The 922,746-nt window shown below is 36.9% G+C and carries 930 protein-coding genes, 27 tRNA genes, 3 rRNA genes and 3 other RNA genes (2 of these 963 only partly in view); 505 read left to right on the forward strand and 458 right to left on the reverse strand.

Features of this window, described 5'->3' with window-relative positions; genetic code table 11:
- Together FIT63_RS01295 and FIT63_RS01300 are read left to right on the forward strand one after the other, a co-directional pair.
- Positions 1–239: the 3' portion of an FKBP-type peptidyl-prolyl cis-trans isomerase gene (locus FIT63_RS01295; RefSeq protein ID WP_140007140.1), read on the forward strand. Its footprint begins 217 nt before the window's first position; 239 of the gene's 456 nt are visible here — the last part of the coding sequence; the start codon falls outside the window, past its left edge; the stop codon is at positions 237–239.
- Complete coding sequence (locus FIT63_RS01300; protein ID WP_140006226.1) at positions 239–658, forward strand: OsmC family protein; 420 nt, start codon at positions 239–241, stop codon at positions 656–658. Before FIT63_RS01295 ends, FIT63_RS01300 begins: the two co-directional genes overlap by 1 nt.
- An 8-nt stretch (positions 659–666) precedes the next feature.
- Here FIT63_RS01300 and FIT63_RS01305 read toward each other — a convergent pair whose 3' ends face one another.
- From FIT63_RS01305 to FIT63_RS01315, 3 genes are read right to left on the reverse strand one after another with little or no spacing between them, the layout of a single operon-like run.
- Entirely contained in the window at positions 667–981 is a 315-nt protein-coding gene (locus FIT63_RS01305) for a DUF2322 family protein (protein ID WP_046487089.1), read from the reverse strand.
- Between the two features lie 3 nt (positions 982–984).
- The gene (gene coq7 / locus FIT63_RS01310) at positions 985–1,605 is read right to left on the reverse strand and encodes a 2-polyprenyl-3-methyl-6-methoxy-1,4-benzoquinone monooxygenase (protein ID WP_140006227.1); all 621 of its coding nucleotides are present in this window, start codon (positions 1,603–1,605) and stop codon (positions 985–987) included.
- Positions 1,602–3,011, reverse strand: coding sequence for a S41 family peptidase (locus FIT63_RS01315; protein ID WP_140006228.1), 1,410 nt, complete (start codon positions 3,009–3,011; stop codon positions 1,602–1,604). The genes coq7 and FIT63_RS01315 overlap by 4 nt, the downstream gene beginning before the upstream one ends.
- Positions 3,012–3,207: 196 nt before the next feature.
- Between FIT63_RS01315 and FIT63_RS01320 the strand changes: the two genes are divergently transcribed.
- On the forward strand, positions 3,208–3,417 hold the full coding sequence (locus FIT63_RS01320) for an Rdx family protein (protein WP_262982093.1): 210 nt from the start codon (positions 3,208–3,210) through the stop codon (positions 3,415–3,417).
- Here the strand turns inward: FIT63_RS01320 and FIT63_RS01325 are convergent.
- Positions 3,414–3,845, reverse strand: coding sequence for a C40 family peptidase (locus tag FIT63_RS01325; RefSeq protein ID WP_223259247.1), 432 nt, complete (start codon positions 3,843–3,845; stop codon positions 3,414–3,416). The two genes, FIT63_RS01320 and FIT63_RS01325, sit on opposite strands and share 4 nt — an antisense overlap.
- Positions 3,846–4,034: 189 nt before the next feature.
- Between FIT63_RS01325 and FIT63_RS01330 the strand changes: the two genes are divergently transcribed.
- From FIT63_RS01330 to FIT63_RS01355, 6 genes are all read left to right on the forward strand, one after another.
- Positions 4,035–5,966: a DNA repair helicase YoaA gene (locus tag FIT63_RS01330; RefSeq protein WP_140006229.1), complete on the forward strand. Its 1,932-nt coding sequence runs from the start codon at positions 4,035–4,037 to the stop codon at positions 5,964–5,966.
- A 3-nt stretch (positions 5,967–5,969) separates the two neighbouring features.
- Positions 5,970–6,659, forward strand: coding sequence for a tRNA (adenosine(37)-N6)-threonylcarbamoyltransferase complex dimerization subunit type 1 TsaB (tsaB, locus tag FIT63_RS01335; RefSeq protein WP_140006230.1), 690 nt, complete (start codon positions 5,970–5,972; stop codon positions 6,657–6,659).
- Positions 6,646–7,083 (forward strand): ribosomal protein S18-alanine N-acetyltransferase, encoded by a 438-nt coding sequence (gene rimI, locus FIT63_RS01340; RefSeq protein WP_140004951.1) that lies wholly within the window; start codon positions 6,646–6,648, stop codon positions 7,081–7,083. Before tsaB ends, rimI begins: the two co-directional genes overlap by 14 nt.
- Positions 7,083–7,598, forward strand: a complete 516-nt coding sequence (locus FIT63_RS01345; protein WP_140006231.1) for a hypothetical protein — start codon at positions 7,083–7,085, stop codon at positions 7,596–7,598. The genes rimI and FIT63_RS01345 overlap by 1 nt, the downstream gene beginning before the upstream one ends.
- A 16-nt stretch (positions 7,599–7,614) precedes the next feature.
- A complete protein-coding gene (locus FIT63_RS01350; RefSeq protein WP_140006232.1) occupies positions 7,615–9,339 on the forward strand; it encodes a proline--tRNA ligase in 1,725 nt (574 codons plus the stop codon).
- Positions 9,340–9,567: 228 nt separating this feature from the next.
- On the forward strand, positions 9,568–10,050 hold the full coding sequence (locus tag FIT63_RS01355) for a DUF1097 family protein (protein WP_140006233.1): 483 nt from the start codon (positions 9,568–9,570) through the stop codon (positions 10,048–10,050).
- A 43-nt stretch (positions 10,051–10,093) separates the two neighbouring features.
- Here the strand turns inward: FIT63_RS01355 and FIT63_RS01360 are convergent, their stop codons facing one another.
- The 3 genes from FIT63_RS01360 to FIT63_RS01370 are packed head-to-tail and all read right to left on the reverse strand — an operon-like array spanning position 10,094 to position 12,270.
- On the reverse strand, positions 10,094–10,963 hold the full coding sequence (locus FIT63_RS01360) for a hypothetical protein (RefSeq protein WP_140006234.1): 870 nt from the start codon (positions 10,961–10,963) through the stop codon (positions 10,094–10,096).
- 30 nt (positions 10,964–10,993) lie between these two features.
- Positions 10,994–12,019: a tRNA preQ1(34) S-adenosylmethionine ribosyltransferase-isomerase QueA gene (queA, locus tag FIT63_RS01365; protein WP_140006235.1), complete on the reverse strand. Its 1,026-nt coding sequence runs from the start codon at positions 12,017–12,019 to the stop codon at positions 10,994–10,996.
- Positions 12,020–12,078: 59 nt separating this feature from the next.
- Complete coding sequence (locus FIT63_RS01370) at positions 12,079–12,270, reverse strand: DUF2970 domain-containing protein (protein WP_189342309.1); 192 nt, start codon at positions 12,268–12,270, stop codon at positions 12,079–12,081.
- A gap of 102 nt (positions 12,271–12,372) precedes the next feature.
- Here FIT63_RS01370 and FIT63_RS01375 point away from each other — a divergent pair.
- The 6 genes from FIT63_RS01375 to FIT63_RS01400 all read left to right on the forward strand — a co-directional run bounded on the left by FIT63_RS01375 (position 12,373) and on the right by FIT63_RS01400 (position 17,441).
- Positions 12,373–12,459: transfer RNA gene (locus tag FIT63_RS01375), tRNA-Leu, on the forward strand.
- 51 nt (positions 12,460–12,510) lie between these two features.
- Positions 12,511–12,969, forward strand: a complete 459-nt coding sequence (locus tag FIT63_RS01380; protein ID WP_140006237.1) for a DUF2244 domain-containing protein — start codon at positions 12,511–12,513, stop codon at positions 12,967–12,969.
- A 104-nt stretch (positions 12,970–13,073) separates the two neighbouring features.
- On the forward strand, positions 13,074–14,234 hold the full coding sequence (coxB, locus tag FIT63_RS01385; RefSeq protein WP_223259927.1) for a cytochrome c oxidase subunit II: 1,161 nt from the start codon (positions 13,074–13,076) through the stop codon (positions 14,232–14,234).
- Between the two features lie 37 nt (positions 14,235–14,271).
- The gene (ctaD, locus tag FIT63_RS01390) at positions 14,272–15,867 is read left to right on the forward strand and encodes a cytochrome c oxidase subunit I (RefSeq protein ID WP_140004956.1); all 1,596 of its coding nucleotides are present in this window, start codon (positions 14,272–14,274) and stop codon (positions 15,865–15,867) included.
- Between the two features lie 121 nt (positions 15,868–15,988).
- Positions 15,989–16,534 (forward strand): cytochrome c oxidase assembly protein, encoded by a 546-nt coding sequence (locus FIT63_RS01395; protein WP_140004957.1) that lies wholly within the window; start codon positions 15,989–15,991, stop codon positions 16,532–16,534.
- Between the two features lie 34 nt (positions 16,535–16,568).
- Positions 16,569–17,441 (forward strand): cytochrome c oxidase subunit 3, encoded by an 873-nt coding sequence (locus FIT63_RS01400; protein ID WP_140006239.1) that lies wholly within the window; start codon positions 16,569–16,571, stop codon positions 17,439–17,441.
- A gap of 44 nt (positions 17,442–17,485) precedes the next feature.
- Here the strand turns inward: FIT63_RS01400 and FIT63_RS01405 are convergent, their stop codons facing one another.
- Positions 17,486–17,704 (reverse strand): twin transmembrane helix small protein, encoded by a 219-nt coding sequence (locus FIT63_RS01405; protein WP_139866998.1) that lies wholly within the window; start codon positions 17,702–17,704, stop codon positions 17,486–17,488.
- A 26-nt stretch (positions 17,705–17,730) separates the two neighbouring features.
- On the opposite strand from FIT63_RS01405, the gene FIT63_RS01410 reads away from it, so the two are divergent.
- Positions 17,731–18,468, forward strand: coding sequence for an SURF1 family protein (locus tag FIT63_RS01410; protein WP_189342311.1), 738 nt, complete (start codon positions 17,731–17,733; stop codon positions 18,466–18,468).
- A gap of 107 nt (positions 18,469–18,575) precedes the next feature.
- On the forward strand, positions 18,576–19,052 hold the full coding sequence (locus FIT63_RS01415) for an SCO family protein (RefSeq protein ID WP_140006241.1): 477 nt from the start codon (positions 18,576–18,578) through the stop codon (positions 19,050–19,052).
- On the opposite strand, the gene FIT63_RS01420 is transcribed toward FIT63_RS01415, so the two are convergent.
- Positions 19,053–19,547 carry a peroxiredoxin family protein gene (locus FIT63_RS01420; RefSeq protein ID WP_140004962.1) on the reverse strand — a complete coding sequence of 165 codons (495 nt, stop codon included), beginning with the start codon at positions 19,545–19,547 and terminating at the stop codon, positions 19,053–19,055.
- A 90-nt stretch (positions 19,548–19,637) separates the two neighbouring features.
- Between FIT63_RS01420 and FIT63_RS01425 the strand changes: the two genes are divergently transcribed.
- The 4 genes from FIT63_RS01425 to FIT63_RS01440 are packed head-to-tail and all read left to right on the forward strand — an operon-like array spanning position 19,638 to position 22,838.
- Positions 19,638–20,615: a COX15/CtaA family protein gene (locus tag FIT63_RS01425; protein ID WP_140006242.1), complete on the forward strand. Its 978-nt coding sequence runs from the start codon at positions 19,638–19,640 to the stop codon at positions 20,613–20,615.
- 1 nt (position 20,616) lies between these two features.
- Positions 20,617–21,525: a heme o synthase gene (gene cyoE / locus FIT63_RS01430; RefSeq protein ID WP_420886442.1), complete on the forward strand. Its 909-nt coding sequence runs from the start codon at positions 20,617–20,619 to the stop codon at positions 21,523–21,525.
- 20 nt (positions 21,526–21,545) lie between these two features.
- Entirely contained in the window at positions 21,546–22,019 is a 474-nt protein-coding gene (locus tag FIT63_RS01435) for a c-type cytochrome (protein WP_140006244.1), read from the forward strand.
- Positions 22,020–22,025: 6 nt separating this feature from the next.
- Entirely contained in the window at positions 22,026–22,838 is an 813-nt protein-coding gene (locus tag FIT63_RS01440; RefSeq protein ID WP_140006245.1) for a symmetrical bis(5'-nucleosyl)-tetraphosphatase, read from the forward strand.
- Here FIT63_RS01440 and FIT63_RS01445 read toward each other — a convergent pair whose 3' ends face one another.
- Together FIT63_RS01445 and FIT63_RS01450 are read right to left on the reverse strand one after the other, a co-directional pair.
- Positions 22,839–23,774, reverse strand: a complete 936-nt coding sequence (locus FIT63_RS01445; RefSeq protein WP_140006246.1) for a carbohydrate kinase family protein — start codon at positions 23,772–23,774, stop codon at positions 22,839–22,841. It abuts the gene before it with no gap.
- Entirely contained in the window at positions 23,771–24,184 is a 414-nt protein-coding gene (locus tag FIT63_RS01450) for a CopD family protein (RefSeq protein WP_140006247.1), read from the reverse strand. The genes FIT63_RS01445 and FIT63_RS01450 overlap by 4 nt, the downstream gene beginning before the upstream one ends.
- A 203-nt stretch (positions 24,185–24,387) precedes the next feature.
- Between FIT63_RS01450 and FIT63_RS01455 the strand changes: the two genes are divergently transcribed.
- On the forward strand, positions 24,388–28,251 hold the full coding sequence (locus FIT63_RS01455; RefSeq protein ID WP_140006248.1) for a DUF3683 domain-containing protein: 3,864 nt from the start codon (positions 24,388–24,390) through the stop codon (positions 28,249–28,251).
- Between the two features lies 1 nt (position 28,252).
- Here the strand turns inward: FIT63_RS01455 and FIT63_RS01460 are convergent, their stop codons facing one another.
- The 3 genes from FIT63_RS01460 to phoB form a co-directional block, all read right to left on the reverse strand.
- Positions 28,253–28,954 (reverse strand): hypothetical protein, encoded by a 702-nt coding sequence (locus tag FIT63_RS01460; RefSeq protein WP_223259929.1) that lies wholly within the window; start codon positions 28,952–28,954, stop codon positions 28,253–28,255.
- 11 nt (positions 28,955–28,965) lie between these two features.
- Positions 28,966–30,267: a phosphate regulon sensor histidine kinase PhoR gene (gene phoR / locus FIT63_RS01465; protein WP_140006250.1), complete on the reverse strand. Its 1,302-nt coding sequence runs from the start codon at positions 30,265–30,267 to the stop codon at positions 28,966–28,968.
- A 66-nt stretch (positions 30,268–30,333) separates the two neighbouring features.
- Entirely contained in the window at positions 30,334–31,020 is a 687-nt protein-coding gene (phoB, locus tag FIT63_RS01470) for a phosphate regulon transcriptional regulator PhoB (protein ID WP_140006251.1), read from the reverse strand.
- 137 nt (positions 31,021–31,157) lie between these two features.
- On the opposite strand from phoB, the gene FIT63_RS01475 reads away from it, so the two are divergent.
- From FIT63_RS01475 to nusB, 3 genes are all read left to right on the forward strand, one after another.
- Entirely contained in the window at positions 31,158–32,828 is a 1,671-nt protein-coding gene (locus tag FIT63_RS01475) for an OFA family MFS transporter (RefSeq protein WP_140006252.1), read from the forward strand.
- Between the two features lie 81 nt (positions 32,829–32,909).
- Entirely contained in the window at positions 32,910–33,359 is a 450-nt protein-coding gene (gene ribH / locus FIT63_RS01480; protein WP_140006253.1) for a 6,7-dimethyl-8-ribityllumazine synthase, read from the forward strand.
- Positions 33,359–33,820 (forward strand): transcription antitermination factor NusB, encoded by a 462-nt coding sequence (nusB, locus tag FIT63_RS01485; protein WP_140006254.1) that lies wholly within the window; start codon positions 33,359–33,361, stop codon positions 33,818–33,820. The genes ribH and nusB overlap by 1 nt, the downstream gene beginning before the upstream one ends.
- Here nusB and FIT63_RS01490 read toward each other — a convergent pair.
- Genes FIT63_RS01490 through FIT63_RS01510 form a run of 5 tightly spaced genes read right to left on the reverse strand, consistent with a single transcriptional unit; the run spans position 33,817 to position 37,928 of the window.
- Positions 33,817–34,500 (reverse strand): UDP-2,3-diacylglucosamine diphosphatase, encoded by a 684-nt coding sequence (locus FIT63_RS01490; protein ID WP_420886440.1) that lies wholly within the window; start codon positions 34,498–34,500, stop codon positions 33,817–33,819. The two genes, nusB and FIT63_RS01490, sit on opposite strands and share 4 nt — an antisense overlap.
- A gap of 38 nt (positions 34,501–34,538) precedes the next feature.
- Positions 34,539–35,024, reverse strand: a complete 486-nt coding sequence (locus FIT63_RS01495) for a peptidylprolyl isomerase (RefSeq protein WP_046487183.1) — start codon at positions 35,022–35,024, stop codon at positions 34,539–34,541.
- 20 nt (positions 35,025–35,044) lie between these two features.
- Positions 35,045–35,644, reverse strand: a complete 600-nt coding sequence (locus tag FIT63_RS01500) for a peptidylprolyl isomerase (protein WP_140006256.1) — start codon at positions 35,642–35,644, stop codon at positions 35,045–35,047.
- Positions 35,601–36,851, reverse strand: coding sequence for a L,D-transpeptidase family protein (locus FIT63_RS01505; protein WP_140006257.1), 1,251 nt, complete (start codon positions 36,849–36,851; stop codon positions 35,601–35,603). The genes FIT63_RS01500 and FIT63_RS01505 overlap by 44 nt, the downstream gene beginning before the upstream one ends.
- A gap of 3 nt (positions 36,852–36,854) precedes the next feature.
- The gene (locus FIT63_RS01510) at positions 36,855–37,928 is read right to left on the reverse strand and encodes a L,D-transpeptidase Cds6 family protein (protein WP_140006258.1); all 1,074 of its coding nucleotides are present in this window, start codon (positions 37,926–37,928) and stop codon (positions 36,855–36,857) included.
- Between the two features lie 124 nt (positions 37,929–38,052).
- Between FIT63_RS01510 and cysS the strand changes: the two genes are divergently transcribed.
- Genes cysS through FIT63_RS01525 form a run of 3 tightly spaced genes read left to right on the forward strand, consistent with a single transcriptional unit; the run spans position 38,053 to position 41,577 of the window.
- Positions 38,053–39,411, forward strand: a complete 1,359-nt coding sequence (gene cysS / locus FIT63_RS01515; RefSeq protein WP_140006259.1) for a cysteine--tRNA ligase — start codon at positions 38,053–38,055, stop codon at positions 39,409–39,411.
- A 3-nt stretch (positions 39,412–39,414) separates the two neighbouring features.
- Complete coding sequence (gene argJ, locus FIT63_RS01520) at positions 39,415–40,641, forward strand: bifunctional glutamate N-acetyltransferase/amino-acid acetyltransferase ArgJ (RefSeq protein ID WP_140006260.1); 1,227 nt, start codon at positions 39,415–39,417, stop codon at positions 40,639–40,641.
- A 3-nt stretch (positions 40,642–40,644) separates the two neighbouring features.
- The gene (locus FIT63_RS01525) at positions 40,645–41,577 is read left to right on the forward strand and encodes a Nudix family hydrolase (RefSeq protein ID WP_189342313.1); all 933 of its coding nucleotides are present in this window, start codon (positions 40,645–40,647) and stop codon (positions 41,575–41,577) included.
- A 2-nt stretch (positions 41,578–41,579) separates the two neighbouring features.
- Here the strand turns inward: FIT63_RS01525 and FIT63_RS01530 are convergent, their stop codons facing one another.
- Genes FIT63_RS01530 through coaE form a run of 4 tightly spaced genes read right to left on the reverse strand, consistent with a single transcriptional unit; the run spans position 41,580 to position 43,589 of the window.
- Entirely contained in the window at positions 41,580–42,023 is a 444-nt protein-coding gene (locus FIT63_RS01530) for a copper chaperone PCu(A)C (RefSeq protein ID WP_140006262.1), read from the reverse strand.
- A complete protein-coding gene (yacG, locus tag FIT63_RS01535; RefSeq protein ID WP_140004976.1) occupies positions 42,007–42,195 on the reverse strand; it encodes a DNA gyrase inhibitor YacG in 189 nt (62 codons plus the stop codon). The genes FIT63_RS01530 and yacG overlap by 17 nt, the downstream gene beginning before the upstream one ends.
- Complete coding sequence (zapD, locus tag FIT63_RS01540; RefSeq protein WP_140006263.1) at positions 42,192–42,959, reverse strand: cell division protein ZapD; 768 nt, start codon at positions 42,957–42,959, stop codon at positions 42,192–42,194. Before zapD ends, yacG begins: the two co-directional genes overlap by 4 nt.
- A 21-nt stretch (positions 42,960–42,980) precedes the next feature.
- A complete protein-coding gene (coaE, locus tag FIT63_RS01545) occupies positions 42,981–43,589 on the reverse strand; it encodes a dephospho-CoA kinase (RefSeq protein ID WP_140006264.1) in 609 nt (202 codons plus the stop codon).
- Between the two features lie 95 nt (positions 43,590–43,684).
- On the opposite strand from coaE, the gene FIT63_RS01550 reads away from it, so the two are divergent.
- Positions 43,685–44,035, forward strand: a complete 351-nt coding sequence (locus tag FIT63_RS01550) for a hypothetical protein (protein WP_046487210.1) — start codon at positions 43,685–43,687, stop codon at positions 44,033–44,035.
- Here the strand turns inward: FIT63_RS01550 and FIT63_RS01555 are convergent.
- Positions 44,032–45,000 carry a polyprenyl synthetase family protein gene (locus FIT63_RS01555; protein WP_140006265.1) on the reverse strand — a complete coding sequence of 323 codons (969 nt, stop codon included), beginning with the start codon at positions 44,998–45,000 and terminating at the stop codon, positions 44,032–44,034. The two genes, FIT63_RS01550 and FIT63_RS01555, sit on opposite strands and share 4 nt — an antisense overlap.
- Before the next feature lie 165 nt (positions 45,001–45,165).
- On the opposite strand from FIT63_RS01555, the gene rplU reads away from it, so the two are divergent.
- The 6 genes from rplU (at position 45,166) to FIT63_RS01585 (ending at position 49,621) form a co-directional block, all read left to right on the forward strand.
- Positions 45,166–45,480, forward strand: a complete 315-nt coding sequence (rplU, locus tag FIT63_RS01560) for a 50S ribosomal protein L21 (RefSeq protein ID WP_046487215.1) — start codon at positions 45,166–45,168, stop codon at positions 45,478–45,480.
- Between the two features lie 14 nt (positions 45,481–45,494).
- The gene (rpmA, locus tag FIT63_RS01565) at positions 45,495–45,752 is read left to right on the forward strand and encodes a 50S ribosomal protein L27 (protein ID WP_046487216.1); all 258 of its coding nucleotides are present in this window, start codon (positions 45,495–45,497) and stop codon (positions 45,750–45,752) included.
- Between the two features lie 65 nt (positions 45,753–45,817).
- Entirely contained in the window at positions 45,818–46,855 is a 1,038-nt protein-coding gene (gene cgtA / locus FIT63_RS01570) for an Obg family GTPase CgtA (protein WP_140004981.1), read from the forward strand.
- Positions 46,833–47,951 (forward strand): glutamate 5-kinase, encoded by a 1,119-nt coding sequence (proB, locus tag FIT63_RS01575; protein WP_140006266.1) that lies wholly within the window; start codon positions 46,833–46,835, stop codon positions 47,949–47,951. The genes cgtA and proB overlap by 23 nt, the downstream gene beginning before the upstream one ends.
- Positions 47,952–47,972: 21 nt before the next feature.
- Positions 47,973–48,473, forward strand: coding sequence for a 5-(carboxyamino)imidazole ribonucleotide mutase (gene purE / locus FIT63_RS01580; RefSeq protein ID WP_140006267.1), 501 nt, complete (start codon positions 47,973–47,975; stop codon positions 48,471–48,473).
- Positions 48,474–48,505: 32 nt separating this feature from the next.
- Positions 48,506–49,621 carry a 5-(carboxyamino)imidazole ribonucleotide synthase gene (locus FIT63_RS01585; RefSeq protein ID WP_420886443.1) on the forward strand — a complete coding sequence of 372 codons (1,116 nt, stop codon included), beginning with the start codon at positions 48,506–48,508 and terminating at the stop codon, positions 49,619–49,621.
- Positions 49,622–49,647: 26 nt separating this feature from the next.
- Here FIT63_RS01585 and rpsT read toward each other — a convergent pair whose 3' ends face one another.
- Positions 49,648–49,911: a 30S ribosomal protein S20 gene (gene rpsT / locus FIT63_RS01590; RefSeq protein WP_046487228.1), complete on the reverse strand. Its 264-nt coding sequence runs from the start codon at positions 49,909–49,911 to the stop codon at positions 49,648–49,650.
- A gap of 212 nt (positions 49,912–50,123) precedes the next feature.
- Here rpsT and murJ point away from each other — a divergent pair, with 212 nt between their 5' ends.
- The 9 genes from murJ to FIT63_RS01635 all read left to right on the forward strand — a co-directional run bounded on the left by murJ (position 50,124) and on the right by FIT63_RS01635 (position 60,783).
- Positions 50,124–51,659, forward strand: coding sequence for a murein biosynthesis integral membrane protein MurJ (gene murJ, locus FIT63_RS01595; RefSeq protein WP_140006269.1), 1,536 nt, complete (start codon positions 50,124–50,126; stop codon positions 51,657–51,659).
- A 9-nt stretch (positions 51,660–51,668) separates the two neighbouring features.
- On the forward strand, positions 51,669–52,565 hold the full coding sequence (locus FIT63_RS01600; protein ID WP_140006270.1) for a bifunctional riboflavin kinase/FAD synthetase: 897 nt from the start codon (positions 51,669–51,671) through the stop codon (positions 52,563–52,565).
- Between the two features lie 5 nt (positions 52,566–52,570).
- Entirely contained in the window at positions 52,571–55,342 is a 2,772-nt protein-coding gene (gene ileS, locus FIT63_RS01605; protein ID WP_140006271.1) for an isoleucine--tRNA ligase, read from the forward strand.
- Positions 55,335–55,802, forward strand: coding sequence for a signal peptidase II (lspA, locus tag FIT63_RS01610; protein ID WP_140006272.1), 468 nt, complete (start codon positions 55,335–55,337; stop codon positions 55,800–55,802). The genes ileS and lspA overlap by 8 nt, the downstream gene beginning before the upstream one ends.
- 58 nt (positions 55,803–55,860) lie before the next feature.
- The gene (locus FIT63_RS01615; protein ID WP_140006273.1) at positions 55,861–56,238 is read left to right on the forward strand and encodes a DUF2946 domain-containing protein; all 378 of its coding nucleotides are present in this window, start codon (positions 55,861–55,863) and stop codon (positions 56,236–56,238) included.
- A 73-nt stretch (positions 56,239–56,311) separates the two neighbouring features.
- A complete protein-coding gene (locus tag FIT63_RS01620; RefSeq protein WP_140006274.1) occupies positions 56,312–58,573 on the forward strand; it encodes a TonB-dependent receptor in 2,262 nt (753 codons plus the stop codon).
- Entirely contained in the window at positions 58,548–59,744 is a 1,197-nt protein-coding gene (locus tag FIT63_RS01625) for an NHL repeat-containing protein (RefSeq protein ID WP_140006275.1), read from the forward strand. The genes FIT63_RS01620 and FIT63_RS01625 overlap by 26 nt, the downstream gene beginning before the upstream one ends.
- 5 nt (positions 59,745–59,749) lie before the next feature.
- A complete protein-coding gene (locus FIT63_RS01630; RefSeq protein ID WP_140006276.1) occupies positions 59,750–60,211 on the forward strand; it encodes a TlpA family protein disulfide reductase in 462 nt (153 codons plus the stop codon).
- 152 nt (positions 60,212–60,363) lie between these two features.
- Positions 60,364–60,783, forward strand: coding sequence for a secondary thiamine-phosphate synthase enzyme YjbQ (locus FIT63_RS01635; RefSeq protein WP_140006277.1), 420 nt, complete (start codon positions 60,364–60,366; stop codon positions 60,781–60,783).
- 1 nt (position 60,784) lies between these two features.
- On the opposite strand, the gene FIT63_RS01640 is transcribed toward FIT63_RS01635, so the two are convergent.
- Positions 60,785–62,020: a murein hydrolase activator EnvC family protein gene (locus FIT63_RS01640; protein WP_140006278.1), complete on the reverse strand. Its 1,236-nt coding sequence runs from the start codon at positions 62,018–62,020 to the stop codon at positions 60,785–60,787.
- Positions 62,013–63,554: a 2,3-bisphosphoglycerate-independent phosphoglycerate mutase gene (gene gpmI / locus FIT63_RS01645; RefSeq protein WP_140007141.1), complete on the reverse strand. Its 1,542-nt coding sequence runs from the start codon at positions 63,552–63,554 to the stop codon at positions 62,013–62,015. The genes FIT63_RS01640 and gpmI overlap by 8 nt, the downstream gene beginning before the upstream one ends.
- A gap of 86 nt (positions 63,555–63,640) precedes the next feature.
- On the opposite strand from gpmI, the gene grxC reads away from it, so the two are divergent.
- From grxC to FIT63_RS01665, 4 genes are all read left to right on the forward strand, one after another.
- Positions 63,641–63,901, forward strand: coding sequence for a glutaredoxin 3 (grxC, locus tag FIT63_RS01650; RefSeq protein WP_140006279.1), 261 nt, complete (start codon positions 63,641–63,643; stop codon positions 63,899–63,901).
- A gap of 106 nt (positions 63,902–64,007) precedes the next feature.
- Positions 64,008–64,532 carry a protein-export chaperone SecB gene (secB, locus tag FIT63_RS01655; protein ID WP_140006280.1) on the forward strand — a complete coding sequence of 175 codons (525 nt, stop codon included), beginning with the start codon at positions 64,008–64,010 and terminating at the stop codon, positions 64,530–64,532.
- Between the two features lie 31 nt (positions 64,533–64,563).
- On the forward strand, positions 64,564–64,974 hold the full coding sequence (locus FIT63_RS01660) for an SH3 domain-containing protein (protein WP_189342315.1): 411 nt from the start codon (positions 64,564–64,566) through the stop codon (positions 64,972–64,974).
- A 4-nt stretch (positions 64,975–64,978) separates the two neighbouring features.
- Positions 64,979–65,980, forward strand: coding sequence for an NAD(P)H-dependent glycerol-3-phosphate dehydrogenase (locus tag FIT63_RS01665; protein ID WP_140006282.1), 1,002 nt, complete (start codon positions 64,979–64,981; stop codon positions 65,978–65,980).
- A 2-nt stretch (positions 65,981–65,982) separates the two neighbouring features.
- Here the strand turns inward: FIT63_RS01665 and trmL are convergent, their stop codons facing one another.
- Complete coding sequence (trmL, locus tag FIT63_RS01670) at positions 65,983–66,447, reverse strand: tRNA (uridine(34)/cytosine(34)/5-carboxymethylaminomethyluridine(34)-2'-O)-methyltransferase TrmL (protein WP_140006283.1); 465 nt, start codon at positions 66,445–66,447, stop codon at positions 65,983–65,985.
- Positions 66,448–66,561: 114 nt separating this feature from the next.
- Between trmL and bioB the strand changes: the two genes are divergently transcribed.
- The 5 genes from bioB to bioD are packed head-to-tail and all read left to right on the forward strand — an operon-like array spanning position 66,562 to position 71,085.
- The gene (gene bioB, locus FIT63_RS01675) at positions 66,562–67,575 is read left to right on the forward strand and encodes a biotin synthase BioB (protein WP_140006284.1); all 1,014 of its coding nucleotides are present in this window, start codon (positions 66,562–66,564) and stop codon (positions 67,573–67,575) included.
- 7 nt (positions 67,576–67,582) lie between these two features.
- Positions 67,583–68,770 carry an aminotransferase class I/II-fold pyridoxal phosphate-dependent enzyme gene (locus tag FIT63_RS01680; protein WP_140006285.1) on the forward strand — a complete coding sequence of 396 codons (1,188 nt, stop codon included), beginning with the start codon at positions 67,583–67,585 and terminating at the stop codon, positions 68,768–68,770.
- Positions 68,760–69,521 (forward strand): pimeloyl-ACP methyl ester esterase BioH, encoded by a 762-nt coding sequence (bioH, locus tag FIT63_RS01685; protein ID WP_140006286.1) that lies wholly within the window; start codon positions 68,760–68,762, stop codon positions 69,519–69,521. The genes FIT63_RS01680 and bioH overlap by 11 nt, the downstream gene beginning before the upstream one ends.
- Positions 69,522–69,523: 2 nt before the next feature.
- A complete protein-coding gene (gene bioC / locus FIT63_RS01690; RefSeq protein WP_140006287.1) occupies positions 69,524–70,393 on the forward strand; it encodes a malonyl-ACP O-methyltransferase BioC in 870 nt (289 codons plus the stop codon).
- A complete protein-coding gene (bioD, locus tag FIT63_RS01695) occupies positions 70,393–71,085 on the forward strand; it encodes a dethiobiotin synthase (protein WP_140006288.1) in 693 nt (230 codons plus the stop codon). Before bioC ends, bioD begins: the two co-directional genes overlap by 1 nt.
- Here bioD and nadD read toward each other — a convergent pair.
- The 10 genes from nadD to FIT63_RS01745 all read right to left on the reverse strand — a co-directional run bounded on the left by nadD (position 71,060) and on the right by FIT63_RS01745 (position 83,093).
- Complete coding sequence (gene nadD / locus FIT63_RS01700; protein ID WP_189342317.1) at positions 71,060–71,713, reverse strand: nicotinate-nucleotide adenylyltransferase; 654 nt, start codon at positions 71,711–71,713, stop codon at positions 71,060–71,062. The two genes, bioD and nadD, sit on opposite strands and share 26 nt — an antisense overlap.
- 9 nt (positions 71,714–71,722) lie before the next feature.
- Positions 71,723–72,982 (reverse strand): glutamate-5-semialdehyde dehydrogenase, encoded by a 1,260-nt coding sequence (locus FIT63_RS01705; RefSeq protein ID WP_140006290.1) that lies wholly within the window; start codon positions 72,980–72,982, stop codon positions 71,723–71,725.
- A 39-nt stretch (positions 72,983–73,021) separates the two neighbouring features.
- On the reverse strand, positions 73,022–74,050 hold the full coding sequence (gene holA, locus FIT63_RS01710) for a DNA polymerase III subunit delta (RefSeq protein WP_140006291.1): 1,029 nt from the start codon (positions 74,048–74,050) through the stop codon (positions 73,022–73,024).
- 3 nt (positions 74,051–74,053) lie between these two features.
- Positions 74,054–74,539: an LPS-assembly lipoprotein LptE gene (locus FIT63_RS01715; protein ID WP_140006292.1), complete on the reverse strand. Its 486-nt coding sequence runs from the start codon at positions 74,537–74,539 to the stop codon at positions 74,054–74,056.
- A 3-nt stretch (positions 74,540–74,542) separates the two neighbouring features.
- Positions 74,543–76,996 (reverse strand): leucine--tRNA ligase, encoded by a 2,454-nt coding sequence (gene leuS / locus FIT63_RS01720; RefSeq protein WP_140006293.1) that lies wholly within the window; start codon positions 76,994–76,996, stop codon positions 74,543–74,545.
- Between the two features lie 3 nt (positions 76,997–76,999).
- Positions 77,000–77,650 (reverse strand): adenylate kinase, encoded by a 651-nt coding sequence (gene adk, locus FIT63_RS01725; RefSeq protein WP_140006294.1) that lies wholly within the window; start codon positions 77,648–77,650, stop codon positions 77,000–77,002.
- A gap of 67 nt (positions 77,651–77,717) precedes the next feature.
- Positions 77,718–78,482, reverse strand: a complete 765-nt coding sequence (gene rsmA, locus FIT63_RS01730; protein WP_140006295.1) for a 16S rRNA (adenine(1518)-N(6)/adenine(1519)-N(6))-dimethyltransferase RsmA — start codon at positions 78,480–78,482, stop codon at positions 77,718–77,720.
- The gene (pdxA, locus tag FIT63_RS01735; protein ID WP_140006296.1) at positions 78,479–79,462 is read right to left on the reverse strand and encodes a 4-hydroxythreonine-4-phosphate dehydrogenase PdxA; all 984 of its coding nucleotides are present in this window, start codon (positions 79,460–79,462) and stop codon (positions 78,479–78,481) included. The genes rsmA and pdxA overlap by 4 nt, the downstream gene beginning before the upstream one ends.
- Positions 79,463–79,471: 9 nt before the next feature.
- Complete coding sequence (locus FIT63_RS01740; protein ID WP_140006297.1) at positions 79,472–80,788, reverse strand: peptidylprolyl isomerase; 1,317 nt, start codon at positions 80,786–80,788, stop codon at positions 79,472–79,474.
- Positions 80,789–80,795: 7 nt separating this feature from the next.
- Positions 80,796–83,093: an LPS-assembly protein LptD gene (locus FIT63_RS01745; RefSeq protein ID WP_140006298.1), complete on the reverse strand. Its 2,298-nt coding sequence runs from the start codon at positions 83,091–83,093 to the stop codon at positions 80,796–80,798.
- Positions 83,094–83,286: 193 nt separating this feature from the next.
- Between FIT63_RS01745 and FIT63_RS01750 the strand changes: the two genes are divergently transcribed.
- From FIT63_RS01750 to FIT63_RS01780, 7 genes are all read left to right on the forward strand, one after another.
- Positions 83,287–84,267 (forward strand): aminoglycoside phosphotransferase family protein, encoded by a 981-nt coding sequence (locus tag FIT63_RS01750; RefSeq protein WP_140006299.1) that lies wholly within the window; start codon positions 83,287–83,289, stop codon positions 84,265–84,267.
- Positions 84,268–84,271: 4 nt separating this feature from the next.
- On the forward strand, positions 84,272–84,955 hold the full coding sequence (gene murU / locus FIT63_RS01755; RefSeq protein WP_140006300.1) for an N-acetylmuramate alpha-1-phosphate uridylyltransferase MurU: 684 nt from the start codon (positions 84,272–84,274) through the stop codon (positions 84,953–84,955).
- A 7-nt stretch (positions 84,956–84,962) separates the two neighbouring features.
- Complete coding sequence (locus FIT63_RS01760) at positions 84,963–86,273, forward strand: aminopeptidase P N-terminal domain-containing protein (RefSeq protein ID WP_140006301.1); 1,311 nt, start codon at positions 84,963–84,965, stop codon at positions 86,271–86,273.
- Positions 86,270–87,430 carry an FAD-dependent monooxygenase gene (locus FIT63_RS01765; RefSeq protein ID WP_140006302.1) on the forward strand — a complete coding sequence of 387 codons (1,161 nt, stop codon included), beginning with the start codon at positions 86,270–86,272 and terminating at the stop codon, positions 87,428–87,430. Before FIT63_RS01760 ends, FIT63_RS01765 begins: the two co-directional genes overlap by 4 nt.
- Positions 87,427–88,593 (forward strand): FAD-dependent monooxygenase, encoded by a 1,167-nt coding sequence (locus FIT63_RS01770; RefSeq protein ID WP_140006303.1) that lies wholly within the window; start codon positions 87,427–87,429, stop codon positions 88,591–88,593. Before FIT63_RS01765 ends, FIT63_RS01770 begins: the two co-directional genes overlap by 4 nt.
- Positions 88,594–89,334 carry a DsbC family protein gene (locus FIT63_RS01775; RefSeq protein ID WP_140006304.1) on the forward strand — a complete coding sequence of 247 codons (741 nt, stop codon included), beginning with the start codon at positions 88,594–88,596 and terminating at the stop codon, positions 89,332–89,334. It begins immediately after the preceding gene.
- A gap of 151 nt (positions 89,335–89,485) precedes the next feature.
- Positions 89,486–89,689 carry a cold-shock protein gene (locus FIT63_RS01780; protein ID WP_046487297.1) on the forward strand — a complete coding sequence of 68 codons (204 nt, stop codon included), beginning with the start codon at positions 89,486–89,488 and terminating at the stop codon, positions 89,687–89,689.
- Between the two features lie 41 nt (positions 89,690–89,730).
- Here the strand turns inward: FIT63_RS01780 and icd are convergent, their stop codons facing one another.
- Positions 89,731–90,969 carry an NADP-dependent isocitrate dehydrogenase gene (gene icd, locus FIT63_RS01785; protein ID WP_140006305.1) on the reverse strand — a complete coding sequence of 413 codons (1,239 nt, stop codon included), beginning with the start codon at positions 90,967–90,969 and terminating at the stop codon, positions 89,731–89,733.
- A gap of 20 nt (positions 90,970–90,989) precedes the next feature.
- On the opposite strand from icd, the gene FIT63_RS01790 reads away from it, so the two are divergent.
- The 3 genes from FIT63_RS01790 (at position 90,990) to FIT63_RS01800 (ending at position 93,889) form a co-directional block, all read left to right on the forward strand.
- Positions 90,990–91,526 carry a pseudouridine synthase gene (locus FIT63_RS01790; RefSeq protein WP_140006306.1) on the forward strand — a complete coding sequence of 179 codons (537 nt, stop codon included), beginning with the start codon at positions 90,990–90,992 and terminating at the stop codon, positions 91,524–91,526.
- Positions 91,527–91,634: 108 nt separating this feature from the next.
- Complete coding sequence (aroC, locus tag FIT63_RS01795; RefSeq protein ID WP_046487309.1) at positions 91,635–92,720, forward strand: chorismate synthase; 1,086 nt, start codon at positions 91,635–91,637, stop codon at positions 92,718–92,720.
- Positions 92,720–93,889, forward strand: a complete 1,170-nt coding sequence (locus tag FIT63_RS01800; protein ID WP_140006307.1) for an MFS transporter — start codon at positions 92,720–92,722, stop codon at positions 93,887–93,889. The genes aroC and FIT63_RS01800 overlap by 1 nt, the downstream gene beginning before the upstream one ends.
- A gap of 2 nt (positions 93,890–93,891) precedes the next feature.
- Here FIT63_RS01800 and folE2 read toward each other — a convergent pair whose 3' ends face one another.
- From folE2 to FIT63_RS01835, 7 genes are all read right to left on the reverse strand, one after another.
- Positions 93,892–94,683 carry a GTP cyclohydrolase FolE2 gene (gene folE2 / locus FIT63_RS01805; RefSeq protein ID WP_140006308.1) on the reverse strand — a complete coding sequence of 264 codons (792 nt, stop codon included), beginning with the start codon at positions 94,681–94,683 and terminating at the stop codon, positions 93,892–93,894.
- A 35-nt stretch (positions 94,684–94,718) separates the two neighbouring features.
- Positions 94,719–96,557, reverse strand: coding sequence for a 1-deoxy-D-xylulose-5-phosphate synthase (dxs, locus tag FIT63_RS01810; RefSeq protein ID WP_140006309.1), 1,839 nt, complete (start codon positions 96,555–96,557; stop codon positions 94,719–94,721).
- A 1-nt stretch (position 96,558) separates the two neighbouring features.
- Positions 96,559–97,446, reverse strand: coding sequence for a polyprenyl synthetase family protein (locus FIT63_RS01815; RefSeq protein WP_140006310.1), 888 nt, complete (start codon positions 97,444–97,446; stop codon positions 96,559–96,561).
- Positions 97,439–97,657 (reverse strand): exodeoxyribonuclease VII small subunit, encoded by a 219-nt coding sequence (gene xseB / locus FIT63_RS01820; protein WP_046487323.1) that lies wholly within the window; start codon positions 97,655–97,657, stop codon positions 97,439–97,441. Before xseB ends, FIT63_RS01815 begins: the two co-directional genes overlap by 8 nt.
- An 11-nt stretch (positions 97,658–97,668) precedes the next feature.
- Positions 97,669–98,316, reverse strand: a complete 648-nt coding sequence (locus FIT63_RS01825) for an alpha/beta hydrolase family protein (RefSeq protein ID WP_140006311.1) — start codon at positions 98,314–98,316, stop codon at positions 97,669–97,671.
- Positions 98,317–98,364: 48 nt separating this feature from the next.
- Positions 98,365–98,886: an SRPBCC family protein gene (locus FIT63_RS01830; RefSeq protein WP_140005026.1), complete on the reverse strand. Its 522-nt coding sequence runs from the start codon at positions 98,884–98,886 to the stop codon at positions 98,365–98,367.
- A 61-nt stretch (positions 98,887–98,947) separates the two neighbouring features.
- Positions 98,948–99,889, reverse strand: a complete 942-nt coding sequence (locus tag FIT63_RS01835) for a YncE family protein (RefSeq protein ID WP_140006312.1) — start codon at positions 99,887–99,889, stop codon at positions 98,948–98,950.
- A gap of 95 nt (positions 99,890–99,984) precedes the next feature.
- On the opposite strand from FIT63_RS01835, the gene FIT63_RS01840 reads away from it, so the two are divergent.
- Positions 99,985–100,458 carry an RNA pyrophosphohydrolase gene (locus FIT63_RS01840; protein ID WP_140005028.1) on the forward strand — a complete coding sequence of 158 codons (474 nt, stop codon included), beginning with the start codon at positions 99,985–99,987 and terminating at the stop codon, positions 100,456–100,458.
- Between the two features lies 1 nt (position 100,459).
- Here the strand turns inward: FIT63_RS01840 and FIT63_RS01845 are convergent, their stop codons facing one another.
- The 5 genes from FIT63_RS01845 to nadC all read right to left on the reverse strand — a co-directional run bounded on the left by FIT63_RS01845 (position 100,460) and on the right by nadC (position 105,296).
- Positions 100,460–101,104 (reverse strand): phosphatidylserine decarboxylase, encoded by a 645-nt coding sequence (locus FIT63_RS01845; RefSeq protein WP_140006313.1) that lies wholly within the window; start codon positions 101,102–101,104, stop codon positions 100,460–100,462.
- 4 nt (positions 101,105–101,108) lie between these two features.
- On the reverse strand, positions 101,109–102,125 hold the full coding sequence (ilvC, locus tag FIT63_RS01850) for a ketol-acid reductoisomerase (RefSeq protein WP_139867163.1): 1,017 nt from the start codon (positions 102,123–102,125) through the stop codon (positions 101,109–101,111).
- A gap of 20 nt (positions 102,126–102,145) precedes the next feature.
- Positions 102,146–102,637, reverse strand: coding sequence for an acetolactate synthase small subunit (gene ilvN, locus FIT63_RS01855; protein WP_140005029.1), 492 nt, complete (start codon positions 102,635–102,637; stop codon positions 102,146–102,148).
- On the reverse strand, positions 102,638–104,356 hold the full coding sequence (ilvB, locus tag FIT63_RS01860) for a biosynthetic-type acetolactate synthase large subunit (RefSeq protein WP_140006314.1): 1,719 nt from the start codon (positions 104,354–104,356) through the stop codon (positions 102,638–102,640).
- Between the two features lie 73 nt (positions 104,357–104,429).
- Positions 104,430–105,296 (reverse strand): carboxylating nicotinate-nucleotide diphosphorylase, encoded by an 867-nt coding sequence (nadC, locus tag FIT63_RS01865; RefSeq protein ID WP_140006315.1) that lies wholly within the window; start codon positions 105,294–105,296, stop codon positions 104,430–104,432.
- Between the two features lie 54 nt (positions 105,297–105,350).
- Between nadC and FIT63_RS01870 the strand changes: the two genes are divergently transcribed.
- On the forward strand, positions 105,351–105,962 hold the full coding sequence (locus FIT63_RS01870; RefSeq protein WP_140006316.1) for a glutathione S-transferase family protein: 612 nt from the start codon (positions 105,351–105,353) through the stop codon (positions 105,960–105,962).
- On the opposite strand, the gene mnmA is transcribed toward FIT63_RS01870, so the two are convergent.
- From mnmA to FIT63_RS01920, 10 genes are all read right to left on the reverse strand, one after another.
- Positions 105,913–107,040 carry a tRNA 2-thiouridine(34) synthase MnmA gene (gene mnmA, locus FIT63_RS01875; RefSeq protein WP_140006317.1) on the reverse strand — a complete coding sequence of 376 codons (1,128 nt, stop codon included), beginning with the start codon at positions 107,038–107,040 and terminating at the stop codon, positions 105,913–105,915. The genes FIT63_RS01870 and mnmA overlap by 50 nt on opposite strands.
- Before the next feature lie 4 nt (positions 107,041–107,044).
- Positions 107,045–107,818: a pyrroline-5-carboxylate reductase gene (proC, locus tag FIT63_RS01880; protein WP_140006318.1), complete on the reverse strand. Its 774-nt coding sequence runs from the start codon at positions 107,816–107,818 to the stop codon at positions 107,045–107,047.
- Positions 107,819–107,844: 26 nt separating this feature from the next.
- On the reverse strand, positions 107,845–108,561 hold the full coding sequence (locus tag FIT63_RS01885; protein ID WP_140006319.1) for a YggS family pyridoxal phosphate-dependent enzyme: 717 nt from the start codon (positions 108,559–108,561) through the stop codon (positions 107,845–107,847).
- Positions 108,562–108,663: 102 nt separating this feature from the next.
- Positions 108,664–108,975: a hypothetical protein gene (locus FIT63_RS01890; RefSeq protein WP_140006320.1), complete on the reverse strand. Its 312-nt coding sequence runs from the start codon at positions 108,973–108,975 to the stop codon at positions 108,664–108,666.
- A 135-nt stretch (positions 108,976–109,110) separates the two neighbouring features.
- Positions 109,111–110,406, reverse strand: coding sequence for a dihydroorotase (locus tag FIT63_RS01895; RefSeq protein ID WP_140006321.1), 1,296 nt, complete (start codon positions 110,404–110,406; stop codon positions 109,111–109,113).
- On the reverse strand, positions 110,403–111,356 hold the full coding sequence (locus FIT63_RS01900; protein ID WP_140006322.1) for an aspartate carbamoyltransferase catalytic subunit: 954 nt from the start codon (positions 111,354–111,356) through the stop codon (positions 110,403–110,405). The genes FIT63_RS01895 and FIT63_RS01900 overlap by 4 nt, the downstream gene beginning before the upstream one ends.
- Positions 111,349–111,849: a bifunctional pyr operon transcriptional regulator/uracil phosphoribosyltransferase PyrR gene (gene pyrR / locus FIT63_RS01905; RefSeq protein WP_140006323.1), complete on the reverse strand. Its 501-nt coding sequence runs from the start codon at positions 111,847–111,849 to the stop codon at positions 111,349–111,351. The genes FIT63_RS01900 and pyrR overlap by 8 nt, the downstream gene beginning before the upstream one ends.
- Positions 111,850–111,857: 8 nt before the next feature.
- Positions 111,858–112,310, reverse strand: a complete 453-nt coding sequence (gene ruvX, locus FIT63_RS01910) for a Holliday junction resolvase RuvX (protein ID WP_140006324.1) — start codon at positions 112,308–112,310, stop codon at positions 111,858–111,860.
- Positions 112,311–112,468: 158 nt separating this feature from the next.
- Positions 112,469–113,551, reverse strand: a complete 1,083-nt coding sequence (gene ribBA / locus FIT63_RS01915; RefSeq protein ID WP_140006325.1) for a bifunctional 3,4-dihydroxy-2-butanone-4-phosphate synthase/GTP cyclohydrolase II — start codon at positions 113,549–113,551, stop codon at positions 112,469–112,471.
- Between the two features lie 7 nt (positions 113,552–113,558).
- A complete protein-coding gene (locus FIT63_RS01920; protein ID WP_140006326.1) occupies positions 113,559–114,146 on the reverse strand; it encodes a riboflavin synthase in 588 nt (195 codons plus the stop codon).
- Positions 114,147–114,195: 49 nt separating this feature from the next.
- Here FIT63_RS01920 and FIT63_RS01925 point away from each other — a divergent pair, with 49 nt between their 5' ends.
- The 8 genes from FIT63_RS01925 to kdsB all read left to right on the forward strand — a co-directional run bounded on the left by FIT63_RS01925 (position 114,196) and on the right by kdsB (position 120,936).
- Entirely contained in the window at positions 114,196–115,464 is a 1,269-nt protein-coding gene (locus FIT63_RS01925) for a lipoprotein-releasing ABC transporter permease subunit (RefSeq protein WP_223259937.1), read from the forward strand.
- Complete coding sequence (locus tag FIT63_RS01930) at positions 115,457–116,134, forward strand: ABC transporter ATP-binding protein (RefSeq protein ID WP_140006328.1); 678 nt, start codon at positions 115,457–115,459, stop codon at positions 116,132–116,134. The genes FIT63_RS01925 and FIT63_RS01930 overlap by 8 nt, the downstream gene beginning before the upstream one ends.
- Positions 116,135–116,201: 67 nt before the next feature.
- Positions 116,202–116,804 (forward strand): MotA/TolQ/ExbB proton channel family protein, encoded by a 603-nt coding sequence (locus tag FIT63_RS01935; RefSeq protein WP_140005043.1) that lies wholly within the window; start codon positions 116,202–116,204, stop codon positions 116,802–116,804.
- A 16-nt stretch (positions 116,805–116,820) separates the two neighbouring features.
- Entirely contained in the window at positions 116,821–117,234 is a 414-nt protein-coding gene (locus FIT63_RS01940; RefSeq protein ID WP_140006329.1) for an ExbD/TolR family protein, read from the forward strand.
- Positions 117,235–117,263: 29 nt separating this feature from the next.
- Positions 117,264–119,018 carry a lipid A export permease/ATP-binding protein MsbA gene (msbA, locus tag FIT63_RS01945; RefSeq protein WP_140006330.1) on the forward strand — a complete coding sequence of 585 codons (1,755 nt, stop codon included), beginning with the start codon at positions 117,264–117,266 and terminating at the stop codon, positions 119,016–119,018.
- A gap of 4 nt (positions 119,019–119,022) precedes the next feature.
- Entirely contained in the window at positions 119,023–120,015 is a 993-nt protein-coding gene (lpxK, locus tag FIT63_RS01950) for a tetraacyldisaccharide 4'-kinase (protein WP_189342319.1), read from the forward strand.
- A complete protein-coding gene (locus FIT63_RS01955) occupies positions 120,008–120,190 on the forward strand; it encodes a Trm112 family protein (protein WP_046487375.1) in 183 nt (60 codons plus the stop codon). Before lpxK ends, FIT63_RS01955 begins: the two co-directional genes overlap by 8 nt.
- Complete coding sequence (kdsB, locus tag FIT63_RS01960) at positions 120,187–120,936, forward strand: 3-deoxy-manno-octulosonate cytidylyltransferase (protein ID WP_140006332.1); 750 nt, start codon at positions 120,187–120,189, stop codon at positions 120,934–120,936. Before FIT63_RS01955 ends, kdsB begins: the two co-directional genes overlap by 4 nt.
- Here the strand turns inward: kdsB and FIT63_RS01965 are convergent.
- From FIT63_RS01965 to sucC, 5 genes are read right to left on the reverse strand one after another with little or no spacing between them, the layout of a single operon-like run.
- A complete protein-coding gene (locus FIT63_RS01965) occupies positions 120,933–121,271 on the reverse strand; it encodes a P-II family nitrogen regulator (protein WP_046487380.1) in 339 nt (112 codons plus the stop codon). The genes kdsB and FIT63_RS01965 overlap by 4 nt on opposite strands.
- Before the next feature lie 22 nt (positions 121,272–121,293).
- Positions 121,294–122,877 carry an NAD+ synthase gene (locus tag FIT63_RS01970; protein ID WP_140006333.1) on the reverse strand — a complete coding sequence of 528 codons (1,584 nt, stop codon included), beginning with the start codon at positions 122,875–122,877 and terminating at the stop codon, positions 121,294–121,296.
- Positions 122,878–122,881: 4 nt separating this feature from the next.
- Entirely contained in the window at positions 122,882–123,829 is a 948-nt protein-coding gene (locus tag FIT63_RS01975; protein ID WP_140006334.1) for an ankyrin repeat domain-containing protein, read from the reverse strand.
- A gap of 3 nt (positions 123,830–123,832) precedes the next feature.
- The gene (gene sucD / locus FIT63_RS01980) at positions 123,833–124,705 is read right to left on the reverse strand and encodes a succinate--CoA ligase subunit alpha (protein ID WP_140006335.1); all 873 of its coding nucleotides are present in this window, start codon (positions 124,703–124,705) and stop codon (positions 123,833–123,835) included.
- 1 nt (position 124,706) lies between these two features.
- Positions 124,707–125,870, reverse strand: coding sequence for an ADP-forming succinate--CoA ligase subunit beta (gene sucC / locus FIT63_RS01985; RefSeq protein ID WP_140006336.1), 1,164 nt, complete (start codon positions 125,868–125,870; stop codon positions 124,707–124,709).
- Between the two features lie 124 nt (positions 125,871–125,994).
- Here sucC and serB point away from each other — a divergent pair, with 124 nt between their 5' ends.
- The gene (gene serB / locus FIT63_RS01990; protein WP_189342321.1) at positions 125,995–126,840 is read left to right on the forward strand and encodes a phosphoserine phosphatase SerB; all 846 of its coding nucleotides are present in this window, start codon (positions 125,995–125,997) and stop codon (positions 126,838–126,840) included.
- Here the strand turns inward: serB and FIT63_RS01995 are convergent.
- The 10 genes from FIT63_RS01995 to FIT63_RS02040 all read right to left on the reverse strand — a co-directional run bounded on the left by FIT63_RS01995 (position 126,837) and on the right by FIT63_RS02040 (position 136,988).
- Complete coding sequence (locus FIT63_RS01995) at positions 126,837–127,616, reverse strand: ferritin-like domain-containing protein (RefSeq protein ID WP_140006338.1); 780 nt, start codon at positions 127,614–127,616, stop codon at positions 126,837–126,839. The two genes, serB and FIT63_RS01995, sit on opposite strands and share 4 nt — an antisense overlap.
- An 11-nt stretch (positions 127,617–127,627) precedes the next feature.
- On the reverse strand, positions 127,628–128,461 hold the full coding sequence (locus tag FIT63_RS02000) for an SMP-30/gluconolactonase/LRE family protein (RefSeq protein WP_140006339.1): 834 nt from the start codon (positions 128,459–128,461) through the stop codon (positions 127,628–127,630).
- Between the two features lie 24 nt (positions 128,462–128,485).
- Positions 128,486–128,974 (reverse strand): ankyrin repeat domain-containing protein, encoded by a 489-nt coding sequence (locus tag FIT63_RS02005; RefSeq protein WP_046487399.1) that lies wholly within the window; start codon positions 128,972–128,974, stop codon positions 128,486–128,488.
- A gap of 18 nt (positions 128,975–128,992) precedes the next feature.
- Positions 128,993–132,880: a phosphoribosylformylglycinamidine synthase gene (purL, locus tag FIT63_RS02010; protein ID WP_140006340.1), complete on the reverse strand. Its 3,888-nt coding sequence runs from the start codon at positions 132,878–132,880 to the stop codon at positions 128,993–128,995.
- An 85-nt stretch (positions 132,881–132,965) separates the two neighbouring features.
- Positions 132,966–134,756, reverse strand: coding sequence for a ferrous iron transport protein B (gene feoB / locus FIT63_RS02015; protein ID WP_140006341.1), 1,791 nt, complete (start codon positions 134,754–134,756; stop codon positions 132,966–132,968).
- Positions 134,753–134,986 (reverse strand): FeoA family protein, encoded by a 234-nt coding sequence (locus FIT63_RS02020; RefSeq protein WP_046487409.1) that lies wholly within the window; start codon positions 134,984–134,986, stop codon positions 134,753–134,755. The genes feoB and FIT63_RS02020 overlap by 4 nt, the downstream gene beginning before the upstream one ends.
- Positions 134,987–135,073: 87 nt before the next feature.
- The gene (locus FIT63_RS02025; RefSeq protein ID WP_140006342.1) at positions 135,074–135,868 is read right to left on the reverse strand and encodes a peptidylprolyl isomerase; all 795 of its coding nucleotides are present in this window, start codon (positions 135,866–135,868) and stop codon (positions 135,074–135,076) included.
- A gap of 36 nt (positions 135,869–135,904) precedes the next feature.
- Complete coding sequence (locus FIT63_RS02030) at positions 135,905–136,153, reverse strand: BolA family protein (protein WP_046487412.1); 249 nt, start codon at positions 136,151–136,153, stop codon at positions 135,905–135,907.
- Between the two features lie 6 nt (positions 136,154–136,159).
- Positions 136,160–136,459, reverse strand: a complete 300-nt coding sequence (locus FIT63_RS02035) for a YciI family protein (protein ID WP_140006343.1) — start codon at positions 136,457–136,459, stop codon at positions 136,160–136,162.
- 1 nt (position 136,460) lies between these two features.
- Positions 136,461–136,988 carry a septation protein A gene (locus FIT63_RS02040; RefSeq protein ID WP_140006344.1) on the reverse strand — a complete coding sequence of 176 codons (528 nt, stop codon included), beginning with the start codon at positions 136,986–136,988 and terminating at the stop codon, positions 136,461–136,463.
- A gap of 87 nt (positions 136,989–137,075) precedes the next feature.
- On the opposite strand from FIT63_RS02040, the gene FIT63_RS02045 reads away from it, so the two are divergent.
- The 6 genes from FIT63_RS02045 (at position 137,076) to FIT63_RS02070 (ending at position 142,199) form a co-directional block, all read left to right on the forward strand.
- Entirely contained in the window at positions 137,076–137,921 is an 846-nt protein-coding gene (locus FIT63_RS02045; protein WP_046487420.1) for a 3',5'-nucleoside bisphosphate phosphatase, read from the forward strand.
- A 68-nt stretch (positions 137,922–137,989) separates the two neighbouring features.
- Entirely contained in the window at positions 137,990–138,631 is a 642-nt protein-coding gene (locus FIT63_RS02050) for a site-2 protease family protein (protein ID WP_140006345.1), read from the forward strand.
- A 17-nt stretch (positions 138,632–138,648) separates the two neighbouring features.
- On the forward strand, positions 138,649–139,848 hold the full coding sequence (locus tag FIT63_RS02055) for a tryptophan--tRNA ligase (RefSeq protein WP_140006346.1): 1,200 nt from the start codon (positions 138,649–138,651) through the stop codon (positions 139,846–139,848).
- Positions 139,848–140,639 (forward strand): segregation and condensation protein A, encoded by a 792-nt coding sequence (locus tag FIT63_RS02060; protein WP_140006347.1) that lies wholly within the window; start codon positions 139,848–139,850, stop codon positions 140,637–140,639. Before FIT63_RS02055 ends, FIT63_RS02060 begins: the two co-directional genes overlap by 1 nt.
- 3 nt (positions 140,640–140,642) lie before the next feature.
- Positions 140,643–141,194, forward strand: coding sequence for an SMC-Scp complex subunit ScpB (scpB, locus tag FIT63_RS02065; RefSeq protein WP_140006348.1), 552 nt, complete (start codon positions 140,643–140,645; stop codon positions 141,192–141,194).
- 30 nt (positions 141,195–141,224) lie between these two features.
- Positions 141,225–142,199: a pseudouridine synthase gene (locus FIT63_RS02070; protein ID WP_140006349.1), complete on the forward strand. Its 975-nt coding sequence runs from the start codon at positions 141,225–141,227 to the stop codon at positions 142,197–142,199.
- On the opposite strand, the gene prmB is transcribed toward FIT63_RS02070, so the two are convergent.
- Genes prmB through xseA form a run of 7 tightly spaced genes read right to left on the reverse strand, consistent with a single transcriptional unit; the run spans position 142,196 to position 149,427 of the window.
- On the reverse strand, positions 142,196–143,095 hold the full coding sequence (gene prmB, locus FIT63_RS02075) for a 50S ribosomal protein L3 N(5)-glutamine methyltransferase (protein ID WP_140006350.1): 900 nt from the start codon (positions 143,093–143,095) through the stop codon (positions 142,196–142,198). The genes FIT63_RS02070 and prmB overlap by 4 nt on opposite strands.
- Positions 143,092–144,219, reverse strand: coding sequence for a succinyl-diaminopimelate desuccinylase (dapE, locus tag FIT63_RS02080; RefSeq protein WP_140006351.1), 1,128 nt, complete (start codon positions 144,217–144,219; stop codon positions 143,092–143,094). The genes prmB and dapE overlap by 4 nt, the downstream gene beginning before the upstream one ends.
- Positions 144,220–144,224: 5 nt before the next feature.
- Entirely contained in the window at positions 144,225–144,587 is a 363-nt protein-coding gene (locus FIT63_RS02085; RefSeq protein WP_140006352.1) for a Spx/MgsR family RNA polymerase-binding regulatory protein, read from the reverse strand.
- A 3-nt stretch (positions 144,588–144,590) separates the two neighbouring features.
- Entirely contained in the window at positions 144,591–145,418 is an 828-nt protein-coding gene (gene dapD, locus FIT63_RS02090; RefSeq protein WP_140006353.1) for a 2,3,4,5-tetrahydropyridine-2,6-dicarboxylate N-succinyltransferase, read from the reverse strand.
- 50 nt (positions 145,419–145,468) lie between these two features.
- Entirely contained in the window at positions 145,469–146,284 is an 816-nt protein-coding gene (locus FIT63_RS02095; protein ID WP_140006354.1) for a M48 family metallopeptidase, read from the reverse strand.
- Between the two features lie 2 nt (positions 146,285–146,286).
- Positions 146,287–148,167, reverse strand: coding sequence for a potassium transporter Kup (locus tag FIT63_RS02100; protein ID WP_140006355.1), 1,881 nt, complete (start codon positions 148,165–148,167; stop codon positions 146,287–146,289).
- Positions 148,168–148,200: 33 nt separating this feature from the next.
- Positions 148,201–149,427 carry an exodeoxyribonuclease VII large subunit gene (gene xseA, locus FIT63_RS02105; protein ID WP_478210079.1) on the reverse strand — a complete coding sequence of 409 codons (1,227 nt, stop codon included), beginning with the start codon at positions 149,425–149,427 and terminating at the stop codon, positions 148,201–148,203.
- Between the two features lie 67 nt (positions 149,428–149,494).
- Between xseA and FIT63_RS02110 the strand changes: the two genes are divergently transcribed.
- The 8 genes from FIT63_RS02110 to FIT63_RS02145 all read left to right on the forward strand — a co-directional run bounded on the left by FIT63_RS02110 (position 149,495) and on the right by FIT63_RS02145 (position 156,011).
- On the forward strand, positions 149,495–149,995 hold the full coding sequence (locus tag FIT63_RS02110) for a disulfide bond formation protein B (protein WP_140006356.1): 501 nt from the start codon (positions 149,495–149,497) through the stop codon (positions 149,993–149,995).
- Positions 149,995–150,876, forward strand: a complete 882-nt coding sequence (gene cysM, locus FIT63_RS02115; protein ID WP_140006357.1) for a cysteine synthase CysM — start codon at positions 149,995–149,997, stop codon at positions 150,874–150,876. Before FIT63_RS02110 ends, cysM begins: the two co-directional genes overlap by 1 nt.
- A 4-nt stretch (positions 150,877–150,880) precedes the next feature.
- Positions 150,881–151,657 (forward strand): 3'-5' exonuclease, encoded by a 777-nt coding sequence (locus tag FIT63_RS02120; protein ID WP_140006358.1) that lies wholly within the window; start codon positions 150,881–150,883, stop codon positions 151,655–151,657.
- A gap of 10 nt (positions 151,658–151,667) precedes the next feature.
- Complete coding sequence (rlmD, locus tag FIT63_RS02125) at positions 151,668–153,005, forward strand: 23S rRNA (uracil(1939)-C(5))-methyltransferase RlmD (RefSeq protein ID WP_140006359.1); 1,338 nt, start codon at positions 151,668–151,670, stop codon at positions 153,003–153,005.
- Positions 153,006–153,018: 13 nt separating this feature from the next.
- Complete coding sequence (locus FIT63_RS02130) at positions 153,019–153,501, forward strand: L,D-transpeptidase (protein ID WP_140006360.1); 483 nt, start codon at positions 153,019–153,021, stop codon at positions 153,499–153,501.
- Between the two features lies 1 nt (position 153,502).
- Positions 153,503–154,201, forward strand: coding sequence for a queuosine precursor transporter (locus FIT63_RS02135; RefSeq protein ID WP_140005076.1), 699 nt, complete (start codon positions 153,503–153,505; stop codon positions 154,199–154,201).
- Between the two features lie 21 nt (positions 154,202–154,222).
- The gene (gene nagZ / locus FIT63_RS02140) at positions 154,223–155,242 is read left to right on the forward strand and encodes a beta-N-acetylhexosaminidase (RefSeq protein WP_140006361.1); all 1,020 of its coding nucleotides are present in this window, start codon (positions 154,223–154,225) and stop codon (positions 155,240–155,242) included.
- Between the two features lie 82 nt (positions 155,243–155,324).
- Positions 155,325–156,011, forward strand: coding sequence for a Bax inhibitor-1/YccA family protein (locus tag FIT63_RS02145; RefSeq protein ID WP_140006362.1), 687 nt, complete (start codon positions 155,325–155,327; stop codon positions 156,009–156,011).
- Between the two features lie 31 nt (positions 156,012–156,042).
- Here FIT63_RS02145 and tadA read toward each other — a convergent pair whose 3' ends face one another.
- Both tadA and FIT63_RS02155 read right to left on the reverse strand, forming a co-directional pair.
- On the reverse strand, positions 156,043–156,504 hold the full coding sequence (gene tadA, locus FIT63_RS02150) for a tRNA adenosine(34) deaminase TadA (RefSeq protein ID WP_189342323.1): 462 nt from the start codon (positions 156,502–156,504) through the stop codon (positions 156,043–156,045).
- An 8-nt stretch (positions 156,505–156,512) separates the two neighbouring features.
- The gene (locus FIT63_RS02155; protein ID WP_140005079.1) at positions 156,513–156,980 is read right to left on the reverse strand and encodes a phosphate-starvation-inducible PsiE family protein; all 468 of its coding nucleotides are present in this window, start codon (positions 156,978–156,980) and stop codon (positions 156,513–156,515) included.
- Between the two features lies 1 nt (position 156,981).
- Between FIT63_RS02155 and FIT63_RS02160 the strand changes: the two genes are divergently transcribed.
- A complete protein-coding gene (locus FIT63_RS02160) occupies positions 156,982–157,662 on the forward strand; it encodes a nitroreductase family protein (protein ID WP_317615550.1) in 681 nt (226 codons plus the stop codon).
- Positions 157,663–157,692: 30 nt separating this feature from the next.
- A complete protein-coding gene (locus tag FIT63_RS02165; RefSeq protein WP_140006364.1) occupies positions 157,693–158,082 on the forward strand; it encodes a thioredoxin family protein in 390 nt (129 codons plus the stop codon).
- Here FIT63_RS02165 and FIT63_RS02170 read toward each other — a convergent pair.
- Genes FIT63_RS02170 through FIT63_RS02195 form a run of 6 tightly spaced genes read right to left on the reverse strand, consistent with a single transcriptional unit; the run spans position 158,060 to position 162,942 of the window.
- Positions 158,060–159,001 (reverse strand): peptidoglycan DD-metalloendopeptidase family protein, encoded by a 942-nt coding sequence (locus FIT63_RS02170; protein WP_223259939.1) that lies wholly within the window; start codon positions 158,999–159,001, stop codon positions 158,060–158,062. The two genes, FIT63_RS02165 and FIT63_RS02170, sit on opposite strands and share 23 nt — an antisense overlap.
- Before the next feature lie 23 nt (positions 159,002–159,024).
- Entirely contained in the window at positions 159,025–159,774 is a 750-nt protein-coding gene (gene surE / locus FIT63_RS02175) for a 5'/3'-nucleotidase SurE (protein ID WP_140006366.1), read from the reverse strand.
- Position 159,775: 1 nt separating this feature from the next.
- On the reverse strand, positions 159,776–160,111 hold the full coding sequence (locus FIT63_RS02180; protein ID WP_140006367.1) for a DUF2069 domain-containing protein: 336 nt from the start codon (positions 160,109–160,111) through the stop codon (positions 159,776–159,778).
- Positions 160,108–160,701 (reverse strand): NAD(P)H:quinone oxidoreductase, encoded by a 594-nt coding sequence (gene wrbA, locus FIT63_RS02185; RefSeq protein ID WP_046487484.1) that lies wholly within the window; start codon positions 160,699–160,701, stop codon positions 160,108–160,110. The genes FIT63_RS02180 and wrbA overlap by 4 nt, the downstream gene beginning before the upstream one ends.
- Positions 160,701–162,071 (reverse strand): adenylosuccinate lyase, encoded by a 1,371-nt coding sequence (gene purB, locus FIT63_RS02190; protein WP_140006368.1) that lies wholly within the window; start codon positions 162,069–162,071, stop codon positions 160,701–160,703. The genes wrbA and purB overlap by 1 nt, the downstream gene beginning before the upstream one ends.
- A gap of 31 nt (positions 162,072–162,102) precedes the next feature.
- The gene (locus tag FIT63_RS02195) at positions 162,103–162,942 is read right to left on the reverse strand and encodes a 23S rRNA (adenine(2030)-N(6))-methyltransferase RlmJ (RefSeq protein WP_140006369.1); all 840 of its coding nucleotides are present in this window, start codon (positions 162,940–162,942) and stop codon (positions 162,103–162,105) included.
- 75 nt (positions 162,943–163,017) lie between these two features.
- Here FIT63_RS02195 and FIT63_RS02200 point away from each other — a divergent pair, with 75 nt between their 5' ends.
- From FIT63_RS02200 to pqqA, 41 genes are all read left to right on the forward strand, one after another.
- A complete protein-coding gene (locus tag FIT63_RS02200; RefSeq protein ID WP_046487492.1) occupies positions 163,018–163,650 on the forward strand; it encodes a uracil-DNA glycosylase in 633 nt (210 codons plus the stop codon).
- 2 nt (positions 163,651–163,652) lie between these two features.
- Positions 163,653–163,832, forward strand: coding sequence for a tautomerase family protein (locus tag FIT63_RS02205; RefSeq protein WP_140005088.1), 180 nt, complete (start codon positions 163,653–163,655; stop codon positions 163,830–163,832).
- Positions 163,833–163,836: 4 nt separating this feature from the next.
- A complete protein-coding gene (uvrC, locus tag FIT63_RS02210; protein WP_140006370.1) occupies positions 163,837–165,633 on the forward strand; it encodes an excinuclease ABC subunit UvrC in 1,797 nt (598 codons plus the stop codon).
- 13 nt (positions 165,634–165,646) lie between these two features.
- The gene (pgsA, locus tag FIT63_RS02215; protein ID WP_046487497.1) at positions 165,647–166,225 is read left to right on the forward strand and encodes a CDP-diacylglycerol--glycerol-3-phosphate 3-phosphatidyltransferase; all 579 of its coding nucleotides are present in this window, start codon (positions 165,647–165,649) and stop codon (positions 166,223–166,225) included.
- A gap of 69 nt (positions 166,226–166,294) precedes the next feature.
- Positions 166,295–166,370 (forward strand) — tRNA-Gly (locus FIT63_RS02220).
- A 55-nt stretch (positions 166,371–166,425) separates the two neighbouring features.
- A tRNA-Cys gene (locus FIT63_RS02225) sits at positions 166,426–166,499 on the forward strand.
- A gap of 69 nt (positions 166,500–166,568) precedes the next feature.
- Positions 166,569–166,655 (forward strand) — tRNA-Leu (locus tag FIT63_RS02230).
- A gap of 22 nt (positions 166,656–166,677) precedes the next feature.
- The gene (locus FIT63_RS02235; protein ID WP_189342325.1) at positions 166,678–167,601 is read left to right on the forward strand and encodes a hypothetical protein; all 924 of its coding nucleotides are present in this window, start codon (positions 166,678–166,680) and stop codon (positions 167,599–167,601) included.
- Positions 167,591–169,273, forward strand: a complete 1,683-nt coding sequence (recJ, locus tag FIT63_RS02240) for a single-stranded-DNA-specific exonuclease RecJ (RefSeq protein WP_140006372.1) — start codon at positions 167,591–167,593, stop codon at positions 169,271–169,273. The genes FIT63_RS02235 and recJ overlap by 11 nt, the downstream gene beginning before the upstream one ends.
- Positions 169,274–169,342: 69 nt before the next feature.
- Complete coding sequence (tpiA, locus tag FIT63_RS02245) at positions 169,343–170,095, forward strand: triose-phosphate isomerase (RefSeq protein WP_140006373.1); 753 nt, start codon at positions 169,343–169,345, stop codon at positions 170,093–170,095.
- An 18-nt stretch (positions 170,096–170,113) separates the two neighbouring features.
- Positions 170,114–170,464 carry a preprotein translocase subunit SecG gene (gene secG, locus FIT63_RS02250; protein WP_140006374.1) on the forward strand — a complete coding sequence of 117 codons (351 nt, stop codon included), beginning with the start codon at positions 170,114–170,116 and terminating at the stop codon, positions 170,462–170,464.
- A 19-nt stretch (positions 170,465–170,483) separates the two neighbouring features.
- Positions 170,484–170,568 (forward strand) — tRNA-Leu (locus FIT63_RS02255).
- Positions 170,569–170,607: 39 nt separating this feature from the next.
- Positions 170,608–170,964: an NADH-quinone oxidoreductase subunit A gene (locus tag FIT63_RS02260; RefSeq protein ID WP_140006375.1), complete on the forward strand. Its 357-nt coding sequence runs from the start codon at positions 170,608–170,610 to the stop codon at positions 170,962–170,964.
- 3 nt (positions 170,965–170,967) lie between these two features.
- The gene (locus FIT63_RS02265; protein ID WP_046487509.1) at positions 170,968–171,444 is read left to right on the forward strand and encodes a NuoB/complex I 20 kDa subunit family protein; all 477 of its coding nucleotides are present in this window, start codon (positions 170,968–170,970) and stop codon (positions 171,442–171,444) included.
- Positions 171,445–171,447: 3 nt separating this feature from the next.
- Positions 171,448–172,041, forward strand: coding sequence for an NADH-quinone oxidoreductase subunit C (locus FIT63_RS02270; protein ID WP_140006376.1), 594 nt, complete (start codon positions 171,448–171,450; stop codon positions 172,039–172,041).
- A complete protein-coding gene (locus FIT63_RS02275) occupies positions 172,034–173,284 on the forward strand; it encodes an NADH-quinone oxidoreductase subunit D (protein ID WP_140006377.1) in 1,251 nt (416 codons plus the stop codon). The genes FIT63_RS02270 and FIT63_RS02275 overlap by 8 nt, the downstream gene beginning before the upstream one ends.
- Before the next feature lie 3 nt (positions 173,285–173,287).
- Positions 173,288–173,761 carry an NADH-quinone oxidoreductase subunit NuoE gene (nuoE, locus tag FIT63_RS02280; RefSeq protein ID WP_140006378.1) on the forward strand — a complete coding sequence of 158 codons (474 nt, stop codon included), beginning with the start codon at positions 173,288–173,290 and terminating at the stop codon, positions 173,759–173,761.
- Between the two features lie 6 nt (positions 173,762–173,767).
- Entirely contained in the window at positions 173,768–175,081 is a 1,314-nt protein-coding gene (nuoF, locus tag FIT63_RS02285) for an NADH-quinone oxidoreductase subunit NuoF (RefSeq protein WP_140006379.1), read from the forward strand.
- Positions 175,078–177,468, forward strand: coding sequence for an NADH-quinone oxidoreductase subunit NuoG (nuoG, locus tag FIT63_RS02290; RefSeq protein ID WP_140006380.1), 2,391 nt, complete (start codon positions 175,078–175,080; stop codon positions 177,466–177,468). The genes nuoF and nuoG overlap by 4 nt, the downstream gene beginning before the upstream one ends.
- A 1-nt stretch (position 177,469) precedes the next feature.
- The gene (gene nuoH, locus FIT63_RS02295) at positions 177,470–178,501 is read left to right on the forward strand and encodes an NADH-quinone oxidoreductase subunit NuoH (protein ID WP_140006381.1); all 1,032 of its coding nucleotides are present in this window, start codon (positions 177,470–177,472) and stop codon (positions 178,499–178,501) included.
- A complete protein-coding gene (gene nuoI / locus FIT63_RS02300) occupies positions 178,502–178,993 on the forward strand; it encodes an NADH-quinone oxidoreductase subunit NuoI (RefSeq protein WP_140006382.1) in 492 nt (163 codons plus the stop codon). It begins immediately after the preceding gene.
- Positions 178,994–178,996: 3 nt separating this feature from the next.
- On the forward strand, positions 178,997–179,623 hold the full coding sequence (locus tag FIT63_RS02305) for an NADH-quinone oxidoreductase subunit J (protein ID WP_140006383.1): 627 nt from the start codon (positions 178,997–178,999) through the stop codon (positions 179,621–179,623).
- Positions 179,620–179,925 carry an NADH-quinone oxidoreductase subunit NuoK gene (nuoK, locus tag FIT63_RS02310; protein ID WP_140006384.1) on the forward strand — a complete coding sequence of 102 codons (306 nt, stop codon included), beginning with the start codon at positions 179,620–179,622 and terminating at the stop codon, positions 179,923–179,925. The genes FIT63_RS02305 and nuoK overlap by 4 nt, the downstream gene beginning before the upstream one ends.
- Before the next feature lie 4 nt (positions 179,926–179,929).
- Positions 179,930–181,933 (forward strand): NADH-quinone oxidoreductase subunit L, encoded by a 2,004-nt coding sequence (gene nuoL / locus FIT63_RS02315; RefSeq protein WP_140006385.1) that lies wholly within the window; start codon positions 179,930–179,932, stop codon positions 181,931–181,933.
- A gap of 1 nt (position 181,934) precedes the next feature.
- Positions 181,935–183,437, forward strand: a complete 1,503-nt coding sequence (locus FIT63_RS02320; RefSeq protein ID WP_140006386.1) for an NADH-quinone oxidoreductase subunit M — start codon at positions 181,935–181,937, stop codon at positions 183,435–183,437.
- Positions 183,438–184,889 carry an NADH-quinone oxidoreductase subunit NuoN gene (gene nuoN, locus FIT63_RS02325; protein ID WP_140006387.1) on the forward strand — a complete coding sequence of 484 codons (1,452 nt, stop codon included), beginning with the start codon at positions 183,438–183,440 and terminating at the stop codon, positions 184,887–184,889.
- On the forward strand, positions 184,890–185,177 hold the full coding sequence (locus FIT63_RS02330) for a DUF2818 family protein (RefSeq protein WP_140006388.1): 288 nt from the start codon (positions 184,890–184,892) through the stop codon (positions 185,175–185,177).
- Entirely contained in the window at positions 185,168–186,016 is an 849-nt protein-coding gene (locus tag FIT63_RS02335; RefSeq protein WP_140006389.1) for an NAD-dependent epimerase/dehydratase family protein, read from the forward strand. Before FIT63_RS02330 ends, FIT63_RS02335 begins: the two co-directional genes overlap by 10 nt.
- A 40-nt stretch (positions 186,017–186,056) precedes the next feature.
- Positions 186,057–186,133 (forward strand) — tRNA-Val (locus FIT63_RS02340).
- Between the two features lie 81 nt (positions 186,134–186,214).
- Positions 186,215–188,122, forward strand: a complete 1,908-nt coding sequence (gene thrS / locus FIT63_RS02345; protein ID WP_140006390.1) for a threonine--tRNA ligase — start codon at positions 186,215–186,217, stop codon at positions 188,120–188,122.
- Between the two features lie 106 nt (positions 188,123–188,228).
- Positions 188,229–188,723 (forward strand): translation initiation factor IF-3, encoded by a 495-nt coding sequence (gene infC / locus FIT63_RS02350; RefSeq protein WP_478210059.1) that lies wholly within the window; start codon positions 188,229–188,231, stop codon positions 188,721–188,723.
- Positions 188,724–188,778: 55 nt separating this feature from the next.
- A complete protein-coding gene (rpmI, locus tag FIT63_RS02355; RefSeq protein WP_028817792.1) occupies positions 188,779–188,976 on the forward strand; it encodes a 50S ribosomal protein L35 in 198 nt (65 codons plus the stop codon).
- A 10-nt stretch (positions 188,977–188,986) separates the two neighbouring features.
- Positions 188,987–189,349: a 50S ribosomal protein L20 gene (gene rplT, locus FIT63_RS02360; RefSeq protein WP_028817793.1), complete on the forward strand. Its 363-nt coding sequence runs from the start codon at positions 188,987–188,989 to the stop codon at positions 189,347–189,349.
- 60 nt (positions 189,350–189,409) lie between these two features.
- Entirely contained in the window at positions 189,410–190,393 is a 984-nt protein-coding gene (pheS, locus tag FIT63_RS02365) for a phenylalanine--tRNA ligase subunit alpha (protein ID WP_140006391.1), read from the forward strand.
- A gap of 12 nt (positions 190,394–190,405) precedes the next feature.
- Positions 190,406–192,757 carry a phenylalanine--tRNA ligase subunit beta gene (pheT, locus tag FIT63_RS02370; protein ID WP_140006392.1) on the forward strand — a complete coding sequence of 784 codons (2,352 nt, stop codon included), beginning with the start codon at positions 190,406–190,408 and terminating at the stop codon, positions 192,755–192,757.
- Positions 192,758–192,792: 35 nt separating this feature from the next.
- Complete coding sequence (locus tag FIT63_RS02375) at positions 192,793–193,095, forward strand: integration host factor subunit alpha (protein WP_028817796.1); 303 nt, start codon at positions 192,793–192,795, stop codon at positions 193,093–193,095.
- A complete protein-coding gene (locus tag FIT63_RS02380) occupies positions 193,079–193,519 on the forward strand; it encodes a MerR family transcriptional regulator (RefSeq protein WP_140005109.1) in 441 nt (146 codons plus the stop codon). Before FIT63_RS02375 ends, FIT63_RS02380 begins: the two co-directional genes overlap by 17 nt.
- Positions 193,520–193,539: 20 nt before the next feature.
- Positions 193,540–193,616: transfer RNA gene (locus tag FIT63_RS02385), tRNA-Pro, on the forward strand.
- Between the two features lie 268 nt (positions 193,617–193,884).
- Positions 193,885–194,997, forward strand: coding sequence for a nucleoside recognition domain-containing protein (locus FIT63_RS02390; RefSeq protein ID WP_223260411.1), 1,113 nt, complete (start codon positions 193,885–193,887; stop codon positions 194,995–194,997).
- A 19-nt stretch (positions 194,998–195,016) separates the two neighbouring features.
- Positions 195,017–195,316: a hypothetical protein gene (locus tag FIT63_RS02395; protein ID WP_140006394.1), complete on the forward strand. Its 300-nt coding sequence runs from the start codon at positions 195,017–195,019 to the stop codon at positions 195,314–195,316.
- 554 nt (positions 195,317–195,870) lie between these two features.
- Positions 195,871–195,942 (forward strand): pyrroloquinoline quinone precursor peptide PqqA, encoded by a 72-nt coding sequence (pqqA, locus tag FIT63_RS02405; RefSeq protein WP_012777389.1) that lies wholly within the window; start codon positions 195,871–195,873, stop codon positions 195,940–195,942.
- A gap of 57 nt (positions 195,943–195,999) precedes the next feature.
- Here pqqA and FIT63_RS02410 read toward each other — a convergent pair whose 3' ends face one another.
- Positions 196,000–197,004, reverse strand: a complete 1,005-nt coding sequence (locus tag FIT63_RS02410) for a Gfo/Idh/MocA family protein (protein WP_140006396.1) — start codon at positions 197,002–197,004, stop codon at positions 196,000–196,002.
- A gap of 119 nt (positions 197,005–197,123) precedes the next feature.
- Here FIT63_RS02410 and FIT63_RS02415 point away from each other — a divergent pair, with 119 nt between their 5' ends.
- A complete protein-coding gene (locus tag FIT63_RS02415; RefSeq protein WP_140006397.1) occupies positions 197,124–197,504 on the forward strand; it encodes a surface-adhesin E family protein in 381 nt (126 codons plus the stop codon).
- Positions 197,505–197,508: 4 nt separating this feature from the next.
- Here FIT63_RS02415 and FIT63_RS02420 read toward each other — a convergent pair whose 3' ends face one another.
- Complete coding sequence (locus tag FIT63_RS02420) at positions 197,509–197,823, reverse strand: hypothetical protein (protein WP_028817803.1); 315 nt, start codon at positions 197,821–197,823, stop codon at positions 197,509–197,511.
- Between the two features lie 63 nt (positions 197,824–197,886).
- Positions 197,887–197,962 (reverse strand) — tRNA-Lys (locus FIT63_RS02425).
- A gap of 206 nt (positions 197,963–198,168) precedes the next feature.
- Here FIT63_RS02425 and FIT63_RS02430 point away from each other — a divergent pair.
- On the forward strand, positions 198,169–198,435 hold the full coding sequence (locus FIT63_RS02430) for a helix-turn-helix domain-containing protein (protein WP_139871248.1): 267 nt from the start codon (positions 198,169–198,171) through the stop codon (positions 198,433–198,435).
- Between the two features lie 382 nt (positions 198,436–198,817).
- The gene (locus FIT63_RS02435) at positions 198,818–199,147 is read left to right on the forward strand and encodes a helix-turn-helix transcriptional regulator (RefSeq protein WP_139871251.1); all 330 of its coding nucleotides are present in this window, start codon (positions 198,818–198,820) and stop codon (positions 199,145–199,147) included.
- A gap of 277 nt (positions 199,148–199,424) precedes the next feature.
- Here FIT63_RS02435 and FIT63_RS02440 read toward each other — a convergent pair whose 3' ends face one another.
- Positions 199,425–200,030 (reverse strand): cation efflux transmembrane domain-containing protein, encoded by a 606-nt coding sequence (locus FIT63_RS02440; RefSeq protein ID WP_140006398.1) that lies wholly within the window; start codon positions 200,028–200,030, stop codon positions 199,425–199,427.
- Positions 200,031–200,243: 213 nt separating this feature from the next.
- On the opposite strand from FIT63_RS02440, the gene FIT63_RS02445 reads away from it, so the two are divergent.
- A complete protein-coding gene (locus FIT63_RS02445) occupies positions 200,244–200,771 on the forward strand; it encodes a hypothetical protein (RefSeq protein ID WP_140006399.1) in 528 nt (175 codons plus the stop codon).
- A gap of 15 nt (positions 200,772–200,786) precedes the next feature.
- Positions 200,787–201,185: a hypothetical protein gene (locus FIT63_RS02450; RefSeq protein ID WP_140006400.1), complete on the forward strand. Its 399-nt coding sequence runs from the start codon at positions 200,787–200,789 to the stop codon at positions 201,183–201,185.
- A gap of 148 nt (positions 201,186–201,333) precedes the next feature.
- Here FIT63_RS02450 and FIT63_RS02455 read toward each other — a convergent pair whose 3' ends face one another.
- Both FIT63_RS02455 and FIT63_RS02460 read right to left on the reverse strand, forming a co-directional pair.
- The gene (locus FIT63_RS02455) at positions 201,334–201,513 is read right to left on the reverse strand and encodes a hypothetical protein (RefSeq protein ID WP_140006401.1); all 180 of its coding nucleotides are present in this window, start codon (positions 201,511–201,513) and stop codon (positions 201,334–201,336) included.
- A gap of 8 nt (positions 201,514–201,521) precedes the next feature.
- Positions 201,522–201,965, reverse strand: a complete 444-nt coding sequence (locus tag FIT63_RS02460; RefSeq protein ID WP_140006402.1) for a DUF6641 family protein — start codon at positions 201,963–201,965, stop codon at positions 201,522–201,524.
- A 133-nt stretch (positions 201,966–202,098) separates the two neighbouring features.
- On the opposite strand from FIT63_RS02460, the gene FIT63_RS02465 reads away from it, so the two are divergent.
- Together FIT63_RS02465 and FIT63_RS02470 are read left to right on the forward strand one after the other, a co-directional pair.
- Positions 202,099–202,407, forward strand: a complete 309-nt coding sequence (locus FIT63_RS02465; RefSeq protein ID WP_140006403.1) for a hypothetical protein — start codon at positions 202,099–202,101, stop codon at positions 202,405–202,407.
- A gap of 620 nt (positions 202,408–203,027) precedes the next feature.
- Entirely contained in the window at positions 203,028–203,594 is a 567-nt protein-coding gene (locus tag FIT63_RS02470) for a tyrosine-type recombinase/integrase (protein ID WP_140006404.1), read from the forward strand.
- Positions 203,595–203,689: 95 nt separating this feature from the next.
- On the opposite strand, the gene FIT63_RS02475 is transcribed toward FIT63_RS02470, so the two are convergent.
- From FIT63_RS02475 to FIT63_RS02490, 4 genes are all read right to left on the reverse strand, one after another.
- Complete coding sequence (locus FIT63_RS02475) at positions 203,690–204,847, reverse strand: hypothetical protein (protein WP_140006405.1); 1,158 nt, start codon at positions 204,845–204,847, stop codon at positions 203,690–203,692.
- A 46-nt stretch (positions 204,848–204,893) separates the two neighbouring features.
- Positions 204,894–206,132, reverse strand: coding sequence for a tyrosine-type recombinase/integrase (locus tag FIT63_RS02480; RefSeq protein ID WP_140006406.1), 1,239 nt, complete (start codon positions 206,130–206,132; stop codon positions 204,894–204,896).
- A 270-nt stretch (positions 206,133–206,402) separates the two neighbouring features.
- Positions 206,403–207,152, reverse strand: a complete 750-nt coding sequence (locus FIT63_RS02485; RefSeq protein ID WP_140006407.1) for a CDP-diacylglycerol diphosphatase — start codon at positions 207,150–207,152, stop codon at positions 206,403–206,405.
- A gap of 98 nt (positions 207,153–207,250) precedes the next feature.
- Positions 207,251–207,718: a fasciclin domain-containing protein gene (locus tag FIT63_RS02490; RefSeq protein ID WP_140006408.1), complete on the reverse strand. Its 468-nt coding sequence runs from the start codon at positions 207,716–207,718 to the stop codon at positions 207,251–207,253.
- A 538-nt stretch (positions 207,719–208,256) separates the two neighbouring features.
- Between FIT63_RS02490 and FIT63_RS02495 the strand changes: the two genes are divergently transcribed.
- From FIT63_RS02495 to FIT63_RS02505, 3 genes are read left to right on the forward strand one after another with little or no spacing between them, the layout of a single operon-like run.
- Positions 208,257–208,523, forward strand: coding sequence for a helix-turn-helix domain-containing protein (locus tag FIT63_RS02495; protein ID WP_140006409.1), 267 nt, complete (start codon positions 208,257–208,259; stop codon positions 208,521–208,523).
- A gap of 4 nt (positions 208,524–208,527) precedes the next feature.
- On the forward strand, positions 208,528–208,938 hold the full coding sequence (locus tag FIT63_RS02500; RefSeq protein ID WP_140006410.1) for a tetratricopeptide repeat protein: 411 nt from the start codon (positions 208,528–208,530) through the stop codon (positions 208,936–208,938).
- Positions 208,939–208,945: 7 nt separating this feature from the next.
- Entirely contained in the window at positions 208,946–209,275 is a 330-nt protein-coding gene (locus FIT63_RS02505; protein WP_140006411.1) for a helix-turn-helix transcriptional regulator, read from the forward strand.
- A gap of 56 nt (positions 209,276–209,331) precedes the next feature.
- Here FIT63_RS02505 and FIT63_RS06805 read toward each other — a convergent pair whose 3' ends face one another.
- From FIT63_RS06805 to FIT63_RS02510, 3 genes are read right to left on the reverse strand one after another with little or no spacing between them, the layout of a single operon-like run.
- Positions 209,332–209,490, reverse strand: coding sequence for a hypothetical protein (locus FIT63_RS06805; RefSeq protein ID WP_189342327.1), 159 nt, complete (start codon positions 209,488–209,490; stop codon positions 209,332–209,334).
- A gap of 12 nt (positions 209,491–209,502) precedes the next feature.
- Complete coding sequence (locus FIT63_RS06810; protein ID WP_189342328.1) at positions 209,503–209,667, reverse strand: hypothetical protein; 165 nt, start codon at positions 209,665–209,667, stop codon at positions 209,503–209,505.
- 16 nt (positions 209,668–209,683) lie between these two features.
- On the reverse strand, positions 209,684–210,058 hold the full coding sequence (locus FIT63_RS02510) for a hypothetical protein (RefSeq protein ID WP_140006412.1): 375 nt from the start codon (positions 210,056–210,058) through the stop codon (positions 209,684–209,686).
- Positions 210,059–210,370: 312 nt separating this feature from the next.
- Between FIT63_RS02510 and FIT63_RS02515 the strand changes: the two genes are divergently transcribed.
- From FIT63_RS02515 to FIT63_RS02540, 6 genes are all read left to right on the forward strand, one after another.
- A complete protein-coding gene (locus tag FIT63_RS02515) occupies positions 210,371–210,559 on the forward strand; it encodes a hypothetical protein (RefSeq protein WP_140006413.1) in 189 nt (62 codons plus the stop codon).
- 152 nt (positions 210,560–210,711) lie between these two features.
- The gene (locus FIT63_RS02520) at positions 210,712–210,894 is read left to right on the forward strand and encodes a hypothetical protein (RefSeq protein WP_140006414.1); all 183 of its coding nucleotides are present in this window, start codon (positions 210,712–210,714) and stop codon (positions 210,892–210,894) included.
- A gap of 317 nt (positions 210,895–211,211) precedes the next feature.
- Positions 211,212–211,595 carry a helix-turn-helix domain-containing protein gene (locus tag FIT63_RS02525; RefSeq protein ID WP_140006415.1) on the forward strand — a complete coding sequence of 128 codons (384 nt, stop codon included), beginning with the start codon at positions 211,212–211,214 and terminating at the stop codon, positions 211,593–211,595.
- 235 nt (positions 211,596–211,830) lie between these two features.
- Entirely contained in the window at positions 211,831–212,223 is a 393-nt protein-coding gene (locus FIT63_RS02530; protein WP_140006416.1) for a hypothetical protein, read from the forward strand.
- Positions 212,224–212,322: 99 nt separating this feature from the next.
- Positions 212,323–212,565 (forward strand): hypothetical protein, encoded by a 243-nt coding sequence (locus FIT63_RS02535; protein WP_140006417.1) that lies wholly within the window; start codon positions 212,323–212,325, stop codon positions 212,563–212,565.
- A gap of 38 nt (positions 212,566–212,603) precedes the next feature.
- Complete coding sequence (locus FIT63_RS02540) at positions 212,604–213,458, forward strand: mechanosensitive ion channel family protein (RefSeq protein WP_140006418.1); 855 nt, start codon at positions 212,604–212,606, stop codon at positions 213,456–213,458.
- Positions 213,459–213,653: 195 nt separating this feature from the next.
- On the opposite strand, the gene FIT63_RS02545 is transcribed toward FIT63_RS02540, so the two are convergent.
- On the reverse strand, positions 213,654–213,911 hold the full coding sequence (locus FIT63_RS02545; RefSeq protein WP_140006419.1) for a hypothetical protein: 258 nt from the start codon (positions 213,909–213,911) through the stop codon (positions 213,654–213,656).
- A 308-nt stretch (positions 213,912–214,219) separates the two neighbouring features.
- On the opposite strand from FIT63_RS02545, the gene FIT63_RS02550 reads away from it, so the two are divergent.
- Positions 214,220–214,957, forward strand: coding sequence for an SDR family NAD(P)-dependent oxidoreductase (locus FIT63_RS02550; protein WP_140006420.1), 738 nt, complete (start codon positions 214,220–214,222; stop codon positions 214,955–214,957).
- Between the two features lie 55 nt (positions 214,958–215,012).
- On the opposite strand, the gene FIT63_RS02555 is transcribed toward FIT63_RS02550, so the two are convergent.
- Complete coding sequence (locus tag FIT63_RS02555) at positions 215,013–216,293, reverse strand: DASH family cryptochrome (RefSeq protein ID WP_223259941.1); 1,281 nt, start codon at positions 216,291–216,293, stop codon at positions 215,013–215,015.
- Positions 216,294–216,457: 164 nt separating this feature from the next.
- Between FIT63_RS02555 and FIT63_RS02560 the strand changes: the two genes are divergently transcribed.
- The 4 genes from FIT63_RS02560 (at position 216,458) to FIT63_RS06885 (ending at position 218,422) form a co-directional block, all read left to right on the forward strand.
- Positions 216,458–217,765, forward strand: a complete 1,308-nt coding sequence (locus FIT63_RS02560; protein ID WP_140006421.1) for a PQQ-dependent sugar dehydrogenase — start codon at positions 216,458–216,460, stop codon at positions 217,763–217,765.
- A gap of 131 nt (positions 217,766–217,896) precedes the next feature.
- Positions 217,897–218,091, forward strand: coding sequence for a hypothetical protein (locus FIT63_RS02565; protein WP_140006422.1), 195 nt, complete (start codon positions 217,897–217,899; stop codon positions 218,089–218,091).
- 29 nt (positions 218,092–218,120) lie between these two features.
- Entirely contained in the window at positions 218,121–218,291 is a 171-nt protein-coding gene (locus FIT63_RS06815) for a hypothetical protein (protein WP_189340934.1), read from the forward strand.
- A 2-nt stretch (positions 218,292–218,293) separates the two neighbouring features.
- Positions 218,294–218,422 (forward strand): hypothetical protein, encoded by a 129-nt coding sequence (locus FIT63_RS06885; protein ID WP_262981995.1) that lies wholly within the window; start codon positions 218,294–218,296, stop codon positions 218,420–218,422.
- A 37-nt stretch (positions 218,423–218,459) separates the two neighbouring features.
- Here the strand turns inward: FIT63_RS06885 and FIT63_RS02570 are convergent, their stop codons facing one another.
- Positions 218,460–219,512 carry a histone deacetylase family protein gene (locus tag FIT63_RS02570; RefSeq protein ID WP_140006423.1) on the reverse strand — a complete coding sequence of 351 codons (1,053 nt, stop codon included), beginning with the start codon at positions 219,510–219,512 and terminating at the stop codon, positions 218,460–218,462.
- Between the two features lie 35 nt (positions 219,513–219,547).
- Positions 219,548–221,692: a TonB-dependent receptor gene (locus tag FIT63_RS02575; protein ID WP_140006424.1), complete on the reverse strand. Its 2,145-nt coding sequence runs from the start codon at positions 221,690–221,692 to the stop codon at positions 219,548–219,550.
- 179 nt (positions 221,693–221,871) lie between these two features.
- On the opposite strand from FIT63_RS02575, the gene msrA reads away from it, so the two are divergent.
- On the forward strand, positions 221,872–222,375 hold the full coding sequence (gene msrA, locus FIT63_RS02580; RefSeq protein ID WP_140006425.1) for a peptide-methionine (S)-S-oxide reductase MsrA: 504 nt from the start codon (positions 221,872–221,874) through the stop codon (positions 222,373–222,375).
- 49 nt (positions 222,376–222,424) lie between these two features.
- Positions 222,425–222,589: a hypothetical protein gene (locus FIT63_RS06820; RefSeq protein WP_189342330.1), complete on the forward strand. Its 165-nt coding sequence runs from the start codon at positions 222,425–222,427 to the stop codon at positions 222,587–222,589.
- Positions 222,590–222,618: 29 nt separating this feature from the next.
- On the opposite strand, the gene FIT63_RS06825 is transcribed toward FIT63_RS06820, so the two are convergent.
- Entirely contained in the window at positions 222,619–222,768 is a 150-nt protein-coding gene (locus FIT63_RS06825) for a hypothetical protein (protein WP_189340936.1), read from the reverse strand.
- A 17-nt stretch (positions 222,769–222,785) separates the two neighbouring features.
- Positions 222,786–224,315 carry a cryptochrome/photolyase family protein gene (locus FIT63_RS02585; RefSeq protein ID WP_140006426.1) on the reverse strand — a complete coding sequence of 510 codons (1,530 nt, stop codon included), beginning with the start codon at positions 224,313–224,315 and terminating at the stop codon, positions 222,786–222,788.
- A 735-nt stretch (positions 224,316–225,050) separates the two neighbouring features.
- Between FIT63_RS02585 and tdh the strand changes: the two genes are divergently transcribed.
- The gene (gene tdh, locus FIT63_RS02590; RefSeq protein WP_140006427.1) at positions 225,051–226,085 is read left to right on the forward strand and encodes an L-threonine 3-dehydrogenase; all 1,035 of its coding nucleotides are present in this window, start codon (positions 225,051–225,053) and stop codon (positions 226,083–226,085) included.
- Between the two features lie 16 nt (positions 226,086–226,101).
- Complete coding sequence (kbl, locus tag FIT63_RS02595; RefSeq protein ID WP_140006428.1) at positions 226,102–227,292, forward strand: glycine C-acetyltransferase; 1,191 nt, start codon at positions 226,102–226,104, stop codon at positions 227,290–227,292.
- Positions 227,293–227,331: 39 nt separating this feature from the next.
- On the opposite strand, the gene FIT63_RS02600 is transcribed toward kbl, so the two are convergent.
- Positions 227,332–228,423, reverse strand: coding sequence for an ADP-ribosylglycohydrolase family protein (locus FIT63_RS02600; RefSeq protein ID WP_140006429.1), 1,092 nt, complete (start codon positions 228,421–228,423; stop codon positions 227,332–227,334).
- A 189-nt stretch (positions 228,424–228,612) separates the two neighbouring features.
- Here FIT63_RS02600 and msrB point away from each other — a divergent pair, with 189 nt between their 5' ends.
- On the forward strand, positions 228,613–229,056 hold the full coding sequence (gene msrB / locus FIT63_RS02605; protein WP_140006430.1) for a peptide-methionine (R)-S-oxide reductase MsrB: 444 nt from the start codon (positions 228,613–228,615) through the stop codon (positions 229,054–229,056).
- Between the two features lie 35 nt (positions 229,057–229,091).
- Here msrB and FIT63_RS02610 read toward each other — a convergent pair whose 3' ends face one another.
- From FIT63_RS02610 to FIT63_RS02625, 5 genes are all read right to left on the reverse strand, one after another.
- Positions 229,092–230,906: an ABCB family ABC transporter ATP-binding protein/permease gene (locus FIT63_RS02610; protein ID WP_140006431.1), complete on the reverse strand. Its 1,815-nt coding sequence runs from the start codon at positions 230,904–230,906 to the stop codon at positions 229,092–229,094.
- Positions 230,907–231,037: 131 nt separating this feature from the next.
- Positions 231,038–232,240: a MalY/PatB family protein gene (locus FIT63_RS02615; RefSeq protein WP_140006432.1), complete on the reverse strand. Its 1,203-nt coding sequence runs from the start codon at positions 232,238–232,240 to the stop codon at positions 231,038–231,040.
- The gene (gene ovoA, locus FIT63_RS02620) at positions 232,240–234,345 is read right to left on the reverse strand and encodes a 5-histidylcysteine sulfoxide synthase (RefSeq protein ID WP_140006433.1); all 2,106 of its coding nucleotides are present in this window, start codon (positions 234,343–234,345) and stop codon (positions 232,240–232,242) included. Before ovoA ends, FIT63_RS02615 begins: the two co-directional genes overlap by 1 nt.
- 310 nt (positions 234,346–234,655) lie before the next feature.
- Complete coding sequence (locus FIT63_RS06830; protein WP_189342332.1) at positions 234,656–234,832, reverse strand: hypothetical protein; 177 nt, start codon at positions 234,830–234,832, stop codon at positions 234,656–234,658.
- Positions 234,833–235,031: 199 nt separating this feature from the next.
- A complete protein-coding gene (locus tag FIT63_RS02625; RefSeq protein WP_140006434.1) occupies positions 235,032–235,421 on the reverse strand; it encodes a c-type cytochrome in 390 nt (129 codons plus the stop codon).
- A 146-nt stretch (positions 235,422–235,567) separates the two neighbouring features.
- Between FIT63_RS02625 and glnE the strand changes: the two genes are divergently transcribed.
- Positions 235,568–238,282 (forward strand): bifunctional [glutamate--ammonia ligase]-adenylyl-L-tyrosine phosphorylase/[glutamate--ammonia-ligase] adenylyltransferase, encoded by a 2,715-nt coding sequence (gene glnE, locus FIT63_RS02630; RefSeq protein WP_140006435.1) that lies wholly within the window; start codon positions 235,568–235,570, stop codon positions 238,280–238,282.
- Here the strand turns inward: glnE and FIT63_RS02635 are convergent.
- Entirely contained in the window at positions 238,272–238,859 is a 588-nt protein-coding gene (locus FIT63_RS02635) for a protein-methionine-sulfoxide reductase heme-binding subunit MsrQ (RefSeq protein ID WP_140006436.1), read from the reverse strand. The two genes, glnE and FIT63_RS02635, sit on opposite strands and share 11 nt — an antisense overlap.
- 12 nt (positions 238,860–238,871) lie before the next feature.
- Positions 238,872–239,810: a protein-methionine-sulfoxide reductase catalytic subunit MsrP gene (msrP, locus tag FIT63_RS02640; RefSeq protein WP_140007145.1), complete on the reverse strand. Its 939-nt coding sequence runs from the start codon at positions 239,808–239,810 to the stop codon at positions 238,872–238,874.
- Positions 239,811–240,141: 331 nt separating this feature from the next.
- Between msrP and FIT63_RS02645 the strand changes: the two genes are divergently transcribed.
- Genes FIT63_RS02645 through FIT63_RS02655 form a run of 3 tightly spaced genes read left to right on the forward strand, consistent with a single transcriptional unit; the run spans position 240,142 to position 240,904 of the window.
- Entirely contained in the window at positions 240,142–240,411 is a 270-nt protein-coding gene (locus FIT63_RS02645; RefSeq protein ID WP_140006437.1) for a TIGR03643 family protein, read from the forward strand.
- Positions 240,412–240,422: 11 nt separating this feature from the next.
- The gene (locus FIT63_RS02650) at positions 240,423–240,557 is read left to right on the forward strand and encodes a DUF2256 domain-containing protein (protein WP_082092869.1); all 135 of its coding nucleotides are present in this window, start codon (positions 240,423–240,425) and stop codon (positions 240,555–240,557) included.
- Between the two features lie 2 nt (positions 240,558–240,559).
- Positions 240,560–240,904 (forward strand): HNH endonuclease, encoded by a 345-nt coding sequence (locus FIT63_RS02655; protein ID WP_189342334.1) that lies wholly within the window; start codon positions 240,560–240,562, stop codon positions 240,902–240,904.
- A gap of 44 nt (positions 240,905–240,948) precedes the next feature.
- Here the strand turns inward: FIT63_RS02655 and FIT63_RS02660 are convergent, their stop codons facing one another.
- The 3 genes from FIT63_RS02660 to FIT63_RS06915 are packed head-to-tail and all read right to left on the reverse strand — an operon-like array spanning position 240,949 to position 242,357.
- Entirely contained in the window at positions 240,949–241,275 is a 327-nt protein-coding gene (locus FIT63_RS02660) for a DUF3147 family protein (protein WP_140006438.1), read from the reverse strand.
- Positions 241,275–241,961 carry a DUF429 domain-containing protein gene (locus FIT63_RS02665; RefSeq protein WP_140006439.1) on the reverse strand — a complete coding sequence of 229 codons (687 nt, stop codon included), beginning with the start codon at positions 241,959–241,961 and terminating at the stop codon, positions 241,275–241,277. Before FIT63_RS02665 ends, FIT63_RS02660 begins: the two co-directional genes overlap by 1 nt.
- The gene (locus tag FIT63_RS06915; protein ID WP_420886444.1) at positions 241,962–242,357 is read right to left on the reverse strand and encodes a thiol-disulfide oxidoreductase DCC family protein; all 396 of its coding nucleotides are present in this window, start codon (positions 242,355–242,357) and stop codon (positions 241,962–241,964) included. It abuts the gene before it with no gap.
- 366 nt (positions 242,358–242,723) lie between these two features.
- Here FIT63_RS06915 and FIT63_RS02675 point away from each other — a divergent pair, with 366 nt between their 5' ends.
- The 8 genes from FIT63_RS02675 to nhaD all read left to right on the forward strand — a co-directional run bounded on the left by FIT63_RS02675 (position 242,724) and on the right by nhaD (position 251,059).
- The gene (locus tag FIT63_RS02675) at positions 242,724–243,515 is read left to right on the forward strand and encodes a bacteriorhodopsin-like (RefSeq protein ID WP_140005153.1); all 792 of its coding nucleotides are present in this window, start codon (positions 242,724–242,726) and stop codon (positions 243,513–243,515) included.
- A gap of 113 nt (positions 243,516–243,628) precedes the next feature.
- Positions 243,629–244,354: a bacteriorhodopsin gene (locus FIT63_RS02680; RefSeq protein ID WP_140006441.1), complete on the forward strand. Its 726-nt coding sequence runs from the start codon at positions 243,629–243,631 to the stop codon at positions 244,352–244,354.
- A gap of 58 nt (positions 244,355–244,412) precedes the next feature.
- Positions 244,413–245,357: a polyprenyl synthetase family protein gene (locus tag FIT63_RS02685; protein WP_140006442.1), complete on the forward strand. Its 945-nt coding sequence runs from the start codon at positions 244,413–244,415 to the stop codon at positions 245,355–245,357.
- Positions 245,347–246,816: a phytoene desaturase family protein gene (gene crtI / locus FIT63_RS02690; RefSeq protein ID WP_140006443.1), complete on the forward strand. Its 1,470-nt coding sequence runs from the start codon at positions 245,347–245,349 to the stop codon at positions 246,814–246,816. Before FIT63_RS02685 ends, crtI begins: the two co-directional genes overlap by 11 nt.
- A gap of 1 nt (position 246,817) precedes the next feature.
- The gene (locus tag FIT63_RS02695; protein ID WP_140006444.1) at positions 246,818–247,708 is read left to right on the forward strand and encodes a phytoene/squalene synthase family protein; all 891 of its coding nucleotides are present in this window, start codon (positions 246,818–246,820) and stop codon (positions 247,706–247,708) included.
- A 3-nt stretch (positions 247,709–247,711) separates the two neighbouring features.
- Positions 247,712–248,839: a lycopene cyclase family protein gene (locus FIT63_RS02700; protein WP_140006445.1), complete on the forward strand. Its 1,128-nt coding sequence runs from the start codon at positions 247,712–247,714 to the stop codon at positions 248,837–248,839.
- 124 nt (positions 248,840–248,963) lie between these two features.
- On the forward strand, positions 248,964–249,710 hold the full coding sequence (locus tag FIT63_RS06920; protein ID WP_189342338.1) for a Brp/Blh family beta-carotene 15,15'-dioxygenase: 747 nt from the start codon (positions 248,964–248,966) through the stop codon (positions 249,708–249,710).
- A 65-nt stretch (positions 249,711–249,775) separates the two neighbouring features.
- Positions 249,776–251,059, forward strand: coding sequence for a sodium:proton antiporter NhaD (gene nhaD, locus FIT63_RS02710; RefSeq protein WP_140006447.1), 1,284 nt, complete (start codon positions 249,776–249,778; stop codon positions 251,057–251,059).
- A gap of 55 nt (positions 251,060–251,114) precedes the next feature.
- On the opposite strand, the gene FIT63_RS02715 is transcribed toward nhaD, so the two are convergent.
- The 4 genes from FIT63_RS02715 to FIT63_RS02730 all read right to left on the reverse strand — a co-directional run bounded on the left by FIT63_RS02715 (position 251,115) and on the right by FIT63_RS02730 (position 253,893).
- The gene (locus FIT63_RS02715; protein ID WP_223259942.1) at positions 251,115–251,348 is read right to left on the reverse strand and encodes a helix-turn-helix domain-containing protein; all 234 of its coding nucleotides are present in this window, start codon (positions 251,346–251,348) and stop codon (positions 251,115–251,117) included.
- Positions 251,332–251,592: a helix-turn-helix domain-containing protein gene (locus FIT63_RS02720; RefSeq protein ID WP_140006448.1), complete on the reverse strand. Its 261-nt coding sequence runs from the start codon at positions 251,590–251,592 to the stop codon at positions 251,332–251,334. Before FIT63_RS02720 ends, FIT63_RS02715 begins: the two co-directional genes overlap by 17 nt.
- Positions 251,593–251,756: 164 nt before the next feature.
- Positions 251,757–252,464 (reverse strand): hypothetical protein, encoded by a 708-nt coding sequence (locus FIT63_RS02725; protein WP_140006449.1) that lies wholly within the window; start codon positions 252,462–252,464, stop codon positions 251,757–251,759.
- A gap of 172 nt (positions 252,465–252,636) precedes the next feature.
- Positions 252,637–253,893, reverse strand: coding sequence for a Y-family DNA polymerase (locus FIT63_RS02730; RefSeq protein ID WP_140006450.1), 1,257 nt, complete (start codon positions 253,891–253,893; stop codon positions 252,637–252,639).
- Positions 253,894–253,978: 85 nt separating this feature from the next.
- Between FIT63_RS02730 and FIT63_RS02735 the strand changes: the two genes are divergently transcribed.
- Both FIT63_RS02735 and FIT63_RS02740 read left to right on the forward strand, forming a co-directional pair.
- Complete coding sequence (locus FIT63_RS02735) at positions 253,979–254,293, forward strand: hypothetical protein (protein WP_140006451.1); 315 nt, start codon at positions 253,979–253,981, stop codon at positions 254,291–254,293.
- Positions 254,294–254,362: 69 nt separating this feature from the next.
- Complete coding sequence (locus FIT63_RS02740) at positions 254,363–256,408, forward strand: TonB-dependent receptor (RefSeq protein WP_140006452.1); 2,046 nt, start codon at positions 254,363–254,365, stop codon at positions 256,406–256,408.
- Between the two features lie 97 nt (positions 256,409–256,505).
- On the opposite strand, the gene FIT63_RS02745 is transcribed toward FIT63_RS02740, so the two are convergent.
- Positions 256,506–256,988 (reverse strand): toxin-antitoxin system YwqK family antitoxin, encoded by a 483-nt coding sequence (locus tag FIT63_RS02745; RefSeq protein WP_140006453.1) that lies wholly within the window; start codon positions 256,986–256,988, stop codon positions 256,506–256,508.
- A 240-nt stretch (positions 256,989–257,228) separates the two neighbouring features.
- Between FIT63_RS02745 and FIT63_RS02750 the strand changes: the two genes are divergently transcribed.
- From FIT63_RS02750 to FIT63_RS02785, 8 genes are all read left to right on the forward strand, one after another.
- Positions 257,229–257,840, forward strand: a complete 612-nt coding sequence (locus FIT63_RS02750) for an alternative oxidase (RefSeq protein WP_140006454.1) — start codon at positions 257,229–257,231, stop codon at positions 257,838–257,840.
- A 22-nt stretch (positions 257,841–257,862) separates the two neighbouring features.
- Entirely contained in the window at positions 257,863–258,291 is a 429-nt protein-coding gene (locus FIT63_RS02755; protein WP_140006455.1) for a DUF4399 domain-containing protein, read from the forward strand.
- A 13-nt stretch (positions 258,292–258,304) separates the two neighbouring features.
- Entirely contained in the window at positions 258,305–258,904 is a 600-nt protein-coding gene (locus FIT63_RS02760; protein WP_140006456.1) for a cation efflux transmembrane domain-containing protein, read from the forward strand.
- Positions 258,905–258,970: 66 nt separating this feature from the next.
- Positions 258,971–259,627, forward strand: coding sequence for a DUF4136 domain-containing protein (locus FIT63_RS02765; RefSeq protein WP_140006457.1), 657 nt, complete (start codon positions 258,971–258,973; stop codon positions 259,625–259,627).
- Between the two features lie 6 nt (positions 259,628–259,633).
- Positions 259,634–260,263 (forward strand): DUF6134 family protein, encoded by a 630-nt coding sequence (locus FIT63_RS02770; RefSeq protein ID WP_140006458.1) that lies wholly within the window; start codon positions 259,634–259,636, stop codon positions 260,261–260,263.
- A 153-nt stretch (positions 260,264–260,416) separates the two neighbouring features.
- Positions 260,417–261,754: a hypothetical protein gene (locus FIT63_RS02775; RefSeq protein ID WP_140006459.1), complete on the forward strand. Its 1,338-nt coding sequence runs from the start codon at positions 260,417–260,419 to the stop codon at positions 261,752–261,754.
- A 13-nt stretch (positions 261,755–261,767) separates the two neighbouring features.
- Complete coding sequence (locus tag FIT63_RS02780) at positions 261,768–262,232, forward strand: hypothetical protein (RefSeq protein ID WP_140006460.1); 465 nt, start codon at positions 261,768–261,770, stop codon at positions 262,230–262,232.
- Positions 262,233–262,370: 138 nt separating this feature from the next.
- Positions 262,371–263,708, forward strand: coding sequence for a CorA family divalent cation transporter (locus FIT63_RS02785; RefSeq protein WP_140006461.1), 1,338 nt, complete (start codon positions 262,371–262,373; stop codon positions 263,706–263,708).
- A gap of 81 nt (positions 263,709–263,789) precedes the next feature.
- Here the strand turns inward: FIT63_RS02785 and FIT63_RS02790 are convergent, their stop codons facing one another.
- Entirely contained in the window at positions 263,790–265,931 is a 2,142-nt protein-coding gene (locus FIT63_RS02790) for a YgiQ family radical SAM protein (RefSeq protein WP_140006462.1), read from the reverse strand.
- Between the two features lie 85 nt (positions 265,932–266,016).
- Here FIT63_RS02790 and FIT63_RS02795 point away from each other — a divergent pair, with 85 nt between their 5' ends.
- The gene (locus tag FIT63_RS02795) at positions 266,017–266,760 is read left to right on the forward strand and encodes a sulfite exporter TauE/SafE family protein (RefSeq protein WP_140006463.1); all 744 of its coding nucleotides are present in this window, start codon (positions 266,017–266,019) and stop codon (positions 266,758–266,760) included.
- 11 nt (positions 266,761–266,771) lie between these two features.
- Here FIT63_RS02795 and FIT63_RS02800 read toward each other — a convergent pair whose 3' ends face one another.
- Together FIT63_RS02800 and iscX are read right to left on the reverse strand one after the other, a co-directional pair.
- On the reverse strand, positions 266,772–268,148 hold the full coding sequence (locus FIT63_RS02800; RefSeq protein ID WP_140006464.1) for a phosphomannomutase/phosphoglucomutase: 1,377 nt from the start codon (positions 268,146–268,148) through the stop codon (positions 266,772–266,774).
- Between the two features lie 3 nt (positions 268,149–268,151).
- Positions 268,152–268,346, reverse strand: coding sequence for a Fe-S cluster assembly protein IscX (gene iscX / locus FIT63_RS02805; protein WP_028817852.1), 195 nt, complete (start codon positions 268,344–268,346; stop codon positions 268,152–268,154).
- A 158-nt stretch (positions 268,347–268,504) separates the two neighbouring features.
- On the opposite strand from iscX, the gene glyA reads away from it, so the two are divergent.
- The 8 genes from glyA (at position 268,505) to ftsB (ending at position 276,587) form a co-directional block, all read left to right on the forward strand.
- A complete protein-coding gene (glyA, locus tag FIT63_RS02810) occupies positions 268,505–269,752 on the forward strand; it encodes a serine hydroxymethyltransferase (RefSeq protein ID WP_140006465.1) in 1,248 nt (415 codons plus the stop codon).
- A 21-nt stretch (positions 269,753–269,773) separates the two neighbouring features.
- Positions 269,774–270,220, forward strand: a complete 447-nt coding sequence (gene nrdR, locus FIT63_RS02815) for a transcriptional regulator NrdR (protein ID WP_046487802.1) — start codon at positions 269,774–269,776, stop codon at positions 270,218–270,220.
- On the forward strand, positions 270,221–271,303 hold the full coding sequence (ribD, locus tag FIT63_RS02820) for a bifunctional diaminohydroxyphosphoribosylaminopyrimidine deaminase/5-amino-6-(5-phosphoribosylamino)uracil reductase RibD (RefSeq protein WP_140006466.1): 1,083 nt from the start codon (positions 270,221–270,223) through the stop codon (positions 271,301–271,303).
- Between the two features lie 9 nt (positions 271,304–271,312).
- The gene (locus FIT63_RS02825) at positions 271,313–272,110 is read left to right on the forward strand and encodes a TatD family hydrolase (RefSeq protein WP_140006467.1); all 798 of its coding nucleotides are present in this window, start codon (positions 271,313–271,315) and stop codon (positions 272,108–272,110) included.
- Between the two features lie 355 nt (positions 272,111–272,465).
- On the forward strand, positions 272,466–274,109 hold the full coding sequence (locus FIT63_RS02830; RefSeq protein WP_140006468.1) for a CTP synthase: 1,644 nt from the start codon (positions 272,466–272,468) through the stop codon (positions 274,107–274,109).
- The gene (kdsA, locus tag FIT63_RS02835) at positions 274,106–274,942 is read left to right on the forward strand and encodes a 3-deoxy-8-phosphooctulonate synthase (RefSeq protein WP_140006469.1); all 837 of its coding nucleotides are present in this window, start codon (positions 274,106–274,108) and stop codon (positions 274,940–274,942) included. The genes FIT63_RS02830 and kdsA overlap by 4 nt, the downstream gene beginning before the upstream one ends.
- Positions 274,943–274,970: 28 nt before the next feature.
- Positions 274,971–276,257: a phosphopyruvate hydratase gene (gene eno, locus FIT63_RS02840; protein WP_140006470.1), complete on the forward strand. Its 1,287-nt coding sequence runs from the start codon at positions 274,971–274,973 to the stop codon at positions 276,255–276,257.
- Positions 276,258–276,263: 6 nt separating this feature from the next.
- Positions 276,264–276,587 (forward strand): cell division protein FtsB, encoded by a 324-nt coding sequence (ftsB, locus tag FIT63_RS02845; RefSeq protein ID WP_140006471.1) that lies wholly within the window; start codon positions 276,264–276,266, stop codon positions 276,585–276,587.
- Here ftsB and ygfZ read toward each other — a convergent pair.
- Genes ygfZ through FIT63_RS02880 form a run of 7 tightly spaced genes read right to left on the reverse strand, consistent with a single transcriptional unit; the run spans position 276,584 to position 282,859 of the window.
- On the reverse strand, positions 276,584–277,504 hold the full coding sequence (gene ygfZ, locus FIT63_RS02850; RefSeq protein ID WP_140006472.1) for a CAF17-like 4Fe-4S cluster assembly/insertion protein YgfZ: 921 nt from the start codon (positions 277,502–277,504) through the stop codon (positions 276,584–276,586). The two genes, ftsB and ygfZ, sit on opposite strands and share 4 nt — an antisense overlap.
- The gene (locus tag FIT63_RS02855; RefSeq protein WP_140006473.1) at positions 277,482–278,456 is read right to left on the reverse strand and encodes a VWA domain-containing protein; all 975 of its coding nucleotides are present in this window, start codon (positions 278,454–278,456) and stop codon (positions 277,482–277,484) included. Before FIT63_RS02855 ends, ygfZ begins: the two co-directional genes overlap by 23 nt.
- Positions 278,457–278,460: 4 nt before the next feature.
- Entirely contained in the window at positions 278,461–279,015 is a 555-nt protein-coding gene (locus FIT63_RS02860; protein WP_140006474.1) for a hypothetical protein, read from the reverse strand.
- Positions 279,006–279,983 carry a vWA domain-containing protein gene (locus FIT63_RS02865; protein WP_140006475.1) on the reverse strand — a complete coding sequence of 326 codons (978 nt, stop codon included), beginning with the start codon at positions 279,981–279,983 and terminating at the stop codon, positions 279,006–279,008. Before FIT63_RS02865 ends, FIT63_RS02860 begins: the two co-directional genes overlap by 10 nt.
- Positions 279,980–280,972, reverse strand: a complete 993-nt coding sequence (locus FIT63_RS02870; RefSeq protein WP_140006476.1) for a hypothetical protein — start codon at positions 280,970–280,972, stop codon at positions 279,980–279,982. Before FIT63_RS02870 ends, FIT63_RS02865 begins: the two co-directional genes overlap by 4 nt.
- A gap of 4 nt (positions 280,973–280,976) precedes the next feature.
- On the reverse strand, positions 280,977–281,837 hold the full coding sequence (locus FIT63_RS02875) for a DUF58 domain-containing protein (RefSeq protein ID WP_140006477.1): 861 nt from the start codon (positions 281,835–281,837) through the stop codon (positions 280,977–280,979).
- A 5-nt stretch (positions 281,838–281,842) separates the two neighbouring features.
- Positions 281,843–282,859, reverse strand: a complete 1,017-nt coding sequence (locus FIT63_RS02880) for an AAA family ATPase (protein ID WP_140006478.1) — start codon at positions 282,857–282,859, stop codon at positions 281,843–281,845.
- Between the two features lie 160 nt (positions 282,860–283,019).
- On the opposite strand from FIT63_RS02880, the gene fabA reads away from it, so the two are divergent.
- On the forward strand, positions 283,020–283,535 hold the full coding sequence (gene fabA, locus FIT63_RS02885) for a 3-hydroxyacyl-[acyl-carrier-protein] dehydratase FabA (RefSeq protein ID WP_140006479.1): 516 nt from the start codon (positions 283,020–283,022) through the stop codon (positions 283,533–283,535).
- A 24-nt stretch (positions 283,536–283,559) separates the two neighbouring features.
- The gene (gene fabB / locus FIT63_RS02890) at positions 283,560–284,792 is read left to right on the forward strand and encodes a beta-ketoacyl-ACP synthase I (RefSeq protein WP_140006480.1); all 1,233 of its coding nucleotides are present in this window, start codon (positions 283,560–283,562) and stop codon (positions 284,790–284,792) included.
- On the opposite strand, the gene FIT63_RS02895 is transcribed toward fabB, so the two are convergent.
- On the reverse strand, positions 284,789–285,157 hold the full coding sequence (locus FIT63_RS02895; RefSeq protein WP_140006481.1) for an Mth938-like domain-containing protein: 369 nt from the start codon (positions 285,155–285,157) through the stop codon (positions 284,789–284,791). The genes fabB and FIT63_RS02895 overlap by 4 nt on opposite strands.
- Positions 285,158–285,263: 106 nt before the next feature.
- Here FIT63_RS02895 and FIT63_RS02900 point away from each other — a divergent pair, with 106 nt between their 5' ends.
- The 5 genes from FIT63_RS02900 to FIT63_RS02920 are packed head-to-tail and all read left to right on the forward strand — an operon-like array spanning position 285,264 to position 290,518.
- Entirely contained in the window at positions 285,264–286,490 is a 1,227-nt protein-coding gene (locus FIT63_RS02900) for a pyridoxal phosphate-dependent aminotransferase (RefSeq protein ID WP_140006482.1), read from the forward strand.
- 13 nt (positions 286,491–286,503) lie between these two features.
- The gene (locus FIT63_RS02905; RefSeq protein WP_140006483.1) at positions 286,504–287,799 is read left to right on the forward strand and encodes a homoserine dehydrogenase; all 1,296 of its coding nucleotides are present in this window, start codon (positions 286,504–286,506) and stop codon (positions 287,797–287,799) included.
- Positions 287,800–287,806: 7 nt separating this feature from the next.
- Positions 287,807–289,231, forward strand: coding sequence for a threonine synthase (gene thrC, locus FIT63_RS02910; protein WP_140006484.1), 1,425 nt, complete (start codon positions 287,807–287,809; stop codon positions 289,229–289,231).
- Between the two features lie 4 nt (positions 289,232–289,235).
- Complete coding sequence (locus FIT63_RS02915) at positions 289,236–290,030, forward strand: thymidylate synthase (RefSeq protein ID WP_140006485.1); 795 nt, start codon at positions 289,236–289,238, stop codon at positions 290,028–290,030.
- Between the two features lie 26 nt (positions 290,031–290,056).
- Entirely contained in the window at positions 290,057–290,518 is a 462-nt protein-coding gene (locus tag FIT63_RS02920) for a dihydrofolate reductase (RefSeq protein WP_420886441.1), read from the forward strand.
- Here FIT63_RS02920 and FIT63_RS02925 read toward each other — a convergent pair.
- The 4 genes from FIT63_RS02925 to gnd all read right to left on the reverse strand — a co-directional run bounded on the left by FIT63_RS02925 (position 290,511) and on the right by gnd (position 295,818).
- Positions 290,511–292,751, reverse strand: coding sequence for an arginine/lysine/ornithine decarboxylase (locus tag FIT63_RS02925; protein WP_046487832.1), 2,241 nt, complete (start codon positions 292,749–292,751; stop codon positions 290,511–290,513). The two genes, FIT63_RS02920 and FIT63_RS02925, sit on opposite strands and share 8 nt — an antisense overlap.
- 9 nt (positions 292,752–292,760) lie before the next feature.
- Positions 292,761–293,327, reverse strand: coding sequence for a dCTP deaminase (gene dcd / locus FIT63_RS02930; protein WP_028817874.1), 567 nt, complete (start codon positions 293,325–293,327; stop codon positions 292,761–292,763).
- 82 nt (positions 293,328–293,409) lie between these two features.
- On the reverse strand, positions 293,410–294,885 hold the full coding sequence (gene zwf, locus FIT63_RS02935; RefSeq protein ID WP_140006487.1) for a glucose-6-phosphate dehydrogenase: 1,476 nt from the start codon (positions 294,883–294,885) through the stop codon (positions 293,410–293,412).
- Between the two features lie 24 nt (positions 294,886–294,909).
- Complete coding sequence (gnd, locus tag FIT63_RS02940; RefSeq protein WP_140006488.1) at positions 294,910–295,818, reverse strand: phosphogluconate dehydrogenase (NAD(+)-dependent, decarboxylating); 909 nt, start codon at positions 295,816–295,818, stop codon at positions 294,910–294,912.
- A gap of 153 nt (positions 295,819–295,971) precedes the next feature.
- Here gnd and pgl point away from each other — a divergent pair, with 153 nt between their 5' ends.
- Complete coding sequence (pgl, locus tag FIT63_RS02945) at positions 295,972–296,649, forward strand: 6-phosphogluconolactonase (RefSeq protein WP_140006489.1); 678 nt, start codon at positions 295,972–295,974, stop codon at positions 296,647–296,649.
- Here the strand turns inward: pgl and apbC are convergent.
- Entirely contained in the window at positions 296,646–297,734 is a 1,089-nt protein-coding gene (apbC, locus tag FIT63_RS02950; RefSeq protein WP_140006490.1) for an iron-sulfur cluster carrier protein ApbC, read from the reverse strand. The genes pgl and apbC overlap by 4 nt on opposite strands.
- 83 nt (positions 297,735–297,817) lie before the next feature.
- On the opposite strand from apbC, the gene metG reads away from it, so the two are divergent.
- The gene (gene metG / locus FIT63_RS02955; protein ID WP_140006491.1) at positions 297,818–299,851 is read left to right on the forward strand and encodes a methionine--tRNA ligase; all 2,034 of its coding nucleotides are present in this window, start codon (positions 297,818–297,820) and stop codon (positions 299,849–299,851) included.
- Here metG and pyrF read toward each other — a convergent pair whose 3' ends face one another.
- The 9 genes from pyrF to aat all read right to left on the reverse strand — a co-directional run bounded on the left by pyrF (position 299,852) and on the right by aat (position 308,184).
- On the reverse strand, positions 299,852–300,553 hold the full coding sequence (pyrF, locus tag FIT63_RS02960; RefSeq protein WP_140006492.1) for an orotidine-5'-phosphate decarboxylase: 702 nt from the start codon (positions 300,551–300,553) through the stop codon (positions 299,852–299,854).
- The gene (gene lapB, locus FIT63_RS02965; RefSeq protein ID WP_189342342.1) at positions 300,553–301,725 is read right to left on the reverse strand and encodes a lipopolysaccharide assembly protein LapB; all 1,173 of its coding nucleotides are present in this window, start codon (positions 301,723–301,725) and stop codon (positions 300,553–300,555) included. Before lapB ends, pyrF begins: the two co-directional genes overlap by 1 nt.
- An 87-nt stretch (positions 301,726–301,812) precedes the next feature.
- A complete protein-coding gene (locus tag FIT63_RS02970; RefSeq protein WP_028817882.1) occupies positions 301,813–302,091 on the reverse strand; it encodes an integration host factor subunit beta in 279 nt (92 codons plus the stop codon).
- 8 nt (positions 302,092–302,099) lie between these two features.
- A complete protein-coding gene (gene rpsA / locus FIT63_RS02975; RefSeq protein ID WP_140006493.1) occupies positions 302,100–303,815 on the reverse strand; it encodes a 30S ribosomal protein S1 in 1,716 nt (571 codons plus the stop codon).
- An 87-nt stretch (positions 303,816–303,902) separates the two neighbouring features.
- Positions 303,903–304,574, reverse strand: coding sequence for a (d)CMP kinase (gene cmk / locus FIT63_RS02980; protein WP_140006494.1), 672 nt, complete (start codon positions 304,572–304,574; stop codon positions 303,903–303,905).
- Positions 304,575–305,861, reverse strand: coding sequence for a 3-phosphoshikimate 1-carboxyvinyltransferase (gene aroA, locus FIT63_RS02985; RefSeq protein ID WP_140006495.1), 1,287 nt, complete (start codon positions 305,859–305,861; stop codon positions 304,575–304,577).
- Between the two features lie 9 nt (positions 305,862–305,870).
- Entirely contained in the window at positions 305,871–306,725 is an 855-nt protein-coding gene (locus tag FIT63_RS02990; RefSeq protein WP_140006496.1) for a prephenate dehydrogenase, read from the reverse strand.
- 14 nt (positions 306,726–306,739) lie between these two features.
- Positions 306,740–307,501 (reverse strand): arginyltransferase, encoded by a 762-nt coding sequence (locus FIT63_RS02995; RefSeq protein ID WP_140006497.1) that lies wholly within the window; start codon positions 307,499–307,501, stop codon positions 306,740–306,742.
- Positions 307,498–308,184 carry a leucyl/phenylalanyl-tRNA--protein transferase gene (gene aat, locus FIT63_RS03000; protein WP_140006498.1) on the reverse strand — a complete coding sequence of 229 codons (687 nt, stop codon included), beginning with the start codon at positions 308,182–308,184 and terminating at the stop codon, positions 307,498–307,500. Before aat ends, FIT63_RS02995 begins: the two co-directional genes overlap by 4 nt.
- 37 nt (positions 308,185–308,221) lie before the next feature.
- Here aat and FIT63_RS03005 point away from each other — a divergent pair, with 37 nt between their 5' ends.
- Entirely contained in the window at positions 308,222–309,076 is an 855-nt protein-coding gene (locus FIT63_RS03005; RefSeq protein ID WP_140006499.1) for a TraB/GumN family protein, read from the forward strand.
- A 1-nt stretch (position 309,077) separates the two neighbouring features.
- Positions 309,078–309,854 carry a TrmH family RNA methyltransferase gene (locus FIT63_RS03010; protein WP_140006500.1) on the forward strand — a complete coding sequence of 259 codons (777 nt, stop codon included), beginning with the start codon at positions 309,078–309,080 and terminating at the stop codon, positions 309,852–309,854.
- Here the strand turns inward: FIT63_RS03010 and hslO are convergent.
- Both hslO and FIT63_RS03020 read right to left on the reverse strand, forming a co-directional pair.
- A complete protein-coding gene (hslO, locus tag FIT63_RS03015; RefSeq protein WP_140006501.1) occupies positions 309,844–310,731 on the reverse strand; it encodes an Hsp33 family molecular chaperone HslO in 888 nt (295 codons plus the stop codon). The genes FIT63_RS03010 and hslO overlap by 11 nt on opposite strands.
- 4 nt (positions 310,732–310,735) lie before the next feature.
- The gene (locus FIT63_RS03020) at positions 310,736–311,050 is read right to left on the reverse strand and encodes a DUF3301 domain-containing protein (RefSeq protein WP_140006502.1); all 315 of its coding nucleotides are present in this window, start codon (positions 311,048–311,050) and stop codon (positions 310,736–310,738) included.
- Between the two features lie 237 nt (positions 311,051–311,287).
- Here FIT63_RS03020 and FIT63_RS03025 point away from each other — a divergent pair, with 237 nt between their 5' ends.
- The 4 genes from FIT63_RS03025 to FIT63_RS03040 are packed head-to-tail and all read left to right on the forward strand — an operon-like array spanning position 311,288 to position 315,526.
- Positions 311,288–312,478 carry an ammonium transporter gene (locus tag FIT63_RS03025; protein ID WP_140006503.1) on the forward strand — a complete coding sequence of 397 codons (1,191 nt, stop codon included), beginning with the start codon at positions 311,288–311,290 and terminating at the stop codon, positions 312,476–312,478.
- Positions 312,479–312,523: 45 nt separating this feature from the next.
- The gene (gene ispD, locus FIT63_RS03030; RefSeq protein WP_140006504.1) at positions 312,524–313,204 is read left to right on the forward strand and encodes a 2-C-methyl-D-erythritol 4-phosphate cytidylyltransferase; all 681 of its coding nucleotides are present in this window, start codon (positions 312,524–312,526) and stop codon (positions 313,202–313,204) included.
- 9 nt (positions 313,205–313,213) lie between these two features.
- A complete protein-coding gene (ispF, locus tag FIT63_RS03035; protein ID WP_140007148.1) occupies positions 313,214–313,690 on the forward strand; it encodes a 2-C-methyl-D-erythritol 2,4-cyclodiphosphate synthase in 477 nt (158 codons plus the stop codon).
- 6 nt (positions 313,691–313,696) lie between these two features.
- The gene (locus FIT63_RS03040) at positions 313,697–315,526 is read left to right on the forward strand and encodes an ABC transporter ATP-binding protein (RefSeq protein ID WP_140006505.1); all 1,830 of its coding nucleotides are present in this window, start codon (positions 313,697–313,699) and stop codon (positions 315,524–315,526) included.
- Here FIT63_RS03040 and FIT63_RS03045 read toward each other — a convergent pair.
- Together FIT63_RS03045 and trxB are read right to left on the reverse strand one after the other, a co-directional pair.
- Positions 315,523–316,077 (reverse strand): Smr/MutS family protein, encoded by a 555-nt coding sequence (locus FIT63_RS03045; RefSeq protein ID WP_140006506.1) that lies wholly within the window; start codon positions 316,075–316,077, stop codon positions 315,523–315,525. The genes FIT63_RS03040 and FIT63_RS03045 overlap by 4 nt on opposite strands.
- Before the next feature lie 4 nt (positions 316,078–316,081).
- A complete protein-coding gene (trxB, locus tag FIT63_RS03050; protein WP_140006507.1) occupies positions 316,082–317,023 on the reverse strand; it encodes a thioredoxin-disulfide reductase in 942 nt (313 codons plus the stop codon).
- A 168-nt stretch (positions 317,024–317,191) separates the two neighbouring features.
- Here trxB and FIT63_RS03055 point away from each other — a divergent pair, with 168 nt between their 5' ends.
- Genes FIT63_RS03055 through serS form a run of 4 tightly spaced genes read left to right on the forward strand, consistent with a single transcriptional unit; the run spans position 317,192 to position 323,078 of the window.
- Entirely contained in the window at positions 317,192–319,492 is a 2,301-nt protein-coding gene (locus FIT63_RS03055; protein ID WP_140007149.1) for a DNA translocase FtsK, read from the forward strand.
- Entirely contained in the window at positions 319,485–320,492 is a 1,008-nt protein-coding gene (lolA, locus tag FIT63_RS03060; RefSeq protein WP_140006508.1) for an outer membrane lipoprotein periplasmic chaperone LolA, read from the forward strand. Before FIT63_RS03055 ends, lolA begins: the two co-directional genes overlap by 8 nt.
- Before the next feature lie 5 nt (positions 320,493–320,497).
- On the forward strand, positions 320,498–321,802 hold the full coding sequence (locus tag FIT63_RS03065) for a replication-associated recombination protein A (protein WP_140006509.1): 1,305 nt from the start codon (positions 320,498–320,500) through the stop codon (positions 321,800–321,802).
- A 7-nt stretch (positions 321,803–321,809) separates the two neighbouring features.
- Positions 321,810–323,078, forward strand: coding sequence for a serine--tRNA ligase (gene serS, locus FIT63_RS03070; protein WP_140006510.1), 1,269 nt, complete (start codon positions 321,810–321,812; stop codon positions 323,076–323,078).
- Here the strand turns inward: serS and rpiA are convergent.
- Complete coding sequence (gene rpiA / locus FIT63_RS03075; RefSeq protein ID WP_140006511.1) at positions 323,075–323,749, reverse strand: ribose 5-phosphate isomerase A; 675 nt, start codon at positions 323,747–323,749, stop codon at positions 323,075–323,077. The two genes, serS and rpiA, sit on opposite strands and share 4 nt — an antisense overlap.
- Positions 323,750–323,817: 68 nt before the next feature.
- Between rpiA and mfd the strand changes: the two genes are divergently transcribed.
- Entirely contained in the window at positions 323,818–327,222 is a 3,405-nt protein-coding gene (mfd, locus tag FIT63_RS03080; protein WP_420886445.1) for a transcription-repair coupling factor, read from the forward strand.
- Positions 327,223–327,277: 55 nt separating this feature from the next.
- On the opposite strand, the gene FIT63_RS03085 is transcribed toward mfd, so the two are convergent.
- Both FIT63_RS03085 and FIT63_RS03090 read right to left on the reverse strand, forming a co-directional pair.
- Entirely contained in the window at positions 327,278–329,923 is a 2,646-nt protein-coding gene (locus FIT63_RS03085; protein WP_140006512.1) for a UvrD-helicase domain-containing protein, read from the reverse strand.
- The gene (locus tag FIT63_RS03090; RefSeq protein ID WP_140006513.1) at positions 329,916–332,522 is read right to left on the reverse strand and encodes a PD-(D/E)XK nuclease family protein; all 2,607 of its coding nucleotides are present in this window, start codon (positions 332,520–332,522) and stop codon (positions 329,916–329,918) included. Before FIT63_RS03090 ends, FIT63_RS03085 begins: the two co-directional genes overlap by 8 nt.
- A gap of 43 nt (positions 332,523–332,565) precedes the next feature.
- Here FIT63_RS03090 and greB point away from each other — a divergent pair, with 43 nt between their 5' ends.
- Genes greB through efp form a run of 3 tightly spaced genes read left to right on the forward strand, consistent with a single transcriptional unit; the run spans position 332,566 to position 334,757 of the window.
- A complete protein-coding gene (gene greB / locus FIT63_RS03095) occupies positions 332,566–333,051 on the forward strand; it encodes a transcription elongation factor GreB (RefSeq protein ID WP_140006514.1) in 486 nt (161 codons plus the stop codon).
- Positions 333,044–334,144, forward strand: a complete 1,101-nt coding sequence (gene earP / locus FIT63_RS03100) for an elongation factor P maturation arginine rhamnosyltransferase EarP (protein ID WP_140006515.1) — start codon at positions 333,044–333,046, stop codon at positions 334,142–334,144. The genes greB and earP overlap by 8 nt, the downstream gene beginning before the upstream one ends.
- Positions 334,145–334,199: 55 nt before the next feature.
- A complete protein-coding gene (efp, locus tag FIT63_RS03105) occupies positions 334,200–334,757 on the forward strand; it encodes an elongation factor P (protein ID WP_046487883.1) in 558 nt (185 codons plus the stop codon).
- A gap of 2 nt (positions 334,758–334,759) precedes the next feature.
- Here efp and tldD read toward each other — a convergent pair whose 3' ends face one another.
- Genes tldD through acs form a run of 4 tightly spaced genes read right to left on the reverse strand, consistent with a single transcriptional unit; the run spans position 334,760 to position 342,910 of the window.
- Positions 334,760–336,196 (reverse strand): metalloprotease TldD, encoded by a 1,437-nt coding sequence (tldD, locus tag FIT63_RS03110; RefSeq protein ID WP_140006516.1) that lies wholly within the window; start codon positions 336,194–336,196, stop codon positions 334,760–334,762.
- Positions 336,197–336,204: 8 nt separating this feature from the next.
- Positions 336,205–337,059 carry a carbon-nitrogen hydrolase family protein gene (locus tag FIT63_RS03115; RefSeq protein ID WP_046487886.1) on the reverse strand — a complete coding sequence of 285 codons (855 nt, stop codon included), beginning with the start codon at positions 337,057–337,059 and terminating at the stop codon, positions 336,205–336,207.
- Between the two features lie 2 nt (positions 337,060–337,061).
- Positions 337,062–340,889, reverse strand: coding sequence for a YhdP family protein (locus tag FIT63_RS03120; protein WP_140006517.1), 3,828 nt, complete (start codon positions 340,887–340,889; stop codon positions 337,062–337,064).
- Positions 340,890–340,933: 44 nt separating this feature from the next.
- The gene (gene acs / locus FIT63_RS03125; protein WP_140006518.1) at positions 340,934–342,910 is read right to left on the reverse strand and encodes an acetate--CoA ligase; all 1,977 of its coding nucleotides are present in this window, start codon (positions 342,908–342,910) and stop codon (positions 340,934–340,936) included.
- Positions 342,911–343,079: 169 nt separating this feature from the next.
- Here acs and FIT63_RS03130 point away from each other — a divergent pair, with 169 nt between their 5' ends.
- Together FIT63_RS03130 and FIT63_RS03135 are read left to right on the forward strand one after the other, a co-directional pair.
- A complete protein-coding gene (locus FIT63_RS03130; RefSeq protein WP_140006519.1) occupies positions 343,080–344,789 on the forward strand; it encodes a PAS domain S-box protein in 1,710 nt (569 codons plus the stop codon).
- 12 nt (positions 344,790–344,801) lie between these two features.
- On the forward strand, positions 344,802–345,440 hold the full coding sequence (locus FIT63_RS03135) for a response regulator (protein WP_140006520.1): 639 nt from the start codon (positions 344,802–344,804) through the stop codon (positions 345,438–345,440).
- Here FIT63_RS03135 and FIT63_RS03140 read toward each other — a convergent pair.
- Both FIT63_RS03140 and FIT63_RS03145 read right to left on the reverse strand, forming a co-directional pair.
- Complete coding sequence (locus FIT63_RS03140; protein ID WP_140006521.1) at positions 345,426–346,289, reverse strand: DMT family transporter; 864 nt, start codon at positions 346,287–346,289, stop codon at positions 345,426–345,428. The genes FIT63_RS03135 and FIT63_RS03140 overlap by 15 nt on opposite strands.
- On the reverse strand, positions 346,286–347,404 hold the full coding sequence (locus FIT63_RS03145; RefSeq protein WP_140006522.1) for an aromatic ring-hydroxylating oxygenase subunit alpha: 1,119 nt from the start codon (positions 347,402–347,404) through the stop codon (positions 346,286–346,288). The genes FIT63_RS03140 and FIT63_RS03145 overlap by 4 nt, the downstream gene beginning before the upstream one ends.
- 278 nt (positions 347,405–347,682) lie before the next feature.
- Here FIT63_RS03145 and FIT63_RS03150 point away from each other — a divergent pair, with 278 nt between their 5' ends.
- The 32 genes from FIT63_RS03150 to FIT63_RS03305 all read left to right on the forward strand — a co-directional run bounded on the left by FIT63_RS03150 (position 347,683) and on the right by FIT63_RS03305 (position 379,948).
- On the forward strand, positions 347,683–348,174 hold the full coding sequence (locus FIT63_RS03150; RefSeq protein WP_140006523.1) for a urate hydroxylase PuuD: 492 nt from the start codon (positions 347,683–347,685) through the stop codon (positions 348,172–348,174).
- A gap of 66 nt (positions 348,175–348,240) precedes the next feature.
- Positions 348,241–349,419 carry an aspartate aminotransferase family protein gene (locus tag FIT63_RS03155; protein ID WP_140006524.1) on the forward strand — a complete coding sequence of 393 codons (1,179 nt, stop codon included), beginning with the start codon at positions 348,241–348,243 and terminating at the stop codon, positions 349,417–349,419.
- Positions 349,420–349,441: 22 nt separating this feature from the next.
- Complete coding sequence (gene argF, locus FIT63_RS03160; RefSeq protein ID WP_140006525.1) at positions 349,442–350,365, forward strand: ornithine carbamoyltransferase; 924 nt, start codon at positions 349,442–349,444, stop codon at positions 350,363–350,365.
- Entirely contained in the window at positions 350,358–351,572 is a 1,215-nt protein-coding gene (locus tag FIT63_RS03165) for an argininosuccinate synthase (protein ID WP_140006526.1), read from the forward strand. The genes argF and FIT63_RS03165 overlap by 8 nt, the downstream gene beginning before the upstream one ends.
- Positions 351,573–351,583: 11 nt before the next feature.
- A complete protein-coding gene (gene ppnP, locus FIT63_RS03170) occupies positions 351,584–351,895 on the forward strand; it encodes a pyrimidine/purine nucleoside phosphorylase (RefSeq protein ID WP_046487904.1) in 312 nt (103 codons plus the stop codon).
- Positions 351,896–351,919: 24 nt separating this feature from the next.
- Complete coding sequence (locus tag FIT63_RS03175; RefSeq protein ID WP_140006527.1) at positions 351,920–352,414, forward strand: YajQ family cyclic di-GMP-binding protein; 495 nt, start codon at positions 351,920–351,922, stop codon at positions 352,412–352,414.
- A gap of 8 nt (positions 352,415–352,422) precedes the next feature.
- Positions 352,423–353,826, forward strand: a complete 1,404-nt coding sequence (leuC, locus tag FIT63_RS03180) for a 3-isopropylmalate dehydratase large subunit (RefSeq protein ID WP_140006528.1) — start codon at positions 352,423–352,425, stop codon at positions 353,824–353,826.
- Between the two features lie 3 nt (positions 353,827–353,829).
- The gene (gene leuD / locus FIT63_RS03185) at positions 353,830–354,465 is read left to right on the forward strand and encodes a 3-isopropylmalate dehydratase small subunit (protein ID WP_140006529.1); all 636 of its coding nucleotides are present in this window, start codon (positions 353,830–353,832) and stop codon (positions 354,463–354,465) included.
- 23 nt (positions 354,466–354,488) lie between these two features.
- Complete coding sequence (gene leuB / locus FIT63_RS03190; protein WP_140006530.1) at positions 354,489–355,547, forward strand: 3-isopropylmalate dehydrogenase; 1,059 nt, start codon at positions 354,489–354,491, stop codon at positions 355,545–355,547.
- Positions 355,548–355,566: 19 nt separating this feature from the next.
- Positions 355,567–356,682, forward strand: a complete 1,116-nt coding sequence (asd, locus tag FIT63_RS03195; RefSeq protein ID WP_140006531.1) for an aspartate-semialdehyde dehydrogenase — start codon at positions 355,567–355,569, stop codon at positions 356,680–356,682.
- Between the two features lie 9 nt (positions 356,683–356,691).
- Complete coding sequence (locus FIT63_RS03200; protein WP_140006532.1) at positions 356,692–358,320, forward strand: FimV/HubP family polar landmark protein; 1,629 nt, start codon at positions 356,692–356,694, stop codon at positions 358,318–358,320.
- 292 nt (positions 358,321–358,612) lie between these two features.
- Entirely contained in the window at positions 358,613–358,966 is a 354-nt protein-coding gene (locus tag FIT63_RS03205) for a hypothetical protein (protein WP_140006533.1), read from the forward strand.
- 6 nt (positions 358,967–358,972) lie between these two features.
- Positions 358,973–359,779, forward strand: coding sequence for a tRNA pseudouridine(38-40) synthase TruA (gene truA, locus FIT63_RS03210; RefSeq protein ID WP_140006534.1), 807 nt, complete (start codon positions 358,973–358,975; stop codon positions 359,777–359,779).
- Between the two features lie 40 nt (positions 359,780–359,819).
- Positions 359,820–360,443 carry a phosphoribosylanthranilate isomerase gene (locus FIT63_RS03215; RefSeq protein WP_140006535.1) on the forward strand — a complete coding sequence of 208 codons (624 nt, stop codon included), beginning with the start codon at positions 359,820–359,822 and terminating at the stop codon, positions 360,441–360,443.
- Complete coding sequence (gene trpB / locus FIT63_RS03220; RefSeq protein ID WP_140006536.1) at positions 360,430–361,632, forward strand: tryptophan synthase subunit beta; 1,203 nt, start codon at positions 360,430–360,432, stop codon at positions 361,630–361,632. Before FIT63_RS03215 ends, trpB begins: the two co-directional genes overlap by 14 nt.
- A gap of 7 nt (positions 361,633–361,639) precedes the next feature.
- A complete protein-coding gene (gene trpA / locus FIT63_RS03225) occupies positions 361,640–362,434 on the forward strand; it encodes a tryptophan synthase subunit alpha (protein ID WP_140006537.1) in 795 nt (264 codons plus the stop codon).
- A 16-nt stretch (positions 362,435–362,450) separates the two neighbouring features.
- On the forward strand, positions 362,451–363,308 hold the full coding sequence (gene accD / locus FIT63_RS03230) for an acetyl-CoA carboxylase, carboxyltransferase subunit beta (protein WP_140006538.1): 858 nt from the start codon (positions 362,451–362,453) through the stop codon (positions 363,306–363,308).
- Between the two features lie 34 nt (positions 363,309–363,342).
- Positions 363,343–364,593: a bifunctional tetrahydrofolate synthase/dihydrofolate synthase gene (gene folC / locus FIT63_RS03235; RefSeq protein WP_140006539.1), complete on the forward strand. Its 1,251-nt coding sequence runs from the start codon at positions 363,343–363,345 to the stop codon at positions 364,591–364,593.
- 3 nt (positions 364,594–364,596) lie between these two features.
- Entirely contained in the window at positions 364,597–365,115 is a 519-nt protein-coding gene (locus FIT63_RS03240; protein ID WP_140006540.1) for an SPOR domain-containing protein, read from the forward strand.
- Complete coding sequence (locus FIT63_RS03245; protein WP_140006541.1) at positions 365,115–365,612, forward strand: CvpA family protein; 498 nt, start codon at positions 365,115–365,117, stop codon at positions 365,610–365,612. Before FIT63_RS03240 ends, FIT63_RS03245 begins: the two co-directional genes overlap by 1 nt.
- A 15-nt stretch (positions 365,613–365,627) precedes the next feature.
- Entirely contained in the window at positions 365,628–367,157 is a 1,530-nt protein-coding gene (gene purF, locus FIT63_RS03250; protein ID WP_140006542.1) for an amidophosphoribosyltransferase, read from the forward strand.
- A gap of 175 nt (positions 367,158–367,332) precedes the next feature.
- Entirely contained in the window at positions 367,333–368,505 is a 1,173-nt protein-coding gene (locus tag FIT63_RS03255; protein ID WP_140006543.1) for an O-succinylhomoserine sulfhydrylase, read from the forward strand.
- 86 nt (positions 368,506–368,591) lie between these two features.
- The gene (gyrA, locus tag FIT63_RS03260; RefSeq protein WP_140006544.1) at positions 368,592–371,141 is read left to right on the forward strand and encodes a DNA gyrase subunit A; all 2,550 of its coding nucleotides are present in this window, start codon (positions 368,592–368,594) and stop codon (positions 371,139–371,141) included.
- Between the two features lie 13 nt (positions 371,142–371,154).
- Complete coding sequence (gene serC, locus FIT63_RS03265; protein ID WP_140006545.1) at positions 371,155–372,231, forward strand: 3-phosphoserine/phosphohydroxythreonine transaminase; 1,077 nt, start codon at positions 371,155–371,157, stop codon at positions 372,229–372,231.
- Between the two features lie 3 nt (positions 372,232–372,234).
- Complete coding sequence (gene pheA, locus FIT63_RS03270; RefSeq protein ID WP_140006546.1) at positions 372,235–373,305, forward strand: prephenate dehydratase; 1,071 nt, start codon at positions 372,235–372,237, stop codon at positions 373,303–373,305.
- A gap of 47 nt (positions 373,306–373,352) precedes the next feature.
- On the forward strand, positions 373,353–374,447 hold the full coding sequence (gene hisC / locus FIT63_RS03275; protein WP_140006547.1) for a histidinol-phosphate transaminase: 1,095 nt from the start codon (positions 373,353–373,355) through the stop codon (positions 374,445–374,447).
- Between the two features lie 12 nt (positions 374,448–374,459).
- Entirely contained in the window at positions 374,460–375,479 is a 1,020-nt protein-coding gene (gene aroF / locus FIT63_RS03280) for a 3-deoxy-7-phosphoheptulonate synthase (protein WP_140006548.1), read from the forward strand.
- A 110-nt stretch (positions 375,480–375,589) separates the two neighbouring features.
- Positions 375,590–376,507 carry a pyrroloquinoline quinone biosynthesis protein PqqB gene (gene pqqB / locus FIT63_RS03285; RefSeq protein ID WP_140006549.1) on the forward strand — a complete coding sequence of 306 codons (918 nt, stop codon included), beginning with the start codon at positions 375,590–375,592 and terminating at the stop codon, positions 376,505–376,507.
- A gap of 15 nt (positions 376,508–376,522) precedes the next feature.
- The gene (gene pqqC, locus FIT63_RS03290) at positions 376,523–377,257 is read left to right on the forward strand and encodes a pyrroloquinoline-quinone synthase PqqC (protein WP_140006550.1); all 735 of its coding nucleotides are present in this window, start codon (positions 376,523–376,525) and stop codon (positions 377,255–377,257) included.
- A gap of 2 nt (positions 377,258–377,259) precedes the next feature.
- A complete protein-coding gene (gene pqqD, locus FIT63_RS03295) occupies positions 377,260–377,538 on the forward strand; it encodes a pyrroloquinoline quinone biosynthesis peptide chaperone PqqD (RefSeq protein WP_140006551.1) in 279 nt (92 codons plus the stop codon).
- A gap of 11 nt (positions 377,539–377,549) precedes the next feature.
- Complete coding sequence (pqqE, locus tag FIT63_RS03300; RefSeq protein WP_140006552.1) at positions 377,550–378,734, forward strand: pyrroloquinoline quinone biosynthesis protein PqqE; 1,185 nt, start codon at positions 377,550–377,552, stop codon at positions 378,732–378,734.
- 38 nt (positions 378,735–378,772) lie between these two features.
- Positions 378,773–379,948, forward strand: a complete 1,176-nt coding sequence (locus tag FIT63_RS03305; protein ID WP_223259944.1) for a multidrug effflux MFS transporter — start codon at positions 378,773–378,775, stop codon at positions 379,946–379,948.
- Here FIT63_RS03305 and fdxA read toward each other — a convergent pair.
- The 7 genes from fdxA to FIT63_RS03340 all read right to left on the reverse strand — a co-directional run bounded on the left by fdxA (position 379,945) and on the right by FIT63_RS03340 (position 386,300).
- Positions 379,945–380,268, reverse strand: a complete 324-nt coding sequence (gene fdxA / locus FIT63_RS03310; protein ID WP_046487949.1) for a ferredoxin FdxA — start codon at positions 380,266–380,268, stop codon at positions 379,945–379,947. The two genes, FIT63_RS03305 and fdxA, sit on opposite strands and share 4 nt — an antisense overlap.
- A 63-nt stretch (positions 380,269–380,331) precedes the next feature.
- The gene (locus FIT63_RS03315) at positions 380,332–381,609 is read right to left on the reverse strand and encodes a sulfate adenylyltransferase subunit 1 (RefSeq protein ID WP_223259945.1); all 1,278 of its coding nucleotides are present in this window, start codon (positions 381,607–381,609) and stop codon (positions 380,332–380,334) included.
- Position 381,610: 1 nt separating this feature from the next.
- A complete protein-coding gene (gene cysD, locus FIT63_RS03320; protein WP_140006553.1) occupies positions 381,611–382,519 on the reverse strand; it encodes a sulfate adenylyltransferase subunit CysD in 909 nt (302 codons plus the stop codon).
- A 1-nt stretch (position 382,520) separates the two neighbouring features.
- Positions 382,521–383,267: a phosphoadenylyl-sulfate reductase gene (locus tag FIT63_RS03325; protein ID WP_140006554.1), complete on the reverse strand. Its 747-nt coding sequence runs from the start codon at positions 383,265–383,267 to the stop codon at positions 382,521–382,523.
- Positions 383,264–383,872: a DUF934 domain-containing protein gene (locus tag FIT63_RS03330; RefSeq protein ID WP_223259946.1), complete on the reverse strand. Its 609-nt coding sequence runs from the start codon at positions 383,870–383,872 to the stop codon at positions 383,264–383,266. Before FIT63_RS03330 ends, FIT63_RS03325 begins: the two co-directional genes overlap by 4 nt.
- Positions 383,865–385,514, reverse strand: a complete 1,650-nt coding sequence (locus FIT63_RS03335; protein ID WP_140006556.1) for a nitrite/sulfite reductase — start codon at positions 385,512–385,514, stop codon at positions 383,865–383,867. The genes FIT63_RS03330 and FIT63_RS03335 overlap by 8 nt, the downstream gene beginning before the upstream one ends.
- A 15-nt stretch (positions 385,515–385,529) precedes the next feature.
- A complete protein-coding gene (locus FIT63_RS03340; protein ID WP_140006557.1) occupies positions 385,530–386,300 on the reverse strand; it encodes a sulfite exporter TauE/SafE family protein in 771 nt (256 codons plus the stop codon).
- Positions 386,301–386,425: 125 nt separating this feature from the next.
- Between FIT63_RS03340 and FIT63_RS03345 the strand changes: the two genes are divergently transcribed.
- The 10 genes from FIT63_RS03345 to rlmB all read left to right on the forward strand — a co-directional run bounded on the left by FIT63_RS03345 (position 386,426) and on the right by rlmB (position 396,155).
- Positions 386,426–387,358 (forward strand): CysB family HTH-type transcriptional regulator, encoded by a 933-nt coding sequence (locus tag FIT63_RS03345; RefSeq protein ID WP_140006558.1) that lies wholly within the window; start codon positions 386,426–386,428, stop codon positions 387,356–387,358.
- An 11-nt stretch (positions 387,359–387,369) separates the two neighbouring features.
- Positions 387,370–389,025 (forward strand): formate--tetrahydrofolate ligase, encoded by a 1,656-nt coding sequence (locus tag FIT63_RS03350; RefSeq protein ID WP_140006559.1) that lies wholly within the window; start codon positions 387,370–387,372, stop codon positions 389,023–389,025.
- A gap of 4 nt (positions 389,026–389,029) precedes the next feature.
- Complete coding sequence (locus FIT63_RS03355; protein WP_140006560.1) at positions 389,030–389,611, forward strand: IMPACT family protein; 582 nt, start codon at positions 389,030–389,032, stop codon at positions 389,609–389,611.
- A 50-nt stretch (positions 389,612–389,661) separates the two neighbouring features.
- Positions 389,662–390,843 (forward strand): DNA recombination protein RmuC, encoded by a 1,182-nt coding sequence (locus tag FIT63_RS03360; RefSeq protein WP_140006561.1) that lies wholly within the window; start codon positions 389,662–389,664, stop codon positions 390,841–390,843.
- Positions 390,833–391,090 carry a molybdopterin converting factor subunit 1 gene (moaD, locus tag FIT63_RS03365; protein ID WP_140006562.1) on the forward strand — a complete coding sequence of 86 codons (258 nt, stop codon included), beginning with the start codon at positions 390,833–390,835 and terminating at the stop codon, positions 391,088–391,090. The genes FIT63_RS03360 and moaD overlap by 11 nt, the downstream gene beginning before the upstream one ends.
- Positions 391,091–391,092: 2 nt before the next feature.
- The gene (locus FIT63_RS03370) at positions 391,093–391,542 is read left to right on the forward strand and encodes a molybdenum cofactor biosynthesis protein MoaE (RefSeq protein WP_140006563.1); all 450 of its coding nucleotides are present in this window, start codon (positions 391,093–391,095) and stop codon (positions 391,540–391,542) included.
- A gap of 85 nt (positions 391,543–391,627) precedes the next feature.
- Positions 391,628–392,494, forward strand: coding sequence for a UTP--glucose-1-phosphate uridylyltransferase GalU (galU, locus tag FIT63_RS03375; RefSeq protein WP_140006564.1), 867 nt, complete (start codon positions 391,628–391,630; stop codon positions 392,492–392,494).
- 16 nt (positions 392,495–392,510) lie between these two features.
- Entirely contained in the window at positions 392,511–393,044 is a 534-nt protein-coding gene (locus FIT63_RS03380) for a hypoxanthine-guanine phosphoribosyltransferase (protein WP_140006565.1), read from the forward strand.
- 44 nt (positions 393,045–393,088) lie between these two features.
- A complete protein-coding gene (gene rnr, locus FIT63_RS03385; protein WP_140006566.1) occupies positions 393,089–395,407 on the forward strand; it encodes a ribonuclease R in 2,319 nt (772 codons plus the stop codon).
- A gap of 1 nt (position 395,408) precedes the next feature.
- Positions 395,409–396,155 (forward strand): 23S rRNA (guanosine(2251)-2'-O)-methyltransferase RlmB, encoded by a 747-nt coding sequence (rlmB, locus tag FIT63_RS03390; RefSeq protein ID WP_140006567.1) that lies wholly within the window; start codon positions 395,409–395,411, stop codon positions 396,153–396,155.
- Here rlmB and FIT63_RS03395 read toward each other — a convergent pair.
- Positions 396,145–397,617 carry a malate:quinone oxidoreductase gene (locus FIT63_RS03395; RefSeq protein ID WP_140006568.1) on the reverse strand — a complete coding sequence of 491 codons (1,473 nt, stop codon included), beginning with the start codon at positions 397,615–397,617 and terminating at the stop codon, positions 396,145–396,147. The two genes, rlmB and FIT63_RS03395, sit on opposite strands and share 11 nt — an antisense overlap.
- A 605-nt stretch (positions 397,618–398,222) precedes the next feature.
- Here FIT63_RS03395 and FIT63_RS03400 point away from each other — a divergent pair.
- On the forward strand, positions 398,223–399,017 hold the full coding sequence (locus FIT63_RS03400) for a glycosyltransferase family 2 protein (protein WP_140006569.1): 795 nt from the start codon (positions 398,223–398,225) through the stop codon (positions 399,015–399,017).
- A gap of 401 nt (positions 399,018–399,418) precedes the next feature.
- Complete coding sequence (locus FIT63_RS03405; protein WP_140006570.1) at positions 399,419–399,940, forward strand: glycosyl transferase family 90; 522 nt, start codon at positions 399,419–399,421, stop codon at positions 399,938–399,940.
- 167 nt (positions 399,941–400,107) lie between these two features.
- Here FIT63_RS03405 and FIT63_RS03410 read toward each other — a convergent pair whose 3' ends face one another.
- The 4 genes from FIT63_RS03410 to FIT63_RS03425 form a co-directional block, all read right to left on the reverse strand.
- Positions 400,108–401,019, reverse strand: a complete 912-nt coding sequence (locus tag FIT63_RS03410) for a polysaccharide pyruvyl transferase family protein (RefSeq protein ID WP_140006571.1) — start codon at positions 401,017–401,019, stop codon at positions 400,108–400,110.
- A 101-nt stretch (positions 401,020–401,120) separates the two neighbouring features.
- Positions 401,121–401,196 (reverse strand) — tRNA-Asn (locus tag FIT63_RS03415).
- Between the two features lie 31 nt (positions 401,197–401,227).
- On the reverse strand, positions 401,228–402,433 hold the full coding sequence (locus FIT63_RS03420) for a pyridoxal phosphate-dependent aminotransferase (protein ID WP_140006572.1): 1,206 nt from the start codon (positions 402,431–402,433) through the stop codon (positions 401,228–401,230).
- Between the two features lie 73 nt (positions 402,434–402,506).
- Positions 402,507–403,445, reverse strand: a complete 939-nt coding sequence (locus tag FIT63_RS03425; protein WP_223259947.1) for a trypsin-like peptidase domain-containing protein — start codon at positions 403,443–403,445, stop codon at positions 402,507–402,509.
- A gap of 202 nt (positions 403,446–403,647) precedes the next feature.
- Between FIT63_RS03425 and uvrB the strand changes: the two genes are divergently transcribed.
- The 8 genes from uvrB (at position 403,648) to radA (ending at position 411,053) form a co-directional block, all read left to right on the forward strand.
- Complete coding sequence (gene uvrB, locus FIT63_RS03430; RefSeq protein WP_140006574.1) at positions 403,648–405,687, forward strand: excinuclease ABC subunit UvrB; 2,040 nt, start codon at positions 403,648–403,650, stop codon at positions 405,685–405,687.
- Positions 405,688–405,790: 103 nt separating this feature from the next.
- Entirely contained in the window at positions 405,791–406,168 is a 378-nt protein-coding gene (rpsF, locus tag FIT63_RS03435) for a 30S ribosomal protein S6 (protein ID WP_046487989.1), read from the forward strand.
- A 42-nt stretch (positions 406,169–406,210) separates the two neighbouring features.
- On the forward strand, positions 406,211–406,459 hold the full coding sequence (locus FIT63_RS03440) for a primosomal replication protein N (RefSeq protein WP_420886447.1): 249 nt from the start codon (positions 406,211–406,213) through the stop codon (positions 406,457–406,459).
- 9 nt (positions 406,460–406,468) lie between these two features.
- Positions 406,469–406,696, forward strand: coding sequence for a 30S ribosomal protein S18 (gene rpsR / locus FIT63_RS03445; protein WP_046487999.1), 228 nt, complete (start codon positions 406,469–406,471; stop codon positions 406,694–406,696).
- A gap of 12 nt (positions 406,697–406,708) precedes the next feature.
- On the forward strand, positions 406,709–407,161 hold the full coding sequence (rplI, locus tag FIT63_RS03450) for a 50S ribosomal protein L9 (protein ID WP_139867652.1): 453 nt from the start codon (positions 406,709–406,711) through the stop codon (positions 407,159–407,161).
- A gap of 67 nt (positions 407,162–407,228) precedes the next feature.
- Entirely contained in the window at positions 407,229–408,608 is a 1,380-nt protein-coding gene (gene dnaB / locus FIT63_RS03455; RefSeq protein ID WP_140006576.1) for a replicative DNA helicase, read from the forward strand.
- A 5-nt stretch (positions 408,609–408,613) separates the two neighbouring features.
- A complete protein-coding gene (gene alr / locus FIT63_RS03460) occupies positions 408,614–409,690 on the forward strand; it encodes an alanine racemase (protein WP_140006577.1) in 1,077 nt (358 codons plus the stop codon).
- Positions 409,683–411,053 carry a DNA repair protein RadA gene (gene radA / locus FIT63_RS03465; protein WP_140006578.1) on the forward strand — a complete coding sequence of 457 codons (1,371 nt, stop codon included), beginning with the start codon at positions 409,683–409,685 and terminating at the stop codon, positions 411,051–411,053. The genes alr and radA overlap by 8 nt, the downstream gene beginning before the upstream one ends.
- Here radA and hpnD read toward each other — a convergent pair.
- Together hpnD and FIT63_RS03475 are read right to left on the reverse strand one after the other, a co-directional pair.
- A complete protein-coding gene (gene hpnD, locus FIT63_RS03470) occupies positions 411,035–411,892 on the reverse strand; it encodes a presqualene diphosphate synthase HpnD (protein WP_140006579.1) in 858 nt (285 codons plus the stop codon). The two genes, radA and hpnD, sit on opposite strands and share 19 nt — an antisense overlap.
- Positions 411,889–412,746, reverse strand: a complete 858-nt coding sequence (locus FIT63_RS03475; protein WP_140006580.1) for a squalene/phytoene synthase family protein — start codon at positions 412,744–412,746, stop codon at positions 411,889–411,891. The genes hpnD and FIT63_RS03475 overlap by 4 nt, the downstream gene beginning before the upstream one ends.
- 51 nt (positions 412,747–412,797) lie before the next feature.
- On the opposite strand from FIT63_RS03475, the gene FIT63_RS03480 reads away from it, so the two are divergent.
- From FIT63_RS03480 to FIT63_RS03490, 3 genes are all read left to right on the forward strand, one after another.
- Entirely contained in the window at positions 412,798–413,553 is a 756-nt protein-coding gene (locus FIT63_RS03480; RefSeq protein WP_140006581.1) for an S-methyl-5'-thioinosine phosphorylase, read from the forward strand.
- Positions 413,554–414,087, forward strand: a complete 534-nt coding sequence (gene def / locus FIT63_RS03485) for a peptide deformylase (protein ID WP_140006582.1) — start codon at positions 413,554–413,556, stop codon at positions 414,085–414,087.
- A gap of 24 nt (positions 414,088–414,111) precedes the next feature.
- Positions 414,112–414,201, forward strand: a tRNA-Ser gene (locus FIT63_RS03490).
- 485 nt (positions 414,202–414,686) lie between these two features.
- Here the strand turns inward: FIT63_RS03490 and FIT63_RS03495 are convergent.
- Positions 414,687–415,292, reverse strand: a complete 606-nt coding sequence (locus tag FIT63_RS03495) for a cation efflux transmembrane domain-containing protein (RefSeq protein ID WP_139870182.1) — start codon at positions 415,290–415,292, stop codon at positions 414,687–414,689.
- A gap of 209 nt (positions 415,293–415,501) precedes the next feature.
- Between FIT63_RS03495 and FIT63_RS03500 the strand changes: the two genes are divergently transcribed.
- Genes FIT63_RS03500 through FIT63_RS03515 form a run of 4 tightly spaced genes read left to right on the forward strand, consistent with a single transcriptional unit; the run spans position 415,502 to position 417,304 of the window.
- Complete coding sequence (locus tag FIT63_RS03500; RefSeq protein ID WP_139871486.1) at positions 415,502–415,858, forward strand: hypothetical protein; 357 nt, start codon at positions 415,502–415,504, stop codon at positions 415,856–415,858.
- A gap of 52 nt (positions 415,859–415,910) precedes the next feature.
- Positions 415,911–416,570: a hypothetical protein gene (locus FIT63_RS03505; protein ID WP_139874518.1), complete on the forward strand. Its 660-nt coding sequence runs from the start codon at positions 415,911–415,913 to the stop codon at positions 416,568–416,570.
- A 9-nt stretch (positions 416,571–416,579) separates the two neighbouring features.
- Positions 416,580–416,906, forward strand: coding sequence for a heavy-metal-associated domain-containing protein (locus tag FIT63_RS03510; RefSeq protein ID WP_139874519.1), 327 nt, complete (start codon positions 416,580–416,582; stop codon positions 416,904–416,906).
- Positions 416,906–417,304, forward strand: coding sequence for a hypothetical protein (locus tag FIT63_RS03515; RefSeq protein ID WP_139874520.1), 399 nt, complete (start codon positions 416,906–416,908; stop codon positions 417,302–417,304). The genes FIT63_RS03510 and FIT63_RS03515 overlap by 1 nt, the downstream gene beginning before the upstream one ends.
- Before the next feature lie 522 nt (positions 417,305–417,826).
- Here the strand turns inward: FIT63_RS03515 and FIT63_RS03520 are convergent.
- Together FIT63_RS03520 and FIT63_RS03525 are read right to left on the reverse strand one after the other, a co-directional pair.
- The gene (locus FIT63_RS03520) at positions 417,827–418,882 is read right to left on the reverse strand and encodes an AAA family ATPase (RefSeq protein ID WP_139870321.1); all 1,056 of its coding nucleotides are present in this window, start codon (positions 418,880–418,882) and stop codon (positions 417,827–417,829) included.
- The gene (locus FIT63_RS03525) at positions 418,873–419,073 is read right to left on the reverse strand and encodes a helix-turn-helix transcriptional regulator (RefSeq protein ID WP_139870322.1); all 201 of its coding nucleotides are present in this window, start codon (positions 419,071–419,073) and stop codon (positions 418,873–418,875) included. The genes FIT63_RS03520 and FIT63_RS03525 overlap by 10 nt, the downstream gene beginning before the upstream one ends.
- Before the next feature lie 175 nt (positions 419,074–419,248).
- Between FIT63_RS03525 and FIT63_RS03530 the strand changes: the two genes are divergently transcribed.
- Positions 419,249–420,094, forward strand: a complete 846-nt coding sequence (locus FIT63_RS03530; RefSeq protein ID WP_139871494.1) for a hypothetical protein — start codon at positions 419,249–419,251, stop codon at positions 420,092–420,094.
- Here the strand turns inward: FIT63_RS03530 and FIT63_RS03535 are convergent.
- Positions 420,091–421,377, reverse strand: a complete 1,287-nt coding sequence (locus FIT63_RS03535) for a tyrosine-type recombinase/integrase (protein ID WP_139870324.1) — start codon at positions 421,375–421,377, stop codon at positions 420,091–420,093. The genes FIT63_RS03530 and FIT63_RS03535 overlap by 4 nt on opposite strands.
- Positions 421,378–421,755: 378 nt before the next feature.
- Between FIT63_RS03535 and FIT63_RS03540 the strand changes: the two genes are divergently transcribed.
- Positions 421,756–423,081, forward strand: a complete 1,326-nt coding sequence (locus FIT63_RS03540; RefSeq protein ID WP_140006583.1) for a flavin-containing monooxygenase — start codon at positions 421,756–421,758, stop codon at positions 423,079–423,081.
- Positions 423,082–423,100: 19 nt separating this feature from the next.
- Positions 423,101–424,378: an O-acetylhomoserine aminocarboxypropyltransferase/cysteine synthase family protein gene (locus FIT63_RS03545; protein WP_140006584.1), complete on the forward strand. Its 1,278-nt coding sequence runs from the start codon at positions 423,101–423,103 to the stop codon at positions 424,376–424,378.
- Between the two features lie 57 nt (positions 424,379–424,435).
- Here FIT63_RS03545 and FIT63_RS03550 read toward each other — a convergent pair whose 3' ends face one another.
- From FIT63_RS03550 to map, 3 genes are read right to left on the reverse strand one after another with little or no spacing between them, the layout of a single operon-like run.
- Positions 424,436–425,566 carry a glycosyltransferase family 4 protein gene (locus tag FIT63_RS03550; RefSeq protein ID WP_140006585.1) on the reverse strand — a complete coding sequence of 377 codons (1,131 nt, stop codon included), beginning with the start codon at positions 425,564–425,566 and terminating at the stop codon, positions 424,436–424,438.
- Between the two features lie 45 nt (positions 425,567–425,611).
- Positions 425,612–428,170: a [protein-PII] uridylyltransferase gene (gene glnD, locus FIT63_RS03555; RefSeq protein WP_189342247.1), complete on the reverse strand. Its 2,559-nt coding sequence runs from the start codon at positions 428,168–428,170 to the stop codon at positions 425,612–425,614.
- Between the two features lie 3 nt (positions 428,171–428,173).
- Entirely contained in the window at positions 428,174–428,974 is an 801-nt protein-coding gene (map, locus tag FIT63_RS03560; RefSeq protein ID WP_140006587.1) for a type I methionyl aminopeptidase, read from the reverse strand.
- Between the two features lie 163 nt (positions 428,975–429,137).
- Between map and rpsB the strand changes: the two genes are divergently transcribed.
- The 15 genes from rpsB (at position 429,138) to rnhB (ending at position 443,139) form a co-directional block, all read left to right on the forward strand.
- A complete protein-coding gene (gene rpsB / locus FIT63_RS03565) occupies positions 429,138–429,890 on the forward strand; it encodes a 30S ribosomal protein S2 (RefSeq protein ID WP_140005292.1) in 753 nt (250 codons plus the stop codon).
- A gap of 83 nt (positions 429,891–429,973) precedes the next feature.
- A complete protein-coding gene (gene tsf, locus FIT63_RS03570; RefSeq protein WP_140006588.1) occupies positions 429,974–430,849 on the forward strand; it encodes a translation elongation factor Ts in 876 nt (291 codons plus the stop codon).
- 89 nt (positions 430,850–430,938) lie between these two features.
- Positions 430,939–431,664: a UMP kinase gene (gene pyrH, locus FIT63_RS03575; protein ID WP_046488041.1), complete on the forward strand. Its 726-nt coding sequence runs from the start codon at positions 430,939–430,941 to the stop codon at positions 431,662–431,664.
- A gap of 15 nt (positions 431,665–431,679) precedes the next feature.
- Positions 431,680–432,237, forward strand: coding sequence for a ribosome recycling factor (gene frr / locus FIT63_RS03580; RefSeq protein ID WP_140006589.1), 558 nt, complete (start codon positions 431,680–431,682; stop codon positions 432,235–432,237).
- Positions 432,237–432,977 carry an isoprenyl transferase gene (locus tag FIT63_RS03585; RefSeq protein ID WP_140006590.1) on the forward strand — a complete coding sequence of 247 codons (741 nt, stop codon included), beginning with the start codon at positions 432,237–432,239 and terminating at the stop codon, positions 432,975–432,977. The genes frr and FIT63_RS03585 overlap by 1 nt, the downstream gene beginning before the upstream one ends.
- Before the next feature lie 33 nt (positions 432,978–433,010).
- Positions 433,011–433,778 carry a phosphatidate cytidylyltransferase gene (locus FIT63_RS03590; protein WP_189342249.1) on the forward strand — a complete coding sequence of 256 codons (768 nt, stop codon included), beginning with the start codon at positions 433,011–433,013 and terminating at the stop codon, positions 433,776–433,778.
- Positions 433,779–434,966 carry a 1-deoxy-D-xylulose-5-phosphate reductoisomerase gene (ispC, locus tag FIT63_RS03595; RefSeq protein WP_140006592.1) on the forward strand — a complete coding sequence of 396 codons (1,188 nt, stop codon included), beginning with the start codon at positions 433,779–433,781 and terminating at the stop codon, positions 434,964–434,966.
- On the forward strand, positions 434,963–436,282 hold the full coding sequence (gene rseP, locus FIT63_RS03600) for an RIP metalloprotease RseP (protein ID WP_140006593.1): 1,320 nt from the start codon (positions 434,963–434,965) through the stop codon (positions 436,280–436,282). Before ispC ends, rseP begins: the two co-directional genes overlap by 4 nt.
- Positions 436,282–438,624 carry an outer membrane protein assembly factor BamA gene (bamA, locus tag FIT63_RS03605; protein WP_140006594.1) on the forward strand — a complete coding sequence of 781 codons (2,343 nt, stop codon included), beginning with the start codon at positions 436,282–436,284 and terminating at the stop codon, positions 438,622–438,624. The genes rseP and bamA overlap by 1 nt, the downstream gene beginning before the upstream one ends.
- Positions 438,625–438,657: 33 nt before the next feature.
- A complete protein-coding gene (locus FIT63_RS03610) occupies positions 438,658–439,152 on the forward strand; it encodes an OmpH/Skp family outer membrane protein (RefSeq protein WP_140006595.1) in 495 nt (164 codons plus the stop codon).
- 21 nt (positions 439,153–439,173) lie between these two features.
- Positions 439,174–440,151 carry a UDP-3-O-(3-hydroxymyristoyl)glucosamine N-acyltransferase gene (gene lpxD / locus FIT63_RS03615; RefSeq protein WP_140006596.1) on the forward strand — a complete coding sequence of 326 codons (978 nt, stop codon included), beginning with the start codon at positions 439,174–439,176 and terminating at the stop codon, positions 440,149–440,151.
- A 14-nt stretch (positions 440,152–440,165) separates the two neighbouring features.
- Positions 440,166–440,627 carry a 3-hydroxyacyl-ACP dehydratase FabZ gene (fabZ, locus tag FIT63_RS03620; RefSeq protein ID WP_140006597.1) on the forward strand — a complete coding sequence of 154 codons (462 nt, stop codon included), beginning with the start codon at positions 440,166–440,168 and terminating at the stop codon, positions 440,625–440,627.
- Between the two features lie 20 nt (positions 440,628–440,647).
- Complete coding sequence (lpxA, locus tag FIT63_RS03625; protein ID WP_140006598.1) at positions 440,648–441,421, forward strand: acyl-ACP--UDP-N-acetylglucosamine O-acyltransferase; 774 nt, start codon at positions 440,648–440,650, stop codon at positions 441,419–441,421.
- Between the two features lie 2 nt (positions 441,422–441,423).
- A complete protein-coding gene (gene lpxB / locus FIT63_RS03630; protein ID WP_140006599.1) occupies positions 441,424–442,560 on the forward strand; it encodes a lipid-A-disaccharide synthase in 1,137 nt (378 codons plus the stop codon).
- Complete coding sequence (gene rnhB, locus FIT63_RS03635; protein ID WP_140006600.1) at positions 442,561–443,139, forward strand: ribonuclease HII; 579 nt, start codon at positions 442,561–442,563, stop codon at positions 443,137–443,139.
- On the opposite strand, the gene FIT63_RS03640 is transcribed toward rnhB, so the two are convergent.
- The 4 genes from FIT63_RS03640 to FIT63_RS03655 are packed head-to-tail and all read right to left on the reverse strand — an operon-like array spanning position 443,125 to position 447,698.
- A complete protein-coding gene (locus FIT63_RS03640) occupies positions 443,125–443,844 on the reverse strand; it encodes an SAM-dependent methyltransferase (RefSeq protein WP_140006601.1) in 720 nt (239 codons plus the stop codon). The two genes, rnhB and FIT63_RS03640, sit on opposite strands and share 15 nt — an antisense overlap.
- Positions 443,844–444,419 carry a Maf family protein gene (locus FIT63_RS03645; protein ID WP_140006602.1) on the reverse strand — a complete coding sequence of 192 codons (576 nt, stop codon included), beginning with the start codon at positions 444,417–444,419 and terminating at the stop codon, positions 443,844–443,846. The genes FIT63_RS03640 and FIT63_RS03645 overlap by 1 nt, the downstream gene beginning before the upstream one ends.
- A gap of 12 nt (positions 444,420–444,431) precedes the next feature.
- A complete protein-coding gene (gene oadA / locus FIT63_RS03650; RefSeq protein ID WP_140006603.1) occupies positions 444,432–446,273 on the reverse strand; it encodes a sodium-extruding oxaloacetate decarboxylase subunit alpha in 1,842 nt (613 codons plus the stop codon).
- 6 nt (positions 446,274–446,279) lie between these two features.
- Positions 446,280–447,698 (reverse strand): acetyl-CoA carboxylase biotin carboxylase subunit, encoded by a 1,419-nt coding sequence (locus tag FIT63_RS03655; RefSeq protein ID WP_140006604.1) that lies wholly within the window; start codon positions 447,696–447,698, stop codon positions 446,280–446,282.
- A gap of 111 nt (positions 447,699–447,809) precedes the next feature.
- Here FIT63_RS03655 and FIT63_RS03660 point away from each other — a divergent pair, with 111 nt between their 5' ends.
- From FIT63_RS03660 to FIT63_RS03740, 17 genes are all read left to right on the forward strand, one after another.
- Entirely contained in the window at positions 447,810–448,301 is a 492-nt protein-coding gene (locus FIT63_RS03660) for a YceD family protein (protein ID WP_140006605.1), read from the forward strand.
- Positions 448,302–448,315: 14 nt separating this feature from the next.
- Complete coding sequence (gene rpmF, locus FIT63_RS03665) at positions 448,316–448,495, forward strand: 50S ribosomal protein L32 (RefSeq protein ID WP_028817942.1); 180 nt, start codon at positions 448,316–448,318, stop codon at positions 448,493–448,495.
- A 57-nt stretch (positions 448,496–448,552) separates the two neighbouring features.
- The gene (gene plsX / locus FIT63_RS03670; protein WP_140006606.1) at positions 448,553–449,584 is read left to right on the forward strand and encodes a phosphate acyltransferase PlsX; all 1,032 of its coding nucleotides are present in this window, start codon (positions 448,553–448,555) and stop codon (positions 449,582–449,584) included.
- Positions 449,581–450,534: a beta-ketoacyl-ACP synthase III gene (locus FIT63_RS03675; RefSeq protein ID WP_140006607.1), complete on the forward strand. Its 954-nt coding sequence runs from the start codon at positions 449,581–449,583 to the stop codon at positions 450,532–450,534. Before plsX ends, FIT63_RS03675 begins: the two co-directional genes overlap by 4 nt.
- Before the next feature lie 35 nt (positions 450,535–450,569).
- The gene (fabD, locus tag FIT63_RS03680) at positions 450,570–451,499 is read left to right on the forward strand and encodes an ACP S-malonyltransferase (RefSeq protein ID WP_140006608.1); all 930 of its coding nucleotides are present in this window, start codon (positions 450,570–450,572) and stop codon (positions 451,497–451,499) included.
- An 18-nt stretch (positions 451,500–451,517) separates the two neighbouring features.
- A complete protein-coding gene (gene fabG, locus FIT63_RS03685; protein ID WP_140006609.1) occupies positions 451,518–452,267 on the forward strand; it encodes a 3-oxoacyl-ACP reductase FabG in 750 nt (249 codons plus the stop codon).
- A gap of 93 nt (positions 452,268–452,360) precedes the next feature.
- Positions 452,361–452,597: an acyl carrier protein gene (acpP, locus tag FIT63_RS03690; RefSeq protein WP_028817778.1), complete on the forward strand. Its 237-nt coding sequence runs from the start codon at positions 452,361–452,363 to the stop codon at positions 452,595–452,597.
- Positions 452,598–452,647: 50 nt separating this feature from the next.
- Complete coding sequence (gene fabF / locus FIT63_RS03695) at positions 452,648–453,880, forward strand: beta-ketoacyl-ACP synthase II (RefSeq protein WP_140006610.1); 1,233 nt, start codon at positions 452,648–452,650, stop codon at positions 453,878–453,880.
- A gap of 63 nt (positions 453,881–453,943) precedes the next feature.
- The gene (gene pabC / locus FIT63_RS03700; protein WP_189342251.1) at positions 453,944–454,759 is read left to right on the forward strand and encodes an aminodeoxychorismate lyase; all 816 of its coding nucleotides are present in this window, start codon (positions 453,944–453,946) and stop codon (positions 454,757–454,759) included.
- Complete coding sequence (gene mltG, locus FIT63_RS03705) at positions 454,756–455,736, forward strand: endolytic transglycosylase MltG (RefSeq protein WP_140006612.1); 981 nt, start codon at positions 454,756–454,758, stop codon at positions 455,734–455,736. Before pabC ends, mltG begins: the two co-directional genes overlap by 4 nt.
- 2 nt (positions 455,737–455,738) lie before the next feature.
- On the forward strand, positions 455,739–456,347 hold the full coding sequence (gene tmk / locus FIT63_RS03710; protein ID WP_420886448.1) for a dTMP kinase: 609 nt from the start codon (positions 455,739–455,741) through the stop codon (positions 456,345–456,347).
- Positions 456,344–457,336 (forward strand): DNA polymerase III subunit delta', encoded by a 993-nt coding sequence (gene holB, locus FIT63_RS03715; protein WP_140006614.1) that lies wholly within the window; start codon positions 456,344–456,346, stop codon positions 457,334–457,336. Before tmk ends, holB begins: the two co-directional genes overlap by 4 nt.
- A complete protein-coding gene (locus tag FIT63_RS03720; protein WP_140006615.1) occupies positions 457,333–458,115 on the forward strand; it encodes a TatD family hydrolase in 783 nt (260 codons plus the stop codon). Before holB ends, FIT63_RS03720 begins: the two co-directional genes overlap by 4 nt.
- Positions 458,106–458,870 carry an MBL fold metallo-hydrolase gene (locus tag FIT63_RS03725; RefSeq protein ID WP_140007153.1) on the forward strand — a complete coding sequence of 255 codons (765 nt, stop codon included), beginning with the start codon at positions 458,106–458,108 and terminating at the stop codon, positions 458,868–458,870. Before FIT63_RS03720 ends, FIT63_RS03725 begins: the two co-directional genes overlap by 10 nt.
- Positions 458,871–458,878: 8 nt before the next feature.
- Positions 458,879–459,250: a DUF2845 domain-containing protein gene (locus FIT63_RS03730; protein WP_140006616.1), complete on the forward strand. Its 372-nt coding sequence runs from the start codon at positions 458,879–458,881 to the stop codon at positions 459,248–459,250.
- Between the two features lie 5 nt (positions 459,251–459,255).
- Positions 459,256–459,504, forward strand: a complete 249-nt coding sequence (locus FIT63_RS03735) for a hypothetical protein (RefSeq protein WP_140006617.1) — start codon at positions 459,256–459,258, stop codon at positions 459,502–459,504.
- Between the two features lie 9 nt (positions 459,505–459,513).
- Entirely contained in the window at positions 459,514–459,738 is a 225-nt protein-coding gene (locus FIT63_RS03740) for a hypothetical protein (protein ID WP_140006618.1), read from the forward strand.
- Between the two features lie 60 nt (positions 459,739–459,798).
- Here FIT63_RS03740 and FIT63_RS03745 read toward each other — a convergent pair whose 3' ends face one another.
- The 4 genes from FIT63_RS03745 to smc all read right to left on the reverse strand — a co-directional run bounded on the left by FIT63_RS03745 (position 459,799) and on the right by smc (position 467,226).
- Positions 459,799–460,659: a tetratricopeptide repeat protein gene (locus FIT63_RS03745; protein ID WP_140006619.1), complete on the reverse strand. Its 861-nt coding sequence runs from the start codon at positions 460,657–460,659 to the stop codon at positions 459,799–459,801.
- A 5-nt stretch (positions 460,660–460,664) separates the two neighbouring features.
- Positions 460,665–462,680, reverse strand: a complete 2,016-nt coding sequence (gene ligA, locus FIT63_RS03750) for an NAD-dependent DNA ligase LigA (RefSeq protein WP_140006620.1) — start codon at positions 462,678–462,680, stop codon at positions 460,665–460,667.
- The gene (locus FIT63_RS03755; RefSeq protein ID WP_189342253.1) at positions 462,681–463,649 is read right to left on the reverse strand and encodes a cell division protein ZipA C-terminal FtsZ-binding domain-containing protein; all 969 of its coding nucleotides are present in this window, start codon (positions 463,647–463,649) and stop codon (positions 462,681–462,683) included. It lies immediately after the preceding gene.
- 76 nt (positions 463,650–463,725) lie between these two features.
- Positions 463,726–467,226, reverse strand: coding sequence for a chromosome segregation protein SMC (smc, locus tag FIT63_RS03760; protein ID WP_189342255.1), 3,501 nt, complete (start codon positions 467,224–467,226; stop codon positions 463,726–463,728).
- Positions 467,227–467,304: 78 nt separating this feature from the next.
- On the opposite strand from smc, the gene queF reads away from it, so the two are divergent.
- The 4 genes from queF to ppa all read left to right on the forward strand — a co-directional run bounded on the left by queF (position 467,305) and on the right by ppa (position 468,623).
- Positions 467,305–467,751 (forward strand): preQ(1) synthase, encoded by a 447-nt coding sequence (gene queF / locus FIT63_RS03765; protein ID WP_140006623.1) that lies wholly within the window; start codon positions 467,305–467,307, stop codon positions 467,749–467,751.
- A gap of 56 nt (positions 467,752–467,807) precedes the next feature.
- Positions 467,808–467,883: transfer RNA gene (locus FIT63_RS03770), tRNA-Ala, on the forward strand.
- A gap of 53 nt (positions 467,884–467,936) precedes the next feature.
- A tRNA-Glu gene (locus FIT63_RS03775) sits at positions 467,937–468,012 on the forward strand.
- Positions 468,013–468,092: 80 nt separating this feature from the next.
- Positions 468,093–468,623, forward strand: a complete 531-nt coding sequence (ppa, locus tag FIT63_RS03780) for an inorganic diphosphatase (protein WP_140006624.1) — start codon at positions 468,093–468,095, stop codon at positions 468,621–468,623.
- Between the two features lie 3 nt (positions 468,624–468,626).
- Here ppa and FIT63_RS03785 read toward each other — a convergent pair whose 3' ends face one another.
- From FIT63_RS03785 to FIT63_RS03795, 3 genes are read right to left on the reverse strand one after another with little or no spacing between them, the layout of a single operon-like run.
- The gene (locus FIT63_RS03785; protein WP_140006625.1) at positions 468,627–469,004 is read right to left on the reverse strand and encodes a hypothetical protein; all 378 of its coding nucleotides are present in this window, start codon (positions 469,002–469,004) and stop codon (positions 468,627–468,629) included.
- The gene (locus FIT63_RS03790) at positions 469,005–469,742 is read right to left on the reverse strand and encodes a pseudouridine synthase (protein ID WP_140006626.1); all 738 of its coding nucleotides are present in this window, start codon (positions 469,740–469,742) and stop codon (positions 469,005–469,007) included.
- A 17-nt stretch (positions 469,743–469,759) separates the two neighbouring features.
- Positions 469,760–471,523 (reverse strand): pyrroloquinoline quinone-dependent dehydrogenase, encoded by a 1,764-nt coding sequence (locus FIT63_RS03795; protein WP_140006627.1) that lies wholly within the window; start codon positions 471,521–471,523, stop codon positions 469,760–469,762.
- A gap of 191 nt (positions 471,524–471,714) precedes the next feature.
- On the opposite strand from FIT63_RS03795, the gene mnmC1 reads away from it, so the two are divergent.
- Positions 471,715–472,917: an FAD-dependent 5-carboxymethylaminomethyl-2-thiouridine(34) oxidoreductase MnmC1 gene (gene mnmC1 / locus FIT63_RS03800; RefSeq protein WP_140006628.1), complete on the forward strand. Its 1,203-nt coding sequence runs from the start codon at positions 471,715–471,717 to the stop codon at positions 472,915–472,917.
- Between the two features lie 8 nt (positions 472,918–472,925).
- Positions 472,926–474,782 carry an O-linked N-acetylglucosamine transferase, SPINDLY family protein gene (locus FIT63_RS03805; RefSeq protein ID WP_140006629.1) on the forward strand — a complete coding sequence of 619 codons (1,857 nt, stop codon included), beginning with the start codon at positions 472,926–472,928 and terminating at the stop codon, positions 474,780–474,782.
- Here FIT63_RS03805 and FIT63_RS03810 read toward each other — a convergent pair.
- Genes FIT63_RS03810 through tsaE form a run of 4 tightly spaced genes read right to left on the reverse strand, consistent with a single transcriptional unit; the run spans position 474,779 to position 478,280 of the window.
- Positions 474,779–475,639 (reverse strand): DMT family transporter, encoded by an 861-nt coding sequence (locus tag FIT63_RS03810; protein WP_140006630.1) that lies wholly within the window; start codon positions 475,637–475,639, stop codon positions 474,779–474,781. The genes FIT63_RS03805 and FIT63_RS03810 overlap by 4 nt on opposite strands.
- Positions 475,639–476,577, reverse strand: a complete 939-nt coding sequence (gene miaA / locus FIT63_RS03815; RefSeq protein WP_140006631.1) for a tRNA (adenosine(37)-N6)-dimethylallyltransferase MiaA — start codon at positions 476,575–476,577, stop codon at positions 475,639–475,641. Before miaA ends, FIT63_RS03810 begins: the two co-directional genes overlap by 1 nt.
- A 3-nt stretch (positions 476,578–476,580) precedes the next feature.
- Positions 476,581–477,843, reverse strand: a complete 1,263-nt coding sequence (locus tag FIT63_RS03820) for an N-acetylmuramoyl-L-alanine amidase (RefSeq protein WP_140006632.1) — start codon at positions 477,841–477,843, stop codon at positions 476,581–476,583.
- Positions 477,822–478,280, reverse strand: a complete 459-nt coding sequence (tsaE, locus tag FIT63_RS03825; RefSeq protein WP_317615546.1) for a tRNA (adenosine(37)-N6)-threonylcarbamoyltransferase complex ATPase subunit type 1 TsaE — start codon at positions 478,278–478,280, stop codon at positions 477,822–477,824. The genes FIT63_RS03820 and tsaE overlap by 22 nt, the downstream gene beginning before the upstream one ends.
- A gap of 30 nt (positions 478,281–478,310) precedes the next feature.
- Between tsaE and queG the strand changes: the two genes are divergently transcribed.
- Together queG and pgi are read left to right on the forward strand one after the other, a co-directional pair.
- On the forward strand, positions 478,311–479,384 hold the full coding sequence (gene queG, locus FIT63_RS03830; protein ID WP_140006634.1) for a tRNA epoxyqueuosine(34) reductase QueG: 1,074 nt from the start codon (positions 478,311–478,313) through the stop codon (positions 479,382–479,384).
- Positions 479,385–479,454: 70 nt separating this feature from the next.
- A complete protein-coding gene (gene pgi / locus FIT63_RS03835; protein WP_140006635.1) occupies positions 479,455–481,107 on the forward strand; it encodes a glucose-6-phosphate isomerase in 1,653 nt (550 codons plus the stop codon).
- Positions 481,108–481,117: 10 nt separating this feature from the next.
- Here the strand turns inward: pgi and FIT63_RS03840 are convergent, their stop codons facing one another.
- From FIT63_RS03840 to FIT63_RS03855, 4 genes are read right to left on the reverse strand one after another with little or no spacing between them, the layout of a single operon-like run.
- On the reverse strand, positions 481,118–482,092 hold the full coding sequence (locus tag FIT63_RS03840; RefSeq protein WP_140006636.1) for a S49 family peptidase: 975 nt from the start codon (positions 482,090–482,092) through the stop codon (positions 481,118–481,120).
- Between the two features lie 21 nt (positions 482,093–482,113).
- Positions 482,114–482,461, reverse strand: a complete 348-nt coding sequence (locus FIT63_RS03845) for a Rieske (2Fe-2S) protein (RefSeq protein ID WP_140006637.1) — start codon at positions 482,459–482,461, stop codon at positions 482,114–482,116.
- Complete coding sequence (locus tag FIT63_RS03850) at positions 482,458–483,111, reverse strand: HAD family hydrolase (RefSeq protein WP_140006638.1); 654 nt, start codon at positions 483,109–483,111, stop codon at positions 482,458–482,460. The genes FIT63_RS03845 and FIT63_RS03850 overlap by 4 nt, the downstream gene beginning before the upstream one ends.
- Positions 483,108–484,097, reverse strand: a complete 990-nt coding sequence (locus FIT63_RS03855; protein WP_140006639.1) for an RluA family pseudouridine synthase — start codon at positions 484,095–484,097, stop codon at positions 483,108–483,110. Before FIT63_RS03855 ends, FIT63_RS03850 begins: the two co-directional genes overlap by 4 nt.
- A 391-nt stretch (positions 484,098–484,488) precedes the next feature.
- Here FIT63_RS03855 and FIT63_RS03860 point away from each other — a divergent pair, with 391 nt between their 5' ends.
- The gene (locus FIT63_RS03860) at positions 484,489–486,825 is read left to right on the forward strand and encodes an Rne/Rng family ribonuclease (RefSeq protein ID WP_140006640.1); all 2,337 of its coding nucleotides are present in this window, start codon (positions 484,489–484,491) and stop codon (positions 486,823–486,825) included.
- Here the strand turns inward: FIT63_RS03860 and crcB are convergent.
- Together crcB and orn are read right to left on the reverse strand one after the other, a co-directional pair.
- Positions 486,818–487,201, reverse strand: coding sequence for a fluoride efflux transporter CrcB (gene crcB, locus FIT63_RS03865; RefSeq protein ID WP_223259872.1), 384 nt, complete (start codon positions 487,199–487,201; stop codon positions 486,818–486,820). The two genes, FIT63_RS03860 and crcB, sit on opposite strands and share 8 nt — an antisense overlap.
- Entirely contained in the window at positions 487,198–487,758 is a 561-nt protein-coding gene (gene orn, locus FIT63_RS03870) for an oligoribonuclease (RefSeq protein WP_223259874.1), read from the reverse strand. The genes crcB and orn overlap by 4 nt, the downstream gene beginning before the upstream one ends.
- A gap of 88 nt (positions 487,759–487,846) precedes the next feature.
- Here orn and FIT63_RS03875 point away from each other — a divergent pair, with 88 nt between their 5' ends.
- Together FIT63_RS03875 and queD are read left to right on the forward strand one after the other, a co-directional pair.
- Positions 487,847–489,076 carry a M48 family metallopeptidase gene (locus FIT63_RS03875; RefSeq protein ID WP_140006642.1) on the forward strand — a complete coding sequence of 410 codons (1,230 nt, stop codon included), beginning with the start codon at positions 487,847–487,849 and terminating at the stop codon, positions 489,074–489,076.
- A 74-nt stretch (positions 489,077–489,150) separates the two neighbouring features.
- The gene (gene queD, locus FIT63_RS03880; protein ID WP_140006643.1) at positions 489,151–489,588 is read left to right on the forward strand and encodes a 6-carboxytetrahydropterin synthase QueD; all 438 of its coding nucleotides are present in this window, start codon (positions 489,151–489,153) and stop codon (positions 489,586–489,588) included.
- A gap of 6 nt (positions 489,589–489,594) precedes the next feature.
- Here queD and dnaQ read toward each other — a convergent pair whose 3' ends face one another.
- From dnaQ to FIT63_RS03895, 3 genes are read right to left on the reverse strand one after another with little or no spacing between them, the layout of a single operon-like run.
- Entirely contained in the window at positions 489,595–490,275 is a 681-nt protein-coding gene (dnaQ, locus tag FIT63_RS03885; protein WP_140006644.1) for a DNA polymerase III subunit epsilon, read from the reverse strand.
- Positions 490,275–490,721 (reverse strand): ribonuclease HI, encoded by a 447-nt coding sequence (rnhA, locus tag FIT63_RS03890; RefSeq protein WP_140006645.1) that lies wholly within the window; start codon positions 490,719–490,721, stop codon positions 490,275–490,277. The genes dnaQ and rnhA overlap by 1 nt, the downstream gene beginning before the upstream one ends.
- Complete coding sequence (locus FIT63_RS03895) at positions 490,718–491,434, reverse strand: class I SAM-dependent methyltransferase (protein ID WP_140006646.1); 717 nt, start codon at positions 491,432–491,434, stop codon at positions 490,718–490,720. Before FIT63_RS03895 ends, rnhA begins: the two co-directional genes overlap by 4 nt.
- Before the next feature lie 43 nt (positions 491,435–491,477).
- On the opposite strand from FIT63_RS03895, the gene gloB reads away from it, so the two are divergent.
- The 6 genes from gloB to FIT63_RS03925 are packed head-to-tail and all read left to right on the forward strand — an operon-like array spanning position 491,478 to position 497,901.
- Positions 491,478–492,203: a hydroxyacylglutathione hydrolase gene (gloB, locus tag FIT63_RS03900; RefSeq protein WP_140006647.1), complete on the forward strand. Its 726-nt coding sequence runs from the start codon at positions 491,478–491,480 to the stop codon at positions 492,201–492,203.
- Between the two features lies 1 nt (position 492,204).
- A complete protein-coding gene (locus FIT63_RS03905) occupies positions 492,205–493,611 on the forward strand; it encodes a transglycosylase SLT domain-containing protein (RefSeq protein ID WP_140006648.1) in 1,407 nt (468 codons plus the stop codon).
- A 16-nt stretch (positions 493,612–493,627) separates the two neighbouring features.
- Positions 493,628–495,262, forward strand: coding sequence for a peptide-binding protein (locus FIT63_RS03910; RefSeq protein ID WP_140006649.1), 1,635 nt, complete (start codon positions 493,628–493,630; stop codon positions 495,260–495,262).
- Position 495,263: 1 nt separating this feature from the next.
- The gene (locus FIT63_RS03915; protein WP_140006650.1) at positions 495,264–496,283 is read left to right on the forward strand and encodes an ABC transporter permease; all 1,020 of its coding nucleotides are present in this window, start codon (positions 495,264–495,266) and stop codon (positions 496,281–496,283) included.
- On the forward strand, positions 496,280–497,107 hold the full coding sequence (locus FIT63_RS03920; RefSeq protein ID WP_140006651.1) for an ABC transporter permease: 828 nt from the start codon (positions 496,280–496,282) through the stop codon (positions 497,105–497,107). The genes FIT63_RS03915 and FIT63_RS03920 overlap by 4 nt, the downstream gene beginning before the upstream one ends.
- Before the next feature lie 11 nt (positions 497,108–497,118).
- Positions 497,119–497,901, forward strand: coding sequence for an enoyl-ACP reductase FabI (locus FIT63_RS03925; RefSeq protein ID WP_140007155.1), 783 nt, complete (start codon positions 497,119–497,121; stop codon positions 497,899–497,901).
- Here the strand turns inward: FIT63_RS03925 and FIT63_RS03930 are convergent.
- The 8 genes from FIT63_RS03930 to FIT63_RS03965 all read right to left on the reverse strand — a co-directional run bounded on the left by FIT63_RS03930 (position 497,898) and on the right by FIT63_RS03965 (position 505,972).
- Positions 497,898–499,793 (reverse strand): SurA N-terminal domain-containing protein, encoded by a 1,896-nt coding sequence (locus FIT63_RS03930; protein ID WP_140006652.1) that lies wholly within the window; start codon positions 499,791–499,793, stop codon positions 497,898–497,900. The two genes, FIT63_RS03925 and FIT63_RS03930, sit on opposite strands and share 4 nt — an antisense overlap.
- A 104-nt stretch (positions 499,794–499,897) precedes the next feature.
- Positions 499,898–499,974: transfer RNA gene (locus tag FIT63_RS03935), tRNA-Asp, on the reverse strand.
- A gap of 18 nt (positions 499,975–499,992) precedes the next feature.
- A tRNA-Val gene (locus FIT63_RS03940) sits at positions 499,993–500,068 on the reverse strand.
- A 62-nt stretch (positions 500,069–500,130) separates the two neighbouring features.
- On the reverse strand, positions 500,131–502,548 hold the full coding sequence (gene lon / locus FIT63_RS03945; RefSeq protein ID WP_140006653.1) for an endopeptidase La: 2,418 nt from the start codon (positions 502,546–502,548) through the stop codon (positions 500,131–500,133).
- 84 nt (positions 502,549–502,632) lie between these two features.
- The gene (gene clpX, locus FIT63_RS03950; RefSeq protein WP_046488178.1) at positions 502,633–503,913 is read right to left on the reverse strand and encodes an ATP-dependent Clp protease ATP-binding subunit ClpX; all 1,281 of its coding nucleotides are present in this window, start codon (positions 503,911–503,913) and stop codon (positions 502,633–502,635) included.
- A gap of 12 nt (positions 503,914–503,925) precedes the next feature.
- Complete coding sequence (clpP, locus tag FIT63_RS03955; RefSeq protein WP_140006654.1) at positions 503,926–504,543, reverse strand: ATP-dependent Clp endopeptidase proteolytic subunit ClpP; 618 nt, start codon at positions 504,541–504,543, stop codon at positions 503,926–503,928.
- 2 nt (positions 504,544–504,545) lie between these two features.
- A complete protein-coding gene (gene tig, locus FIT63_RS03960) occupies positions 504,546–505,859 on the reverse strand; it encodes a trigger factor (protein WP_140006655.1) in 1,314 nt (437 codons plus the stop codon).
- 28 nt (positions 505,860–505,887) lie between these two features.
- Positions 505,888–505,972: transfer RNA gene (locus tag FIT63_RS03965), tRNA-Leu, on the reverse strand.
- 250 nt (positions 505,973–506,222) lie between these two features.
- Here FIT63_RS03965 and FIT63_RS03970 point away from each other — a divergent pair.
- Genes FIT63_RS03970 through FIT63_RS03980 form a run of 3 tightly spaced genes read left to right on the forward strand, consistent with a single transcriptional unit; the run spans position 506,223 to position 511,722 of the window.
- A complete protein-coding gene (locus tag FIT63_RS03970) occupies positions 506,223–507,566 on the forward strand; it encodes a TolC family protein (protein WP_189342257.1) in 1,344 nt (447 codons plus the stop codon).
- Entirely contained in the window at positions 507,556–508,629 is a 1,074-nt protein-coding gene (locus FIT63_RS03975) for an efflux RND transporter periplasmic adaptor subunit (RefSeq protein ID WP_140006657.1), read from the forward strand. The genes FIT63_RS03970 and FIT63_RS03975 overlap by 11 nt, the downstream gene beginning before the upstream one ends.
- 6 nt (positions 508,630–508,635) lie before the next feature.
- Positions 508,636–511,722: an efflux RND transporter permease subunit gene (locus tag FIT63_RS03980; RefSeq protein ID WP_140006658.1), complete on the forward strand. Its 3,087-nt coding sequence runs from the start codon at positions 508,636–508,638 to the stop codon at positions 511,720–511,722.
- A gap of 1 nt (position 511,723) precedes the next feature.
- On the opposite strand, the gene FIT63_RS03985 is transcribed toward FIT63_RS03980, so the two are convergent.
- The 4 genes from FIT63_RS03985 to tal form a co-directional block, all read right to left on the reverse strand.
- The gene (locus FIT63_RS03985) at positions 511,724–513,106 is read right to left on the reverse strand and encodes an anthranilate synthase component I family protein (protein WP_140006659.1); all 1,383 of its coding nucleotides are present in this window, start codon (positions 513,104–513,106) and stop codon (positions 511,724–511,726) included.
- A 99-nt stretch (positions 513,107–513,205) separates the two neighbouring features.
- Complete coding sequence (hxlB, locus tag FIT63_RS03990; RefSeq protein WP_140006660.1) at positions 513,206–513,739, reverse strand: 6-phospho-3-hexuloisomerase; 534 nt, start codon at positions 513,737–513,739, stop codon at positions 513,206–513,208.
- A gap of 102 nt (positions 513,740–513,841) precedes the next feature.
- Entirely contained in the window at positions 513,842–514,474 is a 633-nt protein-coding gene (hxlA, locus tag FIT63_RS03995) for a 3-hexulose-6-phosphate synthase (protein ID WP_028818081.1), read from the reverse strand.
- Positions 514,475–514,642: 168 nt separating this feature from the next.
- Entirely contained in the window at positions 514,643–515,593 is a 951-nt protein-coding gene (tal, locus tag FIT63_RS04000; protein WP_140006661.1) for a transaldolase, read from the reverse strand.
- 473 nt (positions 515,594–516,066) lie between these two features.
- Here tal and ppsA point away from each other — a divergent pair, with 473 nt between their 5' ends.
- Together ppsA and FIT63_RS04010 are read left to right on the forward strand one after the other, a co-directional pair.
- Positions 516,067–518,430 (forward strand): phosphoenolpyruvate synthase, encoded by a 2,364-nt coding sequence (ppsA, locus tag FIT63_RS04005; protein ID WP_140006662.1) that lies wholly within the window; start codon positions 516,067–516,069, stop codon positions 518,428–518,430.
- Positions 518,430–519,245 carry a pyruvate, water dikinase regulatory protein gene (locus tag FIT63_RS04010; protein WP_140006663.1) on the forward strand — a complete coding sequence of 272 codons (816 nt, stop codon included), beginning with the start codon at positions 518,430–518,432 and terminating at the stop codon, positions 519,243–519,245. The genes ppsA and FIT63_RS04010 overlap by 1 nt, the downstream gene beginning before the upstream one ends.
- 7 nt (positions 519,246–519,252) lie before the next feature.
- On the opposite strand, the gene FIT63_RS04015 is transcribed toward FIT63_RS04010, so the two are convergent.
- Complete coding sequence (locus FIT63_RS04015; protein WP_140006664.1) at positions 519,253–519,780, reverse strand: glutathione peroxidase; 528 nt, start codon at positions 519,778–519,780, stop codon at positions 519,253–519,255.
- A 60-nt stretch (positions 519,781–519,840) separates the two neighbouring features.
- Here FIT63_RS04015 and FIT63_RS04020 point away from each other — a divergent pair, with 60 nt between their 5' ends.
- Entirely contained in the window at positions 519,841–520,383 is a 543-nt protein-coding gene (locus tag FIT63_RS04020; RefSeq protein WP_140006665.1) for a hypothetical protein, read from the forward strand.
- A gap of 3 nt (positions 520,384–520,386) precedes the next feature.
- On the opposite strand, the gene FIT63_RS04025 is transcribed toward FIT63_RS04020, so the two are convergent.
- The gene (locus tag FIT63_RS04025; protein ID WP_140006666.1) at positions 520,387–521,910 is read right to left on the reverse strand and encodes a fumarate hydratase; all 1,524 of its coding nucleotides are present in this window, start codon (positions 521,908–521,910) and stop codon (positions 520,387–520,389) included.
- A 3-nt stretch (positions 521,911–521,913) separates the two neighbouring features.
- Complete coding sequence (gene acnB / locus FIT63_RS04030; protein WP_140006667.1) at positions 521,914–524,478, reverse strand: bifunctional aconitate hydratase 2/2-methylisocitrate dehydratase; 2,565 nt, start codon at positions 524,476–524,478, stop codon at positions 521,914–521,916.
- Between the two features lie 249 nt (positions 524,479–524,727).
- Between acnB and FIT63_RS04035 the strand changes: the two genes are divergently transcribed.
- Complete coding sequence (locus FIT63_RS04035) at positions 524,728–525,267, forward strand: LON peptidase substrate-binding domain-containing protein (protein WP_420886434.1); 540 nt, start codon at positions 524,728–524,730, stop codon at positions 525,265–525,267.
- Positions 525,268–525,469: 202 nt separating this feature from the next.
- On the opposite strand, the gene FIT63_RS04040 is transcribed toward FIT63_RS04035, so the two are convergent.
- From FIT63_RS04040 to FIT63_RS04050, 3 genes are read right to left on the reverse strand one after another with little or no spacing between them, the layout of a single operon-like run.
- Positions 525,470–526,231 carry a hypothetical protein gene (locus FIT63_RS04040; RefSeq protein WP_140006669.1) on the reverse strand — a complete coding sequence of 254 codons (762 nt, stop codon included), beginning with the start codon at positions 526,229–526,231 and terminating at the stop codon, positions 525,470–525,472.
- Positions 526,228–526,578 carry a hypothetical protein gene (locus FIT63_RS04045; protein WP_140006670.1) on the reverse strand — a complete coding sequence of 117 codons (351 nt, stop codon included), beginning with the start codon at positions 526,576–526,578 and terminating at the stop codon, positions 526,228–526,230. Before FIT63_RS04045 ends, FIT63_RS04040 begins: the two co-directional genes overlap by 4 nt.
- Positions 526,572–526,754 (reverse strand): hypothetical protein, encoded by a 183-nt coding sequence (locus tag FIT63_RS04050; RefSeq protein ID WP_140006671.1) that lies wholly within the window; start codon positions 526,752–526,754, stop codon positions 526,572–526,574. The genes FIT63_RS04045 and FIT63_RS04050 overlap by 7 nt, the downstream gene beginning before the upstream one ends.
- Before the next feature lie 229 nt (positions 526,755–526,983).
- On the opposite strand from FIT63_RS04050, the gene FIT63_RS04055 reads away from it, so the two are divergent.
- Complete coding sequence (locus tag FIT63_RS04055; RefSeq protein ID WP_140006672.1) at positions 526,984–527,532, forward strand: hypothetical protein; 549 nt, start codon at positions 526,984–526,986, stop codon at positions 527,530–527,532.
- A 5-nt stretch (positions 527,533–527,537) separates the two neighbouring features.
- Here FIT63_RS04055 and FIT63_RS04060 read toward each other — a convergent pair whose 3' ends face one another.
- The 4 genes from FIT63_RS04060 to FIT63_RS04075 form a co-directional block, all read right to left on the reverse strand.
- Positions 527,538–528,659, reverse strand: a complete 1,122-nt coding sequence (locus tag FIT63_RS04060) for a DNA cytosine methyltransferase (protein WP_140006673.1) — start codon at positions 528,657–528,659, stop codon at positions 527,538–527,540.
- On the reverse strand, positions 528,656–529,498 hold the full coding sequence (locus FIT63_RS04065; RefSeq protein WP_140006674.1) for a Bpu10I family restriction endonuclease: 843 nt from the start codon (positions 529,496–529,498) through the stop codon (positions 528,656–528,658). Before FIT63_RS04065 ends, FIT63_RS04060 begins: the two co-directional genes overlap by 4 nt.
- Positions 529,499–529,544: 46 nt before the next feature.
- Complete coding sequence (locus FIT63_RS04070) at positions 529,545–529,913, reverse strand: P27 family phage terminase small subunit (RefSeq protein WP_140006675.1); 369 nt, start codon at positions 529,911–529,913, stop codon at positions 529,545–529,547.
- Positions 529,914–530,331: 418 nt separating this feature from the next.
- Positions 530,332–530,422, reverse strand: a tRNA-Ser gene (locus FIT63_RS04075).
- A 205-nt stretch (positions 530,423–530,627) separates the two neighbouring features.
- Here FIT63_RS04075 and adh point away from each other — a divergent pair.
- From adh to recR, 6 genes are all read left to right on the forward strand, one after another.
- Positions 530,628–532,148 carry an aldehyde dehydrogenase gene (gene adh / locus FIT63_RS04080; RefSeq protein WP_140006676.1) on the forward strand — a complete coding sequence of 507 codons (1,521 nt, stop codon included), beginning with the start codon at positions 530,628–530,630 and terminating at the stop codon, positions 532,146–532,148.
- 54 nt (positions 532,149–532,202) lie between these two features.
- Positions 532,203–532,589: a DUF779 domain-containing protein gene (locus FIT63_RS04085; protein WP_140006677.1), complete on the forward strand. Its 387-nt coding sequence runs from the start codon at positions 532,203–532,205 to the stop codon at positions 532,587–532,589.
- A 30-nt stretch (positions 532,590–532,619) separates the two neighbouring features.
- Positions 532,620–532,717, forward strand: an RNA gene (gene ffs / locus FIT63_RS04090) — signal recognition particle sRNA small type.
- A gap of 29 nt (positions 532,718–532,746) precedes the next feature.
- Positions 532,747–534,384, forward strand: a complete 1,638-nt coding sequence (gene dnaX / locus FIT63_RS04095) for a DNA polymerase III subunit gamma/tau (RefSeq protein WP_140006678.1) — start codon at positions 532,747–532,749, stop codon at positions 534,382–534,384.
- A gap of 11 nt (positions 534,385–534,395) precedes the next feature.
- Positions 534,396–534,704 carry a YbaB/EbfC family nucleoid-associated protein gene (locus FIT63_RS04100; RefSeq protein WP_028818091.1) on the forward strand — a complete coding sequence of 103 codons (309 nt, stop codon included), beginning with the start codon at positions 534,396–534,398 and terminating at the stop codon, positions 534,702–534,704.
- 9 nt (positions 534,705–534,713) lie between these two features.
- Complete coding sequence (gene recR / locus FIT63_RS04105; protein ID WP_140006679.1) at positions 534,714–535,316, forward strand: recombination mediator RecR; 603 nt, start codon at positions 534,714–534,716, stop codon at positions 535,314–535,316.
- Here recR and FIT63_RS04110 read toward each other — a convergent pair.
- The 15 genes from FIT63_RS04110 to rluD form a co-directional block, all read right to left on the reverse strand.
- A complete protein-coding gene (locus FIT63_RS04110) occupies positions 535,306–535,959 on the reverse strand; it encodes an HAD family hydrolase (protein ID WP_140006680.1) in 654 nt (217 codons plus the stop codon). The two genes, recR and FIT63_RS04110, sit on opposite strands and share 11 nt — an antisense overlap.
- Positions 535,959–536,678, reverse strand: coding sequence for a bifunctional 2-polyprenyl-6-hydroxyphenol methylase/3-demethylubiquinol 3-O-methyltransferase UbiG (ubiG, locus tag FIT63_RS04115; protein ID WP_140006681.1), 720 nt, complete (start codon positions 536,676–536,678; stop codon positions 535,959–535,961). The genes FIT63_RS04110 and ubiG overlap by 1 nt, the downstream gene beginning before the upstream one ends.
- Positions 536,648–537,982, reverse strand: a complete 1,335-nt coding sequence (locus tag FIT63_RS04120; RefSeq protein WP_140006682.1) for a TRZ/ATZ family hydrolase — start codon at positions 537,980–537,982, stop codon at positions 536,648–536,650. The genes ubiG and FIT63_RS04120 overlap by 31 nt, the downstream gene beginning before the upstream one ends.
- Positions 537,983–537,988: 6 nt before the next feature.
- Positions 537,989–539,302, reverse strand: coding sequence for an adenylosuccinate synthase (locus FIT63_RS06835; protein WP_189342259.1), 1,314 nt, complete (start codon positions 539,300–539,302; stop codon positions 537,989–537,991).
- Between the two features lie 6 nt (positions 539,303–539,308).
- Entirely contained in the window at positions 539,309–540,460 is a 1,152-nt protein-coding gene (locus FIT63_RS06840) for an ATP phosphoribosyltransferase regulatory subunit (RefSeq protein WP_189342260.1), read from the reverse strand.
- A 3-nt stretch (positions 540,461–540,463) separates the two neighbouring features.
- Entirely contained in the window at positions 540,464–540,649 is a 186-nt protein-coding gene (locus FIT63_RS04130; RefSeq protein WP_140006683.1) for a DUF2065 domain-containing protein, read from the reverse strand.
- Positions 540,650–540,651: 2 nt separating this feature from the next.
- On the reverse strand, positions 540,652–541,527 hold the full coding sequence (hflC, locus tag FIT63_RS04135) for a protease modulator HflC (RefSeq protein ID WP_140006684.1): 876 nt from the start codon (positions 541,525–541,527) through the stop codon (positions 540,652–540,654).
- A 5-nt stretch (positions 541,528–541,532) separates the two neighbouring features.
- Positions 541,533–542,735 carry an FtsH protease activity modulator HflK gene (gene hflK, locus FIT63_RS04140; RefSeq protein ID WP_140006685.1) on the reverse strand — a complete coding sequence of 401 codons (1,203 nt, stop codon included), beginning with the start codon at positions 542,733–542,735 and terminating at the stop codon, positions 541,533–541,535.
- Positions 542,736–542,766: 31 nt separating this feature from the next.
- Complete coding sequence (gene hflX / locus FIT63_RS04145) at positions 542,767–543,888, reverse strand: GTPase HflX (RefSeq protein ID WP_140006686.1); 1,122 nt, start codon at positions 543,886–543,888, stop codon at positions 542,767–542,769.
- Complete coding sequence (gene hfq / locus FIT63_RS04150; protein ID WP_046488257.1) at positions 543,888–544,124, reverse strand: RNA chaperone Hfq; 237 nt, start codon at positions 544,122–544,124, stop codon at positions 543,888–543,890. The genes hflX and hfq overlap by 1 nt, the downstream gene beginning before the upstream one ends.
- A gap of 18 nt (positions 544,125–544,142) precedes the next feature.
- A complete protein-coding gene (gene gltX, locus FIT63_RS04155; RefSeq protein ID WP_140006687.1) occupies positions 544,143–545,534 on the reverse strand; it encodes a glutamate--tRNA ligase in 1,392 nt (463 codons plus the stop codon).
- A gap of 12 nt (positions 545,535–545,546) precedes the next feature.
- The gene (rimO, locus tag FIT63_RS04160) at positions 545,547–546,866 is read right to left on the reverse strand and encodes a 30S ribosomal protein S12 methylthiotransferase RimO (protein ID WP_140006688.1); all 1,320 of its coding nucleotides are present in this window, start codon (positions 546,864–546,866) and stop codon (positions 545,547–545,549) included.
- Positions 546,866–547,663, reverse strand: coding sequence for a ZIP family metal transporter (locus FIT63_RS04165; RefSeq protein WP_140006689.1), 798 nt, complete (start codon positions 547,661–547,663; stop codon positions 546,866–546,868). Before FIT63_RS04165 ends, rimO begins: the two co-directional genes overlap by 1 nt.
- Positions 547,664–547,724: 61 nt before the next feature.
- Positions 547,725–548,480 carry a peptidoglycan editing factor PgeF gene (gene pgeF, locus FIT63_RS04170; protein WP_223259876.1) on the reverse strand — a complete coding sequence of 252 codons (756 nt, stop codon included), beginning with the start codon at positions 548,478–548,480 and terminating at the stop codon, positions 547,725–547,727.
- Positions 548,452–549,498 (reverse strand): 23S rRNA pseudouridine(1911/1915/1917) synthase RluD, encoded by a 1,047-nt coding sequence (rluD, locus tag FIT63_RS04175; RefSeq protein WP_140006690.1) that lies wholly within the window; start codon positions 549,496–549,498, stop codon positions 548,452–548,454. Before rluD ends, pgeF begins: the two co-directional genes overlap by 29 nt.
- A 42-nt stretch (positions 549,499–549,540) precedes the next feature.
- On the opposite strand from rluD, the gene FIT63_RS04180 reads away from it, so the two are divergent.
- Positions 549,541–550,341: an outer membrane protein assembly factor BamD gene (locus FIT63_RS04180; protein WP_140006691.1), complete on the forward strand. Its 801-nt coding sequence runs from the start codon at positions 549,541–549,543 to the stop codon at positions 550,339–550,341.
- Here the strand turns inward: FIT63_RS04180 and der are convergent.
- The 9 genes from der to ndk all read right to left on the reverse strand — a co-directional run bounded on the left by der (position 550,338) and on the right by ndk (position 559,289).
- Positions 550,338–551,768, reverse strand: a complete 1,431-nt coding sequence (gene der, locus FIT63_RS04185) for a ribosome biogenesis GTPase Der (RefSeq protein ID WP_140006692.1) — start codon at positions 551,766–551,768, stop codon at positions 550,338–550,340. The two genes, FIT63_RS04180 and der, sit on opposite strands and share 4 nt — an antisense overlap.
- Positions 551,769–551,770: 2 nt before the next feature.
- A complete protein-coding gene (gene bamB, locus FIT63_RS04190; RefSeq protein ID WP_223259877.1) occupies positions 551,771–552,949 on the reverse strand; it encodes an outer membrane protein assembly factor BamB in 1,179 nt (392 codons plus the stop codon).
- A 3-nt stretch (positions 552,950–552,952) separates the two neighbouring features.
- Positions 552,953–553,579 (reverse strand): YfgM family protein, encoded by a 627-nt coding sequence (locus FIT63_RS04195; protein WP_140006693.1) that lies wholly within the window; start codon positions 553,577–553,579, stop codon positions 552,953–552,955.
- Positions 553,580–553,603: 24 nt separating this feature from the next.
- Positions 553,604–554,428, reverse strand: a complete 825-nt coding sequence (locus FIT63_RS04200) for an ATP-binding cassette domain-containing protein (RefSeq protein ID WP_140006694.1) — start codon at positions 554,426–554,428, stop codon at positions 553,604–553,606.
- A gap of 15 nt (positions 554,429–554,443) precedes the next feature.
- Positions 554,444–555,262, reverse strand: coding sequence for an ABC transporter ATP-binding protein (locus FIT63_RS04205; RefSeq protein WP_140006695.1), 819 nt, complete (start codon positions 555,260–555,262; stop codon positions 554,444–554,446).
- On the reverse strand, positions 555,259–556,524 hold the full coding sequence (hisS, locus tag FIT63_RS04210; RefSeq protein ID WP_140006696.1) for a histidine--tRNA ligase: 1,266 nt from the start codon (positions 556,522–556,524) through the stop codon (positions 555,259–555,261). Before hisS ends, FIT63_RS04205 begins: the two co-directional genes overlap by 4 nt.
- 5 nt (positions 556,525–556,529) lie before the next feature.
- Positions 556,530–557,717 (reverse strand): flavodoxin-dependent (E)-4-hydroxy-3-methylbut-2-enyl-diphosphate synthase, encoded by a 1,188-nt coding sequence (gene ispG, locus FIT63_RS04215; protein WP_420886449.1) that lies wholly within the window; start codon positions 557,715–557,717, stop codon positions 556,530–556,532.
- Between the two features lie 61 nt (positions 557,718–557,778).
- Complete coding sequence (gene rlmN, locus FIT63_RS04220) at positions 557,779–558,876, reverse strand: dual-specificity RNA methyltransferase RlmN (protein WP_140006698.1); 1,098 nt, start codon at positions 558,874–558,876, stop codon at positions 557,779–557,781.
- An 8-nt stretch (positions 558,877–558,884) separates the two neighbouring features.
- Positions 558,885–559,289 (reverse strand): nucleoside-diphosphate kinase, encoded by a 405-nt coding sequence (gene ndk / locus FIT63_RS04225; RefSeq protein ID WP_140007158.1) that lies wholly within the window; start codon positions 559,287–559,289, stop codon positions 558,885–558,887.
- 84 nt (positions 559,290–559,373) lie between these two features.
- On the opposite strand from ndk, the gene trhO reads away from it, so the two are divergent.
- Positions 559,374–560,324 (forward strand): oxygen-dependent tRNA uridine(34) hydroxylase TrhO, encoded by a 951-nt coding sequence (gene trhO, locus FIT63_RS04230; protein ID WP_140006699.1) that lies wholly within the window; start codon positions 559,374–559,376, stop codon positions 560,322–560,324.
- Here the strand turns inward: trhO and rfbC are convergent.
- The 3 genes from rfbC to rfbB are packed head-to-tail and all read right to left on the reverse strand — an operon-like array spanning position 560,291 to position 562,858.
- Positions 560,291–560,854: a dTDP-4-dehydrorhamnose 3,5-epimerase gene (rfbC, locus tag FIT63_RS04235; protein ID WP_140006700.1), complete on the reverse strand. Its 564-nt coding sequence runs from the start codon at positions 560,852–560,854 to the stop codon at positions 560,291–560,293. The genes trhO and rfbC overlap by 34 nt on opposite strands.
- 43 nt (positions 560,855–560,897) lie before the next feature.
- Positions 560,898–561,803, reverse strand: a complete 906-nt coding sequence (gene rfbD / locus FIT63_RS04240; protein ID WP_140006701.1) for a dTDP-4-dehydrorhamnose reductase — start codon at positions 561,801–561,803, stop codon at positions 560,898–560,900.
- Positions 561,800–562,858, reverse strand: coding sequence for a dTDP-glucose 4,6-dehydratase (rfbB, locus tag FIT63_RS04245; protein ID WP_140006702.1), 1,059 nt, complete (start codon positions 562,856–562,858; stop codon positions 561,800–561,802). Before rfbB ends, rfbD begins: the two co-directional genes overlap by 4 nt.
- Positions 562,859–563,268: 410 nt before the next feature.
- Here rfbB and FIT63_RS06845 point away from each other — a divergent pair, with 410 nt between their 5' ends.
- Complete coding sequence (locus FIT63_RS06845; RefSeq protein WP_189342262.1) at positions 563,269–563,418, forward strand: hypothetical protein; 150 nt, start codon at positions 563,269–563,271, stop codon at positions 563,416–563,418.
- A complete protein-coding gene (locus FIT63_RS04250; RefSeq protein WP_140006703.1) occupies positions 563,408–565,336 on the forward strand; it encodes an acyltransferase family protein in 1,929 nt (642 codons plus the stop codon). The genes FIT63_RS06845 and FIT63_RS04250 overlap by 11 nt, the downstream gene beginning before the upstream one ends.
- Positions 565,337–565,372: 36 nt before the next feature.
- Here the strand turns inward: FIT63_RS04250 and FIT63_RS04255 are convergent, their stop codons facing one another.
- Complete coding sequence (locus tag FIT63_RS04255) at positions 565,373–566,764, reverse strand: TolC family outer membrane protein (protein ID WP_140006704.1); 1,392 nt, start codon at positions 566,762–566,764, stop codon at positions 565,373–565,375.
- Between the two features lie 165 nt (positions 566,765–566,929).
- On the opposite strand from FIT63_RS04255, the gene FIT63_RS04260 reads away from it, so the two are divergent.
- The 3 genes from FIT63_RS04260 to FIT63_RS04270 are packed head-to-tail and all read left to right on the forward strand — an operon-like array spanning position 566,930 to position 577,363.
- A complete protein-coding gene (locus FIT63_RS04260) occupies positions 566,930–567,166 on the forward strand; it encodes a hypothetical protein (protein WP_140006705.1) in 237 nt (78 codons plus the stop codon).
- 48 nt (positions 567,167–567,214) lie between these two features.
- A complete protein-coding gene (locus FIT63_RS04265; RefSeq protein ID WP_140006706.1) occupies positions 567,215–569,569 on the forward strand; it encodes a calcium-binding protein in 2,355 nt (784 codons plus the stop codon).
- Positions 569,570–569,575: 6 nt separating this feature from the next.
- Positions 569,576–577,363 (forward strand): calcium-binding protein, encoded by a 7,788-nt coding sequence (locus FIT63_RS04270; RefSeq protein WP_140006707.1) that lies wholly within the window; start codon positions 569,576–569,578, stop codon positions 577,361–577,363.
- Here the strand turns inward: FIT63_RS04270 and FIT63_RS04275 are convergent, their stop codons facing one another.
- The 5 genes from FIT63_RS04275 to FIT63_RS04295 form a co-directional block, all read right to left on the reverse strand.
- On the reverse strand, positions 577,364–578,611 hold the full coding sequence (locus FIT63_RS04275; RefSeq protein WP_140006708.1) for an HlyD family type I secretion periplasmic adaptor subunit: 1,248 nt from the start codon (positions 578,609–578,611) through the stop codon (positions 577,364–577,366).
- A 10-nt stretch (positions 578,612–578,621) separates the two neighbouring features.
- Positions 578,622–580,307, reverse strand: a complete 1,686-nt coding sequence (locus FIT63_RS04280) for a type I secretion system permease/ATPase (RefSeq protein WP_140006709.1) — start codon at positions 580,305–580,307, stop codon at positions 578,622–578,624.
- Between the two features lie 112 nt (positions 580,308–580,419).
- Complete coding sequence (locus tag FIT63_RS04285; RefSeq protein ID WP_140006710.1) at positions 580,420–581,475, reverse strand: hypothetical protein; 1,056 nt, start codon at positions 581,473–581,475, stop codon at positions 580,420–580,422.
- Positions 581,476–581,478: 3 nt separating this feature from the next.
- Positions 581,479–581,733 (reverse strand): acyl carrier protein, encoded by a 255-nt coding sequence (locus FIT63_RS04290; protein ID WP_140006711.1) that lies wholly within the window; start codon positions 581,731–581,733, stop codon positions 581,479–581,481.
- Positions 581,734–581,739: 6 nt separating this feature from the next.
- Positions 581,740–582,768 carry a hypothetical protein gene (locus FIT63_RS04295; protein ID WP_140006712.1) on the reverse strand — a complete coding sequence of 343 codons (1,029 nt, stop codon included), beginning with the start codon at positions 582,766–582,768 and terminating at the stop codon, positions 581,740–581,742.
- Positions 582,769–582,856: 88 nt separating this feature from the next.
- Here FIT63_RS04295 and FIT63_RS04300 point away from each other — a divergent pair, with 88 nt between their 5' ends.
- Positions 582,857–583,891, forward strand: coding sequence for a calcium-binding protein (locus tag FIT63_RS04300; protein WP_140006713.1), 1,035 nt, complete (start codon positions 582,857–582,859; stop codon positions 583,889–583,891).
- Positions 583,892–584,187: 296 nt separating this feature from the next.
- Entirely contained in the window at positions 584,188–585,384 is a 1,197-nt protein-coding gene (locus FIT63_RS04305; protein ID WP_140006714.1) for a glycosyltransferase, read from the forward strand.
- A 312-nt stretch (positions 585,385–585,696) separates the two neighbouring features.
- Here FIT63_RS04305 and ssrA read toward each other — a convergent pair.
- Positions 585,697–586,059: a transfer-messenger RNA gene (gene ssrA, locus FIT63_RS04310) on the reverse strand.
- A 19-nt stretch (positions 586,060–586,078) separates the two neighbouring features.
- Positions 586,079–586,531: an SsrA-binding protein SmpB gene (smpB, locus tag FIT63_RS04315; protein WP_140006715.1), complete on the reverse strand. Its 453-nt coding sequence runs from the start codon at positions 586,529–586,531 to the stop codon at positions 586,079–586,081.
- Positions 586,532–586,584: 53 nt separating this feature from the next.
- Between smpB and FIT63_RS04320 the strand changes: the two genes are divergently transcribed.
- The 7 genes from FIT63_RS04320 (at position 586,585) to FIT63_RS04350 (ending at position 593,240) form a co-directional block, all read left to right on the forward strand.
- Positions 586,585–587,019 carry a type II toxin-antitoxin system RatA family toxin gene (locus FIT63_RS04320; RefSeq protein WP_140006716.1) on the forward strand — a complete coding sequence of 145 codons (435 nt, stop codon included), beginning with the start codon at positions 586,585–586,587 and terminating at the stop codon, positions 587,017–587,019.
- 21 nt (positions 587,020–587,040) lie between these two features.
- Positions 587,041–587,352 (forward strand): RnfH family protein, encoded by a 312-nt coding sequence (locus FIT63_RS04325; RefSeq protein ID WP_140006717.1) that lies wholly within the window; start codon positions 587,041–587,043, stop codon positions 587,350–587,352.
- A gap of 68 nt (positions 587,353–587,420) precedes the next feature.
- Entirely contained in the window at positions 587,421–588,881 is a 1,461-nt protein-coding gene (gene guaB, locus FIT63_RS04330; RefSeq protein WP_140006718.1) for an IMP dehydrogenase, read from the forward strand.
- A 51-nt stretch (positions 588,882–588,932) separates the two neighbouring features.
- Positions 588,933–590,492, forward strand: a complete 1,560-nt coding sequence (guaA, locus tag FIT63_RS04335; protein WP_140006719.1) for a glutamine-hydrolyzing GMP synthase — start codon at positions 588,933–588,935, stop codon at positions 590,490–590,492.
- Between the two features lie 3 nt (positions 590,493–590,495).
- Positions 590,496–590,993: a GreA/GreB family elongation factor gene (locus tag FIT63_RS04340; protein ID WP_140006720.1), complete on the forward strand. Its 498-nt coding sequence runs from the start codon at positions 590,496–590,498 to the stop codon at positions 590,991–590,993.
- Positions 590,994–591,012: 19 nt separating this feature from the next.
- Positions 591,013–591,618, forward strand: coding sequence for a nitroreductase family protein (locus FIT63_RS04345; protein ID WP_140006721.1), 606 nt, complete (start codon positions 591,013–591,015; stop codon positions 591,616–591,618).
- A gap of 23 nt (positions 591,619–591,641) precedes the next feature.
- Entirely contained in the window at positions 591,642–593,240 is a 1,599-nt protein-coding gene (locus tag FIT63_RS04350; RefSeq protein ID WP_140006722.1) for an ABC-F family ATPase, read from the forward strand.
- 1 nt (position 593,241) lies between these two features.
- On the opposite strand, the gene typA is transcribed toward FIT63_RS04350, so the two are convergent.
- On the reverse strand, positions 593,242–595,050 hold the full coding sequence (typA, locus tag FIT63_RS04355; RefSeq protein WP_140007159.1) for a translational GTPase TypA: 1,809 nt from the start codon (positions 595,048–595,050) through the stop codon (positions 593,242–593,244).
- Positions 595,051–595,245: 195 nt separating this feature from the next.
- Here typA and FIT63_RS04360 point away from each other — a divergent pair, with 195 nt between their 5' ends.
- Positions 595,246–596,904: a DEAD/DEAH box helicase gene (locus FIT63_RS04360; protein WP_140006723.1), complete on the forward strand. Its 1,659-nt coding sequence runs from the start codon at positions 595,246–595,248 to the stop codon at positions 596,902–596,904.
- Between the two features lie 5 nt (positions 596,905–596,909).
- Here FIT63_RS04360 and FIT63_RS04365 read toward each other — a convergent pair whose 3' ends face one another.
- The 8 genes from FIT63_RS04365 to dnaE all read right to left on the reverse strand — a co-directional run bounded on the left by FIT63_RS04365 (position 596,910) and on the right by dnaE (position 609,475).
- Positions 596,910–597,320, reverse strand: a complete 411-nt coding sequence (locus FIT63_RS04365; protein ID WP_140006724.1) for a group II truncated hemoglobin — start codon at positions 597,318–597,320, stop codon at positions 596,910–596,912.
- Positions 597,320–598,516, reverse strand: coding sequence for a formate-dependent phosphoribosylglycinamide formyltransferase (gene purT / locus FIT63_RS04370; RefSeq protein ID WP_140006725.1), 1,197 nt, complete (start codon positions 598,514–598,516; stop codon positions 597,320–597,322). Before purT ends, FIT63_RS04365 begins: the two co-directional genes overlap by 1 nt.
- A gap of 225 nt (positions 598,517–598,741) precedes the next feature.
- A complete protein-coding gene (locus FIT63_RS04375; RefSeq protein WP_140006726.1) occupies positions 598,742–599,383 on the reverse strand; it encodes a response regulator in 642 nt (213 codons plus the stop codon).
- Positions 599,384–600,742, reverse strand: coding sequence for a histidine kinase (locus FIT63_RS04380; protein WP_140006727.1), 1,359 nt, complete (start codon positions 600,740–600,742; stop codon positions 599,384–599,386). It abuts the gene before it with no gap.
- 277 nt (positions 600,743–601,019) lie between these two features.
- Entirely contained in the window at positions 601,020–603,443 is a 2,424-nt protein-coding gene (locus tag FIT63_RS04385) for a TonB-dependent receptor (protein ID WP_140006728.1), read from the reverse strand.
- A 209-nt stretch (positions 603,444–603,652) separates the two neighbouring features.
- Complete coding sequence (tilS, locus tag FIT63_RS04390) at positions 603,653–605,047, reverse strand: tRNA lysidine(34) synthetase TilS (RefSeq protein WP_140006729.1); 1,395 nt, start codon at positions 605,045–605,047, stop codon at positions 603,653–603,655.
- A complete protein-coding gene (locus FIT63_RS04395) occupies positions 605,019–605,987 on the reverse strand; it encodes an acetyl-CoA carboxylase carboxyltransferase subunit alpha (RefSeq protein WP_140006730.1) in 969 nt (322 codons plus the stop codon). The genes tilS and FIT63_RS04395 overlap by 29 nt, the downstream gene beginning before the upstream one ends.
- A 26-nt stretch (positions 605,988–606,013) precedes the next feature.
- On the reverse strand, positions 606,014–609,475 hold the full coding sequence (gene dnaE, locus FIT63_RS04400) for a DNA polymerase III subunit alpha (RefSeq protein ID WP_140006731.1): 3,462 nt from the start codon (positions 609,473–609,475) through the stop codon (positions 606,014–606,016).
- 125 nt (positions 609,476–609,600) lie between these two features.
- Here dnaE and tpx point away from each other — a divergent pair, with 125 nt between their 5' ends.
- On the forward strand, positions 609,601–610,101 hold the full coding sequence (gene tpx, locus FIT63_RS04405) for a thiol peroxidase (protein ID WP_140006732.1): 501 nt from the start codon (positions 609,601–609,603) through the stop codon (positions 610,099–610,101).
- Here tpx and FIT63_RS04410 read toward each other — a convergent pair.
- From FIT63_RS04410 to FIT63_RS04430, 5 genes are read right to left on the reverse strand one after another with little or no spacing between them, the layout of a single operon-like run.
- Positions 610,098–611,249, reverse strand: coding sequence for a THUMP domain-containing class I SAM-dependent RNA methyltransferase (locus tag FIT63_RS04410; protein WP_140006733.1), 1,152 nt, complete (start codon positions 611,247–611,249; stop codon positions 610,098–610,100). The two genes, tpx and FIT63_RS04410, sit on opposite strands and share 4 nt — an antisense overlap.
- Before the next feature lie 19 nt (positions 611,250–611,268).
- The gene (locus FIT63_RS04415) at positions 611,269–612,066 is read right to left on the reverse strand and encodes a fused MFS/spermidine synthase (protein WP_140006734.1); all 798 of its coding nucleotides are present in this window, start codon (positions 612,064–612,066) and stop codon (positions 611,269–611,271) included.
- Positions 612,063–615,824 (reverse strand): ATP-dependent RNA helicase HrpA, encoded by a 3,762-nt coding sequence (gene hrpA / locus FIT63_RS04420; protein ID WP_223259879.1) that lies wholly within the window; start codon positions 615,822–615,824, stop codon positions 612,063–612,065. The genes FIT63_RS04415 and hrpA overlap by 4 nt, the downstream gene beginning before the upstream one ends.
- A gap of 10 nt (positions 615,825–615,834) precedes the next feature.
- Positions 615,835–616,263, reverse strand: coding sequence for a hypothetical protein (locus FIT63_RS04425; RefSeq protein ID WP_317615548.1), 429 nt, complete (start codon positions 616,261–616,263; stop codon positions 615,835–615,837).
- 16 nt (positions 616,264–616,279) lie between these two features.
- The gene (locus tag FIT63_RS04430) at positions 616,280–617,101 is read right to left on the reverse strand and encodes a class I SAM-dependent methyltransferase (RefSeq protein WP_140006735.1); all 822 of its coding nucleotides are present in this window, start codon (positions 617,099–617,101) and stop codon (positions 616,280–616,282) included.
- Positions 617,102–617,175: 74 nt separating this feature from the next.
- Here FIT63_RS04430 and ylqF point away from each other — a divergent pair, with 74 nt between their 5' ends.
- Positions 617,176–618,033 carry a ribosome biogenesis GTPase YlqF gene (gene ylqF / locus FIT63_RS04435; RefSeq protein WP_140006736.1) on the forward strand — a complete coding sequence of 286 codons (858 nt, stop codon included), beginning with the start codon at positions 617,176–617,178 and terminating at the stop codon, positions 618,031–618,033.
- A gap of 444 nt (positions 618,034–618,477) precedes the next feature.
- On the opposite strand, the gene FIT63_RS04440 is transcribed toward ylqF, so the two are convergent.
- The 6 genes from FIT63_RS04440 to FIT63_RS04465 all read right to left on the reverse strand — a co-directional run bounded on the left by FIT63_RS04440 (position 618,478) and on the right by FIT63_RS04465 (position 622,210).
- Entirely contained in the window at positions 618,478–619,572 is a 1,095-nt protein-coding gene (locus FIT63_RS04440) for a glycosyltransferase (RefSeq protein WP_140006737.1), read from the reverse strand.
- A 2-nt stretch (positions 619,573–619,574) separates the two neighbouring features.
- Positions 619,575–620,297 carry an FkbM family methyltransferase gene (locus tag FIT63_RS04445; RefSeq protein WP_140006738.1) on the reverse strand — a complete coding sequence of 241 codons (723 nt, stop codon included), beginning with the start codon at positions 620,295–620,297 and terminating at the stop codon, positions 619,575–619,577.
- 213 nt (positions 620,298–620,510) lie between these two features.
- Entirely contained in the window at positions 620,511–620,990 is a 480-nt protein-coding gene (locus FIT63_RS04450; protein ID WP_140006739.1) for a ribonuclease H-like YkuK family protein, read from the reverse strand.
- Between the two features lie 40 nt (positions 620,991–621,030).
- Entirely contained in the window at positions 621,031–621,390 is a 360-nt protein-coding gene (locus FIT63_RS04455; protein ID WP_140006740.1) for a nuclear transport factor 2 family protein, read from the reverse strand.
- Positions 621,391–621,483: 93 nt separating this feature from the next.
- A tRNA-Arg gene (locus tag FIT63_RS04460) sits at positions 621,484–621,559 on the reverse strand.
- A 291-nt stretch (positions 621,560–621,850) separates the two neighbouring features.
- Entirely contained in the window at positions 621,851–622,210 is a 360-nt protein-coding gene (locus FIT63_RS04465) for a hypothetical protein (RefSeq protein ID WP_140006741.1), read from the reverse strand.
- A gap of 424 nt (positions 622,211–622,634) precedes the next feature.
- Here FIT63_RS04465 and FIT63_RS04470 point away from each other — a divergent pair, with 424 nt between their 5' ends.
- From FIT63_RS04470 to FIT63_RS04480, 3 genes are all read left to right on the forward strand, one after another.
- Positions 622,635–623,210 carry a recombinase family protein gene (locus FIT63_RS04470; RefSeq protein WP_140006742.1) on the forward strand — a complete coding sequence of 192 codons (576 nt, stop codon included), beginning with the start codon at positions 622,635–622,637 and terminating at the stop codon, positions 623,208–623,210.
- Between the two features lie 86 nt (positions 623,211–623,296).
- The gene (locus FIT63_RS04475) at positions 623,297–625,762 is read left to right on the forward strand and encodes a DEAD/DEAH box helicase family protein (RefSeq protein WP_140006743.1); all 2,466 of its coding nucleotides are present in this window, start codon (positions 623,297–623,299) and stop codon (positions 625,760–625,762) included.
- Positions 625,752–628,199: an N-6 DNA methylase gene (locus FIT63_RS04480; protein ID WP_140006744.1), complete on the forward strand. Its 2,448-nt coding sequence runs from the start codon at positions 625,752–625,754 to the stop codon at positions 628,197–628,199. The genes FIT63_RS04475 and FIT63_RS04480 overlap by 11 nt, the downstream gene beginning before the upstream one ends.
- A gap of 22 nt (positions 628,200–628,221) precedes the next feature.
- Here the strand turns inward: FIT63_RS04480 and FIT63_RS04485 are convergent, their stop codons facing one another.
- Together FIT63_RS04485 and FIT63_RS04490 are read right to left on the reverse strand one after the other, a co-directional pair.
- Positions 628,222–628,473, reverse strand: coding sequence for a hypothetical protein (locus FIT63_RS04485; protein WP_140006745.1), 252 nt, complete (start codon positions 628,471–628,473; stop codon positions 628,222–628,224).
- Between the two features lie 425 nt (positions 628,474–628,898).
- Positions 628,899–629,900 (reverse strand): hypothetical protein, encoded by a 1,002-nt coding sequence (locus FIT63_RS04490; RefSeq protein WP_140006746.1) that lies wholly within the window; start codon positions 629,898–629,900, stop codon positions 628,899–628,901.
- Between the two features lie 161 nt (positions 629,901–630,061).
- Between FIT63_RS04490 and FIT63_RS04495 the strand changes: the two genes are divergently transcribed.
- From FIT63_RS04495 to FIT63_RS06850, 4 genes are all read left to right on the forward strand, one after another.
- Entirely contained in the window at positions 630,062–630,403 is a 342-nt protein-coding gene (locus tag FIT63_RS04495; RefSeq protein WP_140006747.1) for a helix-turn-helix domain-containing protein, read from the forward strand.
- A gap of 4 nt (positions 630,404–630,407) precedes the next feature.
- Positions 630,408–631,052: a hypothetical protein gene (locus tag FIT63_RS04500; protein WP_140006748.1), complete on the forward strand. Its 645-nt coding sequence runs from the start codon at positions 630,408–630,410 to the stop codon at positions 631,050–631,052.
- 209 nt (positions 631,053–631,261) lie between these two features.
- Positions 631,262–631,387: a hypothetical protein gene (locus tag FIT63_RS06890; RefSeq protein ID WP_262982090.1), complete on the forward strand. Its 126-nt coding sequence runs from the start codon at positions 631,262–631,264 to the stop codon at positions 631,385–631,387.
- A 244-nt stretch (positions 631,388–631,631) separates the two neighbouring features.
- Positions 631,632–631,802 carry a hypothetical protein gene (locus tag FIT63_RS06850; protein WP_189342264.1) on the forward strand — a complete coding sequence of 57 codons (171 nt, stop codon included), beginning with the start codon at positions 631,632–631,634 and terminating at the stop codon, positions 631,800–631,802.
- A 197-nt stretch (positions 631,803–631,999) separates the two neighbouring features.
- Here FIT63_RS06850 and FIT63_RS04505 read toward each other — a convergent pair whose 3' ends face one another.
- From FIT63_RS04505 to FIT63_RS04565, 12 genes are all read right to left on the reverse strand, one after another.
- On the reverse strand, positions 632,000–632,485 hold the full coding sequence (locus tag FIT63_RS04505; protein WP_140006749.1) for a hypothetical protein: 486 nt from the start codon (positions 632,483–632,485) through the stop codon (positions 632,000–632,002).
- 13 nt (positions 632,486–632,498) lie between these two features.
- A complete protein-coding gene (locus FIT63_RS04510; RefSeq protein WP_140006750.1) occupies positions 632,499–633,101 on the reverse strand; it encodes a hypothetical protein in 603 nt (200 codons plus the stop codon).
- 3 nt (positions 633,102–633,104) lie between these two features.
- A complete protein-coding gene (locus tag FIT63_RS04515; protein ID WP_140006751.1) occupies positions 633,105–633,527 on the reverse strand; it encodes a DUF805 domain-containing protein in 423 nt (140 codons plus the stop codon).
- Positions 633,528–633,532: 5 nt separating this feature from the next.
- The gene (locus tag FIT63_RS04520; protein WP_140006752.1) at positions 633,533–633,907 is read right to left on the reverse strand and encodes a hypothetical protein; all 375 of its coding nucleotides are present in this window, start codon (positions 633,905–633,907) and stop codon (positions 633,533–633,535) included.
- Entirely contained in the window at positions 633,904–634,293 is a 390-nt protein-coding gene (locus FIT63_RS04525) for a surface-adhesin E family protein (RefSeq protein ID WP_140006753.1), read from the reverse strand. The genes FIT63_RS04520 and FIT63_RS04525 overlap by 4 nt, the downstream gene beginning before the upstream one ends.
- Positions 634,290–634,694 carry a hypothetical protein gene (locus FIT63_RS04530; protein WP_140006754.1) on the reverse strand — a complete coding sequence of 135 codons (405 nt, stop codon included), beginning with the start codon at positions 634,692–634,694 and terminating at the stop codon, positions 634,290–634,292. The genes FIT63_RS04525 and FIT63_RS04530 overlap by 4 nt, the downstream gene beginning before the upstream one ends.
- Before the next feature lie 11 nt (positions 634,695–634,705).
- Positions 634,706–634,996, reverse strand: a complete 291-nt coding sequence (locus FIT63_RS04535) for a hypothetical protein (protein WP_140006755.1) — start codon at positions 634,994–634,996, stop codon at positions 634,706–634,708.
- Positions 634,997–635,003: 7 nt separating this feature from the next.
- Positions 635,004–635,351: a hypothetical protein gene (locus tag FIT63_RS04540; protein ID WP_140006756.1), complete on the reverse strand. Its 348-nt coding sequence runs from the start codon at positions 635,349–635,351 to the stop codon at positions 635,004–635,006.
- Positions 635,345–635,524: a hypothetical protein gene (locus FIT63_RS04545; RefSeq protein ID WP_140006757.1), complete on the reverse strand. Its 180-nt coding sequence runs from the start codon at positions 635,522–635,524 to the stop codon at positions 635,345–635,347. Before FIT63_RS04545 ends, FIT63_RS04540 begins: the two co-directional genes overlap by 7 nt.
- Entirely contained in the window at positions 635,517–635,702 is a 186-nt protein-coding gene (locus FIT63_RS04550; RefSeq protein WP_140006758.1) for a helix-turn-helix transcriptional regulator, read from the reverse strand. Before FIT63_RS04550 ends, FIT63_RS04545 begins: the two co-directional genes overlap by 8 nt.
- A 118-nt stretch (positions 635,703–635,820) precedes the next feature.
- Complete coding sequence (locus FIT63_RS04555) at positions 635,821–637,032, reverse strand: tyrosine-type recombinase/integrase (RefSeq protein ID WP_140006759.1); 1,212 nt, start codon at positions 637,030–637,032, stop codon at positions 635,821–635,823.
- Between the two features lie 158 nt (positions 637,033–637,190).
- A complete protein-coding gene (locus tag FIT63_RS04565; RefSeq protein ID WP_140006760.1) occupies positions 637,191–638,645 on the reverse strand; it encodes a M17 family metallopeptidase in 1,455 nt (484 codons plus the stop codon).
- Between the two features lie 249 nt (positions 638,646–638,894).
- Here FIT63_RS04565 and aceE point away from each other — a divergent pair, with 249 nt between their 5' ends.
- Genes aceE through lpdA form a run of 3 tightly spaced genes read left to right on the forward strand, consistent with a single transcriptional unit; the run spans position 638,895 to position 644,659 of the window.
- On the forward strand, positions 638,895–641,549 hold the full coding sequence (aceE, locus tag FIT63_RS04570) for a pyruvate dehydrogenase (acetyl-transferring), homodimeric type (RefSeq protein WP_140006761.1): 2,655 nt from the start codon (positions 638,895–638,897) through the stop codon (positions 641,547–641,549).
- 2 nt (positions 641,550–641,551) lie between these two features.
- Complete coding sequence (aceF, locus tag FIT63_RS04575) at positions 641,552–642,871, forward strand: dihydrolipoyllysine-residue acetyltransferase (RefSeq protein WP_140006762.1); 1,320 nt, start codon at positions 641,552–641,554, stop codon at positions 642,869–642,871.
- 6 nt (positions 642,872–642,877) lie between these two features.
- Positions 642,878–644,659 carry a dihydrolipoyl dehydrogenase gene (gene lpdA, locus FIT63_RS04580; protein WP_140006763.1) on the forward strand — a complete coding sequence of 594 codons (1,782 nt, stop codon included), beginning with the start codon at positions 642,878–642,880 and terminating at the stop codon, positions 644,657–644,659.
- A gap of 8 nt (positions 644,660–644,667) precedes the next feature.
- Here lpdA and FIT63_RS04585 read toward each other — a convergent pair whose 3' ends face one another.
- Both FIT63_RS04585 and FIT63_RS04590 read right to left on the reverse strand, forming a co-directional pair.
- The gene (locus tag FIT63_RS04585; RefSeq protein ID WP_140006764.1) at positions 644,668–645,408 is read right to left on the reverse strand and encodes a type III pantothenate kinase; all 741 of its coding nucleotides are present in this window, start codon (positions 645,406–645,408) and stop codon (positions 644,668–644,670) included.
- A 2-nt stretch (positions 645,409–645,410) separates the two neighbouring features.
- Positions 645,411–646,403: a biotin--[acetyl-CoA-carboxylase] ligase gene (locus FIT63_RS04590; RefSeq protein ID WP_140006765.1), complete on the reverse strand. Its 993-nt coding sequence runs from the start codon at positions 646,401–646,403 to the stop codon at positions 645,411–645,413.
- A gap of 117 nt (positions 646,404–646,520) precedes the next feature.
- Here FIT63_RS04590 and FIT63_RS04595 point away from each other — a divergent pair, with 117 nt between their 5' ends.
- On the forward strand, positions 646,521–648,290 hold the full coding sequence (locus FIT63_RS04595) for a glutamine--tRNA ligase/YqeY domain fusion protein (protein WP_140006766.1): 1,770 nt from the start codon (positions 646,521–646,523) through the stop codon (positions 648,288–648,290).
- A 74-nt stretch (positions 648,291–648,364) separates the two neighbouring features.
- On the opposite strand, the gene rrf is transcribed toward FIT63_RS04595, so the two are convergent.
- The 20 genes from rrf to rpoE form a co-directional block, all read right to left on the reverse strand.
- Positions 648,365–648,478, reverse strand: a 5S ribosomal RNA gene (rrf, locus tag FIT63_RS04600).
- A gap of 140 nt (positions 648,479–648,618) precedes the next feature.
- Positions 648,619–651,499: ribosomal RNA gene (locus FIT63_RS04605) — 23S ribosomal RNA — on the reverse strand.
- A gap of 317 nt (positions 651,500–651,816) precedes the next feature.
- A tRNA-Ala gene (locus FIT63_RS04610) sits at positions 651,817–651,892 on the reverse strand.
- 25 nt (positions 651,893–651,917) lie between these two features.
- Positions 651,918–651,994: transfer RNA gene (locus tag FIT63_RS04615), tRNA-Ile, on the reverse strand.
- A gap of 81 nt (positions 651,995–652,075) precedes the next feature.
- Positions 652,076–653,617 (reverse strand): 16S ribosomal RNA (locus FIT63_RS04620).
- The 16S, 23S and 5S rRNA genes sit together here with 3 tRNA genes alongside, the layout of an rRNA operon.
- A gap of 264 nt (positions 653,618–653,881) precedes the next feature.
- Positions 653,882–653,958: transfer RNA gene (locus tag FIT63_RS04625), tRNA-Met, on the reverse strand.
- Between the two features lie 86 nt (positions 653,959–654,044).
- Complete coding sequence (htpG, locus tag FIT63_RS04630; protein ID WP_140006767.1) at positions 654,045–655,934, reverse strand: molecular chaperone HtpG; 1,890 nt, start codon at positions 655,932–655,934, stop codon at positions 654,045–654,047.
- A 74-nt stretch (positions 655,935–656,008) separates the two neighbouring features.
- A complete protein-coding gene (locus FIT63_RS04635) occupies positions 656,009–656,758 on the reverse strand; it encodes a tRNA threonylcarbamoyladenosine dehydratase (RefSeq protein WP_140006768.1) in 750 nt (249 codons plus the stop codon).
- 6 nt (positions 656,759–656,764) lie between these two features.
- A complete protein-coding gene (gene acpS, locus FIT63_RS04640) occupies positions 656,765–657,142 on the reverse strand; it encodes a holo-ACP synthase (protein WP_140005505.1) in 378 nt (125 codons plus the stop codon).
- A gap of 23 nt (positions 657,143–657,165) precedes the next feature.
- On the reverse strand, positions 657,166–657,891 hold the full coding sequence (pdxJ, locus tag FIT63_RS04645) for a pyridoxine 5'-phosphate synthase (RefSeq protein WP_140006769.1): 726 nt from the start codon (positions 657,889–657,891) through the stop codon (positions 657,166–657,168).
- An 8-nt stretch (positions 657,892–657,899) separates the two neighbouring features.
- Entirely contained in the window at positions 657,900–658,616 is a 717-nt protein-coding gene (recO, locus tag FIT63_RS04650; protein ID WP_140006770.1) for a DNA repair protein RecO, read from the reverse strand.
- Positions 658,617–658,624: 8 nt separating this feature from the next.
- Positions 658,625–659,515 (reverse strand): GTPase Era, encoded by an 891-nt coding sequence (gene era / locus FIT63_RS04655; protein WP_140006771.1) that lies wholly within the window; start codon positions 659,513–659,515, stop codon positions 658,625–658,627.
- Complete coding sequence (gene rnc, locus FIT63_RS04660; protein ID WP_140006772.1) at positions 659,515–660,198, reverse strand: ribonuclease III; 684 nt, start codon at positions 660,196–660,198, stop codon at positions 659,515–659,517. Before rnc ends, era begins: the two co-directional genes overlap by 1 nt.
- A complete protein-coding gene (gene lepB, locus FIT63_RS04665) occupies positions 660,198–660,941 on the reverse strand; it encodes a signal peptidase I (RefSeq protein ID WP_140006773.1) in 744 nt (247 codons plus the stop codon). The genes rnc and lepB overlap by 1 nt, the downstream gene beginning before the upstream one ends.
- Complete coding sequence (gene lepA, locus FIT63_RS04670; RefSeq protein WP_140006774.1) at positions 660,938–662,731, reverse strand: translation elongation factor 4; 1,794 nt, start codon at positions 662,729–662,731, stop codon at positions 660,938–660,940. The genes lepB and lepA overlap by 4 nt, the downstream gene beginning before the upstream one ends.
- 109 nt (positions 662,732–662,840) lie before the next feature.
- On the reverse strand, positions 662,841–664,265 hold the full coding sequence (locus FIT63_RS04675) for a DegQ family serine endoprotease (RefSeq protein ID WP_140006775.1): 1,425 nt from the start codon (positions 664,263–664,265) through the stop codon (positions 662,841–662,843).
- A gap of 23 nt (positions 664,266–664,288) precedes the next feature.
- On the reverse strand, positions 664,289–664,723 hold the full coding sequence (locus FIT63_RS04680; protein WP_140006776.1) for a SoxR reducing system RseC family protein: 435 nt from the start codon (positions 664,721–664,723) through the stop codon (positions 664,289–664,291).
- Positions 664,724–665,710, reverse strand: coding sequence for a MucB/RseB C-terminal domain-containing protein (locus FIT63_RS04685; protein ID WP_189342268.1), 987 nt, complete (start codon positions 665,708–665,710; stop codon positions 664,724–664,726). It abuts the gene before it with no gap.
- Positions 665,688–666,146 carry a sigma-E factor negative regulatory protein gene (locus FIT63_RS04690; protein WP_140006778.1) on the reverse strand — a complete coding sequence of 153 codons (459 nt, stop codon included), beginning with the start codon at positions 666,144–666,146 and terminating at the stop codon, positions 665,688–665,690. The genes FIT63_RS04685 and FIT63_RS04690 overlap by 23 nt, the downstream gene beginning before the upstream one ends.
- Before the next feature lie 23 nt (positions 666,147–666,169).
- Positions 666,170–666,889, reverse strand: coding sequence for an RNA polymerase sigma factor RpoE (rpoE, locus tag FIT63_RS04695; protein WP_140006779.1), 720 nt, complete (start codon positions 666,887–666,889; stop codon positions 666,170–666,172).
- Between the two features lie 83 nt (positions 666,890–666,972).
- On the opposite strand from rpoE, the gene nadB reads away from it, so the two are divergent.
- Together nadB and FIT63_RS04705 are read left to right on the forward strand one after the other, a co-directional pair.
- The gene (gene nadB, locus FIT63_RS04700) at positions 666,973–668,610 is read left to right on the forward strand and encodes an L-aspartate oxidase (protein WP_420886435.1); all 1,638 of its coding nucleotides are present in this window, start codon (positions 666,973–666,975) and stop codon (positions 668,608–668,610) included.
- Positions 668,611–668,686: 76 nt separating this feature from the next.
- A complete protein-coding gene (locus FIT63_RS04705; protein ID WP_028818313.1) occupies positions 668,687–669,166 on the forward strand; it encodes an FKBP-type peptidyl-prolyl cis-trans isomerase in 480 nt (159 codons plus the stop codon).
- Here FIT63_RS04705 and FIT63_RS04710 read toward each other — a convergent pair.
- Entirely contained in the window at positions 669,163–669,963 is an 801-nt protein-coding gene (locus FIT63_RS04710; protein WP_140006780.1) for an inositol monophosphatase family protein, read from the reverse strand. The two genes, FIT63_RS04705 and FIT63_RS04710, sit on opposite strands and share 4 nt — an antisense overlap.
- A 97-nt stretch (positions 669,964–670,060) precedes the next feature.
- On the opposite strand from FIT63_RS04710, the gene FIT63_RS04715 reads away from it, so the two are divergent.
- The 10 genes from FIT63_RS04715 (at position 670,061) to fdx (ending at position 678,014) form a co-directional block, all read left to right on the forward strand.
- On the forward strand, positions 670,061–670,804 hold the full coding sequence (locus FIT63_RS04715; RefSeq protein WP_140006781.1) for an RNA methyltransferase: 744 nt from the start codon (positions 670,061–670,063) through the stop codon (positions 670,802–670,804).
- 62 nt (positions 670,805–670,866) lie between these two features.
- Positions 670,867–671,613 (forward strand): serine O-acetyltransferase, encoded by a 747-nt coding sequence (gene cysE, locus FIT63_RS04720; RefSeq protein WP_140006782.1) that lies wholly within the window; start codon positions 670,867–670,869, stop codon positions 671,611–671,613.
- An 87-nt stretch (positions 671,614–671,700) separates the two neighbouring features.
- Positions 671,701–672,183: an Rrf2 family transcriptional regulator gene (locus FIT63_RS04725; protein ID WP_140006783.1), complete on the forward strand. Its 483-nt coding sequence runs from the start codon at positions 671,701–671,703 to the stop codon at positions 672,181–672,183.
- Positions 672,184–672,191: 8 nt separating this feature from the next.
- A complete protein-coding gene (locus FIT63_RS04730; RefSeq protein WP_140006784.1) occupies positions 672,192–673,337 on the forward strand; it encodes a cysteine desulfurase family protein in 1,146 nt (381 codons plus the stop codon).
- A gap of 3 nt (positions 673,338–673,340) precedes the next feature.
- Positions 673,341–674,564, forward strand: a complete 1,224-nt coding sequence (locus tag FIT63_RS04735; protein WP_140006785.1) for an IscS subfamily cysteine desulfurase — start codon at positions 673,341–673,343, stop codon at positions 674,562–674,564.
- A gap of 20 nt (positions 674,565–674,584) precedes the next feature.
- Positions 674,585–674,974: a Fe-S cluster assembly scaffold IscU gene (gene iscU / locus FIT63_RS04740; RefSeq protein ID WP_028818306.1), complete on the forward strand. Its 390-nt coding sequence runs from the start codon at positions 674,585–674,587 to the stop codon at positions 674,972–674,974.
- A gap of 1 nt (position 674,975) precedes the next feature.
- The gene (iscA, locus tag FIT63_RS04745) at positions 674,976–675,299 is read left to right on the forward strand and encodes an iron-sulfur cluster assembly protein IscA (RefSeq protein WP_140006786.1); all 324 of its coding nucleotides are present in this window, start codon (positions 674,976–674,978) and stop codon (positions 675,297–675,299) included.
- Complete coding sequence (gene hscB / locus FIT63_RS04750) at positions 675,296–675,808, forward strand: Fe-S protein assembly co-chaperone HscB (RefSeq protein WP_140006787.1); 513 nt, start codon at positions 675,296–675,298, stop codon at positions 675,806–675,808. Before iscA ends, hscB begins: the two co-directional genes overlap by 4 nt.
- Before the next feature lie 3 nt (positions 675,809–675,811).
- On the forward strand, positions 675,812–677,677 hold the full coding sequence (gene hscA / locus FIT63_RS04755; RefSeq protein WP_140006788.1) for a Fe-S protein assembly chaperone HscA: 1,866 nt from the start codon (positions 675,812–675,814) through the stop codon (positions 677,675–677,677).
- A 1-nt stretch (position 677,678) separates the two neighbouring features.
- On the forward strand, positions 677,679–678,014 hold the full coding sequence (fdx, locus tag FIT63_RS04760) for an ISC system 2Fe-2S type ferredoxin (protein WP_140006789.1): 336 nt from the start codon (positions 677,679–677,681) through the stop codon (positions 678,012–678,014).
- On the opposite strand, the gene ppk1 is transcribed toward fdx, so the two are convergent.
- Positions 678,011–680,131, reverse strand: coding sequence for a polyphosphate kinase 1 (ppk1, locus tag FIT63_RS04765; RefSeq protein WP_140006790.1), 2,121 nt, complete (start codon positions 680,129–680,131; stop codon positions 678,011–678,013). The genes fdx and ppk1 overlap by 4 nt on opposite strands.
- A 93-nt stretch (positions 680,132–680,224) precedes the next feature.
- On the opposite strand from ppk1, the gene FIT63_RS04770 reads away from it, so the two are divergent.
- Entirely contained in the window at positions 680,225–681,853 is a 1,629-nt protein-coding gene (locus FIT63_RS04770; protein ID WP_140006791.1) for a Ppx/GppA phosphatase family protein, read from the forward strand.
- On the opposite strand, the gene FIT63_RS04775 is transcribed toward FIT63_RS04770, so the two are convergent.
- The 3 genes from FIT63_RS04775 to FIT63_RS04785 all read right to left on the reverse strand — a co-directional run bounded on the left by FIT63_RS04775 (position 681,850) and on the right by FIT63_RS04785 (position 684,376).
- Positions 681,850–683,061: a glycosyltransferase gene (locus FIT63_RS04775; protein ID WP_140006792.1), complete on the reverse strand. Its 1,212-nt coding sequence runs from the start codon at positions 683,059–683,061 to the stop codon at positions 681,850–681,852. The genes FIT63_RS04770 and FIT63_RS04775 overlap by 4 nt on opposite strands.
- Positions 683,062–683,574, reverse strand: coding sequence for a phosphatase PAP2 family protein (locus FIT63_RS04780; RefSeq protein ID WP_223259882.1), 513 nt, complete (start codon positions 683,572–683,574; stop codon positions 683,062–683,064).
- Between the two features lie 82 nt (positions 683,575–683,656).
- On the reverse strand, positions 683,657–684,376 hold the full coding sequence (locus FIT63_RS04785) for a lysophospholipid acyltransferase family protein (protein WP_189655058.1): 720 nt from the start codon (positions 684,374–684,376) through the stop codon (positions 683,657–683,659).
- Positions 684,377–684,462: 86 nt separating this feature from the next.
- Here FIT63_RS04785 and FIT63_RS04790 point away from each other — a divergent pair, with 86 nt between their 5' ends.
- From FIT63_RS04790 to FIT63_RS04800, 3 genes are all read left to right on the forward strand, one after another.
- Positions 684,463–685,206 (forward strand): UDP-2,3-diacylglucosamine diphosphatase, encoded by a 744-nt coding sequence (locus FIT63_RS04790; RefSeq protein ID WP_140006795.1) that lies wholly within the window; start codon positions 684,463–684,465, stop codon positions 685,204–685,206.
- A gap of 74 nt (positions 685,207–685,280) precedes the next feature.
- Positions 685,281–686,078: a GNAT family N-acetyltransferase gene (locus FIT63_RS04795; protein ID WP_140006796.1), complete on the forward strand. Its 798-nt coding sequence runs from the start codon at positions 685,281–685,283 to the stop codon at positions 686,076–686,078.
- Between the two features lie 164 nt (positions 686,079–686,242).
- Positions 686,243–686,944 carry a hypothetical protein gene (locus tag FIT63_RS04800; RefSeq protein WP_140006797.1) on the forward strand — a complete coding sequence of 234 codons (702 nt, stop codon included), beginning with the start codon at positions 686,243–686,245 and terminating at the stop codon, positions 686,942–686,944.
- Positions 686,945–686,960: 16 nt separating this feature from the next.
- Here the strand turns inward: FIT63_RS04800 and FIT63_RS04805 are convergent, their stop codons facing one another.
- Positions 686,961–687,950, reverse strand: coding sequence for a glycosyltransferase (locus FIT63_RS04805; protein WP_140017561.1), 990 nt, complete (start codon positions 687,948–687,950; stop codon positions 686,961–686,963).
- 121 nt (positions 687,951–688,071) lie between these two features.
- Here FIT63_RS04805 and FIT63_RS04810 point away from each other — a divergent pair, with 121 nt between their 5' ends.
- Complete coding sequence (locus tag FIT63_RS04810) at positions 688,072–688,440, forward strand: diacylglycerol kinase (protein WP_140006799.1); 369 nt, start codon at positions 688,072–688,074, stop codon at positions 688,438–688,440.
- Positions 688,441–688,451: 11 nt separating this feature from the next.
- Here the strand turns inward: FIT63_RS04810 and FIT63_RS04815 are convergent, their stop codons facing one another.
- From FIT63_RS04815 to prfB, 6 genes are all read right to left on the reverse strand, one after another.
- Entirely contained in the window at positions 688,452–689,132 is a 681-nt protein-coding gene (locus tag FIT63_RS04815; RefSeq protein WP_140006800.1) for a glycosyltransferase, read from the reverse strand.
- Complete coding sequence (locus FIT63_RS04820) at positions 689,129–690,718, reverse strand: tetratricopeptide repeat protein (protein WP_140006801.1); 1,590 nt, start codon at positions 690,716–690,718, stop codon at positions 689,129–689,131. The genes FIT63_RS04815 and FIT63_RS04820 overlap by 4 nt, the downstream gene beginning before the upstream one ends.
- Positions 690,719–690,799: 81 nt before the next feature.
- Positions 690,800–692,392, reverse strand: a complete 1,593-nt coding sequence (locus FIT63_RS04825) for an OprO/OprP family phosphate-selective porin (protein WP_140006802.1) — start codon at positions 692,390–692,392, stop codon at positions 690,800–690,802.
- 231 nt (positions 692,393–692,623) lie between these two features.
- On the reverse strand, positions 692,624–693,262 hold the full coding sequence (locus FIT63_RS04830) for a carbonic anhydrase (protein WP_140006803.1): 639 nt from the start codon (positions 693,260–693,262) through the stop codon (positions 692,624–692,626).
- A gap of 4 nt (positions 693,263–693,266) precedes the next feature.
- The gene (lysS, locus tag FIT63_RS04835; RefSeq protein ID WP_140006804.1) at positions 693,267–694,787 is read right to left on the reverse strand and encodes a lysine--tRNA ligase; all 1,521 of its coding nucleotides are present in this window, start codon (positions 694,785–694,787) and stop codon (positions 693,267–693,269) included.
- 3 nt (positions 694,788–694,790) lie between these two features.
- Positions 694,791–695,895 (reverse strand): peptide chain release factor 2 gene (gene prfB / locus FIT63_RS04840; protein ID WP_140006805.1). Its coding sequence is split into 2 segments (ribosomal slippage): positions 694,791–695,813 and positions 695,815–695,895, totalling 1,104 coding nucleotides; the frame shifts between segments, so codons are not numbered across the junction.
- 131 nt (positions 695,896–696,026) lie between these two features.
- On the opposite strand from prfB, the gene FIT63_RS04845 reads away from it, so the two are divergent.
- From FIT63_RS04845 to FIT63_RS06925, 5 genes are all read left to right on the forward strand, one after another.
- A complete protein-coding gene (locus tag FIT63_RS04845; protein ID WP_140006806.1) occupies positions 696,027–697,025 on the forward strand; it encodes a PstS family phosphate ABC transporter substrate-binding protein in 999 nt (332 codons plus the stop codon).
- A gap of 215 nt (positions 697,026–697,240) precedes the next feature.
- Positions 697,241–698,077, forward strand: a complete 837-nt coding sequence (gene pstC, locus FIT63_RS04850; RefSeq protein WP_420886450.1) for a phosphate ABC transporter permease subunit PstC — start codon at positions 697,241–697,243, stop codon at positions 698,075–698,077.
- Positions 698,077–699,036 carry a phosphate ABC transporter permease PstA gene (gene pstA / locus FIT63_RS04855; protein WP_223259884.1) on the forward strand — a complete coding sequence of 320 codons (960 nt, stop codon included), beginning with the start codon at positions 698,077–698,079 and terminating at the stop codon, positions 699,034–699,036. The genes pstC and pstA overlap by 1 nt, the downstream gene beginning before the upstream one ends.
- 21 nt (positions 699,037–699,057) lie before the next feature.
- Positions 699,058–699,837, forward strand: a complete 780-nt coding sequence (pstB, locus tag FIT63_RS04860; RefSeq protein ID WP_046488514.1) for a phosphate ABC transporter ATP-binding protein PstB — start codon at positions 699,058–699,060, stop codon at positions 699,835–699,837.
- Positions 699,838–699,851: 14 nt separating this feature from the next.
- Positions 699,852–700,097, forward strand: a complete 246-nt coding sequence (locus FIT63_RS06925; RefSeq protein WP_139884572.1) for a DUF6552 family protein — start codon at positions 699,852–699,854, stop codon at positions 700,095–700,097.
- Here FIT63_RS06925 and glmM read toward each other — a convergent pair.
- The 4 genes from glmM to FIT63_RS04885 all read right to left on the reverse strand — a co-directional run bounded on the left by glmM (position 700,094) and on the right by FIT63_RS04885 (position 704,905).
- Complete coding sequence (glmM, locus tag FIT63_RS04870; RefSeq protein ID WP_140006808.1) at positions 700,094–701,446, reverse strand: phosphoglucosamine mutase; 1,353 nt, start codon at positions 701,444–701,446, stop codon at positions 700,094–700,096. The two genes, FIT63_RS06925 and glmM, sit on opposite strands and share 4 nt — an antisense overlap.
- Positions 701,447–701,448: 2 nt before the next feature.
- Positions 701,449–702,279 (reverse strand): dihydropteroate synthase, encoded by an 831-nt coding sequence (gene folP, locus FIT63_RS04875; RefSeq protein ID WP_140006809.1) that lies wholly within the window; start codon positions 702,277–702,279, stop codon positions 701,449–701,451.
- A gap of 38 nt (positions 702,280–702,317) precedes the next feature.
- Positions 702,318–704,156 carry an ATP-dependent zinc metalloprotease FtsH gene (ftsH, locus tag FIT63_RS04880; protein WP_046488527.1) on the reverse strand — a complete coding sequence of 613 codons (1,839 nt, stop codon included), beginning with the start codon at positions 704,154–704,156 and terminating at the stop codon, positions 702,318–702,320.
- A 131-nt stretch (positions 704,157–704,287) separates the two neighbouring features.
- Positions 704,288–704,905, reverse strand: a complete 618-nt coding sequence (locus FIT63_RS04885; protein WP_140006810.1) for an RlmE family RNA methyltransferase — start codon at positions 704,903–704,905, stop codon at positions 704,288–704,290.
- Positions 704,906–704,948: 43 nt separating this feature from the next.
- Between FIT63_RS04885 and FIT63_RS04890 the strand changes: the two genes are divergently transcribed.
- The gene (locus tag FIT63_RS04890; protein ID WP_140006811.1) at positions 704,949–705,236 is read left to right on the forward strand and encodes a YhbY family RNA-binding protein; all 288 of its coding nucleotides are present in this window, start codon (positions 704,949–704,951) and stop codon (positions 705,234–705,236) included.
- Here FIT63_RS04890 and FIT63_RS04895 read toward each other — a convergent pair whose 3' ends face one another.
- From FIT63_RS04895 to FIT63_RS04920, 6 genes are all read right to left on the reverse strand, one after another.
- Complete coding sequence (locus FIT63_RS04895) at positions 705,237–705,683, reverse strand: DUF4149 domain-containing protein (protein ID WP_140006812.1); 447 nt, start codon at positions 705,681–705,683, stop codon at positions 705,237–705,239.
- A gap of 34 nt (positions 705,684–705,717) precedes the next feature.
- Entirely contained in the window at positions 705,718–706,197 is a 480-nt protein-coding gene (gene greA / locus FIT63_RS04900) for a transcription elongation factor GreA (RefSeq protein ID WP_140006813.1), read from the reverse strand.
- Between the two features lie 68 nt (positions 706,198–706,265).
- Entirely contained in the window at positions 706,266–709,469 is a 3,204-nt protein-coding gene (gene carB / locus FIT63_RS04905) for a carbamoyl-phosphate synthase large subunit (RefSeq protein WP_140006814.1), read from the reverse strand.
- Positions 709,456–710,604 carry a glutamine-hydrolyzing carbamoyl-phosphate synthase small subunit gene (gene carA / locus FIT63_RS04910; RefSeq protein WP_140006815.1) on the reverse strand — a complete coding sequence of 383 codons (1,149 nt, stop codon included), beginning with the start codon at positions 710,602–710,604 and terminating at the stop codon, positions 709,456–709,458. The genes carB and carA overlap by 14 nt, the downstream gene beginning before the upstream one ends.
- A 146-nt stretch (positions 710,605–710,750) precedes the next feature.
- On the reverse strand, positions 710,751–711,563 hold the full coding sequence (dapB, locus tag FIT63_RS04915; protein ID WP_140006816.1) for a 4-hydroxy-tetrahydrodipicolinate reductase: 813 nt from the start codon (positions 711,561–711,563) through the stop codon (positions 710,751–710,753).
- A 4-nt stretch (positions 711,564–711,567) separates the two neighbouring features.
- The gene (locus FIT63_RS04920; protein WP_223259885.1) at positions 711,568–712,200 is read right to left on the reverse strand and encodes an outer membrane protein assembly factor BamE; all 633 of its coding nucleotides are present in this window, start codon (positions 712,198–712,200) and stop codon (positions 711,568–711,570) included.
- A gap of 165 nt (positions 712,201–712,365) precedes the next feature.
- Between FIT63_RS04920 and fur the strand changes: the two genes are divergently transcribed.
- Entirely contained in the window at positions 712,366–712,794 is a 429-nt protein-coding gene (gene fur / locus FIT63_RS04925) for a ferric iron uptake transcriptional regulator (protein WP_140006817.1), read from the forward strand.
- Here the strand turns inward: fur and recN are convergent.
- Positions 712,791–714,449 (reverse strand): DNA repair protein RecN, encoded by a 1,659-nt coding sequence (gene recN / locus FIT63_RS04930; protein ID WP_140006818.1) that lies wholly within the window; start codon positions 714,447–714,449, stop codon positions 712,791–712,793. The genes fur and recN overlap by 4 nt on opposite strands.
- Before the next feature lie 9 nt (positions 714,450–714,458).
- Positions 714,459–715,328: an NAD(+) kinase gene (locus tag FIT63_RS04935; RefSeq protein ID WP_140006819.1), complete on the reverse strand. Its 870-nt coding sequence runs from the start codon at positions 715,326–715,328 to the stop codon at positions 714,459–714,461.
- Positions 715,329–715,509: 181 nt separating this feature from the next.
- On the opposite strand from FIT63_RS04935, the gene hrcA reads away from it, so the two are divergent.
- From hrcA to waaF, 6 genes are read left to right on the forward strand one after another with little or no spacing between them, the layout of a single operon-like run.
- The gene (gene hrcA, locus FIT63_RS04940; RefSeq protein WP_140007165.1) at positions 715,510–716,529 is read left to right on the forward strand and encodes a heat-inducible transcriptional repressor HrcA; all 1,020 of its coding nucleotides are present in this window, start codon (positions 715,510–715,512) and stop codon (positions 716,527–716,529) included.
- A gap of 2 nt (positions 716,530–716,531) precedes the next feature.
- Positions 716,532–717,641: a ferrochelatase gene (gene hemH, locus FIT63_RS04945; protein WP_140006820.1), complete on the forward strand. Its 1,110-nt coding sequence runs from the start codon at positions 716,532–716,534 to the stop codon at positions 717,639–717,641.
- Positions 717,642–717,662: 21 nt separating this feature from the next.
- On the forward strand, positions 717,663–718,646 hold the full coding sequence (gene rfaD, locus FIT63_RS04950; protein ID WP_140006821.1) for an ADP-glyceromanno-heptose 6-epimerase: 984 nt from the start codon (positions 717,663–717,665) through the stop codon (positions 718,644–718,646).
- Positions 718,643–719,215 carry a D-sedoheptulose 7-phosphate isomerase gene (locus FIT63_RS04955; RefSeq protein WP_140006822.1) on the forward strand — a complete coding sequence of 191 codons (573 nt, stop codon included), beginning with the start codon at positions 718,643–718,645 and terminating at the stop codon, positions 719,213–719,215. The genes rfaD and FIT63_RS04955 overlap by 4 nt, the downstream gene beginning before the upstream one ends.
- A gap of 3 nt (positions 719,216–719,218) precedes the next feature.
- Positions 719,219–720,667 (forward strand): D-glycero-beta-D-manno-heptose 1-phosphate adenylyltransferase, encoded by a 1,449-nt coding sequence (gene rfaE2 / locus FIT63_RS04960; protein ID WP_140006823.1) that lies wholly within the window; start codon positions 719,219–719,221, stop codon positions 720,665–720,667.
- Positions 720,668–720,671: 4 nt separating this feature from the next.
- Positions 720,672–721,664 carry a lipopolysaccharide heptosyltransferase II gene (gene waaF / locus FIT63_RS04965; protein WP_140006824.1) on the forward strand — a complete coding sequence of 331 codons (993 nt, stop codon included), beginning with the start codon at positions 720,672–720,674 and terminating at the stop codon, positions 721,662–721,664.
- On the opposite strand, the gene FIT63_RS04970 is transcribed toward waaF, so the two are convergent.
- From FIT63_RS04970 to edd, 3 genes are read right to left on the reverse strand one after another with little or no spacing between them, the layout of a single operon-like run.
- Entirely contained in the window at positions 721,661–722,320 is a 660-nt protein-coding gene (locus FIT63_RS04970) for an HAD family hydrolase (protein ID WP_140006825.1), read from the reverse strand. The two genes, waaF and FIT63_RS04970, sit on opposite strands and share 4 nt — an antisense overlap.
- A gap of 14 nt (positions 722,321–722,334) precedes the next feature.
- Complete coding sequence (locus FIT63_RS04975) at positions 722,335–722,961, reverse strand: bifunctional 4-hydroxy-2-oxoglutarate aldolase/2-dehydro-3-deoxy-phosphogluconate aldolase (protein WP_140006826.1); 627 nt, start codon at positions 722,959–722,961, stop codon at positions 722,335–722,337.
- A 15-nt stretch (positions 722,962–722,976) separates the two neighbouring features.
- Positions 722,977–724,791, reverse strand: coding sequence for a phosphogluconate dehydratase (gene edd / locus FIT63_RS04980; RefSeq protein ID WP_140006827.1), 1,815 nt, complete (start codon positions 724,789–724,791; stop codon positions 722,977–722,979).
- Positions 724,792–724,936: 145 nt separating this feature from the next.
- Here edd and waaC point away from each other — a divergent pair, with 145 nt between their 5' ends.
- From waaC to dnaJ, 4 genes are all read left to right on the forward strand, one after another.
- On the forward strand, positions 724,937–725,896 hold the full coding sequence (gene waaC / locus FIT63_RS04985; protein ID WP_140006828.1) for a lipopolysaccharide heptosyltransferase I: 960 nt from the start codon (positions 724,937–724,939) through the stop codon (positions 725,894–725,896).
- Positions 725,897–725,978: 82 nt separating this feature from the next.
- Positions 725,979–726,509 carry a nucleotide exchange factor GrpE gene (gene grpE / locus FIT63_RS04990; RefSeq protein ID WP_140006829.1) on the forward strand — a complete coding sequence of 177 codons (531 nt, stop codon included), beginning with the start codon at positions 725,979–725,981 and terminating at the stop codon, positions 726,507–726,509.
- Between the two features lie 70 nt (positions 726,510–726,579).
- Entirely contained in the window at positions 726,580–728,499 is a 1,920-nt protein-coding gene (dnaK, locus tag FIT63_RS04995) for a molecular chaperone DnaK (RefSeq protein ID WP_140006830.1), read from the forward strand.
- 62 nt (positions 728,500–728,561) lie between these two features.
- A complete protein-coding gene (dnaJ, locus tag FIT63_RS05000) occupies positions 728,562–729,683 on the forward strand; it encodes a molecular chaperone DnaJ (protein WP_140006831.1) in 1,122 nt (373 codons plus the stop codon).
- Here the strand turns inward: dnaJ and gloA are convergent, their stop codons facing one another.
- Genes gloA through FIT63_RS05030 form a run of 6 tightly spaced genes read right to left on the reverse strand, consistent with a single transcriptional unit; the run spans position 729,684 to position 734,036 of the window.
- Entirely contained in the window at positions 729,684–730,073 is a 390-nt protein-coding gene (gene gloA / locus FIT63_RS05005; RefSeq protein ID WP_140006832.1) for a lactoylglutathione lyase, read from the reverse strand.
- A gap of 2 nt (positions 730,074–730,075) precedes the next feature.
- The gene (locus tag FIT63_RS05010) at positions 730,076–730,333 is read right to left on the reverse strand and encodes a YfhL family 4Fe-4S dicluster ferredoxin (RefSeq protein WP_140006833.1); all 258 of its coding nucleotides are present in this window, start codon (positions 730,331–730,333) and stop codon (positions 730,076–730,078) included.
- A 2-nt stretch (positions 730,334–730,335) separates the two neighbouring features.
- Entirely contained in the window at positions 730,336–730,827 is a 492-nt protein-coding gene (coaD, locus tag FIT63_RS05015) for a pantetheine-phosphate adenylyltransferase (protein WP_140006834.1), read from the reverse strand.
- On the reverse strand, positions 730,814–731,374 hold the full coding sequence (gene rsmD, locus FIT63_RS05020; RefSeq protein WP_140006835.1) for a 16S rRNA (guanine(966)-N(2))-methyltransferase RsmD: 561 nt from the start codon (positions 731,372–731,374) through the stop codon (positions 730,814–730,816). The genes coaD and rsmD overlap by 14 nt, the downstream gene beginning before the upstream one ends.
- A 3-nt stretch (positions 731,375–731,377) precedes the next feature.
- Positions 731,378–732,682, reverse strand: a complete 1,305-nt coding sequence (locus tag FIT63_RS05025) for a M16 family metallopeptidase (protein ID WP_140006836.1) — start codon at positions 732,680–732,682, stop codon at positions 731,378–731,380.
- On the reverse strand, positions 732,672–734,036 hold the full coding sequence (locus FIT63_RS05030; RefSeq protein WP_140006837.1) for a M16 family metallopeptidase: 1,365 nt from the start codon (positions 734,034–734,036) through the stop codon (positions 732,672–732,674). The genes FIT63_RS05025 and FIT63_RS05030 overlap by 11 nt, the downstream gene beginning before the upstream one ends.
- Positions 734,037–734,129: 93 nt before the next feature.
- On the opposite strand from FIT63_RS05030, the gene ftsY reads away from it, so the two are divergent.
- From ftsY to FIT63_RS05075, 9 genes are all read left to right on the forward strand, one after another.
- Positions 734,130–735,296 (forward strand): signal recognition particle-docking protein FtsY, encoded by a 1,167-nt coding sequence (ftsY, locus tag FIT63_RS05035; protein WP_140006838.1) that lies wholly within the window; start codon positions 734,130–734,132, stop codon positions 735,294–735,296.
- Positions 735,297–735,311: 15 nt separating this feature from the next.
- Positions 735,312–735,974, forward strand: coding sequence for a cell division ATP-binding protein FtsE (ftsE, locus tag FIT63_RS05040; protein ID WP_140006839.1), 663 nt, complete (start codon positions 735,312–735,314; stop codon positions 735,972–735,974).
- A complete protein-coding gene (gene ftsX, locus FIT63_RS05045; protein ID WP_140006840.1) occupies positions 735,975–736,871 on the forward strand; it encodes a permease-like cell division protein FtsX in 897 nt (298 codons plus the stop codon).
- Positions 736,872–736,996: 125 nt separating this feature from the next.
- A complete protein-coding gene (gene rpoH / locus FIT63_RS05050; protein ID WP_140006841.1) occupies positions 736,997–737,857 on the forward strand; it encodes an RNA polymerase sigma factor RpoH in 861 nt (286 codons plus the stop codon).
- Positions 737,858–737,924: 67 nt separating this feature from the next.
- Positions 737,925–738,308: a gamma-butyrobetaine hydroxylase family protein gene (locus FIT63_RS05055; protein WP_140006842.1), complete on the forward strand. Its 384-nt coding sequence runs from the start codon at positions 737,925–737,927 to the stop codon at positions 738,306–738,308.
- Positions 738,298–739,050, forward strand: coding sequence for a class I SAM-dependent methyltransferase (locus FIT63_RS05060; RefSeq protein ID WP_140006843.1), 753 nt, complete (start codon positions 738,298–738,300; stop codon positions 739,048–739,050). Before FIT63_RS05055 ends, FIT63_RS05060 begins: the two co-directional genes overlap by 11 nt.
- Positions 739,047–739,607, forward strand: coding sequence for a ubiquinone biosynthesis accessory factor UbiJ (locus FIT63_RS05065; RefSeq protein WP_140006844.1), 561 nt, complete (start codon positions 739,047–739,049; stop codon positions 739,605–739,607). Before FIT63_RS05060 ends, FIT63_RS05065 begins: the two co-directional genes overlap by 4 nt.
- A complete protein-coding gene (gene ubiB, locus FIT63_RS05070; protein ID WP_140006845.1) occupies positions 739,604–741,154 on the forward strand; it encodes a ubiquinone biosynthesis regulatory protein kinase UbiB in 1,551 nt (516 codons plus the stop codon). Before FIT63_RS05065 ends, ubiB begins: the two co-directional genes overlap by 4 nt.
- A gap of 11 nt (positions 741,155–741,165) precedes the next feature.
- Positions 741,166–742,596 carry a high affinity choline transporter 1 gene (locus tag FIT63_RS05075; protein ID WP_140006846.1) on the forward strand — a complete coding sequence of 477 codons (1,431 nt, stop codon included), beginning with the start codon at positions 741,166–741,168 and terminating at the stop codon, positions 742,594–742,596.
- On the opposite strand, the gene mutM is transcribed toward FIT63_RS05075, so the two are convergent.
- Genes mutM through FIT63_RS05100 form a run of 5 tightly spaced genes read right to left on the reverse strand, consistent with a single transcriptional unit; the run spans position 742,593 to position 747,403 of the window.
- Positions 742,593–743,408 (reverse strand): bifunctional DNA-formamidopyrimidine glycosylase/DNA-(apurinic or apyrimidinic site) lyase, encoded by an 816-nt coding sequence (gene mutM, locus FIT63_RS05080; protein WP_140006847.1) that lies wholly within the window; start codon positions 743,406–743,408, stop codon positions 742,593–742,595. The genes FIT63_RS05075 and mutM overlap by 4 nt on opposite strands.
- 8 nt (positions 743,409–743,416) lie before the next feature.
- On the reverse strand, positions 743,417–744,304 hold the full coding sequence (locus FIT63_RS05085) for a DUF4340 domain-containing protein (RefSeq protein WP_140006848.1): 888 nt from the start codon (positions 744,302–744,304) through the stop codon (positions 743,417–743,419).
- Between the two features lie 9 nt (positions 744,305–744,313).
- Complete coding sequence (locus FIT63_RS05090) at positions 744,314–745,699, reverse strand: GldG family protein (RefSeq protein ID WP_140006849.1); 1,386 nt, start codon at positions 745,697–745,699, stop codon at positions 744,314–744,316.
- Between the two features lie 2 nt (positions 745,700–745,701).
- The gene (locus FIT63_RS05095) at positions 745,702–746,448 is read right to left on the reverse strand and encodes an ABC transporter permease (protein ID WP_046488614.1); all 747 of its coding nucleotides are present in this window, start codon (positions 746,446–746,448) and stop codon (positions 745,702–745,704) included.
- Between the two features lie 22 nt (positions 746,449–746,470).
- Positions 746,471–747,403 carry an ABC transporter ATP-binding protein gene (locus tag FIT63_RS05100; RefSeq protein ID WP_140006850.1) on the reverse strand — a complete coding sequence of 311 codons (933 nt, stop codon included), beginning with the start codon at positions 747,401–747,403 and terminating at the stop codon, positions 746,471–746,473.
- A 156-nt stretch (positions 747,404–747,559) separates the two neighbouring features.
- Here FIT63_RS05100 and FIT63_RS05105 point away from each other — a divergent pair, with 156 nt between their 5' ends.
- From FIT63_RS05105 to FIT63_RS05145, 9 genes are all read left to right on the forward strand, one after another.
- Positions 747,560–749,230, forward strand: a complete 1,671-nt coding sequence (locus FIT63_RS05105) for a tetratricopeptide repeat protein (protein ID WP_140006851.1) — start codon at positions 747,560–747,562, stop codon at positions 749,228–749,230.
- Between the two features lie 23 nt (positions 749,231–749,253).
- Positions 749,254–749,871, forward strand: a complete 618-nt coding sequence (locus FIT63_RS05110) for an outer membrane lipoprotein LolB (RefSeq protein WP_140006852.1) — start codon at positions 749,254–749,256, stop codon at positions 749,869–749,871.
- Entirely contained in the window at positions 749,858–750,736 is an 879-nt protein-coding gene (gene ispE, locus FIT63_RS05115; protein WP_189342274.1) for a 4-(cytidine 5'-diphospho)-2-C-methyl-D-erythritol kinase, read from the forward strand. The genes FIT63_RS05110 and ispE overlap by 14 nt, the downstream gene beginning before the upstream one ends.
- Positions 750,737–750,743: 7 nt before the next feature.
- Positions 750,744–750,820: transfer RNA gene (locus tag FIT63_RS05120), tRNA-Gln, on the forward strand.
- Between the two features lie 55 nt (positions 750,821–750,875).
- Entirely contained in the window at positions 750,876–751,808 is a 933-nt protein-coding gene (locus FIT63_RS05125; protein ID WP_189340900.1) for a ribose-phosphate pyrophosphokinase, read from the forward strand.
- Positions 751,809–751,882: 74 nt separating this feature from the next.
- On the forward strand, positions 751,883–752,584 hold the full coding sequence (locus FIT63_RS05130; protein ID WP_140006854.1) for a 50S ribosomal protein L25/general stress protein Ctc: 702 nt from the start codon (positions 751,883–751,885) through the stop codon (positions 752,582–752,584).
- Positions 752,585–752,644: 60 nt separating this feature from the next.
- On the forward strand, positions 752,645–753,220 hold the full coding sequence (gene pth, locus FIT63_RS05135; protein ID WP_140006855.1) for an aminoacyl-tRNA hydrolase: 576 nt from the start codon (positions 752,645–752,647) through the stop codon (positions 753,218–753,220).
- 12 nt (positions 753,221–753,232) lie between these two features.
- Positions 753,233–754,318, forward strand: a complete 1,086-nt coding sequence (gene ychF, locus FIT63_RS05140) for a redox-regulated ATPase YchF (protein ID WP_140006856.1) — start codon at positions 753,233–753,235, stop codon at positions 754,316–754,318.
- A 65-nt stretch (positions 754,319–754,383) separates the two neighbouring features.
- Positions 754,384–754,460 (forward strand) — tRNA-Met (locus FIT63_RS05145).
- A 4-nt stretch (positions 754,461–754,464) separates the two neighbouring features.
- On the opposite strand, the gene FIT63_RS05150 is transcribed toward FIT63_RS05145, so the two are convergent.
- Together FIT63_RS05150 and FIT63_RS05155 are read right to left on the reverse strand one after the other, a co-directional pair.
- Complete coding sequence (locus FIT63_RS05150) at positions 754,465–755,595, reverse strand: GNAT family N-acetyltransferase (RefSeq protein WP_140006857.1); 1,131 nt, start codon at positions 755,593–755,595, stop codon at positions 754,465–754,467.
- Between the two features lie 32 nt (positions 755,596–755,627).
- Entirely contained in the window at positions 755,628–756,113 is a 486-nt protein-coding gene (locus FIT63_RS05155) for an EF-hand domain-containing protein (RefSeq protein ID WP_140006858.1), read from the reverse strand.
- A 190-nt stretch (positions 756,114–756,303) separates the two neighbouring features.
- Here FIT63_RS05155 and FIT63_RS05160 point away from each other — a divergent pair, with 190 nt between their 5' ends.
- Together FIT63_RS05160 and FIT63_RS05165 are read left to right on the forward strand one after the other, a co-directional pair.
- Positions 756,304–757,023 carry a response regulator gene (locus FIT63_RS05160; protein WP_140005590.1) on the forward strand — a complete coding sequence of 240 codons (720 nt, stop codon included), beginning with the start codon at positions 756,304–756,306 and terminating at the stop codon, positions 757,021–757,023.
- The gene (locus FIT63_RS05165) at positions 757,020–758,357 is read left to right on the forward strand and encodes an ATP-binding protein (RefSeq protein ID WP_140006859.1); all 1,338 of its coding nucleotides are present in this window, start codon (positions 757,020–757,022) and stop codon (positions 758,355–758,357) included. The genes FIT63_RS05160 and FIT63_RS05165 overlap by 4 nt, the downstream gene beginning before the upstream one ends.
- On the opposite strand, the gene cysG is transcribed toward FIT63_RS05165, so the two are convergent.
- Positions 758,354–759,733, reverse strand: coding sequence for a siroheme synthase CysG (cysG, locus tag FIT63_RS05170; protein ID WP_140006860.1), 1,380 nt, complete (start codon positions 759,731–759,733; stop codon positions 758,354–758,356). The two genes, FIT63_RS05165 and cysG, sit on opposite strands and share 4 nt — an antisense overlap.
- 132 nt (positions 759,734–759,865) lie before the next feature.
- Between cysG and miaB the strand changes: the two genes are divergently transcribed.
- From miaB to FIT63_RS05225, 11 genes are read left to right on the forward strand one after another with little or no spacing between them, the layout of a single operon-like run.
- Positions 759,866–761,188 (forward strand): tRNA (N6-isopentenyl adenosine(37)-C2)-methylthiotransferase MiaB, encoded by a 1,323-nt coding sequence (gene miaB / locus FIT63_RS05175; RefSeq protein ID WP_140006861.1) that lies wholly within the window; start codon positions 759,866–759,868, stop codon positions 761,186–761,188.
- Positions 761,189–761,195: 7 nt separating this feature from the next.
- Entirely contained in the window at positions 761,196–762,143 is a 948-nt protein-coding gene (locus FIT63_RS05180; RefSeq protein ID WP_140006862.1) for a PhoH family protein, read from the forward strand.
- 10 nt (positions 762,144–762,153) lie between these two features.
- Positions 762,154–762,609, forward strand: a complete 456-nt coding sequence (ybeY, locus tag FIT63_RS05185) for an rRNA maturation RNase YbeY (protein WP_223259887.1) — start codon at positions 762,154–762,156, stop codon at positions 762,607–762,609.
- Positions 762,606–763,439, forward strand: coding sequence for an HlyC/CorC family transporter (locus tag FIT63_RS05190; protein ID WP_140006863.1), 834 nt, complete (start codon positions 762,606–762,608; stop codon positions 763,437–763,439). The genes ybeY and FIT63_RS05190 overlap by 4 nt, the downstream gene beginning before the upstream one ends.
- 51 nt (positions 763,440–763,490) lie before the next feature.
- Entirely contained in the window at positions 763,491–763,865 is a 375-nt protein-coding gene (locus FIT63_RS05195) for a hypothetical protein (RefSeq protein ID WP_140006864.1), read from the forward strand.
- Positions 763,866–763,925: 60 nt separating this feature from the next.
- Positions 763,926–765,425: an apolipoprotein N-acyltransferase gene (gene lnt / locus FIT63_RS05200; protein ID WP_140006865.1), complete on the forward strand. Its 1,500-nt coding sequence runs from the start codon at positions 763,926–763,928 to the stop codon at positions 765,423–765,425.
- Between the two features lie 27 nt (positions 765,426–765,452).
- Positions 765,453–766,382, forward strand: a complete 930-nt coding sequence (glyQ, locus tag FIT63_RS05205; RefSeq protein ID WP_140006866.1) for a glycine--tRNA ligase subunit alpha — start codon at positions 765,453–765,455, stop codon at positions 766,380–766,382.
- On the forward strand, positions 766,379–768,478 hold the full coding sequence (gene glyS, locus FIT63_RS05210; protein WP_140006867.1) for a glycine--tRNA ligase subunit beta: 2,100 nt from the start codon (positions 766,379–766,381) through the stop codon (positions 768,476–768,478). Before glyQ ends, glyS begins: the two co-directional genes overlap by 4 nt.
- A 3-nt stretch (positions 768,479–768,481) precedes the next feature.
- On the forward strand, positions 768,482–769,024 hold the full coding sequence (gene gmhB / locus FIT63_RS05215) for a D-glycero-beta-D-manno-heptose 1,7-bisphosphate 7-phosphatase (RefSeq protein ID WP_046488643.1): 543 nt from the start codon (positions 768,482–768,484) through the stop codon (positions 769,022–769,024).
- A gap of 9 nt (positions 769,025–769,033) precedes the next feature.
- Positions 769,034–769,741 (forward strand): lysophospholipid acyltransferase family protein, encoded by a 708-nt coding sequence (locus tag FIT63_RS05220; protein ID WP_140006868.1) that lies wholly within the window; start codon positions 769,034–769,036, stop codon positions 769,739–769,741.
- Positions 769,734–770,456: a M48 family metallopeptidase gene (locus FIT63_RS05225; RefSeq protein ID WP_140006869.1), complete on the forward strand. Its 723-nt coding sequence runs from the start codon at positions 769,734–769,736 to the stop codon at positions 770,454–770,456. Before FIT63_RS05220 ends, FIT63_RS05225 begins: the two co-directional genes overlap by 8 nt.
- Here the strand turns inward: FIT63_RS05225 and FIT63_RS05230 are convergent.
- The gene (locus tag FIT63_RS05230; protein ID WP_140006870.1) at positions 770,453–771,028 is read right to left on the reverse strand and encodes an SCO family protein; all 576 of its coding nucleotides are present in this window, start codon (positions 771,026–771,028) and stop codon (positions 770,453–770,455) included. The two genes, FIT63_RS05225 and FIT63_RS05230, sit on opposite strands and share 4 nt — an antisense overlap.
- Before the next feature lie 99 nt (positions 771,029–771,127).
- Here FIT63_RS05230 and FIT63_RS05235 point away from each other — a divergent pair, with 99 nt between their 5' ends.
- Positions 771,128–772,060, forward strand: a complete 933-nt coding sequence (locus FIT63_RS05235; RefSeq protein WP_189342276.1) for a branched-chain amino acid transaminase — start codon at positions 771,128–771,130, stop codon at positions 772,058–772,060.
- 3 nt (positions 772,061–772,063) lie between these two features.
- A complete protein-coding gene (locus FIT63_RS05240) occupies positions 772,064–772,225 on the forward strand; it encodes a zinc-finger domain-containing protein (RefSeq protein WP_140006871.1) in 162 nt (53 codons plus the stop codon).
- A gap of 1 nt (position 772,226) precedes the next feature.
- Here the strand turns inward: FIT63_RS05240 and murI are convergent, their stop codons facing one another.
- Positions 772,227–773,036: a glutamate racemase gene (gene murI, locus FIT63_RS05245; protein WP_140006872.1), complete on the reverse strand. Its 810-nt coding sequence runs from the start codon at positions 773,034–773,036 to the stop codon at positions 772,227–772,229.
- A 78-nt stretch (positions 773,037–773,114) separates the two neighbouring features.
- Between murI and FIT63_RS05250 the strand changes: the two genes are divergently transcribed.
- The 11 genes from FIT63_RS05250 to FIT63_RS05300 all read left to right on the forward strand — a co-directional run bounded on the left by FIT63_RS05250 (position 773,115) and on the right by FIT63_RS05300 (position 781,158).
- The gene (locus FIT63_RS05250) at positions 773,115–773,663 is read left to right on the forward strand and encodes a cob(I)yrinic acid a,c-diamide adenosyltransferase (RefSeq protein WP_140006873.1); all 549 of its coding nucleotides are present in this window, start codon (positions 773,115–773,117) and stop codon (positions 773,661–773,663) included.
- A gap of 15 nt (positions 773,664–773,678) precedes the next feature.
- A complete protein-coding gene (pcnB, locus tag FIT63_RS05255) occupies positions 773,679–774,941 on the forward strand; it encodes a polynucleotide adenylyltransferase PcnB (RefSeq protein ID WP_140006874.1) in 1,263 nt (420 codons plus the stop codon).
- 6 nt (positions 774,942–774,947) lie between these two features.
- Positions 774,948–775,433 carry a 2-amino-4-hydroxy-6-hydroxymethyldihydropteridine diphosphokinase gene (gene folK, locus FIT63_RS05260; RefSeq protein ID WP_140006875.1) on the forward strand — a complete coding sequence of 162 codons (486 nt, stop codon included), beginning with the start codon at positions 774,948–774,950 and terminating at the stop codon, positions 775,431–775,433.
- Positions 775,430–776,077 (forward strand): deoxynucleoside kinase, encoded by a 648-nt coding sequence (locus FIT63_RS05265; protein ID WP_140006876.1) that lies wholly within the window; start codon positions 775,430–775,432, stop codon positions 776,075–776,077. Before folK ends, FIT63_RS05265 begins: the two co-directional genes overlap by 4 nt.
- A gap of 20 nt (positions 776,078–776,097) precedes the next feature.
- Positions 776,098–776,829, forward strand: a complete 732-nt coding sequence (panB, locus tag FIT63_RS05270; RefSeq protein ID WP_262982103.1) for a 3-methyl-2-oxobutanoate hydroxymethyltransferase — start codon at positions 776,098–776,100, stop codon at positions 776,827–776,829.
- Positions 776,830–776,831: 2 nt separating this feature from the next.
- Positions 776,832–777,668, forward strand: a complete 837-nt coding sequence (gene panC / locus FIT63_RS05275; protein ID WP_140006878.1) for a pantoate--beta-alanine ligase — start codon at positions 776,832–776,834, stop codon at positions 777,666–777,668.
- A gap of 49 nt (positions 777,669–777,717) precedes the next feature.
- A complete protein-coding gene (gene panD / locus FIT63_RS05280; protein WP_140005610.1) occupies positions 777,718–778,098 on the forward strand; it encodes an aspartate 1-decarboxylase in 381 nt (126 codons plus the stop codon).
- 6 nt (positions 778,099–778,104) lie between these two features.
- On the forward strand, positions 778,105–778,467 hold the full coding sequence (gene rsfS / locus FIT63_RS05285; RefSeq protein WP_140006879.1) for a ribosome silencing factor: 363 nt from the start codon (positions 778,105–778,107) through the stop codon (positions 778,465–778,467).
- Positions 778,464–778,925: a 23S rRNA (pseudouridine(1915)-N(3))-methyltransferase RlmH gene (gene rlmH, locus FIT63_RS05290; protein WP_189342278.1), complete on the forward strand. Its 462-nt coding sequence runs from the start codon at positions 778,464–778,466 to the stop codon at positions 778,923–778,925. The genes rsfS and rlmH overlap by 4 nt, the downstream gene beginning before the upstream one ends.
- A complete protein-coding gene (locus tag FIT63_RS05295; protein WP_189342280.1) occupies positions 778,918–780,324 on the forward strand; it encodes a cryptochrome/photolyase family protein in 1,407 nt (468 codons plus the stop codon). The genes rlmH and FIT63_RS05295 overlap by 8 nt, the downstream gene beginning before the upstream one ends.
- A gap of 111 nt (positions 780,325–780,435) precedes the next feature.
- Positions 780,436–781,158 carry an MlaA family lipoprotein gene (locus tag FIT63_RS05300; protein ID WP_140006882.1) on the forward strand — a complete coding sequence of 241 codons (723 nt, stop codon included), beginning with the start codon at positions 780,436–780,438 and terminating at the stop codon, positions 781,156–781,158.
- An 11-nt stretch (positions 781,159–781,169) separates the two neighbouring features.
- Here the strand turns inward: FIT63_RS05300 and pmbA are convergent, their stop codons facing one another.
- Complete coding sequence (pmbA, locus tag FIT63_RS05305; RefSeq protein WP_140006883.1) at positions 781,170–782,504, reverse strand: metalloprotease PmbA; 1,335 nt, start codon at positions 782,502–782,504, stop codon at positions 781,170–781,172.
- A gap of 75 nt (positions 782,505–782,579) precedes the next feature.
- On the opposite strand from pmbA, the gene yjgA reads away from it, so the two are divergent.
- Entirely contained in the window at positions 782,580–783,080 is a 501-nt protein-coding gene (yjgA, locus tag FIT63_RS05310) for a ribosome biogenesis factor YjgA (RefSeq protein ID WP_140006884.1), read from the forward strand.
- Between the two features lie 2 nt (positions 783,081–783,082).
- Here the strand turns inward: yjgA and FIT63_RS05315 are convergent, their stop codons facing one another.
- Positions 783,083–783,838, reverse strand: a complete 756-nt coding sequence (locus FIT63_RS05315) for a PDZ domain-containing protein (RefSeq protein ID WP_140006885.1) — start codon at positions 783,836–783,838, stop codon at positions 783,083–783,085.
- 56 nt (positions 783,839–783,894) lie between these two features.
- Between FIT63_RS05315 and mog the strand changes: the two genes are divergently transcribed.
- From mog to FIT63_RS05370, 11 genes are all read left to right on the forward strand, one after another.
- Positions 783,895–784,470: a molybdopterin adenylyltransferase gene (mog, locus tag FIT63_RS05320; RefSeq protein WP_140006886.1), complete on the forward strand. Its 576-nt coding sequence runs from the start codon at positions 783,895–783,897 to the stop codon at positions 784,468–784,470.
- A gap of 2 nt (positions 784,471–784,472) precedes the next feature.
- The gene (thiL, locus tag FIT63_RS05325; protein ID WP_140006887.1) at positions 784,473–785,417 is read left to right on the forward strand and encodes a thiamine-phosphate kinase; all 945 of its coding nucleotides are present in this window, start codon (positions 784,473–784,475) and stop codon (positions 785,415–785,417) included.
- Positions 785,410–785,877: a phosphatidylglycerophosphatase A family protein gene (locus FIT63_RS05330; RefSeq protein WP_223259889.1), complete on the forward strand. Its 468-nt coding sequence runs from the start codon at positions 785,410–785,412 to the stop codon at positions 785,875–785,877. Before thiL ends, FIT63_RS05330 begins: the two co-directional genes overlap by 8 nt.
- Positions 785,874–786,374 (forward strand): CinA family protein, encoded by a 501-nt coding sequence (locus FIT63_RS05335; protein WP_140006889.1) that lies wholly within the window; start codon positions 785,874–785,876, stop codon positions 786,372–786,374. The genes FIT63_RS05330 and FIT63_RS05335 overlap by 4 nt, the downstream gene beginning before the upstream one ends.
- 45 nt (positions 786,375–786,419) lie before the next feature.
- Positions 786,420–787,454, forward strand: a complete 1,035-nt coding sequence (gene recA, locus FIT63_RS05340; RefSeq protein WP_140005620.1) for a recombinase RecA — start codon at positions 786,420–786,422, stop codon at positions 787,452–787,454.
- A gap of 79 nt (positions 787,455–787,533) precedes the next feature.
- Positions 787,534–787,917 carry a regulatory protein RecX gene (locus FIT63_RS05345; RefSeq protein ID WP_223259890.1) on the forward strand — a complete coding sequence of 128 codons (384 nt, stop codon included), beginning with the start codon at positions 787,534–787,536 and terminating at the stop codon, positions 787,915–787,917.
- A gap of 7 nt (positions 787,918–787,924) precedes the next feature.
- A complete protein-coding gene (gene alaS, locus FIT63_RS05350; RefSeq protein ID WP_140006891.1) occupies positions 787,925–790,579 on the forward strand; it encodes an alanine--tRNA ligase in 2,655 nt (884 codons plus the stop codon).
- Between the two features lie 6 nt (positions 790,580–790,585).
- Entirely contained in the window at positions 790,586–791,809 is a 1,224-nt protein-coding gene (locus tag FIT63_RS05355; protein WP_140006892.1) for an aspartate kinase, read from the forward strand.
- A gap of 49 nt (positions 791,810–791,858) precedes the next feature.
- Positions 791,859–791,952, forward strand: a tRNA-Ser gene (locus FIT63_RS05360).
- 33 nt (positions 791,953–791,985) lie between these two features.
- Positions 791,986–792,062 (forward strand) — tRNA-Arg (locus FIT63_RS05365).
- A 23-nt stretch (positions 792,063–792,085) separates the two neighbouring features.
- Positions 792,086–792,162: transfer RNA gene (locus tag FIT63_RS05370), tRNA-Arg, on the forward strand.
- A 237-nt stretch (positions 792,163–792,399) separates the two neighbouring features.
- Here FIT63_RS05370 and FIT63_RS05375 read toward each other — a convergent pair.
- Both FIT63_RS05375 and ffh read right to left on the reverse strand, forming a co-directional pair.
- Positions 792,400–792,475 (reverse strand) — tRNA-Lys (locus FIT63_RS05375).
- Between the two features lie 64 nt (positions 792,476–792,539).
- A complete protein-coding gene (gene ffh / locus FIT63_RS05380) occupies positions 792,540–793,895 on the reverse strand; it encodes a signal recognition particle protein (RefSeq protein ID WP_140006893.1) in 1,356 nt (451 codons plus the stop codon).
- A gap of 74 nt (positions 793,896–793,969) precedes the next feature.
- Between ffh and FIT63_RS05385 the strand changes: the two genes are divergently transcribed.
- Positions 793,970–794,773, forward strand: a complete 804-nt coding sequence (locus FIT63_RS05385; protein WP_140006894.1) for a cytochrome C assembly family protein — start codon at positions 793,970–793,972, stop codon at positions 794,771–794,773.
- A gap of 4 nt (positions 794,774–794,777) precedes the next feature.
- Here FIT63_RS05385 and FIT63_RS05390 read toward each other — a convergent pair whose 3' ends face one another.
- Genes FIT63_RS05390 through pssA form a run of 3 tightly spaced genes read right to left on the reverse strand, consistent with a single transcriptional unit; the run spans position 794,778 to position 797,789 of the window.
- Positions 794,778–795,440 (reverse strand): histidinol-phosphatase, encoded by a 663-nt coding sequence (locus tag FIT63_RS05390; protein ID WP_140006895.1) that lies wholly within the window; start codon positions 795,438–795,440, stop codon positions 794,778–794,780.
- An 8-nt stretch (positions 795,441–795,448) separates the two neighbouring features.
- Positions 795,449–796,999 carry a 2-isopropylmalate synthase gene (locus FIT63_RS05395; RefSeq protein WP_140006896.1) on the reverse strand — a complete coding sequence of 517 codons (1,551 nt, stop codon included), beginning with the start codon at positions 796,997–796,999 and terminating at the stop codon, positions 795,449–795,451.
- Positions 796,977–797,789, reverse strand: coding sequence for a CDP-diacylglycerol--serine O-phosphatidyltransferase (pssA, locus tag FIT63_RS05400; protein ID WP_140006897.1), 813 nt, complete (start codon positions 797,787–797,789; stop codon positions 796,977–796,979). The genes FIT63_RS05395 and pssA overlap by 23 nt, the downstream gene beginning before the upstream one ends.
- Positions 797,790–797,900: 111 nt before the next feature.
- On the opposite strand from pssA, the gene tgt reads away from it, so the two are divergent.
- From tgt to clpA, 7 genes are all read left to right on the forward strand, one after another.
- The gene (tgt, locus tag FIT63_RS05405; protein WP_140006898.1) at positions 797,901–799,007 is read left to right on the forward strand and encodes a tRNA guanosine(34) transglycosylase Tgt; all 1,107 of its coding nucleotides are present in this window, start codon (positions 797,901–797,903) and stop codon (positions 799,005–799,007) included.
- Positions 799,008–799,060: 53 nt separating this feature from the next.
- Positions 799,061–799,375, forward strand: a complete 315-nt coding sequence (gene yajC, locus FIT63_RS05410; protein ID WP_140006899.1) for a preprotein translocase subunit YajC — start codon at positions 799,061–799,063, stop codon at positions 799,373–799,375.
- Between the two features lie 27 nt (positions 799,376–799,402).
- Complete coding sequence (gene secD, locus FIT63_RS05415; RefSeq protein WP_140006900.1) at positions 799,403–801,256, forward strand: protein translocase subunit SecD; 1,854 nt, start codon at positions 799,403–799,405, stop codon at positions 801,254–801,256.
- Positions 801,257–801,258: 2 nt separating this feature from the next.
- Entirely contained in the window at positions 801,259–802,197 is a 939-nt protein-coding gene (secF, locus tag FIT63_RS05420) for a protein translocase subunit SecF (RefSeq protein WP_140005631.1), read from the forward strand.
- A 13-nt stretch (positions 802,198–802,210) separates the two neighbouring features.
- Positions 802,211–803,488 (forward strand): HlyC/CorC family transporter, encoded by a 1,278-nt coding sequence (locus FIT63_RS05425; RefSeq protein ID WP_140006901.1) that lies wholly within the window; start codon positions 802,211–802,213, stop codon positions 803,486–803,488.
- A gap of 75 nt (positions 803,489–803,563) precedes the next feature.
- Positions 803,564–803,878: an ATP-dependent Clp protease adapter ClpS gene (gene clpS / locus FIT63_RS05430; protein ID WP_046488703.1), complete on the forward strand. Its 315-nt coding sequence runs from the start codon at positions 803,564–803,566 to the stop codon at positions 803,876–803,878.
- Between the two features lie 9 nt (positions 803,879–803,887).
- Positions 803,888–806,155 carry an ATP-dependent Clp protease ATP-binding subunit ClpA gene (gene clpA, locus FIT63_RS05435; RefSeq protein ID WP_140006902.1) on the forward strand — a complete coding sequence of 756 codons (2,268 nt, stop codon included), beginning with the start codon at positions 803,888–803,890 and terminating at the stop codon, positions 806,153–806,155.
- On the opposite strand, the gene FIT63_RS05440 is transcribed toward clpA, so the two are convergent.
- Positions 806,152–806,754: a glutathione S-transferase gene (locus FIT63_RS05440; RefSeq protein ID WP_140006903.1), complete on the reverse strand. Its 603-nt coding sequence runs from the start codon at positions 806,752–806,754 to the stop codon at positions 806,152–806,154. The genes clpA and FIT63_RS05440 overlap by 4 nt on opposite strands.
- Positions 806,754–807,767, reverse strand: coding sequence for a quinone-dependent dihydroorotate dehydrogenase (locus FIT63_RS05445; RefSeq protein ID WP_140006904.1), 1,014 nt, complete (start codon positions 807,765–807,767; stop codon positions 806,754–806,756). Before FIT63_RS05445 ends, FIT63_RS05440 begins: the two co-directional genes overlap by 1 nt.
- Positions 807,768–807,813: 46 nt before the next feature.
- Between FIT63_RS05445 and FIT63_RS05450 the strand changes: the two genes are divergently transcribed.
- On the forward strand, positions 807,814–808,965 hold the full coding sequence (locus FIT63_RS05450; RefSeq protein ID WP_140006905.1) for a JmjC domain-containing protein: 1,152 nt from the start codon (positions 807,814–807,816) through the stop codon (positions 808,963–808,965).
- Between the two features lie 89 nt (positions 808,966–809,054).
- The gene (locus FIT63_RS06895; RefSeq protein WP_262981973.1) at positions 809,055–809,186 is read left to right on the forward strand and encodes a hypothetical protein; all 132 of its coding nucleotides are present in this window, start codon (positions 809,055–809,057) and stop codon (positions 809,184–809,186) included.
- A 53-nt stretch (positions 809,187–809,239) separates the two neighbouring features.
- Here the strand turns inward: FIT63_RS06895 and FIT63_RS05455 are convergent, their stop codons facing one another.
- Genes FIT63_RS05455 through dapA form a run of 3 tightly spaced genes read right to left on the reverse strand, consistent with a single transcriptional unit; the run spans position 809,240 to position 812,165 of the window.
- Positions 809,240–810,010, reverse strand: a complete 771-nt coding sequence (locus tag FIT63_RS05455; protein ID WP_140006906.1) for an MBL fold metallo-hydrolase — start codon at positions 810,008–810,010, stop codon at positions 809,240–809,242.
- Between the two features lie 2 nt (positions 810,011–810,012).
- Positions 810,013–811,290 carry an outer membrane protein assembly factor BamC gene (bamC, locus tag FIT63_RS05460; protein WP_140006907.1) on the reverse strand — a complete coding sequence of 426 codons (1,278 nt, stop codon included), beginning with the start codon at positions 811,288–811,290 and terminating at the stop codon, positions 810,013–810,015.
- Complete coding sequence (gene dapA, locus FIT63_RS05465) at positions 811,287–812,165, reverse strand: 4-hydroxy-tetrahydrodipicolinate synthase (RefSeq protein ID WP_140006908.1); 879 nt, start codon at positions 812,163–812,165, stop codon at positions 811,287–811,289. The genes bamC and dapA overlap by 4 nt, the downstream gene beginning before the upstream one ends.
- A gap of 238 nt (positions 812,166–812,403) precedes the next feature.
- Here dapA and rsxA point away from each other — a divergent pair, with 238 nt between their 5' ends.
- From rsxA to nth, 7 genes are read left to right on the forward strand one after another with little or no spacing between them, the layout of a single operon-like run.
- The gene (rsxA, locus tag FIT63_RS05470; RefSeq protein WP_046488715.1) at positions 812,404–812,985 is read left to right on the forward strand and encodes an electron transport complex subunit RsxA; all 582 of its coding nucleotides are present in this window, start codon (positions 812,404–812,406) and stop codon (positions 812,983–812,985) included.
- Positions 812,985–813,542 (forward strand): electron transport complex subunit RsxB, encoded by a 558-nt coding sequence (gene rsxB, locus FIT63_RS05475; protein ID WP_046488717.1) that lies wholly within the window; start codon positions 812,985–812,987, stop codon positions 813,540–813,542. The genes rsxA and rsxB overlap by 1 nt, the downstream gene beginning before the upstream one ends.
- Before the next feature lie 5 nt (positions 813,543–813,547).
- On the forward strand, positions 813,548–815,071 hold the full coding sequence (gene rsxC, locus FIT63_RS05480) for an electron transport complex subunit RsxC (protein WP_140006909.1): 1,524 nt from the start codon (positions 813,548–813,550) through the stop codon (positions 815,069–815,071).
- A 1-nt stretch (position 815,072) separates the two neighbouring features.
- Positions 815,073–816,092 carry an RnfABCDGE type electron transport complex subunit D gene (locus FIT63_RS05485; RefSeq protein ID WP_140006910.1) on the forward strand — a complete coding sequence of 340 codons (1,020 nt, stop codon included), beginning with the start codon at positions 815,073–815,075 and terminating at the stop codon, positions 816,090–816,092.
- Positions 816,093–816,096: 4 nt separating this feature from the next.
- Entirely contained in the window at positions 816,097–816,720 is a 624-nt protein-coding gene (rsxG, locus tag FIT63_RS05490; protein WP_140006911.1) for an electron transport complex subunit RsxG, read from the forward strand.
- Positions 816,717–817,346, forward strand: coding sequence for an electron transport complex subunit E (locus tag FIT63_RS05495; protein WP_140006912.1), 630 nt, complete (start codon positions 816,717–816,719; stop codon positions 817,344–817,346). The genes rsxG and FIT63_RS05495 overlap by 4 nt, the downstream gene beginning before the upstream one ends.
- Before the next feature lie 11 nt (positions 817,347–817,357).
- On the forward strand, positions 817,358–817,993 hold the full coding sequence (nth, locus tag FIT63_RS05500; protein ID WP_140006913.1) for an endonuclease III: 636 nt from the start codon (positions 817,358–817,360) through the stop codon (positions 817,991–817,993).
- Here nth and FIT63_RS05505 read toward each other — a convergent pair.
- The 3 genes from FIT63_RS05505 to FIT63_RS05515 are packed head-to-tail and all read right to left on the reverse strand — an operon-like array spanning position 817,990 to position 821,779.
- Complete coding sequence (locus tag FIT63_RS05505) at positions 817,990–818,163, reverse strand: DUF1289 domain-containing protein (RefSeq protein ID WP_082092855.1); 174 nt, start codon at positions 818,161–818,163, stop codon at positions 817,990–817,992. The genes nth and FIT63_RS05505 overlap by 4 nt on opposite strands.
- Before the next feature lie 19 nt (positions 818,164–818,182).
- Positions 818,183–820,852 (reverse strand): preprotein translocase subunit SecA, encoded by a 2,670-nt coding sequence (gene secA, locus FIT63_RS05510; protein WP_140006914.1) that lies wholly within the window; start codon positions 820,850–820,852, stop codon positions 818,183–818,185.
- A gap of 36 nt (positions 820,853–820,888) precedes the next feature.
- Complete coding sequence (locus tag FIT63_RS05515; protein ID WP_140006915.1) at positions 820,889–821,779, reverse strand: M23 family metallopeptidase; 891 nt, start codon at positions 821,777–821,779, stop codon at positions 820,889–820,891.
- Between the two features lie 42 nt (positions 821,780–821,821).
- Here FIT63_RS05515 and FIT63_RS05520 point away from each other — a divergent pair, with 42 nt between their 5' ends.
- The 3 genes from FIT63_RS05520 to FIT63_RS05530 all read left to right on the forward strand — a co-directional run bounded on the left by FIT63_RS05520 (position 821,822) and on the right by FIT63_RS05530 (position 825,178).
- On the forward strand, positions 821,822–822,265 hold the full coding sequence (locus FIT63_RS05520; RefSeq protein ID WP_140006916.1) for a DciA family protein: 444 nt from the start codon (positions 821,822–821,824) through the stop codon (positions 822,263–822,265).
- Positions 822,255–823,052 (forward strand): sulfite exporter TauE/SafE family protein, encoded by a 798-nt coding sequence (locus tag FIT63_RS05525; protein WP_140006917.1) that lies wholly within the window; start codon positions 822,255–822,257, stop codon positions 823,050–823,052. The genes FIT63_RS05520 and FIT63_RS05525 overlap by 11 nt, the downstream gene beginning before the upstream one ends.
- 101 nt (positions 823,053–823,153) lie before the next feature.
- Complete coding sequence (locus tag FIT63_RS05530; protein WP_140005651.1) at positions 823,154–825,178, forward strand: sodium-translocating pyrophosphatase; 2,025 nt, start codon at positions 823,154–823,156, stop codon at positions 825,176–825,178.
- Between the two features lie 49 nt (positions 825,179–825,227).
- On the opposite strand, the gene FIT63_RS05535 is transcribed toward FIT63_RS05530, so the two are convergent.
- The 5 genes from FIT63_RS05535 to FIT63_RS05555 form a co-directional block, all read right to left on the reverse strand.
- Complete coding sequence (locus FIT63_RS05535) at positions 825,228–826,127, reverse strand: phosphoribosylaminoimidazolesuccinocarboxamide synthase (protein WP_140006918.1); 900 nt, start codon at positions 826,125–826,127, stop codon at positions 825,228–825,230.
- Positions 826,128–827,303, reverse strand: a complete 1,176-nt coding sequence (locus tag FIT63_RS05540) for a phosphoglycerate kinase (RefSeq protein ID WP_140006919.1) — start codon at positions 827,301–827,303, stop codon at positions 826,128–826,130.
- 10 nt (positions 827,304–827,313) lie between these two features.
- Positions 827,314–828,333 carry a type I glyceraldehyde-3-phosphate dehydrogenase gene (gene gap / locus FIT63_RS05545; protein WP_140006920.1) on the reverse strand — a complete coding sequence of 340 codons (1,020 nt, stop codon included), beginning with the start codon at positions 828,331–828,333 and terminating at the stop codon, positions 827,314–827,316.
- A 70-nt stretch (positions 828,334–828,403) separates the two neighbouring features.
- On the reverse strand, positions 828,404–830,395 hold the full coding sequence (tkt, locus tag FIT63_RS05550; protein WP_140006921.1) for a transketolase: 1,992 nt from the start codon (positions 830,393–830,395) through the stop codon (positions 828,404–828,406).
- Positions 830,396–830,562: 167 nt separating this feature from the next.
- Positions 830,563–831,117, reverse strand: coding sequence for a thioredoxin family protein (locus tag FIT63_RS05555; RefSeq protein ID WP_140006922.1), 555 nt, complete (start codon positions 831,115–831,117; stop codon positions 830,563–830,565).
- Between the two features lie 43 nt (positions 831,118–831,160).
- On the opposite strand from FIT63_RS05555, the gene FIT63_RS05560 reads away from it, so the two are divergent.
- The 4 genes from FIT63_RS05560 to FIT63_RS05575 all read left to right on the forward strand — a co-directional run bounded on the left by FIT63_RS05560 (position 831,161) and on the right by FIT63_RS05575 (position 835,066).
- Positions 831,161–831,901, forward strand: a complete 741-nt coding sequence (locus FIT63_RS05560; RefSeq protein ID WP_140006923.1) for a 16S rRNA (uracil(1498)-N(3))-methyltransferase — start codon at positions 831,161–831,163, stop codon at positions 831,899–831,901.
- Between the two features lie 69 nt (positions 831,902–831,970).
- On the forward strand, positions 831,971–833,524 hold the full coding sequence (gene argA / locus FIT63_RS05565) for an amino-acid N-acetyltransferase (protein WP_140006924.1): 1,554 nt from the start codon (positions 831,971–831,973) through the stop codon (positions 833,522–833,524).
- A 27-nt stretch (positions 833,525–833,551) separates the two neighbouring features.
- Entirely contained in the window at positions 833,552–834,436 is an 885-nt protein-coding gene (gene argB, locus FIT63_RS05570; protein ID WP_140006925.1) for an acetylglutamate kinase, read from the forward strand.
- Positions 834,437–835,066 (forward strand): pyrimidine 5'-nucleotidase, encoded by a 630-nt coding sequence (locus FIT63_RS05575; RefSeq protein WP_140006926.1) that lies wholly within the window; start codon positions 834,437–834,439, stop codon positions 835,064–835,066. It abuts the gene before it with no gap.
- Here the strand turns inward: FIT63_RS05575 and FIT63_RS05580 are convergent.
- The 22 genes from FIT63_RS05580 to rsmI form a co-directional block, all read right to left on the reverse strand.
- Positions 835,059–836,183, reverse strand: coding sequence for a tRNA nucleotidyltransferase/poly(A) polymerase-related protein (locus FIT63_RS05580; RefSeq protein ID WP_140006927.1), 1,125 nt, complete (start codon positions 836,181–836,183; stop codon positions 835,059–835,061). The two genes, FIT63_RS05575 and FIT63_RS05580, sit on opposite strands and share 8 nt — an antisense overlap.
- Positions 836,184–837,134, reverse strand: a complete 951-nt coding sequence (locus tag FIT63_RS05585) for a complex I NDUFA9 subunit family protein (RefSeq protein WP_140006928.1) — start codon at positions 837,132–837,134, stop codon at positions 836,184–836,186.
- Positions 837,135–837,299: 165 nt separating this feature from the next.
- The gene (gene lpxC / locus FIT63_RS05590; protein ID WP_140006929.1) at positions 837,300–838,253 is read right to left on the reverse strand and encodes a UDP-3-O-acyl-N-acetylglucosamine deacetylase; all 954 of its coding nucleotides are present in this window, start codon (positions 838,251–838,253) and stop codon (positions 837,300–837,302) included.
- Between the two features lie 7 nt (positions 838,254–838,260).
- Complete coding sequence (gene ftsZ / locus FIT63_RS05595) at positions 838,261–839,412, reverse strand: cell division protein FtsZ (protein ID WP_140006930.1); 1,152 nt, start codon at positions 839,410–839,412, stop codon at positions 838,261–838,263.
- A gap of 16 nt (positions 839,413–839,428) precedes the next feature.
- Positions 839,429–840,667: a cell division protein FtsA gene (ftsA, locus tag FIT63_RS05600; protein ID WP_140006931.1), complete on the reverse strand. Its 1,239-nt coding sequence runs from the start codon at positions 840,665–840,667 to the stop codon at positions 839,429–839,431.
- Positions 840,664–841,398 carry a cell division protein FtsQ/DivIB gene (locus FIT63_RS05605; RefSeq protein ID WP_140006932.1) on the reverse strand — a complete coding sequence of 245 codons (735 nt, stop codon included), beginning with the start codon at positions 841,396–841,398 and terminating at the stop codon, positions 840,664–840,666. Before FIT63_RS05605 ends, ftsA begins: the two co-directional genes overlap by 4 nt.
- Positions 841,388–842,293, reverse strand: a complete 906-nt coding sequence (locus tag FIT63_RS05610) for a D-alanine--D-alanine ligase (RefSeq protein WP_140006933.1) — start codon at positions 842,291–842,293, stop codon at positions 841,388–841,390. Before FIT63_RS05610 ends, FIT63_RS05605 begins: the two co-directional genes overlap by 11 nt.
- The gene (gene murB / locus FIT63_RS05615; protein WP_140006934.1) at positions 842,293–843,171 is read right to left on the reverse strand and encodes a UDP-N-acetylmuramate dehydrogenase; all 879 of its coding nucleotides are present in this window, start codon (positions 843,169–843,171) and stop codon (positions 842,293–842,295) included. Before murB ends, FIT63_RS05610 begins: the two co-directional genes overlap by 1 nt.
- On the reverse strand, positions 843,168–844,559 hold the full coding sequence (gene murC, locus FIT63_RS05620; protein WP_140006935.1) for a UDP-N-acetylmuramate--L-alanine ligase: 1,392 nt from the start codon (positions 844,557–844,559) through the stop codon (positions 843,168–843,170). The genes murB and murC overlap by 4 nt, the downstream gene beginning before the upstream one ends.
- Positions 844,556–845,629, reverse strand: coding sequence for an undecaprenyldiphospho-muramoylpentapeptide beta-N-acetylglucosaminyltransferase (gene murG / locus FIT63_RS05625; protein WP_140006936.1), 1,074 nt, complete (start codon positions 845,627–845,629; stop codon positions 844,556–844,558). The genes murC and murG overlap by 4 nt, the downstream gene beginning before the upstream one ends.
- Positions 845,630–845,633: 4 nt before the next feature.
- Entirely contained in the window at positions 845,634–846,791 is a 1,158-nt protein-coding gene (ftsW, locus tag FIT63_RS05630) for a putative lipid II flippase FtsW (RefSeq protein ID WP_140006937.1), read from the reverse strand.
- Entirely contained in the window at positions 846,788–848,137 is a 1,350-nt protein-coding gene (gene murD, locus FIT63_RS05635; protein WP_140006938.1) for a UDP-N-acetylmuramoyl-L-alanine--D-glutamate ligase, read from the reverse strand. The genes ftsW and murD overlap by 4 nt, the downstream gene beginning before the upstream one ends.
- The gene (mraY, locus tag FIT63_RS05640) at positions 848,134–849,237 is read right to left on the reverse strand and encodes a phospho-N-acetylmuramoyl-pentapeptide-transferase (RefSeq protein ID WP_140006939.1); all 1,104 of its coding nucleotides are present in this window, start codon (positions 849,235–849,237) and stop codon (positions 848,134–848,136) included. Before mraY ends, murD begins: the two co-directional genes overlap by 4 nt.
- A gap of 23 nt (positions 849,238–849,260) precedes the next feature.
- Positions 849,261–850,607: a UDP-N-acetylmuramoyl-tripeptide--D-alanyl-D-alanine ligase gene (locus tag FIT63_RS05645; RefSeq protein WP_140006940.1), complete on the reverse strand. Its 1,347-nt coding sequence runs from the start codon at positions 850,605–850,607 to the stop codon at positions 849,261–849,263.
- On the reverse strand, positions 850,608–852,038 hold the full coding sequence (locus FIT63_RS05650) for a UDP-N-acetylmuramoyl-L-alanyl-D-glutamate--2,6-diaminopimelate ligase (RefSeq protein ID WP_140006941.1): 1,431 nt from the start codon (positions 852,036–852,038) through the stop codon (positions 850,608–850,610).
- Positions 852,035–853,780 carry a peptidoglycan D,D-transpeptidase FtsI family protein gene (locus FIT63_RS05655; RefSeq protein ID WP_223259892.1) on the reverse strand — a complete coding sequence of 582 codons (1,746 nt, stop codon included), beginning with the start codon at positions 853,778–853,780 and terminating at the stop codon, positions 852,035–852,037. Before FIT63_RS05655 ends, FIT63_RS05650 begins: the two co-directional genes overlap by 4 nt.
- On the reverse strand, positions 853,777–854,040 hold the full coding sequence (gene ftsL / locus FIT63_RS05660) for a cell division protein FtsL (protein WP_046488777.1): 264 nt from the start codon (positions 854,038–854,040) through the stop codon (positions 853,777–853,779). Before ftsL ends, FIT63_RS05655 begins: the two co-directional genes overlap by 4 nt.
- Entirely contained in the window at positions 854,041–854,991 is a 951-nt protein-coding gene (gene rsmH / locus FIT63_RS05665) for a 16S rRNA (cytosine(1402)-N(4))-methyltransferase RsmH (protein ID WP_140006942.1), read from the reverse strand. It abuts the gene before it with no gap.
- Positions 854,992–855,015: 24 nt separating this feature from the next.
- The gene (gene mraZ, locus FIT63_RS05670; RefSeq protein WP_140006943.1) at positions 855,016–855,462 is read right to left on the reverse strand and encodes a division/cell wall cluster transcriptional repressor MraZ; all 447 of its coding nucleotides are present in this window, start codon (positions 855,460–855,462) and stop codon (positions 855,016–855,018) included.
- Positions 855,463–855,666: 204 nt separating this feature from the next.
- Positions 855,667–855,957, reverse strand: an RNA gene (gene rnpB, locus FIT63_RS05675) — RNase P RNA component class A.
- 81 nt (positions 855,958–856,038) lie between these two features.
- Positions 856,039–857,076: a dihydroorotase gene (gene pyrC / locus FIT63_RS05680; protein WP_140006944.1), complete on the reverse strand. Its 1,038-nt coding sequence runs from the start codon at positions 857,074–857,076 to the stop codon at positions 856,039–856,041.
- Positions 857,069–857,890, reverse strand: a complete 822-nt coding sequence (gene rsmI / locus FIT63_RS05685; RefSeq protein WP_262982091.1) for a 16S rRNA (cytidine(1402)-2'-O)-methyltransferase — start codon at positions 857,888–857,890, stop codon at positions 857,069–857,071. Before rsmI ends, pyrC begins: the two co-directional genes overlap by 8 nt.
- Positions 857,891–858,041: 151 nt before the next feature.
- On the opposite strand from rsmI, the gene FIT63_RS05690 reads away from it, so the two are divergent.
- The 5 genes from FIT63_RS05690 (at position 858,042) to FIT63_RS05710 (ending at position 862,430) form a co-directional block, all read left to right on the forward strand.
- Positions 858,042–858,611 (forward strand): BON domain-containing protein, encoded by a 570-nt coding sequence (locus tag FIT63_RS05690; protein ID WP_140006946.1) that lies wholly within the window; start codon positions 858,042–858,044, stop codon positions 858,609–858,611.
- A gap of 219 nt (positions 858,612–858,830) precedes the next feature.
- On the forward strand, positions 858,831–859,157 hold the full coding sequence (gene trxA / locus FIT63_RS05695; RefSeq protein ID WP_139868364.1) for a thioredoxin TrxA: 327 nt from the start codon (positions 858,831–858,833) through the stop codon (positions 859,155–859,157).
- Positions 859,158–859,213: 56 nt separating this feature from the next.
- Positions 859,214–860,473 (forward strand): transcription termination factor Rho, encoded by a 1,260-nt coding sequence (gene rho, locus FIT63_RS05700; RefSeq protein WP_140005677.1) that lies wholly within the window; start codon positions 859,214–859,216, stop codon positions 860,471–860,473.
- A 73-nt stretch (positions 860,474–860,546) separates the two neighbouring features.
- Positions 860,547–860,747: a 50S ribosomal protein L31 gene (rpmE, locus tag FIT63_RS05705; protein ID WP_046488793.1), complete on the forward strand. Its 201-nt coding sequence runs from the start codon at positions 860,547–860,549 to the stop codon at positions 860,745–860,747.
- Positions 860,748–860,798: 51 nt separating this feature from the next.
- Positions 860,799–862,430, forward strand: coding sequence for an ArnT family glycosyltransferase (locus tag FIT63_RS05710; protein ID WP_140006947.1), 1,632 nt, complete (start codon positions 860,799–860,801; stop codon positions 862,428–862,430).
- A 4-nt stretch (positions 862,431–862,434) separates the two neighbouring features.
- Here FIT63_RS05710 and FIT63_RS05715 read toward each other — a convergent pair whose 3' ends face one another.
- From FIT63_RS05715 to FIT63_RS05735, 5 genes are read right to left on the reverse strand one after another with little or no spacing between them, the layout of a single operon-like run.
- Positions 862,435–862,647 (reverse strand): formate dehydrogenase subunit delta, encoded by a 213-nt coding sequence (locus FIT63_RS05715; protein WP_140005679.1) that lies wholly within the window; start codon positions 862,645–862,647, stop codon positions 862,435–862,437.
- A gap of 2 nt (positions 862,648–862,649) precedes the next feature.
- Positions 862,650–863,468, reverse strand: coding sequence for a formate dehydrogenase accessory sulfurtransferase FdhD (gene fdhD / locus FIT63_RS05720; protein ID WP_223259894.1), 819 nt, complete (start codon positions 863,466–863,468; stop codon positions 862,650–862,652).
- A gap of 9 nt (positions 863,469–863,477) precedes the next feature.
- Complete coding sequence (gene fdhF / locus FIT63_RS05725) at positions 863,478–866,324, reverse strand: formate dehydrogenase subunit alpha (RefSeq protein WP_140006948.1); 2,847 nt, start codon at positions 866,322–866,324, stop codon at positions 863,478–863,480.
- Between the two features lie 39 nt (positions 866,325–866,363).
- Positions 866,364–867,917 (reverse strand): formate dehydrogenase beta subunit, encoded by a 1,554-nt coding sequence (locus tag FIT63_RS05730; protein WP_140006949.1) that lies wholly within the window; start codon positions 867,915–867,917, stop codon positions 866,364–866,366.
- Positions 867,914–868,330: a formate dehydrogenase subunit gamma gene (locus tag FIT63_RS05735; RefSeq protein ID WP_140007170.1), complete on the reverse strand. Its 417-nt coding sequence runs from the start codon at positions 868,328–868,330 to the stop codon at positions 867,914–867,916. Before FIT63_RS05735 ends, FIT63_RS05730 begins: the two co-directional genes overlap by 4 nt.
- 178 nt (positions 868,331–868,508) lie before the next feature.
- Here FIT63_RS05735 and FIT63_RS05740 point away from each other — a divergent pair, with 178 nt between their 5' ends.
- The 7 genes from FIT63_RS05740 (at position 868,509) to lplT (ending at position 876,641) form a co-directional block, all read left to right on the forward strand.
- Positions 868,509–870,632 (forward strand): molybdopterin-containing oxidoreductase family protein, encoded by a 2,124-nt coding sequence (locus FIT63_RS05740; protein ID WP_140006950.1) that lies wholly within the window; start codon positions 868,509–868,511, stop codon positions 870,630–870,632.
- 5 nt (positions 870,633–870,637) lie between these two features.
- A complete protein-coding gene (gene moaA / locus FIT63_RS05745; protein WP_140006951.1) occupies positions 870,638–871,648 on the forward strand; it encodes a GTP 3',8-cyclase MoaA in 1,011 nt (336 codons plus the stop codon).
- A 6-nt stretch (positions 871,649–871,654) separates the two neighbouring features.
- Positions 871,655–872,230, forward strand: coding sequence for a molybdenum cofactor guanylyltransferase MobA (gene mobA / locus FIT63_RS05750; RefSeq protein WP_140006952.1), 576 nt, complete (start codon positions 871,655–871,657; stop codon positions 872,228–872,230).
- Positions 872,227–873,504 (forward strand): molybdopterin molybdotransferase MoeA, encoded by a 1,278-nt coding sequence (gene moeA / locus FIT63_RS05755; protein ID WP_140006953.1) that lies wholly within the window; start codon positions 872,227–872,229, stop codon positions 873,502–873,504. Before mobA ends, moeA begins: the two co-directional genes overlap by 4 nt.
- A 103-nt stretch (positions 873,505–873,607) precedes the next feature.
- Positions 873,608–874,072 carry a peroxiredoxin gene (locus tag FIT63_RS05760; RefSeq protein ID WP_189342285.1) on the forward strand — a complete coding sequence of 155 codons (465 nt, stop codon included), beginning with the start codon at positions 873,608–873,610 and terminating at the stop codon, positions 874,070–874,072.
- A gap of 6 nt (positions 874,073–874,078) precedes the next feature.
- A complete protein-coding gene (locus FIT63_RS05765) occupies positions 874,079–875,473 on the forward strand; it encodes a PhoH family protein (protein ID WP_140006954.1) in 1,395 nt (464 codons plus the stop codon).
- On the forward strand, positions 875,454–876,641 hold the full coding sequence (gene lplT, locus FIT63_RS05770) for a lysophospholipid transporter LplT (RefSeq protein ID WP_140006955.1): 1,188 nt from the start codon (positions 875,454–875,456) through the stop codon (positions 876,639–876,641). Before FIT63_RS05765 ends, lplT begins: the two co-directional genes overlap by 20 nt.
- A gap of 11 nt (positions 876,642–876,652) precedes the next feature.
- Here the strand turns inward: lplT and FIT63_RS05775 are convergent, their stop codons facing one another.
- The 7 genes from FIT63_RS05775 to FIT63_RS05805 all read right to left on the reverse strand — a co-directional run bounded on the left by FIT63_RS05775 (position 876,653) and on the right by FIT63_RS05805 (position 884,404).
- Positions 876,653–878,008 (reverse strand): NAD(P)(+) transhydrogenase (Re/Si-specific) subunit beta, encoded by a 1,356-nt coding sequence (locus FIT63_RS05775; protein ID WP_140006956.1) that lies wholly within the window; start codon positions 878,006–878,008, stop codon positions 876,653–876,655.
- Positions 878,009–878,011: 3 nt separating this feature from the next.
- The gene (locus FIT63_RS05780) at positions 878,012–878,320 is read right to left on the reverse strand and encodes a proton-translocating transhydrogenase family protein (protein WP_028818049.1); all 309 of its coding nucleotides are present in this window, start codon (positions 878,318–878,320) and stop codon (positions 878,012–878,014) included.
- A complete protein-coding gene (locus FIT63_RS05785; protein ID WP_140006957.1) occupies positions 878,320–879,462 on the reverse strand; it encodes a Re/Si-specific NAD(P)(+) transhydrogenase subunit alpha in 1,143 nt (380 codons plus the stop codon). The genes FIT63_RS05780 and FIT63_RS05785 overlap by 1 nt, the downstream gene beginning before the upstream one ends.
- A gap of 23 nt (positions 879,463–879,485) precedes the next feature.
- The gene (locus FIT63_RS05790) at positions 879,486–880,793 is read right to left on the reverse strand and encodes an NAD(P)/FAD-dependent oxidoreductase (RefSeq protein WP_140005690.1); all 1,308 of its coding nucleotides are present in this window, start codon (positions 880,791–880,793) and stop codon (positions 879,486–879,488) included.
- Between the two features lie 94 nt (positions 880,794–880,887).
- Complete coding sequence (locus FIT63_RS05795; RefSeq protein WP_420886451.1) at positions 880,888–881,358, reverse strand: c-type cytochrome; 471 nt, start codon at positions 881,356–881,358, stop codon at positions 880,888–880,890.
- Positions 881,359–881,537: 179 nt separating this feature from the next.
- A complete protein-coding gene (locus tag FIT63_RS05800; RefSeq protein WP_140006959.1) occupies positions 881,538–882,410 on the reverse strand; it encodes a quinoprotein dehydrogenase-associated putative ABC transporter substrate-binding protein in 873 nt (290 codons plus the stop codon).
- A 116-nt stretch (positions 882,411–882,526) separates the two neighbouring features.
- Positions 882,527–884,404, reverse strand: coding sequence for a methanol/ethanol family PQQ-dependent dehydrogenase (locus FIT63_RS05805; protein WP_140006960.1), 1,878 nt, complete (start codon positions 884,402–884,404; stop codon positions 882,527–882,529).
- A gap of 285 nt (positions 884,405–884,689) precedes the next feature.
- On the opposite strand from FIT63_RS05805, the gene pip reads away from it, so the two are divergent.
- On the forward strand, positions 884,690–885,655 hold the full coding sequence (pip, locus tag FIT63_RS05810; protein ID WP_140006961.1) for a prolyl aminopeptidase: 966 nt from the start codon (positions 884,690–884,692) through the stop codon (positions 885,653–885,655).
- Positions 885,655–886,893, forward strand: a complete 1,239-nt coding sequence (locus FIT63_RS05815) for a YhjD/YihY/BrkB family envelope integrity protein (RefSeq protein ID WP_140006962.1) — start codon at positions 885,655–885,657, stop codon at positions 886,891–886,893. The genes pip and FIT63_RS05815 overlap by 1 nt, the downstream gene beginning before the upstream one ends.
- Here FIT63_RS05815 and FIT63_RS05820 read toward each other — a convergent pair.
- Positions 886,890–888,473 (reverse strand): tetratricopeptide repeat protein, encoded by a 1,584-nt coding sequence (locus FIT63_RS05820; protein WP_140006963.1) that lies wholly within the window; start codon positions 888,471–888,473, stop codon positions 886,890–886,892. The genes FIT63_RS05815 and FIT63_RS05820 overlap by 4 nt on opposite strands.
- Positions 888,474–888,484: 11 nt before the next feature.
- A complete protein-coding gene (locus FIT63_RS05825) occupies positions 888,485–889,003 on the reverse strand; it encodes a TIGR00645 family protein (RefSeq protein ID WP_046488828.1) in 519 nt (172 codons plus the stop codon).
- A 127-nt stretch (positions 889,004–889,130) separates the two neighbouring features.
- Between FIT63_RS05825 and FIT63_RS05830 the strand changes: the two genes are divergently transcribed.
- Positions 889,131–890,066, forward strand: coding sequence for a helix-turn-helix domain-containing protein (locus FIT63_RS05830; RefSeq protein WP_140006964.1), 936 nt, complete (start codon positions 889,131–889,133; stop codon positions 890,064–890,066).
- Between the two features lie 7 nt (positions 890,067–890,073).
- Here FIT63_RS05830 and FIT63_RS05835 read toward each other — a convergent pair whose 3' ends face one another.
- Positions 890,074–890,676, reverse strand: coding sequence for a LexA family protein (locus tag FIT63_RS05835; RefSeq protein ID WP_140006965.1), 603 nt, complete (start codon positions 890,674–890,676; stop codon positions 890,074–890,076).
- A gap of 200 nt (positions 890,677–890,876) precedes the next feature.
- Between FIT63_RS05835 and FIT63_RS05840 the strand changes: the two genes are divergently transcribed.
- A complete protein-coding gene (locus FIT63_RS05840; RefSeq protein WP_028818039.1) occupies positions 890,877–891,149 on the forward strand; it encodes an HU family DNA-binding protein in 273 nt (90 codons plus the stop codon).
- Positions 891,150–891,226: 77 nt separating this feature from the next.
- Complete coding sequence (gene clsB / locus FIT63_RS05845) at positions 891,227–892,369, forward strand: cardiolipin synthase ClsB (protein ID WP_140006966.1); 1,143 nt, start codon at positions 891,227–891,229, stop codon at positions 892,367–892,369.
- Here clsB and FIT63_RS05850 read toward each other — a convergent pair.
- Positions 892,366–893,313, reverse strand: coding sequence for a pentapeptide repeat-containing protein (locus tag FIT63_RS05850; RefSeq protein ID WP_223259897.1), 948 nt, complete (start codon positions 893,311–893,313; stop codon positions 892,366–892,368). The two genes, clsB and FIT63_RS05850, sit on opposite strands and share 4 nt — an antisense overlap.
- A 60-nt stretch (positions 893,314–893,373) precedes the next feature.
- Between FIT63_RS05850 and FIT63_RS05855 the strand changes: the two genes are divergently transcribed.
- Positions 893,374–894,069: an SDR family oxidoreductase gene (locus tag FIT63_RS05855; protein ID WP_140006968.1), complete on the forward strand. Its 696-nt coding sequence runs from the start codon at positions 893,374–893,376 to the stop codon at positions 894,067–894,069.
- A gap of 105 nt (positions 894,070–894,174) precedes the next feature.
- Here FIT63_RS05855 and FIT63_RS05860 read toward each other — a convergent pair whose 3' ends face one another.
- From FIT63_RS05860 to FIT63_RS05910, 11 genes are all read right to left on the reverse strand, one after another.
- Complete coding sequence (locus FIT63_RS05860; protein ID WP_140006969.1) at positions 894,175–894,492, reverse strand: PepSY domain-containing protein; 318 nt, start codon at positions 894,490–894,492, stop codon at positions 894,175–894,177.
- A 100-nt stretch (positions 894,493–894,592) separates the two neighbouring features.
- Positions 894,593–895,375, reverse strand: a complete 783-nt coding sequence (locus tag FIT63_RS05865; RefSeq protein WP_140006970.1) for a thiosulfate oxidation carrier protein SoxY — start codon at positions 895,373–895,375, stop codon at positions 894,593–894,595.
- Positions 895,376–895,461: 86 nt separating this feature from the next.
- The gene (locus tag FIT63_RS05870) at positions 895,462–896,661 is read right to left on the reverse strand and encodes an SAM-dependent methyltransferase (RefSeq protein ID WP_140006971.1); all 1,200 of its coding nucleotides are present in this window, start codon (positions 896,659–896,661) and stop codon (positions 895,462–895,464) included.
- A 16-nt stretch (positions 896,662–896,677) separates the two neighbouring features.
- Positions 896,678–897,409, reverse strand: coding sequence for a DUF1365 domain-containing protein (locus FIT63_RS05875; RefSeq protein ID WP_189342286.1), 732 nt, complete (start codon positions 897,407–897,409; stop codon positions 896,678–896,680).
- Between the two features lies 1 nt (position 897,410).
- Complete coding sequence (locus FIT63_RS05880; RefSeq protein WP_140006973.1) at positions 897,411–898,655, reverse strand: NAD(P)/FAD-dependent oxidoreductase; 1,245 nt, start codon at positions 898,653–898,655, stop codon at positions 897,411–897,413.
- 2 nt (positions 898,656–898,657) lie between these two features.
- The gene (locus FIT63_RS05885; RefSeq protein WP_140006974.1) at positions 898,658–899,602 is read right to left on the reverse strand and encodes an acyl-CoA desaturase; all 945 of its coding nucleotides are present in this window, start codon (positions 899,600–899,602) and stop codon (positions 898,658–898,660) included.
- Entirely contained in the window at positions 899,602–900,123 is a 522-nt protein-coding gene (locus FIT63_RS05890; protein WP_140006975.1) for a lipocalin family protein, read from the reverse strand. The genes FIT63_RS05885 and FIT63_RS05890 overlap by 1 nt, the downstream gene beginning before the upstream one ends.
- 1 nt (position 900,124) lies before the next feature.
- On the reverse strand, positions 900,125–900,901 hold the full coding sequence (locus tag FIT63_RS05895; RefSeq protein WP_140006976.1) for a DUF1295 domain-containing protein: 777 nt from the start codon (positions 900,899–900,901) through the stop codon (positions 900,125–900,127).
- Positions 900,880–901,386, reverse strand: coding sequence for a DUF2878 domain-containing protein (locus FIT63_RS05900; RefSeq protein ID WP_140006977.1), 507 nt, complete (start codon positions 901,384–901,386; stop codon positions 900,880–900,882). The genes FIT63_RS05895 and FIT63_RS05900 overlap by 22 nt, the downstream gene beginning before the upstream one ends.
- The gene (locus tag FIT63_RS05905) at positions 901,387–902,442 is read right to left on the reverse strand and encodes an SAM-dependent methyltransferase (RefSeq protein WP_140006978.1); all 1,056 of its coding nucleotides are present in this window, start codon (positions 902,440–902,442) and stop codon (positions 901,387–901,389) included.
- A gap of 36 nt (positions 902,443–902,478) precedes the next feature.
- On the reverse strand, positions 902,479–903,483 hold the full coding sequence (locus FIT63_RS05910) for a S1 family peptidase (protein WP_140006979.1): 1,005 nt from the start codon (positions 903,481–903,483) through the stop codon (positions 902,479–902,481).
- 52 nt (positions 903,484–903,535) lie between these two features.
- Here FIT63_RS05910 and FIT63_RS05915 point away from each other — a divergent pair, with 52 nt between their 5' ends.
- Together FIT63_RS05915 and FIT63_RS05920 are read left to right on the forward strand one after the other, a co-directional pair.
- The gene (locus FIT63_RS05915) at positions 903,536–903,898 is read left to right on the forward strand and encodes a DUF2237 family protein (RefSeq protein ID WP_140006980.1); all 363 of its coding nucleotides are present in this window, start codon (positions 903,536–903,538) and stop codon (positions 903,896–903,898) included.
- Positions 903,899–903,901: 3 nt separating this feature from the next.
- Positions 903,902–904,186 (forward strand): 4a-hydroxytetrahydrobiopterin dehydratase, encoded by a 285-nt coding sequence (locus FIT63_RS05920; RefSeq protein ID WP_140006981.1) that lies wholly within the window; start codon positions 903,902–903,904, stop codon positions 904,184–904,186.
- Between the two features lie 5 nt (positions 904,187–904,191).
- On the opposite strand, the gene FIT63_RS05925 is transcribed toward FIT63_RS05920, so the two are convergent.
- A complete protein-coding gene (locus tag FIT63_RS05925) occupies positions 904,192–904,716 on the reverse strand; it encodes a peroxiredoxin (protein WP_140006982.1) in 525 nt (174 codons plus the stop codon).
- Between the two features lie 132 nt (positions 904,717–904,848).
- Between FIT63_RS05925 and FIT63_RS05930 the strand changes: the two genes are divergently transcribed.
- Positions 904,849–905,082 carry a helix-turn-helix domain-containing protein gene (locus tag FIT63_RS05930; protein WP_140005713.1) on the forward strand — a complete coding sequence of 78 codons (234 nt, stop codon included), beginning with the start codon at positions 904,849–904,851 and terminating at the stop codon, positions 905,080–905,082.
- A 6-nt stretch (positions 905,083–905,088) separates the two neighbouring features.
- Here FIT63_RS05930 and FIT63_RS05935 read toward each other — a convergent pair whose 3' ends face one another.
- From FIT63_RS05935 to rpsU, 6 genes are all read right to left on the reverse strand, one after another.
- Positions 905,089–905,349 carry a transcription initiation factor IIE subunit alpha family protein gene (locus FIT63_RS05935; RefSeq protein ID WP_028818020.1) on the reverse strand — a complete coding sequence of 87 codons (261 nt, stop codon included), beginning with the start codon at positions 905,347–905,349 and terminating at the stop codon, positions 905,089–905,091.
- A 39-nt stretch (positions 905,350–905,388) separates the two neighbouring features.
- Positions 905,389–905,465, reverse strand: a tRNA-Ile gene (locus FIT63_RS05940).
- A 14-nt stretch (positions 905,466–905,479) separates the two neighbouring features.
- Positions 905,480–907,375 (reverse strand): RNA polymerase sigma factor RpoD, encoded by a 1,896-nt coding sequence (rpoD, locus tag FIT63_RS05945; protein ID WP_420886415.1) that lies wholly within the window; start codon positions 907,373–907,375, stop codon positions 905,480–905,482.
- Positions 907,376–907,529: 154 nt separating this feature from the next.
- Positions 907,530–909,281 (reverse strand): DNA primase, encoded by a 1,752-nt coding sequence (dnaG, locus tag FIT63_RS05950; RefSeq protein ID WP_140006984.1) that lies wholly within the window; start codon positions 909,279–909,281, stop codon positions 907,530–907,532.
- 90 nt (positions 909,282–909,371) lie between these two features.
- Positions 909,372–909,815, reverse strand: a complete 444-nt coding sequence (locus FIT63_RS05955) for a GatB/YqeY domain-containing protein (RefSeq protein ID WP_140006985.1) — start codon at positions 909,813–909,815, stop codon at positions 909,372–909,374.
- Positions 909,816–909,825: 10 nt separating this feature from the next.
- The gene (gene rpsU / locus FIT63_RS05960; protein WP_028818016.1) at positions 909,826–910,038 is read right to left on the reverse strand and encodes a 30S ribosomal protein S21; all 213 of its coding nucleotides are present in this window, start codon (positions 910,036–910,038) and stop codon (positions 909,826–909,828) included.
- A 120-nt stretch (positions 910,039–910,158) separates the two neighbouring features.
- Here rpsU and tsaD point away from each other — a divergent pair, with 120 nt between their 5' ends.
- Complete coding sequence (gene tsaD / locus FIT63_RS05965) at positions 910,159–911,157, forward strand: tRNA (adenosine(37)-N6)-threonylcarbamoyltransferase complex transferase subunit TsaD (protein ID WP_140007172.1); 999 nt, start codon at positions 910,159–910,161, stop codon at positions 911,155–911,157.
- Between the two features lie 5 nt (positions 911,158–911,162).
- Here the strand turns inward: tsaD and plsY are convergent, their stop codons facing one another.
- On the reverse strand, positions 911,163–911,753 hold the full coding sequence (gene plsY / locus FIT63_RS05970; protein ID WP_140006986.1) for a glycerol-3-phosphate 1-O-acyltransferase PlsY: 591 nt from the start codon (positions 911,751–911,753) through the stop codon (positions 911,163–911,165).
- A 52-nt stretch (positions 911,754–911,805) separates the two neighbouring features.
- Between plsY and FIT63_RS05975 the strand changes: the two genes are divergently transcribed.
- A complete protein-coding gene (locus tag FIT63_RS05975) occupies positions 911,806–912,168 on the forward strand; it encodes a dihydroneopterin aldolase (RefSeq protein WP_140006987.1) in 363 nt (120 codons plus the stop codon).
- Here the strand turns inward: FIT63_RS05975 and xerD are convergent.
- The 16 genes from xerD to ruvB all read right to left on the reverse strand — a co-directional run.
- Positions 912,165–913,088, reverse strand: a complete 924-nt coding sequence (xerD, locus tag FIT63_RS05980) for a site-specific tyrosine recombinase XerD (RefSeq protein ID WP_140006988.1) — start codon at positions 913,086–913,088, stop codon at positions 912,165–912,167. The two genes, FIT63_RS05975 and xerD, sit on opposite strands and share 4 nt — an antisense overlap.
- A 56-nt stretch (positions 913,089–913,144) precedes the next feature.
- The gene (gene rplS, locus FIT63_RS05985; protein ID WP_140006989.1) at positions 913,145–913,591 is read right to left on the reverse strand and encodes a 50S ribosomal protein L19; all 447 of its coding nucleotides are present in this window, start codon (positions 913,589–913,591) and stop codon (positions 913,145–913,147) included.
- A 16-nt stretch (positions 913,592–913,607) separates the two neighbouring features.
- Positions 913,608–914,375: a tRNA (guanosine(37)-N1)-methyltransferase TrmD gene (trmD, locus tag FIT63_RS05990; RefSeq protein WP_140006990.1), complete on the reverse strand. Its 768-nt coding sequence runs from the start codon at positions 914,373–914,375 to the stop codon at positions 913,608–913,610.
- Entirely contained in the window at positions 914,376–914,855 is a 480-nt protein-coding gene (gene rimM / locus FIT63_RS05995) for a ribosome maturation factor RimM (protein WP_189655059.1), read from the reverse strand.
- A gap of 54 nt (positions 914,856–914,909) precedes the next feature.
- Positions 914,910–915,476, reverse strand: coding sequence for a 30S ribosomal protein S16 (gene rpsP, locus FIT63_RS06000; RefSeq protein WP_140006992.1), 567 nt, complete (start codon positions 915,474–915,476; stop codon positions 914,910–914,912).
- 293 nt (positions 915,477–915,769) lie between these two features.
- Positions 915,770–916,339 carry an acyloxyacyl hydrolase gene (locus FIT63_RS06005; protein ID WP_140006993.1) on the reverse strand — a complete coding sequence of 190 codons (570 nt, stop codon included), beginning with the start codon at positions 916,337–916,339 and terminating at the stop codon, positions 915,770–915,772.
- A 65-nt stretch (positions 916,340–916,404) separates the two neighbouring features.
- The gene (gene queC, locus FIT63_RS06010) at positions 916,405–917,076 is read right to left on the reverse strand and encodes a 7-cyano-7-deazaguanine synthase QueC (RefSeq protein ID WP_223259954.1); all 672 of its coding nucleotides are present in this window, start codon (positions 917,074–917,076) and stop codon (positions 916,405–916,407) included.
- Positions 917,066–917,650 (reverse strand): 7-carboxy-7-deazaguanine synthase QueE, encoded by a 585-nt coding sequence (gene queE, locus FIT63_RS06015; protein ID WP_338140517.1) that lies wholly within the window; start codon positions 917,648–917,650, stop codon positions 917,066–917,068. Before queE ends, queC begins: the two co-directional genes overlap by 11 nt.
- Positions 917,651–917,747: 97 nt before the next feature.
- Entirely contained in the window at positions 917,748–918,524 is a 777-nt protein-coding gene (ybgF, locus tag FIT63_RS06020) for a tol-pal system protein YbgF (protein WP_140006996.1), read from the reverse strand.
- Positions 918,525–918,538: 14 nt separating this feature from the next.
- Positions 918,539–919,039: an OmpA family protein gene (locus FIT63_RS06025; protein WP_140006997.1), complete on the reverse strand. Its 501-nt coding sequence runs from the start codon at positions 919,037–919,039 to the stop codon at positions 918,539–918,541.
- 25 nt (positions 919,040–919,064) lie between these two features.
- Positions 919,065–920,360 (reverse strand): Tol-Pal system beta propeller repeat protein TolB, encoded by a 1,296-nt coding sequence (gene tolB, locus FIT63_RS06030; protein WP_140006998.1) that lies wholly within the window; start codon positions 920,358–920,360, stop codon positions 919,065–919,067.
- Positions 920,347–921,138: a TonB C-terminal domain-containing protein gene (locus FIT63_RS06035; RefSeq protein WP_223259901.1), complete on the reverse strand. Its 792-nt coding sequence runs from the start codon at positions 921,136–921,138 to the stop codon at positions 920,347–920,349. The genes tolB and FIT63_RS06035 overlap by 14 nt, the downstream gene beginning before the upstream one ends.
- Positions 921,139–921,146: 8 nt before the next feature.
- The gene (locus FIT63_RS06040) at positions 921,147–921,533 is read right to left on the reverse strand and encodes a biopolymer transporter ExbD (protein ID WP_223259902.1); all 387 of its coding nucleotides are present in this window, start codon (positions 921,531–921,533) and stop codon (positions 921,147–921,149) included.
- 3 nt (positions 921,534–921,536) lie between these two features.
- A complete protein-coding gene (gene tolQ, locus FIT63_RS06045) occupies positions 921,537–922,208 on the reverse strand; it encodes a protein TolQ (RefSeq protein WP_046488892.1) in 672 nt (223 codons plus the stop codon).
- Positions 922,205–922,615 (reverse strand): tol-pal system-associated acyl-CoA thioesterase, encoded by a 411-nt coding sequence (gene ybgC, locus FIT63_RS06050; protein ID WP_140006999.1) that lies wholly within the window; start codon positions 922,613–922,615, stop codon positions 922,205–922,207. The genes tolQ and ybgC overlap by 4 nt, the downstream gene beginning before the upstream one ends.
- Positions 922,603–922,746 carry the 3' portion of a Holliday junction branch migration DNA helicase RuvB gene (gene ruvB, locus FIT63_RS06055; RefSeq protein WP_140007000.1) on the reverse strand. Its footprint extends 894 nt past the window's final position, so the window shows 144 of its 1,038 coding nt (coding positions 895–1,038); its start codon lies off the right edge, out of view — the gene reads right to left on this strand; its stop codon occupies positions 922,603–922,605. Before ruvB ends, ybgC begins: the two co-directional genes overlap by 13 nt.

Raw genomic sequence — 922,746 nt, forward strand, 5'->3', positions numbered from 1 at the left:
AGGATGGTAAGGGTAAAAAGTTTGATAGTTCATTAGATCGCAATGACCCTTTCGTATTCAATTTAGGTGGTGGTCAGGTAATACGAGGCTGGGATGACGGCGTGGATGGTATGAAAATTCATGGTAAGAGAACACTCATTATTCCTCCAGACATGGGCTATGGTGCTCGAGGCGCAGGTGGAGTGATTCCACCAAATGCCACTTTAATTTTTGATGTTGAGTTGCTCGGAGTTAAATAATGAAAGCCCGGGTTAAGTGGGTTGAGAATGTATGTTTTATAGGAGAGTCCGAGTCAAATCACTCAATGATCTTAGACGGGCCCGAGGAGTTGGGCGGCAGAAAATTAGGTATGCGACCTATGGAAATGCTACTTATTGGTATGGGAGGTTGTACATCATTTGACGTAGTCACTATTCTTAAGAAATCAAGACAAGCTATTAGCGACTGTTATGCTGAAATTGAAGCTACGAGAGCTGAGACAGTGCCAAAAGTATTCACTAGGATCCATATTCATTTTGTGCTAAAAGGTAAGGACTTAGATAAAGATCAGGTAGAGCGTGCGATTAAGTTATCTGCTGAAAAATATTGCTCAGCTTCGATTATGCTATCAAAATCAGTTGAAATTACGCACGATTTTGAAATTAAAGAAGACGCCTAAACGCTAAATTAATTTTTAATAATTTTCAAATCAAGTGGCTCTTCATTTTCCATAATAGAAAGAAGACGATCAACATTTGGATGTTTACCAGGATTCTTTTGTGCATCTTCTGTATGCTCTGAATACAAATCAAGACCTTCAATTGCTGCGTCTAAAGTTATTGCACCAAAAAGTTTCCAAAGATGTTGATAGACTTTAATTGATCCTTGGCTGCCAGGCTTATTTTCGATAGCACCAACTAAAGTATTATTTTTATAAATCTCTATACGATCAATGTGATCTGAGTTGTCTAGCGTTAATAGGATATCGTTAAATTTTTGCATTGATTAAATTTTTGCAGAAAGTGTGGTCATCAATTTTGAGGTTAATGACATTACTTTTTTTATCTTGCGAGGCAAATCAATCCCACCTAACTCTTTTGCCTTGATTGCATGTTGCTCTTCATCATCTGCCATTACTTCTAAAATCTTATTAGTCTTAAGATCATTTTTAGATATCTTATCTAAGTGACCTTTTAAATGCTGAGTGACTTGTCGTTCTGTTTCAGCTAAAAACCCTAAGTTATATTTTTCACCTAACATACTTGCAAAAGAGCCCATTAAAAACGATCCTGTATACCAAATAGGATTAAGAAGGCTTGTTTTGCCACCCAGTTCATGAATTCTAGTATTACACCAATTCAGATGATCAATTTCTTCCTTAGAAGCTTTTTTTAAGGATTCTGCTCCTTCACCACGCGGATTAAAAAGAAGTTGTCCGCTATACAAAGCTTGAGCGCAAACTTCACCTGTATGGTTTACACGCATCAATTCGACCGTGCGTTTTTTTTCGTCAGGGGTTAATTCGGCATCTTCAATGTGAAGATCGGGTCTTGGTCTTGAGCCCTTAGGTTTAGCAAATAGAACCTTCAGGCCCTTATCAAACTCAATGATGAGGTCATCAATCATTTGTTTTGAATAATTTGAAGGCCTTTGAGGATATTCATAGCTTCTTGGAATTGCTTATCCGCTTTACTTGTAGGCTCAATCGGACCTGGTGGTGTTTCGGAAGTTTTCTTTTTCTCTTCTTCAGATTTTTTGACTGGTGGCGCTGAAGGCTTACTGTCTTTATCTTTAGGCGCAGTATTAGCATCAGCATCTTTTGGATTTGAAAGATGGTTTGTGAGATCTGCTTCTTTAGTCATGAATGTAGGATCACTTCCATCATCGACAATGATATCAGGCACAATCCCTTTGGCCTGAATTGATCTGCCCTTGGGTGTAAAGTATCTTGCTGTCGTCATCTTGATCGCCGTACCATTATTCATAGGTAGAATACTCTGCACAGAACCTTTACCAAAACTTTGCATGCCTACGATCAAAGCCCTCTTGTGATCTTGGAGCGCACCCGCCACAATTTCAGATGCAGATGCTGATCCGTTATTCACTAAAACAGCCATGGGAGTTGTTCTAATATCCTCTGGAAAATCTTTGAGGTAATCGTCTTTACCGCCGCCTTTAAGGTAATCTCCTGGAACAGCTGTTAAGTTCATTTTTGAATCTGGTGCACGACCTTCGGTATAAACAACTAAGTCACCTTTAGGTAAAAATGCTGCAGATACACCGACAGCAGCATTTAATAAGCCACCAGGATTATTTCTAAGGTCAAGCAATATACCTTTAAGAGGCGCTTTATTTTGCTGACGAAGGTTTTTTAAGAATTTCGCTAAATCTTCACCAGTATGTTCTTGAAATTGAGCGACGCGAACGTAAGCGTAATTTGGCTCAACAAGCTTTCCTTTAACACTTTGTGACTTGATGATGGCACGAACTAAAGTAAAAGTTAAAGGTTTAGTTTCTCCTTTTCGTAATACAGTGAGAACAATATTGGTACCTGGTTTGCCACGCATTTTTTTAACAGAGTCATTAAGCGTTAAGCCTTTAGTAGAAGTGTCATCTAGTTTCATGATGAGGTCGCCGCTCTTCAAACCAGCTTTATAAGCTGGACTATCTTCGATCGGAGAAATCACTTTTACAAAACCATCTTCCATGCCGACCTCAATACCAAGACCACCAAACTCACCTTGGGTGGCTTGATTTAAGTCCTTAAAATCTTCAGTATTTAGGAAAGAAGAATGAGGATCAAGGCCTGTTAGCATGCCGTTGAGTGCTTCGTTAATAAGCTTCTTATCTTCTACAGGCTCAACGTAGTCAGATTTAATTTTGCCAAAGACTTCGGCAAAAGTTCTAAGCTCATCAATAGGTAAATTATTTTTTTCAGCTTTATCCGCAAAGACGGTTAAATTTAAACTGATCAGAACACCGATAATAGCGCCACAGGCTATAAGGGTAAATTTTTCGAATTTTGAGCGCATGAATGACTTTCGTAATAAGCTATTAAGCAGTAATTATTTAATAATAGAGCATTCTGTCTTTTTGTTTACCTTATATCAATAGGCTTTAATAAATATATTTTAAGAATAACTTTAAACCATGGGAACTAAATCTAAAACATATAAAATCGAGATTCAATTTTGTACGCAATGTGCCTGGCTTCCGTGACCCTCATGGATGATGCAGGAGATATTGACGACTTTTCAAGGTGAAGTTATATCAGTCACATTAACCCCAAAGTCAGGCGGTATTTTTGAAATTTTCTTGGATAAAGAAAAAATCTATTCTAGATCAGACTTCGGAGGATTCCTGGATATTAAGGACGTGAAAAAATTGATTAGGGATAAGATTAGTCCAGGAAAAAACCTAGGTCATACCGATCTTTAGAGTGTTTCTGCTGGATCAACTCTTGTTGCGCCATTAAATCTTTTAAGCCAATAGTTTTTTGTAAGATTTTCGACGCGAATAGTTTTACCTGTGCGTGGCGCATGAATAAATTCATTATTTCCCACATAAATACCTACATGAGAGAACTTAGATTTTCTTGTGTTAAAAAACACAAGGTCCCCTGGTTGTAAGTCTTCAAATTTAATAGTTTCGCCCATCTTACTAAGCGATCTAGCGCTTGGCGGAAGGCTTAAATTTAAAGCTTGTTCAAAGACGTATTTTACAAACTGACTGCAATCAAAACCCGTTTCTGGTTTTGAGCCACCTAACTTATATTTAATACCCGTGAGTTCATAAGCTTTGTCAATGATGAGAGGGATTTTGTTAGCCCATTGCTTATCAGTTGTTGGTGTTAATTCTGAAGGCACCACTATTTCTTGACTGCTTAAATTTATTGAATCAACTTCCGCCCAAGAGGGGCTGGAAAATGAAAGTATTAAAAGGATGAGCAGCGCTTTGAAATTCATAGTTTGAAAATGAGTTAATTTAAGACATTTTACCATTTATAGAGCGTTTGTGAAATCACAGTTTCATCTGCATGAGATAATCATAAAATCATGAATGGACTATTTATCAAACAATTTTTTAGTGAAAAAGGCGAGCTATCTCAAAGCATTAAAGATTATCGTGTGAGACAGGAGCAGGTCGACATCTCAGTATTGATTGATGTAGCGATCACAAATAAAAAAAAATTAATTGTCGAGGCGGGAACAGGTATCGGTAAAACTTTTGCATACCTTGTGCCAGCGTTTTTGTCCGGTGGAAAAATTATTATTTCTACGGCTACCAAAAATCTTCAGGATCAGTTATTCACTAAAGATATTCCTATGATTAGGGATGCATTAAAAGTACCTGTGACCTTAGCCATGCTCAAAGGCCGATCAAATTATCTATGCCATTTGCGATTAGAAAACGCCATGATTGAGGGCGCTTTTATGACCAAAGAAGACGTCACCTATTTACATCTCGTTAACCAGCATGCAAAACACAGTGAAGATGGCGATCGAGCCGAATTAGATACCATTCCGGAAAGCTCTTCTATATGGCCCCAAGTGACCTCTACTAAGGAAAATTGTTTAGGTCAGGATTGCAGTTTTTATAAAGAGTGCTTTGTCATGAATGCGAGAAAAAAAGCATTAACCGCAGACGTTACGATTGTGAACCACCATTTATTTTTTGCCGACCTTAATATGAAAGAAGAAGGTATATCCGAACTTCTTCCAAAAGCTACGACAGTCATTTTTGATGAAGCGCACCAGATACCTGACATTGCTTCTATTTTTTTTGGAAAAAATATTTCAACAGGCCAAATCAGTGAGATTGTTCAAGATGGTTATCAGCTTTATTTAAAATATATGAAAGATATTTCAGATTTTGAACCGATTTTAAATGATCTCGAAAAAGCAAATAAAGATTTTAGACTAGTCTTTCCAAGAGAGTCTAATCGATACCCCTATCAAAAGATTTCTTCTTTTAATCGATTCGAATCTAGCTATCAAGAGCTGAGTGAAAAACTCAAAAAAACGATTGAATTATTAGCGCTCCATAAAGATAGGGATACGGAGATCGAAAAGTATTTTGATAGGACTAATGAAATAGCCTCAAGCTTTGATGGTTGGCTCGAGGATAAAGATAACAACTCAATTAAATGGGTTGAGGTTTATTCGCAGTCCGTTCAACTTAATAATACGCCGTTATCTATTGCTGATATGTTTGCAAAACATATTAATAATGAATCTACTTCATGGATCTTTACATCAGCAACACTTGCTGTAAAAACTAATTTTGATCATTTCAAAAACCAACTAGGTTTAATGAATGCAGATTCAGTCTCTAAAGAGAGCCCATTTAATTACACAGAAAAAGCTTTACTCTTCGTTCCCAAAGCAATGCCGGAGGCCAATCACGAGAACTTTAATTTCGCAGTTGTGAATCAAATTTACCCTTTCATTAAAGCAAGTAAGGGCAGAGCGTTTATCTTATGTACGACATTAAAATCGATGCGGGAAATATTTACACTACTTCAAGACAAAATTGAAACAGATCAATTAGATTATCCAATCTACCTTCAAGGGGATGGCTCAAGAAATCATCTTTTAAATAAGTTTAGAGAACACGGTCACGCTATCCTTATAGGTTCCTTAAGTTTTTGGGAGGGCGTAGATGTAAAGGGCGACGCTTTATCATTGGTGGTAATAGATAAATTACCATTTTTTTCGCCAGAGGATCCCGTTCTTGCTGCGAGAATTGATAAAATCAACCAAAGTGGCAAGAATGCTTTTATGGAATATCAACTGCCTAACGCAGTTATTACTTTAAAACAGGGCGCAGGTCGATTAATAAGGGATGAGTTTGATAAGGGCGTTCTTGTGATATGCGATACAAGGGTTATTGATAAAGCTTATGGAAAAAGAATGTGGCAGAGTTTACCCCCTTTCGCTCGAACGCGAGACGATTTAGAAGTCATCCAGTTTCTAGAAAAAATTTAATTTATGAAAATTTTATCCTTAGATACCTCTACTGAATATATGTCTTTAGGTTTGAAGATTGATGAAGATTTTTATTCTATCAATATCAAGGCTGGGCAGAGTCATTCAGAAATTGTCTTACCAGAAATAAAAAAATTATTAAGCGAACATCAATTAACGACAAAAGATCTTGATGCTATAGCATTTGGTAGAGGGCCAGGCTCATTTACAGGTATAAGAATTGCCTGCGGTATCTCATATGGAATAGGTTATGGTGCGTCGATCCCAGTCATTGGTGTTAATAATCTTTTGGCGCTTGCTGATAGCTCGGGCAAAAATAAAGTGATTAGTAGTATTGATGCCAGAATGGGTGAAATATATTTAGGTGCTTATATAAAAGATAGTGAAACATTTTCAAAACCCATCGTCGAAGGGGTTTATAAGCCCCATGAATTACCTCAGCTTATAGAATCAGGCTGGACCTTGATTGGCAATGCAATCGAAACATATGAAAAAGAAATGAAAGATCATTTTGGCCAACAGATAGATGATCTTATAAACGGCCCATACGAAGTGGTCGAATCTATTTCAAAACTTGCAAAAACTTCCATTAAAAATAAAGCATTCGAGATGATTAATGCCGAGCCTGTTTACTTAAGAAATAAAGTTGCCTTCACCACAGAAGAGCGAAAAGCATTTAATGCAATTCAGTAACTTTAAGGAGCATGATTTAAGTGCAATTGAATTGATTGAAAATGAAGTTCATGCCTACCCTTGGACGCGAGGTAATTTTTTAGATTCAATAAAATCAAGCCACACATGTTTGATGATGAAGCTCAATGAAGAAATTATAGGCTTCTCAGTCATGATGTTTGTATTAGACGAATGTCATCTGCTTAATATGAGTATAAAAAAAAGTATGCAAAAAAAAGGCTATGGGTCACATTTTCTTAAAGAAATGATTCAACGGGCAAGGTTAGCTCATTCGAAAACAATTTATCTTGAAGTGAGGATATCCAATCATGCTGCCATTCATTTATATGACAAATATGGATTTAATGAAATGAGCATCAGAAAAGACTATTATCGTGCTAAAGAGGGGCGGGAAGATGCAGTGTTAATGGGGCTCGTAATTTGATGGATGCTGATTATAAAAAAAGAATCTTAAAAGAGCTTGAATTATTTCCTTTGTGGAAGGAAAAAAACAAGCCCAATAACGAACTTCTTTTAAATACAGATTTAAAGCCTATTGAGGCTGATGTATTTTTTGCATTCAAAATTAATTACACAGAAGGGTCCTTATTACTTTTGAGTCAAAATTTCGCATCGGGAACGAAAGAGATTGCTCAAGACTTGTTTTTAAATATTGCAAAATTTATTTCAACGACGATAGGCATAGACACATTCCAAAAGAGTCATTTATTAACGCTCACTAAAGATCAATTAAGTGAGCTTTGTTTGAAGACCCCCCTAAAGCATGTATTAGCTTTTGGATTAAATAATGATTTGTTTGAAGAATACAAAACAAATGTTTTGATGAATAATGTCACTATGAACATTAAGCATACAGTTGATATTAATCATTTACTGCAAAACCCAAAAGATAAGAAATTGGTTTGGGAAAATATTTTAGATTTAATAAAAGCTTTTTAAATAAGAAAGAACATAAATGCTCGCATCAAAATTTTATATTTCAACCCTAAAAGAGGCGCCTTCAGAAGCTGAGCTTATCAGTCATAAGCTTATGATTCGCGCAGGCTTTATTAAGCGCCTAGGCTCAGGCTTGTATTCTTGGATGCCACTTGGTCTAAAAGTATTAAGAAAAATTGAAGCTATTGTGAGAACTGAAATGAACCAGGCTGGAGCGGTGGAGCTATTAATGCCAGCTATCCAACCATCCGAATTATGGGAAGAGACAGGTCGATGGGAGCTTTTCGGTCCACAGATGTTAAAGATTAAAGATCGCCATGATCGAAATTTTTGTTTTGGACCGACACATGAGGAAGTCATCACAGATATCGCCAGAAAAGAAATTAATAGTTACAAGCAGTTACCTATTAATTTCTACCAGATTCAAATGAAATTTAGAGATGAGATTAGACCTCGTTTCGGTGTGATGCGTGCCCGCGAGTTTCTTATGAAAGACGCCTATTCTTTCCATGCATCAAAAACTTCATTGCAAGAAACCTATGACGCGATGTATCAGGCCTATACCAATATTTTTAATAAGATAGGCCTTCAGTTTAGAGCAGTGAAAGCCGATACCGGAGCTATTGGAGGAGACGGGTCTCATGAGTTTCATGTCTTAGCTGATTCTGGAGAAGATGCGATCGCATATAGCTCGGTATCTAACTACGCCGCTAATATTGAATTAGCAGAGGCTATTCTGCAAGATGATAAAAGACCAGATGCAAAAGAGTCGATGGTTAAATTTGATACGCCGAAACAAACAACATGTGATGACGTAGCAAAGTTAATCGGAGCCTCTATTCAAAAGACAGTCAAAACAATAGCACTCATCAACCAAACCAATGAGGTGAATGAGTTTTTCTTGGTCCTTATCCGTGGCGACCATGAGCTTAATGAGGTTAAATTAACTAAAGTTAAGGGTTTTGAGAATTTCCGTTTTGCAACAGAAGAGGAAGTAAAAGACCACCTTAAATGCCCACCTGGATTCATAGGACCTGTAGGAGTTAAATCTTCTATAAAAATTATGGCAGACAAGTCCGTTAGTATTTTGTCTGATTTTATCTGCGGCGCAAACGAACCTAAGCTTCACTTAAGGGGTGTTAATTTTGTGCGAGATGTCTCAGAGCCAATACTTTATGCGGATTTGAGAAAAGTAGTTGAAGGCGACGTGAGTCCAGACAATCAAGGAACACTTCAAATATGTAGGGGGATTGAAGTGGGGCACATTTTTCAGTTGGGCAATAAGTACTCTAAAGCGATGAAGGCAGAATATTTAGATGAAAATGGCCAGACCCAAACTTTAGAGATGGGTTGCTATGGTATCGGGGTGTCACGCATTGTAGCTGCTGCAATTGAGCAATCTCACGATGACAAGGGTATTGTTTTCCCCATTAATATTGCTCCTTTCGAGGTAGTTATTGCGCCTATAGGTTACGACAAAAGCATTGAAGTTAAAGCTTCGGCACATAAAATTTATGACGCCCTTCGGGCAATAGGAGTGGACGTCTTGCTGGATGATCGAGGAGAACGCCCAGGCATTATGTTTGCCGAGATGGAATTGATAGGCATTCCTTATAGAGTCGTTATTGGTGACCGTAATTTAAAAGAAGGTAAAGTCGAGTTTCAAGGTCGATTGGATCAAGAATCTAAGTTAGTTGATGAATATCAAATAGTTAAAGAAATTAAATCTTTGATAGCCCCCTAAAAATGTAATCAATTTATCTATAAGTATATGATTTAATTGAGATATTTGTGTCAAGCATTTATTACAAAATAATTACAATTAAGGGGTGTATTTATTAAAAAAAAGGTTTAATATTCGGCAAGTAGTTAGTAATCGATGACCTGGAAGACAAGGCCCAATTGAGAACTAAGTGCTCAAGTACTATAGCTCTTTGATGTAAATATACAGTCAACTAACTTAGGAGATGTTATGTCGAAATCATTAGCGTTAGCAATCAGTGTTGGTGTAGTAGCAGGTCTTTGGACTTTCCTCGGAAGTGGGTATCTCAGCTTTGCAAGTATCGCGATTGGTTTTATAGCTTGGGCTGCTTCTGGCCTAGTTGGCAAATCAGACGCAATGCAAAAAACAGTTATCGGAATGACGTTCGGCGCAATTATTGCATCAGTTGCAGTTTATTTAGCGGGTGTTGAGTTGCCGCTTTTAGGCGCAAACATTGCAGTAGGCGTTGGTGTAGCAGCACTCATTCTTGTATTGGTTGCTGATAAGGTGTCTCAAGTTGCTAATGTTGGCGTAAATGTTTTAGGTTTTGCGTCAGCTTTCACACTATCACCAAGCGCAGCTAGTATCGGTGCAATGGATTTATCTAATCCAGTAGCTATTGTTTTAGTCTCTAGTATCTTGGGCGTAGTTGCAGGTAATTTAGCAGGAAGACTTGCGGCTGCAATTAAATAATTGTTTAAATGAAGTAAAAACGCACCCCTTGGGGTGCGTTTTTTTATTTGGAGTTGCTAGAAACTTTAAATCCATAATAGGTTCCGAATTCACCTTCAGATTCGTTATATATAAAGAATAGATTGTTTGTGTAACCAAGACCATTGTAATGATTGTGAGCTCTCAACTTTATATCTTTTGGCAAAGTAGATTTACCAACATATTTGCCCTTAGCATTAAAAATTAATACCGCCTTATGGTCCACGTCTAGAATAGCTAGCTCTTCTCCATCAATGCTCGTTGCCGCAATAAAGTTATCGCTTAAGTCGTCAAATGTGACACCTGCTGATTTAAGATCTAGATTAATTTCCCCTACCTTATTCCCATCATTTGCATCAATAACGATTACTCTGTCACTCCTTTTTTGTTTAGCAAAGTAATGATTCTTTTTGGAGTCAAAAGAAGGCATCGTAGCCGAATCGCCAAACGCTGGATTAAAGCTAGACACTTCTTTAGATGTACCTTTTAAATTACCCTGTGGATCAAGGTCTAGAGAAAATATACCTGTGTTAGGTGCGAAGCCAGCTTCGCTCGAAATATTATAAGTGATGGTTGTAAGCTGGAAGGTTGCTTCATTATAAAAAATGGAGCGATTATCAAACCCTGCTTGTGTCGAAGCCAAGTACTTTCCAGACTGATCATAAGTATGAATAAGCGATTTAGAGATAGGCGCTTCGGTTTCAGAGCCTAAGGGAGCTAGGCCACCATCGGCGATGTAATATTTTTTTTGCCCTGGAATAAAAGCCACCGTCATAGGTCGTGTGGTGGGTTTCTTGGCGAGTGTAATCTTAACTTCTGATTTTGCTTCGGGAAGGACGTCCGCATAAATTACATAATTAAATGTTAAAAAACATAGCGAAATAATAATTTTCATAGATCTATCTTTATAAAGTTGGTTATTAATTTAAGACCGCTCAATAAATGTAGCGTCGCCATAGCTAAAGAAGCGATATTCATTTTTAATAGCGTGCTGATATAGTTTCTTCATGGTATCACTTCCACTAAAAGCCGAGACTAAAATAAATAGGGTGCTTTTAGGTAAATGGAAGTTGGTGAGTAATGCATCCACAATTTTAAATGTATAGCCCGGTTTAATAAAGATAGAAGTTTCTTTAAATCCAGACTGAATCGTTTCCTCAGAAAATTTACTTTCAAGCGCTCTTAAAACAGTGGTACCGATTGCAATTATCCTGCCATTCTTCGACTTGGCGTCATCAATCATTTGAATAGTTTTATCAGGCACATTAAAAGATTCGCTATGCATTTGATGGTGATCCAGATCATTTTCTCTGACAGGTTGAAAAGTGCCAGCGCCAACATGCAGCGTTAGAAAAGTATATTTAATTTTTTTATCATTTAAGGCCTTAAAGATTTCATCTGTAAAATGGAGTCCAGCTGTTGGCGCTGCAACGGCACCGGACTCTTTCGCATAGATCGTTTGGTATCTGTTTTCATCGGATTTATCTGCACTTCTTTCAATGTAAGGGGGTAAGGGGATATGACCATATTTTTCGAGTATGTCGTAACTGGATAAATTTGAATCAAATTCAATATAAAAAAGATCGTTTTCTTTTCTTACAACCTTAACTGATACGTCTTCATTGACCTCAAAGATAGTGCCATCAAATATTTTTTTTGATGTTTTTAAGTGCGCGAGCGCATGATGGTTATTCAAGATACGCTCAATCATGATTTCAACTTTTCCACCTGTGATTTTTTTTCCAAATAACCTCGCTTTAATCACACGTGTATCGTTGAAAATTAAAAGATCATTCGTATTTAATAAATCAACAAAGTCTACAAACTTTTTATCGCTGAATAACTTTGTATTTTTATTTAAAACAAGAAGTCGACTTGAATCCCTTTTTTGAAGAGGGGCTTGGGCAATAAGATGGTGGGGTAGATCAAAATCAAATTCTTCAATTAGCATAGAATATTTATGCGTTTAACATTTTAAGAGGAGTTTTTTAAATGATCTAAATATTGAAATTATTTAATAAGATTTAAAATAAAATTTACTAAAATTGCAAGCGTTAATAGCAAAAGAATAGCCACTAAAAAACCTATAATGAGAAAGTACTTTATTCCATGTTTTTCAACAAAAGCATCATCCTGAGAAAGTTTTCTATTATTTGAGATACCGAAAAAAGCAGATAGGATAGATTTAATGATATTGAGCAAAGTCTTTGTCCTTATATTAAGGTTTAAATTCATTCAATTTTAATATAGTTATCAGATATAAGCCGATATTATCTATAATGATAAGCGTATAAGCCTCTAGAGGCCGGGATGGCGGAATTGGTAGACGCACGGGACTCAAAATCCCGCGCTAGTAATAGCGTGCGAGTTCGATTCTCGCTCCCGGCACCATAAATTATAAATTTTTGGAATTTTTTTCTTTTAAGTACGTCAAGAGAAAATATGATTCAAATCAAAAAATTAAAAAAAGGTAACTTAGACGAATTTATTCTTCGTCCGAACCCATCTATGCCTTGGAAATTGATTAAAAAAATATACCTTTTTTTCTTTATTTTTATCCTCATAATTTCCTCAATACTCTGCTACTTTAGGTTATATCTAGCGATTCCTTTTTACGGCATTGAAGTGCTTTTGCTTGGATATGCCTTATATTTCACTTGTCTTAAAAGTACTTTTTACCAAATTATTAGAATCAGTTCCCGCTTAATTGAAATTAAAACTATCCAAGGAAAAAAAATAATTAAAGAGGAATTTAATCGAGATTGGAGTAAATTTAGACTTGTGACAACATATTTCAATAGGCCTAGCTATATTGTAATAAGTTCTCAGGGGAAAAATACTCGTATCGGAGATTTTCTATGCGAAAGTGAGCGTTTAGAGTTATTTAAAAAAATCTCATGATTACAATTTTTCGTATTGATTTTAAAAAAACCTACTGATAACATGACCTACAGAAAATTTTCAGTAAATATAGAACATTCGACTTTCACGGTAAGGGATATTAAATGCATTTGAATAAAAGTATGGTTAGATTTTTATCGAATTTCACAGTTATCTTGTCGGCATTATTCTTATTAAGCCCCGATGTATTGCATGCTGATTGGGGTATGAATATGACACAAGGAGCAACTCCTATAAGCCACGATGTTTATAATATGCATATGACTTCTCTATATGTTGTTACAGTCATTGGTATTTTAGTTTTTGGTGTGATGTTTTGGTCTATATTCCATCATCGGAAGTCTAAAGGAGTAAAACCAGCAAAATTTTCTCACAGCACAACTGTTGAAATAATTTGGACTCTTATACCTTTTGCTATCATTGTTGCATTAGCAATACCTGCAACTAAACTTCTTGCAAGGATGGACGACACTTCAAAATCTGAAATCACTATTAAAGCAACAGGTTATCAATGGAAATGGAAATACGACTACATAGATGAGGACTTAACTATTTATAGTAATTTGGCTTCTGATAGTGTTGATGCTAGCCAAAAGAATTCAGGTATTGATCCAAAGACTGCTGATAACTACTTACGAAATACTGATACAGCTCTTGTACTGCCTGTTGGTAAAAAAATTAGAATTATGACAACAGCAAGCGATGTTATTCATGCATGGTGGGTGCCTGATTTAGGCTGGAAGAGAGATGCTATTCCAGGATTCATTAATGACAACTGGACGGTAATTAATAAAGAAGGTGTTTATCGTGGCCAGTGCGCTGAAATTTGCGGCAAAGGACATGGATATATGCCTATTGTAGTAAAGGCTGTTCCAGAAAAACAATACTTAGCTTGGGTTCAAGAAACAAAACTTGCATTAAAATCTAAAAAAGATAGTGGCGATAAAGAGCTGTCAATGGATGAGTTAAAATCTAAAGGTGAAGCGGTTTATAAAGCCAATTGTCTAGCTTGTCATCAAGCAAATGGACAAGGTATTAAAGGGGTTTTTCCATCAATTGATGGCAGTCCTCTTGCAAACCTAAAGGAAAATATACCAGCTCATATTCATCAAGTTATCTATGGCAAGGGAAATATGCCAGCTTTTGGCGAGCAACTATCGGACACTGATATTGCCTCAGCAGTTACTTTCACAAGAAATAATTGGGGTAATAAAACAGGCGATATTATTCAGCCTAAAGATGTTGCAGCTGGCAGAAAGAAATAATTTTAAATTTAATTTTTTAATTTAGGAAGATTTAAGAATGAGTACAATAGCACACGCCGATCACGATCATCACGATCATAAGCCCACAGGCATTAAACGTTGGTTATTTTCAACAAACCATAAAGACATAGGTACGATGTACTTAGTTTTTTCATTGATCATGTTCTTTATTGGCGGATCGATGGCAATGGTTATTCGTGCAGAGTTATTTCAACCAGGACTTCAGTTTGTAGACCCACAATTCTACAACTCAATGGTAACTGTGCATGCCCTAGTAATGATTTTCGGAGCTGTGATGCCCGCTGGTGTTGGCCTTGCTAATTGGATGATACCTATTATGATTGGAGCTCCGGACATGGCTCTTCCTCGTATGAATAATATGAGTTTTTGGATTATGCCTTTTGCTTTTGCACTTCTTTTAGGTACTTTATTTATGGAAGGTGGAGCCCCTGCAGGCGGATGGACAATGTATCCACCTCTTGTGCTTCAAACAGGAAAAGCATTTCCGTACTTAATATTTGCAGTTCATTTCCTAGGTATCTCTTCTATCATGGGTGCAATTAATATCATTGCAACAGTCTTTAATATGAGAGCGCCAGGTATGACATTGATGAGATTACCTTTGTTTGTCTGGACTTGGGTGATCACAGCCTTTTTATTAATTGCGTCTATGCCAGTTTTAGCGGGCGCTGTGACAATGCTACTAACAGATAAATATTTTGGTACAAGCTTTTTTAATGCTGCCGGTGGCGGTGACCCAGTATTGTTCCAGCACATTTTCTGGTTCTTCGGACATCCCGAAGTTTATATTTTAGCCCTGCCAGCTTTCGGAATCGTATCTCAAATTATCCCGACTTTTGCTCGTAAGCCACTTTTCGGATATGCATCTATGGTTTACGCAACAGCATCAATTGCAATTCTTTCTTTCTTTGTATGGGCGCATCACATGTTTACAGTTGGGCTTCCTATCAACGGCGAATTATTTTTCATGTACGCAACAATGTTAATTGCTGTTCCTACGGGCGTTAAAGTATTTAACTGGGTAGCAACAATGTGGAAGGGGGCTATGACATTTGAGACCCCTATGCTATTTGCGCTAGCCTTTGTGATTTTATTTACAATCGGAGGCTTCTCAGGTCTTATGCTAGGTATTACGCCAGTTGACTTCCAGTATCATGACACTTACTTTGTTGTAGCTCATTTCCATTACGTCTTACTAACAGGCGCAGTATTTGCCCTTATGGCCTCTGTTTATTATTGGCTTCCTAAATGGACTGGCAATATGTATGACGAGAAATTAGCTAAGGTACATTTCTGGTTATCAACCATTTTTGCAAATGTACTTTTCTTTCCACAGCACTTTTTAGGTTTAGCCGGTATGCCAAGAAGAATTCCAGATTACAGTGTTCAGTTTGCAGATTTTAATATGGTTTCAAGCCTTGGCGGTTTTGCTTACGGCATTTCACAGTTGTTATTTGTATACATAGTTATCAAATGTGTCCTAGGCGGCAAAAAAGCTACAGGCCAAGTTTGGGAAGGCGCACGCGGTTTGGAGTGGACATTGAGCTCACCTCCGCCATACCATTCATTCACTAAGCCACCAAAAGTCACAAAAGCTTTAATGGACTATTGATGGTAAAAAAAGCATTTCAAAATAATAATGAATTAGTTAAAAAAAGAAATAAACGATTAGCATTGATTTTAGGCTTAGTTGCTTTTTCTTTTTACGTAGGGTTTCTTCTAAGCAATATGAAATGATTAAATTTGGCGGCATTAAGCGAACAACTGTTTATTTAACGCTGCTCACAGTTGTAATGTTTGGTTTTGGTTATGCGCTTGTGCCGCTATATGATGTTTTTTGCGAAGTCACCGGATTGAATGGAAAGACAGGACGTATTTATAATGCAGAAGCTTCAAAATTAGTTGTAGATGATCAACGGCTCGTCACCATTCAGTTTGATTCAAATATAAATGGTAATTTAGCTTGGAAATTAAAAGCGGATCAAAAGTTTTTAAAGGTTAATCCCGGTAAATTTTATGTTGTAACCTATACCGTTGAAAATATGATTAATGAAGAAATTATTGGGCAAGCTATACCAAGTGTTACGCCTCAAATTGCCTCACTTTATTTAAAAAAGTCAGAGTGTTTTTGTTTTAGGAATCAAGTATTGAAGCCTGGTGAGAAAAAACAACTTACTGTAAGATTTGAAGTAGATAAAGACATTCCTAAAAATGTGGAATCACTGACTCTTTCATATACTTTTTTTAGAGCTTTGAAAGATGACAAAAAAGCAAGTTAAGTAGCATTAATAAATTAATAATTAAGGAAATATTATGGCAAGTAAAGATATCTATTTTGTTCCTGAATCAAGCAAATGGCCTATAGTAGGTAGCCTTGCTCTGTTTACTCTGTTTGTAGGTTCAGCAATGTTATTAAATCAATCGCCCAATGCAAAATATGTATTTATTGTAGGCATAGCAGCAGTAATTTATATGTTTGCAGGATGGTTTTCAAATGTGATAGCTGAAAGCCTTGCAGGAAAATATAATAAACAAGTAGATATTAGTTTCAGAATGGGTATGGGGTGGTTTATTCTCTCAGAAGTTATGTTTTTTGCAGCTTTTTTTGGCGCTCTATTTTACGCTCGCGTTTTATCTGTGCCTTGGCTTGGTGGAGAAGGTCATGGAGTAGTAACGCACCAGTTTTTATGGCCAGCATTTAAAGCTTCATGGCCTATGTCAGTGATGCCAAATCCAGCCAATTTCACTGTTCATAAAGATACTATCCCGGCATTTGGCTTGCCCGCAGTTAATACCTTGATACTTTTAATAAGTGGGGTGACAGTTACATTTGCTCATTGGGCTTTAAAAAAAGCACAAAGAAATTATCTTAATATCTGGCTTGCTACTACGGTCGCATTAGGTGCATTATTTGTGTACTTGCAAGCAACCGAGTATCACCATGCCTATACCGAATTAAGTTTAAAGCTTAGTTCCGGTATATATGGATCTACATTTTTCTTGCTTACAGGATTCCATGGTTTTCATGTAACGATGGGAGCTGTTATGTTAGCAGTGATTCTATTGAGATCAATTAAAGGACATTTTACAAATCATGATCATTTTGCTTTTGAGGCTGTCGCTTGGTATTGGCACTTTGTGGATGTGGTTTGGCTAGGATTATTTATATTTGTATATTGGCTTTAAGCTAGCAGATTTTAAAAGCGCTATATTGATAGCGCTTTTTTATTTTACATGCCATGAGGGTGAATCAGGCCAGAATAAAATCCATAAAAAAGCAAGAAGAATAAAAGAAGAGAAAGTCCAACTCTAAAGGAAAGTGAAGTTACCATTCTGTTAGAATTCTTTTTTTTATCTTTGATTAGAAAGAAAAGCCCACCCGAAAGGGATAGAAGTATAAATAATAGAATTGCTATTACAAGAATCTTAAATAATAATTCACCGCTCATAAAATAACCTTGCCTTCAATATAATTTTGAAATTTTCAGTCTATAACATCAGTTTTAATTATAAGTTATTACCTAGCCTGGCATTTATTATATTTTTTATTTTTTTTATTAAATTAGGGTTTTGGCAGCTGGATCGTGCCGATCAAAAAAAGATAATTAATATGGCATTTGTCGAAAGACAAAATCAATCGCCAATACAATTAAATAAAGAAACTATCCAAATGCCAATAAAAGATATTATTTGGCATCGCGTTTCTATGAGGGGGGAGTTTTTAAATGATAAGAATATTATTCTAGACAATCAAATTGTTCAAGAAAAAGCAGGTTTTTTAATTTACACCCCTTTTAAGATTTTAGATTCTAATAAAGTTATCTTAATTAATAGGGGTTGGTATCCTCTCAGTAATTCTAGAAAAGATATTCCTAATATACCCCCTATCAAAGAGATACAAACAATTGAAGGTGAAATTAGTCAAATGCCCTCTTCTGGTATTTCACTGGGTAAAGTTATAACTGAAAAATTAGATGAATCGTCTTTTAGGCTTCAGAAGATGGACTATGAGGTTTTAAGTTCTTTAATAAGCAAAGATTTAATGAGATATGTTGTTAAACTCAAAAATCCTATTTTTGATAAGACTTATGTTTTAGACTCAGGTATGCCAGTTCCTGACAGCGATAAAAATTATGGTTATGCATTTCAGTGGTTTGCGATGGCATTTACTCTTTTCATTATTTTTATAAGACTAGGTGTAAAAAAGAAATGAAATTAAGCAATATTTTTAAGTCACGGCTAAAACTAATCGGCATTGTATTGCTATTTTTTATGCCTGTAATTTATGCGTGGTATTTAGTTTTTTTTACAAATTTCAAAATGAATTCAAAGGGAGTCGAGCATGGACTCTTAATTAGTCCAATCATTCAGATTGGTGATTTCAAATTATATGAGCCGATTAGCAGTCAAATGCACGAATTACTCGGCAAATGGACATTAGTTTCATTCGTAGAAAATAAATGTGAAAAGGTGTGTGAATTCCAACTATATGAATTAAGACAAATTTGGCTTGCATTAGGTAAAGATGGCAATAAAATTCAAAGGCTAGCTATAGCCAAAGATAAAAATTTAATTTCGTCCGAACAGATTAAATTGAGCCAAGGCCAGCTTTTGCTTAAAGATGATACTGACTTAAAAGATAGAATAAAGAGTCGCTTTAAATCTTATCCAAACTTTGATAACGAGTCTATTTACCTTATCGATCCTTACGGTAATTTGATGATGCAGTATAAAAAAGGAACAAATCCATCTGGAATAATCAAAGATCTAGAACGATTAATAAGAATTTCAAAATAATTAGGAATTAAGATGCTTTTTCAAAAGAGCATTTAATTTATTAAAATCTAACTCACCTATGACTTTATCAATGATTTTCCCATTTTTATCAATAAGTATTGAAGTTGGCGTAAGGCGAATGTTTTCAAATGATCGTGCAATTTGACCATTAACGTCTAACACAACAGGGAAGGGTATTTTATTTTTTTGCGTAAAGTTTAAGACCTGATTTGGCGGGTCATAACTCATAGATATAGCAATAATTTCTAAACCTTGCCCTTTGAATTGATTGTAAGTAGCAACTAGACCCGGCATTTCTTTGATGCAGCCTGGACAATCGGTTGCCCAAAAGTTAATAATTGTGAAATTATTTTTAACTTGATAAAGCTTGATAGCTTCACCAGTGATTGAAGTAACTGCAATTTCTGGAACTTTTTTATTTGTAGTTAATAACAAAAAAAATAAGACCAGAAGAGTTAATAAAACGAGCAACAGCCAGATAGATTTTTTTGCCATAATTGGGTGAATGTTATAATTCTTGCAAATTAGAGGAATTATTTCCCTTTAGTCTAATCGATATTAATATAAATTTATAGAAATTTAATTATGAATCTTTTTAAAAAAATTACCTTATTTACAACAGTTATGACATTTTGTTTAATTGTTTTAGGGGCCTATGTAAGGCTAGCGGATGCTGGTTTAGGTTGCCCAGACTGGCCAGGCTGTTTTGGAACACTAACTGTTCCAGAAAGCCAACTGGCTATTGAAAAAGCCCAGCATACTTTTCCAGGTCAAGTTATAGAAAATGACAAGGCTTGGAAAGAGATGGTTCATAGATATGTGGCAGGCCTATTGGGGCTTTTAATTTTAACAATTGGGTATTTAGCTTATAAAAATAAAAAATCTCTAAAAGTGAGTATCCTTGCTCCCTTTAGCCTTCTGGGCATTGTATTTTTTCAAGCTATGTTAGGAATGCTTACAGTTACACTCTTACTCAAGCCTATTATTGTAAGTGCCCATTTAATAGGCGGTATGACAACCTTAGCTTTACTTACATATATAAGTTACGAACATTACAACGAAAATTCAAAATTAATTCTAAAGCAAAGCATAATTTTTTATATGGCAAGGTTTGGCTTTATTTTGATTTTTATGCAAATTTTTTTAGGTGGCTGGACTAGCACTAATTATGCTGGTCTCGCTTGCACAGACTTTCCAACCTGCCATGGACAATGGATCCCTGATATGGACTTTAAGAATGCGTTTAATATTTTTAGAGATTTAGGTCAAACTTCTGAAGGGACTCCAATCAGTCTTAACGCTTTACAAGCAATTCAGTGGGTTCACAGAATAGGCGCTATAACTTTAGTTATTTATTTTGGCTATTTATCATATGCATTAATGAAATATAAACAATTGAGATCTGAGGCGATGTTGTTATTAGCTATATTAGCAGCCCAATTTATTATAGGAGTTGCTAACTTGATTCTTCATCTCCCAATGGTTTTAGCTGTTAGTCACAATCTAACAGCAGCTTTACTGGTCGTCATAATAACAATAATAAATGCAAAAATTAAAAAATAATATGCTTTGGCTCCTTAAAAAAAATACTTTGAATCTTCAGATTGATTTAAAGAATTTTTTAGTTCTTTGTAAGTTACGAGTTAATTCTCTTATTGTTTTTACTGCTGTAATTGGAATGTTTTTATCTACCCCCGGTATGGTGCCATTTAATGTATTACTAAGTTCTATTCTTGGCATTGGTTTTGTATCGTGTGCAGCAGCAGCTTTTAATTGCTTAATTGAACAAAAAATAGATGCAGTGATGGCAAGAACAAAAGGAAGGCCTATTGGAACAGGACAATTGTCATCCGAACGTACTGCAGTTTATGCAAGTATTCTGGGGGGTGTTGGATTAGCCATTCTTTATTATTACGTGAACTCCCTAACAATGTGGCTTACTCTTGCAACTTTTTTCTCTTACTCCGTTATTTATACAATTTTTCTCAAGCCTGCTACGCCAATGAATATAGTTATTGGCGGTGCTTCTGGCGCTATGCCACCGATTCTGGGGTGGGCAGCGGTTAATAATACTGTTGGACCGGAAGCACTAATACTATTTTTAATTATTTTCTGTTGGACGCCACCTCATTTTTGGGCATTAGCACTTTATCGGAGAAATGATTACGCAAAAGTAGGCATACCAATGCTGCCTGTCACACACGGCGAATCTTTTACATTGTTACAAATTGTCCTATATACAATCATTTTGATTATTGTGACTATGGCGCCATTTAGTCTTGGCATGAGTGGGCTTATTTATTTAATTTGTGCCACTATTCTTAATGCTGTTTTCTTGTATTATGTAATTATGCTATTTAAAAATTACTCAGATAAGTTATCCATGAAAACATTTAGATATTCTATTATTTATTTAAGCCTAATTTTTTCTGCGATGTTAATTGACCATTATTTTAAATTTACTCTTTATTAAGATTACAAAAGGATAGTTAAATGAGTTTAGAAAAAGAAACAAATGTTTTATTTGAGTTAATGGCAATTATTGTCGGAGCAGTCGTAGGGGGAATTTTATTCATTTCATTGATAACCTATGATTTTCAGAGTGCCACTAGCTCTAATGTTATGGTGGAAAGTAAAATTAAAGAAAATATTCAGCCAGTTGCAAAGGTAGAATTAGCTCAGGTAGTTGCTCAAGGAGAAGCTTCAGGGGGGAAATCAGGAGAGGAAGTCTACAAAGCTGTTTGTTTAACGTGCCATCAAGCTGGTATATTAAATTCTCCAAAACTTGGTGATGTGCAAACATGGGCTCCAAGAATAGCTCAAGGTTATGAAACACTCGTTCAGCATGCCATTAAAGGAATTCGCTCTATGCCAGCAAAAGGTGGCAATGCATCTTTGTCTGACAATGAAGTGGCTAGTGCAGTCTTATATATGACGAACTCATCAGGTGCTAACTTTAAAAAATAAACATTCATGGCAATTTACGCAATTGGCGATATCCAAGGTTGCTACTATTCTTTTCTAGACCTTCTAAAAATAATTAAATTTAAACGCGGCAGAGATCAACTTTGGCTCGCGGGCGATTTGATTAATCGCGGCAATGGATCGCTGGAAATGTTGAGATGGTGCTATAAAAATAAATCTTCAGTGACCGCTGTTTTAGGCAATCATGATCTTCACGCACTAGCTATAAAATATAAGGTTATTGAGCCAGATGACGAAGATACTTTATCTCGTCTTCTTAAAGCAAAAGACTCAGATTTACTTTTTAAATGGTTGCGATCTCTCCCCTTAGTTCATTACGAAAAAAAACACTTAATGGTTCATGCGGGTGTAATGCCTCAGTGGACCGTTAAGGACACTCTAAAATTCTCAAAAGAAGTAAGCGTGCAACTCCGCAGTAAAAAATATGTAGAATTTTTATCTTCCATATATGGCAATAAGCCGGATAAATGGTCTAGTACCTTAAGTAAGAATGATAAAGCCAGAATTATCATTAATGCGACTACGAGGTTGAGGGCTTTGTCTTCAGATGGAGCTATTGATTTTACCTATAAAGGTGAACTTAAAAATATGCCTAAAAAATTAAAAGCTTGGTTTGATTTTCCTAAAAGAAAAACCAAAGATAATATTATTATTTTTGGTCATTGGTCAGCTTTAGGCCTTGTTACAAGAGGAGATATTTATTCCATTGATACTGGCTGTGTTTGGGGAAGAGCTTTAACAGCTATCAGGCTTGATGATAAGACAGTATTTTCTGTAAAAGCAAACTCAAAAGATATCTAATTAATTATTTTCTTCGATTAATTTTTTTGTATAAAGTTTTTCAATATCGTCACGGGATGGGCGATGATTTTGGCCACCTTGATTTTGAATTTTAATTGCGCCCATCACAGAAGCTAATCGACCAGCAGATTGCCAATCCCATTTCTTAGAAATGCCATAGAGAAGGCCTGCACGATAAGCGTCGCCACATCCTGTAGGATCAATAGTTGATTCAACCTTAATGGGTTCAATCTTATATATTTTATGGCCAGCATAAATGACTGAGCCTTCTGCACCCATAGTCACAATTAATGCTTCTACTTTTCTAGAAATTTCTTCTATAGAAAGGGAGGTTTTTTCAGACAAGAGAGTTGCTTCGTAGTCATTCACTGCAATATATGAAGCGTCATCAATAAACTCTAAAAGCTCTTTGCGATCAAACATTGGCAGCCCCTGTCCAGGGTCAAACATAAAGGGAATATTAAGCGCCTTACATTCTTTGGCGTGATTCATCATGCCATCTTTCCCATCTGGCGCAATGATCGCCAAACATACATCTTTTACTTGTTTAATTTTATTCTGGTGAGATTCCACCATGGCGCCTGGATGAAAAGCTGTAATTTGATTGTCACTTAGATCAGTCGTAATATATGCTTGCGCTGTATAAAGACTCTTAATTTCCTTGATATATGAAGCATCAATTCCATTTTGATTAAGCCAGTCAAAATAAACCGAAAAGTCGCTACCTACTGTTGCCATAATGACTGGATTTTCATCGAGAAGCTTAAGATTGTATGCAATATTTCCTGCAGTACCGCCAAATTCTTTTCTAAGTTCTGGCACATAAAAAGCCACACTTAATTTATGAATGCTTTCAGGTAGGATATGGTTTTTAAATTGGTCCTTGAATACCATAATGGTATCAAAAGCCATGGAGCCGCAGATGAGTATACTCATGCTGGTTTAAATTCGACTAAGTAAATGATGGCAACAAGAGCTATTACAGGCACTTCATTAAACCATCGAAAATAGATATGGCTATGCTTATTTTTATTGTTCTTAAAATCAATAAGATGTTTAAAGCATAGATAGTGATAAGCCAACAATAAGATTACGAGACCTATTTTAATTTGAAGCCATTGTTCAGTTACGCCATAAAGACCCCAAAGCCACCCTCCGAAAAGTATCGTTAAAAAAGCGCCAGGTGTCATGATCCCGAAAAAAAGCTTTCTTTCCATGACTTTGAATCTTTCATGGCTAATTTTATCTTTACTCATGGCGTGGTAAACAAAGAGTCTCGGCAAATAAAAAAGGCCAGCAAACCAAGTCACCATAAATATAATATGAAGAGTTTTTATCCAGAGCATTTTGGGTATATTTGAGAAATTAATCTGAACTTTATTAAAGGTATTGGGTTCATAAATTGGAAAGAAACAGGCCCTTTAAACCGAGTAAATTTAGCTCATATTTTAACTGAATTTTCTGCCTAAAGTTCAATAACCCTTTGGGTTATAACGTTGTTAGCAATTCTGCTCCATGATATGCTCATGCTTAAATTAAATTTATTTAAATGAACGCCCCAATACTCAAATCTATTTTTAAAACGCAACCATTTCCAATCAGTCGATTGCGTGAAATACCCTATAACTATACTTCGTTCTCAGACAGAGAAATCGTCATTCGATTCTTAGGAGAAAATATTTGGAATATCCTGAATGAATTGAGAGACGAAAGAAAGACAGGCCGATCTGCTCGGATGCTTTTCGAGGTGCTCGGTGATTTATGGGTAGTTAATAGAAATCCTTATCTTCAAGATGATCTTTTAGAAAATCCAAAGCGACTTAAAGCATTAGTGGATGCTATGTATCATCGTATCCATTCGATTGGTGAGCGAAGTTCTGGCAATGAGAAAGTCATGGATCTTTCTGAAGCAGCGCATAAGGCAGTTAAGACTTTCGAAAACGATTTCAAGTTGGTCAAAAAATTTAGAAGAAAAATTTTTTCTAAATTAAAAAAAATTACCAAAAAAGATAATATTCAATTTGATGGATTAGCAAGAGTATCTCATGTGACTGATGCAACGGACTGGCGAGTTGAATACCCATTCGTTGTAATTAACCCAGATCGCGAAGAAGAGATGGCGCAAATTGTTAAAGCTTGTATCGACCTTGAGTTAACCATTATTCCTCGAGGGGGAGGTACAGGTTACACCGGCGGTGCTATTCCGCTCACCCCATTCTCAGCAGTCATTAATACCGAAAAACTTGATGATATAAGCAATGTCGAATATCAAAATTTGCCTGGCGTCAGTGAGCGTGTGCCTGTTGTGAGATGCGGTGCAGGGGTTGTTACAAGACGCGCTATGGAAATGGCAACGAGTAGTGGGCTTGAATTTGCTTGCGATCCGACATCAGCAGATGCATCTTGCATTGGTGGAAATATTGCAGTGAATGCTGGTGGAAAGAAAGCAGTACTTTGGGGGACGGCTTTAGATAACCTAGCTTCTTGGAAAATGGTTGACCCTGATGGCAACTGGGTTGAGGTCGAAAGATTAGATCACAATCTTGGCAAAATTCACTATGTAGATTTGGTGCGTTTTAAAATTAGTCGATATAAGCCTGACGGCAAAGAATTAATTGCAGAGCCAGAAGTTTTAGAAATACCTGGGAGTAGTTTTAGAAAAATCGGATTAGGGAAAGATGTAACCGATAAATTTTTGAGTGGACTTCCTGGTGTTCAAAAAGAAGGATGTGATGGACTCATCACATCTGGCACTTTCATTCTTCATAAGATGCCTAAGTACGTTAGAACAGTTTGCTTAGAATTTTTTGGCAACGTCTCCCATGCTGTTCCCGCAATTGTAGAAATCAAGGATTATTTAGATCAATCAGATAGTACGCTCTTGGCTGGATTAGAGCATATGGATGAGCGCTATATTAAAGCTGTTGGGTATAGTACCAAAGCCGCAAGACAAGAACGTCCTCGCATGGTTTTAATCGCAGATATTGCAAGTGATGATGAAGATGCTGTAGGGTTGTCAGCCTCTCAAATTGTACAAATAGCTAATTCAAGAAATGGTGAGGGTTTTATAGCAGTTTCAGCAGATGCTAGAAAACGTTTTTGGCTTGATCGCGCAAGAACAGCTGCGATTGCAAAACATACAAATGCATTTAAGATCAATGAAGATGTTGTGATTCCTCTTCCTAAGCTTGGAGAATACTCCGATGGTATTGAAAGAATTAATATCGAGCTTTCAATTAAAAATAAATTAAAACTTTTAGATGAATTAGAAACTTTCATTGAGCATGATAAATTTATTTATGAAGAAGAAGGATTAAATTCTGATCCAGAATTAACCCAAGTAAAGCAAAAAATGAGTATTGATTTGATCCATGGGTTAAGAGAAAAATGGGGCCAGATGCTGGACAATCTTGATAGCCCTCCTTCAACACTGCTTGAAAGAAATAATGATATTGAAGAGAAATATGAAAGTATATTTAGAGCGCTTCAGTCTTATGAGCTAAGAATTTCTTGGAAAAGAGAACTCAAAGACCCTCTCCATGAAATTTTTTGCGGAAGAGAGTATGAAAGCTTTTTACTAAAACTAGATCAAATTCATAAAAATACCTTAAAGAGTAGGGTGTTTATAGCACTTCATATGCACGCCGGTGATGGTAATGTGCATACCAACATTCCTGTTAATTCTGATGATTATCAAATGATGCAAGAAGCGCGCGAGTCTGTTGTGAGAGTGATGGATCTTGCTAAAAGCCTCAATGGCGTTATTTCTGGCGAACATGGCATTGGTATTACAAAAATGGAATTTTTAGATGAAGGTACAATTCAAGCCTTTGAGAAATATAAAAATAAAGTAGATCCCTTTGGACACTTTAATAAAGGTAAATTGCTTCCAGGATCTGGCTTAGAGAATGCTTATACTCCAAGCTTTGGATTGTTAGAGCAAGAATCTATCATCATGGAACAATCTGCTATTGGGGAAATAGCAGATTCAATCAGTGACTGTTTACGTTGTGGTAAATGTAAGCCTGTATGCACAACACATGTACCTAGATCTAATTTACTTTATAGCCCAAGAAATAAAATTTTAGCGACTTCATTGCTTATAGAAGCATTTTTATATGAAGAACAAACAAGACGTGGTATTTCGATTAAGCATTTCGATGAATTTAATGATGTTGCAGATCATTGTACTGTTTGCCATAAATGCCTTAACCCTTGTCCAGTTGATATTGATTTTGGTGAAGTCTCTATCGCTATGCGAAATTTCTTAAGAGAGCAGGGTAAGCGACACTTTAGCCCAGGCACAGCATTAGCGATGAGCTATCTCAATATGAAAGATCCAGTCACTATTAAAATTATGAGAACTTTAATGGTCGATGTTGGATACAAAGTTCAACAAGCTGGGCATCACTTATTAAAAAAACTCGGCACTATTAATTTTTTCAAAAATAATCCACCTTCAACTAGTGGTAAAGCGCCGATCAAGTCTCAAATTATTCATTTCTTAAATCGACCAATGCCTAAAAATATGCCAACTAAAACCTCTAGAGCGCTTCTTGGCATCGAAGATGATAAAGTCGTTCCGGTCATAAGAAATCTAGAAAAGATTAATGAAGATTCTGACGCAGTTTTTTATTTCCCTGGATGTGGCTCTGAAAGACTTTTCTCACAAGTAGGATTAGCAACTCAAGCGATGTTATATGAGGTTGGCGCAATTACCGTTCTGCCGCCAGGCTACTTATGTTGTGGCTATCCTCAAACCTCTTCTGGTAACCATGATAAAGGTCAAAAAATAACTTCTGATAATCGTGTTCAGTTCCATAGAGTAGCGAATACACTTAATTATCTAGATATTAAAACAGTGATTGTTTCTTGCGGAACTTGTATGGATCAGTTACAAAAATATGAATTTGAAAAAATATTTCCTGGCTGCAGATTATTAGATATTCATGAATATCTCATGGAAAAAGGAGTAAAAATGGAAGGTGTTTCAGGCACTAGATATATGTACCACGATCCTTGCCATAGTCCAATGAAAACATATGCACCTTCTCAAGTTACAAACACATTAATGAATACAAGTGTACCTTTGAATGATCGCTGTTGCGGTGAGTCTGGAACGTTTGCCGTAGGAAGACCAGATATTGCAACGCAAGTTAAAAAGAGAAAACTAGAAGAAATAGAAAAAGGGATTCAAAAAATAGGTATTGACCAGCCAGAATCATTTGGTGAAGTAAAAATTCTTACTTCCTGCCCTTCTTGTTTACAAGGATTGGCGCGTTATGGAGAAGAAACAAATACAACAGCAGACTATATTGTGGTTGAATTAGCCAAGAATTTACTGGGTGCAAATTGGATGCAAAACTTTGTAGAAAGCTCCACCAAAGGCGGCATTGAGAAAATACTTTTGTAGTTTAAATAGGTATGAATAAGCCAGTCGTAACATTTTGAATAATGCGCGTAATACTCCGCTCCGTTTTTTCAGATAATGTAAAAGCTAGAAAATCTGTTCTACCAATAATTTTTCCAAACTCTCTTTCAAAAGATAAATTACTTTCCTTTTCATTTATTTCATTCGCTAGCAAAAAGGATTTACCGGAACTATCTTTAGCGTTGGAGAGTTTCCAAACAGCTGTTTCAATATTACGAGAGGCGTTATACAAAAGCTGGGGGTCAACTGAGTCAAATAAATAAAATTCTTTTTTACCTCCATGGGCTTTGATAAGCATAGTGTAAATACCGACAATAAATGGGAGCACTTTGTCGCCTTTATAGTCTTCGCTAAACGTTAAGTACATAGCATCAGTGCCTTGAGCATTATTAATAGCTTCAAAATTCCAATTGTGATTTCCATTAAATACCCAATTCACCATTTTTTCAGGATCTTCAGACGTGCTTTTTTTTAATTCAGAAGGATTCCTTTTATAAAGCTTAAGCATAAGAGTTTTTAAACTTTGAATATTTTCTCTGATCTCATGGTCAGCCATGCGGTCAAAATCCGATTTACCAAGCTGCCTTATAGACTGCCTATCTGGTTCAACAATTTCTTTTGCATGTGAAATGGGCAGGGATATTGAAAATATTAAACAAAAAAAGAAATAATATAATTTATTCATTTTCTTCTTCATCATTTCTTAAGAGATAGTCTTTCTTGTGGGAAAATAATTTTAAATTGACTGCCTTTCCCTACTTGACTTGTAATTTCTATTTGTGCCTGATGTCGAATACAAACATGTTTTACAATAGATAGCCCTAATCCAGTGCCTCCAGTATTTCTGCCTCGATCACTATTAATTCTATAAAAGCGCTCTGTAAGTCTCGGAATTAGCTTTTGATCAATACCAATACCAGAATCTTGCACTTCAAAATAAGGATTTTGATTCTTCATATCCCATATAACATTAATCGACCCACCTTTTTCGGTATAGCGTATAGCATTGCTTACAAGATTAACAAATGCACTATATATTTCTTTTTCATATCCTAATAAAGAAATATTTTTCTTAATAGACATATTAATTGTATGTAATTTGCCGGATATCAAATCTGAATCCTTCTTCAGGTTCTTGAAGAGATGGAGCATATCTATTTCTTTTTTTTCGGCAGGTGCTGCGTTTGATTCTATCGATGAGAGCTGAAGTAAGTCCTCAACTAGCTTATTCATTCGATCTGATTGTTCAAGCATCATTTGAAGATAAGAGTAGGTTTTTTCATTGAATTCATTTTTCATATCTGAAAGTGTTTCTAAAAATCCAACGATGACCGTTAGTGGCGTTTTTAACTCATGTGAAACGTTCGCAATAAAATCACGCTTAATAGAATCATTTTTTTCAATCTGAGTAATATCCCTACAGATAAGAAGTTTTTGACTCGCACCAAAAGGTACCAGAAGTATTTCGAATGATCTGCTTGTGTTGCGCCAAGAAATTAATTTAAGCGAGTCATTATATGTATTGGAATTGAGATATTCAGTAAAACTAGTTTCGCGCAATAAGTAGTTAATAGGCTGATTAATATCTTTAGATAAACTAATACCAAGCATTTTTTCTGAAGGTTTGTTACACCATTCAATTTCATTATTTTGATTTAGAGCAACAATGCCGTCAGGAATCGCTTCTGCTGCCGTCATAAATCTGCCAAGTGTTGTAGTTAGTTCAGATTTGCTTCTCTTTTGTGTTCTATATTCTCGATAGAGTATGGCAAATATTTCTTCCCAGATACCCGATCCATCAGGGATAGTTGATAGATTTGGATTTTTAAGCCATTTGTTTAGACGGTAAATCCAATAAACATGAGAAAGTAAATAAATGGAGAGGCATAGAATAAAAAACAATGAAGCAACTTCTAAGCTTTGAAATCCCCACACAATAAGAGATAAAAAAGATATAAATAATAAAACCCAAAAAGTATTCCAACGGATATCTTGCAATGTTTTTTCTCGCTAAAAACGTACGAGTATTATAGCGAGTAATGCTTGCAGTGATCTAGGTAAATTCTATTTTGTAGAGAGTCTGTAACCTGAGCCGCGAACAGTTTGGATTAAATTTTCATGCTGAGATTGAGTAAGAATATTTCTCAATCTTCGAATATGAACATCTACCGTTCTATCCTCAATAAAAATTTGACTTCCCCAAACCTTATCCAATAGTTGACTCCTTGAATAAACTCTTTCAGGGTTGCTCATAAAAAAATGAAGCAATCTAAATTCTGTTGGACCCATTTCCAGTGGCTTATTATTTCCGGTAACGCGATGAGAAACAGGATTTAATTCTAGACCATTAATTTTTAATATATCTTCAGTAAGTTCGGGGGCTTTTCTTCTAAGCACAGCCTTGATTCGAGCATTAAGTTCTCTAGGACTAAAAGGCTTTGTAATATAGTCGTCAGCACCAATCTCTAAACCTTTAACTTTATCTAATTCATCACTTCGCGCTGTTAACATAATAATAGGGATTGTTTTGGTTAAAGCATTGCTACGTAATTTTTTTGCAAAATCGATTCCTGACATACCAGGCAACATCCAGTCGAGCAAGATAATATCGGGAAGAGCTTCGTTAATCAGTTTTTCTGCATGTTCAGCACTTATAGCTCTTAGAGGATTATAGCCAGCCTGAGAAATATTAAGTGCCAAAAGCTCAAGAATTGGACTTTCATCTTCAACGATCAGTATATTGGCTTTCATAGTTGCTTATATTAATGGATTGGTTATGATCGTATGACATTTATATGACACTTTAATGACAATATATAGTTTACAAAGAATAAGATGTTTTTTTAAAAATAATTTAATATTGAAATGTTGATTTTCGGGGAGTGTGTATGCCAAGTTTTTTTTCAAAAGAATATATTACTGCTAAGGCTTCTTATAATCGTTGGCTGGTTCCGCCCGCAGCATTAGCTATTCATCTTTCAATTGGTATGGCTTATGGATTCAGTGTTTTTTGGAAGCCTTTAGGGAATGCCTTAATAGGTCAGGATGGCAAGGCTTTAGCTGCATGCTCTGCTGGGGCAGCAACCTTTGCAGATAAACTTCATGGCACACTTCGAGCTTTAACTGCGACTGACTGTAACTGGACTCAATTTGATTTAGGGTGGATGTACACCTTGTTCTTTGTTCTTTTAGGCTGTTCCGCAGCTTTTTGGGGAAGCTGGCTAGAACGAGCGGGCCCCAGAAAAGCCGGGCTTGTTTCTACCTTTTGCTGGTGTGGCGGATTATTGCTTTCCGCTTTTGGCATATATACGCATCAGCTTTGGATGATGTGGCTTGGAAGTGGCGTCATTGGTGGGATAGGTTTAGGCTTAGGATATATTTCTCCCGTCTCTACTCTAATTAAATGGTTTCCGGATAAAAGAGGTATGGCCACTGGCATGGCGATTATGGGCTTTGGAGGAGGCGCCATGATTGGTTCCCCGCTCGCCACAATGCTAATGACAAAATTTTCTACAAATATTAACGGCATGACTCAGCCTGGGATTTGGCAAACATTCGTAGTATTGGCCATTATTTATACTATTTTTATGATTTCAGGCTCTCTAGGCTATAGAGTACCTCCATCAGGATGGAAGCCGGCAGGATGGAATCCACCTAGGAATAAAAATAATAATATGATTTCGGTTAATCATGTGCATTTAAACAAGGCGCATCAAACGCCACAATTTTGGTTTTTGTGGATAGTTCTTTGTATGAATGTGTCAGCAGGTATAGGTATTATTGGAGCAGCAGCGCCAATGCTTCAAGAAACCTTTGGCGGTGCCTTAATTGGCCACTCAGATCTCGGTTTTGCAGATCTTAAAAAAGATGAGTCTTTATTGGCGCTTGCAGCCGCCGTAGGCGCAGGATTTGTAGGGTTAATTTCTTTATTTAATATTTTTGGCCGGTTTTTCTGGGCCAGCATTTCAGATAAATTAGGAAGAAAACTGACTTATATTGTATTTTTTACACTTGGTATCTTGATGTACGTCACCGCATCCTATATGACTGGATCAAAATCATTAGCGCTCTTTGCAGCATGTTTTTGTATTATTGCCTCTATGTACGGTGGGGGGTTTGCAACGATACCAGCTTACTTAGCAGACATGTTTGGAACTCAATTTGTGGGGGCAATTCATGGAAGAATCCTAACGGCTTGGTCAACTGCAGGTATATTGGGCCCAGTGATTGTAAATTATATGCATGATATGAGGGTTGAAGCACAGGTTCCTTTTTCAGAAATTTATGCACCTATTTTTTATATATTAGCGAGCATGCTTGCCATCGGATTTATTGCAAATCTTATGGTGAGACCTATGGACAATAAATTCTTTATGACCGATAAAGAGTTATTGACCGAAAAAAAATTAGCACATGAAAAATTTATTACAACAAAAGAAACTATTGGAAAGGCTGAAAAAACTCCACTAATCACTTTTCTTGCTTGGTCAGCTGTTGGTGTGCCTATATCTTATGGGATATGGAGCACTATACAAAAGGCTTGGATATTGTTTCATTAACTTATATAAAAGCTAAAGATAGCTCTCATATAAGTTAAAATTACTTTTTTATTTAAAAGTAATACTAAAGGACTTAGTGAATTGAGAGAGATTTTGAAAAATTCAAATGGAGAATTATTCTCTATTGGTATTGTGATGTCAGAATTTAACCCGCATGTTGGTGAAGCGCTAGTTAAGGCATGTCATCAAGAGCTTCTTAACCTTGGTGTAAAAGATGAGCTTATCGTATTAGCAAAAGTTCCTGGCGCCCTAGAAAGTCCTTTAGCTCTTAAAAAGATGGCGCAAACAAAAAAATTTGATGCACTTATTGCAATGGGCGCTGTAATAAGGGGCGAGACTTTTCATTTTGAAGTTGTAGCAAACCACTCAGCAAAATCAATTATGGATGTTCAGTTAGAATTTAGTATGCCAATTGTTAATGCAATATTAACCACTGAAAATGATGAGCAGGCTATGGAGAGAGCCTCAGTCAAAGGCAAAGAAGCTGCTCAAGTTGCTATACAAATGATTCATTTATTAAAGTCAGTCTAATGCTAGAAATGCAACCTATTAAAAAGAAAAAGAAGCTTGTCAATAATAGGCGTAAGTCTAGAGAGCTTGTGATGAAAAGTATTTATCGCGGCATCTTAAATCAGTTTGATATTAATCAGATTAAAAAAGACATCAAAGATGACCCTGATTATTTAAAGGCGGATGAAGTTTTTTATCACCATCTTTTTGATGGCATCATGAATAATATGGATCAATTAAATAATGAAATTTCAAGTTTTATTGATCGACCTATTGAAAAGCTAAGCCCTATCGAGCATTCAATTCTGTGTATTTCAGTTTATGAGCTTATGCACGATGTACCAACTCCATATAAAGTGGCTATTAATGAAGGTGTTGAGTTAGCTAAGACCTTTGGTGGAATTGACGGGTATAAATATATCAATGGTGTGCTAGATAAAGTAGCTGATAAAAGAAGACCATTAGAGTTTCTAAAACATTAAAGCTGATACGTTTTGATACCATGCAAATCTAGAGTTAAATAACTCCCCTGTTCATACCAATCACCTAAAACAACGCGTTGCATTTGATGGCCATCAAGATTAATTGAGTGATAGTTTGGTCTATGTGTATGGCCATGAATAAAAAAGTCTGGGTAATTGAATTGAGTTAGGATTCGATTTACTTCTTCAGGATTTGCATCCATGATTTCTTCAGATTTATTTTTTTTATTTAATTCACTTTGCTTTCTAAATTCATTTGCAATGTGGATTCGCTCAGTAAGAGGCTTTTTTAGAAATTCATTTTTCCATGATTCATTTCTAACCTTGTTTTTGAAAGATTGATATTCGATGTCATCAGTACAAAGTGAATCCCCATGACTTAGAAGTATTTTTCTGCCATAAATTTTGATAAGTGTTAGATCTTTTAATAAAAGAGCGCCTGTTTTTTTTTCAAAGACAGGACCAATAAGAAAGTCCCTATTGCCGTGCATTAAAAAAACCTTAATGTGTCGACCTGTTAATGCTTTGATAGCCCTGATTATATTTTCATGCTGCTTTGAATCATCACCTATCCAATATTCAAAAAGATCACCAAGTATGTATAGCGCATCGACTTGATTGGTTATTTTATTTAAAAAATTCAGGAAAGCATCAGAGATGCTTGGACGACTTTCGCACAAGTGTATATCTGATACAAAGATAGTTTGATTAGGCAATATTAATCAATAGTAACATTGAGAATTGTGACTGCCTCTAAAGGAACATCTTGATGGCCGCCCGAATTACCTGTTGCGACTTTTTGAATTTTATCCACAATGTCAGTACCTTCAGTGACTTTTCCAAAAACGCAATAACCCCAGCCATCCTGGCCTGGGTGATTTAAAAAATCATTATTATTTGCATTAATAAAGAATTGGCTCGTGGCCGAATCGGGTATTGAAGTTCTAGCCATGGCAATGGTGTATTTATTATTTTTAAGACCATTATTAGCCTCATTTTTAATTGGTTTTTCAGTGGCTTTCTGTTTCATCGAATCATCAAATCCGCCACCTTGAATCATAAAGCCATCAATAACTCGATGGAAAATAGTGCCATTATAGTAACCATTCTTAGCGTAACTTAAAAAGTTTGCGACAGTAATGGGCGCCTTATCAGCATCAAGTTCTAAAATGATATTGCCGAAATTGGTTGAGAGTGTAATCACTTAAATTCCTTTATAAAATATTAGTTAATATGTTTTGCATTAATAATAATGACAGGCCTAATAGGCACATCAGAGAAGCCTTTAGAATTACCTGTTGGTAGCTGACCAATTTTACGAACGACATTCATACCCTCAGTCACCTTGCCAAAAACACAATAGCCGATAGAGTTTGCCTCAGGACCTGTGTAGTTTAAAAAATTGTTGTCTATCAGATTTACAAAAAATTGAGCAGTTGCAGAGTTAGGATCGTTTGTCCTTGCCATAGCAAGAGTTCCTACGCTATTCAGTAATCCATTATTTGATTCATTAATAATTGGAGGCTGCGTCGCTTTTTCAGACATCTCTCGAGTAAACCCGCCACCTTGGATCATAAAATTACTAATGACCCTATGGAAGATAGTTTCCTTATAAAATCCGTTATTTACATAATATAAAAAATTAGTAACTGTTTTTGGAGCCTTTTCAGGGAAGAGCTCAATCTTGAAGTTGCCTTGATTAGTTTCGAACTCAACAACTGGATTAGCTGCATGGGCTAAGGGTAAAAATAAGAAAAAAACAAAAACTAATTTGATTAAATTAAGTGCCGCCTTCATACATAATTCTCCATTCATTATTTTCATTAATCCAATACTGCCTTTTATTCATTTTGTTGTTAATTACAGGGCTTTTATAATCCTGGACGAAATCCACTAAAACAATTTCATTTTCTGTATTCGGATAATCAAAGAATGAAATTTCAGATAGCTCAACGAGGACCTTTTGCTTTTGAGCCTGAATGATTCTTTTTCTCTCGGCCCATGAGTCATAATCATCTTTTTCGCTAAAAAAGTTTTTTGAATAAAATTTTAGGTAGCTTTCAGTGTCTTGATTTTCCCATTTTTCTCTCCAACTTTCTATAGCACCAACTAGTGAAAGTTTTTTCTCAGTCAAATTGTTATTGCTAGACTCTAAATCTTTTAATGATTGAAAAGAAATAATAATAGGAATTCTGTTGTTATCTAAAACGGAAGATAGCTTCATTAAATCTGGGTTACTCAATACAATACATCCATCACTTGCCAATGGCGTTCTATTATAAGTAGTCTTAGGCGTACCATGGAGCCATATGCCAGAGCCATTTCTTTTATTTTTTCTGTCGATTTCATTTGGGTAACTTAAAGGGTAGGCTGCTTCCCCGTAAAAGTCTGATAATGATTCCCTGATTTTTTTCCCTGTAAAGTAAACGCCTACAGGTGTTTTTTTGTCACCTTCATATTGCTTACCAAATCCATTTTTACCGATGGACACATAATAATCATCTTTATAAGATAGCTTTCCATTAATATTTTCGTATAGGTAAAGTCGAGAACTCCCTGCGTCTACGTAAAAAAGATATTTAACTTTATTATTAAGTTGAGCAAAAATTTTCGGCTCATTCTGTAGATTTAGATTATTAAGGTATCTTTCAATTCTGACTTTTGCTTCATTTTTTAAATTTTCGACCTCTTCTTTTTTTTCACCTTTAGTCTCATCTCCGATACCATTAATTTGCTTTGCATGAGCTAAAAGTAAGTCCCCTTGAATTAGATAGGCTAACTTAAAATTTGGAGTTTGTTTGATAAGGGCGTCAATAGTTTCAAGCGCCATATCTACTTTACCTTCGGAAATTTCTACTAAAGATTTTATAAGCATCTTTTCAGGTGTTTCATATCTTAATTCAGTTACATTCAAATTTTTATTCGAGACAAATATTTCTTCACTTAAGGCTTGGGAGATATTAAAAAGAAGCGCCAGGATTAATAAAAAGTGAAATTCTTTTGTCAGGAATTTTTTGATGAAATTTTTCATCAATTATTGCTTGCCAGAATACTCTTGCTCAATAAACCAGGCTGAACCCTCTTTTCTTAAAATCAGAGTTTTGCTTGATATTTGACTTAATTTATTTGAAGTATATTTTTGTTTAAAAGTCACTTGTGCAAAACTATTGCCTTTACTTGAGATGTTTGTCCCAGAAACTTCAATAGTAATTATGTCCTTACCTATAATTCTATTTCTTCTTGATTCTTGCCAGTCTGAAAAACTCTCTCCTTTAGGTGTTTTGAAGTTAGGAGAATATTTAGCTAGGTAGGAAGTAATGTTTTTTGATGACCAAGCTTCAGCCCATTCTGTAACAAAAGATTCGATTTCAGAGTCACTATTGTTAGCCGTATTATTCTTAGTAGAAGGTATTTCCTGAGGTAAATTTTTTGGTGGCTGTGCATTAGAAGTTGGAGCGGACGGAATTGCCGCCTGAGTTGGCGCTGGTGCAGGCTTCTTGATGACTTCATTAGTAGCTATTTGGACTGGCTGTGAGATAGGTGCAACCGGCACTTTAATATCATTTGCATTAAAGAGTTTTTTTATGAGAGAAAGCTTTGTTTTAGCTTGTACATTTGTCTTATCAATTTCTAAAGCTTTGTTGTAGGCAACTGTTGCGCGTTTAGTATAAAGATCGCCCAAGTTGACATGAGCCGTTGAATAGCTAGGGTGAGTTTTGATGGCTGATTCAAGAGCTTTTTGTGCCTTATCATAGTCGCCTAGTTCAGCATAGAGAACTGCTAGATTATTAAATGGCTCAGGAAGACTAGGATGTTTTTCAGTAAGGTAAGTGAATGCTTGTATAGCTTCGTTGTATTTTCCAAGCTCAGCCTTCACAACGCCTTTAATAAAGATAACCTGAGGGTCATTAGGGTTCGCTTTAAGATATTGGTCAATTTGTTGAGCGGCTTTTTCTTTTTCACCCTTTTCAATTAGCTGCATAATCGATTTGAAATCATCGGCCGCGTAAATTTCATTTGCTATGAAAAATGTAGATAAGGATAAAAGGATAAACAGTAAAAAACCTTTTAAATTCTTAATATTAGAACATTCGTTTTTTTGAGGCATGGTATGATTTACTTAATAAATTTAGCATAATTCTACCAAATAGCACCCTTATCATCTATATGTTATTTATGAATAAGCCCTTCACTATTCCTTTGTTATTATTAAGCTCACAAGCTTATTTGCAATGATTAAAATCTATAACACCCTTTCAAAAAATAAAGAGATTTTTAAACCTATCCAGGAAGGGCAAGTGAATATCTATGTATGTGGAATGACTGTCTATGACTTATGTCATATTGGGCATGCGCGCGTGATGGTTATTTTTGATGTAGTAAGGCGCTGGTTTGATATTTTAGGATATAGCGTGAATTACGTTAGAAATATTACTGATATAGACGACAAGATCATCAATCGCTCCATTCAAAACAATGAGTCTATAGAAAGTCTCACGCAAAGATATATAAGTGAAATGAATGCTGATGCGAAAGCGCTCGGTGTTATGAGCCCTTCAAAAGAGCCAAAAGCAACAGAGCATATTCAAGACATGATTTCTATGATTCAGACATTAATTGAAAAGCATCACGCTTATGTTGCTAAAAACGGAGATGTTTTTTATTCAGTAAGATCTTTTAAGGGGTATGGAAAATTATCGGGCAAATCAATAGAAGATTTGCGCGCGGGCGAGAGGGTAGATATTGACCAAAATAAGCATGATGAACTAGATTTTGTTTTATGGAAGTCCGCAAAACCTAATGAGCCTAGTTGGGATTCGCCTTGGGGTAAGGGAAGACCAGGCTGGCATATTGAATGTTCAGCTATGAGCTCTCATTATCTTGGCCATCATTTTGATATTCATGGAGGCGGGCAAGATCTTCAATTTCCTCATCATGAAAATGAAATAGCTCAATCTGAAGCTGCTCATGATTGCAAGATGGCTAATTATTGGATGCATAACGGTTTTGTGCGAGTTGATGATGAAAAAATGTCAAAGTCTTTAGGAAACTTTTTCACCATTCGGACAGTGCTTGAAAAGTTTGATCCAGAGGTGGTTAGATTTTTTATTTTAAGAGCACATTACCGAAGCCCTCTCAATTATTCAGATATGCATCTTGATGATGCAAAATTAGCATTACAAAGATTATATGTAAGTTTAAGGGGATTTAAGATTGAGCATTCTGATGTGGATTGGAGCCATCCACTCGCGCATAAATTCAAGGAAGCTATGGATGATGACTTTAACACGCCAGAGGCTATCTCTATTTTATTTGATTTAGCAAATGAAATTAATAAAAGTAAATCTGCACCACTTGCTGATTTGCTCAGATCCCTTGCGAAGACAATTGGCCTTCTCGAAAGAGATCCAGAAACCTTTCTGAAAGGTGATGAAAAAATTTCTCTTAATATTGATATGTTAATTTTACAAAGATATGAAGCGAAAACTAACAAAAATTTTAAGGAAGCAGATCGGATTAGATCTTTATTGCTTGAAAGTGGCATTGTATTAGAAGATACCCCTCAAGGGACTATTTGGAGAAAAGAATAAGCTATGCCAGTTAACCTTAAACCACTCACAATTGATTCTATTTCCCCCGTTAAAGGTATATCGCTTGGGACTGCTAAAGCACATATTAAAAAACCTAACCGAAAAGATTTGCTATTAGTCACCATTGCAGAAGGCTCAAAAGTTTCGGGTGTATTTACGCAAAATGCATTTTGTGCGGCGCCTGTAATTCTTTGTAAGGAGCATTTAAAAAATGCATCTGGAATTCGTGCACTCATTATTAATACAGGCTGCGCTAACGCAGGTACTGGAGAAGAGGGTATTTTAAGGGCGAAAGAAACCTGCCAGGCTGTCAGCGAACTTCTGTCGATTAATTCAGAGCAAGTTTTACCATTTTCAACAGGCGTTATTTTAGAAAGCCTACCTATTGATAAAATTAAAAGTGGATTGCCAGATACAGTAAAAAGCTTAGATCCAGCGCATTGGATAGATGCAGCAGAAGCTATCATGACTACAGATATTGCACCAAAAGCGGCATCGAGAAAAATAAAGATTCAAGATAGAGAAATCTTTATTTCCGGTATAAGTAAAGGTTCCGGCATGATTCATCCAAACATGGCAACCATGCTGTCATTTATTACAACAGATGCTTCTATTAATCAAATCTTACTTGATAAACTTCTTAAAGAAGTGACGCAACAATCATTTAATTGCATTACTGTTGATGGCGATACATCTACTAATGATTCATTCATTCTAATTGCTACAGGGCAAGCAGGACATCATGAAATCAGCCAAGAAGACAAAGACTATACGGCTCTTAAGAATGCCATTGGTGAAGTTGCAATTGAATTAGCGCAGGCCATTGTGAGAGATGGTGAAGGTGCTACGAAATTTATTACTATTCAAGTCGAATCAGGTCTTGATGATGCTGAATGTAGAAAAGTAGGCTTTGCAATAGCGCATTCTCCTTTAATTAAGACAGCATTCTTTGCGTCCGATCCCAACTTGGGAAGAATATTAGCTGCCATTGGCTATGCCGGCATAGAATCTCTTGATATCTCAAAAATACAATTGTATTTAGGAAGTATTTTAGTGGCAGAGAAAGGTGGTCGAGCAGCTACCTATTCTGAGGATCAGGGCCAGGAAGTTATGAGGCATCCTGAGATCAGTATGCGAATACTTCTTAATCGAGGTCATGCAAAGGCAACAATATGGACATGTGATTTTTCATATGACTATGTAAAAATAAATGCCGACTATCGCAGTTAAATTGTGAATACTGTTCGCGCAGCTGCAGCTGTTATTCAAAGACATGATGGATTGCTTCTGATGGCCCAAAGACCTCCTGGACGCGGGTGGAGTGGATGGTGGGAATTTCCAGGTGGTAAGATTGAAAAAAATGAATCACCCTTTGAAGCTCTTCAGAGAGAGCTTCAGGAAGAAATTAATATTTCTGCAAATGATGCGACGTTATGGTTTGAACGAAGTTACATCTATCCAGATAAAAAGGTCTATATCTATTTTTTCAAAGTGACTGATTGGACTGGCCAAATCACATCATGTGAGAATCAATTATTGGATTGGCAAGACCCATCTCGTATATCAGTTTCCCCAATATTGCCTACCAATTTATTTGTGCTGAAATCTATTTTACTTCCCCCAATTTATGCGATTACAAACATCGAAGAGATGGGTGAGACATTATTTTTTGAAAGATTAAAAATTAAATTAGAAGAAGGCTTGAAGATGATACAAGTAAGAGAAAATAATTTACCTTATCAAGATCTAAAAAAAATAGCTAAAAAGATCTTAGATCTGGCGAAGCCTTATCAAGCAAAAGTGTTAATTAATGAAAACGAAAATCTCGCATTAGATATTGGGGCCGACGGTGTTCATTATCCATCTCATAGATTAATTAAATTAAAAGACCGGCCAGCCTTTTCATTATGCGGAGCTTCCTGCCACAACATAGAAGAGCTTATGATTGCGCAAGATTTAAATATATCATTTGTTGTATTTTCTCCAGTTCAAAAAACTGAATCACACCCTCTCGCTGAACCGATAGGCTGGGAATTATTTAGTGAATGTACAAGTAAACTAGATATACCAATTTATGCGTTAGGTGGACTTAATCAAGCAAGCTTAAAAAAATCCTGGCAATCTGGGGGACATGGCATTGCAATGAAAACGGCTATTTGGGAATAAAATTATTTAACGGTCGCGTCAATTGATTTATCAAAAGATTGATTTTTTTTATCTTTAAAATGAAATGTAAGTTTAATTTTTTCCCCGGCCTTCAGAGGACCTTTAAAATCCATGAGCATTAAATGACTGCCACCAGATTTAAATTCAAAGAGTTTGTTATGATAGATTTTAATTTCATGAGCCATACGCATTTTCATAATGCCTTTGTCTTGAATGGTATTATGCATCTCAATTGTTTTGATTTTTGGAGAAGTCACCAAAGTCAGTATTAAATCTTCATTACTTAAGAGTGACATATAGGCGACGCTCATGTCATCATTTGCTTCTGCAGAAGCAACCCAAGCATTTTCTACTTTTATATCTGGTGCAGCTAATATTTCTGTCGACATTAGAAATGTAATTACAAATAGAATAAGTTTTAATAATTTCTTAGATTGAGTCTTCATTTAAATCCTCGAGGTTGGTTTCAACAGGAATTTTATAGCCTTCATTGGCCCATTGACCTAAATCTATCAAGCGGCATCGTTCAGAGCAAAAAGGCCTAAAAGCATTAGATAAACTATATTCAACACTATGATTGCATTGGGGGCAGTTTACAAATGTAATCTTTGCACTCATAACCAGCAAATACTGTATTTAAATTCAAGATTTAATTTAACAGGCTCTTTTTTTAATTCTTCATTAAGCTGGTTGAAGAAAACATTGACAGTATATTTATTAGCACTAATTTCAGGATAAATATTTAAAGTCTTTTCAAGCTCAAGTCGGATAAGGTCGAATGTCTTAAGCGGATCAATGGTTTGTTGATGTTTGCCTTCTTTTGCTTTAACTGAATCTACGTGGCATTGATTTCTCAAAATTAATAGAATGATGGAGGCTGCATCTTTAAACACCATGAGAGGTTGCGCCCAGGATTTAAAATCCTCTAATTTAGATTTTCTTGTTTTGTGGGTTGCCCAGTTACGAAAATTTGGAAAATCAACATCTAGAAGCCCACCTGGAGAACTGATCCTTTTTTTTACCTCTTCTAAAAATAAATTGTTATTGAAATTAAAGCCAGGCTTTACATCTATATTTTCTAACTTTTTACGAGCTACTTGTATCTTTAGAATGATTTCTTTAGGATTGAGCTGCCCTTCTTTTAATGCTTGATTCTCTGAGAGGGTTGATTGTTTTTTTTCCTGCCTTTCAAGTTCCTGAAGAAAATCAATTTTTAAATCGGACCTTGATACAAGCTGTACTATTTCAAAAAGTGTATTGAAACAACTAAATTCAAAATAGTCATGTGTATTTTTTAATTGATGTTCAAATTTTTGATAGATCTCTTCAATACGAAGTAATCTTCGAATGCGCTCATTAAGGGGAAACTCAAATGTGATCATATGGGCATTATCGGGTTGATTTTATTTAACGGCAACTAAATTTAAATATTTTTTATGTAATGCTTTAATCGACTCTTCGAGCTTTTCAATTGAACCATCATTAACGACTACATCATCCGCTCTTTCGATGCGGTAATTACGACCAACTTGTTGCTCGATGATTGATTGAATAACAGAGGTGTCAATCCCATCTCTTTTTTTAACACGTTCGATTTGATCGTCTACCTTACAGTCGATAACAAGTGATCTTGAAATAAGGCTTGTGTATTGGTTTGTTTCAAATAGCAGTGGGATATCAATCACAACGTAAGATTCGTTGGATAACACATTTAGTCTTTTCATAACTTCTTCAAGAATTTTTGGATGAAGAATTTTTTCAAGATTTATTTTTTGATCTTTTTCTGAGAAGATAATTTCTCTTAATTTTTTTCGATCCAACCGATTGTCCTTATCGAATATAGCATCTCCAAATACTAATTTAATTTCTTGCATAGCTTGGTGGCTTGAGTCTGTAATTTCTTTTGCAATATTATCGAGATCAATCACTTTAATATTTAAAGATTCAAATATTTTCAGCGCTTCACTTTTACCTGATCCAATGCCGCCAGTCATCCCAATAATAAACATCATGTGCCTTAAACTTTTTTAAATATTATGAATAAATTTACTTGAAATTATAGAATTAATCACCATTAATAGATCATGAATGATTTAAACTATGACTTATGAATGAATTGCAAAATATACCAAACAACTTAACTCCACCAGAAGAGCAATCTGCTTGGGCCGATTTAGTGATTTGTCGAGTAGAGGTTGATTTACCTAATTGGCTTTCACAGCTCGCAGGCGGCAACAATTGGCAAGTTTACTCTGAATCCGAATATGATCACTCCATTAGCTTCCTGTTGCGACAAGGCAAGAAGGAGGCCGAAGTGACTTTGTTTAACAATGGCTATGCGCAAGTTGATCTTAACGGCAAATCGATTTTTGATGGATCCATCACCTCAGGCGCCAATAAATGTGCGCATCTAAGTTATTACCGTGCCGATAATGGCGACCCTATTGTTCTAAATTAGTAATCTCTCGAGGTTACAAATTGTGTGAGCTCTAATAAAGCGTCTTTATACACAGAAGGTGCAATGTGTTGAATAAGCTTTTCAGCTTGTTCTATTTCTTCTTTTGCGAGTTGCCTTACGTAATCGAGCGCCTTAGTTTCTTCAACAGCATTCAAAACACCTTCTAACTCTGTTAACCCGCCATTTTCAATGACAGCTCTAATAATATTTTTTTGTTGGGCATTCCCTTTTTTCATAGCAAATAAAAGAGGTAGGGTAGGCTTACCTTCTGCAAGATCGTCCCCTAGATTTTTACCTATATCGTCAGGGTTGCCTGATAAATCGAGGACATCATCTATAAGCTGAAAAGCAATTCCCATATGTTTACCAAATTGGGCTAGCGCTTTAATATCAGAATCGTGAGCGCCACCGATAATAGCTCCCAGCTCGGCTGCAGATTCAAACAATTTAGCAGTTTTGTAATATACAACTTTTAAGTAATCCTCATCTTTAATAGAGGCGTTATGAATATTTAAAAGTTGCAATACTTCACCTTCTGCAATGGTATTTGTAGTGTTAGCTAATACTTCCATGACTTTCATATGATTGATTTTGACCATCATTTGAAATGCTCTAGAGTAAATAAAATCCCCCACCAAAACACTCGCAGAATTTCCAAAAATGGTATTTGCAGTTTTGTGATTTCTTCTTTTCGTGGATTGGTCTACAACATCATCATGAAGGAGTGTGGCGGTATGAATAAACTCGATCACCGCGGCCAATTCATGATGCTCTTTTTGAATGGGACCAAATAAGCCACCCACTAAAAGTAGAGTGCTGGGCCTCAGTCGTTTCCCGCCTCCTTGAATAATATGTCCTGCAACTTGGTTAACCAGTGGCACTTCAGAATGAAGAGAAGAGCGAATAACCTCATTCACAGCTAATAAATCACTTTTAATTGGGGATAAAATGGCGCTAAGAGTCACAAAAACAAGGCTTAAATGTTGTTAAAGACATATTTTAACATAGCCCTCTTTCCGGGGTTTGTGAGCAAAAAACCCTTATCTTTATCCCTGAAGAGTTTGCTTAACAGGCCTAATTTAAGTATAATTCGCGATTCTTTTAAAGTTGTTAAAGTTTGAGGTTTTATCATGTACGCAGTTATTAAAACAGGTGGTAAGCAATATCGCGTTAATCAAGGCGATAAGCTGAAGATTGAAAAAATAGCAGGTGATGTAGGGGCGAATGTCGTTCTAGATCAAATTTTAACAGTCGTTGATGGTGATAATGTGACTATAGGATCGCCTATTGTAAGAGGCGCTAGCGTTACAGCCACCGTAGTGAGCCACGGACGTCATGATAAAGTGACAATTTTTAAAATGCGCCGTAGAAAACACTACCGCAAATCTCAAGGACATAGACAAAGCTTTACTGAGATTCAAATCGATAAAATATCAGCTAAATAATTTAAGGATTAATCATGGCACATAAAAAAGCAGGCGGAAGTTCAAGAAACGGTCGTGACTCCCAGGCTAAACGTTTAGGCGTAAAGGCTTTCGGTGAGACAGTTGTTTCAGCTGGTAGCATTATTGTTCGCCAACGTGGCACCAAAATGCACCCTGGCGTGAATGTAGGCATGGGCAAAGATCACACTCTTTTTGCAAAGGCTGACGGTAAGGTAACCTTTACCATCAAAGGCGCATTAAAACGTAAAACCGTTAATATTGTTCCAGTCTAAGCAATCCTAAGATTCTTTAAAGCCCTGTCAGTTGATAGGGCTTTTTTATTTGGTAAATTGATAATATGAAATTTATAGACGAAGCAACCATTAAAATTTACGCAGGTGACGGCGGCAATGGCATTGCAACATTTCGTCGTGAAAAATACGAACCTATGGGAGGCCCAAGTGGAGGAGATGGCGGTCGAGGTGGCTCTGTATTTTTTGAAGCAGATCAAAATTTAAATACTCTTGTTGACTATCGCTATACCCGAACCTTAAAAGCACAAAGAGGTGAGAATGGACGCAGTGCGGAATGTTATGGCGCGAAGGGTGAGGATTTAGTATTAAGAGTGCCTGTAGGTACGGTAATTTCAGACAAAGCAACTGGTGAGTCTTATGCGGATTTAAGCCATCATGGGAACAGGGCTCTTTTAGCTAAAGGTGGCAAAGGTGGCCTTGGTAATATTCATTTTAAATCGAGTATTAATCGAGCACCGAGACAATGCACCAAGGGTGAGCCTGGAGAAGAGTTCGAGCTTTATCTTGAACTTAAAGTATTAGCTGATGTGGGTCTCCTGGGCATGCCAAATGCGGGTAAGTCCACCTTTATAAGATCCGTATCCGCCGCAAAACCTAAGGTCGCAGATTATCCTTTTACAACATTGCATCCTAATTTGGGTGTAGTGAGAGTAGGTGAGAATCAAAGTTTTGTGATTGCCGACATTCCCGGGCTTATTGAAGGAGCATCAGAAGGCGCTGGTTTAGGACACCAATTCTTAAGACATCTTGCGAGAACTACACTACTCTTACATTTAGTTGATATTGCACCTTTTGATCCTGCGATCAATCCAGTTGATGAAGCGCGCGCTATTGTGAATGAATTAAAAAAATATGATGAGCTTTTATATCAAAAACCACGCTGGTTGATATTAAATAAAATTGATATGGTGGAAGATGTTGCAGACAAGGTAAAAGCATTTGTGAAATCTTTTGGTTGGACTGGGCCTGTATATTCAATCTCCGCGATTAAGGGAGTTGGCTGTAAAGAGCTTACATATGACATCATGACCTTTATTGAAGAAAATAAAACAATTCAAAATGAAATCGTTATTAGCGAATAGTCATCGCATTATTATTAAAGTGGGCTCTAGCTTAGTCACCAATCATGGTGAAGGGTTAGATCAAAAAGCTATTGCTTCATGGGTAGAGCAGATTTCTCATCTTGTTAAATCAGGTAAAGAAATTGTTTTAGTTTCAAGCGGTGCCGTCGCTGAGGGTATGCAAAGACTTGGTTGGAAAGTAAGACCAACTTTAATTAATGAATTACAAGCGGCAGCAGCTATTGGCCAAATGGGATTGGTTCAAATTTATGAAAAGAATTTTTCACATCACGAATTAAAAGCCGCGCAGATTTTATTAACGCATGACGATCTTGCTGATCGAAAAAGATATCTCAATGCGCGCTCTACATTAAATACACTTTTAGAACTTAAAGTGATCCCAATCATTAATGAAAACGATACTGTTGTGACAGATGAAATTCGTTTTGGTGACAACGATACATTGGCTTCATTAGTCGCTAATCTTATTGAAGCTGACCTCTTAATCATTTTGACAGATCAACCAGGACTATTTTCCGACGATCCAAGAAAAAATAAAGAAGCTAAGCTTATCCATCATGGTATTGCAGGTGACCTATCTCTAGAAGCAATGGCTGGTGGTGTGGGCTCTTCAATTGGTACAGGCGGTATGCTCACTAAAGTTTTAGCAGCTAAACGCGCATCTAGAAGTGGCGCGCATACGATCATTGCATCTGGTAAAGAAGTAAATATTTTAATTCGACTAAATCAAGGTGAAACCATAGGGACTCATCTAGAAAGTAAACAATTAAAAGTTGCAGCAAGAAAACAATGGCTCGCCGATCATTTACAATTAAGAGGTAAGTTGATATTAGATGATGGCGCTGTCGAAGCACTTAAAAAAGAGGGTAAAAGTTTATTACCTATTGGTGTTATTTCGGTTGAAGGAGATTTTGATCGAGGAGAAGTTGTGCTTTGTTTGGATACAAAGGGTGGAGAGATTGCGCGTGGACTTATTAATTATAATGCAGGGGAAACAAAAAAAATTATGGGCAAGTCTACAAATTCGATAGAAAATTTATTAGGTTATATTGATCAACCTTCTTTGATTCATCGAGATAATTTAATTTTACTTTAAGATTTTTAAAGGGAGTTTTGTATGTCAGAAAATAAAAAACTTGTCGCCATTATTATGGGATCTGACAGTGATTGGCCGGTGATGAAATTTGCAGCACAGATGCTTGCAGATTTTGATGTGCCTTACGAAGCTCAAGTCATTTCAGCACATCGAACGCCAGATTTGATGTTTAAATTTGCTGAACATGCCTCACAAGAAGGTTATCAAATTATCATTGCAGGCGCAGGAGGTGCAGCTCATCTGCCTGGTATGGTAGCTTCTAAAACCACATTACCCGTATTGGGCGTACCGATTCCTTCAAAACATCTTCAAGGCCAAGATTCCTTATTATCTATTGTACAAATGCCAAGAGGTATTCCTGTAGCAACTTTTGCTATCGGTGAAGCAGGGGCTGCAAATGCAGGCCTTTTTGCAGTATCTATTTTGGCGCATGAAAATAAAACATTATCTAAAAAGCTTGAAGTGTTTAGAGAGAAGCAAGCTAAAAAAGTTATCGATATGAATTTGTCGGAGAAGCCTTGAGTCAACTAGATCAACCGCTTTTACCTTCAGCTATGCTTGGCATTCTTGGAGGCGGCCAGTTAGGTCGTTTTTTTGTGATTGCAGCCCATGAGATGGGCTTTAAGGTTACTGTATTAGATCCGGATCCAAAAAGTCCTGCAGGAGCTATTGCAGATATTCATTTATGTAAATCTTATGATGATGTTTCGGCATTGGAAGTCATGAGAAACACATGTCAAGGTGTAACCACTGAATTTGAAAATGTTCCTGCAGACAGCATGGAATTCTTATCAAAAAAGATACATGTAAGCCCTTCACCAGAGTCTGTAAGAGTGGCCCAGTATCGCGTTCTTGAAAAAACTTTTTTAAAAGAATCAGGGCTTCCTGTAGGTCCTTTTGAAATCATTCGAGAAGACAAAGATATACCTTCAGATACTTCTTCTATTTATCCTGCTATTTTAAAAGTCGCTCGCTTTGGTTATGACGGCAAAGGTCAAGCAAGAGTTGCTTCACAAAAAGAAGCGATAGTGGCTTTTCATCAATTCTCAAGTCAGGAATGTGTTTTAGAAAAAATGCTTCCTTTAGATATGGAAGTTTCTTTAGTTTTGGCGAGAGATCAATTAGGCCATATGGAGACATTTAGTGTAGCTGAGAATATTCATACTAACGGTATTTTAGATATTTCCATTGTGCCGGCGCGCTCAACACAATTAATTAATGATTTAGTGGATCAACTTGCAAAGCAAGTAGCTCAAGCACTTAATTATGTAGGCGTGTTGGGTGTTGAATTCTTTATTAGCGAGGGTAAGGTTTTTGTAAATGAGATTGCTCCTAGACCGCATAATTCTGGTCATTACACCATTGACGCCTCTGTGACGAATCAATTTGAACAGCAAGTGAGAGTGCTAGCAGGTCTTCCTCTTGGAAACCCTAGACTTCATTCATCCGCTGTCATGGTTAATCTCTTAGGTGATGTCTGGACAAAAAATGGACAAAAAGAACCTGACTGGGGCATGGCCCTTAATGAATCCGGCTTAAAAATGCATCTTTATGGAAAACATGAAGCAAGACCAGGCCGAAAGATGGGCCACTTTACCGTATTAGATAAAAACTTAGATATAGCTTTCCATAAGGCTATAAAGGTAAGAAAGCTTTTGGGGATTGCTTAGATCAAAGAGAGAATCTCTCTTTGAAATTAAGCCATTGATTTGATTGCTGCGTTTAAGCGTTGCTTATGACGTGACGCTTTGTTTTTATGAATAATCTTTTTATCAGCGATACGGTCAATCACTGAAACATTTTCTTGGAAAGATGTTTTTGCAGCTGTTTTATCACCAGTTTGAATTGCTTTTAAAATCTTTTTAATTGCAGTACGCAAAGTTGAACGCAAACTTGCATTGTGAGCTCGTTGCTTCGTTGCTTGGCGGGCACGTTTTCTAGCTTGTGCGGTATTTGCCATGTTTATCCTTTAGTTAATATCTTTTATTACGAAGGCGAGAATTTTAGCGATATTTGAGGTTTTATACAAGATAAAACGCTCATTTTAGCCCTAAATTTCAGTCATATCCCCTTGATGTTCTAAGCTTATCAATATTTTTGTCGGAAACCTTGATAAAACGACCTCCATGTTAAAATCTTTGTAATTTAGTGACACTTAAATAGATAAATTCAATGAATCTTCTTAAAGCACTCGCAACCGTCGGAAGCATGACTTTCGTATCAAGAATTTTAGGTTTTGTGAGGGATAGCTTGATCGCCAAAACCTTTGGCGCGGGTATGGAAACAGATGCTTTTTTTGTGGCTTTCAAAATTCCCAATCTATTAAGGCGCATTTCAGCAGAGGGCGCTTTCTCCCAAGCCTTTGTCCCTATCCTTGCTGAGTATAAAAACAAACGTAGTTATGAGGCGACACACCTCTTGATTAATCACGTATGTTCATTATTAAGTCTTTTTCTAATAGCGATTACATGCATTGGTATTTTTGCGGCACCTTGGCTTGTCTATATTAGTGCGCCAGGTTTTATTGAGCATTCTGAAAAGTTTCAGCTCACTGTTGATTTATTAAGGATCACCTTTCCTTATATCTTTTTTATTTCCTTAGTGTCTATGGCTGGCGGCATTCTGAACACTTTCAATAAATTCTCAGTGCCTGCTTTAACGCCTGTATGGCTTAATTTGTCTTTTATTTTTGCAGCATTATTTTTTGCCGATTATTTTGATCGGCCTATTCTGGTATTAGCTTGGGCTGTATTTGTTGGAGGTGTCCTCCAGTTAATTTTTCAAATTCCCTTTTTAAGAGAAATTGGGTTTATTCCTAAATATCAGTTAGATCTTAAAGATGAAGGTGTGTGGAGGATTATTAAAATCATGGGACCTGCAATCTTTGGGGTATCTATAGCGCAACTATCATTGCTTGTTAATACTATCTTTGCATCCTTTCTTGAGACTGGAAGTGTTTCATGGCTTTATTATGCTGATCGACTCATGGAGTTTCCAGCAGGCGTTTTAGGAGTAGCACTGGGCACGATTTTACTTCCAAGTCTTTCGAAATCTTTTTCAGGCAAAGATCAAAAAGAATACTCAGGCTTACTTGATTGGGGGCTACGACTCACTTTTATTCTTGCAGCGCCTGCGGCTGTTGCATTGGCTGTGTTATCACTCCCTTTAATTGCAACCTTATTTCACTATGGCGCTTTTAATACGCATGACGTTTTGATGACCCAACAAGCTACCATTGCATACAGCTTTGGACTGATGGGCCTCATCATGATTAAAGTATTAGCACCTGGATTTTATGCAAGACAGAATATTAAAACGCCAGTCAAAATTGCACTATTTACTTTATTCTCGACACAGTTCATGAATATGATATTTATTGGGCAGTTTAAACATGCAGGTTTGGCTCTCGCGATTGGTTTAGGAGCGTGCCTAAATGCAAGTCTCCTTTATTATCATTTAAGAAAAGGTAATTATTACAAACCACATGCAGGATGGGGGCAATTTTTAATAAAACTTTTTGTGGCTTTAGTTTTAATGGGCCTCACTTTGTTTTATTTAAAAGGAGATTCAACGCTTTGGCTTGAGTTTTCTATTTCAAAAAGATTGATTTACTTAGTGATGCTCATTCTTGCCGGGTCTGTTGTTTACTTTGGTTCACTATGGATGATGGGATTAAGACTTCAATCATTCATTCGAAGAGCTATTTAAGTTTTTGTGATGCAAGTCTTTCGCCATTTTCCACTAAGTTTAGAAACGCCTATTGGCCTGACTATTGGCAATTTTGATGGTGTTCATATAGGTCATCAAGCGCTTATTCAAAAACTTATACAGGAATCTAAAAGAAGAAAAATTACACCATCGGTGATGACTTTTGAACCGCATCCCAAAGAATTCTTTGTGCCCGAAAACGCACCTACTCGACTTACGAGCTTAAGAGAAAAGCTAGAGTTTTTTTTAAGCTGCGGCGTTCAAAATGTTTTTGTTTGTGCCTTTAATAAAAAATTTGCAAGTATTTCTAGTGAAGTGTTTATGCATCAAATATTAAAAGAGCAATTAAAAACAAAAATCATCATCGTAGGAGATGATTTCCGTTTTGGAGCTCAAAGATTAGCGGGCATAGAAGATTTAAGAAAAAGTGGATTTGAATTATTCGAAATTCCAGAAATTAATGTGAAAGGCAAGCGCGTATCAAGTACATCAATTAGAGAAGCGCTTAATGAGGGCCGTATTAAGTCAGTCACTGCATTCTTAGGAAGGCCTTACACGATTAGTGGAAAAGTGGTTGAAGGTGACAAGCGCGGAAGGCAAATGGGCTTCCCAACTGCTAATATTCATATGAAGCATACGAGACCTGCGCTAACAGGGGTATATGCGGTAAAATTAGGGAATAGAAAAGGCGTTGCTAATCTTGGAATCAGACCTACAGTTGCAGGCATCCCAAAACTTTTACTAGAAGTTCATTTGCTTAATTTCAATGAAGACATTTATGGACAGCATGTTCAGGTTACTTTCATGGAAAAGATTAGAGATGAAATGAAATTTGAAAATATTAATGCACTCATTGAACAAATTAAAAAAGATGTAGTTTATGCAACACGTTATTTTGAAAAATAAAATATATGCCCGAAGAAAATAAATATCAATTAAATTTGCCAGACACGCCATTTCCCATGCGAGGAGATCTTGCTAAAAGAGAGCCTCTTTGGGTAAAGCGCTGGCAGGAACTTAAGCTTTATCAGAAAATTAGACAAAAAAGAAAAGGTGCTAAAAAATTCATTTTGCATGATGGCCCGCCTTATGCAAACGGAGATATTCATATTGGGCATGCTGTTAATAAAATCTTAAAAGATATTATTGTTAAATCTAAAACCTTATCTGGGTTTGATGCGCCTTATGTCCCAGGGTGGGATTGTCATGGACTTCCAATTGAGCTTGTTGTGGAAAAATTGCATGGCAAAAATATTGATCCTAAAAAATTTAGAGAACTCTGTCGCGAATATGCAGCAACGCAAGTTGAAAAACAAAAAAATGATTTTATACGTTTAGGCGTATTAGGGGATTGGAATCAACCCTACCTCACAATGAATTTTCAAACCGAAGCGGATATCATAAGATCGCTCGGACATATTCATCAAAATGGATACCTCTACCAAGGAAGTAAGCCTGTGCATTGGTGTGTTGATTGTGGTTCAGCATTAGCTGAGGCTGAAGTAGAGTATGAAGATAAAACTTCACCTACGATTGATGTGGGGTTTAAAGTTACAGACGGCGATATTTTAAAAAATATATTCAATGCTAAAGAAGTAAAAGATACATTCGCAGTTATTTGGACAACGACACCTTGGACGCTTCCAGCAAACCAGGCCGTATGCGTTCATCCTGAATTAAATTACGGTTTATATAGCACTGAAAAAGGTAATCTTATCCTTGCTGAAGATTTGGCTGAAAAAAATCTTACGCATTATGGCTTTGCATCTTTCAAGAAATTAGCCTCATGTAAAGGTCAAGCTTTAGAGCATCTCCAACTCAGCCACCCGTTTTATAAAAAAAATGTACCTATCATATGTGGCGACCACGTCACTCTAGAAGCTGGAACTGGGCTAGTTCATACAGCCCCTGCACATGGGCTAGAGGACTATGCGGTTGGTATGCAATATCAATTGCCTGTAGATAACCCAGTCAATGAAGAAGGAAAGTTTTATTCCTTTGTGGAGCAGTTTGCAGGTGAAAGTATTTGGGAGGCCAATAAAAAAATTATTGAAACATTAGACGTGAATCAATGCTTATTTGCTTCTAAGAAATTATCACATAGCTACCCACATTGTTGGCGTCATAAAACACCAGTAATTTTCAGAGCTACACGTCAATGGTTTGTTGGCATGAATCAAGAAAATAATAAAAAGACATTACGTGAGAAAGCAAACGAAGCAGTCAGTCATACCACTTTCTATCCTGAATGGGGAAAAGCGCGCTTAGAGGCTATGATTAAAAATCGTCCTGACTGGTGCGTTTCGCGCCAAAGAAATTGGGGCGTTCCTATGCCACTTTTTGTTCATAAAGAAACTTACGAATTACATCCGCGTACCCATGAACTAACTGAATTAGTTGCTAAGGAAGTTGAGAAATCAGGTATCGAAGCTTGGTTTAATTTAGATGCTAAAGCATTACTTGGCGAAGATGCTAATCAATATAAAAAAATAAGCGACACATTAGATGTGTGGTTTGATTCAGGAACGACACATGCTTCTGTTCTAAAAAAACGTGAAGACCTATCTTATCCAGCTGATCTTTATCTAGAGGGTTCAGATCAACATCGGGGTTGGTTCCAATCAAGCTTACTCACAGGCTGTGCAATCGATGGAAGAGCACCTTATGAATCACTTCTAACGCATGGTTTCGTTGTTGATGGCAGTGGTCATAAGATGAGCAAATCTAAGGGCAACGTCGTAGCCCCGCAAAAAGTCATGGATCAATATGGAGCTGATATTTTAAGATTCTGGGTAGCTTCCACCGACTATTCTGGCGAACTTACTATTTCAGATGAAATTTTAAAGCGAGTTGCTGAAGGGTATAGGCGTATACGAAATACCTTACGCTTTTTGCTAGCCAACCTTGGCGACTTTGATGCTAAAAAAGATTTACTTCCTGTAAAGGAATGGCTATCGATAGATCGCTATGCACTGCATTTAACTCATCAGCTTCAAGAACGAATTAAAAAAGACTATGCATCTTATGAGTTTCATTTAGGCATGCAAAAATTTGTAAGTTTTTGCTCTGAGGATTTGGGTGGATTCTATCTTGATATTTTGAAAGATCGTCTTTATACATCAGCCGAAAATTCAAAAGCAAGACGAGCTGCGCAAAGCGCAATCTTCCATATTACACATTCCTTAATGCGATTGATGGCACCTGTTCTAAGCTTTACAGCAGATGAAATTTGGCAGATTCTCATGCCAGAAAGTGATGAATTAGTTTTTATGGATACATGGTATGACCTACCACCTCACGATTTGGACGCAAGGGAATTGCTAGCATGGGAGCATATTATTCATGTACGTGCAATTGCTAATAAAAAAATTGAAGAGTTACGTGAAAAAGGATTAGTAGGCTCTTCACTTCAGGCTGAGATTGATATCTACGCTTCAGGTGAAATTTATGAATCTTTAGAGACGCTTCATGAAGATCTTAAGTTTTCGATGATTACTTCGCATGCAAAACTTCATGAAAGACAAGGTGATCTTCATATTGATGTCTTTGCAAGTGACCATAAAAAATGTGATCGATGCTGGCATTATCGCAAAGAAGTTGGATCGCATCATGAACATCCAACGATTTGCAATCGATGCATCAGTAATCTTTTTGAAAAAGGCGAACTAAGATCGCATGCGTAAATATATTTCGATTGCTTTATCGATTGTTATTCTGGATCTCATATCCAAACAATGGATATTTAATCACTTAGATTTAGGAAACGCTTTAGTGGTGAACTCGTTTCTTAATATTGTACATTTTCAAAATACGGGAGCCGCCTTTAGCTTTTTAAGTGAAGCATCCGGCTGGCAGAGATATTTCTTTATAGGTATTTCATCTGCCGCAATTTTTATCATTACCCGATTAATTCATCAGCGTTTAAAACAGCCACTACTGTGTTTAGCACTTTCTTTTATTCTTGGTGGAGCCGCAGGTAACTTGTGTGACAGAAGCTATTATGGTTTTGTCATAGATTTCATTTATCTTCACTATGAAGGACTTTATTGGCCAGCATTTAATGTGGCAGATAGTTTTATTTCGACCGGTGTCGCTTTAATTCTTTATGATGCATTTAAAAACAAAAAACCTTTATTAAGTTAATCATGCCTGTGAAAAAGAAATTGATTTAAACTGGCAATTCTTGTTAAACTTAAAAAATATGAAAAATGCATACAAAAAAATAGGTAGTTGGATTGCGATTTTTGCAATGCTTTTAACATCCTTTATGCCATTAATTTCACACGCAATTGAGTCACAAAATAATCTTGATAATTTAGAGAAAATTTGTACTTCTCAAGGCGTTAAGTTTGTTTCGACGCAAAATCAGAATCCAGATAAAAATCATGCAAATATTAATTTAACTCATTGTGCTTATTGTTCGACAACCTCAGACAAGAATTATTTACCAGAACGCGATATCCAATTAGGATTGACTTTAATTCCTAGCGCTGCGAAATTTTTCCTAGAATACGAATCCCCAATACTTCAGTCCTACTTTAGATCCTCTCACCCTCCTCAAGCCCCGCCCTCTATTTAATCTATCTAGTAATGCATCATTTGTGCATAAATTTGCACAATTTTTTCTATTTTACGAGATTGATTAAATGCTTATGAGGAAGATTATTCCTGCTATTTTATATTTACTTGTTATGCCGTTAGCTTTTTCTGGAGAGACATCTGATTTAGTGACCGGTACTATTACAGTCAAAGATTCTTTTGTCGATAGCCGTATCATGAAATTTCCAGCTACCGTTGAAACTTATGACAAAAAGCAAATTGAAGAGAGTGTTAACGCTGCAACACCAGCACAGACTTTAAAATACCTACCCAGTATTCAAGTGAGGGAGAGATCTATTGGAGATAGAAACGGTATTATTTCGTCAAGAACTATAGGAAGCATATCTAGCGCACAAAGCATGCTTTATGCAGATGGCGTCCTTTTATCTAATTTACTTGGGAATTCTTTTTCATATCCTCCAAGATGGGGCATGGTAAATCCGGAAGAAATTCAAAGGATAAGTATGATGTATGGTCCTTTTTCTTCACTTTATGCTGGAAATTCAATGGGTGGAGTGATCAATATCGAAACAAGCATGCCTGAAAGATTAGAAGCTCATGCCGGAGTACAAAGTTTTATCCAAAATTTTAAGCTTTATGGCACAGATCAAACCAAGATTGGTAACCGTGAATTTTTTTCTATAGGTAATAAAGTCAATGATTTCAGTTTTTGGGCGAGTATGAATAGACTTGAAAATACGGCACAGCCCCTTGATTTTTCGGTTGCCAATCTCAGTTCAACTGCAGCAGGAGGCGCAACTCTTGTGACAGGCGCTTATCAGGATAAAGGCATTTCAAATCAGGATAGAGTAATTTTTGGTGCAACAGCAATCGATACTTCTATTCAGACAAATGGAAAATTTAAAGGTCAGTATGAATTCTTAAATCAATCTAAGCTCACTTATACGATTGGTTTATGGGATCTTGATAGCAGACAGAATGTACAAAGTTATATTAAGGATAGCGACGGCAATTCAATTTACGGTGGAGATGTGAACTTTAATAATAAAAAATATAGTTTAGCAAGAATGAATCCAGCTCAGGCAGAAGCGTTTCACGTGATGCAATCGATTGATTTTAAATCTAATGATAAAGGTTTTTTTAATTGGCAAATGACACTATCTGATTATAATTACTCTAAGGACTTGAGTAATCGATCAAATTTAACTGGAACCTCTAATACCAATCCTTATATTACAAAAACCGGACAGATCACAGACCTTGCAGGTACGGGTTGGACAGTATTCGATAGTCGCATCACATTGCGTCCAAAAGATCACACCATTGATCTCGGCTACCACTTAGATTACTATCAGCTAAGGCAAATAGTAAATGCATCTATTGATTGGATGGGCTCACAAAAAGGAACTTTTAGTTCCTTATCTTCCGGTAATACAAAAACTCATGCTGTTTATGTTCAAGATAAATGGCAAATAACGCCGTTATGGTCGCTTACATTGGGAGCTCGTCAAGAGCATTATGAAGCTTATGATGGAGTAAACCAAAATACTACTCTTGCTAGGTATGAGGATAGATCAAGAAATACGTTTTCTCCAAAGGTGTCCTTGAGTTTTGAACCTATACCAGCATGGGGGTTTCGAGCCGCCTTTGGTAAGGCATACAGATTTCCAACCGTTACCGAGCTATTCCAACAGCTGACAGTAAGTAATACCATTGTTACGAATAATCCAAATTTAAAACCTGAAGAGATTTATTCTAGTGAAATCACAGCAGAGCGACGCTTTGCAAATGGCCTTGCAAGGGCAAGTCTTTTTAGGGAAGATAGGTATGACGCGTTAATTTCACAAACAAATGTTTCACCCGTTCCACCATTAACAAATTCAACTTCCTATGTTCAGAATGTAGACCATGTCAGAATATATGGCATAGAACTAGCAACCGAATGGAAAAATGCAATGATCCCTAAACTTGATTTGCTAGCTAACGCAACTTTAACTGACTCAGAGATTTTGAAAAATGATGCAGCATCTTCGTATATTAATAAAAAGGTACCCCGCATCCCAAGGCAGCTTTATAAAGCTGTAGCAACTTATAGAGTCAGTGAAGATTTTACAATGAGTTTAGCTGCCAGATATAGCGGACGTCAATTTATAGAATTAAATAATTCAGATATCAATCCAGAGACATATCAAGGCGCTAGCCGATTACTATTTGTAGATGCTAAAGCAAATTATAAATTTAAAGACAGATGGACAGCTTCACTGGGAGCAGATAATATTTTTAATGATCAGGCTTATGTTCATCACCCACTTTCTCAAAGAACAGGCTATGCGCAAATTAAATTTGATTATTAAGTTTTTTAAAAAAATAATATTCTTACTGTTGATTTTATTCTGTGAGACGAGTTTTTCTCATGAGGGTCATAGTCATGGCCCTTCGGTTGTCGCTTCGGTCTCATTTGATAAGTCAGGAACTTTATGGCGAGTGAGAGAGCAGCAGGGATTTGTTATTGTTGACTCATCAAATGATCAAGGACTTAATTTCTCGAAATCTATAAATGTAAATACCGAACTTCAGAAAATAGGAACATCAGGAGACGCAAAACCTAAGATTGCTATTGGCCCTGAGGGGAATATTTATGTCACTTGGACTCAAACGCTCTCAAAGCCTTATACAGGCTATATATGGTTTGCAAGATCAAAAGATCATGGCAAAACTTTTGAATTACCTCAGATTGCTCACCAAGATAAGTCAGAAATTACACATCGTTTTGATGCTATCAATGTAAATAAAGACGGGCGAATTTTTGTAGCATGGGTAGATAAGCGCGATTTAGAAAAAGCCAAACTGCAAAAAAAAGAAAAAGAGTATAAAGGGGCAGCCTTGTATTATGCAGTTTCAGAAAATTTTGGCGAATCATTTAAAATTGAAAGAAAAATTGTTGATAGTAGTTGTGAATGTTGCAGGATTGCTTTAACTAATGATAGTAAAGGAAACGCCATTGCAATGTGGCGACAGCTTTATGATAAAGGCATTAGAGATCATGCAGTAGCTAAGATTGATATGAACGATAATATCGTTCTCAATAGAGCCACTTTCGGTGGTTGGAAAATTGATGCATGCCCTCATCACGGCCCTGCAATATCTAGAGGGGGTGACTGGGGTTATCATATGGCTTGGTTTGATGGGGGAGATAAAGCAGGTTTATTTTATGGACGAATAGATGGAGATGCTTGGGTAAGCTCTCCTGCTAAGAGATTTGGAAATGCTAACTTTCAGGCAGGTCATCCATCACTATTAAGTATCAATGAAAAGGTTTATCTCGCATGGAAAGAGATAAATGAGTCAGGTAATTATATTGTTTTAGCTATTTCAGAGGATGGCGGGAAAAATTGGCTAGAAGCTAAAACAATCAAAAAGACTGAAGGGGCTTCAGACTATCCTGAACTTATTCAATTTAATAACAAAGCCTTTCTGTCTTGGAATACGATTAAAGATGGTTATCAATTAATGGCTCTTGAATAGGCTGTATGAAATTAAAGATTCTTTTGTTCCTTTTGCTTTTTTCTAACTTTTCTTTTGCATATGAATTTATGCCATTCGAGATCAATACACGAAATGTTATTGAGAAAAAATATCTCAACCAGCCCTTAATCATTTCTTTTTGGTCAATTGATTGCCCGTATTGTATAGACGATCTTAAAAAACTCGGCAAAGCTCTTAGTAAAAATAAAAATGTCAAATTAATAACAGTATGTGTAGACGGAAAAGAGTCAGCTAAAAAAGCTGAGAGAATTTTAAATCAGGCCAATCTTCCTAAGCATGAACAATACCAATATGTAGAAGTAGACGAAGATAAGCTTAGGTATAGTATTGATCCAACTTGGTACGGTGAGCTTCCTAGGACATACTTTTATGATAAAGCTCATCAAGTCACTCCTTTAAGTGGAAAAATCTCTAATTCATTTCTTGATGCATGGCTTAATAAATAAATTAATAACATGATCGAAATTCGTCAATTGATCGCCGTATTAAAAGAAACCAATTCAATCTGAAACTGATAATCCTCTTGCTAAGATAAAATTAAAATTGACAGCATTTCAGGTAAACTTAAATCTAATAAAGTTTAAATAAAGTCTTGCTCATGAAACAGGCTAGTCAAACATTGGCGATCCAAACTTCGGGTCGCCATTTTTATGATGTCACTCAAAAAGTTTTGGATTGGGTAGATCAATCAGATTTTAAAGAAGGCTTACTAACTCTCTATGTCCAACATACTTCAGCGAGCCTTCTTATTAACGAAAATTATGATCCCGATGTTTTAGTTGATCTGGAAAGCTTCTTTGAGCGTTTGGTGCCTGATGGGGATCCATTATTTATCCATACAGCAGAAGGCCCAGATGATATGCCAGCGCACATTAGAACTGCTCTAACACAAACAAGTCTTTCGATACCAATTAAGCAAGGTAAAGTTGCCTTAGGACAATGGCAGGGTATTTTTTTGTACGAACATCGTTACCAATCACACGAGCGTCGCATCTTAATGCATGTGATTGGTGAATAAGTTATTTAATTGAAGTCCAGGCAAGGGGGTCAAAAGGTTTACTGAGTTTTCTTAATTCAAAGTAAAGACCATTTGATTCATTGCCACCTGTATTGCCTACTAAAGCAATCACATCGCCACCACGTACAATTTCACCTGTTTTTTTAATCGTCGATTGATTGTTGCCATATAGGCTCATATAGCCTTCGCCATGATCCACAATAATAAGATTACCAAAGCCGCGAAGCCAATCTGCAAAGACAATACGGCCCGTGGCAATAGATTTAACTTCATTACCTTCATTCGATTTGATAAATAAACCTTTCCAGGATAAGCCAGTATCTTCACGCGGTGAACCGAATCGATTAATTACATCTCCCTTAACAGGCAAGCTTAATTTACCACGTAATGTTTCAAATTTTTGACCTGAAAATGTTTCTGTAGGGATGCTCTCATTACGCACAATAGGTGTTTTTGAAGATGGCTTTTCTTCTCGTTTTGAAGGAACAGGCGCTGAAGGTAATCTTGCTAAGCGATCAACAAGGTCTGTTAATCTTTTTTCATCTCGTACTAATTTTTGAATTTCATTGCGTTGCTGATTAATTTTTGAAGACAAGGTTGCAATAAGTTTAGCGCGATCTTTCTTGTGAGATTCGAGTTCAGTTTTCTTTACTTCTTCTTTTTGTTTTAAGCCTGCAATCTCCTTAAGCTTTTGTGCAGTTTCAGCACTATAAGCTTCAATTTTTTTTAAGTTACCTTGCATTTGATAAATACTTTTAGCCCGAGCCTTCGCCACATATGAGTAGTATTGAATATTTCTTGCGACCACACTCGGATTTTCAGATTGGATAATCATTTGTAGATAGCCAGGGTCGCCATGAAGATATTGCTGATAGATTTGTTCACCCAACATTTTTCGCTGGAGATCAACTTGAGATTCTACTGTGTCAGATTGTGATTTAAGCTCTTGAAGCTTAGTGTAATTTTTCTTCTGTTGAACTGATATTTCATAAAGCGAGCGATTCGTATCACTAATTTGTTTTTCACTTTTTTTTAATTGATCGGTCGCATCTTCTTGTGCTTTTTGTGTTCCACTCAATTCTTTTTTAAGTTGGTCAATTTTTTCATGAACGGCATTCAAGTTTTCTTTGGCTGAATCAGCTTTAGTTGCAGATAAAGCTCCATTAGATAAAAATAAAAGCGATATGAAAATGCATTGAACTAAAAAATTTAATGAAATATTTTTTACTTTAATCATTCAATTGGATTAAGTTTTGTCCTGTCATCTCGGATGGTTGTTTTTCACCCATGAGATGGAGCAGGGTGGGGGCAATATCAGACAGTCTTCCGTTGGGTTTAATCGTAGCTTTTCTACCAATATATAGAAAAGGCACCACATTTGTAGTATGTTGGGTATGGACTTGTTTATTTTCATAATCTTCCATGAGTTCTGCATTTCCGTGGTCTGCTGTAATAATGACTTCACCACCTATAGATTCCATAGCAATTACCACTTTACCAATGCATGTGTCGAGCACTTCCATCGCTTTAATTGCAGCATTAAGATTACCTGTGTGGCCTACCATATCAGCATTCGCAAAATTACATATGATGGCGTGATATTTTTTACTTTGAATGGCATACCCTAATTTTTGTGCAACCTCAAACGCACTCATTTCAGGTTGCAAATCATAAGTTGCTACCTGTGGTGATGGCACAAGAATACGATCCTCCCCTTCATAAACAGTTTCATTGCCACCATTAAAGAAAAAAGTAACGTGTGGATATTTTTCTGTTTCCGCAATTCGCAATTGTTTTAAGCCTAATTTTGAAATGTATTCACCAAATGAATTATTCACAGATATTTGTTTAAAGATAACCGATGATTTTTTGTCATTTGGGTCGTATTGAGTCAAAGTGAAATAGTCGCTGATTTTAATTTTCTTTTGACGCTCAAAAGCGTTGAAGTTATCTTGTAAAAGTGCGTCAGTAATTTGTCGTGCACGATCGGATCGATAATTCATGAAGACGACCGCATCGTTATCTTGAATAGTAATAGCTTTTTCATTCTCATCATGAATGGATGTAGGTTTAATAAACTCATCCGTTTCATTTCTTTCGTATCCTTCATGAATCGCATCTGCTGCATTCTTTGAGTGGATAGGAGACCCAAGCGTTAATGCGTTATACGCTAATTCAACACGTGGCCAACGTTTATCGCGGTCCATTGCATAGTATCGACCTGATATAGAGGCAATTTTTCCAACACCTATATCTTTTAAATGAGATTCGAGTTGTTCGATGAAATGCAAAGCACTTTTAGGGGGTGTGTCTCGACCATCTAAAAAAGGGTGAATATAAACATTTTTCAACTCACATTGCTTTGCTATTTTGAGCATGGCATAGAAATGATCTAAATGGCTATGGACGCCACCATCAGAAAAAAGACCTAAAAGATGTAAAGCCTTGCCATTTGCTTTAAGTGATTTAAATGCGCTAATAAGAGATGGGGTTTTAAAAAAATCACCTGACGTAATGCTTGTGTTAATTCTCTCAAGATCTTGCTGAACAATTCGGCCAGCACCTATATTTAGATGGCCGACTTCTGAATTGCCCATTTGTCCTTTAGGTAAGCCCACAAATTCTTCAGAAGCATTAATAAAGCTATGTGCATATTTATCCCACAAACGATTCCAGTGAGGCATCTTTGCATTTTTAATTGCATTATGATCTTCGTCATCTCGATGACCAAAGCCATCCAAGATAATTAGTAACACAGGTTTTTTTAACATAATAGAAGACATGTATATGTGGCTTTAAAGATTAATGAATTATAATGCTTGTCATAGAATTTCACACTCCTTAACATTAGCGCCCTATGAAATCAATCAAGATGTATACCAGTGCTTATTGCCCTTATTGCTCAAATGCTGAAAAGCTTTTGTCCAAGAAGGGTATTACGCAGATTGAAAAAATACGCGTTGACGAAGATTCGACTGTTTTAAAAGAGATGATTGAAAAAACTGGACGTCGCACAGTACCTCAAATTTATATTGGCGACTATCATGTGGGTGGATTTGATGATTTAAGATCTCTAGATTTAGAAGGTAAGCTTGATCCACTTCTTGGGATTTCTTAGAAAGATTAACCCTTATTTTATTTAAATATTCTCGATAAAAAGATAGAATGCAGTATTCGTTTAATTAAATAACAGCGGCTTTAAGGTCGCGTGACTGGAAAATAACATGGCAGAAAAAAAGAAAGCAGCTCCTAAATCAACTAAGGCAGAAAAAAGTGTCAAAATTGACCCTCAGGCAAACGGAAGTGCGCAACCTGGTTTTGCTATCGAAAAACTTTTTCTTAAAGATGTTTCAGTTGAAGTACCTAATTCCCCAGACATATTTACGCAGCGTGAAGCGCCTCAAATTGCAATTGAATTAGGTAATTCAGGCACGCCTCTAGCTGATGGTTATTTTGAAGTTGCTTTAAAAATTACCGTGACATCTAAAATTGCTGATAAAACAGCCTTCCTTATTGAAGTGACACAAGCAGGTATTTTTGCATTGCGAAATATACCAGAAGAAAATCTTGAGATGATTATCGCGATTACTTGCCCTAATATTTTATTCCCATACGCACGCGAAGCTATTTCAGACTTAGTGATTAAGGCTGGTTTTGCGCCTGTTCTTTTAAATCCAATTAATTTTGAAATGCTCTATATGCAACAAAAGCAGCAAGCAGCGGGTAATGCGGTTGATACAAAAAACTAAGTTTTTTTTCCGTTATTTTTTTGTATGGGTTGTGTGTGTTATATCGCAGCCCGCTTATGCCGAATTTCGATCTGTCATATCACCTAAAACCATTCTCTTTGAAGCGCCTTCAGCAACCACTAAAAGAATTTATTTGGTGGGCGAAGGCTATCCCTTAGAAGTCATTGTGAATTTAGGCGACTGGCTAAAGGTAAGAGATCCTTATGGAACCTTAAGCTGGGCTGAATCAAAAAATTTACAATCCAAAAGAACAGTAATTGTGAAGGTAGATAAAGCAAACATATACAAAGAGCCTGAATCTAAATCAGCGCTTATAGCGACAATCGAAAAAGATGTTGTCATTGAACTTTCAGATCCTCTTATCACCAATGGTTGGATTAAAGTGCGATACCAACAAGATCTTGATGGATACATTCAAACCTCTCAAGTGTGGGGAATTTAATTAATTGAAAATTGCAGTCTTGGGTGCAGGCGCATGGGGGACAGCTTTGGCGATGCAAATCAGTCAAAAGCATCGAGTCACATTGTGGGCTAGAAATGCAGGTCATATCTCTGGGATGCGTAAAGCAAGATCAAACCCGCTTTATTTAGGGGACTTCCCTTTTAACGATCAATTAATGCTTGAAGATAATTTGCGTGAAGCAATTCATGATGCCGAGCTTATTTTGTCGGTCGTGCCCACCTCAGGTTTTAGAGCTATTCTAAAAGAGATAAGATCCTTAAATCATAAAGCCCCTGTCATATGGGCCAATAAAGGCTTGGAAGCAGGGACCGCAAAATTACCTCATGAAGTCGCTATGGAGGAATTAGGTGACCCTAAAAAAACAGGACAGCATTGGGGTGCTTTATCAGGCCCTAGTTTCGCAGCTGAACTCGTGAGATCTCTGCCTACCGCATTGACCTTAGCTGCAACAGACGAAGCATTTACGCAGAGTTTAGCTTCTATTATTCATGGTAATAACTTACGCGTTTATACAAGTCAGGATGTGATTGGTGTATCTATTGGTGGTGCTCTTAAAAATGTGATTGCTATCGCCGCAGGGATTTCAGATGGTATGGGATTTGGCAATAATGCGAGAGCCGCATTAATTACGCGAGGCTTGGCTGAGATCACTCGTTTTGGGATGAGCTTAGGTGGTCAAAAAGATACTTTTATGGGGCTTACAGGTGCGGGTGATTTAATTTTGACTTGCACTGGAGACTACTCACGAAATCGTGAAGTAGGTTTAAGACTTGCAAAAGGCCAAACAATTGATGAAGTTTTGAAAGGGTTGGGTCATGTCGCTGAAGGTGTATACACTGCCAAAGAGGTTGTTAATCGAGCAAAAGCGCTTCATGTCTCTATGCCTATTATGCATGAAGTGAATCAAGTGTTAAGTTTTAGTAAGTCGCCTAAGGAAGCTGTGATCGATTTATTAGGTCGCGAGCAAAAGTCAGAAATACACTAAGTTTAAGCGCCACCTTTAAATCCATTTTGTCGCCAGGCTTCGTAGAGAAGAATTGCGGCTGCATTGGATAAATTTAAGCTCCTGCTACTCTCCGTCATGGGGATCCTGATTTTTTTATTTTCATCAAATTGACTACGAATCGACTCAGGCAAGCCTCGGGTTTCAGGCCCAAATAAAAAGATATCACCCTCTTGATAAGAAACCTCATGGAAGGGCGTTCCACCTTTAGTGGTGACGGCAAATATGCGACTTTCGCTATGAAGCAATTCGAACGCTGAAAAATTTGGATATGTTTTGACTGAGGTGTATTCGTGATAATCAAGACCTGCACGAACAAGCTGCTTGTCATCTAAGCTAAAGCCCAAGGGTTCAATTAAATGAAGTTGAGTGCCTGTATTGGCGCAAAGCCTAATTATATTTCCAGTATTAGGTGGGATTTCAGGTTCAAAAAGGGCGATAGAAAACATAAGATATAACAACTGATTAATTTTTATACAATTGTAACAAATTATAGTAAAATATCTTAACAATTGGTTTTTAATGATATTTTTACAATTAAATCATATAGATAGGGAATTGTCATGATTGAATCGCAGCCCAATATAAGTCAGCAACCTATTCAATTTGAACGAAAAACACCTAAAAAACCAAAACTGCCGCTAAAAGATCGCTGGTCAATTGCTGAAATCGAAGCTTTATACGCTTTATCTTTCAGCGACCTTATGTTTAAAGCCCAAAGCATTCATCGCGAAAATTTTGATCCCAATAAAGTTCAAGTAAGCACGCTGCTGTCCATCAAGACTGGAGGATGTTCAGAGGATTGTGGTTATTGCCCTCAATCTGCCCGCTATGACACCAATGTGGAGAATGAAGCCATGATGCCTATTGATGAGGTGATTAAAGCCGCAAGAGCCGCAAAGGAAGCTGGCGCTAGTCGTTTTTGTATGGGCGCTGCTTGGAGAAGTCCCAAGGATAAAGATTTAAAATCCGTGTTAGAGATGATTCAAGAAGTTAAAAAAATGGGACTTGAAACTTGCGCCACTCTTGGCATGTTAAAAGATGGACAAGCTAACATGCTTAAAGAAGCAGGGCTTGATTATTACAATCACAATTTAGATACTGCGCCTGAATTTTATGGCGATGTGATTTCAACTCGCGTATATCAGGACAGGCTTGATACATTGGATCGCGTTAGAGAAGCTGATCTAAATGTATGTTGCGGTGGAATTGTTGGCATGGGTGAAAGTAGAACTGAGCGAGCAGGATTAATTGCACAGCTCGCCAACATGGAAAAGCAACCTGAGAGTGTGCCAATTAATTTATTAACGCAAGTAGAAGGTACGCCTTTGCATGGAACTGAACCGCTCGACCTCTTTGAATTTGTGAGGACGATTGCTGTTGCAAGAATTACGATGCCAAAAAGCTATGTTCGACTATCTGCAGGAAGACAATCGATGCATGAGGGTATTCAGTCATTAGCTTTTTTAGCGGGTGCTAATTCAATTTTTTATGGTGAAAAGTTATTAACAACTGACAATCCAGATGTAAAAGTTGATCAAGCTTTATTTAGTAAGTTAGGTATTCATCCTATATAAACTTCTGATGCTAGATCAAATTCATCGTGAACTTCAATCCTTAAAAGATAATCATCTTTTTAGAACAAGAAAATTATTAAGCGGAAGATTGGGGTCTAATCTTTTTTTCAATCATCAAAATTATTTAAGTTTCTGTTCGAATGATTATTTAGGCCTTTCACAAAATCAATTTATTCAGGATGCATTGATTGAAGGCATTCATTTATCTGGCAATGGTATGGGAGCCTCTCATCTCATTTCAGGTCATCATGAATTCCATGAAGCATTTGAAAATGCATTTAGTGAAGCGCTTTATTTTGAAAGAGCACTTTTATTTTCATCAGGCTATATGGCAAATATGGGGGTCATCTCAGCATTGGCCGGGAAAGATGACGCTATTTTTTCAGATAAGTTAAATCATGCGTCATTAAATGATGCCGCAATTCTTTCTCGCGCTAGCCATAAAAGATACCGACATAATAATATGAGCCATCTGGAAGAGTTAATTCGAGAATCAAAATCAAAAGTTAAAATCATTGTGACAGATGCTGTTTTTAGTATGGATGGCGATATTGCAGATATTCCTCACTTAATTCAATTATCTGAAGCTTACGATGCTTATCTTTATATTGATGATGCGCATGGTTTTGGCGTATTAGGCAAAGAAGGAAAGGGTGTGCTGCAACATTTTACTGATCTAGAAAAAATTAACACACCATATTCATCAAGACTAATTTATATGGCAACGTTAGGAAAGTCTGCCGGTATTCATGGCGCTGTGGTTGCTTCGTCAAATAGCCTTATTGAATACCTAGTTCAAAAATCAAAACAATATATATACACAACTGCCATACCAGCATTTCTTGCTTTTGGACTTAAAGAGTCATTAAATCAAATTTTAAATGCACATGAAGCTAGGGCGCATGTAAAAGAACTTGCAGCATCTTTTAGAAGTCATATCGAATTAAAGAAGCTGTCTTTAGGTAACTCATTAACACCTATTCAACCTGTAATTGTCGGAAATGAAATTAATGCATTAAGATTAAATAAATGGCTAATAGATAAAGGAATTTATGTGCCGGCGATTAGGCCTCCTTCAGTGCCAAAAGGCACTTCAAGAATGAGAATATCATTTTCAGCATTGCATTCACACGAAGATGTAAAAAAACTAACAAAAAATATCATAGATTTTGAAAGCAATTTGGATGCACATTAAAAAAATAGGCCAAGGAAAAGATCTTGTGCTTATTCATGGCTGGGGCATGCATAGCGGCATATGGGAACCTATTATTGATAGATTTTCAAACCAATACACACTTCATCTTGTAGATATCCCAGGCATGGGAAAAAGTCACGTCATTAATCCTTATGATCTAGATCACGTAACTGAGGAAATAAGTAAAGCCTTACCACCCTCATTTGATATTTTAGGCTGGTCTCTAGGCAGTCTTATTGCAATTAAGATGAGTCTTATGTACCCCAAAAAAATTCACCGTATGGTTTTAGTAGGAGGCACGCCTTGTTTTATTAACCAGACAGATTGGAGTTATGGGGTAGATGTCAGAGACTTTAATAATTTTGCTAATAATCTTTTTAAAAACTACAAGTCGACCATGATAAATTTTTACATACTACAACTCATGCATTCGAAAAATAGCAAGTTGATTATTAAAAAACTTAAAGAAATGGAGGCGGTAGAAAATCCACCTGAAATTAAATCATTACAACTTGGGCTTGATATCTTATTAAATAATGATTTGCGAAATGATATTAATAAAATTAAACATCAAACACTTTTAATCACAGGCGATATGGATCGCTTAACCCCAAAGTCTGCCTCTATGTGGCTTGAAAGTCACTTGAAAGAAAGTCAACTAAAACTTATCAAAGGTGCATCACACATTCCTTTCCTTTCTCATTCGGATGAGTTCTTTAATTACCTGGATCAATTTTTATTAGCAGCCTAATCATGACTAAAGATCATATTAATAAAAAAAGGGCTCAAGCAGCATTTAATAAAGCTTCGGTTTCTTATGAAGAGGCAGCAGTGCTTCAGAAGCATGTCCTAGGAGAAATGTTTCTTAGATTAAAATTACTCAAAATAAATCCAGAAATAATTCTTGATTTAGGCTGCGGGCCGGGCAATGCAGGCCCTGATTTAAAAGCCACCTATAAGCCCCGTGATCTTATTTATTTGGATTTTGCATATGACATGTTAAAAAAGGCAGAACAGAAAAATAAAGATCATTTCTTGAAGTCTTTTTCAAATAAAACCTCACAGCAGTTTATCTGTGCTGATATGGAAGCTATCCCCTTATCAGAAGGCAGTGTCGATATGATTTGGTCGAATTTATCACTTCAATGGTGTAATCATCTAGATCAGGTATTTACTCAGATAGGAAAAATATTAAAGCACAACGGCCTTTTTATATTTAGCACTTTCGGACCAAGCACACTTCATGAATTAAGAGCTTCTCTCGCATCATTTTCCCAGCACTCCCATGTGAATCAATTTATCGATATGCATGATATTGGAGATGCGCTTGTGGGTTGCGGATTTTCTGACCCAGTATTAGATGTGGATCTTTATACACTTACTTACAGTACATTTAAAGACATTATGTATGATCTCAAGCATATTGGTGCTCGCAATGCTCTAGAAGGAAGGGCTAAAGGCATGACAGGAAAAGGCTTTTTGTATCAACTAGAAAAATCATATGAAACTTATAGGGTCGATAAAAAATTACCCGCGAGTTATGAGGTTGTTTACGGACATGCGTGGAAAGTAAACAAGTCGCTTGACGAATCCTCAGTCGTTAAATTTTATCCGAAGCAATAATGTATACATATTTCATCACTGGAACCGACACTAATATTGGAAAAACAGCAATCACTTGTAGTTTGATTGCTAAATTGACTGAAGAGGGATTTTGTGTGGGCGGAATGAAGCCTGTCGCCGCTGGGTGCCATATAGAAAACGGTTATATGATATCTGATGATGTTAAAAAGATTGCTGAGGTGAGCAATGCTGACATAAATATCAACGAAGTTAATCCTTATCAATTTGAAGCCCCAATCGCACCTCATATTAGCTTTCAGAAAAATAAAAAAGAAATTGATATCCATCTAATTAAAAAGTATTTGCGATCATTTGAAAATAAGATGGATTATCTATTTATGGAAGGGGTGGGGGGTTACGCTGTGCCGTTAACAGAGAATTTTTCTACAGCAAATTTGATTGAAGCTCTGAATATACCCATTATTTTAGTTGTAGGTGTAAAGCTGGGCTGTATCAATCATGCTTTATTGACAGTTGAATCAATTCTAAATAAAAAACAAAAACTCTCTGGCTGGGTAGCTAATCGTATTGATGAGCATATGCTTGCTTATGATGATAATGTATCTTTTTTAAAAGAAAATATTAAGGCACCTTGTTTAGGCGAAGTGCCATATCTTAAAAATTTTGATCCTTACACGGCATCAAAATTTATTGATATTGCTAAGCTTAACGATAAAGTTGATTTATATTAATGTAGTCGGCAATTACTTCAGGCACGAGTTGTGAAAGATTCTTATGCAAATGAATTGCGTTTCGAATTTGAGATGATGAAACGTCAATATACTCAAATTGTTTCACCATAATTAAACCATAAGCTGATGTTTCGATATCTTCTATCTTTTGAGTAAGTCTTTTATTCCATTCTTTTTTTAGATCTGGCGTTAATTGATCTGAGTTAATTGGTGATTCTCGTCTCTCAACAATTAATATATGGCAATAATTAAAAAGCTCATTCCATAAATGCCAGGATTCAAGTTTCAGAAAAGCATCACTTCCCATTAAAAAACATAAAGCCTGGTCTTCGTCTTTTTCTTGTGTAAGTCTTTTTAATGTTTCAATTGTATAAGAGGCCTGAAGATCGTTCTGATGTTTTTTAATTTCTCGATCATCGGTCAAAAATCCTGCATAAGGCTTTAAAGCGAGATTAAGCATTTCTAAGCGATGCTTGTTATCTAATACGATATTTTTATGAGGCGCTAGACCGGACGGGATAAAAAGAACTTTTGACAAAGAAGCGAAGCTCTTCCAAGCTTGAGCTAATTTAATATGACCATAATGGATTGGGTCAAATGTACCGCCAAACACACCAATAAGCTTCAAAGACATTCCTTATTTGCGAGTATGACCGTTGCCTAATACAATATATTTTAGCGAAGTGAGCCCTTCAAGACCGACAGGACCTCTTACATGTAATTTATTTGTTGAAATACCTATTTCAGCACCTAGGCCATATTCAAAGCCATCTGCAAATCGAGTTGAAGCGTTTACCATAACACTGCTTGAATCAACTTCTTTCAAGAATTGCATCGCACGCTCATAATTTTCTGTAACTATAGCGTCGGTGTGATGAGAGGAATATTGATTGATATGATGAATAGCTTCATCGATATCAATTACAATCTTGCATGAAATGATTGCATCGAGATATTCAGTATAAAAATCATCCTCACTTGCTTTTTTAATACCCTTTACAAGTTTCAAAGTTTCCTTGCATCCGCGAACCTCAACTTTATGTTGATGCAGCATTTTCACAATTTTAGGCAAGAAATCGCGTGCAATATGCTTCGAAATTAAAAGTGATTCAGTGGTATTGCATGTACCCAATCTCTGAGTTTTAGAATTCTCAATAATTTTGAGCGTCTTATTTAAGTCCGCATCTTTATCCACATAGACGTGACAATTTCCATCTAAATGTTTAATAACAGGAACAGTTGCTTCATCACTAATCATTTTAGTTAAGCTTTTACCGCCTCTTGGGATGATGACATCAATGTAATCATTAAGCTTAATCATGCCTTTGACTATAGATCTATCCGTAGAGTCGATTACCTGAACAGCTTGAATAGAAAGACCAGATTTTTTAAGCGCCTCATGAATAAGGCCGCTTAAAGCAATATTAGAATGAATAGATTCACTACCCCCTCTTAATATAATGGCATTTCCTGACTTAATAGATAAACTCGCCGCATCAATAGTGACATTAGGACGAGATTCATAAATCATACCTATCACGCCAAGAGCAACACGCATTTGACCGACTTGAATACCTGATGGACGTGCATTCAAATGCATAATTTCACCAATAGGATCTCTCAGATCGACAATGTCTTGTATGCCTTTAATCATTGAATCAATGGTTTTACTCGAAATGATTAGGCGATCGATAGAAGCACGATCTAATTTATTTTTTTTCGCCGCCTGTACGTCCTTTTCATTGGCTTTTAAAATGGTTGCGGCTTTTGAATTTAAAAGCTCAATGAGAAAAGTCAAAGCATCATTTTTTTGTTGAGTTGATACTTTAGCCATCAGGAGCGAAGCTTTTTTTGCCTCTAGACCGATATTTTTAAGATATTGATTAGTGTTTGTCATGGATGAATTATACGCGCTAAGAAATTACCTTGTATAGGATCAAATTTTTCGACTTCGAGATGCTATTTTTGCAAGCCCCATACAAAGTCTCACTGTTTCTAACCAGGCGTCGCCTGGGGAAACACCTTTCGATATTTTATCAATTTCAGATAACTTTTGAGTAGCTGCCCTTAAATGCTTAACTGAAAAAAAAGATAGCGATTTTTTAACGTAAGTAAGCTTATCTCCAAATATTCTTGATTTTGTAAGATAGTTTTCTAAAGATTGACCTCTAAAATCAAGCTCTTTTATTTCAAGCATAGGTTTTAATACCCAAGAAAGAGAGCTTGTTATGTTAATTGGATTTTGCCCCTCTTCTTTTAAAAAGTTGAGTGTCGACAAGGTTTTTATCTGGTCACCATTTAATACATATTCAGTGAGTTCAAAAGTATCATAACGAGATACATTGGAAATAGACTGAGACACTTTTTCGTATGAAATAGATTGGTTTGGAAAAAGCAATGCTAATTTATTCAATTCCTGGTCTGCAGCAAGCATATTGCCATGAACAAATTGACTGACAAGCTGAATACTTTCTTCATCTAGGTTTATTGATAATAATAAAGCTCTTTTTTTTAACCAAGAAGGAAGTTCACCCGGCTTAATCTCATCAAGCCTAATCGTGTAAGATTTTTTTTCGAGCTCTTTAAACCATTTCTGCTGCTTAGTTTCCCTGTCTGTTTGGGGTAATTGAACAATTAGTAGGTCGTCTTGAGAAAGATTTTGTAGAATCCCATAAAAGGATTCGCCGCTTTCTGCATTTATTTTTCCTGAGGGAATGACGATTTCAATAATACGCTTTTGGGAAAACAAACCCTGAGCGGAAAGGGACGAAGCACATTGATCCCATTTAAAATAGCGATCAACAGTAAAAGTCAATTTTTCTAGGTAAGAATGTTCTTTGGCAAATTGACGGAGGATGTCGAAAGCTTCTTTTCTTGAGAGAGCTTCATCCCCCAAAAGAAAAAATTTTGATAGCTGATTTTTTTGAAGCTCCTTATGAAGCGCTTCCGAATCAAATGCCGCCATTAATTATTTTTTAATAACTTGAATTTGATTAAATAGATTTGTAATGGCTTCATTACGCATAGCTTCGTTAAGCTGTCTTTCTTCCTCTTCTTTACCAATAAGATTTGAATCACTGTAGGTAAAGTCCTTGCGTGTTTCTATTATGTTTTCTTGGCCCCAAATTTCACTGTCACTAGTTTTAATACGATAACGAACTCTATAAAAAATTTCAAATTCTCGAACAAGACCCTGGCCACTCAAGGAAAGAATTCTTTTTTCACTTTCTTCGCTAAGAAGCTCAACTCTTAATTCTGGATTCTCTGTCGGGGAAACAATAGCTACTTTATTGGTATTTAAGATTTTTTTGAGGTTTTTTGTGAAACTTAATTCTTTACCTTCCAGGCTAATTGTTTTAAATGATATTTCTGTCATGCCTCTCATATGAAACCCGCAACTTGTAATCACAAGAAGGAATAATATAGCTATAAGTTTTTTTTGTATGAAATTCATAATCTATCCTGTGACGATATTAATGAGTTTTTTAGGCACAAATATCAATTTTTTAACTTTACTTTCAGGGTCTATAAATCGCTTAACGTCCTCATTTTCGAGGGCCATGAGCTCAATATCTTTTTGTGTAAGATCAGCCGATACTAGCATATTTCCTCTAAGTTTTCCGTTGACTTGAATCACCATTTCATATTCGTTCTTAATTAATGCGCTTGAGTCAGCTTTAGGCCAAACCTCTTGGTCGATCGCAGTATTAAAAAGATGATCCCATAAGGCATGACAAATATGAGGCACAAAAGGATTGAGTAACAAAATAACATTTTGTATCACTTCTTGTTTGACTGAAACTGTTATAGCATCTTCACCTTCCACTTTTGCAAAGGTATTCATGAGTTCCATCACAGAAGATATGGCTGTATTAAAACTATGTCTTCTTTGAATATCATCTGTAATTTTTTGTATGGTCTGATGTAACTCAAATCTTAAATTTTTTGTTTGAGCAGTGAGCTCTCCTTCTGTATAAGGCGCAATTTTACCTTTGGCATGATGATCATAAACAGCTTTCCAAAGCCGCTTTAAAAAGCGATTCGCTCCCTCAACGCCACTGTCAGACCACTCTAAACTTTGCTCAGGAGGGGCTGCAAACATAATAAAAAGTCTTGCGGTATCAGCACCGAACTGATCAATAAGTGATTGAGGATCTACAGTATTGCCTTTTGATTTTGACATTTTGGTGCCATTTTTTAATACCATACCTTGTGTTAAAAGATTTTTAAATGGCTCTGAATGTTTAATGAGGCCAAGGTCCCTTAAGATCTTATTAAAAAAGCGTGCATATAATAAATGTAATATGGCATGCTCAATACCGCCGATATATTGATCAACAGGCATCCAGTAATTACTTCTTTCATCCACCATAACATTTTGATTGTTATAACTTGGATAGCGAGCAAAGTACCAAGATGACTCTACAAAAGTATCCATCGTATCTGTTTCTCTTTCAGCTGGCTTGCCGCACGAAGGGCAGGTTGTTTTGTAAAAAGATTCATCTTTTTTAATAGGAGATCCAACACCATGCATAACAATGGACTCAGGCAGCACTACGGGTAAATCTTTTTCTGGCACAGGTACTTCGCCACATGAATGACATTTAATAATAGGTATTGGGCATCCCCAATAACGCTGCCTTGAAATTCCCCAGTCACGTAATCTAAACTGCGTTGTTTTTTTACCTTTATTGAGAGAAGTTAGTTTATTAACAATGGCATCAAATGCCTCCTGAAATTCTAAACCATTAAATTCACCCGAATTAATTAACCGCCCATAATCAGTGTAAGCAGCCTCTTCAAGGTTCATTGTTTTTGCATCAATCGGCTCAATAACTTGTTCAATGTTGAGGTTATATTTTTTTGCAAAATGAAAATCTCTTTCATCATGCGCAGGAACTGCCATGACTGCTCCTGAGCCATAACTTATAAGAACATAATTAGCTATCCAAATCGGTACTTCTTTTTGTGTGATAGGGTGAATAGCTCGAAGCCCAGAGTCGATACCTATTTTTTCTGCAGTCGCAAGATCTGCCTCAGCAACGCCGCCTCTTGAACATTCGTTAATGAATGCTTCAATTGTAGGATTATTTTTTTTAATTAATGAAGCAAGGGGATGTTCTGCTGCAATAGCTAAGTAAGTCACACCTAAAAGTGTGTCTGGTCGGGTAGTATAGATTTTAATGTGATCAGCATGATCTTTAATAGAAAATTCAATTTCACAGCCATAACTTTTACCAATCCAATTTCTTTGCATGGTTTTGACTTGCTCTGGCCAGCCTTCAAGACCATCTAAATCCCTTAAAAGCTCATCTGCGTATTCAGTAATTTTCATAAAATATTGAGGAATTTCTTTTTTCTCAACAACAGCGCCAGATCGCCATCCTTTTCCATCAATTACTTGTTCATTAGCAAGGACAGTTTGATCAACTGGATCCCAATTAACTGTAGAAATTTTTTTGTAAATTAATTTCTTTTTAAAGAGTTCAGTAAATAACCATTGCTCCCATTTGTAATATTCTGGTCGACATGTTGCAATTTCTCTTTTCCAGTCAATAGCAAGGCCCAGTTGTTTTAATTGGTGCTTCATGTAATCAATATTGCTATAGGTCCAAGCAGCAGGAGCAGATTTATTTTGTAATGCCGCATTCTCAGCAGGCAAACCAAAAGCATCCCAGCCCATCGGCTGTAATACATTAAAACCAAGCATGCGATGAAAGCGACTTAATACATCGCCGATCGTGTAATTTCTAACGTGCCCCATATGAAGTTTTCCGCTTGGATAAGGGAACATAGAAAGACAATAATATTTTGGTTTTTTAGAGTCTTCTGAAACAGAAAATGTAAGCTCCTTATCCCAATAAGATCGAACTTTTTCTTCAATACTTTTAAAAGGGTAGTTGGATTGCATGTACTAATTAATTTGATCAAAAATTGTTTTTTGGATATCTATAACATCACCGAAGCCGTTAATCTTAATATAGCGAAGCTCTTGATTTTCAGTTGCTGCCCATTTTGAATAATAATCAACAAGTGGCTTCGTTTGGCTGTGATAAACATCAAGACGTTTTAGAATGGTTTCTTTTTTATCATCATCTCTCTGAATAAGAGGCTCACCTGTGATGTCATCCTGATCTTGAATTTTAGGGGGATTATTAAGAATATGATAAATGCGACCTGAAGCAATATGCGTCCTTCGGCCGCTTAACCTATCTACAATAATATTATCTGGCACATCAATTTCAATGACTATATCAATCCTAATGGAAGCCTGTTTCATTGCTTCGGCTTGAGGAATAGTTCTAGGAAAGCCATCTAACAAGAAGCCTTGTTTACAATCGCTATCTTGTATCCGCTCTTTAACTAATTCAATAATAAGTTGATCTGGAACAAGTGCGCCACTATCCATAAATTGTTTGGCTTCAAGACCTAATTTTGTGTTTGCTTTAATAGCAGAACGAAGCATGTCGCCAGTAGATATTTGGGGGATATTAAATTTGTCTTTAAGTATCTGGGCTTGTGTGCCCTTGCCGGCACCCGGCGCTCCTAGTAGAATAATTCTCATGTATCTCTCCTTAAGTCTTAATTATATCAGCCGATGTAGATTTCACATGCCTATTAGCCTGTATAAATTAATCCAGATAATTTGAAATTTTTACGAAATCTGATACTGATAAATTTTCGGCTCTTAACTGCGGATTGATACCTATTTTCTCAAAGTCATTTTCGTTAATAAAGGATTTAAGTGTATTGCGAATAGTCTTTCTTCTTTGGGAAAAAGCTTCCTTAACAATCTTCCCAAACTGATTGATATTGTTAGCTATAAAAGGGTATTGCTCGTAAGGAATGAGCCTTACGAAAGATGATTCAACTTTAGGCTCCGGATCGAATGCCTCTTTCGGCACATGAACCAAATGCTCCATTGAAAAATAATATTGAAGCATCACTGATAGTCTCCCGTAATCGGAAGACGAAGGTGTGGCAATCATACGATCTACTACTTCTTTTTGTAACATAAAATGCAGATCTTTAATAATTACAATATTTTCAATACATTTAAATAGGACAGGCGTTGAAATGTTGTAAGGTAAATTACCTACAACTCTTACTTTTTGGTCGAACTGATGAAAGTTAAAATTTAGAACATCCTCATTGAATATGGTAATTTTTTTTTTTGGGTATTCTTTTTCCATCCAACTTACAATATCTCGATCAAGTTCAATGGCTAACAGATGATTAGATTTCTCGAGAAGTGGTTTTGTAAGCGCCCCAAGGCCAGGGCCTATTTCAATAAGAGCGTCATCTAGAAGAGGGTTGATTGATTGAATGATTGAATGAATAATCGACGCATCTTTGAGAAAATTTTGCCCAAATTTTTTCTTAGCAATATATTTCATACGTGAGATTTTTGAGCCAAATCGATTGCTAAATCAATCGCACTACAAAAGCTATTTGAATCTATGTTGCCTAGTCCAGCTAAATCGATAGCGGTTCCGTGGTCTACTGAGGTTCTAATAATGGGAAGGCCAAGGGTAACATTAACACCTAAGCCAAAATTAGCATGTTTAAAAACTGCGAGACCTTGGTCATGGTACATTGCCAAAAAGCAGTCAGCCTTTTGGATATACTTTTCTGTGAAAAGCGTATCTGCTGGGAGGGGACCCTCAATCAACATCCCTTCCAATTTTAATTTGTTGATGACTGGCGTGAGAATATTAATTTCTTCTAAACCTAAAATGCCATTTTCCCCTGCATGCGGATTAAGACCTGCAACAAAAATTTTAGGGCTATTTATTTTAAATCGATGAATCAAATCGCGATAAATTGTTCTTAGTGTTTGCTCGAGTTTTTCTGATGTGATCAAGCGACTCACTTGTGATAGCGGCACATGTGTTGTCACAAGTGCAACTTTCATAGTTTTAGAAGTTAGCATCATAACTTCATTTTTGGTATCAGTATAATGTGCAATATATTCAGTATGGCCTGTAAAAGGCTGGCTTTCATTGATGATGCTTTTATGAATAGGAGCTGTGACAAGCGCATCAAAAGATTTATTTAAGCAGCCATCTAATGCAAAGTTTAGGACATCAATAACATATTGATTATTTTTAGGATTAAGAAGCCCTGTCTGAATGTTTTCGCAAGCAGGAATATGATGTATGGAAAGTGAATGATCGCCCTTATGCTCTATAGAAGTATTCTCATAAAATGTAATCGATTTATTGAGTTGGGCAGCTCTATCAGCTAACGCATTCTTATCGCCAACCACTGTAATAAATGCAGGAAATTTTTTTGTGCTAAGAAGAACGCAAAGATCAAGCCCAATGCCTGCAGGCTCGCCTGAGCTTATGACGATATGTGGCTTAAAAGCAGTCAAGATATTAAATTAAAAGTTGTCTTCTAAGCGAAGCTCTACAAAAGAGCGGTCTCTTAATTCTTGCAACCAATCCTGGTAAGCCTCTTCAGATTTTCGCATTTTGATTTGTTGTCTCGCTTGAATGCGAACTGTTTCTCTCGACATATCTTGAGATCTTTTTTCAAGGACCTGAATGAGATGCCATCCAAATGGTGTTTTAATAGGGTCGCTGATTTGATTAATATTAAGTTGTTTCATTGTTTTTTCGAATTCAGGCACAGTATCCCCCGGATTGATCCAGCCTAAATCACCACCATTGTTTGACGAAGGGTCTTCCGAATATTGCTTTGCCATATCCTCAAACTTTATACCATTTTCTAATCGCTCTTTAATACCTATCAATTTTTGACGGCCCTCATTTTCAGAGGTAACTTCAGAAAGCTTAATTAAAATATGCCTTACATGTGTTTGCTCTACAAAAAGAGAAGCGCTCGATCCTTTTTTATTAATTAATTTAAGGATATGAAAGCCATTAGGACTTCTTAAAATTGCAGTAAGCGAACCCACTTCTATTTTTTTAAGAGCATCCACAAATAATGTGGGTAAATCTGAAGCTTTTTTCCAACCCAGATTGCCCCCCTCAAGTGCATTAGGTGTTTCTGAAAATGCTGCAGAGACTTGCGTAAAATTCTTACCTGATTGAATTTGTCTAGAAGCTTCTTCCGCCTTATTCTTTAGTTTTTCAAGCTTTTCGGGGGAAACATCCTCAGGCACGCGAATAAGAATATGGGCGACCTCATATTCATCCTGAATTTCTTTTGATTGAGCATTTAAGAAATTATCAATTTCACCATCTGTAATAATAATTTTGCTATCAACTTCACGTTCTTTTAATTGCGCAATAGTGATTTCATTTCTAATTTCTTCTCTAAATTTATAAAAAATAGTACCATCTTTTTCTAGCGTTTTTTTAAAATCAACCACATTAAGCTTATTTTTTTCTGCAATACGCTCAATAGTTTTATCAATCTGGGCGTCGTTTATTTTTAGCCCAGTTTGAAGAGCAAGTTGGATCTGAATGCTGTTAGCAATTAATCTTTCCATTACTTGTTTTCTTAAAACACTTTCAGAAGGAATTTCAATTTTCTGATTTTTTAAGTTGCTAATCACTGAATTGATTTTTTCTTGTAATTCTTTTTCGGTAATAACATCTTGATCAACTACAGCGATAATTCGGTCTAGTTTTTGAATGCTACTTTCTGTTTTTGAATAACCATAAGAGCTAATTGTCATGGCTAAAAGGATGAAAGCTATTTGGAAAAAAGATATTAATTTTTTAAGTTGCATCTTAAGATTAGTTAAAGTTTGCCTGACGATTAACATCGGGAATTTCATTCACAGTCCTAACACCCGGAACATTCCTATTTAATAAGTAATTAAGTTTATTTGGATCTGAACCGATAGCGCCAAGACCATTCAGTTCGATCTGCATGAAAAGCGTGTAATTCGGAACAGGGCTTGTTGGCAAAGATAATCTGTCGAAAACTGTTCTAGCAACCCAACAGCCACCATCATATTCGAGACCTCCGAGTACTTCAATAGGTTGTGATGTTTTTAAGTCGTAATTAAATCTTCCTATTGAATAAAAGCGGTTGCCTAATGGCCACTGGCCTGCTAAATTAATAGTTTCTAGATCATCTCTTCCTGAAATGATGTTATCAATCATTCGATAACTTAAGTTAAGCATCTTACCTGGTTCAGGATTGTATCTAGAGGCAAAAGTGCTTCTTAGAATCTTTGTATCTGAAGGATCATATTGAATCATCCCATCGATATTTAATGAATTTGTAAATTTTGCAGCGGCCCCTAAAAATAAATCTGAATTTGTTTTTTTTGCATTAATATTACTGCCAAAAATTTTTCGCTCTTCAAAATAAAATCTTTGTGCAATCACCCCAGATAGCCTTTCTGTGCCATTGCTATCGATAAGCTTTGAAGTCAAGGCTGCCGTAAGTTGATTTGCATCATTAATTCTATCTTGACCGTTAAATTGGTTTTCACTAAAGAGTGTTAGCATATTTAAATCGGAAAGGCCCGTGTCAAACAAAGGCAAGGTAGACTGATTTTTGTAGGGGATATTCACATAAAATAACCTGGGTTCCAAAGTATTTGTATGTTTTTGATTGAAGAGATTAATAGATCGGTCAAAATACATACCGCTATCAACTGAAAAAATCGGGGTTACAATATCTTTACTTTCGGAAAGGGTTGAGCCATTTAAATTATTCAGATTATAAGATCGAATGTTAGTTGAAATTTTTGGTTTTATGAAGCCATAAGTTTCAGTAAGGGGAATAGTAACGCTTGGTGTTATACTAAAACGACTTCCTGTGACGCCTAAATCATCTTGAAATGTAAATTTGTTGTCTCTATCAAAATAAGTCCATTGAGACTTTAGGTCAAGAGTAAAGCTTTCATATTCTTTTTTAGCGGAAATTTTCAGTTGGGGCAATCTTTGATATGGAGATCTAGAACTGTCAGTTAATAATGTTTGGAATTTCTCAGTTAGAAAGTTAAGTTTCCATATATCACCCGAATAATCAATACCTGCTCTTTGAGGCAAGTTGACAACACTCGTCGTTGTAATCATGGTTGCTAAATCAGAAAAGTAATTATCATCAGATACTTTTTGAAAGTCATAATATCCTGACCAGCCATTACCAAATTTGTGCCTATGTTTTAAACTTAGAGAATACCGATTATCTTGACCACTAGATTCGTCATGACTCATAAACTGAACATGGTTTCTTCCAGAATAATTCTCTTCTAAATACCGGAATTCTCCATCAGCTAAAGGACCTCTTTTGCCTAAATATCTTGCGGTTAAAGTCGCGTCCATATTAGGGGAAATATTAAAGTAATAAGGAATTTGGAAATCAAAACCACTTTTTGTTGTCGTTCCAAAGGTCGAGGATAGAAACCCAGATTTTCTATTTTTATTTAAAGAAAAATTAATATAGGGCGTATATAAAACAGGGAGACCTTTAAATTCAACAACGGCATGAGATGCATTTATACTATCTGTTTTGGAATCCACTTGCATATCGCTAGATTTTAAATACCAGTCATTTGAATCGGCTTCGCAGGTTGTAATCCTAGCTGATTGCAGGCGTTTTTTGTTTTCACCTTCAAAAAAGATAGCTTTGGCGTCACCCCGAAAGTCATAGGATCTCTCAGTAACAACAACACCTTTTCTAATTGAGGATTTTTCTTGTTTTTTATCTGGCGTAAAATTAAATGAAGCATCATCCATTTGCCCAGTTTCATCGCTTAATTTAAGGCTGAGTTTTGAGCCTCTTAGAGACATATTTTCTAAAGCAATATTTGTAATGCCTGATGTAATGATTTTTTCTGAAATTTCATCATATTCAATCACCTCGGCTTTAATCGTTTTATTCCCTTTTTTGAGAATGGCATTACCTTTAGCCTTCATCTTTCTATCAAGCAGAGTTTCAAGGCTATCACCTTCAATCTCAATTGAGCCTTCAGAGATTTCCGAGGATTGCTTTTGCGTCGTCAAATCTTCAGCTGACGATAGCTGAGGAAGAAGAAAAAACACTAGCCATAGCGGTGAGATTGTTTTTCTAAACATGGAATTTTGCTGAAGGAGCAAGTAGGGGGTGCTATAGTTTTAATTTTGAATATTTCATAAACGTTAAAATCTCATATTTTAGATATTTTATCAACTTAAATTTATTAATAATCAGGTAGTTATATAACTTACTTCATTAAGCTAATTGCTTAAAACGTACAATTTTTTTAAAAATTTATAGGTATTTTTTATTGTGACTCGCGAAATTCAGATTGCTACGTGGTTAAATAATGTACTTAAAAATCAAGAGTATACGATAAATCCTGCTTCTTCAGACGCTAGTTTTCGTCGTTATTTCCGTATTGTTTCAAATAATCAGTCTTATATCTTAATGGACGCCCCTCCTGATAAAGAAAATTCAAAGCCCTTTGTTGATATAGCAAATATTCTTTTTAAGGCAGGATTAAATGTGCCTAAGATTCATGAGGCAGACATGAAAGAAGGCTTTTTGTTATTGTCAGATTTAGGCAGTGACACTTACCTTGAAGAGCTCAATCATGAAAATGCATCATCGCTTTATAAAGATGCTTACTTAGCGCTTATTAAAATACAAAAAAATGCTGATACTTCATCACTTAAACTCTATGAGGATTCGTTGTTGATGCAAGAGCTTCGATTATTTCCTGATTGGTATGTAAAACTGCATAAATCTTATGAAATGAATGATTCGGAAAAAAACATTCTTAACTTAACTTTTGATTTACTTATCAAGAATATTCGGTCTCATACAGAAGTTTTTGTGCATAGAGATTTTCATTCGAGAAACTTGATGTTTTGTAATGGAGAACAGGGTGAAAATCCAGGCATTTTAGATTTTCAAGATGCAGTGAAGGGATCTATTGTTTATGATCTCGTTTCTCTATTTAAAGACGCTTACATTGTTTGGGAAGAAGAACAGATTATAGATTGGCTAATTCGATACTGGGAATCGGCAAAGAAAAATGGGCTTAAAGTTCAGGAGGATTTCGCAGAGTTTTATAGAGATTTTGAGTGGATGGGTGTTCAAAGGCATTTAAAAGTATTAGGTATTTTTGCTCGCTTAAATTACAGAGATCATAAAGCAAATTATTTAAACGATTTGCCTACCGTTGAAAATTATTTACGAAAAGCCTGCGAACGCTACAGGGAATTGCGCCCTCTATTAAACATGATTAACAAATTAAGTTTGACATAACCTTATGAAAGCTATGATTCTAGCAGCGGGCAAGGGCGAAAGAATGCGCCCTTTGACTGATGAAATACCAAAGCCATTATTAGAAGTAGCTGGTAAGCCATTAATAGTTTGGCATATAGAAAAATTAGCCAAGGCTCATTTTAAAGAAGTGGTCATTAATCATGCATATTTAGGTGAAATGATTGAAGCATATCTTGGCAATGGTTCAAAATGGGGCCTTAAGATTCAATATTCTAGAGAAGGTAGTCCATTAGAAACAGCAGGAGGGATAAAAAAAGCACTATCGTTTTTGGGCGATGAGCCTTTTTTAGTGGTTAATGCAGACATATTTACTGACCTAGATTACATTACATTAAAAAATATGAACTTAGATAATTTTAAAGGTCACTTAGTTATGGTTAAAAATCCACCACACCACATAAAAGGGGATTTTGTTTTAAAACATAACAAGATTGAACTGGAGGGAAGTAATAAATTAACTTTCTCCGGCTTAGCTATTTATCGACCAGAAATCTTTGAAGAAATCAATATGGAGTCTGTTGCGAAGTTAGCGCCTATACTCAAGAAATTAATTGATGCGGGATGTATTTGTGGTGAGCAGTATCATGGGCTTTGGTTTGATATAGGCACACCAAAGAGACTGGAAGAAATTAATTTCTTTTTAAAAAATAATAATTTCACAAGCTAGATTAAATATGAGCAATAAAGATTATAAAGAATTTAAAAAAAGGAGAGATGCTCTAGCCAATAAAATTGGTGATGGCATAGCTATCATTTTTAATGCTAGTGAAACCATTAGAAATCGAGACAGTCATTACCCTTATCGATCTGATAGCTATTTCCATTATTTCTCAGGATTTAATGAGCCGCAATCTGCGCTAGTTATTTTGGGCGGAAAATCCCCAAAAACGATTCTATTTTGTCGTAACAAAAACATTGATATGGAAATCTGGAACGGTTTCATATATGGACCTAAAGAAGCGAAAGAACTTTTTCTATTTGATGAAGCTTACGATATCAACTTACTTGATGAGATTGTTTTAAAAGAAATTCCAGGACACCAAAAAATATATCATCGAATAGGTCAAGATGTTTTGATTGATCAAAAAATTAATGATTGGATAAAACAATTAAAAGAAAAAGGTAGGGCTGGAGTTCGAGCGCCCCATGAAATTCAGGATATTAGTTATATAGCAGATGAAATGCGACTTATAAAAAGTGATTTTGAAATTGACATGATGCGACGTTCAGCAAAGATTGCATCTTTAGCCCACAATCGCGCAATGAAATTTGTAAAGCCTCATATGTATGAATATGAACTTGAGGCTGAAATTATGCATGAATTCATGTCTCAAGGAATTCGTTCGCCAGCATATCAATCCATTATTGCCGCTGGGGGAAATGCATGCACATTGCATTATATTAGTAATAACTCTGAGATTAAAGATGGTGATCTTATCTTAATAGATGCAGGATGTGAGTTAGAAGGGTATGCATCCGACATAACAAGAACGTTTCCTGCAAATGGAAAATATACAAAAATACAAACAGATTTTTATCAAATGGTATTAGATGCTCAAAGTGCGGCCTTAAAAATGATATCTCCGAAACATCACTGGAATGAGCCTCATGATGCAGCTTTATCAGTTCTAATTGATGGGTTTAGAGACTTTGGTTTATGCCAGGGAAGCCGCGAAGAAATTTATGAAACAGGGGCTTATAAAGAATTCTATATGCATAGAACAGGTCACTGGCTAGGCCTTGATGTCCATGATGCGGGTGAATATAAAAATGTTTCAAAAGAATGGAAACAGCTAACACCGGGTATGACATTAACTGTGGAGCCGGGATGCTATATTCGGCCTTCTTCAAAAGTACCCAAGGAATTTTGGAATATTGGTATCAGAATTGAAGACGACGTTTTGGTGACGCAAGATGGGCATGAAGTACTTACTAAAGACAGTCCAAAAACAATAGAATCTATTGAAGCATTGATGGCAAAATGAAAAAGCCAGAATACCTCATTGTGGGGGCTGGTCCGGTTGGCCTAATTTTCTCTTTATTACTAGCAAAGCAAAATAAAAAATCGCATCTTTTAGAGTTAAGAAAAAAAAATGATGCAGGTTCAGATAATCGAGCATTAGCTCTCTCATATGGAACAAAACTCGCTCTTGAAAATCTTGGGATATGGACAATATTAGAAAAAAAGATTACTCCAATTCAAAGCATTCACACAAGTCAAAAAAATAGCTTTGGACGTACCTTACTATCTGCAGAGGAATATAATTTGCCGGCATTGGGTTATGTTGTCTCTTATGGAGATTTATCAAAAGCTCTTAAAGAAGAAATTAATCAATCCTCATTAGTAAAAATTAGTTATGAATTTGAAGTCTCAGCTATCGAAAATAAAGAAGATAAATCTATTTTGTATGGCCGCACTAAAAATTCACCTCTCGAAACGCCACTTTTAATACTGGCTGATGGCGGAAAAAATAATACTGATTTAATTCAAAATCTTAAAAGAAAAGAAACTAGTTATAACCATACTGCGCTTGTTACAAAAGTGACTTCAGAAATTCCACCTGAAAGTGTTGCCTATGAGAGATTTACGTCTATGGGCCCTATTGCGCTTTTGCCAAATGGGCCTAAAGAATTTTCATTGGTATGGACAGGAAAAGATTCAGACATTCAAGAGCTAGCCAAGACTAAAAAAAATGTATTTTTAGAAAAATTGCATGAGCACTTTGGAGATAGAGTTGGAAAATTTATCGATTGTGAGAAGTTTATTACCTTCCCATTAAGAAAAATTGTTCTTGCAGACTTCCCGAAATCCCACATAGCAGTCATCGGTAATTCTGCACAAACAATGCATCCAGTTGCTGGACAAGGTTTTAATACTGGAGTCAGAGATGCTCATGCATTATCGAAATTAATGAATGAATCAGAGTCGGCTTATATAGGGTCTGAATCATTTGTAAATCAATATTATAATTCTAGAAAGTCAGAGACAAAAAAGACGCTTTTTTTTACGGATTCTTTAGTAAATATTTTTTCAAATGACTTGGTTGGTCTATCCATAACAAGGGGATTTGGCTTATCCCTTTTGGATAACTTTAGGCCTATCAAAAAATTTTTAGTCAATAAAATGAGCTTTGGAAAATGATTCAACCATCGAGTGATGTATTGATTTTAGGCTCAGGCATTGTGGGTATGGCCTCTTTAATCGCTTTAGATAAATATGATATCAAGACAACGCTTTTATCAGAGGTAACAGCCCTTCACAAAAAAGAAGTTGACCCTAGATTTTATGCAATTACGCCAGGTGTTAAAACATGGCTAGAAAAAAATGGCGTATGGGCTTTTTTGCCGGAAAAAGAAGTGTTTTCAGTGCGATCTATTATTGTTTACTCAGATAAGGAACATTCATCTTTAAAATTTAATAATGATGATGTAGAGATGAATGAACTTGCATTTATTGTGAATCATGATGAGCTTGAAAAAGCATTTATTTATCGAGTAAGCGACATAAACCATGAGAAAATTAAAACAGACAAGGTTGAGTCTTTAAGTGCAGGAGCGAAAGATATAAATATCACTTATGCGAATGACAATATACGCCAATTTAAATTGATCATTGGCGCTGACGGATCGAATTCTTGGCTTCGTAGCCAGTCATCTATAAATTTCAGGAATAAAGATTTTGGTCAGACAGCAATAGTGTTTAATATTAAAACTTTAAAAGCACATCAAGGATGCGCTTATCAAAAATTTATGTATCACGGTATATTGGCATTACTTCCTATATATTTAGATGAATTTTCGGTTGTATATTCTTTAAATAATGAGATGCTTAAAGAATATAAAAGCTTTACCGATACTAAATTCATTCAAATGTTAAAAAATGAAATAGGTGAAGTATTCGGAGATATTTCCTTAACAACAAATCGCCAATACTTCCCTTTAAACATGAAGATTAATGAATCATTAATTTCAGATCGTATTTTACTTGTAGGAGATGCAGCACACCAGGTCCATCCGCTTGCAGGTCAGGGTTTAAATTTAGGTTTAAGAGATGTAATAGAAATTGATAAATTATTAAGCTCAAATAAAAAATATCATCATGATCTTGGATTAAAGACTTTTCTTAAAAAATATAATCGCAATAGAAAGACTGATATATTAACCTTGAGCTATTTAACAGATAAGTTAAGCTCTCTTTTTACATCTAAAAATCATATTGTGGATTTTGTAATTAATTTTGGACTTAATAAAATTGATCAAAATCAGCTAATTAAAAAAATTCTTATAAAAAAAGCAATTCATTAAATGACGACTTTTAAAAAAATTACAGCACTTCTTTTATCTTTACCTTCTTTTTATTTGATGGCAGATGAAGCCAATTTAAAAAAGATGATTGAAGCTTCTTACCCAAAATACAAGGTTGAGAGTATCAAGAAAACTTCTTACAGTGGACTCTACGAAGTTTTTATGGGCGGTCAAATTGTTTATACAGATGAAAAATTTTCATTTCTTATTGCAGAGGGCCGTATTGTTGACCCAAAAACAAAGAAGGATTTAACGGGAGAGCGCCTCGAAGATTTAACTAAAATCGATTTTTCATCACTACCTCTTGCCTCAGCGATTAAAACTATCAAAGGTGATGGGTCTAGAAAATTAGTTGTTTTTTCAGATGTTGATTGCCCTTTTTGTAAAAGGCTTGAGCAGAATGAATTTAAACATTTAAATAATATTACAATTTATACATTTCTCTTTCCAATTGAAAAGTTGCATCCAGATGCTAAGAATAAATCAAGACTTATTTGGTGCGCTAAAGACCGCTCAAAAGCCTGGCTTGATTGGTCGTTAAATGAAGCGCTGCCTTCCGGCAAAGCAAATTGTGAAGCACCTACAGAGCAAGTGCTGGAATTAGGCTCAAAGTTAGGGATCACATCTACGCCGACCCTTATTTTTTCTGATGGCAAGCGAATGTTAGGTGCTCAGCCTTATAAAGAGATAGAAAAAGTGTTAAACAGCATTAAATTAGAAGGTCTTTTAGGCAACAAATAGCTTGACATTTATTCCTAAACAACGTAAAAAAGCTCCCAGGTGTTTGGTTTCGAGTTTTATTTAGCTAGCTTTAATTATATTTAAGTAGTGCTTTAGTTCTTGATTCAAACTTTTGGGGGGCCTCCCTTGTTTAAAGTTAAGGATTTATGAAATGGCAACAGGTACAGTAAAGTGGTTTAATGATTCAAAAGGTTTTGGTTTTATTACTCCTGATGATGGTGGTGATGATTTATTCGCTCACTTCTCAGCAATCGTAGATACAGGATATAAGAGTCTTAAAGAAGGTCAAAGAGTAACTTTTGACGTTACAGACGGACCAAAAGGCAAGCAAGCTTCAAATATAAATAAAGCCTAGTTTCAAATTAAATAAATAAGCCCGCGAAAGCGGGCTTTTTTTTACATATAACTTATGATGGCGTCAGCAAAGCTATCTGTGGATAGCGCATCTACATTATTTAATTGCGATGAAAAATCTTGAGTGACTTTTTGAGCTAGTAATGTTTTTCTAAATGCTGATAAGAGGATGCCAGCAGCTTCCGACCATCCCATATGTCTTAACATCATTTCAGCCGACAGAATAAGAGAGCTAGGGTTGGCGATTTTTTTACCCGCAATGCTTGGAGCGGAGCCATGAGTCGCTTCAAAAATAACAGTCGAATCTGATAAATTAGCACCTGGTGCAATACCAATACCTCCAACTTGAGCAGCTAATGCATCTGAAATATAGTCTCCGTTAAGATTAAGCGTGGCTACAACATCATATTCGCTGGGGTGCAGTAAAATTTCCTGTAAAAAGGCATCTGCAATACAATCTTTGATAATGAGGCCGTTATCACATTTAAAACTAGTTTTTCCTTCAATAGCTTTAGCACCAAACTCATCTCGGGCTAGCTCATATCCCCATTCTTTAAACCCACCTTCAGTAAATTTCATAATATTGCCTTTGTGGACCAGTGTCACCGATCTTTTTTTATGCTCAATAGCATATTCAATCGCTTTTCTTATCAGCCTTTGGCTGCCTTCTTTGGAAACAGGTTTAATACCTATAGCAGTTGATTCGGGGAAGCGAATTTTATTTTTAATACCCAACTCTGAAATCATTTGAATAATTTTCTTGGATTCCTCGGAGTATGCTTGCCATTCAATCCCTGCATAAATATCCTCTGTATTTTCTCTAAAAATAACCATATTAGTTTTTTCAGGGTTTTTTAGAGGGCTTGGCACACCATCAAAGTACTCAATAGGTCTTAAACAGACGTATAGATCTAATTCTTGTCTCATTGCTACATTAAGAGATCTAATACCTCCGCTCACGGGCGTCGTGAGTGGACCTTTAATGGATATAACATACTCTTTCATAACATCAAGAGTTTCTTGAGGTAGCCACGTATCTTTGTCGTATGTTTTTGTAGCTTTTTCTCCCGCATAAATTTCCATCCAAGCAATTTCCTTTGCTCCACCATAAGCTTTTAAGACGGCATGATTGACGACTTTAAGCATTGCCGGTGTAATGTCTTCACCAATGCCATCGCCTTGAATAAATGGGATAATGGGACGGTCTGGAACATTCAAAGTTAAGTTTGAATTGACTGTAATTTTAGATGCATTTTTTGGGAAATTAATTTTACTAAGCATTCATACTCACTTTTATTTTAATGAAAATATTATTTAATAAGCCTTATGGTGTGGTTTGTCAGTTTAGTAAGCATGACAACCATAAAACCTTAAAAGATTTTATTCCAATACCTAATGTTTATCCTGCAGGTAGGCTTGACACTGATAGTGAAGGTTTAATTATTCTAACTGATGATGGGATATTTCAACATCAAATTAGTGATCCAAAATACAAAATGCAAAAAACTTATTGGGCTCAGGTTGAGGGCACTCCAAAAGAGAGTGATTTAGGGGAATTAAGACAAGGCGTTGATTTAGGAGAATTTAAAACATTACCCGCAGAGGTAAAAATGATAGATGAACCTAAAATATTATGGGAAAGAATACCGCCAATTAGAGAGAGAAAAATGATTGCCACAACCTGGCTTGAAATTAAAATATCAGAAGGTAAAAATCGCCAAGTAAGAAGAATGACTGGAAAAATTGGATACCCCACCCTAAGATTAATTCGTTTTGCGATTGGAGCTTATAATTTAGATGAATTAGATCTTGGTGCCTATAAAATTCTCCATGATTAAAAAATTATTTTTGATTCATAGCTTAAGGATTGGGATTAAAGGAGTGCTACCCCGTTAATAAGCAACCGATTATGATAAAATTTAGCTACATTTATTCGAAGCATATCTATGTCAGGTAATACTCTAGGTACTTTATTTACACTTACTTCTTTTGGTGAATCACATGGTGCAGCTATAGGCGGTATTGTGGACGGCTGTCCGCCAGGGTTGGATTTGTCGGAAGAAGATTTGCAAATAGACTTGGATAGAAGAAAACCTGGCACCTCAAAGCATGTGACTCAACGCAAGGAAGAAGATAAGGTTGAGATTTTATCTGGTGTATTTGAAGGTAAAACAACAGGCGCACCTATCGGGTTTATTATTCGCAATACAGATCAACGAAGTCAAGACTATTCAAAAATTAAAGATGTATTCCGCCCCGGACATGCAGACTATACATACGCCCACAAATATGGAATAAGAGACTATAGGGGTGGCGGAAGATCAAGCGCTAGGGAGACCGCTGTTAGAGTTGCTGCAGGCGCTATTGCAAAAAAATGGTTACTTAAGAAATATGGAACTACAATCCGAGCATACTTGAGTCAAATGGGCGCCATTCAAATAGCATTTAAAAACTGGGAAGATGTAAATAAAAATCCATTTTTTTGCCCTAATCAAGATCAGGTAATTGAGCTAGAAGAATATTTAGATGGCATTCGTGCCGACAGAGATTCGGTAGGTGCAAAAATTACTGTGGTTGCTGAGAATGTGCCTGTGGGATTTGGTGAGCCTATTTTTGGAAGATTAGACGCTGAAATTGCTCATGCAATGATGGGTATTAATGCTGTAAAAGGCGTTGATATTGGCAAAGGCTTCGGTTCTATCATTCAAAAAGGCAGTGAGCATGGCGACGAACTGACCCCACAAGGTTTTTTGACAAATAATGCAGGCGGTATTTTAGGGGGCATTTCGACAGGTCAGCCTATTATTGCTCATGTGGCATTTAAGCCAACCTCAAGCATTCCTCAAGATCGAAAATCAATCAACACAAAAGGCGAAGCCGTTCTGATGCAAACAACAGGCCGTCATGACCCTTGTGTTGCTATAAGAGCGACGCCTATTGTTGAAGCTATGTTAGCTTTGGTTATTATGGATCAAGCATTAAGACATCGAGCACAAAACGCGGATGTAATTGTGCATACACCTAAAATTTAGTGAGTTCTAGCCATAATCTACATTGGCGTTTATCGCGTTTTTATTTCTTTTATTATTTCTTCGTAGGTTCTTTTGTCCCTTATTGGGGAATTTATCTACAATCAGAAAATTTTTCACCTTCTAGCATTGGCATTCTTCTCTCTTTATTCCAAATCAGTCGCATCGTTGCCCCTAATTTTTGGGGGTGGATAGCGGACCATACAGGTCATCGAGTTAAATGGATAAAGCTGACATCATTTCTAGGCCTCATAGGGTTTATAGGTATTTTTTGGGCAAAGGGTTTTTTTTGGATCTTTTTAGTAATGTTAGCATTAAGTTTATTTACGAGTTCAACATTACCTCTTGCGGAATCTTTAACTCTCGCACATTTAGCAACTACAGATGGGCATTACAGCAGAATAAGATTATGGGGATCAATCGGATTTATTGTGGCGTCATTATTCTTAGGCTATTTAATAGATCTTCAAGGAATTAATATTTTATTGTGGGTTTTACTCATAACTCAAGCCATTATATTTTTCTTATCAAATACAATCCCTGAAGCTAAGGAAATTCACCACAAAAAAAACGATTTATCTATTTGGAAGATTATCAAAACACCATCTGTAGTAGCGCTTTTAATCGGATGCACTTTAATGGTTTCAGCTCACGGAGTGCTTTATAATTTTTATTCAATCTACCTAAAAGAGCATGGATATAGCAGTGCTACGATAGGATGGCTGTGGACAGTTGGTGTTATCTGTGAAATTTTTATTTTTATGTTGATGCCAAAAATTTTACGTCAGTACTCACTTAAAACAATTTTATTAATAAGTTTATTTTTAGGTGTGATTCGATTTATTCTCATAGGAGCTTCTCCTGATCAGTTCTATTTATTACTCATAGCACAAATGTTTCATGCTGCAACCTTTGGAAGTTTTCACGCAGCCTCAATTGAGGTTATTGCTTACTTTTTTAAAGGGCGAAATCAGTCAAGGGGACAAGCAATTTATAATAGTGTAGCTTATGGAATTGGAGGAACTATTGGGGGTTTAGGTGGTGGTTATTTAATACAATATCTTGGCGGTCAGCTTGGGTTTATGATCGCTGCTATATCACCACTCATTGGATTTATAGTGATTTGGTATGGGTTAAAATTAGAAATTAAAGGCAATAAAATATTTGGCTAAGACTAGCCCTCAATCAATGCGTAAGCTGAATGATTATGAATAGATTCGAAGTTTTCAGACTCCACTACAAAGTGATTGATTCTTTTTTCTAGTTTTAATTGAGCCGCAACGTCTCTTACCATATCCTCTACAAATTTAGGATTGTCGTAAGCTTTCTCAGTCACATATTTTTCATCAGGTCTTTTTAGTAGACCGTAAAGCTCAGATGATGCCTGTTTTTCAATAAGCTCAATTAATTCTTCTACCCAAATAAATTTATTAATTTCAGCCGTAACTGTCACGTGAGATCTTTGATTGTGCGCCCCATAATCTGAAATTTTCTTTGAGCATGGACAAAGGCTCGTAACCGGAACTACAACTTTGATTGTATTTTTGAATTTTCCATCAACAATTTTTCCAATAAAACTTACTTCATAATCTAAAAGACTTTTAACACCGGAAACAGGTGCAGTTTTATTAATGAAATATGGAAATGTCATTTCAACATCACAAGATTTTGATTCAAGTCGCTTAATCATTTCTCTTAAGATATTTTCAAAAGACTCAACAGAGATTTCTCGCTCATTCATGTTTAAGATTTCGACAAATCTAGACATATGAGTACCTTTAAAATTATGCGGCAAATATACATACATATTGAATGTTGCAATTGTATGTTGAGCGCCGCCCGTTTTATCTTTTACGAGTACGGGGTGCTTTATAGATTTAATGCCAACTTTATCAATATCCAAACTCCTTAAATCAGTGGAGCTTTGAACATCTTCAATCGGGCAGATGTGATCGCTTGTTGTCATAATAAAGAATTAAATTTTAATACTTGAGTGTAGCACTAGGTTAATTTTTTCTCAATTGATTTAATGATAGATGCTGCATCTAACCCATATTTTTTTCGTAACTGTTCCTGGCTGCCTTGCTCGACAAACTCATCAGGTATGCCAATGCGAAGCGATTGACATTTTAAACCATACTCACTGATGATTTCTAAAACAGCTGATCCAGCGCCACCTGATATTGCGTTTTCTTCCAAGGTTACAAGAAGTTTATGTGAGGAGCCCAAATCTCTAATCAATTTGATATCAAGAGGTTTGATGAATCTCATATTAATCACAGTGGCATTGATCTTTTCTCCAGCCTTTAGAGCTTCATCTAAAGTATTTCCAAAAGCGAGTAGGGCAATCTTATTACCTTTTCTAATAAGCTCGGCTTTGCCGATTGGAATAGCAACCATCATAGATTTAATTGATGATCCTGGTCCTGAACCTCTTGGGTAGCGAACTGCTGAAATTCCTTTAAACTTAAATCCGGTATAGAGCATTTGGCGACATTCATTTTCGTTGCTTGGTGCCATAATGACAATATTTGGAATGCATCTTAAAAATGACAAATCAAAACTTCCTGAATGTGTAGGCCCATCCTGCCCAACAATTCCAGCTCTATCGATAGCAAGTAGCATTGGAATGTTTTGCAATGCGACATCATGTATTAATTGATCATAAGCCCTTTGAAGGAAAGTCGAGTAAATAGCAATTACAGGTTTGTAATTTTCACGAGCAAGTCCAGCAGCAAAAGTGATCGCATGCTGTTCGGCGATACCTACATCAAAAAAACGGTCCGGAAATTTTTCAGAAAATTTATTTAGACCGGAACCGTCTGACATAGCAGGAGTGATTGCACATAGCTTTTTATCAGTCCCAGCCATGTCAACAATCCAGTCCCCAAACACATCAGTATAAGTAGCTTTTTTTGTTTTTAATGGCTGAGCGCCGTCATTCATGTTGAATTGACCTACACCATGAAATTTATTGGGATCAATCTCTGCAGGCTCATAACCAAAGCCTTTTTGTGTTGCCACATGAAGAAACTGTGGTCCTCGAAGTTCCTTAAGATTGCTTAGTGTATCAATCAGCGCATTGAGATCGTGCCCATCAATAGGGCCAATATAATTAAAACCAAACTCCTCAAATAAAGTTCCTGGAATTACCATGCCTTTCATATGTTCTTCAGCTCGCTTTGCAAATTCAAGCATGGGAGGTATGACTGATAAAACAGCTTTACTTGAACGCTTGATGCTTCCATATAGATTGCCTGACATAAGCTTTGCAAGGTAATTATTAAGCGCACCTACGTTTTTAGAAATTGACATATCATTGTCATTTAAAATAACCAAGATATTATTGCTTGAGTCACCAGCATTATTAAGGCCTTCAAAAGCCATCCCCGCAGTCATGGCGCCATCGCCAATAATTGCAATTGCCTTATGTTCTAAATTTTTCTTTTTGAGAGCTTCGGCCATACCTAGAGCAGCTGAAATTGAGGTGCTTGAGTGACCAGTTCCAAAAATATCATAATCACTTTCTAATATTTTTGGGAAACCTGAAATTCCACCTAAAGCTCTTAAAGTGCCCATTTTCTTTTTTCTACCAGTCAGAATTTTATGTGGGTAAGTTTGATGTCCAACATCCCATATAAATTTATCTTGAGGGCAATCGAAAACATAATGGAGTGCTACAGTAAGTTCTATAACACCCAGATTTGATGAAAGATGGCCACCTGTTTTTGAAACGCTTTCGATAATAAAATTTCTTATCTCGTCACATAGTATAACAAGCTCGCTACGACTGAGTTTTTTTAAATCTTTTGGTGAGTTGATTTTATCAAGGAGATTCATGTCAGTGTGATCGTGTCATTATTAATTCAGCCATGCTAGCCAAATAATATGCTTTATCCCCGAAAGGTTTAATTACAGTTAAAGCTTCTTCATAATATGTAGCGGCTAATTCTTTTGATTTAGTAATACCTAGTAAAGATAGAAAAGTAGCTTTATTATATTTTTCATCCTTGCCAGGTGTTTTACCTAGAACTTCTTGGCTTGCCTCTTTATCAAGAATATCATCTTTAATTTGGAACATAAGACCAATTGATTTTGAATAAGTATCTATTATATCTAGCGTTTTTTTATCATAATTATTAGAAGCCAGCACTGCCATCAAACATGCACCATTAATAAGAGCCCCAGTTTTAAATTGATGCATCACTTTAAGCTTATCTAGTGAGATTTTTTTGTTGGTATTATCAATATCTAACGCCTGGCCTTTTGCCATACCTTCAATACCAATAGCATTAGCAAGTATGTGAATGATCTGTAGTTGATTTTTAGGGTTAATCTGAAGAGATGGCGAAGATAGAAGAGAAAAAGCGATTGACTGTAATGAGTCTCCAACAAGAAGCGCAGTGCTTTCGCTAAATTTTTTATGACAAGACAATTTTCCCCTTCTCAAATCATCGTTATCCATGCAAGGCATATCATCATGTACTAAAGAGTATGCATGTATAAACTCTACGGCACATATAATATTTTCAATTGCAATTGGCGGCGCCTCAACAATTTCTGCGATCGCAAGAACAAGCAATGAGCGCATTCTTTTCCCGCCATTTAGAACGCTATATTTTATAGCCTCATTTAAATGAGTTTCATCGCTAGCTTTAGGTAAGTTTTTTTCAAGCACAGATTCAACAAATGCTTGTTTTTGAAAAAGCCAGTCATGAAAGTCATTCATTGGTAGGTTTGAATTTTTCGAGGGTGTTCTCTGTAGAAAGCACCAAAACTTTTTGCTCGATTTCTTTTAGTGAGTCTTGGCATAATTTAAGAAGAAGCATTCCTTTTTCGTAAGATTTGATCGAATCTTCTAATGCCATATCACCTTGTTCCATTTTTGAAACAATAGACTCAAGCTCTTTAAGATTTGCTTCGAGTGAATTTTTATCCATAAAATTTATCTTTATTTGAATGATTGGTTGAAGAAAATTGATAAATCATCTATCTCTTTTTCACATACTTCATGCCCCATAGGGTACTTTTCAAAGTTCGCAAAATTAAACTTTGCCATTAGTTTTTTAAAGGAAGAATCAGCAATTTCTATATCTATAACATTATCATATAGGCCGTGAGCCATAAAGATTGGTATCTTAATTAAATCATTTTTTATGGACCTTATAAGCTTGTCTTTCAAAGGAAGATAACCAGACAAAGCTGCAATGCCTCCTAATTTTTTATGGTATTTTAATCCTAAGTAAAAACTCATTACAGCCCCTTGAGAAAAGCCTCCAATAATAATTTTTTCGGAAGGGATACCAAGGGAAATTTGCTCTTCAATCAACTTTTGAATGATTAAACTTGATCTTTGCATACCCAATTCATCTTCATCTTTGTCTAAAGACAGATCATACAAATCATACCAAGCTCTCATTTCCATGCCTTGGTTGATTGTGACTGGCTGGTAGGGAGCATGGGGCAAGATAAATCGAATTTTATTGAATTGCGATCTTCCGAAGATGCTTTTGAAATCAAATCCATCAGCTCCAAGACCATGAAGAAATATGACTGAGCCTATGGGCGGTTCAATGGTGTCAATAATAATGGGTGTCATAAATAAAAAAAGCAGAATTAAATTCTGCTTTTTAATACCTAAATTACTTTATTTCGTTTCAGCTAATTTTTTAAGTGCTGGAAGTGCTACATCATACATTTCATTCACAGCTTTCAATGCTGTCTCGTCATCTTGGCCAGCTGGAATCGGTGGATTGAGTTTGTAAACTCTATAAAAACGTCCTACCCATGTTACAGAAGATTCATTAGGGCTAGGACCCTTTGCTACAACAATAAATGAATTATAGTCTGCCACAGGGACTGCCCCTTCTAAAATTTCATATTTTAACTTCATAGCTTCTTCATCGATACCTTTAAGCCTTTCAACTACCTTACCCCCAGATTTTAGTGTAAGCGTTCTTAGGGTATCCTCGCCCTTTTTTTCTAATTTGCTATCAGTTACAAGAGGCTGCCATTTTTGAAAACTACCAAAATCTTTAATGATTGCCCAAACTTTATCAGGCGATGCATTGATTTTGATTGTTTTTTCAACTTTTTGAGGTGATGGGCCGTGAGCAAATACATTCATTGATACAAACAAAAGGAAGATACTAATAATAATTTTTTTCATGTGAATAGAGCCTTTGGTGTTTAATAAGCTTGATAATTATAAATTGTTTTTATATATAACATTAGTCAATTTTGATAAATTGACCAAAAGATCGGCTTTGCTTGCCTGTTTTGATTTCATAGAGATATTCTTGTTTTGCCAAGTCAATGATCGAAATAGAGTCGCTTCTCCAATTAGAAGTGATTAAAATATTATCTCTTTCATCAATATCAATACCCTCTGGATTACCACCCACTTTGATTTTTTTAATTTCTTTTTTCATCTTAAGATCAACAACACTTATATTGTCATCTTGAGTATTTGTAACAAAGGCAAATTGGTTTTTTACGTCGGATACCACTCCATAAGGATGATCTCCAACCTTAATAGTTTCCGAAGCAAATGATTGGATATTCACTACAGATAATGAGTCATCTAAAACATTAACAACAAAAAGTAAGTTTTTGCTGACAAATAAGCCATAAGGATGATTGCCTACCTTAATTTTCTTAACGAGAGCCAAATCAGATTGACCATATATCTCGACAGTATTCTCATCACGATTAGAAATAAAAAGATACTTTCCCTCAGTATCACAAATCATGCCAGATGGAGATTTACCAACTACTATTTTTTTAATGACTGTTAAAGATTTTGTTTCTATTATAAAAACTTCACTATTAAACCAATCGCTCACATAGATGAAGTCTTCATTTGTGGACTTGGTAATTCCAACTGGCGTTCCACCAGTCTGTATTGTTTTAATAATTCGATTATGTTGAAGATCTAAAACATTTACGGAGGCATCATGAGTATTTGTAATAAAGGCATAGGATTGCTTTAGAGAAATAGCAACTCCTACAGGGCCTTTGCCTACAGGAATTTCTTGAATAATTTTTTTCTCTTTTATATTAACAATACTTACTGTATCAGAGCCTTGGTTGGTAATATAAGCAATAGGCGAAGTTGAGCAAGCACAAAGTAATAAACATAGAGCAAGTGAAATAAGATTTTTAAAATTCATAATTAAAGTTTTTTCTTAATAGATTCTAGCTTTAATTCTGGCTTTTATTTAAACTAAATCTATGGAAAAATTAAAGAAAAGCTTAAGGTGGTTTCATGATTGATAAAGATGGTTATCGGCCAAATGTTGGTATTGTCATTTGTAATGTCGAGAATCAAGTTTTCTGGGCGAAGCGCACACAAGAGAATGCATGGCAATTTCCTCAGGGCGGTATTCAAAAAGGCGAGGCGCCAGAAGAGGCTATGTATAGAGAGCTTATGGAAGAGGTTGGTTTAAAACCGCACCATGTAGAAATACTTGGCCGAACAAAAGACTGGTTAAAGTATGAAGTGCCCTCACAATGGCTTCGAAGAGATTTTAGAGGGGTCTATAAAGGCCAAAAACAAATATGGTATCTCTTGAGAATGAAGGGGGAAGATACTGATATCTTTTTGAGGAACACTAAAAAGCCGGAGTTTGATGCATGGCGCTGGCATGATTACTGGATGCCTCTTAATGAGGTGATTGAATTTAAAAGAGATGTTTATCGGCTTGCATTAAACGAACTTCGTTTGTTTATAGATAATTAGTCTATTTTTTTAATTCAGCAATAATTGTTTCGCCATTAAAAACTGTGTCGCCCAAAGTAACTTTTATCTTTGAATTGATAGGTAAATATAAGTCAACACGCGAGCCAAATCTTATGAAGCCATACCTTTCACCGACCTCTAACGCATCACCTTTATTTACATAGCATAAAATTCTTCTCGCAATTAAGCCAGCAATTTGAACGCAAGTAATATCAAAACCTTCTTTAGTTTTTAAGTGAAGTGCACATCTTTCGTTCTCCAAAGAAGCTTTTGACATAGCTGCATTTAGAAATTTTCCAGGAAAATACCATTTATTCATAATAATTGATTTAATCGGACTTTTGTTTGAGTGGACATTAAAGACATTCATAAAGACACTCACTTTAATTGCTCGCCTATTAAGATAATCGTCTTTACATTTTTCAATCACAATCACCTTGCCATCAGCTGCTGATACCACCAAATTTTTCTTGGAGGGCGTGCTTCTTTTTGGATCTCTAAAAAATTGTAGAATAAATAAAGAGATTATCCAAAGAGGAATTGACCACAAAGCACATATTTTAAATACGATAGCTGATACGGCAATAGATGCTATTAGAAATGGCCAACCTTCTTTTGCAATGATAGGGTAAGCTTTTTTTACCATAGAGCTAGTTTTTGCTTTGATCAACAAGCTTATTCTTGGCGATCCAAGGCATCATTGATCTAAGTTGTGAGCCAACTTTTTCAATAGGGTGTTCAGCATTGAGTCTTCGTCTTGCGGTCATTTCTGGATAGTTTGTTTTTCCTTCAAGGATAAAACGTTTCGCATACTCTCCATTTTGAATATTTTTTAAAGCTTCTTTCATGGCTAACTTGGCCTCATTACCAATAACTTTAGGGCCGGTTACGTACTCTCCGAATTCAGCATTATTTGAGATAGAGTAGTTCATATTAGCAATACCGCCTTCATACATTAAATCTACAATAAGTTTAAGCTCATGTAAGCACTCAAAATAAGCCATTTCTGGGGCGTAACCTGCTTCAGTTAATGTTTCAAAACCTGCTTTGACAAGTTCAACTGCGCCACCGCATAAAACAGCCTGTTCACCAAATAAGTCAGTTTCAGTTTCTTCACGGAAATCTGTTTCAATGACCCCACCTTTTGTGCCACCATTTGCCGCTGCATATGAAAGAGCAATTTCTTTTGCTTTGCCAGATTTGTTTTGGTAAATCGCAATTAATGAAGGTACGCCACCACCTTTTAGATATTCTGAGCGCACTGTGTGGCCAGGACCTTTTGGTGCAATCATAATGACATCAAGATCATCCCTCGGAATAATTTGGTTATAGTGAATATTAAATCCATGGGCAAAAGCAAGCACAGCATTTTTTTTCAAGAATGGTGCAACTTCTTGATGAAAAATCTGAGGCATTGTTTCATCAGGGATTAATAGCATGACGACATCAGCATTTTTGACGGCTTCATTAATTTCTAAAACGTTATGTCCTGCACTTTTGGCTTTATCCCATGATGCGCCACCTTTTCTAAGAGCAACAGTGACGTTGACGCCTGATTCTTTAAGATTGGCTGCATGAGCGTGGCCCTGTGAGCCATAACCAACAATAACAACATTTAATTTTTTAATTAAATTTAAATCAGCATCTTTATCGTAGTAAACCTTCATAATAACCTTTCAGTTTTAATTTATACTTTTAAAATTCTATCACCGCGTCCAATTCCTGACGCACCAGTTCTAACTGTTTCTAAAATAGCCGCCTTATCAATGCTTTCAATATAAGCGTCTAATTTGCTAGACGATCCTGTTAACTCAATAGTAAATGAGCTATCAGAAACATCGATAATTCGTCCTCTGAAAATATCACACATTCTTTTCATCTCATCTCGGTACTGAGCATTTGCTTTAACTTTAACTATCATTAGTTCTCGCTCAATAAATTTGCCATCATTTAAATCTAGGACCTTTACAACATCAATTAATTTATTAAGTTGCTTAATGATTTGTTCAATAATTTCATCCGTGCCAGAAGTGACAATGGTCATTCTTGAGAGCGTTGCATCTTCAGTAGGCGCAACAGTCAAAGATTCAATGTTGTAACCCCTTGCAGAGAATAACCCGGAAACTCTCGATAAAGCACCAGATTCATTTTCCATCAAGAGAGAAATAATATGTCTCATTTATAGATCCTCAGCTGTAATCATTTCTGACAAGCCTTTTCCATTAGGAATCATTGGAAATACATTTTCTTTTTGATCCGTAATGAAGTCCATAAAGACCAAGCGCTCTTTTAGTTTTTTACTAAAAGCTTCTTTGAGAGCTGGCTCAATATCGCTTGGGTTCTCGATTTTCATTCCAACGTGACCATAAGCTTCAGCTAATTTCACAAAATCAGGCAATGCTTCCATATAGGATTCCGCATAACGATTTCCATAAAAAAATTCTTGCCATTGTCTTACCATCCCCATGTATCTATTATTGAGATTAATAATCTTGATAGGTAAATGGAATTGCTTGCAGGTAGATAGTTCTTGAATACACATTTGTATGGAAGCTTCACCAGTCACACAAGCAACCATCGCATCAGGATGAGCTAATTGAGTGCCCATCGCATAGGGTAATCCCACGCCCATGGTTCCCAGGCCACCAGAATTAATCCATCTTCTAGGCTTATCAAATGGATAGTATTGTGCTGCCCACATTTGGTGCTGACCTACATCAGAAGTAATAAAGGCATCTCCTTTTGTTACCTGATGTAAGGTTTGAACAACAAATTGAGGTTTAATGAGTTTTTTATCGTTTTTAAAACTTAAGCAATTTGTCGATCTCCATTGGTCAATTTCTTTCAACCAATGCTTAAGCGATATATTTTGCTTTGTTTTTTCTTTAGATAAAAGATCATTAAGTTCAGTAAGCACTGAAACGACATGACCTACGATAGGTATATCAATCTTTACTCTTTTAGAAATAGATGATGGATCAATATCAATGTGAATGATTGTTTTCGGTTTGGATAAGAAATGCTCTGGATTACCAATCACTCTGTCGTCAAAGCGAGCACCAACAGCCAACAATACATCACATTCTTGCATAGCCATATTAGCCTCATAGGTACCATGCATGCCTAACATGCCTAGAAACTGCTTATCACTTGCAGGAAAACCACCCAAGCCCATAAGCGTGCTTGTAATAGGAGCCCCAATAGTACGAACAAATTTAGTTAATTGTGAAGAGGCATCGCCCAATACAACGCCACCACCTGAGTAGATCATTGGTTTTTTTGCGCTCAAAAGAAGTGACAATGCTTTTTTAATTTGGCCGCTATGACCCTTAATAATAGGGTTATATGATCTTAAATGAACCGATTTAGGATAGCTAAACTCATATTTTTCGGCTGTGATGTCTTTTGGAATATCAACCAAAACAGGCCCAGGTCTTCCGCTTGACGCAACATAGAAAGCTTTCTTAATTGTAGATGCAATATCTTTAACGTCCTTAACTAAGAAATTATGTTTTACACATGGACGCGTAATACCTATCGTATCACATTCCTGAAAGGCATCTTGCCCAATGGCGTAAGTTGGAACCTGACCACTAATGATCACCATGGGAATGGAATCCATGTAGGCGGTAGCAATACCTGTTACAGCATTGGTCGCTCCCGGGCCTGAGGTTACAAGAGCAACGCCAACTTTTCCAGTAGATCTTGAATAGGCGTCAGCTGCATGAACAGCTGCTTGTTCGTGACGAACTAGAACATGCTTAAATTTATTTTGCTTAAAAACAGCATCATAAATATTAAGGACGGCGCCACCAGGATAACCAAAAACGAATTTGACTTTTTCCTCGTGAAGGCAGCGAATAACAATTTCTGCTCCAGAAATGTGATTTGAGTTCATAGGATTCTTGATTGTAATTAATGAGATAGCTATAAACCCTCAACATTAACGCTTTAAGCGTATTTGGTCAAGTTTAGAGACTTTTAAAAGTCTCAATTTTCATAGATAAATCAATTGCCTTGATATTTTTTGTGAGCGCTCCTAGAGAGATTCTATTTACGCCCGTCAGTGCAATTTTTTTAACATTTTTTAGCGTAATATTTCCAGACGCCTCAAGAGTCGCTATATTTTTATTAAGAAGTACAGCTTTTTTAAGATCTTTAATATTAAAGTTATCTAATAATATATTTCTAAAGCCTAGCTCAATAAATTTTTTAAACTGATCAAGATTTTCAACTTCAATTTGAATATCTTTACTTTTGGAGTATTTCAAAGCGAGCGAAAGTAAATCATCAACTTTTTTAGCGGATGTAATATGGTTTTCTTTGATAAGTATTTGATCAAAAAGTCCGATGCGTTGATTATTACCGCCCCCAATAGCGACAGCATATTTTTGCGCAATTCTTAACCCTGGGATTGTTTTCCTTGTATCAAAGATACCTGTGTGAGTATTTGCGATAGCTTTGACATATTGATGTGTAATCGTGGATGTGGAAGATAAGGTTTGTAAGAAATTAAGTGCTACTCTTTCTCCGCTGAGGATTGATTTTGCACTGCCGTAAACTTCACAAAGCCTCTGATTTTTTTTTACAATCTCACCTTCTTTAACAAGCCACTTTATTTTTATTTTTGGATCTAGTATTAAAAAAGTAGCGTTAAACCAAGGAATACCAGCAATTAAAGCCGATTCTTTGGCTTTAACATAAGCTACTGCAGTTGATTTTGCTTCGATAAGTTGAGCAGATAAATCAATATTGCCTATATCTTCTTGGATCGCCATTTTGACATTTGTTTGAATGGCTTCAATCAAAGTTTTCTTATTTATTTTTGATCTTTGCATAATCTAGAAGCTTAACAAATTATAATAAATTTGGTTTTTTTAATTGAGAGAAAAATGAAGCTTTTTTATTCAAATAATAGCCCTTACGCTAGAAAAATAAGAATTTTAATTGATGAGAAAAAAGTTCCAGTGACTTTGGAGAAGGTTGTGCTTGCTGATAAAAATTGTACGATTCATGAATACAATCCTTTAGCTAAAGTACCTATATTGGTTATAAACGATATATCAATTTTTGATTCACCGGTAATAGCTGAGTATGTTGACTATAAGAGTGGTCCGCTTTATTTAATTCCCAGTGATTTTGATAAAAAAATATTAGTCAAAAGATGGGAAGCTCTAGCAGATGGATTATGCGACGCATCAGTAGCAATCATGCTGGAAAAGCGTAGACCGATTTCACAACAAAATACTGATGTATTTGAAAAGCAAATGAGAAAAATAAAGTTAAGTCTTCAAAGGCTTAATGAAGAAATAGAAGATAAAGAATACTATTTAGAGGGTACATTTTCGTATGCTGATATAGCCGTCGGATGTGCTTTGGGGTACGTTAAATTAAGATATCCTGAAATTGACTTTAAGAATGAATATCTAAATCTATATCATTTGCATGAAGAGCTTATGAAGCGACAATCTTTTCAGGCAACGGCACCTGAGCCTTATCTATAGCGCATTCAATAATAGCCCCACCTAAACATACATTGCTTTCGTAAACAACCACAGATTGCCCGGGAGTAATGGCCCATTGTTTTTGCCCAAAAAATATTTCCACCGAATCATCTTTTATCATATCGATTTCACAAGGGGCATCAGATTCCCGGTATCTTGTTTTGGCTCCATATACCCAATGTTTTTCTGGTAGAGCCCCATGTATCCAATGGGGTTTCTTTGCAATTAATCCATCTTTAAATAAAAGGGGATGGGCGTGTCCTTGAGCAACAATGAGTATATTTTCTTTAATACTTTTTTCAGCTACAAACCAAGGCTCACCATTGCTCGTTTTTGAGCCACCGATACCAAGCCCCTGTCTTTGGCCGAGCGTGTAAAACATAAGACCTATATGCTCTCCTAATATCTTTCCGTGCTCATCTTTAATAGGACCTGGAGAATTTTCTATATATTTATTTAAAAATTCTGTAAAGGGTCTTTCGCCAATAAAACATATACCTGTAGAGTCTTTTTTATCACTGTTATGTAAACCTTCTTTTTTAGCAATCTCTCTTACATCTTTTTTAAGGAGATTACCTAGGGGAAATAAAGACTTTGAGAGCTGATGTTGATTGAGACGATATAAGAAATAACTTTGATCTTTTGTTGAGTCGTCTGCTTTAAGAAGACTATATAAGCCGTCTGCTTCTTTAATTTGTGCGTAATGACCGGTTGCAATCTTATCGGCACCCATTGAAATTGCATGATTTAAAAAGGCATTAAATTTAATTTCAGAATTACATAAAATATCTGGATTCGGAGTTTTACCACTTTTAATTTCATTAATAAATTCAGAAAATACCTTTTCCTTATATTCTTTACTAAAATTTACTACTTCAATATCAATACCAATTTTATCGGCAACAGATACTGCATCCAGAAGATCTTGTTTGCTTGAGCAATACTCATCATCATCATCATCTTCCCAATTTTTCATGAAGAGACCAACGACTTTATAACCTTGGTTTTTTAAGAGCAAGGCAGCCACTGAAGAGTCAACACCGCCTGATAAACCTACAATGACTGTACTATTATTCATTTAATTAATTAAATTCTGAGCCAATTTTTTTTGATTTTTCATAGGCAGCTCGTGAAGCCTTTAAAAGTGTTTCATTTAATTTATTTGATTCGAGTTGTTTCAAGCCCTCTTCTGTAGTGCCGCCTTTTGAAGCGACAGATGCTATAAGATTTTGAAGGTCATTTAATTGATCTGAAGCTAAATGAGCTGCGCCGAGTAAAGTTTTACCACATAATTTTTCGGCCTCACTTCTCGACAAACCTAATTCAATAGCTGATTCGATAAATGCATTGAGGAAATAGAATATATAAGCTGGCCCACTTCCTGAGATAGCTGTAACGGCATCCATCTTAGACTCATCTTCTAGCCAAATAAACTCTCCAATAGCGCCCGCAATTTCTTCAACAGCTACCTTGTTATTTGTATCCAAGGCTTCTTGAGTAAAAAGAGCCGTTACTCCAAGCTGGATTTGAGCGCACATATTAGGCATAGATCTCACAATATTTTTATGCCCACTTGTCCACTTCTCAATAGATTCTATTTGAATACCTGCCGCGATAGATAGAATAAGTTGATTCGAAATTTCACTGGAAATTGATTTAAGAAGTGATTCAGCTTGCTGAGGCTTAACGGCAAGTACAATAATTTCATTGCCATTTATCTTTTTAAACTCCGCCTCCGTAGAAACTTTAAATTTATTTTCAAGAGCTAATCTTTTTTCTCTACTAGATTCAATCACCCGAATAAGTTCAGGGTTATGGCCTTTATTTAATAAGCCGCTAATTATAGCCCCGGCCATATTTCCCCCGCCTAAAAAACAAATATTCAATTATCGTCCCCTTGAGTTTTTATTGCTCTCGCCCCAAAAATAGCGGTACCAATCCTAACAAGATTTGAACCATGCTCAATAGCTGGTTTGAAGTCATTCGACATACCCATAGACAATGTATCAACAGTATCAATTTGATTTTTTAATTTAGCATAAAGTACATGCATGGATTTAAATTCATCAATGACTTTTTCGCGGTCTTCCGTATTGGAGGGTATAGACATAATACCTCTTAGTTTAAGTTTAGGAAGTTCTTTGAGCGCGCTAATAAGGTCTATTAAATGTGATTGTGCATCATCGATCGCGATGCCGCTCTTAGTATCCTCACCGCTTGAATTAATTTGAATACAGATATTTAAAGGGGTGGCGCTTGAAGGTCTTAAGTCATTAAGTAGTTTCATAACTTTTAATCTATCTACGCTATGAACCCAATCGAAGTTTTCTGCAATAAGCTTGCATTTATTGCTTTGAATGGGCCCTAAAAAATGCCACTGAATTGCAAAATTTTCTAAATGTAATTTTTTGTTGAGGGCTTCTTGAAGATAGTTTTCCCCGAAATTTATGATACCAGCATCAAACGCTTCAATAATTTTATCAAAAGAGTGACCTTTGCTTACAGCTACCAAAGTAACTTTCTCGGGAAAGTTATTAAAAGCAGAAGCCTCTAAAATGTTTTGATTGATTTGAGAAACGTTTTGAGAAATTGTAGTCATTATTTAAATAAAAAAACCAAGCAAATTGAAGTTTGCTTGGTTTTAGTTTGTTTAGCAACAAAGAACTTGCTAATAAAAACGGGACATAGAGTCCCGTTATATTTATTTTTTAGCTGCTGGTTTTCTTTTAGCTGCTGGTTTTTTCTTAGCTGCTGGTTTTCTTTTAGCTGCTGGTTTTTTCTTAGCTGCTGGTTTTCTTTTAGCTGCTGGTTTTTTCTTAGCTGCTGGTTTTCTTTTAGCTGCTGGTTTTTTCTTAGCTGCTGGTTTTTTCTTAGCTGCTGGTTTTCTTTTAGCTGCTGGTTTTTTCTTAGCGCTAACTGATGTTGAAGGTTTAGAAATTGTTGCTGGAAGAGTGCTATTAGTTTCTACTGGTTTTGAAGAACCAAAAATTGCTGAAATTAATTTTTTGATCATTTAATACTCCAAAGAATAAAAAAAATTTTTTTTACTGCAAATGCAAATGTAAATATGGACTTGTTTTTCAACCTAGTCAAGTTTTTATTGCAATTATTTTCATATTACTTTTCACGACGAATTTATTCTTTATATTTAATTTTTTACAATTACTGAGGAGCCAGTAAATACAATATTGCCATTAAAAATAGTGCTCGATACTTTTCCAGTAAGATTTTGATTAAAAAATGGTGTATTTTTACCTTCACTGATTAAAGATTTTGAATTTATTTCCCATGAATGCTCAGGGTCAAATATACAAATATCTGCATCCGAATTTACCGAGAGACTACCCTTATTAATTTCCAAAATACCTGAAGGCTGATTAGTTATTTTATTGATTAGCAAGCCCAAGTCTATTTTATAGTCCTCAGATAGCTTGTATACGAGCGGCATCAGGAGCTCTACGCTTGATGCGCCATGTTCAGACTCTGCAAAAGGTTTCAATTTATTATCTTCATTTACCGGTGAATGATCTGAACATATTGCATCAATTGTGCCATCAACAATTGAATCAATAATCTTTATTCGATCAGATTCTCTTCTCAAAGGAGGCTTTAAAAAACAGTTAGTGTTAAAGAAGCCAATATCATTATCTGTAAGAAAAATTTGATGAATAGAAACATCACAAGTCACTTTGACACCATTTTTTTTAGCTATTTTTACTAAATTTAATCCATCAGCAGTTGATATTTTATTTAAATGAACCTTTGTCTTGGTTAAATGAGCAATTTCCAGAATTTTATTGATGGCAGTAGTTTCACTTATGCTTTGAATACCTTTTAATCCTAGTCGAGTTGAGATTTCACCCGCATTTATAATGCCTTTTTCTGATAAATAAGCATCCTCTGCTCTTAAAAATGCTTTTAAATTGAATGTTGAGAGGTATTGAAAAGACCTGTACAAAACTTCTGTGTCTTGAATTGGTTTTTCTGCCTGAGAAAATCCAATACACCCAGATTCGTATAAATCATTTATTTCAGTTAATAATTTCCCACTTAATTTTTGAGTGAGCGCTCCAAGGGGATATACATTGCCTAACTTAAGCGCCTCTGATTTGTTCTTTAACATTTTCACAAGGCCTGGCTCATCCAGAATTGGTGTTGTGTCTGGAGGGCACACCATGCCAGTGACTCCGCCAGCATTTGCTGCTTTCATTTCACTTTCTAAGGTGGACTTATATTGGTTACCTGGCTCTCTTAAATTCAATTGAAGGTCAATAATGCCTGGCATAACTATTTTGTTTGAGGCATCAATTATCTGTTTTGCTTTCTTTGAGTCTAAATTCTTATTTAGTTCTGCAATTTTTCCATCTACAACGAATATATCTAATATTGCATCTATATTATTTTTTGGGTCAACCACTCGACCATTTTTAATTAAAATGCTCATGAATGTTGCCCCGCTAAAATTGCCATCACGGCCATTCTTACGGCTATTCCAAAAGTCACCTGAGGGAGAATGACAGATTGTTCGCTGTCAGCTACGGCTGAATCGATTTCTACTCCTCTATTCATTGGTCCGGGGTGCATAACTATTGCATCTTTTTTTGCTAAATCTAATCGCACTTGATTTAATCCATAAGTTTTAAAGTACTCTTCTTGAGAAGGGAGCATGATTCCATCCATTCTTTCATTTTGAATCCTTAGCATCATAATGACATCTACATCCTTAAGTCCCTTATCGATATCATAGAAAACATGCACTCCTAGCTTTTCAATTTCATCAGGAAGTAATGTTTTGGGAGCAATCACTCTAATTTCAGGAACGCCAAGTATATTTAATGCATGAATATTAGATCGTGCAACCCTAGAATTTAGAATATCTCCCACGATAGCCACTTTTAAATTATTAAAGTTTGTTTTGTATTTTCTTATAGTAAAAGCGTCTAGAAGGCCTTGAGTGGGGTGAGAGTGATTTCCGTCACCTGCATTGATAATATGAATATTTGGCTTTACATGAGAGGCAATAAAATGAGCAGCACCTGATGACGAATGCCTTACAACAAAAATATCTGCATTCATGGCAATCAAATTATTGATTGTATCCAAAACAGTTTCACCTTTAGATTGAGACGAGGTAGCGACATTTAGATTAATAACATCGGCAGAAAGTCTCTTGGCGGCAATCTCGAAAGTAGTTCTAGTTCTTGTGCTATTTTCAAAGAAAACATTACATACTGTTTTACCTCTTAAAATAGGAACTTTTTTAACATCTCTCTCGCCTATTTTTAAGAATGATTCTGCTGTATCTAATATTTGAATAATTTTTTCTTTGGACAGGCCTTCAATGGATAAAAGATGATTTAAATTACCTTTATTGTTTAGCTGAGGATTAAACATGAGATTCTTTCAAATGAAAGGTAAATTTTTTATTCTCATCTAATACAAGCTCTAAATGTTGATTTTTAGAAAGGCTAATTTTTTCGATACAAATCTGCGGCGAAATAGGAAGCTCTTGCTCGTTTCTGTCAATTAAAACAGCCAATGTAATTTTATCAGGTCTTCCATAATCAAAAATTTCATTCATGGCAGCCCTAACAGTTCTTCCTGAAGAAAATACATCATCAATAAGAATAATATGCTTGCCATTAATTTCCGTATCGATTTTTGAAGGCTTGTTTTTTATTTTTAAGCCGCGACTTGAAAAATCATCCCTATAGAAAGACGTATCAATTGAGCCTGTTGCAACAGCACTTCCCAAGCTAGGCAAAATCTTTTGAAGAATAAGTTCTCCACCTCGCTGGACGCCAATGAGAACAGTGTTCTCATCAATCATCTCATTGATTTTATTTTTTAGGCTTTCTATAAGGTTTTCTGCGTTAGGTAGGTTCATTTTTTAACTTAAATTTGATCAAGATAAGATTGTAAAATAATTTTGGCAGCTATTTGGTCAATTAATAGTTTCTTTTTCTTTAAATCAATTTTTTTATCTTTAAGTTCATGATTAGCTTCAATTGAAGTATAGCGTTCATCAATAAGATGAGTGGGGAGCGAATATTTTTGCTCTAGTTGCTTGGCGAATTTTTTAGATAAATTAGTGACTTTATGTTCAGAACCATCCACATTAAATGGAACTCCAACAACTATAGATACCGGCCTCCATTCATCCATAATTTTTTGAATAGCTTCAAATGTTTGGTTATTAGTTGAAGATTCGATTGTTATTAAAGCCTGAGCTGTCTTGGAAATATTGTTTCCAATTGCAACCCCTATGCGTCTTTGTCCAAAATCAAATCCTATGATATTTCCTTCTCTTTGCTTACCAGGTGCTTGATGATTTTCGATATTTAACATGGCAATTTTATCGAGCTTAATTCTAGATTCAAGCTAATAAGGGAAGTTTTTTTCGAAAAAAAAACTGACATGAAGTCAGTTTGACAGTGCGCTTTAAAATTATTTTTTCTATAATTTTTCAATGTCATTATTCTAACATAATTTAATAATGGCACATATTAATTTTCTAAATAACCTGTAATTTCAAGCCCAAAACCAATCATGCTCGGCATTTTTCTTGGGGCAGATAGCAGCTTCATTTTTCTAACTCCTAAATCTACTAATATTTGAGAGCCAATCCCGTAATTTCTCAGATCATTACTGCTCTTAAGCGGCAGAGTGTTTTCTGTTTTTAAAATATTTAGGAGATCGTTGGTGTTTGTATTGTGGTTTATAAAGATCAATACACCGCCATCCTCACTTATTTTTTTGATTGCCTTCAATGCATTCCATGAATGCTTTTTATCTTCTATATCTAAAAGGTCTATCACCGATAAAGGCTCATGAACTCTCACAATAGTTTCTTTATCTTTTTGAATTTCACCTTTTACAAGGGCAATATGAGTTTCTTCTAAGATTTTGTCTTTATACAAAATTAATTTCATTTCGCCATAAGGCGTTAAGATATTTTTTTCGATTAATTTTTCAATTAATTTTTCATTTTTTCTTCGGTATTCGATAAGATCTGCAATTGTTCCAATCTTAATATTATGCTGCTCTGAAAATTTAATTAAATCTGGAAGTCGCGCCATATTTCCATCTTCATTAAGAATTTCACATATCACTGATGCTGATTCAAGACCTGCAAGATGCGCAAGATCACATCCAGCTTCAGTATGTCCAGCCCTGACAAGCACACCACCTTTTTTGGATATTAATGGGAATATATGACCGGGCCTTACAATACTTTTTGAAGTGGCATTTTTATGAATTGCAGCTTTAATTGTTGTGGCTCTGTCATTTGCTGAAATTCCAGTAGTGACGCCTTCAGCAGCTTCAATAGACACCGTAAAGTTAGTCCCTAAGCGAGTTTCATTTTCTTGAACCATGAGAGGCAATTCGAGTATTTTGCATTTCTCTTCTGTCAGCGTTAGACAAATAAGGCCGCGCCCGAATTTAGACATAAAATTAATATGATCTGAATTAGCAAATTCTGCCGCAAGAACGAGATCACCTTCATTTTCTCTATTTTCCTCATCCACAAGGATAACCATTTTGCCTTGTTTTATATCTTCAATAATTTCAACTATCGGACGGATCATCTATTCTTTATTTTCTTTTGAGAATGTTTTCAAGGTATCTAGCAATCAAGTCTACTTCAATATTAATTTGGCTGCCCTTGGTTAGGCTTCCTAAATTAGTTTCCTTCAGGGTAAAAGGAATGATATTTACTTTAAAATTATCACTTTTGACTGAATTTACAGTAAGACTTACGCCATTTATCGCAATAGATCCCTTTTCAGCAATAAATTTCATTAGTTTTTTAGGAGGTTTGATTTCTAGAATCCAACATTGACTAGTAGTTTTGATACTGGCAATTTTTGCTATGCCATCAATATGACCTGTTACAAAATGACCGCCTACTTTTCCATTGTATAAAACTGCACTCTCTAAATTTACTAGAGATTTTTCAGAAAAAGATATAGTTCTGCTTAACGTTTCTGCGGACACATGAAATATAAATTGATTTTTTTGTTTTTTCTGAATGGTAAGGCATACCCCATTGATAGATATGCTATCTCCCAAGTTGCTTGCCTTAATTTTATTGGCCTCATAGGCGACAGTAATGCGGGCATCTTTTTTTAAAGATTCAATTTTTTTTATTAAGCCGATGGATTGAATTATGCCTGTAAACATAGGGTGATTTTATCAGATTAGAATGTATATCCCTGATAAAATAAACCAAATGTCTTTACTTAACAAATACCTGCCTTTTGAAGTTTGGATTGCTTATAGATATATAAAGTTTAAGCAAAAAAATAGCTTCATATCTTTTATTTCAATGACAAGTATGGTTGGAATAGCTCTTGGAGTTTCAGCACTCATTATTATTCTATCTGTTATGAATGGTTTTCAGGATGAACTTCGAACGCGAATTCTAGGAGTGGCTTCTCATATTGAAATTACAAGCTCAAATAATACATTGACACATTGGGAAGATTTAGCAAAAAAACTTCATGAATCTCCTGATGTAGTAGGGTCAGCACCTTATTTAGATGGCCAGGGCATGTTAGTTAGTGAATTCGGAAGTCAGGGAATCATGCTTCGAGGGATTTCATCAGAACTTGAAGGTAATGTTGATAACCTGGAAAAGAAAGTTAAGGTTGGTAAGCTATCTGATTTAAAACCTAATGCATTTAATTTGATTTTAGGGATAGATGCTGCAAAGCAACTAGGTATTGTCATTGGAGATAAAGTTAATATTTTAATTCCGCAAGGCTCTTATACGCCCGCAGGCACATTTCCTAGAATGCGACAATTTAATGTTGCAGGTATTTTTGAAATTGGAATGTATGAATATGATTCCGGTATGGCGTTAATGAATATAGAAGACGCTCAGAAATTCTTTCAAATGAACGATGCTGTTTCAGGGGTTAGGGTAAAGACTGATGATCTTTTTTTGGCGCCTTTAGTGGCAAAAAGACTATCAGAAAGCCTGTCGGAATCAGGTGTTTTTTATGTCAGCGATTGGACAAAAAAGCATGCGAATTTTTTCGCAGCTGTTCAAATGGAAAAAAGAGTGATGTTTATAATTCTGATGCTAATCATTGCGGTTGCGGCATTTAATATTGTTTCTACCTTGGTGATGGCGGTAACTGATAAAAGATCAGACATTGCAATTCTTAAAACATACGGAGCAAAACCTAAAAGTATCCTATATATATTTATCATTCAGGGTTCTTTGATAGGCTTAATCGGAACTATCAGCGGGGTATTTTTGGGAACTGTTGTTGCATTAAATATTCATTCGATCGTGCCTTTTATTGAGCATTTATTCAACGTTCAATTCTTATCCAAGGACATTTATTATATTTCTGAAGTGCCTTCCAAGCTCTTATATAGCGATGTAAGTGCTATAGCCTTTATCTCGATTTTGTTATCTATTGTTGCCACAATTTATCCAAGCATAAAAGCTTCTAACACTTCACCTGCTGAGGCGTTAAAGCATGACTAAAAAATTACTTATAGCTTGTAAAGACTTATCTAAGACATTTCCTAGTCTAGATGAAGAAATTATTAAAAAGTTAAATCTTAATATCAAAGAAGGTGATCATACAGCTATTGTTGGCGTCTCTGGGTCTGGCAAAAGCACACTTCTTCATCTCATGGCTGGTCTTGAAAAGGCCTCATCTGGACAGATAGAAATTTTAGATCAAGATATCTCATTTTTAAATCAAGATGAATTGGGAGTTTTGAGAAATACACATTTAGGCTTTGTGTATCAATTTCATCATTTGCTCAGTGATTTTAATGCCATAGAAAATGTTGCAATGCCGTTATTAATTAGAAGGTATGGATACAAACAGGCTTTTAGGGAGGCTGGGGCACTATTAAAAAAAATAGGTTTAAGTAAAAGGCTGACTCATAAACCATCCGAATTATCTGGGGGCGAAAGGCAGAGAGTGGCAATCGCGAGATCACTAATTACCAAGCCAAAGTGCATTCTTGCAGATGAGCCCACAGGAAATTTAGATGGAAAAACAGCACATTTTGTATTTGATTTATTGCTTGATTTAGCAAAAGAGAATCGTTCAACTCTTGTCCTAGTAACTCATGATATTCAGCTAGCATCAAAATTAAAGTTTCAATATAAATTAAATCAAGGAAAGCTTAAAAAGACATAAGTTGATTTAAGCAATTATCCAAATATTAAGATAGAATAATGCTCATCAAACATTTGGAGAATTAGATATGTGGGAAATTATCTTAGCCGCTGGATGGCCGATTTGGCCCCTCATTTTTGCATCAATCATTGCTCTAGCTATTATTGGCGAGCGATTTTGGTCATTAAGAGTTGAAATTATTGCCCCAAGCGATCTTCTCCCTGAGGTTCAGAACTTATTGAATCAAGGCACCATAAAAAAAGATGTCATTGCAAAAATTAAAGAGCATTCTCTTTTAGGTGAAATTTTTGCAAGCGCTCTTGTCAATTCAAATACATCCGCAGCTCATATTAAAGAAGCTATAGAAGAGTCAGGCAGATCAGTGAGCTACAAGCTTGAAAAATACCTATCAACACTTGGTACAATTGCGGCAGTTGCTCCTCTTTTGGGGCTCTTGGGCACGGTAATAGGTATGGTTGATCTTTTTAGTTCATTCACAAATAGTGGCCATGATGTGGCTATATTTGCAAGAGGCATTTCAGTGGCCCTGTATAATACGGCAGCAGGTATTGTTGTGGCAGTTCCAGCTATGATTTTTTATCGCTTTTTTAGATCTAAAGTAGATGATTTAATCTTTGATATGGAGCAACAAGCTCTTAAGCTGATTGAATCTATGGGCGTTCGTAAATAAATAATTAGGATTGCATATGAATTTTCAACGGGGAAAAAAACACGAAGAGATGGAATTAAACTTAGTTCCTTTAATCGATGTTTTATTAGTTATTATTATTTTCCTTGTTGTAAGCACAACCTTCTCTAGGTTTAGTGAATTAAAAATTAATCTTCCTACTGCTGAAGCTAATAGCCCCGATAAGAAACCTAACGTTATTAACGTGTCTATTTCAGCTGAAGGCGTCTACGCCATAAATGACAATCCCCTTCCTAATAAAAGCCTCGAGTCTATCATTGCGGCCTTAAAAAATTCGTCAAAAGGTGAAAAAGAAATTCCGGTAATTATTAGTGCAGATGCAAAATGTGAGCATCAGTCCGTCATTAACGTCATGGAAGCCTCAAGACAGGCAGGGTTAACCCATATTACATTCTCAACAAAAGTTAACTAAACTTTAAAAAGTTAATTTTTCTTGGCCTAATGGCAAAAAATATTAAAAAAATAAGTGAATTTCAGCCAATTAATTTTAGATATGTTTATAAAAGACTATTTAAATATACTTGGCAACATAAGTTTATTCTATCTTTAAGTTTAGCTTCGTTGATTGTGCTGTCATTAACTAATACAGCATTTCTTGCTATGATTAAAAAAATTACTGACCAGGGATTTGGGTCGGAAATTACAGACAAACAATCTTCCCTAGCCTTGCTTCTTCTTTTGATTATATCGATAAGAGCCTTGTCAGGATTATTTTCAACTTATTTTATTAAGTCAACTTCATTAAAGGTTGTTGAAAGTCTTAGATCTGATCTTTTCAAGAGGATTATGATGTTGCCCATGAATTTTTTTGACAAAAACTCATCAAGTCATATTGTTTCTAAAATAAATAGTGATGTTCAACAGCTCTCAAATGTTATTACAGAGATAGGGTTTAATCTCATAAAGGACGGGATAAGTTTTATTGGGATAGTTTGTTATATGATTTATTTGGACTGGAAACTTACACTAGTATTTTTATTGTTAGCTCCAATCTTGGCTTATTACCTTCAAATAATGTCTCCAAGGCTTAGAGCTGCAGGAACGATTTCGCAGAATGCAAATGGGGAGTTAATCATGGCATCTGATGAGGCTATAGCTGCACAAAGAATCGTTAAAATATTTGGAACAGGCCAATACGAAGTTAGTCGATTAAATAGAATTTCAGAAAAAATAAGGAAAATCCAAGCAAAACTTATAAGAATTGCAGCTTTAAATTCTTTTACAGTAGAAATTTTAGCGGGCATTGCATTATCGGGAATTGCCTTTTATTCCTTTGGTAAATTTTCTGCAGGACAATTTGCAGCGTTCTTTGCAGCTTTATTGATGGTCATTGCCCCAATTAAAAGCTTAACTTCAATAAATGACAAAATTCAAATTGCTATAGCAGCTGCTAAAAGTGTATTTGGACTGATGGATGAACCCTCAGAGATTGATCGTGGTTCAAAATTAATTAATCGGGCAAAAGGGCATATAAAAATATCTGACTTAACATTTAAATACCAAAATAGTAAGCACAATATTCTCGAAGGCATCAATCTGATTATTAAGCCTGGCGATAAAGTAGCGCTTGTTGGTAAGTCAGGCGGAGGAAAAACAACACTCATTAATTTATTGCCAAGATTTTATCAAATTGATCAAGGCAAAATTTTTCTAGATGGTATTAATATTAATGATTTAAAGTTAAAAAATCTGCGCAATCAGTTTTCATTGGTAAGCCAAGATACAATTTTATTTAATGACACAATAATGAACAATATAGCTTATGGCAATTTAGAAAGACCAGTAAGTGAAGAGGAAGTTAAAAAAGCTGCTATCGCAGCAAATGCTTGGGAATTTATTGATCCCCTTCCGAATAAACTAGACCATGAAATCGGCGATAGGGGGGTTAGACTATCTGGAGGGCAAAGACAAAGAATTTCAATTGCCCGTGCAATTTTAAAAAATGCACCAATACTTCTTCTTGACGAAGCAACTTCAGCACTTGATTCTCACTCAGAAAAATATATTCAGTCTGCCTTGGATAATCTAATGAAAAATAGAACAACTATAGTCATAGCACATAGATTGTCTACAATTTTAAATGCTGATCGAATTGTTGTAATTGAGAAATCCAAAGTTATTGATGTTGGAACACATGCAGAATTAATTAGGCGATGCAAACATTATTCAACCTTGTACAAAAAAGGTCTGAAATAGCATTTTGATAGCATACAAGGCTCTCTCTAAGCTTCATTACTCAAAAAGCTTAGCTTCTTTATTTCTTCTGCCGTTATCAGCAATTTATCTCCTAATATCTTTTGCTAGAAAATATCTTTATCGATTTAATCTTTTAAAGTCTTTTAAGATACAGGTCCCTGTGATTGTTATTGGAAACATAACTTCAGGCGGTACCGGTAAAACTCCTTTAGTGATTCATCTCGCAAATGAATTGAAGAAAAATGGATACCATCCTGGAATCATAAGCAGGGGATATGGCTCTAAAAGAAATGGTGTATGTGAGGTAAATCAAAAAAGTGATGTGGAAAATATTGGTGATGAACCAATTTTGATTCATAAACATACCCATCTACCAGTTTTTATTGCAAAAGACAGGGTATTGGCTGCAAAAGCACTTATTAAAAAATATAAAAAAATAGATGTTATTTTATCTGATGATGGAATGCAGCATTATCGTCTAAAGCGTGATATAGAAATTTTAGTCATAGATGGGACTAGAAGATTTGGGAATGGGTATCTTCTTCCAGCAGGGCCATTAAGGGAGTCTAAGCGAAAAGTAAAAGCTGTAGATGCTATCGTCTGTAATGAAAAAAAAGTGATAGATGGTAGCTATCTCATGAAATATAAGAGTTATTACCTAATTAATCTAAAAACCAAGAAAAAAATTCCATTAAATAAGGTGCGCTTAAACAACCTTCATGCACTAGCTGGCATTGGGAACCCAGATCGTTTTTTTAATTACCTAAAGGCATTAGGTTTGGTATTTGATAGCTCTCCTTATAAAGATCATTATCGTTTTACAAAAAAAGATTTTAAAACGATGAGTGATAAGAATATTATAATGACTGAGAAAGACGCTATTAAATGCGAAAAGTTTGCTAGGGATAATTTTTGGTATTTGCCAGTTGTTACTGAAATTGACTCAAAATTTACTGATCTTATTTTGAATAAAATGAAAAATATAGCCCATGGATAAAAATCTATTAAAAATTTTAGTTTGCCCAGTTACTAAGGGGCCATTAATCTATAAAAAAGAACAAAATGAGCTTATATCAAAGTCCGCTAAACTTGCTTATCCGATTAAAGATGGTATTCCAATTTTACTGGAGAGTGAGGCGAGAGCAATCAAGAGTGACGAAGATTATTCATGACATTTAAAATTATTATTCCAGCGAGATACCAGAGTAGCCGACTAGAGGGGAAGCCTCTTTTGAATATCGCTGGCATTCCCATGGTGATTCATGTTGTAAAGCAATCATTAAAAAGCAAGGCTAATGAGGCTGTGGTTGCAACTGACGATCAAAGGATTTTTGATGCTGTTGAAAAGTTTGGGTATAAAGCAATCATGACTAATATTAATCATAAATCTGGCACTGATCGATTAGCAGAGGTTGTTAATTTGATGCATTGGTCAGATAACGAGATTGTTGTTAATGTTCAGGGAGATGAGCCGCTTATTGATCCATTATTAATTAATCAAGTTGCAGAATATTTAGATTATCAAAAAGAAGTATTTGTTTCTACAGCGTGCCATTCTATCTTAGATTACAATGATTTTATAAATCCAAGTAATGTCAAAGTCGTACTTGATAGAAATTCACAAGCCTTATATTTTAGTCGAGCGCCTATTCCCTTTCCGAGAGATGAGTTTACTCAAAAGATAATTGGAAGAAAAGGATTCTATAAACATATTGGAATCTATGCTTATCGTGCTAAGTTTCTAAAAGACTTTAATAGAATAGGGGAAGCTGAATTGGAGGACATTGAAAAGTTGGAGCAGCTTAGAATTCTATATGCAGGTTACAAGATTGGTGTTGTTCAATCAAATGACACGCCCTCGGCTGGAGTTGATACCCCCGAAGATCTTGAAAGGGTAAGAAAGCTTTTTTCTAATTAAATAGCAGATTCACCCGTTTCACTAGTTCTAATCCTCACTACCTCTTCAATATTACTTACAAAAATTTTCCCATCACCAATTTTCCCGGTATGTGCTGCTGTAGATATTGCTTCAATGACTTTTTTAACCATTTTGTCTGAAACAATAATGTCTAATTTAATTTTGGGTAGAAAGTCAATTACATACTCTGCACCCCTATAGAGTTCAGTGTGGCCTTTTTGTCTTCCAAACCCTTTAACTTCCGTTGCTGTAATCCCATTTATACCAATTTCAGAAAGAGCCTCTCTTACTTCGTCTAATTTAAATGGTTTAATTACTGCCTCAATTTTTTTCATCTAATTTCCTTCTTCATATACATTAATGTTTAAAGGTTATGGGGTATCTTCTGTCTTTACCAAACGCCCTATGCGTAATTTTCGGCCCTATGGGACTTTGAGCTCTTTTAAATTCGTTATTATTGATTAACTTTACAACGCGATTCACATTTTTACTAGAAAAACCTTCTTTTACAATCGACGCTATATCTAGATCTTTTTCAATATAAAGCTCAATTATCTTATCAAGAATTTCATATTTAGGGAGGCTATTCTGATCAAGCTGGTCATACCTTAATTCAGCTGTAGGCGGTCTTTTAATGATTTCATTTGGAATGATGTTTGATATTGAATTTCTATAATGTGCTAATTTATAAACCCATGTTTTTGGGACGTCTTTAAGAAGTGCAAAACCTCCTACCATATCTCCATAAAGGGTTGTATAGCCTACAGCAGTTTCACTTTTATTACTTGTTGATATTACAAGCCCACTAAATTTATTAGACAAAGCCATTAATAAAACACCCCTGATGCGAGCCTGTAAATTTTCTTCAGTTGTATCAAAAGGCTTATTTTTAAATTCGCTTGATAATGTTTTTCTAAAAAGTTTAAAAATAGATTGAATATCTATTTCTTTGTAATTGACACCTGTATTTTTAATCATTTTGCGAGATTCAATAATGCTTATTTTTGCGGTAAATTCCGAAGGCATCATGACAGCAGTAATATCTCTTTTGTCAAATACGTCATTTGCTAGCGCTAGAACCAAAGCAGAATCTATACCACCAGATAGACCTATAAATATGCTTTTAAAGTTATTCTTAACTACATAATCTCTAAGTCCTAATTTAAGCGCCTCATATAAATGTGCTTCCTTGTTATAAAAAGTATTATTAATGTTTGCTTTTAAAAAAACATCAATAATCGCTGTTTCTTCTTTAAAAAATGATAACTGATGAGTAAGCTTCGCTTGTTTGTTAACAACAAAAGAGCCGCCATCAAATATGAGCTCATCTTGACCTCCAATTGCATTGAGGTAGATCACAGTAGATTTTGTTTCCTTAGCTAGCTTAGTAATGACTTTTACTCGAGCATCATATTTTTCTATTTCATAAGGGGACGCATTAACTACAATAATGACATCAACTAATTTTTTCTTAAGTAATTTGCTTGGGGAAAGACTCCAAGCATCTTCGCAAATAAGAAGACCAATCTTTAAACTCTTATGTTTAAAAATAAATTCTTTTTCACCCGGCTCAAAATATCTATTTTCATCAAATACACCATAATTTGGCAGAATTTTTTTAAAATAGGTACCTTGAATTTTTCCATTAAAAAGTAATGATGCTGCATTGTATATTTTGCCGCCTTTTTTTAATGGGTGCCCAACAATTACTTTTATAGAAGGTAAGGCTTGCGCAATCCTCGTCAGTGATTTTGAACATGCTTTAAGAAAATCTTCTCTTAAGACAAGATCTTCAGGTGGGTAGCCGCACAAAGAGAGTTCAGGAGTAATAAGTAATTCAGCCCCGTTTTCAGCAGCTTCTGTGGCTCGCTTAATAATAAGAATACTGTTGTTTTCAATATCACCAACAAACGAATTTATTTGTGCTAGAGCTATTTTCATAGTTTTAGTAACTGCCACCCGCATTTTTAATAAGGTCAACAATTTCTGTATTTTTAGCTTTGAGCGCATATACAAGAGCTGTTAAACCGTAGCGATCTTTTGCTTTTAAATTAACTTTTGATTCAATAAAAAGTTGAATCATTTCCTTAGATTTATTTGCTACAGCATAGTGAATTATAGGCGTGCCATCGGAGTCTTTTCGGTCAATATTAGCGCCATTTACTATAAGAAGTTTTGAAACTGCCAAATGATTTTTTTTCGTGGCCCAAGTGAGTGCTGTCCAATTAAAGTGATCTTCATAATCAATTTTTACACCACGCTTTATAAAAAGACTTACTGCATCTGCGTTACCCTCTCTTGAAGCATACATAAGAGGGCTGCATTTGTATTTGTCTACGATATTTGGATCAGCACCATGGTCAAGTAGTGTTTGAATTGTTTTTATATCACCGTTTTTAGAGGCATACATTAAAACAGTTTGACCAGCATCGTTAGTGTTATTAGGATCAATGCCGCGTTTGATTAATAGATCTACGATATTATGAAATCCTGATATCGCAGCTAGCCCATAAGCACTCCATCCGTCATTGTCTCTTATTTTTGGATCTGCTCCATTATCTAAAAGTAACTGAGCTGATCGTATATAATTTTTCTTTGCAGCAAACATTAATGCAGTCCAGCCGTTACTTTCAGTTGCATTCACTGATGCGCCTTTTTTAATTAAGAGTGCCACAATCTTATCCATATCTTTTCTTGCTGCATACATAAGAGCTGTGACGCCATCTCCATCTTTAGTGTTTGGATTTCCACCACTTTCCAAAATAGCGCTTACTGTCTCAAGGTCGCCTTTTGATGCTGCTGTTAAAAGGTAATTTACTGACTCTTCCGCATTCGCTATTAAGGCAAAAAAAGAAGTGATTAGAAAAAAGGTGAGAAGAGTTTTTTTATACAATTTTTATTTTTTTAATAATGCTTGCATAGTAAGCCCCATGTCCGCAGGAGACTTAGACATGCTCACACCGGCTTTTTCTAGCGCTTTAATTTTATCTATTGCAAGACCAGAACCTTGAGAAATGATAGCACCCGCATGACCCATTCTTTTTCCTTCAGGGGCTGTAATGCCAGCAATATAAGCTGCAATAGGTTTTTTTATGTGTTGTTTGATATATTCAGCAGCATGTTCTTCATCTGAACCACCAATTTCACCAACTAATATAATGCCCTGAGTATTTTTATCTTCTTCAAACATTTGTAAGCATTCAATAAAATTGAGTCCTTTGATGGGATCGCCACCAATGCCAACACATGTGCTTTGACCTAATCCAAGCATTGTTGTTTGTTGAACAGCTTCGTAAGTTAATGTGCCTGATTTTGAAATAATGCCAATGGATCCAGGCAAGTGAATGCTTCCAGGCATAATCCCAATCTTACATTCGCCTGGTGTTATAACGCCAGGACAATTAGGGCCAATTAGTTTAGATTGGTTTGCGCGAATAGCCGCCTTCACATTTATCATATCTTGTATTGGAATACCTTCTGTAATACATACAATAATTTCAATACCTTCTTCAGAGGCTTCGATAATTGAATCTGCAGCGAAAGCGGGAGGAACGTAGATGACTGATGCATTGGCTCCAGTTGTTTTAATAGCATCTCTCACTGTATTAAATACAGGTAAATTAAGATGTAATGTCCCACCTTTGCCAGGTGTAACCCCGCCGACTAATTTTGTACCATAGGTAATTGCTTGCTCTGAGTGAAAAGTACCTTGTTTGCCAGTAAAGCCTTGGCAAATAAGCCTGGTAGATTTATTAATGAGAATAGACATTTTATTTTTTGATGAGACTAGTTGCGATCGTTGCCGCTTCGGTAAGCGTGTTTGCGGCCTTAATATTTAAACCGCTTGTTTGTAAAAGTTTTTTACCTAAATCTACATTAGTGCCCTCTAATCTTACGACAATAGGAATTTTGATACCAACCTCTTTGATTGCAGCGATAATTCCTTCAGCAATAATATCGCATCGCATAATGCCACCAAAAATATTTACCAAGACAACCTGTACATTTTTATCATCAAGAATAATTTTAAAAGCTTTGGCAACTGTTTCAGAAGTAGCTCCACCACCCACATCTAAAAAGTTTGCAGGTTCGCCACCGTAGAGTTTGATAAGATCCATCGTAGCCATAGCAAGACCTGCGCCATTGACCATGCAACCAATATTGCCATTAAGTGCAATGTAATTAAGTCCAGCATCAAAAGCTTCGGCTTCTTTAGAGTCGTTTTGAGACCAATCACGGAGATCAGCTAATGTTCTTTGTTTGTAAAGAGCATTGTCATCGACATTTATTTTACAGTCGAGAGCAATAATTTTTTTATGAGAATTGATAACGAGCGGATTAATTTCTAATAAGGCTAAATTATTTTCAATAAAAGCTTTAAAAGTACTTCTAGCAAATCTAACGAAATCATTCGTCATTTCATTAGGCAAACCTAATGCAAAGGCAATGTTTCTAGATTGATAATCCATGAGGCCATTAATTGGACTACATGTTTCTCTGATAATTTTGTCAGGGTTATTTTTAGATATTTCCTCAATTTCCATACCGCCTGCAGAAGATGCAATAACGACGATCATTTCTGACTGTCTATCAACTAATATAGAAAAATATAATTCTTTTTCGATGTCACATGACTCTTCTATAAGAAGAGCATTAACAGGTTGGCCATCTGGTTTATTCTGATAAGTAACAAGTTTTTTATGGAGAAGGGAATTTACAGCCTCAACTGCTTCTTTTTTAGAAGTTACAATCTTAATGCCACCTGCTTTACCTCTGCCGCCCGCATGAATTTGGGCTTTAATAACATAAGAAGAAGATTCAAGTTGGGCTATCGATTGATCCACCTCCTCTAAAGACTTAATTGCAATGCCTTTTGGCACAGAAATGCCGTATTTTGCAATTAATTGTTTGGCCTGATATTCGTGGAGATTCATGTTAAAAAAGGAGCTAAATAAGCATTATTTTCTACGAATTTAGATAAACATGCCAGTTAAGAATTATATTTTAATAGCAATGTTAGAATTATTAATTTGTAGGCTTATATCACTTATAAACACCATGAAATTATTACTCCAGTCTTCATATAGTCTCCAAAGTCATTTAACAGAAATCTCTGAAATTTTAGGCCAAGTGACAGCTTCTCCTTATTCGCTTATCAATGATAATACTGCCATATATGAGATTGAATCTGACTTGCCAGTTGATTTAAAAAAACAGCTTCATCTTAAGCAAGTAGATTTTGCAGTTTTAGATAATTACAGAGCTTTAAGTGAATTTAGCCTATGCGTGATGGATATGGATTCAACACTCATCTCAATTGAATGTATTGATGAAATTGCAGATATGTGCGGCAAAAAACAAGATGTAGCTTTAATTACTAAAAGTGCCATGATGGGCGAAATTGATTTTTCACAAAGCCTAATCAAGCGCGTTTCTTTATTGGAAGGACTTGGAGAGGAGATGCTCTTCAAAGTGATAGAAGAAAGATTAAAGTTTAATGATGGCACTCAGGCATGGATTGAGGCTTGTCGCAAAAATAATGTGACAACAGTCCTTGTATCAGGCGGCTTTGATTATTTTGCAGATTATGTGAAGAATAAATTAGGGATTGATATTGCTATATCTAATCAACTTGAAATTAAAGACAAGAGACTGACTGGTAGATTATTAGGTCGAATTGTCAATGATGAAGTAAAAGCTCAAGCTGTAAGAGATTTTCAAGCAAAACTCAGCATCGACAAATCAAATACAATCGTGATTGGTGATGGGGCGAATGATTTAAAGATGTTAGCAGAAGCCCAATACAGTATTGCGTATCACGCCAAGCCTATTGTGCAAGAAAAAGCGCGATTTAAATTAAATCACTCAGACTTTAAAGGTGTATTAAATCTTTTTAAGGTTTAAATAAGCTCTTCTTTTAAGAAGCCTGCTCTGTAACGCGCTTCTTTATTTAATTTTTGGTAATTCAATTTAATATCATAAGACACCAGCAATTTTTTATACGTTTCATGTGGGTTTAGATTTTGAGATTCACATGCCCAACGATACCAAATATTTCCGATAGATACATGATGAATTTCTTCTTCATAAATAGTTTGTAGAATAGATGCAATGTCATCATCTTTTTGCTGCTTAAATTTTTCGATAATTGGGGGAGTCACATCTAGACCTCTTGCTTCCATTGTTTTTGGAATGAGTGCTAATCGATGAATTAAGTCGTGACTTGTTCGATCAGCCATTTCCCAAAGACTGTTGTGTGCGTTGAAGCTGCCATAGCTTAAACCAAATTTTTTAAGATAGTCATTAAGTAAGTTGAAGTGCGTATGTTCTTCGTAAGCAATTTGAAGCCAGTCACTATAGAATTGATCTGGAAGATCTTTAAAGCGCCAAATAATATCAAGCGCTAAATTAATCGCATTAAATTCAATATGAGCTAATGCATGAATGAATATTAATTTTCCATGCTCAGTAGAGGCAGATCTTTTTTCAACAAGTCTTGGAGGAACAATTTGAGGTTTTAAGGGTGCGCCTGGTAAATGGAAGCTATTTTGAATGTCAGCTTTTGAATCAATTGCCACTTGATAAGACTTAAAAGATTCGTATATATCTTTAACTCGATTTAATTTTTCATTTAAATCATTTATAGCAAGAGCCTTTAGGCAATTAGCTCTTAACTCCATAGCCAAATCAATTATTGAATTGGAACGAGGGTTACGGAACCAGCTGTCATGTCCGGAGTGATAATTGATTTTTTATCATAAGAAAGTGCTATGTCAGCAGCAGCTGTAAAACCTTCCTTATGTAATGTGACCTTGTTATGCTGTAATTTAAAAATCTTTCCGTTTTTCCAGTCACTAATAAAGAAACTATCCCCAGATTTAATTAAACCATCTCCGCCACCAAAGCCTTCAGCAACTTTCAAGATGGATTTTGTTTTCAAATTGATTTTATATAGAATGCCGCTTGCAAAATCTACTTCGTATAGATCATTTTTAACAACTAAAAGGCCATTCGGCGCTAAAATTTCAGGCGAATCTTCATTGAGGATTACAGTAACTTTTTTATCTTTGGCAATTTTAAAAATGGCGCCACCTGTTTTAAGGTTGCCGCTATCACTTACATATAAATTACCAGATTCATCTGAAGTAATATCATTAAAAAAGACAGGCGTTTGTGGAAATGCCATCGTACTTCCAAATACTGCCCATTTTCCATCGGGTTCAACCTTCAAAACTCTATTCTTATCTGTGACATATAGAGACTTACCAATAAAAGTTAAGCCTTTAGGATCGTCCATACCACTTGCAAATGTTGAAAGTTTGCCATCAATTGAAATACGCGTAATTTTTCCATCACTATCCTTATTAAATTCACCAATCTCAGAGACATAAATATTTCCCTTAGCATCTTGAACTGCTGACTCAGGACTTGTAAACCCTGAGATTACATTCAGTGAATCATGTGCTTTTGAAGGGACAGTAAAAAGGGTAAATAATAATATTAAAAATACACGCAAATTTTTCATAGTTTAATTAAGAGGCCTTAATGACTAAAGACACTTATCTTCGCAACCTTCTTCACTCACACCTAAAGAAAGAAGTAGGTCGACCATTTTTTGATCACCCTTTTCTTGTTTCACCACACGGATAATAGATACACCACCATTCATTTTTTTATTAAGATCAGCGCCCTTGGATGCAAGGTATTTAACGATCTCAGTTCTACCGTCAAAAGCAGCATGATGAAATGCATTCATTTTAGTAATTGGATGAGTGTAATTAAGATCAGCGCCATGCTCTGCTAAATATTTGAGCACTTGAAATTGACCTTTAGCAGCTGCCATAAGAAGGGGGCTCCATGCAAAGTAAGTTGCATTGATATCTACTTTTTTTACTTCAACATATTTTTTAACGATAGATAGTTTGCCTTCATTCACTGCGCCTGAAAATTCGATTCCTTCTGCATCTGTTAATGCAAAAAGTTGCATTGAAAAAGTGAGTAAAATTAGTGTAAGTGTTGTTTTTAGAAATTTATTCATATTAAGTGACTCTTTCATTTAGTTAAAAAATTGGTAAGCATTTGCAAACATTTTATACCATGGCGCTAATTCGTTCCACGTTTCAGGATGCCAAGAATTTTGTGTTACCTTAAAAACTCTCTCAGGATGAGGCATCATAATTGAAAACCGTCCATTGTCAGAAGTAAATCCAGTAATTCCTTCAGGAGACCCGTTTGGATTCATAGGGTAGGTAGAAGTTCCCTTTTGGTAGTTATCAACATAGCGAAGTGTTGCAAGTTGATGATTTAAAACATCATTCATTTGAGTCTGGTTTTGATATTCTGTATAGCCCTCACCGTGAGCCACCGCAATTGGAAGTATGGAGCCGTCCATCCCGGTAAAAAATACAGAATTAGACTTAAGAATTTCAACTGATACAAACCTTGCTTCAAATTGTTCAGATCTGTTTTTTACAAAGTGTGGCCATAATGTTGAGCCAGGAATAATTTCTTTAAGGTTACTCATCATTTGGCAGCCATTACAAATACCTAGTGCAATCGTGTCTGACCTTGAGAAAAAAGCAGCAAAAGCGTCACGTGTTTTTGAATTGAATAGAATTGATTTAGCCCAGCCTTCACCTGCACCTAATACATCGCCATATGAAAAACCGCCGCAAGCAACTAGCGCTGAAAAATCAGTTAAACTTTTTTGACCTTGAATAATGTCTGACATATGCACGTCATGCGCTTCAAATCCTGCAGTAGAGAAAGCTGCTGCCATTTCAACATGGCCATTTACACCTTGCTCTCTTAGGATGGCAATTTTAGGTTTCGTCTTTTTAATTGCAAAAGACTGGGGAATTTCAAAATCAAATTGTGGGTTAATACCTGGATCAAGATCATCTGAAATTTGTGAAAACTCTTCTAAGGCGCACTCTGGATTATCTCTCATAGATTGCATCTTGAAAGATGTTTCGCTCCAGGCGCTTTGTAAGTTTGATCTTGTCTCTTTGAGGACAGTTTCATTTTTATGTTTAATATGAATTGTTTGATTGGGACTGATAGACCCAATGAGGAAAGTGTGGTGGTTTAGCGCCTCGTGAATTTTTATGAGCGTGCTAGAAATATGCTCTTTTTGAACTTGAATGACAGCACCCAGCTCTTCGTTAAATAAAATTGCTTTAATATCATCACCGCAATGAGTCAAATCAATATCCAAACCGCAGCGACCTGCAAAGGCCATTTCAGTTAACGTTGCAAAAAGTCCGCCATCAGATCGATCATGATAAGCCTCAATCACATTTTCATTTTTAAGTGTTTGAATCACATCAAAGAATGCTTTAAGTGTTTTTGCATCATCAAGGTTTGGCGGGATATCGCCAACTTCATTGAAGACTAAGTTGAATGCTGAAGCACCCAATCTATTTTTGCCGGAACCTAAATCGATATAGATAAGACCGCTATCCTTAAGATTTCTATTGAGTGTTGGCGTTAATGTTTTTCTAGCATCAAAGACGGGTGCAAAAGCACTTAAGATAAGCGACAAAGGCGAGACCACCGTTTTTTCTTTTGCACCATCTAACCAAGCTGTTTTCATAGACATGGAATCTTTGCCTACAGGAATACTAATACCTAGGTCAGGACATAGACGCATACCGATTTCTTCAACTGCATCAAATAAGGCAGCGTCTTCACCTTCATGACCTGCAGACGCCATCCAATTAGCTGATAATTTAATATCTTCTAAATGATGAATAGAGGCTGCCGATAAATTGGTAATAGCTTCGCCTAATGCCATACGAACAGAAGCTTTAGCATTAATCATCGCAATAGGGGTTTTTTCGCCAATAGCAAAAGCCTCACCTAGTAAACTATCAAATGATGATAGGGTGACAGCAACATCAGCAACAGGTACTTGCCATGGACCTACAAGTTGATCTCTAGCAATTAATCCCGTTACTGAACGATCACCAATATGAATCAGGAACATTTTATTTGCTACAGCTGGGTATCTCAAAACGCGATAAGCTGCGTCTTTGATGTCAATATTTTCTGTGATAAATCTTTTAAGAGCTTTCTCTTTTCGCTGCACATTGCGCGTCATCTTAGGCGGCTTTCCTAAGAGGGTAGATAAGTCCATATGGACAACATCTTTTTTAAGAAGACTATCTTCAACGATGAGTTGTTTATCGTTTTTTGCAACACCTACAATCGCGAAAGGACATCTTTCTCTCTCGCAAAGTGATTTAAATAAATCAAGGTCTTTATCTATAATAGCTAATACATAGCGCTCTTGGGCTTCATTACACCAAAGCTCCCGGGGTGACATGCTTGGCTCTTCATTATTAATTGAACGTAATTGAAACGTTGCACCTACCCCACCATCATTGACCAATTCAGGGAATGCATTTGATAAACCGCCAGCACCTACATCATGAATGCTTAAGATGGGATTATCTTTGCCTAATTGCCAACATCGATCAATGACTTCTTGCGCTCTTCTTTGTAATTCAGGATTGCCACGTTGCACAGAATCAAAGTCTAAATTTTCTGCATTGAATCCAGTGCCCATACTTGAGGCGGCGCCACCACCCAACCCAATAAGCATTGCTGGGCCACCTAACTGAATGAGAAGTGCACCTGGCGGAATTGCATGTTTTTTTGTATGGATATCGTTAATACTTCCAATGCCACCTGCTAGCATAATGGGCTTATGAAAACCCTTTACTTCATCATTATGCTTAATTTCTAATGTTCTAAAGTAGCCTGTAATATTAGGCCTGCCGAATTCATTATTGTAAGAAGCGCCACCAATCGGACCATCAATCATAATTTGGAGCGCTGATGATATGCGAGAAGGCGCGCCATAAATCTCTTTTTCCCAGGGCTGAATAAAATCAGGGATGCGTAAATTAGAAACTGAAAATCCTGTAAGGCCGGCTTTAGGTTTTGAACCTCTTCCTGTAGCACCTTCATCTCGAATCTCACCACCTGCACCAGTTGCTGCGCCTGAGAATGGAGAGATTGCTGTCGGATGATTATGTGTTTCCACTTTCATAATAAAGTGAGTTAATTCTTTGTGATCTTCATAAACACCATTTTGATTTGGATAAAAACGATTAACCTTAGCGCCTTCTACAATAGAAGAGTTATCTGAGTAAGCTACAATCGTATTGCCTGGATGAAGCTGATGTGTATTTTTAATCATGCCAAAAAGTGATTTAGATTGTGTCTTGCCATCTATCACCCAATCGGCATTAAATATTTTATGACGACAGTGCTCAGAATTCGCTTGCGCGAACATCATGAGTTCAGCGTCTGTAGGGTTTCTTTTGATGGAAGTAAAATAATTAAATAAATAATCGATTTCGTCTTCAGATAACGCAAGCCCGAGATTTTTATTAAAATCATTTAAGATTTTTTTGCCGCCTTCAAGTATCTCTGCATACTGAATGGGTTTAGGAGGCAAATGAGAAAAGAGAGATTGAGCTTCATTAAGATCAAAAATAGAAATTTCTGTCATACGATCATGAAGTAATACAGAAAGCTGTTTCTTTTCATTATTCGACAATAAAGATTCATCTTTTAACTCAATATAATTAGCAATGGCTCTTTCGATTCGCTTAACGTCATGAAGTCCACAATGGTTTGCAATATCAGTTGCTCTGGAGGCCCATGGCGATATGGTGCCCGGACGTGGAATCGTGATTATGGAATTATGTTTAAAATTTAATGTATGAGCCTTCGGACCATAATGCAGAATTTTTTCTAGAATGGCTTTCTCTGTGCCTATAATTTTTTTCTCACACCATACAATATGAATGTATTCAGAATGAATATCTTTGATTTGACTATTAACTGTTTGAAGCTTTCCAAGAAGTTTTTCTTTTCTAAACTTTGAATAAGCTGGACCGCCAGCGATATGAATAATTTCTTGGCTTTGCATGTTTTGGGTAGTGTTTTAAGACGTTACTTTAAGCTTATAATTTTAACAGAAGCTATTTTTTTAAACCTTGTTAATTTTGACTAAATTAACTAGAAAAATAGAGCGAGGTTTGATAGAAAATAAAACTAAAAACCCAGGCCAGAAGAAGCGCCCAGAAAACTGAATAAATCACAAACGAAAGATTTTTAGATTCATTTTTAAGTGTAGCAATTGTTGAAAGGCAGGGCGTATAAATGAGGGTGAAAATCATAAAACTAATCGCCTGTATTTGGCTAACATTACTGTAAAGGTGATGGGCTAATGCGGAACCTTCTACACCATAAATCACAGCCAATGCGCCAATCACAATCTCTTTGGCAATAAAGCCAAAAATTAAAGCAATCACTAATTGTTCGTTGATGCCAATAGGGTCAAAAATAGGGGATAGCCACTTACCCAGTTGGCCAGAATAGGTAAGCTCACTGGCGATAGGCACATCCATTGGAAAGTGAGTTAACGCCCAAACAAGAAGTACGCCAATGATAATAAATTTGGTAGCGCGCGTTAAAAAATGTTTAATTTCAATCATGCTTCTTTTGACAATCTGATTCAAGGTAGGAAAGCGGTATGGGGGCAATTCAATAATAATAGGCTCTTTATTTTTAAACTGATGTTTGAAGATAAGGGCTGAAATAAAGATTGTAAAAAAGCTTAATAAATAAAGACAGAAAAGAACGAGTGGCCCATATGTAGCGCTAAAGAGAGCCGTGATAATAAATAAAAATACTTGAAGCCTAGCTGAGCAGAGTGAGAATGGAATGACAAACATCGTTAAAAGACGAAGTTCTTTTGTGCGCATAATTTTAGTGCCCATGAGAGCCGGGACATTGCAGCCAAAGCCCATGAGCATCATGACAAAACCTCTTCCATCTAAACCTATTTTTTCCATCAAGGTATCCATCAAAAATGCAGCCCTAGAAAAATAACCACTATCTTCCACGACACTCATAATAAGAAAGAAGAGAATAATGATCGGCACAAAAGCGGCCACTGTGGTCACGCCAAGATAGAGTCCGTCTAAGAGCAGGCTTTCGAAAATGCCATGATGATTTATGAATAGCGGTTCAAGATAATCCAACCTAAAGAAATTAAAGAATTGCGTCATTAAATCTTGAATGGGTTTACCAAGAGTAAAGATAAACTGAAAAATTGAAAATACAATAAAAAAGAAAATAGGTAAGCCCCAATAAGGATCTAGAAAGAGCCCATCTAATTTTTTTGTATTTTTGTCGTTAAGTTTGGTAGGGTATTTAACGGTTAATTTAATTAAAGTCTGAATCGTTTTTTCATTCGATATTAGATCGGATGCGTTCAGTGGTTTAATTTTTTTAATCGGGGTAGAGACTTTTTGATTGATGACCTGGGTACATGCTTTTAAAAGCTCAACCATACCTTCGCCATATTTGGCACTTGTTTTAATAACGGGCGTTTTAAGTTTCTTTTCCAATAACACAGCATCAATAGCAATACCCATTTTCTTTGCTTCGTCATACATATTAAGTGCGAGCACGCAGGGTATATGAAGTTTTTGAAGTTGTAGCAGTAAAGAAAGCTGTCGTTCAATTTGAGTGCTACATAAAACTACAATGGCTAAATCAATCTTATTATTGTTGATAAAGCTTTGCACAATTTTTTCATCTTCAGATAGACCTTGAAGATCATAAATGCCAGGAAGATCAACCAATTCGGCCATATGGCCGCCTAAGAATGTTTTAACTGCATGAAGGTCAACAGTGATCCCAGGCCAATTACCGACACGAGCAGATGAGCCGCTTAAACGATTAAAAAGCGTCGACTTCCCAGTATTGGGCATGCCTAAGAAAGCGATACGTTTCATAGAGCAGCAGAAGTAATATTAATTAGTGATGCTTCATGCTCTCTAATCATGAGTTCGGTTGTATCAATCATGATATGAAAAGGGCCTTTAAATTGAGCTTTCCTTAGAACGGTTATTTTTTTTCCGCGCCGAAGCCCCATGGCATTAAGCCTTTGAATAAGTAAGCGATCCATATTGAGTTTATGGATGATGCCACTTTGGCCTTCTGCTAGCTCTAATAAGGTTGTCATAGATATCTAAATGATAATGATTCTTATTATTATATACAAAAAAGCCTGCATAGCGCAGGCTTTGTGAGGTTTCTGAGGATAACTTCTTTATTTACGGTTATCCACAATCTTCGCTTTTGCTTTGAGATCTAATACAAGCTTATCAAGTTGCTTTTGTTGAAGTGTTTTAGCTAAACCTTCTTTTACTTTATCGAATTCAGGAGCTTGAAGGGCTCTTGTATCTTCCAATTTGATCACATGCCAGCCAAATTGCGTTTGCACAGGCGCTGTTGTGAAGCTACCTTTTTTAAGTGAAGTGAGTGTATCAGCAAACGGTTTAACCATTGAATTAGCTGGGAACCAGCCTAAGTCACCACCTTTATCTTTTGAACCCGAGTCTTTTGATTTGTCCTTAGCGATTTTGCTAAAGTTGCCACCTTTATTCAGTTCAGCAATCACGTCTTTAGCTTCTTGTTCACTTGCCACAAGAATATGTTTTGCATTGAACTCTTGAGTGCCTAAGTCTTTCTTATATTGCTCATACGCATTTTTAATATCAGATTCTGAAATAGGATTTTTTTGAACATAACTTTGTAAGAATGTGTTGTATAACATTTCTTTACGCGCTAGCTCTTCTTTTAAAAGATAGTTTGCATCTTTACTTAAACCTGTTCTTTCAGCTTCTTGGTTAATGAGCTCCATGGCAATCATACGATTCACAATCATACTGTTAAGATTGTCATCCATTTTTTGACCGCGACTTGCAAGGTCTTTTACTACAAAATCGTATAGATTTTTTTTGATAGGCTTTCCATTCACTGAAATATTTAAATCAGCTGCTTGAGCTAAATTTCCAAGCTGGATAAGTAAAACAAAAACGAAGGTTTTGATAAAAGAAAACATAAAGCTCCTTGGTTATTAATATTGAAGAGTGATTCCTTAAGGCAAATCAGCTTTGATACTTAATGCATGAATTTTATGAGGAATTAAATCTTTAAGCGCTTCGTATACGAGGCGATGCCTCATTATCGTTGATTTTCCTAAAAAATGCGAACTAGTAATTTCCAAATCGAAATGACCGCCACCCGTATTACCTTTATGACCTTTATGAAGATCGCTTAAATCTTTAAGGTTTAGATGTGTCGGCTCTAAAAATGCTAGCCTTTCTTTAATGAGATCTTGAAGCATAAATATTTAAGGAAGTGTTTTTCTAAAAGGTTTTACTTCAATAGAAGCGTAAACACCTGAGGTATAAAAAGGATCTTCATGCGCCCAGAGGATCGCTTCATTAAGTGATATAAATTCAGCTACAATCAAACTGCCCGTGAAACCATCTAAGCCTGGGTCGATTGAATCAATGGCAGGGAAGGGTCCTGCGAGTAGAAGTTTACCTTGATCTTGCAGTACTTTAATGCGCGCTAAATGTGCCGGCCTATATGCCGTTCTTTTATCGAGGCTATGTTGATGGTCTTTGGCGATGATGGCGTAAAACATATTATTTACGATTTGCTCTTGATGCTAAAACACCGATAAAGACGGCATAGCACATGATAAGTCCTGTAATGCCAAATAATTTAAAATTAACCCACGTACTTTCTGAAAAATTAAAAGCGACATAAAGATTGAGCGCGCCTAGGACTCCAAAAAATAAAGCAGAAGTGATATTGATTTGGTGCCACGTTTTTTCAGTCAGTTGAATTTGTTTTCCCATAAGATTTTTAACAAGATTATTTTTTTTGAAAAATTGAAAAAATAAAAGTGCGCCTGATAATAGCCAATACAAAATACTAGGTTTCCATTTAATAAAATTTGCATCATGAAGCCATAAAGTAGTGCCACCTAATACACTGATCAATACCGCATTAAATATAAGTAACTTATCCACTCTCTTATGAACGAGCTTGCTATAAATCACTTGGAAGAATGTGGCGCCAATGACGACCAGTGTCGCGGTATAAATGTCTGAAAATTTATATGCAATAAAAAAAAGGATGACAGGAAATAGATCGAATAGAAATTTCATTTGTAAAATTATCCCAAGGCTTCGTTAATTATCTTTGCTAAAGACTATCTGATACTATGGTAGTTCATATTGAAATACTGAATATTCATGATTGATCTTCACTCACATTCTACTATATCTGATGGTTTATTAACCCCAAGCGGTCTTGTTAAGCATGCCCACTCTAAAGGCATTAAAGTACTTTCTTTAACTGACCATGACGATGTTGAAGGTTTGACGGAGGCCGCATCAGAAGCAAAATTATTAGGCATGCATTTAGTTCACGGTGTTGAAATTTCAGTGACATGGAAAAGAGATACGATTCATATCGTAGGATTGAATGTGGACTCTCAAAATAAAACACTACTACAAGGACTTGCTTCTATTAGACAAGGGCGTTTTGAGAGAGCGAAACAAATGGCACATTCACTCGATCAGGTGGGAATTAAAGGGAGCTTAGAGGGGGCATTAAAATATGCAAAATCAGGCATTTTAGGTCGTACCCATTTTGCAAGATTTTTAGTAGAAACAGGGCATGCCAAAGATGTCAAAACCGTATTCAAAAATTATCTCGTGAAAGGTAAGCCAGGTTTTATTGAGCACACTTGGACGAGCTTAGAAAATGCGCTTTCATGGATTCATACAAGTGGGGGTATTGCAGCTATCGCCCACCCTGCAAGATATGATTTAGGTAAAAATAATCTTTTAGCATTTTTAAATGAATTCAAAGAGTTGGGTGGTCAAGGCATTGAAGTTATTTCTGGAAGCCATACGACAGAGCAGTCTTTAAAAATTGCAAAAATTGCAGAAGAATTTGAATTCCTAGCATCCACAGGTTCTGACTATCATGGGCCAGGCATTTCTTACAGGGAGATGGGATCTTTACCAAAAATCCCTGAAACATGCATTCCGATATGGAAAAGTTGGAATGAAGTCAATGCCTTGCTGAACTAAATTTTTTCTTAAAAACACATATTTCTTGAATGAATATAAGAATATTCAAATAGAATGACATTCTATATATGGAAATAAATGAAATACAAAATTACGCCGCATCTGCCCTACCAATAATTTTTGCTATTACCGTTCATGAAGCAGCTCACGGCTATGTTGCAAAGTATTTTGGCGATTTAACTGCATACCATCAAAACAGAATCAGCCTTAATCCAGCAAGACATATTGACCCTGTAGGAACAATACTTTTACCAGCTGTGTTAGCTATTTTACATGCGCCTATTCTATTTGGTTGGGCTAAGCCTGTTCCGGTGAACCCTATGAATTTGCGCCGTCCCAAACAAGATATGCTTTGGGTTGCTGCTGCCGGTCCCTTTTCGAATTTAATTATGGCGATCTTTTGGACAATTTTATATGGACGCAGTGCTTATTTCCCAGAGCCTATGCCCTTATTTGTTCAACAAATGGGTGTTGCCGGGATTAGTATAAATTTATCTCTTATGGCATTAAATTTAATCCCACTTTTACCGCTTGATGGGGGAAGAATCACACACAGTCTTTTGCCTGATAAGCTTGCATATAAATATGCTCAAGTTGAAAAGTATGGATTTTTAATTTTAATTTTATTATTAGTTACACATGTTCTTGATTTGATAATTTATCCAATTATGCAATTTACACAAACTTTAATCGTATGGCTATTTGCTTAGGAGCTCAGGTATAGACTATGGCTATTGAACGCGTTATATCTGGCATGCGACCTACAGGCAATCTTCATTTGGGCCACTACAATGGGGTATTGAAAAATTGGATTAATCTTCAACATGAATTTGAATGTTTATTCTTTGTAGCAGATTGGCATGCACTCACGACACATTACGACTCTCCTGAAATTATTGAAGAGAATGTGTGGGAGATGGTTGTGGATTGGCTTGCAGCAGGGGTAGATCCAGCAACAGCAACTATTTTTATTCAGTCTAAAGTACCTGAGCATGCCGAACTTCATACTTTGCTTTCTATGATTACACCCTTAGGTTGGCTAGAGAGAGTGCCAACTTATAAAGACCAGCAGGAAAAATTATCATCTAAAGATTTGTCGACCTATGGATTTTTAGGTTATCCATTATTACAAAGTGCAGACATTTTGATTTACAAAGCAACACAGGTACCTGTTGGTGAAGATCAAATTCCTCACATAGAATTTACTCGAGAAATTGCAAGACGCTTTAATCACCTCTATGGCAAAGAAACGGGATTTGTTGAAAAGGCTGAGGAAGCAATTAAAAAATTAGGCTCTAAAAAAAGCAGTCTCTATATGGAGATGAAAACAGCGTATCAAGAAAATGGTGACCAAGAGGCACTAGACTCGGCTCAGGTATTAATTGAAGAGCATCAGGGTTTAAGTTTGGGAGATAAAGAAAGGTTGTTAGGCTTTTTAGAGGGCGGCGGCAAAATGATTTTAGTTGAGCCTGAATATAAATTAGCGCCTGCATCTAAGATGATTGGTTTGGACGGTCAAAAAATGTCTAAATCATATAACAACACTATTGCCTTAAGAGAGTCGCCTGAATCTGTTGAGAAAAAAATTAAAACCATGCCAACCGATCCCGCTCGCATTAGAAGAAATGATCCTGGCAATCCATATAACTGTCCTGTATGGCAGTTGCACCAAGTGTATTCAAGCGATGAAGTTAAAGCTTGGGTTGAAACTGGATGTAAAGAAGCTAAAATAGGATGTATTGAATGTAAACAGCCTGTGATTGATGCAATTAATAAAGAACTTAAACCTATTCAAGAAAGAGCATTTCATTACATTGAAGATCCTGATCTCGTGAAAAATATCGTAGCCGAGGGTTGTGAAAAAGCTAGAAAACTCGCGAGAGAAACTATGCGAGAAGTAAGAGAAGCGATGGGGTTGAATTACTGATGAATCAAGAAGTTCAAATAGCCGCTATTGGGAAAATTCATGGAGAGAATATTGAGGTATTACCTCAAGATCTTTATATTCCACCAGATGCTTTAGAAATTTATTTGGAAGCTTTTGAAGGACCGCTCGATCTTCTTCTATATCTTATTAGAAAACATAACTTAGATATTCTCGATATACCGATGGCTGATTTGACAATTCAGTACATGGATTATGTAGAGAAGATGAAAGAAATTAAACTTGAGTTAGCTGCAGATTACTTACTTATGTCAGCAGTCTTGATTGAAATTAAATCAAGAATGTTATTACCTAAGAGGGCAGCTGAGGTTGATACAGAGCAAGATCCGCGCGCTGAGCTTGTTCGAAGACTTATGGAGTATGAGCTCATCAAAATAGCCTCTGAAAAGCTTACACAAATGCCGCAGGTCGGTGTTGATCTTTATGTCGCTAATGCGTATTTTGAAAAAATTACAGAAATTACCTATCCTGACGTATCAATTGATGAAATATTTTCAGCGTGGAAAAATATTTTAAATCGGGCAAAACATTTTGAGGTGCATAAAGTTGCTCGCAATGAACTTTCTGTAAGAGAGCACATGACAATGATTTTAAGAAAACTTCAAAAAGAAGAGTTTGTCGAGTTTTCATCATTATTTAATGTGGCTGAAGATAGAGTTCAAAAGTTAGTTGTATGTTTCTTAGCTATATTAGAATTAGCAAGAGAGCGACTTATAAAAATTACCCAGCAAGAAAGTTTTTCTCCCATCTACATTAAATTACAGATCAACTAGGCCATGACAGACTTAAATAACATATCAAAAATTAAACAAATACTAGAGGTCGCATTGTTAACGAGTGCCAATCCTCTATCTTTAGACGATTTGCAAAAATTATTTTCAGAAAAAATTGAGCGATCTACATTAAGAATGTTATTAGATGAACTCAAAACAGAATGGCAAGATCGCACTATGGAATTGGTTCTTGTAGCCTCGGGTTATCGTTTTAAAGTGAGAGATGAATACTCAAGTTACTTAATGAGATTAAACCCAGAAAGAGTGGCTAAATATAGTCGTGCTGTCATGGAGGTGTTAGCGATTGTAGCTTATAGGCAGCCAGTGACACGTGGCGACATAGAAGAAATTAGAGGTGTGGCACTCAATCCGAATGCTATTAGACAACTTCAAGAAAGAGACTGGATTGATGTGATTGGTCAAAAAGAGGTGCCGGGCAGACCTTCTTTATATGCGACAACAAAACATTTTTTAAATGATTTTAATTTGAGATCTTTATCTGAGCTTCCTGATATTGAAAGCTTCCTTCAAAATGAAATTCCCTTGAATGTTTAATTTTAAGTCATTGGTGACTTAAAGTATTTTATGCGTTCACAAGATCAAGACTCAGCTAAAGAAAGAAAGACCACTAGCCCATCTAAAACACAGCGCTTACATAAGCTCCTTGCTCAATCTGGAATTGGTTCCAGGCGAGAAATGGAAAAATATATTGAAGCAGGCCGTGTGCATGTGAATGATAGTCCAGCAACATTAGGACAATTAATCCATGAGCATGATGTTATCAAGATTGATGGAAAGACCATCCATCTTTTCTTTGATTTAAAATTTCCTAAAATTCTTATTTATCACAAACCTGAAGGTGAGATTGTTTCAGTCAGTGACCCACAAAAAAGAACCACAGTATTTTCAAAGCTACCTAGAATTAAAAATGAAAAATGGATTTCTATAGGGCGTCTTGATATCAACACTTCAGGTCTACTCATGTTTACTACTTCAGGCGATCTTGCTAACCGTCTTATGCACCCAAAATTTGAAATTGAACGCGAATATGCTGTCCGTATCTTTGGTGAGTTAACTGAAGAGCAAATATCACAATTAAAATCCGGTGTTAAATTAGACGATGGTCTAGCAAAATTCGATGAAATTCGTTATCAAGGTGGCGAGGGGGCTAATCGATGGTACCAAGTCATCCTTATGGAAGGCAGAAATCGAGAAGTAAGACGTTTATTTGAACATTTCAATCTTCCGGTAAGTCGTCTTATTCGAACCAGGTTTGGTTCTGTATCACTTCCATCACGCGTAAAAAGAGGCATGATGTTGGAACTTGAAGTAAAGGAAGTTGAGAACATTTTAAAATGGCTCGACATGCCTTTCTCTATAGTGAGCCGCAATGAAAGCCTCGTTAAAGTTAAGGCACGTAAAAAACATGCACACCCATCACCTTATGCACCTAAAGTTAAGCTTGATCGAAAAGCAATCCTAGACAAAAAAATTAAAAAAATTGGAAAAAAACCAATCAAGAGAAGAATTAGAAGTAATTTAGATATTAAAAAAATCTAATGAGATAGCTGAGATTTTTGTAGCATAAATACAAAATCATTACCTAAAGAAACATCTAGCCACTGAAATTGAAGCGCTGGAAATTTATCTAATAAAGCTTCTTTGTTGTGACCAATTTCTACAATTAGCATGCCGCCGTCGTTAAGATACTTCTTAGCTTCATGAATAATTCTAATTGTATGATCTAAACCATCATGACCGCTTCCAAGGGCCATACTAGGTTCTTTTAAAAACTCCATAGGAAAGTTTTTAACAGAAGCTTCATTGACATAAGGAGGGTTAGAAATGATCAGGTCGTATTTCTTTCCCTTCAGTGCATCAAATAAATCAGATCGGATTAATTCAATACGGTCATCTAATCCATACTGATCCACATTGATTTGGGCTACCTGCAATGCTTTGTCGGATAGGTCAACAAGATCAATCTCAGCGTTCTGGAAGCTGTGTGCCATCATGATACCTAAGCAACCACTTCCGGTGCATAAGTCAAGTGCGCTATAAATTGTTTCGGGATCATCAATCCATGGGTAAAGATTTTCGCTTAATGATTCCGCTATTAAAGACCTAGGAATGATCACGCGTTCATCGACATAAAATTTATAATCTCTCAACCATGCTTCATTAAGCAAGTAAGCTGTCGGGACTTTATCATTAATTCTTTTTTCAATTAAAAATAGTAAATCTTTTTTTTCTTTACTCGTGATGTGAGCATCTAAAAAGTTTTCTATTGTGTCGTGAGGTAAATGAAGAAAGCCAAAAATGAGCCAGACGGCTTCATCATATGCATTTGAGGTGCCATGGCCAAAAAATATATCAGAACTCTCAAATTGACTAACAGCGTATCTTAGCCAATCACGTATTGAAAAAATCTCTTTAAATAGTTGCGTTTGGCTCAAGTGAGAATCTTGTGAAGCGTAAGCTTGTAAATATTTTTAAGTGGTTCAATATCTTTTACATCAACACATTCATTGATTTTATGAATCGTGGCATTGAGCGGTCCAAACTCAACAACTTGATCACTAATATTCGCAATAAAACGACCATCGGAAGTGCCGCCTGTTGTGGATAGCTCAGGCGTGATACCAAGAGTTTCCTTGATGGCATCTGATAATATCTCTACAAGCCTTCCTTTTTTTGTTAAATAAGGATTGCCTGAGTATTCCCAATCAATAACGTAATCAAGTTTATGCTTATCTAAAATCGCGTGCGCTCTTTCTTTTAAATTTTCAGCGGTACTTGCTGTTGAATACCTAAAATTAAAAAGAATATCTACTTCACCAGGAACAACATTTGTAGCACCTGTTCCACCTTTGATATTTGAAATTTGCCATGATGTCTTAGGGAAATATTCGTTACCTTCATCCCAGGACATATTCACTAAATCTGTAATGGCGGGCGCAACCATATGAATTGGATTTTTTACTAAATGGGGATAGGCAATATGGCCTTGGATACCTTTTACGGTAAGTTTTGCTGAAAGCGATCCTCTTCGGCCATTTTTAATCATATCGCCGAATTTCAGATGTGAAGTCGGTTCGCCCACAAGACAGAAATCAATTCTTTCATTTCTCTTCTTAAGAAGCTCTACCACTTTAACAGTTCCATCAACTGCAACACCTTCTTCATCAGAAGTGATAATTAATCCAATCGAGCCTTTAAAGCCCTTAGTTTCTTTTAAAAATTCTTCAATAGAAACAATAAAGGCTGCAATAGATGTTTTCATATCCGCAGAGCCTCGACCATAAAGCTTGTCATCCTTGATCGTGGGTTCAAAGGGTGGTGATATCCATTGATCAACTGGGCCGCTAGGTACAACATCTGTATGACCTGCAAAAACAAAGAAAGGTGCTTCAGTACCTTTGCGCGCATACAAGTTTTCTACATCACCTGATTTAATTTTCTCGCATTTAAAACCTAAAGGCTCCAAGAGGCTAATAAGCAAATCTTGGCAGCCAGCATCATCTGGCGTATTAGATTTTCTAGCAATTAAATTTTTAGCAAGCTCTAGCGTTTTAGTCATTTTTTTTATTTTTTAAATAGTTGTTGAAATGCTGATTCATCAAACCCAAGTGATACTACTTTCTTATCGATGGCTACCAAAGGTCTTTTCATTACCGTTGGTTTTTCTATAATTAATTGAATGGCAGTTTCTTGTTTGTCAGCGAGTTTTTTCTCTCGATCTGTAAGATTTCTCCATGTCATACCAGATTTATTAATTAGCATATCCCAAGTTAAATGATCTGGTAACTTTTTAAACCATGCAGTCAAAGTAGCTACATTTAAAACATCTTTTTTGAGGTCGTAAAAGTCATAACTAATTTGATGGCTATCAAACCAAGTTAATGCTTTTTTGACAGTGCTGCAATTTTTAATGCCATACACCATCATGATTTAGATGCCTCTAAGTAACTCGTTAATGCCAACCTTGCCAAGCGTTTTTTCATCTACCTTTTTTACAATCACTGCGCAATATAGACTATAAGAGCCATCTTTTGAAGGGAGGTTTCCTGAGACTACAACAGAGCCCTTGGGAATGCGACCGTAAGTCACTTCTCCTGTTTCACGATCATAGATCTTAGTAGACTGGCCAATATAGACACCCATAGAAATTACTGCATTATCCTCAACCACAACGCCTTCGACCACTTCGGATCGAGCGCCAATAAAGCAATTATCACCAATAATAGTTGGACCTGCTTGAATAGGCTCTAGCACTCCACCAATACCAACACCACCTGAAAGGTGAACGTTCTTACCAATTTGTGCACATGAACCAACCGTTGCCCATGTATCAACCATCGTACCTTCATCTACATAAGCACCGATATTGACATAAGAAGGCATAAGTACAACATTTTTACCAATAAATGAACCGCGTCTTGCAATAGCGTTTGGCACAACGCGATAGCCACCCGCTTTAAAATCTTCATCTGTGAAGTTAGCAAATTTAGAATGTACTTTATCAAAGTAATTTGTATAACCACTCTTCATTACTTCGTTATCGTAGAGTCTAAAAGAGAGAAGTACCGCTTTTTTAATCCATTGATGCGTTTCCCATTCTTGGGAATCTTTAATACGTGCTGCGACTCGAAGCGATCCATTATTTAAGCTGTTAAGGACTTCATCCACAGCATCTTTAATTTCTTTAGGTGCATTTTTTGGGTTGATTTCAGCTCTTGTTTCAAAAGCATTTTCGATAATTGATTTTAATTGGTCCATGAGAGTATTTTTTTAGTTAAAACAGTATTTTACATTAAAGTCTAATGTAATTAGCGCGGCCTGTTTGATTCGTAAAGAGGTTTTAATTGATAGGCAAGTTCGGTGAGATCCCTTATACGATTATCGTCCGATGGGTGAGTGCTTAAAAATTCAGGTGGTTTTTTTGTGTTTTGTTGTTTCATTTTTTCCCATAAAGTTACTGCAGCAAAAGGGTCAAAACCAGATCTTGCAGAAAGCTCTAAGCCAATAGCGTCAGCCTCTCTTTCTTGCGTGCGACTATTAGGGAGAGCAAAAAAGAGGGTGGCGCCTAATGAGGCCGCTTGCATTGTGGCATTAGCTCTATTTCGATTGGTTGTATTAGAGATGTAAGCTGCAAAACCAATTAAACCAAACTGTTGAATGGCGGCGGTCGACATTCTTTCTCGTCCGTGTTCGCGAAGTGCGTGAGAGATTTCATGCCCTATCACAGCCGCTAATTCATCATCCGTTGCTTTGAGCTTTCGAATGAGGCCTGAGTAGACCATGATTTTTCCCCCAGGCATACAATAAGCATTTACTTCGTCACTGTCTTCAACATTGACTTCCCATGCCCATTGACTCGCTTCGGGTTTAAAATAATTTGCATTGGCAATGAGTCGATTGCTAATTCTCTTGACGCGCTTGACTTGAAAAGAATCGACATTGAGTTTATTTTTTTTACTCGCTGCTTGAAGTGCACCTCGGTAGCTGTCACTTGCTATTCCTGCCACCATAGATTGAGGCATAAGCAACAGTTGTTTCCTATCGACGCCTGATTGATTTTTTAGAGTTGTTGAAGCACAGCCCGAGATAAAAAGGGCTAATAAAAATAAAATGCTATATTTCATTCTTAAAATAATACTTGGCTTCCTAGCTCAACCACGCGGTTGGGTGGCAGTTTAAATTGATTGGTAATTGTTTCTGCACTTCTAAATAAACCTATAAACAATTTCTTTCTCCAATAGTTCATATTTTCTTTTGGTGTTGCCAATAAAATTTCCTTACCAATAAAGTAAGAGCTATTCATTGGGTCAATATTGATACCATTTTTAGCGTGCAGGGCAAGGTCTTTAGGTAAGTCAGGCTCATCTTTAAATCCATATTTCACAGTCACTTTATAAAAATCGTGAGGTAATTTTTCAACAGTCACAAGATCTTTTTTAAGTGAATGAGGGTAGTCCATAAACATAACGGTCAGAATAATAACTTTTTCATGGATAACTTTATTATGCTTGAGGTTATGAAACAAGGCATGAGGCACACCATCTGGATTGGGCGTTAAAAATATTGCTGTACCTTCCACCCGAGGGGGAGGGTTAGTTCCAATAGAGGTAATGAATGAATTAATTTCAATAGCCTCGCCTTTAAGTATTTTGTAAAGAATCGCACGTCCCTTTTTCCAGGTAGTCATTAAAATAAAAATAACAGAGCCAATCAAAATTGGGAACCAGCCACCATCAGGGATTTTTAAAATATTTGCACTAAAGAATGCAAGATCGATTATTAAAAAGATTGCCATGAAAATAACTGTCTTTATGGAATTCCATTTCCATACTTCATAAAATACAAAGCTTGCGAGAAGTGTTGAGATCACCATATCGCCTGTGACTGCAATACCATAAGCCCCTGCAAGATTCCCTGAGCTTTTGAAGGTCACTACTAAGGTCATAACTGCAATCATTAAGAGCCAATTAATTCTCGGGAGGTAAATTTGCCCTTCTTGATTTTCAGAAGTATGTTCGACATGCATTCTTGGCAGAAATCCTAACAGAAGCGCTTGTCTTGAGACTGAGAAAGCGCCTGTAATGACAGCTTGTGAAGCAATGATTGCTGCGAGCGTTGCTAAAATAATAAGAGGTATGACAAGAAATTCAGGCGCCATGAGATAAAAAGGATTTTTAATATTTTCAGGGTTGCTAATAATTAATGCGCCTTGTCCAAAGTAATTTAATGTAAGCGCTGGAAGTACAAAAATAAACCATGCAAGCTTAATTGGCTTACGTCCAAAATGCCCCATATCTGCATAGAGTGCCTCAGCGCCGGTGACTGATAAAACGACCGCACCTAATGCTACGAATGCAACCATTGGAGATAGCTGGAAGAAATGAAATGCATACAATGGATTAATGGCTGAGAGAACATGTGGCTCCTGTGCAATATTAATAATTCCCAATAGTGCGAGCGTTAAGAACCAAAAAAACATAATAGGGCCAAAGAAAGTGCCCACAACATTCGTACCTTTACTTTGTGCGTAAAATAAAATAAATAACACTACAAGAGTTATAGGAATAATAAGATGACTTAAAGAGGGCGCTACAACCTCAAGACCTTCGATCGCAGATAAAACAGAAATTGCAGGAGTAATCATTCCGTCTGCATAAAACATACATGCCCCAAGAATACCTAAAATCATAATCAAATTTCTTTTATTGCCACTGGGGGCATTTTTATTAGCAAGAGAGAGAAGAGCCATAATGCCCCCTTCACCTCTATTGTCAGCACGCATAATAAAGGCAACATATTTAGCTGACACAATCATAATGAGCGACCAGAAAATAAGAGACAGTATGCCGAGGACGTTAAACTCGGTAAGCGCGACAGGATGTTTGCTGAGAGAAAAAACTTCTTTCATAGTGTATAGCGGGCTTGTACCAATATCACCAAATACAACACCTAATGCTGAAAGTGAAAGTGTAGCTAGAGAAGCTTTGTGATTTTTTTTATCTTCCATGTGTGCGTCAGTTTTTTTTAAATCAATCTAAAATTATTGATCTTTGAGATCTGAAATATTTGCGTCAGCTTGCCCATGGTTTAGTTGAATATGGATTTTATCATTAAGCTTTAACTGGGCTACATTATTTACAACCTGGCCTTCCACATTTGTAATGATGGAATAGCCTCTTGATAAAACAGCATGAGGGCTTAAGTGATCCAAGTTTAATTTTAATTTATCAATGTGCAAACGATATTGGATCAAAGTATTCTTCATACTTTGATTAATCCTCTGTATATATTGATGAATCTGTTCTTTTTGTCGTTGAATGTGTTGGTGAGGCGATATAAGACGTTTTTCTAGGTAATCAATTTTCTGCATCACTTCTCGAATAAGAACTGCCATGACTTTATTTAATTGGTTTTTATAAATCTGAATTGTTTTGATAAGTTCGACACTATGACTTGTAACGAGTTCAGCAGCTCCTGTGGGCGTTGGGGCTCTTAAGTCGGAAACAAAATCAGCTATAGTTGTATCAGTTTCATGCCCAACACCTGTAATTGTAGGTATTTTTGATGCAACAATCGCTCGCGCTAAGATTTCCTCATTAAATGCCCATAAGTCTTCAATCGAACCACCACCTCGCGCTAAGATCAGCACATCACATTCTTGTCTTATATTTGCAGTTTCAATGGCTTTCACAAGCGCTAGAGGCGCTTCTTTACCCTGAACGAGACTAGGATAAATAATAACTGGAATATGTGGACTTCGTCTTTTAAGTGTAATTAAAATATCTTCGATCGCGGCCCCTGTGGGCGAAGTAATGACACCAATAGATTTAGGAAATTGAGGTATAGATTTTTTTCGAGAATCCTCAAAAAGACCTTCTTTCAGGAGTTTTTCTTTTAATTGATTGAATGCTTCTGATAAAAGCCCCGCGCCTGCATGCCTAATTGACTCAATATTGAGTTGATATTCGCCCCGGGCCTCATATAAACCGATAAAACATTTTGCTTCAATCTTTTCGCCATTTTTAGGCATCCAATCCGTTGCCATATTTTTATTTTTAAACATGGTACAACGGACTTGAGCTTCATCATCTTTAAGAGAAAAGTACCAGTGTCCAGAAGATGCGCTTATGAAATTAGAGATTTCACCTGAAATCCAAAATGAGGGAAAGCTCTGCTCAAGGAGCTCCCTTACAAGACGATTAATTTCTTTGACAGAAAAAACCCTGGCTTCGTTAGGTTTGGAGGTATTTATTGGAGTTGAATTAATCAAACTAGAAGGATATCCGTTACAATTATCTTCATTATAGAGTTAATGAATAACTAAAGAGCTTTAATTGAAGAAATTTTTTTTATCACATAGACAAGCCCATTTAATTGCTTTTATTGCTGCTTATTTTTTAGTTGCATTAGCAGTCTTCATTCAAAACAAATTCAACCTCGAACCATGTCCTTTATGTGTGACCCAGAGGATTATTTTTATGGTGCTTGGGTTACTTTTCTTAATCAATGCATTTATTAAGCCTACTTATTTAATTAAAAAGTTATCTTTAGTCGTTTTATCTATAACTTCAATCACGGGCATGGTATTTTCATTCAAACACATCTTGATCCAATCAAAAGCTATTAGCGCGCCAAATGAATGCGGTGTTGATTTAAATTATATGTTTGAAAATTTTCCATTCTCAAAAGCTTTGAATTTGCTTTTTAAAGGGACAGGCGACTGCTCACATATTGATTGGACCTTGTTAGGCCTTACGATCCCTGAATTAGCTTTAATCGGATTCATATCATTTTTTGTCTATACCGTTTTTTTATTTAGGATGAATTTAAAGTAATGCAATTAGAAGATTTTATTGGAAATACACCACTCGTTGCTTTGCAGCGGATGCACGGAAATTCAAGCGGTGCCATCCATTTAAAGTTGGAAGGGAATAACCCTGCCGGCTCAGTGAAAGACAGAGCTGCTTTTTCTATGATTCATAACGCTGAATTAAGAGGCGACATTAAACCAGGCGACACACTCATTGAAGCTACATCTGGGAATACAGGTATAGCACTTGCTATGGTGGCTGCGATGAAAGGTTACAAAATGATTCTGGTCATGCCAGAAAATCAAACCATTGAAAGACGGCAAACTATGAAAGCATTTGGCGCAGAATTTATTCTGACTTCAAAAGAAGGCAGTATGGAGCTTGCCAGAGATATTGCCTTAAAAATGCAAAAAGAAGGTAAGGGTTTTGTACTAGATCAATTCAGTAATCTTGACAATCCTAAAGCGCATTATGAGACGACAGGCCCTGAAATTTGGAAAGATACAAAGGGTCGTGTTACACACTTTATTGCGAGCATGGGAACCACAGGTACGATTGTAGGTACTTCGCAATTCTTAAAAGAAAAAAATAAGAATATTCAAATTATTGGTGTACAGCCAGAAGAGGGTGCTCAGATTCCAGGCATACGTAAATGGCCAGAAGCTTATTTGCCTAAAATATACAGCGCAAAAAATATTGATCACATTGAATATGTTTCACAACAACATGCAGAAGAGACTGCGAAAAGGCTTGCAAAAGAAGAAGGTATTTTTTCTGGTGCATCGACAGGTGGCGGACTTTATGTCGCACTGAAAATCGCAAAAGCAAATAAAGATGCCGTCATTGTTTCTATTGCTTGTGATCGCGGTGACCGTTATCTATCTTCTAATTTATTCTTGAGTTAATGCATTGATCCCTATTTTAGTTTTTGATATTGAAACTATTCCTGATATTCAAGGCATTAGATCTTTATATATATTAGATAAAAATTTATCTGATGATGATGTCGTTAATGTAGCTCTTTATAAAAGAAGACAAAAAAACGGCTCTGATTTTCTGCAGCACCATCTTCAAAAAATTGTAGCTATTTCGTGCGTCCTTCGAGAAAAAGACCAGTTAAAGATTTGGACGCTTGGGGAAGTTGATGATCCTGAAGAAGAAGTCATCCAGCGTTTTTTTGATGGCATTGATAAATATACCCCCACCCTTGTATCTTGGAATGGCTCAGGGTTTGATCTTCCTGTATTAAATTATAGGGCGTTAATGCATGGCATAAATGCATCCAAGTATCTAGACATGGGGGAGATAGATAAAGATTTTAAATGGAATAATTATTTAAGCCGATATCACACGCGCCATACGGATTTAATGGAATTTTTAGCGATGTTTCAAGGTAAAAATAACGCGCCCCTAGATGATATTGCAAAGCTGTGTGGCTTCCCAGGCAAGCTAGGTATGGATGGCGGTAAAGTTTGGGATACATACAGACAAGGAGACATTCAATCAATTAGAGATTATTGTGAAACTGATGTCGCCAATACTTATCTTGTATATCTTAAATTTCAATTGATCAGAGGCCATCTTAACCAAAATCAATATGAGTCTGAAATTAATTTAGTTAGAAATACAATTCAAGAATACCAAAAAGATTATTGGGATGAATTTCTGTCCGCATGGAAATCTTAGACATTTCTAAATGCAAGACGATATAAAACCTAAAAAAAAATTATTACTTGCCACAATAGAAAATATTGATCAAGAGGGGCGCGGTGTTACCCATATTGATGGTAAAGCTATTTTCGTCGAAGGTGCCCTTCAGGGTGAGATTGTCGAATGTGAGTCTTATGTTAAAAAACCAAGTTATGAAATTGCTTTTACAGAAAGAGTCATTCGGCAATCTAATTTAAGAGTAAAGCCTAAATGCGATCACTTTAATCGTTGTGGTGGTTGTTCTATGCAGCATTTTGAGTTCCAAGCACAAATTGCAGCTAAGCAAAGGGTCTTTGAAAATACATTATCTCGCATTGGTAAAGTTAAAACTGAAACAATACTCACCCCTCTTGCAGGACCTTCATGGCATTACCGATATAAAGGTCGCTTAAGAGTCAAGTTTGTTGTTAAGAAAAATAAAGCGCTTGTGGGATTCAATGAAAAAAGAACACATTTCATTGCTGACATTTCTAGCTGTGAAGTCTTACCTCAAACCCTCTCCGATATGTTGCCTCATCTGCAAGACTTAATCACTCAACTTTCGATTAAAGATCAGATTCCTCAAATCGAATTTGCTGCAGATCAAAAGCATTTGGTTTTAGTATTAAGAATTTTAGATGCATTAAATACAAATGATGAGTTGCTTTTAAATACATTCTCATCTCAACACCCGGTGCAATTTTGGACTCAATCCAAAGGGCCTGATACGATAAAACCTTTATCGAAGAAAGATGACGTTAAGCTTTCTTATGCATTAAAAGAATTTGGGCTGCAGTTTAGTTTTATGCCGTACGACTTTACGCAAATCAATCCCTTCATTAATCAGGTATTAGTAAGAAGGGCAATGAGTTTATTAAAGCCTTCAAAAGATGATCGTATTTTCGATTTTTTCTGTGGCCTAGGAAATTTCACATTACCTATAGCCACGAGTGGTGCAAAAGTGATGGGTATCGAAGGCTCAGCATCGCTCATAGAAAGAGCAAAGCAATGTCGTGATGAAAATCACTTAAATGATTTTGTTGAATACCAATGTATGAATTTATTTGACATTACCAAAGAATCCTTATTAAAGTTAGGTCACGCAAATAAATGGCTCATTGACCCACCACGGGATGGGGCATTTCAATTGGTGCAACTTATTGATGACGACATTCATCCTTCTATCATTGTTTACGTATCTTGTAATCCAGCGACCCTAGCAAGAGACGCTCAAATATTAGTCCATGAGAAGGGTTACAAATTAGATAAAGCTGGTATTGTAAATATGTTTCCACATACTTCTCATGTTGAATCGATTGCATTATTTGTAAAGACGGAATCTTAAAAATCATTTAACTATGCATATTAAAATTTCAATTGCAGAACAGAAGCTTCATTTATATCGTGATGATAATGTATGGGTAAAATCTTTTGTAATCTCCACTGCAGAAAAAGGCATAGGTCAACATAAAGGTAGTTTTTGTACGCCTTTAGGTCAACATATCGTTCGCGCAAAAATTGGTCAAGGCGCTCCTCTCTATGCTCAGTTTGCGGCTCGTAGACTTACAGGAAAAATATGGCATCCATCAATGTCAGAAAACAACCCAAAAGAGGATTGGATTTTAACCCGCATACTTTGGCTCTCAGGTCTCGAGATTGGATTTAATCGCCTAGGAAATCAAGATACGATGCAGCGTTTTATCTATATCCATGGGACGAATGATTTAGCTCGCTTAGGTCAGCCTGTATCACATGGATGCATTCGCATGGACAACCAAGACATCATCGATTTATTTGATCAAATTAATGCAGGCGATCATGTATTGATCAGTGAAATCTAATATGTATAAAAACCAATACCGATATTACGATCTTGTCATGGCAGCGTTTGTGACAGTATTGATCACATCAAACTTAATTGGACCTGCAAAAATTTCTCAGATAGAGGTTCCATTTTTTGGCCTTCTTACATTCGGTGCTGGGGTTTTATTTTTCCCTATCTCATTTATTTTTGGCGATATCTTAACTGAGGTTTATGGTTATGCTGCTTCAAGAAGAGTGATATGGGCAGGTTTCATAGCGCTTGCTTTTGCATCTTTTATGGCTTGGATGATTGTGGCTCTTCCACCTGCACCTTATTGGCATAATCAAGAGGCCTATGAAATTGCATTTGGTTCAGCTTGGCGAGTTTCTTTAGCAAGTCTAGTTGCTTTTGCTGCAGGCGAATTTGTAAACTCTTTTGTATTAGCAAAAATGAAAATTATGACAAAAGGAAAATATTTATGGAGCCGTACGATCGGATCTACCATTGCAGGTGAAGCGATTGATTCTATTTTATTCTATCCTTTAGCTTTTTATAATAGCGGTGTGATTCCAAATGACAAAATCATCCTAGTAGTGATTGCACAGTTCGTTGCCAAAACGCTGATAGAAATTTTATTTACACCAGGGATATATAAGATTGTTGCTTTCTTAAAAAAGAAAGAAAATCTAGATCATTTTGATACACGCACCAATTTCAATCCTTTTATTTTTAAATGATATGAACGTTATTCAATCAAAATGAAGATGGGCCCATTAATGATTGATGTTGAGGGGCTAGTATTGACCGATACGGACATTAAAAGAATTTCGCACCCCTTGGTCGGCGGACTTATTTTATTTTCAAGAAACTATCAAGACACTGCTCAATTAAAGACATTAACAGATGCTATTAGAAAGATAAGGGGTCATGACTTCTTAATCGCTGTGGATCATGAAGGTGGCCGCGTCCAAAGATTTAGAGAAGGCTTTACTGCGATCCCTGCTATGAGAAAGTTAGGCGAAATTTGGGATAACGCGCCCAAAAAAGCAAATCACTTAGCTTTTTTTATTGGCCAAATTATCGCGATTGAATTAAGAATATTTGATATCGATTTTAGTTTTACACCCGTTTTAGATATTGATTACAGCGAAAGTACCGTGATTCGAGATAGAGCCTTTCATGGCGATATTGAAGCCATTAAAGCTTTGGCATCTCACCTTTTGGAAGGTTTAAACGAAGGCGGCATGCATGGTGTTGGAAAACACTTCCCAGGGCATGGGTATATCAAGGCCGATTCACATCTAAGTATTTCGGAGGATACGAGAACGCTCGACGAGATTGAGTCTAAAGATATGAGTATTTTTATATCATTAATCAAGCATGGATTAAATGCAGTGATGCCTTCCCACGTTCTATACTCTGCCGCAGATAAAAATCCGGCTGGGTTTTCGCAATTTTGGCTTAAAAATCAATTGAGAGAAAAAGCTCATTTTAAAGGCGCTATTTTTAGCGATGACATGAGTATGAAAGGGGCTGTGCTTGGTGGTGAAATGAAGGATAGAATTGTCAAAGCGCTCGAGGCTGGCTGTGACATGGTTTTGTTATGTAATAGCCCGCAATTGGTAGATGAAGTTTTACTTCAATTAGACTGGAAGATGTCATCTGAAAGTATTGAAAGGCTTCTTACGATGAAAGGCTTTAAAGAGCCTCATATAGCCCTAAAAACATCACAAGAAAAAGGTTTCAAGGATATGACAGCTCAAATTATGACTATGTAAAAAAATTTAAATGAATATTGAAACTATTTAGTAAGTTATATAATCTATAACATGTATTAAAAACTTTATAAGAGGAAAACATATGCAAGAAAATATAAGAATTGAAAGCCAGTCGCAATCAGTATTAGCGACAAATAAAGTCCTTAGAAATACTTATGCTTTACTTGGTTTATCGCTTATTCCCACCGCAATCGGCGCTTACATAGGTATGAGCATGAATTTCTTATTTGCTCAACAGCATCCTATTATATTTGCCATTATGCTTTTAGCAGGTATGTTTGGTTTATTTTTCGCAATTCAAGCAAATCGAAATAATAGCTTAGGCGTTGTTTTCTTATTAGCACTCACTTTATTTTTAGGTGTGATGTTAGGTCCGATTCTTCAAGTAGCTTTTAGTTTAAGTAATGGCGCTCAAATCGTGGGTCTAGCAGCAGGTGGCACAGCTGCCATATTTTTAATGTTAGCTACGATTGCTACTACCACTAAAAAAGATTTTAGCTTTATGGGAAAATTTTTGATGATTGGTATCATTCTTCTCATCTTAGCTTCGCTTGCTAATTTATTCTTCCAAATACCTGCGATGGCTTTAGCATTGTCTGGTGTTGCAGTTTTATTATTCTCTGGATTCATTCTGTACGATGTAAGTCGCATTGTGAACGGTGGAGAAACGAACTACATCATGGCAACGTTAGCGCTTTATATGAACATCTATAACTTATTTGTAAATTTACTCCAGTTATTGATGGCTCTTCTAGGTAACAGAGACTAAATCATTTTTGTTTTAAAAAAGCCGTAGTTTTCTACGGCTTTTTTCTTTTTGAAAGAAAGAAATCTCTTAGTATTTGGCTGCATTCTTTTTCTAAGACGCCACCCATAGCTTCTGCATGATGGTTAATTTCTTTGATACCAATGAGATCAACCATGCCTCCGCAAGCACCCGTCTTGGGGTCCGGAGCGCCATAGATAATTTTCCCAATACGCGCATGTTGAATAGCGCCTACACACATAGCACAGGGCTCAAGAGTCACATAAATTGAGCAGTCTTTTAATCTATAATTTTTGATGAATTTAGCCGCTTCTCTTATGGCATTAATCTCAGCATGCGAAGTGGGGTCATGGTCGCCAATTGATGTATTCATCCCTCTACCAATAACTTCACCATCCTGAACAATGACGGCACCTACCGGCACCTCATCTTTTAATTCAGCTTTTTTAGCTAGCTCTAAAGCTAGCCTCATAAACTTAAGATCTTCATCAGTCATGAAGAAGTTTATTTTCTCTTAAAGTCAGGGATTGTTTTTCTAAAGCGAATCACGAGGATATAAAGAACACCAATTAAAAATGCACCTCCTACCCAAATGCCAACTTCTTCGAGGGTTGGCTTTGCATCCTGAACTGGAAGCACGATGAGCTTTCTAAGAAAAAGCACCATCACAACCTCAATGAAAGTTTCAACTTCCAGTTTACTTCCATTGAGATAGCGCATTTCAGCTGAAATAAGGGCCGATATCGACCAAAGCAACATGAGTGTGCCAAGCGCATGAATAAAGCCATGAATGAGATTGTTGGCATGAGCTGCGGCACTGATTTCAACGAAGAAAAGCCAAGTAAACATGATGATAGATGTCGCCAAAGCCAAACCAATCACAATATGAGCAAAGCCGTTTAAATAGAGCATAGCTTTGATAGCAAATCGATTAATGCCTTTGAATTCGGACGGGAGTTCAGTTTGAATCATCATGGAATCCTTATTAATTAAATTTGAAGGAAGTGAAAACTATCTTTATTATAGAGATAACTTTAAATATAAAGATAGTGCCCCAATGAAAAAACCAGCGATTACCGAACAGCCCATTCATGCCATTTTGGCCGACAGATGGAGTTCAAGAGCTTACGACCCAACTCAATTTGTTTCTCAAGAATTACTTTTATCCCTTATGGAAGCAGCGCGATGGAGTCCTTCATGCATGGGAGATCAGCCATGGCAATTTATTGTATTTAATAAGAAAGATGCAACACCCTGGACGCAGGCACTTAATTGTTTGTCTATTGGTAATCAAAATTGGGCTATGGATGCATCTATTTTAATTTTGGCTTGCGCTCACCAAAACTTCTCGAACAATGAGAAAACTAACCGATGGGGCCAGTACGATACAGGCGCTTCTTCAGAAAATATCTGTCTTCAAGCCACAAGCCTGGGGATGGTGGCTCATCAAATGGGTGGATTTGATGTTGAAAAAACGAGACAATTATTTCAAATTCCAAGCCAATATGATTTAATGTCTTTTATTGCGATTGGTTACCCACTCGCTATAGAGAAAGTAAATGCTGAAGCATTAGCTAAAGAAAAAGAAGCTAGAAAGCGCAAACCCTTAAGAGAGATTTTTTATACCAATCAATGGGGCGAGCAATCGTTATAGTTTTTCAATAGAATATAACTAGGATACTAGATGGCAACAGTAAAACTTACAAAAAAGAACTTTAAAAAAACAATCGAAGATAATGATTTTGTTATTGTTGATTTTTGGGCGCCATGGTGTGAACCTTGTATTGAATTTACGCCGATATTTGAAGCAGCTTCAGAAAAAAATAAAGATATTTTATTTGGGATGGTCGATATAGAAGCAGATACAGAAATTGGTGAATATTTCCAAGTTGATAAAATACCAGGCCTTCTTATTATTAGAGAGCAAGCAGGCATTCATACTCAAATTGGTCAAATTGGTGCCTCGGCGCTTGATGAAATTATCAAGTGGGCAAGAGAACACGATATGTCAACTGTCAGAGATTATTATGAAAGAGAAGCTAAAGGCGAAATTAAAGCTGCCCAAGAAAAGTAGTCGGATCAACTGACTGACCTTGTTTTCTAATTTCAAAGTGAAGTTTCACTTTGTCAGCTCCAGAGTCACCCATCGTTGCGATCTTTTGACCCTTCATAATGACCTGACCTTCTTTGACGAGAAGTTCTTTGTTATGAGCATACACAGACAAATAAGAGTTATTGTGTTTAATGATTACAAGCTTGCCATACCCTTTTAAATCTTCTCCGCTGTAAATAACCTTGCCCGGACCAGCTGCTTTAATTTCTTGACCGAGTGTTCCTACAATATCAATTCCCTTTTGACCTTGCGCTTCATTAAAAAGATTTTCTAACTTACCTTTAGCGGGCCATTGCCAATCTATTTTATCTTCTAAAGCAATAGGTGCAATTTCTTTAGATGTTATTGATGGAACGTTATTTGTAGTTTGCGGTGTTGTCGCCTTAAGCTTATAGGCTTCATCCGTATATTTTTCTCTATAAGCTTTTGGGTTATCTAAATGAGTGATGCCACCTGTGACTGGTTTTGCTTGAGGTTGAGGTGAGGTTTCCGTATTGGCAGCTGCTTCTTCATTATTTTTTAATGGCGTAGTGACGACATCTTCATTTTTTTTCATTTCATTTGTAGTGACAACAGGATTGTTTGATTTAACTTGATCGAATTTTATTTTTTCGCCTACTTTAATCGCATAAGGCTCTTTAATATCATTTGCCTGAGCAACTTCTTTGTAATAAAAACCACAATCAAGACTTAAGCTATAAAGAGTATCGCCTGGTTTGACAATATAAACATCTGGGCATGGCTGAGTCGGATCTTTTTTTGCTCTCGCGACAGATTTATTTTTTTGTATTGCAGTTGATTTATCCGCAGGAATTTTTTTCTCAGTGACTGGCGCTGGCGCATTGGATGCGCAACCAGCGATCAAAGAAAATAGTGTCATGTAAATAATAAAAAAATTCAATCTCATTTAAAGTTATTCATCCAAGTTTTTAAATCATTAATTTGATTATGTCTTGTAAGGTCTGCATGAATAGGTGATACAGATACAAAGCCACGGCCAACTGAATAGAAATCAGTACCTTCTCCTCCATCATTAGGTAAGCCGGCAGCACCGACCCAATAAGAAGTATTGCCATCAACATCTTGTGTTTTATTGACAGGCTCTGCTTTATGTCTTTTACCAAGCCTTGTGATATGTATACCTTGAATTTTTTCTAAGGGCACATCAGGCACATTAATATTTAAGAGCATAGCTTCTTTGGGTTTATTATTTTGGTAATGCAAAATAAGATCATTTGTAATAGATGCAGCCGTTTCAAAATAGGTTGCTTCATGTTGTGCCATTGAAATAGCAAAGGAAGGAATGTCCAGTAAGAAGCCTTCCATAGCAGCTGCTACCGTACCAGAGTAAATAGTGTCATCACCCATATTGGCGCCATTATTAATACCAGAAATCACCATATCTGGCATCTTATCTAACAACCCTGTTAATGCTAAATGCACGCAATCTGTTGGCGTGCCATTAATATAGTAATAATCTTTTTCAACTTCTGTAACTGTCAATGGACGATCAAGCGATAAAGAGTTACTCGCGCCACTTCTGTTTCTATCAGGTGCGACAATAGTCACATGTGCTATTTTTTTTAAATAACTTGCAAGCTTTTTAATACCAGGTGCGTCGTATCCGTCATCGTTAGATAAAAGAATATTCATATTACGGACGACTGACTTTCAGATAAAATGTTACACATAGAAAAAATACAACACTTAAAAAAACTTCAAGGAGTGCTATTTTAGATGATAGACCGAGATCGGAATAGGCTCTTACAACACCTTCAATAAAATAAATGAATATGAGTAAGCCAGACCATTTATAAGTATAAATTTTTCCTTTAAGAATACCCATCATTGAAATGAGAAGAGGGACGATTTTAAGCACCAGCCATGAGCTCTGGCTTTTAAAGGGTGCCAAAAATAACTCCCAAGAGCACAAAAGAAAAATAAGACAGATAAGACTAACGGAAGCTCCTAATTGGAGATAATTTTTCATGCTGAAAGTTTAAGCGCGGTTTCAGCTAGTCGCTTACCCATAGCAAGACATATTTTTTTCTCATCCTCAGATATGGGTGCTTTATTAGATTCACCAGCCACATGAGAAGGTCCATAAGGCGTGCCCCCTGTTTTGGTGCTACTTAATTCTGGAACTGAGTAAGGCACACCCATAATCACCATGCCTAAATGAAGAAGTGGAAGTTGCATGCTAAGAAGTGTTGATTCATTACCGCCATGAAGAGAACCTGAAGAAGTAAATACGCAAGCAGGTTTCCCAATAAGGTTTCCACTTAACCATAAAGATATAGTGCTATCGATGAAATATTTAAGAGGCGCTGCCATATTACCAAATCTCGTAGGACTTCCCATGGCTAGACCTATACATTCTTCCAGATCTTTGTGGTCAACATAAGGAGGGCCTTCGCTTGGGATACTATCTTCCAGAGCCTGAATGGTGGATGTCACTTTAGGCACTGTTCGAATTCTAGCTTTAACACCAGGAATGGATTCAATACCTCTCGCAATAAATGTGGCCATTTCTCCAACTGCACCCCCGTGAGAGTAGTAAAGAACTAAAACTTCTTTCATTAGATTTTTTTTGCCAACTGAGAAGCGTCACCGACATAACTTGCCGGTGTTAATCGAAGCAATCCATCTTTGGCTTCTTGAGGAATTTCAAGTTGCTGAATGAAAGTTTGAATGACTTCTTTAGTTATATGATCTTTGCCGCGCGTTAACTCTTTAAGTTTTTCATATGGATTTTCAATGCCATACCTTCTCATAACAGTTTGAATGGGTTCTGCTAACACTTCCCAAGCGTGATCTAAATCATCAGATAATTTTTTTGCATTAATTTCTAATTTATTAAGACCTTTAAGACAAGAGTCAATAGCAAGGATTGTATAACCAAAACCTAGACCAATATTTCGAATGACAGTAGAGTCAGTCAAGTCTCTTTGCCATCTTGAGATAGGAAGCTTTTCTGAAAAGTGGGCTAACAATGCATTTGCAATACCAAGATTACCTTCTGAATTTTCAAAATCAATAGGATTCACTTTATGAGGCATGGTAGATGAGCCTACTTCATTTTCTTTTAATTTTTGTTTGAAATAACCAAGTGATATATAACCCCAAATGTCTCGATTGAGATCGATCAGAATCGTATTCATTCTTATCATATTTTGAAAGAGCTCTGCCATGTAATCATGAGGTTCAATCTGTGTTGTATAAGGATTGAAAGTAAGACCAAATGACTCTACAAATGTTTTTGAAAATGCCTGCCAATTGAATGTGGGATAAGTTGCGATATGTGCATTGAAATTACCTACAGCACCATTTATTTTGCCTAGAATCTCTTGTGCTTTAAATTGATCCATTTGTCTTTGCAGCCTATAAGCGACATTAGCCATTTCTTTACCCATCGTCGTTGGGCTCGCAGCTTGACCATGGGTTCTAGCTAACATAGCGTGATCACTTAAATCATGTGCTATATCTTTTAATTTTTTAATGATGTTTTCAACGCTGGGTGTTAAAACAGTTTCCTTGGCATGTTTAATCATGAGGGCATGGGATAGATTATTAATGTCTTCAGAGGTGCATGCAAAATGAATAAATTCTGAAATGCTTTTAATTTCTTGATTGTCTTTAAATTTATTTTTTAACCAATATTCAACTGCTTTTACATCGTGATTTGTTGTCTCTTCAATTTTTTTAATTTCAGCGGCATCAGCTTCGCTAAAGGATTGAATAGTTTTTTGCATTGATTCTCTTGTGGATGCGCTTAGAGCTGTAACTTCTTTAATGGCTTTTTCATCAGACAATGAAATGAGCCATTTAATTTCAACTTCAACACGGAATTTAATGAGAGCAAACTCACTAAAGTACTGGCGCAGATTATCGACTTTTTTAGCGTATCTGCCATCTAAGGGAGACAGGGCATTCAGCGTTGATAATTGCATGTAAAAATCCTATGAGATATATAGTGTTATTTTAACTCGTTTTTGCATCAATTTCATAAGAACCGTGGCCGTTAAGGCCTAATTGCTGGCTTAAATACGGCATGATTTCTTGTAATTGTTCTTTGAGTTTCCATGGCGGATTAATGATAAAAAGATAGCTGCCGAACATCCCAATTTCATCACTCGGTTTAGCAATCGAAAGGCTTACATAAAGCCATTCTCTGACGTTCAATTTGTGAAGTTGTTTGAGCATGGTTAAGGGTTCCGTTCGATCAATCAAAGGGCACCAAACCATATAGATACCCGTTTCAAAACGTTTTAAACTGTCTTTTAAGGATTCCACCACTTTAAGGTAATCGTTTTTAATTTCGTAAGAGGGGTCGGTTAAAACAAGTCCTCTTTTTGGGGGTGGCGGAATAAGAGTTTTTAATCCATTAAAGCCATCTTCACCATAGATTTTAGTATTTGGCTTTTTACCTAAAGTATGAAGAAGCGAAGTTAAGTCGGTAGGGTGTAATTCAAAGAGCCTAATTCTGTCTTCATGAGATAGCATTTGACTCGCGATCCAAGGGGAGCCAGGGTATTGTTTCAACTGATCACCACCATTGAGCTTTCGGATAACTTCAGTATATTTTGCTAAAGCTAATGGTTTTTTTTCGTCATGAAAGATTTTTTTAATACCATCTAGATGTTCAGATGTTTTATTAGAGAACTCACTTTCAAGCGAATACTTTCCCGCCCCTGCGTGCGTATCAATAAACCAATAAGGTTTATTTTTTTGTTTGAGGTAATCTAAGATCAGTGTAAGCACAATATGTTTTAACACATCTGCATGATTACCTGCGTGAAAGCCGTGTCGATAACTAAGCATGGATAGAGGACATGATGAACATGGGCTATTATAGAGTTTATAAATAAAATACGTGAATTCTCACGATATAAAATAATGACACAATATAAAGAAGACTGCAGAGAATGCCCTCGACTTGCTACATTTCTAGATCAAGTTAAATTAGAGCAGCCTAATTATTTTTGTAAGCCTGTACCGCCTTTTGGCGATACATCGATTCGTTTATTGATTGTAGGTTTAGCCCCCGGTATGCACGGAGCAAACAGAACAGGCAGGCCCTTTACTGGCGATTTCGCAGGGATTCTTTTATATAAAGCCTTGTTTCACTTTGGATTTTCGAACCAACAAGAGTCAATCGCAGCTGATGATTCATTAAAGCTCATTCATTGTAGGATTACAAATGCTGTTAAATGTTTGCCTCCACAAAATAAACCCGAACCTAAAGAAATAAAACAATGTAATCACTATTTAAAGTCGGAATTAGATTTACTTCAGCCTCGCACATTAGTATTAGCTTTAGGAAGTATTGCGCATCAATCTGTCTTATCGGCCTTTCAATTGAAAAAATCTGATTATGTGTTTTCACATGGCGCTCGTCATGATTTACCTAATCAGTTAGTTTTGTATGATAGTTATCATTGCAGTCGATACAATACACAAACAAAAAGACTTACCGAAGAAATGTTTTTTAGTGTTTTTCAATCAATCAAAAAAGAAATGGAGAATTAAAAATGCCTTACATTAATATTAAATTAGCAGGAACCTTAAACCGCGATCAAAAAGAAACTATCGCAAAAGAAATCACAGCGCTTATGGAAAAAGTAGCTCATAAACCAGCGTCGTATACCTACATTGTATTTGATGAAGTTAAAGGTGAGGATTGGTCAGTAGGGGGTAGTTTGTTAGGCTAGTTATATGGACATTAAACCTTTTTTAAAAACACTCCCTAATTTACCTGGTGTATATCGAATGATTAATCAGGCTGGGGAAGTCATTTATGTCGGGAAAGCCAAAGACCTAAAGAAGAGGGTTTCATCTTACTTTGTTAAAACGATTGTAAGTCCTAGAACAAAAATGATGGTGGGTCACATTGACCATATTGAAATCACAGTGACGCATTCGGAAACTGAGGCTTTGATCTTAGAAAATAATATGATTAAGTCTCACATGCCGCGTTATAACGTTATTTTTAGAGATGATAAGTCTTACCCATACATTGTTCTCACTGGTGAAAAATATCCGCGTTTAGCTTTTCATCGAGGCGCTCAGAAAAAAGGAAACCAATATTTTGGACCCTTCCCGAATACAAATGCAGTAAGAGAGAGCATTCAGCTCTTACAAAAAGTTTTTAAATTAAGAACATGCGAAAACTCAGTATTCAAAAATAGATCAAGACCATGTCTTCAATATCAGATTCATCGCTGCACTGCACCATGTGTCGATCTTATTCGAGAGGATGAGTATAAAAATGATATTAAACATGCATCACTTTTTCTAGAAGGTAAGGACAGTGAAGTTATAAGCCAACTTACAAACCAAATGAATGAAGCAGCTACTTCACACGCATATGAACATGCAGCTTTATATCGCGATCGTATTCAAAGTTTAAGACAAGTTAGAACAAAACAATTTGTCAGTGACTTTAGTGCCAGCGATGCTGACATTATTGCTTGTGTTGAAGAAGCAGGTGAATATTGCCTGAACTTAGTTATGATTCGTGCAGGCAGACATTTAGGTGACAAAAGTTTCTTTCCAAAAAACGCCACGGATGTTGAAACTCAAGATGTGATTGAAACCTTTATTGCTCAATACTATACAAATCAAACTATACCTAAATTAATCGTGACCCAAGAACATGTGAATCAATCGCTTATGTCTGAATTTTTTAAATTAAATTACGACATCGAAGTGAAGGTGATTAATAAAGCAATCGGTGATAAACGTGTATGGCTTACTATGGCGCAAAAGAATGCGCAGATTGCTTTAAAACAAAAACTGATGCAATCAGAAAGCCAGGAAAATAGGGTGGAAGCATTGAAAGCAATTTTCAATCTATCGGACTCATTTTCCAGAATCGAATGTTTTGATATTAGCCATACCATGGGTGAGGGCACGGTAGCCTCTTGCGTTGTGTTTGATAAAGGCAATCTTCAAAATAAAGAATATAGACGTTTTAATATTGAAGATATTACGCCAGGCGATGATTATGCCGCCATGCGAGAAGTATTAATGCGTCGCTACAAAAAAATTGCAACAGGTGAAGGTGTGAAGCCTGATCTTATTTTTATTGATGGGGGTAAGGGCCAGCTCAATATAGCCATTGAGGTGATTCAAGAATTAGGCTTGAGCGATATTATGCTTGTGGGTATTGCTAAAGGTGAGGGGAGAAAGCCAGGATTGGAACAACTTTTTTTAGAAGGTAAAACTGATCCCATCATTGTGAAAAAAGACAATGTTGGATTTCATCTAATCCAGCAAATAAGAGACGAAGCGCATCGTTTTGCTATTTCAGGCCACAGAGCGAAGCGTGCTAAAAAAAGAATTACTTCATCTCTAGAGGATATTGAGGGTATTGGTGCACAAAAGAGAAAAAATCTACTCGTCTATTTTGGCGGTATAGAGCGTATTAAAAATGCTAGTATTGAAGAAATTATCATGGTTGATGGTATTAATAAGAAATTAGCTGAAAAAATTTACGACTACTTTCATTGAAAAATAAATACATATGAAAATTAATGTTCCTAATGCACTTACTTTTTTCAGGGTGTTTTTGATTCCTTGTTTTGTAGGTATTTATTACCTACCTCATACTTTAATTGGTCAGCCTTTAATGAATTGGATAGGTGCTGGCATTTTCTTATTTGCGGCAATCACAGACTGGTTAGATGGATTTTTTGCGCGGTATTTAAATCAAGTCTCTAAATTCGGTGCTTTTTTTGATCCCGTAGCAGACAAATTGATGGTAGTGGCTGCCCTTCTTGTGTTGGTAGAGCTTGATCGGGTCAATGCGATTATCTCTTTAGTGATCATTGGTCGCGAGCTATCCATTAGTTCTTTACGCGAGTGGATGGCAACAATTGGCAAGCCAGGTGGTATGGCAGTGATGTTTGTAGGTAAGCTTAAAACTACGATCCAAATGATTGCTATTTTAATGCTCCTTTACTGGGACAATCTATGGTTTATCAATGTAAAGTGGATAGGTAATATATTGATTAATATAGCCGCACTGCTTACTGTAATTTCGATGGGTTATTACATCCGCATGGCATGGCCTACCTTGAGAAAGAGCATTAAAATAAGGTAAGCCTCAAGGTTTGGGCGAGACTTTAAATTGACACTAGCTCAAAAAACGCTAAAATACTCGCTTCTTTACGCGGGAATAGCTCAGTTGGTAGAGCGCAACCTTGCCAAGGTTGAGGTCGCGAGTTCGAGACTCGTTTCCCGCTCCAAATTAAAATCGGGGAAGCATCGTCTTCCCCTTTTTAATTTTGGAGATATTGATGTGGCGCGATAGCAAAATGGTTATGCAGCGGCCTGCAAAGCCGTAGACGCCAGTTCGATTCTGGCTCGCGCCTCCACTTATTAGTAGTTAAGCCTATTTGAGAATAATTTAGTGATAAAATTCGCTCTTAGTTTCATTTCAAAAGGCCCGGGTGGTGAAATTGGTAGACACAAGAGACTTAAAATCTCTCGCTCGCAAGGGCGTGCCGGTTCGATTCCGGCCCCGGGCACCACATTTTATTATTTCCTTGTAGTTTGAATACAACACTTCTTTGCAAAGCTTCTCTTGAGCGTGATCATCCAATACTTGATCGGTTTTTAACGATAGGAGATGTGGGGTCTTTAAATTTTTCCTACGAAGAATTTTTATGCCATTTATTGGGTATCGAGCCTAATCCAGATTATCCATTAGCTTCGATCGATTATCAGAAAAATCAAACACTTTATTATCTTTATGCAGACCCTGTGTATTTAAGTCTTCAAAGAGATACATTTTTTTTGGAAAAAAAATTAACAGGTAATTTTACTCAAAAAGAAATCGAAAGTTTATGCGAGGCCCTTAATGAAACATTTAAGGATGACGCTCGTGCATTTGTTTACAATGATCAAGGGCAGTTATTTCTTGAGTTAAAAAAACAGCCTCATATTAAAACGACATCGATTGTACATATCAAGCGTCAGTCAATTGAATTATTTATGCCGCAGGGTAATGAAGCTATGACATGGCATGCATTTATGAATGAAATTCAAATGTTTCTTTTTGATCATCCTATAAATCAAGATAGGCTTCGTCGAGAACTTCTCCCATCTAATAGTATTTGGTTTTCAGATGGTGGTGTCATACCTCAAGTGATTAAAAATTCATATACAACTATTTTTTCCAATACTGAATTTTTAAAGAAAGTACTATCGATTGATACAAATACATCTCTTCAATCTTTAGATAAGTTTCATCAAGATGATGTCAATCAAGATACATTAATTGCTTTTGAAGATGATGAGGAAATAGATCACATTTTAGAAGTGATATGGAACAATTTTAAAAAACGAAAAATAAAGAATTTGAATATTTATTTGAATTACCAAGATCAGCTTTTGCATATTAACAATCGATTCATACAGCTATTTAAAGTATGGAAAAAAACTCACACAGTAAAAAACTATTTCAATGTTCATTAAATCAAAAAAAATTGACCATACTGCTTTAAATGCCCTCGTTAATTCAGGACTTAATCGTCATTTGGCAAAGTTTTATTCAGCCCGCGGTATTAAGCATATAGATGACGCCACACTCTTAATTGAGAAAATTATTCCTCCGGAAGCTTTAACCAACAATACGTTAATGGCATCGATCTTAGCGGACGCTATCTTACAAAAACATAAAATTCTTATCATTGGTGATTATGATACGGATGGTGCAACTTCAACGGCTGTCGGCGTAAGGGCCCTTAAGATGATGGGCGCTGATGTAGATTATTTGGTTCCTAATCGATTTGAATTTGGTTATGGTTTGACGCCTGAAATTGTTGATTTAGCAAAAGAAAAAAATCCTAGAATTATTATTACTGTCGATAACGGCATCGCCAGTGTAGAGGGTGTAAATCAAGCAAATCAATATGGTATTGATGTGTTAGTCACAGACCATCATCTTCCTGGAGAAACATTACCTAGTGCTAAGTGTATTGTGAATCCTAATCAGCATGGTTGTGACTTTCCAAGTAAATATTTATGTGGCGTAGGCGTTATTTTTTATGTGATGCTAGCCTTGAGAGCTGAACTTAGAAAACGAGATTATTTTAAAGATAATATAGAGCCTAACCTAATGCAGTTAATCGACCTTGTAGCTTTAGGTACGGTTGCAGATTTAGTGCCTTTAGATCGTAATAATCGTACTTTAGTTGAATATGGTATTCGAAGAATCAGGTCAGGTCAGGCTAATCCTGGTATTCGAGCACTGATGGCATTAGCTAAAAAAAATCCATCGCAATTTCATACTTCTGATCTCGCTTTTAGTATTGCACCAAGACTTAATGCTGCAGGAAGATTGGATGATATGACTTTAGGTATTCAATGTCTTTTGTCTGATAGTTATGAGGATGCTCGATTTATTGCATCATCACTCGAAGCTTTAAATCTAAAAAGAAGATCGATTGAGTCTGAAATGAAAGATGGCGCATCTATTCAATTGCATGAGCTGAATTGTGAGGCTCAATTTAGTATTGCGCTCTATGACCCTACGTGGCATCAAGGTGTGATTGGAATTATTGCTTCTCGAATTAAAGATAAATATCATCGTCCCGTCATTGTATTTGCTAAGTCTGAAGAAGGTATCCTCAAAGGCTCAGGGAGATCCATTCAATCACTCCATTTAAGAGATGCACTTGATCTTATTTCAAAAAAGGATCCAAGCATTCTTATCACATTCGGTGGTCATGCCATGGCTGCTGGGCTCACTATAAAAGAAAAGGATTTTGATCGCTTCGTCCATTTCTTTGAAGAAACAGTCAGAGGTTTAATTACATCAGACGACCTCGAATTAACTATTGAAGTTGATGATGCGCTTAATTTTTCAGAAGTGACTTATGAAGATGTAGAACATATTAATTCGCAAGTTTGGGGGCAAGGTTTTCCTCTTCCTATTTTTGAAGGTGAATTTGAAGTTGTTGAGCAAAGAATCCTTGCAGATAAACATTTAAAGTTAAATCTTTTATTACAAAACAAGGTATTTGAAGCTATTTATTTTAATCACAGTGAGCATCTCCCTCGAAAGATAAAAGCGATCTATCAGGTTGATTCTAATGAGTTTAATGGTAATAAAAAAATTCAAATTCAATTAAGGATGTTGACCTAAAGATGACATCCTTAATTGCCCATCCTGCCCCAACAAAGTAAAATTCAACAAACTATTTAAGAGACTGTCATGAGACGTAAAATCGTTGTTGGTAATTGGAAAATGAATGGTTCTTTGGCGTCTAATGAAAGACTTCTTAAAGCCTTGGTAGAAAAGATACCTCAAGCAATTTCGGTCGATATTGTGGTGTGTGCCCCTTATCCTTATTTGTTTCAAACACAATCCTATCTAAAGCATTCACCTATTTTTTGGGGCGCTCAGAACGTGGCTAAGTATGAATCAGGCGCTTTTACAGGTGAAGTGAGTGTTTCTATGCTCAAAGAATTTGGCGCAAGCTATGCGATTATCGGCCACTCAGAGAGAAGTACGGCTTATTGCGAGTCCGATGAAAATATTGCTACCAAATTTATGATGGTTAAAAAAGCAGGTATGACGCCGATTCTATGTGTGGGTGAAACTTTAATTGAGAGAGAAGCTGGCATCATGGAAAAAGTAGTATCTAAGCAGCTTGATACGATTATTGAAATGTATGGCGAAGAAATTTTTGATGAGACCGTAATTGCTTATGAGCCTATATGGGCTATTGGCTCTGACTTAGCGGCCTCTCCTGAGCAAGCGCAAGCGATGCATCAATTTATTCGTGAGAAATTATCCTCAAATACTAAGGTCATAAAGAGCCTCAAAATCATCTATGGAGGAAGCGTAAACCCTCAAAATGCGTTACAATTATTCTCTATGCCAGACGTAGACGGCGGACTCGTAGGACGAGCATCTTTAAATGCAAGTGATTTTGAGTCTATTTGTCATTCAGCCGAAATATAAATCAAAGAAAATAGGATTATGGAAAATTTAGTAACAATTATTCATGTGATTGCATGCCTAGGCGTCATCGGTTTGGTGCTGATGCAACACGGTAAGGGCGCGGATATGGGTGCGGCTTTTGGAAGCGGATCATCAGGTAGTTTATTCGGCGTAAGTGGCTCATCAAATTTTTTAAGTAGAACAACAGCAATATTTGTTCTAGTCTTTTTTCTGACCAGCATTTCCTTGGCGTTCATCGCAGGTCAAAAATCAGGCACCGGAAGTGTGGTGAAAGAAACTGAGTCATCAGAAGTGCAAAAATCTCCTGAAACTAAAAGCAGCGAAGCTCAGTCAAATTCATCAAGTGGCGCTCAAAATATCCCAAAATAGAGACTGTTAAATCTATAAAGCCGTCGTGGTGGAATTGGTAGACACGCTATCTTGAGGGGGTAGTGACGAAAGTCGTGAGAGTTCGAGTCTCTCCGACGGCACCAAATTAAGAAAATCATGTGGTATTTGTTTAAGGAATCGCTGTGCTGGAAAATTATTTTCCAATTTTATTGTTCATATGCGTAGGACTTGCGGTTGGTGCAGGGCCTCTTCTCATCGGCAGCATTCTCTCACCTAATAAACCTGATAGCGAAAAAAACTCCCCCTACGAATGTGGCTTTGAAGCTTTTGAAGATGCGCGTATGAAATTTGATGTGCGATATTATCTTGTCGCCATTCTCTTTATTTTATTTGATCTTGAAATAACATTTCTTTTCCCCTGGGCAGTCGTCATTCAAAAAATTGGTATGTTTGGATTTATTGCCATGATGGTTTTTCTAGCTATTTTAGTAGTTGGATTTATTTACGAATGGAAGAAAGGGGCCCTTGATTGGGAATAGCGAATGAGCATTGAAGGCGTTATGGAAAAAGGATTTGTCACCACAAATCTAGATACCCTTATTAATTACACACGAACAGGCTCTTTATGGCCTATGACTTTTGGCTTGGCTTGTTGCGCTGTTGAAATGATGCATGCGGGTGCGGCTCGGTATGATCTAGATCGATTCGGTGTTGTATTTAGACCAAGTCCAAGGCAGTCAGATGTCATGATCGTGGCAGGAACATTAGTGAACAAAATGGCACCTGCACTAAGAAAAGTTTACGATCAGATGGCAGAGCCTCGCTGGGTGATTTCGATGGGCTCTTGTGCAAATGGCGGTGGTTACTATCATTATTCTTATTCAGTTGTTCGTGGTTGTGATCGCATTGTTCCTGTTGATGTCTATGTACCTGGTTGCCCACCCACAGCTGAGGCTCTTATGTTTGGCATTATTCAGCTTCAAAATAAAATTAAACGAACCAATACGATTGCACGTTAATCCATGAGCTCAGTTGAAACTTTACATAAAGAAATAAAATCTATTTTTGGTAAAGAAATAACTCATGCATCCATTGAGCATAATGAACTCACAATTGAAGTAAAGATTGACGATCTTCTATCCACTTTAAAAACTTTAAGACAACACAAAGTATTCCAATTCGCTCAGCTCATTGATCTCTGCGGTGTGGATTACAAAGATTATGGTGAGGGTACTTGGACTAAATCTCGCTTTGCCGTTGTTTATCATTTTTTGTCGATAGAACATAATCATCGGATTCGCGTAAGAACTTTTTCTAAAGAAGAAGACTTTCCATTATTTCCATCGATTATAGATTTATGGCCAGCTGCTAATTGGTATGAGCGTGAAGCTTTCGATTTATTTGGTTTTATGTTTACCGACCACCCCGACCTAAGACGTATACTCACTGATTATGGATTCGTAGGTTATCCATTCCGAAAAGATTTTCCGATGATTGGTAATGTTGAAGTGCGTTATGACGATGTACAAAAACGTGTAATTTACCAACCTGTTTCGATCGAAGAAAGAAATAACGTCCCACGGATCATTCGTGAAGAAGGTTTCCATAATGGCTGAGATTCGAAATTATACGATGAATTTTGGCCCCCAACACCCTGCAGCACATGGCGTGTTGCGATTAGTATTAGAGCTTGATGGCGAAGTCATTCAACGCGCAGATCCTCATATTGGGTTACTTCACCGCGGTACAGAAAAGTTAGCTGAGAATAGAACGTACTTACAAACTGTTCCTTATATGGATCGTTTAGATTATGTATCCATGATGGCGAACGAGCATGCTTATGTTTTGGCTATTGAAAAATTATTAAATATAGATGTGCCTCTTCGTGCGCAATATATCCGGGTGATGTTTGATGAAATTACACGCATCTTAAATCATTTATTATGGTTAGGCGCACATGCACTTGATGTAGGCGCTATGACTGTTTTCTTATATGCATTTCGTGAAAGAGAAGATCTCTTCGATTGCTATGAAGCGGCATCAGGTGCAAGAATGCATGCAGCATATTATCGCCCTGGCGGCGTTTATCGTGATCTCCCTGATCGCATGCCTCAATTTGAATCTAGTTTGAAAAACAAAAAACAATTGGATGGTTTAAATCAAAATCGTAGCGGTTCACTTTTGGATTTTATTGAAGATTTTTCAAATCGTTTTCCAACATATGTAGATGAGTATGAAACGTTATTGACAGATAACCGTATATGGAAACAGCGTACTGTTGGTATTGGTGTTGTGGATCCTGACCGAGCAATAGCGCTTGGTATGACAGGGCCTATGTTAAGGGGATCAGGTATTGCATGGGACTTAAGAAAAAAACAACCTTATGAAGTATACGACCGGCTTGATTTTGATATTCCTGTTGGTGTTAATGGAGATTGTTACGACCGATACCTCGTTCGTATAGAAGAATTTAGACAATCTAATCACATTATTAAGCAATGCATAGACTGGTTAAGAAAAAATCCAGGCCCTGTAATTAGCGATAATCATAAAGTAGCACCTCCTACTCGATCTGCTATGAAAGAAGATATGGAAGCTATGATTCATCACTTTAAATTGTTTACAGAAGGTTTTCATATCCCAGCAGGTGAGGCATACGCTGCAGTCGAACACCCTAAGGGTGAATTTGGTATTTATTTAATTTCAGATGGTGCAAATAAACCTTATCGGTTAAAAATACGGGCCGCAGGGTTTCCTCATTTGGCAGCATTAGATGAAATGACACGTGGTCATATGATATCTGACTTGGTTGCCATTATTGGCACACAAGATATTGTGTTTGGTGAGATTGATCGGTAAAAAATGATACACACTGACGACATTAAATTAATTGATAAAGAGTTAAAAAAATTTCCGGATAACCAAAAACGATCTGCAGTCATCTCTGCATTACGAATAGTTCAAACGAGACATGGTTGGTTGTCGCATGAACATATTTCTGATGTGGCTCATTACCTTGAAATGCCAGAAATCGCAGTGATGGAAGTTGCAACTTTTTATAATATGTTCAATTTAGAATCAAAGGGTAAGTATCAAATCACTATATGTACCAATATTTCATGCATGTTAAGAAATTCTGATGAAATTGTGCATCACCTAGAAAAAAAATTGGGCATTAGTTTTGGTGAGTTGACTAAAGATAAAAAGTTTTCACTGAAAGAAGGAGAATGCATGGGAGCATGCAGTGGTGCACCTTTATGCTTAATTAACAATCACACCATGCACGAACATTTAACTACTGAAAAAATTGACAAACTTATAGCGAGCCTTAAATAAATGGTAATGCAAATAGACACTATTAAGTCCCATAAAATTTTTCCTAATCAAGATTTGGTTTGTCTAAGAACTATGGTTCATGACGATCCAGGTTCAATAAGCACCTATTTAAAAGTGGGTGGTTATGAGCAATTAAAAAAAATTCTTAAAAATAAGATAAAGCCCGAAGCAATTCTTGCTGAATTAAAAACTTCAGGATTAAGAGGTCGCGGTGGTGCAGGATTTCCAACCGCTATTAAATGGTCTTTTATGTCTCGCGATTATGATGGGATTAAATATCTTGTATGTAACTCAGATGAAGGTGAGCCTGGCACATTTAAAGATCGTGACATTCTTAGATACAATCCACATCAACTTATCGAAGGCATGCTGATAGCTGCTTATGTGATGGGCACCCGCACTGGTTATAACTATATTCATGGTGAGATCTGGCGTGAGTACGAGATTTTTGAAAAAGCACTCGACGAAGCAAGAGCCCACGGATTTTTAGGTGAAGATATTTTAGGTTCAGTTTTTAGTTTTGATTTGTATGCAGTGCATGGATATGGTGCTTACATATGTGGCGAAGAAACAGCCCTCATTGAATCAATTGAAGGTAAAAAGGGACAGCCGCGATATAAGCCACCTTTTCCAGCAACTTATGGTATTTATGGCAAACCTACTAATGTGAATAACACTGAAACATTTGCATCGGTACCCTGGATTTTAGAGCATGGTGGTCAGGCATTTCAAGATTTAGGCGTTGAAAACTCAGGCGGTGTTAAATTATTTTCTGTTTCAGGCCACGTTGAAAAGCCAGGTAATTATGAAATTAAAATGGGCACACCTTTTAGTGAATTATTAAATATGGCTGGCGGTATTTGGCATCGAAGAAAATTAAAAGCAGTGATTCCTGGCGGACCCTCTACAGCGCTTGTTCCAGCAGCACTCATTGAAACTGCAACCATGGATTATGATGGACTGCAAAAGATTGGGTCGAGTTTAGGAGCTGGCTCCGTGATTATCATGGATGACTCTACTTGTATGGTCACCGCTTTAAAGCGTCTTTCTTATTTCTTTTATGAAGAGTCTTGTGGTCAATGCACACCTTGTCGTGAAGGAACAGGTTGGGTTTATCGAGTCATCAAAAGAATTGTGGATGGCAAAGGCACCATGGAAGACCTGGATCTTTTAACAGACGTTAGTAAAAAAATTTCTGGCAGAACAATATGCGCTTTAGGTGATGCAGCCGCGACACCTGTATTAAGTTTTATTAAACACTTTAGACCTGAGTTTGAGTACTTTATTGAACATGGTCATTCTATGATTACAGCTAAATGACAATCACAATTGAAATTGATGGCAAGAAAATAAAAGTAGAAAAAAATACGACGATCATTGCCGCTGCAGATAAAGCAGGCATTCCGATTCCTCGTTTTTGCTATCACAAAAAATTATCGATCGCAGCAAATTGCCGTATGTGTTTAGTGGAAGTAGAAAAATTTAATAAACCATTACCCGCATGCGCTACCCAGGTTGCAGATGGAATGAAGGTTTCAACAAAATCTAAAATTGCTGTCGATGCGCAGCAGAGTGTCATGGAATTCTTACTTATTAATCATCCTCTAGACTGCCCAATTTGCGATCAAGGCGGTGAGTGCGAGCTTCAAGATACTGCTGTTGCATTCGGTGGCGGTCAAACGCGTTATAAGGAAGAAAAACGTGTGGTATTTAATAAAAATATAGGCCCACTCATTTCAACAGATATGACACGATGTATTCAATGCACGCGATGTGTGAGATTTTTGCAAGAAGTCGGCGGTATGATGGAGCTAGGCATGGTCGGCCGAGGCGAGCATTCTGAAATTACCGCTTACGTGGATCGCTCCATTCAATCAGAACTCTCTGGCAATATTATTGACTTGTGCCCAGTAGGCGCACTTACAAGCAAACCATTTAGATATAAAGCGCGTACATGGGAGTTAATTAGAAGACCAACCTTTGCTCATCATGATAGTCTCGGCTCACCTCTTGAAGCGCATATTAAACAGAACAAAGTGATTAGAGTGCTGCCTCGTGAAGATGAGTCAATTAATGAATGTTGGATTTCTGATCGCGATCGTTTTTCATATGAAGGCTTGAATAGTGAAGATCGCCTTCAAGTTCCTATGATTAAAGAAAAGGGCCAATGGAAAGAGTCAGATTGGGAAACTGCTCTAGCACTTGTAAGTGAAAAATTAAAACATATCGTAGACCATCACGGCCCTGAGGAATTAGGCGTCTTAATATCGCCCCAAAGTACAATTGAAGAGGGGTTACTAGCCAAGAAAATAAGTAGCACATTAAAGTCACCTCATATTGATCATCGTATGCGTCAATCTGACTTTTCAATAAAACATCAAAACTCTCCCTGGTTAGGAAGTCGCATTGATGCAATCGGTCTCTTTGATCAATACCTTTTAATTGGCAGCAATATAAGAAATGAACAGCCACTTTTAGCATCAAGAATTCGTAAGGCCGTGAATCATGGCGCCAATCTTTTTATAGTCAACTCAATAGATGCAGATCCTCTTATGACTGTGTCTGAGAAAATGATTCAGGCCTCGCATAAACTCCCTCATGCGCTTGCAAAAATTTTAAAATCGATGACAGAAATAAAGGGTGTATTAAAAAAAGATATTAAATTTATTAAAGCTGATATTGAAAAATTTAAAACAGATAAAACAAGCGACGCAATAGCCGAGCATTTAATGAAAAATGTTTTAGCAGGTAAAAAAAATAATACATCTTTACTTTTAGGCCAAGTAGCAGAAGAACATCCAGACTTCTCAACCATCTATAAACTTGCTTTTGAAATTTCAAAATTATCTCAAGCTACTTTCGCTGTTTTACCCAGTTATGCAAATAGTGTCGGACTTCATGCCGCTAATGTTCTCCCTGAAGATGATGGCTTAAATGCACGTTCGATGTTAGAGAAAAAATTGAAAGCTTATGTTTTATTAAATATTGAGCCTCAATTAGATGGATCCAGTGCTCAGCTAATAGAAAATGCCATTGTTTCATCAGATTTTACTGTTGCATTGACCTCATACAATTCGGAATACCTTAAAAATGTGGATGTGCTTCTGCCCATCTCACCATTTACAGAATCGTCAGGTACGATCGTTAACATGGAAGGACGAGTTCAAAGTTACACAGCGGTAACTCAGCCTTTAGGCCAATCGAGACCTGCCTGGAAAGTATTAAGAGTGCTAGCTAATCATCTTGATTTAAAAGGTTTTGATTATGAATCTAGTTTGGATGTCAAAGAGGCACACATTAAATTTAAAAATCAATTTATCTCAAAAGAGCTTTCTAATGAAATTGATATCGTAAGTGATTACAAAATACGTAACATTAAGCCTAAGCAATTTTCGCGTATTGGTGAAATGCATCAATACCTTATAGATCCAATTGTAAGACGAGCGCCTTCACTTCAAGCAGCAATTAGAAAATCAAAAGCATTTGCAAAGCTAAATCCACTAGAGATGAAGACGTTAAGACTTAAAGAGAATGACAAAATTAAGGTTATGCAAGGTAACCAATGGGTAAATCTTTTAGTCATTGAAGATATAAGTATCCCGGAAGGATCTATTTACATACCAAGTGGCATTGATGAAACAGCCAATCTGTCTGATATTTATGGCGATATCACAGTTAAAAAAGTAATTTCAAAGGGCGCATCTTAAGATGGATGGTTTGATAACATCCACATTTGGAGTTTGGTGGCCTGACATTGCCAAAACATTATGGATACTCTTAAAAATTGTAGCTGTCGTTTTGCCTTTAATGATATCTGTGGCTTACCTTACTTTTTTCGAAAGAAAAGTTATTGGATACATGCAAGTTCGTATCGGACCTAATCGTGTCGGTTATTTTGGATTGCTTCAGCCTATTGCGGATGCATTAAAGCTTTTATTCAAGGAAATGATTCTTCCTACAGCATCAAATAAAGTTTTATTTTTCTTGGCACCGATTTTGGCCATTGCGCCCGCTTTTGCAGCCTGGGCTGTGATCCCTTTTGATCTCAATTTGGTGATCGCAGATATTGATGCAAGTCTTTTATATATCTTAGCCATGACATCAATCGCCGTGTATGGAGTGATTATTGCTGGTTGGGCTTCAAATTCTAAATATGCTTTTCTAGGAAGTTTACGTTCCGCAGCTCAGATTGTGTCTTATGAAATTGCAATGGGATTCGCTTTAGTAGGCGTTTTAATGTGTGCTAATAGTTTAAATCTAGGAAAAATTGTCATGGGACAAGAGGGCGGATTTTGGCATTGGTATATTTGGCCTTTATTTCCTTTATTTATCATCTACTTTATAAGTGCTGTAGCAGAAACAAATCGAGCGCCTTTTGATGTGGCTGAGGGTGAGTCAGAAATTGTGGCTGGATTTCACGTAGAGTATTCAGGCATGGGCTTTGCAGTTTTTTTCTTGGCAGAATATGCAAATATGATTTTAGTATCGATGCTTGCAGCATTGATGTTCTTAGGTGGATGGTTATCACCCATTCCATTTATTCCAGATAGCTTCTTATGGCTTTTAGTTAAAGTTGCATTTTTATTATTTTTCTTCTTATGGTTTAGAGCGACATTTCCTCGTTATCGATATGATCAGATCATGCGACTGGGTTGGAAAATCTTTATTCCAATCACTATTGCTTGGATTGTATTTATTGGAGGCATGATGCAAACCTCATGGGGGTATTTATTTCACTAAATGATTAAAAAAACCAAACAATTCTTATCAAGTTTGATGCTCATTGAGCTTCTGAAAGGCATGCTCCTTACCGGCCGCTATTTCTTTGCAAGAAAGATTACTGTGCAATACCCGGAAGAAAGAACACCTCAATCAAATCGCTTTAGAGGTCTTCATGCACTTCGTCGTTATGCAAACGGAGAAGAGCGATGTATTGCATGTAAATTATGTGAAGCAGTATGCCCTGCCATGGCAATCACTATTGAATCAGAAGAGCGCGAAGATAAAACGAGACGTACGACACGTTACGACATTGATCTTACTAAATGTATCTTTTGTGGATTCTGTGAAGAATCTTGCCCAGTAGACTCGATTGTGGAGACAAGAATTCTTGATTATCACGGTGAATCACGAGGCGATTTGCTTTATACAAAAGAGATGTTACTTGCAGTGGGCGACAAATATGAAAAACAAATTGCAGAAGACCGTGCTCAAGATGAGAGATTTCGATAAATTATGATTGAATTTAAGAGTCTTGTATTTTACGTTTTGTCTTTTGTGCTTATAGCTTCAGGACTCAGTGTAATTACTTCTAGAAATCCTGTTACTGCAGCACTTTCCTTGGTTCTAGCATTTTTTAATGCCGCAGGCATTTGGCTTCTTTTGCATGCTGAATTTTTAGCGATTGCGTTAGTGCTTGTTTATGTTGGGGCTGTGATGGTCTTATTTCTTTTTGTGGTCATGATGCTTGATATTAATCTTGATAAATTAAGAGAAGGCTTTTGGGATTATCTTCCGATGGCAGGATTTATTGGCGTCCTTATGATGATTGAAATGGTTATGGTATTTAAAACTAAACAATTTAATCTTTTGCCTGTGACAGAACCAATTTCTAATACATCGAATACGGAAATGATAGGGAATACCCTGTATTCAGACTATGTACTTCCGTTTGAGTTAGCTTCTGTTGTATTGCTTATTGCAATTATTTCAGCGATAGCTTTGACGCTTCGCGATCGTAAAGATAGTAAGAAGACAAATCCTGCTGATCAGGTAGCTGTAAAACGTGAAGATCGTGTGCGAATAGTTCAAATGAAGTCGGAAGAAAAGTATATAAAGCCTAAAAGGAGGGAGAGAACATGATTGGTTTATCGCATTATCTTATCCTAGCCGCGATTTTATTTACAATCAGTATCGTAGGTATTTTTCTTAATCGAAAGAATATCATTATTTTACTTATGTCGATTGAGCTTATGTTGCTCGCAGTGAATATTAATTTTATTGCTTTCTCACATTATCTAAATGATATTGCGGGTCAAATTTTTGTTTTTTTTATTTTAACGGTGGCGGCCGCAGAATCTGCCATAGGTTTAGCAATCATCGTTTTAATTTTCAGAAATACACGTTCTATCAACGTAGACGATTTAAATCGTCTAAACGGGTAATCATTTGAATTCTATCTATGCATATCTAGCCGTTCCTTTACTGCCCCTCATAGCATCTTTTTGCGTGGGTATTTTGGGTCGAAAATTGCCAGAGGTTTTTGCTTCGAGCATGACGATCACGTCTGTCTTCTTTGCATTTGTGCTCTCATGCATCACTTTAAACCAGACTTTAAGCGGTTTAGTTTTAAATCAAACTATCTATCAATGGCTTCTCACAGGCCACTATCAATTTGAAGTCGGGTTCTTAATTGATAATTTGACAGCCATGATGATGGTGGTCGTGACTTTTGTATCACTGATGGTTCATATTTATACGATGGGCTATATGAAAGGAGATCCAGGCTACCGAAGATTTTTTAGTTACATCTCCTTGTTTACCTTTTCAATGTTGATGTTAGTCATGAGCAATAACTTTATGCAGCTCTTTTTTGGATGGGAGGCTGTAGGTCTGGTTTCTTATCTTCTTATTGGATTCTGGTTTGAGAGGCCCACCGCAATCTATGCAAACTTAAAAGCCTTTTTAGTAAATCGTGTCGGTGATTTTGGTTTTATTTTAGGCATTGCTTTGATCCTCTATTGGACAGGCTCTCTCGATTACGCAACTGTATTTAAAAGTACAGGCATTATGGCGGCGCATACAATGGAGTTTTTTGGCCAGCCTGTTAATGTAGTCACCGTCATATGTATTTTGTTATTTATTGGCGCTATGGGCAAGTCCGCACAAGTGCCACTTCATGTGTGGCTTCCAGATTCGATGGAAGGTCCGACACCTATATCAGCGCTGATTCATGCTGCAACGATGGTGACCGCTGGCATTTTTATGGTCGCACGGACGTCGCCTTTATTTGAGCTTTCTGATTCAGCACTTTCATTCGTTATGATTATTGGTGCTATCACGGCTTTGTTTATGGGCTTATTGGGCATCATTCAAAATGATATTAAGCGTGTCATTGCTTATTCAACACTTTCGCAATTAGGTTATATGACAGTGGCATTAGGAGCTTCAGCTTATTCGGTGGCTATGTTTCATTTAATGACACACGCATTCTTTAAAGCCTTACTTTTTCTAGGGGCTGGTTCAGTCATTATAGGGATGCATCACGATCAAAATATTCAAAACATGGGTAACTTAAAAAAATATATGCCTATTACTTGGATAACTTTTTTAATTGGCTCTTTAGCATTAATAGGCACACCGCTATTTTCAGGATTCTATTCAAAAGATAGTTTGATCGAAGCTGTCAAATTGTCCGACATTTCAGGAAGTCACTTTGCTTACTTTTCCGTATTGGTTGGCGTATTCGTAACAGCTTTTTATTCATTTAGACTTTATTTCCTTGTGTTCCATGGCAAAGAGAAATGGCGTCTTCAAAAACTTACACATCATGACGATCACCATCATGGCTTAACGCCAAAAGACAATCCACACGAAAGTCCTCTAAGCGTCACTTTACCTTTAGTACTCCTTGCTATTCCTTCCGTTGTGATTGGCTTTATGACAATCGAACCAATTTTATTTGGTAGTTTTTTTTCAAAAAGCATTTTCCTGGATATTGAAGCGCATCCAACGATGGAATTACTAAGCCATCACTTTCACGAAATTTATCATGGGCCTTTTGGCATGGCATTGCATAGCATCATAAGTCTGCCTTTCTTATTTACACTGAGTGGCGTTGCCTTAGCTTATTACTGTTATGAAGTGAATTTAAATTTACCCAAAACTATTTTTAACCGCACACAGACGATTTACCGCGTATTAGAAAACAAATATGGTTTTGATTCATTTAATGAAAAGTTTTTTGCATTCGGCAGTCGCTTCTTAGGCAACAAATTCTGGCAAATAGGGGATGTCAAAATTATTGATGGATGGCTTGTTAATGGAACAGCTAAATCAATTAGCAAGCTTGCAGAAAAAATACGTGTGATTCAATCAGGCTATATTTATCACTATGCTTTTGCAATGGTCATAGGTGTATTTTTATTCTTAACTTTTTTTATAAAAATATAAGATGAATTTAACCCACATATTAAGTTTCTCAATTTGGACACCTATCTTTTTGGGCGGCCTTATACTTTTATTCAGTGGAAAAATGAGCGATACACAAGCCAAATGGTTTTCACTTATCAGCAGCCTGATTTCTTTTTTAATTACCATTCCACTTTACACAGCATTCGATTTTTCCTTTGGACAGTTTCAGTTCCAAGAATTCTTCCATTGGATTCCTGCCTTTCATATTAATTACCATTTAGGCGTAGATGGTTTTGCAGTCCCTTTAATTCTTTTAACAAGCTTCACAACAGTTATTGTCGTCATGGCTTCATGGCGATCGATTAAAGATAGAGTTGCGCAATATATGGCAGCTTTCTTGATTATGTCAGGTCTTATGATTGGCGTATTTAGTGCGCTTGATGCCATGCTCTATTATATTTTTTGGGAAGCAATGCTGATCCCTATGTTCTTAGTGATTGGTATTTGGGGTGGGCCTAATAGAATTTATGCCACGATTAAATTCTTTTTATATACTGTTTTAGGTTCTTTATTAATGTTGGTCGCGTTCATTTATCTTTACTTGCAAACGCATTCGTTCGAAGTCGTCAATTTTTATAATGCCGGCCTAGGTCTCTATCCTCAGATCTTCATCTTCTTAGCTTTCTTCATGGCTTTTGCAGTCAAGATTCCAATGTGGCCCCTCCATACATGGCTACCTGATGCTCACGTTGAAGCACCGACTGGCGGATCGGTCGTTTTGGCAGCAGTGATGTTGAAATTGGGTGCCTATAGTTTTATGCGATTTGCAATGCCGATTGCACCAGATGCCGCGATTTATTTAAAAGATTTTATGGTGACGTTGTCACTGATTGCTATTTTATATATTGCATTGATCGCCCTTGTGCAAAAAGACATGAAAAAACTGATCGCTTATTCATCCATATCACACATGGGTTTTGTCACTCTAGGTCTATTTATGTTTAATTCAATCGGTATTGAGGGTGCATATGTTCAAATGATTTCTCACGGCTTTATTTCTGCAGCAATGTTTTTATCTGTTGGCGTTTTATATGACAGATTGCATACAAGAGAGATTGGAGATTATGGGGGTGTCATGCATGCGATGCCTACCTTCGCAGCTTTTGCAGTATTTTTTGCTATGGCTAATTGCGGGCTTCCTGGTACTTCAGGTTTTGTAGGAGAATTTATGGTGATCATGAGCGCGATGCAAAATAATTTTTGGATTGCTTTGATAGCTGCAAGCTCACTCATCTTTGGTGCAGCTTATTCTTTATGGATGGTGAAGCGTGTATTTTATGGCCCACCACGCAATCAAAAAATTAGCGCATTAAAAGATATCTCTTGGCGTGAATTTTCTATTCTTTCTATTTTGGCAGTCCTTATTATTACAGTGGGCGTTTACCCAAAGATTATTACTGATATGACAAATGCCACGACAGTTCAATTTCTAGAGCATATGCACTTAATAAAACCTGTCACCTCATTGCCCATGGATGTATAAATGAATCCCCTTATTCAATCTGATCTTTTTTTAATCTTGCCAGAAATTCTTGTGCTTTCAATGGCAATGGTTGTTCTTATGACAGATTTATTTATTAAGCCATCTCAGCGTTGGATTATTTTTGCCTTATCTCAATTGACTTTATTAGGTAGCGCTTACTTTACTAGCCAAAATTTTAGTCATGAAACGCAATTTGCTTTTTCAAATATGTTTGTGCGTGACAGTTTTGCTGATTTTTTAAAAATGATGAGTTATGTTGGTACGTCACTCATTTTTTTCTATAGCCGGTCCTATATAAAAGACCGCGATTTATATCGTGGCGAATACTTTGCGCTTGTTCTATTTGCATTGCTTGGCATGATGATCATGATCTCAAGTCATAACATGCTTCTGGTTTACATGGGATTAGAGCTTCTATCTTTATGTTTATACTCTCTGACAGCGCTTGATCGAGACAACCAAAAAGCCACCGAGTCAGCCATTAAATATTTTGTATTGGGCGCTCTTGCATCAGGCCTTCTTCTTTATGGGATGTCTATGATTTATGGTGCGACCTCAAGTTTAGATTTAAACGTGATTTCAACGACTTTATTAAATCACCCGACAGACCATGCAATTCTTATACTAGGTCTTGTTTTTGTGGTCGCCGGCCTTGCTTTCAAATTAGGTGCAGTACCTTTTCAAATGTGGGTCCCTGATGTATATGAAGGCGCACCTTCATCCATCGCCATGCTGATTAGTTCTGTTCCTAAATTAGCAGCTTTTGCAATTACAGTTCGCATACTAGGTGATGGATTGCAGTCGATGATGGTCGATTGGAAACAAATGATGCTGATTATGGCGGTGTTATCTATTGGTATTGGAAATATCACAGCTATCGCACAAACAAATATTAAGCGTATGTATGCATACTCAACGATTTCTCATATTGGCTTTATTCTTTTTGGTTTGATGAGCGGCACACTTAATGGCTATGCATCAAGTTTATTTTATGTTGTGAGTTATATGTTTATGACGCTAGTATCTTTTGCAATACTCATGATGATGTCTCGTAAAAATTTCGAGTGTGAAACACTTGAGGACTTTAAGGGTTTGAATAAAAGAAATCCTTGGTATGCATTCCTTATGCTCATTACCATGTTGAGTATGGCAGGTATTCCTCCTACCGTTGGATTCTATGCAAAATTTATGGTGCTTCAAGCAGCGTTTGATGCAGGCTTTGCCAATTTTGTTGTCTATGCAGTTATGATGGCTTTGGTAGGGATGTTTTATTACATGAGGATTGTAAAGCTGATGTATTTTGATGAGCCAAAATTAAAAAGCAAATTAGATGTTTCGATGGATATGCAATGGATTTTATCGGCTAATGCATTAGCACTTCTACTTGTGGGTTTAGTGCCACATAGATTTATGGAGGCTACAACGCAAGCGGTAGCCTTGAGTCTTCATTAAATGATGCAATCAATACTTATTCTCGTCACGATTATCATGGCTAATGTGCCTTGGATGTTTAGTGAATTTCTTTTTGTTAAGAAATTTCCATCCGATAAAAAACCTTTTTCTTGGGCTTTGTTTGAAGTGGTGATTCTGTATTTTGTCACCGGCGGTATTTTACTTTTGGCAGAGTTTAAAATGATAGGACATATTCAACCGCAAGCCTGGGAATTTTATGCAGTGACTTTCTTTTTATTTTTAGTTTTCTCTTTTCCTGGATTCATTTTTAAAACGCTTTGGAAATAAAATCTCTTAAAGTTTTAATTGTAGGCTGTGGCCAACTCGGTTTCTCAATCGTCAAAAATGCTGACTCCGATGTATTTAAATTATATGGCTTTAGTCGAAGCTTAAGAAAATCCCCCGCTTCTATCGAAATGCATCAAGTTGATATTTTAAAAACCGAAGCTATTGATGTCATTAAATTAATAAACCCTGAAATTATTATCTACGCTGTTTCTGCAGATACTCAGTCTATTGAAAGTTATCAGGATCATTATGTAGTCGGCTTAAAAAAAACGTACGAAGCGATTTTGAAACTGGATCACTTCAAGCATCTTTTCTTTGTTTCAAGCACAAGAGTTTATGGACAAAAAACGACTAAGATTTTAAGTGAGCTTGATATTGCAGAACCTTCTGATTATGGAGGTGAAGCTTTAATGGAAGCTGAAACGGTTGCACGTCAGCTAAAAGATAAAGCCACCATATTACGTTTGTCGGGTATTTATGGCCCTAATCGAAAACGTATGATTCAATTAGCTCAAAGTAATCCGGGTAATTGGCCTGCAACCAATAATTGGTCTAATCGAATTCATGAAGAAGATGCTGCTCGTTTTATTGTATTTCTTATGAAGAGAATTATGATGAATGAATCTATTGAGCCACTTTATCTTGTCACAGATGGCGTGCCTACTAAACAATATGATGTATTAACGTGGATCAGAAATCGTCTTCAATTAACAACCGATACGATTGAGCTTCCGATTTTGGAAAGTGGAAAGCAATTGCAATCTGTTTTGTTGAATCAAACTGGATTTGTATTAAAGTACCCTGATTTTACGTATGGTTACGAAGCGATCATTGATTAGGGTTCTTCAATAGGATAGAATCCAAATTCCTAAATTCTTTAGGCGCGTAGCTCAGCTGGTTAGAGCACCACCTTGACATGGTGGGGGTCGTTGGTTCGATTCCAATCGCGCCTACCAATTTTTTGCATCATGGCTCAAGCTATCTAGAATGCTGAAAAGCTTATAAAATGGTGCAATCCTTAATAATTCAATTCAACTATGCCTGAAATAAGATTACCAGACGGGTCTAAGCGACAATTTGAAAGTGACGTGACCGTTGCAGAAGTTGCACAAAATATTGGTGCTGGACTTGCCCGTGCAGCGCTTGCAGGCCGTGTGAATGATCAACTTGTCGATCTTTCATTCGTCATTAGTGAGGATAGCGATCTTGCGATCATCACTGATAAAAATCCTGAAGGGCTTGAAGTTATCCGCCATTCAACTGCTCATCTTATGGCATATGCCGTTAAAGAGTTATTCCCGGATGCACAAGTGACGATTGGTCCTGTCATTGAACATGGTTTTTATTATGACTTTTCATATACACGACCTTTCACGCCAGAAGATCTAGAAAAAATTGAAAAGAAGATGACAGAAATTGTTAATCGCGATTTACCCATCACAAGAAAAGTATTGCTGCGAAATGATGCAGTTAAATATTTCAAATCAATTAAAGAAAATTATAAAGCTGAAATTATTGAATCTATTCCAGCAGATCAGGAAGTTTCCTTATACACCGAAGGTGAATTTACGGATCTTTGTCGAGGTCCACATGTGCCATCGACTGGAAAATTAAAAGTATTTAAATTAATGAAAGTAGCTGGCGCATATTGGCGCGGGGACTCTAAAAATGAAATGCTACAAAGAATTTATGGCACTGCGTGGACTAATAAAGAAGACTTACAAAACTATCTCTTCATGTTGGAAGAAGCAGAAAAAAGAGATCATCGTAAATTAGGTAAACAACTCGATTTATTTCATATGCAAGATGAGGCACCTGGTATGGTGTTTTGGCATCCCAAGGGATGGTCGATTTGGCAGGAAGTTGAACATTTCATGCGCAAGATGTTCTTGGATTATGGATATCAAGAAGTGAGAACGCCAACAGTTATGGATAAGACTTTGTGGGAAAAATCCGGACACTGGCAAAACTACCGCGACAATATGTTTACAACCTCTTCAGAAAATAGAGATTATGCGGTGAAGCCTATGAATTGCCCTGGCCACATTCAAATTTTTAATAACACTCTCCATAGTTATCGTGACCTTCCCTTAAGGCTCGCAGAATTTGGTTCATGCCATCGAAATGAACCATCAGGATCACTCCATGGCTTAATGCGTGTTCGTGGATTTACGCAAGATGATGCCCATATCTTTTGCACGGAAGAGCAGATTAAAGATGAAGTCGCTAAATTTATTGTGATGCTTTTTAAAGCCTACCAAGACTTCGGATTTAAGGATGTTTTAGTGAAATTATCGACTCGCCCTGAGAAACGGGTAGGCTCGGACGAAACTTGGGATAAGGCTGAATCTGCCCTTAAAGCTGCTTTAGTTGAAAATAAGCTGGAATTTGACCTTCAGCCTGGGGAAGGAGCTTTTTATGGGCCTAAGATCGAATTTACCCTAAAAGACAGCTTAAGCCGTCTGTGGCAGTGCGGTACGATCCAGCTCGACTTTAACTTACCTGAGCGCCTAGGCGCTGAATATGTCACAGAAGACAATAGCCGCAAACATCCTGTGATGTTACATCGGGCTATTGTAGGTTCTATGGAGCGTTTTATTGGGATTCTGATTGAACATTACTCGGGTGCTATGCCTCTTTGGCTTGCCCCGACACAAGCGGTTATCCTTAATATTGCTGACGCACACGCAAGCTACGCCTCAAAAGTCATGGATGAACTCAAGAAAAACCACATCCGATGCGATTCTGACTTGAGAAATGAGAAAATAACCTATAAAATACGCGAACATAGCTTACAAAAGATTCCTTATCTCTTAATTGTAGGGGAAAAGGAAATGGAAGCTGGGCAAGTTGCCGTGCGAACCCGAAAAGGCGAAGACTTAGGATCTATGTCGATTAAGTCATTGATTGATCGACTAAATCAGGAAGTTCAAACTAAAGTCTAGCAATAAGGTAGCGCGGTTTTTCTTTTATATTTACAGGGGATTTGTTATCGCTCAAGAGAAAGAAGTCAGAATTAATGGAGACATTACAGCTCAAGAAATTCGATTAATTGGCGTAAACGGCGAAGCGCTTGGCATAGTGACACTAGCTGAGGCATTTGCAAAAGCAGAAGAGATAGATATCGATCTAGTGGAAATTGCTCCACAAGCCCAACCCCCGGTATGTCGATTGCTCGACTACGGTAAGTTTAAATATGCAGAAAGCAAGAAGCAACACGAAACCCGCTTAAAACAAAAGCAGGTCAAGATTAAAGAAGTGAAGTTTAGACCGGGAACAGATGATGGTGATTACAACATCAAAATACGAAACCTCATCGGGTTCCTTTCAGATGGCGATAAGGCAAAGATCACCTTGCGCTTTAGAGGTCGAGAAATAACGCATCAAGAATACGGTTTAGCAATTCTAAAACGTGTTGAACATGATTTAATGGAATACGCAGTCGTCGAACAATTTCCGAAAATGGAAGGTCGACAAATGGTAATGGTTTTGGCTCCGCAAAAAAAAGTCAAACCCAAAACCACTGAAGCAAAAGTTTCTGAGTGATACGGCTTAAACGGCATGCCTAAGCACTCTTACTACTCTAACTAAGGAGATCAAAATGCCAAAAATGAAAACAAAAAGTGGCGCGAAAAAGCGCTTCAAGTTTTTAGGAAGTGGTATGGTAAAGAGAACACGTTCTCATTTACGTCATATCTTGACCAAAAAAACAACGAAACAAAAACGTAATCTTAGAGGTACTGTCCTCATTTCAGCAACCGATATCAAACGCGTTCGCGCGATGATGCCAACTCAATAAGGGGAATAATATGCCTAGAGTAAAACGTGGTGTCACCGCTAGAGCGAAACATAAAAAAGTTTTAGCACTTGCTAAAGGTTATCGCGGCCGTCGTAAAAACGTATACCGCATAGCTAAACAAGCAGTGATGAAGGCAGGTCAGTACGCTTACCGTGACCGTCGTCAGAAAAAACGTCAATTTAGAACACTATGGATTGCGCGTATTAACGCAGCATCTCGTGAATGTGGTCTTACATATAGCCGTTTCATGAATGGCCTTAAGAAAGCTTCTGTTGAGGTGGATCGTAAGGTTTTAGCAGATATGGCGGTATTCGATAAAGCAGCTTTTGCTAAGTTTGTCGAAATTGCTAAATCTGGTTCAGGAGCAGCATAAAAATTATTAATTTTTAAAAGGAGGCTTCTAGCCTCCTTTTTTTTATTAAAATAATAGTTAATGAATAATTTAGAACATACCTTAAAAGAAGCCCGTGAAGATTTTGATCAGTGCCAATCTGTGGCGGATCTTGATCAAGCAAAAGCCAAATACTTAGGTAAAAGTGGCGTCTTAACTGAAGCACTAAAATCATTAGGTAAATTATCTGCGGAAGAAAGACCTAAAGTTGGTGCTGAGATCAATGTCGTTAAACAAGGCGTTGAAGAAGTGCTTGAAAAAAGACGAGAAGCTATTTTGAATGCCTCACAAGCAGAACAGCTTGCAGAGGAATCATTGGATGTGACTTTACCTTCAAGAAAAGAAGATCGAGGTAGCTTACATCCAGTCACACAAACACTTCATCGTATTGAATCTCTTTTTCATTCCATTGGTTTCTCAGTGGCACATGGACCACAAATTGAATCTGACTTTTATAATTTCACAGCGCTTAATATTCCAGAGTCACATCCAGCACGTGCGATGCATGACACATTTTATATTGATGAATCTTATGTATTAAGAACACATACATCCCCTGTGCAAATTCGTCATTTAGAAAAAAATAAACCACCATTAAAAATTATTTCGCCGGGTCGCGTTTATCGCGTTGATTCAGATGCGACACATTCACCGATGTTTCATCAAGTTGAAGGTTTGTGGGTTGACCAGCAAGTAAGCTTCGCAGACCTTAAAGGTGTCATTGAAGATTTTCTCCAAAACTTTTTTGAGAATAAAGATTTAAAAGTGCGCTTCAGACCCTCATATTTTCCATTCACAGAACCTTCTGCTGAAATGGATATGAGTTGGAAGGGCGGTTGGCTTGAGATTGGCGGGTGCGGTATGGTGCATCCAGAAGTATTTAAACATGTAGGCATCGATTCAAATCAGTATCAAGGATTTGCTTTTGGTTTAGGCGTAGAGCGGTTAACAATGTTACGTTTTGGCGTTCAAGATCTACGTCACTTTTTTAATAACGACTTACGTTTTCTTCAGCAATTTATTTAAAGATTTCTCAATATGCAATTTTCTGAAAATTGGTTAAGGTCATATGTGAATACATCACTAGATAGTGATGCGCTTAATGATGTCATGATCATGGCAGGCTTAGATGTCGATGACTCTCATCTCCTAGGAGCCACTTTTAGTCACGTTGTCGTAGGTGAAATTGTGTCGATTAAAAAACATCCTGACGCAGATCGACTTCAGGTGTGCGATGTCAATATTGGTGATAAGACATTACAAATTGTTTGTGGCGCACCAAATGCAAGACAAGGTATTAAAGTGGCATGCGCATTAGTGGGTGCTAAATTACCTTCAATAGATATTAAAGAAGCAAAAGTGCGCGGCGTTGAATCATTCGGCATGCTTTGTTCATTGAAGGAGTTAGGATTAGCTGAAGAAGCTGAAGGTATTTTAGAATTGAGTCATGATTTAAAGAATGGCACTGATTTAAGAGTAGCACTTGATCTTAATGATCAGATTACGACATTAAAATTAACGCCAAACCGAAGTGATTGTTTAAGTCTATGGGGTGTCGCTCGAGAAGTCGCTGCCATTACCACATCTTCACTTTCACCTATCGCTTATGAAGTGAATCCGATCAAGCAAAGTGAAAAGAAAAATGTTGTTGTTGAAGAAAAATCAGCATGCCCACGATACTGTGGCCGCATCATTAAGAATGTAGACAATACAAAAACATTACCTGATTGGATGGTATCAAGACTCGAACGCTCCAATATTAAATCAATCAGTCCTATTGTTGATATCACTAATTATGTGTTGCTTGAAATTGGACAACCACTTCATGCATTCGATCATGACAAATTGCAGGGTGATGTCGTAGTGAGATTTGCCAAGGCTGAAGAGCCTATTCATTTACTTAATGATACAAAAATTAAATTATCTAAAAAAGATTTGGTCATTGCAGACAGTTCAGGTGTGATTGCATTTGCCGGTGTGATGGGTGGTATGCCATCGTCAGTGACTGAAACTTCTCAAACTATTTTTTTAGAGAGTGCTTTCTTTGATCCTATCGTGATCGCTGGTAAAGCAAGAGCTTATAATTTATCGACAGATTCATCTTACCGTTTTGAACGAGGCGTTGATTTTGCAAACACACGTCTTGCATTAGAGCGTGCTTCATCTCTTATGATTGAGTATTGTGGTGGTGAGGCAGGTGAGATCACCGAAGTTTTAAATATTTTACCTTCGCGAAACGAAATTCACTTAAGACTGAAAAAATTAAATGCTATTCTAGGTATTGAAGTGCCGAGCCAAGATGTTGAGCGTATTTTTCATCAGTTAGGTTTTGAGGTCAACAAGACAATTGAAGGATTTAAAGTTACACCACCTTCTTATCGATTTGATATTGCGATTGAAGAAGATCTTATTGAAGAAGTCGTTCGCTTGTATGGTTACGACAAAATACCTTCTCATCAACCTGTCAGCCATCAAACGATGTTACCCACTTCTGGAGTTTGTCAGCGAGATCTTAAAGAGGCACTCACATCTCGCGGCTTTTATGAAGTAGTGACTTACAGTTTTATTGAAGACGATATTGAGAAATCATTGCATGGAAATTCGAATCCCATTCAATTACAAAATCCAATTGCAAGCCAAATGTCAACGATGCGATCATCATTATGGGGCAGTCACCTGGAAGTCTTAACTTACAATTTAAATCGACAAGTATCACGATTAAATATTTTTGAAATTGCACAAACTTTCCAAGGCACAAAAAAAGATTTTATTGAGACTGAAGTGATATCAGGATTAAGTTACGGTAGTTTTATGCCTGAGCAATGGGCTGACAAGATACGTGATATTGATTTTTATGATATCAAAGCCCATGTTGAAGCATTAACATCTAAACACCTCGTATTCCAAAAAACTGACAAAACACCTTTAGCCCTTCATCCAGGACAGTCGGCAGAAGTCTTTTTAGAGGGTCAGTCGATAGGTTGGGCGGGTAAATTACATCCAAAATGGCAGCAACACTTTTCTCTTCCTAAAGCCCCCTTTATCTTTGAATTAAAAATAGAGAAGCTTCTAGAGGATAAAGTGTTTAAATACGAAGATATCTCAAAATTCTTACCTGTAAGACGAGATATTGCCGTCGTGGTAGATGAATCAGTTGAAGTAAATTCAATTTTAGATGCAGTGTATAAGGCTAAAATCCCATTCTTAAATAGGATAGCTTTATTTGATCTTTACCAAGGAAAAGGCATCGCTGAAAACAAAAAAAGTGTTGCATTTCTGATACTTATGCAGGATACTTCAAAGACATTAGTTGATAGTGAAGCTGATTCTTCCGTATCAAAAATCGTTGAATTACTTGAAAAACAATTTGGCGCAATGCTCCGCAACTAATCCCATATTTAATACCGAATTAAAAGTAGGCCGTTATGACATTAACTAAAGCAGATTTATCTGAAATTCTATTTGACCGCGTAGGTTTAAATAAGCGTGAAGCCAAAGATATGGTTGAAGCTTTTTTTGAAGAAATTCGCAACGCACTGGAAAATGGCGACAGTATCAAACTATCTGGTTTTGGCAATTTTGAACTAAGAAAAAAATCAGAAAGACCAGGCCGCAATCCTAAAACGGGTGAAGAGATTCCAATCAAAGCAAGACGTGTGGTTACTTTTCACGCAAGCCAAAAACTAAAAAGCAATGTAGAAGAGAACTACTCTGGAAAGAAAGCTTAAATCCCCCGTCTTACCTGAAATACCTTCAAAGAGATATTTTGCAATTGGAGAGGTAAGTGAGCTTTGTCTCGTCAAAGCGCATGTGTTGCGATATTGGGAGCAGGAGTTTGATCAGCTTAAAGATGTCAAGCGACGTGGCAATCGACGTTATTATCAATTACCTGAAGTTCTTCTCATTCGTAAAATTAGAGAGCTTCTGCATGACGAAGGTTTTACTATTCAAGGCGCTAAACAGCGACTGAGTGATAAAAATTTTGTTAAAGAAGTAAAGCAAGCTGAGCCACCTAAAGAGCTTCAAGTGACTAAACAGGGTCAAGTGGAGTTGCCTTTAGAGAATCTCAATCAATCCAATTCTCTTGCCGGCCTTAATTTAAAGTCGATTAAAGACGAATTGCTCAGTATCATAGATCTGCTTAAAAAGTAATTCATCATTGTTTTAATTTTCGGGGCGTAGCGCAGCCTGGTAGCGTACTTGCATGGGGTGCAAGGGGTCGTGAGTTCGAATCTCACCGCTCCGACCAATTAAAGCGATGAATTAGTTTTCAAAAATAGATTTCTTAGCCTTATAATTTTCATACATCATTTTTAAGCCTATTAAATTTTATCAGGTGGCCCATTATAAAATCCAATCAATCCTCTAAAAACAAAAGCACACACCATCGAAATGGTTCGATATTAAATACGTTGTGGGTGAGCTTTTTCTTTATTGCTTTATTAAGTGCAATATGGAGATGGGTGGGTCAAGGTAACGCTGAAGTTTTTGCTCACATGTTGGATAGCCTTTTCTCCATGGCAAAGTTATCCGTTGAAGTGATGGTATTACTTTTTGGAACACTGACTCTTTGGCTAGGTTTTTTAAAGATTGCTGAACACGCAGGTTTAGTTGAAAAGATAGCATCTTGGCTTTCACCACTTTTTAGACGACTCATGCCCGAGGTTCCTAAAAATCACCCAGCTACAGGTCTTATCACCATGAATTTTATTGCAAATGGATTAGGTCTTGATAATGCTGCGACACCTATTGGGTTAAAAGCGATGCGATCATTGCAATCACTTAATCCGACACCAAAAATTGCAAGTAATGCACAGATTCTTTTTTTAGTTATGAATGCTTCATCACTTACCTTACTTCCCGTATCAATTTTTATGTATCGTGCACAGCAAGGTGCGGTAGATCCCACACTCGTATTTTTACCTATTCTTTTAGCGACAAGTGCTTCTACCATGGCCGGCTTCTTCTCAGTTGCTTTCGCTCAGCGAATTAAATTAAATGACCCGGTAGTCATAACATGGATGTTAGCAATTGCGACTTTATTAAGTACGTTTATCTTATTTTTAAGCCACTTATCAGTAGCGGCATTAGGTGCATTCTCATCTCTCTTAGGCAATGCTGTCCTTTTCGGATTGATTATTACTTTTCTACTAATAGGTATTTTAAAACGTGTGCCAGTCTACGAGTCATTCATTGAGGGTGCTAAAGAAGGTTTTGATGTCTCTAAAAATTTACTGCCTTACCTAGTTGCGATGTTATGTGCAGTCGGTGTTCTCCGAGCATCAGGTGCGCTTGATGTTGTATTAGATATGATTCGTTATCTAGCGACTAGTTTTAACTGGGATACGCGTTTTGTAGATGCATTACCTACAGCACTTGTGAAACCATTTTCTGGAAGTGCCGCAAGAGCTATGCTCATTGATACTATGACAACACATGGTGTGGATAGCTTTCCGTCACTTTTAGCAGCAACTGTACAAGGCAGTACTGAAACTACTTTTTATGTTTTAGCAGTTTATTTTGGTGCAGTTGGTATTCAGCGTGCACGACATGCAGTTACTTGCGCATTGTTTGCAGACCTTGTGGGCGTCTTAGCATCTATTGCTGTTTGTTATTGGTTTTTTGGATAAAATTATTTAATAGGGATAAATGATGTATACATTCATGATGATTATGTATGGCGGTATTTTGTTTTTAATAGCTGCTTTTTCTCTCGCATTCCTTTCTTGGAAAATTTATCAAAAAAATAAAAAAAGTGAGCACTTAAAAAATTTATATTGGGCCCGCGTTATTTCAGCAATCCTTTTAACTCCCTATATTTTTTTCCAATATATATTTTCTGATCTGACCTATCTTCCGATCAGAATTGCCTTTGTAGTTTTTTCTTTTATCATTCTTTATCTCCTTGTAAGAAGATGGGGCAAAGTTGCGATAACAAAACGTAAATGATTACCGTTAAATTAATTAAGGGATCCGATTTTGAAGTAATGGTTGAATCGAAGTCAATTACTCATCATAAGGTTCATGTCTCAAATGATTTCTACAAACTATTAACTGATGGCAAGTTTTCTTGCGAATATTTAATTCAAGTGTCCTTTGAATTTTTGTTAGAGCGAGAATCGAATAACTCCATACTTTCTCAGTTTGATTTAAAGGTCATTTCTCACTATTTCCCCGAGTATGAAAAAGAGATTAAGAAGCGGCTGAAGGCCTAAGCTTTCGTATACAATAATCATTTAATCAACCAATTAAAGAGGCGATATATGGGCAGTAAAGATAAAAGAAAAGAATCTAAAGGTAAAAAACCACAACCTAAACCAGCTAAGGTTTAATTTTATAACCTATTGATTTATATAGTTTTTTTGTAATTATCCCGGTTTAGTGTCATTTCTCTCATGATTTTCATTAGATCTCATTCATGATCCTCAAGGTGTTTACTTTTTAAGTCCGAGTAGTATTACGTTTAAGTACTTTCTCATTAACTTAATAAAAGGATCAACATCATGTGGACAACTCCAGCTGCTACTGAAATGCGTTTCGGTTTCGAAGTTACAATGTATGTAATGAATAAATAATTATTCAGATTTAATAAAAAAGCCCGCTTAATGCGGGCTTTTTTGTTTTTAATCATTTTAAAAATTAACCCAGGCTTTTGTTTTAATGGAGGCTTGAATTGCTTCTAATGTTTTTGTATTCCAAAGCGCATCAACTAGAGAAAGTTTGGGCGCAGTGTTATTAATGATGCATTGATTAAAATGATCTATTTCAAGTGTAAAGTGATTAGCTTTTTCAATACGCTCATTCTTTGAGCCATCTGCATCTGTTGTCATGGTTAATTGTGCCTCATCATTTTCATGTTGCCATACGGTATGACACATCAACTTCCCTTTAGACCCAAAGACTTCAAATTGAGAGCGTCTCACACATTCAAAGCTAATATCAAATTGCGCACGTCGATTCAGACCAAAATCAATCATGCCCGAAGTAGTTAAATCTGCCCCATGATCGTTAAGATGGCTTGTTGCAACAACTGATAAGGGGTTCTGATCAAAGCATTGTCGAATCGTATGAATAGCATAGGGTCCAATGTCCCAGAGAGCGCCACCACCATTTTCAATTGATCGATCGATACGATAAAAACGTGCAGGCTGGATTGGAAAAGAAAACATTGAATGCACATACTGAACATCACCTAACAATCCTGAACTAATGATTTCTTTTATACGATCAAACTGTGGATGAAAGACATACATAAAACCTTCCATCACTTTGACATGATTTTTATCAGCCGCCTCCTGAATTAATTCAACTTCTTTTGAATGAAGCGTGATCGGCTTTTCTATGAGCACATGTTTTTTTTTATTGATTGCTTTAAGAGCGGGCTCAGTATGCTCTTCGTTCGAAAGTGGGATATAAATAGCGTCTATATCAGGATGATTAATTACTTCATCTAATGAATTGAAGGTTTGAACTTTGCCTACAAGTGCGGGCTGGTATTTTTCCAAGCATTCTGCTGCTGCATTCTGCCTCCTACTTCCAATAGCAACGAGCTCACCAAAAGGACTATTAGCAATAGCTGGAAGAAGGCGTTCATTGACTCGCGCAGCTCCTAGAATGCCCCAACGCACTTTTTTCATTTTTATAATCTTAAATTAAACGATGTTTTATTATGATCAGCCTTTAGTTAATAAACAAGCCATCATTTCTAAGTAGTTTCAGGTTGAGAAAAGAGTTATTAAATGAGATCATTTGACCCATGAAATTTATAATTCTCTTCTCATTTCTTTTCCCTATTAAGTCTTTTGCTGATTGGTCTTTAATTCATCAAGATGATGCTGATCATTACATGGATTATGCGCTGATGAGTAAAAATGGGCATAAAGCGAGAGTCTGGTATTTACAAAATTATGCCGAAATTCAGGCTATTAAAAATATCCAATATCGATCTATTAAAAATAGATCGGAGTTTGATTGTAAAACTCGAAAAATGAGAATTCTAGCTTATGCTTTGTACCCAGAACCTATGGGCCAGGGCCATGCTTTATTTAATAAAGGGGAGGCGCTCGATTGGCAGGCTGTTAAACCTAAAACGCTTAATGATTTATATTTAAAACGTGTCTGCAACAAAAAGAAATAGAGTTTTATTTACGTCCGCGTTTAGGTAATACAACACCAAGTCTTTGAGCAGCCATTTCATTATTACCTTCTGAGTCTGCTAAAACCCATCCAGTCATAAACATACGTGTCATATATTGTCTGTTGTATAAAAAAGCCACAATAACCTGCCATAGTCCCAGTGTGATAATTGAAAAAAGCATATGAAGAGCTGCAACACCTAATTCACCTCTAAAAAGCGGGACAAACCAACCAAAAAAAAGATAGGTCCAACTAAAGCCATAGTAACCAATTTTGATCATGCCCGAATTTGGATGTTTAATAATTACGGCAGTAGCCATTGTTGTTCCTTGGTTTAGAAGGTTAAATTTTAATAGAGATTGCGAGAAAAAAACTAATATTAATGGTGGGGGATGCGAGGGTCGAACTCGCGACAAACGGATTAAGAGTCCGCTGCTCTACCAGCTGAGCTAATCCCCCAGAAAAGAACATTTTACAGTATTTGTGGGGGTTGTAGAGGGGGTAGGATTGGGGATTTTGTTGGGGCTGGAATAGGGGTGTGTTAGGAAATCACCAATAGTTGACAACATTGGGGGGGGGTAGATATTATCTACATGCACTGTAAAAGTGCACATTGTGATGCCTATTTTGATATAGGCTTATTTTAACCTTATCTCATTTTTAGCATGGATAATTTTGAATATAACTTTGAGCTATTAAAAGCTACACGCTTAAGTAAAAAAATCTCAGCGCAAAGTATGGCTGCTGATTTATGTTTGGCTGAACGTCAAATCATTTCTATCGAAGAAAATAGCGTTCAATATTTTCCTTCTAAATCTCTTAAATACACCAGCTTAAAAAAATACATAGCAGCACTTGGTTTAAAAAATGAGGATGTCATCTTCAATTTTAATGAAGTTGACCCCACCCCAAGTTTGTTAAAGAAGCCATAGAGTATGCGAGCATTTGGTAATCTATTCATTATTTTAAGTATTTTCACCTCAATACTCTTTGGACTTGAGTATTTTTCTGAAGCTACAATTGTGTTCTTAGCAGTTCTTCTGTATCTCACAGGGCATTATGTGAGGCATAATTTTACCTATCGCAATTTTAAGATAAGCAGGCGATCAAAACCTTTTTTTGAATCAATATTAAAAAATACAATACAAGCCATTGCCTATGTAACTATCTTCATTTTTGTAGGCTACATACTCCTAAAAATCTCAAAAACTGATTTTTATCTAAATAATCTCCAAAGTTTGATGCAAAGCTCTATTGATGTAATCAATGAAATAATCAGATTTTGGATTAACTTACCTAGTCAATTAATGAAGTATGGACAATAAGCATCCTTTATTGACGAGTGCTTGTGAATATATAGAAATAAATCTTCATCTTAAGATTTCGATGTTAGATCTCAAGCGCCATACCAATTATTCCGAACGATCTTTACAGTTAATATTTAAAAAATACTTAAATAAAAGTCCATTTGAATATATTGAAGAGCAAAGATTGTTAAAGGCTCACGAATTGATTAAGCAGCATAAACAATCAAAGAAAACTACTCACATTGCTACAGAAGTAGGATTTAGACATTTAGGAAGATTCTCTGTGAACTTCAAAAAAAGGTTTGGCATTCATCCTTCAGTTTTAGCTCGATCTTAACTTAGAGATCACCGTCAAAAATTTTGACGTTCGGTGTGCTTAGGTGTGCTTGCTGATTTCAATCGAGAAAAAACTTCTATCTCTGCCACTGCCTGGGTCTACTAGGGTGAGATCTCAGAAAATTTAACTGATCTGCGAGTCCGCTGCTTGACCAGCTGAGCTAATCCCCCAGAAAAGAACATTTTACAGTATTTGTCTGGGTTGCAGAGGGGGTAGGTCGGGGGATTTTGGTAGTGGTGGAATAGGGGTGTGCTACGAAATGCTGGTTTTTTTTAGCTCAAATTTCTCTAATAGCCGTGCTAATGACTTTATAGGATGAGCGTAGCAAAAAGATTGATAGTGCTAATCCCACCACGATATCTGCCCAACCACTCTGTGTAAACCACACAATAAGTGATGCAATGATGACAGCAATATTATTTGCAATATCATTTCTTGAACATTCCCAAACAGATGACATATTAATATCTTGATCTTTGTGTTTTGTAAGCAAATACAAACAAGTTAAGTTTCCTAATAATGCTATAACACCTACAACACTCATGATTTCAAATACAGGAATCGTGTGATTGATAATATGTTGGATGACTTGAAATAAAACAAATAATGCACCGACTAATATTAATAGTCCTTTAAATAAAGCCACTTTAGCTTTAGCTTGATTGCTCTTATAGATGACAAATAAACTTAAAGCATAAGTAATCGCATCACCTAAATCATCTAAGCTTTCTGACATCAAGCCTGTTGAATGTGACATCCAACCAGAACTAAAAACAATTAAGAACAAGAACACGTTAATCGCTAAAACGATTTTTAATGTTTTTGATTGATTTACTTTTAAGGCATCAACAGCACAGCTTTTATTTTCGCAGCAATCTGACATTTCTTATCTTATTAAGTTGAGTTTTAGCTGCTCTACCAACTGAGCTAATCCCCCAGAAAAGAACATTTTACAGTAATTGTCTGGGTTGTAGGGGGTTTCTAATGGTGTAAATCGTATTCTAAGTTTTGTTGTGCGCAAGTGAAAGTTCAAAAACCATACACAGCGTATGGAAAAAAGTATTAGAATGATTTTAATAATTTAGAAAATACTTAAATGTTTAATTGGACAAAAAACTTTTACAAAAAAGATTATTCAATACCTTTAACAATGGTTTTAGTTTTTGTTGTTTATTGGTTTGTCAAGACTGCAGTTAAGCATTCAGCCGCAACTCCTTTCGTTTGGAGCAAAGGAATTTATGACGAAATATTTTCCATAGCGTTTGTTTTTATTTTTTTTAGAGTCGTTTTCTTAAAGACAAAATCAATACAAAAATTTATCTTCTATCAACATAGTTTTTTATGGCTTCTTACTAAAATTATTTGGTTTGTAAGTATAGTGTGGCTTTGGATTTTTCTTAGTTTTGAAATTCCAAAAATTACAACCAATATAATTTACAAAGCTACAGATTTACCTGTATATGTTATTGATCCCTGTAGTTATTGGACAGAAGAGTTGGATAGATATGCAAGTTGGACAAAGGAAGAGGAAAGTGAAGCCTTAAAATTTTGGAAAATTGATGATGTTTGGGGTTTTGATTCAAAATGCGCACCACGAGAATTTGAACGAGATGAGCAATACTAACAAATAAAAGAATCTATGTTTAATTGGCTTAAAAAAATTAGATCAAGAAAGTTGATTAAATTAGTAGTTTTAAATAATTCAGTTTTAGAAATAATAATGGATATGCAAAAAATTGGATTTGAGCAAAATTTAAAGCCTATACACGGCAATGATTTTAAAGATAGTGATGAATTTATTAAATGGTTAAAAAATCGATTTGTAATCAATCACGCTATTCTTTTAAAGTTTAAAAGAGATGGAGACATTAAAGACAAAAGCTCTGTTGATTTTATTTTAAAGTTAGATAAAGAGTTAAGGAATTGGTATCGAAAATCTTCAATTAGTATATTTCAATCATATGATGATCGATACAATAAGCCTCTAAGAGGTTGGGATGATATTTGCGAGAATTTTTTTGATGAATTACCAAATTAAATATAGTAATTTTTCTTCACATCACATAACCAATCAAACAAATTCGTAATACCACTTTTTCAATATAAAAACCTAACGATTTTGAATCAAACAACATAATTAACAGTGTGGTCAAAAATCAAGTGCGGTTGGGAAAAAGTAGTTAGCACTAAAAATTATTTGCACTTAACTTTTGTAATTGTTGCTGTATTTTTTGTTGCTTTTGTTTTTTTCTTTCAGCTTTAAGTAAATTTTGTGCATTCTTAACTTGTTTTTGCAGTGAATCAATCCGAGCCTGACTTGGAGTAAGAGGTTTTTGTGGTTTGATATTAAATTCATAAAAGCGCATAACATTATTTACTTTTTAAATGTGTTGCGTGTTTTTTCACTAACACTTTCAATTGCGCTATCTAATTCACCATTAAGTACAGCATCTTTTAGTGCAATAAGCGTATCGATTAGCTCTTTTTTATCTTTAACCTCAATCGCATTGCTACCATCCTTGTTTAGGAGGAGTGTCTTTGCCCCATACTTAATTTGTAAATTTAATTTACCGCTATCATTTACCCAATACCATTTGCGTAAACGTTTGTTAACTTCTTTTGTATAACTTTGACCGTTTTCTTTGTTAGTATATTTTTTTTCTTTGCGCACACTATAATTACTACCATTTAATTCAGCTTTAGCTATTTCTAATTGTTCGAATAGCTTTGTACACAACTTATTACGTTTTTGTTGTATAGGATTAATGTGTAACTGTTTTGTTGCTGTAATTAGATTTAATTTTGTAATTAAATTCATTTCATACTCCTAATGTTGTTATGTTTAGTACACATTAGTTTCTGATTTGTTAATAAAGCAAGTATTTGCCCAATCTTACCAAATAATTAGTCACATTTAGCCATCAATTATTATCAGTGTGCTAAATAAACATATGAATTACTACAAAGCAGACATAAAAACTAATGATTGGCTTAAATCGAATGGTATAAGTGTTAAACACTTTGCTAAAACTGATAGCCAATTACTTAAGGCTCAAAAGATAGCATTCAATTTATTAAAACATCATTTAAATTTACTAAGCACACCACAAATTAAAACATTACGAGTGTATTGCGCACAAATGGCAAGTGATAAAAAACGAAATAAGATTACAGATAACTTTGTCTACAAAGTTCTAAATATAGGCACAAAAATAAATCGACAACTATTTAAGGCAAATAAAGAGATAAACAACTCTTAACAAGTATTACTTAAGTAATACTTTAACAAAGTGTAAAAACCCAATTTGTAATATGACGGCTAATGAGATTGGACTTGTATACAGTTGCTGAAAAAGCTGTATATGAATAAGGTGACCGCAGATTTGACTATGGTATGAGTAGTTTGGAAGTTTTAACACATCCGTCTTCCGTAAAATCATTTTTCAGTCGTGTACTTGCTAAACAAATACACATAACGATAGCTATGTTGCTTTTTTAAACAAAGCACATAGCCGTCGTATACCTCAAAACAAATCAAAAAAAACTAAAAAAAAATTGTGCTGAGCGATAAGCGATAGCACAAGCGAACTTTAGTTCGCTATTAATGTGTATCTGTAATTCATATTAAGGTGCTTTAAACACATAATTTGAATTTAACTGTAAGTGCGCCCCAAATTATTCAATTAAGCGTTGTAGGGCTATGTAATTGTTGTATAAAAGCCACATAAATATAAAAAGACTAAAGATTATTGTGAAATTCTTTAGTCTTTAATGTAAGTCTTTGATTTTTGGCATATCACCCCAAACATTTCAGTCGATAGGAAAATTTTTGTAAAGAATACAAACTTATACACATATTTTATTATGTGAGGAGTTAAAAATGGCACAAGCAAAATCGTTAACGCAATATGAAATCGATCAAGTACTTCGTTATGTATCAACTACACGTTATCACAAACGCAATCGTGCAATTGTGCTTACAAGTTTTTGGAGTGGTATGAGGGTGGGTGAAATTGCTAATCTAAAAATAAGTGATATACGAAACGAAGATGGAAGTGTTAAAAGTGAAATAAGATTAACTTCAGCCCAAACAAAAGGAAAGTTTGGGCGTACGGTGTATGTAAATGAGAAATTGCGCAGTGAATTAACTAATTATTTGGTTGGTTACAAACTGATTGAACCAAGTGCACCATTATTTAAAACAGAAAAAAACAAAGCGTTCAGCCCAAACACTTTAACGCAATGGTTTTTTTGGATGTATAAAAAAGCTGCGGTGAGTGGGGCAAGTAGTCATAGTGGACGCCGTACTTTTATTACTACATTGGCTCAGAAGGGGGTAGGGGTGCGGGTTTTAGCCAAGCTAGCTGGGCACCGCTCTATATCCATTACACAGGTCTATATTGATGTAAACGCTGATATGATGCGTAAAGCAGCGGAGCTCATATAAAAAAGTCATACTTCTACAAGTATTACCTAAAAATATCAGTATTACTTAAGTAATACCTCTTTTAGTGATCTTAATAAGTAATACTTAATTTAGTATTACTTTTTACTTTTTGATTTCAACTTTTTTTTAGCCGCAGATCGCTCTCCTCTGCTGTTATATATGAAATTTTGAAAATCTAACTCATCTTCAAATCTTGCCGCCTGTTGCTTGTCAGCCCTCAATTGGTGGGCTTTCAGAGCCTCTTCTTCCCCAGCCTCTTGTAGTCTATGTTGTAGCTCTTCGGCCCAAATTTTCTCTTCTTTTTCTCTGATTTCATTTTCGAAGTGATCAACTTTACTAACAATAAATTTGGCAAATCGGTTTACTATCAACTCATCTAATTCAAGATTTGGGGGGAGAATTGCATTGATGTGTAAATCTGCGTAATCACTTTCTCTGTCAAATTTTCTTACTCCTGTCCCCAACATTACACACATTGAATTATTTTGACTGAGATAGTTTTGTAAATGACGTGCAAGCATTGTTGTAGTTGCAAATGGTTTAACTTCTCGTATTTCTAAATATTTCATAATTACAATACGAGCCCGAGCCAATCTTTCCTTATATGTTTCAGCTTGCTGTAATTCAAGTTGGCTGAGTTGCACTGCTCCAGTAATTGTTATCTCACTAATCCATTTAGTAAAATCCTCAATTTTAATATCAGAATGTTTTGCAACTTGTAATACAGAGCCGTATTTAAAAATTTGAGCTGTACCTATATCACCAAATATAAATCTAATAATTAGTGATGCGTCAGGTGTATTAGATTGTACTTTGACGTTATGTTCTTTAAACAGCTCTCTTATTTTTGCGTATAAAAAATCACCATTCTCAGCATTTTCTGCTTCAATAAAAATTGAATAAGCTTCACTAATAGCTTGATATCTTTGTTTTCTAAATGCTTCTTTAGCAATATTGTATTTTTTTCGAACAGCAATGATTCTTTTTAACCAATCATTTACTTGCTGTTCTTGTAGCTTCATTTTATTTTCCCACTCCGCTAATCTTTGTTTTGATGTGTCATTAAGAATAATCGGATTTGCTTCACGCTCTTTGCGCATCTGTTCTGATGCTTTACGAATTGTTTCAAAACGTTCTAATATGTCTGGGGGGAGCGTTGATTTTAATTTTGCTAAATTAGATTTAGCATTAGCTGTTCGTGTTTGTTTTTTTTGTGGGAGTTTAGATTTATTATTTGCTTTCTTTATCGCCATAATGTAGTCCATTTATAGTTGATAAAGAAACTTTAGCATAGGTAAATTAACTTTCAATTAGTTTTCGAGTTGCTAATCCACTTAATTGTTCAATTGCTTTTACAGCATCTAAGTGACTGTAATGTTTTTCAATCATTACAACTGATGTTCCCATTTGTTTTGCTAACGTGTGTATGTTTACGTTGTCATACGTCAATGCAAACGTAGCATAAGTGTGTCGTATGCTGTAAAACGAACGTGGTTTAAGTGTAATAGGGCAAATAAGCAACTTCATTTCTTTTAAATAACCAATAAACATTCTAAAAAAACTACTTGGCTTAACCATTTTAGGTATTTGATTTAATTTTCCATTACGTTTACTGCAAAATTCTATATATCGAAAGATGTAATCTTGTTTATTTGCATTTAGTATATCTTCTAACGACATATTAAAATTACGTTCTGCAATTCTACGCAGAGCTTGTATTGTTGGCTCACGAGCGATTGCACGACGTTCGCCTGTTTTACTTTTCTGTATGTTAAAAATTAAATTGTGTTCGTTAGCAAATTTAATATTGCTCCATTTCAATTCAAACAACTCACGTCCAGGACGTGCACCTGTGTCTAATAAAATAATCACATAGTCTTTTAATAGATAACGTAGTTGCATACTGTGTGTTTTTGCTTTTTGTATCCAACTATCAAATCCACTCATCATCTTTTTAATTTCTTCTAAACTAAACTCGACACGACGTTCACACTTTGCACCTTTTGCAACTAACACAGGACGCTGTGCTTCAGTCATATAGCCGTGCAATACAGCTTCATCAAATACACGTTTAAGCGCAGCATTGTGATTTAGTATAGTGCTCCGTTTAGGAACTTTACCCATTTTTTTAATACGAAACTTTTCTAACAACTCTAATTCTTTTAATTTAATTTGTTCGACTGACAAGTTGCCAAGCACGGGAGTTAGATAACTTCTAATTATCATTGAGTAATCTTTGTAAATTGCTTTACCTTCATTCTGTGCAATTTCATTTTCAATTCTTTGCATTGCTAATTTTGCAACATCCTTAAATTTTTTTGACACAGGAGCGATGTTTAATTTATCTCGCACGTGTGCTTCAATTAAAATCATATTCGCACTTTGTATTGCACTTTCTAATGTGTATTCATTTGTCGAGCAACGTATCCACTCATCTTTAATTTTGTATCGACATTGCCACTTGTCACTGTTCGCTCGCTTAAACACAATTAGTTTGCGTTTAATTACTTCGTGTGTAGTTTCTATACGCTCTCTCATTGCAAAAGCGTAATTTCATAACACACAAAGAGCAATCAAAAGTGCGCATAAGGTGTGCAAGTTAAAAAAGTGTGCGATTGAAAAGTAGTGATGCCATAGAAACAGCGTGGCTGTAGGATGGGGTGACTCTGAACAACGTTTTTAAGAGTCCGCTGCTCTACCAGCTGAGCTAATCCCCCAGAAAGTGATATTTTACAGTAATTGTGGGCGTTGTAGAGGGGGTAGGTGGGGGGATTTTGGCAGGGGTGGAATGGGGGTGTGTTGAAAAGCTCAATTACACTTCCAAATTGTAAATTCACTTTCTGGGCTATTTGGGGTAATTAAAACTGTAAATCGATTTGAAGTGGCTCGAGTTACTAAAATGCCATAATCAATCAAAGAGTTTTTTGCTGCTAATTTTTCGGCAGTTTCCCAAACATGGTCCAAATTTTTTACGTATGTAAAAATATATGCATTAAATTTATTTTTTACTTTTGGATCAATTCGAACCAAATGAACATGCAGCTGATTTTGACTGCGATGAGTTTTTGGATTTACTGCTAAAGCTATTAAATTTGGCTCAATAATTTTTTTAGAGGTTTCCCACGCAAATTGCCAGATTTCTTCTTGACGCCTTATATCTTCAATCCCTGTCACCTCTGATCTAGGCATTGTTAAACCATGAATAAAGTCTTTAGAACAACCACACATTTTAATGTCTCGAATAGAAACAAATTGTTCATTTTCAGACCAAATTTCAGTAGTATTTTTGCAGTCTTGAGGATTTCCACAACTACTATCAATTCTAGGAGATACACATTGATTGCAATAATTTTGAGTTTTTGGATTTATGCATTGCGTGGCAATATTTAATAGGATATCGCTTCTAGAAATTTCTAGCGCAAAACTTGGATAAATTGATCCAAGTAAAAGAATAACAAGAATAGAGCGTTGTATTTTTTTTACTATTTCGAGATAACTAATTATTTGTTTTTTTAAAAAAAATAAATGATAAAAAGAGGCTGAAATTTTTTTATACATCTGAAATTACCGGAGATTTTGGATAAAAAAATAGGGCACCTAACTTCATGCCCTATTAGATTATTTCTACTTAATTTTCTCTATGACAAAATTAATTATTATTTAGGCATTAAAACTGTGTCAATAACGTGGATCACACCGTTAGAGGCATCAATATCAGTTGCCGTAACTTTTGACATATTAACGACAACACCATTAGCAGTCGTAATTTTGATTGTTTTGCCATTCACTGTTGCTACATCACCAGCTTTTACATCCTTAGCCATAATTTTTCCTGGCACTACATGGTAAGTTAAAACTGCTGATAACTTTTCTTTGTTAGCTAATAATGCATCTAAGTCAGCTTTTGGGATTTTTGCAAACGCTTCATCTGTTGGTGCAAAAACAGTAAATGGACCTTTGCCTTTTAAAGTATTTACTAAGTCAGCTGTTTTTAGCGCTACTACTAATGTTTTAAAATTACCAGCTGCAACAGCAGTATCTACAATATCCTTAGCAGCAAAAGCTGTTAGAGATGAGATAGCTAAGATTGAGCCTATGAGAATTGATGCAAAAGTGCGCTTCATTAATTATTCCTTTTCAGTTATTAAGATTATGTTGAGTAGATCAACATTGATAATCTATCCAAAAAGTATTTAAGATTTGTGACAGGACATTAATATTCACAGTAATTAGTTTTTTTTATAATTAAGTTATTGTAGAATTAATTTTGTATCAGAAGTCTCCTTAAATAACCTTCGCGAACTTATTTAATAGCCCCTTCAATGGGGCTATGTCTTGTCTAATCTCTGCACATGAAAACACTTAAAACAATTCAAAAATTTATCTCTGATTATTTGCCACTAAAAATCTCAATAGAAAATATTAGATTTATTCTTATTTTTTTAATACTCTTATTTACAGCTTTGCTTTTGGCAGGCCTCATTGAATATAACAGTAAAAACTTCTGACGGTTGTTTCAAAAAGTCGTTTAAAACGAATTTTTTTGTCATCATTAACTGACATAAATATTTCATCATAATTTCACAATCAACAGATATTGTGTAAATGTTCTCCAAAGAATACTTGCCCTCGTAATGAGGGCTTTTTTTACTAGAAATATCTATGAATAAACTTGAATACAATTGTGATCTACTAAAAACTACTCGCGAAAGCAAGAAGATTACAGCACATAGTATCGCCGTTGATATATGTTTAGCTGAGCGTCAGATTAAGTCTTTAGAAGAAAATAGTCTTCAATACTTTCCCTCTCAATCCATCAAATACACAGCTTTAAAAAAATATATAGCCGCACTGGGATTAAAAATTGATGACGTTATCGTTAACATTAATCAAATTGATCCAATACCCAGCTTATTAAAGAAGAAATAAGCCTATGAAATTTAAATATACAATTTTGCTTTTTGCATGGGTTATAAGTTCTTCTTTATCCCATGCGTCTGATTTCGATTCCCTGTCAGAGCTTATTCAAAAAGGTAAGGAAACCGAAGCAATTGCAAAAATTAATCGGTATATACAAAAATACCCAAACGACCCCAAGGTAAAATTTATTTATGGGGCAACCCTTGACCATTTTGGTAGGACACAAGAAGCCAAAAAAGTTTTTTTACATTTAAATCGTAAATACCCAAATAATCCTACTATTAAGAATAATCTTGGTGTTCTCTATGCAAAGCTGGGTGAATACAGTGCTGCTTATACTTTTTTTGGATCTGCCTTGAGATTGAAACCTAATTATCAAGAAGCTAAAAATAATCAATGGCTTGTTCAACAGAAGATTAACTAATTTTTATATGAGCCAAAAAGATCCTGTATTTTTAAGTGTATGTGAATATATACAAGCTAATGTTAAATCTAAAATCACCATGTCAAATCTTGAGAGGTACGCTGCGCTTTCTGGAAGAGCTTTACAGTTAAAATTTAAGAAATATCTAAACAAAACACCCTTTCAATACATACAAGAACAAAAGATGTTAAAGGCGCATGAGTTAATTAAGGAATATCAATGCTCTAAAACAATCTCAGAAATTGCTCTTGAATTAAAATTTAGCCATTTAGGAAGATTTTCTGTGAACTTCAAAAAAAGGTTTGGCATTTATCCTTCAGTTTTAGCTCGATCTTGATTTATCTAAACCGTCAAAACTTTTTACGCTTGTTTTAATTACTTAAAGCGACTTATTTAATCTTGAAATTGCGCTCTTAGTTTCATCAGATTCTCTCTCCATTCAGCAAGGCATTCTTCTCTCAAATACCAATAATTGAGTTCATTAGCTTCATATTGCTTATAGTCAAAAACCGATGATTTATCTGTTGAAGTTGGATTTTCAATATCACTCATAAAAGATCCCTATTACTTCTTTTTGCCTTTGTTAAAGTGTCGATATAAGCGATTAACGCTAACTGCCAATATAGCTAGTACATTTAATTTCATAGGATCTAAATTACTTAAATTAAAATAAACAGCAAGACCCCACAGAATACCAATGATTGCATTTACATTTTGTTCTTTAAACATTTTATAAACCTTTCATTTAGTTTTGTGTTGGTGGGTTTTTAGCTGGCGTAACTTTTTTTGGTCTTTTAGCCCTTGGTTTTGCCTTAGTGCTTGATTTTGTTTTAGCTTTGGCTTTCACTGGAGCCGCAACACTTAATTTTTTAGCAATACTACTAAGTGAAGTTGTTAATGATTTAGCAAGCCTTTCTGCTTCAGCTTTTCTTTTCTTTTGTGTCACTTTGTCACTACTCTTGATAGCGCTAATGGATGCTTTTTGCTGTGCTTGCATTTCTGCTCTTAGAAAAGCATCTAACGCTTTAGCGATATTATTAACCTTCTTATTGTTAGAAGGTTTGGTTTTACTCTTTGTTGCTACGATCTTTTTGACTACTTTTTTTGAATTTTTTTTCATGTCTTACCCCCCAGAGGATAAAAAGTCTTTATTAATAAATGTCATACTAATGTCACAATAAAAGTGTAGGGAATATTTTATAAAAAAACAATATCCGCTTGCCACTTTTAAAGCACTAAATTTTAGACTTGATTGACATAAATCAATCTCATTTGATAGAGTGCGGGTTCGTTTCATATACGTCTCTGTAGTACAGCATTCCAAGTTCGTATGCAGCCCCAGCAATGGGGCTTTTTTTTCGTCTGTAATATTGCCTTCATATTGAGTATTTAATATAGCTGAACACTAGAAAATATAACAAAGGTTTAAGGTATGAAGAAAAAAGGTTTTTATGATTATTTGAAACAACAAGCAGGCGAGGGAATTCACTATATATATTGCGCTCATTGTAAGGTCGATGCAGATTATATTGGCGACAGGCTAGAAAGACATTTACCTTCTTGCGAATATCGTATTAATAAACAAAAGACATTTGAAGAAAGTTACTCTTTTTCAGGGTAAATTTTTGTCATAAAAGTTTTATATTAGTCGTGTTTAATACTCGTGAAGCTATCGGCTTCTCCTAAAAAATCTTTCTTTTATTATTAATAACCCCTGCCAAAACATTAAGGGGTTATGCCTTTATTGAAGAGTTATTTTAATGGAGAATTTAAATGAGCAATCCAATATCAAGTTCAAACATTCCTAATGCTAAATGTTCTTTTTGTGGCATTGATACTGAAATTAGTAATAAACTAGAGCGTCATCTGCCTAGTTGCGAATATAGAAAAAATACTGAGCATTATATTGAAAAGATTGACCCTCATTTTAATTTTCATAGTTGGACAGAAGACTAATTCATTCTGCAATCAGTCAAAGAGATAAAAAATACTTTTTAGGCCAAAAAAACCCATTTAATGACATATGACGTTGAGAGTAGAATTGAGATGTATTTGATAGTTGACATAAATACTTCATCTCAAGGTCACAATCAATAGTTATTCTAGATTCGTTCTCCAAAGAATATTTGCCCTCGTAAAGAGGGCTTTTTTTCCCAAAGATTATGTCTCTAAAACATATATTACAAGGGGACGGTAGATCCAATAGTCCTTGTATTAACAAACTCCAATACCTAGGCCTATTTAAGTAAAGAATTTCTTCTAACCTTATTTTGGTGTTTGATATCGATAATTTTGAATATAACTTTGAGCTTCTTAAAAAGACGCGTGAAGATAAACAAATGAGCAAGCTCGAAATGGCTCATCAACTATGCTTATCTGTAAATCAAATTGATTCCATTGAAGAGAATAGCTTTAGATACTTTCCGGCAGAATCTATAAAGTTCGCAGCAGTCAAAAAATATGTATTAGCACTTAATTTGGATTTAGATCAGGTAATAATAAAAGAAGACGAGGTGGCTCCGCTTAATGCCCCCTCAACAGTTCCTTCATTACTCTCAAAAGAAAAAAATAAGATTAAAAAAGGCACTTACAGAAACAAAGCCAATGAATTAAGAAAAGCATGGCAAGACTTGTTGCGTAGATTGCTTAAAAATTAATCGAATGACAATTAGCTATATAAATCAAAGTGCTTATATGTTTATCAAAAATTAACACACAGACTTATCCACAGATTTTGTGGATACATTCATTCATACAAGTATTAATCCTTTGTCATAATTCTAAAAAGCTTCTTAGCCCCGTAATCAAGCGTTCATAATTTCTTCTCTAAAACATCACAATTCATTACTAATATAGGTATTACTGATTAATTAACTTTAAAGGCTCCTACCTATGACAACCCTTGCTGAAATACTAGTAAATTCCAAAAGAAAATTCTTTAACAACGTGATCCGTCAGGAATTAGATCATTTCCCAATATCACCAAAGCTTATTCAGGAAATCGATGATGTATATACTCTTGATTTTTTAGAACCTAGCTTTAAGGATCTTGAGCGAATAAAAAAACCTACACCTTATATGATTGTTGAGATGATGGAAGAGTGGGTAGCGGTATCTAATTTAGATGAGTATCTATATAACAACTATCCAAAAGACTGGTCAGCCATACAAGATATTATTTTCTTTAACTTAAGAGATGAGTTATTGAATGCGCATCACACCTTCCATCAAGAAACAAAATTTGATGATGATTACGGATTAAATGAAATGGCTTTTTACTTCTAAGTGGAGTCTTTAGCCAAACTTCTTATCAAGCATAAAAATAAATACTTTATGCGAGAGTTAGAGAGCGAGTTATCTGAGTTCAAGGCTTCAAAGAAATTGATGAAAGAAATCGATGAAGCCTACTCAAAAGATTTGTTAGAAAAATGTTTTAGTGGACTTGAGCATAAGAAGCAATTCTCTCAAAAAAGTGCTGATCTTATGATTGAGCTTTGGTTTGATCTCTCAGGGTTTCAGAAATACATTCAAAAAAATTATAGTGATGATTGGGTAGCCATTCACGATGTTATTCATCTTAATTTAAGTGAAGAGCTCATGAATGCGCATTATGATATTCATAATTAAATGAATTAAGTCATCTTGTTTTATTTTATAATGATTGAATGGAATTACAGTTCTTAGATAGCATAGAAATACTAGCCCATCGCTTGGGTACTTCTATGTCTACACTCTTTAAGATCACAGCCATTATTGTGATCGCTCTTATTTTAACTAATCTTATTCGTCGTGCAATTAACTTGTTTAGTTCCGAGATAGCCAAGAACTCTTCAGGACGAGATGCTGCAACAAGGGTGAATACTTTAGGTAGAGTTTTTAGATATATCGCATCCGTTATCATTTACTTAATCGCTTTTATGCTGATCTTAAGTGAATTGAAGATTAATATTGCCCCCATTTTAGGTGCTGCGGGTATTGTTGGTGTAGCGATTGGATTTGGAGCACAATCTTTAGTTAAAGACTATGTAGGCGGTTTATTTATTCTGATCGAAGATCAAATAAGACAAGGTGACACTATAAAAGTCGAAGGCTATGAAGGTTCAGTTGAAGAAATTACACTCCGCTATGTAAGACTCAGGGATTACGATGGATTTGTGCACTTTATTCCTAATGGACAAATTCGTATTGTCACCAATATGGGTCGAGATTTTTCATATGCAACATTTGATATTACGTTAGGTTATGAAGTTAATCTCGATAAAGTAATTAAGCTTATGCAAGAGACAAGTCAAAAGTTAAGAAAATCTCTAGTCTATAAAACTTCAGTGCTGTCTGATATTGAGATTTCTGGTATAGATCGTCTGAATGAATCTAATCTGGTAATTAAAGCAAGAATTAAGACACAAGCTATGGAACATTCAAACATTAAACGTGAATATTTGCGCTTGATGAAGCTGGCATTTCAAAAGGCAAAAATTAAGCCGCCTTATTCCCAAATTGTCGTGCACCGACCAAGGTAATTAAGGTCAAAAGTTTTGACACTTCAGTAAGTAAAAAGCCACATTTAACCGTGGCTTTTTTTATGTGTGGTGTGTTCTGCTGTAAAACATCCGGAATCCGGAGATTTGGAATAATTAAGTTTTAATTGCAAATAAAAAAAGCCACTCAAAAGTGGCTTTAATAAGTAACTATTAAGTTATGAATTAAATTTAATATTACTTACTTTCATATTCAGATCCAGGGTTAAAGCCACCATTGCCACCAATCAATAATGCATCTGTAGGGTGAAATGGTTTAAAGTCAGGTTCTACTTCAACCTTATTTCCATATTCAGTGCCAGGATTAAAGCCACCATTACCACCAATCAATAATGCATCTGTGGGATGAAAGGGTTTAAAACCTAAATCTTCTTCTGCGAAAAGAGGAACGCTCAAGAAAGAAAGTAAAAAAACAAAAGCTAATATTTTTTTCATAATACTTACTCCGGTAATTTAAACAAATCTAAATGTGCAAAATATTGAATATTTTTTGACCTTTAGAAAATAATCGTATGCCTGAGTTATCGAGATGTCAACAATAAACAACAATTTGATTGAATATGTCTCTTTAGGAGCTTAAGGACGGGGATTTTGCCAGGGAAGCTATTTTGGTGGAGGAGAAAAAGAAGCGTGTAAGCAACACCATAAAAAACAAGTAAAATAATACCTATGAAACTCCATCTCAAATTACTCTCTTAAATTCACCACAAGTTAATATTTTTAAGAGCTTAAAAGGTGCAAATATGAAAAAAGCATTAATCACTGGTGCAACTGGTGGCTTAGCCCAATCATTGGCTGAAAACTTAACTAAAAATAACTGGCAGCTAGTTTTAGTGAGTAGAAATTCAAAAAAACTTCAAGAAATATACGGGGATAAGCACACTCAAATTATTGCCGACTGCTCAAGTTTCCAGGGAGTTAAACAAATATTTGATGAAATTGCAGAAAGAAACATAATCTTAGATAGCTTAGCGCATTGTGTTGGCAATATCAGGCTTGGATCACTTCATAGAACGTCCGAAGCTGATTTCTTTGATTGCATATCAGTAAATTTATTTAGTGCATTATTCACATTGTCAGGTTTTGTAGATCATTTAAAAAAATCATCTACTCATGGGTCAGCAGTTTTTGTCTCATCAGCAGCTGCCAGCATAGGCATTTCCAATCACGAACTCATATCAGCAGCAAAGGGAGGGCTTGAGGCACTTGTAAGGAGCTCTGCTGCTTCATATGCTGCTTCAAATATTCGTATTAATGCAGTTTCCCCTGGAATTTTGGATACCCCCGCTTCAGCAAATCTTTTATCAAGTGATCTAATGAGAGAAATAGCTGCGAAACAGTACCCAATTAAAGGTATTGGAAGTGTTGAAGAAGTTGCTGATTTAATGGCTTGGCTGTTATCTGAAAAAGCTCAAAGAGTCACAGGTCAAGTTTGGCCTATTGATGGTGGCTTTTCAAGTATAAGACCTTTAGTAAAATAGTTTTTTAGCAGCATAACCTAAAAAAATCTAAGCAATTTGCCATAGAAACGCGCTATCAGTTGAGCCACATTTTTTTATAGGTATTATTAGGGTCGTATTCAAGGTTCTGTTTTTTTGTGTTAAATTTTCTTCCTCCTCTTGGATCTGTTCCAAGCCCAGCAATATATAGCCAATTTCCTTGATTACTATATACGTCATAATCAATTAATTGAGACTCAAACCATAAGGCGCCTTTTCTCCAGTCACAACTAAGATCGTAAATTAAATAACTTGCTACGATTTGCCTCATTCTATTGGAAAGATAACCAGTAAATCTTAATTCTTTCATGCCAGCATCTATTAAATCATTTCCTGTTTCACCCTGAATCCACTTATTAAAATTTTCATCATTATGGTTTATCAAATTATTATTATTACTCAGGCCATTTTTAGAGTAGAGCTTTTTTCCAAATTTAAAATGAATAAATCTAAAATAATCACGCCATAAGAGCTCAAACCATATCCAATATGAGCTTTCGTTTGCACCATGCTGATCTTCAAATTCTTTTATTCTGAATGCAATATATCTTGCTGAAATCGAGCCTAAAGATAACCAGGGTGAAAATTTTGTTGAGAAATTTACTCCAAATAGTTGATTGCGTGTTTCCTTATATGTGTGTGGCAGTTTTTGTAGTAAATAATTTTCAAGATGAGCTAATGCATTTTTTTCCCCACCATGGAATTGATTCTCGAGGTAAGGAAAAGAAGCATGTTTATATTTGAGACTTGTAGGAAAATTAGTATTTGAACTAAACTCAATATTTTTATCCGGTAAAGGTGGAAGCTTTTCTGGAAGTGGTGTTGGTGCTTTAACTATAATTTTTTTCGATTCAATTAATTTTCTGAATTCTGTAAAAATATCTGGCATATTTTTTAAATCAAATGGAAGTTCATTTACTTCTATCATTGAAGACTGCCAAAACGTTTCAACAGGAATACCTAGGCTTCTAATTGATATTTCTTCATCTTGCTCTTCCGGACTGATAATTTTCTCGAAGATGATTTTAGTTGCACCAATTACCTCTGATATTTTCTTAATTTGTTCACAAATATTGCCATGCACTTCAAGAAGATCTGAATTATGAGACTTAAGATTTTCTTTTAATTGATTTAATGCTTGCCGTAAAAAAGTTTGCCTATGAATACCAACTCTTTGGATATTCTTATAAATTGACTGATTATCTGGATGACAGAACAATGGTAGTAAAACATCACTTTCAAGAGAGGCTTTTAGAAAGGCTGTGTTATCGAATAAGCGTAAGTCATTCCTAAAACAGTAAATAGTAATATTTTTCACTTATTTTCTATCTTTTTTGTGGATTAATGCAAAAAAACGCATCAGAGTTAATGTTATTAATGTTACTAGATTTATAGGGTTTTAAGATAGTTTGAGAAGGTCAAAAGTAGCTAGGTTAAAAAACTGGTGTGGTAAAACCTTATCAATTCTATAAAATTAAGATTATGAAAAAAATTATAAGTATTTTTTTATTGGGCATCCTCTTTGCTTGCCAAACAATACCTTCTGCAGATTCGCCCGCTTTGAGTTTGGGTAAAGACCCTCAATTACCTGAACCAAGCTCATCAATTATCCCTACAGTAAATATTGCTAAAGCTTCGCAATGGCCAGAAGGTATCACGCCTAAAGTTAAAGAGAACTTTAGGATAAATCTTTATTCGAAGGAACTAACACATCCTCGCTGGCTATACGTTTTACCTAACGGGGATGTTCTGGTTGCGCAAAGTAATAAACAATCCCCTAAAAAAACACAGGGTTTAAAAGATCTTATAGCTAGATACATTATGAAACGTGCTGGAGCAGGCAATGACAGCCCAGACAAAATTACAATACTTCGAGATGAAAATGACGATGGAGTTGCTGAATTAGCCAACGATTTTTTAACTAATTTACATTCACCCTTTGGTATGACGTTAATTGGTAATGATTTATATGTAGCTAATACTGATGCTGTTATGCGCTTTCATTATGAGATGGGCGATATAAAAATTGACACTAAAAAACACCCCCCAGAAAAAATTGTAGATTTACCAGAGGGAGAGATTAATGCACATTGGACCAAAAACATTATTGCATCTCTGGATGGAACAAAGCTTTACGTAACAGTTGGTTCAAATAGTAATATTGGTGAGCATGGGTTAGATCAAGAAAAAGATAGGGCAGTAATTATAGAAATTGATCTTAAAACAAAACAAAAAAGAATTTATGCATCAGGTCTGAGAAATCCAAATGGTCTTGCATGGCAACCATCTTCAGATAAGTTATGGACAGTAGTTAATGAAAGAGATGAATTAGGTAATGATTTAGTGCCTGACTATTTAACTTCCGTCAATGATGGCGATTTTTTTGGATGGCCATATGTCTATTTCAAAGACCGTAAAGACCCTCGCGTTAAAGGGTCTATGCCAGATAAGTTAAAACCTCGTTCACCCGATTATGCATTAGGGGCTCATGTTGCAGCTTTAGGTTTAGTTTTTTCTAATACTTCACAATTTAAAGCACCCTATGACAGTGGTGTGTTTATAAGCGAACATGGCTCATGGAATAGAAAGCCACGAAGTGGCTACAAAGTTGTTTTTATATCTTTTAAGAATAGTGAACCTCAAGGATTGCCGGTTGATATCGTCACTGATTTTGTAATCGAGGATGAAGCCTATGGAAGGCCAGTAGGTTTAGCTATTGATAAAAAAGGAAATCTTCTTATTGCAGATGATGTGGGTAATCGCGTTTGGAGAATTTCTTCAAAAGAATAAGTAATTTAAGTATAAAACTTTTAGCATTACATGCAGTTCTGATGACATTCACTAATGATTTTTTGCTTGACAATAGCTAGTTTAAAAATACATGCTAACATCATATTTTTGAATTATAAGAAAATGGCTTTATGAGTTTTAGAAAAAGTATCGCTCGTGTTACATTTTTATTAGCATTAATTTCACTAGCATGGTTAATTTTAGGGATTTTAGAACTAGCTCCCTTAATAATCCATATACCTGGTGAAACAAACTTAAGAGCCCACGCATCTGTAACTCTTTTATTCTTGCTTTTAGCTTCTTGGGCTTTTTGGAATGAAAAATAGTAATAATCTATTAATGATAAGGAGAAGTTATGCTTAAAATGTCTGATATATGTATTTTATTGTCTGTCTTTGTGGCTTTTATTACCACAGCTTATTTATGGTTTACTGGCCAACAGCAAGAAGGGTTATTTACTGCTACATGGATTCCTTCTATTTTAACTTTTGCAATTTACTTTAAAGTTATTTCCAGAAAGGGATAAAAATGACTAATACAATATTATTTAGTACAGGTTTATTCTGTTTTTTTCTTGCAATTGTTGGTGTTGTTTTAACAGTTCAAGAATTTAAAAATATGGAACTAAAAGAAAAATTAAAAGATAAGAAAAAATAAGTCGATACATTGTGGCGTTGCATACTTAAAATAGCCCTTATCGTTTAATTACTGTATTTTTATAAATCATTGCATTGAGAATACTTTCAGAGGCTTCTTTAATATTTGTAGGGTCATATCCACCTTCCAAAACAAATAATACGCGGTTAGAAGCATATTTATTTGCAATTGTAGATAGAATATCTGTAGCTTCTTTGTAACCATTATTTGAATATTTTAATTGACCTAGCAAATCATTTTCATGCGCATCAAACCCTGCTGACACCAATATAAATTCTGGCTTAAATTTTTCCATAGCAGGAATTAATTGGTTTTTTAAACCATGAATAAATTCTTTATCACCAGCTCCTTCTGGTAAATCTATATTTAATGTATACCCATAACCTTCACCACTACCTTTTTCATTCGGGCGTCCTGTGCCAGGATAGAAGGGGTGTTGATGGATACTGAAATAGAAAACTGTATTATCGCTATAAAAAATATCCTGCGTTCCGTTACCGTGATGAACATCAAAATCAACGATCAATATTCGGTTGATACCATATTTTTTCTGTAGATATTTTGCTGCAATTGCGACATTATTAAAAATACAGAATCCCATACCCTTATCTTTAGTTGCATGATGTCCAGGTGGTCTTGAGAATACAAAGCCACTTGAAGCCTTACCCTTCATGATTTGATCAACCCCTTCAGTGACTGCGCCGACAGATTTTCTGGCAACTTGATATGAGTATTTTGATATTACAGTGTCGCCCGTGCTTAATTTTGCAATTGATTTAGTCAGCGCTTCAGATTCTTGTTTAACAAGATGAATATATTCTTTTGAATGTGCGAGGTTTATGACATCAATAGACGCATAACCAAATGTCGGCCAAATTAAATTAGGCTTTAATTTAGAGTCATTTTTGAGAAAGTTGATTGTACTTGATATTCGATCAGAATTTTCTGGATGATTAGGCCCGGTATCATGAAGAAGAAATTGCTCATCATAAAGAATTGCAATTTTTAGCCCACTTCTTTCTGATTCAGCAATAAGATTTATCGGCTGAGAAAGTGAGAGGATAAGTAAAAAGTTGAAAATGTATTTCATTGATATGAGTTGTAATCATCATCTTTCTTGTATTTTTAAAAAGTATACGTTAGCGTCGCTCTAGCAGTAAGAGGATAACCATACATAATATTATTATTGTTGTGAGCCGATTGATAGTAAGTTTTATCAAGTAAATTTTCTATATTTAATTGAAGTTTAGTTTGTTTGTTAATATTTGCATAAATGGCTGCATCTAATCTAGCGTATCCAGGAAGTTTTACTGCGGTTGATGTGGTTGGGGTCGCAGCAAACATATCACTTCGACTTATAACCCCTAAAGCCGCACTCCATGTTTCATTCATTTCATATTTATTCCATAACGAAAATGTATGTTTTGGTACATGACCTAATGGTGTGCCTGAAGTAATTTGTGCGTCTCCAGTGCCTTGGTTTTTTGTTATTTCTGCATCTTGATAAGTGTAGCCACCATACATGCTGTATGAGTCAAATAATTTACCTGCAACACCTAATTCAAAACCTTTTGTAACTTGACCATCAACAATAATAGTATTTGTAGGGCTTGAAGGATCTGTAATTGCCATCTTAGACCTTTCTAATCGGTAAATAGAAGAGCTAATTGAAAAACTTTGTAATAAGTCATACTTAATCCCAGCTTCAATGTTTGTAAATTTTTCTGGATCAAATGATTTAATGCTAGACGTAAGGGAGGTTAATTGTTCCCCAGTTCTTGGGAGATAACTTAAGCTATAGTTTGTGTATAAAGATACGGGCTCAATAGGCTTATATACTAAACCAACTCTAGGAGAAATAAATTGATCATTGATGGTAGCGCTATTTGCAATAGTAACGCTATCATTAAATTTAGTTTTAAATTTGTCATAACGTAAGCCTGCGATAATTTGAAATTGTTCATTCAAATATATTTGATCTTGTAAATATATAGCTTGATTAGAAATGTCAGTGGATGTATTTCGACTTCTAGAAGAATTAAATGTTAGCAATGCAAATGGATTGGAAGCTAAAGGCGTAGGGTCAGTGCCACTATTTACAATTCTATAATTTTGATTTTCTTGTAATCCAATTTCTAAACCCGTTAGCAGTTTATGTGAAACAGAACCAGTCTTAAAGTTATATGTTAAGTCTGTTTGATTGAAAAAATTTTGTCTTTGAGTATTGTCATAATAACCATCAATCGTGAAAGTGCCGTTAGCTTGAACTGAACTATTTGCATATACGTTTTGATAATATTTATCGTAGTCAGAAAATCTTGTGGTGTTTTTAACGCTCATACCGTTGTCGAAGGTGTGGTCAATAATTGCATAGCCATTTTTAACTATGGCTTCATTTGGACTTTGTGATGCGTTTCCAAAAAAAGTTGATCGGCTTGTTGAGAAGGGGCGGCTCTGAAGTCCATTACTAACAGAGGGAATGCCTCTATCATTCGTTCTTTTATCATTAAAATATTCCATACCTACAACAATTTTTGTTTTGTCTGATGGTTTAAATGTGAAAGTAGGATTAATAGCCTTTTTTTCACTTTCAACTCCCTGCCTAAAGCTACCCGAGTCTTCAATCATAGCGTTGATTCTTACAGCGAGTGTTTCATTAATGCCGCTATTAAGATCTATGGATGAGCGTTTATGGTCATAGGTACCACCTTGCATTCTTAATTCATTCTTATTTTCCCAATGAGCCTCTTTGGTGACGCGATTAATTACTCCCCCAACACCGCCGCGACCGAAAATCATGCCATTAGGCCCCATTAATACTTCAACACGATCTATATTGTAGAGATCTCGGTAATATTGAACATCATCTCTTACGCTATCTACAAATAAGTCTGATGTGCTTTGGTTACCTCTAAACCAAACACTATCTCGATTGCCTTCGCCTTGTCCTGCCATAACACCGGGGGAGTATTTAATTGCGTCCGTTAAACCTAAAAGAGACTGATCTTTTATTTGTTCTTCAGTAATGACTGAAATGGATTGAGGAATATCTCGAATACGCGTATCTGTTTTTGTTGCACTGCTTATTCTTTTTTTAAGATATGTCCTAGCCACATTGTCTTTAACTTCAATTTCAATCAATTCAATTTTCTTCTCATCTGGACTATTTTTTTCTGACGTATTAGCAATCGAAATGCTAGGTAGTAAGCTTCCTAGCAAGATATAAGTAATTGTTTTTATGAGATATTTTGACTTAATGCATATTTCCATATCTAAATGATAATCATTCTCATTTAAAATAGCAAGGTAAACTATTTTCGAGTAGTTTTAAAAGCGAGCATTTTGTATCACTTGGGATAGCGCTTGTTACATGCATTCAACAGTATTGAACTTTGAAGGAATGAATAGCATCAAAGAAATATTGATTAAATTAATAGGTAACGCTAAGAATGGCTAATGAGACGGTATATTTAGCAGGTGGATGCTACTGGGGTTTTGAAGATCTCTTAAGCAAAATACCAGGTGTCATTGAGACGGCTGTGGGTTTCTCTGGCGGACATGTTAAAAATGTCAGTTATCGAGAGGTTTCTTCAGGAACTACAGGGCATGCTGAAACGGTAAAAGTTATTTTTAATTCCGATATTTTAAGCTTTACCGATTTACTTACATTTTTTTTCAAAATGCATAATCCAACGACACTGAATCAGCAGGGCAATGATATTGGAACGCAATATCGATCGGCAATTTTTGCGACAACGGACGAGCAAATTTTATTAGCCGAGGAATTAATTAAAAAGATTGATTCATTAGGAGTTTTAACAAAAAAAATTACTACCGAAGTTAATACATTTAATACATTTTTTCTTGCTGAAGACAATCATCAGAAATATTTAGAGAAATATCCAGATGGCTATACATGCCATTTCATTAGGGATATTAATTTATCAGTTTAATTGATAATGATTTATTCTATTTTCCTCAAATATCATATAATTTATCACTATGGAAGATAAAAGATGCTGTGGTTCCGGGGTATGCATTATTAACTCAGAAGGAATATGTTGGTGTGGGCAAAAATGGGATGGAGATAAGCTATTAAAGCCAGAATCTAGCGAGGAAAAATTAAATACTTCCGCAAGTCCTAAAGCACCTAAAAAAATTAAATAATTTTTTAAATGTCTTTCTTTTAATTGAATCTACTTAAGAAGCAGATGAAGCATTAAGCCAAAGTATAGAAAAGCAAAAATAGCCACAATCCAAAAAACCTTAAGCATATTAGAATTAATGTCTGCGAGTGTTTGATGAATTTTTTCTAGCAGTGCTTCTTGTTTATTTTTTTTAGTCATATATCTCCTTTAATCTGTTAGATATCCTCAATATTCTTGATTATTTTTTTTGCTTGTAATTGAATATCTTTGATTAGATTAGCATCCATATCCCTTATCTGCTTATGCACAATGGCTAATCTTGGATTTTTACTTAATTGCCCAGCTTTCGAAATAAAAAAATTCCAGTATAAGCTATTGAATGGGCATGCTTTGTCACCAAGCCTATCACTTTTTGAATAATGGCATCCCTCACAATAGTTACTCATTTTATTAATATAATTCGCCGTGGAAACATAAGGCTTACTTGCTAGTTTACCTCCATCAGCAAATTGACTCATGCCAAGTGTGTTTGGCATCTCAACCCATTCAAATGCATCAATATAGATACCTAAATACCACTCATGAAGGCTTTTAGGATTAATACCCGCAAGAAGAGAAAAATTACCAACAATCATAAGCCTTTGGATATGGTGCGCATAAGCTTCATCTAGCGATTGGTTGATCGTATATTTAAGGCAATTCATTTTGGTTTTGCCATTCCAAAACCAATTGGGCACTGGCAATTGATGACTAAAATAATTTTGGTCACCAAAGGCTGGCATATGGGCCCAGTAATATCCTCTAATATATTCTCTCCAGCCAATGATTTGTCTGATAAAGCCCTCAGCAGTATTGATGGAGATTTGATTCGAAAGGTAGGATTTTTCGACGGCTGATACAACTTCTCTAGGAGATAGCATTTTGGTATTTAATGCAAAAGAGATTAAAGAATGAAACATTCTTGTCTCGTCTTTACGCATAGCATCTTGATAATCACCGAAATAAATTAAAATATGCTGAATAAAAAAATCTAAATGCTTTAATGCTTCTTTTCTATTTAAAGGCCAACGAAATTTAGATGCATTATGATTTCCAAAGCTCTTAATTTTAGCTTCTGTAATTTCATTCCATAATTCACTATGGTCATGAGTCGGCCTATGATCTTCAAAGACTTTTGGTTCACCCTTCCAGGCTTTTCTATTCTCGTGATCAAAATTCCATTTTGAACCAACAGGTTTGCCATCTTCAGACATCAGAACATTGTGCCTTTTTCTCATATAGCGATAAAAAGACTCCATAAGCCATTGCTTCTTATCAGTAAATATTTCATTTACTTCAGAGCGATTTGTATAAAAGTGCTCTGATGAAAAACACTCAGATGGAATAGAGATTTCAGTACAAAATTCTGTTAAATCATGATCAAGCCTGTATTCGTCAGGTTCTAGATACTCAAATTTCTGAATATTGTGTTGAGTCAATAAAGTATTTAAATTTAACTTAAAAGATTGTTGATTAGACTTCTCATTTATTTTGAAATAAATAACTTGATGATTTTTTTTAGCGAGCATACTTTTAAAGTCTCTCATCGCTGCAAAAATAGCTAAAATCTTTTGTGCATGATGAAGCACATAATTTGTTTCTTGTTTTACCTCCATTAAAACGTAGAGGATTTCATCATCTGTATTTTTAAACCACGAATGATTTGGATTGAGTTGATCGCCCAGAATAAGTCTAAGGATTTTCATTGTCGAGGTCTAATAATAGAATTGGTTCGTTATGATTAAATAGCACTTAGATCCCAGATTTACAAATACGCAGAAGTAGATATTTTAATTGAAAACATATCGCTCGAGCAGCTTCAGGTTACCGCCGAAAAATTTTCGCTATCAATGATATACAGATATTTGTAAAAAAACATTGTAGTATTTAGGCTCATTATAAGTGTCCTAAAATAACCTTCATATCATTATTTAATAGCTCTTTTAATAGGGCTATGTTCTATCTATCCTTGCAAATGAAACCACTCAAAACAATTCAGAAATTTATCTCTGACTATCTTCCGTTAAAAATCTCAAAAGAAAATATTAGATTTGTTCTTATTTTTTTAATTTTCTTGTTTGCGGCCTTGCTTTTAGTAACTTTTACAGAATACAACCGTCAAAACTTCTAACGTTTGGTATATTTACTTATCAAAAATCTTGTCCTGAAGCCCAATGGGCAAGATTTTCATAATTTACCCACACGTTAAGAGGGGTATTAGGAGACGACTATCATTCCATCTGAGCCAATTTCTCACAAGAAGATATTTTTTAGTGCTTGTCGTTATTTTATTGAATCTTCGATGAATATTACGTATGAGACAGAATAAGGGTATGTAACAAAAAAATGCTTATTCATACTAAAAGTTGGTATTAAAAAAATGAATTTTCAATATAATTAAAGTCTTCCTTTATTGTCTTAAGAATGGCGAGGTCTACCAAATGAAAGCATTAGTCAAAAAATACGCTGAAGAGGGTTTATGGCTAGAGGATATGCCAGAACCTGAAATGGGTAATAACGACGTATTAGTTAAAATAAAAAAGACAGCTATTTGCGGCACAGACATCCATATCTACAATTGGGATGAGTGGGCGCAAAAAACAATCCCTGTTCCTATGATTACTGGACATGAGTATGCAGGAGAAATTGTAGATGTCGGCTCTAATGTAACGGATTTAAAAGTAGGCGATATCGTCTCAGGAGAAGGCCATTTAACATGTGGTCGATGCAGAAACTGCCTAGGTGGCAGAACACACTTATGCCCTAATACCATAGGTGTAGGTGTAAATCGAACAGGATGTTTTGCTGAGCTCTTGGCAGTGCCAGCTAAGAACATTTTTAAACCAAGTCGTGAAATTTCAACTGACTTACTTGCTATTTTTGATCCTTATGGAAATGCAGTACATACAGCACTCTCTTTTAATATGGTAGGCGAAGATGTGCTTATTACAGGAGCAGGTCCAATCGGTATGATGGCCGCTCTGGTTTCAGATCATGCTGGCGCAAGAAATATTGTCATCACGGATGTAAATCAATATCGTTTAGATTTCATCAAAAAAATTCTTCCACGTGTTATTGCAATTAATGTTGAAAAAGAAACAATTAGTCGTGACATGATGAAGTCCGTTGGTATTTTTGAAGGATTTGATGTGGGACTCGAAATGTCAGGCTCCCCCAAAGCTTTTAGTGACATGTTGAATCTCATGATTAATGGTGGCCATATTGCCATGCTAGCAATCATGCCTGCAGGTTCTGGCATAGATTGGGATATGGTGGTATTCAAAGGTCTCACAATTAAAGGAGTCTATGGACGTGAAATTTTTGAGACTTGGTATAAAGGTACGATGATGGTTCAAAGTGGACTGCCTTTAGAAAAGATAATTACACATCGATTTCCTTATACTGAATTTAAAGAAGGTTTTGACATTATGCGATCAGGTAAGTCTGGCAAAATTATCTTAAATTGGGAAAATTAATATTAAGGGTCTTTAAATGAGCTTTAAAAAAGTTAAAGAAAGTTTTTCCTCTGATTTAGAAGAAATTAAAAAAGCAGGACTTTGGAAAACTGAACGTATTATTAATTCTGATCAGAAAAGTAAGATTCAACTTTCTGATAATCAAGAAGTTATTAACATGTGTGCGAATAACTATCTGGGTTTAGCTAATAATCCAGAAGTTATTCAGGCAGCCAAAGATGGTCTTGATCGATGGGGCTTTGGCCTTGCCTCTGTTCGATTTATATGTGGAACACAAACATTACATAAAACTCTAGAAGAAAAAGTGAGTGAGTATTTAGGCATGGAAGATACGATTCTCTATGCTGCTTGCTTCGATGCTAATGGGGGTTTATTTGAAACCATTCTCACAGCAGATGATGCTGTTATTTCTGATGAACTTAATCATGCGTCGATTATTGATGGTATTCGTTTATGTAAAGCGCAACGTTATCGTTATAAAAATAATGATATGAATGATTTACGTGCAAAGCTAGAAGAGGCCAAGAAAAATAAAGCGAGACGCATTCTTATTACTACCGATGGTGTTTTTTCTATGGATGGTACGATTGCACAATTAGATAAGATTTGTGATCTTGCAGATGAATTTGATGCCATGGTGCATCATGATGATTGTCATGCAACAGGATTCATGGGAAAAACAGGCCGTGGTATTCATGAATATTGTAATGTAATAGATCGCGTTGATATTATTACTAGTACATTTGGCAAAGCTTTAGGAGGTGCGACTGGTGGTTTTACATCCGGTCGTAAAGAAATTATTGATATGTTAAGACAAAGATCCCGACCTTATCTATTTTCAAATACACTCGCCCCTAATATTTGTACTGCTTCATTAAAAGTTTTTGAGATACTAGAAAATTCAACTGCACTTCGCGATACATTAGAGAAAAATGTTCATTACTTTAGATCTGGCATGCAAAAAGCTGGTTTTGATGTAAGGGATGGTGATCATCCTATTGTTCCTATTATGTTAGGTGATGCTAATCTTGCTCAGTCAATGAGTAAAAAATTATTAGAAAAAGGTATCTTTGCAATTGGATTTTTTTATCCAGTGGTACCGCAAGGAAAAGCGAGAATTAGAACGCAAATTTCAGCTGCTCATACATTCGAAGATCTAGATAAAGCTATAGATGCTTTTACTGCAACTAAAAATCAATTAATCTAACATCAAAAATTTTGTCTTGAATTGATATAAGTTAGAAAATTATTCAAAGCGTTTGATAAACGTTTCTATTTCATTATTCAGTTCATCATGGGCGATTAGGCCATCAATCCAGCGCTTAGGAATGGCTTCAAATCCCAAACTTGAGCCAAGTATCGCGCCTAAGACAGCACCGCGGTGGCAGTTGTCGCCGCCAACATTAGTATTAGCGATCAGTGCCACTTCGAAATTATTAGAATAGCGTGAGGCGAGGTAAAGAACGGAAGGGAATGACTGATCTATGTAACAAGCAGAGCTGAGTAAGCCGCCAATGACATCACAATCAGAACTTTGCTTACTGCGCACAGAAGCAACTACCTTCGCTGCAGGAAATCCAAGGCGACTTGCTGCAGCGCAGGCGAGTTCTTCGGTATTTGGATTTGTGTCATGAAAAATATGAAACAACAATGCGCTAAGTTCACTGGAGTAGATTTCCAGTGAGGGTGAGCGGTGAGTTAGGCGTTGATGGTTTAAGGCTTGAGCGTTAGTAGTTGATAAGTTACCCTCGTTTAAGCTTGCTATGATGAGTATCGGGAGACTAACTAAGCCGCCAATAGATGCCGTATCATGACCTTCGGCCCCAGCACACTTTTCAGGATGGATACCTTTCGCGTAGTTAGCAAAAAAGTCTCGATGGTAAGATTCCGCGTAAGTATCGTTATGTCGGTCAGGCTCTGTCATAAAGCTAATATACTCACGTAAAAAATCAGCGGGATCATAATCACCTGTTGCATTAAGCGAGCGCAACAAAACCCTCGCGCACAGTAAATTAAGTGTATTTTCGCCTGCTTGCATTCCCTGATGATAATGACGATTAGCTGGACCCCAATGGTGCTTTTTGCCTTTGAGTATCACGCTTCCAACAATATCGCCTTCTTGCGTTCCACGTCCTGCTTTGCTGGTGTTGGCTAGAGACATGATTGAGTTAGGATGATGCGCTTTAGGCGCTTGGTAATCTTTTATCTGACCAAAATCTTGCCACAGGGTAGCAATGCTGTAGTACCAATGCACTGGCATCGCCAGCGCATCACCAACAAACATGCCCCATAGCGCGCCACGCATGCGGTCAGTTTTATTAAGGGGCATAGTATTCATGAGGGCATCCTTAGCCTAATTGAAAAAGTATTATTTATAAACCAATCTTTAGTGACACTTTTTACAGTATAAGTTTCAATGTTATGTGAATAAAAAATCAAGATTTTGATGCAGCGTATTAAGAACTAATTTTTTTAAATCACATCTGACGAGTACAATTTATTCACTCATAACCTTAAGGGTATTTTTATGCTGACTTGGCAAGATATTGAAAATCGCGTACTTCATGGTAATCCGCCCGCGAATCATCGCGTAGAAAAAACAGACGATCAATGGAGCAAAATATTGCCTAGCGATGTCCATGATGTTACACGTAAGGCAGGTACAGAACGTCCCTTCAGTTCACCCATGTGCGCTCATTTTGAACCAGGCTTTTATGCTTGCGCCTGCTGCGACACCATGCTGTTTGATGCAACACAAAAGTTTGATTCCGGCACGGGCTGGCCTTCTTTTACTCAACCCCTAGAGCCCAATGCGGTAGCTTATTTTAGCGATGGCAGCTTAAGTAGTGTTCGGGTTGAAATCACCTGCAGCACTTGCGATGCGCACTTAGGTCATATATTTCCAGATGGTCCAGCGCCCAGCAAGCTTCGCTATTGTGTGAATGCACTCTCATTAAAACGTATTGCCTGACCTTGCTTGTTCAATAAAGAACTTAATCACATTGCTTATGAATGAATCTGGCTTTGCTGCACACGCCACATTTCGGCATAGCGCTGACCATCCTTTAGAAGTAATTCATGGGTGCCGCGTTCAATAATACTGCCTGCTTCCATGACTAAAATCTGATGGGCATGTGTGATGGTTGAAAGGCGATGCGCGATGATTAATGTCGTGCGATTTTTAGCTAACTCGTTTAATTCTTTTTGAATGCTGCGTTCCGTTTCAGAATCCAACGCCGAGGTCGCTTCGTCAAAGACAAGTAAGGAAGGATTTTTTAGCAGTGTTCTTGCAATAGCAACGCGCTGCTTTTCGCCACCAGAGAGCTTTAGGCCTCGCTCACCAACATTGGTGTTGTAACCATTTGGTAGGCTACAAATAAAATCATGGATTTGGGCAGATTGAGCTGCTGCTTCTATGGCAGATTGACTCGCACCGGGCTTACCGTAGGCAATATTAAATCCTATGGTGTCGTTAAACAGCACCGTATCTTGCGGCACTATACCTATAGCCTGTCTAAGACCTGCTTGCTTAACCGTTTTGATGTCTTGGTCGTCCAAATAAATGGCACCCGATTGCACGTCATAAAAACGAAATATCAGTCGACCTAAAGTACTTTTTCCGGCACCGCTATGACCAACAACGGCAGTTGTTTGGCCTGGTAATATTTCAAACGATACTTGATTTAATATGCCGCGGTTTTTTTCGTAATAAAAACTAACGTCTTTAAAACAAACATGCGGTCCTATCTTTGGAGATTTTATTTGCAATACTGTTGCGTTTGGTAGATCAGAAATTTCTTGATCCGTTTCTAGTAAGCTAAACATTCGGTCTATATCAGTTAACGATTGCTTCATTTCACGGTAGAGCACACCGAGAAAGTTAAGTGGTATGTAGAGTTGTATCATTAGCACATTCACTAATACTAAATCACCAATGGTCATTTCTTGTTTTGCAACTCCTTGACTAGCCAAACCTAAAATACATACCAATCCAAAAACGATAATAATTTGCTGACCAAAGTTTAAAAAAGCTAATGACTTTTGCGATTTAATAACAGCGTGTGCATATTTTTTTAGGCTGACATCATAACGTGCAGATTCAAACTGTTCGTTGCCAAAATACTTAACTGTTTCAAAATTAATTAAAGTATCTACAGCACTTTGGTTGGCCTGTGAGTCAAGACTATTCATTTCTCGTCGAAAGTTTGTTCGCCACTCTGTAACAACCACTGTAAATACCACATAACAAATAAGTGCAATAAACGTCACCAATACAAACCTAACATCGTAAGCAAATAAAAGGTACCCTAACACCATAGCAAGTTCGATTAAGGTTGGAATAATACTGTAAAGAGAATACGAGATGAGGGATTGAATGCCGCGCGTGCCACGTTCAATATCTCGTGTCATACCCCCTGTTTGACGAGACAAGTGGAAACGTAAAGATAAGGCATGGAGATGATTAAACACTTGTAAACCTACTTGCCTTACAGCTTGCTCAGTGACTTTAGAAAAAATTAACTCTCGCAACTCTGCAAATAGTGAGGCTGAAAGGCGCAACAAACCATAAGCCACAATTAAGCTCACGGGCACTACCAGTAATGCTTTTGGTGTTGAAGTAATGCTCATCGCATCTACTATATTCTTGAGCATAATAGGTACACCCAAGTTAGCCATCTTCGCTAACACTAAGCATATAAGCGTAAAAATAATACGTGCTTTGTAAGCTTTTATGTAAGGAAATAAGTTCTTGATAACTTTCCAGTCTTGATGACGCTGCTTTTTTTCTTTAACGTTATTTTCTATTTTAGAGGAGTGCATAGGCGTGGCTTAGAGGGTGCAAGTAAAAGTTAATAAAGAAGTTAAAAAAAAGTCTTTGTGTCAATAAGGTAACTTAGAGATAAAAGGGTGAAACAGCCTTGGCTTTAAGAGTGAACAGTAAAAGCATCAAATCACGACAAGGCAGATTTCAAACGATTAAGCGCTTTCATGACATTTGCTCTGGGAGTGCCTATGTTCATGCGCATAAAACCCTTGCCACCACGACCAAACATCGCACCACTGGATAAACCTAACTGCGCTTCTTGCACAAAAAATAGCGCTAATGCTTTGTCATCTAGGTTTAATTTTCTACAATCTAGCCAAAGTAGATAGGTACCTTCTGGGCACACCACATTTATTTTTGGTATATGCGCACGAATAAACGCAACAGCCTCATCACGCGTCGCTTGAAGGTAAGCCATTAATTCACTTAACCAGTCAGCCCCGCCACGGTAGGCGGCTTCAAACGCAATCATACTAAATGGGTTGGTCACTGAAACAGCGATCTTAGTAAGATGTGATTGGATGGTTTGACGGTAATTGGCATCGGGTATGATTAATGCAGAAAGTCCCAAGCCTGGGATATTAAAGGTTTTGCTGGGCGAAACGGCTGTGATGATAGCGTGAGGCGCATCTATGCTTGATGGTGCTGGAGCATTCTCAAAAGCAAGGCGACTTAGTGTGTGATGTTGCATATTGGCATACACCAAATCTGCATGAATTTCATCGGCTAGAATAATTAAATTGTGCTTTTTGGCTACAGCCAATAGGGCTAGTAACTCCTCTTTTAACCAAACCCGTCCGACTGGATTGTGAGGTGAGCAAAACATTAGTAAGCTCGCTTCTTTAGAGCAGGTATCTAGCTGTGAAAGATCCATTTGGTAATGCAAATTACCCAAATCATCTTCTTCTAAAATCAAGGGGTTTTCTATCAAACGACGATGCTGATCTTTTACCGCAGATAGAAAGGGGAAATATACTGGGGGCTGGACTATCACACCTGCATTTTCTGCTGTTAATGCTGCCACAACCAAGTTTAAGGAAGGTACCACGCCAGGGGTCAGTACTATCCACTCGCGTTTTACTGGCCATTGATGCTTTGCAAGTAACCAATCGATTAGAGCTTGATAGAGACCCTCAGGTGCAATTGAATATCCGTATATGGGATGGCTGGCTCTTGCTTGTAATGCTTTTGTAACAGCATCGGGCACCGCAAAATCCATGTCAGCGACCCACATTGGCAAGATATCATTCGTGCCAAATGTTTCAAGCCTGCCATCATATTTTAGCGATGCACTAACCTCCCGTGGAATGGTTTTGTCAAAGCGTTGCATCAGCGCATGCGTTCCCACAAGGTCACTTCGGACAAGCTGTGTTGGAATTTATGGCGTGTTTCACGAATTACAAAAGGAATTTCAATGGGTGATTGCATAAGCTTAAAGTGTTCACCGAGCAGTGCTTTGAGACCATCTATAGTGCTGACATTTTCGCCGTCTTGCTTGTAGCCACCTATCCATTGGTCGCGTGGCGTGTGTTCTTCTAGCCAGGTGTAGGGTGAGGTGATCATTAAGACGCCGCCTATATTTAACCTATGGTGAATATTGCTTAAAAAATCACGCGGGTTGTAAAGACGATCAATTAAATTGGCAGCCAGTATAAAATCGTAGCCAGTAAATTGTGGCTTAAGATTGCAGGCATCACCTTGCCAAAAGTCGACTTTGTGCGCCACATCCGTTAATTTAAGTTCAGCTAGACTGCGTTCCTGGTAGCTCACTAAATCACCTTCGTTCACCATGGTGTAACGCAGTATGCCTTGTTGGACTAGTTTTAGCGCTAAACCAATAAACCGTGCGGAAAAATCGATACCAGTGACATGGTCAAAATGCTTTGCTAACTCAAACGAAGCGCGGCCAGTGGCGCATCCCAAATCCAAGGCCTTTTTGGCGGGTCGTGTGTGTAAGTGTTGAACTGCAAAATCACTCAGCGCTTTAGGAAAATTTGGCACACCATAGTAAATATCACCATAATGAAACTCAGCATATTCTGAAAGTTGTTTATCAGTTTCGTAATGCGAAGCATGAATTTGTAAAGGAGTATCAGTCACAATATAGCGGAATCCTGCGTGTTGAAAAAAATGTCGGCGAAATGCGTAACGTGCATCTTTTAAAGCTTCGTTGCCAGAGGCTATCCACGAACCGCCTTTAATAATGTTATGACGACCATCGAATGTGGGTGTGGAGAAATCATCATATAAGGGGTGCACCTTAAACCCATCAAACGGAAAAATAGGAGTTTCTGTCCATTGCCAAACATTACCAACCACATCATACAAATCACCGTGTGCATATGTATTGACCGGACAAGAGGAAGCGTAATGGTCTAAAAATAGATTTGCGTTCATACTACCTCTTACTTTTTCATCTGACAAGCCAGCATGGGCATAGAGGCTATACCACTCGTGCTCTGAGGGCATACGCACTTGCTTTCCCGTATTAGCAGAGTGCCAATTGCAAAAGGCTTTTGCTTCGTGGTAGTTGACTTCGACTGGCCAGCTCCAAGGCATAGCAACTTCTTCCGTCATTAATCTGAGTTTCCAAACATCGCCTTGTTGTACCCAGAAAGTTGGATGCATTGCTTGAGCGTAATGCCGCCAAGCTAATCCTTCTTCCTGCCAATATGAGTCCTCTTTGTACCCGCCGGCTTCGACAAAAGCAAGAAACTCCGCATTAGAGGTTAAGTATTTTGCTGCCTGAAACGCTGTGCATTCACTTTCAAAATTACCGTACTCATTATCCCAGCCGTAATGTTCGGGAGATTTACTTAATGTAATTAGTCTAGGTGGTATGTCTACCAAACTATTGGAAGGCGCTGCGGTGTCTATCGCTGAACATGATCGCCAAGTGTCTTTTTTTTGCACATAGTGCAAAGCATGTTGGCGTATTAATACTGAGCTGGTTTCTAAATGAATACGCTCATGCTCTATGCCCATTAAAATCGTCCACCATTGATTCTCCCAATCCATAGGTAGGTTAAGTGGCAATGTACAAATTAATTGATCAACCACTTTGCGCACGCTGGCGCGGTAAGTTTTAACCTCTAAAGGCGTGGGCCAATTATAATTTTGCGCATTGATATCGTCCCAGCCCATTTCATCTACACCCACAGCAAACATCGATTCAAATTGAGGATTGACGCGCTCAGTGATTAAGCCTGCTAAAATTAATTTATTAATAAAAAAAGTATTAGTATGGCCATAATAAAAAATCAGCGGATGCCTCAATTTAATAGAGTTCACATAATAGGCTTCATCACTAACTAATGTCTGAAACAAGCTCTCATATAAATCTGCAGTTTGATGAAAGTACTGGCGAATTTGCTCACGCAAGGCCGTTGCTTCCTGGGTGTCTAGGAGTGTACTGCGATTTAAATAGGTGCTCATTAAATTTATGGCTTTGCTAGTAATGGTTATGATGGGCTTAAACTAACGCGTTGTTTTATTACAAACTAAAAGCTGGCAGTTGCCAGCTTTTAGTTTTCGCTATATTTCTTTAAATATTTTAAAGCTTTTATATTTGTAAATTAATACACAGACACGTATTGGTGCAGTTTTCCCTGCATTAGTTCACCATAATTTCCTTAATTTTTTTTGGATCCCAACATGCCATGGCTGTAATAGAGGCACTGGATTAAATTTCAGCCGATTGAGTTTTCGTCTTCATTTTTATATTTCACAGTTTTCTCAATAATAATTACACACAATCGCCCATTGCTGATGAATATCGATGCCAACAGTCTTTGTCATTGTGCTTACATACAAAATTATTTTCATCATTATTTTCATCTATGTTTTTTGACATGTTTGAATTTTTTAAATTTTCATTTTTCTCTAAAATTTTAGATGCTTTAATTTCTTTTTTTGATTTCATTTTCATTTCCTTACAAATAGTTTGTATGAATGAATTCTATGTGTCTTGTTTAGATAAATCCAATGAATTGTTTTTAAGTGTGTGATAAGTATTACTTATCAATAATAAAACCTATCAGGGTTAGAGGTAAGCCCTAATTACAGATTTTTTTGAGACAGTGATAGGGTAGCGTTGTAGGGCGTTAAAACTTCTGAGGCTCTTAAACTGGTTTTCTTTTAGCACTAAGCTTCGAAATATTATTTCTAATTTGGATAAACTCTTGCTCAGTTGGTTTGCTCCAATTGCCACCAGAAGAATTAACCATATAAATTAAAGCCTCCGAGAAATCCTCTAGAGTTAAATCAGGCTTTCCACCTTTAGCTGGCATTTTTCTGACGCCGTTATAAGCTTCAGCAATAACATGAACTTTGCCTTCCTTAATAATAGGCGCCCACGCGAGATTATTCTGAAATTTAGGAGCCCCATTCAAGCCAGAAGCATGACAAGCTATACAAATTGATTTATAGGTAGACTCTCCACCCGCGTAAGAAGTTAATGAGATTATTAAAGTCAGTACAAAGAATGAAAAAATTATAGTTTGTCGGAGCATAAGCTTAATTAATGGTAAGAAGTTTCGGTATTTGTAGATGTCGCTAAAAAGTATATTTTAGCTGGGAGTAAAAGGGGTGTGCAAGCAAAAGCTTAATTTTGTGTTAATTTCTAAGTTATGAAAGATACAAATTAACTAAATGCTTAATGTCAACATCTAATCAATCACAATTAAATCAATGGTTAAGTAAGGATCTTGCTTATACCTACCATTGCTCACCTTTTATAAAAAGGCTATTTGAGGCAGACAAAGAGCTAGAACAATCCTCACTTCAACATATGAGCCATCCATTTAGTCGGCAAGAAATGGAATCATGGTTAGATGACCGCAAAATTTCTGATGAGATAAGTTTAAATAAATCTCTTCGTAAACTTCGTCAGCAAGTGATAGCAAATATTATTCTTCGTGACCTGAATAAATTAGCTGATTTAAATGAGATCCTAAAATCAGTCACTGAGCTTGCTGAAATTACCCTACTTCATGCACATCAATTTCATTTTAATTTCCTTAAGTCTATGCATGGCTCTCCGATAGGATTAAATGGTAAAGAGCAGCAATTAAGTATTGTCGCCATGGGAAAGCTAGGTGGAGCAGAGCTTAATGTATCGTCTGATATTGACCTAATCTTTGCATATCCAGAAGAGGGAGATACTAAAAGTAATGCGTCTATCAGCAATCAAAGCTTCTTTATCAAGCTTTGTAAAAAGATCATATCGAGTCTTAATGATATTACAGAAGATGGTTTTGTATTTCGTGTAGATATGCAATTAAGACCTTTTGGTTCTGAGGGTCAGATTGCATGTAGCTATCAGATGCTAGAAGATTACTATCAAAAATACGGACGAGAATGGGAAAGATATGCATGGGTCAAGGGTCGAGTTATTGTTGGGCCTCAGATAGAGCTTAGTAAAATTATTGAGCCATTTGTTTACAGAAAATATTTAGATTACGGTGCATTGAATTCTATGCGTGATTTAAAAACTCAGATTCAAAATGATGTAAATAAAAAAGGCATTCAAGAAAATATTAAAGTTGGTCGAGGTGGCATTCGAAAGATTGAGTTTATTGCACAAGTTTATCAGTTGATCAGAGGTGGCCAAGATAAGTCATTAAGACTTAAATCACTTTTACCTACATTAGCAGTTCTTGAAACTAAAAATTTATTATCTAAAGACGGAGTTAATTTATTAACTAAGGCTTATGAGTTCTTAAGAAATCTAGAGCATAGACTGCAGTATATGGAAGATATGCAAACACAAGAGTTACCAAAATCAGACGAGGGTAAATTAAGGTTAGTTAAATCTATGCAATACCAAGACTGGAATATGTTTTATCAAGATCTTGAAACTCACAGAGCCAATGTAGAATTTTATTTTGATGAAGTTTTTAAAGAAACAATTAAAGATCAAGATTCACCTCAATTAAATTCAACTAAAGTGCTTTGGAATGGGACCTTAAGTTTAGAGGATGCGCATAAGCATCTAAAGAGCTTAGGCTTTAAATTACCTCATGAGACCTATCAAGTTATTGACGGATTAAAGCATAGTTCCCGTTACCTTCATTTGCCTGAAGTGAGTCGACAACGATTCGACCTCCTAATACCTTTAATTATCTATGAAGTTTCTTCTGCTTCTAATTCAGATTCAACGTTCATCAGAATCATTTCAATTTTAGAGAGTATATGTAGGCGTGCGAGTTATCTTGCTATGCTCACTGAAAATCCAAGCGCATTAAAGATACTTATTAAACTATCTAAAGCGGGCCCATGGCTTACACAATATCTTATTCAGCATCCGATATTGATTGATGAATTACTTGATATTAATCATTTTTATACAAAGCCTGATTTTGTAGCAGTAAAAGAAAAGCTTCATAAAGATTTATTAGAGGCTAAAGACGATATCGAGCTGCAAATGAATATCATGCGCAATATTAAGCACGCCAACATTTTTAAGTTGGCTGCCTTAGAAGTGATAGGTGATGTGTCAGTAGAAAATCTCTCTGATTACTTAACTGAGCTTGCTGACTTACTTATAGAAGAAACACTTTTATTGGTATGGGGTCATATGTATCCAGAGCAAAATGACCCACCTAAATTTGCTGTCATTGCTTATGGGAAATTCGGCGGTAAGGAAATGAGCTATACCTCGGATCTAGATATTGTCTTTATCTATGATGATAAACGAGATGGCATGGCTGAAAAATATGCAAGATTTGCACAGCGGATCAATAGTTGGCTCAACACTTATTCCTCATCAGGCGTTCTTTATGATATTGACCTTGCATTAAGACCTGACGGGGCGAGTGGCCTATTAGTGAGTTCCATTGATGCTTTTAGAGATTATCAATTAAAGAGAGCCTGGACATGGGAGCATCAAGCAATTACCCGGGCACGCTTTTGTGCTGGAGATGTAGGAATAGGCAATCAATTTGAAAAGGTTCGACTCGATATTCTAGAAACCCAAAGAGATATAAAGCAGTTAAAGATAGATGTAGTGGACATGCGTGAAAGAATGCTCGAAAAACACAAAGTTAATCGTGAGCTTTTCGATTTAAAACAAGATCGCGGAGGAATTATTGATATTGAATTTATTGTGCAATATTTTGTATTAGCTTTTGGTTCTTCAAATAAGGCACTTACTCCTAATATAGGCAATATTGGATTACTTAATCTTTTTAGTGAAAAAAATTTAATGGAAGCTCTCGCAGCCAAAAAACTCATCAGTGCTTATCGACGATATAGAGAACTTCAACATCAATTAGGTCTTGAGGCTAAATTAGATGGAAGAATAAAGCATTCTGAAGTTACTGATCACCCGGCTGAGGTTGTATCTATTTGGAAAAGTATTTTTAATGATTAATTTTTTTACGGTTGAAAATATTTAATCTTAATATAAGTAATATCGAAACGATCACGGCATAAATAAGTGGCTCTGTTAAATCTTTTTTGACTAGCCATATAAAATGAAGAACACCTAGTATAGCTATGACATAACTGAGGCGATGCAATCTTTTCCAATTCACTTTAAGCCTTCTTATCATCTTGTCTGAAGAAGTGATAGCTAATGGCAGTAATAAAAGCCAAGCTAAAAAACCTACCAACACATAACGATGTTTAATAATATCATTTTTGATATCTACCCATGCAAACTGATAATCTAGCCCTATATAGCAGAGGAGATGAATTGAGGCATAGAAAAACACAAAAAGCCCTAACATTCTTCTATATAAAATCCACTCACTAATATTTGTAATTTTTCTTAAAGGGGTCATGCTTAATGTTAAGCATAAAAAAATAAGCGCCCACTTACCAAAGTGACGCTCAATAAATTCAACTGGGTTTGCCCCAAGATTACTTTGAAAGATAGCAATGCCTAATGAAAGAATTGGCCAGAGGCTTGCGATAAAGATTAAACGCTTGACATATGATTGATTCAATTTCAAGGTAGATTAAAAATACTTACTTAAATCCATGCCTTGATAAAGATGAGCTACTTCTTTTTGATAACCATTAAACATTTCTGTTTTAAGCCTTGGCGCCAATAGACTTTCCCCAATCCTTCTTTCAGTTGCTTGACTCCATCGAGGATGATCTACTTCGGGATTAACATTGGCAAAAAATCCATACTCTTTGGAATTGGCTTTCATCCATGTGGAGACAGGCATTTTTTCTACTAATCTGATTTTGGTGATAGCTTTAATGCTTTTAAAACCATATTTCCAAGGTACAACTAATCTAATAGGCGCGCCATTTTGCTTAGGTAAAACTCTTCCATATAAGCCAACTGCTAAAATAGTAAGTGGATGCATAGCCTCATCTAATCTTAGTCCTTCAGTGTATGGCCAATCTAGCATGTCATCTTTTTGGCCGATCATCTCGCTTGGTCGCTTTAGAGATACAAATTCAACATATTTAGCATTTCCAGTTGGAGAGACTTTCTTAAGTAATGAATGTAATGGAATACCTACCCAAGGAATAACCATAGACCAACCTTCAACACAGCGAAGTCTATAGATTCGCTCTTCTATTGGTATAAGTTTAATAAGTTCATCCACATCAAGTTTTAAGGGCTTAGCAACAGAGCCTTCAATCGAAATCGACCATGGATCAATTTTTAATAAATCTGCATGGTCATGCGGATCTGATTTTGAAGTGCCAAATTCATAATAATTGTTATAGCTTGTAATATCTTTAAGAGAAGTTAGCTTTTCATTGCCGTGGTTTTTTGCTTGCGCAAATGAAGGAAGGGAATTGAGAGCTCCAAAGCTAGTGTTGGCAAATGTTGATAGTGCAGAGGAGCTTAAAATTAAACCTAAATTTTTTATAAAATTTCTGCGATCATTATAAATATGTTCAGGAGTAATGTCTGAAGCTGGTATTTTTTTCATGTTAGTCATACTTAGTTTTAACTATTTTAAATATAGAAAGCTGGGTTAATTTGTTATAAATTGATATCTTATAGTATTTGATACTTTGACAGAATTTTAAAGGATAAGTTTTTTGGCCGGATGAAATAGATACGTGTAAGTAAAGATCAAACAGTATTGAACTTTAAAAGAAAGAAACATATCTAGATACTTAAATTAACAAGAAAGATAAAAAAATGGCAAAGAAAAAATGTAAATATAATTGGCATATGGCTTTTAGATGCGGTATTGGATCGGCATTTTATGTATTAGGCATTGCTGCTTTTATTAAATACTTATTAAATTAAGCCTGATGTCAAATAAAGAGATTGTATTAACAGAAGCAGATATGTCCAGGCTTATTGAAATGGCTTGGGAAGATAGAACACCTTTTGAAGCCATTTTAAAGACCTACCAATTAGATGAACCGTCTTTAATGAGGATTATGCAGGCACAACTTAAGCCCTCTTCATATCGATTATGGAGAAAGCGCGTTAAAGAAAAATCAAGCAAGCATTTAAAACTTAGATCACCTGACATTAAGCGAGATCACTGCAAAACTCAATATAAAATTAGTCGTTAATTATTATGAGAATGGTAAAAAAAGAAAACTTACCAACAAAAATTTGCCTTGTTTGTCAAAAACCTTTTTCTTGGAGAAAGAAGTGGCAGCTTGTTTGGAATGATGTGAAATACTGTTCAGAGCGCTGCAAGCGCCATAAAAATTAAGCATGATCGGAAAAATCAGAAAAAAACTTTTACCACCCGTATTTTCAGAGATCATTTTAGATCCAGTCATATGTCCGATATGCGGACGAAGTATTCCAGAATCTCAAAAAGATGCACACCATTTAATACCAAAATCTAAGGGTGGAAAATCTTTTGAATATATTCACCGAATCTGTCATAAACAAATTCATGCGTTATTTAAAGAAAATGAACTCGCTAAAGTATTGAATACTGCAGAGTCATTAAGAAATCATTCAGATATGCAAACGTTTATTAATTGGGTGAAAAATAAACCAGATGATTTTTACGAGAGAGCTGCTAAAAGTTCACGTATTAAGAAGCAGTAAATTGTATTTTTCCATGTGTCGTATATTAATTGATGCCATATCATTTATAGAATTTTTTGTAACAAATAAAAAAGTATAATCATCAGTATAGTTACCGTAATCAGCGAAGTGAAATATCCGAAGCCATTTTTAAGCATCCAGCTTAATAAAGGTAATACTGGCATGACTGGCAATACGTAAATAAAATTTTCATTGGCTAACTTAGCAATTTTGTCGGTATCCTTACTTTCAAACCAAATCATAGTGTAAGCAGTAAAAGAAATAATTGGGAGTGCCAGTAAAAGTGCAGCTATTTTTGTATCTTTCTTACTTAATTCAGTCACAAGTACAATCACTAGGACCGCGATAATAATTTTTATGAAGTAAATCATTAGTAAACGATTTGCATATTTAGTTTTTCTGGTTTTTCTGGTAAATATAAAGCTTGATTATTGACTATCCTTTTTGTGCTCCAAAGAACAACGAGGGCATCTAAAATATCATTATCCATCACATCTTTTTTTTGGTATTTATTTCTGATGGCATCAAAATTAAAGTTTAAAAAATGTTTATCAAGAAGAAACTTTCTTATTTTGAAGCCTTCAGCTGTCTTTTTACTTTCAATGATTACATTTTCATTGTTCATAGCCCTAAAGCTAACTTCTGGATGTATTTCGAATATTTTTATATCCTCATGATGAAGCACAGTTTGGACATCTCTTATTTTAGGAAACAAATACCAAGATTGAAGTGACATTGATTTACCAATCAGTTTTTTTGATACAAGGGATGCTTTTTCATAATTCGGTTGTTCGAGCATTTCTGGCGTAGGCGCTGTAAAAATAGAAGAGGCTTTTTTACCCAAAAGCTTTCTAGCTAATTGGTCAGCTTCTCGAGGCATCACTTCAGATAAGATTACAGGCATATCAATACCGATAATTAACTGGTTGGACTTAATAAAAAAATCCTTGAGATTATTCATGCTTTGAAAAATTGCAGTTTCAATAGCTTCATCTTGATTTTGCCAAACTGCAAACCAACCAGACTTACATCCATCGATGCCGATAATTAAAGACAACTAGCTCACCTTGCAATATTTCATTTTATTAAAACGCCATTGAGCAAAATATGAGTAGAAAATTTTACTGATAAAGTAAATCAGTGGCAGCTTGATTATAAAACTTAATAATCTCCATTTTTTTAAGTTATTCCATATAAGGCAAAATGCATCTATACCCCTATAAATTCTATCTTTGTCGTCGATAGCGTGAAGACTTAATAAAGCATCGTTATACGTAATACCGTATTTTCTCAGCAATTTGTTGTGTTTATGAAGATTGCACCACATGAAAATACCTTTTGGTGCGATTGATCTATAGTAATTAATCTCTTTTGAACAAAGGCTACAATGTTGATCGTAAAGGATTTTTATCATAATTTTCTTAATTTCAAAATGAGAAAGGCTCCAAACCATTCGGGGGAAAATTTGGAGCCAATCGAGCAATATTTCAGCTTATTGCTTACTTTCTTGACTAAAAATGCTCACAAAAATTCATTTTTTATAAAATATACGAAATATGTAAACTATTGATAGCATTTAACTTAAAGGTCAAAAGTTTTTAGGTTGCTTCGAGTGACTTTTTTATAATAATCAATATGTTAAAGCGTATTTATTTATACCCATTATTTAATTATGGGTTATGGTTACCATGAATAAAATTAAAATATTTTGAAAAATACAAATCACAGGCTAAACTCACAAGAAGATAATTTACTAAAACAACAGTTAATTATTTTTAGTTATTGCAAGTTGTTTTCTATCAACCATTAGGAGGTTCCTATGTTTCAAGATTTTTTTAAATCCGTAAAAAATAAATGCTTATTAGGATTGTCTTTATTAGGCTTATCAACATTAGCTTTTGCAGAGAGCCATGGAGCTCAAGTTCTCCAAGCAAATGATTTCGTTGGTATTTCTTTTTGGCTAATTTCAATGGCATTAGTTGCTTCAACTGCTTTTTTCTTCCTTGAAAGAGATCGTGTAGCCGGTAAGTGGAAAACTTCTCTTACTGTATCTGGTTTAGTTACATTAGTAGCAGCTGTTCACTATTTCTATATGCGTGACGTGTGGGTTGCAACAGGATCAACACCAACAGTGTATAGATATATTGATTGGTTAATTACAGTGCCTTTATTAATGATTGAATTCTATTTAGTTCTTTCAGCCATTACTAAAGTTTCCAACGGCGTTTTTTGGAGGCTTTTAATTGGTACTTTAGTTATGCTTGGCGGTGGTTATGCTGGTGAAGCTGGTTACGCAGATGTTATGACATCATTCATTATTGGTATGCTTGGATGGGCTTATATCCTCTACGAAATTTTCGCTGGTGAAGCAGGTAAGATCAATGCAAACAAAGCCCCAGCAACAGTGCAAAAAGCTTTCAATACAATGCGATTAATTGTTACATTTGGTTGGGCAATTTACCCATTAGGTTATTACTTTGGTTATTTAACTGGTTCAGATCCTGCAAGCAGCATGGCATCATTAAACATCATCTATAACTTAGCTGACGTTTTAAACAAAATTGCTTTCGGTGTAATTATTTGGTCTGTAGCAGTATCAGAATCAAAATAAGTATGTAATTTTTTAAAAAACTGTGCAGCTTTGGCTGCACAGTTTTTTTATTTTTACTGATTATATTTAATAATATCAATAGCTTAAGACAATAAAATCGATACACTAATCCCATGAGCATAGATGAGTTCAATTTAGTTTATAACGCAATCTCATTTGCAATCGCTGCTTTTGGAGCATCAACCGTATTTTTCCTCCTTCAAAGATCACAAGTTTCCCCCGCATACAAAACCGCATTAACTCTTTCGGGGCTTGTTTGTTTAATTACAACCTACCATTACTTAAGAATCTTTGAGAGCTTCAATAGCGCTTATGTATTAAAAGATGGTTTAGTTATACAAACTGGCATGCAATTTAATAATGCATATCGATATGTTGATTGGCTATTAACCGTTCCCCTATTACTTCTAGAATTTGTTTTAGTCTTAAGATTGCCTCATGCAGAAACATACAAAAAAGGGCTGGCGCTAACGTTAGCCGCTGCGTTTATGGTGATTCTCGGTTATCCCGGGGAAACCCTTACAATTGGATTTGCTAAGGTTATTTGGTGGGTTTTAGCAATGATCCCATTTTCTTATATATTGTACGAAATGATTAAAGGAGTAGGTGCATCAATCAAGACTCAACCTTTAGTTGTTCAGCCATTATTCAAAAAAACAAGATTACTTATTATTCTGTCTTGGTCGTTTTATCCGCTTGTATATATCCTGCCTTTATTCGGGCTGTCGGCATTCGTAAGCATCCAGGTTGGGTTCACTGTTGTTGATATAGTTGCTAAATCAGTTTTTGGTATTTTGATTTATATTATTGCGCAAAGAAAGTCAGAAATTGGCGCTTAGTTAAGTCTTTGACAAACAGATATATTTTCTACATATATTCTTTTAAATAAGACTCATTATGATTTCAAATGAAAGCGATTCACTAGAGAGCGTTAAAAAACATTTAGCCAAGTCTTTTGAGGTGAATGAAAAGAATTTATCTCTATGGCTTAATTGGCATGGGGAATCAGAAGGAAAATTAATTCGCTCTCACTTAGCGCTTTCTACCGGTGAAGCCTTAGGACTGTCAAAGCATACAGCAATTATTTGGGCAGTTGTTTGTGAGTTAATTCATAGCGCCTCACTTCTCCATGATGACATTTGTGACAGCGATGAAATTAGAAGGGGGAAAGTAAGTGTATGGAAAAATTTTGGTATACCCGCTGCTATATGCACTGGAGATTATTTAATAGCAGAATCCTTTAAAAAAATTACTGAAATTGAACAAGGCTGGCATCAAAATATCTTGCTAGGGTTGCTTTCAGGTACTGTGAAGGAAATTGTTTTTGGCCAATCAGGAGATCTCAGCACAAACTTCTTAAACTTAGGTTGGGAAGACTATAAGAATGTTGCTATGGCAAAAACATCACCACTTATTTGTTTGCCTATGATGGGGATGTTTAAATGTGCCGAGCTAGGTGAGCCTTATTATATTAATTTAAGAAAAATAACAGACGAAATAGGACTTGCTTACCAAATTGTGAATGACTTGGAAAATATTTTATTAAATCAAGCTAATGAAATTCCCACAGATATTAAGTTTGAAAGAATGAATGCATTGGTAGTTTTAATTAAAGAAAAGTCTTCTGAAAAAGAAATTAATTTTCTTAAAAAAAATAAAGAAGAGCTTAAGCAATTTTTAATTTCTTCAAATATTAAAGATGATTTAATCGATAGGATTCAATTGATATTAGTAAATATAAAAGATTCTTTACACCTTATGCCAATAGTCATAAGACCTATTATTTCTTCTCTTTGTGAAGGAATAGACAAAAAAGCTAGCCAATTTATATATGCAAAATAAAAAAATAATTGTGATTGGAAGTGGTTTTGGTGGCATAGCCGCAGCCTTGCGAATGAGGGCGAAGGGCTATGAAGTGGATTTACATGAAAAATTAGATCAAATTGGCGGAAGAGCAAGGCAGTTTAGTCGAAATGGCTTTGTTTATGACGCAGGCCCCACAGTAATTACTGCGCCTTACCTTTTTAGGGAGTTATTTGAAATATTTAATGAAGACATTGATGATTTTATTAAATTTATTCCTCTAGATCCTTGGTATCGCTTTAGATTCCATGACGGGACATTTTTCAATTATGGCCCAGATCAAGATCAGCTATTAGAGCAAATAAAAGCTATTGAGCCTAGAGACGTCAATGGCTATCTTAAAATGCTTCAGCATGCTGAGAAAATATTTGAAGTAGGCTATCTCAAGCTTGCTGACCAGCCTTTTCATAAATTTAGCAGTTTAATTCGATATACCCCCGATATTATTAAATTAAAGGGCTATCAATCAGTTTATCAATTTGTCTCAAGCTATCTAAAACATCCAAATTTAAGGCAAGCATTCTCAATTCAGCCATTGCTTGTTGGAGGTAACCCTTTTAATACCACTTCAATTTATGCTCTTATTCATGCGCTTGAAAAAAAATGGGGAGTATTTTTTGCCAAAGGAGGCACTGGAGAAATCATATCTCAGCTAAAGATGCTTATGGAGCGTAAGGGTATAAACATATTTCTCAATAGTGAAATTAAGAAAATTATTACTAGTGAAAAAATGGTTGAAGGTATAGAAACTGAAGAAGGCAAATTTTACAAAACTGATTATTTAATTACAAATGCAGACCCTATTTATACAAATAGTAATTTAATAGGGCGTAAGAAAATTTCGCTTCATAATAAATTTGTACAAAAAACAGCAAAGCACTCAATGGGTTTATTTGTTCTTTTCTTTGGAACAAAAGTCAAATATGACAATATTGCTCACCATACTATTTGGATGGGACCTCGTTATAAAGAATTGCTGAGCGACATCTTTGACCGCTATAAGCTATCCGAGGATTTTTCTATTTACCTTCATAGGCCAACAGCAACTGATCCTGATTTCGCACCTATAGGCTGCGATAGTTTTTATGCGCTAGTGCCAGTGCCAAATTTGAAAGGAAATATTAGCTGGAAAGATGAGGCGTCGGCATTTACACAATCTATTATTCAGGCTCTAGAGCAAACCATGATGCCAAAACTCAGAGAAAATATTTGCGAATCATTTGTTATGACCCCTGAGGATTTTTTACAGGATTACAACACACCTTTTGGCTCAGGATTTTCTATAGCGCCGTTATTTAGGCAATCAGCATGGTTTAGAACGCACAATAAAGATGATTTATATCAGAACCTTTTTTACGTAGGTGCTGGGACTCACCCAGGAGCAGGTGTTCCGGGTGTTCTTAATTCAGCCAAGGTCATAGATAAATTGATTCCTTAACATGGAGAATAATTTATTGATGCGTAAGCATGGAAAAACCTTTTATTGGGCATCTTTTTTTCTTGATAACGTAAAAATGCAAGCGATTTACTCTATCTATAGCTTCTGTCGAAAAATAGATGACATGGTCGACGAAGCTAAAAACTTAAATATTGCAAAAAAAAAGCTTCTCATATTTATTGATGCCTGGAATAAAGGCAAGCCTCATCCGGTCATTAATGTATTAAATAATATCCCAAAGGAAAATTGGCCGAATCAAAAGCTTGTAAAAATGTTTTTGAATGGACAGATATCTGATATTAAATTTGCCTCATTCAAATCAGAAAAGGCTTTAATTATTTATTGTTACCAAGTTGCAGGTACCGTTGGATTGATGGTTTGTGACATTTTTGGTGTAAAAGATAAAAAAATGAGATATTTTGCAATCGATTTAGGCATTGCAATGCAATTGGTTAATATTTCTCGGGATATTTATGAAGATAGTGCGCGAAAAAGGATTTATCTTCCTGAGACTCTCATTGGTAAACACTCACCCGAAGACATAGCTCATCCAACAAAAAAAACTGCCGCAAAAATAGATTTAACTCGAAAAAAAATTATTAATTTAGCTAATATTTATTTTGCTAGCGCTAGTCAGGCGATTGATCACCTTCCCCGGGGAGCAGCTCTTGCAGTTAAATTAGCTTCTGCACTCTACCAGCAAATTGGATATCAGTTAATTCAGACTCAATATCAGCACAAAGAAAAAAGGTGCTATGTAAGTAATTTTTCTAAGCTATTGATAACATTGAAGGTTATTGCTAAATTTCTTATTACTTTTCAAGTTAAATTAAAACCGCATAATAAGAGCCTGCATAAATTTATAACTACCCTTCCAGACTGCCACTTTTAATATATGAAACAAAAATTTGATATTGGAATTATTGGTGCTGGTTTATCTGGATTAACTCTTGGCAACTCTCTTCTTAGTAAAAAAATTAATAATTTCATTTTATTTGAAAAGGATATCAATACTAAAAGCGACAAAACATACAGCTTTTGGTCAGGACCAGGATTGATTGATATCAAAAAAAGTTTCAGTGCAAAACCTAAAAAGGAATGGTCACAAATAGAAATTAAGGTAAAAGGTAAATCTTATAAGATTGATCTGGGCGAGTATAGATATGCATGTTATAGCTCAGAATCAATTCTTGGCGAACTATACAAAAATCTTGCTAAAAAGGGTATTCAAGTAAGGCAGGGGCATTCAGTCAAGTATGTTAGAAAGAATCAAGATGGTTGGGAAGTCAAATTAAAGAGTAAAAAAATATTACTCAAAAATATAGTAGATAGCAGACCGAACAAAACATTTGATGATAAATATCCGTCATTGAAGCAAGTTTTTGTAGGCTCCGAAATCATTTCGAACGAAAATATATTTGATGAGAATGTCGTGACATTGATGGATTTTGCCGAGTCTAAAAAAAATGTAATTTTTACTTATATTCTTCCATTCTCAAAAACTAAAGCATTGATCGAAACAACTTTCTTTTCTTCTGAGATAGATTTCAAAGAAGTTGAAAAGATTCATAAACTTACTTTAACGAAGTTTAATATCAAAGAAATAACAAGAACTGAAAAAGCCGTGCTTCCAATGTCACCATACATTAATAGAAAAATGAAAAATCATTACTTTAGAATTGGAAACTTTGCTGGAGCATCAAGACCTGCTTCCGGATACGCTTTTACTCGAATCGCTCTATGGGCTCACCAAATAAAAGCAAAAAATGAATTTAGCTACGAAATGATTGCACACAAAGAAAATTATCTTACAAATTGGTTAGATAAAATCTTTCTTTCCGTTTTAAGATCTAGCCCTCAAAAAGCCCCTGAAATATTTAGGATTTTTTTTACAAAAGTCCCAACTTCATCTGCTATAAGATTTTTATCTGACCAATCACGGATATTCGATTATTTAGCAATTATTTTGAAATTACCAAAATTAGTAATGCTTAGGGGTTTGATTAACTTATATGTTAAATAAGGTTAGAATTCACCAGTTTTTTTATTTGATATTAAGTCTTTTTTTAATATTTGTTACTCAACGAAATACAGCTTTCAATATTGCCGACGTTAATTCATCGCTAGCAATTCTATTCCTAATTATTATGTCATTGGGTGTCTCCCATGGCGCTGCTGACTCTATTGTTATATGGAAAACTTTTCCCAGGTTTAAGTTGAAAGCTCTAGCTTTCTTAATTTATTTATTAATTGTATTTTTAGGGCTCATTCTGTGGTTTCAAAGCCCCATGATAGGTTTAGTGCTTTTACTCTTAATGTCAATGGCCCATTTTGGCCAAAGTGATCTTTCATACTTAGTTCGAGCTTCTCAAAGCATTAAGATTTCTTGGGGCTGTGTTATGACATTGCTTCCCGTCATTTTTTTTGAAAACGATGTTAAATTAATTTTCGATAGTTTAGTAGATTCAGATTTAAACCCTAAAGTATTTGAGATACTTAAATTTATTACAATTATCTTTATCGGTAGTTTTTTATTCTTACTTTACATTCATAAGGGTATTACTAAAAAAGATAAATTTATTCTTGTCCTCGAGTTTCTAGTTACAGTCATTCTCGCTAGTCTTTTAAGTCCAATTTATTGGTTTACCTTCTACTTCTGTTTTTTTCATGGCCTTAGAGCTTTAATTAATATTGGAATTAAATCTTTTAGAGAGATAATATTCCTAATAGCTTTCACTTTGCCAGTTACCTTTTTTTCTTACTTCTTTCTTTTTCATAATTTGCAGATTAGCTATTTAACCATCATTTTTTCTGTTTTAATGGCTCTTACAATTTCCCACATGTTCTTGCCGTTAATCAATCGTTTACTATTAAGTAACTTTAAGAATCGGTAAAATTTTTGACAGTTAGCGAATCTGCTACAATCTAATTACAAACAATAACTTGCCATTTAAATATTATGCTTAGCGCTCTCATTATTATTTTTGTAATAACATATGCCGCAATTACGCTTGAACATTCGATAAAAATCAATAAGTCAGCTACTGCACTATTGGGCGCAGGATTGCTATGGACCATTTATGCGGTTTCAACAGGTGATCATTTACTTGTGAGTCATCAATTGAGTGAGTCTATTGCTTCTACTGCAGAAATTGTTTTCTTCTTAATTGGTGCGATGACCATTGTCGAAGTCATAGATGCGCATAATGGTTTTGAAGTGATTACATCTCGTATTAAAACTAAAAAGCTTTCACATTTATTATGGATAGTTGGGTTTCTATCCTTTTTCTTGAGTGCAGTCCTAGATAATTTAACTACCACAATCGTGATGATTTCACTTACAAGGAAACTATTACAAAAACAAGAAGATAGGCTTCTTTTTGCAGCAATGGTAGTGATTTCTGCTAATGCAGGCGGTGCTTGGTCTCCTATCGGCGATGTTACAACGACCATGTTATGGATAGGTGGGCAGATAACATCACTAGCTATTATTAAAGGGTTGTTCTTAGCTTCATTAGCTAATCTTATTGCACCATTATTGTTCGTTAGCCATACCATGCGAGGCAAACTTATTTCATCTCAAACTAAAACATATAACGCCTCTTCAATGCTGACTTCTAATTTTGAGCGAAATACGATGTTTTATTTAGGACTCGGTATTTTAATACTAGTGCCTGTGTTTAAAACACTGACTCATTTACCACCTTTTATGGGAATACTTTTTGGTTTAGGCTTGCTTTGGCTGGTTGGAGATTTAATACATTACAAGAAAGAAGATGCTGATAAACAGCAATTTACTCTAGCTCACGCTTTGCATCGTATTGATATGACATCGATTGTCTTTTTCATTGGTATTTTATTGGCTGTCGCAACACTCGAGCATAGCCATATACTTCACTCACTCTCTGATTTTTTAGATAAAACGGTGGGTCGTCAGGATTATATTGTGACGTTATTGGGATTATTGAGTGCAATTGTAGATAATGTGCCCCTTGTCGCTGCTTCAATGGGGATGTATGACTTAGCAAAATATCCAGCTGATAGTTTCTTATGGGAATTTATGGCGTATTGTGCAGGTACAGGTGGGTCGATACTCATTATTGGTTCAGCTGCAGGTGTTGCAGCAATGGGCTTAGAAAAAATACCATTCTTTTGGTACGTTAAAAAGATTAGTTGGTTAGCTTTAATTGGTTATTTTGCAGGGATAGCTGTTTATATCACTCAATATAATCTAACTCATTAAAAATGTTGGTTTCACTTTTTAATTTTTTATGAATATCAAGAATTTCGACGCTCATTCAAATCGTACTCTCAACCTCATCTATCAAAACACTTGGTTTTAATTTCAAAGCATCTGCTAGTTTAAATACAGTGAATAAGCTTGGATCTTTTTTACCCATTTCTAAATCACTGATATAAGCGCGAGATAAATTAGCTTCTGTAGCTAAAATTTCTTGAGTTAATAATTTTGCTAACCTTCTCTTCCTTAAGGTCTTTCCAAAAGCGGCATCTAATTTAATTAATGATATCAAGATCAGACTCAAATTGAGTAACCACAGTATTTAAATCAATATTTAATAATTCAGCATAGCGTTTTATGACAATCTGTCTTAAGAACCCATAGGAAGTTGCACTATTTAATTCAATATCTCCTATTTGGTGGCTTGAAGAGCAGAGGGCATATGCAATATCGCCAATACTTTTATTTTGGGCGACTCTTGCTTGCCTTAAAATATTCCCATCGTAGATAAGTTTTGTTGGCATTATTAATTTCATCTTTTGTTAATATCTTTTTATTGGCTAATAAGAGATAATTTTTTGCAAATCTAAAGGAAGAAAACCTAAAAGTTTTATTTAAATGCACCTAAACTCTCTTATTTTTTTACAATTAAGATTAAATAATGCGCTTAATTTAATTGCAAACTGCCACTTTTAAAGCACTAAATTTTAGCTAAGAATTGACGTTCAGAAATTTCTTGATGGGAAATGGTGAGACATTGGTTTTCTTTTTCATGAAAAGAGGAAATCTCTGCTATAAACCAATGTTTTTTAGATGGGGCATGACAAGGGTATTTAAATGCAAACTTTTTCCGAGGATTTTTGGCTAGATCTCGAATTGCAGAAGCTGTTTCCCTTGCATTTTCTTTTTCCGGACCCTTGACCTTATCTAATATCTCTAGATAATTTGCACCTTCACAAAGAGCGGTCGTTTTATGTAAAGGGGGATTGCGATTAGCCGCTGCTCTCCAAGCCTCATTGACCAAAATAATGGTGCCGTCTTTATCCATGATAGCTATACGAGGAGAGGCAAAATTTAAAGCATTACGTGCAAAAACTTCTATTTTTCTTAAGCGCTGTATTTTACTTGGTGGGTAATTTTCTACATCAACCTCAACTTCTGTTGAAGATAAATATACATAATCAGAATTTAGATTAAGCCATTGAATAAGCACAAGAAGTCGTTCGGATTCCGGCATTGTTAAGCCATTAATCCATTTTCTTGCAGTTTCCCTTGTGATTGGTTTTACTGAGCGTAAATTGAAATCATCAGAGAATTTTTGTGCAGTTGGAATGCGACCAAACTTATTCACTAAACCTGAGCGCAGAACAATAGAAAATCTTTCCAAAATATTTGCTTTGGTATTCAAAATAGTTTTTTTCTTAGATAGCCTTTATAAGTTTTAGTTACACGACTATGCGCTATTTATGGAATACAAAGGGATATTCTTTGTTACACATCTAGTTACAATTGCCACTTTATAATTGCTATTTCAATTGTGTGATTTAATTCTAATGATCAAAAATTATGATGCTTTAGATTTAGTGTGCGATGATTAACTGATCCCAGTTAGTTGTGTAGTTTCTTGATTTAAAGTTAGCTTTCATTTCCCATTCTTTTGTAATACCTTCACTGCCTAACCTTAATTTACCTTTCCATCTTTGATTGATGGTATCCATCACCCTCATACGAGAATTTGAAATTGTGTTGTTGAATAAATTGCCTTGCACTTTATCTTTGGAAGTTAAATTACATAATGTAATACCAGCTTTTTGATAGTCAAAACCATCGCGGTAAATATAATCTAATCCCAATAAGGAAGCATTGGTTAATACTATGGTGTCATCACTTGGTTGAAATAATGGAATGTTGACTCCATTAGCATATTGTTTTTTATCATTATGGGGGCTTGTTCTTATATAGATATATAAAGAGGTGGCTACAGAATTTTGCTTTCTCATTCTTTCAGCAGCACGGCTGGTATATGAAGTCACAGCCTCTATGAGTTCTTGTTTGTCTCTCACTCGTCTACCAAAAGAACGGGATACGATAATCTCTTTATTAGGTTCTTCTATATCTTTTAATTCTATACACATCACGCCATTAAGTTCACGCACCGTCTTTTCAAGAACAATGCTAAATTGTTGACGTATATAGTCTGGATCTGCATGTTTTAAATCTAGGACAGATATGATGCCAAGCTGATTAAGTTTAGGCGCTAATGATCTACCAACCCCCCAAACATCAGAAACGGGAAAATGACTCATCCAGGTTTCAAGCGTATCTTCATCCATGACATTTAAATTACATACACCTTTAAACGACGGATTCTTTTTTGCAATGTGATTAGCTAATTTTGATAATGTTTTAGTAGAGCCAATACCAATAGAAACAGGCAATCCTGACCATTGCTTAATTTTAGTTTTAATTTGCTGGCCATACTTAATAAGATCTTTGGACTTGAATGAGGTTAGGTCTAAGAATGATTCATCCACGGAATAGACTTCTTGGTCAGGACTAAATTTGGATAACAATGTCATTACGCGATGGCTCATATCTAGATAGAGTGTGTAGTTAGATGAGAGAGCTGTGACATTCTCTTGCTTGGCAAACTCTTTAAGTTTAAACCAAGGTGTTCCCATTTTAATACCAAGCTCTTTAGCTTCATTAGAACGAGAGATAGCACAGCCATCGTTGTTACTTAATACCACCACTGGTTTATTTTCTAGTTTAGGATTAAACACTCTTTCACAGCTAACGTAGAAGTTATTAACATCAATAAGGGCGATGGATCTCATAGATTTATTTTACTTGAAAATAAGCGGTTCGAGCAGGTTCGGGCGTGGGGATTTTGCTTTAATAGAATTGTGCTAAACTATTGCGATGTTTAAGCGCTTTTATAGTATTTTATGTTTAATCTTTTTGTTTGCTTTTAGTCAGCAAGCAGCGATTGCGCATGAAATTTCTCATATACAGGAACACACCCAAAAGACTCAATCTCATAAGTCAGACCTGAGTTCTTGTAGCCAATGTATTGGTTTCGCAAAACTTCAGCATATAAATGATGGTGAATTTGCTTTCAATCTTGAAGAGTTAAATCATTACACAGTATTTGTAGTCCAATCTAATTCATATGAATCTCTCACAGCAATTCACTTTGCTGCTCGCGCCCCACCCCAAACCTCAACATTAAATTAAATTTAATTTACCTCCTTAAATCTTTTAAGGACGTTTGCTTTACTAATTTTTTATTGAAGAGGTTTCAAAATGAAACTTAAAAAAATAACATTCATATTGCTTTTTATTTTTACTTATCCAGCGCTAGCTGCGGATAAAGCAATTTTAACTGTACCTACTACAGCGGTGACTGGCAATCCTTTGGGTGTTAGTTCTGATCAAATGGTGATACCGATTTCTATTCTTAATGGTCGGGAACTTTCATTAAAAAGAGAAAATACTTTAGCTGAAACATTAAATAGCATTCCGGGTGTTAGCAATAGTTCTTTTGGTCCCTCAGCAGGGCGCCCTATGATCAGAGGAATGGATAGTGATCGTATTAAGATCTTACAAAATGGCGTCAATAATTTAGATGCTTCTAACTTAAGTTTTGACCATGGCGTATCGATTGACCCTTTAATTATTGAACAAATTGATGTCATTCGAGGACCCGCCACACTTCTTTATGGAGGTGGTGCAGTCGGTGGTGTAGTAAATGCTATTGATCATCGAATCCCTAAAGAGAAATTTGAAGGTATTACAGGTCGAGGTGAAGTGCGTTATGGCGGAGCTAATTTAGAACAAAGCAATGCGGCAGTGGTTGATGTAGGTACAGGTAATTTTGTGATGCACTTCGATGCCTATAATCGAGATGCTAAAAACTTAAAGATTCCACGCAATGCGGTCTCGAATAGAAAAAGAGATACTCAATCTTGGCAGGTCCAAGAGGGAGGCGCAGGGGGTTTCGCTCCGAGTGGTGAATACGGTATTCATAAGCTTATTAATAGCCAATCAGAAACTAAAGGAGGCGCTATAGGAGCGTCCATGATTTTTGATAGAGGTTATGCTGGCGTGAGCTATGCCAAACATCAAACACAATACGGAAGCCCATTAGAGTCAGCAGTTTCTATTGATATGGATAACGATCGTTTTGATTTTGCATCTGAGATTAGAGATCTTGGCACATTCTTTGATCGTGCCAAATTTCGAGCTGCTTATACTGATTACATGCATAAAGAAATTGAAGGCGGTGCGATCAATACCACATTTAAAAACCAAGGTGTTGATGGTACTTTTGAATTAGGCCATCAACCAATTCTAGGTATCAAAGGTGTTATGGGCTTGCAATTTGAAAGCGGAAAATTTCAAGCGTTAGGTGCGGAGGCCTTTGTTCCTTCATCGAAAACTAATAGTCAGTCGGCTTATCTCTATGAAGAACTACCCATCAACCAACATAAAGTAACCTTTGGTTTAAGGCATGGGGAGCATGATGTAGATTCTAAAGGAGGTGGAAATTTTACAGCCGCTAACAAGAGTTTCAAAACAAATAATGGGGCGATTGGCGGACTTTATACTTTAAATTCTCAATGGTCTTTAGCTGGGAACCTAAGTCATAATGAACGCGCGCCATCTTACTTCGAGCTATATGCAAATGGCGTTCATGCTGCAACCGGGGCATATGAGCAAGGACAAACTAATTTAAAGATTGAAGAATCTAATGGATTGGATGGCCAGATACGTTGGAAAACTGGACAAGATAGTTTGACTTTGGGTGCCTATTCCACGAAGTTTTCAAATTATATTGGTTTGATTTCAAGTGATGCTCATAATGCAGGCACTCAGAATTATAAGCCTTCTATATTTACAGGAATCAAAGCTGAATTTAAAGGCGTTGAGTTAGAAGGCAAGAGTATGCTCACTGATAACTTACAGTTAAATGTAAGAGGTGATTATGTGGATGCCAAAGATAAAACGAATGGAGGTTATGTGCCTCGTATATCACCCCTTAAATTAGGCGTAGGGCTTAAGTATGAGTTTGATCGTTTTGGCGCAAGGTTAGATGTGCTTCATGCTTTTAAGCAAGATCGTGTTGCGATAAATTATAACTATATAGCAGGCAAAGAACTTATTACTGATGCTTATACAAACATCAGTATGATGGCGACTTACAAGTTACCCACACAATATAATTTAGAAGCTTTTACAAAAGCTAATAATTTATTGGACGAAGAAATTCGTGAGCATGCATCTTTCTTAAAAGATATAGCTCCGATGGGGAGACGGTCAATCATGTTTGGACTTCGAGGAGACTTCTAGAAGAGGTAACTTGAGGTTCAGGTAAAGAAATTTTGCCTAGGTTGAAATAGGATTATGTTGTAGAGATGTTAAAAACATTAACTCTTAAATAATCTATTTAGTAAACTGGTTTACTATCCTTATCTAATGACTTAGATTTGTATAATGTTTTAGATTTGACGTCACCATTTCTTTCCCAATAGGTTTCGTACCCAACTTTTTCACCATTTACAAAATTAGATTCAGATCGCTTGTTGCCGTTATCATAAAAAAGTATAAACAAACCATCTTCCTTTCCATTTTTGTAATGGGCTTCTAGTTTTAGTTGGCCATTTTCGAACCACTGATTCCAGATACCATCTTCTTTATCATTTTTATAAGTTGTCTGGATATATTTTCCACCACTGATATACCAGAAAATTTCTAAACCTTCTTTTTTACCATTAACATAATTAACTTCATACTTTAAATTTCCATTGTGGTACTTTTCGGTATATTTACCAGTTAATGGTTTTTCTGGTGAATCATTAGCTTGTGTTGCAAAGGAAAGGAGGAGGATACTTAAAAGATAAAATAGCTTAAAGTTTTTAATAGATAACATATTAAAATATTACCTTATTGTTATCGTTAGCAGTCGATACCTCGAGGCATAAGACTAAAAGTAAGGAAATAAGAGGTTTCATAAAAATACCCATATAAATTTAATGATTTTTTGTCATATATTATCGGAAAAAGTTCACAATAAGAGCCAATAAGAATTCAAACTGGAATAATATAAAATATCAATAATCTGAATATTTTGGATTGAACTCACGAGGTTAAATTAACTCTTAAAAACACTATGTTAAAAAAAATAATTCATCATGAAGCCAAAAGCCCGTCCGATTACTTTGCTTTAGTTTGCACTAAATTCCTGCGCGTTTTTGCCGATACTTTTTTTGCAGGGCGATATGGACATAGGGCGGTCGTTTTAGAGACGGTTGCTGGTGTGCCGGGGATGGTGGGTGGCACATTACAGCACCTGAAGTCTTTGAGGCGTATAGAAAATGATCAAGGATGGATAAAGACACTTCTAGACGAGGCTGAGAATGAACGCATGCATTTAATGACTTTCATTGAAATTGCCAAACCCAATAGCTTTGAGAGACTTTTGATTATTTTAGCGCAAGGCATTTTCTATAATTTATTCTTTTTGCTTTATTTAATATCATCCAAAACAGCCCATCGTTTAGTGGGCTATTTTGAAGAAGAGGCTGTTTATAGCTACACAGAATATTTACAAGGAATTCGAGAAGGTAAATATGAGAATATTCCAGCTCCTCAAATAGCTATTGATTACTGGCATCTTAAAAAAAATGCACGGTTAAGTGATGTGATTCTGGCTGTTAGAAAAGATGAAATGAATCATAGAGATGTAAACCATTCCTTTTCGAATCACCTTTCTAAATCATAATATTTCAGAAGGACAATTACTGATGAAAATAAAAACTCTTTTATTTGTAGGCGTATTCTCTCTTCTTCTTCTTTCCTTAAATATTTTCTCCTACCCAAGAGACGGGGGGTCATTAAGCAAGCCCTCAGTGAATTTTGCTAACCTAAAAGATGGAGATAAAGTCACAAGCCCCTTTAAGGTGATCTTTGAATTAAATGGCATGTTGATTAGCCCTGCAGGAGAATATGTAGAAGGCTCGGGCCATCATCATTTATTGATTAATCAGCCATATATTGCAAAAGGCCTTCCAATCCCCGCAGATTCAAATCATTTACATTTTGGTAAAGGACAGAAAGAAGTCGAGCTTAACCTAACATCTGGCATCTATATACTTACCCTGCAGTTTGCAGATGGTTATCATCGCTCGTATGGCTTGGAGTTGAGTAAAACTATTAAAATTGAAGTGCAATAATTATTTTTAATTTATGACTTTTGATCATAAACAAGATGCGCAATTTGCAAAATCAGTTTTATTTGTTGCATTTGCTAATTTAGCTTATTTCTTTGTAGAGTTTATAGTCGCAAACAATATACATTCAACCTCTCTTTTTGCAGACAGCATTGATTTTCTCGAAGATGCCTCAATCAATATTCTTATTTTTTTAGCGCTTGGATGGTCAGTAAAAAATAAAGAAAGACTGGGTAAATGTTTAGCAGTTATTTTGGTAGTACCTGCAATTGCTTTTTTATATACAACCTGGCAAAAGTTTAATATGCCTTCAATTCCAGATCCATCTATGCTCTCTTTGACGGGGTTAGGGGCTCTTCTGGTTAACCTTAGCTGTACTTTTGTTTTAATTCGATTTAGAGATTATCAAGGCAGTTTAACAAGAGCCGCTTTTCTTTCTGCACGAAATGATGCATTAGCTAATATAGGTATTATTATTGCGGGCTTAATAGGATTCATTTGGTTATCGATGTGGCCAGACCTCATTGTGGGGTTCTTTATTATGGCCATCAATCTTGATGCTGCAAAAGAAATCTGGGAGGCTTCAGAGCATCACGAAATACCTTTAAAGCCTTAATTTTTAAATGCGCAGTGATTAAGGCTAAATTAAGGAACAAAAAATAAATTATAAGGTCGTATTGATATGAAATTTTTCTTCTTGTTTCTTAGTTTTCTTTCATTAATAAGCATTAGTGGTTGTCAGAGCCTTGCAGAAAAAAATCCCGTACTTAAAGGTGAGCTTACTGTGTTCCATGATCTTCCCAGTGACTTCAAACCTCCTACTATTGCGATAGTGCCATGGCACCAATCACAAAAAGGTTCTTTGGAGTTTAAAAATTATGCAGCAATCCTTAAAGATCGTATCGAAAAATTAGGCTTTACTGTTATTGATCACTCCAAAAAACCAGAATTACTACTTTTCTTTGATTATGGCGACGACATGGGAAAAGAGATGACCGAGACTTACACCGTCCCTGATTTCGGCATGATAGGTTATTCGGGATATTCACTAAATTCATGGTCTATGTATCCAGGGTTGCCTATGTATGGATATCGTGGCTACCAAACTCATACTAACAAATATACGCTGTATACAAGATATATCCATATTGATATAGCAAAACCTAAATCTAAAGACAAAGAGCTCGATAAAGTTTACGAGGGGAGTCTGAGAAGTAAAGGGACATGTTCAAAACTCACTACGACACTTCCATATTTAATTGATATGTATTTCAATAATTTCCCGGGAAAAAATAATGAGACTCAATCATTAGAAAAATCTTGGAATGGTGTTTGTTAGTTTTTTATGAATAATTACTCTTTTAAAAAATTTAGTGTTGTTTTACTTTTTCTCCCAATTTTTTGTTTTGCAAAAGACTGGAATTTTGACGTACTTATGGATGGTAAATTAATTGGCGAACATACCTTTCAATTAAAAGAAGAAGAAAAATTTCATCAGCTGACGAGCAATGCAAACTTTAAAGTTACAGTCTTATCTATACCTGTTTACAAATATAAACATATATCGCAGGAGCTATGGAATAAAAACTGCCTTCACTCGATAAACGCTTCAACGCAAGATGGAGGCGACGCATACAAAGTGCTTGGAAAATTTGAAGTCAATACGTTTAAGTTAATCGAACCTGCAAAAGAAACCTTTTCTGCAGAGTGCCCTATGACTTTCAGCTATTGGAATCCACTGATGTTAAAACAAAGTAAATTATTAAATGCCCAGATGGGTGATTACGCTGAAGTACAAATTAAAAGTTTAGGTAAGGAAGTTATTAAGGTAAAAAATGAAAATATAGAAGCTGACTCATATCGAATAACAGCTCCTAAAATTAATATCCAGATTTGGTATAAAGATAATAAGGAATGGGTTAAGTTAGAGTCAATTACACCTGACGACCATCATATTTCCTACATCCTTAAGTAGATTTGGCGGGGCGTAATAGTGTTATGTGACTAAGTGTCAAAATTTTGACTCTTATTAAAGTTAAGATATCAAAAATAATCCTGCAAATTTTGTAATATTTAAAACAGCTTTGATATTTTTTCTTATTTTATTGGTACATTAAAAAAGGTCTTTATGAAGTTATTACTAAAAACGTTATTTGTCACGATAGTATTTTCTAGCAATGTTATTTCGGCGCCAGCCTACATCATTCCCACTTTACCTGGCTGGCAAGTGCAACCAATTATCACTGTGGGTGAACAATCTCCCAACGGCTATACCATGGCAGGTGTGCCAGATGGTTTAGGTGTTTTTGCGAATAACGACGGCACTTTTAGTTTACTTATGAACCATGAGATAGCTCACGATAAAGGCATTGCTCGAGCTCATGGAGAAAAGGGTGCGTTTGTTTCTCGCTGGGTTATCGATATTGAAAGTCTGAAGACGAGAAGCGGGGCGGACTTAATTAAATCAACGGTTCCAGCGGGTTTGAATTTTAATCGATTTTGTTCTGCGGATTTACCCCCGTCCTCGGCTTTCTATAATGCAGTGACTCGAAAGGGATATAACGGGCAGCTCTTTTTAAATGGCGAAGAAGATAAAGCAGGCGGACGCGCATTTGCTCACAGCTTAGAAGGTATCAGTTATTTAATGCCTGATTTTGGTCATATTGCATGGGAAAATTTATTGGCTAATCCTTCAAGCCAAGATCGCACTTTGGTCATAGGTTTAGATGATATTCAGGATGGTTTGCTATTAGTCTATCTGGGCAATAAAACGAAGGTGGGAAATCCGGTTGAACAATCTGGATTAATTGGTGGGCAGTTGTATGCGATTAAAGCCACTAACGAGCGCTTTAGTTTAGTGCCCTTGAAAGCTATGGCAAGTTTAGATGGCAAAACTCTCAGAGAAGAAGCTAAAAAACTTGGTGCCACTGGCTTTGCAAGACCAGAAGATGGGGCTTGGGATGCTTTAGATGCAAGCAAATTTTGGTTTGCCACTACTGATAAATTTGGAGGCGACAGTCGATTAAATCAATTGATTTTTGATGACATCTCAAACCCTTTGCATGGTGGACGAATTAGTTCTCCACTCAGTGCGCAAAGTATAGGGGCTGAAATGTTCGATAATTTAGTTGTAGATGGCGATGGTCGAGTGTTGGTGCAAGAAGATCCAGGAGAAAATAACCGTTTAGCAGCGATTTGGATGTATGAGCCTGCTATTAATAAAACCACTAAACTATTTGAATCTAATCCTGAGTTATTTAAACCTGGGGCAGTTGATTTTATGACGATCGATGAAGAGCATTCAGGTATTGTTGAAATTACATCCTTATTGCAGAAAGCTTCATGGTTTGATGTTAAACGCAGATATTATCTTGGCACTACACAGGCGCATCTTGATCATAAAGATACAAAGTTAGTTGAGCATGGTCAGCTATGGTTGATATCAGGCCCATCAATAAAAAATTAATCGTTAGATTATTGTGGATACATTAAGTCACGCCTTATGGGGCTATGGATTATTTGGATATAAGAGATATCCTTGGACTGCAATTTTTTATGGTGCAATGCCAGACTTAATTTCATTTGGCTTATTTTTACTTATGAATGTTGCAACAGGAAATTGGTATTTCGGTAAGCCTTCCTTGGCGTCTATTCCAGACTGGCTCTTCTTAACTTACTCAGTCGGCCACAGTTTCATTATATGTTTGCCGATTATCTATTGTGTTTATCGCTTGAATCGAGCTTTAGCTATGGCCATGTTGGCCTGGCCATTTCATATTGTTCTTGATTTTCCATTTCACTCAAAAGCTTTTTTTGCCACTCCAATTTTTTGGCCTATATCAGATTTTAAGATAGACGGCATTCCATGGACGCATTGGTATATCTGGTATCCAAACATTTTATTTCTATCTATTTTGCTGATTTATCGCTTTAAGAAAAGATAAATTAAATTATTTTAAGTACGTACTAAATTCATCTTTTATAACTTCTTATTTTTTGTTGACTATTAAGGTTTCAATTTGATAGCTATTACTTTACAATTGCCGAAACCTTAAGCTTAATCTGAATTAGAGGCAATTATCATGTCAGAAAAAAACAACATTGATAAGAAATTATCTAGCATCAAAAATTTGCTAGCCAAGCAAAATTTAGTCGGAAGCCTCATTCTTAGGCAAGAAATGTCTCGCCAAGATATTGTCGAATCTTTGGTTCAAAAACAAAACTCAATCGAATTAGAAAGACTCATTAAGAAGCTTGAAGTGAATGAAATCGCTCGGATTCTAGAGCTTTTATTAGAACACGAGCGAATCGTCGTTTGGGATCATATTGAGTCAAGTCGTCGTGATGATGTACTACTTGAAGTTTCTGATGATATCCGCATGGACCTTGTGTCTGATGAAACTCCAAATAAAGAACAAATTACAGTGATTCGAGTATTCGACTTATTTAAAGGTCGCTTACGTCAGATACCTATATACAGCAGAAAAGATCTCGAAAAAGCGAAGCCTATCTGGGTAGATCTTGTGACTCCTGAAATTGAGCAGCTTGAATGGGCAAGGGAGATTTTTGGTGCTCATATCCCTAATCCTAATGAACTAACTGATCTGGAAACTAGCGCACGTTTTTATATTGAAGACAATGGTGAGATCCATCTACATTCTAATTTCTTACTCGACACCACTAAAGAATCTAAGAATGTCACCGTCGCCTTTGTGCTTAAAGACAAAATACTATTTACAGTGCGAAACGAAGAGTTGCCTGTATTTAGACTGCAACGTTTAAGAGCGCGCGCAGAAGCCGGTTATGTGTCACAAGCTAAAGATGTTTTATTAGACTTATATGCAGCAGATATTGAGTATTCAGCAAACGCATTAGAAGATGTTTACTCAAGATTAGAAAAAGTGGGCAGCCAAGTTGTGAAGTCTTACATGACGAATAGCCAAGCGGCAACGATACTTTCTGATATAGCGATCGAAGAAGACTTAAACGGTAAGATTAGACGCAATGTAATGGATACTAGAAACGCGCTATCATTTTTAATGCGCTCAAAGCTTTTATCTGCCAGTCAACATGAAGATGTTAAAGAAATTTTACGTGACATTGATTCACTAGATGGCCATACATCATTCTTATTTAATAAGATCAATTTCCAGATGGATGCCACAGTGGGTTTCTTGAACGTAAATCAAAATATTGATTTGAAAAGATTAACGATTATTAGTGTGGTCTTTATGCCAGTAAATATTATTGCAGGTATTGGCGGTATGTCTGAATTTAGCATGATGACTGATGGCATCCCATGGCCATTGGCTTATAGTTGCTTTATTTTAATGATGATTTCTATTGGAGTGCTGACTTTTATAGGTTTAAGAGCATTTGAAAATAAGCGCATTGAACGATTAAGATCTGAAAATAAATAAAAATTTTTTATAGATATAACAAAGCCACCCCTACGAGTGGCTTTTTTTCATTTCATTCCAACTTCTTGTTAAAGTTAATGCTTATCGAGCACGTTTGAATATTTTTGTTGTGGGCGTTTTATTTCTAGCAAATTGATGCATTCGTCTGGAATGATTTTCAGATAAAGGTTGTCTTGCAGGGATGAGATGTTTTTTGCTATCTCCAATCAAATCAGTTCGACCCATGCGCTGTAATGCTTCACGTAACATTGGCCAATTTTTAGGATCATGGTAACGAATGAATGCTTTATGTAGTCTTCGCACACCACCTGCTCGAGGAATAGGAATTTCTTCACTATCTTTCGTCACTTTGCGTAAAGGGTTTTTGCCTGAGTGGTACATAGCTGTGGCCATTGCCATCGGTGTTGGTGTGAACGTTTGTACCTGGTCTAATTTAAAATCGTGCTCTTTCAACCATAAAGCCAAGTTCATCATATCTTCATCAGTGGCACCTGGATGCGCTGCAATGAAGTAAGGAATTAAGTACTGTTCTTTACCAACTTCTTTTGAGAAGCGATCAAACATTTCTTTGAATTTATTATATGAACCTATACCTGGCTTCATCATTTTAGATAACACATTTTCCTCGGAGTGCTCAGGCGCAATTTTTAGATAGCCACCCACATGGTGCTGCACTAATTCTTTTACATATTCAGGCGAGGTAACAGCTAAGTCATAACGAAGGCCTGATCCAATAAGTACTTTTTTAATGCCTTTGGTATTTCTTGCTTTTCGATAGAGCTCTATGAGAGCAGTATGGTCGGTATTTAAATTTTCACAAATGCCTGGATAAACGCAAGAAAGTTTTCGACAAGAGGCTTCAATTTTTTCTGACTTACAAGCCATCCGATACATATTAGCTGTAGGTCCCCCGAGGTCTGAAATGACACCTGTAAATCCATCTACCTTATCTCTAATTTCTTCAACCTCTTTTAGGATGCTTTCTTCTGAACGACTCTGAATAATTCGACCTTCATGTTCTGTAATAGAACAGAAAGTGCACCCACCAAAACACCCGCGCATAATATTGACTGAGAAGCGAATCATTTCCCATGCAGAAATTTTCGCATCTCCGTAGCTAGGATGCGGTTTTCTTGCATAAGGAAGGTCGTATACATAATCCATTTCTTTTGTAGTGAGCGGAATAGGAGGGGGATTAAGCCAGACTTCTCTATCACCATGTTTTTGGATAAGCGCTCGCGCATTTCCTGGATTTGCTTCTAAATGAAGTACACGCGATGCATGTGCATAAAGTATAGGATCATCAACCACTTCCTCAAAGCTTGGTAAGCGAACGACTTGCATACTTCGATCAGCTTTTGTTTTTCGAACTATTTGAATGGCCTTCATGCCGTCAGGTAATTTTTCTTCACTCGATTTAGCGTTAGTTTCACAATCAGTCCCCGCGCCCATTTTCATTTCATAAGGGTCGACATGTGTTTCAACTTTTCCGGGACGATCAAGATGTGTGGAAGCTACCTCTTCCCAGCCTTCGGGAATTTTTTTACGTAAGAATGCTGTACCTCGAATATCTTGAATGTCTTCTAACTTTTCGCCATCAGCAATGCGATGTGTAAGTTCAATAAGAGCTCGTTCAGCGTTACCATATAACAAGATATCAGCCTTAGAATCGACAAGAACTGAGCGACGCACTTTATCAGACCAGTAGTCGTAATGTGCAATTCTACGAAGACTTGCTTCAATACTGCCTATCACTAAAGGCACATCAGAATATGCTTCACGACAACGTTGAGTATAAACAAGCACTGCTCGGTCAGGGCGTTTGCCAGCGATAGCTCCCGGGGTATAAGCATCATCTGAACGAATCTTTCTGTCAGCCGTATATCGGTTCACCATGCTATCCATATTGCCGGCCGTGATACCAAAATAAAGATTGGGTTTTCCTAGCGCCTTAAATGGCTCGGCACTTGACCAATCAGGCTGAGATAAAATACCCACTCGGAAGCCTTGATCCTCCAGCAACCGCCCAATTAAAGCCATACCAAAACTAGGGTGATCAATATATGCGTCACCCGTTACCAAAATAATGTCACAACTATCCCAGCCTAATACGTCCATTTCCTTACGTGTCATAGGGAGCATATGGGCCGTACCAAAGCGCTTCGCCCAATAAGGACGGTATTTATTAATCGCTTGCGGCGTTAAATGAGTCGTGTTTTGCATAGTTGAGTATTTTACCCTGATAAATCTATTTAACGCTTTATAATTAACTACTTAAAAGAATTAAACTCATCAAACTGGGGGCTTTATGAACTTTGAATTGATCGATTTAGCGATTAGCGTGTGTTTATTACTAGGCGCAGTCTTATATACATCTGTGGGACATGCGGGCGCTTCAATCTATATTGCGATCATGACATTATTTAATATTCCTAGCGCTGTGATTAAACCCACCGCATTAGTAATGAATATTTTTATTGCCTCATTGACGAGCTGGCGTTTCATAAGAAAAGGTTTTTTTGATTTTAAAGTCTTATTACCTATTGCTATAGGCGCAATACCTTTTGCATTTTTAGGCGGTTACATAAATGCGCCTAGTCATATTTATAAATCTATCGTGGGTATTATTCTTTTAATATCTGCTATTTCTCTTGTTACTAATCTTTCTAATAAAATCGATAAGAAACTTAAGAAACCACCGTTTATTTTGGCAATGATTATTGGCGCTTTAATTGGATTTTTAGCAGGCTTAACTGGAACAGGGGGAGGTATATTTTTATCCCCACTTATTTTATTTTTAGGGTGGAGTACAACTAAGACAACCTCAGGTATCACAGCACTTTTTATTTTAATTAATTCAAGTTTTGGTTTACTTGGAAATTATTCTTCTGTGCAAAATTTACCCGATCAATTGCCACTATTCATAGGGGCTACTTTGATAGGTGCTTTGATTGGTACAACGCTAGGCATAAAATTTTATACAGCTAATACCATTAAAAAAACATTAGCATTAGTTTTAGTGATTGCAGGATTTAAATTGCTACTTACTTGAAAGTAAAAAACCTAGAAAGGTAATTTTGATTCTGGAGATGCTTTAAAAAGTACTTTTTTAAATGCTTGCTGAATTCTTTCAAGTGCAATTTTATTTTCAGCTTCAAATCTCAAGACAATTACAGGTGTTGTATTGGATGCGCGCATTAAACCAAAGCCATCTTGATATTCAACTCGCAAACCATCAACTTTAATAATTTCTAGTGCATTATCAAACTTTGCTTCTGTTTGTAATTTTTTAATTAAAGCGTGAGGCTCACCCTCATTCATTTTAATTTGAAGTTCGGGTGTGCTAATACTGTTCGGTAGATTATTTAAAATTTCAGATGGATTATCAAAGCGACTTAAAATTTCTAGAAGTCGAACGCCAGCATAAATGCCATCATCAAAACCATACCAGCGCTCTTTAAAAAAGGTATGACCGCTCATTTCACCAGCGAGCGCTGCATTTTCCTCTTTCATTTTTGCTTTAATAAGTGAGTGCCCTGTTTTCCACATCAAAGGCTTGCCACCTTTGTCTTTAATCCACTGAAATAAATTACGTGTTGATTTCACATCAAAAATAATTGTGGCATTTGGATTTCGACTTAATACATCTTCTGCGAATAATAAAAGTTGTCGATCGGGATAAATGATTTGACCATCTTTTGTGACGACACCTAGGCGATCAGCATCTCCATCAAATGCAAAACCTAATTCAGCATCACTTTTTTTAAGGTGCGTTATCACATCATTTAAGTTGTGTGGCTCAGAGGGGTCAGGGTGGTGGTTAGGAAATGTGCCATCCACATCACAGAATAATTCTTCTACAGAGCAACCAACGCTCTCATAAATTTGTCTAGCGAAAGCGCCTGCCACACCATTGCCACAATCAATGACAATTTTCATGGGACGTTTTAAATAAATATGATTTTTAATAGCTTCAATATAGTCGTTAGCAATGTCATATTTCTTTTCTAAGCCATGGCCTTCATAAAAGTTTTCATTTTCTATGCGGGTATAGAGTTTTTGAATGGCTTCTGTTGACAAGGTGTCTCCCCCTAGAACCATTTTTAAGCCATTGTAATCAGGCGGGTTATGACTTCCTGTCACCATAACGCCGGATTGGGTGTTAAGGAAGAATGTAGAGAAATAAACCATAGGTGTTGTTACCATGCCAAGATTAATCACATTGATACCTGTTTTAAGCATGCCTTGAATAAGTGCGTTCGATAGTTCAGGGCCTGAAAGTCTTCCATCAAAACCAATACAGATGTCTTTTTGTTTGCGATCAATCGCTTCACTTCCAATTGCACGACCAATGATCTCTACAAATTCAGGCGTAAGGCTTTTACCCACAATGCCACGAATGTCATAGGCTTTAAAAATCTCTTTGGGAAGTGATGCCATAATTTATTCTGACTCTTCAATCCATGCGAGCTGAATAGCCTCTAGAATTTTTTCCCCACATTTATTAGGATCATCTTGAAAGCCTTCAAGATCTAGGATCCATTGGTATAGATCAGTAAATCGAATTGTCTTGGGGTCTATATCGGGATGTTTATCATATAAAGCCTCAGCAATTCTTTGACTATCAGTCCAGTGCATACAAAACCTCTTCTTCAATTTAGTTGAAAGATTATAACTTTTAGATTTTATCTAAGATAGAACTTCATTGAGAAAGATAGGTCAGACCCATGATAAAATATCGACTTTTCTGAGACAAAAATCTCTAATCTTTTTAAATACATAGCGGATATATAGACATGTTTAGCAAAGCTGAAAAATTAAGTATTGTGGACCCAGAAATTGCACTTCAAGTCACTCATGAAGTGAAGCGACAAGAAGATCATATTGAGCTCATTGCTTCGGAAAACTATACAAGTCCTGCTGTGATGGAAGCTCAAGGTTCACAACTCACAAATAAATACGCTGAAGGATATGTTGGTAAGCGCTTCTATGGCGGGTGCGAATTCGTAGATAACGTCGAACAAATCGCGATCGATCGTCTAAAGAAATTATATGGCGCAGAATATGTCAATGTTCAGCCCCATTCAGGTAGCCAAGCTAATCAGGCTGTTTATTTCTCAATACTTAAGCCTGGCGATACTGTGATGGGTATGAGCCTAGGAGATGGTGGGCACTTGACGCATGGTTCCCCTGCAAACTTATCAGGCAAACTTTTTAATATCGTTGCTTATGGCCTTAATGCAAATGAGGAGATAGATTACGATGCCATGGAAAAGCTCGCGATTGAATCAAAACCTAAACTCCTTATTGGTGGCGCTTCAGCTTATGCTTTGCGTTTTGATTGGGAGCGTATGTCGCAGATTGCGAAAAAAGTGGGTGCCTATTTTATGGTAGATATGGCGCACTACTCAGGACTTATTGCTGCAGGTGTTTATCCTAGCCCAGTTCCTTTTGCAGATTTTGTTACATCCACCACACATAAAACTTTAAGAGGTCCTCGTGGCGGTATTATTCTAGCGAAAGCTGAATTTGAAAAAAGCATTAATAGTTTTGTGTTCCCTGGTATTCAAGGCGGACCTTTGATGCATGTGATTGCAGCTAAGGCAGTGGCTTTCCTAGAAGCATTAAAACCAGAATTTAAAGTGTATCAAACACAAGTGGTTAAAAATGCACAAACGATGGCCGAGTCATTAAGTAAACGTGGTGTGCGTATTATTTCTGGCCGCACTGAGTCACATGTCTTTTTAGTTGATTTAAGACCTAAAGGTTTAACCGGAAAAGCCGCAGATATTCTTTTGGGACAAGCTCATATCACGGTCAATAAAAATTCAATTCCTAATGATCCAGAAAGTCCTTTTGTGACTTCAGGGATTCGTATTGGATCCCCAGCCATTACGACACGTGGTTTTAAAGAAAAAGAAGCCGACATGGTAGCGCATATGATTGCAGATATCCTTGACAATCCTGCTAGTGAAAAAGTCATTCACGAGATCAAAGCCAAGGTGGTTGCTTTAACGGCTCAATTTCCAGTTTATGGGTCTTAATTTCAGATTTAAATATCCCAAGTGAAATGCCCATTCTGCGGAACTGATGATACCCAAGTCGTTGACTCAAGAGTTAACGATGAAGGTAATTCAATTCGTCGCCGTCGTCGATGTTCGGAATGTGATAAACGTTTTACAACATACGAATCAGTCGAGCTCACACTTCCTCAAGTGGTAAAACAAAATGGTAAGCGCGAAGACTTTAGTCGAAACAAACTTCACCAATCATTTAGCCGCGCACTTCATAAACGCCCAGTACCTGTTGAATATATAGAGCAAGCCATTGAACGTATCATTCAAAAAGTTTTAGCTTATGGTGAGAAAGAAATCACCGCAAGAGAGTTAGGCGAAAACGTCATGCATGAACTAAAAAAAATGGATAAGGTAGCTTACATTCGGTTCGCATCTGTCTATAGAAGTTTTTCAGATGTCGAAGATTTCCATGATGTTATCCGCGATCTTGATTAAATGAATTCACATTCACCTCAATTTTTCATGAGTGAAGCTTTGAGGCTTGCAGAAAAAGCTTTATTCACCACATCGCCCAATCCAAGAGTTGGTTGTGTGATCGTGCAAGATAATGAAATTGTAGGTCGCGGTTTTCACGAGAAGGCAGGGGAGTCGCATGCTGAAGTGATTGCATTAAAAGAAGCGGGCAGTCAGTCAGAAGGCAGTGATGTATATGTCACATTAGAACCTTGTTCGCATAAAGGTAAAACGCCACCATGTGTAGATGCATTAATTAAAGCTAAAGTTAAAAAAGTATTTATTGCGATGCAAGATCCTAATCCCATAGTTTCAGGCCAAGGCATTCAAAAATTAAAAGATGCTCACATTGAAGTTGAGTTAGGTGTGATGGAAGCCCAGGCTCAATCATTAAATATGGGTTTTATTTCTCGCATGACAAAGCAATTACCTTATGTAAGAGCGAAGCTTGCAGTGTCCTTAGATGGCAAGACTGCACTTTATAACGGTAAGAGTCAGTGGATTACGGGCGATGCAGCGAGAGCAGATGTTCAATACTGGCGAGCTTCTTCCTGTGCAATTATTACAGGGATTGGCACTGTGGTGCATGACAATCCAAAACTCTCCGTGCGGCTTTATGAGCATGCACGTCAACCTTTGCGCGTGGTTGTAGATTCGGAATTAAACATTCCTCTAGAGGCAGACATACTCCATGAAAAACCTTTACTTATCGCTTATGCAAATGATAAACAAAAAAAATTACCACAATTAAAAGCCTTAGGCGTTGAATGTATTCAATTGGATGATAGTGGTAAAGTTGATTTGACATCACTGCTTAAAGAGCTTGCAAAAAGAGAAGTGAATGAAGTTTGGATTGAAGCGGGTGAAGGTCTTAATGGAGCGTTCTTAAAAGCTAATTTAATTGACGAACTCATGATTTATTATGCGCCTGTAATTTTAGGTTCAGAAGCTAAGGGTATGTTTACGCTCCCTGCTTATGAAAATTTAGAAAATAAGATTACGACAACACTTTTAGATCACCGCTGGGTTGGTCAAGATTTAAGAATGCGATTTAAATTAAAGTAATCATTCAGAATGCTCATCGATAGCCACTGTCATTTAGATGCATTAGAGTTTAGTCATGAGCAAGATGCGATTATTAAAAATGCGCTTCACCATGGTGTTGAGAAAATTATTATTCCCGCAGTTAACCGAAAAAGTTTTGATGATGTCATCGAGCTTAGAAAAAAATTTCCCAATTGTTTTTATGCGCTAGGTTTTCATCCTATGTATATTCATGACATGAAGGATGGCGATATGGATACGCTAGAAACCTATTTAAAAACATACGAACCAGTTGCAGTAGGTGAGATTGGTTTAGATTTCTTTGTGACTAAAGACAATAAAATACTTCAAGAAGAAATTTTTGTAGCTCAATTAAAATTAGCAGCTACATTTAATTTGCCAGTCATTATGCATGTGAGACATGCGATTGATGATGTGCTTAAAAATTTAAGACGCTTCCCAGTGAGGGGTGGTATCGCCCATGCTTTCAATGGCAGCATGCAACAAGCAGAAGCTTTTATTGAGTTAGGTTTTAAATTAGGCTTTGGTGGTGCAATGACTTATCCCAGGGCAACACATATTCAAGCGCTAGCTAAATCATTACCTATAGAGTCTATTGTGTTAGAGACAGACGCGCCAGATATTCCTCCCTCTTGGTTAGGACATCAAGGAAGAAATACACCCGGAGAATTACATCAGATCGCGACTTTTTTTGCCGAATTACGCGGCATGAATTTAACTTCTGTGATTGAGACGTCGCATCAAAATACGCTCGATGCACTCCCTAAAATAGTGCAGTTATGCACATCTGCTGAGAATTTACATTAAGTGTGACCAAAAATCCTAATGAAATTAGGGACATAAGTTAAGTCATTGATTTTAAAGAAATTTTATTTAGCTTAAAAAATAAGCGATTTAAAAAAACGCTTATAAATTCAAGAGTTATAAATTTATGTCATCTTTATCCACAAAGTTATCCACAGATTTTGTGGAGATGTTTTTTTATTAAAACGGGTTGACAGCTCACTATTTTATCCAGTTAAAGAAAGCCTATTTTCTTGATGATTTAGATAAAAAACGTTGAAATCCCTTTCCCTATTTGAGAAACCTCAAACTTCAATTGTGAGACACATAGCTTTAAAGTAAAATAGACTCCCGTCAGCAATTATTTAAAAGCCTTTCCATGACCAAATACGTGTTTGTTACTGGCGGTGTCGTTTCTTCCTTAGGTAAAGGTATCGCAGCCGCCAGTCTCGGCGCAATCTTAGAATCACGAGGCATCAAAGTGACGATGCTCAAACTCGATCCTTATATTAACGTTGACCCTGGTACGATGAGTCCATTTCAGCATGGCGAAGTCTTTGTGACAGATGATGGTGCAGAAACAGATCTTGACCTTGGTCATTACGAGCGCTTTATCTCAGCGCGTATGGGCAAGAAAAATAATTTTACGACAGGCCAAATTTACGACAGCGTCATTCGCAAAGAGCGCCGTGGCGAATACTTAGGTAAGACCGTCCAGGTCATCCCACATATAACAGATGAAATAAAATTACACATTAAAAATGGCTCTCATGGTGCCGATGTTGCTATCGTTGAAGTTGGAGGCACGGTTGGTGACATTGAGTCACTCCCTTTTCTAGAGGCTATTCGTCAAATTGGATTTGAAGAAGGTCGTGAAAATGCATGCTACATCCATCTCACTTTACTTCCTTTTATTTCAACAGCGGGCGAATTAAAAACAAAGCCAACCCAACATTCGGTGAAAGAGTTAAGAGAGATCGGTATTCAGCCAGATATTTTAATTTGTAGAGCAGATCGTGCTATTCCTGATGAAGAAAGAAAAAAAATAGCGTTATTTACAAATGTTGCCCCTGAGGCAGTGATCTCATCAGTTGATTCAGATTCGATTTATAAAATACCAAGTTTATTGCATCAGCAAATGATTGATGAAATTGTTTGTCACAAATTAAATATTCTAGCCAAACCTGCAGACCTATCGAGTTGGGAAAAAATTACAGACGCACTTAAAAACACTAAACATGATATTGATATTGCATTCGTGGGTAAATATGTAGACCTCACTGAGTCTTACAAATCTCTCACAGAAGCATTAATACACGCTGGAATCCATACATCATCCAAAATCAAAATTCATTATCTTGATTCAGAAGAAATTGAAAAAAGTGGTACTAAGCCATTAGCCAATATGGATGCGATTTTAGTGCCTGGTGGTTTTGGTAAACGAGGTACTGAAGGTAAAATTAAAGCCATTCAATTTGCACGAGAAAATAAGATTCCATATTTAGGTATTTGTTTGGGTATGCAACTTGCTGTGATTGAATTTGCAAGACATAAAGCTATGCTGAAAACTGCAAACAGTTCCGAATTTGATCAGGATGCCGAACATCAAGTTATTGGATTAATTACGGAATGGAAATCATCAGAAGGTGCGATTGAGAAAAGAGATGATTCATCAGACTTAGGTGGCACAATGAGATTAGGCGCACAGAAGTGTCCAATTGAATCTGGTACTTTAGCGCATAAGATTTATGGATCTGAAGTGAACGAGCGACATCGTCATCGTTACGAAGTAAATAATCATTATGTAGATCAATTGATCAAAGCAGGGCTGACAATTTCTGCAAGAACGCCTTTTGAGCAGCTCTGTGAAATTATAGAATTACCGCAAGATCAGCATCCTTGGTTTATTGGCTGTCAGTTCCATCCAGAGTTTACTTCCAACCCAAGAACAGGCCATCCATTATTCAAAGCCTACATTCAAGCTGCGCTTAAATATAAACAGTCTAAAGGAAGTGCATCATGAAATTATGCAACTTTGATGTAGGATTAAATCACCCATTATTTTTAATTGCTGGACCATGTGTCATCGAGTCTGAGGGGATGACTTTAGATGTGGCAGGTCAATTAAAAGAAATTACTGCAGCACTCAATATCCCGTTTATTTTTAAATCCTCTTTTGATAAGGCTAATCGAAGCTCAAATAAAACCTTTAGAGGTTTTGGTATTGATGAGGGTTTAAGAATTTTATCTGAAGTGAAAAAACAAATTGGTGTGCCAGTTTTAACGGATGTGCATGATCAATTTCAGGTTGAGCAAGTTGCAAGTGTTGTGGACGTTCTCCAAACACCCGCCTTTTTATGCCGACAAACAGATTTTATTAATGCTGTTGCAACTTCAGGTAAGGCTGTAAATATCAAGAAAGGCCAATTCTTAGCGCCCGGTGATATGAGACAAGTAGTCACAAAAGCCAAAGAAGCTAATGGCGGCCTAGATAATATTATGGTTTGTGAGCGAGGCGCATCTTTTGGTTACAACACGCTTGTCTCAGATATGAGAAGTTTATCTATTATGCGAGAAACAAATTGCCCAGTCGTTTTTGATGCAACGCATTCAGTGCAGCAACCTGGAGGGCAGGGGGATAAAAGCGGTGGTCAAAGTGAATTTGTCCCTGTCTTGGCAAGAGCTGCTGTAGCAAGCGGTATTGCAGGAATTTTTATGGAAACACACCCGAATCCAAAAGAAGCACTATCTGATGGTCCTAATGCGTGGCCACTTAAAAAAATGAAAGCGCTGCTTGAAGTATTAGCTGAGATTGATAGATCAGTTAAAAAAGCAGGCTTTATTGAAATGTCTTAAATAATTAATTGCAAAAGAAGGACTTAGAATGAGTTTTGTGAAGCAAATCGTTGCTCGAGAAATTATCGATTCGAGAGGTAATCCAACCATTGAAGCTGATGTTTTTTTAGATTCCGGTGTCATGGGAAGAGCAATGGTGCCATCAGGCGCTTCCACAGGAAGTAAAGAAGCAATTGAGCTTCGTGATGGTGATGCAAAACGTTATTTTGGAAAAGGTGTTTTAAATGCTGTGAAGCATGTCAATACAGAAATTGCGAAAGCTGTGATAGGGCTTGATGCAGACGATCAAGCATTGATTGATCAAACTATGATTGAATTAGATGGAACTGATAACAAAGGTCGATTAGGAGCTAATGCGATTCTTGCGGTTTCAATGGCATCCGCTGTGGCTGCAGCTAAAAATTCTAATGTACCGCTTTACCGTTATCTTGGTGGCTCAAGCCCCATGCAATTACCTACACCTATGATGAATGTAATTAATGGTGGTGCGCATGCAGATAATAATGTGGATATGCAAGAGTTTATGATTATTCCAGCTGGAAGACCGACATTTATCGAGGCCATAAGATGTGGCGCAGAAATTTTTCAATCTCTTAAAAAAACACTCAGTAAAAAAGGCTTCTCAACAACCGTGGGTGACGAAGGTGGTTTTGCACCAAACCTTCCATCTAATGAGTCTGCTATACAGATGATTATGGAAGCAATCTCACAAGCTGGATATGAGCCAGGTCGTGATGTGTATCTTGGACTTGATTGTGCAAGCACTGAATTTTATAAAGATGGTAAGTATCATCTTGCTTCTGAAAATTTATCTTTATCAGGCGAGCAATTTACTGATTATCTAGCTACATGGTGTGACAAATATCCAATCATCAGTATTGAAGATGGCATGAGTGAGTTCGATTGGGATGGATGGCATGTCCTGACACAAAGACTAGGTAAACATATTCAGCTGGTAGGTGATGATCTTTTTGTAACCAATCCAAAAATTTTAGATGAAGGTATTAAGCGTAAGGTAGCTAACTCTGTTTTAATTAAAGTGAATCAAATTGGCACACTCACTGAAACGTTTGAGACGATTGCAATGGCAAAAAAAGCAGGTTATACCGCAGTCATTTCTCATCGCTCTGGTGAAACAGAAGATACGACAATTGCTGATATAGCAGTTGCTACAAATGCAATGCAAATTAAGACGGGCTCACTTTCAAGATCTGAACGTGTTGCAAAATATAATCAATTACTTCGTATTGAGGAAGAGCTTGGCAGTGCCTCATCTTATGCAGGCCTTGCTTGTTTTTATCAATTGAGTAAATAATCTTATATGAAATCTTTAACTATCATTTTTGTGGTGCTAGTTGCATTAATGCAGTACCCGTTATGGTTCGGTAAAGGAAGTTGGTTGCGTGTATGGAGTTTAAATCAGCAAATTGAAACTCAAAAAAAAACAAATGATGATAATCAGATAAGAAATAATGTGCTTAATGCAGAAGTATCTGATCTTAAGCAAGGTTTTTCAGCTATTGAAGAAAGAGCGCGCAATGAACTTGGCATGACCAAGCAAGACGAAATATTTTTCCAGGTTACAAATCCAGAAAAAGATAAAAAAGAGACTGAAGTTCTGAATAATACAAAAGCTAGGAACTAATCAAAGATTTTTCTCTCTTCAGGGTTTATTTCAATTAAATAATTTTTAATATATAGCGCTTCATGCGCCTGATCTACTCTTAGTTCAATCAGCATATTTGTTTTACTATTATTTTCTCGTGCGGATCGAACAAGCTGACCTATTACTTCTTTTTTTTCATTTAAGATTTGGTCGCCAGGCGTCAAAACATCTTGCGATTCAATAAAACCTCGGTACATTCGTCTTTTAACTTTACCTAAGTAGTGCGTTCGTGCAACAATTTCTTGCCCTGTATAGCAACCCTTTTTGAAATTAACACCATCAATAAGGTCCATATTTAATGACTGTGGAATGAACGCTTCCTGTGTGGTCGGATAAATATCAGGAACCCCATCTAAAATATTTAAATTATTCCAAGACTCAATACTCATAGATGTATATTCAGGTAATTGAAGTTGCATAAATGACTTTACTTTGGATGCTTCACCCATTAATTGAAAGCGTTCAGTATCTTTTCCTACACGCATAATCATCACGTCATGTGACCGAACAATATCTAGGTAGCTTTTTGGTGGCTGAATACCTTGCTCTAGAAGAGCTTTGAATCCGATAAACCCTATGCATGTAAATTGATCGCCTAGTAAACTCATAGAAACTTTAGAGCGAAGCACATACATTTTAAGACGCTTAAGAAAAGACTCCTCAATGGAGCTATCTATTTGTATGTGAATTGATGCTTGATCCATATAACACAACATAAAAGCTAGGACTCTTCCTTTAGGATTGCAGAAGCCAGCAAATAAAGCTTTATCAAGTGTGATGAGGTTGATGTCTTGCGTGAGTTGGCCTTGTAAGAATTGGATGCGATCATCACCCTCAACTTTGACCGTTGAATGTGTATTAAGATGAATGAATTTACTTTCTACGTTTAATGACATATTGCTTTATGTGTTTTATCGAAATAAATCGAAGGCTAAAAATGATTCCTGCGAGAGAAGCAAAAAACCACTTAAGATGAAAATCTGCTGTATCTTGCCAAGCAGGTTTTTGTTTTTTCATGGCACTTAAAATATTAAGTACAGAATCACCCCTTACATAGATACCATCAATTTGTTTAGTAATATCTTTTAAGTAGGCTTCATCAAGTTTGGATATATAGCGGTCACTTTCACCACCCGCTACAACATTATCTCGTGTGCCAAGATTAGCTTCAGAGATTTGTGCAATACCTGGTTGCAATCCAAAGCTATCACTAGACCAATATCCGATTAATTGATTCTTACCGTCAAGTTTGGGAATGGGAGCGCCTTTAAGGCTGCCGACACCTACAATAACCCAGTCATTACCTCCTTGGAATTGGCCAAGATCTCTTGTATTAAATGTATGAAGTTTAGGTGCTTCTTCGCCATCTGTAAAATAAACCACTTGAGAGTTTTCAGGGAAACTTCTAATGAGGCGGGCTAGATTGAAAAAAGATTCTCTTATACGAGAATTGCCAGACCAGCCCGACCGCCAATCTAAATGATCGATGGTATCTTCAATGGCATCAAAATTTTCACAGATTTCAATTGGGGTATAAGATGCTGAAACACTGACACCAACAAAAATTCCAATACTTACCTTCGTGCCACAGGGGAGTTCAGACATAATTTCATGAAGACTATGCTTCATGTGCTCGAGTCTTGTTAAGGGTTTATTCATAACGGACATATCTATTGTGTTCATACTTTGAGAGATGTCAGCCACAAACACATAGTTATAAATATTATGTTTAAGCGGTATCGATGGATTGATAATAGCTAGCACTATCAATCCGATCGATAATATAAGTGAGAGGGTGTCCAAATCGAGATTTGATCTCGATTGTATTGTCTTCAGCCACTCTTTCATAAGTCTAAGGCAAGCCTACAGGAATATTACCCAAAATAAGTCCAGGTGATTCGGAGTCGCCAACACCTGGAGCTGGATTAGCAGGAAGTATCATCAGGACGCGATCGAGATTATGTTTCACATCCCACGCATGATTATCTATTTTAATAGAGAGCATATAAGAGGCTTTTGCTTGTCTAAATAAATATTCAGTTTCATTTTTTACAGTCATATCTGTGCCATTAATAGCTAATGCGCGCTTAAAGAAAATGTTACCAGTATTGTAGTGAATCGCTGCTTTTTGTGATGGTGATGCAACAGGTAAAAGATTTGAAAAAAGAAGGCTTGCCTCTTTATATCTTTCTTTAGTGGTGAGCCAGTAGGCAGTTGCATAGCGTGCTTCAAAACTATTTAGAAACATGCGAGGCGATTTGCCTTCCTTAATATTTTGATTAAACACTTGAATATTTTTTAGTTCGATAAATTGCTTAATAAATATACCCAGAGAAGCTATGAGGAGCATGACAAAAAGCCAAGTAAGTTTTTTGGTGCTAAAAATATTTTTTGTTATTAAAGCCATGACTTAACCTCTATCAATTTAAGCGTCAGCAAAGCAATCATCAAAAGAGCTGCCGTTACAAAGCAATGGGTTGAATAATCCTGCCCAGGAATTTTTTCGAAATATTTAATTGGTTTCTTTTCTTTTTGATTAATATCTTCAATCGCTTTTTGGAGTGTTTTAGGGTCTTCAGCTTCGTATGCCTGGAAAGACGAAGGAAGTGTCTTAAAGAATTCATTTAACTCAATTTGAGGGGGCAAAGGGTCATCATCTTTTGGTTTGAATGATGTATTAAAAATACTGATACCACCAGGCTGCCTTAATACGATCCAATAGAGACTAATTTTAAATCGGCCAAACCAATCTTTAATTTTTTCTTGCGTCGCAGCGTCAATGCGACCGCCACCATCTGAAAGTAAAATCACGGCCCTTGAGCCTGAGTCAGGCACTTTATTAAACAATTCTGCACCTGTCGTAAGTCCACTGCCTATATTAGTTTGAAATAATGCATTACCAGCTGTGGCTCTGACCGCAGAAATAATCGCATTTTTATTGTCAGTCAATGGTAAAACATACATCGCAGAGTTACTAAAAGTAACCATCCCAATCATATCATTTGCTCTAGATTGAACGAATTCAATAATAAGTCTTGCAGCAGCAGCAGATTTAATTTCTCCTACTTTTGTTTGATCATTCCCAGCAAAAGGGTCATCCATACTAGCACTTCGATCTAGCACAAGACCAATTTGGGCACCTATACCTGTTTTTTCAATTTCTTTTTGACGTGAATGCGGACCACTTAATCCTATAATAATCATGATTAAAATAAGCGTGGCGATAAATTTTAAAATGATTGCAATGATGCTTGAGAGACGATCTTTTGGAATCATTTCGTTCCATGAATAATATTGAAGAGAAGTCTCTTTAAAAATAAGTGGAATAAATGCTAAAGGCATAAACCATAAGACCCATGGAAATGAAAATGTCATTTAGCAACCCCTACCACGAGTGCACTTTTATCGACGATAAGTTTTCTTTCACAATCTCGACAATGTCTCGAGAAATTTTTAAGCCATTTGAGTATTTCTTCGTGATCATATTTTTTAGATGAGGCGTTAAAAAATACGAGTGTTGAAAGTTTAAAGAACTCACGAAGTTCTGAGTCAATATTTTCAAATGAAGTATTTTTTATATAAAGATCAGAAAGATTGTCTTTAAAAACTATTTTTCCTGTCACAAGATCGAAAGCATGATGCATATCAGTTATGGCTTTTTGAACAGAAGCAGGGGTAGCTTTCAGCTTTACAATCGTACGATGTGTTCTTGCAAATACACCTCTCTTATTAGGTAGCCAAGCATATTGACTATAAATATAAATAAGGCCGATAAATGCGAGAAGTGCGATGATCCCAGAAATTTTTAGAATTTTAATAGAAGCTTCTTCATCCATTAAAAAAACACCTCTTAACGGGCTCATATCTTCTTCAATTTTAACATTGCCGAAAATAGAAAGAGGAGAGATTGCGATGCGACGCTCCGGAATTCTATATTTAAATACTTGTTTTTTAGGATTATTAGGGTTTAAGAGTCGAATATATTCAGAGGGTAGAAATCCTGGCTTAACGACAACCTTATTTGTAAAAATTTGGTAGGTGAGATCAAGTGTTAGTGTAGTTGATGCATCACTTTCTTTTATTACATGCTTCATGGTGTCTAGAACAATACCCAAGTCTTGACCTTGGTATTTTCTTTCGTAGCCCGGAATAGGAAGAGACTCTTTAATCAGTACATAAGGCTTTTTAATGGTGATTTCGATATATCTTGAAGGCTTATCACCGATGGTATAGCCCACTTGCTGGAGGGGCTCTTTTATTTTGATAGAGACGATACCCTCTTCAATATCAGGCCATTCTTGAGCATCAAGGGCAAAGCCCGTGGTTGAGAGTAAAAGTATCCAGAGGGAAATAAGGTATTTCATAATCTTAGGCGCCCACAAATTGATTAAAGTATTCAGTCATTTTATTGGCATCGAAATGTTCGTCCACAAAAAAAGGTGGAATATCAAAATTCATAAAAGATTTTGTAATGGCGGCGCGTCTTTTTTCAAATGAATCTATAATTTTTTCTTTCAATTCTTTTCTTAAAAAAAGTGTATCTTTTTTGCCACTCTCAGGATCAGTGATGGTCACAATACCAAAATTAGGTAAGTTGATATATTCTTTCTTATCCCATAGCACGATAGGAACGACATGATGCCTCATAAGATTCGATAAGCAATTTTCCAAATCAACTTCTGGTATATGAAAGTCTGAAATAAAGAAAATAAGCGCACGCTCTCGCGGCATGTATTGATAAAGATCTTTGATTGCTCTGTTTGATTTATTTGTTGATGTAAATTTTTTAAGTTCATTGATGAGCGTCATTGCATGTTGTGATCTAAATGAAATAGGCGCCAACCAATCCTCTCTAATTTCATCATCAAAACCTACAAGCCCTAAAGCATCATGACGATCAATCGCTGAATGTGCAATGGATTGAGCGACTTCGGCCGCAAGATTAATTTTTTTATTTTTGCCACCAAAATTCATACTGGCAGATAAGTCGCACACAATCATGACGGGTGTTGCACTTCGCTGATTAAACATTTTGACGTAAATCTCACCTAAGGGATCTCGAATTGATTGACGAATGTCAATTCTTCTTGGATCTGGATATGAGAGAAGTGTTGTATAACCGGCGAACTCAATACCCATACCTCTTTGGTTACTTTTGTGACGACCAGGATGCTTGCCTTTAGATTTCCAACTGATGTGGTAATCAAATAGTGGAGTTACTTGTGTCATCTTGTTTAGGGTGCTTTAATAACGTTCAAAATGCCATTGGTTAAATCCCGAGCAATTACAGTTCTTCGCATTTCATAAACAGGATTAAATACGAGTCGATGTGCAATGGTTTCGTGGAATACTGCATGAATATCAGTTGGAGTCACAGAACTCCGTTCATTTAACCACGCGTTAACTCGAGCTGCTCTCATCATCATCATCATTCCTCTAGGGCTTGATCCCGATATCATTAATCGATTCATATCAAGATCAGGTATCTTAATCCCATAATCAGCAGGACTTTTTGTTGCTTTCCATAGATTCAGTGCATACTTTTTAAGTGCATCTGTTGCGGTAATTTCTTCTTGAATTGTCTTGGCTATATCTTTCAACTTATCAAACTTTAGTAAACTAGGTTTAACTTCACTTACAAGATTGTCAGCATCATGAAACCTTGTTTCAAAAATTAAACTTTTCATCATGTCATCATTTTTAGGGATGAGTATTGGAATCTCCATCATAAATCGATCACGTGCGGCAGAAGGAATTTCAAAAGTTTCCTCACGTTCTACTTGATTTCTGTCTGCGAACACAATCATGTGCGGAAAGTAATGTTCCTTATTAAATGCTGAGAGTGTTCTTTCAGCCATAATTCTTAAAAGTAAGGAATGAACTTGCGGCCTTGCTCGGTTAATTTCATTAAAGAAGAAAATAGATAAATCACTACCAGACATTAAAATAGGGCCGGGGGTTACATGTGGCTTACCATCTTCACCAAGATAGGTATGATAAATAAGATCGTTTGGCATAAGGTCAATCGTACCTTCAATACGTTGATAACCCCCACCAATGGCGCGCGTGAAAGCTTTAAGTAATGTTGTTTTTCCAACACCCACGTCACCTTCTAGAAGAACGTGACCACGTGCAAAAATTGAAGTGGTAATCAGCCTTACAGGACGCTCTTGTCCTATAACAACTTTATTAATTTCTGTTTCAAGTTTGACTGCAAGCTTTCTCCAGTCGGCCAGATTTTGGTCGCTCATTATGGAATCCCTAATAGATGAAATTGTTTGTTGAGTGTTTTACTATGCTTTTCATATTAGCGTAATAATTTATCAGGGTAAATAGATAAAAACACGATAAAATAGTTGCGTCGCAAAAGAATATTTCCACAATTTTTATTATCTACTGCTTATAAATTCAATGTCTAAAAAAAATAGCTATACAAAAGAAGAGCTTTTATCTTGTGGTCGAGGGGAGATGTTTGGGCCAGGAAATGCTCAACTTCCACTGCCCCCTATGCTTATGTTTGATCGCATCGTAGCTATCACAGATGATGGTGGCGAATTTGGCAATGGACAAATTATTGCTGAACTAGATGTCAATAAAGACCTTTGGTTCTTTGGCTGCCATTTTGAGGGTGATCCTGTAATGCCTGGCTGCCTTGGACTAGACGCTATGTGGCAATTGGTCGGTTTTTATCTAGGTTGGAAGGGTGGCTTAGGTCGGGGCCGCGCACTGGGTGGCGGTGAAATTAAGTTTACAGGCCAAGTCTTACCTACAGCTAAAAAAATTACCTATGCTATTGATTTAAAGAGAGTAATTATGCGTAAACTCATTATGGGCATTGCTGATGCTAAAATGTCAGTCGATGGTCGGGAGATTTACCATGCTAAAGATTTGCGTGTCGGTTTATTTACGCGTACTGATAATTTTTGATCGTTATTTAAGGGGAGGCGACGCATGACCCGTCGTGTTGTTGTTACTGGATTAGGGATTGTATCTAGTCTAGGTAATAATAAAAAAGAAGTTCAAGATAGCTTATATCATGCTCGCTCTGGCATCTCATTCCAGCCAGATTATGCTGCCATGGGATTACGCTCACATGTTGCAGGCTCCATCAAAAACCTTAATCTTGAAGAATTAATCGATCGAAAATTATTTCGCTTCATGGCGAAAGGTCATGCCTATGCCTGGCTCGCTATGCAAGAAGCGATCGCTGATTCAGCTTTGTCCGAAGCTATGGTTTCAAATATACGTACCGGTTTGATTGTGGGCGCGGGCGGCGCTTCACATGAAAGTATTTTAGAAGGTATAGACACCGTACGAGAAAAAGGTATTCGACGTGTAGGGCCTTACATGGTCACAAAAGCAATGGCGAGTGGCGTTTCAGCATGTCTTGCAACGGGTGCCAAAATTAAGGGTGTGAACTATGCGATTACCTCGGCATGTTCAACCAGTGCTCATTGTATTGGTGCGGGTATAGAACAAATTCAGCTAGGCAAACAAGATATTATTTTTGCAGGCGGTGCCGAAGAAGAGCATTGGACACTTTCATTTATGTTTGATGGTATGGGAGCTCTTTCAAGTAAATACAATGAGACTCCAGAAAAAGCCTCACGGACTTATGATGTAAATCGAGATGGTTTTGTGATTTCAGGTGGCGGCGGCATTTTGGTTCTAGAAGAGTATGAGCATGCAAAAGCACGTCATGCGAAAATTTATGCAGAAGTCGTAGGTTACGGCGCGACATCTGATGGGTATGATATGGTGGCACCAAGCGGTGAAGGTGCTGAACGATGCATGGCTCTGGCACTTCAAGGAATCGACCAAGTCGATTATATGAATACACATGGCACAAGCACCCCTGTGGGTGATGTCAAAGAACTTGAAGCGATTCGTGCTGTATTTGGGGATAATAAATATGGCCCTATGCCACATATCGCGTCGACCAAATCCTTATCTGGTCATGCATTAGGTGCAGCTGGAGTCAATGAAGCGATCTATAGTCTTATCATGATGGAAAATAAATTTATTGCGCCATCAGTTAATATTGAAGAATTAGATCCTTTAGCTAAAGGCCTTCCTATTGTGACAAAGCGTATTGATAATATTGAAGTGAAAACAGCTATTTCAAATAGCTTCGGTTTCGGCGGTACAAACGCTTCCCTTGTATTTTCGACAAAAAACCTTTAAAGCATAAGCGCCAGCAATACTTTACGTTCTTCGTTTGCCAAAATATTGTAGGTTCTGCATGCCGATTGATTGCTCATAGATTCAATAGCTATATTTTTCTTTGAAAAATATTCCAAGAGTTTTGGCTCAAGATGTTCTTGTGTATTGCCAGTACCCAATAAAATAATTTCAATATCTAAAGATTCGATAGCTTCAAAACTATTCTCTTTCATATCTTTGATGGTTTTGACTGACCATTCAAGAAAAAGTCGATCAGGGGTCATAATTAAACTTGATTCGTGGCGCGTTTGATTGACTTCCACCCAGTTTAAATCGTACCCCGTAATGAGATTTTTGTTATCAGATTGAATTAAGTGAAATTTCATAACATCGTGTTTTTAAAGAAATAAATTAAACCAAAACCCTCTCATTTGTTGGCGGAATGCGCGTTCACAAGGTAAGATATCATATATTCAAATATAGGTAATTAAATTGGCTCAGCTTAAAAAATCATCGAAATTAAATAACGTCTGTTATGACATTCGCGGACCTGTTCTAGCGCACGCTAAAAAAATGGAAGAAGAAGGGCAGCGCATTATCAAGCTTAACATTGGTAATCCAGCCGCCTTTGGATTTGAAGCGCCTGAAGAGATTGTGCAAGACGTGATTCGGAATATGGGTAAAGCATCCGGCTATACAGATAGCAAGGGGCTTTTTGAGCCAAGAAAATCTATCATGCATTACACACAGGAAAAAAATATTCCAAATGTGGATATTGATGATGTGATTATTGGTAATGGCGTTTCAGAGCTTATCGTGATGTCGATGCAGGCATTGTTAGATAACGATGATGAAGTATTGATTCCCATGCCAGATTACCCGCTATGGACTGCAGCTGTTACATTGGCGGGCGGAAAACCTAGACATTATTTATGTGATGAAGCTTCAAACTGGTACCCAGATCTTAAAGATATCGAAAGTAAAATCACAAGTAAAACAAAAGCGATTTTAGTAATTAATCCAAACAATCCAACAGGCGCCCTTTACCCAAAAGAAATTTTAGAGGGCGTTATTCAAATTGCAAGGAAACATAAACTTGTTGTTTTTGCAGATGAGATTTACGATAAGGTGATTTACGACAAGAAGAAACATATTTCAATTGGATCTCTTGCAGATGATATTCTTTTTGTAACATTAAACGGCTTATCAAAAAACTATCGTGCATGTGGTTATCGTGCAGGGTGGTTAGTCGTGTCAGGAAATAAGAAAGAATCTGCAGATTATATTGAAGGTCTTAACATGTTAGCTTCCATGCGTTTATGTGCAAACGTTCCTGGACAGCTTGCAATTCAAACTGCTTTGGGCGGATACCAAAGTATTGATGATCTTGTCGCCCCCTCAGGACGACTCTTCAAGCAAAGAGAACTTGCCTACGATATGCTTGTTTCGATACCAGGTGTGACATGCGTTAAGCCAGAGGCTGCGATGTATCTATTTCCTAAATTAGATCCAAAAATATATCCAATTAAAGATGACCAAGAATTTATTTTAAAATTATTGATTGATAAAAAAGTCTTGTTAGTTCAGGGCACAGGATTTAATTGGAAAGATCCTGACCATATAAGAATTGTATTCTTACCCAATGAAGATGATCTTAAAGAGTCAATTAATCGTATTGCAGATTACCTTGAAAACTATAAAAAAAATACTGCGCACTAGAAAGCTATAGCCGATGAAAAGAATGAATATAGGTTTATTAGGTATTGGCACAGTGGGGGGTGGTGTATTTGAGCTTTTAAAATCAAACATTACCGAAATACAGCGTAAGACAGCGACTGATATGAAAATTATCGCTGTGGCAGACAAGGATATTGCGCGCGCAAAAAAAATCGTAGGAAGCTTTATTGAAGTGACCGACGACCCATTTAAGTTAGTGGCGGATAAAGAGATCGATGTCATTGTTGAGCTTATTGGCGGAACAACCATTGCAAAAGATTTGATTATTAAAGCCATTGAAAATAAAAAACATGTCGTAACAGCAAATAAAGCATTACTCGCAAATTTTGGCAATGAGCTATTCGAATTAGCCAAAAAGAATAATGTCACCTTAGCATTTGAAGCATCAGTAGCGGGTGGTATACCTATTTTAAAATCAATTAGAGAAGGTTTAGCTGGAAATAAAATCGAGTGGGTCGCGGGTATTATTAATGGCACTACTAATTTTATTTTGACCGAGATGCGTGAAAAGGGTATTACATTTGCAGAGGCCTTATCTGAAGCACAGTCTTTAGGTTTCGCTGAATCAGATCCTACCTTTGATATTGAAGGTATTGATGCTGCACATAAATTAACAATTCTTGCTGGATTGTCTTTTGGTATTCCAATGAGCTTAAAAGATGTTTATGTGGAAGGTATAACGACGCTTGAGCAAAAAGATATTCAATACGCTGACGAATTGGGTTATCGCATTAAATTATTAGGCATCGCTAAGAAAAGAGATAAAGGTATTGAATTAAGAGTGCACCCAACTTTAATTCCAGAAAAACGTTTAATTGCTAATGTAAATGGCGTAATGAATGCCGTTGTTGTTAAAGGTAATATGATAGGGCCAACACTTTATTATGGGGCTGGTGCTGGAGCCCTTCCAACAGCAAGCTCAGTGGTTGCTGACCTTATTGATATTTCTAGATCATCTCATGTGCCACCTCATGGCTTCGAAGATAATAAGATTGATAAGATTCCCATCTATAAAATTGATGATGCGATCAGCGGTTATTATTTAAGAATTAGAGTTTCAGATAAGCCAGGTGTTTTAGCTGAAATTACAAAATTATTTGGTGATAAGAAAATTTCAATTGATGCAATGCTTCAAAAAGAACCGAAAGAATATGAATCTGAAGCTGACATTGTCATATTAAGTCATTTAGCTGTTGAGAAAGATATCAATGTTGTGATTCATTCTATTGAATCCTTGTCAGCTACTATTGGGAATGTTATTAAAATTAGATTAGAAGAGCTTAGTAAATAAAGGTTTTATGAAATATATTTCAACGCGTGGACAATCGAAACCACTTTCTTTTTCAGAGATTTTGTTAGGAGGTCTTGCCCCTGATGGCGGCTTGTACCTTCCAGAGACTTACCCAAAATTTTCAGCCCAAGATTTAAATAGCATGCAAAGCATGACCTATCCTGAGCTTGCTTTTCACATTATTTCTAAATTTATAGATGACATACCGAAAGATGATTTAAAGGCGATTATCAATAAAACATATACAAAAGAAGTATATGCATTTTCAAGACCACAGCAAAAAGCTGATGACATTACACCTATTTTAAAGGTTCAAGATAACTTATATATTCTTTCACTTTCAAACGGACCCACACTGGCATTTAAAGATATTGCAATGCAGTTACTCGGTAATCTTTTTGAGTATGTGCTTCAAAAAGAAAATGCTGAAATTAATATTCTCGGGGCAACATCAGGGGATACAGGTTCAGCTGCAGAGTATGCAATGCGAGGTAAAAAAGGTATCAATGTCTTTATGTTGTCACCTTACCAAAAAATGAGCCGTTTTCAAGCAGCCCAAATGTTTAGTATTCAGGATCCTAACATTTTTAATTTAAGTATCAAGGGTGTTTTTGATGATTGCCAAGATATTGTAAAAGCCGTTTCTAATGACTTAAATTTTAAAAGAGATTTTAAAATTGGCGCGGTGAATTCAATTAATTGGGGAAGAATTTTAGCGCAGATCGTTTATTACTTTAAAGGGTATCTTGCTGTTGCAAAGAATAATGAAGAAGTCAGTTTTACAGTGCCTACAGGTAATTTTGGTAACATCTGTGCAGGCCATATTGCCCGCATGATGGGGCTTCCTATTAAGAGACTTGTGGTAGCTACAAACGAAAATAATGTTTTAGATGAATTCTTTAAGACAGGTATGTATAAGCCGCGAGACTCACAGAATACCTTCCATACATCAAGCCCTTCCATGGACATATCCAAAGCATCAAATTTTGAACGTTTTATTTTTGATTTAATTGGACGAGATAGTAAAAAGTTAAATGCATTATGGAAGTCAATCGATCAAGGTGGTAATTTTGATTTAAATCAAGAAGGTGTTTTTGAAAAAATCCAAGCTTTTGGTTTTACATCATCCTCAAGTACACATAAAGAACGTATTCACTATATTAAAGAAATCTTTAATCAATATAAAATTATTATCGATACACATACGGCAGATGGATTTAAAGCGGCCTATGAGCATACAGACGAGAATGTCCCAATGATTGTTCTTGAGACAGCTTTGCCCACTAAATTTGAAGATTCTGTTGTAGAAGCGATAGGTCAAAAACCTGAAAGACCAGAATCATTAAAGCATTTAGAGGATCTTCCGCAAAAGTTTGAGATTTTTGATAATCAAGTGGATCAAGTTAAAAAATTCATTAGGCAAAACGTTTAAGACCATGAAGCAATATTTAGACTTACTGAATCACGTTAAAAATCATGGTGACGTCAAACATGACCGAACAGGCACAGGGACTATGTCTGTGTTTGGCTATCAAATGCGTTATGACTTATCAAAAGGCTTTCCTCTACTCACTACTAAAAAAGTCCACTTAAAGTCAATTATTCATGAGCTTTTATGGTTTTTAAGTGGCAGCACAAATATTAAGTACTTAAAAGATCATGGTGTGAGCATTTGGGATGAATGGGCTGATGAAAATGGTAATTTAGGCCCTGTCTATGGCTTCCAATGGAGAAGCTGGCCTACATCTGACGGAAAGCATATTGATCAAATTACAGATCTCATTGAATCGATCAAAAAGAATCCAGACTCAAGGAGACTCATTGTGTCTGCTTGGAACGTTTCGGAAATTTCTAAAATGAAATTACCCCCTTGCCATGCATTTTTCCAATTTTATGTTTCGAATGGCAAGTTATCTTGTCAGCTTTATCAAAGAAGCGCAGATATATTTCTGGGTGTCCCTTTCAATATAGCTTCTTATGCACTCCTTACGATGATGGTAGCGCAAGTATGCTCATTAGAGCTTGGTGATTTTGTGCACACATTAGGTGATGCTCATATTTACTCTAATCATATGGAGCAAGTGAATGAACAATTATCAAGAACACCTAAAACTTTACCTCGCATGAAAATTAATCCTGAAGTTAAAAGTATTTTTGATTTTAAATTCGAAGATTTTGTTTTAGAAGATTATGAACCTGATCCCGCGATTAAAGCGCCTGTCGCAGTCTAGTGTTTAGGTTATCTATTATTGTTGCAATGAGTTCTAACCATGTCATTGGTGTCAACAACACCTTGCCATGGCATTTAACTGAAGATCTAAAGCATTTTAAATCTTTAACAACAGGCCATACCATTATCATGGGTCGAAAGACATATGAGTCTATTGGCCGTCCTCTTCCTCACCGACGAAATATCGTAATTAGTCGAGATACTGAAACGACTTATGAGGGTGTTGAAGTTGTTCACAGCATCGAGGATGCTTTTTCTATTTCAAAGAATGATAACGAAGTCTTTGTTATTGGCGGTTCAAATATATATAAACAAGCGCTAGACTTAGTCGATCATCTGTATGTTACTGAGATTAAGAAAAGCTTTACAGGAGATGCTTTTTTCCCTGAGATTGATAAAGAAAAATGGACTGAATTTTCAAGAGAAGATCATGTGACAGCCGATGGCCTTGAGTTTTCTTTTGTAAGTTACCAAAAAAATACTAAATAGAAACACAGTCTACAAAGTAGTGCGCTTTGCCATCAATCTTTTGTTTCACTAATCCATGATTGTCTGTTTCGAATCCAGGAAATTTTTCATTAAAATCTCTCGCAAACTTTAAATAGTTCACAATAATATTATTAAAGCGCTCGCCAGGAATTAAAAGTGGTATGCCAGGCGGATAAGGAGTGAGTAGAACTGCTGTAATTCTGCCCTCTAGATCATCAATCGCTACACGTTCAATTTCTTTATGGGCCATTTTTGCAAATGCATCTGCAGGTTTCATTGCGGGTACCATATCCGAGAGATACATTTCTGTTGTAAGTCTTGCAATATTATGTTTTTTGTAAATTTCATGAATTTGTGTACATAAATCTCTAAGTCCGATGCGCTCATAACTTGGTTGTTTCTGAATAAACTCAGGCAACACTTTCCATAAAGGTTGATTCTTGTCGTAATCGTCTTTGAATTGCTGAAGAGCAGCAACAAGTGTATTCCAGCGACCCTTAGTGATACCAATCGTAAACATAATAAAGAATGAGTAGAGCCCAGTTTTTTCAACAATAACTCCATGCTCTGCCAAATACTTTGTAACAATAGATGCGGGTATCCCAAACTCTAAAGAAAACTCTCCATCAACATTAAGTCCTGGAGTAATAATAGTTGCTTTAATAGGATCAAGCATATTGAAGCCATCAGCGAGATCACCAAAGCCATGCCAATGATCATTAGCATTTAACATCCAAGCATCTCTATCTTCAAGACCTTCATCTGATAAATCGTTAGGGCCCCAAACTTTAAACCACCAGTCAGATCCCCATTCAATATCTACTTTTCGCATAGCGCGTCTAAAGTCTAGCGCTTCCATTAATGACTCTTCAACAAGAGCCTTGCCCCCAGGTTCTTCCATCATTGCCGCTGCAACATCGCAACTTGCAATAATTGAATATTGTGGACTGGTAGAGCTGTGCATAAGAAATGATTCATTAAAGACTTCACGATCGAGTTTATTTTTTTCTGCATCTTGGACGAGAATTTGAGATGCTTGACTTAACCCTGCTAAAAGTTTGTGTGTCGATTGTGTTGAGAAGATTAAGCTATCTTTGCAGCGCGGACGATCAGCACCAATTGCATGATAATCACCATAAAAATCGTGAAATGTTGCATGAGGCAACCAAGCTTCATCGAAATGAAGTGTGTCAATTTTTCCATCTAACATTTCTTTAATCTCTTCAACGTTATAAAGAATGCCATCATAAGTGGATTGTGTAATGGTCAATACACGAGGTTTATCTTTTTTGTTAGTGATGAATGGATTTTTTTGAATTTTATCTTGAATATTTTTCCATTCAAATTCTTTTTTAGGAATAGGGCCAATAATACCGAAGTGATTTCGAGTTGGCATTAAGAAGATTGGAATAGCGCCTGTCATAATAATAGAATGCAGTACTGATTTATGACAATTACGATCAACAATTACAATATCACCAGGAGCAACTGTTGAATGCCAAACCATCTTGTTCGATGTCGATGTACCGTTTGTAACAAAGTATAGATGATCAGAATTGTAGATTCGCGCTGCATTTCTCTCTGAAGCACCTACAGGGCCTGTATGGTCGAGTAACTGTCCTAACTCGTCAACTGCATTGCATACATCAGCTCGCAGCATATTTTCACCGAAGAATTGGTGAAACATTTGACCAACAGGTGATTTTAGAAAAGCTACACCACCTGAGTGGCCAGGGCAATGCCATGAATAAGATCCGTCACCTGCATAATGAGTGAGTGCTTTAAAAAATGGCGGGGCTAGGCTATCTAGATATGTTCTTGCTTCTCGGACAATATAGCGCGCAACGAATTCTGGCGTATCCTCGTGCATATGAATAAAGCCATTTAACTCTCTTAAAATTTCATTTGGGATGTGACGACTTGTTCTAGTTTCACCGTGTAGAAATATTGGAATTTCTTCGTTGCGATATCTTATTTCATCTACGAAATTTTTTAATTGCTGAAGTGCGGTTTGATTTTCTTCGACAAATTCTTCATCATCAATCGATAGAATAAACGCAGAAGCTCGACTTTGTTGTTGAGCAAATGATGTTAAGTCACCGTAACTTGTAACACCTAGTACCTCAAAATTTTCTTTCTCGATCGCTTTTGCTAAAACTCTAATACCAAGTCCTGACGAATTTTCGGATTTAAAGTCTTCATCAATGATGACTACGGGAAAGTTAAATTTCATGTTAACCCTTTATATTTTAGGTAATGTTACTCCTACTTGGCCTTGGTATTTTCCACCACGATCCTTGTAGGATGTTTCACATACTTCATCGGACTCAAAGAATAGCACTTGAGCGCAACCTTCGCCTGCATAAATTTTTGCTGGAAGGGGGGTTGTATTGCTAAATTCTAAAGTTACATAACCTTCCCATTCTGGTTCGAAGGGGGTCACGTTCACAATAATGCCGCATCGGGCATATGTTGATTTACCTAAGCATATAGTGAGCACACTTCTTGGGATTCTGAAATACTCAACAGTTCTTGCAAGTGCGAATGAGTTAGGCGGAATGATGCAATAATCACCGTTAAATTCAACAAATGAATTAGGATCGAAATTTTTTGGGTCTACTATAGTGCTATTAATGTTGGTAAATACTTTAAATTCATTAGCGCAACGAATGTCATACCCATAGCTGGATGCGCCATAAGACACAATTTTTTGATTATCTTTCTCGCGAATAAGCTTAGGCTCAAATGGCTCAATCATGCCATGTTCTTCAGCCATCTTTCTTATCCATTTATCTGATTTTATCGTCATAATTTTCTTGTCTTAAAAAAGAAAAATCCCGTTTGCACAATCTTGACGCTACGGGATTTCCAATAATTTAAATTTTATTACTTTAGAGCTTATTTTCACCGATTTCAATACTCTGACGCCAAAATTGTTCAGGCTTGTCAAAAATGATTTTGGATTCAGCAGGGTCAGGACTTCCAGCAGGGTAGGTAAAAACCGGGCTCTTATCTTCATTCCAGGCTTTAATCACAGGATCAAGGAGCCTCCAGGATGCTTCTACCTCGTTAATATGCAAGTATAACGATTGATCACCCTGCATGAGATTTAGGAGAAGTGACTCGTAAGCATCTACACTTTCATCACCTGTAATTCTATTCGGAGCATCCATAGCGACTGTTCTTACTTTAGTATCGAGTCCGGGAATTTTCGTTTGAATTTCAAAGCGAGTAAATTCTTTAGGTTGAATACTAATGACGAGCCAGTTATCGGCTTGATCGGGAAGTGAAAGGGGTGATTTTTTAAATTTAATCGCTATAGCAGTATCAGATGCGTGAAGACGTTTTGCTGTCCGGACATAGATAGGTACACCCTTCCATCTCGGTGTGTTGATGTAGAACTTCAGTGCTGCATAAGTTTCAACCACACTTGTCGGATCTTCTAATTCTTCTAAGTAGCCTTTCACTTCCTCACCATTGACTTTTCCGCGTCCATACTGTGCTTTAAAAGTGTGTTTTTTAAGCTCATCAAGTGGAATGGGTGTAATCGATTCAAGCACCTTAATTTTTTCAGCACGTATATGTTCAGGGCTTAATGTTAATGGTATTTCCATCGTGGTTAATGCAAGCATTTGCATAAGATGACTTTGAATCATATCTCTTAGGGCACCTGTCGCATCATAAAATTTAGTTCTCTCGCCGACACCAAGCGTTTCATTATTAGTAATTTGGATATGATCAATGTGTTCATGTGTCCAAAGTGGATCAAATATATGATTTGCAAAGCGGGTCAGCAGAATATTTTGTAATGCAGATTTGCCAAGGTAATGATCGATACGATAAATTTGTGTTTCTTTTAAATGCTTTGTAATTGATTTTTGAAGTGCTTGTGCTGTTTCTAAGTTAGTGCCAAATGGTTTTTCAATAACAACACGACGCCAGGCTTTGCTTTCATCTGTTAAGCCAACGCCTGCAAGTAAATCAACAATAGACGCAAAGTCAGATGGTCTAACGGATAAAAAGAAAGCTAAATTTTGTGGGAAAGTTGATGCATCAGAAAGTCTTTCGCTAAGCCGTTTAAAAGCATTTTCATCATCAGGAGGATTCGCGTGATAAAAATTTCTAGCAATAAAACGGTCAAAAACTTTTGCGTCATAATTTTTTTTAAATTTAATATCAAGCATCGACTTGATGTCATCTCGCCATGCTGATTCTTTAACGTCAGATCTTCCAACAGAGAGAATTTTTATTTTTTCAGGGAGTCTACCTAGAGAATCAAGCCTAAAAAGACCTGGAATAAGTTTTATTCTAGAAAGGTTTCCGCTTGCACCGAAGAGGACTAGGGTGCAGTCATCAATTTTTGTCATAGATAATTTGAGATGATATAAAAGTTATTTAGTTTTTTTTACTACATGACCACCAAATGCATTACGCATAACTGATAGCAATCTATAACCATAACCTTGTTTTTCTTGGCTTCTGAATCTTACTTGTAATGCAAGCGTCAGCACAGGTGTTGGAATACCTTGCTCGATGGATTCAACAACAGTCCATCTGCCTTCACCTGAGTCAGCGACATAAGGAGCAACTTCATCGAGTGTTTGATCTTCTTTAAGGGCGTCTGCGGTTAAATCTAACAACCAGCTTCTTACCACTGAGCCATGTTTCCATAATTCTGTAATTTGCGCTAAATCGAGTTTAAATTCACTTTTCCCTTTAAGGAGTTCAAGGCCTTCAGCAAATGATTCCATCATGCCGTATTCGATACCATTGTGAATCATTTTAGTGAAGTGACCCGAACCTACAGGACCTACATGAGCCCAGCCACGATCTTCGTGCGCCAATGCTTGGAGAATAGGTTTCATGGTTGCTGCAACTTCTTCTTTTGCCCCTACCATTAAGCAGTAGCCATTTGCTAAACCCCAAACGCCTCCTGATGTTCCACAGTCCATAAAGCCAATACCTTTTTCTTCAAGGAATTTACCGATACGCTGAGAATCTTTGTAATTTGAATTACCACCATCAATAATAATGTCGCCTTTATTGAGCATGGGGATGAGTTCATTGATTTGCTCTTCGGTAGGGTTACCTGCTGGCACCATAAGCCATACGATTTTTTGACCGTCTAATTTTGTTAAAGCATCAGCAACTGAAGTTGCACCAATCATTTTTGCTTTTTCTTCTAGCATTTTTACAACTTCTGCACTTCGGTCAAAGCCTACAACAGAAATACCTTTTTGAATGAGACGAGTAGCCATATTGCCACCCATTTTTCCGAGACCAATCATTGCTAATTTCATTTTTTTACCTTTTTATGGAAGATTTGTCATTACTTAATCTTTTGGATTAAAGCAAATTAGTTTAAAGTGCGATACAAGTTAAATTATATCAAACGCAAGCCCCTTCAAGGAATTGATTTCGATATAAAATCTTCATTATTTTGAAAGATTTTCATGAGTTTAAAAAATACTAAATGGCAATCATTTGAAAGCCAAGTTTCCCTTGATCAGGCAGCTATGGATAGGGTTGAAAGGCTTGCTGAGGCTTCAATTAAAGCACGAGGTCAATTCCATCTTGTATTGGCAGGAGGCTCAACACCTAAAAACGTCTATACACTGCTTAAAAACATCAGCGCAGACTGGCATAAATGGCAGATCTACTTTGGCGATGAGCGTTGTCTAGAACCAAATCACCAAGAGCGAAACAGCACTATGGCGTTTGAAGCATGGCTTAATCATGTCGATATACCTGCGCAAAACATTCACGTGATTCCTGCTGAACTTGGACCGGTTGAGGGTGCTCATTTATACAATAAGACATTAAGCCAGCTAGGTGATTTTGATTTGGTTCTTTTAGGGCTTGGCGAAGACGCCCATACTGCAAGCTTATTTCCCGGGCATAGCTGGGATAACAGTTTAGATGCTTTAGCGGTCTTTGATGCACCTAAACCACCCTCATTAAGAATATCAATGTCTCCTGCACGTTTAAGCCGATCTAAATCTGTACTTTTTTTAGTAAGCGGAATAGAAAAACAAACGGCGATAAATCAATGGAAGGCAGGAGATGCAATACCCGCAAGTACTGTCACTTGCAATGATGGTGTAGATGTATTTTGTTTTAACGTAAGCTAGGTTTTTTGAATCACAATATTTGGGAACTTATTGCTGTAATCTTGAGCGAGTTTAGATACCTTAATTGCTGTTAAACGAGCAATTTTCTTGTAGGTTTTTGCAGCACTACTTTCAGGCTCCGCCACTACCATTGGGTTACCACTATCAGACTGTTCTCTAATTTTAATATCCAAAGGCAAGCTTCCTAAAAGAGATACACCATAATCTTTACACATTTTTTCGGCACCACCTGATCCAAAGATATGTTCCTCATTGCCACATTTTGAACAAGTGTGCATGGCCATATTTTCTACAATACCAATAATTGGAATATTTACTTTTTCAAACATTTTTAATCCGCGTCTAGCATCAAGAAGGGCAATATCCTGAGGTGTTGTGACGATAATGGCACCTGTTACAGGCACTTTTTGAGACAAGGTAAGCTGAATATCGCCGGTACCTGGCGGCAGGTCGACTACAAGGTAATCAAGATTATCCCATCTTGTTTCTTTTAAGAGCTGCTCAAGTGTGCTTGTCACCATAGGGCCACGCCATACCATAGGTGTTTCTGTATCAACCAAGAACCCAATCGACATAGCTTGAATATTGTGAGCCATGACGGGCTCCATAGATTTGCCATCTTTACTTTCTGGTTTGGTATATATCCCTAACATTTGTGGCTGGCTTGGGCCATAAATATCAGCATCTAAGATGCCAACCCGAGCACCTTCGGCTGATAAAGCGAGAGCAAGATTGACAGCAGTAGTAGATTTTCCAACACCACCTTTACCTGAGGCGACAGCAATAATATTTTTAACGCCAGGAATAAGAGCGATACCTTTTTGCGCTGCATGGGAAGTAATCTTAAAATCAACCTCAATTTTTAAATTGATTTGAGGTAGTGCTTTTTGAATTTGAGTGGCAATTAAATCTTTAACGTCATTCAGTTGGCTTTTAGCAGGATAGCCAAGCAAGACTTTGATATCAACATCATTATCTTTAATTGAAATGCTCTTGATAGATTTATCATTAACGAGGCTGTCGTTTGTATTCGGATCAACAACGTCCTTTAATAGATCTTTTATTTGTTCTTCTATGTAAGCCATGAGGCTGTAATTTTAACCTATCTTAGTTAAGGCGTCATTTGATAGAATAGGGACTTAGTTAAATCGATAAAGTTTCTCAATTCATGCGAAAGCTCTTAATTACATCAGCCTTGCCTTACGCGAATGGAAGCATTCATTTGGGCCATTTAGTTGAATATATCCAAACTGATATTTGGGTGAGATTCCAAAAGATGCAAGGCCATGAAGCTTACTATGTATGTGCTGACGATACGCATGGAACACCTATTATGCTTAGGGCTGAAAAAGAAGGAGTTACGCCAGAAGCGCTTATAAAAAAAGTGCATATAGAGCATTCAAAAGACTTTTCTGATTTCTTTGTTAATTTTGATAACTTTTATTCTACAAACTCTCCTGAAAATCTTGAGCTATCTCAAACTGTTTATAAAAAACTTAAACAGAACAACAAGATTTATACGAAAACGATTGAGCAATTTTACGATCCTGCGAAAGCAATGTTTTTACCTGATCGCTTTATTAAAGGTGAGTGTCCAAAGTGTCATGCCAAAGACCAATATGGTGATTCATGTGAAGTTTGCGGTGCAACATATGTACCTACAGAATTAATTAACCCAACATCTTCTGTGTCAGGTGCAGTGCCTGTCAGAAAAGAAACAGAGCATTACTTCTTCAAGCTTTCAGAGTGTGAATCATTTTTAGCCGACTGGACATCTTCTGGAACGCTTCAAAAAGAAGCCGCTAATAAAATGAAAGAGTGGTTTAAATCAGGCCTAGCCGATTGGGATATCTCAAGAGATGCACCTTATTTTGGCTTTGAAATTCCAGATGCACCTGGTAAATATTTTTATGTATGGCTCGATGCCCCAATTGGTTACATGGCGAGCTTTAAAAAACTCTGTGAAGATAAGAAAATAAATTTTGACGAGTTCTGGAATGCAGATTCAAAAACAGAGCTCTATCATTTCATTGGAAAAGATATTCTTTATTTTCATGCTCTATTTTGGCCCGCAACACTAGAATTCTCAGGCTACAGAAAACCTACTAAGATTTTTGCTCATGGCTTTCTTACAGTTAATGCAGAAAAGATGTCTAAATCACGCGGCACTTTCATAACCGCCCGAAGTTATTTAGATCATATTAAAAATCCAGATTATCTTAGATATTATTATGCAGCTAAATTAAATAGCACAATGGAAGATATTGATCTTAATTTGGATGATTTCTTATCTCGCGTGAACAGTGATCTCGTAGGTAAGTTTATTAATATCGCAAGTCGAACATCAGGATTTATTCATAAGTATTTTGAAGGTAAGCTTTTCCTTGATGATTCAAAAACCGACCAAGAGCATATTTCTATTTCGCAAAAATGTAAGGATATAGAAAATGAAATTAAAACTTGTTTTGAAGCAAGGGAGTATGGTCGTGCGGTTCGTGAAATTATGCGTGTAGCAGATATTACAAATGAGTACGTGAATACAAAAGCTCCTTGGACACTTGCAAAAGATGAGGCGCAACATAAACCTGGCTCAGAATTACATATTATATGTAGCCGAAGTCTTGAAGCCTTTAGAAGACTTTCTATTTATCTCACACCTATACTTCCAAAGCTTACGAAAGATATCGCAATATTCTTTAATGAAAAAGAATTCGCGTCGCTTAAAGATATTGATAAGAAAGATATTACTGTCAATGAGTACCAACATATATTAACTAGAGTTGAAAAGAAAGATATCGACATGATGATTGAATCAAATAAAGAATCGCTAGACAAGCATACTGAACCCCCGAAAAAGGTAGAAGACAATCAATCAACTATTTCGATAGATGATTTTATGAAGATTGATTTAAGAGTGGCACTTATTAAAGAAGCCTCTTTTGTAGAAGGTGCTGATAGTCTTCTTAAGCTAACTCTAGATATTAACGATGGTCGGTTAAGACAAGTTTTTGCAGGGATCAAATCAAAATACAATCCTGATCAGCTTGTTGGAAAATTAACTGTTATGGTTGCTAATTTAAAGCCAAGACAAATGAAATTTGGTTTATCCGAGGGTATGGTGTTAGCCGCAAGCAATGAATCTGAGGGACCGTTTGTTTTATATCCAGATCAAGGTGCTAAACCTGGTATGCGTATTAAATAATTAACTTTGGTTAATTTCTAGATAAATCTTTTCTAAAGTTTTTGACGGATTTTCTGATTGAGTAATAGGCCTTCCAATCACTAAGTGACTTGATCCAGCCTTAATGGCTTCATAAGGCGTCATAGTTCTTATCTGGTCATTCGCGACATCATCCGTCATTCTTATACCTGGCGTTACAAATAAAAATGATGAGTTAAAGTGATTTTTCAGAAATGATAAATCTTTAGCTGAGCAGACAATACCACTAAGCCCACTTTTTTCTGTTAACTTCGCAAGACGCAAAACCTGATCTTCTAAATTTCTAGATACACCAATTTCTTCTAAAGTTTTTTGTTCCATACTTGTTAATACTGTGACCGCAATAAGAAGAGGTGATTGCTTGGCTTTATTTACACCCTCTAGAGCAGCCTCTAACATCATACTTCCTCCTGAAGCATGAACATTGATCATCCATACTCCTAAATGGCTTGCAGCCTCACATGCTTTTTTAACCGTGGTAGGAATATCGTGAAATTTAAGATCTAGAAATACTTTGAAATTCTTACTATGCAGATATTCGATGAGAGCAGGGCCAGTTGCAGTGAATAATTCTTTTCCGACTTTAAGATTACAATGTTCTTGATTAAGTTGCGAAACTAATGACTTTGCATCTGCAAGATTTGCATAATCGAGTGCTACGGTAACTTTATGGGCTGCTGCCATTAACTAATTTCATTCATCTCAGTAGGTTCTGATGGAAGTGCTTCCCAAGCGTTACAGGCAGGACATTGCCAATGATGTTGCTTGGCTTTAAAGCCACAGCCGCTACATGTAAATAAACGTCTATTACCAATAGCATTTCGAACAGTTTGTTGAATAAGCTGAATATCTTGTTCCTTTTGCTTACTATTCATAGCGCGTGCTTGAAATAATTGATCCAAGGCTTGGAGGCTTGGTTTTCTTATAAGCTCTTTTCGTGCAAGTTCTTCAGCCATTTCAGAGCCTTCTAATTTTAATGTCGCTTCATAGATCACATTAAGTAATGATCTTAATTTGTAATTTTCAAAATAAAGATTTAGGAGCGATAAACCTTCTTCAGGTTTTTTGAGTTTTTCAAATGAATTAAGTATTTTAGATGCTACAAGACCTAGAGACTCTGGATCTTGAAACTCAATTTTTTTCCAGTAATTGATCGCTTTATTATGTTCACCATCTTCTGCATCTAAATCTCCGAGTAGGATATTTGCACGAACGCACTTTTTATGAGCATTGAGTGCGTCATTCAGTGATTTAAAAGCTGACTTCTTGTCTTTATCTAAAATCCCATCAAGTGCAATCTCGCAGTGGTAATGACTAATTTGTAATCTAAATGATACGCCTGATTCTTTTTCTAATTTTGTCGCCATCTTGATTGCATTTTGCCATTCACGTTCTTTCACGTAAATTTCTAAGAGCGCATTAGATGCATATTGTTTATATTTGCCAGATTCTAACTTTAAGAATAATTCTTCAGCGCGATCAAATAAGCCAGCTTTAAGATAATCTTGCGCTAATTCTGCTTTGACGGATTCTTCTTGGGCTGGATTAAGATCGCGATTTTCTAATAAATCTAAGTGCATATTAATAGCTCGATCTATATGGCCTATACGTCTTAAGATGCTGCCTAAAGCAAAGTGCAGCTCAAGTGATTCATTGTTAATACGAACTGCATCCATAAAAGCATCCACTGCTTTTTCGTATTGGTTAGTAATTAGATAGTTAAGACCTTTAAAGTAGGTCGCAGGAAGGCTCGTAGATTCTTTCATGAGCTGTTTAATATCAATGCGAGCGGCTACCCATCCTAATGCAAAGAAGAAGGGGATAACAAGGAGCCACCAATATTCGAATTGAATCATAATTGATTTATTGTATATCTATTAATTGATAGATGAAAAAAAAAGCATACCCTGGTAAGAAGATATGCTTTTAAATGATGTTTAGTCTTATTTATCAACGCGATCTCTAAGTTCTTTACCTGCTTTAAAGTGTGGAACATATTTTTCTGGTACTTCCACTTTTGAACCTGTTTTAGGATTTCTGCCTAAACGAGGTGGTCGGTAATTTAAACTGAAACTACCAAATCCTCTAATTTCAATTCTTTTACCTTTAGAGAGCGTTTCACCCATAGCATCAAGAATTGTTTTGACGGATAACTCAGCATCTTTATAGACTAACTGAGAGAAACGGCTAGCAAGTAAGTTGATTAATTTAGACTTAGTCATAAGATTAATTATTTTTTACTATCTAATTTTGCTTTTAATAAGGCGCCAAGATTAGTTATGCCGGCATTATCAGAACTTTCTTCAACATCTACTTTTTTCTTAGCTGCTTTTGGTTTAGCTGCATTTTTAGACTTGAATGAAAGTTGTATTGTTTTTTCTTTTGCGTCGACATTAAGAATTTTAACTTCAATTTCGTCGCCTACTTTAACAACAGTAGAAGCGTCTTCAACTTTATCTTCGCTTACTTCACTAATATCAACTGTGCCTTCAACTTGATCAGCTAAAGTTACTACGATACCTGATGCATCTGCAGATTTAACTGTTCCTTTAACAAAACTACCTTTGTCATTAGCTTTTGTGAAGCCTGTAAAGTTATCACCTGATAATTGTTTAAGTCCAAGAGAAATTCTTTCTTTTTCAACATCGATTGCGACGATAAGCGCTTCGAGTTCGTCACCCTTTTTGAAGTTTCTGATAGCTTCTTCACCTGTTTTATCCCATGAGATGTCAGACAAGTGTATAAGGCCATCTATGCCGCCATCAAGACCAATAAAGATACCGAAGTCGGTGATTGATTTAATCGGGCCGCTAACTTTGTCACCTTTTTTATGTGTTTCAGAGAACTCTGCCCATGGGTTTGATTTACATTGCTTCATGCCCAATGAAAGTCTTCTTCTGTCTTCATCAATTTCAAGAATCATCACTTCAACTTCATCGCCGAGCTGCGCAATTTTTCCTGGGTGAATATTTTTATTAGTCCAGTCCATTTCTGAAACGTGAACTAAACCTTCAATACCTGCTTCAATTTCAACGAATGCACCGTAATCAGTTAAGTTAGATACTTTACCAAATAGACGTGTGCTTACAGGATATCTTCTAGATAAGCCCTTCCAAGGATCATCATCGAGTTGCTTTAAACCTAATGAAACACGATTTTTTTCTTGGTCAAATTTAAGAACTTTAGCTTCAACTTCATCACCAATATTTAAAATTTCAGACGGATGCTTTACACGTCTCCATGCTAAGTCAGTAATATGAAGTAAGCCATCAATGCCACCTAAGTCAACAAATGCACCGTAATCAGTAATATTTTTAATAATACCTTTTACAGTAGCACCTTCAGTAAGTGTGCCAATAACAGCATCTCTGTCCGCACCTGAAGATTGTTCCATCACTGCTTTTCTTGAAACAACCACGTTGTTTCTTTTCTTATCAATTTTAATAACTTTAAGATCCCATTCTTTATTTTCGAATGGTGTTGTGTCTTTAACTGGTCTTACATCAACGAGCGAGCCTGGAAGGAATGCTGTGATTCCATTTACAGAAACTCTCAAGCCACCTTTGACACGACTACTTACAAAACCTCTGACAACTGTACCTTCGTTCATTGCATCTTCAAGATCAAGCCATGCTTGCATTTTCTTCGCTTTATCTCTTGAAAGGATTGTAGAGCCGAAACCATCTTCTAATTTTTCAATTGCAACTTTAACAAAGTCACCCACTTTAACGTCAAGTTCGCCTTGGTCATTAAGGAATTCTTCTGCTTTGATAACGCTTTCTGATTTAAGCCCTGCGTTTACAATCACAAAGTCATTATCAATAGATATAACTTCTGCTGTAATTACTTCGCCTGAGCGCATTTCTTGAAGCGCTATGCTTTCTTCAAATAGAGCTGCGAAACTTTCTGTGGAATTTGATTCTGTGTTTTTTGCTGTCGTTGCCATTAAATGTTACCTATAAAGTCCTACCTAGCGATAGGGATGTTAAAGTTAGCAATAGATCTTTGAAATCTATTACACCTAAATTGTTGTTTAAGACGTTTGAGACTTTAAACTGAAGAGATGGGTGATGTTATCAACGGCATCAGATATGCTTAATGTGTCTGTGTCTATTTCTATAGCGTCTTTTGTTTTTAAGAGGGGAGAGATTTCTCTTTGTAAATCACGCTCATCTCTTAAAATAATTTCACTTAAAACCGAGGCTATATTAGCAGGGTTTCCTTTTGAGATCAACTGTTTATATCTTCTTTCAGCCCTAATTTGTGCGCTTGCAGTTAAGAATATTTTGATACCAGCATGCGGGAAAACGACCGAAGTCATATCCCTTCCCTCGGCTACCAATCCAGGGGGGTTTTCAAAGCTTCTTTGAAATCCAAGGATTGCTTCTCTCAGACCTCTGTGAACCGCAACTTCTGAGGCTCCGTGACCTGATTCCTCAGTACGTATAGCTTCAGATACATCTTTACCATTGAGTAAAATTTGATCATTTTTAAAGCTTAAGTTTGCATTTTCAAGAACGTTAAGAAGTAAAGTTTCATTATTAAGGGGTATGTTTTGTAAGCGACCTGCATAAGCGATCGTTCGGTAGATTGACCCTGAATCTAGATAGTGAAAATTTAGTTTTTCTGCAACAAGTTTAGCCACTGTTCCTTTTCCAGAGGCAGAAGGACCGTCAATCGCGATAATAGGAATGTGTGATGTCATTTATGTCTTTACTATACTTTCCAAAACCTCAAAGTAAGTTGGAAATGTTTTGTTGACACACGCTGGATCGTTAATTGTGATTGGGATATTTTTGAGGCTTACCAGTGAAAAACACATAGCCATTCGATGGTCGTCATAAGTATCAATCTCAACATGCTCTTTAATCCTAAGAGGGGGTGTGATTTCAATAAAATCTTTACCTTCAATCACAGTCGCACCTAATTTTCTAAGTTCAGTCGCCATAGCTTTAATGCGATCAGTTTCTTTAACGCGCCAGCTTCCAATATTAAAAAGTTTAGTAGTGCCTTTTGTAAATAGGGCCAATACTGCAAGTGTCATCGCAGCATCTGGAATGTGATTACAATCAAGGGTAATTGCTTGAAGTGTTTCGACTTTTGAAACTTGAATTGATGCTTCAAGGATATTAATATCAGCGCCCATAAGTTCTAAAGCTTCAGTAAATTTCACATCACCTTGAATACTATTGTTTCCAATACCTTTAACTTCGATATTGCCTGCAAGCGCTCCCGCAGCTAAAAAATAAGAAGCTGATGATGCGTCACCTTCAACAAATATTTCACCTGGACTCACATACTTACTTGAACCCGGAATAATAAAATTTTTCCAGCCTATTTTTTTAACATGTATACCAAATCGCGCCATCAGATTAAGCGTAATATCAATATAAGGTTTTGAAATTAAATCACCCACAATTTCAATAACCACTTCTTTTTTTGTAAGTGGAATTGCCATTAGAAGGGCTGTTAAGAATTGACTTGAAATATCACCTCTAATTTTTATAGGACCTTGAATTGCAATTTCAGATGGAGAAATATTTAATGGAGGGTAGCCGTCTTGATTAAGATATTTTATATCTACATTTAATTGCAAGAGTGCATCGACAAGATCTTTAATGGGGCGCTCATGCATTCGGGGCGAACCGCTTAGTGTGTATTGGCCATTAGAAAAAGACAAAGCTGCAGTTAAAGGTCTAAATGCAGTACCCGCATTACCTAGAAAAATTTCAGCTGATTTATTTTTAAAACTACCCCGTGTGCCATGAATAAGAATGTCACCGTTATCTTTTTGCTTAAGATCAACTTGAAGTTTTACTAATGCTTCAATCATATGACGTGTGTCATCTGATACAAGTGGACCTATTATAGTTGTTATACCGTCTGCCATTGCAGACAAAAGAAGAATGCGATTGGTGATACTTTTAGATCCAGGGAGGGTGACTTGGCCAGAAACAGATTGAACAGCTTTTAATTTCTTTTGATTTGCCATGCGCTTAAATTATCGAGACCATTCACTTCGAGTTTTACTTGCGTTTTCGAATAAAGCTAAAATCTTTTTTGCATCTTCTTGCTCAATAGCTTCTTTAAGTAATTTAATTTGATTTTCAAAGTGCTTAATATCTTCAAGGATAAATTCTCTATTTGCGAGTGTAATGTCTTTCCACATTTCAGGAGAGCTTGCTGCAATTCTTGTAAAATCTTTAAATCCACTTGCGGCGAATTTTAAAAGTTCATTTGCATTTGTTCTATGGGTAATCATATCCACGAGTGAAAAAGCTAACAGATGAGGAAGATGACTAATCGTTGAAAATATTTTGTCATGATCGCCATGGAGCATATTTGAAACTATAGCGCCTGCATTTTTCCAGAGTACTTCAATCACCTCTTTTGCTCGAGGAGATGTGTCTTGATCCGGCGTTAAAATGACATTTTTGCCTTTAAATAAATCAATATGGGCTGCAGTTGCTCCATGTTTTTCGGATCCAGCAATAGGGTGACCGCCAATAAATTGTGAGTATTGATTACCTAAAATTTCTTTTGCCGATTCAATTACACTTGTTTTGGTGCTTCCAACATCGGTGATAATCGTATGCGAAGATAAATGTGGCTGAATCGTTTTGAGTATTGAGGAGAATTGAGCAACAGGTGTCGCAATAATAATAATATGAGCTTCTGCAATATCTTTATTTAATTCTTGGCTCGTGCGATCAATAAGTTTAAGTTTAATTGCATCATTAAGGTTATCTTGGTTTCTTCCGACGCCTACAATATCAGAAGCGATACCTGATTTTTTTGCAGAGAGTGCAATAGATCCGCCAATAAGACCTACACCAAAAATAAGAATTTTATTCACTGTATATAGTTGATTTATTTGATATTGTTTAACAATTGAATTGTATCATGTTCACTATTAAATGATCGCCATTCGTTATTTATGAAAAGCTCAAAAGGCTTAAAGTGAGTTTTATAATTCATCTTTTTGCTCTCTTGAATCCAGTAGCCCAAATAAACATAATCTAGTTTTTTTTCAATACACCAATTGATCAGCCACAGTATGGAATAAGTACCATAACTGACAGATTTGTCGCTCGTATCAAAAAATGTATAAACCGCAGAGATACCATTTTTAACGATATCGACAAAACTAACAATTTTTAAATCGCCTTGATCTTGAAATTGAATTAATCGACTATCAATATTACTTTGTAATAAAAATTCACTGTACTGATTTACGTCTTCATCATTTGCGCTCACTTTTTCATGTCTATTTTTTTGATATTCCAAATAAAGCCTGAAATGATCTTCATGAAAAGAAAGTGGTAGCAAGGAAGCTTGAAGATGCTGATGGTTTTTGATAACTCTCTTGAAGTTTTTTGAGCGCATAAAATTCTTAACATTGATGCGAATAGGAATGCATGCATGACAAAATTCACAATAAGGTTTGTATGTGAATTTACCACTTCTACGAAAACCTTTCTTTATAAGATCATCGAAGTGTTTCTGGCTTATGAGGTGATGAGGTGTTGCAACTAATGATTGGGATGCACGACCTTCCAAGTAGCCACAGGCATAACTCGTAGTGACATAGAATTGAATCTTATGACTCGATAATTCGTCAGGAAGGCTCATGTTTTAATGTAAGTATTAAGTAATTGAATAAAACGGTCACGAGAAATCTCTCTAGCACCTAAACTTAAAAGATGATTCGTTTTCATCTGACAGTCTACCATCTTAATACCTATATTTTTTAGATACTGAATGGCAAGAACAAATGCCATTTTAGAGGCGTCTCTTTCATAATGAAACATGGATTCACCAAAGAAAACCCCATCTAAAACTATTCCATAAAGGCCGCCGACAAGATTTTCATTAAAATAGATCTCAAAAGAATGGGCAACTTTCAGCCGATGTAATTCAGAGTATGCATTAATAATACGATCGTCAATCCATGTACCATCCTGGCCTTTTCTTTTTATTTCACTACAAAATTTAATGACAGATAAAAAATTATTGTCTATTAAAAATTGATAATTATTTTTCTTAATTTTCTTAGATAAAGATGATGAAATTTTAAGATCTTCAGGAAATAATATTAATCTTGGATCAGGTGACCACCATAAAATAGGTTCGTGTTTATTAAACCAAGGAAAGATCCCTTGTTTGTAAGCTTCAATAATTTTTTTAGCTTCAAGTGTTTTGGATATTGCAATAAGACCATTCGGCTCAATAAGGGCTTGATCAGTCTTCGGAAAGGGGTCATGATTACTAACAAAAGCGATGGAACCAAAATCAGTTTTTATCCATTGACCCATATGTTCTTGTGAGGAATGCTTAATTTAATTTCAAGGTATGAAACGTTTTTTAATATTAGTTATTTTACTCTTAAATATAGTCCCACTCGCTTACGCTAATGAGCGAGGGTTGTTTTGGAAATTAAAAGCACCCAATGGCTCGACGCATTATTTATTCGGTACTATGCATACTGATGACAATAGAATTATTAAGTTCTTACCTATTGTTAAAAAATCTGTCAATGCATCAGATCTTCTTTTGGTAGAAATTGCGCCTAACGATCACTCACAAAATCTTTTAATGCAGAATCATTCCCTAGCCACGGATTTAAATGAGATAGAGCTAAAGCAAATTAAAAAACTAGCAGAATTTCATGTGATGCATTTTGAGAATGTTATAAGAATGAAGCCTTGGCTCTTGGCTATTATTTTTGATTCACCCAAGCCCCATACCGAATTCAATCAGGACTATCTTTTAACGGCAATGGCAGAGGATTTAGACAAAGAAGTTATAGGGCTTGAGTCATCAAAAGAGCATTTTGCTACGATGGATTCCCTCTCTAACGATGAACAATTAATAATACTTAGAGCGGTTTTAAAAAAAACAGAGAAAGAAAAATTATCTGATTACAATTTACTCATGAAACATTACATCTCAGGAGATGTTGAGCAAATACGAAAAACGGATGAACGATTAACAGGTAAATTAATGTCAGAAGCTATGTGGGCTAAAATTAAAGTTCAGCTTATGGGCGAGAGAAATAAGAAGATGGCCATAAAAATTAAAGAGCTTTCAAAAGATAAACAATTATTTATTGCAGTCGGCGCATCCCATTTAGCAGGACAGGACGGCTTGTTAAATCAGTTAAAAGATTCAGGATTTAAAATGTCACCTATAAAAGCGTTTGAATAATATGAAGCGCCAACTAATTTCATCTCGTGGCAACCAACATTTTAAGCATTTAAAAAAACTTAGTGAATCCCCTCGTTATCGGTATGAAGTTCAACAAACGATTCTAGATGGTATTCACCTTATTGAGTCTTATGCTCAGCGCTTTGGCTCCCCAGACTCTGTGGCTTTAATTCAGGGCAGTGACATAAATAAGATCTCAGGGTATTTAAATGAAGAAACGCAAGTATTAGAATTTCCAGCAGGACTTTTTTCTGAAATAGCACCTGTTATGTCGCCTACAGGTATTCTTGCATCTATTAACATTCCACATTTAGATGCGCCAAAAAAACAGAACTGTATTTTATTGTTGGAAGATATTCAAGACCCAGGTAATTTAGGAAGCATTTTAAGATCTGCAAGCGCCTCAGGCGTAGATCTTGTTTACTTGTCTGATCATTGTGCTGATCTATGGTCACCTAAAGTATTAAGAGGAGGGCAAGGCGCTCATTTTTATTTGCCATGTGTTGAGAATGCTGTTTTTTCTGATATTACAAAAGCTTTCGAGGGAAAAATTTTTGCTACTGAATTAAATGGAAAATCTATTTTTAAAGAAAACTTAAAAGGGCCTGTTGCCTTTATTTTTGGCAACGAGGGAAGTGGTCTGCAATCAGAAACTATAGGTTTGACTTCGCATTCCGTTCGTATTCCTATGGAAATAGGGATTGAATCATTGAACGTTTCTGCCGCTGTATCGATATGTTTATATGAAAAATATAGGCAAGAAAATTTTAGTGCTTAGCTGAATTACTCGACTCGTTAAATACAAAATCTACTTCATCTTCTGAATATTGATAACACTCATTGCAGAAATCGCAGTGAATTGTTATGGAAGCTTGCTCTTCAATGATGGAGTTACATTCTTCTTTCCCAATAAGCTGAAGCATGTTTTCAATACTTTTTTTGGAGCAGCTACAGGCAAAGCCAAGGTGAGTTGGATCGTATAAACGAATTGTTTCTGATGAAAATACATTCTGAAGAATTTCAGATACTTCTAGTTCGGGACGAAGCGCATTAAACGATTGGTTAGCAGATCCAACAATTCTTTCCCAAACTTTGTTCATTTCATCTTGATTTAATTCCTCTGCTGAAGAATTAAATGGAAGCTTTTGAATAAGAAGGCCATGAAAAATATCATTTTGAGAATAGATCCATAGTTTGGTTTGAATCTGCTCTGACCTTAACATATAATTTTCAAGAAGTTCACTGGTTGAGTTTCCTTCCATGGGCACGATGCCTTGATAGGGCGTCTTTGCATTTTTTTGAATTAAAGTAATAATGAAGTGGCCTTCTTTAATAAGGTCTATTGGTGCTAGAGATTCAATAGCACCACTCCATTTAACCGTACCCCGCATCCCTAAATTTCCATTACATTCAGCGATTAATAATTTGAGTGGTCCATTGGTTTGAATTTGTAATGTCAGTGAGCCGTCAAGCTTTAGTGTTGAAGCGAGGAGAGAGCTTGCCACCATAAGTTCCCCCAATATGGCATGAAGATTCTGAGGCAGCGATTGATGTTGCGTAGCCTCTTCGATTGTATGACTTAGCTTTACGTAATTACCTCGAATATCTGTGTTTTCAAAAATAAATCTATGTAATTTGTCTGCTGAATTATGCATAAAATTAACTTTCCATGCTTATGTAGGGCGGGATATGCCAGTTATGTAAATGCTTTCCTAAGAGGAAAAGATTACATTTGATTCGATCGTTTGTGGAGCTGCTCACCATAAATTCATAGCATCTTAATATGGCAACCTGACCTTTTTCATTTCGTTTTAATGTAATTTTTTCGCATGCAACTGTCTCATCTAAAAACTGAAGATCAAATTGCTTAGATAAATTTTTCCCAAGTTGAATGGCAAGCTCACGTTTTGAGATTGTATCAATCCAAAACCAAACGGTCAGAATTAGTAAAACAAAAAGGATATATTCAAGCATAAATGTAATTTAAAAAATGACCCTATATATTAAACGTGCTTCAGTGAGACTTTAATGATTATTTTTATGCTTTATTTGTGTGCATAAAAAAAGTAATTCATAAAAATGCACAAAAATAGTGCTTAAAAGTAGATTTCTTTCCAAATTTTAAAATAAAAAAATCACAATCTCTTACTTTTATTAATCCTTATATAAAATTAACCTTAATTTAATACTTACAGATGAGGAATGCCCTTTATGGATAACTTAATTGGTGCAAATGATGTTTTATTTGTTTTATTGGGCGCAGTTATGGTGCTAGCTATGCATGCAGGCTTCGCATTTTTAGAAGTAGGCACTGTTCGTCATAAAAACCAAGTCAATGCGCTTGTTAAAATCCTTGTTGATTTTTCAGTATCTACACTGGCCTACTTTTTTATAGGTTATGGCATTGCCTATGGCGTGAATTTCTTGTCACCCGCAGAAGCTCTATCTGCTAAAAACGGGTATGAACTTGTTAAGTTTTTCTTTTTGCTTACTTTTGCTGCAGCTATTCCTGCAATTATATCGGGGGGTATAGCTGAAAGAGCTAAATTCAATTCCCAATTAGCAGCTACCTTCGCTTTGGTTGGTTTCGTATATCCATTTTTTGAAGGTATTGCTTGGAATAATCATTTAGGTGTCCAATCTTTTCTTGAAGGTAATTTTGGGTTTAAATTCCACGATTTTGCAGGTTCAGTAGTTGTCCATGCCATGGGTGGCTGGATAGCTTTGGCGGCTGTTTTATTACTTGGGGCAAGACATGGCAGATATGGTAAAGATGGAAGGCTCCATGCTTATCCACCATCTAATTTCCCCTTTTTGGCTTTAGGTGCTTGGATCTTAACTGTAGGATGGTTTGGTTTTAACGTTATGTCAGCGCAAACAGCGAATGGTATTTCAGGCCTCGTAGCAATTAATTCTCTAATGGCATTAGCGGGTGGGACCATAGCAGCCCTTATCGTTGGAAAAAATGACCCCGGTTTTATCCATAACGGACCGCTTGCAGGTCTTGTGGCAGTGTGCGCAGGATCAGATATTTTTCATCCCATTGGCGCTCTGATTACAGGTTTAGTCGCAGGTATTCTTTTTGTATGGACCTTTACTCTTACACAAAATCGTTTAAAGATTGATGATGTATTGGGTGTGTGGCCATTGCATGGACTTTGTGGTGCTTGGGGCGGTATCGCTGCAGGCATTTTTGGATCTACTTATTTTGGTGGCATGGGAGGCGTTAGCTTTGCATCTCAACTCATAGGAACTTTATTAGGCGTATTGATAGCACTTATCGGTGGATTCCTGGTTTATGGCACCCTTAAGCATTTCTTTGGTATTCGATTAACCCAAGAAGAAGAATTTAATGGCGCTGATATTTCGATTCATAAAACTGCAGCCAATGCAGAAGATTAATCTTATCTCTTAAAAGCATTGTCTGTTGCCATGTTAAAATTTCCCATGGCGAAATTTCATATCATTATTCCCGCAGCAGGCTCAGGTTCCAGAATGGGATTGGGCCAGCCAAAACAGTACCTTAAAATTCATAAACAAACTTTCATCGAAAGAGTAATTCGTGTTTTTGAAAATATTCCCCTTGTCGATTCTATTCATATTGCACTTCAGCCAAAAGATGATCTTTGGGACACACTTAATCTTTCTTTGTCATCAAAAGTGAATGTGCATTATTGTGGTGGAGAATCTCGAGCTAAGACAGTTCTTAATACATTAGAAACAATAAAAACTCATACGAACGAGAGTGATTGGATTTTAGTTCATGATGCAGCGCGACCAGGTGTCCAAGAAAAAGATGTTATTCATCTAATAGAGACATTAAAAAATGATCCAGTAGGCGGCTTGCTTGCATACCCCATAGCAGACACTATAAAAAAATCTGACAAAGAAGATAGGGTTATTGATTCACCAGTAAGAGATCATTTATGGCAAGCACAAACACCTCAAATGTATAGGTATAAAATGTTAATCGACGCACTTAAGTCATTTGATGGTATTCCAACCGATGAGTCTCAAGCAATTGAGCGGTTAGGAATGAAGCCAAAATTAATTAAAGGCGATTTTAAAAATTTCAAAGTAACTTATCAAGAAGATCTTAGTATTCTTGAGCATTTAATCACTGAATAGGTATTTATGATGATAAAAGTTGGACAAGGTTTTGATGTTCATCAGTTAGTGAACGGCAGAAAATGTATTATTGGAGGAGTTGAAATTCCTTTTCATAAAGGATTAGACGGCCATTCAGATGCCGATGTTCTTTTACATGCAATTGCTGATGCAATCCTTGGTGCCGCTGGACTTGGAGATATAGGCAAGCATTTTCCAAATACAGACCCATCTATTAAAAATATAGACTCCAGAGATATTTTGAAGAAAGTAATTTTATTAATTCAAGAAAAAAAATATTCGATTATTAATATTGATGCCACAGTAATTTGTGAATTACCTAAATTGGCACCGTATATTGATCACATGAAAAATAATATTGCATTAGATTGCAATATAGATATTCACGCAGTGAATGTGAAGGCAACAACAACTGAAACTCTAGGATTCGCTGGAAGAGGTGAAGGTATTGCAGCTCAGGCTATTTGTTTAATAGAGTCTAAATAGGTTTTTATGTTTCAGCGTTTTGAAAAACTTCTTAATCCTTTTCCCGAGTACTTTCTAACTACACCACCCAAAACCTTGTTGATGTTTGTATGGTCGTGCACTAAAAATCTTAGATGGCTCATTTTATTTATGGCTCTATTAACAGCTGTCATAGGTAGCTTCGAAGCTATTTTATTCTCATACATGGGCTCTTTAGTTGACTTACTAAATCATTCAAACCCAGAAAATTTTTGGTCTGAAAATGCTTCTATGCTGATGTCAGCATCAGCAGTTTTAATCTTAAGTACATTGCTTGTTTTATTCCAAACCTTAATTAAGCATCAATCCCTCGCAGGTGCTTTCCCTATGCGAATGCGTTGGAATTTTCATCGATTACTTCTTAATCAGAGTATGAACTTCTATCATAATGAATTTGCAGGCAGGGTTGCTGCAAAAGTTATGCAAACTGCGCTTGCGGTAAGAGATTTATGGTTCATTTTGGCTGACATTCTGGTGTACGTGATTATTTACTTCTTAACGATGATTTTTGTTGTAGGTAAATTCAATTTGATCCTGATGCTTCCATTTCTTAGCTGGTTTCTTTTTTATATTCTTGTTCTTATATATTTTGTACCACGCTTAAGTAAATTGTCTAGAAATCAAGCTGACGCAAGGTCATTAATGACAGGGCGTATTACAGATGCTTATACAAATATAAGTACTATCAAGCTTTTTTCTCACGCCGGACGTGAAGCAAACTTTGCCAAGGTTGCAATGAATGATTTTTTAGGTGCAGTGAATATGCAAATGCGTTTAGTTAGCTGGATTGAAATTATTAATCATTTTTTAAGTATGTTGCTTGTGATTGGAACAGCTATTGTTGCAATTTGGCTTTGGTCGAAAAATGAAATCATGGTAGGAGTAGTTGCAACTTCAACAGCTATGGCTTTGAGATTGAATGGTATCTCGCACTGGGTAATGTGGGAAATGACATCCTTATATGAGCAAGTCGGAACTCTTCAAGACGGCCTAAACACACTTTCAATTCAGCAAGAAATTAAAGATATTAAAAATGCAGAAGATCTCATCATAAAAAAAGCTTCAGTTTCATTTCAAAACATTGTTTTCAATTATCCAAATCAAAAAACATCAGTTATTCATAATTTTTCATTGAATATTAGGCCTGGTGAAAAGGTTGGTCTAGTAGGCAGATCTGGATCAGGAAAATCTACACTCGTAAATTTGTTATTACGATTTTATGATCTTAAATCAGGTGTAATTACTATCGATAATCAAGATATATCAAAAGTAAATCAAAATAGCTTGAGAAAAAAGATTGGTATGGTCACACAAGATACATCCTTACTTCATCGATCAGTTAAAGACAATGTGGTCTATGGAAGGCCTAATGCAACACGAAGTGAAATGATTGGTGCGGCGAAAAGAGCTAAAGCCCATGACTTTATTATGCAGTTGGAAGATAACCTTTCTAGAAAAGGCTACGAAGCTCATGTTGGCGAAAGAGGCGTTAAGTTATCAGGAGGCCAAAGACAGCGTATTTCTATTGCAAGAGTCATGTTAAAAGATGCGCCTATATTATTATTAGATGAAGCAACAAGCGCACTTGATTCTGAAATTGAAGTTGTTATTCAACAAAGTCTCTATCAATTAATGGAGGGCAAGACAGTGATCGCAATTGCACATCGCCTATCCACTATTGCTGCAATGGATAGGCTTATTGTGATTGATAAAGGTAAGATTATAGAAGAGGGGTCTCATAATGAGCTTATTAAAAAGAAAGGCTTATATGCGAGACTTTGGAAGCATCAAAGCGGAGGTTTTCTGGGTGAAGCCTAATGTGCGGTTAATAACACAATAACAGCTCCACTACCTCCATCATGAGCTCGCGCCTGAGCGTATGCGATAACCTCTTCTTTTTGCGCTAACCAATGCTTGAGTTTATTTTTAAGAATAGGCTCTTTGTTTTTAGAGTTATAGCCTTTGCCATGGACAATACGAATACAGCGAATATTATTTTTTTTACATTCCGCTATAAATTGAACCACATATGCTTTTGCTTCATCCGAAATCATGCCATGAAGATCAATAGATTTTTGCACCACCCAATAACCTTTCCTTAGTTTTTTTAATACATCAGGTGAGTGACCTTGTCTGATATAGAATAACTCATCACCATTTTCAATGTCATGAAGTGGTTCGTAGTGATCACTAATAGAGTCAATCAGCGCTTGTTTTTCATCTCTTATAAAATTTAGAGGGACGGGCCTAGGTTTTTTTTGAGGTGCTTTATGTTCTTTTTTTTTCGGACTGATTTTTAAAGGAGTTGCGCCTTTAATGGCTTCTCTGAATAAATTAATTTCATCTTTATCATTTTCATTTTTTGCCATAACATTATTTCGTTAAAAATCTCTCTGCATCAAGTGCCGCCATACAACCGCTTCCAGCACTTGTAACTGCTTGGCGATAAATGTGATCTTGAACATCACCTGCTGCAAACACACCAGAAATTGAAGTCGCTGTAAAATTACCATGACGACCAGCATTTGCAATAATATAACCATTCTCCATATCCAATTGACCTTCAAAAATTGAGGTGTTGGGTTGGTGACCAATAGCAATAAAAACACCTTTGAGTTCTATAGATTTACTTTCATTTGTATTTACATCTTTAATTTTTATTCCAGTGACGCCTGAGGTGTCACCTAAAACTTCTTCTAGGGTTTTAAATGTTTCAAGAACGATTTTTCCTTCTTTTACGCGATCGTGAATTTTATCCATCTGAATAGCTTCAGCTTTGAATTTGTCGCGCCTGTGAATTAATGTTACTTTATTTGCGATATTAGATAGGTAAAGCGCCTCTTCGACAGCTGTATTTCCGCCACCAACAACCGCAACTTCTTGATTTTTGTAAAAAAAGCCATCGCATGTTGCGCAAGCAGAAACACCCTTTCCTAAAAATGCAGTCTCACTATGCAATCCAAGATATTTTGCTGATGCGCCAGTTGCAATAATAAGTGCGTCACATGTGTACTCAGATGAGTCACCTATAAGTCGAATAGGTTTTTCTTTAAGGTGTGTCGTATGAATATGATCAAACACAATTTCAGTGTTAAAGCGCTTAGCATGTTTTTCAAAGCGCTCCATGAGCTCAGGACCCATAACGCCATCAGGATCCGCAGGCCAATTATCAACATCTGTAGTAGTCATCAACTGGCCACCTTGGGCAATCCCAGTGATAAGAACGGGATTAAGGTTTGCTCTGGCAGCATAAACTGCAGCAGAATAGCCTGCTGGACCAGAGCCTAAGATGATAAGTTGGGCATGTTTTGCCATAAAAAATTCCTGAAAAGAGTATGAAGTTGCAAACGATCAATTTTAGTTTTCATCGCCTGATTAAGCAAACCTATTTTTGACTGAAGTGGTTCTTTTTGAGGCTTTTTTCATCATTTTTTGGCACTTCAAACTGATATAATTGTTGAAACATTCCGAGTGCTTACAACCTTGTTTTTTAAAAAAAAATCAGAAACTGGAAAAGCTAGCCAAACTCCACAGGATAATAAACTTAGTGGGATTAAAAGTAAGCTTACACGTGAAGCTTGGTGGTTAAGCTTAATTTTTTTAGGCCTTTATTTAACCATCACACTTGCGACATACTCTAGCCAAGATCCATCATGGTCTCATAGCGTCAGCGGCTCAAATTCAATTCATAATGCTGGTGGGATTATTGGTTCGTATTTATCTGATTTACTCCTCTATATTTTCGGTTTATCAAGTTGGTGGCTAAGCTTCTTATGTTTCTTTAGTATTTGGCTTCTTTATCCTCAATACAATAAAGATTTAAAAGGCTATCGCTCTTTTTTATTTTTTAACTATTTTGGTTTCTGTCTTTTAATTTCCGCCTCGTCTGCTTTTGAAGCAGGACATTTAATAGATCTCCCAGCTCAATTTCCATTAAGCCAAGGTGGCTTACTTGGAAAATTATTTGATCAAGCATTACTTTCCTCTTTGGGTTATGTAGGCTCAAGTATTTTCTTGATCACATCGATTGCAATCGGATTTAGCTTATTTACAGGATGGTCATGGCTTAAAATTTCAGAGCATTCAGGCCACTTTACTTTCGCTTTATTTCAAAGATGGCAATATCGATATAGAGATTGGCAAGATCGCAAACATGGGAGAATTATAGAGCAGCAGAGATTAGAGCTTTTGGAGAGTGAGCGCAGAAAATCTGAAAATAGATCGCCATTGAATATTGAATCTTCTGACGTACAAATAAAAAAAAGTGAGCGTGTGCAAAAAGAGAAACAAATTCCATTGTTTAATTTTAGTGACAATTTATTACCGCCTCTTCATCTTTTAGATCAGCCATCAGATCAAGTCGAACCGCAATCGTCAGAAACGATTGAGTTTATATCTCGACTCATTGAAAAGAAATTAATGGACTTTGGTATTGAAGCAAAAGTAATTTCAGCTCAACCTGGCCCTGTAATTACCCGCTATGAGTTTGAGCCAGCACCTGGCGTTAAAGGTAGTCAAGTGACTAACTTATCGAAAGATTTAGCGCGCGCACTTTCTGTTGTGAGTGTTCGTGTTGTTGAAACCATTCCTGGTAAAACATGTATGGGTTTAGAGATACCCAATCCTAAAAGGCAGATTGTTTACTTGTCAGAAATTATGAGCTCACAAATCTTCGCAGATACGAGCGCTTCTCTCACGATTGCCTTAGGAAAAGATATTTCAGGCCGTCCCGAGGTCGCTGATTTATCTAAAATGCCACATGTATTAATTGCAGGCACTACAGGCTCCGGTAAATCGGTTGCGATCAATGCATTAATCCTAAGTTTACTTTACAAAGCCAACTCTGAAAAAGTGAGGATGATTTTCATTGATCCTAAGATGCTTGAGTTATCTGTCTATGAAGGAATCCCTCACTTGTTAGCGCCGGTCGTCACTGATATGCGTCAAGCTGCCAATGCATTAAATTGGTCTGTAGGTGAAATGGAAAGGCGTTATAAGCTGATGTCGATATTGGGCGTTCGAAACTTAGCTGGATACAATCAAAAAATTAAAGATAGTATTAAAGATGGCTCTCCTATTGCAGATCCTATAAATCCAGAAAATACTGAACCATTATCTGAAATGCCACTTATTGTAATTGTGATTGATGAGCTTGCAGATTTAATGATGGTGGTAGGCAAAAAAATTGAAGAGCTTATTGCTAGGCTTGCTCAAAAAGCCAGGGCTTCTGGTATCCACTTAGTACTAGCCACACAAAGACCCTCGGTAGACGTGATCACGGGACTCATCAAAGCTAACATTCCTGCAAGGATAGCATTTCAAGTAGCTAGCAAAATTGATTCACGAACAATCTTAGATCAAATGGGGGCCGAGACTTTGCTTGGGCAAGGCGATATGTTATATCAACCTGCTGGATCAGGTTATCCACAAAGAATTCATGGGGCATTTGTATCTGATCAAGAAGTACATAAAGTTGTGAGTTACCTTAAGTCACATGGTGAGCCAAATTATATTGAAGGTATTTTAACCAACGAAACTTCAGAGAGTGGAGATTACGGTGATTCTTCTTCTAATTTCTCAGGCGAGAAAGATCAGCTTTATGATGAGGCTGTTGAATTAGTATTGCGAACTAGAAAACCATCCATCTCTTCAGTTCAAAGACATTTACGCATTGGCTATAACCGTGCCGCAAGAATTATTGAGGATATGGAGAGAGCTGGTCTTGTTTCCGCAATGCAAAGTAATGGCAATAGAGATATCCTAGCCCCAAATCAAAATGATTAAACTGTTTTCTGTTTTTCTAATTTTTTCTTTAAATGCATCTGCTGAAGGTATTTCAGATCTTAATGCTTTTGTAAGTAACGTCTCAAGTATGTCTTCTGAATTTAGTCAGGTTGTTTTAGATAAGAAGGGTTCAAAACTCCAAGATGTTGAGGGCGTAATGCTATTTAAAAGACCTAATAAGTTTAGATGGGATTATTTAAAGCCTTATCAAAATCAAATCATTAGCGATGGTGATCGACTTTATATGTACGACCAGGATCTGAGACAAGTTTCTATTAATCCGATAGCTAAAGTTGGTGGGTCAACGCCACTCTTAATTATTGCAGGTAAAAATATTGAAAAATATTTCATACTTAAAAATATAGAAGCTCCAGTTGGAGGTGAGGCTAATCAAAATATCAACTGGGTTGAGGCTATTCCTAAGGAGGAAGGCGCTGGATTTACTAAAATCATACTTGGTTTAACCGAAAATAAATTATCAGTGATGAAAATTGTTGATGCATTTGAACACATAACAACAATTAGTTTTAAGAATGCAAAATTTAATGTGAGCTTGACTGATAATGATTTTTTATTCAAGCTACCTAATGGCGTTGACGTTGTTCAAAACGGTGGCGCATCTAACAACTTATCGACAACACCAAATCCGAATAAAAATAAAGATGCAGAGTTAATTACTTTTGCAAATGACTGGGCAAATGCCTGGTCAACTAAAGATATTGACCTTTATTTAAGTAAATACGCACAAGATTTTAAAGCTCCAAATGGTGATGCATTATCTTTGTGGCAAGCCTCAAGAAGGCAAAAAATATCATCACAAGGAAAGATTCTCGTTGAAATTGAAGATATAAAGTTAATTACAAAAGTCGAAAATTTTGCTCGTATACAATTTAAACAAAGATATACTTCTGACAAGCTCTCTGAGATGTCTAATAAATCACTTTTAGTTAAAAAAATAGATGGCCAGTGGTTAATTCAAGAAGAGATCTCAGGTAAATAACTCTCATGAATCAAATGTTCGAACCTAATCAGTCTCAATTGCCACTCGCTGAGTATTTAAGACCTAAATTTGTCGGAGAAATAGCAGGTCAAAAACATATTCTAGGTGAAGGTAAGTCCTTGCGTGTAGCTATTGAATCTGGAAATTTACCTTCCATGATTTTATGGGGGCCCCCAGGTGTTGGCAAAACAACCATAGCACGTGTTATTGCAAATTCTATTGATGCGGAGTTCATATCCGTATCTGCAGTCCTATCTGGCGTTAAAGATATTCGAGAGGCTATAGAAAAAGCCCAGCTTAATTTACAGCAATATAATAAAAAAACAATTTTGTTTGTAGATGAAGTCCATCGATTTAATAAAAGTCAGCAAGATGCATTTTTGCCACACGTTGAATCAGGATTGATTACTTTTATTGGAGCGACTACTGAGAATCCATCTTTTGAAGTTAATTCAGCCTTATTAAGTCGATCTCAAGTTTATGTTTTAAAAATGCTTGATGATGAAGATCTTCTCTTGATTTATGAAAAAGCTAAAATTTATATTGCGCCCGACATTGAGGTAGATCTTGAAGCTAAGCAAGAGATTATTGCCTATGTAAATGGCGATGCTAGAAGGCTGCTCAATTTTTTAGAATTACTCTTTAATACAGCCACATCTTTAAAAGCCAAAAAAATTGATCGAGACTTTTTAAAGAAAACAATTACAAGCAAGGTAAGACGCTTTGACAAGGGTGGGGATCAATTTTACGACCAAATTTCAGCGCTTCATAAATCTGTGAGAGGGTCTGACCCGAATGCTGCTTTATATTGGCTTCATCGGATGTTAGACGGAGGGGCTGATCCACTTTATTTGGCAAGAAGAATTGTTCGAATTGCCGTTGAGGATATAGGTTTAGCTGATCCAAAGGGACAAACTATAGCACTCGAAGCCTACCAAATCTTTGAACGGCTTGGCTCACCTGAAGGTGAGTTAGCGCTTTCGAACGCAGTGATTTACCTATCGATTGCAGCGAAAAGTAATGCGGCATATATGGCTTTCAATGAAGTGAAAGCATTTGTAGCGGAAGGGGATAATAGTGATGTGCCAGTTCATCTTCGAAACGCCCCAACTAAGCTTATGAAGGAATTAGATTACGGAAAAAACTATCGTTATGCTCACAATGAACCCGAAGCTTACGCAGCAGGAGAGAAATATTTTCCAGATAATTTAGACCCCATTGAATTTTATAGGCCTACAACTCGAGGATTAGAGAGTAAAATTCTCGAAAAAATGAATTATTTAAAATCTCAGGACAAGCAAAAGAAATAGGTTATTTATGATTGATATTCAAATACTAAGAAATGATATTGGGATTGCTAAAGATAAACTTTTAAGTAGAGGCTTTGATCTTGATGTAGCTACTTTTCAATCATTAGAAAATGTGCGAAAAGAACTTCAAGTGAAGACACAAGATCTTCAAGAAAAACGAAATTCTATATCAAAAGAAATTGGTATTTCTAAGTCTAAAAATGAGAATACTGATTTGCTTATGAAGAGTGTGAATGCAATTTCAGATGATTTAAAAGCGGGCGAATCTGAATTAGCTGAGTTACAAGAAAAGATTAATCAGTTCATGCTTGATATCCCTAATATTCCTCATGAATCTACTCCGATAGGTAAGTCAGAATCCGACAATAAAGTTTTAAAGACAGTCGGCGAGCCTAGAAAATTTACTTTTAAGATTAAAGATCATGTGGATGTAGGTGCTCAACATGGACTTAATTTTGATTTAGGTGCAAAGCTCTCTGGTGCGCGTTTTGTAGTGATTGAAGGTAAGCTTGCAAAATTACATCGGGCTATTACCCAATATATGCTTGATACTCAAACAGATAAACATGGGTATAAGGAATGCTATACGCCTTATTTGGTTAATAGCGATTCATTAATAGGCACAGGACAACTACCTAAATTTGAAGCTGATCTTTTTAGCCTTTCACATAATGAAAGTAAATTATATTTAATACCAACTTCTGAGGTAACGCTTACAAATTTTGTGCGAGATGAGGTCCTAAAACTGTCTGATCTTCCTATTAAATTGACTGCACATACTCCTTGTTTTAGGTCAGAGGCTGGATCTTACGGAAAAGATACGCGCGGTATGATTCGGCAGCATCAATTTGATAAAGTTGAGATGGTTCAGATTGTTCATCCAGACAAAAGTTATGATGCATTAGATGAAATGGTTTCACATGCTGAATTTATACTTACTTCACTAGAGCTTCCATATCGATTATTATCTTTATGCTCAGGCGATATGGGTTTTGGTTCTGCAAAAACCTTCGACTTGGAAGTTTGGCTTCCGTCACAGAATACGTACCGTGAAATTTCATCTGTTTCAAATTGTGAAGCTTTCCAAGCAAGACGATTAAAAGCAAGGTTTAAGAGTGAGGATGGAAAAAATTTATTTGTTCACACATTGAACGGTTCAGGACTTGCTGTTGGGAGAACATTAGTTGCTATTATTGAGAACTATCAGAATGAAGATGGCAGTATTACAATACCTAAAGCATTAGTTTCTTATATGGGTGGCATTGAAAAGATTTAGTTTTTCCATATCTCACGAACTTTTCCATTACTACTAATTAAGGCACCATGCGCTATATTATAAAAAATACCATGCTCTACAATGCCGGGTGTTTGGGATAGAAGTGCATTTAATTCTTCAGTACTTTTTTCAGGATAATTAAAATCGAGAACGAAATTACCACAGGAGGTTATCGCATACCCATCTTTTGCTGCATTAATTCTAATGTCGCCTGTACCTTTCTTCATTAAAATATTTTTAACAAGCTCCCATGCAAAGGGTTGAACTTCAGAAGGTATGGGAAAGTTATCCCCAATCTTTTTAACCAATTTAGACTCATCCGCAATGACAATAAATTTTCTAGCAGATCGAGCTAGTAGCTTTTCTCGAACGAGATCATAGCCACGCCCTTTAAGCAATGTAAGGTCAGGTGCAATTTCATCTGCCCCATCAATATAAAGATCAATTTCTTTGATTTGCTCCATGGCTATAATTGGCAAGCCAGCTTCTTTAGCTTTAATCATGCTAACAACAGAGCTCGATACTGTCATTATCTTTAGGTTTTCTTCTTTATTTCGTTTAGCTAAAGCATCAATAAAGTAGTTAGCGGTTGATCCTGTGCCTAAGCCAACAATCATATTTTCGCTAACATACTGTAAGGCTTGGCGTGCGACTAATTCTTTATCATTCATGATATTCCCTCTCAATGAATATTAGCTTTAAAGCTTATAATATTGCTAATTATTTATACATGCAATATATGCCATTAGAAGCAAATTATCAAAGTAAAGAATCACTATCGACAGCTGAAATTGATGGCTCTGATAGCTATTCTCTCGTCAAATATATTCATGATGAAATTGTTAAAAGTAAAAAGTCTTTAGCAATTTTTACGGAGACTGCATTCGAAGCAAGGCGTCTTATGGAAGAGATGCTTTGGTTTAGCCCGGATTTAAAAATTAATTTGTTGCCCGATTGGGAGACTCTTCCTTACGATCACTTTTCACCCCATCCAGATCTAATCTCAGAACGACTCCTAACTCTTTACCAAGTGACTCAGAAAAGTTTTGATCTAGTTATTATTCCCGTGACCACAGCACTTCACTTATTACCCCCTAAAAGTTATATACAACAATTTAGCTTTCATTTTAGTAAAGGGCAAAAAGTTGATATTGAAGCTTTTAAAAACCAATTAACATTAAATGGATATATGAACGTGGTTCGCGTCATGGCTCCAGGAGAATTTTCAGTGAGAGGAAGTCTCATTGATTTGTTTCCTATGGGCAGTATTGTGCCATACCGCCTGGATTTCTTTGATGACGAGATTGATTCAATTCGAACATTTGATGTTGACTCGCAAAGAACACTTTATCCTGTCAATGAAATTAAACTACTCCCGGCCCGTGAATGTCCAATGGATGAAAAGTCCATTAGTATATTTCGACAAAATTATCGAGAGCATTTTGAAGGTGACCCCTCTCGCTCCTCAATTTACAAAGACATCAGCAAAGGTATTCCCATTGGAGGCATTGAATGGTACATGCCGTTATTTTTTGAAGAGATGAGTGATATTTTTAGTTATTTCTCAGACAATACGATTATTTATAAGCACGGTAATCTTGACCTGGCTTGTAGTCATTTTTGGCATGAAACTGAAAAACGTTTTCGATTGTTTGCTTATGATGCTGAGAGACCAATTTTAGAACCTCAGAATCTTTTAATTAAGCCAGATCAATTTTTTAAATCCATCAATTCATATAAGAAGTTCGATTTAAAACGCAAAGAAGTATATGAAAAAATTCCTGACATATCTATTGATCGGAAAAATATTCTGCCTCTATCAAAGCTTGATAATTTTATTACAGACAATCCTAAAAGAGTTTTTATATTAACGGATAGCTTGGGTCGCCGAGAAACAGTTTCTGAACTTCTAAAGTTGGCTGGCATCAAGTTTAAAGCAACAGATGACTGGTCTTCAGCAGCAGGTATTAGTGACCAAGTAGTTTTGACTGTTAGCCCACTTCATCAAGGCTATATTTCATCCCAGCATGTTGTTATTACAGAATCTGAGCTTTATGTAAATACTGTGCGCCAATCAAGAAGACGTCATCGTGATAAGAATTTCTCAACGGATGCCATGGTCCGTGACTTATCAGAATTAAAAGAAGGTGACCCTATTGTTCATGAACAATATGGCGTAGGTCGATTTAAAGGATTATTTAATTTAGATTTTGGTGAAGGAGAGAGTGAATTCTTACTTTTACAATATTTTGGTGAAGATAAACTTTATGTACCAGTATCCAATCTAGAACTTATTTCTCGATACTCGGGAGGACCAGCTGAAACTGCACCCTTACACAGGCTCGGTTCAGACCAATGGGATAAGGCAAAGAAAAAAGCTTTAAGACAAATTCATGATACTGCTGCAGACCTCTTAAACATTTATTCGCAGCGCTCCATTAAAAAAGGCTACGCCTTCAAAATTAATTTACAAGATTATGAAAGATTCACTGATGGATTTCCATTTGAGGAGACCGATGACCAATTAACTGCAATTAATGCTGTAATTACTGATATGGAATCTCAAAAGCCTATGGATCGTCTTATATGCGGCGATGTAGGATTTGGCAAGACAGAAGTTGCATTAAGAGCAGCATTTATAGCAGCTAATGATGGAAAGCAAGTTGCTATATTAGTACCGACAACACTTCTTGCTGAACAGCATTACAATAATTTTATGGATCGTTTTTCAGATTCTCCTATCAAGATTGCAGAAATTTCTCGGTTTAAATCTAAAAAAGAACAAGCTGAGTCGCTTGTAAGATTATCTAATGGTGAAATTGATATTATCATTGGCACACATAGACTCATTCAAAATGACATTAAATTTAAAAATTTAGGGCTGATTATTATTGATGAGGAGCACCGTTTTGGTGTGCGCCAAAAAGAATTACTTAAATCTATGCGAGCTGAAGTGGATGTATTAACACTTACAGCGACTCCGATTCCTCGAACACTATCTATGGCTATGGAAGGTTTACGAGAGTTTTCTATTATTTCTACTCCACCACAAAAACGTTTATCGATTAAAACATTTGTGAATAACTATTCAGAAGGCATCATTCGTGAAGCAGTTCTTAGAGAATTTAATCGAGGTGGTCAGGTATATTTCTTACATAACGATGTTGACACTATCACTTCGATGAAAGAAAAATTAGAAAAGTTAATACCTGAAGGGGTAATTGAAATCGCACATGGACAGATGAGAGAGCGAGAGCTTGAAAGAGTCATGCATGATTTTTATCAACAAAAGGCGAATATTTTACTGTGTACAACAATTATTGAAACAGGCATTGATATTCCATCAGCCAATACAATCATTATGAATCGTGCAGACATGTTTGGACTAGCGCAACTTCATCAGTTAAGAGGTCGGGTGGGTAGATCTCACCATCAAGCCTATGCATATTTACTTGTTGATCCAGATCGGAAGATCAGCAACCATGCTCAAAAACGATTGGAAGCTATTCAGCTTCTTGAGGATTTAGGTGCAGGTTATTATCTTGCTATTCACGATTTGGAGATTCGAGGAGCAGGTGAGTTGCTAGGTGACAATCAAAGCGGACAAATGCATGAAATTGGATTCAATTTATATTTAGAAATGCTTAATTATGCTGTTAAGCAGCTTAAAATTGGCAAAAAATTAAGTCTCGATACTCCGCTTCAAAAAAATACAGAAATTAATCTTCATACACCAGCCATTATTACTAATACTTATTGTGGTGATATCAATGAAAGGCTTGTTCTCTATAAGCGCTTGTCAGGACTTAGTCAGGATGAGCAATTAATGGAAATGAAAGAAGAGCTGATAGATCGTTTTGGTGTGATGCCAGAGCAAACACAATCCCTAATTTCTTTTCACGACTTAAGAATTTTTATTCAACATCTTGATATTAAAAAAATAGATGCTAGTGATGTTTCAATTCAAATTACATTTGCTAGTGATAGCAAAATTGACCCGCTGAAGCTTATTAAACTTCTAAGCGAAGATAAGCGTTGCCGAATGAATGGCCCAGATAAGATTAAAATTTCCGTGACTCTTTCCGATATCCTAGAGCGTGTAAAATTTATAAAAGATTTCTTGGTGAAAATATTCTTATCTTAATAGCTATAAAAAGTAGAAGAATGATTTTGTCTTATCTGACTCATCAGGATTGCTATTAATTTAACTTCAATCGCATGAGTTTTGGAACAAATTCCTCGATTTTGCTTTTCAAAGTGCCTATCTCAATATTTTCAATGGGTTTTTCCTCATAAAAACTATTGCCGTAAATACCCCAAAGTAGAGATAAGAACGTATTTGAAGCAGGCTTTATTTCATCCTTATGTATAACCGACCCTACAAGATGAAGCTTTACTTTTGCTCTTGTCATTGCAACATAAAGAAGCCTTTTTAATTCATTTTCTTCTCTATTTTTTTCTATACCATAAATTAAATCATGCAAATGAGGTGATTTATTATCAGGCTCACTAAATGCTGTAACGTCGTATATATAGTTATTCTCACTAAATGTATCAGACATAATCATTTTTTTGTCTGATGCTCGTGTTGTTGAATTCAATGATGGAATAATGACTACATCAAACTCGAGACCTTTAGCTTTATGGATTGTAAAAAATTGAATACTCTCTTCAGCTGAAGGAATGTCAGATAAATACGTTTTTGTAATTTGATGTTCGACTAGTTCAAAATCGATTGCTATAGGCGAGCTTGATGTTTGTAGTATGTCAAAAAATTTATTAATGTCTACAATATCGTTAGGGTTATGAAGACATAATTCACCACCTAAATTCATCCAAACTGATTCTATAAGCCTTCTAATATGTGTTTTACTTTGATTATCAAATGCGTTTTTTAGGATATCGATGAGTCGTTGAATTCTTTTTCTTCCATCAGAGGAAATTTCATTCATTTTATTTTCATCTTGAATAATTTCCCATACTGTTGAGTTGTGATCATTTTGAAATAGTAGGGCTAGGTCATTAAGTACAACTCCGCACCATGGCGCTCGAAGAATTGCAAGCCAGTGAATCCGGTCACTTAAGTCAAGCATGGCGTAGCTTAAGGAAAGAATATCCTGAATAGATTGATGCTTATCTAGAGCGTCAATTTCTACTGCATTAAACCTTAGATTAGGTTTGAATTTTCTAATGTAATTAATTAATTCAGAGAGATGACTTCTTGATCTTGTGAGAATGGCAATTTTTTCATTTTCAGGAAATGTATCAATAAGATTACATACATACTTTGCCTCTTCGGTATCAATATCAATATTTTCAGTGAATGTTAATGCATGAAATTTGAACTCACTTATATTAAAGTCATGCTCTTTCTTTGCAGATACAAAAGGTTTGTAGGATACAGCTCCTTCTTGAATTGAATCTTCTTTTGGTAGTATATTTTCAAATATCTGATTTATCTCATTCACAATAAGAGAAGAAGACCGGTAATTATCTTTAAGTCGTATGGTTTCTAAGGGAATTGTGTTAAAACCATTTTTTTTAGCCTCAATAAAAATACTGACATCAGCTTCCCTAAATTTATATATAGATTGCATAGGGTCGCCTACACAGAAAACGGTTTTTTGTGCTTCTGGTGTCCAGCCATCCACAATTTTCTTTAAGAAATTAAAATGACTTCTGCTTGTATCTTGAAATTCATCTATAAGTAAGTGGGATATTTTGTAATCCAAAGATAATAAAAGATCGCTTGCCGCATCATTTTTACCAAGTGCCTCATTCGCGATCTCTATGATCTCAATAAAATCGACAGTATTTCGCTGCCTAAATAGCTGCCGGAGTTTCTTTTCGCACTGCAGCAGAACATTTGAAATAGATTTTAGTTTTAAGGCATATGTTTCATTAATAGGTTCCGGAATTGTCTTGATGGCTAATAAAAAGTCGATATTTGGTAGATTGCGACATTTATTTTTGTAGACTTCTCCCTCATCATCATTCTTAAATCCCTCTCGGACTGTAATGTTTTCTCGCCTGGTATTTTTATCTGTAAATAAGATTTTTGTGATCGTTTGCCATAAAGAGATTTCTTCTGTATCAAAATTAAAACTTCTTTTATTTTCTAGCTTTATATCTTCCCTAAGATTTATACTTTTTAAGTAGTGAAGAATTTCTATAAGATCATTTAGCTGATCTTGATTTAGTACAGTATTAATTTTTTGATAGATGGGCTTTATCAAATGTTCAAGATAAGCATTGCCTTCATCGATAATTTGCTTGGTTGCTTTTTGGGCAAGCTTATGACATCGGTATTTCCACTGATCTCGAATTGACATCATCGCCACTAAACGGCGATTAATCTTTTCATATTCATTGTCATAATGAGTAAAGACAACTTTAATATCTTCGATGCTATCTTTAGCCTGTAAAGTTTGCTTAACTGACTCTTCATAGAGTTTTTCAGGTGTATCGGTAATATTAGGCTTTTGCCCCATTTTGCTTAATACAGGAATTTGACTGACCACATTAAGACAGAACTTATCAATAGTCATAACTTTAAGTCGTGAAAGATTATGTTCAATATCCCAGCCTTTTTCTTTCGAGCGCTTTAGAATTGTTTGAGCAAAAGGACTTTGACTTTCTTTAATTCGCTCGATGATCTTAGCTTTCATTTCTGAAGCTGCTTTCTTTGTGAAAGTTATCGCTACAATTTCTTCGGGGGCATCAACAACTGTAAGCAATTTTAAATATCGATCAGTAAGTAAGCTTGTTTTTCCAGAACCTGCCGGCGCCTCTACAATAAATGAGCTTAAAAGAAGCGCTTTCTCTCTTAATTCGGCGTCATTCATTGCTTGCTTCCTCGAATTGTAAAGTTCGCTCAGGAAGCCTTAGGATAGATTTAACATGACAGTAAGCCATATCTTTTTCACGTGCAAATCTAACAGTTGCATCACCCATTTCGTAGCTTTTAACTGCATCACTAATACGATACTTCCAAAAGCCGAGTAGCTCATCCCAAGATTGGTATTGGCTAGAGCAGGAAGCATCCTTTATACCTTTAAGAAGCCCGATATCTCGACCGATGCCAATCCATTGAGGCTTTGGTGTATTAATAATGCCAATAGTAATGGCATCAATAGGTTTATCTGAAGCGTAGAGGGCATAGAATGGCATTTGAAGCTCTCCATAAGCATTGAGAAACCATTCATTTAAAGTTTTTGTTGCCCCAGATTTGTAATCAATAACAATCGTGTTCTGATTAACTTCATCAATACGGTCAATCTTGATATTAAATTTAAGATAGCCTAAATGGACGGGTATATTTTTTTCTGTCTCTTTAACTTCAAAGTCACCTCGTTTTAACTCATATTGAATCCAATTTTCAAGGTAATGTATTAAGCGCATTTCTTCGATATTAAAAAACTCAGACAAGATTCTGGGGTACTTTTTCTTTTCAGTTGAAATATTCTTATGTGCAATATCTTTTATTTTATTTAAGAGTTCATTTTTGCTTAAAGCGCTCACTAGAAATGATGATTTATATTCCATCCAAAATTGTTCCAAGGTTTTGTGAAAGAGATTTCCGCGAAGCCTGGTAGTTAAATTTTCTTCATCATCATCTTCTAATTGTTTGGCGCCAAGCCTAAATTCATAGAATGCCCAGGCAGGGCAGATGGACTGCGCTTCAAGTAGTTTAATCCCTGATTTCACCGTCTGTTCAACGTCAATTTTAATTGAAGTATTATCTTCAATATATTCTATAACATCCTGATTAAATGTATTTTTTTTGTAATTAAAATTCATATCTTCATGTGGTTTCGAAGATATGAAAGTGTATAGAATAGGTGACGGAAAGATCTCTTCTTCACCCATTTTTTTAGCGTAAGAGAGTGTTACCAAGGCTGATGTATGGGTAAATTTGTCTAAAATATTTGTGGCATGTAAATGACGTTTTTCATGAGTATTGATATGGCCATCATGCTGAATTTTGATAGGGATAAATGGATTATATTGGTGAGGTGCAGGCCAATTATGTTCATTCAAATTCATAATCCACGTAGCATCATAAATTTCATAAGTCGTTTCATGAAAGCCTAAAATATCAATTTTAAAATTACCCTCGTGTTGATGATGATGGGTAGTTTTTTTGAGGTAATACTGAAGTATGTCTAACATATCCTGAATAGATATTTCATCAAGGAGGTTGTCTAGCGAAGTTAAAGTTTCGGTAATTTTATTCCACGCCTCATAAATACCTTCTTCATAAAGGTCTTTTGGACTTAAAAGGCTAGATTGAATACTCTTTAAATACTCATCAAAGGTCTTAATCCATGCAGAAGGGGTTCTTTTCTTTTTCCATTGATGATGTGAGGCTTGTATTTGATCTAAATGCTTCTTTAGAGAAGGAATTAAATCATTTAATCCTTCTGTCGACTCCAGGATTTCAATAAGTTCGTGAACTGAGACATTGCCCCTACGTTTTCTCTCTAATTGGTTAATAAGTCTATAGCGAAGACATAGCTCTTGGTTATCTGACCAACCGTTATGACTCAAGATATTTTTAAGTTCTTTTATATTGAAAAATCCTCGCGCGCTCAGCTCGATTAGTTTTATATTTAAATAAATGATGGATAAATGAAATAGAGGTGTATTTAAAGAAAACTGATAAATTCTTTTTTCTTGAGATAGGCTTGGGGTAAACGATTTAGGATGAAATGTTTTGTCAAGTAAGCTTGTAAGGCGATCTATGATTTGATCAAGCTGGGGCGTAACAATAAGTATTTTTTTATTTAGTTCTATTTGCTTTTTGCACCATTCAACAACTTGCACACATTCATGCTCTTCATTAAGAAAAATACGCGACTCTATATAAGGCTCTATTTTGGGCTCTTCAAAAAAGGTCACATCAATTTGAGTTTTACACGCACCAATAAATGATTCCTCAATAGGTGTTCTAAATCCAAAATTTACAAAATGAATAGGGTAGTCAATAGATATATCCTTATTCGTGATATGTTCAATAGCAATTTTTATAAGACTATTAAAAGTGATGATTTTTTTATCACTGCAATATTTTTTAAAGATTAAACGCCAGGCGTTAAAAAATGTATGCTCTTCGCTGCGCTCTTCACTTTTCAAGGTATTTTCGCCAATAAGAAATTGATCTATGAGACGATTAGCCTGGCTTGCAGTCTCACTTAAGCTTTCAATATTAGATAAATCAAATGAAGATTTTTTGTATTGTTTAATGCTGCTTTCCCATAATAACTTTTCTTCGATACCATTAAGAACTCGGTATGGCATATTGATGTTTGGATGTTTTTTAAAAAGATTATTAATAAAATCATTTAAAGCCATCACTTTTTCTTTTGAGTTAAAGTGTTGGCTTAATTTAAAAGCTTCTTTTGAATTACGACAGAGATATATAGGCTTTTGCTCAGAATGCATGCTTCTATTGTAAACTTATCCCCGTTAATTATTATTAAAAAATATGGCTGAACGCAAAAATTACATTACTAAACATGGGTACCAGTGTCTAAAAGACGAACTTGATTTTTTAGTTAAAGTCGATCGCCCTAAAGTAGTAGCAGATGTTTCCTGGGCTGCAAGCAATGGGGATCGCAGTGAGAATGGAGATTATATATATGGAAAAAAACGCTTACGTCAGATAGATGCAAGAGCCAAATTCTTATTTGGGCGTATTGATGAGGCTGTGGTAATTGATCCATCCACACAAGAACAGCAGGACAAGATTTTTTTCGGTGCATGGATCACTCTTCTTAATGAATCAGATGATTCAGAGTATCATTTTCGCATTGTAGGACAAGATGAGATTGATACAGAAAAAGGCTTTATTAGTTGGGTATCACCTATTGCTAAGGCGCTTTTGGGAAAAAACTTAGACGATGAAGTAAAAGTCGAAACCCCGGGTGGTTTAGTAAATTTTAGAATTATTGGTGTGTCATATCATGAGTAACAAAAGCCCTATAGTTTGTCATTTAATATGTAAGGTGATTGATTTTTTTGGGGATATTGGTGTTGCATGGCGCATAGCAAAACAACTTAAAGTTGATTTTAATATTGAGGTACATCTTCTTGTCGATGACCTTGTGACCACCCAAAGACTCATACCTTCACTCGATATTTCCCTAAAAAAACAAATGATCGATGGTATTAACATTTATTATTGTGATTTTAGTGACAATTCAAAATCACTTCCGTCACCCCCAGCTTTTGTATTTAATCTTTTTAATATTGATTTGCCTGCTTTATATAAAGCGCTTATGAAAACTAACAAGTCTAAATATATTGCGATTGAATATTTGTCAGCTGAGCCATGGGTAGATAATTTTCATTTAAAACCTTCTATAGATCCTGAATCTGGACTTATTAAAACTTTCTTCTACCCTGGCTTTACAAGACAAACAGGCGGCCTTATCCGAGAGAGAGATTTAATAGGACGTAGAGAGGCTTTTGTCCAAACTAGACGTGATAAAGTTATTAAGTCATTCGGTGGCAATCCTGACCTCTATTCAATATCCCTTTTTTATTACCCAATACAGAAAATTGAAGCTTTTTTAGATGTTATAGATACTATGAAGAAGCCTATTCAGTTTTTCATACCTCAATATTTGTTAGACATCTTAAAGATAAAAAAGAATTATCAGCATCTTCATATTATTTCCTACCCATTCTTAAGCCATGATGATTTTGATGATCTACTTTGGTCATGTAACCTTAATTTTGTGCGCGGTGAAGATAGTTGGATAAGAGCACTTTGGGCCGGTAAACCTTTTATTTGGCAGCCATATATCCAGGAAAACAATCTCCATTTAATTAAACTTAAAGCTTTTTTGAAGCGCTATTGTGAGGATTGTGAACAAAAGCTGTCAGAGATTTTAATTAAAACGCATGACGATTGGTCGAATAATAAATTTAACGAAGCTTTATGGCGTGATTTTTTCAAATATCATGCTTCTCTAGAGTCTTTAGCGTTGAAGCGCAGTCATTACTTCTTCAAAGAGCCTTCATTTGTTGAGAGTTTGGTTGATTATTGTTCTGAAACATAATTTTCGAGTATAATTTCTCCCTTTTATTTGGTAAGCATTCCCAAGGATCAATATTATGAAAATCGCTCAAGACCTTCGCGCTGGTAACGTCATTATGGTTGGCACTGACCCCATGGTCATTTTAAAAGCTGAATATAATAAGTCAGGTCGAAATTCAGCTGTGGTTAAGATGAAAATGAAAAATCTTTTGACTGAAGCGCCGAGCGAAAACGTTTATAACGCCAGTGATAAATTTGAAGTGATTGTTTTAGATAAAAAGGATGTCACTTATTCTTATTTTTCAGATCCTGCTTATGTATTCATGGATGGTGAATACAATCAATATGAAATTGATCCTGAAAATATGTCAGAAGCCTTAAATTTCTTAGAAGACGGCATGCCTTGTGAGGTTAAATTTTATAATGGAAAAGCTATTTCTGTAGAGCTTCCAAATTCTGTTACGCGTGAAATTACTTATACTGAGCCTGCTGTAAAAGGGGACACTTCAGGTAAGGTTATGAAGCCGGCTAAAATTAATACGGGCTTTGAAGTAATGGTGCCTTTATTCTGTAATACCGGTGACAAGATTGAAATTGATACGCGTACCTTAGAATACAAAAATCGCGTTTTATAATTTTAAGCAGTTCCCCCTACAACCAAACCGTCAATTTTCATAGTGGGTTGGCCTACACCTACCGGAACACTCTGACCTTCTTTACCGCAGGTCCCTACACCTGAATCCAAAGACATATCATTACCAATCATACTGACTTTCTTTAATACTTCAGGACCGTTCCCTATCAAAGTTGCACCCTTGACTGGATAGAGTAGTTTTCCGTCTTCAATCATCCAGGCTTCAGCTGCAGAAAATACAAACTTACCACTTGTGATATCTACTTGGCCGCCGCCAAAATTAACCGCATAAATCCCTTTTTTTACTGACTTGATAATTTCTTCGGGAGTTTTTGTGCCATTAAGCATATAAGTGTTTGTCATTCTCGGCATAGGCAGATGTGCATATGACTCTCTTCGTGCATTTCCAGTAATGGGCATATTCATGAGTCTCGCATTTAATGTATCTTGAATGTAGCCTTTTAGAATGCCATTTTCAATAAGTACTGTTCTTTGTGTTTCATTACCCTCATCGTCAATATTAAGTGAGCCTCTTCGATCTTTGATAGTGCCGTCATCAACAACAGTAATATCTTTTGCAGCCACTTGTGTGCCAATTTTATTGCTAAATGCTGAGCTACCTTTTCGATTGAAGTCACCTTCTAGGCCATGACCAATAGCTTCGTGAAGAAGAATGCCAGGCCATCCGGGGCCTAAGACAACTGTCATGCTCCCAGCCGGGGCTGGCTTGGCATCTAAGTTAGTTATGGCTTGATGGACTGCCTCCTGTGCATATTGTTTTAATATGTCGTCTGAGAAATATTCAAATCCAAAACGTCCACCACCACCTGATGAGCCTTGCTCTCTTTTTCCATTCGATTCTGCAATAACATTGATAGATAATCTTACTAAAGGTCTAATATCAGCAGCAATTTTTTGTTCATTATTAATAACAAATATCACTTCATATTCTCCAGCAATTGATGCTGTGACTTTGGTGATTCGCTCATCCATTTTTTTAGCAAAATTTTCTATTTTTTCAAGAATCTTAATTTTTGTTTCTGCAGGCACAGCCGAGAGGGGATCTTGAGTATTATATAAATTAGAAGTTATTTTTGGTTGATCTAGTTTATGATTTTGATTTAAGTTTTTTGAGGCAATGGCTTTAGCAATATTTGAAGAAGATAAAAGGGCTTCAATAGATATATCATCAGAATAAGCAAACGCAGATTTGTCTTTGTTAACAGCTCTGACACCTACACCCTGATCGATTGAGAAGCTTCCCGATTTAACTTGACCTTCTTCAAGTCCCCAGTACTCATTTTTAGTGTATTGAAAATAAAGATCTGCATAATCGACACCATGAGACATCATGCCATTGAGTATTTTACTTAGATCATGAATTTCAATACCAGATTGGGCGAGAAGTAAATCTTTTGCATATTCAATTTTATGTTCCATAGAAAATATTATTTTATAGTTCGATGTTTAAGTGCGGGCAAGGATTTGCGGATAGACTTAATATAGTCTTTGTTTAAATACCCAGTGATTACACCCGAGCCGCGTGCGAGTTTGTCTAATATTGTGCCCCACGGATCTACAATGATTGAATTACCATGTGTTTCTCTTCCTGATAAGTGGTAGCCTCCTTGAGCAGGTGCTAACACATAACATTGATTCTCAATTGCTCTTGCTCGAATTAGAATTTCCCAGTGCGCTTTACCAGTTGTTTCTGTAAAAGCTGACGGAATTACAAGAAGATCAATGTCTTTCATAGCTCTGAATAACTCTGGAAATCGTAGGTCGTAACAAATAGCAATACCAATTCTACCAAATGGCGAATCGACAACTACAATTTCAGAACCTGCTTCAATTAATTTATCTTCGCGATAATATTCCTCTCCCATATCAAATCCGAAAAGATGAATTTTGTCGTAGCGATGAACTAGGTTTCCTTTGTCATCATAAATTAAACAGCTATTTCTGATTTTATTTTTATCTTTTGAGACTAAAGGTATTGACCCGCCAATAATCCATACTTTATGTTTCTTGGCTTGCTTTGATAAGAATGACTGAACAATTCCTTGATCAGGTTTCTCTCTCGCTTTTAATTTCTCTGAATCCTTAGAAGTCATGATAGAGAAATATTCAGGTAGGGCAATAATTTTAGCGCCTTGATTGGCAGCAATTGTAATTAAATTTTCAGCTTCATTAAGATTTGAATTGATATCTGGCCCAGAAGCCATTTGAATGCCTGCAATCTTTACGATATCTTTATTTACTAATCTTGCTTTAGTTGTTTTTATTTTAGATTTAATGGCCATTATTATTTTTTATCATTAAATAAGTTCTTAGTGTTATCAATTGTTGTTTTAATTTTATCAGTCGCTGAATTATTCACCTCTTCTGGTTTTTCCCACGTACCAATAATTCTATATTCAGAGGTTAGTACTTTATTAAGCGGATCTTTGAGTATTTTTTGTGCGATAAATGCTACCGCACCTACAAGCGGGCCGCCTGCAAGTGCTGCAATTGACAAGCTATCACTAATATGAGGCGTTACTTTAAGATTTAAGTCCTGCGTCTCCTTGATGATATTTATTTCACCAGACATAAACACTTCAGCAGCTGGACCATCCATTCTAAAGTTACTTGTTTTCATAATGCCATTATTGACTCTAACAGCTACATTCATGGTATCAAGGACAAAGCCACTCCCAAATAAATCTCTAAAGTCTAAGCTGAGCCTTCTCGGTAAGCTTTGCAGGGTTAAGAGTCCAAAGAGCCTTCCTATGCCAGGCTCAACTTTTTGAACTATACCTTTACGTACATCAAGGTTGAAGGACCCATCTACTTTAGTTTTATCAAAAGAAAAAGGATTGCCTGGCCATCTCAATTGACCAGATACATCTGCTTCACCATCCTTTACAAAGTTAGGAAAGCCTAGGAAATTAAGTGTTTCACCTAGATTGCTGATCTTCCAGCTAAAATTAATATTAGAAATAGGGTTTTTATTCCAGCCTATCCAATCCCCCTCTGCTTGAAAAATATTTTTGTCATTAATAATTTTAAATTTTTGAATATTAATATTTTGTTTTGAAGTCATAGAAACAAGCTCAAGCTTTCCGACTTTCTTACCATCAACTTCAAGGGAGTCAATTTTGATATCTAAATTAGGTACTTTTTGGCTGCTTGAACTTTCTGTTGAGGATAATTTTTTAATTTCATTTGGAAGCTTAAGTCCATTTAGTCTCGCAGTTAGCTTGTTATCTTTTTCAGTCCATAAAAGATTACCTGATGTTTCGTTTGAGCTTATTTTAAATTTTGTACTGGCGTTAACTGGCGCTATTTCTATTTTAATATTATTAAATCGTCTATCAAAGAGGTCAGCATGTTTGAGTGTTATATCTGCTTTATCTATCTTAAAACCACTGCTACTTCCTTCTTCGCTATAAACACTTATAAAGTCATCTAGGTTTACATAGGGTAAATTAGCCTTGAGATAAAGTCCTTTTTGCATATTTGTATTAATGTCTGAGTTAATTGATATATAACCCTTGTCAATTGACATAATATTATTTTTTTCGATACGAGTTATTTTTGAACTCACAATATTGCTATATGTAAATTCAATTTGATCTGTTTTTGTATTATTTTGTTTTTTAGTAAAGTAAAACTTTTCTTCCTTATCGCGCGCTTTATTGAATGGAGCGGGGTAGCTCATTTCAATCCCTTTTAAATCAGAGGACAATTGTATATTGAGTAAGGGTTTTTTATATTCCAGGAGGCCTTCCCAATTTGCAGAGCCATTTAATTTTGAAAAACTTGTACCTAATTTTTCTGCAATACCTTTGTCAGTAAATTTTCCATTTAATTTAACTTTAATAGCCTTGCTTGAGTCTGCAACGAGTGAAATATTAGTATTGCCGCCAAACATGGTACCAGTCAGATTTTCAGTTTTGACATTTTTTTCGTCAAAAGTGACTAGGCCCTTAATTTTTTCTATTTTTGGAATTCCCACTGCAGGGTTAGCTAGATTGCTATCTAAAAATTGGTAATTACCCTTAAAAGTAATTGCATCAAGATTATCTATAGGGATATCAATATTTAATCTGAGTTTGCCTTCCCCAGACCCAGTTGCTTCATCAAATAAATGCTGAACAGATTCTTTTATGGGGCTGTTATTAATAAATTTAATAGCTTCACGTGTTGGGCTATTAAGTGTGCTTTGAAGATTTAGTATGGGATGCTCGATAGCTATTGCAGGAATAGTTGTTTTGAGTTCTTTAATGGTATTACCTAGGAATTGACCTTTTTTACTTAACAACTCGAAAGTACCAGCATTGATTGAGGCATTAAAATCAAATTTCTCAATCATAGGCCAGCCTGTGCCATATTCGATCAAGGTATTTTTACCAATAGTTGTAACAACAAAGGAGCCCTCATTAGGATCGGGACGGTTCTGTGCATCGACGAATGGAAAATCGTCTGACGAGCCTTTAATTGAAATTAAAGTACTTTCAAGGCTACCCTCAAGGAGTGAAGTGTCTAGCCAGTGGAGACCTTCTGTACCGATCGTTTTTGGGTAATAAGTTTTTGCATGCTTCAAATCTATAAAAGGAATGGAAGCTTGGATATCTAAATAAGCTCCTTTTTTCAGTGAATGTATAATACTGCCATTAATTGAACCGTTAATAAATGCATTATTAAAGCTAATATTTTTAAATATTAAATAGTTTTTTGTCCATTTCAGGTCGCCATGCAAATCATTAAATTTGAGTTCCTCTCTAAATAATTTATTGTAAAAAAGAGAAACATCAGTTGATTTTAATTTTAATGAGCTATCTTTATCTCTCAGATGAATCGAGCCTGTAAGATTTTCAAAACCTGGTAAATCATCAAAGGCTTTAAAGCTTAACTTATCAAATTGGGCTTTAAGGCTTAATGCAATATTTTTATCATCAACCCACTTAAGATCAACGTTAGAAAGTGAACCAGATGGATTTATTGCATCAACTTTACTTTTAACATCATCAAAGTAAGGAATGGTTTGCAATATTTCATTCGCTGCATCGAGCTCAATCCTATTTATTTGAAGAGAGAAGGCAGTTGGTTTATTAGTTTCAGCCGAAATAGTAATGGCCGAATCTGCATTTTCAATATTAATTCCATTATTAGTAAGAAGATAAAGATTTTCAAATTTAACTTGATAATCTTTTTTACCAGAATACCAAATAATATTGCCTGAAAAATTCCTTAAATTAAGCTCATTTTTGTTAACTTGATTCAATTCAGTTTTAAAATTTGTGAGCTTGATGGATGCTTTAATTTTGTCAATCGCCGCGTTGTTAATACTTGCAGTTAAATTTAGATCACCAGTACCAGCATTAATTTTGATTGGGTAGTTCACCCAGGGTGTATAGGCTGCTAAATTAATATTACCAGCTTTGATTTTAACTTCAGAATCCCAGGAGCTAATATCCTCAATCTTTTTTGCATAAATATTTCCGCTAAGATCAATAAATTGATTGTCACTATTACTGATTCTAAAATTGAGATTAAATTTGTGTTTGCCAATGAGATCGATAATAAAGTGTGTTTTATAACTAAGATTTAAATCTTTTAGTAAGAGTGCTGGCGCTTGCCTATACTCATCACGCCAATCTACCTCCCCTTTTTCAATAGATACTTTTTTTTGATTGAGAAGCCAGTTTGTTAATTTATTATTTGAAGGGCCATCAATGGGTATACCACCAATAAAAATTTTATTAGTTGTGTCTCGCCTCACAAGAAGTTTAGGCGCCTTCAATTTTATTTCCGAAAGTGTTGGAGCTAAATAAAATGGACTTAACCATGAAAAGTCCGCACTAATTTCTGTAAGTGCAAGTGTTATATTATTTTGGCTGTCATAAAATACAACTTCGTTTAAGGCAAGCTCTGGATTAATAAAATCCCATCGACCTTTAAGTGAATTTATTCTGATCGTTTGGCCCATGGCCTCCGAAGCAAGAATTTCAATCCTTGATTTGTAGTTACTTAAATTAGGCTTAATATAAAATTGAAATGTAAGGCTAGAGATAACGATAAAAAAAACGTAGGTAATGACGAGTGCAATACCTATTTTTTTTACGTAAGGAATTAATTTTTGTTTCATTGGTCTTTCTTAAACTTAAACCACTTACGCTATTTTACTTTAAATTATTGAATTGATTGTTTTAGTTGTTCAAGAATGGATGGGTTATCTAGGGTTGAGATATCAGATGTAATTTCTTCCCCTCTAGCAAGAGAGCGCAGAAGTCTACGCATAATTTTACCTGAGCGTGTTTTTGGCAAGTTATCTCCAAATCGAATATCGTCAGGCTTAGCAATAGGCCCTATTTCTTTTCCAACCCAATCTCTGAGTTGATTAACAATTGCTTTTGCTTCTTCACCTTCAGGTCTTTTGCCTTTGAGTACCACGTAAGCTACGATAGATTCACCTTTAATTTCATGGGGCTTCCCGACTACTGCAGCTTCGGCCACTAGAGGATTTGAAACTAGTGAAGATTCAATTTCCATGGTGCCAAGTCTATGACCCGAAACGCTTAATACATCGTCGATACGACCCATAATAGTAAAATACCCAGTCGTTTTGTCTCTGATAGCTCCATCACCTGCTAGGTAAACTTTTCCGCCTAGTTCTTGAGGGTAATAACTCTTCTTATAACGTTCAGGGTCACCCCAGATGGTTCGAATCATTGAAGGCCAGGGTTTCTTGATAACCAATAAACCGCCTGTACCCCACGGTACTTCATGCCCTGCTTCATCAACAATTGCAGCATCAATACCAGGGAAGGGAAGTGTGCAAGAGCCTGGAACTAATGGCGTTGCACCAGGCAATGGTGTAATGACATGACCGCCTGTTTCTGTTTGCCAAAATGTATCTACAATAGGGCAGCGATGATGGCCAATTTTTTCGTAATACCACATCCATGCTTCAGGATTGATAGGCTCGCCTACTGAGCCCAAAAGACGAAGACTTGATAAATCGTAAGTATCAGGATTAGACTCTTTATTTAATTCAGATGCCTTGATAAGGGATCTGATTGCTGTAGGTGCTGTATAAAAAATACTAATATGATGCTTTTCTATCATCTGCCAAAAGCGACCTGCATGCGGAAAAGTTGGAATGCCTTCATAAATAAGTTGTGTAGACCCCATAGCAAGAGGACCATAAACCACATAGGTATGTCCTGTAATCCATCCTACGTCCGCCGTACACCAATAAATATCATCCCCTTTAATATCAAATGTCCACCTCATGGTGTTCATAGCATGAAGAAGATAACCTGCTGAAGAGTGCTGGACGCCCTTGGGGGTTCCGGTTGAGCCTGACGTGTAGAGTAAAAACAGAGGATGTTCGGCATTAACATATACCGGATCACAATCCGTCGATTGGTTTTTAATAAGCTCATGCCACCAAATTTCTTTAGCTTTTAACTCAATCACTTCTTTTGATTTCTTTAGTACTATAGTGCTAATTACTGTTTCACAACCACCCAAATTAAATGCCTCATCTACTGCAGATTTAAGGGGGAGTGTTTTGCCGCCTCGAAATTGAATGTCTGCTGTTATGACAAGTTTAGCTTGAGCATCTTTAATACGCTCTTGAATGCTTTTCCCAGAGAAACCACCAAATACGACAGAGTGTGTTAATCCAATTCTGGCACAAGCAAGCATGGCAACAACTGCTTCAATACCCATGGGAAGATAAATAAGAACTCTATCACCAAGATCCAAATTGAATGTTTTAAGGCCATTTGAAAATTGACATACTTTTTGATAGAGCTCTTTATAAGAGACATTGGTGATATCTCCATTGTCTGCTTCAAAAATAATTGCGATTTTATTAGGTTGAGTGATTAAATATTTATCAAGGCAATTATATGAAACATTCAATTCACCATCTTCAAACCATTTATAAAAGGGGGCGTTAGAATCATTGAGTGTTTTAGTAAAGGGTTTTTTCCAAATGATTAACTCACGAGCAAGATCAGCCCAAAATTTCTCATAATTTTCGTTTGCAAAAGTGCACAGTTTTTCGTAAGCAGCCATGCCAGATACATTGGCATGATCTACAAACGGTTGACCTGGATGAAATATTCTATGTTCGCTTGAGACTGACTCAATACTCATGAGGTTTAACTTTAAATTTAACTTAAAAAATTAAATCTATTATTAGTAGTAATTTATTTTATGTAAAGCGAAAAAATTACACTTCAATTATTTTCATTATTTAACGCTTGTGAGCTAGGCTTTATGTGTGGTAAAAGTCATCCATTACAATGATTATTAAAAATACATTATGAATTTAAGAGTCAGATTAAATCTTTTAATTACAGCCATCTTGCTGATCTTTTTTGTTTCAATGGGTTACACCATAATGAAGGGATCAAAAGAATCTATTCAAGAAGGTGTAGAGTCAGCCAATCGCGTGACAATGCAGCTATTAGATACAGTTATCATAAGTTCCTCTCAAAATCCAGAATGGGGCTATACTCATGATGTCTTAAAGAGATTTTTAGAAGAACTAGGCCATGTTAGAAGCAGTAATATTAATTTATATACGCTTCAAGGTGAACTTCTCTACGCCTCTCCCCCTTCCAAGTATCGTATAAACGATCCTCCACCTCCCAAGTGGTTTGAAAGTTCTCTAACCCCTAAAGAAGTTATAGATACTAGAGTAATAAGATTTGGTAAGCTTATTGTGAAAACAAATCCCACCGGTGCCATAAAAGAATCTTGGGCCAAGATGAACCACTTCTTCTTGATCGCTTGTGTATTTTTTGTATTATTAAATATCGTGGTGTATTGGATGCTTGGTTTCTGGTTACGACCCCTTGAACCTATGGTTGAGGCAATTACCAAAATGGGTGAAGGTGATTTCGAAGCGAGACTTCCTAATTTTAACTTACCTGAATTTGCAGTCATAGCAGAGAACTTCAATCGCATGGGTGATTCACTTCAATCCAAGATTCGCGAGAATCAAAGACTCGCATTGATTGCGCAACAAACTGCAGATGCTATTGTTATTCACGATCTTCAATCTAAAATTTCCTTTTGGAATGCTTCAGCTGAAAAAATATTTGGGTATTCTCCAAAAGAAATATTAGGGAAATCTGCTTATGTGCTTACATCTAAAGCACATGAAAATGAATTAAGAAAAAGCTTTCAATTAATTCATACAGGAAAAAATATCCACAATATAGAAACGCAAAGAATTAAGAAAAATAGAGAAGTAGTGGATGTCGCCATATCATTTTCACCGCTTATAGACCCGATTACAAACGAAATTATTGGTGACATATGCAGCATGAGAGATATTAGTGAAAAGAAAATTGCAGAAGAGTCAAAATTGAAACTTGAAGAAAATAGAAAATTCACTCAATTAATTCAAAGTCATATTGAAGATGAAAGAAGAAGTTTGGCAAGAGAGCTTCACGATGAATTAGGTCAGTATGTATCCGCCATTAAGATATTTGCTTCTAACATTTCTAATAAGGCTAAAAAAATATCACCTGAAATTGAAAAAAATGCTGACTCTGTTATTTCTGCTGCAAATCAGATATATGATGGGATGCATAGCATTATTAAGCAATTAAGGCCGGGTGCGCTGGATAACCTCGGTTTAGCAGAAACGCTAAAAGACACTGTAAATACATGGCAAAAACAATATGAACATTTAAAAATTCATTTGTTTATTAAAGGCGACCTGAATCACCTTAATGAAACTTTAAATATTAATTTTTATCGAATTATTCAGGAAGCTATGAATAATGCTTTAAAACATTCACAAGCTAAAACGATTAAAATTAATTTGGTTTTAAATAAAAAAGGATTTTTGGAATTAAACTTCAGTGATGATGGTCAAGGTATGGAACTTAAAAAAATAGATCAAACCAAAAATTTTGGCATTCTGGGCATGCAAGAGCGCATTCAATCTTTGAATGGTTCGTTTGAATTAATTTCTAAAAAGAATCAGGGTACGCAGATTTTAATCTCAGTACCCATTTAAAAAGGATATAGATTGAGTCAAATTAAGATATTACTTGTTGACGATCATGCTGTAGTTCGCATGGGCTTTAAGATGCTTATCGAAGCCGAAGATGATATTACAGTCATCGGTGAAGCTGAAAGTGGAGAAGGTGCTATTAAATTATTTCAAGAATTGAAACCTGACATTATTGTTATGGATATCACAATGCCTGGTATCGGAGGAATAGAAGCTATTGATCGCATTATGGCGAAAGATAAAAATACCAAAATCCTTGTTTTATCAGCTCATGAAGATTCGGTACATCCTAAGCGAGTCCTTAATGCAGGCGCGATGGGCTATTTAACAAAAAGAAGTGCTGCAGAAGAGTTGATCAAAGCAATTAAATCTATTCATCAAGGAAAGCGTTATCTAGAGCCTAGTATTGCCCAACAAATGGCTATTACTCAGCTATCAGGAGAAACAAATCCAGTTGAAATTCTTTCAGACCGAGAATTTGAAGTCTTTATAGCATTAGCTAAAGGCAAAAGTACAAATGACATTGCAGATACGCTATGCCTCAGTCCAAGAACAGTCGGTACGCATTTATATAATATTAAGCAAAAGTTAAATGCAAATAATTCAGCAGAGATTGCTTTGATTGCTATTCGCTGCGGCTTAATTAATCCTTGATTTTAAGCTAATATTTGACGCGATAGCGCCACTTATAATAATCATAATTGCGCCCAATATATCCTCAACCCTTATCATCTCGTTAAAATATAGAAGACTAATAATGCCTGAAAAAACAATTGCTAGATAAGATAGGGTGGCTATAACAAGAGGCTTGCCAAGCCTATATGCGCGTGTCATTGCAATTTGGGCTATGGTGGCTGACAAGCCAAGTGGAATCAGTATCCACATATCATTCCATACCAACTTTTGATAATCGGTAAAGCTAATCCACAATCCTGCGCCTATTGAAGATATAAGTGTGAAGTAAAAGACAGTGCGCCAATCAGGCTCATTAAGTTTGCTGAGCTGTATGACGTGAATGTAAGCCAAAGCTGCACCAATACCCGAGACTAATCCAATTAAACCTGCAAACCAGCTTTGCCATTCGCCGTGTGGATCAAGAATTAATAAAGCGCCAAAAAAGCCCACAATTGTGCATATTAAAATAGATTTTTTTATTTTTTGATGTGAGATGAAAGGCAAGAAAAATCCAAGAAATATAGGTGAGGTGTAATTGAGGGTCATGGCAGAACCTAAATTGAGATTTGCGATAGCATAAAAGAAAAAAGCTAAAGACAAAAAGCCCACAACACCGCGGTCAATCTGTTTTCTAAGGTGTGGTGTTTTAATCTCTTTTTGACTTATAACAATGTAAATAAAAAGAAATAATAAGCTTATAAATGAACGGTAAAACACTAGTTCAACACTAGAAAAACGTGAAGCACCAAGTTTTACAAATGATCCCATAAGGGAAAAAAAGAAGGTCGCTACGATGATCCATAGCATACCTTTTTTTTGATCTGTCATAGGTGGGAAGACATTTCTGTTTGATACCATTGATGAAAATGTTTTAAACCATCTTCCAATGGCTCGTGATAAGGGCCCATATCTTCTTGTTTGTTTTTGAAAAGTGAACGTCTTCCTTCATGCATCTTTTCACAAATAATTTTATCTTCAAGAGCAGTTTCGTTATAGGCGGCTTGTTGCGCAGCAATATAGTCTTGATCAAAAAGAATGGTTTCTTCTGGGTAATAAAACTCAATAATATTTCTGCAATGATTAACGTCATCGGGAATGAGGTGGGAAACGACGATAACATTTGGGTACCATTCGATCATAAAGAAAGGATAGATTGTCAGCCAAATTGCACCAAATTGTGGTTTTGAATGGCCGCTTTGCTCATTGATTTTGGACTTCCAAAGATCATAGGCTTCAGAGCTTTGCGATTGATTTTTTTCCCTAAAAGGCACTTTTTGAATAGATGAAAATGCTTTAAATTCCCATGATAAATCATCACAATCCACGATATTATTAAGACCAGGGTGAAATGCCCAAACATGATAGTCCTCGAGATAAACCTCAATAAATGTTTTCCAATTAAAATCGTAATGATCAATTTTGACGCTATGTAGTTTGTAATCATCAAAATTTAATAATTGATTTAATTGTTTAAACTCCATTGCATCTTTGATATTTATCGATGACTGTTTATGTGTTTGTTTAAAAATGAGGTTATGGATTTCTTCTACTGGAAATGACTCCAAATTTAAACATGGATTTTCCTTAAAGTAGGGCGCACCTTCTAATTTGCCATCAAGACCGTAAGTCCAGCGATGAAGCGGACAGACAATATGGGAAGCCGAGCCTTGATTTTCGAGCATCAGTGCTTGCCTATGACGACAAACGTTACTTAATACGTTCATTTTTCCGTTGTTATTTACAAGAACTGCTGATTTATTAAGCGCTTCTAAAACATGGTAATTACCCTGCTGAGGCGCCATTAGGCGATGCCCTAAATATTTTGGATATTTATCGAAAATTGCTTTTTTTTCTATCTCAAAAATGGAAGGATCAATATAGCTATGAACAGGTAACTGACTAAAAATCTTAGCTTGGGAATCAACCGTCTTGAGTGTCAACATACGAGATTATTAAGTATTAGGAAATGATTTTTAAAAACTAGGGCAATTTTGCCTTAAATCGGTTTTTTTGCAAACTTAATTCGCCTTTTAGCCCCGCTATCTTGCTTAAATCGGGTATTTAAGCTACTCTCATCATTTGAATATTTATGTTTTTTTTGGAGGAGTTTTTAGATGAAAAATCCACTTGATTCAATTTTAGGAACAATCATTTCAGGCTTGGTTCTAACGTTAGTACTTTACGTTTTTCTTAAAAACTTTATTTTGTAGGAGTTTAAATAATGGAATTTATACCTGGACTTGCTAGATGGATTCATTTTGTGGCCGGTATCACATGGATTGGTTTACTTTACTACTTTAACTTAGTGCAAATTCCTGCATTAAAAGATGCGGCTGCAGATGGTTCAGCGGGCGGTATTACAAAGCATGTTGCACCTCGTGCTCTTTTATGGTTTAGATGGGCTGCTGTAGCAACTTGGTTAGCAGGTGCTGCAATGTTACAAGAGAATTTTATCAGTACATTTACATTACAAACTGGATACGAAGGTATTGGTATCGGTTCTTGGTTAGGTACGATCATGTTATTTAATGTATGGGTATTAATTTGGCCAAACCAACAAAAGATTTTAGGCATGGTTCAAGCTTCAGATGATGAAAAAGCCAAAGCACGCAGAGTAGCTTTTCTAGCATCAAGAACAAACTTAATGCTTTCTCTTCCAATGCTTTTCTTTATGGCAAATGGACTGAGTCATCGCGCATTAATCGGTCTTTAATTTAATTTAAGCTGAAATAAACGGAGGCTTAAGCCTCCGTTTGTGTTTATAAGTACGGAAAATTGTATGTCAAAAATGATGGATACCTACGCTAGACAACCCGTAACCTTTGAAAAAGGTGAAGGTGTGTGGCTATGGGCTAAAGATGGTAAAAAGTATTTGGATGCTTTATCCGGCGTAGCAGTAAACGGACTCGGACATGCACATCCGAAATTAGTGAAGACCATTCATGAGCAAGTATCAAAACTTATTCATGTATCTAATGTTTACCATATTGCTGAACAAGAAAAATTAGCTGAAAAACTCACAGCTATTTCTCATATGGATAATGTATTTTTCTGTAATTCTGGATGTGAAGCCAATGAAGCTGCTATCAAATTAGCAAGGCTTTATGGGCATCAAAATGGCATTGAAACACCAGAAATTATTGTAATGGAAAAAGCATTTCATGGGCGTACGATGGCAACGTTATCAGCTACTGGTAATCGTAAATCACAAGCTGGCTTCGAACCTCTTGTGGGTGGGTTTATTCGAGCTGCCTTCGATGATTTAGAAGCTATTCAACAAATTGCCTCAAGAAAAAATAATGTGGTTGCAATTCTGGTAGAGCCGATTCAAGGCGAAGGCGGCATTAATATCCCAAGTAACATTCAAAACTATCTTAAAGGCTTAAGAGAGATTTGTGATCAACATAATTGGCTTTTAATGTTAGACGAAGTGCAATGTGGTATTGGTAGAACAGGAAAATGGTTTGCACATCAGCATACCTCTATTAAGCCTGATGTCATGACGCTCGCAAAAGGCCTGGGCTCTGGAGTACCTATTGGTGCTTGCCTAGCTAAAGGCAAGGCAAGTCATGTTTTTACGCCAGGCAAGCATGGATCTACATTTGGCGGTAATCCATTAGCAACTGCAGCAGGCTTTGCAACATTGAATATCATTGAAGAGGATAAGCTTTGTAATCATGCATCAAAAATGGGTGCATTAATTAATGAAGAATTTACTAAGCAATTAAAAGACTGCCCTCAGGTTAAGGGGGTGCGTAATTTAGGGCTCATGGTGGGTATTGAACTTGATCAGCCGTGTGGAGATTTAACTAAATTAGCATTAGAAGAGGGTCTTCTAATAAATGTCACCGCAGAAAAAGTGATTCGTCTTTTACCGGCACTCGTCATCAATGAAGCTGAAGCAAGAGAATTGACTGTGAGACTGTCTAAAGTTATCAAAGCTTTTTTAGTAAAGTAACGTTTTAAGTAGAATTGATTTTATGAAAACAAAACATTTTTTAAGATTTAATGATCTCAAGCGAGATGAGTTTGAATACATTTTCGCGAGAGCAAGTTGGATCAAAAAACAATTTAAAGAATACAAACAGTATTGGCCTCTGGCCGACAGAACATTGGTAATGATTTTTGAAAAAGCGAGCACTCGAACACGATTATCTTTTGAGGCGGGCATTCAACAGCTTGGCGGCTCAGCGATATATTTAAATACGAGAGACTCTCAATTAGGAAGAGGTGAGCCTGTAGAAGATGCAGGACAGGTTATTTCCCGTATGTGCGATCTTGTGATGATCCGAACATTTGAGCAAGATATCATTGATCGATTTGCACAAAACTCGAGAGTGCCTGTGATTAATGGATTGACGAATGAATATCATCCTTGCCAAATTCTTGCGGACATTTTTACCTATATTGAACATAGAGGTTCTATTCAAGGTAAAACAGTTGCATGGATTGGTGACTCAAATAATGTTTGTAATACATGGCTTCAAGCAGCTGAGGTATTAGACTTTAATGTACATGTTTCAACACCTAAAGGTTATGAGGTTGAAGTTGAGCGAGCAGGTTTATACGGTGATAAACATTTTGAAGAATTTGAAGATCCTATGGATGCAGCGAAAGATGCTGAGATTGTTACAACTGACGTATGGACGAGTATGGGTTTTGAATCTGAAAACGAAGAACGTTTAAAAGATTTTGCAGATTGGCAAGTGGATCAGGAGATGATGTCAGTGGCATCCTCGAATGCTTTGTTTATGCATTGTCTGCCAGCACACCGAGGCGAGGAAGTAACTGCAGAAGTAATTGACGGTGCTCAAAGTGTTGTATGGGATGAGGCTGAGAATCGTCTTCATGTTCAAAAAGCATTGATGGAATACCTGTTATTAGGAAAAATGAAAAATGAGTGATATTAAGAAAATTGTTCTAGCTTACTCTGGCGGACTAGACACGTCAGTTATTTTGAAGTGGCTACAAGAAACCTATCAATGTGAAGTGGTTACTTTTACAGCCGATTTAGGGCAGGGTGATGAACTAGAGCCTGCAAAAGAAAAAGCTAAAGCTGCAGGTGTAAAAGAAATTTTTGTTGAAGATTTGAAAGAAGAATTTATTCGAGATTTTGTATTTCCAATGTTTAGAGCAAATGCAATTTATGAAGGCGAATATTTACTTGGTACTTCTATTGCGAGACCGCTTATTGCTAAACGTTTAATAGAGCTTGCTAAAAAAACGAATGCAGATGCTATTTCTCATGGCGCAACAGGTAAAGGTAATGATCAGGTTCGTTTCGAACTAGGAGCGTACGCACTTAATCCTGATATTAAAATTATTGCACCCTGGCGTGAGTGGGATTTGCTTAGTCGAGAAAAATTACTTCAGTACGCTGAGAAAAATAATATTCCAGTTGAGATGAAACATAAACATGGTGGCAGCCCATACAGTATGGATGCCAATTTATTGCATATTTCGTATGAAGGACGTCATTTAGAAAATCCTGGTGCTGAACCTGAAGAGGATATGTGGCGTTGGACTGTAAGTCCTGAAAAGGCACCAAATGAATCTGAAACCATCGAGATTCAATTTAATAAAGGTGATCCAGTTAGTATTAATGGCAAAACCATGAAAGCACATGAACTATTAGCGACTCTCAATCAGATAGGTGGTAAGCACGGTATAGGTAGATTAGATCTTGTGGAGAACCGATATGTAGGTATGAAATCTCGAGGCTGTTATGAAACACCCGGGGGCAGTATTTTACTAAAAGCGCATCGAGCCATTGAATCTATTACACTAGATCGTGAAGTGGCACATCTAAAAGATGACTTAATGCCAAGATTTGCTTCTTTGATTTATAACGGCTACTGGTGGAGTCCTGAGAGGCTTGCATTACAAACACTCATCGACCACACACAAAATAATGTAAATGGCTGGGTGAGATTGAAGCTATATAAAGGCAATGTCAGTGTGATTGGCAGGGACAGTGCAACAGACTCTCTTTTTGATACTTCCATTGCAACATTTGAAGATGATGGAGGCGCATATGACCAAAAGGATGCAGCAGGTTTTATTAAACTCAATGCTTTAAGAATGAGAATCGCAGCAAAAATTAAAAAATAAGGTGAATTTAAATGGCTCAATTTGATAATGTAAGTGTAAAGAAAAAAGCAAATATTTATTTTGATGGTAAATGTGTGAGCCATACGATTCTTCTTCCAAATGGAACAAGAAGTACGGTCGGCGTAATTTTTCCAAGCACATTAACTTTTAATACACAGGCAGCTGAAGTGATGGAAATTCTCGCTGGACACTGCCGCGTAAAATTACAGGGCGCTTCTGATTGGAATGAGTATAAAGAAGATCAAAAATTTTCTGTACCCGCAAATTCATCATTTGAAATTGAAACATCAGATACGCTTCATTATGTTTGTCATTTCGAATAATTTTTTTAAGTAAGGAGATTCTGTATGCCATCTTTTGATGTTTCATCTGAAGTAAATATGGCTAATTTAACTAATTCTATTGATGTTACCTCTCGAACGATTATTAATCGATACGATTTTAAGGGCACAACCGCAAAAGTCGAATTTTCAGAGAAAGAATTAACCATTACTCTTTACGGGGATTCAGATTTTCAATTGGATCAGATTAAAGATATTTTGCTACCTGCTATGGAAAAAAAAGAGGCGGATAGCTCAAAAAGAATAGAACCTCAAGACATTCAAACTGTATCTGGAAACAAAGTAAAACAGTTGCTTAAATTAAAATCAGGTATCGATACTGAACTTGCAAAAAAAATTGTCAAATTACTCAAAGATAGCGGGCTAAAAGTTCAGTCTGCTATTCAAGGTGAAAGTGTTCGTGTGTCTGGTGCTAAAAGAGATAACTTACAAGATGCTATTGCATTCATTAAAAAAAGCATTACAGACTTTCCCCTTGAATTTGGAAATTTTAGGGATTAGTCAGACGTATGCAAGCCAAAACACTTTATGAAAAATTATTTGAGAGCCATATTGTTAGAGAAGATGCTGGCACTTATCTCATTTACATTGACCGCCATCTTGTTCATGAAGTTACAAGTCCGCAAGCTTTTGAAGGTTTAAGAATTAATCATAGGCCTGTATGGAGAAATAAATCAGTTCTTGCAGTCCCTGACCATAATGTTCCAACAACAGATCGCTCACTTGGAATTTCTGATCCTATTTCTAGGATCCAGGTCGAAACACTCGAGGAAAATTGTAAACATTTCGGATTAACACAATTTCCTATGAGTGATAGTCGCCAAGGTATTGTTCATGTCATTGGACCGGAGCAAGGAAGCACATTGCCTGGTATGACAATAGTTTGTGGCGACTCTCATACAAGTACACACGGTGCATTTGGTGCTCTCGCTATGGGTATTGGTACTTCTGAGGTTGAGCATGTGTTGGCAACTCAATGTTTGATCCTGAAAAAATTTAAAGCAATGGAAGTGCGGGTAGAGGGAAAATTAAACAAAGGTATTACTGCCAAAGATATTGCTTTGGCCTTAATTGGAAAAATTGGAACAGCAGGTGGTACAGGGTATGCGATTGAGTTTACTGGCGAATCTATTCGCACCCTTTCCATGGAAAGTAGAATGACGATCTGTAATATGGCAATTGAAGCGGGCGCAAGAGCCGGTATGGTTGCAGTTGATGAAGTCACGATATCCTACATTGAAAATAGACCTTTCTCACCTAAAGGCGAAGCGTTTGAAAAAGCAAAAGTTTATTGGAAAACATTACATAGTGATAAAGATGCAAAATTCGATAAAATAATCACACTTAACGCAAATGAAATTCTCCCACAAGTGACTTGGGGAACTTCACCTGAAATGGTTGTTGGTATCGATGGTATGACACCTGACCCCAAAAAAGAAAATGATTTGTCGAAAAGAAAAAGTATTGAAGACGCTCTTATCTATATGGGCCTTGAACCCAACCTTCCTATAAACCAAATTAGTTTAGATAAAATTTTTATTGGGTCTTGCACTAATTCGCGCATTGAAGATCTGCGAGAAGCAGCAAGCGTGCTTAAAGGAAAAAAAATTGCCAAGAATATTAAGTTAGCACTTGTAGTTCCTGGATCGGGTCTTGTCAAACTACAAGCTGAAAAAGAAGGCCTAGATAAAATTTTCATAGACGCAGGTTTTGAGTGGCGAGAGCCTGGTTGTTCAATGTGTTTAGCAATGAATGCTGATCGTTTAGACCCAGGAGAGCGTTGCGCGTCAACTTCAAATAGAAATTTTGAAGGTCGACAAGGTCAAGGTGGTAGAACACATCTTGTAAGTCCTTCAATGGCAGCAGCTGCAGGCGTTCATGGTCATTTTGTAGATATAAGAGTTTTAAGCTAATTTATGAAACCATTTGTAACTCTTAAAGGTATTTTGGCCCCACTTGATCGTGCAAATGTAGATACGGATGCAATTATTCCAAAACAATTTTTGAAGTCGATCAAGAAGACAGGCTTTGGACCGCACCTCTTTGATGAATGGAGATATCTCGATCATGGTGAGCCGGGTATGGATTTAAATCAAAGGGTAAAAAATCCTGATTTTGCACTCAATCAAGATCGATACGAAAAGGCAACTATTTTGATCGCGCGAGAGAATTTTGGTTGTGGCTCAAGTCGAGAGCATGCGCCATGGGCAATCGAAGACTATGGCTTTAGAGTAATTTTGGCAACTAGTTTTGCTGACATTTTCTTTAGCAATTGTTTTAAAAATGGCTTACTACCCATAGTTTTATCTGGTGAGACAATTGATCGCTTATTTAAATCTACCTATGCAAATGAGGGCTATGCCCTAACAATTGACTTAGAAAATCAATCTATTACTCTACCTTCTGATGAAAAAATAAGTTTTCAGGTGGATACATTTAGAAAGCATTGCTTAATGAATGGATTAGACGATATTGGATTAACAATGCAGCATAGCGAAACCATTAAAGCGTTTGAAAAGACTTACTACCAAAAAAATTCATGGCTACTTTAAATTAGAAAGACTTTCTAAATAAAATGAAAATTGCAATATTACCTGGCGATGGCATCGGCCCTGAAATTACAAAACAAGCGGTTGATGTTTTAAAAGCACTTAAATTAGGCGCAGAATTATTAGAGGCGCAAATTGGTGGAGCTGGCTATGAAAAATTTGGCGACCCACTCCCAGATTCAACACTTGATCTAGCCATTAAATCTGATGCAGTTCTTCTTGGTGCTGTAGGCGATTGGAAATATGACTCGCTTCCAAGAGAAAAGAGACCCGAGCGTGGATTACTTCGCATTAGAAAAGAACTTAATCTATTTGCTAATTTAAGACCTGCAATTTTATATTCCGAACTTGTTGGAGCCTCATCGCTTAAACCTGAAATCGTATCTAACCTCGACATTATGATTGTGAGAGAACTTACGGGCGATATTTATTTTGGTCAGCCTCGTGGCATCCATGAGAATGAAAATGGTGAGCGTGAAGGCATTAATACAATGCGATATTCAGAATCTGAAATTAAACGCATTGCTCATGTTGCATTTCAGATCGCTATGAAGCGATCAAAAAAATTATGTTCTGTAGACAAGGCCAATGTTTTAGAAACAACTGAGTTGTGGCGGCAAGTCATGATCGACATTTCAAAAGAATATCCCGAGGTTGAATTGACTCACATGTATGTCGATAATGCTGCAATGCAATTAATAAAAAATCCAAAGCAATTCGATGTATTGGTTACAGGAAATATTTTTGGAGATATTTTATCTGATGAAGCCTCTATGTTAACTGGATCTATCGGTATGCTTCCATCTGCATCTCTTGATAGCAATAATAAAGGTATGTATGAGCCTAGTCATGGTTCAGCGCCTGATATTGCAGGAAAAAATCTTGCAAATCCACTTGCTACAATTTTATCTTTAGCCATGATGTTTAGATACACATTCAACGATGAAAAAATTGCGAATAAAATAGAGTCGGCTGTTAAAAAAGCATTAAGCCAAGGTTTCCGAACAGCAGATATTTATTCTGCCGGTGATAAAAAAGTGAGCTGTAGTGAAATGGGTGAAGCAGTGATTGCTTCTCTTAACTAATTAAAGAACGGGACATTTAATGAATCGAGTTGGTTTTGTCGGTTGGAGAGGTATGGTGGGTTCAGTTCTCATGCAGAGAATGCAAGAGGAGCATGACTTTAAAGAATTTGACTCAACTTTTTTTTCTACCTCTCAGACAGGAAATGCAGCACCGCCTTTTTCAGGAAGTCAAAGCACATTAAAAGATGCTAGTGATATTAAAGAACTTGCTGCAATGAATATTATTCTTTCATGTCAGGGCGGAGAATACACATCTGATATATACCCTAAATTGAGAGACTCAGGATGGCAGGGCCATTGGATTGATGCAGCCTCTTCATTAAGAATGGAAAAAGATGCAGTAATTATTCTTGATCCACTGAATAGTGATCTCATTCAAGAGGCTTATAAAAAAGGTAATAAAAATTGGATTGGCGGAAACTGTACTGTATCACTTATGCTTTTAGCGCTTGATGGCTTGTTCAAGAAAGATCTTATTGAGTGGATTACATCAATGACCTATCAGGCAGCAAGCGGAGCTGGGGCTCAAAACATGAGAGAGCTGATTTCTCAAATGGGAAATGTTTACAATCATGCAAAAGATTTAATAGATGATCCTAAGACATCTATCTTAGATATCGATCGAAATGTTTCGTCTACACTTAAATCTCAAGATTTTCCAATTGATAACTTTGGCGTCCCTTTAGCTGGAAGCCTAATTCCTTGGATTGATAAGGATTTAAATAATGGTCAAAGCAAAGAAGAATGGAAAGGCTCCGCTGAAACTAATAAAATTCTTGGAAGAAAAAATAATCCAATCGTTATTGAAGGATTATGTGTGCGTATTGGAGCAATGCGATGTCATAGTCAAGCCTTAACGATTAAATTAAAAAAGAATATTTCTTTAGAAGAAATCAATCAAATCATAAGTAGCGCTAATCAATGGGTTAATTTAATTCCGAATGAGAGAGAAATTTCAATGAAAAAGCTAAGTCCTGCTGCAGTCACAGGTAAGCTTTCTATTCCTATAGGTAGAATTAGAAAGCTAAATATGGGGCCTGAATACATTTCAGCTTTCACGGTGGGGGATCAATTATTATGGGGGGCTGCAGAGCCGCTCAGACGTATTTTAAGAATACTTATCAAATCTATTTAAAAGAAATTTATGAGCCAAAAATTTAAAAAATTATTTTTATTGTATGTTTTTTTAGCCCCGCTTATTGCTAATGCACTTCAGCTGGGTAAAATCGTTGTGACATCATCTCAAGGACAGCCTCTTAATGCTGAGATTGAAATGATGTTAACGCCAGGCGAAGATTTATCAAAACTTAAGACATCGCTGGCGTCAAAAGAGAATTACGAGTCACAAGGTATAGAACGCCTTGCTATTCATAATAATATTTCTGTTGAACTGCAAAAAAATGAAAAAGGTCTTACCGTCTTAAAACTGAAAAGTTCTCAGCCTGTTCCAGATCCTTTTTTAGATTTGCTCATTCAAGTCGACTCAGCTAAAGGAAGAAATTACCGTGAATATACGGTACTTCTTGATCCACCAGAAACTCCGATTATTCAGCAAGAAAAAATTGTTGCTGTCGATAAAACAGATCCGCTACCCATCAATGACAGAAAAGAACAAAAGGAAAGTACAGATAAAAATAAGATTACTTTTGAAAAAGAAATTAAAAATAATCTTAAAACGCTAGAGAAAAATAAGCCTGCTGAGCAATCCTCAAAATCAATTACGGTTAAACCTGCAGATACTATCTATAAAATTGCCAGAGAAAATAAGATACCTGGCATTACTACGGAACAAATGGTAATGGGTATTTTTAATCTTAACGAGCTTGCTTTCACAAATAAGAACATTAACGGTTTGGAAGTCGGACAGAAGATCGCTCTGCCATCAAAAGATGATTTTATGGATTTAACTCATGCAAAAGCGATGGCTGAAATTAAAATTCAGTCTTCACAGTGGAATAAATATAGTACGAAAACTGCTGAAGCTGTTGCAAATAACCCTAAAGTTAGCTCACCGACGTCTGACTTGCCTCTAACTCCCGCAACCATTGTTCAGAATCCTCCAGCTTCACCAGCTCCACGGATTAAATTGACCGGTGATACACTACCTAATAATAAAAATAGCAATGAAATTATTCAAAAAGAAATTAATCAGAATAATGATGATAAGACAGCACTAGAAAAAAATATTAAAGTTGCTGAACAAAAAATTGCACTTCTAGAAAAAGAGCTTGCCGATGCAAAAAAAATATTAACCGTATCTAATCAGGCTTTATTTGACCTTCAAGAAAAAGCAAAGCAGGTCAATCAAAATAAAGATTTAACTTCTAAAGTACCTGTAGTTGAATCTAAGCCTGAACTTACCTCTCTCATCAGCCAAGGAAATGAAGTTGATGTTAATAAAAATGATACAACCTCTCCTGCGGATACATCTTTTAAATCTTCTATTTCCGATAGCCCTATTGAGGAAAAAGCAAATGCTCAGTTGGCATCTGACAAGGAGGCCTCTAGTGTGTCATCGTCTAGTGGACTATTTATCTTCTTAGGGGTTCTTTTTGCTATCTTAATTATGCTTTTTGTCATCAAAACCAAAAGACAGAAAGAACAAAAAGAACTCATTGATTCAATAAGTACTGACAAAGAAAAGCCTTATTCAGAAGTTCATAGTGCTAAAGCCTCTCCGGCCATAGAAGAGGGAACTATAAAAGATATTAATTTGTCAGATACTACAATTAATTTATCAGATAAGGATCAGAAGCCGACTCATTTTGACTAGGCTATTGAACGATTAAACTATCGTGCATCCATTAGTTAAATTGGTAGGTATTTTATGTGCTTTATTGCTAATCAATAAATATAATTTCGATTTTAATCTTTTTTTACTTTTCTTTATTGTAGCTATTTCTTTTTTTATAAGATTTTCAATACCTAAACTTATTTTTAGGCTGAAATTTTTTCTTATCATCACCTTCTTTCTCTATGTTTTTAATACGCCAGGTGAGTATATATTTCTTTGGCCTTACCTATCACCGTCCTACGAAGGACTTTTTTTAGGCTCAACTCAAATTATGCGACTTATTAATTCAGTTGCCATCATTACGATTATGATTTCATTGATGAGCTATCAAACCTTGATTGAAACTTTTTATTTAATCTTTAAACCATTAAAACGATTTGGAATTGATGCAAAACGTTTTGCTGTTCGCCTTTATTTAACAATGGAATATGTCAAGACTTTCCAATCAACACGTAAACTTCGCTTTAACCTTAATGATTTGTCTTCAATACTCTTATATTCAAATAATAAGAATCTTATGAGTCTTTCTTATATTCAAATTAACGAAGAGAAAGTTAACAGCTCATCTGTACTTTTAATTGCTTTAATTGTTTCTATTACTTTTTTTTTAATTTTCTACTTATAAGCTGCCATGAAAATCGCATTGTGTATTGAATATAATGGATCTAATTACTCTGGTTGGCAGAAACAAAATGATGTGGACTCTATCCAAGGCGAAATTGAAAAAGCACTTGAAAGTATTGCGCTAGAAAAATTGGATACTTACGCTTCAGGCCGAACAGATGCTGGTGTTCATGCGCTCGTTCAAATGGTTCATTTTGAAACTAAAATTCAAAGACCTATCACCGCTTGGGTAAGGGGCGTTAATGCTTTCTTACCATTATCTATTCGAGTGTTATGGGCACAAGAAGTGGATGATACTTTTCACGCGAGATATTCAGCCTCACAACGTCATTATGAGTATTTAATTTATAACGCTTCTTTCTCTTCTGCTTTATGGGCTAATAAGGCAGGATGGATTCATGATGAGCTTGATTTCAAAAAGATGAAAGAAGCTATTCAGTATTTTGAAGGTGAGCATGATTTTAGTGCTTTTCGATCCTCTGAGTGCCAAGCTAAAAGTCCAGTGAGAACAATGTCTCGAATATCTCTTACAAACTACCATCCCTTTTATCTCTTTAAGTTTTCAGCGAATGGCTTTCTTCACCACCAAATTAGAAACATGATGGGAGCTATTTTGTATATTGGTAAAGGAAATTACCCAAGCAACTATATTGAAGAATTGTTGTTATCAAAAGACAGAACAAAATCACCTCCTACATTTTCACCTGATGGTCTTTATTTGTCTGGTGTGGATTATGACGCGCGCTACGCTTTTCCTTTTATGCACCGAACTGTCAATATTTTTGACAATAATCATTTATGCCAAGATCGTTAATCCTTATAATGAATATCTTTCATTTTGAATTGATTTTACATTGAGAACACGTACTAAAATTTGTGGTATTACTCGGCTGGAGGATGCAAAAGCTTCTGTCCGTGCAGGATGTGATGCGCTTGGCTTCGTTTTTTATAAAGAAAGCCCACGCTACATTGCTTTAGATGCTTTCAAAGTCATTGTTAAGGAGTTACCTCCATTTGTGACTAAAACTGGCCTTTTTGTAAATGCTGACCCTGCTGAAATAGAAGAAGCAATTCAATCTGGATTTGTGAATGTTTTACAGTTTCACGGCGATGAAACACCTGATTTTTGTAGACAATTCAATTTTCCCTATATCAAGGCAGTTGCAGTTTCGTCTTCAGTAGATTTGATACAATATGCCAAGGACTTTCATGATGCAGAAGCTTTATTGCTTGATGCTTATCATGAGCATCTTAAAGGTGGCACAGGTCAAATATTTGATTGGAATTTAATTCCCCAATCGCTCTCTAAGCCAATTGTATTAGCGGGCGGTCTTACTGTGGATAATGTAAAAGAAGCTATAAAGAAAGTGAAACCTTATGCAGTTGATGTCAGTGGTGGGGTTGAAGAATCAAAAGGTATTAAAAATTCTCTTAAAATTCAAGCATTTATAAAGGAAACTCAAGATGCAGCCGTATGATATGCCAGATGAAAAAGGCCATTTTGGTCAATTTGGCGGTGTATTTGTCGCAGAAACTTTAATTGAGGCGCTTGATGAATTAAGAGCGACATATGAAAAGTATCGCCACGACCCTGATTTTCTTACTGAACTTCATCATGATTTAAAGCATTTTGTTGGGCGTCCGAGCCCCATTTACCATGCTAAAAGGTGGTCTGATCGAGTCGGCGGCGCTCAAATCTATTTAAAGCGTGAAGATTTAAATCATACAGGCGCTCATAAAGTCAACAATACTGTAGGCCAGGCTTTACTTGCGAAGCGAATGGGTAAGCCTCGTATTATTGCTGAGACTGGGGCAGGGCAGCATGGAGTTGCAACAGCTACTATCTCAGCTCGCTTAGGCCTTGAGTGTGTAGTTTATATGGGATCCGAAGATGTTAAGAGGCAAGCGCCTAATGTATACCGCATGAAGCTTCTTGGTGCCACAGTTGTGCCGGTAGAAAGTGGATCAAAAACTTTAAAAGATGCACTTAATGAAGCGATGCGAGATTGGGTCACTAACATCTCAACAACTTTTTATATCATTGGCACAGTGGCTGGGCCTCACCCTTATCCTATGATGGTCCGTGATTTTAATTCTGTTGTAGGTGTGGAATGTAAAATGCAAATGAATGAGATGCTTGGACGACAACCAGATGCAGTTCTTGCATGTGTGGGTGGTGGTTCAAATGCGATGGGTATTTTTTATCCCTACATTGATTTGCGCGAAGTTCGATTGATTGGCGTCGAAGCTGCAGGACTTGGCATCGAAACAGGTAAGCATGCAGCACCTTTAACAGCCAATAGCCCTATAGGTGTTTTGCATGGTAACCGAACTTATTTAATGCAAAATGATGAAGGTCAAATTATTGAAACACACTCAATTTCAGCAGGTCTCGATTATCCAGGTGTTGGTCCTGAGCATGCTTGGTTAAAAGATATTAAGCGCGCTGAATATGTTGCTGTGACAGATACCGAAGCCTTAGATGCATTTCATAGCCTATGCCTTACCGAAGGTATTATTCCAGCGCTTGAAACTAGCCACGCTCTAGCTTATGCAGAAAAGCTTGCTAAAACGATGAAGCCCGATCAAGTGATTCTTGTGAATTTATCTGGCCGAGGTGACAAGGATATTAACACTGTGGCTAAAATTTCAAATATCAATCTATAAAGTTTATATGTCGAGAATTACAAATACATTTATAAAGCTTAAAGAAAAAAATAAAAAAGCTTTAATCCCTTATATTACAGCCGGTGATCCTCATCCTGATCTAACCCTCTCTATGATGCATGCTCTGGTAGATTCGGGTGCTGACATGATTGAATTAGGTATTCCTTTTTCAGACCCAATGGCAGATGGTCCTACGATCCAAAGAGCAAGCGAAAGAGCTCTAGCGCATCATGTAGGTTTATCTCATGTATTTAAAATAGTTAAAGCTTTTAGAGAAAAGGACACTCAAACACCTATTATTTTAATGGGCTATGCTAATCCTATCGAAGCGATTGGCGCAGAGGCTTTTGTGGAAAGAGCTAAAACTGCAGATGTGGATGGCATTATTACTGTAGATTATCCGCCCGAAGAGTGCATGCAATTTACAAAACTTCTTAAAGAAAAAAATATTGATAGTATTTTTTTACTATCTCCAACCTCCGAATTGAACAGAGTAAAATTAATTATCGAGCAAGCCTCTGGTTTTTTATATTATGTTTCATTGAAGGGCGTTACAGGAGCTGCCAATATTGATATTGAGCAAGTAAAATCCAAAGTGGGTATGATTCGGGAATTAACAGATCTTCCAATTGGTGTTGGCTTTGGAGTGAGAGATGCAGCAACAGCAAAAGAGGTTGCTAAAATTTCTGATGCGGTTGTCGTTGGTAGTCGTATGGTTCAGGAAATTGAGAATTCAAATCAAGAAAATTTAATTCAAAATATTTCGAAGTTAATGCAAGAATTAAGAGAAGCAGTTAACTAATGATTCGGATAAATCTATGAGCTGGCTAAAAGATGTTCTACCTCCAAAAATAAAACGTATTGTTGGAAGCGTATCTAAAAAAAATATTCCCGAAGGTTTGTGGTGCAAATGCCCCTCTTGCCAGGCTGTGCTTTATCGAACAGACCTTGAGCAAAATATGGAAGTTTGTCCAAAATGTTCCTTTCATAATCGAATTTCAGCACGTGCACGCATAGATACTTTGTTAGATAAAGACAAAAGGAAAGAAATCGGTGCGTTAATTCAGCCTTTAGATTCCTTGAAGTTTAATGATACGCAAAGTTATGCTGATCGCATTAAGTCATCACAAAAGGACTTGAATGAAAAAGACGCTATAGTTGTGATGCAAGGTTTAATGGAGGGTAATCCCGTTGTAGTAGCCGCTTTTGAATTTAAATTTATGGGTGGGTCTATGGGCTCAGTAGTGGGTGAAAAATTTGTGCGCGGTGTTCAAGCTGCGATTAAAGCTAAAGCAACATTCATATGTGTCTCTGCTAGTGGCGGCGCCAGGATGCAAGAAGGATTGCTATCACTTATGCAAATGGCAAAAACAAGTGCTGCTTTAACTAAGTTAAGCGAAGCTAAATTACCCTATTTTTCAGTTCTTACTGACCCAACTATGGGTGGTGTATCTGCTAGTTTTGCAATGCTCGGTGATGTAATTATTGCTGAACCTAAAGCATTGATTGGTTTTGCTGGTCCTCGTGTAATTGAACAAACTGTCAGAGAAAAGCTACCTGAAGGATTTCAGCGCTCTGAATTTCTTCTAACACATGGCGCTATTGATATGATTGTAGATCGCCGCGTCATGAAGAAGAAGCTTACTAATTTAATATCTAAATTATCTAAAAATTAATTTAACTCCCTCTAAGTCTTTGCATAAACACCCTATGAATCTTACCGATTGGCTAGGGTACATCGAATCAATTCATCCATCTACGATTGACCTCACACTAGAGCGCATCAAGATTGTTATTGAGCGTTTAAATTTAGACATTTCTTTTCCTATTCTTACTGTTGGCGGCACTAATGGCAAAGGCTCTACTTGTAGCATTCTAGAATCTATATATAGAGAAGCTGGTTATAAAGTTGCTTGTTATACCTCGCCACATTTTTTAAATTTTAATGAGCGCATTAAAATTCAAACTCTTGCTGTTTCGGATGAAGTTATTTGTGAGGCATTTTCAAGAATTGAATCAGCAAGAGAAGACGTAACACTTACATACTTCGAATACGGGACAATTGCCGCTATGATTATTTTTTCAGAGGCCCATGTAGACGTTGCTATTCTAGAAGTAGGTTTAGGAGGCAGATTAGATGCTGTAAATGTTTTTGATGCCGATTGTGCCATTGTCACAACTGTTGATCTTGATCATATGGATTATTTAGGGCACACAAGAGAAGCTATTGGATTCGAGAAAGCGGGCATTTACCGTACTGAAAAGACTTCTATTTGTGGCGACTTCGATCCGCCGCAATCTTTAATAAAGCATGCTGAATTAATTCATGCTGATTTAAAAATTATAGGTAAAGATTTTGGTTATGAAGCCCATCATGATTCGTTTGATTTTTTAATTGATTCAACTTTTGTAATGAACCTACCCTTGCCTAAATTACAAGGTGATTTTCAGTTAGCCAATGCAACAAATGCACTTATGGCAGTTAAAGCTATGGAAGATAAATTGCCTTTAACTGAAATTTCAATTCAAAAGGGAATTACATTGACTTTATTACCAGGCAGATTTCAGGAGGTCAAAAAAATGCCTTCTTTGATTCTTGATGTAGCTCACAACCCGCAGGCTGCAAGATCTTTAAGTCACAACCTCAAAACGCATGTTGTGCTTGGTAAAACAATTGCAGTATTCTCGATACTTAAAGACAAAGATATTTTTGGTGTCATTAATGAATTAAATCTTGATATTGATGATTGGTTTATTGCAGAAATTCAGAACGAGAGGGCTGCAAGTATTGAAAATATTTCCAATACTATTCAAAAAATTAATCTATCTGCTCATATAGAGGCATTTAAGAATATACAAGAAGCTTATCAATTTGCATCCAAGGAAGTCACGAGAAATGATAGAATAATTGTATTCGGTTCTTTCTTTGCCGTTGCAGATATTATGAAAATTATTTCCTAAACTATGAGCGAAGACAACTCAATACAACCTCAAGAAGACAAACTGATTAGTCAGGCTAAAAAAAGACTCCTTGGCGCAAGTGTCATTTTATTTATTCTTCTTATCTCAGCTCCTTTTGTTTTAAAAAATCGTAATGAAGAAGGACCTACCGAGCCTATTAAAATTTCAATGGAAAGTAGCCCTGAAATTGTTGACGTAAATGTTGAAAGCATTAAACTGCCAGAGACTAAACAAGAGATTCTAGAATCATCAGGCTCCCAAATTAAAAAAGAAGCAGTAATACTCCCTAGTAGTGGTATGTATATTCAGTTTGGTATTTTTTCAGATAATGAAAAAATTCAAGCCCTTCAGCAAAAATTAAATCAATTAAACATTCAAACTAAAAGTGAAGCGATCAAAGTTAATGGCGCGGATAAGGTGAGATTGATTACCGATGAATTTAAAACTGAAGCTTTGGCAAAAGAAACATTACTTAAAATTAAGAATGCAGGAATCCCCGGCATTATCAAGAAGACTAGTTAATGACTTTTGTTGATTATGGTTTCTTCATTACCATTGTCATCTCTTCTCTTCTAGGTTGTTATCGTGGGTTTATTCGCGAACTTCTTTCCATCATTGCTTGGTTTTTTGCTTTCTACTTAGCGCAATCTTTTTCTCCCATACTAGCTTCCAAATTACATTGGATTGATACTGAATCATTTCGTGATTTAATTGCTTATTTTCTGATTTTTATATCTGTTCTTGTTTCGTCCATGGGTGTCATTGCTATCTTGAATAAATTTATTAAATATACCGGACTAACACTTCCTAATATTTTATTAGGTGGCATGTTTGGACTTCTTCGCGCCCTCCTTATTGGGCTTGTCTGTCATTTTGTTATTCAGTCAACCTCATTTGAAAAAAATTCTGCTTGGCAAGATGCCTTGATTAAACCTTATTTTGAGTCTTTTACAGCTATGGTGGATGTTTATTTGCCACTTGATATCCTTAAGCATGTAAAATATTCACAACGAACATAATTTTAAGGCGCTGAAATGTGTGGAATCCTTGGAATAGTCGGCAAAAATCCTGTTAATCAGCTACTTTATGATGGCTTATTAGTCCTCCAGCATCGGGGTCAAGATGCTGCTGGTATTGTCACCTGTGACGGCAATACTTTTTTCATGCACAAAAATAATGGTCTTGTGAAAGATGTATTTCATACACGCCATATGCGAAATCTTATCGGTAATGCAGGTATTGCACATGTCCGTTATCCCACAGCAGGCTCCTCTTCAGCTGCAGAAGCCCAACCATTTTATGTAAATTCACCCTTTGGAATTGTCTTAGGACATAACGGTAATTTAACAAATGCCGAAAAGCTTAAAGAAGATATTTTTAGACAAGACCTTCGTCATATTAATACCACATCAGATTCAGAAGTTTTACTTAATGTGTTGGCGCATGAAATTGAGCAATCAGCAAAGAGCACTTTACTTAATAGTGACGTTGTTTTCGACGCTGTCACTTCGGTTCATAAGCGATGCAAAGGAGCATATGCTGTAGTTTCAATGATTGCTAATTTTGGACTTCTTGCATTTAGAGACCCTCACGGTATTCGCCCACTTGTGATCGGTAAACATGAAACCCCACAAGGTATTGAATACATGGTGGCATCTGAAAGTGTTGCAATTGATGTATTAGGATTTAAATTAGTAAGGGATGTAGAGCCGGGTGAAGCGGTCTTCATTGATATGAATGGTAATTTTTATTCTAAACAATGCGCAAAACCTAATCATCATCCGTGTATATTCGAGTATGTCTATCTTGCAAGGCCTGACTCTGTAATCGATGGTATTTCAGTCTATCAAACACGACTTAATATGGGTAAGACATTAGCGCAAAAAATTAAAAAAGCTTGGGCTCATTTAGATATCGATGTTGTAATTCCCATTCCTGATACTAGTAGGCCAAGCGCTTTACAGCTCGCACTCGAATTAGGTCTAGATTATCGTGAAGGTTTTATTAAAAATCGCTATATTGGTCGTACGTTTATCATGCCTGGTCAAGCATTAAGAGAAAAATCAGTACGACAAAAACTTAATCCTATTAAAATAGAATTCCAAGATAAGAATGTGCTTTTGGTAGATGATTCGATTGTTCGAGGTACAACATCAAAAGAGATTGTTCAGATGGCTAGAGAGGCGGGCGCTAAAAAAGTTTATTTAGTGTCAGCAGCGCCACCTGTCAGATTTCCTAATGTTTATGGTATTGACATGCCATCACGAAATGAATTACTAGCACCCAATAAAACAGACGAAGAAATTCGAGAAGAAATTGGTGCAGATGAATTAATTTATCAAGACCTTGATGCGCTTATTGAGAACATTGCATCGATTAATCCAAAACTTAAAAAATTTGATGCTTCTTGTTTTGATGGCAAATATATTACAGGCGATATTGATGAATATTATTTAAAAAATATCGAAACGCTTCGTGCTGATTCTAATATGTCTGACAAGCCATCAAATGGCAGCATACAAATGGATTTAAATTTAATTAAAGATGAAGAAGAAGCAGTTTAATGATAAGCGTTTCTTGACGTATTTTTTTTATCGTGCATAATTGAACTGCGCTGATTTGAGTGATAAAGTTATTTCTCAGCTTGCGGGCGCGTTAAAAATACAGCTAAAGCGAGGTCTGTCCCGTTTTAGTTTTTTGTGAAACGGGTTTTTTTGTGCCCAAAAAAGGTAACAGATTATGAATAACGATCCATGGAAATATGATACACAAGCGATTCGGGCTGGCTCATTACGATCTGAGTTCGGTGAGAATTCTGAGGCTATCTTTTTAACTTCAAGCTATGTGTTTGATTCATCTGCCCAAGCTGCTGCTAGATTTGCGGGTACTGAGCCTGGCAATATCTATTCTCGATTTACGAATCCTACAGTCACAATGTTTCAAGATCGCCTCGCAGCTATGGAAGGTAGTGAAGCATGTGTAGCGACTTCAAGCGGCATGTCAGCTATTTTGGCAATCATTATGGGCCTATGTTCTACTGGGGAACATATCGTGGCCTCTCGAAGTATTTTTGGTACTACCGTACAACTCTTTAGTAATATTTTAAAGCGCTGGGGTTTGGAGATTACTTTTGTATCGCTCACCAATCTTAATGAGTGGGAAGATGCTATCCAAAAAAACACAAAACTTTTTTTTGTAGAGACCCCGTCTAATCCATTGACTGAAGTGACCGACATCAATGCTCTTTCAAAAATTGCACATCAAAAAGATATTAAATTGATTGTGGATAATTGTTTTTGTTCGCCTGCGCTTCAAAGACCCTTGTTATTGGGCGCCGACATTATTATTCATTCTGCTACTAAGTATCTTGATGGACAGGGGCGTTGTTTAGGAGGCGCAGTATTGGCAGATAAAAAAACGATTGAGCCGATTTACCAATTCCTAAGGTCAGCAGGACCTACAATGAGCGCATTTAATGCCTGGGTTTTTTTAAAGGGTTTAGAAACGTTATCTGTTCGCATGGACGCTCATTCTAAGAATGCACTTCATTTAGCTTCTTGGCTTGAGTCGCAGCCCCAGATCGATCGTGTTTACTATCCCGGATTAGCCTCTCATCCGCAGCATAAACTTGCTTTAACACAGCAAAAAACGGGCGGAGCTATTGTGTCTTTTGAGGTAAAAGGTGGGCAAAAAGAGGCATGGAGCTTAATTGATTCAACTCGATTGATCTCGATTACTGCTAATTTAGGAGATGTTAAATCTACAATTACACATCCGACAACAACGACACATTCAAGAGTCAGCCCTGAAGAGCGTCAAAAAGCTGGCATCAAGGACAATCTTGTTAGAATCGCTGTAGGCCTTGAGGATATAGAGGACCTAAAAGCTGATTTGTCTAGTCTTTCGCGCTAAAAAATACCTTTAGCAGGGCATAAATACAGCCCTGCTACATGCTAAAATTTGGGTAGTTTTCTACTTAAATTATCGATCTAAATCCTATGAATCAATTTGCTAAAGAAACCATCCCAATCAGCCTTGAAGATGAGATGAAACGCTCTTATCTTGACTACGCCATGAGCGTCATTGTTGGACGAGCACTTCCAGATGTCAGAGACGGATTAAAGCCTGTTCACCGTCGTGTACTTTTTGCGATGCATGAACTTAATAACGACTTTAATAAACCTTATAAAAAATCAGCGCGTATTGTCGGTGATGTGATTGGTAAATACCATCCACATGGTGATACAGCTGTGTACGATACGATTGTTCGTATGGCGCAGGATTTTAGCTTGCGATATATGTTAGTCGATGGTCAGGGAAATTTTGGCTCAGTGGATGGCGATAATGCTGCTGCTATGAGATATACGGAAATCCGTATGTCTAAAATTGCACATGAGCTTTTAGAAGATATTGATAAAGAGACAGTAAATTTCGGTCCTAATTATGACGGCTCTGAACAAGAACCTCTTATTATGCCGGCGCGTATTCCAAATCTTCTTATCAACGGAAGCTCTGGTATTGCTGTGGGCATGGCGACCAATATTCCACCTCATAATTTAAATGAAGTTGTAAATGCGTGTTTATTACTGCTAGAAAAACCTGAGTCATCGATTGATGCATTGATTAAATTAATACCAGCACCAGATTTCCCTACAGCCGGGATCATTCATGGCACTTCAGGCGTTAAAGAAGGCTACAGAACAGGTCGTGGTCGTGTTGTTATGCGGGGAAGAACGCACGTTGAAAAGCTCGATAAAGGTAACCGTGAAGCATTAATCGTTGATGAACTTCCGTATCAAGTTAACAAAAAAACATTCATCGAGAAGATTGCTGAACTTGTAAACGATAAAAAGATTGAAGGCATTTCAGATTTAAGAGATGAGTCAGACAAATCAGGTATGCGTGTTGTGATTGAATTAAAGCGCGGAGAGAATCCTGATGTTGTTTTAAATAATCTTTATAAGCAAACACAGCTTCAAGATAGTTTTGGTATGAACATGGTAGCGCTCATTGATGGCCAGCCAAAACTTCTTAACTTAAAACAAATTTTAGATGCCTTTTTAAGGCACCGTCGTGAAGTTACTACAAGAAAAACTGTATTTGAATTAAGAAAAGCACGCGAACGTGGCCACATGTTAGAAGGTTTAGCAGTCGCATTAGCTAACGTCGATGAAATGATTAAAATTATCAAGGCTGCTCCAACACCGCCAGATGCTAAGAGAGAATTGATAGCGCGCACATGGAAATCTTCTGTTGTAGAGGCGATGTTGAATGGTGCTGCCATGGAGTTTTCTAGACCTGAAGGATTGTCTAAAGAATTTGGATTGACTGATTCAGGCTATAAGTTATCAGATGTTCAAGCACAAGAAATTCTGCAATTAAGATTACAACGCTTAACAGGGTTAGAACAAGAAAAAATTGTTAATGAATATAAAGAGATTATGAATGTTATTACAGATTTTCTTGATATTTTAGCAACACCTGCAAGAGTCACTGCAATTATCGTCGATGAATTGAAGGTGATTAAAGATCAATATGGTGACAAACGTCGAAGTGAAATTGTAGAGAATGCTTTAGATTTATCCACTGAAGATTTAATTACACCTGAGGATGTAGTCGTCACACTTTCTCATACAGGCTATATTAAATCACAAGTGTTAGATGAGTATCGTGCCCAAAAAAGAGGTGGCAGAGGCAAGCAAGCAGCAACGACAAAAGATGATGATTTTATCGATAAAATGTTTGTAGCAAATACACACGATAATATTCTATGTTTTTCAAGTCGTGGACAAGTGTATTGGTTAAAAGTTTACGAGGTTCCACAGGGCAGTCGCACAAGTCGTGGTAAACCTATTGTTAATTTATTCCCTCTCCAAGAGGGTGAAAAAATTAATGCGATTCTTCCTATTAAAGAATTTGATGATAAGCATTATATTTTTATGGCCACTGCATTAGGTACAGTTAAAAAAACACCGCTTACAGATTTTTCAAATCCACGTAAGTCAGGCATCATCGCAATTAATCTCGATGATAATGACTTTTTAATTGGCGCTGAAATTACTGACGGATCCAACGATATTGTTTTAGTCTCAAATGGCGGTAAAGCTGTTTGGTTTGACGAAGAAGATGTAAGGAGTATGGGTCGAAATACTCGAGGTGTTCGTGGTATGAAATTACAAGAAGACCAACAAGTGCTATCCCTTCTTATCGCAAGCGATGATCAACAATCTATGTTAGTTGCAACTGAAAATGGCTATGGAAAACGAACTGTTTTATCTGACTTTAGACATTCTGGTCGAGCCACACAAGGTGTTAAAGCGATTCAAGTAAGTGAACGTAATGGCCTTGTTGTTGCTGCAAAACTTGTGAACGACGAAGATGAGATTATGTTGATTACGACAGGTGGTGTACTTATTCGAACACGTGTAAGTGAAATTCGCGAATTAGGTCGTGCGACTCAAGGCGTCACATTAATTAATTTAGGTGAGAATGAAAAATTATCAGGCCTCGAGAAGATTGTAGAAGCTGATGAAGATTTAGAGGGATAGCTTTTAATTCATCATGAAATATTCTTATAACTTCTCAGCCGGTCCAGCTGTATTACCCAAGTCAGTGATGCTTCGAGCGCAAGCTGAAATGATTGATTGGCATGATACAGGATTGTCTGTGATGGAAATGTCACACCGTGGCAAGCATTACATGTCGATCTTTGAGAAAGTGGAAAGTGATTTTAGATCGCTTTTTAATGTACCTAAAAATTACAAGGTACTTTTTCTTCAAGGTGGTGCGATTGCTCAAAATTCAATGGTGCCTTTGAACCTTCTCAATGGAAAAAAAGCTAATTATGTTGTGAGTGGTTATTGGTCTAAACGCACTTACCAAGACGCTCTTCCTTTTGGTGACATGTCTATCGCTGCTTCTTCTGAATCGATTGGTTACGCGAAAGCCCCAGATCTAAACGATTGGAAGATAGATCCTTCAGCTTCATACGTCCACTTCTGCTCTAATGAAACGATACATGGCGTTGAATATTTTGATATGCCATCTATTAAGACGATTCCAGTCATTGCCGATATGTCGTCTCACATCCTTTCAAGACCAGTTGATATTAGTCAATTTGGAGTTATTTATGCTGGTGCGCAAAAAAATATTGGCCCTGCAGGTCTTACAATTGTAATTGTTAGAGATGATTTATTAGAAGTGGCTTCACCATTAACACCCTCCGTTTTCAACTGGAAGACGCAAGCTGAGAATCAATCTATGATTAATACACCGACGACTTATAGTATTTATATGGCTGGCCTAGTGTTTGAGTGGTTAATTGAACTCGGTGGCCTTAGTGCGATTGAAAAGCAAAATATTAAAAAAGCTGAATTGTTGTATAACTATATCGATTCAACAGATTTCTACACAAATCCTATTGATATCAAAAACCGTTCGCGTATGAACGTACCATTTAGAATTCAAAATGAGGATTTACATGCTTCTTTTGTAACAGGTGCTGAAAATTTAGGTATGATCGGTTTAAAAGGCCATCGTCTTGTAGGTGGCATTAGGGCTTCAATCTACAATGCTATGCCGATTGAAGGTATTCAAGTTCTAGTTGATTACATGAAAGATTTTGAAAAGTCGCACTAATATATGACAGATGATTTAAAAAACTTAAGAGATGCAATTGATAAAATTGATAATGAACTTTTAGATCTTATTTCTAAAAGGGCAGCATTAGCATCTAACATTGGAAGTCTAAAAACAGACGGTGTGATTTATCGTCCAGAACGTGAGGCTCAAGTCTTACGTCGTTTGGTTGAGCAAAATCAAGGACCACTTTCTAACGAAAGTATCGAAAGCATCTACAAGAGCATTATGTCTAATTGCAGAGCCTTAGAAAAACAAATCACCGTTGCATTCTTAGGACCGCTTGGTACATTTAGCGAAGAAGCTTCCATGAAGCAGTTTGGTGAATCAATTGAACCCATTCAAACGTCAAGCATTGATGAAGTGTTTCATCTTGTGGAATCTCATAAAGCACATTATGGTGTTGTTCCAGTTGAAAATTCGACTGAAGGCGCTATTAATCGAACGCTTGATTTGCTTCTTACATCAAACACGATGATATGTGCTGAAATTATTTTACCTGTGCATCATAATTTAATTAGCAATGAAAAAGATGTATCGAGTATTAAGAAAATCTATTCACATACACAATCATTATCGCAGTGCCATCAGTGGTTGCTTAATCATGCTCCAGGCATCGAATTACAATCTGTTTCAAGTAACGCTGAAGCTGTAAAAATTGTATCGAAAGAAAAGGGTGTCGCTGCTGTTGCAAGTAACCGCGCTGCAGCATTATTTAATGTCCCTCTACTCGCTGAAAATATAGAAGATGATCCCAAGAACTCCACTCGATTCTTGGTAATTTCCAATCACGAAGTTAAGCCTTCTGGATTAGATAAAACCTCGATTATTGTGGCTGCAAAAAATCAGCCGGGAGCGATTGCATCCATGATTGAGCCTTTTGCGAAAAATAAAGTGAGCATGACTAAACTTGAGTCCCGACCTTCAAAAGCAGGTCTTTGGGAGTATGTTTTCTTTATTGATATTGAAGGGCATATGTCTGATTCAAAAGTAGCAGACTCGCTCAAAGAAATTGAATCTAAAGCTCCATTCTTAAAAGTTTTAGGGTCCTATCCACAGTCTAATTTGACTTAATGGATTTATGCCCCAGTTTTCCATTTAAGATTTTTTAATTTTTTATTATGTCGATTCAATCTTTAATTCCAACATATATTTGTGATATTGCACCTTATCAAGGCGGCAAACCAATCTCTGAGGTTGCGCGCGAGCATCACTTAGAAGAGTCCTCCATTGTAAAGTTAGCTTCTAATGAAAATCCCTTAGGTATGAGCCCTAAAGCTCGCGAGGTAATTTTAAAATCAATTGATCAAATTTATCGTTATCCAGATGGCAATGCTTTTCGGCTTAAAAATGCTGTCAGCCTTAAGTTCAATCTACATCCGGAGAGTTTAATTTTTGGAAACGGGTCAAACGATATTCTGGAATTAGCTTCGCGTACATTCTTAAAAGTAGGAGATGAAGTTATTTTTTCTCAACATGCTTTTGCTGTCTATAGTCTTGTAACCCAAGCAATGGGTGCTATTGGCGTCAAAGTTCCTGCCAAAGATTTTGCACATGATCTTGCCAAAATGTTTGCGGCAATTTCTTCAAAAACTAAGATGATCTTCATTGCTAATCCCAATAATCCGACAGGTACTCTCATCTCTAAAGAGGAACTTAAAGCTTTTTTAACAAAAGTACCATCTCATATTATTGTGGTATTGGACGAGGCTTACGACGAATATTTGGAGATAGAGAATAAGTCAGAGAGTTTTTCCTGGCTTTCTCAGTTTTCAAATTTAATTATTTCCAGAAGCTTCTCAAAAGCTTATGGTTTAGCTGGATTAAGAGTGGGTTTTGGGGCATCGAATCCAGAGATTATTCAATTTATGAATCGAGTGAGACAGCCTTTTAATGTGAATAGTCTTGCGCAAGATGCTGCAGTGGCTGCATTAATGGATGACGCATTTGTCAGTGAGAGTAAAATACTGAATAATAATGGAAAAAAACAACTAGAATCAGCTTTCCGAAGGCTTAAGTTAAGTTTTATTCCTACTTTTGGTAACTTCATTAGTTTTAAAGTAGATAACGCACCCCAAGTCTACGAAGCTTTATTAAAGACGGGTATCATAGTTAGACCAGTGGCTAATTATGAAATGCCAGATTATTTGCGGGTAAGCATAGGCCTTAAAGAAGAAAACGAAAGATTTATTCAAGCACTAGAAGCGATTATTTAAATAGGATCTAGCATGATTATTGTAATGAGCAACGTTGCGAACGAAGAGCAAATTGAATCGGTTATTAAGCGCATAGAAGAAAAGGGACTGGAAGCCAACGTTTCCCGTGGCACCGAAAGAACAGTCATCGGCGCGATTGGAGATGAGCGAAGTCTTGACCCAGAACTTTTAGAGTCTCTTCCTGGTGTTGAGCAGGCGCTCCATATTGTTAAGCCTTATAAAATTGTAGCGCGTGAATGGCATAAAGAAGATACCGTGATTGATATCCAAGGCAATCTTATGGGCGGTAAGCAAATTCAAATTATTTCAGGCCCGTGTTCTGTTGAAACACCTGATCAGATGGAAAAATCTGCGAAAGCTGTTAAAGCCGCTGGAGTCAGACTCATGCGGGGCGGAGCTTTTAAACCACGCACAAGTCCATATACATTCCAAGGCACAGGTATTGAAGGTTTAGAAATGTTTAGAAAAGCTGCAGACAAAGAAGGTTTACCTATTGTGACTGAGCTTATGGATGCAAGACAACTTGATACCTTTATGAAATATAAAGTGGATGTGATTCAAATTGGTACCCGCAGCATGCAAAACTTTGAGCTTCTAAAAGAAGTTGGTAAAGTCAACGTGCCAGTGATTTTAAAACGTGGCATGTCAGCAACGATTTCAGAGTGGCTAATGGCTGCTGAATATATTGCAGCTGGTGGCAACCATAATATTATTTTCTGCGAACGTGGTATTCGAACTTTTGAAACGTATTACAGAAATGTATTGGATGTCACAGCAATCCCTGTGTTGAAGAAAGAAACACATCTTCCCGTTATTGTTGATCCTTCTCATGCAGGTGGTAAAGCATGGATGGTGGCAGCATTATCTAGAGCGGCGATAGCTGCAGGTGCTGATGGTCTTTTAGTTGAAATGCATCCTAATCCATGTGAAGCATGGTGTGATGCAGATCAAGCTATTAATCCTGAAGAGCTTATTTCACTCATGGGTGAATTAAGAGGAATTGCTAAAGTGATTGGCCGCGAAATTCTTTAACGAACTCATGGATTTCATGAGTTCTATTTAGCTAATTTCCACTATGAGATTAGGTGCTTTTCCCTCAGTATCAGTTCATTATTAAATATTAGTCTCATTGACAAGGTTCTATGCATATTCATGTATTAGGCGCAGGTGCGGGTGGAGGATTTCCTCAGTGGAATTGTAATTGTCAAAACTGCGACGGTCTTCGAAAAGGCACTATTAAGGCAACAAAACGCACACAGTCTTCTATCTGTGTAAGTTCTGATGGCGTTCATTGGGTGCTCTTTAATACGTCACCTGATGTGTTGCAACAAATTCAAGACTTTCCACCTTTACAACCCGGTCGAGCTATTCGTGATAGTGGCATTTCAGCCATTGTTCTTATTGATGCACAAATTGATCACACAACAGGTTTGTTGATGCTTCGCGAGGGCACACAAAAACGTGAGCTTTATTCTACTAATATGGTATATCAAGATCTCACTACAGGTAATCCACTTTTAAAAATTTTAGATCACTACTGTGGTATTAATCATCACGAGATTTCGACTGATGGTAAAACTTCCTTTGAAATACCTAAAATAGAAAATCTTACATTCACTGCTGTTGCGTTAAAGAGTGCCGCACCCCCATATTCACCGCATCGAAATAATCCACACCCAGGTGACACGATTGGCATGTTGATCGAAGACAAAAAAACACAGAAACGATTATTTTACGCACCAGGCTTAGGTGAAATTGAACCTCATTTACCACCTTTATTTGAAAAAGCAGACTGTATTATGGTGGACGGTACTTTCTGGACGAATACAGAAATGATTGATATGGGTTTAATGACAAAGAAGGCACGAGACATTGGCCATAATCCTCAATCGGGTGAGGGCGGTATGATTGAAGTATTGGATCGTTACCCCAAAGCTAAAAAAGTGCTTATACACATCAATAATACAAACCCAATTTTACGTGAAGATTCAAAAGAGCGTGCTATCTTAACTGAGCATGGCATAGAAGTTGCATACGATGGTATGGATATTGTTTTATAAAAGGATTCGTTAGACATGGATAAAATTTGGACAAGAGCAGAGTTTGAAGAAAAGCTTCGTGAGAAGGGAAAGGGTTATCATATCTACCATCCTTTCCATGTCATGATGTATGAAGGAAAGCTCACTAAAGAACAACTCCAATGCTGGGTATTAAATCGCTTTTATTATCAAATTGGTATTCCACAAAAAGATGCAGCTATTCTCTCTAATTGCCCTGATGTTGAAGTCAGAAAACAGTGGATCGTCCGTATCACAGATCATGATGGTGTGGATGATGCAGTGGGTGGAATAGAAGCTTGGATTAAATTAGGTGAAGCAGTTGGTTTAGCAAGGGAAGATGTCACATCTTTAAAGCATGTAAGTCCTGGTGTTCGTTTCGCAGTTGATGCTTATATTAATTTTGCAAAACAAAGACCATGGCAAGAGTCAGTTTGCTCATCACTTACTGAATTATTTGCCCCACATATTCATCAACAGCGTATAAGTTCATGGCCTGAAGTCTATCCCTGGATCAATGAATCTGGACTCTCTTATTTCAAAAAACGCTTAACTGAAGCAAGGCGTGATGTGGAACAAGGCCTCTCTGTAACACTAGATTATTTTAGTCAGTCTCGCGCGATGCAAGAGCGTGCATTAGACATTCTTCAATTCAAACTTAATGTGTTATGGGTGATTGCAGATTCCATTATGCTCGCCTCTTCAAATATTAAAGTTGAAGATCGTGATTACTTAAGGCAACCTATATTCTAAACATGGCGATCGAACACCAAGACATTTTAAAAATTGCAGCGCACCATCGATTTCAATGGGAAGAAGCACAACAATCTCATGTTATTTTGTTTCCTGAAGGTATGGTCAAATTAAATGGAAGTGCGGGAGAAGTATTAAGTTTAGTAGATGGAAAAAACTCGGTCGATCAAATTGTAAATGCTCTAAAAGAAAAATTTAAAGATGTAGAGGGTATCGAAAAAGATATTTTATCTATGATCCAATTTGCTTTAGATAAAGCATGGATTGAGAAAGCTAATTAAGGGGATATACGATGGCAATTCAAAATAATGGTGTAGCAGCATCTGTTACACATACTCAACCTTTATGGTTGCTAGCTGAAATCACATATCGATGCCCACTTCATTGTGCTTTTTGTTACAACCCTACTGATTATGATAAACATACACAGAATGAATTATCAACAGAACAGTGGATTAATGTTTTACGTGATGCAAGAAAATTAGGCGCACTTCAACTAGGCATTTCAGGCGGCGAGCCTCTGCTTCGTGATGATATTGAAGAAATTGTGATAGAAGCAAAAAAATTAGGCTACTACAGCAATCTTATTACTTCAGGTGTAGGCTTAACCGAAAAAAGAATTCAGGCATTTAAAGAGGGTGGGTTAGACCATATTCAACTCTCAATGCATGACATTACGGAAGAAATTAATAACTTCATTACAAACACCAAAACATTTGAGTTAAAGAAAAAAGTCGCAGCAATGATCAAGAACCATGGCTATCCTATGGTACTCAACGTTGTGATCCATCGCTATAACATTGGCCATATCAAAGAAATATTAGAGATGGCTGAAGCTTTAGGCGCAGATTATGTTGAACTTGCTAATACCCAATATTACGGCTGGTCGCTTGTAAATCGTAATCAATTAATGCCCACTAAAGAGCAAATTGATCACGCAGAAAAAGTCACCAATGAATTTAGAGAAAAAGTTGGCAACAAAATGAAAGTTTTCTTTGTGGTGCCTGATTATTTCTCAGATCGTCCTAAGAAATGTATGAATGGATGGGGTGAGGTCTTTATGATTGTCACTGCAAATGGTGATGTGCTACCTTGTCATTCAGCACGCGTATTGCCTAATATGGAATTCCCGAATGTACGTCATAAAGGGCTTATGTGGGCATGGCAAGATTCTCCAGCATTCAACCGATATCGAGGTGATAGTTGGATGAAAGAACCTTGCAGAACCTGCCCTGAAAAAGAAAATGATTTGGGCGGTTGTCGCTGCCAAGCATTCCTTTTATCAGGTGACGCAGAGAGTGCTGATCCAGTATGTAGTTTGTCGCCCAATCATCACATCATAGAAAAAGCGATTGAAGATGCTAAAAATCCTGTTCTTCAAGCGCAACCGATTCTTTTTAGAAATGATAAAAATTCCAAGAAAATTATTTCTGGCGAAGTAAAAGATTTAATTAAAGACTTTCACGCAACACCTTAAAATCTTTTAGTTTCATCTTTCCTCTATAATCATAAATTATGAACTCATCTCATATGGTGCGTGTATTTGTATTGGCAAGCTTGGCCGCATTGGCGCCATTTGCGATCGATACTTATTTACCTGCATTTCATGTTATGACAAATGACTTAGAAACAACCCCTCACGCTATTCAGCAAAGTCTTACTTTTTATTTGCTACCCTATGCATTAATGACTTTATTTCATGGTGCAATCTCTGATGCGATTGGTCGCATTGATACCATTAAAATCGGCTTAGGTATTTTTATACTAGGTTCCCTCACAGCTGCATTTGCCAATAGTGTTGAAATGTTATGGCTAGGTCGAATTTTACAAGGTGTAGGTGGGGGAGCAGGTAATGTGGTAGCGCGAGCCATGGTACGCGATTTATTTCAAGGTCCCGAAGCCCAACGCGTTATGGCAACTATACAAATGTTATTTGGTATTGCGCCTGCAGTAGCACCTATGATTGGTGGACTTCTATTAGGCATTCATTGGCATAGTATTTTTATATTCTTAGCAATCTATGCATCTATTTCATTAATTGCTGCAATTAAATATTTACCTGAAACAATGCCTCAATTGAATCGTGTTTCTTTCTCTTTCCCAGCAGTGACACATCGATATAAAACTATTTTTTCAGATAAAGAATTTTTACTTCTTGTGCTTGCATTAGGCGCAAATTTCTCAGGATTCTTTTTGTATGTTTTATCAAGTCCGATATTTATTGTTGATCACTTAGGCCTTAGTTCAACACAATTCGCTTATCTTTTTATACCTACTGTATCGGGTATGATTTTGGGCTCTTACTTATCAAAGAAAGCGGCCGGAAAATTATCTCATAAAAAAACAATTCAAATTTCCTACATTTGGATGGGTTTGATAGCTTTTCTTAATGTACTTTTTTGCGCTTTTTTTGAAACAAATCTATTAATTAATATTGGTTTTGTAGCTCTTTATAACATTGGCATGTCTCTAGTTATGCCTGTTCTGTCTATTGCAGCACTTGACCGTTTCGAAAAGATTAGGGGGACTGCGTCATCAGGGCAAGCTTTTATTCAGATGTTACTTTCTACAGTTTCTGCGGGTTTGGTAGTACCTTTTCTTTGGTTTTCACCTCTTGGACTATCTATTGGTATGCTGGGATATTCTATTATTAGTGTTTTGATAATTTCTCAAACAAAATCATTAAGTTAATTATCTAACAAACTTCTTTTATTTGGTTTTCCATTAAAAGAGTCTGCTTCAGGAAGCGGGTCTTTTCTTGAGGAGATCACTGGCCATATTTTTGACATATCTGCATTGATCTTAATGAAGTCCTGTTGATCTGCTGGTACATCATCTTCTGCAAATATAGCTTCAGCAGGGCACTCGGCTACGCATAGAGTGCAGTCAATACATTCGTCAGGATTAATTGCTAGGAAATTAGGACCTTCAACAAAACAATCAACAGGGCAAACGTCAACACAGTCGGTATATTTACATTTAATACAATTTTCGGTTACAACATAAGTCATATCAGTCCTTTAATTTCTTGAATATAGCGTTATTTTAATCTATTTTTTTTCTTGATCCAATAATTATGCAATCATGCCGGCGCCTACCGTATGGTAAGTGGATTCATCAATAATGATAAAAGCACCAGTAGATCGGTTATTTTGATAGGGGTCGGCCATAATAGGCTGTGCCAATTTAAATGTTACTTGAGCAATATCATTCATACTTAGATTTGAAATAGATTCATGAGTCAATGTTTCGATATTTACTTTAAAATCGATCTTGTCTAATTTAGCTTTTGATTCGCGAGATGTATGGCGAATCAAATAAGTTCTTGATGATGCCATGGGCGTCTCTGATAACCAACATACCATTGCATTAATACTCTTTGTAGGCTCTATAGCATCATCTGACTTGATAATCATGTCTCCACGTGAAATATCAATTTCATCTTCTAGAAGAATAGTCACGGACTGTTCCGAGATCGCTTTTTTAAGTTCTGTATCACCCAATTGAATTGATTTTATTTTTGATTTGTATTGAGAAGGTAGGACTGTAATTTCATCCCCAACAGAAATGGATCCAGACTCAATGCGACCCATAAATCCTCTATAGTCATGAAGATTATGATCATCAGAAGCATGAGGACGGCAAACGAATTGCACGGGGAATCTAAAGTCTTTATCTTTTCCTGCATAATCTGCAGTTGTTTTTTCTAAGATATCGAGCAGTGTGGGGCCTTTGTACCATTTTATAGATTCGCCGCGATCTACAATCATGTCCCCATTAAGTGCTGACATGGGTACAAATTCGATTGTACGATTTTCTGATAATTTAATTTCTTTTGCGAATGCTTTATAACTTTCACAAATCGCTTTGTATTTGCTTTCATCGTAATCGATTAAATCCATTTTGTTAATTGCTACAACGATATGAGGAATGCCAACAAGTTTAGCTAAAAAGGAATGACGTCTTGTTTGAGTTAAAACACCTTTTCTAGCGTCGATTAGGATAATCGCTAAATGGGCGGTAGATGCTGCAGTCACCATATTGCGAGTGTATTGTTCATGCCCTGGAGCATCTGCAATAATATATTTACGTGTACCAGTACTAAAGTATCTATATGCAACATCGATCGTAATACCTTGCTCACGTTCCGCTTGAAGTCCATCAGTAATCAAAGATAAATCAACGGCTGTCATACCTCTTTTTTTAGAGGTTTTTTCAATTTGGGTGAGTGTATCTGTAAGAATTGTTTTGGTATCAAAAAGAAGACGACCAATGAGCGTACTCTTTCCATCATCGACACTGCCGCATGTCATAAAACGTAATAAACTATCTTGAATATTTTCTTGTGACATTTTAGAAGTAACCTTCTTTTTTACGTTGTTCCATAGACGCATCTGATGTTTGATCATCTAATCTTGTCGCGCCACGCTCTGTGATTGTGGTACTTGCAGTTTCAATAATAATTTTTTCCACACTATCTGCCACACTTTTAACTGGGGCTGTGCATGTAATATCACCTACCGTTCTATAGCGCACCATAATTTCTTCAACAACCTCATTATCTCTTTTAGGTGTGAGCGATGTAATAGGCACAATGGCACCACCACGTCTCACTATGCGACGTTTATGTGCGAAGTAGATACTAGGTAAACCTAAATTTTCTCGTTCAATATATTGCCAAACATCCATCTCAGTCCAATTGGAAATAGGGAAGGCACGAATATTTTCACCCTTATGAACACGAGCGTTAAAAAGATTCCATAACTCAGGTCTTTGGTTCTTCGGATCCCACTGACCAAATTCATCTCTGAAGCTCATGATACGTTCTTTAGCACGTGCTTTTTCTTCATCACGTCTTGCACCACCAATACAACAATCAAATTCAAATTCAGCAATAGCTTCAAGAAGTGTCACTGATTGATGTTTATTGCGAGGTTCATCGGGTGTCTTTAAAACTATCGTGCCACGTTTCATGGAATCTTCAAGAGAGCGCACAATTAATCTTTCATTGAGTTCTTTCGCACGAAGGTCTCTAAATTGAATGACTTCGTCATAGTTATGTCCCGTATCAATATGAAGCAGCGGAAAAGGAAAGCGACCTGGTCTAAATGCCTTTTCTGCCAACCTTAATAAACAGAGTGAGTCCTTGCCGCCTGAGAAAAGTAATACTGGGTTACTGCATTGGCCAGCGACTTCTCGCAAGATATGAATCGCTTCAGATTCTAGCCAGTCGAGATGCGTTAGATTTGAGAATTTTGTCATATTATTTTACGTGCAGTCCACATTCTTTATTTTGAGGATCTTCCCACCACCAGCGCCCAGCTCTGACATCTTCTCCTTCAGAGATTGCTCGCGTGCAAGGAGCGCAGCCAATGCTTGGATAAAACTGATCATGAAGTGCGTTATAGGGCACATCATTCATTTTGATATAAGCCCAAATTTCAAGTTCACTCCAAGAGCTTAATGGATTTAACTTTTGAGATTGATGGGCTTCATCAAACTCTTCTTCTTTTAATGTCAATCGTGTTTGTGATTGCTCTTGTCTCATACCTGTAATCCATGCTTTTTTATCTTTTAAAGCGCGATTTAAGGGTTCAACTTTTCGAATACCACAGCAAGATTTTCTTAAATCGAGTGAATTGTAAAAAGCATTAATGCCATGAACATTGATATAGCTTTCCACTTTTTCTTGGTTAGGGAAATAAATTTTAATTTTAAATTGATACTTATTTTCTACCTCTTGAATCAAATTGTATGTTTCAGAAGGGAGTCTTCCGGTATCAATCGAAAATATCTCAACATTCAGTTTATTTTTTCGGATGAGATCAACAAGTACCATATCTTCTGCGCCTAAGCTATTTGCGAAAGCAACAGAATGTAGTTCTTTAATATTCTTTTGAATCAGTGAAGTGACTTTTTGTGATTTTCCCTCAATCGTTTTGCTAAGTGCATCATTGATATCGATTGTATCGATATGCTTTTTATTAAGCTTTATAGGTTGGATACTCATGAACGCACTATCCTTTTCCAGACAGGCTCTTTCACATCCACTGCGCCTTGATATGGATCACTGAAAGACTGAAGTGCTTTTAATGCCTCATTGGCATCTTTTCCAGTTTTAATGAGATAACTATCAAATCCTGAACGCTTTAGGTAAAACAATTGGTCTTGAAGGACATCACCAAAAGCTCTTAATGTATTTTTAAATTGATACCGTGTGCGAAGTAAGTTACCTAATGTAAATATACGACCATCTTGAAATCGTTCCACATATACAGCAATGAGCGGAAATATATTAATGTCTTTTTCTAGAGCTAATAACGTATCTAAAGTTTCATGTGTCGCCACCCACAAAGCAATTTCATTATTTTTAACTCGTGCCTGCAATGCATCATGATTTTTTAAGTACACACTTAATGGCAAAATAATTTTTCCAGTTTGCGGAATGACTGTTTCGTTAATTTGCAAGTCGGTAGGAAGTGATTCACCAGTTAATTTGAATAAAACAACTTTACCGGCTTGTTTTTTTACTTCTTCATTACCACTTGGAAGTGCTACAAATATCCATTCGTCTTCTACAAGGGACTGATTGAGAATAAGCTGAGAATTAAGCATACACATGCTCTTTAAAAGGATTCACACCTAAGCGTCTTACCGTATCAATAAATCTTTCTTCAGGATTACGATGTTTGATGTAAACATCAATCAGTTTTTTAACAACACCTGGCATTTCTTCTGCAGCAAAAGAGGGACCTATCACGGAACCTAAGCTTGCATCATTGCCTTGTTTGCCACCTATAGTGACTTGATACCATTCAGAACCATCTTTATCGACACCTAATACGCCGATATGGCCAACATGATGGTGACCGCATGCGTTCATACAGCCTGAAATATTAAGCTCTAGCTCTCCAATATCATGAAGGTAATCGAGATTATCAAAAGCTTCTTGAATGGACGTTGCTATCGGAATACTTTTGGCATTAGCAAGTGAACAAAAGTCACCGCCAGGGCAGCAGATAATGTCTGTTAAAAGACCAACATTGGGCGTTGCTAATTGATGGGCTTTTGCTTTTTCCCAAACTTTAAAAATATCTTGTAATTTAACATCCGCTAAGATCAGATTTTGTTCGTGCGATACCCGAAGCTCGCCAAAACTATAGAGATCTGCAAGTTCAGCCACGATTCTCATTTGTGCTGATGTGGCGTCACCTGGGGCTAATCCATGAGGTTTGAGTGACAAAGTAATTGCACGATAACCTTTTTGTTTATGAAGATGGACAGAGCGTTTTGCCCAAGATGCAAAAGCTTTATTATTTTTAATAGCCTCATTAAAGGTAGCATCTTGATCGTTCAATTCTTCATAAGGCATGGCTGTGAAAAATTTTGCAACGCGTTTTAATTCAGCTTCATTAATTGTGTTTGGTGAATTTTTCAAATGATGCCATTCCGCTTCCACTTGTTTTTTAAACTCTTCAATACCTAAAGCTTTCGCTAAAATTTTAATGCGTGCTTTATAGATGTTGTCACGACGTCCATGAAGGTTATAAACGCGAATAATAGCTTCGCAATAAGTAAGTACATGCTCCCACTCGAGATGTTCACGGATAATAGATCCAAGAATAGGCGTTCTTCCTAGGCCTCCACCCACCCATACACGAATGGCCATCTTTTGATCTTTATCATAATAAAATTCAAGGCCAATATCGTGGGCTTGAACAATCGCACGATCTTGAAGGCTTCCTGATACTGCAATTTTAAATTTACGAGGTAGGAGCGAGAACTCAGGATGGAACGTGCTCCATTGCCTTAAGATTTCAGCAATCGCTCTTGGATCAATAATTTCATCAGGAGCCACACCTGCAAATTGGTCAGTCGTAATGTTACGAATACAATTACCTGATGTTTGAATGGCATGCATTTCAACTTTAGAAAGCTCTTCTAAAATATCAGGTGTCTCTTCCAACTTGGGCCAATTGAGTTGTAGATTTTGTCTCGTACTAAAATGACCATACCCACGATCAAAACGATCTGAAATGTCTGCTAACTTACGTAATTGTTTTGATGACAAAAGACCATAAGGAACAGCAATACGAAGCATAGGTGCGTGACGTTGAATATAAAGGCCATTTTGCAAACGAAGTGGTCTAAATTCATCATCGGTAAGCTTGCCGCTTAAGTAGCGTGATGTCTGATCGCGGAATTGCGCAACGCGTTCATTGACTATGGTTTGATCGATATTATCGTATTGATACATAATTTTTTTTGACGATTAATGAAAAATAAGTTTCTGGCCAACATAGATTAAGATTAAAGCCAATACATAGCGGACAGTTTGTTCGCTGACTCTAGAACTTAAATGACTACCAATATAAATACCTGGAATTGAGCCGATCAAAAGCACACCTAGAAGAGAGTAATCGACGGTGCCTAAACTGACATGGCCAAGACCTGCAACAAGTGTCAATGGTACCGCATGCGCTATATCAGTTCCAACAATTTTTGTAATGCCTATTTTAGGGTAGATCAGTAATAAAGCTGTGACACCAAGTGCGCCTGCACCTACTGAAGTTAGGGTTACCATGCCACCTAGGACTAAACCTAAGAGAATAGTTGCGATTGCGATGGCATTATCTGATTTTAAAAGGGTGACTTTTGATCTTTCAATAAGATAAGGCCTAAAGATCACAGCGATAGAAGTGAGCAATAAGGCGATACCCAGATAAAATTTGATGATATCGACAGCCCCTGTGGATGTTATATCAATCTGTTTTAAATAGAACGTTGTTAAAATTGATGCAGGGATACTGCCAAACATGAGCCTTTTGACAATTTTCCAGTCAATATTGCCCAATTTGCCATGGGCAAAAATACCAACAGATTTAGTCACTGATGCATAAAGAAGATCAGTTCCTACAGCAAGCGCTGGTTTAATATGGAAAAATAAAACAAGGATAGGCGTCATTAATGAACCACCGCCAACGCCTGTTAATCCAACAAGAAGACCTACTATAAATCCTGATAATATAAACCCAATATCCATGACAACTCCCTATCAAAAATTAACTTTTTGGTGCTAAAGTGAACGTGAATATAGCAAATTTTGATATTATTAATTAATAATATAATATTCTACCGTTATACCTTTTAGTTATATTGGAATAAGACATGAAGCTCCAACAGTTGCGCTGTATTCATGAGGTGGTCAAAAATGGTTTTAGCATCTCTAAAGCCGCAGAAGCTCTGCATACATCTCAACCAGGTGTTAGCAAACAAATCCAACTCTTAGAAGAGGAAGTGGGACTCCATATTTTCTTAAGACATGGAAAGCGTTTAGTAGGCCTTAGCGAACCTGGGCAACATGTTTACCAGCGTATCAATGAAGTCATACGAGAAATCAAAAGCATCAAACAAGTTAGCGAAGAATTCAGTCAATCAAGCCTCGGTGTGTTAACTATAGCAACAACGCATACGCAAGCCCGATATAAGCTTCCAAATGTAGTACAAGCTTTTATGAGTAAATATCCTGATGTTAAACTTAATATCCACCAAGGAAACCCGACACAAGTCACTAATCAGGTTGTGAAAGGTGAGGCTGATATTGGTATTGCGACCGAGTCCATAAGTCATAATGATAAATTATTTTGTTTGCCCTGCTATACATGGAATCGTTGTTTAGTGATGCCAGCAAAACACCCGCTTGCTAAAGAAAAAACAGTGACGCTCGCTAAGCTTGCCACTTATCCCATTATTACTTATGACTATGCTTTTACAGGTAGCACGATTGTGTCAAAAGTTTTTCACGATGCGGGCTTGACGCCCAACATTGTTCTAACAGCGATTGATGCTGACGTGATTAAAACTTATGTAAACCTGGGTTTAGGCGTAGGATTAATTGCGCAAATGGCATACGACCCCAAAAGAGACCAGGGTCTAGTAAGTATTGATGTGAGTCATTTATTTCCTACAAGTACAACCTATCTAGGTATAAGGCGCGATGTATTTTTAAGAGGTTTCATGTATGATTTTATTGAAATGTTTATACCAGAATATCCAAAACAGATCGTTAAGAAACTTATGTTAGATCAGGAAAATATTTAATTGGAGGCTTTATGAAATCTGATGGAGAAATTAATCAAGCAGCATCATTAAAGTCGATTAATGAAATAGTCAAGTCACTTGATATCAAAACAGACGACTTAAATTTCTATGGCCCGTATCAAGCTAAATTAAAACCTTCTTTCATAAACACCTTAAAAGAACCCAAGACAGCTAAATTAATTCTAGTTTCTGCCATGAGTCCTACTCCTGCCGGCGAAGGAAAAACAACCACCACGATTGGTTTGGCTGATGCACTTTTTTTAATTGGTAAAAAATCAGTCGCGTGTCTTCGCGAACCTTCTTTAGGCCCTGTCTTTGGAATGAAAGGGGGTGCAACAGGCGGCGGTTATGCGCAAGTGGCACCTATGGATAATATAAATTTACATTTCACAGGCGACTTTCATGCTATTACATCTGCTAATAATCTTTTAGCAGCTTTGATTGACAATCATATACATCACGGCAATGCACTCAATATTGATACTAACCAAATTTCTTTTAAGCGATGCCTTGATATGAATGACCGTGCTTTAAGACATGTCGAATTAAAGCTTGGGCAAAATCATCGAGATACAGGGTTCGATATTACAAGTGCAAGTGAAGTAATGGCCATTCTTTGTTTAGCAGAGTCATTAGAAGATCTTCAATATCGACTAGGAGAGATTGAAGTTGCAAAAAGAAAAGATGGCGTATCTGTTTGTGCAAAGGACTTAAAAGCAGAAGGCGCAATGATAGCCTTATTGAAAGATGCTTTTCAACCTAATCTGGTTCAAACATTGCATGGGACACCAGCTTTTATTCATGGCGGTCCATTTGCTAACATTGCGCATGGATGTAATTCAGTCATCGCCACAAAAACGGCATTGAAGTTAGCTGATTATGTGGTGACAGAAGCAGGCTTTGGTGCAGACCTAGGCGCTGAAAAATTCATTGATATCAAATGTAGACAGTCGGGTATCAAGCCTGACATTATTGTCTTAGTCGCGACCATTCGTGCACTCAAATTTCATGGTGGTATCAGCGTTCCTGAATTAAATCATGAAAACTTAAAAGCACTCGAACTTGGGTTTAATAACTTAAAGCGTCATATCGAAAATTGCTCACAACATTTTGGACTTGATGTCGTAGTTTCAATCAATAAATTTAATTCTGATACAGAAAAAGAAATGACATGGCTTCAGAGCGCAATAGATAAGTTAGGATTTAAAGCAATCCTTTGTTCGCATTGGTCGGATGGCGCTATAGGGGCTAAGGATTTAGCTAATGCTGTTTTAGAAAAATTAGCAAAACCTAAATCTTGTAAATTTTTATATGAAGATCATTTAAGTTTAAAAGAAAAAATTACTACAATCGCTTTAAAATTATATCGTGCAAAAGAAGTTGAGTTTTCTGAAAGCGCCTTACAAAAACTATTATTGCTTGAAAAAAACTATTCAAACTTTCCTGTCTGCATTGCTAAGACGCCTTTTTCGTTTTCAAGCGATCCTAAGGCACATGGTGCACCTGAAAATCATACGCTCATGATAAGAGAATTAAGACTATCAAGAGGTGCTGGTTTTGTAGTGGCGATCTGTGGGGATCTTATGACGATCCCAGGCCTTCCTAAAGTCCCCGCAAGTGAAAATATAACTGTAAATGCACAAGGTCTTATCGAAGGATTGAATTGAGGGAATGAATTGTTTTAAAAGTACTGCAACACAAGAACAAACGATTCAAAAGTCTAGGTTTATTGGATATACCTTCATAGGTGAAACAAAACATGATATTTTGCGTACCCTACAATCCATCGCTAAAGAACATCCCCATGGAAGTCACTTAGCTTTCGCTTACCAACTCAAAACAGACCATGGATTTGAGCCTTATTATTCTGATGCGGGGGAGCCCTCAGGCACAGCTGGTAAACCTCTATTGCAGTTGATCGATGCTCACCAAATTGTGAGTGGAGGAATTGGCGTAATTCGTTATTATGGCGGCATTAATTTAGGCACAGGTGGCCTCACAAGAGCTTATGGTGGTACAGGAAAGCTTGCTTTAGCTCATTCCGTCATCGAGCCATATGTAGAATATATTAAATTTAAATTAACTATAAATTACAATGATTTAGATAATTATACTCATGTAATTTATTCAATGAATGGAAGTATTTTAGATAAAGTTTTTGATGAAAAAGTAAGTCTTTCGATAAGGCTTCCTGAAGGAGAATTCGGTAAATTAAAAGCGCGTTTTCCGATGACAGAAATACATGATTTTTAATATGGCTAATCATATAAAAACCTTAAAAAAACATCCGTTATAATCGATGTATGCTTAATTTAATTCTGATTCTTCTCGTTCTCTTGTGTGGTCTAGCTGCCTATTTGTTATGGCGCTTTCAAAACCAATCTCCTGAAGCGGGGACATTAAAGGCGCTTGAAGAAAAACATCGGGAAATGATTGTAGGTTTGAACGATAGTTTAAATAAGTTGACCGATCGTCTTAACGTGACACTTTCAGAACAAGGAAAGATACAAGGAGAAATTATTCGTGACACCATGGATAACGCCACCAACCAATTGAAAAATTTGCTTAATATGAGGTTACAAGATATTGATAGCAAGGTTAAAGAAAGTTTGGAAGAGGGCTTTAAAAAAACTAACGATACATTCGATCGCGTGATGAAACAACTCTCTACGATTGATGAGGCGCAAAAAAAGATCGATGGCCTCACCAGCAATATTGTGAGTTTTCAGGAGTTGCTTGGCGATAAAAAATCTAGAGGGGCATTTGGTGAAGTGCAGCTTGAAGGTCTTGTTCGCAATGCGTTACCACCCGACGCATTTTCATTGCAACATACATTATCGAATGGCAATCGAGCGGATTGCGTTCTATTTTTACCTGAACCAACAGGCAGTGTTGCAATTGATTCTAAATTTCCATTGGAAAGCTATAGAAGAATGCTGGATACCAGCTTACCGCCAGATGAAATTAAAAATGCGCAAAAGCAGTTTAAGCTTGATATCAAAAAACATATTCATGATATAGCGAGTAAATATATTATTTCTAATGAGACGTCCGATGGCGCGGTCATGTTTATTCCTGCTGAGGCCGTTTTTGCGGAGATCCATGCTTACCATTCTGATTTGATAGAGGAGGCAATGAGTCAAAGAGTATGGCTTGTGTCCCCTACAACACTTATGGCTGTGCTGAATACTGCAAGAGCTGTATTAAAGGATGTTGAAACGCGTAAACAAGTCCATATCATTAAAGCGGAGCTTGGAAGACTTGGGCAGGAATTTGAGCGATTTGATATGCGTATGAAAAAATTAGCTGACAACATCAGGCAGGCTCATGAGCACGCTCAAGATGTTCATGTCACAAGTCAAAAAATATCTAGACGCTTTTCTCAAATTGAACGCGTGGAATTGAAAGATGATCCGAATGCGCTATTAGAATTCGAAGAAGAAATGCTTGCAAAACAAGAAGAGCAAAATAAAGATGAGAGTTAAGTTATTTTATTTTGCAAAAGTGAGAGAAGCGCTTGGTGTTGATCGAGAAGAAATAGATCTCGTGAGCAGTATTGAAACAGTCGCTGACTTAGTAGATTTTTTAAAAAGTAGGGGTAGTGTTTGGCATACTACCTTTAGTGAGGTTTCTTCAATCAGAATGGCAGTCAATCAGGAAATAGTAGAAGATGGTCACGCGATTAGAGCCAATGATGAAGTTGCCTTTTTCCCACCTATCACAGGTGGTTGATTATGACAGTGCATATTCAAGAAGGCTTATTTGATTTATACACCATCGCCCAAAAACTAAAAAAACTACATAATAGTGGTGCTTCAGTTACCTTTGAAGGTTATGTGAGAGATTTTGACCTTGAGCAAGATAAGTTGGACGTGCTTGAATTGGAGCACTATCCTGGTATGACTGAAAAAGCATTATTAGATATTGAATTATTAGCATCTCAACGATGGAATTTAGATGATGTTTATATTGTGCATCGATATGGCAAATTGAAAGTAGGTGAGCCTATTGTTGGTATTATTGTATTTTCAAAACACCGAAAAGAGGCGTTTGAGGCCTGTCATTTTATTATCGATTTTCTAAAAACGGATGCCCCTTTTTGGAAAAAAGAGATTACCAACCAAAAATCATACTGGGTGGAGGCTAAAAAGTTAGATGATGAAGAGAAGAATAAGTGGAATTAAATTTTATAATTAATACAGCTACTTATGCATAAAATTTAAAGTTAAATATTAAAAAATAAAAGCCTATGAAAGTGATGTTATTCCTATGAAAGCGATTAAAAAAGCTGTATTCCCAGTAGCAGGTCTCGGTACGCGCTTTTTACCTGCAACAAAGGCTAACCCAAAAGAGATGCTTCCTATTGTGGATAAACCTTTAATTCAATATGCAGTCGAAGAGGCAATTCAATCAGGCATTACTGAGCTTATTTTTGTGACTGGTCGCAACAAAAGATCTATTGAAGATCATTTTGATAAGAATGTTGAGCTTGAAGCTAGCCTTATTGCATCCAATAAAAACCTTTTATTGGAGTCTATTCGATCCATTATTCCTTCTCATGTGAAATGTATCTATACCAGGCAATCAGAACCTTTAGGTTTAGGTCATGCCGTTCTTCAAGCAAAAACAATTATTAATGATGAGCCATTCGCTGTTTTATTGGCTGACGATTTAACTGATGCTCATACGCCAGTTTTAAAACAATTAATCTTGCAGCATCAAAAAGAACAATCATCAGTCATTGCCATTGAAGACATCCCGAAAGAAAAAACGGTGCAATATGGCATCGTCGATGTTGGAGACTCTAAAAATAATTTATTTAAAATTAATTCAATTGTAGAAAAACCTCAGCCAATAGATGCCCCATCCACTTTAGGCGTCATTGGTCGCTATGTATTTAATCCGGAAATTTTTGATTGTTTAGAAAAAATTAAACCTGGGAAGGGTGGAGAGATCCAGCTCACTGACGCTATACAAATGTTGCTTGGTCAGCAAGCTATCTTCGCATATTTATTTGAAGGTAAGCGTTATGATTGCGGTGACAAATTGGGTTTCATAAAAGCCAATATTGAATTTTCAAAAAAACATCCAGAAATCGGAAAAGAATTCACAGAATTTCTAAAATCAGCATCATGATGCAGTTTATTCGTTGATGGATACCATTCAAGCATTAATTCGTAAATCTTCTGTCATCTATTCAGAAATTGAAATAAAAACAGTAATTCAGAATATTGCAGATCAAGCCAATCAAACAATTAAAACTGATGATCTTTATGTTTTATGTGTAATGAATGGCGCATTAATTTTTGCAGGACAACTTTTACCTCGGCTAGAAAAGAATGTTCAATATAGCTACATTCATGCAACGCGTTATGCAGCCTCTTTGACTGGCGGTCCAATTCATTGGCTTGTAAAGCCGCCAATAGATATTGAAGGGAAGACGGTTTTGATTCTTGACGATATCTTGGATCAAGGCATTACACTTAGAGAAATTGTTGCTACATGCGAAGCAATGAAAGCTAAGGCTGTCTATACCGCTGTGTTATTTGATAAAGAGATAGCAAAAGAAAAATCTTACTCTCCAAATTTTATAGGCCTTAAAGTGCCTAATCGTTTTGTATTCGGATACGGCTTAGATTGCAAGGGTTTGGGTCGAAATCTTCCACATTTGTATGCTTTGGATTAAAAGCATCTTATGTTTTCTTAATTTAATGTCACAATGACACACATATGAGTAAAAAAAATAAATCTATAAGACAAGATGATCCTCAAAAAGAACGTGAGGCTATGTTTTATGAAAAACCTCTCCCTAGTCGAGAATTAATATTAAAGATCATGGCTGATCAGGGCGTTCCTCTTTCAATTTCAAAGCTGAATGAATTACTTGAAATTGCTGATGACGAATCCGAAGCATTTAATAAGCGTATTAGAGCCATGGAAAGACAAGGCCAGATTATGCGAAATCGAAAAGACGATTTTTGTATTTCTGAAAAGTTAAATCTTATTCCAGGACGCATACAAGGCCATGCAGATGGATTTGGCTTCCTTATTCCAGACCAAGGAGGCGATGATATTTTCTTGTCTTCTAGAGAAATGATGCAAGTCCTTCATAACGATCGCGTGATGGTTCAAACCATAGGACAAGATAGAAAAGGTCGTCCTGAAGGTAAAGTGATTGAGATTCTTGAAAGAAAGAATGAAACTTTAGTGGGGAGGGTGGTTCAAGGGCAGGGCGTTACGATCGTTGCAGCTGAAGATAAGAGAATTAATCAAGACTTTCTCATTCCTTATCATCTTGATATGGGAGCCAAACCTGGGCAAATTGTTGTCATTGAAATTACTGCTCAACCTTCATTCAAATCTAGGCCTATGGGCAAGGTAGTTCAAATTCTTGGTAATTATGCAGATAGCGGTATGGAAATTGAGATTGCCTTAAGAAAACATCAACTTCCTTACAATTTTTCAGAAGAGACAGTTCGCATTGCGGAATCTTTTTCTAAAAAAGTATTAGAAAAAGATTTTAAGGGAAGAATCGATTTGCGTGATTTACCTCTTATTACTATTGATGGAGAAACTGCAAGAGATTTTGATGATGCAGTCTATGCGGAAAGTATCAATAAAAATTGGCGTTTAATTGTTGCTATTGCTGATGTAAGTTTTTATGTGCAACCCGATAATACTTTAGACAAAGAAGCTTTTGATAGAGGCAATTCAGTTTATTTTCCAAGAAGAGTCATTCCAATGTTGCCTGAAGCTTTATCAAATGGCCTATGCTCACTTAATCCGCATGTCGATCGATTATGTATGGTTTGTGACATGATCATTGATGACCATGGAAAAGTTATTTCTTATAAATTTTATCCGTCGGTTATGGAGTCAAAAGCTCGTATGACTTATACGGATGTAAGTACATTACTGAAAGAGACATCACCTGAGCTGACAGAAAAATATAAATCTATTATTCCACACATTAAAAATCTTGAGTCGGTGTATAGAATACTTACCAAGCAAAGGCATATAAGAGGTGCCATTGAATTTGACTCCTCTGAAACCATTATGATTTTTAATGATCAAGGAAAAATTGATCGTATTGAGCCTGTGATTCGAAATGAAGCACATCGTCTTATTGAGGAGTGCATGTTAGCTGCAAATGTATGTGCAGCTAATTTCTTAATTGAACATGAACATCCAGCGCTTTATAGAACTCACGAAGGCCCAACCGAAGAGCGCTTAGAAAATTTACAAATATTTTTGGCTGAATTTGGATTTATGTTAACTGGTGGTAGTAAGCCATCAATTAAAGATTATGCTGCGTTAATTGAAAAAATTAAAGGCCGGCCAGACGAACATTTATTACAAACAGTTTTATTAAGGTCGATGCAACAGGCTGTATATAGCCCAGATAATAATGGCCACTTTGGTTTAGCTTATGAAGCCTATGCACATTTTACTTCTCCGATACGTCGATATCCTGACCTTTTAATTCATCGTGCCATTAAAGCTACTTTACAAAAAAAGACAATGCCTGCTTCAAATTGGCATGCTTTTGGCCAACATTGTTCAATGACAGAAAGAAGAGCTGATGATGCTACGCGTGATGTTTCATCATGGCTTAAGTGTTATTACATGCAAGATAAAATTGGAGAGATATACGAAGGCACTGTTGCAGGTGTAACAAGTTTTGGTTTATTTGTGTCGATTGATGGCATTTATATTGAAGGTTTGTTGCATGTCACAGAATTAGGTAACGATTATTTTACTTATGACAAAGCAAGGCATGCCATGGTCGGAGAAAGATCTCATGTCGTTTATCGGTTGGGAGATCGATTAAAAGTAAAATTAGTTCGCGTCGATTTGGAACTTAGCAAAATTGACTTTAGCCTTGAAAGTCATCAAGAAGTTCAAAAGTCCCCATTAAAAGATAGAAAACCAAAAAATTTCTTTAAAGAGAAAGCCGCGCATAAAAAGAAAGTTCATTCTGCCAAGCATAAAAGTGGGTCAAAGTTATCTGGACAACCGAGAAGTAAAAAGAAGACAAGAGCAAAATAATATGTCTCAAAGTCAGATTATTTTTGGTTTTCATCCTATTATCAGTCACTTAAGGCAGTCTTCAAGAAGCATACAAGAGATTTATTTGGACAGTGATCGTAATGATCCAAGAGCTAAAGAAATTGTTGAGTTGGCTAAAGAAAATAATATTCGAATACTTATGGTTGATCGTGCAAGATTAGATGGCATTGCTTCGCAAGCAAAACATCAGGGTGTAGTAGCTAAAATTATCCCTTTAGTAATTCCTTATAAGACGGTTGAGGATATTCTAGAGGGCGATCTTAAAGAACCCGCATTTTTCCTAATACTAGATGGCGTAGAAGACCCTCATAATTTAGGCGCATGTTTGCGTGTTGCAGATGGTATGGGCGTGCATGCTGTTATAGCCCCGAAAGATCGAGCAGTGGGATTAAATGCGACTGTGAGAAAGGTCGCTTCAGGCGCAGCTGAATCACTACCCTTCATTGTGGTAACCAATCTAGCGAGAACCATACGTCAACTCAAAGAGCAAGGTGTGCTTGTGGTAGGAACAGCGGAAGATGGCGCTGAATCACTTTATCAATCAACTTTAAGCGGCCCCATTGCTGTCGTTTTAGGCTCAGAAGGAAGTGGCTTAAGGAGACTCACTCGCGATGTGTGTGACTTATTAATTAAAATACCTATGCTAGGCGCTGTGGAAAGTCTAAATGTGAGTGTTGCAAGCGGGATTGTATTGTCAGAAATTAGACGACAACGTTTTAAATCTTAAATCCAAGTGTTTTATAAGTAGATCGTCGAGTTTTATTGAACAAAGATGGCTGCTTACTTAAATCTTGATTGTATGATGGCACCATCTTTTCAATTTTATTCTTCCAAACTTTAGAGTTTATACTTCCCTTAAAGCTTTTTTCAATCACATTTAACATTGAATAAACAGATGTTGAGGCTCCCGGAGAGGCGCCTAAAAGGGCGGCTAGAGATGAGTCGTCTGACCAAACTACCTCTGTTCCAAATTCTAATTTACCGCCAATTTTTTTATAAGGCTTGATGATCTGAACTCTCTTTCCAGCTGATGCAAGCTTCCAATCTTTTTCGTTAGCTAAAGGATAAAACTCTTTCAATGCATTCATTTTATCTTTGTATGAACTAGCAGACTCCTTAATTAGATAAATTAGAAGATTTAGATTGCAAATAAATACATGTAACATTGGCAAAATATTGTGGATACGAATTGATTTCAATAAATCCAAATACGAGCCCGTTTTCAAAAATTTAAATGTGAAGCTTGCGAATGGACCAAACATAAGCTGTCTTTTACCATTAATAATCCTTAAGTCTAAATGAGGCGCTGACATTGGAGGTGCTTTAGGGCCTGCTAAGCCATAAACCTTAGAAAAGTGTTTTTTTGTAATAGATGATTTCTTGCATATCAACCATTCACCATTGATGGGAAAGCATGCATAGCCGATTTGATTTTTAATATTACTTTTTTGAAGAAGTTGGATTGATGACCCACCAGCACCGATAAAAATAAAATTGGCATTAATCAAAATTGTTGCTTTGTTTTTTGAGTTATAGATTTTTATATCCCAGGTTTTATCATTTTTTTGAGACATGGCTTTAACTTCATGATGAGTATGAAGAGAAAAATTTTTACTTGTTGACAAAATCTTTAGCATTTGCACGCTAAGCGATTCAAAGTCAATATCACTTCCGAGATCAACCCTTGTCATTGCAATATTATCTTTAAAGTCTTCGGCTACGAGGGGAGCCCACTGTTTAATGGTTTCTCTTCTTCTAGAGAATTGCATCTCCTTGAACGGAAGAGTTTTAGTTAAAGCTTCATATCTTTTCTTTAAAAAAGATATATTCTTATCACCTTTGACAAAGCTTATGTGGGGGACTTGGGTAATAAATGATTTTGGCTTAAAGCTCTTATACTTTCTTGCTAAAAAACTCCAAAATTGAAGTGAAACTTCAAATTCCCCATTAATTTTTCGTGCTTTATCTATATTAACTTCATTATGATTGTCAAAATTAGTATAGTTTAACTCGCAAAAGCCAGCATGCCCTGTTCCAGCATTATTAATCGATTGTGTACTCTCTAGAGCACAAGAAGAAAGTTTTTCATAGATTGTGACGTTGATACTTGAGTCAATTTCTTGCAGTAACTTGGCAAGAGTTATGCTCATAATTCCACCACCAATAAGAATGCAATCAGTTTTTTTCATAAATACTCAAGAATAATGGCAATTTTTAAAAATTCGGAAGGATACCAAACATTATACAAAAATCTAAGCCAAATAGGGTCAGCAATATTTTATGAGATTTTTTAGGTAAAGATGTATTATTTGTAATGTAAGATTAACCTAAAGAGGTTGAAAACCTATAAAGCTTATAATGAAAATTAGGTAAATTCCTATAAGATTTTTGTTCGACAACTGGGTCGATATAATACAAATATTTTAATTAGATGCTTAAAAAAAGAAATCGAGATAGGCTTATCTCTCCACAATTTCGAGCCTGCTAATAAATGCCACCTAATAAAGTTTATAGAACTAAAATCCAATTTTGCACCTTTTTGTTACATGCAATGTTGATTTTCTGATTAGTATATATAAACTGTAACGTAAAACTTATATTCTCTAATTCTTGTGGTTAGAAAACCAAAATTTTATAACTGCAGCTATGCTAAAAAAACGTAAATTAAAATATGTTTAAAAGATATAAAGACAATAAAGAAGATTTGGCGAGCTTAGATCTTACCTGAATGATTGAATTACTATTTACCTATTTAAAAATTAAAAAATGAAGGGCTTAAATTTACGTAATTATTATGCCTAAAAAAAATTATAAAAACATCAAAAAACATGTACCAATTTCGGTAATTATAATCACTAAGAATTCCGAGCATTCGATAAAAAAAACCTTGGAATCTGTTACTTGGGCAAATGAAATAATAGTAATTGATTCAAACAGCAGCGATCGTACCGTCAAAATTTGTAAGTCATTTAACTCCGTAGTCAAAAAATCGTTGAATTGGCCAGGTTTTGGTGCCCAAAAAAATAAGGCACTTTCGCTCGCCAAAAACCAGTGGATTTTATCTATAGATTCCGACGAAGTTGTTTCAAAAAGTCTTGCTAAGGAAATTAAGAGAGTTGTGAGATTGAATCCTATGGGCTTAGCTTTTTATATCGAAAGGATTAATTTTTTTTGTAATCAGCAAGTAAAATATAGTGGTTGGCAAGATGATTATGTAATAAGGCTATTTCCAAAAAAAGGATCAGCTTTTACTAATGATCAGGTTCATGAGAAAGTTATTTTTGAAGGTTTTTTAAATAAAATTAATGGTCCCTTACTACATTATAGTTATAGAAATTTAGACGATGTTACAGACAAAATCCATAGATACTCTTCTGCATCAGCGAGAGATTTGATATATACAGAAAAAAAAATAACCCTTGCTTCAGCTTTTTGTCATTCTTTCTGGGCATTTTTTAAAACCTATTTTTTAAGATTTGGATTTCTTGACGGCAAAATCGGATTAATTATTGCTTTTATGAATATGGAAACAACTTTCTATAAATATATAAAAGCAATAGAACTTAAGAGTTATTATAATCAACCATAAAAAGATGAAGATGAGTTTCCTTGAAGATTTTCTCCCATATTAGTTTTTTATTTTTTAGTCGAATTCAACTAAAATTTGGTTTGCTTCCCTATTTTCAACATAGTATAGAATTTGCTAAACTTTACTCAAGCCAGATTAATTATTACAACAAAATCAAATCAAGTTTCATTATTAAAAATGGGATAATACTTTCTGATGCTTCTAAGCTTAAGAATAATTCTGCAAGGTTTTATGATTTTTATAACCTACTCATAAACTTCCCCACTTCATTTAAATTTCACTACGATTTATCTGATTTTCATAAGCTACCGAATACACCTACCTTGGTTAAAAATAGGCTTATTGATGTAAGAAATAAAAATTGTGTGCTATTACCATTAAATAGGCGGAGGCATTTTAAAATGCATATTGACAATTTTTGTTATGACGAAAAAATATCAAAGATAGTATGGAGGGGTGCTGCCTATAAAAAATGGAGAAAAGATTTTTTAGCTGCTACAGCAAGTTTAGATTTTTGTGATGTTGGATGTACTGGCAGATTTAGAAGTATTTACTCAAAGCCCTGGATGTCTATTAAAGATCACTTTAAATATAAGTTTATTTTTTCTGTGGAGGGAAATGATATTGCTTCAAATCTTAGATGGATATTAAGTTCTAACTCATTATGTTTTATGCAAAGACCTAAATATGAGTCTTGGTTTATGGAGGGTCTTTTGAAACCAGGTGTTCACTATGTTGAAATAAACAAGGATTTTTCAAATATAAAGAAATTATTTGAATATTATATAAAGCATCCAGATAAAGCTAAAAAAATTATTGCGAATGCAAATGCACATGCAAAATTATTCGAAAATCCTGACCTGCAATTTGAAATTGCTAAATATGTCTTATTTAAATATGGTAAAAAGTCCCATCAATTATAATTTTTCGTATGGGCAATCTCCTTATGTATTTCAGAAAAAGACTTTTAAGATGGTATGTATTAATTTGCAAGGCAGACTTATGTAAAGTAAGAAAAAGATCAACTGTTAGTAGCTCTAACAACCTAGCTTTCTTGAGAAAAGATAAGTTAATTTACTTTTAGATTTTGTTACGATATCTTTCTTTTGAAGTCAAAAAAAATTTCCCCTGACCTATTAACTAATTCATCTATTTTTTTGTCATTAGAAAGAATCCAATTCCCATTGTTTTTAATTTTAACAAGTTGTTCAGCGATTAATCTCTCTTTTTCTTTCTTGTCGTATAAAATTCTTTTTGATTCCCACCGCTCTTTTCCAATATTCATGAAAGAAAGACTTCGTTTAAATATATTTTCAAAACGTACTATCGGCTTTATTCCTCTAGTTATAATTCGATCTGTGTATTGTGGAGAGTAATTTACATCAATAGATTTGCACCAGTCATCCCATTTGAATGAATATATGTGATAACCACTTGAGACTGGAAGCCATGGTTTTCTGAATAAGTCTGCAATGATTGCTCCATGGAGAGCCTCGGTAATTATAAAGTCACAAGACTTGACTTGTGAAATGAATTTCTCAATTTCAAACCCTCTTGTTGAAATATATTCCATATTTGCATAACTAGATATAGTATTGTAATCAGCTTGCTGGTCTGATGTATGATGTGGAATATATCCAATTTTCTTACTTTTTCTTAAAGCGATATTTTTTAAATTAGTATGAAGCATTAATGCAGCACCATCTATTAATGATTTTTCGCTGCATCCCCATTGTTTGGCTGTTAATGGGCCCCGAACAAAATGAAATTCAAAATTATGTCTTTTTAGCCAATCTTTAGGGTTGCTATTTAAGGCGCCAGATCCAAAAACATGAATTTTCTCTATATTTGATGCAATACGTTTATCTTGAAGAGTTCCTATTCCTAAAATTGCTTCATTTGATGGAAGGTCTTGGATATTTGGCAATAAAAGTTGCCAAATATAGTCGTTTAAATTGTCACCAAAATTACCACCTTTAACTTTGAAATGTATTACTTCCATATTTAAATTCCATTTTTTTAAAAGATAGTTTTTTGAATTTTTAAGAAGTAGTATTTTTTAATCGGTAGTAATTACAAATAAAAAATAAATTTTGTAAAAAATGGCTCCCCGACCTGGGCTCGAACCAGGGACACACGGATTAACAGTCCGTTGCTCTACCAGCTGAGCTATCGGGGAATTATGAAATTATATCTTAAAATCTTTAATTTTAGATTGAAATTGCACGCTTTATTCTTGCCATTGCCTCGATAAGATTTTCCATAGAAGTTGCAAATGAAATTCTAAAAAAACCATTTAAACCAAATGCAGATCCGGGCACTACCGCAACACCTTCTTTTTCTAATAAGTAGTCAGCCAAAGCAAGATCCGTTTTTTCTTTCAAAACCTTTTTATTAAATAAATGTTCGATGGCTTTTCTTGCGTCAGGGAAAGCATAGAATGCGCCTTCAGCTTCAATGCAAGATAAACCGGGGATTTCATTAAAGCTTTTTATAACATAAGCATGTCTTTCTCTAAAGGCCTTAATCATAAGATCCATACAGGCCTGATTTCCTGAAAGAGCAGCTTCGGCAGCAACCTGGGAAATTGAGGTAGGATTAGAAGTCGATTGTGATTGAAGTATTTCCATGGCTTTAATAATATAACTAGGCCCCGCTGCGTAACCTATGCGCCAGCCAGTCATCGAATATGCTTTAGATATACCATTCATAACCACACATCGATCTTTTAATGCTGGGCTTACATTTAGAATATTATAGAAGGGCATATCTTTTAATTTGACATGTTCGTACATATCATCAGTGCCAATTAAAATATTAGGGTGTTTAATAAGAACGTCAGCAAGTGATATCAATTCTTCTTTTGAATAAACAGCCCCTGTTGGATTTGAAGGTGAATTTAAAATTACCAATTTTGTTTTCGGTGTAATTGCTTTTCCAAGTTGTGATGCGGTCATTTTAAATTTTTGTTCAATACCACATTCAACTATGATCGGTTTTGCATCAGAAACTAAAGCTATATCTGCATAAGATACCCAGTAAGGTGCTGGAATAATAACTTCATCACCAGAGTTTAAAACTGCAAGACAAAAATTAAAAATACATTGTTTACCGCCTACACTAACGATAACTTCGTTAAGCGCGTAGTCGAGATTGTTGTCGCGCTTAAACTTTTCAATAATTGCTTTTTTTAATGAAGGAATACCTGAAACTGGTGTGTATTTAGTGAAACCATTGTCGATTGCTTTTTTTGCAGCGTCTTTAATATGTTGGGGTGTATCAAAATCAGGTTCACCAGCTGCAAGTCCAATAATATCCTTGCCTTCTGATTTATAGCGAGCAGCTTTTGCCGTAATAGCAAGCGTTGGAGATTCTTTGATACGTCCGACACATTCAGATAATTTGATGGAAGACAATTTTAATCCAAGGGTGATTAATGTATACCCCTATTTTACGCAAAAAGAAGTTGAGTTGAAATAGACTTTTAATCTATTCACAAGTCTTAGAGCACCCAACGAGCTTGTAATAGTAATCAAGTAGCTCAGGATTGATTTTAGAAATTTTTTCTTGAATCATCTTGATTTCCTTCTTATCGTCTTTAGATTTGGCAATGAAACCCAACCTCAAAAGTGCATCTGTATTTTGGTCATCTAGCAAGACTGATCGGCGATATGCTTTTTCAGCTGCGCTTAGGTCATTAAGATTCTCATTTGCCAAACCAAGCTCGAACCAGGCTTCGGCATTATTATTTTCTTTTTTTGTCCACTCTAAAGATATATTTAATAGTTTTTTCCAGTCTTCTTTAATAGTTGGAATTGCTATTTGAAGGAAGAGTGGTTTTTTATCCTCTTCCTCTTCCCATAAGGCTTTACCGACAACTGGAAAGGTAGTTTCAGTCGGTTTATTTTTGAGCACATTTAGCCATTCAATGGGGAGGGCATAGTAAAAAGAATTTTTTCCGGAGGTTTTAAAGGTGTTAATACCGACAAGCCTTCCTGCTGTATCAAATAAGCCGCTTCCAGAGGCACCCATTCTAAATTGGGCTGTACTTAGAATAACTTTGCCTTGATCTAGATCGTAGGTCGATTTTACAACGCCTGCTGAAGTTAAGGCCACAGGAGCGCCACTCGAGTGCCCAATAGCAATAACTCCTTGACCTTTTTTCAGATCAGTACTTTTACCTATTAAAGCTGGTTTATTGGTCATACCAAAAGTAGTGACTAAACACAAATCATGCCAATGATCTACTTTTACACTTATTGCTGAGTAGGTTTCTTCTCCTTGAGATACCCAAGGTTGTTTTGTTTTTCTTAGTACATGACAATTAGTTATCACCTGATTATCACCCACCACAACACCTGATCCGTAAGCAAGACCTCCTGCATCGTTATAACCCCTAATCATGACAACGCTAAAAAATGAACTCATTAATTGATCTTTATCTAATGACCATGCATTTCCCGAATAGAAAAAGGCGCTGACGAGGATAAAGGATATAAATTTAAAGAATGGGTTCATAAGATGAATTTAAAAAGTATAAAATTAAATGACTGGATGCTGCATTAAAAGTTCTTATTAGTTTTCACATATTTTCTTTTCTAAATCTTTTTTTAAGTAGAATATCACTATCTTGTTACTTACATTCCCAAATAGTCCCTATAAGTTATTTCAACCATTTTCTCCTGCTGGGGATCAGCCCCAGGCTATTGATCTTTTAACAAAAGGCATTGTAGATGGAAAGAAATTTCAAACACTTTTAGGCGTTACAGGCTCAGGTAAAACATTTACGATCGCAAATGTCATTGCAAGAATAGGTAAGCCGGCCATTGTTATGGCACCTAACAAAACATTAGCTGCACAACTTTACTCAGAATTTAGAGAGTTTTTTCCACATAATGCAGTGGAATATTTTGTATCTTATTACGATTATTATCAACCAGAAGCTTATGTGCCTGCGCGAGATCTTTTTATTGAAAAAGATTCGAGTATTAATGAGCATATCGAGCAGATGCGCCTATCTGCAACTAAGGCGCTCCTTGAGCGTGACGATAGTATTATTGTAGCGACAGTATCCGCAATCTACGGTATTGGAGACCCTGTAGATTATCAGGGCATGGTCATGCAACTTGTACAAGGTGAAAAATTATTACAACGTAATATTATTTTGCGGTTAGTGTCCATGCAATATGATCGAAATGATTTTGACTTTTCACGTGGTGCTTTTAGAGTCAGAGGCGATACAATTGATATATTTCCTGCTGAAAATTCAGAAACTGCAATTAGAGTGACTTTGTTTGATGACCTCATTGAATCCATTACGCTCTTTGATCCCCTCACAGGACAAATGTACAAAAAAGTTAAACATTTTACCGTGTATCCCTCGAGTCATTATGTGACGCCTCGAGACACAGTAGTGAGAGCTATCGAAAAAATAAAATATGAATTAAGGGAGCGTTCTGATTATTTTGTTAAGGCTAATAAATTAGTTGAGGCACAAAGAATTGAACAGCGCACTCGTTTTGATATTGAGATGTTAAATGAAATAGGTTTCTGCAAAGGCATTGAAAATTATTCGAGACATTTGTCAGGAAGAAATCCTGGCGATCCACCTCCAACTTTAATTGAGTATTTACCTAAAGATGCCTTAATGATTATTGATGAAAGTCATGTCACCGTGCCTCAGGTGGGTGGCATGTATAAAGGAGATCGTGCAAGAAAAGAAAATTTAGTGGGGTATGGTTTCAGATTACCTTCAGCGCTAGACAATCGACCTTTAAAGTTCGAAGAATTTGAAAAAACGATGCGCCAGTGTATTTTTGTATCTGCAACACCAGCAGACTATGAGGCTGCTCATACAGAGCAAATTGTAGAACAGGTAGCAAGACCTACTGGACTCATTGACCCTGAAATTACTGTGAAACCTGCAGATACCCAAGTGGATGATTTATTGAGCGAGATCAATCTTCGTGTTGAAAAAAATGAAAGAGTATTGGCGACTACTTTAACTAAGCGCATGGCTGAAGATTTAACTGATTATTTAACTGAGCATCAAATTAAGGTGCGTTATCTTCATTCAGATATTGATACAGTAGAACGAGTTGAAATTATTCGCGACTTAAGGTTAGGTAAGTTTGACGTTGTAGTGGGTATCAATCTATTAAGAGAGGGTTTAGATATCCCAGAGGTGTCATTAGTAGCGGTATTAGATGCAGATAAAGAGGGATTTTTAAGGTCTGAACGTTCACTTATTCAAACAGCAGGAAGAGCAGCCCGAAATCTAAATGGGCAAGTGATTTTCTATGGTAACAAGATCACAAGAAGTATGAAGAGTGCAATTGATGAAACCAACCGAAGACGCGAAAAGCAAATTGCTTTCAATCTGGAAAATAATATTACGCCAGTGGGTGTGATTAAAAAGATTAAAGATATCATTGAGGGCACCTTTGACAAGGCAGAGGCTGACCTTAATCGAGCCCTCAAAAAAGAAGAAGCTCGTTATGACCATCTTAATGAAAAGCAGATGGCCAAAGAAATTCAAAAAATTGAAAAGACGATGCAGACAGCGGCTCGCAATTTAGACTTCGAAAAAGCGGCTCAACTTCGAGATGAGGCAAAATTTCTTAAAGAAAGGCTTTACGGGGCAGGGCTTAAGGACCGAATTGACCTTTAAAAATCATTGATTTAATCTAAAAAACACCTATAATACTTGATCTTTCTACCTTGCTTTACAGTGAGTTGCATCACTGAAAGCTTTTAACCATAAGGAGATTTATATGCGACATTATGAAGTAGTATTTATCGTACATCCTGATCAAAGCGAACAAGTGCCTGGCATGATTGAACGCTACAGATCTCTAGTCACATCCAAAGGTGGAAAGCTCCACCGCCTCGAAGATTGGGGTCGCAAACAGCTTGCTTACATGATTGAAAAAATTCATAAAGCGCATTATGTGCTGATGAATATCGAATGCGACATTGAAACGCTTGCAGAATTAGAGCATGCATTTAAGTTCAATGATGCCGTGTTACGTCATTTGATTATGAGCACAAAAACAGCCGTGACTGCACCATCAATTATGATGAAAGAAGAAAAATCAAAATCAGTGCTTGATAAAGATGAGCGCGCTGCACCTGAGGTTGCTGTAGCTTAATCTAGATTGAATTGTTTAGAGATTTCTGGGGAAGTGTGCCATGTGGACTCGGTTCGTTATACACCCGCAGGAATACCAGCTCTTAATCTTACGTTAAAACATAGCTCGGAGCAGATTGAGGCAAATTTAAAGCGGACAATCAATTGTGAGTTAAGCGCAAAAATTATGGGTAATGATGCATTGATACCTTTAAAAATTGGCGACAGAATTAAAACAAAAGGGTTTATTGGAAATAAAAGCGCAAAAAGTAATCAGCTAATTTTCCATATTAATTTTATAGAATATCTATAGGAGTTTATGATGGCTAGAGAAATGTACAAAAGAAGACGTTACTGCAGATTTAGTGCTGAAGGCATTAAAGAAGTAGATTACAAGGATGTTGATTTATTAAAAGACTTTATTACTGAAAATGGAAAACTTATTCCAGCGCGTATTACAGGTACTAAAGCCATTTATCAACGTCAACTCAATATTGCGGTGAAACGCGCTCGTTTTTTAGCGCTTTTACCATACACTGATAAGCACTAAGGAGATTACAAGATGCAAGTTATTTTATTAGAGAAAGTAGCTAATTTAGGAAACCTTGGTGACATTGTTAAAGTTAAGGACGGCTTTGGTCGAAATTTTTTAATTCCACAAGGTAAAGCTAAACGTGCAACTGATTCAAACAAGGCTGAGTTTGAGGCAAAACGTGCTGAGCTTGAAAAGCAACAAGTGGTGCTTCTTGACGCAGCTAAAGAGAGAGCAAAAGCGCTTGCTGGCTTTACTCTATCTGTAACGCAAAAATCAGGTGTTGATGGCAAACTTTTTGGCTCGGTCACAAATACAGATATTGCTGAAGGCCTAACAGCTAAAAATATCAAGGTTGTGAAAGCTGAAATTCGCATGCCAAACGGACCACTTAAAACAGTGGGCCAACATCAAGTGACTATTGCTTTACATCATGATGTGACAGTTGATATTTCAATTGACGTGATTGGTGAACCTGCTTAATAAAAAGCAATCTATTTTTTTAAAGGCTGCCTAGAGCAGCCTTTTTTTATTCCGTTATAATTAATCCATGGCCGACGACATTCTTAATAACCTTAAATTACCACCTCATTCTATAGAGGCTGAGCAGTCCTTATTGGGCGGTTTGCTGATTGAAAATGAAGCGCTCGATAAAATCGCAGATCTTCTATCGCCAAATGATTTTTATCGTCAAGACCATCGTTTAATTTACCAACATATTATTAAGCTCGTTGAGCAAAATAGCCCAGCCGATATTGTGACTGTTGCCGAATCCTTAGAAAAAAATGCAGAATTGGTGACGGTAGGGGGTATTAGCTATTTGGGCTCCTTGGCACAGAATACTCCAACTTCTGCAAATATACGTCGATATGCGGAGATTGTTCGCGAACGTTCAATTATGAGACATTTAGTTGAAGTAGGGTCTGATATTGCTGATAGCGCATTTGCACCTCAAGGACGAGATGCGCAGCAGCTTCTTGATGAAGCAGAGGCAAAGATTTTCCAAATTGCTGAAAAAGAAAAACATGACCAATCAGGCTTTAAGGATATTAAAGAGCTCTTGCCCCAGGTAGCTCAAAGAATTGATGATTTATTTACCGCCGGTGCTAGCGACGTTACTGGAGTGCCGACAGGATTTTCAGACCTGGATGCTATGACTTCAGGACTGCAACCTGGTGACCTTGTGATCGTAGCTGGCCGCCCTTCGATGGGTAAGACCTCATTGGCACTTAATATGGCAGAGAACGTAGCCCTAGATACAGGGCTGCCAGTTGCCGTATTTTCAATGGAAATGGCATCTACCCAATTAACGATGCGTCTTTTAGGTTCGGTGGGTCGTTTAGATCAGCACAAGATGAGAACAGGACGATTAGAGGATGATGATTGGGAAAGATTAACACATGCTTTAGGCAGGCTTAATGAGGCACCTATTCATATTGATGAAGGGGCTGCTTTAAATTCTTTTGATATTAGAGCCCGTGCTAGAAGGCTCTCAAGACAGTGCGGAAAATTAGGTTTAATCGTAATCGATTACCTTCAATTAATGTCAGCGCCTGGTGGTCGACAAAGTGAAAATCGTGCAACGGAAATTTCTGAAATGTCACGATCATTAAAAGCACTAGCAAAGGAACTAGATGTGCCAGTCGTTGCATTGTCTCAGCTTAATCGAAGCGTTGAGCAGCGACCTGATAAACGACCTGTTATGTCAGATCTAAGAGAATCAGGTGCAATTGAGCAAGATGCCGATTTAATACTTTTCATTTACCGCGATGAAGTCTACAACCCCGATACACCAGACAAAGGTGTTGCAGAGATTATTATTGCAAAACAAAGAAATGGCCCTATTGGAAGAGTAAAGCTAACATTTTTAGGCGAGTACACACGCTTTGAAAACTTTGCTAATCCAGGTTTTCAATCTTACGACGAATAAACTAGATGCGTCCTCTTAAGGTATTTGTTGATCAGGCCTCGCTGCGACATAACCTCGCTGTTGTTAAGCAATTAGCTCCTAAATCAAAAATCATGTCCGTAGTAAAAGCTAACGGCTATGGCCATGGCCTTATTAATGTTGCGCAAGGATTAAGCGAGAGTGATGGTTTTGCAGTGCTTGCTTTAAATGAGGCTATTGATTTAAGGGAGCATGGTTTTGAGCAAGATATTTTATTACTCGAAGGCGCATTTGAATCTTACGAAATTTCTATTGCAGCAAAAATGCGTTTTAATCTTGTAGTTCATAATCTTCATCAATTACAAATGATTGAAAAATTAAAACTTAATCATCCAATCGATATTCACTTCAAGATTAATACCGGCATGAATCGTTTAGGTTTTAATCCTAACGAAGCAAAAGAAATTCTTAAAACTTTACAAAACAAATCTCATTTTAAGTCAATCACACTGATGACTCATTTTGCAACGGCAGATGAGCCGAAAGGCGTAGATTGGCAATTGACTGTCTTTAATGATATCGCACAGCATTTTAATTTTTCTCATTCAGTTGCAAATAGTGCATCTATTGTGAATTTTAAAAAGACACATCTTGATTGGGTTCGACCCGGCATTATGCTTTATGGCGCATCGCCAATTAGGGGGCAAAAAAGTAGCGCATTTAATATCAAACCTGTCATGCAATTAAAAAGTAAAATTATTGCGATACAAAATTTATCTAAAGATGATTCAGTGGGGTATGGTGAAACTTTTAAAGCTAAAAATGATATGCGAATCGCCGTTGTTGCATGTGGCTACGCAGATGGATATCCTCGGCATGCACCAACCGGCACGCCTGTTTATGTAGAAGGAAAAAAAACATTAACCGTAGGAAGGGTGTCGATGGACATGCTCTATATTGATGTCACCAACATACCTCAAGCATCTATTTCAAGTGATGTTGAATTATGGGGAGAACATATACCTGTTGATGAAGTTGCAGAAAAAGCTGGCACAGTTGGTTATGAATTGCTCTGCGCTATATCGGCTTCAAAGAGAGTCCCTATAGAAATTATCCATGGCTAAAAATAAAATTGCGTACGTTTGTACTGAATGTGGCGGCCAATCAACCAAATGGCAAGGTCAATGCCCGCATTGTATGACTTGGAATACGATGGTAGAAAGTATTATCGAAGCTTCCGTGCCTAGTCGATATGCCTCTTTGACACAAACTTCAGAATTAAAAAAACTAAATGAAGTGAAAATGTCAGCTGTTTATAAAAGAACGACTTGTATCAGTGAATTTGATCGTGTGCTGGGAGGTGGATTTGTTCCAGGCGGTGTGGTTTTAATTGGTGGAGATCCAGGTATAGGTAAATCAACACTTCTCATTCAAGCACTTTCCCACATGACGAATGACAAAACTCAAACACCATGTAAAGTGATTTACGTTAGTGGAGAAGAATCACCACAGCAAATTGCTATGCGAGCAAAACGATTAGAGCTCGAGGTTTCAGATATTTTTATATTGTCTGAAATTAATTTAGAAAAAATTATTCAGTCAATTGAAAAAAATAAACCCGATTTGGTTGTTATTGATTCCATTCAAACAATTTATTCTGAAGAATTGCAGTCTGCTCCCGGATCCGTCACACAAGTCAGAGAATGCTCTGCACAATTAACGCGTATCGCAAAACAATTAGAAGTCAGTATGATTTTAGTGGGCCATGTCACAAAAGAAGGTTCTCTGGCAGGGCCTCGCGTATTAGAACATATTGTTGATACCGTGCTTTATTTTGAAGGCGATCAAAATTCAAGCTTTAGAATGGTACGTGCATTTAAAAATCGTTTTGGCGCTGTGAATGAACTTGGTGTATTTGCGATGACTGAAAAAGGATTGCGCGAAGTCACAAATCCATCTGCATTATTTTTATCGCATCATCATGAAGAGGTTTCTGGATCGTGTATTACTGTAACTCAAGAAGGTACAAGACCTTTGCTTATTGAAATACAGGCACTTGTTGATAATGCGCATGGGGCATCACCTAAACGACTGGGTGTAGGCTTAGAGCAAAATCGACTTTCTATGTTGCTAGCCGTGCTAAATCGACATGGTGGCATTGCATGTTTCGATCAGGATGTTTTTGTGAATGCAGTAGGGGGCGTTAAGATCACTGAGCCAGGTGTCGATCTTGCTATTCTATGCGCCATCGTTTCGTCATTTAAGGATCAGCCAATCAATCAAAAGACAATCATTTTTGGTGAGGTGGGATTAGCAGGAGAGGTGAGACCTATTCAAAGAGGTCAAGAGAGGATTAAAGAGGCAGCTAAATTAGGATTTACGCGAGCCATTATTCCAAAAGCAAATATCGCAAAACAGAAAATTGCTGGGATTGAGGTGTTAGGTATTGAATACCTATCTCAAGCTCTTCAATTACTCAAAGCATAAAGTTTACTTTTAAAGAAGCATGAAAGTATCACGAGTATTTTTCTGAGAGGTGGAAGCAACACTTTGCGATTGAGAGTTTGCTCTGGTTTATCTCTCTTAATTTCAAGAAGTAATGTTTCGTAAATTTTACCCATAAGTAGTCCTGGAATTTGCTGATTAAGATCTTCTTTAGGAAGTTTTTGATAGGCATTTTTATAAAACACTTCTGCGCGCGCAATTTGATGCATCAGCAGGTTTGATAAATTAATACTTTCATGAAATTTTAGAATTTCATCTTCAGATACATTAAATTCTTTGAGTTCGTCGAGCGGAATATAGATTCTATTTTTTCTTGCATCTTCTCCAATGTCACGAATAATATTTGTTAGCTGAAGGGCAATGCCTAAATCGTGAGCGTACTTCAAAGTCCCTTGGTTTTTAAAACCTAATATCTTTACACTCAATATACCAACCACCCCAGCTACTCTATAGCAGTAAAGTTGAAGCTGTTTAAAGTTTTCGTAGCGATTAAATTTTAGATCCATTTCCATACCGTCTAGCATTTCAATAAAATAGGCTTCATTAAGTTCATAGATATGAACAAACTTTAAAAGTGACTTTGAGACAGGGTGTTGAGGCGTTTCATGAAATAAACGATTAATTTCAGTTTTCCACCAATTTATTTTTGCAGTAGCTACTTCGATTTCCAAAGTCTCATCCACAATGTCATCAATTTCTCTGCAAAATGCATAAAGTGATATGAGCGCGTCTCGTCTTTCTTTGCTGATAAAGTAAAAAGCCCAAGTAAAATTTGATTTACTCTTTTTGACTTTTTCGTAGCAATATTCAATAGGGGTCATAGTGATCGCAGTGCAACTTTTAAAAAAATGAATATCCAATCTAATGTATTAATTTTAGGCGGGCTAATGAATAAATTACAGTTATTTCTTTCCATTCTCTTTAATAGTAAAAGTGCCGCATGTTCTATCATTTGTATTTCTATACCAAGCTTACCTTTTATAGCTTCTCCTAAACCTAATCCTCTTTGGAGGATTTTATAATTCCGCTTAACCCAATATTTTTTATACTTTACCCACTGACTTGTAAAGTTTCTTTGTTGTATATCTTCGATATTCAAATTAAATTTTTTCATTTCTTCTTTGGGAAAATAAATTCGGCCTTTTTCATAATCTTCCACAACCCCTTGGGCGAAATTAATAAGCGCTAATGCTGTGCAAATCGCGTTGGATTTAAGAATATTTTCTTTGTTATCTTCTTTTACAAGACTTAAAATGAGCTCACCTGCTGGGTTCGCAGCATCGTCACAATATCTGATTAAGCCACTAAATCGAGCATGTTGTTTATAATTAATATCTTGATTAAATGCATTAATAAATCTATATAAGTTATTGATTTTAAAACTATATTTTATATATAATTTTTGTAATATTTTAAAATACCCGTCGTTAATTTTTTGATTAAATTCAATTTTTTTAAGATGATTATTGAGGTATCGAATCTCTTTGGTGCGTTGTTGTTTTGACTTATTTCCTTCATCGGCAATGTCGTCACCAAGTCTAGCAAAAGCATATAAAGTGATGATTGCTTCTCGTAAATCTTTTCCTAGTACCAAAGTCCCTACGGTAAAATTTTCATAATGGTTTTTTGATTGAGTGATTTTGTAACGGCTGATTATGGATTGTGTCGGCTTCATAAGCTCTAGTATGTTATAGAATAGAATTCTTTAATAGATAAGGTGAGTTTCATGTTCGGTATTATAGGTGGTACTGGTCTAGCTTCAATCCAAGAGCTAAAAGTTGTAAAGCGGGAGCTTATTAGAACCCCTTACGGAGAGCCATCTCAACCACTTATTTTTGGAACTTTGTCAGGTAAAAATGTTGTTTTCTTAGCTCGACATGGTTCAGGGCATACAATTCCACCTCATGAAATTAATTATCGCGCCAATATATGGGCATTACAATCAGTTGGTGTTGCAAGGATAATTTCAGTAGCAACAGTTGGTGTGATTGACGACAAAGTAAAGCCTGGGACTATTTGTATTCCGAACCAGATCATTGATTACACTTATGGACGAAAAAATACTTATTTTGATGGTGCTGAAATGCCTGTGAAACATATTGATTTTACTTATCCTTATGATGAACCTTTGAGAAAAGTTATTATTAATATCGCTCAATCTTCTATAAATACATTAATAGCTGGTGGTGTATATGCGGCTGTTCAGGGCCCAAGATTAGAAACAGCTGCTGAAATTAATCGCCTTGAGAAGGATGGAGTAACTATAGTCGGTATGACTGGAATGCCAGAGGCTGTTCTAGCAAAAGAACTCAATATGGCTTATGCGGCTATATGTCCTATGGTGAATCACGCCGCGGGCAGGGGACAGAGTAAAGACGCTATTTCATTCTCTAGCATTAATGAGCTTTGTGATAATGATGTTTGCCGTTTAATGATGACGGATGTGGTTAAGTTGATTCAAGAAGTCGTTTTAAAAAATTAAATGGCTATTAGACAAGTATTAAAAATGGGGGATCCGCTGCTCTTAAACGTTGCAGAGCCGGTTCATGATTTTAAAAGCCAAGCTTTAAGAGATCTCATTGAGGATATGCAAGATACGATGCATGCTTTAAATGGAGCAGGTCTTGCAGCACCACAAATAGGTATTAGCTTAAGGGTTGTTATCTTTGGCGTAGAAAAAACACCAAGGTACCCAGATGCGGAAGAGGTACCTTATACGATTTTAATTAATCCAGAACTTACGTTACTCGATGATCAAACGGAAGAGGGTTGGGAAGGATGTCTTTCCGTTCCCGGCATGAGAGGGTTAGTGCCAAGATTTAAAAAACTCCGCTATCAAGGTTATGATTTGAACCACAATCCAATTGATCGCACTGTGAGTGACTTTCATGCGCGAGTTGTGCAGCATGAATGTGATCATCTAGATGGTGTGCTATATCCAATGAGAATTGAAGATTTGAGTAATTTTGGATTCTCTGACGTTTTATTCCCCGATTCAAACCTTCAAGATGATTAAAGGTTATGATAGAATTCTCGCTCCGGAAGAGTGGCTGAGCGGTTTAAGGCAGCGGTCTTGAAAACCGTCGAGGGTTCATCCCCTCCGTGAGTTCGAATCTCACCTCTTCCGCCAAATCAATATCAGTTTTTATAATCTAAATCATTTAAAATCAATAGGTTACACACTAATACACTGAATTTTTAAAGTGTATTTTTTGCAATTTTGTCCACAATTTTGTCCACTTTAGACTAAAAATTTTGATATTTCTTCTACTTAATCAAGTTGGATACCTATTATTGATATGTATCAAATTTGTCAATGATTCTTCAACCTCTGTAAGTTGATAAACAGAAAAAGAGTGATGATTAAGTTAGCGTATTAATTTATAACGATAGAAGAAAAGATATCCTGAATTGACTGTGAGTTCTATCTTGTCTAGGTCGACACTAAAAATTTAAGCAGTTCACGATAAATTAAGAGTCCGCTGCTCTACCAACTGAGCTAATCCCCCAGGAACGGATATTTTACAGTAATTGTCTGGGTTGCAGAAGCTTCAAGGCGGGGGATTTTGCTAGTGGTGGAATAGGGGTGTGTTTGTAAGTGCTGGTTTTTTTAGTTCAAATTTCTCTAATAGCCGTGCTAATGACTTTATAGGATGAGCGTAGCAAAAAGATTGATAGTGCTAATCCCACCACGATATCTGCCCAACCACTCTGTGTAAACCACACAATAAGTGATGCAATGATGACAGCAATATTATTTGCAATATCATTTCTTGAACATTCCCAAACAGATGACATATTAATATCTTGATCTTTGTGTTTTGTAAGCAAATACAAACAAGTTAAGTTTCCTACTAATGCTATTACTCCAGCAATACTCATGATTTCAAAAATGGGTGTCGTATGGTCAATGATGTTCTGAATGACTTGTGATAAAACAAAGAGCGCACCTATTAAAATTAATATCCCTTTAAAAAGTGCTACACGAGCTTTAGCTTGATTACTTTTGTAAATAACAAATAGACTTAATACATAGGTGATTGCATCTCCTAAATCATCTAAGCTCTCTGACATAAGACCTGTGGATTGAGCAATCAAGCCTGAACTAAAAACAACAATAAATAAAAAGACATTAATCGCTAAAACGATTTTTAATGTTTTAGACTGATTCACTTTCATAGCTTCAATAGCACAGCTTTTATTTTCGCAGCAATCTGACATTTCTTATCTTATTAAGTTGAGTTTTAGCTGCTCTACCAGCTGAGCTAATCCCCCAGAAGAGAACATTTTACAGTATTTGTCTGCTAGGCAGAAGGTTCAAGGCAGGGGATTTTGGCGGGGGTGAAATAGGGGTGTGCTAGGAAACATCCGGAATCAGGAGATTTTTGGATGATATTGAACTTTCAATAATAAAAGCGTATCATAAATGTATGAAAGCTATTAGAAATTATCTAGTTTTATGTTTATTGCTTGTAATGCCACTGCAAAGCATTGCAGCTAGCTTTCAGCTCGCCTGTCAAAACAATCATAAAACTTCAGTGACTGCTGAAACAAAGATGAGCCATTGCCATCAAACTAAAGAACATAAACAATCTAAAGAAGTGCAAAGTCATAAAACTTCTCATCATTGTTTATCATTCTGTGCCCAAGTTGGTATGGCGGCATTAACTCAGGATACTGCTGTTGTATTTTTTCAAGATAACGGCAACGTTTATAACGAGTATTCATATCATTACGATTCTGTAATTTCCCCGAGCATTCAAAGACCACCCATCAGCTTTTCTTAAAAAATAGTTTTAGGCTTTTTTTAAGCCTTATTTTTATTAATTAAGGAAATCTATGTTTACTTGTAACTATAGATTATGGGTCATTCCCTTAATCTTTTTATCAAGCCACCTAGTAGTAGCAGCACCTATGGGTTTTGAGGGTTCTGTCATGACTATGGGGGACTTCAATCAAAATTGGCGTGAAGCCGGGTTTAATTATGCGATTACATCTCGTGACGCTTTGGGATTAACTCATCTTGAGTTTCGTTCAGATGATTACAAAGATAAACGTGAAGTCGATACGCTTAATTACACTCGTCTATTGTCTCGTTGGAATTTAACCGATGCTCAAAGTAATCTATGGTTATTTATGGGGATAGGTGAGATCAGAGGAAGTGTTGATAATCAAAGTATTGATAGAAAATTTATTGCATCTCCAGGCTTTCAGTTTGATTATGAGACAACTCGTATTTACTTTGCGACCACTCATAAACTCTACCGAGCTTCAAATTTAAATCACGACACTACATCAATTCGTGCAGGTTTTTCTTTTTACGAAGCTGATTACGATCAAACACAGCCGTGGTTTATTTTAGAGACAAAATATACCAATCAAATATCTGACAAGATTGAAGTGACACCTATGTTGAGACTGATTAATAAAAATATCTTTGTGGAGGGTGGTGTGAACAATAGTGGCCAACCTCGTTTAAATCTTATGTATACATTTTAAGGAGTTTTTATGAAACATTTATTATTAGTAGTAGGTTTAGGATTATTTTTAACTAGCTTGAATGGTTTTGCGACGCCATCTTATAAAGTCACTATGAACGGGATGGTATGTTCTTTTTGTGCGCAAGGCATTGAAAAGAAAATGAAAGCCTTGAGTGAAACAAAGGATGTCTATGTTGGGCTAAAGAATCGTCTGGTCGTAGTTGAAGTCAAAGATGGTTTAACTTTATCGCAAGATGTTATTAGAAAAATCATCAAGGATGTAGGCTATGAAGTTAAAAGTATTGAAGTAAGCGAGCATCCTATTGAGCATATCAAATCAGGTGCGGATAAATAATGCCGAAAAAATATTTAGATCCTAAGTTAATTAAAACCAAGCATATATCCTTACTAACTCTTTTTTCGTCGGGAGGCACACTGATTTGTTGTGCCTTACCTGCGTTATTAGTAAGTTTGGGAGCAGGCGCTGTGATGGCATCAGTGGTGAGCTCTGTGCCACAAATTGTTTGGTTTTCAGAACATAAATTAGGTGTGTTTATATTTGCAGGAGTGATGTTATCAATATCTGGATTTCTACAATGGAAAGCTAGATCCTTACCTTGTCCGAGTGATAAAGAGTTAGCGGAACTTTGTAATAAAACTAGAGTAAACTCACTAAGAGTTTATTTTTTTTCAGTTTGTGTATTTTTCATAGGTGGCTTTATGGCTTTTGTAGCACCTTGGTTAATGAGCTAACCTTTTACAAGGAGAAATAGTATGGAACATATGATGGGTGAAGCACACTGTTGGCATATGGTAATTATGTGTTTACTAATGACAACGTTTTTGGTTTTAGGTATTGCGTCATTTATTAAGTATTTGTTTTATAGCAAAAAGAAATAAGAAGTAAGAAGTAAAAAGCCACTCTTGGTAGTGGCTTTTCTTATCTGTGGTGTGCTTAGGTGTGCTTCGAAGAAAGCTTAGGAATAGACTTCTGTAGCTATTAATCTTTAATTTTTGCCAAAAATTTTAGTGTCACATCCCCTATATAAGACGAAGGGGTGGAGGGGGTATACACCTCTTTTATAACTCCGTTTTATTCAATTCTAAATCCTTAAAAGTTAATTATATTCACACTTAACTATATGATTTATATAGGATTTGTGTAGTTGACTTCAAGTAAACTCTAAGCACTCTAGATGACTCTATATTAGAGATAGCTAGATGGAATATAAACTCTAGCTCTCTATACACCCTAAGGGGGTAGAGAGGCTGGAGTTATTCTTTCATACCTTTATCAGTAATCCATACTTGGTCACTTAAATTACCTCTTGAACCAGTGCCAACTAGTCCTTTATTTACTAAGTTACCTATAATAATTCTCATGTCATAAGTTCTTTTTGCTGAGGGATGCTCAGTCCAGAGATTGCAGCATTGTTCTATTACGATATCCATATCATCATGACCAGATGATAGTGGTAATAGCCTATCTTTCAATAAGTTTAAAACCCTTATTTGCTTGCTTGTTAGTTTAATGTTTTTACTTTTCTCTAAAATTTCTCCAAGCTTTTCTACAGTGCAAGTTGTTTCAACTTCACCATAAACATCTAATTCAAGAGTTTCTAATCTGTAGCCGTATCTAATACCACATTCACTATCTTTAGATTTTTCTAAAGTCCATTCAAAATTTCCATTGCTATCTTTTTTAACAAAGATGATGGTATCCATTGACGCCTTGAGGCTTGAACTTCCTCTCATTCCTCTAGACTCATCTTTACCTGAATGGTGAATGATTAATACAGTGGAGTTGAGCTGCTCAGTAATTAACTTTGCTTTTCTTATAACACCACTCATCTCAGAGGCAGAGTTCTCTTCTATATTTGGACAAGCCATATTTAGAGTGTCTATAATGACCATCCCACTATGAAATTGTTTTCCCTTGTAATAATTGATGAAGTTTTCAACAGAGCCTTTGTCACCTAAAAGTAAAGAGTCTTCGTCAATATGCATAGTAGAAGGAGAGGTAGCATTTTTCTTGCGCCATCCTAGAATTCTTTTAGCCACACCCCTGAATCCTTCTAACGCTGTGTAAATAATTGGTATATCTCTAGAAACTGGAAGCCCAAACCATGCTGAGCCTGTTCCTAAGTGCATAGCTAAATCTATAGCTAGGAATGATTTTGTTGATCCACTTTCACCATATATGGTTGCTATACCCCCATCAACCAAGATATCTTTTATTAGCCAATTTAGTTTAGGAAGGTTTTCAAGCTCATCAATCGTGTAACTTCTTCTCATTATTTCCTTGCTAATTTCTGGCGAGCCTATTTGCATGATTTCTCCTTAGCATTTTGAGTATCTAACCATGCTTGGATATCTTCTTCTTTCCAGACTGTAAGTCTTGAAGTAATTTTGATAGGTCTAGGAAAATCACTATTTTTGTCTGAAGCAAGTTTCCAGATAGTTGATTCACCCATATCCAATATCGCTGCTAAATCTTTAACTCTATGTGCCTTCTTGTTCATTTCTATTTCCTTTTTAAGCGTTTAATAAAGATACTTGACCAACAATAACTAGCTGATAAAGTATTCGCATAACTCTCAGAAGATTCATTAGTCTCTTAAAGTTACATCGTGTATGTTCTTCTTCTTGATTAAATTTTAATAAGGGTGAAATTAGGATTAATTAAATGTATGTTTTATGAAAATTAAATATGACGATTGGTTAAAGATTCTTCAGCAAACAGTCCAAGAGAGTAACTGGAGCCATCTTCATAGCCATTTAAAATCTGAAAATACTAAGTTTCTTATTCTGAAGAACTATATTGATGAAATTCAAGATGCCATCTTGAGTGGATACAAAAATGTAGAGAATTCTGATTGGCTCTTAATTAAGCAATCATTTCAACAAAGCATGAACGTATTTAAGGAGTTTAGAGAGGGCATCGCTTTGGATTATTTTTTAAAGAATATGCCAAATAACAAAGATATTAAAATCGTTCTAGGCATGTTCACTAGGGAAGCAAAATTAAATATATTTAAAGAAAATCCCAATCAAGCTAATTGGGTAGTATTTGAACTAATTAGCGATGTAATAAAAAGAATATCTAATCATCCCAATATTGATGATATGCGTGTCAAACAAGCTCTATATGAGCCTCGCGTTGGTCGTCCTGATGACAATCCTATTGAGCCACCATTATTTATTAATAGATTTGTTAAAACTATCATTGAAAATGATATTACCTTTAATAAGGTTATGGAAAATGAAATAAATAATTTCAATACTCCTAATCACGATTCAAGGACCTACAGGAAAAAGTTTGAAGTATATAAATGGGCTGCTTTGAATGAGTATTTATATGAAAGAGCTATGAATAAAAAAGCCATGTTATCAACTGAGGAAATTGATAGAGTTCGTAACTATTGGAATGGAATACAGCTTCCAGAAAAATTAGAGATTTATGCCTCATTCATAACCTATGGTATAGGAAAGTTAGAAGTGAAAGACGTCCAGATAATCAAATCCAATTCAACTCTTCATTAACTATGATTTAGAGTTTTTTTATATTCCTTTTCTTTATCTTTAAGATAGCTCAATAACCAATCAACAAGTTTTCTTCTTTCATCTAACCAATCATAATCAGCCATATAAGACCTTTCAACTGCTGAACCATATTCATGGTCAAGTTGTTTCTCAATGACTACATTAGGAAATCCTGAGTGTCTTAAACAAGTAAGCTTGACAATTGTTCTATTTCCATGAGCTGTTGCATCAAATCCCATTTCCTTAATTAACAATCTAGGTCTGCTAGATGCGTAGGCATCTCCAAAACGATTAGTAAATATGAAATCATCTTTGCTTGCCTTGAGAATGTCTTTAAGTTCATTAAGTAAATTTACCGCAATGTTTGGAAGGGGAGTTACAAATGAATTGCTGCTCTTCATAAACTCTTTAGGAATACTTAATGTTTTTTTAGCTGGGCTATACCAACTCCATTTTGCATTAGACAAAGAACCAACTCTTAAGCCTGTAACAATATTTATGATGAGATATACCTTATCTTGAACAATTGGGAGTTTTTGAACCTTAGACCAATACATTCCTAAGTCTTCTAAATCAACAGACTTATGGCTGATTGTTTTGGTTTTCTTAAATACTTTATTTTTTCTAATCTTATCTAGTGGGTTATCCCCTTTATATGCTCTTTCTTCAGATGCATATTCATAAACGAGGTTGATAAGTGACTTGGCTAAATTCATCGTAGTGGTTCTGTTATATCGTTGGATATCTTTCTTTCCACTCACTAATTTAACTGGATTGGATTTAACTTTTTTTAAAGTTTGGAGTAGGTCAGAGTCAGTAATTGATAGGATGGATTTATCCTTTAAATCTGCCTCTAAATAGTTCTTATAAATGCCTCTAGAACGCTTAATATGAGACTTAGACCACACTTTATCAAGCATGGTAGAGCGATACTCCACCATATCTTCAAATAGGGTAGAGAACATGAATTTATCACTAGATTTCTCTAGGTTTTTATTCTTAATATTGTTGAAATAATCTCTAGGATGAATACCTTGTTTGAGCTGTTGCTTAGAGATATCCCTTAATCCTCTGGCTTCATCTAATCCAACAGAAGGGTAAGTGCCAAAACTTAATTGTATTTCTTTACCACCTAACTTGCCTCTGAATAGCCAATACTTGGAATTTGGTTCAACACGCAACCTTAATCCACCCCCATCATTCTCATAGATGTAAGCTTTGCCATTAGGGCAAGTTGAATTTTTTACTTTAACGTTGCTTAGAAGGTTAACGCCATAACCCATAAATTTTTGTCCACTCTTTTGTCCACAATTGAGAAAGATTCTAATATAGGGTTATAGACTAAGCAAGAGTAATTAATTAACTAAATCTTATATATAATGGGTATTTGAGGGATATTGGGAGAGGGTAAGAGGGTGGTAGAAATCAAGTGTTAGAGAATAAATAGGTCACACCTCTTCCGCCATACATCTTTATTCTTAATTTGTGCGGCCCAGTATTATTGGTAAGTGATTAAAACCTTCTAATTCCCAATTAAATTCTACCTTTAGTTTACTGAACTAACATCTATCGAAGTTGTCACACATAAGTAATAATAGTATATTTAAATAATGAATAACTAAGCCCGTTTTGCATTCATAGTAAAAATTGATTGGTTGAAGATGAAAAAAATAGACATAGTTATTATTGGTTCTGGAATAGCTGGATTAACAACAGCATATTACTTACAAAAAAATTTCCCTAATCTTACATATGTGATCATAGAAGCAAGAAGTGATCTGGGTGGAACTTGGGATCAGATGAGGTTCCCTGGCGTTCGTTCAGACACTGATATGTATACCTACGGATTCAGCTTTAATCCTTGGCAGGGATCAATAATAGCTGAGGGAAAAGACATCAAAGCCTATTTAGCTGATACTGCAAAAAAGTTTAATATCAGAGAGCACATATTATTCGATACAAAGGTCACTTCATTATCCTGGAGTGATAACCAATGGACAGCTAGAACCAGCCATAAAGATTTCACCAGTAAATATGTTATTTGTTGCACTGGTTCGCGTGATTATACAAACCCTAATTTTCCCAAGTTTAAAGATGAAAACAAATACCAAGGAGAGATTGTACATACCCAAGATTGGGGTGATGTGGAGTTTAAAGGTAAGAGTGTAGCTATTATTGGAAGCGGGTGCACGGCTGTTACTATGGCACCGGCAATTGTAAAAGAAGCTAAGAAGGTAACATTAGTTCAACGAAGTGCTGCGTGGATTGTAAATGTAGATGGTAAGGAAAAATCAACACGTCGCTATAAATCGTTTGAAACCTTAATGGATTATTTTCATAGCAGGCTTTTTAAAAAATCATATAAAAAAATGATTATAGCTCGCTACCCTTATTACAATAACACTAACATACCTTCGTATGATTACTGGGATCAACGGCCTGCTTGTAGCTTAGATAATGATTATTTTGACGCTGTAAAATTAAGTAAAGTATCTGTAGAGCACCAAGAGGTTAGTAATTTCGAAAAAAATGGTATTAAGTTAAAAAATGGAAAAGTTATTGAATGTGATCTTACCATTATGGCTACAGGTCTTAATGCGCAATTACTAGGCGGTATTGATATTTTAGTGAACGATAAAAAAATACATATGAATGATACGAGTTGGTACAGAGGGATGATGTTTAGTGGGATACCAAATCTTTTTGCACATACTGGATATATCAATTTTAGCTGGACTGCTAGATGCGAAATAGTTAGTCAGCGCATTTGCCGAACGCTCAAGTATATGGAGAAAAAAAGATTAGCGAGCTGCACTCCTAAATACGTGGGTAAAGAATCAAAGCCATCAATAGAAGCAAATTATGTATTGCGATCAGTAGACAAATTTCCTAGTCGAACTTATAAATTTTATAACTCAAATTACTACCTAGATTATCTAATTTTTAAATGGACAAGAATTAATGATGGAGCAGTAGATTTCAAATGATAGTTAAATGGATACACTTATGAAACTCGAAACAATAGCGCTGCATCACGGTTATGATTCAGATAAAAATGATCAAAAAGCAGCAACAACACCAATCTATCAAACCTCAGGATTTACTATTGACGATACGCAGCATGGCGCAGACTTGTTTGACCTTAAGGTTGAAGGAAATATATATTCAAGAATAGGTAATCCTACGAATGATGTACTTGAAAAAAGAGTCGCGGCAATGGAAGGGGGTATTGGAGCGCTCTCTCTAGCTTCTGGCATGGCTGCAATCACATATGCTATCCAGTGTATTGCAAGATCTGGGGATAATATTGTGAGTACCAATCAGCTATACGGAGGGACATACAACTGTTTTATGCATAGCTTCCCTAAGCAGGGTATTACTGTGAAAATGGTTGATGGAGCAGATTTTAAGGGGCTGGATGAAGCAATAGATGAAAACACTAAGGCTATTTATTGTGAATCAATTGGTAATCCTTTGGGCAATATTATTGACTTAAAGAAGTTTGCAGAAATTGCGCATAAACATGGTATCCCTTTGATTGTCGATAATACTGTAGCCACACCGTATCTGTGCAGGCCTATTGATTTTGGAGCGGACATTGTTATTCACTCCCTTACAAAATATATAGATGGTCATGGGGCGACGATTGGCGGAATCATTGTTGATTCGGGAAAATTTGATTGGGTTAAGGAGGCAAAGAAATATCCAATGCTTAATGAACCAGACCCGTCTTACCATGGAGTTATATATACAGAACATTTTGGCCCTGCTGCGTTTATTGCTTGTTGTCGGGTTGTTCCTTTAAGGGAATCAGGAGCCTGCTTGTCACCCCATAGCGCTTTTTTAATAATGCTAGGGCTGGAATCGTTGGGCGTAAGGATGGAGCGACATTGCCAAAATGCTCTTGCGTTAGCCACATACCTAGAAAACCACGAACGAGTGGAATGGGTAAATTATGCTGCTCTGCCTAACGATAAATATCATGATGTTTGTAAAAAAATAACCAATGGTCAGGCCTCAGGTATCATCAGTTTTGGCATTAAGGGTGGAAGTGAGGCAGCAGCTAGATTTATTGACGCACTTCAAATAATTTTGAGGGTACTGAGTATGGGGGATGCTAAATCACTCGCATGCCATCCAGCATCAACCTTGCATAGACAATTAACGCCAAAACAAAAAGTTTTGGCTGGTGTTAGTGAAGATTTGATAAGAATTTCAGTGGGTATTGAGCATATTGATGACATCATCGGTGATGTTGAACAAGCTATTGAGGCTTCAAAATAGAAGGCTTCGAGGTTTAATATCCTTAGTCATCGGAAGTGGTCTTAGGCCATATAAAGATTAGCCGAGTAAAACTTTCATTTTCTTTATGTTTAGTAATTTATTATATAAATTAAACCACTCTTTATTTTTAATTTTTATATTAAATGCTTTTGCTGTACTTAATGCATTTTTTGAAAATAACTTTCTTTTCCCCCATGTTTTAATTAAAGCATTAGCTATACTGTGTTTATCTTTCTTACAAATAACACCAGCAAGATTCCTCCTAATGTGAGGTGCTAACCCAACATCTTTTGTAATTACGATGGGTAGTCCGCAACAAAGTGCCTCAAGAGCTGCATTAGGAAAGCTGTCATAAAGAGAGGGCAGGCAAAATATATCTGCTGCATCTAAATATTTTTGGATATTATCTTGGGGTCCAGTCACAAGAATGTTATGGCCGCGAGCTAGATCTCTTAATTTATTTATTTTCTTGTCCTGACCAACAATGATAGCTTGAAATTTTGGTAGTAATTTAATGGCCTCAACAATTTCAAAAGCACCTTTTCTTTCAAAACCTGAGCCCACAAAAAGCACTACAGGTAATTTTGGATTGAGCGCTAATTGTTTTTTAGAAGATTTTTTTTTCGAAGCCGATACAGGATAAAATGATTTTACATCTATACCATTTTCAATCACTTTAATACGAGATTCTGGTACTTTGTAGTATTTATATAATTCATTTTTAACAAGATCACTATTTGCGACATAAAAAAGATTTTTGTCTTTAGACATCTCTTTTTCGATACGAATTATTTTTTGATGATAGGGGTCGATATTAAGCCAAGCTTTTTTATACCAAGGACTATTTTTTTTCATTCTATCGATCCAGGCTGCATGAATACCATCTCCCAGTCTATAAATATCTACTCCGACCAATCTTTCGTGAGACTGAATAAGGTCAAAATTATTCAGAGCAATAATTTTCATGACTGATTTTTGGAAGCTTAAGGATTTTGAGAATCTAAATAAGCCATGGGACTTGGCTTCAATCCAATGAATGTTTTTTGAGGTATTGTCATTTCGCTTCCAAAGCTCAGAAATAATAAAAAAATTAATGCCAAGCTGACTTAAACCAGACGATGCTCTCAGGATAAAATTTTCTGCGCCACCAAAAGCAGTAAACTTTCTTCTAATAATTGCTATTTTCATATGACAATACCGTATGTAGAAATTTGATTATACGTGATTGAGATCTCACGCTATGACAGCTTTTAATTTTTCAACTAAATCATTTATCTTATTTTGATTCATTTTTAAGTTATTTTTGTATGCGACTAAGAATGTATCTTCGGCTCGCGATCCCAGTGTATTTATTTTTGCTTGATTGATAGAGATATCTTCTTTTGATAATTGGTCAGATATTAGGCTCAAAAGACCGCTCCTATCATCTGTAATAATATCCAACTGGTAAATATGAGACTGTTCAACTTGTGAAATCGAAATTTTCGTATCAAAAGCGTGGTGTGTTGCTTGTCGGCTTCTTTCTGAAAGTTTTGTTGGTTTAGTTTCTTTGCTATTTTCTAATCGACTTACTAATTCTATTTCTATAAATTTAAATAAGCCTTCGTAACTTACATTTTTTGGATTAGCATCAAGCAAATCGAAAAGATTGAGGGCATAATTATGTTGAGTTGTGAATATTTTCGCTGCTGCTATGTTGTATCCGATTTCGTCAAAAAAATGGCAGGTCTTGTTAAAAATATGCATCGTATCTTTTTGATAAATAAGAACCTCAATACCTTCACCATTTGAGCGATGTCTAACGCGTATGATAGGTTTTTTTGGTGTCGCATGAGTAAATAATAGCCTTGTTTGCCATGCAATTTCTTCTTCTGTATATTTGTAAAAATAGTTTCTACCAAAACTCTCCCAAAGCCCTTTGTAGAGATCATCATTGATATTGTATGTATTGAGTATTAAAGCTGCTTTTTCTTTTCGTTTTGCGATTGAATCTTCATGGGATAAGTTGTCATGTTCTAGATAATTGAGCGTGTATTTAAAAAGATTTTTTAGAAGGGTGGCTTTCCACTGGTTCCAAACATGAGGACTTGTGGCTCTAATATCGGCAACTGTTAATAGATAAAGTGAAGTTAAATTTTCTTTATTGACAACTTTTCTTGCAAATTCTTCAATAACTCTCGGATCTGACAAGTCTAATTTTTGCGCTGTATGAGACATCATCAGATGTGATTTGACTAACCATTCGATGAGCGCCTCATCATGTATTGGCAAATGATTAAGTTTTGAAAATTCACTAACATCTTTAGCCCCAAGTTCGGAATGGTCCCCACCTCTTCCTTTTGCAATATCATGAAATAGTGCAGCAAGGTAAAGAATATGTTTATTCGGATAGTTTTTAAATAAATCATAACAATCGGGAAACTCATGTTTCAACTCATCTTTTGCGAATCTTCTTAAATTTTGAATGACATTTAGAATATGTTCATCAACAGTATAAATATGGAATAAATCATGCTGCATTTGACTGACTATTTTTCCAAATGCGGGAATATATGCGCCAATTAGATTACATTTGTTCATGATTCGAAGCGATCGGTTGACCTTATTATTTGACTTTAAGATGGATAAAAACTTTTCTTGCTGATTCTTATCTTTTCGAAATGCTACGTTTATTTTGTTTGCTGCATCACTGAGGAGACAGAGAAGGTTCGGACCTAATGATTTAAGGAGTTTATATTTTTGAAAGGTGATGAATACATCAAAAATATATGGCGTTATATTTTTATTTTGAAATATGGGATTTATTTCAAGATAATCATTTTTTATAATTAATAATTTGCTATCAGTAATTTTAGTTATGTTCTTAGTATCTTTTGGACTCAGTTTTTTTAAGAGCACTTCGTTAATGAAGGTTGTAAAATTAATTGCCTCGTAGACATCCTTCATAAATAATTCACTTCTCTTCTTGTGAGTGGTTTTTTTGTATTTCAATAGCAATGCCAACTCATTTTGATAGTCAAAAAGCAGCCTATCTTCACTTTGTTTTGCAGTGACATGAAGAAGGATTCTCAAATTCTTAAAAAAGATATCGGTTTTAATAAGTTTCTGATAATTTTTCTTATCAAGATATTTTTTTTGATTCAACTTTTCTGGTGTAAATCTTTTAGAACGGCTTTTGCCTATCCATTGAATCATCTGAAGATCCCTTAGGCCTCCAGGACTTTCTTTTATATTTGGTTCTAATTGGTATGCAGATTGATTATATTTTTGATGGCGAAGGTCCTGTTCTTTTAACTTGCCTTGATAAAAATGTTCAGGAATAAGTGTGTCATTTATAATCTTTTGTAAGTTTTTATAAAGAACTTTATTGCCATTAAGGTACCTACTCTCCAAGAGGTTTGTTTGTACTGTGATGTCCCTTTTAACTTCAATTTTTGTTTCGTTAATACTTCTGACGCTGTGACCGATTCGTAAGCCAAGATCCCATATCAAACTAATAAACTGTTCAATTTTTTGACTTAGGTGTTTGTTGCGACCCTTTGGGATTAATATTAGTAAATCAACGTCCGAATATGGGAAAAGTTCTTGCCGACCATAACCTCCGCAAGCAATGAGAGATGCGGTATTGCCGAATTGAAGATCTTGCCAAACTTGACTTAATGTTTTATCAATAAGCTGTGAGTGATTTTGAAGGTAGGATAGACCATCTCTTTTTTTTAAGAATATTTTAATGAGATTTAACTCGTTTAAAGCTAACTCTTTTTTAAAGCTTAGTATTTCTTTTTGAATCAAGATTTAATTAGCAAATGCTGGAGGGGCGGGTGTTTTTTCAGAAACTGTAAGGACTTCATAGCCAGTTTCAGTAACTAATATTGTATGTTCCCATTGTGCAGATAGGCTTCGATCTTTGGTGACAATAGTCCATCCATCGGGCATTTGTTTAATATCTCTTTTTCCTGCATTAATCATAGGCTCAATAGTAAAAATCAATCCTGCTTCTAGAGTCAGTCCCGTGCCTGGCTTGCCATAATGAAGAACTTGAGGCTCCTCATGAAAGCGCTTACCAATACCATGGCCACAAAATTCTCGCACCACACTAAATCCATTTTTTTCAGCAAAATCTTGAATGACAAATCCTATATCACCTAATTTTGCACCTGGTTTAACTTGCTGAATACCTAACCACATTGCTTCATAAGTCATTTTACATAAACGCTTAGCTTGGATTGAAGTTTCTCCCAAGAGAAACATACGACTTGTATCGCCATGGAAACCGTCTTTTATAACCGTAATATCTATATTTACAATATCTCCATCCTTAAGTGCCTTTGGGCCTGGGACGCCATGGCAAATTTGATGATTAATAGAAGTGCAAATAGATTTTGGATATGGGGTGTGACCATCTGGTGCGTAATTTAATGGGGCAGGGATCGTTTTTTGAACATTAACCATGAAGTCATGACAAAGCCTGTCAATTTCTTCAGTGGTAATGCCAGGGTTAACAAAAGGCGTAATATAATCAAGAACTTGTGATGCTAGCTTACCAGCAATACGCATTTTTTCGATTTCTTGGGAATTTTTGATGTGTATTGTCATGATTACTGCGTTTAGATTACATTTGAACTCGTTTATTGTGCTATTATAGCGCGCTTCTTCAAGGTTTTTGAGGAAATAATTTTGCATTACCTAACGTTAGGGTGTCTATGAAAATAGATGTAATTAGGTGATGTTTTTTTAACCCATAACAACGGAGTCAATTATGTCAGTTACTATGCGTCAAATGTTAGAAGCGGGTGTCCATTTCGGCCATCAAACCCGTTACTGGAATCCAAGAATGGCACCATACATTTTTGGTGATAGAAATAAAATTCATATTGTTAACCTAGAAAAAACATTACCAATGTTTCAAGAGGCTTTGAAATACATCCGAACTCTTGCTGCAAACAAAGGACGTATTCTTTTTGTAGGCACTAAAAGACAAGCTCGAGAAATTCTTAAAGAAGAAGCTTCCCGTGCAGGTGTTTCTTACGTGAATCATCGATGGTTAGGCGGTATGCTCACAAATTTTAAAACAGTTAGACAGTCTATTAAGCGTCTTAATGATTACGAAGCAATGCTTGAAGATGGAAGTTTACTTAAGTTTAATAAAAAAGAAGCATTAGGCTATAAGCGTGACTATGAAAAATTACAACGCTCGATCGGTGGCATTAAGGACATGACAGCACTTCCTGATGCGATCTTTATTATCGACGTAGGCCATGAAAGTGGTGCTGTGGTTGAAGCGAATAAGCTTGGAATACCTATTATTGGTGTTGTAGATACTAATAATTCACCTGATGATATTTCATATGTGATTCCTGGTAACGACGACTCATCTAGAGCGATTAGACTTTATGCAAGAGGCATGGCTGATGCGGTTTTAGAAGGTAAAAGTCAGGCATTAAACGAGCTTGCTAAGTCAGTATCACAAGAAGAAGAATTTGTAGAAGTGACTGAGGCAGTTGCTGAGTAATTGTTAGGCAATCTTTTAAAAGGGGCTTCATGCCCCTTTTTTAATAATAAGTTTATTCATACAGAATTTAAGGAGTAATTAAAGTGGCAGAAATAACCGCAAGTATGGTCAAAGATCTTCGTGATCGAACAGACGCACCCATGATGGATTGCAAAAAAGCACTGACAGAAGCGGATGGGGACAGCGCACGTGCTGAAGAGATTTTAAGAGTCCGCTTTGGAAATAAAGCAAGCAAAGCTGCTGGAAGATTGGCTGCTGAAGGAATTGTAGTTGCTTTTGTAGCGAAAGATGGCAAAACAGGAACACTTCTTGAAGTAAATTCAGAGACAGATTTTTGTGCAAAAAATGAAGACTTTTTAAAATATACGCATGATCTTCTAAATGCTATCAATGAAAAAAATCCAGCCAATATTGAAGCTTTAACAAGTTTAACTATGTCTTTAGGTAACGCTGAAGAGGTCAGAGCTCAACTTGTAGGGAAAGTTGGTGAAAACATTACGCCACGTAGATTTGTTCGGTATCAAACGACCGGCCAAATTACAAGTTATGTTCATAGCGGAAGAATTGGTGTGCTTCTCGATCTTCAAGGTGGTAACGATGTCTTAGGGAAAGACTTAGCGATGCATATTGCTGCAAACAAACCTAAAGCGCTTAATGCATCAGGTATTGATCCCCAATTGATAGAGGTTGAAAAACGCATCGCTATTGAAAAGGCAAAAGAAGCTGGCAAACCTGAAGCTATGTTGGAAAAAATCGCAGAAGGTACCGTTCAAAAATTTCTCAAAGAAGTTACTTTATTAAACCAACCTTTCGTAAAAGACGATAAGGTAACTATTGAGCAGTTATTAAAGACTAATAATGCGACCATTAACGCATTTAGTATTTATTCTGTAGGTGAGGGTATAGAAAAAGCAGTTGTAGATTATGCCGCAGAGGTTGCAGCAGCAGCTAAGGTTTAATTTAATAGCGATTAATAAAGGATTGTATGTTTTATACAGTCCTTTTTTATGTCCTCTAGTTTAAAAATACGTTAAACTTTAAGAAAATTATGACACGATCAGCCTACAAAAGAGTTCTCTTAAAAATCTCAGGTGAAGCCCTTATGGGTGATGATCCATTTGGTATCAATCAGCATACCATCTCAAATATTGTGCAAGAAATTCAAGAGGCGCTCGATTTAAAAGTTCAAATAGGCATAGTGATCGGTGGTGGAAATATATTCAGAGGTGTTGCTCTAGGAGCTGCCGGCATGGATAGGGCAACTGCTGATTATATGGGTATGATGGCAACAGTCATGAATGCCTTGGCTCTTCAAGATGCCATGAAGCATGCAGGGATTGTAGCTCGCGTTCAGTCAGCGCTCAATATAGAGCAAGTTGTTGAGCCTTATATTCGAGGTAAGGCAATGCGTTATTTAGAGGAAGGTAAAGTCGTTATATTTGCTGCTGGTACTGGCAACCCATTTTTTACAACTGATACTGCAGCAGCCCTTCGTGGTGTTGAGATGAATGCAGATATTATGATAAAAGCCACCAAAGTAGATGGCATTTATTCAGAAGATCCGAAAAAAAATCCAAATGCAAAGCGCTATGAAGTTATAAGTTTTGATGAGGCCATTCAAAAAGATTTGAAAGTGATGGATGCTACTGCACTTACTTTATGTCGAGACCAACAGTTACCTATCGCAGTATTCAATATATTCAAATCTGGAGCACTTAAAAATATTTTATTAGGGCAAAATGAAGGCACGCTTGTTATGCCAAATGTTCATTGATTAAAGAGGACTGTAATGACTGAAGCAATCAAAATAAATGTAAGTGAAAAAATGCAAAAATCACTGGACTCTTATAAGTCTGATCTAGCAAAAATTAGAACAGGTAGAGCGCATACAGGACTCCTAGACCACATTTTTATTGATTATTATGGATCTATGGTTCCCATTAATCAGGTAGCTGGCGTTAATTTAGGTGATGCAAAAACAATCAATGTGCAGCCTTATGAAAAAAATATGGTTGCCAAAGTTGAAAAAGCAATCCGTGACAGTGATCTTGGTTTAAATCCAGCGACATCTGGCGATCTTATTCGCGTCCCAATGCCCTCACTTACTGAGGAACGAAGAAAGGACCTTATAAAAGTCGTGCGGACAGAGGCTGAATCAGCAAAAGTGGCGATGCGAAATATCAGGCGTGATGCAAATGATTCTCTAAAAAAATCTCTCAAAGAAAAAGAGATGAGCGAAGATGATGAGCGCAGGTCACAAGAAGAGGTTCAAAAGATTACGGATAAATTTATCGCTGAAATCGATAAGCTTCTTCAGTTAAAAGAATCTGAATTACTAGCGATTTAGTGTTTAATTTTTTTCGTTCAGTAAAAACGCAAGACGCATTATCAGTAAAACCTAAACACATTGCTATTATTATGGATGGTAACGGTAGGTGGGCAAAGAAACGTCTCATGCCGCGTATTTCTGGGCATAGAAAAGGCCTGGAGTCAGTCAAAACTGTTATCACTCAATGTCAAAAGCTAAACATTCCCTTTCTTACATTATTTGCTTTTAGCACTGAAAACTGGCTAAGGCCTTCTCAAGAAGTTAAATTTTTAATGTCTTTATTTCAAGATTCAATTAAAAAAGAATCATCAGCTTTGATTAAAAATAATATTCGTTTTAAACTAATTGGGGACCGCAAACCATTTCCAAAGAAGCTTAATGACAAAATAAATAGTCTTGAGAAGCTTACTGAAAAAAATACTGGACTTACATTGAGTATTGCAATTAATTATGGCGGAAGATGGGATATTGTAAATGCGGTGAATGAATATAGAAAGCAAAATCATTTCAAAAAAACATTCACTCAAAAAAATCTTATTCAAAAACTTTCTTTAAATTTTGCGCCAGATCCAGATCTTTTAATAAGAACAGGTGGAGAAAAACGGATTAGTAATTTCTTGATCTGGCAATTTTCATATACCGAACTTTATTTTACAGAAAAATTGTGGCCTGATTTTAATGAAAAAGCCTTTATGGCAGCGCTGTTTGAGTTTCAAAAAAGAGAACGTCGATATGGCAAGACTAGTGAGCAATTATAAATGTTAATGCCTAGAATTTTTTCTGCGTTCATTATGCTGATAATTTTTTTATCTTCCTTATTTCTATTTTCTGGAAAAATTTTCCCTTTTATTATCTATCTATCTTCACTTTTAGCCCTTTATGAATGGTCAAAGCTTTTAAAATTTAACACCGAACAAAAAAATATTTTTTTAATTACTTCAGTCATATTAATTTATTTTATAGGCAGGTATTCAGAAGATGATAATGGCCGATTAATACTTTTGTTATCTTCTATTTTTTGGGTTTGTGTAGCTCCCTTATTTTTAATTTTCAATCCCAGGTTAAAAAATTTCCTCCTAGGGTCACTTATTGGGTGGCTTATCGTCATACCACTTATTATTTCATTTAATTATTTAATCAGCCTAGGGCCGTGGATTGTTCTTCTTGTGTTAACTTCGATTTGGCTTGCAGATTCCGGAGCTTATTTCTTTGGTAAGCAGTTTGGAAAAAGAAAGCTTGCTCCATCGATCAGTCCAGGTAAAACCTGGGAAGGCTTTATAGGGGCTATCTTTGTTGTCACTTTATTTTCTATTGCTATGGTTTATTTTAAATTTGTAGATTCTTATTCATCCATCTTATTTTTTAATTTAGTTTTGCTATTAAGTGTTGAGGGCGATCTCTTTGAGTCATATATTAAGAGAATGGCTAAGGTTAAAGATAGCGGCGATTTAATCCCGGGTCACGGTGGTGTCCTTGATCGCATCGATAGTCTTTGTTCTAGCCTTCCTTTTGCAACCCTAATACTTATTTCACCTTCTTTTTTTGGAAGAATAATTTAAGTGGAAAAGATTGTTATTTTAGGTTCGACCGGAAGCATTGGTTGTAATGCACTGGAAGTCATAAAACTTCATAAAGAAAAATATAAAGTTTTTGCACTAACAGCAAATAAGAATGTTGATTTATTGACACAACAGTGTGTAGATTTTGAGCCTGAATTCGTTATTGCTTTAAATCAAGACGCTAATCAACAACTAAAGAAAAACCTTCTTGCATTAAATATAAAAACTATCGTTTTAGATGATGAAAAATCTTTGGATTGGCTTGCTTCTCACAAAGATACAGCCACTGTAATTTCAGCTATCGTTGGAGCGGCAGGGCTTATGCCGACAATGGCTGCTGCAAATAGTGGCAAAAAGATTTTATTAGCAAATAAAGAAACGCTTGTGATGGCGGGGGAGTTATTTGTTAAAGCCGTAAAAAAATCAAATGCAATTTTGATTCCTATTGATAGTGAGCATAATGCGATTCTGCAAGTACTTCCACAAAGTAAAAAAATGAATTACAAGTCAAATGGCATTAGAAAAATCCTCTTGACTGCATCGGGGGGGCCATTTAGGACTTTCTCTAAAGAAGAGCTCAAGCATGTAACACCAAAGGAAGCTTTAAAACATCCTAATTGGCTAATGGGTAAAAAGATCACAATTGATTCTGCAACCATGATGAACAAAGGCTTGGAAATTATTGAAGCATGCTGGTTATTTGATATTCCAGCATGTGATATTGAAGTGGTTATACACCCTCAAAGTATTATTCATTCTCTTGTTGAGTATATTGATGGAAGCACCTTAGCTCAGATGGGAAATCCCGATATGAGAACCCCTATTGCTTATGCCTTAAGTCATCCGGAAAGAATTGAATCTGGAGTCCTAGGTCTTGATCTTATAAAAACGAAAAGACTTGATTTTGAAGCGCCTGACTTAGATAAGTTTCCATGTCTCGGATTGGCTTATAAAGCTTTGCTTATGGGCCAAAGTGCTCCAACTATTCTTAATGCTGCAAATGAAGTAGCTGTAGATGCTTTTTTAGTTGAATCGATAACATTCAATCAGATTGCCGAACTCATTGAGTTTTGCATGAGCACCATGAAACCCCAACTCTTAGACTCTATTGAAACAGTTTTAGAAGTAGATAGTAAGACCCGCCAACTTGCGCTTTCATGGATTAATAGTCATAACATAACTTCATGACAATCTTTTTAGTCTTTATTCTCACGATTAGTATTGTTGTTGGTATACATGAGTTTGGTCATTATCAAATGGCTCGATGGTGCAATGTAAAAGTTTTAAAATTCTCAATTGGATTTGGCAGGCCACTTTTCACCTTCCTTTTTGGAAAAGATCAAACCGCATTTGTTATATCCTCAGTACCCTTAGGAGGCTATGTAAAGCTTTTGGATGAAAGTCAGGCTGATGAAAAAGAAAACTTTAAAAAAAGCGATCTTAAAAGAGCATTTAATCGACAACCCTTATTCAAGCGCTTTCTTATTGTCGCAGCGGGACCTCTCATTAATATTATTCTGGGTGTCTGCATATTTTGCTTTATTTTCATGCATGGGTCGTCTCAAATTAAACCATTGATTAACGATGTCGCAATGACGAGTCAGTCTTACAAAAAAGGTCTTAGAGCAGGGGACGAAATTGTCTCAATTGATAACGAGAAAATAAAATCTTTAGGCGATTTGGAAACTTATTTAAGATCCCATAAACAAGAATTTAAAAATTTAAATATTCAACGAGAAGGGCAGCTTTTAAGTCTTAAAAATTTCTCATGGGATGAGGAGATTAAAACTTTTCCTTATGGCGTTCCCATTTTAATTCAGTCGGTAGAGTCTGGAAGCATTGCTGAAAAAATAGGGCTCAAACCTCGCGATCAAATCCTTATGATTGATCAAATTCCAGTCAATAATATCCAGGACTTGGTTGGTAATATCCAAAGTCTTTGGTTAAAGTCTTATGATTTATCTATAAAAAGAGAAAATATTATTCAATATATTCATGTAGATAAAGATATTTTTGAAGGTAAAGTTGAGAAAAAGAGAATTGGCGTTGCATTGGGTTATGACGAAGCTATTATTAAAGCTAATTTAGTTCAAGTAAAGCGAACTTTTATTGAGTCTATTCAGAAATCATTGATCCAAACACAAAGCTTTTTTTATTTAACATTAACCACATTCAAGAATTTATTTACCCATAAAGCAGATTTAAAGGATTTGGGTGGGCCTTTAGCCATTGCACATATGGCCTCTTCTTCATTTTTAGAGGGTATTTTCCCTTACATTCAATTTATTGGATTGATTAGTTTAAATATTGGGATATTGAATCTACTGCCTATCCCATTACTGGATGGGGGTTATTTGGTTTATTATCTAATTGAATTTGTAAGAAACAAATCATTATCAAACAAAAATATGATGATAAGTCAAAGGGTTGGGATGTTAATTTTGGGTTTACTTACTGCAATTGCGTTGTATAATGACGCCTGTCGATATCTATTAGGAAGCTAATGACTCTCAGATCTAAACTAGCTTTATTCATTTCGCTCCTCACTCTCTCTATAGCAGCTTTTGCTATAGAACCTTTCATCATCAAAGATATTAAAATTGAAGGCCTTCAAAGGACCGACCCAGGCACGATTTTTAATTATCTCCCTGTTCAGGTTGGCGATACGATGACTGAAGATAAAGCGTCTGAGGCTATTAAGTCCCTTTATCGCACAGGTTTTTTTAAAGATGTCCGTGTAGAGTCCGATCAAAATATTCTTCTTATCACTGTGCAAGAGCGACCTTCGATTGCTGATATTCAGTTTTCAGGTAACAAAGCATTCCAATCTGACAAGTTAAAAGAAGGCATGAAAGGCATAGGTCTTGCTGAGGGACAAATTTATGATAAATCTAAACTAGAATTCGCAGAGCAAGAAATTAAAAAACAATATTTAGCGCAAGGTAAATATACCGCTACAGTTAAAACTTCGGCTTCTCCTTTAGAAAGAAATAGGGTGGCAATACGTTTCGATATTGAAGAAGGTATTGTTTCTCGCATTAAAGAAATTAATGTGGTTGGAAATCAGCTTTATAATCAAAAAGACATTACATCTCAATTCCAACTTCAAACAACAAATTGGCTCTCTTGGTGGTACAAAGATGACCAGTATTCAAAACAGAAACTAACGGCTGATCTCGAAACATTAAAATCATTTTATATGAATCGTGGGTATTTAGAATTTTCAATAGACTCCACACAAGTTTCTATTACACCCGATAAAGACGATGTCTATATTACGATTAATATTTCAGAGGGTCCAAAATATAAAGTTTCAGATGTTAAGTTAGCAGGCGATCTTCAACAAGTGCCTGAGAGTGAGTTGCAAAGTCTTATTAAAATTAAAAAAGACGATATTTTTAATCGAGAAAAAATAACTGAATCAACTAAAGACATGAACGCTCGTCTAGGAAATGATGGTTTTGCTTTCTCAAATGTCAATGCGATTCCAGAAATTAATAAGGAAGAGCACACCGCTTCGTTTACATTTTTTGTGGATCCAGGAAGAAAGGTGTATGTGAGACGAATTGACATTGAAGGTAATCAACGTACGCGAGATGATGTTATTAGGCGCGAATTTAGGCAAGTTGAATCAGGCTGGTATGCAGCAGATAAGGTTGATCGCTCTAAAGTGAGGCTCAAAAGAACACAATTCTTCTCTGACGTTAATATCGAAACGCCAGCAGTTGCAGGCATTACGGATCAGGTTGATTTAAAAATTAAGGTAACTGAAAGAAATACAGGTAGTATTATGTTTGGTGCAGGGTTAAGTAGTGCTGAGGGTATTGTAGGTAGTTTTAATGTAACTCAGGCTAACTTCCTCGGAACAGGCGATAGGGTTGCCGCTCAAGTTAATACGGGCTCAATTAACAAAACCTATTCTTTGAGCGTGACAAAACCCTTTTATACACCAGAAGGTATAAGCCTTGGGTATGATATTTATAGACGCGATGTAAATACTTCTAGGTTAAATTTGGCCACTTATAATACGTCGTCTTTTGGTGTGGGCATTAGATTTACTGTACCTCTTAGTGAAAAAAATTCCATCTCATATGGTTTAACCCTTGATAATACCGAAGTAAGTAATTTGGTTTTAAATAGATCGCCTACTCGCTTTATTGATTATTGTTCATCTGTAACCAACACGACTCAGGCCACTGGTTGTTCGATGAACTCATTAACTGCAAGTATTGGCTGGGCTATAGATAGTCGTGATGATATTTTATTTCCTAAAAAGGGCGAATTAAGGCGCGTAACTGCAGAAGTTACAACTCCCGGACTTGACATACAAACGTATAAAATTACTTTGCAAGAGACTTGGTATAAAGATTTGACTAAGGATCTTACAGTTATGTTGAATGGTCAAATTGGCTTCGCAAACAGTTATGGCGGAAAGGAATTTCCATTCTTTAAAAACTTCTATGTAGGTGGTGTTAATTCGGTTCGTGGATATAGGCAAAGCTCGATAGGACCAGTCTGTCTTGCGGGTGATCCATGTTCTGCCTCAACAACAATGAATATGCTCTTGGGTGGAAATAAACAAATTATAGCAAATGCAGAATTATTTATGCCAGTGCCTTTTCTAAAAAATAACAATCAATTTCGCTTGAGTGCCTTCATAGATGCTGGTAATGTATATGGGCATGATGAGTCGATAAATTTATCAACTATGAGATATTCAGCAGGTATGGGAGCATTATGGGTCTCTCCGTTTGGCCCCTTAAAACTTGTATACGCTGTACCATTCAACAACCAAAGTACTGATCGAACTGAAAGCTTTCAGTTCCAAATGGGCCAGCAGTTTTAAATTTTTAACTTAAAAAATCTTAGGAGAAAGTAATTGAAATATAAATTTTTAGCTTTTGCAACTTTGTTTCTTGCAAGTTTAAGTGCCTATGCCGATCTTAAAGTGGGCTTTGTTCAAGTCGATAAAATCTTACAAGAAGCCCCACAAACGATTGAGAGTAACAAAAAATTAGAAAAGGAATTTAGTTCGCGGACGGATAAACTTAAAACAGATATCAAAACATTAAAAGAAAAAGAAGCTGCATTTTCAAAAGATGTTTTAACCTTAAAAGAATCTGAGCGAGCGACTCGTGAAAAAGGATTAGCGCAATTCAGGATAGATATACAACGCATAGAACGAGAACTCAAAGAAGATATTAATATTAGACGAAATGAAGAGCTTGGCGGTCTTCAAGACCAAATCAATAAAGCTGTGACCGCAGTATCTAAAGCGGAGAATTATGATCTTGTTATGTATAGTGGTGTCGCTTATGCTAGTAAAGAAATTGATATTACAGATAAGATCTTAAAATCATTAGGTAAAAAATAATAACTGGCCTAAATTGTTCTTATGGCCCAAACAATCACATCTGGTGATCTAGTAAAAAAATTAGGTGGTGAGTTAATAGGTGATTCAAACATACTTATTAACTCCGTTGCTTCCTTAGAATCAGCCCATAAAAATTCAATTTCTTTTTTTAATAATCCAAGATACTCAGATTTATTAAGAACCACAAAAGCAGCAGTTGTTATAATTAATAGAGAGAGTCTTTCTTTTCGCACGGGCATCTCCATAGTTATAGATAATCCATATTTATATTTTGCAAAGGTTTCTCAGTTACTGAATCCCAGCAAAACCTTAAAAAAAGAAGTTCATAAGTCTGCAATCATTCATCCGAGTTGCAAATTGGGTCTGGATATATATATTGGTCCCAATGTTGTTATTGATGAAAATGTTTCTATTGATGATGGTGTTGTTATTCATGCGGGTTCTATGATTGAGGCTGACAGTGTAATTGGCAAAGCTTCAGTTATTCATCCTCATGTTGTCATAAAGGCTAATACAATTATCGGTAAAAATTGCACCCTTTATGCTGGATGCGTCATTGGCTCAGATGGCTTTGGTTATGCAAAAGACGATAATAAGTGGCTAGCTATTCCTCAAACAGGAGGAGTGATTTTAGGTGATAACGTTGATATTGGCTCAAATTCAACAATTGATCGAGGTACTTTAGATGATACTATTATCTATAGCGGCGTTAAAATTGATAATTTAGTGCAGATTGGACACAACTGTATGATTGGTGAAAATACGATTATTGCAGGATGTGTCGGTATTGCAGGCAGTGCTAAAATCGGGAAAAATTGTGCTATCGGAGGAGCTGCTATGATCTTAGGGCATTTATCAATTACAGATAATGTGACTATCTCACCGGGCTCAATGATTACAAGATCAATCAAAACTTCCGGAACTTATACTGCGCTTATGCCTTTCCAGGACCATGAAGCATGGCTTAAAACTGCAGCAAAAATTAGAAGATTAAAATAATGGGAATAGTAAAGATGGCTGAAAACACAGCAATGGACATTCACGAAATTTTAAATCACTTGCCGCACAGATATCCTTTTGTGCTTATTGATAGAGTAATTTCAATGGAGCTCGGAAAAGAAATTTACGCCATCAAAAATGTTTCAATTAATGAACCATTTTTCCCAGGCCACTTTCCATACTATCCGGTAATGCCTGGCGTTTTAATTGTAGAGGCAATGGCGCAAGCTGCAGCTATTTTATCTTTTAAAACAATGGATACAAAACCATCAGATGATTCAGTTTATTACTTTGCCGGAATAGATAGTGCTCGGTTCAAAAAACCAGTTTCCCCTGGTGATCAACTTATTATCCATGTAAAAATAGATCGCGTTTTAAAAGGTATTTGGAAATATATTGCAGTCGCTAAGGTCAACGATGAGATTGTGGCTGAAGCTAGCATGATGTGCATTTTAAAGCCTATCGAAAAAAAATAAATTTATAGAGTTGTAATACTATTTTGATTCATCCTACCGCAATCGTTAGTCCCAAAGCTAGTTTAGATTCCAGCGTTAAAGTTGGGCCGTATTCTATTATTGATGCAGATGTAAACATTGGAGCGGACTCGGTCATTGGAAATCATGTGACCATTACTGGGCATACTACAATTGGAAAAAATAATCACATCTACCACTACAGCTCTATCGGCGAAGCACCGCAAGATAAAAAATACAATCAAGAAAAAACATTCCTAGAAATTGGTAATAATAATACGATTAGAGAATTCTGCACTTTTAATCGAGGTACGGCTCAAGATAAGGGAATAACAAAAATAGGTAATGATAATTGGATTATGGCGTATGTTCACATTGCCCATGATTGCGATATTAAAAATCAAATCATACTTGCAAATAATACATCCCTTGCTGGTCACGTTTCAATTGATGATTATGCAATTTTAGGAGGATTTACTCTTGTACATCAGTTTTGTAAGATTGGCAGTCATATTATTACAGCTGTCAACACGGTGGTCTTTAAGGACATTCCACCTTACGTTATAGCAGCTGGCTATGATGCAAAACCAAATGGTATTAATGCAGAAGGCTTAAAAAGGAGAGGCTTTGATCCAGAGATTATTGCCAAAATTAAAGAGGCTTATAAGATTTTATATCGCCAAGGTCTTTCTCTTAATGAGTCCCAAGAAAAAATTAAATTACTAAGTAAAGATACTGAGGCTCTCACTCTTTATATCGAATTTATTGCTAAATCTACCCGCGGTATCATTCGTTAACTATGAAAACGATTGCCATAGTTGCCGGAGAATCTTCCGGAGACTTGCTAGGAAGTCACTTAATCAAGTCTTTAAAAGTAAGCCGTTCCGATCTTAAGTTTATAGGTGTAGCTGGGCCAAAAATGGTCAAAGAGGGGGCTTTCTCATATTTCTCGATGGAAGAGCTTTCAGTAAGAGGTTATTTTGAAGCCTTCAAAAAGTTATTTCACCTTTTAAAACTAAGAAAAAATCTTTTAAAAAAAATTCTAGATACAAAACCTGATTTGTTTATTGGTGTTGATGCCCCCGACTTTAATTTTTGGATTGAAAGGCAGTTAAAGAAAAAAGGTATTCCTGTTATTCATTACGTCAGTCCATCTATATGGGCATGGAGAGGGGACAGACTTGGAAAGATTAAAAAATCGATAGATCATATGTTGACAATATTTCCTTTTGAGAAAAAAATTTATGCAAAGGCTCGCATTGAATCGACTTTTGTTGGACACCCTCTTGCTGAGATGATCCCACTTCACCCAAATAAAAAGAAAGCACAGAATAAACTTAAAATTATTAAGGCCACTAAAGTTATAGCACTTTTGCCTGGGAGCAGGCAAGGGGAAGTAAAATGGCATGCGCAACTTCTTATTGACTCAGCAATCGAGCTTTCAAAAAAAATCCGGGATGTAAAATTTTTAGTGCCTCTGCCCACTAGAGAAACGTATAATATTTTTTCGAGAGCTTTATTTAAAAATACACATGCAGAATTAGATATTCAACTTCTCATTGGTCATGCGTCAGATGCAATTAATGCAGCTGATCTTGTTATTGTGGCATCCGGAACCGCAACACTTGAAACTGCACTTTATAAAAAGCCTATGATAGTCATTTATAAAATGTCATCAATCAGCTGGCAAATTCTTAAACGCATGAGATATTTGCCATATGTAAGCCTTCCAAATATTCTTCTTAATAAGTTTCTTGTACCTGAACTTTTGCAAAATGATGCAACACCAGAAAATATTACTTCAAAAGCCATCGAAATCTTAAAAGATGCACCCTATAGAAAAAATCTTTTAATCCAATTTACAAAAATCCACCATCAGCTAAAGCAAAATACATCTTACCGCTTAAATAAAATTATTTTAAAATTCATTAAATAAATGTTTGTAAATTTAATTTGTGGCGTAGATGAGGCGGGCAGAGGACCTTTAGCAGGCCCAGTTTATGCTGCTGCAGTTATTCTGGGCCCTGATTTCGATACCGAAGGCTTGCGTGACTCAAAAAAACTATCTGAAACCAAAAGATATTCACTTGCAGCACATATAAAGAAAAATGCTTTAGCTTGGTCTGTGGGTATATGTAGCGCGTCAGAAATTGATGAAATTAATATCCACCAAGCTACATTATTGGCTATGAAAAGAGCCATTGAAGGTTTAAATGGCTATACTTCAATTAAAGTCATGGTAGATGGGTTATTTTGCCCTCAAATAAATTTTCTATGTGAGGCGATTGTCAAAGGTGATGATAAAGTTGCTGAGATTTCAGCTGCTTCAATTATTGCAAAAACAGAACGAGATCTTAAAATGATAGAGATTGATAAGATTTATCCTGGCTATCAATTCAAAAAGCATAAAGGTTACCCAACAAAATTACATATAGCAATGATTAAATCTGAAGGTCTTTGTGAATATCATCGTAAAAGTTTCTCACCTATAAAAGAAATGTTAGCCTTGCAGTAAAAATACACAGGGCTTATTTTTTAAATCTGGTGTGGTTTCTTTTTTCCAATTGGCTATATTTTTCGTCAAAATAAATTCACTTTCCGATGACATGTCTAATGCAATACAAAGTTTTGTTTTATCTTGAAGTTTACCAATCAAATCATTAAAAATATGCTGGTTTCTGTAGGGCGTTTCAATAAAAATCTGAGTTTCGTGATGTTTGCTCGACTCATTTTCAATTGCAATAATTTTTTTTATTCTGTCTTCCTTCTCTGAAGGAAGGTAGCCATGAAATTTAAATTGCTGCCCATTAAGACCTGATGCCATAAGCGCTAAAATGATTGATGATGGTCCTGTCATAGGTATGACCCTAATATTTTTTTGATGTGCCAAGGCAACCATCTTAGAACCAGGATCAGCTACTGCTGGACAACCTGATTCTGAAAGCAGCCCGATATCGAAACCTTCTAAAAGTGGTGTTAAATAACGCGTGATGTCTTCTTGGGTTTTCGTTTGATCTATTACTTCAAAATGCAATTGATTGATCGGCTTATGAAGATTAAGAGCGCCTAAGTGAAATCGCGCTGTTTTTTCATTTTCCACAACAAAATAATCTAGCCCTTCGACAATTTTTCGATGACATTCTAAAAGAACAGATTCTTTAGCGTTTTGATCAATTGGAACAGGAATGAGGTACAAATGTCCAATTTTTTTAGCAGTCATTAAAATGCCACACCTTCATTTTGGAGCATATGTGATAGCTTAATGAGAGGAAGTCCTATTAGTGCTGTTGGATCTTCGCCTTTAATATATTCAAGAAGTGTAATACCAAGACCTTCGGATTTAACACTTCCTACACAATTATAAGGCTGTTCTTTCAACAAATAAGATTCAATAATTTTCTGATTTAGTTCTTTGTACTTCACTTCAAAATCAACAATACATTCTTGAACTTGTTCTGTCTTTGTATTCAACAAACAAAGAGAGGTATAGAACGTTGCAATTTTTCCACTTAAAAAATGGAGTTGTTTTACGGCATTTTCATGGGTGTTAGGTTTTTCAATAATTTGATTTTGACATTCTGCAGTTTGATCAGAGCCGATGATCAACGAATTTGCATAATGGGGCGCTACCTTAAAGGCTTTTTCTCGCGCAAGCCTGAAGGAGATATTTTTTGCTTTTTCATCTATGAGCGGTGTTTCATCAATATCAGGATTAAAGACATCAAATGGTAATTTAAATCTTGATAGTAATTCTCTTCTATAAGGCGATGATGATGCCAAAACAATCGTTAACATGCATGGGTTTCTTTATGATTCAGGTTGAATTTCAATCAGCGTTTCATCTGGTGATACAGACTCACCTTTTACCATATGAATCGCGACCACAATACCTGAAGTAGGGGATTGAATTTCATTCTCCATTTTCATAGCTTCAATTACAATCACACTATCTCCAGCCTCAACTCTGTCACCAATCTTAACTTTTACGTCAATGATTGTGCCTGGCATGGCTGTAGTAATGCAGCCCTCGTGATTAGGTCGAGGCCTTGATATCTTAGAAGTATCATGAGCTTGTTTTTTTGAAGATTTTTTTCCATTTGTAACTTCAACTTCATGTAAAGTTTCCACTAAAACTTCTTCAGAAATGCCATCTACAGAAACATAGAAGGGTCTCCTTGCTTCTCCGGTATAACCTGATCCAGTTAATTTAATATTGAATGTTTCCCCATGAAGTGTGACGTTAAACTCACTAGGTGCAAATTTTTCGGGAGATGAAAATACATTGTCTTTAGGGAGTAAGGGTTCTGGTTTAATACTGCCCGCATTCCTTTCTTGCAAGAATATCTTGGCAATATCGGGAAACATAGCGTACGTTAAAATATCTTCATCAGATTTTGTAATTTGCTCTGCTTCAATTTTTAGCTTTGCAAGTTCAGGCTCCAAAAGATCGGCAGGTCTAGATGTCAGTGGTTTTTTTTCACCAATAGCCATCATTTGAATTTTTTGATTTACTTTGCCAGGTGCTTTGCCATATTCACCCATGAAATAACTTTTTACTTCATTAGTAATCGATTTATATCGAGCACCCGTTAAAACATTCAAGACTGCTTGCGTCCCTACAATCTGAGAGGTGGGTGTCACTAGAGGAGGATAACCAAGGTCTTCACGAACTTTAGGAATTTCAAGGAGTACTTCATTCATACGATCAAGAGCACCTTGCTCCTTAAGTTGATTAGATAAGTTAGAAATCATGCCACCAGGCACTTGATTACTTAAGACACGAGTATCTACACCTGTGTAATCTGATTCAAATTGCCAATATTTTTTTCTAACAATCTTTAACTGCTCGCTAATCTCTTCAACTTTTTTAATGTCAATATCCGTTTTGTAGCCTAAATCCTCTAAGGCAGCAATCATAGATTCTGTCGACGGATGACTCGCACCTTCTGCAAAGCTTGAATTACATGTATCAATAATGTCTGCGCCATTTTGTACAGCAGTTAAAAGATTAATACTTGCTAATCCTGAGGTTGCGTGTGAATGGATGTGAATAGGTAATGAAATAGATTTTTTTAAAGATGTCACAAGCTCTTTAGTGGCTGAGGGTGTTAAAAGACCTGCCATATCTTTAATGGCTATTGTGTCACATCCGTAACTTTCCATTTCTTTTGCAAGACTCACGAAATAGGGGATGTCATGCACCGGGCTTGTCGTATAACTTAATGTACCCTCTGCATGTTTTTTATATTTTTTGACTGCTTTAATAGATGTTGTAAGGTTTCTGACATCATTCATGGCATCGAAAATTCTGAAAACGTCGACACCATTATTAGCTGATTGTTTGACAAACGCCTCAACAACATCGTCTGAATAATGACGATAACCTAATAAGTTCTGGCCACGAAGTAACATTTGTATCCGAGAATTTGGGAGAAATTTTCTTAAAAGTTTTAAACGTTCCCACGGATCCTCTTTTAAAAATCTTACACATGCATCGAATGTAGCTCCACCCCATGCTTCAATTGACCAAAAGCCAAGTGCGTCCAGTTGTGGGCAGATAGGAAGCATATCTTCAGTGCGCAGTCTTGTTGCAATTTGACATTGATGCCCATCTCTTAAAACTAATTCGGTAATATGTATTTTTTTCATAATTCTTTAAATGCCTTCATGAGCTGCAATCGCTGCTGATATAGCTGCAGCCATTAGCTCAGGTGGAAATTGACTTTGATAATTAATAAGCTCTGGATGATCGTCCACAAAACTTGTATTGAAGTTTGCTTCTTTAAACTGTTTATTATTCATAATTTCTAAATAATAAGGGATTGTTGTTTTAACTCCAAATACAACAATATCATTGAGAGCTCTCTTACCTCGTTGGATCACACTTTCCCAGTTCAATGCCCATACAGTCAGTTTTGCGCACATAGAGTCGTAATAAGGGGGAATGACATAGCCTGTGTATATCGAAGCATCAATTCTAACGCCGGGTCCACCGGGTGCGTAATAACGCGTAATTTTCCCAAAGGATGGCATAAAGTCATACTTAGGATCTTCCGCATTAATGCGATATTCAATCGCAAATCCTCGAAAATGAATCTCTTCTTGTTTGTATTGTAATGGGAGTCCAAAGGCAACTCTGATTTGTTCTTGAACAATATCAATACCGGTAATTGATTCAGTAATAGTATGTTCTACTTGAAGACGCGTATTCATCTCCATAAAGTAAAAATTATTTTCAGCATCTAAAAGAAATTCTACGGTGCCCGCATTTTCGTAATTAACAGCTTTGGCAGCTTTCACTGCAAGCTCACCCACATAATTTCTTTGAGCGTTCGTAAGTTGAGGAGAGGGCGCGATTTCAATGAGTTTCTGATTACGTCTTTGAATAGAACAATCCCTTTCAAAAAGATGAACCACATTACCGAAGCTATCAGCCAGAATTTGAACCTCGATATGCTTAGGCGATACGATACATTTCTCAATAAAAACCTCAGGCTTACCAAAAGCTTTTGTAGCTTCAGAAATCACTCGATCATAATTAGGAATGAGTTCTTTTTCGTTATTACAACGTCTAATACCTCGTCCACCACCGCCATTTGTCGCTTTAAGCATGATAGGGTAGCCGATAGAAGAGGCAAGCTTTTTAGCCTCATCAAGACTCTCAATATTGCTTTCACTCCCGGGAATGACAGGAATTGAGGCTGCAATCATTGCTGTTCTGGCTTGGATCTTGTCCCCCATTTGACGAATAATGTCGGCATTGGGGCCAATAAATTTGATATCTCGTCTTGCGCATATCTCGGCTAATTCGGGATTTTCAGACAAAAAACCATACCCAGGATGAATAGCATCACATCCGGAAGTGACAGCGATATTCACAATATTATGCGCGTTTAAATAGCCGGCAAGAGGGTCTGCGCCTACGTTGTAAGATTCATCAGCTTTTTTGACGTGAAGTGCATGGCGGTCAGCATCTGAATAAATGGCTACAGACGTGATATCGAGCTCAGAACAGGCACGAATAAGCCTTACCGCTATTTCACCACGGTTCGCTATGAGTATTTTTTTAAACAATGAAAAGCCTCAGGTTTTTAGCGAAAAATCACTAAATTAGGTTTAATTTAAGAAAATTATAGCATGTCATTTCTTATATAATAATGATGTCTTTTAACCCGAAATCTATTGATGGAACAGCATATAGACAATATTGATTTTTCAAGAAAATCGAGAGAAATTCGTGATATAATTCGCCTCTCTGATTTTAAGCGATTGCAAGATTTATGCTTAAATCTCGAAGACTCGATTACTTTTGTTTTAAGAGGCTTTGAAAATAAACATAGAGAAGCTTGTTTAGAGCTATCCATTGAAGGTAAATTAGATTTAATTTGCCAAAGATGTTCAGAAAAATTAGAGCATACGATTTTTTTAAAATCAGGATTTTTAATTAAAGAAAAAACGCAGTTAACTGATTTTCAAGTTGACGATCATGCGGATTACGACTTAATTGAAGGCAGTGCAAAGATGGATGTTTTAAGTCTTATTGAAGACGAAATCTTACTTTCCATGCCTGGTGCGCCAAAACATGAAAATGATAAGTGTCGCTATAAAAAAACTGATGGCGTGTTAGATCACACTCATCCGTTTGCTGATTTAAAACAAAAATTATATAAAAATTAAATTTAGGAGTTGCTATGGCTGTTCAGCAGAATAAAAAATCACCATCAAAACGTGGAATGCATCGTTCTCACGATTTTTTATCTAATCCACCACTTGCTGTAGAACCAACTACTGGCGAAGTTCATTTACGTCATCACGTAAGCCCTACAGGCTACTATAGAGGCAAAAAAGTTATTCAGAATAAATCAGAATAATTCTTCGTAATTATTCTGATTTATTTCTTTCATTGCTCTTAAACGTTAAGAGAACAAATGACAATTACCCTAGCAGTTGACGCAATGGGCGGCGATCACGGTCCCTCGGTCACTATCCCAGCCTCCATAAATGCGCTATCAAAATACGATCGACTTCATATTATTTTAGTTGGCGATAAAGAGCTTATTCAAACAGAGCTCCAAAAAAATAAATACACCAATACCCGTTTATCTATTCAGCATGCAAGTGAAGTGGTTGAAATGGATGAATCCCCTCAAAGTGCTTTAAAAAATAAAAAAGATTCTTCCATGCGTGTTGCCATTAATTTAATTAAGGAAGAAAAGGCCCAGGCTTGCGTAAGCGCTGGGAATACGGGCGCCCTTATGGCTACTGCCCGTTACGTATTAAAAATGTTACCAGGCATTGATAGGCCAGCCATTGCATCAAGTTTACCCAGTCAAAAAGGCACCACTTACATGCTGGACTTAGGAGCCAATACTGACTGTACGGCTGAGAATTTATTACAATTTGCGGTGATGGGTGCCATGCTTGTAAGTTCTGTGACCGGTAACCCAAAGCCTTCCATAGGACTTCTTAATATTGGCTCAGAGGATATTAAAGGTAATGAGGTTGTAAAACAGGCGGGTGAATTACTACGCCGAAGCCACCTTAATTTTTATGGTAATGTTGAAGGTAATGATATTTTTAAAGGCACAACCGATGTGGTTGTGTGTGATGGATTTGTCGGTAATGTTGCATTAAAATCTGCTGAAGGTATTGCACAGCTTATGGGTCGATTTTTAACACAAGAATTTAAACGTAATTGGATTACAAAATCCATGGCATTTGTTTCCTTACTTGTACTTAATCGATTTAAAAAAAGACTTGATCCTAGAAGATACAATGGCGCTAGCTTTTTAGGTCTTAAAGGTATTGTAATTAAAAGCCATGGCGGTGCTGATAGTTATTCTTTTTTCTATGCTATTCGAACAGCCATTGAAGAGTCAAAAAATAATGTATTAGAGAACATACAAAAACAACTTGAATTAGAAGTGCCCTTAAATATTTCATCATCTGAAAATATATGATTTATTCAAAAATCACAGGGACAGGAAGTTACCTACCCGAAAAAATACTAAGTAATCTTGATCTTGAAAAAATGTTTGAGACGACGGACGAATGGATTACAACAAGAACAGGTATTAAAGAAAGACACATTGTATCAGCGCATCAATATACAAGCGATTTGGCGGTAGAGGCATCTAAACAAGCAATTGAAGCTTCTGGTATTGAGCCAAATAAAATTGACCTCATTATTGTCGCGACAACTACCCCTGATAAAATATTTCCAAGTACAGCTTGCATCGTTCAGACCAAGCTTGGTTTGTCTTTATGTCCAGCATTTGATTTACAAGCGGTATGTAGTGGTTTTGTATATGCACTATCTGTTGCAGACAATTTCATTAAAACAGGTGCAGCAAAATGTGTGTTAGTGATTGGTGCTGACACCATGTCTCGCATTACAGACTATTCAGATCGAAGCAACGCTATTCTTTGGGGTGACGGTGGGGGTGCTGTTATTCTAGAAGCATCAGATCAGCCAGGTATCTTATCTACCCACATTCATGCAGATGGTTCATATGAAAAATTACTACATGTACCCAGTGGCGTATCACATCAAAAGGGCAAATCCACTATTGAAATGCAAGGTAACCAAGTATTTAAAATAGCAGTGAATACGTTAGATTCAATTGTGGATGAAACGCTTGAAATGAATCAATTAGATAAATCAGATATTGATTGGCTTGTTCCCCACCAAGCCAATATTAGAATTTTAGAAGCAACTGCTAAGAAATTAAATATGAGTATGGATCGTGTCATTGTTACTATCGACAGGCATGGCAATACTTCAGCTGCTTCAATACCCTTGGCTCTTGATACAGCGATTCGTGAGCGTAAAATAAAAAGAGGGGAAACGCTGTTGATGGAAGCTTTTGGCGGCGGATTCACCTGGGGATCTGCTTTAATTAAGTATTAAAATCATATAGTTAAGAATGATATATCAAGTAAATTATGACTAATTTTTCTTTTATTTTTCCTGGGCAAGGCTCTCAGGCTGTCGGCATGATGGCAGATTTTAATGACCACTCATTGATTAGATCAACCTTCAATGAAGCGTCTCAAATTCTTAATGTTGATTTTTGGAAAATGGCCACTGAGCCTAATGAAGAAATACATCAAACAATTCATACGCAACCTATACTTCTTACAGCAGGCATAGCGACATGGCGTGTCTGGCAATCTAAAACAGATCGCCTCCCAAATTATCTAGCAGGGCACAGTTTGGGCGAATATACCGCTCTTGTTGCCTCAAATGCGATGGAATTTAAGGATGCTTTAATGCTTGTTAAATATAGAGCAGAAATCATGCAAAAAGCTGTTCCGGAAGGTGTGGGGGCTATGGCTGCTATTCTAGGTATGCCTGACTCGGATGTTATGGATACATGCATGGAAGCTCGAGAAAATGAAGTGGTCGAAGCAGTCAATTTTAACTCACCAGGGCAGGTCGTGATTGCTGGTAATATTTTAGCAGTAGCGCGGGCTATTGAAATAGCAAAAACAAAAGGTGCTAAGCGAGCTATTCTCCTTCCCGTGAGCGTTCCTTCTCACTGCTCTCTTATGCAGAAAGCTTCTGAAGAATTAAAAGAATATTTAACCAATATTACAATTAAAAAGCCAAATATTCCTGTCATTCATAATGTGGATGTGATGGAACATCATGATGCAAACGAAATTAAAGGCGCACTTTCAAAACAACTCTGTCATCCAGTAAGATGGGTTGATACTATAGAAAAAATAGCGTTGAATAAAATTAGTGATATAGCAGAATGTGGCCCAGGTAAGGTGCTTACAGGTCTTACCAAGCGTATTTCGGCTGAATTAAAAGGCGCTGCTCTTATCAATGAAGGTGCTATAGATGAATTTAAAGCACTAATACAGTAAAACTATCTAGGGAAAATTATGTTTATTAATCTTGAAAATCAAGTTGCACTTGTTACAGGCGCTAGCCGAGGTATCGGGCAATCAATTGCTTTAAGTTTAGGAAAACAAAAAGCCTACGTGATTGGCACAGCAACAACAGAAGATGGCGCTCAAAAAATTTCAACATTCCTTAAAGAGCAAAATATTTTAGGTAAGGGTATTAAATTAGATGTAAATAATAATGAAGCTATCTTACAAACGGTAGATGGCATTATTAAAGAGCATGGGGATATTTCAATTCTTGTGAATAACGCCGGCATTACGAAAGACATGTTACTCATGCGCATGAAAGAAGAAGAATGGGATGATGTCATGTCAACTAATTTAAAATCTATTTTCCGTATGAGTCAGGCCCTTATTCGCAGCATGATGAAAAGTCGCTACGGTAGAATTATTAATATCACTTCTGTAGTAGGTCATATGGGTAATGCAGGTCAAACAAATTATGCTGCCGCAAAAGCTGGTGTGACTGGATTCACAAAATCCTTAGCTAAAGAAATTGGTAGTCGAGGTATAACTGTTAATTGTGTTGCGCCTGGTTTTATCGATACAGATATGACAAAAGGATTGTCTGAAGAACATAAAAAGCAACTTCTCGATCATGTGCCATTGGGACGGCTTGGAAGTCCTGAGGATATTGGCGCTGCGGTATGCTTTTTAGCTTCAAAAGAAGCGTCTTATATTACAGGTGAGACACTTCATGTCAATGGTGGAATGCTAATGATTTAAGTTATTTTTTTACTTTATTACAAAATTCTTAACAAGATTTGATAAAATAACACATGACTTTTGAGTCATTTCATAAATAAAGGGGTATTTTAGATGTCTGACATCGAACAACGTGTAAAAAAAATTGTTGCAGAACAACTTGGCACTAAAGAAGCTGATGTAAAAAATACATCATCATTTGTAGATGATTTAGGTGCTGATTCACTTGATACAGTTGAGCTCGTAATGGCTTTAGAAGAAGAGTTTGATTGTGAAATTCCTGACGAAGAAGCTGAAAAGATTACCACTGTTCAGCAAGCTGTTGATTACATCAACAAAAATCTAAAATAATTCTTATGTTATCTAACCTTTTCTAAATATTGAAAGGGCTGGGTTAATCCATGTCGAAGAGAAGAGTTGTAGTCACCGGTTTAGGTTTGATTACTCCTGTTGGTATAGGGGTAGCAGAATCTTGGACTAATATCATTAATGGTCAATCGGGCATAGGTAAAATTACCAAGTTTGACTGCTCATCGTTTCCTTCGCAAGTTGCAGGTGAGGTCAAAAATTTCGACCCGCTTGCGTACATTCCTCCTAAAGATGCAAGACGTATGGATACCTTTATTCAATTCGGTATCGCAGCAGGCATAGAAGCATTTAAAGATTCTGGGATTGAAGTTAATGACAGCAATAGTGAGCGCATTGGCGTTTCAGTTGGGTCTGGTATTGGGGGCATTAATTTGATTGAAGCTACCGGTGAAGTGTTTGATGAAGGCGGTGTCCGAAAGGTGTCGCCATTTTTTATTCCAGGCACGATTATCAATATGATCTCCGGTAATCTTTCTATTATGCTTAATTTAAAAGGCCCTAATGTATCTATTGTGACTGCATGTACAACAGGAACTCATTCGATAGGTGATGCAGCACGCATGATTGAATATGGCGACGCAGATGTGATGTTGGCTGGTGGTTCAGAGTCTGCTATTACCGAACTATCAGTTGCTGGATTTTCTTCAGCTAAAGCACTCTCATCTCGCAATGATGATCCAAAAACAGCAAGTCGTCCATGGGACAAGGATCGCGATGGTTTTGTTATTGGCGAAGGCGCGGGAGTAATGGTGCTAGAGGAATATGAGCATGCAAAACAAAGAGGCGCTAAAATTTACGCAGAGCTTTCAGGCTATGGCATGAGTGCTGATGCGTATCATATTACCGCACCCAATATGGACGGACCAAGACGCTCTATTATGAATGCATTGAAAAATGCACATGTGAATACAGATAATGTGCAATACATTAATGCACATGGCACTTCGACACCTCTTGGCGACCTGAACGAAACTAATGCTATTAAAGCTTCATTTGGAAATTACGCAAAAAACCTTGTTGTCAATTCTACAAAGTCAATGACAGGCCATTTATTAGGCGGGGCAGGCGGTATTGAATCTGTATTCACTGTGCTAGCTATTCACAATCAGATTTCGCCACCCACTATTAATATTTTTAACCAAGATCCTGAATGTGATCTTGATTATTGCGCCAATGAAGCAAGATCAATGAAAATTGAGGTTGCACTCAAAAATAACTTCGGCTTTGGCGGCACTAACGGAAGCCTTGTATTTAAAAGGATATAGATTGTTATCAATGGGTTTAATCCAAAATGAACTCATTAATTAATTCACAACTGGCCGTTTAACTTGTCAAAACAATTTCTCATTAACGGTAAATGTAAGAATATAAGTCCCTTTGATCGTGCGTTTCAATATGGCGATGGTATTTTTAGAACTTTCGTAGTTGAGAACAAAAAACCTCGCCACTGGAAATATCACTATAAAAAAATAGTTGAAGATTGTCTTGCGATTAAAATTACACCCCCAAAAGAAAAAGAATTACTTTCGGATATTCATTTTTTATTTAAAACTAATAAAAAAGCAGTAGGGAAAATTATTATCTCGAGAGGCATTAGTGAGCGAGGTTATAAATTCAATAAGGACATCCTACACAACCGTTTTCTAATTAAAACTAAAATGCCAAGCTACCCAAAGGCAAGTTTTAAGTCTGGCGTCAATCTCTTCGTCTGCAAGCATAAACTTAATCTCTCTATTCTTTCTGGTGTTAAACATCTAAATAGATTAGAGAATATTGTGGCAAGGCAGGAGTGGTCTAGTAATCAGTATGCCGATGGTATTCTCCTTGATCACGATGGGCATGTCATTGAATGTATTTCAAGCAATATCTTTATGCGCGTCGGTAAAATTATTTATACCCCAAAAATTAGCCATGTTGGCATCAAGGGTGTCACAAGAGAATTATTCATTCTAGTTTCAGATCAGTTAGGTTTTAAAGTAAAAGAAGTTACATTTAATTTAAATAAACTTTTAGAGGCTGACGAGGTCCTTATAACAAATAGCTTGTTTGGTGTCTTGCAGGTTAAAAAAATTAAAAATAGATCTTGGCCACATCAAGAATCAGCCTCACTATTTAATCAATTACTCGAGAATTTAAATACATGAAAAAATGGCTTATTCGATTAATGATTATTTTCATACCTTTATTGGCCTGGATTATTCATTTTTTGGCAACACCGCTTCATATCAATAAGTCAGATTTAGCCATAGAAATTGAACCTGGGAGCAGTCTTAAAGCGATAGCCTTTCAACTCGTTGATGAAAAAATACTTAATGAGCCATGGCGGTTTATTCTACTTTCTAAAGCTTTGGGTCAATCTACAAAGCTAAGGCCGGGTAATTACAATCTTAATCCAAATATTACTCCTTACCAGTTGCTAAAATCATTTGTAGAGGGGAGAGCAACAGAAGGATCAATTACGTTTATTGAAGGACAAGACTTTAATTCGATGTTAGATAAAATAAAAGCTAACGATAATATTAAAAAAACAATGAAGTCTTATGATACAAAAGCTATTGCTTCTGCGATTGGTATTCCATACGAATCGGTTGAAGGGCAATTCTTTCCTGATACTTATTATTTTAGTAGAAATACTTCAGACATTGAGATTTTAAAAAGAGCTTATAAAGCCATGCAAAAAAAATTGAATTATGAATGGGCCCGTCGAGCAGAAGAGGTTCCCTATAAAAATAGCTATGAAGCTCTGACGATGGCATCTATTATTGAAAAAGAAACGGGAAAATCTATAGAGGCCAATCTTATTTCAGGCGTATTTATTCATCGATTAAGTATCAAGATGAAGCTTCAAAGCGACCCCACGGTCATTTATGGACTTGGTAAGAAATTTACTGGGGATCTTACAAAAAAAGATTTACTTACCGACACGCCCTATAATACATATACAAGAGAAGGATTACCTCCAGCCCCTATTACTATGCCAGGTTTAATTTCTATTCGAGCCGCACTGCATCCTACCAAAACAGAAGCACTTTATTTTGTAGGGAAGGGTGATGGTACCCATTATTTCTCTGCCAATTTAAGTGAACATAATAGCGCTGTTAGAAAGTATCAAATCAAATGACAATTAAAGGTAAATTTATTACGTTTGAAGGTGTAGATGGTGCAGGAAAAAGCACACATATTGATGAAGTTATCTCCTTCCTTGAGTCGCAAAATATTTCAGTAAAAAGAACAAGAGAGCCTGGCGGGACAAAACTTGGAGAAAAGTTGAGAGAATTGCTTCTTCATGATGAAATGGATCCAGAAACAGAAACACTTCTTATGTTCGCAGCTAGAAGACAACATATCGCAGAAATTATCAAACCAAATCTTGATGAAGGTATATTTGTAGTGTCTGATCGATTTACTGATGCAACTTATGCGTATCAATATGGTGGAAAACAAGTGGCGTACTCTAAAATTCAAACACTAGAAGCATGGGTTCATCCTGACCTTAAGGCTGACCTTACATTGCTATTTGATTTGCCTGTTGAAATAAGTATTGATCGCTTAAAAAAGAATAGAACACCTGATAAATTTGAAAAGGAAAGTGAAGCTTTTTTTAATCGACTTAGAAATGTTTACTTAGACCTTGCAAGACAGCATCCTAATCGCTATAAAATTATTAATGCTAATCAACCTATTGAAACCGTCTCTCACGATGTCATTGAGGCAATAAAAACTATCTTATGATGGATTCCATTTACCCATGGTTTAAAGATGCTTGGATTGCCATTCATAAGAATGAAAAATTACCTCATGCTTTAATTTTTAAGGGCAAGGAAGGGATCGGAAAGTATGATTTTGCGATCACATTTGCAAAGTCTTATTTGTGTCAAAACGCGCTCTCCAATCATTTGCCTTGTGAGGCATGCTCAAGCTGCAAATGGTTTCCAGATTCACATCCAGACTTTAAACATATTGCGCCTATCGAAAGCGATGATGATGAGTCTTCAAAAAGAAAAACTGTTCGCAAAAAAAATATTGCTATTCATCAAATTCGTGAGCTTTCAGAATATCTGGAGCTTTCAGCTCACCAAGAAAAAGGGAGGCGCATTGTCCTAATTGAACCAGCAGATTCACTTAATCAGGCTGCATCAAATGCGCTCCTTAAAATTTTGGAAGAGCCACCAGAAAATACTCTGTTTATTCTCGTAACGAGCCAAACACAAAAGTTAATTGCTACTATTCGAAGTCGATGCCAATTGCTAGAACTTCGAGGTCCCTCATTTGATGAGGCTAAACTATTTTTAGATAGACAAGAAATAGTTCATGAAGAAAGTTTGCTCTCATTTACAGGTGGTTCACCATTTAACGCTATTAAAGAATTAGAAAATCAATCAGAGAGAGATGTTATTACACAGCTCCTATCCCAGGGTCATAAAATTGATTTCACCAAAATTAATTATGCGATTCTGACCCAAGGGCTGGATTGGACACTAAATATAGTTCAAAAATGGATTTTTGATTTATTGCTTAGTTTTCATACGCAGCAAAGCCACTATTTTAAAGGGCAAGAAGCGCAGATCTTCTCGCAAACAAAGCAGCTTAATTTAAATACTTTGCTCTTATTTGCTAGCGAATTAAATGAATTAAAAAAGATTGCATCACACCCTGTAAATCAAGAACTACAATTGCAAAATATTTTTGTTAAATATAAACAAATTTTTGAGCCATCATGACAAGTTTTGTAGACTCTCACTGCCATATTAATTTTCCAGAGCTCTATCAAAATATAGATGCTATTTTTTCTAAAATGTCATCAAATAAGGTCACACATGCCTTATGTGTGAGTGTCACCTTAGATAAATTTCCAGATATTTATAAGATGGCAAATACATACCCACATATTTTTGCCTCTGTGGGTGTGCACCCCGATTACGAGAATATTCAAGAGCCTACTATTGAAGAGTTATGCCATTTTGCCAAAGAAAAAAAAGTGGTAGCTATTGGTGAAACTGGATTAGATTATTTTAGGGTTCAAGGTGACCTTACTTGGCAAAGAGATCGTTTTAGAACGCACATCAAAGCAGCCGTTCAATCAAATCTACCCCTTATTATTCACACACGAAACGCGGCAGAAGATACCTTAAAAATTATGCGAGAAGAGGGTGCTGATAAAGTAGGGGGTGTGATGCACTGCTTCACCGAGTCTCTTGATGTGGCTTTAGAAGCCATTAAGCTAAATTTTTATATTTCATTTTCAGGTATTGTGACATTCAAAAATGCGACCGAACTTAAGGAGGTTGTGAAATCCATTCCTCTTGATCGCATCCTTATCGAGACTGATTCGCCTTATCTAGCACCTGTGCCTTATCGAGGAAAAATGAATGATCCATCTAATGTTATTTATGTGGCAGAAGAAATAGCCAAATTAAAAAATATTTCAGTAGAAGAGGTAGGTCAAGTCACTACAAATAATTTCTTCAGGCTTTTTTCAAAATGCAGCCCATCGAATTAACTATTCTTGGTGCCGGTTCTAGCGCAGGGACGCCTGTTGTTGGCTGTAATTGCCAGACTTGCATGTCAACCAATCCAAAAAATAAACGTACGCGCTGCTCTTCACTTATTAAATTGGGAACAGGAGAGCATATTCTTATTGATACGAGCCCAGACTTACGCTTTCAATCATTAAGAGAATCTATTTCTAGAGTTGATGCAGTACTTTATACACATACGCACGCTGATCATCTTCATGGTATTGATGATTTGAGAGCTTTTTGTCAGATGCATAAGATACAAATACCTATTTACGGAAAGAAAGAAGCACTTGACCATATTGCCTTAAAATTTGGTTATGCTTTAAGTGAGCCAAAGGGTTTTTGGGAAATGCCGGTATTAAAAGCTATACCCATTAAAGAAGCATTCAGTCTTTTTAACGAACTTGTTGTACCCATTCCTGTTATGCATGGAAAATTAGAAATATATGGTTATCGGATAGGTAACTTAGCTTATCTGACTGACGTATCTCATATCCCTGAAAATTCAATGAAACTTTTAGAGGGTCTAGATATCTTATTACTGGACTGTTTGCGCATAAAAGAACATCACACACATATCAATCTTGAACAGAGTTTGATGTTTGCCAATCAAATAAAAGCCAAGAAAACATATTTGATTCATATGACACATGATTTAGAATATGAGTCATTAAAGAAAGAATTACCTGATCATATCGATGTAGGGTACGACGGGCTTAAAATCACCATCAATTAAAGGTTAATATGCCAACATTATTTAAAAAATTACTATTTATATTCATAGCTTTAGGGTTTTCTTTTCAAGTGCTTGCTGAGGGAAAGAAACTCTATACAGAAAATGAGTTTCTCGATGCTTTCGGGGCCAAATCTAAAGAAAAAGTACTACAAATTTTAGGTGAGCCTGCCAGGAAAGAAATGTCTGTAAAGCCTACTAATGCAAGTTCTGTGATTGGAAGACCTACAGAAAAAGGTGTAGGCTCTAGTAACCGTGTCAATATTGAGATGTGGTACTACAATAATCTTGTGAAATCTGACGGAAAAAATACCTGGAAACAGACTGAGCTCACGATTATGAATGGTAAAGTTAATAATATAGGTTTCTTTAATAACCGATAATATTCATGTCTGGCTCACAAGAAAAAGAGCTGCTGACCCAAGCGATTGATTTCGCGATCAACGATTCGTGGGAGGCTTCTCACAAAATTGTTCAAGACCTTCATTCCGCAAAAGCTTATTGGATTCATGCTGTCCTTCATAAGATTGAGGGCGATGAATTCAATAGTCGCTACTGGTACGAGAGGGCGCAGCAGTCCTTCGAGGTTTATAATGACCCAAAGCAAGAACTCATTTTCATAAAAAATAACCTTTAGGAAATCCCGATGGATGATCAAGACGCCGTAGAAGTGACATGTACTGACAATGGCAAAAAAGTAACTGGCTATATCCTAAATTACAGAGCAAAAGATCAATTAGAAATTTCTTTAAATACAGTGAAGATTCGAATGCAGTATAAATCAGGCATATTTGTAGGTTCAATGGCGGGCATGGAATTTGTAGTCCAGGAAGAGGCATTGCCAAGGCAATTTAAAGACTTTCATAGATAGGTTTGAATTAACCTAACTTCGTATAATGTATATTATGTAAAATAAATGATACAGCCTAAACTAAATAGTACTAAAAAGCGTTTTTAAGTCCTCTGCTCCAATGTCATTAGCAATCTTATTTGCCTCATCTAACTTAGACATACTAAGATCGATATTTAATTTCTTTTTGTAATACTTACTTTGGGCAAACAAAACTTTAGCAAGATAGTACATTCCCCCATTCTCTCGTGAAAACTTCTCAAATTTCAATAGCGTTCTTTCAGATGAAGCTAGATCATTAGCCTCCAAATAATATAAAGCAAGATTAATCCCAGATTCTGCATATTCACCTAACAAACCAGTACGATCGAAAGCCAAATTAGCCTTTAACTCATACTCGATAGCTTTCGTATAATTCTTAAGTAATGAATATGAAAAAGCAGCTCGATCAAGATTAGCCGCACGTTCTTCATCATTGGCAGCTGCTGAATAAGCCTCAAGGAATGTATTTGCAGCTTCATCATACTTACTAAGGAGTAATAAAGTCTCAGCAATTTCAACTAAATAAAGACGCTTAAAAGGTTTATTGGCTTTTAAATGTGAATAAGAATTTTTTAAATGTGAAAGGGCATCATCTAATCTTTTAGCTTCTTTTAATGTCATACCCATTAGTAAATCAGCCATAAAATGATCAGTATCATTTTTTGATAACTTATCCGCTAGCTTAAAGTTATTTATAGCCTCATCGAAATTTTTAAGCCTTAAATTAACTTTCCCATGACAAAAAGCAGATTTGAATTCACCCTTTTTTGTTTTTAAGGCATCTTCATATTGGTTATCACTTAATAGCTCATCACATGATTTGATTGGCTCTTTAGAAAAAGTATTTGTAGAAAAAAATACGCTCAATAGTATTACTAAAAAATGTTTTTTAATTTTCATAGTTTTTAAATTATAAGTTTCAAAAGCTCTTCTTGTGAAATAATTTTAACACCAAGTTCTTGAGCAGTGGCTAGCTTACTTCCAGCATCTGATCCCGCAACAACATAATCAGTTTTTTTAGAAACACTTCCTGCTACCTTTCCCCCGTTCATCTCAATGATTGATTTAGCATCGTCACGTGACATCGAAGGTAAAGTTCCAGTGAGCACAAAAGTTTTAGTTGCAAATATTCCTGAAGCAGATTTTTTAATATCGTGTTTAGGCCAATGAACGCCTAACTCTATTAAAGATTTAATAACTTCCCTGTTCTTAGTTTGCATAAAAAAATCACTGATCGATTTTGCAACTGTGGGGCCAATATCAGGCACAAGCTGTAAGCTTTCTTCCGTTTGTTTCATGATTTCATTTAAATCACCATAGAAGCCAGCAAGATCTTTAGCGGTAGACTCACCTACATTCCGAATACCAAGCGCATAAATAAATCGAGGTAATGACGTTAATTTGCTTTTTTCAATAGCATCTAATAAGTTCTGACCCGATTTTTCTGCCATACGATCAAGACTGACTAATTGTTGAAGTTCTAATTTGAAAATATCAGGTAACCCGTGAATCAGGCCTACGGTAACTAATTGTTCAACAGATTTATCTCCTAATCCTTCGATATCCATAGCCTTTCGAGATGCAAAATGAATAATAGATTGCTTTTGTTGTGCAGGACAAATTAGGCCGCCTGAACAACGAATGATTGCTTCATCATCAATTCTGACAAGAGGTGAGCTACATTCTGGACATTCTGTTGGTATTTTAAATTTCGTAATTGTCTTGGGTCTCTTATCAAGTAACACCCTTACAATTTCAGGAATCACATCCCCTGCTCTTCGAACGCTTACAATATCTCCAATATGAACATCTTTGCGAATCATCTCATCTTCATTATGAAGGGTTGCATTCGTCACAGTTACACCACCTACGAAGACTGGTTTCAATCGCGCTACAGGCGTTATAGCCCCTGTTCGACCCACCTGAACATTGATGTCTAAAATTTCAGTCACTGCTTCTTCAGCCGGAAATTTATGGGCGATAGCCCATCGAGGAGCGCGTGATACAAAACCCAACTCATTTTGATAATTAAAGGAATTAACTTTATATACTACGCCATCGATGTCATAGGCTAGTGAGTCTCTTAACTTTAATACCTTGTCATAAAAACCTTGCAAGCCTTTTACACCTTTAACACTTGTAGATAAATCAGAAATAGGTAAATTAAATTTTTTTAGAAGTTGAATTGTTTCCGTATGAGTTTTTAAATTTAAATTGGGTTCGCTTATACCCAAACCATAAGAAAAAAATGTAAGTGGTCTTGTTGCTGTTATTCTGGGATCAAGCTGCCTTAAACTTCCTGCAGCCGCATTTCTTGGATTTGCAAATTTTTTTTCGCCTAAAGATTCCTGCTTTTGATTTAGTAATTCAAAGTCTTTTTTAAGCATCAAAACCTCACCTCTCACTTCTAAAATTTTAGGTGGATTAATATGATTGAGTTTAGTTGGTATTGAACGAATAGTTTTTAAATTATGTGTGACATTTTCCCCTGTGTAGCCATCACCCCGTGTCGCACCCTGAACAAAAATACCATCTTCATAAGTGAGTGTGATTGCAAGTCCGTCAAATTTCGGCTCAACTGCATATTCCAATTCATCAATACCAATATCATCTTTAATGCGCTTATCAAAAGCCATAAGCTCAGCCTCTTCGAAAGCGTTATTTAGAGATAACATAGCTTGACGATGAATAACACTCTCAAAAGCATCTAGTGCCTTACCCCCTACCCTTTGGGAAGGTGAATCAGATCGAATTAGCTCTGGATTTGCATTCTCTAAATCAACAAGTGACCTAAAGATTGTGTCGTATTCAAAATCTGAAATAGAAGGATTGTCTAAAACATAATATTGATAATCGAATGCGCTTATCTTTTCGATTAGCTCTTGAATTTTATTCTTAATATTTTCTTTATCAGGCTTCATTTAAGAAAATAGTCTTCGTGCGCATGAGCTTCCAGGTATTATATTTTTAGCTACCATTTGATTTTCAATTTTTTCAACCTGATATCTAATGCGCTCAATATGGTTAACATTTAATTCTTTTTTATTGGAATCAACAAGCATACATTCAAGTTCTTTTTGAAAATTAGTAATCGACTCCAACATTGCGTCAAACGATTCTTTACAACTCAAGGTAAGTGGCAAATCCATTTGAAAAAGAATGCCTTGAATATACGGATCAAGATTAAAACTTAAGGGCTGTTGATTTAAAGAAGTTACCCGAAATAAAGGGTGCTTATCACGACCCTTGAATTCATGATAGCCATCTTTGTTTACTTTAAAACCATCTATTTTTAATGTTTCAATAAGCTTTTCATTGTCGAACATGCCATTATTTTTAGGGATTAGAGTTAAAGTCATCATGTGGTCGACAAGAGCGCAAAATTGATTAAGTTCTTTTGCATCTTCTTCTATATTCGAATGGGAAAGCCAAATTAGGCTTCCATCTAAATCATTCTTAGTTTTCTCTGAGAGCATTCGAAATGTCTGAGTGTGTGCTTGTGAAATTGGGCCTTGGCGATCTACCAACTGAATAGCTATAAGTATTTGATCGAATGAAGCTGAGCCAGTTAAGTCCTCTGTAGACTGCCATTCATCTTCATTTCTACGAATGAAACAATACGCATGAGGAAGTTCAATAAAGTCTCTTAGGTTTAATTTAGAAGTGGCATGGGTTGCTTTGTTAAGCCTTATAAAGGCAATAGCATCAATATCACGATAGATATTTTTTGGTAAGTTCGAAAGTAAATATTTTTCTGAGATGCTTAGATCTTGATCATAAGGATTTTTTTCTTCCGGGCTTAAACCATTTTCATCTTTATATAAAAAAGATTTTTCAGCATGGTTTTGTTTTCGGTACTGGACAAGACGGATCCAGTTAAAAATGATCATAATAAGTATAATTATTACTGCGAGAATCGTCAGGGCAAACTGAATGTCAGACATACTTGTAATAAGTCCTGTTAACTTAATTTGCTAACTCCATCTTCTCTACTTCCTCTAATGACACCTCAACAATTCTTGATACACCAGATTCTTGCATCGTGACACCTATAAGTTGCTGAGCCATTTCCATAGCGATTTTATTATGTGATACATAAAGAAATTGTGTATTTTTGGACATCTCAGTAACCATATTTGTGAAACGAAGTGTATTGCTATCATCAAGGGGTGCATCGACTTCGTCCATGAGACAGAATGGTGCTGGATTTAACTTGAATAGAGCAAATACAAGCGCTGTAGCAGTTAATGCTTTTTCTCCACCGGATAATTGACTGATGGTTGTATTCTTTTTGCCTGGGGGCTGAGCTGTAACTTGAATGCCCGTATCTAAAATCTCTTCACCTAAAAGCTCTAGCTTTGCTTGGCCACCATTAAATAGCACTTTAAAAAACTCTGTAAAGTTCTTATTCACTTCATTAAAAGTAGCAATTAATCGATCTCGTGTCTCTTTATCAATACGCCTTATAGCGTCCTCTAAAGTATTACTCGCAGAAGTTAAATCTTCAACCTGGCTATCAAGATAGCCTTTCCTTTCCTTTTCTGAGGTAAGTTCATGAATAGCAGCTAGATTGACAGGGCCTAATAAATTAATTTCTTCTTGAAGTTTGTTGCACAGCTCTTGCACTTCTTTAACGGTTGTTTTGTCTGTAATTGATTCTGAAAGAACCACCTCATCTAATTGTGACTCATTGATCTCATTTTGAAATTGTTCAAATAATAATTTTGATTCCTGCTCATTTAAACGAGATTGCTCGAGTTTATCTCGGATTGGGTGAACCGCTTGCTCAGTTTGCAATCGCTTTTGTTCGCTTTCACGTAAATCTGTTTCTTTTTGTGCAAGATTGTCACGCGATGCTATAAGGACTTTTTCTCGTTCGTCTTTAACTGTAAGTTTTTCTCTTAAAGAAGTTTGCAGCGCATCGACATGCTCAGTATTGATTGAAGCCTTAGCGATATCTTTTTTATTATTAAGAGCATTATTATCTTCAGACAATAGACTTAACCTGGTATTTAATTCGCTAACTTTGTTATCAATAATTTTTAAATTAAAATGGCTTTCTTGAAGTTGAATTTCTGCCTCATTGACTTGCTTTCTAGCGCTTTCGTATTCGAATTCATGGCGTTTTTTAATTTCTTCAGTGGCTGTTTTTTGCTCTAAAAATCTATGTAAATCACCCTCTAAATTTTGGATGAGACTAGACTTAGATGTTTTATCAACCTCAATTTGGGTCAGCTTTACCATTAGCTCATTTTGCTCATGAGAAATATTGCTATGCTTTTCATTAGCGTAAGCTATGCTTTGCTGAATTTTTTCTACTTCTATCTCTGTTTGATGAAGCTCATTTAAAGAGTCCTTTAATTCTTCACTGAAAGAGTCTGCTTGCTCTTCATAATCATTTAATTGAAGCTCAGCTTCATTAAGTTTATTTAATACATCTTTATAATTTTTTTCTATGGATGGAAATTTTTCTTGCAGTGCTTTGAGTCTTTCTTGGCGAACAAGAATACCGTTGAGAGATGCATCTTTGCCATAAAAGGAAACGCTATTTTTAGTAAAAATATCACCTTGTTGATTCACTAAGAATTCACCCTGCTCCAAATCACCAATGAAATTTTTGTAGCTTTCGCCCTTTGGAATAAGGTAGCAATCAGATAACCATTCTGATAAGAGATTCATAAGTAGTGGATCACTAATTTCAATAGCATCTAAAGCGGAATTTAATTTGTTATTTTTTGGCTTATAGGCATGAGACGCGTTTAAATTAGCAAGTACCATAGACGCAGGGGGCCTATGAGCTATTGATTCATATTGAGCTAAGATTGCATTAAGTTTTCCACCAAGCGCTGATTCAATAGCTGTTACCCAGTCTGTTTTGATTTTTAGCTTTTCCCAAAGACGATTTGAAGTGTTTATATTGTGCTGAGAAGTCCAGCTTTTAAGGCTTTCATTTCCTTGGGTATCGTCTTGAATTTGAGCAAGTGTTTTAATTTCACCCTCAATCTGACTTAATTCTTTTTGTATTTCTATGTGATGCTGTCTGAAAGTATCAATTTCTTCTTCAAGGTCGGATGAGAGTGATTTATTTTCACTTATCTTTTCTTCAATTTTTTCCACATCTGATCGCTTATCAGAAAGATCTGCGTCTTTCTCTTCGAGAAGAGATTTACCAGACAAATCAATATTGTTGATCTCATTACTTAAAAATGAAATACGTGCATTTGTTTCTTCTTCAGTTTTGTGAATGAAGTCTATTGTCGCTTTTTCAAGATTGATTTTTTCTTGTGTTGACTGAAATTGGTTTGCAGATAGGTTAAATTGTTCTGATGACGAAAGGTATTGCGCTTCTACTGACTGAATAGATGACTTAAGTGTATTAAAGCTCTCTTCTTTGGTCTTAAAGAGCTCGCTTATGGCTGTTTTCTCAATCAATGCCCCTTCAATTTCTTTTGTAAATTTAAGCTGGTCTTCTGCGTTCTTAGTCAGATTAGCTTCAATTTCAACTAATTCTTTTTTGCTGCGCTCTAAAAGCTCATTTTGATTTCTAATGTTATTTTCAATATTGGAAACTTCAGAATTGATTTCGTAAAAGCTTGCTTGGTTCTTATTGATTTCATCAGAAGCATTAATGTGAGCTTGTCTTAAATTTTCTACTTCAGCTTCTATTTTTCTTAAGGCTGCAGTTTGTTGCTCTAATTCATTCACGAGCTTCTCAACTTGGGACTGATGTTTTTTCCAAACAATACTAGCATCACGTTTTTTTAATACCCAAACTTGCGCTTGATGAAATTTATGACTCTCAGTGAGTTCGTTATACTTTGTTGCAATCACTGCCTGAGATTCAAGCTTCGCAATCTGCTGAATAATTTCGTTTACAACATCTTGGATACGACTTAAATTTTCTCGCGTGTCTCTGAGTCTAAATTCTGTTTCACGGCGACGCTCTTTGTATTTGCTAACGCCAGCAGCCTCCTCAAGATAATTTCTTAGTTCCTCAGGTTTAGCTTCAATAATTTGTGAGATAGTATTTTGACCGATGATGGCATACCCTCTTCCACCTAAGCCTGTCCCTAAGAAAAGATCAGCAATGTCTTTACGCCTAACTGCTAAATTATTGATGTAATAAGTAGAGCCCTTTTCTCTTTCGATAACTCGCTTTACTGATATTTCTGCATACTGCGACCATTCTGTTGGCGCTTTTCCTAATGAGTTGTCAAAAATTAGTTCGACGCTTGCACGAGAAATCGGTTTACGGTTTTCTGATCCGTTAAAAATAACCGAATCCATATTTTCACTTCGCATTTCTTTTGCTGAAGATTCACCAAGCACCCATTTGACGGATTCCATGATGTTGGATTTTCCACAACCATTAGGGCCAACAATACCAACTCTTTGACCTTGAAGTTGAATGGTGGTGGGATCTACGAAAGATTTAAAACCAGCTAATTTAAGTTGTATAAGTCGCACAATATTCTTTTGTTGAAGTGAAGATGGTGTTATGTATTACCAGTATAATAACTTTTTTTTACTATCTTATTTTAATCTATGAACGCACTTTCTTTGGGAAAAAAACCAAGCGCAAAACCTACTAAAAAGCTTGAAACTTTCACTAATCCATGCACTTCTCGGGACTTCCATATTCATATGCAAATCCCTGAATTTACCTGTTTATGCCCTAAGACGGGGCAGCCAGACTTTGCGACTTTATATCTTGATTACATTCCCAATAAAAAATGTGTAGAGCTTAAAAGTCTTAAGCTTTATATCTGGTCTTTTAGGGATGAAGGCTGTTTCCATGAGGCTGTCACTAATCGAATTTTAGATGATTTAGTTAAGGCAACAGAACCACGATTTATGCGGCTTCGTGCCGAATTCTTTGTACGTGGCGGCGTTTTTACTAACGTGGTCGTCGAGCATAAGAAAAAGGGTTGGAAGCCAGAGCCTACAATTGATCTAACGCAATTTTCAAAACAATCAAACACCCGATCTTAAAAGGATTGACTCGCCTATCAGTAGAACTTAAGATGGGCGCCTTCGATCAAATACCTGGGGGTATAGCTCAGCTGGGAGAGCGCTTGCATGGCATGCAAGAGGTCAGCGGTTCGATCCCGCTTATCTCCACCAAATACCTTATATCAAACGCTGTTCTATAGTAGAATAGCTCCTTCTTTTCTTAGGTCCCCATCGTCTAGAGGCCTAGGACACCTCCCTTTCACGGAGGGAACAGGGGTTCGACTCCCCTTGGGGACGCCAATTACCAAGCTAGCTCTGCAATTCAGAGATAGCTTCAAACATGCTAGAATCACTTTTTTTAAAATTTCCAATAAAAACTTATGAGCTTAGATAACGTCCTTCCTGGTAAAGATATTCCAACACATTTCAACGTCATTATTGAAATTCCTATGAATGCTGATCCAATCAAATATGAAGTGGATAAAGAGTCAGGTGCTATCTTTGTAGATCGATTTATGGGCACTGCTATGCACTACCCTACTAACTATGGCTATGTACCAAAAACAATTTCGGGCGATGGTGATCCTGTTGATGTGCTTGTCGTTACTCCATTCCCTTTAATTCCAGGTGTGGTTGTAAGTTGTCGCGCTGTTGGCATATTAGAAATGGAAGATGAGCAGGGCCAAGACGCAAAAGTTTTAGCAGTTCCTGAAGATAGAATTCTTTCAATCTATTCGCGCTGGCAAAAACCGGAAGATATGAATCCTTTACGCCTTAATCAAATTCAACATTTTTTCGAGCACTATAAAGATTTGGAAAAAGGTAAATGGGTTAAAGTTAAAGGCTGGAAAGGTCCTCAAGATGCGCACAAAGAAATTCTCGAGGGTATTGAAAGATACAAAAAAAGTTAGCTGTTAAAATCCATGGGGTCCCACAATCTCGGACGGGTCTTCATCCTTAAGAAATGCATATTCTCCTGTGATATCTATTTCTATCCAGTCACATGACAAAGATAAAGTTTCGAAGTTTTCATCAATGACGCAACAATCTAGCCACTTCTTTTCGCCGTTAATTAAAACAGCCTGAAAACCAATACCTCTCCAAGCATTCACTAAATTTTCCATATCGATTGGATTCATTGCGCCATCTCTAAACAGATGCTCATCATACCAAACGCGAGTTCCGAGGGAAGAAGCGTGATCGATCAAACATTGTTCCCATCCGCCAGGATATTTCTCTTCAATAGTTAATCTTCGAACAATAAAATTAATATGCTCTAATGCAATGGCCATTTAAAAATTTTCTTTCTCTTCTAAAAAACGCCACATGCCTGTGGGTAGATCACCAAGTAAAACATTACCAATTCTCACCCTTTTTAATCCAGTCACATGAAGCCCAACAAGCTCGCACATTCTTCTAATTTGTCTATTTCGTCCCTCAGTTAAAACAAAGCGCAATTGATCGTCATTTTGCCATTCAACTTCAGCATGTTTTAGCTTGTAGCCATCGAGCGAAAGTCCATGTCTTAATAACTCCAAGCCTTGACTCACTAATTTTCCTTCAACTCGAACTAAGTATTCTTTTTCGATAGCGCTCTGCTCACCAATAATTGTTTTAGCAATTCTTCCATCCTGTGTAAGTACCAACAATCCGGAAGAATCAATATCAAGTCTTCCAGCTGGAGCCAATCCATCTGTATTAAATCTTGGATTTCGAGACGATTGCTGTTTAGAAACTTGAAAATTATCTTGGGTCACGAGACTGGCGGCAGGCGTAAAAGCTTTATCGTCATCAAGATGTGAAATATAACCCACGGGTTTATTTAAGATAACGGTAGCTTTGGAAGACTGCTGAATAGCTGCTTGCTTTTTTAATTCAACTTTTTGCGATCGGTAAGCGCGTGTACCTAATTCAGTGACAACCTTTCCATCAAGCATGACAAGGCCTTGTTCAATATAAGTATCAGCTTCTCTTCTCGAACAAAGGCCAAGCTCAGATAGTATTTTTGAAATACGAACAGCTTCTTCCATTTATATAAGCTTTATGGTTATTTAAGTTTGTAAACCAAGATGTTGTCACCCTCTTTAAAACCAAAGATAGAATTACCGCCTGCAGCAACAGCAATATATTGCGTACCATCAATCTCATAACTAATAGGTGGTGCATTAACACCTGCATCAACTTTATTTGTCCAAAGTAACTTTCCAGTTTTAGCATTGTAAGCATTAAAATTCCCATTACCCTCACCCATGAAAACAAGATTACCTTCAGTCGCTAATAAGCCTCCTGTTAATGGTTGATCTGTCTTAACTTGCCATTTAATTTTTTTACTATTTAGATCTATAGCAGAAAGCAGTCCCCATCTCTCATCTTGTGTAGGTTCGGAAGAAGCATATCTAATCGCAGGTAAATCATCACGCGCAGGCTCATCAACTAATGTGTATTTAATAGGTGCATGAATAGCTGAAACAAATGCAATTTGATTTTTTTCATCTAGGGAAGTTGGGCCCCAATTAGCACCACCTAAAATACCCGGGTATAAAACTGTACCTTCAGCTGAGGCTTTTGCAAAAAGATTTTTTTGTGGCACAAAGGGTTCTGTTTTTGCCAAAAGATCACCCGTGACACGATTGTGAATGTAATACCAGCCGGTCTTGCTGGCCTGACCTACCGCAGGAATCGTTTTACCATCTTTCTTATATTCAAATAATACTGGGGGGCTAGCAACATCATATCCCCATACATCATGAGGAACTTGCTGATAAAACCATTTTAATTTACCTGAGGTTGCATCAAGCGCTACAAGGGAAACAGTATATAAATTGTCTCCGGGTCTTGAAATATCATTCATCTGTGGAGAAGGATTACCTGTACCAAAATATAAAGTATTTGCTTCTTCATCAATAGCTGGGGTGCTCCATGCTGAGCCTCCTCCATACTTCCAAGCCTCTTTGTTATTTTTAAGACTTTCTTTTTCTTGAGCAATGTTACGGTATAAAGAAATATTACCTTCAATTGTTTCTCTAAATTTACCCTCCCATCCTTCTGATGGAATCGTATCAAACTGCCAGACACGCTTACCTGTCTGAATGTTATATGCTGCCAAAAATCCTGGACGCCCAAAACGACCATCCACCCCAATCACAGCGCCCATTGGTGCATCTGGTCTGGGGGTATCGACATGTAATCCATATCCCACCCCTGTAATGCCCACAATTACTAAATCTTTGTAAGTTACTGGGGCCATAGCAATACCTACACCGGTTTGACCATAAACATCCTTTTGACTCTTGCTGTCGGACTGACTTAGTGAGTTACTACTTTCAAATTTATTATCATTGTCAGCAACATCAATATCCCAGATTTTTTTACCTGTTTTCGCATCTAAGGCAACCAGTCTTGCATCAACGGTGCCTATAAAAATTTTATTACTTGAATATGCCAATCCTCGATTTGCAGGTCCACAACACATTCTCCAGCTATCTCTTTTTTTATGGTTATAACGCCATAACTCTTTACCTGTCTTTGCGTCTAATGCAACCACATGGTTATGCGGAAGACTGATGAACATTACATTATTAATAACCAATGGGGATGCTTGAAATGTCGCTGCAACACCCGATTTAAATTTCCAAGCAAGTTCGAGATTTTTGACGTTATCTTGATTAATTTGAGTTAAGGTCGAAAAGCGTTGATTGGTAAGATTCTTACCATATGAAGGCCATTGCTCGTCTGAGCCAAATTTGAATGACGGAAGCTTGGGTAGAGAAATCTTATCTAAAGACAATGCATCTAGGGAAATAGAATCCATAGAAGCGCAACCTGTAAATATGAGAAAAAAGAAGCTTAATAGAGCCGCTCGGATAGATTTCAACGTATACCCTTTCAAAACGATCGTATGAGATTACTAGATTAATAAAGCACTTTATGGATAATGCCTAATACTGATATCTTATCGCAAGCAATCTTTTTTTAATACCAGATATAAACTGACAACCTTACATGCAAAAAAATATATTAATCATTGGAGCAGGCATTACAGGCTGTTCATTGGCATATTTTTTAGCAAATACTGGATGGGATGTCACATTACTAGAGAGCCAAGATGATATAGCTTCGGGGGGTTCGGGAAATCCAGTGGCAGCAATTTACCCCAAATTCATGCTTAACGATAAGGCATACAATAATTTCATGCTAAAAAGTTTTATGTTTACGACAGCATGGATAGATAAATTAGGTCTAAATAAACATGATTATCGATTCGATGGTGCGATTGAAATTTTAGAGGAAGCGTATGCCCATAAATTAGAAATTAATTTATCAAGCTGGAGTGTAGACCAAGGAAAAATTTTAACCTTAATAGATAAACCAATACTTAAAAAATATTTAATGAATCAGGATTCAAGGGGACTTCTCTTTCATCAAGGGGGCTGGGTAAATCCAATAGCCCTATGTCGGCATTTAGTCAATCATTCAAATATTAAAATACTCACCAACCAGGAAATAATATCGATTGAAAAATTAAATAATGAATGGACACTTAAGACAAAAGATCAAAAAGTTTTTAATAGTGATCATGTTGCCATTTGTAATGCAGGGTATCTGCATCAATTTGACTTAACTCAACATTTGCATACAGATGCTTTCCGAGGACAGATCAATTGGGTCAATTCAACACCATTTCAAATGCCTTCTATCGTCATCTGTGATGAGGGATACTTAGCGCCACACATGCAAAATAAGCATATTTTTGGTGCAACTTATGGCATGAATGACTTTAATAAAGATATAAGATTAAGCGACACAAAAAAGAATATAGCCTCAATAAAAGGAATACATCAAGAATTTTATAATTATTGTCTAGTACAGAAAATAATTTCTGGGAGAGTATCTTGGCGAGCATCTACAAAAGATAGAAAGCCTTATGTAGGTCGCGTATTTAATAACGAATTATTTAAAAAAATGCGTGTGAGAGAATTGGCTCAGACAGATCAGCTGCCATGGCTGGACAATTTATATGTTGCGAGTGGCTTTGGCTCCAGAGGCTTTACGTTTGCCCCCTACTGCACTTTCGTCCTTGCCAATTTAATCAACAAGAACCTATCTAAGGAAGATAAAGAATCACTTAATTACACAAATCCGGAAAGATATAGGCTCAAAAAAATGAGTTTAAAAAAAGCAGCGAGTCGTATTTTTAAGGTATAAATTTAATCATGTCAAAACCCATTATTGATCTTGCAAAAAAATATGAAGAAGAAGGCGATCTTGTAAGTGCTATAGAAGTTCTTACAAAAGGACTTCAAGCTAAACCTAACGATCTATTTATTCAAATAGAATTAGGTAATCTATGTGCTTTAAACAAACAATTTGTTGATGCAGTAGGATATTTTAGGAATTCCTACATGGCTTTAAAAGATAATCTTGATATTAGAAATGCACTCTGTTTTTCATTGTCAGAGCTCGGTAACGCATACCAAATCCAGTCACAATTTTCATTGGCAGAAGCATGTTTTGAAGAAGCTATTCAATACGAAAAAAATAATTGGACTTATTATTACAATTTAGCCAATGCAAAAGATAAACTTCAAAAGAGAGATGAGGCTTATCAATGCTACCAAAAAGCATTAAATCTTAACGAGCAAGATGCTGACCTCTGGAACAATTTAGGTAATGCAGAGCGAGAATTAGGTCACCTAGATAAAGCCGTAGCCTCTTATGAGCGCGCATTGTCTATCAACCCCCTCTTATTCCACGCTTACCTTCATCTCGCCCATCAAAAACAGCACATGTGTGATTGGCAAGGGATTGACCAGCTTTTTCAAAAAATATGCTCTATTGTAAATACAAATCCCGCAGCGCTCATTTCCCCCTTCGCTTTTATTTCAAACCCATTCTCTTCATCTCAAGAACAAATGGTATGTGCAAATCAGTGGACGCAAAATCACATCAAAGCTCAATCATTTCAAAAAGGCAGCTGGGAAAGAAAAAATAAAATCCGTATTGGGTATTTGTCATCAGACTTTAAGTTACATCCCTTATATTTTTTAATACGCGACGTTATTAAATATCACGATCGTGATATTTTTGATATTTACGCTTATGACGCAAGCCCAAACGAAAATACAAACGAACGAACTACACTTATTAGTTTATTTGATCATTATCGTGATATCTCATCTACCAATGATGGAAGCGCTGTGACTCTTATCAATCATGATGAAATTGACATATTGATAGATTTAACCGGTTATACGAATAACAGTCGAGCATTTATTGCCCCACAACTTAAAAATACAATTACAATTAATTGGCTAGGTTACCCTGGTACGATGGGCTTTACGGGAGAAAAATCACTCTATGAATTTATCTTGGCTGATGATTTTATTATCCCTAAAAGTGATGAAAAATATTATGCAGAATCTATTCTAAGACTGCCCTTTGCCTATCAACCGAATATAGAAAATCGTAGCCAATCGAATGAGAAAAATCGGCAAGATTATGGCATTCCTTCAGACGCTTTTGTATATTGCGCTTTTAATCAATCGTTCAAAATTACAGAAGTTATATTCAAAGCCTGGCTTACACTTTTACAAAAATATCCAAAAAGTATTCTCTGGTTAACGCATTCAAATAAATGGGCTTCAGATCAACTAAAAAGCTACGCAGAAAAACATGGTATTAAATCTGAAAGAATTATTTTCGCAACACGCGTTCCAAATGAGGAACATATTGCTCGCCATGCCTTGGCAGATATTTATTTAGATACCCTGCCTTATAACGCTCACACTTCGGCCAGCGATGCATTGTCTATGAATTTACCAATTGTGACACTTAAGGGTAAAACATTCCCTTCAAGAGTGGCGGGAAGCTTGCTTCATAGCTTAAATCTAGATGAGCTAATTACCGAGGATATTGAAAGCTATATTCGATGTGCTTCGAAGCTCACTGAAGATTCAACATATAGACAGGACTTAATTCAGAGACTGAAAGATGCCAAATCAACTTCACCGAACTTCCAGCCGCGTTTATTTGTAAAAAAATTGGAAAGTATCTATCAAGAAATTATTTAATTTTTCGAAGAAAGAATCACGCCAGTAATAATAAAAATTCCGCCTAGCCACTCATTAAAAGCAATACTTTCGCCTACAAGAAAATAAGATGAAATTGCAGCAACCACAATTTCAAATAGAAAAAAACTAGACGCCTCCACTGCTTTAATTTGCGTGACACCAAATTGCACAAGCAATGTTGACAAAAATAAGCTTAATGCAATCGCCATCATAATCGCAGCATCAACTGGCCTGAAAAAATCTAATGTTGGCATAGCATTTTTATCAAACATAATGCATATTATGGCTACTACGATCACACCAAGCCAAATTGCTAATGCTTTTTGATTGACTGTCATATGTTCATGTTTACGTGTCATCACATTAGTTATTGCAAAACCTAAGCCGGAGCTAAGAGCTAACCAATCACTCTTTGAATCTAAATGAATGAGATAGCCCGGCTCCCAAAACATAATAAAAGCCCCAATAAGAGAAATAAAGACAGCGATGTAATGACGTTTTTGCGTATCTTCATTCAGCATAAAATGCGCTAAAAAAATAGTCCAAACGGGGGAGAGATAAAATAAAAGCATGACACGCACAACCTCTCCATCAATGACAGCGAGCACATAACTAATATTTGTATAACCTGCAACAAGAGCAAGAAGCCAAAAATCTTTTGACCATATAGGGACCTTTTTCTTTGTTATAAAAAAATAAGGTAGCGCTATGGCAATCGTCAAAATAAACACATAAAAACTGGAATAAATACCTGAAACACCGGCATTTGCCATCAAGCGATAGGGATACCAAATGATTCCCCAGACAAAAGCTCCAAAAAGGAGAGAAAATATCGGCAGCCAAGATTTAATCTTCATTAAAGTCTAGCCTTTACGAAAGCTATGACTTCTTTACTTATGAAGTCATTTGAACAATCAAATAGATTAAGATTTTCCATGCTCCTCATCCAAGTCATTTGCCTTTTTGCCAGCTGTCGTGTTGCAAAGATAATCTTATCGATACATTCTTTTTCTTCAATGCTCCCATTTAAGTACTCAAGGGTTTGACGATATCCAACTGATCTCATGGATGGCATATGACTTTGAAGTGTAGGATATTTTTGAAGCAAAGATCTCACCTCTTCAAATAATCCGGCCTCTATCATTTCATGAACTCTAAACTCAATGCGCTGGTGAAGCATTTTTCTATTGCTTGGCATGAGTCCTAATTTACAAACTGAGAACGGGAATACATCTTTATTTTTTGATTGATGATAAGAAGACAGAGACTTTCCTGATGAGTAAAAAACTTCTAAAGCACGACTGATACGCTGGGCATCATTAGGATTTAACTTTTCTGCTGTTTCTTTGTCAACGGATTTAAGCTTTTCATAAAGCTTCGGCCAGCCGACTTGACTCGCTTCTATTTCTATATCTTTTCGTAACTGCTCATCAGTCATAGGCATTTGATTAATTCCCTTTTCAAGGCCATTGAAATACATCATAGTGCCTCCGACAAGGAGTGGAATCTGGCCGCGCAATAGAATTTCATCAATAAGTTTTAAAGCGTCTTGCGTAAATTGCGCTACGGAATAAGCCTCGTTAGGCTTCATGATATTAATAAGGTGATGAGGTACCTTATCTAGAATATCTTGAGATGGTTTAGCTACACCAATATCCATGTCTTGATATATTTGTGCTGAATCAACACTAATAATTTCAAAAGGGAATGTATTGACAAGCTCAACAGCAAGATTAGTTTTGCCTGAAGCTGTAGGACCTATCAAAAAGAAAACAGCTGGCTTCTCTATAGCCATACTTTAGAAATTCTTAGCAATATTTGGATTGGAAGCTAAATATTTTTTTATACCAATTAAAATGTTTTTAGCTAAAATCTCTTGGTGCTCTTCATTATTTAAAATCTGCTCTTCTTTTGGATTGCTTATAAAAGCTGTTTCCACAAGAATAGATGGGATATCAGGTGACTTAAGGACTGCAAATCCAGCTTGCTCAACATTAGTCTTATGTAAGTCATTGATGTTGCCTAATTGATCCAACACAAAATTACCAAGCTTGACACTATCGTTGATAGTTGCTGATTGCGATAAATCAAGTAATGTCTTAGCAAGCATTGGATCTTTATCATCCAAACTTACACCACCAATTAAATCAGACTCATTTTCTTTATTAGCTAAATATTTTGCCGAAGCAGAAGTAGCACCCCTTTCTGACAATGCAAAAACGGAAGAGCCTTTGGCTTCGGGATTAGTAAAAGCATCGGCGTGTATAGACACAAAGAGATCTGCTTTTAATTTTCTTGCTTTAACCACTCGGCTATGAAGGGGAACAAAATAATCATCATCTCGCGTAAGCACCGCTCTTAATTGTTCGTCATTATCAATCTCTTTTTTAAGTTTTCGGGCAATCGACAAAGTAATATTTTTTTCTAAACTACCAGAAGCACCTCTCGCGCCAGAATCTTCGCCGCCATGTCCAGCATCCACAGCAATCACGATTTTTTTAGTCAAACTTTTAGTAGTTTGTGATAGCGATGGCAACTCTTGAGGTATTTTTTCTTTCTTAATCTCTGGAGGTGTTAAAACAATCTCTTTTTTAGGTGGTGTGAGATCTTTTTTTTCTTTATCTTGTACGAACGCCATTAATTCATCAACTCTTGGATACACATCAATGACCAAACGATGTTTGTATCCCCCTGCGGGCTTCAGAGAAAAAATATTAATTTTAGATTCTGATCTTAATTCGATAACGACTCGAGATACTTGGTTATTAAACTTAGCAACACGAATTTGTTTAATATTAGGATCGCTTGATAATATTTTAGTGCTTAAGTTTTTTAAATCGTCATTAAGATCAATATCATGAAGATCAATCACCAGGCGATCTGGATTTTTTAAGATCATTTGATCATTACTAATAGGCTTAATAGATTCAAGAGTCACCCGCGTATATTCTCTTGCAGGCCATACACGAGCAGATTCAATCGCATTTTTTGCTAAGACGTGACTGGGAAATACCCCCAATATGAAGATAAAAATAATTTTTAGATAATAGTTTTTAAACATTCACTTCCTATAGGTGTGAAACCAGTCATGTGAAGATGGCGGCCAAATGGCTCATGACTAAGCTCAATTGAAATATCAGGCTCTGGAAGCATGCTCCCTGCTTTTTCTGGCCACTCGATTAAACAAATAGACGTTTCATTAAAATATTCTCTAAATCCAGCATCGTCCCACTCATGCTCGCTTTTAAATCGATAAAGGTCGAAGTGATAGATCGTAAATTTTAGGAAGCTATAAGACTCAACCAGTGTGTAAGTTGGGCTTTTAACTTTATCCTGATAACCAAGCCCGCGAAGGAGACCTCTTACAAATGTGGTTTTTCCAGCGCCTAATTCACCTTTTAAATATAAATTCATTCCAGGGCGTAAATGGCTCGACATGCTTTCTGCGAAACGAAGTGTTTCACTTTCATCTTTTAAGTCATAATTAGAATCAAACATAGACATTACTTATAAAAAAATAATTAAAACATGGCAGACATTTGGGATCAATTAGCATTGCAAATTAAAGACTGGGGCCAAGAAATTGGTTTTGCTCAAATTGGCATTGCTGATATAGATCTCAATCATACGAAAGATCATTATCTAGAATGGATTAAACAAGGGTTCCATGGTGAGATGCATTATATGGTAAAACATGGTTCTCGGCGATATCAGCCAGATGAGTTAGTGCCTCATACCATTCGAATTATTTCGGCTAGGCTTAATTATTTTCCCCACTCTCACAATTCAGAAGCCGTTTTAGAGGACGATCAAAAAGCTTTCATCTCTCGGTATGCATTAGGTCGCGATTACCATAAAGTCATGCGTGCTAAATTAAAAAAACTTTCAGAAAAAATTCAAAAAGAAGCCCATAAGACTCTTGATCAATCATTTGAATTTAGATTATTTACAGATAGCGCTCCCGTTATGGAAGTTGAACTTGCTGAGAAGTCTGGCCTTGGTTGGCGAGGAAAACATACTTTACTAATTAATAAAGAACACGGTTCTTGGTTCTTCCTTGGTGAAATTTATATTAATTTACCTCTGCCTATTGATAAAAAAGTGGAAAATCATTGCGGCACATGCACAAGCTGCATGGATGTATGTCCAACAAAAGCAATCGTAGGGCCTTATAAGCTCGATGCAAGAAAATGTATCTCTTACCTCACTATTGAACATAAATCCTCTATACCTTTGGAATTTAGAAAACAAATTGGCAATCGTGTGTATGGTTGTGATGACTGTCAATTGTATTGCCCTTGGAATAAATTTGGTCAAATGACAAAAGAGGATGACTTTAAGGTAAGGCACGGTTTAGATGATATTGAGCTCGTGGAATGCTTTTTATGGACCGAAGCAGAATTTACCAAACATATGGAAGGCAGTGCAATCCTTCGCATTGGTTATGAGCAATGGTTGAGAAATATTGCGATTGGGCTTGGTAATGCTAAAACATCTGAAACTATCGTGACTGCCCTTAAGGGCCGACTCAATGAAGCCTCTCCGCTCGTCAAAGAACATATATCATGGGCGCTCGCACAACATAATTTTCATATGAATTAGGTATGTCTTTGCTATAATGTGAAGCTATATTGAAATTTTCATCATTAAATCCTTGAGTTGAACGTTATACATGTCGCAAATTAATCAGTCGCCTATCTGGCAAGCACTAAATCAACATAAAAAAGACATCGAATCCATCTCACTTCGCGAGATGTTCAAATCAGACCCTGAACGTTTTAATCAATTTCACATTCAGTTTAATGATTTACTTCTGGATTACTCAAAACATCACATTTCAAAAGAAACAATTAGCCTCCTAGTTAAGCTTGCAAAAGAAGTGGATTTAGAGAATTGGCGAGATCGCATGTTTGAAGGTGAAAAAATAAACTCAACTGAACATCGTGCAGTGCTTCATACAGCGCTTCGAAATCAAAATCAAACACCTATTATGTCTGATGGCGAAGATGTCATGCCCAAAGTTAAAAATGTACTCAAAAAAATGAGGCGTTTTAGCGAAGAAGTAAGATCAGGCCAATGGAAAGGCTTTACTGGCAAACCAATTACGAATGTGATTAATATTGGTATAGGTGGTTCTGATTTAGGCCCTGCTATGGTTTGTCAGGCATTGAAACCTTATGGCTCAAAAACCATAACACCCCATTTCGTATCTAACGTAGACGGTGCCGACCTCTCACAGGCATTAGAAAAATGTAATCCAGAGACAACACTTTTTATTGTTGCTTCTAAAACATTTACGACGCAAGAAACAATGACCAATGCTTTCTCGGCAAGGGATTGGTTTCTCAAGACTGCAAAAGATAACCAACATATTAAGAAACACTTTGTTGCGCTGTCGACAAATCAACATGTCGTATCTCAATTCGGTATCGACATAGAAAATATGTTTGAGTTTTGGGATTGGGTAGGCGGTCGCTACTCTCTTTGGTCTGCGATTGGGCTTTCTATTGCGTTATATATTGGTATGGATAGTTTTGAAGAATTGCTTAAGGGCGGATTCGAAATGGACGAGCATTTTAAAACAGCACCCATAGAACAAAATATTCCAATGATGATGGGCTTATTAGGTGTTTGGAACATTAATTTCTTTAACTTTCCAACTCATGCGATCTTGGCTTACGATCAAGGATTGTCTAAGCTAGGATCTTATCTTCAACAAGCAGATATGGAAAGTAACGGCAAATTTATCAATCGCGATGGGGAGCGTATTGATTTTCATACAGGCCCTGTCCTCTGGGGTGAGGTAGGCACCAATGGCCAACATGCCTTCTACCAACTTCTTCACCAAGGTACAGAAATTGTTCCAGCAGATTTCATAATACCGATTGAGTCTCATTACGCGATAGGTAAAGACGGTAATGAGCATCATAAAATTTTACTTGCAAACTTTATCGCACAAACGCAATCGCTCATGCTGGGAAAATCATATGATGAAGCACGTGCTGAAATTGAAAAACAAGGCTTTGAAGGAGAGGATATTGAAAGCTTTATCCCTCAAAAAACATTTGAAGGTAATCGCCCCACTTCATCCATACTTTTCCAAAAATTAACGCCAAAGACTTTGGGTCAGCTTATTGCGATGTATGAACATAAGATCTTTACCCAAGGCATCATATGGAATATCAATTCATTTGATCAATGGGGTGTGGAATATGGTAAGCAAATTGCAAAACAAGTTTTACCTAAGCTCTCTGAAAAAACACCTACACATGACTTTGATAGCTCTACAAATGGATTAATTAATTACATTAAAAAAAATCAATAAACTATTGATTTTATTTAATAATTAATTTTTGATTTAATATAGCTGTTCGTAAAGATTCATTCATAGAAGACCCTAAGCTTGCACCAAATTTACGTGCAAAACGGTCAGCAAAACCTTCATAAGTCGTAAAATCAACCACCTCTTCAGCCTTGATAATTTCACGAGCAACATAATCATAATTACCAAAACCATCAGCCAAACCTAATTTAACAGCAGCCTCGCCATTCCAAAAAAGACCACTAAATGTTTCTGGGGACTCTTTAAGTCGATTACCACGGCCATCTTTAACCACTTGGATAAATTGTTGATGAACCTGATTGAGCATATCCTGAACAAAGGCTTGTTGCTTTGGATTCACTGGAGAAAAAGGATCAAGCATGGCTTTGTTTGAACCAGCAGTCATCAGTCGTCTTTCAACGCCAGCTTTCTTCATGGTCTCCGTAAAACCAAAGCCATCCATGAGAACGCCAATGGAGCCAACAATACTAGCTTTATCTACAAAAATTTCATCAGCAGCTACAGCAATATAATAACCTCCTGAAGCACAAATATCTTCCACGACTGCATAAACAGGAATATGAGGATGTAATTTTTTTTGTCGTTTAATTTCATCATTAATCATTCCCGCTTGAACTGGACTTCCACCCGGGCTATTAATTTTTAAAATAATACCTTTTGTACCACGACTTTCATAAGCCCTTTGCACGCTCTCGAAAAAGTCTTTTGCATTAACCTCTTCCTTCTCTCCTATCACACCATTAATTTCAATCAGTGCCGTATGATTGCCAGAGCCGCCCTTGGTATGCGAGGCACCAAATGCAAAAAATAAAAGCACAAAAAGATATAAAAATGTAATCGATTTGAAAAAAATACCCCAGCGCCTTGCGATTTTTTGCTCACCCAAAGCTGAAAGCGCAATTTTTTCTAAAGCTTCTCTTTCCCAATGTGCGTTTGTTTTACTTTCTGTTTTTTTTCTAACTGCCATTTGTCATGCTCCATAAAAGCTTTAAAAAATCTCAACCCATAATACATTGTTTGATTCTGTAATATTTAATTTTTGTAATCTTTCACCGCGACAAGGCCCTGAAATGCATTCTCCTGAAGCAGGATGGTAAATAGCCCCATGGGTAGAACATACAATCCACTCTTTTTGATCATCCATAAATTCATTAGGTTTGTAATCAAGCTCAATCGGTAAGTGCCGACATTGGTTAAGATAAGCATGGTACTTACCCTCAAAAAGAACTGCAAAGCCTGATTGTGTTGCAGACGCTTTTTGATATTCAAATTTAACGGTTGAGCCGTCACCTTGAAAGTCTTTTTTATCTATTTCAATTTTTACGTTAGCACTCATGGTAACAAGAAATCTACGACCTCTTTAAAAGAATCAAAGCATGCCAAAGGCTCATAACTGAGCAATACGTCTTTAGGTTGTGCTCCATAAGTCACCGCGATGGTTTGAATACGAGCATTCCTTCCCATCTCAAGATCATAGTGAGTATCGCCAACAATCACGGCGCGATCAGCTGGAATCTTAGTTTCTTCCAAAATAGCCTCTACCATATGAGGGTGAGGTTTTGAAAAGCACTCATCTACTGTTTTAGTAGATACAAAATATTTATTTAATTCAGTATCTTGCAAAGCAAACTTCAACCCTTTTCTACTTTTTCCTGTGGCTACTGCGAGCTTACATTTATGCTGATAAAGTTGTCCAATACCCTCTTTTACGCCATCAAAAAGATAAGAATTACCCTCATTTGCATGATAATGCGAGCGGTAACCTTCAGCTACTTTCTCCAATAATTCAGAAGATAAATGAGGAAATAATTTGAGTAATAATTGATTTAAACCCAATCCCAAAGTTTTTAAAATTAGTGCTCTAGGCGGGGCTAGAACACCAGCGCCTTTGGCTGCTGATATAACTGCATCAACAATGATGCCTGTAGAATCAGCAACCGTTCCATCCCAGTCCAAAATAACTAAATCAAAGCGAGGTGATTTCATGAGGCTTGCTGACTTAAGAATGCATCAAGTTCCAGGGGTAAAGGGGCTTTTAACTCCAAAGGCTCCTCAGTTAAAGGGTGTTTCATTTTCATAGAGAATGCATGAAGAAACATCCGTTTTAAGCCCTTTTTTTGAAGTGCCTTGTTTAAGGAAAAGTCTCCATATTTGTCGTCACCTAGAATAGGGAATCCTAGATGAGCAAGCTGAACTCTGAGTTGATGGGTTCTTCCGGTGATAAGTTTAGCCTCTAGTAGAGTGTAAGGCCCTAAAGATTTTTTTAAGTAAAAGATCGTTTTGCTCATTTGATTTTGACTATCATCTTCCTCGTCAGTCACGTTGACACGCCTCTCGCCACCTTGTGTAAAGGTTTTTTTGAGCATCAGCTCGACTGTTTTCTTGGATTCAGTCCACTCACCTTCCACCATCATGGTGTATTTTTTTTCAATGCGATTATGCCGCATCATATCGTGCATATTGACGAGTGCTGAACGCTTTTTGGCAATCAATAAAATGCCAGAGGTTTCACGATCAATACGATGAACCAGCTCTAAAAATTTAGCTTTAGGTCTTACATGTCGAATCAGCTCTATGACACCAAAGTTAAGTCCACTACCCCCGTGGACAGCATAGCCGCTTGGTTTATTAATCGCCAATAACGCATCATCTTCGTAAATAACATTAGTGTCTAACCAGGCTGTTTGTTGCTGTTTCGGTTCAATAACGTGCGGCGTCCTCTCACCTTCTATGGCTATAGGAGGAATTCTTACTTGATCCCCTATCACCAGACGATAAGTAGTATCGACTCGCTTTTTATTCACCCTCACCTCACCACTTCTAAGGATTTTATAAACATGGCTTTTAGGCACATTTTTTAAAATTTTTAAGAGAAAATTATCGATTTTTTGTGTCTCGCTTGCTTCGTCCACGAGAACAAATGTAGCTTTTTCATCAGAAAAAATATTTTTAAGGGTTGTATTTTGAGTCATATTTTGTGTAATTGGATTTATACCCTATACTGGGTGTGTTCAGACGCTCTTAATCAATTGAATTAAAGAGATAATTTAAGCTGAATTATACCGTGACAACAAATTACTATGGCTTTTTCCGCTCGCCTTATTTTAAGTAGCGGCCTTGAAACAAGGTTTAAAAATTTAAAGAATATTTTAGTTTTATTGCACATGTTCACAACAAAGATTAATAAATATATTGCTCAACAATCTTACAAATAAGATTTGTGATTAAGTAAATAGTTTAAAAAAACTTTTTGACAAAAAAGTTTTAACTCAAGGAACGCTAACCTTTCCTAAGGTTAGGTGTGCACCTGAACAGCTGAAATACATTCTTTATCTTAAAACCTACTTGTAGGAGTTTTAGATAATGAAACGTATGCTTTTTAATGCAACCCAATCAGAAGAATTGCGAGTTGCGATTGTAGATGGTCAAAAATTAATCGATCTAGATATTGAACGTGGAAGTCGCGCTTTAAAGAAAAGTAACATCTATAAAGGTATTGTGACTCGCGTAGAACCTTCACTTGAAGCTGCTTTTGTAAACTACGGTACAGAGCGTCATGGCTTTCTTCCTTTCAAAGAAATTTCACCGCAATACTTTAAAGATTCAACTCAAAATCGCCCTCGCATTCAAGATGTCATTGAAGAAGGTCAAGAAATTATTGTCCAAGTTACAAAAGAAGAGCGAGGCAACAAAGGTGCCGCGCTTTCAAGCTACCTTTCTCTTGCAGGCCGATATATCGTATTAATGCCCAATAATCCGGATGGCGGAGGTGTTTCAAGGCGAGTTGAAGGTGAAGAGCGTAATGAATTCCGCGACCATATTTCTAACTTAGATATTACAGAAGGTATGAGTGTCATTGGTCGAACAGCGGGTGTGGGCTCGTCTCTTGAAGAGCTGCAGTGGGATTTAAATTATTTAAAACAACTGTGGACAGCGATTGAAGAAGCATCTCAAGGACAATCAGGCGCATTCCTAATTTATCAAGAAGGCAATCTTGTTATTCGTGCCATCAGAGACTACTTTCACCCTGAGATAGGTGAAATTCTCATTGATACGCAAGAGATTTATGATCAAGCGACACAATTTATGAATCATGTGATGCCAAACTATGTAGATCGCGTAAAACTCTATGAAGATGAAGTTTCTTTATTTTCTCGCTTCCAAATTGAGCATCAAATTGAATCTGCTTTTTCAAGAGAAGTTAGATTGCCTTCTGGTGGCGCTATTGTGATTGACCATACAGAAGCGCTTGTTTCTATTGATGTCAATTCATCGAGAGCCACTAAAGGAAGTGATATTGAACACACAGCATTTAATACAAATATTGAAGCTGCTGAAGAAGTAGCTAAACAATTAAGGCTTCGCGACTTAGGTGGTTTAGTTGTGATTGACTTTATTGATATGGAAAGCCAAAAAAATCAGCGCGAAGTAGAAAACCGATTTAGAGACGCGCTTCATCACGATCGCGCGCGAGTCCAAACAGGGAAAATTTCACGTTTTGGATTACTTGAGCTTTCGCGTCAGAGACTTCGTCCAAGTATTGGCGAATCAAGCAATAGTATATGTACCAAATGTAATGGCACCGGCTCAATTCGAGATATTCAATCATCTGCATTGCATATTCTTCGAATGATTCAAGAAGAAGCTATGAAAGAACATAATGCAACTATTTCAGCTCAATTGCCTATTGAGGTTGCTACATTCCTTCTAAATGAAAAGCGTTCAGATATATATAGTCTTGAACAGCGCTTAAAAGTTGAAATTATATTAATCCCTAATAAGCATCTTGAGTCTCCTAATTATTCAATCTCAAGTGCTAAACAAGAAGATATTACAAATCAATCTAAGCCAAGTTACCAAATGATGGAGTCACTTAATGAAGGTAATCAAGTTTTAAATTATAAACAAGCTTCCAGCGAACCAAAACAAGAGCCTTTAGTAAAAGGTATCGTTCCTGATACCCCTGCTCCGACAGGCTCGGGAAAACCAAATAAATCATTATTTGGATTCTTTAAAAATCTTATTGCTGGTGATGATGAAAATACTCAAAATTCTAATGAAGAAAAATCAGAGGTTTCAGAAACGAAAGAAAATAATCGTCCACGTCCGCAAAATAATAATCGAGGACGCAATAATCGTAATCAAAAATTTAAACAGCAGCATAATAATAAAAAACCTCAAGGAGAGACAAAACCTTCTGAGACAGATGTAACGCTTTCTTCAGAAAAACCATCTCCTGCTGAAACACGACCTAATCAAGATAACAATAGACGTGGGCGAAACAATAGTCGCGGTCGCTTTAACAAAGATCGCGGAACAAGATCGAATCAAGGTCCAAATGATTTTGAGAAAAAAGCTTTAGCGTCTCAAGATGCACCAATCTTAAATAAATCTGCTCCTGAAGCAAGGGCCCCTCAGGTTACAAAAACAGAGCCTAAGCCAATTGAAGCATCTAAAAAACCTACTCCTCCCAAACCTAGAAAAAGAGTAGAAGAAAAACCAGTTGATCTAAAGGCAGTCGGTCTTGAGCTTGTTGAAACAAAAGCAAAATCAAAACCTAAGGCCAAAAAAGAAGTCGAAGAAAAACCGAAAAAAGTAGCGCCAAAGAAAACAGCTGCTTGGCAAAAGAAAGAAAAAGCTAAAGATGAACCTATCGTAATGGTTGAAACAAAGGCTACAAAGAAAAAACCTGCTAAATAGACTGTTTAATAAAGCCTATTGCCAGCCAGCCAAGGTAAGCCATTAATATAGATCCTACGACATGAAGCGCAATAAGGGTGAGCGAGGCGACGAACTCATTCTTTTGCAACAGCTGGAAGATCTCGGCAGTAAATGCCGAGAATGTAGTAAGGCTTCCTAAAAAACCTATATTAATAATAAGTTTCAAGTCTGGGCTAAGATCACTAAAAAATTCAAAAGCTCCCATCGAAACACCCATTAAAAAGCCACCCATAAGATTGACTGTTAATGTTCCTAACGGAAATATCGGATGAAGCGAATTTAATAATATACCTATACCCCAACGACTCCATCCGCCAATAGCTGCAGCAAAGCCTATATATAAAAAATTTTTCAAGATAATTTTAAGAAATGCTCGCGATAATATTTCAATTCGTCGATCGAATCATATATGTCTGATAAGGCTTCATGTTTGCTTGTTTTTTTAAAACCTTGGTAGAGCGAAGGTCTCCATCGACGAGAAAGCTCTTTAAAAACACTGACGTCTAGATTTCTGTAATGAAAATAACTTTCTAAATTGGGCATATGTTTTGCCATAAAACGTCGATCTTGGCAGATTGAATTGCCGCACATCGGTGATTTATTTGGTGCAATATGTTTTTTTAAAAACTCAATGGTCGCTTCTGAAGCGTAAGCCTCATCAAACGATGATTGCTTAACCTTTTCAATCAATCCTGATTTTGAGTGGGTAGATTGATTCCATGTATCCATACCATTCAATACCTCATCTGGCTGATGAATAACAATGACTGGGCCTTCTGCAATTATATTTAAATTAGGATCAGTAACTACTGTGGCCAACTCAAGCACTTTATCAGCCTCAGTATTAAGGCCGCTCATTTCCATATCAAGCCATATTAAATTATCGTCCGAGGAGCTCATCATGATTTCCATTAAAATAGTACTGATTGATTAAAACAATCTACAACGTGAGATTGTTTTCATACAGAATACTAGAATATTAACTTAATTCAGAGATATTATGGACGAAATACTACGCAACACCTTTATTGCTGTTCTTGCTTTAAGCACAGGCATTCATCTATGGCTTGCAAGAAGACATATTAACTTTGTGTCTAATCACAAAAATAAAGTGCCTGATGCCTTTAAAAAAAATATCACGCTTAAAGATCACCAAAAAGCTGCGCATTATGCAATCGAGAAAAGTGAATTAGGTTCAAAGGATACAATCGTCCAAGCCTCCCTGCTGCTGCTCCTTACTTTAGGAGGATTGATTAGTTCAATCTCTCATCTTTTTGATTCAATTTCATCTCCGCTCTTAAAAGATATTGCATTAATCTTAAGCGTCATGTTTGTAAGTAGCCTCGTTGATCTACCTTTTAGTTATTACAAAACATTTAAGATTGATGAAGCGTTTGGTTTTAATCGCATGACAAAGAAACTATTTTTTTCAGATCTTTATAAACAGATGATTTTAGGTTTATGTCTTGGCCTGCCTATTTTATTTGTTGCATTGTGGATGCTACAAAATGCTGGGGCATATTGGTGGTTTTATCTATGGGCAGTTTGGAGTTTATTTAATCTTTTAATTCTTGCAATTTACCCCACTTGGATTGCTCCTTTTTTTAATAAATTCTTACCCTTAAAAGATAAAACTTTAAAAACTAAGATTATTGCGCTCTTAAAAAAATGTGGTTTTAAATCTCAAGGATTATTTGTAATGGATGGTTCTGCAAGAAGCAACCATGGCAATGCATACTTCACAGGCTTTGGTAAAAATAAACGTATCGTATTTTTTGATACGCTTTTAGAGCGTCTTAATCATAATGAGATTGAAGCTGTCTTAGCTCATGAGCTAGGCCATTTCCATCATAATCATGTTAAAAAAAGAATTGTAATGATGTTCCTCGTAAGTTTTATTGGCCTTGCTATTTTGGGTTATTTAAAAGATCAATTATGGTTTTATAATGCATTAGGTATTGTTGAACCTACAAATGGCAGCGCCTTGCTTCTTTTTATATTGGTTGGCCCTACTTTCATTTTTTTCATAAGACCTATCATGGCATTCTATTCGAGACAAAATGAGTTTGAAGCTGATCGCTATGCTAAAACACACTCGAGTGCCAAGTATCTTAAAGAGTCGCTAGTTAAACTTTACCGAGATAATGCATCAACTTTGACGCCTGATCCTTTATATTCCGCATTTTATGACTCCCACCCCCCTGCGTTACAGCGTATCGCAAGACTATAAAATTTCAAGAAAGCTTTTTTACCATTAACCAATGGTAAAATGTCATCTACTTATATGGCATAGCGCTCATAAATATGGACATTACAACACGCCTGGAATTTGATGCAGGGCACCGCATACCGAATCATAAAAGTAACTGTAAAAATTTACATGGTCACCGTTACGCAATTGAGGTTACTGTAACGGGCCCTATTCATGACGACAGAAAAAGTTCGGACTTTGGTATGGTGATTGATTTCTCTGATGTAAAGCAAATCATTAAGGACTTAGTCGTTGAGCCTTGGGATCACGCATTTATTGTTTATCGTGACGATAAAGATATTGTAAATTTTTTAAACACGCTACCAAATCATAAAACTGTCATATTTCCAGTTGTACCAACAGCAGAAAATATGGCATCAGAAGCTTACCGAATTTTAAATGCTGAATTTAATAAGCGCTTTAATGATCAGCTTAAAATAAAACAAATTCGCATGTATGAGACACCCAATAGCTGGGCTGATGCTATATAACTGAGATTACCAAATAAGCTTTTTTTCGCTCTTCATTTTACCCAAATAAGCCTCATGAATTTTAAGTTCTTCGTCGCTTGCTTTGAGCACAAAAAGATTGGCAGGACGATGGGTATTTTTTTCTCCTGCAACATCTGATCCGTTATATTGAAAATCAATCATCAAATCTTCTTGTCCGCGAGTCATAGCAAGATAAACTTCAGCTAAAAGTTGAGCATCTAGTAAGGCGCCATGGAGACTTCTTTGCGAATTATCTATATTATAAAAACGGCATAAAGCATCTAAACTATTTCGCTGTCCTGGCCTCATGTCCTTTGCCATTTTTAACGTATCAATAATATTTTCAACTACACCTTCAATAGGCGGCCTTTCGATCAATCCTAGCTCCATATTAATAAAACCCACATCAAATGGTGCATTATGAATAATAAGTGTTGTATCTTTAATGAACTCAATAAAATCAGAAGCGATTTCTGTAAATTTTGGTTTATCTTGTAAGAAATCTAGCGTAATGCCATGAACCTCTTGAGCTGCAGGATCAATTTCTCTCTCTGGATTTAAATAAAAATGAAAAGAATTACTTGTGGGGCGACGATTTACGATTTCAACCGCTGCAATCTCAATAATTCGATGCCCTTGATTTGCGTAAAGGCCAGTTGTTTCTGTGTCTAAAAAAATGTGTCTCACTACAATCCCTTTAATAAGTTATCAACGCCCTGATTTGCAAGCTGATCAGCTTTTTCATTGCCATCATGTCCTGCATGCCCCTTGACCCACAACCATTCAATAGAGTGACCAGAAGTTAATTCATCCAGTCTTTGCCATAAATCTATATTCTTGATAATTTTCTTGCTACTATTTTTCCATTGATTGCGCTTCCATGAATGAATCCATTCCGTAATACCTTTTTGCACATAAGTAGAATCCGTATATATTACAATGTCAGCCTCCTGTTTAATGATTTCAAGCGCTTTAATTACAGCTAATAATTCCATACGATTATTCGTAGTATTTTTTTCACCGCCACAGATGGATTTCTCATTGGCTCCTGATATTAATAGAGCGCCCCAACCGCCATCACCTGGATTTCCTCTGCAAGCTCCATCTGTATATATTGTGATGGTAGATTTCATGATTTAACTTTAAAAGTTCTAGATTTTTGTGCTGAATATACCGGGGTTTTAATCAACTTCTTTTTCCATAAAGGTTGAATAGCATGCATACCATGCACTCTCTTTTGTATCACAATGAAATAAAATCCTCCCAACATAGGCCACCATCTATCACCTAATTTTTCCATAGCATGTATTTTTTTTAACCATGATGATTGCTGTATTGGAGGAACATAACATCCCATTTTTCCTTCAATCATTTCTAACCCCACGATAGGAAGCCACTCTTTAATTTTACTAAGTGATATAAATTTTGCATTCCAAGGGTAATCAATATCAAAACTTAAAAGTCTTTTTAAACCCCATAAGCTTGCTGGATTAAATCCTGTGATGATGAGGCGTCCTTCAGGCATAAGAACCCGGTGGATCTCTTTAAGTAATTCATAAGGCTCAACCATTTGCTCTAATATATGAGGGGCAATAAGTAAATCTACTGAGGCTTCATCGAAAGGTAGTGCCTCGTTTGAGGTCATTAAATCAGCATGATTTGAATTTAATGAAAATTTATTTTGAATGCGTGACTGATCTAAAAAATCAATATCGAAATTACCCATTTGAATGGCATAGAAGCCAAACGTATCCATAACAACAGGATTTATATAATCATATTCTAACGCAAGTAAATATTGGCCTAAGGGGCTTTTAAACCATTCTTGTGGTGAAATTTTAGGCATAAAAATATCTTATAATGATCTAAATACTTTACTATGAATACAAATGACAGGCTACAAAGAAAATCAATTAATTCACATCGATCCTATTGAAGCCTTTCAAGATAATTATATTTGGTTAATTCATAACGATCAAAATAGTGTAATCGTTGACCCAGGGGACGCTGGTCCAGTCATAAGTGCTCTAGAGAGAAAAAATCTTAATCTAGTCGCCATCTTAATCACCCACCATCATGCCGATCATATTGGCGGGGTAATAGCGCTTCAAGAAAAATACCCACATATTAAGATCTTTGCGCCACAAAAAGATAAATACGATTTTGTCAATATAAGCCTTAAAAATGGAGACGAAATTAATATTCCAGAACTTCAAATAAACTATAAAATAATTGAAATTCCTGGGCATACCCGAGGTCATATTGCCTATTACGATAAGAAAAACCTTTTCTGCGGCGATACGCTTTTTGCCTGTGGTTGCGGCAAAATATTTGATGGAACCCATGAGCAAATGTATAACTCGTTAAAAAAAATTAGCGCCCTACCTAAAGATACAAAAATCTATTGTGCGCACGAATATACTAAAAAAAATATTTCATTTGCCTTGTCACTTGATCCAGATGATACAAATTTAAAATTAAGAAAAGCACTTGTATCCAACATAAAAAATACTATTCCATCCTCACTCGAGGAAGAATTAAAAACTAATCCTTTTTTAAAATGTACTTCACTAGAAGCATTTAAGCGTCTTAGAGATCTTAAGGATCAGTATTAATATGACATCACTATTTAAATATGCCTTACTTTTTATTTGTATTTCAGCATCAATGATACCAAGTGCTTTTGCTGAGAAAAATATTCTAGGAGAGGAAATTAGTATTCTAGATATCGATGTGCTTGATCAAGAAATTAATAAGCTTAATTCGTTAAACTTGAACTCCGCTGCTTCATCCAGTAAACCACAAAATTACCAAGCCAATAAAGCTGAAATAAATCTGTGGCAACGCATTTATTCTCGATATGACATTAAGAATGAAAACAATTCGAGGTCTAAGAAATATGAAGATTGGTATTCCGCTCGACCTGAGTATGTAGAAAGGATGATGGATCGCAGCCAGAAATATCTATTTTATGTTGTAGGTGAAGTAGAAAAAAGAGGTATGCCATCAGAAATAGCCCTTCTTCCGATGATAGAAAGCGCTTACAACCCCATTGCAAATTCAAGAAGTAAAGCTGTAGGTATATGGCAGTTTATTCCCTCCACAGGGAGGCTTTACGGTTTGAAGCAAGACTGGTGGCATGATAAAAGACGTAATGTGGTGGAAGCGACAAATGCAGCACTTGATTACCTGCAAAGGCTTCATACATTATTTGGCTCATGGGATCTTGCTTTGGCTGCTTATAATGCTGGTGAAGGTACTGTCGGTCGCGCTATAGCTAAAAATAGAGCGAAAGGCCTGCCAACGGATTATGCAAACCTTAAACTTCCAGGTGAAACAAAAGATTATGTGCCAAAGCTACAAGCTATTAAAAATATTGTTTCAAACCCAACACAATACGGACTTTATATAGACCCAATACCGAATAAACCGTACTTTACATCTGTGGAAGCCCCTGCCGTGATTGATGCCGATCTTGCTGCGAATCTTGCTGAAATTTCTTATGATGAATTTTTACTTTTAAATGCTGAACATAGAAGACCTCTTATTAGAACAAATGATAAAACACAACGATTAATTTTGCCGATTAATGCAGCGGATACATTTGTAAAAAATCTTAGTCAAAATGAAAAACCTTTAGTGTCCTGGAATATATATCAACCAAAACATAATGAAAAAATTAGAGCAATAGCAAATAAATTCGACATGCATGAAAGTGATCTCATAAAAGCTAATGATCTGAATCCTCAAAAAGCAATCAAGGCCTCTACCATGATGTTAGTAGCTAAAAAAGAAGGTGCGGAGTCAAATGCCAATCAAGATGTTTATGAATCAAAAATTCAAAATGATAAGAAAGTTGAAGGCTTAGTGAAGCCTGCTGAGCACAAAGTTAAATCAGGAGATACGCTTAATAAAATTGCTAAAAGATATGATATACGTATCGATGAACTAAAAGACATTAATCAAATGACTTCCTCAGACATTCAAATCGGATCCATACTTCAACTTCAAAGAAATAATTAACTTTATTACGCATAATATGTATTTTAAATATATTTTCCTCTTCTTTGTTTGTCTTAACCTAACTTCTTGTAGCGATAAGAAAGAGGTTGTTTATAACTTTGATGGTACTTTTAATATTGAAAAAGGCGGCACACTTATCGATGCAATGTCTGGCGAGCCGAGTAATCTCATTTCGATGATTGCAGGAGATTCGGCATCGTCAGCCATCTCAGGAAATATTTTTAATAAACTTATTAAATATGATAAAAATTTAGAACTAGCCCCTGAAATAGCAGAAAAATGGTCAATATCAAGCGACCAGAAAACAATTACTTTTTATTTGAAGAAAAATCTTAAATGGTCTGACGGGCAAGACTTAACCAGTGAAGATGTTCTTTTTACTTGGAAACTTGTCACTGACGACAAAACGAGAACTCCCTATGGCTCTGATTACAAGTTAGTTGAAAGGGCTGAAGTTCCAGATCCTCATACATTCCGAGTTGTATATAAAAAAGCATATGCACCAGCCCTAGACAGCTGGGCGACTCTTCAAATTCTTCCGAAACATATCTTAAAAGACGAAGATATTAATCGCACTTTTTTCTCAAGAAAACCCGTTGGCTCTAGTTACTACAAATTAGCACAATGGGTTAATGGTGAAAAATTAACTTTGGAAGCTAGCCCCTCTTCAGTCATGGGCGAACCTAATATAGGCAACCTAACTTCACGCTTCATCCCTGACACATCTTCTCAATTTTTAGAACTGATCGCTGATAATATTGACCTCATGAATATTAATCCTATTCAATTCGCACGTGTGATTCCATCTAGACCAGACCTAAAGAATAAATTAGCACTATATAAAGAACTTGGAAATAGTTACACCTATCTTGGCTTTAATTCAAAACATCTCCCATTTAATGATATTAAAGTAAGGCAAGCGATTAACTACGCAATTGATAAGCAGGAGATTATTGATGGTGTACTTTTAGGATTAGGGGAGCCCGTCGCATCCCCATATAAACCTGGAACTCGATGGAGCAATCAAAAACTTCATCCCTACCCTTACGATAAAAATAAGGCACTTAAGTTACTTCGTGAGGCAGGCTTTAACGACACTAATAATGATGGTATTTTAGAAAAAGATGGCAAACCTTTCTCATTTGAGATTCTCACGAATCAAAATAAGCAAAGAGAAATGACCGCAGTCCTTATTCAAAGAAGACTTAAAGATGTAGGTATTGATGTAAAAATTCGAGTGATTGAATGGGCAAGCTTTGTAAATCAATTTATTAAAACTGGTGATTTTGATGCTGTCATTCTTGGCTGGAGTTTATCGCTTGATCCTGATCAATATAATATTTGGCATTCGTCACAACAAAAACCTGGCCAATTTAATTTTATTGGATACAACAATAAAGAAGTCGATCAATTACTTGAAGAAGGTCGTACCGAATTAAATCCTGACAAACGAGAAAAAATATATCATGCTTTTTCAAAAATCTTATTAAGTGATAGTCCTGTGATTTATTTATATGCTGGGTATGGTCTCACTGCTATGAGCAAACGTATCAAAGGAATTGAGTCCCCTACGCCGCCTGCTGGAATTGCGTATAATTCATACGAATGGTTTATTCCCTCCACAGTCAGAAGAAATGAAATAGCTCAATAAAATGCTTAACTATTTAATTAAACGCTTGTTATGGATGATCCCAATGCTCATTGGTATTAGTCTTATTTCATTTTTTATTATGCACTTAGCACCAGGTGACATTACCGCATCAGAATCAGCATTCAATCCAAAAGCATCTGAAGAGTCTCGTCAAAAACTAAGGGCACTTTATAACTTAGATAAACCCTTGGTTACGCAATATAGCTTATGGTTAAAACGGATTGTTAAATTAGATTTTGGTAATTCATTTGCTTCGCATCAGCGTCCTGTTCTATGGGAAACAAAAGATGATAAAGGCAATATCACTAAAGGTATGATTCAAGATGCTTTACCTATAACCCTGATGATTAATTTGATAGGGCTACTTATTATTTTTGTGCTTTCAATATTTCTAGGTGTTGTTTCAGCAGTCAACCAAAATCGATGGCCGGACCGACTCATTACCATCATTGTCTTCGTAGGCTTTGCGGTGCCTGGTTTTTGGTTGGCGCTTTTATTAATGTATTGGACTGGCGTCACTCACTCTTGGCTTCCTATTTCAGGCCTGCATAGCGTAGGGTATGAAAAGATGGGTCTAATGGCTCAATACCTAGATTTAATTAAGCATCTAATATTGCCAGTCTTTGTTTCAAGTTTAGGCGGCCTCGCAAGTATTTCACTGTATGTCAGAAATGGAATGTTAGATGTACTTCAACAAGAGTTTATTACAACAGCGCGCGCAAAAGGCCTAACCGAAAATAAAGTAGTTTATGGTCATGCATTAAGAAATACATTATTACCGCTCATCACTATAATAGGTCTATCGATTCCGGGCTTGATTGGGGGTTCTGTAATTGGAGAATCAATTTTTGCAATTTCTGGAATGGGTAAATTATTTTTTGACGCTGTTTTGATGAGAGATTTTCCAGTGGTAATGGGAATCCTTACGATCGGATCTGTCTTAACGTTATTTGGAAATTTAATCGCAGACATTGGTTATGCATGGGCAGATCCAAGAATTAGGCGAGGTATTACAAATTGAAAATCCTTACGCAAAATCCACTCGCTTTAAGTGGTTTCATTATTATTGTCTCTGTTCTTTTTATCGCAATATTTGCTCCATGGTTATCGCCTTACGATCCAAATTACATTGATATTCATTCCATACTTCTCCCCCCTTCTGTCTCCCATTTTATGGGAACTGACGGACTAGGAAGAGATGTTTTTTCACGCATGCTTTATGGATCTAGAATTTCGCTTTTAGTAGGCATAGTCGCTGTAGGTATCGCTACTGTCATTGGGACATTTTTAGGAGCTGTTGCTGGATTTTATCGAGGCTATATCGACTCTATTATCATGCGGTTTGTAGATATTATGTTATCCATTCCTACTTTCTTTCTCATACTTGCAGTGATAGCGTTTTTAACACCGTCGATTTGGAACATTATGATAGTGATTGGATTGACTTCCTGGATGGGCGTTACACGCCTTGTTCGTGCAGAGTTCTTAAGTCTCAGAAATCGAGAATTTATATTAGCAGCCGAAGCTATGGGCGCTTCAGATTACAGGCTTATTTCAAAGCATCTACTCCCTAATAGCCTAACACCCATCATCGTAACTTCGGTTTTAGGTATTGCAAGTGCGGTGTTAACTGAATCTGGATTGAGTTTTCTTGGGCTTGGGGTTCAAGCACCACAGTCCTCATGGGGTAATATTTTGACTGATGGCAAAGAGTATATTCAGTTTGCTTGGTGGCTATCATTATTTCCAGGACTGGCTATTTTGATTACAGTCCTAGGTTATAATTTACTTGGTGAAGGCTTAAGGGATTTACTTGATCCCAAAAACAAGAATCAGCAAAAATAAAGGGTTACATGATGGGGTTTTTAACTGGTAAACGAGTTTTAATTCTTGGTCTTTTGAGTGACCGATCAATTGCATATGGTATTGCTTCTGCAATGAAACGTGAAGGAGCTGAATTAGCTTTTACTTACCAAATGGAAAAGCACGATGAGCGCGTAAAAAAACTTGCTCAAGATTTTAATTCAAATATTGTTCTACCTTGCGACGTTTCAAGTGATGAGCAAATCGACAATCTCTTTCCTTTACTAAAAAAACACTGGGATAAATTAGATGTTATTGTTCATTCGCTAGCCTTCGTTACAAAAGAAGCTTTAAAGGGTGATTTCGTTGAAGCAACGACCCGTGAAAACTTTAGAGTAGCTCACGATATTAGTTCTTACAGCTTTACAGCGCTAGCTAAAGCAGCACTGCCGATGTTAAGCGAGCATGCAAGTTTGCTTACTTTAAGCTATCTTGGCGCTGAAAGAACAATGCCTAACTATAATGTGATGGGGCTTGCCAAAGCAAGTTTAGAGGCAAACGTAAGGTACATGTCTCAGAGCTTAGGACCAAAAGGTATTAGAGTTAATGCAGTTTCAGCAGGGCCTATTAAAACACTTGCTGCGTCTGGCATTGCTGACTTTGATCGCATGATAGATTTTAATGAGAAACATGCTGCTTTAAGACGAAATGTGACAATTGAAGAAGTTGGAAATGCAGCTGCTTTTCTATGTAGCGACCTTGCTTCAGGCATAACGGGCGAAATTACTTACGTAGATGGCGGCATGAATATTACTGCCGCAGGTTCAATCGATTAATTCTTTTGTGTTGTCTCGAAGAATTTTTGATTCACTGATACACTCGCTTTTGCTTTTAAACCTTTGAGATAAGCGCTCAAGTATTCATTAGATAATGCTTCTGTATAGCTAGATGCGAATTCTTTTTTATTTTCTTCATTCTCATCATTCGGAAATGCTACTTTACTTACTTTAACAATCACGTAACCGTTATTGCCATCTACAAAACCACTATAACTAGGAAGCTTGTCTGTAGGCATTTTGTAAGCGTGATTAATGACAGCCTCGCTCAAGCCTTTTGAATTTTTTCGGTCGACTAAAACTGCAGCTTGCCAAAGAATTTTACGTGAAGAATCACTAACAGACTTCAATGCTGCCTCACCATCAGCAGCCATTAATTTCTTGGCAGCTTCAAACTTTAAATATTCTTCAATACCCGCTTTAACCTCAGCAAATGGCTTTGTAGATTGCGCTTTATAATCTACAACACGAGCAGAAATTAAGTTGTTAGGTGTGACTTCAATCGCTTCAGTATTTCGATGATCCTTAATTGATTCTTTCGAATATAAAGCGTTCATCAATGTTTCATTCTTAAAGAACTTATCTGTATCGTTACGGCTAATCCAATCGGTTTTTTGAATAGGTAGATTAAATTTTTTCGAAACCGCATCAAGACTTGATGACTGCTCGTACACTTTATTACTAAAGTCTTCAGCAAGAGCCGCAAATTTATCTTGTGCTTTTTGGTAGATTATTTCAGCTTTAATTTGTGACTTGATGGCATCAAAACCACCGCCCTCACCTATGATTTTTGTAAGCTTTATAATGTGGTAACCAAAATCAGATTCAACGATACTGCTAATCTCGTTAACCTTCATTGAGAAAACAGCATCATCAAAAGGCTTAACCATCATGCCACGATCAAAGGTACCTAACTCCCCACCTTTTCTAGCAGACTCAGGGTCTTGTGAATATTTTGTTGCTAATTCTTCAAACTGCTTAGGATTCTTTTTAACCTGATTTAAGACATCTTCAGCCTTTGCTTTGGCCTTAGCTTTTTCTGCTGGTGCGGCGTTCTTAGATGAAGCAATTAAAATATGACTTGCTTCTCTTTGCTGTTTATTTTGATATTTATCTGCATTTATTTTATAAGAAGCTTTCACTTCATCTTCAGATACATTGATGGTCGAAAGAATACTTGTTAATGAAAATATAACAAACTCGGCTTTCACTTGCTCGGGTGCTAAAAACTTAGATTTATTTTTATCATAAAAATCTTGCATATCTTTTTCGGAAATATTCGCTTTAGCCATATATTCTTTTGTTTTGAATTCAGCAACAGTGATTTCCCTTTGCTGTGATGTTACTTTTAATGTTTCTGTTAAATTATTCGGCGGAATAAATGTAAGTTTTTGCAGTCCATCACGCACTTGTTGAATGAGTAAATCATTCCTAATGCTTTCTTCAAATTTCTTAGGGTTGAGTTGATTATTTTGTAGGACTTTGTCGTAGAGTTCTTGTGAAAACTTTCCATCTTTTTGAAAATCAGGCATACCTATAATATATTGGCTTAATTGTTGATCTGTGATTCTAAATTTAGATTTTTTAATATCATTATTTATTAATTGTTTTGTGATGAGTCCATCGACTACAGACTCTTTAAATTCGAATGAATCAAACATTGCAGGATCTATTTTTTTACCTTCACTCATAATCCTATTGCGAACATTTTCAATTGCACGGTTATATTCTGGTAGTGTAATTTTATAGCCATCAACTTTGGCGATACTTAAATTATTGCCAGCTTGGTTGAGATATGAATCAATTCCAAACAATGCGAAAGGAATAAGAACAAGCGCCAAAATAACTTGTGCCGCTTTAGTTTGAGCGTAACTTCTAAATTTATCTAACATTGGATTTATCCTATTATCTTTATAGTTTTTTGATAAAAAAGGTTGCCAAAAAGTTCTCACTTAATGAACGAAAAGGCGAATCTTAAGATTCGCCTTAATGATATTGGCGGAGTGGACGGGACTCGAACCCGCGACCCCCTGCGTGACAGGCAGGTATTCTAACCAACTGAACTACCACTCCATAACTTGTTACAAAAATTGGTGGGTGCTGACGGGGTCGAACCGCCGACATTCGCCTTGTAAGGGCGACGCTCTACCAACTGAGCTAAGCACCCATGCACACTCATTAGTAAGGCGGCTATTTTACAACATAGTCCTTACCAACGCTAGGTTTACGCTAATGTGTAATGGATTTTATAATGGTGCTGGCGTTCTTATGGGGCACAGGAGTGGATTTTTGGTCCTTTGTAGCTATATTTTTTGGCATTTTAGTCAAAGCAAGCTCTAAAACTTCATCAATCCAGCGAACAGGATGGATATCTAAAGCATTTTTAACTTCATCAGAAATTTCAGTTAAATCTTTTACATTTTGCTCTGGAATAAGAACGGTTTTAATACCCCCTCTATGAGCTGCAAGCAACTTCTCTTTTAGGCCGCCAATGGGTAAAACTTCACCTCTTAAGGTTATTTCCCCTGTCATAGCAACATCAGCACGAACTGAAATATTGGTTAAAGCCGACACAATCGCTAAAGCAATACCTGCACCAGCACTTGGACCGTCTTTAGGCGTTGCGCCCTCGGGCAAATGAATATGAATATCATTTTTTTCGTAAAAATTTTCAGCTATACCTAGTTTTGTAGCGCGGCTTCTTACAACGCTCATGGCAGCATGAATAGACTCTTGCATGACTTCGCCTAATTTACCAGTAATGATTGTTTTTCCTTTACCTTGTAAAACCACAGCTTCAATAGTCAATAATTCCCCGCCTACCTGAGTCCAAGCGAGCCCTGTGACTTGACCTATTTGGTTTTTCTTAGATGCAAGACCAATGTCATAGACTTTAACGCCTAGATAAGCCTCTAGATTCTTGCTATTCACAATGACTTTTTTAAGGGATTTTTTGCTCAATAACTCTTTAACTGCTTTGCGACATATTTTGGCGATTTCTTGTTCTAATTTTCTAACACCCGCTTCTCTAGAATAATATTGAATAATCTCTCTTACAACTTTAGCGGTAATACTAATTTCAGATTTTTTTAAACCATGCATTTTAAGTTGCTTAGGTAATAAATAATGCATCGCAATATTAAGCTTTTCTGCCTCCGTATAACCCGAAAGACGAATAATTTCCATACGATCCAAAAGTGGTTCAGGAATGTTCATTGAGTTAGCAGTTGCCACAAACATCACATCAGATAAATCGTATTCAACTTCTACATAATGATCTGTAAAAGTGTGATTCTGCTCTGGGTCCAAAACCTCTAAAAGCGCTGAGGCCGGATCACCTCGGTAATCTTGACCCATTTTATCCACTTCATCTAGTAAGAATAATGGGTTAGTCACCCCTGCTTTAGTCATGCTTTGTAAAACTTTACCAGGCATTGAGCCAATATAAGTTCTTCTATGACCGCGAATTTCAGATTCGTCTCTTACACCACCTAAAGCCATTCGAATAAATTTACGATTGACAGCTTTAGCAATGCTTTGTCCAAGAGAGGTTTTTCCAACCCCAGGAGGGCCTACCAAACATAAAATAGGCGCTTTAAGTTTATCAACTCGCTGTTGGACTGCGAGATATTCAATAATACGCTCTTTGACTTTTTCGAGGCCGTAGTGATCTTCATCCAAGATCTTTTCTGCGAGCGCCAATTCGCGACTAATTTTAGTTTTTTTCTGCCACGGCAATCCTATTAATGTATCGATGTAGTTTCTTACTACGGAGGCTTCAGCCGACATGGGTGACATCATTTTTAATTTTTTAAATTCAGAAGTCGCTTTATCAAGAGCCTCTTTTGACATACCAGATTCTTGTATACGTTTCTCAAGTTCGTCTAAATCTGCACCTTCATCTTGCTCACCTAATTCTTTTTGAATGGCTTTGACTTGTTCGTTAAGATAGTATTCCCTTTGGCTTTTTTCCATTTGGCGCTTAACGCGACCACGAATTCTTTTTTCGACTTGAAGAATATCAATTTCAGACTCCATGATCTTCAAAAGATGATCTAAGCGATTTTTAATTCTCAATGTCTCTAAAATCGTTTGCTTCTCTTCTAGTTTTAACGTGAGATGCGCTGCGATCATATCTGCTAATCTGCCAGGGTCTGTAATTGCAGCAAGAGAAGTTAGGATTTCTGGGGGAATTTTTTTATTTAATTTAACGTATTGATCAAATTGTGAGAAAACCGTTCTCATTAACGCTAATGATTCTTTATCTTTAGGCTCGGGAATATTGATCTCATCGAATCGAGCAACAAAACAAGCTTCTTGATCAAGCACTTCCTTAATTTTTACGCGGCTTAAACCTTCAACTAAAACCTTCACAGTACCATCAGGTAATTTAAGCATCTGGAGAATAGATGCTACGGTGCCGTACTCGTAAAGATCTTTGGCATCAGGCTCATCTTTACTTGCAGATTTTTGAGCTACTAAAATTATTTTTTTATCTTTATCAGATGCAATTTCCAAAGCTTTTACAGATTTCGTACGTCCAACAAAAAGTGGGATCACAAGATGAGGGTAAACAACTACATCCCTTAAAGGCAAAAGGGGCATGAAATCTTGTTGGGGGTCTTTAATTTTAATTTCTTGAGCCATTAGGATGCTTTCATAAGCGTTAATTAATCTAGAACATTGGGTCAGTTTATAATATTTCAAGGCCTTACTGACCAACTACGAAGCTTATTTTTTTCCTGAAACTTGTTTCTTTTCTGAGAATAAAAGTATAGGTTTGCTTGATTGTTCAATCACACCATCATCAATGACAACCTTTTCGAGATTCTTAATCGACGGTAATTCATACATGGTATCTAATAAAACATGCTCCATGATTGAGCGAAGACCACGCGCGCCCGTCTTTCTTTCTAGCGCTTTTTTGGCGATTAACCTTAGTGCTGAAGTTCTAAATTCTAGCGATACATGTTCCATAGCGAAAAGTTTAATGTACTGTTTGGTTAAGGCGTTTCTAGGCTCAGTAAGAATCTGTACTAGAGCATCTTCACTTAAAGATTCAAGAGTTGCAACAACAGGAAGCCTTCCTATAAATTCAGGAATTAAACCAAATTTAATGAGATCTTCTGGTTCGACATCTTTAATGACATCGCCGATCACTTTAGCATCTGCTTTGCTATTTACTTGAGCCCCAAAACCAATGCCGCCCTTTTCAGATCTTTGTTTAATGATTTTTTCTAGCCCATCAAAAGCACCGCCACAAATAAAGAGGATATTTGTAGTATCAAGCTGAACAAATTCTTGATTTGGATGTTTGCGACCACCCTGAGGAGGAACTGAAGCGACAGTACCTTCAATAAGTTTTAACAGCGCTTGCTGCACACCCTCTCCTGAAACGTCTCTTGTGATTGAAGGGTTTTCAGATTTTCTTGAGATCTTATCGACTTCATCAATATATACAATGCCTCTTTGAGCTTTTTCAATATCATAATCACATTTTTGCAATAATTTTTGCATGATATTTTCAACATCTTCGCCAACATAACCAGCTTCAGTAAGCGTGGTAGCATCTGCCATCACAAAAGGAACATCAAGTAATTTTGCGAGCGTTTGCGCTAAAAGTGTTTTTCCGGAACCTGTGGGACCAATAAGAAGAATATTACTTTTTGAAATTTCGACATCTTTGTGTTCAATATCTATCTCAGAATTACTATCTCTAAGTCTTTTGTAATGATTGTAAACAGCGACAGCTAAAGTTCTTTTAGCGCTTGTTTGTCCTATAACATGCTCATCAAGTTGATCACAAATTTCTTTTGGAGTGGGGAGTTGATCGTGGTCTTTAGCTTCTTTTGAAGGGCTCTTAACTTCTTCTTTAATGATGTCATTGCATAAATCAACACACTCATCACAGATGAATACTGAAGGGCCTGCAATTAGTTTTTTTACTTCGTGCTGACTTTTGCCGCAAAATGAGCAATAGAGTAATTTTTCGTTATCGCTTTTAGTGGCCATAAATAGATAGGATCACGTGACTTGGGATCTCTTCGAAATAACTTGGTCTACCATACCATAATCGACAGATTGCTCGGCGCTTAAGAAATTATCTCTGTCCGTATCAGCAGCAATTTTTTTAAGTGTTTGGCCAGTATGGGTTGCTAAGATTTGATTTAGTTTTTCTTTTAAAAATAAAATTTCTTTTGCGTGAATTTCTATGTCTGATGCTTGTCCCTGGAATCCACCTAAAGGCTGATGAATCATTACGCGAGAATTGGGTAAGCAGAAACGTTTTCCTTTTTCTCCGGCCGCAAGTAATAAAGCACCCATGCTGGCGGCTTGTCCGATACATAAAGTACTGACATCAGGCTTAATAAATTGCATTGTGTCGTAAATAGCCATCCCAGCGGTGACAGAGCCACCTGGGGAGTTAATGTATAAAGAGATGTCTTTATCAGGATTGTCTGCTTCTAGAAAAAGTAACTGGGCGACAATAACATTTGCGGTCATATCATCTACTGGCCCTACTAGAAAAATAACACGCTCTCTTAAGAGTCGCGAATATATATCGTAAGCGCGCTCACCTCGACCGCTTTGCTCAATGACCATAGGCACATAGCCTAAATTGTTTGGGGATGTATAAGCCATGATTAAGCTTTAGCTGGTCCTGCCATCAGCTCATCGAATGTTGTTTTTTTGTTCTGTACTTTGCATTGCGTGATAAACCATTCAACAACATTGACTTCAGTTGCAAGTGCTGTTGGCTCTTCAAGTCTTGAAGGTTCAGCATAAAACCATTGAACAGCTTCTTCTGTATCATCAAAATTAAGTGCAAACTCATTGACCATAGCTTTAATTTGATCTGCAGATGCGCGCAAATTATTTTTATCAACAATTTCAGCGAGAATCAGCCTGAGCTTGCATGTTTTTTTTGCTTGATCTTCAAACATTGCAGGCTCTAGCTTAAATTGTTTTAAATCAGCACCGCGCTGTTTTAAATTAGCGTAAGTGGATTGAGCCATGCGATTGATTTCAAGATTAATCAGTGCTTTAGGTAAGTCTGCATTGCAAACCTCTAATAACTGAGTGAAAACCTGTTCTTTTAATTTAATTTTTACTCTTTTGTCTAGTTCTTGCTCTAAGCTTTGTTTAATTTCATCACGCATTTGATCTACATTGCCATCTAGAACACCAAGAGATTGAGCAAATTGAGAATTAACTTCCGGAAGTTTTGGTTTTGCAACTAAAATAAAATTCACATTATATTTAACTGTTTTTCCTGCTAATTCTTTAGGGTTATGCGTTTCTGGATAATTCACTTCAAATGTTTTGGACTCACCTGCTTTTTCACCTACAAGATGATCATCAAAAATCGCAAAGCGAGAGTCATCACCTAGGATAATCTGAATAGGTTTATCGCCTGTCGTTTCAACTTGTTTGTCGTTGATAAAGGAGGTTAAAGTTAATGTAAGTCGATCGCCTTTAGCGGAAGCTTCTTTAGACTCAATAAATTGGGCTCTTTGCTTAAGAAGGACATCGATAGTTTTATTAACATCTTTATCGGTGATTTGAGCATCAGGCTTATCAATTGAAATAGCTTTAAAATCGCCTAGAGTGACATCAGGGAATACCTCGAATGTCGCTGTATATTCAAAATCTTCTTTGACTTGATTAAGGGGTTTATGTTGAATATTAGGCATACCAACAACGCGTAGTTTATTTTCTTGAATGGCTTGGCCGAATGAAGTCTCAATAGCTTCAGCAAATACTTCTTCTTTGACTTGCGGTCCATATTGCTGCTCAATCATCTTTAAAGGTGCTTTACCGGGCCTAAAGCCAGGCACTTTTGCTGTTCGAGTTAGACGTTGAAAACGACTCGACATCTCTTGTTGAAGAGGTTCGACAGGCACCTTAACGGTAATGCGTCTTTCTAAATTACTTAATGTTTCAACTGCTGTAGCCATACTTAAAATTCCCTAAAATTCATATCTTTGGTGCGAAAGGAGAGACTCGAACTCTCACGCCTTGCGGCGCTGGAACCTAAATCCAGTGCGTCTACCAATTCCGCCACTCTCGCGATGATTAAAAAAGTTATATATAACAAAAATTTAGCTCTATTTTATAACAAGTTAGTCTTTATCTAAAAGGAATAATTCAATGAATCAATGAAATACGTAGATATTTTGATTTAAGATGTCATAAATTATTAGAAACTATTAAGCTACAAACCTAAAAAATTCAAATTGAAAACTCGAGCCCTTAAATTGCAATTTTTCCCTAACCTATTTTTTATGTGCCTTGTTGCGATTAGTCTATCTGGCTGCAATTTGATCAGTTACGAGACTAAACCTATTGCTAATCAAGAGGTTATTGAAAAAATCACCGAAAAAGACCCTGAAGATCCAAAATTTAAAGAGTTCTTAAGAGTTCAAGGATTTAAGGAGGACAAGCTTTCAATTAAAGAATGGGGGTTAAGTGAGCTTATGCTTTGCGCACTTTTTTTTAACCCAAGAATTGAAATTGCAAAGAAGGAATGGGATGTTGCCAAAATTCAAGAAATAATCGCCCCAATTAAAGCACCCTCTTCTATAGACTTTGAGGGTGGCAGACAAACCACAGGCGTCAAAGAAAGCTCAAGAGATGCTTTTGGATTAACTTTAATCACACTATTTGAAACGGCCGACAAGGCTAAAATTAGAGAAGAAAAAGCAAGAAACCAGTCATTGATCAAACGGCTAGAGCTAAGAAAGCTCGCATGGGATATTAAATCAGATCTGACTTTAAATTTTATTCGCTATCATCAACACCTCCTAAATCTTCAGATAATAAGGAGTGAAATAAAACTGCAAAATGAAATTTTAAATATGCTAAAAAAAAGAAAGTCACTTGGACTAAGTTCATCCATAGATAGTAATTTTAATCAAATAGAGCTAAATAAAAACATACAAAAGCTAAATGAGGAGCAGTACCAACTGAATGATACAAAATCAAAATTAGCCTCCATCTTGGGCATTTCAGCAGAAAAATTTAACACAATGCGAATTGCAAATATAAATTTTGATCAAAATATTGAGGACTTTAGAAAAATACTTGATGATGAAACAAAACAACAGGATATTATAAATCTTGGCCTGTTCAACCGTATTGATTTAAGAATAGCATTGGCAAAATATGCTGTTTCAGAATCGCAACTAAAATTGAATATTGCAAATCAATATCCTGATATTAGATTTTCACCTGCCTATATTTTTGATTACGGATCCAGCAAATGGCTTCTCGGCATAAGGTCAATAATTCCGACAGTTGAAAAAAATAAAAATCTCATTGAAGAAGCAAAAAAACTTAGGGATATTGAAAATTTACAAGTGGAAAAAATCCAAACGTCAATCATCAATGAATTAGCAAAACTAAGGGATAATTATATAAACGCTAAAGATATGGTTAGGAAAGATACTGAAGACCTATCGGCTGCAAATGAGCTAGAAAATTCAATTGAAAGTAAATTTAATCAAGGTGAAATTGATCGAATTGAATTAACCCAGCAAAAATTAATAACGATGCAATACAAACGAAGATTTTATACCAACAAAATCACATTAATGAAAATAGGTTATGACTTTGAAGCGCTTTTACAAGAACCACTAAACAACAAGAAAAATAATGAAAAATAAACTGAATGCCTTTCTTGTAATCCAAGCGATACTAATCTTGATTCTGGTTTGGTTATTAACTTATTTCGGCCGAGATGAATTTAACAACATAAAACCTAATTCAGATATTTCAAAAAACACTCAAAGTTTAATAAAGTCAGCCAATGGGGTTAACTATATAACTCTTAGTTCAGAAATACAGTCAAATAGTGGCATAAAGATCCAACCGGTCCAAGCCTCAGATTACATAAAGAATCTTACAAATTATGCAACAGTGCTTAGCATTGACTTATTGATTGAGCAAAAAAATAGATTTAATGAAATTAAAAATCAAATAAGCCTCTTATCAAATGAGTTAGATAGGGATAAAAAAAATTACGAAAGGTTCAAAGCTCTTAATGATGATAATAAAAACATCTCGGACAAAGCTTTACAAGAAATGAAGGTCAATTTTGAAAATACAAAAATAAAACTTCAAGCTACCCAAGAACTTATAACTGGGATTAAGCAAAATATTAGAGCTCAATGGGGCGAAATAATATTATCTATGATTGATGCTGGCGCAAGAAAAGAATTATTTGATTTTCTTGTTCAAGGAAAAGCGAGGATTGTAAAGGTAACATTACCTGAGAATGCTAATGAGCAACCTCAGAAAAATATTAGCATAGCCTTAATTGACAATCTAAATGAAAAATTTTTAGCAAGCTATCTTGCAGAATCACCCACCTTAGACAAATCAATTAAAGGAAAAACTTACTTTTATATTGTTTACAGTAATCAGCTAAGAATTGATTCCAAAGTAATTGCTAGTCAGGTTCAAGATGGCCTATCTTCTGATTCTGGAAAGTATTTAGCAATTCCAAAAGAGGCAGTAGTTTGGAATTCGGGACAAGCATGGGTTTATGTGCAATCAAGTGAAAATAAATTTTTCCGCAAATCTATTGAAACTAATACTGAGAGCTCGAATGGTTGGATTATCAAAGAAAATCAAATCAAAGAAAATGACCTAATCGTGATTAATGGTGCCCAACTCTTGCTCTCGGAAGAGTTTAAATATCAAATAAAAAATGAAAACGATGACTAAATCAATATGATGTCATCAATTGTAAAGTTTTCAATACGATATACAGGTGTCATCATAGGTCTTGCAGTGATTGCAATGATATTTGGGTTATACCAAATCTCCAGAAGCCCCTTAAATGTTTTTCCTGAATTCTCCCCCAACCAAGTAATTATTCAAACGGAATCTCCAGGACTCTCATCTGATTTAGTAGAGTCCCTTGTTACCCTTCCCATTGAGAAAAATTTAGGGGGTACTATTGGCATTGAAACCATTCGATCTCAATCAATACCTGGGCTATCTGTTATTACTATCATTTTTGATGAGCGCACTGATATATTTAGAAATCGGCAAGTAATCTCTGAAAGACTAGCATCAATCACAAGCATCATGCCACAGGGCATTATTCCTAAAATAACGCCCCTTACATCAGCAGCGTCGTCAGTGTTAGGTATTGGAATTTCATCAAAAACAAAATCCTTAACTGAAATTAGAACGGTAACTGACAGATTAATCATTCCTCATCTTTTATCGATTCCAGGCGTTGCGGATGTGAACATATTTGGTGGCAAAGTAAAACAATATCAAATTGAAATTCAGCCTGAAAAACTTATTCAATCAAACATTTCAATTGAGCAAATAATTGCTGCAGCTGGCAAATCCTCTGGTGTCCGTGGCGCAGGTTTTATTGAAAATAATAATCAAAGAATTATTGTTAACACTGAAGGTCAATCCAAATCTTTGGAGGACATTGGAAAAACACCTGTAATTAATAATAAAAATCAAATCATATATCTCAAAGACTTGGCAGCAATCAAAGAAGGGTCAATTCCAACTATCAGTGCAGCTTCTATAAACGGCGAAGAAGGTATTTACTTATCAGTTCAAGGTCAGCTTGGATCAGACACTTACAAACTCACCCAACTTATTGAGGCTGCAGTTGCAGATATAAATCCCTCACTTCTCGAGCAAGGCATTCAAATAAATCCTGAATTATTTAGACCTGCAAATTTTATAAATGCTTCAATAAAGGGTGTGCGTGTAGACATATTAATAGGGTCTTTACTTGTCATTGTAGTTTTATTTTTATTCTTATTTAATTTTAGAACAGCATTTATATCAGCAACAGCTATTCCACTATCATTACTTTCTGCAATTATTATCTTAGGTTATTTTAATCTTGGACTAAATATCATGGTTTTAAGTGGTCTTGCAATTGCTCTTGGTGAAGTTGTTGATGACGCTATTATTGATTCAGAAAATATCTTTAGACGACTCAAGGAAAATATTAAATTAGCAAATCCATTACCTGTTGCAAAGATTGTTTATGATGCGTCAATGGAAGTAAGAAGTTCAGTTGTATACGCCACAATGATTGTGGTAACAGTTTTCCTTCCCCTTCTTTCATTAAATGGCGTTGCTGGAAAACTTTTTGGGCCGCTTGGCTTGGCTTATATTTTTTCTATACTAGCCTCACTAGTAGTTGCGCTCACAGTAACGCCGGCTCTGTCTTTTCTCCTCCTTGGGAAACAAAAATTCAAATCGTCTGAATCACCCATGATGTCTTATTTAAGAACTAAATATGTTAAGACACTTTACTTAATTGAAAAGAAATCAACTGCAATTATGTTATTTACATTTACCTTCATATTGATTGGCTTTTCTCTTGTTCCATTGTTTAAAACACAATTTATCCCACCTCTGCATGAAGGTCATTTCATTATGCATATGACTGCACTTCCTGGAACGTCTGAAAAAGAATCATTGCGTATTGGAAATGAAATTAGTAAAAAAATTCGAGAAATACCTGAAGTAAAATCTGTTGCTCAATGGGTTGGCAGATCGCCAATGGGGGCTGATACGTTTGGGACACATTATAGTGAATTTGAAATTGAACTTAAAAATTCAGACGGGCCAACACAAGATAAGATCTTGGCACAGATTGAAAACTTAACACAAAATAATAACTATGTAGGCCTTAATTTTGCTATTAATACATTCTTAACAGAGCGAATTGAAGAAACAATCTCAGGGTACTACTCCTCGGTAGTAATAAATATTTTTGGTACAAATCTTGATACTATTGACCAAGATACCCAGAAAATATCATCTGCCCTAGCTTCCATTAAGGGCGCAAAAAATATTAATATAGTATCTCCCGCCGGTACACCTCAAATTACTATACATTTTTTATCTGAAAAATTAAGTCAGTGGGGCATTCAAAAGACTGACCTGCTAAATGCAATTCGGGCTGCGTTTGAAGGACTTCCAGTAGCTCAAGTATACGAGGGGAATGCAAAAGTAAATATTTCTATTATTCTAAACAAAAACTTTCGGGACGATATTACAGACGTTCAAAAATTACCTATCATGGCAGCAGATGGAAAAATTGTTGAACTGGGTCAAGTTGCTTATATAGCTCAAGAAAATGGAAGATCCAAAATTCTTCATCAGGGTGGAAAGCGTATTCAAACTATTACAGCCGATATTGATGAAAGAGATATTAATGATTTTAATAATGATTTAAAAAATGAGCTTAATAAGCTGAAGTTAAATCAAGGTAACTACTATGAAATCACGGGAGCCGCACAGGCAAATGCAAAATCACAAGAAGAACTTATAGTTCATTCAGTTATTGCAGGTGCAGGCATCCTCCTAATGCTTTATATCGCTTTTGGAAATCTAAGGAATTTATTACTCACATTATTTAATCTTCCTTTTGCATTAATTGGGGGTGTTTTTGCTGTTACCTTCAATGCGGGTTGGATTTCAATCGGCTCACTTGTTGGTTTTGTAACGCTTTTTGGGATCACTTTACGAAATTCAATTATGCTGATATCTCACTACCAACATTTAATTAACATCGAAAATCGCATCTGGAATTTAGAAACGTGCATAAAAGGGGCTTCTGAAAGATTACCTTCTATTTTGATGACCGCTATTGTAACTGCATTAGGCTTACTTCCATTAGCTCTAGGAAGCGGTGAACCAGGCAAAGAGATCGAGGGGCCTATGGCAAGTATTATTGTAGGTGGTCTTGTGACATCCACTATATTGAATCTTTTAATATTGCCAAGCATTATGTTGCATTTTGGAAAATTCGAAAAAGAAGAATAAATTAATTTTCTTTAAAAAAATCAATCCACTTTTTAATATTAGAAGCTTTAAAAGCCATCTCTTCAAACTCACCTTTTGCCTCAGATTGGGCAACTATGCCCCCGCCTGAATAAAAATGAATTTTATTATCTTTTTTAATTAAAGTACGAATTGCAATATTAGAATCCATTTTATGATTAAATCCGATGTACCCTATTGAGCCACAATATATATCTCGTCTATGTGGTTCTAATTCATCAATTATTTCCATCGACTTTATTTTCGGTGTTCCAGTAATGGATCCACCAGGAAAAGAATCTTTAAGTAGCTTTGTTAAAGATGAGTCAGCTTTTAGAGTTCCTTCAACAATACTCTCCAAATGATGCACATTGCTATACGACTTCAACTCACACAGCGCTTTAACATGAATACTTCCGGTAATACAGTTTTTACTAAGATCATTACGCAATAAATCAACAATCATTAAATTTTCTGCTCGATTTTTTTCGCTACCAAGTAAACGCTCTGCATTTTTTTTATCTATTATATGATTTGAGTCTCTTGGTTCGGTGCCTTTAATTGGCCTTGATTCAACATGACCAAGACTTGAGTAAATAAATCGCTCTGGCGATCCACATAAAATATCAAAATTTTCATAATGCAAATAAGCCATAAAAGGTGAGCGATTAATTTCCCTTAATTTTTTATACCCAGTCCAGCTATCTCCTTCACATTGCGCATAATATTTGTTGGATATATTTATTTGATAGGCATCACCTTCTTTTATAAATGCTAAAATTTTATTAACAATTCCTTCATAGGATTTAAAGTCTAAAAGCGGTTCAACAGATGAATTAATTTTAAATATTTTATTTTTAGGTTTTGCATTTATAAACTTTTCAACAATCTCTTCCAAATTATTCTCTGTATCTTTATTTTGAAAATGAGATGCAATCCATGTTTTTTTTTCTTGGTGATCTACAATCAAGGCCCAGTCATATATACCAACCATCATCTGAGGAATGCCAATATGGTCTTTATTGATCTTAAAATGTGACTGCCCTAATTCATAGGAGAAGTAACCTAAGGCGCCGCCAGCAAAAGGCAAAGAAGAGTCTTGAGCTTTAAATCGAGTGAGGATTTTTTCTAGAACATCAAAAGCATTTTCTTTGAGAGTCTCTTTTTGATTACTTTCTTCAATGCACACGGTATTTTCATCTGCGACAATTTTTATAAAAGGATCGCTTACTATGATGTCGTACCTAGATTTTTCCGAAATATTTTCATCTAAATCATTATGAATGCCACTATCTAGATAAAAAGACCATGGGTCGTTAGCAATAGCTTCAAAGTAAATGGTGCTATCTGAAAAATAAGGCAAAGAAATGAGATGTGTATTATTCAACGGCTGTTGAGATTTAAACTTAATGATATGAAATTATATGCTGATTAAATAATTAAGGGCGCATAAAGCGCCCTTAATTATTTAATACCTTATGAGGATTTACTCTAAGTTTGCGTGAATTGCTCGCATACCTTCTTCTGTCAATCCTTTAGTGTGAATTAATTCTGAAATAACTGCTTCAAGATAGATCAGTGTAGATAATTCAAATGAAGTACCCATAGGCATACCATTAGTAAGACCGAAAGAATCATCATTACCAATTTGCACAGTTAAATCTGCCATATCCGACATAGGTGATTTATTCTTCATAGAAATCACGACAATCTTAGCGCCTTTTGATTTAGCAGTTTCAAGAAGCGGCAAAAGTGTTTTTGTGCCTCCAGAACCTGAAATCACTAAAAATAGATCGCCTGCTTTAATTGCTGGCGTCACAATTTCACCCACCATATTAACTTGATAGCCGCTATGCACGAGACGCATTGCAAAAAAACGTGAAACAAGTCCTGATCGTCCAGCACCGCCTACAAAAATACGGCCTGCTTCATCTATATGCTTAAGAAGCTTAGCCGCATTACTTTGTTCAGTGACTGCTAAAACGCTTGAAATTTTATCTAATAGTAATTTTTGATGCATGTTGAACCCTTTTTATTTAAAAATAAACAATCTATAAAAAAAATCCCGACTCATTGCTAAGTCGGGACTTAATTTAGTTCATCAATAATTGTTTCTTAACAATTATCCATGAGCAATTTTTGTGATTTCTGCAGCAGCAGCAGCTGGATCAGCAGCGCCGTAAATTGCAGCACCAGCAACAATAATAGATGCACCAGCATCTTTAACTTGCTGAGTCGTAGCAGCTTTAACACCACCAGCAACTGAAATTTTAACGCCAGTTTTTAAACCAGCAATCATAGCTAAGTCAGCAAAAGGAGTGTGACCAGCAGCTTGTGCATCAAGACCAGTGTGAACACCGATAATTTGAACGCCTGCAGCAACACATTCTTTTGTTAAAGCTTCTTTGTTTGCAACGTTGATCATGTCAACTTGAACTTCTTTACCGTATTTCTTAGCAGCAGCAACTACGCCTTTGATTGTAGCAATGCCTGAAGCGCCAAGAACTGTACAGATGTCTGCGCCAGCTTTGTAGAATGGCTCAGACTCATATTCACCTGCATCCATTGTTTTTAAGTCAACAAGGATTTGGTTCTTAGGGAATTTTGCTTTTAATGTTTCAAGAAGCTTGATACCGTTATGCTTAATGCATGGTGTACCAATTTCAAGGATGTCTACGTGTGGAGCAACTTTAGCTGCTAATGCAACTGTTGCGTCAAAATCTAATGAATCTAATGCCATTTGTGTTAAAGCCATGGTTTTTCTCCGTATTTATTACAAGTTTTCTAAAATAGTTCGTTGCTAAAAGGAAGTTTGAACTTCATGAAGCAGGAAACCGATCATATAGGGCTAATCATTTTGTGTCAATAATCAACCCTACTCACTCTATAGTCATTTAAGGTCATTTTTATGACAATAAATGGTTTATAGCTTTTCGTTTAAAGCTGTTTCGAGTTTGTTTTGATCCACTACGAAACCACGAATACCTTCTGAAAGTTTTTCAGTTGCCATCGCATCTTCATTCAATGCAAAGCGGAATTCATCCTCAGTCATTTTAGCTGGGGCTGATTTTGTAGCGCCGCCGTCTTTGAGTAACCTTGGTAAATCTCCCTGGGTTGCTTCAAGCTCCTGAAGTAAATTTGGTGCAATTGTTAAGCGATCACAACCAGCTAGTGCTGTAATTTCATCGATATTTCTAAAGGATGCACCCATCACAACTGTTTTATATCCATGCTCTTTATAGTAAGCGTAAATTTTACGAACAGATATAACGCCTGGATCTTCTTCTGAAGAATAAGTATTACCAGTTTTAGCTTTATACCAATCAAGGATACGACCAACAAATGGTGAAATAAGAAATACGCCAGCCTCAGCGCATGCGCGGGCTTGTCCGAAACCAAAAAGAAGTGTTAAGTTACAATTAATGCCTTCTTTTTCTAAAATTTCGCCTGCTTTAATCCCTTCCCATGTGGAAGCCAATTTAATAAGTACGCGATCTTTTTTAACGCCAGCCTCATCGTAAAGACCAATTAATTTTCTACCCTTTTTAACCATCGCATCAATATTGAAGGATAAGCGCGCATCTACTTCAGTAGAAATACGGCCAGGAATATGTTTTAGGATTTCAAGCCCTACAAGCACAGCTAACTTGTCAGCTGCATCTTCAACCTGCTGAGTCTTATTGCTGCTTTTAGATTTGGCGTATGCAATAGCTTCCTTGATCATAGGCTCGCATTGAGGGAGCGTGCTTGCTTTTAATAGTAAAGATGGGTTAGTCGTTGCGTCGTAGGGTTTTACTGTCTTAATTGCTTCCACGTCACCAGTATCTGCAACGATCGTTGTCATGCCTTTTAATTGCTCTAATAATGTTGCCATTGCTTTAAATCTCCAAAAAATGATGTCTTCGAAATCGGAGGGTAAATTATATATGAATTGACTTGTAATCTTGTGATTTCAGCACTTGTTTTACACTTTAAACACCACTTTTTAAGGGTGAAACAACTCATCCATATGAAATATCTTAATCAAATAATCACTTTTATGAAATTTAACGTATTTTGTAGCTTTTTGTATGAGTTTTAACAATATTTAGACTCATTTAACGTAAGATGTAGCTCATTTTGGATCACTTAACGACACCCTATTCTTGTTAGCTTAAGAAATGAAGGCTTTAGGATGAGTATTCAGATGACAACGGGGTAGTAATTTGGCAAAATGACGTCTTTTTATGACACCTCTCATTAAAGATTTTGATGTTGACATCTTTGTCGTAAAAACCAATTACACTTAAAACATCATTATAAAAAGTTCAATGTTAAGTTCTTCTAGCTATTAACCCAAGGGCCCTTATGTCAGCACACGTCATTCCATTAGAAAATCTTCGAAATACAGACGTCAGTTCTGTTGGAGGGAAGAATGCATCTCTAGGTGAAATGATTTCTCAGCTTCATGCTAAAGGTGTTCGAGTGCCAACTGGATTCGCAACCACAGCACATGCATTTAGAGAATTTTTAGCGCATAACAAACTCGACGAAAAAATTGCCAATGAACTTAAAGCATTAAACACGGACGACACTTCTGCATTAGCGATTAGCGGAAAAAAAATTAGGCAATGGATTGTTGATACACCCCTTCCTTCTGACTTAGAAAAGTCCATTGAAGAAAACTACACACGACTCATCAAAAATTCTGCGGACGGGACTACATTTGCAGTTAGGTCTTCTGCAACAGCGGAGGACTTACCTGACGCCTCCTTTGCCGGCCAGCAAGAAAGCTTCTTGAATATTCACGGCGTAGAGCATATCAAGCACGCTATTAAAGAAGTGTTTGCATCCCTTTATAATGATCGCGCTATTTCATATCGCGTGCATAAGGGTTTCGTACATGCTGATGTTGCAATTTCAGCAGGTGTGCAACAGATGGTAAGAAGTGATATTGGATGCTCAGGTGTGATGTTTACGATTGATACCGAATCTGGATTTAAAGATGTTGTGTTTATTACTGCCTCTTATGGCTTAGGTGAGACAGTTGTTCAAGGTGCTGTTAATCCAGACGAGTTTTATGTTTTCAAACCTCTTTTAAAAGAAGGTAAACCAGCGATCATACGACGCTCCATTGGATCTAAAAAAATTAAAATGGTTTTTAGTGATGCAACACAAGCTGGAAAAAGTACACATACGATTGATGTGGATCCTAAAGAAAGTGATTCTTTTAGCTTAGACGATCAAGATATTCTAGAGCTTGCTCAATATGCCGTCACTATTGAATCTCATTATGGATGTCCTATGGATATTGAATGGGGCAGAAATGGTTTAGATGGAAAAATTTATATCCTCCAAGCAAGACCTGAAACGGTAAAGTCTCAATCAAAAAATGCAGTGGAAATATTTAAATTAAAAGGAACTGGTAAAGCGATTGTAGCTGGACGTGCGGTCACACAAAAAATTGGTATCGGTCCTGTTCGTATTGTTAAAGACCCATCTGAAATGCACTCGGTTCTTCCTGGTGATGTGCTGGTCGCAGATATGACCGACCCTAATTGGGAGCCTGTCATGAAAAGAGCTTCGGCACTTGTCACTAATCGCGGCGGTCGCACATGTCATGCTGCGATCATTGCTCGCGAACTCGGTATCCCAGCTATTGTAGGAAGCGTTAATGCAACCGAACTTCTTCAAGAAGGTGAGATTGTGACCGTATGTTGTTCAGAAGGTGAAACTGGATTTGTTTTTCAAGGTGCACTTGAATATGAGGTGAATACGGAAAAAGAAACTATCCTTCCTACCCCTCCAGTAAAAATTATGATGAATGTTGGTAATCCAGACATGGCATTTACCTTTGCTCAAACACCAAATGACGGTGTGGGTTTAGCGCGTCTAGAATTTGTTATCAATAATATGATTGGCATTCACCCTAAAGCCATTTTAAATTATGCAGCAATGCCACTAGACATTCAAAAACAAATCACACATCGTGCTCGCGGCTACCTTAATCCTAAACAATTTTATATTGATAAAGTCGCTGAGGGTGTTGCAACAATTGCTGCAGCGTTTTACCCAAAACCTGTCATTGTAAGAACGTCTGATTTCAAATCGAATGAATATAAAAAATTAGTGGGTGGAGATATTTACGAGCCAGATGAAGAAAATCCAATGATCGGATTTAGAGGTGCAGCCCGTTATATGTCAGAAGATTTTAAGGACTGCTTTGTCATGGAATGCCAAGCCATGAAAAAGGTGCGTGAAACATTGGGTCTAACGAATGTAGAAATCATGATTCCATTTGTGAGGACTCTAGAAGAAGCCAAAGAGGTGACATCAATCATGGCAGCTAACGGTCTTAAGCGTGGCGACCAAGGCCTTCGTTTAATTATGATGTGTGAAGTCCCATCGAATGCCATCTTAGCTGAAGCATTTCTTGAGTACTTCGACGGATTCTCGATTGGATCAAACGATTTAACTCAGCTGACATTAGGCACTGATCGTGACTCTGGTATTTTGGCAGATGGTTTTGATGAAAGAAATGATGCAGTAAAATTACTGATTCAAATGGCGATTACAGCCGCTAAAAAAACAAAGAAATACATTGGGATTTGCGGCCAGGGCCCATCAGATCATCCCGACTTTGCAGAATGGCTTGTTAAAGAGGGTATTTCATCTATGTCACTCAATCCTGATACTGTCATCAGCACCTGGAAACGTATTAGCCCAAAATAATGGCAAAACAAAAAAGAACAGCGTTCTTTATTTCAGATGGAACAGGCATTACTGCCGGAGCATTAGGTCAGCTTTTAGCGCACTTTCCAGAAACACAATTTGCGCAAATTAGAATTCCATTTACCGATTCAGATGCCAAAGTAGATGACGCTCAAAAGCGTATCGTCAATGCAAAAATGGAAAATGGGGAAAGACCTATTGTCATCATGTCCATTGGCAACCAAAAACTTCGCGCAGAACTTAAAGAAGTTGATGCTTATTACATCGATCTTTTCGATGCATTTATTGATCCCTTAGGTGTTGAGTTAAAAGAAGAGCCTCTGACCAGACCAGGCGTTGCTCACAGTATTTCAGGTGCTAATTACTCTGACAGAATGGAAGCGATTAATTTTGCTTTGGGCCACGATGACGGAATGACACATAATGGTTTAAATCAAGCCAATGTTATTTTAGTTGGTGTATCAAGATCAGGCAAAACACCTACAAGTATTTATCTTGCTATGCAATTCGGTATTAAAGCCGCGAACTATCCCTTAACACCTGAAGATTTTGAAAGAAAAGCACTCCCGCCTATTTTAGAAGGTTATATCGATAAAATTTTCGGATTAACGATACAAGCAGATCGTTTGAGTAGCCTTCGAAGTGAAAGACGCCCAAATAGCACATACGCTTCACTAGATAACTGCAGAAAAGAAATTACTGACTGTGAAAATCTTATGAAGCGAGCAGGTATTCCTTGGGCAGACTCAACGACGCGCTCAGTCGAAGAGCTATCAGCTATCATCTTACAAAAAATTCGCCAACCTAATACTTAAAAACTCATTACTTTAATTCTGCTTTAATTTTATCTACGATCTCAGCTGAGTCGGGTGTGACATCACTCGTGAATGCATATACTTTTTTACCTTGAGGCAATATTAAGTATTTATGAAAATTCCATTGAGGCATTTGGCCTGAAGCCTTAATGAGCTCTTGATAAAATGGGTTTGCATTTTTACCTGTGACATTTGATTTTGTGGTCATTGGAAATTCAACCGCATATGTAAGCTTACAAAAATCTTTAACTTCTTTATCGGTACTTAACTCTTGGTTAAAGTCGTTAGATGGAAAACCGATCACTAATAAACCTTTACTATGATATTTCTTATATAGAGCCTCTAAAGCATTAAATTGTGGGGTAAATCCACACTTACTTGCAGTATTTACGACTAATATAGGTTTTGACTGATAATCACATAAGTTAATTTTATCTCCTTGAAGTGTATTAAACTGATGATTATATATAGAGGGGCAGGCAGCATAAGTCATGGCTGGTATTATCCAAAAAAATAAAAGTAAAAAAATTTTCATGAAACTAGTCTCAAAGTAGAATGTCAATTTGACTACTCAATCTTACTATAATTCAAAAAAATGTTAAAAATATTAGTCACTCTTTCAATTTTCTTTGCTTTAGTTACGCAAACAATAATATCTGAGGTAAAAGCGAATACAAATTACGATTATTTGATACACATCAATGAAAGTTTTGATAAGCATCCAATTCATCTAACCGGTTTTTATAGGCAAGGATATTGGATTAAGCAGGCTTCACTTTTAAAAAAAGCAGCCGTGACCGGACTGCCCAACAGTGCTTTATGCGAAAAAGGTAATTACGGAAATTTAGTTTTATCTTTAGATCCTCACATTTTTTATAACCCAAAAATGACAACCTTCTACGGCACACTCAAAGCAAAAATTTATAATCAAGATGGAAAGGTCCTAAAGAAGATGAAAGTGGAAGATGAGTTGATCGGCAGAATAGATATCTTGCATGAAATACCAATTGATAAACTATATAAAAAACTTTTACTGGCACTTGATGAACAAATTAAAAATGATTCTGAAATCAATCTGCGACGCAGTGACAAAAAATCACAAGGAATAGAAGGCACTTTTTGCCTAATGCTAGACTAAGATTTATTTTAAAGAGTTGATAGGTATAGATTTATTCTTCCAGCGAGTTGGAGCTTCGCAATAAATAGACTTGCCGTGAGTATCGATAGATACCATCACTGGCATATCTTTCACTTCAAATTCATATATGGCTTCCATACCTAACTCAGGAAATGCAACTACCCTAGATGAAGTAATGGCTTTTGAAACTAGATAAGCCGCTCCTCCAACTGCGCTTAAATATACAGATTGGTATTTTTTGATTGTTTGCACAGCATTTTCGCCGCGCTCTGCTTTTCCAATCGTACCCATGACACCTAATTCAGCTAACATCATCTCCATGAATTGATCCATGCGAGATGCTGTTGTAGGTCCTGCTGGACCAATCACTTCATTGCGAACGGCATTAACAGGGCCCACATAATAAATAAATTTATTTTTTAAATTTATGCCCGCGGGTAAAGGCTCCCCTTTCTTAAGAAGATCAGCAATTTTCTTATGCGCACCATCCCTAGCAGTTAGTAATTTTCCAGACAGTAAAAGTAAGTCGCCTTCTTTCCATTCTTCGATTGATGTTTTATCAATTGAGTCAAGATTAATTCTTTTAGCATCTTTTTGAGCAGCCCAAGTATCTTGAGGCCACAAATTTAAATCAGGTATTTTAAAATGTGCTGGACCTTTACCATCCAAGATGAAATGTGTATGCCTCGTAGCTGCACAATTGGGTATTAATGCAATTGGCAAAGACGAAGCGTGACAAGGATAATCGATGATTTTAACGTCAAGTACTGTGGTTAGACCGCCAAAGCCTTGCGCGCCTATACCTAGCTGATTAATTTTATTATAAAGTTCTATGCGTAACTCTTCAGTCTTATTCTTTGCACCACGCTTAACGAGTGACTGAATATCAATCGGTAACATCAGTGACTCTTTTGCCATTAACATCGCTTTTTCAGAAGATCCGCCAATGCCAATGCCAATAACTCCAGGTGGGCACCAACCCGCTCCCATCTCAGGAATCACTTTTAATACCCAATCTACAATACTATCTGATGGGTTGAGTGTTATGAATTGAGCTTTATTTTCTGAGCCTCCACCTTTTGCGCTGATAGAGATGTTTACTTTGTCACCTTTAATTAAATTCACATGCGTGACTGCAGGTGTATTGTCTTTTGTGTTCTGCCGCATACCAGCTGGATCTGAGACCATTGAAGGACGAAGTGGATTGTCTTGGCTTGTATAAGCGCGTTTAACACCTTCATTCACCATATCTTCAATTGAAAGATCTGACAACCACTCTACATTCATACCAACTTCAACAAATGCAATCACAATTCCAGTGTCTTGGCATATAGGCCTATGTCCCATGGCGCTCATTTTTGAACTTGTAAGAATCTGAAGCATGGCATCTTTAGCTGGAACAGATGTTTCTTTTTCATATGCTTCACGCATGGACAAAATAAAATCTTCCGAGTGATAGTAAGAAATAAATTGCAAAGCATCACTGATGCTTTCGATAAAATCTTCTTTTTTAATGACAGTCTTCATTTATTAAATTTCAGTAATCTCAATTACTTTTTTTGGTTTATATTCTGGCATCTGATCAAAATTTAAATACCGATAGATTGAATCTACGCCTTTTGAAAGTTTTTGATTACTAATAGCAAGATACTCTTCAAGCGTTGGAATTTTACCTAAAGCAGCGCACACTGCTGAGAGTTCTGCAGAACCCAAATACACTTGCGCATCTTTTCCCATACGATTATCAAAATTTCGCGTGCTTGTTGAAAAAACATGAGCTCCATCCTCAACGCGCGCCTGATTCCCCATGCAGAGAGAACATCCGGGCACCTCTGTTCTGGCTCCTATTTTATTAAAAACGGCGTATACGCCCTCTTTCTTGAGTTCCGTTTCATCCATTCGAGTGGGAGGTACAATCCATAGTCGTGTTGGGATTGTATTAGTGTCTTCAAGGACTTTGGCTGCTGCACGATAATGCCCAATGTTAGTCATGCAACTTCCAATAAACACCTCATCAATTTTATTCCCTGCAATCTCAGACAACGGCTTAATATTATCTGGATCGTTTGGACATGCAATTAATGGCTCTTTAATTTGATCAAGATCAATTTCAATAATACTTGCATACTCGGCATCTTTATCTGCTTCTAATAACGTCGGATTTTTAAGCCAATCTTCCATTGCTTTCATACGACGCAATAATGTTCTTTTATCTTCGTAGTTGTTATCAACTAAATTTTTAATAAGGGCAATATTTGATTTGATATATTCAATGATTGGTTCTTTATTAAGTTTTACAGTGCATCCATTTGCAGATCTTTCAGCTGATGCATCAGCAAATTCAAATGCTTGCTCAATTTTAAGATCTGGTAGGCCTTCAATTTCTAAAATACGCCCATTAAAAACATTTTTTTTATTTTGTTTTGCTACTGTGAGGTCACCATTTTTGATCGCTGCATAAGGTATTGCATTCACAAGATCTCTCAATGTAATACCTGGTTGCATCTTGCCTTTAAATCTTACCAAGACTGATTCCGGCATATCGATTGGCATTGCTCCCATAGCTGCTGCAAAAGCTACAAGTCCGGAACCTGCTGGAAATGAAATACCTATGGGGAAACGTGTATGGGAATCACCACCTGTGCCTACAGTGTCTGGAAGTAAAAGACGGTTAAGCCAGGAATGAATAATTCCATCACCAGGTCTTAAAGTAACCCCGCCTCGGCTCGACATAAATTCAGGGAGTTCATGTTGTAATTTAACATCTACAGGTTTCGGATAGGCTGCTGTATGACAAAAACTTTGCATAACTAAGTCAGCATTAAATCCGAGACACGCCAATTCTTTTAATTCATCTCTTGTCATAGCGCCAGTTGTGTCTTGAGAGCCAACAGATGTAACTTTTGGCTCACAATATGTGCCAGGTCTAACACCAATACCTACAGGCATGCCGCAAGCTCGACCTACCATTTTTTGCGCGAGTGTGAATCCTTTTTTAGAAGTAACTACTGGTGCAGGAGTTAAAAATAAAGTACTTGGAGGTAATTTTAAAAACTCTCTTGCTTTCGATGTTAATCCACGGCCAATAATAAGAGGTATTCTGCCACCCGCGCGATATTCATCCGCAAGCGTAAATGGTGTTAAGTTAAATGTGGCAATGGATTCATTTTTACTATTTAGAATTTTTCCTTCGAATGGTTTAATAGTAATTTCATCTCCAGTTTTCATTCGACTTACATCGCATTCAATAGGAAGTGCTCCTGAATCTTCTGCTGTATTAAAAAATATAGGCGCAATCTTATTACCCAATACAATGCCACCCGTTCTTTTGTTTGGGATAAAAGGGATATCACTTCCTATATGCCATTGAACAGAATTAATTGCTGATTTCCTGGATGAACCTGTACCTACAATATCTCCCACATAAGCTATCGGTAATTGTTTTACTTCTAAGTCCTGAATTGTTTTGATGCCATTTGGCATTTTATTCATTAACATCGCTTTTGCATGCAATGGAATGTCTGGTCTCGACCAAGCTTCTTGCGCTGGGGACAGGTCATCGGTATTTGTTTCGCCATCTACTTTAAAAACGAGCGCTTTTATTTCTTTCGATAATGGAGGTTTTTTCAAAAACCAATCACCATTTGCCCATGACTCCATGAGTTTCATTGCGGCTTTATTACCTGATCTAACTTTTTCACTCACATCGTAAAATGCATCAAAAATTAAAATGGTATGAGATAGAGCTTTAACAACATCATCAGCAAGATCTGAATCTAAAAGAGAAATAAGTGATTGAACGTTATACCCGCCTACCATGGTTCCTAATAATTCAATAGCGTACTTGGGTGAAATGAGTGAGGATTTTTCTATACCCTTAGCAATATCCGTAAGGAAGGCTGCTTTAATATATGCGGCTTGATCAACACCTGATGGAACACGATGACAAAATAATTCCATCAGCGTCTGGGTATCTTTTGTATCGGGTGACTTTAATAACGTTACGAGTTCTGCGGTTTGTTTTGCTGTTAAAGAAAGGGGTGGAAGACCCTCTTTTAATCGCTCAGCGGCTTCTTTTCTATAATCATCGATCATTGGATTTAGATGGGCTTTAAAAAAATAATTGGTTCCTATTAGTATAAAGCTATTACATTGATCTTAAAAGATAAATCAATAGAATGTGGCTGCAGGATACTTTCAAGAAGGTTACTACAAACCCATAACTCACATCACTTATTGTTATCTAAAACTTGAACGAAACAGGACTGAAATAGTCATTCAATCATGGCTTTTTATAATTTACCTCTTTTCCCGCTCAATGTAGTTGTTTGCCCTAAAGGCATTATGAACTTACGTATATTTGAGCCAAGATATTTAGATATGACCAAAACATGTCTTAGAGAAAATACCTGTTTTGGTATTGTTGCAGTTTTGCCAGAAAGAAAGGCAGATATGACAAACCATTTACCCTTTGCGAGTGTTGGAACTTTAGTAGATATTTTAGACGCAGATGTTTCAAAAGAAGATCTTATTATGATTAGCTGTCAGGGGAGTAACAGGATTAAAGTCAATGGATTTACAATTCAAGAAGATGGTCTAATTATAGGCGAGGTATCAAATATAAATAATGACTTACAAATCCCAATTCCTGACGACTTAAAAAAAGTGAGTGAAAATCTTAAGCGCTTAATTGAGTCATTACCAGAGCAAGGTATATCAGAGCGAGATATTCCTATCATGAAACCATATGAATATCAAGATGCCACGTGGGTCTCAAATAGATGGGTTGAATTGTTAGACATACCTCTTATAGATAAACAGCGTTTAATGCAGATTGATAGTCCGATTGTAAGATTAGAACTTATTAATGATGCAATAAATTAAATTCCAAAAAGTTTAGCTTGAGTTCCCGTATAAGCATTACCAGTTAATGATTGAGAAGCGCACCCAGTCAAATTTATAATCAGAATCAGCAATATTATTTTTTCATTTTTACTTCCTTAAAGTTTCAAATTTAATCGTAATCTATTGTTTACTAACAATAACACCTTAAAAAATTAGGTGGGGGTTTTGATGTCATTATTTACTAATTCCAATAATCCCAGCACATCCAATTTAAATCTAATATCATCTTCTGAAAGTCATTTGAATATAGAACATTTAAGGGCACAGGTGTAACACTAAAGCGTTTATATTCATGATTTTTATAAGCTAATACAACTTGATCTGTATCAGCACCTCCACCTCTAAACCAATAAATAATTACTGTGTACCCCTCGTAACCTTTTGGAGCCCAACGATTAATCATAATAAAGCTACCGGTAAATAAGGCTATTTCTTTCCATTTACCCTTTTGATTTTCAAGTATTAAAAATCCCTGCCCCCCTGAACTTCCCATACTTCTGTTGTTAACAAAGACTTCATCAACACCATCGTTGTTAAGATCAAAAAAAGCAACATTAATTTCATAATCTTCAATGCCTGGGGGAACTTCTTTTCTAATTAACTTTTTAGCCGAAACAGGAAGTTTTTTATAATCCTCTCTCCAAACTAAATCGGTTGCCTTGATTTCATCTTCAAGATTTAAAAATACTGGCCTTACAGAACCACTAGGAATATTAAAGCAAGGGTTATTGTGTGATTTTGGGTTATAACCTAAATGAGGTCCTAATTTTTCATTTAATTTCTCTACGAGAAAACCGTTAAATAATTTAACTTCCTGATATGAATAAGCTAGAGCAAATAGAGCAATAACAAGAATTCCAATAATAACTAGGTATTTTCTTTGGGGTGTTTTCTTGAGCAGGGATTTAATGTTTTGAGAGAGCGATGATAGTAGTTTTTTCATTTCTTATTCCTTAAATAAGCTGGCACATAATAATTAGTAGGGCTTAACATCCCGACAGTAATATCTGCTCTTTTTGTTTGTGGTATTTCGTCGTATCGCACTTTAATTGCTGCACAATGATTAAACTTAATTACACGCATTAACTCTTCATTTGTTTCAATCAAATATACTTCCCTTTCACACTCATGGCAGTATTTAATGTTCTTTTCTTTTCTTTTTAGGAGATCTTTCCACCTCTGATTACATTTAAATCCAAAAGAACAATTGCGAATATCAACATATGACTTTGCATCTTCCCAAAAGTCAGTTTGTGATTGGGTTGATTCAGTATTTTTCTTTTTTACCATTGATGGCCACACTTAAAACATTTATGTGTCGGTTTTTCATCGCCAACAATGCATCCACCTAATTCAACTTCTTTCTTGAACCAAGACTGCAAAGTGTCGTCTGTTGGATAACCGTAGAGAATATCTACGCCCTCAATAGCGTGGCATTCGGGGCAGGTATATTTAGCAGATTTCATATTCCTAACTTACTACTAAAGGAACAAAAACCCAATTATTTTATTCTTGAAGGGTGAGTAAAAAATAAGCAATTGTAATAAATTCAAGTAAATTAGTATGTTGTCAATTAACTTCATATTTAATCACAGGGTTATCCACAGAAATTGTGGAAAAAAGACTTAACAAAAGCTTGCCAAATTTATTTATAGTACTGCAAATCTTACAAATTTAATTAGCGGGCTATAACATATGTTTTCTATAGAGGTTCCGAAAGAAGTATTAAGTCACTGCGAGCTTTTAATAAATCGAATTAACTTTGGAAATCGAGGTATTGGAGATGGAAATAAATCAGAACAATTAACAGGAGTTATTGGCCAATGCACAATTCAATATTTATTAAATATACCCTTAATAGATTTTGAAAGTAAATTTGATGGTGGCATAGATATTATAATAAACAATCGCAAAATTGATATAAAAACAATGGGTAGAAAAAGTAATCCAAAACCATTTTTTGTAAACAATCTTATTGGTTTACAAATTCATTTTGAAGTTGATATCTACATTTTTTGTAGTTTAAATAAAACCAATAATGTCATAACGGTATGTGGCTGGATATCAAAAAAAGATTTTTTACTCAATGCCTCATTACATAAAAAAGGGTCTTATAGATACAGATCAGATGGCACAAAATTCAGTACAAAAGCAGATTTATATGAGATAGAAAACTCTAAACTCAATCAAATTAGTTCAATTGAGGATTTGTTAAGTCAGATTAATAAGAGCAAATTAAACTAATCAATTTATAAAGAGTGTAAATTAAAATATTTTACAATCATTTTACCTAAAGCTTTTGCCATTAAAGGTGGGACAGCATTTCCTATTTGCTGATATTGGGATAAATTCTTCTCCCAAGACATTGTTGTTCTTTTGCCTTTAAAAATATATGTATCTGGGAAGGACTGAATTCTTGCGCCCTCTCTGGCCGTAAAATTCCTGTTCAAATATGGGTGAATAAAATTAGATTGGAAGCTAGCGGCAACAGTAGGACTTGGTTTATTGGGATAAGGTCTCATATTGTTTTGCGAAAAAACTTTTCCGCTTATTTGATCGGCGGCCCCCCTTTTTCTTTGGCTATGTTCATCACTTACATCCTTTACTGACTGTCCATAGGAAATTTGCTTAAATCTTTCAATTAATCGATTTGTATGTCGCATTGCAATATGGTTGAAAATACCTCTAGATTTAACCCTCATCGACCTTTGATAACTATTATTAGCTTTTGTTAAATAGCTTTGTGAATCATCTCCACATCCGGAATCAATTTGTGGCAGATCAGAAATGGCATCCCAAAGGGTTACAAAACTATTTTCTTTATTTGTTTTTGTTGGAATAAGATCTTCAGGAATAAAAGGCAAATCATTTCTAATGCCAATAAAGAAAACTCTTTGCCTTAGTTGGGGCACGCCATAATTAGCAGAATTTAAAACTTTTACGACTAAATTATATCCAGCCCTATTAAATTCTTCTTCAATAATATCTTTTACGAAAATATTTTTTTTAGTTTTCATTGATAACAAACCTAAAACATTTTCCATAACAAAAAACTTTGGCTTTAATTCGTAAACAAATCTTACAAATTCCATGAATAAACTATTTCTTGGGTCTTTTGTATCACGATTCCCTGATAGCGAAAAACCCTGGCAAGGAGGGCCACCTATAATTCCATCAATTTTTGGTAATTTTAAATCTTTAATACTAATCTTTCTAATATCTTCAGTAATAACTTTTACTCCCGGATGATTAAATGCAAAAGTTTCTGAAGCCCATGAATCAACTTCAATAGCAAGCTGTGAATTAAAGTTAGCTAGCTGAAAACCTAATGAAAAACCACCACAACCTGCAAATATATCAATCACCTTCATTTAATCACTCTTCCGGAAGCTATTCTTGCGCTAACATTTTGCCAGTCTGAATTTAAATGGCTTTCAACTGTCTTAAATAAGTCAATTACAACATCAGCATAAATATCATGCCTTGGTAAACTTCTTTGACTGCTTTTTCTCAATATATAAATTTGATCAATTTCCGAATATTGTGGATCAACGGAATGATCAACCTCATATGTTTCAGTTACTATTAGAAATAAACTGTAGGGATTTCCTCTTTTAATTTTTTCTGCAGTAGCTACCGATCCTTCATACATAGTTTTATCTAAATATGTCTTGCACTCTATAGATACAACCGGAACATAAATATTCTTATTTTCCACTTTCGAACTAGAATTCAAGGATGTTGTAATTTTTATTTCTTTAGAAATAGCATAATCTTGATCTTTAGTGTTAATAGTCAGGCCTGAATCGTTTTCAAAACTATCTAGGTCTTTTGGGGAAAAATATAAATTAGAATAGGCATTTGTTGGTCCGAAATTTAAGTTCTTGCCATTCAATTTTGGAATTTCTATAAGTAAGTGATGCATAAATTCTTCAAGAACTGTTGAATGAAGTTTTGACTGGGAGGTAAATCCATTTAGATTGCCTTGTTCTTTTTTAAATTTTTGCTGATCAATAAAATTTTTATATGAATTTAAATCCAAAACCCTTTGATTAATAGATGCATCATCTGATTTTCCTTTAAGTTTCTCAATCTTTTGTAACCAATTTTTATATTCACCATGAATTTCACTTAACAAGGCCTTATTAGCTTCATTTCTTTCATTTTCTATTTTTGACTGAATATTACTTCCATGAATAAGTTTTATCATAAAACTAGCCTTGTTATTTAATTCTGTAATTTTAACATTCTTAAAGTTATTTTACATTTGGCCCTTTCATTAAATAGGCAAATTTTTTATCCATCTCCAAGGGTTCTTTAGCCCCATTTTCCAATCTAGCTTTAAGGCTAATTTGTAGCTCGTTTGTAATAGATATATAGATACTTACAGCATTATCCATAGTCTTATAAAGAGGATTTGTGCCGAGGGTTTTGCCATCGTTAAACTCAATGACATACCCTTCTCTATCAAGCACCTTTTTGTACTCAATATAGGTTTCTAGGGTATCTGCAAGCATTGCTAAGAGGTGTTTATCGATATCTGCGGCATTGCTATATATTGCAAATAAAAACTCGATAGTTTCTTTGTAGAATTGTTCTTTATTAAAACTATCAGGGTCATGCAACCAACATGCAATTGGTATCTTTTTTCCAGCTAGATATCACGTGGAAAAAATAGTCTATGCTTATAGCTTATAAGTGGCAAAGAAATAAGTTGTTATTTTTTCTTACTTTTTATAACTCCGAAACTTGACAAACCTTCTATTTTTTCAAACTATCTTTTTTATACATCTTCTTTATAGCTTTAATGCCTTTTATAATAAAAAAAATTATAAGACCTGCATTGATAAGAATAAAAATAATAATAGAAATATCTATCAAATTAATCTTTAAAATCCATTTCAAAAAGTCCTCTAAGATCTGCATAAAAATTCTACCTAATATAATCCCGTTAAGTTAAATGAAGCATAACCATTGCTATGGAAATAATTGTGGGAACATTAACCCAGTCTTTGATCCCAAAGCTTAAACTTCTTTGAAATATGGCGGAAGAGGCGGGATTCGAACCCGCGTTAGGTTATTCACCTAAACACGCTTTCCAGGCGTGCGACTTAAACCGCTCATCCACCCTTCCGAAAAGAGTCGGCATTATAACTTATGACTTACTTAGCTTTAAGAATCATCTTTTCTCTCTTGATTAAAGTGCTTACTCGTATTAAGGTTGTTCTATTGAATTTATTTACCGTACGTCTACCGCAGTACATCCGTTTTAATAATTTCATAACTTATTGATTTATATAGCATTTATTATTAATTAACTATTAACTTAGGGGCGATTTATGGGCTTAGAAACATTAAATAATCTTGGAGTAAAACATCCATTTAAGGCCAAATATGACAATTATATTGGTGGCAAATTTGTACCTCCAGTAGACGGCAAATACTTTGAAAATATTTCACCAGTTACTGGCAAAGTATTTTGTGAAGTTGCACGATCAAATGAAAAAGATATTAATTTGGCACTAGATGCAGCTCATGCAGCTAAAGATGGCTGGGCTAAAAAGAGCCCTACTGACCGTGCAAATATATTGATGCAAGTTGCAGATATCATGGAAAAAAATCTTTCAACAATTGCGATTGCTGAAACGATTGATAACGGTAAACCTCTCCGTGAAACAACTTACGCTGACATTCCTCTTGCTATTGATCACTTTAGATACTTTGCAAGTTGTGTAAGAGCGCAAGAAGGTAGTATCGGTGAAATTGATCACGAGACAATGGCTTATCATTTTCATGAGCCTTTAGGTGTTGTCGGACAAATTATTCCTTGGAACTTCCCTATTCTTATGGCGGCTTGGAAGTTAGCACCTGCGATTGCTGCAGGTAATTGTGTAGTAATTAAGCCCGCAGAACAAACACCTGTATCACTTCTAGTCGTGCTCGAATTAGTCGGTCATCTTATTCCGCCTGGTGTATTAAATATTGTGAATGGTTTTGGCTTGGAAGCTGGTAAACCACTTGCAAGTTCACCACGTATTGCAAAAATTGCATTTACAGGCGAAACATCTACAGGTCGCTTAATTATGCAATATGCATCACAAAATCTTATTCCAGTAACTTTAGAGCTTGGTGGTAAATCACCTAACATCTTCTTTGAAGATGTGATGGATAAAGACGACAACTTCCTTGATAAAGCTCTTGAGGGCTTTACAATGTTTGCGCTTAATCAAGGTGAAGTATGCACCTGCCCTTCACGCGCTTTAATCCAAGAATCTATTTATGATAAATTTATGGAACGCGCACTCAAACGTGTTGCAGCTATCAAACAAGATAATCCTCTTGATATGGCAACCATGATTGGCGCGCAAGCATCGAGTGAGCAAGTTGAAAAAATTATGTCTTATATGAAGATTGGTCAAGAAGAAGGTGCTCAAATTCTCATCGGCGGTAACCGTAAAAAATTAAGTGGTGAACTTGCAGAAGGATATTACATTGAACCTACTGTATTTAAAGGTCATAACAAAATGCGTATTTTCCAAGAGGAAATTTTTGGACCTGTCGTTTCAGTCACAACATTTAAAGATGAAGATGAAGCGCTTGAAATTGCAAACGATACGCTATATGGCTTAGGCTCAGGTGTGTGGACACGTAACGGCAATCGCGCCTTTAGAATGGGCAAAGGTATTCAAGCAGGTCGTGTATGGACTAATTGCTACCACGCTTATCCTGCACATGCAGCATTTGGTGGTTATAAACAATCAGGTATCGGTCGCGAAACACACAAGATGATGCTTGATCACTACCAACAAACTAAGAATCTTTTAGTGAGCTACAGTGAAAATAAACTTGGTTTCTTTTAAGATTTAAATTAACTAAAACCAAAGGCAAGGCTTAAAGTCTTGCCTTTCTTTTTTATGGAAAAAACTTTTACACGCATAGATACAACTGAAGCTGCAGACACGCTGATTGATTCTTTAAAAGAAAAATACGGTGAAATCATATTTCATCAATCAGGGGGCTGTTGTGATGGGAGCGCACCTATGTGCTATCCCAAAGGTGAATTTTATTTAGGCGGCTCTGATGTTGAGGTAGGTATGACGCATGGCATTCATTTCTATATGGGTGCCAGTCAATTCTCCTACTGGGAACACACACATCTAACGCTCGATGCCATCCCAGGTAATGGTGGGCAGTTTTCACTAGAGAATGGAACAGGTATGCGCTTTATTATTCGGTCGCGTTTATATAGCGATGAAGAATGGGTCTATTTAAGCCAACATCCTGTTAAACATTGCGGGTAAAAGGCGTTCCCTTAGGTTAAAATAAATACTGGCGGGCCTCCCCGCATTGTAATTTAGCCAACCTGGTCAGATGCGGAAGCAAGCAGCCACAACTAAAGAAACAAGTGCCGGGGGTCTGGCTCGCCTCTTATTAAATTGGATTGGTTAAAAATTATTCATGAGCTATCAAGTTCTTGCACGCAAATATCGTCCCCGTTCGTTTGATACGCTTGTCGGTCAAGCGCATGTTGTGCAAGCACTCAAAAATGCACTTGATCAAAAAAGACTACATCATGCTTACCTTTTTACAGGCACACGCGGTGTCGGTAAAACTACATTAGCCCGAATTCTAACCAAAGCACTAAATTGCAAAAAAGGTATTAGTTCGACACCTTGTGGCACATGTTCCGCATGTACCGAGATCGATCAAGGCCGCTACGTAGATCTTATTGAAGTCGATGCAGCATCTAATACGCAAGTCGATAATATGAGAGATCTTCTGGATAACGCTCAATATGCTCCAACGCAAGGGCAATTTAAAATCTACATCATCGATGAAGTCCATATGCTTTCAAAAAGTGCATTCAATGCGATGCTTAAAACATTAGAAGAGCCACCTGAACATGTAAAATTTATTTTAGCGACTACTGATCCGCAAAAGGTCCCTGTCACTGTCTTATCTAGATGCCTACAATTTAATTTAAAACAAATGCCGTCTGCTTCTATTTCAGAATATATGGAAAAAATATTAAATGAAGAAGCAATTAACTATGAAATCAATGCAATTTATTTAATTGCCAAATCTGCGAATGGAAGTATGCGCGATGCATTATCAATTCTTGATCAAGGTATTGCTTATTGCGGCGGCACAATAGAAGAAGCTACGATTAAAAAAATGTTAGGTGCTATAGACCAATCTTACTTATTTAATTTAGTGCATGCGGTCATTGATCAAGATGGTCATAAAGCCATTGAGATAGCGAAACAAATGGATGAAAGAAATCTATCTTTTGATGCAGCGCTCAATGACCTTGCAAACCTTATTCAAACAATTAGTGTGACGCAAGCCATACCAGATAGCTTGGAGGCCTCATACCTTGATCGCGATCAGGTCATCGCATTAACCAAAAAGATAAGTGCAGAACAACTACAACTTTTTTACCAAATTACCATATTAGGTCGACGTGATCTTTATCTAGCGCCAGATGAATATGCAGGCTTCACGATGACCATTCTTAGAATGCTTTCTTTTACCCCGCAAGATTCACTGATTGCAAAAAATTCAACGCCGGCAAAAACTGAACCAGTGAATAGCACAAACAAAATAGAAACTATCGTAAAGTCAAACGACGTATCCTCTGAAGCCTCTGAAATTAAAAAAAAAATTGAAGTAGATCATCAGGTTGATGAAAGCATTTTAAAAGAAATACCTGCATTCAATGGTAATTGGCGTGAGCTTGTTGACCAGCTAAAACTAGGCTTAGTCAAAGCGCTTGCCCAGCAGTCTGAACTGGTCAGTTTTAAAAATAACGAAATAATCTTGTCGATTGCGGATGAGCACAAGCATCTGCTCAATGAAACCTACCAAAAAAAATTAGAATTGAGCTTGTCTGATCACTTTAGTCAACGAATTAAACTTGTGATCTTACAAAAAGGTGCAAATAATTCGCCGCTCAAACAAAAGCAAGAAGAACGATCAATTATTATGAAGGATACTGAGAATTCTATTCTTCAAGATCAATTCGTAAAATCACTACTTACTGAATTTAATGCTGAAATTATTCCATCGAGCATTAAACCTAATCAAACTACATAAGGAGTCATCGTATGATGAAGGGCGGCATGGGTAACTTAATGAAACAAGCACAAATGATGCAGGCTAATATGCAAAAAGCACAAGATGAACTTGGGCTTATTGATGTAGAAGGCTTAGCAAGTAATGGCCTTGTTAAAATTGCTATTTCTTGCAAACATCAAATTAAAAAAATATCGATCGATCCATCTGTCATGAATGATCATGAAATGTTAGAAGACCTTCTCATTGTAGCTTTTAAAGATGCATTACAAAAAATTGAACAAACCACTAATGCCAAGATGGGCAATATGTTGCCTCCTGGTATGAAGTTACCTTTCTAACTTGATTGCATGAAAAATACTGAAGCACTCGAACAGCTTGTCGATGCACTAAGGTGCTTACCTGGGATTGGCCCTAAATCAGCTCTGCGTATGGCTTACCATCTTCTGCAGCACAATAGAAAAGGTGCAGCGCAACTCTCAAGCGCTATTGCTAACGCAATCGAATTAGTTGGACATTGCTCCTATTGCAATAACTTTTCTGAAGAAGTAATTTGCTCACTTTGCTCATCCAAAGATCGAGACGCCTCAATTCTTTGTGTGATCGAAATGCCAAGTGATCTTATGATGTTAGAACAAACGCACTCTTATAACGGCATGTATTTTATTTTAATGGGTAAACTCTCGCCTTTAGATGGTATTGGTCCGAAAGATATCCATTTAGACAGACTTTTAAAACGTCTTGATGCTGGAATCGTTAAAGAAGTGATCTTAGCGAATAATTTTACGGTGAGCGGAGATGCTACTGCCCATTATGTTACTGAACTTCTTAAAGCGCGCGGTATTCGATTAAGTCGAATAGCAAGAGGCTTACCTATGGGTGGTGAAATTGAATATGTAGATAGCGGGACGCTTGCCCAAGCTATGATTGAACGTAAAATAATTAAAGACTGAGATAAGTTAAAAGATCAGATGGCTTATCAATGATATGTTGAGCGCCCCAGGATTTTGCATCATCCCCTGCTTCTAAATATCCGTATCGCGCCGCCATACTAACCATGCTTGCATCGTTTGCTGCCATAACATCACGCTTATCATCACCTAAATAAATAATGTCAGATGGTTTTATTGAAAGAAGCTGTGAGGCTTTCATAAGACCTTCGGGTGAAGGTTTTGGTAACTTAACGTCATCTCCTGCAATAAGACATGATGTATGTTTTAAAAGCGGATGAGAAGATACAATTGGCTGCGCAAACTTCCTAGCTTTATTCGTCACAATACCCCAGGAAATTTTTCTAAGGTTTAAAGTATTAATCAATTCTTCAATACCTTCCATGCATTGTATATTTTGATTAAATACTTCTTTATAGATATCTAGGAATTCTTGAACACGCGCATAAAAAAGAGGATCGTTTTTATCCATGTTAAACCCAGCTTTCAGTAAACCTGCCGCACCATGTGAAGCAAAAGGTCGTCCTACTAAAAAAGGAATGGGGGGTAAATCATACTGTTTTCTTAATTGATTAAGCGCTCCTACAAGTTGCGGTGCACTATCAATCAAAGTACCATCTAAATCAAAAAGAACAGCTTTCATCATTAATCTTTTGTGACTTCAAGAAGATAATTAACCGAAACATCATCGCCCAATTTATACACATCTGTGATTGGGTTATAAGTCATACCTTTTAAGGTAACAACCGCTAGATCTTCTTTTCGACACCAGGAAATGAGTTCAGAGGGTTTAATAAATTTTTCGTAATCATGTGTGCCGCGCGGTAATAAATTCAGAATATATTCAGCACCAATCACTGCAAATAAATAAGCCTTTATATTGCGATTAATGGTCGACATAAAAAGTGTGCCGCCTGGTTTTAAAAGTTTCGCGCATAATGCCACAACAGCTGAAGGTTCTGGCACATGCTCTAGCATTTCCATACATGTAATCACATCAAAAATAGGCTTATGTTTTGAAGTAAAAGCTTCTAGAGAAGTGCATTGATAATTAATATCTATCTTTGTTTGCAGTGCATGGAGTTTTGCAATGTTGATCACTTTCTCACCCATATCAATTCCTGTGACATCCGCACCCAAATTTGCCATAGATTCAGAAAGAATGCCCCCTCCGCAACCTACATCGAGCACTTTTTTATCCTTTAAATTAATTTTTTCATGGATAAAATTAAGACGGAGAGGATTGATATCGTGAAGTGGTTTAAATTCACTCGTTTTATCCCACCATTTGTGAGCGAGCTCATTAAATTTAGCGATTTCTTCTTCCGAAACGTTTATATGTTTTGTTTTAGCTTGAGTTGCCATCTGAGCGCTATATCCTTACATGATTGAATATCAATGGATGTTAAGTGTTCTTCTTCATACTGCAATAAACCATTCACCCACACATGACTGACCTCTTCTCGCGTAGTTGCATAAACTAAATGACTCATAGGGTCGAACATAGGTAATGTAGATAAGTGATCCATATTAAATACCGTCAAATCTGCAAACTTTCCTTTTTCAATCGACCCAATACAATCTTCAAGTCCAAGTGCTTTTGCAGCATTAATAGTGACCATGTCTAAAGATGTTTTAGCATCAAGGATCGCAGGATTTTTTGTCATGCCTTTAGCAAGCAAAGATGCTAATTGCATATCATGCAATACGTCTTGCTTATTATTGCTTGCACTTCCATCTGTACCAATACATACATTAATATGGTTTTTTTGTAACGCTTCAATATTAGCGATACCACTTCCTAATTTTAAATTGGATGTCGGGCAATGAATGACCGATGCAGATTCTTTTGAAAGTGTGCTTAAATCTTCATCGTTCAAATAAACAGCATGCACTGCCATAAATTGTGGGCTTATGATACCAAGACGATTGAGTCTCTCAATGGGTCTTATTTGATATTGTTTTAAGCTCTCACTAATTTCATTTTCTGTTTCATGGATATGCATATGAATAGTGAGATTGAGTTGGTTAGCATAAGTTAAAACTTGATTTAAGGTTTTATCTGAGACTGAGTATGGTGCATGCGGGGCTAAGCTTGATGTAATTCGACTTTCATCACGCCAACCATCTCTGGCTTCAAGCCCTTTCATTAGATAATCCTCTCCATCATTTGCGTAATTAGAGGGATAATCCATCACAAAAAGACCGATGTTAGCTCGCATACCACTTTGTTTAATAGCGCGCGATGCTGCTTCAGGATAAAAGTACATTTCATTAAACGTAGTCACACCACTTTTTAGCATTTCAGCGCACGCTATCAATGTGCCGTCATAAACAAAATCCGGTGTGACCCATTTTTTTTCAAGCGGCCAAATAGAGTCATTAAGCCATGTATGAAGTGGCTGATCGTCTGCGAAACCTCGAAATAAATTCATAGCAGCATGCGTATGTGCATTAATAAGACCAGGGGTAACAATATGGTGATGCAGTTGAAAGTGTTGATTGCTCTGATAAAGTGAAGCTACTTTTTTTGTCTCAATAATATCGATGATTCGATCCTCATCAATAATGATCGAATGATCCTCGAGCACTGTATTTTGCGGTCTAACAGGACAAATCCATTTGGCTGAAATAATCGTACTGACAGGGTGGATACGCGTATCTGTCATAAGTTATTACTCGAAGGGATGTTTAAGGACGATCGTTTCGTCACGCTCAGGACCAGTCGATACGACATGAATAGGTACTTCGCATAATTTTTCTAATGTCTTGAGGTAAAGCTGCGCATTTTTAGGAAGATCATTCATCGATTTAATACCGAAGGTGCTCTCATCCCAACCATCCACTTCAATAAAAATAGGTTTACAACGCTCCACTTGATCTGCACCTAAAGGAAGAAGATCAATTTTTTTACCATCTAATTCATAGCCTACACATATACCAATTTTTTTAATGCCGTCTAAAACATCTAGTTTCGTAATACATAAACCCGTAAGGCTATTAATCATAGCAGAGCGTTTTAATGCAGCTGCATCAAACCAACCACAACGCCTTTTTCTTTTAGTCACCGTACCAATTTCTTTTCCTTTCGTTGACATTTGATATCCCGGTGTCCCTTGGGTTTCAATATCAAGCTCACTCGGAAAAGGCCCGCCACCGACACGCGTCGTATAAGCTTTTGTAATACCTAAAATATAATGCAACATATGTGGACCCACGCCAGCACCTGCTGCTGCCTGGCCCGATACACAATTGGACGAAGTGACATAAGGGTAAGTCCCATGATCAATGTCTAGCAGTGAACCTTGCGCACCTTCGAATAGTAAATTCTTATTTTTAGCATTTGCCTCATAAAGTTTTTGTGAAACATCAGCAAGATATGGTTTTATTTTTTCTGCATGCGACATCGAAAGATCAAACTGCTGAATAACATCAATCGGATCTTTTTTTAAGTAATGTTGCAACACAAAGTTATGGTAATCCATGACTTCTACAAGTTTATTTTTAAAATTATCTGGATTAAGCAAATCGTAAACGCGGAGCGATCGACGAGCCACCTTGTCTTCATAAGCCGGGCCAATACCTTTACCTGTGGTACCAATTTTAGCTTCACGCATGGCTTCTCGACCTTGGTCAAGTGCTACGTGATGCTTTAGGATTAAAGGGCAGCCTGGACTTACAAATAAACGACTTTTGACTTCAATACCATCAGCTTCAAGTGTTTTAATTTCGTGAAGCAAATGCTCAATATCAAGTACGACACCATTGCCAATGAAGCAATCTACATTTTTACGAATAATGCCTGAAGGAACTAAATTAAGTTTGTATTCTTTTTGGTTTGAGCCTTGGCCAATGACTAAGGTGTGACCTGCATTATGACCACCCTGAAAACGAACAACGCCTTCTGCGTGATCTGTTAACCAATCGACAATTTTACCTTTACCTTCATCGCCCCATTGCGTGCCAATAACTACTAAATTTTTTGCCATCTTCAATTAAACCGTTTTAACTTTCCACGCTTTGCTAGCATCTTGAGTCAATATGCGATCACAATTATTCTGTATCGCATTCATATGGCCAAATAAATCAATCGCGACAATTTCGCCTTGTTGACGCAATGACTCAATCGCATTTTGTAATCCGCTATCGCTACCTTGAGGAGCTAAAATGGCTTTCGCTTTTTTACCATTAGGAAATAAAGTGACGATATTTTTCAAATCCATCGTGAAACCTGTGGCTGGGCGGTTACGTCCGAATGATGCGCCAATATTGTCATAGCGCCCACCTAATGCAATAGGCGAATAGCATTGATCTGCATACACTGAAAATACCAAACCATTATGATATTGGTAGCCACGAATGTCACTTAAGTCATATGACACTTTAATCTGATTGTTTTTTAAAGACTTATCAATTTCATTCAAAAATTTCAGCGCACTTTTAATAGCGTTATCTTGCGGCAATACTTTTTCAGCTTCTTTTAAAATATTGGCATCACCATAAAGGCTTACTAATGCAATTAATGCATCACGATTTTTTTTGTCGATAGATTTGGTAAGATCAATCACTTCTGATTTATCTTTTTTCTGCATCGCTTGATACAAACGATCAAGTTGGTCACGTGCCATATTGGATGATGCAATTAAGGACGTAAAAATATCAAGATGATTAAAATCAAATACTGGGTTTTGAATACCGATAGTACTGAGTGTTTTAATCAGAAGTGTTTGAATTTCAAGATCAGCTTCAATACCTTTGAATCCATAGAGCTCAGCCCCAATTTGGAACGGCTCTCTTGACTGTAAAAAGCTGGCTGGCTTCGTTCTTAAAACCGAGCCTGCGTAAGATAATCTTGTGACTTCATCATTTTGAATAAGGTGTGCATCGATGCGAGCGACCTGAGGTGTTATATCAGCACGAACACCCATAAGTCTTCCTGTTAACTGATCGACCACTTTAAATGTATCCAGATCCATGTCCTGGCCATTGCCATTTAAAGATTCAATGTATTCCAGCATAGGAGGAATGACATAAAAATAACCATGGGCTTGATAGAGATCAATAATAGAGCGTCTTAATAACTCAAGATAGACTGCTTCATCAGGAAGCATATCTTCAACATAATCTGGGAGCGTCCATTGATTCATCAATTAGCGACCTAATAATAAAATAATTAATCCTAATAAAAAAGATATCAAACCCATAAAGCGAATCTGGCCAGATTTCATTTTAATTAGCTTTCTAAAAGTTTCACGCCAACCTTCTGGAAAACATAAGGGCATGAGTCCTTCTAGTATCAACATTAGGCCAAAGGATGAAAAAAGCCAATTTTTCATGACTAGTCTTTTTTCTTTTTAGAGCTGCGCATGTACTTTAAAAAATCTGAAGTTGGGTCTAAGACCAACACATCTGCTTTATCTTTAAAGCTCTTCTTGTAAGCTTCAATACTTCGGTAAAAAGCATAAAATTCAGGGTTCTTAGCATAGGCATTAGCGTAGATTTCTGAGGCTTTTGCATCTCCATCACCCTTTACTTTCTGTGCTTCCTTGTAGGCTTCAGCAATGATGACATCACGTTGCTTCTCTGCATCGGCACGAATTTTTTCTGACGCTGCAAAACCTTGTGAGCGCAATTCATTGGCAACAGAGTTACGCTCAGCATTCATACGCTGATAAACGGACTCACTCACCTCTTTAGGGAGGTCCACTCGCCTTAAGCGCACATCTAAAATTTGAATACCCAGCGAACGCAAATCTCGATCAGCACGATCTGTGAGAATTTGCATAATTTCTCCACGTTCGCCTGATACGACATCATGAATAGTCCTTTTACCAAACTCTGCGCGCAATCCATCATTCACTGTTTGAGAAATTCTTCTCTCAGCTTGCACTTCATCACCATTCACAGAGACATAGTATTTTGCAGGATCGACAATTTTCCATTTAATGAACGAGTCTACAAGTACATTTTTCTTTTCGCTCGTGATAAAACGATCAGGCTCTTGATAGTTAAGTGTCAAAATTCGATTATCAAAAAATCGCACATTTTCAATAAGCGGTGTTTTGAAATAAAGTCCTGGTTCTTTTTTGATGGATATGATTTCACCTAAGCGAAATACAATGGCGTACTCTCTTTGGTCAACTGTAAAAGTAGACATTGATAAAATCACGATGCCTGCTAAAAAACTCACCAATAGGTATGTAATATTTTTCATATTCTTTATCTCGTTTCCCGATCTCTTGATTTAAATACATCTCGCGTTCGTTCTAAGTTTTGCATCGAAGACTGATTCATATCAACTTGAGGGGTGACATCTACCCTCGGTGATAATGTTTCAGGTGTTGCTTGCTGAATCAGTTTATCTAAAGGCAAATAGAGCAAATTATTTGAATTTTTTTGATCGATAAATACCTTAGAAACGTTAGATAATATTTGCTCTTGTGCTTCGATATAAAGTCGATCACGCATAACTTCTGGTGCCCGATTATATTGCGTTAATATTTGTTCAAAACGACTCGCGTTACCCTTCGCCTCATTTTCAACCTTTAAACGATAGCCTTGCGCTTCTGCTGTGAGTCTTGAAGCTGTACCTTTAGCTTTTGGGATGATGTCATTGGCATAAGCTTGACCTTCATTTTTTTGTCGCTCTAAGTCTTGCTTAGCTTTAACAGCATCATCAAATGAAGCTTGAACCTGCTCTGGCGGCTGCGCATTTTGCATGGTGACACTTGTCACATTGATCCCCGTATTGTATCGATCCAAAATTTCTTGCATGAGTTTTTTTGCTTTGACAGCAATCTCTTCGCGACCTTCATATAATGCAAAATCCATTTTGCTTTTACCGACGATTTCACGAATAGCAGTTTCAGCAGCACCTCTTACTGAAGATTCTGCTGAACGATTATTAAATAAAAAATCTTCAACTGATTTTAAGTTGTATTGCACGGCAAATTGGAGGTCAATAATATTTTCATCATCCGTTAACATTAATGACTCTCTCACTTCTTTTGATCTAGCATCAGCATCACCAGCGGAACGGTAACCTACTTCAATGGTGCGCACTTGTTCAAGGTTAACCACCTCAGCTGACTCGATCGGAAATGGAATATGCCAGCGCGGTCCTGGCATAGTCACTTCTGTATTTTTACCGAACCTTAAAACAACACCACGTGAACCTTGGTCTACGATATAAAAGCCTGTAGCTACCCAAATCAATACTACAATCAGTAGAATGGGGACAATAGGAAGTTGATCGCTCGTTGAATTGGGTGTCGGATTGCCTCCGCTAGGCTTAGACGTTTTTTGGTCTGTTTCTTGTTTACCAAAAATACGACCTATTTTCTTTTTTAAATCACTCAAAAGCTCGTCTAGATCAGGAGGTCCTTCTCCTTGGTTATTATTTTGCCCGGGGGTTTTTGCCATAAATTTATTCTATTTAATAGTTAAGGGGGTTTTATTCAAATATTTCGGTTTCAGCTGACTGCTTTGCGACAACTAGTTGGAGGATGGCCTCTTTTAAAAGTTCAATACCCTCACCTGTCTTTGCAGATAACTGAATAGTCGAAATTCTACCATATTCATCTTTTTCGTGATTTGCCTTTATATCGAGTCTATCAATCTGATTTAAAACGAGAATTTGTGGTATTGACGCGGCTTTAATCTCCTCTAGGATCTTATTCACCGCCTTAACTTGTTCGTGATGATTGGGGTTGGCCATATTGACGACATGAAGGAGTAAATCAGCCTCTCTTGACTCTTCAAGGGTAGATTTGAACGCCTCAATCAACGTCGTAGGAAGTGCCTTAATAAAACCCACTGTGTCTGATATCACACATTCCACGCCGTCTTCAATAAAAAGTTTTCGGGAGGTGGTGTCAAGTGTTGCAAAGAGTTGATTCATGGCTAACGCATTTGCATGAGTCAACTGGTTAAAGAGTGTCGATTTACCCGCATTGGTATAACCGACAATCGAAATATTAAGGGCGCCCGAACGGCTCCTTTTTTTTCGCTGCATAGTGCGTTGTCGTTTTAATTTATCTAATTTTTCTTTCAACTGCTTAATGCGAAGTTTTAACATCCGGCGATCAAGTTCCAATTGCTTTTCACCGGGGCCTCCTCTTACACCAATACCCCCTTTTTGTCTTTCTAAGTGACTCCAGCCTTTAATCAGTCTTGTCGATAAGTGATCAAGCTGCGCTAATTCGACTTGAAGTTTACCTTCGTGACTTTTAGCGCGCTTTGCAAAAATTAATAAGATGAGTGCGGTACGATCAAAGATTCGCGTACTAAAATATTTTTCTAAGTTTCGCTCTTGGGAGGGGCTGAGGTTATGGTTAAAAATTACGGTGTCGGCTTTTGACTCTTGAATCATAAACTTCACTTCTTCAGCTTTTCCTGAGCCCAAAAAATACTTGGGGTCGGGTGCTGATCTCTTAATATTCACTGTGCTGACAATTTTCATGTCAGCACTTAATACGAGCTCTTTAATTTCTTCGACACTCTCTTCGAAATCGTTATCACCAAAGTTAATACTGATTACACAGGCGGACTTTCCTTCGTTCGGACGTTCAAACATCAATCATCGTCTGCTGGTGGCTCTATGTTGACATTACGCATAGGTACAATCGTTGAGATAGCATGTTTATAGACTAATTGACTCACAGTATTTTTTAATAAAATAGCGTATTGATCGAATGACTCAATGTTGCCTTGTAATTTAATACCATTCATTAAATAAATAGATACTGATACATGTTCTTTTCTGAGTTGATTTAAAAACTCATCTTGTAAATGTGTCGTCTTTTTTTCCATAGAGGATTCCAAATATAGTTATAAGTAAAGATTCAAACGTTTCATCGTTTCATCGCGCCCTAAGATCTCCATCACAACATCAATACTAGGTGATTGTGCAATACCTGTTAAAAGCACTCGAAGTGGCATCGCAAGTTTTGGAAATTTAATTGCATGTAGGATCACCATGTCATTCATCACATTATGAATGGCTTCTTTCGTCCAATCAATCTTAATTAGAGCGGCTTGAAAGGATTTGATAAGCTTTAATGCTTCATCATTAATATGCTTTTCAAAATCTTGCTGATTTGGTTTTTGATATTCAAAAATATAAGCAATATCACGCGCAAGACTTGTTAAATGATTTGCACGTTCGCGATGAATATCGATTGCCTTTATTAAAAGGCTAGGATCGATTGGTGAATGCACTACTTCTTTTAAATAGGGTTCTATTGCCGCAGCTATACGCTCATGTGGCAATGTTTTGATATAATGGCTATTAAGCCAATCTAATTTTTCTGTATTAAATTGTGCAGATGATGAAGTGATATGGTCTAAATCGAACCATTGACAAAAATCAGCCATACTAAAAATTTCATCATCGCCATGACTCCATCCAAGACGAGCTAAATAATTCAGAATCGACTCAGGTAAATAACCTTGATCAAAATATTGCATCACACTGACAGCCCCATGTCTTTTAGAAAGCTTTTGACCATCAGAACCCAAAATCATCGATAGATGGGCGTATGCTGGAATGGTTGCATTCAAAGCTTTTAAGAGATTAATTTGGCGTGGTGTATTGTTAATATGATCATCACCTCGAATGACGTGTGTGACTTTCATTTCCCAATCATCAATCACCACACAAAAATTATAGGTCGGTGTACCGTCTCCCCTTGCAATGACAAGATCATCGAGTTCCTCATTCGCAATTGTGATCTCACCTTTGACTAAATCATGCCATGTTACAACACCTGATACTGGATTTCTAAAACGAACTACCGGTTGAATGTTCTCAGGAGTTGGGGGTAAACTTTTTCCAGATTCAGGCCGCCACTTCCCATCATACTTTGGCTTTAAGCCGGCTTTCATTTGTGACTCACGTAAAATTTCTAATTCTTCTTTGGATGAGTAACAAAGATAGGCTTTATCTTCTTTAATCAATTGATCAATGTATGTTTTATAAGTTGCCATACGTTTTGTTTGGTATATAGGGCCTTGATCGTAATCAAGGTGAAGCCATGTCATACCATCCATAATGGCTTTCACTGCTTCAGGGGTAGATCTTTCTAAATCAGTATCTTCAATACGTAAGATAAATTGGCCTTGATGCTTTTTGGCATAAGCCCAAGAGAATAATGCGGTTCTCGCGCCTCCAATATGAAGGTAGCCTGTGGGGCTCGGAGCAAAACGTGTGACAACGGTCATAGATATTTTTTCTTAAACATTAGGGCCTGCAAATAAATCATGTTGATCATAAGATTCAATTTTAACATCGACAAAATCACCTGGCTTCAAAAGCTTACCATCACGTAAGAAAACTTTGCCATCAATATCAGGTGCGTCTGCCATCGATCTTGCAATCGCATAATCACCATCATGGCTATCGACTAAAACAGTTAATATTTGACCCACTTTAGCTTGAAGTTTTTTATGGCTGATGCGTGCTTGCGTTTCCATAAATTTTTGTAATCGTTCTTCTTTAATTTCTTCAGGAACATGTCCTTCTAAAAGATTAGCACTCGCACCATCGACAGGCGAATATTTAAAACAACCCACGCGATCTAATTGAGCCTCTTCAAGAAAATCTAACAGCGCTTCAAATTCAGATTCTGTTTCCCCAGGAAAACCTACAATAAAAGTACTACGTATCGTGATATCGGGACACACTTCTCTCCATTTGTTGATTCGCAAAAGATTATTTTCCGAACTTGCAGGTCGCTTCATGAGTTTTAAAATTCGAGGACTTGCATGTTGAAAAGGTACATCAAGATAAGGCAAAATCGAACCTTCGCTCATGAGAGGAATAATGTCATCGACATTAGGATAAGGATACACATAATGCATTCTGATCCACACACCTAAAGATCCTAGGGCTTCGGCTAAATCATACAGTTTAGTTTTAATGGGACGGCCATTCCAAAAACCACTTCGATATTTGATATCCACGCCATAAGCACTTGTATCTTGTGAAATCACCAAAATTTCCGATACGCCGCTACTGACTAGTGTTTCGGCTTCCGTCATCACATCATCAATCGAACGGCTTACAAGATCTCCACGCATGGATGGAATAATACAAAATGAACATCGATGATTGCAGCCTTCTGAAATTTTTAAATAGGCATAGTGTTTAGGTGTTAAACGGATGCCTTGAGGGGGCACTAAATCACTAAAAGGATCATGTGGTTTTTCTAGGTGGGTATGCACGGCTGACATCACTTCATTTAATGCGTGCGGTCCTGTGATGGCGAGTAAATTTGGATACTCTTTTTCAATGATGTCTTTTTTTGCTCCCAAACAACCTGTCACAATCACTTTGCCATTTTTTTTAACGGCTTCCCCTATGGCGTCCATGGACTCTTTGACAGCTGAATCAATAAAACCACAAGTGTTAACTACAACTAGATCAGCATCTTGATAGGAATTGGAGATGTCATAACCTTCTGCACGTAATTGCGTCAATATTCTTTCGGAATCTGAACCGGCTTTAGGGCAACCTAATGATACAAAACCGACTCTAGGAGTATGTGATGCCATTAGCCTTCAACAATCAGTTGCGTGAGAGCCACAGATGCAACACCCAATACGATGAGTGCGACTTGAAATACAGTCGAACGTAATTCAGTTTTTTTATGAAGGCCTGGTATCAAATCTGCGATCGATACATAAATCATGCTGGATGCTGCGAGCGCTAAAATAAAAGGCACCCAATCAATCATGGATTCCAAAATGAAATAAGCGAGAAGTCCGCCTAACACCGTAGCAAAACTCGCGAGAAGATTAAAAATAAATGCTTCTTTCTTCTTATAGCCTGAATTAAGGAGAATTAAAAAATTACCTACTTCTTGAGGGATCTCGTGCGCAATAATCGCTAACGCTGTCACGATACCTAAGCTGGTACTCACCATAAACGCTGAGCCAACTAAGATACCATCGACAAAATTATGAAATAAGTCACCCACCATAATCATGCTACCGCTTCGTCCTGCATCATGGGTATGTTGATGATCTTTAGAAGTATGACTTTCTTGATGCATATCATGCACTTCACAATGATCGCCATGACAGTGACGCCACAATAGTAATTTTTCAAGCACAAAAAATAAAAGAATACCGAATAACACGACAAAGGTTGTCGCTTCTATATTATTTGTGAGCTTAAAAGCATGGGGCAATATTTCTAAGAAAACTGCACCTAACATAGCACCCACGGCGTAACTCACTAAATGCGAAACAAGGTGCGTTCTGGTATTCATGGTCACAAGGGCTGCAGCCGTGACACTTAATAAACCCCCAATAAAGCAAGAAAATAGAATCCAAAGAAGTGTGTGCATGAAGTTAAAGTATGGTGGCAGGATTAAGTATTATAACGAAACTTGAAATGATTGGATGTCTTTATGAATCGATCCAAATTAGGGAAGCCATCCTACCAGTGATGCCATCACGTCTATATGAAAAATAATCAACTTCATTGGCAAAAGTGCAATAATTATCCGACACACTGCCACCATATATTTGTTTGATACCACATAGATTGAGCCTTATTTTAGCAAGCGCGTAAATATCTGCTAACCATTTTTGTTCTGAGATCAAATGAAAAGCTTTTTCAGCCTCGCTATGTTTTTCGCAAAAGCTATTTTTCACATCAAAGCCTACTTCAAAATGCTGTCGGCTGATTGCAGGCCCTAACCATACGAGTAATTCATTGGGTGAGACATTCATCTTCTCAATGGCATTTTCAATCACACCACTTAAAAGACCCCGCCACCCTGCATGAATAGAAGCCACTATCGTCCCCTCAGTATTTGTCACTAATAAAGGTAAACAATCAGCTGTCTGAACAACACATACTGTATTTTTTTCTGTTGTATAAGAGGCATCTGCATTAAATGCGGGTGATGGGATTTTGATCACATCTGCACTATGCGTTTGGTTAAGCCAATGAGGAGAGTTAGGTAAAAATTGATTAAGTAGGTCGCGATTCAAATGAACAGAAATAATGTCATCATTCACATGTGTGGCTAAATTAAAACTGTTATATTTGCCTTCGCTATTTCCCCCAACTCTTAGAGTTTGAATAGTTTTAATATGTTGAGGCGCTGGCCAGTTAGGTATAAAAAAATTAATCATCATCCTCCAGCATGTCGTCATCGATATCATCATTTACCTCATCAAGATAATCATCAAAACTTAAATCTTCTATAGGCTCTGTTTCACCTAATTGCTCAGCGCGAATGATTTCAAGTAAAGCTTTCATATCATCTGGTAAATCAATCGACCATTCCATCGCTTCACCACTTAATGGATGAATCAGTCCTAAGCGAATGGCATGAAGTGCTTGACGATTAAAACTTAAGACATGTTGACGTAATTCATCACTCATGGATTTAATCGGCATAATACTTTTTAAGCCATAGACGGGGTCACCCACTATAGGTGCTTTTAAATATTGCATATGCACACGAATTTGATGTGTACGACCTGTTTCAAGATTGCATCTGAGATAAGTGTGAACTCCAAATCGTTCTAAAATCTCATAATGCGTAACGGCTGGCCTACCGGATAAATGAATAGCCATGCGCGTTCGAATGGATGGATGCCGGCCGATGGGCTGATCCACCTTGCCATTTTTCCAAAGCTGCCCCCACACGATCGCTCGATATTCTCTCTTTACTGTTCTTGCTTGAAGTTGTTGCACCAAATGTGTTTGTGCATTCAAGGTCTTAGCAACGACTAAAAGACCGCTCGTTTCTTTATCCAATCGATGAACAATACCGCAGCGAGGTATGTGTGCGATCTCTGGCATATGATGAAGCAGTGCGTTAAGTAAAGTGCCGGACCAATTACCAATTGCTGGATGAACGACCATGCCAGCCCGTTTATTAATCACAAGCAATGTCTCATCTTCAAAAATAATATTAAGCGGAATCGCTTCAGGTAAAAATGCATTGTTTTCTGGATTTGATTGGACGATCACTTTAATTTCATCGCCTGCGTAAACCTTGTGTTTCACAGACACATAGGATTGATTCACAAGTACGAATTCATCTTTAATCCATTCTTGTAATTTTGAGCGTGAAAATTCTGGCAAAAGTTGCTGCAAAGCCACATCCACCCTTAAACCAGAGTGACTATCCGGGACTATCAATAATCTTTCATCATGATTCATAATGCTATAATTCTTCGTATGTTTTTATAGTTAAAGGTTCGTATGCGTATTGGTATAGTTGTTATTATGATGCTTTTTCTTCAAGCTTGTGCCATTTTCGGCCCACCTACTGAGCTTGACGATACCAAAGGTTTGTCAGCTGCACGCATTTATGAAAAAGCATCTGAAGAAATGACTAATAAGAATTATAAAAAATCTGTCGAATATTTAAAAAAATTAGAATCACGCTACCCTAATAGTAAATACGGCGCTCAAGCTAAGCTTGATATGGCATACGCCTATTACAAGCAAGAAGATGCAGCGCAGTGCGTTTCATCTGTTGAGCGATTCATTAAAATACACCCTAATCATCCTAATCTAGATTATGCCTATTATTTAAAAGGCGTAGCCTACTTCAAACAACGTGGCTTAATTGAAAAAGCTACCTTTCAAGATATCAGCGATCGTGATCCCAAAGTCTTAAGACAATCTTTTCTTGCCTTTAAAGATTTACTGACGCTCTATCCCAATACGCGCTACGGAAAAGATGCGACAGAACGCATGATTTATTTAAAAAATAAACTGGCTGATCATGAGCTTCATGTGGCACGTCATTATATGAAAGTTAAAGCTTATGTCGCGGCATTAAACCGTGCTAAGTATGTGATTGAATCTTACCCTGATTCTAATTTTGTTGAGGAAGCACTTGTGATTATAATTAGCGCTTATGACAATTTAGATATGAATGATTTAAAAGAAGATAATTTAAGAATTCTAAAACAAAATTATCCAGATAGCTCTATGTTCACCAAAGGTCAAGGTACTAAGAAACAAGACTGGTGGAAATTCTGGGATAAAGACTAGCGTTTTTTTGCTTCTAGTTTATTTTTATCTGTGAGTTTTTTACGAAGTGCATTCTTACGACGACGCATCGATACAACACCCTCTTTCGGTTTTCTTTTTTCTTCATCAAGATAAGGGTTCTCACCTTGCTTAAATTGAACTCTTAAGGGTGTGCCAATAATTTGAAATGCTTGTCTAAAAGCACCTTCTAAAAAGCGCATATAACTATCTTTAATCGCATTCACATGATTACCATGAATGACAATCACGGGCGGGTTAGATCCACCTTGATGAGCGTAACGTAATTTAGGTCGAATACCTTTTGAGATAGGTGGCTGATGCTGTTGCAATGTATCTATGAGGACACGTGTTAATTTAGGTGTCGACATTTTAATAAAAGCACCACGATAAGCTTCATCGACTGATTTTAAAATCTCAGTGAGGCCTTTTTTCTTTAAGGCTGATACATATTGAAATTCTGCAAATTTTAAAAATTGTAATTTACGCTGAATATCTTGTTTTACAATGTCTCTTTCATCTTCTTTTAATCGGTCCCATTTATTAATAGCAACCACAAGTGCACGTCCAGCCTCTAAAATATAAGCTCCTACGTGCGCATCTTGCTCAGTGATACCCTCCTCCGCATCTACCACCAAGATGGCTACATTCGCTTCTTCAATGGCTTGCAAAGTTTTAATCACAGAAAATTTTTCTACCGCTTCAAAGACTCTACCTTTCTTGCGAATGCCTGCTGTATCAATAAGTATATAATTTTTATCATTGCGTTCAATTTCAATTTCAATAGAATCGCGCGTCGTACCAGGTTCATCAAAAGCAATGACGCGATCTTCACCTAAAAATGCATTCACCAAGGTTGATTTACCGACATTAGGGCGGCCCACAATGGCGATCTTCGGAACCTTTTGATTAACTTCAAGTGATTCAATATCTTCTTTTTTAAAAGGCTCTAATGCGATCTGAATCATGTCACGCACACCTTCACCGTGTGCTGATGAAATACCTAAGGGGTCGCCTAAGCCTAACTCAAAAAATTCAGCTGTTGCAATACCTCTTTGCATGCCTTCTGTTTTATTCACAAGGAGATAAATATTACGATTCATTTTACGTAACAGTTCAGCAATGACGCGATCATGTGGAGTCACACCTTGACGTCCATCCACAATAAAAAAAACAATATCGGCTTCATCAATGGCGAGCAGTGTTTGTTTTGCCATTTCTTTTTGAATGCCTTTTTCAATTAAAGGCTCAAAACCGCCGGTATCAATAATAATATACGGCATGTCACCGCCTAAGCCTCGTCCATAATGGCGATCGCGTGTTAGACCTGGAAGATCTGCCACTAACGCATCACGAGATTTAGTTAAACGATTAAATAAAGTGGATTTGCCAACGTTAGGTCGGCCCACAAGTGCTATGGTGGGTAACATGATTATTGAATAGAGATGGCGTAGAGTCCGCCATTACGTGTTTGCGCTAAAAATTTACCTGTTTCAAATTCAATCATCCGTCGCATCACAGGCAAAGACTCGTCGTCCAATTGAATGCGACCTAAAAAAGCACCCGTTTCTTTATCTAGGATATGGATATAGCCTTCTAAATCTCCTACAGCAAGGTAATCTCCCATACCTAACGGTGTCGTCAGTTTACGATTTAATAATTCACCTTGTCGCCAATAGGTCTTGCCTGATTCAAGCGCTAATGAATAAATAGCACCGCCCGTATGCGATAAATAAATCCTGGCGCCATCTATATTAATACCTGTATAACTTGAAATATCGCGGCTCCATAAGGTTCTCGCATTCACCCGATCAATGGCTGATATTTTTCCCTGATAAGCGACTGTATAAATATTTAAACCATCAATCACGGGGGAGCTTGTGACGTCCGATGCGCGTTCAATTTCAGTCACACCTTTAGGTTGTGCCACATTAATTTCCCAAAGGAGCGAGCCATTATCTTCTCGAATAGCCGCTAATTTACCACCAGGGAATCCTGCATAAATGACACCGTCACTTGCCACCACACCCACACTTGATCTTAAGCTTAAAGGTGGCCCCACTCTTGAGAAGGTCCATTTTTTTAACCCATCTTTTACATTGACGGCATGAATCAAATTGTCTGCTGTTCTAACAATCACAAGACCTTCATGAATGGTAGGCGCACTTAATATTTGACTCGATAATCTTGTTTTCCAAAGTAATTTAGCATTTAAATCATAAGCCACTAATAAACCAGTCGATGTACCCACTGTAATTTCATTAAGCCCTACGCCAACACCGCCTGATAATTTTTCACCTGTATTGATTTGCCAAATGGCTTTACCCGTTTTTAAATCAAATTTAGCTAAGCTTCCATCGGATGATGCCGCGTATGCTTCTTCACCAATAATGCCAGGATAGAATTCAAAAGATGCATCACCTTCTAATTTTGCTGACCAAAGTATCTTAGGATTAAGCTTAGGTTTAAATTCCTTAAGAGGAGCCGGAGGATCAACGGGGTCTTGCCCTATAATAGTCTCTGAAATTTGATCCGTGAAATCTTTAACAGGGCCGCAAGAGCTAAGCGCAATAGAAAAAAATGCGAGAAGACAGTACTTTAAAAAAATCAAACCTTACACTCCAAGCGATTCTAATTTTTCTTGCGTGAATTTTGCATAAGGATCTTTAGGTCCAAATCGTTTCAATGCTTCTTGATAAGCTTTTTTAGCCTCTTCTTTTTTACCCATTGCATTTAATATATCACCTTTTAAATCATTAGATAAACCAAGATAGCCTTCATTCTCAACATCATTCACCTTCTTTAAGGCATCTTCATATTTTTTTTCTTCCACTAATATTTGACCTAATTGAATGAGCGCAATCGATTCTGTGGCAGATTCTTTTGCATGACTCGTTGCCCAATCTAATTTTTCTTTGGCTTTATCTTTTAAACCTTCAAGGTAGCTTGCTTTTGCAAATAAAATCGCAGCCCGTCCGGCATAAGGTGTGCCTCCATAGTTATCGATTAAGCTTTGTGCTTTTTGCATAATATCTTTGGTATTTTTTTCATCCAACACCACAATGCTTTGATAAAGTTCAGAAGCGTTCAATGATTGCTTGGTTTGGTAATAACCCCATCCTTGATAGAGGCAATATAAAACAAAAAAAGCAATGACACTACGCGTGATGTAGTTGCCATATTTTTTCCAAAGCGCTTTAAGTTCGTCTACCTGTTCTTGTTCTTCTAAATCGAGTGCCATAGCTTTTATTTCCTTTAAAAAAAATTAACTGACTTTAAATTTAAAATGATTGCCCGGAATTGCATTTAAGAGTTCACGCGTGTAATTCGCTTTTGGTTTTTCATAAATGCCTTTGATAGAACCTTGTTCTACAATTTTCCCTTGATGCATCACCGCAATGCTATCCGCCATATGTCGAACGACTCTTAAGTCGTGACTAATGAATAGATAGCTCAAACCTAATTCTTTTTGTAGTTCTTTTAGTAATAATAAAATCTGCGCTTGAATCGATACATCAAGTGCTGAAACAGGCTCATCACAAATCACAAGTTCGGGTTCTACAATTAAAGCTCTTGCAATACCAATTCTTTGTCTTTGCCCGCCTGAAAACTGATGCGGGTATTTGTTCAAATCAGACGCTTCCAGCCCTACTTTTTTAATCATGTCGCGCATCTTTTTATCGCGCACAATTTTATTACCCAAATCATGAATTAATAAGCCTTCTTCTAAAATCTCAGCAATCTTCATGCGAGGATTTAGTGAAGCATAAGGATCTTGAAATACCATTTGAATATGGCGTTTAAGATATTTTTTACCTTCCATATCTAAAGTTGTCAGGTTTTTACCTTTAAAGAAAAGCTCACCCTGATCAAGCGACAGCAATTGTAACAGACAACGCGCCAAGGTTGACTTACCACTGCCTGATTCACCTACAATCGCTAGCGTTTCTCCTTTTTTAATCGATAAACTGACATTATTGAGTGCTTTGATGATTCTTTGTTTTTTTACAAAAAAGCCAGACATTTGCGTGTAAGTTTTATAAAGGCCTTTGGCCTCTAACAACACTTCATTTTTATCAATTTTTGCCATGATTAAATATGAGCCTTAAATAAATGTACGATGTTGAATAGGTTTTAATTTCTTTATCCCTTTTGCATCAGGCACACATTGCAGCAAAGCTTTGGTGTAAGCATGTTTTGGTTTTTTTAATACGTCCTTCACACTTCCTTTTTCAACGATTTGGCCTTGATACATCACAATGACATCATCCGCGATTTCTTCTACCACACCAAAATCATGGGTAATAAAAAGCATGGCCATGTGTCTTTTTTCTTTTAAATCAGATAGGAGTTTTAAAATTTGCGCTTGCACTGTGACATCCAAAGCAGTCGTAGGCTCGTCTGCGATTAAAATTAAGGGTTCGCAGGCAATACTCATCGCGATCATAATGCGTTGTCTTTGTCCACCTGACAGCTCATCGGGGTAACTTGAAATACGATCCTCCGATATACCCACCTCTTTAAAAAGAGATATCACTTTTTTATTTAAACTATTGTTATCTAAATCCAAATGTACATTTAATGCTTCTTTGATCTGATCGCCAACCGTTAAGACTGGGTTTAAAGATGTCATTGGTTCCTGAAAAATCATGGCCATCGATTTACCACGAAAAGATCGCATCTCAACATTAGATAATTGAGATATATTTTTTCCTTCAAAATAGATATCGCCTGTTTGCTTAAGTTGCGTGGACAAAAGTTTCATGATGGAGAGTGCTGTGAGACTTTTACCGCTGCCTGATTCGCCCACAATGCAAGTGGTGCGACCCGGATACAAATCAAATGAAACATCACCCACTAAAATTTTACGTGGCTCATTGATGGAAGACACTTTCAAATGTTTGACTTCAAGTATTTTTTTCATGATGTTTGTTTCAATAAGAATAGAGCTAATTCATCTAATGGAATTTTAGATTGCACATTTTCAACCCTTAAGGATTTCACTTGTGCGACACCTTCCATCATTTCATCGTCACCTAAGATGGCAGCAAATGCCGCACCACTTTTATCAGCACGTTTCATTTGTGATTTAAAGCTACTACCGCCTGAATTTAAAACTACTTTTAATCCGTGACTTCGGAGCGTTTCTGATAATTTCAGCGCGTATTTTTCTGCTGCATTACCTAAATTCACAAGATAAATATTGGGTTCGTTTTGGATCACAACTCCCATATCTTCTAAGAGTAAAATGATGCGTTCCATTCCAATACCAAAACCACAGGCAGATGTTTTGTCTCCCCCCAAACGCTCAATCAAATAATCATAGCGACCACCTCCTGCAATGGTCCCTTGGCTACCCAAGCGGTTGGTCACCCATTCATAAACTGTTCGATTGTAATAGTCTAATCCTCTCACCAATCGGTGATTAAGTTTGAAAGGAACGCCCGCTTCTTTGAGATAGTCACATACTGAATCAAAATGTGCTTTTGCTTCACTGTTTAAATAATCGGATAGTTTCGGTGCACCTTCAATCATGTCTTGCATGGCAGGATTTTTACTATCCAAAATCCGCAATGGATTTTGATGGAGTCGCTTTTTGGCATCTTCATCTAACACGTCTTGATGCCCTTCAAAATAACGAATGAGTTCTGTTCTATAAGTTAATCGATCCTCTGGATCGCCAATCGAATTGATATGAAGTTCGACATCTTTTATATCAAGGGCTTTCCAAAGACGGCTTAATAATAAGATTTGTTCAGCATCGACATTAGCATCGTCAAATCCAAACGCTTCAGCGCCCACTTGATTAAATTGTCGCTGCCTCCCCTTTTGCACATTCTCATGCCTAAACATCGGGCCTTGATACCACAAACGAATGGGCCCATTGTAGGTGAGGTTATGTTCAATGACAGCTCTCACACATCCGGCAGTGCCTTCAGGGCGTAAGGTCAATTGATCTTCATTTAAAGGGTCGACCCATGAATACATTTCTTTTTCAACAATATCGGTATGTGTGCCAACACTGTCAATGAAAAGCGAAGTAGGTTCCACTAAGGGTAAATTGATTTTTTCATACGCATAAAGATTTAACACTTCACGCATTTTATCTTCGACAAAATGCCAAAGTGATGTCTTATCAGGTAAGACATCATAGAAACCTTTAACACTTTGTAATTTTTTACTCATAGACGTTATTTTAACTTTGAATAGTGCGATTCCACATAATTCATGACAATGGCTTTAAATTCATTCGCGATATTGTCACCTTTTAGAGTGACGGTTTTTTCACCATCTACAAATACGGGTGCGACTGGAATCTCACCTGTACCGGGTAAGCTAATGCCAATATTGGCGAGCTTAGATTCTCCAGGGCCGTTGACCACACATCCCATGACAGCGACTGACATATCCTCCACACCTGGATAGGTACTTTTCCATTGCGGCATGGATTCACGTAAGAATGTCTGAATGTCTAATGCTAATTCTTGAAAATAAGTCGATGTGGTTCGGCCGCATCCAGGACATGCCGTGACTAAAGGTGTGAAAGAACGAATGCCCATGGTTTGTAAAATCTCTTGAGCCACGACCACTTCTTTGGTCCGCGGTTCATCAGGTGTCGGGGTGAGAGATACGCGAATCGTGTCGCCTATGCCTTGTTGTAAAAGAATAGCGAGTGCAGCAGTCGATGCCACAATGCCTTTCGATTCCATCCCAGCCTCGGTAAGTCCTAAATGTAAGGGATATGCAGTTCTTTGGGCTAACGCTTGATAAACAAGAATTAAATCTTGCACATGACTGACTTTGCAAGAGATGATAATTTTACTTTTATTGAGCCCCCATGAAACTGCTTGTTCGGCACTTTCTAATGCGGATTGAATTAAAGCTTCTCGCATCAACGCATCAGATGACAATGGATTTTTTAATTTAGCATTTTTATCCATCATGGAGACCAATTTAACCTGATCTAAACTGCCCCAATTGACACCTATACGGATCGGTTTGTCATACGTTTTAGCAATAGCTATCATCGCTTCAAATTGCTCATCGCGACGGCTGCCTTTGCCTACATTACCTGGATTGATTCGATACTTAGCGAGTAATTTTGCGCACTCAGGGTAGGCTTGTAATAATTTATGCCCGTTAAAATGAAAGTCGCCTACGATCGGGACATGACAATTTCTTTGTTTTAAGTTTTCAATAATATAAGGAATCGCATCCGCAGATGCTTCATTATTGACGGTGACTCTCACAATTTCAGAACCCTTTTCCCACAACTCATAAACTTGCTCAGTGGTTTTTTCAATATCTGCCGTATCGGTATTGGTCATGGATTGCACGACAATGGGTGAGCCACCCCCGACGGGGACTGATCCCACCATCACTTGATAGGTCGGTTTTTTAATTAGAATTTCTTTCATTTATAATTTTAAAATCAATAATTTATTGAATTAAATTAATTCTTTTTAGAGATCTTGTAGTCTTATCTCTGACCTGTCCTGCGAGCTGTCCACAAGCAGCATCAATATCATCACCTCTTGTTTTTCTGACCGTCACAATATAATCTTGATTCATCAACACTTCTTTAAAGCGTCTTATTTGTTCGTTTGAAGAACATCGATATCCGCTATTCAGAAACGGATTAAAAGGGATTAAATTAAATTTACATGGCACGTCTTTGACGATTTGTATTAAAGCTTTTGCATCCTCCACCGAATCATTAATGCCATCCAACATGACATATTCAAACGTCACAAAATCTCTCGGTGCTTTTTCTAAATAACGCTGACAACCTGCCATCAATTCTTTAATAGGAAATTTTTTATTAATGGGTACTATCTCGTCCCGCAATTTATCATTCGATGCGTGAAGAGAAACTGCTAACGCCACTGGGCAATCTTCTTTTAAACGATCCATAGCGTTGACAAGCCCACTGGTGGAAAGCGTCACACGGCGGCGACTTAAACCATAAGCTCTATCATCTAACATCAGTTTCATCGCACTCACGACATTGTCATAGTTGGCGAGTGGCTCCCCCATTCCCATCATCACCACATTGCTGATAATGCGATCTGTATTAGGCAATCCGTTATAACCTTCTTGCTGCCTGACATAAAAATTAGCGAGCCACAACTGTCCTATAATTTCGGCCGTTGTTAAATTACGATTAAAACCTTGCCGACCGGTGGAGCAAAATGTACACTCGAGCGCACATCCAACTTGAGACGAAATACATAAAGTCCCTCGATCATCTTCTGGAATAAATACAGTCTCGATGCCATTATTACCCCCCACATCGAATAACCATTTTCGCGTGCCGTCATCCGACAGAGCATCACTCATAATGCTCGGTAATTGGATGCTTGTTTTCTCTTTTAGCACCTCACGAAACACTTTAGAAATATCTGTCATCTCATTGAAATCAATGAGACTTTCTTGGTAAATCCAATGCATGAGTTGCTTTGCTCGATAGGGTTTTTCACCAAACGTTTCGATGTATGAAACGAGGTGCTCGTAGTCCAAATCGAGCAAGTTTGTCATCTAAAAAATTAACCGAAAAAGTATTTGATTTCGATTTTTGCGTTGTCCAGTGAATCAGAACCGTGAACGGCATTGGCATCAATACTTTCCGCAAAATCAGCACGAATCGTTCCAGGCGCTGCTTCTTTAGGGTTCGTTGCTCCCAACAAATCGCGGTGTTTTAAAACAGCATTCTCACCTTCCAAAGCTTGAATCATCACAGGGCCTGAAATCATAAAACTCACAAGATCTTTAAAGAAAGGGCGATCTTTATGAACCGCATAAAAACCTTCTGCTTCTGCTTGAGATAAATGCGTCATTTTAGCGTTGATAATTTTTAAGCCTGCATTTTCAAAGCGTGAATAGATTTGACCAATCACATTTTTTTTAACAGCATCGGGTTTAATAATGGATAAGGTTTGTTCAATTGCCATGTCGTTGACTCCAGTTTGATTTAACATCGTTGAAAAGACTGATAAAATAACATTTTTAGAAGGTTTAATAAATAACAATTAGCAATGCAGCCCACTTATTTAACCACCGCCATGTATCATTTTGTGAGTCTTCCTCATTACAAAAAACTTCGGGAGCCACTACTCAATTTCTGCATATCCAAAGGTATCAAAGGCACGCTTCTTTTGGCGGATGAAGGCATAAATGGCACTGTCGCAGGCCCTGAAAAATCCATCCTCGAATTACTCAATCACTTAAAAACAGACCCCGTTTTTGAAGGTAATTTCAAGAATCTTGCTCATAAGGAATCTTGGTCAGATAAACACCCCTTCTACCGCATGAAAATCAAATTAAAGAAAGAAATCGTGACCTTAGGGGTGCCTGGGGTTTCACCTACTAAAGTGGCCGGAAAATATGTCAAACCGCAAGACTGGAATAAGATTATTTCAGACCCTGAAGTGGTATTGATTGATACACGCAATGATTATGAATATGCGATTGGGACTTTTAAAAATGCGATTAATCCTAAAACCAATACCTTCCGTGAATTCCCTGAATATGTGAAAACACATTTTGATCCAAAAAAACATAAAAAAGTCGCGATGTTTTGTACGGGCGGTATTCGCTGTGAAAAAGCTTCTTCTTATATGCTGTCGAAAGGGTTTGATGAGGTCTATCAGTTAGAAGGCGGCATTTTAAAATACTTAGAGGAAGTGAAGCCAGAAGAAAGTCTATGGCAAGGTGAATGCTTTGTCTTTGATCAAAGGGTTGCGATTACTCATGGATTAGAAGTGGGTGTTTATGATCAATGCTATGCATGTCGCTATCCACTATCTCAAGATGATATGAAAAGTGAAAAATATACCCCAGGGATTTCATGTCCACATTGCTTCAATAAACATACTCCGGAAAAATTAAAAAGCTTAACTGAGCGACAACGGCAAGTGATCCTAGCTAAAGCACGCGGACTTAATCATATTGGTCAATCAATTTTAGATGTTACTAAATCAGTATGATCAAAAAAGTGCCCTTGTTGATCTCTTATTGAAGCTTTAATTGTTTTAAAATCGTAAGGCCAAGGAATGGCAAGCTGGGGATCACTCCATAAAAGACAATGCTGATTTTCAGGACTATAGTAATTAGAAAGCTTATAAGAAAACTCAACTTCATCGGACAGTGTTAAAAATCCATGTGCAAATCCGAATGGAATAAACAGTTGTTTCCTATTTTTAGATGAAAGCACTTGTGTAATATATTGCCCAAAAGTAGGTAAATGCTTTCTTAAATCAACCACAACATCAAATACCTCGCCGCGAGTAACGCGGACCAATTTATCTTGCTCCATGGGATATGTCTGATAATGAAGGCCTCTTACAAAACCTTTTTTTGAAACACAAATATTTTCTTGCACAAAAGAAATTTTACGACCTATTTTCTCTTCGATTAAATTTTCTCGATAACTTTCAAAAACAAGCCCTCTTTCATCTTCAAAAATTTTTGGCTCAATCAATAAGACATCAGGAATTTCTAAAGATGTAAATCTCATATTTTTTAGTTGTGAAGGATCTAATCAGATATTTTCTTACACTCTATTTTTCATGTAACGAAGATTGAATGATAAGGTTAATAGTATTTTCTACTTCTTTTCTCCAGTGAGGAAATTCTAACACAAAGATTTTTTTAACCTTTGAAATGTCAAGTATAGAATGAATCGGTCTAAGTGCTTTCTGTCGGTAATCACTAGAATTTATAGGCATGATAGCGCTTGGCTTTAATTTAATTGGAACATTTAAGTCAACAAGGACTTTAACAATATATTGGGCGTATTCCCACCATGAAATATTATTCTCCAAAGCGATATGGTAAGTACCGTATATATCAAAAGCTTCGTTTGATTTTATTTTCTCTATAAAAAGCGATGTTACTTTAGCAATCCATTTTGCTGAGGTGGGCGCAGCATATTGATCATTAATTACAAATAAATTGTCTTTTTCCTTAGCAAGTCGGATAATTTTTTTAATAAAATTATCGCTATCAGGAGAAAACACTTGGCTTGTCCGTATAATGAAATGCTTTGACTGGTAAAGCTTAAGCAAACGCTCTCCTTCGCATTTTGATCGACCATAAACTGAGAGAGGATGCGTCAGATCCTCTTCTATATATGCACCCTCTTTTTTGCCATCAAATACATAATCTGTTGAAAAATGTACAATAGGAATATTTAATAGGTTTGCTTTCTGGGCTAAAAAACCTGGTGCAATGGTGTTAATTTGAAAAACTTCATCTTCGTGATCCTCAGCTAAATCGACATTAGTATAAGCAGCCGCATTAATAATAAGGTCTGGCTTAATTGATGAAATACAATATTCAATCTGCTGGTGATATCTAAAATCACATTGGTTTCGGCTAAGGCCAATTACCTCATTTTTATATTTTAGTTGTTCATATATTGCACGGCCAATTTGACCCTGCTTACCAAATAGAAGAATTTTCACGAGTAGTGTTGGTTAGTCCAATTTTGATATTCACTGGATAAAATATGATCTAGCCATTCTGGATTTTCAAGAAACCAAGTCACAGTTTTTCTAAGGCCAGTTTCAAACAACTCCTCTGGTTTCCAACCTAAAGTCTTTTCTAATTTGGCAGAGTTAATTGCATATCGCTTATCATGGAACGGGCGATCCTTGATAAAAGTTACAAGGGATCGGTAAGATTTTTTTGATGCTCTTGGTCTTAATTCGTCAAGTATCTCACATAACTTAGTAACAACTTCAAGATTAGTTTTTTCATTTCCACCTCCGATATTATAGATTTCGCCCACAATTCCTTTTTCTAAAATACATCTTAATGCGCTGACGTGATCTTTAACATAAAGCCAATCACGAGTATGCTGACCATCTCCATATATAGGTAATGATTTTTCAGATAGAGCATGTAGGATCATTAAAGGAATCAACTTCTCTGGGAATTGGTAAGGCCCATAATTATTTGAACAATGAGTTGTAATAATAGGTAAATTGTACGTGCCATGCCAAGCTCTCATTAAATGGTCGCTCGCAGCTTTGCTAGCACTATATGGGCTATTAGGTTTATATTGGCTATCTTCGATGAATTTCGGCTCATAAGGCTCTAAGCTTCCATAGACTTCATCAGTCGATATATGAATCAAGCGAAATATTTTTTGATGCTCGATGTCTAAGTCATTGAAATAACATCGCACTTCTTCCAAAAGACTGAAAGTGCCCACAATATTTGTATCTACAAAATGACTCGCATCATGAATAGATCTATCTACATGACTCTCTGCAGCAAAATGAAAAACTGCCCGCGGTTGATATTTTTTTAAAATTAAATTTAAAAGCGATCGGTTTCGAATGTCTCCTTGCACAAAATGATGAAAAGGAGAGTCTTTAATAGAATCTAAATTTTTAAGATTGCCTGCATATGTCAATAAATCTAGAGACACGACGACTTCCTGCGATTGATCAAACCAATTTAATACAAAATTTGATCCAATAAAGCCTGCAGCGCCTGTAACTAAAATAGTCAATTATTTAGTGTCCTTTATTTTTATGGGATAAAAAGCATTTTCAAAACAAGCTGATATAAACCAAAAAAAAACAAAAAACTTAAGGTTACATCTAAATACTTTGTTGATAAATTGATAGTAGAGATACTTAATAATAAAAATTGAGCATTTGAATAAGCAGCATACAGATCATAATCGTCATTATTAAAAAAAATTATTTAATTAAAATTTCAAGAAAAAGCTATCTCTCAAGTTATAAAAAAGAATATCATAATAATCACATACAATTAAATCCCTTCTATACGGTATTATGGTTAGAACTGGAAGAAATATATTGATGAAATTAAATATAGTAAGCGTTCAAAAGAGACTCGAACATTATCAGAATATTGATAAATTTCCTTCGGAGCCTAATAATATTTATGGGGTTCTTGATCCAAAAAATTGACATGCCTGATGCTTGTGCTGATGAAATTATGTTCAATAATGTCATTGAGCATACGAAAAAAATTTTTGTTATATCTTTCCAGCATCAACTCTTTATATCAAACTTAAAGCAATCTAATCTTCATGCAATATAGGCCAGAAATAGATGGTTTGAGAGCTCTGGCCGTTCTTATGGTGATATGTTTTCATGCAAAGTCTTATTTTTTTAATGGGGGCTTTGTAGGTGTAGATGTTTTTTTTGTTATAAGTGGCTACCTGATCACCTCGATTCTCCTCGAAGAAATAAACAAAGGGCATTTTAGTTTAGTAAAATTTTATGAAAGAAGAGCAAAAAGAATTCTTCCAGCTCTTTTCTTTGTAACATTGATATCATTCCCTCTGGCATGGATATTTATGATACCTGCCGATATGTTGAATTTTTCTAAAAGCTTAATAGCTATACCAACATTTTTATCAAATATTTTTTTCTTAAAGCACAGTGGGTATTTTGATTTAAATTCTGAACTCAATCCGCTGATTCACACCTGGAGCCTTGCAATCGAAGAGCAATTTTATATTGTCTTCCCTGTATTACTTTTTTTTATAACAAGATATTTCAAAAAAATTATTCCGTTCATATTTATAGGTATCATTATTGCAAGTTTATTTTTAGCCCAATATAAACTTAAACTGTTTCCAGAAAAAGCCTTTTACCTTCTACCCTATAGATCTTGGGAGTTGCTTCTAGGATCTTTGATTGCGCTTAGTACAAAAAATAAATGCCAACTCAAGGGTAATCTTATAAATCAATTGTCTTCCCTTCTAGGGCTCATGCTTATATTGCTCCCAGGTATATTTTTTAGTGATCTTACGCCATTTCCTGGAATAAACGCAATTCCTGCAACATTTGGGACGGCCATGATTATATTAAGCCTTCACGAAAAGACCTTAATATCTAAATTCCTTCAACAAAAAATATTAGTTAGTATAGGGCTTATAAGTTATAGCTTATATCTATGGCACCAGCCTCTATTTGCTTTCATCAAAATAACTAATGACACCAATATTATTCATCCTGCACATCTCTTGATCCTTTTTGGTCTATCTTGGATTACCTACAAATATATCGAGACACCATTTAGAACAAAAGGAAAATTTACACAAAAACAAATATTTATATTCTCAGGTCTCGGAAGTTTAATCATTTTAGTGATAGGCGGATTTGGTTATTTCTTTAATGGATTTGAAGATTACTATCTAAAATACAGAATAAATGATTTAGATAAAAAAAATTACCAACGTATTCTAGAAAATGTCTCTCTTGATATGTATGACTCTATGAATAGTGATCAAGATTGTATTTTTTGGGCTAAGGATATTGATGCATTATTTATAAAACGATATAAAACATGTTCAATAAAATATAGGCACTCGACAATCATTTTAGGCGACTCACACGCTATGAATATTTATAACGCCATTACTGAGAATGAAAAAGGAAAATTTATTGTAGGTCTCTCTCAAGGCGGATGCAGGCCTTACGACAAAAAATCTATCTGCCCATACGAGACTTTTTTAACGTTCATAGAACAAAATAAAAGTTCCATTCAACAAGTAATTTTTCATCAAAGCGGTTCTTATCTAATTAAGGATATAAACGGCCGAGTTGATTCTGATCTAGCTTTTATTGAGCGCTTACCTTATTCATTGGTAAAAGATGATATTGAAAAAATTATTGTCTACCTAGAAAAAATGTCAAAAGAAATAAAGGTGGTTTGGCTCGGACCATTTCCGGAGGCTAGAGTAAATTTCAAGAATTTTAAAGCTTTCCGCAAAGGCTTTTATTTGAACCCATCGAGCGTTGAAAGAATTTCAGATCTCGATAGTTACATTTCACAAAGAACAAGCGGTGAAGATTATAAATTTACCTATATTTCATTCACGAAAAATATAAAAATTAAAAGTGAGTTTCTAGAGACCTCAAGCTGCATTACTTATCGAGATCGAGATCATTTTAGTAAATGTGGCGAGAGAGCTATCAGTAAAGACTTAAAGAAGGCACTCGAGTTATAAAAATAAGTGATGTTCGATAAAAAAATTTAAAAGAACTTAACTCGAAAGATAACGATTAATTTCTTGTATATCTGTTTCTTTTATGAGGCCAGCAGCTAGCTTTAATTTAAAAAGTGTCAGCAAGTATTGGCATCGAACCTCAAATAAATCTTTTTCAGTGCCAAATAATGTTTGCTGCGCATTTAAAACTTCAATACTATTTCGCATGCCCTCTTGAAACCCTAAAATAGTCGCATCTAATTGATCCTTAGAGATTTTCAAAGCACTTTGATAAGCCTCGATTTGTTTATAACTTGACTCCAAAGATAAGTATTGCTGCCTTACTTCAAACTCTACTTGTTTTAAAGTCGCCTCGAAATCTTGATTCACTTTTTCTTCATTAAATTGAGCCTCTCTCACCTGTGACTCTGTTAATCCCCCTGAAAATATTGGAATATTAACTTCCAGCCCAAATAAATCAGATTCTACTGCCTGGCCTTTATTATCTAATGTGCCGTAAGGGTAGCCGCCGTTGGCCCAATTTTTTTGTCGGCTTAAGACTGCATTTAGCGTGGGGTAATGGTTTGATTTTTTTAAGCCTATCGTCTGGTGCGCTAACATGAGTTCATCTTGCTTCATTTGTACTTGAAGACTGGCCCCCGTCGCGATATCTAACCATTGCTCCATCGAATCTTCACTTCGAATAAAGGTGATATCAGGCCTTAGCATCTTGACGTTCGTTGGCATTTCCCCAATAAGGGACTGCATGGCACGAAGTTTGATTTTGATATTTTGCTCCACTGCAATTTCTTGCACACGCAGCAACGCTAATTTAGCCTTTGATTCATTGATATCGACCACCGAAACGAGCCCTGCTTCAAACTTAGCCTCAGCTAAAGACAGTTGCTCTTCGATCGCCTTTTTTTGTTGGACTAAAAGTTGGCTTTGATTCTTAACAATCATCACATCAAGATATGTCTCACTCACTCTTAACATGAGTTCTTGTTGTTTACGAATCAGCTGCTTATCAGCTCGACTCATTTGCGTGATATTTTGTTGGTAGCGATAGAAATTTTCTAGGTTGATGATGGGTTGCTTTAAGGTGATGGCATAGTTATACCCATCATAATTTGTCTTAGAGCTTCCTAAATAACTAAGATTGGAAGGTAACGTATTAAAATTCTTCCGGTCGCCTTCATTTTTATTCGCACTCGCAGTCGCTGTGATGGTCGGCAAAAATAAGGCCAGGCTTTGATTCTTCAATTCTTTTGAGGCTAAGTTCTCAAATCGTGCCGAAGCCATTTGTGGATCATGCCTCACCGCTAACTCATAAGCCGTAATGAGATCTAAAGTTATCTCAGCACTATAGGCTTTATGTGTTGTAATAAGACTTAGGATACTTAATAAGATAACCCAAGCACAATGAATAAAAGTTAAAAAGATGCGCATGAAGATCGTGTATGTGTTTTTATGATGAATTGACTTTGAATAGATTCATTTTAAGTTAAAATCTTCATGAATGACATGCATCATGATGAAATTTAAAAGAACTTCATCATGATCTAACGTAATTTTTTTCTTTTTCTCAAACGACTCATTTTTAAAGGAATCGCGATGACTGACCAAGTATTTTTTGATGTACCCCTCTCCGCTCAATTTGCCGATGGGGCAGTAAGAATTGAACTGGGCATTTATAAAGGTGAAATGAAAGACAAAAAAAGAAATGTATCGCCCGGAGCAACTCTAGTCACAACGCTTCCCGGTATCTTGCAGCTTCAAGGGCAAATCAATCAATTGGTTGAAGGTTTGGTTGAAAAGAAAATCTTAACGAAAAAAGATAGTGCGAAATAATGTGCTTCCTAAACTCTTTATCGCATCTTTTTTTAACTTAAGAGCTTCATGATAAAAGAACTCATCATTGATGGTAGCTCTAAAGACTTTACCTTCAAGAAGATGAACTTGGGTGATGCGCGTGAATTTTTTATAGTTGTTCCTCTGAGCGATGATCCTTCGATCAGGCCTACCCCAATCGCGGGCTATGAGGCCATTGTGTTTAATGACCGCACCATCAATCTTAACCAAACCGCATTAGGGGAAATGAAGCCTGAGAGTTCAAGTCAAAGTTTTATCAATCATTTTCCGCTTGAACCATCGCTTGAAATAGAAGGTTCGCCGTATCATGATGATGAGGATGTTCCAACCTTTTCTCAAACATCACAAAATATAACGCCTTCCGAGAGTCGGCATGGCAATCCAACAAATGATGTCCCAGAAAATTTAGGGGCTATCCGTAACGTCACGATCCACACAGAATATCGTCATCCGGAGAATCATCCCGAAAAAGAATCGCCTCAATCTAATCAGCCCTCATCACCTTCTCGCACCCCGAGTAAAGAAAAAAATGGGGGTGCAAATCACGATGCTCAAGATATCAATGTCGCCTCAGCACTTCGGCAAACGAATGGGGATGGTGGTGGCGTGACTCCGACACCCGAACCTCCAGCACCCATATACAACTATGCCGCGCAAACATTCTATGGCAACCCAAGTCTTTCATCGCTCATAGGCGATGCGGGTGATGATACTTTTTATACCTTCTCAAATGTGAACTTATATCAAGGAAATCAAGGTACGGATACTTTAATCGGTGTGGATACTTCCGAAGCTTCCATTACGCAATCAAGTGAAGGTGTATTTGAAATAGCTGGGTCTGCATTTAACACCGTGATGAATGATCAAGGCAATCCTTCACAACAAGATGCTTTTCAATTATCAAATGTAAAAATTGATTCTATTGAACAATTTAAAAATATAGCCAATGGATCGGCAGTTAATTTAGCGCAGCTTAGTTTACCCTCAGGTTTTAATGACACGATTGAAGTCTTAAACCGTCAAGAAAGTTTTGTGATCAATGTACTCGCAGGAGATGATCGCGTCACAGGGGGTGCTAGCGATGATACGCTTTTAGGTAACGACGGCAATGACGTATTACTTAGTGGCACTAACACCCTAATTCAAAACCATAATTTTCATGAAAGTTTAGATGGGGGCAACGGCAATGACACGCTTACCTATCTTGGTGTCACAAATAGTAATTACCTTTTAGGTGATGGCGTCACAGCTAATCTTTTAGGTGGTGCGGGTAATGATGATCTACAAATTAAAGTAGACGCATTAAGTCATGTCACTATCTCAGGTGGGATGGGTGAAGATAGTTTAAGCATCAACCAAAGCACTAATCGTTATAGTCTCTGGGACCCCCTTCGATTTAGTTGGCAATTCGTCCTTCAAGATCAGTCTTATCTCATAAAAATGATGTCACTAGATGCTGGTAATTTATTTGAGATCACCGAATCGGATGCGAGTCTTGAATCCATCAAATTAAGTTTTAGTAGTAATGCCACCAGTTATGACATCTTAAGGCCACAGTTCGCCTCCCCTCAAACGCTGATAGGTACTGATGGGAATGATGTCTTTTTTTCAAGTGACCAAACCACAAATGTCAGTATGGGTTTAGGAGATGACATTGTGGTGGCATCTCATCACGAAACCATCTCGCTTGGTGAAGGCACTAATCAGTTATTTGCATCTGCCAGTGATGTGACTTTAAGTTATGCTTGGGCATCAGAGGAAGTAGATCTTAACCTCTCACAAAAATTAGGTTTAGCTTACGACCAAGATACCAACCTTATCGCGCTAGACCTTATCAATCGCCTCATTGAGAACGCTGAAGGTGGCAGTGGTCACGATAAAATGACAGGCAACACCTTAAACAACCAACTTTGGGGCCTATCCGGCAACGACACAATGATAGGTGGCGGTGGTGATGACTTTATCTATGGTGGCGATGGAAATGACATGCTCACTATGAATGGGCCAGGTAATACAACGCTCCAAGGTGGGGACGGCGCCGATCAGTTTAAACTTAATTTTAATTTGACCGACGGATCAAAAGCTACGATCACAGATTTTAATGCTGATTCACTCGACCATATCTTTTTATACCTTGATCAATTTTCAGGTGCGACCGGCACTTATTTTAATCAGTATGAGGTGAGAGATGCATCACAAAATCTTCTCTATACGGGTGCAATTGACCATGAAGGAAGTGCGGTCTTAACCCTCACATTAAATCAAGAAAATAAACTACTCTCTTTCATAAATAACCAAGAGAGTTATGCTATTGTTGAATCCACTATTTACGATATTAATCTTATGTTTAATCACAATCTATTTGATGTTTCATACCTTTAAAAAAACATGGCAACATTTATTTTAAATTCCACCTCGTCGCAAACGCAAAACTATTCCACCGTCGTCGGTGAAAGTATTTCTTATCCCATTGACATGGCTGATCTTGAAGTGCTTTGGGACGAGGAGGCTGATGATTATGTATCAATTAGCGACTATACCTCAAGCGGAAATTATGCGCTGAATGGTTTAATCTCAGAAATTATTACCGTCGCGGGTCGCGAGGCCTACTTTACATTTGAAGATCTATCAGGGCTCACGGGTCTGTATCATTATCTGAGTGGTTACCAAGGCTATGGAGACCGTGTAGGTGACGCAGAAATTATTGGCGTCAGTGAAGTGACCTATAGTGATGGAACAAGCCTTGATCGTATTTCTATCGATTACGACGCCTCGAGCAACAGTTATGACGAGGAAGACTTCGAGTTCGGGAATGACTACCTCATCAATCTTTATGGCACTTTGTCATTTGACGCTTATGAAAGCGGACAGGTCTACTACTCATTCGATTTAAAAAGTTATCAAAAACAATATCAAGACTATGACATTTTAGGTGTCTTAAATGAGCCTATGACGATGCAGCTTTATCAAAGTGATCCATCAAGTTTTGTCTATGACGTGAATGGAAATCCCGTCGCAGCATCTTTGATAGGTGGCGCTGTCGCCATCGAAATTAGTGCGCAAGCGTTTGATCTTGATGTGTTGGGTTTTGTGGACTATACCAACCCACTTGAAACTGAAGGCATCAATATTTATTTTGAAGATACCCCGTTTGTTTATAACGATTATCCGGATGGTGGGCAACCTTCGTATGATGACGATAAACTTTCTGGTTCCGTTTCAAGCCTGGTAGCCTTTAAGCAGAGCCATACTGAGCAAGGCATCGATATACTTCGAACTGATCTTGGAGTCAATAGTTTCATCGGTTCCCCGGGGGACAATTTTATTAGTGGCAATACTACCATCTCTGAAGTTGAGATAACCCATGGGTATGGTCCCTTCACATTTGATTTTAGAACGATGGGGCTGACCCTCGATTCCGATACTTCATCTTCGTATAGTGCAAGTTTTAATAGTAATGACAACATTACTCTTGGGAGCCTCTCCTCAGAAACTTCACTTTACGATGTTTTTAATGGCGACGATACACTTAATCTTGCGGTAAACACTCAGGGCCAAACCATTTTTGCAGGCGGCGGTAACGACACAGTGAATGCCGGTTCGGGTAACGACATTATCTATGGCAATGGGGGTATCGATACAATCAATGCGAATGATGGTGACGATCAAATTATAGTTAACGATGGTTTCTATTCACAGACTAATGCATTTGAAGCAGGGTCTGGTTATAACTTCTTAATCAGTGAAAGATCTTATAGAACAGATAATAGGGTTGGCGCATATTTAGGAGGCCCAGATGTAATTGATGGTGGCGACGGTATGGATACTTTATTCTTTAAAGATCAATTTACCAGCATTGTTACTATTGAAGAGGGTCGTTTTTCTCAAGGAACTGGCTCCGTAATAAATCTAAGCTTTAGAAGCAATTGGTATGACTACGTTATTACAGCAGATAACAATCCCTCTATAGATGTAAATGATAAATATCTGGCATATACAGATGATTTTGAAACTAATCCTTTCTCATCGCAGGCTATTGAAATTTTGGATGACTCGAATTTAATTGAACGAAATGACCCCGATTATCAAAATGAAAGTTATGAATTGACGAATGTCGAGTATTTAGAAATTAACGGTCAGCTCTATGATATTAGGCCGCTTTATCTTGCGCAGGCGGGAGACGTTGATGAGACGCTTTATGCATTTAACTCTGAGACTTGGCTAGATCTTTATGAGGCAGATATTCTTGATCAAACCTCAACATACTTTTTTTTAGGCCTAAACGGTGCTCAATATTATTACGTGGAAGGTTTAGATGGTGACGACACCATTTATGGTACAGATCTAAGAGCATCGTCTTCGCTCGCACCTTATTTAAATAGGGATGACTATGACGATGTAAACTACGGTGATTTCAGCTGGAGCGAAGGTGGTTATTTTGTCGATGGCGATGACGTCGAAATTAATTACTACTTAGGTGAGGCTCTAAATGGTGGGGATGGTAATGACACACTTATTGGGGGCGCTGGTGCAGATATTTATTTTGTGAACGTGGCAGCCGATGTCGTCATTGAATCAACCCTTAATAATGACTTTGATTCAGTCATCTTTGCCCCTAATATCTCGGGCTTAACATACACACTAAGTAATAATGCTGCAATTGAAAGGTTGTTTGTCAACCGAATTTATATTGATCCTGTCACTGGCGAAGTCATTAATAATGAATTTGTAAACCTCCCTTCAAATACTGACCAAGTCAATATCACGGGTGGTAATTACACTTACGAATTGATTGGCCACAACGGCGCTAATATTATTCGAGCAGGCGATCAAGCTGGACTTATTGCGCAACCCAGTCAAGATGTTCATGAAGTTGTTCTGATCGGCTTAGGTGGGAATGACATACTTCATGGTGGGTCGGGCAAAGATAATTTCTTTGACGGGTCAGGCAATGACGACATGTTCGGTAATGATGGGGATGACAAGTTTTATTTTGGCCTTAATAGTATTGATGCAGGCGATACACTGTCGTCCTATTTAGATGGTAATGCTGGTGAACCTGAGGCATTGAATTCGCCCACCTTTGACGAGTACTTCTATAATCACCCGCAAGAGCTCACGGGTGGGCAAGATAGTGCCGAAGGTGGCGATGGCTTAGACAAGGTTGTCGTCATAGCTCCCCTATGGGACCAGCCAACTTTCCAGCGCACAGGGCATGATTCAATTACTCTCTTTTCCTCGGCTGACTCACTTGCGGTAGACAATTCCACTGAGTTCATTCACAACTTTACTTTTGAGTCTCAGAGCTACGAAAGTACAACCAAAATCTTACCTTTCGTGTGGTCGAGCATTAGCGAAACCTACGAAATTACACCAGCTTCTTCTGTACAAAGACCTATTTACAAAACCGTCAAAAAGAAGCAAGTTTTACAAGGTTACGAGACGGTAACTATACCTGCTGTTTTAGGAACCAGAGATAATCCAGACGAAAAAGAAATCTTTGAAAAAATTAACGTACTAGAAGAAAGTCAAGATAACGATGGATTCCTTTTTGTAGCAGCTTCCGAATACAACGACTTTATTGTTGCCTCAAGTCTAGATGATGGCATAACCTTTTCGAATGATCTTGGTTTAACTTCATACAACATCAATGGCGGTGCTGGCAATGACATGATCTTTGCAAGTAACAAATCGGACTGGATCCGAGGCGGTGCTGGCCAAGATTTTCTATACGGTGTCAATGCAGCATATAGAAATATAGATTGGGCAATAGATCCTGTCGTAACTGCTCCTTCAAGCATTGAGTTAACTTTTAATGCGAATACTGATGTTGATGATGGTGATGACACTATTAGAATTAATAATCATGGCTTAATTACCGGACAAGCTGTTGTTTACGATGACGGCGGAAATTCAAACGCGCTTGGAGGCGGCCTTGAGGGTGAAGACGGTACAACTTTTTATGTGATTGTTGTTGATGATAATCACATTAAATTATCAGTAAGCTCTGAAGGCGCCATGAATGGTGAGCCCATTGTTATTGATGTAAATGATCAAAACGCAATTCAAAGCTTAACATTTGAAACAGAAACAACTCTTCAAACTGAACAATCTTTATACGGTGATGCAGGTAACGACACACTTACTGTTGACTTAAGTTTTAATTATGTCGATTATTATCCCCCAAACTCTGAAACGATTACCTTCAACCCTAGCGCAGTCATTCATGATTCTCTTTTCTACTCTTCCAGCAGGTATGGGATTTTTCCCGACACCGTAGTAGATGGTAACCAACTATTTACATACGTCATTTCTGAAGAGAGGGATGGTGAAAAACTTATTTACCACCAAGGCAACGCTGGCGCGATCGGCAACCTTGTAAACGAGACTGTTTATTATGTAAATTATATTGATAGCACTCATTATGAATTAACAAATGTTTCTGGCACTGCGATTGCTATATCTAATGATTATCTAAACGCTGAAGATGCCGAAGATGGCAGTTACTACCTTACCGATTTTTATACACATGTTTTTGAAATTAATGCACACGGCTTCAACACTGGCGATGAAGTAGTCTACGGTGATGGAAGTGGCTCTGAAATTAATGGGCTAGAAAACGAAGGCTCCTATTATGTCATTAAGAAGGATGACAATAACTTTGTGCTGGCCTCCACTTATGAGAATTCAATAAACTTAACACCCATTAACTTCTTAACCGATGACATCCCTTGGTCAGGGGACTTTAGTGGGAGCGATCATACCTTTACCTTCACCCCGAACCTCCCATACCACTTTAATTTAGAGGGTGGCGCGGGTGACGATACCTACCGCATCAAAGCATCATATAACGAAGCTTATCTCTCAACCTTTGATATTAATGATAGCCTAGGAAGTAATACGCTTGTCTACCTTTGGGGTGATGCCGGTGATCCGAGCCAAGTCAATGGCGTCTACCGCGATGAACTCTTCTTCCAGTGGGACGTGAATCAACTGAACGTGATTAATTACGAAGGCGATTTATTCAGCACCATTGCAACGGGCACCATCAGTCGCTTTGTCTATAGTGATGATGATGAGCTCTTTACCCCCTGGTCAACGTATTCATTTAACCTCATTAATCCGACTGCGGCTGACTACCTTGATGGCACGATCGATGGCACGTCTGGCAATGATCTATTCTTCAGTATCAATGGCGTTAAAAACAAATTTTATGGTGGTGCAGGCAACGACTGGATCACGCTCAACGAGGTGGATGGCGGGATTGCCTCTGGCGGCCTAGGCAATAATATTATTAGCATTGCAACTGCAGCAGTGTTTAATCAGCCGTTCGATGACCACCCAAATCACACGCTCTCTTACGAGTGGACATCTTTAGGCATGTCATCCGAAGTTGATCTCACGGTCGGCTTTGCTTATGTTGAGAGCGCAGCTGGCAATATCATTGCGACTGACGAATTTAGGGACATAGAATACTTTACAAATGTCACGGGCGGGAACGCCAATGACACGATCATCGGCAATGCATCCCAAAACGTATTAGTGGGAGGTGGCGGTAACGACACCATCTACGCTGGAAATAATTTGCACCCAGATTATTATTTTCATACTGATAGTGTCGACCCAGAAACAAACATAATTTTTTCACCGGGTCACGGCTTTTTGAATGGTGAAAGTGTTTATACAAATTCTAATTACGGCCCGAGTGGTGATACTCGCTCAGTCATTGTAATTGATCAAGATCACTTCAAACTTTCCGGCGACCTTGCCGGAAGTAGTTATGATTTTTCTGGTAACTTTTTTGCAAACCCCTCTGCATACAACACATTGACCTCATGGAACATAGAGGGGGGCGACCTTCTTCAGGGCGGCGCTGGTGACGACACCTTAATCGACGACTCCGATTTTTCACAAAATGATTATGTAGATTTCGATTACATTGAGTCCCCCATCCTCGAGGGCGGATCGGGTAATGACACTTATATCATTCATCATCGCAATTCTTTTAACGACGATTATAGACCCACCCTCGTTCGTGAGCGTGCCAGCGATAACTCTGACTCAGGTGGCATAGACACCGTCAGACTCGAGCGCGATAACGCCAGTCGCTCGATATGGTCATCCGAAGAAGTGAATTTTAATATTGCCTTCGAAGATGACCCGACTTCAAATGCCATAGAAATCCAGCCTTTTTATGCGGAGCTTACGGACGAACTTTCTGCTGATTATTCCTCAGACGACAATTTTACTCCTGGACCTAATAGCGCTTGGAGTGTCTTTGATTATGAATATGACACTGAGGATGTCTATAATGGTGAATACTTCCTAGATGACGTTTATTCGCTTACTATTGAAGACCATGGTTTTCAAACCGGCGATCGTATCCGAGTCGACTACAACACCTACAGTGAGCCCGTCTCTATCGGCTCAGCTAGTTTTAGCGACTATGACTACTACGGTGGCGCTATAAACCTAGATCTAAATGCCACCACCACCTCGGACCAGATTGTAGATAACCTTTACAAAGATAAAACGTATTATGTGATTGTGAAGGACGGCGATACCTTTCAGTTATCAGAGAGCTTGGGTGACGCCCTCAATGACGGCGAGAATGAAAACTATGGATCAGATGGAAGCGCGATAGAAATTGATAGGGACGGCGAACTTGCGAATACCGCTGGTACATTTAAGATTATAAGAGAGTCGGTAGCTTCGATCGATTTTACAGCCAACTCAACACTTCAAGATAATGAAACCGTGTATGTTGACTTCCACAATTTATTAGATTTTATTTCGGGGTTAGTCACAGACTCCCAAAATGAAAATGATTACTATATTGAGTCTAGAGATCAATTCTATAATCTTTCTGAAGCTAGTGGCCAGCAATACGGGCTTGACTACCTCGCGTCATTCGGTTATTTCGGTGGTTATTCCGATGACAAGTTTATTAATCCGGATTACTTTGATGTTGAAGAATTCGAATCACTCTTAACAGGAGATGTTTGGTCGAAGGCACCGGGTGCGCTCAAAGACTTTAATGAGGTAAGTTTCAGCCAGTCTGGCACCGCGATCACGGTCACAGGACAACAAAATTATGTTGTGGGTGATCTTGTCATGCTTAACTTCTCTGTGAGCAATATCACAGACGGACTGTATAAGGTCGCGGCTTTAACCAATGATGGCTTTAGAGTCAATGCGGCATCCAGCGGAACAAGTGCTGGGACTGTAGCGTTTTCAGACCATATCTTTGATGGCTATGATTTTACCTGGCTCGATCAAAATTATATCGCTATCTCGAAGACAGACGGAAGCGCTCATAATGATTCCGGACTTGATATCGAATATTATCTAAATGCTGATGATCAACCCGTGGTTGAGGATAGCGACAATGACATACAGGCTGTGGTGGATAAAAATGCGTTAGAGTATATCGACTTCGCATCATCCGACGACCACGCACTTACATTTAAATATAAGGTAAGTTTCGATCGAGGCACTGACAACGTCAATCCCGAGGTCATCATAGCGAGTCAGTTCCAAGGTTCTTATCTCCTGGGTAATGCGGGCACTGACATTATATTTGACACAGGCGACAGAGATATTCTCCTTGGTGGCAAGGGCAACGACTATATCCAGTCCTTAAGTAATTATGACTTATTAAACGGTGGCGAGGGTGACGACATCCTTCACTTCAGGTCTCGAGGCCAGATTGTGATTGGTGGCAAGGGTGCTGACGAATTTAGGGTATCAGGAACCGAAGTCTCAACAACGGGAGAACCCACAAGAGAATTAAGCTTTAACTACGATAGTGATGGGCTCACTATTCATGACCCTGAGTATGTAGCGCTTATCAAAGACTTTAATCTAAACCAGGGTGACAGCATCAACCTCTCGAGAGATTTTTTAGATAACCTATTCCTCGGTTACAACCAGGCGCCAGCATCGGCATATGACGTTGGATACGCCAACCAAAATGACCAATATATTTTCTATTTAGGCGAATCGTATAATGCTTTAGATCCTTCTGATATCTATGGTCTATTCAAAATAGACGATAACAATATTAACTCTATACAAGCCCAATCCATTCAAGACGATCTGAATCACCAATTAGCGGAGTACTCACTCTCCACATTCAACACAGCCTCAATAGCAAATAATTGGGCTTACGATTAATTAAGGCTCTTTGACCGCACGGTCAAGAAATGTTGCAAAAGGCATCGAAAGATACTCAAATGGCGTGCGTGTGCCTGCTTGGATAAAAACTTCTGCAGGCATCCCTGGTTTTAATTGAAACGACTGATTCATATCCTGATCAATACTGATCTGAACAAGGTAGGCAAGGTTACCTGTCGCACCTTGAGATAATGTGTCGGCAGACACCGTATCCACCTTACCCTTTAAGTCTTTAAGGCCGAGTTGTTTTAATTGCTGAATTTTAACTCTTGCCACCTGGCCCGGCTTTACAAAGGAGACTTGATTGGAAGGTAAAGAAGCTTCCAAAATAAGGGCACGGGTGCTCGGCACAATCTCCGCAATCACCTCCTTAGCGCCTAAGACTGAGCCTACCCCTAAGCGAAATAAATTGACTACCGTCCCGTCGACGGGCGACTTCACTTGTAAGTTTTGCATCGCGTCCGCTGTCGGTTTTATTTTTTCTTCAATCTCAAGCACCCTCTCATTGGTGGCCCGCATCTCGCCTGCGGCCGCTTTTTTGAAGTCATCGATTGCAATATTTGTTCGCTGACTCAATTCTGAAATACGTTGACGCGCTCTTGCTAACTCCGCCTCATGTTGATTGAGTGTTTGCTCTGCGTTGACAATAAAAGCGTTAGACACAAAACCCTTGTCCGCTAAATTTTTATTTTTATCAATAATGATTTGATCATTCTTGATCGTGCGCTGAATGGAGATAATTTCATCATTGAGAAACTGAATCTGTTCTCGAATGGATGCGAGTTGTGAGAGTAAATTTTTTCGTCTGGAGTCGAAAAGATTTTTTTCGGTGAGAAGAATTTGTAACTGATCGCTGTCTAAATTAGACTCTTTATAGTCAAACGGATTTGGATAATTCATTTCAGCCTTTAATCTCTCGGCTCTTAGTTGCTCACTAAAATTTTGCCTCTCTAGATTTCTCAAAGAGGATTGTAGGTTTGGATTCTCAAGCTCAATGAGAAGGTCATCCTTTTTAACTGCCTGACCTTCAGTCACGTAGACCCTACCGATCTTGCCACCCTCCGGGTGCTGGAGAATCGTTTTATTTTTGTAGACTTTTATTGAGCCTTGCAGAATAACCGCACTTGAAATCTGCGCCATAAAAAGCCACAGCATCCCGAAAATAAGCGCTACAAGGAGGGTGATGTAGGTCGAACGATTAATGCCCGTGATGTCTGTATTTTTAAAAAAGTGAGGAAGCTTTAACATATTATTTTTTTTAAGTGTTTAGTTTTTTTAATACTTCTTCTTTGGGTCCAAACATCACCTGCTGACCATCTTTAAGAAGAAGCATCTTGTTACATAAATTTAAAATCGTGGTGCGATGCGCCACGATGACGATTGTTTTACCTTGCGCTGCAAGAGCCGTGATGGCATCAGAAAAAGCTTTGTCACCATCACCATCGAGATTGGAATTAGGTTCATCTAAAAATAAATACTGAGGGTTTTGATAAATGGCACGAGCTAGACCTATTCTTTGCTGCTGGCCTAGGGATAAATGAGAGCCATTCACACCCACCAAGGTTTCATAGCCATCCGGAAATTGCATGATCATGTCATGGCAGCCAGCCATTTTAGAGGCCTCGACAACTTTGCCATCATCAACCTCATTGAATCTTGCAATATTTTCTTTAACGCTTCCTGTAAAAAGCATCAGCTGTTGAGGAAGATAGCCCATATGTTCATTATAAAAATTACTAGATAGCGCTTTAATATCTGAACCATCAAATTTAGTCATGCCGCCTGTAGGTTCTAGAATACCTAACATCAGTTTGAGCAATGTGGACTTACCGCCCCCGCTGGGACCCACCACCGCTAACACATCACCGCGTGCAATTTTAAATTTTGCACCTTTTATAATGGGTCGTGGGGGTTGGCCAATATGGTAGTAAAGATTATCGACAAGTAATTCACCATCAATGTCAGCATAAATAGCCTCTTTACTCACTTTTTTATTGTCTGTCATCGAAGGCAAACTGGATAGAAGTCTAAACGAGGCAAACGCTTCTTGAATGGTTTTCCAGCCTGAAGATATGGCCTCAATGGGACCGAGCGCTCTAGATAACATAATAGAATTCGCAATGATAGCCCCACTCGACATCTCTTCTTTTAATACCAAGTAAGCACCCACTGACAACATTAGTACTTGAACAAAGAGCCTAAACCATTTGGTGATGGAAGAGAAAAATGAGGCTATGGAAAAATGATCAGTCAGCTTTTCATTTAAGTCAGCTACCTGACTCACCCACTTTGCTTGCACCTGAGGAAGCATACCCAAGCCCACCATCGCATCTGCATTGATCACTGCATTATCGAGATAGGAGCGAATCTCACCATTTGTTTTTAAAAAAGCTTCGGATTGTTGTTTCGTCACTTTGTAGTTGATGAAGGCAATCACAATCATAAGGAAGGTGGATATCGTTGCAGTCAGCCCCAAGATAGGATGAAAAAAATAAATGACAAGAAGGTAGATCGGTACCCAGGGTAAGTCTATAAGAGCGCTCATGTAGGGTGTTGTGATAAAGGCTTTAAATGTGCTCGCAAGATTCCATAAATTTAAACTGCGATTTTGTTTTTTTTGAGACTCCTGCAGAATGGATAAGGAAAACACATCTTCTTGAATAGACTTTTCAAAAGATAGGCTTAACCCAAAAAATAAACGTCCGCGAATAGATTCGAAGATGGCCTGAAAAACAAGCGCAAAAATCACAGCGCCCGTAATCACAACCAGCGTTTCTACATGACCACTGGTCAGAACCCTGTCATAGACCTGGAGCATATGAAGCGGCACCACAAAAGCAATCGTATTCACAAAAATGCTTACCAAAAAGATATGTACAAAGAATCTTTTGTGTTTCAGCACAAAAGTCATCGCGTGGTTATGGGGTGAAGAAGGAGCACTCATGAAGTAAGTTAATAAGTTATGCTTTGATATAGAAAAATGTTAATGAATGATCTCTATTGTAAGTCAAATTAGTGTTGATCACACGGGCATATAATGCAAAAAAATCATAAACTTAGGCAATAAAAGATGACTCTTCTTCCTCTATGAGCCAACTTAGAAGAGATTGCAATTTATCCTCTAAAAAAGCTGCGCTAAATGAGCCATGTGTTTTGGAATCCACCCAGGCTTTTTTTGTGAGGAAACCTTTGCGTTGATACATGGCCTCAAGGTCTTGGTCCGTTTTATCTTGTTTAGAAAAAACAGTAAGAATATTTTCTAGGGGATAGTCATCGATACTAGGTACCTCATCTACCCATTTATTTGACCCCCTATTTATTTTTGCTCCAGAAAAATTAAGTACGCGCTTTAATTTGAGTAATTTAGCCATTTCACAAATTCTAAAACCACCAAATGAAACGCCCAGTCCATAAGCAGTTTTTAAATGATGTGTTTGCAAGACTTTTAAAATAGGTTCGATAGCCTTGTTGAAATCATGATCATGAAATACTTCGGATGTATCAAGATACTTATTATTCTTAATATACATAAGCGCAACCCCAAGCTTGGAGAGAATAAAATGCGCTATAGGTCGCGGCATATTTAAAGTATTTGAAATGGTCCCGAATATAATAATGACCTTCTCTATCTTTTTTGATTGCTCAGGCATCCATAGGTAAATATCAGGATTACAAGTATGAAAAATGAGTTCGTCTTTAGGCGGGATATCGAAATTCATTTTACTTATAACCTCAATATACTGAGGGGTGAGACCAGGCTTAAAAAAAGATAGATGATGTTGCATGTGCTTTAAGTAGCTGGAAGGGCCGAGTCGCAATAATAAAATGATTGTTTTTTGAAGATCTCTTCTATTAATATCTTGATGATCACGGAGGGCATTAAAAGTTTGCCATAAAAAATCGATATCTTTAAATCTCGTGTTACTTTTTTTATATGCCTTTTGCCAAAGAGCTAAATAAATATCAAATAATTTAAATAATTTTTTTAATTTCCAAATCGTGACTTTAGAAGTATTTTTAACACGAGGATTAAAGCTATAGGTATTTAAATTTCCATTGGGCTCTACGCCATAGAGGTGGTGTGAGGATTGTGGAAGTAAGGAGTCTTTCAAGAATCATTGCCTTGATGTCAAAATATCATCTATGAGATCAGTAATTTTTGATTGGGAACTTATCTTTTCAAGATCAAATTGTAATTCGTACTCAAGATCAAGCGCTAAGTTAATATCCAGAAGTTCCATGGAGTCAATACCCAGCTCCGCTAATGTTTTTTGATGAACATCTTCATAGGTCAAACGGATAGCAAGTACCTTATTAAAGGTCTCGATCACTTCATCTTTTGTTGGGTAGGATTGATTTGTTGAATTCATATTTTTTTATTTAGCTTCAAGAATAAGTGCTCTTGTAAATTTTACTTGATCAAGCAAAAATTCGGCATGGTGAATCTTCCAAAAATCTAGGAGTGCTTTCATCACGATACTCGATATTTTTCTTCCTGGACATTTGTGTGGTCCACTTCCAAAAGCCATAGACTGAGTAGAAATTTCAGCTTGATCTCTTGATGCTTCATTAATCATTGATAGTGCTATGAAAAAATTCTGTCCTTTTTTTATTTTAAGCTTATCTATACTGATATCACTTAATGCTTTGCGTCCAATGACAGAAATAGGGGATGCTTTAGAAAATAATAAATCGTCATCCCAAATATTTTTTTCTGGGGCCATAGTAAGTGCATAAGTAACTGCAGATCTTAATGCTTGAGTTCCCATGAAAGATAGTGTTGCGAAAACCCAGGCTTCGTTTAGATCCCTTCCTTTTTCGTATAGTTTATTTTCTAAAAATAAAATAAGATTAGTCAGTCTTTTTTCATTAGATGCAAGTGATGTTTTTTTTGGGCTGATTTTTAATACATCATCTGGAAAATCAGGAATCTCAGCTGCAGATATGTCTAGCTCTCTTGAAATAATTTCTGTAAAAAAAGATCGAACAAAATTTTCCGCAAAACTCACTGGGTTAATCTTTTTATCATGATGCTTCATAAAAAAATGACTCACAAAAGCATCAGCCCATTTGTTTTCATCTTTCTCTATAAGCTTATATATGGGCATCAATGAAGCTTTTGCTCGAAAATGGTTTGCACCATTAAGTAATAGTGGTGTCTTGATGAAAAAATGACTAAGGTAAGGTAAGTCGCTTGAATTTAAGGCGCTCGCTGACTTAAAGAAATCTAGCAAATCAATAGGCACAAGCACATCTGACTTGAGGATTTTTTTAGCTAAGCCCTGTTCGAAAATTAATATAGCAGGGAGATCTTCATCGTCTAAAGAAAACCAGCCCTCCTTTACGTTTGTAAGAGGGAGGGGTTGGTTAACGATGCTGTAGAGACGAAGTAATGTGAGTTGCATAAATCAAAGTCTCAATTTTTTTACCTTAAAAATCTTTATTGGTGTAGAGTAAGTCGTGGCCATAATAAATTATAACGTTCAAGTTGACATGAGCACTCCATATTTTTGGTATGGGGTTGTGGATTACGCCACCTCATCAGCCATTAGCATTTCATCAGGTTCTTATTCGGGTATTTATTCTGGATCATTTAAATATAGCAAAACTGGAGCCGTTTCAGGGAAGCTTAATAGCTACGAAGAAACATACAATGGCGTTTCGCTTGGAACAGGCCAAAATCTCAATTTTAATGCAGCAACGGCCTATAAGTACATTCAAATTTTAGGTGATGCTCAAGCATTCACTGCATTACTTCTTAAAGGTAATGATACCATCTACGGTTCTGGTTATAGCGACACCCTTCTTGGCTATCAAGGCAACGACGCTCTCTATGGTTATGACGGGAATGACGTGATTTACGGCGGTGTTGGCAATGACACAATCTATGGTGGTGATGACAATGATGAGTTGTTGGGTGATGCTGGAAACGATTTGATTTATGCTGGTAGTGGCGAAAATTACATCTATGGCGGTGATGGCAATGACACAATCTATGGTGGTGATGGCAATGATGAGTTGTTGGGTGATGCTGGAAACGATTTGATTTATGCTGGTAGTGGCGAAAATTACATCTATGGCGGTGATGGCAATGATAAAATTTATGGTGAAGATGGCGAAAACTGGCTCATAGGGGGTAATGGTAATGACACAATCATTGGCGGATCTTTGGGAAATTATCTTGTAGGTGGATTAGGCAAAGATACCATTACGGGGGGGTCAAACCCAGACCTATTTATTTTTTCTTATGCGGCTAGTAGCTCAAATATGGATACTATTCGCGACTTTCAGGGTGAAGCAGATGGAATATATTTAAATCCGCTTGTTTTTACAAGTCTCTCCGACCTTCACGAAGAAAATTTTATTAATGGGCCTAAAGCTCTAGATGGAAATGATTATTTAATTTTCACGAAAAATACGCTTTATTACGATAGTGATGGTTATGGATCTAATAAAATGCAAGCAATTGCATATTTTCCAGGCCTAACATCTTTGGATTTTGATAACCTAACTACAGTCTTTATATAATTATTCGCGTTGGTGGTCAATACCACGCAAGCTAAAACCTCAGTTGGATTGACTTGAAAATTTGTGGGGCAGCACAAAAAGGTAATGTCATGTTTTCCCGAATTTAATCAATAAGTTGTGGATTTTCACAACCCCTCTTACCCACAAAACTATCCACAAAAAACTTAAATAGATATCAACTGTATAATTAATTGAATACTACAAATTTCTTCTTCAATTTTTCGCTCTCAATTTTATAGTGCTCTATTTTTTTCAATTCAAAATAATTGTTTCATTTAAATGCAAAAGGCTAACATTTGAGTAACATAATTTTTTCATGGGAAATGGGAAGTAACTCTGGTCACATATCTGAAATATTGCCGTTAGCTAAGACATTAAAAAATCAGGGGCATACTGTCAATCTTCTTTTCAGAGAAATACACGGTATCAATCTTTCTGATTTAGATAATATTCGCGTATTTCAATCGCCTATTTGGCTAGCCAATGTTTCTGGGCTAGCTAAACCGCCTATTAGTTTTGCTGAAATTCTGCTTCGATTCGGTTATCACGATAAAACTTATCTTATAAAAATGATTGAGGTTTGGTGCAATACACTTAAGTTATTTAATCCTGACTTACTGATTGCCAATTTCTCTCCGACAGCAATTTTAGCCGCAAGAATATTAAACTTACCCGTAATGACTATTGGTACGGGTTTTTATACACCACCATCAATCAATCCATTACCAAGCATAAGGCCATGGTTGCAAAATGATAATCAAAGATTATTAAATTCGGATATTAGGGTAACCAAGACAATTAATAGCGCTATCAGTTCTTATGGTGCTGAACCGATTGCAAGCCTAGCCGACTTATTTAAGGTTCACAAAAACTTCTTTTTTACTTACCCTGAGCTAGACCACTATCACAATAGAGCAATTAACAATATAGATGAGTTTATTGGTCCGATATTTGATATGTCCCGGGGGCCTGAGGTCAGTTGGACTTATAACTCAAATGTAAAAGTTTTTGTGTATTTGCGACCAAATTTCCGTGATTGTGAGTTAGTAATTAGAGCGCTACAACAACTAGACTATGCAGTTATTGCTGTCATTCCAGGACTTTCTCAATCCGCAAAAGAAAAGCTTCATGGTAAAAATATTAATATTTATACTGAATCTATTCAATTAAGGAGCATTGTTAATGAATGTGATTTGGCTATAGGTTATGGTGGACATGGATTTACTTCCGCTATGTTGCTATCCAATGTCCCGCAATTAATTTTCCCAACCAACATTGAGCAATTTTTGCTTGCACAACGCATTGAAAATCTTGGGGCTTGTGAAGTGGTCAATACTGAAGCACATACGCCGAACTACTATGACTTAATTAAAAATTTGATAACAAAAAAATCGTTAAAAAGCTCGTGCATCCAATATGCAAAACGTTATCCCAAATACAATCAAGATAACCAATTAAATAAGATTAAAAATTACATAGAGTTAAATATTTAATATAGTTAAATACTATCCTTCAAAATAGTACTATTTACCTGAGCTTTAGATGGGTATTTACTTTGGAGCTTTTTTAGGTATGAACAAAAATCATCGCATAATTCTTAATCAGGAAATGGGATTAAACCAGGAGGCTTTTGAAATAACAAGATCGCACTTTAACCCTACTCCCTCCGTTAAAAAAGCACCAAAAATAAGCTCAATGTCTCTGGCAATTCTCCTTGCTTTGGGAGGTGCATCTTTGCCGTTAGTTGCTCGTTGCAATTAAGGTTATAAGTAATGAATAAAATCAATAATTAAAGTAAATATTAATGGTGGAGCTGGGGGGAATCGAACCCCCGTCCGTAAGTACTCTACAGAAAGTTCTACATGTTTAGCTATCGTTGTTTTTGTTTAACGGTTCAATCACCAACGAGCAAGCAATTTCGCCGCGAGTCACCTTAGTTTAATTATTAGTTAAGTGACCCAACCAATAACGAGTCTCTCTTTATGACGCTGCTGTGGTTGCCCACCCGACCGAGAGACACTTCGGTGCAGCGTCCAGCTGGATTAAGCAGCTAGAGCGTAAGTTTCGTCGTTTGCGACTATACTTGTTTCTAGATGGATTTACGAGGTAACTAGGCCTCGACATGCCCTCACCTGCTTTGCAACCCACGTCGAAACCGGGTCAGCCCCAAAGCAAGATCTCATTATACTACTTCTTGTTAGCCGCCCGTATGATTCTTGCCTTATCCCGCTCCCAGTCGCGTTCTTTTTCAGCGTTTCGCTTGTCGTATTGTTTTTTGCCTTTTGCCAAACCTATTTCAATTTTGATACGCCCACCCTTAAAGTGCATATCAATGGGTACTAAGGTGTACCCTGAACGCTCTACCTTACCGATGAGCTTTGCAATTTCTTCACTATGAAGTAAAAGTTTTCGGGTGCGGATCGCATCGGGACGAATGTGGGTTGAAGCAGCACCCATCGGTGTAATGTGGCAACCGATAAGATAAATCTCGCCCCTTTGAATAATGACGTAGGCTTCTTTTATGTTCGTGCGATTGTCACGAATGGCTTTGACTTCCCAGCCTTCCAATACGATACCGGCTTCATATTTTGCTTCGATGAAGTAGTCGTGAAAAGCTTTTTTGTTTTGAACAATGCTCATGGAAACTAACTAATCCTTTAAAATATGTATTTTACGCTAAATCAATTTATCCCATGCCTGATGTCAAAAAAAATGTGATTGTGAATCACTCGGTGGACCTGATGTTTAACCTTGTCGATCGCATTGAAGACTACCCCTTATTTTTACCCTGGTGTGGGGGCTCAGAAGTATTGGAACGAAATACTGAAATCACAAAAGCCTCTATTCATATTAAATACAGCGGAGTAAATCAAAGCTTCACCACACAAAACACAAAACACTATCCTGATCGCATTGATTTAAAATTAATCGATGGGCCTTTTAAAGTTTTGGAAGGTTATTGGATATTCCATAAAATTAATGAAGAAGCCTGCAGCATCGAATTTCATTTACATTACGAATTTGCAAATTTCATTTTAGATAAATTGATCTCGCCTATTTTCGGCCAAATCGCGAATACGTTTGTGGATGGATTTGTGACACAAGCTGATAAAATATATACAAAATAACTAAAGATTAAAGAGTGTTTTATGCCAAACGAAATTTTGATTGAAGTAGCCTACGCGCTGCCAAAAAAGCAGCTCATTATTCCTGTCAAAGTGAAAAAAGGGATTACAGCAGCAGAAGCGATTCAACTTTCAGGGATTGTTAAAAAATTCCCTGAAATTGATTTGAGTGTTAATCAAATTGGCATTTTTGGAAAACTCACACAATTGGATCACATCATGCGTGAACGGGATCGTATCGAAATCTATCGCCCTCTTATTGCTGACCCGAAAGAGATTAGACGTCAACGTGCGGCCGAAGGTAAGGTCATGAAAAAAGGTGGGGATAGCGCTTAAAACCCACGATTTCTTAGCCATAACGAGACTTTTTCTGTATAATTTCGTTTTGCGCAAAGGATCAAAAGATGCGTTTAATACAACAAGCACTCACTTTCGATGACGTGCTCCTCGTTCCAGCTCATTCCACAGTGTTGCCGCGTGAAGTGAATTTAACCACGCAACTCACCCGAAAAATCAAACTTCATATTCCTATTGTATCGGCTGCGATGGATACAGTGACTGAGTCACGTTTGGCCATAGCATTAGCCCAAGAAGGTGGACTCGGTATCATTCATAAAAATATGACGCCACAGGAACAGGCTTACCAAGTGTCCCGTGTGAAGCGTTTCGAGTCTGGTGTGGTGAATGATCCCATTACGATTGAACCTAATATGTCAGTCCGAGATGTCATGAACCTTACAGCACTTCATAAAATTTCAGGGTTACCTGTGATCGATGGTGGCAAGATTGTCGGTATCGTGACTAACCGAGATTTACGTTTTGAAACGAATCTCGATCAGCCTATTAAAAATATCATGACGCCGCGTGATCGATTGGTCACTGTGAAAGAAGGTGAATCCAAAGAAGAAGTGATTCGTTTACTTCATCACCATCGCTTAGAACGTGTTTTAGTGATCGATAAAAATGATGCGTTAAAAGGTTTAATTACGGTTAAAGATATCCAAAAATCATCCGACCATCCTTATGCATGTAAAGACGATAAAGGTCGACTTTGCGCAGGTGCCGCTGTCGGTGTGGGTGAAGGTACTGGAGAGCGTGTTGAATTATTAGCAAATGCTGGTGTTGATGTGATTGTGGTGGATACAGCGCACGGTCACGCGCAAGGGGTGATTGATCGCGTCACATGGGTTAAAAAACATTTCCCACATATCGAAGTGATCGGCGGCAATATTGCAACTGCTGATGCTGCAAAAGCACTAGTGGATGCGGGAGCTGATGGCGTAAAAGTAGGTATCGGTCCAGGCTCAATTTGCACCACACGGATTGTGGCAGGTGTCGGCATTCCACAAATTACTGCGATTAGTAATGTCGCTGAAGCATTAAGTAAACTTAATATTCCATTCATTGGTGATGGTGGTATTAGATTCTCAGGAGATGTCGCAAAAGCGATTGCTGCAGGTGCTAACTCTGTGATGTTAGGTTCGATGTTTGCAGGCACTGAAGAAGCACCAGGTGAGGTTGAACTCTTCCAAGGTAGATCTTATAAATCCTATCGCGGCATGGGTTCTATTGGTGCGATGCAAAAAGGATCGTCTGATCGTTACTTCCAAGACTCTGAAAACAATGCAGATAAATTAGTACCCGAAGGTATTGAAGGACGTGTCCCTTATAAAGGGAGTGTGATTAGTGTGATTCATCAATTGATGGGTGGGCTTCGTGCTTCCATGGGTTATGTTGGCGCAAGAAACATCGATGAGATGCGTAATAAAGCGAATTTTGTGCAAATCACAAGTGCAGGTATGCGCGAATCCCATGTGCATGATGTGCAGATCACTAAAGAGGCTCCCAATTACCGTGTTGATTAATTTAAATCTATCAACCAAAAAGCCTCCGACCAAGGAGGCTTTTTAAATCCTATGGATAAAATTCTTATACTCGACTTTGGCTCCCAATACACACAACTCATCGCACGTCGTGTGCGAGAGATGCATGTCTATTCGGAACTTTATTCGCATGACATGAATGAAGAAGACATCAAAGCATTTAATCCAAAAGGTATTATTTTGTCAGGCGGGCCTAATTCAGTTTATGAATCAGATACACCTATCGCACCTCCGATCGTTTTTGATCTTGGCGTTCCTGTCTTAGGTATTTGTTATGGCATGCAAACGATGGCAGCGCAACTCGGCGGTAAAGTTGAAAATGCAAATACGCGTGAATTTGGATACGCTGAAATTAGAGCGCATAACCACTCACCTCTTCTAGAAAACATTCAAGATAAAACGAATCCAGAAGGTCACGGACTTCTTGATGTGTGGATGAGTCATGGCGATAAAGTCACAGAACTACCACCGCAATTTAAAGTGATTGCAAGTAATGCATCCACGCCAATTGCTGGCATGATGTATGAATCAAAAAAATTCTATGGGGTGCAATTCCATCCTGAAGTCACACACACTAAAAAAGGTTTTAACATTCTCAAACAATTTGTAAATAAAATTTGTGAATGTAAATCAAGCTGGACGATGCCTAATTATATTGAAACAGCAGTGAAACATATTCAAGACACTGTAAAAGATGATGAAGTGATATTGGGCTTATCAGGGGGTGTTGATTCGTCCGTTGCCGCAGCCCTCATTCATAAAGCGATTGGGAAAAAACTCACATGCGTATTTGTAGATAACGGTTTGCTTCGTCTAAATGAAGCCACACAAGTCATGAAAACATTTCATGATAACTTAGGCGTTAAGGTCATCCATGTGGATGCATCACATAAATTTTTGAACGATTTAAAAGGTGTAACGGATCCAGAACAAAAACGAAAAATTATCGGTCGTGAGTTCGTAGAAGTTTTTCAGAATGAAGCTAAAAAAATTCCAAAAGCGAAATGGTTAGCTCAAGGCACGATCTATCCTGATGTCATTGAATCAGCATCTGCTAAAACTAAAAAAGCACATACGATTAAGAGTCATCATAACGTCGGTGGTTTACCTGAAACGCTCAATTTAAAACTCTTAGAACCTTTGCGTGAACTTTTTAAAGATGAAGTACGTGAATTAGGCATTGCATTAGGCCTTCCTAAAACCATGGTCTATCGTCATCCTTTCCCCGGCCCTGGTTTAGGTGTGCGTATTTTAGGTGAAGTGAAATCAGAATTTGCAGACTTACTTCGTCGTGCTGATGCCATCTTTATAGAAGAACTTATCCATTCGGGTTGGTATGAAAAAACTTCTCAAGCCTTTGCGGTATTTTTACCGGTGAAATCAGTAGGTGTGATGGGGGATGGTAGAACGTATGAATATGTTGTGGCTCTGAGAGCCGTTGTCACATCAGACTTTATGACTGCCCACTGGGCAGAATTACCTTATGACCTTTTGGGTAAAGTATCCAATCGTATTATTAATGAGGTCCGAGGTATTAATCGCGTCGTCTATGATATTTCTGGCAAACCACCTGCAACGATTGAGTGGGAATAATTAATGAGTCGCGCATTTGTTAAAGAAAATGATTTGGAACATGCGGGGATTGATATTCCTGAGAGACCATTAAGTGATGAGCCTAACTATGTCACGCCTAATGGACTTAAACTTCTTAATACACAAATTGATGCGCTTGAAATTGAGCGTGAAGAATTAAAGAATAAAAAAGATGATCCTATCGCTAAACAAAAAATTGCCATCGTAGAGCGAGATATGCGTTATTATGCAGCGCGGATTGAGTCAGCCATTCTGACAGCTCCTTCAGAAGAAGATCATTCAATGGTATTGTTTGGTGCCAAAGTTACTGTGGAAGATGAAGAAGGCAAATTAAGTACTTACGAGATTGTGGGTGAAGATGAATCAGATATTCATCAAGGCAAGGTGAGTTATTTGTCCCCTCTTGCTGAAGCACTTATTGGTGCAAAATTGAATGATGAAGTGACTTGGGAAAAACCGATAGGTGACAGCTATCTCACGATACAAAAAATAGAATATTAATTTTAAGAAAAGGCAAAGTATGCAAGTTAAAGAAGCCATACAACAAAGAAGATCGATTAAGCATTTTGATACCAGTCACGTCATGACTGAAAAAGAAATTTATGAACTACTCTCTCATGCGATTTTATCCCCTACGGCTTTTAATATTCAAAACTGGAGATTTATCGTAGTGACCGATAAATCATTACGACAAAAAATTCGTGCAGTCAGCTGGGGCCAGGCACAAGTGGAAGAGGCTTCAATTTTGATTGTATTGGTGGCAGACCTTATGGCGTGGAATAAAGAACCAGGTCGTTATTGGAAAGATGCACCCAAACCTGTGCAAGATTATTTAGTACCTGCCATTCAACAATATTATGAAGGCAAACCAGAAGTGCAACGCGATGAAGCGATGCGATCTTGTGGAATGGCTGCGATGAATTTAATGCTTTACGCCAAATCAATGGGTTATGATACGTGCCCTATGGATGGCTTTGATTTTGATAAGGTGGGTGAATTACTAAATTTACCTTCCGATCACACGCCAGCGATGTTTGTATGTGTAGGAAAAGGTATTAAAGAAGCGATGCCACGAGGTGGACAATTGCCTCTCGATGAAGTTGTCATTCAGAATCAATTTAAATAAAAAAATTTTAAGGATCTATAAGCGTGCTTATAAGTAATAACATCACCATTCAGTTTGGTGCAAAACCCCTCTTTGAAAATGTCTCCGTTAAATTTGGGGATGGCAATCGCTATGGCTTAATCGGTGCCAATGGTTGTGGTAAATCCACTTTCATGAAAATTTTAGCAGGCGTATTAGACCCCACTTCAGGCAATGTCTCATTAGACAAAAATGAACGTATGTCATGGTTAAAACAAGATCAATTCGCTTATGAAGATCAGCGTGTACTAGATGTCGTGATGATGGGTCATGAAGAGATGTGGAAGGCGAACGAAGAAAAAAACGCCATCTATATGAATCCCGATGCGACTGAAGAAGATTACATGAAGGCTGCTGAATTAGAAGGCGTCTATGCTGAATTTGATGGTTACACGGCAGAAGCCCGAGCAGGTGAATTGTTAATTGGTGTGGGAATTCCCATCGAACAGCACCAAGGTCCAATGAGCCAGATCGCACCTGGTTTTAAATTGCGCGTGCTATTAACGCAAGCGATTTTTTCTAATCCAGATATTTTGTTACTCGACGAACCGACTAACAACTTAGATATTCATACGATCCAATGGCTAGAAGATACGCTAAATAATCGTAACTCTAGCATGATTATTATTTCTCATGATAGGCACTTCTTAAATCGAGTATGCACACACATGGCTGACATGGATTATGGCAAGCTCACAGTGTATCCAGGTAATTATGATAATTACATGGAAGCGTCCACTATGGCCCGCCAACAAAAACTGAAAGACAACGACAAGGCAAAAGAACAGATTGCCGAACTTCAAGAGTTCGTGCGACGTTTTTCTGCTAATGCATCAAAAGCGCGTCAAGCCACGAGTCGAGCAAAACAAATTGATAAAATTAAAGTAGAAGAATTTGTGCCATCCAGCCGTCAGTACCCTTATATTCGTTTTGATTATGACGATAAGGATAAGCTCCATCGCCAAGCGGTGGAAATTAAAAACCTGACTCACGGTTTTGATAGTGAGTTATTCAAAAATTTTAATTTGCTTGTCGAAGCAGGTGAACGCATTGCTGTCATCGGTGAAAATGGTATTGGTAAAACGACATTTCTCAGATGTTTAGTTAATGAATTAAAACCTAATCATGGTGAAATCAAGTGGGCTGAAAAAGCAAAGATTGGTTATTTCGCGCAAGATCATGCAACTGATTTTGAAAAAGATGTGACGCTCTTTGATTGGATGAAAGACTGTGCACAATCCGGTGAAGATGACCAAGCCATTCGCAGTATTTTAGGAAGACTTTTATTTTCAGGTGAAGATACTAAAAAATCGGTGAAGGTTTTATCAGGTGGAGAAAAAGGCCGTATGCTTTTTGGTAAACTCATGCTTGCAAAAACAAATGTGCTTCTGATGGATGAACCTACAAATCATATGGACATGGAGTCGATTGAGTCTCTTAATACAGCGCTCGATAAATACAAGGGTACTTTATTTTTTGTGAGTCACGACCGTGAATTTGTAAGTTCGATTGCAACGCGTATTATTGAAATCAAAAGTGATCATATTATTGACTTCTCTGGCAACTACGAAGACTACCTTGTCAGCCAGGGGCAAGCTACTTAATTTATTCTTTTGATGCGCGCTTACGTTCGTGTTCAAGCAAGAAACGTTTACGAATACGAATAGATTTCGGCGTAATTTCAACTAACTCATCATCCTCAATAAACTCTACTGCAGATTCTAAAGTGAGTTGTATGGGTGGCACTAATCGAACCGCTTCATCAGTACCTGATGCTCGCACGTTAGTGAGTTGTTTACCTTTAATAGGATTCACAATAAGGTCATTGTCTCTAGCATGGATACCGATCACCATGCCTTCGTATAATTTATCTCCCGGACTTGAATACATACGACCACGGTCTTGGAGTTTCCACAAGGCATAAGCCACAGCCTCACCGTGTTCGGCCGAAATCAATACACCGTTTCGACGTCCAGGCATATCAGGCTTCACAGGGGCATATTCATCAAACACGTGCGCCATCAATCCAGTACCTTTAGTCATGGTCATGAACTCACCTTGGAAACCAATAAGTCCGCGCGCTGGAATTTTATATTCTAAACGTGTGCGTCCGTTACCGTCAGACTCCATGTTTTGAACTTCGCCTCGACGACGACCGAGCTCTTCCATCACAGCACCTTGAGTGTCATCTTCTAAGTCAACGGTTAATACTTCGTAAGGCTCACATTTTTGACCATTGATTTCACGATAAACGACACGCGGTTTACCTACGGCCATTTCAAAACCTTCTCGACGCATATTTTCTAATAAGATTGTAAGGTGTAATTCACCACGACCTGACACTCGGAAAACATCAGCATCTTGGGTGTCTTCAACTTTGAGTGCTACGTTCACTAGCAATTCTTTTGTTAGACGATCTCGAATTTGTCGGCTCGTCACAAACTTACCTTCAGTGCCTGCAAGTGGTGAAGTGTTGACCATAAAGTCCATCGTCAATGTTGGTTCATCCACCGCCATAATAGGCAAGCCTACCGGATTATTCGTATCAGCAATCGTGACCCCAATACCAATTTCTTCGATACCAGAAATAATTACAATGTCGCCAGCCTCAGCTTCTTCCACTGGAATTCTATCTAAACCTTTAAAGCCTAAGACTTGATTGATACGGCCTTGAGATACTTGTTTATCTCCATGCATGACGACCACAGATTGGCCTGACTTTATCACACCGTTTTTAATTTTACCCACTCCTAAACGACCGGTATAAGTTGAATAATCGAGCGCCGAAATTTGAAGTTGCAGCGGCTTATCTCGACTGCCTTCTGGAGGAGCTACGTGCTTTAGCACAGTTTCAAATAAAGGTTTCATCGTGTCTGATTTTTGGTTCATATCAAGTGTTGCAAAACCATTTAATGCAGATGCATACACAATCGGAAAATCAAGCTGCTCATCAGTGGCACCTAAGTTCGCAAATAAATCGAATGTATGGTTAATCACCCAATCAGCTCGCGCACCTGGGCGGTCTACTTTATTGATTACTACAATAGGTTTTAAACCTAACGCTAATGCTTTTTTAGTCACAAAACGTGTTTGAGGCATAGGGCCTTCAACTGCGTCAACAAGTAATACCACGCCATCTACCATACCTAATACGCGCTCTACTTCGCCACCGAAGTCAGCATGTCCCGGGGTATCGACGATATTAATGTGCGTACCTTCAAAAGTAACCGCTGTATTTTTAGCTAGAATGGTGATGCCACGCTCTTTTTCAATATCGTTGGAATCCATCACACGTTCGGTCACTGCCTGATGCTGTGCGAAGGTGCCTGATTGCTGAAGAAGTTTATCGACGAGGGTGGTTTTGCCATGGTCCACGTGGGCGATGATGGCAATGTTTCTTAAATTGCGTGACATAAAAAGTGCTACCAAAATTGAATTGAGGCCGAATTCTAGCATATTATAGGCAAAATAAGCTTTGATATTCATGGATTTATCTATATACTGCGCACTCACATCAAGTAACACCTTGCGCGTTTAAATCTAGTGATTGGAAGTTTTGAATTTTTTAAAAGATTAAATGCACCTAACCCTTTTTTAAGGAGTACGACATTGTCTTTTGAATCATTAAAGCTCGACCCACAAATCCTTCGCGCTTTAGATAGCGTAGGTTATAAAACCCCCACCCCTATTCAAGCTAAATCCATCCCTGTCATTATGGAAGGTCATGATCTCATGGCATCCGCACAAACAGGCACTGGTAAAACTGCGGCATTTATTTTGCCTGCATTGAATTTATTAGCAACACCACATCCTGTGAAAGATCGTGGGCCACGTATTTTAGTACTCACACCTACGCGCGAATTGGCAGCACAAATTAATGAAGCCGCACGTAAGTACGGAACATTTATTAAAGCTAAAACAACTAGCATCGTAGGCGGCATGCCCTATCCGCTCCAAAATAAATTATTGTCACAACCTTTAGATATTTTAATCGCGACCCCTGGTCGACTTTTAGATCACATGGAACGCGGCCGTATTAATTTGTCTAGGTTACAAATGTTGGTATTAGATGAAGCTGATCGTATGCTTGATATGGGATTTATTCCTGATGTTAAAAAAATATGTGCAGCGATTAATACGAAACATCAAACCTTATTATTCTCAGCCACACTAGATGGTCAAATCAGTAAGATCGCGAAAGATCTATTACACAATCCAAAAACGATTGAGATTTCTCACTCCAAAGAAAAACACGAAAATATTACGCAGAATATGTATTTCGTGGATAACCTAAACCATAAAAATAAATTACTCGAACACTTGCTCATTCAACCCGGTGTTAAACATACAATTATCTTTACCTCAACTAAACGTCACGCAGATTTATTAGCCGATGAACTTTATAACGCAGGACACAAAACAGGGGCACTTCATGGTGACATGACGCAAGGCGCTCGTAATCGAACACTCACTAAATTTAGACATAACGATATCAGTGTGTTAGTGGCAACCGATGTTGCAGCGCGTGGTATTGACGTCGATGGCATTACACACGTTATTAATTATGATCTTCCTAAATTTGCAGAGGACTATGTGCATCGTATTGGTCGAACAGGCAGAGCCAAAAAAGAAGGCGTCGCGATTTCATTTGTGGCTCCGATGGATGGCAAAGCACTCCGTGATATTGAAAAATATACAGGTCACAAAATTGATATGCAAGTGATGGCAGGATTTGAACCTAAAGTTCAATCACGCGATCAATTAGGTGAAGAAAGAAAATCAAAATCTCGCGGTGGTAAACGAAGCTTCGGAGATAAGAAATCTTTTGGCGACAGAAAACCTTTTGGTGAAAAAAAATCATTTGGCGACAGAAGTTCTAGAGAACGAAAATCATTCGGAGATAAAAAATCTTTTGGTGATAAAAAACCATTTAGAAAAGAGTTTGGTTCGACGGATGCCCCTAAGCGCGATAGAGAACCTAGAGCGCCTAGAAGTCCTTTTGAGAAAAAAGCTACTGAAAAAAGATTATTTGGAAAGATGTCAGATACAAAACCTAGCTTTAATCGATCAGATTCTGATAAAAAAACTTTCGGTGAAAAAAAATCATTTAGTGACAGAAAACCAAGTGACAGAAAAGTAAGTGATCGAAAACCCGCCTATAAAAGCGAATCTGCTCCAAGAACTTTTGCTAAAAAGCCAACAACGATTAGAACATTTAGAGCCTCCGACTCAAAATCAGAGCCACCAAAACGTAAAGCGCGCGTTTAAAAAAATTACTGATTTCGCACGAAGTCAGCGATGGGATAAAGCGCATTCAAAAGCGCTTTTATTTTTTCCTCTTCCATCTTTAAATTAAGCATACCCTTCGTCATACAATAAATCCATTGATCACGCTCCTCTTCGCCTATCTTAAAGGGTAAGTGCCGACGTCTTAAAAATGGATGTCCATAACGCTCAATGTAAAGTTGTGGTCCACCCGTCCATCCACTTAAAAACATAAAAAGCTTTTCACGCGAAGACGTTAAATCTTCTGGATGCATAAGACGAATCGTTTTAGCTTTTTCATCACTATCCATCACATCGTAAAATGCTTCGACGATTTCGCGAATTTTGTGCGTAGCTTCTGGCTCACCACCTAATAAATCATATAGTGTTTGAGGAATTGACGCTGAAGGTTGAGACATTAAACAGATGTTTTAACGAGGGATGCTACTTTTTGAGCTCGCGCTCTAGCTTCACTCACATTATCAGCCGAGGCTAAAGCCACACCCATGCGTCGACGCTTAAATGAAGTGGGCTTACCAAAAAGTCTTAGATCAGATTCTGGAACAGTTAAGGCTTTATCAATATTTTCAAAATGAATACCATTGGCATCGTGATTGCCATATATAACAGCGCTTGCAGAAGGTCTTGATAAACTTGTATTTACAGGTAAGCCTAAAATGGCACGAGCGTGCAATTCAAATTCGTTCTGACTTTGGCTCACCATAGTCACCATACCCGTGTCATGCGGTCTTGGACTTACCTCTGAAAACCATACTTGGTCATCTTTAATAAAGAGCTCCACGCCGAATAACCCTAAGCCACCTAAAGCATCCGTAATTTTTTTAGCAATATCGCGTGCTTTTTTTAATGCGACTTCATGCATGGGTTGCGGTTGCCAACTCTCCACATAGTCCCCCTGCTCTTGTTTGTGTCCAATCGGCTCACAGAAATATGTTTCGATGTCACCCTTATCGTTTTTTGCTCTGACGGTCAGCAGCGTAATTTCATAATCAAAATCGATTTGACCTTCTACAATCACCACACCTTTATTGACCCGCCCTGCAGACGCTGCATAATCCCATGCGTCTTTGACTTTTGATGCATCAGTGATCCGTGACTGACCTTTTCCGGAAGATGACATCGTGGGTTTTACAAAGCATGGATAACCAATACCACTATCAATTGCTTTTTGTAATTCGTCTAAACTTTTAGCAAACGCAAATGGGGATGTAGGGAGTTTTAATTGATTTGCTGCTAAATCACGAATACCCTCACGATTCATGGTGAGTTGCACGGCATTCACTGTGGGGATTACAATCGCGTCCCCACTTTTTTCGATTTGAGCTAGAACGTCAGTATTGATCGCTTCAATTTCAGGAACAATATAATGGGGCTTTTCTAGTTTGACTAAATTTAAGAGGGCTTGACTATCAGTCATATCAATGACATGGGATCGATGGGCAACCTGATGTCCCGGAGCATTTTCATAACGGTCCACCGCAATGACTTCCACACCTAAACGCTGCAAGGCAATAATCACTTCTTTACCAAGTTCACCACTTCCAAGAAGCATGACACGCGTGGCATTTGGGGATAAGGGGGTACCAATCTTCATACTTAAAATGATATCACGAGGGCGGGCGCTCTTTTGACTTCTTAGGATAAAAAAAGGGATTCAAAAATGAATCCCTTTTAAAAAAAACCTTTTCTCTATGGAGTCGAGTGCGTCTCTTTATAAGCTTTTATGGCAAGTATTAAGACAAAACCACTTTAGCTCTTCCCTTTAAATCATGCATGATCTTAACTCCCAAAAATATTTGAGAATTCTTCCCGAAAAAATCTAATTTTTAATGATACCCACTTTAATCGCGTAGCGGATCAGTTCAATGGGGGTATTGATATTAAGCTTTTGCTTGATCATGGTTTGATAATTTGACACCGTCTTAGAACTTATATTAAGTGTTGATGCGATCGCATCTATATCTAAGCCTTCAGCTAAAAGTCTAAAGATCTCAAACTCACGCGCTGATAATTCGTGAACTGGATCTTGATTCCCTGAAATCGACTGCATGGCCATTTTTTTAGCGATCTCGTCACTCAAGAAAACATCTCCCTGGGTCACTGTTTCAATCGACTTCACCAAGTCATCCGCCAACGTATTCTTAGTGAGATACCCTTTAGCGCCTAACTTCAAGGCTTGGTTCGCAAATGATAAATCCTCGTGCATGGATAAAACTAAAATCTTAGCTTTTTCATAACGCATTAAGATGCGACGAATCCCTTCCAATCCGCCCATGCCAGGCATTGATAAATCCATCACCATCACATCAGGTTTTAATTCGCCAAAGATTTGATAAGCCTTTTCACCACTCTCAGCTTCGCCTATCACCTCAAATAGAGGCTCCTGCTCAAGAAGACGTCTCACCCCTGCTCTGACTACAGCGTGATCATCCACTAATACGATGGTGGTTTTTTTGGCCATTTATTTTTTTCTTGTAATAGGTAATTGAATATTTAATTTAACGCCGCGATTGATGTTACTCACGATGTTAATTTTTCCATGGATCTCATTAATACGCTCACGCATGCCCGATAATCCAAAGCCATCACGATGAGTTTTACTCAAACCTACACCGTCATCATTCACCTTAATATCAATCACAGCGATTGATTTATTTTTTTTAATGTAATCAATATGAATGTCAACATTTTTAGCTCTTGCGTGTCTTGAGATATTCGTCAAGCACTCCTGAATAATCCGGTAGCTTGTAACGGATATAGTTTCACCTATCTTCGGCAATGTTTTTAAGTTAACCTCATAATTAAGATTCACTTTTGGGTGTCTTAATTGCCATGTGTTTAATAAATCTTTTAAAGCTTCTTCTAGTCCTAATTCATGAAGAACACCTAGCTTCAAACTGCTTAGCATGCCACCCACGAGATTCATGAGATGTTTCGAGAGGTCAGAGATTGCATTGACTGAAGGTTTAATCTTTGGATAATCCTTATTAGCCAATGCCTTTAATACCGCCGCGTCTGCATGAATTGCTGTGAGTGATTGTCCGAACTCATCATGAAGGTCTCGTGCCAAACTCTTTCTCTCTTCTTCTTGAATGCGAATTAATTTTTGTGAGAGTTGGTGATTTTGTTCGATGCTGACTCTCAATGTTTTAACCATGGCATTAAACTTAGAACTAATCGCAGACAATTCTGAAGTCTTTAAGTTAGGCATCTTCACTTTTAAATTACCGGATTCCAATTCAGTTAAAGCTTTCAAGATAAATTCCACTGGGCTTAATGCTCTAAACACAATCCACGCCACCAAAATATTCGTCAAAATAAAAAAAACACCTGCGAGGTAAAAAATACCCGTGAACTGGTTCCATATCTCACCAAACTCATAACTAGGATCAGGGGTGATCACAATAGTGCCCTTTGGCTGGCCCAAAATATCAACTACCAATCTTTTAGGTTCCCACGGTTCTGAAAATAATCCCATAAAGCTCACGAACCAATTGGGTGCCTGATCAATAGCTTTAGTGTGTGTTTCGGAATCGTTACTATCGACTAATTTACCTTCTAAATTAAAGAACTCGATTTTGAGGTGTCGCATATGAACCAAGCTCTGTAAATTTAGAGGTTTAAACTCACTCTCGATCGAGTAATATTTCGGGTTCTTTAAAACACCAATCTCAAACAAATAGAGTGCTAATTTTTCAGATGAGGCTACCTCAGCGCGCACATTTTTTTTGGCGGTATCAATCGCTAAAACACCTCCTAGCATTAAGATAAGAAGCAATACCGCGTTGATAATCAATATAAGACGAAGCTTTAAACTCAAACTTTCACCCTTCTAAAGTATGTTTACTATTGTGACGTAAATGATACGAAAGCATATCAGGAAAACTTCCTAAATAATTTTGGGGTGAATTCATGGAAATGTTTGGGAAAATCGGTTTATGATCGTTAGACCATCCATCAATAAGTAAATTTATTCTGACGAATTTTGGGATACCTATTATTGGCACCTTTTATTCATTTATCAAACTCACACAGAAATAAGAAAATATAGGAAATAAAAAAGGGGCTTGTAGCCCCCTTTTTGTTGCTCACAGATATTACTTCGCTTCTGGTGCGCCGCCAAATTCGTATCGAAAGCCAATCCAACCTGCACGAGGTGCTCCTGGAACGACAGATGTTACACCTCTATCATCCGGACTCCAAGCTCCAGCTGATGAGAAATAAGTTTCAGCTAGTCGACCGCCCGAATAATAATCTTTATCAAAGATATTAATCGCTTTAGCAAAAACTCTCCAACCTTGGCCAACGTTATATTGTGTATCTAAATTAACTATTGCATATCCACTGAGTTTGCCTTGGCAGCTTGGACCATCATCAGTGCAATTTGGTGTGCTGCTCACGTGGGCATTATTTTCATTGCCCTGCACATACTGACTTGCATAATAAACAATATTCGATCCCACCAACCATTGAGGCGAAATCTCGTACTGCGCGCGTAATTTAAATTGATGTTTAGGAATACCTGCGAGATAGCTACCTTGTCTAACGCTTATTGAGTCAGTAGCATCAGCCTCAGAATTCACTTGATTTACAAGGAGTAGATCTGAATCATACTTTGCTGAAATAAAACTATAGCCTGCTCTGAAGAAAAATTTATCAATCGTGCCCGATAAGCCTAAATCCAAACCTTGGCGTTTGGTTCTGCCCACATTATCAAAATAACCTAATGAGCCAGTACCTGCGTTGGTTGAAATAAATTGAATATCATCATGATTCATAGTTCGATAGACCGACGCATTCCATTTTAAGTTATCAGAAAATTTACCTCTCACGCCTGCATCATAAGTTTTAGCGACAACTTGGTCTAACGGCGGATCTGATGCCATCGCATTAGGTAACTTACAAGGGTATGCTGGATTCGCACATCCTAACTCAATCGATGTCGGAGCTCGATTTGATTCACTATAAGATCCAAAGAGGCTTAATGTTTCAGTTGGGGTAAACGTCACGCCAAGTGAAGGGTTAATACGGTTAAAGTGATGATTACCGGATAGGCTTTCTGGTAAACCATCATTGATGTTATCTCGATTCTTAACTGTTGTATGATTATATCGAGCACTCGCAGTCACATGCCAGTATTGGTTAACAGACAATGTATCTGTAGCAAAAAGACTTGCTGTGCGCGAACGGCCGTTTAAGTTCACCGTCTCTTCAACCTGATCTTCAAGATTAATCGGTGTTCTAGCTAAATTAAACCAATCTGGAGAACCTGCACCTACAACTAGATCACCATCTGCTACTTCGCTAGGCTGCTCCGTTTGTCTAAATTTTGTGCGTTGCACGTCATAACCTAAGCCTGCAATAAATTGATTCTTCTTGCCCCAAACATCTTGATTAAATGCAGCCTGAAGGTTAAATCCTAAACTACGTGATTTAAGTCTTGATCGATTCAGAATGCCTGGCGCACAGTTTTCAGCTACTGACCCAGGAACTAAAGCGGTATCGCAACTGCCGACAGCAAAAGTACTGCTATTAGCATCAAAAATATCCTGAGTAACAATGGTACCGCTATTAAAATCATCATTCGCATCACCATTAATCGTATTTCGATTTGAAGTCCTGTGGTAAGCATTGGCACTTAACATCATATTGTTATTAACCCAATGTGCAGCATTGAGTGCAAAATGATTTAGGTAATTTTTAGTTTGATCGGGTGTTGTTTGCACTCCATCGCGATTTCCCCCTAATAATTCGATGGGCGTTAAACCATTGCCAATCATATTGTTATAAGCACCGATATAACTTAAGTTAACTTTTGTGGTTTCGTTTTGCCAGCCAATCTTCCCAAAAGTTTGATTAATGTGACTTGGCGAATATTTTCTCCAACCATCTTCAGTGGTATGTTGTGCGCCTAGAAAATAATCTACTGAGCCATCTTTTGACACGCCGCCAATTTGAGCCAGTGTTCTCTTTCTGCCCCAAGAACCTGCTTCGCCTTCCAGAGCTATACCTTGATTACTTCGGCCATCCTTAGTTTGAAGTGCTAAAGCCCCACCTAAAGTATTAAGCCCATAAACTGGATTAGAACCGGGGACCACTTGCATGCCTTGAATCGCAAAGTTTGGGACTAAATCCCAATGCACAGTGTCACCAAAAGGCTCATTCACACGAACTCCGTCCACAAATACGGACATACCTTGAGGCGTGCCAGCTAAAGGAGAGGCTGAAAAACCTCTAAAACTTACATCTGGCTGCCATGGATTACCTTGAATTTCGTTAAATGTAATACCTTGCGCATTATTCATCAACTGATCAGCAAAAGTGACACCTGGCTGATTGCGCAAATCTTTACTATCAAATATCTGGATATTCGCTGGAATAATATTCAGTGGCAAACCAATTGAAGGAAGTGGTGTTGTGCTTACAATATTAATGGTACCTGTCGTTAATTTCTCAGCCGCACTAAGTGATAATGAGCTAGCTAGGGCTAAGGCAATAATTGCAAATAATTTTAATTTCATAAAAATAACTCTTGTTCAGGTTAAAGCTGTTAAGACTTTAAATAAATTTCAAATACATTTCAATGACTTAACGCCTAAAATGCATAGGAAAACTTCCCGAAGAAAGTCCTTCCCTATTTCACCCAAAAAGTATCATAAAAATCAATAAGTGACTTCGTTGCTAAAAAAACTGACTGTGAGTCTTATTTATTGTAAAAAAAACGTAATTATCATCGTAATAAGATCACTTCCAAACCGAGCTCTTTAGTCATCACTTGAAACTTAATATCAACGCCAAAATTTGGTATAGCAGTTAACTCGTCACCTATATAAAGTAACGGTAAATTTTCACGTTCCCAGGGGGGGAGATCTGATTCCTGCAAAAGCTGCTTAATTTTTTTAGTGGGTCTTTTTATATCAGGCTTAAAAAATTCACCACCTTTTCGATTTGAAATAGTAAGTTTTTTACCTTCAATTTTTTCTAAAGAAATACCGTCGCCTCTTACTTTTTTAAATTTTAATTTTGATCCATTCGGTAAAATAATTTCTGATTCGCCATTCCAAATAATTTCATAATTTTTTTGTCCTTTTTGATTTTTTTTGACGATATAAATCTCATCCTTATAGCGACGAATTTCAAAATCTTTTGAGATCTGAATTTTTATTGTCGCATCTTTTTTGGCCGTTAAAACTTGTCTTAATAACTCATCTAAAAGGTCCTTAGATGGCATGATTTGATTATTGATTTCGAGCCAATAACGCAATAGATTTTTAGCTCTAGAATTGGATAATTTATCTAAAGTTTTTACTTGTAGTTGATGTATGTAATTATATGATTTTAAACATTTTTTTAAATCAACTTTTGCTAAGTCATCAAGTAAATATTGCGCTTCTGCTAAATGGGAGGATGATCTAGAAATCACTTTAATAATATGACTAAACCTATTCTTTAATATAGGTAAAACTTTTAACCTTATGAAATTTCGATCAAAATCTGCATTCTGGTTACTTTCATCCTCAATCCACTTTAATTGGTGCTTTTTGGCATATATTTCTATGTCAGTTCTTGAGGTGTTTAGGAGTGGTCTCCATAAGCGTCGGCTATCATCAAAATGTGCCATGGAAGACAAACCTTTCACCCCTGCTCCACGGATTAATTGAAGTAAAAATGTCTCAGCTTGGTCATCTTCATGATGCGCTAAAACGACTAAATCTGTTTTGGATTGGAGGAGTTTTTCATAGCGAAGCCGCCTTGCCTCCCCTTCAATGCCGAGTGACTTTTTTTGCGGTAATTTGATGTAATGGACATCCAATGGTACTGATAATTTTGTGCATAACTTCTCACAAAACTTAACCCACTTGTCTGCATTTTTACTTAAACCATGATGTACATGAGATGCTTTTAAAGTGAAATGATGAGTCTTTTGAAGTTGATGTAGGAGATGTAAAAGTACCACCGAATCCACACCTCCACTTAAGGCAACCATCATTGATTTAATCTTTTTTTGAGATTCTAGTAAAGATAAAAAAGCCTTATCGACTAAATCGAGTAAGGATAGTGGTTTGGTTTTTTTAAGGGCAGAAGCTGGAATTTTGTTACTTGGCGGTTTCTTTGAACTTGCCATAGCTAAGTAACCGTTCGTATCTTAAGTCGAGGAGTTGCTTTAGGGATTTCTTTTGAAGTTTGGTTAAGTGTTCTTTTAAAGATTTACGAACCGTTTCCATGAGTTGATTAGGATTGCGATGCGCGCCTCCTAAAGGTTCTGGAAGAATCGTATCGATCAAGCCTAATTCTTTTAAGCGGGTTGCTGTAATACCTAAGGTTTCTGCTGCAGTCGATGCCTTGTCCGCACTCTTCCATAGGATAGAAGCACAGCCTTCAGGGGAGATCACGGAGTATGTTGCAAATTGCAGCATGATGAGATGATCCACAACACCAAGTGCTAATGCGCCACCTGAACCGCCTTCACCAATCACGATACCAATGATAGGGACTTTCAGTTCTGCCATAACATATAAGTTACGCGCAATCGCTTCTGATTGACCTCGCTCTTCCGCGTTAATACCTGGATATGCTCCTGGGGTATCGATCAAGGTCACAATTGGCACATTAAATTTTTCGGCTAACCTATAGAGGCGCAAGGCCTTACGATAGCCTTCAGGTTTTGGCATACCAAAGTTACGGAATTGTCTTTCTTTAACATCACGCCCCTTTTGGTGACCTATGACCATCACAGGCATACCTTCAAATAAAGCTAAACCCCCTACAATAGCTGGGTCGTCCGCAAACGCGCGATCGCCATGTAACTCTTCAAAATCTGTGAAAAGTTTCTCAATATAATCAAGGGTATAGGGTCTTTGTGGGTGACGCGAGACTTGGGAAATTTGCCAAGCGTTTAAATTGTCGTAGATCTCGTGAAGTAGTTTTTCAGTCTTACCTTCTAACTGACTAAGTTCTTTTGAAATATCAAGATTCTTATTCTTTTCATGCGTCTCTGTGAGCTTCTGGGTCTGAGCCTCAAGTTCTGAGATCGGCTTTTCAAAGTCTAGATAACTAATTTTCATTAAATAAATCTTTTAAAATCGGGAGGTCAATTATAAAGGATTTTTACGTTTTCTTCGCTCAACCACTGGGTTAAACCGTCTAATAACTCATCATGCAAATCAACCTGCCATTCTCGACCTAAAAAAAGTTCTACATGGCCTTGGTCATTATGGTAATCAATTTTAACGCGGCAACGTTTTAAGTCGTGTTGCGGATGCCCACAGTATGGTTTTAGCATTTCTCTTAACTTATTCGCATCTGATTGACCATTACATGAAATCTTTAAGTGGTGCGCGAATTGATTCCTGGCAGTCGCTAAATCGAAAAGTTTACGCGCAGTGACACGGATGCCACCTGTAAAGTCATCATGACTCACTCGGCCCTCGACAATTAAAAGCTGATCTTCTTGGACTAACCTTTGCGATTGTGTGAGGAGGTCATTACCTACCACCACATCCACACGAGAAATCGCATCATCTAGTGTGACAATTGCCATTTTTCCGCGAGATGTCATGCGAATGCGAATGGCGACAATTACCCCTGCAATTACATAAGGTTGCTCTTGTGGTTTCAATTCTTTAATTTGTGTTTTGATGAATGGTCGCACACGCTTTTCAAAGAAGGTGAATGGATGTCCACTAAAATAAAAACCGAGCGCTGCTTTTTCTTCTTGAAGTTTTTGCTGGGGCGTCCATGGATCCATATGCACCATATCCACTTTTTGAGTCTGCTCTTCACCAAATAAACTATTTTGTGCGATGTTAGCTTTGCCTTGTTCGGCCGCTGTGATGGCTAAATTTACACTCGCTAAGAGTGATGCACGATTAGGCTCTAAAGTGTCAAATGCGCCACCTCGGATGAGGGATTCGACCACACGACGATTCACTTTTCTTAAATCAAGTCGCGCGCAGAAATCAAAAAGATTTTTAAAAGGGCCTTTACTTTCGCGCGACTCTAAAATAAGTTCAATCGCAGCTAAGCCCGTACCTTTAATCGCACCTAATCCATATAAGATCTGTGTCGTATTCGTTGGAATAAATTCGAAACCACTTTGATTGATATCGGGCGGTAACAATTCCACACCATTCGGTTTGCAATCCTCAAAGAAGATTTGAATATTGTCGGTATTATTCGTATCAGCCGACATTGAAGCGGCTAGGAATGCTGCGGGGTAATGTGTTTTTAAATAAGCGGTTTGGTATGCGACCATCGCATACGCTGCCGCATGAGATTTATTAAAACCATAGCCTGCAAATTTTTCAAGTAAGTCAAAAAGTTCACGCGCTTGTCTTTCATTCAATCCATTTTTTAAAGAGCCTGCGATGAAACCCTCGCGCTGCGCATCCATCTCCTCAACTTTTTTCTTACCCATCGCACGACGAAGTAAATCAGCCGCACCTAATGAGTAACCTGCAACCGTTTGTGCAATCTGCATCACCTGCTCTTGGTAAACAGCGATGCCGTAAGTTTCTTTTAAGATCGATTCGGTAGAAGGATGTGGATAGACGATGCGCTGTTGTCCGTGTTTACGTTTACAAAAATCAGGGATCAAATCCATCGGGCCCGGACGGTAGAGAGCTACGAGTGCCACAATATCTTCAAAGCAATCCGGCTTCGCTTGTTTTAACATGTCTTTCATGCCGCGCGATTCAAGCTGGAATACAGCAGTGGTATTTGCACTCTTTAGAAGTTGGAAGACTGTCTTGTCATCCAGTGGTAAATGATTCAAATCAAGTGGTGGTTGATTCTCATTTTTTCGTAAAATATTTGCATGCTTTAATGCCATCGCAAGAATGGTGAGTGTGCGAAGTCCTAAGAAGTCGAACTTCACTAAACCTAAAGCTTCAATATCATCCTTATCAAATTGACTCACTAAACTATCACCATTTGCCTGACAGTAAATGGGTGTGAAGTTAGAAATTTTTCCGGGGGCGATTAAGACGCCACCCGCATGCATGCCAACGTTACGGACAATGCCTTCTAACCTTAATGCGAGATCAATCAACTCTTTAACTTCTTCTTCTTTGTTATAGCGATCTTGCAACTGCGGTTCTTTGTTTAATGCGTCTTCTAATGTGATTCCTAATTCCATAGGAATTAATTTCGCAATGCTGTCGACAAAATTAAAGGGGAGATCAAGGACGCGTCCCACATCTCGAATCACAGCGCGAGCTGCCATCGTGCCGAACGTCACAATTTGTGACACTGAACCTGCACCGTATTTTTGTTTGACGTAATCGATGACGCGATCGCGACCTTCTTGGCAAAAGTCGATATCGAAGTCAGGCATCGAGACACGATCAGGATTTAAGAAACGCTCGAATAGGAGTTGGTATTGAATGGGATCAAGATCGGTGACACCTAAACTATAGGCTACCAATGATCCGGCACCTGAGCCTCGACCAGGCCCCACTGGAACCTCATTATTTTTAGCCCAATTAATAAAGTCAGCGACGATTAGGAAGTAACCTGCAAACCCCATCTGGTTAATGATGGAAGTTTCAAAAAGAATACGTGCGTCATATTCTCGCCTTACTTCATGACGCTTTCCTTCATCTGGAAAAAGTTCTTTTAAGCGAACCTCTAATCCTTTTTTAGATTCTGAAATTAAAAAGTCTTCAAGCTTTTCTTGGTTAGGTGTTGGGAAGTCAGGTAAATAATTTTTACCTAGAGTAAATTCAAAGTTGCAGCGCTTTGCAATCTCCACTGAATTTTGAAGCGCTTCTGGAATGTCGCTAAATAGAGCAGTCATCTCCACTTGATTTTTAAAATATTGTTCGTGTGAAAATAATTTAGGGCGACGGCTATCGGCCATGATGAAACCTTCAGCGATACAGGTTCTCGCCTCATGCGCTCTATAATCATCTTGATCCATAAACTGGATGGGTTGCGTCGCTACCACAGGAATTTCTAAGCTGGTTGCCAAACTTAAAGACTGATTGATAAAACGTGCTTCATTTTTTTTATCATCGCCCTCAGCAATCCTTTGGATTTCTATGTAGAAACGATTTTTAAAATGAGTCGCCCAATCTTTCATGGCATTCATCGCGATATCGGTATGCTCTTGAAGAATAGCTTGACCCACATCTCCCATAGCAGCGCCTGAGAGAATAATGAGACCCTCATTTTTTTCTAACAACCAAGACTTTTTCACTTCAACGCGACCATGATACTGATTTTCTAGGTATGCACGCGTTAAGATTTCAGATAAAGCTAAGTAACCTTTATCGTTTTGACAGAGCGCTAAGACACGATAAGGCTGATCACGATTGATTTCATTCTCAATCCAAAGATCAGCGCCTAAAATGGCTTTGATACCTTTGTCTCGCGCTGCCTTATAAAACTTTACTAAACCAAATACATTATTTAAATCGGTCAGCGCCAAGGCAGGCATATCTTGAGATGAAGCCTTGTCGATATAGTCATCAATGCGCACAATCCCATCGGTGATGGAATATTCGCTATGACACCTTAAATGAACAAATGAGACGGAATGAGCTTCAGACATGACTCTATTTTAAAGGATGAATGACTTAAAACTGAGGGCTTAGTCACAAAAAAAGTACTTGATCTACCATTCCAAAAATAACTGATGTATATTGTCAACTACTATTCAATTTCAAAGGAATCTTCATCATGCCAGTGACTCTTAAAGGCGGCCCAGTCAAAATAGGTGGTCAATTTTTAAGCAAGGGACAAAAGGCACCTGACTTTAGTCTCGCAGATAAAACACGCGCTGACGTTAACCTCGCTAGCTTTGCTGGAAAACGTAAAGTGCTCAACATTTTCCCAAGTGTCGATACACCTACATGCGCTACGTCTGTCAGAAAATTTAATGAAGCAGCGGCTAAATTAAATAACACAGTGGTCTTATGTATCTCAGCTGACTTACCTTTTGCACAGAATCGTTTTTGCGGTGCTGAAAAAATTGAGAACGTACAAACGCTCTCCACCTTTCGTAACACGAAAAAATTTGCGACCGACTTTGGTGTATCCATTGACGACACGAGCTTGGCAGGTTTAACTTCTCGCGCTGTGATCGTATTAAACGAAAATAACGAAGTACTTCATAGTGAACTTGTTGCAGAAATTACAGAAGAACCTAACTACGAAGCTGCGTTAAACGTACTTTAATCTTTTGGTTTTCGGTTGCTACCTGCCACCATTTTAATTTCAAATAAACGACACTCTAAAGCACCGTTAAATAACGGTGTTTTTTTTGTGGGCTTTAATCGCATATCTTTTGGCATCTCAAGATCCGCCGTTAAAAAATAAGTATTCCACCCACCAAAAGATTCTTTCATATGTTTCGCCCAGACGGGATAGAGTTCTTTTAGATCTTCGTCTTCACCTATCCGCTGACCATAAGGTGGGTTGGTGACAAGCACCCCTTCCGATGAAGGTGGTTCGAGTTTTACAAAATCACTTTGCATGACTTTTGCAACTTCTTCCAAGCCTGCAACTTTTAAATTGTGACGCGTAACTCGTACCGCTCTTAAATCTATATCTGATCCATAGATGTCTAAGAATTCGATAGGCTTCATTTGATGAAGCGCTTCGGTTTCAATTTTTTTCCAGAGACTTTCGTCGAATGAGGTCAGTTTTTGAAAACCAAATGTGCGCTTCATACCAGGCGGTTGATTCACCGCCATCATAGCGGCCTCGATTAAAAAAGTGCCACTTCCACACATGGGATCTAAAAATGGTGTGCCTGGTTGCCAGCCGGTTAACATCAATATACCTGCTGCTAAGTTTTCACGTAAAGGAGCGATCACACTCACATCACGAAACCCTCTTTGATATAGTGGTGCTCCAGACGTATCTAAATAAAGTTGGTATTGATCTTGTGTAAGATAGGCATGAATACGAACATCAGGATCTCTAACACTCACTGATGGCCTTAACGCACCCTCTTCTCGAAAACGATCACACACAGCATCTTTAATGCGAAGTGTCACAAAATCCAAGCTTTTTAAAGGACACTTCACACCTGTGACTTTGACGCGAATGGTTTGATTGACTTTAAACCATGCGGGCCAATTAAGTTTAAACGTCGCCTTATAAATATCTTCTTCTGAAGAATAACTACCTTGCCCCACGCTAGACATCACGCGTGTTGCTATTCGACTATGTAAATTGACACGATACATCGTGTCCAAATTACCTTCGAAAGATACGCCACCATCAGTGACAAGAATCTTTAACGCACGTTGCACTAAAAGTTCGTCTGCTAATAAAGCTTCTAATCCACGTGGACAAGTCGCAAAAAATTGGAAATTCAAATGTTTTAACCTTTAAAAATTATTGATCGAATGTGATCGTGTTCGACGCCTGGTGATTATGAAGCATAAGCTGATTAAAAAATGCTAAAAATTCTAGCCCATAAGTTTTTTCGAGTGATTTAGCCTTTGATCGCAATGTCTTCACATTAAGCTCAAGTGGCATGTCATTAAAACCTAACACAATTTGATTGCCAGGTTTGCCTGTGGGAATAATCAAGATGAGTCCTTCGAAAATGCGACGCATACGATCAATATAAAGATCGTAATGGGGATCACTTGCCCATATGTTCATCACAAAAATACCATGTTTACGCAAAGTCGATTTGCATACATCAAAAAATGAGAGGCTCCTAAAGTTACGCGGGATACCATCAGGATCAAAAGCGTCAATCATTAATATATCAGTTGACTCCGGATGCTCTTTCATAAAAGAGATGCCATCCCCATGAATGACTTTTAAAGATTTATCATTCGGCGGTAGATGGAACATAAGATGTGCCACACCAATCACTTTTTGATGAATCTCGAGAGTAATCGATTTCATATCAGGTAAGAACTGGTGAATAAATTTAGGAATGGATGCACCTCCTAAGCCAATCAATAAAACTTTACGAGGACGCGCATGAAAGAGAAGAAACATCATCATCGCTCGTGTATAAGTGAGCTCTAGGTGAAAAGGTTTTTTTAAGCGCATCGAGCTTTGAATCGCGTGCGATGCAAAATGAAGCGAACGAACGCCGTCCGATTCACTGACTTCAATACTGATGTCCTCATCAATCACTTCTTCTCGAAATATTTTTTTAAATAAGTCTCTCATGGGTAATAAGGAATATCATCCAATGCTTTTTCTAATCGCTTAAGTGACACAGGATATGCTGTTTTTAAATCTTGGGCGAATAATGATACGTGAAGCTCTTCAATCAGCCATTGAAAATCTTTTAAGGCTTTAGGGGGTGTTATTTTTTTTGAGACATAGGGTTTTAATCGCTCACCAAGCAATTGTTGAATACGATCAATATCTTTTTGCATGAGTGCATCTTTATCTGCTCTTGAAGGGTATTTTTCAATGCGAATAATAAGGGCCTTCAGGTATCTTGGAAGGTGTAAAAATGTATCTGAAGGTGTTGATATAATAAATTCATTATGAATTAAGAAGTTCATACGGCTTACAAAGATAGATTCTGATCTTTTTTGTATAGGACTTAACGTTTTTAATAATTGTTTAATTTGGTGGTAATGGGTAGCGCTCAGATGAATGGTATCTAACATGGTCTTCATAGTTTGCGGTAGGATGTTCTTGATGCGCTTAATCAGTGCAATAAAATCACTTGAAGTCCTTGGCATCAACCCTTCGGAATTCAATGCTACATCTAAAATCATTTCAATCACATCACCTTTTAATTCTTCAGCATCAATCATATCCCTTAAAAAAAGCTGGGCTTCTTTTAGATTGTTCAAATCTTTTTCAAGTTGTTTGAGTTGTGGCTTCAATTCAAAACTGAGTAATCTTAAAACACCTTGACGATGTGATACTTTTGCCTCTTCTTCTGAGACAAACACACGGATAGCTACCGATTCATCTTCGTCAGATAACCCCACAAAACCTTTGTAGTCTTTTTGATGCGTATTTAATTCAATAGCATGCGGTAGTTCGTCAAAATCCCACCGTTTTAAATTAAATCGTTCCACCGCATTAGCCTTATCATTCTTTTTGACATGCACTTGTGGCTTGACTGAACCTTTTAGAAGATTTAAATCACGACCTTGTGATACAAGCTCATTCTTTTGGTTCACAACTTCAATATTCATAAAACAATGACGAGGCAGACTTTCAATTTCCTCCTCACCTATCATGTACGGTTCTTTTGTTTTCTTTAAAACAAAATCACTGATCGATTGAAATAAATGGTTATGGGTTTTGTATTGGGTTAAGAATTCGGTCACGGTATCTGTGAGTGGAAAAAGTTGAGTACGAATATTTTTAGGCAATGACTTAAAAATACAATTGAGTTTTTCACGAATCATCCCAGGAACTAACCACTGCATTATATTTAAATCAAGCTGATGAAAATCAATTTCCGAAATAACAGCCGTCACTCCATCATCTGGATGTCCGGGTTCAAACCGATATTTCAGTGGAATCTTAACGCCTTCGATATTTAAAGTTTCTGGGTACTGAACTTCCGTTATCTCATTCGCGTCCCGCCTCATAAGAAGTTCTTTGGTGAGGAATAAGACTTGAGGATTCTTGTCCTCTATCTCGCGACGCCAATCTTCAAATCCCACGCCATTGATAATACCCTGCGGTATTTTTTCATCATAAAACTGAAAAAGATCTTCTTCATTGACTAATACATCAAGTCGTCTTGCTTTGTGTTCTAAAAGCTCAACCTCTTCTATGAGGTCTTGATTATGTTTCCAAAATAATCCCCTTGAAACATACCCTCCTGATACCAAGCCTTGTCTAATAAATATTTCGCGTGCGATTTCTGGATTGATCGGCCCAAAATGCACATTGCGTTTAGGCACAATCGTAAGTCCATAGAGTGTAATTCTTTCGTGCGCATTCACACGAGATAACTTAGTATCCCAATAAGGATCTGTATGGTGATGCTCAACTAAATGCAAGCTTAAAGATTCAATCCATTCCACGTCGATTTCAGCCGCTGTTCTCGCATATAGTTTTGTCGTATCTACAAGGTCTGCTGCCATAACCCATTTCGACTTTCTCCTCTTAATGTTCGATCCTGAGGACAAGTGAAATTCAATGTTTCGAGCGCCAACGTATGAATCATCTTCTAGTGCTTTGATACCAATATTTCCTAAAAGCCCGGCGAGTATTGATCGGTGAATTTGGACATAATTAGCCGGCTTATCATTCTCTTCATAATTCATATCTAAAATGAGATCTCGGAGTTGCTCATGCAGGTCTCGCCACTCACGCATCCTAAGATAAGACAAGAAATGTGCATGACAAAATTTTCTTAAATTTTTTTGTGTTGTCTTCTTCTGAATGGCCTCGTCAAAGAATACCCAAAGTTTTAAAAAGGATACAAAATCAGATTTTTCGTCAAAGAATCGAACTTGTGCTGCTTCACTTTCGGCTTTTTTATCCAAAGGTCGCTCTCTTGGATCTTGGATACTTAATGCGCTCACAATAATTAAAAGTTCAGACAAAGCATTTTCTTTTCTTGCTTGAAGAAGCATGCGGCCCAATCTTGGATCCATAGGAAGTTTTGCCAGATCCTGACCAATCGACGTTAATGCATATTGTTCATTCACAGCCCCAAGTTCTTGCAATAATAAATAACCGTCTTGAATGAATCGTCTGCTGGGGGGCTGAATAAAAGGAAATTGTGATACGTCGCCCAAATGAAGTGAAGCCATTTTAAGAATGACGGATGCGAGCGATGATCGATAAATTTCAGGGTCTAAAAATAAAGGTCTCGCGTTAAAATCATCTTCCGAATAGAGCCTTACACAAATGCCATCAGAGATACGCCCACATCGACCGCTTCGTTGCTTAGCTGATGCTTGAGAAATTTTTTCAATTTGTAATTGTTCAACTTTATTTCTGGTGCTATAGCGATTCACTCTTGCGATACCAGGATCGATGACATATTTAATACCAGGGACAGTCAATGATGTTTCAGCAACATTGGTAGACAAAATAATACGTCGCCCATTTGAACCTCTAAATATTTTTTGTTGCTCTTCATTGGAAAGCCTTGAAAAAAGTGGAAGGATTTCGAAATGCGGTGGCAATTTAACTCTTAAAAATTCAGCGATATCTCGAATTTCTCTCTCGCCTGGAAGAAATATTAGAGTGTCTCCACCTACTTTTGAGAAATCCTTCACAACATCAAGAATGGCTTCCTCAATTTTTTCTACTTGGTCGTCTTCATCTTTGGCCTCTAAAGGTCGGTAGCGAATCTCAACGGGATATGTCCTGCCTGACACTTCAATAATGGGTGCATTGTTAAAGTGTTTTGAAAAACTCTCCACATCGATGGTCGCACTGGTAATAATAATTTTTAAATCAGGACGCCTAAGGGTCAGCTGCTTTAAGTAACCTAAAAGAAAATCAATATTAAGACTTCGCTCATGGGCTTCATCAATAATGATGGTGTCGTATTTTTTAAGGTCCGGGTCGGTTTGAGTCTCAGCGAGAAGGATGCCGTCAGTCATGACTTTAATGAGTGTTTGTTGCGAGACTTTATCTGCGAATCGAATCTTAAAGCCAACCGCATCGCCTAAGGGTGACTTTAGTTCCGATGCAATGCGAGAGGCCACGGATCTCGCCGCAAGACGTCTAGGTTGTGTATGGCCGATTAAACCTTTGATACCTCGACCTAAATGAAGACATATTTTGGGGAGTTGTGTGGTCTTACCTGATCCTGTTTCACCACACAAGATCACAACTTGATGATTAAGAATCGCTTCATTAATCTCTTTGATTCTTTGTGAGACTGGAAGTGCTTCGGGAAACTCAATAGGTAGCAAGCTTTCTAGTCGAGCTTGTCTTGATGCTTCAATCGCTAAATTTTTACCTTTATTTTTTAATGATTCACTCACAATTTAAAAATTACTGCTTCACGCAATCTTCAAATCCTGAATTACCACCCTTAAATTGTGGTTCAAAATAAAACTTATGGAATTGCCATTGTCCTTTTGCATTTTTACTAAACTGTGAAATGCCTGTACCAAAATCATGAGTCGATTGGTTTTCTCGGGCAAAGTGCATGGCAGCACTTAGGCCATTCGCTGCCATATGGCCGGGGTACTTACCATAACCAGGTACCTCGAGCAGAAAGTCGTAACTTCCATACTGAGCTTGGCTATGCTCTTTTTTTAGCTTTAATGTCACCTTACCCTTGTATTCGCCCTCATGCATATCAAGTCCGTTACATTGATAAACGCCAGTGAAATCAGGTCCAGTGAACGCGGGAATTTTATGTGCTGCAAAACTAAGTGACGAGGTCATCAAAAAAATAAAACTTAAAACAAAACGCATACCGCTCTCCTTTTTTCTAAATGGTAGGTAAAAATCTAGATTTCAAAGACTCTAGATGACACGTTTTTAAAATTTCTTCTAATCGATCTAATGCAATTTTTTTAGGCTGATGAATATTTTCAGCCATGATAAGTTCATTTTTCATGGAGTGCTCCCAGCCTACCAACTCAGTAACTGTAACCTTGTAACCCATGCCTTCCAGTAATAAACATCTTAATACATTCGTGAGGTGGCTTCCAAATTCTCTTGTATGCATGGGATGTCGCCATAATTCAGATAACGTATATTTTAGTTGATCTGATTTGTCCGATCGTAAAGTTTTTGACACCTCTGCCTGGCAGCAAGGAATGAGCACAATATATTGCGCCTCCTTTTTGAGCCCAAAAAGAATTGCATGATCTGTGGCTGTGTCACATGCATGAAGCGCTGTCACCATATCCACTTTTTTTGGAAGGCTCGAATCATCTAATGAATTTTTTATATCGGATGCAAAGAAATGCATGCGATCAAATTTTAAAGTGTAAGCCAATACTTTAGCTTTCTCAATAAGCTCTGGTCGGTGTTCAATTGCGAAGAGTGCCCCACCTTTATCTTTTAAAAAAAGATCGTACAAGATAAAGCCCAAGTAAGACTTTCCAGCGCCATGGTCCACCAAAGTAAATTGAGGATTCGTGGCTAACGCTTTTACAAGATAAGGTTCGATCAGCTGATAAAGATGATAAACCTGTTTTAATTTGCGCCTTGAATCCTGATTCATTCGACCATCGCGCGTGAGAATGTGCAACGCTTTCAAAAGTTCGATAGATTGCTGGGGTTTAATGTCTTTTAAATCTTCCATAACTTGATCAGTTTAACGTATACGTGTTCACTTATGACAGAGTAAAATGTTGTTGAGTTAATGAAAGGTGAATTATGAGTATTCAATGGTTTCCTGGGCATATGGTCGCGGCGCAAAAAAAAGCTGCTGAAACTATGGAATTTACAGATGTGGTCATTGAAGTTTTGGATGCTAGGATGCCTGGTGCATCTCAAAACCCTTTAATTAAAGACCTTAGCCTAGCTCGGCAGCGATCACATCTTAAGGTTTTAAATAAATCTGATTTGGCAGACCCTAAGATTACAGACCAATGGATTAATTACTTTAATAAACTTCCTAAAACAAAGGCTGTTGCAATTTCGTGTAAAAAAGCAAATGAGCCAAAAAAAATTCTAAGTATCTGTAGATCATTGGCTCCCCATCGAGGCAGTTCTCTCAAGCCTTTACGTATGATGATTATGGGTGTACCTAATGTTGGCAAATCAACCCTCATGAATTCACTCCTCAACAGAAGAATTGCAAAAGTAGGTGATGAGCCCGCTATTACCAAACAACAGCAACGGCACCAAATTAATGATGAAATGATATTGATTGACACCCCAGGAATAATGTGGCCCAAGATAGAGGATGAGATGGATAGCTATATACTGGCTGCCAATTATGCAATTGGTAAAAATGCATACTTTGAAGAAGATGTAGCAGAAAAACTTGCAGAAATTTTATTATCTAAATACCCCGCATTACTTAGGTCAAGATATGGGCTGGAAAGCACTTCAATAGATTCAATTGGCCTTATTGAATATATCGCGAAAAAAAAGAATCTTAAACTTAAGGACAAAAGCTACGACTTACTAAAAGCATCAACAATACTTCTAAACGATTATCGCCAGAACAAATTAGGGAGAATTACATTAGAATCTCCTAATGTAAAAAAAATTGACTCTCCTTATTAAGAAATAATCTAAAATTTTGAAGGAGATTTAGGTTTTAATTATTCAATCTTATTTTCTTCTAGCCAAATCAAAAGAGCAATAAAGGTTCACGCTAATCTTCCAGATGATTTACTTTTTTTGCTTGATTTCATGAATTTAATAATTCATGTATATTAGATTGGGTGCGAGCTTTTGTGATCGAGACATATAGTGCTCGAAAACTTTGTTATGCGCTTATGATTGTATATTTAACCGTTATAGATTGTTGTATAGCGAGCATTAGTCCTTTGTATTGGTTGAAATCCGCCATCAATAAATACGAAAAAAAGTCATATGCGGCCAAAAATTACATTCTAATTTTTTTAATGCTAAAAGCATCTGATCCCTTGAATTAATCGATGCTAAATCATCTTCAGAGTACTTTTCCAATTTTGAATCTGCCATACCCAATATTCTGCAAATTTTTTACCTTCTAGCTAAAGCCATATATTTTTTTAAAAAATTCTTTTCAGAAAATGATTGCAAATCAATATCTTTAGATTTTGGTAGCTTTATGAGAGTCTTGATTTTTTTTGCTAGCAATTGAGCATTATTTACGGGAACTAAACAATTTTTAAGTGCACCAGTTAAAATTTCACGTGGACCACTTGGGCAGTCTGTACTTATCACTCTTGTTCCACATACCAAAGCCTCGACTAATACATTTGGCAAGCCTTCCCTATCGGAGGATAAAATCAACATTTCTGACTGGTAAATATAAGGATATGGATTTTCTTTAAAGCCAATAATTTTAACTGAATCATCTAAGCCTCTTTCAGATATCATCCTCTCAAGGTCTGCCGATGGATTAGTCATCAGTAACAAATTCATATTTAGGCTTAGTAATTTCCAAGCGTCCAGCAAAAGATCGTGCCTTTTTTGAGCTGAAAAGCGTCCCACATGTATCAGATAGGGTTTTTTTATATTTTTTGGTATTGGTTTAGATGATAGTTTTCTAATATGACCAAAATTAAAAGGGTTGTATATTACAGATATTTTAGATTTTATCTTAATATTATTTAATAGGTCATCTTTAACTCCTTGAGACACTGCAATAATATTTTGATTATTATAATTTACCTTATAACGATTCAACCTTATTCCAGCTCTAATAGCGCTTGATTTCTTTAAATTTTTTATTTCAGCTGAAAGCGTATTTGCAATCCTGAAATACACATTAGGTATATTTGCGATCTTTACAATCTCATCACAAAATGGCAAAGTTGAAACAACTAGATTAAATTTTCCTTCTTTCCTTTCAATCTCATAAAAAGTCCTGTTTAGTTTATATGCCATTAGATACTTTCCAATTAGGCCTTTTTTAATTTTCTCATAAATTATTTTAAATTTTATTTCGCGACTAAATTTAAAATTTATTATATTTTCAAGCAACACTAAATGCACAGAATGTCCATTTTGGCAAAGTAACTCAGCGGCTTTTATTGTTGCTTTTTCTGCTCCACCAACGCTTAGATTAGTTATGAAAAAACAAATTTTTAAAGGATTGTTATCTCGATACAAAATTAATGAATATTTCGTTTAAAAATGTAATTACGCGACTCTATGTGAATTAACTTGAAGCCAGCAAGCTCTAAATTTTTCACTATTTCATTTGTATCGCTTATGTTGAAGTGCGTAGATCCATGATGAAATTCAACTAGCAACTGCTCTATAACACTAATTTGCCCCGAACTTATTAGGTCAGAAATAACCTCGTATTCGGCACCCTCAATATCTAATTTTAAAATATCACATATAGTTTTATTTAATGAATTTAATATTTCAGACAAAGAGGTTGTGTAAACTTCAATTTCTGTACCCCCATTAACATAATGATGGCTAGATAAAATACTTCCCGAACCATCTGCTCCTTTTGGAAGCCTTTCACTAGAGCGGGCTAAATGAAACTTTAAGGCTTCGCCAGATTTTTTCCAGAATGCTTTAGGTTGTATTTCCATATTTTTTGGTTTGATAGGTTCACAATAAGAAATGCTTTTAGGGTCTGGATCTACGCCAACAACGTAACCATTATATTTTTTTAAAAACTCTACAGGAAAACTAATATCTTTACCAAGCCCGCAATCAATTAATAAGGGATTTTTATTTGTAAGTAAATCTTGATCTATCCACCAACCGCCGTATTTAGTTCCCAATCTTTCATACCCTGAGGGAAGAAGGGCTTCTTTAAACCTGCGAGTGAGGCTTCTCTTTAACTTAAAAAAATGTTTCTTAACAAAATTTATCATATGCTTAAATTACACTAAAAATCAATTTTATTGGAATAAATTTACGATTATTTAATATAAAAGAATAATATTCTTTTATATTTTCCTAGATGGTAGGAATAAAAAATCAATCTTTCTGGCGGCCTTATGGAAAAAATATTAAGGTTTTTGAGAATGACAAAAATGTAAATCTTATTCACCCAGCAGATATTGAAAAAGCATTACAAAGTTTTACTAACCGACCTTTAGGTTTCCAAACGTTTTAAATTTTCCTGCAGCATAAGAAGCTGCAAATGCATTTGGTTTGACCATTGGAATCACATTACATGTGCCACGAATATATCCGATAGCCTCATGAATGACGCAATTAGAACCAAACATTTCATCTGGATTAATATCGAGATGAACCTCTACTGTTCTGTCCTCTAATATATCGGCTAATTTAAGGTACAAGTCGGATACTTTATATACTTCGTTCATTAGCCTATAGCGGGGTTTACTCTTTTTTTGATCATAGTCTCTCTCGCGCAATACTTCACCAAAAATCTTGCATCCGTTATTGCCATTAATATGAACGACTATTGCCATGACATAATCTGCATACCAATCTTTTCCAATTCTAATTCTTTCAGAATCACACCCAATATAAATTTTTGACTCTAAAGTTTGTGTCTCAATAAAATCTCGAACTTCTTCTAAATTTATTTTTTTCATTATTTATTCAATAGTATTTAACAAATTATATTCTTATAATTTATGAATGAAGATGGAATATCTTGTTCATAATTTTCCACTCACCATCCACTTTTAGTATGGTGAAGAAATCAGTAAATTTGTGACCAGTCCAATTATCTGACTCTAATCGTACTGTTGCGATAGAGCCCTCAATATCCATATGTGCAATCTTAGTAACGATGTCAGATGCAGGTCCATTTTCATCATTCCAATCAAAAAGCTTTTGAATGGGTCCTGCAAATAAATCGGTTCCAATATAACCAAAAATAGTGGCATCTTTATGAAAAGCAGGTTTCATATCTTTACCCTTTCCAGATCTAGCACCATTAATATAGTGTTGGATTGTTGATTCAATTAATTTGAAATCATCATTATTCATTTAATCTTCCTTTTTTATCTCTCGATACTTAATCATATGTCTCTTTAACTTATTAATTTTAATAAATTTTGCTAACTACATCATTGATTTAATTGGCGCCCTCGACACGAATCGAACGTGTGACCCTCCCCTTAGGAGGGGGATGCTCTATCCACTGAGCTACGAGGGCATGATCTTACAAGCCTTGCTACATCTCATTCTCGGTTAATAATCATTTATACTACCAGCCGTCAAAATACACTAAAAATAGCCTTTAGTGTGATGGAATTGTGATGAAGATTTATTGCAAAAATTAGGATAATTGGGTTTGTCTAATGATTTTATAGTTGAGGAAAAAAAAGCCCACAGCAAAGTGGGCTTAAAAAGGAGCTTTATTATCTCTTAGAATTTATAACCTAAATCTAAAATACCAATGGTGTAACTGACAACTCGCCATCTAGACTTAATTATTTAAGACAGTTTAATTTACCCCACATTTATTTACTTTTAGAGCTTCATTGATTGTATCTAATTGTCCTTTCTGAGCCGCATATTTAGATGCCTGAACCTCATTGCCTTCTATAAAGAATGCAGCCGGAGCAAAAAGAAGCCAAGTAACAATCACAGTATTCATATCTGATTGTTGTGCTTTATCAACAGCTACTCCTGATGCAGCAACTTCAGTCAATAAAAGTCTTTGTTCTGTAATTAGTTCTGGGCATGTTAATTTAAGATAGGGAGCGATTGGGGGACGAACTGCATTAATTTCTGAAGCTTTCTTCGCTGTTGTGCAGCTTATAGACAAAATCGATAAAACAATTACAAGAATTCTCTTAAACATAGGGCTTCTCCTTATTAGTAAATAAGGATCAATTCTTATTTAAGTTGTTGAAATAACTTATCTTGACAAGTACTTTGGTCTCTAAAATATAAAAAAGTGACTACAATCCAATACACCATACACCTTAATGAGCATATAAAGCATTTTATTTCTTAATACCCCTTCCCATTGCGATGAAATTGCGATAATTCTAAAGACTTAAAAAAGCTGACCTCGCAGGACACAGATAAAATATGGCGCCCTCGACACGAATCGAACGTGTGACCCTCCCCTTAGGAGTAAGAATTAAATATACTTAAACTATTGATTTTATTGATTAAATTACTTAAGTAGTATAGTTTGTAGTATACAGTAACCCTTGCCTTTCCCTCCATTTTTGATACCTTCCAACCTCCTGAAATCCCCCACTAGAGGTGTTCACACTATGAACAAACGAGTTGCACTTTATGCACGAGTATCTACTGATAAACAGACCTGTGAGAATCAATTAAACGAGTTAAGAAGTATCGCAGAACGCATGCAATACATCATTGTAGACGAGTTTATTGATGAAGGCATATCAGGGGCAACATCAAGTCGCCCTGCACTAGACGCATTAATGAAGTCTGCAACACAAAGACGATTTGATATGGTCATATGTTGGTCTATTGATAGATTAGGTCGTTCACTTCAAAACTTAATAGAAATACTTAACGAACTGCAATCACTAAAAGTTGATTTGTTCTTTATGCAACAAGGCATGGATACATCAACAAGTGCAGGGAGAATGATGTTTAGTATCTTTGGAGCATTAGCAGAGTTTGAAAGAAATCTAATAAGAGAAAGAGTGATTGCAGGACAACAAAGAGCAATTTCTCAAGGGGTGAAGATGGGAAGACCTACAAAGATGAATGATGGTATGAAGAATGCAATTAAGTTACTTAGGGAACGAGGGATAGGAATTAAACAAATTGCAAGAGAATTAAAGATAGGAATTGGTACGGTTTATTCGGTGATGTAGGACATGCATTAAAAAGAAAAAAGTATTGAATTAATGACTTAAAATTGGACTATTATCTTGTTAACAGATATAACAATTCCAATAATATGTCCGAAGCAAATGCACGAATAATTATAGATAAATTACTGAGAGAATCCGACTGGATTCTCTCAGGTGATGATGGCATTGTTAATGTTGATACAGAGATGCAAAATCAAGCAGGTTTTGCTGATTATGTTCTCAAAGATTCCTCAGATTTTCCAATATGCATTATTGAGGCAAAGAAAGAAATTGTTTCCCCCCTTGTCGGTAAAGAACAAGCAAGAGGATATGCACAATCATTAAGTTGCCGATTCGTGATTCTCTCTAATGGTATTTCACACTACTTCTGGGATTTAGAACAAAGCAGTCCTATAGTTGTTGATATATTTCCTTCACAAAAACAACTTGAATTAAGAAAATTGAATTTTAATCCTCCAAGAACTGAAATCGAGGAAATTGGAAGTGATTATATTGCTCAAACACAATTTCCTAACTTTCACAATAATCCCGATTATCTTGATGCAAAAAAGAAAGATGACTTCCTAAGAAATAACAAACTTAGATTGCTTAGAGATTATCAAATTAATGCGATTAGAGCAGTCCAAAAAGGCATCGCAGAAGGTAAAGATAGATTCCTATTGGAAATGGCAACAGGAACAGGCAAAACACTTACATCTTCAGCAATCATCAAAATGTTCTTGCGACTTTATAAAGTTAAAAGAGTTCTATTCCTAGTAGACCGCATCGAACTAGAGTCACAAGCACAAAAAGAATTTGATGATGTATTGAAAAATGATTTCAGAACTGTTGTATGGAAAGAGAATCAGTCAGACTGGACTAAGGCAGAGATAGTTGTCTCTACTGTTCAATCTTTTGTTAGTAAAAATAAATATAGAAAAGTTTTTAGACCTGACCATTTTGATTTAGTAATATCTGATGAAGCACATCGCTCACTGGGAGCAAGAAGCAGAAAGGTATTTGAATATTTTATTGGTTTTAAATTGGGTCTTACTGCTACACCTAAAGACTACTTAAAGTCAGTTGATGTCGAGAGAATTGGAGAAACAGATCCACGACAACTTGAAAATCGCATGATGTTGGATACCTATACAACTTTTGGTTGTGATAGTGGTGAACCTACATTTAGATACTCTCTTGCAGATGGAGTAAAAGAAGGATATTTGGTTAATCCAAAAGTTATTGATGCAAGAACTGCAATTACAACCGAACTACTTTCTGAACAAGGTTTTGTATTTCAAGGGGTGGATGATGAGGGCAATGACTTCGAAGAAACTTACTCACAAAAAGATTTTGAGAGGTCATTTTTTTCTGACAATACAAATGCAATCTTTTGTGAAACCTTTTTGAAACACGCAAAAAGAGATCCATATACTAATGAAATAGGGAAAACACTAGTCTTTTGTGTGTCTCAGATTCATGCTTCTAAAGTTACTCAAATTCTTAATGTATTATCTGACAAACTCTTCCCAAGACAATACAACTCCGATTTTGCAGTTCAAGTTACATCTAATGTAGATAATGCACAAAGAATGACTATTGATTTTCGAAATAACGGATTAAATGGTCAGTCAAAATTGAATGCCAACTACCGTTCATCAAAAACAAGAGTATGCGTAACAGTTGGAATGATGACAACGGGATATGACTGCACAGACATACTTAATATTTGCATGATGAGACCCGTTTACACACCAAGCGAGTTTATTCAAATGAAAGGGCGGGGAACTAGGAGGTGTGACTTTACTCAGTCTTGGATTACACGGTCTGAAATACCAGATGAAATTGAATCTCAAAAGAATGAATTTTTACTCTTTGACTTCTTTGGAAATTATGATTTCTTTGAGAAAGATTTTGATTATGATGAGATTCTTAAACTACCATTAGCACCAACAGGTTTAATTCAGAATCCAGTTGATGCGATTGATATAGATGAAGTAATCAGCACAATTGCAGACCCTCTTACTCAACTAAAAGAAATTCTTATCTCAGAAAAAGGGATGAGAGTTGATAGGGATTTATACCCTGCTTTTAGAAAACAAATTGCGGAAAACAAAATAATTCAAGATTTAGTAAAAGAACATAACTTTAAAGATGCAGAAATTTATCTAAAAGAGAATATTCTTGATAAACCACAAAAGTTCTTCACTTTAGAAAAACTAAGAAAATCATTAGGAGTGGATAGAAATTTAACTGTGTCAGAGTTGCTTCTTCATGCATTGGGACATATCGAAAAGATTAAATCTAAAAAAGAATGTTTAGATGAAGAATTTGACAAATTAGATAGAGCATTACATCCTAGTGATGCAGTCTATAACGATGTACGTCAATTCTTTGAAGCATATACAGTGGATGATGAATACAGAGAAATTATTGATAGTAAGGAGTTTGCTAAGTTGAAAGTCCACCCATCTGGCGAAGTATTTAGCAAACTTACACCCGAATTACGTCAAACAATCCCCTTGTATATTAAAAAAAATGTAAATTTGGAAAGATTGAGTAATGTTAGATAGCATCACCAAGAAGAGAATTGATGATTTAAGAAATATTCTTGTTGGCAAAATTCCAAGTCCGCAGAGTCAAATAGAACAAATTACTACCGGTCTAATTTACAAATTCATGTATGACATGGATCAAGAAGCAGTAGAGATGGGTGGTGTTCCCTCTTTCTTCGTGAATGATTTTGAAAAATACTCATGGAAAAATCTATTTGATCCCAAACGGAGTGGTGTTCAAAAAGTACAGTTGTATGGAGATGCAATTGAACATATGTATACAAACCCTACTGCACCTCAATTATTCAGAGAGATTTTTAAAAATTCATTTTTGCCATTCAAAGATCCTGCAACTTTGAATATGTTTCTTAAAGAAATTAATGAATTTCACTATTCTCATTCTGAAAAGTTAGGTGATGCGTTTGAGTACCTGCTCTCTTTTATGGGTTCTCAAGGCGATGCTGGTCAATTCAGGACACCAAGACATATCATTGATTTTGTAGTTGAAATTGTTAATCCACAAAAGGACGAGAGCATTCTTGATCCTGCGTGTGGAACAGCAGGATTTTTAATCTCCTCTTACAAGCACGTTCTTAATCAAAATACTAATAAGAAATTAGGCGACAAACTAACAGCATCAGATAGAAAACGAATTGGCGAGAACTTAGTTGGTTACGACATATCGCCTGATATGACTCGTATATCACTAGTAAATATGTACCTTCACCAATTTGCCAGTCCACTAATCCATGAATATGACACTCTTTCCTCTGAAGATAGATGGAACGAATACTATGACGTGATCCTAGCAAATCCACCATTCTTTTCGCCCACTGGAGGCATTCAACCACACTCAAGATTTGGCGTGCAATCAACCAGAGCAGAAGTTTTGTTTATTGATTACATCATGGAGCATCTCAAACCCAACGGGCGAGCAGGCATTATCGTTCCAGAAGGCATACTTTTTCAGGTTGGCAATGCTTACAAAGCATTAAGGAAAAAACTGATTGAAGATTCACTAATTGGAGTCATTTCACTTCCATCGGGAATATTTCAACCTTACTCAGGTGTGAAGACATCGATTCTTATCTTAAATAAAGAAAAGAACAAAAATACTGATCATATTTTTTTCGTAAAAATAGATAATGACGGTTTCGGTCTTGGCGCTCAGAGAAACCCGATTGAAAAGAACGACATTCCTGAAGTGCTGGAATGTTTATTCTCTGATACCCCATCTGAAAAAATAAAATACATATCTAAAGACGAGTTACTTAAATCCCCAATCATTTCATTAACTGGCAATTCAAATATAAAAGAAGATGTTCAGTCAGATTTTAATTTGGCAAAACTTAGCGAAGTCACTAATATTAAAAATGGATTTGCGTTTAAGAGTGATTTATATCAACCTGAAGGATATAGGGTAATTAGAATTACTAACGTGCAAACTGGGCAAATTGAAGATTCAGATCCTAGATTTCATCCTAAACTTAATATCACGGAACATGGAAAGTATGAACTTTCCGCAGGAGACATTCTAATTTCATTAACGGGGAATGTTGGAAGAGTTGGAAGGGTAACTTCAGACCTCTTGCCTGCATATCTCAATCAACGTGTGGGCATGATTCAGTCATCTGACATAAATGTTATTTCAAATGACTTTTTATTTTGGATTTTAAATAATAAAAAATTTGAGCATGATTGCATCAGAAATTCTTCAGGAGTGGCGCAAAAAAATCTATCCACCAACTGGATAAAAGACTATCAAATTCCTATTCCAAGTTTAGAGACTCAAGACCAAATTGTAAAAGAATTACAGGACTATCAAAAAATTATTGACGGTTCAAAACAAATAGTTGATAACTTTAAACCAAGTATTTCCATTGATCCAAGTTGGAAAAAATTACGACTAAGCGACCTCGGAGAAACAAAATCTGGTGGAACACCCTCAAGAACTAATTTGGATTATTGGGATGGTGAAATACCATGGTACTCATCAGGAGAGTTAAACAACCTTTATACAGAGAACTCTATAGAATCAATTAGTGAGCGTGGTTTAAATAATTCAAATTGCAAACTATTTCCAAAGGGTTCTTTGCTAATTGGAATGTATGACACAGCAGCATTTAAGATGTCTATTCTTGATCGTGATGGAACCTTTAATCAGGCAATTTATGGCATCACCCCAAATGAAATGATTACTGTTAATTTTCTTTACCTATTCTTAATGACTGAAAAAGAAAAGTACCTAAATGATCGTGTTGGGGTAAGGCAGAGAAATTTAAGTAAGACCTACATCGACCATATAGAGGTATCGCTCCCCTCTATGAATGAGCAAACTTTGATCGTTGAGAAGTATTTAGATGAACTTACCACCGTAAACGGTTGTAAGAAACTTATAAAGATTTATTCTGAAAAAATTCAATCTAAGATTGATACGCTATGGGATAAGAGTTAACACCATTAATTTAGGTATCATTTTAAAAATCATCAATATTATTCGGAATAAAATAGGGGTGTGGTTCTTGTTTCAAACGATATTCATCGAATTCATTCTTTAGTAATGCATCGACTGCATTATTGAGTGTGAAAGGCAAACTTCCCAATCTTCCTAACCCCAATCTCGTATCTAAATAAAAACATCGAGGGCATTCTGTAAATAGTTGAACTTTAGTTCTACTCATTTTGAAGAGTTCAGTTTGATTTTTTTCATATAGTTTATTTTTTGCCATAATTTTCTCTTTTTTATTTTTTATCTTTTTTTATTTAATTTAAATGTAATTTACATAATTTTTTCATGTAATCAACGATTTAATAGAATATTGAATAATCATAAAAAGAGATTACTGTGTGGACATCGTTGATTTGATTCGATTGCAGGGCGATTCTTAAGAAACTTATGAATAAAAGAGATGCAGAACTTGCCTGTAAATGAAAAAACACCCCTTGAGGGGGTGTTTTAGTTAACTGAGGATTAAATTTTATGTCGAAATAAAATTTATTAGGTGTGGTTCTTAGGAGTTATCCTCATAATTAGTATAGTAGTAATTCAAAGTATGTTCAACATATATCAAGTTTCTGAACCCTTAAATTACCCTCAAAATCTAGTCTATAACACTCATTAAATCGTTAGTGAATAAATCAGACTTTCTGAACCCTATCTTAAATTAGGGAACTTACCACTTTCGGCACTTTTGATGAGTTTCTCAGCGTCTCTAAAATATCTACTCATTGTTGCATCTATCTTATTTCGTTTGGCATCGAAATCAGTAGAGTATGACTTTTTAGGAGCAAATTCTCGTTCGAAGTCATAAATATTTGTCGTGTATATATTCTTTTGTCTTGACTGAATAAAGTCTTTCTTTCTTTTTAACCGACCTAACCTCACATTATTTTTATCTTCTCTTCTTTTTTTCTCATCATCAGGATTAATTAGAGAATCATCATTTTTAAAGAGTGAAATATTATGTTTATGTCTTAATTCCCATGCAATATGCCAATAAGGTTTTTTGTCATTACGATTTGTTTTATTTTTTTCAGATTTAACTAGATAGTAGACTGCAAGAGTTTTCTCTAAACGACCAAAATCAACTCTTCCTGAGACTTTATATTTAGCAGTTGATGTGATTTCAGTTTTCCTTTTACCTCTTTGACCTTTATGTCTTTTATTTACTAACTCATAAACAAGACGGGCAATATCTCGCTGAGAAAATGAAAGAGGTATCTGAATATTCATAAACTCTTCATCTAAATGCAGTTGGTCTATATGAGTAATTTCAGTAATTTTATGTTCAGGTGATTGTTCTGCAAACAAAAATGCACCCCTATCACTCTCACGCCACCATTGACGAAATGTTTTTATGTGAACATTTCCAAAGTCCTTGTAGAGTTTCTTTAAGTCAGTAGAACCTTCCTTACCCTCCGAATCACAGACTTTCTTGTATTTCGTGCTTTGTTTAAGAAATTCATACCAATAGACATAGACATTATCTCTTCTGATAGATGATTGTTTGATGTTCCACCAATCCAACTCTTGTCGTTCTTCATCTTTTGATAGATTTCGTCTGACTAATTTTCCATTCACATTCTTGAATCGCTGAAATTCAGGAGGTGTATTGATGAAATGCCTCTTGCCTAACCATACTTTTGTTGTATTCATAGATTTATCTTAACAAGTAAATTACTCTAATTCAAATGATAATTATAAAGAAATTAACAACTCCGTATAGTGGTATATATGGATTGATAAGAGTGCAGTCGATTCACGAAATACTTTGAATGCACTTATTTTTAATGCACATAAGTGCAGAAAGAAAAATTATGTTAAAAGAAGTTGAATTAAATAATAGTAAAAAAGAAGAAGAATCACCAGTGCAAGTTTCTGTTTTCATCAGTGGGGATTATGATGGGAAAATGGGTAAAAAAAAGTATCCAATGCCAGAGAATTACTTGAGTGAAAGTGAACTTCCAAAACCACTTATAGAATTATCCAAGAAGAATGGTTGGACTAATGAAAATGGTAATGTTTACTTTGACACTAAATGGCAACCTGCACCATTTTTTGATAAAGAAAAAAACATTACTTGGATTCTTGCAAATAACAGCACACCTAAAGAAGACCTCTTAATAATGATGACAAGTGCATTACAGCAAGAGAAATAAAATTATGCAAACATCTCTAATTTCTAAAAACAAAGTCTTAATTGATGAATATGTGAGTTCTTATTTTGAACTCACAAAAAAATCTATCAGAAATACACTATCCCTTGCAAAGATTGTGTATGAAGTCAAAGATAAGTATGAATACAGTCAAATTGATGAAGAAGATTTCAAATATTTCTGTAAACAAATTCAAGTCAATGACGAAAGTTCACAGTTTAGAAAGTATCTCTGTATTGCAAAGTCTGCAAATAAGATTGAAGAACATCTTGATAAGTTTCCAACTGCGATGTCTGTTGTGTATAAGATTATCTCTTTACCTCCAGACGACTTTGATGAACTGATTCAGACAAATCTTTTAACTCCTGACTTAACTCTTAAAAAGTTAAATCACTTTTTTCCTTCAACGAAACAGTTAAAGAGCAACTCTCATCAGCAAGTCATAATTGATGAAAGTGACCTGCGAATTGATATTACTTTTGATAGCAAGAATAAATCTCTATCAAAAGAGATGAAAGATACAATTTCTTTCAAAATCTTTAATTGTCTTGAGAGTGTTCAAGACAATTTTTATCATTTTGATGAAGTCTCTGTCTATGTAAATAGTGAATACAAACATTCAAGAAAGTATGCAAATAAGAATGTTTTATAAATTTTACAAGACTAAATCGTCGAGATTGAAAGAAGACTTATCTTTTTACTTCTTCTGTAACTTTCCCGTCCAAGATGCATACTCTGACTTTGCATCTTATTGGAAACTACGCAAAAGTTGGTTAAGAGGTAAGAAGATATATGCAAGTCTTACTGATGATGAGAGGAGGCACCTAGAAAGATATCTTCCTAAGTAACTTTGTTCACAGTATGAACAAATACAAGACAGACCCTAGAAGTCTGTCTTTTTTTATGCCTAAAACAGGCAATAATGAGGTCAAAACAGGCAAATATGCGACTAAATCTCGTTTTATGACTATAAAACCTTATAAGTAACGGTGTCCGGTTTGAATGAAGTTAAAGACCTTTAAGACCTTAACCAATAACCTTCCTAATAGAATCCATGAACGAAGTGAATACTTGAACGCTAGTTCAAGTTACTCCTTACCAAGTTAGGTTTCCAAACAAGACAGATAGAGAACAACAACTGAAATGTATAAATACATCATATGTAACATTATGGTGATGCAACTGACCTGTAGTGAAACCACCTAACCACCTGCTGATAAAGAGAGAAGAAATGAACACAAGTAACCCTAAAGAACAGTCTATTCATATCAAGATACCTACCGAACTGAAGAAACAACTACATGAAGTTGCATCGTCCTATTCAACTTCACCTTCCCAGATTGCCCGATATCTCATAACAACGAATATCAATGGGATTATGAAGAACAGAATGTATTCTTGATGTCTTGTTTGGAAACCACCTCCAAGACCATCCAACGAAAGATACTCCTATGACGAATAAGAACATTATCCTGACCTTAAAGTTGTCTCCAAACACTAAACCGACCATCTCCAATGCTGATTTAACGAAGTTTGTGAATCAAGTGAAGGGATTGCTAAGAAAAGGTGATTTAGTGGTGGAGGTGAGAAAGAATTGAGTTAGTCACAATCCAATATTACACCTATTTTTCTACATAGTTTAGTTTCACCATTAATAATCATTATGTTCGGTTCATTCTCATTATTGCGATTTCTAGGTGGAAGCATTTTGTTATTTTTATAAGCAGAGTAAGTAAACCATTTTTGAAGACTTTGAAATTCATAAATGGAGTATTTGTAATTATTAAAACTAATAATTGAATCTTCTTTTAAATTAACCAAATTATTTGAATCAACCTTGAAGCAAAAATTATTTAGTGACTTACTTGGTTCTAAGGAAAAACTTAAAGGTAACCTTATTGCTTGACGATAGTCTGAAGAACAATGTTTAGTTTTGTTATCTGTAAGAATTAATAAACTTTTATTGCTAGGTTCTACATAAATTAAATCAGTTACCGTAAAATCAGACCATCCATATATTTTATTCGTCTCGCAATAACTACACAAAGGTATAACTAATAAGGATATAAGTATTAGTTTTTTCATTTAATTAATCAAATCAAACTTTAATTTCATCAGGATTTTTATTTCGTGTTTTTGGTAACTTCACATCCTGTAATAGATTATCTAATTTATTCCAGAATTTAAGAGACCCTATCTTAACTGCACTAGGGGGAGCAATTTTGCCAGACTTAATGCCCATTCTTTTATATTCTGGATAATCAATTTCATACTCAAGTAATATGAATGTCTTCATGGCAATAGGTTTAACAGTAATCTTTACAGTTACAATTTGGTCTTTAGGGTCCTCAGGCATATAAAACATCCACCCACCTATATCTCTAACCCTTGGTTGTTCATATTCTCTTACCTGTAACCATTCCTCTTTAGTTAAAGGTGTTGGTGCTGACGCCTGACCTATAATCAAACCTTTTTCAAAATCAGCAACTATTACAGGCATACCTAATTCAACCATTGCCTTTTTAATTTGGGAAAAGGTATTTAAGTAAGGTGCATCAATAACTTTAGAACGATATAAATCTTCATGTTTTTGATACTCTAATAACCATACCCTATCAATCTCAGCAAACTTATCATTAATTTCAGGGATAGTCATACAAGAAGTAAGAAAAAGAAACAATACAGAAATAAATTTCATCATAATCTAATCACTCTCACTCACTATTATTGTTGAATAAGTCACTACCACTAACAAAATTACTATGAAAATTAAATGACCATATTCATATGTGTCATAAAACGACTTAATAAGTAAATATGAAGATGCTAATAGGAATGGAATAAAAGCAAAGTAAGGGTTAACTTTAATATCATTCAATCTTCGTGCAACAAGAGAGTGAATCTGAATAAATGCAAATAATATTGCAATCAGAATATAGGAATAACTGATAACAGATAAATCCATATCTCTTAAATAGTTTGCATATGAGTTGAATTTAATAAAAATAAATACATTTAGTGCAAAGAAAAGACCACTTACCGCTAATCCAACGAAGAACTCAAAACGATTGATTCTTGACTTGAAGTCGATCCATTTTTTAAATGAAGAGCGAGTGTAGTTAATCAATTCCTTCATTGTTGCGGGTACTCAAAGTCACCTGTTGACCAGTTCATTTCCGGTTTTGCCCCTGGATTTACATATTGAAACTCACCTGTGTAGGGATTCATCTGCATCTTTGCATCAGGATGAACAGTTTCATATTTATTGTTCATGTAATCATATTTCTGTTTATATTCTTTAGGTGCCATGTCAAATTCACCTGAATAGGGATTTAATCGTATCTGTGAATCAGGTTTGACATACTTATACTCATCTTTCATATAGTTATATTTCAAAACAGAGTCAGGTGTAGTTGTTTCATGTTTACCTGTCATGGGATTAAATTTTTGTTGGGCGAAAACATTACATGCAAAGAAAAGTGATAGAAGTAGTGGGATGAGTTTCATTTTTTACACACGAGTTTCATCAAGACTGCACCAATTGAATCGGGGACTATGTTTTCTATTTTTGGATTTGGGTTCATTGAATCAGTCATACTCCCTTTAAGATCCGTTTTTGAAAATGCTTTGAATTCAAGAATCTCACGGGTCTTATTTACACAATCAATTTCATACAAAACCCTCGCCGATGCCATTTTTGTGATTTTTACTAATTCACCGTCTTGTGAAAAATTTGCATAATGCATTACCTTTACTTTATCCCCATTTTGTTTGATGGAAGAATTGTCGTAATAATGCTTTCCCCCTGACTTTGATATATCGTAAAACTTCCACTCCGCATACACATTAGTAGTGATGAGGAGTAGTGAAAGGATTGTGGTTAGGAGTTTCATAGTTTTAGTTGAATTAAATTTATTACTGTTATTAATCTCTCTTGAAAAGTACCCTTATACCTTTTGTCATCATCACGATAAATAACTTTTATCGCATCATCATTTGTAATTAATCCATTAGAGGGCATCCATTTAGCGATTTCTAATAAAGGCAATGTCCTATTCTCAAAAAATATGCAACGAAAATAATATCTAAAATATCTATTGTCTTTTGATTTCTTAACTGTTTTAAGACTTGTAAAATTTTGCACTTGTATGAAATATCCCGCTTTCATTGATTCATATCTTTTCTTTTTAAGCATAATTTTAATAGGATATTTTGCAGAATCTAATTTAGTTACCTTGCAAGCATTCTCATAAATTTTTGAAAGATGACTTTTTGTTTGTAAATTTTTTGACATATCTTTAACTCCTAAATTGCTTCAATCAGTTTAGACCTAAAGTCTTGACCGATTCTGTAATACAACAAATCTGTTTTTGCAGGACTTAAGTCTCTAAATGCAAGTGTGGGAAATATAGGTGCTTCATCTGCAAGAGACATCTCAATAATGTCACCGTTAAGTCGCATAATGAAGTCTGATTTGTTGAAGTGATAAACTTTAGGTTTATCTGTTAAATGCACTTTATGAATCAAGTGCAAAAGATAAGGTAATAACCTCTTAAAGTCTTGAATATCTTTTTTTTGTTTATCTACAAATCGCATAACTAATTTATTTCTTCCTCAAATACGCAGGTTCATCATAATTCGGTGCAGATAGCATTCCCACATCTATATGTGGTTTTCTTGTTTGTGGTATCTCATCATGCCTTACTTTAATTGCAACACAATGATTAAACTTAATTGCATGTGCAAGTTCAACATTCGTTTCAATTAAGAATACTTCTTTCTCACACTCGTGACAGTATTTGATATTCTTTTCTTTGCGTTTGAGTAATTCTTCCCACTTCTGATTACACTTAAATCCAAAAGAACAATTACGAATATCAATATATGACTTTGCGTCTTCCCAGAAGTCAGTTTGTGATAAGTCTACTTTGATTTGTTTCTTTTTTACCATTGATGACCACACTTAAAACACTTATGTGTCGGTTTTTCATCGCCGATAATACATCCTCCCAATTCAACATCTTTCTTAAACCAAGATTGCAGAGTGTCTTCTGAAGGATACCCATAAAGAATATCTACACCTTCTTTGTCGTGACATTCAGGACATGTGTATTTCTTATTCATTTTCTCTTTGTTTTATCCAGTCTTCTATGACACTTAATCGCCAGACTGCAGTTTGTTCACTTATTTTGAAGTTCTTAGGAAACTTACCTTTACTCATTAATAAGTAGATGTTTGCTCTACTCATTGATACGATTTTGATGAGTTCTCGCATTCTTACAAGTCTGTCTATGTCTTTCATATACTCCTCCGTTTTTAGATGAAATTCAATCGGAGGATACGATTTTTATTTGGGGATTACAGTAGATATTTGTGCGATTTTTGAACTACTTTGGAACGATTTGGTGTAAGGGATAAGACTATCTTTTAACTCTCATAGATTGTAATTTATCGACATTCATCTCAGCAGAGAGGGGTTTTGCATAAAATCTCTCAATCATATCGACAGAAGTTCTTGCATTACGAGCAAGTGTAAGAAGGTCTATATGATCCCCCTTTGTGAGTCTTAACATAATTGCAGTATGCCGAAGAGAGTATAAAGTTCTAGGTTCGCCTGATGATGAGTTCTTTAAATCTGCATACTTCAATATTTCATTAAACTGACTACTCATAATCTTCATCGCACGGTCTCTATTTTTGATATGAGGTAAAAATAGATAATCATCTTTCTTAACTTCTCCATGAAACTTTACAATGTCTTTGAAGATGTCTATTGCAAACTCCATTGAGACGATAGGAAGATTTTCAGTCTTTGATTGTTCTGTCGTAATTCTTAAGTATCTTTGTTCATTTTCTACAATTTCTATATTTCTATGTTTTAGATTTCTAAGGTCACTCGGTCTTAAAAAAGTATTCACCATGAAAGTGACAAGATAAGACATCTCTTTTGTTATGACCTGCCCTTTTACTGTATGTCGACTGTCTATTAACTCTTGCAGTTTCTTTCTCAAATAGTCATATTCTTTGATACTGAACCAACCTCTCGGCGAATCACTCAATTTAATAGAAGGCATCATAGGCATACGGTCTATAAGACTCTCTCGCATCGCAAGTTTAAGAATCTTACTTAATAGATTTGTATGTTTCTTTAGACTGCCGGGAGATAGATTGTGATTTTTATTACATTCTGCAAGATACACATTGATGTGTTTGTATGAAATTGTTCTTATATCCATACCTTTAAAAAATGGATTTAAATGTTTTTTCAGTATCGTTTCATCATTTGCATTAAGTTTTCTATTAAGTTCACCTCTGTCAATCTTCTGTTTCTGTTCTGAAAGTAACTCTAATGAACATCTCTCAAAACTTGGAGATGAACCGATAGGCATTAAATTGCGTTCTCTTAAAAGAATATCTTCATAAAACTTGATTGCAAATTTAATGGCATCTTTTTGATTGTCAGTTTTAGTTGATTTTTTAATGATGCGTTTTTGAGTGTAATAACGCACCCACCAAAAAGGTGATGCACTAATTTTGAAGATGACTAATTTATCAGGATAACCTTTACCAATTCTAGTAATGGAATCTTGGAGAGGGACGGTTCTATGACGATTAGTTTTGAGTTGAATCATACTGAATATTATAACCAAAAGTGGTATACATTTGACTATACTACAAAAAAAGACTACTATTCAGTAAATATGGCGCCCTCGACAGGAGTTGAACCTGTGACCCTCCCCTTAGGAGAGGGATGCTCTATCCACTGAGCTACGAGGGTAAAATTTAAAGATTACTTTTGTAAAACTTTTTTCAAAACCTGAATACCAAAACCCACACCAAATCCATTCACTTCACTTAACGCCGCCCCAAGACCACCCTTTCGATTGCTGGAGGAGAGATCGGTATGTAACCAAGGCACATCGTTTTCAATAAAACGATTTAAGAAGCGCGCGGCATGAATATGATCCGCACCGCCTTCAAGTGTGCACTGCTTAATGTCTGCAATGCCACTTTCAAGATCTTCTTCGTAATCCTGATCAAATGGGAATGCTGCAATGCGCTCTCCTGATTCGCTTCCAGCTCCTACTGCTAAGCAGGATAATTCAGGTCGATTAGATATCACACCACTGTAACGATCGCCTAATGCTGTCGCCATACTACCTGTGAGTGTTGCAAAATCGATCATCATGTCAGGCTTCAAACGGGAGGCTAGGGTTAATGTGTCGGCTAAGACCATGCGGCCTTCCGCATCGGTATGAATAATTTCGATGCTCGTACCATTAAGAGACTTCACGACATCATTTTGTTTATAAGCTTTAGGTCCAATATGATTTTGCGCAATGGCTAACCAGCAATCAATTTGAACTGGAAGTTTTAAGAGGGTAGCTGCCAATAAAATACCAAGGGATACTGCAGAGCCATTCATATCCTCATGCATGCCATGCATATAACGCGCTGGCTTTAAATTATGTCCACCTGTGTCAAAACAAATGCCTTTACCAATGACTGCAATTTTTTTCTTAATTTGTTTGGGCTTATAAGTGAGATGCACAATTGCAGCATCTTGAGGCTCAGAACCTTGCCCCACTGCCACAAAAGTGCCTGCGCCCATCTTTTTTAGTTTCGCCATATCAAACTCTTCAATCTTCCAGCCATGCGACTTCGCGAGTGACTTAATTTTTGTGCGATAGATGGAGGGGGTAAGGTCGTTAGGTGGCAACATCGTCAATTCACGTGTCAACGTATTGCCAGTCACTATAGCCATTTCATCTTTAAATTTATCTTTAACTTCGATACCAAATAACTCAATAGACTTGATGTTTTTTTTAATGCTTTCTTTTTTTCGAGTGGGTAATTTTTGACTATTCATAAGCGCTACATAGATAGCAGCCCGTGCATTAATTTCTTTGGAGTGCTCGTCGCCAAATATACCAATAACAAGTGTTTCAGGGTTTTCTTCAATTAAGGGCTGGAGTGCTTTTCGAATTAAAGTGTGACGCTGAAAGGTGTTATTTTTTTTGTCTAAGACAACAAAACTCAACAAGCGACCATCCTGGACCTCAATAGTGACGGGTTCTTTAGTGAGGCTCGCCATTTTTTTATGGGTACGTTTTAGTTTTCGATCAAGCTCTTTTATAAAAGGAAATGTCTTTAATGTCGCATCACTTAAAACACAAAGAAAATGAGACCCTTTGATGTTTTTTTCTGTCACCTCACTTCTTTTTTGTACAATTTGAATTGTCATAAGCCTGAACCCTTAAATATATGTCCTATAAAAAAATATCAATAAAATCAATAGAATATTGCTTTTTCTCACACTTTTAACTTACTTTTTTACTTGACCCAAACGCTTAAAAACGCCAAACTTGAAGCTATATGAGTTCATTCAATGCGTTATCGCTCACAAAATTGGAAACCCCTTTAGGCGCTAGGTAAACACAGTTCTTATTATACCGTTAGCGTCCTCATAAAAATTCTGGAGTTATATTAAAACATGGCATCTATACCCGACATCGACAATCAAGAAACGCAAGAGTGGCTTGACGCCCTCAATGCCGTCATTGAAACAGAAGGTGTAGAGCGCGCTCATTTCTTAATTGAATCCATGATTGATCAGGCACGAAGATCAGGGGCTAATTTACCTTACAAGGCAACCACCGCTTACGTCAATACAATACCTACGCACTTGCAACAACGTCATCCAGGTAACCCCGATATGGAGCGTCGCATTCGAGCCCTCATCAGATGGAATGCCATCATGACGGTATTACGTGCAAATGAAAAATCACCTGGTGTGGGTGGTCATATTGCAAGTTTCCAATCAGCGGCGACTTTATATGATGTCGGCTTCAACCATTTCTTTAGGGCGGCTAATGATAAATTTCAAGGGGATCTTGTGTATTTTCAAGGTCACTCTTCTCCTGGTGTTTATGCGAGAGCGTTTCTAGAAGGCCGTATCAGCGAAGATCAATTAACTAATTTCCGTATGGAAACTGGCGGTAAGGGATTATCAAGCTACCCTCATCCATGGCTCATGCCTGACTTCTGGCAGTTCCCAACGGTATCGATGGGATTAGGTCCTATCATGGGGATTTACCAAGCACGTTTTCTAAAATATTTACATGATCGCGGTATTGCAGATACCTCAGACCGTAAAGTCTGGGTTTTCTGTGGTGACGGTGAAATGGATGAGCCTGAATCGCTCGGTGCTATTTCATTAGCGTCTCGCGAAAAACTCGATAACCTTATTTTTGTGGTCAACTGTAACTTACAGCGTCTTGATGGCCCTGTGCGTGGCAACGGTAAAATTATTCAAGAACTTGAATCTGATTTTAGAGGCTCTGGTTGGAATGTCATTAAAGTGATTTGGGGTTCTTACTGGGATCCGTTAATTGCGATGGACAAAACGGGCTTACTCAAAAAACGCATGGAAGAATGTGTAGACGGTGAATATCAAAACTTTAAAGCTAAAGGTGGTGCTTACACACGCGAACATTTCTTTGGTAAATATCCAGAACTCAAAGAGATGGTGGCTGCCATGTCAGATCAAGATATCTGGCGCTTAAATCGTGGCGGGCATGATCCTCATAAAGTTTTCGCCGCATACGCTGCAGCAACATCTCACAAAGGCCAGCCTTCTGTCATCTTAGCTAAAACCGTGAAAGGTTATGGCATGGGAGATGCGGGCGAAGGACAAAACATTACCCATCAACAAAAGAGCATGGATATTGATTCGTTAAAAGCTTTCCGTGATCGTTTTGATTTACAAATTACAAATGAAGAAGTTGAGAAGTTGTCTTTCCATAAACCTGCGCCTGATTCGCCTGAAATTAAATACATGATGGAAAGACGTGAAGCGCTCGGTGGATTTGTGCCCCAGCGTAAACGTAAAGGTAACTCTCTTAAAACACCACCCCTATCCGCTTTCGAAAATATGCTCTCAGCGACAGGTGAACGAGAAATTTCAACGACGATGGCGTTTGTGAGAATTTTATCTACGCTTGTGCGCGATAAAGAACTCGGTAAATACATAGTACCTATCGTCCCTGACGAAGCGCGTACTTTTGGCATGGAAGGTATGTTTAGACAGCTTGGTATTTATTCGTCCGTCGGTCAATTATACGAACCACAAGATTCAGATCAAGTGATGTTTTATAAAGAACAGACAGACGGTCAAATTCTAGAAGAAGGTATTAATGAAGCAGGCTCATTCTCGTCCTGGGTAGCAGCAGCGACTTCATATACCGTCAACGGCATTCAAATGATACCGTTTTATATTTTCTATTCCATGTTTGGTTTCCAACGCATTGGGGACCTTGCATGGGCAGCTGGTGACTCACGTGCGCGAGGATTCTTGCTGGGTGCCACCGCGGGGAGAACCACATTGAATGGTGAAGGTTTGCAACATGAAGATGGTCATAGCCAATTGATGGCAGCCATGATTCCTAATTGCGTGTCATACGACCCTACTTTTGCATACGAACTTGCAGTGATTATGCAAGATGGTTTAAAACGCATGATTGAAAATCAGGAAGATGTTTTCTATTACATCACCGTCATGAATGAAAATTATAGTCATCCTGAAATGCCTAAAGGAATTGAAGCAGATATCATCAAGGGTATGTACCCATTCTCAACTTCAAAAAGCAAAGGTGAAAAAGTACAACTCATGGGCAGTGGCGTGATTTTACGTGAAGTCATTGAAGCGCAAAAAATATTAGAAAGTGATTATGGTGTGTCAGCCGACGTTTGGAGTGTGACAAGTTTCAACGAACTTCGTAAAGATGCATTAGAAGCAGATCGTTGGAATCGTATGAATCCAGATAAAACACAAAAAGAATCACACGTAGTAAAACTGCTTAAAAAAGCAGAAGGTCCTATCATTGCATCGACCGACTATATGAAATCATTCGCAGAGCAAATCGCTGTCTTCTTGCCTCATAAATTCGTGGCCCTCGGTACCGATGGCTTTGGACGCTCTGACTCAAGAGAAAAATTACGGCACTTCTTTGAAGTGGATCGTCATTATGTGGTGGTGGCAGCGCTCAAAGCATTAAGTGATGAAGGCAAGATTAAATCATCTGTCGTGACTGATGCCATTAAGAAATTTAAACTTGATCCTAATAAACCTAATCCAGTGACTCAGTAATTATGGCTATTGAAAAAATACTCGTTCCCGATATTGGTAACTTTGATAGCGTAGATGTCATTGAAGTCATTGCTAAGATAGGCGATACCATCAAAAAAGATGATCCACTTATCACTTTAGAAACTGATAAAGCATCTATGGATATTCCGGCACCTCATGCAGGTACCGTTAAAGAAATTCTTTTAAAAGTAGGCGATAAAATTAAACAAGGCTCGCCTATTTTAATGCTTGACGTCACAGCATCTGAGAAAAAATCAGAAGTTAAGGAAGAAATAAAAGAAACTAAAAAAGAAGAGACGCCTAAAGCTGTCATTCCTGAACCTTCCCGTCCAGCGCCTGAACCACCACAAAAAATTAAGCCACAACAAACGCCAGCCCCTATTGGTGACTCGGTTGCTCTTGCTCCCAATAAAAAATCACATGCGAGTCCATCGGTCAGAAAATTTGCACGAGAGCTTGGTGTTAATTTAGCGTTTGTAGAAGGCTCAGGCCCTAAGCATCGCATTCTAGAATCGGATGTACAAAGTTATGTGAAGGGAGAGTTGGCCAGACCTCGTTCAGATAACATGGGCAATGCACCGACCGTCATGCCTATGCCTATCATTGACTTTAGTCAGTATGGTGAGATTGAAACGAAGCCACTTTCTAAAATTAAAAAATTGTCAGGGGCAAATCTTCATCGCAATTGGGTCACCGCTCCCCACGTGACGCAATTTGATGAAGCGGATATTACCGATCTCGAAGCTTTTAGAAAATCCATGCAAGTGGATGCTGAGAAAAAGGGTGTCAAACTAACACTCCTCGCTTTCCTTATGAAGGCCTGCGTCAATGCACTTAAAACTTACCCTAATTTTAATGCGTCACTTTCAGCAGATGGCGATCAACTTATTTATAAGAGTTATTACAACATCGGTTTCGCGTGTGACACACCCGATGGATTAGTAGTACCTGTGGTGCGTGATGTTCACCAAAAAGATGTACTCGCCATTGCCAAAGATCTGGGTGAGCTTTCTGCTAAAGCCCGGGAGCGCAAACTTAAACTAGAAGAAATGCAAGGTGGATGCTTTACGATTTCAAGCTTAGGCGGGATTGGTGGCACAAAATTTACACCAATTATTAATTGCCCTGAAGTAGCAATCCTAGGCATATCTAGATCATCCATGGAACCTATTTACGATCCTAAAACAAAAACATTTGAAGCAAGACTTATTCTGCCGCTTTCCTTATCCTACGATCACCGCGTCATTGATGGGGCAGATGGTGCACGTTTCACCAGCCACTTACGCATGATGCTATCTGACGTTCGTCGATTGCTTCTTTAATACTATATGGCAAATACTTTTCAAATTACGGTACCCGATATCGGTAACTTCGATAGCGTTGAAGTCATCGAAGTGATTGTCAAAATTGGTGACATGATCAAGAAGGAGGATTCACTCATCACGGTTGAATCCGATAAAGCGTCCATGGATATTCCTTCCACACACGAAGGAAAAGTGACAAAGATTGATTTAAAAGTAGGCGATAAAGTTAAACAAGGATCTAATATTCTTGAAATTGAATTAAGTGAGTCTAACGACAAGCCTCAAAAAGCTGAAACTAAAACAGAAGCTAAAGCTGAAGCAAAGCCAGAAATAAAAAAAGAAATACCTTCAGAAGCGTCTATACAGAGCAGCACTAATAAATCAAATATTACATCGACACATGAAACTGAACTTGTTGTTTTGGGTTCAGGCCCAGGCGGTTATACAGCTGCATTCCGTGCCGCAGATTTAGGTAAAAAAGTTGTGCTGATCGAAAGATACTCAACCTTAGGTGGGGTATGTCTTAATGTCGGCTGCATTCCATCGAAAGCACTCTTACATACAGCTAAAGTTATTACTGATGCCGAAGAAACAGCGGCCCACGGTGTCACTTTTGGTGAGCCCAATATTGATTTAGAAAAAATTCGCAACTGGAAAGCCCATGATGTTGTAGGTAAATTGACACAAGGCTTGAGCGCTATGGCTAAACAAAGACAAGTCACTGTGATTCAAGGTGTGGGTGAATTTACAACACCGCATCAAATTAAAGTGACAAAAGCTGATGGTCAAATTGAGACAGTAGGTTTTGAGCAGTGCATTATTGCTGCTGGCTCACAATCCACAAAATTTCCTGGCATACAAGATGATCCACGCATTATGGATTCAACTGGCGCCCTAGAACTTAAAGATATACCAAAACGTTTACTCATTGTTGGCGGTGGCATTATTGGTTTAGAGATGGGTACCGTTTACGATGCATTAGGCAGTCACGTGAGTGTCGTTGAATTATCAAACGGACTCATGCAAGGATGTGATCGTGATTTAGTCCGCCCATTACAAAAACGTATGGAGCAACGTTTCGAAAAAATTATGCTAAATACTAAAGTCAACACCATCGAACCTAAAGTAGATGGCATTCATGTCAATTTTGAATTTGAAGGCAAATTAGAGTCACAAGTATATGACCGTGTCCTGATTGCAATCGGTCGACGTCCAAATGGTAAAGTAATTAAGGCAGAACTCGCTGGAGTTAATGTCACTGACCAAGGATTTATTCCGGCAAATAAACAAATGTGTACCAATGTATCCCACATCTTTGCGATTGGTGATATTGTAGGTCAGCCGATGTTAGCCCATAAAGCAACACACGAAGGTAAAGTCGCAGCTGAAGTGATTGCTGGACACAAAGTTGAATTCCAAGCAATCGCTATTCCATACGTTGCCTATACGGATCCTGAAGTGGCATGGGCAGGGATGACGGAGACGGAAGCGAAGCTAAAAAATATTGAAATTGAAAAGGCAAGCTTCCCCTGGGCTGCAAGTGGTCGAGCGCTTGCTATGAATCGCTCAGAAGGTACAACGAAACTTATTTTTGATAAAGAAACCCATCGATTAATTGGTGCTGGCATTACAGGGATTGGTGCAGGGGAACTTATTGCTGAGACAGTTTTGGCAATTGAAATGGGTGCAGATGCACACGATCTTGGTTTAACGATTCATCCCCATCCAACATTATCTGAAACCGTTTGTTTTGCAGCAGAAGTTAAAGAAGGTACGATCACCGATCTTTATATTAAAAAACGCTAAACCGTTTTTTAGCTCTTCGCTAAAACAAAAAGACCTTCTAGTACTAAATCTTTTTTGATTGAAACATACTTTCTTAAACTTTCACCCATATGCTCGTAAATAATCTCAGCATCACCCCCACTCAAAATAATGACAACATCTTTTGATTGGTTCGATGCAATCTCAAAAAAAGATTTGATATTGCCAAGAACACTCAAAATAAATCCAGACTCAATCGCATTTGCTGTATTAATTGGTGGCATTTGAAATACACCCTCGCCATTTTTTAAATCCGCAGTGTCATTGGATAAAGTATTTTTTGTGAGATGAAGTCCTGGCAAAATGACTCCACCTTCGAATGTATGTTGGTTATTTTTATGATCATAACTCACATAATCAATCGTCACAGCAGTGCCTAATGAAGCAACCACTGCAGCTTTCTTAATATCATGCGATACACTTAATGCTGATAGCCATCGATCTGTACCTAGCTTTGTAGCGTCCTGGTAATCATTTAAGAGATATTTGTAAGTTTTATGTGGCTTAATAAATTCAATCGGACAAGAAAACTTTTTAAGTTTAATTTTTAAAATAGCTTCTTTCTCAAAGCCTGCGACGTTTGAAATAAGTATTTTTTTGATCTTTTCATCAAATTCAAAATGATCTTGATCAATATCTTCTGTAAAAAAAATGTCTTGTTTATAAATGCTCTTATCATCACGAAGCATCCATTTTGTTTTGGTATTGCCTATATCAATGAGTAGAAACATATTTATGCTTTTCTTAATGTAATTTCACCGGATGAGAATGTTTCAATACCGTTCGATGGCGTTTCAATCATCAACGCTCCATCCTGAGTGACACCTTGGGCTAAACCTGTCACGGATCTCCCGTCACCTAAAGACAATGTGACTGTTTGGTGCTGATACACATGATAGGTCATCCACTCTTCTTTTAACGAACTAAATTTTGAAGTATTAAACTGACCCAAAACATCTGCCAAATCCTTTAAGATTTGTCCTAATAGTTCATTCGGGTTAATTTCTTCAACGCTCACACTTGTGAGATCTGTCGCTGGCTGATCAATATGACTCAAGCTTTTTTTGGAGAGTTTTAAATTGATACCAATGCCTATGACAGCACTGCTCTGCCCTTCCATATCGCCTTGAAGCTCAATGAGAATACCAGCTAATTTTTTATATTGGTTTTGATCTTGAATCAACACATCATTAGGCCATTTTAATTGGGCACCTATCACACCGAATCGATGAAAGCTTCTTATAAGAGCAATTCCAACGGCTAAACTCAATCCTGAAAGTGTCGAAGCACCACCATTAAATCGCCATAGAAGTGAAAAAGTTAAACTTTCCCCTAAAGCAGATTGCCAACTTCTACCTCGACGACCTCGGCCCTTTGTTTGAATATGCGTTGCAGCCACAGACGCATGCGGGTGATCTGATGAAGCTTTTTCCATAAGATAACTATTAGTAGACTCCATCACATCAAATATTTCTACATTAAACCAGTGATGAATTTCACCCATGACTTGTTGGATAGAAGATTTTTTTAAAAGCGTAATGGGTTGAATTAATTTGTATCCACGGCCGCGCACAGAATAAATCTCCACACCGAACTCTTCCGCTTTTTTAATTGCATTCCAAATCGAAACACGTGAGATATCGAAAGTTTTAGCAATAGATTCTCCCGAATGAAATTTACCATCGGAGAGCACATCTAAGACTTTAAAAACGAGGCTTTGCTGCATAAAAATCGTATGAAATAAAAACTTGATCTTATCATACGAGTCAATGTTTTAGCTTTAAGATCAATGGATTGAGGAGAATTAAGCCATCATTTCAGTGTAGAATATTGCCTATATATTATGTCAGATAACAAAACTACATCTCAAGCACCTTCTAATTTTATTCGCGGCGTGATCGAGCGCGACTTAACTAACAAAAGTTTTGAAGGTAAAACCTGGACAGGATCTCCAGGAGATGCCACTCATCATGCAAAAGCACCTATTGATGCGGCCAAAATTCGCACACGATTTCCGCCTGAACCTAACGGCTATCTTCATATAGGACATGCTAAAAGTATTTTCTTAAACTTTGGTTTAGCCAAAGATTACGATGGCATTTGTCATTTACGTTTTGATGACACCAATCCTGAAAAAGAAAATCAGGAATATGTAGATAGCATTAAAAATAATGTGTCTTGGCTAGGTTTTTCATGGGAACAAAATAAAACATCGCACCTTTATTTTGCAAGTCATTATTTTGACTTTATGTATCAAGCCGCGGAATCTCTTATTCAGTCAGGTCATGCCTATGTTGATAAACAAACACCAGATGAGATTCGTATACATCGCGGGTCGCTTACTGAGCCTGGTAAAAATTCTCCATGGCGTGATAAACCAACAGAAGTACATCTCGCATGGTTCAGAGAAATGCGTGATGGCAAACACCCTGATGGATCCATGATATTAAGAGCCAAAATTGATATGGCATCTCCTAATATTAATTTACGCGATCCAGCAATCTATCGAATTAAACGCGCGCATCATCACAATACAGGAGACACTTGGTGCATTTATCCTATGTATACTTTTGCACACCCCATTGAAGATGCGTTAGAAAAAATCACACACTCTATTTGTACTTTGGAATTTGAAGATCAACGTCCTTTTTATGATTGGATTTTAGATCGTCTCATTGACAATGGTTTATTATCCAAACCGCAACCACGTCAATATGAGTTTGCAAGACTTAATCTCACATACGCAGTCTTATCAAAAAGAAAACTCATTGAGTTAGTTGAAGGTAAACATGTAACTGGTTGGGATGATCCAAGATTGCCTACGCTTGAAGGTTCCCGTCGACGCGGCTATACACCTGAAGGATTTAAACTTTTTACAGATCGCATTGGTGTATCTAAAGCGGATTCCTGGATTGATTACGCAACACTCGAAGAATCCATGCGAGAAGTTTTAAATGTGTCATGCGAAAGGCGCATCGCAGTGCTTGATCCCATTGAGCTTGAAATTACAAATTATCCAGACAATAAGGAGGAAGATTGCTTTGCACCTAATCATCCGCTCAAACCAGAATTAGAAAAGCGTATTGTTAAATTGTCTAAATTCCTTTGGATTGAACGCGAAGATTTTATGGAAGAGCCTTCAAAACAATTCTTCAGATTGTATCCAGGCAATATCGTCAGATTAAGATACGGCTATGTCGTAAAATGCACATCTTTTGAAAAAGATTCGAGCGGCAAAGTTAAAAAAGTTTTATGTGAATACTTACCTGACACTAAATCAGGCACACCTGGAAGTGACAGCGTGAAAGTCAAAGGTAATATTCATTGGGTTTCTAAAGCACATAGCTATCGAGGCACAGTTCGTTTGTACGACAAACTTTTTTCAGCCGAACATCCAGGCAGTCATGATACAAATTATCTAGAACAACTAAATCCAAATTCATGCACAGTCATCGAAGCGGAGTTAGAAAAAAGTTTAGAGGCTATTCAACCGGGTGATCAATTTCAATTTGAACGTCATGGTTACTTTATTGCAGACGTAAAAGATTCAAAACCCAATCAACCAATTTTCAATCGCACTGCGACGCTTAAAGACACCTCACAAAAAATATAGTTTTCAATTTAAAAGTTACAGACAATAAAAAACCCTAAGCTCAATTATGAGGTTAGGGTTTTTTAATATAAGAAGCTTGGCAGTGACCTACTTTCGCATGCAAAAAGCATACTATCATTGGCGATAAGTCGTTTCACTGTCCTGTTCGGGATGGGAAGGAGTGGTTCCAACTCTCTATGTCCGCCAAGCAAACTGGTTGAGATAATGATCAAAGATCAATGTCTCGAATTCGGACAAAATTTGAAGAAGTAAAGTTATTGTGTTTCTTGATTACAATGTCAGCTTTAAAAAAATCATATACCTTAAAAAGAACAAGTCTTAAGGTTATAGGATCAAGCCTCACGAGCAATTAGTATCAGTTAGCTTAACGTATTACTACGCTTCCACACCTGACCTATCAACGTCCTGGTCTTGAACGACTCTTTAGTGTGCTTAAAGCACAGGGAAGTATCATCTCGAGGCGAGTTTCGCGCTTAGATGCTTTCAGCGCTTATCTCTTCCAGATTTAGCTACCCGGCTATGCCATTGGCATGACAACCGGTCCACCAGAGATCTGTCCACTCCGGTCCTCTCGTACTAGGAGCAGCCCCCCTCAAACTTCCAACGCCCACGGCAGATAGGGACCAAACTGTCTCACGACGTTTTAAACCCAGCTCACGTACCACTTTAAATGGCGAACAGCCATACCCTTGGGACCGGCTACAGCCCCAGGATGTGATGAGCCGACATCGAGGTGCCAAACTCCCCCGTCGATATGAACTCTTGGGAGGAATCAGCCTGTTATCCCCAGAGTACCTTTTATCCGTTGAGCGATGGCCCTTCCATACAGAACCACCGGATCACTATGACCTGCTTTCGCACCTGCTCGACCTGTCCGTCTCGCAGTCAAGCAACCTTATGCCATTGCACTATCAGTACGATTTCCGACCGTACCTAGGTTACCTTCGCACTCCTCCGTTACTCTTTGGGAGGAGACCGCCCCAGTCAAACTGCCCACCATACACGGTCCCCAACCCCGTTTCGGGGTCTAGGTTAGAACCTCAACAACATCAGGGTGGTATTTCAAGGTTGGCTCCACATGATCTAGCGACCACGCTTCAATGCCTCCCACCTATCCTACACAGATCTTGTCAAAGTCCAATGTAAAGCTACAGTAAAGGTTCATGGGGTCTTTCCGTCTAGCCGCGGGTAGATTGCATCTTCACAAACATTTCAACTTCGCTGAGTCCCAAGAGGAGACAGTGTGGCCATCGTTACGCCATTCGTGCGGGTCGGAACTTACCCGACAAGGAATTTCGCTACCTTAGGACCGTTATAGTTACGGCCGCCGTTTACCGGGGCTTCAATCAAGAGCTTGCACCCCATCATTTAACCTTCCGGCACCGGGCAGGCGTCACACCGTATACGTCCACTTTCGTGTTTGCACAGTGCTGTGTTTTTATTAAACAGTCGCAGCCACCTTTTCACTGCAACCCCATCGGCCTTCGCAAGTAAATTGCTACAACCTACCGGGGCGCACCTTCTCCCGAAGTTACGGTGCTAGTTTGCCGAGTTCCTTCTCCTGGGTTCTCTCAAGCGCCTTAGAATTCTCATCCTGCCCACCTGTGTCGGTTTGCGGTACGGTCTCAACTTAACTGAAGCTTAGTGGCTTTTCTTGGAAGCATGGTATCAGTCACTTCGTGAGCAAGCTCACTCGTTATCACGCCTTGACATTGACTCTCCGGATTTGCCTAAAGAATCTGTCTACACGCTTGAACCGGGACATCCAACACCCGGCTGACTTAACCTTCTCCGTCCCCACATCGCATTAAATTGAGGTACAGGAATATTAACCTGTTTCCCATCGACTACGCATTTCTGCCTCGCCTTAGGGGCCGACTCACCCTGCACCGATGAACGTTGTGCAGGAAACCTTGGGCTTTCGGCGAGGGTGCTTTTCACACCCTTTATCGCTACTCATGTCAGCATTCGCACTTCTGATACCTCCAGCATCCTTCACAAGACACCTTCGCAGGCTTACAGAACGCTCTCCTACCGTGCATATAAATATGCACCCGAAGCTTCGGTTACGTGCTTAGCCCCGTTACATCTTCCGCGCAGGACGACTCGACTAGTGAGCTATTACGCTTTCTTTAAAGGATGGCTGCTTCTAAGCCAACCTCCTAGCTGTCTATGCCTTCCCACTTCGTTTTCCACTTAGCACGTCATTTGGGACCTTAGCTGTCGGTCTGGGTTGTTTCCCTCTTGTCCACGGACGTTAGCACCCATGGACTGTCTCCCGTAATTGCATTTCTCAGTATTCGGAGTTTGCAATAGTTTGGTAAGGTCTTATGACCCCCCTAGCTATAACAGTGCTCTACCCCCGAGAATGATATACGAGGCACTACCTAAATAGTTTTCGGAGAGAACCAGCTATCTCCAAGTTTGTTTAGCCTTTCACCCCTATCCACAGCTCATCCCCAAATTTTTCAACATTTGTGGGTTCGGACCTCCAGTACGTGTTACCGCACCTTCATCCTGGCCATGAATAGATCACTTGGTTTCGGGTCTACACCCAGCAACTGAATCGCCCTATTAGGACTCGCTTTCGCTGCGCCTCCCCTATCGGTTAAGCTTGCTACTGAATGTAAGTCGCTGACCCATTATACAAAAGGTACGCAGTCACCCTTGCGGGCTCCCACTGTTTGTATGCATACGGTTTCAGGATCTATTTCACTCCCCTTCCGGGGTTCTTTTTACCTTTCCCTCACGGTACTAGTTCACTATCGGTCGATTACGAGTATTTAGCCTTGGAGGATGGTCCCCCCATGTTCAGACAGGATTTCTCGTGTCCCGCCCTACTTGTCGTTACCCTAGTTCCACACACGGGTTTTCGTATAAGGGGCTATCACCCTCTATGGCCGGACTTTCCATTCCGTTCTACTAACACATGTGCTAAAAATAACAGGCTGCTCCGATTTCGCTCGCCACTACTATCGGAATCTCGGTTGATTTCTTTTCCTCGAGTTACTTAGATGTTTCAGTTCACTCGGTTCGCCTCTTGTCTCCTATGTATTCAGAGACAGATACCCTTGCGGGTGGGTTTCCCCATTCGGACACTTCCGGATCAAAGCTTGTTTGCCAGCTCCCCGAAAATTTTCGTAGACTACCACGTCCTTCATCGCCTGTAATCGCCTAGGCATCCGCCATATGCACTTATTCACTTGACCCTATAACATTAAAACCTGAGCCCTTTTAAACTCAAATTTTGGTGACGCATGAGACGTCTTGTTATAAGTTTTTCTAAAGCAACTTAAGACCCATATTCACATCCTTATAAAAAGCTACATATATAAGGTATAAACAAAGTCATATGTTGTTTCTGATTTTGCAATCAATTACCCATTTGAATTTATCTGCTCATCACAAGTCAGATAAATTCACTTTACTTCTTCCATTTTGTTAAAGAACATACTTAGCAATAAAGCTAAGCGTTAAAGATTGTGAATCACAACCCTTAAGGCTTGTCTTTAAGTTATCAAAGAATTGGTGGAGGATGACGGGATCGAACCGACGACCCCCTGCTTGCAAAGCAGGTGCTCTCCCAGCTGAGCTAATCCCCCATGTTTCGGAAAAAAAGATTAAATCTGGTGGGTCTGGTTGGGCTCGAACCAACGACCCCCGCCTTATCAAGACGGTGCTCTAACCAGCTGAGCTACAGACCCCTATAAAACGGGCCAATGATTCTTCGATAATGCCTAACAACTGATAAGTGTGAATGCTTGATAGCTCAAGACGTTCTCTAGAAAGGAGGTGATCCAGCCGCACCTTCCGATACGGCTACCTTGTTACGACTTCACCCCAGTCATGAATCCTACCGTGGTAATCGTCTTCCTTGCGGTTAGACTAACTACTTCTGGTAAAACCCACTCCCATGGTGTGACGGGCGGTGTGTACAAGGCCCGGGAACGTATTCACCGCGACATGCTGATCCGCGATTACTAGCGATTCCGACTTCATGCAGTCGAGTTGCAGACTACAATCCGGACTACGATCGGCTTTCTGGGATTGGCTCCCCCTCGCGGGTTGGCAACCCTCTGTACCGACCATTGTATTACGTGTGAAGCCCTGGCCATAAGGGCCATGAGGACTTGACGTCATCCCCACCTTCCTCCGGTTTGTCACCGGCAGTCCCATTAAAGTGCCCAACTAAATGATGGCAATTAATGGCAAGGGTTGCGCTCGTTGCGGGACTTAACCCAACATCTCACGACACGAGCTGACGACAGCCATGCAGCACCTGTGTTACCGTTCTCTTTCGAGCACTTGAACATCTCTGCTCAATTCGGTACATGTCAAGGCCAGGTAAGGTTTTTCGCGTTGCATCGAATTAATCCACATAATCCACCGCTTGTGCGGGCCCCCGTCAATTCCTTTGAGTTTTAATCTTGCGACCGTACTCCCCAGGCGGTCAACTTCACGCGTTAGCTACGTTACTCATAGATTTTACTCTACCAACAACTAGTTGACATCGTTTAGGGCGTGGACTACCAGGGTATCTAATCCTGTTTGCTCCCCACGCTTTCGTGCATGAGCGTCAGTGTTATCCCAGGGGGCTGCCTTCGCCATTGGTATTCCTCCACATCTCTACGCATTTCACTGCTACACGTGGAATTCTACCCCCCTCTGACACACTCTAGCCTTGCAGTTTCGAACGCAGTTCCCAGGTTGAGCCCGGGGATTTCACATCCGACTTACAAAACCGCCTGCGCACGCTTTACGCCCAGTAATTCCGATTAACGCTCGCACCCTACGTATTACCGCGGCTGCTGGCACGTAGTTAGCCGGTGCTTCTTATCAAGGTACCGTCAACCTCATGATTTATTCGATCATAAGTTTTCTTCCCTTGCGAAAGAGCTTTACAACCCGAAGGCCTTCTTCACTCACGCGGAATGGCTGGATCAGGGTTGCCCCCATTGTCCAAAATTCCCCACTGCTGCCTCCCGTAGGAGTCTGGACCGTGTCTCAGTTCCAGTGTGGCTGGTCGTTCTCTCAAACCAGCTACTGATCGTCGCCTTGGTGAGCCTTTACCTCACCAACAAGCTAATCAGATATCGGCCGCTCCATTAACGCAAGGTCTTACGATCCCCTGCTTTCCCCCGTAGGGCGTATGCGGTATTAGCGAATCTTTCGACTCGTTATCCCCCATTATTGGACACGTTCCGATATATTACTCACCCGTTCGCCACTCGCCACCAGAGAGCAAGCTCTCCGTGCTGCCGTTCGACTTGCATGTGTAAAGCATTCCGCCAGCGTTCAATCTGAGCCAGGATCAAACTCTTCAGTTTAATCCAAAACTATTACTTGATCCTTCAATAAAGAAGGATCGGTATATTGCATTTGCTTTATTAAATCTCAAATTCATTGAAAAGGTTATTAGCTCATAAATGAACTAAATGTCTTGTCATAAATTTAAAAAGTGTAAAGCACTTATATTTTGAGATCCTTATGACGAGCAAAGTTTGACCTTTGTAAGCCATAAGGATTTGTCTTAAAACTATAAGCACCCACACTTATCAGTTGTCTATTTGTTAAAGAACGGTATTTGATCTTGGTTGCGGGGACAGGATTTGAACCTGTGACCTTCGGGTTATGAGCCCGACGAGCTGCCAGACTGCTCCACCCCGCGATCGATCTGCGTACATGACGCAGAGAGGTGAGACTATAGCACTGTTTTTGAAGGGCTGTCAAACATTAACAGCCCCAAACTACAGGCTATTCGACTAAGAATTGATTAATTTTCTTGACAAAAGCAACTGGGTCTTTGAGCTGGCCGCCCTCAGAAATCAAGGCTTGATCAAAAATCACTTCTGCAAAATCGTTGAAACGCCCACTATCAGAGGTATTTTCAAGCTTCTGAATTAATTTATGTGATGGATTAATTTCTAAAATCGGTTTTGTGTCCGGTGTTTTTTGGCCTGCAGCTTTGAGTAGGCGCTCTAGATTGCCTGATAAATCATTCTCTCCAGCCACTAAGCATGCTGGTGAATCTGTTAAGCGGTGCGTCACTTTTACTTCTTTAACTTTTTCACCCAATGCTTTTTGAATTTTTTCAATGAGCGATTTTGCATCTTTCTCGATTTTCTTTTTCTCTTCTTTTTCTTTTTCGTCTTCCAACTTTCCTAAGTCAAGATCACCCTTTGCAATGGATTGTAATTTCTTACTTTCAAATTCATTGAAAGTCGAAAGTAGCCATTCATCAACGCGATCACTCAGCAATAAAACTTCAATGCCCTTCTTTTTAAAAATTTCTAGGTGTGGGCTGTGCTTAGCTGCCTCATAGGAGTCAGCGGTGATGTAGTAGATGGCTTCTTGTCCGTCTTTCATGCGAGTTACATAATCTTTTAAAGACACCACTTGAGCATCTGTTTCTTCATGCGTTGAATTAAAGCGAAAAAGTTTTGCTATTTTTTCTCTATTTACAAAATCTTCACTGTGACCTTCTTTCATGACCACACCAAATTCTTTCCAGAAATTTTTATAGCCATCTGGTTTTTTCTCACTCATATCTTCTAAAAGATCGAGGACTTTTTTAGTGGAACCTGCACGAATCGCTTCAACTTCTTTACTATCTTGTAAAATTTCTCGTGAGACATTTAAAGGAAGATCGGCACTATCAATTACACCTTTAATAAAGCGTAAGTAATTAGGCATCAGTTTTTCTGATGCTTCCATGATGAAGATCCGCTTGACGTACAGCTTCACACTATGATGGCGTTCACGATCAAATAAATCGAAAGGGGCTTTAGCTGGTATATAAAGGAGTGAAATATATTCTTGCTTACCTTCAATACGATTATGTGAATAAGCAAGAGGAGGTTCTTGGTCATAAGAAAGGTTTTTATAAAACTCTTGATACTCTTCTTCCTTAATATCATTTTTATTTCGAGCCCATAATGCTGAAGCTGCATTGACTGTTTCATCTTCCTCTGTCGGCACTTCTTCGCCATCTTTCCACTCAGATTTTTTCATGACGATAGGAAGTGTGATGTGATCTGAATATTTCTTGATGATGCTCTTGAGTGTCCAGTCGCTTAAAAATTCGTCTTCGTCTTTTTTAAGATGCAAGATGATGTCAGTGCCGCGGGTATCTTTTTTAACTTCACTAATTGTGTATTCACCCTCACCTTTGGATTCCCACTGAATAGCTTCTGTGCTGCCAGCTCGTCTCGTAATTACAGTGACCAGGTCCGCAATAATGAATGAAGAATAAAAGCCCACACCAAACTGGCCAATTAAATTAGCGTCTTTAGCCTCATCGCCTGTTAAGTTATTTAAGAATTCTTTGGTGCCTGATCTTGCAATCGTTCCGATATTGCTAATGACCTCATCTCGATTCATGCCAATACCGTTATCTGAGATGGTCAAGGTGCGTGCCTTTTTATCAAAACTTAATCTAATTTTTAATTCAGAATCTTTTTCATAAAGGCTAGCGTCTTTAAGGGCTTCGAAGCGTAATTTATCTGAAGCGTCACTTGCATTTGAAATGAGCTCGCGAATCACGATCTCTTTATTACTATATAAAGAGTGAATCATGAGATGGAGTAATTGTTTAACTTCTGCTTGGAAGACTAATTTTTCAGATGCATTTTCTTTTGTTGCCATGTTCAATTACCTTTTAAAAAATATTGGGATGATCATACAATGGGGGTTGAGTCATGAAATTTCAAGAGCTCTTTTTAGAGTAATTTCTTTAAAGCAACTGATGCTGCCATAAAACCGAAAGTAGCTGTCACCATAACACTCGAACCATACCCACCACAATGAAGACCTGTGAGCGCCTCATCAACTTCACATACTTCCTCAGGTTTTTTCATGACTTCATCCGTGAAAATAACGTCAATGCCTACTTTTTGCGAATCTTTTAATTGCAGTGCTTTTTTAACATCATGCCGAATTTTGGCTGTCAGCCTATCACCATGCGTTAAACTTAAATCAGCTATTTTAATTAATGAAGGATCTATACGCCCACCAGCACCGCCAGTCATGACCAGTGGGATTTTTTCATTTAAAGCATGAAGCGCTAGACCTGTTTTAATGCTTGCCTGGTCAATGGCATCAATAACGACATCAAAATTTTTCTTAATGAGTGCTGCTACATTTTCATTTGAAATAAAGTCATCCACAATATGGACATGACACAGGGGGTTAATTTCCAGAATTCTTTCCTTCATAGCTAGTACTTTAGATTTTCCAAGCGTATGACTTAACGCATGAATTTGTCGATTGATATTGGATTCGGCAATATGATCCAAATCAATGAGGGTGAGTTGGCCAATTGCATTTCGCGCTAATGCTTCAGCAGCCCATGATCCAACACCACCAATACCAATGACACAAACGTGTGCTTTCTGAAAAAGATCTAAAGCTTTTTTTCCATACAGACGTTCGACCCCACCAAAGCGCCGATTGAAATCGATGTCTTCCATTTAATTTTAGGTTTCAAGAACTACAAAGGCAGTCGCAATATTCTTTTCATCTGAAATAGAAATATGCTGACTTAAGATATTTTTTTGTTTTAAGAAGTCTTTTAATTCTTCATCAAATTCTAGAATAGGTTTTCCTAAATCATCATGGCCTACGATGATATTTTGAAAACGTACTGGCGATCTAAACCCAGTGCCCAAGGCCTTAGCAAAAGCTTCTTTGGCAGCAAAGCGTTTCGCTAGAAAACGAGATTGAGTTGATGACTTTAAGTAACTTTCAAATTCGGAATCACTTAAAATACGACGCGCAAAAGTATCACCAAATTTTTCGATGGATTCGTGAATGCGTGAAACTTCAACAACGTCAGTGCCAATACCAAAGATCATAATAAATTTTTCTTTTTAAAAAATTACTTCGAATACGTACGTAATAGTAATTTCATTTCACGGATCGCATTATCCCACCCTACAAATAATGCATGCGCCACAATCGCATGTCCAATATTAAGTTCTTCAATACCAGGAATTTCTGCAATTAAGTTCACATTATGATAATGAAGCCCATGACCAGCATTCACAATAAGCCCTAATGACAACGCATGTGCTGCAGCTTCTTTGACACGTTTTAATTCTTTCTGCTTTGTCACTTCATTTTCTGCATCTGCATAACGACCGGTATGAATTTCAATTACGGGCGCGCCCATCTTTTTCGCTAAATCAATATCTCCTAAATCAGGTGCAATAAAAAGTGATACACGACTACCTTGTTGGGTTAGAGTTTGCGTTGCACGGTGAAGGTGATCATAGGATTCTTTTACATTTAATCCGCCTTCCGTCGTTCGCTCTTCTCGCCTCTCAGGCACGATGCAAACATCTTGTGGTTTTACTCGAGATGCAATCGCAATCATTTCATCAGTTGCTGCCAACTCTAAATTCATTTTTGTTTGCAGCAAAGGTCGAATGGCAAAAATGTCTTCATCTTGCATATGACGACGATCTTCGCGAAGATGGAGTGTAATACTATCTGCACCGGCTTGCTCGGCACGAAGAGCTGCCTCGACAACACTTGGATAATTGGTCCCACGTGCTTGTCGTAAGGTTGCTACGTGATCAATATTAATTCCGAGCTTTAACATAAAATGTCTTATCCTTGTAAGTCGACAAAGAGTTGTTTCGAATGCAGTGGTTTATCGCCTAAATAAAACCCCAATAAATAACGCATCAATTGCTTACTTTGTTGTTGTGTTTCTTTACTAATATATTGGTCGCTTGCCATATCAAGCAAGGTCTTTCCTAAGACTTTAATGCCGTGATCGGTCTTCATTAAATCACACGCCCCATATTCAGCTTCATAGCGATATATTTTATCAGGGATAATTGGATTTGAATCTTCATCTTGATCTAAAGTGACTGCATAGCCTAGGGCTTGTAAAAGTTTGAGTTCAAATCGACGTAATGTAATGGTGAGTTCACGTCCTTCACTTAAAGCCAAAATAGTTTCGTGATAAAAATGAAAGAGGTCCATGTGAGGCTCATCTCTGGGTAATAAACGCATCATCAACTCGTTAATATAAAATCCGCACATTAATGCGTCACCCTCTAAAATAGTTAGCTTCTCGCACCACTCTAATCCATTTAAACTTTTAAGTTCCGATTTGCCTGACCAATTCGCAAGTAAAATCTGAAAAGATTGAAGCATGCCGCGAATGGATGATCTTGGACGCCGTGCTCCCTTAGCAACAACTGGAATACGGCCAAATTTTTCAGTGAAAACTTCCGCGATTAAACTTGTCTCTTTGAAAGGGTAAGTGTGCAAAATATACACACGCTGATTTTCTTGACGATGATTGGGAGTCGCCATTTAAAAAATTAAAGGCCTAATGATTTTAAAACATGCCGATCTGTCGACCAGCCACTTTTTACTTTAACCCAAGTCTCAAGCCATACTGTACCGCCAAAGAGCTCTTCCATGTCTTGTCTGGACTCAGATGAAATTTGTTTTAATTTCTCACCGTCTTTGCCAATCAACATGGGCTTCTGACTATCTTTGTCAACAATAATGGCGGCAAAAATGCGGCGTAATTTACCCTCGACTTCAAATTTTTCAATTTCAACCGCAATGGAATAAGGCACTTCCTGGCCCGTGAGACGAAAAATTTTTTCTCGAATAATTTCGGACGCAAGAAATCTTTCACTCTTATCAGTAATCTCATCTTCACCATAGATAAAAGGTTGTTCCGGTAAAAAGTCTCGAACGGTAGATAACAAATGATCTAGGTGTTTATTTTTTTTAGCAGACACAGGCACCATAGCTTTAAAGGTATATGTCTCGCTCATGGTTTTGATTTGTTCTAAAAGTGCATTCTTGTCTTTCATTAAATCTACTTTGTTCATGACCAGAATCGTCGGGCGATCTTTAGGAATGAGTTTCATAACCGCTTGGTCTTCTTCTGTCATGCCTCGAGACTCAATCACAAAAAGAACCACGTCCACATCGCTTAATACTTGGTGTACGGTTTTATTTAAACCCTTATTCATGAGGTTCAAATGTTTAAGCTGAAATCCCGGCGTGTCAATAAATAGAAACTGGGTGTCATCTATCGTTTGAATACCTAATAATTGATAGCGTGTGGTCTGCGCTTTTTTGGAGGTGATACTGATCTTACTACCTACCAAATAATTTAGAAGTGTAGACTTGCCTACATTAGGTCGGCCAACAATTGCAATCGTGCCACAGCGCGTAATTTTTTGTTCACTCATTAAATTGTCTCCAGCATAAGTTGATAAGCTTTTGATGCAGCCTCTTGCTCTGCAATACGTCGGCTATTACCTATCCCTTGCGTTTTAATATTAGACTTCTTAATGATGCACTCAATGGTAAAGGTTTGACTGTGTGCTTCACCTTCGATGGAGACAACTGTATAAATGGGTAAATCACTTTTCTTGCTTTGTAATAATTCTTGTAGCAAAGTTTTTGGGTCTTTTTGAATGAGTTTAGGATCAATCTCATTTAACTGATTTTCAAAAAAGCGAAGGACAAATTGATGTGTAGGTTCTATTCCCCCATCTAAATAAATCGCACCAATGATTGATTCAAAGGTATCGGCTAAAATAGACGGGCGTCGCCACCCTGCACTTTTTAATTCACCCTCACCTAATCTTATAAAGTCACCCAAACCAATTGAGGTTGCAATGCCGCTCAATGAACTCTCTTTAACAAGTTGCGCGCGTAAGCGACTTAAATCACCTTCATCAATGCGTGGAAATCTTTTATAAAGCTCTTCGGCGATGAGGAAACTTAGAACGCTGTCGCCTAAAAATTCGAGACGCTCATTATGTTGCGCTGAAAAACTGCGATGTGTGAGAGCCATGATCATAAAAGTAGAATCACTAAACGTGTAATGAATGATTCGGCTTAACGAGGCTTGACGCTCTTTATCCATTAATGAATGATAGTCCCAATACGTTTTAATTCGCCGAAGTTAAACCAAATAAAAAAAGCACGTCCCACTAAGTTATGTTCAGGCACAAAACCCCATACGCGACTATCGGCACTGTTATCTCGATTATCCCCAAACGCTAAGTAATGTCCGTGAGGCACTTCAAATTTAAAATTTTCTCCAGGTAAATCATGAATCAAAATGGAATGATTCACATTACCTAATGCCTCTTTAAACTCCTTGGCTTCAATATGATGAATTTCATTCATCACATATGGATATTTATCAACGAATGTCTGCTCTATTTTTTTATCATTGATATAAAGCGTTTTACTTTTATATTCAATTACATCTCCTGGAAGACCTACCACACGCTTGATATAATCGATCGATGGTTTAGGTGGGTAATGAAAAACAAACACATCACCACGCTTTGGCTTGTCTACTTCTATCATCGTGTAATTCAAAATAGGTACACGAATACCATAACTAAATTTACTTACTAAAATAAAGTCGCCTGCTAAAAGTGTTGGCATCATTGAACCTGACGGAATCTTAAAAGGTTCTGCAATGAATGAGCGGATAAAGAAGACTAATAAAATGACAGGGAAAAAACTTTTCGAATATTCAACAAGGATAGGATCTTTTGCATTCGCCGCTCTTTTTTTGCTTAAGACAAAAATATCAAGTAACCAAATAAGTCCTGTGATGGTTAAGACGATGACCATGATTAGCGCAAACATCATTTTTCTTCTACCCTTAAAATGGCTAAGAAAGCCTCTTGAGGAATTTCAACATTCCCAACCTGCTTCATACGCTTCTTGCCCTCTTTTTGTTTTTCTAATAATTTTTTCTTGCGACTGATATCACCACCATAACATTTAGCCAACACATTCTTCCGCATGGCTTTAACTGTTTCGCGTGCAATAATGTTAGCGCCGATAGATGATTGAATGGCGACATCAAACATCTGCCTTGGGATCAATTCACGCATTTTGGACGCCACTTCTCGCCCTCGATAAATACTATTTGTACGATGCACAATTAATGATAAGGCATCAACACGTTCACCATTCACCATGATATCAAGCTTCACTAAATCAGCTGCTCTAAATTCTAAGAATTCATAATCCATAGATGCGTAGCCTTTTGAAATCGATTTCAATCGATCAAAGAAATCGAGCACTACTTCATTAAGTGGCATCTCATAGGTCAGCATCACTTGGCGACCTAGGTATTGCATATTTTTTTGAATACCTCGCTTGCCATTACATAAAGTCATCACAGGACCTACATAATCTTGCGGCATTAATAAGTTAATGAGAATAATCGGCTCACGAATTTCTTCGATGCGAGATGTATCAGGTAATTTAGACGGATTTTCAATTTGGGTGACTTCGCCGTCTCTTTTGAGAAGTTCATATACAACAGTCGGAGCTGTGGTGATTAAATCCATATCATACTCACGCTCTAGTCGCTCTTGTACGATATCCATATGAAGAAGACCTAGAAATCCACAACGAAATCCGAAACCTAAGGCTGTCGAATTCTCTGGCTCAAAACGAAGGGATGAGTCATTTAAACTTAACTTTTCTAAGGCCGTTCTTAAAGCTTCGAATTGATTGGATTCCACAGGGTAGAGCCCTGCAAAAACTTGTGGTTTAACTTCTTTAAATCCAGCCAAAGATTCGGATGCGGGTTTATCTGCTAGCGTCACCGTATCGCCCACCTTAGCACTCGCGAGCTCTTTAATACCTGCAATAATAAAACCAACCTCGCCTGCGGAGAGTGATTCTTTGCTTCTCGATTTTGGTGTGAAGACGCCCACTTGCTCACATAGATATTGATCAGCCGTCGCCATCAGTTTAATTTTATCTTTTGGTTTTAAGCTACCATCGACCACACGCACTAACATGACAACGCCTACGTAATTATCAAACCAAGCATCAATGATGAGTGCCTTTAATGCTTTAGTCACGTCTCCTCTTGGTGGTGGAACACGAGAAACAATTGTTTCCAATACGTCTCTGACACCTTCGCCAGTTTTAGCTGAGCAGCGAATCGCATCTGTGGCATCAATGCCAATCACGTCGCCTATTTCTTCGATCACACGATCTGGATCCGCAGATGGTAAATCAATTTTATTTAACACAGGGGTGACTTCAACACCCTGTTCAATCGCGGTATAACAATTCGCAACTGTTTGCGCCTCAACACCTTGGCTTGCATCAACTACTAAAAGCGCACCCTCACAAGCCGCAAGAGAGCGACTCACTTCATAAGTGAAGTCGACGTGTCCAGGTGTGTCAATGAGGTTAAGGTTATATATTTTGCCGTCAAGCGCTTTATATTGAAGTGCGGCTGTTTGGGCTTTGATGGTAATACCGCGCTCACGCTCTAGATCCATCGAATCTAAAACTTGCGCTTCCATCTCGCGATCAGATAAACCACCGCAATATTGAATGATACGATCCGCCAAGGTCGACTTGCCGTGATCGATATGCGCGATGATTGAAAAGTTTCTAATGTTTTCCATGCAGAATTATGATGTCTTCAGTTACCTAATAACAAAGGCGCTTAAAACTCTTTAAGCGCCTTTGATTGAAAGCATGTATTTTACAACAAAGCTCTTAAACTAGCTGATTTTATCGCTCATTCGTGATCTTAACGGGCACATAAAGTGTCTCGTCATTTCTTAAAATAAGAAGCGCTATCGTCTTGCCGTTAGGGATGGTAGATACATCTTTAGCAAAAGCTTCAGCGCTTTCGACTTCGCTATTGTTTAGCGCCAAGACAATATCACCCCTTCGAATACCAGCTGCTGCTGCTGAACCTTGCGCATCAACGACTAGCAGACCTTTTTTGCCATTCATTTTTTTACGTTGTTGCGGTGGCGCTTCTTTTAAAACTAAACCTAAACGATTCACGTCTGCTTTGTCAGGTGCCTTATTACTTGCAATCACTTCAGATTGATCAGATGGCATTTCGCCAACTGTTAAGTTGAGTGTTTTGATACTGCCTTTTCTGAACACTTCAGCGACAACCGTTTTACCGGGTTTGGTATTGCCCACCGCTTTGGGTAAGTCAGATGACGACTCAATCAACTTATTATCAAACTTAGTAATGACATCACCCGGTTGAAGACCACCCTTTTCTGCAGGTGCTCCTTTTTCAATGCCTGCGACTAATGCACCATTCGTATTTTTCATACCAAAAGATTCAGAAAGTTCTTTAGTCACTTCTTGAATCGCAATACCTAACCAACCACGAATCACTTTACCGTTAGTTTTGAGTTGAGTCATGACGTCCATCGCAACATTGATAGGAATCGCAAATGAGAGCCCCATATAACCCCCGGTGCGACTATAAATTTGTGAGTTAATCCCTATCACCTCACCTTTTAAGTTAAACAAAGGCCCGCCTGAGTTACCTGGATTTATCGCAACATCCGTTTGAATGAAGGGCACAAAATTTTCTTGGGGTAATGCGCGACCTTTGGCACTCACAATACCGACTGTCATGGTATTTTCTAAACCAAAAGGAGCGCCAATGGCTGCTACCCATTCGCCTACTTTAATCGTGTCGGGATTTCCAATACTTACTTTCGGTAAGCTATTCGCATTGACTTTTAATACAGCAACATCCGTTCTTAAATCAATCCCAATCACTTTCGCTTTGAATTCGCGCTTGTCATTAAGCTTTACCATCACTTCGTCTGCGTCTTTGACTACGTGGGCATTCGTTAAAATGTAACCATCGGTCGTCACAATAAATCCGGACCCTGTGGCAGAAACTTGTTTATCTGGGGTAGGTTGTTGACCGCGACCATTGTGAGGCGGCATACCCGGCGGCACTGGAATACCAAAACGCTTAAAAAATTCTTGCATCTGCTCATCTTCGGGCGATCCTTGGCCTATAGCATTCGCACGATTTTTTTGAATCGAGCTGATATTAACCACCACAGGACTTTGTTTTTCTGCGAGCTCAGTAAAGTCTGGAAGATCTTTAGCAGCTAATCCGGTCACAAGTAAAAATTGAAATATGCACACATAAAAAAAACGTCTTAACATAGCTTGTATATTCCTTAAATAAATTATTTAAAACGAATCAATCGCGCTTCATTGTAAAACATTTGCATCTTTTCGTTAATGACGCGCTTGATCATCATGACACCCAAAGATAATCCTAAAACCGCGCCCAGCAACGTATAAAATTCGTTCATATCTTTTGCAAAGCTATTTGCAATTATCATGCCTAAAAACATTAAAAGAAGCGGAACGCCATAAAGCATAAGCGAACCTTTAAGCATAAACGTTTCATCAATACCTAAAATGACGACATCACCTAACTTCGCATTCAAATCGTTTCTTGTTTCAATATAACCTGACCGATGTGAAAAAATCTTTCCCCAAATTGAGTTGCCACAACCTCTGACCTGCCCACATAAACCACATGGCTTAGTTCGAACGACTTCGAGTGTAACTCGATCTTTTGAAGTTTTAATGACAATGGCTTGTTCTTCGATCATCTAATGCGCTTTCATATCCTGAATCGAATTTGAAATTTTTTGAATAGTTGCCTGTGGAACTGTGCCTACCACCATAATTTGATTACCATTCATCACTCTCGCATGAACATGAGATGAACCCACGCGCGTTTCACCAATACGAGACTTCTGATCTTTAGGAATGGGATTCACAAATAAAGAGACAAAGGAAAGTCCGTCTGAGAATACCCAGTGATGAACAATCTGTGGTTTAGTACCCATAGTTCTTGTGACGTGACTCACTTCTTTATAGCCTGCCGGCAAATTAGCAATGGTGCAATATTTTTCGAGGGATGCTTTATTTTCAGGCACCTCATTCATGATGTATTTTTTATGTATATCCACATCCGGTTTAAACCAATTTAAATCTTGGCCACTAAATAATCCAATTTGATTAAAGCTTGCTTGTTCAATCATTTTTTGTTGATGATCTAAAATACTCATCTTCAGAATTAAACCAAATTCTTTATCAAGCCAAAGCTTATAAAGGTATCGAAACTGATCTTTAGGCTCCAGATAAACGATTTGTGCTTCGCGACCGCTAATCCTTTCCTGATTAGCAAAGCGAAGGGTGTAAATAGCCTTAACACTTTCAATGTCTGGAGGCAAAATAGCAGGAAATAAACTCTGTCCCTGTCTCTCCTGAATGATGACATTTTCTTTATTAGAATTAAACACCATCATATTATTCCCGCGAGATAAAGCTTCACGAGGCTGGCCATCTAAAGAGACCATACGGGCGAACTCTTCTTCACCATTATTCAGATGGGTGATTTCGATTGAGCGAATATCTTGGGAATTTTGATAAAGAAAAATACCTTTATAACTTAATTTTCTGGCGGCTTGAGAGGCTTTCTCTAGATGAAGCCAAGGATCCTCAGCACCTTGCGCACTAAAACTTAAGGCAAGGGTGATTAACCCAATCACTAATCCTTGCATAAAAAAATTACTTAACTTGTGTTTCAACATAAAACGCGACATTACTCGGTGCTAACATTTGATGCGCTTCAATATATTCATTTGGAATTTCTTCCGCAATTTCAATGGTATTTGTTGTTTTCATATGAAACGTATTTGTCGTGATCATTGCCCCTACAAAAAGAACAGCAATAAATGATGCCGCGATTGGCCAAGACATCCATAAAGGTGATGGGAGTGCCATCGTGGATTGAGGTTTAGATGACTGATTAAATTTTAACTGGATAGGCTCTTTATCAATGGCATCTATGATCGATTTAGATGAAAACGTAACATCACTCAATTCATTTTTAATGGAGTCACGAATCAATTGATAAGTTTCAAAGCGCTCGCGTAAACGGCTGTCTTTGCTAATCTCTGTGACCGTTTGACTTGAACTTTTAAGACTGAGCTCATCATCGAGAAGTGTTGAAATTTTTTCTTTCATATAACTTTTCCTTAAAATTAAATTTACCAACGTTTATTATTGTGTTGTGACAAAAGCGGTTTTAATTTTTCCGCAATTGTTTCACGCGCTCTAAAGATACGAGAGCGGACAGTGCCAATCGGACACTCCATCATCTCTGCAATCTCTTCATAACTTAAGCCTTCAATTTCGCGTAATGTAATCGCTACCCTTAATTCTTCTGGTAATGATTCAATCGCGGCATTGACAGTAATGCCAATTTCTTTTGTGAGTAATGTTGTTTCTGGATTTTCAAATTCCGCTACTTGGTGTGTTTCTTCAAACTCACCATCTTCATTTTCAAATTCAGTCATATTGCGCGGGCGTTTGCCCATCGCTACTAGGTGATTTTTTGCGGTGTTAATACCAATACGATAGAGCCAGGTATAAAAAGCGCTATCGCCTCTGAAATTAGGGAGAGCACGATAAGCTTTAATGAATGTTTCTTGAACAATGTCTTCAATCTCAGCTTGATCACGCACCATGCGCGTTAAGATGCGACCGAGCTTGCGATGATATTTTTCGACCAAAAGTCCGAAAGCTTTCTTATCGCCTTGCTGCGCACTTTCAACTAAAACCTGGTCGAGTGCACGATTCGGATTTTCTATTTTCTCACTCACAACGACTGATAGCGAAGATTTTTCATGCTCGGAAGTATACACGGCGGACTTATCTTCAACGAGTGATAATTTCTTTTGTTCTATGTTATTGTTAAGTTTTGGCATGGGTTTTGAGTTTAATCTCTTTCGTAAAAAAACATACACATACTTTATATATACCATAGGACGACTTCATTCTTAATTAGTTCATGAAAAATACGCAAATGTTACTTTGTGATGTGCTTATTATAGGTAGCGGTCTAGCTGGCCTTACTTCAGCTTTAAAGTTAGCTGACCATAAAAAAGTACTCATCGTGAGTAAGCGCGAAATTCTAGATAGCTCAAGCCAGTGGGCTCAAGGTGGCGTGGCTGCCGTCATGTCAAATGAGGACTCCATTGAAAGTCATGTGAAGGATACCGAATTTGTTGGGGGTGGTTTAACTGACCCTAAGGTCGCGAGTTTTGTCGCGTCTCACGGTAAAGAAGCCATTCAGTGGCTTAATGATTTGCATGTGCCTTTTAGCCGGGACGACACAACACACCAATTTCATTTAACTAAAGAAGGTGGTCATAGCCATAGGCGAGTGGTTCACGCAAAAGATGCTACAGGTCGGGCGATTCAGGCGACTTTGAGTGAGCAAGTTAAAGCGCACGCCAATATCACGATTTTAGAAAATCATATTGCGGTTGACCTCATTACAGAAAAAAAATCTTTAAAAGTTGATCACATTAAATCCAATCGCTGCTTAGGCGCTTATGTACTTAATAACAAAACGGGTAAAGTCATCACGGTCTCTGCACAAGAAACCATTCTTGCAGCAGGCGGTGTCAGTAAAGTGTATCTCTACACAACTAACCCTGATGTGAGCACAGGGGATGGTGTAGCCATGGCATGGCGCACAGGATGCCGTGTGGCCAATATGGAATTTATTCAGTTTCATCCGACGTGTCTTTTCCACCCAAAAGCTAAATCTTTTTTAATATCTGAAATTGTGAGGGGTGAAGGTGGCCTTTTAAAACTCCCCGATGGATCTCGTTTCATGGATGAGTATGACGCAAGAGGTGAATTAGCTTCCCGCGATATTGTGGCCCGCGCGATTGACTTTGAAATGAAAAAACGTGGGATCGATTGTGTGTATTTAGATATCTCGCACAAATCACCTGACTTTATAAAGTCACATTTTCCAACCATCTATGCCCGGTGCTTAGAACTTGGTATCGACATCACAAAAGAATGGATTCCAGTCGTACCTGCTGCTCATTATAGTTGTGGAGGTGTGATGACGAACCTTGCAGGTCAAACCGATTTAGCGCATCTTTATGCCATTGGCGAAACAGCCTATACAGGACTTCATGGCGCCAATCGTCTAGCGAGTAATTCACTCCTCGAATGTTTAGTCTTTGGTGAAGCAGTCGCGAAACATATTCTTCAATCAAAAGTCGATACCACCTCATTTATTTTGCCTCACTGGGATGAAAGTCGCGTGACCGATGCGGACGAAGAAATTCTTATCACACATACTTGGAATGAATTAAGACGCTTCATGTGGAATTATGTCGGCATTGTGCGAACCAATAAACGTTTATCACGTGCACTGCATCGTATTCATATGTTGCGTGATGAGGTGCATGAGTTTTATACCAACTTTAAAGTGAGTCACAACCTCATTGAATTAAGAAATCTTTTACAAGTGGCAGAGTTAATTGTGGAATCAGCCATTGCACGACACGAAAGCCGTGGACTTCATTTTAGTCGTGATTATCCAAAGCCATTAAAGATCGCAAAACCAACGATCATGACCCCATCTAATTTTTACAGTCTCCTTGATCATAATCACGGACATTAAAATAATTTTAAAAAGTCACGCCCTATCTCTTTATATTCTCTATAAAATATTAAAAAAACATTTGAAGGAATTTTTTATGCAAGTCTCCATGAACACTGTGGTCACTATGACCTACGAACTTAAAGATGCCGACGGAGTTGTTTTAGAATCAAGTGACCAGCCTGTGGCCTATCTCCATGGTGGCTATGACAATATTTTCCCAAAAGTAGAAGAAGCGATGCACGGAAAAAATATTGGTGACACGATTGAATTAGCATTAGAGCCTGCCGATGCTTTTGGTGAATACGATGCAGAACTCGTTCAAATCGAACCTGCCTCAGCCTTCCCTCAAGAAAATTTAAAAGAGGGTTCGCAATTTGAAGGTGAAGATGAGACGGGTGAAGTTATTTTATATACAGTGACAAATGTTGCAGATGGGAAAGTCGTGGTGGATGGTAATCATCCTTGGGCTGGCCAACGTATTATTTTTAAAGCCACGATTAAAGATGTGCGTTCTGCAAATCAAGAAGAAGTGACTCATCAGCACGTGCACGGTGCTGGCGGTCATCACCACTAAACTTTAATCTCTTCCGTGAGGTGAGGTGCTAAAGTTTCTAACATGGCATCATAAATTTTAGGTGAGGCTGCCAATACATTTCCAGACTGAAGCCATCCCTCTTTGCCATTTAAGTTTGAAATAATCCCGCCCGCTTCTTGCACTAAAAGTGCGCCTGCTGCAATATCCCAGGGTGACAAACCAATCTCCCAAAAAGCATCCAGTGACCCATTCGCTACATAAGCCAAATCAAGCGCTGCTGAGCCTGGACGTCTAATGCCTGTAGTTTTTTGCAGCATCGATTTAAACATACCCAAATAAGTATCAAGATGTTTAAAGTCGCGAAATGGAAAACCTGTCCCAATAAGAGACTCTTTAAGCTTGTCGCATTTTGAAACGCGGATACGCTTATCATTTAAGAATGCACCACGACCCTTGGTCGCCGTATAAAGATCATTTCGATTCGGTTCATAAATCACGGCTTGCGTGATCTCACCTTTATGCTGAAGCGCTATCGATACACAGTACTGCGGAAAGTTATGCAAGAAATTAGTTGTGCCGTCCAAGGGATCGATGATCCAAATGAAATCACTCTGATGCGATGTGGAACCTGATTCTTCTCCAAGGAAACCGTGATCTGGATAAACTTCTTTTAAAGTATTAATAATCGCACGCTCGGCGGCTATATCCACCTCACTCACAAAGTCATTAAAATTTTTGCTTTTCACTGTGAGTGTTCCGATATCTTGCGACGCTCGATTAATAATAGCGCCTGCGCGTCTTGCGGCTTTAACTGCAATGTTTAACATCGGATGCATAAAATGAATTTCTCTCTCTTTTTATAAGAACGTGACTATTTATAAGCTTTGTTTTTAAATAGACTTGATAAAATGCTATTTTACATGAAGGAACTCCATGGTCGCTACTTCAGATGCGTTCGATCGCATCCGCATCATACTCTGTCAAACGAGTCACCCCGGAAATATTGGTGCCACAGCGCGTGCGATGAAAACGATGGGCATTCACACACTCTATTTAGTCAATCCTAAAAAATTTCCACACCCTGAAGCAACAGCGATGTCGTCGGGCGCTGATGACGTTTTAAAAGATGCGCACGTCGTTCAAAATTTAGAAGTGGCTCTCCAAGGTGTCAAGCTTGCCGTGGGCTTGTCTGCGAGGCGACGTGAGTTGACACAACCTTATTTAGAGGTGCGAGAAGTAGCACACGAAATGATGCGTGTCGCAGATCATTCAGATGTCGCTTTTGTCTTTGGAACTGAAATGAGTGGACTCTCAAATCTCGAGACATACCAATGCCAAGTATTAAGTTTTATTGATGCAAACCCAAATTACTCATCCCTTAATTTAGCTCAAGCGGTTCAGGTGGTATGTCATGAATTAAGACAGGCAAGCATTTCAAAAAACCCGCCCAAACTCTACACCAAAGATTTAAATCTTTTAGCCGATCACAATAGCTTAATGGGATTTTTGTCTCATTTAGAAGTGGTACTCGAGAAAATTGAATTCTTAGATAAGGTGCAAGGTGAACGCCTAATGCAGCGACTGCATATCCTTTTTGCGAGATCTCAACTTGAAGTGGATGAGATTAATATTTTGCGCGGTATCTTAACGCAGATACAAAAAAAATTAAAAGATTGAAGACCGTTTGTATTACCCTAGTATTTTAGTCAAGTTAATCATTTCATGCGATAATTACTCCTATGTTTAAAAAAATTAGAGAAGATATCGCGATTGTTTTTGAGCGTGACCCGGCTGCGAGGTCAACCCTTGAAATCTTAACGACCTACCCCGGCGTTCATGCAGTACTGATTCATCGGGTGGCGCACGCTTTCTGGGGAATCAAACTTTACTGGCTAGGTCGCTTCATTTCTCATGTCGGACGTTTTTTTACTGGGATTGAAATTCACCCAGGGGCAACTATCGGTCGTCGTGTTTTTATTGATCACGGCATGGGGGTTGTGATTGGTGAAACCGCAATTGTTGAAGATGATTGCACGCTTTATCATGGTGTGACATTGGGTGGCACTTCCTGGAATAAGGGAAAACGTCATCCGACTTTAAAGCAAGGTGTTGTGGTTGGGGCAGGTGCCAAAATCTTAGGTCCTATTACGATTGGCCGCGGAGCCAAAATCGGATCGAATGCAGTGGTGGTAAAAGATGTCCCAGCCAAAGCCACGGCCCTAGGCATTCCAGCACGTATTGTCGAAGAAGAAGGACAAACCAAACAAAAAAGCGCAGTGCAACTTCCAGCCTTTAACGCTTATGCGGTGGGCCGAGATGAGACTGACCCTATGTACAAACATCTTGATCAATTGATGTTAGCCATCAAAAAACAAAATCACACCATTGAGCGTTTAGAGGACCAAATCAAAGCCTTGAAACCGCGTGCCAACGAGGATCTTAAACTCGCCAAAGCCTTCTCGCACAAGAAAAAGGCATCCAAATAATACTTGATTAAAATAATAGGTTATTCTATACTTCAGGCTTCAGAAACAAAATATTTCTTATAAGTCTTAAAGATAAAGGATCTTATTATGCGTCTTACCACTAAAGGTCGTTTTGCAGTGACTGCTATTTTAGATCTCGCACTGAACGAGACAGAAAAGCCTGTGACCTTAGCTGAGATCAGCGATCGACAAGCGATCTCTTTATCCTACCTCGAGCAACTCTTTAGTCGCATGCGTCGTGGAGGCATCGTAAAAAGTATACGTGGGCCTGGTGGTGGATATCACCTCGCTAAAAAACATCAAGAGATTACTGTGAAAGACATCATTACAGCGGTCGATGAAGAAATTGATGCGACCCAGTGCTCTGGTAAAGAAAATTGTCACGATGGTGGTCGCTGTATTACCCATGATCTTTGGGTGTCCATCAATCATAAAATTTTAGACTATCTTGAGAGTTTAACTTTAGCTCACCTAGTTGAGGCGCAATCTAAAGATAGTAAGAATCGTGAGAGTGCCATTTTTTTCTTAAACGATAAACTCAGACAAGGTGATTTAGCGAAAGCCGTTTAATAAATATCATGCAAAAAAATTATTTCGACCACAACGCAACGACAGCCATAGACAAAAAAGTCTTAGGCGTCATGTTGCCTTATATTGAAATGCAACAAGGCAATCCTACAAGTCAGCATAGTTTTGGCAGATATGCTAGAACCGCGATTGAAGAAGCGCGCGAACAAGTAGCACTTGCCATTCATGCTCACCCGTCTGAAGTGATCTTCACATCAGGGGGTACAGAAGCTAACAACATGATCGTGCATGGTGCTGCTATCAAGGAGAGAGAAAGTACATTGGTCAGAAGTAATATTGAACACCCATGTGTTGCCCGCCCAATGGAAGCTATGAAATATCAGGGTTGGAAGCAGGCATTATTAAATGTCAGTCAAGATGGTGTGGTGACAAAAGAAGCCTACAAGAATATCTCGGCTGAGAATATCAGTCTTGTATCAGTCATGTTAGCGAATAATGAGACAGGCGCTATTCAAGACATGGCGCTCCTACATGATTTCGCAAAAGAAAAAAAAGCACTCTCGCATACAGACGCAGTGCAAGCGTTTGGGAAAATTGATGTGCGCTTTGATGAACTTCACATCGATGCCATGACCCTCTCGAGCCATAAAATATATGGTCCACAAGGTGTAGGTGCATTAATCTTAAATAAACGTAGCGATATCGAACCTTTGATTTACGGTGGCGGGCAGGAAAAGAATTTAAGAAGTGGCACTGAAAATATTGCAGCGATTGTAGGTTTTGGTAAAGCATGTGAACTCATTTCAGAATCTATGAAGGCAACTTCAACGCATACACATGAACTTAAAAAAATACTTGAAGTCCATTTAAAAGATTTAGGTGCTGTGATTTTTTCTGAAAAAGTTGCACGTTTAAATAACACGACTTTCTTTGCATTTAAAGATATCGAAGGATCGACATTACTCACTGCTTTGGACAAAAAAGGCTTCGCCATTGCAAGTGGTTCTGCATGTTCAAGTGTGAATAAAGAACCGAGTCATGTCTTGCTTGCAATGGGTATTGGTGAGGATTTAGCGCGCGGTGCATTGCGCATTAGTTTTGGACAAAAAAATTCAATGACTGAAGTCAAAGACTTTGTAGAAGTATTAAAAAAAGAATTGCAAACATTAAAACAACTTACAGCGATCGCGGCATAACATATGACAAAAGACATAGCACGTAAACCAATTTATCTGGATTACTCATCGACGACACCGATCGACCCTCGTGTGGCTGAAAAAATGATCCCATTCATTACAGAACATTTTGGTAATCCCGCGTCTCGAAGCCATAGCTTCGGCTGGACTGCAGAAGAGGCGGTTGAAGAAGCGCGCGATGAAGTAGCTAAACTTGTCAATGCGGATCCTAGAGAAATTGTTTGGACATCGGGTGCCACTGAATCAAATAACTTAGCTATTAAAGGTGCGAGCCATTTTTATAGCACTAAGGGTAAACATATTTTAACTGTCTCCACTGAACATAAGTGTGTGATCGATTCATTTCGTGAGCTCGAACGTGAAGGATATACAGCGACCTATTTAGAACCTGAACCGAATGGCTTGGTGGATCTAGAAAAATTTAAAAAAGCGATCCGTCCTGATACGGTGCTAGCCTCTGTCATGTTTGTCAATAATGAGATTGGAGTGATTCAAGATATTGAAGCGCTTGGCAATATCTGTCGAGAGCAGAAAGTGGTCTTTCATGTAGACGCAGCACAAGCTACGGGTAAAGTGGATATCGATTTAGAAAAACTGCCCGTCGATCTCATGAGTTTTTCTGCACATAAAACTTACGGGCCTAAAGGTATTGGTGCACTCTACGTGAGACGTAAACCACGTATACGTATTGAAGCGCAAATGCATGGGGGTGGTCATGAGCGCGGTATGCGTTCAGGCACGTTAGCTACCCATCAAATTGTAGGTATGGGCGAAGCTTTTAGAATTGCTCGCATTGAAATGCAATTAGAAAATGAACGTATCAGAAAATTACGCGATAAATTATTACATGGCCTTCAAGATATGGAAGAAGTCTATGTGAACGGGGACTTGAAACATCGTATTCCACATAACCTTAATATTAGCTTCAACTATGTGGAAGGTGAGTCGCTTATTATGGCGGTAAAAGATATTGCAGTTTCCAGCGGATCTGCTTGTACATCAGCAAGCTTAGAACCGAGTTATGTGTTGCGTGCTTTAGGGCGCTCAGATGAATTAGCGCATAGCTCTATTCGTTTCTCCATTGGACGATTTACGACAGAAGCTGATGTGGATTTTACGATCCAATTACTTAAAGAAAAGATTCATAAATTAAGAGAACTCTCACCATTGTGGGATATGTTTAAAGACGGTATTGATATTAGTAAAGTTGAGTGGGCTGCCCACTAAATTTTTAAAAAAGGAAATATATGGCTTACAGCGATAAAGTATTAGATCACTACGAAAACCCAAGAAATGTGGGCACACTTGATAAAGACGACCCGCATGTAGGAACTGGCATGGTCGGTGCACCTGCTTGTGGCGACGTCATGAAATTACAAATTAAAGTAAGTGATGATGGTGTCATTGAAGATGCAAAATTTAAAACTTATGGCTGCGGATCTGCGATCGCTTCAAGCTCGCTCGTGACTGAGTGGCTCAAAGGTAAAACATTAGACCAAGCCTCTGAAATTAAAAACTCAGCGATTGCCGAAGAGTTAGCATTGCCGCCTGTTAAAATCCACTGCTCAGTTTTAGCAGAAGATGCAATTAAATCTGCGATTGCTGACTTAAAGAGTAAACAAGGTAAATTAAATTAAGATGGCAATTTCGTTAACACATAAAGCTGCTGAGCGCGTTGAAAAGTATCTCAAGAATCGAGGCAAGGGCTTAGGACTTCGACTTGGGGTTAAGACAACTGGCTGCTCGGGTATGGCATATACACTAGAGTTTGTTGATGAAGCTTTACCTGAAGATCAAATCTTTGATTGTCATGGCATAAAAATCATGATCGATCCAAAAAGCCTAGTCTACATTGATGGGACAGAACTAGACTTTGAAAAAGAAGGTTTAAATGAAGGCTTTAAATTTAATAATCCTAACGTCAAAGCAGAATGTGGCTGTGGTGAAAGCTTTACAGTGTGAGCTTAAATTTTTTTACTCTCCTCCAACTTCCGGAAACATTTGTTATTGATTTAAAAAAGCTTGATCAGAACTACCAGAATATTCAAAAAGAAATTCATCCTGACCGTTTTGCATCACTCGCTGATGAAGCAAAAATAGTATCCATTAAAAAAACAGCAGAAGTGAATGACGCTTACCAGACTTTAAAATCTCCTATTCGACGTGCTGAATATTTACTACATTTATATGATATCGATATTCATGATGAGAAATATAATGCTGTTCCTCAGGATTTTTTAATGCAACAAATGGAATGGCGGGAAGAGCTTGAAACACATAAACAAAATAAAGAAGCGCTTGAAAAGTTAGCGAGTGGCATTCAAAGAAATAAAAATGAAATCATGAGTCAACTCCCAGAATTTTTTCAAAACAAAAGTGATCTTAACAAAGCAATTAAAGTCACCCGTGAACTTAATTTTATTGAAAAGATTGAACAGCATATCAATGACGCTTTAATTGAAATCATTTAAACCATGGCACTCCTTCAAATCGCAGAACCTGGACAAAGTACTCTTCCTCATCAGCACAAACTCGCAGTGGGTATTGATTTAGGCACAACAAATTCTCTCGTAGCGACTGTTCAAAGTGGGCTACCTATAATCTTAAAAGATATAAATGAGCAAAAGCTTATTCCCTCGATCGTCTATTATGGTAAAAATGAAATTAAAGTTGGTCAAGAGGCATTACCTTACTTATCCACTGATGCTAAAAATACGATCGTGTCAGTGAAGCGATTTATGGGTCACGCACTGTCTGATATTCAATATCGAGAATCACTCCCTTATGAATTTAATGACACGAGTCCCGATATTCAAATTAAAACTGAGCAAGGCTATAAACATCCTATTGAAATTTCATCTGACATCTTAAAAAAATTAAAAGAAACTGCTGAAGTTTCTTTATGTGGAGAAATTACTGGGGCAGTCATTACAGTTCCCGCTTATTTCGATGACGCACAGAGGCAAGCTACAAAAGATGCTGCAAAATTAGCTGGATTAAATGTCCTAAGACTTATTAATGAACCTACAGCTGCAGCAGTGGCGTACGGCCTTGATCAGAAAAAGGAAGGCACCTTCGTGATTTATGATTTAGGGGGCGGAACATTTGATGTTTCTATATTAAAACTTCATAAAGGTGTTTTTGAAGTCTTAGCAACGAATGGTCATCCTCATTTAGGGGGGGATGATTTTGATCAAGCAATTGCCGAGATGATAAAAAACGAAAATCAACTCGATCAACTATCACATGAAGATAAGCGCTCTTTGGTCATGCATGCAAAAAGTTTAAAAGAAAAGCTCACGGAGAACTCTTCTGCTAAAACAACAATCAAATTTTCAAGTGGTAAGGAAGTTATATACTCACTAGATCAGGAAAAATTCTTTAAAGCGACACACAGTCTCGTACAAAAAACTATTCAGCCTATCCGTCGCGCACTCAGTGATGCTAAGTTATCAATTGAGTCAATTGATGGCGTTGTTATGGTGGGTGGGGCTACACGTATGCCCTATATTCAATCTGAAATTAAAACATTCTTTAAGAAAGACTTACTTAACGACCTCAACCCAGATGAAGTGGTAGCTTTAGGAGCTGCAAGACAAGCGCATACATTAGCCGGCAATAAGTCAGATCAAGATTTACTTCTTCTTGATGTGACTCCTTTATCTTTAGGGATAGAGACTATGGGGGGTTTAGTTGAAAAAATTATCCATAGAAATTCCACAATACCAATTGCCAAGGCACAGGAATTTACGACATATAAAGATGGACAAACTGCAATGTCAATCCATGTATTACAAGGCGAGCGGGAACGTGTATCAGATTGCAGATCACTTGCCAACTTTACTCTAACTGATATTCCTCCTATGGTCGCAGGTGCTGCAAAAATTCGTGTCACCTTTCAGATTGATGCAGATGGATTGCTCTCGGTATCGGCCACTGAACTATCAACAAACAAGGAAACAAGCATGACTGTGAAGCCGTCCTATGGTTTGTCTGAAGAACAAATTACAAGTATGCTGAAGCAGTCTTTTGAAAAGGCTGAGGAAGATAAAGAAATCCGCGCGCTCGGTGAGGCTAAAATTGAAGGTGAACAAATTATCACCGCTGTTCAAAATGCATTAAATAAAAACGGCAGTCAATTACTGTCAAAAGAAGAAATCAAGAAAATTGAATCTGCAATACTTTTGCTTTCATCTTCACTTCAACTAAATGATGCTGATTTAATTATCAGTCATACAAAGAACTTAAACGCTCTCACAGAGTCATTCGCAGCAATGCTCATGGATCAATCAGTGGGTAAAGCTCTTAAAGGTCAGTCAATAGATAAGGTAAACTTGTAATATGCCAAAAATTATTATTTTGCCTCACATTGAAATTTGTCCTAACGGTGAAGTGATTGACGCTAAACCAGGACTTTCTATTTGTGAGAATTTACTACAAAACCATATTGAAATAGAACATGCTTGTGACCAAGTATGTGCTTGTACTACTTGCCACGTAATTATTCGCGAGGGATTTGAAACATTAAATCAAGCCGATGATCTCGAAGAAGACCTTCTTGATAAAGCTTGGGGGTTAGAACCTAAATCGAGACTTTCCTGTCAGGCGATTGTTGATCAGCATGATCTCACAATAGAAATTCCTCGTTACACCATCAATATGGCGAAAGAAGGCTAAGCTTTTACTTTACGTTTTGATAGAGCAGCGTTGGTATTGTACTTAAGTAATAAATTTTCTTGGCCTGAAGGCTGGGTATTTTGAGTTAAAACTTTTGATTGTCTATACGTTCCATTAGAATTCATAATCCAGGCAGATTTATCTTTCAGAAGCTCATTCAACCCCTCATGAATAGCTTTTTGTTTTAGCGTTTTATCTAAAACAGGAAACGCAACCTCTATGCGTCTAAATAAATTTCTATCCATCCAATCGGCTGAAGATAAATAAAGCGCTTCTTTGCCATTTGCGTGAAAATAATAAATACGGTGATGCTCCAAAAATTGTCCAATAATAGATCTCACATTTATATTTTCAGATAAACCTTTTACTTTAGGCTTAAGGGCGCAGACCCCCCTGACGATTAAATCAATTTTGACGCCAGCTTGCGAAGCTTTATATAGCTCAGCAATAATAAGTGGTTCTAAAAGAGCATTCACCTTTGCCACAATGCGAGCTGGCTTTCCAGCTTTTGCAGCTTTAGCTTCAGCCCTAATTGATCTCACAATATTATCAAACATCGTAAATGGCGAATTCCATAGTGCTTTTAATTTAATAGAGCGACTAGTACCGGTAAGCTGCATAAAAATCTTATGTGCATCTTCACATAAAGATACATTAGAAGTCATTAAGCCGAAGTCTGTATATAACTTTGCTGTTCTGGGATGGTAGTTTCCAGTGCCTAGATGGATATATCGCTTTAATATAAATTCAGGCTTTTTCCTGCCCTTAATTGGCAGCTGCTCTTTACGAACAATCATCATCATTTTAGCGTGACACTTATGTTTTACAACACCATAAACCACATGTGCACCGACTTCTTCCAACTTGGCCGCCCAAGAAATATTTGTTTCTTCATCAAAGCGAGCTAAGAGCTCCACTATCACTGTAACCTCCTTACCATTCTTGGCAGCCTCAATCAGAGCGTCCATGACTGGCGAAACATTACCTGTGCGATAGATAGTCTGTTTAATCGCAAGAACATCAGGATCTTTTGATGCTTCTCTTAATAGATTTAAAACTGGATCAAAGCTTTCATAAGGATGATGCAAAAGAACATCTTCTTTTTTTAGATGCTCAAAAATAGACCCATTGATAGTGAGCTGTCTAGGAATATGTGTTGGAAACTTTAGATCTGCTCGATCCACAATGTCAGCAACTTGCATCAGACGATTAAGATTGACAGGACCGTCCACGCGGTAACAATCTTCTTGGTTAAGATCGCATGAGCGTCTTAAATATTTCATGAAGTGTTCAGGAATATCGGAAGATATTTCAAGTCTCACTGCATCGCCTAAGTGTCTTGTAGAGAGCTCACCTTTTAAGGATTCTCTTAAGTCAGAAATATCATCATCTGATACAAATAAATCAGAGTTACGTGTGACGCGAAATTGGTAGCATCCTGTCACGGCCATGCCCGGAAACAATTCGTGAACAAAAGCTTGCATAAACGTAGATAAGATTACCAAACTATATGGTGAAGGACTTATACGCGCTGGCATTTGTATCACCCGAGGAATTGATCTTGGTGCTTGAACTACAGCTAATTTTGGCATCCTCCCAAAATCATCCTTACCCTCTAAGGTTACAAAAAAGTTTAAGCTTTTGTTAATCACCTTAGGAAAGGGATGTGCAGGGTCTAAAACGATAGGTGTCAATAAAGGCACTAAGTCTTTTTGAAAATAAGTTTTAGCCCAGCGAAGTTGGCTTGAAGTCCAGTTGTTGTGATTAAAATAAAGATGAATACCTTCATTATTTAATTTAGGGATAATGTCTTTTTTAAAGAGACTATATTTTGTCTCAACCAAAGCTTGAGCCTCACTTAAAATATGAAGATAAACATCAGCTAATACTTGGCCATCCACAGTTTTAGATTTAGGATATTTACGAAGTTGCTCTTTAAGAACGGCAATACGAATCTCAAAAAACTCATCTAAGTTACTAGCCACAATACAGATAAATTTTAGACGCTCAAGAATGGGTGCTTTTTGATTTTGCGCTTGTGCTAGGACGCGTCGATTAAATTCGATAACGCCTAACTCGCGATTTAATAAATTTAGTTTAGATTTCACAGCATTCATACTATCATTCTGATAAGAGAATATGACGATTAAATGACATTTAAAAAAATTGTCATATATACGTCATACATTTAATTTAACTTAACGGCCTACATGATTTTACCAAAACTTAAAACAGAAAAATCTCAGGAACACGCTAACGGCTTATATGCTTCCATTGATCTAGGGTCGAATAGCTTTAGGATGATGATTGCTAAAATTAACCACCTTCCCACAGGCGTTCAGTTTCAAACCATCGACACCCTAAGGGATACAGTAAGGCTTGCTGCCGGACTTAATCAAGATAATGAATTAAGTGAAGAATCCATGACTAAAGCGCTGGCTGCCATTTTAAGATTTGGCGACCGTCTGCGTAGCTTTAATCCTAACCAGGTCGTGGCTGTTGCTACAAACACTTTCCGTGTCGCTCGAAATGCCAAAAAATTTGTTGATGAAGCCGAAAAACTTTTAGGTTTTCCCATTGATGTCATTTCGGGCAACGAAGAGGCGAGGCTTATCTATATTGGAGCCTCTCATATCGCACCCATGTGTGTAGGCAAACGTCTTGTTTTTGATATTGGTGGTGGTTCCACCGAAATCATTATTGGCGATGGTCACGAACCTAAACTTTTAGAGTCTCTTCCTATTGGATGCGTGTCTTTTAGTCAAAGATTTTTTTCGGAAGGTATTGTTGATGAGGAAAATTTTAAAGCTGCACAAAATGCGGCCTTAAAAGAAATTAAAGGAATTGCCCCTTTCTATAGAAAGATGGGTTGGGAGCAAGCCATTGGGTCTTCAGGCACAGCAAGAGCGATTGCAGAACTTATTGCGCTTAATGGGTTAAGTGGGGAGCCCCATGATCTTCCCGTTGAGGAAACGGGTGGCGTCATTACACGTCACGGATTAGATCTACTCAAAAAAACTTTGCTTGAAACAAAACATATCGAACGACTAAGTTTATTAGGATTAAAAGCCGATCGTAAACCTGTGCTTCCAGGAGGACTTGCCATTATGATTTCAGCCTTTGAGGAGTTAGGAATTGAGCATATGGAAATTACTGAAGCGGCTCTTCTTTTTGGCTCACTTCATCATTTGTATGATCAATCTAAAAATGGAGCACATACTAAGAAAAAAGGTATTCTTAAAACGCTATTTAACTCAATCGGTAAATTAGAAAATCTAGACAAGAGACATGGCCTTATAGAGCAATTAGGTAAACGATTTAATGTAGACGAAGCGCAGTTTAAAAGCGTCAATGAAACAGCGGATTTTTTTCTAGATCAATTACCTACCTTCAAAAATGAGGATAGAAAAAATAATCGTAAGCTTCTAACCTGGGCATCCTTCTTACATGAAATTGGTTTAGCGGTGTCTCGTACTGACTATCAAAAACATTCGGCTTATATTATTTCTAATGCGGACCTACCAGGTTTTTCTCGATTAGACCAGGCAAGGCTAGCTGGGCTTGTGCTAGGGCACAACGGTAAGCTAAATAAACTTCCTATGAGTGCTGGTTATATCGATTGGCATTTATTATTCTGCTTAAGACTTGCACATGTAGTCTCTAGAAAAAGAGAAGGTGGAGCGTTGCCGCTTGTAAAAGTACAACAAAGTGCCAAAGGATTTAAATTAAAAATCTCTAAGGCTTGGTTAGAGAAGAACCCATTCATTCAATTTGGACTCAACAAAGAAGCGTCGGATTGGAAAAAGATTGAATGGAAATACGAAATAGAACTTTATTAAGTCGTCCCTTTGGCATTACCAACTCTTGTTTCCATGTATCGCGATAAAGAAGATTTTTGATTGATGGTACTCTTATAAAACTTAGCTACTTTTTTAGCTAAAACACCCGCTCCCCATTTCTCTTGTGCGTATTGTCTTCCCCTCTCCCCAATCATTTGACATTTGGTTGCGTCAGAAAGAAGAACGCTCACTTTGTCGGCAAAGTCATGAATATCATCTTTTGCAATCAGTACACCCTCACCTTCAATTAAAATGGATTTGGTGCCAAGTTCTGCTAAGGCCACCACAGCTGTTCCTTGAGCCATTGCTTCCAAAAGTACCAAGCCTTGTGTCTCACTCTTTGATGCAAATACAAAAATATCTGCCGCTTTATAGCAGGCGATAAGCTCATGACTGCGATCAAGATAGCCAATCATTCTGACTTTATTTGTGATGCCTAATTTGTCTATGGACTGTTTAATGGATTCCTCTGCTGGACCTTCTCCTGTAATCACAAGTAAAGTGTCAGGGTGATTTTTAAGGAGCTTGACATGCATTTCAAGTAAGAAATTAATATTCTTCTCATGCGCAACACGACCTACAAATAAAAGCATAGGCTGACCGAGAGGAATATCATGACTGATGCGGAAATGTTCGCCGTCCACATTCGCAAAACTTGACACATCTAATCCTGTAGCAACGACGTCAGCAGGAGTTTTAATGCCATATTGTTTTAATACGTCTAACATAGGCTTGGAGGGCGACACAATCCCGTCGACTGCATTACATTGTCTTCTTGATATTGTCCTTGCAAGCTTCCTAGAAATAAACTGTGGAATAAACGGGAGATAGTGATGTAAGTAATCTTCAAAGAATGTATGGTAGGTTTCAACCACAGGAATGTCTAATTTTTTACCGAAATGAATACCTACATAATGGGCTGTAAATGGCGTATGGATGTGAATGATATCGAAATGCTGTTCCCTTATCCATGGCAGTAATGCTTTTAATTTACCAAACTTCATTAAACGATCTTCGGGATCAAAATAAATTTTATGGGAAGGCACTCTTACAATCCATTCCTCATGTTTATCTTCATCGGTATATGAGGGTGCAATCAGTGTGACTTGATGTCCCAGAGCTTTTAACTCTGTTGCAAAGGTGTTAATTGAAGTGGATACCCCGTTGACACGAGGAAAGAAAACGTCAGAGATAAAAAGTATGTTCATTTAAATAATAGAAAAAGAAATAAGTGAGATAAAAATACCAACCAAGGCACCGACCAAAACATCACTCGGATAATGAAGGCCGAGGATGGGTCTAGATAATCCAATTAAAATAGTCAATGGAATTAAGCCGACGGACAGCATTGGATAGTAATGAATAGCAACGAGTGTAAATATCACCGCATGTAATGTGTGCCCTGACGGAAAGCTGAATTGGTCTAAAGGAACACTTCTTAGAGAAATTTGCTGATAAACATTAAAAGGGCGAGGACGCAGTGTTTTTGCTTTCAACCACTTATAAATTAGGGTGCCTACCAATCCCGCTATGGCCATATGAAGAACAGGCAATAACGCGTGAGCTTGATCTACACATAACAATAAGGCCATGAGGCTGTACCAAAAAACGCCATCGCCTAGACGGCTAATCGCTTTAAAGAAATTTCTGATGAGAACGTTATGGCTCGCTCGATTGAATGTGATACATAAATGACTATCGACATGATGAAAATGATTCATGTATAACCGAAGCCTATTTGGCATAGCATTTATCCAAACATGATATATGAAGGGGTAAGCTTAATATTTAATTGTGAAATTTTTATGACAAATTTTGTGATAAATTCTTGTGAAGTATTTCTTGGACATAAACTGCCAATTCTTTTCTGTTACCCCGAGGCCTTATGGGTTGAAGCACATCCACCTCCACACTAATATCGTTTTCATTTTTAATTTTTATAATTGAATCTACAAGTGACATATCGTCAATAAATGCGACTTTATCTGAATAGAAGCTTTTCTGTTTATATCTTAAGCATAAAGGCAAAATACTTTTATTGGTGTCAATCGACGACTGGAATAAGTTACTTTTAAACGGGAGTAGATATCGTCCATTAGTCGAAGTCCCCTCTGGGAAGATACATACCGACCTCTTCAATAAGCGTCGCTTCATTTTCTTTAATGCTTTTTTAATGTCTGATACCTTCTCGCGCTTGATGAAAATCGTACCTGTCATTTGCGCTACCCATCCAAAGAGTGGCCAAGAGGCTACATCAGATTTCGCAACAAAGATGGAGGGCTTAATGGATTGAATCACAATGATATCCATCCATGAAATATGATTGGCCACCATTAAATATTGTTTTTGATTGGAGAGGAAGCTATCAAGGCCTTGCACTTCCACTTTAATTTCAAAAATTGATAGGAGTCTCTTACACCAAAATTGAATAATTTTTTCTTGTTGTCTTTTTGTGGAAATAAGAATCAACAAACACAATGGGATGACAAATAGTATATGTAAAAGTATTTTAAAAGTTTTCATCAGCATATATTAATCACCTTCTATGTCATATTTGTGACACTATTTTGTCACGAAACTTTCACACTCATCATATTTAATGCACGTATATGAAACGTTATCGTGCGATTTGGATATCCGATGTACATCTTGGCACCACAGAGTGCAAAGCCGATTACCTCCTCGACTTCCTTAAAAATAACACAGCAGAAACAATCTATCTGGTAGGCGACATCATTGATGGCTGGGCACTCAAGAAACGATGGTATTGGCCGCAACAACATAACGATGTGATTCAGAAGCTTTTACGAAAAGCCAGAAAAGGTTCAAAAGTCGTTTACATCCCAGGCAATCATGATGAGTTAGGTCGCCAATTTATTAATATGACATTTGGTGATATTGAAATTAAAAATGATTTGATCCATACGACACTCGACGGTAAAAGGCTCTGGGTAACACACGGCGACCTTTTTGACAACATCATCTCATGTGCTAAATGGCTTTCTTTTGTAGGAGACACGCTTTATTACGTCATTTTAAGGATTAACCATTTCTCTAATACCATAAGACATAAATATGGATTTCATTACTGGTCATTTTCTTCTTATATCAAGAATTCAATTAAGAATGTCGTGAAGTATGTGGAGAACTTCGAGGAGCTCATGGCCAAAGAAGCTAAACGAAAGAAATGCGATGGTGTGATTTGTGGCCATATTCATAAAGCGGCTATAAAAAAAATAGATGGCATTCTTTATTACAACGATGGTGATTGGGTTGAGAGCCTGACGGCACTTGTAGAAACTAAGAAGGGCAAGTTAAAACTTGTTGATTGGCATAAGAAAACATTGTCATAAAAAATTAAACCTATCTTCACATAAATGAAACATTTCACTTTTAAAGTGATAGAAACTTTTAAGAGGAGCTTGTTATGAGCGAACTAACTTTAGACCCAACCTTGCTAAATGACTTATCCACTCAGCATCAAGAAGAGCCTCGTTCGCATCAAATTCAAAAAGATGCTATACAAATTTCTTGGGCACAAAATGACAATGAAGTCAGAGAAGCCCAACAGTTAAGATACAAAGTATTCGCTGAAGAGATGGGCGCTCACTTACCTTCAAATTATGAAAAAGTAGATAAGGATGTACTTGACCAATATTGCGATCACCTTCTTATTCGCGATACAGAAACATTAAAAGTCATAGGCACTTACCGGGTATTGCCACCTCACAAAGCAAGAGAGGCAGGTTTTTATTACTCAGACATGGAATTTAATTTAGATCGCTTGGGTCATCTTACAGACAAAATGGTTGAGGTTGGTCGTTCGTGCGTACATAAAGATTATCGTACAGGTGGTGTCATCATGGCTTTATGGAGTGGATTAGCGCAATATATGAAAAAACATGGCTACGAAGTGATGATTGGTTGCGCGAGTGTGCCCATGGGTGATGGTGGTCACTATGCAGCTAGCTTAGCTAAAAAAATTAATGCCTCATATCTCTCAAGTATTGAATATCGTGTGACACCGAAACTACCCTTACCTATTCATGAGCTTGACCAAGATTTAGATGTGGAGCCCCCAGCCTTATTAAAAGGATATTTGCGTATCGGTGCTAAAGTTTGTGGCGACCCAGCGTGGGATCCAGACTTTAATACGGCAGATTTTCTAACGATGTTATTCCTCAAAGATATCAATCCGCGTTACGCTAAGCATTTCTTAACTTAATTAAACCTAGTCAAAGCATTTAAACCACTGCTATTTCTTCACCTCGATATGTTGTTCTAACTTATCGAGGTTGTTATAAAACATCTCGAATAGTAGGTAGTCACTTCGTAATTACTTTTTAATCCTCAATCATTTAATTCAATACTTTATAATGCGAAGCCATTATGAATAATTTTTTAAAAATACTTGTCTTGTTTTTTAGTTTTTGCATCATTAATCATGCAGAAGCTGCGAGACCTATGCTTACAGATGATGCTCGTATTGTAGACCCTAAATCTTGCCAGTTAGAAAGCTGGGTACGAGATTCAAAACACGTCACTGAATATTGGGCGCTCCCTGCTTGTAACGTGGGTGAAAATCTTGAAGTAACGATTGGGGGAAGTCTTGAGAGTGAGAGTGGACACTCAAGTTTTGCAAATGAGCTTTATCAGATAAAGTCAATCATTCAACCTATCGCTCTTAATCAAACAGGTTTTTCGATTGTTTTAGGTAATGGACGAGATCCTAAAAGAACAATGAATAGAGCCATTCAGGATTGGTTTCTTAATGTCCCTATGAGCTACCCTTACAATGAAAGCTTAGTCATTCACACCAATTTAGGGGTGACGCATTTAACAGATGAGCATAAAGAGAAAATGAATTGGGGGTTATCGAGTGAATATAATTACAACGAACATGTCGATTTAATTAGTGAGGTATTCAACCAATCATCGAATAGCACCTTCTTTCAATTTGGATTGCGCTATTGGCTAATTAAAAATCGAGCGCAGATTGATACCACGTATATGAATAGCTTTAATCGTTTTGGAGAAGATCAGTCTTTTTCTGTAGGCCTGAGGTTACTATCATTGCCATTCCTGCCATAAGAATCTTGGCAGAAAATCACTTCTTAACTTCATTTAACAAATGGCTGTGGAGAATGTCAATACATTTAGTCCATGACCACTGCTGATTAATATTAGACGCAATACTTTTCCGATTAAGCTTTAAACATTTTCTAATATTGTCTTCTAAGTTATCCCCTAGATAACCTGTTTTACCTTCCTCAACAATATCTTTAGGGCCTGTGACTTTGAATGCCGCTACAGGCAAGCCATTCGCAAGCGCTTCAATCATGACAATGCCAAATGTATCTGTTTTACTCGGAAAACAAAATACATCATGCGACTTATAGGTATCAGCTAATACTGAACCAAATCGATACCCTAAAAAGTTTACTTTTGGAAACTTTGATTTTAATTTATAAAGTAAAGGTCCCTCACCCACAATGGTGATTTCAAACTTATCTTGCAACTCGCATAACACTTCCAAATTTTTTTCTTTGCTGACGCGACCTACATAAATAATTTTTGGTGTTTTTGACTTGCGATATGGTTTCTTACTTATTAAATTTTTTGATACACCCCTCGTCCAGACAAAAACTTGGTTAAAACCTTTTTTATTTAACTCTTCCTTGCATGACTGAGAGGGAACTAGAATAGCCTTACTATCATTATGAAAAACTTTTAAATAGCTGTATGTTATAAAAAGTGGAATGTGTGCAAGCTTCCAAAGGTACTCCGGAAACTTTGTGTGGTAGCCCGTCGTATAAGGAACCTTATTTAACTTGCAATAAATCCTTGCGGCTAATCCTATAGGCCCCTCTGTTCCAATATGGATATGAGTCGGATTTATTTCTTTGATTTTTTTATAGGCCTTAAGAGGCTCTTTACACATCTGGACTTCAGGGTATATGGAGACACTTTTCCATTTAAATAATCCTGGGTGGATTATGTATGTTTTTTTACGGGAGTATTTGAGGATATTCCTATAGGTAGTAGAAACACCATTAACTTGATCAAAGGAATCTGTTGCGATGAGAATTTTATACACAATAGATTCTTACAAACAAATATGACATTTTTTTTACAAAATGAGATATATAGTTAATTAAATTTAATAATGCATAAAGATTGCTTTAGAATTCTCTTTTAAACATTTAAATTCTCAAATTATGAAAAGTCCATACAAGGGTAAAACTGGTCTCAAACGTCTTATGAATGCTTTCGATTATTCAATCGCCGGAACCTTGGCTGCCTTTAAGCATGAGGATGCTTTTAGGCAAGAGGTCGTGCTTGCTGTTGTGCTCACACCTGTTGCAATATATTTTGGCGATACAGCTATTGATCAAGCATTGTTGATTAGCAGCCTTTTATTCATTATTATTGTTGAGTTATTAAACTCATCGATTGAAGCAACTGTTGATCGCATTTCAGTCAAACATCATAAACTTGCAAAGCGCGCTAAGGATATTGGTAGTGCAGCTGTTTTCTTTAGCTTGATTAATGCGGCTGTTATTTGGTTCTCATTGCTCGTTAAATAGTATTTATTAATTTATTTATCAAAGCCATCCACGATTCTTTTTTGAGTCTCATGCCATATATCTGACATTTCAGTATCCCTATAGTCCTTAAAGCAGGGTGTTCCTAAAGTGTAGTGAATAAGTTTGGCATTTTTATTTTCTGGATATTCAATCGCAAGCCAATTCCATTCAATCGGCAATTCACCAATGTCAGAGTCTTCTAACCAAGAAAAACGATGTAAATATTTACCTGTTTGATTCGTTATAAAGTCAGGCGTTAAGATTTGATGTTTAGGATGAGCGCAATTCCATAAAATGATACTAGACCAATTTTTTCTTGGGTAGTCTTCATTAATATTACCTAAATATTTTCGATGAGCTTTTGTTCGATACTCATGCTTCACAACAAGTAAGGCCTTGGACTCATCCCTTAAATCCCAAAGTTCTTTAATGTCTGCCTGGCACACCATGTCGCCATCAGCAAAGATAGCCCAGCCTTCAAAGTTATTAAGGTAGGGCGTTAAAAATCTTGAATAGATAAAGTCATTACTTTTATCAGCGTGTGTTTCTTCGTACCCTTTTAGTGTATTAATTGCGAGAGGTATAAAAGAAATGGGAAGAGATGCTTTCTCGATTACGCTTTGCGTAAATGTATGGTAAGCGACTGATTCTCTTTGGTCGAAGCCAACAACGATATTGATTTTTTTACTCATACATTAAACTCACTCACAATATCTTGATGAACCTCATCAATTGCTCCGGTCCAATCACTTATTTTTTTGGATATATATATATTAACGGATGGATACCATAAGCTTTTTTTAATGCTGTCATGCCAGTACCAATGCCTTCCGCATTCAAATGGTGCCAATAAAAATGTTTTTTTACCTAAGGAACCGGCAATATGAGCTGTCACATTGCTTATTGTTAAAACATAATCGCACACATCTACAACTGAAAATAGGGAGTCTATATCTTGATAAAGGTCGAAATCGAAAATTGATACAATTTCAATTTTATTTCTTAATGAAAAACTTACTACATCATCTATATTTGATTCATATTGAAGGTTTATAAAAATAATATCAGGAATATTTAATATCCTAATAAATTCATGCAAATCGATATTTTTAAACTTACCTATTTTTTGATTTTTTGAATTCCATGAAACACCACAAATTTTCGATTTTTTATTGTTATTTTTTTTTAAAATTTTACTTCTTATAATGGATGTTTTTATTGGGTCGCTTTGTAAAAATTTTATTTTTTGTCTACAGAAATCTTTAGTATTATTTCTAAATAATTGACCTAAACTACCTAAATTATATTCTGAGGTATATGAATTTTTATTTAAACTATTTTCTTTTACAAAATTTAGCTTGCTAAATGATCTTCTAAAAGTTATGTGTAAACGCTCATCAAGCTCTATATAAAATTTGCAATTATCTATAAATTCCAACTCATGAAATAGACTTCCAAATAAAATCTGGTCACCTATCCCCTGCTCAAGCTTTATGAGTACTTTCTCAGAACCACTAGATCTTGTATTCCATATATTATCTACTTTTTTATATTTAACTCCGATGCCAAATCTATTCTCGAATAGAGGCCAAGCTTTTTTATATTCCATTTTTTTTAATAAAAGTAACCCTAAATTAAAAAGCGCTTCTCTGTAGTTTGGGTTTAGACTCAACGCTTTATTTAAATATTTTATTGCTTTTTCTTTTTCACCTTTTTTTTCGTGAATATTTGAAAGGTTTAGATAATAATTCTCTTTTAGCGGTTCTAATTTTATTGCATGCAACGCATAGAATTCTGCTAGCTCTAAATTTTGCAAATGATTTTGAGCTACCGATACAATATTATATGCGTCCGGGTAGTTTGGATCTAGTTCAATTGCTTTTTCTCCCTCAGTAAGTGCTTTTTTGTATTCATTTAATTCAACTAATGCATAGGCTTTGTCACAGTGAGCATCTGGATAATTAGGATTAATCTCTATTTCTTTATCAAATGCAAATAGTGCATCACTATAATTTTCTAACATAAATAAAGAAGCCCCTATAGCATGATTGGCCAGAGGTACCTTTGGTTGAATTAATAACGCTTCATTTATTTTTTTTATTGCCCCTAAATAATCGTCATATTTTAAATAAACTATTCCTAAAAAAAGCTTTATTTCGGGATCAGTTTTATCAAGACTCTCTAACTCCTCAAATAACTCAATCGCCTTTGAAAAGTTTTCTTCTATGGTGTAGCTTTTAGCCTGATTAAGTAAACTTTCTTTTGTTTTTTTTTCCATAGGTCACTAAATTTGAATTAAGTGAAATTATAAATAAAAAACCCACCATAAAGGTGGGCTTTTTTATTTCACCATTAACAATTAAAACATGTACTGAGTTCTGAACATAAGAAGTTTTTCTTTATCTACTACTGTGGTTGCACCAACTACATCTAACGGACCAAAAGCGTGATCTAGGTTAGTTACTGCATAGTTCCCCTTAAGCACTAAGTTTGGATTAAGAATCCAGCGAATACCCGCTGTATAAGTCTTAGCGCCAGAAGTTGCCCCTGAAGTAGATATTTCATTAACTTTATTAGCTGCATACTGACTTAAGTTTCCTTGAAGTCTGCCACCAGATACTTGAGCGTTATCTACATCGAAACCTTCAGCACGGAATGCAAGCTCGATTGCACCTAAGTTTCCCTTATCAAGATCAAACTCATTTTTTGGCTTAAAGCTTGAGAAAGCGCCACCCTTGTAACTGTCTGCATATTTCTCACCTGTAATGAAGTAGCCTGCTTCGAGGTAATAGGTTTTAGTATCGTAAGAAACTCTATTAGCGCCTTGCGAACCATTATAGTCACCCTGTGAGTACTCACCCATAAGTTTGAATGGGCCTGTAGCAAAAATACCTTCTAAACCGTAAGCTCTTTGTTTTACTGAAGCACCATACTCTGAGGCACAACTTATATAACCATTGTTAACACCAGCATTTGTAGAGCCTTGTCCTAAGGTTGCACTGCATGATTCACCATTTACCTGACCCCTGAATACATTTGCGAGGCCTCGGCCTGCACTTCTGAATGAACTGATACTTCCTCTTTGAGTTAGCGAGCTAGTAGATGTGTATGACGAACTTGTTTGGCTTGATGATGATGTACCAATAGAGTAGCTATTATCTAGCCCTGCTAACCCCAAATGCATGACCATCTCTTTGTTGCCCATGATCTCAGCAAAGTTTAATGTTGCGCGACCTGCCAAGCTACTTTTTCCGTCAGGAACGATATTTAGCTCCACGTCATTATTTTGGAACACTGAGCCCGCGTATGTAATACCTTTTGTTGGAGAGCCCATAACCTGAACGCCAAGCTTTTTACCTGGCACTGTTTGGTCAACGTAGGATCTTTCCAACATGGTTATGTTATTAGAACTAATGAGCTGCTCTAAACCAAATGGCTGTTTGAATTTACCAACTCGGATCTGACCTTGCTCATACTTAGCAAAGTCTAGATAAGCTACATCAATAGTAGCAGTGCCTGGAAGGTTTCCAACAATCTCGTATTTAAAGTCGTTTGCGAATTTGCCTTTAACGCCTAGTCGAGCACGTCTTAACTCAAACTGGTCCGCTAAAGATGCAGTATCCCGATCGTCTGTTCGTCCACCACCAAGATCACCCGAACCGTCAATGTCAGAGTCTCTGTAGTCTAGGTGCATACGGCCTGTTAATTGAATACTATTTCTGCCGCTAGCACTTTCTAGTGTAAATGCACCATCTTTTTCTTTAACAACTGGTGTTACAGAAGTTTTTGAAGTGTGTCCTTTAGTGATTAACTTACCTTCTTCTTCAGTTAACACGCCTTTTGATACTAAAGCATCAACGATATCTGTAGCACTGTCTGCTAAGGCAACTTGACCCGCCATTAACAACACCGCGCTAGATACAGCAACTGCTAATTTTTTATTGAAATTCATTTACTGCTCCCTTGAGTTTTACTTCTAAAGTTTAAAAAATTCGAATTTAGTCAAACTTTAAAGCTTTTTGACATGATTGAATTTTACGGATGGAATATGACACATATGTGACAAACAAATATTACAAGTGGTTTTTTTGAATATATTTTTGATTTGTTGTAAAAAAACAACAAACTTGCTGCCTATAGCTTACTTATGGCGTTCTGAGTAATCTTAATAGCTAACATTTCATTAAAAATGAACGTAATTCTGATTAAATTCTACCTCACCTGAGGCTAAGTTGTAAACAGCACCCACTAAACCAATTTCTTTTTTTTCAATCATGTCAGTCAAGAGTGGGCTTCTCTTTAATATGCGCTCCATTTGCACTTCCACGTTATGGAAACAAACCCTTTCAACAAAGGCGTCATTACTTGAGTCGCGTTTATCTGTAATTGTTTTTTCTAAAAGAACTGCCGGATCAATGAGTTCAATAATTTCTCCGATGTTGCCCCCCTTGTAATGATCGCATGCCGCCTTGATAGCACCGCAATTTGTGTGGCCCATCACGACGACTAATTTTGAACCTAAGTACTTACAAGAAAATTCTAAGCTGCCAATCGCTTTGATCGATGCGATGTTTCCTGCAAGTCGCACACTAAAAATATCACCTAAGTTCTGATCGAAAATAAGTTCAACAGTGGTTCGTGAATCACTGCATCCTAATACTGATGCAAAAGGATGTTGTTTTTCTTTAATGACGTCACGCACACTTAACATATCGTGCTCACGCTGCACATTATTTTTAAAGCGCTGATTTCCCTCAATCAAAATATCAAGCGCTTGCTTCGGAGTGACTTTATCTCGATCTATGAGTGGATGACGATACATAGTATTAATTCGCTTCAGTGCGCATGTGTGGAAATAAAATGACATCACGAATCGAAGGACTGTCAGTGAGTAACATTACTAGACGATCAATGCCAATACCACACCCACCTGTGGGCGGCATACCGTATTCGAGTGCGCGAATAAAATCGGCATCATAGAACATCGCTTCATGGTCGCCTGCTTCTTTTGCTTTTGCCTGATTGTGGAATCGTTGTGCCTGATCTTCTGCATCATTTAATTCTGAGAATCCATTTGCAATTTCTCGTCCTGCAATAAAAAGTTCAAAGCGCTCTGTGATGTCTTTATTTTTATCTGACGCACGAGCGAGTGGTGACACTTCAACTGGATAGTCAATAATATAAGTAGGATTCCAAAGTTGCGATTCGGCAGTGCCTTCAAAGAGTGCCAGTTGCAATGCACCGAGACCTGAGTGATCAAAAGCTTTGTGATCATATTTTAAGAGTTCTTCGCGTAAAAATTTTTCATCGTTCAATTGTGCGTCTGTGTATTGCGGTGCATATTTTTTTATAGCATTAACAATAGTGAGTCGCTCAAATGGATCTGTGAAATTAATTTCACGCCCCTGATATTCGATGGTAGTTTTACCTAAAGAGATCATCGCAGCATCACGAATGCAATCTTCAGTAAATTGCATGAGCCAATGGTAATCCGTATACGCTGCATAAAATTCCATCATCGTGAACTCAGGATTATGTCTCACACTTAATCCTTCATTTCTAAAGTTACGATTAATTTCAAACACACGATCAAATCCACCGACCACTAATCTTTTTAAATAAAGCTCAGGTGCAATACGCATATACATTTGCATGTCGAGTGCGTTGTGATGTGTGATGAATGGTTTCGCTGAGGCACCACCTGGAATAGAATGAAGCATAGGCGTCTCAACTTCATTAAAACAATGCTTCACCATGAAAGCACGAATGCCACCCACAATTTTTGATCGCGTTATAAATGTTTGTTTTGTTTCATCACTCATGATGAGGTCAACATAACGTTGGCGATACTTCACTTCTTGATCAGCTAGCCCGTGAAATTTTTCAGGAAGAGGTCGAATCGATTTTGTGAGGAGTCTTAAATGACTCACACGAATAGAGAGTTCGCCTGTTTTAGTTTTAAATAAAACACCACTCGCACCTAAGATGTCGCCTAAGTCCCAATGCTTAAAATTTTCGTAAATAGTTTCGGCATTATCACTCTTAATATTTTCTTTTGAAATAAAAAGTTGAATGCGTCCTGATCCGTCTTGCAATGTTGCGAAGCTTGCTTTCCCCATGACGCGTTTTAGCATCATGCGACCTGCCACAACTACATCAACGGCTTTAGGATCGAGCACGTCATTTTCTATCGCACCAAATTCTTCGTGAATTGTTTTTGCAAAATGTTGCGGTTTGAAGTCGTTTGGAAATGCAACGCCAGCTTCTCTTATTTTTTTTAATTTTTCACGGCGTTCTAATATGACGTGATTTTCATTTTGTTCTATCGGTTGATTTTCTTCTGACAACTTTTACACTCCCTGCTTTAAGCTTTCACTAATAAATGGATCAAGGTCGCCGTCAAGGACGCCTTGCGTATTACCTACTTCAACATTCGTACGTAAATCTTTGATGCGCGATTGATCGAGCACATAACTTCTAATCTGATGTCCCCAACCTATATCAGTTTTAGCATCCTCTAATGCTTGCTTTTCTTCGTTACGTTTATTTAACTCTAACGCATAAAGTTGTGCGCGTAACATATTCATAGCTTCTGCTCTATTGCGATGCTGTGATCGATCGTCCTGACACTGCACGACTGTATTCGTGGGAATATGTGTAATACGCACTGCTGAGTCGGTCTTATTAATATGTTGGCCTCCTGCACCTGATGCTCTATAGGTATCAATTCTTAAATCCGCTGGATTAATATCCACCTCAATTGAGTCATCCACCTCAGGATACACTTGCACACTCGCAAACGATGTGTGACGGCGATTTCCCGAATCAAAAGGTGATTTTCTGACCAGTCGGTGCACGCCCGTTTCGGTTCTTAAATGCCCGAAAGCGTAATCGCCCGATATTTTTAATGTCGCACTTTTAATACCAGCGATATCCCCATCTGAAATATCGAGCACCTCTACTTTAAATCCTTTTCTTTCTCCATACCTTATATACATGCGAAGGAGCATATTTGCCCAATCCTGCGCTTCTGTGCCACCACTGCCTGATTGGAAATTAATGAAGCAGTTATTCGGATCCATAGGATGAGAGAACATACGACGGAATTCCATCGCCTCCACACTCTTTTCGAGTGAATGGCTTTCATCCAAAACAACTTTAAGTGTCTCGTCGTCGTTCTCATTGCGCGCCAATTCAAATAAATCGCACTGATCCTTTAAATTTGACGCAAGGTTGCTTAAGCCGTTGACTATAAAATCGAGCTCGCGCTTTTCTTTACCCAAAGTCTGGCTTCTGCCTTGGTCATTCCAAATAGAGGGGTCTTCAAGCTCCTTTGAAATTTGGTCTAGACGCAACTTTTTGACGTCAAAGTCAAAGATACCCCCTAAGCGCTTGATGGCGTTCATTTAATCCATCGAGTCGGTGTTGAATCTGGTTAAGGATTTCTGCGTCCATGGGCTTTTTATCTATGAAAACAAAGAATTATACATTTAAATAGCTAGTTAATTTTCTGTCATATATATGTCACAATTTATCCATAGACTAGCCTCTGATTCACTTAACTTAAAACAAAATCAGGAGCTTTTATGAAGTCTAACAAAATCAAGAACTTAGGTTTAGCAGCTTTAGTTGCTTCAACCTTCGCTTTTTCATACAACATTAACGCAGCAGATAAAGTCATTGCAATTGATGGCTCTTCTACTGTTTACCCAATTACTGAAGCTGTAGCTGAAGACTTCCAAAAGAAAACAGGCACTAAAGTGACTGTGGGTGTTTCAGGTACTGGCGGTGGCTTTAAAAAATTCTGCCGTGGCGAAACGATGATCTCTAATGCATCTCGTCCTATCTCTAAAAAAGAGATGGATGCATGTGCTGAGGCTGGTATTACTTATATCGAATTAGCAGTTGCCTTCGACGCATTAACTGTAGTAACAAATAAAGGAAATGACTGGGCAAAATCAATGACAGTGGCTGAGCTTAATAAAGTTTGGGCATCAGGTAGCTCTGTTAAAAATTGGAAAGATGTGAATCCAGCTTGGCCTAATCAACCTATGAAATTATTTGGCCCAGGTGCTGACTCAGGAACGTTTGACTACTTCACAGAAGCGATTAATGGACGTGCTAAATCATCACGCTCTGATTACACAGCGTCTGAAGATGACAATGTGTTAGTAACAGGTGTGTCAGGCGACAAAGGTGGCATGGGATACTTTGGTTTAGCTTACTACCTTGAAAACAAAGACAAGCTAAATGCTGTGGCAATCATAGCTAAAGATAAAACGAATGCTGTCTTACCTTCTGAAGCGACTGTCATGGATGGCACATACCAACCATTAGCGCGTCCTTTATTCATCTATGTGAATGGTACTAAAGGTGCTTTTGATAAAGACGTAAAAGCCTTTGTGGAATTCTACCTAGCGAACGCACCTAAATTGGTGAAAGAAGTAAAGTTTGTTCCGCTTACTTCACCTGAGTACGCAGCAGTAACTAAACACTGGCAATCTAAAAAAGCTGGTACTGGCTTTGATGGAAAAAATGAAGTGGGTCTAAAAATCGAAGATCTTATCAAGCGTATTAAAGACTAAGCTTGAAAGGCCTTTAAGAGCAATAAGTAACGACTAAAAAAGGCGGCAAAAGGCCGCCTTTTTTAACTTTAAAAAGATACAATCATTTTCAAGTAACTTACATCATAGAAAAAAATAAATTGACAACAACTCAATTAAAAGACCCGCCGATTAGTAAAAGACTCGCTAAAAATATTAAGCGAAACTTTGTTGAGCGCGTCATCGAAATTATTTTGATGTTTGCAGCACTTGCTGCTACTTTTATTACCTTAGGTATTGTTTATATCTTAATCACTGAAGCCTCAGGATTTTTTAAAGAGGTCAGTATTAACGAATTCTTAACGAGTAGGCAATGGAGCCCACTCTTTGAAGATGCCCACTACGGCATTCTTCCCCTTATATCAGGCACACTCACCACATCGTTCATTGCCCTTACTATCGCGATTCCGATTGGAACAGTTGCCGCAATCTACCTTTCTGAATTTGCATCTCACAAGACGCGTGAGACTGTGAAGCCTATATTGGAACTTTTGGTGGGTGTACCTACCGTCGTCTTTGGTTACTTCGCCCTTCTTTTTGTCACCCCATTACTCCAAAAATTAAATCCAGACTTACCAACATTCAACATGCTAGGGGCCGGCATCGTCATGGGCGTGATGATTATCCCTTACATTGCATCCGTAGCAGAGGACGCCATGAGGGCAGTACCTATGAATATGCGCGAGGGCTCTTACGCAATGGGTGCCACCAAATTTCAAACAGCCATTCGTGTCGTAACCCCTGCTGCCACATCCGGCATTATTGCCGCCTACATTTTAGGCATCAGCCGCGCAGTGGGTGAGACCATGGTGGTTGCAATTGCAGCGGGCCAGCAGCCTACTTTTACATTCAACCCATTAGAAGGTGCAGCGACAATTACCGCTTATATTGTGCAAGTAGCTATGGGTGACTTACCGCATGGAAGCTTGGGTTATCAGAGTATTTTTGCAGCCGGCATGGTGTTATTTGTGATTACCTTCGTGTTTAACATACTAGGCCACATGGCAAGAAAACGATTTGCAGAAAGGTATTAATGATGAAAAAAAATTCAGTTTCTGAAGAAAGCCTAATCAAGCCCAAAACACTCGAAGAAGTGCGCGCGATGATTCGCTCGCATAAGCGCAACGATTTTATTTTTTCATCGATTGGTTTATTGACCATCACGTTCGCGCTCATCACCTTACTTATTCTGTTCGTGGATCTTGTGATGGATGGCTACCCTAAGTTAAATTACCAATTCTTTGCTGACTTCCCTTCAAGGCGGGCTGCAAACGCCGGCATCTTATCGGCATGGGTCGGTTCATCCCTTATTATGTTAGTGACCTTCATCACCGCAGTGCCTATGGGCGTTGCAGCAGGTGTATATCTTGAAGAATACGCACCTAAGAATTGGTTCACTGATATTGTTGAGATCAATGTCACCAATCTCGCAGGCGTACCCTCTATCATCTATGGCTTGTTGGCACTTGGATTATTTGTATACACATTCCATCTGGGTCAAACGATTGTCACAGCTGGACTAACACTCGGTCTTTTAATGTTGCCGATTGTGATTGTATCCACACGCGAAGCCATTCGATCGATTCCAGTTGCGATACGAGAAGCAGCTTATGCTGTGGGTGCCACAAAATGGCAGGTTGTTTTACACCACGTGATTCAATATTCGTTTGGCGGCATTCTCACAGGGATTATTATTGGTATGGCAAGAGCCTTAGGTGAAACAGCTCCAATCATTACCGTAGGTGCTTTAACCTTTATTGCATTCCTCCCGCCAGCCCCTTTAATCAATGTAGCTCCCTTTATTTCTTTTGAATGGCTTCAATCAGGATTTACAGTACTTCCTATTCAAATGTTTAGCTGGCTCTCGAGACCTGAACATGCATTTCATATCAATGCCGCTGCAGCGGGTGCTGTGATCATCATGCTCACACTTGTGATGAATGGAACGGCTATTTGGTTACGTTATCGTATTCGTAAAAATATTAAATGGTAAATTTTATCTACAGGAAAAAAAATGGCACAAAATAAATTAAACATCAAAGCTGAAGCAAAGAATCTTAATTTTTTCTATGCAGACGGCACCAAGGCATTAAAGGATGTAAGCCTACCTGTTTATGAGAATAAAATTACAGCCCTCATTGGCCCTTCAGGTTGCGGCAAATCTACATTCTTACGTTGCTTTAACCGTATGCATGATTTATATCCTGGCAATCGCTATGAGGGTCAAATTCTTCTTCATCCAGACAACACCAACGTACTTGCTAAAGGTGTGGATCCGATCGAAGTTCGTATGCGCATCAGTATGGTGTTCCAGAAACCAAACCCATTTCCAAAGTCTATTTATGAGAACGTGGCATACGGCTTAAGAGTTCGTGGTGAAAGATCCAAATCTGCGGTGGATGACAAAGTTGAGGAGGCATTAAAAGGTGCTTCACTTTGGAATGAGGTCAAAGATCGACTTCAGGATTTAGCTTTTAATTTATCTGGCGGTCAACAACAACGTTTATGTATCGCGCGTGCGCTAGCGACAGATCCTGAAATTATGTTATTCGATGAACCCACATCAGCGCTTGATCCAATTGCGACAGTTAATATTGAGGAGCTTATGTCAGGCTTAAAAAATAAGCTGTCAATTTTAATCGTGACACATAATATGCAACAAGCCGCTCGTATTTCTGATTACACGGCCTATATGTATCTAGGTGAAATGATTGAGTTCGATGCCACGGATAAAATTTTCACGAACCCAGGTAGAAAAGAAACAGAAGATTACATTACAGGTAAGTTCGGCTAAGCCTTTTTTTTAAATTGCTTAAAGTCACACAAAAATTCCTCAAAAAAAATCTAAAGTGGTTTGCCACTTTTTTTATTCTACTAGGGCTTCTTCTTACCAACCTGAATCTCTATCCCTACAATATTTTTTCTCATAGCCTAGGCGTTTTAGGTTGGACGTTCACAGGCTATGTGAACAAAGATCGCGCTATCCTGATTAACTTCGGACTTCAAATTCCATTATTTATGATTGGTTATTTCAAACTTTTTGGAATGAGTTAAGCGGCTTCTTTAACTTTTTCTGCAATAAGGTTAGCGTAACTTTTAACTTCCTCTAAGTCTTGGCCTTCTACCATGACTCGAATCTTAGGCTCAGTGCCTGAAGCCCTTAGGAGTACACGGCCTTTGTCATTTAATTTTTCTCTCACACTTTTCACAGCATCCTGAATTGATTTATTTTTTTCTAAATCAATTTTTTTATGTGTTTCAACATTGATTAACACTTGAGGATACAGTGGTGAATCTTTTGTAGCCTCATACAGCGATTGATTAAGAAGCCGTAATGATTTTAAAACCTGTAGAGACGCGATGATGGCATCCCCTGTTGAATGCTGATCAAGGGTAAGTATATGGCCTGAGTTTTCGCCACCAATCGACCAGCCTTTTTCAAGAAGGGCTTCTAAAACATAACGATCTCCTACATGTGTCCTCATAAATTCAATACCAATATCATGAAATGCTTTTTCGATCGCCATATTGGTCATGAGAGTTCCAACCACTCCGCCCTTTAATTGATTTTTTTCTTTTAAGGCTTTTGCAATCACTAAAAGAAGCTGATCGCCATCAACAATGTGTCCTAAGTGATCAATCATCACGACACGATCTCCATCTCCATCAAAAGCAATACCTAAGTCTGCTTTATTTTTTAAGGTAGCTTCTTTAATCGTGTTGGGGTGTGTAGACCCTACATCTAAATTAATATTAAAACCGTTAGGCTCATTACCTATTGATATAACTTCAGCACCTAATTCAGAAAATATTTTCGGAGCCACATGATAAGTAGAGCCATGTGCGCAATCCAATACAATTTTGAGATCTCGAAGATTAAACTTTTCTGGAAAAGTACTTTTACAAAATTCGACATAACGACCTTCAGCGTCGTCTACACGCTTTGCTTTTCCAAGCTCACGAGGTAAAACTGTTTTAATAGGTTGGTTCAAAGCTGATTCAACTTCCGCTTCAAATGCATCAGGTAGTTTTTCACCAGCATCAGAAAATATTTTAATGCCGTTATCAGGAAATGGATTATGTGATGCAGAAATGACAATGCCCGCTTGCGATCTTAATACTTTTGTAAGGTAAGCAATAGCTGGTGTTGGCATAGGACCCGTTAAATATACATTGACCCCTGCCGCAATAAATCCTGACTCCAGCGCTGACTCCAACATGTAGCCTGAAACTCTTGTGTCTTTACCAATGACAACGCTCAGATGTTTTATTTTTTCATCTCGATTATTTCTAACTAGGATAGATCCAATCGCAAACCCAAGACGAATAAAAAAATCAGGTGTAATGGGATCTTGACCCACAACGCCTCGAATACCGTCCGTTCCGAAATAATGTCTTGTCATATTTAAGCCATACTCTGCGCTAATTGAATAATCTTAAAAGCGCTTTGTGTTTCTTTTACATCATGAACTCGTAATATTTTAGCCCCTTTTAATACAGAAAGGATAGCCGCTGAAATGCTTCCTGATAGATGATCGTCATGATCACCATTTAAGATTTTTCTAATGAATGATTTTCTAGAAAGCCCGACCAGAATAGGTAAATTTAAAGATTTGAATGATTCAATATTTTTTAGGAGATCTATATTATGCTCGAATGTTTTTCCAAACCCGAAGCCTGGATCTAAAATAATGCGGGATTTATCGATACCTTCATTCGCAATAAGATTTGCACGCTCCTCTAAAAATGATCTCACTTCACTCACAACATTTTTATAAGTCGGATTAAGTTGCATTGTCTTAGGCGTGCCTTGCATGTGCATTAAGCAGACGCCTACATTTGATTTTTTAATCAGATCGATCGCATTTGGTTTTTGTAGGGCATAAATATCATTGATCATCGCGACATCCATATCAATGACCTCTTTCATAACTTCCGGTTTGTATGTGTCAATTGAAATGGCGATATCAGAGATTTTTTTTATTGCTTCAATGATAGGTGTAATTCTTTTTAATTCTTCAACTGCACTTACAGGGTCAGATCCTGGCCGCGTCGATTCTCCACCAATATCAATGATATCAACACCCTCTTCGATCATTTTTTCAGCGCGCTTTAAAGCTTCGTTGAAATCTAAATACATACCGCCATCTGAGAATGAATCGGGTGTGATATTTAAAATACCCATCACGAGGGGACGCTTTAAATCATAGAAATGTTTATTTAACTGAAGCATCATAAAAAAACAAAGGCTAGATAAACTAGCCTCGATTTCATTTAGCCTTTAGCGCTCGGCTGGGGAACAACTGCAACCTTTGTGCCTGAAGATCCTTTATCAATCTTCGGAGGATTAGGTGTTTGTTTAGGTTTTGGTGGTCTCGCTTTTTTCCCTGCCATGATGTCATTAATTTGATCCGCATCAATCGTTTCATATTCAAGCAAAGCTTTTGCCATCGCCTCTACTTTGCGGCGATTTTTTTCAATCAACTTTCTAGCAACACTATATTGCTCATCAAGAATTCGACGAATCTCAGCGTCAACTTTTTGTTGAGTTGCCTCCGAAATTGTTTTGGAAGACATCGCACCAAAGAAAGAATCTTGATCTTGGCCCACATAAACCATCGTACCTAATTTATCTGACATACCGTAACGCGTTACCATATCACGTGCCAATTTCGTTGCACGCTCAAAGTCGTTCGATGCGCCCGTTGACATTTGCTTCATAAATACTTCCTCAGCAATACGTCCACCAAAGAGAATCGAAATTTCTTCTAGCATCTTATTTTTATAATTACTGATACGGTCGAACTCTGGCAGCTGCCATGTAAGTCCCAGCGCCCAGCCACGAGGCATAATCGTCACTTTGTGCACAGGATCTGCGTGAGGTAATAATTTTGCAACCACTGCATGACCTGACTCATGGAATGCTGTATTCATCCGCTCTTCTTCTCTCATCACCATGGATTTTCTTTCAGGGCCCATAAAGATTTTATCTTTGGCGTCTTCAAAGTCTTGCATATCGACTGTTCGTTTATTTCTACGTGCAGCAAACAATGCAGACTCATTCACAAGATTAGCTAAGTCAGCACCTGAAAAACCTGGCGTACCTCTCGCAATGATGCTTGCTTTCACATCAGGATCTGCTGGAATTTTTCTCATGTGCACCAAAAGAATTTCTTCGCGACCTTTAATGTCAGGAAGAGATACCATCACTTGTCGATCAAAACGTCCTGGGCGTAATAAAGCTTTATCGAGGACATCTGCACGATTGGTTGCCGCAATGACGATCACGCCTGAGTTAGGTTCAAAGCCGTCGAGCTCAACTAAAAGCTGATTCAGTGTTTGTTCACGCTCGTCATTACCACCACCTGAACCTTGACCGCGATGACGGCCTACCGCATCAATTTCATCGATAAAAATAATACATGGCGCGCTCTTTTTGGATTGTTCAAACATGTCTCTTACACGAGCAGCACCAACACCTACAAACATTTCTACGAAGTCAGATCCTGAAATGGTATAGAAAGGCACCTTAGCTTCACCCGCAATTGCTCGCGCTAGTAATGTCTTACCCGTACCTGGAGGTCCCACCATGAGAACGCCTCTTGGTATGCGACCACCTAATTTATGAAACTTGCTTGGGTCTTTTAAGAATTCAACAATTTCTGTGACCTCTTCTTTTGCTTCATCACACCCCGCTACATCAGCAAATGTTGTTTGATTATTTGTTTGATCAAGCTGTCTGGCTTTACTCTTACCAAATGAAAATGGGCCACCACCTTTGGAGCCGCCCTGCATCTGACGCATAAAGAAAATCCAAACGCCTACCAAAAGAATCATCGGAAACCATGAAATGAAAATACTCATCAGCACTGATTGCTGCTCTTCAGGCTTCGCTTCAACAATGACATTATTTTTTAGAAGGTCGGATACTAACCAAGGATCAGTTGGAGCATAGGTATTAAATTTCTTACCTTCGCTTGTTGTCCCTTTAATTCTATGATTATCAATCTCAACTTTGGCAATTCTGCCTTCTTTCACCTGCTGCATAAATTGAGAGTAGACAAGTGCTGTATCAGTTTTCGAAGACCCTGAAAACTGATTAAAAATAGTCATGAGAAGGAGTGCTATTGCAACCCAGATGGCAATACTTTTAAGAGTGTTGTTATTCAATTGGTGGATGACCTCGTATCATCTATTTTCATTAGTTAATTTTAAACCTAATTCCGTGACTATATTATGACTTTTTAAACTTTTGCAAAGCCCAGCAAATAAACCTCGCTACTTCGATCACGTGAAGCTTTAGGCTTTACTGTGATCACTTTTTCAAACTCAGGACGCATCTTTTTCACTAGCTCATCAAAATCAGCGCCTATAAAAGTTTTGACTAGAAAATGGCCACTTGGTTTCAGCCATTGTAAAGAAAAGTCTAGCGCAAGCTCAGTGAGGTGCATGACACCTGGCTGATCGACTGTCTTTATGCCTGTAATATTGGGGGCCATGTCTGAAATTACAAGGTCTATAGCTGAATTATTTAAGTAGGTTTCAAGCTCCCTTAAAGAGACCTCTTCTCTAAAGTCCCCTTGAATAAAATCGACCCTTGGAACTGGATCCATAGGCAGTAAATCCATAGCGATAATATGGCCTTTACCTTGAAGGAGTTTTGCCACCACCTGAGACCAGCTTCCAGGGCTTGAGCCCAAATCGACGACATTCATACCGGGTTTGATGAGTTTATATTTCTCATGGATCTCCATAAGCTTATAAGCAGCTCGAGATCGAAAGCCATCTTTCTTAGCTTGTTTAACGAAGGCATCATTGACATGCTCTTGCATCCAAGCCTTGCTAGTTCTTGTTCTTTTCATCTGTTAAAATCGACTCTTTAAAGATCTTAAGAAATTTTCTACCTTGAATTCAAAAGCCATTGCATACCTTCGAAGCTTAGCTCACACATTAAATCCAGTGGTGAGAATTGGTAATAAGGGTTTATCGGCATCCGTCATTAAGGAAATTGATCTTAATCTTAACGCACATGAGCTTATTAAAATTAAAATTCAAAATGATGATAGATCAGTTCGTGAATCCATGTTAAGTGAAATTTGTGGAGCACTTCAGGCAACAGCCGTGCATCATATTGGCTTACAAATTATTGTCTATCGTCAAGCGTCCGAACCTAAGATTGTCATACCCAAATAACTATCTAATTTTTAAGATTACAAAAACACCCAAGAAACACTCAAGTAAATAAGCAATACTTGAAACACCATGCCATGTTGCAAATCGATCAGCAAATACGCTTTCCATCACATCTTTCGGCATCGCTTCTAATTTGAATTTTTCTAAAAGTGGATTAATCCCTAAATGACTAATCAGAATTAAAACGAGCATCAACACAACCAACCAAAAGAAGCCTTGCTTTAATGCATTCGTGCCAAACTGATACACGCGCTGGATTAATAAATAAATACTAGTGGCCATGCCCACAAAAGCCATCATCTTAAAAAGCTGTCCCGCAATATTACCTGCGAGTTGCGCCTCAGGAATGAGCTTAAATAATTCATAAGCCACAATACCTACCACCCACAATCCACCTATCCAAAAGGTTGCGGCAATCAGTGCTAAATTTTCTAGCCATTGTTTCATTGTGTTTTTAGTTTAATACAAAAATGGATTGAATTTATAGATACTTGACATCTAATATCTCGTACGATTTGGCGCCACCTGGTGTATTGACTTCAGCCACATCGCCGATAGCCTTCCCGATAAATGCTTTTGCAATCGGTGAATTGATTGAAATCTTTTTCTGCTTAATATCAGCCTCATCATCGCCCACAATTTGGTAAGTAAAGATATCTTCGGTATCAAGATCTTGTGCTTCAACTGTGGAACCAAATACACACTCACTCTCACCTACAATTGAAGAAGGATCAATGACCATAGCGGTAGAAAGTTTGGCTTCAATTTCTGCTATGCGACCTTCAATAAAACTTTGACGCTCTTTCGCAGCTTCATATTCAGCATTTTCAGACAAGTCGCCTTGTGCTCTTGCTTCTGAGATTGCCTGGATGATATTAGGGCGATCAACACTTTTTAAGCGCTGAAGCTCTTCTTTGAGCTGTTCAGCACCTTTAATGGTCATGGGTATTTGTTTAAGCATATTCATTCCTAACAAAACAAAAACCACGCTCTTTAGATGGAGTGTGGTTTATAAAGGTCGAGTGTATTTTAAGTGAGTTCTTTATGCAAGCTTTGGATAGAATTGACCGTAATTTCTTCAACGAAGTTCATGCCAATACATGCGGCTTTAGCGCCTGCAATGGTCGTGTAATAGGTCACCTTGTTTTGTAATGCATATCTTCTGATTTCATAAGAGTCTGAAATAGCACGTTTATCTTCCGTCACATTCACGATAAAAGAAATTTCATTATTCTTAATCATATCCACAATATGAGGCCTTCCTTCTGCTACTTTATTGACCGGCTCAACATTTAAGCCCGCATCCATCAAAGCTTTTGCAGTACCTTTAGTCGCCACAATGGTAAAACCTAATTGATCTAATGATTTTGCAACCTCAACCACTTTAAGATGGTCTTCACGACGCACGCTGATAAATGCTTTCCCGCCTTTAGGTAATTTTGTAGATGAGCCGAGCTGGGATTTAATAAATGCTTCTGCAAATGTTTTACCTAAGCCCATCACTTCCCCCGTTGACTTCATCTCAGGCCCCAAGATGGTATCGACTCCCGGAAACTTAATGAATGGAAAGACAGCTTCTTTCACCGAGAAGAATTTCGGCACAATTTCTTTTGTAACTTTTTGTACCTTAAGGCTCGAACCAACCATAGCGCGGGCAGCAATTTTAGCTAACTGTAATCCACATGCTTTAGAAACGAAAGGAACGGTGCGAGATGCTCTCGGGTTTACTTCTAGCACATAAATCACGTCACCTTGAATCGCGAATTGAACATTCATAAGACCTACAACATTGAGTGCTTTTGCCATCTCAACTGTTTGCTTTCTTAATTGATCTTGAATTTTTTTAGACAAGCTATAAGGAGGAAGTGAGCATGCTGAGTCACCTGAGTGCACCCCGGCTTGTTCAATATGTTCCATAATGCCACCGATAATGACATCTTTGCCATCTGATAGCGCGTCCACATCAATTTCAAGCGCGTCGTTTAAAAAGCGGTCAAGGAGCACAGGGGAGTCATGAGAAACTTTTACAGCCTCCCTCATATAACGTTCAAGCTGTGCTTGTTCGTGCACGATCTCCATAGCGCGACCGCCTAAAACATAACTAGGCCTCACTACAAGTGGGTAACCAATTTCTTCTGCTAAACGAATGGCATCTTCAGGTGTTCTAGCTGTGCGATTGGGCGGCTGTTTAAGTCCAATCGAATTGAGCATTTTTTGGAAGCGCTCACGGTCCTCCGCCATATCAATAGCGTCTGGAGAAGTGCCAATAATTGGCACGCCTGCTTTTTCTAAATCTTTAGCTAGCTTCAAAGGTGTTTGTCCACCATATTGCACAATGACGCCAAGTGGCTTTTCAATAGCAACAATTTCTAAAACATCTTCAAGTGTCACAGGCTCAAAATAAAGTCGGTCTGACGTATCGTAGTCGGTTGATACTGTTTCAGGATTGCAGTTCACCATGATGGTTTCATAACCATCCTCACGCAATGCTAAAGCTGCATGTACACAACAGTAATCAAACTCAATACCCTGACCAATACGATTAGGTCCTCCACCTAAGACAATAATTTTTTTTCTATCCGTGGGTTTTGCTTCGCACTCTTCTTCATATGTCGAATACATATAAGCAGTATTTGTTGAGAATTCTGCAGCACATGTGTCTACACGTTTATATACTGGTCGCACATGATGCTTATGACGATACTGTCTAACGTCTTCTTGTTTAACTTCGAGAAGTTTTGCGAGTCTTCGATCAGAAAAGCCTTTTTGTTTTAAATCAAATAAATTTTGTTTAGACAAATCTTTGAGTGAAGTCCTTAACAAGCTTTTTTCAACATCAATAATATTTTTAATCTGATGGAGAAACCACGGATCAATTTTGGAATGTCCAAATACATCTTCAATCGACATACCTAATCTAAAGGCATCGCCAACATACCAAATACGCTCGGGTCCCGGCTCTCTCATTTCTTTAATGATGAGGTCTTGATCAGTCGTTTTTTCATCTAGGCCATCTACGCCTATTTCGAGACCTCTTAATGCTTTTTGAAAAGACTCTTGAAAAGTGCGTCCGATGGCCATAACCTCACCTACAGATTTCATTTGTGTCGTCAGTCTTGAATCTGCTTGTGGAAATTTTTCAAATGCAAATCTTGGTACTTTAGTGACTACGTAATCGATACTCGGTTCAAATGATGCAGGTGTTGCGCCACCTGTAATTTCATTTTTTAATTCATCTAATGTAAAACCTACTGCTAACTTTGCAGCAATTTTTGCAATAGGGAATCCTGTAGCCTTCGACGCTAAGGCTGAAGAACGTGACACACGAGGATTCATTTCAATGACAATCATGCGTCCATCTTCTGGATTGATTGCAAATTGCACGTTCGATCCGCCTGTGTCTACCCCAATTTCTCGAAGCACTGCGATCGATGCATTACGCATGATTTGGTATTCTTTATCTGTAAGTGTTTGCGCGGGAGCCACGGTAATGGAGTCGCCTGTGTGCACGCCCATTGGGTCTAAGTTTTCAATGGAACAGATAATAATGCAGTTATCTTTAGAGTCGCGAACGACTTCCATTTCATATTCTTTCCAACCAAGTAAAGACTCTTCTATCAGAAGTTCTTTCGTAGGGGATGCTTCAAGCCCTCTTTCACATATCGCTATAAATTCTTCACGGTTATATCCAATACCACCACCACTACCTCCCATCGTAAATGACGGGCGAATGATCGCTGGATAACCAATGCCTGCTTGAACTTGTATTGCCTCCTCCAAGCTATGCGCAATAGCTGACTTAGCAGATCCTAAGCCAATTTTATTCATGGCTTCTTTAAATTTTTGTCTGTCTTCAGCTTTATCAATGGCTTCTTTTGATGCGCCAATTAATTCGACTTTGTATTTTTTTAATACGCCATACTTGTCTAAATCAAGCGCGCAATTAAGTGCTGTTTGCCCACCCATAGTTGGAAGGAGTGCGTCTGGCTTTTCTTTGGCAATAATTTTTTCGACAATCTGCCAAGTAATTGGCTCGATGTAAGTCGCATCCGCCATCTCAGGATCTGTCATGATAGTTGCAGGATTAGAATTCACGAGAATGACACGATAGCCTTCTTCGCGAAGTGCTTTACATGCCTGCGCACCGGAATAATCAAACTCGCATGCCTGACCTATCACGATAGGACCAGCGCCAATGATGAGTATGGACTTAATATCTTTACGCTTTGGCATAGCTCTTTTTCTTTTTTTCGATGAGATCAATAAAGTGATCAAACAAATAACTCATTTCAGATGGGCCTGGACTCGCTTCAGGGTGTCCCTGGAAACTGAATGCGGGCTGATCAGATCTTTCTATTCCTTGCAAGCTGCCATCAAAAAGAGACTGGTGTGTAGCTAGCAAATGTTTAGGGAGTGAAGTTTGATCTACAGTGAAGCCATGATTTTGACTGGTAATAAATACGCGTTTTGTTTTTAAATCTTGGACGGGGTGATTAGCGCCATGATGTCCAAATTTCATCTTGGATGTTTTAGCGCCACTCGCCAAGGCTAAAAGTTGATGGCCTAAACATATACCGAAGGTTGGGTAGCCGTCATCGACCAATTTTTTTATCGCTTGAATAGCATACTCACATGGCTCCGGGTCTCCGGGTCCATTAGATAAAAATACGCCATCGGGTTTTAGGCGAACTACTTCTTCGTAAGAAGTTTCTGCAGGCACAACACTGACTTTACATCGCCTTGAAACTAGCATCCTTAAAATATTTTTCTTAATACCGTAATCAAATGCAACAACGTGATGATCTGATTCAACCTGATTACTGTAACCTTTAGATAACGACCACTCGCCTTGATTAAATATATAAGATTTTTTACAGCTCACAACCTTGGCTAAATCCATGCCAGAAATTCCTGGAAAGGCTTTTGCTTCTTCATGCGCTTTTTTATCGTCTTCTGATTCTGCAATAATGCAACCTGCTTGCGAGCCATGCTCTCTTAAATGTCTTGTGAGTTTTCTTGTATCAATATTTGCGATCGCAACAATATGATTTTCTTTTAAGTAATCTGAAAGGGTTTGTTCACTTCTAAAATTACTATCAATCATCGCTAAATCACGAATGATTAAACCACTGGCATAGACTTTGTCAGATTCGATATCTGCTTTATTAACACCTACATTGCCAATATGAGGATAAGTGAGCGTGACTATTTGTTTTGTATAGGAAGGATCAGTCAGAATTTCTTGATAACCCGTCATGGAGGTATTAAAAACAACTTCACCTGCGGTTAAACCTGGAGCCCCAATTGAAATACCTCGAAACTTAGTTCCGTCTGCGAGCACTAACACTGCCGACATATTTCGCGACAAAATGACTCTCCAGTATTTGCGAATTCAAGGGTTTGGGTACTGGATATACAAAACGGGAGAAGTGTTTAGCAGCTCCCGTTTCAAATATCGTAGATATTATAGTCGATTTAGCGCCTTAATTCAACGCACTAAACCTTGATAAATTGTTATTTGTCAGAAAGTCCCAAGACCTCCTGCATGTCAAAAAGACCTGTTTTTTGGCGCGATAAAAATTTAGCAGCCTTTAACGCCCCCTTAGCAAAGGTGGCTCGGCTTGAAGCTTTATGAGTTAATTCAATTCGCTCCCCTGTGCCTGCATACAAAACCGTATGATCACCCACAATATCGCCGCCACGAATTGTTGAAAAGCCAATCGTTGTTTGTTTACGCTCACCTGTATTGCCGAAACGTTCATACTGCGCATCTTTTTTAAGATCTCTGCCACTTGCTTTTGCAACAGCTTCACCTAATCTTAATGCCGTACCTGATGGAGCATCAATTTTATGTCGGTGATGCGCTTCAATAATTTCAATATCAAAATCATCTTTAAGTAATTGCGTTGCTTTTTCAACAAGCGAAATAAGTAAATTAACCCCTATGCTCATATTGGGGGCAAAAACAATAGGTATAGTTTTTGAAGCATCAAGAATCAATTTTTTTTCTTGGTCTGAAAATCCTGTTGTACCAATAACATATTTCACTTGATGCGCTTCGCATAATTTCAAATACTCAAGACTTGCTTCAGGCCTCGTAAAATCGATAAGCACATCAGCAGATGAAATTACTTTTGCGATGTCATGATCAATGTTAATGCCTGTTGAAATACCAAGAGCCTCTCCTGCATCGCGGCCTAATTTATGACTCGACTTGTGATCAATAGCGGCTATAAGTGCTAAGTCATTATCAGCAGCAATTTCTTGAATAAGGCTCTGGCCCATCCGGCCTGAAGCGCCCACGATAAGAATATTTATTTTACTCATACGATTAGAATCCTATTTTTTCTAACATCAAATCAAAATAATTTGGAGTAGTCTCAGCTGGTAGTGATTTCGTATCCTGAACCTTTGGAGCCTCAGGTTTTATATCTACAGGTTCTTTTTTAATATCTGTTGGAGTGACTTCCGTGACAGGTTTTTTCACCTCTGGCTCTATAGCTTTGACTGGCTCTGGCACATCTTTTTTCGGAGTCACAATTTTTTTATCTTCTTCAGGCACTTCTTTTTTAGGTGGTATAGCTTTCTCAATTGGCTTTTCATCGTCTTCCCAAAATTTTAATCGATCAAGCATGCTCTTTTCTTTTTGAGCTGGATTTTGTTTGGCCTCATTATTCTTAATCGGCGCTATCTCTTGACGATCTTCATTTCGACTCGCAATAGCCGGCACAACATCGCCCTTTACTTGAGCTAACAAATCTTTTTCAAACATCAAAATGACTCTTCTTTTCTCAATAATTGCACCATCTTTTTCCATCTGATAAAAATAATCCCATTGGTCTTTGTGGAAACTATCTGAAATGAGAGGCGTTCCCATTACAAACCGCACTTGGGTTTTTGTCATGCCTGGCTTTAATTGCATCATCATTTTTGAGGTCACTACATTACCCTGTTGAATTGGCATTTTGTAGGGTTTAATAGAGGGTAAGGAAGAAGAGCAAGCGGTGACTAAAAGACTTAAAACTAGAAGAAATATGCGCATTTTTATAACTTTAAACATAATGCGTATTAATATAACATGCTAGACAGTATTCAAAATACTTCCTAAAGCAAATTTTAAGGCGTTTCAATGGCACAAGATCATAAAGATTTAAAAAAATCAGGGCTTAAAGCCACGCTGCCCAGACTTAAAATCTTAAGTCTTTTTGAACACAGCGATGCGAAGCATCTTTCCGCTGAAGATGTGTATAAGCTTTTAATTAAATCTGGGGAAGATGTGGGTCTTGCAACAATTTATCGTGTGCTCACTCAGTTTGAACAGGCTGGTCTTTTAATGCGCCATCATTTTGAAAGTGATAAAGCTGTCTTTGAATTAAGCGACTCACAGCATCATGATCATCTCGTATGTGTGCAATGCGGTCATGTAGAAGAATTTTGTGATGATGAGATTGAAAAGAGACAAAAAATAATTGCGACTAAAAAAGGATTTACTATCCAAGAACATTCGCTTTATATCTATGCTGAATGCAATAAAAACCCCTGCCCCAACAAAGTCTAAGCCTGTAACATTTCTTTCGCGTGCGCCCTTGTCGTATCAGTAATCGATATGCCGCCTAACATGCGCGCAATTTCATCGATGCGCATCTTGTCATCCATCAAAAGAATATGGCTGAGTGTCTGATTATTTTCTTGTGTCTTAGATACTTTGTAATGATGGATAGCCAATGATGCTACTTGCGCCAAATGTGTAATCACTAACACTTGTCTTTGATCGTGATGGCCTAATTCTTTTAAAAGCTTACCTACAGTTTCCGCCACACTTCCTCCAATACCTACATCCACTTCATCAAAAATCATACAAGGCACATTCGCTTTTGAAATAGATGCAACACGAATCGCAAGGCTGAGACGAGAGAGCTCACCACCTGAAGCTGCTTTATGAATTGGTCTTGATTCTGCACCTAAATGAGATGCCACTAAAAATTCAATTTGTTCTAATCCGTGTGCCGTTGGATCTTGAGATGTAAGTTTGACTTCAAAACTTCCATGGCTAAAGGATAATTTTTGCATGGCCGCAGTAATATTTTGGCTTAAAGTTTCTGATGCAGTCTTTCGTGCCTCACTTAATAATTCTGCGCTTTTGTTAAAAGCTTCAAGGGCTGCTTTTTCTTTAGCATCAATACCATCATCTGATTGAAAAGACTCGAGCTCGTCCATGCGAGCTTGCCAAGTGAGCAACGTTGATTCAAAATCTTCAGGCTTAATACGATACTTCCTACCAAAATTATGAATCGCTTGAATCCGAGCTTCAATATCTTTAAGTCGCTCTGGATCTAAATCGACTTTTTGTAAATACCTATTAAGTGAACGAAGCAGCTCTTCTGTTTGAATATTGATTGAGTCGATAAGACCAGAAGACTCTTTTAATTTCTCATCAATACTAAGCGCGTGAGAAATTTTCTGCTGCACTAAATGAAGCCTATCAGAGATTGCCGTTTCATCTTTTTCTAAAAGTTCGATACAAAGATTAACATCCTCAATGAGTTCATTTCCATGCGACATCGTGACGTGATCTTGTTGCAAGCTTTCCCAGTCAGCCAAGGTGAATGAAAATTGTTTTAATTCCCTTAATTTATCTCTTAATTCTGCAAGTTCATCGCTATAGATTTGTGCATTTTTTTCGTACTCAGTTTTTTGAACATAAAGCTTATGCCACGCTTGGTAAAGTTTAGCAGTCGTCGCTGCCAGATCTGAGTGGCCACCAAAGTTATCTAAAATTTGTCTTTGTGCACTTAATTTTAAAAGGGAGTGGTGAGAGTTTTGACTATAAATATCAACGAGAGATTCGCCTAATTCTTTAAGTTGCTGGAGTGTGGCTACCTTACCGTTAATAAATGCTCTTGATTTACCGTCAGCATGGATGACTCTTCTTAGAATGAGTTCAGCGCCATCAGATTCCAGTTCATTTTCTTGTAACCAGTCGATCACTTCTTGATTATATTTAATATCAAAGATAGCGCTGATATCGGCTTTATCTTGATGAAGCCTCACGACCCCACCTTCGTTTCTCTGCCCCAATGCTAAAGACAAAGCATCAATGAGAATAGACTTTCCAGCACCTGTTTCGCCTGTTAATGCTGAAAAACCAGATTTAAAATCTAAGCTCATTTTGTCGACAATGACAAAATCAAGTATAGATAGATTAAGTAACATAGCCCTTTATTAACCCCAGTTTAATTTTTTTCTAAGCATCTCAAAATAACAATAGTCTTTTGGATGAAGAAACGTGATCATTTTTTCTGCACGAATAATTTCAATGCGATCATGAAGCTCAAGAGGCACTTTAAGCTGTCCATCAATACTTAAATAAGATTCATCCATACTCACCACATGAATTTCAATAGCACTATTGCTGCTCACTGCGATGGGCCGATTGCTTAAAGTATGTGGGCTAATTGGCACGATAGAAATCGCTTCTAATTCGGGATGAAGAATGGGGCCGCCAGCAGATAGCGCGTAGGCAGTAGTGCCTGTTGGGGTTGTCACCACAAGTCCGTCTGATCTTTGTTTGTGGACAAAATTACCATTAATAGAAACTTCCAATTCGATTAAGCGTGAGCCACTTCTTACTACAACATCATTGAGTGCTAACGCTTCGTGGATACATTTTGAGTCTCTAAAAATTTTAGACTGCAAAAGCATTCTTTTATCTTTATAAGATGAGCCTTGAAATATCTCATCAATGGATTCAAACATATTACTTGTATTCAGATCTGCTAAAAATCCAAAACGGCCTTGATTGATCCCTATTAATGGAATATCGAAATTCACAAGTGATCTTGCAACGCCTAGCATCGTCCCATCCCCGCCTAAAACGATCGCGAGATCTGCTTTTTCACCAATCTCTTCTAGATTAATAGCCTTAAATGTTTGAAATTTTCCGGACTGATGTGTTTTAGCCTCAATAAAAATATTGATATGCTTATTCGTCAAATATTGAGCGAGCTCTAAAAGCTGGGATTCAATGTCAGAAGATTCACTTCCGCTCGCATATTTTCCGATAATTGCGACTGATTTAAAGAGACTTTTCATAATTGAATTAAAGCATACTTAAGATGTAAGAATATATAGCAATTTAATAAAGAAAAACTTAGTATATTAAGCATTCATTTACAAAAGTAGTGCGTGCTAGAATGGCTTATTACACTATGAAAATTAGGCTTTACTGACTATTTTAAAGCATATCGATTTATATGAATAACTCTATTTGATGATGCTAGATAAGCGCGCCCAAATTCTTCTAAAAACCCTCATTGAGCAACATATTTGTGATGGGCAGCCTGTGGGATCCAGAACTCTCTCTCAATCATCAGGTCTTGACTTAAGTCCTGCTTCTATTCGAAATACCATGAAAGATTTAGAAGACCTTGGTTTTATCACAAGCCCCCATACCTCAGCAGGGAGAATCCCTACGCAATTAGGTTACAGACTCTTTGTTGACACTCTTCTTACTGTAAAACCTTTGGATGACAGGATAATTAGCTCATTAAAAGACCAAATGAATATTGGTGACAACAAAAAAATTATTAATAATGCCGCAGATATTTTATCAACACTGACTCAATTTGCAGGTGTAGTTCTTATTCCTAAGGTTAAGAAAACAACATTTAAACATTTAGAGTTTATTGGCCTGTCTGAGAAAAAAATTCTTGTCATCATTGTCACAAATGACGGTAATGTTCAAAACAGAATTGTAATGACCGAAAAGCACTACACACATGATGACTTAGTTGAGGCTGCAAATTATTTTAATCACAACTTTAGTGGTAATACTTTTGCTAAAGTCAAAGATACGCTCGTAGATGAATTATCTAAAATGCATGCTGATATGATTAAACTTATGACGGCAGCTATTGAAGTCGGTAATGAAGTCATTTCTCCGGAGAGTGAATCGATTGTGATTACAGGACAAAACAACCTCATCCAATCTGAAGAACTGGCAAAAAATATATCGGGCTTAAGAAAAATTTTTGAGATATTTGAAAAGCGAACAGCGCTTATGAAACTTCTTGATCAAAGCCAGCTTGGGGAGGGCATTCAAATCTTTATTGGAAATGAATCGGGATATTCTTCTCTAGACGAATGTAGTCTTATTACATCGCCATATGAAACAGATGGTGAAATTGTAGGTACCCTAGGTGTGATTGGTCCTACAAGAATGGCTTACGAAAGAGTCATTCCTATTGTCGATATCACAGCAAAACTTCTTTCTAACGCACTGAGTCAACACTAAAAATGAATTACTATACAAAAGAACCACAATACCAACATGGCGATGCGCCAAAAATAGGGATTATTCTCGCAAACTTAGGCACCCCTGATTCTCTGAGCACGCATGCCGTAAGAAAATATTTACAACAGTTTCTTATGGATCGAAGAGTGGTCGAAGTGCCACGATTTATTTGGTGCTGGATACTTCATTTCATTATCTTAGTCTTTAGGCCAGGAAGTTCAGCAAAAAAATATGCAAAAGTTTGGACTAAAAAAGGCTCTCCTCTTTTAGTAAATGCTTCAAATCAAACAAAAGCATTAACCCTAAAAATTAAAAAGTCAGTATCTCAGCCCATTGAGGTTGAATTAGGAATGTCCTACGGCAATCCTTCAATGAAAAATGCGGTCCTCAAATTAAAAGAAAAAAATTGCACTAAAATTCTCTTGCTTCCACTCTATCCCCAGTATGCTGCTTCATCAAGTGCATCTGCAATGGACGCGCTATGGCGCATTCTTCTTAAAACAAGAAATGTGCCTGCAGTGAGAACTGTTAGGAATTATCACGATCATCCTCTTTATATTAATGCTCTTAAATTATCTATTCTGCAATTCTGGAAAAAAAATGGAAAGCCTTCAAAGTTAGTGATGAGCTTTCATGGCATCCCAAAAAAATCATTAATGCAAGGCGATCCTTATCATTGTGAATGCTATAAAACTGCTCGCTTACTTGCCGAAGCTCTAAAATTAAAAGATAACGAATATGTGGTCTCATTCCAGTCGCGCTTTGGAAGAGCCGAATGGCTAAAGCCTTATTACGCTGAAATGATGGCTGACCTAGGAAAAAAGAAAGAGAAGAATGTTCATGTTATTTGTCCAGGATTCTCAAGTGACTGCTTAGAAACCTTAGAAGAAATTAATATTGAAGGTAGACATATTTTCTTAAGCCACGGCGGTAAAAGCTTTAGTTATATCCCTGCTCTCAATGACAATCCAGATTGGATCGATGCGATGCAAGGTATAATTCTAGAAAATTTACAAGGTTGGATTGATAAAAACTGGACTGCTAAAAAAGAAGCTAACAATTCAGCTGTCACTAAAAAAAGAGCTGCGCTTGTTGAAAAGAAACAGCCTTAATTATTTAAAGCCAATCATATTATGATAATACTTACGGGTGGTGCTGGCATGATTGGAAGTGTCATTGCTTGGCATCTTAATAGCATTCTCGATAAAAAAGATATCATCATCGTCGATGATATTCAGCATCCAGATCAACGGAATAATTTAAGCAAGCGAACGTATATTGATTACCTTGATAAAGATGATCTTTTTCCTTGGTTGGAAAAGAAAAAAGAGATTGAAGCTATCATTCATATGGGCGCTATCAGCGCTACAACCGAAACTGATTTTAATAAGCTTTTAAATCAAAATATTCGTTACAGTCAAAATCTATGGCGCTATGCAGCGGATCATAGCGTGCCTTTCCTTTATGCAAGCTCCGCGGCAACCTATGGCGGAGGCGAATTTGGCTATGATGACAATGAATCAGAGCTAAGGAAACTAAACCCTCTTAATGCTTACGGCTATTCAAAACAATTTTTCGATCAATGGGTAGTGCAGCAAGTCACTGCAAAAGAAAAAACACCTCCTCAATGGTGTGGCTTTAAATTTTTTAATGTCTATGGTCCAAACGAATATCATAAAGATAGAATGGCAAGCGTTGTATTTCATGCATTTAATCAACTTAAAGCAGAGGGTGAAATTAGACTCTTCAAGAGCGATCGTCCCGATTATAAAGATGGCATGCAATTAAGAGATTTTGTTTATGTAAAAGATGCAGCAGCAGCTGTTTTGCATTTTTTAAGTCACAAAAAACATTCAGGTATCTATAATGTAGGTACAGGAAAAGCCTCAAGTTTTAAAGCGCTTGCAGAATCTCTTGTGAAAAGTATTAAGGGCGATCTAAATGCAATTAAATATATTGATATGCCAAATGATCTTAAGGGAAAATACCAATACTTTACTGAAGCTAATATAAAAAAACTAAAGGATGCTGGATATACAAAGCCTTTTCATACGATTGAAGAGGGCATTAAAGATTACGCAATAAATTATTTAACTAAAAGTGATACTTACGCATGAGTAATGAAAATTTAAAAAAAATAGAATCTATTTTTAATGAGCATCAAAAGACGATTCAAAAATTAACTTTGCTCATTCCACAGATAAGTGAAATAGCAAGTCTGATAAAAAAAACACTTCACTCAGGGGGTAAAGTGCTTATTTTTGGAAATGGCGGTAGCGCTTCTGATAGTCAACATATTGCGGCAGAAATTGTAGGCAGATTTGTAAAGGAACGTAAAGGGCTTCCAGCTATTGCACTAACGACAGATACTTCAATTATTACTGCTGTTGCAAATGACTATGGCTATGAGCATATTTTTTCAAGACAAATCGAAGCGCTATGTTTAAAAAATGATGTGGTGATTGGCATTTCTACATCAGGTAATAGTAAAAATGTCATTAAAGGGCTAGAAAAAGCCAATACATTAGGCGCTATCACAATTGGCCTAACAGGTAGTGATGGTGGTCTCATTAAAAAAATATCAAAACACGCTATTGTTGTGGACTCAAATGAAACAGCAAGAATTCAAGAGGCGCATATTCTCATTGGACATACGATGTGCGAACTCATTGATGAAGGTCAATAGCCCATGAGTGAAATTGATATCATTAAAAATAAATTTAACGCAAAAAATCAGTGGGCTTTAGTGGTTGGTGATTTAATGTTAGATCGCTATTTAATAGGTAGCGTCTCAAGAATCTCTCCCGAAGCTCCAGTGCCAGTTGTCAGATTAAAGGAGTCATTTGATCGCATTGGTGGATCAGGCAATGTCGCAGCTAATCTAGCTCAGTTAGGTATCAAAACAATTTTAGCTGGCCAAATTGGTGATGATGGAGATGGTAAAAAGTTACTTGATATTCTCAAAAAAAATCATATTGGTGTAGATGGTATTGTCAAAGACAAGAATCCTACAACTACAAAAACACGGATTATTGGTGAACATCAACAAATGATGAGAATTGATCAAGAGGCAACAGCAGATTTGATTGATTCTAAACCACTGATTAAAAGAATATCAACGCTCCTTAATAAAAAGCCTTCTATTGTTATATTGTCAGACTATGCAAAAGGGGTTTTAAGTGAAGCGTTATGCCAGCATGTTATTAAACTTGCAAAATCAAAAAAAATACCTGTCCTAGTTGATCCTAAAGGGATTGACTACAGTAAATATAAAAATGCAACTGCGATAACTCCAAACAAAAAAGAAGCTATCGAAGCTTGCCATATTCATGTCACAAAAAATACGAACTTTTTAACGCCCCTTCTAAAATTAAAAAAATCTCTTAATTTGCAATTTATTGCCATGACAAAAGGAGAGGATGGTATTGATTTAGTGCAGAAAAATACTATTAAAAATTTGCCTGCCGTCAATCAACAGCAGGTATTTGATGTATCAGGAGCGGGCGACACAGTTATTGCAACGCTTGCAGCGTGCATGATTGCCAAGATGCCTATTGAGAATTGTCTTAATATTGCAAATGTAGCTGCAGGTATAGTAATTGGTAAATTAGGCACTATCCCTATTACACTTCAAAACCTCATAGAAACTTTAAGTTCTAAGCATTCTGATCAAGAGAAAAAAATTCATTCCCTCTCGCGACTCATGGAGCAAGTTCTGATTTGGAAAAAACAGAAAAAGAAAATTGTATTCACAAACGGCTGCTTTGATATTCTTCATGCAGGTCACGTGACTTATCTAGAAAAAGCAAAAAAATTAGGTGACATACTTATCTTAGCGCTTAATAGTGACTCGTCGGTCACAAAGCTAAAAGGCAAATCAAGGCCTGTGATTCACCAAGAAGATCGAGCGAGAGTACTTTCAGCCCTCTCTTCTGTAGATAGTATTATCATTTTTAGCGAAACTACACCGCTTCATTTAATAAAAAAAATTCAGCCTGATATTTTAGTTAAAGGTAGTGATTATAAAAAAAATCAAGTTGTAGGTCATAAAGAATTAAAAAAATGGCATGGCAAAGTTGAATTAGTTTCTGTTGTTCCTGGTAGAAGCACGAGTGCTATCATCAAAAAAATCTCTTAAGATTTTGAACCCAAAAAAAATTCTCATTATTGGACCATCATGGCTTGGTGATATGGTTATCGCACAAAAGCTATTTAAGACCATTAAAGATATTTATCCTAATAGCAAGCTTCACGTAGCCTCTCCTACTTGGACAATTCCTTTAGTATCTAGAATGCCTGAGGTAGATCAATCCATTTCATTACCTTTTTCTCATGGCGAGCTAAATATACTCAAGCGTTATCAGATCGCTAAAGTTTTGAGGTTGGAAGGTTATTCGCATGCTATTGTCTTAACAAATTCATTTAAGTCAGCACTGATCCCTTTTTTCGCTGGCATTCCAAAGCGCACTGGTTTTTTGGGGGAAATGCGCTTTGCTTTAATTAATGATTGCATTAAAAAAGATTCTTCACTGTATAGAACAGTTGATCAATTTTTAGCCCTTGCACCAAAATCGAAAAATACTAAAGTTAATTTGTCTACAAGACTAATCTCGAAACCCAGTCAGGGTAAAAGAATTTTGGCAGGTAAATTAAGTAGGTTTAAAAAAGTTCTTGGTATCGCTCCTGGAGCAGAGTACGGTGAATCTAAAAGGTGGCCTATTGAGTATTTTGCAGATGTAGCAAATGAAGCTATACAAAATGGATGGGAAGTTCTCTCGTTAGGCTCCACAAACGATCAAGACTTAGGAAGAATATTAGATCGACTCACAAAAAACAAAGTGATTAATCTCATCGGCAAAACTAAACTTGAAGAAGTAATTGATGTAATGAGTTTGTGCCAATCATTTTTAAGTAATGATTCCGGACTTATGCATGTGGCGGCAAGTTTAAATATTAAACAAGTCGCTATCTTTGGCTCTTCTGACCCTAAAAAAACTCCACCATTAAGTCGACACGCAAAATTAGCCTATCTTGATCTCTCATGCAGCCCGTGTTTTGAAAGAGTTTGCCCTCTTCAGCATACTAATTGCTTAAAAAATATTAAGCCCAGTGAGATTATTAAAAAACTTATTTAGTGATTGAGATCGTCTAGCTTTTGATGGACTTCAATTTTATTTTCTTCACAAAAATTTTTCCACTCGAAGAAATTTGTCCAGCCACTTAAAAAAATAAAATCTAAATTATTCTTCTTTGCAACTTGGTAATCATATTTTGAATCTCCAATAAATAGAGCGGGCGATTGCCCTGTTATTTTTTTTAATTCACGCGCCACAATTTCTTCTTTTGAATCAGGGCTTCCAAAAATACCCACATCAAAATATTTTAATAATGATTTTCTGGAAAAGAGCCGAATAATTTCTTCTTGATCGCCACCGGATACAATCATCCAGTGAGCCTGTTTTGTTTTTTCTCTGAGCCTTTCAAGGCCTCCAGCAATATCACAATTTTCAAGGAGTCTCTCGACTTCAATGTTCAATTGTTTTAGAAGATGATTCATTGATGACTCATCTGCTTGCTTTTTAAGAATGGTTTCTAAGAAATAGGTAAATTTAATATTTCTAGATATGCCGGTATATTCGATGTGATGGTTAACTAACTTCATAGCATCTTCTTCAGATGCTCCAAATTCTAGTGCGGTTAAGCGATATGCTTCTATTTTTAGGAAGTTTGAATTTAGGACAACCCCATCACAATCAAATAAGATTGTTTTATATTGGGAAATAGGAAGCATTATTTTTAATAACGCTAAAGACGTTTAATCGCACTAGCTTCTTTTGCTAGCTTTGTAATTTCTACCCAATTTTTATTTGCGACAAGATCTTTTGGAGTCAGCCAGGTTCCGCCACAGACAGGGACATTAGGAAGACTCAAAAAGTCTGATGCTGACTGAACAGTTACACCACCTGTTGGGCAAAACTTAATGTCAGAAAAAGGACCTGCAAATCCCTTTAGAAGATTAATACCACCTACTGCAACCGCAGGGAAAAGTTTTAAGAAATAATAACCATCATTATTGGCCATCATGACTTCGCTACCTGTAGACACACCAGGTAATAAAGGTAATCCAATATCTAAACAATGCTTTCCTAGTTCACTTGTATAGCCTGGGCTCACTGCAAACTGACAACCAATTGATTTTGCAGCTGAAGCATCTGCTTTAGTTCTTACTGTGCCAGCGCCAACAATAGCTTCTGGCAAATGCTTGATAATTCTATCCATGGCCTCCATGGCGCATGCAGTTCTTAAAGTTACTTCTAACACTTTGATACCACCTGCAAGAAGAGCCTCTGCCATAGGCACAGCATCTTCAACTTTATCAATCACTATGACCGGTATCACTGGTCCATAATTTGCTAAATCTAATGTCTTCATATTGTCCTTATATTATTAAAGCCATGTGACTGCCCCTTCTTCGGCAGATAGCACATTTTTTCTCATGCCAGCGAATAACTCGCGGCCAATATCATGGGCATTATCATTTCTATGTTTGTCTGAGAGTGTTTCATATTCTCTTTCATGCCATGTATCTTCATCAACTAAAACGTTGAGAGTACCTACCAACGCATTCAATCGAATCGTATCGCCATTACGGATTTTTCCAATAGGTCCATTTGCTGAAGCCTCTGGACTTATATGAATTGCGGCTGGAATTTTTCCTGAAGCACCACTCATTCTTCCGTCTGTAACTATAGCCACTTTAAACCCTTTGTTTTGAAGCACAGCTAATGGTGGCGTCAGTTTGTGCAACTCTGGCATTCCATTCGCTTTAGGCCCTTGGAATCTTACGACTGCAACAAAATCTTTTTCAAGCTCTCCTCTATCGAAGGCACTTAGAAGCTCCTCTTGTGTATCAAAAATAATTGCAGGGCCTTCGATAATATATCGATCTTCTGGCACCGCAGAAATTTTAATGACTGATCGTCCAAGATTGCCATTTAATAATTTAAGTCCGCCTGACTCGCTGAATGGATAATCTGCAGTTCTGACAATAGTTTCGTCACCACTTTTTTTAGGAAGATCAGTCCAAATAAGTTTGCCCTTTTCTTTACTAGGTTTTTTTGTATATTCTTTCAAGCCGCCTTCGCTGATAGTCATAACATCCGGATACATGCATCCAGTCTCAATGAGTTCACGAATCACAAATGCAGGCCCGCCTGCAGTTTGAAATTCATTTACATCAGCTTTGCCGTTTGGATAAATACTTGCCAATAATGGCGTCGACTTTGCAAGATCATGGAAATCTGTCCAGTCAATAATAATTCCTGCAGCTCTTGCAATCGCAACCCAATGAATAAGATGATTTGTTGATCCACCTGTCGCTAGTAATGCTGCCATTGCATTGACTATGACTCGCTCATCTACCAATTTTCCAATTGGCTTCTTCTGTTTACTTCCAATGATGTTTATTAGAGATCTTACTGACTCTCGAGTAATTTCTTCTCTAATATCTTCACGTGGATGGATAAATGCAGCGCCTGGAATATGAAGCCCCATAGCTTCCATTAACATTTGATTACTGTTCGCGGTACCATAAAATGTACATGTACCCTCCCCGTGATAAGCGGCAGACTCAGAAGCCAGCAACTCCTCGCGCCCCACCAATCCTTGTGCATATTTTTCACGTACTTTAGATTTTGAAGTGTTATCAATGCCGGTAGACATTGGTCCTGCGGGTACAAAAATTGTAGGTAAATGACCAAAATGCAATGCGCCGATTAATAAGCCAGGGACAATTTTGTCGCAAATACCCAACATGAGAGCGCCATCAAATACATCATGTGACAAAGCAATTGCTGATGACATCGCAATGGTATCTCGAGAAAATAAGCTTAACTCCATGCCTGGCTCGCCTTGTGTAATGCCATCACACATAGCGGGAACGCCTCCAGCCACCTGAGCAGTAGCATCGAGCTTATTCGCTTCATCGCGAATAATTGAAGGGTAATTTTCATAAGGCTTATGTGCTGAGAGCATGTCGTTATAAGCCGTCACAATTGCAATATTAGGTTTCTTCTCGCTAACAATTCTTAATTTATCGTTTTTAGGTAGAGCAGCGATTGCATGTGCAACGTTAGCGCAGCCGAGGCGATCTGCTCCTCGCTGCCTTTGAAGCATAGCATCTATGCGAGCTAAATAAGCAAGACGTGTTGGTCTACTTTTTTCTTTAATTCTTTCGGTAATTTCGACTATGGAATGTTTCATTAAATAGATTCGTTTAGTTGAATGAATAAAAATTTCTTTCTATAACAGATTATCCTAGAAACACTCAGTAAGCGTCAAACGATTAAATATTAATTAATTATATAAATGATTTATAGGCATTGATTTATATGAGAAAATTCTCTATATGGTTCGTATACTTATCATTAAAACATCCTCACTAGGCGATGTTATTCACTGTTTGCCTGTCATTAATGATATTAAGTATTTTGTCCCTGAGAGCTCTATTGATTGGCTGGTAGAGGAATCCTTCGCAGATTTACCAAGACTTCATCCAGGTGTTAACTCTGTCATAACGATCTCTCTTAGATCATGGAAAAAAAATCTTAGAAAAAAATCAACTTGGATTGGGCTTTATAAATCAATTAAAGCTATCCGAGAAAATCATTACGACATTATTATTGATTTTCAGGGTCTTTTAAAAAGTGCTTTTTTTACTTTATTTACCCGTGGGGATATTCATGGTTTTGATAAAGCCTCTATCCGAGAAGCTGCTGCCTCTTACTTTTATAAACACACACATCCCGTATCAAAGCAAATTCATGCAGTTGTTCGCAATCGAGAATTAGCTTCTAAATGTTTTCAATACGAATTATTAGATCAGTCAGCTCATTTTGGATTAGAGATTCATAATATCAACAACTTTAATCTTTCGGAGCGCTATGTCGTTCTGATTCATGGATCTAGCAAAAAATCAAAACAATGGCCCATGGAACATTGGCTCAAAGTTATTCAGTTTTTTAATGTCCTAGGCTTAAGAGTTCTTTTACCATGGGGTAATCTTGAGGAATATCATTTCTCTAAATCTCTCCGCAAAGCCTCAACCAATTCCTTGGTGCTGCCTAAAATGAATATTAGTGATCTCGCTAATATTATTTCAGGGGCTAAATGTCTCATAGGCGTTGACTCTGGCCTCACCCACCTTGGCAATGCGTTAGGCATTCCAACTATTGGTCTTTATTTGGACAGCAACCCTTACCTCACTGGTGTTTATCCCAACATTAAGGTGCCGTCAGTTAATCTAGGTGAGATAGGTGTGACACCTACCCCCGAATCCACGATTTCTCAAATTGAAGCAATTATTTAACTTCTACCCCTTGAAATTTACTACTTCACCCCCAAATTTATTTTAATCCGTAGCATCTTTAAAAGATTTAAAAGGTAAAAATATGAACGCAGAAGAGAAAAACAATGTATCCGCAGACGAATCAGAAAACCATTCAGATCAATCAACTACAAATAATCTAGAAGAAAAACTAAATCTCCTAGAAGAAAAATTAGCTGAAGCTGAAGCACAGATTCTTTATGTTAAAGCTGAGGGTGAAAACATAAGAAAGCGTTCTGTTGAAGATATTGATAAAGCTAGAAAATTTGCATTAGAAAGGTTTAGTGGCGAATTGCTGTCTGTCAAAGATAGCCTTGACGCTGCCCTTGCTGTTGAAAATGCGAACCTCGAAAGCTACAAGAATGGTGTTGAAATTACACAAAAACAATTAATTAATGTATTTGAAAAATTTGGAATCAATGAGATTAACGCATTAGGTGAAAAATTTGATCCTAATCAGCATCAAGCGATTAGCATGGTGGAATCGGAAGAAGAGCCAAATAAAATTTTAACAGTGCTTCAAAAAGGTTATCTATTGAACGAAAGAGTCATAAGACCCGCATTAGTAACCGTTTCTAAAACTAAAAATACATAAGCTCTTGAAATATTCAAGATCATCCCAATTATAGATTTAACAAATTAAACAGATTTTTTAAGGAAAAAAAATGGCTAAAATTATCGGAATTGACTTAGGAACAACAAACTCCTGTGTGGCTGTCATGGAAGGCGGAAAGCCTAAGGTGATTGAAAATGTAGAAGGCGCTAGGACTACCCCTTCAATTATTGCCTATCAAGATGATGGCGAAATCTTAGTGGGCGCGCCAGCAAAAAGACAGGCAGTAACAAATCCAAAAAATACACTTTATGCTGTAAAGCGATTAATTGGTCGCCGTTTTGAAGAAAAAGAAGTTCAAAAAGATATTGCTTTAATGCCATATGAAATTTCAAAAGCTGACAATGGTGACGCCTGGGTAACAGTGCGTGATCAAAAAATGGCTCCCCCTCAAATTTCAGCTGAAGTTTTAAGAAAAATGAAAAAAACGGCTGAAGACTATTTAGGTGAAGAAGTCACAGAAGCTGTCATTACAGTGCCTGCTTACTTCAATGATAGTCAACGCCAAGCAACTAAAGATGCCGGCCGAATCGCAGGCCTTGAAGTTAAACGTATTATCAATGAGCCTACCGCAGCCGCACTTGCTTTTGGTTTAGATAAACAAGAGGGTGATCGAAAGATTGCAGTATACGACTTAGGTGGCGGGACCTTTGACGTATCAATTATTGAAATTTCTACTGTTGATGGCGAACATCAATTTGAAGTGCTATCAACAAACGGGGATACTTTCCTTGGTGGTGAAGACTTTGACAATCGCTTAATAGATTTCTTGGCAGATGAGTTTAAAAAAGAAAACGGGCTCGATTTAAGAAATGACTTACTTGCTAAGCAACGTCTTAAAGAAGCCTCTGAGAAAGCAAAGATTGAACTTTCAAGCAGTCAACAAACTGAAGTTAATCTTCCTTACATTACAGCTGATGCTAGCGGCCCAAAACATCTTGTCGTAAAAATCACGCGCTCAAAATTTGAATCTCTTGTCGATGATCTTATTGAAAGAACAATTGAGCCCTGCAAAGTTGCAATGAAAGATGCGGGCGTTACTGGTAGCGACATAGCAGATATCATTTTAGTAGGTGGACAAAGCCGTATGCCTAAAGTCCAAGAGAAGGTAAAGGATATTTTTGGCAAAGAGCCTAGAAAAGATGTGAATCCTGATGAAGCGGTAGCTGTAGGCGCTGCAATTCAAGGGGGCGTTCTTCAAGGCGATGTAAAAGATGTATTGCTGCTTGATGTAACTCCTTTGAGTTTAGGGATTGAAACACTAGGAAGTGTCATGACTAAACTTATTAAGAAAAATACAACAATCCCTACGAAAGCATCTCAAGTATTCTCAACAGCGGAAGACAATCAAAATGCTGTGACAATTCATGTCCTTCAAGGTGAGCGTGAGATTGCTTCAGGCAATAAGAGCCTAGGTCAATTTAATTTGACTGATATACCTCCAGCACAAAGAGGTATGCCGCAAATTGAAGTGACATTCGATATTGATGCCAACGGTATCTTGCATGTATCAGCTAAAGATAAAGCTACTGGCAAAGAAAATAAGATCACGATCAAAGCAAATAGTGGACTTAGCGAAGAAGAAATTAAAAAAATGGAGGATGATGCAGTTAAATACGCTGATGAAGACCGTAAGATTAGAGAACTTGTGGATGTTAAAAACGCTGCAGATGGCATGATTCATTCAGTAAAAAAATCAATCACTGACCATGGGGATAAATTAGATGCTGAAGAAAAAGAAAAAATTGAATCTACTATAAAATCTTTAGAAGAGTCTTTGAAGACTGACAACAAGGAAGAGATTGAGGCTAAAACTAAAGAGCTTATGGAGTCATCGCAAAAACTAGGTGAGAAAATATATGCTGAACAACAAGCCCAACAACCTAACGCTGGCTCAGCGCCTCAGGAAGAAAAAACGGTTGATGCTGAAGTTATGGATGCTGAATTTGAAGAAGTAAAACAAGACAAATAACTTTTAACCACTAAAACAACATCATAAATTCTGATGTTGTTTTTCTTTTTGAAAAAAATATCATGGCGACCAAAAAAGATTATTACGAGACTCTTGGTGTATCTCGTGACGCTTCAGAAGATGAAATAAAAAAAGCTTATCGCAAGCTTGCGATGAAATTTCATCCTGATCGCAATCCTGATAATCCAAAAGCTGAAGAAAATTTTAAAGTAGCCAAAGAAGCTTACGAAATACTTTCGGACTCACAAAAAAGATCAAGTTACGATCAGTATGGTCATGCAGGTGTAGATCCAAGCATGGGTGGCTCTGGATCTGCAGGGTATTCGGACTTTAATGATGCCTTTGGTGATATTTTTGGTGATATTTTTGGCGGGGGTCGTGGCAGTCAAAAGTCTAATGTATATCGTGGAGCTGATCTTCGTTACAACATGGAAATCAGTTTAGAAGATGCGGCAAAGGGCACGGAAACAAAAATACGTATTCCTGTTATGACTTCTTGTGAGCCATGTAAAGGAACTGGCGCTAAACCTGGTACACAACCCGTCTCTTGTGATACATGTAATGGTCATGGCCAAGTTCGAATGCAGCAAGGGTTTTTCTCTGTTCAACAAACATGTCCTAAGTGTCATGGAACAGGAAAAATTATCAAAGAGCCCTGTTCGACTTGTCATGGAGCTAGTCGTGTCAAACAAACTAAAACACTATCCGTTAAAATTCCTTTAGGTGTAGATGAAGGCGATCGAATTCGATTGTCAGGTGAAGGTGAGTCTGGGATTAATGGCGGTCCCCCGGGAGATCTTTACGTTGTAGTTCATCTTAAGAAACATGATTTATTTGAACGTGATGGTGGAAATTTGCATTGCGAAATGCCAATTAGTTTTTCTACTGCAGCCCTTGGTGGCGAAATTGAAGTGCCGACTTTAGATGGACATGCAAAAATGAAAATTCCTGCTGAAACACAAACAGGTGCTGTTTTTAGATTAAAAGGCAAAGGCATTAAGCCATTAAGACAAAATGTACCTGGCGATCTTCATTGTCATGTTTCTATAGAAACTCCTGTAAAGCTCACAGATAGACAAAAAGAATTATTAAAAGAACTTGAAGAGATCAATCAGTTAGATCGAGGCAAGCACAGCCCAAAGTCGAAAGGTTGGCTTGATAAAATGAAAGGTTTGTTTGATTGATTAAAAAGTGCCTGCTTGAATTAATTCAATTTTATAGCCATCTGGGTCTTCAATAAAAGCAATGACCGTTGCCCCATGTTGCATCGGGCCGGCCTCCCGAATAACTTTTCCACCCTTACTTTTAATTAGCTCACAACTTTTATATACGTCTTCATTTTCGATTGCAATATGCCCAAAGGCGTTACCTTTATCATAAGTTGTAACACCCCAATTATAAGTAAGCTCAATTACAGCATTGTCTTTTTCATCCCCGAATCCCACAAAGGCTAATGTAAATTTCCCATCCGGATATTCATGACGCCTTAAGAGTTTCATGCCTAAAATATTAGTATAAAAAGTGATTGATTTTTCTAAGTCACTGACACGAATCATAGTATGAAGGACGCGCATAGCTAATTTACTTTGTCTTTTTGCAGGTGATGATATTTGAGCATAAGATCTTCTTTAGACTCCTTATATTCCGGATGGAGAGGAATGCAATCAACGGGACATACCTCCTGACATTGAGGCCTATCAAAATGCCCAACACATTCTGTACATAACTGGGGATTAATTTCGTAAATGTGAATGCCCTGATAAATTGCATTATTTGGACATTCAGGCTCACATACGTCACAGTTAATACATTCGTCCGTAATCATTAAAGCCATGATTAACGTCCAGTTTTTTTCATGGCTTCCTTGACGATTGGAGATACAAATTGCTCTATATTTCCGCCCAAAGTAGCGACTTCCCTCACTAAGCTAGAGGAGACAAAAGTAAATTGCTCGGAAGGTGTTAAAAAAAGCGTTTCAACATTTGGATATAATTTACGATTCATGCCTGCTAATTGAAACTCATATTCAAAATCAGAAACAGCTCTGAGTCCTCTAATTACTACATGCGCATTTTGCGCTTCAACAAAGTCCATTAAAAGCCCATTAAAACCAATAACTTCAATTGCTTTATGCTCAGAAAATACAGCCTTAACTAAGCCTACCCTCTCCTCAAAAGAGAAAAAACATTTTTTACTTGGATTAGAGGCGACAGCTACGATAATTTTATCGAAAATTCTTGTGGCACGATGGGCAATATTCTCATGGCCTAATGTAATCGGGTCAAACGTTCCAGGATAAATGGCAATAGATGGGTTAGATTGAGTCATTATTTTTTAATGTAACAAGATGATAAAAGACATTACCCGCTTTTCTTTTTTTTGCAATATTAAATACGCTATATTCTTTTATGCTAGCTTCTGATTCAAAGTATATTAGCCCATCCTCTGATAAATGGTTAGCTAATTGAGGAAATAATTTATCTTCCCAGCTCTCATTAAAAGGTGGATCACAGAAAATAATATCGAACTTAGTAGTATTCTTTTCAAGGAACGTGAGCGCATCCGTGAGGTGAAGAACTGCTCCATCTGCTTGAAGGAGTTTTTGATTTTCTTGAATCATTTTAAAAACTTGAGGAGATTTTTCAATCATAACAACATTTTTAGCTCCCCTGGAGAGGGATTCAAAACCAATGACACCAGAACCTGAAAAAAGATCTAAACAAAGTTTACCGGTTAAATCTTGTTCTAACCAATTAAATAAAGTCTCTCTAACTCTTCCTGGGGTAGGCCTTAGTCCGGGGGCGTCAATGAAAGAAACATTTTTTCTTTTCCATGCTCCGCCAATAATTTTGACTTGATTTTTGACTATCTTCAAAAACTATTCTGCACCAACAATAATAGTCGTAAGTTTGTTAGGATCAATCTTATTTTTAAACGCTGTCTTTATTTGACTAATAGTTACTTTATTAATTTCCTGTATGTAATTATCGATATAAGAAATAGGTAAATCATAAAAAGCAATCATACTTAGATAATCAACAATTTTCGCATTGCTATCTAACCTTAACGGAAATCCCCCAACCAAATTTTGTTTGGCAGCCATAAGTTCTTTTTCGGATGGTCCCTCATCGATAAATTTTTTAACCGTGCTATTTACAATAGCAAGCGCTTCATCTGCTTGTTCTTTTTTTGTTTGCAACCCAATTTCAAGCGGGCCTTCAGCGTAGAGAGGCATAAAGTAACTATACACACTATAAACTAATCCTTTTTTCTCTCTCACCTCTTCCGTTAGTCTTGATACAAAACCACCACCACCTAAAATATAATTGCCGACATAAAGGGGAAAATAATCTTTTTCTCCGCGCTTTAATGCAGGCATGCCCATTAAAATATGCGCCTGTTTTGCTGGGTGTTGTATTTTTTTAACGCCAACATAATTTGGGCCTGTCACAGGACTGATATTATGCTTTGTATTTCCTTGAGGCAATCCTTGACTGATTGATTCACTTACTTTTCTGGCTTCATCAGCGCTAAGATCACCAACAATTACAATCGTAGCTTCAGATGATAAATAATAGTTTTTATAAAATTGTTTCAAATCTTCTTGATTCAGCTTTTGAAGTGTATCTGTGCTACCAGCTTCATCATGCGCGTAAGGATGATCACCGTAGATAGATTTCATGAATGTTAAATTAGCAATCGTTTCTGGCTGAGTCATTGATTGCTTAATACTCGCAATAATTCTATTTTTTTCTCTGTCTATGACTGGCACTGGAAAATCGGGCGAATGAATTATATTTTTAAAAAGAGTAAGCGCTTTATCTTTTTGCGAAGAGGAGCTTAAGGTTCTTAATTTAAAATAGGCTCTGTCTAGGTCAACATCCCCTTTAATAACTGCTCCAATATCTGAAATTTGATTAGCTAGTTTTTCCTCATTGATACCTGCGGCTCCCAAACTCATAAGATGGCGAGTTAAATTAGCAAGACCTTCTTTACCAACAGGATCTTGGGCGCTACCTGCAAAAAAATTTATATTGATATCAAGTATAGGAAGATCATGATTCTCAACAAAAAAAACTTTTCCCCCTGCTTGCGTATTCCATGTATCAATTTTTAATGCAGCATAAGAATTTTGCAGAATACATAAGAACAGGAAAGTAATTTGAATAAATTTAATGAACATGAGGCCGCCCTTTAGGTAAGGTATCTTGGGTCATTGGCTGAGGATCTAGAATGACTATAGATAATTTATCTCGAGTTAAGTATTTCGTAGCTACGTTTTTTATTTGTTCAGAAGTGACACTATTAACTTTTTCAATATAACCATCACTTAAGTGAAATGAATAATCCATTGTTTCAAGCTGACCAATTTCCATCGCCATTCCAAACATTGAGTCTTTTTGGTATACATCGCTTGCGATGACCATAGACTTAACTCTATCTAGCTCTTCCTGAGTTACGCCATCTTTTTTAATTTTCTCAACTTCTTGGAGTAATGCACTTTCAAGCTCATTGATCTTCTTAAAATCATTTGGCGTACCCTCCAACTCAAAAAGACTAATTCTTCCTCTCGATGTTGAGTCATATCCAGCGCTCACACTCACTGCCAAACGTTGATTTCTTACAATGTTTTGATTAAGTCTTGATGAGCTATTCCCAGCTAGAATATTAGATAACATCTCTAAAGCGTAAGGCTCCCAAGATGATTCATTATTGCCCAAACGATCCATCAAAGTTGGCGCTTGATAACCCATTAAGAGATAGGATAATTCACTTGGCGCCTTAATAACCGATCTTCTTTCACCAATTTGCTTAGGCTCAACTTGAGGTTTTCTCTCGGGAATTTTTCGTACAGGAATTTTTTCAAAATACTTCTTTGCTAAATTTAGTACATCATTGGCTTGAACATCACCAACTACAACAAGAATTGCATTGTTGGGTGCATACCAGTTTTGATACCATTCTCTTGCATCTTCTACCGTCATGTTCTCTAAATCATTCATCCATCCAACTACGGGCCTGCTATAAGGGTGGGATTTAAAAACTGTTGACGCAAATTGTTCTTTTACTTGTGAAGTTGGTTTATCGTCGGTCCTCCATCTTCGTTCTTCCATGACAACTTTAATTTCCTTATCGAACTCTTCTTTAGATAAATTAAGGTTTTGCATGCGATCTGCCTCTAATTTGAACGAAAGTTCGAGATTTGATTTCTCAAGTTGCTGGAAATAACAGGTGTAGTCGGCGCCTGTAAATGCATTTTCTTTTCCGCCTGCCTTAGCTATCAACCTTGAAAATTCACCTGACTTAATTTTCTTAGTCCCTTTAAACATCATGTGCTCAAGAACGTGAGCTACGCCAGTTTTACCATTTACCTCATCAAGACTCCCTGCTCGATACCAAACCTGAGATACAACCACAGGTGAGCGATGGTCTTCTCTTACAAAAACTTTTAACCCATTAGAAAGCTTAAATTCTTGAGTTTGCGCTAAGAGCAAACCTGGAAATAACAACAAAAGAAGTAAAATTTTTTTTAACAACGCGTCTCGTCCTTAAATGATTTAGCTATTATAATGAATATCAATGTTTCGTAGACTTTTCTTTATCTCATTAAGTTCTTAAAATTTTAAAAAATGTTTGAATTCCTAAAAAAGATCATTAAGAAAAATAGCCCAGAGAAAAAACCTGCGGCAAAAAAAGAAGTTATTAAAAAACCAGAAAAGAAGACTTCCTCAGCACCCAAAAAAATAGTTGCTAAAGCGCCTAATCTTTTAAAAAAGAAAAAAGCTTTAAAAACTGAGTCCTCAATTAAGCCTCCTCCAAAAGCTTTAAAAAAGAAATCTCTTGAAATTAAAGAAGAGAAAGCCCCTCCAAAAGAAGAGAAAAAAAGTGGTTTTTTTGGCCTAGCTGACAAGATAAAGAAAGGTCTTACTAAGACTAGAGAAAAATTAACTACCGAACTTACCTCTTTATTTACTGGCAAAAAAATTGACGAAGCGCTTTTTGAAGAGCTAGAGACTATATTGCTTACTTCTGATGTAGGCATTTCAGCTACTACCTACCTCCTAGATAGCATTAGGGCCTCCATCAAAAAAAATAAGATTGAAAATGCAGATGAGATTAAAGGCTTACTTAAAGAAAAATTAATCGAACTGTTATCCCCTATTCAAAATCCACTTGTAGTAAAAGGCACAAGCCCTTTTGTTATTATGGTTGTTGGAGTCAACGGTGCAGGTAAAACAACCACCATTGGAAAGTTGACTAAAATTTTTCTAGATGAAAATAAATCTGTCCTAATTGCTGCAGGCGACACTTTTCGGGCGGCTGCCACTGAGCAACTTGAAGTTTGGGGCGAAAGAAATAATGTTCACGTTGTTTCGCAAGCTTCTGGCGATCCAAGTGCTGTAATTTTCGATGCAATCAATTCTGCAAAAGCAAAAAATATTGATATTGTTATTGCTGATACAGCAGGTAGATTGCCAACGCAAAAACATTTAATTGATGAAATTACAAAAATTAAACGTGTGATTAATAAATGTCATTTGGAGGCTCCTCATGAAATTCTTCTCGTTTTAGATGCTAATACAGGCCAAAATGCTATCAGTCAACTCAAGATATTTAATGAAGCTTTAGGTATTACAGGTCTTGCTTTAACCAAGCTTGACGGTACAGCCAAAGGCGGTGTAATTGCGGCAATCGCCAAGGAGCAACCTGCTCCATTAAGATACATTGGTGTTGGCGAGTCTATAGATGATCTAAGAGTTTTTAATGCCCAAGAATATGTTGATGCACTTTTTTAAAATCGGCTTTTATCCATGATTAAATTTGACCAGGTCCATAAAAGATATCCAGGAAATTTAGGGGCATTACAAAACATTACTTTTGAAATTAATGCTGGTGAGCTTGTTTTTGTTACCGGTCCATCAGGAGCAGGAAAATCAACGTTATTAAAATTAATCACGGCCATTGAACCCGCTACACATGGAACGATTATTTTCGAGAGTCAAAATCTAGGACAAGTAAAAAGCACTTCTATTCCTTACATTAGGAGAAAGTTTGGTTTAGTTTTTCAGGACCATAAACTTTTATATGATCGCAATTGTTTTGAAAATATTGCTCTGCCATTAGAAATTAATGGTGTAGAAATCAATGATATTAGAGGGCGTGTCCGCGCGGCCTTAGATAAGGTAGGATTGCTAAACAGAGAAAAATCAATGCCAATTAGCTTGTCAGGTGGAGAGCAGCAACGTCTCGCAATAGCAAGAGCTATTGCATGTAGGCCTTCCATTCTCCTTGCTGATGAGCCTACAGGAAATTTAGATAAGAAATATGCAGATGAAATTATGAATCTCTTTTATAGCTTTCAAGAGCTTGGTGTTACCGTGATTATTGCGACACATGAAATGCCAATAGTTTCAAAAAAACATAAGCAGCTTTATTTGCAAGACGGCAATCTTATTAAGATGACTGAGCAATAAATGAACTATTTTACTTATCATTATCAGATGTTTCTTAAGGCGCTTCAGCGAAGCCATGCGTCATTACTTGCTACCCTTATGATGTTTTTAGTTATAGGTATTACCTTTATATTACCGAGCATATCTTTTCTTATAGTGCAAAATTTAAAATCTATTTCTGAAAATATTCAGCATGAATCACAAATTAGTATCTTCCTAAAAAAAGACACCTCAGCTGATGCTAAAAATAGAATTGAAAATGAATTAAAAAATCGCACCGAAATTAATAGCTATCATTTTGTAAAAAAAGAAGAGGCTTGGCCTAAATTGCAAAAATCAATGGGCTTTAATGATTCAAACAATGGGCTCTCTGAAAATCCATTACCCGATGCCTTCTTTATCTCTCCCAATACGATGAATCCAAATCAAATCATGGACTTAAAATCATTTGTAGAAAAGCTTGATGGGGTAGATCAAGCAGTTGTTGATACAGGCTGGGTTAAAAAATTGAACTCGGTACTTCACTTGGCAAATAAAGCTATTCTCCTGGCTTCAGTTTTACTTGCTTCCATGCTGACCGTGGTTATTGGAAATACAATTCGCCTTCAAATGACTTCTCACCATGAAGAAATTGAACTGAGCAAATTAATTGGCGCTACTGATCAATTTATTAGGCGCCCCTTTTTATATAGCGGTTTTATTTATGGGCTTGGAGGTGGATTAACTGCTGTCATCACACTTAAATTAATTGTCATTTTCTTAAATCACACTGTCATTGAGGTTGAAGCTCTCTATGGAGCTCAATTTAGTATTATTGACTTAAAACCTTTGGAGTATTTATCCATCGTCGGCGGCTCAGTTTTGATCGCTGTCGCAGCATCCTTCATCTCCATTAATCAATCGATTAAGAAATTCTAGCCATATAACCCATTGTATTTATTAGGTTAATTTACTATTTAGGGAACCTTATTGGGCTAGCACTCTCTTACGAAGAGTGCTAAAATTATCTTTATGAATAAACTCTTTACAAAGGTTTTATCAAAATGACTTTAGATTTAAGCTTATCTACATTAGGCTCAATTGATAGCTATGATCGCTATATGCAATCCATTAGAGCTATTCCCTCGCTCACTGCAGAAGAAGAGATGAATCTTGGCATGCGCCTTAAAAAATCAAACGATCTCGAGGCTGCGAAAACACTGATATTGTCCCACCTAAAATTAGTAGCTAAAGTAGCTAGGGGCTATTCCGGTTACGGACTCCCCCAATCAGACTTGGTTCAAGAAGGCAATATTGGCCTAATGAAAGCTGTAAAACGATTCGACCCTGAAAGAGGTGTAAGACTTGTGTCTTTTGCAATCTACTGGATTAAAGCTGAAATTCAAGAATATATTGTTAAAAACTGGCGTTTAGTTAAAACGGCAACGACAAAAGCGCAACGTAAACTGTTTTTTAATTTACGAAGCATGAAGAAGACTCTTCAGCCTCTTAAATCGGATGAGATTAATTCAATCGCAAAAGAGCTTAATGTCAAACCTGAAGATGTGCGTGAAATGGAATATCGCTTTAATGGTAATGAAATTTCATTAGATTATGGATCTGAAGAATCAGAAGATGACGTTTACAGACCCATTGCTTACCTTAAAGATGAGGCGCCTGAGCCATCAGAACAAATGGAAATAGATCAATCTGAAAATAATAGTCTATCTTCCCTTAAAAAAGCACTTTTATCGCTCGATGAAAGAAGTCGTCTTATTTTAGAAGAAAGATGGCTTAAGGATAAAGAGGCGTCAACTCTTCACGAGCTTGCAGATAAGCTTGGTGTTTCTGCTGAAAGAATTAGGCAGATCGAACAGTCTGCAATGAAAAAAATTAAATCATTACTGCAATCTAACATTCAATAATCTTTTAATTTTTACCAAAAAAGCCAAGAGAACTCCGATAATATAGTTTTTTAGGCTTTCCCACAAAGTGACAACAAGTAACGCTAAAATATACCCTTTAGAAATTAAGCTTCATCAATCATCCAAGCTGTTAGAAATTAAATTTAATAATCTAACCGAATGCATGCTTTCATGCGAATTTCTTAGAGTGTATTCCCCGTCCGCTGAAGTAAGAGGTCACGGACCAGGGCAAGAAACACTTCAAATACATAAAGAAAATGTCGGCATAGAAAATATTGAGCCTATCGGTCAGTACGCTATTAAATTAACATTTTCAGATGGTCATAATACAGGCATTTACTCATGGGATTATCTTTATGAGCTAGCTGCAACTTATGATGTGCTGTGGGAAGAGTATTTAAGAAAATTATCTATCGCAGGTATTCAAAGAACAAAAAAAGATGTCGAATAAAAAAACACATTTTGGTTATAGTGAAATAGACGCAACGGAAAAAGTCAGCAAAGTAGCTTCTGTATTTCATTCTGTGGCATCAAATTATGACCTGATGAATGATCTGATGTCATTTGGCATGCACCATATTTGGAAAAAATTTCTTGTAAATACTTCTAACGTAAAAAAGAATGCACGCATTCTTGATATTGCTGCAGGAACGGCGGACTTGTCTATTCTGCTTGCAAAAAAAATAGGGGTGCAATCAGCTGATTTTAACGGGCAGATAATACATTCTGATATTAATTTATCTATGCTAAATATTGGCCGTAATAAGTTAATTGACCAAGGTATTTTTATTCCTTCTATATTATGCGATGCCGAATCACTACCTTTCCCTGATAACTATTTTGACTGTGTCACGATAGGATTTGGTATTCGCAATATGACAGACAAAAAGAAAGCATTAAAAGAAATTTACCGTGTCTTATCCCCAGGTGGAAAAATTTTAATTCTAGAATTTTCAAAAGTATGGAAGCCATTACAGTTTTTTTACGATCAATTTTCTTTTAAATTACTTCCAAAATTAGGGAAGTTATTTGCAAAAGATGAGTCAAGCTATCAATACCTTGTTGAATCGATAAGGGTGCATCCCGATCAAGAATCATTAAAAACGATGATGGAAGAAGAATCCTTTTTAGAAGTGGAATATCTTAATTTATCTTCAGGTGTAGTTGCTATTCATATGGGATACAAGTTTTGATCATTGACACAATTAAAACAAAACTCACTAACCATTTATTTCAACAAAATGAGTGGTTAAAAAAAGATCTTATTAAGCACAGATTAAAATCTATCTTATTTAACGTAGGGCCCATTCATTACGCATTAATAGTCAACGATAGCGGTTTGCCAGAATATAGAGATCGGATCGATACATACGATGCAGAAATTAAATTATCTATATCGTCAGCAATTGAACTTATGCGTGGAAATAAAAAAGCTGATATTGAAATTAAAGGTGACATCGAGTTCGCCACAGTAATGAGTAACTTACTAAGGGATGTTGAGTGGGATTATGAGGACGATTTAAGTGAGATTATTGGTGATATACCAGCATATCATCTTGTAAAATTTGGCAAAAAAGTTGTAACTACCACAAAAGAAACCTCATTTAATATTGCAGACACTTTTAAAGAGTACTGGCTCGAAGAAAAGCCGCTGATTGCTAAGAAAAGACTGGTGGAGCAATTTAATAATGAGGTGGACCGTTTACGATTCGATGTAGATCGTTTAGAGCTCAGACTTAAAAAGCTATGAAATACTTTAGGCTAATTTACATCATTTATATACTTCTTAAGTATCGCCTTGAGAAGTTCATCACATTTAATCGACAACTTAATGTTTTTGCTTTTCTTGTCTCGATAATATTTTTCTTTAGATCAGCTAAAGAAAATAGAGGCACAAGGCTTAGACTTGCGCTTGAAAATTTAGGTCCGATTTTTGTTAAATTTGGTCAAATGCTATCTACGAGGAGGGATCTCATTCCATTAGATATTGCTGATGAGCTAGCTAAACTTCAGGATCAAGTACCCCCATTTAATTATAAGAATGTCGAAAAAATTATTACAGCTTCATATGGTATGTCGCTAGACAAAATTTTTAAAACATTTGACTCAACACCCATAGCAAGCGCATCAGTTGCCCAAGTGCATTTCGCAACTCTCCATGATGGAAAAGAGGTTGCAGTCAAAATATTAAGGCCTAATATTAAGCGCGTCATTAATAAAGATATTAATTTACTTTATCTTATTGCCTATATGCTCGAATTGACCTGGTCTGATGGTAAAAGATTAAGGCCAAGGGAGGTTGTGGCTGAATTTTCAAAGCATATTCAGTGCGAACTAAATCTTATGCTAGATGCAGCAAATTGCAGTCGTTTAGGTGAGAATTTTAAAGATAAAAAATTACTTATCGTGCCGGATGTGTATTGGGATTTCTGTAATGAGGATGTGATGGTAATGGAAAGAATGTATGGAACACCCATCAGTCATGTCGAAATTCTTCGCAAGAAAAAAATTGATATTAAACAACTTGCGCGCAATGGAGTTGAAATATTTTTTACTCAGGTATTTAGGGATAGTTTTTTTCATGCCGATATGCACCCAGGTAACATTCAGGTAGCTGATGATGGGCGCTATATTGCTATGGATTTTGGCATCATGGGATCCTTAAGTGAGAATGATAAAAATTATCTAGCGCGTAATTTTTTAGCCTTTTTTAAACGTGATTACCATGATGTGGCACTTGCTCATATTGAATCAGGTTGGGTGCCTAAGGATACTTCTATAGATGAATTTGAAAATGCAATACGATCAGTATGTGAACCTATTTTTAATAAGCCTTTAAAAGATATATCATTTGGCCGTCTTCTTATTAGACTATTTCAAACATCAAGACGATTTAATATGGAAATTCAGCCTCAACTTACTATGCTTCAAAAAACACTTTTAAATGTAGAAGGTCTTGGTCGAAACCTTGATCCTGATTTAGACTTATGGAAAACAGCTGCTCCATTTTTAAAAAAATATATGTCAGAACAAAAAGGTATTAAACATATTCTAAAGAGTTTAAAAAATGAAATTCCACATTGGCTTCATTTAACTCCACAATTACCAAGACTTATTCATGAGTTTCTTAAACAAAAAAAACATGAAAATGAAAATGCTATTCACCAAGAAGATATTGACCGTTTATTAAAAACTCAAAAAAATCAGAGTCGCTGGTTTAAAATTGTAATTACTTTAATTGGAATTACTTTATTGGTAAATTTAACAGTCTTGTTTTATTTTGTTAAATATATTTAGGAAGTTTTAATTTGCTTATTTGGTTTGTCTCTCTCTATCTTCTTGTCACAATTGGGATTGGTATTTTTGTATCTTCTCGAGTTAAAACGACCAAAGACTATGCTGTCGCTGGAAGACACCTCCCACTCCCTATTGTAACTGCTACAGTTTTTGCAACTTGGTTTGGTGCAGAAGCAATTTTTGGAGTCTCTTCTACTTTCGTTAAAGAAGGCTTAAATGGGGTCGTGGCCGACCCTTTTGGGTCGAGTCTTTGTTTAATAATTGCGGGTATTTTCTTTTCTTCTAAATTATATAAATTAAATATTATTACTTTAGGGGACTTTTATAGGGCTAGGTACAATAGAACTGTTGAGGTATTAACTACTATTGCAATCGTCATCTCATATTTGGGATGGGTTGCGGCACAGATTAAGGCCCTTGGACTAATATTTAATCTTATAACACATCAATTCATTAGCGAAGACATGGGCATGGTGATTGGCATTTTAATTGTCCTGACCTTCACTACTTTTGGTGGCATGCTTTCTGTGGCGATCCTAGACTTTATTCAAATGATTGTAGTTATTGGTGGGCTTCTTTATATAGCATATGCTATTTCTCAATTAACAGGAGGCATTGTCCCCGTCATTGAAAGTGCCTCAATAAATCATAAGTTAGATTTTTTCCCAAAAGGCAATATCTGGACATGGATAACTTTCTTTGGGACATGGATCACCATGATGCTGGGATCAGTTCCTCAACAAGACGTTTTTCAACGCGTAACATCTGCTAAAACTGCCAAGGTTGCCTTATACGGCTCAATACTTGGGGCTACAATTTATTTTATATTTACTTTTGTACCAATGTTTATAGCGTATTCGGCCACCTTAATTGACGCTGAGTATTTTAACGGTCTCGTCAATACAAACTCACAGCATGTCTTACCTATGCTTGTGCTTAACTACATGCCCCTCTTCGCTCAGGTAATATTCTTTGGAGCTGTTCTATCAGCAATAATGAGTTGCTCATCAGCAACGCTTCTAGCACCATCCATTTCTTTTGCAGAAAATATTGTTAAAGGTTATTTCCCAACAATCAGTGATAAACGTTTACTTAAAATTATGAGAATCACTCTTGTATGTTTTTCTGCTGTCGTCTTGCTATATGCTCTTAGTTCAAATCTTTCAATTTTTGGCATGGTTGAATCAGCTTATAAAATTACGCTTGCAGGTGCTTTTGTGCCTCTTGTATTTGGTGTATTTTGGAAAAAAGCTAATAGCCAAGGTGCTTTGATGGCAATTATTGGCGGTATAGGATCATGGTTATTCGTAGAATTATTTATAGGTGACAAGGCACTGATACCTGCCCAATTAATTGGCTTGGGCAATAGTATTATTGGAATGATTGTAGGGTCTTTGTTACCGAAGATTATCAAAGAAACAAATAAGTTTAGTAATAATTAGCTCTGACAATTAATACAGAAGAAACTTGAGCGCTGTCCAATTTTCTTATTTTCAATAATTGTTTTGCACTTTCGGCAAGGCTTGCCCGTCATTCCATACACATTATAAGTTTGCTGAAAATAACCAGACTGTCCATTCACATTATAAAAATCTTTAAGTGAGCTTCCGCCTAATTCAATCGCTTTTATTAATGTAGCCTTAATATATTTAACAATCTTTGTGCATTCGCTCAGAGAAATATCCTTACCTGGTTTACTTGGCAGCACTCCAGCTTTAAATAATGACTCACTTGCATATATATTGCCAACACCCACAACAATATGGCTATCCATAATGATATTTTTAATAGGTGAATTTTTATTATGCGTTTTTGAAAATAAATAGTCTCTAGTGAATAGGCTTTCCAATGGTTCTGGACCTAGCTTCGAAATTAAAAAATGATTTTTGATGTCTCCATTCACCCAGAGTATGGATCCAAATCTTCTTGGGTCTGTATACCTTAAAATATTTTTTGAATTATGAAACGCAATATCAACATGATCATGCTTTTTAGGTGGCGTCTCTTTATCCAAGATCTCCAGTCGTCCTGACATGCCTAAATGAATCATGAGGGATGCTTTTTCAAATTGAATAACAATATATTTAGCGCGTCTTTTTATATGTAGTATTTTTTGGTTGGGAAGTGTTTTTTTTAAATGCGAAGGGATTGGCCATCTTAGAGATGGATTTCTAATGATAATATTTGAAATAGATTTTTGAAGTATAGGCTTGAGACCTACGCAGGTAATCTCAACCTCTGGAAGCTCAGGCATAAAAGGATTTATTTTTTAGAATGTTCAATGGGAGGATTCATCATAGTAAATCCAATATCGCTCCCAAAGTTGTAGAGCAAACCTTCATCCACTCTATATAATTTCGTCTCAGGTGATTCTTGCAAGCGTAAAAAAGTAATCTTTTTTCCATCTATCGTATGGATGTCAAAGCTCTTATATGGAACCCTGAGGTCAATAGATGATTTTTCAACCGACTTTGCTGGATTTTTAACCCATGTCATATCGAACCATTCAGCCATCTCGTTTTGTTTAAATTGACTGCCCTCATTAGCAGACCACTCGTTATTATTACGAGTGACTTTTAATCTTTTAGATTGCCATTGTTCAAGACGAGAAAAATCGAAATATTTAATTTCCTCAGATTTAGTTAAAGGCAACTTATCAATAAGCTCAATAGGCTGGGTAGCAGCAGCTTCTGAATAAGACCCGCTAATAAGGTACACATTTTCTTTATATAAAAGGTATTGGTCTTCTGTTACGGAATTGTATGTGCCAAAAATAAACTCCTCTTCCTGCCCCTTATGAATCAATTTTAATTTCATCGTAGGTTTATCTAAACCGTATTTGGCTAGATCGTTTGAAGGTAATTTTTCGCTGCTTGATGTTGCTACGATGGAAATAATTTTCTGTACTGAAAATTGATCTGCTCGACCTTTTACAGGTTCAATCATATCCCATGACTCAGAAGATTTTTTGAGGATTACTGATGCTCTAGATGGAAAATCTATCTTTATTGAATCAAAATCACTTAAATTAAATGTGCTAATTGAAAATTGTTTTGTTTGCTTTATCTTGGTAGGCTTAAGAAATAAGAAAAGTGATATCGATAAGACCATCACCAACAAGATAATATTAATTAACCACTTATTTTTCATAGTTACAAACTAAGCTTTTCTTCGTTTGAACCAGAACAATATACCTAAAACAAAAAAACCAATCGGTATGAAGTATTCAAAACTGTGAAATACGGTCCATGCAATAATGAATGACATTTGATTGTCAGGAATGGTGACATTCACATCTTTTAACGGCATTGGCTGTATTGAAATTAAATTATCATCGCCTGATAACCAGTTAATCATATTGATCCCAAGATCTAAATTACCGCCATTTGTAATAAATGTATTAGATAAGAAATTACCATTACCTACCACCACAACTCTTTGGCCTTTTTTCCCATACACCCTTTGAAGTGCTACTGCTATATTAATTGGGCCAGCCTTATCTTTGCTTTTATCGAAAGTAGGTTTCTGATTTGTCATCACTTGGGAAGATTCCAGCCATCCATTGGGAGACACTTCTATCAATTTACTAACTTCCCAACCATTATCTAAAGTTCCCTTAGCATTAACTTCGTGTGCATTAGAAAATCGCGTTCCTAGCATAAAGTTTCTAGTAATAGCATGTTCCCCATATGAGGAAGCAGAAGCAATATTTTCATTAACGCCTTCAACCTTCTCTGCTGGATCTATAACTTGTCCGCTTGAAACACTTAATCCAAGATAGGCAGCAATTTCATCTAAGCCACGGAAGTTATTGTCATCAAGAAGCCAAAGGAGATTTCCACCCGACTCTAGGAATTTTTTAATTTTTTTCGCTTCAATAGGAGAAATAGTTTTTTGCGGGCTTGCAATCACTAGCATTGAACCATTAAGAGGCACTTCTGATTCAATAGTTAAATTTAGATTAGCAAATTTCAACCCTTTAGATTCTAATTGCTTGCCAAACTCACCAACATCGTTATTTTTAAGCCCAATTAAGTTTCTTTCGCCATGTCCATCTAGATACATGACGGCCCGTTGGCTTGTTCTTGATAAGCGCATGAAAAGATTTGTCATCTCTTGCTCTGCAAAAGGGGGTTTAATATGCTCAGATCTTTTTTGATATTCAACCACAACTTCGCCGTCTTCTTTAATACCGTTTTCCTGTGCTAACTTCGGCTCTTTTATTGGGCTAATAAATTTAACGTTAATATCAGGTTTCGTTCTCTGATATCTCGCCATAAAATTAATGATGCCCTGCCTAAATGTGTCTCCATTATTCACGTCATCTTCCGAAGCAAATACAGTAAGAGTTATAGGGCCTTGCATTTGCTTTAATACATTAATACTTCCGGTTGTTAATGTATTTCTATTGGCTTGTGTTATGTCTTTAGAAAACTTGTATTGATTTGCAAGGAAGCCTAATAAAAATATTAAAGCAATGAATAAAACTACAAAAAAACTATTTTGTATAAGAATCTGTAATCTTAGTTTTGGATTAACTTTCATAATTATCCACGAAGCCTTTCTGCATCAAGACGTCTTATAGTTAATGTCAAAAATGTTGAAATGAATAAAAAGAAATAAATTAGATCTGAGGTATCAATCAGTCCCCTTGAAAAGCTTTGGAAGTGTTTCATTAAGGATATGTATGCAAACCAGTGATTAGGGTCGCTTGCAAACATACTTTCAAGAAAAATTAAGGCAAATAATGAAATAAAACTTAAGATTGCAGCAATAATAGGCTGCTTTGTTAAGCTTGAAAAATAAATTCCTAAAGCAGAAAAACTTCCTAAGAGAAGCCAAAGGCCAAATGAATTTGCGAGTAGATAGCCGAAATCTATATCCGACCAAATATTAAGCGTTATGAGCATCATAAAAATATAAACAATAAGAATGCTTAAGAAAATAATCAACCCAACAAATTTACCTAAAACAATTTCAGTTAAGGAAATCGGTGCGCTAAATAAAAATGGTAATGTTTGATTACGCCTTTCTTCACTAATAAGACGCATCGTCAAAAGAGGGACGGCGAAAAGCATAATATAGCGCGCTATGCCAAAAACTGTCTGGCCTACAAAAATCGTGACTCCAACTCTTTCAGCAGGTCTTACTGCGCCTGACATCACTTCAAAATATTTATTAACTCCAGTAAGATAAAAGTTACCAAGCAAAGCCATAAGAAGAGCCAATATAGTCCACCCCATTGGTGAAGCAAATAAACTTTTAAGCTCTTTTCTTGCGATATTTATAATCATATTAGCGCTCACTCATATTCATTTAATTTTTCTGTTTCATCTGGGTTAATTGAACAAAGACATCTTCAAGACTCGTTTGATCAGGAGCTATTTGATAAAGTCCCCAGCTATTTTTTACTGATAACTTTACGATTGCCTCTGCAGGAGATTGTTTATTTTTAAAGTGAATACGATACATACGATCTTCTACCTTTTCAACCTTTGAAACTCCTTCAATATCATTAAGTGCTGAGATTGTAGGTGCTTTTGCAAAGCCCACCATAAGCTTGTTACCTTGTCGATGCTGCTTTAATTCATCAATTGACCCATGAAATACTAAATTACCTTTATCAATAATTTGAACGCGGTCACATACCATTTCAACTTCAGGAAGAATATGTGTAGATAAAATTACACTGTGTTTTTGACCAATTTCCCTAATAAGCGCTCTAATTTCTCTAATTTGAATCGGATCAAGACCTACTGTAGGTTCGTCAAGAATCAAAACCAATGGGTTATGAATTATTGCCTGAGCAATTGCTACGCGCTGCTGATAACCATTTGATAAGTTTTCAATTAATCGTTTGCTCATATGGCTTAGCCCGCATTTTTGTTTCGCAATTTCTACAGCTTTCTTAATTTGCTTGCTTGGGACCTTATGAAGACGAGAAGCAATGGTTAAAAATTCGTCTACTGTAAGTTCTTTATATATAGGACGCATCTCAGGTAAATACCCAATTAATGCTTTTGCTTCCTTCGGATTTTCCATCATATCAATACCACAAATTTTTACGGTTCCTATCGAGGGGGCTAAATTTCCCGTAAGCATTCGCATCGTGGTCGACTTGCCAGCACCATTAGGTCCCAAAAAGCCCAAAACCTCACCTTTTTCCAGTTGAAAACTTACATTTTTAACAGCCTCGCGACCGCCAAAAAGGCGCGTCAGCTCTATAGCTTCTAAGGTTAAATTTGACATAGATGTTTTTTTGAATTTTTATTGAAAAAATGAATCATAATTATACATATTAAAATATCTTGTTTTACTTTAATTAAGCTCCGGAAGATGGCTGACAGCTAAATTTTTAGTCAAATTAGTTTAAACTATTGTAGAAATCAAATCTCAGGAATCTTTATGCATCTGCTTAGAATATTTACCTTTATTACTTTTTTCTTATTCAGTATTTTAGCCAATGCAAAGCCTGACACATCTAGTTCGATTAATAATTATACCAATCCTGATCTCGTTTTTAGGCTCTTATTAGCTGAAATCGCTTCTCAACGTGGTGAGCTTAATCTTGCAAGCGAACTCTTTTTAGATTTAGCTAAGCAAACTGATAACGGTTTTTTTGCCGAACGCGCGACAAAACTGACTGGCTTCACAAGGAATGCTGCATTGGCTCTAGAAGCTTCCAAAGTTTGGAATGAGCTTAATAAAGATTCTGCTGATGCTCAACAAGCTTTAAGTGAAATACTTATAGCTAACAATAAACTTAGTGAAGCAAAGCCAATTTTACAAAAGCTACTCCTCAAAGAAAAAACAAGGGCGAGTGGCTTTTTATATTTAAACAGCATGCTTTCACGAGTTCCGGATAAGAAAGCTGTGTTGACTTTAGTGACCGAGCTCGCTCAACCCTATCCTAAATTAGCAGAAGCACATTTTGCGGTTGTACATGCAGCGTGGATTAGTAAAGATCAAAAAGCTTACGAAAAAGAATTGGCTGCTATCACACAAATTAAACCAGATTGGGAAATGCCAATTTTATTTAAAGGGCAAATCTTGGCTCAAGATAATCCTGAAAAGGCCCTTAATTTCTACAGCAGTTTCTTAAACAAATATCCAAAATCTAACGACGTAAGGCTTGAATATGCAAAGCTACTAACAAATGGTCGGAAATTTAATGAAGCAAAAAATGAATTTATAAAACTTGTAAACACAGCAAATAGTTCTGCAGAGATTACACTTGCAGTAGGTTTATTGTCAGTTGAACTTGAAGATTACGATCTTGCTGAAAAGTATTTTTTACAAAGCCTTAAAAGAAAGCCAAAAGACAAGGATCAAGTCTTTATCTATCTTGCAAAGATTGCGGATAAAAAGAATCTAAGTGATGTGGCAATTACTTGGCTTAATAAAGTAGGCAATGGAACTCATTTTATTGAATCAAAACTAATTACAGCAGAAATCATTGCTAAAAAAGAATCTGTCGATAAAGCGTTAGAATTTTTAAATGCGATAAAATCTAATTCGCCGGATGAAAAATTAAGCGTCGTTCAGTTAAAAACCTCTTTACTCACCCGATTCAATCGACATCAAGAAGCATTTGAGCTCATGCAGAATGAAGCATCTAACTTCGCTCAATCTGCTGAATTTAAATTTGACTATGCGCTCCTTGCAGATAAGTTAAATAAGTATGATTTAATGGAAAAGCTTTTAAGGGAAGCTATTAAAATTAAACCTGACTACGCTGTAGCTTATAACGCACTGGGCTATTCATTTGTTGATAGAAACATTAATTTAGATGATGCAAAGAAATATATTGAGGTTGCCTTATCAATCTCGCCTAATAATCATTACATTTTAGACAGTATGGGTTGGTTATATTTCAGACTCGGCAAATTAGATTCAGCTCTTTCTTTCATTCAGAAAGCTTATGACGTTCAAGCGGATCCAGAGATCGCAGCGCATCTTGGTGAAATTTTGTGGGCGCAAGGAAAGAAGAAGGAAGCTGGTGATGTTCTTGAACTGTCGCTTCAATCATTTCCCGATAATGAAGTTCTGAAAGAAACATTTAAAAGACTACGTTAATTCTTAACAGAGCTTTTATTTAATTGAATCTTTTTAGCGCCCTTTTTCTTGTAGCAGCACTTTTTTTCTCAGGCTGCTCAACATTGAATGATCCATTTGAGATATTTAAATCTCCCTCACCCGCTATTGAAACCTTACAAGCGATTGACGAAAATCGTTTTATCGAAAAATTTTCCATAAAAGCTAAATTTGCTTACTCGGTCGATTCCAAAGGAGGCTCGGGTCGACTAATTTGGCGATATGAAAACAACCAAGATGAAATTGATATTTTTTCGCCCTTTAATAGCCAAGTCGCAAAAATTATTTACTCATCTAATGACAAACTTATCATTGATGCCAATGGGAAAGTTTTGTCGGGTGATGACTTTGATCGCTACATACAATCTTTGTTTGGTAAAAATATTTCGCCAGATCTTTTTAGACATCTAATTACAAATCATGTTGATCAAATTAAAAATTTACATAAAGACGAAAATCAACTAAATCGTACAACTCATTTTTATAATGATGAGTGGAATATCTTAATCAATGCTTTTAAAACTCAGGATGGCTTGACCATCCCCTCTAAAATATCGATTACCCAAGGTACATTTAGTTTTAATTTTATTGTGGAAGAGATTATTAACATTGCAGGCAAATGAACTTAAAGAAAATGGTTATAAAGAATTTTTGGCGCCAGCAAAATTAAATTTATTTCTTCGTGTAATAAATAAAAGGCTTGATGGTTATCACAATATTCAAACAGTCTTTCAGCTCATTGATCTTTATGACAATCTTTTTATTAAAATAAACGAGTCTGGACTTATACGTCGGACTTCTCAGCACACGAATATTCAAGAAAGTGACGATTTAAGCATTAAAGCGGCTCACTTATTAAAGCCATTTGCAGATAACCAATCAGGTGCAGATATCTTTATTAAAAAATCCATCCCAATGGGCGGCGGTCTTGGGGGAGGCAGCTCGGATGCTGCAACAACACTTATTGCCCTGAATTTATTATGGCAATGCCAATTAACACAGAAAGAATTACAAGGATTGGCTCTAAAGCTAGGCGCGGACGTCCCGTTCTTTATTTTTGGCCAAAATGCCTGGGCTGAAGGTATAGGTGAAAACCTCACCCCTTTCCAGACCCCACCACAAGATTACCTTGTCATAGCCCCTAAGGAGAAGGTTTCCACGAGAGAGGTTTTTGAGTCACTTGAATTGACAAAAGACCGGATTCCATTGAAAATAGCAGGCTTTTCCAATGAATTAGGCGCTAAAAATTTAGCTAACGATTTGCAAAAAGGGGTCTTAAAAAAATTTAAAGGAATTACCCTTGTTTTTGACTGGTTAAACCAGTTTGGCCACGCAAAAATGACAGGCTCAGGATCATGTTTTTTTATATCTTTGAGTTCAGCAGATGAAGGTAAAAAAATAGCAGAGAAAAGGCCAGAACATACACTAGGCTTTGTAGTTAAAGGGTTAAATAACCACCCTCATTTTAATTTAATGTTGGGAACATAATAATAATAGGGGAGTCGCCAAGCTGGTTAAGGCACTGGATTTTGATTCCAGCATGCGAAGGTTCGAATCCTTCCTCCCCTGCCATTTTAGAGACTGACCATTTATAACCAGGACCGAGACTTTGGATAATAACAGCGTCATGATATTCACGGGCAATGCCAATCCTATTCTTGCTGAGCAGGTTGCAGAGAATCTAGGCATTCACCTTGGACGCGCTGACGTAGGTCGTTTTAGTGATGGGGAGATTATGGTTGAGCTCCTTGAAAATGTTCGCGGTAGAGATGTATTTGTTCTTCAATCTACAAGCCATCCAACCAACGATAACTTAATGGAAATTATGGTAATTGTTGATGCTTTAAGAAGGTCATCTGCATCGAGAATTACAGCTGCGATCCCTTATCTTGGCTACTCAAGACAAGATAGAAGACCCAGATCAGCTCGGGTTGCGATTACAGCTAAAGTTGTGGCTAATATGCTTACAAGCGTTGGTGTGAATAGATTACTTACTATGGATCTTCACTCTGACCAAATTCAGGGATTTTTTGATATTCCTGTTGATAATATATATGCAACACCTGTGCTTCTTAAAGATTTGCTTGAACAAAATCATAAAAATCTTGTAGTAGTGTCGCCGGATGTTGGTGGTGTTGTGAGAGCAAGAGCGTGCGCTAAACAACTAGGATCAGATCTTGCGATCATAGACAAACGTAGACCAAAACCAAATGTGTCTAAAGTGATGAATATTATTGGTGAAGTAGAAAATAGAACCTGCGTCATTATTGATGACATGGTCGATACTGCAAACACACTTTGCGAAGCTGCTGCTGCTTTAAAAAAGAATGGTGCTACTAAAGTGGTAGCTTATGCTACACACCCAATTCTTTCAGGGGATGCAGCAAAAATTATTACTGATTCAGCATTAGATGAATTAGTTGTAACAAATACAATTCCACTTAATGAAGTGGCAATGGCATGTAAAAAAATTAGGCAGCTTAGCGTTGCTGAACTCTTAGCAGAAACGATTCGTCGTATCAGCCAAGGTGATTCCGTAAGTTCTCTTTTTATGGAATAAAAAATTTGGTCATGTTGACCAATAAACTGCTGCAGTCTGGTCGCGGAATGCAGATTTAATTTAAGGAGTAGTAAATGAAAATCGAAATTAATGCAACAAAACGTGGTGTGAAAGGTACGGGTGCGAGCCGCCGTCTTCGCCACGCTGGAATTGTTCCTGGAATCTTATATGGTGGAGGCAAAGAACCTGTCTCGCTTGACCTAGAACATAAATCTTTATTTTTACAATTTAGACATGAAGCATTTCATGCATCTATCTTGACGCTCAACTTAGAAGGCGGCAAAGAGTCTGTCTTGTTAAGAGATTATCAAATGCATCCTGTAAGAAACACCATTCAGCATATTGATTTTCAACGCGTCAATGAAAATGAAAAAATTCACGTGAAAGTCCCCTTCCACTTCGCTAATGCCGAAGTATCGCCAGGCGTTAAACTTAACGGTGGTATTGTGGCTCACATTATGACTGAAGCAAATATCTCCTGCTTACCAAAAGATCTTCCTGAATTTATTGAGGTTGATTTGGCAGCGCTTGATATTGGCCAATCGGTTCACTTATCACAAATTAAAGTCGCTGAAGGTGTTGAATTCGTTCAGCTTTCTCATGGTAACGATGCAGCAGTTGCATCTGTAGCTAAACCAAGAGCAGTGGTTGAAGAAGTCGTAGCTAAACCAGTTGAAGGTGCAGCTGATGCAGCCGCTCCAGCAGCAGCTGATGGTGCTAAGCTAGCTGAAGGTGCAGCCTCAGCTGATGAAGCTAAATCAGACAAAGCTAAGTAATTTAACTTTTGATATAAATAAGGCGCGCTTAATTTAAAAAAGTGCGCCTTATTTTTTCATATGAACCAAATTAAATTATTTGTAGGTCTTGGAAATCCTGGCGAAAAATACTCAGATACTAGACATAATGCTGGTTTTTGGTGGATTGATCTCGTCGCTGATCAACATAATATCAATCTACAAAATAGTGATAAGTTTTCTTCAAGTATTGGAAAGTTATCCAATTCGTATGAAATTTATTTTGCTAAGCCTAGTACTTACATGAATGATAGTGGAAAAGCACTTGCAGCAATCATAAAGTTTTATAAGATCAATCCCAATGAAATCTTAGTCGTTCACGATGATCTTGATATTGACGTCGGTCAAGCGAAGCTCAAATTTGGTGGAAGTCATGGCGGACATAATGGACTTAAAAGTATATTTGCATCCATCGGCTCTCAGGATTTTTGGCGTTTAAAAATTGGTATTGGTCATCCAGGAGATAAGCATTTAGTCGTTGATTATGTTTTAAAAAATCCTTCATCTAAAGAGAGAAGTCTCATTGATGAATCTATAGAAGAAAGCAGTCAGCTTTTTAATGAAATTGCATCAGGGCAATTTGAAAAAGCTATGCTCAATCTTCACACTAACAAATAAAGAAAATATATTATGAAATGTGGCATTGTCGGATTACCTAACGTCGGAAAATCAACGCTATTCAATGCGATTACTAAGGCAAGTATAGCCGCGGAAAATTATCCCTTCTGTACCATCGAACCCAATATTGGGATTGTAGAAGTTCCAGATCTTAGAATCGAAAAGCTAATAGCAATAGTTAACCCAGAAAAAACTCAGCCAGCCATTGTCGAGTTTGTTGATATCGCAGGTCTTGTTGCGGGAGCCTCTAAGGGAGAAGGTCTTGGTAATAAGTTTTTAGCTAACATTAGAGAAACAGATGCCATTGTGCACGTAGTGCGCTGCTTTCAAGATGACAACATCGTTCACGTTTCTGGTAAGGTAGATCCTCTATCTGATATTGAAGTCATTAATACAGAACTTATCTTAGCGGATATGGAAACTGTGGACAAAACACTTCACCGCGAAAACAAAAAAGCAAAATCAGGAGATAAAGAAGCTATTCAACTAGTTTCAATTCTGACAAAAGTTGTATCACACCTTGATCAGGGAAAATTGGCTAAAAATTTAAATTTAGATCAGGATGAGCTTAAACTTATTAAGCCTCTTTGCTTAATCACTGTGAAGCCTGTCATGTTTGTTGCTAATGTGAACGAAACAGGATTCACGAATAACCCTATATTGGACTCACTTAAAGCATTGGCTCAAAAAGATAATCTTCCTGTAATTTCTATTTGCGCAAAAATTGAAGCTGAAATTGCTGATCTAGAAGACGAAGATAAAGCAATATTTCTTAGTGAGCTCGGTTTAGAAGAGCCAGGTCTCGATAAAGTTATTAGATCAGCTTATACGCTATTAGGTTTGCAAACCTACTTCACAGCAGGCGTCAAAGAAGTAAGGGCTTGGACTGTAAAAAAAGGTGCAACTGCTCCTGAAGCTGCCGGTGTTATCCATACAGACTTTGAAAAAGGTTTTATTCGTGCAGAAGTTATTTCTTACAATGATTTTATTACATACAATGGCGAGCAAAAATCTAAAGAGGCAGGAAAAATGCGCTTAGAGGGTAAGGAATATATTGTTCAAGATGGGGATGTGATGCATTTCAGGTTTAACGTTTAACGATCAATCTTTGACTTTAAGTGGTTAAAAAAATATAATTCAACGCTTCGTTTGTTTCAAAAAAGGGTGATGTAGCTCAGCTGGTTAGAGCGCAGGATTCATAATCCTGAGGTCGAGGGATCGTGACCCTCCATCACCACCATCTTTTAAATATTTAACTCAGTTTTATACGGTACTCTTTCATTAAGTTCGTTTGTGTATTGATCAATGCCATTCTTTTCTCTTCTTAAAAAATCCTTGATTGCGTGCTCAAATTTTTCATCGAAGATTCTATGGAATGAAAATGTGTTGAAAGGCTCAAAGCCCCTTGCCATTTTATGCTCGCCTTGAGCACCGCCTTCAAATATAGAAATCTTATTTTCAATACAAAATTCTTGGCCCTGGTAGTAAGAAAGTTCAAAATGTAAACCAGGATAAAAAGATTTTGAGCCCCAATATCTCCCATACAATTTTTTACCATCATGAATAAAAAATGATCCTGCAATAGGGAGGTAACCTTCGTATGCCAATACTAATAATAAGTTCTCAGGCATACTTTCTCTTATAAGGCTAAAAAAATCTCTTGTTAGGTAGGGTTGTGAATGATGCTCTTGATAGGTATTGCAGTAACAAGCATAAAAAAAATCTAAGTCTGTTTCTGTAATTTCTGGGCCTTTTATTTTTTTGATTTCGAATCCAAGATCTTTGATCTTTTTTCTTTCTTGCTTTATTTTTTTTCGCTTGTCATGAGAAAGTTGAGATAAGAATTCTTCAAAATTATTATAATGCTTGTTTTGCCATTTGAACTGAACGCCCTCCCTTGGCATCCATTTTGAATCTTCATGCATGTCTCGCTCGCTCTCATCACAAAATAAAATATGAATTGATGATATTTTATTTTTATAAGCCAAGTCTTCTAATTGCATGACTATATTTTTTTTAATAGATTGGTCTAATCCAAAAATTCTAGGCCCTGTAGCTGGAGTAAACGGGATAGATGAAACGATCTTTGGGTAGTAGTTTTTCCCATATTTTTGATAGGCCTCTGCCCAAGACCAATCAAATACGTATTCTCCATAGGAGTGTTCTTTTAAAAATATAGGTGAAGCACCAACCAGCCTGCCTTGATCAGTCACGGTCACAGGAAAAGGCTGCCATCCTGTACCCTCTCCGATTGACTTTGATGTTTCAAGTGATTGAAAAAATTCAAGCCTTAAAAAAGGATTAGATTTTGTAAGGTCATTCCATTCTTTTTGATTGATATTTTTAAAGCTAGATTGAAATTCTAAAGCCGCCATAGTGATCTATTTTAACGAAGATTCACTAAGGATTAATTTATGGGTGTTTTGTTTTGTGAAGAGGCTTGATTGTTTTTACGTTTGTTGGGTTCTGAGTAGGATTTTTCAAATTCTTTTGCTAATAAAGCCAGCTCATCTAATGATATAACTTCATTTTCATCGAGATCAAGGCGGTTAAATTGACGAGCGACTTGGGGTAAACAGCGAGTTGTTTCTGCTAAATCGAGTGTATTGTCATTATCTTCATCGCAAGCCATGAAGCGAGATTCTAAGCCCTTTAACATCTCCCTCTGTTTTTCTTCAATAAGGCTACTTTCTTTACCTGAGGATTTTGCGAACTCTGCAAGAGCACGTCTAATTCTTGCGCGTTCTTCTGGGGACAATAAGCTACTGTCCTTTAGCTTATTAAGCGCGCCTGATACAGATGTATTAGCTTCTGATTCAACCTTTGGAGATTGGTTGTTTGGTCCGCCAAAAGCCTGGAAAGATATGCCCAGAAACCCAGCAAAACAAAACAAAAAATATCTTAAGAAATTATGCAATTGATTGATTTTTATTTAGAAAGGAAGGTTATATTCAAGCTTAAATGTAAGTAGTTTATTACAAAAAAATGCCAAATTGTTTCCAATTGTAACAATAGATCATTTTTAATTTGATGTAAACTGATAGATTAACTCCAAAATGAACCCAGCAATCTAGACTAATGCCATGGCAACCAATTCAGAATCTATTTTAATAGTTGATGATGATCCAAAAATTAGGGATCTTACGACTAAATATCTCATTGATCAGGGTTTAAATGTTCACGCAGCTAGTGGTGGCAAAGAGATGGATAACTTTATTGTGAGCCATCCTGTGAGCCTCATCATTCTTGATCTTATGATGCCTGAGGAAAGTGGACTTGCTATATGTCAAAGACTGAGGGGGTCTGGAAACTTTACCCCAATTATTATTCTCACCGCGAAAGGGGATGAGATTGATCGCATTGTGGGCCTAGAAATGGGAGCAGATGATTATGTATCAAAGCCATTTAATCCTCGTGAACTTTTGGCGCGCATTAATGCAGTCTTAAGACGAAATGATTTAAAACAAGCGCAGGCCTCAAATTCTGAAAACTTAGCGTTTGGCCCTTTTATATTTAGTTCAGATACAAGAAGTCTCACAAAAAATGGTGCGCCCATCAGTATTACATCCGGTGAATTCGAGTTATTAAAGGTATTTATTGATCGCCCTCGCCAGCCCTTATCCCGAGATCAAATTATGCAATTAGCAAAAGGACGTGAGCTTGATGTTTTTGACAGAAGTATCGATGTTCAAATTTCAAGATTAAGAAAAATTTTAGAAGAAGATCATACGAGCCCTAAATTTCTTCAAACAATGTGGGGGTTCGGATATATATTTGTTCCAGATGGTGATGCTGTAGATTGAAATTCATTCCAAATACACTTCTCGCTAGATTTCTTATTCTTATCGCAACAGTGCTTATCATTGCGCAGGTTGTGTCAATTCGAATATTTGACTATTTTGAAAGAGGCCCCAGAGCTGAAGCAATCGCTCAGGAGATTGAAACAGTTATTAACTTCACAAGGGCCTCTCTGATATCTTCAAGAGAAGATAAGAGACTTGCGCTCATATCCGAGTTATCGTCTAAGGGCGAGATAAGGATTTACCCAGCCTATTATTTTGAAGATATTGAACCCTTACCCCCAGATCCTTTTTTAAAAGTAGTTGCAGGTAAAATTAAAGAAAGGCTTGGTGAAAATACTATCGTGATTACTAATCACTATGGTGTCCCAGGTCTTTGGGTCAGTTTCTCTATTGATCAAGATGAATTTTGGGCGGTAATTCCTACCCCAGGTGACAGAGCGTTCCCATGGCATTGGATCGGCTGGGGCATTATTGTTGCAGGACTTTCAATTATCGGAGCCTATGCAACCGCAACAAGAATAAATCGCCCACTTAATCTTTTAATTCAGGCCACTGAAAAACTTAAGAGGGGTGAAATACCCGAAAAACTTCCTTTGGATAGCGTGACTGAATTCCGCACTATGAGCCAAACCTTTAATGAAATGGCTACGAGTTTGGGTAAGGTAGATCAAGAGAGAAAAGTTCTTTTAGCAGGTGTGTCTCATGACATAAGGACCCCCCTTACGAGGCTCAGGATTGCTATTGAAATGTTGCCTAAAAAAATTGAGGGTGGGCTTAAAAAAAGCATGGAAGAGGATATCTTAGAGATAGATAATATTCTTAATCAATTTATAGATTATGTTCGAGGTTTTAATCAAGAGGCAACAGTTACAACCAATCTCAATGATTTTTTTAGTCATATGAAAAATCAACATCAAATACTTAACCGTCATATTGTTCTTGTGAGTAATTTAAAAATACCAATCTTCTATGACATAAAACCAATCTCATTTAGAAGGTTATTTGATAATCTTATTAATAACTCTTTTTCCTACTCCTCGGGTGAAGTAGTAATCACTATTAGAAAACATAAAGAAAGTATCTCAATTTCTGTTCTCGATGATGGCCCAGGTATTCCGCCAGATCATATCCAAAGACTTCTAAAACCCTTTGAAAGATTTGATGTGATATCAATAAATAAAAAACAAGTAGCTAATAATCGAGAGGGTTGTGGGCTTGGATTAGCAATCGTTGACAAAATTACTGAAGCTCATAATGGTAAATTAGTAATCTCAAATCGAGCTAAAAAAGGTTTAGAAGTGAAAATCATACTGCCTTTAATTAGTGAAAGCTAATTAAACCAATTTAATTTCTTTCGAAGTTTGACTACATTTCCAATAATAATAAGAGAGGGTGATTTTAATTTTTCTCTCTTCACCTTTTGAACAATATTAGAAAGAGCTCCCGTGATCACTCTCTGTTGAGAGGTTGTGCCTTGTTCAACAACGGCGATTGGTAAATCTTTAGGGGCGCCATGTTTTACTAATTCAACACATATTTGTGAAAGCGCTAAAAGGCCCATATAAATCACAATAGTCTGATTTGGTTTAGCTAGCGAATCCCACTCAAGTGTCAATCTTTCATCTTTCATATGCCCTGTAACAAATGTGCAAGACTGCGCATAATCTCTATGCGTTAAGGGAATACCTGCATAACTTGAGACGCCATTGGCAGCAGAAATGCCGGGTACGACTTGAAATGGAATTTTATGCTCCATGAGCATTTCTATTTCTTCGCCGCCTCTGCCAAAAATAAAAGGGTCGCCACCCTTTAAACGCAAAACACGCATGCCTTTTTTTGCTAACTTTACGAGCAATTGATTAATTTTGTCTTGTGGCAAGGTATGTCTGTCTCTTTCCTTGCCAACGTAAATTAATTCTGCATCACGTCTCACAAGATTTAATACATCCTTACTGACAAGCTTGTCATAAACACATACATCTGATCGCTGCATTAAATGGAGAGCTCTAAATGTGAGCAAATCTGGGTCCCCGGGTCCACCACCAACCAAGAAAACTTCTCCCTGTTTTTTTTGTATGCCATTCTTTTTTACCAATGCTATTAATTGCTGAGTACTCATTTTTTTGGTTTGGTTGAGAAACTGCCTGACTAAAGGATGATCAATAAAATTTTCCCAGAAGATTCTTCTCGATTGCGTAGTTTCATATCGCCCTTTGATGCTATCTCTCATGGAACCCATGATAGATGCAAGCTTGCTAAAGTTATGAGGAATTAAGGCTTCAATTTTTTCACGAACAAATTTAGCTAATACAGGAGCATTGCCCTCGCTAGAAATTGTAATTAATAAAGGTGATCGATCTATAATCGACCCCATTGTAAATGAACAAAGCGCAGGCTCATCAACTACGTTGACTGGAATATTAAGGGCTTGAGCAGTTTTAGAAACTAGAGAATTAACTTTTTTATTATCAGTCGCTGCAACAACAAGTACCGAATGAGTTATATCATTTTTCTCAAAGGACTTTATTTTGACTTGAATTTTTTTTAACTTTTGATAGTGCTTTAATTCAGTACATAATTTAGAAGCAATGACAGTAATCTTTGCATCAGCCTTAAGAAGCATATCAATCTTTCTTAAAGCAACATCCCCTCCCCCAATAACCAAAACCGGCTTATGTATTAAATTAATAAAAATCGGGAAACTTTTCATAGCATCATTTTACATGTTCATTGAAAGGTAAATCTTATCTAAAATGCAATAATTTACCTGTATTCTTAATCACTTAAAGCCACTATACTTAAAATATTCTAATTTTGATCCACCATCTATTCCTGTAGCTTTATGCTTAAAAAAGTTTTTATTAAAACATTCGGCTGTCAAATGAATGAGTATGACTCATCAAAAATGCAAGATATATTAAATCAGGCCCACGCAAGCTCTAAAACTGAAAATCCCGAAGAAGCAGATCTTATTATTTTAAATACATGTTCCGTAAGAGAAAAGGCTGAAGAAAAAATATACAGCCATCTTGGCGAGTATGAAGCCCTTAAGAAAATTAATCCCAACCTACTAATTGCAATTGGTGGTTGCGTTGGAAGCCAGGAAGGAGAAAATATTCTTAAGCGAGCCCCTTTTGTGGATCTTATTTTTGGCCCACAAACGCTTCATCGATTACCAGATTTAGTAAGAAAAAGAAGATCGGCTGGCTTGTCACAAGTTGATATTTCTTTCCCTGAAATAGAAAAGTTTGATTATTTGCCTCCCCCTAGTTTTACCGGTGCTTCAGCCATGGTTTCAATTATTGAAGGCTGCAGCAAATATTGTTCGTTCTGTGTCGTCCCTTACACGAGAGGAGAAGAAATCTCGAGGCCGTTTGAGGATGTATTAGCCGAAGTTGTTCATCTAGCCTCCTTGGGCGCAAAAGAAATAACTTTGCTAGGACAAAATGTGAATGCCTATCGATCGCTAACTAAGAATGGAACGCCTGCTGATCTGGCTTTACTTATAGAATATATATCTGAGATTGATGAAATTAAACGTATTAAATTCACAACAAGCCATCCTAATGAAATGAATGACAGCCTTCTTGAATGTTTTGGAAGGTTTCCAAAACTTGCAACTCACCTTCATTTACCAATTCAATCTGGCTCAGATCGCATATTGTCAGCCATGAAAAGAAATTACACGGCGTTGGAGTATAAAAATATTGTAAGAAAGTTAAAAAAGAATTGTCCTCAAATCTCAATAAGCTCTGATTTTATTATCGGATTCCCCAATGAAACAGACGCAGATTTTGAGCTGACAAAAAAAATTATGGAAGAAGTGCAATTTGACTTCAGTTTTAGTTTTTTATACAGTCCAAGACCTGGAACTCCAGCCTCATATATTCATGATGAAATTCCACATGAGATAAAATTAAAAAGATTGAATGAATTACAATTAATAAACGAAGCTCAAGGCAAGGCGATTAGCCACCTTATGTTAGGGACAAAGCAGCGCATTCTAATTGATGGTCAGTCATGGAAAAATCCAGCTGAAATGGCTGGTAAAACAGATAATAATAGAGTGGTTGACATTAAAACTGATAAATCATTTATTAATCAATTTGTAGATGTAATAATTACTGAGGTAACTTCGAAAAGACTTCGCGGAGATATTATTTAATATGGGCATGGAATTCAATTTACCTTCTGACAGTAATAGACAGCTATCTAATTTATGTGGTGCATTGGATCAAAACCTAAAACAAATTGAAGCGGCTATGGAAGTCGATATTGTAAGACGCGGATCAAATTTCGTTGTCAACGGTTCTTCAAAAAATGTCAAAGCTGCGGCCATGCTTATTCAAAAATTTTATAAACAAGCAGGTGATCCTATTGAATTGGAAGATATTCAATTAGGTCTTGTCGAAATAAATAAATTTGAAGAAGTGATAAAAGCAACTGCAGAAATTAATGAGCTTAAAACAAAACGAAGTGACCTAAGAGGAAGAACACCAAGACAAAATGCATATTTAAACAATATACAAGATTTTGATATTACTTTTGGAATTGGGCCTGCAGGCACAGGCAAAACATATCTTGCTGTTGCAAGTGCTGTGGATGCCATTAACCGAGATAAAATTAAACGCATCGTCTTGGTCAGGCCTGCTGTAGAAGCTGGGGAGAGATTAGGTTTTCTTCCAGGCGACCTAGCACAAAAAGTAAACCCTTATCTAAGGCCTCTGTACGACGCGCTTTATGATCTAGCAGGTTACGATAATGTCCATAAAATGATTGATAAAAGTATTATTGAGATTGCTCCATTAGCTTATATGAGGGGGCGTACACTAAACCAAAGTTTTATTATTCTAGACGAAGCGCAGAACACAACCCCTGAACAAATGAAGATGTTTTTGACGCGGATTGGCTTTGGTTCAAAAGCTGTAATTACAGGAGATATTACACAAATTGATTTAGCAAAAGGTCAAAAAAGTGGGCTGATTGAAGCAAAGAAAATTTTATCCAAAGTTAAGGGTATTGCATTTACTCACTTCTTATCTGAGGATGTAGTCAGGCATCCACTTGTCCAAAAAATTATCAATGCTTATGAAAACTTCGAGAAGAAAGAAAGTAAGTAATTAACTTCAAATGGAATCAAAACCGATCATTGCGATACAAGATATGGTGCATACAAAACCGATATTAAAAAAAACACAATGCCTAAAATGGCTTATGTCTGTGGTTGATAAAAATGCTGAGATAACAATTCGAATTGTAGATAACGATGAGTCACAAAACCTAAACAATATATATCGTAAAAAAAAATATCCTACAAATGTACTTTCTTTCCTTGTGGATGATGAGGTTCATTTAATTGGAGATATTGTTCTTTGCGCCCCAGTCATCGAAAAAGAGGCACTTGAACAATCTAAAAAACTTGAGGCCCACTACGCTCATCTTATTATTCATGGCGCACTTCATTTATATGGTTACGACCATGAAAACAAAAAAGATGCTGATATTATGGAAGCTAAGGAAATAAAAATTTTAACTGGGTTAGGCTATAAAAATCCTTATCTTATAAAAGAGAGTAAATCGCAATGAGCGAATTAAAGAAGTCAAAATTAATCGAACGCCTCAGTCACTTTCTTTTAAGAGGGCCTGAGGATCGCGAACAGCTTTTTGAGTTACTTAAATCGTCATATGAAAAAAATTTAATGGATGCTGATTCGCTTTCAATGATAGAGGGCGTGCTCCAAGTTTCCGAAATGCAAGTAAGAGATATTATGATTCCAAGATCCCAGATGGATGTAATTGATATCTCGCATTCACCGGAAAAATTTATCCCTTTTGTTATGGAAACAGCTCACTCTCGCTTCCCTGTAATTGAAGATGATAAAAATGATGTGATAGGTATTTTACTTGCTAAAGATCTTCTTAAATACTATGCAGGTGATGACTTTGAAATTAGAGACATGTTACGCCCTGCTGTATTTATTCCCGAATCTAAAAGACTTAATGTCCTTCTTAAAGAGTTTAGAGGTAGTAGAAATCACATTGCTATCGTCGTAGATGAATATGGGGGTGTTTCAGGTATGGTCACGATCGAGGATGTATTAGAGCAAATCGTTGGTGAAATTGAAGATGAATTTGATTTTGATGAAACTGAAGACAATATTATTCAAGATAAGAATGGTCACTACAGAGTAAAAGCATCGACAGAAATTGAAGATTTCAATGAATACTTTAATGTCAGCTTTAGCAATGAAGAGTTTTCAACAATTGGTGGCTTAATTATTCAAGCGTTTGGTCACCTCCCAAAGCGAGATGAAAAAATCACTTTTCAGGGATTTAAGATCACAATACTAAGGGCTGATAGTCGTAAACTCTATTCCGTCCTTCTTGAAATTGACAACCCCATTAATAGCGTGTAATTTTTTGAACTAATCGACTTATTTTTTTTCCAAAAGTATTAGGAGTCTTCCATGAAAAAACTATTTTTAGCTATATGTTTAATCACATCGCCATATTTATGCGCTATGGAGATTAGTCCTGATAGAAGCATTCTCCCGGTAGACGAAAAATCCTTTATTGAAGCTATCAGTCGTTTTAATAAGGATGAAATTCTTAAGGCGCTTGGAGAGCCAGCTTCCAAAGAAGATATTAAGGTGAAATCTTCTGAGCAGATTGTAGGGTCCGTCTGGCGATATCACAATATCAATACTGCAGAAGATGGGCGCTTTTATCCTGTAACTGAGTTAGATTTTCTAGATGAGTTTGTTGAAACTGTTGTTTTTCAAAATAGCACTGAAAAGTCTTCATCAACCCCTTCTCAAACTTATCAAATTCAGAAGCCTTAGTTACTTTTAAGGCTTTATTCTTGATAATTCAGTACAATTGCCTTAAACGGCATTTGTATTTTGAATAAACATTACCCCCTCTTCTATTTAGTTATTTCTTTTTGGCTCGGAGCTCTTTCAGTTCTGAGCTTTGCTCCCTTTAACCATCATTTCATTTCTCTTATTTCTTTAAGTGGTCTTTTTTACATCTGGCATAAACTAAAGAGTGCCAGGCAAGGATTTTTCTCAGGTCTCTTTTTTGGTCTGGGCTTATTTGGCTTCGGTATTTCATGGATTTACATAAGTCTCAATACATATGGCGGTATGCCCTCATGGCTGTCCTGTTTGAGTACTTTTTTATTTTGCCTTTTCTGTGCTTCTTTTATTGGTATTACTGGATGGTTTTCTTTGCATCGAAAATCGAGCCTTTTTTTAATCCCATTTATTTGGACATTCTTTGAATGGATTAAAGGCTGGCTCTTCACTGGCTTTCCATGGCTCACCATGGGATATTCACAAGTACCTTCGAGCCCTCTTGTGGGATTCCTCCCTATTATTGGCATTTACGGGCTGACTCTCATACTAACTTCTTTAGCACTGCTGCTCAGCTTTACACTACTCAGTAAAGACAAACGCTCAAAGCTTTTAAAGGTTGGTCTAGTTGCAGCTGTATTGGTATCGGGTCAAATTTTAAAATATATTGAATGGACTGAGCCTACAGGTGAACCTATATCTATATCGCTAGTTCAAGGCAATATTGCTCAGGATATTAAATGGCAAAAAGAAACTGTTATACAAACGCTACAAACTTATCAAAAGCTTATTCAAAAAACAAAAGGTCAAATTATTCTTCTGCCAGAAACTGCTTTACCACTCCTTGTCGAATACATTCCGGAAACATTTAAAAAATCTACCTTACTTCATGCCACAAAACAACGAGGTCACCTTCTTATTGGTGCGATTGAACGCCAAGATACAAAATACTTTAATGTAGTATTAAATTTAGGCAATGATTCATCTCAAGTTTATCGAAAATCACATTTAGTGCCATTTGGCGAATTCATACCATTAAAATTTATCTTTACATATATTTATACGCATTATCTTAATATGCCTATGAATGACTTATCTAGGGGCGGTAATCGGCAAGAGCCCATAGCAATTGAAAATCAGAAAATTGCTTTTAATATTTGTTATGAGGATGTTTTTGGCGAAGAAATTATTCAAGCACTTCCTTCTGCAACAATTTTAGCCAATGTCAGTAACGATGCATGGTATGGAAGATCTATTGCAGCCTATCAACACTTGCAATTTTCTCAAGCAAGGGCGATCGAAACAGGAAGAATGGTAATTCGCTCAACAAATACAGGTGCCACGGCGATTATTGATGAACATGGTATTGTTAAGAAAATATTGCCCGCATTTACTGAGGGCATCCTCGAAGGTTATGTGCAAGGATTTAAAAATACAACGCCTTATGTTTTTTGTGGCAATTGGCCTGTCATTATTTTATGTTTCATTGTGCTTCTTGGTTGGTTCATGAGGCATTCAAAGCTTTTATGGGTATTGAAAAAGAAGTAGAATGCTTGAATTAAAGATCAACTCATTATGCAACTAACCTTTCAAGACATTATTCTCAAACTCCAACATTATTGGGCTAACCAAGGATGTGCCATTCTTCAGCCTTATGATATGGAAGTGGGTGCAGGTACTTCACATACTGCAACTTTTTTAAGGTCACTTGGGCCGGAGCCATGGAAGGCAACTTACGTTCAACCAAGTCGACGTCCAAAAGATGGGCGCTATGGTAAAAATCCAAATAGACTTCAACATTACTATCAGTTACAAGTTGTTCTTAAGCCTTCCCCATTAAATATTCTTGAGCTTTATTTAGGCTCACTCAAAGCGCTCGGCTTTAATCTTAAAGAAAATGATATTCGCTTTGTAGAAGATGACTGGGAAAATCCAACGCTTGGGGCTTGGGGTTTAGGATGGGAAGTTTGGCTCAATGGAATGGAAATTACACAATTCACTTACTTTCAACAAGTAGGTGGCATTGACTGCAAACCGATCACAGGAGAAATCACTTACGGACTCGAACGGCTGGCTATGTATATCCAAGGGGTTGATAATGTCTACGATCTCACATGGACTGATAATTTAAAGTATGGAGATGTATATCTTCAAAATGAAATTGAACAAAGTGCATATAACTTTGAACATAGTGATGTTGATTTTTTATTTCAAGCGTTTACTGCCCATGAAAAACAAGCCAATCACCTCATAAGCGAACATTTAGCTCTTCCTGCTTACGAACAAGTATTAAAGGCAGCACACTCTTTTAATCTTCTAGATGCAAGAGGGTCTATTAGTATCACTGAGAGAGCAGAATATATTGGTCGTATTAGAAATTTGGCTCGTAATGTTGCTAGCAGCTACCTACTAAGTCGGGCAAATTTAGGTTTTCCCTTGGCTGATAAAAATCATGCGAAAGAAATTATTGACCAACTCAATACAAAAAAGATGGTTAAATCGTGAAGTTAGATAATTTACTTATTGAGCTTTTAACCGAAGAGCTTCCTCCAAAATCACAAAAACAGCTGGGCATTGCGTTCGCAAAAAATATAAAAGAATTTCTTGCAAAACATCATCTCGTAAATGAAATATCTGAAGATTTAATCTTTTCAACGCCAAGAAGAATCGGCTTACATTTAAAAAATGTTAAAGATGAAGCAGATAACGAGAATGTATCAATCAAACTAATGCCTGCATCGGTTGGATTTGATACCTCAGAAAAACCAACTGATGCATTATTAAAAAAATTACATGCTATTGGATTAAACGAAAAAGCTTTGAGTGAGATCGTTAAAAAAAATGAAAATAATGCTGAAATTTTATATATCAATAAAAATGTAGAAGGTGCAAAGCTAAAAAATATTATTGCTGAATGTATTTCTTCAAGCCTCTCGCGTTTACCCATAAAAAAGATGATGTCCTATCAACTTGCGGATGGATGGACGACTGTTTATTTTGTGCGGCCAGCTCATGGATTGGTAATTCTTCATGGGGCCCATATCATCGACGCAAATGTTCTAGGTATTTCATCGAATAGAACAACATTCGGTCATCGATTCGAATCGAAAAAAGAAATAATTGAGATTCAACATGCAGACCAATACAAAGAGCAAATGAAAGCCGAAGGCGCTGTGATCGTTTCTTTTGACGAAAGAAAAGCACTAATTAAAAATGCCTTAAATGAAAAAGCAGCTCATCTTTCAAATCAACTTACTCCTATTGACGACGAAGATCTTCTTGATGAAGTAACAGCGCTCGTTGAATATCCGAATATTTTAGCGGGGGAATTTGAGTCTAAATTTCTTGACGTTCCTCAAGAATGTCTTATTTTAAGCATGAAAGCCAACCAGAAATACTTTCCTTTGATTGATAAAAATAACAAACTAGCTAATCAATTTTTGATTGTTTCAAATATATCGCCAAAAAATTCGGATCTCATTACTCAGGGCAATGAAAAAGTTATCAGACCAAGATTATCAGACGCAGAATTTTTTTATTCGCAAGACAAGAAAAAGCCACTTAAAGAATATCTCTCACAGCTTGCACATATTGTTTATCACAATAAACTTGGATCACAGGCTGAAAGATCCGAGAGAGTTAAAACTATTGCATCTCTGATTGTAAAAAATTTAAATCAAACCAAATTACTCGATGCTGTAATTCTTACATGCGATTTATCAAAGGCAGATTTATCCTCAAATATGGTCGGTGAGTTCCCTGAGCTCCAAGGTATTATGGGAAGATATTATGCGCTTAATGAAAAAATTTCTGATGAAATAGCGTTTGCAATTGAAGATCATTACAAGCCAAGATTTTCTGGTGACACACTTCCTAGAAGCACTGTTGGAGATATCGTTGCCATTGCTGACAAAATTGAAACTTTAATAGGTTTATTTAGTATTGGTGAGAAGCCTACAGGTGACAAAGATCCTTTTGCACTTAGGCGTCAAGTTATTGGAATCATTCGTATTCTTACTGAAAAAAATATTGATCTAAATTTAAATACAGTTATCTCCGAGTCGATTCAGGCAACTAAATTAGCCGAGTCTAAAGATCTTAATTCTTTCATTTATGATCGCCTCTCCAATTTCTTCAAAGATCAAGGTTATGCTGCTCTTGATATCGAAGCCGTGCTTGCAATTGAATCAGGTTTAATTAATGAAATACCTAAAAGATTAAATGCAATTAAAGAATTTTTATTGCTCCCCGAATCAGAAGACTTAGCATCAGCCAATAAAAGAGTTGGCAATATTCTTAAAAAAGCTGATGTTAAATCAAGCTTAAAAGTTAACCAATCTTTACTTAAAGACGAAGCTGAAATTAATTTATATAACACATTAGATTTTGTAGATGCTGAGTCTAGAAAAGAATATATGGGAAAAAATTATTCGGGTTCGTTAAAATTACTATGCAAACTTAAAAATCCGATTGATCAGTTTTTTAAAGATGTTATGGTAAACGATGAAGATGAATCACTTAAAATGAATCGGCTAGCCCTCCTCGAAAAACTCTATTCGGCAATGAATTTAGTTGCTGACTTATCTAAACTTTCTTCTTAAATTATGAAATTAGTCATTCTAGATAGAGATGGCGTAATCAATGAAGATAGCGTAAATTTTATTAAAACGCCTAATGAATGGATACCCATCCAAGATAGCCTAGAGTCAATTGCACTCTTAAACCAATCTGGCTTCAAAGTAGTGATAGCGACCAATCAATCAGGAATTGGCCGGGGTCTTTTTGATGTATCAACACTTAATCTCATACATGAAAAGATGTTTAAATTACTTTCCCAACAAGGCGGGCATATCGATGCCATTTTCTTTTGTCCCCATAGAGCAGAAGAAGATTGTGAATGCCGCAAACCAAAACCAGGTATGTTAAAAGAAATTGCTCATCGATTTTCTATCAATTTAATAAAGGTTCCAGCCGTCGGAGACTCATTAAGAGATTTGCAAGCCTTCGATGCAGCAGGTGCTCAGCCTATCCTTGTCAAAACAGGCAAAGGAGAAGAGACGCTTGCAAAAGGTGGGTTACCCAAAAATACCTGGATTTGTGAAAACCTTGCAGAGGCGGCACAAAGAATTATTACGGAGTATGTTTAACTTAAAATAATGCTTTATTTAAGATCCATTATTTTTTTAATTGGTATGTGGATTTTTACTATTCCATTTACCTTGGTATCCCTTCTTACATTTCCGTTTCCAGCTCTTACAAGATATAAATTTATTTCAATTTGGGCAAAAACAATGCTATATTGGCTTCGAATTTCCTGTAATCTAAATTTTGTTGTCAAAGGGGAGCAAAACATAGGTTCAACTGCATCGATTGTACTTTCCAAACATCAATCAGCATGGGAAACACTTGCTTTTCAAAAAATATTTCCTCCGCAAGTTTGGGTACTTAAAAAAGAATTATTATGGGTTCCGTTTTTCGGATGGGGCCTAGCCATGACATCTCCAATCGCCATTAATCGTAAAGCAGGACGAAAATCTCTAGAACAAATTCTTACCCAAGGTCTTGATCGACTCAAAAAAGGTTTTTGGATTGTCATGTTTCCTGAAGGCACGCGAACTCATCCAGGACAAAAAGGTAAATATCATATTGGCGGTGCTTGGGTTGCTTCAAAAACAAATACGCAGGTCATTCCTGTTGCTCATAATGCAGGCTTATTTTGGCCAAAAAATTCAATTCTTAAAAAACCAGGAACCATCCAAGTAAGTATCGGCGAAGCTATAGATGTAAAAAATAAAAACCCTGATGAAATTATTAGGCTTACCGAAAATTGGATTGAAAAAGAGGTTTTACATTTAAATGATTAATTTAAAACCTACCAATCTTGAGTTATTTTTACCTAGCGGTAAAAAAATTAAATACCTTCTAAAAAGAAGAAATCGAAGAACCATTGGTTTGAAAGTAGATCACGACGGCCTTGTTATTCATGCGCCTATTCTTATTCCCAGATCTCGTATTGAAGAACTTATTGCGCCAAAACTTGATTGGATTCAAGAGAAGCTCTCCCTTCAATTAAGCAAGAAAAAGAAAATCAATTGGAAAACAGGTGAATTAATTCACATTTTGGGCAATAAAGTTATCCTTAGTCTCAAGGCGAGCAAAACAAACTCAGTTCTGCAAGATAAAGACATACTCCATGTCCATACGAATCGTGTGAATGATCAAATCCATTCCGCTAAGCTCGTATCAAAATGGTTAAAAGAAAAAGCATTGAAAGACTTTGTTCGAAGAGTAGAAGTGTTTAGCGTTAAACTTAATGTTCATCCTTCTAACGTTTACCTTTCAAATGCAAAATCTCGATGGGGAAGCTGTAACTCTAAAAGAGAAATTAGACTTAATTGGAGGTTAATCCAAGCACCTCCGCATATTATCAATTATGTGATTTGTCATGAATTAGCTCACCTCAAGGAAATGAATCATTCAAATCGTTTTTGGGAAGAAGTAGAAAAAGTCCTTCCTGAATATCGCTCATCAGAAAAAGAACTCAAAACGCTCTCAAGCGATTTGTATCTTATTGGTTAAATAAGCTTTGCGAGGTCGCTCGCCAAATCTTCAGGTTTTTGTCCGTGACTTGTATGAAGCTTAATGCTTCCCTTCTTATCAAGCACATATAAACCTGCGCTGTGATCAATCGTATAGCCAGATTTACTTCCATCATTCACTTTTTGATAAAAAATCTTAAATTGACTTATGACTTTATTAATGTCGCTCTCTGATCCAGTAAGCCCGAGAAAAGAGCTATTAAATGTAGGAATAAATTTCTTCAAAACATCCTCGGTATCTCGAGCCGGGTCTAAAGTGATAAAGATAACTTGTACGTCTGAAGCCTTATCTTTGAGAAGGGCCATTGTTTTTTTAAGGTCGGTCAAAGTTGTAGGGCATATATCAGGGCAGTGCGTAAATCCAAAGAAAATCACCACTACCTTACCCTTGAAATCTTCTAATGTTCTTATCTGCCCATTAAAGTCTTTTAACCTAAAAGTCGTGTCAATAGGAACTGAGCTTATATCTGTGCCTACAAAAGTCTGATCATGAGAGTTTTGACAAGAGATAAGACAAATGAGGGTTAAAAATAAAAGTACAATTTTTTTCATAATATATTTCTCAATAAAAGCGATTCATTTTATCATGTTAATAAATGGCAATAAATCTAGAAGAAACATAACAAAGCTTCACCAATTTTAAGGAAAACTATGGCAATCCCAACATCAATGGAAGATCGTGACGGACACATTTGGTTCGATAACAAAATGACGCCTTGGCGCGATGCCAAAACTCACGTGCTCACTCACACGCTTCACTATGGTTTGGGTGTCTTTGAGGGAGTAAGGGCCTATAAAACCAATGAAGGTACTGCCATTTTTAGGCTTAAGGAACATACAGATCGATTCTTCAATTCTGCGCATATTCTTGGAATGAAAATGCCTTATGACAAAAATGTCATTATGGATGCTCACAAAAAAGCCGTTAAAGAAAATAGATTGGAATCTGCTTATATTCGACCTATGGCGTTTTATGGGGCTGAAGCCATGGGAATTTCTGCAAAAGCTTTATCAACGCATGTCATCGTTGCAGCATGGCAATGGGGTGCTTATATGGGCAAAGAAGCACTTGAAAATGGTATTCGTGTAAAAACGTCCTCTTTTTCAAGGCATCATGTCAACGTCACCATGTGTAAAGCTAAAGCAAATGGTAACTATATGAATTCAATTCTAGCTCATCAAGAAGCAATTCAAGATGGCTATGACGAAGCATTATTACTTGATGTAAATGGTTTAGTAACTGAGGGTTCAGGTGAGAATATATTTATCATCAAACATAACAAACTGATTACGCCGGATCTGACTAGCGCACTAGAAGGTATTACCCGCGATACGATCATTCAAATCGCAAATGATTTAAAAATACCAGTGATTGAAAAAAGAATCACACGAGATGAAGTCTATACTGCCGATGAAGCTTTCTTTACAGGCACAGCTGCTGAAGTAACGCCCATTAAAGAACTGGATAGAAGAATGATTGGCAAAGGGGGTCGCGGAGAAATAACCAAAGAATTACAAAGTATTTATTTTGATGCTGTTACAGGAAAATCAAAAAAATATGCAGAGTGGCTCACTCACGTTTAAATCATGAATAATCAAGTGATAAGTGTAGATAAAAAAAGTCTCCCATTGTTTTGTCCTACGGAAAAAGAAAATTTATTTTCATCTCACCCAAGAGTGTTTTTAGATATTACGCGAACGGGCATGGTGTCATGCCCCTATTGCGGCACAACTTACAAACTAAAATAAATTAAACCCAAAGGCCTCTGTAATTATAGCTTTCTGGGTTTCCTCCCCATAAATCAGCCATAATCTTATCTGCATTTTTATCCAAACTATTTGTCCAGAAATTAGTTGTCCCTGACGCTATATTTTGGCTTAGTAAATCTTTTTCTACTAACACATGTTTTAAATAATTTGCTACTGCATTGCCTGTATCTACAATCTTAATGTGGTCTGGTATTAATGTTTGAATTGCGGGTTTTAAAAAAGAATAATGTGTACAACCCAAAACTAGGGTGTCAATTTTTTCTTTTAAAAGAGGATCAATGTATTTTTTTAAAAGTGCAATAAGCGCTGGACTATCTAAATCTCCATGCTCAATAAGCTCAACCAAGCCAAAACATGGCTGCGTAATAAAATGAATATCATTACTATGGTGCTCGAGAAGTGCTGAAAATTTTGCACTTAACAAAGTGCCTGATGTTGCTAATATGCCAACTACTTTATTTTTAGACATTAATGAGGCGGGCTTAACTGCTGGCTCCATACCTATTATTGGATAACTAAAGCGATCTCTAAGTGTCTGAATTGATGCAGCTGTGGCGGTATTGCAGGCTATTACAACAGACTTAACATCTTGTTTATTTAAAAAATCAAAAACAGTTAAGACGCGACGGGTAATTTCTTCGCATGATTTTTCACCATAAGGCGCAAACTTAGAATCTGCAACGTAAATGAGATTCTCATGAAATAAATGCTCTCTTATACACTTAAGTACTGAAATACCGCCTACTCCGGAGTCAATCACACCAATAGGATTATTTTGAGATGGAGACATGAGATTTATCTAAAGTTTTATTCAAATCTAAATATAGATGATAGTAAGCTTAATGTACAATGATTGAAAAGGAAAATCATGGGTAACCGTTTATCAAAAATATTCACGAGGGGTGGGGACAAAGGATCCACAGGCCTTGGCGATGGATCAAGAACTAATAAATTTAGTGATCGTATCGTAGCGCTCGGTGCGATAGATGAGCTTAATTCAATGATTGGGCTTATGCTGACAGAAAGTCTGCCACCCAAAATCAATAAAATGTTAACTGTTACACAGCATCATTTATTCAATCTAGGCGGCGAGATATCAATGCCAGGATATAAAATCATCAAAAAAAAAGATGTTCTTGAATTAGAAGAAATCATAACCTCTTACAATAAAGACTTACCTCCCCTGAAAGAATTTATCCTTCCTGGAGGCTCTAGAGCTGCAGCATTTTGTCATATGGCGAGAACGATTTGCAGAAGAACCGAACAGGCTATATTTAAACTCAACGCAAAAGACGCGATTAACGCATACTCCCTGCAGTATATTAATAGGCTCTCAGATCTTTTATTTGTTCTTGCTAGAGTTATCAATAAACATAAAAAAGTTAAAGATGTTTTCTGGAAAAAAGATATTAGTTAATACAGATCTTCATTGATGTCAGCGACCCCTCCCATACTTAAAGCCTTTTTTAAAAAATTTAAAAAAACTAAAAAATCTAATTTTGAAATCGATTTCGAAAAAATTGATATCAGTCTTATCAGCGTTCATGCAATAAAAACTATAGAAGTTCTAGAAGAGAACGGCTTTGAGGCCTATCTTGTAGGTGGGGCAGTAAGAGATCTTTTATTTGGGATTAAGCCGAAAGACTTTGACGTAGTTACAAACGCTACACCTGATCAAATCCATCATTTATTTAGACGCTCTAGAATGATTGGGCGACGTTTCAAATTAGTCCATGTGATTTACGGACGAGAGGTCATCGAAGTCTCAACATACCGCTCCCAACAAAAAGAAATTCCTCAGTCTGATGGTTCCGTGATTAAAGATGATAACCATTACGGCACAATAGAAGAGGACGCAATGCGACGTGACTTCACTATTAATGCAATGTTTTACAGCCCAACGAATCATAAGCTTGTTGATTTTCATGAGGGGTTAGAAGACCTTAAACATGGGATTATTCGTATGATTGGTGATCCAGAAAAGCGCTATCAGGAAGACCCTATTCGCATATTGAGAGCATTCCGTGTGTGTGCAAAACTTAATATGACTCTGCATACTCCATCAAGAAGTCCTATAAAAAAAATTATCCCTCTGCTTCATGACATTCCTCATTCAAGACTGTTTGATGAAGTTATTAAGTTTTTCTTAACAGGGCATGCATTAAGTAGCTATAAAGTCATGCAAGAAGAAAGTATTTACGCGCAGTTTTTCTTAGCACCAGAATTGAAGTCAGAAGTAATTGATCTTTTTATTTCGAATGGCCTTAAAAATACTGACTTAAGAATTAACCAAGACAAGTCATGTAACCCGAGCTTCTTATTTTCATTTTTGTTATGGCATCAAGTTTATCTATTGTGGGATCAATACAAAGTCGATCTTAAACATTCTATAGCGGGGCTTAACCAAGCGATTGATGAAGTGATCGAAAAACAAATTAAACTTTTCCCTATTCATAAGCGCTTCACAATTACTATGAAAGAAATATGGCGATTACAACCACGGTTCGAAAATCAATCTCCAAAAAAAATATACAGGTTATTACTCCATCCAAGATTTAGAGCTGCTTATGACTTTATGCTGTTGCGATGTCAATCTAACCAGCTCGACCAGAGTATTGGCATATGGTGGACAAATTTTATTGATGCTGATAACCATGAAAAATCGTTAATGGTCAAACAACTTACCCGTAAATAGTCAAAGATGGGCATCTTAACTTACATTGCAGTAGGAAGTAATCTTGCAAATCCACTAAATCAAGTGACTACCGCATTTAATGAAATTGGAAATATGCCTAAAAGTAAGCTAATAAAAAAATCGAGTTGCTATTCCAGCTCGCCTTTAGGTTATAAAGACCAGCCTGACTTTGTCAACGCTGTAGTTTCGATTGAAACCGAACTCAGCCCTCATGAGCTCTTATTGGAGCTGCAAATGATAGAAAGCTCACATAAAAGAGAGCGTTCATTCCCTAATGCACCTAGAACGCTTGATTTAGATATTCTTCTTTATGGGGACCTAAGAATAGATGAACCTAAACTCACCATACCGCATCCTAGAATGCATGAGCGGGCTTTTGTTATTTTCCCTCTTCAAGAAATTAATGAAAATATTTCTGTCCCCCCTTTCGGAGATATCGCTAAAATAGCTAGGGGATTAGACCCAGAAAATACCAAACGCATAATTTTATGAATATTTTTGATAGATTTCCTTACATTGTAGTTGAAGGGCCGATTGGCTCAGGAAAGTCAACGCTAGCAAAAATTTTAGCTGATCGATTCGGGGTTAATTTTATAAGCGAAAAAGCCGAAAAAAATCCTTTTCTGCCAAAATTTTATGAGGACATGAAGCGCTACGCCTTATCGACTCAGTTATTTTTTCTTTTTCAAAGAGCAGACCAGATTCAAAAAATTTCACAGAAAGATATGTTTAAAGAATCAACGATTGCTGATTTTTTTCTTGAAAAAGATCCTATCTTTGCAAAAATTAATTTAGATGAGGAGGAGTTTAATCTCTACCATCAAATCTTTTCTCACTTACAATTAAAAGCACCAAAGCCAGATCTCATTATTTATATTCAAACATCTATAGAAACTTTAGAAAAAAGAATTAAAGATAGAAGCATTAATTTTGAAATGGATATTTCAACTGAATATTTAGAAGCAATTTCTGAATCATATAGCCAATTTTTTCACAGTTATGATCGCTCGCCTGTTTTAATTCTTAATAACGAAAATTTAAATATCCTCAAAGATAAAAATGCCATTGATCTCTTAATTAGTCGAATTATGAATATCAAGAGTAATCGCGAGTTTTTTAATCCCCAACTGCTATGAATTTAACTTCTCTTAAATCTATGAAAAAAAGTGGTAAGAAAATTACCATTCTCACTTGCTACGACGCATCATTTGCAAGACTCTTAGAGTCAATTGAAGTTGATGCTATTTTAGTGGGTGATTCTCTGGGTATATTTATTAAGGGTGAAGCTAATACACACAATGTTTCACTAAACGATATGATTTATCATACTAAATCCGTGTCGCGCGGCGCTCAATCTTCATTCATTATCAGCGATCTTCCTATCCACACTTATGAGACGAATGACCTTGCATATAAAAGTGCGTTAGCGCTTATTGAAGCGGGGGCACATATGGTGAAGCTCGAAGGTGGGGCATCATTATCTTCCATCGTGACACACCTGAAAACAAAAGATATTAAGGTATGTGGGCATATAGGGTATATGCCACAAAGCATTAAAAATAAGAATAGCAATGAAATTCAATGCGCTCTAGAAAAAACGCTAGGTACTATTATTGAGGATGCAAAGGCGCTTGAAAAATCTGGGGCTGATATGCTAGTCCTTTCATCTGTCCCTGAGGATGTAGCTAAGCGTATTACGCAAGAAATATCTATTCCAACTATTGGATTTCATTCAGGTGAAACATGCGATGGTGAGGTTTTTATTTTGTATGACTTATTAATGAATTCAAATACATCTCAAGATCTTTATTTGGATAATACTACCTCATCAAATAAAAATAGCGATACAAAAAATCTCCTTTTAGAGTTCATAAAAAATCGTTCTTAAGTATGCATGTCATTCATACTCAAAACGAATTAATTAAAACTTTAAAGACATTGCCCCATATTGCTTTTGTCCCTACTATGGGTAATCTCCACGAAGGGCACATTAAACTTATTCAAGAGGCCTTAAAAAAAACAAAACATATTGTAGTGAGCATTTTTATCAATCCACTTCAATTTAATTCAAAAGAAGATTTTAAAAATTATCCACGGACATTAGAAAAAGACTTATCTATGCTTGAAGGATTGAACGTGCCTTACGTATTTGTTCCATCCGAAGAAGATATCCTTGATCAACTAGAAACAACCGAAATTCATCTACCCCCCATTGCAAATGATTTGTGTGGGAAATTTAGGCCAGGCCATTTTAATGGTGTTGCCACTATTGTATGTAAATTATTTACCCTCATTAAGCCCGATATAGCTTTTTTTGGAAAAAAGGATTTTCAACAACTCTTTTTAATTAAAGCATTAGTCAAACAGCTCAGCTATCCTATTGAGATTGTGGGAATAGATACAGTTCGAGACCATGACGGCCTAGCAAAAAGCTCAAGAAACAATTTACTCTCCGAAGAGAATAGAAAAAAAGCACCTCAATTATTGCAACAATTGAATACTATGAAGGAAAAGGTTATTCAAAAAACTTCTTCACTTGAGGAAATTGAAGCGCAATCAGTGATCGCCTTAAATGCATCTGGATGGACGGTCGATTATCTATCGATTCGCTCAGCTCAATCACTTGAAAATCCCCTTCATGATGAAAATCAGATAGTTATTTTAGGAGCTGCCACCCTAGGTTCTGTTCGCCTCATTGATAATATTGAATTTTGCATCCAGGATTGAACTGGCTATAATAGGACATCCTTTATACCTGGTTTTCTAGCCCAAATATATGCAAAGAATGATGCTCAAATCTAAACTTCATCGCGTTCAAGTTACGCATTCTGAACTTGAATATGAAGGCTCATGTGCAATTGACGAAACATTGCTTGAGGCAGCTCACATTAGAGAATATGAGCAAATTGCTATCTACAATATTACAAACGGCGAACGTTTTACTACCTACGCTATCAGGGCACAAAGAAATTCAGGGGTTATTTCGATTAATGGAGCAGCGGCTCACAAAGCTAACCCTGGTGATCTTATTATTATTGCGACCTATGCAAATTATTCTGAGCTAGAACTAGAAAAATATAAACCAGCGCTTATTTACGTTAATGAAAAAAATCAGATTATTGCAAAAAAAGATTTTATTCAGATACAGGCTGCTTAGTTGTCAATGACCTTGAATGATATTAAAAAAGCAGTAGTTGAGGCACTTGAAGATATCAAGGCTTTTGATATTGAAGTCATTGATGTAAGAAAAATTACAACGGTTACAAGCTATATGGTGATTGCAAGCGCTAACTCATCGAGACAAACAAAAGCACTCTCTCACAATGTTTGTGAAAAAATGAAATCCCTAAATGTTCACGTTAATGGAGTTGAAGGAGAAAAAGAAGGTGAATGGGTTCTTGTAGACGTCGATGATGTGATTGTTCATATTATGCTCCCTACCACTCGTGCCTATTATAACCTTGAGGAATTATGGATAGAGCCGGCAAAAAAACAAACTCCAAAAAAAATCAATTCGCTTCGTTGAAAATTAAAATCGTCTCAATTGGTAATAAAATGCCAGGCTGGATTAAAGAAGCGTTTGATGGTTATATTTCAAAGCTCAATCATGATTTTTCCCCTCAACTTGTAGAAATAAAACCTGAAAAAAAATTTGATTCGATAGAGCAGAAAAAAATAAGTGAATCTGAAAAAATTTTATCTCATCTTGATAAAGAGTTTTTAATTGTGCTTGATGAAAAGGGAGTCCAGTTCACATCGCAAGAGTTAGCTCAAAAATTAAATCATTGGACAGAACATTTCAAAGATATTGCTTTTGTAATTGGTGGTGCAGATGGTATTCATGAAAACATTCTTCGCAAGGCTAATCTCACTTGGAGCCTCTCTAAATCGACATTTCCCCATGCAATTGTGAGAGTGCTAGTGGCGGAACAGTTATATCGAGCTCACTCGATTTTAGAAAATCATCCTTATCATCGTGAATAAAAAATATAACAACTCACTTGTTTGGTTTAGAAGAGATTTACGTGATTACGATCATGCAGCTCTTTCCCATGCGCTTCAAGAATCTAAGCAAGTTTTTTGTATTTTTATCTTTGACAAAGAAATTTTAGATGTCTTAAAAAATAAGGAAGATAGGCGAGTCGAATTTATTTGGGAAAGTATTAAAGAGCTTAAAGAAAGTCTCATCCAAAAAAAATCTGATTTAATTGTGATACATAGCTTGGCTTCTGAGGCTATTACCCGTGTCATTGACTCATTTAAGATCGATGCAATCTATATCAACAGAGATTATGAACCACACGCGATTAAGCGAGATGAAGAAATAAGAAATATTGCGATTAAAAAAAATGTCGATTTTTATGATTTTAAAGATCAGGTAGTTTTTGAAAAAGATGAGATTCTTACAGCGCTAGAAAAACCCTATACTGTTTTTACACCTTACAAAAATAATTACTTAAAAAAACTTAGCCAAACTTCTATACCTCGCTTCGATATTGAGCCTTTTATCGAAAATCTTGCTCAATTTAAATCCGATCCGTTACTGAGTCTTGAAGATATGGGATTTAAAAAAACCAACCTTCATCAAATTAAAATTCATACTGGCATGACTGGGGGAAAATTACTCGTTGAAGATTTTAAGGAAAGAATAGCGCTTTACAAAAAAACTCGGGATTTTCCAGCGATTAAAGGCGTTTCTTACCTATCCGTTCATTTGCGATTTGGAACACTTTCCATAAGACAGCTTTTTCGTTTAACGCAAGAGTCTTTTAGTGAAGGCGCTGAAACGTGGCTAAATGAATTGATTTGGCGTGAATTTTATTTTCAAATTTTATTCCATCGTCCCGACGTAGCACTGGGCAGAGCTTTCAAAAAAGACTATGAATCGATCGCTTTTGAAAATAACCCTGATTACTTTAAAGCTTGGACAGATGGCCAAACTGGGTTTCCTATTGTGGATGCTGCAATGAGGCAACTCAATCAAACAGGCTTTATGCATAATCGACTTAGAATGATTGCCGCCTCTTTTTTAGTCAAAGATCTACTTGTCGATTGGCGCTGGGGGGAGGCGTATTTTGCAGAAAAACTTATTGATTTTGACTTAAGTGCTAATAATGGTGGCTGGCAATGGGCAGCTTCTACTGGTTGTGACGCTCAGCCATGGTTTAGGATTTTTAACCCAATTACGCAATCTTTAAGATTCGACCCCCAAGGTAAATTTATTAAAAAATATGTCCCTGAGCTAGATAAGTTGAGTGAGGATGAGATTCACTCACCATGGCTCAGTAAAAACACCAATAAAATCGACTACCCAAAGCCTATCGTTGACCATGCCGCACAGAGGATTAAAGCTCTAGCCCTCTATAAGTCTGTTAAAAATTAGGATGTTGTTTTTATGCCACACCAAAGGCCTCTAGGCTTTAATTTTCAATAAGTTATAGACAAAAAAACAACATTAATAGATAATTTGTGCAACTTAATGAATCTTTTTGACATGACAAAACACATAAGCAAATTCCTCGTAGCAATCTTAGTCACTTTCGTCATGTTTGGTTGTGCTTCACAACAAAACAAAGACCCTCTCGAAGGTCTTAATCGTTCAGTGTACAAATTTAATGAAGTCGTCGATAAAGTAGCATTAAAACCAGTGGCTCAGGGATACCAAGCGATTACACCAACCCCTGTTCAAACGGGTGTAAATAATTTCTTTAAAAATATTCGTGACGTAGTCACACTTGTAAACGAATTATTCCAATTTAAATTTAAGCAAGCTGCTAATACAACAGGTCGAATTGCTGTTAATACGACTGTGGGAGTGCTTGGTCTATTTGATGTGCATTCAAAAGCAGGTGGCGCTCGTACAATAGAAGATTTTGGTCAAACGCTTGGTTACTATGGTTTAGATAGTGGCGCATATTTAGTGCTTCCTATTCTTGGCCCATCAAGCACTAGAGATGGTATTGGTTTTGCGACTGACGCATTCTTCTTCAATCCAATTGGGTATATCGAGGACGACACAACTCGATGGTTGACTATTGCTGCAGCTGTCATTGATAAACGTGCAGAGCTTATGGCTGATTTCGATATTCGAGACAAATCTTTCGATCCTTATGCTTACATGCGAGATAGTTATTTGCAAAACAGAGAAAATTTAGTTAAAGACGGTGTTGAAGATCCGAAAGGCGTTAGACCTTCCAGTATTCCATTTGGTAATTAATTAGCTTTTTATCAACTAGACGCAATACTCATTTTTTCTAGTAAGATCGAACCTGTATGTTTCGATCCGTTTCTGTAAACATCATTTCCAATAGCTAAAATCTGTTTCAACATATCTTTCATATTGCCTGCAATCGTAATTTCCTCCACTGGATAAGTAATCACCCCGTCTTCAACCCAGAAGCCTGCAGCACCTCTAGAATAATCACCTGTCACCATATTTATGCCGTGACCAAGTAGCTCTGTTACAAACAGACCTTTATGCATTAATTTAATAAGGTCTTGTAGATTTTGATTGCCGGTCTTCACAATTAGATTATGCGCACCACCAGCATTACCTGTTGATTGCATGCCAAGCTTTCTGGCGGAGTATGAAGATAGAAGATATCCATTGATGGTACCTTGATCAACTAACAGTCTCGAATTGGTCGCTACCCCTTCATCGTCAAACATAGAGCTTGCGTCTCCGCGTAAAAGGAAAGGGTCTTCTTCAATCGTTAATTGCTCACTTGCTACTTTTTCTCCAAGCGAGTTTAGAAGAAATGAGGATTGACGATATAAATTACCGCCTGAGATGGCTGAAATAAGAGATGAGATAAGTCCACTTGCTATCGGCGCTTCAAAAATAACTGGCGCATGGCACGTATGAATTTTTTTAGCGCCTAATCGAGAGACCGTTCTTGTGCCTGCTAATTTTCCTACCGATTCACCAGACTCTAAATCTTCAACATGCCTTGCGGACGAATACCAATAATCTCTTTGCATCATCGACTTTTCTTCTCCAATCACAGAGCAACCAATCGAATGCCTAGATGTAGGATAGCCACCCATAAAGCCATGGCTATTAGCATAAATAAAAATACCCTCAGAAGATGAAACGCTAGCACCCTCGGAATTTGTAATTTTTTGACTGACACCAAGCGCTGAAGCCTCACATGTTTTTGCAAGGTCAATCATATCGTCTATAGAAATATCCCATGCATTATGCAAATCAAGATCTTGCATGTTTGTCGCCATAAGATTTTTATCAGCCAAGTCAAAAAAAGGATCTGGAGCTGTATAGCGCGCAATATTAAAAGCAGCTTCAACAGTATCTTCAATGCTTTGCATTGATAGATCAGATGAGCTAGAGCTACCTTTTCGCTGCCCATTATAAAGGGTGACAGAAAATCCTTTATCCCTATTGATTTCAAGCGTTTCAAGGCTACCTAAACGTACAGAAACATTTTTACCTGTACCATAACTTACCTCAACTTCAGATGCAGTAGCGCCTATGCTCTTTGCATAATGCATTGTGTGTTCAGCAATTTTTTTTAAATGCTCTAAATCAAATTGATTTTTTTTCATGTCTCTATAGATGGGAAAGTAAACCCTGTTATCATAACTTAGAAATAGTCACTCTATAAACTCACTTATATTCATATGGCAAAAGATAAAGATCTCGAAAATACTACCGTCAGCCGAACGCAGCTTAAACTTGAAGCTGAAAAACTTCAATCACTTGGATTGAAATTGTGTGAGTTATCAGTATCCAAATTAAAGGCGTTGACCTTGCCACCCGATTTATTCGAAGCCATTTTAGCTATGCAAAAGATTACGAGTAACGGCGCCAAAAGGCGTCAAAGTCAATATATCGGGAAGCTCATGAGAAAATTTGATGCAACTGAATTAAATACTATTATGACTTTTTGGGATCAGCAAGAAATTAAAGAAAAACAACATTTTCATAATATAGAATTATGGCGGAAAAAATTAGTTGAAGAGCCAGGAAGTATTAATGACTTCTTAATTAAGTTTCCAACTGAAGAAAAATTAATTTTATTAAATACAATCAAAGAAGCGGTTGAAGAAAAAAGTAAGGATAAAGCACCTAAATATAATCGAGAATTATTTAAGCTTATAAAAAAAATTATAGAGAAATAAAATTATCTACGGTTAAGTTCAGTGACTACAACCTTTTCCTCATCGTCTCTTGAATATTTAATTTTTACTTTGTTGCCTTGCTGTTTAAATACTGATTTAGAAAATTCTTCAGGCGATTCGGTATTCACATCATTTAATACAAGTATTACATCCCCTTTTTGAATGCCTGATTTAAAAGCAGGTGAATCTTTAATCACTGCTACAACTTTCAAGCCCACTTCTTCTTTCTTCTCTTTGGTTTCTGAATTTGTTTTAATTAACTTAATCACATGTAATCCTAAAATAGGCTGAGGGAGCTTGGCCCAATAGGTAGCATAGAAGTCAAATTTACTATTTTTATCTTGTAAGTCTGCTTCACTCACCTCAATCACAGTGTTTTTCTCACCCTTGCTGTTTTTTTTCATTTCAGCATGAAGCTGTCTTAAGCGCTCTGGTCTTGTCATTTCATTAATTTTACGATCGTATACTAAAACCACATCTGCCTCGATTGATTGAGCATGCTTAAGAGCTTGATTAGGCTCTGTAAAAGCCCCCTGAAATGCTGAGGTGCCCATGAGGTCATAACCGTCTTCTAACATTCTAATTTTATCTTTTTCTTTATTCATGCCAGCATAAATTTTTGTATCCGGCTTTTTTTGCAAGGAATGAAACTTGGTTGTACTTTGAGTAAGATAATTTTCTTGGAATAAATTAGTTTCTTCAGCAAAAGCCAGCATGCTGAATAAATTAAGGATGATAAAAATAAGTTTAAATTGCATAGAATTCCTTTAAAGCGATAATGTTATGATCGAACTTTCACTTATTATGACCCATCATGAAAAATAAGTTCACTAAAATTGGACTCATTTCAATTAGCGACCGAGCTTCAAAAGGCGAATATGAGGATCAAGGTATTCCTCACCTAAAGGCTTGGCTTCAAAAAGCGCTCACCTCCCCCTTCGAAACGATAGAAAAAATTATCCCTGATGAAAGACCGCTGATTGAATCTTCGTTGATTCACTTTGTAGATGTCGAATTATGCGATCTTATTCTTACCACAGGCGGGACAGGGCCTGCTTTAAGAGACGTAACGCCTGATGCTACCCTAGCCATTGCGGATCGAGAGATGCCCGGCTTTGGCGAGCAAATGCGTCAAATCAGCTTACATTTCGTCCCTACAGCTATTCTCTCTAGGCAGGTTGCAGTTGTGCGTAAAAATACACTTATTATTAATTTGCCCGGCCAACCTAAATCTATTGCCCAAACACTTGAAGGATTGAAAAATGATCAAGGGGAAGTCATAGTGCATGGCATTTTTGCTGGGGTACCTTATTGTATTGATCTTTTAAATGGCTCTTTTATTGAAACACATCAAGATATTGTGACGACTTTTAGGCCTAAAACTAAATAATCATGTCTTCAGAATTCGAAATTATTGATCAATACTTTAAGAAAAAAATGAAACAGACTGCCCTCGGTGTGGGTGATGATGCGGCAATTATTAATATTAAAAAAAATTGTGAAATCGTTATTTCTTCAGACATGCTTGTAGAAAATGTTCACTTTCTAAAAAATACCAACGCAGCGCATTTAGGTTGGAAATCTCTTGCAGTTAATTTATCTGATATTGCAGCAATGGGTGCTATACCTAAATGGGCAACTTTATCGATATCGCTACCTAAAATAAATCATGACTGGCTGAAAGAATTCTCAAAGGGCTTTTTTAAATGTGCTGATCAATTTGGCATTGATCTTATTGGTGGCGATACCACAAAAGGTCCTCTGACTATTTCAATTACTATCATGGGTGAAATTAAAAAAAATAAAAGTCTATTGAGATCTGGCGCAAAAATAAATGACGATATATGGGTGACAGGTCAATTAGGCATGGCCTCCATGGGCTTGGCTAGCCTGCAAGGGACATTAAAACTCGCCCCTAGTTTGAAAATAAAATGTATAAAAGCACTTGAAACACCCACACCTAAAGTTTTAATCGGCTCCCATTTATCTCGCTATGCGAATAGCTGTATTGATATTTCTGATGGTCTCATTCAAGACTTAAAACATGTCTTAAAAGCTTCCACAGCTGGAGCCACTCTTTTACTTAATGAAATACCGTGTGATCCATTTATTCATGCATCAAAAAAATATCAATTCGCATTAAGTGGGGGCGATGATTATGAATTACTATTTACAGCTCCAAAAAAACATAGGCTCACTATAGAAAAAATTGCAAAAAAAACGAAAACAGCTACCAGCATCATTGGTGTGATTACTAAGAACACATCCCTCAAGGTCATAGATCAAAAAGGCAAATCCATATTATTCAACCCAAAAGGCTTTGATCACTTTGCCTAATCTTAAATTTCTAATAAAGCATCCCTCGCATTTTTTAGCGCTAGGTTTTGGTGTGGGACTTTCAAAAAAAGCACCAGGCACTCTAGGCACCCTGGTTGGGATTCCAATTTATTTATTAATATCGTCCTATAGTTTTTCCATACAGATGATGATGGCTTTCTTATTTACAATTGTAGGTATCTTTATTTGCAATCAAACAGCGCATGCACTTAAAGTTAAAGACCCTAGCGCTATTGTTTGGGATGAAATTTCGGCTTTCTTTTTAATGTTAGTCATTGCTCACCCTCTTTTAAATCCCCTTAAAATTTTTGAGTTATTTGTACTCTTTAGAATTTTTGATATTTGGAAGCCCTTTCCAATCAATTATCTAGATCAGCATGTAGGGGGTGGATTGGGTATTATGCTTGACGATTATGTTGCTGCATTTTTTGCACTACTTATTTATTTCTCAATGCAATGACCCAATCAATCATTCAAGATACATGCCTTCAGGTCAGCAATGCCCTCATTAAAAATCACTTGCGGATAGCACTTGCTGAGTCATGCACTGGCGGGTTAGTTTGCCAACATCTCACAAATATTCCTGGAAGCTCCGCCTGGTTCGACCGAGGATTCATTACATATAGCAATGAAGCAAAAATTGAATTACTTAAGGTCGATCCAACGACACTTTTAAAATATGGTGCGGTGAGTCATGAGGTTGCTTCCGAAATGGCTTTAGGCGCCCTTAAAGAGAGTCATGCTCAAATAGCTCTATCAATTACAGGCATTGCAGGTCCCGCAGGGGGGTCTACTGAAAAGCCTGTAGGTACAGTTTTCTTTGCTATTGCTCATCAAAATAAGATCATTTTTAATGCTTCAAAAGTCTTCCCTGGATCAAGGGAAAATATACGTGAATCTTCTTGTCTATTTGCACTAAATCAGGTCTTAGCGCTTACTTTAAACCCCCAAGTATGAAATAATTATTAGTGATAAAAACACTTTAATTAAAGGCAAATTTAGATGGATGACAATAAAAGTAAGGCACTTGCTGCCGCATTAGCGCAGATCGAAAAACAATTCGGAAAAGGCTCCGTCATGAGGATGGATGATTCCGAAGTCATCCAAGATATCCAATCAGTTTCAACAGGTTCCTTAGGTCTTGATATTGCGCTTGGCATAGGTGGTCTTCCTAGAGGGCGTGTTGTTGAAATATATGGCCCAGAATCCTCAGGCAAGACATCTTTAACGCTATCAGTCATCGCTCAAATGCAAAAACTGGGTGGCGTCGCTGCTTTTATCGATGCTGAACATGCACTTGATCCTCAATATGCTGCCAAATTAGGTGTTGTAGTTCCAGACCTACTCATATCTCAACCTGATACAGGCGAACAAGCCCTTGAAATTGCAGACATGCTTGTACGAAGTGGTTCAGTCGATATTGTCGTCATAGACTCTGTAGCAGCTTTGACGCCACGTGCAGAAATTGAAGGTGAAATGGGTGACTCTCATATGGGCCTTCAAGCTCGTCTTATGTCACAAGCCTTAAGAAAATTAACAGGCAATATTAAAAAAACAAATACGCTTGTCATATTCATTAACCAAATTCGTATGAAGATTGGGGTCATGTTTGGCAATCCAGAAACAACCACGGGCGGCAATGCTTTGAAATTTTATGCGTCCGTGAGACTTGATATACGACGTATTGGTGCAATCAAAAAAGGTGATGAAGTCGTGGGTGCTGAAACAAGAGTTAAAGTGGTTAAAAATAAGGTGGCGCCTCCATTTAGACAAGCTGAATTTGACGTGCTTTATGGTGAAGGCATTTCAAGAGAAGGTGAAATCATTGAAATTGGTGCTCAATTAAATTTTGTTGAAAAAGCAGGGTCATGGTATAGCTATAATGGCGAGAAAATTGGCCAAGGCAAAGACAATGCCAGAGAATTTTTAAAAGAAAATCCTAAAATTGCTCAAGAAATTGAAGATAAGATTAGGGCAAACTCATCAACTTTAAGTGAAGCGATGACTGCACCTCAGGAAACAGACGAAACTGAGTAACACAAAAAATAATCCATTAGTTTTACTTAAAAAAAGAGCGTTATATTACCTAGCAAAAAGAGAGTACTCACATCTCGAATTGAAATTGAAATTAAGTGAGTACGCTCATACGCTCGAATTGAATGAAGATGCATTAGATCTTTTTATATCGTCTCTTGTGTCAGATGGATGGCTTTCTAATGAGCGGTATTGTGAACAATTTATTCATGCAAAAAAAAATAAATTCGGGCGATATAAGATCATTCGAGAACTTGAAGAAAAAGGAATAGAGCAGGCTCTTATAGAGGAACACATAAGCCCTCTTAAAAACCAAGAATTATTATATGCAAAACAAGTATGGCAAAAGAAATTTAGACTCCCTCCCTCTTCTAAAGAAGAATGGTCAAAACAAGCGCGCTTTTTGCAAAGTCGCGGGTTTGATGTTTCGCTTATAAAAAAAATATTGAATGCCAAGGAAGAATAGCTAGCGTATGTCAACTGCATCGAACCATCCCATTATTTCTAGTGAAGAAATTAGAAATATTTTCTTAGATTTTTTCAAGAATAAACAACATCAGATTGCAGCTTCAAGCTCTTTAGTGCCAGGAGAAGACCCTACTTTACTATTTACAAATGCTGGGATGAATCAATTCAAAGATGTGTTCTTAGGATTTGATAAACGTCACTATGCTAGAGCGACTTCAAGCCAAAAGTGTGTCAGAGCCGGTGGCAAACATAATGACTTAGAAAATGTAGGCTATACAGCAAGACATCATACTTTTTTTGAAATGCTCGGCAATTTCAGCTTCGGTGATTATTTTAAAAAAGATGCTATTCAATATGCTTGGGAACTTCTCACTGAAGTTTATAAAATACCCAAAGAAAAACTGCTCGTGACTGTCTATAGTGAAGATGATGAAGCATACGATATTTGGGCTAAATCAATCGGTATTCATCCGGACAAAATTATTCGTATTGGCGACAACAAAGGTGCCAAGTATGCATCAGATAATTTTTGGATGATGGGTGACACAGGCCCATGTGGTCCATGTACTGAAATTTTTTATGATCATGGAAGCCATATACCTGGCGGTCCGCCTGGATCTAAAGATGAAGATGGGGACCGATTCATTGAAATTTGGAATATTGTTTTTATGCAATATAACCGCGATGAAAAAGGTGTCATGCATACATTACCAAAACCTTCTGTGGATACAGGCATGGGCTTGGAGAGAATATGCGCAGTCTTGCAAGGTGTGCATGCCAATTATGAAACAGATTTATTTGTCCCCCTTATTCAATCAGCTGCAAATATTACAAAAACATCAGACATCCATCACCCCTCACTCAAGGTATTGTCAGATCATATTCGCGCTTGTACATTCTTAATTTCAGATGGTGTGATTCCCGGCAACGAAGGCCGCGGTTATGTTTTAAGAAGAATTATCCGTAGAGCCATCAGACATGGCTATAAACTAGGATGTAGACAACCTTTCTTCCATAAGTTAGTGGATGATGTTGTGCGTATGTTAGGCAAAGCTTATCCTGACATTGAAAGAAATAAACAAAATATTGCTTTATCACTCAAGCTAGAAGAAGAGCGATTCTTTGAAACCATTGAAAATGGTATGAATATATTAGAAGAGTCTATTCAAGCGCTTGTTAAAAAAAATCAAAAAACTTTTGACGGTCAAATTGCTTTCAAGCTCCACGATACTTTTGGATTTCCACTTGATCTGACCGCTGATATTTGTCGAGAGAAAAATATATCCATCGATCAAAAAGGTTTTGATGAGGCGATGGAAGCTCAAAAATCTATGGCTCGGTCTTCTAATAAATTCAAAATGAAAATAGATGTCGACTATAACGGTGACGCTACACATTTTAGTGGATATGAGACCATGGAATGCAAGGCAAAAGTCTTGGCTTTATTCAAAGACGATATGTCCAAGACAGAGCTTCTCAAAGGTGAGTCTGGCATTGTGATTCTTGACACCACCCCCTTCTATGCAGAATCAGGCGGCCAGGTAGGTGACAAAGGGTTGATTAAAACTTCTAATAGCTCTTTTAAAGTTGAAGACACCATAAAAATCAAAGCAAAAATTTATGCTCACTTTGGTATAGTTGAAACGAACAGCTTAAAAGTATCTGATGAAGTCATGGCATCCGTTGAAAATGATTCTCGGAAAAATATTATGCGAAATCATTCAGCAACCCATTTATTACATAAAGGTCTTAAGAATACCTTAGGCTCTCATGTAGAACAAAAAGGCTCGCTCGTTGACGAATCGAAAACACGTTTTGACTTTTCACACCCCAAAGCTTTAACTTCAGATGAAATTAAATCTGTTGAAATGTTTGTTAACCAAGAAATACTTAACAATACAGATACGGAAGCTAAGACTATGCATTTAGATGACGCCAAAAAAAGTGGTGCCATGATGCTCTTTGGTGAGAAATATGCTGACGAGGTGAGAGTGCTTAGTATTGGATCAAGTAAAGAACTATGCGGCGGCACGCATGTAAAAAGAACTGGGGATATTGGTGCCTTCAAAATTATTTCTGAAACAGGTATCTCCTCCGGTATTCGACGCATTGAAGCGACAACAGGATTTAATGTCATTCATTATATGAATGAACATGTTTCAATCATTGACCGTTTAGCACATGATCTAAAAGTCCCCTCCTCCGAACTTTTAAGCAAAATTGATCAAATCCAAGATCTCATGAAAGAACAGGAAAAAAATATTCAGCAACTGAAATCAAAAATTACTTCTTCTGAAAGTGGTAACTTATCTAAAAAAGCAGTCTCCATAGGAGAGGTTAAAGTTGTGATGGAAAAATTAGGTGCTGCCGATACACAAGCGTTAAGAGAGACCATTGATAAACTTAAAGTAGAACTCAAAAGTGCAGTTATAATTTTAAGTGGTGTAGATCAAGGTAAAGTCACCCTAGCGGTCGGTGTGACGCATGATCTTGTGAATAAAATAAAAGCAGGTGACATTGCAAATGAACTAGCCATTGCGATTGGCGGTAAAGGTGGCGGTAAACCTGATCTTGCAATGGCTGGAGGATCAAAACCAGAACTTCTTGATCAAGCTTTTAGTGATTGCTTAACTCAATTAAAGAAAATAATACTTAACTAAATATCTATGAGTTTAATTGTACAAAAATACGGCGGCACATCAGTTGGAACGCCAGAAAGAATTCGGGCTGTTGCAAGACGTGTCGCTCGATATAAATCACTCGGACACCAAATCGTTGTGGTGGTGTCTGCCATGTCTGGTGAAACTAATCGACTCATTGGCTTAGCTAGAGAGATTATGGCCGAGCCTGATCCACGTGAGTTAGATGTCATAGTGTCTACAGGCGAACAGGTTACTATTGGTATGACAACACTTGCTTTAATTGAGCTTGGTATTAAAGCTAGAAGCTACACCGGTTCTCAAGTCAAAATTCTAACGGATGATGCTCACACTAAAGCTAGAATTTTAAAAATTGACCATCACAATATTCAAGAAGATTTAGATCAAGGTTATGTTGTGGTCGTTGCTGGATTCCAAGGTGTGGATGAACAAGGTAATATTACGACGCTTGGGCGTGGTGGCTCAGATACAACCGGAGTTGCGCTAGCCGCAGCGCTTAAAGCTGATGAATGCCAAATTTATACGGATGTGGATGGTATTTATACAACCGATCCTAGAGTGGTGCCTGAAGCTAAGAAATTAGATTCAATTACTTTTGAAGAGATGTTAGAAATGGCAAGTCTAGGATCAAAAGTACTTCAAATTAGAGCAGTCGAATTCGCAGGTAAATATAAGGTTAAATTAAGAGTGTTATCAAGCTTTGAAGAAGAAGGTGACGGCACTTTAATTACATTTGAGGAAAAAAATAAAATGGAAGATCCCATTATTTCAGGTATTGCTTTTAATCGCGATGAAGCCAAGGTAAGTATTCTTGGTGTGCCAGATAAGCCAGGTATTGCTTATCAAATATTAGGCCCCATTGCAGATGCCAATATCGATGTCGATATGATTATTCAAAATGTAGGCGCTGTTGGAACAACTGACTTTACATTTACTGTGAATAGAATTGATTTAAATAAAGCCTTAGGTATTCTTAATGAAAAAGTTAAGGGTCACGTGAACGCTAGAGAAGTAAATGGAAACGATAAAATTGCAAAAGTATCCATCGTAGGTGTTGGTATGCGCTCTCACGTTGGTGTTGCAAGCCAAATGTTTAGAACATTGTCCGAAGAAGGCATTAATATTGACATGATCTCAACAAGCGAAATTAAAATTTCAGTGCTTATTGATGAGAAATATCTAGAGCTTGCAGTCAGAGCCCTTCATAAAGCTTTTGGACTTGACGCATAAGCACTAGAAATTGATTTTTAAAGCAATTTAGCGTATTGTTCGCGCTTCTGGAGAGCTGGCCGAGAGGTCGAAGGCACTTCCCTGCTAAGGAAGCATACGGGCTTAAACCTGTATCGAGGGTTCGAATCCCTCGCTCTCCGCCATTATTCAATATCATTAAGTTATAATGTCACAACGCGCCCGTAGCTCAGCTGGATAGAGTACTTGGCTACGAACCAAGGGGTCAGGAGTTCGAATCTCTTCGGGCGCGCCACTTTTGTCATCTCTAGTATTTATGCGCCCGTAGCTCAGCTGGATAGAGTACTTGGCTTCGAACCAAGGGGTCAGGAGTTCGAATCTCTTCGGGCGCGCCACTTTAATAAAAAGCTAAACAAGAAGTATTTAAAAATAACTCAAAACGAAATAACAAAAGAGCAAAATATTTTTTTAATTTCTAATAAAATTTAAGTTAAATAAAATTAAAACTATTAGAAACGAACTGTCTATAAAAATACTAATACCACTGATTTTATTATGCAGTCTATTCGAAGTTTAAGATGTAATTTGAATTGGACTTTTGAAGGTTAATGCTACAAAGTCCTTGATATAAATGGTGGGTCGGGCGGGGGTCGAACCCGCGACAAACGGATTAAAAGTCCGCTGCTCTACCAACTGAGCTACCAACCCAGAATTAACAAAACAAGGAATTATCCGTTATTGGGCCTGATTGGTCAATAATGATTACGGAAGATTAAGGTCTTAAACCAGGTATTTTGCCAGCCATGCCACGCATAAGCTTACCCAGCCCACCCTTTGAAAACATTTTCATCATCTTTTGCATCTCTTCAAACTGATTAAGGACGCGATTCACATCTTGGACCTGCAGACCAGATCCCAAAGCAATTCTTTTCTTTCTTGTAGCTTTAATCAATTCAGGCTTTCTTCTTTCAAGAGGCGTCATTGAGCTAATAATGGCTTCTATTTGACGAAGTGATTTATCACCATCTTCAGGATTAACTTTAGATGCAGCGCTCGTAAATTGAGCTGGCATCTTATCCATCATGGCACTTACGCCACCCATTTTTTTCATCTGCCCTATTTGATTTTTGAAATCTTCAAGATCGAAATTTTTTCCTGATTTAACTTTTTCTGCTAACTTCTCAGCCTCTTTAACATCTAATGTTTTCTGTGCATCTTCGACAAGACTGACAATGTCTCCCATGCCAAGAATTCTTGACGCCATTCTTTCAGGATGAAAGGGTTCAAGGCCATTAATTTTTTCACTTGTACCAATATACTTGATCGACTTACCTGTCACTTGACGCACAGATAAGGCGGCACCTCCGCGTGTATCACTATCTAACTTAGTTAAAATAACGCCTGTTAAAGGTAGTGCGTCACCAAAAGCTTTTGCAGTATTTACTGCGTCTTGTCCTTGCATGGCATCGACCACAAATAAAGTTTCTACTGGATTTAATTTTTTATGGAGCGCTGTGATCTCATCCATCATTTCAACATCAATGCCTAAGCGACCAGCGGTATCAAAAATTACCACATCAAAGAAATGTTTTTTTGCGTAATCGATCGTTTCTGTTGCAATCTTTAATGGCTTCTGGGAAGGGTTTGAATCGAAGCATTCAATATTAAGACTTTTGGCGAGCACTTTAAGTTGATCAATCGCTGCAGGGCGATACACATCAGCACTCGCAAGTAACACTTTTTTCTTTTTTTCAATAAGCAATTTTGCAAGCTTGGCAGAAGTGGTTGTTTTACCCGAGCCCTGCAGACCTGCCATGAGAATAATAGCTGGGGGAGCAACATTCAGATCTAGAGAAACATTTTGATCGCCCATAAGAACTGTGAGTTCATCTTGGACAATTTTAATAATCGCTTGTCCTGGAGATAGGCTTTGTAATACTTCGACACCGAGCGCTTTAGTTTTAACCCGATCGATAAAATCTTTTACAACAGCTAGGGCAACGTCTGCTTCAATTAAAGCGATTCTAACTTCACGCATAGCATCACTGATATTTTGCTCAGTAAACCTGGCTTGCCCGCGAATTGTTTTAATGACACTTTGTAGTCGGTCGGTTAGATTTTCTAACATGCGTTCATCCTGTTTTAGGTTAACTCTTCTTAATGTACATGGTATATTAAACCTTTAATTACCAATTAAAAATTATGGAAATTTGGCTACCTATTTTAATCACGTCCTTGTGTTACCTCACACCAAGCCTGTTGCTATTTAAAAAACAAATACCAGACAAAAATCTCACTAATTTAAATGCACTATTGATTGGTATCGGCTTATTAGCTCATTTTACAATTCTTAAAGCCAGTATTTCTTTTAATCCAATTAATCTGGGTTTTTCTAACGCCCTTATTGCAACCTCATTTTTTAGTATTTTGATTTTTTGGATACTTAATTTTAATAAAAATTTTAATTATCTGCAGCCGTTTTTGCTTATTCCATCAGCTTTTTTACTGATCATACATCCCTTATTTGTATCAAATCACTTCCTCACAACTGATCTATCGCCATTATTTATGACCCATATTGCCATTGCTTTACTGGCATATAGTCTATTTACTTTTTCAGCTTACGTGGCCATTTTCATTTTAATTTTTGAAAAAAAATTACATCAGAAAAAGAAAATAGACATGATCTTAAGTGGCTTCCAGCCCCTCATTGAAATGGAAAATTTCCTGTTTAATATTAATAAGATTGGGTTTATTTTACTAACCATCACACTTTTAAGCGGCATTCTATTTTCAGAGCAACTTTTTGGAACCCCTCTTCAGTTTAACCACAAAACAGTTTTCTCAATATTAGCTTGGCTGATTTATGGGCTTCTTTTAGTAGGCAAAAGACTTTATGGTTGGCGTGGTAGAAATTCTATCTATATTTCACTCACCGCTTTTGTATTTCTTTTGTTGTCTTACCTTGGCAGCAAATTCGTTTTAGAAATTATTCTTCATAGATAAGAAATCATCTCAAAGAAATTTGAGGCCAGCCTTTAGATGTTGCATATTCACTTAATATATCGTCGGAATCAACCGCTACAGGGTGTGTGACTTTTTCCATTAAAGGTAGGTCATTATGAGAGTCGCTATAGAAATATGACTTTTCAAAACTAGCTAATGATAAATCTTTACTTTTAAGCCATGCTTCAAGACGTGTGACCTTCCCCTCTTTAAAAGAAGGAGTCCCCGAAACTTTTCCAGTAAATTCACCCTCTTTTTCTTCAGGGTCCGTACCTATCAAATTTTCAATACCAAATAATGCGACAATTGGTTTTGTAATAAAGCTATTGGTCGCTGTAATCACAATAATAAGATCACCTGCTTCTTGATGCTTTTTGACGAGCGCACGAGCCTTTTCAGTAATCATAGGCTTAATCACTTCTTCTACATATTTTTTAAGGAGTTGATTAAGAACGCTTCTAGGATTCCTAGCAAGCGGTTTGAATTGAAACTCAACGAATGCGAATATATCTAGTGTTCCATCTTTATAGTCAGCGTAGAATTTTTCATTTTTTTCCGCATGAATTGCGCCATCTAGATAGCCTTCTTGAATAAGAAAACGGCTCCAGTTATAATCACTATCACCCGCTAAAATAGTATTGTCTAAATCGAAGAGTGCTAAATTCAAATTAAGCTCTAAACCTGAGGATGGGCACGTTCTAATTTGGAATGGAGTTTATTGAGTCCATTGATATAAGCTTTAGCAGATGCAATCACAATATCTATATCCGCGCCTTGTCCATTCACAATACGACCGCCCTTAGCCAATCTCACGGTCACTTCACCTTGAGCGTCTGTGCCACTTGTGATGTTATTTACAGAATAAAGTTGAAGTTCTGCACCTGAGTTTGCAATTTTTTCGATGGCTTTAAATGTGGCATCTACAGGTCCGCCGCCAGAAGATTCGGCCATAACCTCTTTTCCAATTTCGGAAATTTTAATAACCGCATGAGGGGTTGTGCCTGTTTCTGACATGGCCTTTAAATGAATTAATTTGTAATGCTCTATTGCTTCAGAAGTATATTCTTCGCTCATAAGCGCATGAATATCTTCATCAAAAATTTCTGATTTTTTATCCGCTAAATCTTTAAATCTTGCAAATGAGGCATTAATAATATCTTCTGACTGAATGTCGATACCCAATTCTTGGAGCCTTGTTTTAAATGCATTACGACCTGACAATTTTCCAAGTGAAATCTTATTTGCACCCCAACCCACATCTTGCGCGCGCATAATTTCATAGGTTTCTCTATGTTTTAAAACGCCATCTTGGTGGATACCAGATTCATGCGCAAAAGCATTTGCCCCTACAATCGCCTTATTAGGCTGGACGGGATAGCCTGTAATTGTGGACACCAATCTCGAAGTCGGGACAATTTGTGTGGTATCAATACCTGTCGTTAAATTAAACAAATCTTTTCTTGTTTTAACGGCCATCACAATTTCTTCTAGACTTGCATTACCAGCTCTTTCGCCTAATCCATTAATCGTGCATTCAACTTGTCTAGCGCCATTCATGACTGCTGCAAGTGAATTTGCCACTGCCATGCCTAAATCATTATGACAATGCGTTGACCATACAACTTTTGAAGAATTTTCAACTTGATTAATGAGGGCTTTCATTCGCTCACCCCAAACACCTGGAATCGAATATCCAACCGTATCGGGTACGTTGATTGTTTTAGCACCCACTTTAATCACAGCGTTAAACACTTTTACAAGAAAATCCATTTCGGATCGCACCGCATCTTCAGCAGAAAACTCGACATCATCGGTATATTCCAAAGACCATTTCACAGCTTGAATGGCTCGATCTAATACTTCATCCTCTGACATGCGAAGTTTATTTTCCATGTGAATTTTGCTAGTTGCAATGAAGGTATGGATACGTCCTTTTTTTGCATGTTGGATAGCCTCGCCAGCTTTACGAATATCGTTTTCAACGGCACGTGCTAATGAGCAAACAGTCGACTCTTTAATATTTTTCGCAACAGCGCTTATAGAATTAAAGTCTCCAGGGCTTGCTGCTGCAAAGCCTGCCTCAATGACATCGACACCAAGTTTCTCAAGCTGCCTTGCAATGCGCAACTTTTCTTCCTGTGTCATAGACGCACCAGGACTTTGCTCCCCATCCCTTAAGGTGGTATCAAAAATGATGAGTTTGTTATTTTTTATTTCTTGTTGCATTCACTACCGCCTTATTTTTAAATGTAAAATTTCTAATGAAATTGAAATAGCCTGACAAGAAGTAACAACCCACCACAATAAAAATGGCTTCAGGCGGGCTATAAGAAACTAATACAAATGCCAAAATGACTAATAGAATAGCGACGGATGGAACACTATTTCTTAGATTTATATCTTTGCCACTATAAAATCTAATTTCACTGACCATTGAGAGTGCAATCACTATGGTGAGTGACCAAGAAACCCATTTCATTTTAATCATATTGAAAAAAATCTCGTTGCCACTAAAGCCGTTTTCATTTGATACCCAGACAAAACTGACAAGCAAAGCTGCTGCTGCCGGGCTTGGTAATCCAAAAAAATATTTTTTTTCATCTCGGTCTAGCTTAACGTTGAAGCGAGCGAGTCTAAAGGCTGCACAACAGCAATAAATAAAAGCCGCGATCCAGCCCAACTTACCTAAGGGCTTTAATGTCCATACATATAAGATGAGGGCCGGAGCTACGCCAAATGAAACCATATCTGAAAGACTGTCGTACTCGGCTCCAAAAGCACTTTCGGTATGCGTGAGTCGCGCGATACGTCCATCTAATCCATCCAAAATAATGGCAATAAAAATTGCAATAGCAGAGAGCTCATAGTTACCATTCATCGCTTGAACGATGGAATAAAATCCGGAGAATAAAGCAGCAGTGGTAATAAAATTGGGTAGCAAATAAAAAGTATGCTGTCCTATTTTATTTCTTAACAAATCTTCTTTATTTTTTCCGATACTTTTTAACTTTTTCATGTGTTATTTTTAGTTGGAAACTCAATCTTTTAGTATAACAAAGCTTTAACGATTTCATTAATTCTAATTTATACTCATTGACTTACCGCTATCGAGAACTAAAAATCAAAGATGCAATTTAAGCTCATTCAAAAAGATGGTGAAGCCAGACGAGGTGAAATCAAGCTTCAACATGGTACTGTCCAAACACCGGTATTTATGCCTGTGGGCACCTATGGCGCTGTGAAGTCTTTAAGCCCTCAAGATCTAGAATCAATTGGTTTTGAAATTATCCTTGGCAATACTTTTCATCTCTGGCTCCGACCAGGGTTAGATACAATTTCGTCCTTTAAAGGGTTGCATGATTTTATTCAATGGCATCGATCGATGCTCACAGACTCTGGTGGTTTTCAGGTATGGAGTCTTGGCAAAATGAGAAAAATTACTGAGGAAGGTGTTGAGTTTAAATCGCCTATTAACGGTGACACTTGTTTCTTAAGCCCTGAAGAATCCATGCGAATTCAAAAAACACTTAACTCAGACATCGTCATGATCTTTGACGAATGCACCCCCTATCCAGCCTCGCATGAGGAAGCAAAAGCTTCTATGGAGCTAAGTTTAAAATGGGCCTATAGAAGTAAAGTGGCTCACGCAACAAATAAGAATGCTTTGTTCGGAATCATTCAAGGAGGCATGTTCGAAGATCTGAGGGAACATTCACTTGATGAATTAAAAAAAATCAATTTCGATGGCTATGCCATTGGTGGATTATCTGTCGGCGAACCTAAAGAAGAGATGCGTAAAGTGATTGATTTTATCGCGCCTAAAATGCCAGAAGACAAGCCTCGCTATTTAATGGGGGTAGGTACCCCAGAAGATATTATTGAAGCCATTGCTCATGGTATTGATATGTTCGATTGTGTCATGCCAACAAGGAATGCTAGGAATGGTTGGCTATTTACTAAATATGGTGATCTAAAGCTTAAAAATACACAGTATAAAAATGATACAAATCCAATCGATAGCGATTGCGGATGTTATACATGCCAAAACTATTCTCGCGCTTATCTTCACCATCTTTTTAGGATTGGGGAAATGCTGGGCTCTCGCTTAAATACGATCCATAACTTGTCCTATTATCAAAAAATAATACAAGAAGCTAGGGTTGCTATTGAAAATGGAACATTTGAAACTTATAGAAAAATATTCCATCAAAACCGTCAACGCGGCATTCAATAAATGTCTGCTGTGTTAAAATTAACCTTTAAAATTAATTACCTGTAGGAATATAAATGTTTATAAGTTACGCATATGCCGCTGATGCGGTACCCACTGATCTCATGAGCTTTTTGCCATTTATCATCATTTTTGTGCTTTTTTACTTCATGTTAATTCGCCCGCAAATGAAACAAGCAAAAGCCCATAAGCTCATGATTGACTCACTCAAAAAAGATGACGAAATTGTGACCAATGGAGGCTTCCTTGGTAAAGTGGTCAAAATCAAAGATCAGTATGTAACCATAGAAATTGCGGCTGGCACTCAAATTCATATCCAGAAACAATCCGTCATAACCTTGCTAACTAAAGGCACCATCAAATCTATCTAATTTCTGAAGTGATAGCTTAAGTTCATCATGAATCAATATCCTAAATGGAAGTATGGTCTTGTCTTAGTTGCAATTTTTATTGGCCTTATCTACTCAATTCCTAATTTTTTTGGGGAATCGCCTGCAGTTCAAATCATGCCAACCAAGTCATCAGATAAATTAGATTTATCTATATTGGCGTCGATTGAAGGTAGTTTAAAAGAAGCAAATCTTCCTTTCGATGGCATCGTTCAAGAACCCAATGGCATTAAAATTAAATTTGCAAATCCTGATAACCAGCTTAAAGCAAAAGATATTCTTCAAAATGCTCTGGGCGCTAACTATGTAATTGCACTTAACCTGGTTTCTAAATCGCCTTCATGGCTATCTAAAATTGGTGCTATCCCAATGTATTTGGGTTTAGATTTAAGAGGCGGCGTGCACTTTCTTCTTCAGGTAGATATGAAAGCTGCATCGGAACAAGCAGCTGAAAGTAACCTTAATGATTTTCGCATGACGCTCAGGAAAGAACGTATTTCTTATATTGGTGCTTCTAGATTAAATGAAATTGTAAAACTTCAGTTCGACAGCCAAGAAGATCTCGAAAAAGCTAAAAAACTTATCAAAGTAAATTATCCAGATTTAATGGTCAATGAATCATCGGTTGGTAAAGATAAAACGCTTGACATTAGTATGAGTGAAATGGGCAAGAAAAAAATTCAAGAATTTGCGCTTAAACAAAACTTACAAACACTTCATAACCGCATTAACGAACTTGGCGTTGCAGAGCCTATCATTCAACAACAAGGTTTAGACCGAATCGTGGTGCAACTCCCGGGCGTTCAAGACACAGCAAAAGCCAAAGAAATTCTTGGCCGAACAGCGACACTCGAAATCAGATTAGTCGATGAAGATAAAACAGATATCGCTACATTAGAAAGCGCTCAAAAAGGGAATGCACCTTTTGGTGACGATCTTTTTAAAGACAGAGACGGTAGACCCATTCTCGTTAAGAAAAACGTATTACTGACAGGTGAAAGAATCACAGATGCTGGGCCTGGTGTTGATCAACAATCAGGAAGATCTGTTGTACATGTTACGCTAGACGGAAGAGGCTCAAACATATTTAAACAAGTCACGCGAGAAAATGTAGGTAAGCGTTTAGCTATTCTTCTTGTAGAAAAAGGACAAACGGAAGTTGTGACAGCGCCTGTCATCCAACAGGAAATTGGTGGTGGTCGAGTACAAATTTCTGGTATGAATAGTCCTCAAGAGGCTACTGATATATCTCTTTTATTAAGGGCTGGGGCTTTGGCAGCACCAATGCAAATTATTGAAGAGCGAACAGTGGGTCCTAGCATGGGGGAAGAAAATATTAAGCGCGGTGTTCACTCCACTTTATGGGGTTTTGCAGCTATTTCAATCATGATGATTATTTACTATATGGCCTTTGGTGGCGTTTCTATTTTTGCGCTTGCTGTAAATTTATTATTACTCGTCGCTTTATTATCTATTATTCAAGCGACTCTAACACTTCCTGGACTAGCAGCGATTGCCTTGGCATTAGGTATGGCGATTGATGCAAATGTTCTCATTAATGAAAGAATCAGGGAAGAACTTAGAAATGGCAATACGCCGCAAGCAAGTATTCATGCTGGCTATGATCGGGCTTTTGATACTATTCTCGACTCGAATGTCACGACCTTAATTGCAGGTCTCGCCTTATTCATGTTTGGTACAGGTCCTATTAAAGGGTTTGCTGTTGTTCACGTATTAGGTATTTTAACTTCTATGTTCAGTGCTATTTTAGTATCAAGAGCGCTTGTCAATATTATGTATGGTTATCGTCGCAAAATTGATAAATTGTCTATTGGTCAAATCTATAGGCCGAAAGAAGATTAATTATGGAATTATTTAGAATAAAAAAAGATATTCCTTTTATGAGTTATGGTCGATTAACCACGACCATTTCTCTCATTACGTTTATTATTGCTGTCCTCTTTTTAAGCATTAAAGGCCTTAATCTTGGTGTAGATTTTACTGGTGGCACACTGATGGAAGTAAGTTATAGCCATCCAGCAGATATCGATAAGATTCGTCAAGTCATGGATAAAATTGATCTTAAAGACACGACAGTACAAAACTTTGGTACAAGTAAAGATGTATTAATCCGCTTACCTATTCGACAAGATTTATCTATCGCTCAATTATCAGAAAAAGTATCAGCAGCTCTTATTGAAAGTGATAAAGATACAAAAATACAAAGGGTAGAGTCTGTCGGATCGCAAGTTGGGGAAGAGCTCTATGCAAATGGTGCGCTCGCTCTGCTTCTTGTATGTTTTGGAATTATTGCTTATCTCGCATTAAGATTTGAATGGCGTTTTGCAGTTGCTGCCATTATTGCCAATATGCACGATGTCATTATTATTTTAGGCTTCTTTGCATTTTTCCAATGGGAATTTAACCTCACTGTCCTCGCAGCTATCCTTGCTGTATTAGGTTATTCTGTAAATGAATCGGTTGTGGTTTTTGATCGCGTCAGAGAAAACTTTAAAAAAATGAGAAAAGCGAATGTGGTTGAAGTCATTGACAATGCAATCACAAGAACAATGTCTCGCACTGTCATCACACATCTTATGACTCAAACAATGGTGTGCTCGATGTTATTTTTTGGCGGAGAAACACTTCATAATTTCGCTCTTGCATTAACTATTGGTATTTTATTCGGCATCTATTCATCAGTGCTTGTGGCATGTCCAGTTGCAATGTGGCTTGGTGTATCTCAGCGCAATCTCGTTCCAGATCAATCCAAAGAAGATACGTCACAAGAAATTAATCCATAAGTTTTTTTAAACTTTGAATACCCTTTCTATTAGTTATCAATTTGTCATTCTTATAGCTTTGCTAGCTATTGCTGCTTTTTTCTCGCTTGCTGAAACAAGCTTAATGACACTGAACCGCTATCGATTAAAACATTTAGTCTCTCAAGGCAATCATGCCGCAATACTCACAAATAAATTACTCTTTTCGCCTGCAAAGCTTTTAGGCGTCATTCTCCTTTGTAAAGAATTTGCAAGCGCAGCGTCTGCAATGATTGTGACTATTATTACAGTGCGCCTCTATGGAGAAGGTCAAATAGCACTTATGGCTGGAACCTTAGTGACCACATTCTTAATTCTCATTTTTGGTGAAGTATCTCCAAAAGTTATTGCAGCATCCAAGCCAGAACGATTTGCATTTTTCTGCGGCTATATCCTCTACCCTCTTTTAAAAATTCTTTATCCAATTGTGGCAGTAGTAAACTTTTTTGTATTAAGTTTTGTAAAAATATTTAACGTCAAAATTGATTTGAATAATAATCTTCATGCAATATCAATGGATGAATTAAGAAGTATTATTTCTGAAGCAGGTCAATTCATTCCGAATCAGCATCGCAAAATACTTCTTAATGTATTTGAGCTCGAGCGTATCACGGTAGACGACATTATGATTCCGCATACTTTTGTTGAAACAATTGATTTTGACCTAATGGATGAAGAAATTATTCAAAAATTACTTACTTTCCAGCACAGCAGAATACTGGTAAAAACAAATTCGCCTGACAGTATTTTAGGGTTACTTAATACTCAAAAAATTATTAAGCAACTTAATATGCATGATGCTTTAAATAAAATTACAAAGGATGATTTAAAAGAGCTTATTTCAGAGCCTTACTTTATTCCATCTGGCACACCTTTATACACTCAAATGCAGCACTTTCAGGACAGGCAAGAAAGAATTGGTTTAATTGTAAATGAGCATGGCGAATTTATTGGCCTTATAAGCCTTGAGGATATTTTAGAAGAAATTGTGGGCGAATTTAACTTAGATTTTCTTGCGAAATCATCTAAATTTACTCAAGACGAAGATGGGGGTTGGATTGTAGATGGCAGTGTAACGATTCGAACACTTAATAAAAAATTGGACCTTCAATTTCCAATTGACGGGCCTAAGACATTGAATGGCTTGGTGTTAGAATACTTTGAAGATATCCCAGAACCGAATACAAGTTTCAAAATTGCCAACCATACTATGGAAGTTCTTCAGTCTCACGACCGAATTGTAAAGAGCATAAAAATCTATCCTCTGTCGTAATTTTTTTAAAATTCTCCTGAAGAATTGCTTGAGTTTTTATTTTTTTTAATCACAATAATAAATAGGGATTAGCTCATGCCAAAAGTAAATGCAACTGAAGACCTAAAGCTTAGTCCAAAGAAAGCTAAGACTAAACTTCCTAGCATGTATAAAGTTATTATACTGAATGATGACTTTACGCCTATGGAATTCGTTGTGAATACAATTCAGCGTTTTTTTAATAAAAGTGTTGATGAGGCTACTCGTATAATGTTAAAAATACATACAGAGGGCTTGGGTGTATGTGGAATATTCCCTATAGATATTGCGGAAACAAAAATGAATCAAGTGCTAAACTATGCTAAAGAACACCAACATCCTTTGCAATGTATTATTGAAAGAATTGATTAAATTTAAATTATGATAGCTCAAGAACTCGAAGTAAGCCTGCACATGGCATTTATGGATGCGAGACAAAAGCGTCACGAACTTATTACGGTTGAACATTTGCTTCTTGCTATGCTTGATAATCCCTCTGCAGCAGAAGTGCTTAAAGCCTGCGGCTCAAATGTTGAAATTCTCAGAAATGAATTAACTCAATATATCGACGAACATACGCCAACTATATCTGGCGAAGATGAAGTTGATACACAGCCCACACTTGGATTTCAAAGAGTCATTCAAAGAGCAATGCTTCATGTGCAATCCTCTGGCAAAAAAGAAGTCAATGGAGCGAATGTATTAGTTGCAATTTATGGCGAAAAAGATTCACATGCAGTTTACTTTCTCCATCAGCAAGGTGTAACACGACTTGATGTCGTTAATTTTATTGCGCATGGAGTATCAAAATTAAATGAGGGTGAAACTCCTAAACCATCTACAGAACAAGAAAGTGATCAGGAATCATCCAGTAGCAAAGCACTAGAAACTTACACGGTTAATCTTAATATAATGGTTTTAGCCGGAAAAATTGATCCTCTGATTGGTCGAGATTCAGAAATTGAGCGAGTCATCCAAACTCTCTGCCGTAGAAGAAAAAACAATCCTCTTTTGGTAGGTGAAGCCGGTGTTGGAAAGACTGCAATTGCTGAAGGACTTGCAAAAAGAATTGTAGACAAAGAAGTACCTAGTATCCTAGAAGGAACAACCATATTCTCGCTCGATATGGGCACATTGTTAGCAGGCACGAAATACCGGGGAGATTTTGAGCAAAGACTCAAATCTGTGATGAAGCAACTCAATGAACATAAAGATGCTATTTTATTTATTGATGAAATTCACACACTCATAGGGGCTGGATCTGCAAGCGGAGGAACGCTTGATGCATCTAACCTTCTTAAACCAGCATTATCAAACGGAACTATTAAATGTATTGGTGCGACAACTTACCAAGAATATAGAATGGTTTTCGAAAAAGATCATGCGCTTGCAAGAAGATTTCAAAAAATTGATGTTAATGAGCCAAGCATTCTTGATACGATCAATATTCTTAAAGGCCTTAAAACTAGGTTTGAAAAACATCACAACGTAAAGTATTCTGTTGCAGCAATTCATAGTGCAGCCGAACTTTCTGCAAAATATATTAATGATAGGCATCTTCCTGATAAAGCGATTGATGTCATTGATGAGGCAGGTGCCGCTCAGAGAATACTTCCAAAAAATAAACAGAAGAAAGTAATCACTAACAAAGAAATTGAAGAAGTCGTAGCTAAGATTGCTAAGATTCCTCCAAAAAATATTTCCAATGACGATAAGCATGCTCTAAAAAATCTCGAGCGCGATCTTAAAGCGGTTATTTTTGGTCAAGATAAAGCAATTGAAAATTTATCTAGCGCTATAAAAATGACAAGAAGTGGATTGGGCGTTCCAAATAAGCCTATAGGTAATTTCCTTTTTAGCGGACCAACAGGTGTTGGAAAAACAGAAGTAGCTCGCCAACTGGCTTACATCCTAGGGATTGAACTCGTTCGTATCGATATGAGTGAGTATATGGAAAGGCATGCAGTATCAAGACTTATTGGGGCCCCACCAGGTTATGTTGGATTCGAGCAAGGTGGCTTAATGACGGAAGCTGTCAATAAACAACCTTATTGCGTTCTTCTTCTTGATGAGATTGAAAAAGCTCACCCCGATATCTTTAATATTCTCCTGCAAGTGATGGATCATGGATCTTTAACAGACAGTAACGGAAGAAAAACAGACTTCAGAAACGTTACCCTGATTATGACAACCAATGCTGGTGCAGAGTCTTTATCAAAAACTTCTATGGGATTTACACAGTCTAAAAAAATGGGTGATGAGCAAGCGGAAATCAAACGCTTATTTACACCTGAATTTAGAAATAGACTTGATGCAACTGTATCATTCGCGCCTCTCAGTCATGATGTCATCTTAAAAGTTGTCGACAAATTCTTGATGCAGCTTGAAGATCAGTTACATGAGAAAAAAGTAGACGCAACTTTCACGGAGCCTCTCAAAACATACCTAGCCAAAAACGGCTTTGACCCAAGTATGGGAGCAAGACCTATGTCTCGCCTCATTCAAGACACAATCAGAAAGGCACTTGCAGATGAACTACTCTTTGGTAAACTCACTAATGGTGGCAATGTAATCATTGATATTGATAGCAATGACAAAGTGAAATTAATTTTCGAAGAAGAAAATAAAGCCATTCTTCAAGAGTCTTAATTCTTCTTCATCACCTCTTGAAACATTTCGGTGTTTTTAAAATCGTTTAGCCATTTTTTTAATTCTTGATACTTAGAATTTAAAAACCAATCCTCATCTACCAATGCAAATTGTCTTATAAATGGAAAGATTGCTACATCAGCAAAAGTTATTCTTTCTGCCATTAAGTAATGAGTAGTTTGCAATTTGTCGTTTAATAAATTCAGAAAAATTTCACATTGAGAGCGATAGTACTCTTTCGAATGCTCTGGAAAACGATCGGCATATTTATATCTATCTAAATTTTTCTTAAAATTAAGATCATTTTCATCAATGAGTTTACGGCTAGTATTCTCATCATTTAAAAGCCAACATGCTGGATCGTTTTGGTTTAGAGCCCATAACATAATTTCAAGACTCTCTTCGATGACTTCGCCATTTACATCTACCAATACGGGAACTGTTCCTTTAGGGCTTAATGCTAAAAATTCGCTTGATTTATCTTTGAGTGAAATTTCGATAGATTCATAATCAATATTAGCTTGATGCAAGGCCAGTCTTGATCGAATGGCATAAGGACAGCGCCTATAGGTATATAACCTTGGTTTAATCAATATCATTAACCAATGGAATGGCAAGCATCAAGAATGAGCTTTCTTCCTTGGTAAATTAGGCCTGAATACATTTGAACAAGCTCAGCACCTGCATTTATTTTTTCTGCTGCATCTTCTCCAGAAGATATACCGCCCACACCAATAATTGGAACTTCTCCTTGAAGCCTTAAATAAAGCTCGCGAATAATTGAGTTGGACATATTAAATAAAGGCTTGCCTGACATGCCACCAACTTCTTTTCCATTATCAAGATCACTTACCGAATCTCTATTAACAGTTGTATTAGTCGCTATGACTCCATCAATTCTATTTTTGATGATGCTTTTCGATATTGCATCTAAATGCTTAGGTGTTAAGTCAGGTGAAATTTTTAATGCAATAGGTACATAGCGCCCATAATAATCATTCAATCTAGCTTGCTCTTGTTTAAGTTGGCCTAATAAAATATTAAGCGCTTTGGTTTCCTGGAGATCTCTTAAATTTTTTGTATTAGGTGAAGAAATGTTGACTGCAATATAATTTGCGTACTGATATACCTTTTTCATACATAAAATATAATCCTCAGCGGCTCTTTCTATAGGGGTATCAAAATTCTTACCGATATTAATTCCAAGTACGCCTTTATATTTACTCAATCTTATATTTTCAACTGCAGCATCTACACCTATGTTGTTAAAGCCAAAACGGTTAATAATGCCCTGAACCTCAGGCAACCTGAATAATCGAGGTCTTGGATTGCCTGGCTGAGGTCTTGGGGTGATGGTTCCAACTTCAATAAAACCAAAACCTAATTTACCTAAGGCATCAATATGGCTTGCATTCTTATCTAGGCCTGCAGCGAGTCCCACAGGATTTTGAAAGGGAATTCCCATGACAGTTCTGAGCTTAGAGGGATGAGGGGCTTTTAAGAAACTCAGCAAACCCATTTTATTAGAAAGAGATAGTGCCTTAAGGGTTAAGTCATGCGAAAATTCTGCATCAAACTTAAATAATAGCGAACGAATTAGTAGGTGGCTCATAACACTGTTATTTTAACTTAGGAAGTTATAAGGCTAAATAAATATTATGCGATTAGATCGTAAAAATCATATTCTAGTAAAAATATCTAACGATGTCTTCCTAAAAAAATATTGGCAAAAAAAACCTCTTTTAATTAGGGATGCTATTAAGAATTTCAAATCCCCAATTACAGAAAAAGATCTTTTTAGAATAGCGCAAAACGAAAATGCAATATCTCGTCTGATTGAATTCAAACGGGGTATTTGGCAAGTCAAGTATGGTCCTTTTAAAAAATTAGATCTCCCTAAAAAAATTAACACGCCCTGGACAATACTTGTTCAAAATATGAACCATCATCTTCCTTTTGCTGAGTCATTTTTAAATCTTTTCAAATTTATACCTTATGCTCGTCTTGATGATTTGATGGTGAGCTTTGCTACAAAAAAAGGTAGTGTCGGCCCTCACTTTGACTCTTATGATGTATTTCTATTTCAGGCAAAAGGCGAAAGAGAATGGAAAATCAGCGAGCAAAAGAAATTTTCTTTAGATAAAAAATCAGCTATTAAGATCATTACTAATTTTAAGGTCAAAAATACGTGGGTACTTAAGCCCGGAGATTTACTCTATTTACCACCAAATGTGGGTCACTGGGGCGTATCTCAGAGTGATGATTGCCTCACTTATTCTATTGGCTTCAGAGCGCCTGGTACATTTGAGATCCAATCTAAATTTTTAGATTTCATTCAAGATAACCTCATTACAAATAAAAATGATCTTTACAGAGATCCGAATTTAAATCTTCAAAAAAATCCAGCTGAAATTAATTCGAATATGATTAAAAAAATTCAGCGGATTGTTAATCAATTACGCTGGAATACAAACTCAATAAATAATTTTATTGGTCAACTACTCACAGAGCCAATCGAAGGTGCTGTTTTCGAGACTTCCAAATCTATGACAGCTGAAGTCTTTATAAAAGATCTTATAAAAAAACCGCTGAAACTTAATCCAAAAACAAGAATGCTTTTTATAAAAAATAACTTTTTTATCAATGGTGAACTGATTGAGGCTGATAAGAAGAGCATCATGTATCTAAAGCAACTTGCAAATGATAGAGAAATCTCAATCAAGTCTACTTTGAACAAAAAGGATTTGAACGCTTTGGGGATAGTCTTGCTACCCCTCTATCTCTCGGGATTTATTGATTTTATTCAATAATATTAACTATCTCGCTTATTTTGTTGTAGAATATTTGCTAGGGAGTCGTTCATAGACCCCGAATTCAACATTAATTTTAAGGATTAAAAATGACACGTTCACTACTTATCGCTTTACTATTAGCTATTGGTTTAACTGCTTGCGGCAAAAAAGAAGAAGCTGCTCCTGCTGCTGATGCAGCTCCAGCTGCTGAAGCTGCTCCAGCTGCTGAAGCTAAATAATAGATAATTAATCTATTCTTTTAATAAAAAAGCCGGTTTCTAACCGGCTTTTTTTATATCACTTGCCACGACGTCCCATCGGCTTGCGTTGCAATCTTTATCCAGTCCCGTTCGCATCCTATTTTTCCTACAATAGCTTCTTTCACTAAATTCTCAGTATTGTTTTTCTCGCTAAGATGAGCTGCCACGAGATGCTTTAATTGTTTAAATTGAATTTTTCCCAAAATATCCGCTGCTGTTTGATTGTCTAAATGACCCAATTTGCCACTGATTCTTTTCTTAAGGCTAAATGTATATTCGCTTGATTCAAGCAAATTAAGGTCGTGATTAAATTCAATAATGAGAGCGTCGAGGTGCTGGAGCATATTTTCGATATGAGGCGTTGAAGAGCCTGTATCCGTTAAAATGCCTAATTTACGATTGCCGTCGCTCAATGTAAATTGAGTAGGCTCTCTTGCATCATGAGGAACTGGAAAGGGCTGTACTGTAAAGTCTTCTATTTCAAATGCATTGTGGCTATCAATCATATGAAAATCAATTTCATAAGATTTAATCATATGTTTTTCACACATTTTATAAGTGCCGTAGGAAAGCCAAATGGGAATCTTAAATTTGTTTGCTAGTTTAAAAGCGCCTTTGACGTGATCTTCATGCTCATGAGTTAAGAGAATGCCTGTAATACTTTCAGGGGTCTCGTTAAGTCGATCCAATCTAGATACGACATCTTGAATTGCAAAACCGCAATCCACCATTAATAGTGATTTGTTTTGCTTAACTACAAATGAATTGCCAGCACTTCCGCTACCTAAAGATGCGAATTGCATCTTTATTTTAATTGATCATAAAGAAGCGAGATGATTCGATTTGCGGTAGAAGAGGTATTTTTCTTACCGTCCTGGTACTCAATCACAACTTGAGAGCCACCGTTATCTATAGAGATAATTTTAATGCGATATTGTTTTTCTGGATTAGTTTTTTCTTTGTCACTACCGCCCCAGAATTTCAGCCTTTCAGATAAAGGCTTTTCTTTGGTTTGACTTGTATCTTTAACTTGCTTATCTTTTTTATCGTCGTCACTCCAGAACATAAGAGAGTCTAGAACGCCTTTTTTCTTCTTAGGACTGTCATCAATATCAACATCAGCATATTTTACAAAATAGATTCCGTTTGATCTGTCTTTATCTTCGATCACAAATCCAATGATATCTAATGCCAAGCCAACTCTGCGCCACGAGCGGTCAAATGGATCTTGAATTTCGACTGAGGAGCTTCCATCTGCCTCTTTTTTAATTTCAGCTCTCTTTTGGCTGATAGGTGCGGCAATAATTTCTTTTGCTCGCTTATCTGCGAGGCCGAGTTTCACCATGAGTCTTCGTAAAAGTTCAGCATCTAACTCATCAGATCTAGAATCGACTTTTGAATCTTCTTTAGATTTTGAGTCATTTTTATAGCCCATATCCACAACTCCGTAGGGCGTCCGAATTTTTTCTTTACCGTCATCTGGAGCAGTATCAACACTTCGGTGCGTCATATAAATTTCAGTTGTCCCTTCTTGAAGACCGCGCTCAAGCCGAGTTCTAAACTTTTTACGGTTAGCCGTTCCTGATGCAAGTGAATCAAGCCATGCGTCAAATTTATCAAGTGTTCCCTTATTATCATTGGTCATAAGATCACCTTCTTTAATCCACTCAGTTTCCATGACACCTACTTCTGGATTTTCTTTTTTTACGGCAAATCCCATGTCTATCCAAAAGTCACGAATCAAAGGCCAAATTTTCTCAGCAGGCGCATTAACGACGAGCCATCTTTGAGCCCCCGCTTTTACAATCTTCATCCCCTCTGGATTAGGTAAAATTTTTGGCTGGCCATTATCTTGTTGCTGACCATTTTTAAAATCTGAATAACTTGTGGAACCAGGGATTGCATATGCATCATTTGTTGTAGCTGAAGTTAAATCAGGAGGCACTTCTAGTGGGCGAGATCTACCAGTCGCTTTATAATCAGGCGCTGTGACTCGCTCTACAAAAGGAATATTTTCGCAGCCATTCAAGAGTAAAAATAACGGTAATGCATAGAACCATTTGCTTTGCGCGAGTAATTTCATTGAATATGAGCTTCCTTCATAGCAGTTTGAATAATTTTGTGATGCTCTTGATTAAGTTCCACTAAAGGTAATCGAATACCTTCTTTAATAAGACCCATAATTTTAAGTGCCCATTTTACAGGGATTGGATTCGACTCTATAAATAGATTTGTATGAAGGGAAAACAATTGCTGGTTGATTTCGATAGCTTTTTCGTTCTGTTTAGACATGACACATGCGCACATTTCATGCATTAATTTAGGGGCGACATTTGCTGTGACAGAAATAACCCCCTTGCCACCAAGAAGCATAAAGGACAAAGCGGTAGCATCATCCCCACTTAATATTGAAAAATGAGATGGTAATCTCTTAATCAGATCTATACCCCGAGTCATATCTCCTGTTGCATCTTTAACGCCAACAATATTAGGAATTTCGCTCAATTTTAATACTGTATCGTTTTGTAAATCACAGCCTGTTCTGGAAGGAACGTTATAAAGAATTTGATCAATAGCAACCTCATTAGCAATCTTTGTAAAGTGTTGCAAAAGTCCTGCTTGATTTGGCTTGTTGTAATAAGGTGTGACTAACAAACAAGCATCCGCACCTAAGCGTTTTGCTTCTTTTGTAAGGTCTATGGCTTCCTGTGTAGAGTTAGCGCCTGTACCCGCTATGACTGGAATCCTTTTATTAGCGTACTTAACCGTCGTTTCAATAAGCTGACAATGTTCTTCATAATTCACTGTGGGTGATTCGCCTGTTGTACCCACAATAACAATACCATCTGTACCTTCATTAATATGAAAGTCAATTAACCCATGAAGCGCTTCGATATCAAGACTTTCGTCAGGAAACATAGGGGTAACAATTGCAACAATACTGCCTTGAGGTGACATGAGATTGGCTATTAATTAGTAAAGTCGCTATTTTAACTTAAATAGCTAAACACCAAAAAAATTGATCATTTACTATATATAAAATAGTTATATTAATATAAAACTTTATTCTTTGAAGTAATATAGAATTATTGGTATATTTCAGCTAATAAAAAGATCCTAAACTTCCAAAGGACTTAACAGTCAGAGAACTGACCTATCAATATTTTAAGCAATTTTAAACGTATAATTTATCTTTATGATCCAACACTATTTCTTAATCATCATTAGCACGGTATTGGTCAACAATATCGTGTTAGTAAAAATATTAGGGCTTTGCCCTTTTATGGGGGTATCTAAGAAACTAGAAACATCAATCAGCATGTCTGCTGCCACTGCTTTTGTATTAACTATAGGCTCAATGACTAGCTGGGCGATTAATCACTATCTTCTTGAACCTAATGATCTTATCTACTTAAGAACCATTTCATTTATTGTAGTCATTGCAGGCGTTGTTCAGTTTACTGAGATGCTGATGGAAAAAAACTTCCCCTTACTCTATCAAGTATTAGGTATTTTTCTCCCTCTTATCACCACTAATTGCGCTGTATTAGGCATTCCTCTTTTGAACGCGCAATCAAGTCAGACACTTATAGAGTCAGCATTATTTGGCTTTGGGGGTGCGATTGGTTTTTCAATAGTACTCATTCTATTTGCATCATTAAGAGAGCGCCTAGATGGTGCTGAAATACCAACTGCCTTCAAAGGCACTGCCGTAGCTCTTGTCACAGCGTCCATTATGAGTCTGGCATTTATGGGTTTTGCAGGTTTGGATCGCTAATGTTTACCGCACTTCTTGTTATGATTTTTCTTGCTGTCCTTTTGGGATTGGTCTTAGGTTATTCAGCGATTAAATTTAAGGTAGATGGCGACCCCATGGTCGCAAGAATTGACGCGATACTTCCACAAACACAATGTGGTCAATGTGGCTACCCCGGCTGTAAACCCTATGCAACTGCTATTGCTAAAGGTGAGGCTGATATTAATCAATGCCCTCCAGGGGGCGATACCGGCGCTAAAGCATTAGCAGAGCTGATGGGTGTTGAATTTAAACCGCTCAATCAAGAGCATGGTGTACAAAAACCAAAATCAGTTGCCTTGATTGATGAATCAACTTGTATTGGTTGTACTCTTTGTATTCAAGCGTGTCCGGTTGATGCTATTTTAGGTGCTGCGAAACAAATGCATACCATCATTGCGAGCGAGTGCACAGGATGCGAATTATGTTTACCTCCTTGTCCGGTCGATTGCATCACCATGGAGCCTGTCCTTGAAAATTCTCAATCATGGAAATGGAAATACCCTGTCTATAACATTCAAAACGCTAATGGGGCTTAAGCTATATGCAATTTAAAAATATTTTTAAATTTAACGGTGGCGTTCACCCCAATGAAAATAAATCGCTATCTACAAATTTACCTATTGGAAGATTGCCTATTCCAAAAAAATTAGTACTTCCATTAAGACAGCATGTAGGTCGTGTTGCAAAGCTTAAAGTTAAACCCGGCGATCAAGTCCTTAAAGGTCAAATTATTGCTGAAGCTGATGGTAATATTTCTGCCTCGATCCATGCACCCACATCTGGGAAGATCTTAAAGATTAGCGAAGAAATACTACCCCATCCATCGGGCCTGCCTGATTTTTGTATCACAATCGAACCGGATTTTAAAGATACATGGGTTGAAAAAAAGCCTATCTCATGGAAAAAACTAGACCGCACTAAATTAATCGAAGCGCTTTCTCAGTCAGGGATTGTAGGTTTAGGTGGTGCAGTATTTCCAACCCACATGAAATTGAAAATAAATCAAAGTCAACCCATCAATACTTTGGTCATCAATGCTGCCGAGTGTGAACCATTTATCACTTGTGACGATATGTTAATGAGAGAAAGAGCTGATGAAATTATTCAAGGAGCATTAATTGCCCAAACTATCCTTGATGCAAAAGAGTGTGTAGTCGGTATCGAAAACAACAAGATTGAAGCCTATGAAGCGCTAAAAAAAGCAGCTCAAAAAACGACTATTGAAATTAAAGTGGTTCCAACTGTGTATCCAAGCGGGGATGCAAAAAGACTCATTTACCTCTTAATGGGTATTGAGGTTCCGAAAGAAAAGCGTTCTGTAGATTTAGGTATTCAAGTATTTAACGTAGCTACAGTAGCAGCTATCTATAGATATCTTGAATTAGGAGAACCATCGATCAGCCGCGTTGTAACAATTACAGGGGCTGTTAAAGCCCCTCAAAATTATGAGGTATTATTCGGAACACCTTTATCAGAATTAATAGCTGCTGCAGGTGGCTCTTCTAATAAAACCAAAAAATTTATTATGGGCGGCCCTATGATGGGATTTGATTTACCATCAATTCATGTACCTGTGACAAAAGCAATGAATTGTGTCATTGAAAGTTCGCCAGAATTATTCCCTGCTCCAAAACCTGTGATGCCTTGTATTCGATGTGCTCGATGTGCAGATGCCTGCCCGGTCAACTTACAACCTCAAGAACTATATTGGTTTTCAAAATCTTCTCAGCTTGAAAAAGCCAGAGATTACAATTTATTCGACTGTATTGAATGTGGCTGCTGCACTTATGTATGTCCAAGCAACATTCCTCTTGTTCAGTTTTATAGATATGCAAAAAGTGAGATTATTGCTCAAGACAAATCAAAAGAAGCTGCAAACACTGCTAGAGAGAGAAATGACTTTAGGCTTGCAAGAATAGAAAGGGAGAAAAAAGAACGTGCTGAAAGAAATGCACAAAAAGCTCTAGGGGCTAATGAGAAGCAAGCTGATGATGAGAAAAAATCAACAATTGCAGCGGCCATGGAAAGAGTTAAACAAACCCAACAAGAAAATATAAAAAATTAATATGGATAATAGATCGCCTTATATCGTAGATGCTCCCTCAGTAAGCGTCATTATGTTCAAAGTTTTACTCGCTTTAATTCCTGGTATCGCTTTATATGTTTATGCATATGGGCTTGGCGTCATTTTAAATATTTTTCTAGCGTCGCTCACTGTGATATTGACTGAAAGCGCTATTCTTGCAATCAGAAAACTTCCGATCAAGGTATTTATTTTGGACGGCAGTGGTCTCGTAGCTGCGTGGCTTCTTGCCCTGTCTATTCCATCGATCGCCCCTTGGTGGATTATCGTGTTAGGCACGCTTCTTTGCATCACCTTCGGCAAACATGTTTATGGTGGACTTGGCTATAACTTATTTAACCCAGCTATGTTGGGATATGCAATTTTACTTATTTCTTTTCCTTTAATTATGAGTCAATGGCAAATACCCAACTCACTCATTGAAAATAATATTGAGTGGCTTGATCAAATCAAAATTATTATGAATAGTAGTTTATTATCTAAAGAAACAATTGATGCTATGAGCTCTGCAACGCCTCTTGATTACATCAAGACCCAACTCACTTTAAACCAATCATTAAGCGTCATTCAGCAAAACAAAATATTTGGCTTTCTTGGAGGCAAGGGTTTGGAATTGATCAGTCTAGGATATCTTGCAGGTGGACTTTATTTGCTTAAGGAGAAAATTATTTCATGGCATTTACCAGTTTCATTCTTAGCAAGCTTATTTATCATAGCGTCAATATTTTATAGTATTGCCCCCGATACCTATGCCTCACCACTATTTCATGTTATGAGTGGTGGAAGCATTCTCTGTGCCTTTTTTATTATTACGGATCCTGTAAGCGGTCCTACAACTCCTAAAGGGAAAATATATTTTGGTATTGCAATAGGGCTATTGGTCTTTATTATTCGAATTTTTGGTGGTTATCCAGAAGGTATTGCTTTTGCTGTATTGATTATGAATATTTTTGTACCCCTAATAGACAGCCTAACTCAACCTCGAATTTTCGGTCATAAATAACTTTATGTTTAAAGACTCCTTTAAAAAAGTTTCAATAACTGCATCAGCTATGATTATATTTTCTTTGGTTGCTTCAGCAGCTTTGAGTATTTCTTATTTCCTCACAAAAACTCCTATTGAAGAAAGTGATGCAAGAGCAAAGCGTATGTTTTTAAATCAAGTGGTTCCGTCTAATCTTTATGATAATAATTTAGTGAAGGATACAATTTCTGTTGAGCCTAATCCGCTAATCGGAAACAAAAAAAATATTGATATATATCGTGCAAAAAAAAATAATCAGGTTATTGCAGTGATTATTGAAACGATAGCTCCCGATGGTTATAGTGGCGAAATAAAAACCCTTGTGGGTGTTGACCAAAAAGATAAAATATTAGGTGTAAGAGTGATTACACATAAAGAAACGCCTGGTTTAGGCGATTATATTGAAGTTGACAAAAGTCATTGGATTAAAAACTTTAATCTTAAATCTCTAGATGAAATGGGAGAAAAAGAATGGGCAGTAAAAAAGGATGGTGGTGATTTTGACTATGTGTCCGGGGCAACCATTACTTCCAGAGCTGTCATTAAATCTACCTATAAAAGTCTTCTTTATGTCAAAGAAAATAAAAAAAGGCTATTTGCGTCATGAGTGATATTAAAAAAATTGCAATAGATGGATTATGGAAACAAAATCCCGGATTAGTTCAACTCCTTGGACTATGCCCAACACTAGCAGTGACAACCTCTGTGGTGAATGGCTTGAGCCTTGGTATTGCTACTGCCCTTGTCATGGCTTTATCGAATGGTTCTATATCTCCTATTAGAAAATTTGTACCCACAGAAATTCGAGTTCCTGTTTTTATTCTCATCATAGCGGCACTTGTGACAATCATTGATTTTAGTATTCACGCTTTTATAGAACCGCTCTATAAAGCTTTAGGCATTTTTATCCCTCTTATTGTAACTAATTGTATTGTGTTAGCACGCGTTGAATCTTTTGCGGCAAAAAATGATACAGCCCCTTCTTTTTTCGATGGTCTTTATATGGGACTTGGTTTAGCAATGGTGCTAGCCGTGCTTGGTGCTTTGAGAGAAATTTTTGGTAAAGGTACTTTGTTATCTGGCATTGACCTTATCTTCGGATCTTCAGCAAGCAATCTTGTCATTCATTTTTTTAGTGACTACCCAGGATTTCTTTTAGCAATTCTTCCTCCAGGAGCTTTTATTAGTTTAGCTTGCCTCATTGCATTAAAAAATCATATCGAAGCACGCTAGTAGGTTTCCTCATGAACCCACAAAAGCGATTTAAGATTTTTGAGTTGCTATCTAAAGCCACACCCCATCCTACGACAGAGCTTATTTATCAGACACCCTTCCAGCTTCTAATCTCAGTCATATTATCTGCCCAAGCTACTGACAAATCAGTCAATAAAGCAACTTTGTTGTTGTTCAATAAAGCACCTAACGCAAAACGACTTGCTCAAATGCAATTAAAGGATATTGAGCTTTGTATAAAAACAATTGGGCTATATAAAACAAAAGCTAAGAACATACTTGAAACTGCAAAGATTATCGATGCCGAATTTGAAGGGGTAGTCCCTCAGGATCGATTAGCACTAGAGGCGCTTCCTGGTGTGGGAAGAAAAACTGCGAACGTAATTTTAAATACTATTTTTCACGAGCCAACTATTGCAGTAGATACACATATATTTAGGATCGCAAATCGCATTAATTTAGCACCGGGAGAAAATGTACTTCAGGTAGAAAAAAAATTAATTAAATTAACCCCGAAAGAATTTTTGCAAGATGCGCATCATCTTTTGATACTTCATGGAAGATATACGTGCATTGCAAGACAACCTAAATGCAATGTTTGTGTTATTTATGATTTATGCGAGTATAAGAAAAAACTTAAAAATTAAAACGAAATAAGCTTAATTTGTCTTTCAGACGCCAATTCATTAATCTCTTTTTTTTGATCATCGCTTAACGCTAGCCACTGAGCAATTTCATCTTGGCTTCTAAAGCACCCTTCGCAAAAGTGGTGCTCTTTATTGATAAGACAAACGCCGATACAAGGTGATTCAGTCATCACAATAGTCTTTCTCTAACTATTCTAAAGTGCCGTGGCAATGTTTATATTTTTTATTGCTTCCACATGGGCATGGATCGTTTCTACCCACTTTAGGCAAACCATTTTCTATGTCGGCTTTTTTGCTTGATGACTTTTTAACTTCATCTTTATTTTTTTTGTCAATCTCATTGACTTCAGCTTCGTCCTTAATCTTTACGACCATCGTAATACGAGTGACCTCGGACTTCACTGTGTCTAGAAGATATCCAAATAATTCAAAGGCCTCCTTCTTATATTCTTGTTTAGGATTTTTTTGCGCATAAGAACGTAAATGTATGCCTTGCCTTAAATGATCAAGAGATGATAAATGTTCTCTCCAATGGTGATCTATGCTTTGTAACATAACCGTTTTTTCAAAATGTCGAATAACGTCCTGACCCACTAAAGATTCTTTTTCTTGATATTGCTTATTCGCAAGAGAAATGACTCTCTCATAAATTTCCTCAATAGCAATCTGAGGTTCTTTTTCAATCCATCCTTGGATAGAAAGACTTAATCCGTAGTCTAAAAATAAAACTTTTTCTAAGGAAGGGATATCCCACATATCTTCCATACTGCCTTGTGGAATATGATTCTGAGCTAGATTACGAAGAACATCAGATCTCATTGCTGAAATTGTTTCAGCGGTTTGGTCTGAATCAATCAATTCATTTCTTTGCTCGTAAATCACTTTTCTTTGATCATTCGCAACATCATCATATTCAAGCAACTGTTTCCTAATATCGAAATTACGGCCCTCAACTTTTCTTTGCGCATTTTCAATGGCTTTTGTTACCCATGAATGCTCTATCGCTTCTCCTTCTGGCATTTTTAACTTTTCCATAATGGCTGATACTCGATCAGATGCAAATATTCTTAACAACGAATCTTCTAACGATAGATAGAAGCGACTGGATCCAGGATCCCCCTGTCTTCCTGCGCGGCCTCTTAATTGATTATCTACACGTCTTGACTCATGTCTTTCAGTGCCAATAATATGAAGACCACCTGCTTTAACGACTAAGCTATTTTGTTTTTTCCATGCGTCCTTAATTTCTTTAATTTCTTTTTCTTTTTTACTGTCAGTTAATTTATCGCTTAACTTAATTTCATGAATATCAGCTTCAATATTCCCGCCAAGCACAATGTCTGTTCCTCGACCTGCCATATTCGTCGCGATAGTAATCATCCCCGGACGACCTGCTTGCGCAATAATGTGCGCTTCTTTTTCATGATGTTTTGCATTCAATACTTGATGTTTTAATTTTACTTTTGTAAGTAATGCTGAAATAAGCTCTGAATTTTCAATCGAAGTAGTACCTACTAATACTGGCTGATCAATTTTTTGACATTCTTTAATATCTTCAATTACCGCAGCATATCTCTCTTGTGAAGTGCGATACACTTTATCCATCATATCTTTTCTTTGCGTGGTTCGATGTGGCGGAATAATGATGGTTTCAAGCCCGTAGATTTGATTAAACTCAAAAGCCTCAGTATCAGCCGTACCTGTCATACCAGATAATTTCTCATACATCCTAAAATAATTTTGGAATGTAATAGAGGCTAGCGTTTGATTCTCTTTTTGTATCTCAACGCCTTCTTTAGCTTCAACAGCTTGATGGATACCCTCTGACCATCTGCGGCCAGGCATCATTCTTCCGCTAAATTCATCGACAATAATAATACCATTGTCTTTCACGACATAATGTTGATCTTTATTGAATAGGTTTCTTGCTTTTAATGATGCGTTAACATGGTGAACGAGTGAGATATTAGTTGCATCATATAAGCTCGATTGCTCAGATAATAGACCTGCCTTAATTAATAGCTTCTCTACATTCTCATGGCCAATCTCGGATAGAATTACTTGATGTGCCTTTTCATCTATCCAATAGTCACCGCTTTCCTCTTCGGTTTTTTGTTTTGAAAGCTTTGCAACAACTAAATTAATTTTAGTATAAAGATCTACATTATCTTCGGCCTGCCCGGAAATGATTAAAGGTGTTCTTGCCTCATCAATTAATATCGAGTCAACTTCATCCACTAAACCGTAATGTAGCTTTCTTTGAACACGCTCTTCTTTAGAAAAGATCATATTATCTCTTAGGTAATCAAAACCAAATTCATTGTTCGTACCATAAGTAATGTCGGCCTCATAAGCTTTTTTCTTCTCTTCGCTCGAAATATTAGATAAATTAATACCTACTTCAAGACCTAAGAATCTATAAATTTGGCCCATCCATTCCGCATCTCTTTTTGCAAGATAATCATTGACGGTAATTACATGAACGCCCTTGCCCAAAAGCGCATTAAGATATATCGGTAAGGTTGCAACAAGCGTCTTGCCTTCACCTGTTCGCATTTCTGAAATTTTTCCATCGTGAAGTGCCATGCCACCGATGAGCTGAACATCAAAGTGACGCATTTCTAATACGCGTCGACTTGCCTCTCTTACAACAGCAAAAGCCTCAACTAATAAATCATCTAACTTTTGTCCTTCGTTAAGTCGTTTTTTAAATTCAGTAGTTTTAGCTTTTAAAGCTGCATCACTAAGTTTTTTAGTTGCATCTTCTAATAAATTTATTTGCTGGGCTTTTTTGCCGTAGTCTTTAAGAAGCCTATCGTTTCTGCTTCCAAATAAATTCTTAACAATGGTCTTTAACATAATGTGAATATTCTTAGTCGAAATAATTTGAAATAATTAATATTGAATATATTTTCGAGGATCTAAGGACTCACCATTCATTCTGATTTCATAATGAAGATGAGGGCCTGTCGACCTTCCAGTGTTACCTACTAACGCTACAACTTGATTCTTTCTAATGCGATCACCTTCTTTAACTAATAATTTAGCTGCATGCGCATATCGTGTTTCAAGGCCAGATCCATGAGAAATTCTTACCATATTGCCATACTCAGGCGTTACTTCAGCTGATATCACTATACCTGCAGCAGTAGCTTTAATAGGCTGGCCAGCATCTGCACTAAAATCTAATCCTTCATGAAACGCTCTCACACCTAAAAAAGGGTCCACTCTCCAACCATAACTTGATGAATTAAAAGGTGCGTTGACTGGAGAAGCATTTGGCAAGGTATCTTTAAACACACTTTGTTTTAGATAAATGGCTTCTAAATTATTGTAGTGCTCTTCATGCCTTTCAATATCAAGTGTTAACTTATCAATAAATGACTGAAGTTCGGCTTCGGTAAAATTCTTTTCAGGAACAAAAGGGCCGCCTTGGCCAGATGATTTTATTGGTGCTGGCTTAGGAATTTTTTCATTTGTTTTTAATTTTTCTTTAGCAAAGTCTTGAAGTCTCTGGGATTGATTATCTATCCGCATCAATCGGGCTTGGAGCTCACCAATTTGGGTTGCATAAATATCTAAATTCTTTTGAAAGCTTCCCAAATTAAGGTCAAGCTTCAGGTTAATTAATGATTTTTTTTCTTCCACGTCGCCGTTATATTTTGAATCAAGCCAGCTAATCCCTTGAATAAACCCAATAAAGCACAGAAATAGTATGGCAATAAAAGTTGCTAAATGGACACTTTTTGGCTTTGATGTACTATTTGTTACAAAGATAATTCGCATTGAAATCTAAAATTTAGCTGAAATAATAGATAATTATAACTTATGAAGCCCGTGAACAAGCTTTTGGAAAGTGAAGTATTTTCCTTAATTAGAGAGAAAAATCGCTCTATTTCTGGCTATCAAAAGCTATGGTCTAACAAAGCTCCAAGCAAATTAGCCCCTTTATCTCATGTTGGCGGGATTCAAGACGACATTTTGACCATTTACGTTGAAAACAGTGGCATTGCGAGCAAATTAAAATTTATTGAGTCCACGCTACTTAAGGACTTGAATGAAGGGATTCAAAAAGAGATGCCCTTTGCTAATCCGATTAAATCCTTAAAAATTAAATTAGTAATTAAAAATTCCAAAATCACTCCTCCTCGATATAAAAGCTTTCCTGCTCAAGCTAAATTTGCTTTAGAAAATTTATTAAATAACCTCGAAGATTCACCTTTAAGACACCGACTGATTAGATTAATTAAACATCATACAAATGCTGACTGAAGCGATCATCCTCATCCTTGCTGGAAGCATCGTCGGGACTTTATCAGGACTTCTCGGTATTGGCGGGGGCCTTATCATCGTACCTATTCTCACATTTGTCTTAGTCCATTTTCATCAAATTACCTTTGATCAATCGATATTAATGGCCATTGGGACATCGCTTGCTTCTATTGTTTTTACAGGGGGGGTGTCAAGCTTCTATCATTCAAAACGAAATAATATGGACTGGTCGATTGCTACTCAATACATTCCTGGGGTTTTATTAGGTTCAGCTATGATGGCTTTTGTCATACCCCATTTAAATATCGCATTCATTAAACATGCTTTTATTGTCTATACTTTTTTTGCTGCCTATGAGATTCTAAAGACACCTACAATTAAAAGTGTTGTTCAATTACCAGCAGTTTTTTTTGCTAATATTTATGGATTTGCCATCGCTTCTATCTCGACCGTTATTGGAATCGGAGGTGGAACAATGTTTGTCCCTTATTTCATTTATCATAAAGTTAAACCGCGACTTGCGGTCGGACTCTCAAGCTCATTAGGAATATTTATTGGCTTAGGCGCTTCATTCGGATTTATCAAAAATGGCTTACATGTCAGTCAACTCCCTCAATTTAGTATCGGTTACATCTATCTCCCTGGACTTATATTGATAACATCCTCAAGTCTCATTTTTGTAAGATTGGCAACAAAATGGATTCATCAAATTTCTGTTTTATCATTAAAAAAAATATTTGCTTGTCTATTATTTTTAATCGGCTTGTCAATGCTTTTCGCAGGATAATTTGTAATTAAAATATGTAGTTTTCTAGTCACAAAGTTATTGAATGTGATAATTTATTACATAAGTTTTTCATTTTAAGATTTCAAAATTTAGGAGCATGTATGTCAGAACTTAACCTTATTATTGGCGCAGCGCTATTGGCAATTCTTTATGGTGCAGTGATGAGCGCTTGGATATTTAAACTACCTGCTGGCAATGCAAAAATGCAAGAAATTGCCCTTGCTATCCAAGAAGGGGCAAAAGCCTACCTCGCAAGACAATACAAAGCGATATCGATCGTAGGTGTGGTGCTAGCCATTTTAATTGGTTTGTTTATATCCAAAGATACTGCGATAGGTTTTGTCGTTGGTGCTTTTCTATCCGGCGCTTGCGGTTTTATTGGTATGAATGTCTCAGTGAAAGCTAATGTTAGAACTGCACAAGCCGCTACAAAAGGGATCGTTCCAGCACTTGATGTAGCTTTTAAAGGTGGCGCTATTACAGGTTTATTAGTGGTTGGACTTGGGCTTCTTGGTGTCACCGGGTTTTATATGTACCTAGGTGGAGCTGATGCAACTGATTTAAATCCTCTTATTGGGCTCGCTTTTGGTTCCTCACTTATTTCAATTTTTGCCCGTTTAGGCGGTGGTATCTTTACTAAGGGGGCGGATGTAGGTGCCGACTTAGTAGGCAAAGTTGAGGCTGGTATTCCAGAAGATGACCCAAGAAATCCTGCTGTGATTGCAGATAACGTTGGTGATAATGTTGGTGATTGCGCAGGTATGGCAGCAGACTTATTTGAAACCTATGCGGTAACTTTAATTGCAACTATGCTCCTTGGTGGGCTCGTCATTACAAATAATGGTGCAAGCGGAATTATTTATCCACTTCTATTAGGTGCGTCATCTATCGTGACATCGATTGTTGGATGTTTCTTTGTAAGAGCTACACCTAAAATGAAAAATGTAATGCCTGCTTTATATAAAGGCCTCATCGTAGCCGGCGGACTTTCACTTATAGCTTTCTACTATGTAACAAACTTTGTATTTCCTGAAGGCGTTTCAATCCAAAATGTAAACGTTTCCTCTATGGCTTTATTCCAAGCATGTATCGTAGGCCTTGTATTAACAGCAGCTTTGGTATGGATTACTGAATATTATACGGGTACAGATTATGAGCCTGTAAGGCACGTTGCGCGCGCTTCCAAAACAGGTCACGCAACAAACATTATTGCTGGCATTGGCATTTCAATGAAATCAACAGCCTTGCCTGTAATATCTGTTTGTATTGCAATTTTCGTATCTCATCATCTTGCAGGTCTTTATGGTATTGCAGTTGCGGCTACATCGATGTTAAGTATGGCTGGCATTATTGTCGCATTAGATGCTTATGGTCCAATCACCGATAACGCAGGCGGTATTGCTGAAATGGCTGGATTACCTAAGAGCGTTCGTGATGTAACTGATCCATTAGATGCAGTTGGAAATACAACTAAAGCAGTCACTAAAGGTTATGCGATTGGATCAGCCGGCCTTGCAGCGCTTGTTCTTTTTGCAGACTACACACATAAATTAGAGTCTGTCGGTATTGCAACTACATTTGATCTAAGTGACCCGCTAGTTATTATTGGATTAATTATTGGTGGTCTTATTCCTTACCTTTTTGCTGCGATGGCCATGGAAGCTGTTGGAAGAGCTGCAGGTGCGGTGGTTGAAGAAGTAAGACGTCAATTCAAAACCATCAAAGGCATTATGACTGGTAAAGGTAAACCTGATTATGCTCGCGCCGTTGATATGCTAACGACAGCAGCTATTAAAGAAATGATTGTGCCTTCATTACTTCCTGTTGCAGTTCCAATTATTGTGGGCTTAACTCTAGGACCTAAAGCATTAGGCGGTCTTCTTATGGGAACGATTGTGACCGGTTTATTTGTTGCTATCTCTATGTGCACAGGTGGTGGTGCTTGGGATAATGCAAAAAAATATATTGAAGATGGTAATCATGGTGGTAAAGGTTCAGAAGCGCACAAAGCAGCTATTACAGGAGACACTGTAGGTGATCCTTACAAGGATACTGCTGGCCCTGCTATTAACCCGCTTATTAAAATCATTAATATTGTGGCCCTTCTCATCGTGCCACTTCTTTAATTGATGAATAAAAAAAGGCGCCTTAATCAAGGCGCCTTTTTTATTTAATTTACTTTTTAATGTCTTGGCCTGTAAGTTTTTTAAAGGCTTCTAAATATTTTTCACTTGTTCTTCTAATTACATCTTCTGGTAATGAAGGCGGTGGTGGCGTTTTATTCCATCCACTATTTTCTAGCCAGTCTCTAATAAATTGTTTATCAAAGCTTGGTTGCGAGGCTCCTTCACGATATTGATCTAGTGGCCAAAACCGAGAAGAGTCTGGCGTTAATATTTCATCAATAAGTACTAAATGATTTTCATCATCTAAACCGAATTCAAATTTGGTATCTGCAATAATAATGCCCTTTGTGAGAGCAAAAGTTGAAGCTTCATGATATAGCTTAATACTAATTTCTTTAATGCGGGATGCAACATCTTTACCGACGCGAGCTTCACATTCTTCATATGAAATATTTTCGTCGTGCCTGCCAACTGCCTCTTTACTAGAAGGTGTAAATATAGGCTCACTTAATTTTGCAGACTCTTTTAAACCTTGTGGAAGTTTTATGCCACATAGTGATTGTGTTTTTTGATAATCTTTCCAGCCACTGCCTGATAAGTAACCTCGAACAATTGCTTCAATAGGCAAGGCCTTTAATTTTCTTGCGACAATAGCACGATTTTTTACCTGAATTACTTCATTTTCAGCTACAACGCTTTCTGGTGAAATTCCAGACAAATGATTGGCGACTACAAAGGAAAGCTTATTAAACCAAAAGTCAGCCATTTGCGTCAGAACAAAGCCCTTAAATGGAATAGGCTCTGCCATCACAACGTCAAACGCAGATAATCGATCTGTTGTAACAATCAATAGATGTTTATCATCAATCTCATAAATATCTCTCACTTTTCCTTTATGAAGCAATGGAAGACTCTTAATTGATGTTGCTATTAATTGATTTTCGGCCATTTAAAATCTTCTTTCTAAGATTTCAATTGCAGGAAGTTTTTTTCCTTCTGCAAACTCAAGAAATGCACCACCTGCAGTTGAGATATATGAAATATCATTTGCAACATTAAATTTTTCAATCGCAGCAATAGTATCGCCGCCTCCTGCTAATGAAAATGCGGACGCATCTGCAATTGCTTTCGTCATTGTTTCAGTGCCTTTTGCAAACTGATCAAATTCAAATACACCAATTGGACCGTTCCAAATAATAGTTTTAGCATTGTGAATACATTTCACAATTTCATCCACCGAGTCCTTTCCTAAATCAAAGATCATGTCATCTTGGCTGACGTCTTTAATATTCTTTGTTGTCGCTCTTTCATTTGCATCTAATTTTTTACCACAAACTACATCTGAAATAATAGGTAAAGATGCACCTCGCTTAGATAGTTTATCTATAATTTTTTTTGCTGCAGGGACTAACTCTTCTTCATACATAGAGCTACCTACTTCAAAACCCATTGCCTTGATGAAAGTATTTGCAATTCCGCCACCAACAATAAGCTGATCAACTTTATCAGACAATGTATCTAATATGCTTAACTTAGAGGAAACTTTGCTGCCACCTACAATGGCGATCATAGGTCTTAAAGGATTTAGCAAGGCTTTTTCAAGAGCCTCTAGCTCAGCCAAAAATAAAATACCTGCACATGCAATATCAATGTATTCCGCAATACCATAGGTTGATGCCTCTTTGCGATGCGCCGTTCCGAATGCATCCATGACAAAAATATCTGCGAGTGAAGCATATTTTTTTGCTAAAACTTCTTCATTACGTTTTTCACCAATATTAAATCTACAATTCTCTAAAACTATTAGTTGGCCTGGAGTTATATCAAAGGGTTTACTATCCCAATCCGAAACAAGGCGCACAGGATAATCAAGATGATCTTTTAGAAACTCCACCACGAGATTTAATGAGTCATTGTCATTAAATTTTCCTTCTTCAGGTCTGCCTAAATGAGACGTCACCATAACACTGGCGCCTTTTTGAAGGGCAAAGGTAATACTCGGAATGGAAGCTAGAATTCTTTTAGGAGAAGTAATTTTTCCATCTTGAATAGGGACATTCAAGTCAGAGCGAATAAAAACTCTTTTATCTTTAAGATTTAAATCGACTAGTCTTTTGATGTTCATTAATCAAATATTATTTGGCAGCTGTCATAGCTAAAGCTGTATCAATCATACGACAGCTAAAACCCCACTCATTGTCATACCAGCCAAAAACTTTTACGAGCAATCCGTCTTCACTTACTTTAGTGAGATTAGCATCAAAATGAGATGAAGCTTCTGTATGATTAAAATCAACGGATACCAAAGGCTCATCATTGTAAATTAATATGCCTTTTAATATACCTTGGTTAGCCGCTTCTTTCATAATGCGATTTACTTCTTCTTTTGATGTTGCTTTTTTAGGAGTAAATGTAAGCTCTACTAATGATACATTTAATGTTGGCACTCTAATCGCAATACCATCAAGTTTACCTTTTAACTCAGGTATCACTAATGCAACACTCTCGGCAGCACCTGTTTTGGTGGGAATCATAGAAACTCCAGCAGAGCGAGCTCTTCTAAGATCTTTATGTTGATTGTCGTTTAAATATTGATCGTTTGTATATGAGTGGATGGTTGTCATAAGTCCTGTGACAATTCCTAGTTTTTCATGCAATGGTTTTACCATTGGCGCCAGACCATGCGTTGTGCAAGAGGCATTCGAGACAATAAGGTCAGAAGCTTTTAAAGTTTGATGATTTACGCCGTAAACAATAGTAGCATCAACATCTTTATCCCCCGGTGAAGAAATCAACACTTTCTTAGCGCCTTGTTTCACATGTATGATCGATTTTTCTTTGCTAGTAAAAGCACCGGTGCATTCCATGACCACGTCTACATTTAATTTTCCCCAAGGCAAGTCCTCAGGATTTCTTGTGCTATAAAATTTGATAACATCGCCATTGATAATAATTTCATGATCATTCGTTTTGATATCAGCATTAAATTTTCCATGCGCGCTATCGTATTTTAACAAATGCGCATTAGATGCTGCATCACCGCGACTAGCATTAATGGCAACTACTTTAATATCCTGATGATTTAACTCGTAAATCGCTCTTAATATTAAGCGCCCTATTCTTCCAAATCCTGTGATTGCTATCTTAACTGCCATAAAGATTTCCTTTGGTAAAAAATAAGGCATCTCAAATTTGAGATGCCTTATTAAACTTACTCAATAAAAATTACAGAATTGATTTAACAGTTGAAACGACATTTTCTACTGTAAATCCAAAGTGTTTAAATAATGCGCCACCAGGTGCTGACTCACCAAATGTATCAATACCAACAGCTGCACCATCTAGACCAATATACTTTCTCCAGAAATCGGTAATACCGGCTTCAATCGATACACGTTTTACACCTTTAGTTAATACGCTATCTTTATATGCCTGATCTTGACGATCAAATACATTTGTTGATGGCATAGAAACAATACGCGCTTTAATATTTTGCTCTTTTAATGCAACTTGTGACTTCAATGCAAGATCGACTTCTGAGCCAGTTGCTATCAGAATAACATCTGCCTTACCGCCTTCCGCTTCTGCTAATACATAAGCACCCTTGCGAATTAAATCAATTTGCGCATCAGTTCTTTTTGTAAATGAAGTATTTTGTCGGCTTAACACTAAGCTCGTTGGGTTGTGGATACTTTCAACAGCAACTACCCATGCTACTGCTGTTTCAGTTGAGTCTGCTGGTCTCCAAACATCCATTCTAGGAATGTAACGAAGGCCTGATGTAGTTTCGATCGGTTGATGTGTTGGGCCATCTTCGCCTTGACCAATTGAGTCATGCGTTAAAACATAGATTACCCTTTGTTTCATAAGCGCTGCCATTCTCATACCATTCTTCATGTAATCTGTGAATATATGGAAAGTGCCGCCGAATGGAAGCACGCCACCATGAAGCGCCATACCATTCATAATAGCTGCCATACCAAACTCACGTACACCGTAAGAAATATAATTACCTGGTGTTTTGCCGCTTACGTGTTGGAATGACGAACAGCTTGTTAAGTTAGATCCTGTTAAGTCTGCTGAACCCCCCACAAATTCTGGCAACATTGGCGCCAGCGAAGCAATAGCGTTTTGTGAAGCTTTACGTGTCGCTAATACTTCACCTTTTTCATTGACTGATTTAATCATGGCATCAGTGGATGCCTTCCAATTTTTTGGAAGATCACCCTTCATACGACGTTTAAATTCAGTGGCTAAATCTGGGAATTCTTTTTCATAAGCTGCGAATTTATCGTTCCATGCTGCTTCAGCTTTAGCGCCTTTATCTTTACCGCTCCATCCTGCATATACGTCTTCAGGAATTACAAAAGGATCGTGCTTCCAACCAATAGCTTCTCTTGTAGCGGCTACTTCAGCATCACCTAATGCTGACCCATGACAATCATGCGATCCAGATTTGTTAGGCGAGCCTTTACCGATAATAGTTTTACAACAAATTAATGATGGTTTATCTGTGATTTTCTTCGCCGCTTCAACTGCTTTGTTGATAGCTTCAAAATCATGGCCATCTACATTTGGAATTACATGCCAACCATAAGATTCAAAACGTTTAGCTGTGTCGTCTGTATACCAACCTTCGATATGACCATCGATAGAAATACCGTTGTCATCCCAGAATGCAATTAAATTTCCAAGACCCCATGTGCCTGCAAGAGCAGAAGCTTCATGAGAAACACCTTCCATCATGCAACCGTCACCCAAAAATACATACGTGTGATGATCTACAATTTTATGATTCGGTTTATTAAATTGGTTAGCGAGTAATTTTTCTGCCATTGCAAAACCTACTGCATTACTTATGCCCTGACCTAAAGGTCCTGTGGTTGTTTCTACGCCTGGCGCATAACCGTATTCGGGGTGACCTGCACATTTAGAATGAAGTTGACGGAATGTTTTGATTTCGTCCATCGGCAAATCGTAACCTGTGAGATGAAGCAATGAATAAATCAACATCGATCCATGGCCATTCGAAAGAATAAAACGATCACGATTAGCCCAGTTTGGATTAGAAGGGTTATGTTGTAAATGATGATTCCATAAAACCTCAGCAATTTCAGCCATGCCCATGGGTGCGCCTGGGTGTCCTGAGTTTGCTTTTTGAACTGCATCCATTGATAACGCACGAATCGCGTTAGCTAAATCTTGACGTGTTGCCATTATTGCCTCCCGAAATTGACAGCATTACAAATATTTTTAAATATCTGCGTACTAAATGTAAAGTTAAAAAATTAGTGTAATTTTTAGCTAAATTATTGCTTAAATAGCCCTTTTCAGCAAGGTGAATAGGGTCTTTTTGCCTCTTGATTATTTGAGCTAAATGCTTTTCATTCTCGCCATTTGATTGAGCAACCTATACTAGACTTTTGATCGACAGGGCCCTTCTGAGTCTTAGCAACAAGAAGCATTGCCTCATATAAATCACGCGTATTATTAGGGGGTGGCTCTCCTCGACCTGTGGCATCGAAGCGTCCACGATATTGCAGCTCTAAATTGCGATTAAAGCCAAAAAAATCAGGTGTACAAATAGCATTATAAAAATGTGCGATTTCTTGACTGTCATCAATTACGTAAGGAAAAGGAAAGTTAAATTGATTCGCAATGAGTTTCATGTTCTCAAATGAATCCTCAGGATAATTCTCAGAATTATTACTTTGAATGGCAATCGTTTCAATACCTAGATCTTTTAGCGCCAGAACATCACTCACAAGTCTTGGCAAAATTGCTTTCACGTAAGGACAGTGATTACATATAAACATGACGAGTAAGCCATTAGCCCCTTTTGATTTTTCCAGAGTCCAAATGTTATCGTCGACCCCCAGTAAATTAAAATCGATCGCTTTCCAACCAAAATCGCAAAGTGGAGTATTTAAACTAACCATGTTTTATGCCTTAATATAGCTTACCTATTTAATAGAATTGACTATGGAAGAAAATCGATTTTACCACTCCGAAAACCTAGAGCTCAAACATATCGTTGAGTTAGGCGCTCAAACACATATTCACGCTACAAAAGTTTTAAGGTTAAAGGTGGGAGATCAATTTGCGCTCTTTAATGGTGATGGTTTTGATTACGTCGCAAGAGTAATTGAATTATCCAAACATAAAACCTCTGTTAAGATTATCGATAGGTATGAAGTGAATCATGAGTCGCCTTTAAAAATAACCCTTGCGCAAGGTCTTGCAGCTGGCGACAAAATGGACTGGATTATTCAAAAAGCGGTTGAGCTTGGTATCCAATCCATACAGCCACTATTGACTGAACGATCTATTATTAAGCTAGATCGTGAAAGAGCAGATAAAAAAATTGAGCACTGGAGAACGGTTGCTATTTCTGCTTGCGAACAAACTGGGCGAAGCATTATTCCGGATATCTCAAGCCCGACTCATTTAACCCAATGGCTTAGCAATCAAAACCAAACAACTGACAGTTTGAAATTAATCCTTACGCCAGCGAAAGCTCAAAATCTTAATCATTTAGAAAAACCTCTTTCCCCTGTTGTTTTTATGGTGGGGCCTGAGGGCGGTTTTTCAGAAAAAGAAATGGATTTGGCTTTAAGGAGCGGCTTTGTTCCAGTAAAATTTGGTAAGAGAATTCTAAGAACGGAAACAGCCTCCATCGTAGCACTCTCTATTATGCAAAATTTATGGGGTGATTTTGCATAAAACGCAAAAATTTTGATATTTTTATAAAAAATACATGTAAAATATGTATTTTAAGCAAATTAGTCACTTATGTCTCTTGGCGAAGCAATCAGAAAAAGAAGGAGGTCTTTAGGGCTAACCCTGCAGACCTTAGCAAAAAAAATTGCGAGCGACCCCGGAAATCTTTCTAGAATAGAAAGGGGCGAGCAAAACATCGGTGAGGCGCAATTATTAAAAATATGTGAAGCGCTTAATTGCGCGCCCTCTAGTCTTTTTCAAAATAACTCTCCTGCAAATCCCATTCAAAAACTGGACAGCCAAACATTTGCAAGATGGTTTAGATTAGCAGCTCCGTACATCAACACTTTTAGCAATAAAACATTTGTCATCGCTTTTGGCGGAGAGCTTCTCGATGAGGATCAGTTTACGGCACTCTCCCATGACATTAATTTATTAACTTGCTTAAACGTCAAAATTATTCTCGTTCATGGTGCAAGACCTCAAATTGATCAAAGACTTAAAGAGAAAAAAATTTCAACCCAACTTGTAAGAAATGTTCGAGTCACTGACGATTTAAGTATGGAAGCAGTTAAAGAAGCTAATGGCCTCATTAAAATCAATATTGAATCTACACTTTCATCGAGTCTTTTAAACTCGCCTATGGCAGGTAGTGATATTAAAGTCTCTAGCGGAAATTTTATTACTGCAAAACCTTTAGGTGTAATTGATGGTATCGACATGCAACATACAGGGGAGGTAAGGAAAATTGACAGCGCTGCCATCAAGAAAAAATTGGATAATAAAGAGTTGGTAGTGATCTCACCGATTGGTTATTCACCTACAGGTGAAGTATTTAATCTGACGATGGAAGATGTGGCGCTTAAAACCTCTATCGCTTTAGAAGCGGATAAACTTATTCTTCTCATAGATTCTGATGGTATTTTTAATCTAAGAAATGAACTTCTGCACGAGATGACGTTAGAAAAGGCAATTAATCTTTATAAAAGCATTTCAAAAAACTATCCAAAAAAACATGAGCTCATAAACATCAACTCTAATGACCTAGATCTTCTAGAAATTGCTATTAAAGCTTCTGAAGCAGGTATAAATAAAATTCATCTCATTAATAGGCATATTGATGGTGCGATTCTACAAGAATTATTTACAGATGATGGTTTAGGAACAGTTATCACCGAAAAAGCCCTCGACGCTATTAGGCCTGCTTCACATAACGACGTTAAAGGCATTCATAAACTTATTAATCCGTTGGAGGCTGGGGGGTATCTTATTAAAAGAGGCAAGGAGAGAATTGATCATGAGATAGAAAACTTTTTCGTGATCGAGCATGATAATAAAATTATCGGGTGTGCAGCTTTATATCCTTATGACGACCATGTTGAATTTGCATGTTTTGCTATTAACAAAAATTACCAGTCTAAAGGTTTTGGCTCAAAGCTATATAATTACTGCGAAGAAATTGCGCAAGAGAAAAATTACAAATATCTCTTTGCCTTAACAACTAGAACTGAACATTGGTTCGTTGAGAAGGGCTTTAAAGAAGAGAATATTCAAAAGCTTCCTAAAAAAAGAATAGAGTCTTATTTGCCACAAAGAAATTCAAAATTTTTTATTAAAAAGCTTTAAAATCTTTAAAAAACTATAGGCATAAAAATGAGTCAAAATATTCAACCAGAATACAAAGCCAAAATATTAAGTGAGGCTTTGCCGTACATCAAAAAATTCTTTGGCAAAACTATCGTTATTAAGTACGGCGGTAATGCCATGATCGACGAAAATTTAAAACAATCATTTGCTAGCGACGTCGTTCTTTTAAAATTAGTGGGTATGAACCCTGTTGTTGTTCATGGTGGTGGTCCACAAATAAATGAGCACCTGGATAAACTTGGTAAAAAAGGTGAGTTTATACAAGGCATGAGGGTAACCGATACTGAAACCATGGATATTGTAGAAATGGTTTTAGGTGGCCAGGTGAATAAAGAGATTGTAAATCTCATTAATAGACATGGTGGAAAAGCTGTGGGTCTCACAGGCCAAGATGGAAACTTTATTCACGCTAAAAAACTCCTAGTGCAAGATGAGACAGACCCCAAAAAAACAATCGATCTTGGTCACGTAGGTGAAATAGCATCCATCAACCCTAGTATTATTAATTTCTTAGATGATGGAGATTTTATTCCTGTCATAGCCCCGATTGGTGTAGGAGCTGATGGTGAGACTTACAATATTAATGCCGATCTAGTCGCGGGAAAATTATCTGAAGTACTAAATGCTGAAAAATTAATCTTACTAACAAATACACCTGGAGTACTAGACAAAAATGGTTCACTTCTCACAGGACTAACTCCGAATGAGATAGATAAGCTTGTAGAAGATGGGACATTGTCAGGTGGTATGCTACCTAAAATAAGTTCAGCACTTGATGCTGCAAGAAGCGGTGTTAGAAGTGTGCATATTATTGATGGGAGAGTGCAACACGCACTTTTATTAGAGGTATTAACTGACGAAGGTGTGGGAACTTTAATTAAGGCAAAATAATTGTCCAAAATTTGGATTTTCGATCTAGACGACACGCTTCACGACGCAAGTTCTAAAATATTTCCACGCATTAATCAATCTATGACTGCCTATGTAAGTCAAAAGCTTAATATTAGCCATGATGCTGCGCATGAATTACGCGACCAATATTGGAAAGTCTATGGTGCTACATTAAAGGGGCTCATGGAAAATCATGATGTCGATCCAAAAGAATTTTTACTCAAAACACACGATGCGCATGAGCTTTCTAAATTCGTCAAGCAATCTCACGCCTTAAAAAATACTTTAAAAAAACTCAAGGGCAAAAAAATAGTTTTTACAAATGCGCCGCTTCATTATGCGATCGCAATTATTAAATCTCTAAAAATTGAAAGGCATTTTTCGGCAGTCTACAGTATTGAAACAACAAAATATAATCCAAAACCTTCTCTCTATGCTTTTAGGAAAATTTTAAGGCATCTCGGAGAGGAGCCTCATCAATGCACTATGGTAGAAGATGATCTAGCTAATTTAAAAACGGCTCACAAGATCGGTATGAAGACTGTCTTAGTCTCAAGACAAAATAAAAAAACAGTTTTTATAAATAAACGAATTACAAAAATTACTCATCTTACAGCGCAGACTAGATAAGCTTGGCCAGTAATTTGAGTCGCGCCTCATAAATAGCAGCCTTAATATCGACGCCTCGTTTATTTTGGCTAATTGCACTAAGATTTAATTTATTAAGATGTTTTAAATACTTTTGAAACGCTTTTAAAGTATTTTGGGCTGTATTTTTCTGGCCTAGCTGACCTTCAATATAAGCCTCAAAAATTTGCATTACGTCTGGGAGGATTTCCGGATTCCTAAATAAATCCATTTTATAGATCAAATCTAAAACTTGTTGTGGCTTAAGTTTTTTAAATTGCCTTAAGTCGGATAGATTAAATACTAACTTCTCTGCTATTTTTTTAACAGCATTAGGTACAGAAAGTCTTATGTAAATTTTTTCATTGCATTTAATACCTACTTTTAAAGGGTAAGTATGCATAAAAAATATAGCCGCTCTAATATCGGTCGAGAATTTGTATTTGGCTGCATATTCTAAACTTCTTTTAATAGAGTTTTTATTTTTTGGATAATCTAATTCTGGTAGTAATAATTTAAGCGCACCGCATCGATTAAGCACTTCAAACATCAAATAGGATTTTTTTTCTGTAAATCCCACTGAAAGTTCATGCCAGACTCTCTCGGAGGCAACAGTTTCGATTTCTTTATTTTTTACAATCTGCTTGAGAAGAGCTTCTGTCTTAGGGTGAATTTTAAACTTGTGAAATCGAGCAGAAAATCGAGCAATGCGTAACACTCGAATTGGATCTTCTACAAATGCAGAGCTCACATGTCGTAGAACTTTATTTTTAATATCTTTTATGCCACCAAAGGGATCAAAAATTTGTCCTCTTTTATCTTTTGCTATTGCATTGATTGTAAGATCTCTTCGTTGCAGATCTTCTTCTAGCGTCACTTCTTTGGAAGCGTAAACTTTAAAACCCTTATACCCTTTTGAAACCTTACGCTCTGTTCTGGCCAAAGCAAACTCTTGATGTGTTTTTGGATGAAGAAAAACTGGAAAATCTTTACCTACAGGTTTATAGCCTAATTTCACCATTTCTTCAGAAGAAGAGCCTACGACTACATAGTCTTTATCTTTAACTGATAAACCCATGATTTGATCTCGAACTGCGCCGCCTACGAGATATATTTTCATTTATCTGCCAGATTTGGTTCTATAAAAATCATACCTGGAGCGTACTGGAGATCTACTTTTCTTATTAGATAGGTAATGCTCTAAACGCTCGAGGGAATATCGGTGGGAGATTTCACGTTGTGTATTCACTACATTATCAACCTCCATAGATCTCCAATTATCGCGAGTTAATATCTTAATTGGCATCATTTCCATGATGAAAGCGAATAGATATGAAAGACTTCTGTTAAGTGGAATGATTATCCGAGTTAACTTTTCTGATCGAATAATAAGCCGAATGATATCTTTGAGCGAATAAACATCAGGCCCACCTAGATCGTACATTTTTCCGTGTGTCGTTTTATCAAAAAGTGTCTTAATTAAAATCTTTGACACATCATCAATAAAAATGGGTTGAAATTTAGAATTAGGTGACAGGAGAACTATTGCTGGAAGCCATTTAACTAGAATTTTAAACATATTAATAAAGTTATCTTTTGCTCCAAAGATAATAGAAGGCCTTAATATAGTTAAGTCTAAATCTATTTGTTTGAGTAATTCAGACTCCCCTAGAGCTTTAGATTTAAGATACAAACTAGGAGCCTTGACACTTGCACCTAACGCGCTTACATGAAGCAATCGCTTAATATCTAAATCTTTCATTACTTTAGCCAAATGACTTGGCCAAATATGATGAATGTTGTCAAAAGACTCCTTTTTAGACTGATGAAGTATGCCTAAGAGATTAATTATGACATCTGTCTTTTTTAAATCTTTTTTTATTTGTGTAAGATTATTAATATCTAAGTCAAATATTTGAACGTGTGGATTGACTGTCCATAATTTAATTTTTTCTTTGTTTCGGGAAAACAATTTTAGATTGTGATTAGATTGGCTAAGAGCTAAAACAATACTGGATCCTAAAAATCCTGATGCTCCAAAAATTGCAATCGTTTTTTTAGATTTAGTCACTTGGAAATTAAAGCATTCTTAAAATTAATATAAGGATTAGAACTAATGTGATATTTGTAGTAAGTTTTAAATACTTTATATATTTTTTATTCTTTGTGTTTAGATATAAAAATGTAAATGCAACTAATACTGCAAGCAATATGAATATCAAAAGCCTTAAAATGTTCATTGGTAAACTCCCGCTATTTCTTGATTTAAAATTCCATTCTTAGAATTTGTATAACGTGTTGCTAAATTAGAGGTCTTAGGATCTTGGCTATCTAATGTTGTTAATCTCCAACATTTTTTATTGGCAAGTAGTGCAAGCAATAATTTGTTATTCAATTCGTGGCCAGATTTGTATGCTTTGAAATTACCTATAATTGAATAACCTAGCATATATAGATCACCTACGGCATCGAGTATTTTATGTCGTACAAATTCATCGTTGTAGCGTAATCCGTCTTTATTAATAATTTTGTACTCATCTAAGACAATCGCATTATCGAGTGACCCACCTCTAGCTAAACCATTAGATCTTAAGTACTCAACTTCCTGCATAAATCCAAATGTGCGTGCACGACTAATTTCTGTGATATAGGATTCATCATAAAAATCCAAAGCAACTTTGTTAGTCGATGCGTCAAAAACAGGATGAGGAAAATCGATTGTAAAATCAACTTTAAATCCGTCGTAAGGCTCAAACCTCGCCCACTTATCTTTATCTTTTACTTCAATTACATCATTAATTAAAACAAATTTTTTCGCGGCATCTTGCTCTTTGATCTTTGCTGTTTGAAGAAGGTAGATAAATGGTATGGAGCTTCCGTCCATAATAGGCACTTCGGATCCATTCAATTCGATAATAATATTATCGATACCAGTGGCTGATAATGCAGACATTAAATGTTCAACGGTAGCTACACGCGAAGTATCTTGACCAATAGCTGAACACATTTTGGTATCTTTAACAGCCTCAGGACTTACTTTAACCTCATAAATTTTCTTTTGATCAACCCTTCTAAAGACAATCCCTTTATCCATTTCGGCGGGCTTTAAAGTCATGGTCACTTTTTCACCATTATGAAGACCGACACCAGAAGTCTGCACTGACTTTTGAATAGTTCTTTGTTTAATCATTGAGCGCTTACTCGCCTTTTTTTCTTAAGAATGCAGGAATATCATATTCCTCCATACCTGACATTTTCATAATTTCAACCTGGGCCCTATTTTCATTAGAACTGAATACATCTGGTTCATCATCTAGAGAGGGCTCTTCTTGGGTTGGGCTTTGTTTATTTTGCATGATAGATCTGGGTTCAATACGGGGCATCCTTTGTTTTACGTTTTGAGCTAGTCCTGTCGCTACAACAGTCACTCGAATAGAATCACCCATTGCTTCGTCAATAACGTTACCAACGATCACTGTTGAATCGATAGCAGCAAACTGCTTAATCGTTTCCATAACTTCATGGTACTCCTTAAGTGTAAATTTACTACTTGCAGAGATATTTACTAGTACACCTCGCGCATTTACTAAATTCACATCTTCTAAAAGAGGACTTGCAACTGCAGCTTGAGATGCTTTATATGCACGATGATCGCCTTGTGCAACTCCAGAACCAATCATCGCCATTCCCATTTCACCCATAACAGTCTTAACGTCAGCGAAGTCAACATTCACCAACCCTGGGCTATTAATAATTTCTGAAATACCTGAAACTGCATTATGTAGAACATCATTTGCTGCATTAAAGGCTTCTAAGAATGGTATGTTCTCCCCTAAAACTTCCATTAATTTTTCATTTGGAATGACAATTAGGGAGTCTACATGCTGAACTAATTCATTAATACCATCAGTAGCAATCGCTGTTCTTTTACCTTCAAATAAAAAAGGTTTAGTCACAACTGCAATAGTTAAAATACCTAATTCTTTTGCAATCTGAGCAATTACAGGTGCAGCGCCTGTCCCAGTTCCCCCTCCCATCCCCGCTGTGATAAACAACATATCAGCACCTTTAATAGAGCTAATAATTTTTTCTTTATCATCAATAGCAGCTTGCTTTCCAATTTCAGGCTTGGCACCAGCGCCTAAGCCTTTGGTCATCTCCTGACCAATCTGCAATATATGGCTTGCCCGACTTTTTTTCAGAGCTTGCATGTCAGTATTGGCACAGATAAATTCAACACCTGTTAAATTCTTATCGATCATATGATCAATAGCATTTCCGCCACAGCCACCGACACCAATGACTTTTATGATGGCATTTTGCGACTTGCTATCAACAACTTCAAACATATCCTATCTCCAAGATTTAAAAGTTACCTTGAAACCAATTCTTCATTTTCATAAAGATTTGATTTATTGAATTACCGTCAATTTGATTCATCATTTCTTTCTCTAGCTGTCCTTTGCCCATCAGCAACAATCCAATGCCCGTTGAATACCTAGGATTGTCTACGACTTCAGACAAACCACCTACATTTCTTGGTGTTCCAATTCTGACTGGCATCCTGAATACACTTTCTCCAAGATTGACCATGCCTTTCATCAGTGATGATCCGCCTGTAATTACAATTCCAGAAGCTATCATATCTTCCATACCACTTCGTTTCAACTCGTGCGCTACAAGTTCGTAAAGCTCAACTAACCGAGCTTCAATGACCTCTGCTAATGAGAGTGTTGAGATAGTTTTAGACTCTTTCCCATCTACCACAAGAATTTCAATTTGCTCTGAAGCTGAAGCTAAACTTCTTGCAGCATATCCATGTTTAATTTTTATCTCTTCTGCTGATGGTAAAGGCGTTCTAAATGCCACCGCGATATCATTATTGATCTGATCACCAGCAATCGGGATTACAGCCGTATGTCGAATAGAGCCATGTCTTAGTACAGCAATATCAGTTGTCCCACCACCAATATCCACCAAACAGACACCCAATTCTTTTTCATCATCCGTGAGGACTGCCATGCTTGAAGCTAAAGGTTGCAGCACTAATTCAGACACTTCAAGTCCGCAACGCTTGATACATTTCACAATATTTTGCGCAGCGGCAATAGCGCCAGTAACAATATGAACCTTAACCTCTAATTTCATACCGCTCATGCCAAGCGGTTGCCTAACATCTTCTTGCCCATCAATCACATATTCTTGCGTCAAAATATGTAGAACTTGCTGATCATTTGGGAGTGTAATGGCACAAGCAGTTTCAATTACTTTATCAACGTCTAATTGAGAGACTTCGGCATCTTTGATTTTGACCATTCCGTGAGAATTGATACTTTTAATATGGCTACCTGCAATGCCAGTATAAACATCGGTAATCTTACAATTCGCCATCAATTCAGCTTCTTCAATTGCTCTTTGAATTGCCTCCATAGTGGAGTCAATATTAATGACTACACCTTTTTTTAAACCTTTTGAGCTATGTTGACCTAATCCGATCACATTCAATAAACCATCTGGTTGTAATTCAGCAACAATAGCCACAATTTTGGACGTTCCAATATCAAGCCCTACGATGAGATTTTTTTCTTCTTTTTGTTTAATCATATAAGCGGCCTCTCACCACTATCAATTTTTTGGTTTGGTTCAGTAGATTTCTTAATAGCAAAACCATTTGGATATCTTAAGTCGGCGGAGCCAATTCGTTTAACTGAGGCCAAAATATTGTCGTACTGAGCCATAAAGCGAGACAGACTTTCTTCGATGTTATCTTTACTTAAGATAATTTTCATATTGTTAGTGGTTCTAATGTCCCAAGTGTACCTAGAAGATAGGGAAACTTGCGCAATTTTTAATTGTTTTTTATCCAAAATACTTTGCATTTTTTTATACTCCAGTGCTATATAAGTCTCGGTACCTTCTGGACCAAAAAATAATGGGAGATCTTCATCAGATGCTCCATGAAAAATTTCACCATTCTCATTCACCAAAGCAATAGCGCCCCACCTTCCTATGACTTGATGCTCCTCGACAAATACTTCCAATCGATCCGGCCAGACTCTTTTTAAACTCACTTTTCTTATCCAAGGCAGCTTTGTAAAAGCCTCCTTGGTGCTATATAAATCTAACGAAAAAAAATTGCCTTTAACAAATCGATCGGAAATCATGCTCACTTGATCTGCATCAAGATGCTGATATTGACCCACTACCTTAATTTCTCTAATAGGAAATTTAGCAAAATGCATAAATTGATAACTCAATAAAAAAAGTAATAAAATAATATTAAGTAAAAAAACTAAATTACCTAACCAATAAACTTTTAAATAGTTATTTAACATTTGCAGTTTTTAATATCTCTAAAACTAATTGGTCGAAATCGGTACCCATCTCTTTCGCAGCCATGGGGACTAAACTATGACTTGTCATACCCGGTGACGTATTCACTTCTATAAAATAGTGATCGTTTTTTTTATCCATCATAAAATCAACACGGCCCCAGCTAGAACATCCGATCGAGTTAAAAGCCTCCAAAGCTTCTTGAGCTATTAATGCTTCTTTATTTTTTTCTATCCCTGAAGGACAAATATATTGCGTATCATCTTTAAGATATTTAGCTTCATAATCATAAAACTCGTTAGTTGGCTTTATTTTAATGACTGGCAAGAACTTGCCGTTCACAATACCTACTGTAAATTCCTCACCATCCACAAATTTTTCAACAATCACATTTGGATCAATCTTTGACGTTTTTAAAAAAGCTTCTTTATATTGTTGTTCGTTTTTGATTTTATCAATACCAATACTTGACCCTTCGTTAGATGGTTTAATAAAAAATGGCGATCCAATTAAATTTATGATATCTGCATATGACGTTTTCTCAGTGACTTGAAGAAAATCTGGCGTTGCAATATTTAATGCGCGCCATAACAATTTTGTTTTAAGTTTATCCATTGCAATGGCAGAACTTAAAGAATCGCTTCCGGTGTATGCCACATTTTTAGACTTTAAAAAGGCTTGCATGGATCCATCTTCACCGCCCCTACCGTGCAAGGCAATAAAAACCCTGTCATAACTTTTAATGTCTTCAATATTTCTAAAAGAGGGATCAAAAGCTTCGGCATTAATGCCTAATCGGTTTAGGGCATGAAATACAGCATCACCACTTAGAAGTGAAACAGCCCTCTCATTGGAGTCGCCACCCATAAGCACTGCAACTTTTCCAAAATCATCCATCAACTTAGAAAATCCCCTAAAATTTTGACTTCTCTTTCGAGCTTAATACCTTTTCTTTTAAATACTTCGGATTCAACATAGTCAATAATATTTTCAATGTCTTTTGCAGAGGCATCACCTAAATTAATAATAAAATTGGCATGTTTGTCTGAAACCTCAGCATTGCCAACTCTAAAACCTTTTAAACCGCAATCTTCAATGAGTTTTGCTGCAAATGTATCTTTTGGATTTCTAAATGTTGAGCCTGCCGTTGGCCAATTAAGAGGCTGCGTATTTTTTCTATGGTTAAGATATTCTTTTATCTTACTCTCTGGATCAGCTGCCATATCTTTCTTAAAATTAAACCACGCACCTACAAACCATTCTTTTAAATTAGGCTTTATTACTTCGCGATAAGAAATTTTAAATTCATCTTTTAATCTCGTAACTATATTGCCACCTTCATCGATCATATTGACCTTGGTAACAAAATTCCATGTTTCAGAACCATAACAACCTGCATTCATTGCCAAAGCGCCTCCAACCGTACCTGGAATACCTGCAAAAAATTCTCCTTCTACATAATGTTCTTTAGCTAGATTTTTGGCAATTTTTGCACATGTATTACCCGCTTCTGAATATACGCCTTGATCAGTCATTTGAATTTCATTTAAAGCAGCATGCATAACAATCACAGTGCCGCGAATTCCGCCATCTCTCACTAAAATATTAGATCCCAATCCAATAAAAGTAAGAGGCTTTAAATATGACTCATGCTTTAAAAAAGATTTTAAGTCTTCTAAATTTTTAGGTGAAAATAAAGCATCAGCTGTCCCACCTACACGCCAACTGTTGTATTTATTTAATGATTCATTTTTTAAAATTAATGCGTTCTTCATGAATTCACAATATTTAAAATGTCCTTAGTCACCCTTCCCACCGATCCTGCGCCCATGACAATTAAAATTGAATTTTGATTGATATTTTGAAGTGCTATTTTAGCTAGCTTAGCAATATCCTTCTCGAATGAAACTTTGTTTGTGATCTTATTAATACTATCCATCATTGCTGATGAACTTACCCCTGGAATCATTTCTTCTCCCGCCGAATAAATATCGGTAAGAAGGACTTCATCTGCCTTATGAAGCACCCTTACAAACTCATTAAAATAGTCTCGCGACCTTGTATAGCGGTGAGGCTGAAATACCAGATAAATAGATCTATTTGGATAAGCATCTGCTGCCGCATCAAGAACTGCTTCGATTTCTACAGGATGATGGCCATAGTCGTCGACTAAGATAAAAGTTTTATCATTAAAAATTAGATCTTTATATGTTTCAAATCTACGACCCACCCCTTTAAAATTCATTAGAGCGTCGATTGTTTTTGAAATGGGAATCTCAAGTTCGTCAGCAAGCGCTATTGCTGCTAATGCATTTCTTACATAGTGCTTACCTGGAAGGTTTAAGGTAATATCTTTTTTAACTACATCAGAATGTTTAATGGAAACTTTAAAATGCATTTTACCTGCATCTGCATTAACTTCCTCTGCGTGAACGTCAGCATTTTCTGATAAGCCATATGTGATAATAGGTCTAGAAATCTTAGAGATAATTGATTTAATAACAGGGTCATCAATGCATAGAATCACCACGCCATAAAATGGTAGTCGATGAATAAATTCAATGTAAGTTTTTTTGAGTTTATCAAAATCATTATCATAAGTTTCCATATGATCTTGATCAATATTTGTCACAATTGAATATACGGGGGTTAGATGCAAGAAAGATGCATCTGACTCATCAGCCTCAACTACAATATATTCACCATTTCCTAATTTTGCATTCGCATTTAAAGAAGAAAGTCTTCCGCCGATTACATATGTTGGATCCATTGAAGCTTCAGCCAAAATAGAAGCGATTAAACTTGTAGTTGTTGTTTTGCCGTGGGTACCTGCTACTGCAATACCTTTTTTAAAACGCATTAATTCTGAAAGCATTTCTGCCCTAGGCATAATTGGTATTTTATTTTTAATAGCTGCTTTTAGTTCTGGATTATCTTGATTGATTGCAGAAGAAATCACAACAACATCAACATCTCGAATATTGTCAGATGAATGGTTAATAAAAATTTTAATGCCAAGATCTTTTAGGCGAGAAGTCACAAGCGACTCTTGAATATCTGAACCGGAAATAAAGTAGCCTAGGTTATGCATCACTTCTGCAATACCGCTCATACCAGAGCCACCTATTCCTATAAAATGAATTCTATTTATATTGTGTTTCATTTTTTAATTAATCGCTCGCATGCTTGAAAAATGACTTCCTCAGGCTTTGTCGCCACATTTTCGAGTGCTGCTTTTGCCATAATCAAACATTTTTTTCTTGTCATTTCTTGAAGTAATCCACTTAATAAGTCTGCTGTAAATTCCTCCTGAATTATAAGTCGCGCAGCCTTCTTGTCACTTAAGTATTTTGCGTTATAAAACTGATGGTTATCAACTGCAAAAGGAAAAGGCACTAATAAGCTAGGAATACCAGCTGCCGAAAATTCAGATACTGTAAGAGCCCCGGATCTGGCTATAACAAAATCTGCCCATTCATAAACTTTTTCAATATTGTCTAAATAAGCTCTGCAGTCTGCTTTGATATCACTCTTCTTGTATGCTGCTTTCAATTCTTGAAAATGTTTCTCGCCTGACTGATGAATAATCGTTGGTCTATTTTTAGGATGCATTTTTTTGATACTTAAAGGAATCGTATCATTAAAAAATTTAGCGCCCAGACTGCCCCCGACTACAAGCAATCTTAACGGTCCCTTTCTATTTTTAAATCTTTTAATTGGTGGCTGAATTTGTCTAATAGCATTTCTCACTGGATTCCCAATTTTTTTAGAGGAACGTATAAACTTAATTGGAAATGCAGAATATGTTTCTGAAGCAATCATCGCCAATAATTTATTAGTAAGTCCTGGGATAGAGTTTTGTTCATGCACAATCAGTTTCTTACCCATGAGCCTTGCCATAACCCCGGCAGGAAATGAAACATAACCCCCCATAGCAATTACTACATCTGGCTTTTCATTTTTAATTGTTATTGCGCATTGTATTAAAGCAATTAAAAGTGTAAATGGCAGTTTTAACCAACTTAAAATACTTTTGCCTCTGACACCTGAAATATCAATCATTGCTTTTTGATAAGGCTTTTTTTCTATTAACCTATTTTCCATGCCATGTTTTGTGCCAAGCCAAGTGATCAACCAACCTTTAGCTTTTAAATAATCAGCAATTGCAATACCCGGATAGATGTGCCCTCCAGTTCCTCCTGCAACAATCAATATTTTTTTATTGGGTCTCATTAAACTAAATTCCCCTTAGCCCTCTTCGATTTTCCCAATCAATTCGTAGTAATATCGCAAGCGCAATCATATTAGCCAAAATACCGCTACCGCCGTAAGAAAGAAGTGGCAGGGTTAAACCTTTTGTAGGAAGAAGTCCCATATTCACACCCATATTGATAATACCTTGCGTACCAAACCAAATGCCAATGCCTTGAGATAATAGGGCTGAGTAATAACTTTCATTAATAATAGCTTCTTTAGCAATTCCAAAAGCCCTGATTACCAACCATGAAAACAATCCAATAACTATAAGTACGCCAAAGAAACCAAACTCTTCAGCTAATACAGCCAAAATAAAATCAGTGTGAGCTTCTGGTAAGTAAAGTAATTTTTCGACACTGCCACCTAGCCCTACTCCAAAAAATTCACCTCGTCCAAAGGCTATAAGTGCGTGTGATAATTGATAACCTTTTCCATAAGGGTCGGCCCATGGATTAAAAAAACCTATCAACCTTTGGTATCTATAATCAGAGCTGTAAATTAATGCTGCCATACCAATAGGTGCAACAAGAGTAAGCCCCATCAGTATTTTTTTGTCTATACCACCTAAAATTAATGTACACATTGCAATGACTAAGATTACTGCAAATGCGCCAAAATCTGGTTCAAGTAATAGCAATGCACCTAACAACATAATCACTGATGCCATTGGAAGAAAACCTTTTAGAAAACTACCAATTTCTTTTGATTTTCTTAAAACATAATCTGAGGCATACATTGCTGTAAATAATTTCATAAATTCCGAGGGCTGTATATTCAATACAAATAATGAAATCCAACGCCTACTTCCATTTACAACATGGCCAATACCAGGAATGAGAACAAGGATCAGTGAGACCATACCTGCCATAAATAAATAAGGAGACATCTTTTGCCACCAGCGAATTGGGATTTGGAAAATAATAAATCCGACAATAAATCCCAGTGAAATATAAATTGATTGCCTTACTAAGAAAAAGTAATTTTGATGTTTAGTTAATTTACTAGATTCAGCAAAAGAAATAGAGGATGAATAAACCATGATAAGGCCAATCGCAATTAATATTAGTGAAACCCAAAACAGGCCTTGATCAAAAGAAGGTTTATCTATTGTCGATTTATTAGAAAATTTATCAATCATGATTTACTTTTTAACTTACTCACACAATCTTTAAAAACTTCTCCGCGATGTACATAATTTTTAAACATATCTGTACTTGCACATGCTGGGGAAAGGAGAACCACATCTCCTACTTCAGCTAACTCAAACGATTTGATAATTGCTGATTCAAGATTTTTTTCAATAGTTGTCGGAATGGCACCGCCGCTAAATACCTCATGCATTATTTTTGCATCTTTACCAATCAATGTAATATTTTTCACCTTACCTTTAGACGGGCCAATTAATGGTTGAAAATTCTGACTTTTTCCATCTCCTCCGGCAATAAGTAGGATTGGTTTAGTCATGCTTTGAATTGCGGCAATTGTAGCTCCAACGTTGGTGCCTTTTGAATCGTTATAAAAATCAATCCCTGATATAGAGTTAATAAATTCAACTCGATGAGGCGGTGCTTTAAATTGACTTAGTACTTTTTTAATCACATCTTTTGAAATCATAAATGGCTCACAAAGCGCCAAAGCAGCCATTATATTTAGAATATTATGTGCGCCCCTTAGTTTAATTTCATCTAGGGAAATAATTTCAGCATTGCCTTTTGCGATGAAATATTGATTCCCATTTTTTTTAATACCATAATTTTTCTCGTCCAAATGATTTCCAAATGTCACCGAGCTTTCATTAATTTTAGATTTAAGATAATCATCATCTCTATTTAAGATCGTATTTTTAGCATGATTAAATATTCTATATTTTGCTTTGGCATACTCTTCGATTGATCCGTATCGATCCATATGATCTTCCGAAATATTTAAGACTGCTGCTGCTTCAAGCGCTAATGAATACGTCGTTTCTAGTTGATAACTAGAAAGTTCAAGAACATATGCCTCTGGCGCTTTTTGATTTAAGGTATTTAATATGGGGATCCCAATATTCCCGCCGACAATAACTGATATACCAGCTGCTTTCAATAAATCTCCCACAAGAGATGTAACTGTCGTTTTACCGTTTGATCCTGTAATACCAATCACTTTTGAACTCGCGGGTTTGGCTAGCGCAAAGATTTCAATATCACCAATTACAGGTATGCCCCGATTTAGAGCCGTTTGTAAATAGCTTTCTCTCAATGACACACCTGGGCTAATAATAATTAATTCAATATCATTAATGATGCCATCGTTAAATTTTTCTCCAATAGAAAATTTAACATCTTTAAATTTTTCTTTTATTTCATCAAAATTATCAATAGCTATTCTTGTATCAATGGCTTGAATATCACATTCTTTGTTCGCTAAAAAATGTAAAACTGATTGGCCTGTGTCTCCAAGACCAACTACCAGAATTTTCTTTTTATTAAAATTGATGCTCATCTAATCTTCAGTGATGAGATCCCTATTAATACAAGCATCATTGTTATGATCCAAAATCTAACAACGACCTGGGTTTCTTTCCACCCTTTTTTCTCATAATGATGGTGAAGAGGTGCCATAAGGAAAATTCGCTTACCAATTCCATATTTAAATTTTGTGTATTTAAAATACATGACTTGGATGGCAACAGAAAAAGTCTCGATCACAAAAATACCACCCATAATAAATAAAACGATCTCTTGTCTCACAATTACTGCGACAGTTCCAATAGCAGCGCCCAGAGCAAGTGCGCCTAGATCGCCCATGAATACTTCTGCAGGATAAGTGTTGAACCATAAAAACCCCAAGCCAGCACCAGCCATTGCAGTACAAAATATAGCTAACTCACCAGCACCACTGATATAAGGAATGCCTAAATATTTAGCTATGACATAATTACCTGCGACATAAGCAAAAACACCCAATGCACTTGCAACCAATACAGCTGGCATAATGGCAAGGCCATCTAGCCCATCTGTAAGATTGACTGCATTACTACTCCCTACAATGACGATATAACTTAAAAGTATAAAAGTAGGTCCACTCATCGTAAAACTTACATCCTTAAAGAATGGAAGAATAAGCGAAGTCTGTTCAGGAGTTACAGCGTTGGACCACAGATATATAGATGCCCCAAGACCTATGATTGATTGCAATAAATATTTTTGCCCCGCACTCATACCATTCGGATCTTTATAAATCACTTTTTTTAAATCATCCATAAATCCAATAAGGCCAAAACCAAGCGTGACAATCAACAATAGCCAAATATAGTTATTACTTATATCCGCCCACAACAAGGTCGACACAATAATCGATACCAATATTAAGCCACCGCCCATTGTGGGTGTGCCTGTTTTAATTAAATGATCTTTAGGGCCATCTGATCTTACAGCCTGTCCTATATTGAACTGATTAAGTTTCTTAATTAACCACGGGCCAAAAGCGAAAGAGATAACTAATGATGTGATAGTCGCCATCACGGCTCTTAATGTAATGTAATTAAATACATTAAACCCATGGATCTCTTTTGCTAAAAACTTAAATAATTCGAGCAACATAATTTTTATCTTTCTTAAAAATTTTAGCTAAGTGCCTCTACAACCTCTTCCATTTTCATAAATCGAGAGCCTTTAATAAGCACACAGGAATTCTTTTTTATCTTAGTTTTGACGTACCTAATAAGTGTTTTTTTATCTTCAAACCATTTTGCATTACCTTTACAATTATCTATCACATGCTTGGTTAATTTTCCCGTTCCAACTACGTCTTGTATTTTGTTTTTTTTAATATAAGCCCCTATTGATTTATGGTACTCAACCTCTTTTTTGCCTAGCTCGCCCATATCGCCAATAATTAATATTTTTTCACAATCCTGGTTTGCAAGAACATCAATTGCAGCGCGCATCGAAGCAGGATTTGCATTGTAGGTATCATCAATCAAGATACAGTTATGAAGTCCTTTTTTGAGTTCTAGTCTTCCATGCACTGACTTAATAGATTCAATACCACGTTTAATAGCTTTTAATGGTATTTTTAGCGCGATAGAAGCGGCAATAGCTGCTAATGCATTTTTTAAATTATGCTCGCCCTTTAATTTGACTTTAATTTCTAGGATTCCTTTTGGCGTTTTAATTTGAGAAATGCCGTGAACCGTCTTCTTTACATACACATCAGATTTTGCAGTTAATCCAAATGTGATAACTTTTTTACGGAGTGCAGCATTCTTTAATAGACTATAAAATTCATCCTCTCTATTAATAACCGCAATACCATTACTCTTTAGCCCTGAAAATATTTCTGATTTCGCTTTTGCAATACCTTCTTTTGAGCCAAAAAATTCAATATGAGCCTCTCCTATATTTGTAATCACTGCGACATCTGGTTTTGCAATCTCACTTAAATATTTAATTTCACCCTTATGATTCATACCCATCTCAACTACAGCAAATTTTTGAGTTTTTTTGATATTTAATAAGGAAAGTGGAAGTCCTATATCATTATTGAAATTTCCATGGCTCATCAGGACTTTTAATTTGCTGTTAACATGGCAAGAAAGAATACTGCCAATCATTTCCTTTGTTGTTGTTTTACCATTGCTGCCGGTAATAGCAATAAGAGGCAGCCTAGATTGAGCTTTCCAATACTGAGCTATCTTACCTAAAGCCTCTCTCCCATTTTTAACGATTATTTTATTTTCTAAATTTTTAATGTCTCTAGAGACTACTGCGACCAATGCACCTTTTTTAATAGCACTTATTGCAAAATTATCTCCGTCAAATTTTTCACCCTTGATACCTAAAAATAAATCATTCTTTTGAATATCTTTACTATTAATTGAAATGTTTTTAATGGTTTTGTGAAGTAAAGAAGTATCACCATAGTATTTACCAGAAACAATTTTTTTAATCTTATTTAAAGTAATTTGCATTCAGATCGCCTTATAAGCTTTGAGTGCTTTTCTTGCAAATATTTGATCGCTAAATGGATATTTAACGCCTTTAATTTCCTGATAGGTTTCATGTCCTTTTCCAGCGATAAGAATGACATCATTTTTTTTGGCACTTTTAATTGCTTTTTGTATTGCCTTATGTCGATCAAGTTCAATACGATAATGGCCTTCCATATACCTGCTAATTTCTTTAACAATTTTTCCAGGGCTTTCATTCCTTGGATTGTCTGACGTAATAAAATTAATGTCAGCTATATTAGAAGCTACTTCTGCCATATCTTTTCTTTTTCCATTGTCTCTGTCTCCTCCGCACCCAAATACACAGATGAGATTCCCATCAGTTTGTTTTTTAAGCGTTTGAAGCGCTTTTTTTAAAGCGTCTGGTGTATGAGCATAATCAATAAAGATCTTGGGAGTATTTTTAGATCCCAGTCTCTCCATTCTCCCTGGAACCTGGGATATAAAACTTATTTGTTTTACTATTTTTTGTATTGAATAGCCAGATGCTATCAATGAAGCAATTACTGCTAGTAAGTTATATACGTTAAACTCACCTACTACTGGCGCTTTAACTTTGTATGTTTCTTTTTTATATGTAATTTGGAAATATGTGTGCGAATTTGAATATTCAATATGGGTTGCTCTAATATCGCCATTTTTTATTCCATAACTTAAAACTTTAGTTTCATTCTTTGCAAGAAAAGTAATAAGTTTTTTTCCATAAGGATCATCAATATTAATAACTGCAACTTTTAACGATGGAAATTGAAATAACTTCTTTTTTTCATTGAAATAATTCTGCAAGTTAAGATGGTAATCTAGATGATCTCTAGATAAATTTGTAAAAACTGCAACATCAAAAAGAATTCCATTCACTCTTCCCTGAGATAATGCATGAGATGAAACTTCCATTACAACTGATTCTATTTTTTTATTTTTAAATTGTCTTAAAATACGATGATTTGATATCGCATCAGGGGTTGTATACGAATGAGGTTTCAATTTTTTGTACCCAAATCCTAGAGTGCCTATTACTCCTGATTTTTTACCTAAGAGATTTTGTATTTCGGCTGCCCAGTGTGCACATGATGTTTTTCCATTAGTTCCAGTAATACCTATAGTGAGCATTTGCTTCGAAGGCTCTTTAAAAAAAGAGTGAGCAATTTCACCTTCTTTATTTTTTAATTCTGCTACAGCATAATGGTTTGTACTCCATGTTTTTTTCCAAACAAAATTTTTCTTTTCATAAAGAATTGCTTTGGCTCCTTTTTTAATAGCCGCTTCAATATAAGCTCTTCCGTCATCATTTATACCGGGATAGGCTAAAAATAAAGAATCCTTTTTTATATGTCTACTATCGTTTGATATATCAGAGAGGTGATGTCCAATTTTTTTTAACACACTCTTCATATCGTTTCTTTAGAGTCTTTGTTATCTAGCGGCATAACTTTATTTTTAGTTTTTATGTCTTGAGGAATTTTTAATATCTTCATGACGTCAGCCATCACGCTGCTAAAAACTGGTGCTGCAACCGCTCCACCGTAATGACTCCCAAGACTTGGTTCATCTATCATCACTGCCATAATAATTCTTGGATTTGAAACTGGGGCAAGACCTACAAATGAACCGATATTTTTATTTTTTTCATAAACTCCATTTGCTCCAATTTTCTCAGCGGTACCTGTTTTGCCTGCAACTCTATATCCTATAATTTTCGCATTGCCTCCCGTACCCTCCTCAACAACTTGCTCCATCATTTCTACCATTAATCTTGCTGTTTGCTTTGAAAATACTTTAGTACCCATTGGAATGTCATCTTTTTTGAATAATGTAACAGGCTTCATTTCTCCGTCATTAGCGAAAACTGTATAAGATTGAGCCAATTGAAGAAGAGTTAAATTAATCCCATGTCCGAAAGATATGGTTGCCTGATCTACTTTCCCCCAGTTTTTATAATCTCGAAGTCTTCCAGATGCTTCTCCCGGAAATCCAGCCCCTGTTTGCATTCCAAACCCTACTTTATTTAAGGTAGACCATAAATTCTTGGGTGTTTGCATCAGTCCAATTCTTGCTGCACCCACATTTGAAGATTTTGCAATCACTTCTGAGACTGTCATAAAAGGTTTGCTTCCATCAGCATGTGCATCATGAATGGTGGCTGATCCAATTTTCATCAATCCTGATGAAATTTCTACCAATGAACTTGGATTTAGGATTCCAGTATCTAATGCTGAAGATACCGTAAATGGCTTGATCGTAGATCCAGGCTCAAATACATCTGTCACTGCTCGATTTCTTGTAGGGCCGCCGCCATCCCTAAAATTGTTGGGGTTATAAGAAGGGAGATTTGCCATAGCTAGCACCTCTCCCGTTTTTGCATCGAGCACAATAGCTGACCCTGCTTTAGCTTTATGAATATCAATTGATTTAGCTAATTCCCTATAAGTTAAATATTGAATTCTTGCATCAATTGAAAGCTTGATGTCATGCCCGTCTTGAGGTAGTCTCACTTCTTGGAGATCATCAACAATCTTGCCAGCACGATCTTTTATAACTTTTTTACTGCCAAGCTTACCGGAAAGAAATTTATTTTGAGAAAGCTCAATACCTTCTTGCCCTATATTATCAAGATTAGTAAACCCAACTAAATTAGCTGTGATATCAGCGGCTGGATAAAATCTCTTAAACTCTTTCTGAAAAAATACTCCCGGTATTTTCAGCGCTTGCAATCTTCTTGCATCTTCAGGCGAGATTTGTCTTTTGAGATATATAAATTCTTTTTTATTGTTTAGTAATTTTTGATCAACATCATTTGCACTTAACTTAAGAATATCTTCTAGTTCTAATTTTTGATCTTTTGTTATTTTGACATTTGGTGGATTTACCCAAACTGACTCTACAGGACTGCTGATCGCTAAGATATCTCCATTCCTATCGGTAATTTTTCCCCTATCTGCGTAAAGAGAAACTACTCGAGTACTTGTAGCATTTCCTTTCGATTGTAAAAATTTTTTATCTAAACTTTGTAAATAGAATGCTCTTAAAATAAGGGTTACGAATCCAGCTAAAAATAGAAGTAAAATTAATCTTCTTCGAATACCCGAGAGCTCAAAAAATGTTTTCTCGACTTTGTTGTTAATAAATAAACTCAAGGCCGCTCCAATAAAATAATTTTTTTAGGTTCGGGAGTTTTCATCTTTAACAATTTTTTTGCAACTTCTTCGATTCTTCCGTGCATTGCCCAAGTGCTTTGCTCAAGCTGCAATTGGCTATACTCAGAATTTAGCTTTTGGCTAATCTCTTTTTGTTGATCAAGTTCAAAATAAAGCTTTCTTGATTGATGCTGTGAGTTTATTTTTGCAAGCGCCATAAGTAGGATTACAAAGAATAAAATAAAATTTACTTTTGTCATTTAATACGCAGTCCTTTCAGCAACTCTCATAATTCCGCTTCTTGCTCTTGGATTACGTTTGACTTCAGCCTCGCTAGGTCTTATAGGTTTTGTCACAATATTCAATCGGGGTTTTGGTAACTCATCACTTCTAATAGGAAAATTAGAGGGTAAAGTATCTCTATTTTTCTCATCGTTAATAAATTGCTTCACAATTCTGTCTTCGAGCGAGTGGAAACTAATCGCTACCAAGATGCCGTCTGTTTTTAATAACTTTAAAATTTTAGGCAACACTTCTTTCAACTCTTCCAGCTCTCGATTTATATAGATTCTTAATGCTTGAAATGTTCTTGTTGAAGGGTCTTGTCCAATTTCTTTTTTGGGCATATGGTCTGCGACAATTTTTGCAAGTTGTTTTGTCGTTTCAATCGAACCTACTTCATCTCTCTCTTTAATAATCGCAGTAGAAATTCTTTGTGCAAATTTTTCTTCGCCGTATTCCTTTAAAATCTTTTCTAATTCTTTTTGTTCTATTTTTTGTAAAAGTTCAGCCGCTGTCACGCCCTTTGATTGATCCATACGCATGTCGAGGTATGCATCAAATCTAAAACTAAAACCACGATCACCCTCGTCAATTTGTGGTGATGAAATACCCAAATCAAGCAGCACACCATCTACTTTGGAAATCCCTTTTGCCTCTAACACTTCATCAATTTCAGAAAAATGGGCACGCACAATTTCAAATCTCATATCTTTAATTTTCAAACCTTCTTCATACGCAGATTTATCTCGATCAATTGCAATTAATCTGCCTTCTTGGTTTAATTTTTCTAAAATTAACTTACTATGCCCACCCCGCCCAAAGGTGCAATCCACATAGATGCCATCTTTTTTTAAAACTAAATATTCAACTGCTTCGCTTAACAGGACAGTAATGTGCTCATGATTAAAATTAGGTTGTGCTTGATTCATGAGGTATTAAATTAAATTGCATCGTTAAAGAGAGAATCCTTCTAGTTCAATTGGCATAGCTGAAGCTTCTTGTTTTGTGGCTTGCTGCATCTGTTGATCCCAAGCTTCTTTATCCCAAAGTTCAAAATGACTTCCCTGCCCCACTAACATGGCTTGCTTGTCTACCTTTGCAAATTCTCTTAATACTTGAGATAGGAGTAATCGGCCTGCTGTATCTAGAGATATATCTTCTGCGTAACCCACGAGTAATCTTTGTAATGCACTCGATTTTTTATCAAAACTTGAAAGCGCCATGATCTTGGACTGAATAGGCTCCCAAGCCATTTGGGGGTAAATGAGTAAACATCCATGGGGGTGTGCTGTAATGACTAAATCACCTGAAGATTGGGTGAGCAAATCCTCTCTATGCTTTGTCGGCATTGCCATTCTGCCTTTAGCATCAATATTCAAGAGATTAGCGCCTCTAAACATAATTCCCGACCTAGTTATTTAATTCAAAAAAGTGGGAAATTACTAAATACCCTTAGTTCTACTTAGAAATTTCCCACAAAAAACCACTTTTTTCCACTAATGACACTATAGATAATAAAAAAGAGCTCTGCAAGCTCTTTTTTGAAGGTTTTTTCATATATGACAAGGGTTTGGACGGATAAAACTAGAAGATTTTTAAGAAAAAGTTGAAGCCAACCGATAAGCCGGGTTCTGTCGTGGACAGTCATTCATCTAGGCACATGATTACTCATGCACTCAAGCAGTCTACCCGGTAGCAACACGAGCCGTGCTATTACTACCCTATTTGACTTTGCTCCGAGTGGAGGTTACCGCGTTTCACCGTAACTAAATACGCTCGTCTCTGTGGCCCTATTCCTCGTTTCACAACGTACGGCCGTTAGCCGTCACTCCGCTCTGTGGAGCCCGGACTTTCCTCTCCTTGAGTTAACAAGCAGCGACTGTCTAGTCAGCTTCGCATAGATTTTAACACACCTATCAAATGTCACTTTTTGATGGATTTAACTGAAGAAGAATTCAATACCTAATCAAACTTTTCTAATACATTAAACGCCAAGCAATTTTTCTTCCAGCATATAGCGGAACAATAGCTTCATCACCTACAGTAATTTTTTCAGGAACAATCCAATCCTCTTTAACAAGTTTGATTGATGATTTATTTCTTTCTAGCCCATAGAAATCTGCGCCATAGAAACTCGCAAAACCTTCTAGTTTATCCAGTGCATCGAGCTCATCAAAGACCGCAGCATAGAGTTCAATAGCGCTTGCTGCAGAAAAAATACCTGCACAACCACAAGCATTTTCTTTTGTTGATTTTAAGTGAGGCGCACTGTCGGTACCTAAAAAGAATTTCGTATTGCCCGATGACACTGCATTTAAGAGAGCTTGTCGATGTATCTCTCTTTTTAAAACAGGAAGACAATAATGGTGAGGATTGATGCCACCTATAAACATATGATTTCTGTTTAATAAAAGATGTTGTGGAGTAATTGTAGCTGCCACTTTTTTTGAGCAACTTAAAATAAAATCAGTTGCATCTTTTGTAGTGATATGCTCCAACACAATTCTCAAATTTGGAAATGTCTTATGTAGCTTTAATAAATGTTGATCAATGAATACTTTTTCACGATCAAAAATATCAATTGCTGGGTCGACGACTTCGCCATGAAGTAAAAGTGGTATGTCTAATTTTTCCATGAGCTCAAACACATCGTACCGATCATCAATGTTTTTGACGCCCGAATCTGAATTAGTAGTGGCACCTGCTGGGTAATATTTAATACCTGCAATATGTTTATATTCAGGAATCTTTTTAATTTCTTCAAGTGAAGTTTTATCTGTGAGATATAAAGTCATCAGCGGCTGGAAGTGGCTATCACCTTTTAAAGCTTTTTTAATCCTGGACTCATATTGAATCGCTTGATCTACAGTTGTAATTGGTATTTTTAAATTGGGCATTACAAGCGCTCTTGCAAACTGCTTTGCGGTATAAGGCACAACAGATGCCATAAGTGCGTCGTCTCTTAAGTGCACATGAAAATCATCAGGGATAGTAATCGTTAAAGTTTTAGTCATCTTTTTTTATTTTCAAAGCTTCATCGTATAAATAATTTTTGTTGATGCTTAATATTTCTACACCTAATTTCACAGCTGCATTAGTTGGCATATGTTTGAGTAATATTTTTAATATTCTATGCTGATCTTCGCTCAGTAATTCATTTTTTTCATGATGCATAGGGGATACTAAAATCACAAATTCACCTTTTTGAAAATTACTATTACTTTCAATAATCTCTCTCACCTTTGAAACTTCGCCTCGATAAATGCTTTCGAAAGTTTTGGTGAGTTCTCGCGCCACTACAATATGATGTTTGTCCCCAAAAAAATCAGCCATATCATTCAAAGTTTTAATGATGCGGTGCGGAGCTTCGTAAAAAATTATAGGGCATGATTGCGTTTGAAGATTTTCAAACACTTTGATTCTTTGACTGCTCGTCGTCGGCAAAAATCCGTAAAAATGAAAGCTTGTATGTTCCATCCCTGAAACTGAATAGGCTGCTGTGAGAGCCGAAACCCCTGGAATAGGCACGACTTCAAAACCAGCAGCTGCTACCTCTTTGACAATAAGACCTCCAGGATCGCTAATATTAGGGGTGCCTGCATCTGATACCAACGCAATATGTTTGCCGTCTTTTAAATATTCAATGATTTTTTGTGCAGAAGCTTTTTCGTTATGCTGATGCACTGCAAACTGTTTTTTTTCAATGGAGAAATGAGACAAAAGACCTTGAGTATGTCTTGTATCTTCTGAAGCAATAAGATCAACTGATTTGAAAGTTTCAAGCGCTCTAAAAGTAATATCATTTAAATTGCCTATAGGAGTTGCCACTAGATACAATATTCCACTCATCATCAACGGCCCAATTATTTTTAAAACACTTAAAAACTCTCTATAAGTTGCTTACTCAATACCTCTTTAAAAGAGATATAATCATTTTGTCATATATCAATGCTAAGTTAATAAAACTTTAGAGGAAAACATGCTTAAACATCTCAAATTATTTTTTATTTCATTTTTCTTATTGCAACTCTTAGGATGCCCTGCTGCCATTATTGGCGGAGGCGCTATAGGTATTGATACTATGGCTGATCGAAGGACACCAGGTGTCATTCTTGAAGACTCTAATATTCAATTAAAAGCTTTTGCTGGCATTCAAAAACTCAAAGGTGACATTCATACGAATGTCACAAGTTATAACGGGCATGTGCTTGTATTAGGTCAAGTACCGAGCGAGGAAATTAAATCAACTATTACCGATCAGATTAAAGCGTTAGCTAACGTCAAATCCGTGATGAATGATCTTACGATTGGACCTGTGAATTCTTTATCAGAAAGAGCTGAAGATACTTTAATTACCTCCAATGTGAAGGCGCGTTTTTTCAAAGAAAATAAGGTTTCGCCTTTTTATGTCAAAGTCGTAACTGAAAATAAGGTGGTCTATCTTCTGGGCATTTTGAACGAAAAAGAGGCCAAAGAAGCTGAGGAAATTGCACAAAATACAAATAGAGTCATAAAAGTAGTGAAGGTTTTTGAATATATTAAAAACTAAGTTAAGTATTTATTTGTTAAGTTGTTGAAAATAAAAGACTATTAAACAGCTCGAGACTATCTTAAGCAAGGCCTTACACGCCATTTGATTTAATTAAAGATGTTGTTATAATGTTTTTCATAGTTTTTTCAAAATATTCAAGTTAGTTCTAAATTCCAAAATAAACTGCCCGTAACGCTAGCTAGCTTAATTACAGAACTAATCCATTTAAAGGTCATCATGAGTAAAAATATTATCCATTTATCAGACGCAACATTCGAAACTGAAGTGCTTCAATCCACTGTTCCTGTTCTTGTTGACTACTGGGCAGAGTGGTGTGGCCCTTGCAAAATGATTGCACCTATTCTTGATGAAATATGCAAAGACTACGATGGCAAATTAAAGATTGCAAAACTTAATATTGATGAAAATGCACAAACACCAGCTAAGTTTGGCATCAGAGGCATTCCTACCTTAATGATTTTTAAAAATGGCAATGTCGAAGCAACTAAAGTCGGCGCCTTATCAAAGTCCCAATTAACAACATTTATCGATAGCAACATCTAAACTTAACCCCTCCCCCTAAAGCCCCTCAACGCAACACTAATCGGAAAACCCCAAATATGCATTTATCTGAATTAAAACACCTCCCCATTGCGCAACTAGTAGAAATGGCAATCACGGACGAAATCGAAAATGCTAGCCGTATGAGGAAGCAAGATTTAATCTTCGCAATCTTAAAAAACAAAGCAAAAAAAGGGGATAGTATTTATGGGGATGGCACCTTAGAAGTATTGCAAGATGGGTTTGGATTCTTAAGATCACCTGATACTTCCTACCTTGCAGGGCCTGATGATATTTATGTGTCACCTTCACAAATTCGTCGTTTCAATCTTCATACTGGCGATACTATTCAAGGTGAAATTAGAACGCCTAAAGATGGGGAGCGTTACTTTGCGCTTGTAAAAGTAGATGAAGTTAACAATGAAGCGCCAGAAAACACAAAAAATAAAATTCTTTTTGAGAACTTAACGCCCTTATTCCCAACGATACCTCTCACACTTGAAAGAGATATTAGCGGCGAAGAAAATATTACAAGTCGTGTCATTGATATGATTGCTCCGATTGGGAGAGGTCAGCGCGGCTTGATTGTAGCGAGTCCTAAAAGCGGTAAGACTGTCATGATGCAAAATATTGCGCATGCCATTACATCAAATCATCCTGACGTATCTTTAATTGTGCTTCTAATTGATGAGAGACCAGAAGAAGTAACTGAAATGACGAGGTCTGTAAAAGGTGAAGTTGTTGCATCAACATTCGACGAGCCTGCTACACGTCACGTTCAAGTGGCTGAAATGGTTCTTGAAAAAGCGAAGCGCCTTGTCGAACATAAAAAAGATGTAGTAATTCTCTTGGATTCCATTACAAGGTTGGCAAGAGCTTACAACACGGTAATACCTTCATCCGGTAAAGTTCTTACCGGCGGCGTCGATGCCAATGCCCTTCAAAAACCAAAGCGTTTCTTTGGTGCAGCCCGTAATATTGAAGAAGGTGGCTCGCTCACGATCCTTGCAACAGCACTGATTGATACAGGCTCACGCATGGATGACGTGATTTACGAAGAATTTAAAGGTACCGGTAATATGGAAATTCACCTAGATCGTAAAATGGCTGAAAAAAGACTCTATCCAGCAATTAATGTGAATAAATCAGGCACCCGTAAGGAAGAGCTTCTTATCCCTAAAGATAATTTACAAAAAATATGGGTACTTAGAAAACTTCTACACCCTATGGATGACTTGGAAGCGATGGAATTCTTGCTAGACAAGATTAAAGCCACTAAAAATAATAATGACTTCTTTGACAGTATGCGAAGGGGTTAAGACGTAAAATTGATTGATTTTTGGTCCTAAATCATTGATAATACGCATCTATTGAATCAAAGTTGGAAAAATTATGAAAGCTGATACACACCCAAATTACTCTGAAATTAATATCACATGTAGCTGTGGTAATAAATTTAAAACACAATCAACAGTTGGAAAAGACATGAACATTGAAGTTTGCTCACAATGCCATCCTTTCTATACAGGTAAACAAAAGATTTTAGATACTGCAGGCCGTGTTGAGAAATTCAAACAAAAATATGGCATGTAAGGATTCATTCTTATATCAAAAGGCAGCATAGGCTGCCTTTTTTTTTAAAATATGCGATTTCAACTTGAACACGACTGGCAAGATAATATGGCCACCCCTAGAAGTCGTTTGGGTGAGCGTGCCAAAATTCATTCTTTTGTCGTTTTATGTATTATTTGGGTATTTGCAGGGCTCTTTGGCCATGCGCCTTGGAAGGGCTATGAAACACAAAGTATCAGTGCGATTCATGCAGTACTGAATGGTCATTTATTGGCACCTCTGGCTGCCAGTGAAGATACACTTATCAATCCACCCCTTTACTATTGGACAGGGGCCATCTTTGGCAAACTTTTCACACCTTTAATTTCCCTTCATGACGCGAGCAGGATGATCAATGCTTTGTGGATGGGGCTTACCATTCTGATGATAGGTATGCTGAATCGAGAGTTATGGGGCATCGGCTTTGGAAGACAAGCGGCTCTCATTTTTATAGGGTCAGTGGGCCTCATATTTAATGTGCATACGCTCATGCCTGGTATTGCAACATTAACAGGCCTCACCATGGCATTTTATGGCTTAGCCCTTTCTAAAAGACGCCCTTTTAGATCCGCCATACTTTTAGGTTTTGGTTTGGGCGTGAGCTTTTTATCAGGCGGGATTGTACCGCTTCTTATTCCTATACTTTCAGCTCTTCTCTTACCTACACTTTTTCAATTATGGCGAACACGTCGCTATGCTCTAGTTCTAAGTTTAAGTCTTCTTGTGAGCCTGCCTTTTTTAATTATATGGCCAACACTTCTATGGTGGAATCAACACGACATATTTATGAAATGGATTAACCATTTCAAATTATTTCCAGTACAAAATTATATTTTTTATATGAAAAATCTTTCCTGGTTTACTTGGCCAGCTCTCCCTCTTGCAATCTGGGGCCTATGGAAATTTAGAGGCAAGATATGGTCTCAACCTAAATTTCAATTACCAATTATCTTTTTTGTATCTACATTTATTCTTACTGCTTCTTGTGCGAAAACAAACCAAGCATTCTTAATGCCATTTCTAATTCCGCTATCAACAATTGCAGCAGGTAGTATTGAAAATTTAAGAAGAGGTGCTGCAAGCGCACTTAACTGGTTTGGCATCATTTTATTTTCAACCATTCTTTTCCTTATTTGGCTAGGCTGGAATGCCATGCTCACAGGCTTTCCTAAAAAAACATATGAGCGTATGCAATTTTTAGCACAAACCAACGAGTCACATTTCAACATTTTTATTTTAATTATTGCGATACTTTTGACGCTGGTTTGGATTTTTTCTTTGGTTAAAACAAGAATTACAAATCGCTCATGCACTACGAATTGGTCTATTGGTCTCACTGTGAGTTGGGCGCTCCTTATGGCTTTATGGCTTCCCTGGATTAATCATAAAAAAGATTTCAGTCCACTTTTTTTATCTATGGGGAAAGTAATGCAAGATAAAACTTGTCTCACGACACACAACATCAATAACGCACAAATTGATTTGATTGATTATTACTTAAATATAAAGTCGACCAGAGAAGGTGACCGAGGCAATTGTAATTATTTACTTATTTATCAATTGCACAAAAAAGATCTTCCGCCGATTAGTGAGAATTGGAAATTGGTTTGGAATGAGAGACAGCCGGGCGATAAAAATAATTACAAATTATTTTATAAAGAGTAAAAACTCAAAGATGCTTTTGGATTGCATCAATCACAATCACTTCTAGACCTTTTCCCGCATTTTTTGCGACATGTTCTTTAATTTGATTACGCATAGGTGGTGCCCAAAATTTAGTTAGATGATTTGCAATCTCTTCTTTCGCTTTTCCTTGGTCCGGATAGGATTTAAAAAAAGAACCAATTTGGTTAGCCATCGTGACAAGCTGATCAATATTCATAATTAATTTTTTGTAACTCTTTCAGTATAAGTATAAATCACATAATGAGGAGCTCTTGCAAAGCCAATCAAACATAGCCCATATTTTAATGCAGATCGAATCGCAAGTCCCGTGGGGGCTGATATTGCAATCAGAGTTGATGCGCCTAACATCACTGTTTTTTGAACCATCTCATAACTCGCACGACTTGTAGTAATCACAAAGCCTTTATCATTAAAGCTTTTCTTTTGAAGGGCTCCAATTAGCTTATCTAAAGCATTATGTCGGCCTACATCTTCACGTACCAATTGAATTTCGCCCTGCTCATTTGCCCATGCGCATGCATGTGTGGCACCTGTTTTTTTTTGGAGCGATTGAGTTGCATGAAGCGTGTCGAGTGCTTTTATTATTGCACTCTCTTTAATGGTTAAAGTGTTATCTATCTTTTTTTCAGGTAGTCTTAAGGCTTGATCTAAATTTTCAGCACCACATAAACCACACCCAGTTCGACCAAGAAGATTTCTACGTTTATCTTTTAATATTTGGAAACGCGCTGATGCAATTTCAATTTGAAGTTCAATACCCTTTGGCTGATGAATGACTTCAATACCATAAATATCACTTTTATTTTCAACAATGCCTTCTGAAAAAGAAAACCCTAAAGCAAAATCTTCAAGGTCTGAGGGGGAGGCTAGCATCACGGCATGTGATATGCCGTTATAGACGAATGCAATCGGCACTTCTTCCGCAATGTCATCTTTTTCCATTGCTTTTGCATTACTTTTTAAGACTTCATAAGTCTTAAAACTATGTTCTGTGTCAATAAAAAGATCTTGTGCCACTTGTTAAATCTAATGAATTTTTAATTCTTTAGATTTACCTGCAAATTCAATTTGCTCTTCACTAAAATGTTGGTATTGTTTTTGCCAATCAGATAATTGTGTCACTTTATTTACCTGCACGGCTGTCACTTTAAATTCAGGGCAGTTTGTTGCCCAATCTGAATTATCCGTCGTGATGACGTTAGCACCTGATTCAGGATGATGGAATGTAGTGTAAATCACGCCAGGTTGAACACGGTCTGTAATTTGAGCCCTTAATACAGTCTCGCCTGATCGGCTCACAACACCAACCCAATCGCCTGATTTAATAGCTCTTTCTTCAGCATCATGTGGATGAATTTCAACTAAATCTTCTTCATGCCACGCTGTATTTTTCGTTCTTCTTGTCTGAGCACCTACATTATATTGAGAGAGTATTCTGCCCGTCGTTAGAATAAGCGGATATTTCGGCGTCACTTTTTCTGAAGTGGGCACATATTCAGTAATAATAAATTTACCTTTGCCGCGCACGAATTCATCAATATGCATTGTCGGTGTACCGAGAGGATGCACATCATTACAAGGCCATTGAATACTTCCTAATTCATCTAACTTCTTATAACTCACACCGCTAAATGTCGGGGTGAGATTTGCAATCTCATCCATGATGTCTGATGCGTGGCTATAGTCCATTTTGTAACCTAGCGCATTAGAAAGCATCTGTGTGATCTCCCAATCTTCATATCCATTCTTAGGGGACATTACTTTTCTCACTCTAGAAATACGTCTTTCAGCATTTGTAAATGTGCCATTCTTTTCTAAGAATGAAGAGCCTGGTAAGAATACGTGCGCATACATCGCAGTTTCATTTAAAAATAAATCTTGCACAATGACACACTCCATCGACTCCAATGCATGTGTTACATGCTGCGTATTAGGATCTGATTGTGCGATGTCTTCACCTTCACAATACAGCGCTTTAAATTGTCCTTCGATCGCGACATCTAACATATTAGGAATTCTTAAACCGGGTTCATTTTGTAATTTAACATCCCATGCTTTTTCAAATAGAGCCAAAGTCGCTTTATCAGATACATGTCGGTAACCTGGGAATTCATGAGGAAACGATCCCATGTCGCAAGCACCTTGAACATTATTTTGTCCTCTTAAAGGGTTAACTCCTACACCCTCTCGGCCAATGTTACCAGTCAACATAGCAAGATTAGCAATGCCCATAACCATCGTTGAACCTTGGCTATGTTCAGTTACGCCTAATCCATAATAAATCGCAGCATTTCCACCTTTAGCAAAAAGTTTTGCAGCATCTCTTACATCTTTAGCATCCACACCAGTAAATTCACTCATCGCTTCAGGTGAATTTTCAGGCTTAATAATAAAATCTTTCCATGCTTTAAATGCATCGTCTTCACAACGCGATTTAATGAAAGAATCATCCATGAGTTTTTCAGTGACAATCGTGTGAGCTAATGCATTCACGATAGCAACGTTGGAACCAGGCTTAAGTTTTAAATGATAGTCAGCTTTAATGTGAGGCGAGCTATCGACAAGATCAATAGCGCGAGGATCAACAATGATAAGCTTGGCACCTTCTCTTAAGCGTCTTTTCATTTGTGATGCAAATACAGGATGGCCATCTGTTGGGTTAGCTCCAATAATCATAATCACATCTGAATGCATAACTGAATCAAAATTTTGCGTACCTGCAGACTCGCCAAGTGTTTGCTTAAGTCCGTAACCTGTAGGTGAATGACATACACGTGCGCAAGTATCAATATTATTATTACCTAATGCTGCACGGACTAATTTTTGTACTACATAAACTTCTTCATTCGTACAACGTGAAGATGAGATAGCACCCACTGAATCACGTCCATATTTCTTTTGGATACGCTGCATTTCACTTGCTGCATAATTTATAGCAACATCCCATGTGACTTTTTCCCAAGGATCATGAATACTTTTACGAATCATAGGTGTCGTAATGCGATCTTTATGTGTCGCGTATCCCCAAGCAAATCTTCCCTTAACACACGAATGTCCATGATTGGCACCGCCATCTTTATTGGGTGTCATACGAACTACTTCTTCGCCTTTCATTTCAGCATGAAATGAACAGCCTACACCGCAGTATGCGCAAGTTGTGGTGACGCTATGTTCTGGAACGCCTGCTTCGATAATCGTATTTTCAATGAGGGTTGCCGTTGGGCACGCTTGCACACATGCACCGCATGAGACGCATTCTGAATCTTTAAAATCTTTATTACCGGCTGATACTTTGGAATCAAAACCTCGACCTTGAATGGTGAGGGCATAAGTACCTTGAACTTCTTCACACGCTCTAACACATCTTGAACATACAATGCATTTAGACGGATCAAAAGTAAAATATGGATTCGAAGTATCTTTTTCGCTCTTTAAATGATTTTTACCTTCGTAGCCATAACGTACATCTCTTAAACCGACAGCGCCTGCCATGTCTTGAAGTTCACAGTCACCATTTGTTGCACAAGTTAAACAATCCAAGGGATGGTCTGAAATATAGAGTTCCATAACACCGCGTCTAATATCAGCAAGTTTAGGCGTTTGTGTACGTACCCTAATACCTTCAGCGACCGGCGTAGTGCATGAGGCTGGATAACCGCGACGACCTTCAATTTCGACCAAGCAAAGACGACATGAGCCAAAGGGTTCCAGGTTGTCTGTAGCACATAACTTAGGCACAGTGACCCCTGAAATAGAGGCTGCATGCATGATGGACGTCCCTTCAGGCACCGAGACAGATACGCCATCAATGGTTAACTGAATAGTCTTGTCTGAAGTTCTTTTGGGCGTTCCAAAATCTTTTACATCATCCATATATTGTCTCGAAATAAATCATTAAATCAGCCTGTTAGTCTATGCCTTGGTCTCTTTTACATCAACCCCAAAGTCTTTAGGGAAATGATTTAAAGCACTTAACACAGGGTAGGGCGTCATCCCGCCTAACGCACATAAAGAGCCATTAAACATCGTGTCTGAAAGGTCTCGAATTAATGTGGTATGTTTTTCAACATCTTTACCCGCGAGAATATGGTCCATCACTTCCACGCCACGAGTGGAACCTACGCGACAAGGGGTACATTTTCCGCAAGATTCAATTGCACAAAAATCAAAGGCATAACGCGCCATCTTTGCCATATTGACTGTCTCGTCAAACGCTACAATACCGCCATGGCCTAAAATGGCCCAAATTTCAGAAAATTTTTCATAGTCGAGTGGCGTATCAAATTGAGACTCGGGCAAATAAGCGCCCAAAGGTCCGCCAACTTGCACCGCTTTAATTGGCTTGCCTGATAAAGACCCCCCACCAAAATCATATAAAAGTTCTCTTAAGGTGACACCAAAAGCTTTTTCAACAAGCCCTGTCCTTTTTAAATTACCGGCGAGCTGAATAGGAAGTGTGCCTCGAGATTTGCCCATACCAAAATCTTGGTAATACTTAGCACCCTTCGCCAAAATAATCGGAACAGTGGCTAATGAAATCACGTTATTGACTGCGGTAGGCTTACCGAATAAACCTTCGATTGCAGGGAGGGGTGGTTTAAATCTAACCAGTCCTCTTTTGCCTTCCAAACTTTCTAGCAGCGAAGTTTCTTCGCCACAAATATATGCGCCTGCTGCACGTCTGACTTCTAAATGGAATGTATGACCACTCTTTAAAACATCATCGCCTAAATAACCTGCGCTTTTAGCTTTTTCTATAGCTTCATTTAAAGTTTTTAATGCGTGAGGATATTCAGAACGTAAATAGATATAACCTTGTGAAGCACCTACTGCAAGGCCTGCAATGATCATCCCTTCAATGAGTACGAAAGGATCGCCTTCCATAATCATCCGATCTGAATAGGTTCCAGAATCACCTTCATCTGCATTACAGACAATATATTTTTGTGTCGCTTTGGCATCTAAAACTGTTTTCCATTTAATACCCGTCGGAAAAGCAGCGCCACCTCGGCCTCGCAAACCAGAATCTGTCACTGTCTGAACAATCGCTTGTGGATCTAAATTCAGTGCATTTTTTAAACCTTCGAATCCGTCATGCTCAATGTATTGATCAATGTTAGTGGGTTCAGTGATACCCATGCGTGCAAAAGTTAAGCGTTCTTGTTTTTTTAACCAATCGATTTCTGATACAAGACCTAATGCAAGAGGATGCTTAGCGCCTTTAATAAAATCTGCGTCAAATAGTGATTTCACATCATTTGGATTGATAGGGCCAAAACCTATGCGACCTTGAACTGTTTCCACTTCAACCAATGTTTCTAACCAAAATAATCCACGTGAACTATTTCGTACGATTTGAATATCTAGTTTTCTAGCTTGGGCTTCTTTTGCTATCGCTGCTGCAACTTGATCTGCGCCAAGGGATAATGCTGCGGAATCTTTCGATATAAAAATTTTAATACTCATGATGCGCGCTTTAAATCTGAAATAAGTTGATCTATTTTTTTACTATCTACGCGTCCATAAACCTCTTCATCGATCATCACTGAAGGAGAGCATGCACAGTTCCCTAAACAATAAATGGGTTCTAAGGTAATTGCGCCATCAGATGTGGTTTCATGAAAATCAATACCAAGATGCTTTTTAATATGCAATTCAAGCATCTCACTTCCCATTGCCTGGCAAGATTCTGCGCGACAAACTTGCAGGATATGACGGCCGGGTTTGTTCGATCTAAAATGATGGTAAAAAGTCACAACACCATGGACTTCTGCAACTGACAAACTAAGTGCGCTGGAAATTAAAGGGTAGGCGATTTCTGGCACAAACCCTAAGTCGTCCTGGATAGCATGTAAAAGGGGCAATAAAGCGCCAGGCATAAATTGATACTGCAAAATATGCTGATTAATGATCTTATAGTCCTGAGGATTTAAGACAAAGTCTTCCAAAAATATCTCCAGATTTTTTCCTGAACGCTTGCTTCAATAGCAGATAATAGTATTATAAATTACCAAGATGTTTTTCACTTAAATAATTTCATGATTGAGGAGCTGAAAGATGGAAACACAAAAAGAAAGCACATATTTTCATGGGGGCTGTCCTCATGACTGTCCTGACACTTGCTCAATGGTTTATGAGGTACAAGACAGTAAACTCATAGGCGTCAAGGGCAATGTGGATCATCCAATGACGCGTGGCGGACTGTGTGTAAAACTTCAAGATTATGAAAAACGTCACTACCATCCAGATCGCCTTCTATACCCTATGAAACGAATTGGTCCGAAGGGAACAAAACAATTTCAAAGAATTTCCTGGGATGAAGCGCTTGATACCATAACTGATAAATGGCAATCCATTATCAAAGAATTTGGTTCGGAAGCTATTATGCCCAACAGCTACTTAGGCAATCAAGGTTTGGTGCATGGCATGAACGGAGGGGACTCTTTCTTTGCCCGATTAGGAGCAACTGTGACTGAAAGAACATTCTGTGGGGAGGGTTCGGCCACGGCTTGGTTGCTAACTCTTGGCCCCACTGCGGGTGTAGACCCAGAGAGCTTTATTCATTCTAAATTTATTATTATTTGGGCTTGTAATTCAGTAAGCACCAATATCCATCATTGGCATATTGTCAAAGAAGCGCAAAAAAAAGGCTCGAAGGTTGTAGTCATTGACGCTTATGCTTCAAGAACTGCTAAAGAAGCAGATTGGCATATCTGTCCTAAGCCTGGAACTGACGGTGCTTTGGCGATGGCAATGATGCATGTCATTATTGAAGAAGGATTGGTTGATCAGGATTATGTAGATAAATACACAGTGGGCTTCCCTGAATTAGCAGAATTAGCAAAAAAAAGGAGCCCTGAGTGGGCAGAAGAAATCACAGGCGTCTTAGCGAATGATATTCGAAAATTAGCCAGAGAATATGCATCGACCCAACCATCCGCTATCAGAATTGGTGTAGCTCTTGAAAAAAGCTGGGGCGGCGGTCAGGCCATTAGGGCCGTTGCATCCCTTCCTGCTCTGACTGGAGCTTGGCGTCATGTCGGTGGGGGCATCCTTCAATTCCCAGTATGGGAACAGCCTTACAAATTTGATGTAATTTGCAGGCCTGACTTAATTCCTGAAGGAACACAGGTGGTTAATAATCTTCAGCTAGGACGCGTTTTAACAGGTGAGCAAAAACTCAAAGTGCCTATCAAGTCAATGATGTGTTGGAACACAAACCCTGTGACGCAATCAACAGAAAGCGAAAAAATATTAGAGGGCTTGAAGCGCGAAGATCTATTTCTTGTCTCTGCAGAGCATTTTATTTCTGATACTGCTGCCTATGCCGATATTCTTCTTCCCGCATCCATGGGAGCAGAACAAGAAGATATCATTTTATCTTGGGGTCATTTATACCTCACCTACAATACAAAATGTATTGAGTCCCCAGGTGAAGCAGTACCAAATTATGAAATTTTTAGACGTCTTGCTAAAAGATTTGGTTTTAAAGAAGAATGTTTTAAATGGTCTGACAGTGAATGTCTTGAACATTATATTGATTGGAATTCACCAGCCTGCAAGGGTATTGATTTAGACTATTTGAAAAAAAATGGTTATGCGAGAATTAATGTCGGAACAAAAGATAATCGAGCTCCTCATAAAGAAGGAAAATTTCCAACACCATCCGGTAAATGTGAATTTAGAATAGTTGGGGCTAAGAATTTTGTTGCGGGGCCGTTCAGACAAATGTACGAGGCTTTTCAGCCAGGCGATGATATTCCTGAATTACCTGATTATGTACCCTCAAAAGAAACAGCATCAGCAAATCCTGCCTTAGCTAAAAAATATCCATTAAATATTTTGGCGCCAAAAAGTCATGGCTTCATTAATTCGAGTTATGCCAATATTGAAAATAAACTTAAGGCTCAAGGAGAACAGTTTGTGATGATTCATCCACTGGATGCCGAAGAAAGAGGTATTAAACATGGTGATCGAGCCAAAGTCTTTAATGATCGAGGCTTTTTTGAAGCTGTATCGAAAGTAACGACTGACGTTAATAAAGGTATCGTAGTTACAACCTTAGGTTACTGGAGACAGTTAAATAATGGGGTTGTCAATTCAGTGAGTTCCAATGCTTTTGGTGACATGGGAAACTCACCAACGTCTCATGATTGTTTAGTCGAAGTTCAATTGGCCTGATTAAATTGTCGTCGCAGAATATTCCTCCTCTTAGATTAATAGATCAATTTAATCGAAAGATTAATTATCTTCGTTTATCCATTACCGATCGATGCGATTTTCGATGTGTGTATTGTATGAGCGAGGATATGAAATTTTTGCCTCGCGATGAAGTTCTCTCACTCGAAGAGTCTGCAAGAATTATAAGAATATTCGCTTCTCTTGGCGTCACAAAAGTGCGAATCACAGGCGGAGAGCCCTTAGTTAGAAAAAATATTTCCTGGCTTTTTCATGAAATATCAACTATTCAACCTCTAAAAGAAATTGTCATAACAACTAATGGCAGTCAGTTAGCACAGCATGCGCATATGCTCAAAATGTCTCAGGTTAAACGTATCAATATTAGCCTTGATAGTCTTGACCCCGTTCTTTTCAAAAAAATCACGCGCACGGGCGACTTAAATAAAGTGATGCTTGGTATTGATGAGGCTATCAAAGAAGGTTTTTCGAATCTCAAACTTAATACCGTTTTAATGAAAGGTATCAATGATCACGAAGCAATCGATTTAGTTAACTTTGCGTTACATAAAAAGATGGATATTTCTTTTATTGAAGAAATGCCTTTGGGTGATATTGACCATAAAAGAAAAGATACTTTCATCAGCAATAACGAAGTCTTAAAAAAATTACAGGTTCATTTTAATTTAATCCCTACCACTTTCTCCTCTGGTGGCCCTGCTAAATATTGGCAAATTGCAAATCAATCTACTAAGATTGGTTTTATCTCTCCTCACAGCCATAATTTTTGCGACACATGCAATCGCGTTAGGGTTTCATCTAAGGGCGAATTATTTTTATGCTTAGGACAGGAAGAAAAGATTGAGCTTATGCCTCTTTTACGTCAGTATCCAGATGAAGACTGGCCTATCCAAAAAGCCATTATAGAAAGCATGACCATCAAACCAGAAGCGCACGACTTTAATCTTGATACAACCAAACCTGCTGTAGTGCGATTTATGTCGCATACCGGAGGGTAAATTCACGTGAATCACTCTGTCACTGTGGTCATTTTAGCCGGTGGCCAATCAAAACGTATGCAGGTTCAAAATAAAGCGACTGTTTTATTTGAAGGCAAACCTTTAATAACTCATGTCATTGATCGCATGAAGACTCAGACAAAACATACCGTCATCAACACACATCGAAATCAAAAAGATTTTGAAATATTTCATTTACCTCTCATTGATGACATATTAGATATTCAGGAGGGTCCACTTTTGGGAATCTTAACCAGCCTTCAAGCAATCAAAACTGATTGGATACAATTTGTACCCTGCGATACGCCGAATCTACCAAGCAATCTCATTGCAATCTTAATGAAAGAAGTCGAAGCTGAAAAAACTTTAGTTGCGGTGCCTGAAACTTCTGATGGCTTACAATCAACTTGTCTTTTATGTCACTCATCAACATTAAACAATCTTCAGATTTTTTTTAATCAAGGGGGACGGAAAATTGAAGACTGGATTCGTCAGTTAGCTTTTTCAATTGTGCAGTTTAATGATAAGTCGCAATTTTTAAATGTAAATACTCAAGAAGAATTGAAAAAAGCATATTCATGAAAAAAGATATTCATTTAAGTGATTTAATTTCGGACTCCAGCATGGTAGATGATTACGATCCTAATGCGATGTCTGTTGAAAAAGCCAAAGCTTGGATTGCTAATTTTTTAAATCCCATCGATCAAAAAGAAACGATACATATTAAAGATGCGCTCAATCGTATAGTTGCTGAACCTATCATAGCAACAATGAATGTGCCTAATCATGACAATTCAGCAATGGATGGTTATGCCATAAATATAGATTTACTTAACGATCATGGGCCCTTCAAACTCAAGGTTACGGGCAAACTTTTTGCAGGGAACGTACTAGACGGAAATATAGAAGGAGCTGTGCGCATTATGACCGGAGCAATAATTCCTTCTGGATTAAATGCTGTCATTCCTCAAGAGCATGTTGAACTCTATGAAGGCGTTATTACATTTAAAACAAAACCTCTTACAAATCAAAATATTCGCCGTACGGGCGAAGATATTAAAAGGGGGCAAACCGTATTTCAAAATGGCCGGTTCCTAGAGCCTTGCGATTTAGGCCTACTTGCCTCGTTAGGTATAGATTCGATTAAAGTTTACCGAAAAATTAAAGTAGCTTTTTTTTCTACGGGCGACGAAATTATTTCACTCGGTAAATCTTTGCTACCTGGCCAAGTCTATGATAGCAATCGCTACAGCCTCATTGGTTTATTAAAACGTCTTGATGTAGACATGCTCGATTTTGGGGTTATCCCTGACGATAAAAAAGCTATTGAAGAAACATTGCTCAAGGCCAGCAACATCGCTGATATTGTAGTTACCACAGGAGGCGTTTCTGTGGGTGAAGCTGACTTCATGAAAGACATCTTAAAAAAAATAGGTGAAATTTTATTTTGGAAAATCTCTATGAAACCAGGCAAGCCGCTAGCTTATGGAAAAATTGGTCAGTGCCACTATTTTGGGCTTCCGGGAAATCCTGTATCGACGATGGTTACTTTTTATCAATTTGTAAGAGAGGCTATTCTGTCCTTATCTGGCCAAACTCCCATCCCTAAAATACCACTCATTAAAGCAAAGCTTCTAGGGCCCATTAAAAAAATTCCCGGTCGAACAGAATTTCAAAGAGGCGTTTTTGAGCAAGATGATCAAGGTACATTTAAAGTAAATCCTTTAAAAGATCAAGGGTCGGGTATTTTAAGATCCATGAGCGAAGCTAATTGCTTTATTTTACTTCATGAAGATCTCGCTCATTTAGAAAAAGATATGTGGGTCGATATTCAATTATTTGATAGTCTCTTTTAAGTTTTTATCACTACAATTTTATTCACACGAAAGTTCCTTAAACGTTTAAATATTTTTCTAAAATCCCATCACTTTTTTATTAAAAATCGCTTAATATAGATACGTGGAAATCAATAAAAAAGTACCCTTATTTAAGCTTCCTGGCACCAGTGATCTTCAATTTAATCTATCGGATTACAAAGGTCGTTTTCTCGTTATTTATTTTTACCCTAAAGATGCAACCCCAGGCTGTACAACGCAAGGCGTTGACTTTAGAGATGCTTATAAAAAATTTCAGGCACTTGATACAGAGATATTTGGTATTTCTCGCGACACATTAAAGTCCCACGAAAACTTCAAGGCAAAATTTACATTTCCCTTTGAACTTTTAAGTGATGAGGAAGAAAAAGCATGCGAATTATTCGGTGTCATAAAAATGAAAAATATGTATGGTAAACAGGTAAGAGGTATTGAACGAAGTACATTTGTAATTGATCCAGATGGTAAATTGATTCAGGCTTGGCGAGGCGTCAAAGTCGAAGGTCACATCAAAGAAGTTTTGCAATTTATTAAACAACACAACTCTTAAGTAACTATGGCCAAAAAAAATAGTACGACCAAACTTTTTGTATTAGATACCAATGTATTAATGCACGACCCTTCAAGTATTTTCCGATTTGAAGAACATGATATTTACCTTCCTATGGTGACCTTGGAAGAGTTAGACAATAATAAAAAAGGCGTCAGTGAAGTTGCCCGCAACGCAAGACAAACGAGTCGCAATTTAGAAGAGATTATAGGTACCAATGAAGAAAGTTTAGAAAAGGGTCGTTCACTTGGTATCAAAGGCAACACACATGTCACAGGTAAACTTTTCTTACAAACGACAGCTCTTCCTCATGACTTACCGATGCTCGCTGGTAGCAAAGCAGACAATCAAATTTTAGGGATCGTTGCATATCTCAAAAAAGAACACCCTGATCGCCAAGTCATTCTCGTCAGTAAAGATATCAATATTCGAATTAAAGCGAGAGCCTTAGGCATTGCTGCTGAAGATTATTTTAATGATAAGGTGCTTGAAGATACCGAGATGCTCTACACCGGCATCACTGAGCTTCCAGAAGATTTTTGGGAGAAGCACAGTAAAGATATGGAATCATGGCAAGAACATGGAAAAATGTTTTATCGGCTGACAGGACCTATGTGTCTTAATTTCTCAGTCAATGAATTTATTTTTTACGAATTCGATAAACCCTTCCACGCTATAGTTAGAAAAATTACCGGTAAAACAGCGACACTCGAAGTCATTAAAGATTTTATTAATGGCAAACATAATATCTGGGGTATTAACGCTAGAAATCGAGAACAAAATTTTGCATTAAATCTTCTCATGGATCCTGATATTGATTTTGTGACCCTTCTGGGTCAGGCGGGTACAGGTAAGACGCTCCTTACACTTGCTGCAGGGTTAGCGCAAACACTTGATAAAAAAATCTACAATGAAATTATTATGACGCGTGTCACGGTTCCTGTAGGCGAAGATATTGGCTTCTTACCGGGTACTGAGGAAGAAAAGATGACACCATGGATGGGCGCACTAGAAGATAACTTAGATGTACTTAATAAAACAGATGAAGAAGCAGGCGAATGGGGAAGAGCTGCGACACAGGATCTTATTCGCTCACGTATCAAAGTAAAATCACTTAATTTTATGCGAGGCAGGACATTCCTTCATAAATATCTCATTATTGATGAAGCACAAAATTTAACGCCTAAACAAATGAAAACGCTTATTACGCGGGCAGGTCCGGGGACTAAGGTTGTATGCCTGGGCAATATTGCGCAAATTGATACACCCTATTTAACTGAAGGTAGCTCAGGCTTAACTTATGTCGTCGATCGCTTTAAAGGTTGGGATCATAACGGTCACATTACCCTTGTGCGCGGTGAACGCTCTCGCTTAGCTGATTATGCTGCTGAAACACTTTAACCTAAATGTTTCAAAAGGTTTTGTTCCTTTACTGATTGCACAGTTTTTGTCAGCACTTGCTGACAATGCGCTTTTATTTGCAGCTATTGCATTACTCGCACAACTCAATTCCCCTCATTGGCACCAGCCTCTCCTGCTTCAATTTTTTGTGATCTCTTATATTATTTTAGCGCCCTTCGTAGGTGGCATCGCAGACGCTTACCCTAAAGGTCGTGTCATGTTTTATTCCAATGCTATTAAATTTATTGGGAGCTTATCTATGTTGCTGGGTATGCAGCCCCTTTATGCATATGCGATTGTAGGCGTAGGGGCTGCAGCTTACTCGCCTGCAAAATATGGTATTTTGACTGAGCTTCTGCCGCCTAAAGAACTTGTCATGGCAAATGGATGGATGGAAGGTTCAACAGTCTTCGCAATTATTTTAGGGTCCATTATTGGGGGTGCGCTCGCTCAATTTGATCCTCTTGTTGCCATCATTATAATTACAGGACTTTATTTGCTTGCGGCTGTTTTTAATCGTTACATTCCATTATTTCCTATTGATCATAAACTGACAAAAAAGAATCCTCTATTTATGGTAAAAGATTTCTGGCATGCATTTAAAGTATTATGGAAAGATCCTGAAGGTCAGTTATCACTTGCAGTGACCACCCTCTTCTGGGGTGCTGGTGCTTCATTAAGATTGATTGTCATTGCATGGGCAAGCTATGCATTGCAATTTAATTTAGAAGAGGCAACACGCTTAACGGCTATGGTTGCTTTTGGAATTGCCATTGGATCAGTCATAGCAGCTCGCTATATCAGTCTTAAGGATTCAGTGAGAGTTCTTCCAGCCGGCATTCTTATGGGTGGCTTTGTGATGACTATGGTTGTGATCCATGATTGGCATATTGCGGCTCTTATCTTTTTACTGATTGGCGCATTAAGTGGATTCTTTATTGTTCCATTGAATGCACTCCTTCAACATCGAGGCCATTTACTTATTGGTGCAGGCCACTCTATTGCTGTACAAAACTTTAATGAAAATATTGGAATTCTTTTATTAAGTGGCACTTACACTTGGATGGTAAGAGAAGAATTTTCTATTAATACTATTATTATTCTTTTAGGTTTGTTTGTAAGTATCACGATGCTTGCAATCTATAAGCATTACAAAAAAATAATATAAAACTTACAGGCTTAATCTATTGCTTTAACAATGTCATCAGTAACTTTTTTTGCGTCTCCAAATACCATTATAGTTTTATCTAAATAAAATAATTCATTATCCAGTCCTGCATAACCTGGAGACATCGAACGTTTATTTACAATGATAGTCTTCGCTTTATATGCTTCTAGAATAGGCATGCCATAAATAGGACTTCCAGGTTTTTTAGCTTGCGGATTAACGACATCATTCGCTCCAATCACCAGGACAACATCTGTTTCAGCAAACTCATTATTAATATCTTCCATTTCGACAATCATCTCGTAAGGAACATCTGCTTCGGCCAAAAGCACATTCATGTGCCCAGGCATTCTCCCTGCAACTGGATGGATTGCGTATTTAACCTTAATACCTTTACTGATAAGTTTTACAGTTAATTCTTGTAAGGCATGCTGAGCTCTTGCTACAGCTAAGCCATACCCAGGCACAATAATTACTGAATCTGCATTCGATAATAAAAATGCAACATCCTCAACCGAGCCTGATTTTGATATTTTTTGACTTTGAGAAGCATCGTCTACTGCAGCAGTGTCTGACCCAAAACCTCCTAATAACACAGAAACAATAGAACGATTCATTGCTTTACACATGATATAAGAAAGAATTGCACCTGAAGCGCCCACACACGCGCCTGCAATGATTAAAACAGAGTTGTTAAGAGAAAACCCGATGCCTGCGGCAGCCCATCCTGAATAACTATTCAGCATCGACACTACAACCGGCATATCTGCACCACCGATTGGAATAATAAGGGTTACTCCAAGTGCGAATGCAATAAAGCACATCAAAAGAAATATTGAGGTATTGTGTGTACTATAAAAAAAGATTCCTGCTGAAATCATTGCAATAAATAAAAATAGATTTAAAAGATGCTGACCTTTAAATTGAATCATTTTTGCACTGAATTTTCCAGAAAGCTTTCCAAATGCAACGACTGAAGCTGAAAACGTAATAGCGCCAATAAAAGCGCCAATACATAATTCAACTCTCTGAGCATCGCTATGAACATCGCTTGTATTAAAAACTGCTGCAATTGCAATAAGCACCGCTGCTAAACCTACAAAGGAATGCATTAAAGCCACAAGCTCAGGCATGCTCGTCATTTCAACTTTTTTGGCTGCAAAAATTCCAATCAAAGCACCAATCAATATTGCAATACCTACCATAGGAACAATTAAGTTATGCCCAATATTAAATGTAGTTAAAATTGCAACTGCCATTCCAATCATACCGAGTGTATTTCCTAATCTCGATGTTTTAGGTGAAGAGAGTCCTTTAAGAGAAAAGATAAATAGTACTGCTGAAAATAAATATAATAATGAAGCCATGATTTAATCTTTGTTGGTACGTTCTTTCTTTTTAAACATATCTAACATTCTTTTTGTCACCATAAAACCCCCAAAAATGTTCACTGACGTAAGTAATATCGCAGTGAATGCTAATACACTCGTTAAATTAATTTCATGATCATTGATAGGGACTGCCTGTAAAATTGCACCTACAATCACAATGCCAGAAATAGCATTGGTTACAGACATAAGAGGTGTATGTAAAGCAGGTGTGACATTCCACACAACGTGATAGCCCACAAATATAGCTAATACAAAAATTGAAATATTTTGGATGGTCATTAAATCCATTATGAGTTTACCTTTCTTTCATTAAATAGCTTACCTTCACGAGTCATTAACGATGCGCCCAGTAATTCATCATCATAATTAATCTCTAACTTTCCATCGGTATTGATTAATAATTTTAAAAATTCATATACATTCTTTGCAAAAAGCACTGATGCATCATGGCTCACTAAACTTGGAAGATTTGTATAGCCCACAATAGTAACGCCTTTATGTTCAATGACTTGATCTGCTTGAGTTAATGGGCAATTTCCACAACCGCCTTGTCCTGTTCCTGCAGCAAGGTCAATAATGACGGAACCTTGCTTCATACCCTCTACAGTATCCTTAGAAATGAGCTCTGGGGGAAACATGCCAGGGATAAGTGCAGATGTAATGACAATATCTGCTTTCATTGCATGTTCTGATACAACAATTGCCTGTCTTTTTAACCATGCCGCAGGCATTTTTTGAGCATACCCACCTTGTCCTGATGCAATATTTTTTTCTTCTTCTGTTTCAAATGGAACATCGACAAATTTTGCACCTAGTGATTCGATTTGTTCTTTCACTGCAGGCCTCACATCAGAGGCTTCCACAATAGCGCCTAATCTTTTTGCGGTTGCAATCGCTTGAAGTCCAGCAACACCAGCACCTAAAACCAATACTCGGGCTGCTTTCACTGTGCCTGCTGCTGTCATAAGCATAGGCATAAATTTTTTATAAAATTGCGTAGCTAATAATATAGATTTATAACCAGAGATATTTGCTTGTGAAGATAAGACATCCATGCTTTGAGCTCTCGAGTTTCTTGGAAGTGCTTCGAGCGCAAAACATGTTAAGCCTTGATTGGCCATGATTTCTTTTAGTGGGTAATTAAAAGGCTCTAGTAAACCAATAATAATAGTGTCTTTTTTTAGAGATTTAATTTCGTCGTGACTTGGTGCGCGTACCTTAAGAATAATTTCTGTGTCGATGACCTTGCTCTTAGATTCAACGATTGCACCTTCATTTATAAAGGCCTGGTCTGAAATATGAGCATTTACTCCTGCATCTTTTTCAATTAACACTTGGCATTTCATTTGAATTAATTTTTTAACAATTTCAGGCGTGATAGCTACACGATTTTCTCCATCAACTATTTCTTTAAGAATACCAATTTTCATTTATGACTTCTTTTATAAATTAACTAATGAAGTTTTACTTGGGCTTCTGATCTACGCGTAATCATTCGAGCCAATGACTGCAATGCCATACTCGTAAATCCATGTAAGGCCATTAAATGCATTTTATAAAGTGATTGATACATCAATCGTGCAATTATACCTTCAATAAACATAGAATCTCCTATGAGAGAGCCCATTAAATTACCAACGGTTGAATATGTCCCCAGGTTGACAAGTGAGCCATAGTCTTTATAAACGTAGCGAGGTAAATGTGTTTTTCCTTTAACACGCAACTTCATACTTTTAAAAAGAAGATTTGCTTGTTGATGCGCAGCCTGCGCTCTTGGAGGAACATATTGATCAGTACCATCGATCGGACATGCAGCACAATCTCCAAAAGCAAAAATTGAATCATCCTTAGTTGTTTGTAATGAACTATTCACCATTAATTGATTGATACGATTAGTTTCTAACCCATCAATATTCTTTAAGAAATCTGGTGCCTTGACTCCTGCTGCCCAAACCACAAGGCCTGAAGAAATGATTTTTTTGGTGTGTGTCTTAATACCTTTTGCAGAAACTTCAGTCACACGCTCACCTAAATAAAGATGTACATTTAACTTACGTAATTCCAACGCTACAGAGTTAGATAATTTTTTTGGTAGCGCTGGAAGTAAGCGAGAACTTGCTTCAATGATAGATATTTTTATGTCACGATCAGGATTGACGCGATCAATACCGTATACAGTCATTTCGCGTGTGGCTTTATGAAGTTCTGCTGCAAGTTCAACGCCTGTAGCTCCTGCGCCTACAATCACCACTTCAAGCTGGCCTGGCTGAATCGATTTCTTTTGTGTTTGTGCTTTTAAAATAGCATGATGTAATTTTTGATGAAATACTTCGGCTTGCTCTTGTGTGTCTAATGCAATCGAGTGTTCTGCTGCACCTTTAATACCAAAATCGTTCGTAGTGCTGCCTACAGATATAACTAATGTGTCGTATTGAAAACTTCTTCTTGGAATAATTTCTTTACCATCTTCATCTATATAAGATGCGATCGATATTTCTTTCTTACGACGGTTGAGTCTATCCATACGGCCTAAGCGGAAACGAAAGTGATGCCAATGCGCTTGAGCCATGTATTCCAATTCATGCTTGTCAGGGTTCATACTCCCTGCAGCAATTTCATGAAGTAGGGGTTTCCATACATGCGTCTTCGTACAATCAATCAATGTGATTTCGGCTTTTTTATTTTTACCTAGTGTATCGCCTAATTTAGTTGCAAGCTCTAAGCCGCCAGCACCACCACCTACTATCACAATCTTATGCATTTCACTTCCTTAAATACAGACAAAAAAACCACTACTGCAATTATACAGGAGTGGTTTTTTATTATTTTCCAGAAACTATCTAGATGATTTCAAATTACTCGTTACCTGTAAGTCCTTTTCCTTGCGTACGAACCCAGGCAATAACCTTTAAAAGTTCATCTACCTTAAGTCCGTTTGTGGGATCCGTAGCATCCATAATACCTAAACCTTTTCCACCCATACCACCGTTTGTCCCATACCATAAAGTTTCAAACATACCTTTATTTGTTGCGTCTTTAGGATAGCGGAATGTAGGGCCTACGAGGCCCGGGCCTACTTGACCCTTTGCATCGCCACCATGGCACTGAGTGCATGAGTAAAGTCCGAAAAGCTTTTTACCTTTTGCTTCTGCTTCTGCATTACCAACATATGAATTTTTACCAGTAGCTAAAAATTCTTTTGCTGCCGGCGTATCAAAGAGCGCTGGGTCAAGTTTAAACGTGCTTCCATCTGTTGTTTTTACAAATGTAACATCAGCAGATGCCACGCCTACAATTGTCATCATAGAAACTAAAAGTGATGACATGAGTACTTTTTTTACTAACATAATTTCTCCTAAAAATTGCGTTACCCTGAAGGGCGTTCACTCTAAAATATAAATCCTACAAAGCTGTTTTATCTTCCAAAAATTCTAAGAAAACATATAATACTACTACTCATTTTTTGTTATAAAGTCACCCTTTTGGAGTGACTTTTTTTTGAACTTTACTTGCCTGTCTTGTCGCCCATCACTACTGGCACATGAGGGATGCCGTAATCATCTAAAATCTTCATAATTTTAGATTGGTTTCGATCAAGGGCACCTTGAATCATTTCCATTCGGTCTTTATCTTTCTTTCTTACTGCGAGAGAAACATTAAATTCTGATTTGCCTTTTTGAGTATCAAATGAATTTCTTTCAGATTTAAATTCAGGAAGTGGGACAATTACTAAAGGCTCCTTGGCGGCTTTTGCATAGTAGCCTCCTATAGGTCCCCATATAATAGCAACATCAATTTTCCCCGCGACTAAATCATCGATCATGTGACCTGGTGGTAAATTTAGATCTCTTTGTAATCGGTAAGGACGAGCATTCCCCATAAGATCATGATCGCGCAATGCAATGGTGGGTGGGCTTTCACCTACAATACCAATAATACCTTTTCTTAAATCTTCTGAATCCCAATCTTTAATATTGTAGTTACTTGATTTTCGATACACAAATACATAGCCGGAGCGATAATAAGGTTTGGAAGTGCGCAATGAATCGACATCTGATCCCATCCCAATAATCACATCACAGCGTTGCGCATTAATCGTGTTTCTTAAATAGCCCTGACGATCAAGCCAAAATTCATAACCCAGCTCCTTGCCTAGATCTTTTGCTAAAACTTCTGCAATTTTATTTTCAAAGCCCTCACCTTTTTGATTTGAGTAAGGTAAATTTTCTGGGTCAGCACATACTCTAAATTCTTTATCTACAGGGGTTCGATATGGCATGCCAGGTAAACCATCTTCACGCTCCTGTCCTGCAGCAAACGCATTCCCTACAAAAGCTATATTCATTACATATAAAAACATTATTATTTTTTTAAACATTTTTTTCCTTACAAGTTAAATATCATGGGCCCTATAAAAAAACACCCCACTCGAAAGTGGGGTGTTTATAGGACATACTAACTAACAGTTAGTTCTATAAAAAATCTTTCGATTAATTATAGGCTAAATACTGTTAAAGCACCGCCGCCAGGAGCAGCATTGTACTTAGTAAGTTCAGCATAACCACCAGCAGCGCCAAGAGCGTCTGTTGGGTTAGTTAAGCCAAGGTTCATTGCAACGCCAGCCCAACCACCGATGCCTGATAATACGCCAACGTGTTGTTTACCACCGTTTGTGTATGTGAATGCATTACCAATCACACCTGAACCAACTTGGAATTTCCAAAGTTCTTTACCTGTCTTAGCGTCAAGAGCTTTGAACCAACGATCAAGAGTTCCGTAGAACACTAAGTCTGAAGCAGTATTTAAAGAACCGCCCCAAGCTGAGAACTTCTCTTTGTTGTACCAAACTTTTTTGTTAGTCATTGGATCATAAGCGCCGAAGCCACCCATTACACCGTCTGGACCAGCAAACATAGTTAAAGTTGCACCAACCCATGGTTGACCTGCTACATACTTAGACTCAACTGGTTCGTATGTCATACATACGTGGTTAAGTGGTGAGTAGATAAGGCCAGTCTTAGGTGAGTAAGAAGCTGGTTGTTGATCTTTTGTACCCAATGCAGCTGGGCATACACCCTTAGCATTGTAGTCTTGGTGCGTAGAAGCTGTAGCTAACTTGTTAGGTACACCAGATTTCATGTCAACGTCAGTTGCCCAGTTAACAAATGGATGTACTTTTTCTGCAGCAACTAAAACGCCGTTGTCAGCTTGCCATGTATAAGCAAAACCGTTACGGTCATGGTGCCATGCGTATGTCTTGCCACCATTGTCAAATAAGATCACTTCGTTAATACCGTCGTAATCCCACTCGTCATGTGGTGTCATTTGCATACCCCAGCGTGCCATACCAGTGTTTAAGTCACGTGCGAAAACAGTCATAGACCATTTATTGTCGCCTGGACGTACATCTGGATTCCAAACTGATGGGTTACCTGTACCGTAGTACACTAAGTTTGTTTTTGGATCGTACGGATACCAACCCCATACAGAGCCTCCACCATGTTGCCAACCATCTTTAACTGCTTGTGGTTTCAACCATGTTTTAAGACCTAGATCTTTTTCGCCACCTTTTAACTTAGCAGTATCAATTTTCTTGAATGAACCGCCTTGTTTGTTACCACCATTAACGTCTTCATAGACTGATAATGCTGAGTAAAGTGGTGTGTCTTTGTTGAAGTCTTTGCCGATTAATACTTCAGCATCAGGACCTGTTGAGTATGCTTTCCAAGCTAATGAACCGTCTTTAAGGTTGTAAGCTGCCATAAAGCAACGTACACCAAATTCAGCACCAGAACAGCCTGTTAAGATTTTATCTTTAATTACGTGTGGAGCGTTTGTATTTGTAGCACCAACTTTTGGATCTACGTTTCTAACGTCCCAGATTTTTTTGCCGGTTTTAGCATCTAAAGCAACTACCATACCGTCATTTTGATTTAGGATAATTTTACCGTCACCGTAACCAAGACCACGGTTCACGTTATCGCAGCAAAGAACTGCTTGAACTGAAGGATCTTGTTTTGGGAAGTAAGACCAAACGATTTTTTGATTGTCGTTTAAGTCAAGCGCGTAAACGTTGTTTGGGAATGCTGTATGTACATACATCATGTTACCAACAACAATTGGAGAACCTTCGTGACCACGGTTTACACCGGTTGCGAATGTCCAAGCTGCTTTAAGGTTTTTTACGTTACCTTGGTTGATTTGAGATAATGTGCTGTAAGCTTGATTTGAGTAGTTACCGCGTGGTGCTGCCCAGTTATCAGCATTAGCCATTGCTTTTTCTTGATCAGCAGCTGCTGAAGCAATCATTGGCATTGCCACTGATAGACCAGCTACTAAACCAAGAGCTAACTTGATTTTGTTAATTTTCATATAAATCTCCATAGTTTTTACTAAGGGTTTTAAAAGAAGTAAACTCTCTTGTCACTTTAAAAATTTAAAGTGTTTCGCTTTAAAGACTTTTAAGGTGCTTCGAAGGCTTACTTTCAGCACAATTTGACTTGTGCTTGAATAGTAATATATGCCTCTTTTTTTTAAATTGCAACACTTTCGTTACAATTTGTTAACATTTTTTATGGCTTTTTTGACAAAAAACCTGTTTTCAGTAATTTTTGTTAAAATAGTCAATAAAATCAATAAGAAAGACAATTATTTCCTATGCCTAGTAACTCTTTATATACCTTATATCCGGAGATTTTACCCTATCATGCCACCTGGATAGATCGACCTCACGGACACAAAGTTTATGTCGAACTTTCAGGAAACCCTCATGGAAAACCAATTATTTTCCTTCATGGCGGGCCTGGTGGAGGCACTAATCCTAAACAGCGTCAGTTTTTTGATCCCAAACACTACCAAATCATTCTTTTTGATCAAAGAGGCTGTGGTCAAAGCAAACCTTTAGGTGAAGTCAATGGTAATACAACGGCAGACCTTATATCTGACATGGAAGCCATTCGAGAACATCTTCATATTAAACACTGGATTATTTTTGGTGGCTCCTGGGGCAGCGCTTTAGCGCTAGCTTACGCCAATCAATACCCACAAACTATCAAAGCACTTATATTGCGAGGCATTTTCTTAAGTCGCGAAACTGAACTTGATTGGTTTCTAAATGAGGTCAAAGCTTTTTTTCCAGAAGCGCATCAAACTCTTATTCATTACTTGCCCGAAGATAAACATGACGATCTTATAAAAAATTATAGTGCGCTTGTATTTTCAAACGATTTAAACATCAGCGGGCCGGCTTCCATTGCATGGAATCGATTCGAAGGCGGTCTTTTAAAATTACTCCCTCAAGCAGAAGAAAATAAGACGCTAACAGATGAAGATATACAAAATGAAATTGCGCGTGCGCGCGTTCAACTTCATTACATCAAAGATAAATGTTTTATTGATGGAAAGAAGATATTAGAAGAAGTTAAAAAATTAAAAGATATTCCTACAACGATCGTTCAGGGACGTTACGATATGGTATGTCCGCCGATCACGGCTTATGAGCTTCACCAACATATGCCTCATGCCGATTTTATTATGGTGCCTGATGCAGGACACTCTGCATCTGAGCCATCAATGACACATGAACTCATAAAAGCTACAAATAATTACAGAATATTATCGTGATGATAAAACTTCATCCTCTTTTTAAAAATCTTTATCAAAAAAAAGATGAGTCTCTTCCTATTTTCATGATGAAAGAAACATTGGCAGGATGTAAACGCCACAATGTGTTTGGTTTAACTGCGTCTCTTTCTTTTTTCTCTCTTTTTGCTTTAATACCAATGATTCTTCTCATTTTCTTTTTCTTGAGTCATTGGTTAGTCAATTCAGAATTTGCCTTAGGGAAATTAGCACTTCTCACGAGCAATCTTTTACCGCAAATTAGTAAAAAAATTATGCTTGAAGTCTTCAAGATATCAAGCCACACGAAAGCATGGGGCATCTTAGGCACCCTTATTCTATTATGGGCAGCAACGCCCCTTACCAGCTCGCTACGTGCTAGTCTGCTTATTATCTCAGCCACTGAAGAAAATCCATCATTCTTAAAAAGTAAGATTCGAGATATCGTCTCTATCATTGGGATTCTTTTTCTTTTCTTTCTTTTTACTCTGTCAGGGATGGTCATACAAAAAACCGCTGTCTTTTTTAGTGAGTATTTAAGTTTTTTTAATTCACAAATGATTTATTTTATAAGCTCATTTTCATTTGTTGTTTTATCACTCACACTTTTTAATCGATTTTTCTTTCCAATCAAGGTAGATGTAAAACATATTATTTTAGGTTCACTACTGACAGCATTCTTGTGGCTTATGCTCCGCTCAACGTTTGACATCTTTTTATCCTTAAGCCATTCATACGGAACCTTCTTTGGCGGGATGCGAAATCTTTTTATTTCCCTCATTTGGTTATATTTGAATATTGCTTCTTATTTAGTTGGGGTAGAACTGATGGCGACACTTCACAAAAAAGATATGTTGCTATTAAAAAAATTATTTGATGACTCCATTCCTCTTTCAAGCTCTTTCATTCATTATCTTGCTTCACGTTACGGAAAAATATACCGACAAAATGTAATGATTTTTGAGCAAGGTAATCGCGAACATAATGTATATTTTATTGTTCAAGGCTCAGTGGATTTAATTCAAGACGATCGAGTGATACGCTCTTTAAAGGCTCATGAATACTTTGGTGAAATGGCAGTCTTAAATGAAACGCCAACGATTGCTTCAGCGATGTCAACTTCTAACGAGTCTGAAATCATTGCAATTCCAAAAGTGCATCTTGAAATGATGTTGGCTGATGAGCCAAAAGTAGCGATGAAATTTTTAAGGAAAATGTCTTTGCGATTGCAGCAACGTTAAAAGTTAGCAGGTTTTAAATCAAAAGCAATACAAATTCTTTCTTCATTAGAGCTAAAAGGTATCGTTCGATGAAAAACGGAGGATGGGAAGAAGACAACATCCCCGACCTGCGGTAAGTATAGTTTTTTTTCAAAGTCATCATGCATTCTCGGATAATCATCACCATCGACACTTAATTCAATACCACCTTCGTCAGGATGTTTTTTTTGTTGCGGAATTGACAAATAAACAGCGCCGCTGATCCACCCCTCCTCATGAATATGTGATGCAAGATGTCCGCCTGTTTGCATTTTGACAAACCATGAACTACTAAACTCAATTATTTTTGGAAAAGCCTTAATAAACATGGAGTCTTCATGCTTATAGTGGTCATAGTATTTTTTAATGAGCAGTGTAATTTCTTGCGACAATCTTTTAAATGAAGGATCTTTGCGCTTAAAAAGATTGCCAGATGATTGAATACCATTGACTAAGCGACTTTGCATACGCTCAGAAATATCCGCTTTAGTAATATCACTTAAGAGAGATTGTAATAAGTTATCCTTAGGATCCTTTAATGCATCCACTTGGCCATGAAATACAAAATGGAGTGGATCTGGACAAAAATTGTAGCGATCTTTTTTATGAAAGTTTTTTGCATAATGTGTTGAAAGAGTGGCTAAAAGCGGTGAGGTATTTTTTTTACCTATCGCCACACTTAATTCTTTCTCGAAGATATCGAATTGTTTCGTCTTATATAGACAGTAAAGCGCTCGCTCTTCCCAGTCGTTTAATTGAGAGACTTTATAAAACTCATAAGCATCTTGAAATTTTTTATTGTCATGAAGAAATGTTGCAAGATTGTAGTTAGCGATTGGGTTTTCTGGGTTGATTGATATAGCTTCTCTTAACCAACGATTAGCTTCCACAATTTCACCTTGGTGCCATAATGCATCCCCGATGACTGAACAAACTTCAGCATCTTGCGGATTCTTCTCTAACGCTTTTCGGTAAGACTGGATAGCCTCTTCTAAATGCCCCTGATTACGATATGCATTGCCTAAATTAAAATGACCTCGGGCGTGATCTTGAATTTTGAGTGATTGCTTAAAAGACTTAATGGCTTCATCAAATTCACCTTGCACCAAATAGACAGTACCTAAACTGCCATGTGCCTCATAAAAGCCTGGCTCCAATTCAATCGCTTTTTTATAAGCGCCTAAAGCTTTTTCAAATTGTGATTGACTTTGATAAGCTATGCCAAGATTAAAATAAGCCACTACTAAATCGGGTTTAATCTGAATTGCTTTTTGATAATTTAGAATTGCACCTTCACTATCACCCATCTGATATAAGACAGAACCTAAATTAAATTGCATTTCTGCAAATTGTGGTTGAATCTTTAAAATATTACGATAGCTATCTGCGGCCTCTTTAAATTTTTTCTGTGCCTCTAAAGATACGCCTAGGACATTATGCAAAATTAGTTCTTTTGGAAAATCTTCTAATAAAGCTTTCGCTTTTTTTTCTGCTAAAGCAAATTGATTAGTTTGATGAAGTTGAATTAAATCATTAGCATCTGATGATTTGAATACCTTCATATCGATTTTGTTTAATGATGCGGTGTATCTTCTGCAATTTTATCCATAATCGCAAAAAGAACGCCTGAAACAATAAAGGTCAAATGTATACCCACCATCCATGCCATTTGCGTATTCGTTAAAATTTGGCCTGGTGTAGATGCATGCATAAAAGCTTTTAAAAGATCAATCGCTGAAATAGCTACAATCGAACCAATTAATTTAAGTTTTAACCCCGAGTAATCGACTTTGCCCATCCAATGAGGTTTATCTTCGTGGTTGTCCACATCAATTTTAGAGACAAAATTTTCATACCCACTAAAAATAACCATAATGAGAAGATTGGCCACAAGCGTCATGTCAACTAAAGCGAGTATAGATAAAACGATTTCTCGTTCTGGCGTGTCAACTACGGTCATAACTATGTGAAAAAATTCTTGCCCAAATTTTACAAACAAACATAAGAGACCACCCACTAAACCCAAGTACATAGGTGCTAGAATCCAGCGACTCTTGAATACGACTTTCTCTAGAATTTCTTCAATTTTCATGCAAGCTCCATTGGTTATCGTTAATTGGATAAATCATATCATTACTCAGCCCCCTATATCTTTGAGTAATGATTGAAAAAAACTACTATTAGGATACTATTTTATCTTTACTTTCGTAAGTCATGTGATGTCGAACGATTCAATTATTATCCATGGTCATCTTTTAAAAGAGGCGCGGGAAGATTTAAATCTTTCTCTGGAGGATGTCGCTCGTCAGTTAACTTTAAACGCTAAACACATCACCTCGATGGAAGAAAATAAGAAAGATGGGTTTGTATCTTCCTCAATCAAACTGATTTCTGTTAGAAAATATATAGCCTTTCTTGAGCTGGATATTGATACGGTTATTGAACATAAGAAAAATAAAGCAAAGTCTTTGTTACTGCCTGAGCCGGAAATTGAAGAAGATGTTGATATGGGTGAGCATCCATCGAATAAAAAAATACTTTTTCTATCATCAAAAATAAAACTATTCTTTTTGTGGGCAAAAACACACATTAGAGTACGGTATATTTTTTACTTCATTACTTTCCTTTTTATTTCTAACTTTTTGATTGGCGTATATCAAAAATATGCTGTCGCTCACAAAAACTTTGAAGGGCGAGAAGTCGATTTGCCCAATATTGAATCGCTCCCTAACGATATTGCGACTTATGAAATTAAACCCGGTGAACAAACATCAGAAGCACACGAATCACTCCCCATTCAAATCAAAAAACCAGAAGAAAATAAAAGGGAGATCAAAGATGCTGCAATTAAAATGTGTGGACAAACAGTTTCAAAACCACTTACACAAATCTCATCCCCTACAGACCCACTGAAGCCAAGCGATTACTTCCATATCATCTCAAAAGGCCAACAAACGATTTGTATATTAGACAGCCAGGGCAAAGAGGATAAGTATCTGATGACTGAAGGTCAAAAATTAACTTACCGAGGTAGAAAGGCTCCTTTTAAACTTTTGATTAATCCCGAGCTTAGTGAAATTTTTTATGAAGGCTGGCTAGTTAAACTCAAGCTTGAACAAAGCTATATTCAACTGAATCCTAAAACCTATAATTGAATTAGACTTATTTAAATTTTCTCACAGCGCCTGTTACTACGCCCCATATTTGAAACTGAACCCCTTCTAAAACTTCAATAGGGCTGAATGCTTCGTTTGCAGGAATTAAGCGAGGAGAGCCATTTTTATTTTTAGCTAAAGTCTTGACCGTAAATTCACCATCTAATGATGCCAATACAATATCGCCAATAGAAGCTTCCTGAGATCGATCTACAATCACTACATCGTTGTCATGGATACCAGCGTTATCCATCGAATTTCCTTTAATACGTACAAAAAAGGTCGTATCAGCTTCTCGAATAAGATAATCATTAAGGTCCATTCTTTTCTCAACATGATCATCTGCTTGGGATGGAAGCCCTGCGGGCACCTTGTGTTCAAATAAAGGAATCTTAGTTTTAGTCATCACCTCATTCACCAAATCAATCGATACTACGTTAGAAATTTCTTGAATCTTCCTTTTAGCGTAAGCCTCTAGGATATTTGAAATTACAGCAGTTTGGCTTTCTGGCACTCTGACTAAAGTTGTCTTCTCACCAAATTTTCCGGTGCCTAACTTTCGTCCAGCGCCTGCTCTTTTACCGCCTCGAATAGGAACAATTTTTTTCATTTGAATATTGTAACAAGAATCAAATGAAAAGAAAGCTTTATTTTTAATTAAGTAGATATCGATAGAACCCTTATCTATTGCGAAAAAAATTGAATATGACTGTTGACAAGGCTTAAAAATCAATGCAAAGTACGCCTAGACCTTCTATGACGCTGTCATTTCAATGGTCTTACATATCTTAATTTACATTTGGAGGAATTATGAATAAAGGCGAACTAATCGAAGCAGTTGCAAAAGCAGCAGGTTCAACAAAAGCAGACGCTGGTCGTGCGATTGATGCAACACTTGCAGCTATCACTAAAGCACTTAAAAAAGGTGACGTAGTAACGCTCATCGGTTTTGGTACTTTTAAAGTTTCTAAACGCGCTGCACGAGTTGGTCGTAACCCACAAACTGGTAAAGAACTTAAAATACCAGCACGTAAGGCTCCAACATTCAAAGCAGGTGCTGCACTTAAAGCGGCAGTTAACTAAGCTTAGAATTAGTTATTCATTTAAAAGCGCTTGGGTTTAAACCCAAGCGCTTTTTTTATGGCTTAAAATAAAGTGCTATGCCTTATTACATCAAAGGAAATAAGATTGAATTGCTTAAAAACGGTAAAGATTATTTTGCTGCCGTTATTCAATCTATCAAAAAAGCCCGAAAAAGTATTTTTATAGAAGCCTACATATTTAGCCATGATGCTACGGGCAAGAAAGTGCTAACTGCACTTAAAGAGGCTAGCCAAAAAGGTATTAAGGTTTATTTATTACTGGATGGATTTGGCAGTCGCGATCTTTCGCTAAAAGTTATTAATGAAATCAAAGCTTCAAAAATCTACTTCCTTTTTTATCACCCCAAAATTGCACCCTATCAAATGAAGCGCATTTCATTAAGGCGACTTCATCGCAAAATGATTTTAATCGACCATGAAATTGCTTATATCGGTGGCATCAACATTATTGACGATATGCATGTGCCTAATGGAAAAGCGCCGCGTATTGACTATGCAGCTCAACTAAAAGGGCCTGTCGTTCATCTTATCAGCCGAAGTATGGTAAAACTTTGGAAAAGAGTGTCATGGTCACATTTCGAAAAGTCATTTATTCCAAAAGATTTATACAAGCAAATAGTAGAGTATCCGAATGGCACAAAACTAAATTTTATAGAGCGCGATAATTTCCGCCATAGAAGAGATATTGAAAAAGCTTATTTACATGCCATCGAAAATGCTCAAGATGAAATACTTATTGCAAACGCTTACTTCATTCCAGGCAAGAGATTTGAGAGAGCTCTAATTGCAGCAGCTCATCGAGGTGTATTGGTAACACTTCTCTTAAAGGGTGAAATAGATTATTTCTTATCGAATGCTACACGAGCTTTTTATGGGAAATTTTTAAAAGAAGGTATTACCATCTTTGAATACACTAAAAGTTTTATGCATAGCAAGGTGGCAGTGATTGATGACACTTGGTCGACTGTAGGATCTTCTAATATCGACCCTTTCAGCCTTTTGTTGGCTCGAGAAGCAAATATTTTTATATGGGATAAATCTTTTGCAACTCAACTTAAGAAAAAGATCAAAGAAGATATTCGATTGGGGGGCACTGAGATTCTCTTAAAAGACTGGGATAAATCACACTTAGTTAAGAGAATAAAATCCCGTATTGCATATTTTATTATTCGTATAAGTTTAGGTATCGCTAATATTTAAGGCATCCCACAATCGAAGCATTTACCTTTGACTGTTGAAAATCCTTTTACTGTTGACAACCCTTTAACATTGGTAAAAATGGCACCATCTACAATAGCATCCGTTAAATTTGCATTTGTAAGATCAGCCCCTGTTAAATCTGCTTGACTCAGATCAGCACGATACATATTCGTATTTTTTAAATTTGCTTCCCTTAAATCACCAAATAAAAAACTCGCAATATTTAAATCAGCGCCTTCAAAATTTGTTTTATAAAATTTACCGCCCACTGAATCAAATTTCATTTGTCCCATCGGCTGATTGCCGACGTCTAAACCAAATTGACCATATTTGATGGTAGCGCCTGACATATTGACCGCGCCCAATGTGCCAATCATACGAGCCCTTGTTAAATTAGCACCCTTAAAATTAGTATCACCAAAAATCGCTTGAAAGATGGTTGCTTCAGTTAAGTTAGCGCCTGAAAAGTTTGCTTTTTCAAGACGCGCTAAATTCAAATAGGCTCTCTGCATATTACTGTTTGCTAAATTAGCGCCTATAAGATTGGCCCCAAAGACACTCGTATTAAGCATTTTACAGTGGCTCAAATCTAAGCCATTCATATCTAGATAGCCTAAATCTTTATTCGAAAAGTCACAGTCAGGACTCTTGATTTGTTTCAGGACATCCTCTTGAGATATTTTTTTACGGTCAACTTCTTTATTTTTTTCGTAAAAAACTTCAGCTTTTTTAATAAGCTCATCTGGTGTTTTTAAAAAGATGTCTTTACTCATCTCACTACCAAAGCAATAAACCTTACCTTGATAATTTGAATTGACTGAGCAATCAGTTCTAAGGAAATTCCCTTCAGACAAACTTAAAAGGCAGTAATTACCAAACTCGCCTGCGAAAGCTAAATTTGTAATAAGGAGTAGAAATAATATCCAATATCTTTTTAATAACATGACAATACATCCTAAAGATTTTGATTTATTATAAACCTTTATCATTTCATATTTTTTATTATGTCTAACAACAAATATACAGTTCTTATCACTGGGGCGAATAGGGGATTAGGCCTTGAGTTCGTCAAACAGTATGCTTTAGATAATTATGAAGTCATCGCTTGCACCAGAAAGATAAATAAAAAAGATGACCTTCATCGACTTCAAGCCTCTTTTGAAAATATCTCTATTCACACTCTCGATGTTGAAAATTTTCTATCAATTGATCAATTTGCTAAAACGTTAACAAAACCTATTGATATTTTAATTAATAATGCAGGCCTTTATCCCAATAGCTCATTCGATCATATTAACTATGAAGCATGGCTTAATGCTTTCAAAATTAATACACTTGCCGCATTTAAAATGGTAAAGGCTTTTCTGCCTCACCTTAAAAAAGGCGAGTTAAAAAAGATAGCATCACTCACAAGCAAGATGGGAAGTATTGATGACAATTCGGGTGGTGGTGAATATCTTTATCGATCAAGTAAAACTGCACTTAATATGGTGATGAAAAGTTTATCCATTGATTTAAAGCCTCACGACATGAGTTTTATTACGCTTCATCCAGGATGGGTTAGAACTGATATGGGAGGACCGAACGGACTCATTGATGTGGATGAGAGTGTGACTGGTATGAAACGTCAAATTGATAAACTTTCAATTAAGACTACGGGTCAATTTATTGCTTACGATGGCAAAAAAATTCCTTGGTGATAAAAATACTTTAAATTCATCACGCTAAAAGATCTGTCGAGTTTTTATCTAACCTCGATAAAAAGAAAAAAGCCACTTACAAAGTGGCTTTTTAGTGATAAAAAATTAATCTTTATTTATACTATCTTCAACGACTATCCCTGATTCTGCGTCGCATTCAATTTCCCAATATTTACCGTCAGCACCTTGAATATCAATATCAAATATAGGTCGACCATCCTCTGTTTCCATATCAATTCCTATAATCGCACCAGGATGTTTTGCTAAGGCTGTTTTCATACAACCACTCATTACTTCATTATGTTTTTTAAAGTCCACAATCACTGGCTTATCCTTGTGATTATAATCGTTGCCATAAAATAAAACTGCACCAACCAGAACCGCCACAATCACAAGGGCTAATATCGCTAAATATTTTTTCAAAATAATCTCCTTAATTTAAATGCATTTTAACATTAGATCTGAAATTAAAAAACCACTTAAAAAAGTGGCCTTTTAAAAAAAACGAAGACTGAATCTTTATCTACATTAATTTATTATTAGAGTATTTATTAAAGAATTTTCTGCCCTGCGTATCAACTGCTATGACTTTTAAATCACCTTTAATTTTTGGTGAATCAAAAGAAAAGAATGGATTTTCAGAGGTACTGCCCCCACCAAATTCAGCACTCCAAATTTCTTTTTCATTATCCGTGACACTTACATAACTCAAATGCCACTCTTGCAAGATAAAAAGTCCTGTGTGATTACTTAAGTTAGCCTGAAATCCATTATGTTGAGGATGTTTGATAAAGATAGAAGCTTTATTATCTGTATGCAACACTTTCATAGCCCCAATTTCCTTAGACACCGCATCGGCGTCATAAATAGTCCCGGCAGAACAGCCACCTGCTGATCGAATTGCTACTTGATTGTAAAAAAATTTACCATTTTCATCTTCTGCGATCACATCCACATAACTGTCTTGTTCCATGCGAATATGAGTTTTAAAAGTAAATGGCGCAGTTTTAGGGTGCATCGTCAATGCAAGGGATCCGATGCCAGGTAATTGATGCGGATTACCTTCAACGACTACTGAAATCTTTTTATATTGTTTCTTCACTGTAAAATTAAAAGGGACTTGAGTACCATCTAGCCCTCTCTTAGGGACGTCAAAAGTAATGTCATCTGTTTTAGTTAAAGATTTACCTTTGAAGTATTTATCTATAACACCATCTAAATGATTAGGCGTTTCGGCCTGAGCATTAAAAGCTGCGAAACTGCTTATAATGAACATTGAAATTAAAAAAACTACTTTTTTCATCATTTTGCTTTCCTTAACATTTTCATCAAGCGACTAAATATAATGCTCTCAAATGTCTAAAAGTTCAAGAAAATAGGCCTTTTATTTTATTAATTACGATATCCGGGCTTTACCAATTTAAGATGAATATCACTGATAACTTTTTCTTTGAACCCCCCCTCGCAATAAGCCAGGTAAAAGTGCCACATTCTAATAAATACGTCATCAAATCCTAAAGCCCTGACCTCTTTTATATGTGCAAAAAAAGCCTCTCTCCACAAGGCCAACGTTCTAGCGTAATGATCACCAATATCTTCAACATTATAAATTTTCAAATCAGAAGACTCCGCAATACTATTTTGCAGAGCAGTCAGAGAAGGGATACAACTCCCAGGGAAAATATACCTTTGAATAAAATCAACTGATCTTTTGGCTTTTTCGTAGCGTTGATCAGCAATTGTAATAGTTTGTATGAATGCAATACCATGAGGTTTTAATAAATCAGCACACACTTCAAAATAGGTGTCGAAATACTGATAGCCAACAGCTTCTAACATCTCAATAGAGACTAATTTGTCATAACGACCTTTTAAATGCCGATAATCTGAAAGTAACACCGTAATCTTATGCGTTAATTTTAATTCTTTAATTTTTTGTTTTACATAAAGGAACTGTTGTCTTGAAATAGTTGTAGTAGTGACTTTGCATCCATAATTTTGCGCGGCATAAATGGCAAAGCCTCCCCAGCCAGACCCAATTTCAATCACATGGTCTCGGGCGGACAACTCAAGCCCTTGGCATACTTTTTCTAATTTATGAATAGACCCTTTACAAAGAGAATCTTGGGGATTTTTAAACACTGCGGACGAATACATCATCGTTGCATCTAAAAATAGTGAGAAAAAATCATTACCTAAATCGTAATGCTTAGAAATGTTAACGCGGCTTCCTTTAACCGAATTTTGATTTAGAAAGTGCAAGAATTTAAGAATGGGTTTCAGAAAAACATTAAATAAGCCTTCTAACTGATCCATTGCATTTTGATTGATCGCCATAATACGAATAAGCTTTGTTAAATCATTTACAGACCAAAACTTTTGCATAAAAGCCTCACTAACACCTATAGAGCCACCAAAAGCAAGCGCCCCATAAAATCTTGGATCGTGGAGAGTTATATGAGCACTTAAACTTCCCTTGCTTCCGAAAGAAAATTTCTTATCCCCCTCTTGGATAGAGATATGGCCTATATCTATTTTCTTTAACTGATTGAAAACAAGTGATCTCGCAAAATGATGTAAAAGATTTTTCATGGTCATAATTAAAATTTTAGGGGTGTGAAAAAAAAGCAATACCTTTTATCTTCAAACATAAAGCTTGCCAATAAATTGAAAAAATTGTCTTAAAAGTTTCAGGAGGGAATTTCAAAAGTAAAAAAGTAAGTGATTGCGTCGTTAATGGTTTTTTTTGAAGTCTCATGGATGCATTGAAAATATATTGTTTATCATGGATATTGTTCATAGACACTGCTATCTCTTGCCCTGGCTCCTTAAAACTCCACTGATATTGAATATCCATAGGCATAAAAGGTGATACATGAAAACTCTTACTAAATTCGAAAGTTTTGATCGGGTGCTTTATATTTCTGCAGTCATGAACATAAGCATGATTTTCATTCCAAGGCGTATTAGTAATATGCGACACAATAACTTCTAACTTGTTTTTTGTATTAAAGCAGTAATAAAAACTCACCGGATTAAAACAATACCCAAAATACCGTGGACTTGTAAGTAAATATATCTTGCCCTGATGATTGAAATGAAGCTCTTTTCTAATTTCATCTTGTATAGATTTTTTTAAGTTAGTTTTTTTGTTCCCAAAATAATCTGATCTCAAAAAGCAGCCAAAATTAAAACGGTTATAACTCCAAAAAAAATTATCTGAAAATACATTTTTTAAATTGTCTAAATCAAGATACAGCAAGCGGATCTGGTACTCGAAGGCATGCTTTTTAGGCTTTGTCCGCGTATGTTTGAGTGTACCTTCATAAATGGCATTCATTCTATAGCCCATGCAAGTTATTAAACTGCTGAATCGCATCTAAGGCACTTTTGACGCCATCCTCATGGAATCCGTTGCCCCAATAAGCCCCAGCAAAAGAAGTGCGATTCATGCCAGAAATAAGATGGTAATTTGATTGGGCCCCTATACTTTGCAAACTATATTGCGGGTGGGCATAGGAGAGCTTCTTAATAATTTTCTTCTTATTAATTTTTTCTTGTGGATTTAATGTCACTAATATTGGCACAGTTGTTACTAAATTTTGCAAAATATTCATATTGTATGTAAGAGATACAGGTGAATGAATGTTTTGATTAATATGATAATTCCATGCCGCCCATGCAAGCTTCCTTTTTGGCATAAAGCTCTCGTCATAGTGCAAAATGACTTCATTATCTGTATAGGGTATTGCTCTTAAAGTATTTTTTTCATCTTGAGTAGGACTTTTAATTAACTTTAATGCTTCATCGCTATGGCATGCAAAAAATACCCAATCAAATTTTTCAGCACGATCGTGAAATTGAATTACCACATGATCACTTTTCCTATCAATCGACTGAATTTTTTCATTGAGTTTAATTTTACTCGCAAAAGATGCAATCAACTTTTGCACATAATTCACTGAACCACCAGTTATGGTAAGCCACTGTGGCCTGTCATTAACATTCAACATGCCATGATTATCGAAAAAGCGTATAAAAAATTTTGCAGGGAACTCCATCATAGTTTTATAGTTTGATGACCATATTGCAGAACCCATAGGCAATATATAATATTTTTTAAAAAAATCTGAGTAGGCTTCTTGATCAAGATATTTACCTAAACTTATTTCTTCATTACTATTTAAAAGCAATGTTGAGCTTTTATTAAATCGAAGGATTTCTTTGATCATCTTATAAAAGATTGGGCTTATAAGATTTTTTCTTTGCGCAAAAAGTGTATTCAAATTTGTTCCGTTATATTCAAAATCTTTTTGGCTATCTTTGACACTAAAACTCATAGCGCTATTTTCATATGGCACTTTAAGTTCATGTAAGAGATTTAAAAAATGAGGGTATGTTTTTTTATTGAAGACAATAAAACCTGTATCTACATGAAACTTATTGCTAAACAACTGGATTTCATGGGTATGAGAGTGTCCACCCACTCTTGAGTTGGACTCAAAAAGTGTAATTTGATGATGCGGGTTTAAGTGATAAGCAAGTGTATTACCAGAAATACCTGATCCTATAATTGCTATCTTCATAACTAATGATGAAGATGTTCTATCTTTTTAGATTCTCGGATATTGTCAGAAACAGTGCGAACATCCCATATCACGCCCATCATTGATAGAAATTTCAAAATATAATAAGTTAAATCTACTTCCCACCAATAAAACCCTTGTCTTGCAGAGCCTGGGTAGTGGTGATGGTTATTATGCCAACCTTCGCCGAAGGTCAAAATTGCAATAATAAAATTATTGCGACTCGTGTCTTTAGTTTCATATCTCTTTTTCCCCCATTGGTGCGCCACAGAATTCACTAGAAAAGTAGCGTGATAAAGCATCACTGTAGAGAGTGAAAATCCCCAAATTAATAATTGGAACCCATTCGTATTTAATTGTGGCTCATATTGATTCAGACAATGGCCAATCACAAATAAGCCGATAGATAATGCTAAAGGCATTAAAAGATCAAACCGATCAATGATTCGTAATTCTGGAAATCTTATGAGTTCTCGAATAAATTTTGTATTGGTCACAAAATTTGATTTGGTTAGAAACCATCCCATATGACTCCACAAAAATCCGTGCTCTTTAGGAGAGTGCTTATCTTCCGGCGTATCTGAGTGCATATGATGGCCCCTGTGATGAGCCGCCCACCAGAGAGGGCCTCTTTGCACAGCAGTAGCACCAATCATGGCGAAAAGAAGCTGAACGAAACGAGAGGTCTTAAAAGTTTTGTGAGAAAAGTAGCGATGATAAAAACCTGTGATCGCAAACATGCGAATGGCAAATAGAAATATACATACTGTAAAAGCGGTCCAACTAAATCCTACGATCACAATTAATAAACAAGACAAATGAAGAAGAATGAATGGAATCACTCTCATCCAATCAATTTCCTTGCCAGATGTGATTGATGCATACTTTTCTTCAAGAAAAGAATTATCAAACCAGTAGAATAATTTTTTAAAAAGTTTACGCATCATTAATTTGAATGCTCGATCCAACGTATTTTCTTAATATCGTAACCGTCATCTTCGATTTTTTTTACTAAGTTTTTTAATGTATCTTGATCTATCTTTTTTTGGCGTGACATGATCCACACATAATCACGATCATCTCTTGCAATAATAGTATTTTGGTAATCTTGGTCTAAATAGACGATTTTATACTGTGCTTTGATAGGCCATATAAATTGCATGCCCCATAAAGCATTGCCAGAGCCTTTCACCACAAAACCTTTAGGATGGTATGTTTTAATCGGCCCAGTCAAAGATCCCTCATTGAAAGTGAAGGTCGTACCGATCGTGCCATCTTCATTTAACTCATAAGACTCAATGGCATTAAATGCATTTTTTTCAATAAAGGTTGGAATATGGCCAATAACATACCATGGCCCCATAAATGCCTTTAAATTTACTTCAGGAACTGCTTTGATGGGGGCTTGAGTCATACATCCATTCAGTAATAAAAAAAATGCTACTAATAGGGAAAATTTATATCGCATATTATGCCTTCCAGAATCGAGGAATTAAAGTATTTACTTTTTTCTTGTAAGTTTGGTACTCATCAAATTTTTTAATGAGATTAGCCTCAAGAAGAGTCACGCCTGAAAACCTTAATATTAAAAAGGTCATAAAAAGTGGCGCTACCAAATTAAAATGAACCCCTGTCACAAGAGTCGTAATGAAAAAACCCCACCACACCAAAAGCTCACCAAAATAGTTTGGATGACGACTAAATTTCCATAACCCTGATTGTAGAAGCTTTCCGCGATTTTTTATGTCGTTCTTAAATAGCATTAATTGATAGTCAGCGATTGATTCATACACTATTCCAAATAGCGTCAATGAAAAACCTAATATATCCAACCCAGTTAAAGGATGATCATTTTTTATGGCAATAAAGAGAATCGATCCTACTATCCATGAAAGAATGGATTGAAGTCCAAAAATAATATATACACTTTTATATCTAAAATTAGGTTCGTTATTTTGTCTAATTTTCAAGTAACGCGCATCTTCTGATTTTCCCCAATTTCTTATCGTCAGATAAACCGCAAGGCGAGCCCCCCACAAAGAAACTAATAAAAGAACTAAAGCAGACCTTAATGATGGTGCAAATGCTGTATAAAAATAAAGTGCATTGAATACAAAAAATAAACTCCACATAATATCAACATGATTAACATTATTTTTTTTAAGACTGATAAGCCAGCCAAAGTAAGCAAATAAGATATTAATAAATAATGCATTTAAATATATCATGTGCGAAATCCATTCCATTTTTGGGCAATGTATAAACAAACCGGGGTCAGGATCGCCCAACCAAGCGCTAGAGCATATATTGAAAAATGATTCGTAAGTTGAACAGCATTTAATTGCTCTGCCGCAAAATAAGCTACAGGCCCACCGATAAAGCCAAATAAAATAGCTAATACCAAATTAGATTTAAGCCAGCTCAATGAGAGATTAAGCGTGGTTGCGAATAATCCCCACATAGCGACTATCCAAATAGGAACAAGATAATCAATGAATTGATTCTCATAAGTCACTAAATTTGTAATCAATAGTAACTGATCAAATATCGAGCCTAATAGCATGATAATAAATAGTAGAATCGTGGCTTCTTTTTTCCGCGACGCTTGCATGATATGAATTAATAAAATCAAAGCAACAACTGTCATAGATAAAGGGAGTTTTTGATGAGCGGCTCCCCATACCGAGACAAACCAGCCGAACTGAAAAAGTACAAAATTAATTAATTTCATTTATTTCTTTGGTCTCTCAAATTGATAATGAGCGACCCACCACTCTTGGCCATGTCGGTATCCAAACAATTCAGCACAGGCCATATAAAAAATACGCCATCGATTAAACCATTGCGTCGCATGTTGATTACCGTAAGTTTTTTTGAGGATAGGATAAATATGTGATTTTTTTTGATCCATATTGTCTAACCAAGCATTTGCTGTCTTTTCATAATGCGTTCCATCCCAGCACCATTTTTGATTCAATTTTAAATGCTCTTGAAAATGTAACGGCAGGTCATCGCTTGGCATCATTCCTCCTGAAAAGAAAAATTTGCTCATCCAGTCATCCTTATCTTTTACTTCAAAAGGGTAAGGTGTATGTTGATGCACGAAAATATGCATAAAGAATTTACCACCTGGCTTTAGCCAATCATGAAGCATTCGATAAAGTTTTCTATGATTTCGCATGTGCTCGAACATTTCAATTGAAACAATGCGATCAAAAACTTTTGGAATCTTAAAGTTTTTAGGTTGGAATCGATTCATATCGCATGTGATGACATGAATATTGTTAAGCCTTCTTTTTTTGGCCTCAGTTTCAATAAAAACTCTTTGGCTATTTGAATTAGATACTGCAAATATTCGACTTTTCGGATATTTTTTTGCCATAAAAAGCGTTAATGAGCCCCAACCACATCCAAGCTCTAAAATAGTTTGTCCATTTTTTAAATCAGCATGTTCAGCGCTGATGTTAAGCGCATTAAATTCTGCATCATCTAGATGGTTTGTGTTGCTGTCCCAATAGCAACTACTATATTTTTTATGTTTGCCTAAACAAAAATCAAAAAAAGAAGATGGCACTTCATAGTGTTGTTTGTTTGCAAGGTCCGGCACGAGAGCGATAGGCGATTGATCCATGCTTTTTAAAAAGATACTTTTTAAATCTTGTGATGTTTCTGTATCTTGATGGCTGATTTCATCAAGGCGTTTCTTTAAAAGCTGTCTAATTCCGAAACGGATAAGTGAATCTGGAAGCAACCCTTTCTCAGCAAGTAATAAAGCTTGTTTTAACATAGTGAAATATTTTATTAAAGTTGTAGGTAATAAATCTTACTTTAACTTATCTAGTTTATTCAAAATAACTTCTGCGAGACTTGTATTTAATTGATTGACCTTTTTTTGAATATTTTGTAGGGCGGCTAAATCTTTTTCAGATTCGGCTATTTCTGCTAATCCCATCATGGCATCCACATGTCTAGGATTTATTTTTTCAGCCCTAGAAAATGCGTCTTTTGCAGCTTTCAGATCTTTTTTTCCTTGGCTAGCCAACCCCAAAAAATACCAAGCATCAGATGAATTTGGCTCTTCTTTGATCCACAAGTCTGAAATAGACTTCAGCGTATCCCATTCTTTATTTTGGTAGGGAATTACTACTTTCATAAAATAAGGCTTTTGTTCGAATGGCATAGCCCAAAAAGGAATATCTAAAGTTTTAAGTGATTTAGTATTGGGCTCCTTCATAAGCTTTTTAATCCATTCCACTGGCAAGCTGTAGAAGAATCCCTGTGGTCCCGGACTTTTAAATGTTGTAATTCCAATTAGATTATATTTTTCATCGAATAGGCCGCCGCCACTTGAACCAAGGGCAAAGGCTGCATCCGATCTGATAATGACACTGCTATCCAGTTTATGCATTGCTTTCACAGAGCCATAAGATGGCTGTGGCACATTGCTCCCATTTGGATAGCTAACGCTAAATACATCTTCCTCATATTGCAGTGTTTGACTGTCGCGAAGAGGAACTGGCGTGAATGGTAATTCTTCAAACTTTAATAAACATAAATCATGTTTCCAATCTGCCTTAAATGCGATTGGCTTATATGTATCATCATATTTAGAAATATTAGCGCCCAATGTATTCGCAATCACATGGCAATCGGTCGCAACATACTCCTTACTCACAACAACACCTGTTCCAGTGCCTGAGGAGCCATCGGGAAAATCAACATTAACAACGACAATTGAATTATTAAGCTCTAATAATTTCGCAAAAGTGGGGATTGCTTCTGCTTGTGTCGCAATAAGCAATAAAAATAAACTTATAGTATTTTTCATGGTCTATACGACTCTTAGATTTAAATATCGTTCACAGTGGTGTCTTAAAAAAATGACAATTAAAAATGTTCTCGGAACAAAGTTAGAAGTTTGTAACCTTAACCCCATCACAGGATTCACTCGAAGTGGATGCTGTGAAACAGGCCCCGAAGATGTTGGCCAGCACACAGTATGCGCAGAAGTCACCGAAGAATTCCTTCAATTCTCTAAATTAAAAGGCAATGACTTAACGACTCCAAGGCCTGAGTATGAGTTTGTGGGTCTTAAAAAGGGAGATCGTTGGTGTTTATGTGCCAACCGATGGCTAGAAGCCTTAGAGGATGGTATTGCACCTCCTGTCGTTTTAGAGGCGACGCATGAAAAAGCTGTAGAAATTATTGATCTTGCAGAACTTAAATACCACCAACTAAGGTAATTCATGGCTTATAACGCAAAAGAAATAGAAGAAAAGTTAACACATAAGTGTACATTTTGGTCTTATATTTTTCCTTCGATTGAAAGAAAATTCTTAACACAGAATTTTGATGATTCGATTCGAATAGCAAATGAAATTGCAAAAATTGCGAATCAACTAAATCACCATCCGGAACTCGTATTTAAGCATAATGCGCTGATCATCAGAATTCATACCCATAGCGCGTCAGGGATTACAGATAAAGATTTTGAATTAGCTGAAAAAATCGATCAATTACTATTAGCTTAAATTTGTTATTTAAGCGTTTTTAAATCCTCAATAATTTCTTGGCTATGTTTTGAGGTATCTATGCTGAGATAAATTTTTGCAATCTTGCCTTGAGGATTAATCAGATAGGTATATCTCTTCGCAAGCTTTATCACTAAAAAGTTATTCAATGCTCCGTAGCGACTTGCAACCTCGCCTGAACTATCTGACAGAAGAGGGAAGGGTAAATTATATTTTTCAGCAAATTTCTTATGTGAAAAACTATCATCAATACTCACGCCGACCACTTTGGCACCCAGGCTCTCTAGAAATTTAAAATCATCCCGAAAGTGGCAGGCCTCAGTAGTGCAGCCAGGTGTGTCATCTTTTGGATAAAAATACAGAACAAGCCATTTACCTTTATAGTCACTTAAATTAACTTGATTGCCTTGACTATCTGGAAGTGTAAAAGTTGGTGCGTCATCGCCTATCTTTAAAATAGGCGCTGCCATAACATTTGCTCTAAGCAAATAAAACACTATAGCGATACCAATTAAAATAAAAATCTTCATAAAAATGTATTTACCTGTAAATGAACGAATCTTCCAAATAAGCTGGATTTATAAGGGTCTTACAACATCTACTTCAAACCATGTCGTCTAAGAATGACAGAATTAATTTCTTAGATACTGCATAGTAGCTACGTGAACAGACTTTCAAAAATAGATAGCACCTTCGGTACAGTTCTTCGAAAAAAAAGGCTGACTAAAAAACTCACACAAGAAGCCTTGTCGATTGAATCCAGTCTCTCGCGAGCTTATATCAGTGAATTAGAAATGGGTCATAAAGACCCTAGTCTCTTCACGATATTTAAGTTAGCTACCGCCTTAAAAATTAAGCCTTCCACTATGATCGACGAAGTCGAGCGTCAGATTTAATTTAAATTACTGAGGTGGTGCTGCAGGTGCTTTTCTGCCTGGCGCTGCTGGCGGCGTATAGCCTGCGATACGACACTGAATACCTTCAACGAGTTTACCTTTAGCGCCATGTTGAATAATGGTACATGTCTGAATTAAATTCTTGCTTTGTAATTCTGAAATCGTTTTTCTTAACTCTTTTAAATCAATCCCCGTATCTTTGACGATCTCGTGATCAATTTTTTGTCCGTGTTTTTGTAAATATTTTAATACCACTTCTTTTGTCATATTATTACCTTCCTTTTTGCTTACTTTTTAATTCTAATTTGGTGGGCCCACCTGGACTCGAACCAGGGACCAAAGGATTATGAGTCCTCTGCTCTAACCAACTGAGCTATAGGCCCTCTGATAGATTGGTTTATTCTTTTCCGTTTTCTAAAAAGCTACGTAATCTTTCGGAGCGTGTTGGATGTCTTAATTTCCTCAAAGCCTTTGCTTCAATTTGTCGAATACGTTCACGTGTCACATCAAACTGCTTACCCACTTCTTCTAATGTATGGTCTGTATTCATTTCGATACCAAAACGCATACGCAAAACTTTAGCTTCCCGCGGTGTAAGAGACTCTAAAATCTCTGCTGTCACATCACGAAGTGATCCATAGACGGCGGCATCAATCGGTGTCAAGGTCGCTGCATCCTCAATAAAGTCACCAAGATGAGAATCTTCATCATCACCAATTGGTGTTTCCATCGAAATAGGCTCTTTAGAAATTTTTAAAATCTTACGAATCTTATCTTCAGGCATTTCCATTTTTTCAGCAAGGACTGATGGGTCAGGTTCAGCACCTGTGGATTGTAAAATTTGTCGTGAGATACGATTCATCTTATTAATCGTTTCAATCATATGCACTGGAATACGAATTGTTCTTGCTTGGTCGGCAATCGAGCGTGTAATCGCTTGTCGAATCCACCAAGTCGCATACGTTGAAAATTTATAGCCACGACGATATTCAAATTTGTCGACTGCTTTCATTAAACCGATATTACCTTCTTGAATGAGATCTAGGAATTGAAGTCCACGGTTGGTGTATTTTTTTGCAATCGAAATCACAAGACGTAAGTTAGCTTCAATCATTTCACGTTTAGCACGGCGAGCTCTAGCTTCACCTGTTGTCATTTGCTTATTGATCTCTTTTAAATCTTTAATTGATAAGCCCGCTTCTTTTTCAATCGCAATCAATTGATCTTGCTGATCTACAATGGAATGCTTAAAGCGCTCTAATTTTGCGTTATAAGCTTTGTCTAGCTTTAATTCATCGGTAAGCCAATTGAGATTTGTTTCATTGCCTGGAAAACTCTTAATAAAATGTGTGCGAGGCATACCTGATTTTTCCACACTGAAGTCCATCAATTTTCTTTCGTGTATACGAATTTGATTCACGCGATTTCTAACGGAGTCACAAAGGGCTTCCACTTGTTTTGCCGAGAACCTAAATTCCATAAGTTCTTTTAAAACAGATTCATGAAGTTTTTTGTACGCAGGATCGTCAATGCCTTTTTTAATACGAATATCATTCATCTTCTGATTGGTTTTTCGAATCTTAGCAAAGCGGGTTAAAACTTCTTCACGCAACTTGGCAAGTGCTTCAGCTGAAATTGCAGCGGCTTTGGCGCCATCTGCATCATCATCTTCTTCTACATCAATCTCTTCTTCGACTTCCTCTTCGGCTTCGGCAGCCACGATCGGCGCTTCGACTTCTACATCGATTAAGCCATCTACCACTTCATCCACACTTAATTCATTCGCTTCAACTTTATCTACCATCGCAAGAAGTTCAGTGATGGTCGTAGGACATGCCGCAATCGCTTGCACCATGTGTTTTAAACCGTCTTCAATACGTTTTGCAATTTCGATTTCACCTTCACGGGTCAATAGATCTACAGTGCCCATTTCGCGCATATACATTCTTACAGGATCTGTTGTTCTACCAAATTCAGAATCTACAGTTGCAAGCGCTTGCTCAGCTTCTTCAGCTGCTTCTTCGTCAGTAACAGGGGGTGGCACATCTGCCATGAGGAGCGCTTCTGCATCAGGCGCTTGCTCATAAACCATAATCCCCATGTCGTTGATCATGCTGACAATGCCTTCGATTTGTTCTGACTCTTGAATTTCGTCAGGTAAGTGGTCGTTGATTTCAGCGAAAGTCACATAGCCTCGCTCTTTACCAAGGACGATTAAGGTTTTAAGACGGGCGCGTCGCTCTTCAACAGCCTGCGGATTTGCGTCATTCGCATTTCCGTAGAAATCTTTCATTTTGGGGTTCTTTTTTTGCGACGGGTCTTTTTTTGGTCTGGCCATGCTCTACCTCTTCTTGTTAGGGCTTATTTTGCCTTATAAATCAACAAAATATAAATAAACGCGTAACCTTTAAGTGTACCAAAAAGGGTCTTTTTGGTCAATGAAAGGCTTAAGTTTTAGGGGGTGTTTTGGGTCTTTGGGTCAGGGTTTTAAGGTGCTCTTTTTCTTCATTTGTTAAGCTACTTAAAGGCTTGTCTTTCAAAGCGCTAAAATGGGCCTTCGTTTTAGACGCTTTACCTTGCTCAAGCAGGGTTTTTCTTGCCCCCTCAATTTCAGACTCAAAATGGATCTGGTCATCAAAGTGGGTCAGCTCTTCATTGACCAAATCCATCACCATATTATCTACTTGTGATTTTAGACCATGAAGGATTGAAGAAGGTTTCGATTCAGGTTGATTTAAGGCAATCTCTAAAACTTTTTTAAGTAAATCGTCTTCAAAAGATTCCGTTTGGGCCAAAGCCAAGTCTTCACTCATGGCGAGCTGAGGTTTTAGGATGAGAAGCAAAATAAATTGCCGTTTAACTGATGAAGGCAGTTTTCCCTTCGTTTTAAATTGTGCTTTATGAGATTGAAATTGAGGTTGCCCCACATGAAGCAATTGATCTATTTCTTTATCATTTAAATGTAGTAATTCCGCAAAGCGTTTTCGTAAAAGTAAGCTTAATTTAGGGGCCGTGATTTCTTTTAAGATAGGTTCTGCTTCGTTTAAAAATTTTACTTTGTCTTCTTGGGTCGCTAAATGATTTTTTTCAGTTAAGTGCTGCATCAAGTATTGCGATAAAGGCATTGCATCCTGCATCATTGATTCAAAAGCTTCCTTACTATGCAATCTAATAAAACTATCAGGATCATGTTCTTCAGGTAAAAATAAAAATTTCAAAACAACTTTATCATTAAGGCTCGGTAGTGCATTTATCATGGCGCGCCACGCTGCTGCCTTACCTGCATTATCGCCATCAAAACAAAAAATAATCGTATCAGTTTGACGCATTAATTTTTTAATATGGAATGCAGATGTGGCGGTACCCAATGTGGCCACCGCATGCATCACACCAAATTGTGCGAGACCTACGACATCCATATAACCTTCAACTACAAGCACACAGCCTTTTTCACGAATCGATCGACGCGCTGCAAAAAGACCATAGAGCTCTTGGCTCTTTTGAAAGAGGGGTGTTTCAGGTGAGTTGTAATATTTAGGGGTATCTTCAGGATTAATCACACGCCCACCGAATCCAATAATTTCACCCTTCATATTATGAATAGGGAACATGATGCGATCTCGGAAACGATCATAGCGTTTACCTTGATCATTTTTTAAGACAAGGCCTGCAATATTTAATGCTTCATCATCGTATTTTTTAAAAACACTTTCTAAGTTTTGCCAACCTTCGGGGGCATATCCTAACTGAAATGTTTTAGCAATTTGTCCTGTAAGCCCACGTTTTTTTAAATACTCAATCGCGCGTTCTGATTTTTTTAACGCACTTTGATAATACTGAGATGCAAGCTCTAAGGCTTCACCAAGCGCTAAATTTTTTTCTTTAACCTCCGGTGAAATTTTTTGTGAATCTTGCGGTACAGTGAGGCCCACTGATTTTGCGAGGTCTTCTACCGCATCTACAAAGCTCATACCTTGATATTCGATTAAGAAACTTAAAGCTGATCCATGCGCACCGCAACCAAAGCAATGGTAAAACTGTTTTGAAGGGCTGACTGTAAATGAAGGTGACTTCTCTTGATGAAAAGGGCAACAAGCCACATAGTTACTACCGGCTTTTTTTAATGGCACACTTTTATCAATCACATCAATCACATCGACGCGATTTAAAAGCTCTTGGATGAATGACTCTGGAATCATATGCGTTTAATCATAGCTTAAAAATAAAAAGGAGCCTTAAGCTCCTTCATCATTTTTTTAAATTTTTATATTGAGTTTTTCGAGGGTTTATTAACCGAGCTTTTGTTTGATGAGGGCTGATAATTTACCCATATCTGCTCGACCGACTACTTGCGGTTTAAGGATCGCCATCACTTGACCCATCTCTTTAATGCTTGTGGCGTTTGCAGATTTAATCGCGGCATCTAAAATGGTACTCACCTCTTCGTCACTGAGGGCTTGCGGAAGATAGCTTTGTAAGATCACCCCTTCAGCTTTTTCAACATCAGCTAAATCTTGTCTTTTTGCAGATTCATAGGCTTCAATGGAATCACGACGTTGCTTTAACATTTTTTCAATAACAGCCATGACATCTTGATCAGTCAATTCAATACGCTCATCGACTTCACGTTGTTTAATAGCTGATTGAAGAAGTCTAATCGTGCCAAGACGAACGACGTCTTTAGCGCGCATAGCATCCTTCATGTCCTCAGTAATTTTTACTTTTAAGGACATCTTGAAAAAATTAGAATAATTTGGGGGGGAGCATTTGATTGCGAAGACGACGGTACTGACGCTTCACTGCGGCAGCAGCTTTACGTTTACGTTCCCACGTTGGCTTCTCATAGAACTCACGCGCACGTAAGTCGTTGATAAGACCGGTCTTCTCAATTAAGCGCTTGAAACGACGAAGTGCTACGTCGAATGGCTCGTTTTCTTTTACACGTACTGTTGACATTAAACTCTCTTATTTTAAATAATGCGTTTTTGTGTGTGTTTTCCCAAATGGAATTTCGGAAAAGTCCGTTATTTTAATGCTAATCTACTCATTTATCAATCTTTTTTGAGCCTTAAACCCATGTTGGTACTTGGTATTGAAACTTCCTGTGACGAGACTGGACTCGCCCTTTTTGATAATGAAAAAGGTCTTTTAGGTCATGTCCTTCATTCTCAGGTCGACCTTCATGAAGCTTATGGTGGGGTAGTTCCCGAATTAGCGTCGCGAGACCATATTAGGCTTATTTTGCCCCTACTTGAAAGTCTTTTTAGAAGGACGGGACTTAAAAAAGAGGATGTGGATGCGATTGCTTATACGCAAGGACCAGGTTTATCCGGGGCTTTATTGGTCGGAAGTTCGCTCGCTGAAGCGCTAGCTTTTTCACTTCAAATCCCTACGATTCCGATCCATCATCTAGAGGGTCATTTATTAGCCCCCTTATTGGAAGAAGATCCGCCCACTTTTCCTTTTTTAGCCCTTTTAGTTTCTGGCGGTCACACACAAATTATCCATGTGAAAAAAATCGGTCAATACGAAGTTATTGGCGACACTTTGGATGATGCCGCAGGGGAAGCTTTTGATAAAACAGCGCAATTATTAGGCTTAGGTTATCCAGGCGGATTAGCCTTGTCACTTTTAGCTGAAAAAGGAAAGCCTCGTTTTGATTTACCAAGACCGCTCATGCATAGCAAAGATCTAAATTTTAGTTTTAGTGGATTAAAAACGGCAGTGTTACATTTAATCCGCGCACAAGAAAATCTAACAGATGAAATCAAAGCTGATATTGCTTTTGCATTTCAGGAAGCCATTACAGATGTCTTAACTAAAAAATGTCTCATAGGGCTCGATCAAACACGCTTAAAAAATCTGATCGTATCAGGCGGTGTTGGTGCTAATAAGCAATTGCGACAAAAATTAAAAACTGAATTATCTAAAAAAAATTATGAAGTCTTTTTTCCGCGCTTAGAATTTTGTACAGACAATGGCGCCATGATTGCATTTGCAGGTACGATGCGATTAAAAACTTCTTTAAAATCTGATCTTAGATTCGCAGTGAAACCAAGGTGGCAACTCGCTTAAAAAAATTATTTCTTATCTTTAAAGCTTGATTCGGTGCCATTGATTAAGCGTTTTAGATTATCAATATGACGAAGAATTAAAATGAGAGCAATGATGGATGAAGCAATCAATTGATAAAAATCAATCTCATAAAAAAAGCCAATTACAGGGGATAAGCTTCCAGCAATAATGGCCGCCAAAGACGAATAACGCCAAATCATAAACACACCGAACCATATGGCCAAGACAGTGAATCCCATTACCCACGAAAACATAAAGAGAATACCTGCAGCCGTTGCTACACCCTTGCCACCTTTGAAACCATAATAGATAGGAAAAATATGTCCTAGAAGTGTGGCAATCGCAACGAGCGCCACCATCATGGGAGATAATTCAAAATATTGCGCTAAGCCAACTGTCAATGTGCCTTTAAGCGCATCGCCTAATAGAGTTAATAAAGCGGCTAATTTTTTCCCTGTTCTTAAGACGTTCGTCGCTCCTGGATTTTTAGAGCCTATGGTTCGAGGATCAGGAAGAGAAAATAAATGACTCATCACGATGCCAAATGAAATGGCGCCGATCAGATAACTAAAAAGAATGTAAATCACGTTCATCATTTGAAAATCACTTTATAATGAAAGCTCTATTTTACAATTTTTTGAAGCACTCATGACGGCCCCACTTATTTTTATAGAAGAGATGAAAGTTGAAACTATTATTGGCGTTTCGGATTGGGAACGCGCACTCCCTCAAATACTGTTAATTGATCTTGAAATGGCGCTACCACAAATCACTTCAACGACTTCCGATTTAGTTGGAGATACCATTGATTACGCGATGGTTGCTGAGCGCATTAAATCTATCACATCAAGTCACACGTTTAAACTGCTAGAGCCTTTAGCTCATCTCATTATTGAAACATTAGAAAAAGAATTTAAGTCGCCTTGGATGAAACTGAAAATTTCAAAACCGCACATCTTGCCTCAAGTGAAAGCGCTGGGTGTGATCTTTGAAAAAGGAAGTCGCCCTTAACCCCTCGGGTGATGTGTTTCGTGAAGCTTCTTTAAGCGCTCGCGTGCCACATGGGTATAAATTTGTGTCGTTGAAATATCTGCATGTCCCAATAGCATTTGAACGACTCTCAAATCTGCGCCATGATTAAGTAAGTGTGTAGCAAATGCATGTCGCAATACATGCGGGGATAATGTTTTTTGAATGCCTGCGACTAATGCGTAGCGTTTAATTAAATGCCAAAACGATTGGCGCGTCATCAACTCTCCGCGATGTGTCACAAACAAATCATCCGACACATGTTGATTAAGAATATGAGATCTTGCTTCTTTTAAATAGCGATCAATCCATTCAACAGCCACTTCGCCCATGGGAACTAATCTTGTTTTACTGCCCTTTCCTGTGACGCGAATCACGCCATCACTTAAACTCACTTCAGTCACTCTTAAGCTAATGAGTTCAGTCACACGTAAGCCGCACGCATAAAGAAGTTCTAACATCGCACGATCACGAAGACCCAGAGGTGTTTCAATCTCAGGCGCTTTTAAAAGCGATTCCACCTCAGTTTCATTCAAACTTTTAGGTAGTGATTTCGGTAATTTCGGCGCTTCAATATGAAGGGTAGGATCTTCATTGATATGAAACTCACGCAAGTGATAACGATAGAAGCGTCTAAGTGTTGCGATCAATCTTGAAATACTTCTCGCTTTGACATGACTAAATTTATTGGCGAGATAAGATTGAATATCACTTTGATGAGCCTCCAATAATATTTTTTTAATGTTTCCATTTAAAAATTCGGAGAACTGCATTAAATCAAAACGATAACTCTCTAGGGTATTTTTAGCTAAACCGTCTTCAAGCCATAAATGATCAATGAATTGATCGATGACTTTTTTTTCATCATCAGAAATAACAATGGGATCTCGTGTCTTTTTCATGAATATAAAAAGATTAGCACAAATAAAAAAGCCCCGCTTTAACGGGGCTTTTTAAATTACTCAGCTGCCTTATCGGGAGCCGCCTCAGGCGCTGCCGCCTTAGGTGCTTCTGTTTTTGGAATATCTTGAATAATTTCTTTTTCACGTGCATCTAATTTTTCACGGATACGCGCAGATTTACCTGAACGTTCACGCAAGTAATAAAGTTTTGCACGACGTACATCACCGCGACGCTTTAATTCGATCGATGCGATGAGTGGAGAATAAGTTTGGAATGTACGCTCAACACCTTCACCTGATGAAATCTTTCTCACAGTGAATGCTGAATTAAGCCCGCGATTTCTTTTTGAAATCACAACACCTTCGTAAAGCTGTACACGTTTTCTTGTACCTTCAACTACATTTACACCCACGACGACTGTGTCGCCTGGTGCAAAGTTGGGGATGGTTTTACCTAGACGAGCAATTTCTTCTTGCTCTAATAATTGAATAATATCTGCCATAATCCGTTCCTTTTAGTTATATAGAGTCTTGTTCCTGCTTATCAATTTCTTGAAGCAGCCGAGTCTCTTCTTTAGTCAACAGCCTTGCGGCCAACAAATCAGGTCGTTTGACCTTGGTTAACGCTAACGATTGCTGTAATCGCCAGGCGCTAATTCTAGCATGGTTACCCGACAATAATACATCAGGCACCTTGGATCCTTCATACACCTCAGGCCTCGTATAGTGAGGGCAATCAAGCAAGCCATTCACAAACGAATCCTCAATAGCTGAGTTATCATCGCCTAATACCCCTGGTAGCTGCCTAATAATGGCATCCATCACCACCATGGTGGGCAATTCCCCGCCACTTAATACGTAGTCCCCAATTGAAATTTCTTCATCCACACTACTTTCAATCAGTCGCTCATCAACTCCTTCATAACGACTCGCTAAAAAAATGAGCCCTGAAGTTTTCGACAATTCCATCACTTTTTGATGCGTGAGTGGTAATCCTCTAGGGGATAAATGAATCACTCGCACATCTTTAATACCTTTATTCATTTGCGCTTTTTTTGCCGCATCGATCGCCTTCTTCAAAGGCTCAATCATCATCAGCATGCCAGGGCCGCCGCCATAAGGCCTATCATCTACTGTACGATGTGTATCACTCGTAAAATCTCTTGGATTCCATAAGGTTAAATCTACAAACGCGTCATGAAATGCGCGAGAGGTAATACCAAAATCCTTTAATGCTTGAAACATCTCCGGAAAAAGTGTCACCACATCAAAAGATAAAGGCTTCATTTAAAAATCTTTATCCCAGTCAACTTCAATTTCTTTTTTTCCCATATCCACATTTAAAATCACATGCGGAATAAAAGGGATCAAATGCTCTTTGTCGCCCTTGACGACTAAGACATCGTTCGCTCCTGTTTCCAGAAAAGTTTGCACGACTCCTAAATGTTCTTGTTTCTGGTTAATGACAGCATGTCCCATCAAATCATTCCAGTAATACTCGCCTTTTTCCAAAGTAGGCAATTCATGTTTGGGTATTAAAATTGTTTTATTTCTTAACCCAAATGCCGCATCTCGATCATCAATATTTACTAATTTAGCAACGATACTATTGCCGTGTATTTTTGATGTTTCGATCGGGTAACTTATGGATGATTTTTCATCCCCAATAAGCCACTCTTTTTTGTTCAGAAGTTGATTGATATCTATCGTGAAGGGCTGAATCTTAATCCAACCTTTGACACCGTATGGTCCGCTGATGCGTGCCATGATAAATTTTTCTATCTCACTCATATCACTTGTATCAACAAGTGAATCAAAACATTAAGCGCTTTCAGCTGGTGGTTCAGTCGCCTCTGCTGGAGCTGCTTCAGGAGCTACTGCTTCTGTTGGAGTTGCTTCAGGAGCTACTGCTTCTGGGGCTGCCTCAACTGGAGCTGCTTCTGATGTCACTTCAGGGGTTGCTGTTTCTGCCGGAGCCTCTTCAGGTGCAGGAGCTGCCGCAGCTTCTGCTGCCTTAGCTTTTTCTTCTGCTTCTTTAGCGTCCATCGCTACTTTTAATTCTTCAGCTTTCTTAGCGGCTTCTTTAGCTTTTCTTAGCTCTACTTTATCTGCGTCTTTTTTCTTTAAAGCCACGATTGCTTCTGGTCCTTTTGCATGCAGTTTAACTAAACGGTTAACTGAATCTGAGAGAAGTGCGCCATGACCTTTCCAATGCGTCACACGTTCGTTATCAATACGAAGTGCTTCTGTGCCAATCTTAGCCATTGGGTTATAAAAACCAATACGCTCAATAAAGCGTCCGTCGCGGCGATTTCTTGAATCTGCCACTACTACATTGTAAAAAGGGGTCTTTTTTGAACCGCCTCTAGAAAGTCTAATAATTACCATAATTTACACTCTTCAATTAGTTAAAAAATTTCTTAGGAAAGGGGCGGATTTTACGCTATTTTTGGCATATTTGGCAAGCAAAATCACTTTACCGAAGCACTGCTAGCTTTAAATAAAACCCCGGGGAAACATCATGACTGACTTAAATTAAGTCTTTGAATTAGGCTTTTAAAAAAAGCTTACTCGAAGAACTGTATATATTTCACACAAGGAAAGCGCATAACAGCAGATAAATGACGGCTAGGAAGCAATACCTTAGCCTATAAAATCAGAGAATTAAAAAATGACTAACTTTAAAAGTTATAATCAAGGCGTATTTGATGAAAGTTTATACCAGGGTTTGGATGGTCTATACCGGCATTGGAGAGATGCTGAAGCCTGTAAGCAATAGCAAATGCATCGCGCTCACCAAATTTAATGCCTGCGGCTACGTGATCCCCAAATTGAAAATTTGTACTAAATTGTTTATTTTGTGTAATGGTTTTTTCAGTTAAATAATGGGCCCCTATGCCCAGCTCCACAAAAGGTATAAATTTGTCTGATCCATTCGTCTGAAGTCTTAAAACAGGTGTAATACCAAAGTCACCAACGCTATGCGTACCAGCTGAATCTTTTGTCTGCCAATAACCAACGGACGCATCCCAATATCCTTTTAAAACAACACTATCGTTTTTAAATAGCGGTTCATTCCAGTTCCACTGAACGCCAAGTCGTCCCATATTTGTATCTTTATCTTTATCGGTAAACGTATTTCCAGCTTCAATTGAGACGCTATCAATACCCAATATATTGCTCTCTTGAGCACACAATAAATGGGGAGCTAAACAAAGAAAAAGGCTAGAAAGTGATATGTGTTTTTTCATTTTTAAAATTTTACATCTTTTTTTTAATTAGTGGCAAAAAAGGGGAATTTAAGGTCTCTTTTGGTTTATTGGTAAGGGGTGGGATCATTAACCCCAGCCGCTTTAAAGCCATTTTGCCTTAAACGACAAGAATCACAGACGCCACATGCATGGCCATCTTGATCAGCCTGGTAACATGAGACAGTGAAACCGTAATCTACGCCTAATTTCATACCCTGAAGAATAATGGCTTCTTTAGATAGATGAATCAACGGAGTGTGAAGTTGAATATTTTGGCCTTCTACAGCGGATTTAGTGGCTAAATTAGCCATTTTCTGAAATTGCTCAATGTATTCGGGCCTGCAATCAGGATATCCTGAATAATCCACGGCATTGACCCCTATAAAAATATCATGCGCACCAATGACTTCCGCCCAACCTAAAGCTAAAGTGAGCATTAAAGTATTGCGCGCAGGCACATAAGTAATCGGGATATGGGAAGTTAATTCAGTTGGTAGTTTTAAATCAGGATTAGTAAGTGCTGAAGTGAGCATCCAGCTTAAATCCATCTCAACCGTTTTATGATCTTTCACATTAAATTGCGTGGCAATTTTTTTAGCAGCAGCAAGCTCCGCAATATGGCGCTGATGATAATTGACACTCAAAGTATAACATTCATAACCGTCGTTTTTCGCAATCGCTAAGGTAGTCGCTGAATCAAGGCCTCCTGATAAGAGAACTACGGCTTTAGACACCAGGTTTTTCTCCCCAGAGGAGTTTATGTAATTGAATTTGCATACGCACATGTAGCTGATCTTTTAAAATCCAATCACCTAAATCAGTGACATCTAATTTTTGATAGACAGGGGAAAACAAAACGCTACATTTTTGTGTGAGTTTATATTGATCAAGTATTTTTTTAGCCCAGTCATAATCTTCACGACTACAAAGCACAAATTTAATTTCATCTTTTGAGCTAATCATATCTAAATTTTCCCATTGATTTTTTTTCTCCTCACCTGACTCGGGCGTTTTGATATCTAAAATAATTTTAATACGCTGATCAACTTCTTTAATAGAAAGCCCGCCGCCAGTTTCAATTGACACTTCATAATTGCTATCAGCCAAGGTTTTGAGAAGATGGATTACTTCTTTTTGTGCCAGCGGTTCACCACCTGTGACTGTGACATAGCGCGTATCATATTGTTTGATTGATGCCATGATGTCCTCGATACCCATCATAGATCCCCCTTGAAATGCGTAAGCCGTGTCGCAATAATGGCATCGCATCGGACATCCACTTAAGCGAATAAAGATCGTAGGCAACCCCATACGGGAAGATTCACCTTGCAGTGAATAAAAAATTTCAAAGATTTTAAGTTGTGTCACGCTATGAATTTAAGGCTAAGGAAATTAGGATGTAAAAATTTTAGGGCTTGATACTTTCTAAAACTTTTAAACGCTTTTGTGCATTTTGAATCACATCACTCTTAGGATATTTTTTAATTAAATCCTTCAAGCTTTTTTTGGCTTCAGGGATAAGCGCTAATTGAATTTGTGCATTGGCTAAACCTAATAAAGCTTCTGGATTTTTTTCAAAATCAGGATGCTGATCAAGTAATTTTTGATAAGTACCAATCGTTGCTTTGTAATTTTTTAAATTAAACTGTGCGTTGGCTAAGCTATATTTAGCATCCGGTAATAATGCACTGTTTGGGAATTGCTTAATAAAATCAGTCAAGGCTTGGAAAGCTTCTTTATTTTTCATGCCATCTAAAAGTGCGCTGGCTTGATCATAAACTTCTTGATCCGAAGGCGCTTTGACATCAGGCGTTGCGGATATTTCTGCGACTTTATTAGGCGCGGGAGCGTTGCTTCCGACTGACTTTTCTTCAATTCTTCGAAGTCTGCCATCCAAATCTTGATAAAGATCTTTCTGACGTTGTTCAACCGTAGCATTTAAATGACGTAATGTTTCCATATCACCACGCAATTTGGAAACATCTTGTTTCAATAATTCGATTTGATTCAACATGTCGTTGAGGCTACCACTCTTAATGACAGCCTCAAGATTGACAATACGCGTTTCCAACTCGGTTTCTTTTAATTGCATCTCTTGAAGTTTTTTTCTAGCGTCTGTATCTTCAAAGAGTGCAGCATGGAGAGGTGTGACAAATAAACATGCTAAAAGAATAAGTTTTTTCATTAAAGCTTAACTATTTACTCTTTTTCGTAAGAGATATCAACGCGACGATCTTTTCCATAGCATGCGTCATCTTTACAATTTGTATCCGCACGCTCTTCACCGAAACTCACTGTTTCGATCTGTGTATCTTGCGCACCTAATACATTCATAGATTTCTTAACCGATACAGAACGTTTTTGGCCAAGTGAGACGTTGTATTCACGAGAACCACGATCATCCGTATTGCCAGTTAAAGTCATTTTTGCTTTTGAATGTGAAGCCACATATTTAGCATGTGCTGCTAAGAGGTCTTTGTATTCAGCTTTCACCACATCTTTATCATAGTCAAAATAAATACTACGTTTAGATAGGATGTTATTTGGATCTCGTAAGCTTGCTAAATCAAGATCTTTTTCATCGTTCGAATCGTTCGATGCAGAAGGGCCCGCAGGTTTTGACACATCAACAATTGGTGTTGAGCTACAACCTATCAAAAATAGTGAGAGTAATGATGCAAGAAATAGTGACTTTTTCATTTTCCAAATCTCCAGTTAAGTTAATTTATTTTACAAAAGGTGCCCATGCGGGCTCTCTAATATCATCAGCGTTAATATTGAATGATTGACGAACCACCCCATCAATCGATACGGTAGAAAGTTCGCCCGATCCGCTGATCTTGTGTGCATATAGTATCACATGCCCATTTGGGGAAAATTTAGGTGCTTCATCAAAAGGACCATCAGTAATTTTCGTAATTTGTCCTGTTTGTAGATCGTGTAAAACCACTCTGAATCGACCTTCATCTTGAGTGACGTAAGAGAGCATTTTGGCATCGGGTGAAACGTTAGGATTTAAATTTTGGTTCCCTTCGAATGACACGCGTTGTGGCTCGCCTCCAGTTGATGAAACTTTGTAAATTTGTGGGCGACCGCCGCGATCAGATGTGAAATAAATAAAACGTCCGTCAGGCGACCAAACTGGCTCCGTATCAATGTGCGTACTTTGGATAAGGGGTTTTAAATTAGACCCATCAGCATCGATGAGATAAATTTGTGAGTTTGCGTTATAGGTTAAAACAATCGCCAAACTTTTGCCATCAGGCGACCATGAGGGAGAGCTATTATTGCCTTTAAAGTTAGCCAAGACCGTTCTTTGTCCTGTCACTAAAGACTGAATATAGATAATAGGTTTTTTCTTTTCAAAAGATACGTAAGCAATCTTTGTACCATCTGGCGACCATCTCGCAGAGATAATAGGCTGAGGTGAACCCACTACTGACTGCACATTAAATCCATCTGCATCAGCCACATTTAAAGAGTAGCGGCCTTTATTTTTTGTAATGTAAGAAATTTTGGTGCTAAAGACTCCCGGGATACCAGTTAACTTTTCATAAATGGTGTCAGAAATTTTATGGGCGATTGCTCGGTATTGTGCGACTGGACCCGAGTATTCCATAGTGGTTAAAATCGTTTTTTTATTGATATCAACTAAAAACCAATTCACCTTCAAACGATTATTACTGATCTCCACCTGGCCTAAAGTCATCACTTGAGCCTGAATGGCAGTCATTTCAGCATAATTAATATCGCTTAAACTTGATGGCTTATTCACTAAGCCATTCACCTCTATAGATCTAAAAAAACCAGAGCGATAAAGATCCGCTGCAATGATTTGATGCATACGACTGCTGGTTTTATCAATAATTATTTCTTTATAAGGCATGACTGCAATATTAATTTGCTTGGTACCGCCTCCAGAAATCTCAATCGTTTCAATTGCAAATGCATGGATAGATATCAAAAAAAGTAAACATAAGGAAGTAAATGTTTTTAACATATGTACATTATATTTTTTCATTGGGTCTAAAGTTAAGTTTTAAATTTTTAAATTTCGAAAATAAATCGGTATCTGTTGGCACTGGTAAGGGTTGTGATTGAAAAATAGCACGCTCCACCGATTCATCACATACAGGAATACCACTTGATTTTAACATTTTAGGGTTACCAATCAATTCTCCTGTAGGCATTAATCCGATTTCAAACTGAAGCTCCACAGCACTCGTGCCACATAACTGCTTATTCACATTCTGTTGAATTTTTCTTTGAATCAATAATTTATATTTATCCATTTCACCTAATTTAGCACCTCCTTGGGTAGGATTAGTATTTGATTGTTTCACGTCTTCATGACGATTTAATGAAGGCTTTGATTTGTCTTGTAATAATTCTTGTTGAAGTTTAGCCAATTGATCTTGCTTTAAAAGTTCCTCCTGAATTTTTTTCAAATCATCTTTCTTTTTTTGATCTTCTAATTTTTTACGATCCTCTTCTTCTTTTTTTTGTTTCAAGCTAATTTCGGCCTTATCACTAGTCAGTGATTTAATAATTTCTTCTACCTTAGATGGTTTAGGCTCAGGCTTTGGAGGTTCTGGCTCAATCTTCTTTTCAACAGGCGGTGTGTCAACTGCTTTAACACTTGGCGCAGGAATCGAATCCCATAATTCCACTTCAGCTACTTGGGGTAACTTTACTCTCCATTCAAAACTGACAATCATGATCGCGATTAAAATAATATGCACACTCGTTGCATAGATCGCAGCTCTTCTTGCTATGATTTTTTCTTGGGGTCTAATCACGTCTAAATTTATTTTTGTGGCTTAAGAAGTAAGCCCACTTTGGAAACGTTATTTTGTTTTAAAAGATCCATGACACTTATCACTTCATCGTATTTCACATTTTTGTCAGCAGCAATTACAAGCGCTCGATCAGGAGTTGTTTTAATTAAAGACTGCAAATGACTTAATAATCGATCGCGCGTATAACTCTCACCCTCAATCTCAATGGTGCTATTAAGTTTTATGGTAATCACTATGGGCGCTCCTGTTTGTTTTAAAGTTTCACCCACCTCAGGTAACTCCACGACACCAGGATTCGTCATGGGGGCTGTCACCATAAAAATAACAAGTAAAACTAAAGTCACATCAATGTAAGGCACCACATTGATCTGATTCATTAAGCGACGTTTACGCATCACTTATCCTTTTCTTTGTAAGATATTAACGAACTCTTCCATGAAGCTTTCATATCTCACTGATAAACGATCAACTGAAGTTGCAAAACGGTTATAGGCAATAACCGCTGGAATCGCTGCAAATAGACCAATGGCGGTTGCGATTAATGCCTCTGCAATACCAGGAGCCACTTGAGTTAAGGTCGCTTGTGCCACATTGGCTAATCCTCTAAAGGCATTCATGATGCCCCATACTGTTCCAAATAAACCAATGTAAGGACTTACAGATCCCACTGATGCTAGAAAAGGTAAGTGTGCATCTAAGAAATCGAGCTCACGATTGTATGTGGCACGCATGGCACGGCGCACTCCTTCAATCACATCACTCATGTCACTTTTTGATGTTTTATGACGATTAAATTCTTTATAGCCTGCTTCAAAAATAGTCGCTAAGCCCTGGTTCTTGATGCGGCCACTATGAATGCTGTCATGAAGCTTATTAAGATCCCCACTTGTCCAAAATGTATTTTCAAATTCATCCACTGCAAGTTCTGCACTCTTTAATACAGAGACTTTAATAAAGATATACCACCAAGAAAAACCAGAAGCAGCCAATAAAATTACCATGACAAGCTGAACAGGAATGGTCGCCCCTGTAATTAAACTTAAAAAAGATAAATCATTCACTACATTCATAAAGACTCCATAATTTCTTTAACGGTGGATGGGATTCTGACAGGTTTAAATTTTTCACTATCAATACAAGCAATATCGACACTTGCATCAATCAACATTTCATTTTCACGATAAATCATTTGTCTAAACTCAATTTTGCTAGAGCCTATGTCTTTAAGCTCACTCTTAACGATCAAATCATCATTAAAACGTGCAGGAAGTTTGTATTGAATATCAATGCGATGAACCACAAACATAATATGGTCATGTTGTTTTAATTGGTGCTGATCAATGCCAACACTTCTCAACCATTCCGTTCTAGCGCGCTCCATAAATTTTAAATAGTTAGAGTGATAAACGACTCCCCCACTATCGGTGTCTTCGAAATAAATACGCACTGGTAGCGAAAAAGTTTTTATTCCTGCCATAGGGTATCAGTAGGCTCTTGTGAAGGTGGTTTCATACCAAAGTGAAGATATGTCGCTTGTGTCACAACACGTCCTCGCGGGGTGCGCATGAGATAACCTTGTTGAATAAGATAGGGCTCTAATACATCTTC

This window comes from Candidatus Methylopumilus planktonicus (assembly GCF_006364715.1).
Taxonomy (GTDB): Bacteria; Pseudomonadota; Gammaproteobacteria; order Burkholderiales; family Methylophilaceae; genus Methylopumilus; species Methylopumilus planktonicus_A.

Coding starts and splice junctions, on each gene's coding strand:
- FIT63_RS01300 (WP_140006226.1), top strand. CDS start 239: ATGAAAGCCCGGGTTAAGTGGGTTGAGAATGTATGTTTTATAGGAGAG.
- FIT63_RS01305 (WP_046487089.1), bottom strand. CDS start 981: ATGCAAAAATTTAACGATATCCTATTAACGCTAGACAACTCAGATCAC.
- coq7 (WP_140006227.1), bottom strand. CDS start 1,605: ATGATTGATGACCTCATCATTGAGTTTGATAAGGGCCTGAAGGTTCTA.
- FIT63_RS01315 (WP_140006228.1), bottom strand. CDS start 3,011: ATGCGCTCAAAATTCGAAAAATTTACCCTTATAGCCTGTGGCGCTATT.
- FIT63_RS01320 (WP_262982093.1), top strand. CDS start 3,208: ATGATGCAGGAGATATTGACGACTTTTCAAGGTGAAGTTATATCAGTC.
- FIT63_RS01330 (WP_140006229.1), top strand. CDS start 4,035: ATGAATGGACTATTTATCAAACAATTTTTTAGTGAAAAAGGCGAGCTA.
- tsaB (WP_140006230.1), top strand. CDS start 5,970: ATGAAAATTTTATCCTTAGATACCTCTACTGAATATATGTCTTTAGGT.
- rimI (WP_140004951.1), top strand. CDS start 6,646: ATGCAATTCAGTAACTTTAAGGAGCATGATTTAAGTGCAATTGAATTG.
- FIT63_RS01345 (WP_140006231.1), top strand. CDS start 7,083: ATGGATGCTGATTATAAAAAAAGAATCTTAAAAGAGCTTGAATTATTT.
- FIT63_RS01350 (WP_140006232.1), top strand. CDS start 7,615: ATGCTCGCATCAAAATTTTATATTTCAACCCTAAAAGAGGCGCCTTCA.
- FIT63_RS01355 (WP_140006233.1), top strand. CDS start 9,568: ATGTCGAAATCATTAGCGTTAGCAATCAGTGTTGGTGTAGTAGCAGGT.
- FIT63_RS01360 (WP_140006234.1), bottom strand. CDS start 10,963: ATGAAAATTATTATTTCGCTATGTTTTTTAACATTTAATTATGTAATT.
- queA (WP_140006235.1), bottom strand. CDS start 12,019: ATGCTAATTGAAGAATTTGATTTTGATCTACCCCACCATCTTATTGCC.
- FIT63_RS01380 (WP_140006237.1), top strand. CDS start 12,511: ATGATTCAAATCAAAAAATTAAAAAAAGGTAACTTAGACGAATTTATT.
- coxB (WP_223259927.1), top strand. CDS start 13,074: ATGCATTTGAATAAAAGTATGGTTAGATTTTTATCGAATTTCACAGTT.
- ctaD (WP_140004956.1), top strand. CDS start 14,272: ATGAGTACAATAGCACACGCCGATCACGATCATCACGATCATAAGCCC.
- FIT63_RS01395 (WP_140004957.1), top strand. CDS start 15,989: ATGATTAAATTTGGCGGCATTAAGCGAACAACTGTTTATTTAACGCTG.
- FIT63_RS01400 (WP_140006239.1), top strand. CDS start 16,569: ATGGCAAGTAAAGATATCTATTTTGTTCCTGAATCAAGCAAATGGCCT.
- FIT63_RS01405 (WP_139866998.1), bottom strand. CDS start 17,704: ATGAGCGGTGAATTATTATTTAAGATTCTTGTAATAGCAATTCTATTA.
- FIT63_RS01415 (WP_140006241.1), top strand. CDS start 18,576: ATGAATTCAAAGGGAGTCGAGCATGGACTCTTAATTAGTCCAATCATT.
- FIT63_RS01420 (WP_140004962.1), bottom strand. CDS start 19,547: ATGGCAAAAAAATCTATCTGGCTGTTGCTCGTTTTATTAACTCTTCTG.
- FIT63_RS01425 (WP_140006242.1), top strand. CDS start 19,638: ATGAATCTTTTTAAAAAAATTACCTTATTTACAACAGTTATGACATTT.
- cyoE (WP_420886442.1), top strand. CDS start 20,617: ATGCTTTGGCTCCTTAAAAAAAATACTTTGAATCTTCAGATTGATTTA.
- FIT63_RS01435 (WP_140006244.1), top strand. CDS start 21,546: ATGAGTTTAGAAAAAGAAACAAATGTTTTATTTGAGTTAATGGCAATT.
- FIT63_RS01440 (WP_140006245.1), top strand. CDS start 22,026: ATGGCAATTTACGCAATTGGCGATATCCAAGGTTGCTACTATTCTTTT.
- FIT63_RS01445 (WP_140006246.1), bottom strand. CDS start 23,774: ATGAGTATACTCATCTGCGGCTCCATGGCTTTTGATACCATTATGGTA.
- FIT63_RS01450 (WP_140006247.1), bottom strand. CDS start 24,184: ATGCTCTGGATAAAAACTCTTCATATTATATTTATGGTGACTTGGTTT.
- FIT63_RS01455 (WP_140006248.1), top strand. CDS start 24,388: ATGAACGCCCCAATACTCAAATCTATTTTTAAAACGCAACCATTTCCA.
- FIT63_RS01460 (WP_223259929.1), bottom strand. CDS start 28,954: ATGAATAAATTATATTATTTCTTTTTTTGTTTAATATTTTCAATATCC.
- phoB (WP_140006251.1), bottom strand. CDS start 31,020: ATGAAAGCCAATATACTGATCGTTGAAGATGAAAGTCCAATTCTTGAG.
- FIT63_RS01475 (WP_140006252.1), top strand. CDS start 31,158: ATGCCAAGTTTTTTTTCAAAAGAATATATTACTGCTAAGGCTTCTTAT.
- nusB (WP_140006254.1), top strand. CDS start 33,359: ATGCTAGAAATGCAACCTATTAAAAAGAAAAAGAAGCTTGTCAATAAT.
- FIT63_RS01500 (WP_140006256.1), bottom strand. CDS start 35,644: ATGAAAATAATGAATGGAGAATTATGTATGAAGGCGGCACTTAATTTA.
- FIT63_RS01505 (WP_140006257.1), bottom strand. CDS start 36,851: ATGAAAAATTTCATCAAAAAATTCCTGACAAAAGAATTTCACTTTTTA.
- FIT63_RS01510 (WP_140006258.1), bottom strand. CDS start 37,928: ATGCCTCAAAAAAACGAATGTTCTAATATTAAGAATTTAAAAGGTTTT.
- cysS (WP_140006259.1), top strand. CDS start 38,053: ATGATTAAAATCTATAACACCCTTTCAAAAAATAAAGAGATTTTTAAA.
- argJ (WP_140006260.1), top strand. CDS start 39,415: ATGCCAGTTAACCTTAAACCACTCACAATTGATTCTATTTCCCCCGTT.
- FIT63_RS01530 (WP_140006262.1), bottom strand. CDS start 42,023: ATGAAGACTCAATCTAAGAAATTATTAAAACTTATTCTATTTGTAATT.
- yacG (WP_140004976.1), bottom strand. CDS start 42,195: ATGAGTGCAAAGATTACATTTGTAAACTGCCCCCAATGCAATCATAGT.
- zapD (WP_140006263.1), bottom strand. CDS start 42,959: ATGATCACATTTGAGTTTCCCCTTAATGAGCGCATTCGAAGATTACTT.
- coaE (WP_140006264.1), bottom strand. CDS start 43,589: ATGATGTTTATTATTGGGATGACTGGCGGCATTGGATCAGGTAAAAGT.
- FIT63_RS01550 (WP_046487210.1), top strand. CDS start 43,685: ATGAATGAATTGCAAAATATACCAAACAACTTAACTCCACCAGAAGAG.
- rplU (WP_046487215.1), top strand. CDS start 45,166: ATGTACGCAGTTATTAAAACAGGTGGTAAGCAATATCGCGTTAATCAA.
- rpmA (WP_046487216.1), top strand. CDS start 45,495: ATGGCACATAAAAAAGCAGGCGGAAGTTCAAGAAACGGTCGTGACTCC.
- cgtA (WP_140004981.1), top strand. CDS start 45,818: ATGAAATTTATAGACGAAGCAACCATTAAAATTTACGCAGGTGACGGC.
- proB (WP_140006266.1), top strand. CDS start 46,833: ATGAAATCGTTATTAGCGAATAGTCATCGCATTATTATTAAAGTGGGC.
- purE (WP_140006267.1), top strand. CDS start 47,973: ATGTCAGAAAATAAAAAACTTGTCGCCATTATTATGGGATCTGACAGT.
- FIT63_RS01585 (WP_420886443.1), top strand. CDS start 48,506: ATGCTTGGCATTCTTGGAGGCGGCCAGTTAGGTCGTTTTTTTGTGATT.
- rpsT (WP_046487228.1), bottom strand. CDS start 49,911: ATGGCAAATACCGCACAAGCTAGAAAACGTGCCCGCCAAGCAACGAAG.
- murJ (WP_140006269.1), top strand. CDS start 50,124: ATGAATCTTCTTAAAGCACTCGCAACCGTCGGAAGCATGACTTTCGTA.
- FIT63_RS01600 (WP_140006270.1), top strand. CDS start 51,669: ATGCAAGTCTTTCGCCATTTTCCACTAAGTTTAGAAACGCCTATTGGC.
- ileS (WP_140006271.1), top strand. CDS start 52,571: ATGCCCGAAGAAAATAAATATCAATTAAATTTGCCAGACACGCCATTT.
- lspA (WP_140006272.1), top strand. CDS start 55,335: ATGCGTAAATATATTTCGATTGCTTTATCGATTGTTATTCTGGATCTC.
- FIT63_RS01615 (WP_140006273.1), top strand. CDS start 55,861: ATGAAAAATGCATACAAAAAAATAGGTAGTTGGATTGCGATTTTTGCA.
- FIT63_RS01620 (WP_140006274.1), top strand. CDS start 56,312: ATGAGGAAGATTATTCCTGCTATTTTATATTTACTTGTTATGCCGTTA.
- FIT63_RS01625 (WP_140006275.1), top strand. CDS start 58,548: ATGCGCAAATTAAATTTGATTATTAAGTTTTTTAAAAAAATAATATTC.
- FIT63_RS01630 (WP_140006276.1), top strand. CDS start 59,750: ATGAAATTAAAGATTCTTTTGTTCCTTTTGCTTTTTTCTAACTTTTCT.
- FIT63_RS01635 (WP_140006277.1), top strand. CDS start 60,364: ATGAAACAGGCTAGTCAAACATTGGCGATCCAAACTTCGGGTCGCCAT.
- FIT63_RS01640 (WP_140006278.1), bottom strand. CDS start 62,020: ATGATTAAAGTAAAAAATATTTCATTAAATTTTTTAGTTCAATGCATT.
- gpmI (WP_140007141.1), bottom strand. CDS start 63,554: ATGTTAAAAAAACCTGTGTTACTAATTATCTTGGATGGCTTTGGTCAT.
- grxC (WP_140006279.1), top strand. CDS start 63,641: ATGAAATCAATCAAGATGTATACCAGTGCTTATTGCCCTTATTGCTCA.
- secB (WP_140006280.1), top strand. CDS start 64,008: ATGGCAGAAAAAAAGAAAGCAGCTCCTAAATCAACTAAGGCAGAAAAA.
- trmL (WP_140006283.1), bottom strand. CDS start 66,447: ATGTTTTCTATCGCCCTTTTTGAACCTGAAATCCCACCTAATACTGGA.
- bioB (WP_140006284.1), top strand. CDS start 66,562: ATGATTGAATCGCAGCCCAATATAAGTCAGCAACCTATTCAATTTGAA.
- FIT63_RS01680 (WP_140006285.1), top strand. CDS start 67,583: ATGCTAGATCAAATTCATCGTGAACTTCAATCCTTAAAAGATAATCAT.
- bioH (WP_140006286.1), top strand. CDS start 68,760: ATGCACATTAAAAAAATAGGCCAAGGAAAAGATCTTGTGCTTATTCAT.
- bioC (WP_140006287.1), top strand. CDS start 69,524: ATGACTAAAGATCATATTAATAAAAAAAGGGCTCAAGCAGCATTTAAT.
- bioD (WP_140006288.1), top strand. CDS start 70,393: ATGTATACATATTTCATCACTGGAACCGACACTAATATTGGAAAAACA.
- FIT63_RS01705 (WP_140006290.1), bottom strand. CDS start 72,982: ATGACAAACACTAATCAATATCTTAAAAATATCGGTCTAGAGGCAAAA.
- holA (WP_140006291.1), bottom strand. CDS start 74,050: ATGGCGGCATTTGATTCGGAAGCGCTTCATAAGGAGCTTCAAAAAAAT.
- FIT63_RS01715 (WP_140006292.1), bottom strand. CDS start 74,539: ATGAATTTCATACAAAAAAAACTTATAGCTATATTATTCCTTCTTGTG.
- leuS (WP_140006293.1), bottom strand. CDS start 76,996: ATGCAATCCAACTACCCTTTTAAAAGTATTGAAGAAAAAGTTCGATCT.
- adk (WP_140006294.1), bottom strand. CDS start 77,650: ATGAGAATTATTCTACTAGGAGCGCCGGGTGCCGGCAAGGGCACACAA.
- rsmA (WP_140006295.1), bottom strand. CDS start 78,482: ATGAAATATATTGCTAAGAAAAAATTTGGGCAAAATTTTCTCAAAGAT.
- FIT63_RS01740 (WP_140006297.1), bottom strand. CDS start 80,788: ATGCAACTTAAAAAATTAATATCTTTTTTCCAAATAGCTTTCATCCTT.
- FIT63_RS01745 (WP_140006298.1), bottom strand. CDS start 83,093: ATGTTTAGAAAAACAATCTCACCGCTATGGCTAGTGTTTTTTCTTCTT.
- murU (WP_140006300.1), top strand. CDS start 84,272: ATGAAAGCTATGATTCTAGCAGCGGGCAAGGGCGAAAGAATGCGCCCT.
- FIT63_RS01760 (WP_140006301.1), top strand. CDS start 84,963: ATGAGCAATAAAGATTATAAAGAATTTAAAAAAAGGAGAGATGCTCTA.
- FIT63_RS01765 (WP_140006302.1), top strand. CDS start 86,270: ATGAAAAAGCCAGAATACCTCATTGTGGGGGCTGGTCCGGTTGGCCTA.
- FIT63_RS01770 (WP_140006303.1), top strand. CDS start 87,427: ATGATTCAACCATCGAGTGATGTATTGATTTTAGGCTCAGGCATTGTG.
- FIT63_RS01775 (WP_140006304.1), top strand. CDS start 88,594: ATGACGACTTTTAAAAAAATTACAGCACTTCTTTTATCTTTACCTTCT.
- FIT63_RS01780 (WP_046487297.1), top strand. CDS start 89,486: ATGGCAACAGGTACAGTAAAGTGGTTTAATGATTCAAAAGGTTTTGGT.
- icd (WP_140006305.1), bottom strand. CDS start 90,969: ATGCTTAGTAAAATTAATTTCCCAAAAAATGCATCTAAAATTACAGTC.
- FIT63_RS01790 (WP_140006306.1), top strand. CDS start 90,990: ATGAAAATATTATTTAATAAGCCTTATGGTGTGGTTTGTCAGTTTAGT.
- aroC (WP_046487309.1), top strand. CDS start 91,635: ATGTCAGGTAATACTCTAGGTACTTTATTTACACTTACTTCTTTTGGT.
- folE2 (WP_140006308.1), bottom strand. CDS start 94,683: ATGACAACAAGCGATCACATCTGCCCGATTGAAGATGTTCAAAGCTCC.
- dxs (WP_140006309.1), bottom strand. CDS start 96,557: ATGAATCTCCTTGATAAAATCAACTCACCAAAAGATTTAAAAAAACTC.
- FIT63_RS01815 (WP_140006310.1), bottom strand. CDS start 97,446: ATGAATGACTTTCATGACTGGCTTTTTCAAAAACAAGCATTTGTTGAA.
- xseB (WP_046487323.1), bottom strand. CDS start 97,657: ATGGATAAAAATTCACTCGAAGCAAATCTTAAAGAGCTTGAGTCTATT.
- FIT63_RS01825 (WP_140006311.1), bottom strand. CDS start 98,316: ATGACACCCATTATTATTGACACCATTGAACCGCCCATAGGCTCAGTC.
- FIT63_RS01830 (WP_140005026.1), bottom strand. CDS start 98,886: ATGAAAAAAATTATTATTAGTATCTTCCTTTTGTTTGTATCAATGAAT.
- FIT63_RS01835 (WP_140006312.1), bottom strand. CDS start 99,889: ATGAATTTTAAAAATCTTATTTCACTTGCTCTATGTTTATTACTTTGT.
- FIT63_RS01840 (WP_140005028.1), top strand. CDS start 99,985: ATGATTGATAAAGATGGTTATCGGCCAAATGTTGGTATTGTCATTTGT.
- FIT63_RS01845 (WP_140006313.1), bottom strand. CDS start 101,104: ATGGTAAAAAAAGCTTACCCTATCATTGCAAAAGAAGGTTGGCCATTT.
- ilvC (WP_139867163.1), bottom strand. CDS start 102,125: ATGAAGGTTTACTACGATAAAGATGCTGATTTAAATTTAATTAAAAAA.
- ilvN (WP_140005029.1), bottom strand. CDS start 102,637: ATGAGACATATTATTTCTCTCTTGATGGAAAATGAATCTGGTGCTTTA.
- ilvB (WP_140006314.1), bottom strand. CDS start 104,356: ATGAACTCAAATCACATTTCTGGAGCAGAAATTGTTATTCGCTGCCTT.
- nadC (WP_140006315.1), bottom strand. CDS start 105,296: ATGCAAAGATCAAAAATAAATAAGAAAACTTTGATTGAAGCCATTCAA.
- FIT63_RS01870 (WP_140006316.1), top strand. CDS start 105,351: ATGAAGCTTTTTTATTCAAATAATAGCCCTTACGCTAGAAAAATAAGA.
- mnmA (WP_140006317.1), bottom strand. CDS start 107,040: ATGAATAATAGTACAGTCATTGTAGGTTTATCAGGCGGTGTTGACTCT.
- proC (WP_140006318.1), bottom strand. CDS start 107,818: ATGGCCGGGGCTATAATTAGCGGCTTATTAAATAAAGGCCATAACCCT.
- FIT63_RS01885 (WP_140006319.1), bottom strand. CDS start 108,561: ATGACTACAATTTCTCAAAACGTTTCTCAAATCAATCAAAACATTTTA.
- FIT63_RS01890 (WP_140006320.1), bottom strand. CDS start 108,975: ATGATCAAAAAATTAATTTCAGCAATTTTTGGTTCTTCAAAACCAGTA.
- FIT63_RS01895 (WP_140006321.1), bottom strand. CDS start 110,406: ATGAGCATTTTAATTAAAAATGGTCGAGTGGTTGACCCAAAAAATAAT.
- FIT63_RS01900 (WP_140006322.1), bottom strand. CDS start 111,356: ATGTTTAATCCTCAGCTAAACAATAAAGGTAATTTAAATCATCTTTTA.
- pyrR (WP_140006323.1), bottom strand. CDS start 111,849: ATGAACCTACCTAACGCAGAAAACCTTATAGAAAGCCTAAAAAATAAA.
- ruvX (WP_140006324.1), bottom strand. CDS start 112,310: ATGTTAAATATCGAAAATCATCAAGCACCTGGTAAGCAAAGAGAAGGA.
- ribBA (WP_140006325.1), bottom strand. CDS start 113,551: ATGATCCGTCCGATAGTTGAAATTATTGAAGATATAAAACAAGGCAAA.
- FIT63_RS01920 (WP_140006326.1), bottom strand. CDS start 114,146: ATGTTTACAGGCATAATTCAATCCATCGGCTTAATAAAAAAAATTGAA.
- FIT63_RS01925 (WP_223259937.1), top strand. CDS start 114,196: ATGTCTTTACTTAACAAATACCTGCCTTTTGAAGTTTGGATTGCTTAT.
- FIT63_RS01930 (WP_140006328.1), top strand. CDS start 115,457: ATGACTAAAAAATTACTTATAGCTTGTAAAGACTTATCTAAGACATTT.
- FIT63_RS01935 (WP_140005043.1), top strand. CDS start 116,202: ATGTGGGAAATTATCTTAGCCGCTGGATGGCCGATTTGGCCCCTCATT.
- FIT63_RS01940 (WP_140006329.1), top strand. CDS start 116,821: ATGAATTTTCAACGGGGAAAAAAACACGAAGAGATGGAATTAAACTTA.
- msbA (WP_140006330.1), top strand. CDS start 117,264: ATGGCAAAAAATATTAAAAAAATAAGTGAATTTCAGCCAATTAATTTT.
- FIT63_RS01955 (WP_046487375.1), top strand. CDS start 120,008: ATGGATAAAAATCTATTAAAAATTTTAGTTTGCCCAGTTACTAAGGGG.
- kdsB (WP_140006332.1), top strand. CDS start 120,187: ATGACATTTAAAATTATTATTCCAGCGAGATACCAGAGTAGCCGACTA.
- FIT63_RS01965 (WP_046487380.1), bottom strand. CDS start 121,271: ATGAAAAAAATTGAGGCAGTAATTAAACCATTTAAATTAGACGAAGTA.
- FIT63_RS01970 (WP_140006333.1), bottom strand. CDS start 122,877: ATGAAAATAGCTCTAGCACAAATAAATTCGTTTGTTGGTGATATTGAA.
- sucD (WP_140006335.1), bottom strand. CDS start 124,705: ATGTCTATTCTCATTAATAAATCTACCAGGCTTATTTGCCAAGGCTTT.
- sucC (WP_140006336.1), bottom strand. CDS start 125,870: ATGAATCTCCACGAATATCAGGCCAAACAATTAATTGCAAAATACGGC.
- serB (WP_189342321.1), top strand. CDS start 125,995: ATGAAATTATTACTCCAGTCTTCATATAGTCTCCAAAGTCATTTAACA.
- FIT63_RS01995 (WP_140006338.1), bottom strand. CDS start 127,616: ATGGAGTTAAGAGCTAATTGCCTAAAGGCTCTTGCTATAAATGATTTA.
- FIT63_RS02000 (WP_140006339.1), bottom strand. CDS start 128,461: ATGAAAAATTTGCGTGTATTTTTAATATTATTATTTACCCTTTTTACT.
- FIT63_RS02005 (WP_046487399.1), bottom strand. CDS start 128,974: ATGAATAAATTTCTAAAAACAACACTTACACTAATTTTACTCACTTTT.
- purL (WP_140006340.1), bottom strand. CDS start 132,880: ATGCAAAGCCAAGAAATTATTCATATCGCTGGCGGTCCAGCTTATTCA.
- feoB (WP_140006341.1), bottom strand. CDS start 134,756: ATGAAACGTATCGCTTTCTTAGGCATGCCCAATACTGGGAAGTCGACG.
- FIT63_RS02020 (WP_046487409.1), bottom strand. CDS start 134,986: ATGACAACCTTATTAGAGCTAGCAGAAGGCCAAAGTGGCATCATCCAT.
- FIT63_RS02025 (WP_140006342.1), bottom strand. CDS start 135,868: ATGTTTTCTTTTATCAAAACCTTCGTTTTTGTTTTACTTATCCAGCTT.
- FIT63_RS02030 (WP_046487412.1), bottom strand. CDS start 136,153: ATGCTTCAAGATCTCATTAAAGAAAGGCTAGCATTTTTAGAGCCGACA.
- FIT63_RS02035 (WP_140006343.1), bottom strand. CDS start 136,459: ATGTTTTACGCCATCATCGCCAAAGACCATCAACATAGCCTCGATAAA.
- FIT63_RS02040 (WP_140006344.1), bottom strand. CDS start 136,988: ATGAAATTTCTATTCGATCTATTTCCTGTCATCCTTTTTTTTATTGCA.
- FIT63_RS02045 (WP_046487420.1), top strand. CDS start 137,076: ATGATTGATCTTCACTCACATTCTACTATATCTGATGGTTTATTAACC.
- FIT63_RS02050 (WP_140006345.1), top strand. CDS start 137,990: ATGGAAATAAATGAAATACAAAATTACGCCGCATCTGCCCTACCAATA.
- FIT63_RS02055 (WP_140006346.1), top strand. CDS start 138,649: ATGGCTATTGAACGCGTTATATCTGGCATGCGACCTACAGGCAATCTT.
- FIT63_RS02060 (WP_140006347.1), top strand. CDS start 139,848: ATGAATCAAGAAGTTCAAATAGCCGCTATTGGGAAAATTCATGGAGAG.
- scpB (WP_140006348.1), top strand. CDS start 140,643: ATGACAGACTTAAATAACATATCAAAAATTAAACAAATACTAGAGGTC.
- FIT63_RS02070 (WP_140006349.1), top strand. CDS start 141,225: ATGCGTTCACAAGATCAAGACTCAGCTAAAGAAAGAAAGACCACTAGC.
- dapE (WP_140006351.1), bottom strand. CDS start 144,219: ATGACTAAAACGCTAGAGCTTGCTAAAAATTTAATTGCTAGAAAATCT.
- FIT63_RS02085 (WP_140006352.1), bottom strand. CDS start 144,587: ATGATGGTGTATGGCATTAAAAATTGCAGCACTGTCAAAAAAGCATTA.
- dapD (WP_140006353.1), bottom strand. CDS start 145,418: ATGGACCAATTAAAATCAATTATCGAAAATGCTTTTGAAACAAGAGCT.
- FIT63_RS02095 (WP_140006354.1), bottom strand. CDS start 146,284: ATGAAATATAGCATTTTATTTTTATTAGCCCTTTTTATCTCGGGCTGT.
- FIT63_RS02100 (WP_140006355.1), bottom strand. CDS start 148,167: ATGGAAGATAAAAAAAATCACAAAGCTTCTCTAGCTACACTTTCACTT.
- cysM (WP_140006357.1), top strand. CDS start 149,995: ATGCAATTAGAAGATTTTATTGGAAATACACCACTCGTTGCTTTGCAG.
- rlmD (WP_140006359.1), top strand. CDS start 151,668: ATGCAAGACGATATAAAACCTAAAAAAAAATTATTACTTGCCACAATA.
- FIT63_RS02130 (WP_140006360.1), top strand. CDS start 153,019: ATGCATATTAAAATTTCAATTGCAGAACAGAAGCTTCATTTATATCGT.
- FIT63_RS02135 (WP_140005076.1), top strand. CDS start 153,503: ATGTATAAAAACCAATACCGATATTACGATCTTGTCATGGCAGCGTTT.
- nagZ (WP_140006361.1), top strand. CDS start 154,223: ATGAAGATGGGCCCATTAATGATTGATGTTGAGGGGCTAGTATTGACC.
- FIT63_RS02145 (WP_140006362.1), top strand. CDS start 155,325: ATGCAAGAAAATATAAGAATTGAAAGCCAGTCGCAATCAGTATTAGCG.
- tadA (WP_189342323.1), bottom strand. CDS start 156,504: ATGACTGATGAAGATCTTAAGTTTATGAGGCTAGCTTTAGAGCTAGCT.
- FIT63_RS02155 (WP_140005079.1), bottom strand. CDS start 156,980: ATGATTCAAACTGAACTCCCGTCCGAATTCAAAGGCATTAATCGATTT.
- FIT63_RS02160 (WP_317615550.1), top strand. CDS start 156,982: ATGGAATCCTTATTAATTAAATTTGAAGGAAGTGAAAACTATCTTTAT.
- FIT63_RS02165 (WP_140006364.1), top strand. CDS start 157,693: ATGGCAACAGTAAAACTTACAAAAAAGAACTTTAAAAAAACAATCGAA.
- FIT63_RS02170 (WP_223259939.1), bottom strand. CDS start 159,001: ATGACACTATTTTCTTTGATCGCTGGTTGCGCATCCAATGCGCCAGCG.
- surE (WP_140006366.1), bottom strand. CDS start 159,774: ATGAATATTCTTTTATCTAACGATGACGGATACGACGCACCTGGTATT.
- FIT63_RS02180 (WP_140006367.1), bottom strand. CDS start 160,111: ATGAAAAATTATCTCCAATTAGGAGCTTCCGTTAGTCTTATCTGTCTT.
- wrbA (WP_046487484.1), bottom strand. CDS start 160,701: ATGAAAGAAGTTTTAGTTCTTTACTACTCTCACGGGGGTGCAGTTGGA.
- purB (WP_140006368.1), bottom strand. CDS start 162,071: ATGCAATTATCAACGCTGAATGCCCTGTCTCCCTTAGATGGCAGATAC.
- FIT63_RS02195 (WP_140006369.1), bottom strand. CDS start 162,942: ATGCTTAGTTATCGACACGGCTTTCACGCAGGTAATCATGCAGATGTG.
- FIT63_RS02200 (WP_046487492.1), top strand. CDS start 163,018: ATGACACAATATAAAGAAGACTGCAGAGAATGCCCTCGACTTGCTACA.
- FIT63_RS02205 (WP_140005088.1), top strand. CDS start 163,653: ATGCCTTACATTAATATTAAATTAGCAGGAACCTTAAACCGCGATCAA.
- uvrC (WP_140006370.1), top strand. CDS start 163,837: ATGGACATTAAACCTTTTTTAAAAACACTCCCTAATTTACCTGGTGTA.
- pgsA (WP_046487497.1), top strand. CDS start 165,647: ATGAAAATTAATGTTCCTAATGCACTTACTTTTTTCAGGGTGTTTTTG.
- recJ (WP_140006372.1), top strand. CDS start 167,591: ATGTTCATTAAATCAAAAAAAATTGACCATACTGCTTTAAATGCCCTC.
- tpiA (WP_140006373.1), top strand. CDS start 169,343: ATGAGACGTAAAATCGTTGTTGGTAATTGGAAAATGAATGGTTCTTTG.
- secG (WP_140006374.1), top strand. CDS start 170,114: ATGGAAAATTTAGTAACAATTATTCATGTGATTGCATGCCTAGGCGTC.
- FIT63_RS02265 (WP_046487509.1), top strand. CDS start 170,968: ATGAGCATTGAAGGCGTTATGGAAAAAGGATTTGTCACCACAAATCTA.
- FIT63_RS02270 (WP_140006376.1), top strand. CDS start 171,448: ATGAGCTCAGTTGAAACTTTACATAAAGAAATAAAATCTATTTTTGGT.
- FIT63_RS02275 (WP_140006377.1), top strand. CDS start 172,034: ATGGCTGAGATTCGAAATTATACGATGAATTTTGGCCCCCAACACCCT.
- nuoE (WP_140006378.1), top strand. CDS start 173,288: ATGATACACACTGACGACATTAAATTAATTGATAAAGAGTTAAAAAAA.
- nuoF (WP_140006379.1), top strand. CDS start 173,768: ATGCAAATAGACACTATTAAGTCCCATAAAATTTTTCCTAATCAAGAT.
- nuoG (WP_140006380.1), top strand. CDS start 175,078: ATGACAATCACAATTGAAATTGATGGCAAGAAAATAAAAGTAGAAAAA.
- nuoH (WP_140006381.1), top strand. CDS start 177,470: ATGGATGGTTTGATAACATCCACATTTGGAGTTTGGTGGCCTGACATT.
- nuoI (WP_140006382.1), top strand. CDS start 178,502: ATGATTAAAAAAACCAAACAATTCTTATCAAGTTTGATGCTCATTGAG.
- FIT63_RS02305 (WP_140006383.1), top strand. CDS start 178,997: ATGATTGAATTTAAGAGTCTTGTATTTTACGTTTTGTCTTTTGTGCTT.
- nuoK (WP_140006384.1), top strand. CDS start 179,620: ATGATTGGTTTATCGCATTATCTTATCCTAGCCGCGATTTTATTTACA.
- FIT63_RS02320 (WP_140006386.1), top strand. CDS start 181,935: ATGAATTTAACCCACATATTAAGTTTCTCAATTTGGACACCTATCTTT.
- nuoN (WP_140006387.1), top strand. CDS start 183,438: ATGAATCCCCTTATTCAATCTGATCTTTTTTTAATCTTGCCAGAAATT.
- FIT63_RS02330 (WP_140006388.1), top strand. CDS start 184,890: ATGATGCAATCAATACTTATTCTCGTCACGATTATCATGGCTAATGTG.
- thrS (WP_140006390.1), top strand. CDS start 186,215: ATGCCTGAAATAAGATTACCAGACGGGTCTAAGCGACAATTTGAAAGT.
- rpmI (WP_028817792.1), top strand. CDS start 188,779: ATGCCAAAAATGAAAACAAAAAGTGGCGCGAAAAAGCGCTTCAAGTTT.
- rplT (WP_028817793.1), top strand. CDS start 188,987: ATGCCTAGAGTAAAACGTGGTGTCACCGCTAGAGCGAAACATAAAAAA.
- pheS (WP_140006391.1), top strand. CDS start 189,410: ATGAATAATTTAGAACATACCTTAAAAGAAGCCCGTGAAGATTTTGAT.
- pheT (WP_140006392.1), top strand. CDS start 190,406: ATGCAATTTTCTGAAAATTGGTTAAGGTCATATGTGAATACATCACTA.
- FIT63_RS02375 (WP_028817796.1), top strand. CDS start 192,793: ATGACATTAACTAAAGCAGATTTATCTGAAATTCTATTTGACCGCGTA.
- FIT63_RS02390 (WP_223260411.1), top strand. CDS start 193,885: ATGGCAAAGTTATCCGTTGAAGTGATGGTATTACTTTTTGGAACACTG.
- FIT63_RS02395 (WP_140006394.1), top strand. CDS start 195,017: ATGATGTATACATTCATGATGATTATGTATGGCGGTATTTTGTTTTTA.
- FIT63_RS02410 (WP_140006396.1), bottom strand. CDS start 197,004: ATGAAAAAAGTGCGTTGGGGCATTCTAGGAGCTGCGCGAGTCAATGAA.
- FIT63_RS02415 (WP_140006397.1), top strand. CDS start 197,124: ATGAAATTTATAATTCTCTTCTCATTTCTTTTCCCTATTAAGTCTTTT.
- FIT63_RS02420 (WP_028817803.1), bottom strand. CDS start 197,823: ATGGCTACTGCCGTAATTATTAAACATCCAAATTCGGGCATGATCAAA.
- FIT63_RS02430 (WP_139871248.1), top strand. CDS start 198,169: ATGGATAATTTTGAATATAACTTTGAGCTATTAAAAGCTACACGCTTA.
- FIT63_RS02435 (WP_139871251.1), top strand. CDS start 198,818: ATGGACAATAAGCATCCTTTATTGACGAGTGCTTGTGAATATATAGAA.
- FIT63_RS02440 (WP_140006398.1), bottom strand. CDS start 200,030: ATGTCAGATTGCTGCGAAAATAAAAGCTGTGCTGTTGATGCCTTAAAA.
- FIT63_RS02445 (WP_140006399.1), top strand. CDS start 200,244: ATGTTTAATTGGACAAAAAACTTTTACAAAAAAGATTATTCAATACCT.
- FIT63_RS02450 (WP_140006400.1), top strand. CDS start 200,787: ATGTTTAATTGGCTTAAAAAAATTAGATCAAGAAAGTTGATTAAATTA.
- FIT63_RS02455 (WP_140006401.1), bottom strand. CDS start 201,513: ATGCGCTTTTATGAATTTAATATCAAACCACAAAAACCTCTTACTCCA.
- FIT63_RS02460 (WP_140006402.1), bottom strand. CDS start 201,965: ATGAATTTAATTACAAAATTAAATCTAATTACAGCAACAAAACAGTTA.
- FIT63_RS02465 (WP_140006403.1), top strand. CDS start 202,099: ATGAATTACTACAAAGCAGACATAAAAACTAATGATTGGCTTAAATCG.
- FIT63_RS02470 (WP_140006404.1), top strand. CDS start 203,028: ATGGCACAAGCAAAATCGTTAACGCAATATGAAATCGATCAAGTACTT.
- FIT63_RS02475 (WP_140006405.1), bottom strand. CDS start 204,847: ATGGCGATAAAGAAAGCAAATAATAAATCTAAACTCCCACAAAAAAAA.
- FIT63_RS02480 (WP_140006406.1), bottom strand. CDS start 206,132: ATGAGAGAGCGTATAGAAACTACACACGAAGTAATTAAACGCAAACTA.
- FIT63_RS02485 (WP_140006407.1), bottom strand. CDS start 207,152: ATGTATAAAAAAATTTCAGCCTCTTTTTATCATTTATTTTTTTTAAAA.
- FIT63_RS02490 (WP_140006408.1), bottom strand. CDS start 207,718: ATGAAGCGCACTTTTGCATCAATTCTCATAGGCTCAATCTTAGCTATC.
- FIT63_RS02495 (WP_140006409.1), top strand. CDS start 208,257: ATGAATAAACTTGAATACAATTGTGATCTACTAAAAACTACTCGCGAA.
- FIT63_RS02500 (WP_140006410.1), top strand. CDS start 208,528: ATGAAATTTAAATATACAATTTTGCTTTTTGCATGGGTTATAAGTTCT.
- FIT63_RS02505 (WP_140006411.1), top strand. CDS start 208,946: ATGAGCCAAAAAGATCCTGTATTTTTAAGTGTATGTGAATATATACAA.
- FIT63_RS06805 (WP_189342327.1), bottom strand. CDS start 209,490: ATGAGTGATATTGAAAATCCAACTTCAACAGATAAATCATCGGTTTTT.
- FIT63_RS06810 (WP_189342328.1), bottom strand. CDS start 209,667: ATGTTTAAAGAACAAAATGTAAATGCAATCATTGGTATTCTGTGGGGT.
- FIT63_RS02510 (WP_140006412.1), bottom strand. CDS start 210,058: ATGAAAAAAAATTCAAAAAAAGTAGTCAAAAAGATCGTAGCAACAAAG.
- FIT63_RS02515 (WP_140006413.1), top strand. CDS start 210,371: ATGAAGAAAAAAGGTTTTTATGATTATTTGAAACAACAAGCAGGCGAG.
- FIT63_RS02520 (WP_140006414.1), top strand. CDS start 210,712: ATGAGCAATCCAATATCAAGTTCAAACATTCCTAATGCTAAATGTTCT.
- FIT63_RS02530 (WP_140006416.1), top strand. CDS start 211,831: ATGACAACCCTTGCTGAAATACTAGTAAATTCCAAAAGAAAATTCTTT.
- FIT63_RS02535 (WP_140006417.1), top strand. CDS start 212,323: ATGAAAGAAATCGATGAAGCCTACTCAAAAGATTTGTTAGAAAAATGT.
- FIT63_RS02540 (WP_140006418.1), top strand. CDS start 212,604: ATGGAATTACAGTTCTTAGATAGCATAGAAATACTAGCCCATCGCTTG.
- FIT63_RS02545 (WP_140006419.1), bottom strand. CDS start 213,911: ATGAAAAAAATATTAGCTTTTGTTTTTTTACTTTCTTTCTTGAGCGTT.
- FIT63_RS02550 (WP_140006420.1), top strand. CDS start 214,220: ATGAAAAAAGCATTAATCACTGGTGCAACTGGTGGCTTAGCCCAATCA.
- FIT63_RS02560 (WP_140006421.1), top strand. CDS start 216,458: ATGAAAAAAATTATAAGTATTTTTTTATTGGGCATCCTCTTTGCTTGC.
- FIT63_RS02565 (WP_140006422.1), top strand. CDS start 217,897: ATGAGTTTTAGAAAAAGTATCGCTCGTGTTACATTTTTATTAGCATTA.
- FIT63_RS06815 (WP_189340934.1), top strand. CDS start 218,121: ATGCTTAAAATGTCTGATATATGTATTTTATTGTCTGTCTTTGTGGCT.
- FIT63_RS06885 (WP_262981995.1), top strand. CDS start 218,294: ATGACTAATACAATATTATTTAGTACAGGTTTATTCTGTTTTTTTCTT.
- FIT63_RS02570 (WP_140006423.1), bottom strand. CDS start 219,512: ATGAAATACATTTTCAACTTTTTACTTATCCTCTCACTTTCTCAGCCG.
- FIT63_RS02575 (WP_140006424.1), bottom strand. CDS start 221,692: ATGGAAATATGCATTAAGTCAAAATATCTCATAAAAACAATTACTTAT.
- msrA (WP_140006425.1), top strand. CDS start 221,872: ATGGCTAATGAGACGGTATATTTAGCAGGTGGATGCTACTGGGGTTTT.
- FIT63_RS06820 (WP_189342330.1), top strand. CDS start 222,425: ATGGAAGATAAAAGATGCTGTGGTTCCGGGGTATGCATTATTAACTCA.
- FIT63_RS06825 (WP_189340936.1), bottom strand. CDS start 222,768: ATGACTAAAAAAAATAAACAAGAAGCACTGCTAGAAAAAATTCATCAA.
- FIT63_RS02585 (WP_140006426.1), bottom strand. CDS start 224,315: ATGAAAATCCTTAGACTTATTCTGGGCGATCAACTCAATCCAAATCAT.
- tdh (WP_140006427.1), top strand. CDS start 225,051: ATGAAAGCATTAGTCAAAAAATACGCTGAAGAGGGTTTATGGCTAGAG.
- kbl (WP_140006428.1), top strand. CDS start 226,102: ATGAGCTTTAAAAAAGTTAAAGAAAGTTTTTCCTCTGATTTAGAAGAA.
- FIT63_RS02600 (WP_140006429.1), bottom strand. CDS start 228,423: ATGAATACTATGCCCCTTAATAAAACTGACCGCATGCGTGGCGCGCTA.
- msrB (WP_140006430.1), top strand. CDS start 228,613: ATGCTGACTTGGCAAGATATTGAAAATCGCGTACTTCATGGTAATCCG.
- FIT63_RS02610 (WP_140006431.1), bottom strand. CDS start 230,906: ATGCACTCCTCTAAAATAGAAAATAACGTTAAAGAAAAAAAGCAGCGT.
- FIT63_RS02615 (WP_140006432.1), bottom strand. CDS start 232,240: ATGCAACGCTTTGACAAAACCATTCCACGGGAGGTTAGTGCATCGCTA.
- ovoA (WP_140006433.1), bottom strand. CDS start 234,345: ATGAGCACCTATTTAAATCGCAGTACACTCCTAGACACCCAGGAAGCA.
- FIT63_RS06830 (WP_189342332.1), bottom strand. CDS start 234,832: ATGAAATCAAAAAAAGAAATTAAAGCATCTAAAATTTTAGAGAAAAAT.
- FIT63_RS02625 (WP_140006434.1), bottom strand. CDS start 235,421: ATGCTCCGACAAACTATAATTTTTTCATTCTTTGTACTGACTTTAATA.
- glnE (WP_140006435.1), top strand. CDS start 235,568: ATGTCAACATCTAATCAATCACAATTAAATCAATGGTTAAGTAAGGAT.
- msrP (WP_140007145.1), bottom strand. CDS start 239,810: ATGAAAAAAATACCAGCTTCAGACATTACTCCTGAACATATTTATAAT.
- FIT63_RS02645 (WP_140006437.1), top strand. CDS start 240,142: ATGTCAAATAAAGAGATTGTATTAACAGAAGCAGATATGTCCAGGCTT.
- FIT63_RS02650 (WP_082092869.1), top strand. CDS start 240,423: ATGGTAAAAAAAGAAAACTTACCAACAAAAATTTGCCTTGTTTGTCAA.
- FIT63_RS02655 (WP_189342334.1), top strand. CDS start 240,560: ATGATCGGAAAAATCAGAAAAAAACTTTTACCACCCGTATTTTCAGAG.
- FIT63_RS02660 (WP_140006438.1), bottom strand. CDS start 241,275: ATGATTTACTTCATAAAAATTATTATCGCGGTCCTAGTGATTGTACTT.
- FIT63_RS06915 (WP_420886444.1), bottom strand. CDS start 242,357: ATGGTTTGGAGCCTTTCTCATTTTGAAATTAAGAAAATTATGATAAAA.
- FIT63_RS02675 (WP_140005153.1), top strand. CDS start 242,724: ATGTTTCAAGATTTTTTTAAATCCGTAAAAAATAAATGCTTATTAGGA.
- FIT63_RS02680 (WP_140006441.1), top strand. CDS start 243,629: ATGAGCATAGATGAGTTCAATTTAGTTTATAACGCAATCTCATTTGCA.
- FIT63_RS02685 (WP_140006442.1), top strand. CDS start 244,413: ATGATTTCAAATGAAAGCGATTCACTAGAGAGCGTTAAAAAACATTTA.
- crtI (WP_140006443.1), top strand. CDS start 245,347: ATGCAAAATAAAAAAATAATTGTGATTGGAAGTGGTTTTGGTGGCATA.
- FIT63_RS02695 (WP_140006444.1), top strand. CDS start 246,818: ATGGAGAATAATTTATTGATGCGTAAGCATGGAAAAACCTTTTATTGG.
- FIT63_RS02700 (WP_140006445.1), top strand. CDS start 247,712: ATGAAACAAAAATTTGATATTGGAATTATTGGTGCTGGTTTATCTGGA.
- FIT63_RS06920 (WP_189342338.1), top strand. CDS start 248,964: ATGTCATTGGGTGTCTCCCATGGCGCTGCTGACTCTATTGTTATATGG.
- nhaD (WP_140006447.1), top strand. CDS start 249,776: ATGCTTAGCGCTCTCATTATTATTTTTGTAATAACATATGCCGCAATT.
- FIT63_RS02720 (WP_140006448.1), bottom strand. CDS start 251,592: ATGAAATTAATAATGCCAACAAAACTTATCTACGATGGGAATATTTTA.
- FIT63_RS02730 (WP_140006450.1), bottom strand. CDS start 253,893: ATGAGATCCATCGCCCTTATTGATGTTAATAACTTCTACGTTAGCTGT.
- FIT63_RS02735 (WP_140006451.1), top strand. CDS start 253,979: ATGTTTAAGCGCTTTTATAGTATTTTATGTTTAATCTTTTTGTTTGCT.
- FIT63_RS02740 (WP_140006452.1), top strand. CDS start 254,363: ATGAAACTTAAAAAAATAACATTCATATTGCTTTTTATTTTTACTTAT.
- FIT63_RS02745 (WP_140006453.1), bottom strand. CDS start 256,988: ATGTTATCTATTAAAAACTTTAAGCTATTTTATCTTTTAAGTATCCTC.
- FIT63_RS02750 (WP_140006454.1), top strand. CDS start 257,229: ATGTTAAAAAAAATAATTCATCATGAAGCCAAAAGCCCGTCCGATTAC.
- FIT63_RS02755 (WP_140006455.1), top strand. CDS start 257,863: ATGAAAATAAAAACTCTTTTATTTGTAGGCGTATTCTCTCTTCTTCTT.
- FIT63_RS02760 (WP_140006456.1), top strand. CDS start 258,305: ATGACTTTTGATCATAAACAAGATGCGCAATTTGCAAAATCAGTTTTA.
- FIT63_RS02765 (WP_140006457.1), top strand. CDS start 258,971: ATGAAATTTTTCTTCTTGTTTCTTAGTTTTCTTTCATTAATAAGCATT.
- FIT63_RS02770 (WP_140006458.1), top strand. CDS start 259,634: ATGAATAATTACTCTTTTAAAAAATTTAGTGTTGTTTTACTTTTTCTC.
- FIT63_RS02775 (WP_140006459.1), top strand. CDS start 260,417: ATGAAGTTATTACTAAAAACGTTATTTGTCACGATAGTATTTTCTAGC.
- FIT63_RS02785 (WP_140006461.1), top strand. CDS start 262,371: ATGTCAGAAAAAAACAACATTGATAAGAAATTATCTAGCATCAAAAAT.
- FIT63_RS02790 (WP_140006462.1), bottom strand. CDS start 265,931: ATGCAAAACACGACTCATTTAACGCCGCAAGCGATTAATAAATACCGT.
- FIT63_RS02795 (WP_140006463.1), top strand. CDS start 266,017: ATGAACTTTGAATTGATCGATTTAGCGATTAGCGTGTGTTTATTACTA.
- FIT63_RS02800 (WP_140006464.1), bottom strand. CDS start 268,148: ATGGCATCACTTCCCAAAGAGATTTTTAAAGCCTATGACATTCGTGGC.
- iscX (WP_028817852.1), bottom strand. CDS start 268,346: ATGCACTGGACTGATAGTCAAAGAATTGCTGAGGCTTTATATGATAAA.
- glyA (WP_140006465.1), top strand. CDS start 268,505: ATGTTTAGCAAAGCTGAAAAATTAAGTATTGTGGACCCAGAAATTGCA.
- ribD (WP_140006466.1), top strand. CDS start 270,221: ATGAATTCACATTCACCTCAATTTTTCATGAGTGAAGCTTTGAGGCTT.
- FIT63_RS02825 (WP_140006467.1), top strand. CDS start 271,313: ATGCTCATCGATAGCCACTGTCATTTAGATGCATTAGAGTTTAGTCAT.
- FIT63_RS02830 (WP_140006468.1), top strand. CDS start 272,466: ATGACCAAATACGTGTTTGTTACTGGCGGTGTCGTTTCTTCCTTAGGT.
- kdsA (WP_140006469.1), top strand. CDS start 274,106: ATGAAATTATGCAACTTTGATGTAGGATTAAATCACCCATTATTTTTA.
- eno (WP_140006470.1), top strand. CDS start 274,971: ATGAGTTTTGTGAAGCAAATCGTTGCTCGAGAAATTATCGATTCGAGA.
- ftsB (WP_140006471.1), top strand. CDS start 276,264: ATGAAATCTTTAACTATCATTTTTGTGGTGCTAGTTGCATTAATGCAG.
- ygfZ (WP_140006472.1), bottom strand. CDS start 277,504: ATGTCATTAAACGTAGAAAGTAAATTCATTCATCTTAATACACATTCA.
- FIT63_RS02855 (WP_140006473.1), bottom strand. CDS start 278,456: ATGAAAGAGTGGCTGAAGACAATACAATCGAGATCAAATCTCGATTTG.
- FIT63_RS02860 (WP_140006474.1), bottom strand. CDS start 279,015: ATGGCTTTAATAACAAAAAATATTTTTAGCACCAAAAAACTTACTTGG.
- FIT63_RS02865 (WP_140006475.1), bottom strand. CDS start 279,983: ATGACATTTTCATTTCCATGGGTCTTATGGTTTATGCCTTTAGCATTT.
- FIT63_RS02870 (WP_140006476.1), bottom strand. CDS start 280,972: ATGAAATACCTTATTTCCCTCTGGATACTTTTACTCTCAACCACGGGC.
- FIT63_RS02875 (WP_140006477.1), bottom strand. CDS start 281,837: ATGACACAAGTAACTCCACTATTTGATTACCACATCAGTTGGAAATCT.
- FIT63_RS02880 (WP_140006478.1), bottom strand. CDS start 282,859: ATGAGCGACCAAAATCTGGCCGACTGGAGAAAGCTTGCAGTCAAACTT.
- fabA (WP_140006479.1), top strand. CDS start 283,020: ATGTCTAAAAAAAATAGCTATACAAAAGAAGAGCTTTTATCTTGTGGT.
- fabB (WP_140006480.1), top strand. CDS start 283,560: ATGACCCGTCGTGTTGTTGTTACTGGATTAGGGATTGTATCTAGTCTA.
- FIT63_RS02895 (WP_140006481.1), bottom strand. CDS start 285,157: ATGAAATTTCACTTAATTCAATCTGATAACAAAAATCTCATTACGGGG.
- FIT63_RS02905 (WP_140006483.1), top strand. CDS start 286,504: ATGAAAAGAATGAATATAGGTTTATTAGGTATTGGCACAGTGGGGGGT.
- thrC (WP_140006484.1), top strand. CDS start 287,807: ATGAAATATATTTCAACGCGTGGACAATCGAAACCACTTTCTTTTTCA.
- FIT63_RS02915 (WP_140006485.1), top strand. CDS start 289,236: ATGAAGCAATATTTAGACTTACTGAATCACGTTAAAAATCATGGTGAC.
- FIT63_RS02920 (WP_420886441.1), top strand. CDS start 290,057: ATGAGTTCTAACCATGTCATTGGTGTCAACAACACCTTGCCATGGCAT.
- FIT63_RS02925 (WP_046487832.1), bottom strand. CDS start 292,751: ATGAAATTTAACTTTCCCGTAGTCATCATTGATGAAGACTTTAAATCC.
- dcd (WP_028817874.1), bottom strand. CDS start 293,327: ATGACGATAAAATCAGATAAATGGATAAGAAAGATGGCTGAAGAACAT.
- zwf (WP_140006487.1), bottom strand. CDS start 294,885: ATGACAAAAATTGATGACTGCACCCTAGTCCTCTTCGGTGCAAGCGGA.
- gnd (WP_140006488.1), bottom strand. CDS start 295,818: ATGAAATTAGCAATGATTGGTCTCGGAAAAATGGGTGGCAATATGGCT.
- pgl (WP_140006489.1), top strand. CDS start 295,972: ATGAGTTTAAAAAATACTAAATGGCAATCATTTGAAAGCCAAGTTTCC.
- apbC (WP_140006490.1), bottom strand. CDS start 297,734: ATGGCTTACATAGAAGAACAAATAAAAGATCTATTAAAGGACGTTGTT.
- metG (WP_140006491.1), top strand. CDS start 297,818: ATGCGAAAGCTCTTAATTACATCAGCCTTGCCTTACGCGAATGGAAGC.
- pyrF (WP_140006492.1), bottom strand. CDS start 300,553: ATGGCAGCAGCCCATAAAGTTACCGTAGCACTCGATTATGCAAATCTT.
- lapB (WP_189342342.1), bottom strand. CDS start 301,725: ATGATTCAATTCGAATATTGGTGGCTCCTTGTTATCCCCTTCTTCTTT.
- FIT63_RS02970 (WP_028817882.1), bottom strand. CDS start 302,091: ATGACTAAGTCTAAATTAATCAACTTACTTGCTAGCCGTTTCTCTCAG.
- rpsA (WP_140006493.1), bottom strand. CDS start 303,815: ATGGCAACGACAGCAAAAAACACAGAATCAAATTCCACAGAAAGTTTC.
- cmk (WP_140006494.1), bottom strand. CDS start 304,574: ATGACATCACACATTCCTATTATCGCGATTGACGGTCCTTCTGCCTCT.
- aroA (WP_140006495.1), bottom strand. CDS start 305,861: ATGGCAAATCAAAAGAAATTAAAAGCTGTTCAATCTGTTTCTGGCCAA.
- FIT63_RS02995 (WP_140006497.1), bottom strand. CDS start 307,501: ATGAGCCTTCCTGACGAATTATCGAGTCATAAGATTCAATTCTATGTC.
- aat (WP_140006498.1), bottom strand. CDS start 308,184: ATGGGTCAATGGATAAAAACTGATTTTGGTTCCATCGCTTTTGTTAGT.
- FIT63_RS03005 (WP_140006499.1), top strand. CDS start 308,222: ATGAAACGTTTTTTAATATTAGTTATTTTACTCTTAAATATAGTCCCA.
- FIT63_RS03010 (WP_140006500.1), top strand. CDS start 309,078: ATGAAGCGCCAACTAATTTCATCTCGTGGCAACCAACATTTTAAGCAT.
- hslO (WP_140006501.1), bottom strand. CDS start 310,731: ATGCATAATTCAGCAGACAAATTACATAGATTTATTTTTGAAAACACA.
- FIT63_RS03020 (WP_140006502.1), bottom strand. CDS start 311,050: ATGCTTGAATATATCCTTTTTGTTTTACTAATTCTGACCGTTTGGTTT.
- FIT63_RS03025 (WP_140006503.1), top strand. CDS start 311,288: ATGGATAACTTAATTGGTGCAAATGATGTTTTATTTGTTTTATTGGGC.
- ispD (WP_140006504.1), top strand. CDS start 312,524: ATGGCGAAATTTCATATCATTATTCCCGCAGCAGGCTCAGGTTCCAGA.
- ispF (WP_140007148.1), top strand. CDS start 313,214: ATGATAAAAGTTGGACAAGGTTTTGATGTTCATCAGTTAGTGAACGGC.
- FIT63_RS03040 (WP_140006505.1), top strand. CDS start 313,697: ATGTTTCAGCGTTTTGAAAAACTTCTTAATCCTTTTCCCGAGTACTTT.
- FIT63_RS03045 (WP_140006506.1), bottom strand. CDS start 316,077: ATGGCAAAAAATGAAAATGATAAAGATGAAATTAATTTATTCAGAGAA.
- trxB (WP_140006507.1), bottom strand. CDS start 317,023: ATGGCAAAACATGCCCAACTTATCATCTTAGGCTCTGGTCCAGCAGGC.
- lolA (WP_140006508.1), top strand. CDS start 319,485: ATGATTAAACTGTTTTCTGTTTTTCTAATTTTTTCTTTAAATGCATCT.
- FIT63_RS03065 (WP_140006509.1), top strand. CDS start 320,498: ATGAATCAAATGTTCGAACCTAATCAGTCTCAATTGCCACTCGCTGAG.
- serS (WP_140006510.1), top strand. CDS start 321,810: ATGATTGATATTCAAATACTAAGAAATGATATTGGGATTGCTAAAGAT.
- rpiA (WP_140006511.1), bottom strand. CDS start 323,749: ATGAATGATAAAGAATTAGTCGCACGCCAAGCCTTACAGTATGTTAGC.
- mfd (WP_420886445.1), top strand. CDS start 323,818: ATGCCATTAGAAGCAAATTATCAAAGTAAAGAATCACTATCGACAGCT.
- FIT63_RS03085 (WP_140006512.1), bottom strand. CDS start 329,923: ATGAATGACGCCGAATTAAGAGAGAAAGCGCTTCTTTTAAGCTCATTT.
- FIT63_RS03090 (WP_140006513.1), bottom strand. CDS start 332,522: ATGCATTCTGAGCAAAAGCCTATATATCTCTGTCGTAATTCAAAAGAA.
- greB (WP_140006514.1), top strand. CDS start 332,566: ATGGCTGAACGCAAAAATTACATTACTAAACATGGGTACCAGTGTCTA.
- earP (WP_140006515.1), top strand. CDS start 333,044: ATGAGTAACAAAAGCCCTATAGTTTGTCATTTAATATGTAAGGTGATT.
- efp (WP_046487883.1), top strand. CDS start 334,200: ATGAAAATCGCTCAAGACCTTCGCGCTGGTAACGTCATTATGGTTGGC.
- tldD (WP_140006516.1), bottom strand. CDS start 336,196: ATGGAACATAAAATTGAATATGCAAAAGATTTACTTCTCGCCCAATCT.
- FIT63_RS03115 (WP_046487886.1), bottom strand. CDS start 337,059: ATGGCCATTAAATCTAAAATAAAAACAACTAAAGCAAGATTAGTAAAT.
- FIT63_RS03120 (WP_140006517.1), bottom strand. CDS start 340,889: ATGAAACAAAAATTAATTCCTTACGTAAAAAAAATAGGTATTGCACTC.
- acs (WP_140006518.1), bottom strand. CDS start 342,910: ATGAGTATTGAGTCAGTCTCAAGCGAACATAGAATATTTCATCCAGGT.
- FIT63_RS03130 (WP_140006519.1), top strand. CDS start 343,080: ATGAATTTAAGAGTCAGATTAAATCTTTTAATTACAGCCATCTTGCTG.
- FIT63_RS03140 (WP_140006521.1), bottom strand. CDS start 346,289: ATGACAGATCAAAAAAAAGGTATGCTATGGATCATCGTAGCGACCTTC.
- FIT63_RS03145 (WP_140006522.1), bottom strand. CDS start 347,404: ATGTTGACACTCAAGACGGTTGATTCCCAAGCTAAGATTTTTAGTCAG.
- FIT63_RS03150 (WP_140006523.1), top strand. CDS start 347,683: ATGGAATTTATACCTGGACTTGCTAGATGGATTCATTTTGTGGCCGGT.
- FIT63_RS03155 (WP_140006524.1), top strand. CDS start 348,241: ATGTCAAAAATGATGGATACCTACGCTAGACAACCCGTAACCTTTGAA.
- argF (WP_140006525.1), top strand. CDS start 349,442: ATGAAAACAAAACATTTTTTAAGATTTAATGATCTCAAGCGAGATGAG.
- FIT63_RS03165 (WP_140006526.1), top strand. CDS start 350,358: ATGAGTGATATTAAGAAAATTGTTCTAGCTTACTCTGGCGGACTAGAC.
- ppnP (WP_046487904.1), top strand. CDS start 351,584: ATGGCTCAATTTGATAATGTAAGTGTAAAGAAAAAAGCAAATATTTAT.
- FIT63_RS03175 (WP_140006527.1), top strand. CDS start 351,920: ATGCCATCTTTTGATGTTTCATCTGAAGTAAATATGGCTAATTTAACT.
- leuC (WP_140006528.1), top strand. CDS start 352,423: ATGCAAGCCAAAACACTTTATGAAAAATTATTTGAGAGCCATATTGTT.
- leuD (WP_140006529.1), top strand. CDS start 353,830: ATGAAACCATTTGTAACTCTTAAAGGTATTTTGGCCCCACTTGATCGT.
- leuB (WP_140006530.1), top strand. CDS start 354,489: ATGAAAATTGCAATATTACCTGGCGATGGCATCGGCCCTGAAATTACA.
- asd (WP_140006531.1), top strand. CDS start 355,567: ATGAATCGAGTTGGTTTTGTCGGTTGGAGAGGTATGGTGGGTTCAGTT.
- FIT63_RS03200 (WP_140006532.1), top strand. CDS start 356,692: ATGAGCCAAAAATTTAAAAAATTATTTTTATTGTATGTTTTTTTAGCC.
- FIT63_RS03205 (WP_140006533.1), top strand. CDS start 358,613: ATGCGACTTATTAATTCAGTTGCCATCATTACGATTATGATTTCATTG.
- truA (WP_140006534.1), top strand. CDS start 358,973: ATGAAAATCGCATTGTGTATTGAATATAATGGATCTAATTACTCTGGT.
- trpB (WP_140006536.1), top strand. CDS start 360,430: ATGCAGCCGTATGATATGCCAGATGAAAAAGGCCATTTTGGTCAATTT.
- trpA (WP_140006537.1), top strand. CDS start 361,640: ATGTCGAGAATTACAAATACATTTATAAAGCTTAAAGAAAAAAATAAA.
- accD (WP_140006538.1), top strand. CDS start 362,451: ATGAGCTGGCTAAAAGATGTTCTACCTCCAAAAATAAAACGTATTGTT.
- folC (WP_140006539.1), top strand. CDS start 363,343: ATGAATCTTACCGATTGGCTAGGGTACATCGAATCAATTCATCCATCT.
- FIT63_RS03240 (WP_140006540.1), top strand. CDS start 364,597: ATGAGCGAAGACAACTCAATACAACCTCAAGAAGACAAACTGATTAGT.
- FIT63_RS03245 (WP_140006541.1), top strand. CDS start 365,115: ATGACTTTTGTTGATTATGGTTTCTTCATTACCATTGTCATCTCTTCT.
- purF (WP_140006542.1), top strand. CDS start 365,628: ATGTGTGGAATCCTTGGAATAGTCGGCAAAAATCCTGTTAATCAGCTA.
- FIT63_RS03255 (WP_140006543.1), top strand. CDS start 367,333: ATGAATAACGATCCATGGAAATATGATACACAAGCGATTCGGGCTGGC.
- gyrA (WP_140006544.1), top strand. CDS start 368,592: ATGAATCAATTTGCTAAAGAAACCATCCCAATCAGCCTTGAAGATGAG.
- serC (WP_140006545.1), top strand. CDS start 371,155: ATGAAATATTCTTATAACTTCTCAGCCGGTCCAGCTGTATTACCCAAG.
- pheA (WP_140006546.1), top strand. CDS start 372,235: ATGACAGATGATTTAAAAAACTTAAGAGATGCAATTGATAAAATTGAT.
- hisC (WP_140006547.1), top strand. CDS start 373,353: ATGTCGATTCAATCTTTAATTCCAACATATATTTGTGATATTGCACCT.
- aroF (WP_140006548.1), top strand. CDS start 374,460: ATGATTATTGTAATGAGCAACGTTGCGAACGAAGAGCAAATTGAATCG.
- pqqB (WP_140006549.1), top strand. CDS start 375,590: ATGCATATTCATGTATTAGGCGCAGGTGCGGGTGGAGGATTTCCTCAG.
- pqqC (WP_140006550.1), top strand. CDS start 376,523: ATGGATAAAATTTGGACAAGAGCAGAGTTTGAAGAAAAGCTTCGTGAG.
- pqqD (WP_140006551.1), top strand. CDS start 377,260: ATGGCGATCGAACACCAAGACATTTTAAAAATTGCAGCGCACCATCGA.
- pqqE (WP_140006552.1), top strand. CDS start 377,550: ATGGCAATTCAAAATAATGGTGTAGCAGCATCTGTTACACATACTCAA.
- FIT63_RS03305 (WP_223259944.1), top strand. CDS start 378,773: ATGAACTCATCTCATATGGTGCGTGTATTTGTATTGGCAAGCTTGGCC.
- fdxA (WP_046487949.1), bottom strand. CDS start 380,268: ATGACTTATGTTGTAACCGAAAATTGTATTAAATGTAAATATACCGAC.
- FIT63_RS03315 (WP_223259945.1), bottom strand. CDS start 381,609: ATGTCACAAGAAAATATTCAAGATAGTTTATTACGTTTTATGACATGC.
- cysD (WP_140006553.1), bottom strand. CDS start 382,519: ATGACAAAATTCTCAAATCTAACGCATCTCGACTGGCTAGAATCTGAA.
- FIT63_RS03325 (WP_140006554.1), bottom strand. CDS start 383,267: ATGAGTATCCAACCTATAAAGCTTAATAAAAAGCATATCGATACAATC.
- FIT63_RS03330 (WP_223259946.1), bottom strand. CDS start 383,872: ATGCTTAATTCTCAGCTTATTCTCAATCAGTCCCTTGTAGAAGACGAA.
- FIT63_RS03335 (WP_140006556.1), bottom strand. CDS start 385,514: ATGTATCAATACGATAATATCGATCAAACCATAGTCAATGAACGCGTT.
- FIT63_RS03340 (WP_140006557.1), bottom strand. CDS start 386,300: ATGGATATTGGGTTTATATTATCAGGATTTATAGTAGGTCTTCTTGTT.
- FIT63_RS03345 (WP_140006558.1), top strand. CDS start 386,426: ATGAAGCTCCAACAGTTGCGCTGTATTCATGAGGTGGTCAAAAATGGT.
- FIT63_RS03350 (WP_140006559.1), top strand. CDS start 387,370: ATGAAATCTGATGGAGAAATTAATCAAGCAGCATCATTAAAGTCGATT.
- FIT63_RS03355 (WP_140006560.1), top strand. CDS start 389,030: ATGAATTGTTTTAAAAGTACTGCAACACAAGAACAAACGATTCAAAAG.
- FIT63_RS03360 (WP_140006561.1), top strand. CDS start 389,662: ATGCTTAATTTAATTCTGATTCTTCTCGTTCTCTTGTGTGGTCTAGCT.
- moaD (WP_140006562.1), top strand. CDS start 390,833: ATGAGAGTTAAGTTATTTTATTTTGCAAAAGTGAGAGAAGCGCTTGGT.
- FIT63_RS03370 (WP_140006563.1), top strand. CDS start 391,093: ATGACAGTGCATATTCAAGAAGGCTTATTTGATTTATACACCATCGCC.
- galU (WP_140006564.1), top strand. CDS start 391,628: ATGAAAGCGATTAAAAAAGCTGTATTCCCAGTAGCAGGTCTCGGTACG.
- FIT63_RS03380 (WP_140006565.1), top strand. CDS start 392,511: ATGGATACCATTCAAGCATTAATTCGTAAATCTTCTGTCATCTATTCA.
- rnr (WP_140006566.1), top strand. CDS start 393,089: ATGAGTAAAAAAAATAAATCTATAAGACAAGATGATCCTCAAAAAGAA.
- rlmB (WP_140006567.1), top strand. CDS start 395,409: ATGTCTCAAAGTCAGATTATTTTTGGTTTTCATCCTATTATCAGTCAC.
- FIT63_RS03395 (WP_140006568.1), bottom strand. CDS start 397,617: ATGAAAAAAACTGATTGCATTCTTATTGGTGGTGGAATTATGAGCATA.
- FIT63_RS03400 (WP_140006569.1), top strand. CDS start 398,223: ATGCCTAAAAAAAATTATAAAAACATCAAAAAACATGTACCAATTTCG.
- FIT63_RS03405 (WP_140006570.1), top strand. CDS start 399,419: ATGCATATTGACAATTTTTGTTATGACGAAAAAATATCAAAGATAGTA.
- FIT63_RS03410 (WP_140006571.1), bottom strand. CDS start 401,019: ATGGAAGTAATACATTTCAAAGTTAAAGGTGGTAATTTTGGTGACAAT.
- FIT63_RS03425 (WP_223259947.1), bottom strand. CDS start 403,445: ATGAGTTCATTTTTTAGCGTTGTCATGATTAGGGGTTATAACGATGCA.
- rpsF (WP_046487989.1), top strand. CDS start 405,791: ATGCGACATTATGAAGTAGTATTTATCGTACATCCTGATCAAAGCGAA.
- rpsR (WP_046487999.1), top strand. CDS start 406,469: ATGGCTAGAGAAATGTACAAAAGAAGACGTTACTGCAGATTTAGTGCT.
- rplI (WP_139867652.1), top strand. CDS start 406,709: ATGCAAGTTATTTTATTAGAGAAAGTAGCTAATTTAGGAAACCTTGGT.
- dnaB (WP_140006576.1), top strand. CDS start 407,229: ATGGCCGACGACATTCTTAATAACCTTAAATTACCACCTCATTCTATA.
- alr (WP_140006577.1), top strand. CDS start 408,614: ATGCGTCCTCTTAAGGTATTTGTTGATCAGGCCTCGCTGCGACATAAC.
- radA (WP_140006578.1), top strand. CDS start 409,683: ATGGCTAAAAATAAAATTGCGTACGTTTGTACTGAATGTGGCGGCCAA.
- hpnD (WP_140006579.1), bottom strand. CDS start 411,892: ATGACCCCTATTGAATATTGCTACGAAAAAGTCAAAAAGAGTAAATCA.
- FIT63_RS03475 (WP_140006580.1), bottom strand. CDS start 412,746: ATGAAGCCGACACAATCCATAATCAGCCGTTACAAAATCACTCAATCA.
- FIT63_RS03480 (WP_140006581.1), top strand. CDS start 412,798: ATGTTCGGTATTATAGGTGGTACTGGTCTAGCTTCAATCCAAGAGCTA.
- def (WP_140006582.1), top strand. CDS start 413,554: ATGGCTATTAGACAAGTATTAAAAATGGGGGATCCGCTGCTCTTAAAC.
- FIT63_RS03495 (WP_139870182.1), bottom strand. CDS start 415,292: ATGTCAGATTGCTGCGAAAATAAAAGCTGTGCTATTGAAGCTATGAAA.
- FIT63_RS03500 (WP_139871486.1), top strand. CDS start 415,502: ATGAAAGCTATTAGAAATTATCTAGTTTTATGTTTATTGCTTGTAATG.
- FIT63_RS03505 (WP_139874518.1), top strand. CDS start 415,911: ATGTTTACTTGTAACTATAGATTATGGGTCATTCCCTTAATCTTTTTA.
- FIT63_RS03510 (WP_139874519.1), top strand. CDS start 416,580: ATGAAACATTTATTATTAGTAGTAGGTTTAGGATTATTTTTAACTAGC.
- FIT63_RS03515 (WP_139874520.1), top strand. CDS start 416,906: ATGCCGAAAAAATATTTAGATCCTAAGTTAATTAAAACCAAGCATATA.
- FIT63_RS03520 (WP_139870321.1), bottom strand. CDS start 418,882: ATGCAAATAGGCTCGCCAGAAATTAGCAAGGAAATAATGAGAAGAAGT.
- FIT63_RS03525 (WP_139870322.1), bottom strand. CDS start 419,073: ATGAACAAGAAGGCACATAGAGTTAAAGATTTAGCAGCGATATTGGAT.
- FIT63_RS03530 (WP_139871494.1), top strand. CDS start 419,249: ATGAAAATTAAATATGACGATTGGTTAAAGATTCTTCAGCAAACAGTC.
- FIT63_RS03535 (WP_139870324.1), bottom strand. CDS start 421,377: ATGGGTTATGGCGTTAACCTTCTAAGCAACGTTAAAGTAAAAAATTCA.
- FIT63_RS03540 (WP_140006583.1), top strand. CDS start 421,756: ATGAAAAAAATAGACATAGTTATTATTGGTTCTGGAATAGCTGGATTA.
- FIT63_RS03545 (WP_140006584.1), top strand. CDS start 423,101: ATGAAACTCGAAACAATAGCGCTGCATCACGGTTATGATTCAGATAAA.
- FIT63_RS03550 (WP_140006585.1), bottom strand. CDS start 425,566: ATGAAAATAGCAATTATTAGAAGAAAGTTTACTGCTTTTGGTGGCGCA.
- map (WP_140006587.1), bottom strand. CDS start 428,974: ATGACAATACACATCAAAAATTCCCAAGAAATCGAAAAAATGCGTATT.
- rpsB (WP_140005292.1), top strand. CDS start 429,138: ATGTCAGTTACTATGCGTCAAATGTTAGAAGCGGGTGTCCATTTCGGC.
- pyrH (WP_046488041.1), top strand. CDS start 430,939: ATGACACGATCAGCCTACAAAAGAGTTCTCTTAAAAATCTCAGGTGAA.
- frr (WP_140006589.1), top strand. CDS start 431,680: ATGACTGAAGCAATCAAAATAAATGTAAGTGAAAAAATGCAAAAATCA.
- FIT63_RS03590 (WP_189342249.1), top strand. CDS start 433,011: ATGCTGATAATTTTTTTATCTTCCTTATTTCTATTTTCTGGAAAAATT.
- rseP (WP_140006593.1), top strand. CDS start 434,963: ATGACAATCTTTTTAGTCTTTATTCTCACGATTAGTATTGTTGTTGGT.
- bamA (WP_140006594.1), top strand. CDS start 436,282: ATGACTCTCAGATCTAAACTAGCTTTATTCATTTCGCTCCTCACTCTC.
- lpxD (WP_140006596.1), top strand. CDS start 439,174: ATGGCCCAAACAATCACATCTGGTGATCTAGTAAAAAAATTAGGTGGT.
- fabZ (WP_140006597.1), top strand. CDS start 440,166: ATGGCTGAAAACACAGCAATGGACATTCACGAAATTTTAAATCACTTG.
- lpxB (WP_140006599.1), top strand. CDS start 441,424: ATGAAAACGATTGCCATAGTTGCCGGAGAATCTTCCGGAGACTTGCTA.
- rnhB (WP_140006600.1), top strand. CDS start 442,561: ATGTTTGTAAATTTAATTTGTGGCGTAGATGAGGCGGGCAGAGGACCT.
- FIT63_RS03640 (WP_140006601.1), bottom strand. CDS start 443,844: ATGACTGCTAAAAAAATTGGACATTTGTACCTCATTCCTGTTCCAATT.
- FIT63_RS03645 (WP_140006602.1), bottom strand. CDS start 444,419: ATGTTAACGATTGTTTTGGCATCATCATCGCCTTATAGAAGAGAATTA.
- oadA (WP_140006603.1), bottom strand. CDS start 446,273: ATGAAAAAAATACATATTACCGAATTAGTTTTAAGAGATGGGCATCAA.
- FIT63_RS03660 (WP_140006605.1), top strand. CDS start 447,810: ATGGAACAGCATATAGACAATATTGATTTTTCAAGAAAATCGAGAGAA.
- rpmF (WP_028817942.1), top strand. CDS start 448,316: ATGGCTGTTCAGCAGAATAAAAAATCACCATCAAAACGTGGAATGCAT.
- plsX (WP_140006606.1), top strand. CDS start 448,553: ATGACAATTACCCTAGCAGTTGACGCAATGGGCGGCGATCACGGTCCC.
- FIT63_RS03675 (WP_140006607.1), top strand. CDS start 449,581: ATGATTTATTCAAAAATCACAGGGACAGGAAGTTACCTACCCGAAAAA.
- fabD (WP_140006608.1), top strand. CDS start 450,570: ATGACTAATTTTTCTTTTATTTTTCCTGGGCAAGGCTCTCAGGCTGTC.
- fabG (WP_140006609.1), top strand. CDS start 451,518: ATGTTTATTAATCTTGAAAATCAAGTTGCACTTGTTACAGGCGCTAGC.
- acpP (WP_028817778.1), top strand. CDS start 452,361: ATGTCTGACATCGAACAACGTGTAAAAAAAATTGTTGCAGAACAACTT.
- fabF (WP_140006610.1), top strand. CDS start 452,648: ATGTCGAAGAGAAGAGTTGTAGTCACCGGTTTAGGTTTGATTACTCCT.
- mltG (WP_140006612.1), top strand. CDS start 454,756: ATGAAAAAATGGCTTATTCGATTAATGATTATTTTCATACCTTTATTG.
- holB (WP_140006614.1), top strand. CDS start 456,344: ATGATGGATTCCATTTACCCATGGTTTAAAGATGCTTGGATTGCCATT.
- FIT63_RS03720 (WP_140006615.1), top strand. CDS start 457,333: ATGACAAGTTTTGTAGACTCTCACTGCCATATTAATTTTCCAGAGCTC.
- FIT63_RS03730 (WP_140006616.1), top strand. CDS start 458,879: ATGCCAACATTATTTAAAAAATTACTATTTATATTCATAGCTTTAGGG.
- FIT63_RS03735 (WP_140006617.1), top strand. CDS start 459,256: ATGTCTGGCTCACAAGAAAAAGAGCTGCTGACCCAAGCGATTGATTTC.
- FIT63_RS03740 (WP_140006618.1), top strand. CDS start 459,514: ATGGATGATCAAGACGCCGTAGAAGTGACATGTACTGACAATGGCAAA.
- FIT63_RS03745 (WP_140006619.1), bottom strand. CDS start 460,659: ATGAAAATTAAAAAACATTTTTTAGTAATACTATTGAGCGTATTTTTT.
- ligA (WP_140006620.1), bottom strand. CDS start 462,680: ATGAAGCCTGATAAAGAAAATATTAAGAATAAAATTCAAGAGCTAATC.
- FIT63_RS03755 (WP_189342253.1), bottom strand. CDS start 463,649: ATGATCATTTTTAACTGGATCCGTCTTGTCCAGTACCGAAAACAAAAC.
- queF (WP_140006623.1), top strand. CDS start 467,305: ATGAACGCACTTTCTTTGGGAAAAAAACCAAGCGCAAAACCTACTAAA.
- ppa (WP_140006624.1), top strand. CDS start 468,093: ATGAGCTTAGATAACGTCCTTCCTGGTAAAGATATTCCAACACATTTC.
- FIT63_RS03785 (WP_140006625.1), bottom strand. CDS start 469,004: ATGGCCATTGCATTAGAGCATATTAATTTTATTGTTCGAAGATTAACT.
- FIT63_RS03790 (WP_140006626.1), bottom strand. CDS start 469,742: ATGGAAGAAGCTGTTCGTATTTCAAAAATACTATCTGAGCTTGGCCTT.
- FIT63_RS03795 (WP_140006627.1), bottom strand. CDS start 471,523: ATGGATTCTATTTCCCTAGATGCATTGTCTTTAGATAAGATTTCTCTA.
- mnmC1 (WP_140006628.1), top strand. CDS start 471,715: ATGCAAAAAAATATATTAATCATTGGAGCAGGCATTACAGGCTGTTCA.
- FIT63_RS03805 (WP_140006629.1), top strand. CDS start 472,926: ATGTCAAAACCCATTATTGATCTTGCAAAAAAATATGAAGAAGAAGGC.
- FIT63_RS03810 (WP_140006630.1), bottom strand. CDS start 475,639: ATGAAGATTAAATCTTGGCTGCCGATATTTTCTCTCCTTTTTGGAGCT.
- miaA (WP_140006631.1), bottom strand. CDS start 476,577: ATGGCTATAGAGAAGCCAGCTGTTTTCTTTTTGATAGGTCCTACAGCT.
- FIT63_RS03820 (WP_140006632.1), bottom strand. CDS start 477,843: ATGTTTAAAAACTATTATCTAAAAATTATTTTTATCTTCATATTGGGG.
- tsaE (WP_317615546.1), bottom strand. CDS start 478,280: ATGTTTGATTCTAATTATGACTTAAAAGATGAAAGTGAAACACTTCGT.
- queG (WP_140006634.1), top strand. CDS start 478,311: ATGGCAGACATTTGGGATCAATTAGCATTGCAAATTAAAGACTGGGGC.
- pgi (WP_140006635.1), top strand. CDS start 479,455: ATGTCGCAAATTAATCAGTCGCCTATCTGGCAAGCACTAAATCAACAT.
- FIT63_RS03840 (WP_140006636.1), bottom strand. CDS start 482,092: ATGGCAGTTAGAAAAAAAACAGAAAGTAAAACAAACGCACATTGGGAA.
- FIT63_RS03845 (WP_140006637.1), bottom strand. CDS start 482,461: ATGAGTGCTAACGTAAAAATTGAAATAGATAAAAAAGACTTTCAAGGT.
- FIT63_RS03850 (WP_140006638.1), bottom strand. CDS start 483,111: ATGAAATCACCTCGCTTTGATTTAGTTATTTTGGACTGGGATGGAACG.
- FIT63_RS03855 (WP_140006639.1), bottom strand. CDS start 484,097: ATGACTCAAAATACAACCCTTAAAAATATTTTTTCTGATGAAAAAGCT.
- FIT63_RS03860 (WP_140006640.1), top strand. CDS start 484,489: ATGAAACGTATGCTTTTTAATGCAACCCAATCAGAAGAATTGCGAGTT.
- orn (WP_223259874.1), bottom strand. CDS start 487,758: ATGGAAATCATGATGAGCTCCTCGGACGATAATTTAATATGGCTTGAT.
- FIT63_RS03875 (WP_140006642.1), top strand. CDS start 487,847: ATGGACGAAATACTACGCAACACCTTTATTGCTGTTCTTGCTTTAAGC.
- queD (WP_140006643.1), top strand. CDS start 489,151: ATGGACATTACAACACGCCTGGAATTTGATGCAGGGCACCGCATACCG.
- rnhA (WP_140006645.1), bottom strand. CDS start 490,721: ATGAAATCTACCATCACAATATATACAGATGGAGCTTGCAGAGGAAAT.
- FIT63_RS03895 (WP_140006646.1), bottom strand. CDS start 491,434: ATGCCTAAAATTTCACCACAAGAATGGTTTAAAAGCCCCTTAGGCCAA.
- gloB (WP_140006647.1), top strand. CDS start 491,478: ATGACAGGCTACAAAGAAAATCAATTAATTCACATCGATCCTATTGAA.
- FIT63_RS03905 (WP_140006648.1), top strand. CDS start 492,205: ATGACATCACTATTTAAATATGCCTTACTTTTTATTTGTATTTCAGCA.
- FIT63_RS03910 (WP_140006649.1), top strand. CDS start 493,628: ATGTATTTTAAATATATTTTCCTCTTCTTTGTTTGTCTTAACCTAACT.
- FIT63_RS03915 (WP_140006650.1), top strand. CDS start 495,264: ATGCTTAACTATTTAATTAAACGCTTGTTATGGATGATCCCAATGCTC.
- FIT63_RS03925 (WP_140007155.1), top strand. CDS start 497,119: ATGGGGTTTTTAACTGGTAAACGAGTTTTAATTCTTGGTCTTTTGAGT.
- FIT63_RS03930 (WP_140006652.1), bottom strand. CDS start 499,793: ATGTTAGATAAATTTAGAAGTTACGCTCAAACTAAAGCGGCACAAGTT.
- lon (WP_140006653.1), bottom strand. CDS start 502,548: ATGGCTCAAGAAATTAAAATTAAAGACCCCCAACAAGATTTCATGCCC.
- clpX (WP_046488178.1), bottom strand. CDS start 503,913: ATGGCCACTAAAAGCGATAACGAAAAATTACTCTATTGCTCATTTTGC.
- clpP (WP_140006654.1), bottom strand. CDS start 504,543: ATGGCTTATACATCCCCAAACAATTTAGGCTATGTGCCTATGGTCATT.
- tig (WP_140006655.1), bottom strand. CDS start 505,859: ATGGCTACAGCAGTTGAAACATTAAGTAATTTAGAAAGACGCATTACC.
- FIT63_RS03975 (WP_140006657.1), top strand. CDS start 507,556: ATGAAAAATAAACTGAATGCCTTTCTTGTAATCCAAGCGATACTAATC.
- FIT63_RS03980 (WP_140006658.1), top strand. CDS start 508,636: ATGATGTCATCAATTGTAAAGTTTTCAATACGATATACAGGTGTCATC.
- hxlB (WP_140006660.1), bottom strand. CDS start 513,739: ATGCATCAAAAATTACTATTAGATAAAATTTCAAGCGTTTTAGCAGTC.
- hxlA (WP_028818081.1), bottom strand. CDS start 514,474: ATGGCTTTAACACAAATGGCATTAGATTCATTAGATTTTGACGCAACA.
- tal (WP_140006661.1), bottom strand. CDS start 515,593: ATGGCAACATTATTAGAGCAATTAAAAGGCATGACAACGATCGTTGCA.
- ppsA (WP_140006662.1), top strand. CDS start 516,067: ATGTCAGCACACGTCATTCCATTAGAAAATCTTCGAAATACAGACGTC.
- FIT63_RS04010 (WP_140006663.1), top strand. CDS start 518,430: ATGGCAAAACAAAAAAGAACAGCGTTCTTTATTTCAGATGGAACAGGC.
- FIT63_RS04015 (WP_140006664.1), bottom strand. CDS start 519,780: ATGAAAATTTTTTTACTTTTATTTTTTTGGATAATACCAGCCATGACT.
- FIT63_RS04020 (WP_140006665.1), top strand. CDS start 519,841: ATGTTAAAAATATTAGTCACTCTTTCAATTTTCTTTGCTTTAGTTACG.
- FIT63_RS04025 (WP_140006666.1), bottom strand. CDS start 521,910: ATGAAGACTGTCATTAAAAAAGAAGATTTTATCGAAAGCATCAGTGAT.
- acnB (WP_140006667.1), bottom strand. CDS start 524,478: ATGATCGATGATTATAGAAAAGAAGCCGCTGAGCGATTAAAAGAGGGT.
- FIT63_RS04035 (WP_420886434.1), top strand. CDS start 524,728: ATGAACTTACGTATATTTGAGCCAAGATATTTAGATATGACCAAAACA.
- FIT63_RS04040 (WP_140006669.1), bottom strand. CDS start 526,231: ATGAAAAAACTACTATCATCGCTCTCTCAAAACATTAAATCCCTGCTC.
- FIT63_RS04045 (WP_140006670.1), bottom strand. CDS start 526,578: ATGGTAAAAAAGAAAAATACTGAATCAACCCAATCACAAACTGACTTT.
- FIT63_RS04050 (WP_140006671.1), bottom strand. CDS start 526,754: ATGAAATCTGCTAAATATACCTGCCCCGAATGCCACGCTATTGAGGGC.
- FIT63_RS04055 (WP_140006672.1), top strand. CDS start 526,984: ATGTTTTCTATAGAGGTTCCGAAAGAAGTATTAAGTCACTGCGAGCTT.
- FIT63_RS04060 (WP_140006673.1), bottom strand. CDS start 528,659: ATGAAGGTGATTGATATATTTGCAGGTTGTGGTGGTTTTTCATTAGGT.
- FIT63_RS04065 (WP_140006674.1), bottom strand. CDS start 529,498: ATGATAAAACTTATTCATGGAAGTAATATTCAGTCAAAAATAGAAAAT.
- adh (WP_140006676.1), top strand. CDS start 530,628: ATGGGCTTAGAAACATTAAATAATCTTGGAGTAAAACATCCATTTAAG.
- FIT63_RS04085 (WP_140006677.1), top strand. CDS start 532,203: ATGGAAAAAACTTTTACACGCATAGATACAACTGAAGCTGCAGACACG.
- dnaX (WP_140006678.1), top strand. CDS start 532,747: ATGAGCTATCAAGTTCTTGCACGCAAATATCGTCCCCGTTCGTTTGAT.
- FIT63_RS04100 (WP_028818091.1), top strand. CDS start 534,396: ATGATGAAGGGCGGCATGGGTAACTTAATGAAACAAGCACAAATGATG.
- recR (WP_140006679.1), top strand. CDS start 534,714: ATGAAAAATACTGAAGCACTCGAACAGCTTGTCGATGCACTAAGGTGC.
- FIT63_RS04110 (WP_140006680.1), bottom strand. CDS start 535,959: ATGATGAAAGCTGTTCTTTTTGATTTAGATGGTACTTTGATTGATAGT.
- ubiG (WP_140006681.1), bottom strand. CDS start 536,678: ATGGCAACTCAAGCTAAAACAAAACATATAAACGTTTCGGAAGAAGAA.
- FIT63_RS04120 (WP_140006682.1), bottom strand. CDS start 537,982: ATGACAGATACGCGTATCCACCCTGTCAGTACGATTATTTCAGCCAAA.
- FIT63_RS06835 (WP_189342259.1), bottom strand. CDS start 539,302: ATGGCAAAAAATTTAGTAGTTATTGGCACGCAATGGGGCGATGAAGGT.
- FIT63_RS06840 (WP_189342260.1), bottom strand. CDS start 540,460: ATGAATCAATGGACGCTCCCAGATTATGTTGAAGATATGCTTCCTGAT.
- FIT63_RS04130 (WP_140006683.1), bottom strand. CDS start 540,649: ATGAAAAATTGGCTTTTTTCATCCTTTGGCCTAATGTTGATACTAGAA.
- hflC (WP_140006684.1), bottom strand. CDS start 541,527: ATGAAAAATATTACATACCTATTGGTGAGTTTTTTAGCAGGCATCGTG.
- hflK (WP_140006685.1), bottom strand. CDS start 542,735: ATGGCAAAAACCCCCGGGCAAAATAATAACCAAGGAGAAGGACCTCCT.
- hflX (WP_140006686.1), bottom strand. CDS start 543,888: ATGTTTGAACGTCCGAACGAAGGAAAGTCCGCCTGTGTAATCAGTATT.
- hfq (WP_046488257.1), bottom strand. CDS start 544,124: ATGGAAAAAAAGACGACACATTTACAAGATGAGTTTTTAAATCAACTC.
- gltX (WP_140006687.1), bottom strand. CDS start 545,534: ATGACCGTTGTCACACGTTTTGCTCCGAGCCCCACAGGCTACCTTCAT.
- rimO (WP_140006688.1), bottom strand. CDS start 546,866: ATGGCATCACATACTCCTAGAGTCGGTTTTGTATCATTAGGTTGCCCT.
- FIT63_RS04165 (WP_140006689.1), bottom strand. CDS start 547,663: ATGCACACACTTCTTTGGATTCTATTTTCTTGCTTTATTGGGGGTTTA.
- pgeF (WP_223259876.1), bottom strand. CDS start 548,480: ATGACGACATGCTGGAGGATGATGATTAATTTTTTTATACCTAACTGG.
- rluD (WP_140006690.1), bottom strand. CDS start 549,498: ATGAATCATGATGAAAGATTATTGATAGTCCCGGATAGTCACTCTGGT.
- FIT63_RS04180 (WP_140006691.1), top strand. CDS start 549,541: ATGCGTATTGGTATAGTTGTTATTATGATGCTTTTTCTTCAAGCTTGT.
- der (WP_140006692.1), bottom strand. CDS start 551,768: ATGTTACCCACCATAGCACTTGTGGGCCGACCTAACGTTGGCAAATCC.
- FIT63_RS04195 (WP_140006693.1), bottom strand. CDS start 553,579: ATGGCACTCGATTTAGAAGAACAAGAACAGGTAGACGAACTTAAAGCG.
- FIT63_RS04200 (WP_140006694.1), bottom strand. CDS start 554,428: ATGGCAAAAATTGATAAAAATGAAGTGTTGTTAGAGGCCAAAGGCCTT.
- FIT63_RS04205 (WP_140006695.1), bottom strand. CDS start 555,262: ATGAAAAAAATACTTGAAGTCAAACATTTGAAAGTGTCTTCCATCAAT.
- hisS (WP_140006696.1), bottom strand. CDS start 556,524: ATGAGTAAAAAATTACAAAGTGTTAAAGGTTTCTATGATGTCTTACCT.
- ispG (WP_420886449.1), bottom strand. CDS start 557,717: ATGGTGGGATCAGTCCCCGTCGGGGGTGGCTCACCCATTGTCGTGCAA.
- rlmN (WP_140006698.1), bottom strand. CDS start 558,876: ATGACAAACTTGCTCGATTTGGACTACGAGCACCTCGTTTCATACATC.
- ndk (WP_140007158.1), bottom strand. CDS start 559,289: ATGGCAATTGAACAAACCTTATCCATTATTAAACCCGATGCTGTTAAA.
- trhO (WP_140006699.1), top strand. CDS start 559,374: ATGCAGCCCACTTATTTAACCACCGCCATGTATCATTTTGTGAGTCTT.
- rfbC (WP_140006700.1), bottom strand. CDS start 560,854: ATGAGATTTACATCTTTAGAAATTCCTGATGTCTTATTGATTGAGCCA.
- FIT63_RS04250 (WP_140006703.1), top strand. CDS start 563,408: ATGCAATATAGGCCAGAAATAGATGGTTTGAGAGCTCTGGCCGTTCTT.
- FIT63_RS04255 (WP_140006704.1), bottom strand. CDS start 566,764: ATGCGCATCTTTTTAACTTTTATTCATTGTGCTTGGGTTATCTTATTA.
- FIT63_RS04260 (WP_140006705.1), top strand. CDS start 566,930: ATGACTGACCAAGTATTTTTTGATGTACCCCTCTCCGCTCAATTTGCC.
- FIT63_RS04265 (WP_140006706.1), top strand. CDS start 567,215: ATGATAAAAGAACTCATCATTGATGGTAGCTCTAAAGACTTTACCTTC.
- FIT63_RS04270 (WP_140006707.1), top strand. CDS start 569,576: ATGGCAACATTTATTTTAAATTCCACCTCGTCGCAAACGCAAAACTAT.
- FIT63_RS04275 (WP_140006708.1), bottom strand. CDS start 578,611: ATGTTAAAGCTTCCTCACTTTTTTAAAAATACAGACATCACGGGCATT.
- FIT63_RS04280 (WP_140006709.1), bottom strand. CDS start 580,307: ATGAGTGCTCCTTCTTCACCCCATAACCACGCGATGACTTTTGTGCTG.
- FIT63_RS04290 (WP_140006711.1), bottom strand. CDS start 581,733: ATGAATTCAACAAATCAATCCTACCCAACAAAAGATGAAGTGATCGAG.
- FIT63_RS04295 (WP_140006712.1), bottom strand. CDS start 582,768: ATGCAACTCACATTACTTCGTCTCTACAGCATCGTTAACCAACCCCTC.
- FIT63_RS04300 (WP_140006713.1), top strand. CDS start 582,857: ATGAGCACTCCATATTTTTGGTATGGGGTTGTGGATTACGCCACCTCA.
- smpB (WP_140006715.1), bottom strand. CDS start 586,531: ATGAGCATTGTTCAAAACAAAAAAGCTTTTCACGACTACTTCATCGAA.
- FIT63_RS04320 (WP_140006716.1), top strand. CDS start 586,585: ATGCCTGATGTCAAAAAAAATGTGATTGTGAATCACTCGGTGGACCTG.
- FIT63_RS04325 (WP_140006717.1), top strand. CDS start 587,041: ATGCCAAACGAAATTTTGATTGAAGTAGCCTACGCGCTGCCAAAAAAG.
- guaB (WP_140006718.1), top strand. CDS start 587,421: ATGCGTTTAATACAACAAGCACTCACTTTCGATGACGTGCTCCTCGTT.
- guaA (WP_140006719.1), top strand. CDS start 588,933: ATGGATAAAATTCTTATACTCGACTTTGGCTCCCAATACACACAACTC.
- FIT63_RS04340 (WP_140006720.1), top strand. CDS start 590,496: ATGAGTCGCGCATTTGTTAAAGAAAATGATTTGGAACATGCGGGGATT.
- FIT63_RS04345 (WP_140006721.1), top strand. CDS start 591,013: ATGCAAGTTAAAGAAGCCATACAACAAAGAAGATCGATTAAGCATTTT.
- typA (WP_140007159.1), bottom strand. CDS start 595,050: ATGTCACGCAATTTAAGAAACATTGCCATCATCGCCCACGTGGACCAT.
- FIT63_RS04365 (WP_140006724.1), bottom strand. CDS start 597,320: ATGTCTCAACCTTCAGCGTCAATTCCTCAAACACTATATGATTTATTA.
- purT (WP_140006725.1), bottom strand. CDS start 598,516: ATGAAGATTGGTACCCCCTTATCCCCAAATGCCACGCGTGTCATGCTT.
- FIT63_RS04375 (WP_140006726.1), bottom strand. CDS start 599,383: ATGGCCAAAAAAACCACCATCGTATTAGTGGATGATCACGCTGTAGTC.
- FIT63_RS04385 (WP_140006728.1), bottom strand. CDS start 603,443: ATGAAATTAAAATTATTTGCAATTATTGCCTTAGCCCTAGCTAGCTCA.
- tilS (WP_140006729.1), bottom strand. CDS start 605,047: ATGGCAAGTTCAAAGAAACCGCCAAGTAACAAAATTCCAGCTTCTGCC.
- FIT63_RS04395 (WP_140006730.1), bottom strand. CDS start 605,987: ATGAAAATTAGTTATCTAGACTTTGAAAAGCCGATCTCAGAACTTGAG.
- dnaE (WP_140006731.1), bottom strand. CDS start 609,475: ATGTCTGAAGCTCATTCCGTCTCATTTGTTCATTTAAGGTGTCATAGC.
- FIT63_RS04415 (WP_140006734.1), bottom strand. CDS start 612,066: ATGAGAGACTTATTTAAAAAAATATTTCGAGAAGAAGTGATTGATGAG.
- FIT63_RS04425 (WP_317615548.1), bottom strand. CDS start 616,263: ATGCGTTTTGTTTTAAGTTTTATTTTTTTGATGACCTCGTCACTTAGT.
- FIT63_RS04430 (WP_140006735.1), bottom strand. CDS start 617,101: ATGGAAGATTTAAAAGACATTAAACCCCAGCAATCTATCGAACTTTTG.
- ylqF (WP_140006736.1), top strand. CDS start 617,176: ATGAGTATTCAATGGTTTCCTGGGCATATGGTCGCGGCGCAAAAAAAA.
- FIT63_RS04445 (WP_140006738.1), bottom strand. CDS start 620,297: ATGATAAATTTTGTTAAGAAACATTTTTTTAAGTTAAAGAGAAGCCTC.
- FIT63_RS04450 (WP_140006739.1), bottom strand. CDS start 620,990: ATGAAAAAAATAAATTTAGAAGAAGTTCGAGATTTTATTGAGACACAA.
- FIT63_RS04455 (WP_140006740.1), bottom strand. CDS start 621,390: ATGAATAATGATGATTTCAAATTAATTGAATCAACAATCCAACACTAT.
- FIT63_RS04465 (WP_140006741.1), bottom strand. CDS start 622,210: ATGTTTAAGAGAATTCTTGTAATTGTTTTATCGATTTTGTCTATAAGC.
- FIT63_RS04470 (WP_140006742.1), top strand. CDS start 622,635: ATGAACAAACGAGTTGCACTTTATGCACGAGTATCTACTGATAAACAG.
- FIT63_RS04475 (WP_140006743.1), top strand. CDS start 623,297: ATGTCCGAAGCAAATGCACGAATAATTATAGATAAATTACTGAGAGAA.
- FIT63_RS04480 (WP_140006744.1), top strand. CDS start 625,752: ATGTTAGATAGCATCACCAAGAAGAGAATTGATGATTTAAGAAATATT.
- FIT63_RS04485 (WP_140006745.1), bottom strand. CDS start 628,473: ATGGCAAAAAATAAACTATATGAAAAAAATCAAACTGAACTCTTCAAA.
- FIT63_RS04490 (WP_140006746.1), bottom strand. CDS start 629,900: ATGAATACAACAAAAGTATGGTTAGGCAAGAGGCATTTCATCAATACA.
- FIT63_RS04495 (WP_140006747.1), top strand. CDS start 630,062: ATGTTAAAAGAAGTTGAATTAAATAATAGTAAAAAAGAAGAAGAATCA.
- FIT63_RS04500 (WP_140006748.1), top strand. CDS start 630,408: ATGCAAACATCTCTAATTTCTAAAAACAAAGTCTTAATTGATGAATAT.
- FIT63_RS06890 (WP_262982090.1), top strand. CDS start 631,262: ATGAACAAATACAAGACAGACCCTAGAAGTCTGTCTTTTTTTATGCCT.
- FIT63_RS06850 (WP_189342264.1), top strand. CDS start 631,632: ATGAACACAAGTAACCCTAAAGAACAGTCTATTCATATCAAGATACCT.
- FIT63_RS04505 (WP_140006749.1), bottom strand. CDS start 632,485: ATGAAAAAACTAATACTTATATCCTTATTAGTTATACCTTTGTGTAGT.
- FIT63_RS04510 (WP_140006750.1), bottom strand. CDS start 633,101: ATGATGAAATTTATTTCTGTATTGTTTCTTTTTCTTACTTCTTGTATG.
- FIT63_RS04520 (WP_140006752.1), bottom strand. CDS start 633,907: ATGAAACTCATCCCACTACTTCTATCACTTTTCTTTGCATGTAATGTT.
- FIT63_RS04525 (WP_140006753.1), bottom strand. CDS start 634,293: ATGAAACTCCTAACCACAATCCTTTCACTACTCCTCATCACTACTAAT.
- FIT63_RS04530 (WP_140006754.1), bottom strand. CDS start 634,694: ATGTCAAAAAATTTACAAACAAAAAGTCATCTTTCAAAAATTTATGAG.
- FIT63_RS04535 (WP_140006755.1), bottom strand. CDS start 634,996: ATGCGATTTGTAGATAAACAAAAAAAAGATATTCAAGACTTTAAGAGG.
- FIT63_RS04540 (WP_140006756.1), bottom strand. CDS start 635,351: ATGGTAAAAAAGAAACAAATCAAAGTAGACTTATCACAAACTGACTTC.
- FIT63_RS04545 (WP_140006757.1), bottom strand. CDS start 635,524: ATGAATAAGAAATACACATGTCCTGAATGTCACGACAAAGAAGGTGTA.
- FIT63_RS04550 (WP_140006758.1), bottom strand. CDS start 635,702: ATGAAAGACATAGACAGACTTGTAAGAATGCGAGAACTCATCAAAATC.
- FIT63_RS04555 (WP_140006759.1), bottom strand. CDS start 637,032: ATGATTCAACTCAAAACTAATCGTCATAGAACCGTCCCTCTCCAAGAT.
- FIT63_RS04565 (WP_140006760.1), bottom strand. CDS start 638,645: ATGACAATTCAAATTGTACAAAAAAGAAGTGAGGTGACAGAAAAAAAC.
- aceE (WP_140006761.1), top strand. CDS start 638,895: ATGGCATCTATACCCGACATCGACAATCAAGAAACGCAAGAGTGGCTT.
- aceF (WP_140006762.1), top strand. CDS start 641,552: ATGGCTATTGAAAAAATACTCGTTCCCGATATTGGTAACTTTGATAGC.
- lpdA (WP_140006763.1), top strand. CDS start 642,878: ATGGCAAATACTTTTCAAATTACGGTACCCGATATCGGTAACTTCGAT.
- FIT63_RS04585 (WP_140006764.1), bottom strand. CDS start 645,408: ATGTTTCTACTCATTGATATAGGCAATACCAAAACAAAATGGATGCTT.
- FIT63_RS04590 (WP_140006765.1), bottom strand. CDS start 646,403: ATGCAGCAAAGCCTCGTTTTTAAAGTCTTAGATGTGCTCTCCGATGGT.
- FIT63_RS04595 (WP_140006766.1), top strand. CDS start 646,521: ATGTCAGATAACAAAACTACATCTCAAGCACCTTCTAATTTTATTCGC.
- htpG (WP_140006767.1), bottom strand. CDS start 655,934: ATGGCAACAAAAGAAAATGCATCTGAAAAATTAGTCTTCCAAGCAGAA.
- FIT63_RS04635 (WP_140006768.1), bottom strand. CDS start 656,758: ATGGAAGACATCGATTTCAATCGGCGCTTTGGTGGGGTCGAACGTCTG.
- acpS (WP_140005505.1), bottom strand. CDS start 657,142: ATGATCTTTGGTATTGGCACTGACGTTGTTGAAGTTTCACGCATTCAC.
- pdxJ (WP_140006769.1), bottom strand. CDS start 657,891: ATGTTAAAGCTCGGAATTAATATTGATCACGTAGCAACCTTACGACAA.
- recO (WP_140006770.1), bottom strand. CDS start 658,616: ATGGCGACTCCCAATCATCGTCAAGAAAATCAGCGTGTGTATATTTTG.
- era (WP_140006771.1), bottom strand. CDS start 659,515: ATGAGTGAACAAAAAATTACGCGCTGTGGCACGATTGCAATTGTTGGC.
- rnc (WP_140006772.1), bottom strand. CDS start 660,198: ATGGATAAAGAGCGTCAAGCCTCGTTAAGCCGAATCATTCATTACACG.
- lepB (WP_140006773.1), bottom strand. CDS start 660,941: ATGATGTTTGCGCTAATCATGGTCATCGTCTTAACCATCACAGGACTT.
- lepA (WP_140006774.1), bottom strand. CDS start 662,731: ATGGAAAACATTAGAAACTTTTCAATCATCGCGCATATCGATCACGGC.
- FIT63_RS04675 (WP_140006775.1), bottom strand. CDS start 664,265: ATGTTAAGACGTTTTTTTTATGTGTGCATATTTCAATTTTTACTTGTG.
- FIT63_RS04680 (WP_140006776.1), bottom strand. CDS start 664,723: ATGATCGAAGAACAAGCCATTGTCATTAAAACTTCAAAAGATCGAGTT.
- FIT63_RS04685 (WP_189342268.1), bottom strand. CDS start 665,710: ATGTTGAAACACAAGTTAAGTAATTTTTTTATGCAAGGATTAGTGATT.
- FIT63_RS04690 (WP_140006778.1), bottom strand. CDS start 666,146: ATGAAAGAAAAAATTTCAACACTTCTCGATGATGAGCTCAGTCTTAAA.
- rpoE (WP_140006779.1), bottom strand. CDS start 666,889: ATGCCAAAACTTAACAATAACATAGAACAAAAGAAATTATCACTCGTT.
- nadB (WP_420886435.1), top strand. CDS start 666,973: ATGAAAAATACGCAAATGTTACTTTGTGATGTGCTTATTATAGGTAGC.
- FIT63_RS04705 (WP_028818313.1), top strand. CDS start 668,687: ATGCAAGTCTCCATGAACACTGTGGTCACTATGACCTACGAACTTAAA.
- FIT63_RS04710 (WP_140006780.1), bottom strand. CDS start 669,963: ATGCATCCGATGTTAAACATTGCAGTTAAAGCCGCAAGACGCGCAGGC.
- FIT63_RS04715 (WP_140006781.1), top strand. CDS start 670,061: ATGGTCGCTACTTCAGATGCGTTCGATCGCATCCGCATCATACTCTGT.
- cysE (WP_140006782.1), top strand. CDS start 670,867: ATGTTTAAAAAAATTAGAGAAGATATCGCGATTGTTTTTGAGCGTGAC.
- FIT63_RS04725 (WP_140006783.1), top strand. CDS start 671,701: ATGCGTCTTACCACTAAAGGTCGTTTTGCAGTGACTGCTATTTTAGAT.
- FIT63_RS04730 (WP_140006784.1), top strand. CDS start 672,192: ATGCAAAAAAATTATTTCGACCACAACGCAACGACAGCCATAGACAAA.
- FIT63_RS04735 (WP_140006785.1), top strand. CDS start 673,341: ATGACAAAAGACATAGCACGTAAACCAATTTATCTGGATTACTCATCG.
- iscU (WP_028818306.1), top strand. CDS start 674,585: ATGGCTTACAGCGATAAAGTATTAGATCACTACGAAAACCCAAGAAAT.
- iscA (WP_140006786.1), top strand. CDS start 674,976: ATGGCAATTTCGTTAACACATAAAGCTGCTGAGCGCGTTGAAAAGTAT.
- hscA (WP_140006788.1), top strand. CDS start 675,812: ATGGCACTCCTTCAAATCGCAGAACCTGGACAAAGTACTCTTCCTCAT.
- fdx (WP_140006789.1), top strand. CDS start 677,679: ATGCCAAAAATTATTATTTTGCCTCACATTGAAATTTGTCCTAACGGT.
- ppk1 (WP_140006790.1), bottom strand. CDS start 680,131: ATGAATGCTGTGAAATCTAAACTAAATTTATTAAATCGCGAGTTAGGC.
- FIT63_RS04770 (WP_140006791.1), top strand. CDS start 680,225: ATGATTTTACCAAAACTTAAAACAGAAAAATCTCAGGAACACGCTAAC.
- FIT63_RS04775 (WP_140006792.1), bottom strand. CDS start 683,061: ATGAACATACTTTTTATCTCTGACGTTTTCTTTCCTCGTGTCAACGGG.
- FIT63_RS04780 (WP_223259882.1), bottom strand. CDS start 683,574: ATGAATCATTTTCATCATGTCGATAGTCATTTATGTATCACATTCAAT.
- FIT63_RS04785 (WP_189655058.1), bottom strand. CDS start 684,376: ATGAAAACTTTTAAAATACTTTTACATATACTATTTGTCATCCCATTG.
- FIT63_RS04790 (WP_140006795.1), top strand. CDS start 684,463: ATGAAACGTTATCGTGCGATTTGGATATCCGATGTACATCTTGGCACC.
- FIT63_RS04795 (WP_140006796.1), top strand. CDS start 685,281: ATGAGCGAACTAACTTTAGACCCAACCTTGCTAAATGACTTATCCACT.
- FIT63_RS04800 (WP_140006797.1), top strand. CDS start 686,243: ATGAATAATTTTTTAAAAATACTTGTCTTGTTTTTTAGTTTTTGCATC.
- FIT63_RS04810 (WP_140006799.1), top strand. CDS start 688,072: ATGAAAAGTCCATACAAGGGTAAAACTGGTCTCAAACGTCTTATGAAT.
- FIT63_RS04815 (WP_140006800.1), bottom strand. CDS start 689,132: ATGAGTAAAAAAATCAATATCGTTGTTGGCTTCGACCAAAGAGAATCA.
- FIT63_RS04820 (WP_140006801.1), bottom strand. CDS start 690,718: ATGGAAAAAAAAACAAAAGAAAGTTTACTTAATCAGGCTAAAAGCTAC.
- FIT63_RS04825 (WP_140006802.1), bottom strand. CDS start 692,392: ATGAATTTCAATAAAAAATTAGCAGTTGCTGTATCTAGCGCGGTGTTG.
- FIT63_RS04830 (WP_140006803.1), bottom strand. CDS start 693,262: ATGTATCGTCATCCACTCATAGATCGAGATAAAGTCACTCCGAAGCAA.
- FIT63_RS04845 (WP_140006806.1), top strand. CDS start 696,027: ATGAAGTCTAACAAAATCAAGAACTTAGGTTTAGCAGCTTTAGTTGCT.
- pstC (WP_420886450.1), top strand. CDS start 697,241: ATGTTTGCAGCACTTGCTGCTACTTTTATTACCTTAGGTATTGTTTAT.
- pstA (WP_223259884.1), top strand. CDS start 698,077: ATGATGAAAAAAAATTCAGTTTCTGAAGAAAGCCTAATCAAGCCCAAA.
- pstB (WP_046488514.1), top strand. CDS start 699,058: ATGGCACAAAATAAATTAAACATCAAAGCTGAAGCAAAGAATCTTAAT.
- glmM (WP_140006808.1), bottom strand. CDS start 701,446: ATGACAAGACATTATTTCGGAACGGACGGTATTCGAGGCGTTGTGGGT.
- folP (WP_140006809.1), bottom strand. CDS start 702,279: ATGATGCTTCAGTTAAATAAACATTTCTATGATTTAAAGCGTCCCCTC.
- ftsH (WP_046488527.1), bottom strand. CDS start 704,156: ATGACTATTTTTAATCAGTTTTCAGGGTCTTCGAAAACTGATACAGCA.
- FIT63_RS04885 (WP_140006810.1), bottom strand. CDS start 704,905: ATGAAAAGAACAAGAACTAGCAAGGCTTGGATGCAAGAGCATGTCAAT.
- FIT63_RS04895 (WP_140006812.1), bottom strand. CDS start 705,683: ATGAAACAATGGCTAGAAAATTTAGCACTGATTGCCGCAACCTTTTGG.
- greA (WP_140006813.1), bottom strand. CDS start 706,197: ATGCTTAAACAAATACCCATGACCATTAAAGGTGCTGAACAGCTCAAA.
- carB (WP_140006814.1), bottom strand. CDS start 709,469: ATGCCAAAGCGTAAAGATATTAAGTCCATACTCATCATTGGCGCTGGT.
- dapB (WP_140006816.1), bottom strand. CDS start 711,563: ATGAGTAAAATAAATATTCTTATCGTGGGCGCTTCAGGCCGGATGGGC.
- FIT63_RS04920 (WP_223259885.1), bottom strand. CDS start 712,200: ATGCCAATTCAACAGGGTAATGTAGTGACCTCAAAAATGATGATGCAA.
- fur (WP_140006817.1), top strand. CDS start 712,366: ATGGCACAAGATCATAAAGATTTAAAAAAATCAGGGCTTAAAGCCACG.
- recN (WP_140006818.1), bottom strand. CDS start 714,449: ATGTTACTTAATCTATCTATACTTGATTTTGTCATTGTCGACAAAATG.
- FIT63_RS04935 (WP_140006819.1), bottom strand. CDS start 715,328: ATGAAAAGTCTCTTTAAATCAGTCGCAATTATCGGAAAATATGCGAGC.
- hrcA (WP_140007165.1), top strand. CDS start 715,510: ATGCTAGATAAGCGCGCCCAAATTCTTCTAAAAACCCTCATTGAGCAA.
- hemH (WP_140006820.1), top strand. CDS start 716,532: ATGAATTACTATACAAAAGAACCACAATACCAACATGGCGATGCGCCA.
- rfaD (WP_140006821.1), top strand. CDS start 717,663: ATGATAATACTTACGGGTGGTGCTGGCATGATTGGAAGTGTCATTGCT.
- FIT63_RS04955 (WP_140006822.1), top strand. CDS start 718,643: ATGAGTAATGAAAATTTAAAAAAAATAGAATCTATTTTTAATGAGCAT.
- rfaE2 (WP_140006823.1), top strand. CDS start 719,219: ATGAGTGAAATTGATATCATTAAAAATAAATTTAACGCAAAAAATCAG.
- FIT63_RS04970 (WP_140006825.1), bottom strand. CDS start 722,320: ATGCTTCCTATTTCCCAATATAAAACAATCTTATTTGATTGTGATGGG.
- FIT63_RS04975 (WP_140006826.1), bottom strand. CDS start 722,961: ATGAAGACATTAGATTTAGCAAATTATGGACCAGTGATACCGGTCATA.
- edd (WP_140006827.1), bottom strand. CDS start 724,791: ATGAAACATTCCATAGTCGAAATTACCGAAAGAATTAAAGAAAAAAGT.
- waaC (WP_140006828.1), top strand. CDS start 724,937: ATGGTTCGTATACTTATCATTAAAACATCCTCACTAGGCGATGTTATT.
- grpE (WP_140006829.1), top strand. CDS start 725,979: ATGAACGCAGAAGAGAAAAACAATGTATCCGCAGACGAATCAGAAAAC.
- dnaK (WP_140006830.1), top strand. CDS start 726,580: ATGGCTAAAATTATCGGAATTGACTTAGGAACAACAAACTCCTGTGTG.
- dnaJ (WP_140006831.1), top strand. CDS start 728,562: ATGGCGACCAAAAAAGATTATTACGAGACTCTTGGTGTATCTCGTGAC.
- gloA (WP_140006832.1), bottom strand. CDS start 730,073: ATGCGCGTCCTTCATACTATGATTCGTGTCAGTGACTTAGAAAAATCA.
- FIT63_RS05010 (WP_140006833.1), bottom strand. CDS start 730,333: ATGGCTTTAATGATTACGGACGAATGTATTAACTGTGACGTATGTGAG.
- coaD (WP_140006834.1), bottom strand. CDS start 730,827: ATGACTCAATCTAACCCATCTATTGCCATTTATCCTGGAACGTTTGAC.
- FIT63_RS05025 (WP_140006836.1), bottom strand. CDS start 732,682: ATGTTCATTAAATTTATTCAAATTACTTTCCTGTTCTTATGTATTCTG.
- ftsY (WP_140006838.1), top strand. CDS start 734,130: ATGTTTGAATTCCTAAAAAAGATCATTAAGAAAAATAGCCCAGAGAAA.
- ftsE (WP_140006839.1), top strand. CDS start 735,312: ATGATTAAATTTGACCAGGTCCATAAAAGATATCCAGGAAATTTAGGG.
- ftsX (WP_140006840.1), top strand. CDS start 735,975: ATGAACTATTTTACTTATCATTATCAGATGTTTCTTAAGGCGCTTCAG.
- rpoH (WP_140006841.1), top strand. CDS start 736,997: ATGACTTTAGATTTAAGCTTATCTACATTAGGCTCAATTGATAGCTAT.
- FIT63_RS05060 (WP_140006843.1), top strand. CDS start 738,298: ATGTCGAATAAAAAAACACATTTTGGTTATAGTGAAATAGACGCAACG.
- ubiB (WP_140006845.1), top strand. CDS start 739,604: ATGAAATACTTTAGGCTAATTTACATCATTTATATACTTCTTAAGTAT.
- mutM (WP_140006847.1), bottom strand. CDS start 743,408: ATGCCTGAGCTTCCAGAGGTTGAGATTACCTGCGTAGGTCTCAAGCCT.
- FIT63_RS05085 (WP_140006848.1), bottom strand. CDS start 744,304: ATGAAAAATAAGTGGTTAATTAATATTATCTTGTTGGTGATGGTCTTA.
- FIT63_RS05090 (WP_140006849.1), bottom strand. CDS start 745,699: ATGAAAGTTAATCCAAAACTAAGATTACAGATTCTTATACAAAATAGT.
- FIT63_RS05095 (WP_046488614.1), bottom strand. CDS start 746,448: ATGATTATAAATATCGCAAGAAAAGAGCTTAAAAGTTTATTTGCTTCA.
- FIT63_RS05100 (WP_140006850.1), bottom strand. CDS start 747,403: ATGTCAAATTTAACCTTAGAAGCTATAGAGCTGACGCGCCTTTTTGGC.
- FIT63_RS05105 (WP_140006851.1), top strand. CDS start 747,560: ATGCATCTGCTTAGAATATTTACCTTTATTACTTTTTTCTTATTCAGT.
- FIT63_RS05125 (WP_189340900.1), top strand. CDS start 750,876: ATGATATTCACGGGCAATGCCAATCCTATTCTTGCTGAGCAGGTTGCA.
- FIT63_RS05130 (WP_140006854.1), top strand. CDS start 751,883: ATGAAAATCGAAATTAATGCAACAAAACGTGGTGTGAAAGGTACGGGT.
- pth (WP_140006855.1), top strand. CDS start 752,645: ATGAACCAAATTAAATTATTTGTAGGTCTTGGAAATCCTGGCGAAAAA.
- ychF (WP_140006856.1), top strand. CDS start 753,233: ATGAAATGTGGCATTGTCGGATTACCTAACGTCGGAAAATCAACGCTA.
- FIT63_RS05150 (WP_140006857.1), bottom strand. CDS start 755,595: ATGGCGGCTTTAGAATTTCAATCTAGCTTTAAAAATATCAATCAAAAA.
- FIT63_RS05160 (WP_140005590.1), top strand. CDS start 756,304: ATGGCAACCAATTCAGAATCTATTTTAATAGTTGATGATGATCCAAAA.
- cysG (WP_140006860.1), bottom strand. CDS start 759,733: ATGAAAAGTTTCCCGATTTTTATTAATTTAATACATAAGCCGGTTTTG.
- miaB (WP_140006861.1), top strand. CDS start 759,866: ATGCTTAAAAAAGTTTTTATTAAAACATTCGGCTGTCAAATGAATGAG.
- FIT63_RS05180 (WP_140006862.1), top strand. CDS start 761,196: ATGGAATTCAATTTACCTTCTGACAGTAATAGACAGCTATCTAATTTA.
- ybeY (WP_223259887.1), top strand. CDS start 762,154: ATGGAATCAAAACCGATCATTGCGATACAAGATATGGTGCATACAAAA.
- FIT63_RS05190 (WP_140006863.1), top strand. CDS start 762,606: ATGAGCGAATTAAAGAAGTCAAAATTAATCGAACGCCTCAGTCACTTT.
- FIT63_RS05195 (WP_140006864.1), top strand. CDS start 763,491: ATGAAAAAACTATTTTTAGCTATATGTTTAATCACATCGCCATATTTA.
- glyQ (WP_140006866.1), top strand. CDS start 765,453: ATGCAACTAACCTTTCAAGACATTATTCTCAAACTCCAACATTATTGG.
- gmhB (WP_046488643.1), top strand. CDS start 768,482: ATGAAATTAGTCATTCTAGATAGAGATGGCGTAATCAATGAAGATAGC.
- FIT63_RS05220 (WP_140006868.1), top strand. CDS start 769,034: ATGCTTTATTTAAGATCCATTATTTTTTTAATTGGTATGTGGATTTTT.
- FIT63_RS05225 (WP_140006869.1), top strand. CDS start 769,734: ATGATTAATTTAAAACCTACCAATCTTGAGTTATTTTTACCTAGCGGT.
- FIT63_RS05230 (WP_140006870.1), bottom strand. CDS start 771,028: ATGAAAAAAATTGTACTTTTATTTTTAACCCTCATTTGTCTTATCTCT.
- FIT63_RS05235 (WP_189342276.1), top strand. CDS start 771,128: ATGGCAATCCCAACATCAATGGAAGATCGTGACGGACACATTTGGTTC.
- FIT63_RS05240 (WP_140006871.1), top strand. CDS start 772,064: ATGAATAATCAAGTGATAAGTGTAGATAAAAAAAGTCTCCCATTGTTT.
- murI (WP_140006872.1), bottom strand. CDS start 773,036: ATGTCTCCATCTCAAAATAATCCTATTGGTGTGATTGACTCCGGAGTA.
- FIT63_RS05250 (WP_140006873.1), top strand. CDS start 773,115: ATGGGTAACCGTTTATCAAAAATATTCACGAGGGGTGGGGACAAAGGA.
- pcnB (WP_140006874.1), top strand. CDS start 773,679: ATGTCAGCGACCCCTCCCATACTTAAAGCCTTTTTTAAAAAATTTAAA.
- folK (WP_140006875.1), top strand. CDS start 774,948: ATGGGCATCTTAACTTACATTGCAGTAGGAAGTAATCTTGCAAATCCA.
- FIT63_RS05265 (WP_140006876.1), top strand. CDS start 775,430: ATGAATATTTTTGATAGATTTCCTTACATTGTAGTTGAAGGGCCGATT.
- panB (WP_262982103.1), top strand. CDS start 776,098: ATGAAAAAAAGTGGTAAGAAAATTACCATTCTCACTTGCTACGACGCA.
- panC (WP_140006878.1), top strand. CDS start 776,832: ATGCATGTCATTCATACTCAAAACGAATTAATTAAAACTTTAAAGACA.
- panD (WP_140005610.1), top strand. CDS start 777,718: ATGCAAAGAATGATGCTCAAATCTAAACTTCATCGCGTTCAAGTTACG.
- rsfS (WP_140006879.1), top strand. CDS start 778,105: ATGACCTTGAATGATATTAAAAAAGCAGTAGTTGAGGCACTTGAAGAT.
- FIT63_RS05300 (WP_140006882.1), top strand. CDS start 780,436: ATGACAAAACACATAAGCAAATTCCTCGTAGCAATCTTAGTCACTTTC.
- pmbA (WP_140006883.1), bottom strand. CDS start 782,504: ATGAAAAAAAATCAATTTGATTTAGAGCATTTAAAAAAAATTGCTGAA.
- yjgA (WP_140006884.1), top strand. CDS start 782,580: ATGGCAAAAGATAAAGATCTCGAAAATACTACCGTCAGCCGAACGCAG.
- FIT63_RS05315 (WP_140006885.1), bottom strand. CDS start 783,838: ATGCAATTTAAACTTATTTTTATCATCCTTAATTTATTCAGCATGCTG.
- mog (WP_140006886.1), top strand. CDS start 783,895: ATGAAAAATAAGTTCACTAAAATTGGACTCATTTCAATTAGCGACCGA.
- thiL (WP_140006887.1), top strand. CDS start 784,473: ATGTCTTCAGAATTCGAAATTATTGATCAATACTTTAAGAAAAAAATG.
- FIT63_RS05335 (WP_140006889.1), top strand. CDS start 785,874: ATGACCCAATCAATCATTCAAGATACATGCCTTCAGGTCAGCAATGCC.
- recA (WP_140005620.1), top strand. CDS start 786,420: ATGGATGACAATAAAAGTAAGGCACTTGCTGCCGCATTAGCGCAGATC.
- alaS (WP_140006891.1), top strand. CDS start 787,925: ATGTCAACTGCATCGAACCATCCCATTATTTCTAGTGAAGAAATTAGA.
- FIT63_RS05355 (WP_140006892.1), top strand. CDS start 790,586: ATGAGTTTAATTGTACAAAAATACGGCGGCACATCAGTTGGAACGCCA.
- ffh (WP_140006893.1), bottom strand. CDS start 793,895: ATGTTAGAAAATCTAACCGACCGACTACAAAGTGTCATTAAAACAATT.
- FIT63_RS05385 (WP_140006894.1), top strand. CDS start 793,970: ATGGAAATTTGGCTACCTATTTTAATCACGTCCTTGTGTTACCTCACA.
- FIT63_RS05395 (WP_140006896.1), bottom strand. CDS start 796,999: ATGCAACAAGAAATAAAAAATAACAAACTCATCATTTTTGATACCACC.
- pssA (WP_140006897.1), bottom strand. CDS start 797,789: ATGAAAAAGTTAAAAAGTATCGGAAAAAATAAAGAAGATTTGTTAAGA.
- tgt (WP_140006898.1), top strand. CDS start 797,901: ATGCAATTTAAGCTCATTCAAAAAGATGGTGAAGCCAGACGAGGTGAA.
- yajC (WP_140006899.1), top strand. CDS start 799,061: ATGTTTATAAGTTACGCATATGCCGCTGATGCGGTACCCACTGATCTC.
- secD (WP_140006900.1), top strand. CDS start 799,403: ATGAATCAATATCCTAAATGGAAGTATGGTCTTGTCTTAGTTGCAATT.
- secF (WP_140005631.1), top strand. CDS start 801,259: ATGGAATTATTTAGAATAAAAAAAGATATTCCTTTTATGAGTTATGGT.
- clpS (WP_046488703.1), top strand. CDS start 803,564: ATGCCAAAAGTAAATGCAACTGAAGACCTAAAGCTTAGTCCAAAGAAA.
- clpA (WP_140006902.1), top strand. CDS start 803,888: ATGATAGCTCAAGAACTCGAAGTAAGCCTGCACATGGCATTTATGGAT.
- FIT63_RS05440 (WP_140006903.1), bottom strand. CDS start 806,754: ATGATATTGATTAAACCAAGGTTATATACCTATAGGCGCTGTCCTTAT.
- FIT63_RS05445 (WP_140006904.1), bottom strand. CDS start 807,767: ATGAGCCACCTACTAATTCGTTCGCTATTATTTAAGTTTGATGCAGAA.
- FIT63_RS05450 (WP_140006905.1), top strand. CDS start 807,814: ATGCGATTAGATCGTAAAAATCATATTCTAGTAAAAATATCTAACGAT.
- FIT63_RS06895 (WP_262981973.1), top strand. CDS start 809,055: ATGACACGTTCACTACTTATCGCTTTACTATTAGCTATTGGTTTAACT.
- FIT63_RS05455 (WP_140006906.1), bottom strand. CDS start 810,010: ATGCAATTCGCATCTTTAGGTAGCGGAAGTGCTGGCAATTCATTTGTA.
- bamC (WP_140006907.1), bottom strand. CDS start 811,290: ATGAAATTACTCGCGCAAAGCAAATGGTTCTATGCATTACCGTTATTT.
- dapA (WP_140006908.1), bottom strand. CDS start 812,165: ATGTCACCTCAAGGCAGTATTGTTGCAATTGTTACCCCTATGTTTCCT.
- rsxA (WP_046488715.1), top strand. CDS start 812,404: ATGATCCAACACTATTTCTTAATCATCATTAGCACGGTATTGGTCAAC.
- rsxB (WP_046488717.1), top strand. CDS start 812,985: ATGTTTACCGCACTTCTTGTTATGATTTTTCTTGCTGTCCTTTTGGGA.
- rsxC (WP_140006909.1), top strand. CDS start 813,548: ATGCAATTTAAAAATATTTTTAAATTTAACGGTGGCGTTCACCCCAAT.
- FIT63_RS05485 (WP_140006910.1), top strand. CDS start 815,073: ATGGATAATAGATCGCCTTATATCGTAGATGCTCCCTCAGTAAGCGTC.
- rsxG (WP_140006911.1), top strand. CDS start 816,097: ATGTTTAAAGACTCCTTTAAAAAAGTTTCAATAACTGCATCAGCTATG.
- FIT63_RS05495 (WP_140006912.1), top strand. CDS start 816,717: ATGAGTGATATTAAAAAAATTGCAATAGATGGATTATGGAAACAAAAT.
- nth (WP_140006913.1), top strand. CDS start 817,358: ATGAACCCACAAAAGCGATTTAAGATTTTTGAGTTGCTATCTAAAGCC.
- FIT63_RS05505 (WP_082092855.1), bottom strand. CDS start 818,163: ATGACTGAATCACCTTGTATCGGCGTTTGTCTTATCAATAAAGAGCAC.
- secA (WP_140006914.1), bottom strand. CDS start 820,852: ATGTTAAAGACCATTGTTAAGAATTTATTTGGAAGCAGAAACGATAGG.
- FIT63_RS05515 (WP_140006915.1), bottom strand. CDS start 821,779: ATGCGAATTATCTTTGTAACAAATAGTACATCAAAGCCAAAAAGTGTC.
- FIT63_RS05520 (WP_140006916.1), top strand. CDS start 821,822: ATGAAGCCCGTGAACAAGCTTTTGGAAAGTGAAGTATTTTCCTTAATT.
- FIT63_RS05525 (WP_140006917.1), top strand. CDS start 822,255: ATGCTGACTGAAGCGATCATCCTCATCCTTGCTGGAAGCATCGTCGGG.
- FIT63_RS05530 (WP_140005651.1), top strand. CDS start 823,154: ATGTCAGAACTTAACCTTATTATTGGCGCAGCGCTATTGGCAATTCTT.
- FIT63_RS05535 (WP_140006918.1), bottom strand. CDS start 826,127: ATGGCCGAAAATCAATTAATAGCAACATCAATTAAGAGTCTTCCATTG.
- FIT63_RS05540 (WP_140006919.1), bottom strand. CDS start 827,303: ATGAACATCAAAAGACTAGTCGATTTAAATCTTAAAGATAAAAGAGTT.
- gap (WP_140006920.1), bottom strand. CDS start 828,333: ATGGCAGTTAAGATAGCAATCACAGGATTTGGAAGAATAGGGCGCTTA.
- tkt (WP_140006921.1), bottom strand. CDS start 830,395: ATGGCAACACGTCAAGATTTAGCTAACGCGATTCGTGCGTTATCAATG.
- FIT63_RS05555 (WP_140006922.1), bottom strand. CDS start 831,117: ATGGTTAGTTTAAATACTCCACTTTGCGATTTTGGTTGGAAAGCGATC.
- FIT63_RS05560 (WP_140006923.1), top strand. CDS start 831,161: ATGGAAGAAAATCGATTTTACCACTCCGAAAACCTAGAGCTCAAACAT.
- argA (WP_140006924.1), top strand. CDS start 831,971: ATGTCTCTTGGCGAAGCAATCAGAAAAAGAAGGAGGTCTTTAGGGCTA.
- argB (WP_140006925.1), top strand. CDS start 833,552: ATGAGTCAAAATATTCAACCAGAATACAAAGCCAAAATATTAAGTGAG.
- FIT63_RS05580 (WP_140006927.1), bottom strand. CDS start 836,183: ATGAAAATATATCTCGTAGGCGGCGCAGTTCGAGATCAAATCATGGGT.
- lpxC (WP_140006929.1), bottom strand. CDS start 838,253: ATGATTAAACAAAGAACTATTCAAAAGTCAGTGCAGACTTCTGGTGTC.
- ftsZ (WP_140006930.1), bottom strand. CDS start 839,412: ATGTTTGAAGTTGTTGATAGCAAGTCGCAAAATGCCATCATAAAAGTC.
- ftsA (WP_140006931.1), bottom strand. CDS start 840,667: ATGATTAAACAAAAAGAAGAAAAAAATCTCATCGTAGGGCTTGATATT.
- FIT63_RS05605 (WP_140006932.1), bottom strand. CDS start 841,398: ATGTTAAATAACTATTTAAAAGTTTATTGGTTAGGTAATTTAGTTTTT.
- FIT63_RS05610 (WP_140006933.1), bottom strand. CDS start 842,293: ATGGATGATTTTGGAAAAGTTGCAGTGCTTATGGGTGGCGACTCCAAT.
- murB (WP_140006934.1), bottom strand. CDS start 843,171: ATGAAGAACGCATTAATTTTAAAAAATGAATCATTAAATAAATACAAC.
- murC (WP_140006935.1), bottom strand. CDS start 844,559: ATGAAACACAATATAAATAGAATTCATTTTATAGGAATAGGTGGCTCT.
- murG (WP_140006936.1), bottom strand. CDS start 845,629: ATGAGACCCAATAAAAAAATATTGATTGTTGCAGGAGGAACTGGAGGG.
- ftsW (WP_140006937.1), bottom strand. CDS start 846,791: ATGATTGATAAATTTTCTAATAAATCGACAATAGATAAACCTTCTTTT.
- murD (WP_140006938.1), bottom strand. CDS start 848,137: ATGAGCATCAATTTTAATAAAAAGAAAATTCTGGTAGTTGGTCTTGGA.
- mraY (WP_140006939.1), bottom strand. CDS start 849,237: ATGTTGCTCGAATTATTTAAGTTTTTAGCAAAAGAGATCCATGGGTTT.
- FIT63_RS05645 (WP_140006940.1), bottom strand. CDS start 850,607: ATGCAAATTACTTTAAATAAGATTAAAAAAATTGTTTCTGGTAAATAC.
- FIT63_RS05650 (WP_140006941.1), bottom strand. CDS start 852,038: ATGAAGAGTGTGTTAAAAAAAATTGGACATCACCTCTCTGATATATCA.
- ftsL (WP_046488777.1), bottom strand. CDS start 854,040: ATGACAAAAGTAAATTTTATTTTATTCTTTGTAATCCTACTTATGGCG.
- rsmH (WP_140006942.1), bottom strand. CDS start 854,991: ATGAATCAAGCACAACCTAATTTTAATCATGAGCACATTACTGTCCTG.
- mraZ (WP_140006943.1), bottom strand. CDS start 855,462: ATGTTTAGAGGCGCTAATCTCTTGAATATTGATGCTAAAGGCAGAATG.
- pyrC (WP_140006944.1), bottom strand. CDS start 857,076: ATGACTAAAACTTTAACGATTACTATCCCTGATGATTTTCATGTGCAC.
- FIT63_RS05690 (WP_140006946.1), top strand. CDS start 858,042: ATGCTTAAACATCTCAAATTATTTTTTATTTCATTTTTCTTATTGCAA.
- trxA (WP_139868364.1), top strand. CDS start 858,831: ATGAGTAAAAATATTATCCATTTATCAGACGCAACATTCGAAACTGAA.
- rho (WP_140005677.1), top strand. CDS start 859,214: ATGCATTTATCTGAATTAAAACACCTCCCCATTGCGCAACTAGTAGAA.
- rpmE (WP_046488793.1), top strand. CDS start 860,547: ATGAAAGCTGATACACACCCAAATTACTCTGAAATTAATATCACATGT.
- FIT63_RS05710 (WP_140006947.1), top strand. CDS start 860,799: ATGCGATTTCAACTTGAACACGACTGGCAAGATAATATGGCCACCCCT.
- FIT63_RS05715 (WP_140005679.1), bottom strand. CDS start 862,647: ATGAATATTGATCAGCTTGTCACGATGGCTAACCAAATTGGTTCTTTT.
- fdhF (WP_140006948.1), bottom strand. CDS start 866,324: ATGGATGATGTAAAAGATTTTGGAACGCCCAAAAGAACTTCAGACAAG.
- FIT63_RS05730 (WP_140006949.1), bottom strand. CDS start 867,917: ATGAGTATTAAAATTTTTATATCGAAAGATTCCGCAGCATTATCCCTT.
- FIT63_RS05735 (WP_140007170.1), bottom strand. CDS start 868,330: ATGCCTGGCGCTTTATTGCCCCTTTTACATGCTATCCAGGACGACTTA.
- FIT63_RS05740 (WP_140006950.1), top strand. CDS start 868,509: ATGGAAACACAAAAAGAAAGCACATATTTTCATGGGGGCTGTCCTCAT.
- moeA (WP_140006953.1), top strand. CDS start 872,227: ATGAAAAAAGATATTCATTTAAGTGATTTAATTTCGGACTCCAGCATG.
- FIT63_RS05765 (WP_140006954.1), top strand. CDS start 874,079: ATGGCCAAAAAAAATAGTACGACCAAACTTTTTGTATTAGATACCAAT.
- lplT (WP_140006955.1), top strand. CDS start 875,454: ATGCTGCTGAAACACTTTAACCTAAATGTTTCAAAAGGTTTTGTTCCT.
- FIT63_RS05775 (WP_140006956.1), bottom strand. CDS start 878,008: ATGGCTTCATTATTATATTTATTTTCAGCAGTACTATTTATCTTTTCT.
- FIT63_RS05780 (WP_028818049.1), bottom strand. CDS start 878,320: ATGGATTTAATGACCATCCAAAATATTTCAATTTTTGTATTAGCTATA.
- FIT63_RS05785 (WP_140006957.1), bottom strand. CDS start 879,462: ATGAAAATTGGTATTCTTAAAGAAATAGTTGATGGAGAAAATCGTGTA.
- FIT63_RS05790 (WP_140005690.1), bottom strand. CDS start 880,793: ATGCATAAGATTGTGATAGTAGGTGGTGGTGCTGGCGGCTTAGAGCTT.
- FIT63_RS05795 (WP_420886451.1), bottom strand. CDS start 881,358: ATGTCATCACTTTTAGTTTCTATGATGACAATTGTAGGCGTGGCATCT.
- FIT63_RS05800 (WP_140006959.1), bottom strand. CDS start 882,410: ATGTTTAAAAAAATAATAATGTTTTTATATGTAATGAATATAGCTTTT.
- FIT63_RS05805 (WP_140006960.1), bottom strand. CDS start 884,404: ATGAAAATTAACAAAATCAAGTTAGCTCTTGGTTTAGTAGCTGGTCTA.
- pip (WP_140006961.1), top strand. CDS start 884,690: ATGCCTAGTAACTCTTTATATACCTTATATCCGGAGATTTTACCCTAT.
- FIT63_RS05815 (WP_140006962.1), top strand. CDS start 885,655: ATGATAAAACTTCATCCTCTTTTTAAAAATCTTTATCAAAAAAAAGAT.
- FIT63_RS05820 (WP_140006963.1), bottom strand. CDS start 888,473: ATGAAGGTATTCAAATCATCAGATGCTAATGATTTAATTCAACTTCAT.
- FIT63_RS05825 (WP_046488828.1), bottom strand. CDS start 889,003: ATGAAAATTGAAGAAATTCTAGAGAAAGTCGTATTCAAGAGTCGCTGG.
- FIT63_RS05830 (WP_140006964.1), top strand. CDS start 889,131: ATGTCGAACGATTCAATTATTATCCATGGTCATCTTTTAAAAGAGGCG.
- FIT63_RS05835 (WP_140006965.1), bottom strand. CDS start 890,676: ATGAAAAAAATTGTTCCTATTCGAGGCGGTAAAAGAGCAGGCGCTGGA.
- FIT63_RS05840 (WP_028818039.1), top strand. CDS start 890,877: ATGAATAAAGGCGAACTAATCGAAGCAGTTGCAAAAGCAGCAGGTTCA.
- clsB (WP_140006966.1), top strand. CDS start 891,227: ATGCCTTATTACATCAAAGGAAATAAGATTGAATTGCTTAAAAACGGT.
- FIT63_RS05850 (WP_223259897.1), bottom strand. CDS start 893,313: ATGTTATTAAAAAGATATTGGATATTATTTCTACTCCTTATTACAAAT.
- FIT63_RS05855 (WP_140006968.1), top strand. CDS start 893,374: ATGTCTAACAACAAATATACAGTTCTTATCACTGGGGCGAATAGGGGA.
- FIT63_RS05865 (WP_140006970.1), bottom strand. CDS start 895,375: ATGATGAAAAAAGTAGTTTTTTTAATTTCAATGTTCATTATAAGCAGT.
- FIT63_RS05870 (WP_140006971.1), bottom strand. CDS start 896,661: ATGAAAAATCTTTTACATCATTTTGCGAGATCACTTGTTTTCAATCAG.
- FIT63_RS05875 (WP_189342286.1), bottom strand. CDS start 897,409: ATGAATGCCATTTATGAAGGTACACTCAAACATACGCGGACAAAGCCT.
- FIT63_RS05880 (WP_140006973.1), bottom strand. CDS start 898,655: ATGAAGATAGCAATTATAGGATCAGGTATTTCTGGTAATACACTTGCT.
- FIT63_RS05885 (WP_140006974.1), bottom strand. CDS start 899,602: ATGATGCGTAAACTTTTTAAAAAATTATTCTACTGGTTTGATAATTCT.
- FIT63_RS05890 (WP_140006975.1), bottom strand. CDS start 900,123: ATGCGATATAAATTTTCCCTATTAGTAGCATTTTTTTTATTACTGAAT.
- FIT63_RS05895 (WP_140006976.1), bottom strand. CDS start 900,901: ATGGAATGGATTTCGCACATGATATATTTAAATGCATTATTTATTAAT.
- FIT63_RS05900 (WP_140006977.1), bottom strand. CDS start 901,386: ATGAAATTAATTAATTTTGTACTTTTTCAGTTCGGCTGGTTTGTCTCG.
- FIT63_RS05905 (WP_140006978.1), bottom strand. CDS start 902,442: ATGTTAAAACAAGCTTTATTACTTGCTGAGAAAGGGTTGCTTCCAGAT.
- FIT63_RS05910 (WP_140006979.1), bottom strand. CDS start 903,483: ATGAAAAATACTATAAGTTTATTTTTATTGCTTATTGCGACACAAGCA.
- FIT63_RS05915 (WP_140006980.1), top strand. CDS start 903,536: ATGACAATTAAAAATGTTCTCGGAACAAAGTTAGAAGTTTGTAACCTT.
- FIT63_RS05920 (WP_140006981.1), top strand. CDS start 903,902: ATGGCTTATAACGCAAAAGAAATAGAAGAAAAGTTAACACATAAGTGT.
- FIT63_RS05925 (WP_140006982.1), bottom strand. CDS start 904,716: ATGAAGATTTTTATTTTAATTGGTATCGCTATAGTGTTTTATTTGCTT.
- FIT63_RS05935 (WP_028818020.1), bottom strand. CDS start 905,349: ATGACAAAAGAAGTGGTATTAAAATATTTACAAAAACACGGACAAAAA.
- rpoD (WP_420886415.1), bottom strand. CDS start 907,375: ATGAAAGATTTCTACGGAAATGCGAATGACGCAAATCCGCAGGCTGTT.
- dnaG (WP_140006984.1), bottom strand. CDS start 909,281: ATGATTCCAGAGTCATTCATCCAAGAGCTTTTAAATCGCGTCGATGTG.
- FIT63_RS05955 (WP_140006985.1), bottom strand. CDS start 909,815: ATGTCCTTAAAAGTAAAAATTACTGAGGACATGAAGGATGCTATGCGC.
- rpsU (WP_028818016.1), bottom strand. CDS start 910,038: ATGTCAACAGTACGTGTAAAAGAAAACGAGCCATTCGACGTAGCACTT.
- tsaD (WP_140007172.1), top strand. CDS start 910,159: ATGTTGGTACTTGGTATTGAAACTTCCTGTGACGAGACTGGACTCGCC.
- plsY (WP_140006986.1), bottom strand. CDS start 911,753: ATGATGAACGTGATTTACATTCTTTTTAGTTATCTGATCGGCGCCATT.
- FIT63_RS05975 (WP_140006987.1), top strand. CDS start 911,806: ATGACGGCCCCACTTATTTTTATAGAAGAGATGAAAGTTGAAACTATT.
- xerD (WP_140006988.1), bottom strand. CDS start 913,088: ATGAAAAAGACACGAGATCCCATTGTTATTTCTGATGATGAAAAAAAA.
- rplS (WP_140006989.1), bottom strand. CDS start 913,591: ATGGCAGATATTATTCAATTATTAGAGCAAGAAGAAATTGCTCGTCTA.
- trmD (WP_140006990.1), bottom strand. CDS start 914,375: ATGAAGCCTTTATCTTTTGATGTGGTGACACTTTTTCCGGAGATGTTT.
- rimM (WP_189655059.1), bottom strand. CDS start 914,855: ATGGCACGCATCAGCGGACCATACGGTGTCAAAGGTTGGATTAAGATT.
- rpsP (WP_140006992.1), bottom strand. CDS start 915,476: ATGGTAATTATTAGACTTTCTAGAGGCGGTTCAAAAAAGACCCCTTTT.
- FIT63_RS06005 (WP_140006993.1), bottom strand. CDS start 916,339: ATGAAAAAACACATATCACTTTCTAGCCTTTTTCTTTGTTTAGCTCCC.
- queE (WP_338140517.1), bottom strand. CDS start 917,650: ATGGGGTTGCCTACGATCTTTATTCGCTTAAGTGGATGTCCGATGCGA.
- ybgF (WP_140006996.1), bottom strand. CDS start 918,524: ATGAAAAAACTTATTCTTTTAGCATGTTTATTTGTCACACCTCTCCAT.
- FIT63_RS06025 (WP_140006997.1), bottom strand. CDS start 919,039: ATGAAAAAGTCACTATTTCTTGCATCATTACTCTCACTATTTTTGATA.
- tolB (WP_140006998.1), bottom strand. CDS start 920,360: ATGAAAAAATATAATGTACATATGTTAAAAACATTTACTTCCTTATGT.
- FIT63_RS06040 (WP_223259902.1), bottom strand. CDS start 921,533: ATGCGTAAACGTCGCTTAATGAATCAGATCAATGTGGTGCCTTACATT.
- tolQ (WP_046488892.1), bottom strand. CDS start 922,208: ATGAATGTAGTGAATGATTTATCTTTTTTAAGTTTAATTACAGGGGCG.
- ybgC (WP_140006999.1), bottom strand. CDS start 922,615: ATGGCAGGAATAAAAACTTTTTCGCTACCAGTGCGTATTTATTTCGAA.